The 922,746-nt window shown below is 71.1% G+C and carries 773 protein-coding genes, 3 tRNA genes, 59 pseudogenes and 2 riboswitches (2 of these 837 only partly in view); of the genes and pseudogenes, 399 read left to right on the forward strand and 436 right to left on the reverse strand.

The annotated features are described in order from the left end of the window. A protein-coding gene (locus E6W39_RS08075; protein ID WP_141632939.1) for a hypothetical protein crosses the window boundary here: on the forward strand, nt 1-237 show its 3' portion. It extends 66 nt beyond the left edge of the window; the window shows 237 of its 303 coding nt (coding positions 67-303); its start codon lies beyond the left edge, outside the window; it ends in the stop codon at nt 235-237. Nucleotides 238-247: 10 nt separating this feature from the next. On the opposite strand, the gene E6W39_RS42710 is transcribed toward E6W39_RS08075, so the two are convergent. Beyond that, nucleotides 248-1,570 (reverse strand): glycoside hydrolase family 16 protein, encoded by a 1,323-nt coding sequence (locus tag E6W39_RS42710; protein ID WP_267286678.1) that lies wholly within the window; start codon nt 1,568-1,570, stop codon nt 248-250. 3 nt (nt 1,571-1,573) lie between these two features. Further along, nucleotides 1,574-1,755: riboswitch (cyclic di-AMP (ydaO/yuaA leader) on the reverse strand. A 246-nt stretch (nt 1,756-2,001) separates the two neighbouring features. Between E6W39_RS42710 and E6W39_RS08090 the strand changes: the two genes are divergently transcribed. Further along, entirely contained in the window at nt 2,002-2,397 is a 396-nt protein-coding gene (locus tag E6W39_RS08090; protein WP_141632940.1) for a ribonuclease, read from the forward strand. Between the two features lie 76 nt (nt 2,398-2,473). On the opposite strand, the gene E6W39_RS08095 is transcribed toward E6W39_RS08090, so the two are convergent. Beyond that, entirely contained in the window at nt 2,474-3,535 is a 1,062-nt protein-coding gene (locus tag E6W39_RS08095) for a class I SAM-dependent methyltransferase (protein WP_141637609.1), read from the reverse strand. A 216-nt stretch (nt 3,536-3,751) separates the two neighbouring features. After that, nucleotides 3,752-3,946 carry a DUF1059 domain-containing protein gene (locus tag E6W39_RS08100; protein ID WP_141632941.1) on the reverse strand — a complete coding sequence of 65 codons (195 nt, stop codon included), beginning with the start codon at nt 3,944-3,946 and terminating at the stop codon, nt 3,752-3,754. 177 nt (nt 3,947-4,123) lie between these two features. Between E6W39_RS08100 and E6W39_RS08105 the strand changes: the two genes are divergently transcribed. Then, a complete protein-coding gene (locus E6W39_RS08105) occupies nt 4,124-4,459 on the forward strand; it encodes a phenolic acid decarboxylase (RefSeq protein ID WP_141632942.1) in 336 nt (111 codons plus the stop codon). Between the two features lie 92 nt (nt 4,460-4,551). Here E6W39_RS08105 and E6W39_RS08110 read toward each other — a convergent pair whose 3' ends face one another. The 5 genes from E6W39_RS08110 to E6W39_RS08135 all read right to left on the reverse strand — a co-directional run bounded on the left by E6W39_RS08110 (nt 4,552) and on the right by E6W39_RS08135 (nt 8,690). Continuing rightward, complete coding sequence (locus E6W39_RS08110) at nt 4,552-5,676, reverse strand: alpha/beta hydrolase (protein WP_141632943.1); 1,125 nt, start codon at nt 5,674-5,676, stop codon at nt 4,552-4,554. 462 nt (nt 5,677-6,138) lie between these two features. Next, on the reverse strand, nt 6,139-7,047 hold the full coding sequence (locus tag E6W39_RS08120) for a phosphotriesterase family protein (protein ID WP_141632944.1): 909 nt from the start codon (nt 7,045-7,047) through the stop codon (nt 6,139-6,141). After that, nucleotides 7,044-7,451 carry a carboxymuconolactone decarboxylase family protein gene (locus E6W39_RS08125; protein WP_220140176.1) on the reverse strand — a complete coding sequence of 136 codons (408 nt, stop codon included), beginning with the start codon at nt 7,449-7,451 and terminating at the stop codon, nt 7,044-7,046. Before E6W39_RS08125 ends, E6W39_RS08120 begins: the two co-directional genes overlap by 4 nt. Nucleotides 7,452-7,483: 32 nt before the next feature. Further along, nucleotides 7,484-8,071: a DUF4865 family protein gene (locus tag E6W39_RS08130; RefSeq protein ID WP_141632946.1), complete on the reverse strand. Its 588-nt coding sequence runs from the start codon at nt 8,069-8,071 to the stop codon at nt 7,484-7,486. A 55-nt stretch (nt 8,072-8,126) separates the two neighbouring features. Then, on the reverse strand, nt 8,127-8,690 hold the full coding sequence (locus tag E6W39_RS08135; RefSeq protein ID WP_141632947.1) for a TetR/AcrR family transcriptional regulator: 564 nt from the start codon (nt 8,688-8,690) through the stop codon (nt 8,127-8,129). Nucleotides 8,691-8,908: 218 nt separating this feature from the next. On the opposite strand from E6W39_RS08135, the gene E6W39_RS08140 reads away from it, so the two are divergent. After that, a complete protein-coding gene (locus tag E6W39_RS08140; RefSeq protein WP_141632948.1) occupies nt 8,909-9,235 on the forward strand; it encodes a tetratricopeptide repeat protein in 327 nt (108 codons plus the stop codon). A gap of 120 nt (nt 9,236-9,355) precedes the next feature. Here the strand turns inward: E6W39_RS08140 and E6W39_RS08145 are convergent, their stop codons facing one another. Continuing rightward, on the reverse strand, nt 9,356-9,973 hold the full coding sequence (locus E6W39_RS08145) for a LysE family transporter (protein ID WP_141632949.1): 618 nt from the start codon (nt 9,971-9,973) through the stop codon (nt 9,356-9,358). A 220-nt stretch (nt 9,974-10,193) separates the two neighbouring features. Between E6W39_RS08145 and E6W39_RS08150 the strand changes: the two genes are divergently transcribed. Beyond that, nucleotides 10,194-11,069 carry an NAD-dependent epimerase/dehydratase family protein gene (locus E6W39_RS08150; RefSeq protein WP_141632950.1) on the forward strand — a complete coding sequence of 292 codons (876 nt, stop codon included), beginning with the start codon at nt 10,194-10,196 and terminating at the stop codon, nt 11,067-11,069. Then, entirely contained in the window at nt 11,066-11,896 is an 831-nt protein-coding gene (locus E6W39_RS08155) for a tetratricopeptide repeat protein (protein WP_141632951.1), read from the forward strand. Before E6W39_RS08150 ends, E6W39_RS08155 begins: the two co-directional genes overlap by 4 nt. Before the next feature lie 87 nt (nt 11,897-11,983). Here E6W39_RS08155 and E6W39_RS08160 read toward each other — a convergent pair whose 3' ends face one another. Then, entirely contained in the window at nt 11,984-12,829 is an 846-nt protein-coding gene (locus E6W39_RS08160; protein WP_181799154.1) for an alpha/beta fold hydrolase, read from the reverse strand. 360 nt (nt 12,830-13,189) lie between these two features. Between E6W39_RS08160 and E6W39_RS39125 the strand changes: the two genes are divergently transcribed. Further along, complete coding sequence (locus E6W39_RS39125; protein ID WP_181799155.1) at nt 13,190-13,366, forward strand: hypothetical protein; 177 nt, start codon at nt 13,190-13,192, stop codon at nt 13,364-13,366. Nucleotides 13,367-13,419: 53 nt separating this feature from the next. Then, nucleotides 13,420-13,779 carry a hypothetical protein gene (locus tag E6W39_RS08165; protein ID WP_141632953.1) on the forward strand — a complete coding sequence of 120 codons (360 nt, stop codon included), beginning with the start codon at nt 13,420-13,422 and terminating at the stop codon, nt 13,777-13,779. 59 nt (nt 13,780-13,838) lie between these two features. Here E6W39_RS08165 and E6W39_RS08170 read toward each other — a convergent pair whose 3' ends face one another. Both E6W39_RS08170 and E6W39_RS08175 read right to left on the reverse strand, forming a co-directional pair. After that, complete coding sequence (locus E6W39_RS08170) at nt 13,839-14,213, reverse strand: hypothetical protein (protein ID WP_141632954.1); 375 nt, start codon at nt 14,211-14,213, stop codon at nt 13,839-13,841. Between the two features lie 488 nt (nt 14,214-14,701). Next, entirely contained in the window at nt 14,702-15,604 is a 903-nt protein-coding gene (locus tag E6W39_RS08175) for a LysR family transcriptional regulator (protein ID WP_141632955.1), read from the reverse strand. Between the two features lie 99 nt (nt 15,605-15,703). Here E6W39_RS08175 and E6W39_RS08180 point away from each other — a divergent pair, with 99 nt between their 5' ends. Both E6W39_RS08180 and E6W39_RS08185 read left to right on the forward strand, forming a co-directional pair. Next, the gene (locus tag E6W39_RS08180) at nt 15,704-16,447 is read left to right on the forward strand and encodes an SDR family oxidoreductase (protein WP_141632956.1); all 744 of its coding nucleotides are present in this window, start codon (nt 15,704-15,706) and stop codon (nt 16,445-16,447) included. Nucleotides 16,448-16,533: 86 nt separating this feature from the next. Then, nucleotides 16,534-17,295, forward strand: a complete 762-nt coding sequence (locus E6W39_RS08185; protein ID WP_141632957.1) for a class I SAM-dependent methyltransferase — start codon at nt 16,534-16,536, stop codon at nt 17,293-17,295. Between the two features lie 200 nt (nt 17,296-17,495). Here E6W39_RS08185 and E6W39_RS08190 read toward each other — a convergent pair whose 3' ends face one another. Together E6W39_RS08190 and E6W39_RS08195 are read right to left on the reverse strand one after the other, a co-directional pair. Continuing rightward, nucleotides 17,496-18,140: an acyl-CoA-like ligand-binding transcription factor gene (locus E6W39_RS08190; RefSeq protein WP_141632958.1), complete on the reverse strand. Its 645-nt coding sequence runs from the start codon at nt 18,138-18,140 to the stop codon at nt 17,496-17,498. Beyond that, nucleotides 18,137-19,699: an MFS transporter gene (locus E6W39_RS08195; protein WP_228718025.1), complete on the reverse strand. Its 1,563-nt coding sequence runs from the start codon at nt 19,697-19,699 to the stop codon at nt 18,137-18,139. Before E6W39_RS08195 ends, E6W39_RS08190 begins: the two co-directional genes overlap by 4 nt. Before the next feature lie 301 nt (nt 19,700-20,000). Here E6W39_RS08195 and E6W39_RS08200 point away from each other — a divergent pair, with 301 nt between their 5' ends. The 6 genes from E6W39_RS08200 (at nt 20,001) to E6W39_RS08225 (ending at nt 25,315) form a co-directional block, all read left to right on the forward strand. Then, a complete protein-coding gene (locus E6W39_RS08200) occupies nt 20,001-20,378 on the forward strand; it encodes a VOC family protein (protein WP_141632959.1) in 378 nt (125 codons plus the stop codon). A gap of 42 nt (nt 20,379-20,420) precedes the next feature. Further along, a complete protein-coding gene (locus E6W39_RS43995; protein ID WP_141632960.1) occupies nt 20,421-20,627 on the forward strand; it encodes a class I SAM-dependent methyltransferase in 207 nt (68 codons plus the stop codon). 9 nt (nt 20,628-20,636) lie between these two features. Next, nucleotides 20,637-21,515: a metallophosphoesterase gene (locus E6W39_RS08210; protein ID WP_141632961.1), complete on the forward strand. Its 879-nt coding sequence runs from the start codon at nt 20,637-20,639 to the stop codon at nt 21,513-21,515. Between the two features lie 8 nt (nt 21,516-21,523). Then, the gene (locus E6W39_RS08215) at nt 21,524-22,309 is read left to right on the forward strand and encodes a class I SAM-dependent methyltransferase (RefSeq protein WP_141632962.1); all 786 of its coding nucleotides are present in this window, start codon (nt 21,524-21,526) and stop codon (nt 22,307-22,309) included. Between the two features lie 76 nt (nt 22,310-22,385). Beyond that, nucleotides 22,386-22,799: a VOC family protein gene (locus E6W39_RS08220; RefSeq protein ID WP_101383598.1), complete on the forward strand. Its 414-nt coding sequence runs from the start codon at nt 22,386-22,388 to the stop codon at nt 22,797-22,799. A gap of 116 nt (nt 22,800-22,915) precedes the next feature. Beyond that, on the forward strand, nt 22,916-25,315 hold the full coding sequence (locus E6W39_RS08225; protein WP_141632963.1) for an ATP-binding cassette domain-containing protein: 2,400 nt from the start codon (nt 22,916-22,918) through the stop codon (nt 25,313-25,315). Between the two features lie 133 nt (nt 25,316-25,448). On the opposite strand, the gene E6W39_RS08230 is transcribed toward E6W39_RS08225, so the two are convergent. From E6W39_RS08230 to E6W39_RS08245, 4 genes are all read right to left on the reverse strand, one after another. After that, a complete protein-coding gene (locus E6W39_RS08230) occupies nt 25,449-26,219 on the reverse strand; it encodes a DUF2071 domain-containing protein (RefSeq protein ID WP_141632964.1) in 771 nt (256 codons plus the stop codon). Continuing rightward, nucleotides 26,219-26,560 carry a metalloregulator ArsR/SmtB family transcription factor gene (locus tag E6W39_RS08235; protein ID WP_141632965.1) on the reverse strand — a complete coding sequence of 114 codons (342 nt, stop codon included), beginning with the start codon at nt 26,558-26,560 and terminating at the stop codon, nt 26,219-26,221. Before E6W39_RS08235 ends, E6W39_RS08230 begins: the two co-directional genes overlap by 1 nt. A gap of 101 nt (nt 26,561-26,661) precedes the next feature. Beyond that, complete coding sequence (locus tag E6W39_RS08240) at nt 26,662-27,156, reverse strand: ricin-type beta-trefoil lectin domain protein (protein ID WP_141632966.1); 495 nt, start codon at nt 27,154-27,156, stop codon at nt 26,662-26,664. A gap of 325 nt (nt 27,157-27,481) precedes the next feature. Then, nucleotides 27,482-27,943 (reverse strand): SRPBCC family protein, encoded by a 462-nt coding sequence (locus E6W39_RS08245; RefSeq protein ID WP_141632967.1) that lies wholly within the window; start codon nt 27,941-27,943, stop codon nt 27,482-27,484. 224 nt (nt 27,944-28,167) lie between these two features. Between E6W39_RS08245 and E6W39_RS08250 the strand changes: the two genes are divergently transcribed. The 4 genes and pseudogenes from E6W39_RS08250 (at nt 28,168) to E6W39_RS41110 (ending at nt 34,125) form a co-directional block, all read left to right on the forward strand. Next, nucleotides 28,168-28,989 carry a hypothetical protein gene (locus E6W39_RS08250; RefSeq protein WP_141632968.1) on the forward strand — a complete coding sequence of 274 codons (822 nt, stop codon included), beginning with the start codon at nt 28,168-28,170 and terminating at the stop codon, nt 28,987-28,989. A gap of 1 nt (nt 28,990) precedes the next feature. After that, the gene (locus tag E6W39_RS08255) at nt 28,991-30,856 is read left to right on the forward strand and encodes a DNA polymerase Y family protein (RefSeq protein WP_141632969.1); all 1,866 of its coding nucleotides are present in this window, start codon (nt 28,991-28,993) and stop codon (nt 30,854-30,856) included. A 213-nt stretch (nt 30,857-31,069) separates the two neighbouring features. Continuing rightward, a pseudogene (locus E6W39_RS08260) lies at nt 31,070-33,105 on the forward strand (error-prone DNA polymerase); the annotation flags it as partial. 228 nt (nt 33,106-33,333) lie between these two features. Further along, entirely contained in the window at nt 33,334-34,125 is a 792-nt protein-coding gene (locus E6W39_RS41110) for a helix-hairpin-helix domain-containing protein (protein WP_228718626.1), read from the forward strand. A 23-nt stretch (nt 34,126-34,148) separates the two neighbouring features. Here E6W39_RS41110 and E6W39_RS08265 read toward each other — a convergent pair whose 3' ends face one another. Beyond that, nucleotides 34,149-34,565 (reverse strand): group III truncated hemoglobin, encoded by a 417-nt coding sequence (locus E6W39_RS08265; protein ID WP_141632970.1) that lies wholly within the window; start codon nt 34,563-34,565, stop codon nt 34,149-34,151. A gap of 39 nt (nt 34,566-34,604) precedes the next feature. Next, nucleotides 34,605-35,897, reverse strand: a complete 1,293-nt coding sequence (locus E6W39_RS08270) for an RNA-guided endonuclease InsQ/TnpB family protein (protein WP_228718026.1) — start codon at nt 35,895-35,897, stop codon at nt 34,605-34,607. A 229-nt stretch (nt 35,898-36,126) separates the two neighbouring features. On the opposite strand from E6W39_RS08270, the gene E6W39_RS08275 reads away from it, so the two are divergent. Further along, nucleotides 36,127-36,795 carry an HAD family hydrolase gene (locus E6W39_RS08275; RefSeq protein WP_141632971.1) on the forward strand — a complete coding sequence of 223 codons (669 nt, stop codon included), beginning with the start codon at nt 36,127-36,129 and terminating at the stop codon, nt 36,793-36,795. Between the two features lie 5 nt (nt 36,796-36,800). After that, a complete protein-coding gene (locus E6W39_RS08280; RefSeq protein ID WP_141632972.1) occupies nt 36,801-37,793 on the forward strand; it encodes an aldo/keto reductase in 993 nt (330 codons plus the stop codon). 92 nt (nt 37,794-37,885) lie between these two features. Here E6W39_RS08280 and E6W39_RS08285 read toward each other — a convergent pair whose 3' ends face one another. From E6W39_RS08285 to E6W39_RS08305, 6 genes are all read right to left on the reverse strand, one after another. Then, the gene (locus E6W39_RS08285; RefSeq protein WP_141632973.1) at nt 37,886-38,560 is read right to left on the reverse strand and encodes a winged helix-turn-helix domain-containing protein; all 675 of its coding nucleotides are present in this window, start codon (nt 38,558-38,560) and stop codon (nt 37,886-37,888) included. A 113-nt stretch (nt 38,561-38,673) separates the two neighbouring features. Continuing rightward, entirely contained in the window at nt 38,674-38,802 is a 129-nt protein-coding gene (locus E6W39_RS42715; RefSeq protein ID WP_267286679.1) for a hypothetical protein, read from the reverse strand. Between the two features lie 79 nt (nt 38,803-38,881). Next, the gene (locus tag E6W39_RS08290) at nt 38,882-39,478 is read right to left on the reverse strand and encodes a GTP-binding protein (protein ID WP_141632974.1); all 597 of its coding nucleotides are present in this window, start codon (nt 39,476-39,478) and stop codon (nt 38,882-38,884) included. Next, the gene (locus tag E6W39_RS08295) at nt 39,459-39,878 is read right to left on the reverse strand and encodes a DUF742 domain-containing protein (RefSeq protein ID WP_141632975.1); all 420 of its coding nucleotides are present in this window, start codon (nt 39,876-39,878) and stop codon (nt 39,459-39,461) included. Before E6W39_RS08295 ends, E6W39_RS08290 begins: the two co-directional genes overlap by 20 nt. Beyond that, entirely contained in the window at nt 39,878-40,282 is a 405-nt protein-coding gene (locus tag E6W39_RS08300) for a roadblock/LC7 domain-containing protein (RefSeq protein ID WP_101383583.1), read from the reverse strand. Before E6W39_RS08300 ends, E6W39_RS08295 begins: the two co-directional genes overlap by 1 nt. Next, the gene (locus E6W39_RS08305) at nt 40,279-43,029 is read right to left on the reverse strand and encodes a sensor histidine kinase (RefSeq protein WP_181799156.1); all 2,751 of its coding nucleotides are present in this window, start codon (nt 43,027-43,029) and stop codon (nt 40,279-40,281) included. Before E6W39_RS08305 ends, E6W39_RS08300 begins: the two co-directional genes overlap by 4 nt. A 311-nt stretch (nt 43,030-43,340) precedes the next feature. Between E6W39_RS08305 and E6W39_RS08310 the strand changes: the two genes are divergently transcribed. The 3 genes and pseudogenes from E6W39_RS08310 to E6W39_RS08320 all read left to right on the forward strand — a co-directional run bounded on the left by E6W39_RS08310 (nt 43,341) and on the right by E6W39_RS08320 (nt 47,468). Then, the gene (locus E6W39_RS08310) at nt 43,341-45,164 is read left to right on the forward strand and encodes an AMP-dependent synthetase/ligase (RefSeq protein WP_141632977.1); all 1,824 of its coding nucleotides are present in this window, start codon (nt 43,341-43,343) and stop codon (nt 45,162-45,164) included. A gap of 62 nt (nt 45,165-45,226) precedes the next feature. Continuing rightward, nucleotides 45,227-46,032: pseudogene (locus tag E6W39_RS42720) on the forward strand (polysaccharide deacetylase family protein). A 152-nt stretch (nt 46,033-46,184) separates the two neighbouring features. After that, complete coding sequence (locus tag E6W39_RS08320; protein ID WP_141632978.1) at nt 46,185-47,468, forward strand: carbohydrate-binding protein; 1,284 nt, start codon at nt 46,185-46,187, stop codon at nt 47,466-47,468. A 116-nt stretch (nt 47,469-47,584) separates the two neighbouring features. Here the strand turns inward: E6W39_RS08320 and E6W39_RS08325 are convergent, their stop codons facing one another. The 6 genes from E6W39_RS08325 to E6W39_RS08350 form a co-directional block, all read right to left on the reverse strand. Continuing rightward, entirely contained in the window at nt 47,585-48,382 is a 798-nt protein-coding gene (locus tag E6W39_RS08325; protein WP_141632979.1) for an SGNH/GDSL hydrolase family protein, read from the reverse strand. 331 nt (nt 48,383-48,713) lie between these two features. Then, nucleotides 48,714-49,511: an SGNH/GDSL hydrolase family protein gene (locus E6W39_RS08330; RefSeq protein ID WP_141632980.1), complete on the reverse strand. Its 798-nt coding sequence runs from the start codon at nt 49,509-49,511 to the stop codon at nt 48,714-48,716. Between the two features lie 349 nt (nt 49,512-49,860). Next, entirely contained in the window at nt 49,861-50,658 is a 798-nt protein-coding gene (locus E6W39_RS08335; RefSeq protein WP_141632981.1) for an SGNH/GDSL hydrolase family protein, read from the reverse strand. 158 nt (nt 50,659-50,816) lie between these two features. After that, nucleotides 50,817-51,179, reverse strand: a complete 363-nt coding sequence (locus E6W39_RS08340; protein WP_101383577.1) for a VOC family protein — start codon at nt 51,177-51,179, stop codon at nt 50,817-50,819. 301 nt (nt 51,180-51,480) lie between these two features. Continuing rightward, nucleotides 51,481-52,086: an NUDIX hydrolase gene (locus E6W39_RS39130; RefSeq protein ID WP_180356725.1), complete on the reverse strand. Its 606-nt coding sequence runs from the start codon at nt 52,084-52,086 to the stop codon at nt 51,481-51,483. A 216-nt stretch (nt 52,087-52,302) separates the two neighbouring features. Then, nucleotides 52,303-53,208, reverse strand: a complete 906-nt coding sequence (locus tag E6W39_RS08350) for a hypothetical protein (protein ID WP_141632982.1) — start codon at nt 53,206-53,208, stop codon at nt 52,303-52,305. 157 nt (nt 53,209-53,365) lie between these two features. Here E6W39_RS08350 and E6W39_RS08355 point away from each other — a divergent pair, with 157 nt between their 5' ends. Both E6W39_RS08355 and E6W39_RS08360 read left to right on the forward strand, forming a co-directional pair. Beyond that, nucleotides 53,366-54,535: an exonuclease SbcCD subunit D gene (locus tag E6W39_RS08355; RefSeq protein WP_141632983.1), complete on the forward strand. Its 1,170-nt coding sequence runs from the start codon at nt 53,366-53,368 to the stop codon at nt 54,533-54,535. Next, complete coding sequence (locus tag E6W39_RS08360; RefSeq protein ID WP_141632984.1) at nt 54,532-57,681, forward strand: AAA family ATPase; 3,150 nt, start codon at nt 54,532-54,534, stop codon at nt 57,679-57,681. Before E6W39_RS08355 ends, E6W39_RS08360 begins: the two co-directional genes overlap by 4 nt. A gap of 126 nt (nt 57,682-57,807) precedes the next feature. Here E6W39_RS08360 and E6W39_RS08365 read toward each other — a convergent pair whose 3' ends face one another. The 3 genes from E6W39_RS08365 to E6W39_RS08375 form a co-directional block, all read right to left on the reverse strand. Continuing rightward, nucleotides 57,808-58,065, reverse strand: coding sequence for a hypothetical protein (locus E6W39_RS08365; protein ID WP_407658371.1), 258 nt, complete (start codon nt 58,063-58,065; stop codon nt 57,808-57,810). Nucleotides 58,066-58,131: 66 nt separating this feature from the next. Beyond that, complete coding sequence (locus E6W39_RS08370; protein ID WP_141632985.1) at nt 58,132-58,554, reverse strand: secondary thiamine-phosphate synthase enzyme YjbQ; 423 nt, start codon at nt 58,552-58,554, stop codon at nt 58,132-58,134. A 165-nt stretch (nt 58,555-58,719) separates the two neighbouring features. Further along, nucleotides 58,720-58,989: a hypothetical protein gene (locus tag E6W39_RS08375; protein ID WP_141632986.1), complete on the reverse strand. Its 270-nt coding sequence runs from the start codon at nt 58,987-58,989 to the stop codon at nt 58,720-58,722. 860 nt (nt 58,990-59,849) lie between these two features. Between E6W39_RS08375 and E6W39_RS08380 the strand changes: the two genes are divergently transcribed. Further along, a complete protein-coding gene (locus E6W39_RS08380; protein ID WP_141632987.1) occupies nt 59,850-60,866 on the forward strand; it encodes a glycosyltransferase family 2 protein in 1,017 nt (338 codons plus the stop codon). A gap of 138 nt (nt 60,867-61,004) precedes the next feature. Then, nucleotides 61,005-61,673, forward strand: a complete 669-nt coding sequence (locus E6W39_RS08385; protein ID WP_141632988.1) for a lysophospholipid acyltransferase family protein — start codon at nt 61,005-61,007, stop codon at nt 61,671-61,673. Here E6W39_RS08385 and E6W39_RS08390 read toward each other — a convergent pair. From E6W39_RS08390 to E6W39_RS08420, 8 genes and pseudogenes are all read right to left on the reverse strand, one after another. Further along, the gene (locus E6W39_RS08390; RefSeq protein ID WP_181799158.1) at nt 61,646-63,628 is read right to left on the reverse strand and encodes an ABC transporter ATP-binding protein; all 1,983 of its coding nucleotides are present in this window, start codon (nt 63,626-63,628) and stop codon (nt 61,646-61,648) included. The genes E6W39_RS08385 and E6W39_RS08390 overlap by 28 nt on opposite strands. 82 nt (nt 63,629-63,710) lie before the next feature. Then, complete coding sequence (locus E6W39_RS08395) at nt 63,711-64,475, reverse strand: SDR family NAD(P)-dependent oxidoreductase (protein ID WP_141632990.1); 765 nt, start codon at nt 64,473-64,475, stop codon at nt 63,711-63,713. Between the two features lie 80 nt (nt 64,476-64,555). After that, nucleotides 64,556-65,050 (reverse strand): DUF7144 family membrane protein, encoded by a 495-nt coding sequence (locus tag E6W39_RS08400; RefSeq protein ID WP_456152132.1) that lies wholly within the window; start codon nt 65,048-65,050, stop codon nt 64,556-64,558. A gap of 168 nt (nt 65,051-65,218) precedes the next feature. After that, nucleotides 65,219-65,491 (reverse strand): hypothetical protein, encoded by a 273-nt coding sequence (locus tag E6W39_RS41120; RefSeq protein WP_228718027.1) that lies wholly within the window; start codon nt 65,489-65,491, stop codon nt 65,219-65,221. A 305-nt stretch (nt 65,492-65,796) separates the two neighbouring features. After that, a pseudogene (locus E6W39_RS41125) lies at nt 65,797-66,294 on the reverse strand (glycosyltransferase family 2 protein); the annotation flags it as partial. A gap of 181 nt (nt 66,295-66,475) precedes the next feature. Beyond that, nucleotides 66,476-67,372 carry an SDR family oxidoreductase gene (locus E6W39_RS08410; RefSeq protein ID WP_141632992.1) on the reverse strand — a complete coding sequence of 299 codons (897 nt, stop codon included), beginning with the start codon at nt 67,370-67,372 and terminating at the stop codon, nt 66,476-66,478. After that, a complete protein-coding gene (locus tag E6W39_RS08415; protein WP_141632993.1) occupies nt 67,369-68,280 on the reverse strand; it encodes an alpha/beta fold hydrolase in 912 nt (303 codons plus the stop codon). The genes E6W39_RS08410 and E6W39_RS08415 overlap by 4 nt, the downstream gene beginning before the upstream one ends. After that, nucleotides 68,277-69,812, reverse strand: coding sequence for a flavin-containing monooxygenase (locus tag E6W39_RS08420; protein ID WP_141632994.1), 1,536 nt, complete (start codon nt 69,810-69,812; stop codon nt 68,277-68,279). Before E6W39_RS08420 ends, E6W39_RS08415 begins: the two co-directional genes overlap by 4 nt. A gap of 214 nt (nt 69,813-70,026) precedes the next feature. Between E6W39_RS08420 and E6W39_RS43440 the strand changes: the two are divergent. Then, a pseudogene (locus tag E6W39_RS43440) lies at nt 70,027-70,220 on the forward strand (MerR family transcriptional regulator); the annotation flags it as partial. Nucleotides 70,221-70,223: 3 nt separating this feature from the next. Further along, nucleotides 70,224-70,802: a MerR family transcriptional regulator gene (locus tag E6W39_RS08425; RefSeq protein ID WP_323809173.1), complete on the forward strand. Its 579-nt coding sequence runs from the start codon at nt 70,224-70,226 to the stop codon at nt 70,800-70,802. Here E6W39_RS08425 and E6W39_RS08430 read toward each other — a convergent pair. After that, the gene (locus E6W39_RS08430; protein ID WP_141632995.1) at nt 70,793-71,695 is read right to left on the reverse strand and encodes an NmrA/HSCARG family protein; all 903 of its coding nucleotides are present in this window, start codon (nt 71,693-71,695) and stop codon (nt 70,793-70,795) included. The genes E6W39_RS08425 and E6W39_RS08430 overlap by 10 nt on opposite strands. A gap of 76 nt (nt 71,696-71,771) precedes the next feature. Here E6W39_RS08430 and E6W39_RS08435 point away from each other — a divergent pair, with 76 nt between their 5' ends. Together E6W39_RS08435 and E6W39_RS08440 are read left to right on the forward strand one after the other, a co-directional pair. Beyond that, nucleotides 71,772-72,242, forward strand: coding sequence for a MarR family winged helix-turn-helix transcriptional regulator (locus E6W39_RS08435; RefSeq protein WP_141632996.1), 471 nt, complete (start codon nt 71,772-71,774; stop codon nt 72,240-72,242). 130 nt (nt 72,243-72,372) lie between these two features. Beyond that, the gene (locus E6W39_RS08440; protein ID WP_181799675.1) at nt 72,373-73,176 is read left to right on the forward strand and encodes an inositol monophosphatase family protein; all 804 of its coding nucleotides are present in this window, start codon (nt 72,373-72,375) and stop codon (nt 73,174-73,176) included. 13 nt (nt 73,177-73,189) lie between these two features. Here the strand turns inward: E6W39_RS08440 and E6W39_RS08445 are convergent, their stop codons facing one another. Both E6W39_RS08445 and E6W39_RS08450 read right to left on the reverse strand, forming a co-directional pair. Beyond that, on the reverse strand, nt 73,190-74,749 hold the full coding sequence (locus E6W39_RS08445; protein WP_228718028.1) for a pyridoxal phosphate-dependent decarboxylase family protein: 1,560 nt from the start codon (nt 74,747-74,749) through the stop codon (nt 73,190-73,192). A 62-nt stretch (nt 74,750-74,811) separates the two neighbouring features. Next, complete coding sequence (locus E6W39_RS08450) at nt 74,812-76,176, reverse strand: diaminobutyrate--2-oxoglutarate transaminase family protein (protein WP_141632999.1); 1,365 nt, start codon at nt 76,174-76,176, stop codon at nt 74,812-74,814. A gap of 316 nt (nt 76,177-76,492) precedes the next feature. Here E6W39_RS08450 and modA point away from each other — a divergent pair, with 316 nt between their 5' ends. Genes modA through E6W39_RS08465 form a run of 3 tightly spaced genes read left to right on the forward strand, consistent with a single transcriptional unit; the run spans nt 76,493 to nt 79,277 of the window. Continuing rightward, nucleotides 76,493-77,413 carry a molybdate ABC transporter substrate-binding protein gene (gene modA, locus E6W39_RS08455; RefSeq protein WP_141633000.1) on the forward strand — a complete coding sequence of 307 codons (921 nt, stop codon included), beginning with the start codon at nt 76,493-76,495 and terminating at the stop codon, nt 77,411-77,413. Further along, nucleotides 77,410-78,216, forward strand: coding sequence for a molybdate ABC transporter permease subunit (modB, locus tag E6W39_RS08460; protein WP_141633001.1), 807 nt, complete (start codon nt 77,410-77,412; stop codon nt 78,214-78,216). Before modA ends, modB begins: the two co-directional genes overlap by 4 nt. After that, a complete protein-coding gene (locus E6W39_RS08465; RefSeq protein ID WP_141633002.1) occupies nt 78,213-79,277 on the forward strand; it encodes an ABC transporter ATP-binding protein in 1,065 nt (354 codons plus the stop codon). Before modB ends, E6W39_RS08465 begins: the two co-directional genes overlap by 4 nt. Before the next feature lie 13 nt (nt 79,278-79,290). Here the strand turns inward: E6W39_RS08465 and E6W39_RS08470 are convergent, their stop codons facing one another. Next, entirely contained in the window at nt 79,291-80,124 is an 834-nt protein-coding gene (locus E6W39_RS08470; protein WP_141633003.1) for a patatin-like phospholipase family protein, read from the reverse strand. Nucleotides 80,125-80,383: 259 nt separating this feature from the next. On the opposite strand from E6W39_RS08470, the gene E6W39_RS08475 reads away from it, so the two are divergent. Genes E6W39_RS08475 through E6W39_RS08485 form a run of 3 tightly spaced genes read left to right on the forward strand, consistent with a single transcriptional unit; the run spans nt 80,384 to nt 81,980 of the window. After that, entirely contained in the window at nt 80,384-80,692 is a 309-nt protein-coding gene (locus E6W39_RS08475; RefSeq protein WP_141633004.1) for a hypothetical protein, read from the forward strand. A 2-nt stretch (nt 80,693-80,694) separates the two neighbouring features. After that, the gene (locus E6W39_RS08480) at nt 80,695-81,315 is read left to right on the forward strand and encodes a hypothetical protein (protein ID WP_141633005.1); all 621 of its coding nucleotides are present in this window, start codon (nt 80,695-80,697) and stop codon (nt 81,313-81,315) included. Then, nucleotides 81,237-81,980: an amidase domain-containing protein gene (locus E6W39_RS08485; RefSeq protein WP_141633006.1), complete on the forward strand. Its 744-nt coding sequence runs from the start codon at nt 81,237-81,239 to the stop codon at nt 81,978-81,980. Before E6W39_RS08480 ends, E6W39_RS08485 begins: the two co-directional genes overlap by 79 nt. A gap of 75 nt (nt 81,981-82,055) precedes the next feature. On the opposite strand, the gene E6W39_RS08490 is transcribed toward E6W39_RS08485, so the two are convergent. Continuing rightward, entirely contained in the window at nt 82,056-82,760 is a 705-nt protein-coding gene (locus E6W39_RS08490; RefSeq protein WP_141633007.1) for a DsbA family oxidoreductase, read from the reverse strand. 175 nt (nt 82,761-82,935) lie between these two features. Continuing rightward, nucleotides 82,936-84,036 (reverse strand): DUF5937 family protein, encoded by a 1,101-nt coding sequence (locus tag E6W39_RS08495; protein WP_141633008.1) that lies wholly within the window; start codon nt 84,034-84,036, stop codon nt 82,936-82,938. A 100-nt stretch (nt 84,037-84,136) separates the two neighbouring features. Here E6W39_RS08495 and E6W39_RS08500 point away from each other — a divergent pair, with 100 nt between their 5' ends. After that, the gene (locus tag E6W39_RS08500; RefSeq protein ID WP_228718029.1) at nt 84,137-85,402 is read left to right on the forward strand and encodes an MFS transporter; all 1,266 of its coding nucleotides are present in this window, start codon (nt 84,137-84,139) and stop codon (nt 85,400-85,402) included. 8 nt (nt 85,403-85,410) lie between these two features. Here the strand turns inward: E6W39_RS08500 and E6W39_RS08505 are convergent, their stop codons facing one another. Then, nucleotides 85,411-86,109, reverse strand: a complete 699-nt coding sequence (locus E6W39_RS08505) for an aminoacyl-tRNA hydrolase (RefSeq protein ID WP_141633009.1) — start codon at nt 86,107-86,109, stop codon at nt 85,411-85,413. A 65-nt stretch (nt 86,110-86,174) separates the two neighbouring features. Continuing rightward, nucleotides 86,175-87,101 (reverse strand): hypothetical protein, encoded by a 927-nt coding sequence (locus E6W39_RS08510; protein ID WP_141633010.1) that lies wholly within the window; start codon nt 87,099-87,101, stop codon nt 86,175-86,177. A gap of 225 nt (nt 87,102-87,326) precedes the next feature. On the opposite strand from E6W39_RS08510, the gene E6W39_RS08515 reads away from it, so the two are divergent. From E6W39_RS08515 to E6W39_RS08525, 3 genes and pseudogenes are all read left to right on the forward strand, one after another. After that, nucleotides 87,327-87,698, forward strand: a complete 372-nt coding sequence (locus E6W39_RS08515) for a YbjQ family protein (protein ID WP_141633011.1) — start codon at nt 87,327-87,329, stop codon at nt 87,696-87,698. Between the two features lie 117 nt (nt 87,699-87,815). Beyond that, nucleotides 87,816-88,064 (forward strand): annotated as a pseudogene (locus E6W39_RS08520) (pyridine nucleotide-disulfide oxidoreductase); the annotation flags it as partial. 134 nt (nt 88,065-88,198) lie between these two features. Continuing rightward, nucleotides 88,199-88,570 carry a hypothetical protein gene (locus tag E6W39_RS08525; protein ID WP_141633012.1) on the forward strand — a complete coding sequence of 124 codons (372 nt, stop codon included), beginning with the start codon at nt 88,199-88,201 and terminating at the stop codon, nt 88,568-88,570. 84 nt (nt 88,571-88,654) lie between these two features. On the opposite strand, the gene paaE is transcribed toward E6W39_RS08525, so the two are convergent. From paaE to E6W39_RS08560, 7 genes are all read right to left on the reverse strand, one after another. Further along, the gene (gene paaE / locus E6W39_RS08530; protein WP_141633013.1) at nt 88,655-89,725 is read right to left on the reverse strand and encodes a 1,2-phenylacetyl-CoA epoxidase subunit PaaE; all 1,071 of its coding nucleotides are present in this window, start codon (nt 89,723-89,725) and stop codon (nt 88,655-88,657) included. Next, nucleotides 89,725-90,231, reverse strand: coding sequence for a 1,2-phenylacetyl-CoA epoxidase subunit PaaD (gene paaD, locus E6W39_RS08535; RefSeq protein WP_141633014.1), 507 nt, complete (start codon nt 90,229-90,231; stop codon nt 89,725-89,727). Before paaD ends, paaE begins: the two co-directional genes overlap by 1 nt. Continuing rightward, nucleotides 90,225-91,103: a 1,2-phenylacetyl-CoA epoxidase subunit PaaC gene (paaC, locus tag E6W39_RS08540; protein ID WP_141633015.1), complete on the reverse strand. Its 879-nt coding sequence runs from the start codon at nt 91,101-91,103 to the stop codon at nt 90,225-90,227. The genes paaD and paaC overlap by 7 nt, the downstream gene beginning before the upstream one ends. An 11-nt stretch (nt 91,104-91,114) precedes the next feature. Continuing rightward, nucleotides 91,115-91,402 carry a 1,2-phenylacetyl-CoA epoxidase subunit PaaB gene (gene paaB / locus E6W39_RS08545; RefSeq protein WP_101383540.1) on the reverse strand — a complete coding sequence of 96 codons (288 nt, stop codon included), beginning with the start codon at nt 91,400-91,402 and terminating at the stop codon, nt 91,115-91,117. Then, nucleotides 91,395-92,363 carry a 1,2-phenylacetyl-CoA epoxidase subunit PaaA gene (gene paaA / locus E6W39_RS08550; RefSeq protein WP_101383539.1) on the reverse strand — a complete coding sequence of 323 codons (969 nt, stop codon included), beginning with the start codon at nt 92,361-92,363 and terminating at the stop codon, nt 91,395-91,397. The genes paaB and paaA overlap by 8 nt, the downstream gene beginning before the upstream one ends. Before the next feature lie 137 nt (nt 92,364-92,500). After that, entirely contained in the window at nt 92,501-93,790 is a 1,290-nt protein-coding gene (locus E6W39_RS08555) for a M20/M25/M40 family metallo-hydrolase (protein WP_220140178.1), read from the reverse strand. Between the two features lie 519 nt (nt 93,791-94,309). Next, nucleotides 94,310-96,739 (reverse strand): RICIN domain-containing protein, encoded by a 2,430-nt coding sequence (locus E6W39_RS08560; protein WP_141633016.1) that lies wholly within the window; start codon nt 96,737-96,739, stop codon nt 94,310-94,312. 360 nt (nt 96,740-97,099) lie between these two features. On the opposite strand from E6W39_RS08560, the gene E6W39_RS08565 reads away from it, so the two are divergent. The 7 genes from E6W39_RS08565 to E6W39_RS39135 all read left to right on the forward strand — a co-directional run bounded on the left by E6W39_RS08565 (nt 97,100) and on the right by E6W39_RS39135 (nt 104,222). Continuing rightward, entirely contained in the window at nt 97,100-98,113 is a 1,014-nt protein-coding gene (locus E6W39_RS08565) for an aldo/keto reductase (protein ID WP_141633017.1), read from the forward strand. 63 nt (nt 98,114-98,176) lie between these two features. After that, the gene (locus tag E6W39_RS08570; RefSeq protein WP_141633018.1) at nt 98,177-98,770 is read left to right on the forward strand and encodes a TetR family transcriptional regulator; all 594 of its coding nucleotides are present in this window, start codon (nt 98,177-98,179) and stop codon (nt 98,768-98,770) included. 523 nt (nt 98,771-99,293) lie between these two features. Continuing rightward, nucleotides 99,294-101,096 (forward strand): putative Ig domain-containing protein, encoded by a 1,803-nt coding sequence (locus E6W39_RS08575; RefSeq protein ID WP_456152137.1) that lies wholly within the window; start codon nt 99,294-99,296, stop codon nt 101,094-101,096. Nucleotides 101,097-101,211: 115 nt separating this feature from the next. Then, on the forward strand, nt 101,212-101,904 hold the full coding sequence (locus E6W39_RS08580) for a response regulator transcription factor (protein ID WP_323808994.1): 693 nt from the start codon (nt 101,212-101,214) through the stop codon (nt 101,902-101,904). Next, nucleotides 101,901-103,490, forward strand: a complete 1,590-nt coding sequence (locus tag E6W39_RS41130) for a sensor histidine kinase (RefSeq protein ID WP_228718030.1) — start codon at nt 101,901-101,903, stop codon at nt 103,488-103,490. The genes E6W39_RS08580 and E6W39_RS41130 overlap by 4 nt, the downstream gene beginning before the upstream one ends. 136 nt (nt 103,491-103,626) lie before the next feature. After that, the gene (locus tag E6W39_RS08595) at nt 103,627-104,022 is read left to right on the forward strand and encodes a hypothetical protein (RefSeq protein WP_141633020.1); all 396 of its coding nucleotides are present in this window, start codon (nt 103,627-103,629) and stop codon (nt 104,020-104,022) included. A 32-nt stretch (nt 104,023-104,054) separates the two neighbouring features. Beyond that, complete coding sequence (locus E6W39_RS39135) at nt 104,055-104,222, forward strand: hypothetical protein (RefSeq protein WP_181799160.1); 168 nt, start codon at nt 104,055-104,057, stop codon at nt 104,220-104,222. Between the two features lie 76 nt (nt 104,223-104,298). On the opposite strand, the gene E6W39_RS08600 is transcribed toward E6W39_RS39135, so the two are convergent. Further along, the gene (locus E6W39_RS08600) at nt 104,299-104,598 is read right to left on the reverse strand and encodes a hypothetical protein (protein ID WP_141633021.1); all 300 of its coding nucleotides are present in this window, start codon (nt 104,596-104,598) and stop codon (nt 104,299-104,301) included. Between the two features lie 447 nt (nt 104,599-105,045). On the opposite strand from E6W39_RS08600, the gene E6W39_RS08610 reads away from it, so the two are divergent. The 6 genes from E6W39_RS08610 (at nt 105,046) to E6W39_RS08635 (ending at nt 109,463) form a co-directional block, all read left to right on the forward strand. Beyond that, nucleotides 105,046-105,519, forward strand: coding sequence for a cysteine dioxygenase (locus E6W39_RS08610; protein WP_228718031.1), 474 nt, complete (start codon nt 105,046-105,048; stop codon nt 105,517-105,519). After that, on the forward strand, nt 105,513-105,914 hold the full coding sequence (locus tag E6W39_RS08615; RefSeq protein ID WP_141633023.1) for a rhodanese-like domain-containing protein: 402 nt from the start codon (nt 105,513-105,515) through the stop codon (nt 105,912-105,914). The genes E6W39_RS08610 and E6W39_RS08615 overlap by 7 nt, the downstream gene beginning before the upstream one ends. A gap of 161 nt (nt 105,915-106,075) precedes the next feature. Further along, a complete protein-coding gene (locus E6W39_RS08620; RefSeq protein WP_141633024.1) occupies nt 106,076-107,149 on the forward strand; it encodes an ABC transporter ATP-binding protein in 1,074 nt (357 codons plus the stop codon). Further along, a complete protein-coding gene (locus E6W39_RS08625; protein WP_101383527.1) occupies nt 107,139-107,807 on the forward strand; it encodes an ABC transporter permease in 669 nt (222 codons plus the stop codon). The genes E6W39_RS08620 and E6W39_RS08625 overlap by 11 nt, the downstream gene beginning before the upstream one ends. Beyond that, on the forward strand, nt 107,804-108,475 hold the full coding sequence (locus E6W39_RS08630; RefSeq protein ID WP_141633025.1) for an ABC transporter permease: 672 nt from the start codon (nt 107,804-107,806) through the stop codon (nt 108,473-108,475). Before E6W39_RS08625 ends, E6W39_RS08630 begins: the two co-directional genes overlap by 4 nt. 97 nt (nt 108,476-108,572) lie before the next feature. Continuing rightward, nucleotides 108,573-109,463: an ABC transporter substrate-binding protein gene (locus E6W39_RS08635; RefSeq protein WP_141633026.1), complete on the forward strand. Its 891-nt coding sequence runs from the start codon at nt 108,573-108,575 to the stop codon at nt 109,461-109,463. 111 nt (nt 109,464-109,574) lie between these two features. On the opposite strand, the gene E6W39_RS41135 is transcribed toward E6W39_RS08635, so the two are convergent. Then, on the reverse strand, nt 109,575-110,444 hold the full coding sequence (locus E6W39_RS41135; protein WP_228718032.1) for an aggregation-promoting factor C-terminal-like domain-containing protein: 870 nt from the start codon (nt 110,442-110,444) through the stop codon (nt 109,575-109,577). 688 nt (nt 110,445-111,132) lie between these two features. Here E6W39_RS41135 and E6W39_RS08650 point away from each other — a divergent pair. Further along, nucleotides 111,133-112,914, forward strand: a complete 1,782-nt coding sequence (locus E6W39_RS08650) for a carbohydrate binding domain-containing protein (protein WP_141633027.1) — start codon at nt 111,133-111,135, stop codon at nt 112,912-112,914. A 79-nt stretch (nt 112,915-112,993) separates the two neighbouring features. Here the strand turns inward: E6W39_RS08650 and E6W39_RS08655 are convergent, their stop codons facing one another. Continuing rightward, a complete protein-coding gene (locus tag E6W39_RS08655) occupies nt 112,994-114,409 on the reverse strand; it encodes an FAD-binding oxidoreductase (RefSeq protein ID WP_141633028.1) in 1,416 nt (471 codons plus the stop codon). A 49-nt stretch (nt 114,410-114,458) separates the two neighbouring features. On the opposite strand from E6W39_RS08655, the gene E6W39_RS39145 reads away from it, so the two are divergent. Beyond that, a complete protein-coding gene (locus E6W39_RS39145; protein WP_181799161.1) occupies nt 114,459-114,596 on the forward strand; it encodes a hypothetical protein in 138 nt (45 codons plus the stop codon). 15 nt (nt 114,597-114,611) lie between these two features. On the opposite strand, the gene E6W39_RS08660 is transcribed toward E6W39_RS39145, so the two are convergent. Beyond that, nucleotides 114,612-115,133: a DinB family protein gene (locus tag E6W39_RS08660; RefSeq protein ID WP_141633029.1), complete on the reverse strand. Its 522-nt coding sequence runs from the start codon at nt 115,131-115,133 to the stop codon at nt 114,612-114,614. A gap of 357 nt (nt 115,134-115,490) precedes the next feature. Then, nucleotides 115,491-116,159 (reverse strand): TetR/AcrR family transcriptional regulator, encoded by a 669-nt coding sequence (locus tag E6W39_RS08665; protein ID WP_141633030.1) that lies wholly within the window; start codon nt 116,157-116,159, stop codon nt 115,491-115,493. A 336-nt stretch (nt 116,160-116,495) separates the two neighbouring features. On the opposite strand from E6W39_RS08665, the gene E6W39_RS08670 reads away from it, so the two are divergent. The 6 genes from E6W39_RS08670 (at nt 116,496) to E6W39_RS08695 (ending at nt 121,717) form a co-directional block, all read left to right on the forward strand. Further along, the gene (locus tag E6W39_RS08670) at nt 116,496-117,050 is read left to right on the forward strand and encodes a RidA family protein (RefSeq protein ID WP_141633031.1); all 555 of its coding nucleotides are present in this window, start codon (nt 116,496-116,498) and stop codon (nt 117,048-117,050) included. Beyond that, the gene (locus tag E6W39_RS08675) at nt 117,047-117,712 is read left to right on the forward strand and encodes a class I SAM-dependent methyltransferase (protein WP_141633032.1); all 666 of its coding nucleotides are present in this window, start codon (nt 117,047-117,049) and stop codon (nt 117,710-117,712) included. The genes E6W39_RS08670 and E6W39_RS08675 overlap by 4 nt, the downstream gene beginning before the upstream one ends. Nucleotides 117,713-117,905: 193 nt before the next feature. Continuing rightward, complete coding sequence (locus E6W39_RS08680) at nt 117,906-118,655, forward strand: FadR/GntR family transcriptional regulator (protein ID WP_141633033.1); 750 nt, start codon at nt 117,906-117,908, stop codon at nt 118,653-118,655. A 154-nt stretch (nt 118,656-118,809) separates the two neighbouring features. After that, a complete protein-coding gene (locus E6W39_RS08685) occupies nt 118,810-119,595 on the forward strand; it encodes a (Fe-S)-binding protein (protein WP_141633034.1) in 786 nt (261 codons plus the stop codon). Next, nucleotides 119,592-121,073, forward strand: coding sequence for a lactate utilization protein B (locus E6W39_RS08690; RefSeq protein ID WP_141633035.1), 1,482 nt, complete (start codon nt 119,592-119,594; stop codon nt 121,071-121,073). The genes E6W39_RS08685 and E6W39_RS08690 overlap by 4 nt, the downstream gene beginning before the upstream one ends. Further along, entirely contained in the window at nt 121,070-121,717 is a 648-nt protein-coding gene (locus tag E6W39_RS08695) for a LutC/YkgG family protein (protein WP_141633036.1), read from the forward strand. Before E6W39_RS08690 ends, E6W39_RS08695 begins: the two co-directional genes overlap by 4 nt. A 14-nt stretch (nt 121,718-121,731) precedes the next feature. Here the strand turns inward: E6W39_RS08695 and E6W39_RS08700 are convergent, their stop codons facing one another. Beyond that, nucleotides 121,732-122,202, reverse strand: coding sequence for a MarR family winged helix-turn-helix transcriptional regulator (locus E6W39_RS08700; protein ID WP_141633037.1), 471 nt, complete (start codon nt 122,200-122,202; stop codon nt 121,732-121,734). Between the two features lie 392 nt (nt 122,203-122,594). On the opposite strand from E6W39_RS08700, the gene E6W39_RS08705 reads away from it, so the two are divergent. Further along, complete coding sequence (locus E6W39_RS08705; RefSeq protein WP_141633038.1) at nt 122,595-123,479, forward strand: NAD(P)-dependent oxidoreductase; 885 nt, start codon at nt 122,595-122,597, stop codon at nt 123,477-123,479. A 25-nt stretch (nt 123,480-123,504) separates the two neighbouring features. Here the strand turns inward: E6W39_RS08705 and E6W39_RS08710 are convergent, their stop codons facing one another. Then, complete coding sequence (locus tag E6W39_RS08710) at nt 123,505-123,759, reverse strand: phospholipase domain-containing protein (protein WP_228718033.1); 255 nt, start codon at nt 123,757-123,759, stop codon at nt 123,505-123,507. Between the two features lie 148 nt (nt 123,760-123,907). Next, nucleotides 123,908-124,330, reverse strand: a complete 423-nt coding sequence (locus E6W39_RS08715) for an ArsI/CadI family heavy metal resistance metalloenzyme (RefSeq protein ID WP_141633040.1) — start codon at nt 124,328-124,330, stop codon at nt 123,908-123,910. Nucleotides 124,331-124,481: 151 nt separating this feature from the next. On the opposite strand from E6W39_RS08715, the gene E6W39_RS08720 reads away from it, so the two are divergent. The 3 genes from E6W39_RS08720 to E6W39_RS08730 are packed head-to-tail and all read left to right on the forward strand — an operon-like array spanning nt 124,482 to nt 126,032. Then, the gene (locus E6W39_RS08720; RefSeq protein WP_407658601.1) at nt 124,482-124,850 is read left to right on the forward strand and encodes an ArsR/SmtB family transcription factor; all 369 of its coding nucleotides are present in this window, start codon (nt 124,482-124,484) and stop codon (nt 124,848-124,850) included. Then, nucleotides 124,847-125,578 (forward strand): aquaporin, encoded by a 732-nt coding sequence (locus E6W39_RS08725; RefSeq protein WP_141633042.1) that lies wholly within the window; start codon nt 124,847-124,849, stop codon nt 125,576-125,578. The genes E6W39_RS08720 and E6W39_RS08725 overlap by 4 nt, the downstream gene beginning before the upstream one ends. A 34-nt stretch (nt 125,579-125,612) precedes the next feature. After that, nucleotides 125,613-126,032 (forward strand): arsenate reductase ArsC, encoded by a 420-nt coding sequence (locus E6W39_RS08730; protein WP_141633043.1) that lies wholly within the window; start codon nt 125,613-125,615, stop codon nt 126,030-126,032. A 116-nt stretch (nt 126,033-126,148) separates the two neighbouring features. Here E6W39_RS08730 and E6W39_RS08735 read toward each other — a convergent pair whose 3' ends face one another. Beyond that, on the reverse strand, nt 126,149-126,862 hold the full coding sequence (locus E6W39_RS08735; RefSeq protein WP_141633044.1) for a hypothetical protein: 714 nt from the start codon (nt 126,860-126,862) through the stop codon (nt 126,149-126,151). Nucleotides 126,863-127,476: 614 nt separating this feature from the next. Here E6W39_RS08735 and E6W39_RS08740 point away from each other — a divergent pair. The 3 genes from E6W39_RS08740 to E6W39_RS08750 all read left to right on the forward strand — a co-directional run bounded on the left by E6W39_RS08740 (nt 127,477) and on the right by E6W39_RS08750 (nt 130,554). Beyond that, nucleotides 127,477-128,070, forward strand: coding sequence for an O-methyltransferase (locus E6W39_RS08740; RefSeq protein ID WP_228718034.1), 594 nt, complete (start codon nt 127,477-127,479; stop codon nt 128,068-128,070). A gap of 52 nt (nt 128,071-128,122) precedes the next feature. Beyond that, entirely contained in the window at nt 128,123-128,941 is an 819-nt protein-coding gene (locus E6W39_RS08745) for a class I SAM-dependent methyltransferase (RefSeq protein ID WP_228718035.1), read from the forward strand. Between the two features lie 203 nt (nt 128,942-129,144). Then, nucleotides 129,145-130,554, forward strand: coding sequence for an amino acid permease (locus E6W39_RS08750; RefSeq protein WP_141633046.1), 1,410 nt, complete (start codon nt 129,145-129,147; stop codon nt 130,552-130,554). A gap of 105 nt (nt 130,555-130,659) precedes the next feature. On the opposite strand, the gene E6W39_RS08755 is transcribed toward E6W39_RS08750, so the two are convergent. From E6W39_RS08755 to E6W39_RS08770, 4 genes are all read right to left on the reverse strand, one after another. Beyond that, nucleotides 130,660-131,742: a S66 family peptidase gene (locus tag E6W39_RS08755; RefSeq protein WP_141637618.1), complete on the reverse strand. Its 1,083-nt coding sequence runs from the start codon at nt 131,740-131,742 to the stop codon at nt 130,660-130,662. A 119-nt stretch (nt 131,743-131,861) separates the two neighbouring features. Continuing rightward, a complete protein-coding gene (locus E6W39_RS39150; protein WP_181799162.1) occupies nt 131,862-132,341 on the reverse strand; it encodes a hypothetical protein in 480 nt (159 codons plus the stop codon). 146 nt (nt 132,342-132,487) lie between these two features. Beyond that, entirely contained in the window at nt 132,488-134,053 is a 1,566-nt protein-coding gene (locus tag E6W39_RS08765) for an MFS transporter (RefSeq protein ID WP_141633048.1), read from the reverse strand. 281 nt (nt 134,054-134,334) lie between these two features. Next, nucleotides 134,335-134,994: a TetR/AcrR family transcriptional regulator gene (locus E6W39_RS08770; protein ID WP_141637619.1), complete on the reverse strand. Its 660-nt coding sequence runs from the start codon at nt 134,992-134,994 to the stop codon at nt 134,335-134,337. Nucleotides 134,995-135,345: 351 nt separating this feature from the next. Between E6W39_RS08770 and egtA the strand changes: the two genes are divergently transcribed. The 7 genes from egtA to E6W39_RS08805 all read left to right on the forward strand — a co-directional run bounded on the left by egtA (nt 135,346) and on the right by E6W39_RS08805 (nt 143,984). Continuing rightward, complete coding sequence (gene egtA / locus E6W39_RS08775; RefSeq protein ID WP_181799163.1) at nt 135,346-136,659, forward strand: ergothioneine biosynthesis glutamate--cysteine ligase EgtA; 1,314 nt, start codon at nt 135,346-135,348, stop codon at nt 136,657-136,659. Continuing rightward, nucleotides 136,653-137,990, forward strand: coding sequence for an ergothioneine biosynthesis protein EgtB (egtB, locus tag E6W39_RS08780; protein WP_141633050.1), 1,338 nt, complete (start codon nt 136,653-136,655; stop codon nt 137,988-137,990). The genes egtA and egtB overlap by 7 nt, the downstream gene beginning before the upstream one ends. Then, a complete protein-coding gene (gene egtC / locus E6W39_RS08785; RefSeq protein ID WP_141633051.1) occupies nt 137,990-138,766 on the forward strand; it encodes an ergothioneine biosynthesis protein EgtC in 777 nt (258 codons plus the stop codon). Before egtB ends, egtC begins: the two co-directional genes overlap by 1 nt. Continuing rightward, nucleotides 138,763-139,737 carry an L-histidine N(alpha)-methyltransferase gene (gene egtD, locus E6W39_RS08790; RefSeq protein WP_141633052.1) on the forward strand — a complete coding sequence of 325 codons (975 nt, stop codon included), beginning with the start codon at nt 138,763-138,765 and terminating at the stop codon, nt 139,735-139,737. Before egtC ends, egtD begins: the two co-directional genes overlap by 4 nt. Before the next feature lie 120 nt (nt 139,738-139,857). Beyond that, nucleotides 139,858-141,492 carry an alkaline phosphatase family protein gene (locus E6W39_RS42725; RefSeq protein WP_267286680.1) on the forward strand — a complete coding sequence of 545 codons (1,635 nt, stop codon included), beginning with the start codon at nt 139,858-139,860 and terminating at the stop codon, nt 141,490-141,492. A gap of 172 nt (nt 141,493-141,664) precedes the next feature. Further along, nucleotides 141,665-143,170, forward strand: coding sequence for a transferase (locus E6W39_RS08800; protein ID WP_141633053.1), 1,506 nt, complete (start codon nt 141,665-141,667; stop codon nt 143,168-143,170). Nucleotides 143,171-143,279: 109 nt separating this feature from the next. Further along, nucleotides 143,280-143,984, forward strand: coding sequence for a DUF4328 domain-containing protein (locus tag E6W39_RS08805; RefSeq protein ID WP_141633054.1), 705 nt, complete (start codon nt 143,280-143,282; stop codon nt 143,982-143,984). A 43-nt stretch (nt 143,985-144,027) separates the two neighbouring features. Here the strand turns inward: E6W39_RS08805 and E6W39_RS08810 are convergent, their stop codons facing one another. Next, the gene (locus E6W39_RS08810; RefSeq protein ID WP_141633055.1) at nt 144,028-144,510 is read right to left on the reverse strand and encodes a hypothetical protein; all 483 of its coding nucleotides are present in this window, start codon (nt 144,508-144,510) and stop codon (nt 144,028-144,030) included. 75 nt (nt 144,511-144,585) lie between these two features. Beyond that, nucleotides 144,586-144,903: a hypothetical protein gene (locus E6W39_RS08815; RefSeq protein ID WP_141633056.1), complete on the reverse strand. Its 318-nt coding sequence runs from the start codon at nt 144,901-144,903 to the stop codon at nt 144,586-144,588. A gap of 123 nt (nt 144,904-145,026) precedes the next feature. On the opposite strand from E6W39_RS08815, the gene E6W39_RS08820 reads away from it, so the two are divergent. The 3 genes from E6W39_RS08820 to E6W39_RS08830 all read left to right on the forward strand — a co-directional run bounded on the left by E6W39_RS08820 (nt 145,027) and on the right by E6W39_RS08830 (nt 147,228). Further along, the gene (locus E6W39_RS08820; RefSeq protein WP_141633057.1) at nt 145,027-145,536 is read left to right on the forward strand and encodes a RipA family octameric membrane protein; all 510 of its coding nucleotides are present in this window, start codon (nt 145,027-145,029) and stop codon (nt 145,534-145,536) included. Between the two features lie 139 nt (nt 145,537-145,675). Then, nucleotides 145,676-146,329 (forward strand): TetR/AcrR family transcriptional regulator, encoded by a 654-nt coding sequence (locus E6W39_RS08825; RefSeq protein ID WP_141633058.1) that lies wholly within the window; start codon nt 145,676-145,678, stop codon nt 146,327-146,329. Next, on the forward strand, nt 146,326-147,228 hold the full coding sequence (locus E6W39_RS08830; RefSeq protein WP_141633059.1) for an AurF N-oxygenase family protein: 903 nt from the start codon (nt 146,326-146,328) through the stop codon (nt 147,226-147,228). The genes E6W39_RS08825 and E6W39_RS08830 overlap by 4 nt, the downstream gene beginning before the upstream one ends. A 9-nt stretch (nt 147,229-147,237) precedes the next feature. Here E6W39_RS08830 and E6W39_RS08835 read toward each other — a convergent pair whose 3' ends face one another. From E6W39_RS08835 to E6W39_RS39165, 3 genes and pseudogenes are all read right to left on the reverse strand, one after another. After that, the gene (locus tag E6W39_RS08835) at nt 147,238-148,596 is read right to left on the reverse strand and encodes a potassium channel family protein (protein WP_141633060.1); all 1,359 of its coding nucleotides are present in this window, start codon (nt 148,594-148,596) and stop codon (nt 147,238-147,240) included. 184 nt (nt 148,597-148,780) lie between these two features. Further along, nucleotides 148,781-148,972: pseudogene (locus tag E6W39_RS44000) on the reverse strand (potassium transporter TrkA); the annotation flags it as partial. 32 nt (nt 148,973-149,004) lie between these two features. Next, nucleotides 149,005-149,148, reverse strand: coding sequence for a hypothetical protein (locus tag E6W39_RS39165; RefSeq protein WP_181799164.1), 144 nt, complete (start codon nt 149,146-149,148; stop codon nt 149,005-149,007). A gap of 217 nt (nt 149,149-149,365) precedes the next feature. On the opposite strand from E6W39_RS39165, the gene E6W39_RS08845 reads away from it, so the two are divergent. From E6W39_RS08845 to E6W39_RS08875, 6 genes are all read left to right on the forward strand, one after another. Then, on the forward strand, nt 149,366-150,745 hold the full coding sequence (locus tag E6W39_RS08845) for an ATP-binding protein (protein ID WP_228718037.1): 1,380 nt from the start codon (nt 149,366-149,368) through the stop codon (nt 150,743-150,745). Nucleotides 150,746-150,754: 9 nt separating this feature from the next. Continuing rightward, the gene (locus E6W39_RS08850; protein WP_101383491.1) at nt 150,755-151,171 is read left to right on the forward strand and encodes a roadblock/LC7 domain-containing protein; all 417 of its coding nucleotides are present in this window, start codon (nt 150,755-150,757) and stop codon (nt 151,169-151,171) included. Beyond that, nucleotides 151,168-151,521, forward strand: a complete 354-nt coding sequence (locus E6W39_RS08855) for a DUF742 domain-containing protein (protein ID WP_141633061.1) — start codon at nt 151,168-151,170, stop codon at nt 151,519-151,521. The genes E6W39_RS08850 and E6W39_RS08855 overlap by 4 nt, the downstream gene beginning before the upstream one ends. Beyond that, nucleotides 151,499-152,125, forward strand: a complete 627-nt coding sequence (locus E6W39_RS08860) for a GTP-binding protein (RefSeq protein WP_141633062.1) — start codon at nt 151,499-151,501, stop codon at nt 152,123-152,125. The genes E6W39_RS08855 and E6W39_RS08860 overlap by 23 nt, the downstream gene beginning before the upstream one ends. A 158-nt stretch (nt 152,126-152,283) precedes the next feature. Then, nucleotides 152,284-153,639, forward strand: coding sequence for a cytochrome P450 (locus E6W39_RS41150; RefSeq protein ID WP_407658602.1), 1,356 nt, complete (start codon nt 152,284-152,286; stop codon nt 153,637-153,639). Next, nucleotides 153,555-154,745 (forward strand): cytochrome P450 family protein, encoded by a 1,191-nt coding sequence (locus E6W39_RS08875; protein WP_456152138.1) that lies wholly within the window; start codon nt 153,555-153,557, stop codon nt 154,743-154,745. The genes E6W39_RS41150 and E6W39_RS08875 overlap by 85 nt, the downstream gene beginning before the upstream one ends. Before the next feature lie 45 nt (nt 154,746-154,790). Here E6W39_RS08875 and E6W39_RS08880 read toward each other — a convergent pair whose 3' ends face one another. Together E6W39_RS08880 and E6W39_RS08885 are read right to left on the reverse strand one after the other, a co-directional pair. Next, nucleotides 154,791-155,522, reverse strand: coding sequence for a polysaccharide deacetylase family protein (locus tag E6W39_RS08880; RefSeq protein ID WP_228718038.1), 732 nt, complete (start codon nt 155,520-155,522; stop codon nt 154,791-154,793). Next, nucleotides 155,519-156,628, reverse strand: coding sequence for an MGDG synthase family glycosyltransferase (locus E6W39_RS08885; protein WP_181799165.1), 1,110 nt, complete (start codon nt 156,626-156,628; stop codon nt 155,519-155,521). Before E6W39_RS08885 ends, E6W39_RS08880 begins: the two co-directional genes overlap by 4 nt. A 444-nt stretch (nt 156,629-157,072) precedes the next feature. On the opposite strand from E6W39_RS08885, the gene E6W39_RS08890 reads away from it, so the two are divergent. The 4 genes from E6W39_RS08890 (at nt 157,073) to E6W39_RS44010 (ending at nt 161,221) form a co-directional block, all read left to right on the forward strand. Further along, complete coding sequence (locus E6W39_RS08890) at nt 157,073-157,750, forward strand: response regulator transcription factor (protein WP_101383485.1); 678 nt, start codon at nt 157,073-157,075, stop codon at nt 157,748-157,750. A gap of 76 nt (nt 157,751-157,826) precedes the next feature. Then, nucleotides 157,827-159,185, forward strand: a complete 1,359-nt coding sequence (locus tag E6W39_RS08895) for a sensor histidine kinase (RefSeq protein ID WP_141637621.1) — start codon at nt 157,827-157,829, stop codon at nt 159,183-159,185. A gap of 288 nt (nt 159,186-159,473) precedes the next feature. Next, complete coding sequence (locus tag E6W39_RS44005; protein ID WP_407658373.1) at nt 159,474-160,301, forward strand: RNA polymerase sigma factor; 828 nt, start codon at nt 159,474-159,476, stop codon at nt 160,299-160,301. Further along, nucleotides 160,259-161,221: a CAP domain-containing protein gene (locus E6W39_RS44010; RefSeq protein WP_407658374.1), complete on the forward strand. Its 963-nt coding sequence runs from the start codon at nt 160,259-160,261 to the stop codon at nt 161,219-161,221. Before E6W39_RS44005 ends, E6W39_RS44010 begins: the two co-directional genes overlap by 43 nt. A 61-nt stretch (nt 161,222-161,282) precedes the next feature. Here the strand turns inward: E6W39_RS44010 and E6W39_RS08905 are convergent, their stop codons facing one another. After that, nucleotides 161,283-161,645 carry a hypothetical protein gene (locus E6W39_RS08905; RefSeq protein ID WP_141633065.1) on the reverse strand — a complete coding sequence of 121 codons (363 nt, stop codon included), beginning with the start codon at nt 161,643-161,645 and terminating at the stop codon, nt 161,283-161,285. Between the two features lie 308 nt (nt 161,646-161,953). Between E6W39_RS08905 and E6W39_RS08910 the strand changes: the two genes are divergently transcribed. Beyond that, nucleotides 161,954-164,047: a S9 family peptidase gene (locus E6W39_RS08910; protein WP_141633066.1), complete on the forward strand. Its 2,094-nt coding sequence runs from the start codon at nt 161,954-161,956 to the stop codon at nt 164,045-164,047. Nucleotides 164,048-164,136: 89 nt separating this feature from the next. Here the strand turns inward: E6W39_RS08910 and E6W39_RS08915 are convergent, their stop codons facing one another. Beyond that, nucleotides 164,137-164,487 carry a hypothetical protein gene (locus E6W39_RS08915; RefSeq protein ID WP_141633067.1) on the reverse strand — a complete coding sequence of 117 codons (351 nt, stop codon included), beginning with the start codon at nt 164,485-164,487 and terminating at the stop codon, nt 164,137-164,139. A gap of 163 nt (nt 164,488-164,650) precedes the next feature. On the opposite strand from E6W39_RS08915, the gene E6W39_RS08920 reads away from it, so the two are divergent. After that, nucleotides 164,651-164,839, forward strand: coding sequence for a hypothetical protein (locus tag E6W39_RS08920; RefSeq protein WP_141633068.1), 189 nt, complete (start codon nt 164,651-164,653; stop codon nt 164,837-164,839). A 115-nt stretch (nt 164,840-164,954) separates the two neighbouring features. Here the strand turns inward: E6W39_RS08920 and E6W39_RS08925 are convergent, their stop codons facing one another. Beyond that, a complete protein-coding gene (locus E6W39_RS08925; RefSeq protein WP_141633069.1) occupies nt 164,955-165,605 on the reverse strand; it encodes a DedA family protein in 651 nt (216 codons plus the stop codon). A 105-nt stretch (nt 165,606-165,710) separates the two neighbouring features. On the opposite strand from E6W39_RS08925, the gene E6W39_RS08930 reads away from it, so the two are divergent. Continuing rightward, the gene (locus tag E6W39_RS08930) at nt 165,711-167,762 is read left to right on the forward strand and encodes a transglycosylase domain-containing protein (protein WP_141633070.1); all 2,052 of its coding nucleotides are present in this window, start codon (nt 165,711-165,713) and stop codon (nt 167,760-167,762) included. A gap of 167 nt (nt 167,763-167,929) precedes the next feature. On the opposite strand, the gene E6W39_RS39170 is transcribed toward E6W39_RS08930, so the two are convergent. After that, nucleotides 167,930-170,233, reverse strand: coding sequence for a hypothetical protein (locus E6W39_RS39170; RefSeq protein ID WP_181799166.1), 2,304 nt, complete (start codon nt 170,231-170,233; stop codon nt 167,930-167,932). Between the two features lie 223 nt (nt 170,234-170,456). Next, nucleotides 170,457-171,302, reverse strand: a complete 846-nt coding sequence (locus tag E6W39_RS08940) for a TetR/AcrR family transcriptional regulator (RefSeq protein WP_141633071.1) — start codon at nt 171,300-171,302, stop codon at nt 170,457-170,459. Nucleotides 171,303-171,530: 228 nt separating this feature from the next. Here E6W39_RS08940 and E6W39_RS08945 point away from each other — a divergent pair, with 228 nt between their 5' ends. Beyond that, nucleotides 171,531-173,279: a S53 family peptidase gene (locus E6W39_RS08945; RefSeq protein ID WP_141633072.1), complete on the forward strand. Its 1,749-nt coding sequence runs from the start codon at nt 171,531-171,533 to the stop codon at nt 173,277-173,279. A gap of 232 nt (nt 173,280-173,511) precedes the next feature. Continuing rightward, the gene (locus E6W39_RS08950; protein WP_141633073.1) at nt 173,512-174,135 is read left to right on the forward strand and encodes a GNAT family N-acetyltransferase; all 624 of its coding nucleotides are present in this window, start codon (nt 173,512-173,514) and stop codon (nt 174,133-174,135) included. A 29-nt stretch (nt 174,136-174,164) separates the two neighbouring features. On the opposite strand, the gene E6W39_RS08955 is transcribed toward E6W39_RS08950, so the two are convergent. The 4 genes from E6W39_RS08955 to E6W39_RS08970 all read right to left on the reverse strand — a co-directional run bounded on the left by E6W39_RS08955 (nt 174,165) and on the right by E6W39_RS08970 (nt 177,134). Beyond that, nucleotides 174,165-174,935: a class I SAM-dependent DNA methyltransferase gene (locus tag E6W39_RS08955; protein ID WP_141633074.1), complete on the reverse strand. Its 771-nt coding sequence runs from the start codon at nt 174,933-174,935 to the stop codon at nt 174,165-174,167. A gap of 75 nt (nt 174,936-175,010) precedes the next feature. After that, nucleotides 175,011-175,799, reverse strand: coding sequence for an SDR family oxidoreductase (locus tag E6W39_RS08960; RefSeq protein WP_141633075.1), 789 nt, complete (start codon nt 175,797-175,799; stop codon nt 175,011-175,013). Nucleotides 175,800-175,869: 70 nt separating this feature from the next. Beyond that, nucleotides 175,870-176,445, reverse strand: a complete 576-nt coding sequence (locus E6W39_RS08965; protein ID WP_141633076.1) for a TetR/AcrR family transcriptional regulator — start codon at nt 176,443-176,445, stop codon at nt 175,870-175,872. Nucleotides 176,446-176,477: 32 nt separating this feature from the next. Next, nucleotides 176,478-177,134: a class I SAM-dependent methyltransferase gene (locus E6W39_RS08970; RefSeq protein ID WP_141633077.1), complete on the reverse strand. Its 657-nt coding sequence runs from the start codon at nt 177,132-177,134 to the stop codon at nt 176,478-176,480. Between the two features lie 91 nt (nt 177,135-177,225). Here E6W39_RS08970 and E6W39_RS41155 point away from each other — a divergent pair. Then, a pseudogene (locus E6W39_RS41155) lies at nt 177,226-177,366 on the forward strand (IS630 family transposase); the annotation flags it as partial. A 535-nt stretch (nt 177,367-177,901) separates the two neighbouring features. On the opposite strand, the gene E6W39_RS08985 reads toward E6W39_RS41155, so the two are convergent. Continuing rightward, on the reverse strand, nt 177,902-178,720 hold the full coding sequence (locus tag E6W39_RS08985) for an SH3 domain-containing protein (protein ID WP_141633078.1): 819 nt from the start codon (nt 178,718-178,720) through the stop codon (nt 177,902-177,904). An 11-nt stretch (nt 178,721-178,731) separates the two neighbouring features. After that, a complete protein-coding gene (locus E6W39_RS08990; protein ID WP_141633079.1) occupies nt 178,732-180,525 on the reverse strand; it encodes a hypothetical protein in 1,794 nt (597 codons plus the stop codon). A 278-nt stretch (nt 180,526-180,803) separates the two neighbouring features. Here E6W39_RS08990 and E6W39_RS08995 point away from each other — a divergent pair, with 278 nt between their 5' ends. Beyond that, nucleotides 180,804-181,448: an MmyB family transcriptional regulator gene (locus tag E6W39_RS08995; RefSeq protein WP_228718039.1), complete on the forward strand. Its 645-nt coding sequence runs from the start codon at nt 180,804-180,806 to the stop codon at nt 181,446-181,448. A gap of 60 nt (nt 181,449-181,508) precedes the next feature. Here E6W39_RS08995 and E6W39_RS09000 read toward each other — a convergent pair whose 3' ends face one another. Both E6W39_RS09000 and E6W39_RS09005 read right to left on the reverse strand, forming a co-directional pair. Next, on the reverse strand, nt 181,509-182,117 hold the full coding sequence (locus tag E6W39_RS09000) for a DJ-1/PfpI family protein (protein WP_141633080.1): 609 nt from the start codon (nt 182,115-182,117) through the stop codon (nt 181,509-181,511). Nucleotides 182,118-182,224: 107 nt separating this feature from the next. After that, the gene (locus tag E6W39_RS09005) at nt 182,225-182,875 is read right to left on the reverse strand and encodes a CatB-related O-acetyltransferase (RefSeq protein ID WP_141633081.1); all 651 of its coding nucleotides are present in this window, start codon (nt 182,873-182,875) and stop codon (nt 182,225-182,227) included. A 338-nt stretch (nt 182,876-183,213) separates the two neighbouring features. On the opposite strand from E6W39_RS09005, the gene E6W39_RS09010 reads away from it, so the two are divergent. From E6W39_RS09010 to E6W39_RS09025, 4 genes are all read left to right on the forward strand, one after another. After that, entirely contained in the window at nt 183,214-183,570 is a 357-nt protein-coding gene (locus E6W39_RS09010; RefSeq protein WP_228718040.1) for a hypothetical protein, read from the forward strand. Between the two features lie 7 nt (nt 183,571-183,577). Further along, on the forward strand, nt 183,578-184,582 hold the full coding sequence (locus E6W39_RS09015) for a trypsin-like peptidase domain-containing protein (RefSeq protein WP_141633083.1): 1,005 nt from the start codon (nt 183,578-183,580) through the stop codon (nt 184,580-184,582). Then, complete coding sequence (locus tag E6W39_RS09020) at nt 184,572-185,795, forward strand: protein kinase domain-containing protein (RefSeq protein ID WP_181799167.1); 1,224 nt, start codon at nt 184,572-184,574, stop codon at nt 185,793-185,795. The genes E6W39_RS09015 and E6W39_RS09020 overlap by 11 nt, the downstream gene beginning before the upstream one ends. Before the next feature lie 106 nt (nt 185,796-185,901). Further along, nucleotides 185,902-186,684, forward strand: coding sequence for a hypothetical protein (locus tag E6W39_RS09025; RefSeq protein ID WP_141633085.1), 783 nt, complete (start codon nt 185,902-185,904; stop codon nt 186,682-186,684). A 199-nt stretch (nt 186,685-186,883) separates the two neighbouring features. On the opposite strand, the gene E6W39_RS09030 is transcribed toward E6W39_RS09025, so the two are convergent. Further along, complete coding sequence (locus E6W39_RS09030; RefSeq protein WP_141633086.1) at nt 186,884-187,810, reverse strand: LysR family transcriptional regulator; 927 nt, start codon at nt 187,808-187,810, stop codon at nt 186,884-186,886. An 83-nt stretch (nt 187,811-187,893) separates the two neighbouring features. On the opposite strand from E6W39_RS09030, the gene E6W39_RS09035 reads away from it, so the two are divergent. The 3 genes from E6W39_RS09035 (at nt 187,894) to E6W39_RS09045 (ending at nt 191,374) form a co-directional block, all read left to right on the forward strand. Then, the gene (locus tag E6W39_RS09035) at nt 187,894-188,634 is read left to right on the forward strand and encodes a succinate dehydrogenase cytochrome b subunit (RefSeq protein WP_141633087.1); all 741 of its coding nucleotides are present in this window, start codon (nt 187,894-187,896) and stop codon (nt 188,632-188,634) included. Nucleotides 188,635-188,702: 68 nt separating this feature from the next. After that, on the forward strand, nt 188,703-190,646 hold the full coding sequence (locus E6W39_RS09040) for a fumarate reductase/succinate dehydrogenase flavoprotein subunit (protein ID WP_141637622.1): 1,944 nt from the start codon (nt 188,703-188,705) through the stop codon (nt 190,644-190,646). Beyond that, nucleotides 190,643-191,374, forward strand: coding sequence for a succinate dehydrogenase/fumarate reductase iron-sulfur subunit (locus E6W39_RS09045; RefSeq protein ID WP_141633088.1), 732 nt, complete (start codon nt 190,643-190,645; stop codon nt 191,372-191,374). Before E6W39_RS09040 ends, E6W39_RS09045 begins: the two co-directional genes overlap by 4 nt. A 37-nt stretch (nt 191,375-191,411) precedes the next feature. Here the strand turns inward: E6W39_RS09045 and lepB are convergent, their stop codons facing one another. Beyond that, nucleotides 191,412-192,233, reverse strand: coding sequence for a signal peptidase I (gene lepB / locus E6W39_RS09050; protein ID WP_141633089.1), 822 nt, complete (start codon nt 192,231-192,233; stop codon nt 191,412-191,414). 228 nt (nt 192,234-192,461) lie between these two features. Here lepB and E6W39_RS09055 point away from each other — a divergent pair, with 228 nt between their 5' ends. The 5 genes from E6W39_RS09055 (at nt 192,462) to E6W39_RS09075 (ending at nt 197,014) form a co-directional block, all read left to right on the forward strand. Beyond that, the gene (locus tag E6W39_RS09055) at nt 192,462-193,442 is read left to right on the forward strand and encodes a DUF4129 domain-containing protein (RefSeq protein WP_141633090.1); all 981 of its coding nucleotides are present in this window, start codon (nt 192,462-192,464) and stop codon (nt 193,440-193,442) included. Continuing rightward, nucleotides 193,442-193,993: a hypothetical protein gene (locus E6W39_RS09060; protein ID WP_228718041.1), complete on the forward strand. Its 552-nt coding sequence runs from the start codon at nt 193,442-193,444 to the stop codon at nt 193,991-193,993. The genes E6W39_RS09055 and E6W39_RS09060 overlap by 1 nt, the downstream gene beginning before the upstream one ends. A gap of 56 nt (nt 193,994-194,049) precedes the next feature. Continuing rightward, nucleotides 194,050-195,066 carry an AAA family ATPase gene (locus tag E6W39_RS09065; RefSeq protein WP_228718042.1) on the forward strand — a complete coding sequence of 339 codons (1,017 nt, stop codon included), beginning with the start codon at nt 194,050-194,052 and terminating at the stop codon, nt 195,064-195,066. Next, nucleotides 195,066-196,394: a DUF58 domain-containing protein gene (locus tag E6W39_RS09070; protein WP_141633091.1), complete on the forward strand. Its 1,329-nt coding sequence runs from the start codon at nt 195,066-195,068 to the stop codon at nt 196,392-196,394. Before E6W39_RS09065 ends, E6W39_RS09070 begins: the two co-directional genes overlap by 1 nt. Before the next feature lie 86 nt (nt 196,395-196,480). Next, on the forward strand, nt 196,481-197,014 hold the full coding sequence (locus E6W39_RS09075) for a hypothetical protein (protein WP_141633092.1): 534 nt from the start codon (nt 196,481-196,483) through the stop codon (nt 197,012-197,014). Nucleotides 197,015-197,030: 16 nt separating this feature from the next. On the opposite strand, the pseudogene E6W39_RS09080 reads toward E6W39_RS09075, so the two are convergent. Both E6W39_RS09080 and E6W39_RS09085 read right to left on the reverse strand, forming a co-directional pair. Beyond that, a pseudogene (locus E6W39_RS09080) lies at nt 197,031-197,276 on the reverse strand (ABC transporter permease); the annotation flags it as partial. Nucleotides 197,277-197,607: 331 nt separating this feature from the next. After that, nucleotides 197,608-198,336, reverse strand: a complete 729-nt coding sequence (locus E6W39_RS09085; protein ID WP_141633093.1) for a GntR family transcriptional regulator — start codon at nt 198,334-198,336, stop codon at nt 197,608-197,610. 1,132 nt (nt 198,337-199,468) lie between these two features. On the opposite strand from E6W39_RS09085, the gene E6W39_RS09090 reads away from it, so the two are divergent. The 3 genes from E6W39_RS09090 (at nt 199,469) to E6W39_RS41160 (ending at nt 202,678) form a co-directional block, all read left to right on the forward strand. Next, nucleotides 199,469-199,969: an NUDIX domain-containing protein gene (locus tag E6W39_RS09090; RefSeq protein ID WP_228718043.1), complete on the forward strand. Its 501-nt coding sequence runs from the start codon at nt 199,469-199,471 to the stop codon at nt 199,967-199,969. A gap of 237 nt (nt 199,970-200,206) precedes the next feature. Continuing rightward, nucleotides 200,207-200,389 (forward strand): hypothetical protein, encoded by a 183-nt coding sequence (locus tag E6W39_RS09095; RefSeq protein ID WP_141633095.1) that lies wholly within the window; start codon nt 200,207-200,209, stop codon nt 200,387-200,389. 660 nt (nt 200,390-201,049) lie between these two features. Next, nucleotides 201,050-202,678 carry a replication initiator gene (locus E6W39_RS41160; RefSeq protein ID WP_323808995.1) on the forward strand — a complete coding sequence of 543 codons (1,629 nt, stop codon included), beginning with the start codon at nt 201,050-201,052 and terminating at the stop codon, nt 202,676-202,678. 226 nt (nt 202,679-202,904) lie between these two features. Here the strand turns inward: E6W39_RS41160 and E6W39_RS09105 are convergent, their stop codons facing one another. The 5 genes and pseudogenes from E6W39_RS09105 to E6W39_RS09125 form a co-directional block, all read right to left on the reverse strand. Further along, nucleotides 202,905-204,410, reverse strand: coding sequence for a recombinase family protein (locus E6W39_RS09105; protein ID WP_141633096.1), 1,506 nt, complete (start codon nt 204,408-204,410; stop codon nt 202,905-202,907). 12 nt (nt 204,411-204,422) lie between these two features. Next, nucleotides 204,423-205,079 (reverse strand): annotated as a pseudogene (locus tag E6W39_RS09110) (ABC transporter permease); the annotation flags it as partial. A gap of 40 nt (nt 205,080-205,119) precedes the next feature. After that, nucleotides 205,120-206,019 (reverse strand): ABC transporter ATP-binding protein, encoded by a 900-nt coding sequence (locus E6W39_RS09115; RefSeq protein ID WP_141633097.1) that lies wholly within the window; start codon nt 206,017-206,019, stop codon nt 205,120-205,122. Further along, complete coding sequence (locus E6W39_RS09120; RefSeq protein ID WP_228718044.1) at nt 206,016-206,504, reverse strand: MarR family winged helix-turn-helix transcriptional regulator; 489 nt, start codon at nt 206,502-206,504, stop codon at nt 206,016-206,018. The genes E6W39_RS09115 and E6W39_RS09120 overlap by 4 nt, the downstream gene beginning before the upstream one ends. 88 nt (nt 206,505-206,592) lie before the next feature. Then, a complete protein-coding gene (locus tag E6W39_RS09125) occupies nt 206,593-206,988 on the reverse strand; it encodes a cupin domain-containing protein (protein ID WP_141633098.1) in 396 nt (131 codons plus the stop codon). A 52-nt stretch (nt 206,989-207,040) separates the two neighbouring features. Here E6W39_RS09125 and E6W39_RS09130 point away from each other — a divergent pair, with 52 nt between their 5' ends. Next, entirely contained in the window at nt 207,041-208,033 is a 993-nt protein-coding gene (locus E6W39_RS09130; protein WP_141633099.1) for a GlxA family transcriptional regulator, read from the forward strand. Nucleotides 208,034-208,183: 150 nt separating this feature from the next. Here the strand turns inward: E6W39_RS09130 and E6W39_RS09135 are convergent, their stop codons facing one another. The 23 genes from E6W39_RS09135 to E6W39_RS09230 all read right to left on the reverse strand — a co-directional run bounded on the left by E6W39_RS09135 (nt 208,184) and on the right by E6W39_RS09230 (nt 232,290). Beyond that, nucleotides 208,184-208,492, reverse strand: a complete 309-nt coding sequence (locus E6W39_RS09135) for an EthD family reductase (protein WP_141633100.1) — start codon at nt 208,490-208,492, stop codon at nt 208,184-208,186. Between the two features lie 43 nt (nt 208,493-208,535). Next, nucleotides 208,536-209,114 carry a thiamine pyrophosphate-dependent enzyme gene (locus tag E6W39_RS40300; protein ID WP_220140180.1) on the reverse strand — a complete coding sequence of 193 codons (579 nt, stop codon included), beginning with the start codon at nt 209,112-209,114 and terminating at the stop codon, nt 208,536-208,538. After that, complete coding sequence (locus tag E6W39_RS40305; protein WP_220140181.1) at nt 209,111-210,208, reverse strand: thiamine pyrophosphate-binding protein; 1,098 nt, start codon at nt 210,206-210,208, stop codon at nt 209,111-209,113. Before E6W39_RS40305 ends, E6W39_RS40300 begins: the two co-directional genes overlap by 4 nt. Continuing rightward, nucleotides 210,208-211,035, reverse strand: coding sequence for an MBL fold metallo-hydrolase (locus tag E6W39_RS09145; protein ID WP_141633101.1), 828 nt, complete (start codon nt 211,033-211,035; stop codon nt 210,208-210,210). Before E6W39_RS09145 ends, E6W39_RS40305 begins: the two co-directional genes overlap by 1 nt. A gap of 31 nt (nt 211,036-211,066) precedes the next feature. Next, a complete protein-coding gene (locus E6W39_RS09150) occupies nt 211,067-212,218 on the reverse strand; it encodes a sugar phosphate isomerase/epimerase family protein (protein WP_220140182.1) in 1,152 nt (383 codons plus the stop codon). Next, nucleotides 212,119-213,033, reverse strand: a complete 915-nt coding sequence (iolE, locus tag E6W39_RS09155) for a myo-inosose-2 dehydratase (protein ID WP_141633102.1) — start codon at nt 213,031-213,033, stop codon at nt 212,119-212,121. Before iolE ends, E6W39_RS09150 begins: the two co-directional genes overlap by 100 nt. After that, nucleotides 213,030-213,539, reverse strand: coding sequence for a hypothetical protein (locus tag E6W39_RS09160; RefSeq protein ID WP_141633103.1), 510 nt, complete (start codon nt 213,537-213,539; stop codon nt 213,030-213,032). Before E6W39_RS09160 ends, iolE begins: the two co-directional genes overlap by 4 nt. Continuing rightward, nucleotides 213,536-214,648, reverse strand: a complete 1,113-nt coding sequence (locus E6W39_RS09165) for a ferritin-like domain-containing protein (protein ID WP_181799168.1) — start codon at nt 214,646-214,648, stop codon at nt 213,536-213,538. The genes E6W39_RS09160 and E6W39_RS09165 overlap by 4 nt, the downstream gene beginning before the upstream one ends. Then, on the reverse strand, nt 214,645-215,493 hold the full coding sequence (locus E6W39_RS40310) for a GMC oxidoreductase (protein ID WP_220140183.1): 849 nt from the start codon (nt 215,491-215,493) through the stop codon (nt 214,645-214,647). Before E6W39_RS40310 ends, E6W39_RS09165 begins: the two co-directional genes overlap by 4 nt. Then, nucleotides 215,493-215,795, reverse strand: a complete 303-nt coding sequence (locus E6W39_RS40315) for a hypothetical protein (RefSeq protein WP_220140184.1) — start codon at nt 215,793-215,795, stop codon at nt 215,493-215,495. The genes E6W39_RS40310 and E6W39_RS40315 overlap by 1 nt, the downstream gene beginning before the upstream one ends. After that, complete coding sequence (locus tag E6W39_RS40320; protein WP_220140185.1) at nt 215,792-216,568, reverse strand: NAD(P)-binding protein; 777 nt, start codon at nt 216,566-216,568, stop codon at nt 215,792-215,794. Before E6W39_RS40320 ends, E6W39_RS40315 begins: the two co-directional genes overlap by 4 nt. Before the next feature lie 81 nt (nt 216,569-216,649). Next, nucleotides 216,650-217,948 (reverse strand): glycoside hydrolase family 15 protein, encoded by a 1,299-nt coding sequence (locus E6W39_RS09175; RefSeq protein ID WP_220140186.1) that lies wholly within the window; start codon nt 217,946-217,948, stop codon nt 216,650-216,652. A gap of 819 nt (nt 217,949-218,767) precedes the next feature. Continuing rightward, on the reverse strand, nt 218,768-219,841 hold the full coding sequence (locus tag E6W39_RS09180; protein WP_141633104.1) for a hypothetical protein: 1,074 nt from the start codon (nt 219,839-219,841) through the stop codon (nt 218,768-218,770). Between the two features lie 20 nt (nt 219,842-219,861). Further along, entirely contained in the window at nt 219,862-220,701 is an 840-nt protein-coding gene (ddaH, locus tag E6W39_RS09185) for a dimethylargininase (protein WP_141633105.1), read from the reverse strand. 58 nt (nt 220,702-220,759) lie between these two features. Then, nucleotides 220,760-221,509 carry a 4'-phosphopantetheinyl transferase family protein gene (locus tag E6W39_RS09190; protein WP_141633106.1) on the reverse strand — a complete coding sequence of 250 codons (750 nt, stop codon included), beginning with the start codon at nt 221,507-221,509 and terminating at the stop codon, nt 220,760-220,762. A gap of 46 nt (nt 221,510-221,555) precedes the next feature. Continuing rightward, nucleotides 221,556-222,260 carry a 3-oxoacyl-ACP reductase FabG gene (fabG, locus tag E6W39_RS09195; protein WP_141633107.1) on the reverse strand — a complete coding sequence of 235 codons (705 nt, stop codon included), beginning with the start codon at nt 222,258-222,260 and terminating at the stop codon, nt 221,556-221,558. A 17-nt stretch (nt 222,261-222,277) separates the two neighbouring features. Continuing rightward, nucleotides 222,278-226,114 carry a non-ribosomal peptide synthetase gene (locus E6W39_RS09200; RefSeq protein WP_141633108.1) on the reverse strand — a complete coding sequence of 1,279 codons (3,837 nt, stop codon included), beginning with the start codon at nt 226,112-226,114 and terminating at the stop codon, nt 222,278-222,280. 110 nt (nt 226,115-226,224) lie between these two features. Next, nucleotides 226,225-227,475, reverse strand: a complete 1,251-nt coding sequence (locus tag E6W39_RS09205; RefSeq protein ID WP_141633109.1) for an aspartate aminotransferase family protein — start codon at nt 227,473-227,475, stop codon at nt 226,225-226,227. Next, a complete protein-coding gene (locus E6W39_RS09210) occupies nt 227,472-228,686 on the reverse strand; it encodes an ATP-grasp domain-containing protein (RefSeq protein WP_141633110.1) in 1,215 nt (404 codons plus the stop codon). Before E6W39_RS09210 ends, E6W39_RS09205 begins: the two co-directional genes overlap by 4 nt. 17 nt (nt 228,687-228,703) lie before the next feature. After that, the gene (locus tag E6W39_RS09215) at nt 228,704-230,104 is read right to left on the reverse strand and encodes an MATE family efflux transporter (protein WP_220140187.1); all 1,401 of its coding nucleotides are present in this window, start codon (nt 230,102-230,104) and stop codon (nt 228,704-228,706) included. Beyond that, complete coding sequence (locus tag E6W39_RS09220; protein WP_141633111.1) at nt 230,101-230,352, reverse strand: hypothetical protein; 252 nt, start codon at nt 230,350-230,352, stop codon at nt 230,101-230,103. Before E6W39_RS09220 ends, E6W39_RS09215 begins: the two co-directional genes overlap by 4 nt. 67 nt (nt 230,353-230,419) lie before the next feature. Beyond that, on the reverse strand, nt 230,420-231,511 hold the full coding sequence (locus E6W39_RS09225; protein WP_141633112.1) for a class-II aminoacyl-tRNA synthetase family protein: 1,092 nt from the start codon (nt 231,509-231,511) through the stop codon (nt 230,420-230,422). An 11-nt stretch (nt 231,512-231,522) separates the two neighbouring features. Next, complete coding sequence (locus tag E6W39_RS09230; protein WP_141633113.1) at nt 231,523-232,290, reverse strand: 2OG-Fe dioxygenase family protein; 768 nt, start codon at nt 232,288-232,290, stop codon at nt 231,523-231,525. Nucleotides 232,291-232,883: 593 nt separating this feature from the next. On the opposite strand from E6W39_RS09230, the gene E6W39_RS09235 reads away from it, so the two are divergent. The 4 genes from E6W39_RS09235 to E6W39_RS09250 are packed head-to-tail and all read left to right on the forward strand — an operon-like array spanning nt 232,884 to nt 236,008. Then, complete coding sequence (locus E6W39_RS09235) at nt 232,884-233,129, forward strand: acyl carrier protein (RefSeq protein ID WP_141633114.1); 246 nt, start codon at nt 232,884-232,886, stop codon at nt 233,127-233,129. Nucleotides 233,130-233,146: 17 nt separating this feature from the next. Continuing rightward, nucleotides 233,147-233,989, forward strand: coding sequence for a hypothetical protein (locus E6W39_RS09240; RefSeq protein ID WP_141633115.1), 843 nt, complete (start codon nt 233,147-233,149; stop codon nt 233,987-233,989). Continuing rightward, entirely contained in the window at nt 233,982-235,196 is a 1,215-nt protein-coding gene (locus E6W39_RS09245) for a beta-ketoacyl-[acyl-carrier-protein] synthase family protein (RefSeq protein WP_141633116.1), read from the forward strand. The genes E6W39_RS09240 and E6W39_RS09245 overlap by 8 nt, the downstream gene beginning before the upstream one ends. Next, complete coding sequence (locus E6W39_RS09250; RefSeq protein ID WP_228718045.1) at nt 235,193-236,008, forward strand: enoyl-CoA hydratase/isomerase family protein; 816 nt, start codon at nt 235,193-235,195, stop codon at nt 236,006-236,008. The genes E6W39_RS09245 and E6W39_RS09250 overlap by 4 nt, the downstream gene beginning before the upstream one ends. Before the next feature lie 49 nt (nt 236,009-236,057). On the opposite strand, the gene E6W39_RS09255 is transcribed toward E6W39_RS09250, so the two are convergent. From E6W39_RS09255 to E6W39_RS09270, 4 genes are all read right to left on the reverse strand, one after another. After that, nucleotides 236,058-236,438, reverse strand: a complete 381-nt coding sequence (locus E6W39_RS09255; RefSeq protein ID WP_141633117.1) for a hypothetical protein — start codon at nt 236,436-236,438, stop codon at nt 236,058-236,060. A gap of 132 nt (nt 236,439-236,570) precedes the next feature. Next, nucleotides 236,571-237,224, reverse strand: a complete 654-nt coding sequence (locus E6W39_RS09260) for a DinB family protein (RefSeq protein ID WP_141633118.1) — start codon at nt 237,222-237,224, stop codon at nt 236,571-236,573. An 81-nt stretch (nt 237,225-237,305) separates the two neighbouring features. Continuing rightward, the gene (locus E6W39_RS09265; RefSeq protein ID WP_141633119.1) at nt 237,306-237,851 is read right to left on the reverse strand and encodes a GNAT family N-acetyltransferase; all 546 of its coding nucleotides are present in this window, start codon (nt 237,849-237,851) and stop codon (nt 237,306-237,308) included. A gap of 87 nt (nt 237,852-237,938) precedes the next feature. After that, nucleotides 237,939-238,250: an ArsR/SmtB family transcription factor gene (locus E6W39_RS09270; protein WP_141633120.1), complete on the reverse strand. Its 312-nt coding sequence runs from the start codon at nt 238,248-238,250 to the stop codon at nt 237,939-237,941. 148 nt (nt 238,251-238,398) lie between these two features. Between E6W39_RS09270 and E6W39_RS09275 the strand changes: the two genes are divergently transcribed. Further along, the gene (locus tag E6W39_RS09275; protein WP_141633121.1) at nt 238,399-239,388 is read left to right on the forward strand and encodes a quinone oxidoreductase family protein; all 990 of its coding nucleotides are present in this window, start codon (nt 238,399-238,401) and stop codon (nt 239,386-239,388) included. Nucleotides 239,389-239,530: 142 nt separating this feature from the next. On the opposite strand, the gene E6W39_RS09280 is transcribed toward E6W39_RS09275, so the two are convergent. Beyond that, complete coding sequence (locus E6W39_RS09280) at nt 239,531-239,710, reverse strand: hypothetical protein (RefSeq protein WP_141633122.1); 180 nt, start codon at nt 239,708-239,710, stop codon at nt 239,531-239,533. A gap of 49 nt (nt 239,711-239,759) precedes the next feature. Between E6W39_RS09280 and E6W39_RS09285 the strand changes: the two genes are divergently transcribed. After that, nucleotides 239,760-240,263: a hypothetical protein gene (locus E6W39_RS09285; protein WP_141633123.1), complete on the forward strand. Its 504-nt coding sequence runs from the start codon at nt 239,760-239,762 to the stop codon at nt 240,261-240,263. Between the two features lie 67 nt (nt 240,264-240,330). Here E6W39_RS09285 and E6W39_RS09290 read toward each other — a convergent pair whose 3' ends face one another. Beyond that, on the reverse strand, nt 240,331-241,389 hold the full coding sequence (locus E6W39_RS09290; protein WP_181799169.1) for a DUF4190 domain-containing protein: 1,059 nt from the start codon (nt 241,387-241,389) through the stop codon (nt 240,331-240,333). A gap of 331 nt (nt 241,390-241,720) precedes the next feature. On the opposite strand from E6W39_RS09290, the gene E6W39_RS09295 reads away from it, so the two are divergent. Then, nucleotides 241,721-242,479, forward strand: coding sequence for a GntR family transcriptional regulator (locus tag E6W39_RS09295; protein WP_141633125.1), 759 nt, complete (start codon nt 241,721-241,723; stop codon nt 242,477-242,479). Nucleotides 242,480-242,547: 68 nt separating this feature from the next. After that, entirely contained in the window at nt 242,548-243,852 is a 1,305-nt protein-coding gene (locus E6W39_RS09300; RefSeq protein WP_141633126.1) for an MFS transporter, read from the forward strand. On the opposite strand, the gene E6W39_RS09305 is transcribed toward E6W39_RS09300, so the two are convergent. The 8 genes from E6W39_RS09305 to E6W39_RS09340 form a co-directional block, all read right to left on the reverse strand. Continuing rightward, nucleotides 243,831-245,060: a styrene monooxygenase/indole monooxygenase family protein gene (locus tag E6W39_RS09305; RefSeq protein ID WP_141633127.1), complete on the reverse strand. Its 1,230-nt coding sequence runs from the start codon at nt 245,058-245,060 to the stop codon at nt 243,831-243,833. The two genes, E6W39_RS09300 and E6W39_RS09305, sit on opposite strands and share 22 nt — an antisense overlap. Before the next feature lie 60 nt (nt 245,061-245,120). After that, nucleotides 245,121-245,756 carry a GTP-binding protein gene (locus E6W39_RS09310; protein ID WP_141633128.1) on the reverse strand — a complete coding sequence of 212 codons (636 nt, stop codon included), beginning with the start codon at nt 245,754-245,756 and terminating at the stop codon, nt 245,121-245,123. Then, nucleotides 245,737-246,192, reverse strand: a complete 456-nt coding sequence (locus E6W39_RS09315) for a DUF742 domain-containing protein (RefSeq protein ID WP_141633129.1) — start codon at nt 246,190-246,192, stop codon at nt 245,737-245,739. The genes E6W39_RS09310 and E6W39_RS09315 overlap by 20 nt, the downstream gene beginning before the upstream one ends. A 26-nt stretch (nt 246,193-246,218) precedes the next feature. Then, nucleotides 246,219-246,644, reverse strand: coding sequence for a roadblock/LC7 domain-containing protein (locus tag E6W39_RS09320; protein WP_141637630.1), 426 nt, complete (start codon nt 246,642-246,644; stop codon nt 246,219-246,221). Between the two features lie 56 nt (nt 246,645-246,700). After that, entirely contained in the window at nt 246,701-248,716 is a 2,016-nt protein-coding gene (locus E6W39_RS09325; RefSeq protein ID WP_141633130.1) for an ATP-binding protein, read from the reverse strand. A gap of 555 nt (nt 248,717-249,271) precedes the next feature. Continuing rightward, a complete protein-coding gene (locus tag E6W39_RS09330) occupies nt 249,272-251,068 on the reverse strand; it encodes a peptide-N4-asparagine amidase (RefSeq protein ID WP_181799170.1) in 1,797 nt (598 codons plus the stop codon). Nucleotides 251,069-251,299: 231 nt separating this feature from the next. Then, nucleotides 251,300-251,536, reverse strand: coding sequence for a hypothetical protein (locus E6W39_RS39175; RefSeq protein WP_101383431.1), 237 nt, complete (start codon nt 251,534-251,536; stop codon nt 251,300-251,302). Nucleotides 251,537-251,609: 73 nt separating this feature from the next. After that, nucleotides 251,610-252,551, reverse strand: a complete 942-nt coding sequence (locus tag E6W39_RS09340) for an EamA family transporter (protein WP_141633133.1) — start codon at nt 252,549-252,551, stop codon at nt 251,610-251,612. 183 nt (nt 252,552-252,734) lie between these two features. On the opposite strand from E6W39_RS09340, the gene E6W39_RS09345 reads away from it, so the two are divergent. The 5 genes from E6W39_RS09345 to E6W39_RS09365 all read left to right on the forward strand — a co-directional run bounded on the left by E6W39_RS09345 (nt 252,735) and on the right by E6W39_RS09365 (nt 257,102). Beyond that, nucleotides 252,735-253,169, forward strand: coding sequence for a gamma-glutamylcyclotransferase family protein (locus tag E6W39_RS09345; protein ID WP_141633134.1), 435 nt, complete (start codon nt 252,735-252,737; stop codon nt 253,167-253,169). A 233-nt stretch (nt 253,170-253,402) separates the two neighbouring features. After that, complete coding sequence (locus E6W39_RS09350; RefSeq protein ID WP_228718046.1) at nt 253,403-254,497, forward strand: PP2C family protein-serine/threonine phosphatase; 1,095 nt, start codon at nt 253,403-253,405, stop codon at nt 254,495-254,497. Nucleotides 254,498-254,595: 98 nt separating this feature from the next. Continuing rightward, complete coding sequence (locus tag E6W39_RS09355) at nt 254,596-255,771, forward strand: M48 family metalloprotease (protein WP_141633136.1); 1,176 nt, start codon at nt 254,596-254,598, stop codon at nt 255,769-255,771. Between the two features lie 67 nt (nt 255,772-255,838). Then, complete coding sequence (locus E6W39_RS09360) at nt 255,839-256,249, forward strand: cupin domain-containing protein (RefSeq protein ID WP_181799171.1); 411 nt, start codon at nt 255,839-255,841, stop codon at nt 256,247-256,249. An 88-nt stretch (nt 256,250-256,337) separates the two neighbouring features. Beyond that, nucleotides 256,338-257,102, forward strand: coding sequence for a nucleotidyltransferase (locus E6W39_RS09365; RefSeq protein WP_141633137.1), 765 nt, complete (start codon nt 256,338-256,340; stop codon nt 257,100-257,102). A 49-nt stretch (nt 257,103-257,151) separates the two neighbouring features. Here the strand turns inward: E6W39_RS09365 and E6W39_RS09370 are convergent, their stop codons facing one another. Further along, nucleotides 257,152-257,703 carry a CGNR zinc finger domain-containing protein gene (locus tag E6W39_RS09370; protein ID WP_141633138.1) on the reverse strand — a complete coding sequence of 184 codons (552 nt, stop codon included), beginning with the start codon at nt 257,701-257,703 and terminating at the stop codon, nt 257,152-257,154. 146 nt (nt 257,704-257,849) lie between these two features. Between E6W39_RS09370 and E6W39_RS09375 the strand changes: the two genes are divergently transcribed. Beyond that, complete coding sequence (locus E6W39_RS09375; protein ID WP_141633139.1) at nt 257,850-258,338, forward strand: VOC family protein; 489 nt, start codon at nt 257,850-257,852, stop codon at nt 258,336-258,338. Nucleotides 258,339-258,358: 20 nt separating this feature from the next. Continuing rightward, nucleotides 258,359-259,294 carry a pyridoxamine 5'-phosphate oxidase family protein gene (locus E6W39_RS09380; RefSeq protein WP_141633140.1) on the forward strand — a complete coding sequence of 312 codons (936 nt, stop codon included), beginning with the start codon at nt 258,359-258,361 and terminating at the stop codon, nt 259,292-259,294. Here E6W39_RS09380 and E6W39_RS09385 read toward each other — a convergent pair. After that, nucleotides 259,266-259,847 (reverse strand): MFS transporter, encoded by a 582-nt coding sequence (locus E6W39_RS09385; RefSeq protein ID WP_141633141.1) that lies wholly within the window; start codon nt 259,845-259,847, stop codon nt 259,266-259,268. The genes E6W39_RS09380 and E6W39_RS09385 overlap by 29 nt on opposite strands. Before the next feature lie 187 nt (nt 259,848-260,034). After that, entirely contained in the window at nt 260,035-260,184 is a 150-nt protein-coding gene (locus E6W39_RS39180) for a hypothetical protein (RefSeq protein WP_181799172.1), read from the reverse strand. Between the two features lie 266 nt (nt 260,185-260,450). Between E6W39_RS39180 and metG the strand changes: the two genes are divergently transcribed. The 4 genes from metG (at nt 260,451) to E6W39_RS41165 (ending at nt 264,996) form a co-directional block, all read left to right on the forward strand. Beyond that, nucleotides 260,451-261,911 carry a methionine--tRNA ligase gene (gene metG, locus E6W39_RS09390; protein WP_141633142.1) on the forward strand — a complete coding sequence of 487 codons (1,461 nt, stop codon included), beginning with the start codon at nt 260,451-260,453 and terminating at the stop codon, nt 261,909-261,911. Next, nucleotides 261,908-262,396: a GNAT family N-acetyltransferase gene (locus tag E6W39_RS09395; RefSeq protein ID WP_220140188.1), complete on the forward strand. Its 489-nt coding sequence runs from the start codon at nt 261,908-261,910 to the stop codon at nt 262,394-262,396. The genes metG and E6W39_RS09395 overlap by 4 nt, the downstream gene beginning before the upstream one ends. After that, nucleotides 262,396-262,890: a DUF4231 domain-containing protein gene (locus tag E6W39_RS09400; RefSeq protein WP_141633143.1), complete on the forward strand. Its 495-nt coding sequence runs from the start codon at nt 262,396-262,398 to the stop codon at nt 262,888-262,890. Before E6W39_RS09395 ends, E6W39_RS09400 begins: the two co-directional genes overlap by 1 nt. 432 nt (nt 262,891-263,322) lie before the next feature. Continuing rightward, a complete protein-coding gene (locus tag E6W39_RS41165; protein WP_407658375.1) occupies nt 263,323-264,996 on the forward strand; it encodes a carboxyl transferase domain-containing protein in 1,674 nt (557 codons plus the stop codon). Between the two features lie 621 nt (nt 264,997-265,617). On the opposite strand, the gene E6W39_RS09410 is transcribed toward E6W39_RS41165, so the two are convergent. Then, nucleotides 265,618-265,797: a hypothetical protein gene (locus E6W39_RS09410; protein ID WP_141633144.1), complete on the reverse strand. Its 180-nt coding sequence runs from the start codon at nt 265,795-265,797 to the stop codon at nt 265,618-265,620. A gap of 195 nt (nt 265,798-265,992) precedes the next feature. Beyond that, nucleotides 265,993-266,370 (reverse strand): hypothetical protein, encoded by a 378-nt coding sequence (locus tag E6W39_RS09420; RefSeq protein ID WP_141633145.1) that lies wholly within the window; start codon nt 266,368-266,370, stop codon nt 265,993-265,995. A 608-nt stretch (nt 266,371-266,978) separates the two neighbouring features. Between E6W39_RS09420 and E6W39_RS09430 the strand changes: the two genes are divergently transcribed. Continuing rightward, nucleotides 266,979-267,425, forward strand: a complete 447-nt coding sequence (locus E6W39_RS09430; RefSeq protein ID WP_141633147.1) for a DNA-binding protein — start codon at nt 266,979-266,981, stop codon at nt 267,423-267,425. Between the two features lie 130 nt (nt 267,426-267,555). Here the strand turns inward: E6W39_RS09430 and E6W39_RS42730 are convergent, their stop codons facing one another. Continuing rightward, on the reverse strand, nt 267,556-268,206 hold the full coding sequence (locus E6W39_RS42730; RefSeq protein WP_181799173.1) for an MFS transporter: 651 nt from the start codon (nt 268,204-268,206) through the stop codon (nt 267,556-267,558). Then, on the reverse strand, nt 268,119-269,006 hold the full coding sequence (locus tag E6W39_RS42735) for an MFS transporter (RefSeq protein ID WP_141633148.1): 888 nt from the start codon (nt 269,004-269,006) through the stop codon (nt 268,119-268,121). The genes E6W39_RS42730 and E6W39_RS42735 overlap by 88 nt, the downstream gene beginning before the upstream one ends. Nucleotides 269,007-269,175: 169 nt before the next feature. Here E6W39_RS42735 and E6W39_RS09445 point away from each other — a divergent pair, with 169 nt between their 5' ends. Next, nucleotides 269,176-269,718, forward strand: a complete 543-nt coding sequence (locus E6W39_RS09445) for a winged helix-turn-helix transcriptional regulator (protein WP_141633149.1) — start codon at nt 269,176-269,178, stop codon at nt 269,716-269,718. On the opposite strand, the gene E6W39_RS09450 is transcribed toward E6W39_RS09445, so the two are convergent. Continuing rightward, entirely contained in the window at nt 269,706-270,164 is a 459-nt protein-coding gene (locus E6W39_RS09450; RefSeq protein ID WP_141633150.1) for an ATP-binding protein, read from the reverse strand. The two genes, E6W39_RS09445 and E6W39_RS09450, sit on opposite strands and share 13 nt — an antisense overlap. Nucleotides 270,165-270,371: 207 nt before the next feature. Between E6W39_RS09450 and E6W39_RS09455 the strand changes: the two genes are divergently transcribed. The 5 genes from E6W39_RS09455 to E6W39_RS09475 all read left to right on the forward strand — a co-directional run bounded on the left by E6W39_RS09455 (nt 270,372) and on the right by E6W39_RS09475 (nt 276,670). After that, the gene (locus tag E6W39_RS09455) at nt 270,372-271,718 is read left to right on the forward strand and encodes a hypothetical protein (RefSeq protein ID WP_141633151.1); all 1,347 of its coding nucleotides are present in this window, start codon (nt 270,372-270,374) and stop codon (nt 271,716-271,718) included. 770 nt (nt 271,719-272,488) lie between these two features. Continuing rightward, entirely contained in the window at nt 272,489-272,695 is a 207-nt protein-coding gene (locus E6W39_RS09460) for a hypothetical protein (RefSeq protein WP_141633152.1), read from the forward strand. 75 nt (nt 272,696-272,770) lie between these two features. Next, a complete protein-coding gene (locus tag E6W39_RS09465; protein WP_141633153.1) occupies nt 272,771-273,670 on the forward strand; it encodes a hypothetical protein in 900 nt (299 codons plus the stop codon). Between the two features lie 41 nt (nt 273,671-273,711). Continuing rightward, nucleotides 273,712-274,878 (forward strand): winged helix DNA-binding domain-containing protein, encoded by a 1,167-nt coding sequence (locus E6W39_RS09470; RefSeq protein WP_141633154.1) that lies wholly within the window; start codon nt 273,712-273,714, stop codon nt 274,876-274,878. Between the two features lie 187 nt (nt 274,879-275,065). Next, on the forward strand, nt 275,066-276,670 hold the full coding sequence (locus E6W39_RS09475; RefSeq protein WP_141633155.1) for a glycoside hydrolase family 27 protein: 1,605 nt from the start codon (nt 275,066-275,068) through the stop codon (nt 276,668-276,670). A 75-nt stretch (nt 276,671-276,745) separates the two neighbouring features. On the opposite strand, the gene E6W39_RS09480 is transcribed toward E6W39_RS09475, so the two are convergent. The 3 genes from E6W39_RS09480 to E6W39_RS09490 form a co-directional block, all read right to left on the reverse strand. After that, nucleotides 276,746-276,816 (reverse strand) — tRNA-Cys (locus E6W39_RS09480). 86 nt (nt 276,817-276,902) lie between these two features. Beyond that, complete coding sequence (locus E6W39_RS09485) at nt 276,903-277,814, reverse strand: LysR family transcriptional regulator (RefSeq protein ID WP_141633156.1); 912 nt, start codon at nt 277,812-277,814, stop codon at nt 276,903-276,905. A 102-nt stretch (nt 277,815-277,916) separates the two neighbouring features. Then, a complete protein-coding gene (locus tag E6W39_RS09490) occupies nt 277,917-278,492 on the reverse strand; it encodes a TetR/AcrR family transcriptional regulator (RefSeq protein ID WP_141637633.1) in 576 nt (191 codons plus the stop codon). 106 nt (nt 278,493-278,598) lie between these two features. Between E6W39_RS09490 and E6W39_RS09495 the strand changes: the two genes are divergently transcribed. The 3 genes from E6W39_RS09495 to E6W39_RS09505 all read left to right on the forward strand — a co-directional run bounded on the left by E6W39_RS09495 (nt 278,599) and on the right by E6W39_RS09505 (nt 281,423). After that, nucleotides 278,599-279,759, forward strand: coding sequence for an FAD-dependent monooxygenase (locus E6W39_RS09495; RefSeq protein ID WP_141633157.1), 1,161 nt, complete (start codon nt 278,599-278,601; stop codon nt 279,757-279,759). Nucleotides 279,760-279,824: 65 nt separating this feature from the next. Continuing rightward, nucleotides 279,825-280,679 (forward strand): oxidoreductase, encoded by an 855-nt coding sequence (locus E6W39_RS09500; RefSeq protein WP_141633158.1) that lies wholly within the window; start codon nt 279,825-279,827, stop codon nt 280,677-280,679. A 33-nt stretch (nt 280,680-280,712) separates the two neighbouring features. After that, nucleotides 280,713-281,423 carry an RraA family protein gene (locus tag E6W39_RS09505; protein ID WP_141633159.1) on the forward strand — a complete coding sequence of 237 codons (711 nt, stop codon included), beginning with the start codon at nt 280,713-280,715 and terminating at the stop codon, nt 281,421-281,423. A 4-nt stretch (nt 281,424-281,427) separates the two neighbouring features. Here E6W39_RS09505 and E6W39_RS09510 read toward each other — a convergent pair whose 3' ends face one another. After that, a complete protein-coding gene (locus tag E6W39_RS09510; protein ID WP_101383404.1) occupies nt 281,428-282,315 on the reverse strand; it encodes a LysR family transcriptional regulator in 888 nt (295 codons plus the stop codon). A 213-nt stretch (nt 282,316-282,528) separates the two neighbouring features. Here E6W39_RS09510 and E6W39_RS09515 point away from each other — a divergent pair, with 213 nt between their 5' ends. Beyond that, entirely contained in the window at nt 282,529-283,074 is a 546-nt protein-coding gene (locus E6W39_RS09515) for a DUF6817 domain-containing protein (RefSeq protein ID WP_141633160.1), read from the forward strand. A gap of 8 nt (nt 283,075-283,082) precedes the next feature. On the opposite strand, the gene E6W39_RS09520 is transcribed toward E6W39_RS09515, so the two are convergent. Next, entirely contained in the window at nt 283,083-283,637 is a 555-nt protein-coding gene (locus tag E6W39_RS09520) for a DinB family protein (protein ID WP_141633161.1), read from the reverse strand. 189 nt (nt 283,638-283,826) lie between these two features. Between E6W39_RS09520 and E6W39_RS09525 the strand changes: the two genes are divergently transcribed. Continuing rightward, nucleotides 283,827-284,594, forward strand: coding sequence for a 3-hydroxybutyrate dehydrogenase (locus tag E6W39_RS09525; protein WP_141633162.1), 768 nt, complete (start codon nt 283,827-283,829; stop codon nt 284,592-284,594). A 71-nt stretch (nt 284,595-284,665) separates the two neighbouring features. On the opposite strand, the gene E6W39_RS09530 is transcribed toward E6W39_RS09525, so the two are convergent. From E6W39_RS09530 to E6W39_RS09545, 4 genes are all read right to left on the reverse strand, one after another. Continuing rightward, nucleotides 284,666-284,908 carry a hypothetical protein gene (locus E6W39_RS09530; RefSeq protein ID WP_141633163.1) on the reverse strand — a complete coding sequence of 81 codons (243 nt, stop codon included), beginning with the start codon at nt 284,906-284,908 and terminating at the stop codon, nt 284,666-284,668. Beyond that, on the reverse strand, nt 284,827-285,300 hold the full coding sequence (locus E6W39_RS09535) for a hypothetical protein (protein ID WP_141633164.1): 474 nt from the start codon (nt 285,298-285,300) through the stop codon (nt 284,827-284,829). Before E6W39_RS09535 ends, E6W39_RS09530 begins: the two co-directional genes overlap by 82 nt. A gap of 11 nt (nt 285,301-285,311) precedes the next feature. Then, complete coding sequence (locus E6W39_RS09540) at nt 285,312-286,070, reverse strand: SDR family oxidoreductase (RefSeq protein ID WP_141633165.1); 759 nt, start codon at nt 286,068-286,070, stop codon at nt 285,312-285,314. 197 nt (nt 286,071-286,267) lie between these two features. Further along, nucleotides 286,268-286,546 carry an ArsR/SmtB family transcription factor gene (locus E6W39_RS09545; protein WP_141633166.1) on the reverse strand — a complete coding sequence of 93 codons (279 nt, stop codon included), beginning with the start codon at nt 286,544-286,546 and terminating at the stop codon, nt 286,268-286,270. 43 nt (nt 286,547-286,589) lie between these two features. Between E6W39_RS09545 and E6W39_RS09550 the strand changes: the two genes are divergently transcribed. The 3 genes from E6W39_RS09550 to E6W39_RS09560 all read left to right on the forward strand — a co-directional run bounded on the left by E6W39_RS09550 (nt 286,590) and on the right by E6W39_RS09560 (nt 287,988). Further along, entirely contained in the window at nt 286,590-286,973 is a 384-nt protein-coding gene (locus E6W39_RS09550; protein ID WP_228718047.1) for a VOC family protein, read from the forward strand. A 146-nt stretch (nt 286,974-287,119) separates the two neighbouring features. Then, nucleotides 287,120-287,515, forward strand: coding sequence for a helix-turn-helix transcriptional regulator (locus E6W39_RS09555; protein ID WP_101385432.1), 396 nt, complete (start codon nt 287,120-287,122; stop codon nt 287,513-287,515). A 56-nt stretch (nt 287,516-287,571) separates the two neighbouring features. Then, the gene (locus E6W39_RS09560) at nt 287,572-287,988 is read left to right on the forward strand and encodes a VOC family protein (protein WP_141633167.1); all 417 of its coding nucleotides are present in this window, start codon (nt 287,572-287,574) and stop codon (nt 287,986-287,988) included. A gap of 3 nt (nt 287,989-287,991) precedes the next feature. On the opposite strand, the gene E6W39_RS09565 is transcribed toward E6W39_RS09560, so the two are convergent. The 6 genes from E6W39_RS09565 to E6W39_RS09590 form a co-directional block, all read right to left on the reverse strand. Then, the gene (locus E6W39_RS09565; protein WP_141633168.1) at nt 287,992-288,309 is read right to left on the reverse strand and encodes a hypothetical protein; all 318 of its coding nucleotides are present in this window, start codon (nt 288,307-288,309) and stop codon (nt 287,992-287,994) included. A gap of 115 nt (nt 288,310-288,424) precedes the next feature. Continuing rightward, nucleotides 288,425-289,348: a MerR family transcriptional regulator gene (locus E6W39_RS09570; RefSeq protein ID WP_141633169.1), complete on the reverse strand. Its 924-nt coding sequence runs from the start codon at nt 289,346-289,348 to the stop codon at nt 288,425-288,427. Between the two features lie 106 nt (nt 289,349-289,454). Further along, nucleotides 289,455-290,201: a ferritin-like domain-containing protein gene (locus tag E6W39_RS09575; protein ID WP_141633170.1), complete on the reverse strand. Its 747-nt coding sequence runs from the start codon at nt 290,199-290,201 to the stop codon at nt 289,455-289,457. Nucleotides 290,202-290,349: 148 nt separating this feature from the next. Then, nucleotides 290,350-291,585 (reverse strand): hypothetical protein, encoded by a 1,236-nt coding sequence (locus tag E6W39_RS09580; RefSeq protein ID WP_141633171.1) that lies wholly within the window; start codon nt 291,583-291,585, stop codon nt 290,350-290,352. Nucleotides 291,586-292,079: 494 nt separating this feature from the next. Continuing rightward, a complete protein-coding gene (locus E6W39_RS09585) occupies nt 292,080-293,000 on the reverse strand; it encodes a hypothetical protein (protein WP_181799174.1) in 921 nt (306 codons plus the stop codon). Nucleotides 293,001-293,165: 165 nt separating this feature from the next. Next, the gene (locus tag E6W39_RS09590; protein ID WP_228718633.1) at nt 293,166-294,461 is read right to left on the reverse strand and encodes a S53 family peptidase; all 1,296 of its coding nucleotides are present in this window, start codon (nt 294,459-294,461) and stop codon (nt 293,166-293,168) included. Nucleotides 294,462-294,906: 445 nt separating this feature from the next. Between E6W39_RS09590 and E6W39_RS09595 the strand changes: the two genes are divergently transcribed. The 5 genes from E6W39_RS09595 to E6W39_RS09615 all read left to right on the forward strand — a co-directional run bounded on the left by E6W39_RS09595 (nt 294,907) and on the right by E6W39_RS09615 (nt 300,681). Then, the gene (locus E6W39_RS09595; RefSeq protein WP_141633173.1) at nt 294,907-296,364 is read left to right on the forward strand and encodes a helix-turn-helix domain-containing protein; all 1,458 of its coding nucleotides are present in this window, start codon (nt 294,907-294,909) and stop codon (nt 296,362-296,364) included. A gap of 192 nt (nt 296,365-296,556) precedes the next feature. Further along, on the forward strand, nt 296,557-297,894 hold the full coding sequence (locus tag E6W39_RS09600) for a CHAP domain-containing protein (protein ID WP_141633174.1): 1,338 nt from the start codon (nt 296,557-296,559) through the stop codon (nt 297,892-297,894). A 161-nt stretch (nt 297,895-298,055) separates the two neighbouring features. Then, nucleotides 298,056-299,768, forward strand: a complete 1,713-nt coding sequence (locus tag E6W39_RS09605) for an AfsR/SARP family transcriptional regulator (protein WP_141633175.1) — start codon at nt 298,056-298,058, stop codon at nt 299,766-299,768. Further along, nucleotides 299,765-300,157: an RNA-binding S4 domain-containing protein gene (locus E6W39_RS09610; protein WP_141633176.1), complete on the forward strand. Its 393-nt coding sequence runs from the start codon at nt 299,765-299,767 to the stop codon at nt 300,155-300,157. The genes E6W39_RS09605 and E6W39_RS09610 overlap by 4 nt, the downstream gene beginning before the upstream one ends. Nucleotides 300,158-300,327: 170 nt before the next feature. Then, nucleotides 300,328-300,681: a DUF6204 family protein gene (locus E6W39_RS09615; RefSeq protein ID WP_141633177.1), complete on the forward strand. Its 354-nt coding sequence runs from the start codon at nt 300,328-300,330 to the stop codon at nt 300,679-300,681. Between the two features lie 88 nt (nt 300,682-300,769). Here E6W39_RS09615 and E6W39_RS09620 read toward each other — a convergent pair whose 3' ends face one another. Then, nucleotides 300,770-302,329, reverse strand: coding sequence for a glycerol-3-phosphate dehydrogenase/oxidase (locus E6W39_RS09620; RefSeq protein WP_141633178.1), 1,560 nt, complete (start codon nt 302,327-302,329; stop codon nt 300,770-300,772). Further along, nucleotides 302,329-302,970 (reverse strand): TetR/AcrR family transcriptional regulator, encoded by a 642-nt coding sequence (locus E6W39_RS09625; protein ID WP_141633179.1) that lies wholly within the window; start codon nt 302,968-302,970, stop codon nt 302,329-302,331. The genes E6W39_RS09620 and E6W39_RS09625 overlap by 1 nt, the downstream gene beginning before the upstream one ends. Before the next feature lie 74 nt (nt 302,971-303,044). Here E6W39_RS09625 and E6W39_RS09630 point away from each other — a divergent pair, with 74 nt between their 5' ends. Then, nucleotides 303,045-304,664 carry an FAD-binding oxidoreductase gene (locus E6W39_RS09630; protein ID WP_141633180.1) on the forward strand — a complete coding sequence of 540 codons (1,620 nt, stop codon included), beginning with the start codon at nt 303,045-303,047 and terminating at the stop codon, nt 304,662-304,664. Then, nucleotides 304,654-305,544, forward strand: a complete 891-nt coding sequence (locus E6W39_RS09635) for a diacylglycerol/lipid kinase family protein (protein WP_220140189.1) — start codon at nt 304,654-304,656, stop codon at nt 305,542-305,544. The genes E6W39_RS09630 and E6W39_RS09635 overlap by 11 nt, the downstream gene beginning before the upstream one ends. Before the next feature lie 125 nt (nt 305,545-305,669). Here E6W39_RS09635 and E6W39_RS09640 read toward each other — a convergent pair whose 3' ends face one another. Further along, nucleotides 305,670-307,064 carry a UDP-N-acetylmuramoyl-tripeptide--D-alanyl-D-alanine ligase gene (locus E6W39_RS09640; protein WP_141633181.1) on the reverse strand — a complete coding sequence of 465 codons (1,395 nt, stop codon included), beginning with the start codon at nt 307,062-307,064 and terminating at the stop codon, nt 305,670-305,672. A 158-nt stretch (nt 307,065-307,222) separates the two neighbouring features. Here E6W39_RS09640 and E6W39_RS09645 point away from each other — a divergent pair, with 158 nt between their 5' ends. Continuing rightward, a complete protein-coding gene (locus E6W39_RS09645; RefSeq protein ID WP_141633182.1) occupies nt 307,223-308,191 on the forward strand; it encodes a glycosyltransferase family 2 protein in 969 nt (322 codons plus the stop codon). 27 nt (nt 308,192-308,218) lie between these two features. On the opposite strand, the gene murJ is transcribed toward E6W39_RS09645, so the two are convergent. The 5 genes from murJ to E6W39_RS09670 all read right to left on the reverse strand — a co-directional run bounded on the left by murJ (nt 308,219) and on the right by E6W39_RS09670 (nt 312,687). Further along, entirely contained in the window at nt 308,219-309,790 is a 1,572-nt protein-coding gene (gene murJ / locus E6W39_RS09650; RefSeq protein ID WP_141633183.1) for a murein biosynthesis integral membrane protein MurJ, read from the reverse strand. A 73-nt stretch (nt 309,791-309,863) separates the two neighbouring features. Then, complete coding sequence (locus E6W39_RS09655) at nt 309,864-310,733, reverse strand: glutamate ligase domain-containing protein (protein ID WP_181799175.1); 870 nt, start codon at nt 310,731-310,733, stop codon at nt 309,864-309,866. Next, nucleotides 310,691-311,494 carry a Mur ligase family protein gene (locus E6W39_RS09660; RefSeq protein WP_141633184.1) on the reverse strand — a complete coding sequence of 268 codons (804 nt, stop codon included), beginning with the start codon at nt 311,492-311,494 and terminating at the stop codon, nt 310,691-310,693. The genes E6W39_RS09655 and E6W39_RS09660 overlap by 43 nt, the downstream gene beginning before the upstream one ends. A gap of 63 nt (nt 311,495-311,557) precedes the next feature. Continuing rightward, nucleotides 311,558-312,103 carry a GNAT family N-acetyltransferase gene (locus tag E6W39_RS09665; RefSeq protein WP_323808997.1) on the reverse strand — a complete coding sequence of 182 codons (546 nt, stop codon included), beginning with the start codon at nt 312,101-312,103 and terminating at the stop codon, nt 311,558-311,560. Continuing rightward, nucleotides 312,100-312,687, reverse strand: coding sequence for a helix-turn-helix domain-containing protein (locus tag E6W39_RS09670; protein ID WP_141633185.1), 588 nt, complete (start codon nt 312,685-312,687; stop codon nt 312,100-312,102). Before E6W39_RS09670 ends, E6W39_RS09665 begins: the two co-directional genes overlap by 4 nt. 106 nt (nt 312,688-312,793) lie before the next feature. On the opposite strand from E6W39_RS09670, the gene E6W39_RS09675 reads away from it, so the two are divergent. After that, complete coding sequence (locus tag E6W39_RS09675; RefSeq protein WP_141633186.1) at nt 312,794-313,600, forward strand: thioesterase family protein; 807 nt, start codon at nt 312,794-312,796, stop codon at nt 313,598-313,600. On the opposite strand, the gene E6W39_RS09680 is transcribed toward E6W39_RS09675, so the two are convergent. From E6W39_RS09680 to E6W39_RS09730, 13 genes and pseudogenes are all read right to left on the reverse strand, one after another. Further along, nucleotides 313,601-314,128 carry an MFS transporter gene (locus E6W39_RS09680; RefSeq protein ID WP_141633187.1) on the reverse strand — a complete coding sequence of 176 codons (528 nt, stop codon included), beginning with the start codon at nt 314,126-314,128 and terminating at the stop codon, nt 313,601-313,603. A gap of 122 nt (nt 314,129-314,250) precedes the next feature. Then, the gene (locus E6W39_RS09685) at nt 314,251-314,850 is read right to left on the reverse strand and encodes an MFS transporter (RefSeq protein WP_141633188.1); all 600 of its coding nucleotides are present in this window, start codon (nt 314,848-314,850) and stop codon (nt 314,251-314,253) included. A gap of 100 nt (nt 314,851-314,950) precedes the next feature. Then, nucleotides 314,951-315,532 (reverse strand): hydrolase, encoded by a 582-nt coding sequence (locus E6W39_RS09690; protein WP_141633189.1) that lies wholly within the window; start codon nt 315,530-315,532, stop codon nt 314,951-314,953. Between the two features lie 88 nt (nt 315,533-315,620). After that, nucleotides 315,621-317,030, reverse strand: coding sequence for an MFS transporter (locus tag E6W39_RS09695; RefSeq protein WP_141633190.1), 1,410 nt, complete (start codon nt 317,028-317,030; stop codon nt 315,621-315,623). 142 nt (nt 317,031-317,172) lie between these two features. Further along, nucleotides 317,173-318,390, reverse strand: a complete 1,218-nt coding sequence (gene thrS / locus E6W39_RS09700) for a threonine--tRNA ligase (RefSeq protein ID WP_141633191.1) — start codon at nt 318,388-318,390, stop codon at nt 317,173-317,175. Nucleotides 318,391-318,597: 207 nt separating this feature from the next. After that, complete coding sequence (locus E6W39_RS09705; protein ID WP_141633192.1) at nt 318,598-319,605, reverse strand: hypothetical protein; 1,008 nt, start codon at nt 319,603-319,605, stop codon at nt 318,598-318,600. 96 nt (nt 319,606-319,701) lie between these two features. After that, nucleotides 319,702-320,823 (reverse strand): baeRF3 domain-containing protein, encoded by a 1,122-nt coding sequence (locus tag E6W39_RS09710; protein ID WP_228718048.1) that lies wholly within the window; start codon nt 320,821-320,823, stop codon nt 319,702-319,704. A gap of 150 nt (nt 320,824-320,973) precedes the next feature. Continuing rightward, nucleotides 320,974-321,264: a DUF6087 family protein gene (locus E6W39_RS09715; RefSeq protein ID WP_141633193.1), complete on the reverse strand. Its 291-nt coding sequence runs from the start codon at nt 321,262-321,264 to the stop codon at nt 320,974-320,976. 37 nt (nt 321,265-321,301) lie between these two features. Further along, on the reverse strand, nt 321,302-321,427 hold the full coding sequence (locus tag E6W39_RS42740; RefSeq protein ID WP_267286790.1) for a hypothetical protein: 126 nt from the start codon (nt 321,425-321,427) through the stop codon (nt 321,302-321,304). A 103-nt stretch (nt 321,428-321,530) separates the two neighbouring features. After that, nucleotides 321,531-322,187 (reverse strand): annotated as a pseudogene (locus tag E6W39_RS43445) (hypothetical protein); the annotation flags it as partial. Next, entirely contained in the window at nt 322,076-323,026 is a 951-nt protein-coding gene (gene tgmB, locus E6W39_RS09725) for an ATP-grasp ribosomal peptide maturase (protein ID WP_141633194.1), read from the reverse strand. The gene tgmB and the pseudogene E6W39_RS43445, both read right to left, overlap by 112 nt. Further along, nucleotides 323,023-323,148: pseudogene (locus E6W39_RS42750) on the reverse strand (putative ATP-grasp-modified RiPP); the annotation flags it as partial. The gene tgmB and the pseudogene E6W39_RS42750, both read right to left, overlap by 4 nt. A 20-nt stretch (nt 323,149-323,168) precedes the next feature. Continuing rightward, entirely contained in the window at nt 323,169-324,389 is a 1,221-nt protein-coding gene (locus tag E6W39_RS09730) for a helix-turn-helix domain-containing protein (RefSeq protein WP_141633195.1), read from the reverse strand. Nucleotides 324,390-324,730: 341 nt separating this feature from the next. Here E6W39_RS09730 and E6W39_RS09735 point away from each other — a divergent pair, with 341 nt between their 5' ends. Both E6W39_RS09735 and E6W39_RS09740 read left to right on the forward strand, forming a co-directional pair. Further along, nucleotides 324,731-325,522: a DUF3050 domain-containing protein gene (locus E6W39_RS09735; RefSeq protein ID WP_141633196.1), complete on the forward strand. Its 792-nt coding sequence runs from the start codon at nt 324,731-324,733 to the stop codon at nt 325,520-325,522. Between the two features lie 141 nt (nt 325,523-325,663). Beyond that, entirely contained in the window at nt 325,664-325,954 is a 291-nt protein-coding gene (locus E6W39_RS09740) for a hypothetical protein (protein WP_141633197.1), read from the forward strand. Between the two features lie 51 nt (nt 325,955-326,005). Here E6W39_RS09740 and E6W39_RS09745 read toward each other — a convergent pair whose 3' ends face one another. Then, nucleotides 326,006-326,902: an N-acetylmuramic acid 6-phosphate etherase gene (locus tag E6W39_RS09745; RefSeq protein ID WP_141633198.1), complete on the reverse strand. Its 897-nt coding sequence runs from the start codon at nt 326,900-326,902 to the stop codon at nt 326,006-326,008. Nucleotides 326,903-327,002: 100 nt separating this feature from the next. Between E6W39_RS09745 and E6W39_RS09750 the strand changes: the two genes are divergently transcribed. Beyond that, entirely contained in the window at nt 327,003-327,491 is a 489-nt protein-coding gene (locus tag E6W39_RS09750) for a carboxymuconolactone decarboxylase family protein (RefSeq protein ID WP_141633199.1), read from the forward strand. Between the two features lie 15 nt (nt 327,492-327,506). On the opposite strand, the gene E6W39_RS09755 is transcribed toward E6W39_RS09750, so the two are convergent. The 8 genes from E6W39_RS09755 to E6W39_RS09790 form a co-directional block, all read right to left on the reverse strand. Beyond that, the gene (locus tag E6W39_RS09755) at nt 327,507-329,054 is read right to left on the reverse strand and encodes an ArnT family glycosyltransferase (protein ID WP_141633200.1); all 1,548 of its coding nucleotides are present in this window, start codon (nt 329,052-329,054) and stop codon (nt 327,507-327,509) included. Next, on the reverse strand, nt 329,051-330,685 hold the full coding sequence (locus E6W39_RS09760) for an ArnT family glycosyltransferase (RefSeq protein ID WP_141633201.1): 1,635 nt from the start codon (nt 330,683-330,685) through the stop codon (nt 329,051-329,053). The genes E6W39_RS09755 and E6W39_RS09760 overlap by 4 nt, the downstream gene beginning before the upstream one ends. A gap of 21 nt (nt 330,686-330,706) precedes the next feature. Then, nucleotides 330,707-331,963, reverse strand: a complete 1,257-nt coding sequence (locus E6W39_RS09765) for a glycosyltransferase (RefSeq protein WP_141633202.1) — start codon at nt 331,961-331,963, stop codon at nt 330,707-330,709. Nucleotides 331,964-332,090: 127 nt separating this feature from the next. Next, the gene (locus E6W39_RS42755) at nt 332,091-336,197 is read right to left on the reverse strand and encodes a choice-of-anchor D domain-containing protein (protein ID WP_141633203.1); all 4,107 of its coding nucleotides are present in this window, start codon (nt 336,195-336,197) and stop codon (nt 332,091-332,093) included. Between the two features lie 162 nt (nt 336,198-336,359). Continuing rightward, nucleotides 336,360-336,968 carry a response regulator transcription factor gene (locus tag E6W39_RS09775; RefSeq protein WP_101383363.1) on the reverse strand — a complete coding sequence of 203 codons (609 nt, stop codon included), beginning with the start codon at nt 336,966-336,968 and terminating at the stop codon, nt 336,360-336,362. A gap of 21 nt (nt 336,969-336,989) precedes the next feature. Beyond that, nucleotides 336,990-338,144: a sensor histidine kinase gene (locus E6W39_RS09780; protein WP_228718049.1), complete on the reverse strand. Its 1,155-nt coding sequence runs from the start codon at nt 338,142-338,144 to the stop codon at nt 336,990-336,992. Between the two features lie 30 nt (nt 338,145-338,174). Further along, nucleotides 338,175-338,252, reverse strand: coding sequence for a pentapeptide repeat-containing protein (locus E6W39_RS44015; RefSeq protein ID WP_141637640.1), 78 nt, complete (start codon nt 338,250-338,252; stop codon nt 338,175-338,177). Nucleotide 338,253: 1 nt separating this feature from the next. Then, on the reverse strand, nt 338,254-338,709 hold the full coding sequence (locus E6W39_RS09790) for a hypothetical protein (RefSeq protein WP_141633204.1): 456 nt from the start codon (nt 338,707-338,709) through the stop codon (nt 338,254-338,256). Between the two features lie 490 nt (nt 338,710-339,199). Here E6W39_RS09790 and E6W39_RS09795 point away from each other — a divergent pair, with 490 nt between their 5' ends. Continuing rightward, nucleotides 339,200-340,639 (forward strand): cellulase family glycosylhydrolase, encoded by a 1,440-nt coding sequence (locus E6W39_RS09795; protein ID WP_228718635.1) that lies wholly within the window; start codon nt 339,200-339,202, stop codon nt 340,637-340,639. 164 nt (nt 340,640-340,803) lie between these two features. Here the strand turns inward: E6W39_RS09795 and E6W39_RS09800 are convergent, their stop codons facing one another. The 3 genes from E6W39_RS09800 to E6W39_RS09810 form a co-directional block, all read right to left on the reverse strand. Then, nucleotides 340,804-341,013: a hypothetical protein gene (locus E6W39_RS09800; protein ID WP_141633206.1), complete on the reverse strand. Its 210-nt coding sequence runs from the start codon at nt 341,011-341,013 to the stop codon at nt 340,804-340,806. Nucleotides 341,014-341,067: 54 nt separating this feature from the next. Continuing rightward, nucleotides 341,068-341,289 (reverse strand): hypothetical protein, encoded by a 222-nt coding sequence (locus E6W39_RS09805; protein WP_141633207.1) that lies wholly within the window; start codon nt 341,287-341,289, stop codon nt 341,068-341,070. 82 nt (nt 341,290-341,371) lie between these two features. Then, nucleotides 341,372-341,635 (reverse strand): hypothetical protein, encoded by a 264-nt coding sequence (locus E6W39_RS09810; RefSeq protein WP_141633208.1) that lies wholly within the window; start codon nt 341,633-341,635, stop codon nt 341,372-341,374. A 120-nt stretch (nt 341,636-341,755) separates the two neighbouring features. On the opposite strand from E6W39_RS09810, the gene E6W39_RS09815 reads away from it, so the two are divergent. The 7 genes and pseudogenes from E6W39_RS09815 (at nt 341,756) to E6W39_RS09845 (ending at nt 348,213) form a co-directional block, all read left to right on the forward strand. After that, entirely contained in the window at nt 341,756-342,568 is an 813-nt protein-coding gene (locus E6W39_RS09815; protein ID WP_141633209.1) for a helix-turn-helix domain-containing protein, read from the forward strand. 10 nt (nt 342,569-342,578) lie between these two features. Then, a complete protein-coding gene (locus E6W39_RS09820) occupies nt 342,579-342,788 on the forward strand; it encodes a DUF397 domain-containing protein (RefSeq protein WP_141633210.1) in 210 nt (69 codons plus the stop codon). 119 nt (nt 342,789-342,907) lie between these two features. After that, nucleotides 342,908-343,111 carry a DUF397 domain-containing protein gene (locus tag E6W39_RS09825; protein ID WP_141633211.1) on the forward strand — a complete coding sequence of 68 codons (204 nt, stop codon included), beginning with the start codon at nt 342,908-342,910 and terminating at the stop codon, nt 343,109-343,111. Between the two features lie 39 nt (nt 343,112-343,150). After that, nucleotides 343,151-344,296 carry a hypothetical protein gene (locus tag E6W39_RS09830; RefSeq protein ID WP_141633212.1) on the forward strand — a complete coding sequence of 382 codons (1,146 nt, stop codon included), beginning with the start codon at nt 343,151-343,153 and terminating at the stop codon, nt 344,294-344,296. A 245-nt stretch (nt 344,297-344,541) separates the two neighbouring features. Beyond that, complete coding sequence (locus tag E6W39_RS09835; RefSeq protein ID WP_141633213.1) at nt 344,542-345,093, forward strand: hypothetical protein; 552 nt, start codon at nt 344,542-344,544, stop codon at nt 345,091-345,093. Nucleotides 345,094-345,283: 190 nt separating this feature from the next. Next, nucleotides 345,284-347,130: pseudogene (locus E6W39_RS09840) on the forward strand (gamma-glutamyltransferase family protein). A 132-nt stretch (nt 347,131-347,262) separates the two neighbouring features. Beyond that, on the forward strand, nt 347,263-348,213 hold the full coding sequence (locus E6W39_RS09845; protein ID WP_141633214.1) for an SDR family NAD(P)-dependent oxidoreductase: 951 nt from the start codon (nt 347,263-347,265) through the stop codon (nt 348,211-348,213). 81 nt (nt 348,214-348,294) lie between these two features. Here the strand turns inward: E6W39_RS09845 and E6W39_RS09850 are convergent, their stop codons facing one another. The 4 genes from E6W39_RS09850 to E6W39_RS09865 all read right to left on the reverse strand — a co-directional run bounded on the left by E6W39_RS09850 (nt 348,295) and on the right by E6W39_RS09865 (nt 352,270). Beyond that, entirely contained in the window at nt 348,295-349,746 is a 1,452-nt protein-coding gene (locus E6W39_RS09850) for a hypothetical protein (RefSeq protein ID WP_141633215.1), read from the reverse strand. 388 nt (nt 349,747-350,134) lie between these two features. Further along, the gene (locus E6W39_RS09855; RefSeq protein WP_141633216.1) at nt 350,135-350,674 is read right to left on the reverse strand and encodes a hypothetical protein; all 540 of its coding nucleotides are present in this window, start codon (nt 350,672-350,674) and stop codon (nt 350,135-350,137) included. Nucleotides 350,675-350,816: 142 nt separating this feature from the next. Continuing rightward, nucleotides 350,817-351,464 (reverse strand): TetR/AcrR family transcriptional regulator, encoded by a 648-nt coding sequence (locus E6W39_RS09860; protein WP_141633217.1) that lies wholly within the window; start codon nt 351,462-351,464, stop codon nt 350,817-350,819. Next, nucleotides 351,461-352,270 (reverse strand): HipA family kinase, encoded by an 810-nt coding sequence (locus tag E6W39_RS09865; protein WP_141633218.1) that lies wholly within the window; start codon nt 352,268-352,270, stop codon nt 351,461-351,463. The genes E6W39_RS09860 and E6W39_RS09865 overlap by 4 nt, the downstream gene beginning before the upstream one ends. A gap of 122 nt (nt 352,271-352,392) precedes the next feature. Here E6W39_RS09865 and E6W39_RS09870 point away from each other — a divergent pair, with 122 nt between their 5' ends. From E6W39_RS09870 to E6W39_RS09895, 6 genes are all read left to right on the forward strand, one after another. Then, on the forward strand, nt 352,393-352,617 hold the full coding sequence (locus tag E6W39_RS09870) for a hypothetical protein (protein WP_141633219.1): 225 nt from the start codon (nt 352,393-352,395) through the stop codon (nt 352,615-352,617). 388 nt (nt 352,618-353,005) lie between these two features. Then, the gene (locus E6W39_RS09875) at nt 353,006-353,371 is read left to right on the forward strand and encodes a hypothetical protein (protein ID WP_141633220.1); all 366 of its coding nucleotides are present in this window, start codon (nt 353,006-353,008) and stop codon (nt 353,369-353,371) included. 137 nt (nt 353,372-353,508) lie between these two features. After that, entirely contained in the window at nt 353,509-354,339 is an 831-nt protein-coding gene (locus E6W39_RS09880) for an SAM-dependent methyltransferase (protein ID WP_141633221.1), read from the forward strand. An 87-nt stretch (nt 354,340-354,426) separates the two neighbouring features. After that, nucleotides 354,427-355,008: an AAA family ATPase gene (locus E6W39_RS09885; protein WP_220140190.1), complete on the forward strand. Its 582-nt coding sequence runs from the start codon at nt 354,427-354,429 to the stop codon at nt 355,006-355,008. 68 nt (nt 355,009-355,076) lie between these two features. After that, complete coding sequence (locus E6W39_RS09890; protein WP_141633222.1) at nt 355,077-355,622, forward strand: YciI family protein; 546 nt, start codon at nt 355,077-355,079, stop codon at nt 355,620-355,622. Between the two features lie 159 nt (nt 355,623-355,781). Then, nucleotides 355,782-358,178 (forward strand): ArnT family glycosyltransferase, encoded by a 2,397-nt coding sequence (locus E6W39_RS09895; protein WP_141633223.1) that lies wholly within the window; start codon nt 355,782-355,784, stop codon nt 358,176-358,178. Here E6W39_RS09895 and E6W39_RS44020 read toward each other — a convergent pair. Beyond that, on the reverse strand, nt 358,079-358,372 hold the full coding sequence (locus tag E6W39_RS44020; protein ID WP_141637642.1) for a transposase: 294 nt from the start codon (nt 358,370-358,372) through the stop codon (nt 358,079-358,081). The genes E6W39_RS09895 and E6W39_RS44020 overlap by 100 nt on opposite strands. A gap of 94 nt (nt 358,373-358,466) precedes the next feature. On the opposite strand from E6W39_RS44020, the pseudogene E6W39_RS44025 reads away from it, so the two are divergent. Both E6W39_RS44025 and E6W39_RS44030 read left to right on the forward strand, forming a co-directional pair. Beyond that, nucleotides 358,467-358,577: pseudogene (locus tag E6W39_RS44025) on the forward strand (helix-turn-helix domain-containing protein); the annotation flags it as partial. A gap of 322 nt (nt 358,578-358,899) precedes the next feature. After that, nucleotides 358,900-359,490, forward strand: a complete 591-nt coding sequence (locus E6W39_RS44030; protein ID WP_407658376.1) for an RNA-guided endonuclease TnpB family protein — start codon at nt 358,900-358,902, stop codon at nt 359,488-359,490. 861 nt (nt 359,491-360,351) lie between these two features. Here the strand turns inward: E6W39_RS44030 and E6W39_RS09910 are convergent. Further along, nucleotides 360,352-361,302, reverse strand: coding sequence for a helix-turn-helix domain-containing protein (locus E6W39_RS09910; RefSeq protein WP_141633224.1), 951 nt, complete (start codon nt 361,300-361,302; stop codon nt 360,352-360,354). 106 nt (nt 361,303-361,408) lie between these two features. Here E6W39_RS09910 and E6W39_RS09915 point away from each other — a divergent pair, with 106 nt between their 5' ends. The 3 genes from E6W39_RS09915 to E6W39_RS09925 all read left to right on the forward strand — a co-directional run bounded on the left by E6W39_RS09915 (nt 361,409) and on the right by E6W39_RS09925 (nt 363,945). Beyond that, the gene (locus E6W39_RS09915) at nt 361,409-362,434 is read left to right on the forward strand and encodes a saccharopine dehydrogenase family protein (RefSeq protein WP_141633225.1); all 1,026 of its coding nucleotides are present in this window, start codon (nt 361,409-361,411) and stop codon (nt 362,432-362,434) included. Between the two features lie 314 nt (nt 362,435-362,748). Beyond that, entirely contained in the window at nt 362,749-363,363 is a 615-nt protein-coding gene (locus tag E6W39_RS09920; protein WP_141633226.1) for a DUF4291 domain-containing protein, read from the forward strand. Nucleotides 363,364-363,435: 72 nt separating this feature from the next. Beyond that, entirely contained in the window at nt 363,436-363,945 is a 510-nt protein-coding gene (locus E6W39_RS09925; protein ID WP_141633227.1) for a hypothetical protein, read from the forward strand. Between the two features lie 3 nt (nt 363,946-363,948). On the opposite strand, the gene E6W39_RS09930 is transcribed toward E6W39_RS09925, so the two are convergent. Both E6W39_RS09930 and E6W39_RS09935 read right to left on the reverse strand, forming a co-directional pair. Then, nucleotides 363,949-364,449: a GNAT family N-acetyltransferase gene (locus E6W39_RS09930; protein ID WP_228718050.1), complete on the reverse strand. Its 501-nt coding sequence runs from the start codon at nt 364,447-364,449 to the stop codon at nt 363,949-363,951. Next, on the reverse strand, nt 364,450-364,944 hold the full coding sequence (locus E6W39_RS09935) for a macro domain-containing protein (protein ID WP_141633228.1): 495 nt from the start codon (nt 364,942-364,944) through the stop codon (nt 364,450-364,452). Nucleotides 364,945-365,003: 59 nt separating this feature from the next. Between E6W39_RS09935 and E6W39_RS09940 the strand changes: the two genes are divergently transcribed. Both E6W39_RS09940 and E6W39_RS09945 read left to right on the forward strand, forming a co-directional pair. Next, on the forward strand, nt 365,004-365,606 hold the full coding sequence (locus E6W39_RS09940; protein ID WP_181799178.1) for a P-loop NTPase family protein: 603 nt from the start codon (nt 365,004-365,006) through the stop codon (nt 365,604-365,606). 34 nt (nt 365,607-365,640) lie between these two features. Continuing rightward, nucleotides 365,641-366,468, forward strand: a complete 828-nt coding sequence (locus E6W39_RS09945) for an SDR family oxidoreductase (protein ID WP_141633229.1) — start codon at nt 365,641-365,643, stop codon at nt 366,466-366,468. 42 nt (nt 366,469-366,510) lie between these two features. Here E6W39_RS09945 and E6W39_RS09950 read toward each other — a convergent pair whose 3' ends face one another. Further along, entirely contained in the window at nt 366,511-367,701 is a 1,191-nt protein-coding gene (locus tag E6W39_RS09950; protein ID WP_141633230.1) for an FAD-dependent monooxygenase, read from the reverse strand. A gap of 123 nt (nt 367,702-367,824) precedes the next feature. Between E6W39_RS09950 and E6W39_RS09955 the strand changes: the two genes are divergently transcribed. Continuing rightward, nucleotides 367,825-368,433, forward strand: coding sequence for a TetR/AcrR family transcriptional regulator (locus tag E6W39_RS09955; RefSeq protein ID WP_181799179.1), 609 nt, complete (start codon nt 367,825-367,827; stop codon nt 368,431-368,433). A gap of 34 nt (nt 368,434-368,467) precedes the next feature. Here the strand turns inward: E6W39_RS09955 and E6W39_RS42760 are convergent, their stop codons facing one another. Continuing rightward, nucleotides 368,468-368,596: a hypothetical protein gene (locus E6W39_RS42760; protein ID WP_267286682.1), complete on the reverse strand. Its 129-nt coding sequence runs from the start codon at nt 368,594-368,596 to the stop codon at nt 368,468-368,470. Beyond that, entirely contained in the window at nt 368,593-369,219 is a 627-nt protein-coding gene (locus tag E6W39_RS09960; protein ID WP_228718051.1) for an SDR family oxidoreductase, read from the reverse strand. The genes E6W39_RS42760 and E6W39_RS09960 overlap by 4 nt, the downstream gene beginning before the upstream one ends. A 140-nt stretch (nt 369,220-369,359) precedes the next feature. Here E6W39_RS09960 and E6W39_RS09965 point away from each other — a divergent pair. The 4 genes and pseudogenes from E6W39_RS09965 to E6W39_RS41190 form a co-directional block, all read left to right on the forward strand. Next, a pseudogene (locus tag E6W39_RS09965) lies at nt 369,360-369,764 on the forward strand (RrF2 family transcriptional regulator); the annotation flags it as partial. Nucleotides 369,765-369,944: 180 nt separating this feature from the next. Then, nucleotides 369,945-370,640: an ABC transporter ATP-binding protein gene (locus E6W39_RS09970; RefSeq protein WP_141637645.1), complete on the forward strand. Its 696-nt coding sequence runs from the start codon at nt 369,945-369,947 to the stop codon at nt 370,638-370,640. Then, nucleotides 370,637-371,641 carry a hypothetical protein gene (locus tag E6W39_RS41185; protein ID WP_228718052.1) on the forward strand — a complete coding sequence of 335 codons (1,005 nt, stop codon included), beginning with the start codon at nt 370,637-370,639 and terminating at the stop codon, nt 371,639-371,641. Before E6W39_RS09970 ends, E6W39_RS41185 begins: the two co-directional genes overlap by 4 nt. Further along, entirely contained in the window at nt 371,524-372,300 is a 777-nt protein-coding gene (locus E6W39_RS41190) for a hypothetical protein (protein WP_228718053.1), read from the forward strand. Before E6W39_RS41185 ends, E6W39_RS41190 begins: the two co-directional genes overlap by 118 nt. Nucleotides 372,301-372,650: 350 nt before the next feature. Here the strand turns inward: E6W39_RS41190 and E6W39_RS09980 are convergent. After that, nucleotides 372,651-373,849, reverse strand: a pseudogene (locus tag E6W39_RS09980) (RNA-guided endonuclease InsQ/TnpB family protein). A gap of 229 nt (nt 373,850-374,078) precedes the next feature. Here E6W39_RS09980 and E6W39_RS09985 point away from each other — a divergent pair. The 8 genes from E6W39_RS09985 (at nt 374,079) to E6W39_RS10020 (ending at nt 382,339) form a co-directional block, all read left to right on the forward strand. Continuing rightward, nucleotides 374,079-374,708 (forward strand): HAD family hydrolase, encoded by a 630-nt coding sequence (locus tag E6W39_RS09985; RefSeq protein WP_141637646.1) that lies wholly within the window; start codon nt 374,079-374,081, stop codon nt 374,706-374,708. Nucleotides 374,709-374,803: 95 nt separating this feature from the next. Beyond that, a complete protein-coding gene (locus E6W39_RS09990; protein ID WP_141633232.1) occupies nt 374,804-375,583 on the forward strand; it encodes a transcriptional regulator in 780 nt (259 codons plus the stop codon). Between the two features lie 55 nt (nt 375,584-375,638). After that, nucleotides 375,639-375,851 carry a hypothetical protein gene (locus E6W39_RS09995; RefSeq protein ID WP_141633233.1) on the forward strand — a complete coding sequence of 71 codons (213 nt, stop codon included), beginning with the start codon at nt 375,639-375,641 and terminating at the stop codon, nt 375,849-375,851. Between the two features lie 178 nt (nt 375,852-376,029). After that, nucleotides 376,030-376,455 (forward strand): ATP-binding protein, encoded by a 426-nt coding sequence (locus E6W39_RS10000; RefSeq protein ID WP_141633234.1) that lies wholly within the window; start codon nt 376,030-376,032, stop codon nt 376,453-376,455. Nucleotides 376,456-376,728: 273 nt separating this feature from the next. Continuing rightward, nucleotides 376,729-377,751 carry a 2-dehydropantoate 2-reductase gene (locus E6W39_RS10005; RefSeq protein WP_181799180.1) on the forward strand — a complete coding sequence of 341 codons (1,023 nt, stop codon included), beginning with the start codon at nt 376,729-376,731 and terminating at the stop codon, nt 377,749-377,751. Between the two features lie 34 nt (nt 377,752-377,785). Continuing rightward, complete coding sequence (locus tag E6W39_RS10010; protein ID WP_141633235.1) at nt 377,786-378,535, forward strand: thioesterase II family protein; 750 nt, start codon at nt 377,786-377,788, stop codon at nt 378,533-378,535. A gap of 363 nt (nt 378,536-378,898) precedes the next feature. Then, nucleotides 378,899-380,782 carry an Ig domain-containing protein gene (locus tag E6W39_RS39185; protein ID WP_181799181.1) on the forward strand — a complete coding sequence of 628 codons (1,884 nt, stop codon included), beginning with the start codon at nt 378,899-378,901 and terminating at the stop codon, nt 380,780-380,782. 99 nt (nt 380,783-380,881) lie between these two features. Then, nucleotides 380,882-382,339 (forward strand): M1 family metallopeptidase, encoded by a 1,458-nt coding sequence (locus E6W39_RS10020; RefSeq protein WP_228718054.1) that lies wholly within the window; start codon nt 380,882-380,884, stop codon nt 382,337-382,339. 15 nt (nt 382,340-382,354) lie between these two features. Here the strand turns inward: E6W39_RS10020 and E6W39_RS10025 are convergent, their stop codons facing one another. The 4 genes from E6W39_RS10025 to E6W39_RS10040 all read right to left on the reverse strand — a co-directional run bounded on the left by E6W39_RS10025 (nt 382,355) and on the right by E6W39_RS10040 (nt 389,008). Beyond that, entirely contained in the window at nt 382,355-385,000 is a 2,646-nt protein-coding gene (locus E6W39_RS10025) for a SpoIIE family protein phosphatase (RefSeq protein WP_141637649.1), read from the reverse strand. A 136-nt stretch (nt 385,001-385,136) separates the two neighbouring features. Then, the gene (locus E6W39_RS10030; protein ID WP_267286735.1) at nt 385,137-385,847 is read right to left on the reverse strand and encodes an NADPH-dependent F420 reductase; all 711 of its coding nucleotides are present in this window, start codon (nt 385,845-385,847) and stop codon (nt 385,137-385,139) included. A 127-nt stretch (nt 385,848-385,974) separates the two neighbouring features. Next, nucleotides 385,975-386,718: a PIG-L deacetylase family protein gene (locus E6W39_RS10035; protein WP_141633236.1), complete on the reverse strand. Its 744-nt coding sequence runs from the start codon at nt 386,716-386,718 to the stop codon at nt 385,975-385,977. A gap of 67 nt (nt 386,719-386,785) precedes the next feature. Next, complete coding sequence (locus E6W39_RS10040) at nt 386,786-389,008, reverse strand: MMPL family transporter (protein ID WP_141633237.1); 2,223 nt, start codon at nt 389,006-389,008, stop codon at nt 386,786-386,788. 118 nt (nt 389,009-389,126) lie between these two features. Here E6W39_RS10040 and E6W39_RS10045 point away from each other — a divergent pair, with 118 nt between their 5' ends. The 3 genes from E6W39_RS10045 to E6W39_RS10055 all read left to right on the forward strand — a co-directional run bounded on the left by E6W39_RS10045 (nt 389,127) and on the right by E6W39_RS10055 (nt 391,339). Beyond that, entirely contained in the window at nt 389,127-389,735 is a 609-nt protein-coding gene (locus E6W39_RS10045; protein WP_141633238.1) for a TetR family transcriptional regulator, read from the forward strand. Nucleotides 389,736-389,882: 147 nt separating this feature from the next. Then, nucleotides 389,883-390,503: a cyclodeaminase/cyclohydrolase family protein gene (locus E6W39_RS10050; protein ID WP_141633239.1), complete on the forward strand. Its 621-nt coding sequence runs from the start codon at nt 389,883-389,885 to the stop codon at nt 390,501-390,503. Beyond that, nucleotides 390,500-391,339 (forward strand): bifunctional 5,10-methylenetetrahydrofolate dehydrogenase/5,10-methenyltetrahydrofolate cyclohydrolase, encoded by an 840-nt coding sequence (locus E6W39_RS10055; protein ID WP_141633240.1) that lies wholly within the window; start codon nt 390,500-390,502, stop codon nt 391,337-391,339. Before E6W39_RS10050 ends, E6W39_RS10055 begins: the two co-directional genes overlap by 4 nt. Before the next feature lie 28 nt (nt 391,340-391,367). On the opposite strand, the gene E6W39_RS10060 is transcribed toward E6W39_RS10055, so the two are convergent. Further along, nucleotides 391,368-392,102, reverse strand: coding sequence for a thioesterase II family protein (locus tag E6W39_RS10060; protein WP_141633241.1), 735 nt, complete (start codon nt 392,100-392,102; stop codon nt 391,368-391,370). Between the two features lie 156 nt (nt 392,103-392,258). Here E6W39_RS10060 and E6W39_RS10065 point away from each other — a divergent pair. Next, nucleotides 392,259-392,334 (forward strand) — tRNA-Leu (locus E6W39_RS10065). Between the two features lie 84 nt (nt 392,335-392,418). Next, nucleotides 392,419-393,192, forward strand: a complete 774-nt coding sequence (locus E6W39_RS10070; RefSeq protein WP_407658377.1) for a metallophosphoesterase family protein — start codon at nt 392,419-392,421, stop codon at nt 393,190-393,192. Between the two features lie 28 nt (nt 393,193-393,220). On the opposite strand, the gene E6W39_RS10075 is transcribed toward E6W39_RS10070, so the two are convergent. Further along, on the reverse strand, nt 393,221-394,165 hold the full coding sequence (locus E6W39_RS10075; RefSeq protein WP_228718056.1) for a LacI family DNA-binding transcriptional regulator: 945 nt from the start codon (nt 394,163-394,165) through the stop codon (nt 393,221-393,223). Nucleotides 394,166-395,012: 847 nt separating this feature from the next. Between E6W39_RS10075 and E6W39_RS44035 the strand changes: the two genes are divergently transcribed. Then, nucleotides 395,013-395,441 carry a cold-shock protein gene (locus E6W39_RS44035; protein WP_141637652.1) on the forward strand — a complete coding sequence of 143 codons (429 nt, stop codon included), beginning with the start codon at nt 395,013-395,015 and terminating at the stop codon, nt 395,439-395,441. 154 nt (nt 395,442-395,595) lie between these two features. Here the strand turns inward: E6W39_RS44035 and E6W39_RS10090 are convergent, their stop codons facing one another. Both E6W39_RS10090 and E6W39_RS41195 read right to left on the reverse strand, forming a co-directional pair. Beyond that, entirely contained in the window at nt 395,596-396,294 is a 699-nt protein-coding gene (locus E6W39_RS10090; protein ID WP_141633243.1) for a class I SAM-dependent methyltransferase, read from the reverse strand. 194 nt (nt 396,295-396,488) lie between these two features. Beyond that, nucleotides 396,489-396,995, reverse strand: a pseudogene (locus E6W39_RS41195) (pyridoxal-phosphate dependent enzyme); the annotation flags it as partial. Here E6W39_RS41195 and E6W39_RS41200 point away from each other — a divergent pair. After that, nucleotides 396,990-397,211 carry an enoyl-CoA hydratase-related protein gene (locus tag E6W39_RS41200; RefSeq protein ID WP_228718636.1) on the forward strand — a complete coding sequence of 74 codons (222 nt, stop codon included), beginning with the start codon at nt 396,990-396,992 and terminating at the stop codon, nt 397,209-397,211. The pseudogene E6W39_RS41195 and the gene E6W39_RS41200 sit on opposite strands and share 6 nt — an antisense overlap. A 68-nt stretch (nt 397,212-397,279) precedes the next feature. Here E6W39_RS41200 and E6W39_RS10100 read toward each other — a convergent pair whose 3' ends face one another. Beyond that, nucleotides 397,280-398,260, reverse strand: a complete 981-nt coding sequence (locus E6W39_RS10100) for a transcriptional regulator (protein ID WP_228718057.1) — start codon at nt 398,258-398,260, stop codon at nt 397,280-397,282. 363 nt (nt 398,261-398,623) lie between these two features. Next, nucleotides 398,624-399,784, reverse strand: a complete 1,161-nt coding sequence (locus E6W39_RS10105; RefSeq protein ID WP_141633244.1) for a glycosyltransferase family 4 protein — start codon at nt 399,782-399,784, stop codon at nt 398,624-398,626. 569 nt (nt 399,785-400,353) lie between these two features. Here E6W39_RS10105 and E6W39_RS10110 point away from each other — a divergent pair. From E6W39_RS10110 to E6W39_RS10140, 7 genes are all read left to right on the forward strand, one after another. Continuing rightward, nucleotides 400,354-401,079 carry an MgtC/SapB family protein gene (locus E6W39_RS10110; RefSeq protein WP_141633245.1) on the forward strand — a complete coding sequence of 242 codons (726 nt, stop codon included), beginning with the start codon at nt 400,354-400,356 and terminating at the stop codon, nt 401,077-401,079. Between the two features lie 87 nt (nt 401,080-401,166). Continuing rightward, complete coding sequence (locus E6W39_RS10115; RefSeq protein ID WP_141633246.1) at nt 401,167-401,652, forward strand: hypothetical protein; 486 nt, start codon at nt 401,167-401,169, stop codon at nt 401,650-401,652. A 79-nt stretch (nt 401,653-401,731) separates the two neighbouring features. Continuing rightward, nucleotides 401,732-403,045 carry a magnesium transporter MgtE N-terminal domain-containing protein gene (locus E6W39_RS10120; RefSeq protein WP_141633247.1) on the forward strand — a complete coding sequence of 438 codons (1,314 nt, stop codon included), beginning with the start codon at nt 401,732-401,734 and terminating at the stop codon, nt 403,043-403,045. A gap of 131 nt (nt 403,046-403,176) precedes the next feature. After that, nucleotides 403,177-404,772, forward strand: coding sequence for an Nramp family divalent metal transporter (locus E6W39_RS10125; RefSeq protein ID WP_141637655.1), 1,596 nt, complete (start codon nt 403,177-403,179; stop codon nt 404,770-404,772). A gap of 207 nt (nt 404,773-404,979) precedes the next feature. After that, the gene (locus E6W39_RS10130) at nt 404,980-406,128 is read left to right on the forward strand and encodes a UDP-N-acetylglucosamine--N-acetylmuramyl-(pentapeptide) pyrophosphoryl-undecaprenol N-acetylglucosamine transferase (RefSeq protein WP_228718058.1); all 1,149 of its coding nucleotides are present in this window, start codon (nt 404,980-404,982) and stop codon (nt 406,126-406,128) included. Nucleotides 406,129-406,319: 191 nt separating this feature from the next. Further along, nucleotides 406,320-406,928 (forward strand): hypothetical protein, encoded by a 609-nt coding sequence (locus E6W39_RS10135; RefSeq protein ID WP_141633249.1) that lies wholly within the window; start codon nt 406,320-406,322, stop codon nt 406,926-406,928. A gap of 20 nt (nt 406,929-406,948) precedes the next feature. After that, nucleotides 406,949-407,551, forward strand: a complete 603-nt coding sequence (locus E6W39_RS10140; protein ID WP_141633250.1) for a phosphoribosylanthranilate isomerase — start codon at nt 406,949-406,951, stop codon at nt 407,549-407,551. Nucleotides 407,552-407,677: 126 nt separating this feature from the next. Here the strand turns inward: E6W39_RS10140 and E6W39_RS10145 are convergent, their stop codons facing one another. Both E6W39_RS10145 and E6W39_RS10150 read right to left on the reverse strand, forming a co-directional pair. Further along, nucleotides 407,678-408,418, reverse strand: a complete 741-nt coding sequence (locus E6W39_RS10145; protein ID WP_141633251.1) for a polyprenol monophosphomannose synthase — start codon at nt 408,416-408,418, stop codon at nt 407,678-407,680. Between the two features lie 143 nt (nt 408,419-408,561). Beyond that, nucleotides 408,562-409,857: an MFS transporter gene (locus tag E6W39_RS10150; RefSeq protein WP_141633252.1), complete on the reverse strand. Its 1,296-nt coding sequence runs from the start codon at nt 409,855-409,857 to the stop codon at nt 408,562-408,564. Nucleotides 409,858-410,145: 288 nt separating this feature from the next. Between E6W39_RS10150 and E6W39_RS44040 the strand changes: the two genes are divergently transcribed. After that, nucleotides 410,146-410,283 (forward strand): heavy-metal-associated domain-containing protein, encoded by a 138-nt coding sequence (locus E6W39_RS44040; RefSeq protein WP_407658378.1) that lies wholly within the window; start codon nt 410,146-410,148, stop codon nt 410,281-410,283. Nucleotides 410,284-410,506: 223 nt separating this feature from the next. Here the strand turns inward: E6W39_RS44040 and E6W39_RS10160 are convergent, their stop codons facing one another. After that, a complete protein-coding gene (locus E6W39_RS10160; RefSeq protein WP_141633253.1) occupies nt 410,507-411,094 on the reverse strand; it encodes a TIGR03086 family metal-binding protein in 588 nt (195 codons plus the stop codon). Nucleotides 411,095-411,187: 93 nt separating this feature from the next. Here E6W39_RS10160 and E6W39_RS10165 point away from each other — a divergent pair, with 93 nt between their 5' ends. Then, the gene (locus E6W39_RS10165; protein WP_228718059.1) at nt 411,188-412,018 is read left to right on the forward strand and encodes a helix-turn-helix domain-containing protein; all 831 of its coding nucleotides are present in this window, start codon (nt 411,188-411,190) and stop codon (nt 412,016-412,018) included. Nucleotides 412,019-412,021: 3 nt separating this feature from the next. Here E6W39_RS10165 and E6W39_RS10170 read toward each other — a convergent pair whose 3' ends face one another. Both E6W39_RS10170 and E6W39_RS41205 read right to left on the reverse strand, forming a co-directional pair. Next, the gene (locus E6W39_RS10170; RefSeq protein ID WP_141633254.1) at nt 412,022-413,458 is read right to left on the reverse strand and encodes a glyceraldehyde-3-phosphate dehydrogenase; all 1,437 of its coding nucleotides are present in this window, start codon (nt 413,456-413,458) and stop codon (nt 412,022-412,024) included. Nucleotides 413,459-413,544: 86 nt separating this feature from the next. After that, nucleotides 413,545-413,940 carry a hypothetical protein gene (locus E6W39_RS41205; protein ID WP_228718060.1) on the reverse strand — a complete coding sequence of 132 codons (396 nt, stop codon included), beginning with the start codon at nt 413,938-413,940 and terminating at the stop codon, nt 413,545-413,547. 463 nt (nt 413,941-414,403) lie between these two features. On the opposite strand from E6W39_RS41205, the pseudogene E6W39_RS10180 reads away from it, so the two are divergent. The 4 genes and pseudogenes from E6W39_RS10180 to E6W39_RS44045 all read left to right on the forward strand — a co-directional run. Beyond that, a pseudogene (locus tag E6W39_RS10180) lies at nt 414,404-414,661 on the forward strand (chitinase); the annotation flags it as partial. Nucleotides 414,662-415,244: 583 nt separating this feature from the next. Further along, complete coding sequence (locus E6W39_RS10185) at nt 415,245-416,873, forward strand: TROVE domain-containing protein (protein WP_141633255.1); 1,629 nt, start codon at nt 415,245-415,247, stop codon at nt 416,871-416,873. A 154-nt stretch (nt 416,874-417,027) separates the two neighbouring features. Next, nucleotides 417,028-417,324 (forward strand): muconolactone Delta-isomerase family protein, encoded by a 297-nt coding sequence (locus E6W39_RS10190; protein ID WP_101383303.1) that lies wholly within the window; start codon nt 417,028-417,030, stop codon nt 417,322-417,324. 145 nt (nt 417,325-417,469) lie between these two features. After that, the gene (locus tag E6W39_RS44045; RefSeq protein WP_220140191.1) at nt 417,470-419,620 is read left to right on the forward strand and encodes an eCIS core domain-containing protein; all 2,151 of its coding nucleotides are present in this window, start codon (nt 417,470-417,472) and stop codon (nt 419,618-419,620) included. A 12-nt stretch (nt 419,621-419,632) separates the two neighbouring features. Here E6W39_RS44045 and E6W39_RS10200 read toward each other — a convergent pair whose 3' ends face one another. Next, a complete protein-coding gene (locus tag E6W39_RS10200) occupies nt 419,633-420,643 on the reverse strand; it encodes a questin oxidase family protein (protein WP_141633256.1) in 1,011 nt (336 codons plus the stop codon). 154 nt (nt 420,644-420,797) lie between these two features. Between E6W39_RS10200 and E6W39_RS10205 the strand changes: the two genes are divergently transcribed. Further along, entirely contained in the window at nt 420,798-421,178 is a 381-nt protein-coding gene (locus E6W39_RS10205; protein WP_141633257.1) for a hypothetical protein, read from the forward strand. Nucleotides 421,179-421,222: 44 nt separating this feature from the next. Here the strand turns inward: E6W39_RS10205 and E6W39_RS10210 are convergent, their stop codons facing one another. Beyond that, nucleotides 421,223-421,789 carry a TIGR03086 family metal-binding protein gene (locus E6W39_RS10210; RefSeq protein ID WP_141633258.1) on the reverse strand — a complete coding sequence of 189 codons (567 nt, stop codon included), beginning with the start codon at nt 421,787-421,789 and terminating at the stop codon, nt 421,223-421,225. A gap of 122 nt (nt 421,790-421,911) precedes the next feature. Between E6W39_RS10210 and E6W39_RS10215 the strand changes: the two genes are divergently transcribed. Further along, nucleotides 421,912-422,877: a helix-turn-helix transcriptional regulator gene (locus E6W39_RS10215; protein ID WP_141633259.1), complete on the forward strand. Its 966-nt coding sequence runs from the start codon at nt 421,912-421,914 to the stop codon at nt 422,875-422,877. Here E6W39_RS10215 and E6W39_RS10220 read toward each other — a convergent pair. From E6W39_RS10220 to E6W39_RS10240, 5 genes are all read right to left on the reverse strand, one after another. After that, nucleotides 422,849-423,556, reverse strand: coding sequence for a 2OG-Fe(II) oxygenase (locus E6W39_RS10220; RefSeq protein WP_228718061.1), 708 nt, complete (start codon nt 423,554-423,556; stop codon nt 422,849-422,851). The two genes, E6W39_RS10215 and E6W39_RS10220, sit on opposite strands and share 29 nt — an antisense overlap. Then, complete coding sequence (locus E6W39_RS10225; RefSeq protein WP_228718062.1) at nt 423,553-423,909, reverse strand: tail fiber domain-containing protein; 357 nt, start codon at nt 423,907-423,909, stop codon at nt 423,553-423,555. The genes E6W39_RS10220 and E6W39_RS10225 overlap by 4 nt, the downstream gene beginning before the upstream one ends. A 98-nt stretch (nt 423,910-424,007) precedes the next feature. Further along, on the reverse strand, nt 424,008-424,547 hold the full coding sequence (locus E6W39_RS10230; RefSeq protein WP_141633261.1) for a hypothetical protein: 540 nt from the start codon (nt 424,545-424,547) through the stop codon (nt 424,008-424,010). Between the two features lie 154 nt (nt 424,548-424,701). Further along, entirely contained in the window at nt 424,702-425,358 is a 657-nt protein-coding gene (locus tag E6W39_RS10235) for a response regulator (RefSeq protein ID WP_141633262.1), read from the reverse strand. Further along, complete coding sequence (locus E6W39_RS10240) at nt 425,355-426,551, reverse strand: sensor histidine kinase (protein ID WP_228718063.1); 1,197 nt, start codon at nt 426,549-426,551, stop codon at nt 425,355-425,357. Before E6W39_RS10240 ends, E6W39_RS10235 begins: the two co-directional genes overlap by 4 nt. Before the next feature lie 123 nt (nt 426,552-426,674). On the opposite strand from E6W39_RS10240, the gene E6W39_RS10245 reads away from it, so the two are divergent. From E6W39_RS10245 to E6W39_RS10255, 3 genes are read left to right on the forward strand one after another with little or no spacing between them, the layout of a single operon-like run. Next, on the forward strand, nt 426,675-427,604 hold the full coding sequence (locus E6W39_RS10245) for an ABC transporter ATP-binding protein (RefSeq protein ID WP_181799182.1): 930 nt from the start codon (nt 426,675-426,677) through the stop codon (nt 427,602-427,604). Then, entirely contained in the window at nt 427,601-428,449 is an 849-nt protein-coding gene (locus tag E6W39_RS10250) for an ABC transporter permease (RefSeq protein WP_141633264.1), read from the forward strand. The genes E6W39_RS10245 and E6W39_RS10250 overlap by 4 nt, the downstream gene beginning before the upstream one ends. Before the next feature lie 8 nt (nt 428,450-428,457). Continuing rightward, a complete protein-coding gene (locus E6W39_RS10255; RefSeq protein WP_181799183.1) occupies nt 428,458-429,288 on the forward strand; it encodes an ABC transporter permease in 831 nt (276 codons plus the stop codon). A gap of 30 nt (nt 429,289-429,318) precedes the next feature. Here the strand turns inward: E6W39_RS10255 and E6W39_RS10260 are convergent, their stop codons facing one another. The 3 genes from E6W39_RS10260 to E6W39_RS10270 all read right to left on the reverse strand — a co-directional run bounded on the left by E6W39_RS10260 (nt 429,319) and on the right by E6W39_RS10270 (nt 437,356). Beyond that, on the reverse strand, nt 429,319-430,545 hold the full coding sequence (locus tag E6W39_RS10260) for a cytochrome P450 (RefSeq protein WP_141633266.1): 1,227 nt from the start codon (nt 430,543-430,545) through the stop codon (nt 429,319-429,321). A gap of 112 nt (nt 430,546-430,657) precedes the next feature. Next, nucleotides 430,658-431,437: an oxygen-binding di-iron domain-containing protein gene (locus tag E6W39_RS10265; RefSeq protein WP_141633267.1), complete on the reverse strand. Its 780-nt coding sequence runs from the start codon at nt 431,435-431,437 to the stop codon at nt 430,658-430,660. Nucleotides 431,438-431,695: 258 nt separating this feature from the next. Further along, on the reverse strand, nt 431,696-437,356 hold the full coding sequence (locus tag E6W39_RS10270; RefSeq protein WP_141633268.1) for a glycosyl hydrolase family 18 protein: 5,661 nt from the start codon (nt 437,354-437,356) through the stop codon (nt 431,696-431,698). Between the two features lie 208 nt (nt 437,357-437,564). On the opposite strand from E6W39_RS10270, the gene E6W39_RS10275 reads away from it, so the two are divergent. After that, nucleotides 437,565-438,836 carry an ankyrin repeat domain-containing protein gene (locus tag E6W39_RS10275; protein WP_141633269.1) on the forward strand — a complete coding sequence of 424 codons (1,272 nt, stop codon included), beginning with the start codon at nt 437,565-437,567 and terminating at the stop codon, nt 438,834-438,836. A gap of 74 nt (nt 438,837-438,910) precedes the next feature. Here the strand turns inward: E6W39_RS10275 and E6W39_RS10280 are convergent, their stop codons facing one another. Together E6W39_RS10280 and E6W39_RS10285 are read right to left on the reverse strand one after the other, a co-directional pair. Further along, complete coding sequence (locus E6W39_RS10280; protein ID WP_141633270.1) at nt 438,911-439,174, reverse strand: hypothetical protein; 264 nt, start codon at nt 439,172-439,174, stop codon at nt 438,911-438,913. A gap of 305 nt (nt 439,175-439,479) precedes the next feature. Then, on the reverse strand, nt 439,480-440,331 hold the full coding sequence (locus E6W39_RS10285) for a LysR family transcriptional regulator (protein WP_228718064.1): 852 nt from the start codon (nt 440,329-440,331) through the stop codon (nt 439,480-439,482). Between the two features lie 197 nt (nt 440,332-440,528). Here E6W39_RS10285 and E6W39_RS10290 point away from each other — a divergent pair, with 197 nt between their 5' ends. Further along, nucleotides 440,529-441,059: a hypothetical protein gene (locus E6W39_RS10290; RefSeq protein ID WP_141633271.1), complete on the forward strand. Its 531-nt coding sequence runs from the start codon at nt 440,529-440,531 to the stop codon at nt 441,057-441,059. Between the two features lie 201 nt (nt 441,060-441,260). Continuing rightward, complete coding sequence (locus E6W39_RS10295) at nt 441,261-441,641, forward strand: VOC family protein (protein ID WP_141633272.1); 381 nt, start codon at nt 441,261-441,263, stop codon at nt 441,639-441,641. 93 nt (nt 441,642-441,734) lie between these two features. On the opposite strand, the gene E6W39_RS10300 is transcribed toward E6W39_RS10295, so the two are convergent. Beyond that, the gene (locus tag E6W39_RS10300) at nt 441,735-442,028 is read right to left on the reverse strand and encodes a CBU_0592 family membrane protein (protein ID WP_181799184.1); all 294 of its coding nucleotides are present in this window, start codon (nt 442,026-442,028) and stop codon (nt 441,735-441,737) included. 4 nt (nt 442,029-442,032) lie between these two features. Then, nucleotides 442,033-442,992: a cyclase family protein gene (locus tag E6W39_RS10305; RefSeq protein WP_141633273.1), complete on the reverse strand. Its 960-nt coding sequence runs from the start codon at nt 442,990-442,992 to the stop codon at nt 442,033-442,035. A 71-nt stretch (nt 442,993-443,063) separates the two neighbouring features. On the opposite strand from E6W39_RS10305, the gene E6W39_RS10310 reads away from it, so the two are divergent. Further along, nucleotides 443,064-443,999 (forward strand): LysR family transcriptional regulator, encoded by a 936-nt coding sequence (locus E6W39_RS10310; protein WP_141633274.1) that lies wholly within the window; start codon nt 443,064-443,066, stop codon nt 443,997-443,999. A 270-nt stretch (nt 444,000-444,269) separates the two neighbouring features. Here the strand turns inward: E6W39_RS10310 and E6W39_RS10315 are convergent, their stop codons facing one another. Together E6W39_RS10315 and E6W39_RS10320 are read right to left on the reverse strand one after the other, a co-directional pair. Beyond that, the gene (locus E6W39_RS10315; protein WP_141633275.1) at nt 444,270-444,548 is read right to left on the reverse strand and encodes a hypothetical protein; all 279 of its coding nucleotides are present in this window, start codon (nt 444,546-444,548) and stop codon (nt 444,270-444,272) included. 10 nt (nt 444,549-444,558) lie between these two features. Further along, on the reverse strand, nt 444,559-444,903 hold the full coding sequence (locus E6W39_RS10320) for a hypothetical protein (protein ID WP_141633276.1): 345 nt from the start codon (nt 444,901-444,903) through the stop codon (nt 444,559-444,561). A 501-nt stretch (nt 444,904-445,404) separates the two neighbouring features. On the opposite strand from E6W39_RS10320, the gene E6W39_RS10325 reads away from it, so the two are divergent. Both E6W39_RS10325 and E6W39_RS42765 read left to right on the forward strand, forming a co-directional pair. Continuing rightward, entirely contained in the window at nt 445,405-446,430 is a 1,026-nt protein-coding gene (locus E6W39_RS10325) for a serine hydrolase domain-containing protein (protein WP_220140192.1), read from the forward strand. A 292-nt stretch (nt 446,431-446,722) separates the two neighbouring features. Continuing rightward, on the forward strand, nt 446,723-446,854 hold the full coding sequence (locus tag E6W39_RS42765) for a hypothetical protein (protein ID WP_267286683.1): 132 nt from the start codon (nt 446,723-446,725) through the stop codon (nt 446,852-446,854). A 73-nt stretch (nt 446,855-446,927) separates the two neighbouring features. Here E6W39_RS42765 and E6W39_RS10330 read toward each other — a convergent pair whose 3' ends face one another. Next, nucleotides 446,928-447,365 carry a hypothetical protein gene (locus E6W39_RS10330; RefSeq protein WP_141633278.1) on the reverse strand — a complete coding sequence of 146 codons (438 nt, stop codon included), beginning with the start codon at nt 447,363-447,365 and terminating at the stop codon, nt 446,928-446,930. Between the two features lie 455 nt (nt 447,366-447,820). Between E6W39_RS10330 and E6W39_RS10335 the strand changes: the two genes are divergently transcribed. Continuing rightward, nucleotides 447,821-448,396, forward strand: a complete 576-nt coding sequence (locus E6W39_RS10335) for an HD domain-containing protein (RefSeq protein ID WP_141633279.1) — start codon at nt 447,821-447,823, stop codon at nt 448,394-448,396. Nucleotides 448,397-448,441: 45 nt separating this feature from the next. On the opposite strand, the gene E6W39_RS10340 is transcribed toward E6W39_RS10335, so the two are convergent. The 3 genes from E6W39_RS10340 to E6W39_RS10350 form a co-directional block, all read right to left on the reverse strand. Continuing rightward, nucleotides 448,442-448,654, reverse strand: a complete 213-nt coding sequence (locus E6W39_RS10340; RefSeq protein ID WP_141633280.1) for a DUF397 domain-containing protein — start codon at nt 448,652-448,654, stop codon at nt 448,442-448,444. After that, nucleotides 448,651-449,463 (reverse strand): helix-turn-helix domain-containing protein, encoded by an 813-nt coding sequence (locus tag E6W39_RS10345; RefSeq protein ID WP_141633281.1) that lies wholly within the window; start codon nt 449,461-449,463, stop codon nt 448,651-448,653. Before E6W39_RS10345 ends, E6W39_RS10340 begins: the two co-directional genes overlap by 4 nt. A 101-nt stretch (nt 449,464-449,564) precedes the next feature. Continuing rightward, entirely contained in the window at nt 449,565-450,452 is an 888-nt protein-coding gene (locus E6W39_RS10350; protein ID WP_141633282.1) for a hypothetical protein, read from the reverse strand. Nucleotides 450,453-450,626: 174 nt separating this feature from the next. On the opposite strand from E6W39_RS10350, the gene E6W39_RS10355 reads away from it, so the two are divergent. Together E6W39_RS10355 and E6W39_RS10360 are read left to right on the forward strand one after the other, a co-directional pair. Next, entirely contained in the window at nt 450,627-451,106 is a 480-nt protein-coding gene (locus E6W39_RS10355; protein ID WP_228718065.1) for an ATP-binding protein, read from the forward strand. Nucleotides 451,107-451,124: 18 nt separating this feature from the next. Beyond that, nucleotides 451,125-451,394 carry a DUF4267 domain-containing protein gene (locus E6W39_RS10360; RefSeq protein WP_141633283.1) on the forward strand — a complete coding sequence of 90 codons (270 nt, stop codon included), beginning with the start codon at nt 451,125-451,127 and terminating at the stop codon, nt 451,392-451,394. 111 nt (nt 451,395-451,505) lie between these two features. On the opposite strand, the gene E6W39_RS10365 is transcribed toward E6W39_RS10360, so the two are convergent. Beyond that, a complete protein-coding gene (locus tag E6W39_RS10365; RefSeq protein ID WP_141633284.1) occupies nt 451,506-453,791 on the reverse strand; it encodes a M9 family metallopeptidase in 2,286 nt (761 codons plus the stop codon). Nucleotides 453,792-454,127: 336 nt separating this feature from the next. Between E6W39_RS10365 and E6W39_RS10370 the strand changes: the two genes are divergently transcribed. Next, complete coding sequence (locus E6W39_RS10370; protein WP_141633285.1) at nt 454,128-455,195, forward strand: terpene synthase family protein; 1,068 nt, start codon at nt 454,128-454,130, stop codon at nt 455,193-455,195. Nucleotides 455,196-455,253: 58 nt separating this feature from the next. On the opposite strand, the gene E6W39_RS10375 is transcribed toward E6W39_RS10370, so the two are convergent. Then, nucleotides 455,254-455,937 carry a TetR/AcrR family transcriptional regulator gene (locus E6W39_RS10375; RefSeq protein WP_228718066.1) on the reverse strand — a complete coding sequence of 228 codons (684 nt, stop codon included), beginning with the start codon at nt 455,935-455,937 and terminating at the stop codon, nt 455,254-455,256. 167 nt (nt 455,938-456,104) lie between these two features. Then, nucleotides 456,105-459,968: a type I polyketide synthase gene (locus E6W39_RS10380; RefSeq protein ID WP_141633286.1), complete on the reverse strand. Its 3,864-nt coding sequence runs from the start codon at nt 459,966-459,968 to the stop codon at nt 456,105-456,107. A 281-nt stretch (nt 459,969-460,249) separates the two neighbouring features. On the opposite strand from E6W39_RS10380, the gene E6W39_RS10385 reads away from it, so the two are divergent. From E6W39_RS10385 to E6W39_RS10415, 7 genes are all read left to right on the forward strand, one after another. Beyond that, nucleotides 460,250-461,242, forward strand: a complete 993-nt coding sequence (locus E6W39_RS10385; protein ID WP_141633287.1) for an aldo/keto reductase — start codon at nt 460,250-460,252, stop codon at nt 461,240-461,242. A 90-nt stretch (nt 461,243-461,332) separates the two neighbouring features. Beyond that, on the forward strand, nt 461,333-463,000 hold the full coding sequence (locus tag E6W39_RS10390; RefSeq protein ID WP_141633288.1) for a GH3 family domain-containing protein: 1,668 nt from the start codon (nt 461,333-461,335) through the stop codon (nt 462,998-463,000). A gap of 15 nt (nt 463,001-463,015) precedes the next feature. Next, nucleotides 463,016-463,897, forward strand: coding sequence for an alpha/beta fold hydrolase (locus E6W39_RS10395; protein WP_141633289.1), 882 nt, complete (start codon nt 463,016-463,018; stop codon nt 463,895-463,897). Then, on the forward strand, nt 463,890-465,080 hold the full coding sequence (locus tag E6W39_RS10400) for an enolase C-terminal domain-like protein (RefSeq protein ID WP_141633290.1): 1,191 nt from the start codon (nt 463,890-463,892) through the stop codon (nt 465,078-465,080). The genes E6W39_RS10395 and E6W39_RS10400 overlap by 8 nt, the downstream gene beginning before the upstream one ends. After that, a complete protein-coding gene (locus E6W39_RS10405; RefSeq protein WP_141633291.1) occupies nt 465,077-466,834 on the forward strand; it encodes a thiamine pyrophosphate-binding protein in 1,758 nt (585 codons plus the stop codon). The genes E6W39_RS10400 and E6W39_RS10405 overlap by 4 nt, the downstream gene beginning before the upstream one ends. 88 nt (nt 466,835-466,922) lie before the next feature. After that, entirely contained in the window at nt 466,923-467,804 is an 882-nt protein-coding gene (locus tag E6W39_RS10410; protein ID WP_141633292.1) for an FAH family protein, read from the forward strand. Then, nucleotides 467,801-469,120, forward strand: coding sequence for a phthiocerol/phthiodiolone dimycocerosyl transferase family protein (locus E6W39_RS10415; protein ID WP_141633293.1), 1,320 nt, complete (start codon nt 467,801-467,803; stop codon nt 469,118-469,120). Before E6W39_RS10410 ends, E6W39_RS10415 begins: the two co-directional genes overlap by 4 nt. A gap of 7 nt (nt 469,121-469,127) precedes the next feature. Here E6W39_RS10415 and E6W39_RS10420 read toward each other — a convergent pair whose 3' ends face one another. Further along, complete coding sequence (locus tag E6W39_RS10420) at nt 469,128-469,484, reverse strand: ArsR/SmtB family transcription factor (RefSeq protein ID WP_141633294.1); 357 nt, start codon at nt 469,482-469,484, stop codon at nt 469,128-469,130. A gap of 276 nt (nt 469,485-469,760) precedes the next feature. On the opposite strand from E6W39_RS10420, the gene E6W39_RS10425 reads away from it, so the two are divergent. The 3 genes from E6W39_RS10425 (at nt 469,761) to E6W39_RS10435 (ending at nt 472,501) form a co-directional block, all read left to right on the forward strand. Continuing rightward, the gene (locus E6W39_RS10425; protein ID WP_228718067.1) at nt 469,761-471,197 is read left to right on the forward strand and encodes an MFS transporter; all 1,437 of its coding nucleotides are present in this window, start codon (nt 469,761-469,763) and stop codon (nt 471,195-471,197) included. Nucleotides 471,198-471,336: 139 nt separating this feature from the next. Next, nucleotides 471,337-471,726, forward strand: a complete 390-nt coding sequence (locus E6W39_RS10430; protein WP_141633296.1) for a 5-carboxymethyl-2-hydroxymuconate Delta-isomerase — start codon at nt 471,337-471,339, stop codon at nt 471,724-471,726. A gap of 34 nt (nt 471,727-471,760) precedes the next feature. Then, on the forward strand, nt 471,761-472,501 hold the full coding sequence (locus E6W39_RS10435; RefSeq protein WP_141633297.1) for an SDR family oxidoreductase: 741 nt from the start codon (nt 471,761-471,763) through the stop codon (nt 472,499-472,501). A gap of 80 nt (nt 472,502-472,581) precedes the next feature. On the opposite strand, the gene E6W39_RS10440 is transcribed toward E6W39_RS10435, so the two are convergent. Further along, nucleotides 472,582-472,953 carry a hypothetical protein gene (locus tag E6W39_RS10440; protein WP_141633298.1) on the reverse strand — a complete coding sequence of 124 codons (372 nt, stop codon included), beginning with the start codon at nt 472,951-472,953 and terminating at the stop codon, nt 472,582-472,584. Nucleotides 472,954-473,246: 293 nt separating this feature from the next. Here E6W39_RS10440 and E6W39_RS10445 point away from each other — a divergent pair, with 293 nt between their 5' ends. After that, the gene (locus E6W39_RS10445) at nt 473,247-473,810 is read left to right on the forward strand and encodes a hypothetical protein (RefSeq protein ID WP_141633299.1); all 564 of its coding nucleotides are present in this window, start codon (nt 473,247-473,249) and stop codon (nt 473,808-473,810) included. A 27-nt stretch (nt 473,811-473,837) separates the two neighbouring features. On the opposite strand, the gene E6W39_RS10450 is transcribed toward E6W39_RS10445, so the two are convergent. The 3 genes from E6W39_RS10450 to E6W39_RS10460 form a co-directional block, all read right to left on the reverse strand. Continuing rightward, nucleotides 473,838-474,362: a hypothetical protein gene (locus E6W39_RS10450; RefSeq protein WP_141637661.1), complete on the reverse strand. Its 525-nt coding sequence runs from the start codon at nt 474,360-474,362 to the stop codon at nt 473,838-473,840. A gap of 171 nt (nt 474,363-474,533) precedes the next feature. Next, nucleotides 474,534-475,037: a GNAT family N-acetyltransferase gene (locus tag E6W39_RS10455; RefSeq protein ID WP_141633300.1), complete on the reverse strand. Its 504-nt coding sequence runs from the start codon at nt 475,035-475,037 to the stop codon at nt 474,534-474,536. A gap of 238 nt (nt 475,038-475,275) precedes the next feature. Beyond that, nucleotides 475,276-476,427 (reverse strand): hypothetical protein, encoded by a 1,152-nt coding sequence (locus E6W39_RS10460; RefSeq protein ID WP_141633301.1) that lies wholly within the window; start codon nt 476,425-476,427, stop codon nt 475,276-475,278. Between the two features lie 393 nt (nt 476,428-476,820). Here E6W39_RS10460 and E6W39_RS10465 point away from each other — a divergent pair. The 5 genes and pseudogenes from E6W39_RS10465 (at nt 476,821) to E6W39_RS10490 (ending at nt 480,087) form a co-directional block, all read left to right on the forward strand. Continuing rightward, nucleotides 476,821-477,485: pseudogene (locus tag E6W39_RS10465) on the forward strand (nitroreductase). 479 nt (nt 477,486-477,964) lie between these two features. Next, entirely contained in the window at nt 477,965-478,162 is a 198-nt protein-coding gene (locus E6W39_RS42770) for a DUF1330 domain-containing protein (RefSeq protein ID WP_181799186.1), read from the forward strand. Between the two features lie 146 nt (nt 478,163-478,308). After that, on the forward strand, nt 478,309-479,070 hold the full coding sequence (locus E6W39_RS10480; RefSeq protein WP_141633303.1) for a DUF4232 domain-containing protein: 762 nt from the start codon (nt 478,309-478,311) through the stop codon (nt 479,068-479,070). Between the two features lie 134 nt (nt 479,071-479,204). Continuing rightward, nucleotides 479,205-479,696 carry a GNAT family N-acetyltransferase gene (locus tag E6W39_RS10485; RefSeq protein ID WP_141633304.1) on the forward strand — a complete coding sequence of 164 codons (492 nt, stop codon included), beginning with the start codon at nt 479,205-479,207 and terminating at the stop codon, nt 479,694-479,696. Between the two features lie 121 nt (nt 479,697-479,817). Continuing rightward, on the forward strand, nt 479,818-480,087 hold the full coding sequence (locus E6W39_RS10490) for a prevent-host-death protein (protein ID WP_141637662.1): 270 nt from the start codon (nt 479,818-479,820) through the stop codon (nt 480,085-480,087). 19 nt (nt 480,088-480,106) lie between these two features. Here the strand turns inward: E6W39_RS10490 and E6W39_RS10495 are convergent, their stop codons facing one another. After that, the gene (locus tag E6W39_RS10495; protein WP_228718068.1) at nt 480,107-480,856 is read right to left on the reverse strand and encodes a helix-turn-helix transcriptional regulator; all 750 of its coding nucleotides are present in this window, start codon (nt 480,854-480,856) and stop codon (nt 480,107-480,109) included. Between the two features lie 455 nt (nt 480,857-481,311). Here E6W39_RS10495 and E6W39_RS10500 point away from each other — a divergent pair, with 455 nt between their 5' ends. The 12 genes and pseudogenes from E6W39_RS10500 to E6W39_RS10560 all read left to right on the forward strand — a co-directional run bounded on the left by E6W39_RS10500 (nt 481,312) and on the right by E6W39_RS10560 (nt 497,283). Beyond that, nucleotides 481,312-481,623, forward strand: coding sequence for a phosphopantetheine-binding protein (locus E6W39_RS10500; protein ID WP_141633305.1), 312 nt, complete (start codon nt 481,312-481,314; stop codon nt 481,621-481,623). After that, nucleotides 481,613-483,043 (forward strand): condensation domain-containing protein, encoded by a 1,431-nt coding sequence (locus tag E6W39_RS10505; RefSeq protein ID WP_141633306.1) that lies wholly within the window; start codon nt 481,613-481,615, stop codon nt 483,041-483,043. Before E6W39_RS10500 ends, E6W39_RS10505 begins: the two co-directional genes overlap by 11 nt. Next, nucleotides 483,013-484,197: an AMP-binding protein gene (locus E6W39_RS44490; protein WP_141633307.1), complete on the forward strand. Its 1,185-nt coding sequence runs from the start codon at nt 483,013-483,015 to the stop codon at nt 484,195-484,197. The genes E6W39_RS10505 and E6W39_RS44490 overlap by 31 nt, the downstream gene beginning before the upstream one ends. Beyond that, nucleotides 484,194-485,213, forward strand: a complete 1,020-nt coding sequence (locus E6W39_RS42780; protein ID WP_181799187.1) for a non-ribosomal peptide synthetase — start codon at nt 484,194-484,196, stop codon at nt 485,211-485,213. The genes E6W39_RS44490 and E6W39_RS42780 overlap by 4 nt, the downstream gene beginning before the upstream one ends. Nucleotides 485,214-485,216: 3 nt before the next feature. Further along, nucleotides 485,217-487,316 carry a type I polyketide synthase gene (locus E6W39_RS10520; protein WP_141633309.1) on the forward strand — a complete coding sequence of 700 codons (2,100 nt, stop codon included), beginning with the start codon at nt 485,217-485,219 and terminating at the stop codon, nt 487,314-487,316. After that, a complete protein-coding gene (locus E6W39_RS10525) occupies nt 487,313-490,504 on the forward strand; it encodes a non-ribosomal peptide synthetase (RefSeq protein WP_141633310.1) in 3,192 nt (1,063 codons plus the stop codon). The genes E6W39_RS10520 and E6W39_RS10525 overlap by 4 nt, the downstream gene beginning before the upstream one ends. Then, entirely contained in the window at nt 490,501-491,256 is a 756-nt protein-coding gene (locus E6W39_RS10530) for a thioesterase II family protein (protein ID WP_141633311.1), read from the forward strand. The genes E6W39_RS10525 and E6W39_RS10530 overlap by 4 nt, the downstream gene beginning before the upstream one ends. 108 nt (nt 491,257-491,364) lie before the next feature. Further along, the gene (locus E6W39_RS10535) at nt 491,365-491,592 is read left to right on the forward strand and encodes an MbtH family protein (protein ID WP_228718069.1); all 228 of its coding nucleotides are present in this window, start codon (nt 491,365-491,367) and stop codon (nt 491,590-491,592) included. Between the two features lie 8 nt (nt 491,593-491,600). Next, nucleotides 491,601-493,246, forward strand: a pseudogene (locus E6W39_RS42790) (amino acid adenylation domain-containing protein). Between the two features lie 24 nt (nt 493,247-493,270). Further along, nucleotides 493,271-493,993, forward strand: coding sequence for a condensation domain-containing protein (locus E6W39_RS10550; protein WP_141633314.1), 723 nt, complete (start codon nt 493,271-493,273; stop codon nt 493,991-493,993). After that, the gene (locus E6W39_RS10555; RefSeq protein WP_181799188.1) at nt 493,978-496,329 is read left to right on the forward strand and encodes a condensation domain-containing protein; all 2,352 of its coding nucleotides are present in this window, start codon (nt 493,978-493,980) and stop codon (nt 496,327-496,329) included. The genes E6W39_RS10550 and E6W39_RS10555 overlap by 16 nt, the downstream gene beginning before the upstream one ends. A 24-nt stretch (nt 496,330-496,353) precedes the next feature. Further along, a complete protein-coding gene (locus tag E6W39_RS10560; RefSeq protein ID WP_141633316.1) occupies nt 496,354-497,283 on the forward strand; it encodes a TIGR03621 family F420-dependent LLM class oxidoreductase in 930 nt (309 codons plus the stop codon). Nucleotides 497,284-497,480: 197 nt separating this feature from the next. Here E6W39_RS10560 and E6W39_RS10565 read toward each other — a convergent pair whose 3' ends face one another. Next, on the reverse strand, nt 497,481-501,884 hold the full coding sequence (locus E6W39_RS10565; RefSeq protein WP_181799189.1) for a WD40 repeat domain-containing protein: 4,404 nt from the start codon (nt 501,882-501,884) through the stop codon (nt 497,481-497,483). 121 nt (nt 501,885-502,005) lie between these two features. Here E6W39_RS10565 and E6W39_RS10570 point away from each other — a divergent pair, with 121 nt between their 5' ends. The 3 genes from E6W39_RS10570 to E6W39_RS10580 all read left to right on the forward strand — a co-directional run bounded on the left by E6W39_RS10570 (nt 502,006) and on the right by E6W39_RS10580 (nt 504,200). After that, entirely contained in the window at nt 502,006-503,361 is a 1,356-nt protein-coding gene (locus E6W39_RS10570; RefSeq protein WP_181799190.1) for a lipase/acyltransferase domain-containing protein, read from the forward strand. Next, nucleotides 503,362-503,625, forward strand: coding sequence for a hypothetical protein (locus E6W39_RS10575; RefSeq protein ID WP_141633319.1), 264 nt, complete (start codon nt 503,362-503,364; stop codon nt 503,623-503,625). A gap of 398 nt (nt 503,626-504,023) precedes the next feature. After that, nucleotides 504,024-504,200, forward strand: coding sequence for a helix-turn-helix domain-containing protein (locus tag E6W39_RS10580; protein ID WP_141637665.1), 177 nt, complete (start codon nt 504,024-504,026; stop codon nt 504,198-504,200). A 172-nt stretch (nt 504,201-504,372) separates the two neighbouring features. Here E6W39_RS10580 and E6W39_RS41240 read toward each other — a convergent pair whose 3' ends face one another. Further along, nucleotides 504,373-504,549 carry a hypothetical protein gene (locus E6W39_RS41240; RefSeq protein ID WP_228718070.1) on the reverse strand — a complete coding sequence of 59 codons (177 nt, stop codon included), beginning with the start codon at nt 504,547-504,549 and terminating at the stop codon, nt 504,373-504,375. 204 nt (nt 504,550-504,753) lie between these two features. Then, the gene (locus E6W39_RS10590; protein WP_141633320.1) at nt 504,754-505,725 is read right to left on the reverse strand and encodes a quinone oxidoreductase family protein; all 972 of its coding nucleotides are present in this window, start codon (nt 505,723-505,725) and stop codon (nt 504,754-504,756) included. 297 nt (nt 505,726-506,022) lie between these two features. On the opposite strand from E6W39_RS10590, the gene E6W39_RS10595 reads away from it, so the two are divergent. Then, nucleotides 506,023-506,241 (forward strand): hypothetical protein, encoded by a 219-nt coding sequence (locus E6W39_RS10595; RefSeq protein ID WP_141633321.1) that lies wholly within the window; start codon nt 506,023-506,025, stop codon nt 506,239-506,241. A gap of 155 nt (nt 506,242-506,396) precedes the next feature. On the opposite strand, the gene E6W39_RS41245 is transcribed toward E6W39_RS10595, so the two are convergent. Beyond that, on the reverse strand, nt 506,397-506,573 hold the full coding sequence (locus E6W39_RS41245; RefSeq protein WP_267286684.1) for a hypothetical protein: 177 nt from the start codon (nt 506,571-506,573) through the stop codon (nt 506,397-506,399). 489 nt (nt 506,574-507,062) lie between these two features. Then, the gene (locus tag E6W39_RS10605; protein WP_228718072.1) at nt 507,063-507,845 is read right to left on the reverse strand and encodes a maleylpyruvate isomerase family mycothiol-dependent enzyme; all 783 of its coding nucleotides are present in this window, start codon (nt 507,843-507,845) and stop codon (nt 507,063-507,065) included. Between E6W39_RS10605 and E6W39_RS41250 the strand changes: the two genes are divergently transcribed. Next, nucleotides 507,840-508,283, forward strand: coding sequence for a thiamine pyrophosphate-dependent enzyme (locus E6W39_RS41250; protein ID WP_228718073.1), 444 nt, complete (start codon nt 507,840-507,842; stop codon nt 508,281-508,283). The genes E6W39_RS10605 and E6W39_RS41250 overlap by 6 nt on opposite strands. Nucleotides 508,284-508,295: 12 nt before the next feature. On the opposite strand, the gene rpmF is transcribed toward E6W39_RS41250, so the two are convergent. The 3 genes and pseudogenes from rpmF to E6W39_RS42795 form a co-directional block, all read right to left on the reverse strand. Further along, nucleotides 508,296-508,460, reverse strand: coding sequence for a 50S ribosomal protein L32 (gene rpmF, locus E6W39_RS10615; protein WP_101383246.1), 165 nt, complete (start codon nt 508,458-508,460; stop codon nt 508,296-508,298). A 54-nt stretch (nt 508,461-508,514) separates the two neighbouring features. Continuing rightward, nucleotides 508,515-508,785 (reverse strand): annotated as a pseudogene (gene rpsR, locus E6W39_RS10620) (30S ribosomal protein S18). A 330-nt stretch (nt 508,786-509,115) separates the two neighbouring features. Then, a pseudogene (locus E6W39_RS42795) lies at nt 509,116-509,187 on the reverse strand (GTP-binding protein); the annotation flags it as partial. A gap of 77 nt (nt 509,188-509,264) precedes the next feature. On the opposite strand from E6W39_RS42795, the gene E6W39_RS41260 reads away from it, so the two are divergent. The 3 genes and pseudogenes from E6W39_RS41260 to E6W39_RS10635 all read left to right on the forward strand — a co-directional run bounded on the left by E6W39_RS41260 (nt 509,265) and on the right by E6W39_RS10635 (nt 510,288). Then, nucleotides 509,265-509,750 (forward strand): hypothetical protein, encoded by a 486-nt coding sequence (locus tag E6W39_RS41260; protein WP_228718074.1) that lies wholly within the window; start codon nt 509,265-509,267, stop codon nt 509,748-509,750. A 33-nt stretch (nt 509,751-509,783) separates the two neighbouring features. After that, nucleotides 509,784-509,972, forward strand: a pseudogene (rpmG, locus tag E6W39_RS10630) (50S ribosomal protein L33); the annotation flags it as partial. Between the two features lie 64 nt (nt 509,973-510,036). After that, nucleotides 510,037-510,288, forward strand: a complete 252-nt coding sequence (locus tag E6W39_RS10635) for a type B 50S ribosomal protein L31 (RefSeq protein ID WP_141633323.1) — start codon at nt 510,037-510,039, stop codon at nt 510,286-510,288. Nucleotides 510,289-510,610: 322 nt separating this feature from the next. Here E6W39_RS10635 and E6W39_RS10640 read toward each other — a convergent pair whose 3' ends face one another. Continuing rightward, nucleotides 510,611-511,507, reverse strand: a complete 897-nt coding sequence (locus E6W39_RS10640; RefSeq protein ID WP_141633324.1) for a phytanoyl-CoA dioxygenase family protein — start codon at nt 511,505-511,507, stop codon at nt 510,611-510,613. 191 nt (nt 511,508-511,698) lie between these two features. Then, nucleotides 511,699-512,802, reverse strand: a complete 1,104-nt coding sequence (locus E6W39_RS10645) for an NAD-dependent epimerase/dehydratase family protein (RefSeq protein ID WP_141633325.1) — start codon at nt 512,800-512,802, stop codon at nt 511,699-511,701. Between the two features lie 158 nt (nt 512,803-512,960). On the opposite strand from E6W39_RS10645, the gene E6W39_RS10650 reads away from it, so the two are divergent. Beyond that, nucleotides 512,961-513,284, forward strand: a complete 324-nt coding sequence (locus E6W39_RS10650) for a putative quinol monooxygenase (RefSeq protein WP_141633326.1) — start codon at nt 512,961-512,963, stop codon at nt 513,282-513,284. A gap of 7 nt (nt 513,285-513,291) precedes the next feature. On the opposite strand, the gene E6W39_RS39200 is transcribed toward E6W39_RS10650, so the two are convergent. Genes E6W39_RS39200 through E6W39_RS10665 form a run of 4 tightly spaced genes read right to left on the reverse strand, consistent with a single transcriptional unit; the run spans nt 513,292 to nt 514,356 of the window. Further along, nucleotides 513,292-513,456 carry a hypothetical protein gene (locus E6W39_RS39200; RefSeq protein ID WP_181799191.1) on the reverse strand — a complete coding sequence of 55 codons (165 nt, stop codon included), beginning with the start codon at nt 513,454-513,456 and terminating at the stop codon, nt 513,292-513,294. Beyond that, entirely contained in the window at nt 513,453-513,692 is a 240-nt protein-coding gene (locus tag E6W39_RS10655; RefSeq protein WP_141633327.1) for a hypothetical protein, read from the reverse strand. Before E6W39_RS10655 ends, E6W39_RS39200 begins: the two co-directional genes overlap by 4 nt. Then, nucleotides 513,680-513,937, reverse strand: a complete 258-nt coding sequence (locus E6W39_RS10660) for a hypothetical protein (protein ID WP_141633328.1) — start codon at nt 513,935-513,937, stop codon at nt 513,680-513,682. The genes E6W39_RS10655 and E6W39_RS10660 overlap by 13 nt, the downstream gene beginning before the upstream one ends. Further along, the gene (locus E6W39_RS10665; RefSeq protein ID WP_141633329.1) at nt 513,934-514,356 is read right to left on the reverse strand and encodes an ATP-binding protein; all 423 of its coding nucleotides are present in this window, start codon (nt 514,354-514,356) and stop codon (nt 513,934-513,936) included. The genes E6W39_RS10660 and E6W39_RS10665 overlap by 4 nt, the downstream gene beginning before the upstream one ends. A 297-nt stretch (nt 514,357-514,653) precedes the next feature. Between E6W39_RS10665 and E6W39_RS10670 the strand changes: the two genes are divergently transcribed. Both E6W39_RS10670 and E6W39_RS10675 read left to right on the forward strand, forming a co-directional pair. Then, entirely contained in the window at nt 514,654-515,520 is an 867-nt protein-coding gene (locus E6W39_RS10670) for a helix-turn-helix domain-containing protein (RefSeq protein WP_141633330.1), read from the forward strand. Beyond that, nucleotides 515,513-515,716, forward strand: coding sequence for a DUF397 domain-containing protein (locus E6W39_RS10675; RefSeq protein WP_141633331.1), 204 nt, complete (start codon nt 515,513-515,515; stop codon nt 515,714-515,716). Before E6W39_RS10670 ends, E6W39_RS10675 begins: the two co-directional genes overlap by 8 nt. Before the next feature lie 135 nt (nt 515,717-515,851). Here the strand turns inward: E6W39_RS10675 and E6W39_RS10680 are convergent, their stop codons facing one another. Continuing rightward, entirely contained in the window at nt 515,852-516,286 is a 435-nt protein-coding gene (locus tag E6W39_RS10680; protein ID WP_228718075.1) for an NUDIX domain-containing protein, read from the reverse strand. A 308-nt stretch (nt 516,287-516,594) separates the two neighbouring features. Here E6W39_RS10680 and E6W39_RS41265 point away from each other — a divergent pair, with 308 nt between their 5' ends. The 6 genes from E6W39_RS41265 to E6W39_RS10705 all read left to right on the forward strand — a co-directional run bounded on the left by E6W39_RS41265 (nt 516,595) and on the right by E6W39_RS10705 (nt 521,846). Further along, nucleotides 516,595-516,807, forward strand: coding sequence for a hypothetical protein (locus E6W39_RS41265; protein ID WP_141633332.1), 213 nt, complete (start codon nt 516,595-516,597; stop codon nt 516,805-516,807). Next, complete coding sequence (locus E6W39_RS10690) at nt 516,791-517,315, forward strand: DUF6879 family protein (protein ID WP_141633333.1); 525 nt, start codon at nt 516,791-516,793, stop codon at nt 517,313-517,315. Before E6W39_RS41265 ends, E6W39_RS10690 begins: the two co-directional genes overlap by 17 nt. Next, entirely contained in the window at nt 517,312-518,145 is an 834-nt protein-coding gene (locus E6W39_RS10695) for a Scr1 family TA system antitoxin-like transcriptional regulator (RefSeq protein WP_141633334.1), read from the forward strand. Before E6W39_RS10690 ends, E6W39_RS10695 begins: the two co-directional genes overlap by 4 nt. Nucleotides 518,146-518,611: 466 nt before the next feature. Then, the gene (locus E6W39_RS39205; protein WP_181799192.1) at nt 518,612-518,761 is read left to right on the forward strand and encodes a hypothetical protein; all 150 of its coding nucleotides are present in this window, start codon (nt 518,612-518,614) and stop codon (nt 518,759-518,761) included. A gap of 103 nt (nt 518,762-518,864) precedes the next feature. Beyond that, nucleotides 518,865-519,857, forward strand: a complete 993-nt coding sequence (locus E6W39_RS10700; RefSeq protein ID WP_181799193.1) for a methyltransferase domain-containing protein — start codon at nt 518,865-518,867, stop codon at nt 519,855-519,857. A gap of 480 nt (nt 519,858-520,337) precedes the next feature. Beyond that, nucleotides 520,338-521,846 carry an alpha/beta hydrolase gene (locus E6W39_RS10705; protein ID WP_141633336.1) on the forward strand — a complete coding sequence of 503 codons (1,509 nt, stop codon included), beginning with the start codon at nt 520,338-520,340 and terminating at the stop codon, nt 521,844-521,846. 117 nt (nt 521,847-521,963) lie between these two features. Here the strand turns inward: E6W39_RS10705 and E6W39_RS10710 are convergent, their stop codons facing one another. The 7 genes and pseudogenes from E6W39_RS10710 to E6W39_RS10740 form a co-directional block, all read right to left on the reverse strand. After that, complete coding sequence (locus E6W39_RS10710; RefSeq protein WP_181799194.1) at nt 521,964-522,746, reverse strand: GNAT family N-acetyltransferase; 783 nt, start codon at nt 522,744-522,746, stop codon at nt 521,964-521,966. A 168-nt stretch (nt 522,747-522,914) separates the two neighbouring features. Beyond that, nucleotides 522,915-523,136, reverse strand: a complete 222-nt coding sequence (locus E6W39_RS10715; protein ID WP_141633338.1) for a hypothetical protein — start codon at nt 523,134-523,136, stop codon at nt 522,915-522,917. Between the two features lie 211 nt (nt 523,137-523,347). Continuing rightward, a pseudogene (locus E6W39_RS41270) lies at nt 523,348-523,669 on the reverse strand (transposase); the annotation flags it as partial. Nucleotides 523,670-523,801: 132 nt separating this feature from the next. Beyond that, nucleotides 523,802-525,724, reverse strand: a complete 1,923-nt coding sequence (locus tag E6W39_RS10725) for a S9 family peptidase (protein WP_228718076.1) — start codon at nt 525,722-525,724, stop codon at nt 523,802-523,804. Nucleotides 525,725-525,984: 260 nt separating this feature from the next. Continuing rightward, nucleotides 525,985-526,242: a hypothetical protein gene (locus E6W39_RS10730; RefSeq protein WP_141633340.1), complete on the reverse strand. Its 258-nt coding sequence runs from the start codon at nt 526,240-526,242 to the stop codon at nt 525,985-525,987. After that, nucleotides 526,239-526,850, reverse strand: a complete 612-nt coding sequence (locus E6W39_RS10735; protein WP_141633341.1) for a GNAT family N-acetyltransferase — start codon at nt 526,848-526,850, stop codon at nt 526,239-526,241. Before E6W39_RS10735 ends, E6W39_RS10730 begins: the two co-directional genes overlap by 4 nt. Before the next feature lie 204 nt (nt 526,851-527,054). Further along, nucleotides 527,055-527,933 (reverse strand): hypothetical protein, encoded by an 879-nt coding sequence (locus E6W39_RS10740; protein WP_141633342.1) that lies wholly within the window; start codon nt 527,931-527,933, stop codon nt 527,055-527,057. A gap of 495 nt (nt 527,934-528,428) precedes the next feature. On the opposite strand from E6W39_RS10740, the pseudogene E6W39_RS10745 reads away from it, so the two are divergent. The 9 genes and pseudogenes from E6W39_RS10745 to E6W39_RS41275 all read left to right on the forward strand — a co-directional run bounded on the left by E6W39_RS10745 (nt 528,429) and on the right by E6W39_RS41275 (nt 536,077). Beyond that, a pseudogene (locus E6W39_RS10745) lies at nt 528,429-529,372 on the forward strand (RNA polymerase sigma-70 factor). Nucleotides 529,373-529,472: 100 nt separating this feature from the next. Continuing rightward, a complete protein-coding gene (locus E6W39_RS10750; RefSeq protein WP_141633343.1) occupies nt 529,473-530,690 on the forward strand; it encodes an NAD(P)/FAD-dependent oxidoreductase in 1,218 nt (405 codons plus the stop codon). Nucleotides 530,691-531,115: 425 nt separating this feature from the next. Then, a complete protein-coding gene (locus tag E6W39_RS10755; RefSeq protein WP_228718077.1) occupies nt 531,116-531,505 on the forward strand; it encodes a helix-turn-helix transcriptional regulator in 390 nt (129 codons plus the stop codon). A 193-nt stretch (nt 531,506-531,698) separates the two neighbouring features. Beyond that, the gene (locus E6W39_RS10760; protein WP_141633344.1) at nt 531,699-532,481 is read left to right on the forward strand and encodes a GNAT family N-acetyltransferase; all 783 of its coding nucleotides are present in this window, start codon (nt 531,699-531,701) and stop codon (nt 532,479-532,481) included. Nucleotides 532,482-532,560: 79 nt separating this feature from the next. Further along, nucleotides 532,561-532,785 (forward strand): translation initiation factor IF-1, encoded by a 225-nt coding sequence (gene infA, locus E6W39_RS10765; RefSeq protein ID WP_141633345.1) that lies wholly within the window; start codon nt 532,561-532,563, stop codon nt 532,783-532,785. Between the two features lie 172 nt (nt 532,786-532,957). Next, on the forward strand, nt 532,958-533,392 hold the full coding sequence (locus tag E6W39_RS10770) for a sorbitol dehydrogenase family protein (protein WP_228718078.1): 435 nt from the start codon (nt 532,958-532,960) through the stop codon (nt 533,390-533,392). Next, nucleotides 533,389-535,215, forward strand: coding sequence for a GMC family oxidoreductase (locus E6W39_RS10775; protein ID WP_141633347.1), 1,827 nt, complete (start codon nt 533,389-533,391; stop codon nt 535,213-535,215). The genes E6W39_RS10770 and E6W39_RS10775 overlap by 4 nt, the downstream gene beginning before the upstream one ends. Further along, on the forward strand, nt 535,212-535,874 hold the full coding sequence (locus E6W39_RS10780; protein ID WP_228718079.1) for a hypothetical protein: 663 nt from the start codon (nt 535,212-535,214) through the stop codon (nt 535,872-535,874). Before E6W39_RS10775 ends, E6W39_RS10780 begins: the two co-directional genes overlap by 4 nt. Next, nucleotides 535,871-536,077, forward strand: a complete 207-nt coding sequence (locus E6W39_RS41275; protein ID WP_228718080.1) for a hypothetical protein — start codon at nt 535,871-535,873, stop codon at nt 536,075-536,077. Before E6W39_RS10780 ends, E6W39_RS41275 begins: the two co-directional genes overlap by 4 nt. 25 nt (nt 536,078-536,102) lie before the next feature. On the opposite strand, the pseudogene E6W39_RS44060 reads toward E6W39_RS41275, so the two are convergent. Then, nucleotides 536,103-536,959, reverse strand: a pseudogene (locus E6W39_RS44060) (beta-ketoacyl-[acyl-carrier-protein] synthase family protein). On the opposite strand from E6W39_RS44060, the gene E6W39_RS10790 reads away from it, so the two are divergent. Beyond that, on the forward strand, nt 536,913-538,118 hold the full coding sequence (locus E6W39_RS10790) for a CapA family protein (RefSeq protein ID WP_228718081.1): 1,206 nt from the start codon (nt 536,913-536,915) through the stop codon (nt 538,116-538,118). The pseudogene E6W39_RS44060 and the gene E6W39_RS10790 sit on opposite strands and share 47 nt — an antisense overlap. A 149-nt stretch (nt 538,119-538,267) precedes the next feature. Here E6W39_RS10790 and dacB read toward each other — a convergent pair whose 3' ends face one another. Beyond that, complete coding sequence (gene dacB / locus E6W39_RS10795) at nt 538,268-539,842, reverse strand: D-alanyl-D-alanine carboxypeptidase/D-alanyl-D-alanine endopeptidase (protein WP_141633348.1); 1,575 nt, start codon at nt 539,840-539,842, stop codon at nt 538,268-538,270. 39 nt (nt 539,843-539,881) lie between these two features. Then, nucleotides 539,882-540,127 carry a hypothetical protein gene (locus tag E6W39_RS10800; RefSeq protein ID WP_141633349.1) on the reverse strand — a complete coding sequence of 82 codons (246 nt, stop codon included), beginning with the start codon at nt 540,125-540,127 and terminating at the stop codon, nt 539,882-539,884. A 117-nt stretch (nt 540,128-540,244) separates the two neighbouring features. On the opposite strand from E6W39_RS10800, the gene E6W39_RS10805 reads away from it, so the two are divergent. From E6W39_RS10805 to E6W39_RS10820, 4 genes are all read left to right on the forward strand, one after another. After that, nucleotides 540,245-540,934: a response regulator transcription factor gene (locus E6W39_RS10805; protein ID WP_141633350.1), complete on the forward strand. Its 690-nt coding sequence runs from the start codon at nt 540,245-540,247 to the stop codon at nt 540,932-540,934. After that, a complete protein-coding gene (locus E6W39_RS10810) occupies nt 540,931-542,235 on the forward strand; it encodes a sensor histidine kinase (protein ID WP_228718082.1) in 1,305 nt (434 codons plus the stop codon). The genes E6W39_RS10805 and E6W39_RS10810 overlap by 4 nt, the downstream gene beginning before the upstream one ends. Before the next feature lie 169 nt (nt 542,236-542,404). After that, complete coding sequence (locus E6W39_RS10815; protein ID WP_181799195.1) at nt 542,405-543,763, forward strand: M60 family metallopeptidase; 1,359 nt, start codon at nt 542,405-542,407, stop codon at nt 543,761-543,763. Nucleotides 543,764-544,298: 535 nt separating this feature from the next. Then, nucleotides 544,299-544,775, forward strand: a complete 477-nt coding sequence (locus E6W39_RS10820) for a DUF5994 family protein (protein WP_141633352.1) — start codon at nt 544,299-544,301, stop codon at nt 544,773-544,775. A gap of 31 nt (nt 544,776-544,806) precedes the next feature. Here the strand turns inward: E6W39_RS10820 and E6W39_RS10825 are convergent, their stop codons facing one another. Further along, entirely contained in the window at nt 544,807-545,103 is a 297-nt protein-coding gene (locus tag E6W39_RS10825; RefSeq protein WP_141633353.1) for a hypothetical protein, read from the reverse strand. 573 nt (nt 545,104-545,676) lie between these two features. Between E6W39_RS10825 and E6W39_RS10830 the strand changes: the two genes are divergently transcribed. Beyond that, nucleotides 545,677-547,545 (forward strand): APC family permease, encoded by a 1,869-nt coding sequence (locus tag E6W39_RS10830; RefSeq protein WP_228718639.1) that lies wholly within the window; start codon nt 545,677-545,679, stop codon nt 547,543-547,545. Nucleotides 547,546-547,570: 25 nt separating this feature from the next. On the opposite strand, the gene E6W39_RS10835 is transcribed toward E6W39_RS10830, so the two are convergent. The 5 genes and pseudogenes from E6W39_RS10835 to E6W39_RS10855 all read right to left on the reverse strand — a co-directional run bounded on the left by E6W39_RS10835 (nt 547,571) and on the right by E6W39_RS10855 (nt 552,591). Further along, nucleotides 547,571-548,431 carry a MurR/RpiR family transcriptional regulator gene (locus E6W39_RS10835; RefSeq protein ID WP_141633355.1) on the reverse strand — a complete coding sequence of 287 codons (861 nt, stop codon included), beginning with the start codon at nt 548,429-548,431 and terminating at the stop codon, nt 547,571-547,573. Between the two features lie 242 nt (nt 548,432-548,673). Then, on the reverse strand, nt 548,674-549,891 hold the full coding sequence (locus E6W39_RS10840; protein ID WP_141633356.1) for a M20/M25/M40 family metallo-hydrolase: 1,218 nt from the start codon (nt 549,889-549,891) through the stop codon (nt 548,674-548,676). Continuing rightward, a pseudogene (locus E6W39_RS10845) lies at nt 549,888-550,638 on the reverse strand (amino acid ABC transporter ATP-binding protein). The gene E6W39_RS10840 and the pseudogene E6W39_RS10845 overlap by 4 nt, the downstream one beginning before the upstream one ends. Nucleotides 550,639-550,652: 14 nt before the next feature. Beyond that, complete coding sequence (locus tag E6W39_RS10850) at nt 550,653-551,633, reverse strand: amino acid ABC transporter permease (RefSeq protein WP_141633357.1); 981 nt, start codon at nt 551,631-551,633, stop codon at nt 550,653-550,655. Nucleotide 551,634: 1 nt separating this feature from the next. Then, the gene (locus E6W39_RS10855; RefSeq protein WP_228718083.1) at nt 551,635-552,591 is read right to left on the reverse strand and encodes an ABC transporter substrate-binding protein; all 957 of its coding nucleotides are present in this window, start codon (nt 552,589-552,591) and stop codon (nt 551,635-551,637) included. A 227-nt stretch (nt 552,592-552,818) separates the two neighbouring features. On the opposite strand from E6W39_RS10855, the gene E6W39_RS10860 reads away from it, so the two are divergent. Next, nucleotides 552,819-553,331: a hypothetical protein gene (locus E6W39_RS10860; protein ID WP_141633358.1), complete on the forward strand. Its 513-nt coding sequence runs from the start codon at nt 552,819-552,821 to the stop codon at nt 553,329-553,331. A 63-nt stretch (nt 553,332-553,394) separates the two neighbouring features. On the opposite strand, the gene E6W39_RS39210 is transcribed toward E6W39_RS10860, so the two are convergent. Together E6W39_RS39210 and E6W39_RS10865 are read right to left on the reverse strand one after the other, a co-directional pair. Then, nucleotides 553,395-553,664 carry a hypothetical protein gene (locus E6W39_RS39210; RefSeq protein WP_181799196.1) on the reverse strand — a complete coding sequence of 90 codons (270 nt, stop codon included), beginning with the start codon at nt 553,662-553,664 and terminating at the stop codon, nt 553,395-553,397. After that, on the reverse strand, nt 553,661-554,890 hold the full coding sequence (locus E6W39_RS10865) for an AfsR/SARP family transcriptional regulator (protein ID WP_141633359.1): 1,230 nt from the start codon (nt 554,888-554,890) through the stop codon (nt 553,661-553,663). The genes E6W39_RS39210 and E6W39_RS10865 overlap by 4 nt, the downstream gene beginning before the upstream one ends. A 95-nt stretch (nt 554,891-554,985) precedes the next feature. Between E6W39_RS10865 and E6W39_RS10870 the strand changes: the two genes are divergently transcribed. Further along, nucleotides 554,986-558,000 (forward strand): AfsR/SARP family transcriptional regulator, encoded by a 3,015-nt coding sequence (locus E6W39_RS10870; RefSeq protein ID WP_141633360.1) that lies wholly within the window; start codon nt 554,986-554,988, stop codon nt 557,998-558,000. A 53-nt stretch (nt 558,001-558,053) separates the two neighbouring features. On the opposite strand, the gene E6W39_RS10875 is transcribed toward E6W39_RS10870, so the two are convergent. Then, entirely contained in the window at nt 558,054-560,003 is a 1,950-nt protein-coding gene (locus tag E6W39_RS10875) for an AfsR/SARP family transcriptional regulator (RefSeq protein WP_181799197.1), read from the reverse strand. 354 nt (nt 560,004-560,357) lie between these two features. On the opposite strand from E6W39_RS10875, the gene E6W39_RS10880 reads away from it, so the two are divergent. Together E6W39_RS10880 and E6W39_RS10885 are read left to right on the forward strand one after the other, a co-directional pair. After that, nucleotides 560,358-561,281 (forward strand): NADP-dependent oxidoreductase, encoded by a 924-nt coding sequence (locus E6W39_RS10880; RefSeq protein ID WP_141633362.1) that lies wholly within the window; start codon nt 560,358-560,360, stop codon nt 561,279-561,281. A gap of 120 nt (nt 561,282-561,401) precedes the next feature. After that, a complete protein-coding gene (locus E6W39_RS10885; RefSeq protein ID WP_181799198.1) occupies nt 561,402-562,373 on the forward strand; it encodes a DUF5996 family protein in 972 nt (323 codons plus the stop codon). Between the two features lie 89 nt (nt 562,374-562,462). Here E6W39_RS10885 and E6W39_RS10890 read toward each other — a convergent pair whose 3' ends face one another. Next, complete coding sequence (locus tag E6W39_RS10890; protein ID WP_141633363.1) at nt 562,463-563,557, reverse strand: polyprenyl synthetase family protein; 1,095 nt, start codon at nt 563,555-563,557, stop codon at nt 562,463-562,465. Between the two features lie 256 nt (nt 563,558-563,813). Here E6W39_RS10890 and E6W39_RS10895 point away from each other — a divergent pair, with 256 nt between their 5' ends. The 3 genes from E6W39_RS10895 to E6W39_RS10905 all read left to right on the forward strand — a co-directional run bounded on the left by E6W39_RS10895 (nt 563,814) and on the right by E6W39_RS10905 (nt 568,115). Beyond that, nucleotides 563,814-565,865 (forward strand): S53 family peptidase, encoded by a 2,052-nt coding sequence (locus E6W39_RS10895; RefSeq protein ID WP_141633364.1) that lies wholly within the window; start codon nt 563,814-563,816, stop codon nt 565,863-565,865. 102 nt (nt 565,866-565,967) lie between these two features. Next, the gene (locus E6W39_RS10900; RefSeq protein WP_141633365.1) at nt 565,968-566,177 is read left to right on the forward strand and encodes a hypothetical protein; all 210 of its coding nucleotides are present in this window, start codon (nt 565,968-565,970) and stop codon (nt 566,175-566,177) included. 129 nt (nt 566,178-566,306) lie between these two features. Next, nucleotides 566,307-568,115: an amidohydrolase gene (locus tag E6W39_RS10905; protein ID WP_141633366.1), complete on the forward strand. Its 1,809-nt coding sequence runs from the start codon at nt 566,307-566,309 to the stop codon at nt 568,113-568,115. Nucleotides 568,116-568,201: 86 nt separating this feature from the next. On the opposite strand, the pseudogene E6W39_RS10910 reads toward E6W39_RS10905, so the two are convergent. The 5 genes and pseudogenes from E6W39_RS10910 to E6W39_RS10930 form a co-directional block, all read right to left on the reverse strand. Continuing rightward, nucleotides 568,202-569,195, reverse strand: a pseudogene (locus E6W39_RS10910) (TauD/TfdA family dioxygenase). 40 nt (nt 569,196-569,235) lie between these two features. After that, nucleotides 569,236-570,285: a hypothetical protein gene (locus tag E6W39_RS10915; RefSeq protein ID WP_228718084.1), complete on the reverse strand. Its 1,050-nt coding sequence runs from the start codon at nt 570,283-570,285 to the stop codon at nt 569,236-569,238. A gap of 255 nt (nt 570,286-570,540) precedes the next feature. Next, nucleotides 570,541-570,614 (reverse strand) — tRNA-Met (locus E6W39_RS10920). Nucleotides 570,615-570,737: 123 nt separating this feature from the next. After that, the gene (locus tag E6W39_RS10925) at nt 570,738-571,451 is read right to left on the reverse strand and encodes a response regulator transcription factor (RefSeq protein ID WP_141633368.1); all 714 of its coding nucleotides are present in this window, start codon (nt 571,449-571,451) and stop codon (nt 570,738-570,740) included. Continuing rightward, nucleotides 571,448-572,734 (reverse strand): sensor histidine kinase, encoded by a 1,287-nt coding sequence (locus tag E6W39_RS10930; protein ID WP_141633369.1) that lies wholly within the window; start codon nt 572,732-572,734, stop codon nt 571,448-571,450. The genes E6W39_RS10925 and E6W39_RS10930 overlap by 4 nt, the downstream gene beginning before the upstream one ends. Before the next feature lie 138 nt (nt 572,735-572,872). On the opposite strand from E6W39_RS10930, the gene E6W39_RS10935 reads away from it, so the two are divergent. Further along, the gene (locus tag E6W39_RS10935) at nt 572,873-573,292 is read left to right on the forward strand and encodes a DUF4190 domain-containing protein (RefSeq protein WP_141633370.1); all 420 of its coding nucleotides are present in this window, start codon (nt 572,873-572,875) and stop codon (nt 573,290-573,292) included. Between the two features lie 132 nt (nt 573,293-573,424). Here E6W39_RS10935 and E6W39_RS10940 read toward each other — a convergent pair whose 3' ends face one another. Together E6W39_RS10940 and E6W39_RS10945 are read right to left on the reverse strand one after the other, a co-directional pair. After that, complete coding sequence (locus E6W39_RS10940; protein WP_141633371.1) at nt 573,425-574,399, reverse strand: aldo/keto reductase; 975 nt, start codon at nt 574,397-574,399, stop codon at nt 573,425-573,427. Nucleotides 574,400-574,494: 95 nt separating this feature from the next. Beyond that, a complete protein-coding gene (locus tag E6W39_RS10945) occupies nt 574,495-575,529 on the reverse strand; it encodes a zinc-binding dehydrogenase (protein ID WP_141633372.1) in 1,035 nt (344 codons plus the stop codon). A gap of 193 nt (nt 575,530-575,722) precedes the next feature. Between E6W39_RS10945 and E6W39_RS10950 the strand changes: the two genes are divergently transcribed. Continuing rightward, nucleotides 575,723-576,628 carry a helix-turn-helix transcriptional regulator gene (locus E6W39_RS10950; RefSeq protein ID WP_141633373.1) on the forward strand — a complete coding sequence of 302 codons (906 nt, stop codon included), beginning with the start codon at nt 575,723-575,725 and terminating at the stop codon, nt 576,626-576,628. 82 nt (nt 576,629-576,710) lie between these two features. On the opposite strand, the gene E6W39_RS10955 is transcribed toward E6W39_RS10950, so the two are convergent. The 10 genes from E6W39_RS10955 to E6W39_RS11000 all read right to left on the reverse strand — a co-directional run bounded on the left by E6W39_RS10955 (nt 576,711) and on the right by E6W39_RS11000 (nt 598,107). Next, complete coding sequence (locus tag E6W39_RS10955; RefSeq protein WP_141633374.1) at nt 576,711-577,787, reverse strand: polyprenyl synthetase family protein; 1,077 nt, start codon at nt 577,785-577,787, stop codon at nt 576,711-576,713. A gap of 289 nt (nt 577,788-578,076) precedes the next feature. After that, entirely contained in the window at nt 578,077-579,549 is a 1,473-nt protein-coding gene (locus tag E6W39_RS10960; protein WP_141633375.1) for a hypothetical protein, read from the reverse strand. A gap of 591 nt (nt 579,550-580,140) precedes the next feature. Next, nucleotides 580,141-581,610, reverse strand: a complete 1,470-nt coding sequence (locus E6W39_RS10965; RefSeq protein ID WP_141633376.1) for a hypothetical protein — start codon at nt 581,608-581,610, stop codon at nt 580,141-580,143. Between the two features lie 27 nt (nt 581,611-581,637). Then, nucleotides 581,638-582,126, reverse strand: a complete 489-nt coding sequence (locus tag E6W39_RS10970) for a hypothetical protein (protein ID WP_141633377.1) — start codon at nt 582,124-582,126, stop codon at nt 581,638-581,640. Then, nucleotides 582,123-586,229: a discoidin domain-containing protein gene (locus E6W39_RS10975; protein WP_141633378.1), complete on the reverse strand. Its 4,107-nt coding sequence runs from the start codon at nt 586,227-586,229 to the stop codon at nt 582,123-582,125. The genes E6W39_RS10970 and E6W39_RS10975 overlap by 4 nt, the downstream gene beginning before the upstream one ends. Continuing rightward, a complete protein-coding gene (locus E6W39_RS10980; RefSeq protein WP_141633379.1) occupies nt 586,226-588,499 on the reverse strand; it encodes a hypothetical protein in 2,274 nt (757 codons plus the stop codon). The genes E6W39_RS10975 and E6W39_RS10980 overlap by 4 nt, the downstream gene beginning before the upstream one ends. A gap of 7 nt (nt 588,500-588,506) precedes the next feature. Beyond that, nucleotides 588,507-592,796 carry a DUF6603 domain-containing protein gene (locus E6W39_RS10985; protein WP_141633380.1) on the reverse strand — a complete coding sequence of 1,430 codons (4,290 nt, stop codon included), beginning with the start codon at nt 592,794-592,796 and terminating at the stop codon, nt 588,507-588,509. A gap of 9 nt (nt 592,797-592,805) precedes the next feature. Beyond that, on the reverse strand, nt 592,806-594,020 hold the full coding sequence (locus tag E6W39_RS10990) for a ComEC/Rec2 family competence protein (protein ID WP_141633381.1): 1,215 nt from the start codon (nt 594,018-594,020) through the stop codon (nt 592,806-592,808). Between the two features lie 241 nt (nt 594,021-594,261). Continuing rightward, nucleotides 594,262-595,509 (reverse strand): S53 family peptidase, encoded by a 1,248-nt coding sequence (locus tag E6W39_RS10995; protein WP_141633382.1) that lies wholly within the window; start codon nt 595,507-595,509, stop codon nt 594,262-594,264. A 189-nt stretch (nt 595,510-595,698) separates the two neighbouring features. After that, on the reverse strand, nt 595,699-598,107 hold the full coding sequence (locus E6W39_RS11000; RefSeq protein ID WP_228718085.1) for a ricin-type beta-trefoil lectin domain protein: 2,409 nt from the start codon (nt 598,105-598,107) through the stop codon (nt 595,699-595,701). Between the two features lie 713 nt (nt 598,108-598,820). Here E6W39_RS11000 and E6W39_RS11005 point away from each other — a divergent pair. The 5 genes and pseudogenes from E6W39_RS11005 (at nt 598,821) to E6W39_RS11015 (ending at nt 602,597) form a co-directional block, all read left to right on the forward strand. Further along, on the forward strand, nt 598,821-599,864 hold the full coding sequence (locus E6W39_RS11005) for a substrate-binding domain-containing protein (protein ID WP_141633384.1): 1,044 nt from the start codon (nt 598,821-598,823) through the stop codon (nt 599,862-599,864). A 242-nt stretch (nt 599,865-600,106) separates the two neighbouring features. Continuing rightward, nucleotides 600,107-600,943: pseudogene (locus E6W39_RS42805) on the forward strand (ATP-binding cassette domain-containing protein); the annotation flags it as partial. A gap of 143 nt (nt 600,944-601,086) precedes the next feature. Continuing rightward, nucleotides 601,087-601,218 (forward strand): annotated as a pseudogene (locus tag E6W39_RS42810) (hypothetical protein); the annotation flags it as partial. Nucleotides 601,219-601,221: 3 nt separating this feature from the next. Further along, nucleotides 601,222-601,560 (forward strand): hypothetical protein, encoded by a 339-nt coding sequence (locus E6W39_RS42815; RefSeq protein WP_267286687.1) that lies wholly within the window; start codon nt 601,222-601,224, stop codon nt 601,558-601,560. Then, on the forward strand, nt 601,557-602,597 hold the full coding sequence (locus tag E6W39_RS11015; protein ID WP_141633385.1) for an ABC transporter permease: 1,041 nt from the start codon (nt 601,557-601,559) through the stop codon (nt 602,595-602,597). The genes E6W39_RS42815 and E6W39_RS11015 overlap by 4 nt, the downstream gene beginning before the upstream one ends. Nucleotides 602,598-602,839: 242 nt before the next feature. Here E6W39_RS11015 and E6W39_RS41280 read toward each other — a convergent pair whose 3' ends face one another. The 6 genes from E6W39_RS41280 to E6W39_RS11035 all read right to left on the reverse strand — a co-directional run bounded on the left by E6W39_RS41280 (nt 602,840) and on the right by E6W39_RS11035 (nt 612,258). Continuing rightward, nucleotides 602,840-603,094, reverse strand: coding sequence for a helix-turn-helix domain-containing protein (locus E6W39_RS41280; protein ID WP_228718640.1), 255 nt, complete (start codon nt 603,092-603,094; stop codon nt 602,840-602,842). A 1,147-nt stretch (nt 603,095-604,241) separates the two neighbouring features. Next, nucleotides 604,242-605,714, reverse strand: coding sequence for an ATP-binding protein (locus E6W39_RS41285; RefSeq protein ID WP_228718086.1), 1,473 nt, complete (start codon nt 605,712-605,714; stop codon nt 604,242-604,244). A 421-nt stretch (nt 605,715-606,135) separates the two neighbouring features. Next, nucleotides 606,136-607,224 (reverse strand): response regulator transcription factor, encoded by a 1,089-nt coding sequence (locus tag E6W39_RS39215; protein WP_181799199.1) that lies wholly within the window; start codon nt 607,222-607,224, stop codon nt 606,136-606,138. 651 nt (nt 607,225-607,875) lie between these two features. Beyond that, on the reverse strand, nt 607,876-608,817 hold the full coding sequence (locus E6W39_RS11030; RefSeq protein ID WP_228718641.1) for a lanthionine synthetase C family protein: 942 nt from the start codon (nt 608,815-608,817) through the stop codon (nt 607,876-607,878). Next, on the reverse strand, nt 608,798-609,130 hold the full coding sequence (locus E6W39_RS41290; protein WP_228718790.1) for a hypothetical protein: 333 nt from the start codon (nt 609,128-609,130) through the stop codon (nt 608,798-608,800). Before E6W39_RS41290 ends, E6W39_RS11030 begins: the two co-directional genes overlap by 20 nt. Then, a complete protein-coding gene (locus E6W39_RS11035; RefSeq protein WP_141633387.1) occupies nt 609,127-612,258 on the reverse strand; it encodes a lantibiotic dehydratase in 3,132 nt (1,043 codons plus the stop codon). Before E6W39_RS11035 ends, E6W39_RS41290 begins: the two co-directional genes overlap by 4 nt. Before the next feature lie 455 nt (nt 612,259-612,713). On the opposite strand from E6W39_RS11035, the gene E6W39_RS11040 reads away from it, so the two are divergent. After that, the gene (locus E6W39_RS11040; RefSeq protein WP_141633388.1) at nt 612,714-613,187 is read left to right on the forward strand and encodes a nuclear transport factor 2 family protein; all 474 of its coding nucleotides are present in this window, start codon (nt 612,714-612,716) and stop codon (nt 613,185-613,187) included. A 25-nt stretch (nt 613,188-613,212) separates the two neighbouring features. Here E6W39_RS11040 and E6W39_RS11045 read toward each other — a convergent pair whose 3' ends face one another. Then, on the reverse strand, nt 613,213-613,668 hold the full coding sequence (locus tag E6W39_RS11045) for a hypothetical protein (RefSeq protein WP_141633389.1): 456 nt from the start codon (nt 613,666-613,668) through the stop codon (nt 613,213-613,215). 208 nt (nt 613,669-613,876) lie between these two features. Here E6W39_RS11045 and E6W39_RS11050 point away from each other — a divergent pair, with 208 nt between their 5' ends. Both E6W39_RS11050 and E6W39_RS11055 read left to right on the forward strand, forming a co-directional pair. Next, nucleotides 613,877-614,482: a VOC family protein gene (locus E6W39_RS11050; RefSeq protein WP_181799200.1), complete on the forward strand. Its 606-nt coding sequence runs from the start codon at nt 613,877-613,879 to the stop codon at nt 614,480-614,482. 57 nt (nt 614,483-614,539) lie between these two features. Continuing rightward, nucleotides 614,540-617,305 (forward strand): helix-turn-helix transcriptional regulator, encoded by a 2,766-nt coding sequence (locus E6W39_RS11055; RefSeq protein ID WP_141633391.1) that lies wholly within the window; start codon nt 614,540-614,542, stop codon nt 617,303-617,305. 9 nt (nt 617,306-617,314) lie between these two features. Here the strand turns inward: E6W39_RS11055 and E6W39_RS11060 are convergent, their stop codons facing one another. Beyond that, nucleotides 617,315-618,130: an alpha/beta hydrolase gene (locus tag E6W39_RS11060; protein WP_141633392.1), complete on the reverse strand. Its 816-nt coding sequence runs from the start codon at nt 618,128-618,130 to the stop codon at nt 617,315-617,317. Nucleotides 618,131-618,348: 218 nt separating this feature from the next. On the opposite strand from E6W39_RS11060, the pseudogene E6W39_RS11065 reads away from it, so the two are divergent. Together E6W39_RS11065 and E6W39_RS11070 are read left to right on the forward strand one after the other, a co-directional pair. Beyond that, nucleotides 618,349-619,415, forward strand: a pseudogene (locus E6W39_RS11065) (alpha/beta fold hydrolase). A 35-nt stretch (nt 619,416-619,450) separates the two neighbouring features. Then, complete coding sequence (locus E6W39_RS11070; protein WP_323809000.1) at nt 619,451-619,645, forward strand: hypothetical protein; 195 nt, start codon at nt 619,451-619,453, stop codon at nt 619,643-619,645. 69 nt (nt 619,646-619,714) lie between these two features. On the opposite strand, the gene E6W39_RS11075 is transcribed toward E6W39_RS11070, so the two are convergent. Then, complete coding sequence (locus E6W39_RS11075; protein WP_141633393.1) at nt 619,715-621,361, reverse strand: tannase/feruloyl esterase family alpha/beta hydrolase; 1,647 nt, start codon at nt 621,359-621,361, stop codon at nt 619,715-619,717. A 209-nt stretch (nt 621,362-621,570) separates the two neighbouring features. Between E6W39_RS11075 and E6W39_RS11080 the strand changes: the two genes are divergently transcribed. Continuing rightward, nucleotides 621,571-622,422, forward strand: coding sequence for an alpha/beta fold hydrolase (locus E6W39_RS11080; protein WP_181799201.1), 852 nt, complete (start codon nt 621,571-621,573; stop codon nt 622,420-622,422). Between the two features lie 93 nt (nt 622,423-622,515). Here the strand turns inward: E6W39_RS11080 and E6W39_RS41295 are convergent, their stop codons facing one another. Both E6W39_RS41295 and E6W39_RS11085 read right to left on the reverse strand, forming a co-directional pair. Beyond that, a complete protein-coding gene (locus E6W39_RS41295) occupies nt 622,516-622,671 on the reverse strand; it encodes a helix-turn-helix domain-containing protein (RefSeq protein WP_228718642.1) in 156 nt (51 codons plus the stop codon). Continuing rightward, nucleotides 622,668-625,235 (reverse strand): AAA family ATPase, encoded by a 2,568-nt coding sequence (locus E6W39_RS11085; protein ID WP_228718087.1) that lies wholly within the window; start codon nt 625,233-625,235, stop codon nt 622,668-622,670. The genes E6W39_RS41295 and E6W39_RS11085 overlap by 4 nt, the downstream gene beginning before the upstream one ends. Before the next feature lie 195 nt (nt 625,236-625,430). Between E6W39_RS11085 and E6W39_RS11090 the strand changes: the two genes are divergently transcribed. From E6W39_RS11090 to E6W39_RS11105, 4 genes and pseudogenes are all read left to right on the forward strand, one after another. Then, nucleotides 625,431-626,270: an oxidoreductase gene (locus tag E6W39_RS11090; RefSeq protein ID WP_141633394.1), complete on the forward strand. Its 840-nt coding sequence runs from the start codon at nt 625,431-625,433 to the stop codon at nt 626,268-626,270. 137 nt (nt 626,271-626,407) lie between these two features. Further along, nucleotides 626,408-626,609, forward strand: a pseudogene (locus E6W39_RS11095) (multicopper oxidase domain-containing protein); the annotation flags it as partial. A 128-nt stretch (nt 626,610-626,737) separates the two neighbouring features. Further along, nucleotides 626,738-627,418, forward strand: coding sequence for a DUF6445 family protein (locus tag E6W39_RS11100; protein WP_141633395.1), 681 nt, complete (start codon nt 626,738-626,740; stop codon nt 627,416-627,418). A 469-nt stretch (nt 627,419-627,887) separates the two neighbouring features. After that, nucleotides 627,888-630,197, forward strand: coding sequence for a M4 family metallopeptidase (locus tag E6W39_RS11105; protein WP_141633396.1), 2,310 nt, complete (start codon nt 627,888-627,890; stop codon nt 630,195-630,197). A gap of 287 nt (nt 630,198-630,484) precedes the next feature. Here the strand turns inward: E6W39_RS11105 and E6W39_RS11115 are convergent, their stop codons facing one another. Then, entirely contained in the window at nt 630,485-631,426 is a 942-nt protein-coding gene (locus E6W39_RS11115) for a ParB N-terminal domain-containing protein (RefSeq protein WP_141633398.1), read from the reverse strand. A gap of 1,711 nt (nt 631,427-633,137) precedes the next feature. After that, entirely contained in the window at nt 633,138-633,350 is a 213-nt protein-coding gene (locus E6W39_RS11125; protein WP_323809001.1) for an MbtH family protein, read from the reverse strand. 686 nt (nt 633,351-634,036) lie between these two features. Between E6W39_RS11125 and E6W39_RS11130 the strand changes: the two genes are divergently transcribed. Together E6W39_RS11130 and E6W39_RS11135 are read left to right on the forward strand one after the other, a co-directional pair. Beyond that, on the forward strand, nt 634,037-634,840 hold the full coding sequence (locus E6W39_RS11130) for an alpha/beta fold hydrolase (protein WP_141633401.1): 804 nt from the start codon (nt 634,037-634,039) through the stop codon (nt 634,838-634,840). Between the two features lie 17 nt (nt 634,841-634,857). Next, on the forward strand, nt 634,858-635,781 hold the full coding sequence (locus E6W39_RS11135; protein ID WP_141633402.1) for a TauD/TfdA family dioxygenase: 924 nt from the start codon (nt 634,858-634,860) through the stop codon (nt 635,779-635,781). Between the two features lie 64 nt (nt 635,782-635,845). On the opposite strand, the gene E6W39_RS11140 is transcribed toward E6W39_RS11135, so the two are convergent. The 9 genes from E6W39_RS11140 to E6W39_RS11175 all read right to left on the reverse strand — a co-directional run bounded on the left by E6W39_RS11140 (nt 635,846) and on the right by E6W39_RS11175 (nt 648,980). Further along, the gene (locus E6W39_RS11140; protein ID WP_141633403.1) at nt 635,846-636,763 is read right to left on the reverse strand and encodes a GHMP family kinase ATP-binding protein; all 918 of its coding nucleotides are present in this window, start codon (nt 636,761-636,763) and stop codon (nt 635,846-635,848) included. A 9-nt stretch (nt 636,764-636,772) separates the two neighbouring features. Further along, complete coding sequence (locus E6W39_RS11145) at nt 636,773-640,009, reverse strand: non-ribosomal peptide synthetase (RefSeq protein WP_141633404.1); 3,237 nt, start codon at nt 640,007-640,009, stop codon at nt 636,773-636,775. 39 nt (nt 640,010-640,048) lie between these two features. After that, entirely contained in the window at nt 640,049-641,320 is a 1,272-nt protein-coding gene (locus E6W39_RS11150; RefSeq protein ID WP_141633405.1) for an ATP-grasp domain-containing protein, read from the reverse strand. Beyond that, complete coding sequence (argH, locus tag E6W39_RS11155; RefSeq protein ID WP_141633406.1) at nt 641,317-642,783, reverse strand: argininosuccinate lyase; 1,467 nt, start codon at nt 642,781-642,783, stop codon at nt 641,317-641,319. Before argH ends, E6W39_RS11150 begins: the two co-directional genes overlap by 4 nt. After that, nucleotides 642,780-643,859 carry a cysteine synthase family protein gene (locus tag E6W39_RS11160; protein ID WP_141633407.1) on the reverse strand — a complete coding sequence of 360 codons (1,080 nt, stop codon included), beginning with the start codon at nt 643,857-643,859 and terminating at the stop codon, nt 642,780-642,782. Before E6W39_RS11160 ends, argH begins: the two co-directional genes overlap by 4 nt. A 34-nt stretch (nt 643,860-643,893) precedes the next feature. Continuing rightward, nucleotides 643,894-646,302, reverse strand: coding sequence for an aminotransferase class I/II-fold pyridoxal phosphate-dependent enzyme (locus E6W39_RS43455; RefSeq protein ID WP_141633408.1), 2,409 nt, complete (start codon nt 646,300-646,302; stop codon nt 643,894-643,896). After that, nucleotides 646,299-647,132 carry a 4-hydroxyphenylpyruvate dioxygenase gene (gene hppD / locus E6W39_RS11170; RefSeq protein ID WP_228718643.1) on the reverse strand — a complete coding sequence of 278 codons (834 nt, stop codon included), beginning with the start codon at nt 647,130-647,132 and terminating at the stop codon, nt 646,299-646,301. Before hppD ends, E6W39_RS43455 begins: the two co-directional genes overlap by 4 nt. Then, entirely contained in the window at nt 647,093-647,320 is a 228-nt protein-coding gene (locus tag E6W39_RS41300) for a hypothetical protein (RefSeq protein WP_228718088.1), read from the reverse strand. The genes hppD and E6W39_RS41300 overlap by 40 nt, the downstream gene beginning before the upstream one ends. Nucleotides 647,321-647,396: 76 nt before the next feature. Next, nucleotides 647,397-648,980, reverse strand: coding sequence for an MBL fold metallo-hydrolase (locus tag E6W39_RS11175; RefSeq protein ID WP_141633409.1), 1,584 nt, complete (start codon nt 648,978-648,980; stop codon nt 647,397-647,399). Nucleotides 648,981-650,126: 1,146 nt separating this feature from the next. Here E6W39_RS11175 and E6W39_RS11180 point away from each other — a divergent pair. From E6W39_RS11180 to E6W39_RS11190, 3 genes are read left to right on the forward strand one after another with little or no spacing between them, the layout of a single operon-like run. Next, entirely contained in the window at nt 650,127-651,158 is a 1,032-nt protein-coding gene (locus tag E6W39_RS11180) for a beta-ketoacyl-ACP synthase 3 (RefSeq protein WP_141633410.1), read from the forward strand. 42 nt (nt 651,159-651,200) lie between these two features. Beyond that, the gene (locus E6W39_RS11185; protein WP_141633411.1) at nt 651,201-651,434 is read left to right on the forward strand and encodes an acyl carrier protein; all 234 of its coding nucleotides are present in this window, start codon (nt 651,201-651,203) and stop codon (nt 651,432-651,434) included. A gap of 38 nt (nt 651,435-651,472) precedes the next feature. After that, the gene (locus E6W39_RS11190; protein WP_323809002.1) at nt 651,473-652,678 is read left to right on the forward strand and encodes a beta-ketoacyl-[acyl-carrier-protein] synthase family protein; all 1,206 of its coding nucleotides are present in this window, start codon (nt 651,473-651,475) and stop codon (nt 652,676-652,678) included. A gap of 84 nt (nt 652,679-652,762) precedes the next feature. Here the strand turns inward: E6W39_RS11190 and E6W39_RS11195 are convergent, their stop codons facing one another. Next, nucleotides 652,763-652,972, reverse strand: coding sequence for a YbaK/EbsC family protein (locus E6W39_RS11195; RefSeq protein WP_141633412.1), 210 nt, complete (start codon nt 652,970-652,972; stop codon nt 652,763-652,765). A gap of 175 nt (nt 652,973-653,147) precedes the next feature. Between E6W39_RS11195 and E6W39_RS11200 the strand changes: the two genes are divergently transcribed. Continuing rightward, nucleotides 653,148-654,068 (forward strand): hypothetical protein, encoded by a 921-nt coding sequence (locus E6W39_RS11200; protein ID WP_141633413.1) that lies wholly within the window; start codon nt 653,148-653,150, stop codon nt 654,066-654,068. A gap of 95 nt (nt 654,069-654,163) precedes the next feature. Here the strand turns inward: E6W39_RS11200 and dpgD are convergent. The 10 genes and pseudogenes from dpgD to E6W39_RS11240 form a co-directional block, all read right to left on the reverse strand. Further along, nucleotides 654,164-654,879, reverse strand: a pseudogene (gene dpgD, locus E6W39_RS44065) (enoyl-CoA-hydratase DpgD). A gap of 91 nt (nt 654,880-654,970) precedes the next feature. Beyond that, nucleotides 654,971-655,843 (reverse strand): (3,5-dihydroxyphenyl)acetyl-CoA 1,2-dioxygenase DpgC, encoded by an 873-nt coding sequence (gene dpgC / locus E6W39_RS41305; RefSeq protein WP_323809147.1) that lies wholly within the window; start codon nt 655,841-655,843, stop codon nt 654,971-654,973. Further along, nucleotides 655,762-656,313, reverse strand: coding sequence for a hypothetical protein (locus E6W39_RS41310; protein ID WP_228718090.1), 552 nt, complete (start codon nt 656,311-656,313; stop codon nt 655,762-655,764). Before E6W39_RS41310 ends, dpgC begins: the two co-directional genes overlap by 82 nt. Then, complete coding sequence (gene dpgB / locus E6W39_RS11215; protein WP_181799203.1) at nt 656,310-657,020, reverse strand: enoyl-CoA-hydratase DpgB; 711 nt, start codon at nt 657,018-657,020, stop codon at nt 656,310-656,312. The genes E6W39_RS41310 and dpgB overlap by 4 nt, the downstream gene beginning before the upstream one ends. Nucleotides 657,021-657,031: 11 nt before the next feature. Next, nucleotides 657,032-658,188: pseudogene (dpgA, locus tag E6W39_RS11220) on the reverse strand (3,5-dihydroxyphenylacetyl-CoA synthase DpgA). A gap of 114 nt (nt 658,189-658,302) precedes the next feature. Beyond that, a complete protein-coding gene (locus tag E6W39_RS11225; protein WP_323809003.1) occupies nt 658,303-658,515 on the reverse strand; it encodes an MbtH family protein in 213 nt (70 codons plus the stop codon). Nucleotides 658,516-659,140: 625 nt separating this feature from the next. Next, a complete protein-coding gene (locus E6W39_RS11230) occupies nt 659,141-665,731 on the reverse strand; it encodes a non-ribosomal peptide synthetase (protein ID WP_141633414.1) in 6,591 nt (2,196 codons plus the stop codon). Beyond that, entirely contained in the window at nt 665,728-665,901 is a 174-nt protein-coding gene (locus E6W39_RS40330; protein WP_220140193.1) for an acyl carrier protein, read from the reverse strand. The genes E6W39_RS11230 and E6W39_RS40330 overlap by 4 nt, the downstream gene beginning before the upstream one ends. Then, complete coding sequence (locus tag E6W39_RS40335; protein WP_220140194.1) at nt 665,862-666,080, reverse strand: hypothetical protein; 219 nt, start codon at nt 666,078-666,080, stop codon at nt 665,862-665,864. The genes E6W39_RS40330 and E6W39_RS40335 overlap by 40 nt, the downstream gene beginning before the upstream one ends. After that, entirely contained in the window at nt 666,077-667,858 is a 1,782-nt protein-coding gene (locus tag E6W39_RS11240; protein ID WP_181799204.1) for a fatty acyl-AMP ligase, read from the reverse strand. Before E6W39_RS11240 ends, E6W39_RS40335 begins: the two co-directional genes overlap by 4 nt. Nucleotides 667,859-668,863: 1,005 nt before the next feature. On the opposite strand from E6W39_RS11240, the gene E6W39_RS11245 reads away from it, so the two are divergent. Next, entirely contained in the window at nt 668,864-669,265 is a 402-nt protein-coding gene (locus tag E6W39_RS11245; protein WP_141633417.1) for a hypothetical protein, read from the forward strand. 201 nt (nt 669,266-669,466) lie between these two features. On the opposite strand, the gene E6W39_RS11250 is transcribed toward E6W39_RS11245, so the two are convergent. The 4 genes from E6W39_RS11250 to E6W39_RS11265 form a co-directional block, all read right to left on the reverse strand. Next, nucleotides 669,467-669,787 (reverse strand): hypothetical protein, encoded by a 321-nt coding sequence (locus E6W39_RS11250; protein WP_141633418.1) that lies wholly within the window; start codon nt 669,785-669,787, stop codon nt 669,467-669,469. 26 nt (nt 669,788-669,813) lie between these two features. Next, complete coding sequence (locus tag E6W39_RS11255; RefSeq protein WP_228718091.1) at nt 669,814-670,059, reverse strand: thioesterase domain-containing protein; 246 nt, start codon at nt 670,057-670,059, stop codon at nt 669,814-669,816. Nucleotides 670,060-670,293: 234 nt separating this feature from the next. Further along, complete coding sequence (locus E6W39_RS11260) at nt 670,294-671,253, reverse strand: ParB/RepB/Spo0J family partition protein (RefSeq protein WP_141633420.1); 960 nt, start codon at nt 671,251-671,253, stop codon at nt 670,294-670,296. 303 nt (nt 671,254-671,556) lie between these two features. Continuing rightward, on the reverse strand, nt 671,557-671,781 hold the full coding sequence (locus tag E6W39_RS11265) for a hypothetical protein (RefSeq protein WP_141633421.1): 225 nt from the start codon (nt 671,779-671,781) through the stop codon (nt 671,557-671,559). 392 nt (nt 671,782-672,173) lie between these two features. On the opposite strand from E6W39_RS11265, the gene E6W39_RS11270 reads away from it, so the two are divergent. Then, a complete protein-coding gene (locus E6W39_RS11270) occupies nt 672,174-674,078 on the forward strand; it encodes an ABC transporter ATP-binding protein (protein WP_141637675.1) in 1,905 nt (634 codons plus the stop codon). 738 nt (nt 674,079-674,816) lie between these two features. Here E6W39_RS11270 and E6W39_RS11275 read toward each other — a convergent pair. The 11 genes and pseudogenes from E6W39_RS11275 to E6W39_RS11325 form a co-directional block, all read right to left on the reverse strand. Beyond that, nucleotides 674,817-683,753: a non-ribosomal peptide synthetase gene (locus tag E6W39_RS11275; RefSeq protein ID WP_181799206.1), complete on the reverse strand. Its 8,937-nt coding sequence runs from the start codon at nt 683,751-683,753 to the stop codon at nt 674,817-674,819. A 155-nt stretch (nt 683,754-683,908) separates the two neighbouring features. After that, nucleotides 683,909-687,067 (reverse strand): annotated as a pseudogene (locus E6W39_RS44495) (amino acid adenylation domain-containing protein); the annotation flags it as partial. Continuing rightward, nucleotides 687,044-689,541 (reverse strand): annotated as a pseudogene (locus E6W39_RS44500) (condensation domain-containing protein); the annotation flags it as partial. The pseudogenes E6W39_RS44495 and E6W39_RS44500, both read right to left, overlap by 24 nt. 2 nt (nt 689,542-689,543) lie before the next feature. Further along, a complete protein-coding gene (locus E6W39_RS44080; protein WP_181799207.1) occupies nt 689,544-689,693 on the reverse strand; it encodes an AMP-binding protein in 150 nt (49 codons plus the stop codon). After that, entirely contained in the window at nt 689,690-690,211 is a 522-nt protein-coding gene (locus tag E6W39_RS44505) for an AMP-binding protein (protein ID WP_456152139.1), read from the reverse strand. Before E6W39_RS44505 ends, E6W39_RS44080 begins: the two co-directional genes overlap by 4 nt. Nucleotides 690,212-690,250: 39 nt before the next feature. Beyond that, nucleotides 690,251-695,847, reverse strand: a pseudogene (locus E6W39_RS41325) (amino acid adenylation domain-containing protein); the annotation flags it as partial. Nucleotides 695,848-695,882: 35 nt separating this feature from the next. Further along, a pseudogene (locus E6W39_RS42850) lies at nt 695,883-700,475 on the reverse strand (amino acid adenylation domain-containing protein); the annotation flags it as partial. Beyond that, complete coding sequence (locus E6W39_RS11310) at nt 700,403-707,425, reverse strand: non-ribosomal peptide synthetase (RefSeq protein WP_141633429.1); 7,023 nt, start codon at nt 707,423-707,425, stop codon at nt 700,403-700,405. The gene E6W39_RS11310 and the pseudogene E6W39_RS42850, both read right to left, overlap by 73 nt. Continuing rightward, the gene (locus E6W39_RS11315) at nt 707,425-710,754 is read right to left on the reverse strand and encodes a non-ribosomal peptide synthetase (protein WP_141633430.1); all 3,330 of its coding nucleotides are present in this window, start codon (nt 710,752-710,754) and stop codon (nt 707,425-707,427) included. The genes E6W39_RS11310 and E6W39_RS11315 overlap by 1 nt, the downstream gene beginning before the upstream one ends. Then, complete coding sequence (locus tag E6W39_RS42855; protein WP_181799208.1) at nt 710,751-710,936, reverse strand: hypothetical protein; 186 nt, start codon at nt 710,934-710,936, stop codon at nt 710,751-710,753. Before E6W39_RS42855 ends, E6W39_RS11315 begins: the two co-directional genes overlap by 4 nt. A 32-nt stretch (nt 710,937-710,968) precedes the next feature. Next, nucleotides 710,969-711,247 carry an acyl carrier protein gene (locus tag E6W39_RS11325; RefSeq protein WP_141637676.1) on the reverse strand — a complete coding sequence of 93 codons (279 nt, stop codon included), beginning with the start codon at nt 711,245-711,247 and terminating at the stop codon, nt 710,969-710,971. A gap of 818 nt (nt 711,248-712,065) precedes the next feature. Here E6W39_RS11325 and E6W39_RS11330 point away from each other — a divergent pair. Further along, entirely contained in the window at nt 712,066-713,004 is a 939-nt protein-coding gene (locus E6W39_RS11330) for a TauD/TfdA family dioxygenase (RefSeq protein ID WP_141633432.1), read from the forward strand. 81 nt (nt 713,005-713,085) lie between these two features. On the opposite strand, the gene E6W39_RS11335 is transcribed toward E6W39_RS11330, so the two are convergent. Then, nucleotides 713,086-713,745: a response regulator gene (locus E6W39_RS11335; RefSeq protein ID WP_141633433.1), complete on the reverse strand. Its 660-nt coding sequence runs from the start codon at nt 713,743-713,745 to the stop codon at nt 713,086-713,088. Beyond that, entirely contained in the window at nt 713,742-714,743 is a 1,002-nt protein-coding gene (locus tag E6W39_RS11340; RefSeq protein WP_141633434.1) for a sensor histidine kinase, read from the reverse strand. Before E6W39_RS11340 ends, E6W39_RS11335 begins: the two co-directional genes overlap by 4 nt. Before the next feature lie 522 nt (nt 714,744-715,265). On the opposite strand from E6W39_RS11340, the gene E6W39_RS11345 reads away from it, so the two are divergent. From E6W39_RS11345 to E6W39_RS11355, 3 genes are all read left to right on the forward strand, one after another. After that, complete coding sequence (locus tag E6W39_RS11345) at nt 715,266-716,270, forward strand: TauD/TfdA family dioxygenase (RefSeq protein WP_141633435.1); 1,005 nt, start codon at nt 715,266-715,268, stop codon at nt 716,268-716,270. Between the two features lie 78 nt (nt 716,271-716,348). Beyond that, a complete protein-coding gene (locus E6W39_RS11350) occupies nt 716,349-718,154 on the forward strand; it encodes a non-ribosomal peptide synthetase (protein ID WP_228718094.1) in 1,806 nt (601 codons plus the stop codon). Between the two features lie 27 nt (nt 718,155-718,181). Beyond that, on the forward strand, nt 718,182-718,952 hold the full coding sequence (locus E6W39_RS11355) for a thioesterase II family protein (RefSeq protein ID WP_141633437.1): 771 nt from the start codon (nt 718,182-718,184) through the stop codon (nt 718,950-718,952). 280 nt (nt 718,953-719,232) lie between these two features. On the opposite strand, the gene E6W39_RS42860 is transcribed toward E6W39_RS11355, so the two are convergent. The 22 genes and pseudogenes from E6W39_RS42860 to E6W39_RS41380 all read right to left on the reverse strand — a co-directional run bounded on the left by E6W39_RS42860 (nt 719,233) and on the right by E6W39_RS41380 (nt 794,939). Continuing rightward, nucleotides 719,233-727,110, reverse strand: coding sequence for an amino acid adenylation domain-containing protein (locus E6W39_RS42860; RefSeq protein ID WP_181799209.1), 7,878 nt, complete (start codon nt 727,108-727,110; stop codon nt 719,233-719,235). Between the two features lie 152 nt (nt 727,111-727,262). Further along, the gene (locus tag E6W39_RS42865; RefSeq protein ID WP_141633439.1) at nt 727,263-733,715 is read right to left on the reverse strand and encodes a non-ribosomal peptide synthetase; all 6,453 of its coding nucleotides are present in this window, start codon (nt 733,713-733,715) and stop codon (nt 727,263-727,265) included. A gap of 11 nt (nt 733,716-733,726) precedes the next feature. Then, nucleotides 733,727-735,019: a condensation domain-containing protein gene (locus E6W39_RS11370; protein WP_141633440.1), complete on the reverse strand. Its 1,293-nt coding sequence runs from the start codon at nt 735,017-735,019 to the stop codon at nt 733,727-733,729. A gap of 20 nt (nt 735,020-735,039) precedes the next feature. Continuing rightward, nucleotides 735,040-736,775 (reverse strand): annotated as a pseudogene (locus E6W39_RS11375) (amino acid adenylation domain-containing protein); the annotation flags it as partial. 102 nt (nt 736,776-736,877) lie between these two features. Next, nucleotides 736,878-737,585 (reverse strand): annotated as a pseudogene (locus tag E6W39_RS42870) (condensation domain-containing protein); the annotation flags it as partial. A gap of 38 nt (nt 737,586-737,623) precedes the next feature. Next, nucleotides 737,624-744,514: pseudogene (locus tag E6W39_RS11385) on the reverse strand (amino acid adenylation domain-containing protein); the annotation flags it as partial. Continuing rightward, nucleotides 744,514-748,053 (reverse strand): amino acid adenylation domain-containing protein, encoded by a 3,540-nt coding sequence (locus E6W39_RS11390; RefSeq protein WP_407658608.1) that lies wholly within the window; start codon nt 748,051-748,053, stop codon nt 744,514-744,516. The pseudogene E6W39_RS11385 and the gene E6W39_RS11390, both read right to left, overlap by 1 nt. 11 nt (nt 748,054-748,064) lie before the next feature. Then, nucleotides 748,065-751,937, reverse strand: a pseudogene (locus E6W39_RS42875) (amino acid adenylation domain-containing protein); the annotation flags it as partial. Next, on the reverse strand, nt 751,832-752,902 hold the full coding sequence (locus E6W39_RS42880) for an AMP-binding protein (RefSeq protein WP_141633446.1): 1,071 nt from the start codon (nt 752,900-752,902) through the stop codon (nt 751,832-751,834). The gene E6W39_RS42880 and the pseudogene E6W39_RS42875, both read right to left, overlap by 106 nt. Next, the gene (locus tag E6W39_RS11405) at nt 752,872-758,700 is read right to left on the reverse strand and encodes a non-ribosomal peptide synthetase (RefSeq protein WP_323809004.1); all 5,829 of its coding nucleotides are present in this window, start codon (nt 758,698-758,700) and stop codon (nt 752,872-752,874) included. The genes E6W39_RS42880 and E6W39_RS11405 overlap by 31 nt, the downstream gene beginning before the upstream one ends. Beyond that, a pseudogene (locus E6W39_RS11415) lies at nt 758,610-764,725 on the reverse strand (amino acid adenylation domain-containing protein). The gene E6W39_RS11405 and the pseudogene E6W39_RS11415 overlap by 91 nt, the downstream one beginning before the upstream one ends. Further along, a pseudogene (locus E6W39_RS44510) lies at nt 764,705-766,000 on the reverse strand (condensation domain-containing protein); the annotation flags it as partial. The pseudogenes E6W39_RS44510 and E6W39_RS11415, both read right to left, overlap by 21 nt. Further along, on the reverse strand, nt 765,997-771,831 hold the full coding sequence (locus E6W39_RS42885; protein ID WP_181799212.1) for a non-ribosomal peptide synthetase: 5,835 nt from the start codon (nt 771,829-771,831) through the stop codon (nt 765,997-765,999). The gene E6W39_RS42885 and the pseudogene E6W39_RS44510, both read right to left, overlap by 4 nt. Continuing rightward, a complete protein-coding gene (locus E6W39_RS42890) occupies nt 771,741-772,739 on the reverse strand; it encodes a condensation domain-containing protein (protein ID WP_181799213.1) in 999 nt (332 codons plus the stop codon). Before E6W39_RS42890 ends, E6W39_RS42885 begins: the two co-directional genes overlap by 91 nt. A 17-nt stretch (nt 772,740-772,756) precedes the next feature. Continuing rightward, complete coding sequence (locus tag E6W39_RS11430; RefSeq protein ID WP_141633452.1) at nt 772,757-778,861, reverse strand: non-ribosomal peptide synthetase; 6,105 nt, start codon at nt 778,859-778,861, stop codon at nt 772,757-772,759. A gap of 165 nt (nt 778,862-779,026) precedes the next feature. Further along, entirely contained in the window at nt 779,027-779,308 is a 282-nt protein-coding gene (locus E6W39_RS11435; protein ID WP_141633453.1) for an acyl carrier protein, read from the reverse strand. 13 nt (nt 779,309-779,321) lie between these two features. Further along, the gene (locus tag E6W39_RS11440; RefSeq protein WP_141633454.1) at nt 779,322-780,995 is read right to left on the reverse strand and encodes an acyl-CoA dehydrogenase; all 1,674 of its coding nucleotides are present in this window, start codon (nt 780,993-780,995) and stop codon (nt 779,322-779,324) included. Next, a complete protein-coding gene (locus tag E6W39_RS11445; RefSeq protein ID WP_141633455.1) occupies nt 780,992-782,743 on the reverse strand; it encodes an acyl-CoA dehydrogenase family protein in 1,752 nt (583 codons plus the stop codon). The genes E6W39_RS11440 and E6W39_RS11445 overlap by 4 nt, the downstream gene beginning before the upstream one ends. 200 nt (nt 782,744-782,943) lie before the next feature. After that, complete coding sequence (locus E6W39_RS11450) at nt 782,944-783,156, reverse strand: MbtH family protein (RefSeq protein WP_141633456.1); 213 nt, start codon at nt 783,154-783,156, stop codon at nt 782,944-782,946. Between the two features lie 654 nt (nt 783,157-783,810). Next, a complete protein-coding gene (locus E6W39_RS11455) occupies nt 783,811-784,608 on the reverse strand; it encodes an FkbM family methyltransferase (RefSeq protein ID WP_141633457.1) in 798 nt (265 codons plus the stop codon). 210 nt (nt 784,609-784,818) lie between these two features. After that, nucleotides 784,819-794,484, reverse strand: a complete 9,666-nt coding sequence (locus E6W39_RS11460) for a non-ribosomal peptide synthetase (protein ID WP_141633458.1) — start codon at nt 794,482-794,484, stop codon at nt 784,819-784,821. After that, nucleotides 794,451-794,939, reverse strand: a complete 489-nt coding sequence (locus tag E6W39_RS41380; RefSeq protein WP_228718095.1) for a hypothetical protein — start codon at nt 794,937-794,939, stop codon at nt 794,451-794,453. Before E6W39_RS41380 ends, E6W39_RS11460 begins: the two co-directional genes overlap by 34 nt. Nucleotides 794,940-795,153: 214 nt before the next feature. Here E6W39_RS41380 and E6W39_RS44085 point away from each other — a divergent pair. Together E6W39_RS44085 and E6W39_RS39255 are read left to right on the forward strand one after the other, a co-directional pair. Then, nucleotides 795,154-795,210 (forward strand): annotated as a pseudogene (locus tag E6W39_RS44085) (hypothetical protein); the annotation flags it as partial. Nucleotides 795,211-795,218: 8 nt separating this feature from the next. Next, nucleotides 795,219-795,416: a hypothetical protein gene (locus tag E6W39_RS39255; RefSeq protein WP_181799749.1), complete on the forward strand. Its 198-nt coding sequence runs from the start codon at nt 795,219-795,221 to the stop codon at nt 795,414-795,416. A 139-nt stretch (nt 795,417-795,555) separates the two neighbouring features. Here E6W39_RS39255 and E6W39_RS39260 read toward each other — a convergent pair whose 3' ends face one another. The 3 genes from E6W39_RS39260 to E6W39_RS11480 all read right to left on the reverse strand — a co-directional run bounded on the left by E6W39_RS39260 (nt 795,556) and on the right by E6W39_RS11480 (nt 799,059). Next, nucleotides 795,556-795,759, reverse strand: a complete 204-nt coding sequence (locus E6W39_RS39260) for a hypothetical protein (protein ID WP_181799750.1) — start codon at nt 795,757-795,759, stop codon at nt 795,556-795,558. 86 nt (nt 795,760-795,845) lie between these two features. After that, nucleotides 795,846-798,248, reverse strand: coding sequence for an ABC transporter permease (locus E6W39_RS11475; RefSeq protein WP_141633459.1), 2,403 nt, complete (start codon nt 798,246-798,248; stop codon nt 795,846-795,848). A gap of 82 nt (nt 798,249-798,330) precedes the next feature. After that, nucleotides 798,331-799,059 carry an ABC transporter ATP-binding protein gene (locus tag E6W39_RS11480; protein ID WP_141633460.1) on the reverse strand — a complete coding sequence of 243 codons (729 nt, stop codon included), beginning with the start codon at nt 799,057-799,059 and terminating at the stop codon, nt 798,331-798,333. 143 nt (nt 799,060-799,202) lie between these two features. On the opposite strand from E6W39_RS11480, the gene E6W39_RS40345 reads away from it, so the two are divergent. Continuing rightward, nucleotides 799,203-799,709 carry an ATP-binding protein gene (locus E6W39_RS40345; protein ID WP_220140198.1) on the forward strand — a complete coding sequence of 169 codons (507 nt, stop codon included), beginning with the start codon at nt 799,203-799,205 and terminating at the stop codon, nt 799,707-799,709. A 31-nt stretch (nt 799,710-799,740) separates the two neighbouring features. Here E6W39_RS40345 and E6W39_RS11490 read toward each other — a convergent pair whose 3' ends face one another. From E6W39_RS11490 to E6W39_RS11505, 5 genes are read right to left on the reverse strand one after another with little or no spacing between them, the layout of a single operon-like run. Continuing rightward, nucleotides 799,741-800,976: a methylaspartate mutase gene (locus E6W39_RS11490; protein ID WP_141633461.1), complete on the reverse strand. Its 1,236-nt coding sequence runs from the start codon at nt 800,974-800,976 to the stop codon at nt 799,741-799,743. 1 nt (nt 800,977) lies between these two features. Beyond that, nucleotides 800,978-801,760, reverse strand: a complete 783-nt coding sequence (locus E6W39_RS11495; RefSeq protein ID WP_141633462.1) for a hypothetical protein — start codon at nt 801,758-801,760, stop codon at nt 800,978-800,980. Further along, nucleotides 801,723-802,589 carry an ATP-grasp domain-containing protein gene (locus E6W39_RS11500; protein ID WP_220140199.1) on the reverse strand — a complete coding sequence of 289 codons (867 nt, stop codon included), beginning with the start codon at nt 802,587-802,589 and terminating at the stop codon, nt 801,723-801,725. Before E6W39_RS11500 ends, E6W39_RS11495 begins: the two co-directional genes overlap by 38 nt. Further along, complete coding sequence (locus E6W39_RS44515; protein WP_228718096.1) at nt 802,517-802,984, reverse strand: hypothetical protein; 468 nt, start codon at nt 802,982-802,984, stop codon at nt 802,517-802,519. Before E6W39_RS44515 ends, E6W39_RS11500 begins: the two co-directional genes overlap by 73 nt. Continuing rightward, nucleotides 802,984-803,472: a cobalamin B12-binding domain-containing protein gene (locus E6W39_RS11505; RefSeq protein ID WP_141633463.1), complete on the reverse strand. Its 489-nt coding sequence runs from the start codon at nt 803,470-803,472 to the stop codon at nt 802,984-802,986. The genes E6W39_RS44515 and E6W39_RS11505 overlap by 1 nt, the downstream gene beginning before the upstream one ends. Before the next feature lie 71 nt (nt 803,473-803,543). Between E6W39_RS11505 and E6W39_RS44520 the strand changes: the two are divergent. Continuing rightward, a pseudogene (locus E6W39_RS44520) lies at nt 803,544-803,660 on the forward strand (IS982 family transposase); the annotation flags it as partial. On the opposite strand, the gene E6W39_RS11515 reads toward E6W39_RS44520, so the two are convergent. Both E6W39_RS11515 and E6W39_RS11520 read right to left on the reverse strand, forming a co-directional pair. After that, on the reverse strand, nt 803,638-804,468 hold the full coding sequence (locus tag E6W39_RS11515) for a transposase (RefSeq protein ID WP_228718097.1): 831 nt from the start codon (nt 804,466-804,468) through the stop codon (nt 803,638-803,640). The pseudogene E6W39_RS44520 and the gene E6W39_RS11515 overlap by 23 nt on opposite strands. Before the next feature lie 455 nt (nt 804,469-804,923). Further along, nucleotides 804,924-805,406, reverse strand: a complete 483-nt coding sequence (locus tag E6W39_RS11520) for an SRPBCC family protein (RefSeq protein ID WP_141633464.1) — start codon at nt 805,404-805,406, stop codon at nt 804,924-804,926. A 64-nt stretch (nt 805,407-805,470) separates the two neighbouring features. On the opposite strand from E6W39_RS11520, the gene E6W39_RS11525 reads away from it, so the two are divergent. Continuing rightward, nucleotides 805,471-806,124: a TetR/AcrR family transcriptional regulator gene (locus tag E6W39_RS11525; protein ID WP_141633465.1), complete on the forward strand. Its 654-nt coding sequence runs from the start codon at nt 805,471-805,473 to the stop codon at nt 806,122-806,124. A gap of 83 nt (nt 806,125-806,207) precedes the next feature. Here E6W39_RS11525 and E6W39_RS11530 read toward each other — a convergent pair whose 3' ends face one another. After that, a complete protein-coding gene (locus E6W39_RS11530; RefSeq protein ID WP_141633466.1) occupies nt 806,208-806,993 on the reverse strand; it encodes an ABC transporter permease in 786 nt (261 codons plus the stop codon). Between the two features lie 129 nt (nt 806,994-807,122). After that, nucleotides 807,123-807,253, forward strand: a riboswitch (FMN riboswitch). Between the two features lie 245 nt (nt 807,254-807,498). On the opposite strand from E6W39_RS11530, the gene ribB reads away from it, so the two are divergent. The 3 genes and pseudogenes from ribB to E6W39_RS11545 form a co-directional block, all read left to right on the forward strand. Continuing rightward, nucleotides 807,499-808,155: a 3,4-dihydroxy-2-butanone-4-phosphate synthase gene (gene ribB / locus E6W39_RS11535; protein WP_141633467.1), complete on the forward strand. Its 657-nt coding sequence runs from the start codon at nt 807,499-807,501 to the stop codon at nt 808,153-808,155. Between the two features lie 89 nt (nt 808,156-808,244). Then, entirely contained in the window at nt 808,245-809,234 is a 990-nt protein-coding gene (locus E6W39_RS11540) for an ABC transporter substrate-binding protein (protein ID WP_228718098.1), read from the forward strand. Nucleotides 809,235-809,444: 210 nt separating this feature from the next. Then, nucleotides 809,445-809,537: pseudogene (locus E6W39_RS11545) on the forward strand (carotenoid oxygenase family protein); the annotation flags it as partial. 38 nt (nt 809,538-809,575) lie between these two features. Here E6W39_RS11545 and E6W39_RS42895 read toward each other — a convergent pair. After that, complete coding sequence (locus E6W39_RS42895) at nt 809,576-809,710, reverse strand: hypothetical protein (RefSeq protein WP_267286691.1); 135 nt, start codon at nt 809,708-809,710, stop codon at nt 809,576-809,578. 473 nt (nt 809,711-810,183) lie between these two features. On the opposite strand from E6W39_RS42895, the gene E6W39_RS11550 reads away from it, so the two are divergent. From E6W39_RS11550 to E6W39_RS11565, 4 genes are read left to right on the forward strand one after another with little or no spacing between them, the layout of a single operon-like run. Next, nucleotides 810,184-811,674 carry a CoA transferase gene (locus E6W39_RS11550; protein WP_181799214.1) on the forward strand — a complete coding sequence of 497 codons (1,491 nt, stop codon included), beginning with the start codon at nt 810,184-810,186 and terminating at the stop codon, nt 811,672-811,674. A gap of 31 nt (nt 811,675-811,705) precedes the next feature. Then, the gene (locus E6W39_RS11555) at nt 811,706-812,443 is read left to right on the forward strand and encodes an acetoacetate decarboxylase (RefSeq protein ID WP_141633469.1); all 738 of its coding nucleotides are present in this window, start codon (nt 811,706-811,708) and stop codon (nt 812,441-812,443) included. A 51-nt stretch (nt 812,444-812,494) separates the two neighbouring features. Then, nucleotides 812,495-813,436, forward strand: coding sequence for a 3-hydroxyacyl-CoA dehydrogenase NAD-binding domain-containing protein (locus E6W39_RS11560; protein ID WP_141633470.1), 942 nt, complete (start codon nt 812,495-812,497; stop codon nt 813,434-813,436). Between the two features lie 24 nt (nt 813,437-813,460). Beyond that, nucleotides 813,461-814,942, forward strand: coding sequence for a CoA transferase (locus tag E6W39_RS11565; RefSeq protein ID WP_141633471.1), 1,482 nt, complete (start codon nt 813,461-813,463; stop codon nt 814,940-814,942). 72 nt (nt 814,943-815,014) lie between these two features. Here the strand turns inward: E6W39_RS11565 and E6W39_RS11570 are convergent, their stop codons facing one another. Continuing rightward, the gene (locus E6W39_RS11570; RefSeq protein WP_141633472.1) at nt 815,015-815,803 is read right to left on the reverse strand and encodes an IclR family transcriptional regulator; all 789 of its coding nucleotides are present in this window, start codon (nt 815,801-815,803) and stop codon (nt 815,015-815,017) included. Between the two features lie 281 nt (nt 815,804-816,084). On the opposite strand from E6W39_RS11570, the gene E6W39_RS11575 reads away from it, so the two are divergent. From E6W39_RS11575 to E6W39_RS11585, 3 genes are all read left to right on the forward strand, one after another. Continuing rightward, nucleotides 816,085-816,243, forward strand: coding sequence for a globin family protein (locus tag E6W39_RS11575; protein WP_407658379.1), 159 nt, complete (start codon nt 816,085-816,087; stop codon nt 816,241-816,243). 728 nt (nt 816,244-816,971) lie between these two features. Next, nucleotides 816,972-817,895 carry a cytochrome P450 gene (locus E6W39_RS11580; RefSeq protein ID WP_181799215.1) on the forward strand — a complete coding sequence of 308 codons (924 nt, stop codon included), beginning with the start codon at nt 816,972-816,974 and terminating at the stop codon, nt 817,893-817,895. Between the two features lie 80 nt (nt 817,896-817,975). After that, on the forward strand, nt 817,976-818,965 hold the full coding sequence (locus E6W39_RS11585) for a JmjC domain-containing protein (RefSeq protein ID WP_181799216.1): 990 nt from the start codon (nt 817,976-817,978) through the stop codon (nt 818,963-818,965). 61 nt (nt 818,966-819,026) lie between these two features. Here the strand turns inward: E6W39_RS11585 and E6W39_RS41390 are convergent, their stop codons facing one another. After that, nucleotides 819,027-819,467 (reverse strand): response regulator, encoded by a 441-nt coding sequence (locus E6W39_RS41390; protein ID WP_228718651.1) that lies wholly within the window; start codon nt 819,465-819,467, stop codon nt 819,027-819,029. Next, nucleotides 819,377-819,907, reverse strand: coding sequence for a hypothetical protein (locus E6W39_RS41395; protein ID WP_228718099.1), 531 nt, complete (start codon nt 819,905-819,907; stop codon nt 819,377-819,379). Before E6W39_RS41395 ends, E6W39_RS41390 begins: the two co-directional genes overlap by 91 nt. A gap of 98 nt (nt 819,908-820,005) precedes the next feature. Here E6W39_RS41395 and E6W39_RS11595 point away from each other — a divergent pair, with 98 nt between their 5' ends. The 4 genes and pseudogenes from E6W39_RS11595 to E6W39_RS42900 form a co-directional block, all read left to right on the forward strand. Beyond that, nucleotides 820,006-820,662, forward strand: coding sequence for a serine hydrolase domain-containing protein (locus E6W39_RS11595; protein WP_181799217.1), 657 nt, complete (start codon nt 820,006-820,008; stop codon nt 820,660-820,662). A gap of 233 nt (nt 820,663-820,895) precedes the next feature. Continuing rightward, complete coding sequence (locus tag E6W39_RS11600) at nt 820,896-822,269, forward strand: sensor histidine kinase (protein ID WP_220140200.1); 1,374 nt, start codon at nt 820,896-820,898, stop codon at nt 822,267-822,269. After that, the gene (locus tag E6W39_RS11605; protein WP_141633476.1) at nt 822,260-822,904 is read left to right on the forward strand and encodes a response regulator transcription factor; all 645 of its coding nucleotides are present in this window, start codon (nt 822,260-822,262) and stop codon (nt 822,902-822,904) included. The genes E6W39_RS11600 and E6W39_RS11605 overlap by 10 nt, the downstream gene beginning before the upstream one ends. Before the next feature lie 229 nt (nt 822,905-823,133). Beyond that, nucleotides 823,134-823,535 (forward strand): annotated as a pseudogene (locus E6W39_RS42900) (hypothetical protein); the annotation flags it as partial. 11 nt (nt 823,536-823,546) lie between these two features. On the opposite strand, the gene E6W39_RS11615 reads toward E6W39_RS42900, so the two are convergent. The 3 genes from E6W39_RS11615 to E6W39_RS44095 are packed head-to-tail and all read right to left on the reverse strand — an operon-like array spanning nt 823,547 to nt 824,967. Further along, nucleotides 823,547-824,353, reverse strand: a complete 807-nt coding sequence (locus E6W39_RS11615; RefSeq protein WP_181799218.1) for a zinc-binding dehydrogenase — start codon at nt 824,351-824,353, stop codon at nt 823,547-823,549. Beyond that, a complete protein-coding gene (locus E6W39_RS11620) occupies nt 824,259-824,714 on the reverse strand; it encodes an acyl carrier protein (protein ID WP_141633479.1) in 456 nt (151 codons plus the stop codon). The genes E6W39_RS11615 and E6W39_RS11620 overlap by 95 nt, the downstream gene beginning before the upstream one ends. Nucleotides 824,715-824,751: 37 nt before the next feature. Further along, nucleotides 824,752-824,967: an alpha/beta fold hydrolase gene (locus tag E6W39_RS44095; protein WP_220140201.1), complete on the reverse strand. Its 216-nt coding sequence runs from the start codon at nt 824,965-824,967 to the stop codon at nt 824,752-824,754. 46 nt (nt 824,968-825,013) lie between these two features. On the opposite strand from E6W39_RS44095, the gene E6W39_RS11630 reads away from it, so the two are divergent. The 4 genes from E6W39_RS11630 (at nt 825,014) to E6W39_RS11640 (ending at nt 827,062) form a co-directional block, all read left to right on the forward strand. Next, nucleotides 825,014-825,202: a hypothetical protein gene (locus tag E6W39_RS11630; RefSeq protein WP_141633480.1), complete on the forward strand. Its 189-nt coding sequence runs from the start codon at nt 825,014-825,016 to the stop codon at nt 825,200-825,202. Between the two features lie 211 nt (nt 825,203-825,413). Then, the gene (locus tag E6W39_RS39270) at nt 825,414-825,581 is read left to right on the forward strand and encodes a hypothetical protein (RefSeq protein ID WP_181799220.1); all 168 of its coding nucleotides are present in this window, start codon (nt 825,414-825,416) and stop codon (nt 825,579-825,581) included. Between the two features lie 46 nt (nt 825,582-825,627). Then, on the forward strand, nt 825,628-826,338 hold the full coding sequence (locus tag E6W39_RS11635; protein WP_141633481.1) for a class I SAM-dependent methyltransferase: 711 nt from the start codon (nt 825,628-825,630) through the stop codon (nt 826,336-826,338). A 19-nt stretch (nt 826,339-826,357) separates the two neighbouring features. Then, nucleotides 826,358-827,062: a hypothetical protein gene (locus E6W39_RS11640; RefSeq protein WP_141633482.1), complete on the forward strand. Its 705-nt coding sequence runs from the start codon at nt 826,358-826,360 to the stop codon at nt 827,060-827,062. A 27-nt stretch (nt 827,063-827,089) separates the two neighbouring features. On the opposite strand, the pseudogene E6W39_RS41410 reads toward E6W39_RS11640, so the two are convergent. Then, nucleotides 827,090-827,311: pseudogene (locus E6W39_RS41410) on the reverse strand (ornithine carbamoyltransferase); the annotation flags it as partial. A gap of 709 nt (nt 827,312-828,020) precedes the next feature. On the opposite strand from E6W39_RS41410, the gene E6W39_RS11650 reads away from it, so the two are divergent. Continuing rightward, a complete protein-coding gene (locus tag E6W39_RS11650) occupies nt 828,021-828,626 on the forward strand; it encodes an aromatic-ring hydroxylase C-terminal domain-containing protein (protein WP_141633483.1) in 606 nt (201 codons plus the stop codon). A gap of 208 nt (nt 828,627-828,834) precedes the next feature. On the opposite strand, the gene E6W39_RS11655 is transcribed toward E6W39_RS11650, so the two are convergent. Then, complete coding sequence (locus tag E6W39_RS11655) at nt 828,835-829,260, reverse strand: DoxX family protein (RefSeq protein ID WP_141633484.1); 426 nt, start codon at nt 829,258-829,260, stop codon at nt 828,835-828,837. A gap of 252 nt (nt 829,261-829,512) precedes the next feature. On the opposite strand from E6W39_RS11655, the pseudogene E6W39_RS11660 reads away from it, so the two are divergent. Further along, nucleotides 829,513-829,800 (forward strand): annotated as a pseudogene (locus tag E6W39_RS11660) (hypothetical protein); the annotation flags it as partial. Here E6W39_RS11660 and E6W39_RS44100 read toward each other — a convergent pair. The 11 genes and pseudogenes from E6W39_RS44100 to E6W39_RS39275 all read right to left on the reverse strand — a co-directional run. Further along, nucleotides 829,706-830,248 (reverse strand): annotated as a pseudogene (locus E6W39_RS44100) (CopD family protein); the annotation flags it as partial. The pseudogenes E6W39_RS11660 and E6W39_RS44100 sit on opposite strands and share 95 nt — an antisense overlap. A 10-nt stretch (nt 830,249-830,258) precedes the next feature. After that, a pseudogene (locus tag E6W39_RS44105) lies at nt 830,259-830,459 on the reverse strand (transposase family protein); the annotation flags it as partial. Nucleotides 830,460-830,648: 189 nt separating this feature from the next. Then, nucleotides 830,649-831,407, reverse strand: a complete 759-nt coding sequence (locus tag E6W39_RS11675) for a class I SAM-dependent methyltransferase (protein ID WP_141633485.1) — start codon at nt 831,405-831,407, stop codon at nt 830,649-830,651. Then, complete coding sequence (locus tag E6W39_RS11680) at nt 831,404-832,264, reverse strand: class I SAM-dependent methyltransferase (protein WP_141633486.1); 861 nt, start codon at nt 832,262-832,264, stop codon at nt 831,404-831,406. Before E6W39_RS11680 ends, E6W39_RS11675 begins: the two co-directional genes overlap by 4 nt. Continuing rightward, nucleotides 832,264-833,805, reverse strand: coding sequence for a radical SAM protein (locus E6W39_RS11685; RefSeq protein WP_141633487.1), 1,542 nt, complete (start codon nt 833,803-833,805; stop codon nt 832,264-832,266). The genes E6W39_RS11680 and E6W39_RS11685 overlap by 1 nt, the downstream gene beginning before the upstream one ends. Nucleotides 833,806-833,847: 42 nt before the next feature. Continuing rightward, nucleotides 833,848-835,281 carry a dihydrolipoyl dehydrogenase family protein gene (locus tag E6W39_RS11690; RefSeq protein WP_228718100.1) on the reverse strand — a complete coding sequence of 478 codons (1,434 nt, stop codon included), beginning with the start codon at nt 835,279-835,281 and terminating at the stop codon, nt 833,848-833,850. Further along, nucleotides 835,278-835,580 (reverse strand): DUF427 domain-containing protein, encoded by a 303-nt coding sequence (locus tag E6W39_RS41415; RefSeq protein WP_228718101.1) that lies wholly within the window; start codon nt 835,578-835,580, stop codon nt 835,278-835,280. Before E6W39_RS41415 ends, E6W39_RS11690 begins: the two co-directional genes overlap by 4 nt. A gap of 584 nt (nt 835,581-836,164) precedes the next feature. Further along, complete coding sequence (locus E6W39_RS11700) at nt 836,165-836,725, reverse strand: hypothetical protein (protein WP_141633490.1); 561 nt, start codon at nt 836,723-836,725, stop codon at nt 836,165-836,167. A gap of 292 nt (nt 836,726-837,017) precedes the next feature. Beyond that, nucleotides 837,018-837,374 carry an arsenate reductase family protein gene (locus tag E6W39_RS11705; protein WP_141633491.1) on the reverse strand — a complete coding sequence of 119 codons (357 nt, stop codon included), beginning with the start codon at nt 837,372-837,374 and terminating at the stop codon, nt 837,018-837,020. A 50-nt stretch (nt 837,375-837,424) separates the two neighbouring features. Beyond that, nucleotides 837,425-837,994, reverse strand: coding sequence for a GTP cyclohydrolase I FolE (gene folE / locus E6W39_RS11710; RefSeq protein ID WP_228718652.1), 570 nt, complete (start codon nt 837,992-837,994; stop codon nt 837,425-837,427). Nucleotides 837,995-838,082: 88 nt separating this feature from the next. Next, complete coding sequence (locus E6W39_RS39275) at nt 838,083-838,223, reverse strand: hypothetical protein (protein ID WP_181799751.1); 141 nt, start codon at nt 838,221-838,223, stop codon at nt 838,083-838,085. A 127-nt stretch (nt 838,224-838,350) separates the two neighbouring features. On the opposite strand from E6W39_RS39275, the gene E6W39_RS11715 reads away from it, so the two are divergent. Together E6W39_RS11715 and E6W39_RS44525 are read left to right on the forward strand one after the other, a co-directional pair. Then, the gene (locus E6W39_RS11715; RefSeq protein ID WP_228718102.1) at nt 838,351-839,166 is read left to right on the forward strand and encodes a helix-turn-helix transcriptional regulator; all 816 of its coding nucleotides are present in this window, start codon (nt 838,351-838,353) and stop codon (nt 839,164-839,166) included. Nucleotides 839,167-839,201: 35 nt separating this feature from the next. Further along, the gene (locus E6W39_RS44525; RefSeq protein ID WP_141633493.1) at nt 839,202-839,573 is read left to right on the forward strand and encodes a hypothetical protein; all 372 of its coding nucleotides are present in this window, start codon (nt 839,202-839,204) and stop codon (nt 839,571-839,573) included. A gap of 23 nt (nt 839,574-839,596) precedes the next feature. Here E6W39_RS44525 and E6W39_RS43465 read toward each other — a convergent pair whose 3' ends face one another. After that, nucleotides 839,597-841,435: an iron-containing alcohol dehydrogenase gene (locus tag E6W39_RS43465; protein ID WP_323809007.1), complete on the reverse strand. Its 1,839-nt coding sequence runs from the start codon at nt 841,433-841,435 to the stop codon at nt 839,597-839,599. Nucleotides 841,436-841,611: 176 nt separating this feature from the next. Here E6W39_RS43465 and E6W39_RS43470 point away from each other — a divergent pair, with 176 nt between their 5' ends. Next, the gene (locus E6W39_RS43470; RefSeq protein ID WP_323809174.1) at nt 841,612-841,911 is read left to right on the forward strand and encodes a hypothetical protein; all 300 of its coding nucleotides are present in this window, start codon (nt 841,612-841,614) and stop codon (nt 841,909-841,911) included. Nucleotides 841,912-841,985: 74 nt separating this feature from the next. On the opposite strand, the pseudogene E6W39_RS43475 reads toward E6W39_RS43470, so the two are convergent. From E6W39_RS43475 to E6W39_RS11740, 4 genes and pseudogenes are all read right to left on the reverse strand, one after another. Next, nucleotides 841,986-842,768: pseudogene (locus E6W39_RS43475) on the reverse strand (aldehyde dehydrogenase family protein); the annotation flags it as partial. A gap of 225 nt (nt 842,769-842,993) precedes the next feature. Then, on the reverse strand, nt 842,994-843,854 hold the full coding sequence (locus tag E6W39_RS11730; RefSeq protein WP_220140203.1) for a universal stress protein: 861 nt from the start codon (nt 843,852-843,854) through the stop codon (nt 842,994-842,996). Between the two features lie 145 nt (nt 843,855-843,999). Further along, entirely contained in the window at nt 844,000-844,809 is an 810-nt protein-coding gene (locus E6W39_RS11735; protein ID WP_141633494.1) for a universal stress protein, read from the reverse strand. 40 nt (nt 844,810-844,849) lie between these two features. After that, entirely contained in the window at nt 844,850-847,234 is a 2,385-nt protein-coding gene (locus E6W39_RS11740) for a phosphoketolase family protein (protein ID WP_141633495.1), read from the reverse strand. 311 nt (nt 847,235-847,545) lie between these two features. Here E6W39_RS11740 and E6W39_RS11745 point away from each other — a divergent pair, with 311 nt between their 5' ends. Then, nucleotides 847,546-849,135 carry an oleate hydratase gene (locus tag E6W39_RS11745; protein WP_141633496.1) on the forward strand — a complete coding sequence of 530 codons (1,590 nt, stop codon included), beginning with the start codon at nt 847,546-847,548 and terminating at the stop codon, nt 849,133-849,135. Between the two features lie 139 nt (nt 849,136-849,274). After that, complete coding sequence (locus E6W39_RS11750) at nt 849,275-850,150, forward strand: universal stress protein (RefSeq protein ID WP_141633497.1); 876 nt, start codon at nt 849,275-849,277, stop codon at nt 850,148-850,150. A 391-nt stretch (nt 850,151-850,541) separates the two neighbouring features. On the opposite strand, the gene E6W39_RS11755 is transcribed toward E6W39_RS11750, so the two are convergent. Genes E6W39_RS11755 through E6W39_RS11775 form a run of 5 tightly spaced genes read right to left on the reverse strand, consistent with a single transcriptional unit; the run spans nt 850,542 to nt 856,028 of the window. Continuing rightward, complete coding sequence (locus tag E6W39_RS11755; protein ID WP_141633498.1) at nt 850,542-851,327, reverse strand: ribosome hibernation promotion factor; 786 nt, start codon at nt 851,325-851,327, stop codon at nt 850,542-850,544. A gap of 23 nt (nt 851,328-851,350) precedes the next feature. Then, entirely contained in the window at nt 851,351-852,346 is a 996-nt protein-coding gene (locus tag E6W39_RS11760; RefSeq protein WP_141633499.1) for a carbamate kinase, read from the reverse strand. Between the two features lie 2 nt (nt 852,347-852,348). Beyond that, complete coding sequence (gene argF / locus E6W39_RS11765) at nt 852,349-853,353, reverse strand: ornithine carbamoyltransferase (RefSeq protein ID WP_141633500.1); 1,005 nt, start codon at nt 853,351-853,353, stop codon at nt 852,349-852,351. A 25-nt stretch (nt 853,354-853,378) separates the two neighbouring features. Continuing rightward, entirely contained in the window at nt 853,379-854,602 is a 1,224-nt protein-coding gene (locus E6W39_RS11770) for an arginine deiminase (RefSeq protein ID WP_141633501.1), read from the reverse strand. A gap of 19 nt (nt 854,603-854,621) precedes the next feature. Then, nucleotides 854,622-856,028: an amino acid permease gene (locus E6W39_RS11775; protein ID WP_407658611.1), complete on the reverse strand. Its 1,407-nt coding sequence runs from the start codon at nt 856,026-856,028 to the stop codon at nt 854,622-854,624. Between the two features lie 422 nt (nt 856,029-856,450). Between E6W39_RS11775 and E6W39_RS11780 the strand changes: the two genes are divergently transcribed. The 5 genes from E6W39_RS11780 to E6W39_RS11800 all read left to right on the forward strand — a co-directional run bounded on the left by E6W39_RS11780 (nt 856,451) and on the right by E6W39_RS11800 (nt 860,431). Next, on the forward strand, nt 856,451-857,335 hold the full coding sequence (locus tag E6W39_RS11780; RefSeq protein WP_141633503.1) for a universal stress protein: 885 nt from the start codon (nt 856,451-856,453) through the stop codon (nt 857,333-857,335). A 53-nt stretch (nt 857,336-857,388) separates the two neighbouring features. Next, on the forward strand, nt 857,389-858,039 hold the full coding sequence (locus E6W39_RS11785; RefSeq protein WP_141633504.1) for an Rv1733c family protein: 651 nt from the start codon (nt 857,389-857,391) through the stop codon (nt 858,037-858,039). A gap of 68 nt (nt 858,040-858,107) precedes the next feature. After that, complete coding sequence (locus tag E6W39_RS11790; RefSeq protein ID WP_141633505.1) at nt 858,108-859,130, forward strand: Acg family FMN-binding oxidoreductase; 1,023 nt, start codon at nt 858,108-858,110, stop codon at nt 859,128-859,130. A gap of 112 nt (nt 859,131-859,242) precedes the next feature. Further along, nucleotides 859,243-859,941, forward strand: a complete 699-nt coding sequence (locus tag E6W39_RS11795; RefSeq protein WP_141633506.1) for a response regulator — start codon at nt 859,243-859,245, stop codon at nt 859,939-859,941. Between the two features lie 91 nt (nt 859,942-860,032). Continuing rightward, nucleotides 860,033-860,431 (forward strand): pyridoxamine 5'-phosphate oxidase family protein, encoded by a 399-nt coding sequence (locus E6W39_RS11800; protein WP_141633507.1) that lies wholly within the window; start codon nt 860,033-860,035, stop codon nt 860,429-860,431. Nucleotides 860,432-860,467: 36 nt separating this feature from the next. On the opposite strand, the gene E6W39_RS11805 is transcribed toward E6W39_RS11800, so the two are convergent. Further along, nucleotides 860,468-862,180 (reverse strand): sensor histidine kinase, encoded by a 1,713-nt coding sequence (locus E6W39_RS11805; protein ID WP_228718103.1) that lies wholly within the window; start codon nt 862,178-862,180, stop codon nt 860,468-860,470. A gap of 299 nt (nt 862,181-862,479) precedes the next feature. Between E6W39_RS11805 and E6W39_RS44115 the strand changes: the two are divergent. The 5 genes and pseudogenes from E6W39_RS44115 to E6W39_RS11825 form a co-directional block, all read left to right on the forward strand. Next, nucleotides 862,480-863,064, forward strand: a pseudogene (locus E6W39_RS44115) (MIP/aquaporin family protein); the annotation flags it as partial. Between the two features lie 5 nt (nt 863,065-863,069). Beyond that, entirely contained in the window at nt 863,070-863,321 is a 252-nt protein-coding gene (locus tag E6W39_RS41425; RefSeq protein ID WP_228718104.1) for a hypothetical protein, read from the forward strand. 878 nt (nt 863,322-864,199) lie between these two features. Next, on the forward strand, nt 864,200-864,523 hold the full coding sequence (locus E6W39_RS11815; RefSeq protein ID WP_141633510.1) for a site-specific integrase: 324 nt from the start codon (nt 864,200-864,202) through the stop codon (nt 864,521-864,523). A gap of 175 nt (nt 864,524-864,698) precedes the next feature. Continuing rightward, a complete protein-coding gene (locus tag E6W39_RS11820; RefSeq protein ID WP_220140359.1) occupies nt 864,699-865,025 on the forward strand; it encodes a type II toxin-antitoxin system RelE/ParE family toxin in 327 nt (108 codons plus the stop codon). Beyond that, on the forward strand, nt 865,022-865,324 hold the full coding sequence (locus tag E6W39_RS11825) for an XRE family transcriptional regulator (protein WP_141633511.1): 303 nt from the start codon (nt 865,022-865,024) through the stop codon (nt 865,322-865,324). Before E6W39_RS11820 ends, E6W39_RS11825 begins: the two co-directional genes overlap by 4 nt. Before the next feature lie 48 nt (nt 865,325-865,372). On the opposite strand, the gene E6W39_RS11830 is transcribed toward E6W39_RS11825, so the two are convergent. Beyond that, complete coding sequence (locus tag E6W39_RS11830) at nt 865,373-865,822, reverse strand: hypothetical protein (protein ID WP_141633512.1); 450 nt, start codon at nt 865,820-865,822, stop codon at nt 865,373-865,375. 136 nt (nt 865,823-865,958) lie between these two features. Continuing rightward, nucleotides 865,959-866,447, reverse strand: coding sequence for an SRPBCC family protein (locus E6W39_RS11835; RefSeq protein WP_141633513.1), 489 nt, complete (start codon nt 866,445-866,447; stop codon nt 865,959-865,961). Between the two features lie 111 nt (nt 866,448-866,558). On the opposite strand from E6W39_RS11835, the gene E6W39_RS11840 reads away from it, so the two are divergent. Then, on the forward strand, nt 866,559-866,975 hold the full coding sequence (locus tag E6W39_RS11840; RefSeq protein WP_181799222.1) for a winged helix-turn-helix transcriptional regulator: 417 nt from the start codon (nt 866,559-866,561) through the stop codon (nt 866,973-866,975). Nucleotides 866,976-867,200: 225 nt separating this feature from the next. Here the strand turns inward: E6W39_RS11840 and E6W39_RS41430 are convergent. After that, nucleotides 867,201-867,454 (reverse strand): annotated as a pseudogene (locus E6W39_RS41430) (ATP-binding protein); the annotation flags it as partial. A 361-nt stretch (nt 867,455-867,815) separates the two neighbouring features. On the opposite strand from E6W39_RS41430, the gene E6W39_RS11845 reads away from it, so the two are divergent. Further along, complete coding sequence (locus tag E6W39_RS11845; protein WP_141633515.1) at nt 867,816-869,156, forward strand: NADH-quinone oxidoreductase subunit D; 1,341 nt, start codon at nt 867,816-867,818, stop codon at nt 869,154-869,156. An 840-nt stretch (nt 869,157-869,996) separates the two neighbouring features. Here the strand turns inward: E6W39_RS11845 and E6W39_RS44120 are convergent. Further along, a complete protein-coding gene (locus E6W39_RS44120; RefSeq protein WP_407658381.1) occupies nt 869,997-870,194 on the reverse strand; it encodes an EF-Tu C-terminal domain-related protein in 198 nt (65 codons plus the stop codon). On the opposite strand from E6W39_RS44120, the gene E6W39_RS40370 reads away from it, so the two are divergent. Both E6W39_RS40370 and E6W39_RS11855 read left to right on the forward strand, forming a co-directional pair. Further along, complete coding sequence (locus tag E6W39_RS40370; protein WP_220140205.1) at nt 870,171-870,305, forward strand: AraC family transcriptional regulator; 135 nt, start codon at nt 870,171-870,173, stop codon at nt 870,303-870,305. The two genes, E6W39_RS44120 and E6W39_RS40370, sit on opposite strands and share 24 nt — an antisense overlap. A 139-nt stretch (nt 870,306-870,444) precedes the next feature. Continuing rightward, a complete protein-coding gene (locus tag E6W39_RS11855) occupies nt 870,445-872,574 on the forward strand; it encodes a family 20 glycosylhydrolase (RefSeq protein ID WP_141633516.1) in 2,130 nt (709 codons plus the stop codon). A gap of 229 nt (nt 872,575-872,803) precedes the next feature. On the opposite strand, the gene E6W39_RS11860 is transcribed toward E6W39_RS11855, so the two are convergent. The 7 genes from E6W39_RS11860 to E6W39_RS11890 all read right to left on the reverse strand — a co-directional run bounded on the left by E6W39_RS11860 (nt 872,804) and on the right by E6W39_RS11890 (nt 878,839). Further along, entirely contained in the window at nt 872,804-873,688 is an 885-nt protein-coding gene (locus E6W39_RS11860) for an SMP-30/gluconolactonase/LRE family protein (RefSeq protein WP_141633517.1), read from the reverse strand. A gap of 17 nt (nt 873,689-873,705) precedes the next feature. Then, on the reverse strand, nt 873,706-874,671 hold the full coding sequence (locus E6W39_RS11865) for a sugar kinase (RefSeq protein WP_141633518.1): 966 nt from the start codon (nt 874,669-874,671) through the stop codon (nt 873,706-873,708). Next, nucleotides 874,668-875,294, reverse strand: coding sequence for a bifunctional 4-hydroxy-2-oxoglutarate aldolase/2-dehydro-3-deoxy-phosphogluconate aldolase (locus E6W39_RS11870; RefSeq protein WP_141633519.1), 627 nt, complete (start codon nt 875,292-875,294; stop codon nt 874,668-874,670). The genes E6W39_RS11865 and E6W39_RS11870 overlap by 4 nt, the downstream gene beginning before the upstream one ends. A 19-nt stretch (nt 875,295-875,313) precedes the next feature. Next, a complete protein-coding gene (locus E6W39_RS11875) occupies nt 875,314-876,153 on the reverse strand; it encodes a hypothetical protein (RefSeq protein ID WP_141633520.1) in 840 nt (279 codons plus the stop codon). Beyond that, nucleotides 876,147-877,292: a galactonate dehydratase gene (dgoD, locus tag E6W39_RS11880; protein ID WP_141633521.1), complete on the reverse strand. Its 1,146-nt coding sequence runs from the start codon at nt 877,290-877,292 to the stop codon at nt 876,147-876,149. Before dgoD ends, E6W39_RS11875 begins: the two co-directional genes overlap by 7 nt. Beyond that, complete coding sequence (locus E6W39_RS11885) at nt 877,289-878,005, reverse strand: FadR/GntR family transcriptional regulator (RefSeq protein WP_141633522.1); 717 nt, start codon at nt 878,003-878,005, stop codon at nt 877,289-877,291. Before E6W39_RS11885 ends, dgoD begins: the two co-directional genes overlap by 4 nt. A 66-nt stretch (nt 878,006-878,071) precedes the next feature. After that, complete coding sequence (locus E6W39_RS11890; protein WP_141633523.1) at nt 878,072-878,839, reverse strand: SDR family NAD(P)-dependent oxidoreductase; 768 nt, start codon at nt 878,837-878,839, stop codon at nt 878,072-878,074. Nucleotides 878,840-879,019: 180 nt separating this feature from the next. Here E6W39_RS11890 and E6W39_RS11895 point away from each other — a divergent pair, with 180 nt between their 5' ends. From E6W39_RS11895 to E6W39_RS11915, 5 genes are all read left to right on the forward strand, one after another. Beyond that, nucleotides 879,020-880,066, forward strand: coding sequence for a substrate-binding domain-containing protein (locus tag E6W39_RS11895; RefSeq protein ID WP_141633524.1), 1,047 nt, complete (start codon nt 879,020-879,022; stop codon nt 880,064-880,066). Nucleotides 880,067-880,071: 5 nt separating this feature from the next. Continuing rightward, the gene (locus E6W39_RS11900) at nt 880,072-881,667 is read left to right on the forward strand and encodes a sugar ABC transporter ATP-binding protein (RefSeq protein WP_141633525.1); all 1,596 of its coding nucleotides are present in this window, start codon (nt 880,072-880,074) and stop codon (nt 881,665-881,667) included. After that, entirely contained in the window at nt 881,664-882,704 is a 1,041-nt protein-coding gene (locus E6W39_RS11905) for an ABC transporter permease (protein WP_141633526.1), read from the forward strand. The genes E6W39_RS11900 and E6W39_RS11905 overlap by 4 nt, the downstream gene beginning before the upstream one ends. A 152-nt stretch (nt 882,705-882,856) precedes the next feature. After that, nucleotides 882,857-885,172: a glycoside hydrolase family 27 protein gene (locus E6W39_RS11910; RefSeq protein ID WP_181799223.1), complete on the forward strand. Its 2,316-nt coding sequence runs from the start codon at nt 882,857-882,859 to the stop codon at nt 885,170-885,172. 386 nt (nt 885,173-885,558) lie between these two features. After that, the gene (locus E6W39_RS11915) at nt 885,559-885,825 is read left to right on the forward strand and encodes a TroA family protein (RefSeq protein WP_141633528.1); all 267 of its coding nucleotides are present in this window, start codon (nt 885,559-885,561) and stop codon (nt 885,823-885,825) included. A gap of 200 nt (nt 885,826-886,025) precedes the next feature. Here E6W39_RS11915 and E6W39_RS11920 read toward each other — a convergent pair. Then, nucleotides 886,026-887,090 (reverse strand): annotated as a pseudogene (locus E6W39_RS11920) (hypothetical protein); the annotation flags it as partial. Between the two features lie 44 nt (nt 887,091-887,134). Then, the gene (locus tag E6W39_RS11925; RefSeq protein WP_141633530.1) at nt 887,135-889,942 is read right to left on the reverse strand and encodes a glycosyl hydrolase family 95 catalytic domain-containing protein; all 2,808 of its coding nucleotides are present in this window, start codon (nt 889,940-889,942) and stop codon (nt 887,135-887,137) included. Between the two features lie 301 nt (nt 889,943-890,243). On the opposite strand from E6W39_RS11925, the gene E6W39_RS39285 reads away from it, so the two are divergent. The 5 genes and pseudogenes from E6W39_RS39285 to E6W39_RS11945 all read left to right on the forward strand — a co-directional run bounded on the left by E6W39_RS39285 (nt 890,244) and on the right by E6W39_RS11945 (nt 894,141). Then, nucleotides 890,244-890,405 carry a hypothetical protein gene (locus tag E6W39_RS39285; protein ID WP_181799752.1) on the forward strand — a complete coding sequence of 54 codons (162 nt, stop codon included), beginning with the start codon at nt 890,244-890,246 and terminating at the stop codon, nt 890,403-890,405. A 147-nt stretch (nt 890,406-890,552) separates the two neighbouring features. Beyond that, a complete protein-coding gene (locus tag E6W39_RS11930; RefSeq protein ID WP_141633531.1) occupies nt 890,553-891,122 on the forward strand; it encodes an SMI1/KNR4 family protein in 570 nt (189 codons plus the stop codon). Between the two features lie 1,285 nt (nt 891,123-892,407). Next, nucleotides 892,408-893,448, forward strand: coding sequence for a tyrosine-type recombinase/integrase (locus tag E6W39_RS11935; RefSeq protein ID WP_181799224.1), 1,041 nt, complete (start codon nt 892,408-892,410; stop codon nt 893,446-893,448). A gap of 49 nt (nt 893,449-893,497) precedes the next feature. Beyond that, nucleotides 893,498-893,724 (forward strand): annotated as a pseudogene (locus E6W39_RS11940) (IS110 family transposase); the annotation flags it as partial. Nucleotides 893,725-893,763: 39 nt separating this feature from the next. After that, nucleotides 893,764-894,141: a ricin-type beta-trefoil lectin domain protein gene (locus tag E6W39_RS11945; protein WP_228718653.1), complete on the forward strand. Its 378-nt coding sequence runs from the start codon at nt 893,764-893,766 to the stop codon at nt 894,139-894,141. A 491-nt stretch (nt 894,142-894,632) separates the two neighbouring features. On the opposite strand, the gene E6W39_RS11950 is transcribed toward E6W39_RS11945, so the two are convergent. Next, a complete protein-coding gene (locus E6W39_RS11950; RefSeq protein ID WP_181799225.1) occupies nt 894,633-895,781 on the reverse strand; it encodes an RICIN domain-containing protein in 1,149 nt (382 codons plus the stop codon). A 211-nt stretch (nt 895,782-895,992) separates the two neighbouring features. Here E6W39_RS11950 and chrA point away from each other — a divergent pair. Beyond that, nucleotides 895,993-897,140, forward strand: a pseudogene (gene chrA, locus E6W39_RS11955) (chromate efflux transporter). A 70-nt stretch (nt 897,141-897,210) separates the two neighbouring features. Here chrA and E6W39_RS11960 read toward each other — a convergent pair. Beyond that, a pseudogene (locus E6W39_RS11960) lies at nt 897,211-897,406 on the reverse strand (IS701 family transposase); the annotation flags it as partial. 188 nt (nt 897,407-897,594) lie between these two features. Here E6W39_RS11960 and E6W39_RS11965 point away from each other — a divergent pair. Then, nucleotides 897,595-897,867 (forward strand): hypothetical protein, encoded by a 273-nt coding sequence (locus tag E6W39_RS11965; RefSeq protein WP_141633534.1) that lies wholly within the window; start codon nt 897,595-897,597, stop codon nt 897,865-897,867. A 336-nt stretch (nt 897,868-898,203) separates the two neighbouring features. On the opposite strand, the gene E6W39_RS11970 is transcribed toward E6W39_RS11965, so the two are convergent. Next, entirely contained in the window at nt 898,204-899,388 is a 1,185-nt protein-coding gene (locus E6W39_RS11970) for a nitric oxide synthase oxygenase (RefSeq protein ID WP_141633535.1), read from the reverse strand. An 891-nt stretch (nt 899,389-900,279) separates the two neighbouring features. Between E6W39_RS11970 and E6W39_RS11975 the strand changes: the two genes are divergently transcribed. The 3 genes from E6W39_RS11975 to E6W39_RS11985 all read left to right on the forward strand — a co-directional run bounded on the left by E6W39_RS11975 (nt 900,280) and on the right by E6W39_RS11985 (nt 903,153). Next, nucleotides 900,280-901,263, forward strand: a complete 984-nt coding sequence (locus E6W39_RS11975) for an RICIN domain-containing protein (RefSeq protein ID WP_181799226.1) — start codon at nt 900,280-900,282, stop codon at nt 901,261-901,263. A gap of 124 nt (nt 901,264-901,387) precedes the next feature. After that, on the forward strand, nt 901,388-901,810 hold the full coding sequence (locus E6W39_RS11980; RefSeq protein WP_141633537.1) for a hypothetical protein: 423 nt from the start codon (nt 901,388-901,390) through the stop codon (nt 901,808-901,810). Between the two features lie 821 nt (nt 901,811-902,631). Next, nucleotides 902,632-903,153 carry a TerD family protein gene (locus E6W39_RS11985; RefSeq protein WP_141633538.1) on the forward strand — a complete coding sequence of 174 codons (522 nt, stop codon included), beginning with the start codon at nt 902,632-902,634 and terminating at the stop codon, nt 903,151-903,153. A 155-nt stretch (nt 903,154-903,308) separates the two neighbouring features. On the opposite strand, the pseudogene E6W39_RS11990 reads toward E6W39_RS11985, so the two are convergent. Further along, nucleotides 903,309-903,784, reverse strand: a pseudogene (locus E6W39_RS11990) (histidine kinase); the annotation flags it as partial. A gap of 816 nt (nt 903,785-904,600) precedes the next feature. On the opposite strand from E6W39_RS11990, the gene E6W39_RS11995 reads away from it, so the two are divergent. From E6W39_RS11995 to E6W39_RS12025, 7 genes are all read left to right on the forward strand, one after another. Then, a complete protein-coding gene (locus tag E6W39_RS11995; protein WP_141633539.1) occupies nt 904,601-904,873 on the forward strand; it encodes a hypothetical protein in 273 nt (90 codons plus the stop codon). Continuing rightward, nucleotides 904,870-905,256, forward strand: a complete 387-nt coding sequence (locus E6W39_RS43480) for a putative T7SS-secreted protein (RefSeq protein WP_323809008.1) — start codon at nt 904,870-904,872, stop codon at nt 905,254-905,256. The genes E6W39_RS11995 and E6W39_RS43480 overlap by 4 nt, the downstream gene beginning before the upstream one ends. A 265-nt stretch (nt 905,257-905,521) precedes the next feature. Beyond that, complete coding sequence (locus tag E6W39_RS12005; RefSeq protein WP_141633541.1) at nt 905,522-906,160, forward strand: hypothetical protein; 639 nt, start codon at nt 905,522-905,524, stop codon at nt 906,158-906,160. 331 nt (nt 906,161-906,491) lie between these two features. Then, entirely contained in the window at nt 906,492-906,689 is a 198-nt protein-coding gene (locus E6W39_RS12010) for a hypothetical protein (RefSeq protein WP_141633542.1), read from the forward strand. 245 nt (nt 906,690-906,934) lie between these two features. Next, nucleotides 906,935-908,323: a DUF2254 domain-containing protein gene (locus E6W39_RS12015; protein ID WP_141633543.1), complete on the forward strand. Its 1,389-nt coding sequence runs from the start codon at nt 906,935-906,937 to the stop codon at nt 908,321-908,323. Between the two features lie 34 nt (nt 908,324-908,357). Next, nucleotides 908,358-908,606 (forward strand): KUP/HAK/KT family potassium transporter, encoded by a 249-nt coding sequence (locus E6W39_RS12020; protein WP_228718105.1) that lies wholly within the window; start codon nt 908,358-908,360, stop codon nt 908,604-908,606. A 176-nt stretch (nt 908,607-908,782) separates the two neighbouring features. After that, nucleotides 908,783-910,330, forward strand: coding sequence for a Na+/H+ antiporter (locus E6W39_RS12025; RefSeq protein WP_141633544.1), 1,548 nt, complete (start codon nt 908,783-908,785; stop codon nt 910,328-910,330). Nucleotides 910,331-910,394: 64 nt separating this feature from the next. Here E6W39_RS12025 and E6W39_RS12030 read toward each other — a convergent pair whose 3' ends face one another. From E6W39_RS12030 to E6W39_RS12040, 3 genes are all read right to left on the reverse strand, one after another. Next, nucleotides 910,395-911,075 (reverse strand): response regulator, encoded by a 681-nt coding sequence (locus tag E6W39_RS12030; RefSeq protein ID WP_141633545.1) that lies wholly within the window; start codon nt 911,073-911,075, stop codon nt 910,395-910,397. 185 nt (nt 911,076-911,260) lie between these two features. Then, nucleotides 911,261-911,773 carry a hypothetical protein gene (locus E6W39_RS12035; protein WP_181799227.1) on the reverse strand — a complete coding sequence of 171 codons (513 nt, stop codon included), beginning with the start codon at nt 911,771-911,773 and terminating at the stop codon, nt 911,261-911,263. Between the two features lie 125 nt (nt 911,774-911,898). After that, nucleotides 911,899-912,651, reverse strand: coding sequence for a DUF4118 domain-containing protein (locus tag E6W39_RS12040; protein ID WP_141633546.1), 753 nt, complete (start codon nt 912,649-912,651; stop codon nt 911,899-911,901). A 357-nt stretch (nt 912,652-913,008) separates the two neighbouring features. On the opposite strand from E6W39_RS12040, the gene E6W39_RS12045 reads away from it, so the two are divergent. Further along, complete coding sequence (locus E6W39_RS12045) at nt 913,009-913,692, forward strand: hypothetical protein (RefSeq protein WP_141633547.1); 684 nt, start codon at nt 913,009-913,011, stop codon at nt 913,690-913,692. On the opposite strand, the gene E6W39_RS39290 is transcribed toward E6W39_RS12045, so the two are convergent. Further along, nucleotides 913,668-913,820 (reverse strand): hypothetical protein, encoded by a 153-nt coding sequence (locus E6W39_RS39290; protein WP_181799228.1) that lies wholly within the window; start codon nt 913,818-913,820, stop codon nt 913,668-913,670. The genes E6W39_RS12045 and E6W39_RS39290 overlap by 25 nt on opposite strands. Before the next feature lie 201 nt (nt 913,821-914,021). Between E6W39_RS39290 and kdpB (E6W39_RS12050) the strand changes: the two genes are divergently transcribed. From kdpB (E6W39_RS12050) to kdpC, 7 genes are all read left to right on the forward strand, one after another. Continuing rightward, nucleotides 914,022-916,148: a potassium-transporting ATPase subunit KdpB gene (gene kdpB / locus E6W39_RS12050; protein ID WP_141633548.1), complete on the forward strand. Its 2,127-nt coding sequence runs from the start codon at nt 914,022-914,024 to the stop codon at nt 916,146-916,148. 380 nt (nt 916,149-916,528) lie between these two features. Further along, nucleotides 916,529-917,347 (forward strand): SDR family NAD(P)-dependent oxidoreductase, encoded by an 819-nt coding sequence (locus E6W39_RS12055; RefSeq protein WP_141633549.1) that lies wholly within the window; start codon nt 916,529-916,531, stop codon nt 917,345-917,347. Nucleotides 917,348-917,727: 380 nt separating this feature from the next. Further along, complete coding sequence (locus E6W39_RS12060; protein WP_228718107.1) at nt 917,728-918,270, forward strand: universal stress protein; 543 nt, start codon at nt 917,728-917,730, stop codon at nt 918,268-918,270. A 365-nt stretch (nt 918,271-918,635) separates the two neighbouring features. After that, nucleotides 918,636-918,725, forward strand: coding sequence for a K(+)-transporting ATPase subunit F (kdpF, locus tag E6W39_RS12065; protein ID WP_141633550.1), 90 nt, complete (start codon nt 918,636-918,638; stop codon nt 918,723-918,725). A 1-nt stretch (nt 918,726) separates the two neighbouring features. Beyond that, nucleotides 918,727-920,388, forward strand: a complete 1,662-nt coding sequence (gene kdpA, locus E6W39_RS12070) for a potassium-transporting ATPase subunit KdpA (protein ID WP_141633551.1) — start codon at nt 918,727-918,729, stop codon at nt 920,386-920,388. Next, nucleotides 920,388-922,496, forward strand: a complete 2,109-nt coding sequence (gene kdpB, locus E6W39_RS12075; protein WP_141633552.1) for a potassium-transporting ATPase subunit KdpB — start codon at nt 920,388-920,390, stop codon at nt 922,494-922,496. Before kdpA ends, kdpB (E6W39_RS12075) begins: the two co-directional genes overlap by 1 nt. An 18-nt stretch (nt 922,497-922,514) precedes the next feature. After that, a protein-coding gene (gene kdpC, locus E6W39_RS12080) for a K(+)-transporting ATPase subunit C (protein WP_141633553.1) crosses the window boundary here: on the forward strand, nt 922,515-922,746 show its start. 389 nt of this gene lie beyond the right edge of the window; the window shows 232 of its 621 coding nt (coding positions 1-232); its start codon is at nt 922,515-922,517; its stop codon lies beyond the right edge, outside the window.

Genomic DNA, 922,746 nt, shown 5'->3' on the forward strand with positions numbered 1-922,746 from the left:
CATGCCGTCGGGCCCTACTTCCCGGCCGACTGCACCCCCAACCACCTTGGCACCGTGGTCCGTTGCAGCTTCCCGGCCGGACTCGGGGTACTGCGGTCAGCGACCGCGCTGGTGCCGATCCGGATCGCCGACGGCGCGTCAGGAAGCCTCACCGGAGGGCGGGTTGAGGTGGGGAGCGCGAACGACCCGGACCACTCGAACGACACGGGGTCGTTCGTGGTCCGGGTCGCCCGGTAGCCGACTTGCGTCAGCGGTAGACGCGCACGTAGTCGGCCGCCATGGTGATCGGGGTCGAAGTCGACGGCGAGGGGTGGTACTTGCCCGCGCTGATGGCCATGTCCAGGATCAGACTGGCCGACCAGTTCTGGCCGACGCCCTTGCCGTCGGAGAAGACCTTGACGCCGTTGACGTACCAGTCGACCGAGTTGGCACCGTAGTAGGTACCCACGGTCACCCACCCGCCCGGCTTGATGGCGTTGGCGTCCCGGTCGCCCTTGTAGGCGGTGTTGACGTGGTTGGTCAGCTCCAGCACGTTCGGGTTGTCGGGGTGGTACTCGAAGGAGTCGATCTCACCGTGGCTGGTCCCCAGCGCGGTGTTGCCGTTCTCCCAGGTCCAGAACGACGCCCAGGCGCCCTGCTGGCTGGGCAGCTGCACCCGGGTCTCGGCGTAGTCGCCGGTGTGCACCTGGAAGTTCTGCGGGACTTCTGGGTGGTGAGCAGACCGGTGTTCCAGGCCTTGTTGCCGTTTTCCAGGACCTTGGTGCTGGGCGTGGCGGTGAAGGTGGCGACGCCGTTGGCGATGGTGACCGCAGACGGGTCGATCCAGTCGAGCTTGTTGTCGTTCGGGTTGTGGGTGCCGTAGTGGTAGGCCCCGCTGCTGGTGTCGTTCCAGCGGTTGGTGTCCACACCGCTGCCGTTGAACTCGTCCGACCAGATCAGCGACTTCCCGGCGATCGGCGAGGCCGGAGTCGGCGACGGAGTCGGGGCGGGGGTGGGGGTGGGGGTGGGGTAGGCGTGGGGGTGGGCTTGGAGCCGGGCGCCGGGGCCGGGGCGGGAGCCGGCGCCGGGGTCGGAGTCGGCGCGGGGGCCGGGGCCGGGGCCGGGGCCGGGGCCGGGGCCGGGGCCGGGGCGGGGCCGGCGTCGGGGCGGTCTTGGCGACGGTGAGCTGCTTGCTCGCCAGGTTGTGCCAGGCACCGGCGTGGTCCTGGTAGTAGCCGAAGACGGTGTAGCTGCCGATCGGGAAGCTGCGGGCGCCGGTGGTCATCGAGACCCCGCCCGGGCAGAGCTGCACATTGGTGTGCGAGCCGGGGAAGTCGAGGTTGTGGCCGGCCGCGTCGCGCACGCCGACACCGAGCCTCTGCACGGTGAAGCAGGAGCTGGAGTGGACGGTCAGGTCGGCGGTGACGTTGGCGTTGGCGGCGGCGCTGGTCGGGGCCAGGCGGTCCTGGGTGACGGTCGGCGCGGCGGCGGGGCTGGCCCAGGCGTTGACCTGGCCGACCATCGGCACGGCGAGCAGACCCAGGGCGCCGGCGACGATGCCGAGGCGGGCGGGGGTGGCGGCAGGGATCACGGCAGTTCCTCGTGCGACGCCTGCGGAGTTAGCTGTCGGGTTCGGGCCGCACTGTGCCCGGCCGTCGCCCGTGGGAGCGGACGGCCTCACCCCTAGCCGCGGCGCACGCCGCACGCCACATGGGCGCGCGAGCAGAGTCGCGGCACTACTGGGTCCCCCGCTCCTGCCCGTGGCGATGCTGTGGTCACCGGCGTCGGGCAGGCAGGACTCGGCGTCCCGACGATGGATCCGCCGGAGTCGGCGAATGCGTGCAGGCTAGGCAGATGATGTGAGCATTAACAATGTTTAAGAAGTGTCGCAAGGGTCACACCGCCCCCTGCCGCCCCCGTCGGCGACGCCCACAAGTAGCCTGCGCAGCAGGCAAGTTACGTGGACATGAAGTCTTGCGCGACACCTTCCCAGGAAGCTCCCAGGACTCCAGACTGCTGCACATGCAGACTCTTCTACGCGCGTTGAAGTCGCGTACCGCGTCCGTGCTGACCGTCGGCCTGCTCACCCTGGCCCCCACCGCTCTCGTCGCCACCGACGCCCACGCCGATGTGAGTGGCAACATCTGCCAGAGCGCCCTCCCCCAGCAGGCCGACGACACCCTGAACGAGATCGCCAACGGCGGCCCGTTCCCGTACTCCCAGGACGGCGTGGTCTTCCAGAACCGCGAGGGCGTCCTGCCCGCCCAGTCCTACGGCTACTACCACGAGTACACCGTGATCACCCCCGGCGCTCCCACCCGCGGCGCCCGCAGAATCATCACCGGCGAGGGTGACCAGGAGGACTACTACACCTCCGACCACTACGCCACGTTCTACCTGATCGACTTCACCTGCTGATCGCCTGCTGATCGAGCCGCGGCACGGCCTCGCCGCCCCCGACGACGATTCGGGGGCGGCGGGACCGCTCGGACGGCTACCGGCTCGCGGCGTACACCCGGTTCACCGGACTCTCGGCGGCCAGCCTCCAGTGATGCAGACCGGCGTCGTCGGCGAGGTGGCGCATGACGTCCTCACCGGCGTGGTTGCCCAGTGCCTCCGGCCCGTGCTGGGCCAGCGCCGAGGGCAGGCAGATCGCGACCGAGGCAGCGGTCAGCGCCCGGCCGATCGGGTTGGCGTTCGCCGCGACGTCCGGGGAGGCGTTGGGCTCGACGATCATGCAGCTCCCGCCGTCGGCCAGGGCCTGCTCGGCGTGGCGCAGGGCCGCGCCCGGGTCGCCCATGTCGTGCAGGCAGTCGAAGAAGGTGATCAGGTCATAGCCGCTGCCGGGGAAGTCCTGGGCCGTAGCCACCTCGAAGTCGGCCCGGTCGGCGAGGCGCTGCTCGGCGGCTATCGCCCGCGCCGCCTCGATCGACGGCAGGTGGAAGTCGAAGCCGTGGAACCGCGACTGTGGGTAGGCGCGCGCCATCAGCAGCGTCGAGTAGCCGTAGCCGCAGCCCACGTCGGCCACCTGACCGCCGTTCCGCAGCTTGCGCTCGGTGCCGTTCATCGCCGGGATCCACTCCGGCACCAATGCGCTCATGTAACCGGGACGGAAGAACTTGGCGGTACCGGAGAACAGCGCGCTGCTGTGCTGCTCCCAACCGACCCCGTTTCCGGTGCGGAACGCCTCCAGCAGCGAGTCCTCGGTCGCGTACAGCGCCTGCAGCAGCGTGAAGAAGCCGCCGGCATAGGTCGGGACCTCCGGGTAGGCGAGCACCGCGGCGTGCACGTCCGGGAGCAGGTAGGTGTCGTCCGCCGCGTCGTACTCCACGTACTCCCCGGCCACCTGGGCGGCCAGCCACTCACGTACGTAGCGCTCCTCGAGACCGGTCAGCTCCGCCAGCCGGGCGGTGGTCATCGGACCAGCGCCAGCCATCGCGGCGTAGAGCCCGAGCCGGTCGCCGAGCGCGGTGCAGAGCCCTGCGACGGCTGCCCCGGCATCGGTGATGACCCGCCCCAGGAACTCCATCACCTGGCCCTCCTCGCCGGCGTTCATCGCATCGCCCCCGGCATGCTCGGCCACCGTGACCACCTCCTCGGCGTACCTCCAGTTCAGCAGACCGGTGCCGCCCCGGCCATGCGGAACCTCCCGTGGGACTCCCGTGGGCCGCAGAGCGGCTCGACGGATGTCCGGGCATGGACGTGTGTTCAGGTGTGTCCGCGTCCCGGCCGGGCCATGTCCCGGCCGGGACGTGTTCAGGCTGGACCGTGCTCAGGTGTGCTGGAGCACCAGCTCGTCCTTGAGCGTCGCGCGGATCTGGTCGCGCAGCTCCTTGCCGTCCTGGTGTCCGTGCACCGAGACCGCGTGCTCGGCGGCGGCACGGACCACCTCTTCCTCCTCGCCGGTGATGCACAGCGAGCAGTTGCTCTCGCTGGGGAACTCTCGGCAGTCGGCGACCTTGCGCATCGTGGACCTCCCGACCCGGCACGCCGCCGCACCCACCGGAGGCCACCGGCTGGCCGGACGGCCGACGAGCCGCGGCACGCGCGTGTCGCGTCACCATTCTCCCTCCGCCGCGCCATTCCGATAGCGTGGGAGGAGTCCCACAACCCCGACTTTTTTCGACCGGAGAACTCCCCCGCCATGAGCGAGACCGCTGCCCTGCCCGCCTTCGCCGGGCGGACGTACCTCTTCCAGGTCGACAACGGAGCCGTCTTCCGCAACGCCTACTCGGCCGACGGCAAGCGGCTGCACTGGGAGGGGCTGGGCGAGTCGGCCGGCCAGTGGGAGGACGTCGAGCTGCAGGTCGCCGAGGTCGCGCCGCAGATCTACTTCGTCAGCTGGACCGAGCAGACCGGCATCACGGTCAGCCATGTGATGGACCTGGGCGCGCTGACGGTACGGGCGTTCTGGACCTTCGAGGGCGAGGGCGGCCGGGTCGGCGAACTGCACACCGGCACGCTGGAACCGGTCATCTGACCGACCAGTTCTTCCGACTGAGCAGGTCTTCCCACAGACGAGGTCTTCCCAGTGACCAGGTCTTCCCAGTGACCAGGTCTTCGGACTGACCGTCAGCCCGGCTTGGCCAGGTGCTCGGAGAGCCAGCTGAGCGCCGTGGGCTCCAGACGGGTCCAGGTCTCGAAGTTGTGCCCGCCGTGGTCGACGGTGCTCACCGAGGCCGTCATCGGCGGCCGCACGGCGGCGGCGAAGGCCGTGCTGTCCCGCACCGAGGCGGGGTCGTCCTTGCTGTACGCGAGCAGCTCCGCCACCGCCGGGGGCGGCAGGTTGTGCAGCCGCCAGAGCAGGTCGGCCTCGTTGCGCCGCTGCTGGTCCCCGGCGAACAGGTCGCCGGTGGTCGGATCCTCGGCCGCTTTGAAGTAGCCGGAGAGCGAGGCGGCGGCCGGGAACGCGGCCGGATCGCGCATCGCCAGCTTGAGTGCGCAGTAGCCGCCGGTGGAGTCGCCGACGATGCCCCAGCCGCGCCCCTGGCCGATCACCCGGAACGCGCCCGCCACCGCCTGCGGCACCTCATGGGTGAAGTACGTGGCGGCCTGCGGGCCGCCGGGCACGTCCTCGCACTCGGTGTCCCGGGGCATCGCGGGTGACGACCGGAGCATCACCAGCACGGTGGGCTGCTGCTGCCCGCTGCGCAGCAGGCCGAGCGAGATGCCGGGGTAGTCGAGCCGGGTGACCAGGTTGCGGGCGTCGCCCGGGTAGCCGGTCAGCACCACCAGGGCGGGGAAGCGCTGCTGGGCGTAGCCGGGCTGGAAGTACTGCGGCGGCAGATAGACGTAGCCGTCGGTACTCAGCCCGGAGCCGCCCCCGCCGATCCGCACGGTCAGCAGCTGCCCGGTCCGCTGCGGCGGACCGTTCTGGAAGTTCTCGGTGGCCAGGGTCCTGGCGGTGGCGGGCGCACTCGACCCGCCGCCCGGGGTGCCGGCGCCGACGGACTGCACGGCGGGGTGCGCGGTGCCCAGCAGATCGGACCAACTGCTGTAGAACGCGAAGTAGTTGTTGACCAGCAGGCCGACCACGACCAGCACGGCGAGCTGGGTGACCAGGATGGTGGTGATCCGGCCGAGCACCGCCGGCAGCCCGGGCCGGGCCAGCCTGGGCCAGTACAGGACCGTGCCGACGACCGCCCCGAGGGCGGCCATCAGGGCCAGCGTCAAGAGCTCATGGCTGGTCAGGCCCATCCGGATCGGTTCCTTGTCGGCTCCTTTTCGGGCTTCGTCAGCTCATGGCCGGGCCCGGTGCCGGTACGGTCGGTCGGCGGCGGCGGCGGTCGGTAAGGGCGAGGCCGTGGTCGGTCATGGTTCAAACGCTACGCCGCGGTGCACCCGAGCAGCCGCCGTGACCACCTGCCGACCTCCCGCTCCCATCGGTAGTCGGCGAAGATCTCCCCCGGGTGGCGGCCGTTTCTTGAGCGTGGTCTTGCGAGGAACTCGGGCGGCATGATTGCTCCGGGACCAACACTGCGATCACGTTCCGTGAAGCTGGTGGTGCAGGTGAAACTGTCTCCGGAGGCCGGCCAGGCTGCCGCGCTCCGCTCCACCCTGCGCACGGTTGACGAGGCCGCCTACTGGGTTTCGGCGGTGGCGTTCGAGCTTCGGCAGCCTGGGCCCCCGCCCACCTGTCTCCGGCCCCGTGCGCCGGCCTCAGTGCACCGGCTTCCAGTCCGCCGCGAAGGCCCGGGCCGGGTTGTGGCGCAGGATCAAGTCCGCCGTCTCCTCGCCCAGGGCCGCCGCGATGCGCGGGCGCAGGTTGGTGAGCAGGAACGGCATCCCCGGGCCGTCGGCGCTGGACCGGGCCGCGGCGGTCACCGTGTCGCCGCCGAGCAGCAGTTGCTCGCCGTGCCCGGCCTCGGCGAGCGCCACCAGGACGTCGAGCAGGCGCCAGTCGGTGGCGGCGTTGGCCCGGGACGGGCCGTCGAAGGCGAGGTAGGCGCCGCTGCGGGCCAGCTCCAGGTGGATCCGCTCGTCCGGAAAGCGGTTGAGGTGGCCCAGCAGCACGCTGCCCGGCGGCACCTCCAGCTGCCCGCAGAGCAGGTCGAGCACCTCGGTGGCCGCCGTGCCCACCTCATGGTGGACGCCGATCGGCGCCCCGGTGGCGTGGTGCGCGGCGGCGGCCGCGGTCATGGTGCGGCGGGCGTGCTCGTCCAGGCCGTGGAAGCCGCCCGCCACCTTGATCAGTCCCGCCCGAGGGCCGTCGCCCCCGATCCCCACGGTCAGCTCGGTGATGAACAGCTCGGCGAGGGAGTCGAGTCCGGGCAGCCGGTCGTAGTGGGCGGCCCGGTGCAGGCCGGTGGCGGCGACCAGGTGCAGGCCACTGCTCCGGGCCAGTCGGGGCAGCTCGGCGGCCCGGCGGCCCATCCCGTACGGCGTCCACTGCACCACCGCCTGGCCGCCCGCCGCCCGGAAGGCCACCAACTCGGCGGCGGCGGCCGCCACATCGTCCAGCTCCTGGCCCGGCAGCAGCGGACTGCGCAGGAAGAGGTGGTCATGGGCGTCGCAGACACCCAGCTCGGCCGGGTCGAGATCGCCGAGCACGGTACGGATGGCGGTCACTTGGCGGCCTCCTCGGCGTCGAGCTGTTCGAACGTCGCCGCGGCCACGCGCAGCGCGGCCAGGGCCTTGGGCGTGCCGATGTACGGCGCCAGGTGCACGAACACCTCCACCACCTGCTGCCTGGTGAGCCCCACCCGCAGGCTGCTGCGGATGTGCCCGGTCAGCTGCGGGTCCACCCCGCCGAGGGTGGCCAGCGTGGCCAGGTTGACCAGTTGGCGGTCCCGAGGCTGCAGCCCCGGCCGCTGGTACGTGCCGCCGAACAGGCTGGTGACGATCCAGTCCGGAAAGCCCGGTGCGATCCGCTCCAGCCCGGGCAGCGCGGCCTCCTGGGTCACCGGGTCCTGGTAGAGGTCAAGGGTGCGGTAGCCGGCCGAGCGGTCGACGACGGTCTGGGTGAGCTCCATGTCTGCCTTTCTGTCAGCTAATTGACGGTCCATCACCACTGTTGCCCCTGCTCCAGGTTGGTCAGTTCCGGGGCGCTCAGGTGGAGCACCCGGTAGCGTTCGCCGGGCAGTTGGTCCGGGAGATCGTCCGTGCCGAGGGTCATGGTGACCAGCTCCCAGCCCGAGGTGTCGATCGCGACGGCGATCGAGTGCACGGCGGGGTGGTCGCCGTCGGCGGGCAGCGTACTGAGCATGCGCTCGATCAGCTCCGCCGGATCGGCATCGCCCGGGACCGGCAGCAGCCGGCGTACGGCGGTGGTCGGGGTGGCGTCGAACCGCTGCCCGCGCTGATGGGCCAGCCCCAGCCAACTGCGCACCACCGGGCGCCCGAAGTCCTGGCTGAGCCCGCGGAAGCCCGGCCCCCAGAGGAAGGCGTTCATCCCGGTGGCGGTGTTCCAGAGGTAGAACGGCGCGTACTGGTTGACCGGCGAACCGGCCACACCGCGCTCGCGGACCAGATAGGCCTTCATCGCCAGGCCCGGGAACTCGTCCGTCAGCCGCCCCTTCTCGGCGACCCGGCGGTGGATGATCCCCATGTCGTAGTCGGCAGGCAGAGTGATCTCGTACTGCATCGCCTGCATCGGCGACTCCCCCTCGCTTCGCTTGATCGGCTTCAGGCCGGTCGTCTGATCGGCTTCAGGCCAGCTGGCTCTTGAGCAGCGCCAGCGCACCGCGCACCGCCTGGTGGAACGGCTCCTCGGACTCCGCCGAGCGGGCCAGCACATAGCCGCCCTGGAGCACCGCCACCAGCGCCTGCGCCAGCTCCACCGCCGGGGCCCCCGGGCGAAGCTCGCCGGCCCGGCGCCCGTCCTCGATCACCTCGGCCAGTCGACCGGTGAGCCAGTCGAAGGTCTCCTGCACCGGCGCCCGCAGCTCGACGTCGGCCACCACGTCCGGATCCTGCGCCATCCGCCCGATCCGGCAGCCGCGCAGCACCTCGCGCTCTCGCTGCAGGTAGTTCTCGATCCGCTGGTAGGCCGTGCCGGGCCCGCCCAACTGCTGCTCGGCCAGCGCCCGCATCTGCTCGCCGCTGCGCCGCAGCGCGGCCGCGGCGAGGTCGGGCTTGCCCTGGAAGTGGTGGTACATGCTGCCCTGCCCGACGCCGGCCCGCTGCTGGATCGCCCGCGGGCTGGTGCCGACGTAGCCCCGCTCCCAGAGGAGCTCCTGAGTGCTCTCGATGAGCCGGTCGCTGGTGTTCATGCGACCCACTGTACATACCAGTAGGTACACTGGTCCAGTCACCCACCGCACCCGTAGCTGCCGGGCGGCGCGTCCACCCTGTGGACACCTTGATGAGGATCCAGGAAGAGGTCTGGACAGCACGGGACGGAGCCGCAATAGTGACCGCGGAATAGTTGAATCTTCATGAGTTGTTATCCGGGTCGGCACATCGGGATCACCGAAAGGGGTCAGTCACCGTGATCACCCGCTCGTCTGCCGAGGAGTACACCCGGGCGCAGCTCTTCTTCGACGCCAAGGCCTATGCCGACGCTGCCCGGATCCTGCAGCCGCTGGTCGAGGCCGAGCCCGGGCAGCTCGCCGCCCGGATGCTGCTGGCCCGCAGCTACTACCACTCGGCGCAGCTCGCCCGGGCCGCCGCCGAGCTGCGGCTGATCCTGGCGCAGGACCCGGCCGAGAGCTATGCGCACCTGATGCTCGGCCGCACCTTGGAGCGCCAGGGCCGGCCCGAGGAGGCCCGCCCGCATCTGCGCCTGGCCGCCGCGATGACCGACGCGTTCGCCTGACGACCGCGCCTGCTGGACCGCCGCCCGCCCGCACCCCCACGCGGGCGGGCGGCTCCTGGCATGCCGGTTGACGCCTTCCGCGCCGGAGCCTGCCGCTCGGGTGCGGAGCCTTCCGCGTCCTCACCCGAGCGGCAGGCTCCGCACCGCCAGCGCCGTGATCAGCGCACTCGCCAGCAACGCCGTGGCCAGGCGCCCCCGTTCGCCCGTCAACCCGCGCCCGAGCAGCGCACCGCCCACGGCGAGCAGCAATTGCCAGGAGGCGGAGGCCAGGAACGCGGCGATGACGAACACCGGCCCCGCCTGGTGCCGCGCGCTCCCGCCGAGCACCAGCGCGACGAAGTAGATCACCGTCGCCGGGTTGAGCAGGGTCAGCCCGAGCAGGGCCGCGTAGGCACGGACAGCCGAACCGGCCACCAACTGCGGGCCTTTGTCGGCCGTTCGCCCCTGTCGGACCTTCAGCGCCGTCAGTGCGGTCCGCGCCGCGATCCCGAGCAGCACCACACCGGCCGCCCACCGCAGCGGAGTTGAGGCCGGCGCCAGGAACCTCGCGGCGCTCTGGCCGCCCAGCACCGCCACCGCCGCATACACCCCGTCGGCCGTCGCCACACCGAGCGCGGCGCCGGCGCCGATCCGCCAGCCCCTGCGCGCCGAAAGCCCCACCAGCAGCGCCCCGATGGCGCCCACCGGCACCGCGATCCCGTATCCGGCCAGCAGGCCGGCGAGCGCCGCGGCCCTCATGCGAGCGGCGGCTCATGGGGTTCGGGCCGGTGGTCACCACGCTGTCGCTCCCACCCGGCCGTTGCACGGGCGGTGGGGCGAACTGCGACTGCGATGACGGAGACTGACGGCATGGCGGGCAGTCTGCCGAATCCGTCCCACCCCGCACACCGGTTTTTCCCGCCCACGGCTACGGTTGATCAACTGACCTGTCTTCGTTGCCAGCTGAGAGGGCCTCACCATGCATGTGTTCCTCGCCGGAGGTACCGGCGCCGTCGGCCGACTGCTGCTGCCGCTGCTGTTGGAGGCCGGCCACCGGGTGACCGCCGTGTCGCGCGGCGCGGACGGCGTCGAGCGGCTGCGGGCCGCCGGTGCCGACACCGTTCAGCTGGACGTCCTCGACCGGCCCGCGGTCGAGGCGGCGATGCGGGAGGCGGCGCCCGACGTGGTGATGCACCAGCTCACCGCGCTCGCCGACTACGACCTGGCCGCCAACGCGCGCATTCGCCGCGAGGGCACCCGCAACCTGGTGGACGCCGCCCACGCGGCCGGGGTGCACCGGATCGTCGCCCAGTCCATCTCCTGGGCCTACCAGGGCGGGGACACCCCCGCCGACGAGTCCACCCCGCTCGACCCGACCACCGACGAACCGCGCGCCACCACCGTCTCCGCGCTGCGCACGCTGGAGGATGCCGCCGCCGAGCTGCCCGAGCACGTGGTCCTCCGCTACGGCGCCCTCTACGGTCCCGGCACCTGGTACGTTCCCGGCGGCCTGATCGCCGACCGCCTGCGGCGTGGTGAGCTGCCCGCCGGGCCCGCGATCACCTCGTTCCTGCACGTGACGGATGCGGCCCGGGCCGCGCTCGCCGCGCTGGAGTGGCCGAGTGGCCCGGTCAACGTGGTGGACGACGAGCCGGCGCCCGCGAGCGAGTGGGTGCCGGTCCTGGCCGCAGCCTTGGGAGTTGGGGTGCCGGCCGGTGAGGGCGGCGGGGTGCGGCAGGCCTGGGAGCGCGGCGCGGACGGTGCCCATGCTCGCGAGAAACTCAACTGGCGTCCGGTGTACGACTCTTGGCGCACTGGGTTCCAGCAGCTGGGCACCGCCGGGGGCACGCTGTGACCGGCGGTGCGGGGCAGACGGCGGACTCGCTCTTCGATCTCGGGGCAAGTGAGCGGGCAGCCGGCAACGTTGACGCCGCCCGGGCCGCGTTCGCCCGCGCTGCCGCCACCGGTCACCCCGACATCGCCCCCAAGGCCCTGGCGAACCTGGCCGTCCTCGAAGCCTCGGCCGGCCGAACTGCCGAGGCTCGCAGCGCCTTTGAGCGGGCCATCGCCACCGGGCACCCCGACCATGCGCCGCAGTCCCAGTTCAACTTCGCCATCTTCCTGCAACGCCAGGGCGACTTGACGCGCGCCCGCGAGCTCTACCAGCAGGCTGTCGCCAGCGGCCATCCCGAGCATGCTCGAAAGGCGATGTTCAACCTCGCCAACTTGGCTGCCGAGCAAGGCCGTCTCGACGAAGCCTGTGGCCTGTTCCTGCGAGCCATGGCACCGCCGTTCGTCGGGGACACCGCTTGGCGCGCACACCGCCGCCTCGTCGAGGTCGACCCCGGCCGGCTCCCCGACGCCCGTGAGGTCTACCTGCGCGCCATCGCGAACGAGGCCGACGACGAGCGGACGGCGAACCAGGCCCGTGAGCTCCTCCTCGACCTCGACCCGCAGCACGCCGTCCCGCCGCGAACGATCAGCCTCGGCCACCGTCAATTCGACCTGGCCGAGATCGAGTTCGCCGAATGGGCGACCGGTCGGCCGGGGTATGGCAGCGGCTACCTCGACGTCTACACCCGTGACGGTCAGCAGCACACGCTGTTCATCGACCTCGGGGACCGGTACGACAGCCAGGGATTCGAGTGGCTGCGGCGCCACCTCGGACCCGATCAGCTCTGATGTTCCGTCAGTCATGGCCCCGGTGCTGAGCACCCACCACCGGGGCCGCGCTTTCAGCTCCTCAGCTCCTCAGCTCCTCCAACCCTTTCAGCCCTTGAAGAAGCCACTCAGCAGGTTCGTCACGAACTGCGGCTGCTCTTCCATCACCCAGTGGTTGGCGTTCGGCGCCACGACGGTGGTGACATTGGTGGCTGCCAGCTTGCCCGTGTCCTCGCCGACCTCCGAGTTCATGCTGTACTGGCCGCCGACGCCGAGCACCGGGATGGTCAGCTTGCCGTCCTTGTCGATGAGGTCCTGGACCGCCCGCTCCCCGACATCCTGCTGGCGGAAGAACTCCAAGCCCGCGTGGGTGCTGCCGGGCCGGCTGTACGCCTCGACGTACCGCTTGACCGCCTCCGGGCTGATCGTGCCGCCCTTGCCACCGGCCGGGCCCGCGTACACCGCTGAGTAGAAGACCTTCTCGCGGCCCGCCACCAACTGCTCGGCCATGTCACCCTGCGGGCCGTTCACCATCGCGTCCCACCACAGGTAATCCGACTTCGTCTGTACGAAGTTGAGGTAGGCGGTGGTCGGCGGCGCCTCCAGGATGGCCAACTTGTCGACCTGGTCCCGGTATTCGGCCGCGTAGGCGAGGGCCACCCCGCCGCCCACGTCATGGCCGGCCAGGTCGATCTTCTGGAGGCCGAGCTGCTGGGTGACCGCGTGCACGTCCGTGGCCAGCGTGAGCGCGGCGTAACTGCCCTGGGCGTCACTGGGGGCCGGCTGGGAGTCGCCGAGGCCGCGCAGATCGACCGCGATCACCGTGTGGTCCTGGGCCAGTTGGGGCGCGATGCCGCTCCAGGCCTGCCAGGTCTCCGGCCAGCCGTGCAGCAGCACCAGCGCCGGGCCGTGCCCGCCGACCACGTAGTGGATCCGGATCCCGTCGTTCTCCACGTACCCGTCCCGGAACCCCGGGAGCGGGCCGGGGTGGTGGTGCGCGGCTTCCGGCGCCGCATCGGCAAAAGTGGCACCCGAGGCGGTGACCAGGGCTAACGCGGCCGCTGCGGCTACGCCTGCCGGCCGCCAGTTCCGACGGTTCGTCAGTTTCTTTGCCATTGACACGATTTACCCCTTGCAAGTGGCGATCAACTCAGGGTTCGCATCATAGGGACAAGCAGCCTCAGCGGTCACGGCAAGCCCACCACCCCCAGCGACTGCCGGGCCCTCCGGTCCGAACGGGTGACATGGGGCATGCGGAGCCGGGGCAGACGGGAAGACGTCGTATACCAACCACCTCTGTCGAAAGGTGCCACCATGCGCCGCATCGCCGCCGTCCTCCTGGGAACCGCCGCGCTCGTCGGGCTCACGGTCACACCGGCAAGCGCCATCTCCGACCCGACCACCGTGGCCCGCTGCATCGTGGGGGGCACCACCGGTGGCCTCACCAATCCCATCGGGATCCCCAACGGAGTCCTCGGCTGCCTGAAGTAACGGCGTTCGCCCGTCCGGCCGACAAGGTCACCCATCCCCAAGGAGAACTCAGCATGACCACACCACGTCGCTCCCACGGGACCGCGATCCTGGCCCTGGCAGCCGGCGCCGTCGCGGCCCTGCTGGCGACCGCCGCCCCGGCCACCGCCGCCGCCCCGCACGGCGCGGCCGGGAGCAGCACTGCCGGGAGGAGCGCGCGCACGGCGCGGGCCGGGGAGGTCTTCACCTGCACCTACATCGACGACAAGAAGGTGCCCGATGTGTACGGGCGGGGCTGCACACCCCAGAAGGTCGGGGCCCTGTCCGACTTCACCATCCGCCCCGCCCTCCTCGGCTCCAGCTACCACTGCCAGACCGGCTGGGCCGACGGCCTTGAGGTGATCAACGGCTCCGGCTGCCAGAAGATCTCCTGACCGCTGCTCCCGCATGCATGGCAGGGCCCCACCGGATGCGGGCCCTGCCAGGCGTGCGGTCACTCGTCGTCGAGCCGCTGGAGAATGTGTTCGAAGTCGCCGGAGTCGAGCAGACCGGCGATCACCTCGGCCATGTTGTCAACGCCGGAATCCCTGACGATCAGGCCATCGGAGCAGTGGAAGTACCGGCCGCCCATCGCCTCACCGGTACGAGCCCACACCCCCATCAGGCGCTCGACCTCCGCGAGAGTGAAGATCGTCGCACTCCAACGCGAGCCGTCCGCCAGCCGAACCTCGGCATCGACGTTGCAGACTCCGGCCAGCTCCTCCCCCGCACTGGGCAGGAAGCCCACCTCGAAACGGTCCGTCCTGATGCGGTACCAAGGTCCGTCCCAGCCCTGGCCGGTGATCTCATGCTGTGCGCTGCTGGTCATCTGCGGAGTATCACGGGCCGACCCGGCGCTCTCAACCGAAAAAGCGGGCGGCTCCGCCACAATGGGCGCATGGAGTTCAACGGATCACGCCCAACCGCACCACGGTCGTTGCTGGTTGACCGACTCGGCTGGTTCCACCTGGAACAGCCCGTGTTCATCGGCGCCGGCTGCCGCTTCTGGACGGAGCCGCGAGCTCTGGTGGTTGAGACGCCGGAGGGTGAGCAGCGCAGGTACGCGGGTCGGGTGTGTCGCTGAGGTCATCCGCTCAGCCCTCGGCCCGCATCATCGCGACGAGGCGTGGGGACTCGGGCGCCGGCCGCTGCGCATTGATGGCCACCTAGCCCCATGACCCGTACAGCGCTTGGACCTTGCCGTCTCCGGCGAGCGGGTTGACCAGCAGAGTGAGGCGCTACTGGGTGCGGTGGGCGAGGAGTTCGTCGTGGATCCGCCGGGCAGCCATCTGGAACACCTCGCAGAGGCAAATGGGTTCAGTTGACCGGCAGTTCGTCGTTCTCCCGTCGGGAGGCTGTGCCGAGCAATGTACGTGCGACGTCTTCCAGCGATCCGAGCAGCGGGTTGGGGTCGTCAGCGCGCGTGACGAGCACGACCTCGCAGGGATCGATGTCGATGACGGGCACCAGGGCGATGTCCTCGCGCACAGCAGCCCGTCGATCTCCGGCAGGGAAGATCGCGACACAGTCGCCGGTGGCGATGAGTTCCAGCTTGTCCTCGTAAGCGTCGTCGATCGCCGGCGGGGGTGGTGCCGGGTGGTTGCCGACGGGCTTGGGCGTGCTCCAGAGGACCGGAGTGCTGACGCAGGCGACCAGTTCCTCGTCCGACAGAGCCCGCAGGCTGACGGTCTTCTCGTTCGCCAGATGATGACTTGCCGACGTGACCAGTACCCGCGACTCCTCACGGAGTTTGGTCACCCGCAAGCCGTCCGTGGGCAAGGGCAGGGGCCTGTACGCGACGAGGGCGTCGACCCGCCCCTCGGCGAGGGCCTGGGTGTCCCGCCAGTCGAGGTGCCTGGTGCGGACCTGGCCGTCAGGGTGCCGGCGGCGCAGTTCCTGCACACAGGCGGTGATGACCAGTCCTTCGGCGCAGCCGATGGTGATGGTAGGGGGCTGGACGGCGGCTCTGGCCGTGTGAGCGGCTTGCTCGGCCTCTTGGAGCAGTATCCGGGCCCCGGAAAGGAAGGCCTGCCCGGCGTCGGTGAGGCTGCTGCCTTGCGGCGAGCGGTCGAACAGCCGGACCCCGAGCTGAGCCTCCAGGCGCTGGATCTGACGGCTCAGCGACGGCTGCGCCAGGTGGAGCCTGGTGGCGGCCCGGCCGAAGTTGCCGTACTCCGCCACGACCGTGAAGTAGCGCACGAGTCGCAGGTCTAGGTCCATTCGCCCAGGGTACGTCGCGCGCCGTCATGCGCCTGGGACATGACGGCATGCGGAACAGGTCTTGGACAGGGTGTGCGGGTGGGCATTTGGCTTGAGGGCATGACCACTTATGACGGCAAGAAGATCGTGATCACGGGCGGGAGCAGCGGTATCGGCCTGGCTACGGCCCGGTTGTTCGCGGACGGCGGGGCGCACGTACTGATCACCGGCCGTACCCGATCCACCCTGGACGCCGCGCTGGAGCAGTTGGGGGACAAGGCGATCGCCGTCTGCAGCGATGCCGCGTCCCTGAAGGACATCAAGGCGCTGGCCGGCACGGTCCAGGAGCGGTTCGGCGTGGTGGACGCGCTGTTCGTCAACGCCGGCGTCACTGCGTCCGCGCCGTTCGACTCGACGACGGAGGAGATGTACGACGCGCTGTTCGGCGTCAACACCAAGGGCCCGTACTTCACGGTGCAGGCGTTGGCGCCGCTGTTGCGCGAGGGAAGCGGCGTGGTCCTCACCACGTCGGTGGTGAACGTCCTGGGCCTGGACGCGCTCAGTGTCTACTCGGCGAGCAAGGCAGCCCTGCGGTCGATGACGCGCACCCTGGCCCGCGAGCTGCTGCCGCGCAAGGTGCGCGTCAATGCCGTGAGCCCCGGGCCGATCGACACTGGCATCCTGGACCGCTCCTTGCCTGCCGACGTCCTCGAGATGATGAAGGACACCTACCGGAGCACGAACCCGATGCAGCGGCTGGGGGCGTCCGAGGAAGTGGCCGCCGCGGTGGCGTACTTGGCGTTCGGTGCGACCTTCTCGACGGGAGCGGAGTTCCCTGTCGACGGAGGGGCTTCGCAACTCTAGGTGCTCTGACCTGTGCTGTGACCGGAAACGATCACCGGGATGATTACTCGGTGCCCAACGCCTGGTCTGTGAACCATGATGAGGAGATGACTGCCAGCTCCCGTGCTCTTTCATTCAACTCGGCGGCCGTCCAGTACGAGGCGAGCCGCCCGTCGTATCCGCCCGCGCTTTTCGATGCCGTCGAGGAGTTCATGAGCCGTTCGCTGGTGGGTGTCCGCGTCGCGGACATCGGTGCGGGCACTGGAATTGCGACCAGGCTCCTGCGTGAGCGGGGTGCTGACGTGATCGCCGTCGAGCCCGGTGACGCGATGGCGGTCGAGTTTCATCGAGTGCTCCCGGATGTGCCGGTCGTCCGGGGTGACGGTAACGCCCTGCCGCTTGCCGATTCCTCGCGCGACCTCATCACGTACGCGCAGTCATGGCAGTGGACCGATACCAGCCGTTCGGTCCCTGAGGCGCTGCGCGTTCTGTGCTCGGGTGGCGCGCTGGCAATCTGGTGGAACACCACCGCCTTCGACGTGCCGTGGATCCGTGCCCAGCACGAGCGCATCGCGCACCACTGCGGGGTTCCCGTGCGTTCTGCGGTGCGTCCCGATGACAGCGAGGCCATCCGGCTTGCGGGGCTGAGCGGCTTGCGGGTCACGCGCCGACAGATCCGCTGGCAGCGCAAGGTCTCTCTCGACACACACCTCGCCAATATCACCAGTCGCTCGGCGTTCCTTGTCCTCGGCCAGGCCGCAAACCGGGCCTTCCTTGCCGAGGAGCGCAAGCTCCTGAAGGAGGCTTTCCCCGCTGAGGTAGTGGAAGAGATCTACGTCGTTGACCTGCTGGTAGCCGCTCGTCCGTGATGTCCACCTGCCCGTCAGGCTGCTGGGGCGACGACTCAAAGCACACCATCGGCCACGGCCTCAGCCACGACATACGCCACCATCCCGCTGCCCGGGTCGAAACCCGAACGCTGGTGGCCCGCAGGCCCGTTCACCGCCGAGGCGCGGGCGCTGAGCGTCTGACGCACCCGCCACCACCCGCACCGCAAGTACGGCCTCGGCTACCTGCGGGCGGGGTCCAGCGCGGAGATCGCCGTGTTCACCAGGTCGGCCAGGTCGGGCTTCCCGTCGTGCTCCGCCCAGTACATGACCGCCTCGGTGGACGCCGCCAGCAGCGCCGCCACCAGCGCCCGCACCTCCAGCGCCTCGGCCGACTGCCCGGTCCGCTCGGCGATCAGCGCGGACAGCCGCTCACCGGTGTGCTGCTGCTCCACCATCGAGCGGGCCCGGATCGCCGGTACCTCCCGGAAGAGCTGCATCCGCAGCAGCACCTCGTCACGTTCGGCCGCGAGGACCTGCCGCAGCGGCCCGATCATCGCCTGGCGGAGCGACTCCATCAGCGGCTCGTCCGCCGGGCGGGACCGGAACCCGTTCTCCATCAGCGGGTCGTAGTCATCGCTGATGACCACGTCCTCCTTGGTCGGGAAGTAGCGGAAGAAGGTGCTGGGCGAGACCTCCGCCAGGGCCGCGATCTGGTCGACCGTGGTGGCCTCGTAGCCCTGCTCGGCAAAGAGGTCGAAGGCCGCCGAGCGGATCGCCCGGCGGGTCTTCAGCTTCTTGCGCTCGCGCAGGCCGAGTGGGGCCGCGAGGAGCTCCTCCAGCTCGGAGCCGGCGGCGGTTCGGGTGTCAGACAGGCCGGGGGTCATGCCTTGGATTCTCCCTCACCCCCTGTCCGGCCCGGCATCCGCCAGGCGATCAACGCCGCCGAGAGCGCCGAACCGATCCCGCAGGCCAGCAGCACCAAGTTCATGCCGTGGATGAACGCGCCATGCGCGGAGGCGGCCAGCGCCTGGTCGTGCAGCTCGTCGGCGACCGCCTGGGCCGCCGAGACCGAGCCGCGAGCGGTGTGGGCGAGGACGGCCGGGACCGTCCCGGTGCGCAGCCGTGCGGTGTACCCGCTCGCCAGCAGGCTGCCGAGCAGTGCGACGCCGATCGCGCTGGCGGACTGGCGCAGCGTCTGCAGCAGACCGGAGCCGACGCCGGCCCGCTCCTCCGGCAACGCCGCCATCGCCGCGCCCATGGCTGGGACCATGGTGAACCCCATGCCGACCCCGAGCAGCGAGAGCCAGAGCGCGGTGCGGCCGTAGCCGTCGCCCGTCGCGGTCGTGGCGCCGAGCAGCATCGAGGCGGCGACCACCAGCATGCCCGCGGCGACCACCCAGCGGGCCGACAGCTTGGCGACCAGCCGCTCGGCCGCCCGCGCCGCGATCAGCAGGCCGACCATCAGTGGCATCAGCCGGAGCCCGGTGCCGAGCGCGTCGTACCCGAGCACCGCCTGCAGGTACTGCGGCAGCACGAAGAGCCCACCCACCAGCACGAAAGAGACCAGTACCGAGGCTGCCGTGCTCCACCGGTAGACGCGGTTGGCGAGCAGGGTGAAGTCGACCATCGGGTGCGGCTGGGTGCGCTCGCGCCAGACCAGGCCACCGAGCAGCAGGACGGCCGCCACCAGCGCGGCCACCACCTTGCCCGACCCCCAGCCGTCGGCCGGCCCCTGGATGAAGCCGAAGGTCAGCGCGGCCAGCCCGAGCACCCCGACCGTGGCGCTGAGCGGGTCCACCCGTGGCACCGCCGGGTCCACGGACTCCGGCACCAGCCAGAGGCAGGCGACGATGCCGATCACGATCAGCGGGACGTTGATCAGAAAGATCGAGCCCCACCAGAAGTGGTTGAGCAGCAGCCCGCCCAGCATCGGGCCGAGCGGCATGCCGACCGCCATGCCCGCCGTCATCACCGCGACGGCGCGCGGTCGCTCGGCGGGGCTGAACAGGCCCGGCAGGATCGCGATGCCGAGCGGCATGATGAACGCGCCGCCGAGGCCCATCACGGCGCGCACGGCGATCAGGGTCTCCGCCGAATCCGCCAGCGTGCCGACCAGCGAGGCCGCCCCGAACAGCATCAGGCCCCCGATCAGTAACTTCCGCCGCCCGAACCGGTCGCCGAGCAGACCGGCCGGGAGCATCGCGGCGGCGAAGACCACCAGGTACGCGTCCACGATCCACTGCAGCTGCCCGGTGGAGGCGCGGAGCTGGACCGCCATGTCGGGCAGGGCGACGTTGAGGATCGTGCCGTCGAAGCCGATCACCAGCACGCTCAGGCAGACGGCGGCCAGCGCCCACCAGCGGCGGTTTCCGCCCCGCGCCGGCTCGGCGGGTGGGACGGGATCGGCTGGTGCGGTGGCGCTCGTGGACCGGTCCATGCTCATGGCAGCCTCCTTTGAGAGCAACTGTCTTCTGACAGTAACTCTCAAATTCGATAGACTGTCAATCTACTGGACGTCCATCCCCCATAACGCCAGCCGTCCCGAAGCCCTCCTGCCGGCAGTTGCCTGGACCACCGGCTGCCTGGACCACCGGCGCCCGGCGGTTCGTTGTCGGCCCTCGCGGACCCCTCGCGCACGGGTAGATCCCTGAGCGATGGGTGCGGTGGTGCGGTGGTCGACAGGGGCTGGCCGGCCGACTGACCGACTATGGACGGCAGCAGGCGTTCGTGATCGGATTGCGGGCATGAGTTCCTTGATCCGCCATATCACCATCGACTCCAGCGATCCCTATGCTCTTGCGGGCTTCTGGGCCCAGGCCCTGGACGGCTCACTCGCCGATGACGACCTGCCGGGGGATCCGGAAGCCGTGGTCACGGCCGCAGGAGCCACCCTGCTGTTCGTCACGGTCGATGACCGCAAGACGGTCAAGAACCGTGTGCACCTGGACCTCCAGCCCCAGGACCGCACTCGGGACGAGGAGGTCGAGCGCCTGCTGTCGTTCGGCGCCACGCTCCGGAGCGACCATCGAAGGCCTGATGGAACCGGCTGGGTGACGCTGCACGATCCCGAGGGCAACGAGTTCTGCGTGGAACGCAGCGCGGCGGAGCGGGCGAACGGTTGACGTTCCGTCACTTGGCTGATCACGCACATCACCGGCGCCCGGATGACCACAGTTGAGCAGTCGCTGCAGGTAGTCGCCGAGGCCCGCGCCGCACTGGGCCGCGCCGGCAACCGCAACGTCAACGTCCATGCCGGCGACGGAAATCACGGCCGCCCCGCAGACGCACTCCTCGACCTGGTCCCCGAAACCGCCTCTCCTCCGATCACGTGGCGCGAAAGGCTATGGCTCCGCACGGCTACCGCAGGCTAACTTCAGACGATGCGGCTCTTGCATCTCTCTGACACCCATCTCGACCGGTCCGGTGGCCCCGACGCCGACGGGGCCGACGGCACTGCGGCGCTCCGCCGCCTGCTGGCCGAACTGGGCCATCTGCACGACCTCGACGCGGTGGTGGTCACCGGCGACGTCGCGGACGACGGTTCCCAGGAGGCATACGCGCGGGCGCGCGGACTCCTGTCGGACTACGCCGGCCGACGAGGGGCGGACGTCTTCTACACGACCGGCAACCACGACGACCGCGCCGCATTCGCCGACGTGCTCGGCAACGGCCATGTCCGGCCCGAGGCGGTGTACGAGGGAGCGGCGGGTGAGCGGGCGGCGGCAAGCACCGTCGACGGATGGCGACTTGTCACTCTCGACACGCTCGTCCCGGGCAAGGGCTATGGTCACCTGGACAGCGGCCAACTCGACTGGCTGCGCGAACTACTGAGCACCCCAGCGCCGTTGGGCACCGTCCTGGCCTTCCATCACCCGCCGGTCGCCCTGGATGTCGACGTTCAGCGGGCGTTGGGCCTGCAGAACGGCGCAGAGCTGGCCGAGGTGATCCGCGGGACCGATGTCCAACTCATTCTCTGCGGCCACTTCCACCTGCAGATCCTGGCGCGCTTGGAACAGGCGACCGTATGGGTGACACCCGGCGTCGTCAGTCGTATCGACCTGACCGCCCGACCCGGCACCGAGCGCGCCGTCCACGGCCCGTCGGCCTCCCTCGTCCACCTCGGAACGCCCCACGGGCCACTCATCCACACGCTCCACCCTCGCGATCCGCGGATGGGCGAGACGGTTTACGAGGCCGACGAGAAGGAGATGCGAGAGGTCGTCCAAAAGCTCGGCCCCGCCACGGCGAGCCGGAACTGAGCGTGCGCATGCCCGACTTCTCCATGTCCGTGCGGGACTTCTACGACGAGTTGGCCCCCGACTACCACCGCATCTTCCCCGACTGGGACGCGAGCATGGCGCGCCAGGCCAAGGCGCTGGACGGGCTGCTCCGCCGGCACCTGGGCGCGGGGCCGCACCGGATCCTGGACTGCTCGTGCGGGATCGGCACCCAGGCGATCGGGCTGGCGCTCGCTGAACACGACGTTCTCGCAAGCGACTTGAGCCCCGTCGCAGCCACCCGCGCGGCTGCCGAGGCCACATGCCGGGGTGTCCGGATGCCGGTGGTGGCCGCAGACATGCGGCAACTGCCCTTCGCTTCAAGCATTTTCGACGCCGTCATCTGCGCTGACAACTCGCTGCCGCACCTGCTCTCTCCGCAGGGCGTCCAAGCCGCGCTCCTCGGCATGCGGCGGGTGCTTCGCGACGACGGGCTGCTGCTGCTCACCGTCCGGTCCTACGACGAGGCGCGGCAGAGCAGACCCACGTCGACGCCTCCCCAGGTTTCACGGACACCCGACGGCGAGGTGATCAGCTTCCAGCTGTGGCACTGGCACGACGACGGCGAGCGCTACGACCTGGAGCACTTCCAACTCACCCCCGCCGCGAGCACCTGGGACGTCCGGGTCCGCCGGACCACCTACTGGGCGCTGACCAGCTCCCAGCTGGCCGAGTTCGTGGCCGGGGCCGGCTTCACCGACATCAGCTGGCACACCCCGCCCGCCAGCGGGTACTACCAGCCCGTGCTCACCGCACGGCGCGCACCCGCCGCGTAGTAGCCAGGGAGCGGCACCCCAGACCGATCAGTTTTGGAGAAGCCCAGGCCCCGGGCCCCCGCCTAGCCTGAATTCCATGAACGACATCACCATTCACTGGACCTTCCTCCCCCACACCGACCCCGAGGCCTCGCTCGCCTTCTACCGCGACATGCTCGGCTTCGAGGTCCGCAACGACGTCGGCAACGGCACCATGCGCTGGATCACGGTCGGCCCGGCCAACCAGCCCGGCACCTCCGTCGTGCTGGAGCCGCCGCTCGCCGGACCGGGCTACACCGAGGAGGAGCACCGCATCGTCGCCGAGATGATGGCCAAGGGCACCTACGCCCGCCTCACCCTCGCCACCGCCGACCTCGACGGCGTCTTCGCCAAGGTGAAGGCCAACGGCGCCGAGGTCGCGCAGGAGCCGACCGACCAGCCCTACGGCGTCCGGGACTGCGCGTTCCGGGACCCGGCGGGCAACCTGGTCCGCTTCAACGAGGTGCGCTGAGCCCGCCGCCTCGTAGGCTGCAACAGTCGCCTCATAGGCTGCACCAACCAAGTGACCGCACCGGCGGGGGCCGCGAAGTCGGCCCCCGCCGCACCGATGCACGTGATGGAGAACCGATGAGCAAGGCCCCGCAGCAGGCGCCCGCCGCGCGGCACGCTGCCGACAGCCACGATCTGATCCGCGTGCACGGTGCCCGCGTGAACAACCTCAAGGACGTCAGCATCGAGATCCCCAAGCGCCGGCTGACGGTGTTCACGGGGGTGTCCGGCTCGGGCAAGAGCTCGCTGGTGTTCGACACCATCGCGGCGGAGTCGCAGCGGCTGATCAACGAGACCTACAGCGCCTTCGTGCAGGGCTTCATGCCGACGCTGGCGCGGCCCGAGGTCGACGTCCTGGAGGGGCTGACCACGGCGATCACCGTCGACCAGCAGCGGATGGGCGGCGACCCGCGCTCCACGGTCGGCACGGCCACCGATGCCAACGCCATGCTGCGGATCCTGTTCAGCCGGCTCGGCAAGCCGCACATCGGCTCGCCCAAGGCGTTCTCCTTCAACGTCCCGTCGATCAGCGGCGCGGGCGCGGTCACCGTGGAGCGCGGTGGCAAGACCGTGAAGGAGCGGCGCAGCTTCAGCATCACGGGCGGCATGTGTCCGCGCTGCGAGGGCCGGGGCGCGGTCTCCGACCTCGACCTGACCCAGCTGTACGACGCTGACAAGTCGCTCGCCGAGGGCGCGCTCACCATTCCCGGGTACACGACGGCTGGTTGGAACTACCGGCTGTACAGCGAGTCGGGTTTCATCGACCCGGAGAAGCCGATCCGCAAGTACACCAAGAAGGAGCTGCACGACTTCCTCCACCACGAGCCGGTCCGGATGAAGATCGCGGGCATCAACATGACCTACGAGGGTCTGGTCCCGCGCATCCAGAAGTCCATGCTGGCCAAGGACAAGGAGTCGATGCAGCCGCACATCCGGGCGTTCGTGGACCGGGCGGTCACCTTCACCAGCTGCCCCGACTGCGACGGCACCCGGCTCAGCGAGGCGGCCCGGTCGTCGCGGATCGGCAAGGTCAACATCGCCGATGCGTGTGCGATGCAGATCAGCGACCTGGCCGCTTGGGTACGCGGACTTGACGAACCGTCAGTCGCCCCGCTGCTCACGACACTTCAGCACACCCTCGACTCGTTCGTGGAGATCGGCCTCGGCTACCTCTCGCTGGACCGGTCGTCGGGCACGCTGTCGGGCGGTGAGGCGCAGCGCGTCAAGATGATCCGCCACCTCGGCTCCTCGCTCACCGACACCACCTATGTCTTCGACGAGCCCACCACGGGCCTGCACCCACATGACATCCAGCGGATGAACGATCTGCTGCTGCGGCTGCGGGACAAGGGCAACACGGTGCTGGTCGTGGAGCACAAGCCGGAGGTGATCGCGATCGCCGACCACGTGGTCGACCTCGGCCCCGGCGCCGGCTCGGGCGGCGGCACGGTCTGCTTCGAGGGCACGGTCGACGGCCTGCGCGGCAGCGACACCATCACCGGCCGCCACCTCGGTGACCGGGCGGCGCTCAAGGAGACGGTGCGCAAGCCCAGCGGCACGCTGGAGATCCGCGGTGCGAGCGCCAACAACCTGCAAGACGTCGACGTGGACGTCCCGTTGGGGGTGCTCACGGTCATCACGGGCGTGGCCGGATCGGGCAAGAGCTCGCTCATCCACGGGTCACTGCCACAACGGTCGGGGGCCACCGACTCCGGGGTGGTGTCGATCGACCAGGGGGCGATCCGCGGCTCCCGGCGCAGCAACCCGGCGACCTACACCGGGCTGCTGGAGCCGATCCGCAAGGCGTTCGCGAAGGCCAACGGCGTGAAGCCGGCCCTGTTCAGCGCCAACTCCGAGGGAGCCTGCCCGAATTGCAACGGCGCCGGGGTCATCTACACCGACCTGGCGATGATGGCCGGCGTCGCCACCACCTGTGAGGAGTGCGAGGGCAAGCGCTTCGACACCTCGGTGCTGGACTACCACCTGGGCGGCCGCGACATCAGCGAGGTGCTGGCAATGTCGGTGGACGAGGCCGAGGAGTTCTTCGGCACCGGCGAGGCGCGCACGCCGGCCGCACACACCATCCTCAAGCGGCTCGCCGATGTGGGGCTCGGCTATCTGACGCTCGGCCAGCCACTCACCACGCTGTCCGGCGGCGAGCGGCAGCGGCTCAAGCTGGCCACCCACATGGCGGAGAAGGGCGGCGTCTATGTGCTGGACGAGCCGACCACCGGCCTGCACCTCGCCGATGTCGAGCAACTGCTCGGCCTGCTGGACCGGTTGGTCGACTCCGGCAAGTCGGTGATCGTGATCGAGCACCACCAGGCGGTGATGGCGCACGCCGACTGGATCATCGACCTCGGCCCCGGCGCCGGGCACGACGGCGGCCGGATCGTCTTCGAGGGCACCCCCAGCGCCCTGGTCGCCGCCCGCTCCACCCTCACTGCCGAGCACCTGGCGGCGTACGTCGGGGCCTGACCAAGACCAGCCGCGGGGCGGCGGCCAGGCCATCGGCTGCCGCAGGACGGCGTGGTCGCCCTCCGTCTGCGGAGCCGTCAGCGCCCGGCGGTCGTACCGCGAGCAGCGGTACGACCGCCGGGCCGCGACCTGCCTACCCGACCGGCGACCGATCGATGGCCCGCGTCGCGGTGCTGAACGGCGCCTGCGGCTCCCAGTGGGCCGGTAGGTCGCGCATCAGTAGGGCGCAGTCCACCGCTGCGCTGCCGGGCGGGAATTGGGCCGGGTCGTCGAAGTAGGAGGACTCGGCGGCGGTGACCTGGCAGGGCGTCATGTCCCAGGTATCCGTGCGCAGGGTGACGGCGTCCAGGTGGTCAGCGCGGCGGGGGCCGGGACGGGTGGGCTCGGAGAGGCCGCAGCTGCCGGCGCGGAAGAAGGCGGCTGCCTCGGCCAGGTCGTCGAAGAGGCGGCTGCCGGTCAGCTCGGGGGTGGTGGTGGCGGTGACCGATACCCGCAGGGCGTGGTCACGGGTGGTGAAGGACAGGCTCAACGTGTCGCCGGTGTCCCGGGTGCGGAAGTCGGCGCGGCCGTGTGGACCGGGAAAGAGGCGGCCGCCTGCCCAGGCGTTGAGGCGCGAATCGGTGTCGCGGCGCGGTATGTAGACGCCCGTCTCGACGCCCGTCGGGCCGTCCCACTCGACGGCGAACCGGTGGGCGGCGTTCTCGCTGCGGGCGCCGAACCGCCAGGGTGCCCAACTCGGACGGACCGAGCCGAGCCGGATCAGGCAGATGCCGGCGACGGCCTGCCCATGGCTCAGCTTGGGCCGCAGCGGGGCGGGCAGGAGACGTGCGGCGATGTCCGGATCGACGCGGTAGTTCACCAGCAGCCGGCGTTCGACGGTGCTGGCCATGGTGGGCTGGAGCATCAGACCTCCTCGTGGTCCGCGGTGCCCGGTGCGGTGCGCCACCTGGTGTGGCGCAGCACGATCTGCTCCGGACAGACGGCGCTGAGGAACCGTCCCACGCAGATCGCCAGCCGGTCCTCGAGCAGCGCGTAGAGGATCCGGTTGGCGTCCCGCCGCTCCGTGACCAGCCCGGCCTCCTTGAGCACCTTGAGGTGCCTGGAGACGGAGGGCCCGCTGATGGTGAACCGGGCCGCGATCTGCCCGGCGGCCAACTCCCCGTCCCTGAGGTCCTCCAGGATCTGACGCCTGGTCGGGTCGGCGAGCGCGCGGAAGACGCTCGCCTCGTCGTCTGTCTGAGCCATGGTCAGTATTTAGCCCGATAGCTAAATTGCTAAACATGCGGGCCGCGCCCGGGGCCGGATGACCGGTCCCGGGCGCGGGCGTGGGCGCGGCGGTGGCGACGTCAGGCGAGCGCCAGGCTGATCTGGTCGCCGAAGATCACCCAGTGCTGGCCGGGGTCGTTGATGTCGCACGGCTTCGAGGAGATGTTCGGGGTGTACCAGGTGTTGGCGAGGCAGTAGCCCGGGGCGTAGGTGAGCGAGATCTGCTCACCGTCGAAGGTCCAGTACTGGCCCGGATTGCTGGCGTTGCACGGCCGCGACGACACGTCGGGGCTGTCCCAGGTGTTGGTCAGGCAGTAGGCGCGGTCGTTGGTGAGGGAGATCTGGTCTCCTTCGAGGGTCCAGTGCTGGCCGGGGTCACCGGAGTTGCACGGCTTCGAGGAGACGTCCGGGGTCTTCCAGGTGTTGGCGAGACAGTAGACGCCCGGGGTGCGCACGGTGCGCGGGGCGGCGTGCGTGGTGTGAGCGGCGGCGGCCCCGGCCGTGCCGGCCGGCAGGAAGGAGGCCGACAGCGCCAGCGTGGCGATGGCGAGCGTCTTGCGGAATGCGATGGCCATGAGGCGATTTCCGTTCTCGCAGCGGAAGTTGTGCAGTTCGAGCACGAGCGGGAGGCGTTCGCCCAGCTCGGGCCCGAAGGAATTTCGATTGCTAGCATCGTCCGTCAGCGAATTGGTGAAGCCCCGAATGGCGTACTTTCGCCCCTGCGAGTGAATGTGGGGCAGTCCGACGGCGCGTTCATCGATGTACGCGCCCTGGAGGCATGCGTGAGCTCAGTGCGGCGGAAGCGCCGCCGCCGTGCCGACGGCCGCCAGCAGTTCGAAGGGCAGCTCCCGATCGCCCTGGCTGGTAGCCGGCACGGCCGACAGGCCACCGGGGTGGCGGTCACTCACGGTCGACGGGCGGGCCGACCGTGAGTGCCACGTCGGCGGCGTCGAGGATCTTGCCGAAGGTGTGGGCGATGACGGGCTTGGCGACCACCCGGGTGATGGCCGCACCGAAGGGGAGGCGGACCTGGAAGGTGGTCGTCCACGCGACTTCGGTGCCCCCGGCGACCTCGGTGAAGGTCATCCGGCCGAGCTCGTGCCGGGACGGCGGGAAGCTGCGCTCGACGGTGTAGTCGAAGTCGTACGGCGGGTGGTAGCTGGTGACCCGCTCACGGAACCAGCCGATCGCCCACGTGTGCAGCCGGATCGCGCCCACTCCGTACGGCGCACCCGCGCCCGCTCGGGCCAGTCGGGCCCTGAGGATGAGCGGGGAGCGGGTGTAGTTCGTGGTCGCGGCGCACCAGTCGAACACCTCCGCGATCGGCGCTGCGATGACGCGTCGAACGGTCAAGGTCTCCATCGTCGTCTCCCTCGTCCTGGCCGGTAGCGGTGCGGCCCGACGACCGCACCCGACAGGTGGACAGGACACCGCCCGCGAATGTGACACCGCCGCGGGGGTGCTGTGGGTCACTTCGCGGGCATCCGGGCAGGGGCCGTAGCCGTTACTAGGTGTAGTCAAACAAACTCGCTCTTCCATTCGATTCTGACTGGCTTTTGAACGAACGGATGTTCGATACTGACTCTGTGGCTACCCCTGTCCTGCTCCCCCAGGCGACGCCGGCGCCGTCCGAGGACGGTCCGGTGCCGGTTCCGGCTGCGCTGGCGCGGCTGCTGCCCGGGCGGGGACTGCGGCGCGGGGCGGCGGTTTCGGTGGCGGATGACGCGGGGCTGCTGCTCGCGCTGGCCTCGGGCGGTGCGGGCGATGCGGGCGGGGCCGATGCGTGGTGCGCCTCGGTCGGACTGCCCGAGCTGGGGCTGCTGGCCGCCACCGGGTACGGGATCGACCCCGGGCGGCTGCTGCTGGTCGACGAGCCGGGACGGCAGTGGCCCGAGGTGGTGGCGGCGCTGGCCGGCGCGGTGGAGGTGCTGCTGCTTCGGCCGAGTACCGGGGCGGTGCCGCCGCAGCTGGCCGCCCGGCTCGGCGCGGTGCTGCGGCGCAGCGGCTGCGTGCTGCTGGTGGCCGGTCCGTGGCCCGGTGCGGAGCTGCGGCTCAGCGTGCGGGCCAGCCGGTGGTTCGGGCTGGGCTCGGGGCACGGGCTGCTGTCGGGGCGGCAGGCGCAGGTGCTCGTCGAGGGTCGCGGGGCGGCGGCACGCGGGCGGTCGGGGTGGGCGTGGCTGCCGGACGAGCACGGGGTGGTCCGGGGGCTGACCGAGGCCGAGCAGGCCGAGGTGGACTCCCGCATGGACACCCGAGTGGGCTCTCATGTGGGCGCGGGCTCGGGTCTGGGCACCCGGGTGGAGCAGGCACGGGGCGGCGCACTCGCGCCCGCCGCCGTCGGGGTGGGGTTCGGCGAGCGAGGGCTGCCGGGCGACGCGGTGGGGCGGGGGCGGCTGACGGCGGTGTGAGATGGCTGCGGTCGAGGAACGCGCGGGCTGCGACCCATTCGGTGCGGGCGGCGACCCACTCGGTGGTGAGGCGACGGCCGGCGAGGGCGTTGGCGGTGCAGGCGGCGCAACGGGCGCGAGCGGCAAGGGCTCAGGCGGTGGCAAGGGCTCAGGCGGTGACAAGGGTGCGGCCGCGGCGCGGGTGCTGGCGGTCTGGTACCCGGACTGGCCGATCATCGCCACCGGCGGACTGGCCGGCCCGGACGCGCTGGTCGCGGTGGTCGAGGACGGCCGGGTGCTGGCCTGTTCGGATGCGGCGCGGCGGGCCGGGGTGCGGCGCGGGCAGCGGCTTCGGCTGGCCCACCGGCTCTGCCCGGAGCTGCGGTTGCGCGAGCGGGATCCGGAGGCCGAGACCCGGCGGTTCGAATCCGTGGTGGCTGTGCTCACCGAGTTCACCCCGCGAGTGGAGGTGCTGCGGCCCGGCCTCTGCGTGCTGCCGGTGAAGGGGCCGGCCCGCTACTTCGGCGGGGAACGGGCGCTGGTCGGCTCGGTGCGCCGGGCGCTGGCCGAGTTGGCCGCCGAGCGGCGGACCCGGGACGAGGCGGACCGCGAAACCGACTGGGGCGGCCCACTGACGGAGCCCCGGGAGGAGCCCATCATGCTGCCGCCCGGCCCCCGGGTCGGGGTCGCAGACGGCGCCGCCAACCTGCCGACGGAGCAAGCCGAGCCCCCGGCGCGGCCCATCATGCTGCCGCCCGGCCCCCGGGTCGGGGTCGCCGACGGCGTCTTCGCGGGCGTGCTGGCCGCGCGGTCCGGGGTGCTGGTGCCGGCCGGGCGGACGGCCGAGTTCCTGGCCCCGTACCCGGTCGGCGCGTTGGAGGACCCGGCGCTGGCGGAGCTGCTGGTCCGGCTCGGCCTGCCCACCCTGGGCGACTTCGCCCGGCTGCCCGCCGGGACGGTGGCCGACCGGTTCGGCCCGGCCGGGCGGTTGGCGCACCGGCTGGCCCGCGGCCTGGAGGCCCGCCCACCGGCTGCGCCGGGGGCCGGGGTCGAGCTGGCCGTGGAGCACCGCTTCGACCCGCCCGAGCTGCTGGCCGAGCCGCTGGTCTTCGTCGGCCGCACCCTCGCCGAGCAGTTGCACAGCGGGCTCGCGGGGGCCGGGCTGGCCTGTCGGCGGGTCTCGGTCGAAGTGTCGTGCGCGGACGGCAGCTCGGCCGCCCGGCTCTGGCAGCACGAGGGCCGGCTCTCCGCGCCGGCACTGGCCGAGCGGGTGCGCTGGCAGTTGCAGGCCTGGCAGGGCTCGGGGTTCTTCGCGCCGACGGCCGGGGGCTTCACCGCGCTGCGGCTGGTCCCGGACGAGCTGGTGCCCGACCACGGCAGGCAGCTCGCGCTCTGGGGTCAGACCGTGGTGGCCGACCGGGTGGAGCGGGCCGCCGCCCGGGTGCAGGCGCTGCTGGGTTACGGCGGGCTGAGCCGGGTCGAGCGGATCGGCGGGCGCGGCCCGGGCGAGGTGCTGGTGCGGGTGCCCTGGGGGGAGCATCCGGAGCCGGCCGCCGATCGGGACGCGCCCTGGCCCGGACGGCTGGGGCACCCCGCGCCCGGGGTGGTCTGGCCGGTGCCTGTGCCGGTGGCCGTGTTGGACGCCACCGGGCAGCCGGTCGGGGTGAGCGGCCGGGCGGAGGTGTCGGCGCCGCCCGCCGGGCTGCTGCTGGACGGCCGGCTGCTGGCGGTCACCGGCTGGGCCGGTCCGTGGCCCGCGGTCGAGCAGTGGTGGGATCCGGAGCTGTCCCGGCGGCGGGCCAGGTTCCAGGTCACCTTGGCGGACGGCCGGGCGCTGCTGCTCGTGGTGGCGGGCGGCGGCTGGGCAGTGGAGGGCACTTATACGTAACCACTTGTCCGTAAGCATTCATACATAAGCAGCGTGGAGAGCATCTGATGGGATTCGACAGTCAACACCGCCTCCCTGGAGCGAGTTGCGGCGCCGGATGACCACCGCCGAACCCACGGCCCTCCCCGCCCCGAACCCACGGCCCTCCCCGCCCCCGTACCGGTGGAAGCCCCGCCCGCGCCGCCCGCCGGCCTGCCCTGGGCCGAGCTGCATGTGCACTCGGCCTTCAGCTTCCTGGACGGCGCCAGCGAGCCGGAGGACCTGGTCACCGAGGCACTCAGGCTGGGCGTGGAGACCCTGGCGGTGACCGACCACGACGGCCTGTACGGTGCGGTCCGGCTCGGCCTGGCCGCCAAGGGGACGGGCCTGCGCACCGTCTTCGGCGCCGAGTTGAACCTGCGCGACAGCCACGGCAGCGGCCTGCCCGACGAGCACCTGCTGGTCCTGGCCCGCTCCCCCGAAGGCTACCGCCGGCTCTCCGCCGTCATTGCCGCCGCCCAACTGGCCGGCGGGCACAAGGGGCGCCCGGACTACTCCTTCGCCGAGCTGGCCGAGGCGCACGGCGGCGAGTGGGCGGTGCTGACCGGCTGCCGCAGCGGCCGGGTGCAGCGGGCCCTGGCCGAGCGCGGCCCCAATGCGGCGGAACGCGAACTCCGGTCACTGGCCGAGGCGTTCGGCCCGGAGAACGTCTTCGTCGAGCTGATCGACCACCGGCTGCCGGGCGACGATCCGCGCAATGACGCGCTGGCCCGGCTGGCGGACCGGATGGGGCTGGCCGTGGTGGCCTCTAACAACGTGCACCACGCGAGTCCGGCCGAGGGGCGGCTGGCCCAGGGGCTGGCCGCGCTGCGGGCCCGCCGGACCGTGCGGGAGGCGGCCGGCTGGACCAGGGCGGCGGGCACCGCGCATCTGCGGTCGGCGGCCGAGATGGAGCGCCGGCTGGCCAGGTTCCCGGGCGTGCGGCAGGCCACGGCGGAGCTGGGCCGTGCCTGCGCCTTCGAATTCACCGCGCTGGCCCCGCAGTTGCCCGGGTTCCCGGTGCCGCCCGGCGAGAGCGAGTTCAGCCATCTGCGCGAGTTGACGCTGCGCGGCGCCGAGCGGCGGTTCGGCCCGAGGAGCGACCCGGACAACGCCGACGCCCACGCCCAGGTGGCCAAGGAGCTTGCCGTGATCGGGGAGTTGGAGCTGGCCGGCTACTTCCTGATCGTGCACGACATCGTGGAGTTCTGCAGGGCCGAGGACATCTGGTGCCAGGGGCGCGGCTCGGCCGCCAACTCGGCGGTCTGCTACGCGCTGGGCATCACCGCGGTGGATCCGATCCATTACGGGCTGCTGTTCGAGCGCTTCCTCAGCATGGAGCGGGACGGGCCGCCCGACATCGACCTGGACATCGAGCACCGGCGCCGCGAGGAGGTGATCCAGTACGTCTACCAGCGCTACGGACGGGAGCACGCCGCCCAGGTGGCCAATGTGATCACCTACCGCCCCGCCTCGCGCTGCGGGACGCCGCCCGGGTGCTCGGCTACCCGATGGACCAGGTGAACGCCTTCTCCCGACAGGTGGACTTCTACTCCGCGCCGCGCGAGGACGCCGTGATCCCGGCCGACGTGCTCGATCTGGGCCACCAACTGCATGGGCTGCCACGGCACTTGGGAATCCACTCGGGCGGCATGGTGCTGACCCGGGAGCCGATCGGGCGGATCTGCCCGACCGAGTGGGCTCGGATGCCGGGCCGCTCGGTGCTGCAGTGGGACAAGGAGTCCACGGCCGGGGCCGGGCTGATCAAGATCGACCTGCTGGGCCTGGGCATGCTCTCCGCGCTCCACGACACCTGCGATCTGGTCGCCCGGCACCAGGGCGAGCACTGGGACTTGGCGAGCATCCCGCCGGACGACGGGGACGTCTACGAGATGCTCTGCCGGGCCGACACCGTCGGGGTCTTCCAGGTGGAGTCGCGGGCCCAGATGTCCACCCTGCCCCGGCTCAAGCCGCGCGGGTTCTACGACCTGGTGGTGGAGGTCGCGCTGATCCGTCCGGGCCCGATCCAGGGCGGCTCGGTGCACCCCTATCTGCGGCGCCGGGCCGGCCAGGAGCGCGCCGACTGCCCGCACCCGCTGATGAAGCGCGCCCTGGACAAGACCCTCGGGGTGCCGCTGTTCCAGGAGCAGATGATGCAACTGGCCATCGACTGCGCGGGGTTCAGCGGCGCCGAGGCGGACCGGCTGCGCCAGGCGATGGGCGCCAAGCGCTCCCACCAGCGGGTGGCCGAGCTGCGGCAGCGGCTGCTGGACGGCATGGCCGAGCGGGGCATCCCGCAGCAGGTGGCCGAGGACGTCTTCACCAAGATCGAGGCGTTCTCCAACTACGGTTTCCCGGAGAGCCATTCGATCAGCTTCGCCTATCTGGTGTATGCCAGCGCCTGGTTGAAGTACCACTACCCCGCGGCCTTCACCTGCGCGCTGCTGGCCAACCAGCCGATGGGCTTCTACTCCCCACTGAGCCTGATCTCCGACGCCCGTCGGCACGGTGTGAAGGTGCACCCGGTGGACGTCAACGCCAGTGCGGCGGGGCCGACTCTGGAGGGGCCGCGGGACGCACCGGCGATCCGGCTGGGGCTGGCCACGGTGCGCGGGCTCGGCGAGGAGCAGGCCGCGGCGGTGGCGGCGGGCCGGCCCTACCGGGATCTGGCGGACTTCGCGCAGCGGACCAGGCTGCCGGTGGCGGTGCTGGAGGCGCTGGCCACCGCCGGGGCGTTCCGCTGCTTCGGCCTGACGCGGCGTCAGGCGCTGTGGGCGGCGGGCGCGGTGGCGGTCAGCGGCGAGGCCGATCCGCTGCCCGGCACCGCCCCGGGGGCCGAGGCGCCGCAACTGCCGCCGATGACACCGGTGGAGGAGACCATCGCCGATCTGTGGGCGACCGGCGCCTCGGCCGACGGGCATCCGGTGGAGCATGTCCGCCCCGCGCTGCGGCACATCGGCGCCGTGCCCGCCGGAGAGCTGGCCGGCCTGGCGCACGGCTGCGAGATCATCGTGGGCGGCCTGGTCACGCACCGCCAACGGCCGCCCACGGCAGGCGGGGTGCTCTTCCTCAGTCTGGAGGACGAGACCGGCCTGATCAACGTGGTCTGCAACCGCCCGGTCTGGGAGGCCCATCGCCGCACCGCCCTGGACCGGGCCGGCCTGCTGATCCACGGCCGGTTGGAGCGCAACCACGGTGCGATCAACGTGGTCGCCACCCGGATCTCCGCGCTGCGGGTGGCGGTGCCCTGACCGGTGTTGCGCACCGGCCGGGGTCACGCGCTGCGAAGCAGCAGTGCGGAGAGCGGCACGAAGCCGCCGGGGCCGCCGGTTGCCGGGTCCTCGCCACTGGTGCGGCGGATCAGGTTGACGGCGATCCGCTGGGCCCGCTCCTTGGCGCGCTCGGCGACCGGGCCCTGGTGGCGGCCGTCCACGGTGGCGGACCAGAGCTGCACCCAGCGGCCGTAGTGCTCGGCGGTCAGCGGCAGGGTGGCGTGCGGGGCGAACAGGTTGCCGCGGTACTCACCGGTGCGCAGCAGCGAGCTCGCCCAGAAGTCGGTGATGCGCGGGAGGTGGGCCTCCAGGTCCATGCCGCCGAAATGCCGGCCGATCAGCGGGTCGGCGAAGGCGGCCGTGTAGAACCGGTGCAGCAACAGCTCAAGGTCGCCCCGGGTGGCGATGTCGGTCTGCATGCGGATCTCCTCTCCCACCTCTCGAGGGCCTCCACCGTACTAGGTTGACTGCTCCCCGCCTGGAGGGCGGGTGCTTCCGCCTTCGTCGGAGGAATTTCTGGCTCGTGCTGCGCGGCTGCCCTGCAGGCAGCCGCGTCCTACGCACTCGACGCCAGCCGGGTTCAGACCTGCCCGGTGAAGCATCACGCGGGCGGAGTTCTTGTCTCTGGGACAGGAGGCTCCGCAGGTGGTGCAGATGTAGGTGCGCACGGACAGCGGCATGCGGTGCTTGGCTCTCGCCCCGCAGTGCGCGCAGTCCATCGTGGTGTGCGCTGGGTTGACCAGATACAGGCTTCGGCCGTGCTTGCGTGCCATCTCCTGCAATGCGGTCTTGGTCGCACAGATCGCCCCGTCAGCGGCCTTGCGGGCCATGGTGGTCTTCGCGAGAAATCCGGGGCGGAAGTCCTCCACTGCGATGTGCTGGTGGTCGCGGACCACGGACTTGGCCCATTTGCGGCCGGTGTCCTGGCGCTGCCGGGCAACCTTCTTATGCGCCCTGGCAGCCTGCTGCTGTGCGCGCCGGTAACCCTTGGACGCGGGTTGACCCTTGGGCGGGCGGCGGCGTGACATCTGCCGCTGGTACCTGGCCAGTGCGGCGGCCGCATTCCTGCCGTGCTGCGGGTGCGGGAGGTCGTGGGCGTCGGAGGTGGTAGTCGCGGTCTCGGCCACGCCCCAGTCGATGCCGATCGACAAGCAAGAGTGCGGCAAGGGCTGGAGCTGCGCCGGGACGACAAACGACACGTACCAGTGCCCAAGGCTGTCCTGGTAGACCCGCGCCGAACTGGGGTCGGCTGGAAGTTGTTGCGACCACACCACAGTCAGCACGATGCCTCCCGCCAGATGAAGTCTGCCACCCCTGATCCGGAATCTGCGCCGGGTGTAGTTCAGGCTAGGCCGGGCGTCCTTAAGCTTCTTGTGCCTCGGCATCCCGGCACGCTGCCCTACCGGCAGCTTCGCCTTCATGTCCTTCTGAGCCTTGGCACGGGACTTGGCGAAGTCCCTGACGGTCTGCTGCTGCGGAACCGAAGCCCCCTCACGCAGCCACGCGTTCGCGGCTCGGGCCTCGGTCAGCATCCTGTCCAGCTCTGCCGGGCCGCACGTCACTTTCGGCGCTCCCGCAGGCCTGGCGCGATTGGCCTGATGCCGCTTCTTCGACATGGCCACGCACTCGTTCCACACCCACCGGCACCGCCCCCACTCCGCTTGCAGCAGAGCCAAAGCGGTGGACGACACACGAAGGCGGTAGGTATACCGGGCATGCCCAGCACTCTCTTCAACCTGCACTGTCGCCATAGCGTCACCCTATCAGTACATAGTGTCACTAATGCCGAATCAAGGCATGGATCAAGAAGCAAGGACCACTCCACTGATGCCCATTGACGTCCACGCCCAGCTGACCGCCCAGACCGAGCGCGCCCGCAGGCCTTTCAGCGCAAATGACGATGCAACCGCCCCTGGCCCACTTCTCGGGAAGCAGGCCCCCTCCCCTCACCTGAAGCCGGGGGCATCTTCCGCTCACCCGATGATCGAACTGGTGATCTTCGACTGTGACGGCGTTCTCATAGACAGCGAGCCGCTGGGCGTCGCCGTGGACCGGGTGGCGCTGGCCGACCTCGGGCTGCCGATGACGGAGCAGGAGGTCATCGACCGCTTCGTCGGGCATTCGCACGGCGCGAAGACAGCGCTGATCGAGAAGCTGCTCGGCCGCCCGCTGCCCGCCGACTGGTGGGAGCCGTACCGGCCGCTGCACCGCGAGCTGACCGAGGAGCGACTGGCCCCGGTGGACGGCATCACCGAGGCGCTGGCCGCCATCGAGCTGCCCAGCTGCGTGGCCTCCAACAGCAGCCACCGCTGGCTGCGCACCGGCCTGGGGCTGACCGGGCTGTACCAGCGGTTCGAGGGGCGGATCTTCAGCGGCGCCGAGGACGTGGCGCACGGCAAGCCGGCGCCCGACCTCTTCCTGTACGCCGCCCGCACCCTGGGCGCCGACCCGGCCGCCTGCGTGGTGGTGGAGGACAGCCCGCACGGCCTGGCGGCGGCCCGGGCGGCCGGGATGCCCTCGTTCGGCTACACCGGCGGGGTGATGCCGGCCGAGCGGCTGGCCGGCCCCGGCACGGTGCTCTTCGACGACATGCGCAAGCTCCCCGAGTTGCTGGCCGCCCGTCACCGCGGCGCCGAACTGGCAGGATGACCGTTATGACCTATCTCGCGGCCGACTCCCGCTACGCCTCGATGACCTACCGCCGCGCCGGGCGCAGCGGCGTCCAGCTGCCCGCCGTATCGCTCGGCCTGTGGCACAACTTCGGCGACGCCCAGCCCCTGGAGGTCCAGCGCGCGGTGCTGCGCCGGGCCTTCGACCGCGGCGTCACCCACTTCGACCTGGCCAACAACTACGGCCCGCCGTACGGCTCGGCGGAGCGCAACTTCGGCTACCTGTTCGCCCAGGACTTCCGCCCGTACCGCGACGAGCTGTTCATCGCCAGCAAGGCCGGCTACGACATGTGGCCGGGCCCGTACGGCGACGGCGGCAGCCGCAAGTACCTGCTGGCCAGCCTGGACCAGTCGCTGGCCCGGATGGGCCTGGACTACGTGGACGTCTTCTACTCGCACCGCTACGACCCCGACACGCCCCTGGAGGAGACCATGGGCGCGCTGGCCAGCGCGGTGCGGCAGGGCAAGGCGCTGTACGCGGCGATCTCCAACTACCCGGCGGAGCAGCACCGGGAGGCGGTGGCGATCCTGCGCGAGCTGGGCACGCCGGTGCTGCTCAACCAGAGCGCCTACTCGATCCTGGACCGGCGCCCCGAGCGGGAGGGCGTGCTGGATGCGGTGGGTGACACCCAGACCAGCCTGATCGCCTACTCCCCGCTCGCCCAGGGCCTGTTGACGGACCGCTATCTGACGGGCGAGGTGCCGACCGGTTCCCGGATGTCGGTGGGGCACTTCCTGCGGCGGGAGGCGCTCACCCCGGCCAAGCTGGAGCAGCTGCGGTCGCTGAACAAGGTGGCCGAGCAACGCGGCCAGTCCCTCGCCCAGTTGGCGCTGGCCTGGGTGCTGCGGGATCCCCGGGTGGTGTCGGTGATCATCGGGGCCAGCAGTGTGGCCCAGCTCGACCAGAACCTCGACGCGCTGGCGGCCGGGCCGCTGACCGCCGAGGAGCTGGCCGAGATCGACCGGCTGAGCGCCTGACACTGCGTCAGATTCTCCACGGGACTGCGCGGGCAGCCCGATGTCCGGCCCCTGCTGCTCAGGGGCCGGACATCCGGGTGATTGACGATATCTCAGCTGCGCACGTTGGGCGCATACTTGTAGCCGACCCTGCGCACCGTGATGATGCTGCTACGGTGCGCCGCGCCCAACTTGCGGCGCAGGCGGGCGACATGGACGTCCACGGTGCGGCCGTCGCCGACGTGGCCGTAACCCCAGACCGCGGTGACCAGGTGGTCCCGGGTGTGCACGCGGTGCGGGTGCTGGGTCAGGTGGGCGAGCAACTCGAACTCCAGGTAGGTGAGTTCGAGTGGCTGGCCGTCGACGTGGGCGGTCCGCCGCTCCAGGTCGACGCTGATGCCCCGGGCGGCCGGGACTGGCGGAGCGGTCGGCACCGCCGGGCGCGGGGCCGGCACCGCCGCCACCGGTGCCGCCGCGGCGACGGCGGTCGGCGCCGACTCGGCGGGCACCAGCACCAGGTAGCCGACCATCGGGCGGGCCGCGCCGGTCGGGTCCGGCTGGGTGCCGTACTGGGCGAGCAGGCCCGGCGGCAGGGCGGATTGCGGAACCGTCGCGACCACGGTCGCGCCGGTCGGCAGGGTGCCGAGCAACTCGGGTGACAGCGGCGGCAGTTCAGGTGTCGGCGGCTGCCGACGCAGGTCGGCGGCGGTGGGCGGGCTGGTGACCGCGCGCAACGCTCGCAGCTGCGGGGCGGCGGGCGGGGTCAGGGTGGCCGTAGAAGAAGGCATGGCAGCTCTTTCGCGCGAGAACGAGGGGTGGGCGTCGTCTGCGCGTCGGGGGACTCAGCGGTCCGCACCGCGTCCAGAAGTCCGAGGACGTTGAGAGTCCGGGGACTTGAGGATCAGCGGTGGGCGAGCCGGGACGCGCGGTGCGAACCCGGACAGGTCTGGTCGAAGAGATGCGGCTGCCGGGACGGCCAGAACGGCTCGAGGTCCTGGCGGCCTCGGCTGCTGTCCACGGTGGTGTGCATAGGACCATTGAAGCAGATCAGCGCAGCGCGATCCATGCCAATGGGTGACCAGAGCGCCGACCAACGGGTTGACGACACCTCAGCGCCGCTCGATCGCGTGCTCCACCAGCCGGGCCAGCAGCTCCTTGCCGTCCTCCCGGCGCCGCGCGTCGCAGAGCAGCACCGGCACGTCGGCCGACAGGTCGAGCGCGGCCCGGACGTCCTGGGGTGCGAACGTCTCGGCGCCGTCGAAGCAGTTGACGGCGACCAGGAACGGGATGCCGCGCTGCTCGAAGAAGTCCACCGACGGGAAGCAGTCCGCCAGCCGCCTGGTGTCGGCGAGCACCACCGCACCCAGCGCGCCCTGCGCCAACTCGTCCCAGACGAACCAGAACCGGTCCTGCCCGGGGGTGCCGAAGAGGTAGAGCGCCAGGCCCGGGCGGATGTCGATCCGCCCGAAGTCCATCGCCACCGTGGTGGTCCGCTTGCCCGCCACCTGCGAGGTGTCGTCCAGCGGTCGGCCGAGCTCGCTCAGCCGCTCCTCGGTGCGCAGCGGCCGGATCTCGCTGACCGCGCCGACCAGCGTGGTCTTGCCGGCGCCGAGGCCGCCGGCGACCAGGATCTTCAGCGCCGCCGCGGGCGCCCCGGCCAGACCACGGGGCGCGGCCGACGGTCGGTCAGAGTGCGCGTAGACCATTGATCACATCTCGGAGCAGGCGCTCGTCCGGCAGTTCGGCGAGCGGGACGGGACGGGTGACGTCGATCAAGCCGGCAGCGTGCAGGTCGCCGAGCAGCACCCGCACCACGCTGACCGGCAGATCGGTGTAGGAGCCCAGCTCGGCGACCGAGATCGGCCCGTCGGCGCTCAGCTGGAGCAGCGCGTCGTGCTCCGGGTCGAGCGCCGGGGCCGGCTCGGTGGCGTCCCGGTCGGCGACCGGCCGCGCCGAGATCATCGAGATCAGGTCGAAGAACTCGTCGCCGGCGGGTCTGGCGCGCCCCCGGGTCATCGAGAACAACCGGACCACCGGGCCCGCCTCGTCGTCGAACCAGTGGTCCGGCTCCGCGGGCGAGCCCGGCTCCTGCGGGGTTGTGGCCATCAGGCGGGGTGCCGCGCCTCAGCGGCCAGGTGCTCTCCGACCCGCTTGACCAGCAGCGCCATCTCATAGGCGATCTGGCCGATGTCGGAGTCGGCGTCGGCCAGCACCGCCAGGCAGCTGCCGTCGCCGGCCGCGGTGATGAACAGGAAGGCCTCGTCCAGCTCGACCATGGTCTGCCGCACCCCGCCCGCGTCGAAGTGCCGGCCCGCGCCCTTGGCCAGGCTGTGGAAGCCGGCGGCCACGGCGGCCAGGTGCTCGGCGTCCTCTCGGCTGAGGCCCTGCGAGGCGCCGGTGGCCAGGCCGTCGCTGGAGAGGATCACCGCGTGCCGCAGCGACGCGACCCGTCCCACCAGGTCGTCCAGGAGCCAGTTCAGCTCGCCGGCCGGCTGGTTCATTGCGGTCATCGATCAGATCCTTCCGCTGGTGCGGGTTGTGCTGGTTGAGGGGTGGCCGGCAGCGCCGGCGGGATCGGTGACGAGGCCAGGGCCCGTCGCGGTTCCGGGGCGGGCGCCGGCACGGTCCGCACGACCGGGGCCGGCGGCCGCGGGGCCGGGCGTTGCGGTCCGGCCGGGGCCGGGCGTTCGGGTGCGGCCGGGGCCGGACGTTCGGGTGCGGTCGGGGCCGGACGTTCGGGTGCGGCCGGGGCCGGACGTTCGGGTGCGGTCGGGGCCGGACGTTCGGGTGCGGCGCGGCCTCGGCTGAAGCCGCGTTGGAAGGAGCTGAAGGCGGCGCGGGCTTCTTCCGGCGAGCGGGCGGGAGCGGGGGCGGGGGCGGGCTGCGGGCGCTCGTCCCGTTCGCCCTTCAACTGCGGTGCCAGGTTGGCCTGCTTGACCCGGCGGGGCAGCAGCCCGCCGGCGGGGCGGCCGCCGGAGGACCCGTCAGCGGTCGAGGCGCTCGTGGTCGACTGGGCATCCGTGACCGGGGTGTCGACCGTGACGTCAGCCGTGACCGGGGTGTCGACCGTGACCGGAGCGTCGCCCGGCGTCGCCTCGGATGGCGTGTCGGCCCGGCGGTGCCGCCCGGTACCACCGGGTGCGGGCACCAGCACCGGGCCGCCGGCCGCCCGGCGCCGCGGCAGCCCGCCCGGCGTGCGGGCCGGCTCGCTGCCGGCCGGCTGCGGCCCGGTGACCGGTCGGCCGTGGCCGCGCGTCCGGCCCCGGCGCGAAGGACCGCTCGCACCGCCGGCCACCGCCACCAGCTCGCGGTCCTTGTGCGGCTCGGCGCCGGGCGCGGCGGCCCGCGGGGTCGGCACCTGGCCGGGCACATCGGCCAGCAGCTCACGCGGGATCAGCACCACGGCGGTGGTGCCGCCGTAGGGCGAGGCGCGCAGGCTGACCCGGATGCCGTGCCGCCGGGCCAGCCGGCTGACCACGAACAGGCCGAGCCGGTCGGTGTCGGCCAGGTTGAACGGCTGCTCGACCTCCAGGCGCTGGTTGATCTCGGCGAGCGCCTGCTCGCTCAGGCCCAGGCCGCGGTCGTCGATCTCCAGCGCGAAGCCGTGCGCGACCACCTCGCCCTGCACCGTGACCTGGGTCTGCGGCGGCGAGAACACCGCGGCGTTCTCCACCAGTTCGGCGACCAGGTGGGTGACGTCGGCGACCGCGCTGCCGACCAGCCCGGTGCCGGGGAACGGGCGGACGATCACCCTGGCGTAGTCCTCGACCTCGCCGACGGCGGCCCGCACCACGTCGACCATCCGCACCGGCTTGCGCCAGGCCCGGCCGGGCGAACCGCCGGAGAGGATGATCAGACCCTCGGCGTGCCGCCGCATGCGGGTGGTCAGGTGGTCGAGCTTGAACAGGTCCTCGAGGTCGCCCGGGTCCTCGGTGCGCCGCTCCATGGTGTCCAGCAGGGTCAGCTGGCGGTGCAGCAGCACCTGGCTGCGCCGGGCGAGGTTGACGAAGACGGCGGAGACACCGCGGCGCAGCTCGGCCTGTTCGACGGCAGCCTGGACGGCGGCCCGCCGCACCGCGTTGATGGCCCGGCCGACCTGCCCGATCTCGGCCGGCCCGAACGCCAGCTCGGGTGCTTCGGCGGCGATGTCGACCGCCTCGCCGTCCCGCAGCCGCCGCATCACCGCGGGCAGGCGGACGTCGGCCAGCTCGTCCGCGGAGTTGCGCAGGCCGATCAGCTCGCGGACCAGGCCGCGGCCGATCCGCAGCGAGATCAGCAGGGTGATCACGATGGCCAGCAGCCCGGCGATGCCGGCGATGACGCCCCGCCAGAGCACGCCCATGGCATAGGCGCGGGCCTGTTCGCCGAGGGCGGCGGCCAGCTTGGTGTTCTCGTTGTAGAGGTCGGAGAGCAGCGGGGTCACGGCCCCGCTCCAGCGGGTCTCGCTGATGAAGTGCGCGGCCTCGCTCGGGGAGGCGCTCTGGAACTCGCGCTCGGCCAGGTTGAGGTTCATCCAGTTGTCGCCGCTGTTCAGGCTCTGGTAGTAGCCCAGGTCGGGCTGGTCCAGCTCGTTGATGTAGATCTCGTAGAGGGCCTGCTGGTCGTGCATCGGGTCGATGACGGCCTGGTAGTCCAGCGCACCGGGGGTGTCGGTGTTGAGCAGGCCCTCCATGGCCGCGTCCTCTTGGGAGAGCATCTCGCGGGCCCGGCTGAGTTCGACCAGCACCATTCCCTGGCGGGGCAGTTGGCCGGTCTGCCGGCTGAGGAAGGCGGTGCGGAACTCGAAGGCGGGTTTGAGCAGGTCGGAGTAGCTGCTGATCGCGTACTCCCAGGAGAAGCTGTCCTGTCCGACCTGACCGCGCAGGCCGGGCAGGTTGCCGAGGGACTTGAGGAAGTCCTGCAGCCGGGTCCGCTCGGTCTTGCCCAGTTGGCTGCCGGACGACCCGTTGAAGGTCCGCTGCAACGCGGCCACGTCCTGGTCGGTGGTCTGCTGGGCCTTCAGGTAGTCGTCCTGCACTCCGGAGGCGGCGGGCCGGGCCAGCCGGAGCACCGCGGCCCGGCGCTCCAGCTGCAGGTCGCGGGCGACCGCGTCGACCGGGGCGCCGAAGGTGCGGTAGCTGGAGGCCACGTTCAACTGCTGCCAGAAGTCGCTGGTGGTGACCAGGGTGGCGTAGGCCCACAGGCCGACCAGGGCCACGATGGGCACCAGGAGCAGCGCGATGATCTTCGCGCGGATCGAGCTGCTGCGCAGACGCATGGAGTCCTCGGTCAGGTGTGCCCGCAACCGACCGGGCCGGGGCGCCGGGTCGATGGATCTGCGCGAGCTTACTACTGGATTGTGTGACGTTCGACGCGTCTGGTGGATCGTTTTTGAACATTTGTGGGCATGCGCATGACCGTTGGCACACTCGGGTATCAATCGTGCCCGTTCCATGGGGAATTCAGACTTCTCTGGGCAGCGCCCCGGCGATCCGCTACGGTCGCTTCCGGGGCCGCGGGCAAGGTCGCGATGGATCGGCGGGCGAACCACGGATCGTGCACGGCCTGCCGGGCGGGAGGCCGGACACCGTGCGCGAGCAGAACACCCCGCCCCTGGCCGAGCCCGCATCGGGCGGCCTCGCGGACTCGGTCTACGACACCGCCGAACTCACTCCCCAGCTGGTCCAGTTGGCCCGCCGCACGGACGGCGGCGACCGCTGGCGGCCGGTCACCGCGGCCCGGTTCCGCAGCGAGGTGCTGGGACTGGCCAAGGGCCTGCTGGCGCGCGGCGTGCGGTTCGGCGACCGGGTCGCGCTGATGTCCAGGACCAGGTACGAGTGGACCCTCTTCGACTACGCACTCTGGTCGATCGGCGCCATCCCGGTTCCGATCTATCCCACCGCGGCCGCCGAGCAGGTGCGCTGGATCCTCGCCGAGACCGGGGCGGTGGCCTGCGTGGTGGAGGACGAGGACCACGCGATGACGATCGGCGCGGTCTGCGACGCGCTGCCCGAGCTGACCGGGATCTGGCAGCTGGACCACGGCTGCGTGCGGTCCCTGACCGAGGACGGCGCCGGCATCCCGGAGAGCCTGGTGCACCGCCAGCGCCTGGCCGTCACCCCCGAGACCATCGCCACCGTCATCTACACCTCCGGCACCACCGGTCGCCCCAAGGGCTGCCTGCTCAGCCACGGCAACTTCGCCGCCCAGGCCGACAATGTGCTGGCCGGCTGGAAGAGCGTGCTGTTCGAGGCCGACGGGCAGCCCGCCACGCTGCTCTTCCTGCCCCTGGCGCACGTGTACGGACGGATGCTGCAGGTGGCCGCGCTGCGCGGCGGGATCCGGCTCGCCCACCTGGCCGAGCTGCGCGCCGAGGCGCTGCTCCCCGCCCTCGCGTCCTACCGGCCCACCGTGCTGTTCGCCGTCCCCTATGTGTTCGAACGACTCTACGACGCCACCCGGATCGCCGCCGAACAGGCCGGTCGGGGCGAGCTGTTCGAGCAGGCCATGGCGGTCGCGGTCGACTGGGCCACCGGCAACGAGCGCCGCGCGCTGGGTCACGGCTCCGGCCCCGGCGCGACGGTGCGGATGCGTCACCTGGCGTACGACCGGCTGGTCTACCAGCGGATCCGGGCGCTGTTCGGCGGCCGGGTGCGGCATGTGATGTGCGGTGGCTCCGCGCTCAGCCGCGAGCTCGGCCTGTTCTTCGCCGGTGCCGGGATGACCGTCTACGAGGGCTACGGACTGACCGAGACCACCGCGGCGATCATCGCCAACCCTGCCGACAGCCCCAAGTTCGGCACCGTCGGCCGACCCATCCCCGGCGCCGAGGTGGCGATCGCGGACGACGGCGAGGTCTGGGTGCGCGGCGGCGGCGTCTTCGCCGGCTACCTCAACCATCCGCGCTGCACCACCGAGGCACTGCACGACGGCTGGCTGGCCACCGGTGACCTCGGCCGGCTGGACGAGGACGGCTATCTGACCATCGTCGGGCGCAAGAAGGAGGTGATCGTCACCAGTAGCGGCAAGAACCTGGCACCGGCCGCACTGGAGGAGCGGGTGCGGGCCCATCCGCTGGTCTCCCACTGCCTGGTGGTCGGTGACAACCGGCCCTACATCGCGGCGCTGATCACGCTGGACCCGCGGGCGCTGTCGCACTGGCAGCAGATGCACCGCCGGGCGGCGATGGACGAGTGGGCGATGCTCACCGACGAGGAGTTGCACCTGGAGATCCAGCGGGCGGTGGCGGCCGCCAACACCTCGGTCTCCCGGGCCGAGTCGATCCGGGCGTTCCGGCTGCTGCCGGGCGACTTCACGGTGGAGCACGGGCTGCTCACCCCCTCGCTGAAGCTGCGCCGCAAGGCCATCGCGGAACACTTCGCGGCCGACATCGAGGCGCTCTACACGCCGTGAGCCCGACAGGCGCCGGCGCGCCAGCGGCACGCCTTCGACCGACCTGACGTTCCGTCAGGTCGATGTCCGCCTCCGACGGCACCGGGCATGACGTGCCGCCGGCCTGGACCGCCACCACCGACGGCGGCTGGCAGCAGCTCAGCACCGCCTTCACCACCGGCGCGCACACCACGTCCGTCCACCTCTACCTGCACGGCTGGTACGGCCAGGGCGGCTACCGCGCGGACGACGTCCAGCTGATCGGCCCGGCCCCCGACCCGGCCGGAGCCACCTGGAACGTGCCGACCGGCGACAAGGTGGTCTTCTTCACCGTCGACGACGGCTGGTACCGCACCCCGGAGGCGGCCCGGTTCATCGCCGACCACCGGCTGCCGATCACCGCCTTCCCGCTGCCGATGCCCTCGGAGCTCCAGCCGGACTACTTCCGGCAGGTCACGGCGGTGCCCGGCTCCTCGATCCAGGACCACACCGTTTCGCACCGCGACCTCACCACGCTCTCCCCGCCGAGCAGCAGGCCGAGATCTGCAGCGCCCGCGACATCGACCAGCGGATCTACGGTGAGGCGCCGACCGTCTTCCGGCCGCCCTACTTCGACTACGACGCGGACACCCTGCAGGCGGCGGCCAACTGCGGGATGCGCACCGTGCTCACCGCCACTGCCGACTTCACCCTGGGCGCCTCGAACGTCTACCACGGCGGCCCGCTGCAGCCGGGTGACGTGGTGCTGATGCACCTCACCGACACCCTGGCGAGCGACCTGCGGCGGGCCCTGGCCGCGGCCCAGCCCGGCCGGCCTGCGGCCCGCCGGGCTGGCGGACTACCTGCGCTGATCCTCAAGGCAGCCTTAACTCCTCGCACGCCCCCTTGACCTGACGGATGGTCTAGTCCATTTTGTTCAGCACGCGGCCCGCTCCACCGGGTTCGCAACTCCGGGCAACCCGCATGTCACCCGTCCCGCGCGCCCCCGCCCGTGCGCGGAACGCCCCCCACACCTTCCCCCACTGGAGAGGTTCCCCGCTCATGGAACGCGCCCAGAAGTCCCCCACCACCGAGCATCCGCCACCCGGCCGGCACCGGCGGCGGCGCACCACCGCGCTGACCGCCGTGGCCGCGCTCGGCCTGGCCGCCGGCACGCTCGCCGCCTTCAGCGGCGGGCAGTCCGCCCAGGCGGCCGCCAACACCGCGGCCGGCGCCGCGCTGAGCAGCAACTGGTACGCCTCCGCGCCGTATCTGATGCCGGAGGACAACTCCCCACCGGACGCCGGCGCGGTGATGGACGCCACCGGCCAGAAGGCCTTCCAGCTGGCGTTCATCCTGGACGGCGGCGGCTGCTCGCCGGCCTGGGGCGGCACCTCGTCGATCGACACCGACACCACCATGCCCGCGGTGATCTCGCAGATCCGGGCCAAGGGCGGGGACGTCTCGGTCTCCTTCGGCGGCTACGGCGGCACCAAGCTCGGCCAGACCTGCGGCACTCCGGAGGCCACCGCCGCCGGCTATCAGAAGGTGATCACCAAGTACGGCCTGCACGCGATCGACTTCGATCTGGAGGAGCCGGAGTACGAGAACAGCGCGGCCATCCACAACGAGATCGGTGCCGCCAAGATCCTGCAGGCGAACAACCCCGGCCTGTACGTCTCGATCACCACGGCGGGCACCACCGCGGGCACCGGCTGGTTCGGGCAGCAGATGCTCAACGAGGCCAAGTCCCAGGGTTTCACGCCCGACAACTACTCGATCATGCCGTTCGACGGCGGGTTCAACGGCGCGGCCGGGCAGACCGCCGCGCTCACCCGGTTCAACTCCATCCTGCAGACCACCTTCGGCTGGGACGCGGCCACCGCCTACGCCCACGAGGGCGTCTCGATGATGAACGGGCGCACCGACGCGGCGGAGTACTTCACCCAGGTGGACTTCCAGACCGTGCTGGACTACGCCACCTCGCACGGGATGGCGCGCTACACCTTCTGGTCGGTCAACCGGGACCGCCAGTGCACCCCGGTGGTCGACCCGGGCCTGTCCGGCTCCTGTTCGAGCGTGCCGCAGAACGCCTGGGACTTCACCAGGTACACGGTGAAGTTCGCGGGCGCCACCCCGGTGACCACGCCGCCGACCACCGCACCGCCGACCACCGCGAGCCCGGGCGTGTGCACCGTGCCGCCGTGGAACTCCGGCACCGCCTACACGGCGGGCGCCAAGGTCTCGTACAACGGCCACGACTACACCGCCAAGTGGTGGACGCAGAACGAGGTGCCGAGCGCCAGCGGGCCGTACGGCCCCTGGACCGACGACGGGCTCTGCTGAGCCTGCGCCGGGAACGAAGGACGGCCGTGCGGGTTGGGGGCCCCGCACGGCCGTGGTGCAGCCTGTTCCACTGGTGTTCAGTGGCACTGCTTGGCTGATGAGGGGTCAGCCAAGCATCAGGCGTTGGCCGCGAACTCCGGCAGGTAGGCGTCGGCCTGGCCGGCCGCGGTCGGGTGGTAGCTCTCGGTGGTCGGGATCGTTGTGCTGTGCAGCCACTGGTCGGAGTCGCCGCAGATCTCGTGGCCGGCGTCGAAGTCGCCTCTCACGTCGGCGAAGCTGAAGCCGGCGTCGGCGGCGGCCTGGCTGATCACGCCGTCGATGACGTCGGCGGCGCCGTCGATCGCGCTGCGCGAGGTGTCGCTGATGCCGAACACGCAGCTGCCCGGGACCTGGTAGAGGTGCGGGTAGTCGAGCACCACCACATGGGCGTTCGGCGCCGCGTTGCCGATCGCCGAGAAGGTGTTCGCCAGCAGGCCCGGCAGGGTGTTCTGGGCGAACGACTCGGCGCTGTTGACGGAGCTCAGGCAGGCGCTGGTGCCGCTCAGCACGCAGGTCTTCATGGTGTTGGCGAAGCCTGCGTCGTTGCCGCCGATGGTGATGCTGACCTCGGTGGTCGAGGAGTTGAGCGCCGAGACCTGGCTGTTCAGGACGTCACTGGTGGTGGCGCCGGAACAGGCCACGTCCGTGAAGTCGGACGCGTTCTGCGAGGCCCACAGGTAGGGGTACGAGTTGTAGCTGCGGTCGCAGCTTCCGCTGCTGCCGACGTAGTTGCCGGCTCCCACCCCGGCCGAGTAGGAGTCGCCCAGCGCAACGTAGTTGACCGTCGCCGCATTGGCGGGTGAGGCGAGGAAGAGGGTGCCGGCGGCGAGGGCGCTCGCCATGACCGCACCGGTGAGAACACGCGCGGAGCGCATGGGTCCTCCATTGGTAGGAGAGTGACGGGAGTTACTGGCTGGTACCAGCGGGACTGAGTAGACCAGTGGAAAGCGCCCCCGGGAAGTGCTCATGCCAAAGTCGTTATCGTGAATTCGCTTGCTAGCCCACGGAGTTGGCCGGAATGTCGAAAACCGTCCCGCCGAGGTGGCGTTCATCTGGCAATCGTCACAAAGGATTCACCGTCGACGGCCGCTAGGACCGCGTCTCCACGGCCGAGGCGCGCGTCGAACACGGGCAGCACAACGGCCGCGCGGGCCCTCAAAACCCGCACGGTCGTTGCCGGTTGACCACTCGAGGCGGCCGGACCGGTCAGGCGTTCGCGGCGAACTGCGGCAGGTAGCCGTACTCCTGACCCGACGCAGTCGGGTGGTAGCTCTCGTTGACCGGCAGCGTGGTGCTGTGCAGCCACGACGTGGAGCTGCCGCAGATCTCATGGCCGGCGTCGAAGGCGGCTCTCACGTCGGCGAACTTGAATCCGGCATTGGCGGCGGCCTTGCTGATCACGCCGTCCAGGATGTCCGCGGCGCCGTCGATCGCGGACCGGGAGGTGTCGCTGATGCCGAACAGGCAGTCACCCGGAACCTGGTAGAGGTGCGGGTAGTCGAGCACCACCACATGGGCGTGCGGCGCCCTGGCGTGGATCGCCGCGTACGTCTGCGCCAGCCGGCCGGGCAGGGTGTTCTTGGCGAACGACTCCGCGCTGGACACCGCGCTCAGGCACTCGTCGGTGCCCTGCAGCACGCAGGTCTCCATGGTGTTGGCGAAGCCGGCGTCGTTGCCGCCGATGGTGATGCTGACCTCGGTGGTGGAGGAGTTGAGCGCCGAGACCTGGCTGTTCAGGACGTCACTGGTGGTGGCGCCGGAACAGGCCGCATCGGTGAAGCCGGACGCGTGCTGCGAGGCCCACAGGTAGGGGTAGGAGTTGTAGCTGCGATCGCAACTGCCGCTGCTGCCGACGTAGTTGCCGGCTCCCACACCGGCGGAGTAGGAGTCTCCCAATGCCACGTAGTTGACCGTGGCCGCATTGGCGGGGGCGGCGAGGAAGAGGGTGGCGGCGGCAAGGGAGCTCGCCATCAGCGCACCGGTGGCAACACGGGCAGAACGCATTGGTCCTCCATGGGGTGCTACGAGAGTTACTGAGTAGTACCAGTGGGACGCGCCACCTGGAAGCATCCGAACCGAATATGGCGCTACGAATTTCCTTAGTAGCCGTCGGTGCCGGTCCGGATGGAGCAAGCCGGCCCAGTGGCGGCCTTCGGCGGGGCGTTCGGTGACGGCGGCAACACCGCAGCGCAACGGCCATGCGGGGCAGGGAGGGCCCCGCATGGCCGTTGCGCACAGCCGTGGCCGCGCTCATGGTGCGGGTGGCGCTGATGACGCTGGTGGCGCTGGTGGTCGTGATGATCCGGCGTTGCGTTCGACTGGCGAGATCAGCCGATCATCGGGCCGGCGGTGATCAGGCGTTGGCCGAGAACTCCGGCAGGTAGCCGTACTGCTGGCCGTCCGCCGTCGGGTGGTAGCTGTCGCTGATCGGCCAAGTGGTGCTGTTCAGCCACTGGTCCGAGTCGCCGCAGATCTCGTGGCCCTGATCGAAGCTGCTTCTCACGTCGGCGAAGGTGAAGCCGGCGTTGGCGGCGGCCTTGTTGATCACGCCGTCCAGGATGTCGGCGGCGCCGTTGATCGCGGACCGGGAGGTGTCGCTGATGCCGAACAGGCAGCTACCCGGGACCTGGTAGAGGTGCGGGTAGCTGAGCACCACCACATGGGCGTTGGGCGCGTGGGAGTGGATCTGCGAGTAGGTGTTGGCCAGCAGGCCGGGCAGGGTGTTCCGGGCGTACGACTCGGCGCTCGACACCGCGCTCAGGCACGAGCTGGTGCCGGACAGGACGCAGGTCTCCATGGTGTTGGCGAACCCGGCGTCGTTGCCGCCGATGGTGATGCTGACCTCGGTGGTCGAGGAGCTGAGCGCCGAGAGCTGGCTGCTCAGGACGTCGCCGGTCTTGGCACCGGAGCACGCCACGTCGGTGAAGTTGGCACCGGTCTGGGCGGCCCAGAGGTAGGGGTAGGAGCTGTAGCTCCGAGAGCAGCTGCCGCTGCTGCTGTCGTAGTTGCCGGAACCAACGCCGGCCGAGTAGGAGTCGCCCAGCGCAACGTAGTTGACGGTGGCCGCGCTGGCGGGGGCGGCGAGGGAGACGGTGCCGGCGGCAAGAGCAGCGGCCGTGATCGCACCAGCAACAACACGAGCGAGACGCATTGAGCCTCCACGGGAGAGTGATGGGGGTTACTCAGTGGTACCAGTGACGCCCGTCCCCGGGAAGTGCCCATGCCAAATATGTTGATGTGAATTCTCTTGGTAGAGCACGGAGTTGGCCACGATGTAGCGAACTGGTCGCTTGAGATGGTTTTCGGTGACTATTCGTCACAAACGATTTCGAGCTCGAAGCCCTGGCCGTCCACCAAGTGCACTGCCGCGCCGGTGTCCACCCGCAGCGTCCAGCGAGCCGCGAGGGCGGCGCTCACCGCGGCCCGCGAGCCGTGCACCGCAAGGTGGTTGAGCCCAGCGCGCAGCCGGTCGTGACCGCCGGGGCGCAGCGCCGGCGACTGCTCCAGCACCAGGTAGCTGTCGCCGAGGCGCCAGCTGCGTCCCGCGTCCCAGCTCTGGAACGGCAGGCATCCCAGGGCGAGCAGCACCGGGGACCACTGCTCCTCGGCCAGCACCAGGTCGTCCACCCAGAGCTCGATGTGGTGGATGAACCCCCTGCGCGGCCCGGACATCTGGCTCCCCTCGGATCGTCAGCTTGCTCGCACCCGCCGGTCGCACCCGACCCTAGCCGACCCCGCGCGCATCGACCCGCAGAACCGAACATGATCCCGGCCACCCGTGGCAACCCTCACACCCCGACCGCTGGCCCGACGCACGGTGGCACGAACCCCGGGCTGCGGTGCCACCTGCGCCAGGCCGCCCTGTGACGCACCCCGCGACTGCGGTGCACGGCCGTTCGCTCTGCAGCGCGCGCCCGGACTGCGGTGCCAATCGCACCCGGCCACCCTGCCGCGCCCCGGAACGCAGCGCGGCTCACACCCCGGGGAAGACCTCGCACCCCGTCACCGGCAGCTCCTCGATCTCCTCGTTCGCCGCCGCCGGCACCCCGAACTCCGCCACCGCCACCCGCACCGCAGCCCGCGCCTGCCGCAGCCCCGGCACGCCCCACCCCAGCAACTCGACCGCCAGGCCCGGCGCCACCAGCAGTCGCCGGTAGTGGCGCCCCGAGGCCGGGTCGGGCCTGCTCGGGCCGACCGCACGCAGCTCGGCGGCCATCCGGACCCGCGCGCACTCGTGCCCGTTGTTGGCGGAGCCGACCCGGTCGTAGAGGTAGCCCAGGTAGTGCGCCGGACCGATCACCGCCTGCGCCTCCTCGCCGGCCTCCCGAGCCAGCGCCGCTCCGGGATCCCCGGCGTCCTCCGCCTCCAGCGAGCCACCGGGCAGGCTGACCACGCCGTCCTTGGGGTTGATCAGGGTGAGCACTCGCCCGTCCGGCGCGAAGAGCCAGCCCCAGGACTGCTTCACGGGGAGCCACGGGGGCACCGGTTCCGCCGGCCGCCACGGCCAGCCTGCGGCTGGGCGACGCCGGACCCGGCCGAGCAGCTCAGCGATCTCCGCGCTGTACTCGATCCGCTGCATGGGGCCCCCTCCGGTCTCGGGCCGGTCGGTCCGGCTGTGCTGGTTCGTTCGCCGGCTTCGCCGCGCCGATCGGGGTTGCGCGGGGTCCGACCTGTTGATCTTCCCCGAACAGGCGGGCGATGAACAGCCCTCGCGCCCGCATGGGGCACAACCGCGACACGACTGCAGCACGTGTCGGACGCAACCGAGACTCGCCGCCTCCCAAGGGCCGTCACCTCACCCTCCCGCACCCAATGACACCCCCGATCCGCGCCCCAACCGGAACCCGGCCCGGATCCGCACCGGCCCGCACCCCGGGCGCACCAGCCCCGCCCTCCGGTCCGGCAACCGAGCCAGCAGCACCCGCAGCTCCTCGACCGCCAGCGGCGCCAGGCCACCGCACGCCAGCCGCCAGCCCCGCACCGTGTGGCACGGCGCCGCCCGGCTCCGGGCCGGCCCCGTGCTGGCGGTCAGCAACTCGCCGCGCGCACCGCTCGCCAACCCGGCAGCCAGCAGCGCGCGGAACGCCTCGGCCTGCCGCTCCCCCGCGACCCGCCGACCGCCGGCCACACAGGCCTCGTGCTCGACGACCTGCCGCTGCTCGGCTCGCGCCCAGCGCAGCAGCAGCCTATGACGCCCCTCACCGAGCCCGCTCAGCAGGTCGTCGTACAACCGCTCCGCAACCCGGACGGCCGCCCTCGCACCGGGCCGCCCGGCCAACTCCGCCAGGGCCACGGTCAGCCGCACCCGGGCCAAGTGGTCGTCGACCAGCGCGGGCAGCAGCTGCGCCATCCGCTGACCGGCATAGACGAACGGCTCACCGGCCAGCTGCGGATCGGCCGCATACGCCACCCGCGCGGCCGGCGCACCGGGCCGCAGCCCGCGCACCGTGCAGTAGTCCAGGTAGTCCACCGGCTCAAGCACCCGCAGGTGGACCGCCACCCCATGACCGTCGATCCCACGCAGCTGGCGCTCCGCCTCGCGCAGGTACCGCCCGTAGTCGGCCGGGCCCAAGAGGCCGACCGCACGCAGCCGGCCGTAGTCCATCGCGTCCGCCACGAGCGCGACCGCCACCGCCGCGCCGCCGGCCGCCGGCAGCGGCGCCGGAGCCACCAGGGACACCGCCTGCTCCATGATCACCACGTCCTCTCCCGGAACTGATCGAGTCGCTGTCACTTCGCCATCGAACCTACTCACTGCCACTGACAATCGACGTTCCGTCACCGTCTCAGCGCGCGGTCGGGGCTGCCGGGATCGTCGGGGCCGCTGTTCTGTCAGAGGTGCCCGCTAGGGTCGAAGCATGCGACTGCTGCATACCTCCGACTGGCATCTGGGGCGCTCCTTCCACCGGGAGAGCCTCCAGGAGGCCCAACACGCCTTCCTCGACCACCTGGTGCACGTGGTCGAAACCGAGCGCGTGGATGCCGTGCTGGTCGCCGGAGATGTGTACGACCGGGCGCTGCCCGGTCTGGAGGCGGTCGCGCTCTTCGACGAGGTGCTGCACCGGCTCGCCGACCTCGGCGTGCCGACCGTCTTCATCAGCGGCAACCACGACTCGGCCCGGCGGCTCGGGGTCGGCTCCGGTCTGATCCAGCGGGCGGGCATCCACCTGCGGACGGACCCGGGGGCGGTCGCCAGGCCGGTGCTGCTGTCGGACGCGCACGGCGAGGTCGCGGTCTACGGACTGCCGTATCTTGAGCCGGTGCTGGTCCGCGAGCGGTTCGGGTTGGAGCGCGGCGGGCACGCGACCGTGCTCGAAGCCGCGCTGGAGCAGGTCCGGGCCGACCTGGTCGCCCGCCCGGCGGGGACTCGGTCGGTGGTGCTGGCGCATGCCTTCGTCACCGGCGGCGCGCCGAGCGACAGCGAGCGGGACATCGCCGTCGGCGGCGTGGCCAGCGTGCCGGCCGAGCTGTTCGACGGCATCGACTACGTGGCCCTCGGCCATCTGCACGGCGCCCAGACCCTGGCCCCGCACCTGCGCTACAGCGGCTCGCCGCTGGCGTACTCCTTCTCCGAGGCCCGGCAGCGCAAGACCATGTGGCTGGTGGACTTGGCGGCCGACGGCTCGGTGGCTGCCCAGCGGATCGACTGCCCGGTGCCCCGGCCGCTGGCCTGTCTGCGCGGCACCCTCGCCGAGCTGCTGACCGCACCGGAGTACGGCGAGTTCGAGGACTGCTGGGTCCAGGCGACGCTGACCGATCCGAGCCGCCCCGCCGAGCCGATGGAGCAGCTGCGCCGCCGCTTCCCGCACACGCTCCAACTGCTCTTCGAGCCGGCCGAGGAGCCCACCGACCGGGCGGTCTCCTACGCCTCCCGGGTGCGCGGGCGAACGGACTTGGAGGTGGCCGAGAGCTTCGTGCGGCACGTCCGCCCCGGCGTCGAGCTGGTCGGGCGGGAGCGGGACTGGCTGCGCGAGGGCCTGGAGCAGGTCCGCACGGACCAGCAGCAGCGGGCGGAGCTGGCGCGATGAGGCTCCATCAGCTGACCGTCACCGCCTTCGGCCCGTTCGCCGGCCGCGAGCGGGTGGACTTCGACACGCTCACCACCGGCGGCCTGTTCCTGCTGCGCGGTGCGACCGGTGCCGGCAAGAGCAGCCTGCTGGACGCCGTTTGCTACGCGCTCTACGGCGAGCTGCCGGGCGCTCGGCGAGCCAACCGGATGCGCAGTGACCACGCCGACCCGGGGGTGCTCACCGAGGTGCGGCTGGAAGTCACCCTGGGCGGACGCCGGTTGGAGATCACCCGGATCCCCGAGCAACCGCGGCCGAAGAAGCGCGGCACCGGGTTCACCGTGGAGAAGGCGCAGACCCTGCTGCGCGAGTGGGCGGCGGACGCCGACGACGGCACGCCCGGCTGGCGAGCGGCCAGCCGCTCGCACCAGGAGGCCGGTGAGGAGCTGCTGCGCCTGATCGGCATGAGTCGGGAGCAGTTCTGCCAGGTGGTGCTGCTGCCCCAGGGTGACTTCGCCCGGTTCCTGCGGGCCGACGCGAGCCAGCGGGCGGAGCTGCTCGGCCGCCTCTTCGACACCGAGCGGTTCCGGCAGTTGGAGACCTGGCTGGGTGACCGGCGGCGCGACCAGGAGGCCGCCGTGCAGGCCGACCGGCACCGGCTGCGCGAGCTGATCAGCCGCACCGAGCAGGCGGCCGGCGAGCCCTGGCCGACCGAGGCGGCACCGGAGGAGGCGCTCGGCTGGGCTGCCGTGCTGCGCGAGTCGGCAGCCCAGGCGTTGGCGGTCCGCACTGCGGCGCTCACCGCCGCCGAGCGTCACCATGTGGACGCGCAGGGTGAGTTGGCGGAGCAGCAGGAGCTCGCCCATCGCCAGGCCGAACACACCGAGGCGGTCAAGCACGCCGAGCGGCTGGCGGCCACGGCCGACCAGGAGGCGGCCGCGCGGGAGCGGCTGGCGCTGGCTCAGGCGGCGCTGACCGTGGAATCCGCACTCCGCCAGCACACCCAGGCCGCCACCGCCCACGACCGCGCCCGCAACACCGAGGCCCAGGCCCGCGCCCAGCTGACTCGCGCCTGGGACCAGAGCCAGCCGGCCGGCACCCCGGCGGGAGCCCCCAGCACTCCCCGCACCGAGGCGCACGCGGAAGCCACCACCTACCCCAGCGACCCCAGCAACACCCAAGCACCACAACAGCCCACCACCCCGGCCCCCACCACAGCGCACGTCGCCGCCACTCCCCTCCCGCATGCCCCCGCCGACCGCCTGGCGGCGGCGGAGGCCGCCACCCGGGAGGAGCTCGGGCGGCTTGAGGCCGCCGCGGCCGACGAGCGCCGGGCCGCCGCGCTCGCCGCCGAACAGCAGCGGGAGGCGGCCGAGCGGCGGCGGGCCGAGGAGCTGGCCGAGGAGGCGGAGCGCTGGCTGGCCGAGCAGCAGGACGCCGCCGAGGCCGGCCACCAGCGCGAGGAGGCCGCCAGGGCCACCGCGCTGCGTGCCGAACAGCTCGCCGCCCAGCGGACCGAGGCCGAGCAGCGGGCCCAGGCCGCTCACCGCCGCGACGAGTTGCGGGCCCGGATCACCCACGACGAGCACGCCCTCCTGCCGATCCGGCAGGCCGCGCTGGCCGCCCGTGAGCACTCCCTCGATCTGCGTCAGCGCCGACTCGACGGCATGGCCGCCGAGTTGGCCGGCCGGCTGGGCCCGGACCAGGCCTGCCCGGTCTGCGGCTCTGCCGAGCACCCGGCCCTCGCCGTCGCGCCCACCGCCCCGGTCGGCGCGGCCGACGAGGAGGCCGCGGCCGCCGCCCAGCAGGCCGCCGAGGATGCCCGTGCCGCAGCCGAGCGCGCGCTGACCGAGCTGCGGCTGCGCGAGGCCGCCGCGACCGCGACCGCCGGCGAGCAGTCGGTGGGCGAGCTCGCCGCACACCTCGCCGAGCTCACCGAACAGCACCGCAGCGCGCTGCGGGCAGGCGAGGAGCTGACCGTGCTGCTCCAGCAACGGGAGCAGTTGGAGCAGCGGCACCAGCACTACACCGAGCAGCTGCGGCAGGCCCGGGAGCGGGTGGTCGCCCGCACCACGGGCCTGGAGCAGCGAGCCGCGGAGCAGGCCGAGCTGGCCGCGCGGATCGCCGCCGCCCGGGGTGACGCCCCGTCGGTGGCCGCCCGCGCCGCTCGGCTGAGCCGCCTGGCGGAGGCCCTGTCCGCCGCCGCGCAGGCCGCCCGGGCTACCGAGCAGGCGGCAGCCCGTCTGCGCGACGCCGAGCAGGAGTTGTCCCGCACCGCCACCACGGCCGGTTTCGCCTCACCACGGCAAGCCGCCGGGGCCGCGCTGCCGCCCACCGAACTGACCGCCCTGCGGCACCGCCTGGAACAGCGGGCCGCCGAGCGGCGCAGCGTCGACCAGGCGCTGGCCCGCCCCGAGTTGGCCGCGGCCGCCGGTGCGCCGCCGGCCGATCCCGGCGCGGCCCAGGCGACCCTGAACGCCGCGACGGCCGCGCTGCGTGCCGCCGCAGCGGCGGAGCACGCCGCCCGCCAGCGGGTCGAGGCGCTGCGCGAGCTCGGCCACGGGCTGGCCGAGTTGTCCCGCAAGGCGGCACCACGGCTCGCGGAGTTCGGCGAGATCAGCCGACTGGCCCAACTGGCGGGCGGCACCAGCGGTGAGAACCGGCTGAAGATGCGCCTGGAGTCCTATGTGCTGGCGGCCCGCCTTGAGCAGGTGGCCGCCGCCGCGAGCGCCCGGCTGGTCAGGATGTCGGGCGGCCGCTACACCCTGGTGCACAGCGACGAGCGCAGCGCGGGCGGCAAGCGGTCCGGCCTCTCGCTGCTGGTGGTCGACTCCTGGACTGGCACCGAGCGGGACACCGCGACGCTCTCCGGTGGTGAGAGCTTCTTCGCTTCACTTGCGCTCGCGCTGGGCCTGGCGGACGTGGTGACCGACGAGGCGGGCGGCATGCCGCTGGACACCCTCTTCATCGACGAGGGCTTCGGCACCCTGGACGAGCAGGCCCTGGAGGAGGTCATGGACGTGCTCGACGGACTGCGCGAGCGGGACCGGGCGGTGGGCATCGTCAGCCATGTCGCCGATCTGCGCCAGCGGATCCCGTCCCAGCTGCTGGTGCACAAGACCCGCTGCGGCTCGACCCTGCGCCCGACGACGGCGGACGCTCCCTGAGCCGGACGCCCACGCCGCCGCCCACCGTCGTCCCCTGAGCCCGACGCCCACCGCCCGCAGATGTCCCGCCCACCGTCTCCCCTGAGCCGGACGACCGCGAACGTCCCCTGAGACCCCGGGCAGGCGTCAGCCCGAGCAGGCGCTGCGCTGGGCCTGCTGCCAGGCGCAGCGCGGGCAGAGCGGGCTGCCCGCGATCTCGGCCGGGTACTCGGTGGGTTCGCCGCACAGCACGCAGGCGGCGCGCGGGCCGTCGCCTCGGTCATCGCCCCGGTTGTCACCCGGGCCGTCACCAGGACCGTCGGCCGGACTGTGGCCGGCCAGGTTCAGGGCGCGGAGCGGGTCATCGGTGCCCGGCACCGCGCAGTAGCCGCTGTCGTCGCTCACCCGAGCCCGCTCCTCCCGATCGCGCTCACCCAGACCACACCCACCCCGACCACACCCACCCCGATCTCACCCCAGGAACGAGAGCCGGACGGTGCGCCGCGGATTGTCGCCGTTGGTGTCGATCAGCACCACCGACTGCCAGGTGCCCAGGGCCATCCGGCCGCCGATCACCGGCAGGGTGGCGTGCGGGGCGATCAGACCGGGCACGACGTGGTCGCGGCCGTGGCCGGGGCTGCCGTGGCGGTGCCGCCAGCGGTCGTCGGGGGGCAGCAGATCGCGCAGCACGGCCAGCAGGTCGTCGTCGCTGCCCGCGCCGGTCTCCAGCACGGCGACCCCGGCGGTGGCATGCGGCACGAAGACGTTGAGCAGCCCGTCCCGCTCGACCGCCACCTCCTTGAGGTACGTCGCGCAGTGCTCGGTGATGTCGAGCGCGACCTCGCGATCGCCGGTGATGATCTCGAAGATCCTGGACTGGAAGCTCTCGGCCATGGCGCCCATCCTGCGCTCTGCCGAGGCTTGGGGACAACTTCTCGCCCGTACCCGGGCATGTCTATGACCCGATGGGCGGATATCGCCCGTCGGGTCGACCGCCCCCGCGCCCGGCCCTCAGCGGGTCGGGACGCAGGGGTCCTTGCCGGTCACCACCCGCCGGGGTCAGCCCCGGCTGCCGAACAGGCTGCGCTTGAGCCGCCGCAGCGGCGCGAGCAGCCGAACACGGGTGGTACTGCGGCGCGGGGCCGCATGGGTGCTCACGCCACGGGGCGTCAGTTCCCTTATCAAACCGAGTGCCTCCGCGGTGTCGACCGTGGAGAGCGCGGGCGCGCCAAGCACTGACAGGTGGCGATCGATCCGCCGACCTGCCGCACCCACGCCGCACTGAATGGCCGGCACGCGGGGCCTGGTCCGCACTTGCATGTGTTCCATCAGTAATTCCCACCCCTACGAGGCGCCAGGGCCGTGAGGCGAAGACTATCCGTGTGCGACGGTCCTCACGCAACCGTCCTGGTGTTCTTGCCACCGTATCGTGTGATGACAAGTCACGTGGCATCCGGTGCCCCGAGCTCGGTCACGACTGCGCATCGATGCGTCCGTAGCGGCTTGCTGACGACCCGTCATGCAAGTAATGGCGCAACCTTCCGGCACCTCCATCCGCACGGTGCCGGCTTCGCGACCGCCCGCCATTCACCCCCGCGGGCAGGCTCGCGCCGCACGCGTGCCACCCTTGCGCTCCCCTTTGCGCACCCCTCGCAACCGCCTTCTCAGCCTCGGCACTCATTATTCAGAAACTGAACGCAAACGAGGGATTGACGTGGGGCTTCCTTCCAAGGAGTATCTGATCCAACGCGCGATACAAGCATGAGCTCCACTGCGCGTTCGATATATGAACACATTGTGTGATAACTTCCACCACTTCCTGGAACCAATGTCCGGCCGTCTCGACGCTGCGGCGGCCCGGCTTCAGGCAGTGGGGGATCGGCGGCCGGTCGTTGAGGGTCGGCCTGGCCGCCACAACCGACTGCCGGTGCCGTGCGCCTCCCGCTGGTGCGGCACCGGCGGTCGCCGTTGCATCTGACAACCACTGTTGCGCCTGACAGCCACTGTCACGCCTCACGGTCAGCGTTGCGTCTCACGGTCACTGTTGCGTCTCATGGTCGCCGTTGCCCTGACGGTCCTGACGGTCACCGTCGCTCCGGTGGTCACCGTTGCCTCTGTAGAGTGACGAAGTCAGGCGCCCCGCTCCGCGGCGGGCGGCCCCAGCCCGGAGAACAGAGGACAGGAAGAGCGTGCCAGCCCTCCTCAGCATCGTCGTCCCGGTCCACGGCGTGGAGCGCTTCCTCCCGCACTGCCTGGACTCCATCCTGGCCGGCCGGCAGGCCCAGGACTTCGAGGTCATCGCGGTCGACGACCTCTCCCCGGACGGCTGCGGCGCGATCCTGGACGAGTACGCCGCCCGGGACCCCCGGCTGCGGGTGCTCCACCTCACCGAGAACCAGGGCCTGGGCGGCGCCCGGATCGCCGCACTGCCCGAGGTGACCGGCGAGTACGTGTGGTTCGTGGACAGCGACGACTGGCTGCCCGAGGGCGCCCTGGACGCCGTGCTGGCCGAGCTGCGGACCGAGCGCGCCGCCGAGGTGCCGCTGGACGTGCTGATCACCGGCTTCAACCACGTCTACCCGGACGACAGCACCGAGCCCAACCCCTGGCGCCACCTGCTGGCCGGGTCGCCGCTGGAGACTCCCGAGGGCAGCACCCTGCGGGCTCACCCCTCACTGCTGCGCACGGTGTTGTCGGTGTGGAACAAGGTGTTCCGCCGGGCATATCTGGACGACCTGGGCGTCGCCTTCGGCCGCGGCTACTACGAGGACATCTCGGTCACCTATCCGGCGCTGATGGCCGCCACCCGGCTGCGCTACCTGGACCTGCCCTGCTACAACTACCGCCGCGGCCGGCCGGGGGCGATCACCGCGACCTCCTCCCCCAAGCACGCCGACGCCTTCGCCCAGTACAACGCGATCTTCGCCTTCCTGGACCGCCACCCGGAGCTCGCCGACCTGCGCACCCTGGCCTTCGAACGGACCGTCAAGCAGGCACTGACCGTCTACGACTCCCCCGGCCTGGTCCCGACCGAGTTGCGCGGCCAGTTCTTCGGCCGGATCGGCGAGCACTTCGCCGCCCACCGCCCGGACGGCTACCGGTTCCCAGGCGGGGTGACGGGCGTTCAGTACCGGCTCGCGGCGCGGGGCAGCCGGCGCGGCTACGACGAACTGCGCCGGGCCGGCCGACTGCTGCGCCGCGGTTGACCGACCACTGCGCCCTGGTCGACCGATCCGCGGGCACCAGGAGCCAAGGACCCGGCACAGATGATATGAAGGGGCCTTCGGAAAAGTAACCGGCCGGTAACGCCGATCCGGACAGCGCCGGTGACCGGGGAGGGACACATGATCAAGATCATCACCAAGCTGGTGCTCAAGCCGTTCTCCAAGGCGGTCTACCGGCCCGTCGTCGAGGGTCTGGAGAACGTGCCGCGCAAGGGCGGGGTGATCCTGGCCAGCAACCACCTGTCCTTCATCGACAGCGTGGTGATCCCGCTGACCGCACCGCGTCCGATCAGCTTCCTCGCCAAGGTCGAGTACTGGCAGGGCAAGGGCTTCAAGGGTCGCGTGATGCGCGGCTTCTTCGAGGCGATCGAGGCGGTCCCGGTGAAGCGCGGCGAGATCCACCTGGCCCAGGTGGCGCTGGACTCCGCCCTGGCGGTGCTGGAGAACGGCAAGGCGTTCGGCATCTACCCGGAGGGCACCCGCTCGCTGGACAAGCGGCTCTACCGCGGCAAGACCGGGGTGGCCTGGCTGGCCCTGAAGGCGGGCGTGCCGGTGGTCCCGGTGGCGCTGGCGGGCACCGACGAGATCCAGCCGGTCGGCACCCGCCGCCCCCGGATCCGCAAGGTGACGGTCAAGTTCGGCGAGCCGCTGGACTTCTCCCACCTGCACGGCCAGGAGCGCAACGCCCGGGTCCGCCGCCAGGTCACCGACGAGGTGATGGCGGCCATCCACGCGCTCTCCGGCCAGGAGCTGGCCGAGGTCTACAACGAGGTGCCCAAGGCCGCCTGAGCGGCCAGCACCCCCACCGGCTCCAGCCCCACCCCGGCCGACTCCGACTCCACCGCGTCCGACCCCACCGGCTCCGACCCGACCGGCGCCGACCCCGCGGCCGCCTGGTCGCCGCCCTCCCGGCGCAGCAGCGCGGCATAGCGGCCGCCCAGCTCCAGCAGCTCCCGATGGGTCCCCAGCTCGACCACCCGGCCGTGGTCGAGCACGGCTATCTGGTCGGCCTGGCGGATCGTGGACAGCCGGTGGGCGATGGTGATCGTGGTGCGGCCGGCCGAAAGCGCGTCGAGCGCCTGCTGCACCGCCCGCTCGGTCCGGTTGTCCAGCGCGCTGGTGGCCTCGTCCAGGATCAGCACCGGCGGGTTGCGCAGCACCGTCCGGGCGATCGCCAGCCGCTGCTTCTCGCCGCCGGAGAAGCGGTAGCCGCGCTCCCCGACCAGGGTGTCGTAGCCGTCCGGCAGGCTCGCGATGTGGTCGTGGATCTGCGCGGCCCGGGCGGCGGCCACCAGCTCCTCGTCGGTGGCGTCGGGCTTGGCGAACCGCAGGTTCTCGGCGATCGAGGCGTGGAACAGGTAGGTCTCCTGGGAGACCACGCCGACGGAGGCCGCCAGGGTGTCGAAGGCGAGCTCGCGCACGTCGACGCCGTCGATGGTGACCCGCCCGCTGGTGACGTCGTAGAGGCGGGGCACCAGGTAGCTCAGCGAGGTCTTGCCGGAGCCGGTCTCGCCGACCAGGGCCAGCGAGCTGCCGGCCGGCACGGTGAGGTCGATGCCGGCCAGGGTGCCGGCGGGCTGCTCGGTGTCGTAGCCGAAGTCGACCCGTTCCAGCCGGACTTCGCCGCGCACCCGGGGCAGCCGGATCGGCTCGGCCGGTTCGGCGAGCTCCACCGGCAGGTCCAGGTACTCGAAGATCCGCTGGAAGAGCGCCAGCGAGGTCTGCACGTCGACGCCCGTGGAGAGCAGCGAGACCGCCGGGCGGAACAGCGCCTGCTGCAGCGAGACGAAGGCCACCAGGGTGCCGATGGAGATCAGCGGGGCGCCGTGGTGGGCGGTCAGGCCGGCCGCCCAGTAGATCAGCGCGGGCATCGCGGCCATCACGATCTGGATGATGTTCATCCGCCAGCGCCCGGCCATGCTGGAGCGCACCTCCAGGTCGGCGAGCTGGTCGGACTGCTCGGCGAACGACCGGGAGAGCGAGTCGGAGCGCCCCATGGTGCGGCCGAGCAGGATGCCGCTGACCGACAGCGACTCCTGGACGGCGGAGGAGAGCACGGCGAGCTGCTTCTGCCGCTCGGAGGTGATCCGCTTGCGTTCCCGGCCGACCCGCCGGCTGATCCAGACGAAGACCGGCAGCAGCACCAGTGAGACCACGGTGAGCCGCCAGTCCAGCGCGACCATGGCGACCACGGTGGCCACCACGCTGGTCAGGTTGGAGACCAGTGAGGTGGCGGTGGAGGTGACGGTGGACTGCATGCCGCCGATGTCGTTGGCGATCCGGGACTGCACCTCACCGGTGCGGGTGCGGGTGAAGAAGGCCAGCGACATCCGCTGCAGATGGGCGTAGACGGCGGTGCGCAGATCGTGCATCACCCGCTGGCCGACGGTGGTCGAGATCAGCGTCTGCAGCACGTTGAAGACGCTGTTGACCACGGCTGCGGCGATCATGCCGAGGACGAGCAGGCTGAGCAGGCCGGTGCGGCCGTGCGGGATCGCGGTGTCCAGCACGGCACGCAGCAGGAACGGCGTGACCACCGAGACCACCGCGGAGGCGGCCACCAGCAGGCCGACGACGGCCAGCCGGGCGCGGTAGGGCTTGAACAGGCGCAGGATCCGCCGCAGTTGGGCGGGCGGGCGAGGCTCGCCCGCAGCGCGCGCGGGCGGCGTCCAGTCGATGCGGTCGGGCCTCACGAGACCTCCAGGCGGGACGCGGACGGGTTGGCCGGCACTGGGCACGGCCATCTTGGCGAGGATAGCTCATTGTTAGCGTAACTAATAATGAGCTACCGTCACCGAATATTCCGCCCCGGCCGGGGTGACCCCGTCAGTACTTCCGGCCGGCCTTGCTGGACATCTTGCCGAGCCGCCCGCTCGGCAGCACTCGGGCCAGCGCCACGACCAGCTTGTAGCGCTTGCTGGGCACCGAGACGGCCCGGCCGTGGGCCAGGTCGCGCATCGCCTCGTCCACCACCCGGTCCGCGTCCAGCCAGGCCCAGGACGGGATGTTCTTGGTGCCCATCCCGGCCCGCTGGTGGAACTCGGTGTGCACGAAGCCCGGACAGAGCGCCATCAGCCGCACGCCGGTGCCCGCCAGGTCGCGCGCCACGCCCTGGGTGAAGCTCACCACCCAGGCCTTGGTCGCCCCGTAGGTGCCGCGCGGCACGAAAGCGGCCACCGAGGCGACGTTCACCACTCCCCCGAAGCCGCGCTCCCGCATCCCCGGCAGTGCTGCGCCCGTCAGCCGCAGCACGGCCTCCACATGCACCTTGAGCATGTCCAACTCGGCCTCCAGCGGTACCTGGAGGAAGGTGCCGCGGTTGCCGAAGCCGGCGTTGTTGATCAGGATCCCCACCGGCCGGGCGTCATCCCGCAGCCGGTCCTCGACGGCGCCGATCCCGGCCTCGGTGGCGAGGTCCGCGGTGAGCACCTGCGCATGGACGCCGTAGCGCTCGTGCAGTTCGGTCGCGGCGTCGTCGAGGCGCTTGGTGTCCCGGGCGACCAGCACCAGGTCGTGGCCTTCCCTGGCCAGTCGGCGGGCGAAGGCGGCACCGAGCCCGGCGGTGGCGCCGGTGATGAGGGCAGTTGTCATGACCCGACGCTAGCGGGTGGGCCGCAGCGGCGGCACGCGGCCCTATCCGCGTGCCGCCGCCGACTGTACGGCAACGTGCCTCAGTGGGGAGGCGGTGGCGGCGGCTGTGCCCCGGCGCTGGGAGGCGGCGGCGGTGCCACGTATTCCCTGGGTGGTTCCACTCTGTGCGTACCGGCTGTCAGCGCCCAGATGATGAAGACGTCGACGCCGATGAGCACGATGGCCCAGACCGGGTAGTACGGCAGCCAGAGGAAGTTGACGACCATGTTGAAGCCGACGACGACCACGCCGATCACCCGGGCCCACACCGCACCCGTGAAGAGCGCGACGCCCGCGAGCATGATCAGGATGCCCAGGATCAGGTGGAACCAGCCCCAGCCGGTGACGTTGAAACTGTAGACGTAGTTGCCGGTGATCACGTACCGGGTGTGGTTGGCGATCGCGGAGATGCCCTCGAACACCGCCATCAGGCCACCGAAGATCATCAGGCAACCCGCGAACATGGTCCAGCCGGTCGCGAACGGCTTCCGATATGTCTCAGCGCCCCCCGGCGACATACTGACACTACTGCCCATTTCCGGTCTCCTTAAGGAGCAGACTGTCGCTGGTTCAGCGACCCGGTCGGAGGCCTCCTGCTCTCAACGCTGGCACGGCACACCCCCGGCCGCTACTCCAGGCGGTGGACGACAGCGGGGCCCCAGCCCGAGAGCTGGAGCCCCGACACGGCGAACACCGTTGCCGTACTAGCCGCGCACGGCCTCCGGGGTCGGCGCCGGCGGCTGGGCCGACTGCCGGGCCGCGGCCTTGCGGGCCCGCCGGTAGAGCCGGTGCACCCGCTGCAGCGCGACCATCTCGTCCATCCGGTCGGCCAGGGTGAGCTGGTACTTCAGCTTCGCCGGGCCGCTGCGGAAGTCGGCGACCCGCTCGACGCCGATCGCCCGGAGCAGCCGGCTGACGTGCTCCTGGTAGAGCTTGCGGTAGTTCTTGTCGCCCTCCGGCAGCCACCAGAAGAACATCGGGATCTCCTCGACCAGGCAGTTGTGGTCGTAGGAGTCCAGGTACTCGCGGAACTTGGGCTCCGGGCGGGACGACAGCCACTCGCGGACCAGCTCCATCGAGCGGACCCGGTCCACCAGGCCCTGGGGTTGGTGTGCATCTGGGTGATCGAGACCTCGCCGGCCTCGCGCTCCCGCCAGTGGTAGATGTGGTCGCTCAGCACGTCCACGCTCCCGGCCAGGTAGTGGTGCGGCACGCTGACCGGCGCGTCCTCGTAGAGGATGCCCTCGGGGTAGAGGATGCCGGCGCCGTCGAAGAAGCTGCGGCGGTAGACCTTGTTCCAGGCGGTGCGGTCGGTGACCAGCGCCGGGAGCGCGGTGACGTGGGTCTTCAGCCGGGTCTCGCGGAACGGCTTCACATGCGCACCGGACTGGTAGTAGCCGACCGAGCGGAACCGCAGCACATTGCCGCACGCGAAGTCGGAGCCGGTCTCGTCCAGCGTGCCGATCATCAGCTGGTAGGCGTGCGGCGGCACGGTGTCGTCGCTGTCCACGAAGGTCAGGTACTCGGTGCCCTCGGCGAGGTTGCGCCAGCCGGTGTTGCGGGCCGCGCCCAGGCCCTTGTTCTGCTGGCGGACCAGCCGGAACCGGGCGTCCTTGGCGGCGTAGGCCTCGGCGATGGCGGCGCTGGAGTCGGTGGAGCCGTCGTCCACCATCACGCACTCGAAGTCCGCGAAGGTCTGGGCCGCGATCGAGTCGAGGCACTCTTCGAGGTAGCGCTCGACATTGTACACCGGGACGACGACGGAGAGTCGGGGGGCCATCGGCGGGGCGGGCCTTTCGATCAGGGGCGGTGCGACCCGGCCGGAGGCGATCGGGGCCGTGCGACCCGGCCGGCGGCCGGTCACCTTGGGTGACCGGCCAGGGGTGCAGGCGCGATCCTACCGCTCGATCGGAGCAGGCGCCCAAGGCCGCCGCGCACGACGCCTTGGGCGACCGGCCCGCTCAGGGCCGCCGGAGCCGCCGCGCCGCCTCGTCGGCCGCACCGCCAGCGCCGACCGCGTGCATCCGGCTCACCGCGGTCAGCGCCAGTCGCGGTGCCATCCGGGCCACCTCGCGGGAGCCGACCACGGCCACCAGGCTCGGCAGCACCCAGCGCATCGGCTGCATGCCGCGCAGCCAGGCCTGGGCGTAGACGTGCGGGGAGCGGCGGGCGATGCCCGCGACCAGCCGGTCCACCGCCGGGCCGATGGGGTAGGTGCGGTTGGCCGGCCACGGCAGCTTGGCGCGCATCTCGCGCATCAGCTCGTCCTGGTCGGCGCCGCGCACCATGTCGGTGTCGGTCCAACTCAGGTATCCGACACCGACCTTGATCCCCTGGTAGGCGACCTCGGCGCGCAGCGAGTGGGCGAAGGCCTCCACCCCCGCCTTGCTGGCGCAGTAGGCGCTCATCAGCGGGGCCGGGGTGAGCGCGGCCAGCGAGGCGATCTGCAGCAGGTAGCCGTGCGACTCGGCGAGCGCGGGCAGGAACGCCCGGGCGGTGGTGATGCTGCCGAGCAGGTTGACCTCGATCACCCGGTTGTAGGCCGCCGGGTCGCTGTCCAGCATCGGACCGCCGATCGCGATCCCCGCGTTGGCCACCACGGTGTCGATCCGGCCGTACTTCTCCTTGATCGCCTGGGCGACCAGGCTCAGCCCCTCCAGGTCGGTCACGTCGGCCTCCCAGTAGCCGGCGTCCGGTCCGCAGAGCGCGGCCGCGGCCTTGAGCTCCTCGGGCTCCAGGCCGACCAGCGCGACCTTGGCGCCGCGGTCGGCGAGCTTGCGGGCCATCAGCGCGCCCAGCCCGCGGGCGGCTCCGGTGACCACGACGACCTGGGAGTGCAGCGGCGGAACGGTGGTCATGCGACATCGGTCCTCTCGGTGGGCAGGTGGGTGGTGACCAGTCGGCGGAGCTCGGCGGCGACCTCGTCGGGGCGCTCGACCGGGGACATGTGGCCGGCGCCGGGCAGCAGGAGCCGGCCGTCGGGCTCGGCGAGGGCGGCGAGCATCGTCTCGGTGTGCGGCGGCGGGGTGAGCTTGTCGTGGCTGCCGACCAGCACGGCGGTGGGCGCGGCGAGCCGGGCCAGGCCCGCTCGGACGTCCAACTCGCGGAGCACCCGCCCCCAGTTGGCCCGCACCACGCTCGGGCAGGCGTGCACCACCTCGGCGCACGCCCGCACCGCCTCCGGGCCGCTTTCCGGGCCCATCACCCCGAACTTCAGCACCGCCTTGCCAGGTGCCGTGATCGGGCCCAACGGCAGCCGGGAGTTGAGCAGTTGACGATGGAACAGGCGGCGCAGCCCGGTCGGCAGCCAGCGCGGCGCCAGCCGGGCCAGGCGGACCAGATCGGCCGGTCCGGTGCTGCAGAGCAGCACGGCGGCCGTGCGTTCGGCGATCGCGGCCCGGTCGCCGGCCGCCATGATGGTCATCCCGCCCATGCTGTGCCCGGCGAGCACCGCGCGCTCCCCCGCCGGCACCACGGCGGTGACCACGGCCTCCAGGTCGTCGGCCAGCGCATCGGTGGAGTAGCCGTGCCGGGTGGGCGGGATGTCGCTGCGGCCGTGCCCCCGCTGGTCGTAGGCGACCACCCGGTGGTCGGCGGCCAGCCGGTTGATCACCGGTGCCCAGAAGGCGATCGCGCAGGCCCAGCCGTGCGCCAGCACCACCAGCGGCGCGCCGGCGGGCCCGAAGGACTCGACATTGATCCAGTGGCCGTCGGCGGAGCGGATCCGGCGGCGCTCGGCCGGCTCCGGAAGCAGGTAGTCGTTCATGCCATCACCCGCTGCTGTGACGGGATCTGACGCTTGATCAGCTCATACTCGGCGAGGTCGATGCGCCGGGTGGCGCGGCGGTAGGAGCTGGTCGAGCCGGGCCAGAGGGTGGTGTTCTTGCCGTCCTCGGTGAGGTACCAGCTGCGGCAGCCGCCGGTGGTCCAGACGGTGCGCGCCATCTTGTGCTGCAGGCGCTGGTTCCAGACCCGCTGGGCCCGCTCGGTGGGGTGCAGGGCGGTGGCGCCGAGCGACTGGAGGGTGGTCAGCGCCTCGACCATGTAGGTCAGCGAGGACTCGATCATCAGGATCATCGAGCTGTTGCCCAGGCCGGTGTTGGGGCCGATCACGAAGAACAGGTTGGGGAAGCCGTGCACGGTGGTGCCGCGCAGCGCCTCCATCCCGCTGTCCTTCCACGCATCGGCCAGGGTCTGGCCCCGGTCGCCGAAGATCCGGGACGCGACCGGCATGTCGGTCACGTGGAAGCCGGTGCCGAAGATCAGCACGTCGGCCTCGGTCTCGGTGCCGTCGGCGGCGACCAGGGTGCTGCCGCGCACCTCGCGCAGGCTGCTGGTGACCACCTCGGCGTTGGGGGCGGCCAGCGCCGGGTAGTAGCTCTGGCTGAGCAGGATCCGCTTGCAGCCGATCCGGTAGTCGGGCGTCAACTTGGCGCGCAGCGCCGGGTCCTTGATCTGCTGGGCGATCTGCCGCTCGGCCATCCGCTGGACCAGTTTGAGCAGCGCGGGGCGCCGCACGAACGCGTCCACCTGGATCTCGCGGACGGCGAAGAGCGCCGCCCGGCGCAGCGCGGTGGTGGCCGGCACGGCGCGGTGCAGGGCCTTCTCCAGTGCGCTGATCTCCCGGTCGACCTTCGGCAGGACCCAGGCGGGGGTGCGCTGGAAGACCGTCAGCCGGCCCACCTTGGGCTGGATCGACGGGACGATCTGGATCGCCGAGGCGCCGGTGCCGACCACCGCGACCCGCTTGCCGGCCAGGTCGTAGTCGTGGTCCCACTGCGAGGAGTGGAAGACCTTGCCGGGGAAGTCGGCCAGCCCGGGCAGCTCCGGGATCTGCGGCTCGGAGAGCGGACCGGTGGCGGAGACGATGGCGTCGGCGGTCCACTGCCCCTGGCTGGTGGTGACCCGCCAGCGGGCCTCGTCGGACTCCCAACGGGCCTCGACGACCTCGTGGTTGAAGCGCAGGTGCGACCGGAGCCCGTAGGTGTCGGTGACCCGCTCCAGGTAGGCGCGGATGTCCGCCTGGCCGGAGAAGCTGCGCGGCCACTCGGGGTTGAGCGCGAAGGAGAACGAGTAGAGGTGGGACGGCACGTCGCAGGCGCAGCCCGGGTAGCTGTTGTCGCGCCAGGTGCCGCCGACCGAGTCGGCCCGCTCCAGGATCACGAAGTCGGTGATCCCGGCGCGGCGCAGGCGCACCCCGGCGCCGATGCCGCCGAAGCCGGAACCGATCACAACGACTCGCACATGCGGCGGGTCGGTGGGCTGGGCGCTGCGCGGTTTGGGGGTTCGGGCGGCCATGCGGGTCCTCTCTGGTGCACACGCGGGGTGGGGGCTCGGACCTCGGAGTTCGTGGGTGAGCTTAGGTGCCGTCCGTCCCGTCCCGGAGACCGGTGGTCCCGCAGGACGGCACGGCGATGATCGTGCCAGTAATTACTGGCACGATGGGAGGGTAGCTGTTGACACTGAATCTCGTAAGGGGTCCGGCATGGCCGAATTCCAGGGCCCGCGCCCTATGCTGAGCCGTGTGGCGGAGATCGACGAGCGGCCGGCGGAGCAGCCCGCACGGGAGTACCGGGTGGAGGAGCTGGCCGCGGCCGCCGGCATCACCACCCGGACGCTGCGCTTCTACCGCGAGCGCAAGCTGCTACCGCCGCCGCGCAAGGAGGGCGGATCGCCTGGTACGGCGAGGCCCACCTGTCCCGGCTGCGCATGATCGCCGAACTGCTGGAGCGCGGCCACACCCTGGGCGGCATCGCCGAGCTGATCGGCGCCGGCGAGAGCGGGCGGGACGTCGCGGAGCTGATCGGCCTGGCCGACGCCATCATCTCCCCCTGGTCCAACGAGACGCCGGTCTCGATGAGCTGGGACGAACTGGCACAGGCCTTCGGCGACCAGCTGACCGAGGCCAACACCGCCGAATCCATGGCCCAGGGCTACATCACCGTCACCGAGGACGGCATCACCCACATCAGCCGCCGGCTGATGGAGGCCACGGTGGCGCTGATCCAGGAGGACATTCCGCTCGCCGCCGTGCTGGACGTCAGCCGCAAGGCGCAGGAGTACGCGGACGCGATGGCGGAGGTCTTCGTCGGCCTGATCCGCGATCAGCTGCTCGGCGCGCTCACCGGGGACGAGCCGCTACCCCCGGGCGAGGCGGCGCACCTCACGGAGCAGCTGCTGCGGGTCCGGCCGCTGGCGCGCACCGTCGCCGATGCGCAGTTCGGGCTGGCGATGGACCGCCGGGTGCACGCGGAGTACGACGAGGTCCTGCGGCGGCGTCAGGGCTGACCGGCGGTTGCGTCGAGGTTCCACTGCCGGGCCGCCGCCCAGTTCTCGAAGGTGTGCCAGTCGATCTGCGGGTAGTCATGGTGCAGCGCGGGGATGTCCACCGTCAGACCGACCTCCTGGAAGTAGCGGAACATCGCCGCCAGGTCGGGCGAGTAGCCTTCGGCCACGGCCAACGGCACCTCGCGGGCGGTGATCTCGCGCCCGCTGGCCGCGGAGATGGCGGCGGCGATCTGGGCGGGGGTGCGCCACTGCGAGGCCAGGTCGATCCGCCGGCCGGCGAACCGCTCCGGATCGGTCAGCGCGAGGGCGGCCATGGCGCCGATGTCGGCCGCCGCGACCACCGGAAGCGGCCGGTCGACGGGCATCGGGATCGAGAAGTAGCCCTCACGCAGCGACTGGAGGGTCCAGCCGTTGGCGTAGTTCTCCATGAAGGCGCCGGGGCCGAGCACCGTCCAGGGCAGGCCGAGGCTGACGAGGTGCCGCTCGATCCGCCACTTGCTGTCGAAGTGGGGGATGCCGGTGCCGAGGTCGGCATTGGTGGCCGAGGTGAAGACGACGTGCGCGACGGTGCCCGCGGCCCGGGCCGCGTCCAGCAGGGCGATGCCCTGGCGGACCTCCGTCTCCAGGTCGGTACGGAACGGAGTGGACATCGCGAACAGCGCGCCGGCACCGCGCAGTGCGTCGAGCAGCGACTCGGGTTCGTCGAAGTCGGCCCGCACGACGTCCACACCGAGCTCGCGCAGCGCGGCGGCGGCCGGGGAGGTGACGTCCCGGGTGAGCGCCCGGACGGTGCGCCCGGCGCACAGCAGGGCGTGAACGGCGGCACCGCCCTGGGTACCGGTGGCCCCGGTCACGGCGACGGGAAGTGACTGGGCGTAGAATTCCTGTGTCATGCAGATAACGTAGCGTCGATCATCTGCGCGACGCAACTAATTAATCGCACGCCCCATCGCACTCCGGAGGCCACCCATGACCCGTGAAGCCCTGCTGGACGAGTTGCGCGCCGAATCCCGCCGCTACGTCGCCTCCTACGTGCTGTTCAACCAGGCCGTCGCCGACCACTTCGGGCTGCATCCGACCGACGTCCAGTGCCTCAACCTGCTCTCCCTGGAGGACGGCCCGGTCACCACCGGCCGCATCGCCGAGCTGACCGGCCTGACCAGCGGCTCGGCCACCAGGCTGGTGGACCGGCTGACCAAGGCCGGCTACGTGGTCCGGGAGCGCGACCCGCAGGACCGGCGCCGCGTCCTGGTCCAGCCGGTCCCGGAGGCGATGGTCCGGTTCGGGGCGCTCTGGCGCGAGTTGGCCGTCGACTGGGACGCCCTCTTCGACCAGGACAACGAGGCCGAGTTGGAGCTGCTGATCCGCCACATGCGCCGGACCACGGAGCTGGGACGACGTCAGGTGGCCCGGCTCACGGCGCGCGGCACCGCGGAGTAGCGCACGGTCACGGCGCGCGGCACCGCCGACCAGCGCACGGTCACCGCTTCCGCACCGGTGGCCGCCGCAGGTCGCGGCCGGGCGGCCGTGGGAGAGTGGTACCGAGCGAAGGGAGCGTAGGCGCGTGCTCATGGAGAAGGTGGCGGAGATCCTCACCGAGGCATCCGCCGAGGCCGTCGAGCCGCGGTTCCGCGCCCTGGCGGCCGGCGAGGTGATGGAGAAGGCCCCGGGCGACGTGGTGACCGTCGCCGACCGCGAGGCCGAGCTGATCATCGCGCGCCGACTGCGCGAGCTGCTGCCGGTGCCGGTGGTCGGCGAGGAGGCGGTGGCCGCCGACCCCGCGCTGGCCCGGGCCCTGCACAACGAACCCGCCTGCTGGCTGGTCGACCCGGTCGACGGCACCGCCAACTTCGTCGCCGGCCGCCCCGACTTCGCCGTGATGGCCTCGCTGATCCGGGACGGCGAGGCGGTGGCCGCCTGGATCTGGCAGCCGATGACCCGCACCAGCTATGTCGCCGAGCTGGGCGCCGGGGCCTGGCGGGACGGGCGCCGGCTGACCCGCCCGCCCGCCGCCGACGATCCGGCGAAGTGGCGCGGCTCGGTCAAGCACTATCTGCGCCGCCCGGGCCTCTTTCCCGGCCTCGACACCCGAATACCGGCCTTCGGGCAGCTCACCACCGGCCGCCGCTCGGCCGGGATGGAGTACCCGCTGGTCGCCGACGGCGAGTTGGAGTTCCTGCTCTACTGGCACACCCTCCCCTGGGACCACGCGCCCGGTTCCCTGCTGATCCGGGAGACCGGTGGCGTCTCGGCCCGCCTGGACGGCTCGCCGTACCGCGCCGACCCGCCCGGCGGCGTCGACGGGCTCCTGGTGGCCTGCGACCCGCACACCTGGGAGCGCACCCGGGCGATCCTGCTGGGGTTGAGCAACTGACGGATCCGGCTGGTCAGTCCAACTCCCGTGCGGTACGCAGTACTTCGATGAGCAGCTGGTCCAACTGGGCTTGCGTGGCGTGCGGATTGAGCAAGGTCAGCTTCAACCAGACCGCCGGGGCCGCCGACTCCGCGCCCGGGACCGGCAGTTCGGCCCGGCCCAGCACCGCCCGGCCGGTTTCCAGCAGCCGGCGCCGCAACTCGGCATTGCCCCAGTCCTGTTCCCAGCCGCGAACCCGGCCCTGGTCCTGGCTCCCGCTCCTGCGCCGGCCCACGTCCCGCACCCGGAAGACCACCGTGGTCAGGGTCGGCTCCCCGTGGAGCTCGAACTCGGCGGTGGCCCTGATCCGTTCGGCGGCATAGCGGGCCAGCCGGTGGCAGCGGTCCACCAGGCGGCCGAGGCCGGCCCGGCCCAGGGTGCGCAGGGTGACCGCGATCTTGAACGCGTCGGCCCGCCGGGTGGTGCGCAGCGAACGCCCGAGCAGGCTCGGGTAGCCGGCCGCCTCGTCGTCCGCCGGATTGAGGTAGGCGGCACGGCGGGCCAGCGAGGCGTAGCTCTCGGCGCGGCGAGCCAGGAAGACCCCGGCGGCGACCGGCTGCCAGCCGAGCTTGTGCCAGTCCAGTGAGACCGAGTCGGCCCGGTCGATGCCGGCCAGCAGCGGCGCCAGCCGATCGGAGAGCAGGGCGCCACCGCCGTAGGCCGCGTCCACGTGCAGCCAGGCGCCGTACTCGGCGGCCAGCTCCGCACAGGCGGGCAGCGGGTCGATCGCGCCGGTGTCGGTGGTGCCGGCCGTGGCGACCACGGCCACCGGGGTCTCACCTGCCCGCACACTCGCGGCGAGCGCCTCGGCCAGCGCCCGCGGGTCGAGCCGCTGCGCATGGTCGACCGGCACGCCGACCACCGCGCGCTCCCCCAGGCCCAGCACGGCGGCGGCGCGCTGCACCGAGAAGTGCGCCGCCTGCGAGGCGAACAGCCGGGGCCGCCGGGCCGGATCGATGCCGTCCAGCTCCGGCCGGGAGCCGGCGGCGCCCAGCACGGTGTCCCGGGCCAGCATCAGCGCCATGAGCGTGGACTCGGTGCCGCCCGAGGTGAGCACCCCGGCCGCCTGCTGCGGCTGATAGCCGACCAACTCGGCCAGCTCGGCCAGCAGTTCGGTCTCCAGCACGGTGGCGGCCGGCGCCTGGTCCCAGGAGTCCAACGACGGATTGAGCGCACTGACCGCCAGGTCGGCGGCCACCGCCACCGCCAGGGGAGGGCAATGCAGATGGGCGGCGCAGGCCGGGTCGGCGGGATCGGCCGCGCCGTGGACGAGCAGGCGGGTGAGGTCGGCCAGCGCATCGGCTGACGGCGCGTCGGGCCTGAGCGCTGCACTCACCCGCTGCGCCAACTCCCCCGGCAGCCCGGCCGGCAGCGGCCCGCCGCGCTCGATGGCACCGGCGGCGAGCGCGGTCAGCACGGTGTCCAGCAACGGGCGCAGCGCAGCCGGGCCGGCCACACCGCCGGCCAGGGCGGCCGGGTCCAACGGGCCGGCCACACCACCAGCCAGCGCGGCCGGGCCCGACAAGCCACCCACACCGCCAGCGTCCGACGGGCCGTCAGCAGGCGGTCTGGGGGCTGCCGTCCGAGCGCCGCCCGTCATCGGGGGGCCGCCGCGGCGATCGCGTCGGACAGCCGGTCGAGCACGGCGTGGGCCTGTTCGTCGGTGATGGTCAGCGGTGGCAGCAGTCGCAGCACGGCGTCGTGCCGGCCGCCGAGCTCCACGATCAGGCCGCGGGCCAGGCAGGCCTCGCGCACCCGCCGGGCGAGCGCCGGGTCGGCCGGGTACGCCCCGCAGACATCCGGTTCCGCGCTCGGGTCGACCAGTTCGACGCCGATCATCAGACCGCGCCCCCGGACGTCGCCGATGACCGGCAGCTGCCGTTGCAAGGCGGTCAGTTCGGTCATCAGGTACCGGCCGACCGCCGCCGCCCGCGAGGCCAGCCCGTTGGCCGTGACATGGCGCAGCGTCGCCGCGCCGGCGGCCATGGCCAGCGTGTTGCCCCGGAAGGTGCCGGTGTGCGCGCCGGGCTGCCAGCCGTCGTACTCCTCGCGGTAGACCACCACCGCGAGCGGCAGGCTGCCGCCGATCGCCTTGGAGAGCACCATCGCGTCCGGTGTGATCCCGCTGTGCTCGACCGCCCACATCGCGCCGGTGCGGCCGACCCCGGTCTGCACCTCGTCCACGATCAGCGGGATGCCGCGCTCGGCGGTGATCCGCCGCATCTCGCGCAGCCAGTCGTCCGGCGCCGGCACCGCGCCGCCCTCGCCCTGCACCACCTCGACGATCATCGCGGCGGGTCGGACCACGCCACCTGACGGATCGTCAAGCAGCCGTTCGACGTACCGCACGGACACCCGCTCCCCCGCCTCGCCGCCCAGCCCGAACGGGCAGCGGTAGCGGAACGGGAACGGGAGCCGGGTGACCTCGCCGCCGCTCGGCAGCGGCTCCTTGACGGCCACGTTGCCGCTGACCGCGAGCGCACCGGCGGTCATGCCGTGGTAGCCGCCGGTGAAGGCCAGGGTGCCGCGCCGCCCGGTGACGGTCTGCATCAGCTTGAGCGCCGCCTCCACGGCGTCGGTGCCGGCCGGACCGCAGAAGTGCACCCGGGCTCCGCCCGCGAACTCCGCGGGCAGGCTCTCCAGCAGCGCGGTGGTGAAGTCGTCCTTCTCGGCCGTGGCCAGGTCGAGGAGGTGCAGTGGGGCGCCGCTGTCCAGGGTGCGACGGATCGCGGCCAGCACCACGGGGTGGTTGTGGCCGAGGGCCAGGGTTCCGGCGCCGGCCAGGCAGTCCAGGTACCGCCGGCCGTCGGCGCCCTCCACCGTCATCCCGTGGGCCCGCACCGGGACGATCGGGAACGAGCGGGCGTAGGTACGGGCGGCCGACTCGCGAACCCGCTGGCGCCGCAGGATCGCCTCCGCGGGCGGGGCGGGCTCGGCTGTTGGCGCTGCTGTGAGGGGCACGGCACCTCCAAAGTTAGGTAAGCCTAACCTTATCTCATGCCCGGTCGGCCACCGCGCGCCGTCTCGATCAACGAGCGACCAGCCCCCGGGTCACGCCGCACCCCTGACGACCCATGAGGTCGGCGAAGGCGGCGAACCGGGCAGCAGTGGTGGTGGCCGCCAGGACGGGAGTGGGCTCGGCCCGCCTCGCGTGTGCGAAGACACAGGGGACAGGAGGCTTGCATCTGCGGCACTATGATCGGCTTAACGGCCGCACTTGCGAGCATTCAATGCGACAACCGCGCCCCGCCCGGGCCGGCAGGAGGGGAAACTTCTGATGACCACCAACCGGACCCGCACCGCAGCCGCCGCTGTGGCCGCACTCGCCGCGCTCACCCTGGCCGCCTGCTCCAGCAGCACCGGCTCGAGCAGCAGCGCCTCGTCCTCGTCGAGCACCGGTGCCTCGCCCGCCCTCTCCGGCACGGTCACCGTCTTCGCCGCCGCCTCGCTGCAGGGCACGTTCACCGACCTCGGCAAGAAGTTCGAGGCCGCCCACCCCGGCACCAAGGTGACGTTCAACTTCAACGGCAGCTCGACGCTGGCCCAGAACATCGTCCAGGGAGCCCCGGCGGACGTCTTCGCCGCCGCTTCGCCCGCCACCATGAAGACCGTCAGCGACGCCAAGGACACCGCCTCCGACCCCAAGGTGTTCGTCCGCAACACCCTGGAGATCGCCGTCCCCAAGGGCAACCCGAAGCACATCGCCGCGCTCAAGGACCTGGCCGCCCCCGGAGTCAAGGTCGCCCTCTGCGCGCCCCAGGTGCCGTGCGGCGCGGCCGCGCTGACCGCGCTCAAGGCGGGCAACGTCAGCCTGACCCCGGTCACCCAGGAGCAGGACGTCAAGAGCGCGCTGAACAAGGTCGAGCTCGGCGAGGTGGACGCGTCGGTCGTCTACCACACGGACGTGCAGGCCGACGCGGGCAAGGTCGCCGGTGTGGACTTCCCCGAGGCGGCCAAGGCCGTGAACGACTACCCGATCGCCGACCTGGCCAAGGCGCCCAACCCGGCCGCGGCCAAGGCGTTCGTGGCCTTCGTGGAGTCGGCCGAGGGGCAGCAGGTGCTGACCGCCGCCGGATTCCAGTCGCCGACCGCCGGCGGTTCCGCCGCCCCGTCGAGCGCCGCCTCGGGTAGTGCGTCCGCGAGCGGTGCCTCGGGTAGCGCGTCCGCCGCCCCGTCGACCGGCGCCACTGCTTCGTGAGCCGGCGCGCCTCCCGGAGCCGGGTCCCGGTCGCGCTGCTGCTGCCGGCGCTGCTCGGGCTGGTCTTCCTGGTGCTGCCGCTGGCCGGGTTGCTGATCCGCGCACCCTGGCGGGCGCTGCCCCGGCAGCTCACCAGTGCCGACGTCTGGGAGGCGCTCAAGCTCTCACTGATCTGCGCCACCAGCGCCACCATCGTCTGCCTGCTGCTCGGGGTGCCGCTGGCCTGGCTGCTGGCCCGCACGGAGTTTCCGGGCCGGCGGCTGGTGCGGGCGCTGGTGACCGTGCCGCTGGTGCTGCCGCCCGTGGTCGGCGGTGTCGCGCTGCTGCTGGTGCTGGGGCGCAACGGGATCGTCGGACGCTGGCTGGACTCCGCCTTCGGGTTCACCCTGCCGTTCACCACCCCGGGCGTGGTGGTGGCGGAGGCCTTCGTGGCGATGCCGTTCCTGGTGATCAGCGTGGAGGGGGCGCTGCGGGCCGCCGACCCCCGCTACGAGGAGGCCGCCGCGACGCTGGGCGCCTCCCGGCTGACGGCGTTCCGCCGGGTGACCCTGCCGCTGATCGCCCCCGGGGTGGCCGCCGGGGCGGTACTGGCCTGGGCGCGCGCCCTCGGCGAGTTCGGTGCGACCATCACCTTCGCCGGCAACTTCCCCGGCCGCACCCAGACCATGCCCCTGGCGGTCTACCTGGCGATGGAGAACGACCCGGAGGCGGCGATCGCCCTGAGCCTCGTGCTGCTGGCCGTCTCGGTCGCGGTGCTGGCCGGACTGCGCGGCCGCTGGATGAGCGCGGGAGGGCAGGCATGACCGGGCCGATCGCCCTGGACGCCCGGCTGCGCGTCGAACGGCCCGGCTTCACGCTGGACTTGACGCTGCAAGCGGCGCCCGGTGAGGTCGTCGCCCTGCTCGGACCGAACGGCGCCGGCAAGTCGACCGCGTTGCGTGCCCTGGCCGGTCTGCTCCCCCTCGACGGCGGCCGACTGGCCCTGGACGGCGTGGTGCTGGCCGATCCGGCCGCCAAGCTCCAGGTGCCCGCCGAGCGGCGGCCGGTGGGCGTGGTCTTCCAGGACTACCTGCTCTTTCCGCACCTCAGCGCCCTGGACAACGTCGCCTTCGGGCTGCGCTGCCAGGGCCGATCGAAGGCCGCCGCCCGGGCCGAGGCCGCCGAGTGGCTGGCGCGGCTCGGACTCGCGGACCATGCCGATGCCAAGCCCCGGCGCCTCTCCGGCGGCCAGGCGCAGCGGGTGGCGCTCGGCCGGGCGCTGGCGGTGCGGCCCCGGCTGCTGCTGCTCGACGAGCCGCTGGCCGCGCTGGACGCACGGACCCGGCTGGAGGTGCGGTCGCAACTGCGGCGCCACCTGGCCGCGTTCGAGGCGGTGGCGGTCCTGGTGACGCACGACCCGCTGGACGCCATGGTGTTGGCGGACCGGCTGGTGGTGATCGAGGACGGGCGCGAGGTGCAGTCCGGCACCCCGGAGCAGGTGGCCCGCCATCCGCGCACCGACTACATCGCGCGGCTGGTGGGGCTGAACCTCTACCAGGGCGTGGCCGCCGGACACCGGCTGACGCTGCCCGGCGGCGTGGCGCTGACCACGGCCGACGAGCTGTCCGGCCCCGCGTTCGCGGCCTTCCCGCCCGCCGCCGTGACCCTGCACCGCGAGCGCCCGGACAGCAGCGCCCGCAACTGCTGGGAGCTGACCGTGCAGGGGCTGAATCTGCACGGCGACCAGGTGCGGGTCGAGTTGGCCGGTCCGCTGGAGTTGGCCGCCGACCTCACGCCCGGTGCCGTGCACGAACTCGACCTGGCCCCGGGCAGCACGGTCTGGGCCACCGTCAAGGCAGCCCAGACCCGCGCCTACCCGGCCTAGTCGTCCAGGGCGTTCAAGCCCAGAACCCGCGCAGCCCGTCGGCGAGTTCCCGGCCCTGGGCCCGGCCCGCGTCGGCGGCGGGGGCGCGGGTGGCGGCAGCGAGCGGGTCGGCGCCGAAGGCGGCGAGGGCGGCCTCGCTGGGCGTGACCACCTCGACGCGGGCTCCGGCCTCGGTCAGCCCGGCGACCTCCTGCTCGAGGAACGCGTCGGGCATCGGCGCGAGCACCAGCACCCGGTCGGACCCGGCGGCCAGGCGGGTGTTGCTGATCGACGGCACACCGCCGTCCAGGTACGGCACGCCGTCGATCTCCACCGTCGGCCAGATCCCCGGGATCGCGCAGCTCGCGGCGACCGCCGTCACCAGCGGCACCCCGCTGGTCCGGTCGAAGAGCCGGTAGTCGCCGGTCACCGCGTCCACCGCCACCACGGTGAACGGGTGCTGCGGCCAGTCGTGCACGGGCAGCCGGCTCTCGATCACCGCCAGCCGCTCGGCCGGTGCGACCGTCTCGGCGGTGCGGGCCAACTCGCCGGCCCGGCGGCGGATTTCCGCCGGATCGGACACCTCGGCCAGGAGCGCCTCCCAGAACGCGAACAGCTCGGCGGTGGTCATGCCGACCGGGGCGAGCTCCTGGCTCTGCAACTCCGGCCTGACCTGACGGTCGAACAGGTCCTGGTACGGGAGCCCGCTCAGCAGCTGCGCCCCGACTGCCGAACCAGCCGAGGTGCCGATCACCTGGTCGACCTCCCGAACGTCCAGCCCCTGGTCGGCCAAACCTGCGACGACCCCGTTCAGCCAGGCGATACCGGCGACCCCGCCACCACCCAGCACCAGCGCCCTCGTCGACAAAACGACCCACTCCCCTCGCCCGCGGCCACTCTGGTCACCTTGATCAACCCCGCCTTCCGGTGATCGATTCCCGCCGGGCGCGGATCACTTCGTGTCCGCTCAACTCGCCGAGACTGTTGGCGGGTTGTGACAACACTGGCCTGGTCCCGGTCTCCTGGAGCGGCCGATAATCAGACCCCGGGTGCCTGACGGTCGTTCGGACCGGGCAACGCGGCCCGCGCGCAGGCGCGGGGAACGGGGAAACGGGGGAACGGGAACGATGAATGACATCAACATCCATCCGGACAACGTGCGCGCCTCGGCCGGCGCGATCCAAGACGCCGCCGGCCAGACCGGGATTCACCACTTGGACGACAGCTTCACGGTGGCGGCGGCCGACAGCAGCTGGCAGACGGCGGGGGCGGTGACCCGCTGCGCCACCGCCTGGCAGGGCCGCCTGACCACCGTGACCACCCAGCTGCAGCAGTACGCCGACCAGCTCAAGCAGTCCGCCGACTCGTACGACGCGGCCAACACCGAAGCCGTGCAACGCCTCCAGCAGGCGTTCGCCCAGCTGAACGGGGGCTGACGATGCGTTACCTCAGTGATCTGCAGCAAGCCGACCCGGCAGCCTGGAAGCGCGTCGCGGACGGCTGGCTGGCCGCCGTCAACATGACCACCACCGCGGTCGACGACCTGCACGCCCAGGGCGTCGGACCGCTCAGCAGCTTCTGGATCGACCCGGTCGGCCAGGCCGCCACGCAGAAGGTCAAGGACCAGGCCAACGCCCTGGACGCGGCCGCCGACATCATGCGCAGTGTGGTGATGGTGCTCGACGGCTTCGCGCACAGCCTGGAGTACGCGCAGGCCACCCTGAACCAGGCCCTCAGCATGGCGGCCGAGTACCAGCTCCAGGTCGACCTGGTGCAGGGCTGCGTCCAAGTGTCCGACGTCTCCCCCACGGTGGGTAATCCGCCGCAGGTCAACCAGATCAACGAGCTGCTCCGCGAGGCCTTCCGGGAGGCCGACCAGGCCGACCGCCAGGTGGCCGCCGAGCTGGACAAGCTGACCTGCGACACCGGTGTGGTGGACCCGGGCCAGGCACTGGACTCGATCCAGGGGACGCCTCGCAGGTGGAGCTCTCCGCCTACGCGGGCGACATCCCCGACGGCTCGGACCCCAACCTGGTGGCCGAATGGTGGGCGGGCCTGAACCCGCAGCAGCAACAGCAGTTCATGAACGCTGACCCCGTCAAGATCGCCGGGCTGCCCGGCATCCCCGACACCGTCAAGGGCGAACTGCAGGGCACCGACGGCAAGTACGACCGGGTGGCGTTCATCCAGTACGCGACGGACCACTGGAACGACGACCACGGCAACGTCAGCGGCGAGGACAACTGCACCAACTTCACCTCCAACGCGCTGCACGAGGCCGGCATGCACTACAAGGGCTCGACCACCTACGACAGCGACGGCTGGGGCCAGAGCGTGGCCGGCCAGGGCGGCTGGGACCTCGGCCTCGGGTTCATCGCCGGTCAGGAACACACCAACAGCTGGAGCGCCGCCCAGAACCTGCACGACTTCCTGCTGAACAACGGCGGCGTGCAGGTGCCGCGCGACCAGGTCAAACCCGGCGACATCATGTTCCTGCAGCAGGACAACAACAAGGACACCGACCTCTTCGGCGACGGCCTGCAGCAGGGCAGCGTGCACCACACCGCCATCGTCACGGCGGTGACCCCCGACGGCGACATCCGCTACACCCAGCACAGCGACCCGCGTCTCAACGTCAGCCTGGACGGGCGCTCGCAGCACGAGCTGGAGTCGGAGGGGCAGCAGAACTACCAGTTCGTCCGCCCCCAACCGAACTGGTACTGACCGGGTCCGCATGCCCGCCGCCGCTCGGGTGCCCGGGCGGCGGCGGGACTCGCGGTCCCGAAGAGCGGCGGACGGTCAGGACTTCAGCAGCGCGGCGGCCCGGCCGAGGAACTCCTCGTAGACGGCGGGGTCGTCCTTGTCGATCACCGGGGCGCCGGTGCCGAACCCGCCGTTCACCCAGTGCAGGGCCATGCCCGGGTTGGCCAGGTTGCTGCCGTCGGCGAGGAAGAGGTGCGGGCTGCAGGTGACCCGGCCGTTCTCGGCGCTGTGGAACTGCTCCATCACCATGGACCGCGCGAAACCGGTGTCCAGGGCGGCCGCCAGCCGGTCCACGTCCACCGCGCCGGTCTCCTCCGCGACCTCCAGGATCACGTGGCGCAGCGATATGCACCGCCCCTGTGCCCAGAAGGCCAGCCGCAGCGCCCGGTCCAGCTGCTCACTGGCGTGCCAGCTCTGCGACTTGGCCGCCTGCACCGCCTCCAGGGCGGGCAGCGTGGTGACCGGGTAGGTCCAGTCCGGCCCCTGCCAGAGCCGCCAGCCGGCGTCCGGCTCCACCGCGCTGAGCACCGCGTTCTCCGAGTCCACCCCGGGGCGGTAGTTGACCCGCTTGTTGAACAACTCCAGTGGGAAGCACCGGAGATCGAACCAGATCTTCCCCTCCAGTCCGAGCCGCCGCCGGGTCTGGTGCAGCCGGTACACCCCCACGTGGGCGAACGCGCAGTTGAGGTCGGCGTAGACGGCGATGGTGTCGGGCGTGGCGGGCAACCGCGGGTCCGTCATGGATCCTCCGGGAGTCGGGGTGGCGGGACCGCTGGAGAGACAGCGGACTGACCTCTCGATTCTGGAGAAACCCGGACGGCCGGTGCCAGTGAACAACCGGGTTGGCGTGCTGATCAGTTGTTCTACGTCGCGTCGTCCCGGTTGTTCCCGCTGGTCGAGGAGGGCGGCCGGGTGGTCAGCGCAGCACCGCCTCGACCAGGTCCGCGCCGAGCCGGGCGCTGCTGGCGAGGTCGAGCGAGTAGAGCACGTAGCGGCCGCGCCGGCGGACGGTCAGCAGGCCCGCCTTGCGCAGCACCGCCAGGTGCCGGGAGACCTCGGGCGCGGTGAGGTTCCAGGCCGCCGCCAACTCCCCGGTGGTCTGCGGGCCGCGCGCGATGGTCCGGGCCAGCCGCAGCCGCACCGGATGCGCCAGCGCCTCCAGCCGCTGCTGGACCAGCGCCAGCGAGACCGGCTCGGCGAGCCCCGCCTCCGCCACCGGGTACTGCAGCACCGGCTGCCAGCCGCGGCTGTGCACCACCACCAGGTGGGGCCGGCCGAACACGGTCGGGATGAAGGTCACCCCGCCCGCCTCGGTGGCGCTCACCGTGTTGTCCTGGAGCTTGTCCACCACGATCCGCCGCCGGCCCGACCCGTCCTCGTCCAGGGTGACCGCCGAGGAGACCGCCGCCAGCGCCTCGGCCAGTCCGCGCCGGGCCAGCAGGTCGGCCTTGTGCCGGGCGTCGGCGGCCAGCCCGGGCACCAACTGCCGCCAGGCCTCGGCGAAGAAGGCCTGGTCGCAGTCCTCGAGGAGCCGCCGGACCAGCGCCCGCACGGCCGCCGGGTCGGCGAGCAGCCGCTCGGTGAACGCCGCCTGCCGCGGTCCGCGCGCCGCCGCCAGCTCCCTGGCCCGGTCCCGGGCACCCTGGTCGGTCAGCGGCGAGGCCGCCGGGCGGTAGCTCAGCCGCGCCGAGCCGCAGCTGGTCAGCAGGGCCGCGGCCACATAGCGCTCGTCGTCCAGTCGGTCGACGGCGTCCAGTTCCTCCGCGAGCGTCGCGGCCGGGCTGGCCGGAAGCAGGAAGTCGGCGCGCGAGTACCGCCAGAGGAAGTCCGCCTCGATCAGCCGGTCGGCCAGTTCCGGCTTGAGCATGCCCGCCGTCGCCGTCGCCCAGCCGTGCAGGGTCGGATGGTGCCCCGGCTCCGCCAGCAGATGCAGCATCGCCACCAGCTCCCCCAGCGGCGACGGGGTGAAGCGCAGGCGGTCCTCGGGCAGCGCGGTGATGTCGATGGTCATGCTCACGGGCCAGGATCCTGCCAGGTCAGCGCCCGCGCCCGGCGCGGATTGACGGGACTCGTCAATCCGCGTGCCTGCGGGGCACGGTGGGGCGCAGCGTCGGGGCATGACACTGACGCAACCGAAGACGCGGCCTGACGAGAGCCTCGGCCGGCCTGAACGGCCGCACAGCACCGTCCAGTTGCTCCGGGCCGCGGGCGGCACCCGGTATGCGGCCGCCCTGGTGGTGGACGCCCTCGGCGCCGGGCTGCTCCGCCCGTTCCTGCTGCTCTACGGGGTGAGCGTGCTGGGCCTGAGCGCCGGCCGGGCCGGGTTGGCGCTCTCGCTCGGCCTGCTGGCCGGCCTGGCGGCGCTGCCGCTGGTCGGGCGGTGGATCGACCGCGGTGCGCGCAGCCTGCCGGTGGCGGTCACCCTGCTGGTGCGCGCGGTCGGTGTGCTGGTGCTGCTGCTGACGCGAGGCCCGGTCGGGTTCACGCTCGCCGCGGTGCTGCTCGGGGTGGGCAGCCAGTGCTGGCCGACCGCGCACGCGGCCACCGTCGCCACCCTGGTCGAGGGCCGGGTGCGGGACGCGGCGCTGGCCGCCGGGAGGTCGCTGCGCAATGCGGGGCTGGGCGCCGGGGCGCTGATCGCCACGGTGGCGATCAGCGCCGGCACGGGCGCCCTGCGCGGGCTGGCGGTCGTGACGGCGGCGGCGTGCGTGGTGGCCGCGGCGCTGGTCTGGTCGCTGCGGGTGGCGGCGCCGGCGGCGGCCCGTGCACAGCGGAAGCAGCGGGAGCGGGGCCCGGCCGGTGGCTTGAGCACCGTGCTGAGCCTGGCCAACCTGCCGTTCGCGTTCTGCTTCGACGTGCTGGAGGTGGCGCTGCCCGCCCTGCTGGTGACCCGGCTGCGGGTCTCGCCGGCCTGGTCGTCCGGCATCTTCGTGGGCAACACGGTGCTGGTGATCACCACCCAGCTGGCGGTGGTGCTCTGGCTGGCCAAGCGCTCGCGCCGCTCGGCGCTGACCCTGGGCGGGGCCTACTGGCCGTGTCCTACCTGGGTTTCTGGCTGGCCGGCGGGCTCGGCGGGGCGACCGGTGAGGGGGCGATCTGCCTGGTCTCGGTGGTCTACACGTTCGGCGAGATCGTCTACTCCGGTGCCGGTACCGCCCTGGTGGTGGCCGCCGCGCCGCCGGAGCAGCTGGGGCGGGCGCTGGCCCGCTGGGAGCTCTCCAACGGCCTGGGCCGGGCGGCCGCGCCCGCCTCGCTCACCGCGCTGCTCGCCATCGGGCCCGGCGCGCTCTGGGGGTGCTGGCGGCGGCCACCGCGGTCGGCGCGGCCACGGTGCGCCGGGTCGCGCCGGACGCCTGACGCTTTGTCGACTTATGGCTGGCTGAACGGACGGTCAGCGCAGCGCCGGATGGTCCGCCACCACCGTGCACGAGCCGGGAGCGATCTCCGTGAAGCCCGCGTCCCGGACCACCGGAAGGCCACTGACCGTCAGCTCGGCCCAGCGGTCCGGGGCGGCGGTGCGGACCGCCAGCGCGAAGCCGGCCTCCTGCCACTCCTTGCGCTGCCCGTAGTCCAGCCGCCACCACGCGAGTTGGGCGGCGTGGCCGGTCTGCGCCATGGTCTTGCCCGCGCTCATCTCCAGCTCCGGGTTGAGCCAGAGCACCGGCAGCTCCGGCGCCGGGGGCGCGGGGACGAAGGACTCCGGATCGCTCAGCTCGGTGCCCGACACCTGGAGCTTGGCCAGCTCCTTGGGCCAGCCGTCCAGCGGGACCGGCGGGAAGACCCGCACCTCGGCCGCCTCACCCGTGACCGTGATGCCCGGCAGCTCGGCGGTCTTGCGCCACTCGCCGCCACGGGCCCGCCGGACCACCTTGCGGATCCGGGCGTCCTCCCAGGCGTACACCGCCTCGGCCCACTCGCCGTCGCCGCTGGACCGCGGGTCGGCGAGCAGGGTGAGCACGGCACGGGCCGAGGTCTGCAGCGCGTCGGTGCGGTCCGGCGGGGCGGCCTTCTCCAGGTGGACCACCAGCGGCAGCACGAACTGCTGCTTGGCGTCGCGGTCGGTCGGGTCGGAGGTGAAGGGGGAGGTCACCCGGACAGACTACCGTCGGCCACCTGCGGCCGGCCGGTCGCCGGTTCACCGTCGACCACCAAGGCTCACCGTCGATAGCCTCGGCCCGGCTCGCGGTCCTCGGCCTCGTCATAGGTGAGGAACCAGCCCTCGGGGTGGGTCACGTCCAGCAGGTGTTCCAGGCGGGCGGAGCTGTCCTCGTCCTGCTCCTGGTCCTGGCCGGCCATGTCGTAGACCCCGAGCAGCTCGTCGATGCACCCCTCCCAGTCGTAGTCGTAGAGGTCGGCGGGCAGCACGCCCATCAGGTCGGCCACCGCCTGCGGCTGGGAGGAGAGCAGTCCCCGGGCGTCGGCCAGGGCCAGCCGCAGCGCCAACTCCTCCCCGGGGCAGCGGGGCAGCGGCCACTCGCCGAGCCCGAGGTCCTCGGCCAGGTCGTCGAAGGCCCGGGCCATCGCCCGCCGCCAGGACCGGTGCATCCGCCAACTCACCTGCGGCAGCCGGGCGAACACCGCCCAGTCCTGCTCCTCGCCGTCGAGCACCGGCTCGTCGCCGTGCTCGTCGAGGTCGTCGTAGGCGGCATCGCCCAGCGCCAGCAGCTGGGTGTGCAGCAGGCAGGCGGTGCGCGGGGTGAGGGTCCAGTCGCCGGACCCGTCGTCCTCGCCGTCCAGCGGGAAGAGCTCGGCGAAGTCGGGCGCGAAGTCCTCGGTGGCGCTCAGCTCCAGGGTGCCGCCGAGCGCCTCGATGCCGGGCACCGCACCGATCAGCCGGTCCGGGTGCAGCAGTGCGCCCAGCGCGGCGTGCGGATCCTCCTGCACCTCGCGCAGCAGCTCCATGCGCTGGGTCGCGGCGTCGATCCCGGTGAACTCCAGCTCCTCCACCGCCGCCATCGCCGCAGCCCGCAGCGCCGGCCAGTCGGTCACCCGGATCCCGAGCACCACGGTCGCCTCGACCTCCAACGCACCCGGATTGTCCGTTGCGCCCGACCCCTGCGGATGATCACTACGCTCGCCCATGCGACAAGGTTGACAAGAAGTGGCAGCCGTGTCCATCGGCTAAGCCGAACCCGGCCCCTTGGATCCGGATGTGTCCGGGATCAAGGGCCTTACCTGGGCATTTGCGTGCCCGCTCAAGTGCGGCCGGCCCCGGGCCGCCGGGTGCCGCCGGGTGCCGCCGGGTGCCGCCGGAGCTTTCCGGCGCGTTTGCCTGTGTTCGGGCGGATCCCGGCGCAGGATGACGGGATGACGAATCTCGAAGACTACGGCGGCGGCGCTCCGGCCGACTCGGATGTGCTCGTGGTGACCACGAATGACGTGCCGGGGTTCCGGGTGGACCGGGTGATCGGGGAGGTGTTCGGGCTCACCGTGCGCAGTCGGCATCTGGGAACCCAGATCGGTGCCTCGTTCAAGTCGATGCTGGGCGGGGAGCTGAAGGGCCTGACCAAAACGCTCGTGGAGAGTCGCAACCAGGCCATGGAGCGCCTGGTGGAACAGGTGCGGGCGCGCGGCGGGAACGCCGTGCTGGCGATGCGTTTCGATGTCACCGAGGCCGCCGACCTGGGGACCGAGATCTGCGCCTACGGCACGGCGGTGGTGATCAGCCCGGTGTCCTGAACCGGCGGCGCGGAACAAGCGGTCGCACCCGTGATGTCTCAACGGCGTGACTGTTGATCCTGCAACCAATGTCGACGTGGTCGTGATCGGCGCGGGACAGGCCGGGCTGTCGGCCGCCTACCGGTGGACGCGATCATCTGGGCCACCGGGTTCCGCCCCGAGGTCGGCCACCTGGCGCCGCCGGGCCTGCGCGAGCCGGGCGGTGGGATCCGGATGAGCGGGACGCAGGCGGCCGCCGATCCCCGGGTTCACCTGGTGGGCTACGGCCCGTCGGCGAGCACCATCGGCGCCAACCGGGCGGGGCGGGCAGCGGTCAACGGGATCGTCCGGCTGCTGGGGGCGCCCGAGCCGGCGCTGCTGCCCTGAGCGTACGGGAACGACGGAAACGTGCGGGAACTTTGCCCTCGCGTCCAGCCCCTTGAGACCGTCGTCCCGTCCGGCCGTACCGGCGGAACCATCCGCCAACGCCTTTGCCGGGTACCGACATTCGGGAGAGTCTCATGCTGTCTCGCCGTACGTCCCTGCGCACCGCCGTCGCCGTCCTCGGCGCGGGCGCCGCGCTCGCCCTGTCCATGTCCTCGCCGGCCTTCGCCGCCAACGAGGGCGACCACTGGCTCAACACCGCGAACTGCACCGCCGACCAGAAGATCGAGCTGCACCTGTACAGCGGCGTGTACCACGACGCCCAGGCCATCGACCCGACCCGCACCAACGGCAACTGCGAGTTCATCCTCTGGGACAACCAGCACGCGGTCTACGACTCCTTCAGCGGTGCGCAGTCCCCGTGGTTCTACGACGGCCCGGGTCACAGCATCCAGGCGTCCGTGATCGACCACAGCTCCGGCCAGACCGCCTGGGGCGTCGTCAACTGATCCCGGGCCGGGTCGGGGAGACGCGCGCAGCCGGCGCACGCCTCCCCGGTCCACCGGCCGCGAGGAGCCCGACTCCCCTGCCGGTCAGGCGTCGTAGTCCACCGTCACCTGGTCCGAGACCGGGCGCGCCTGGCAGGTCAGCACATAACCGGCCGCCAACTCCTTCTCCTCCAGGGCGAAGTTGCGCCGCATCTCCACCTCGCCGTCGGTGACCAGGGCGCGGCAGGTGCCGCAGACCCCGCCCTTGCAGGCGAACGGCAGGTCGGGGCGGGAGTGCTGGGCACCGTCCAGCACCGAGCGGTCGCGCGGCAGCCGCAGCACGCTGCGCCGGCCGTCCAGCACCAGGGTGACCTCGCTGGTCTCGCCCTCCGCCACCGCCTCCTCGACCGGCCGCAGGGCGACCGGCTCGTCCTCGGCGTGGAACAGCTCCTGGTGCACCGCCGTGGCGGGCACGCCCGACTCGGCGAGCAGCGTGCGGACTTCGGCGACCATGCCGAACGGCCCGCAGAGCCACCAGTGGCCGACCGCCTCGACCTCGACCAGTGCGGTGAGCAGCGCCCGCACCCGCTCGGTGTCCAGCCGACCGCTGAGCAGTTCGGCGTCCCGCGCCTCCCGGGAGAGCACGTGGAGCAGCTCGAACCGGTCCAGGTAGCGGTCCTTGAGGTCGGCGAGCTCGTCGGCGAACATCACCGTGTCGCTGCGCCGGTTGCCGTAGAGCAGGGTGACGGTCGACTCGGGGTGGGCGGCCAGCACGGTGGCGGCGATGGAGAGCATCGGGGTGATCCCGGAGCCGGCCGCGATCAGCACATGGTGGGCCGGCGCCGACAGGTCCGCGGTGAACAGCCCACTGGGCGGCAGCACTTCGAGCACGTCGCCGACAACTGCCTTGCGCACCAGCTGCCCGGAGAAGAGCCCGCCCGGCACCTCGCGCACCCCGATCCGCAGCGGCCCGCCGACCGGCGAGCAGATGGAGTACGAGCGCCGTTCGTCCGCCCCGTCGACCAGCTGGCGCAGGGTCAGCGACTGGCCGGCCAGGAACGCGTAGTCCTCGGTCAGCTCCTGGGGCACCTCGAAGGTGACGGCCACCGCGTCGTCGCAGAGGCGCTCCAGGGCGGCGATCCGCAGGGGGTGGAACTGCGCGCGGCGGGTCGCCATCAGATCTCCTTCATACGTTCGAACGGTTCCCGGCAGGCCCGGCAGCGCCAGAGCGCCTTGCAGGCGGTGGAACCGAACCGGGACAGCTCCTCGGTGTCGGACGAGTCGCAGTGCGGGCAGTGCACCAGGCGGCGGGTGGGCCCCAGCTGGAGCAGCCCGCGCGGCCCGGCCGACCCCGTCGCTCCGGGCGGCGCGATCCCGGCCGCAGCCAGCTTGGCCCGACCGGCCTCGGTGATCATGTCGGTGCTCCACGGCGGGTCCAGCCGCAGCCGGACGTCGGCCCCGGTGAACCCGGCGGCGCGCAGCCGGTGCGCCACATCGGCGGCCATCTCGGCGATCGCCGGGCAGCCGGAGTAGGTCGGGGTCAGCCAGACCGTCACGGCGGTGCCCTCCTGCTCGACCCCGGCGAGCACGCCCAGCTCGGCCAGCGTGAGCATCGGCAGCTCGGGGTCGGGCACCGCACCGGCGATCTCGGCGGCGTCCCGGACGGGCAGCGCGGTCACCATGTCGCCCCCGGGTGTTCGCGGGCCACCACCTGCAGCTCGGCCAGCAGCAGGCCCAGTGCCTCGGTGTGCACGCCCTCGCGGCCGGCCCGCCCGCCGACCCGGGCCAGCGGCGGGGCCTGCGGCACGGTCAGGGTGGCCCGCTCGATCAGCGCGGTCAGCTCGGCGAGCACCGGCTCGCGCAGCCGGGCCGGGTCCAGCCCGAGCCGCAGCTCCGCCTCGTGCGCCGTGAACAGCTCGTCGAGCAGCGGCCAGACGGCGTCCAGCCCGGCCTGCATGCGCTGCGCGGAGTACGCGGTGCCGTCGCCGAGCCGCAGCAGCCAGCCGGCGGCGTACTCCTGGTGGTAGGCGAGCTCCTTGGCGCCGCGGGCGGCGACGGCGCGCAGCACCTCGTCGGGGGCCTGCTCGGCGAGCTCGGTGTAGAGGGCCAGCCGGGCGGTGGCGAAGAGCAGCAGGCGGGCGATCGAGTGGGCGAAGTCGCCGTTCTCGACCTCCACCAGGCGGACGTTGCGGAACTCGTGGTCGCCGCGCCAGTAGGCGAAGTCGTCCTCGGTGCGGCCGCTGCCGTCGGCCTGGCCGGCCCGGGTGAGCAGCATCCGGGCCTGGCCGAGCAGGTCGAGGCCGAGGTTGGCCAGGGCCACCTCCTCCTCCAGCTCGGGGGCGTGGGTGCACCACTCGATCAGCCGCTGGGCGAGCACCAGGGCGTCGTCACCGAGCATCAGGCAGTAGCGCGAGAGGTCGGCTCCGTCGACGTCCGGTGCCAGCGAGGTGTCGACGCCGAGCAGCGGATCGGTGAAGCCGGTGCCGTACGCCCAGCGGGCCTCGGCCTCGTGGTCGCCCTGGGCGAGGGTCAGGTAGACGTGATCGTCCGTCATGTCGGTCCCTGTCAGATGTGCGGGACATCCTCGGGGATGTCGTAGAAGGTCGGGTGGCGGTAGACCTTGTCACCGCTGGGCTCGAAGAACGGGTCGCGCTCGTCCGGGGTGGAGGCGGTGATGGCGTTGGAGGGCACCACCCAGAGGCTGACGCCCTCGTTGCGCCGGGTGTAGAGGTCGCGGGCGGCCAGCAGCGCCTTGCGGTCGTCGGGTGCGTGCAGCGAGCCGACGTGCACGTGGTTGAGGCCGCGCCGGGGGCGCACGAACACCTCGTAGAGCGGCCAGGACGTGTCAGACATCGTGCTCCCGTTCCTTCTGCTTGCGCGCGTACTCGGCGGCGGCCTCGCGGACCCAGGCGCCGTTCTCGTGGGCGGCCTTGCGGACCGACACCCGCTGCTCGTTGCAGGGCCCGTTGCCCTTGATCACCTGCTGGAGCTCGGTCCAGTCGGGCTCGCCGAAGTCCCAGCCGCCGCGCTCCTCGTTCCAGCGCAGCTCGGGGTCGGGCAGGGTGACGCCCAGGTGCTCGGCCTGCGGCACGGTCATGTCGACGAACCGCTGGCGCAGCTCGTCGTTGGTGTGCCGCTTGATCCGCCAGGCCATCGACCGGGCGGTGTTGGGCGAGTCGCCGTCGGAGGGGCCGAACATCATCAGCGACGGCCACCACCAGCGGTCCACCGCGTCCTGCACCATCCGGCGCTGGGCCTCGGTGCCGCGCATCAGGGTCATCAGCAGCTCGTAGCCCTGGCGCTGGTGGAAGGACTCCTCCTTGCAGATCCGCACCATGGCCCGCGCGTACGGACCGTAGCTGCAGCGGCAGAGCGGGACCTGGTTGCAGATCGCCGCGCCGTCCACCAGCCAGCCGATCACGCCGACGTCGGCGTAGTTCAGCGTGGGGTAGTTGAAGATCGAGGAGTACTTCTGGCGCCCGCTGATCAAGCGCTCGGTCAGGTCTCCGCGGTCCACGCCCAGCGTCTCGGCGGCGGCGTAGAGGTAGAGCCCGTGACCGGCCTCGTCCTGGGCCTTGGCGAGCAGGATCGCCTTGCGGCGCAGCGAGGGGGCCCGGGTGAGCCAGTTGCCCTCGGGCTGCATGCCGATGATCTCGGAGTGCGCGTGCTGGGCGATCTGCCGGATCAGGGTGGCCCGGTAGGCCTCGGGCATCCAGTCGCGCGGCTCGATCCGCTGCTCAGCGGCGACCACCGCCTCGAAGCGCTCGGCCAGCTCAGGCGCCTCCGCGGGCACTTCTGTCTGCACCGGTACCATCACCACTCCTCCCGACTGACCATTCGGTCGGTTCCATTCTGTAGCGAACCACGTACCGATGACAAGGACAATCGGAGACGAAACGGGGGCGGGCTTGGCGCCCGCCCCCATTCGTTCCTGCTGGTGGCCCGCAGCGGCTATCTCCGCCGGCCCACCAGCCCGGGCAGCGGCGCCGCGAGCAGGCCCGCGAGCAGCGCGAGCCGCGGGGCCAACTGGTCGAGCCTGATCCGCTCGTCCCTGGCGTGCGCGCCGGCACCGACCGCGCCGAGGCCGTCCAGGGTGGGCAGGCCGCGCGCGCCCGCCAGGTTGGTGTCGCCGGCCCCGCCCGCCGGGGCACCGCCCAGCTGCTGGCCGAAGGTCGCGGCCAGCCGCCGCACGTGCTGCAGCAACTGGTTGTCCTCGTGCCGCTCCGGCCAGGCCGGACGGCTGGAGAGCACCTCGGTGGTGACCAGGGCGCCGCTGCGGTGCGCCGTCAGGTGGGCCAGCGTGTCCAGCGTGCTGGCCTGCGCCTCCGGCGTCGAGAAGCGCAGCCCGAGCTCGGCCTCCGCCTGGCCGGCCACCACGTTCGCCCGGGTCCCCCCACGGATCCGGCCGGTGTTCAGTTCGGTGCCCGGCTGGTGGCCCAGCTGGTCGCGGATCTCGACCAACTGGTCGACCAGCTCGTCGACGGCCGAGGTGCCGTCCTCGGCGTGGTTGCCGGCGTGCGCCTCGTGCCCGGTGACCATCAGCCGCACCCGGGTCGAGCCCCGGCGCGCGGTCTTCAGGCTGCCGTCGTCGTGGGGCGGCTCCAGGCCCAGCACGGCGGCGGCGCCCCGCAGCTGCCGCTCCACCACCCGTCGGCCGTCCGGGCTGCCGACCTCCTCGTCCGCGGTGATCACCATCCGCACCGGGCGGTGCGGGCGCATCCCGAGGTCGCCGAGCAGCGCGAAGGCGCCCTCCAGCAGGGCCAGTCCGGCCTTCATGTCGAGCACGCCGGGCCCGCTCAGCAGGCCGTCGTGCTCCTGCACCGGCCAGTCGGCCAGGGTGCCGGCCGGCCAGACGGTGTCGTGGTGGCCGACGAACAGCAGGTGCGGCAGGTCCTCGTGCTGACCCGGCCACTCCAGCAGCAGGTGGTCGCCGGCCGGCCCCGGCTCGCGGCGGACCGTGGCGCCGGTGGCCCGGTATCCGGTCGCGAGCTCCTCGGCCAGCTGGTTGAGTCGCTCGGCATCCCCGCTCGGTGACTCGATCTCGGCCAGCGTGGTGAGGCGGCGGCGGACCGCGCCGGTCAGGGTGCGGGCCCTTGCGGTGAGGGTGCCCGGCAGGCCGGGCAGTGCCTCGGCCCTGGGGAGTGGGTCACCACCCGGCTCCGCGGGCGCGGCGGGCGTCGCCGGGGTGTCCCCGGTCAGCGCCTGCGGGCCGGGCAGCTGGCTGGCGGTGTTGGCGCTCACCGGGCACCTCCGCGACAGCCGCGCGTACTCGGCGAACCGATACGCGGCAGCACCGTGCGTGGTGTGGTGGAACGGCTGGTCGACATTGCGTCCTCCTCGCTCGATCCGGCGGCCCCGGCTCGACCGGGACCCCCGTGGGCAGCGCCTCCAGGCGGCGGCGCGGGTTGTCACCGTGGCCGGGGAAGCCGAAGCGAGCCTAGAAGAACGCACTGGTCCCAGGCGAGGTGCCCCTGCCCGGCGCACGGACGCCACGGCCGCGCCGTCCCGTGCCGCGGCGTGCGGCAGCCGGTCGGCCGACCCCGGATCCGGCCGGTGAGCACCTGATCACGCCCACTCCTCCACGATGGACCTCGCGGCCCGCTTCGGCCCGACGAAGCGCGAACGGACCGCCGATCCATGCCGGATGGGTGACAGTCGAACGCATCCGGGCAGCACGCGGCGCGGCCGCGGTACGGAACACCCGTACCGCGGCCGCGTGCGGAGCCGGCTGGGACCCGACAGCCCGTCAGGCCCGGAGCGTCACTCCACCTTCTCGAGTTGCCAACTCTGGTTGGCGCCACCGTTGGCGGGCCACTGGATGGCCTGCGCGCCGAGGGAGAGCGAGGCGCCCTGGACGTCCGCCAGGTCGCCGTCCGAACGCGCCCGCAGGGTGTAGTGGCCCGAGTCGGCCGGAACCACCTGCCACTGCTGGCCGGTCCCGCCATTGGGCGTCCAGAGCTGGAGTTGGGTGCCCGGCAGGCTGGTGCCGCCCGGGACGTCCAACACCTTGCCGCTGGCCACCCCGGTCAGGACGTAGTAGCCGTCGCCGGTGCCGGTCAGCCGCCACTGCTGGTTGGCACCGCCGTTGGCGGCCCACTGGATGACCGGAGTGCCATCGCTGGTGCCCTGGTCCTGGGCGTCCAGCAGCTGGCCGCTGTTGGCGTTGACCAGGTGGTAGACGCCGTCCAGCGGGGCTGTGGGGTGCGCCGTGATGGTGAGGCGGCTGAACTGGGCCGGGTAGTAGCCGCCGGTGCCCAGGCCGATCTGCCCGGCGCCGTAGTCGCCGTCGTTGACGGTGGCCAGGGTGGTGCTGTCCAGTCGGGCGGTGATGGTGCTGCCCTGGAAGTCCAGCGACAGGTGGTGCCAGGTGTTCAGGCCGAGCGCCTGGACGGTGCCGGCGGCCAGCGTGGTGAAGTTCCAACTGGTGTCGCTCTTCAGGATGCTCCAGGCGCCGTCGTCGCCGACCCGCAGGCGGTAGGCGTCGAGGCCGTTGTTGTTGCGGCCCTGGGTGCCGACCCGGCCGAGCAGGTCGACGGTGCCGGACTGCTGGAGCAGCGCGTCCACGCCGACCGTGTAGTCGCTCCAGCTGGTGTCGCCCATGATGGTGTAGGGCTGGTCGGCCGACTCGTCGGTCCAGCGGATCGGGGTGGTCGGCGCCTGCTGGCGCAGGCAGTTGCCGGACCGGCCGCCGGCGCACGGGGCGGTCTGGAAGGCGCCGTTCATCGCGCTGAAGTAGCGCGCCTCCTTGCCGGTCCCGGTGCCGGCCAGGCTGTCGCGGTAGGGCAGCGCCAGCGGGGCGCGCTGCGGGCCGGTCGCGGTGCCGGGGCCCTGGCCCGTGGTGGTGGTCACGGTGTACATGCGGCCGGGCTGCAAGGTGAGTTGGTAGCTGCCGTCGACCGCGGTCAGGTCCGGGCCGCGGACCAGGCGCCCGGCGGCGGTCGGGTAGGAGAAGTCGCTGGACCAGACGTGCAGGGTGCCACCGGGGAGCCCGCCGGCCGTGTCCAGGGTGACGGTCTGGGCGACGCCGGCGTCCATGGTCTCGAGGACGGTGCTCCAGGCGGAGCGGTCGGGGGACGCGTAGCTGACGTAGCTGCCGTTGGCGCGGTCGCCGGCCAGGTAGCCGGAGGCGGTGTCCAGGTACTGCCAGCCGGGGGCGGTGAACTGGGTGGTCTGGGCGATCGCCCAGGTGGACCGGCCGACCGTGTAGGCGCCGGACCACGGCTCGTTGGCCGTCACCAGGCCCATCGAGTTGAAGCCGAGGTTGGGGTAGAGGGCGGCGACCACCGGCCAGTTGATGAAGGCGGTCATCTTGCCGTCCAGGTAGCCGCGGTTGACGCCGCGGGCGATCGGGGCGGCGCCGGTGTCGGCGTCCTCGGAGCCGTTCTCGCTGGCCCACAGCCGCTTGCCGGTGGCCAGGGCGTCGGGGCTGGTGGCGCAGTTGGTCATCGTGGACGTGTAGCCGCACGGGTAGTGGCTGCCGACGATGTCGATGGCCGACTTGAGCGCGGGATCGTTCTGCATGGCGGTGGCCACGTCCCAGCTGAAGGAGTCGGCGCCGACCACCTTGGTGCGGGTGAAGCCGCGGGCGGCCAGGGTGCTGTGCAGGTTCTCGTACCAGGAGGCGTTGTAGTTGCGCTCGTTCCAGCCGCCCAGGTAGTCGATGGTCAGGCCGTGCTGCTTGGCGCAGCCCAGCCAGTTCGTCAGGTAGTCGACCATGTCCTGGGACCAGAAGTTGCCGTTGCCGATCCAGCCGGGCGCACCCCAGGAGAGGCCGTAGAGCTTGATGCCGGGGTTGCGGGCCTTGGCCTGCGCCATCAGCCACCACTCGTAGCCGGAGGAGCAGTCGATGCTGCCCCGGCTGTGCTCGATGGAGGCCTCGGCGCCGTCGGTGGAGTTGGTGTCGCCGCCGATCTCGACCTTGAGGATCTGCAGCGCGGCGCCGTAGCCCGGCTTGAAGAGGTAGTCGAGGATCTGGCTGCGCTGCGGCTCGGGGTAGTCGAGCAGCAGCCGGGAGTTGCCGCCGCCGCCGCTGATCGCGCCGACCCCGTCGAAGGTGCGGCCGGGCGAGTTGCCGTCGACGGTGATGGCGGTGCCGGGGATGCGGGGTGCGGCGGTGGCCGCCGTGGGCGCGGTGAGCAGCGCCAGGCAGAGCGAGAGCAGGGCGAGCAGGGCACGGGGAGCGGTTCGCATCAGGCGCAGACCTCCCATTGGTGGGTTATGCGCGAGTGGGATGGCAAAACAAACGGAACCGAGCAGAAGCAAACGGTAGAAATGGGCTGACAGCTCGTCAAGGGGGCGCGCAGGAGGGCGAGTTGGCCAGCCGCCATGGGAGTGACCTTGGCAAATGGCCTAGCGACGGCCCGGCGGTCGACCTCACAAGCCGCCACCCGAGTGACCTTGCGAGTGGCCTCACGAGTGACCCCAGGAGTGGCCCAGGAGTGGCCCAGGAGCGGCCTCAGGGCCGATCGAGTGACAGATATTGAAATCTGTCATCGCTCATGCCATAGTCATAGACAGCGAGAACGTCTTCCCAGTCCCTGGAGCCCCTTCATGACTGCCATCCCCACCCGTCGCCTGGGCCGCACCGGCCCGCTCGCCTCCGCGCTCGGCCTCGGCGCGATGGGCATGTCCGACCTCTACGGCCCGGCCGACGAGGCCGAGAGCATCGCCACCGTCAACGCCGCCCTCGACGCGGGCATCACCCTGATCGACACCGGCGACTTCTACGGCATGGGCCACAACGAGCTGCTGATCCGCGAGGCGCTGCGCGGCCGCGATCGCGAGTCGGTCCTGATCAGCGTGAAGTTCGGCGCCCAGCGCGGCCCGGACGGCGCCTGGCTCGGCGTCGACGCCGGCCCGGCCGCCACCAAGACCGCCCTCGCCTACACGCTGCGCCGCCTGCGCACCGACCACGTCGACGTCTACCGCCCGGCCCGGCTCGACCCGAAGGTGCCGATCGAGGAGACCGTCGGCGCCATCGCCGAGCTGGTGCAGGCGGGCTACGTGCGCCACATCGGCCTCTCCGAGGTCGGCGCCGACACACTGCGCCGAGCCGCCGCCGTGCACCCGATCAGCGACCTGCAGATCGAGTACTCGCTGATCTCCCGCAGCCTGGAGGCCGAGGTGCTGCCCACCGCCCGGGAGCTGGGCATCGGCATCACGGCCTACGGGGTGCTCTCCCGCGGCCTGCTCAGCGGCCACTGGACGGCCGACCGGGAGCTGAAGGGCGGCGACTTCCGCGGCTCCAGCCCCCGGTTCCAGGGCGAGAACCTGGCGCACAACCTGGCCCTGGTGGAGCAGCTGCGCCGGATCGCCGAGGCCAAGGGCGCCAGCACCGCCCAGGTGGCGATCGCCTGGGTGGCCGCGCAGGGCGAGGACATCGTCCCGCTGGTCGGCGCCCGCCGCCGGGAGCGGCTCGACGAGGCGCTGGGCGCGCTGGACGTTCGACTGGACCAGGCCGACCTGGCGGCCATCGAGGCGGCGGTACCGGCCGACGCCGCCGCCGGCGACAGGTACGCTGCCGCACAGATGGCCTATCTGGACAGCGAGCGGCGCAGCCACTGAGCGCCCCCGCCGCACCTGGGTCGTCGCCGCCCGGCCGAACGCAGCGAAGGACGTACCGACCCCGTGACCACCGACAGTGCCCTCACCTCCGAGCAGATCCTGAGCGCGGCGGAGGACGTGCTGCGGCGGTTCGGCCCGGCCAAGGCGACCGTGGTGGACATCGCCCGGGCGCTGGGAGTCAGTCACGGCAGCGTCTACCGGCACTTCCCGAGCAAGGCGGCGCTGCGCGAGGCGGTCACCCAGCGCTGGCTGGACCAGGCGCACGACCGCCTGCAGGCGGTCACCGCCGAGACCGGTCCGGCCGCCGAGCGGATGCACCGGTTCCTCGCCACGCTGTTCGCCGCCAAGCGGAAGAAGGCGCTGGACGACCCGGAGCTGTTCGCCACCTACCTGGTCCTGGTGGACGAGCACAGCGACACGGTCGCCGCCCACGTGGACACCCTCGTCGGACAGCTCGCGCGGATCCTCGAGGACGGCGTGCGGCAGGGCGAGTTCGCCGGCGTGCCGGTGCCGGCTACGGCGCGCGCGGTGCTCCAGGCGACGGCACACTTCCACGACCCGGTACACGCCGGCGAGTGGGCCGACACGGCTCGCGCGGAAGCCGACTTCGAGGCCCTCTGGGCGCTGCTCGAGAGCGGTCTGACGGTCCGTCAGTAGCGCCGGACCGCACGCAGCACACCGGTCGGGCGATCACCGACGATCCGTGAAAACCCCCACTGATCAGCAAAGTTGAGGATTTCGGGCAGATAACGGATCCCCCAGCCACCTTGCCGCCACAACTTCGGGCACCCTAACCTCGACCCCGCATCGGCCCACCCCCTCCGGGCCGATGCGGGGCTTTTTGTCGGGCGCTTCCTGTCACGTCCATGACAGCGTCCCCACCGGGAAGCGGCCAGGCCCCGCCCCCACTGACCAGCGCGCGAACTCCCCATGCCCGCACGGCACTCTGCACCCGTGCGCGGCCACCGAGCCACTCGACGACCCCCACGGAGGGTTCACCTTGCGCACTCACTCCCCCAGCCGGTCAGGCCTGCGTGCCCTGACGGCGTTACTGCCGGCCGCCGCACTCGGCGTCTTCGGCCTGATCGCCCCCACCGCCCAGGCCGCGGGCGCCACCGCCCCGGCGAGCAGCCACGTCGCCGTCAAGCGGGCCTGTGCCACCCCGACCCACCCGGGCCAGATGGCCTGCCTCGCGCTGGCCAGGACCGACCTGGTCCAGCCGCACACCCTGGCGCCGAACGCCACCCCGTCCGGCTTCGGCCCCAGCGACCTGCAGAGCGCCTACAAGCTGTCGAGCAACGGCGGCGCCGGCCAGACCGTCGCGATCGTCGACGCCATGGACGACCCGAACGCCGAGTCCGACCTGGCCGCCTACCGCTCGCAGTACGGCCTGCCCGCCTGCACCACCGCCAACGGCTGCTTCAAGAAGATCGACCAGAACGGCGGCACCAGCTACCCGACCGCCGACAGCGGCTGGGCCGGCGAGATCTCGCTCGACCTCGACATGGTCTCCGCCGTCGCCCCCGGCGCCCACATCCTGCTGGTCGAGGCCACCTCGGCGAACATGAGCGACCTCGGCACCGCCGTCAACCAGGCCGTCGCCCAGGGCGCCAAGTTCGTCTCCAACAGCTACGGCGGCTCCGAGGACTCGACCGACACCAGCTCGGACAGCCAGTACTTCAACCACCCGGGCGTGGCGATCACCGTCTCGGCCGGCGACTCGGCCTACGGCGCCGAGTACCCGGCCGCCTCGCAGTACGTCACCTCGGTCGGCGGCACCGCGCTCACCCGGGACTCCAGCGCCCGTGGCTGGAGCGAGTCGGTGTGGTCCACCAGCTCCACCGAGGGCACCGGCTCCGGCTGCTCGGCCTACGACCCCAAGCCGAGCTGGCAGACCGACAGCGGCTGCGCCAAGCGCACCATCTCCGACGTCTCCGCGGTCGCCGACCCGGCCACCGGCGTGGCCGTCTACCAGACCTACGGCGGCTCGGGCTGGAACGTCTACGGCGGCACCAGCGCCTCCTCCCCGATCATCGCCTCCGTCTACGCCGACGCCGGCACCCCGGGCTCCGGTGACTACCCCGCCAAGTACCCGTACGCGCACACCAGCGCGCTCAACGACGTGACCAGCGGCAGCAACGGCACCTGCTCGCCGTCCTACCTGTGCACCGCCGGCCCCGGCTACGACGGCCCGACCGGCCTCGGCACCCCGAACGGCACCGCCGCCTTCACCGCGGGCGGCAGCACCGGCGGCAACACCGTCACCGTGACCAGCCCGGGCAACCAGTCCACCGCCGTCGGCGGCCCGGCCAGCCTGCAGGTCAAGGCCACCGACTCCGCCTCCGGCCAGACCCTGACCTACTCGGCCAGCGGCCTGCCCACCGGCCTGTCCATCAGCTCCTCCGGGCTGATCAGCGGCACCGCCACCACCGCCGGCACCTACAACGTCACGGTCACCGCCAAGGACGCCACCGGTGCCACTGGCAGCGCCTCGTTCACCTGGACCGTCACCGGCTCCGGCGGCACCTGCACCGGCGGCGGCCAGCTGCTCGGCAACCCGGGCTTCGAGACCGGCACCGCGTCGCCGTGGACCGCCTCCTCCGGCGTGCTCGACAACTCCAGCGGCGAGCCGGCGCACAGCGGCTCCTGGAAGGCCTGGCTGGACGGCTACGGCACCACCCACACCGACACCCTGTCGCAGACCGTCACCATCCCGGCCGGCTGCAAGGCCACCTTCAGCTTCTGGCTGCACATCGACACCGCCGAGACCGGCAGCACCGCCTACGACAAGCTGACGGTCCAGGCCAACTCGACCACCCTGGCCACCTACTCCAACGTCAACGCCAACACCGGCTACGTGCAGAAGAGCTTCGACCTCTCCGCCTTCGCCGGCCGGAGCGTGACGCTGAAGTTCACCGGCACCGAGGACTCCTCGCTGCAGACCAGCTTCGTGATCGACGACACCGCGCTCAACGCCTCCTGATCCAGCGCCGTTTCGAGGGGGCCGTGGCCACGTGCCACGGCCCCCTTGGACGTTCCTGAGAGAACTCTCATCCGGGCATGTCACCGTGTGTTCCCGCAGAGGGATGGAGGGACGCATGGCCGGATCGGTGCTGGTGGTGGACGACGACGCCACGATCCGCCGCTCGCTGGAACGCGGGCTGCGGCTCAGCGGTTTCGCGGTGCGCTCGGCGGCGGGCGGCCGGGACGCCCTGGAGTCGATCGCGGCCGCGCCGCCGGACGTGCTGGTGCTGGACGTCTCGATGCCCGACCTGAGCGGCACCGAGGTCTGCCGGCGGCTGCGCGAGCAGGACTGCGACCTCCCGGTGCTGATGCTCTCAGCGCTGGACGAACTGGCCGACCGGGTGGCCGGGTTGCAGGCCGGCGCCGACGACTACCTGGTCAAGCCGTTCGCCCTGGAGGAGTTGGTGCTGCGCCTGCACGCGCTGCTGCGGCGCCGACCGCCGACCGGCAGCGGGGTGCTGCGGACCGGGCCGCTGACCCTCGACCCGGGCACCCGCGAAGTCCACCTGGACGGCGTCCGACTGCACCTGACCAGGCGCGAGTTCGAGCTGCTCGAGCAACTCGCCCGCAATGCCGGCCTGGTACTCACCCGCGACCAGCTGCTGGACCGGGTCTGGGGCTACGACTTCGAGGTGCGCACCGACGCGGTCGACACCTTCATCAGCTATCTGCGGCGCAAGTTGGAGCAGGGCGGCCGCGAACGCCTGATCCACACGGTGCGCGGGGTCGGGTTCGTGCTGCGGATACCGGCGGACGGCGCCCGATGAGGCTCGCCACCCGGATCGCCCTCTGGTCCGCACTGCTGCTGGTGGTGCTGGTGCTGGGAGCCGGCGCGCTGCTGCTCGGCCTGGTCACCCACGACCTGCGGGCCGAGCAGGACACCAAGCTGCAGGAGCGGGCCCAGGCGGTGCTGCCCAACGCCCGGGCCCTGCTCACCGCCGACCGCCAGGGCCGCAGCCAGGCGGCGCAGAACCAGCACCGACTGCTGCTGGAAGCCGCCCTGGACGTCGGCGTCCTGGTTGTGGACGCCCAGGGCCAGCCGGTCTCCAGCGGCGGGCCGATGCCGACCGCGCTGCCCGCCGCCGACACCGCCGGCAAGCCGGTGACGGTGCGCTCCGACGGGCGCAGCTGGCGGGTGCTGGCCCGCCCGCTGGCCGGCGCCAGCTCGGGCACGCTGTGGGTGGCGGCGCCCGCCTCGGCGGCCGACGGGCAGGTGAACGCGGTGCGCGGGCGGATCATCCTGGTCGCGGTGCTGGCCGCGCCGCTCTCCGGCCTGCTCGCCTTCGGCCTGGCCCGCCGCGCCACCGCACCGCTCAGCCGGCTCGGCCGACAGGCCGCCGCGCTGGATCCGGCGGCCGGTGCGGCCGGCTTCGCGCACCGGCGCAGCGGGATCGGCGAGGTGGACGAGCTGGCCGCGGCCCTGGAGGGCGCGCTGGCCCGCTACGACCAGCAGGCCGCGCGCACCGCCCAGGCGCTGGAGACCGCGCGGTCGTTCTCCGCCGCCGCCTCCCATGAGCTGCGCACCCCGCTGATGGGACTGCAGACCAACCTGGACGTGCTGGCCGGCCACCCCGACCTGCCCGCCGAGGAGCGCGCCGAGATCCTGGCCGACCTGCGCGACGACCACCGGCGGCTGCTCGACCTGCTCACGGCGCTGCGCACGCTGGCCCGTGGCGACCTGGTCGAGGACGAGGCGTTCGAGCCGGTGGAGTTGGCGGAGCCGCTGTCCGCGGCGGTGGCCGAGCTGCGGCGACGGCACCCGGCGGTGGTGGTCACCGTGGCGCCCTCGGTGACGGAGGACGGGGGCGCGGGTGCGGGTGCGGGCGGCGGCTCGGCTGGCGGCAGCGGGTTCGCGGGCGGCGGCGGGTCGGCGGACAGCGGGTCGGCAAGTGGTGGGCTGGCGGGCGGCGGCGGGTTCGCGGGCGGCGGTGAGCTACGGGTCTTCGGCTGGGAGGCGGGGCTGCGGATCGTCTGCGACAACCTGCTGGCCAATGCCGCCGTGCACGGCCACCGGCCCGGCGAGCCCGCCCGGGTCACCGTCGGGCTGCGCCGGGTGGGCGAGCAGGCGGTGCTGACCGTGGACGACGACGGGCCCGGGGTGCCGGTGGCCGAGCGGGCTGCCGTCTTCGACCGGTTCCACCGCCGGGCGGGCAGCCCGGGCTCCGGGCTCGGTCTGACCCTGGTGGCGCAGCAGGTGACGCTGCACCGGGGCACGGTCACCGTCGACACACCGCCCGGCGGGCGCGGCTGCCGGTTCGAGGTGCGGCTGCCACTGGTGCAGCCGGACGCGCCGACGCTGCCGCTGCCGGCCCGCCGGGAGTGGATCAGCGCCTCCGGGCCGGCCATCCCATGACGCATCCCGAGACGCATGCCGTGACTCCTGCCGCGACTCCTGTCGTGACTCACAAGGAATCCACAAAGAGGGTCTCTAACGTGCGGGTCAGTCGGGCGGACCACCGCCCGAGCACCCCACGTCCGGAGGTTCTGCCATGCTCTCCTACCGCAAGGCCGGCGCCGCCATCGGTGCCCTCGCCCTCGGCGGCACGCTGCTCGCCGCTGCCGCCCCGGCCCAGGCCGCGACCACTGCCACCGCCCCGAAGAGCGACGGCGCCAAGGGCATCTGCAAGCGCCTGCCGCAGACCGAGCAGCGGATCCAGCGCGCCCTGGACCGCCTGAACGGCCCGGCGACCGAGAACGGTTCGATCGCGCGCCTGCAGCAGCGGGTCGACGACGCCCAGAAGGCCGGCCACACCGCCGTCTACACCTACCTCAACGACCGTCTGACGTACCGCAAGAGCCTGGTGCCGACGCTGACCACCCGCCAGAACGACCTGACCGCGGTGGCCACTTGGTGCAGCGGCCAGGGCCTGGGCGCCTCCAAGTGAGGCGGGCGGTTGCGGCGGCTGCGGTCGCGCTGGTGGCCGTACTGGCCCTGAGCGCATGCGGTGGCTCGTCCGGCAGCGCCAGCGCGCCACCGACCGTTTCGCAGTCCGGCGATCCCCAACTGGGCGGCATGCAGCAGAAGGTGGACGCGGCCGAGAGCGCAGCCGCCGCTGCCGAGTCGGATGCCGCGCAGAACAACTGAACACACCGACTGGCACGCCATCAGCTCCCTGACTCAACTCTTGAGCCAGGGAGCTTTTTTGCTACGTGGCGGTCCGTCAGATATTGATGGAGCCGTCGATGGACGGGAGTTGGATCACCGGCCCGTTGAACGTGGCGTTGCCGCCGACCACGTTGACCACCATGCCCTGCTTGACCTCCTGCGCCCAGCGGTTGAGCTCCTCGGCGAGCGCCGGGTCCTGTGCGCCGCGCTGGAGCAGGGTGGCGATGAGCACGCCGACCTGCTGCTCGTCGGCCGGGTCGGCCTCGGCGTCGAGCAGCGCCTTCAGCCGCTCCCAGTTGCCGGCCGCCCGGGCCGCAGCGGTGACGGCTTCGATTACTCCAGCCTCGATGTCCATGGCCCCCGGCATGTTGATGTCTTCAGCCGGCCGCAACGCTACCGGACGTGCTCCTGCTCACCGGCATGTTCGGCTTGACGACCCGGTGGGCGATCAACCACTATCTCGGGCATGGAGCACGGCACCGTCCTCGTCTGCCGCCTGCACGTCGATCTGCGACGCCAGGCGAGCGACATGTGTGCCCGCTGAGCAGCTGAGCCTGCCTTTCCCGCGCACCGCCCGGTAGCGCTGCACCGCTGAACGCCGGTGCCCACTGAACGCCGGTGCCCGCTGAACACCAGTGATCGCCGAACGCCAGTGATCGCCGAACGCCGGGTGCAGTGTTCGCCGCCCTCCCGTGCCGTGTCACGTCCGCTCGTGCCGTGTCACACCCGCTGATCCCAGCGCCGTTCGCGTGTGTCGCCACCTGCCCGCTCGCCGCCTGACTCCCTCCCGCCGAGGATGCCCATGACTACCGAGCTCACCACGCACCTCTCCCCCGCCGCCCTGCGCGGCCTCGTCACCGAGCTGGCCGACCGCCCGGCCGAGTGGATCCACCTGGTCCGGCTGGCCACCGAGGAACGCTGGTACCAGCGGCTGAGGCTGACCGAGGATCACGAGGTGTGGCTGATCAGCTGGCTGCCCGGCCAGTCCACCGGTTTCCACGACCACGGCGGGGCGCGCGGCGCGTTCGCCGTGGCGCTGGGCGAGTTGGAGGAGCTGTCGCTCGGCGCCCCGGACGGCGCGCTGCACACCCGTCGGCTGCCGGCCGGCGCGGTCCGCGCGTTCGGCCCCGACTACCTGCACGACGTGCGCAACACCGCCAACGGCCCGGCGGTCACGCTGCACGCCTACTCGCCGCCGCTGACCGGCATGACCCGTTACGAACTGCGGGCCGACGGCCTGCACACGACCGCCGTGGAAGGACCTGAGCAATGGTGACGACCGTCGAAGACCTGGTGGCGCGCGCCCGCGCGGGCGTGCACCGCCCCGATCCGCAGCAGGCGCACGCCTCCCAGCAGGCCGGCGCGCTGCTGGTGGACATCCGTCCGGTGCAGCAGCGGGCCTTGGAGGGCCAGATCCCGGGCGCCCTGGTGATCGAGCGCAACGTGCTGGAGTGGCGGCTGGATCCGGCCGGCAGCCACCGGATCGCGCAGGCCACCGGCTATGACGTCGAGGTGGTGCTGGTCTGCTCCGAGGGCTGGGCGTCCAGCCTGGCGGCGGCCACCCTGCGGGAGCTCGGCCTGCACCGGGCGACCGACCTGGACGGCGGTTTCCAGGCCTGGGCGGCGGCCGGTCTGCCCACCGAACCGGGTCCCGGACCCCTCGGAATCTGACGATCCCACAGGTCCCTCGGCGTGTCAGATGCGTCACCGATCGCCGTCGAGGGTTTCCCTTGGTGCTGACACGGGCAGGCAGCACTGATGTCCGCCCTCACAGCGCAACAGCACGCAGTACGCACACCGGTGCCCCCGGCACCCCGGCCAGGAACTGTCACGTGATCAGATTCGACGGCGCTGCCAAACGCCACCCGGACGGCACCCTCGCCGTCGAGGGGCTCGACCTCACCGTGCCCGCCGGCCAGACGACCGTACTGGTGGGCCCGTCCGGTTGCGGCAAGACCACCATCCTGCGGATGGTCAACCGGATGGTCGAGCCGACCGCGGGCCGGGTGCTGCTGGACGGGACGGACGTCGCCCAGCTGGACGCGGCCAAGCTGCGCCGCGGCATCGGCTACGTGATCCAGCAGGCCGGGCTGTTCCCGCACCGGCGGGTGGTGGACAACATCGCCACCGTGCCCTACCTGCTGGGCTGGGACCGCAAGCGGGCCCGGACCCGCGCGATGGAGCTGCTGGAGCTGGTCGGCCTGGCCCCGGAGACCGCCCGCCGCTACCCGTTCCAGCTCTCCGGCGGCCAGCAGCAGCGGGTCGGCGTGGCGCGGGCGCTCGCCGCCGACCCGCCGCTGCTGCTGATGGACGAGCCGTTCAGCGCCGTCGACCCGGTGGTGCGCTCCGGTCTCCAGGAGGAGTTGCTGCGGCTGCAGGCCGAGTTGAACAAGACGGTGCTCTTCGTGACGCATGACATCGAGGAGGCGGTCCGGCTCGGCGACCAGATCGTGGTGCTGCGCGAGCACGGCCGGATCGCCCAGGTGGCCGACCCGGCCACGCTGCTCGCCGCGCCCGCCGACGAGCAGGTGGCGGCCTTCCTCGGCCGCGACCGGGGGCTGCGCGGGCTGGCGCTGCGCCCGGCGGAGGGCATCGCGCTGCTGGCCGCGGACACCCCCCTGGACGGCTGGACCCTGACGGTGGATCCGGAAGGACGGCCGACCGGCTGGCAGGGGCCGGCGGAAACGATCCGCCAGGTCGCCGTCTTCCGACCCGGCGCGGACACCCTGCGCACCGCCCTGGACAGCGCCGTGCTCTCGCCGGCCCGGGTCGCGGTCGCCGTCGACCAGGCCGGCCGGGTGATCGGGGTGGCCCTGCGCGCCGCCGTGCTGGAGGCCCTGGACGCGGCCGGCCCGGACGCCACCGCCGCCGGGATAACGGCCACGGGGGTGGCCGATGGACGGTGAGCCCCTGGTCCGCTGGCACTGGGTCGGCACCCACCTCGGCTATCTGCGCGGCCTGCTGCTCGACCATGCGGTGATCTCGCTGCTCCCGGTGCTGTTCGGGCTGCTGATCGCGCTGCCGCTGGGTCTGCTCTGCGTGCGGTTCCCGCGGCTCTACCAGCCGCTGGCCGCCGTCTTCAACGTGATCTACGCGCTGCCCGCACTGGCCGTCTTCGTGGTGCTGATCCCCTACACCGGGCTGGCCACCCAGGCGACCGTGATGATCCCGCTGACCTGCTACTCACTCGCGGTGCTGCTGCCCACCACGGTGGACGGGCTGCGCTCCGTGCCCGAGCCGGTGCGCCAGGCGGCCACCGCGCTCGGGTACGGGCCGTGGCGGCGGCTGGCGGCCGTGGAGCTGCCGACGGCCGTGCCGTACCTGGTGGCCGGACTGCGGGTGGCGGCCGTCTCCAGCATCTCGCTGGCCAGCGTCGGTGCGCTGGTCGGGCGCGGCGGGCTCGGCTACCTCTTCATGGACGGCTTCCAGCGCACCTTCCCGACCCCGATCGTGGCCGGGATCGTGCTGGTCACAGCCCTGGCACTGGTCACCGACGCGGTGCTGCTGCTCGCCCGGGAGCTGCTGGCCCCCTGGGCGCGGCGGGAATCGGTGGTGGGACGGTGAACCTCCTCTCCTGGCTCTCCCAGTTCTTCAGCGACCCGGACCGGCGGCACGGCCCCGACTCGATAGTCCACCGGGTCGGCGAACACCTGCTGTTCTCCGGGGAGGCCCTGGGCTGGGCGGTGCTGCTGGCCGTGCCGCTGGGCCTGCTGCTCGGCTACACCGGCAAGGCCGCCGGACTCGTGACGGCACTGAGCGGGGCCGCCCGGGCACTGCCGACCCTGGGCCTGGTGACGCTCGCGGTGCTGGTCGCCGGGGTCGGCGACACCGCCGTACTGGTACCGCTGGTGGCACTGGCCGCGCCGGTGCTGCTGGTGGCGGCCTGCGAGGGCGTCCGCTCCACCGACCCCGACCTGCGGGACGCCGCGCGCGGCATCGGGCTGACCCACCGCCAGGTGCTCTGGCAGGTCTGCATCCCCTGGGCGCTGCCCACGCTGCTGGCCGGCCTGCGCACCGCCGCCGTGCAGGTCATCGCCACCGCCACCGTGGCGTCCTACGTCGGCCTCGGCGGACTGGGCAGCTACGTGGTCGGCGGGCTGGCCACCCGCGACTACGCGCAGACCATAGGCGGTGCGCTGCTCGTGGTGCTGCTGGCCGTGGCCACCCAGCTGCTGTTCGCGCTGCTGATCCGCTACGCGCTGCCCGCCGGGCTGCGGCGGGCGCGCGACTGACAGTTCGTTCCGTTCGCCCCGTTCGTGCGCCCGGTTCGGCCGGTTCGCTTGCTCGCTCCGTTCGTTCGCTTCGTTCGCCTCCCGAAAGGACCTTCCGATGTCGCGTGCACTCTCCGTCGCCGCCGTCGCCGCTGCCGCCGCACTGGCGCTGACCGCCTGCTCGAGTTCGTCGAGCAACCCGCTCGGCAGTTCCGGCAGTTCCAGCAGAGTGACCATCGGCTCCGCCAACTTCCCGGAGAACGTCCTGCTCGCGTCGATCTACTCGCAGGCGTTGCAGGCCAAGGGCATCAAGGTGGACGAGAAGTTCAACATCGGCAGTCGCGAGGTGCTCTACGGCCAGATCAAGGACGGGAGCCTGGCGATACTGCCCGAGTACAACGGCGCGCTGCTCGCCTACCTGGATCCCAAGTCGACCGCCGCGACCACCGACGACGTCAACGCGGCGCTGGCCAAGGAGCTCCCGAGCTCATTGGGGATCCTCAACTCGGCTTCTGCTGAGGACAAGGACTCGTTGACGGTCAGCAAGGCGACCGCCGACAAGGACAACCTGAAGACCATCGCCGATCTCGCCCCGCTCGCCGGGCAGTTCACCATAGGCGGGCAGCCGGAGTTCAAGTCCCGCCGGGAGCAGCAGTTCAAGGACGCCTACGGGCTGAACTTCAAGGAGTGGAAGCCGACTGCGGACACCACCGCCAACGCGATCAAGGACGGCACGCTGCAGGTCGGTGACGTCTTCACCACCGATCCGCGGATCGTCTCGCTCGGGCTGGTCGCGCTGACCGACCCGAAGAACGTCTTCGGCGCGCAGAACGTGACCCCGCTGATCAACAAGAGCAAGGTGAACGACACCGAGACCGGGGTGCTGAACGCCGTCTCGGCGAAGCTGGACACGGCCGGGCTCACCGCGCTGATGAAGCGGGTCTCGGTGGACAAGGACGACCCGTCGGCGGTGGCCAAGGACTGGGTGAAGAGCAACGGGCTGGGCTGACCACCGGCAGCACAGACGGCACTGCCCCGGGCGGAGGGTTCCGTCCGGGGCAGTGCCGTGCTGTATCAGCCTGGTCCAGCGGCCTGGCTCGGCCTGGCTCGGCTTGTCGGCTTAGTACCAGTGGTGGGCCTGCCACCAGGTCCAGGCGCCGTTCGGGCTGCCGTAGCGCTCGTTCATGTAGTTCAGGGTCCACTTGATCTGGGTCACCGGGTTGGTGCGCCAGTCGGCACCGGCGGAGGCCATCTTGCTCGCGGGCAGCGCCTGGCCCAGGCCGTAGGAGCCGGAGGACGGGTTGACCGCCAGGTAGTTCCAGCTGCTCTCGTCGCTGACCACCTGGTTGAACGAGGCCCACTGGTTGGCCGGGACCATGCTCTGGGCCAGCGCGCGCAGGCCGCTCGGGCTGGTGTCGGTGGCCACCTGCGCAACCGGCTGGGGAGCGGGCTGCGGGGCCGGCTGCGGCGCGGGCTGCGGAGCCGGCTGGGGAGCGGGCTGCGGGGCCGGCTGCGGGGCGGGCTGCGGGGCCGGCTGCGGGGCGGGCTGCGCGGGGGCGGCCGGCTGCGGGGCCGGGGCCGGCTGCGGGGCCGGGGCCTGCTGCGGGGCCGGGGCCTGCTGCTGGGGCGCGGCGGCCGGAGCGGCGGGCTTGGCCTGCGCCGGGGCGTGGTAGGGCGCGGTGCTCAGGGTGTTGGCGTGCTGGGTGCCGTGCTGCTGCAGGTACGGAGCGTTCTCCAGCTTGCCGGTGTCACCGGCGGCGGCCATCGAGGTCGAGCCGGAGGGCAGGTCCTTGGCGGAGAAGGCCAGGGTCGCACCGTGCTGCGCGGCGGCAGCGGCGGCGGGGTGCGAGGCGGCGGCCGACGCCGGGGTGGCGGCGTCGGAGGGGAGCGCGAAGGCCACGGCGGAGGCGGCGACGGCGGCGGTCAGGCCGGCGGAGGCGAGAACCACGGAGGATCGCTGCCGCACGATGGTCATAAGGGCGCTGCGCATACTGCTGGTACCTCGTTCGGTGTTGCTGGTCCCGGGCGCACGGCAGCGGCGCGGCGCGAGGCCGCACGCATGCTGCGAAGGCGCGTCGGTGACCGTGGGACACCCCGGAGTCGGTCGGTGTCCGGACGGAGCGCTCCACCTCTGAACTCGGCACCGGATGGGGCTGAACCGTTCAGCCCGGTGCAGGCGGCGCGCTTGGCGACTCGTCCAGGTTTAACGTGGCCCGCCGTGGGGCAGCAAGCAGCGCTACTACGACGGTCGGTAGGAGGAGCGGTGCGGACCGCCGGTCCGACCGCTCAGCCGGGGTGCGGCTGCCTACGACCCTCCGTCGTAGGCGTGAAACGCCTGTGGGGATGCTCACCAGCCCGGCGGTGATTCGTATACATTCCGTGCCCGCCCCAGCACGGCCCGCCCGCGCTGCCGCCTGATTTCGGCCGACCCACTGATGGGCCTCGATCCGGCGGGCCGGGAGGTCTCGGACTGGCAGGCCACTGCGCCTCGGGCCGGCGGGCCAATGAGTCTCGAACTGTTAGGACTCTTGACAGATAACTGGTCTAGTCCAACGATAAGACCCGCTCCCCGACCCGCCCTGCCGCGCACCGACCGACCGACGCTTCGGCGCCGGTCGTCGCCGTGCGCCGATTCCCGTACGTGCGCCACTCCTCCTCCCCCACACGCTGGAGCACTGATGCGACTTCAGAGATCGTTCCAGGCGGTACTGACCGTCGGCGCCACGCTGGCGGCGTCGGCTGGCCTGCTGGTCGGCGCCCCCACCGCCGCCCATGCCGCTGGTGCCGTCACTGCCGCCGCCGGCACGCCGCTGCCCGCGCGCGTCTTCGCCCCCTACTACGAGGCCTACACGCCTGGCAGCCTCTCCGGCCAGGCCACCCAGTCCGGCAACAAGTACCTGAGCATGGCCTTCGTCCAGGCCGCCACCAAGGGCTCCTGCTCCGTCTACTGGGACGGCGACACCTCGACCCCGATCGCCACGTCCTCGTTCGGCAGCGACATCGCGAGCCTCCAGGCGTCCGGCGGAAATGCGATCCCGTCCTTCGGCGGCTACGCGGCCGACAACGGCGGCACCGAGATCGCCGACAGCTGCACCGACGTCAACCAGATCGCGGCCGCCTACGAGTCGGTGATCACCACCTACAACGTCAGCCGCATCGACCTGGACACCGAGGACAACTCGCTGACCAACAGCGCCGGCATCGACCGCCGCAACAAGGCGGTCAAGCTGGTCGAGGACTGGGCGGCGGCGAACGGGCGCAACGTCCAGTTCTCCTACACCCTGCCGACCACCACCAGCGGTCTGGCGGCCGGCGGCCTCAACGTGCTGAAGAACGCGGTCAGCAACAACGCGCGCATCGACGTCGTCAACATCATGACGTTCGACTACTACGACGGCGCCACCCATGAGATGGCCGCCGACGCGGAGAACGCGGCCGGCGGCCTCTACCGCCAGCTGGCCCAGCTCTACCCGGGCAAGTCGGCCGCGCAGCTGTGGGGTTCGATCGGCATCACCCTGATGCCGGGCGTCGACGACTACGGCACCGCTGAGACCACCACCGTCGCCGACGCGCAGAACGTGCAGAGCTGGGCCACCTCCAAGGGCGTCAACACCCTTGCCTTCTGGGCCCTGCAGCGTGACAACAGCAGCTGCGCGGTGGGCACCGCGGGCTCCGACACCTGCTCCGGAATAGCCCAGAGCACCTGGGACTTCAGCCACGCGCTGGAGCCCTTCACCTCCTCCGGCGGCGGCACCACCGGCAACGACTTCGCACTGAGCGACTCGCCGGCGTCCGGCTCGGTCCAGGCGGGCTCCAGCACCACGGCCACGGTGAGCACGTCGGTCACCTCCGGCTCCGCGCAGAGCGTCGCGCTCTCCGTCTCCGGCGCGCCGGCCGGCGTCACCGCCGCGATCAGCCCCAGCAGCGTCACCGCAGGCGGCACCGCCACCCTGAGCATCTCCGTCGCTTCCGGTGTGGCGCCCGGCAGTTACCCGCTCACCATCACGGGTGCGGCCGCCTCCGGCAGCCACAGCGCCGGCTACACCCTCAACGTCACCAGCACCGGCGGTGGCGGTGGCGGCTCCCTGGTGAACGGCGGCTTCGAGACCGGCAGCCTCAGCCCCTGGACCTGCCAGAGCGGCGGCGCGGTGGTCAGCACCCCGGTGCACTCCGGCAGCCACGCACTGCAGGTAGCGCCGACCTCGAACCAGACCGGCGAGTGCGACCAGACCGTCACTCTGCAGCCCAACCACGCCTACACGCTGACCGGTTGGGTCCAGGGCAACTACGCGTACCTCGGGGTCAGCGGCGGCGCCACCGGCTCCAGCTGGGCCTCCGGCAGCGGCTGGACCAAGCTGACCGTCCCGTTCACCACCAACGCCTCGGGCACCGTCACCGTGTACCTGCACGGCTGGTACAGCCAAAGCGACGTCTACGGCGACGACTTCGCGATCAACTGACGCGTCGTCGTCTGCTTCCGTTGGTTTCGTGAGCTTTCCGGGGCCGCCGACCCGTTGGGTGGTCGGCGGCCCCGGTGCGTCAACCGGGTAGCAGTTTGCCGGGGTTCATGATGCCCAGTGGGTCGAGGGCCGCCTTCACGGTGTGCAGCAGTTCAAGTTCGAGCGGCTCCCGGGCCACCGCCAGTGCCTCGCGCTTGAGCACGCCGATGCCGTGCTCCGCGCTGATCGAGCCGTGGCGTTCGGCAACCACTCGATAGACCAACTCCGATACCCTGGCAGCCCGTTCGGGTCGGGTCAGGACATTGAGGTGGATGTTGCCGTCGCCGACGTGCCCGAAGGCGTTGACCCGGACGCCAGGAAAGGCCACCGCCAACTCCCGTTCGGTGTCGGCCAGGAACGCGGCGATCGCGCCGAGCGGCACGCTGACGTCGTGCTTGATCGCGCCGCCGGCCCGCTTCTCGGCCTCCGGCAGCGCCTCGCGCAGTGCCCACAGCGCCCGCGCCTGCGGGCGGTCCAGCGCGGGGACCGCATCGGTGACCAGCCCCAGCCGGGTGGCCTCGGCGAGGAAGGACTCCAACTGGGCGGCCAACCCAGCGCCGTCCCTCGTCGCGGTGGCCTCGACCAGCAGATACCAGGGGTGCGGGCGGGTGAACGGGTCCTTCGGTGCAGGGAGTTGGTCAGGCAGGTGGCTGAGCAGCAGGTCCATCCCGGTTCGGCCGAACAGCTCCAGGGCGGTGAGCCGGTCCTCGAACCACTCGCGGGCCAGCGCGAAGAGCGTTGTGAGCACGGTCGGTTCGGGCAGGGCGAGCAGGGCGACCGCGTGGTGCCGGGGGCGCGGCACCAACCGCACGGTGGCGGCGGTGACCACGCCCAAGGTGCCCTCGGATCCGATCAGCAGCTGCTTGAGGTCGTAGCCGGTGTTGTCCTTGCGCAGGCTGCGCAGGCCGTGCCAGATCCGGCCGTCAGGAAGCACCGCCTCCAGGCCCAGCACCAGCTCGCGGGTCATCCCGTACCGCAGCACATTGCTGCCGCCGGCATTGGTGGCGATCGCGCCGCCGAGCCGGGCACTGCCCTCGGAGGCCAGCCGCAGCGGAAAGAGCAAGCCGACTTCCTCGGCGGCCCGCTGAACATCCGTCAACACGCACCCGGCCTCTGCGGTGAGTGCGAAGTCGGCCTGGTCGACGCTGCGAATTCGGTCCAACTTCTGTACGCTCAGTACCAGTTGGGCTTCATCACCGAGCGGGATCGCGCCGCCGACCAGTCCCGTGCCGCCCGCGAACGGCACCACCGGCACCCGATGGCGGGCACAGATTCGGATTGCCGCGGCCACCTCGGCGGTGCTGCGCGGTCGCAGCACCGCCGCCGGCCGGGCCGGCAGCAGGCCGCGCTCGTCCCGGACGAAACCGGCCGCCGGATCGCCCGGCGCCAGCACAGCGGTCGGGCCGAGGGCGTCCCTGAGCTCGGCAATGGCGGCAGGCAGATCACCAGGCGTCATACGGACAACGGTATCCCCAGGTGGGCGGCGGTCCGCTGGATTGCGCCTCATGACCAGCTCGATGATCGGCTCAACGGCCAGCACCCGGCAGCCGGGCAGCTCGGCGCAGTCGGGCAGCACCCCGCAGCCGGGCGGCGCAGCGCGGGCGGACAGCACCCCGCAGCCACCGCAGTACCGCTACGAGTAACTCGTCCCGCGACTTTCAGCCGTCGCCCTCTGCCTTGGCCATCAGCTCCCATGAGTGGGCACCGTCGATCGACTGGCGGATCACGTCGGCATGACCGGCGTGCCGGGCAGTCTCCTCGATCAGGTGCAGCAGCACCCAGCGCGCCGACCACTGGGCGGCTTGCGCGTTGGCGCACGGCACATCCAGCGAGGGCAGCGCCGCCACCACCTCCTCCGTCTCGGCAGCGGCCTTCTCCCAGTTCGCCAGCAGAGCGTCGACGGTGTCGCCCTCGGCCCGCTGGAACTCGGCCCCCGGGTCCGTGATCGGCCACAGACCGGGCAGCTCCTGCCCGGCCAGCGCGGCGAGCACCCAGCGCCGCTCGGTGACGGCGGCGTGCTTGAGCAGCCCGGCGAGCGACAGCTCGCTGGCGCTCGGCACCGACCAGGCCTGCTTCTCGGTCAACCCGAACACAGCGAACCGCAGCGCCGCACGCTGGTGCTGGAGGAACCCGAGCAGCGCGGACCGCTCATCCGGGGCGGGTGGGGCAAACCGGGACATCGGCCCTCCTGGGTTCAAGGCATCCGGCGGATCGTCAGCTTTGCTTCCCCAGCCTCCCACGGTGGACTGACAACTCCCCGGCTATTCACCTCGCGTGGGTGTTGCGCCGATCAGCAGCAGCACGACTTACGGCGCACGCCGACTCTTCGCCGGCGTGGGTGCTGCGGGTTGCGGCCCCTGGCAGGGGCGACCCAGGGGGTGCGCAGGGGTGGGGCTGGGCGGCAGGGGGTGGGCGGGGCGACGCGGGGTGGCCGGGGCAGCACGGGGCGGCCGGGGCAGCACGGGGTGGCGGGCTGCGCTCGGGCCGCAAGGGCCGGCCCGTGGGGATCCGTGCGCCCGGATCGGCGGCTGATGGGCTCAGGGGGCCGGTAGCGGCGCCTGCAGCAGGGCGGTTGCCATGCTTGCCAGATCGGCGAGGAAGAACGCCTCGTCGGTGAGCGGTTGTTCGCCATCGGTGTACTGGCGCGCCCGGTCGGCGAGGGCGGTGCGGATCAGCGTGAGCGCCAGCTCGAGCCGCTGACGGCGGACCGGCTCGGGCAGGCCCGCCACGCCCGGGGGCACGGCCAGCCGCTCGGTGATGTGGTCGACGAAGCGCTGCTGGCCGAGGCTCGCCGGGAGCACGGCCGACGACCCGCCGGAGGGCTCGCCAGGGGACCCGCCCGAGGGGCCGCCCTGGTGCCCGAGTTGGGCGGAGATCCGCAGTGCGTGGCGACCGTCGGCGGTGCGCAGCTCGGTGGCCTCGGCGTCGATCAGGGCGCGGAGCAGCTCGGGCAGGGCGAGGCCGGCCAGCTCGGGCAGCCGCTGTGCCAGGACGCGTTCGGTGCGTTCCTGGCGGGCTTTCATGATCTCGTCCAGCAGGCCGGCCCGGGAACCGAAGTGGTACTGCACGGCCGACGGGTTGGCCTGCCCGGCCAACCGCACGATGTCCCGGGTCTGGGCGCCGTCCACGCCTTGGGTGGCGAAGAGCTGCTCGGCGGCGTGGAGCAGCTTCTCGCGGGTGTCGCTTCGTCCGGTGGTTCGTGCCATGGCGAGGATGGTAATGCTGGGCATTATTACTGTCGAGGAGGCGCGGGCAGCCTGGCCAGGAAGTGGTCGGCGCGGCGCTCGTAGCGACGGTCGAGGCGGCGGAAGGGTGCCGAGCCAGGCAATGGTCCGCTCGATCACCCCACGGTGGCGGCCGACGCGCTGACTGGCGTCCACTCCCGTCGCCCAGCTGGCGACCACCTCCACCGGCGTTAATGCTGGGCATTATTAGCCCCGAAGATGAGCAGACCTGCCCCCGCTCCCCTAGCGTGTGATCTTGCGTTGATCGCTAGTCATGACCGACTGGCGCCACGGGCATTACTGAACAGGGGATCATCTATGTCCGACAGCTTCCAGACTCCCAATGCGCCTGGGACGCCCGTCGCACCGAGCGGGCACCTGGTGGCCCCCGCCGGGCTCGCCCCCGGGAACGGCTACAGCCACGTGTCCTGGGGCACCGGTCGCGTCGTCGCGGTCTCCGGCCAGCTCGCGCTGGACGAAAGCGGCGCCCTGGTCGGCCCCGGCGACCCGGATGCCCAGGCCGGTCAGGTCTTCGAGAACATCCGCCGGGCCCTCGCGGCCGCCGGTGCCGAGTTCACCGACGTGATCAAGCTGAACTTCTACATCACCGATACCGCCTACCTCCCCGCGCTCCGCGCCGCCCGCGACGCCGTGATCGACACCGCCAACCCGCCGGCCAGCAGCGCCGTGGTGGTGGCCGGGCTGATCCGACCGGAGTTCCTGGTCGAGGTCGACGCACTGGCCGTCCTCCCCCTGCCCGCCCCGGAAGCGGCAACAGCCCCCGAAGCGCCGGCGACAGCCGTTGCCGCAGCGAACACCCCGGCCACGGCAACCACCCAGGCCACCGCTGCCACGCCGGGAGCCGTGGGGTGACCGAGCCCGACTTCCTGCGCAACACCCGCGCCTCCTACGACGCCATCGCTGCCGACTACACCGAGCGCTTCCGCTACCAGCCGGACATCAAGCCGCTGGACCGAGCGATGCTCGCCGCCTTCGCCGAGCTCGTCCGGGACGGCGGTCACGGCCCGGTGGCCGACCTGGGCTGCGGCCCGGGCCGACTGACCCCGCTGCTGCGCGAGCTGGGCCTGGAGGACCCCTTCGGGCTCGACCTCTCACCCCAGATGATCGAGATCGCCCGCAAGAACCACCCCGACCTCCGCTTCGAGGTGGGTTCGATCACCGCGCTGGACCTCCCGGACAACAGCGTCGGCGGCATCCTCTCCTGGTACTCGATCATCCACCTGCCGCCGGACCAACTCCCCCGGGCGCTGGCTGAGTTCCACCGTGTCCTGGCCCCCGGCGGCGCGCTGCTGGTGGCATTCCAGGTCGGCGACCAGCTGCACCGCCGCGACGAGCTGCTGGGTCATCAGGTCTTGCTGGAGTTCCACCGCCGTACCCCGGAAACCGTGATCGCCGCACTCGCCGCCGCCGGCCTCCCGGTCCACACTCACCTGGTCCGCGGCCCTGTCACCGATGGCGTGGAGTCCGTGCCGCAGGCCTTCCTCCTCGCCCGCAAGCCGTCCACGCCCGCGTGACCGGGCCCGCCCGCCTGACCGCGTCGACCACGCGCGCCAGGCGGGCGGCCCGGGCAGGCGGGCCCGGGCCGCACCCCGCTGGTGCTTGGTCCGGCCAAGACCACATTGGTGTGACCTATGATCGGACCACCGGGAAGGCCGCTCACCTGCGGTTCCCCAGGTGGGTGTGAGTGGAGCGGAGCGGAAGGGCCTCATGGCGGAGCCGACTGGGTGGGAACCGGTACCCCGCTCGCGCACCTTCGAGCTGGTCCTGGACCGGATCGAGGAGCAGATCCTGGCCGGGAAGCTGCGGGTCGGCGACCGGTTGCCGCCGGAACGTGAGCTGGTGGAGTTGCTCGGAGTCAGCCGGGCGGCGATCCGCGAGGCGCTGCGCGTGCTGGAGGCGCAGGGCGTGGTGCGGGCCAAGGTCGGCACCGGGCGCGACTCCGGCAGCGTGATCACGGCCCTGCCGAGCGCGGGTCTGACCCAGTTGCTGCGGTTTCACATCGCGCTGGCCAACTTCCCGCTGCCCGACGTGGTCGACACCCGGGCCGCCCTGGAGCGGGCCAGTGCCCGGTCCGCCGCCGGCCAGGCCAGTGAGCAACAGCTTTCCCGGCTACGCGAGTTGCTCGCGCTGATGGACGACCCGGCGCTGTCCCGCGAGGAGTTCAGCGAGCACGACGTCGCCTTCCACGTGACCATCGCCGAGGCGGGCGGCAACCGGCTGATGGCGGATCTGACCGTGGCGGTGCGCAATGCCGTCCGGCATCCGCTGCTCGCGGCCTTCCGACGCCTCGACGACTGGCCCGCGGTGGCCGCCGACCTGCGCGTCGAGCACCACGCGATCTACCAGGCCATCGCCGCCGGTGACGCACAGGCGGCGGGCGATCTGGTCGAGTCGCACATCCACCGCTTCTACCACGAGGTCGCACTGCCGGCGCTGCCGGCCGACACCGAGTCCTAGCGGCGACCGCGCCCCGCACTGCCCCTTGGCCACCTCTCGGGTATATGGTCTGACCAAAGAATGGCCGACCCGACCTACTACTGATCCCGACGTACTGATCAACCACGAACTGACCGACGACGTACTGATCAACCGAGACCGCACGAGGACCCCCATGCGTGTCGCACTCTTCCTCACCTGCGTCAATGACGCCCTCTATCCCGACACCGGCCGCGCCGTCGTCACCCTGTTGGAGCGGCTCGGCGTGGACGTCGACTTCCCCACCGGGCAGACCTGCTGCGGCCAGCCGCAGTACAACACCGGCTACCGGCGCGAGACGGAGCCGCTGGTGCACCGGATGGCGAAGGTGTTCGCGGGCTACGACTACGTGGTCACCCCGTCCGGGTCGTGCGCCGCAATGGTGCGCGACAACTACCCGCGGATCGGCGCCAAGGCCCGCGCCGAGGGGCGTGGCACCGCGCTCGGCAAGGCTGCCGACGCGCTGGTCCCGCGGGTGGTCGAGCTCACCGAGTTCCTGGTCGACGTGCTCGAAGTCACCGACGTGGGCGCCTACTTCCCGCACACCGTCACATACCACCCGTCCTGCCACGGGCTGCGGATGCTCGGCCTCGGTGACCGTCCGGTGCGACTGCTGCGCGCGGTGCGCGGGCTCACGCTCATCGAACTGCCCGGCGCCGAGGAGTGCTGCGGCTTCGGTGGCACCTTCTCGGTGAAGAACCCGGCCGTCTCCACCGCCATGGGCACCGACAAGGTCCGCAACGCCGCGTCGACCGGCGCCGAGGTGCTCTGCGGCGCCGACAACTCCTGCCTGATGCACCTGGGCGGGCTGCTGCACCGGCAGGACCAGCCGCTGCGCCCGCTGCACATCGCCGAGATCCTGGCGGCCACCGAGCAGGACGCCACCGCCACCGAGCCGACCGAAACGGTGATTCCCGCATGAGCCGCACGTTCCTCGGCATGCCGCCGTTCCCCGAGGCGGCCGCCGTCTCCACCCAGAACGCCCAGCTGCGCGCCAACCTCACCCACGCCACCCACACCATCCGCGACAAGCGCGCCCGCGCGGTGACCGAACTCGACGACTGGGCCCAACTGCGCCAGGCCGGACAGGAGATCAAGGACCACACGCTGCGCCACCTCGACCATTACCTGCTCCAGGCCGAGAAGGCGGTCACCGCGGCGGGTGGCACGGTGCACTGGGCCGCCGACGCGGCCGAGGCCAACCGGATCGTCGCCGACCTGGTCCGAGCCACCGGCGAGAGCGAGGTCGTCAAGGTCAAGTCGATGGCCACGCAGGAGATCGGGCTCAACGAGGCGTTGGCGGCCGAGGGCATCACGGCCTATGAGACCGACCTCGCCGAGCTGATCGTCCAGCTCGGCGACGACCTGCCGTCGCACATCCTGGTTCCGGCGATCCACCGCAACCGCAGCGAGATCCGCGACATCTTCCGTGACGCGATGGGACGTTGGGGCCGTCCCGCGCCCGACGGACTGACCGACAGCCCGGCCGAGCTCGCCGAGGCGGCCCGGCTGCACCTGCGGGAGAAGTTCCTGCGCGCCAAGGTGGCCGTGTCGGGTGCCAACTTCATCGTGGCGGAGACCGGCACCCTGGTCGTGCTCGAGTCCGAAGGCAACGGCCGGATGTGCCTGACCCTGCCGGAGACCCTGATCTCGGTGGTCGGCATCGAGAAACTGGTGCCCAGCTGGCGGGACTTGGAGGTGTTCCTCCAGCTGCTGCCCCGCTCCTCCACCGCCGAGCGGATGAACCCGTACACCACGCTGTGGACCGGCACCACGGCTGGTGACGGCCCGTCAAACTTCCATCTGGTGCTGCTCGACAACGGACGGACCGACACCCTGGCCGACGAGGTGGGCCGCCAGGCGCTGCGCTGCATCCGCTGCTCGGCCTGCCTCAACGTCTGCCCGGTGTACGAGCGGGCCGGCGGGCACGCCTACGGCTCCCCTTATCCGGGGCCGATCGGCGCCATCCTCACCCCGCAACTGCGCGGCCTGCAGAGCGAGGTGGACGCCTCGCTGCCGTACGCCTCATCGCTGTGCGGCGCTTGCTACGAGGTCTGCCCGGTGGCCATCGACATCCCGGAGGTGCTGGTCCAGTTGCGCGAGCGGGTGGCCGACCAGGCGCCGGGGCACCGGTTGGAGCGGGCTGCGATGAAGTCGGCCGGCTGGCTCCTGGATCACCCGGCCGCGTACTCCGCCGCCCTGCGAACCGCCAGCCGGGCGCGCGGCCTGCTACCTCGCCGCCTGCCACTGCCCGGCCCGGCCAAGGCCTGGAGCGACAGCCGCGACCTGCCCACCCTGCCCGAACACCCGTTCCGCGACTGGTGGAACAGCCGGCCGAACGGCGAGGACGGGCCGAAGCACGACGACGGCAAGACCGGAAAGGACAGCGCAGCCCGATGACCACTTCCCGTGACCGCGTCCTCGCCAAGGTGCGCGCAGCGCTGGCCGATGTGCCGCCCGGAGCCCCGGACGCCGACCCGCCGGTGACCCGCGCATACCGCACCGCCCACACCGAGGCGACCGGCCCCGCGCTGCTCGCCCTGCTCGCGGAGAACCTGGCCGACTACCGCGCCATGGTGCACCGGACGACGGAGGATCAACTCCCGTCACTGCTGGCCGAGATCCTGCGCACGCATGGCTCCCGCACGCTCGCGGTGCCGACCGATCTGCCGTCAAAGTGGCTGGCAGCCGCCCACGAGGTGACGCGGCTGCCCGACAGCCCCACCGTTACCGCCGACCAACTGAACGGCGTGGACAGCACGTTGACCGGTTGCGCCCTGGCGATCGCCGAGACGGGCACCATCGTGCTGGATGCCGGGCCGGCGCAGGGTCGGCGCCTGCTCACCCTGGTTCCGGACCACCACATCTGCGTGATCCGCGCCGACCAGGTGGTCGCCTCACTGCCCCAGGCCCTGCCCCGCCTGGACCCGACCCGTCCGCAGACCTGGATCTCGGGACCGTCGGCGACCAGTGACATCGAACTGGAGCGGGTGGAGGGCGTGCACGGGCCGCGTTGCCTGGAGGTCGTGGTGGTTTCCGGGTAGCCGCGGCCCCAAGGTCACTTCCGGGCAACCGCCGTGGCGTTCGGACTGCTCACCACTCGGGCCAGGTCGGTGAGTTCAGGGTCCTTGGCGGCTTCCTGCAGGGCTTCGCAGAGAGCGCTGTCGTGGGTCGGGCGGGCGGCCTCCAGGAGTTCGAGGCCGGCCGGGGTCACGTCGGTGTAGATGCCGCGCCGGTCGGTGTCGCACAGGTAGCGGGTGAGCAGCGCGCGGTCCTCCAGGCGGGAGACCAGCCGGGTGGTCGCGCTCTGGCTGAGCACCACGGCGTCGGCCACCTGGGCCATCCGCAGGTGGCCGCCGACGCCGCCGTGCTGCCGGCTGAGCACGGCCAGCAGCGAGTACTCGCGCACGCTGAGGTCATGTCCGGCCTGCAGGGCCTGCTCCAACCGGGACTCGATCCGGTCGTGCAGCCGGGAGAGCGCGAACCATCCCTGAGGGAGGGAGGTCAGCGCTGGATCGGTGGCAGTCATCCCACTGGCTCCTCACATGTCGGTTCGGCCGGGAGTCGTCCATATTCCCAATGTCCCGACTCCCTATTCCCGATGTATTCCCGATGTCCAGAATACGCCAGCAGGAGATAACACGCTCTTGCAGGTATAAGGCCTGCACAACTACCGTGTGCCTCCCCGACCAACGGCCGAGCCCTGCCTAGGATCAGCAGGAGACCGGCGCGGATCGGCATGAGATCGGCACGAGATCATCAGGAGATCGGCAGGAGATCGGCAGGAGATCGACTGCGGATCGAACGAACGATCGCCCGTCCAGCGCGGATCGAGCGCAGGTCGGCAGCCGATCAGCCATGGATCGGCATGAGGTCGACAGCAGTCGGAGCACAGGTCCACCACCGAGCAGGGAGCCAACCATGCACGTCGGATTCATCGGACTGGGCGCGATGGGGCGCGCGATGGCAGGGCGGCTGGTCGCCGCCGGCCATCAGGTGACCGTCTGGAACCGCTCGCCGGAGCCGGTGGCCGAGCTCGTCAAGCAGGGCGCCCGGCCCGCCGACGGGATCGCCGAGGTGCTGCGCAGCGACGTGGTCGTCTCGATGCTCGCCAATGACGCGGCGGTGGAGTCGCTGCTCCTGGACGAGGACGCGTTGGCGGCAGCCACCACCGACCTGCACGTCAACATGGCCACCATCTCCCCCGCGTTGGCCAAGCGGGCTGCCGAACTGCACGGCAAGCACGGCATCGGCTATGTCGCGGCGCCGGTGCTGGGCCGCCCGGAGGCGGCGGCCGGCGGTAACCTCAACATCCTCGCGGCGGGCTCGGATGCGCTGCTCGACCGGGCGGCCCCGCTGTTCGACGCGATGGGCCGCCACACCTACCGGCTGGGCGAGCAGCCGCAGTTGGCCAATGTCGCCAAGGTGAGCGCCAACTTCATGCTGTTCTCGGCGGTGGAGGCGTTCGCGGAGGCCGCCACGCTGGCCGAGGCCAGCGGTCTGGCCCCGGCCGACCTGCTGGAGGTGCTCACCGGCAGCATCTTCCCGGGACCGATCTATTCGGGCTACGGTTCGATGATCGTGGCCGGCCGCTACGAACCGGCCGCGTTCAAGCTGGCATTGGCCCTCAAGGACGTCAACCTGGCCCTGGACACGGCCGCCGACGCCAAGGTCCCACTCCCGCTGGGCAGTCTGCTGCGCGATGCCCTGCTGGAGAGCATCGCGCACGGCGATGGCGAGCGGGACGGGGCGGCGATCGCCGAAACCGCCCGCCGCCACGCCAATCTGACGGAACGTCGGAGCTGACCCTCCGAAGCGTCAGAGCTGACCCTCACCGCTCCGGCTGCACCCGCCCGGCGAACCGGCGCTCGAAGCCGTCCCCGGTGTTCGCGGTGACCGTGTAGTCGTAGCGGCCGGCGGCAGTCGGGGCGAGCAGTTGCTCCGCGCTGCCGCCGGGCGCCACGGTCACTACCTGTGGCACCGAACCAACCGCGCCGAAGGCCGAGTTGGCGCCGATGGTGAACTCCACCGCCCGTCCGCCCTGGCTGCTCAAGGTGATCCGCACCCCGGTCGGCGACTCCACCACGGAGACCTCCGGGCGCCCCTTCGATGCGTCGCTCCAGGTGCGGACATCGCCCTTGTAGCCGCGCAGGAAGCCGTCCGGGCCGTGCGCGTCGATGTCGTACGGGCCACCGCTGTCAGCCGTACCGGGTGCCGCCCTGCCGTGGTGGTCGTCAGCCGTTGGCGCAGCAGCCCTGCGGTGCGGCGTCGGCGCTCTTGCCGAGGGTGTCGGCGTCGGCCTTGACGACGTAGACCTCCCAGGGCTCCTTGCCCGGGCCGGTCACCCAGGTCTTGTCCTGGAGCGCGTAGCAGCATGAGGTGTCGTTCTCCTCGAGCGCCACGAGCCCGGCCCGGCGGAGGCGCTCAGTGGCAGCGGTGACCTGCTCGGTGCTCTCGACCTCGACGCCGAGGTGGTCCAGGCGGGTGTCCTGGCCGGGCTCGCCCTCGATGAGGACGAGCTTGAGCGGCGGCTCGGCGATGGCGAAGTTCGCGTAGCCGGGGCGGCGCTTGGCGGGCTCGGCGCCGAAGAGCTTGGCGTAGAAGGCGATCGAGCCTTCGAGGTCGGCGACGCGCAGAGCGAGTTGAACACGGGACATGGTGGCCCTCCCGGAACCGCTTGATTTGATGGATGTCGATACAGGCGAGGTTGCCACTTGATTTGATGAGTGTCAACATAGATGCATGTCGAAATCAGAGCTGGTGGTACTCGGCCAGGACGAGGGCGAGGCGGTGCCGTGCTGCTCACCGCTGGTCCGCGAGCCGCTGGGCGAGGCGGACGCCGGCGAGCTGGCGCGGATGTTCAAGGCGCTCTCGGACCCGGTGCGGCTGCGGCTGCTGTCGCTGATCGCCTCGCACGAGGGCGGCGAGGCGTGCGTCTGCGACCTGACCGGCCCGTTCGACGTGTCCCAGCCGACCATCTCCCACCACCTGAAGGTGCTGCGCGAGGCCGGGCTGGTCGGCTCCGAGCGGCGCGGGACCTGGGTCTACTACTGGGTGCTGCCTGCCGCGCTGGCGTCGCTCTCCGCACTGCTCCAGGCGCCGGGCGGGCAGGCGCCGGGCGGGCAGGCGCCGGGCGGGCAGGCGCCGGATGGGCAGGCTCCGGTGGCCGCGCGGTGAAGGGGGCGATAGGGCTCAGCCGGAAGGCCCTGGGCGAATTCCTCGGGACGGGCGCGCTGGTCGCCGTCGTGGTCGGCTCCGGCATCCAGGCCACCGAGCTCTCCTCGGACGTCGGGGTGCAGCTGCTGGCCAACTCCCTGGCCACGGTGTTCGGTCTCGGGGTACTGATCACGCTGCTCGGCCCGGTCTGCGGCGCGCACTTCAACCCGGTGGTGACGCTGGCCGCCTGGTGGGCCGGCCGCCGGGGTGCCGAGGGGCCGACCCTGCGCGAGGTCGCGGCCTACGTCCCCGCGCAGATCGCCGGGGCGACCGGCGGGGCGGTGCTGGCGAACGCGATGTTCGCCCGCCCGCTGGTGCGCTGGTCCACCCACGAGCGCTGGGCGCCGCATCTTTGGTTGGGCGAGGTCGTGGCGACCGCCGGGCTGATCCTGCTGGTCTTCGGCCTCACGCGGGCCGGTCGCGCGCACCTCGCGCCGGCGGCGGTCGCGTCCTACATCGGCGCCGCGTACTGGTTCACGTCCAGCACCTCGTTCGCCAACCCGGCGGTGACCATCGGCCGCGCGGTGACGGATACGTTCGCCGGGATCGCGCCCGGGTCCGTGCTGCCGTTCATCGGCGCGCAGCTCGTGGGGCTGGTGGTGGGCATGGGCCTGGTGGGGCGCTGTTCGGGCGGCCCGCTCCCGCTGGGGACGTCGTACCGCAGGGCGAGCCCCACCCCGTCGCCGTAGACCGCTGAACGCCCTACCAAGGAAGAGACCCCTCGTGAGCTCCCCCTCCATCCCGTCCGTCCTGTTCGTCTGCGTGCACAACGCCGGCCGCTCCCAGATGGCGGCCGCCTTCCTCACCCACCTCGCCGCGGGACGGGTCGAGGTCCGCTCGGCCGGCTCCGCCCCGGCCGCCACCGTCAACCCCGCCGTGGTCGAGGCCCTGGCGGAGGTCGGGATCGACATCTCCGCCGAGGTGCCGAAGGTGCTCACCGTCGAGGCCGTCCAGGCGTCGGATGTGGTGATCACCATGGGCTGCGGCGACGCCTGCCCGTACTTCCCCGGAAAGCGGTACCTGGACTGGCAGTTGGAGGACCCGGCGGGCCAGGGCGTGGACGCGGTGCGCCCGATCCGCGACCGGATCGAGCAGTTGGTGCGCGGGCTGCTCCGCGAGCTCGGGGTCGAGCCGGCGGCATAAGGGCCAACTCCCCCTTGCCGACCAGAATGCCGACAGCCTCCGGCCCGCAATGGACCGGAGGCTGTCAGGGATCAGCAAGTCAGCAAGTCAGCAAGTCATGTGCTGACCGCCAACGGTTACTTCCAGTAGACGCCCTTGTCCAGGGTGTACGGGTCGCCCCAGTACATGGCCCCGTCGACCTTCACCGACGCCGTGGGCGCGAGCGCGAGGATGCAGCCCTGGACCGACTTGCCCTTGGTGAAGCCGCTCGGCAGCGCGTTGTCGTTGCACTTGGGGAAGTCACTGAAGATCGACACCCCCTGCGCCTCGGAGCCGTCCGGCAGCAGACCCTTGATCTCGGACACGTTGGTGAACGAGAGGTCGGAGTTGCCGACGTTGGTGACGGAGAAGCGGACGTAGTACGGCACCATGCCCTTGACCTTGTCGCCCAGGTTGAGCGGGGCCAGGTCGGACGGGACGCCGGCGTCGATCGAGGTCACGGTCAGCGCGATGGTGCCCTTGGTGCTGCCGTAGCTGAACGGGATGGTGGCCGGCTGGCCGATCTTGAAGGTCTGCCCCGCCGTGGCCGCCGGGCCGGCCGTCGCACCGCCGCCACCGCCGGCCGGCGAGCTGGCGTCACCACTCGGTGCGCCCGGGATGGTCACCTTGGACGGCATGCTCGTCGGCATGCCAGTCGGCTTCGACGCAGCCGGGCTGGACGCCGCCGCCGAGCTCGGGGCCGTAGTGGTACCCGAGCCGGAGCCGTCGTCGTTGCACGCGGTCAGAGTCAGCGCAGCAACAGCCGCGAGCCCGGTCAGGGCAACGGCGGTCTTGCGTGAGCCGGTCGTCATGTACTGCTCCCCCATGAGTAGGATCGCCGATTCGCGGTCCTGTATGGGAAAATTAAATACCCATGAGGAACAGGGGTCGCCAGGGGGTCCTGAGCCCTGTGACATGGCTGTGACAGCGCTGTGACGGGGGTCAGCGGCATCCGCGGGGCTCACTGAGCAGCCCGCCCGCGCCGACCACTGCCAACGCGCAGGCGGCTCACCACCCTCGCAGGGCGCTGCACCTACCGCGCAGGGCCCGCCGGCCACTTGGGTGACACATGCGCGCCGATGCCCACCGCCCGGAGGGCGCTGGCCATGAAGCCGGCCGTGGTCTGCTGCTGATCGAAACGCTCGCCGACGAACGAGGCGTTGAGCCCCGCGTCGCCATCGGCAAGCGCGCATGGGTCAAGTGCGCCCCTACCAACGCGGGTTCACACCACCTGAACCCGCTCCATCCGGTGACGACCCGCCCGCGAGATCACCACCGGCCCCGTCCGCCATACGCACTGAGTCGTGCTCATTCCGGTGTAGCTGCGACGATTACGTACAGCTTGGTTCCGCGAGCGGGAGTACGGGCGACCTTCATGCGGGAAGGATCAGAGGCGATCCGACAGTCCGACCCCCGTGAGGTCCCGTTGTCCGTTCAAGGCACCGCCGCCCACCGCGCCCTCGCCGATCTGCCGCCGCTGGTGCGCCGGGCGCTCGACGCCGCTGAGGGCGCGGGGTTCGCGTACTCGTGCCGGCCCGAACAGGGGCGCCTGCTGCAGGTGTTGGCGCAGGGCGCGGTCGGGCTGATCGGGGAGACGGGGACGGGGTGCGGGGTGGGGCTGGCGTGGCTGGCCAGTGGGGCTGGGGACGGGGTACGGCTGGTGAGCGTGGAGCGGGACGAGGCCAGGGCGGCTGTGGCTGCCGAGGTGTTCGCCGACCGGCCGAACGTGACGGTGGTGTGCGGCGACTGGACCGAGCTGTACCGGCACGGGCCGTTTGATCTGCTGGTGCTGGACGGCGGCGGGCAGGGCAAGGGGGATGCGCCGGCCGACCCCACTCGCCTGCTCACCCCGGGCGGCACGGTGGTGGTGGACGACTTCACGCCCTCCCCCGGCTGGCCCCCGCTGCACGAGGGCCGGCCGGACACCGCCCGGCTGCACTGGCTGGAGCACCCCGCACTGCGGGCCACCGAGCTCCAACTCGCCGCCGACCTGAGCTCCGTGGTCGGCCGACTGCGCTGAAACCGTCACCCCTCCATCCGGCGCGGCGTTGTCAGGGTGGAGGTGTGACACGGTGGCAGACGAAACGGCGATGCGGCCGGCGGTGCGGGAGACGTACGGGCCGGACGATCTGAGCAGAGCGCCCATCTTCGCCGGTGGGTTCATCAACTTCGGCTATTGGCAGGCCATTGACCTGAGCGGCCCACTCGGCGAGGCGGAGCGGGTGCGCAGCCAGGAGGACCTTTACCGGCATGTGCTGGACGCGGCCGGGTTGGGGAACGATCCGGCGGTGCTGGAGGTGGGCTGCGGGCTCGGCATGGGGTGCGCGCTGACCCTGCGGGAGTACGGCCCTGCCGCCGTCACCGGCCTGGACGTTCACCCGGAGCAGCTGCGGCGGGCCCGCGGCGCGCAGGCCGATCTGCTGCGCGACGAACCGGGACGACTGCGGTTCGTCCAGGGGGCCGCGGAGCGGATGCCGCTGCCGAATGGTGGGTTCGACGCCGTCATCAGCGTGGAGGCCGCTCAGCACTTCCCGGATCTCGACGCCTTCGCCGTAGAGGCGGCGCGGGTGCTGCGGCCGGGCGGTCGAGTGGCCGTGGCCAGCTTCTTCACGGTGGACGACGCACCCGGCCGGCCGGAGGAGATGGCGAAGCTGCTGGAGACGTACGCCAACGGCCTGGACATCGCCCGGCCGGTGACGGCGCTCACGGATGCGTTCAGAGCAGCGGGGCTCACCGGGGCGCGCGTCGAGTCGATCGGGCCGCACGTGTGGCAGGGCTGGGACCGCTGGCTCAGCCAGTGGTGGGCTCCGGGCACCTGGCCGCGGAACTTCCTGCGGGCCTACGAAGAGCGGATCCTCGACTACTACGTGGTCACGGCGGCCCGACCGTGATCCTCCGCGAACCCGATACCCGGACCCGATACCCGAACCCGCCGGACGAGTGCCGGTCAGCGACCCGGTTCACCGCAAGTCTTATGGCCGCTGACCAGGCACGACGGACAAAAACGGGTGATTTTGCGGGAGGTGTCCGCTAAAGCGACGATTGCCGCCGGCTCCACCGAGCCGAGCAGTAGCAGGAAAGGCGCACCACCCTCATGCAGACCAGCCCGGTCCTTCCCCGTCAGGCAGCCAGCCCCACCCCGGCCGCCGTCGACCATCCAGGACCCGAGCAGGCCGAGAAGCACAAGGGTGGCCGCTTCGGCCTGCCGACCGCCACCGCGCTGGTGATGGGCAACATCATCGGCGGCGGCATCTTCATGCTGCCCGCCGCGGTCGCCCCGTACGGGACGGTCAGCCTGCTCGCGTTCGCCGTGCTGACCGTGGGCGCGATCGCGCTCGCGCTGGTCTTCGGCAAGCTGGCCCGGCGCAATCCGCGCACCGGCGGTCCGTACGTCTACGCACGCGAGGCGTTCGGCGACTTCGCCGGTTTCCTGTCCGCATGGTCGTACTGGATCACCACCTGGGTCAGCAACGCCGCGCTCGCCGTGGCGGCGGTCGGCTATCTCGACGTGCTGCTGCCGATCCAGCACTCCAAGCTGCTCACCATCGGCGCCGCGCTGCTGCTGCAGTGGCTGCCCGCGCTGGCGAACCTGGCCGGCACCCGGTACGTGGGTGCGGTCCAGATCGTCTCCACCGTGCTGAAGTTCATCCCGCTGGCGCTGGTCGCGGTCGGCGGGCTGTTCTTCTTCAACCCGGCCAAGATGGGGCCGTTCGACGCCTCGGGCAGCGGCTGGGTGGGCGGCATGACGGCGGCCGCCGCGATCCTGCTCTTCAGCTACCTGGGTGTCGAGTCGGCCGCGATGAGCGCGGGCCAGGTCCGCGACCCGGAGCGCAACGTCGGACGGGCCAGCGTGCTGGGCACCACCGGTGCGGCGCTGGTCTACCTGCTCGGCACCCTGGCGGTCTTCGGGACGGTCGCGCACAGCCGGCTGCTCCACTCCAGCGCGCCGTTCTCGGATGCGGTGAACGTGATGTTCGGCGGCTCCTGGGGTGGCAGCGTGATCGCGGTGGCCGCGCTGGTGTCGATGACCGGCGCGCTCAACGGCTGGACGCTGCTGGCCGCTCAGGCACCGTACGCCGCCGCGCGGGACGGGCTGTTCCCGGCCGTGTTCGCCGTCGAGAAGCGCGGGGTGCCGGTCTACGGCGTGCTGATCAGTGTCGGTCTGGCCTCGCTGCTGACCGTCCTCAACTTCGCCTCGGGTGCCCAGAGCGCCTTCGAGATCCTGGTGCTGGTGACCTCGTTCACGGCCACCGTGCCCTATCTGCTCTCCACCGCCGCGCAGTTGTACTGGCTGGTGCGCGGCGAGCAGGGCAAGGTGGCGCCGGGCCGCCTGCTGCGGGACGCGGCGCTGGGTCTGGGCGCGTTCGCCTTCTCGATCTGGCTGCTGGCCGGCGCCGGCTACGCGGCGGTCTACCAGGGCGTGTTGTTCCTGTTCGCCGGGATCCTGGTCTACGTCTGGATGGCGGGGCGGCGCGACCAGCGGGGCACCGAGCGAGCGGTCTGACCGAGCAAGACCGAACAGGCGGCCCCCGACCGGATCACCGGCCGGGGGCCGCCTGTTTCAGTACCAAGCCGCTTCAGTACCAAGCCGTTTCAGCACCGCACCGTTTCAGTACCACACGGTGATGCGCCGCTCCGGTCCGTCCACCCGGATCCTCCCACCCACCGGCAGCACCAACTGCGGGTCGGTGTGGCCGAAGTCCACGTCGAAGACGGCCATCGTCTCCGGGGCGTACTCGGCCAACGCCCGCAGTACGGCCTCGCGTTGGGCGGTGCGGAAGGCGAGCTTCCCGGCAGGCGGGTTGCGCTGCTGGAAGCTCCAGGACTTGGCGCGGGCCATCAGCAACGCCGGGAACCGGCGCAGCAGGCCGCGCTCGCCGAAGTTGCGCAGGATGCGGTAGACGGTGTCGGCGCTGGGCAGTTCCTCGGTGGTCTCCAACAGGAGGACGCTACCGGCGTATTCGTGTGCGGGGCGGACTTCGCGGTCGGCCATGGCCATCCAGGAGAGGATCTCCAGACTGCCGCCCCAGCCGGGGCCCTCCACCACGCGGTCCGGCTGGTGCCAGATCCAGCCGGTGCCGGGCTCCATCAGCGGCTCCTCGGCGAGGAGTTCGGGCTGCTCCCAGGGGGACTCCTGGTCGCCGACCTCAGCGGCAGGGTGCAACTCGTAGCAGCCCGAGCCGAAGAGCGCGGCGCGCAGCGAGGCATCGGTGTCGGGGTGTACCCGGCCGCCGCGCCCCAACTGCACCATCACCGTTCCGCCGTGGTAGCCGACCACGCCCAGGTTGCGCAGGAACACCAGCAGGTTGGTGTTGTCGCTGTAGCCGAAGAAGGGCTTGGGGTTGGCCTGGATCAACTCGCCGTCCAGGTGCGGCAGTACGGTGATCTGGTCCTCGCCGCCGATGGTGGCGATCACCGCCTTGATGCTCGGGTCGGCGAAGGCGGCGTTGATGTCGGCGGCGCGGTCCTGCGGGGAGGCGCCCAGCACGCGGGTGGTCGGGTACTCCACCGGTTCCAGGCCGTAGTCCTCGCGCAGGCGGCGCAGTCCGAGCTCGTAGGGGTGCGGGAAGACGGCGGGCAGGCCGGCCGAGGGTGAGAGCACGGCGACCCGGTCGCCGGGGCGCGGCTTCGGCGGGTGGGCGGCCACACCGGCCACACCGGCCACATCGGGCACGGCAGCCAGCTGCTCCATCTCGGTGACGCGGCGCAGGTCCTTGGTGCGCCCGATGGCGCTGCGCATCGCGTTGAGGTCGGCCTTGCGCAGGTAGCGGATCAGGGTGCCGTCCGCACCGGGCGTGGTGAGCGCACGCGTCACGAAGTCCGCCACGTCGAGCTCGCCCCAGGGGAGCTTGGGCGTGCACAGGTCGCCGGAGGCCTGCGGGGTGCGGAAGTCGAGCTTGCGGAGGTGGAACGCCTCGGGGTGCAGGGCAGTTCGTTGCCGTCCTCGTCGAGGAGCACGGCGCCGACGGCTGCGAAGGCCGCCGCCATCGCGTCCGCCCGGGACGGGTCGCCGTCCCAGAGCAGGTCGAGGTCGCCGGTGAGTTCCCGGGAGCCGTGCAGGATGCCGGCCACCTGGCCGATGGCCACCACCGGGGCGCCCTGCCGGTCGAGTTCGGCGAGCAGCGGGACCGGGTCGAAGCCGATCGCGCCGTCGGTGCCGACGGTGCCGTGCTCGTCGTCGGCGTCGTCATGGCTCAGCCCGGTGGCTTCCCGGTCCGCGACCAGCTCGGCCGTGCGGGCCACGGCCCGGCGCAGGCGGTCGATCGGGGCGACGGTGGGGCTGACGGCCATGCGGCTCCTCCTCGTTGCGGATCAGCCGAGTCGATCACGTGGGTCATCGGGCTGTCCAACGCGTTTCCCGAGGAAGCGAAACGGCGCCGCCCCCTCCCCGGGTCCGGGGAGGGGGCGGCGCCGTCAGGTGAGTTGCCAGCCGTGCGTCAGTGCGCCATCACGGGCACGTCGGCGACCTCGCCGTCACCGCTGCCGGCGGCGACGATGTTCGCCTTGCCACCGCCGTTCAGCAGCGCGGTGGCGATCGCCGCGGCCACCAGCAGGAAGCCGAACGACCACCAGATGGCGTGCGAGAAGCCGGCCACGGCCGCCTGGGCGTGCCCGGCCATGATCTCGTGCATCTTCTGCATCATCTCCGGCGACGGCGGGGTGGCCGGGTGACCGGCGGGAACCTGCGGGATCGGCGGAACGTGGTGCGAGCTGATGTACGCGTTGGTCGCGCTGGTCGCCACGGTGCTCAGCGCCGCGGTGCCGATCGCGCCGCCGACCTGCTGCGAGGTGTTGACCATCGCGGAGGCGACACCGGCGTCGGTCGGGCGCACCCGGAAGGTGGCCAGGCTCATCGCCGGCATGAACGCGGTACCCATGCCGAGGCCCATCAGGACCAGGCCGGGCAGGATCTGCCAGTACGAGGTGTCGACCTTGATCTGGGTCAGGATCAGCATGCCCATCGCGGCGACCACGAAGCCGGGGCCCATCAGCCAGCGGGCCGGGACCCGGTTCATCAGGCGGGCACCGATCTGGGTGGAGCCGGTGATCATGCCGGCGACCATCGGCAGGAACGCGAAGCCGGTGGTGACCGGGGTGTACTGCAGGATGTTCTGCATGTAGTAGGTCAGGAACAGGAACAGACCGAACATGCCGATCACGGCCAGCCCGAGCGCCAGGTAGGAGCCGCCGCGGTTGCGGTCGAGCACCACGCGCAGCGGCAGCAGCGGGGCCTTGACGGTCCGCTCGACGATCACGAAGGCGATCAGCAGCACGGCGGCGGCGATGAACAGGCCGATGGTGAGGCTGGCGCCCCAGCCCTTCTCGGAGGCCTCGGTGAAGCCGTAGACCAGCGAGACCAGGCCGGCCGAGACCAGCACCACGCCGGGGATGTCCAGCCGGTTGCGGTTGAGGCCGCCGGCGGGCTCGCGGATCACGAAGAGCGCGCCGAGCACCGCGATGATCGCGAACGGGACGTTGATGTAGAAGGTCCAGCGCCAGTTCAGGTACTGGGTGAGCACACCGCCGAGCATCAGGCCGAGCGCACCGCCACCACCGGCGATCGCGCCGTAGATGCCGAAGGCCTTGGCGCGCTCCTTGGCCTCGGTGAAGGTCACGGTGAGCAGCGACAGGGCGGCCGGTGCGAGCAGTGCGCCGAAGACGCCCTGCAGCGCGCGGGCGCCGACCAGCATCGCGAAGCTCTGCGAGGCGCCACCGATCGCCGAGGCGCCGGCGAAGCCGATCAGGCCGGTTATGAAGGTGCGACGACGGCCCCACATGTCGGAGATGCGGCCACCGAAGAGCAGCAGGCCACCGAAGGCGAGCGCGTAGGCGGTGATGACCCAGGACCGGTTGGTGTCCGAGAAGTGCAGGGCCTTCTGCGCCGTGGGCAGGGCGATGTTCACGATGGTGGCGTCGAGAACCACCATCAGCTGAGCGAGACCGAGGAAGCCCAGGGTCTTCCAGCGGTTGGGGTCGGCCTGTGGCACGACGTTGTCTGACATGGGAGTACTCACCTAACGGCAGGAATCGGTGCTTGTGCGGTCGGAGGCGGCTGGCCGCTTCCGTTGTGCGGTGGGACGCGGACAGGCCGCTCCCCCTGCGCGGTCGAAAGGCGGCTGGGCCGCTTCCGGAAGTCTCGGAGCCGGGGACGGTTCGGCTCCCCGGTGACGCTACTCAGAGGTACTGACAATCGACGGGGTCGATCAGTGACATCGGACAGTGAGGTCGATCAAGCGAGGTGGATCAAGCACGGGATCACGTGGGGCTGACCAGGTGCGGTCGATCAGTTGGGTCGCCGCAGATCGTCCAGGGTGATCGCGCGGCCGGGCAGGACCGAGGGCGCGGGCGCCCGCAGTCCGTCGAGGAACAGCTGCAGGTGGCGGTGGATCAGCATGCCCTGGTCGATCTTGAGGCAGGCGCCCCCGGGCATCGGCCGGGAGAGCCGGCCCAGCGCGACGAACAGGTCGCCGGGGGCGACGTCGGCGCGCAGGCTGCCGGCCTCCCGGGCGCGGACCATCAGCTGGTCCACCACCCGCTCGGTCGCCGCCTTGAGCGCGAAGTACTCGTCCTCGTCCTGCGGCTCGACCCGCTCGGTGAGCATGGTGCACAGCGCACCGATGTGCTCGTCGGCGCTGCCGTGCACGAACTCGCAGAGCGCCTGGAACGGGTCGCCCTCGCTGGTCAGCGCCGCGCGGGCCCGGTCCAGGACGCGCTCCATCACGGAGAGCGCGACCTGGTGGATCAGCGCGGGACGGTCCGGGAAGTTGCGGTAGAGGGTGGCGTTGCCGACGCCGGCCCGCCGGGCGATCTCGTCCAGCGGCACGTCGGCGCCCTCGTCGGCGAACAGCTCCCGGGCGGCCGCGAGGATGCGCTCCCGGTTCCGGACCGCGTCGGCCCGCAGTCGGGGTGCCGCCGCACAGGCGGGAGTCGGAACTTCCAGCATGTCCATGGCAGCACTCCTTTCCGGGGGCCCGGGGTGATCCGGGGACTCATCCCCCACTTCCATCGACTGTACGCCAAACGGGGAGAACGTCCCCACATATTTCCGCCCAGTCGGGATTGCGGCAGATGTGACTCGTCTCACCTCACCCGGTTGCCCGGGCCGACCAGCGGGAATCCAGCCGTTACGACCAGGCGCCGGGCAACTCCGAGTGACCAGTCGCAGACTTGGGCAAGTAGCGGGTTGCCCCAGCCGCCCCGAGCCAGGGCCGGCACAGCATGAGGACGTGATGCAGTGAACGTCGCACGGCAATCGACCCCCTCCACCAGCGCTTCCCCGCAGGCGCCACCCACGGTGACCCCGCTGACCGAGTCCACCGCGGCGGCATATGTCGCCAGCACCTGCTTCAAGATCGGCCCTCCCACCCGGCTCGGCGTCGAGCTCGAATGGTTGGTGCACGATTCCCGTCGGCCACACAGTTCCCCCGCCCCCGAGCGAGTCGGGGCCGCTCTGGCGGCACTCGACCTGCATCCGGACCTGTCATCGCTCCCCGGTGGTTCGCGGATCACCCGCGAGCCCGGCGGCCAGGTAGAGCTCAGCTCCCCCGCCGCCGAGGACCTGACGGCGTGCATACGGACCGCCGGCCAGGACCTCGCCACCCTGCGCGCGGCCTTCGCCGCCCAGGGCCTGACTCTCGCCGGCTACGGTACCGAACCCCATCCGAGGGTCCGTCAGCTGACCCTACGTCAACCCCGCTACCTGGCCATGGAAGAATTCTTCGGCCGCAGCGGGCCCTGGGGCAAGATCATGATGTGCGTCACGGCCTCCACCCAGGTGTGCCTGGACGCGGGCACCGAGGCGTCCGGAGCCGGCGGGTTCCGGCAGCGCTGGCAGCTGGCGCACCGGCTCGGCCCGGTGCTGGTCGCCGCGTTCGCCAACTCCCCGCTGCTGGACGGTCGCCGCACCGGCTACCGGTCCGCACGGCAGGCGGTGTGGGCCCGGATGGACCCCAGCCGCACCCTGGCACCGCACGGCGGCGACCCGCGCGAGGCCTGGGCCCGCTATGTGCTGGACGCCCAACTGCTCTGCGTGCGCCGGGCCGACGGTCAGCCGTGGAACGCACCGGCCGGGCGGACCTTCCGGGACTGGCTGCGCGGGCCGGAGGCGGACCGGCCCACGCTGGCCGACCTGGAGTACCACGCCAGCACGCTGTTCCCGCCGGTGCGACCGCGCGGCTACCTGGAGTTGCGCATGATCGACGCGCAGCCCGGCGACGGCTGGATCGTCCCGGTCGCGCTGGCCGCCGCGCTCTTCTCCGACCAGCAGGCCGCCGACGCCGCGCTGGCCGCGCTGGAGCCGCTGAGCGCCGCGTCGGCCGAGCCCGGACCGCGCGGTGCCGCGTGGACCAGGGCCGCCGCCCGCGGCATGGGCGACCCGGTGCTGCGGCGGGCCGCGCTGGACTGCTTCGCCGCTGCCGATGCCGCCCTCTCCCGAGCCGGGGTCGACGGGCGGATCCGGTCCGCCGTGGCCGAGTTCCGCGACCGCTACCCGGCCCGGGGCCGATGTCCCGCCGACGATCTGCTCGACAGCGCCGACGATCCGAAGGACACCGCGACGGACTGCCCGGAAGAGCTGCTGGGCTCCGGAGAGGACGACGCATCATGCTGAACCCCGACGCCGGCGAGGAGCGGCTGCGCGAAACCATCGCTGATGAGCTGCTGGCCGCCCGCACCCGCACCGGTCTGCTGACCGAAAGCGTGGACGACGTCGAACTGTCCGCCCAGCATTCGCGGTTGATGTCACCGCTGGTCTGGGACCTGGCGCACATCGGCAACCAGGAGGAGCTCTGGCTGCTGCGCAACGTCGGCGGCCGCGACCCGATGCACCCGGAGATCGACCCGCTGTACGACGCCTTCCAGCATCCGCGCGCCGAGCGCCCGACCCTGCCACTGCTGCCGCCCGACGAGGCCCGCCGCTATGCCGCCGAGGTGCGCGGCCGGGTGCTGGACCTGCTCGACGGGGTCGCGCTGGCCGGACCGCCGCTGCTCCAGGCGGGTTTCGCGTTCGGACTGATCGCCCAGCATGAACAGCAGCACGACGAAACCATGCTGATCACACATCAACTACGGACTGGTGAGCCAGTGTTGACCGCACCGGCGCCCGGACCGGCTCCCGCCGAGCGGCTCCCCGCCGAAGTCCTGGTGCCGGCCGGTCCGTTCACCATGGGCACCGACACCGAGCCATGGGCGCTGGACAACGAGCGCCCGGCCCACCAGGTCGACCTGCCCGGGTTCGCGATCGACACCACGCCGGTGAGCAATGCCGCCTACCAGCGGTTCATCGAGGACGGCGGCTACCAGGAGCCGCGCTGGTGGAGCACGGCCGGCTGGCAGCACTGCCGGCAGGCCGAGTTGACCGGGCCGCTGTTCTGGACCAGGCAGGACGGCGTCTGGCTGCGCCGCCGTTTCGGGCGGGTGGAGCAGGTGCCGCCCGAGGAGCCGGTGCTGCACGTCACCTGGTACGAGGCCGAGGCCTACGCCCGGTGGGCGGGCCGGCGGCTGCCGACCGAGGCCGAGTGGGAGAAGGCGGCCCGCCACGACCCCGTCACCGGGCGCTCCCGGCGCTTCCCGTGGGGCGACGGACCGCCCGGACCGGAGCACGCCAACCTCGGGCAGCGGCATCTGCAGCCCGCCCCGGTCGGCAGCTATCCTGCGGGCGAATCTCCGTACGGTGCGCGGCAGTTGATCGGCGACGTGTGGGAGTGGACGGCCAGCGACTTCGCACCCTACCCGGGATTCCGGGCCTGGCCCTACCGGGAGTACTCGGAGGTGTTCTTCGCCGGGCCCGGGCAGCCGGCCGAGTACAAGGTGCTGCGCGGCGGCAGCTTCGCGGTGGCGCCGGTCGCCTGCCGGGGCACATTCCGCAACTGGGACTATCCGATCCGGCGGCAGATCTTCGCCGGCTTCAGGACCGCCCGCGACCTGGTGGACGGTGACTGATGTGTCGTCACCTCGCTTACCTGGGGCTGCCGGTGAGCCCCGCCGAGGTGCTGGTGGAGCCGCCCTACGGGCTGCACCGGCAGTCCTGGTCGCCCCGGCTGCAGCGGTACGGCACGGTCAACGCGGACGGTTTCGGCCTGGGTTGGTACGCCGAGGGCGACCCGCTGCCGGCCCGCTACCGCCGCGCCGGGCCGATCTGGATGGACGAGAACTTCGCCGACCTGGCCCGGGTGGTCCGCACCCGGGCGTTGCTGGCCGCCGTCCGCTCCGCCACGGTCGGAACCTCGGCTGAGCAGACCGCCGCCGCTCCCTACACCGGCGACGGCTGGCTGTTCAGCCACAACGGCCTGCTGGCCGGCTGGCCGCACGGGCTGGACGAGTTGGCCGCGCTGCTCGATCCGGCCGAGCTGCTGACCCTGGAGGCGCGCTGCGACTCCGCGCTGGTGTGGGCGCTGCTGCGCCGCCGGCTGCGCACCGGCCTGGCGGTCGACCAGGCGCTGGCCGCCACCGTGGCCGAGGTGGTCCGGCACACCGAGGCGCGGCTCAACCTGCTGGTCACCGACGGCCGGGTGATCGCCGCAACTGCCTGGGGGGACACGCTGTTTCACCGCTTGGAGCCCGGCCGCTCGGTGCTGGTCGCGTCCGAGCCCGGCGACGACGGCCCGGGGTGGATCCCGGTGCCCGATCGATCCGTCCTAGTGGCCACCCCCGAAGCGGTGGCCGTCCACCCGCTTGACGCCGCCGTCGAAGCTCTGAAAGGAACCGAACTGCAATGACCGCCTTCGAGCTCACCCGACTGCTCCCCACCGACCACTTCGCCCAGGCCCTGCGCTCCGATGTGCGCCGCGGCCTGACCGCGCCCGCCAAGTGGCTGCCGCCCAAGTGGTTCTACGACAAGCGGGGCAGCGAGCTGTTCGAGGACATCACCCGACTGCCCGAGTACTACCCGACCCGGGCCGAGCGGGCCATCCTGACCGCCCGGGCCGGTGAGATCGCCGCCGCCTCCCAGGCCCGCACCTTGGTCGAGTTGGGCTCGGGCTCCTCGGAGAAGACCCGGCTGCTCCTCGACGCGCTGCGCGAACTGGGCACCCTGGAGGACTACGTGCCGGTCGACGTCAGCGAGAGCGCGCTGCGCGAGGCCGGGCGGCGCCTGACCCTGGACTATCCGGGGCTGGCAGTGCACGGCGTGGTGAACGACTTCACCGCCAGCCTGGGGCTGCCGCACGAGGTGCACTCGCCCCGGCTGGTCGCCTTCCTGGGCGGCACCCTGGGCAACCTCGCGCCGGACGAGCGCGCCGCATTCCTGAGGGCGCTGCGGGACGAACTCGCCCCGGGTGACGCGCTGCTGCTCGGCACCGACCTGGTCAAGGACCCGCGGGTGCTGGTCGCCGCCTACGACGACGCGGCCGGTGTCACCGCGGAGTTCGACAAGAACGTGCTCAATGTGCTCAACCGGGAGCTGGACGCGGACTTCGATCCGGCCGGATTCCAGCACCGGGCGTACTGGGACGCCGAGCACGAGTGGATCGAGATGCGGCTGCGGTCCGTCAAGGCGCAGCGGGTCGCGATCCCCGGGGTGTCGCTGACCGTGGAGTTCGCGGCCGGCGAGGAGATGCGCACCGAGATCTCCGCGAAGTTCCGCCAGGCCGGGGTGGCAGCCGAGTTGGCGGCGGCCGGGTTCCGGCTGAGGCACTGGTGGACCGACCCCGAGGGGCGGTTCGGGCTTTCGCTGGCCGAACCGGTCTGACCTGCGCCAACGGGTGGTCGGGCAACGGGAGTTCGCATGCTGTTTGCTGCACATCCCTTGTAGGGACACCGTCAAGTGCGAATGATGGCAAGCATCATCCGCTTCCCCGAGGAGTCCCTCGTGCGTCTGCCACGTCCGGCCACCCGCCTGGCGGCCACCCTTGGCCTGCTCGCCGGCCTGGTCGCCAGCGTCACCGGTTTCACCAGCGCCGCCACCGCCGCCTCGCCCGCCGCCGTGGCGGCGACGACCGCAACCGGCGTGCCACGCCCCGACCATGTGGTCATCGTGCTGTTCGAGAACACGTCGGAGAGTTCCATCGTCGGGAACTCCAGCGCCCCGTACTTCAACCAACTGGCCAGCACCGGTGCGAACTTCACCAACTCGTTCGCGATCGAGCACCCCAGCCAGCCGAACTACCTGGACCTCTTCTCGGGCTCCAACCAGGGCATCACCGACGACTCCTGCCCGCACACCTTCAGCACCGACAACGAGGCGGCCCAGCTGATCGCCAAGGGGCTGACCTTCACCGGCTACGCGGAGGACCTGCCGTCGCCGGCCACCACCTGCACCTCGGGCAACTACGCCCGCAAGCACGTGCCGTGGATCAACTTCACCAATGTGCCGGCGGCCGACACCAAGCCGTTCACCGCCTTCCCCACCGACTTCACCCAACTGCCCACGGTCTCCTGGGTGATCCCCAACCTCTGCAACGACATCCACAACTGCTCGATCTCCACCGGTGACACCTGGCTGAAGAACAACCTGGACGCCTACGTCCAGTGGGCGAAGACCCACAACAGCCTGCTGATCACCACCTTCGACGAGGACGACAGCACCACGTCGGCCAACCAGATCGCCACCTTCTTCAACGGGCAGCAGGTCAAGCCCGGCAACTACGGCGAGCAGATCGACCACTTCAGCGTGCTGCGCAGCGTCGAGGACATGTACGGCCTGCCGTACGCCGGTGCCGCCGCCCAGGCCACCCCGATCACCGATGTCTGGAACACCGGCGGCACCACCGGCAGCGTGTCGGTGACCAACCCCGGTGCGCAGAACGGCACGGTGGGCACCGCCGCCTCGCTGCAGCTCGCCGCCAACGACACCGCCGGCGGCACCCTCAGCTGGTCGGCCAGCGGCCTGCCGGCCGGGCTCTCGGTCAACTCCTCGACCGGTCTGATCAGCGGCACCCCGACCACGGCCGGCACCTACAACGTCTCGGTCACCGCCACCGACTCCACCGGTCCGAGCGGCAGCGCCTCGTTCACCTGGACCGTCGGCAGCGGCTCCACCGGCGGCTGCGCCAAGCCCGGCCAGCTGCTCGGCAACCCCGGCTTCGAGACCGGCAGCGCGTCGCCGTGGACCGCCTCCTCCGGCGTGATCAACAGCGACCTGAGCTCCGAGCCGTCCCGCTCCGGCAACTACGACGCCTGGCTTGACGGTTACGGCAGCACCCACACCGACAAGCTGGCGCAGACCGTCACCGTCCCGGCCGGCTGCAAGGCGAGCCTGAGCTTCTGGCTGCACGTCGACACCGCCAACACCTCCAGTGCGGCGCAGGACACCCTGACCGTCAAGGCGGGCTCCACCACCCTCGCCACCTACTCCAACCTGAACGCCGCCAACGGCTACGTCCAGAAGACCCTCGACGTCTCCGCCCTCGCCGGCCAGAGCATCACCGTGACGTTCACCGGCACCGAGACCGGCAACGGCCAGACCAGCTTCGTGATCGACGACACCGCGCTCAACGCGTCCTGATCCCGGGAGGGCTGCTGCTGCTCGCAGCAGCCCCCTGCCGACCCGGCTCACCCACTCGGTGAGCCGGGTCGATCGCGCTCTGTCCGCCATCTGGCCTACCCGGGTGAACCGGGGTAGTAGTACAGGGCGCGGTACGGCGCTGCTGGGGGCGGCAGGGAGGGGGTGGGCCGCGGTGTCCTCGCGGTTGCGGGCGTTCGCCCGGCTGGTCACGGCGGTCACGGTCGTCATGGTCTATGTCGCGCTGCAGTTGGCGGTCAGCGCGGGCATGGACCTTCGGGCCGCCGTCCGCTTCCACCAAGCTCCGGCGCGGGCCGCCGCGTTCACCGCCGCCCTGAACCGGTACAGCGGCGGGGACGCGTCCGCCCGCGCCGAACTCGCCCAGGACGACGCGTGGTTCGCGAAACATGCCCCTTCGGGGGGCAGCCGGTCCACGGTCTCCGCCGCAGCTGCGGACGCCGACCAGGGCCGCGTCGGCTCGGCCCGCCAGCGGGTCGCGGGGCTTGCGGAGCAGGTCGCGCGGGATCAGGCCGGCCTCGACCGGCGGCTCGACTCCTCGGGCGCGACCGCCCTCTCCTGGGCGGCACCTGCCGCGGCGCTGCTCGTCCCGGCCCTGTGGCTGCGACGTCGCCGCCGGTCGGGCGCGGCGGAAGTCGTCGCCCTGGTCAGCCGGTTCGCCCCGCGGCAACCGAGGTGGCGGCGGCCGCTGTTCCTGGCGGCCAGCGGTGTCGGGTCCACGTTCTTCACAGCGGGATTCTTCGCCGTGACCACGGCGCAGCGGCAGGGCTACAAGATGCCGCCGGAGGCCATGGTGCTGTTGCTGGTCGGCGGCTTGCTGGCCCTGGGGGCCGGAATTCTGATCCTGCGCTACACCCGCCCGCGTTCGGCGCGCGGCGCGGCCCAGGCCCTGCTGGCCGACGGCCGCCAACCGGTGCTGTTCCTGCGCAGCTTCGCCGACGACGGCACCGGGGCCCAGGTCGATGACATGGCGGCCGTCAACATCCACTCCCGGGAGGAGCAGCTCGCGGCGGTGCTGGGTGCCGTCGGCCCGGTGATCGCGGTAGGCGATCCAGAGGAGCCGCTGCCGCTGCTGGGAGCGGCGCGGTTCTACCTGCCGCGCGACGACTGGCAGCCGACGGTGCTGCGGCTGATGGAGCTGTCCCAGCTCATCGTGTTGCGCCTGGGCTTCGGCGAGGGCCTGTGGTGGGAGGTCGAGCGGGCCCGCGCCACGCAGCCCGCGCGAAAGCTGATCCTGCTGGTGCCGGGCGGCGTACCGGGCCTGGCGGAGCGGCTGGACGAGCAACTGGCGACGCTGTCCCGGCTGGCCTGGGTCACCCTGAGGGACGGCTGGATCTCCGCCGTCATCACCTTCGACCCCGAGTGGACACCCGTGGTGCACCCGGTGGAGGCGGTGGCCGGGACGGCGCGCGGTGTGCTCGCCCGTGCGTGGTCCCGCGTCAAGCGGGCCTCCTTGGCAATGACCCCGTACACACCCATCTACTTCGTCGGCCGCACCCTCCAGGCCGCGCTGGCATCCGTGGGGGTCCGCAAACGGAGGATGGCCTGGCGGGCCGCCTTCGCCACGCAGACGTCATTGTGGACGGGCTTCGCGCTGGTCACGGCCCTGGCCCTGCTGCTGTGGTTGGCGTACCGGACACTGCAGTTGCTCGGCCTCGCCTAGCGCCCGCAAATCGAGTCCGCCACAACCGGGGACACGACGGCGCGACGCACAGTAGCATCCCCTCAACCTCACGTGTACGTCCGGCCGTTGTACGATTCCGGGGGGAAGCATGGACGGTCCACAGCAGGGCGTGCCCACGGGCGTGAGCCTGGTCGGCGCAGAGCAGTACCGCAAGGTGACCGGTCTGGCTGCCGCAGCCTCGACGCTGATCTTGTTGACGCTGGTGGGCTCGGTACTGAACACAGTGTCCGACTGGCGCAACTACTTCGTCGTGCATGACTACCTGGCCGGTTCCGCGACGGCTGCGGACCTCGACGCGGCCGACACCTTCTCGAGGGCCGTGGCGATACCGGCGTTTGTGGTGTACCTCGCGGCCGGCGTGGTGTTCCTGGTCTGGCTGTGGCGGGCGCGGATCAACTCCGAGCTGTCGGGCGGTCCCGCCGCGCACCGCCGGGCCCGGGGCTGGGTGCTCGGCGGATGGATGACCCCGGTGGCCAACCTGTGGATCCCGTACCAGGTGGTGTCGGACATCTGGCGGGCCAGCGACCCCCGGCGACCGGTCCCACGCGGCCTGATCGCCACCTGGTGGGTGTTGTTCGTCGTCGACGACCTGATCGGCCGGTCGCTCACGGGGATCTACCTGAACAAGAAGGTCACCGAGTCGGGGCTGCGCGGCACCGCGGAGCTGTCCTCCGTGAGCGCGTTGCTCGAAGTGGTCTCGGGCATCCTGGTCATCCTCATCATCAACCGGATCACCGGCTTCCAGACCGGGACACTGCCCGGAACGCTGTCACCCGCCGGAAGACACCGATAGGCCTGACGACCGAGCGCGCCGGAGCACCCGGCACGCGGCGTGATCAGCCGCGCGCCGCGTGCTCCGGCCAGACCACCCGGACCTGTACCCCCGCGTCCCAGGCATCCTGAACGGCGTCGGCCGTCCCGCCGCCGTTGCCCGACGGCGCGCTGCCGTCCCAGACGGCGACCAGCAGGTCCGCACGCCGGATCAGCTCCTTGTTGGCGGCCTCGTACGCCTCCCGGCCGGCCGTCTCGAACGGCAGCACGACGACCTCCTCGGCCGCTGCCAGGAGCCGGTCGAAGTCCTGGGCGTGCGCCGACCGCACCTGAGCCGCACGGTAGTCCCGCGACGGCAGCACGACCAGCAGCGACCCGTGCGCCTCCAGCACCGCATCGGCGAACAGGCTGTCAGCTCCCGGGGCGAGGCAGGAGATCCCGACGAGCGGCCCCCGCTGTTCGGCCAGCACCTCGCGCAGCGCGGCCCGCACCAGGGAGGCCGTCCGCTCGGCCAGGTCCATGTGCCCGGTCACCGCCACGGTCGGCATCGTGCCCTCCCTCGCGGTCGGTGTCCGTGTGCAGGATGTGCAGACGGCAAGCCTACCGGCGATCAAGCGTTCGGGTCAGCCCCCGACAACCCCGGTGATCTGGAGCACCAGGAGGCCCAACACCACCACCGGCAACGCGAAGACGGCACAGAAGAGGGGCACTTGGCGGCGGGTCGGCCGGGCGTGCGTCGGCAGCCGCAGCGTCACGCCGGGCCGGCGAACCCCGAGCCGCTCGTACACCGGGCGCAGCCCGTAGACGAACCTGGACCAACCCGAAGAACTCGAACAGGAGCCGGGCGGGAGAAGCACGTACCCGAGCACCAGCAGCACGGCGCCTCGCACACGTGACTGGTGGCGCGGCCCGGGATCGCGGTGCTCGACGGCTTCCGGCATCGACATCTCCCACGTCGGCAGCAATAGCTGATGGTTCATCAGCGCGCCCGCCGTCAGGGAAGAACAGCAACCCGTTCGGGGAAAACACTGCACATCAGCCGCCCGATGACTCATCATGTGCGCATGACGGCCATCCGTGACTCGCTCTGGAACGAAACCGTTGGCCCTGCCAACTATTCTTCTGCGACGGACAGTTACCAGCGAGCGGTACTCGACCAGTACAAGATCTGCGTGGAGATGGCCGATCGGGTCAGCGCCCGGCGGAACCTCACCAACACCTTCTTCCTCTCCCTCAACAGCACCGTGGTCGCGGTGATCGCCGGCATCGCGGGCGACAAGCTCGCCTCCACCTCGGTCTGGCTGCTCCTGGCCGGGCTGGCGATCCTGCTCACCCAGTGCCTGGCCTGGTCCGCCACCGTGCGGTCCTACCGCCAGCTCAACGCCGCCAAGTACGAGGTGATCGGCGCCCTTGAGGAGCGGCTTCCCGCCTACGCGTACTCCCGGGCCGAGTGGGTCGCGCTCGGGGAGGGCCACGACTGGCGCAAGTACCTGCCCCTGACCAAGGTCGAGCAGTGGATCCCGCTCACCTTCGCGGTGGCCTATCTGGTCGGCTTCCTCGCCGTGGCGGCCTGAGCCACCCTGGTGCCGCTGCGGCCCCATCGGCGTCTTCACCCCTGGGTATTCCTGAGCCACCCCGGTGCCGCTGCCACCCCGTTGACGTCTTCACCCCTGGGTATTGCTGAAGCACTGAATCACTGCTTCACTTCTTGCCGTGGCCTACCGGAAGACCCCTGCCGTCCAAGCCCGGCTCGACGCCCAGCGCGGTGCCGTGCTCGCCGCCGCCACCGAGCTGCTGGCCGAACGCGGTTATGCCGCCTGCTCGGTGGCGGCCGTCGCGGAGCGCGCCGGGATTGCGACCGGCAGCGTGTACCGGTCGTTCCCCAGCAAGGCCGAGCTGGTGGCCGAGCTGTTCCGCACCGTGGTCGGCCGGGAGGTGGAGGCCGTGCGGGCCGCCGCCGCCCGCGACTACCGGGGCGATCAGCATGCCCAAGTCGCCACGGTGATCGGGGTCTTCGCGGGACGCGCGCTCGGCGCACCGCGGCTGGCCTACGCCCTGCTCGCCGAGCCGGTCGACCCCGAGGTGGAGGCGGAGCGCCTGGTGTTCCGCAGCGCGTTCCGGGATGTGATCGCGGCGGCGATCACCTCGGGCGTCGAAGCCGGCCGACTGCCGTGCCAGGACCCGGAGTTGACCGCCGCACTGCTGGTCGGCGGGATCGGCGAGGCGCTGGTCGGCCCGCTCGCCGACGGCCGGGCGCCCGACGACCTGATCCCCGCCCTGATCACCTTCTCACTGCGCGCCCTCGGCTCCGCGACCGCCGAGGACACCTCCCCCACCCGCCTCGCACCGACCGGAGCGACCCCGTGACCACGGACTCCCAAGCCCTTTCGGACCGCGAACGCAACGCCGAGCGCCTGCTGCGCACCTCGGCCAAGCACTCCTACGACCCGATGACGGAGATCGACTGGTCGGCGCCCATCGATCCGGACCAGTTCGCCCTGCCGCCGCACCGGGTCACGCTCTACGGCACCGAGCTGTGGCGGCAGTTGACGCCACGCCAGCAGGCCGAGCTGAGCACCCGGCAGCTGGCCGGCACCATGACGGCCGGGATCTGGTTCGAGATCCTGCTGATGAACGGCCTGATCCGGCACGTCTACGGCCAGGACCTCACCACCCGGCACGCGCAGTACGCGCTCACCGAGGTGGCCGACGAGTGCCGGCACTCCACCATGTTCGCCGAGTACATCAGGAAGACCGGGTACCCCACCGCCCGGCCGTCCCGCCGGGCCGACCTGCGCGGGCGGTTCTACCTGCAGCTCAACGACATCACGCTGACGCTGGCCGGCGCGATATTCGTCGAGGAGTTCACCGACGCCATGCAGCGGGAGATGATGCGGGACGAGAGCCTGCAGCCGCTGGCCCGCGCGACGGCCCGGATCCATGTGGTCGAGGAGGCCCGGCACATCGGCTTTGCCAAGCCCGAACTGGCCCGCCGCTGGGGGCGGATGACCCCGGCCCGGCGGGCGCTGTTCCGCCGGGTGCTGGCCTTCCTGGCGAGCGAGGCGGTGCGCGAGTGCGTGCACCCCCGCATCTACACGCTGACCGGCCTCGACGCGGTGGCCGCCAAGCGGGCCGCCCGCGACAACCCGCACTGGCAGCAGGCCCGGGTGGACTGGGCGCGCAAGGCGGTCGACTACTTCACCGACTTGGGCATCATCGACGCGAGCACCGCCCCCGCCTGGCGGCGCGCCCATCTGCTGCGCTGACCCGCATCGTCACGCGTCCAGCGAAACCGGCTCCGGGGCGGCCCGGTTGAGCTGGGCCAGGCCGTTGCGGGTGGCGACCACCACCACCCGGTCGCCGGTGGCCAGGCCCCGGCTGCGGTCGGCGTAGCCCCACTGGTAGGTGTCCGGCGACCGGGCCAGCCGGACCGCGATCACCCGCAGGCCGCCGAGTGCCTCGATGTCGTTGCGGCTCATGCCGACGAGGGCACCGCCGGGCTCCGCGGTCAACTCGGCGATCAGCAGCACATGGCGGAAGACCGACAGGGTGCCCAGCACCTCCCGCCCCATCAGCGCCGCGGCGAAGGCCGGAGCCGCCAGGTAGGAGACCGAGCGGGAGGCCACATTGCCCAGGGTGGCGTAGACGTGCCTGGCGAAGTCGTCGTCGAAGAGGCGCACGACGATCCGGACGCCCTCCCGCAGCGCCCGGGCCTCCAGCGCGGCCTCCAGGTTGACCGCGTCGTCGTTGGTGACCGCGACCACGGCGCGGGCGTGCTTGGCGCGGGCGACGCGCAGCCGGTCGGCCAGCGGGCCGTCGCCGACCACCACGGGAACCCCGAGGGCGCGCATCGCCGCCACCCCGGCGGCCTGCGGGTCCAGTTCCACGCCCGCCACCGGCACGCCGAGTTCGGCCAGCAGCGTGGCCACCCGGGTGCCGACGTTGCCCAGCCCGACCACGATCACATGCCCGCGCAGACCCGCGCTCGGACTGCGCGGCACTCCGCGCCGCCCGGAGGCCAGCACGTCCACCACGATCGCGGTCAGCACCGGCAGCAGCGCGATCCCGCTGAAGGTGATCACGACCTGGGCCAGTCGCTGCACCGGGCCGCCGGTGCCGCCGGTCGGGTCGTTCGTCTGGTCCGGTTGGGCGGAGCCGGCCGCGTCCAGCAGGGAGAGGTAGGCCGTCCAGCCGAGGCTGCGGTTGTAGTGGTAGATCACCACCGAGGAGGCCAGGATCGCGGCGAACGCGGTGCAGAGCACCAGGCGGATCCGGGCGCTGGTGAAGAACCGCAGGGTGTCCAGGAACCGGTAGCGCAGCCGGGACAGCAGCGGGACCCGCAGCCGTGGCTCGGTGGGCAGGGTCTGCAGCACCGCCAGGCCGTCCTGCTCCGGCTCAGACTGACCCGCTGTGCCGTCGACCGCCTCGCCCGGCCCGGGCGCCGCTCCCACCATGCCCTCGACGGCTTCGGCCAGATCGATGAACGGCCGGGCGGCGGACGGGGTTTCGGGCAGCAGCCGCAGCCGGTCGAGGTTCTGCCGGTCGATCCGGTCGGCGGCCACGCACAGGTGCCCGGCACCGGCGGCCGGGTCGTAGTCGTAGGCCACGTAGAGGTAGCGGTCGCCGACCAGCACCGAGTTCGGGCGGCTCAGCGCGCCGTTGGCGAAGGCCGGGGCCGCGGTGGCCGAGCCGGACAGCGCCGCGATGGGGGCACCTCCCGGCCGAAGGCTGGGGGATGGTCAGCAGCGACTGGATCTGCTCGCCGAGGCGCTGGTTGAACATCCGCAGCACGATCCGGATCTCCCGGTTCATGCCCTGCGCGCTCAGTGCGGCGTGGATGTTGGCCTGGTCGTCGCCGTCCACCAGGGCTATCCCGCGGGCGGTGGCGGCGCCGGCGGCGACCAGTGCCTCCTGGGTGACGCTGGTGTGCTCCAGCACCGCCGTCACCCCGTCGATCCGTTCGATGCGCGGTCCGTGGTCCCTGCCGAGGTCCGGCACGATCGCCACCACCGGGACCTGGTAGTGCTCGATGAGTTCCAGGATCAGCCGGTGGGCCAGGGCGTTGCCCCGCAGACGATGTAGTGGTCGGCGAACGAGAACGCTCCCGGTGCCACCCCCGGCAGTTCGGTGAGCGGGTCGGGTGGCGGTTCGGGCAGCGGCTCGGTCCCCCCGTGGGCCTCGGTCATGGCTCGGATGGTAACGCCTGGCCCCGCCTGCGCCGACCGATCGAATCCAGCCATTGGGTTAACAAATGGATCGTCAAGTGACAGTCTGATGCGTACTTCTGACATTCAGTCGTCAATATGGTTGGATGAACGGAACTTCGAGCTCAGCAGCCAGTGCCCGTTCGCTCCGGTGTTACGTCGGTAGGGCAGTGAACCGTCCGCCCGTGCAAGGAACTTGATGTCGCAGATACCGCAGGCGGTGACCTGGTGCCTGGGCGCCGGGTTGCTGCTGGCCCTCCTGATGCTCGTTCGACAGTGGCGGCTGGCCCGCAACCGGGCTACCGCACTGGCCGGGCTGGAGGCCGCGGTGCGGGCCCGGGACGAGGAGGCGCACCGGCTGGCGACCGTCCGGCTGCCAGCCCTGATGCACTCCGCCGTCGCCCACCCGGCCGCCACCGACCCGCTGCTGGCCGGAACCGGCTATGAGCAGAGCCTGCGGCAGGTGGCCGACCAGTTCGGCAGCGCCGTCGAGCGGGCCGAGCTGCGCGCCGACCAGAACGCCAAGGCCGCGCTGAAGGGCGCCATGCGGGCCCTGCAGGGGCTGGCGAACGAGCAGCAGGTGGCGATCTCCGAGATGCAGGAGCGCCACGACCACCCCGCGGTGCTGCGCGACCTGTTGGAGATCGACCACACCAACTCCCAGTTCGGCCGCCGCGCCCAGGCCATCGCGGTGCTCTGCGGCTCCTGGCCCGGCCGGCAGCGGGCCGCCTCCTCGCTGAGCGACGTGGTGCGCGGCGCCAAGTCCCGGGTCCGCGACTACAAGCGGATCGAGATCCGCACCCAGGTCGAACTGGCAGTGACCAGCCGGGCGGTGGAGCCGGTGGTGCTCGCGGTGGCGGAGCTGCTGGACAACGCGGCCCGGCACTCGCAGCCCAACACCCAGGTCGAGGTCAATCTGCAGCCGGCCCACCACGGCGCCTGCGTCGTGATCGACGACGCGGGTGTCGGCATGGATCCGCGCGAGATCGAGCTGGCCGGCCAACTGCTCAGCGGGCAGCGCTCGGTGGACGTCACCCGGCTCGGCGATCCGCCGCAGTTCGGCTTCGCGGTGATCGGCGTGCTGGCGGCGCGGTACGGCTTCAGCGTCTCGGTGGACACCCGCTCGCCGTACGGCGGCGTGCGCGCGGTGCTCTTCCTGCCGACCGACCTGCTCACCCAGATCACCCCCGACGTCGAGCCGAGCACCGCCCGGGAGCTGCTGGACGTCCGCGAGCCGGCCCCGAGCGGGCGCCCCGCGGTGCCGTTCCGCAGCCCGCCGCCCCGCAGTCCACCGCCCCGCCCACCACTGCCGCCCCGCGCACCGCCGGCGGGCTGCCCAAGCGCCGCCGCCGCGAGCCGCTCCCGGAGGCCGCCCTCGCCCAGGACGCCACCGCCACCCCGGCCGACCGGTCCCCCGACCAGTCCCCCGCCGACTGGGCCCGGGACGCCGAGGCCACCGCCCAGCGGCTCGGCGCCTTCGCCCGCGGCACCCGGGCCGGACGCGCGCCCGAATCCGACACGCACAGCTGATCCCCCGCGGCTGCCCCGAACGCCCGGCCGCTGCCCGTACCGCTGCTAGGAGAGCTCGATGAACAGCCACCCCGCCGCCAACGACCTGGGCTGGATGCTCGATGACGTGCTGATGGTCCCGCACGCCCGGCACGCCATCCTGCTCTCGGCCGACGGCCTGCTGCGCGCCCACTCCGCCGGCATCACCCGCGACGAGGCGGACCGGCAGGCCGCCGCGCTCGCCGGTGTGCAGTCGATCAGCCGCAGCACCTCCGGGTTCCTCGGCGGCGAGTCCGGCCCCTGGCGGCAGAGCCTGATCGAGTTCGCCGGCGGCTACGTCTTCCTGGTGGCGGCCGGTCCGGGCGCCTATCTCGCCGTCTCCGCCGGGGAGTCGGTGGACATGGAGGCGGTCAGCTACCGGATGCAGAAGCTGGTCGACCGGCTGGGCAAGGAACTCGGCACGCCGCCGCGGCAGGACGCGGGGGCAGTGCGGTGAGCCCGCGCCGGGAGCAGGGTCTGGTCCGGCCGTACGTGGTCACCAACGGCCGTTCGGAGCCGTCCCGCAACACCTTCGACCTGGTCACCCTGGTCAGCGGGGTGCCCGGCCGGCCGTTGCAGGGGCTGAATCCCGAACAGCGGCGGCTGGTGGCCCTGGTGAGCCGCGGCTCGCTGTCGCTGGCCGAGGTCGCCGCGCACCTGCGGCTGCCGGTCAGCGTCACCAAGGTGCTGCTCGGCGATCTGGTCGACAGCGGCCACATCCTCACCCGGGCCGCCATTCCGCGAGCCCAACTCCCCGCGTCCCAGCTGCTGCAGGAGGTTCTGGATGGGCTCCGTGCCCGGCTCTGAGGTCGGCGGCCTCGAAACGGCACAGGTCAGCTACCTCGGCGAGGGGGTGCAGACCGCCGTCAAACTGCTGGTCACCGGCCACTTCGCGGTCGGCAAGACCACCTTCGTCGGTACCCTGTCGGAGATCGAGCCGCTGCGCACCGAGGAGCCGATGACCGAGGCGAGCGTGCTGGTGGACGACCTGACCGGGGTGCCGAACAAGCAGACCACCACGGTCGCGATGGACTTCGGCCGCCTGACGCTCAGTCAGTCCCTGGTCCTCTACCTGTTCGGGGCACCCGGGCAGCAGCGGTTCACCCCGCTCTGGCGGGACATGGCACTGGGTGCGCTGGGCGCGCTGGTGCTGGCCGACACCCGGCGGCTGGAGCACTCGTTCCCGGTGATGGACCTGCTGGAGGAGCACGGGCTGCCGTACGCGGTGGCGGTCAACCGGTTCGACGGCGCACCCGAGTTCGCCGAGGAGGAGCTGCGCGAGGCCCTCGACCTGCTGCCCAGCACGCCGTTGGTCAGCTGCGACGCCCGCGACCCGGCCTCGGCCACCCAGGCGCTGATCTCGCTCGTGGAATACCTGATCGGCACCGAAGCCCGTCTGGAGCATGCGTGAACGACCTCCCCTCCCCCGGCCTCACCTCGCCCGACCTCTCCCCGCCCGGCCTCACCTCGCCCGACCCGTCCCCGCCCCCCGGCTGCCCCGCGCACCGAGGCGGAACCCCGCTGTACGGGCCGGAGTTCACCGAGAACCCGACCGCGGTCTACGCCCGAATGCGGGCCACCGAGGGCCCGCTGGCCGCCGTCGAGCTCTACCCGGGCGTGACCGCGACCCTGGCGCTGGGCTACCAGGCGGCGCTGGACGTGCTGCGAACCACCGAGACCTTCACCAAGGACGCGCGCCGCTGGAAAGGCCTGGCGGACGGCCGGGTGGCTCCGGACAGCCCGGCCGTGCCCATGATGGCCTTCCGCCCCAACTGCTTCTTCGCGGAGGGCGAGCCGCACGAGCGGCTGCGCGGCGCGGTGACCGACTCGCTGGACCGGATCGACCCCAACGCGCTGCGCGGCCAGGTCGAGCGCGTCGCCGACCGGCTGATCGACACCTTCGCCGGGCGCGGCGACGCCGACCTGGTGGCCGACTACGCCCGTCCGCTGCCGCTCCTGATCTTCAACGAACTCTTCGGCTGCCCGGCGCACTTGGGCGATCGCCTGGTGCGCGGCATGGCCGCGATGTTCGACGGCACCGACCCGGAGTGGGCCAACCAGGAGGTCACCGACGTCCTGCTGCAGCTGGTGGCGCTCAAGCGCGCCTTCCCGGGCAGTGATGTCACCAGCTGGATGATGGCCCATCAGGCGGCCCTGAGCGACGAGGAGATGCTGCACCAGCTGGTGGTGCTGATGGGCGCCGGCACCGAGCCGGAGCTCAACCTGATCTGCAACTCGCTGCGGCTGCTGCTCACCGACGACCGGTTCGCCGGCGACCTGGCGGGCGGCAGCCTGCCGGTCGAGGACGCCCTCGACGAAGTGCTGTGGACCGACCCGCCGGTGGCCAACTTCGCGGTGCACTACCCGGTGCGCGACGTAGAACTGGCCGGCCACCTGCTGCCCGAGGGCGAGCCGGTGGTGATCAGCTTCGCGGCCGCCAACAACGACCCGGCCCTGGCAGGCAGTTCGCGCACCGGCAACCGCGCCCACCTGGCCTGGAGCGCCGGTCCGCACGCCTGCCCGGCGCAGGGCCACGCCCGGCTGATCGCCACGGTCGCCGTGGAGCGGCTGCTGGACCGCCTGCCGGACCTCGCACTCGACGTCAAGCCGGACGAACTCGTCTGGCGCCCAGGTCCGTTCCACCGGGCGCTGACCGCGCTGCCGGTGCGGTTCCCGCCGGCCACCATGACCACCCCGCACCTGGCACCCGCAGTCCTCACCCCTGTTGTCCCCGTTCCCGCAGTCCCCGGATCCGTTCTCCCCGGATCCGCTGATGCCTCAGGAGGCCGTACATGGAACCCGACCGCTGCCCCTTCCGGCTCGACACCAGCGGTACCGACATCCACGGCGAGGCCCGGCGGATCCACCAGGACCGGCCGGTGGCCCAGGTGGAGCTCCCTGGTGGCGTGGTGGCGTGGTCGGTAGGCAGCCTGCAGATGATCAAGCAGCTGCTGGCCGACCCCAATGTGTCCAAGAGCGCCCGGCTGCACTGGACCGCCTTCCGCGACGGTGAGATCGCCGAGGACTGGCCGCTGCGCATCTGGGTCGACACCGACAACATGTTCACCGCCTACGGCAAGGAGCACCGCCGGCTGCGCCGCCTGGTGGCCGGTGCGTTCACCGCGCGCCGCACCGAGGCGATGCGCCCGCGGATCGAGGCGCTGACCGCCGAGCTGCTGGACGGGCTGGCCAAGGCCGCCCCCGGCGAGGCCGTGGACCTGCGCGAGGGCTACGCCTATCCGGTGCCGATCCAGGTGATCTGCGAGCTGTTCGGGGTGCCGGAGCACCTGCACCCGGGTCTGCGCGAGTGCGTGGACAAGTTCTTCGACACCACCATCACGCCCGAGGCCGCGGTGGCCAACCACACCCGCGTCTTCGAGCTGCTGGCCGAGTTGGTCGCGATCAAGCGCGAGCAGCCGGGTGACGACCTGACCAGCGTGCTGATCGCGGCCCGGGACGACGAGGAGGGCGGCGACGGCAGCTCGCTCACCGAGCAGGAGCTGCTGTTCACCCTGCTGCTGGTGCTCGGCGCCGGGCACGAGACCACCGTCAACCTGCTGGACAACGCGATCCACCTGCTGCTCACCCACCCCGACCAGCTGGAGCTGGTGCGCACCGGGCAGGCGGGCTGGAACGACGTGATCGAGGAGACCCTGCGGGTGCGCGGGCCGGTCGCCAACCTGCCGCTGCGCTACGCGGTGCAGGACATCCAGGCGGGCGACGTGCTGATCCGCCAGGGCGAGCCGATCGTCGCCGCCTATGCCGCCGCGGGCCGGGACGAGTCGGTGCACGCCGACGCGGACGTCTTCGACCTGCGCCGCGCCGACAAGGACCACGTGGCCTTCGGCCATGGCGCGCACTTCTGCCTGGGCGCGCCGCTGGCCCGGCTGGAGGCGCAGGTGGCGCTGCCCGCGCTGTTCGAGCGGTTCCCGGACATGGCGCTGGCCCCGGACGCGGACCTGACGCCGGTGGAGTCGTTCATCTCCAACGGGCACCGGCACCTCTCGGTGGTGCTGACCCCGGCGAAGTGACGCCACGCGAAGGGTGCCTGACGGCTCGTCAGGCACTCTTCGCGTTCACAGCGGGTGGTTCAGCCGATGCCGTGGTCGCGCAGCGGGCCCACCGTCAGCCCTGCTCCGCGCACCGCTCCAGCAGCCGGGGCAGCGCGCCCAGGGTGGAGCGCCAGGCCTGCGGCGCCGAGGTGCAGTCGGAGTCGTGCAGCAGCAGCGTCGCCCCGGCGAGCGAGCCCCGGGTGATGGTGCGCAGCACCGAGTCGGGGGTGGCTTTGGCGGTCCAGTCCTGGCCCAGTGGGTCCAGAGCACCGGGCGCAGGTTGTTGCGCCGCGCCGCGTACAGCGCCGAGGTGTTGAGCACGCCGTAGGGCGGGCGGTACCAGCGCGGCTCCTGGCCGGTGACCGAGCCGATCAGCTCCTTGGCGCGGGTGACGTCGTTCAGGGTGGCGCGCGGGCCGCGGATCAGCAGCGGGCGGTGCGCCCAACCGTGCACCGCGACCTCGTGTCCGGCGTCGACCAGCTCGCGGCCCAACTCGGGGTCCTTGCTGAGCATCTGGCCGAGCAGGAAGAAGGTGGCCTTGGTGCCGGTCTTCTCCAGCTCCTTGAGGAAGAGCGGGGTGGAGGCGCGGTCCGGGCCGTCGTCGAAGGTGAGCGCGACGTGGCGCGGGTTGCCGGGGCCGCTCAACTTCGGTGCCAGCAGCGGCCGCAGCGGGCCGAGCGAGGTGAGCGCGGGCAGGCTGTGGCCGACCGCCAGGGCGCCGGCGGTCAGGGCCAGGGTGCGGGTCGTGGTCGTCACGAGGCCACCTTCAGGATCGGTGCGGACACGTCGCCGGCCATCGCGGCGACCACCCGCTCGGCGCTGGGCGCGGTCCGCTGGCGCGGGATCGCGGGCCGGGCCAGCGCCTCGGCCAGGGCGGCGCCGAGCTGCTTCTCGTCGCGTATCCAGACCGCGAGTCCGGCCTCGTCCAGTGCGGCCGCGTTGGTCACCCCGTGGCCCGGCAGGCAACGGTAGCTGACCACGGGCAGACCGCTGGCCATCGCCTCCAGCGAGGTGAGCCCGCCGGCGTTCTGCACCACCACGTCGCTGGCCCGCAGCAGGGCGGGCATGTCGTCCACCCAGCCGAGCGCGACGCCGGTGCCGCTGGCGACGAGCTTCTCCCGCAGCGCGGTGTTGTGCCCGCAGACGGTGACCGGCACGGCCACCCCGGCGGCGGCTATCTCCTTGGCGGTCTGCTCGACCTCTCCGACGCCCCAGGAGCCGGCGGTGATCAGCGCTACCGGCTGGTCCGCGGGCAGCCCGAACCGGGCGCGCTCGCGGGCCCGTTCGGCGGCCGAGCGGGCCGGGCGGAAGGCCGGGCCGACCAGCGGCTGGCAGATCTCGATGTCCTTGGCGCCGTGCCGGGCGGCCTGGGCGGCCGCGACCGGGTCCAGCGCCAGGTGCAGGTCGACGCCGTCCGCCACCCACAGCGGGTGCACCGACATGTCGGTGAGGAAGGTGGTCACCGGCACGTCCAGCTCGCCGCGGCGGCGCAGCCGGCCGAGCGCCTGGCTGGCCAGCGGGTAGGTGGAGACCACGGCGGCGACGTCCTTGCCGATCAGCTGCCTGGTTCTGCGGGCCGCGGCCTTCGCGAACAGCGAGCTGACCATGCCCGACGAGGACTGGTTCTTCTCCAGGCCGCTCAGCAGCCAGCCCCAGGCCCACGGAGCGACCTTCAGCTCCAGCGCGTAGCTGGCGCGCAGCAGCCGACCGCAGCCCGGCGGCAGCAGGTCGAGGAAGTCGTGGCACTGGGCGTCGAAGCCGGCCGCCTTCAGGCGGCGCACCAGCTCCCGGGCGGCGCCGTCGTGCCCCGCCCCCACGCTCGCGGACACGACGGTGATCCGGCGCGGCTGACTCGACCGCATCAGGCTCCTTCCCAGGCGGGCCCGGCCACCCGCCGACAGCGGAGCCGCACCCGCGACTCGCTGCGTCATACGGATGTACTGGGACCCCCTGCCTGGGCTGCCCGGCCGAACCACGGGCCGGGCGGACCGGCCCCGAGATCCCTTTCGGAGCCGGCCCGAGTCGGTCGGGCCGGTCAGGCCGTGACGGTAGGCCGCCCAGCGGGAGTCCGGGTGGATGGCGGCCGGACACCGGGTGTCCGCCCTCCGACAGCTCGGCCAACTCCTGGGCGAATTGCCCGGTTTGCCCCACCCTGTCGGTGTTGACCGAGGCCTCCGCCGGCACTCGAACCAACCCATCGCATCGAACTGCTGCGCCACAGCATGCGACGGTCTACCTGAAGCCAGCCTGAAGCTAGCTGAAGGGGTCTTCAGCAAATCGTTAAGTCGGCCTGGAATCCTGGTGGCATGCGGGTACTGGTGGTGGAGGACGAGCGGCGGCTGGCCGCGGCGCTGCAGCGCGGGCTGCAGGCCGAGGGGATGACGGTCGATGTGGCGCACGACGGCCCGCAGGGCCTGTGGCTGGCGGGCGAGCACGACTACGACGTGATCGTGCTGGACATCATGCTCCCCGGCGTGAACGGCTACCGGGTCTGCGCCCGCCTCCGGGCCGCCGGCAACGAGGCCGGGATCCTGATGCTCACCGCGAAGGACGGCGAGTACGACGAGGCGGAGGCACTGGACACCGGCGCCGACGACTTCCTCTCCAAGCCGTTCTCCTTCGTGGTACTGGTGGCCCGGCTGCGCGCCCTGGCCCGGCGCACCGGCCGCCGTCGCCCGCAGAGCCTGGAGTTCGGCGACCTGCTGCTGGACCCGGCCCGGCACACCTGCACCCGGGGCGGCACCCCGATCCGGCTGACCGCCCGCGAGTTCGCGGTGCTGGAGTACCTGGCCCGGCGGGCCGGCGAGGTGGTGCCCAAGCGGGAGATCCTGGAGCAGGTCTGGGACAGCGCCTTCGAGGGCGACCCCAATGTGGTGGAGGTGCACATCAGCGCGGTCCGCCGCAAGATCGACGCGCCGTTCGGCCGCAGTGCGCTGGAGACCGTGCGCGGTGCCGGCTACCGGCTGGCGGCCGACGGTGGCTGACCGCCCGGTGCGGCGGCTCGGCACCACCACGGGCACGGCCAACGCACTGCCGCCGCGCCGCCGCGGGCTGGCCAGGCTGCGACCGCTGACCGTGCGGGCCCGGGCCACCCTGGGCGCCTGCGCGGTGGTGGCGATCGCGCTGGCCGTCGCCTCGATGGCGCTGGTGGGCCTGCTCGACGCCAACCTGCTGCACAACGCCGAGGCCGACGCCGACGCCCAGGCCGACGCGGTGGCGCAGGAGGCCGTGGCCGGCAGGCTGGACCCGCTGCTGCCGCCCACCCACGGCGCCGACTTCATCCAGGTGGTCGCCGAGAACGGCCGGGTGCTGACCTCCAGTCAGAACCTGGCGGGCCGTGCCCCGATCTCCGCGCACCAGCCGACCAGCCCGGGCACCGTCCGCAGCACCTGGGACGTCGGAGCGCTCGGCGACCAGCACCGCCAGCAAGTGGTGCAGGTCACCACCGAGACCGGCAGCGGCCTGGTCACCGTCTACGCCGGCACCTCGCTGCGGGACGCGGACGCGGCGGACGACACCACCTCGGCCGCGCTGCTGGTCGGGGTGCCGCTGCTGCTGGTCACCGTTGCCGTGGTCACCTGGTGGGTGACCGGCCGGGCGCTGCGCCCGGTGGAGGCGATCCGGGCCGAGGTCGCCGAGATCAGCGACCGCGACCTGCACCGCCGGGTCCCGGTGCCGCAGACCCATGACGAGATCGCCCGGCTGGCCGTCACCATGAACGCCACCCTGGACCGGCTGGAGTCCTCCGGCCTGCGTCAGCGCCAGTTCATCGCGGACGCCTCGCACGAACTGCGCAGCCCGATCACGGTGCTGCGCACCCAGCTGGAGGTGGCGCTCGCGGTCCGCGACCCGGCCGCCTGGCCGGAGCTGATCAGCGGTGCGCTGGAGGACACCGACCGGCTCCAGCAACTCGCCGTCGACCTGCTGCTGCTGGCCCGGATCGACGCCGCCGAGCCGGTCTCCGACCAGCGGCTGAACCTCACCGAGCTGGTCCGCGAGGCCGTCGACAAGCGGCACGGCGACCGGGTGCCGGTCAGCGTGGAGCTGGTGCCGGACGTGCAGGTCACCGGCAGCGGGCTGTGGCTGACCCGGGTGGTGACCAACCTGCTGGACAACGCCCAGCGGTTCGCCGAGCACTCGATCGCCGTCCGGCTGACCGTCCCGGAGGAGGACGGCGCACAGCCGGCGGTGCTGGAGGTCACCGACGACGGCCCGGGCATCCCGCCGACCGACCGCGAGCGGATCTTCGAGCGCTTCACCCGGCTCGACGACGCCCGCAGCCGGGACCACGGCGGTGCCGGCCTTGGCCTGGCGATAGCCCGCGATCTGGCCGCGCACCACTACGGCACGCTCACCGCCGAGGACGCGGCGTGCGGCGCCCGGCTGGTGCTGCGGCTGCCGCTGGCGCCGGCCGACTAGGGCCGCTCCTGCCGACCGGCCAGGGCCGCTCTCACGGATCATGCCCGGGCGCGCGGCGCCCTGATCCATGGGACCGGCCCTGGCCGCCCCCGCACCCCGGCCCCTGCGCGACCCGGCTTGCGCCAATCGGCCGACCGGCAATCGGCTGGTGCTGCCCGCACCCCGGGCCCCGCTGCCCTGGCCCCGCGCACCGTTCGATTAAGGTCGGGCCCGAATTTCCGTTATCCGGCTCCACCGCGCGGATCTCCTGCTGTGGATAGGTCGGTTGGCTGGAGAAGGTGGGCACGGGTGGAGACGGACAGGTACCGCGACCTGGCGGTGCGGGCGCGGACGGATGACACGACGGCTCGTCAGGAGTTGCTCGGCGAGCACCTGCCGCTGGTCTACAACATCGTCGGCCGGGCGCTGAACGGGCACCCGGACACCGACGACGTGGTGCAGGAGACGATGCTGCGCGCGGTGGACGGACTGCCCGCGCTGCGCGACCCGGCCGCCTTCCGCAGCTGGCTGGTGGCGATCGCGATGAACCAGGTGCGCCAGCGCCACCGCGCCCAGCAGGCCCGCCAGGCCGACGGGCTGGACGAGGTGCGCGAACTTCCCGATCCGGCCGGTGACTTCGCCGAGCTGACCATCGTGCGCCTCGGCCTGTCCGGGCAGCGCCGGGAGGTGGCCGAGGCGACCCGCTGGCTGGACGCGGCCGACCGCGAGGTGCTGGCGCTCTGGTGGCAGGAGGCGGCCGGCGAGCTGACCAGGGCCGAGCTGGCGACGGCGCTGGAGCTGAGCCCGCAGCACACCGCGGTCCGGGTGCAGCGGGTCAAGGAGCGCCTCGACGGCGCCCGGACCGCGGTGCGGGCGCTGGCCGCGCAGCCGGGCTGCCCGGCGCTGGCCGAGCTGACGGCGGGTTGGGACGGGACCCCGGTGCCGCTGTGGCGCAAGCGGATCACCCGGCACGTCCGCGACTGCGCCGACTGCCAGGAACCGGCCCGCGGCCTGGTGCCCGCCGAGGGCTGCTGGCGGGGCTGGCGCTGCTGCCGCTGCCGCGCCGGTTCCCGGCCGTGCCGACGGCGGCCCAGGTGCCGAACACGGCCGGCGCGCCGAACACGGCTGACGCGCTGAGCACGGCCCGGGTGCCGAGCGCGGCTGACGCGCCCACCACGGCGGTCCGTCCGGCGCGGCACCGGACAGGTGGCCGCGGCACCGGGTCGTCGGCTGCCGGGGGCCTCTCCCGGGTGCGGGCCCGGGCGCGGGCGCGCACCCGGCGGCGCCGCCAGGCCGCCACCGTGGTCGGCGCGCTGCTGGTGCTGGTCGCGGCCGGCATGGTCTGGGACGGCATCGGCGGCCCGGACGGCACCGGCTCCCGGCAGGCCGACGCACGGGACCCCGGGCTCTCGGCGGCGATCCCCGGCACCGCGGGCCTGCTGCTCGACGCGCTGGCCGGCACTTCGCCGTCGCCCTCGCCCAGCACCGCGCCGCCCAGCGCCTCGCCCTCGCCGTCCGACTCCAGCTCGCCCTCCCCGTCCGACTCACCGACCCCCTCGCACTCGGCCGCGCCCACGCCGTCGCGGACCAGCGCCGCTCCCCAGCCGAGCAGCGCACCGCCCGCCCCCACGCAGCCCGGCCCGGGCGGCCTCCCGGCCCCGGCCCCCGGGCAGACGGCCTTCATCACCCAGGTGATCAAGCTTGTGAATGTGCAGCGGGCCCAGAACGGCTGCGGCCCGGTCACCGCCAACGGCCAGTTGCAGCAGGCCGCCCAGCGCCAGTCGGACGACATGGCGGCCCGCCAGTTCTTCGACCACACCAACCCGGACGGCGCCGGCCCGCAGCAGCGGATCGAGGCGACCGGCTACCAGTGGAGCACCTGGGGCGAGAACATCGCCCGCGGCCAGTCGGATCCGGCGTCCGTGATGGACAGCTGGATGAACAGCCCGGGGCACCGCGCGAACATACTGAACTGCGCGTTCAAGCAGCTGGGCGTGGGCGTGCACATGGGCCCAAACGGCCCGTGGTGGACCCAGGACTTCGGCACTCCGGCGTAACGGTTCTGCTGACGAAAAGGCGGTGCCGCCCCGGGCGCCCCGGGGCGGCACCGCCGGGTGGTCACTGCTGGGCCGTCACCCCGCCCGGGGGCTCGGCGGTGACCGTCGGACGGACGGATTCATCGACACCTGCCGGGCGGGCGGCTTCGGCGGCCGCGGCGGCCGACTGGGCCACCTCCGCCCGACCGAGCGCGAGGTGGGCGGCGCAGGCCACCACGACCCAGGCGAGCCCGCCGCTGTGCGTGTAGGCATGGCCGGCGGTGTGCAGCTGCTGCTGGTCGGTGCCGCAGTAGAGGCAGGCGTTGGCGTGCAGTTGCTCGCCGCTCACCAGCAGGTGCTGGGCGGGGCCCTCGATCGGGTGGTAGTCGATCGGGATCGGCGGCCGGCCGGCGGTCAGCTGGTGCGATGTCAGGTCCGAGGTCATCGGGTCCTCTCCAGGGTGAGAACTCCAGGATCCTGGACGGCCCCAAGCTCCGGTCACCCTGAGTGGCCGCTCGACTCCGCCCATGAGTCCAGACTGGCCCTGCCGGGGCGTCACCGCACCCCGGACGGTCGGATTTTCAGTTCTTTTCGGCTGAATGCCCGTCACTTGTTGGCCACTTGGCCACCCTCGCGGCACCGGGTGTCAGGTCGGCGCCGCCTTCCCGTCCCGCAGTGCCACCCCGACCGTCCCGCAATGCCACCCTGAATTCCGGCTTCCGGGCCGACCCGTGCAGGTGGCAGAGTGTCGGAATGTCGACTACCACCAGCACCACGCTGCCCGAACAGCTCATCCGCACCCAGCGGTTCACGCTCGGCGCCCCGGGCCAGTTCACCATCGCCCCGGACGGCGCCACCGTGCTCTTCGTGCGCAGCCGCGGCGGCGCCGACCCGGTCGGCTGCCTCTGGGCGCTCGACCTTGAGCCGGCCGAGGGCCGCGATGGCGTCGAGCGGCTGCTGGTCGACCCGGCCGAACTGCTCGGCGGCGCCGGCGAGCAGCTCTCCGAGGCCGAGCGGACCCGCCGGGAGCGCACCCGGCAGTTCGGCCGGGGCATCACCGGCTATGCCACCGACCGGGCCGCCGCGCTGGCCGTCTTCACACTCTCCGGTGAGCTGTGGACGGTGGACACCGCCACCGGAGCGGCCCGCCGGCTGCCGGCCGAGGCCCCGGTGGTCGACCCGCGCCCGGACCCGACCGGCCGCCGGATCGCCTACCTGAGCGGCGACACCCTGCGGGTGATCGAGGCCGACGGCACCGGCGACCGCGCGGTGGCCGTGCCGGACGGGCCCGCCGTCTCCTTCGGGCGCCCCGAGCACGTGGCCGGCGAGTCGATGGACCGCCACTGCGGCTACTGGTGGGCTCCGGACGGTGAACGACTGCTGGTCGCCCGGGTCGACGAGTCGATGGTGGCGCTCTGGTACCTGGCCGACCCGGCCCGCCCCGAGCTGGCGCCACGCGCCGTCCGCTACCCGGCGGCCGGCACCGCCAACGCCGAGGTGACCCTCTGGCTCACCGAGCTGGACGGCCGGCGCACCGAAGTGCGGTGGGACCGCGCCGCCTTCGAGTACCTGACCGCCGCCGGCTGGGACGCACACGGCCCGTTCGCCGCGGTGCAGACCCGCGACCAGCGCACCGTGCGGCTGCTGGCGATCGACCCGGCCGACGGTGCCACCGCCGCGCTGGACGAGCAGCACGACGACTGCTGGGTGCAGTTGGTGGGCGGCCTGCCCGCGCGGACCGCGGGTGGCGCGCTGCTCGGGTTCGCCGACCGGGGCGACACCCGGCACCTCACCGTCGACGGCGAGCCGGTCACCGCCCCCGGGCTGCAACTGCGCGAGGTGCTGTCGGTCGACGGGGACCAGGTGCTCTTCGCGGCCTCCGAGGAGCCGACCCGGGTCGAACTGTGGAGCTGGGAGCCGGAGTCGGGCGCTCGGCGGCTGACCGACGAGCCGGGGCGGCACAGCGGCGTGCGCAGCGGGGCCACCCTGGTGCACACCGCCCGCTCGCTGGCCCGGCCCGGCAGCCGCACCCGGGTGCTGCGCCCCGGCCGGCCGGCGGTCGAGATCGCCTCGCACGCCGAGGCGCCGGCGCTGGCGCTGCGCGTCGAGTCGGCCGCGGTCGGCCCGCGCGGGCTGCGCACCCAGCTCTTCCTGCCGTCCTGGCACCGGGAGGGCGACGGCCCGCTGCCGGTGCTGCTCGACCCCTACGCAGGGCCGGCGCTGCAGAAGGTGGTGGACGACGGCGCCTGGTGGGCGCTGGTCTCCCAGTGGTTCGCCGAGCAGGGGTTCGCGGTGCTGGTGACCGACGGCGCCGGGGTGTCGGGGCGCGGGCCGGCCTGGGAGCGCGAGGTGTACGGGGACAGCGTCGGCCCGGCGCTGGACGACCAGGTCGCCGCGCTGCACGCCACCGCCGAGCGCCGGCCGGGGCTGCTGGACCTGGACCGGGTCGGCATCCGCGGCTGGTCGTTCAGCGGCACCCTGGCGGCCGCGGCGGTGCTGCGCCGCCCGGATGTCTTCCACGCGGCGGTGGCCGGCGCCGGGAACCACGACCAGCGGCTGTACGACACCCACTGGCGGGAACGTTTCCTCGGCCACCCGGACGAGCACCCCGACTGGTACGACCGCAGCTCGCTGCTGCTGGACGCGCCGAAGCTGCGCCGCCCGCTGCTGCTGGTGCACGGGATGGTCGACGACAACGTGCTGGCCGCCAACACGCTGCGGCTCTCGGCCGCCCTGCTCGCGGCCGGCCGCCCGCACGAGGTGCTGCCGCTCAGCGGCGCCACCCACGCGGTGACCAGCGCCGAGCTGCTGGGGCACCAGCTGGCGTTCCTGCGGCGGCACCTCTGAGTGGCCCGGTGGTCGGTTAGCGGTCGGGTAGCGGTCGCTACGGGCTGCTACGGGCTCTTGCGGGCTCCTACGGCTGAACGGACGGGCTGCTACGGCTGAACGTCACTGCGGGCGCAGACCCAGGCCAGCGCGTCATGGACGCCCCGGGCGTACTCGCGCTGCGCCTGGTCGACCCGCAGATCGAGATGGCGGACCTGGGCGGCCTGCTGCTCGGCGCCCAACTGCGCCGGGCACGGTCCCTCGGGCCCGCTGGCCATGCTGGTGGTCACCGGCGCGAGCCGGGCCCGGCCGAGCGCCCAGCGGTAGCCGTCCAGCGAGCCGTGACGGGCGGGCGAGGGTTCGAAGGGGGTGTCGCCGATGTACTCCAGGCGCGCGAGCGCGCTCTCAACCTGCTCCCGGGATCGCGCCCCGACGCGGGACGTCAGTTCGTCGCTGGTCATGTCCGCAGACTAAGCAGCGCCGACCGCCGGGGCGCACCCGAGACGGCCAAGGGAGCGAACTGCGCTCGGTCCCCGCGTCGGGGTGCGCATCGCACCGGTTCGGGCCCACACTCGGGAGTAACGCAGGACCATCCGGCCACGCCCCGACCCACGGAGGCTTCCCATGTCCGAGTCGATCGAGAGTGAGCAGCCCACTCCTGACAACCTTCTGCACACCGGAGCCGAACATCCCGTCGACCCGGTGGACCTGGTGATGGCGTCCGGTCGGGATGTCACCCCGGAACTCGTCGAGAAGGCGCGCCAGAAGCTGGAGAAGGAGGGCCCGGCGGCAGTCGAGAAGCTGATGCCCTGATCAGCGGGCCCGCCCTCGACGGGTGCGCACCCCGGCGCCGCCGCCTCTGACCGTGCTCAGCGGCGGCGCCCGTGCGCGACGGTGGGCCGCCCGTGCTCAGCGGTGGTACGCGTGGTCAGCGCTGGCGCTCGTGCGCGGCGCGGCGTCGGCGCAGCAGTCGGCGGAGCAGCCAGGCCAGCACCAGGACGACCAGGGCGATCAGCAGGAAGAGCTGGTACCGCAGCGCCTGCCGGTAGACCTCGTTGATGTTGCCGCCCGCCAGGTAGCCGGCCGTGCTCCAGGCCCCGACCCAGAGCACGGCGCCGAGCACGTTCCAGAGCATGAACCGCCGCCAGGCCATCTCGGTGGTGCCGGCGATGATCCCGTAGGTCTGGCGCAGCCCGTCGACGAACCGGGCGATCAGCACCACCTTGCCGCCGTTGCGGTTGAAGAACGCCTCCGCCTTGTGCTGCCGGTCCTCGGTCAGCGCGACGTAGCGGCCGTAGCGGTGCACCAGGGCCCGGCCGCCGTAGCGGCCGAGCAGGTAGCCGGCGCAGCCGCCGAGCACCGCCGCCAGCAGCGCGATCGCCACCACCCCGGCCAGTGAGAGCCGCCCGGCCCCGGCGTAGACGGCGGCCAGGATCAGCACCGTCTGGCCCGGCACCGGGATCGCCGCGTTGTCCAGCAGCACCAGCAGGCCGACCGCCAGATAGCCGTAGTGCTCCAGGAACGGTGCCAGCGCGGCCAGTGGGCCGGGCAGCTCGCCGCCGGACGGGGCCGGAGTCATGGGCAGCACCTCGAAGGTCCGTAGGCGGACATTGTCGCAGGCTTGTGACGGACGACGCCCGCCATTTGGTCCGATTCCTCATCTTTTCTACATAGAGTGCAAGGCATGTCTTCGTCGCGTTTTGGCACCTTCATCCAGAAAAGCGGCTTTGCTGCCAAGCTCGTCGGCGCAAGCGCGGCCGCCGGAGTACTCACGGCCGGGATCGCGGTCCCAGCCGTCGGCGGGCTCGGGCTGACCGCCAAGAGCGCCGTCGACGACTTCCAGAACCTGCCGGACGACTTCAAGGCGCCGCCGCTCAGCCAGGCGTCGACGATCTACGACGCCAACGGCGGCGTGATCGCCACCGTCTGGGACCGGGACCGGACCGTGGTGCCCAGTGATCAGATATCCCCGCTGATGAAGTCCGCGCTGGTGGACATCGAGGACAACCGCTTCTACCAGCACGGCGCGATCGATGTGAAGGGCGTCCTCCGCGCGGTCGGCAACAACGCGGGCGGCGGCGGCACCCAGGGTGCTTCCACACTGACCCAGCAGTACGTGAAGAACGTCTTCGTCGAGGAGGCCGGCGACGACCAGCAGGCGGTGCTGGCGGCCCAGGCCCAGACGGTCGGGCGCAAGCTCAAGGAGATGAAGTACGCGATCAAGGTCGAGGAGACCTTGAGCAAGGACCAGATCCTGACCAACTACCTGAACATCACCTTCTTCGGTGAGCAGGCCTACGGGATCGAGGCGGCGTCCGAGCGGTACTTCAGCGTCCACGCCAAGGACCTCACGCTGCCGCAGGCCGCGCTGCTGGCCGGCCTGGTGCAGTCGCCCAGCGGCTACGACCCGGTGGCCAACCCCAAGGCGGCCAAGGAACGCCGCGACACCGTGCTGAAGAAGATGGCGCAGTACGGCACCATCAGCCAGGACCAGGCCGACCAGGCGATCAACACCCCGGTCCAGCTGAACGTCAGCCGCCCGCAGCAGGGTTGCATCACCGCCCAGCAGGGCGAGGGGTTCTTCTGCGACTACGTGAAGAACCAGGTGCTCAACGACCCTGCCTTCGGCACCAGCTCGGAGGCCCGCGCCGCGCTCTGGAAGCGCGGCGGTCTGCAGATCCACACCACCCTGGACCCGAAGGCCCAGGCGGCCCTGCAGTCCTCGGTGACCAGCCACGTCTACGCCACCGACAAGGCGGCCACCGCGACGACCGTGGTGCAGCCCGGCACCGGCAAGATCGTCGCGATGGGCCAGAGCCGCCCGTACGGCGTGAACGCCAACCAGACGCAGATCAACTACAACGTCGAGAAGTCGATGGGCGGCGGCATCGGCTTCCCCACCGGTTCGACCTTCAAGCCGATCGTGGCGGCGGCCGCGCTGGAGAACGGCATCACGCCGTCGCAGTCCTACGCCTCGCCGTACAGCGAGCCCTGGCCGGTGATGACGGACTGCAACGGCGGCCGCTACACGCAGCCCAGCACCGGCACGGTGCACAACGACAGCACCTCGCTGGTCGGCCCGTTCACCATGGGCCCGGCGATGGCGGCCTCGGTCAACACCTACTTCGCCTCGCTGGAGGGCGACGTGGGCCTGTGCAACGTGGCGCAGATGACCAACAAGCTCGGCATCACCCAGCAGGCCGGCGGCGACAAGCTGGCCGTCACCCCGGCGATGGCGCTCGGCTCCAACGCGCTGACCCCGCTGGAGATGGCCAACGTCTACGCGACCTTCGCCGCCCACGGCACCTACTGCACCCCCACCGCCATCACCGACGCGACCGGCCCCGACGGCAAGCCGATCAGCGTGCCGCAGAGCCAGTGCAGCCAGGTGATGTCGACGCAGACCGCCGACCAGATCACCACCATGCTCAAGGGCGTGGTGCAGGACGGCACCGGTAGCCCCGCCGGCCTGAGCGACCGGGACAGCGCGGGCAAGACCGGTACCACCAACGACAGCAAGCAGGTCTGGTTCGTGGGCTACACGCCCGAGCTGTCCGGTGCCACCGTGGTGACCGACACCGACAACCCGCGCCCGCTGGACGGCCAGAGCATCGGCGGTACGGTCGTCGGCCAGGCCTTCGGCGGCACCCTGGCCGGCCCGATCTGGCGCGACACCATGAGCGGTGCCCTGCAGGGCACCAGCCCGACGCCGTTCACCACCGTGCCGCTGCAGTAAGGCCGTTGGGCGCGCCCCTGCTGATGCCGATGCCCCCGTGCTGCCGACCGAGGTCGGCGGCACGGGGGCATCGGTGTCATGGGTGGGGGGCCTACCGGTTCGCTCACCCGTCGGCGTGACGGGCGGCGGTGATCAGGGGCCCCTTGATGCGGGGCCCACCGGTTCGCCTACTCGTCGCCGTGGCGGGCGGCGGCCACGGCGGTGGCCAGGGCCTCCTTGATGCGGGGGCCCAGGCGGGCGAAGCCCAGCTCCTTCATCGCGGCGCGCAGCAACTCGTCGTCGGTGCGGGTGGTGTAGTCGCTGTCGATCCAGCGGACCAGGGCGAGCAGTTCCTCAGCGCTGTAAGCGGTGATCGGGCGGCCCGGGGTGAGGTCCGGCCGCTGGGGGCGCCGGGGGGCGCGAGCTGCGGGCTCGGGGTCCTCGGCGACGGGCTCCTCGATGACGGGCTCCTCGGCGGCGGGGGCCTCCGCAGTGGGCTCCTCGGCGACGGGGGCGAGCTCGGCCACGGGCTCCTCGGCGACCGGGGACTCCGCGACGGGCTCCTCAGCGACGGGGGCGAGCTCGGCCACGGGCTCCTCGGCGACCGGGGACTCCGCGACAGGCTCCTCACCGACGGGGGCGAGCTCGGCCACGGGCTCCTCGGCGACCGGGGACTCCGCGACGGGCTCCTCGGCAATGGGGGCGAGGGCCGGAGTCTCGGCGACCGGGGAGGGGTCGGGCTCGATGACGGGCTCGGGCTCCTCGGCGGCGGGGGACTCGGTGACGGGCTCCTCCGCAACTGGCGCTTCTGCGGTGGGCTCCTCGGCAACCGGCTCGGGCTCGGTGACCGGCTCCTCGGCGATCGCCACGGGAGCCGGCTCGGGCTCTTCGGTCACCTCCGGCACGGCGGCGACGGACTCCTCGGCGACCGGAGCGGCCTCGTCCTCGGTCGCGACCGGGGCCGGCGTCTCGGCCGCGACGGGCTCCACCTCGGCGACGGGGGCGGGGCCCTCGGTAGCCGCCTCCGAGGAGGGCACGACCTCGATGGTCTCCTCAACCACCGCGACGGCCGGCTCCTCGACGAGCTCCACGGCCTCAACAGCGTCAGCCGGCTCGACGATCGGTGCCTCGTCGACCGCCACGGGATCCGGCTCGGGCTCCTCGACCGCCTCCGTATCCTCGACCGTCACCTCGGCCACCACGGCCTCGGCAATCGGCTCCGGCTCGGCGGCGACCTGCTCTTCCTCCTCGACCTCGACCTCGTCGGCGGCCGGGGCGATGACCTCCAGGGCCGGTTCCGGCGAGGGCGACGGGATGACGATCAGGTCGGCAGCCGCATCCTCGCTCTCGACGACCGCCGCCACCGCGTCAACCTCGGCCTCGACCTCGACCTCGACCGCGGACTCGGATTCCGCCGCAGCGTCGACCTCGGACGCCGTGTCAGCCTCGACCACGACCGACTCAGCGTCCGACACGTCTACCGCGTCCACCGCGTCCGCCGCCTCCGACTCCCGCGCCAGCGCCTCGTGCGCCTCGTGCGCCTCGTGCGCCTGGTGCGCCTCGTGCGCCTCGTGCGCCTCGTGCGCCTCGTGCGCCACCCGCGCCGTCCACGCGGCCTCCGCCGCCGCGCGGTCGGCCCGAGCCGCCGTCAGCTCGGCGAGCAGCTCGGCAAGGCCCGCGCCCTCCAGCTCGGCGCGCAGGGTGCGCAGTTCGGGCAGGCGGTAGAGGGTGCCCTCGTCTGCGGCCAGTGCCTCCACCAGCTCGCCGAGCTCGTCGAACCCCAACTCGTCCAGCGCCTGACCGTCCAGCAGCCGGCCCAGCTCCCGCAGTCCGCCGGCCAGCGCATCCGCGCACTGCCCGGTGAGTTCCAGCAGTTCGGCGTCGACCGGCCGCGCCACCGTGCCGGCGACGGGGGCCAGCGCCTGCCACTCCTCGCGCTCGGCGGCGGCGGCCAGCAGGGCGGCGTGCAGCGCGTCGCGGCGCGGGCGGTCGGCGACGGCGAGTCGGCGGGCCTCGGCGCGCAGCTTGCGGCGGCGGCCCCAGGAGATCTTGAGTCCGCGTTCCTTGCGCCAACTGCCGCTGGCGGTGGCGGCCGCGAGGGCGTCGAGGTCCGCCTCGTAGGCGCCCGAGCGGAGGGTGGCCGCGGTCTCTCCGACCCGGCGCAGCAGGCCGACGAGGGTCACCACCTCGGCCACCGTGGTGGATTCACGCAGGGCGGCTTCGGCGGCCAGGCGGTCGGCGGCCTCGCGCAGCGCGCTGAGGTCGCCGCCGCGGACCTCGGCGAGCGCGGTGGAACCGGCCCGGGCTTCTTCGGGGTTGGTCACGGTGTCGGCGGCGGTGTACCAGGCGTGGGTGTCCACGGCCAGTGTGAAACCGCCGAGTTCGGCGTACCTGAGCAGGTTCTCGCCCAGGTCGGCCGCGGGGTCGGGCGCAGGGTCGCCGGAGCGGTCCTGCTGCGGTACATCAGCGTTCTTGACGGGAAGCACTGTCATGGGGAACGTCCGGATTCGTGGCGAGGGGCTGCGTCGGTACGGCCGTCGGGCTGCGGGTGGAGCGTGGTCGCGTCCCGGGGTCCGTGCTGGTAGGTCAGGATACGGGTGGGCGTTCGACCGTTGCACGCACCCGCCGTCGCTGCCTGCCACTGTGCCGTGCTCACGCCACCGTGTGCACCCCTGACACGCCTCTGCCCGACTGCCACCCCGTTGCCGTCTGCTCCTACTTCGCCGATCGCCCCCTCCTCTCGACCTTCTTACCGACCTCCCCGCCGACCTTCTTATCGGCCTTTTTCTCCGCCCGCTCGGCCGCCCTCTCCGCCACCTTCCTCACAGCCTTATTCGCCACCTTCCGGGCTTTCTGCACCGGCTTCGGCGGGGACAGCTGATCGAGCAGCAGGTCCAGACCGGCCGTCAGTTCGGCCTGGGCGTCATGGTCGGCTTGCAGGGGAACGGTGGCACGCAGGCGCGGGTACTCGGCGGCCGGGAGCCGGTGCAGACCGAGGCGGAGCAGCGGGTCGGGCTCGGCCGGGTTGTCCACCACCGGGCGCTTCTCGACCAGCAGGTAGCCGAGGACCCAGCCGACCAGTGCGCGGTACAGCCGCAGCGTGGTGCGATCGTCATACCCGGCACCGGTGATCAGGCCGAGCATGCGTTCGTTCAGCCGCAGCATCGGCGCGGGGCGTCGGGAGACCGGTACGGCGAGCGGCCGGGAGACCACCAGCGGGAAGACGTTCGGATGCACGTCGGCCACCGCGCAGAAGACCCCGGCGATCCGGTGCACCTCGCTCCGCCAGTCCCCCGGCCGCACCGGGCCGAGCCGGTCCATGACCTCGCCGTAGAAGGCCTCCACCATGCCGTCGAGCAGGGCCTCCTTGCCGGAGGCGTAGCGGTAGAGCGCCATTGGTTCCACACCCAGCTCGGCGGCCAGCCGGCGCATGGTCAGCGCGGCCAGCCCCTGACGGTCCGCCAGGTCGATCGCGGCGGCCAGCACGCGCGGCCTGGTCAGGCGCCCGCGCCCGGCCTGCGCTCCGGTCCCGTGCGCCCCGCTCTCCGCATTCGCCACCATGGGGGTCTCCTCACTCCGTCTCCCCCTTGACTCCCTCGCCTCTCGGGGGCAATGCTAAGTATACAAAGTACATGTCTGTCGTACGCATACATCGAACGCTGCTGCTGTAGTCGCATGCTGCTTTCGTAGTCGCACGCGCCTTCTGTATGCGCGCGATGTCGCCGTACGCATCGAGTTCCTGCCGTTTCACTCCCAGGCCCCGGATTGGGGCCGGAAGCTGGTGACACCATGTCGCGCAGCCACTACCTCGCTCTGCCGGACAGCGACCGAACGCCACGCCGTGGCGCCGTGGTCGCCGGACCGGTCAGCCCGACCGAAACCCTGTCCGTCACCGTCTACCTGCGACGCGACCCCGTTGCCGCCGCCACGCCCGACCCCACCGACTACGCCTTGGTGCCGCCCACCCAGCGCGCCGCGCCCGACGAGGCGGCACTGAACGCCGCCAACCGGGCCGTGCCGCAGGACGTGGAGGCGGTCGAGCGGTTCGCCGCCCGCCACGGGCTGACGGTCAGCTCCGTCAACCAGCTGGCCCGCAGCGTCCGGCTGACCGGCACCACCGCCCAGATGTCGGAGGCCTTCCAGGTCACCCTGGCCCGCTACACCTACCGGGACCGCGACCAGCGCCACCGCAGCTACCGCGGCCGCGAGGGCGCGGTGCACGTGCCAGCCGAGCTGCACGGGATCATCACCGCCGTGCTCGGCCTGGACGACCGGCCGCTGGGCGCCAACCTGCTGACCCGTCAGACGGCCAGGATCCCGCTCGCCCAGCTGCCCGCGAGGGCGGGTGGCGGCCTGCCGCCCGGCGCCTTCCTGCCGACCGACCTGGCCGCCCCCTACGCCTACCCCGGCTCGCTGGACGGCACCGGCCAGACCATCGCCGTGCTCGCCTTCAACGGCCAGACGCAGCCCGGCGTGCCGTCCGGCGGCTACAGCCCGTCCGCGTTGCAGACCTACTTCACCCAGGTGCTGCACGCCCCGATGCCGCAGATCACCGACATCACGGTGCACGGCCCCGGCAACGACCCGGGCCAGGACGACGGGCAGGGCGATCCCGCCGACAGCACCGGCGAGATCATGCTCGACCTGCAGGTGGTCGGCGCGCTGGCACCCGGCGCCAAGATCGTCGTCTACTTCACCGAGTTCACCGAGCAGGGCTGGGTGGACGCGATGAACGCGATCACCACCGACACCGCCAACCGCCCCGGCATCATCTCGTGCAGCTACGGCAACCCGGAGGACGATCCGGGCTCGGCGTGGACCAGGATGGCGATCACCGCCGTCGACCAGGCCTTCGCCCAGGCGGCGCTGCGCAACATCAGCATCTGCTGCGCGTCCGGTGACGACGGCTCCCGCGACCAGGGCAGCGACAACCGGGCGCACGCCGACTTCCCGGCGTCCAGCCCGCACGTCCTCGGCGTCGGCGGTACCCGGCTGGTGGCCGGCGGCGGGCAGGTGGTCAGCGAAACGGTCTGGGACGACGGGCCGGGCAGCGCCACCGGCGGCGGGGTCAGCCGCTGGTTCCCGGTGCCGACCTGGCAGACCTCGGCGCCGGTGCCGCCGTCGGCCAACCCACCGCATCACAAGGGCCGCGGGGTGCCGGACGTCTCCGCGCTCGCCGACCCGCAGACCGGGGTGGTGATCATCAGCGTGGACGGTCAGCACCTGGTCCAGATCGGGGGCACCAGCGCGGCCGCACCGCAGTGGTCCGCACTACTGGCCCGGGTCAACCAGGGGCTGGGCGCGCCGGTCGGGTTCCTCAACCCGCTGCTGTACGGCAAGTTGGCGAGCGGCGTGCTGCGGGACATCACCCGGGGCAGCAACGGCGCCTACCCGGCCGGCCCGGGCTGGGACGCCTGTTCGGGCTTCGGCAGCCCCGGCGGCCAGGCCCTGCTGGACGGCCTGAAGGCGCTGGGTGCACAGCATGCCCGGATCCCGGCCCCTGCCGCACCGACCTCGAGCGAGGTGCCGACGGGCTGATCAATAGCCCTTCCAGGGGCGGCACTTGGACCGGCCGCCCCTGAAAGCCCGTTGCACTGCAGGGCCGTTGCACTGCAGGGCCGTTGCACTGGAAGGCCGTTGCACTGGAAGGCCGTTGCACTGCAGGGCCGTTGCACTGGAAGGCCGTTGCACTGCAGGGCCGTTGCACTGGAAGGCCGTTGCCCGGAAATTCCGTTGCCTGCCGCACCGGCCGCCACGCAGAATGCGCGCCATGAGTGATGATCACGAGGACACCGACTTCGCCACCGATTTCTCTGTCAAGCCCACCCTCACCGGCGAGTTGGTGATCCTGCGCCCGTTCGAGCTGGAGCGGGACGCCCCGGTCATCCGCGAGTGGCTGACCGACCCGGAGGTGCTCCGCTTCACGGACGGCAGTCTCGACACACCGCCGCCGTGGGACGAGGAGGCCGAGCGGACCATGCGGGAGTGGTACGGCACCCGGGCCGACCAGCCCGACCGGCTCGACCTGGCGATCGTGGACCGCGCCACCGGGCACTGCGTCGGCGAGGCGGTACTCAACCAGTGGCACCCGGCCAACCGCAGTTGCAGCTTCCGGATCCTGCTGACCGCTGCCGGGCGCGACCGGGGCCTGGGCACCGAGGCGCTGCGGCTGATCGTCGGGTACGGCTTCGAGCGACTCGGCCTGCACCGGATCTCGCTCACCGTCTACGGCCACAACCCGCGCGGCCGCCGCAGCTATGAGAAGGCCGGCTTCGTCCTGGAGGGCACCCGGCGCCAGGTGCTGCACTTCGGCGAGGAGTGGGTGGACGACCACGACATGGCCATCCTCGCCCCGGAATGGGCCCGGCACCGGGGGTACCCCGAACTGGCCTGACGCGGTTCGGGGCCCCCGGCAGCGGGTTGTCAGTCGATCGGCTTCTCCCAGACCGAGACGTGCTGGGCGCTGTCGTCCGCGAACGGCTTGCGCGTCCAGCCGTCCCAGCGTTCGCGCAGGCGCAGTCCGGCGAGTTGGGCCATCAGGTCCAGCTCGGCCGGCCAGACGTATCGGAACGGCACCTCGCGGTGCTCGCCGCGGCCGTCGGCGGTGACGCTGATGTAGTGGCAGTTCGCCGCCTGGGTGACGGTGTCGTAGTGGGAGTAGGCCCAACCGCTGCTGCTGTTGCGGGAGTTGTGGGAGTTGTGGAAGGGCACGATGTTCTGCCCGGCCGGGATCTTCCGCAGCTCCGGCACCATGGTCTCGATGACGAAGGTGCCCCCGGGTGCGAGATGCGCCGCGGCGTTGCGGAAGCAGGCGACCTGGGCCTCCTGCGTGGTCAGATTCATGATGGTGTTGTAGACCAGGAAGACGAGCGAGAACGGCCCGTCGGTGGTGGTGGCCACGGTGGTGGCCATGTCGCCGATCGTCACGCCGATGTCGTCGCCGCCGGGCTTGGCCCGCATCCGGGCCACCATCGCCCGGGACAGCTCGATGCCGTGGACCGGGACGCCCCGCTGCGCGAGTGGCAGCGCGATCCGTCCCGTCCCGATGGCCAGTTCCAAGGCCCGTCCGCCACCGGCCAGTCCGGCCAGGAAGTCCACGGTCGACTCGATAACATCGGCCTGGTAGGCGGGACTTGAGGGCTGGTCGTAGCGCTCTGCGATTTTCTCTCCGAAGTACCCGTCTTCATCGATCACCGGTGGACGGTACCTCGGCGGCGGCCGGGGCGCTGGGGATTTTCCCGCCGCATCTGCCGCCATGTAGCTGTGCGGCTATGCGGCCTTGAGGGTGCCGCCGTCGATGACGTAGTCGGCGCCGTGGATGTTGGCGGCGCGCTCGGACAGCAGGAAGGCGACCAGGTCCGCCACCTCTTCGGGCTGCGTGAGGCGTCCCGAGGCCATGCCGAACTTCCCTGGGAGACCGGCGAGGAGGTCGCCGTGGTTGATGCCGAACGCCGCGGCCACCTGGCCGCCGAACCCGTTCGGGTCGGTCCATATCGGGCTCGCGGTGACGCCCGGCGAGACGGTGTTGACCCGGACGCCGCGCGGCGCCAATTCCTCGCTGAGCCGCTTGCCGAACTGTGTCAGCGCGGCCTTGGCCTCGGCATATCCGACCGGGGATCCGGTGGGCACGCGGGCGTTGATCGACGAGATGTTCACGATGGCGCCCTTGCGCTCCAGGATGCTCGGCAGGGCGGCCCTGGTCGTCCAGACCGCGCTGAACAGGTTGAGGTCGAAGACGGCTTGCCACTGCTCGTCGCCGGTGTCCAGGAAGCCGGCGAGGGAGAACTTGTCCGGGTCACCGGCGCCGACGTTGTTGACGAGGAAGTCGATCCCGCCGACTTCTGCGATTGCCTGGTGGGCCACCGTCGTCGCCCCCTCCCGGGTGCTCAGGTCGGTGGCTATGACGGCGGCGGCCGCCTTCTCCAGCTCCGGGGTGATGGTGCGGGCGGCGCCCACCACCTTGACGCCCTCCGCCGCCAGCGCCTGGGCGATGGCGAGGCCGATGCCGCGGCTCGCGCCGGTCACGAGGGCGGTCTTGCCGGTGATTCCGAGGTCCATGAGGGTCCCTTTCTTGAACTACAGGTCAAAAATTGGGCCGTAGAAATGCCCCCGTCGGGGGCAGGGTGGATCAGAGGCCGGCGAGAGCGGTGTCGATGATCTGGTACAGGACCGGCCCGTCGAACGTCCTGACCATGACGCGCAGGCCCACGATGGTGTTCATCAGGAACCGCGCCTGGGCGTTCGCGTCAACGTCGGCAGCAACATCGCCGTCGAGCCGGCCCTTCTCGATGCGCCCGGCGAGCAGCTGGATGCTGCATTCCACCATGCGGCGCACCGCCAGGGCAGCCTCCTCGTCCTGCGCACCGAGCTCCAGCTCGGTGTTCATGGCAAGGCAGCCGCGCCGGACCGGCCCGTTGAGGTCCGCCTCCACAAGGAGCACCAGGTAGGCGCGGATGCACTCTTTGGCGGTGCCCGGTCGCGCGAGGACCTCCTCGGTCAGCTCGGAACCGACGCGGCCGTATCGATCGAGTGCCTTGCCGAACAACTCCCGCTTGGAGCCGAAGGCGTGGTACAGGCTGCCCTTCGCCACGCCGGTGGCCTCGGCCAAGTCGGCGGGCGAGGTGCCGGCGTAGCCGTTGGTCCAGAACGTCTCCATCGCCTGTGCGATGACGACGTCCGGTTCGAAGCTCTTCGGCCTGCCCATGGTTGGACGGTAGCCGGTATTTGACCTAGGGGTCAACAACCATTGTTCGCCTTGTGGAAGAGCAGGCAGGCGTGGGGGACGCGGGCCTCGGGATCCTCCAGGAGCTGGGCCTGCGTCATGAATCCCGAATGGGTGGCGAGTTCGGCGATGCGGTCGGGCTGGAGGAGGTGGACGTCGAGAGCCATGGGGTGGCCGCCGTAGCCCTCGCGCTTGCGCCGGACTTCGTCGCCGACATGGAAGCCGAGCAGCAGGTGGCCGCCCGGGGCCAGGGCCCGGTGGAACTCGGCGAAGGCGGTGGGGAGTTCAGCGGGCGGGAGGTGGATGATCGAGTACCAGGCCACGATGCCGGCGAGTTGGCCGTCGGGGAGGTCGAGAGCGGTCATGGTGCCGGTGTCGAACCGCAGATGGGGGTGGTCGCGCCGAGCCACCTCGACCATCCCCGGTGAGAGGTCGATCCCGCCTACGTCCAGGCCGAGTTGATGCAGATGCGCCGTCACATGACCGGGTCCGCAACCCACATCAGCCACCGGACCGCCACCCGAGGCGAGCACGAACTCGGCAAACGCACCGAGCATGCCGCGCCCCAACTTGTCGCGCTGGAAGGCGGGTCGCACGAAGGCGGCGTAGTCGACGGCGACGGTGTCGTAGGAGGTGCGCGTCTCGGTGAGGTAGGTGGGCTCCTCAATCATGCGAGTGACCATACCGGCGAGGTGGTGTCGGGCCGTCGGCACCCGGTGGAGGCCGGCTACTCCCCGGTGTTGTTGCCCAAGCACAGGATGTAAGGGCACCGCGAACACCCTGGCCTCACTAAGGTCGATCCGGGCTGCCCGACCGGACGGCGCCCCGGTCTACGTGATCCTGGACAACCTCTCCACCCACAACGGCAAAAAGATCCTCCGCTGGGCGAAGGACAACAACGTCCACTCTGCGCCCGAATCCGCAGCGAGAAGGGCCTGCGCTGGGGCGGACGACCGGCGAAAGTCGCGTGACTCTACCAATGGCACCGGCGACACTGACGCCATGACTGGTTCTGCACTGCCTCGACTGCTTCGACCGCGTGCCCTGAGGCCCGGAGATCTGGTTGTCATCGCATCGCTGTCCGGTCCGGAGCGGCATCCGCCCGCTCGACCTGAAGGCGCTGCTCGACCTGTACAGCGTGGTGAATCCGCAGGAACGTGATGGCTGGCTCGCCCTCGCCCGGGAGGGACGCCATCAGCGATGGTGGCGGATGTTGGAGGATCAGCTTCCCCAGGACTTCTTGGACCTGATCGGACTTGAGGAAGACGAAGGGATCACCCGGTCACCCGAAGCCGAGGCCACCCGTACCGGTTGGAGTCCAGCCGGCGGGTGTGCCTCACGCGTCACCGTCATCGACCTGGTCAAAGTCATCGGACGGTCGCCCGGAGCGGGGCGCTGTCGCCTGGCCGGAGCCCGGGCCGTCACCTTCGCCGGTAGGTCACGTGCCGGGCCGCCGCCCCCGGAGCGGCGTGAGACTCTGGGCGCGGACCCAGCCTGACCAGCCGTTCGAGCAGATGATGTTTGCCCAGCCGCTCGCCTCGTCGGAGACTTGTACTTCGAGTCCGGCGTTGAGTTGCGAGACGGGGGCCCGCGCCGGGTCGGGAGTGCTCCAGGCGGGTTCGCCTCCCTTGGCGATGCGATGAGTCGGCTGCCACGCGTGCGCGGCGTTCGGCGGTGGCGGCGGAGACGGAGGCGGAGAGGCTTCGGGGGGTGGCCCGAGGCCTTGCTTCTCCGGCGCCGCGGCCCGTGCCTCGGGGCGCGCTTCTCCCGTCCCGGCTGGCGCCGAGGCCACTTTGGACTCGGCTTCCTCCAGGGAGCGCTGGGCCTCGGCCATCAAACGTTCGGCCTCCTGGAGCTCGGATGCCTGGGTCCCGGCCTCTGCGCCGACTTCATCGAGGAACGTGACGGCGCGGGCCATCTCCGCGGCAACGCCGACGAACGACTGTCGTGAAAGCCCCTCCAGGTACAGCGTCATGCGCACCTGGATCGCCTGACTCGTGGCCGTGCAGTGCAGCAGGCCGGATCGCGCCTGGGCACACGCGTGCGCGAGCCGGTCCAGCGGAAACAGCGACGCGGCCGCATCGCCCGGCCGCCACGGTGGATGCCATTCGAGGACAAGTTCCACCTCGTCGGGGCTCTTCTCCTGTGCGGTGATCTCTGCGGGTGTCATTCCTTCAAATGTCACGCTCAAACCGCCCGGTACCCCGCGCACCGGCCCGTCCGCGCCCCACCGTGCGATCAGCTCGCTCCATCCCATCTCGTCCTCCTCTACTGGTCGATCCCGATGATCGACCCGTCACTGCCGTAGCTGTACGAAGGAGCTGGGCGGTGCCACGTCCCTTCCGGCAGGTTTCCTGCCGCGAGGCAGTTCTGATGGGTCCGTTCACGCCTGTCGTAGAGGCTTTGTGCGTCACGGCGCAGGTCGTCGATCTCTGCCGCCCGTCGGCCGAGGTCGTCGTCGTACCCTTTCGCAGCCCCATCGATCGCGTCGCTCAGTGCCCTGGTGAACTGCACCATGTCCAGTCCCAGTTGCCGCAGCCTTGGCAGCTTCGAGTACGGGATGCGGATGGAGTACTCCGGGAAGTCCACTTGCACGTTCGTACCCGGGATTGTCTCGGAAAACGCCGGTATGGTCACTTTCAAACCCTGGAAGTTGTTGTAGATTTTCCGGGCGAGCCCGAAGAGCCGCCATGCCCGGATCCCCCTGGCGGCCACCGTCGTCGCCAGAGTGCCCACCGCGCCGATCATCGTGGCGAGTGAGCTGTAGAACCCCATTCCCAGGAGCATATTGGTGCCACCGGCAGCCACCTCCGCGTCGTAGTGCGCAATACGCCAGCGAAGTTCCGCGGCCTTGCTTCGCATCTCCGCGGCCGTGACTTCGAAATTCGCCTTGTGCAGGCTGACGTCATTCCGTTCGTCGACCGCCTGCCGCATCTCGTTCAGCGTCCGGTTCAGGTCCTGGTCAAGCTGTAGGAGCAAGTCCCCGCACTCCCCCTGATTCCGCGGCTCGAACCCGTCGTCTCCGACCGGCGGACGGCGCCGGCGGCGGTTCAATGCGAGCAGTCCGGCGATGGCCGCCGCTGCCGCGGCTCCCAGGCCCGCCACGAGCGGCAACACGGAGGATCCACCACCCGTCGGATGGGTACCGGGTAACTCGGACCCCTGGCTGGGAGCGAGCGACGGAGACTGTGCGGTCTGGCCGGCCCCGGCCCTGGTGAACAACACGGTCGGGGAGTCCGCACTCACGTTGTTGACGGTGTCGCTCGCCTTCACGCTCACCTGGTGGTCGCCGACCGACACACCGCCAAGACTCAGGGTGTTCCCGGTCGCGCCGGGCTGTACCTGTCCGTCGACCGTCCATTCGTAGGTGATGTTGGAGTTGGCGGCTTCACCCGTCACCCCGGCCGAACAGGTCACTTGGCCGGAATCCTGAAGCACGCTGGTGTCGCAGGTCAGCCCCGCCGCCAGCCCGGCCGGGGCTGACTGCGCAGCGCTGGGTGACGGCTGACCGGATGTTGCGGGAGCAGAAGAGCCGGCTGATGGCTGGCCGGAGGTCGCGGGAGCAGAAGAACCGGCTGATGGCTGGCCGGAGGTCGCGGGAGCGGTCGGATAGACATTGACTACGAACATGCCCTGGATATTGCTGTCATTGGCCTCGATGTTCTCGTAGGTGTGGGTGATGCCCAGTTCCAACTTCCCGTCGATCGGCGCAGTGAAGGAGCCGCCGACGCCGATATCGAAAAGCGTGTTGTTGCCGGCACCGAACCGGCCTTTGAGGTTGTAAGCAAAGAATCCGAGCTGGTAGTACCCGTCCGGGCCCCACGGTTGATTCGAGTTCGGATAATTCAGCATGCCCGTGGCGGTGACTGCGAAGCTCTGACCCTTCTTGAGCTGAATCCCCGTGGACAGCCAGCTGCCGGGCTTGACGTCGAAGGTCTGGGCCTGCGCGCCGGCAGGTACCGGAACCGCCCAGACGAACACGGTGAGGACAGCGGCGAGCAGCGCAAGGATCCGAAAGTGCGCCGCGTGCGGAGGCGGTGCTTGTGGCGGTTGAGAAGTCATGGACAAGCGCCCTTCCCGGGCTGCGCGGCCGAGGTTCTCGGAGTCGACGAAAGCAGCCGACTGACGGTCGACCGAAGCTCGATCACCGGCTCCGCGCGAGCACCGTCGGCGAACGCGCCGATCACTGCACACCCACGAGCGAGCCGCTCGATCACGCGTTGGGCGGCCACCAGGCAGGTGGTCAAACCCCCGTGCTCGGCCCCCCACAGGTCCAGCATGGGCCGGGCGGCGGCGAACCGCACGCCAGCAGCCGATATCGGACGCGCGGGAGCGAGGTGGTGGACGCGCTGGCCCGCGCGCTGCGGCTCGACCCGGTGGAACGCGAGCACCTGAACGACCTGCTGGCCCGCCCCGGCACGGTGCGGCAGACCACCGCCGCCCCGCAGCGGGTGCGCCCGGGCCTGCACTTGATGCTGCAGACCCTGGAGCACGTCCCGGCGTTCGTCCTCGGCCGGCGCACCGATGTGCTGGCCGCCAACCGGCTGGCCCGCGAGGTGCTGACCGACTTCGACGCGCTGCCGGCCACCCAGCGCAACTTGGCCCGCTACTACCTGCTCGACCCCACCGCCCGGGAGAAGGTCGGCGACTGGGCCCGGATCGCCGCCGAGACCGTGGCGATCCTGCGACTTGAGGCCGGCCGCTATCCGAACGACCGCCGGCTGGCCGATCTGGTCGGCGAACTCACCCTGCGCTGCCCCGAGTTCACCACCTGGTGGAATGACCACAAGGTGCTGCGCCGCACCCACGGCAGCAAGTCCTACGTGCACCCCGAGGTCGGCGAGCTGCACTTCGCCTACGAGTCCTTCCAGCCCCCGGGCGATCCCGACCAGACCCTGTGCGTCTACAACGTCGAGCCGGGCTCGCCCACCGCCGACGCGCTGCGGCTGCTGGCCAGTTGGACGGCCGATCCGGCCACTCGGTGACCCTTGCGAGGACGAGCACGATCGAGCTGGGGCGTGCCGGCCTGACGATTTTTGCGGGTGTCAGCGCCGTGCGACCTCGCCTGCGTGGAGGGCACCCATCACTCGTTCGACGGTCTCCTGGACTTCGCCGACCGGAGCCGCGTAGCCGATGGCGCCACGCGCGGCATCCTCCCGGAGCATCCGGGTGATCGCCCAGGCGGCAAGATACTGCGATGCCAGGCAGCCGCCCGCCGTGGCGATGTTCCCCTCTGCGTGGAAAGGTGCGTCCAGTACGGTGACGTCGCAGGCCTCGACATAGGGCCGGCTCGTCATGTCCGTACAGACTGGCATCCCAGCCAGCAGCCCGAGTCGTGCGAGCACCAGCGCGCCAGAGCACTGCGAACCGATCAGCTGCCGCGACGGGTCGAGCCGCAGCATGGCGAGCAGCCGGTCATCGGCGACCACGTCGCGCGTCTTCACCCCACTGCCGATCAGCACGACGTCAGCCTCGGTGACGAACTCCATCGGACGCTGCCCGGTCACCTCGACTCCGTTCATCGACGTGACCACGGGCACGGGCGTAGTGATGAAGGCCTCAAGGCCGTCTTTGCGACACCGGTTGATCAGCGCTGAGGCGATGAAAGTGTCGAGCTCGTTGAACCCGTCGAAGGTGACCACGGCTACCTGCATCGCTGCTACTCCCTGAATATGACGTCGGGGCATCAAGCCTCTCCATGTGCCGAGCCCGAGTCGCGGGCCAATCGGCGGCCGGTGGCATGCCTGCCACTGCTCTCCACTCAGAGCCGCGGCGCGTCCGGCGCGGCGGCCTCCAGGTCGGCGATGCTCCCCGACATGATCCTCCGCACGTGGTCGGTGATGTGCTCCGCTGGCCAGTTCCACCAGGCCACCGCGAGCAGCCGGGCGATGTCCTCGTCGTTGTAGCGGGTGCGGATGAGGCGGGCCGGGTTGCCGCCGACGATGGCGTAGTCGGGCACGTCGCTGGTGACCACGGCGCCGGAGGCGATGATGGCGCCATGTCCGATCCGCACGCCGGGCATGATCGTGGTGCCGTGGCCGAACCAGACGTCGTTGCCGACGACGGTGTCGCCGCGGTTCGGCAGGCCGGTGAGGAGGTCGAAGTGCTCGGCCCAGGAGCCGCCCATGGTGGGGAACGGGAACGTCGAGGGGCCGTCCATCCGGTGGTTGGCGCCGTTCATGATGAACCGCACTCCCGTGCCCAGGGCGCAGTACTTGCCGATGATCAGCTTCTCCGGCCCGTAGTGGTAGAGCACATTGCGCGTCTCGAACGCGGTGGGGTCGTCCGGGTCGTCGTAGTAGGAGTACTCCCCGACCTCGATCAGCGGGGACTTCACCAGCGGCTTGAGCAGCACCACGCGCGGGTGCTCGGGCATCGGGTGGAGGACCGTCGGGTCGGCAGGCACTGGCATGGGGGCGCGGTTCCTCGTCGCTAGCGGGTTCGCATCCGATCCATGATGGCTGCGCCGCACCTTGCCGGGCCACCGGTTTCGGCGAGGACTGTGTGAGGACATGTCCCAACAACGGGCAGGGGATGAGCCGGAAGTGGTAGAAGGGAGATGCCCACGAGGCAAGGGCGGGCGGCTTCTTGGCCGCGAGAACGCCCTGCTGACAGCGGGAGCGGAGCGGGAGCAGGATGCGCCACTGAGAAGGGGGCTGAGTGTCTCAAACTGAGGACGAGGGCGGCGGGTCAAGGTCGGGCGGGTCGCTCGCAGGGGTTGCGCTCGTCGTTGCCGTCGCGATCATCGCGGTGTGGCTCGGGTTCCTCGTCTGGCTGGCCGTCGACACCGGTGCGAGCGAGATCACCTGGTCACGCCTGCTCGTCGTCCTTGCCTCGGTGGAGGCCGTCGCCTTTGCAGCGATCGGCGCGTTGTTCGGCACTACCGTGCAGAGACAGCGAGTTGAGGACCTGAAGGCGCGCACGGACGCCGCCGAGAGTCGCGCGGAGGCGAACCAGACGGCGGCTCTCAACGGCCACAAGCTCGCCGCGGCGGTCAAGGCGTCCCGCGGTCCCCGTGCGGACGGATCGGCCGAACGGCTCTCGGCTGAGGCTCAGCCGGGCAGTGATCCTCTACTCGCGCTGGCCGACCGGCTGTTCCCGGACTAGGGCCGCCATGGACGTGGTCGGGAGGCTGGTACGTGACGGTGTGGCCGTCGGCACCGCATTCATCGTCACCGCCGACGGGTTGGCCGCCACCGCCGCACACGTGATCGGTCCTCACCCGGAGGCCGAATGGACCTTCGAGCCGCTGACGGTGCCCGGGGTGTCGCTGCCGGTCGACGCCGCACTGCCGTCGGACGCGGCAGCCGACTTGGCGCTTCTGCAGGTCGGCGCGGCCGCCGAGTGGCAGCCCATGGCGCTCGTGTCACACACGAGCGCCACCCCCGGGGATCCGGTTCACCTGCGCGGTTTCGCCGCCTCGCGCGACTACGACTCCGGGGTGGGCCACTATGTGGGCGTGACGGCGGAGACCGGCCGTGCCTGGGTGAAGGTCAGCTGCCGGCACGCTCAACCCGGTATGAGCGGCGCACCTGTGCTGCTCACCGGGACGGGTGGCGTCATCGGTGTCGTGTCCGCCCGCCTCAACGCCGAGCGCTGGAACCGTGACACGGTTCTGCTCTCCTGCGTGGAAGATCTCGTCGCGCTCGCGCCGGAGCGTCTGCGTCTGCGTCTGCGTCCCACCGCACCGGCCGACCGGTTCATCCGCGGAACTCTCCGCCTGTCGTGGGTGCGGGGAAACCGGACGGAACTCCTCCTGGAGACCGATGACTTCACCATCTCGTTCGGCCGCAGTTCGGCCAGCCGGGTGTACCTGCCCGACCCTCGCGACAGTCGCTTCCACGGCCATCTGAGCCTGGTCGGCACGACGCTCGTCTATCAGCACCTCGGATCCCGCCCCGCGTTCCTTGCCGGCGCCACCCGGCAGTTGAGGATCGCCAAGGGCGACTCATGCCCGGTCGGTGACAAGGACCGCATCAGCGTCGCGAGTGGAACGATGCTGGTGGAGTTCAGCGCACCTGATCTCTACGACCCCAACGCGGCACCGACGGCGTCAGAAGATGACGATGAGACTGAGACTGAGACTGAGGCTGAGGAGGAGGCAGGCGATGGACGATGAGCTGACCGTCGACGGGCCGTGCGAGCCTCCTCGGCTCCTCGCCGGCGCACCCGCAGCCGTGGGCGAGGTGGTGGCCGGCCGCTGGTCGGTCTCGGAGATCCGTCGTGGTGGCCAGTCGTGGGTCCTGATGGTGGACGATGTCGAGCGCGGAGATCGCCGCGCGATCAAGATCCCGCGCTCCGGTTCAGCCGTCGGTGACGCCGAGCTTGCGATGCTCCTGGGACTCGAACCCCACCCTCACGTTGTCACTGCTCTTGACGAGACGTCGATCGGCGGCCGCCGGGGCATCGTGTTGGAGTACACCCCCTCGACGCTGGCCGACTTGCTGAGGCAGTTGCACGGCTCCCCCTCGTTCCCGTCTTCGATCGGCCGGCACACCGGCGCCCTCCGCCCCACGGAGGCGGCACCGGTGCCGGATCGACTCACCCAGGTACTCCAGGGTGTGTGCGCCGGCCTGGTTCACCTGTCCAAGCGCACGGAGATGGCGCACCTCGATATCAAGCCGTCGAACGTGCTCATCGACGACACCGGTAACGCCAAGATCGCCGACTTCGGCCTCGCACTGCAGGTCCGCATCCAAGGCGGACGGTTTCCGTCGGCACGCGGCGGAACCTGGGCGTACGCCGCACCCGAGGCGCTCCGGCAGGAACCGTGCGACACGCGGACGGACATCTTCTCGTTCGGCGTGCTCCTCTATCAGGCCTGTACGGGAAGGCTCCCCTACCCCTTTCCACTGGCATCGGATCCGGCCACGCAGCGCACCCAGCTGCTCGACTACTACGCGTCCGACGGACCACGGGAGCGCACCCAAGAGCTGTACTACTGGGGGCAGGGCACCCTGACCCAAGTGCCGGTCCCGCCCCCGGGTGAGGACATCAGCATCATCCTCTCCAGTTGCCTCCAAGTGCTGAGGGAGAATCGTCCATTGTCATTCCGGCACCTCGCCCCCATGCTTGACGCGGGCCTTCGGAGACCGCCGCTGCACACCACGGCCGTTCCACTGGTCGAGGCCGACGAGCACCGCAGGGAACTCGCGTTGTCGCACGCCCTGCTCCGGCTGGGCCGCTTCGGCGAGGCTGTGAACCACCTCAACCGGTTGCTCACCGCGCCCCTGCCCCGGGAGCTCTTCACGGAAGTGCACCGGACGGCCGTGGATGCCTTGACCGCCGCAGGTCGTCACCTCGAAGCAGCCGCACTCAGAGAATGCCGGTGATCCCATGCCGCGATTCGGACTTCGGGAGTGGTGGAGCAAGCGGCGCAAGGGTCCGCTGGACGAGAGTCCACCGGACGCGGGGACCGAGGGGAGCCTGCTGGGGCGCGTGGAGGAGTTGCTCCGGGACGGTCGGCGCAGAACGGCGATGGATGAGGTCCTGCGGGAGTTGCGCCATCCCTCCCCCAGGGGGTTCCTGGCCCCGCAGATCGCTCGGGTGCTCCTGTCGACGAGCCGCACGGCCAATCTCGAAGCGGCTGAGCCGCTGACCGGTCAGCAACGGGCAAGCGCGCTTCTGGCAGACCTCATGACGGAGTGTTCGGCTTGCCACACCGCCTGGTGCTCGCCCCATGCTCTCGTTCCCAGCACCCAGACGATCAGGTCGATCAACCCCGCGGGGCTGCAATGCCAGCAGTGCCGGTACACGCTGTGCAAGGACTGCCTGAGCGAGTACCCTCCGCCGGGGACCGGGCCCGTCGACATGCCGCGCATTCCGTACGGTGCTTGCCCGACCCACAGCGAGCTGACCACGCCGGTGCTCCCGACCGGACGCCATGACGTCAAACCGAGGGATCCCGAAGGGATCGAAGGCGTCATCGTCGCAAGGAACGGCCCCATCCTCCCGACGATGGAGGATGCCCTCCCATTGGTGACCAGGTTCCTGCCGCTCATCGCCGATGACGCCCCCATCATTCACATCCGCCGAAGCTTTCCTGGTGCCATGGCCAGCGAATCCACCCGCGACCAGCTGGCGCTGTCCCACATCCGCGAGTTGGAGCGCGATGGGGTGCTGCTTCCGGGAGCGTGGGAGCGCTCGGAGTGCATGTTCGTTCTCGCGGGCACCATGCCCGACACCGACTACCTGATCACCGTGGTGAACAGACCAGGGTAGGAGCGGCCGTTCTGGGCAAACTCACAGCGTCCCGCCGGAGTTGACGACGTCGGCGTTCTGGCCCTGCTGAAGCCCTCGGCCGCCTCCGACGGCCGGTTGCGGCCGGTCAGCCCGGATGTGGGCCTGGCCGCGCTGACCGAGCGCTGAACTTCCGGCGTCGAACCCCGCTGCTGAGCCCCGGCGTCGAACCGGCCGGCCGTCAGCCGAGCGGCAGCAGCCTGGTCCCCGGCGGCAGCGCGCCGGCCTCGCCCGCCTCGCGCAGGTAGCCGAGCAGCACCTCGCGCAGGGCGGCCGCCGCACGGGTGAGGGGCAACTCGGCGCCGTGGGCGAGGGCGATGGTGCGGCCCATCGCGTGGTCGGCGAACGGGGTGACGGCCAGCCCGCTGCGGGCCGCGACCATGCCGGGGACCACGGCCGGGCCGAGGCCGGCTCGGACGAAGCCCAGCACCGCGTCCATCTCGCCGCCCTCGACGGCGAATTCGGGCTGGAAGCCGGCCGCCTGGCAGGCCGCCAGGGTGGCCTCGCGCAGGTCGTAGCCCTCGCGGAACATCACCAGCGGCCGGCCGCGCAGGTCCTCGATCCGGATCCGGCGGCGGCGCAGCGGGCGGTCGGAGACCAGCACCAGGTCCTCGTGGAGCAGTTCGGTCAGCGCCATGCCCGGCGGCCGCTCGCCGCTCGGCCGGGTGATCACCAGCGCCAGGTCGAGTTCGCCGGCGGCCAGGGTGCCCACCAGGTCGCGGGAGCCGCCCTCGCTCACCAGCAGCTCCACGCCCGGGTGGCGGGCGCGGTAAGCGCGCAGCACGTCCGGCACCAGGCTGGTGCACAGGCTCGGCGGGGCCCCGAGGCGCACCCGGCCGCGCCGCAGCTGGACCACCTCCTGCACCGCGCTGCGGGCACTCTCGGTGTCCGCCAGGATGCGCCTGGCCAGCGGCAGCAGTGCCTGGCCGGCGTCGGTGAGCGCCGTGTCACCGCGACCGCGATGGAACAGCTCCGCACCCAACTCCCGCTCCAGGGAGCGGATCTGCTGGGAGAGCGAGGGCTGCGCGACATGCAGCCGCTCGGCCGCGCGGGTGAAGTGGTGGGTGTCGGCGACGGCGGCGAAGTAGCGCAGTTGCTGGAGCTGCATGGAGCCATGATAGGTGCTGCCTATCGTGATGAGCCGAAAGATGTCTTGGACGGATGATGGAGGCGCTGCCTACCGTCATGTTCATGGCTCTGACGAGTGAGCGCACCGAACGCTCCGGCACCAGCAAACGCAGCACGCCCACGGTCGGCCGCGGCGCGATCGCGGCCCTGTGGGACTCGACCGTCGGCAAGAAGGCGGCCATGGCGGTGAGCGGCGCGGTGCTGCTCGGCTACCTGGTCTTCCACATGATCGGGAACCTGAAGATCTTCTTCGGCCCGGCCGACATGAACGGGTACGCGGCCTGGCTGCGCACCATCGGGCAGCCGTTCCTGGGGCACGAGTGGTTCCTCTGGATCGCCCGCCTGGTGCTGCTGGCCGCCGTGCTGGTGCACGGGACAGCCGCCTACCAGCTGAGCCGCCGCGACCTGCGGGCCCGCCCGACCGGCTACCAGCACCGGCGGGCGCGGAGCAGCTACGCGACCCGGACCATGCGCTGGGGCGGGGTGATCCTGGCGCTCTTCATCGTCTGGCACATCCTGGACCTCACCACGCTGACCGTGAACCCGAAGGCCGAGCCGGGCCACCCCTACGAGAACGTGGTGGCGTCCTTCCACACCTGGTACAGCGGCGTGGTCTACTGCCTGGCGATGCTGGCGCTCGGCCTGCACGTCCGGCACGGCTTCTGGAGCGCCGCGCAGACCCTGGGCCTCAACAACCCGCGCCGCGACCGGGCGTTGAAGGCCGGTGCCAACCTGCTGGCGTTCGCGCTGACCGCCGGCTTCCTCTCCGTGCCGATCGCCGTGATGACGGGAGCCGTCAAGTGAGCGGCGGCAATCGTCAAGTGAGCAGCGGGAGCCGTCAAGTGAGCAACGACACCCATGGGGGCCACGCGATGACCAGCTACCAGGACTACACCGTCGGCGCCCCGATCGCCGACACCAGGGCACCGGACGGGCCGATCGAAGAGCGCTGGGACCGGCGGCGGTTCGAGGCCAAGCTGGTCAACCCGGCCAACCGGCGCGGCCGCACGGTGATCGTGGTGGGCACCGGCCTGGCCGGCGGGGCGGCCGGTGCCACACTGGCCGAACAGGGCTACCACGTCGTCCAGTTCTGCTTCCAGGACTCACCGCGGCGCGCTCACTCGATCGCCGCCCAGGGCGGGATCAACGCGGCCAAGAACTACCGCAACGACGGCGACTCGATCCGCCGGCTGTTCTACGACACCGTCAAGGGCGGGGACTTCAGGGCCCGCGAGTCCAATGTGCACCGGCTGGCCCAGGTCTCGGTGGAGATCATCGACCAGTGCGTGGCCCAGGGCGTGCCGTTCGCCCGGGAGTACGGCGGTCTGCTGGACACCCGTTCGTTCGGCGGCGTGCAGGTGTCCCGCACCTTCTACGCGCGCGGCCAGACCGGGCAGCAGCTGCTGCTGGGCGCCTACCAGGCGCTGTCCCGCCAGATCGCCGCGGGCAACGTGGAGTTGCACGCCAGGACGGAGATGCTGGACCTGGTGGTGGTGGACGGGCGGGCGCGCGGCATCGTGGCCCGCGACCTGGTCACCGGCCGGCTGGAGACCCACCTCGCGGACGCGGTGGTACTGGCCACCGGTGGCTACGGCAACGTCTTCTACCTCTCCACCAACGCCAAGAACTCCAACGCCACGGCCATTTGGCGCGCTCACCGGCGCGGTGCCTACTTCGCCAACCCGTGCTTCACCCAGATCCACCCGACCTGCATCCCGCGCTCCGGCGACCACCAGTCCAAGCTGACCCTGATGAGCGAGTCGCTGCGCAACGACGGCCGGATCTGGGTGCCCAGGGCAGCGGGCGACACCCGCCCGCCGAACGAGATCCCGGAGAGCGAGCGGGACTACTACCTGGAGCGGATGTATCCCGCGTTCGGCAATCTGGTGCCCCGAGACATCGCCTCCCGGGCCGCCAAGGCGGTCTGCGACGAGGGCCGCGGGGTCGGCCCGGGCGGGCAAGGGGTCTACCTGGACTTCGCGGCCGCCATCGCCCGGCTCGGCCGGGACACCGTCGAGGCGCGGTACGGCAACCTCTTCGAGATGTACCAGCGGATCACCGCCGAGGACCCGTACCGGGTGCCGATGCGGATCTACCCGGCGATCCACTACACCATGGGCGGGCTCTGGGTCGACTACGACCTGCAGACCACCGTCCCGGGCCTGTTCGCGATCGGTGAGGCCAACTTCTCGGACCACGGCGCCAATCGGCTGGGCGCGAGCGCCCTGATGCAGGGCCTGGCCGACGGCTACTTCGTGCTGCCGCCGACCCTCAACGACTACCTGGCCCGCACCAAGGCCGAGCCGCTGACCCCGGACCACCCCGAGGTCCAGGCCGCCCGGACGCAGGCCGCCGACCGGTTGGCGGCCCTGCTCGCGGTGAACGGCGACCGCACCCCCGACTCGTTCCACCGCGAACTCGGCGAACTGCTGTGGGACGACTGCGGCATGGCCCGCTCGGCGGCCGGCCTGCGCAAGGCGCTGGAACGGATCCCCGAGCTGCGCGCCGAGTTCTGGCGGCGGCTCAAGGTGCCCGGCACCGGCGAGGAGCTCAACCAGTCGCTGGAGAAGGCGAATCGGCTGGTCGACTACTTCGAGCTGGCCGAGCTGATGTGCCTGGACGCGCTGCACCGCGCCGAGTCCTGCGGCGGCCACTTCCGCGTCGAGAGCCAGACCCCGGAGGGCGAAGCCGCCCGCCGGGACGAGGAGTTCGGCTACTCCGCCGCCTGGGAGTTCAATCCGGACGGCCCGCCGGTGCTCCACCGTGAAGAGCTCGTCTTCGACTACGTCCACCCCACCCAGCGGAGCTACGCATGAACCTCACCCTGCGGATCTGGCGGCAGTCCGGACCGGACGCGCCAGGCGAGATGACGGTCTATCAGATCAGCGGCATCACCGAGGACATGTCGTTCCTGGAGATGCTGGACATCCTCAACGAGGAGCTGATCCTGCGCAGTGAGCAGCCGGTCGCGTTCGACCACGACTGCCGCGAGGGCATCTGCGGCGCCTGCAGCATGGTGATCAACGGGCAGCCGCACGGCCCGGAACGCACCACCACCTGCCAGTTGCACATGCGCCACTTCAAGGACGGCGACACCATCGACGTCGAGCCCTGGCGGTCCGCGGCCTTCCCGGTGATCAAGGACCTGGTGGTGGACCGCTCCGCCTTCGACCGGATCATCGGCGCGGGCGGCTACATCACCGCCCCCACCGGCAGCGCCCCGGACGCGCATGCCACGCCGGTTCCCAAGGAGGCCGCCGACCGGGCCTTCGAGCACGCCGAGTGCATCGGCTGCGGCGCCTGCGTGGCGGCCTGCCCGAACGGCTCGGCCATGCTGTTCACCGCGGCCAAGGTGGTGCACCTCAACCTGCTGCCGCAGGGCGCGCCGGAGCGGCGCTCCCGGGTGCGGTCGATGGTGAGCGCGATGGACAGCGAGGGCTTCGGCGGCTGCACCAACACCGGCGAGTGCGCCACGGCGTGCCCGAAGGGGATCGGGCTGGACGCGATCGGCGCACTCAACCGGGAGTTCCTGCGGGCCCGTTGACGCTGGTCAGCGTCCGACGTGGGCCCGTTGACGCCGGTCAGCGTCCGAGCGGGCGGGTGCGGCGGCGGTACCAGAGCAGCATGGGTACCGTCGCCGCCGTGCTCGCGGCGGTCGAGGCGGCCAGCGAGTGCTGCTGGAAGGTGGCCGGGACGGGCAGGGTGGACCAGCGGGACAGCGGCCAGGCCACGGCGAAGGCCCGCCCGACCACGTCCGACTGCGGCACGAAGCCGTCGCCCGGCCCGAACTTGTGGTGGAACCGCGAGTCGGAGGAGTCGTTGCGGTGGTCCCCCATCATCCACAGCTTGCCCTTGGGCACCGTGATCGTGCCCACCGAGTAGTCGTCGCACGGCGTCGCGCCGGGGTAGATGTACGGCTCGGTCAGCGCGGTGCCGTTCACCCGGACCGGCTGGCCCGGATCGCACTGCACGGTGTCCCCGCCGACCGCGATCACCCGCTTGATCAGGTCCTGGTCCCCGGCACCCGGCATCAGCCCGATGAAGCTCAGCGCCTGCTGGAACGCATTGGGGTGGTCGACCTTCTCGCCCTCGCCCTTGAGCCAGCCGTCCGGGTCCTTGAAGACCACCACGTCGCCGCGCTCCGGCGTGGCGCCGAACCACGGGGTGAACTTGTCCACCAGCACCCGGTCTCCCGGCTGCAGGGTGTTCTGCATCGACTCGGAGGGGATCGAGAACGCCTGGACGAAGAAGGTCTTGATGACCAGGGCCAGCACCACGGCCACCACCACCAGGATCGGCAGCTCCTGCCAGAACGGCCGCGGCTTCCGCTTGGAGCGCGGCGCGTCGGCTCCTCTGGCCCTTCTCCATCGGCGTCGAGCGCCCTCCGCCTGAACAGCGGCCATGCCCAGCCCCCAGTCATCCCAGCTGACGGTCTGTCGATATGACAGCACCCAGGTAGCTGAACGAGCGACAGTTCCCGACCTCGGCCACCAGGTGGCCCATCGTAGTTCCGCCCACCACCGCGTGTATGTTGCGGGTGCTGACAATCCAGCGTGAGCTGTGCGAAGCTGCGGTCCTGCCGGGCCGCGTTCACACATCGAAGCGGTCCCGCACGGGGGGATTCCACACGCATGTCCGGACCGAACACGCCGACCGACCACGCCGGTGCGCCATCGGACACCCCGCCGAGTCCACCGGGCGCGGCAAGCCCCGGACCGGCGGAGGACAACCGCCCGGTGTTACGCGCCGTACTTGCGCTGACCGCGGTGGTCGGGCTGGCGTTCGCGGCGCTGGTGCTGCGGCCGGCCACCGGCCTGTTCAGTACGGGCAGTGCTCCGCTGGGCCGGGCGTCCGGCTGGGTGGCGCTGCTGGGCATCGGCTGGGCGATCGTGGTGGGGACGGTGAGCCGGGACTACCGTGCGGCGGTCCGCCACCTGACGGGCCTCACGCCCCGGGCCGAGCGGCTCACCAGGACAGCGGCGTGGTTGCTGCCGACCGCCGCCGTCGTACTGCCGGTCGCCGCGCTGGCCGCCGTGAACGCCCACCACCGGCCCCCGCCGACCCCGCGGCTCCCGCAGGCGAAGCTCCCGCAGGTGCCCCCGCAGGGCGGGGCCGACCACACCGCCGTCGGCAACGCGATCGTGATCGTTTTCGCCCTGCTGATCCTGGTGCTCCTGGTGCTGCTCGGCCGCCTGCTGCTCAACGCCCTGCGCAACCGCCGCCGCGGGCCACGCCGGACCCGGCGGCGGGGCCCGGTGCCGAGCCGGGCGCTCGACGAGCAGGAGCAACTGGCCGCAGCGGTCGGCTCCGGGCGGCAGGCGCTGCTCGGGGCCGACGCCCGGGCCGCGGTGATCGCCTGCTACGCGGCCATGGAGGAGTCGCTCGCGGCCTCGGGGGTCGCCCGCCGGATCGCGGACAGCCCCTCCGAGCTGCTGGCCCGCGCGGTGGCCCTCGGCACCGTGCCCACCGGGGCCGGCACCGCGCTGACCGCACTGTTCCGGGAGGCCCGCTACTCCCGCCACCCGATGGGCGCGCCGGAGCTCGACCGCGCTCGCGCTGCCCTCGACACGATCGCCCGGCACATCGGGCAACCCGCCGAGGGGGTCTCCTGATGCCCGGTCGGAACCACACTGACCAGGTCGGTCGGAGCACCGCCGACCAGGACGTTCCGGACGCCACCGACCAGGTCGGGTCGGTGCGGCACTCACTGACCGTGCTGCTGCCGGTGGCGGCCGGCGCCGAACTGGTGCTGGGCCTGGTCGGCGGCCTGCCCGGGCTCGGCCTGGGCGCGGCGGTGCTGGGCACCGTCGCACTGCTGACGGGTCGTTATGTGGCCGGCGCGGCCTCACAGGACAGCGGCTACCGACGGAACACCCGGCTGATGACCTCCCGGCTGCCTGGCATAGGCGACTGGTACTGGATCGTCCGCGGCGGGTTGGACCCGGACGGCTACCTCAGCTCGCTCCGCCCCCAACTGCAGCGCCTGTACGCCGCCCGGCTCTCCGAGCGCCACGGCGTGTCACTGCACACCGAACCCGCCAAGGCCGCGGCCCTGGTCGGCGCGGACCTCTGGCCCTGGATCGATCCGGCGCAGCCGCCCCCGTCCACCACCATCCCGGCCGACCGGCTCGACGCGCTGATCGACCGGCTCGACGCGCTGTGAACCGGCGGCCCGCCACCGCCGGCACCCGTACCACCCCTGGACCCTGTGAGGACCCTGTGACCACCGAAGACCTGACGCCCCAGCAGGCCGGCAAGCTCGCCCGCGAGGTGCTGGCCGAGATCGAGCGTGCCGTGGTCGGCAAGCCCGAGGCGCTGGAGCTGGTGATGCTCGGCGTGCTGGCCGGCGGGCACGTGCTGATCGAGGACCTGCCCGGCCTCGGCAAGACCCTGCTGGCCCGCTCCTTCGCGACCACGCTCGGCCTGGAGTTCCGGCGCATCCAGTTCACGCCCGACCTGCTGCCCTCGGACGTCTCCGGTGCGCCGTTCTACGACCAGCGCAGCGGCGAGATGGTCTTCCGGCCCGGCCCGCTCTTCACCAACCTGCTGCTGGCCGACGAGATCAACCGCACCCCGCCGAAGACCCAGGCCGCGCTGCTGGAGGCGATGGCCGAGGCCCAGGTGTCGATCGACGGCACCACGCGCCGGCTGCCGGACCCGTTCACCGTGATCGCCACCGCCAACCCGATCGAGTACGACGGCACTTACGCACTGCCCGAGGCGCAGCTCGACCGGTTCCTGCTGCGGGTGCGGATGGGTTATCTGCCGGCCGAGTCGGAGGCCCGGATGCTGCGGGCCCGGATCGACCGCGCCGCGCCCGAGGCGGTGCTGCAGCCGCTCGCCGACCCGGCCACCGTGCTGGCGATGCGGGCGGCGGTGGAGCGGGTCGAGGTGGCCGACGACCTGGTGCGCTATGTGATGGACCTGATCAGCGCGACCCGGTCGCATCCGCAGATCCAGGTGGGCGCCTCGCCGCGCGGTGGCCTCGCGCTGGTCCAACTCGGCCGGGCCCGCGCCATGCTGGCGAACCGCGACTACCTGACGCCGGAGGACGTCAAGTCGGTGGCGGTCCCCGCGCTAGCTCACCGGGTCACGCTCAAGCCGGAGTTGTGGGTGCGACAGGTGTCGGCCGACGACGTGCTGAGCGGGCTGGTGGCGGAGGTGCCGACCCCGCAGACGCTGCCCGGTGTGCCGCTCGGGCAGGACGCCGCCGTGGCTGCCGTTCCGGCGTCGTGATGAGCACCACCGCGCCGGAGCGACATGAGCGGCCTGAGCAACCGCAGTTGACGCTCAGCGAGGGGCCCGCGCCGTCACCGGGCGGCTGGCGGACCGGCGAGCGCACGCTGCGCCTGCTGACCGTGGCCGTGACCGCCGCGGTCGCCGCCCTGCTGACCGGCCAGCCCTGGCTGCTCGCGCTGGCGGCCGGCCCGGTGGTGCTGGTGGTGCTGGCCGCGCCCGGACGGACCAGGCCCACCCAGGTGTCGGCCACCGCCGAGGTGACGCCGCGCCGCTGCTTCGAGGGCGAGACGGTCACCGCGCGGATCACCGTCGCCCACGACGGTGAGGTCGGGCTGCTCGACCCGGGCCTCCTCGCGGGGCCGGGGCTGACGCTGCGGGAGCAGCGGATCGGCCGTGCCGCCGTGGAGTTGGAGTTCACCGCCGCCCGCTGGGGCCGCTGGAGCGCGGGCACCGTCGATCTGGACCTCTACGACGGCGGCGCCTTGGCCCGCCGCACGGTGCGGGTGGAGCTGGGCGAGGTGGACGTCTTCCCGGTGCCCACCGCCGCCGGGCTGACCCCGATCCCGGTCCGGCTGCCCGAGCGGCTCGGCGAGCACGCCTCGCGGCAGGCGGGCGAGGGGGTGGAGGTGATCGGAGTGCGCCCGCATGTCTGGGGTGAGCGGCAGCGCCGGATCCACTGGCCGTCGACCACCCGGCGCGGCAGCATCCAGATCAACGAGTTCGGCGCGGAGCGGGCGGTGGACACGGTGGTGCTGCTGGACGCGCTGGGCGATCTGGCCGACCCCGTCTCCGGTGCCTCCACTCTGGACGAGACGCTGCGCGCGGCCGCCGGCCTGACCAGGGCGTACCTGCGCACCCACGACCGGGTCGGCGTGGTCTCGGTCGGCGGCAAGTTGCGCTGGCTGCAGGCGGGTTCCGGGGAGCAGCAGTTCTACCGGATCGTGGAGAGCGTGCTGGAGGTGCGCAAGGACCTCGGCTACCGCACGCCGGATCTGCACCGGCTGCCGCCGCGGGCGCTGCCGGCAGGTGCGCTGGTGTACGCGTTCACGCCGCTGGCCGACCAGCGGATCCTGGACGTGCTGGGCGACTTGGCCGACCGGGGGAACCCGCTGGTGGCGGTGGAGATCCCGTTCGGCGAGCCGGAGGTGGATCCGTCGGAGCAGGCCGAGGTGCGGGCCAGGCAGCTGTGGCGCGCCGATCGCGAGGCGATCCGGTTCGCGTTGCGCAATCGGGGCGTGCCGGTGGTGACCCATCAGCCCGGCGAGACGCTGGACTTGGCGGTCGCGCCGCTGCGGCGCGGGCGGATTCAGGGGAGGCAGCGGTGACTGGGCGCTGGTTTGGCGGTAGGACGGTGACCGAGCGCTCGGTCAGCGGTAAGGCGGTGACTGGGCGCTGGTTTGGCGGTAGAGCGGTGACCGAGCGCTTGCTCAGCCGCTGCCTGGGCATGGCGCTCCTGACGGCCGCCACCAACCCGATGGGCGGGGCCATGATGGCGCTCCACCTGGTCGGGGTGGCGGCGGCAGTCGGCTTCGGATGGTGGGCCGCACCGCCGCTGAGGACCCGTCCCACCGCCCCGTCCGCCCAGCTGCACGTGCAACTGGCCCGGCACCGCAACACCGTGCTGGCCACGGCGGCCGTCCTGCTGGCCGCCCTCACCCAGCCCTCCGCCTGGCTGGCGGCGGCGATCACCGCTCTGCTGATCGGCTACCTGCTGCACATCGACGCCCGCAGCCACGCCCACCTGCCGACCAGTCCCGGCGCCGCCCTGTCCGCCTGCGCCGCATCCGCCCTGGTCCTGGCGGCATCCCTCACTCCCGCCCAGACCTCCGACGCCGCCCGCCTGCTGGCCGCCCTCGGCCTCGCGGCGGCGGCCGGTGCGGTGGGCCTGGCTCTCCACCAGCGACCGGGCGGCCGACGCGAACGGAGCGGCCACCCGGTCGACTAGGGCTACGCCTTCGGGCTCATCGGGCCAGCCGTCCCAGCAGTGCCGAGGCCGCCGCGATACCCACGGCGGTGGCCGCGGCCAACACGCCGAAGTCCAGCGGCAGATGGGCCGGAGCGCCGATCAACAGGCCCCGCAGTGCGTCGACTTGGTAGCTGAGCGGATTCACCTTGCTGATCGCCTGCAGCCAGCCCGGCATCAGGTGCAGCGGGTAGAGGGCGTTGGAGCCGAAGAACAGCGGCATGGTGATCGCCTGGGTCAAGCCCCTTCTGCAACCTATTCACTTCCCCGCGTGAGCCGATGCAGAAGGCGGGGGCAGGCTTTGGGCGGTGTCCTTGCGGGGCTGGGGTCGGACATGGCCGGGGGGCCGTAAGCTGTTGCGACTCGGTCAGGGCTTTTGGGCCTGACCGCAGTTTGGCCGAGTGGCCCCCCGGTCTTGCCCGACGCGGGTCCCGGCTCGGCAAGGTGCGTAAAGCCTGCCCCCGCCGGGCCGGGCCACAGCGCGGCAGCTTGGGACGGACAAGCGGAAGGCCCGGACACTCGCCTGTGGGGTGTCCGGGCCTTGGCGTGAGCGGTCAAGGCGTATCGGCGTCGGCTTACCGCGTCGGGCTGTACTCGTACCCGATGGTGTACCGGGCCGGAATGCACCACTCTCCGTACTCGATCACCCCGTGGTCGTCGGACCAGCGGTGCACCCCCGCCAGGATGGGCGAACCGTTGGGGATGGCCAGGGCGGACGCCTCGCGCTGGTTGGCGGCTCGGCCGTGCATGTCGTCACGGGCGTGGGTGACGGTGCGCCCGGTCGCTTCGAGGATCCGGCCGAAGAGCCCGGCATTCTTCCCAGGTGCGGTGCTGAGCAGGTCAGGCACCAGGGCCGCGAACTCGGCTGGGTAGTAGACCCCTTGGTACATCGTGCGGCTCTTTCCGTGGCCGACCACGAATTCACGGCGCACCAGTTGATCTCCGGGGTCGAGTCCGAAGATCTCTTGCACGTAGAGCGGCGGCACCCTGAGTTCTGCCAAGGTGACGATGCAGGTCTCGTAGTCCATGAGGCTGGAGCGGATGCGGTTGACCTGGAGGAGCCGATCACGCCCGGATGCGGTGATGTTGGCCTCGTCGGCCACGAAGGTTCCGCGAGGGGACGTGTAGACGTACCCCTCGACCATGAGTTGCTGGAGGGCGCGGGTCACCGTTGCAGAGGCGACGTTCCAGGTCTTGCAGATGTCCCGCTGCGAGGGGAGCTGCGTCCCGGTGGGCAGCTCTCCGGTCAGTATCGCGGAGCGGTAGTGATCGGCGATCTTCGTGAAGGTGTTGCGGGCAGCCATAGCGGAGCCCCCCTGACGATCAGTCATGTCGTGTACTAGGACACCGACAAGCGTACTCCCGTGACGCTGCGACTGCGTAGTGTTGTGTCCTACGACAGCGAGGAAGATGTCCTAGGAGGCTGACAACCGTGAGCGCTGACGTCATCAACAACCCCGACTTCCGTCGCGAAAGGGGACGGCCCGACTCCCTCCCGCCTGGCTGGAACCCCCTGGACGACTACGACCCGGCTGAGTCGAGCCGACTCCTCGGACGACGGTCGAGCAGCGAGTTCCCCCCGTGCACCTGCGGCTCGCCGACCTGCCCAAACCGGGCGACCTGATGGCCTCCGGCCCACCGACTACAGAGTGTCGGACCTGTGACGGTCTGGCTGCCCTGGATGCACTGGAGGGTCGTTCGATTCAGGCGGTCGCTTCGGCGATCGAGCGGGCTCGGGTGATCCACGCTCCTCGGTGTCCGAGGCGGCGGCGATGACGGGCTACTCGCCGCTGGATGGCATCTCGGCGGAGGTCTTGGCGTTCTTGTGGGCTGAGCCGGATCACACGCGTAATCACCGGTCGTTCCCTCGGGAGCACCTGGCCTTGCTGATGGAGTGTGAGGAGTACCGGGGGGCCGTGCGAGACAGCGTCGTGAAGACGGCTGACTTGGTGGATCGTCATGGTCTCCCGGGTGGGCTCGGTGACGGTAGCAGTGACGGCCCGTGGGACAGCTCGGGCTGGCCGTCCGGCTGATGGTGTGAAGACTCCCGCGCCGCTTGGTGGATCACCACGGGTGACGCGGGTGGCCCCTGGTTCATCTGCTGGGGGCGGGTCCGGGCGTGAGTGTCAACGTGTCCGGACTGGCGGTCTCGGCGTCTGTGCACGGGTGCCGTTCCCCGGGCCGTGGCCGCCTCATTCATTGTCGTGACTTCCTCGTGAGGAGAGGTATGTCCAGTTCGAAGGTTCCCAGGGATGTGCCCGGTGGTGGGTCGCGGGTGTTGGCCTCGATTGATCGGGCCGGTGTGCGGTGGTCGGGGGTGGCTGGTCGGGTCGCCTCCCGGTTGGTGGCGGAGGCTGACGCGGCTGCCAGTCGGGGTGACGACGGTGGACCGGACGGTTCGCCGCGCGACGGTGTCAGGGAAGAGGGCTGATCTTCATGGACAGGTCGAACTACGTGAGTCCGCCGCCGCGTCGGATCGGGGCTCAGGCGGTGCTGCTGCATCCGACGGAGGATCAGGTGATGGTTCTTCGGATGCGGGAGCGGCGGTGCGGGTGGCTGCCGGGTGGGCACTGCGCGCCGAACGAGTCGGCGATCGTGGCGGTGGAGCGGATCGTGCGGTTGCAGCTGGGTATCGCGGTGCCGTTCGGTGGCGTGGATCTGGCGGTGGTGGACTACTCGCCCGCGAGCCGGGAGCCGGAGGCGCGGGAGGGGTACAACTTCGTGTTCGTGCGTCGGCTGAGCGCGGAGCACGCGGGATTGGCGCGTCCGCAGGAGGCGGCCGGTCCGGACCTGCTCGGCTACGACTGGGTGAACGTCGCGGAGCTGGAGAACGTGTGTCTGCCGTACCACGTGCGCAGGGTCACGCGGGCGGTGGAGGCGGCCTGCGAGGCGGGCTCGACGGCGGGCCGGTTCCTGGCGCAAGGCCTGGTGGCCTGATGTCGAGTGGGCGGGGCTGCCGCCCGGGTTGAGTAGGCGTTGGCGGGCCGAGTACTGGTTTGCCCACGAGTTTGGCTCCAAGGTCAGTGGGACCTGCGGGGGTGATCACTTCCATCACATCGTCGGGCACGTGGTGCGTTGCGCGGTGGGCGTCGATGACGAGGAGGGCTTGCGGGCGGCTGAGGTGGCGGCGGCGTTGATCCGCTACGCCCGTCCGGTCTGCGAGTTGGAACACCGGTGGGTGTTCGTGCACCCGGGGGCTTCGGTGACCTCAAGGTGTTCTTCGACCCCGAGGCGCCGCCGAGCTTGGAGCGGTTGACCCCCGAGGAGCGGGCTGCCGCAGAAGCGGCTCTGTGGGCCGAGGAGGAGGACGGCGAAGCGGAAGAGGAGGACGAAGGCCAGGACGACGGGGAGGAGTGACGATGGTGCGACGGGTCCGGCTGCCTTGGTGGTGGCCGGGCTCGCGATTTCGTGCCGCGGGCGATCGGATGGTCTCCCGCGGCTTCGCGCTGGGTGATCTTGGCTGTCCGGGCGCTGTATTGGTCCCGGGTGGTCGCCTCGTCGTGCTCGTGGTGGGTGTTCGCGTGGGGCGGCCGGGCCGCCGGCCGGGACCGGCCGTCAGGCCGCATGCCCGGCCTGCGGGCCAAGGCCGCCCGGCGGCGCGAACGCGCCGCCGCTTGAGGAATGTAAAGAAGACCTACGCCACCCGGCTGCGCCGTCGTCGGCAGCCTGGGTCCTCCCAATATGTCGAACATGCTAGCGATTCATCATAACGTTTGAGACACTGTCAGGAGAACGACAGCACGACAGGGGACCGCCCTGCTGGGCTCGGCCAGCGAAACACTCACTCCATGGGCGCATGCCCGGATCCGGCCGTGAGTGCCGTTGAGCCTCTCGAATAGGCGCGCGTGTCCAGCCCCCCTGGGTCCGTCAACTCACGTTTCCTGCAAGTGACTTCGCTCATCTTTTGGGTCTGTGTGGCCCGTCCGGCAGTGCCGGTGCTCTCGAAAGGACTGATCGCCATGTCGCGCATCCGACCATCTCGCGCGTTCGGCTCGCTCGTCACCCTGACCGGTTCGCATGCCTGGAGGAGGCTGCATCGTGTCCGTCGCCGATGGCGCGTCCACTCCTGTTCGACCTGACCCTGACCCCTCCGACCCGGCTGCCCGCCGGGACCTGCTTGCGCTGGACGCCCGACTTCGGGCCCTGTCCGAGCTGGACCGGGACGTCTTCCACGTAGCCACCGCGCCTGGGTTCACCCGGTGGCTTGAGCAGATTCACAGCATCGGCGGGTGCGCGCAGCCGGTGTACCTGTCCGGCCACACCACGAGGGTGGATGCCGCGACGGGTGAGATCCTGTCCGCCTACTCCACTGCAGGTGAACCGGGCGAGCGGCTTGCGGTGCGCTGCGGTAACCGCCGTGCCCGTCGCTGCCCCACCTGCTCCCGGCTCTACCAGGGAGACACCTTCTACCTCGTGCGCGCGGGACTGAGTGGCGGCAAGGGCCTGCCTGACAGTGTGGCCGGGCACACGAGATTGTTCGTGACGCTAACTGCCCCGTCCTTTGGCCGGGTCCACCGCGCGACCTCTGATGGCCGGGCATGCCGCCCGCAGCGACGGACTGCGATATGTCCGCACGGTCGTACTACCAACTGCCAAGCGATCCATGACCCGGATGATGCGCTGGTCGGCTCGCCTCTGTGCCCGGCTTGCTACGACTACACGGGTCAGGTGCTGTGGCACGCTCACGCCGGGCGGCTGTGGAACCGCTTCACCGATCAGACCCGCCGGGCTGTGGCCACTGCGGCCGGTCTGCCCCGAAGTCGGCTGCGCGAGCACGTGATCGTCTCGTTCGCCAAGGTGGCCGAGTACCAGAAGCGCGGCGCGGTTCACTTCCATGCCGTCGTGCGTCTGGATGGGCCGGACGGTCCTGCCTCGGCTCCGCCCGCCTGGGCGTCCGCGTTGCTGCTGGAGCATTGTGTCCGGCATGCTGCTGCGGCTGTGTGGGTGGAGGCTCCGCCGTCGGCCGCCTATGGGGATGTGGTCCTGCGCTGGGGCGAGCAACTGGATGTGCGGCCCATCGGGGCGTTCCCGGACGGTCAAGCGCTGCGGGATGACGCGGTGGCAGGGTACGTCGCCAAGTACGTGACCAAGAGCGCCGAATTAGCCGGGGCGGTGGACTACCCGATCACGTCGGCCGGTGAGATCGCGCACTTGGCCGTGTCCGGGCATGTGCGGGCTCTGATCGGTATGTGCTGGCGCCTGGGCGGCTTGGCGGAGTTGGAACACCTGCGGCTGCGCGCGTGGGCTCACATGCTCGGCTACGGGGGCCACTGCCTGACCAAGTCGGTTGCCTACTCGACGACTTACGGTGAGCTTCGAGCCGCCAGGGCCGGCACCGCTCGGCCGAGTTGCCCGCCGGCGTGGAGGTCGTCACCGATGGGGCCTGGCGGTACGTGGGACGCGGCTACACGCCGGGTGAGGCGCTGTTCGCGCGTGGCGTCGCCGAGGACAACGCCACCAATCGCGAGATCGCACGGTGGGAAATGGGCACGGACGGGGGGTCGCGATGACCGGAAGGTGGGGGCGCAGCATGTCGCAGACCTCGCCCGGCACGGCCTGGTCCATGGGTGGGTGGGTGGGGCGCGGCGAGTACCCCGAGGAGCTGACAGGGTGGCCCGGCTGGTGGGGGCTGAGCATGGACGCTGATACGACTGGGTGTGCGCCGACCACCACCACAGATGAACCGGACACCGAACGCCAGAGCCGCGCTTGGCACTTGGAACGCGTCTGTGCGCGATTCCCTCGCCGGATCAGCCCTGGCAGTGCGGAGCGACTGGCACGGCTACTGACACCGTGCGAGGAGAGCGCGAGCGACTGACGGCCGGGCCGGTTGGGACCCTTCTCCGAGGGATCCCAACCGGCTCCCGTGTGTTCAGAGGATGGGATTGGGCTCGATCTCCACCCGACCGTAGTCGAATGCCCGACCGCGAGAGCTCGAAGCATCGATGATCACTGCCGAGAACAGGAACCGCATGACCGAGTTCATCCGCTGGTAGTTCTTGGCGTCCTCAAGGGCCTTCCAACTGCGTTCGGCGTGAGGACCGATCAGCCCTTCAAGCACTTCAACCACTGGCCGAACGATCAGCTTCTTCTGCAGTGCCGCGATGCGGTCCTCAACGGTCTTGCGCATGGCTCGGTACTCACGCGTGGTCAGCTCCCGGGCCTCCCACATCTCCTTGAGTTCACTGAGCTCCTGACGGTCGGCCTCGATAGCAGCCTCGTCGGCCGGGGACAGTGCGGCTGACGCAGTGTTGCCTGTCACGTCCAACCGCTCAAGGATCTTGATAGCGGCATCCCTCACGAAGCTCTCCAGGGTGGGAGCCGACACCTTCCGGCCGCACGATGCCGAGTCCGTCCGCTGGCTGCGTCCGCAGAGGTAACTGCCATCAGAGCCTGCCATCCGGATGCCGCACCGCTTGCAGACCACCAGTCCGCGCAGGAGATAGAACCGGTCTGGCTGCTTGTTCTCGCTCGTCGGCTCGGCCGCTGCCCGATAGGAACGCCGGTCACGCACCTCGTCCCAGAGCCCTCGCGCGATGATGGCAGGCCACTCGCCCGCGCCGATCTCTTCTCCCCGGAAGATCCGGATCCCCGCCACGTGCGGGTTGTCCAGCAAGGCACGCACGGTGTGCGGGTTCCACTCCTTGCCGAGCGCCGTACGCTCCTCCCGCCTGTTCAGATCGTTGGCGATCTTCTGGGGCGTGTCGCCCTCCAGGAACCTCGTGAACACCTCCCGAACAATGATCGCCTCATTCGGAACGATCTCCATGCCGGACGTGGCGTAGCCATACCTGCGCTTCCCGCCGTGTGGAAGACCGTCCCTGGCGCGATCAACCATCGTGTCTAACAAGCGACGTGACGTGTCGTCACTAGAACGGCATGCGTGGGCTACCTCGATGCGCAGAAAGAAGCGGTCATCCGGGTCAGCGAGGTTCCGCCGGTTCGCCTGCCCGTGCAGCGTGATGTCGTGATCATCAGAGACCTGCAAGAGCTCTTCAAGGTCGTGTGGCTGCCGCATGAGTCGATCAGGGTGGTACGTGATGATGTGGCGAACGCGCCCCGCGCGGACAGCCGTGAGAAGACCGTCCCAACCGGGTCGCTTGCGGTTACGCTTCCAAGCTGACCGGTTGTTGTCCACGAACACAAGATCGCTGGCAACCAGCACACCCAGGCGCTCCGCGATGTCCCGGCAGATACGTTCCTGACGGTCGACGCCGGTCTGATCGTCGTCGCTGACATGGGAGATGCGGCAGTAGAGTGCGGCAGGCTCTCCGGTCCAGTCGGCACGGGAGTGCCCTCGCTGACGAGGTACAACGAACTTCGCTAGTCGGCGCTCTCGCTCCGGCTGACGGTCTGTCTGGTGCTCCCCTAAGTCCATGCAAATAGCTTATGGGTGAGGCATGGCCTGGCCGATGCCCATCAGCCGGTCGCGGGTGAGCACGATGCCCGCGATGGTCATCGACAGGCAGGAGAAGAAGGCCGAGCCGAGCAGCACCACCACCGCGACACCCAGCAGCCGCACCGGGTTCCAGGTCATCGCGACGCCGAGCAGCGCGGCGATCAGCACCACCACGACGGCCTGGATCACCGCCTTGACCCCGGCGGCGAACGCCTTGCCGGTGACCAGTGCGGCGCGCGGTGTCGGGGTGACCAGCAGCTTGGTGAGCACCCCGGAGTCCCGCTCCCAGATGATCATGATGCCGTAGAAGATCGCGATGAACATCGCGGACTGGGCGATGATCCCGGGCGCCAGGTAGTCGAGGTAGGGGATGCCGCCGGTCGGTATCGCCTTCAGGCGGGTGAAGGTCTCACCGAAGATCAGCAGCCAGAGGGCGGGTTGGACGGCCCGGGTGTAGAGCTCGGTGCGGTCGTGGCGCAGCTTCTGCAGCTCGACGGCGCACATCGCCAGCACCCGCGCCGGGACCAGCTGCCAGCCGGTCCTGGCGCGCGGCGGGACCAGCAGCAGGCCGAAGTCGCGCTCCGGCGCGGGGCCGGTGCCCGAGGCGGCGGCCGCTGCGGCGGCGTCCGTGGTCGCAGTCTCCGTCATGGTCGCGGCCTCGGCTGCATGTGCGCCTGCGCCTGCGGCCTCAGCCGACACGGGACGCGGTTCGGCGGGTACGGCGGACATCGCTGAAGTCTCCTTCCGAGGCTTGACCGCGCGCCAGATCACGTCCGGCGAAGTGGCGGAAGACGTCGTCGAGGGTGGGGTCGGGGTGCTCCGGGGCCTGTTCGCGCACCCGGGCCTTCAACTCCGCCGGGGTGCCGAGGGCGCGGATCTTGCCGCGGTCCATCAGGCCGATCCGGTCGCAGTACTGGTCGGCCTCGTCCATGTAGTGGGTGGTGACCAGCACGGTCATGCCGGTCGCCCGCCGGACCGCCTCGATGCACTCCCAGACGCTGGTGCGGGCGATCGGGTCCAGGCCGATGGTGGGCTCGTCCAGCACCAGCAGGCGCGGCGCGCTGACCAGGGCCTGCGCCAGTTCGAGGCGGCGGACCATGCCGCCGGAGTAGGTGCCGCACATCCGGTCGGCGGCCTCGGTCAGGTCGACCGCGGCCAGCGCCTGGGCCACGCGCGCGGCCCGTTCGGCGTGCGGCACGTCGAAGACCCGGGCGAACAGGGCGACGTTCTCCCGACCCGTCAACCCCGACTCGGCGGACAGCTGCTGGGGCACGTACCCGAGCAGTCGGCGGACCTGCATCTGGCGGCGCGCGGTGTCGTGCCCGAAGACCCGGACCATGCCGCTGGGCACCGGGAGCAGCGTGGTGATGGCCCGGATGGTCGTGGTCTTGCCGGCGCCGTTGGGCCCGAGCAGGCCGAAGACCTCGCCGGTGCGGACGGTGAGGTCCACACCGTCCACCGCCTTGGCGCCCTTGCCGCGGCCCCGGTGGAACGAGTACTCCAGGCCGCGGCAGACCACCGCGTCGGCCCCGGGGGCGGGGGCGGTGTCCGAGGCGGCCGCAGCGGTCGCGTTCTCGGTGCTGGTCATCGCTCGTCCTCCCCCAGTTGGGCCCGCAGGCCGTTGGCGACGCCGCGCAGCGCGGGCAGCGCGGCGGCGAGCGCCGCCTGATCGGCAGCGGGCAGGTCGGCCACCACGGCCTCGAACAGCGCCGCGCGCCTGGCTCGCCAGGCACCGATCCGCTCGACCGCCTCGTCGGTGGCGAACAGCCGGGCGGCCCGGCGGTCGGCCGGGTCGACCTGGCGGTGGAGCAGACCCTGCGTGACCAGCTGGTTGACCAGGGTGGAGACCGAGTTCCCGGCGAGGCAGAGCTCCTTGGCGGCGTCCGAGACCCGCAGCCCCGGGCTGTCCATCACCAGCCGGAGCAGCTCGACATGGGCACCGCGCAACCGCGGCTCGGTCTGCCCCTGGCGCAGCTTGCGCCGCACCAGGCGCTGTATGCCGACGAGCAGCGCGCTGAAGTCGTCGGCCAGCTCCATGTCAGGCCGGGCGGACGCGGCGCGAGGAGTAGTCATATCTACAGTTTATCTCTCAGTGAGAGGTAACTGTCCAGAGCACGCCCCGCACGAAGACCCCAGGCCGTTCACCTGGACCAGGACCGGCTCAGCTGCGGAGTGGATGCCCGGTGGTCGCGTCCACGTGCGCGGGGACCTCCTCGTGGCGGTCGCCGACCGTCGGGGTGCCCGCGGGCTCGAACATCAGGATGGCGGCACCGGCGGCGGAGGCGGGCTTGTGCTCCGTGCCCCGGGGAACGGTGTAGACCGAGCCCCGGGGCAGGTGCACCGTGCGTTCGCCCGCCGGCCCGCGCAGCGAGATGGCCAGCTCGCCCTCCAGCACCAGGAAGAACTCGTCGGTGTCGTCATGGACGTGCCAGATGTGCTCGCCCCGGACCTTGGCGATGCGCACGTCGTAGTCGTTGACGCTGGTAACGATGCGCGGGCTCCACAGGGCGTCGAAGGAGGCCAGGGCGGTGTCGAGAGAGATGGGTTCGTCAGTCATGAGTGGATCATCGCGGCTTGGTCCCGGCCCGAACGAGTGCTAGGAATCGCACATGTCGCAAGAATCCTCGCAGCGGCGCCCGGCCGCCGGCCCGCACCGGGTCGTGGTGATCGTGGACCAGAACTCGAATCCGTTCGAACTCGGCTGCGCGACCGAGGTGTTCGGCCTGCGCAGGCCCGAACTCGGCCGCGAGCTGTACGACTTCCGGCTCTGCTCGCCGGAGCCGACCACCCTGATGCGGGACGGCTTCTTCACCCTCGGCGGGGTCGCCGACCTGGCGGCGGCCGACACCGCGGACACCCTGATCGTCCCGAACCGGCCCGACACCGAGGTGCCCCGCCGCCCGGCCGTGCTGGACGCCGTCCGCCGCGCGCACGCCCGCGGCGCACGCCTGGTGGGCTTCTGCAGCGGCGCCTTCACCCTCGCCGAGGCCGGAGTGCTCGACGGGCGCCGGGCGACCGCGCACTGGCAGTGGGCCGACGCCTTCCGGGCCCGCTTCCCGACCGTCCGGTTGGCGGAGGACGTGCTCTTCGTCGACGACGGCGACATCCTCACGGCAGCCGGCAGCGCGGCCGCACTCGACCTCGGGCTGCACCTGGTGCGCCGCGACCACGGTGCCGAGATCGCCAACGCCGTCAGCCGGCGGCTGGTCTTCGCCGCCCACCGGGACGGCGGGCAGCGGCAGTTCATCCAGCGCCCGGTGCCGGACACCCCGGACGAGTCCCTCGCCCCGGTGCTCGCCTGGACCGAGGAGCGCCTGCACCTGCCGCTGACCGTCGCCGACCTGGCAGCCCGCGCCCGGGTCAGCCCCGCGACCCTGCACCGGCGCTTCCGGGCCCAGCTGGGCACCACCCCGCTGGCCTGGCTCAACCGCGAACGCCTCTCGCTGGCCTGCCGGTTGATCGAGCGCGGCGAGGCGCGAATGGAGGTCGTCGCGCGCCGCAGCGGCCTCGGCACCGCCGCCAACCTGCGCATCCTGATGCGCCGGGAGACCGGCCTGGCCCCCTCGGCCTACCGGCGGCGTTTCGGCCCGGGACCCAGGTAGGCCACCCGGGCTCAGGTAGGCCACCCGGGGCCCCCGAGCCACCGGCGGCCGGGGGCCGGGGCCCAGGGTGAGTGACCCCGGGCCCCCTCGACGACATCGCCGAAGCCCTGCGCGGCGCTCAGCCTCGCGAGGCTATGACAGCGTCTGCGCTCAGACCTCTTCGACGTCCGTGAAGAGGAGCCGCACACCGCCGGTCGCCAACTCGCGGAGCTTGGCGACGAACGCCCCGGCCTCTTCGGTCGTCACGGCCCTGCTGGCCGCGTCGTAGTCGGTGAAGTACAGGTCGAGCACGCGATAGGCCGGGGTCGGGCTGCCGTCCTCCTTCGGCCAGACCTTCGCGCTCTCGACCCGCTGGACTCCGGGGATCTTCTTCGCCAGCGCGATCTGGTCGTCGTGACCGGCCTCGAAGACGTCGGGGTCCTGCGGGTTCTCGAAGATTGCGGTGATCTTCGTGGTCATGGTTCTCGTCCTTTCTCCGGTGTTGCCCTCGATGTTCGTCCTGCTACCGGGTCTTCCAATTCGCGTTGTCAGGGATCGACTTGTCGGGCACCCGGACCTGGATGATGGACGGGCTGCTCGCGTTCTTCAGAGCAGCCGTCACGGCATCGTCCAGTTCCCCGTACGTGCTGACTTCCCACCCCTGGCAACCGAACACCTCCGACAACTTGCTGTAGTTCCACCGGTGCAGGACGCATGGCCGGTAGAACGACTTGTCGGTGTGGAAGACCGATGAATCGGCGAGCCACTGCTCCACGCCGTAGACGCCGTTGTCGATGACGAAGATGATCGGGTTGAGTCCGAAGCGGGTCTGCGTCGAGAGGCACTGGGCGGTCATCTGGAAGCCGCCGTCACCCGAGAAGACCATGACCCGCTGATCGTCCCTCTTCGCCAGGCAGAGACCGGTCGCGGCCGCCGCGATGTAACCGATCGACGAGTAGGACGACTGAACGATGAACCCGCCCGGAGCGGGCACATCGAGCAGCAGACTGCCGAAGTAGTTCATGCTCGCGTCACTGCCGACGATGGTGTCCCGATCGATGTACTGCTGCACGAAGTTGTAGAACCCCTGATACGTGATCACCTCGGTCGAGCCCACCGCCGACACGCTCCGGGCCGGCCCTTGGGCCGTTTCCGCGCGTTGGGCGCGAGCTGCTTCGCCGCGAGGATCCCGTCGATCAGGTGCTCCAGCGCGACCTGCCCGCCGAAGTAGGTGCCGAGCTTGACCGCGTCCAGCGATGCGAATGCGGTCTTGTCGAAATCCGGGTTCCAGCCCAGCGAGTTGATGTCCGTCAGCCACACGCCGAGGGCCAGCACGAAGTCGGACGAATCGACCAACTCCGTGACGGCGGTTGCGGACGCCTGGCCGTCGAGCACTCCGACGAACAGCGCATCGTCCTCGGAGAGGACGGCCTTGCTCAGGAGTTCCGTGACGAAGGGGATCTCCAGTTGCCGGATCAGCCTCAAGGCCTTCTCCTGGAGGCCGAGCCGGTCGATTTCCACACCGATCCAGATCAGTGGGTTCTCGGCGCTTTCGAGCTTGGCGCAGATCTTCTCGACCGACTCTTCCAGGCTGGTCTGGTCCGACAGGATCCTGGCCGGCGTCAGCACGCCCTGGGGTGGCTCGCACTCCAAGTCGACCATGTCCTGGAGGAGTTCGAGGTATACCGGGCGCCGTTCGCTGATGCAACGGGTCAGTGCGTAATCGATCAGCATCGGTGCGAGGTCGGGATTCTCGATCCGGACGGCCGCGACCGTGATGTGCTCGAACGACTGGAGGTCCGTTTCGCGCCCGCTGATGAAGTGGTGGGCGCTGAACCCGGTCTGCTCGAAGGTCAGGGTCTTCTTGATGCTCGGCGTGCCGTTGATCAGCACGATCGGCACCTTCTCGACGTAGGCACCGGCGACGGCGTTCACGGCACACAGCGCACCTGCGGAGTAGGTGACGCAGAGGGCTCCGATGCCCTTCAGTCTCGCGTAGCCGTCCGCCGCGTAGCCGGCGTTCACCTCGTTGACTTCTTCGACGATTTCGATGCTGCTCGGTGTGACGTACTGGTTCAACCACTCGATCGAATAGTCACCCGCGATGGCGAACAGGTGCTCCAGGCCCAGCTGGTGGAGCCGGTCCACCAGGTACTGCCCCACCGAGTAGCGCTTGTTCATGGTGGCCTCCGTCATCAGTAGTCGCTCGCGCCGCCGAACAACCGGGGCAGGTAGATGTCGAAGATGCCCGGACACTTGCGCTCGGGATACCGCTGGAGCATGAAGTCCTTGAAGGCGTCGTCCGCCAAGCCGTTGCCGATGGCCTGCCGGGCGGCCGAGAGGTACTCGATGTTGCGGGCGACTTCGTTCCTGTCGGCCGGCAGGCCGTGGCCCGGCAGGAACAACTCGTAGTCCTCCACCAGCATTTCTTCCAGCACCCGGATCCAGTGGTCCATGTGCTTCGTCAGATACAGATGGGTTCCGCTGTAGAGCAGGTCCTGGGCGACGTACACGCCCAGCTCGGGAAGCTTGATGGTGAGGTGGTAGTCGATCTCGGTGTCCGTCACCCGGTCGAAGACGTACCTGACCCCGTCGATCATCTCCTCACCGGGGCCGGCGAGTTTCTGGGGGACGACGATCCGGTCCGGCGCGAGGTCGCCGAGTTTCCAGTGGTCGCTCCGCGAGTCCTCGCCGTGTTCCTCGATGAAGCTCATGGTCTCGGGCAGCGCGTGGATCGTGACGTCGCCGAACGCGGTCCCCGTGCCGAACCAGTGGTCGGGGTGCCGGTGGGAGATGTACAGTCTCTCGATCGGCTTGCCGAGGCTGTCCGCGTACTCCCTGAACGCCTTGGCGTAAGGCACCAGGAACTGCCCGTCGACGAGCACCAGTTGGTTCTCGGTTTCGATGATGTGCGTGGCGTTCGCGATGTTGTTGTACGCGAAGGACGCGACGAAGGTGTGGATGCGGACATGACCCGCCCGCTTCACGACCATGATGATGGGATCCGACACCTGAGTCGGCATTCGGGGACCTCCCTGCTGTGATGGATCGACGTCAGGTGGACGGGAGTTGTGCCCGCACTTCCTCCAGCGCGGCCGAGGCGACGTCATAGGCGCTGTCGACGCCGCGCACCGGGTCGTCCTCGCCGGGCCGCCAGAAGCGCCGGCGCGCCATGCGCATCGAACTGTCGAACGGCGGAATCGCGTTGAACACCTCGACCAGGTACGGCCCGCGGTAGACCGGCTCGATCTCCGTCAGGACGACGTCCCACGGGATCCAGCTGTCCCGCACCGCACCGCGGTCGGGTGCGGAGAGGTGGACGTAAGTGAGCCGGTCCTGCCGCGCGGCCCGGGCGACATCGGCCCTGAAGACCGACGGCCCCTGGCTCTCCATCACGACCTGCGCGGTGTCGACCGTCACGCCGCCCTGCGAGGGCCCGAGGCCGTCGAGGAAGTCCAGCACCTCCGAGACCGAGTTGGGCGGGGGCGTCTCCCAGCTCTTGACGGGCTCGATGGCGAGCTTCACCTCCTGCGCTGCGGCGTACTCCGCCAGCTCCTCGAAGACGGAACGCGCCGCGTGGTAGCGCGACTTCATCCAGTCCTGGAGGGCGTCGCTCCAGAGCGGCTCACCGTCGTCCGTGACCGGGAAGGCCCCGTAGGGGTAGAGGAACGGCCCCGACATGATCGAGTCGCCGCCCAGGACCCGGGTGATGTCGACCCGCGACTTCAGGTAGGACAGGGCCTGCCTGCGCTGCTCCTGGTAGGGCGACGTCGGGTCGAAGGTCCGCGTGGTCCCGACGTTGGTGGTGAACTTCACCTCCCGCAGCCCCGCCTCGTCGAACGCCTTCTTGAGACCGACGTAGCTCTCGACCTCGATCCGATGGTCGACGGTCGCGGGCTGGGGGCGATGTGCAGGTCGAAGCCGTCGTAGCCCATGTCGGTCAGGGCTTTCAGATGACTGATCAGAACCTGGGTGTAGTCCGAGTCCTGCGGCCGCAGATCGGCCGTGAACATGAAGAAGCTGAAGAATACGTCCCGCCTGGGTGCCGCGTTCATTCCTGGTGTCCTCGCTCCCGGTGTCCTCGTCACTGTGTCCCCGCTGTTGGGCTACCAGCCGAGGAGGTCGGCGAGGTGGGCGCGGGCCTTCTTGGCGTATTCGAGCGGGACGGCCTTGTTCGGGTCCTGCTCGGCTTCCACGACGAGCCACCCCTGGTAGTCGGCATCGGCCAGCACTTCGAGGATCGGCCGGAAGTCGATCGCGCCGTCTCCGGGCACGGTGAAGACGCCCAGCTCGACGCCCTCCTGGAACGACAGGCCTTCGCCGCGCACCCGGCGCACGACCTCGGGCCGGATGCTCTTCAGGTGGACATGACCGATGCGGTCGGCGTGGGCCCGGGCCAGGTCCAGCGGATCGTCGCCGGCGAAGGCGATGTGGGCGGTGTCGAGCAGCAGATGGACCAGCTCCGGATCGGTCGAGGCCAGCAGCCGGTCGACGTCGGCCCGGGTCATCACGCCGGTACCCATGTGGTGGTGGTAACTGAGCTTCATACCAGCCGAGTTGGCTATCTTGCCGAGCTCTTCCAGGCCCGACGTCAAGTCGTCCCACTGGGCGTCGGTGAAGACCGGGCGGTTGGCGAACACATCGACGGGGAGCAGGTGCGAGGAGGCTCCGAACTCGGCCACCACCAACTCGGTGCCACCCAGCGCCTTGACGTGGCGCAGCGTCTGCTCGAAGGCCTCGATCGTCTTCTGCCGCATCCTGCCGACCGTGAAGTACGTGCTCGTCCAGGGCTCGGACACCCGCAGGCCGCGCAGTTCGAGAGCGGCCTTGAGCTCGGCAGCGTCCGAGGGGTACTTGTGCCCGATGCTGCAGCCCTGGAAGCCGGCGAGCGCCATCTCGCTGACGGCCTGGCCGAAGGAGATGTCGGCGTCGATGGCGGGGAAGTCGTCGTTCCACCACAGGGTGCAGCAGACGCCGAGCTTCACCTTGTCCGGGCTGAGGCGGTCGCCCAGTTCGGTCATTTTCCTTCCCCTCTCAGGTAGCGGTCCTCGATGCGGGGTGGCTGGGCCCAGGAGCCGTAGCCGGGTGCCCTGGCACCGGGAGGGTTGGCCCCGATGGCCGGCCACAGCAGACCCTCCTGGTAGGAGGCGGCGGTGACCGTGGACGTTTCGGCCGCCGTCCGGGCCCCGTAGCGGTCGGTCCACTCGGGCGGCAGGCCGTACCACGTCCCGGAGTACCAGAGCTTGACCACATTGCGGGCCACCGGGCCGAGGCGGTCGTCGCTGAAGATCCGGTGGCGCAGGGCCCGGTCAAGCAGGGCCCGGTCATGGCTTCCCGCGCCGTCGCCTGCGTCGGCCCGGGCCGCCCGGTGGGCGTCCAGGAGCGCGGTGACGACCTCGTCGCCGCAGGCGTCCCGCACTTTGGCCAGGTACTGGTGGGCCAGACCCGTGCCGAGCAGGTCGGTCTCCTCGAAGGCGGTGAGGTCGACCGACAGGACGAGGAACTCCTCGAACGACTGGGAGGTCACCGCGTCACCGCCTGGGCTGTGCCGCCGGCGGTCCGGGCGGCGTCCGGACCGGGCCCGACCGCGTTCGGGATCTCGAAGGTCGGAGCGGCGTGCAGACCGTCGCTGCCCGGCAGGGGGTTGCGCACCAGCCGGTTGAACCCGTCGCGCAGGCGGAACATGTACCAGACGGCGTCCTGCAGAAGGTCCGGCTTCCCGTTGAACGCCTTGGTGAGCAGGGCCAGGAAGGCTTCGTAGTCGGCGTTGAACTTCCGTGCGGCACCGGCGAGTTCCGATCCCGCCGGATAGTCGGCCAGCCGGGCGCTCACCTTCAGCCGGTACACGTCGTCCCAACTGACGCTGAGCGGCGGCCCCGAGGGCGCGTCGGGGTGGTCGCCCACCTGGTAGTAGCGGCCGAGCTGCAGCTGCCGGAACCGGTAGTAGTGGGCCAGCTCCCCGTCCGCGTCGTGGATGCCCGAATCGAGGCCCTCGCCCTGAGCGGCGATGAAGCGCAGCGCCCGCCGGGCCGAGTCCAGGTCGGAGACGGTGATCACCGTGCCGCCGCCGGAGTAGAAGTACTCGGGCCCCACCTGCAGGGCCGGGTGCCCGCAGAAGAGCCCGGGGTCGTCGGCCGCCACCTTCTCGAGCCCTTCGATGATCTCCTCGTAGAACTCGCCGATGCTGTAGAAGCGCATCCCCTTGGCCGTCGGGCTGGCGGCCAGGAGCGGCCTCCCGTTGTCAGAAGCGCGCACCAGTCGTGAGCTGCCGCTGGGAGCCTTGCCCGGCCGCTCGATCTTGCAGAACGTCTCCACCGCCTCCGGGGAGAAGGGCCGCAGGTCGACGGTGAAGTCGTCCTCCCCGTCGGGCAGATAGGCCGGGTAGGACGGGACGAAGCCGGGGGCGGTCAGGTCGGGTGTCCCGCCGATGGCGTTCAGGACGTTGGCGGCGAGGGTCAGGTGCAGCATCTCCTCCACCGCGACCACCCGGATGATGTGGGCGGCATCGGAGTTGGTGGCGGAGTGGATGGAGTAGTACGCGGTCAGGTAGGTCGGGATGGTCGCGTGTTCAAGCGCCATCGCCGCGTGCAGGTAACTGATCAGGTCGTCACGGCTGTCGATGGTCGACGCGGTCACTGGGCCGCCTCCTGAGCTCGGCCCCGGGTGGCGCCGTTCGAGGTGACGTGGATCGGTGCGGTCTCGGAGTCGAGCTGGGCCAGCATGGCCCGGACGCTGCGCAAGCACAGGGCGGCGATGGTGAGCGTCACGTTCGACGTGCCCACGGTGGGCATGCTTCCCCCGCCGACCAGGTAGAGGTTCTGGTGGTCCCAGGACCGCTGGTCCGCGTTGACCACCGAGGTCGACGGGTCGCGGCCCATCACATGGGTGCCGGCGAGGTGGTTGCCGCCGCGGATCTCGTACCCCTCGCCGGCGTGGACGGCGTAGCCCCAGAAGTTCGGGTCGTACTCGGTGTGGTCCTCGGCCCCGAGGCGGGCGAAGATCCGCTTCGACAGCTGCCGGGCGTACGCCACCCCCCGCATCGTGTAGTCGGGGATGTCGTAGCTAAGGATGGGCCGCATGTTCCCCAGGCTGTCGGTGACGGCCGGGTCCACGGTGACCCGGTTGCTCGGGTTGGCCGGGACCTCGACCATGAACGCCAACTGCAGCTGGCGGGACACCCGGTCCACCAGGCCCTGGCGCAGCGACTCGCCGTAGCGGCCACCGGCGTCCACCAGGTCGACCAGGTCGGTCATCGGCGCCCCGCGGGCCCAGCCCCAGCCGTCGTTGTGGATGTCGACGCTGAACGCCGCCTGGCGGCGGCGGAAGCGGCCCCCGCGCAGGTCGGTGATGCCGCCGGTGCAGTTGGTGCCCCGGAAGGTGCCGGCCACCTCCGGCAGCAGAGCCCAGGCCAGCAGGTAGGCGTGGTCCATGAAGTTCCGCCCCATCAGGCCGCTCGAACTGCGCAGGCCCGAGGCCAGCATCAGCCGGGGTTCTCCACCGCGTTGGCGGCCAGGATGAACAGCCGGCCCCGGGCTCTCAGGGTGGTGAAGCCGGGGCTGTCGGGCCGGTCGTAGCGGCGGTACTCGATCTCGGTCACCCGGCCGGTCTGCTCGTCGATGTGCACCTTGTGGGCCACCGCCTGGGCCACCAGGTCGACCCGGCCGCTCCGCAGGGCCGCGGCGAGGGTCTTGCCGGCGTTGTACTTGGCCTGCACCGGGCAGATGGGCACGCAGTTGTTGTTGCCCTGGCACCGCCCGCCGACCTCGACCTGGTAGGTGCTCACCGCTCCTCGCGGCACGTAGCCCTTCCCTCCGTCGTAGGCCGGGTTCGGTATCCCGTTCCGCCCCTGGGGAACGGACGGACCCGCAACTCCCGCTGCTCACCGTCGAGTTCGACCGGCATGCCGTCGATGTCCGCGGCCACCACCCGGTCCAGGTAGGACAGCGGCAGCCCCTTCATGGGGAACACGTAGCCCTCGTCGAAGGCGATCCCGAGGTAGGCCTGGTCCGCCACGTCGGCGGAGACGCCGATCTCGCGTTCGGCCTCGTTGTAGTACGGGGCGAGGTCCTCGTAGCCGAGCGGCCAGTCGACGCCCTCGCCGTAGAGCGTGCGCATCCGGAAGTCCTCGGGAAGCATCCGCAGCGTCTTGGCCTCCCAGTGCATGGTGGTGCCGCCGAGGACCCTCGTGTAGGTGGTGTCGGTGGCGAACGGCCCGCTCTGGACGAGGTAGGCCGAGCTGTCGGGCGCACCTGGGAGGATGCGCCGTGCGTCGGTGCCGCGGGGCATCGGGGCGTTGGCGACGACCGGGTAGGGCGCCTGGTTGTCCTTGCCGGTCGCCGAGTAGAAGCGGTCGAGGTAGGCCTCGTAGCCCCGCAGGGTGAGGTCCTCGGCCGGGCCGGCTTCGAGCACCAGCACTCGCTTGCCGGCGTCTCCCAGCCGCGAGGCGATGATGGCGCCGGCGATCCCGCCACCGACGATCACGGCGTCGTAGAGGATTTCGGCCGCCGCCGCGGGGTCGGTGCGCTTCGCCGCCCCGTCGGGGAATTTCGCGTACATCGGGCAGTCACTCCTCTGCCAGGTCCCGGGCGCAGCCGGGACCGCAGTGGTGATCGGGATTCGGGTCGGTCGGCGACGGGGTCACACGGCCTCGGCCCGGGCGCGCATCGCGGACAGGTAGGCGGCGAAGCTCCACGTCAGGTTGTGGACACTGCGCTCGAAGCCGGTGGCGCCGTCGAACTGCTCGGAGAGCTCCAGGTTGTCGCTGTGGTAGACGACGGCCCGCACCATGGCGTCACCGGTCGCCGTCAAGGCGGCGGCTGCTGCCGCCGGGGCCGTCGACGCGTCGATGCCGGACTGGGCGAAGAAGGGTGCGGACAGGTCGTCCAGGGGCACCTTGCCGCTCGACTTGATCTCGGCGGCCAGCTTGTAGTGCAGTTCGGCGACGTTGCACGTGGAGAGGGCCCAGGGGTGACCGCCGAGCACCGGGTGCGAGGTGTCACCGTCGTAGACGTCGCCCGGGTAGCGGCCGAACAGCGGCCCGATGCCGAACTCCTCCCGGTCCGCCTTGTTCACCGGGTAGCAGGCGATGCCGCCTTCCTCCCACTGCGAGCGCAGCTGGGCCGCGGTGGCCAGCAGCTTGGTGTCGGTGACGGGAACGGCGCCGTAGACGGCCGACTGGACGATGTCGATGTTCGGGTCGTAGCCGCTGACGACCGGGTTCTCGGGCGACGGCTGGGCTCCATGACCGGGGTCGGCCATCATGCTCACGTACTTGCTGCCGTCCCAGTGGCCGGCGAGGGCCTGGCGCAGCCAATCGATGGCGGGCCGCAGTCCGACCGGCTTGTCGATCCCGACGACGGTCGAGGCGTGGATCTCCTCGAAGCAGCGCAGCTGGGCGGCCCGGGCGAAGAAGCTGAACCCGTTGTGCTCCTCCCACAGGTTCGTGGTGGCGTCCTGGTAGACGCCGAGGAGGTAGGCGACGTTCGCGTTCACCAGGTCGACCGCACGCTTCTGGGTGTCGAGGTCGAGCTGGTCGTAGGCGGCCAGGATGGTGATCGACTGCAGGGCCGGACCGTCGTTCTGCTCGGTCCACGGGCGGGCGTCGCCGGCGATGTTGAAGCAGGCGTGACCCTTGGTCAGCGGCGGCTGGGCGTTGGAGTGGCAGAGGTCGGCGAACTGCACGTAGTCGTTGAGCGTCTGCACCGTCCCGCCCGGGCGGGTGGGCATGGCGGCCTTGGCCACCTCCATGGCCGTGATGGCCCCGTCGCGCACCCAGTTGAAGACGTAGTCCTCGTCGATGCCGGGGGTGTCGGCCGGGAACGACGGCGCGGCGATGATGCAGCCCGGCTTCGAATCCCGGGAAATGTCGCCCGGCGACTGCGGATCGCTGAAGACGAATCCGTCACTGGCGATGTTCCGGAACATGAACGTGTACATGATCGGCACGAGCGACGGCAGATCGACCGCACCCGGAGAAATGGTTTTCCGGACATTCGTTCGGGCCTGGGAAATGTCGGCGGACCGGTTCGTGCGGGCGGGCATTTCAGGCGTGCTGATGGAATCGGTCATGACTGAACCCCGTAATCTCGCGAGCGGATTCAACGGATCGGATCGGCGCCGCAGTCGCGCGGATCGAATGGCTTGGCGCCGAGCGCGTCCCAGCCGTGCGCGGGAACCACCGGGAGCGCCGAGTGGGCTGCGGAGCAGGGGCGATGGGCAGGTCGCGCCCACTCTGGATCAAGTGCCCGAGTCGACGTATTTCCCAAAATCGCGCCACTAAGGAATGCACCCCCTTTTGCCCCCTACCCCCGTGTTTTCCCAGGAAGCGCGCGATGCAGATGCTCTCCGGCAGTGAGCCCCGCGGCAGCTTTTCACTGGACGGCACAAAGCTATTTTGAAGCATCATGAGACGGGGCCGTTCCAAGCGATGTTCCCGCCACTCGGCAGCACCCTTTGCTTCCCGCGACGAAAGCTACCGCCCGCTCGTCAGCCGCCGCAAGGGAAATCTCGAATGTTGCGTACGGGGTTGGAGTAATCAAGTGCAACTCACTGTTGCACAATTGCGCATCGAGTCCTGATGGTGCGCATGGGCATCTCGCCCCGGGTTCTGCGTGTTAATAATGGCGAGCATTAATAAATGCCAAGACCGCCGCCGGGCTGCTGCTCAGCCCGGCGGCGGTCAAGTGGGGTCCGCGTCAGCGGGGTGCTCGGCGCTGTACTCGGCGGCGTGGTCACCCGCCTTCGGCGCCGTGGGTGTCAGGCTCGCCGCAGCGACTCCCAGAGGCGGCCGGTGACGTCATCGAGCTGGGCGAAGCGCTGGGTGATCCGGCTGAGGACCGACGCCGCCCCGGTGGCCTCGAAGCGCAGTGCGAGGACGCCCATGGCGTGCCAGTGGCGCACCGCCTCCTCGTGCAGCGCGAGACTGCCTGCACGGGCGCCGGCGACCTGGAGCGAACGGCCCATCAGGGCCAGGCTGGGCACCGCGTAGAGCACGTTGGCGTGGTGGAAGAGGCGGCGGGCGCCGACGGCCGCGCGCTCCGGACCGTCCGCGAAGCAGGCCTCGCACAGCTCCTGATAGCGGCGGATCGCACCGTGGAAGCGCTCCTCGGCGAAGAACCGCTCGGCCTGGTCGGCGAGTTGGCTGCCCAGTTCGAGCTGCCCGGGGCCGCTGCCCGCGCCCGGTCCCCCGTGCGACTGCGACCTCGGCGCTGACCCCGGCTCTGCCCCCGGCACCTGGCCGGCCGGCCGCGGCCCCTCGTCCGCCGCCGCGTAGAAGTACCCCATGCCGTCATGGGCGTCGCTCTTGATCCGGTCGCCGGCGGCCCCGACCAGGTCGGTCAGCGTCAGCCGGGCCCGGCAGGCGAACGGATTCGCCCCGACGACCAGGGTGTCCAGCAGCGTGACGTGGCTGCGGTCCGCCGCGATGTCCTCGATCAGCACGGCGTGCAGATAGGGGGCGTTGTCCCGGTAGACCTCGGCGTACCGCAGGTGCGCCGTGTTCACCCAGACCACCACACCGCGGAACCTGGCCAGCAGGTCCGCCAGTTGCCGCCCCGGATCGGTGAAGTCGATCGGCTCCTTGTGCATCCCGAAGCCGGACCGGGTCATGCCCAGCGAACCGACCTCCTCCACCGGGAAGATGTACTCCGGGTAGCCGGCCTCGTCCAGGCCCGCCTGGAAGAGGTAGCCGCCACCGCGTTCGAACACCGCCTGCTCCGGGACCGGACGGCCCAGCATGCCGGCGAGCGCCGAGTAGCAGCCGGTCAGGCAGTTGACCGCCACGTCGTCGTAGCGCTCCAGGATCTCGCTCTCCAGGATTTCGCTCTCCACCGTCCCGCTCCGTCCGCTCGTCAGTCCCGCAGCTCGAGCGTGCAGCACTTGACGCTGCCGCCGGCCTTGAGGAGTTCGGTGAGGTCCACGCCGATCGGCTCGAAGCCGCGCTCGCGCAGCCGCTCCTGGAGGTTGGTCGCGGCCTTCGGCAGCAGCACGTGGCGGCCGTCGGAGAGCGCGTTGAGGCCGAAGACCGCCGCGTCCTCGTCGGTGGCCAGGATGGCGTCCGGGAACATCTCCTTGAGGACCGCCTGGCTGCCCGGGCTGAAGGCCGGCGGGTAGTACATCACCTCGTCGTCCGAGAGCACGGCGATCGCGGTGTCCAGGTGGTAGAAGTTCGGGTTGACGAGCTTGAGGCTGGTGACCGGCAGGCCGAAGTACTCCTGCGCCTCGAAGTGCGAGCGCGGGTCGGTGCGGAAGCCGGTGCCGGCCAGCAGCCGGCGGCCGATGGTGAGGTAGTCGCCCTCGCCCTCGTTGATGAACTCCGGCCAGTAGATGTCCTCGTAGCCCTGCTGCACGAACCAGGTCAGGTAGGCGGGCCCTTCGGCGGTGCGCTCCACGTGCCGGAACCGGGCGCCGAGCACCTTGCCGTCCACCACCGTGGCGCCGTTGGCCGCGAAGACCATGTCCGGCAGCCCGTCGATCGGCTCGATCTCCAGCACGGTGTGGCCGAGTTCGCGGTACAGGTCGCGCAGGCCCTCCCACTGCCGGACGGCGAGGGAGTTGTCGACCGGCTTCTCCGGGTTCATCCACGGGTTGATCGAGTAGTTGACGTCGAAGTGGCGCGGGCGGCACATCAGGAACCGGCGTGGCACGGCGGTCCGGGTGCGGCTGATGCTGGCGGACTGGGACTCGGTCATGGGATCTCTTCCGTCTTCCGTCGTGTTCGGGATGAAACCGGGCAGGGGCAAAGGGAGTTCACGAACCAGCAGCGGTCGTGGCAGCGAGCCCGGTAGCGGGCGCGGCGGCCGGCGGGGTGCGGGCGGCCGCGGCGGCGAGCAGCCGGCCGTCCGGGCTGGTCCAGTCCAGCAGGTGCCAGCCCTCCCACCGACCGGCCGGCACCGCGCCGGTACCGCCCGGTCCGGGCAGCCCGCCCAGGTCGACCTGGCGCAGCCGGCCCAGCGCGGTGGCACCCACCTTGACCAGCGCCTCCTTGCGCACCCAGTGCCGCAGGAAGTCCCGGGCCGGGTCGTCGGACTCCAGGACCGCCGCCAACTCCCGCTCGCTGAGCACCCGTCGGGCCACCCGCAGGTCCAGCGGCCGCTCGGCGGCGTGCTCCACGTCGATGCCGACCGGCCCGGGTCCGGCAGCGGCCGCAACCGCTCCGCCGGTGTGCGAGAGGCTGACGCCCAGCTCCGGGTAGCCCTCCAGCGCAGGCCGGCCGTGGTCGTCGGCCCCGCAGTCCGGGCAGCTCTGGGTGATCACCAGGCGGTCGGGCGGCACGCCGAGCCAGCGGGCGGCGCACCAGCGGACCAGGACGTGCGCGGCGACGTAGTCGTCCCGCCGTGCCGGGTCGGCGATCTGCTCGGCGCGCGCGGTCTCCACCGCAGTGAGGGCCACCGTCCGTGCCAGCGGCAGCACTTCGGCGGTGCGCCGGACGACGGCCAGCGGCCGCGCCCCTGCGGTGGGCGGCCGGTCCAGCACGGCCGTTCCCCGTGTTCGGTCCATCTCTCCCCCGTGTTCCCCCGTGCTCCGGCCCGTTGCCGAAGCAGCGTCAGTGCCCCATGCCGGCGCCGCCGTCGACCGGCAGCACCGCGCCCGTGATGTAGCCGGCGTCCTCGCTGGTCAAGAAGCCCACGGCGGCGGCCACTTCGGCCGGGTCGGCCATCCGCCCGACCGGCACCTGGGCGAGCAGCTCGTTGCGGCGGTCCTCGGGCATCGCGGCGACCATGTCGGTGTCGGTGAACCCGGGGGCGACCGCGTTGACCGTGATGCCCCGGCCGGCCACCTCCCGGGCCAGCGAGCGGGCGAAGCCGATCTGGCCGGCCTTGGAGGCGGCGTAGTTGGTCTGCCCCACCGCGCCGGCCATGGCGACGGTCGAGGAGACCAGCACGATCCGGCCCCAACCGCGGCGCAGCATGCCCCGGGTGGCGAGCTTGCAGGCCAGGAAGGCGCTGCTCAGGTTGGTGCGCAGGACCTCGTCGAAGTCCTCCTGGCTCATGGTGAACAGCGGCCGGTCCCGGGTGATGCCGGCGTTGACCACCAGCACCTCCACCGGCCCGAGTTCGGCGTTCACCTCGGCGAAGGCCGACTTGAGCTGCTCGGGTTCGGTGACGTCGCAGCGCACCGCGAAGAAGCCCGCGGGCGGCTCCCCGCCGCGGTAGCTGACGGCGACCCGGTCACCGCGGTCGGCCAGGTGGCGGGCGACCGCCAGGCCGATGCCGCGGTTGCCGCCGAGCACCAGTGACGTGCGTGGCATGTTGTCCGTCCTTGGGGTCACCGGGCCTGGGCGTTCTCGCGCAGGGTCTTGGCCAGCAGGTCGCCGATCTGGTCGGCGTAGGGCGCGCTCATCATGTCCAGGTGGGCGCAGGAGACGATGTGCTCGGTGAGTCGGCCGCTGACGTGCGGCCGCCAGCGGTCGGCGATCACCGAGCTGTCCCGGTCCGGTTCCTCGGCGGCCGTGAAGAAGACCAAGTCGCCGCGGCAGTGGCCGGGTTCGAACTGGTAGCGGAGCCGGATCAGGTTCTGGACCACGGCGATCAGCTGGTCGCCGTCGGGCACCACGGCGAGCACCGAGGCGATCTCGCGCTGGAGTTGCTCGTCGTCCTCGGGCACCAGCTCGTCGTCGTCCTGGTCCTCGGCGGTGACCATCACCGTGTCGAGCAGGGCGACCAGGTCGACCTGCTCGCCGGCGTCCTGCAGCCGGGTGGCCAGCGCGTGGGCGACGACCCCGCCGAACGACCAGCCGAGCAGCCGGTACGGGCCGTGCGGGCGGACGGCGCGGATCTGTGCCAGGTAGTCCGTCACCAACTCGTCGAGGCTGGCCGGGAGTTGTTCTGCTCCCCCGACGCCGCGGGCCTGCAGACCATAGACCGGCTGGTCGGGCCCGAGGCGGCGGAGCAGCGCGGCGTAGGCCCAGCTCAGCCCGAATCCCGGGTGCACGCAGAACAGCGGGGCCTGGTCGCCGCCGGGCCGCAGTGAGAGCAGCACCGAGAAGTCGTCGCCGGCGGCCGACTTGGTGAGCCGGCCGGCCAAGTGCTCGACCGTGGGCGCCTCGAAGAGGTCGCGGACGGTGAGCGCGGCGCCGAGTTCCTCGCGGATCCGGCTGACCAGCCTGATCGCCATCAGCGAGTGCCCGCCGAGGTCGAAGAAGCTGTCGGTGGCCGCGACCTGCGGCAGACCGAGCGCCTGACCGAAGAGTTCGGCGAGCGCCTGCTCCTCGGGGGTCTGCGGGGCACGGCCCTCGGTGGCCGCGAAGTCGGGCTGGGGCAGCCTGGACCGGTCGAGCTTTCCGCTGGGGGTCAGCGGCAGTTCGGGCAGCGGGACCAAGGTGGGCATCATGTAGCCGGGCAGCAACCGGCTGGCGGCGGTGGTGATCCGGGCCAGGTCGGGTTCGCCGCCGCCCGCCGCGGTGACGTAGCCGACCAGCCGGCGCTCGCCGCGCTCGTCCTCGTGGACCAGCACGGCCGCCTGCGCCACGTCGGGCAGCCCGGCGAGCACGCTCTCCACCTCGCCCAGCTCGATCCGGAACCCGCGCAGCTTCACCTGGTCGTCGGAGCGTCCCAGGAAGTCGAGTTGGCCGTCGGGGCGCCAGCGGACCAGGTCGCCGGTGCGGTACATCAGCGCGTCGGCCGGCCCGAACGGGTTGGGGACGAAGCGGGCCGCGGTCAGCTCGGGCTGGTTGAGGTAGCCGCGGGCCAGGCCGTCGCCGGCGATGAACAGTTCGCCCGCCACGCCGGCCGGCACCGGCCGCTTCCGCTCGTCCAGCACATAGAGCTGGGTATTGCGCAGCGGCCGGCCGATCGGCGGCGCCCCCTCGTCCGGGTCGGCGGTGGCCGAGGCGCTGGCGTACACGGTGGTCTCGGTGGGCCCGTAGGCGTTGACCAGTCGGATGCCGGGCAGGGCCGCCCGCAGTCGGCGGGCCACGTGCGGGGAGAGCGCCTCGCCGGCCAGCACCAGGTAGTCGGCGCGCACCCGCAGGCCGCCGTCCTCGATCAGCCGGGCGAGCACCGAGGGGACGCCGCTGACCAAGGTGCCGTCCCACGAACCGCGTTCGCCCAGTTCCAGCAGGTCGCGGACGATCTCGATGCTGCCGCCGGACAGCAGCGGCCCGAAGATCTCGAAGACCGAGACGTCGAAGTTGATCGAGGTGGCGGCCAGCACCCGGCGCAGGCCGTCGCCGAAGGTCTCGGCGGCCCAGGCGGCGAGGTTGGCCAGGTTGGCGTGGCTGACCATGACGCCCTTGGGGCGCCCGGTGGAGCCGGAGGTGTAGATGATGTAGGCGAGTTGCTCGGCGTCGACCGGCACGGCGTAGCTCGCCGCGGGCAGTTCGGCCGACTCGGCGATCACCGCAGGGTCGTCCAGGCGCAGCAGCGGCAGGTCGAGTTCGGCCGGCACCTCGAAGTCGGTGGCCGAGTCGGTGATCACCAGCGTCGGCTCGGCGTCGGCCATCATGTACGCCAGGCGGTCGCGCGGGTAGCTCGGGTCCAGGGAGACGTAGGCGGCGCCGGCCTTGTGCACGGCGAGCAGCGCGACCGGTATCGCGTTGGACCTGGGCAGCGCGATGCCCACGAAGTCGCCGTCGCCCACTCCGTGTTGGCGCAGCACTCGGGCCAGCCGGCTGGCCCTTTCGTCCAACTCGCGGTAGCTGAGCTCTTCTTCGCGCCAGACGGTGGCGATCCGGTCGGGGTGGCGGCGGACCTGCTCGGCGAAGAGCTCCGAGACGGCCGCGGTGATCCGAGGAGCTGCCGTGTCGTTCCAGCTGCGCAGCACTCGCTCGCGTTCGGTCTCGCCCATCAACTCCAGTGCCGACAGCGGGCTCTCGGGGTCGGCGGCGGCGCCTTCGAGCAGTCGCACCAGGTGGCGGGCCAGCTCGGTCACGGTGTCCTGGTCGAGCCGGTCGACGTCGTACTCGCAGTAGACCCAGGCGTCCTGGTCGTCCTCCATGAAGGTCAGCATCAGCTCGAACGCCGCGGTGGCGTTGGGGATCGGCAGCCGCTCGACCAGCAGGCCGGCGCGCCGGACCGGGGCGGCCGGGCCGACGGCGTGGTTCAGCCCGAGCTGGAAGACCGGCTGGCGGCCGGAGCTGCGCGGCGGGTTGACGGCGTGCACCAGCTGGCTGAACGACAGGTGCTGGTGCCGCAGCCCCTGGAGGGTCTTGGCCTGGACCTGGTGCAGCAGTTGGGTGAAGGTGGGCTCCTGGTCGGCGTCGGCGCGCACCCGCAGCGGCATGGTGTTGACGGTCAGTCCGACCAGGCCCTCGGAGCCGGGCTGGAGCCGGCTCGACATGGGGACGCCGAGCACCAGGTCGCGCTCGCCGGTGTGCCGCATGAGCACCGCGAAGGCGCCGGTCGCCAGCACGGAGAAGAGCGAGCAGCGGTTCTGCCGGGCGAGTTCGCGCAACCGGGCCGCCACCGGGCGGGGGATGTCCTGGCGCAGGGTGGCCGCGCGGCGCTCGGTCGGGCCGGCGGTCCGGGCTCGCGGCAGGTCGAGGGTGGCCGGGGCGCCGGCCAGTTCGCTGCGCCAGTAGTCGAGCGAGCGGGCCAGGCGGTTCGGCGAGCCGGCGTGGCCGCGCACGAAGTCCGGGTATGCGAGGGAGAGTTGGGGCAGCGGGTCGGGCTGTCCGGTCGCGCAGGCCGCGTACAGCAGCTCGAACTCGCCGGCGAGGACGTCCGCGGAGACGCCGTCGGAGACGCTGTGGTGCATCACCAGCAGCAGCACGTGCCGCTGTTCGGCCAGCCGCAGCAGGGTGGGCCGCAGCAGCGGGGCCTGGTCGAGCGGGAACGGCTCCTGCTGGGCGGCCGTGAAGTGCTCGGCCAGCAGCTGGTCGGTTTCCGACTCCTGGCTGAAGTCGGCGGTCCGCAGGGTGAGTTCGACCTGGTCGGCGATCTGCTGCCGCAGCGCGCCGTCCTGCTCCACGAACGCCGTCCGCAGTGCGGGGTGACGGTCCGTCAGGGCCCGCAGGGTGGCGTCCAGCGCGGCCCGGTCGAGCGGGCCGTCCAGGCCGAGCGCCAGCGCCAGGTTGTGGGTGCCGGGTCCGCCGTGCATCCGCTCGACGAACAGCACGCCCTCTTGGGCGGGCAGGAGCGGGAGTTGCCTGTCCTCGTTGCGCATGACCTGTCCTGTAGGAGCCGTTCGGGCGGGCGGATGGCGGCGGGCGCTCCGCTTCGCGAGTCGCGGGCGGAGCGCCCGACCGACCGGCTGGGCCTGGTGGTGCCGCGGGGTTACGCGGCGAGGATGGCGCAGACCTTGGCGGCGAAGTCCTCCAGGGTCTCGTCCGGGGTGGCCGCGCTGATGTACATCGGCTCTTCGATGTCGGGGGCCAGGTGGTAGCCGGCCTCGCGCATCCCGGCGTACAGCGTGGTGTACGGCTGGTGCTCCTGGCGGGCCACGTCCTCCTTGCGGCGGATCGGGCTGCCGTTGGGCACGAAGATGAAGGCGAAGATGGAGCCGGTCCGGGTGAAGGTGAAGTCCAGCCCGGCGGCGGTGCGGTGGCGCTCCACCGCGGCCTGGAGCAGTGCGCCCTTGCGCTCCAGCTCCTCGTAGAAGCCGGGCTTGCCCAGCTCGCCCAGGGTGGCCAGGCCGGCCGCCATGGTCAGCGGGTTGCCGGCCAGCGTGCCGCCCTGGAGCACCCGCTCCTCGTCCAGCAGGCGCATCACGTCGGCCCGGCCGCCGTAGGCGCCGACCGGCGTGCCACCGCCGATGATCTTGCCGAAGACGGTCAGGTCCGGGGAGACGCCGAGCAGGTTGCTCGCCGGGCCGTTGGTGAGCCGGAAGCCGGTGATGACCTCGTCGAAGATCAGCAACGCGCCCTCGCGGGTGCACAGTTCGCGCAGCTGCTGGAGGAAGTCGCCCTCCGGCAGCACCAGCGACATGTTGCAGGCGATCGGCTCGATCACCACGGCGGCGATCTCACCGGGGTGCTCGGCGAACAGCTTCTCGACGCTGGCGATGTCGTTGTAGTCGGCGAAGAGGTTGGAGCGCATCGCGACCGGGTCCAGGCCGGCCTCGCGCATCACGGTCTCGCCCTTGTTCTGCACCAGGTCGAAGTGGCCGTGGTAACCGCCGTTGAACCGCACGATGTTGGTGCGGCCGGTGTGGGCCCGGGCCACCCGCAGGGCGGACATCACGGCCTCGGTGCCGCTGCAGACGAAGCGCAGCTGCTCCAGGTGGTCCGCGGTGGCGCAGATCCGCTCGGCGAGCTCGACCTCCAGCGGGCAGTAGGTGCCGAACAGGGTGCCGTTGCCGGCCTGTTCGGCGATCGCCTGGGCGACCACCTCGGGCGCGTGGCCGAGGATCAGCGGACCGAAGCCGTACATGAAGTCCACGTAGCGGGTGCCGTCGACGTCGTGCAGGTACTGGCCGTGGGCTTCGCGGACCACGATCGGGTCCGCCTCGACGTTGCGGCAGGCGCGCAGCGGGGAGCTGGTGCCCACCGGGATGACCGCCTGGGCGCGCGTGATTTCGGGCCTCATGACTGCTTGTCCGTTTCGGTCTCGATGGTGCAGTGGGTGAGCAGGTGGTCCAGCAGCGCCTCGGCCTCTTCGCGGGTGTCGCGGGCGAAGTAGGCGCACAGGACGGTCTCGAAGTTGAGCGGCGGGGCGAGCACGAAGTCGCCGTCGTTCTTGTGCAGCACCACCGTGGTGACGTCGTTCTTCTCGCACACCTCGACCGCGTGGGCGGTGTTGCGCAGGATGCCGCTGCGCTCGATCGGCGCGTCGAATTCCAGGGCGACCCGGTGGTGGGTGGGCTTGGGCTCGATCGGCGAGCGGCCGAGCTGGTGCAGCATGCCGTAGGCGTCCATGCCGGTGCAGATCCGCAGCTGCTGGTAGGTGGTGGTGCCGCCGCCGCAGAGCCGGGGGGCCAGTTCGAGGATCCGCAGCCGGCCCTCGGCGTCGAAGCGGAACTCCGCGTGGAACGGGGAGTTGTCCAGGCCGACGCCCGGGATGACGCTCTCCAGCAGGGCGGTGAAGCCGGTGCCCTGCTCGGGGTCGAACGGCTCGGTGTAGTAGGCGATCTCGTGGAAGAGCGGGCCCACCAGCGGCGGCCACTTGCGGTGCACCTGGAGCGAGATCACCTGACCGTCGCTGACCATGCCGTCGACCGCGTACTCGTTGCCGTCGAGGTACTCCTCGGCCAGCATGGCGGACTGCCCGATGCTCTCGCGCAGCACCGTGCAGACCCGCTTGACCTGCACGAAAGCCTTGGCGAACGCCTCGGGGGCGTCGACCTTGACCACGCCCGCGCTGTAGAAGCCGTTGGAGGGCTTGAGCACGATCGGGAACGAGAGGCCGGCCTCCTGGACCAGCTCCAGGGCGGCCGGGGCCTTCAGCGAGGCGTCGAGCTGGAGGTGCCGGGTGATGTGCTCGCGGACCGCCGGGTGCGCCTTGAAGCGGGTCTTGTCGGACAGGCACAGCAGGGTGTCGATCCGGCGGCTGGTCATCCCGGCCTCGGCGCGCACCAGGTCCAGCTGGATCTGGTAGCTGTCGTGGAAGGAGATGATGTCGTCGAAGGAGGCCAGGTCGAACTCGGCGCGGACGGCGTCCAGCACCGTGGGCTGCCAGCTGTCCCGGTCGCCCGGGGCGAGCGCCGGGGGCGCGAAGAAGCTGACGGTGTGTCCGTTCTCCTTGGCGTAGGCCAGGTAGTCGCGGCAGTTTTCCTCATGCCCGAGGATCAGCACGTTCACGAAGTATCGGACTTTCTCTACACGGAAGTTACGGACGGGACCAGCTGGTTCTCCCGGCTCGCCACCGCCTGGCGGATCCGCCGGAAGCACACGACGGCCATCACGGCCTCGAAGAAGGAGAAGACCACCCAGATCACCGGCAGCAGGCCGGCGTGGCCGTGGTGGGTCAGCACGATCACGGCGATGATCGGGATGCACAGCACCCACATCAGCACCACCCGGGTCAGGAAGCCGTACCGGGCCAGGCCGAAGCACTCCAGGACCGAGGAGCCGACCATGGAGAACATGAACGCCGCCGAGTAGGTCCACAGCACGCGAGAGGTGTCCACCGCGCTCGCCACCACCTGCGGCCCGGCCTCGTGCAGGCCGAACGGCGCCAGCAGCACCTTGGGCAGCAGCACCTGGCAGAAGGCGACCACGGCGACGTAGCTGCCGCAGACCGCCAGGGTGGCCTTGATGATGTGCGGCACCTTGGCGAACTCCTCGGCGCCGACGGCGTTGCCGCACAGGATGTTGCAGCCGATGCCCAGGCCGATCAGCGGGATGACGGCGGTGTAGTTCACCGACAGCGCGACGTTGTTGGCGGCCAGCGCCAGCGTGCCGAGCCCGCCGGCCAGCCAGACGAACGCCGTCTGCCCCAGCTCCTCCAGGCACATCGAACCGCCGGCCGGCGCCCCCTTGCCGAGCCGCTGCCACAGGGTCTCGGCCACCCGCGCCGGACCGCGGCGCAGCAGTCGGCCGACCCCGGCGGCGTAGCCCCTGGGCAGGCAGACCAGGTACCCGATGAACATCACCGAGACTGCGCTCAGGGTGCCCAGCGCGGAGCCGCGCATGCCGAGCTCCGGCAGCCCGAACTTCCCGAAGACCAGGCCGACGGTCATCACCATGCCGACCACCTGGCCGATCAGGCCGACCGTCATCGGCACCCGGGTGCGGCCCATCCCGTTGAAGTACGAGGAGAGCGCCATGTTGAGCGTCATCACCGAGCCGTAGAGCGTGGACAGCCGCAGGAACTGCGCCTCCAGCGCCTCCACGGCCGGCTGCTGGCCGCTCAGCTCGGGGACCTTCGCCACCAGCGGGGTGGCGAGCAGCAGCAGCACGCAGAGCACCGCGGCCAGCAGCAGGCCGTTGGCACCCTCGTCCAGGGTGCCCTGCTGGTCGTCGCGGCCCTTGGCCTGGGCCACGTAGGAGCGGGTGATGCCCACGATGCCGGTGGTGAGCATGATGAGCGTGGTGGCGGTGAACACGGCCGGCCCGGAGGCCTCCAGGGTGTTCGCCGAATACCGGGCGAGCGAGATCCGGTCGACCAGCATCAGCACCAGGTTGCCGGCCATGCCGAACATCAACGGCACCGAGACGCGGACGACTTCACGGACGGTGGCCAGGCCGGTCGGCCGGGCCTCGATGCCGGTGCTCACGACAGGACGCCGGACTCGGCCAGCAGCTCCCGCACGCTGGCCACCAGCGCGTCCCGGCCGGACAGGTCGAACGGCAGGACGTCGCCGATGTCGAGCATCACGTCCAGGCGCTCCTCCAGGCCGACCAGGAACCGCATCTGGTCGAGCGAGCTGACGATGATCTGGGACGGCTCGGCGTCCGGGGCCACGTCGCGGGCCGACGCCAGCTGCTCGAGCAGCTCGGCCACCACAACGGTGATGTCTTCCATGGCACTTCTTTCGTGAGTGGGCGCACGGGCGCACTCGCGCGGGGCGTCCGCGCGAGGCGTCCGCGGGTCAGGACTGCTCTGCCGGCAGCAGGCCGTACGAGAGCAGGGCGTAGGCGAGCCGGTCCAGGCCGATGCCCGCGCAGCAGGTGGCTTCGACGCCCAGGTCCCGCAGTGCGAAGGCGTCCGCGAAGACCTCGCCGTGCAGGTTGACGCTGGCCACCGACAGCTCGCCGGCCTCCAGCGGGACCCGCACCTCGAACTTGCTGCCGTTCAGCAGCTGGGCGTCGCGGGTCATCGACGGGTCGTCGCCGAAGAAGGCGTCGCTGGCGCTGATGATCCGGTGCGGCACCCCGAGTCCGGCGAAGAAGGACTCGAACGCCTTGAGCAGCCGCTCGAATTCACCGCGCACCTCGTCAGCGCCGCCGAGCCGGACCAGCTCGAACATGGAGAACTCGGCGAGCCGGGTCGGACCGTGGTTGTGCGACTCGTGCCGGAACACCGGCCCCTCGATGGCGTATCGGCCGCCGGACCCGTAACGCTCGTGCAGCAGACGGGCGTTGGAGTAGACGTGGTAGCAGGTGACCGGGTTGAGCACCATCTCGGACGGCGCGTAGTAGGAGTCCAGCGCGGCCAGTTGACCCGGTCGCAGCCGGGCCACCGAGACCCCGTCCCAATAGTCGGCGCGGATCCGGGAGACCGCGTTGACCAGGTTGGGGAACTTCTTGTAGTAGCCGGCCCGCACCAGGGTGTCCCGCTGGATCTGCGCCGAGCCGGTCAGCCGGGGCGCCTCGAACTCGGCGGCGAAGCGCTCGTACACCAGCCGGCGGGTGCCGGCCATCGCGGCGCCCCACTCGGGCCCGTGCAGGTAGGTGCCGCCCGCGACCGCGATCCGGTCGTCGTCCGGCAGGGCGCAGGACAGCTGCGGCGTGTGCTCGGCGACGACGGTGGTCGACACCTCGCGGTGCCCGCGCAGGAAGTGCCGCACGATGTCGGCCAGTTCCTGCTCGGTCAGCCCGGCCTGGGCCGGGACGGCGACCGCCACGCCCGGGGACAGCTCGGTGACCTCGGCCCGGCCGTAGTAGAAGGCCAGGGCCTTGCGGAGCTCGTCGGCGCTCCCGGGGCCGATCGGACGGGGGTGCTGATAGGTCACCCGGTCCATGTCCCCGCCCCTCAGATGCGGTGCCGCATGGGCACCCAGTCGGAGAGCATGATGGCGCGCTCGCCGGGGCGCTCGGCCTCGCCCTTGCGGATCGGCGCGACGTAGTGGCTGACCAGGTCGTCGGTGATCGCGTACGAGTCGAGCGGCTTCTCGAGGTCGAACGCGGCCAGGGTGTCCTCGGGCGGCACGTCCGCGGGCTGCTTGCCGCGGTAGGCGGGGGTGGCGATGACGTTGCCGCCGCCGACCATGTTGTCGCGGTAGATCAGGTGGGCGAAGACGTAGGGCTCGCCGTCCTGGTGCAGCTCGTTGGGCGAGGAGACGGCCTCACCGTCGTCCTCGATGTGCAGCTTGATCAGGTGGACCCCGACGAACAGCGGCCACACCGAGTCGTCCTCGCTCCAGCGGGTCTGCTCGAAGGCGAACTTGATCATGTCCAGCACCAGCGGGTTGTCGCAGGTCTCCTGGGTGATGGCCGGGAGGTTGCGGACCACGTTCGGGTACTCGGGGTTGTGGTCGCCCTGGTAGTAGCCGTTCATCCCCTCGCGCCGCTGGCTCTCGGTGGCCGGCATCCAGATGAACTCCTTGGACCACGGCAGGAACATGCCGCGGGCGTAGCGCCGGTGTCGGCCGGAGCCGGGGGCGTACGGGTCCGGCGGCAGGTCCGCGTAGGCGGCGCGCAGCGCCTGGTAGTTCGCGTCGTCCTCGGTGATGCCGAAGTGCTCGGCCAGACCCCACCGGTCGTACCCGTTCTTGGCCAGCTCCGACGGTTCGAGCTGCATACGACTTCCCCCAGGTCAGATCAGATACAGAAGTAGTTCACCAGGACTTTGCCTGTGCAATACCGACGGCAAAGGTGAACGGCAATGGAATGGAGCGCGGAGCGCGCTGGCAGCGAGCGATCCGCTGCGGGCTCGGCCATAAGGCCTGGCGAAGACGCCCTCCGGAAACGCGGGAACACCCGGACGATGCGGCGGGGTTGCCCGAGCAACACCGAAGTCATCTGGTCAACGTCACGACGCCATCAGAACAGCACTGATCGGGGTCCGTCAAGATCTTTCCGCGTCCGGATGGTCACTCTGGAGTGAAAATCCCAGGCCAGAGCAGCCCCACCGGCGTGTCGCGGCGCCCACCGAGCGTGCCCGCGGAGCTACCGGTGAACCATTGGAGGGATTTCGCCCGTACTGGGCGATTCGCCGGACAGCTCCCATCGTTGACATGGACTTTGCCAGGCAGATAGCGTGGCGGCGTTGTCCCGTCTGGACATCACGGGACTATTACCTCGGGCTTCCGCAGAGCTATTCAGAGATATCGCGGGCCACTTCGAGGACTTTTCCAAGCACTTTCGTGCTTTTCCAAACATTCAGGGGGAGAGATGTCGGCATCGGTCGACGAGAAGATTTGCGCCGTCCTGCGGCAGGTCGCCGAGCTGTCGGGCGACGCCGAGATCACCGGCGAGCAGGAGCTCAACGCGGACCTGGCGATCGACTCGCTCAAGCTGATCGACGTGGTGGTCCAGCTGGAGGCCGAGCTCGACATCGAGCTCGGTGACGAGTTCTCCCGCGACCTGATCACCGTGGCGGACCTGCAGCGCCACGTCGGCGAACTGGTTCGCGGCTGACCCGCCCGGAGGGCCGTGTGTTCGAGTTCAACCTGACCCAGATCGCGCTGTGCGCGCTGGATCACGTCAACGACGCGGGTGAACCCGGCGGTCTGCCGACCGACCTGTACGAGGTCATCGGGACCACCTCCGACCAGTTCCGGGACTGGTTCACCCGCGTCTGCCTCTACCTGGTGCGCACCGCCGGCCCGGTGCCGGCCGAGCGCACCGACGAGACCGTGGTGCTCGGCACCGAGTACGGCAACACCGCCGCGCTCGCCAGGCTGCAGCGGGAGGCCGCCACCCAGGGGAGGCGGCTCTCCGCCCAGTACTTCCCCAATGCGACCTCCAGCTCCGCCTCCGCGTTCGTCAACATGAGCATCGGTGCGACCGGCCGCAACATGACGCTCAACGCCGCCAGGCTCACCCCGGTGCTGACCCTGTGGCAGGCGCTGGTGGCACTCGACCGCGGCCGCTCGGCCGGCAGCCGGGTGCTGGTCGGCGACGTCTACTCGCCCGAGGCGCTGCTGGACGCCGGCCTCGACACGCCCGACCTGGCCTGCCGCTCCGGTCTGACGCACGCCACCTTCGCGGCCGGTCGCGAGTACCGCGCCGAGTTCGACCTCCACGGCGGCCAGGAGGGTGCCGGGGTGGGTGACGGCCAGGCCGACGGGGGCTCGATCGAGCTGCTCCGGCCGGGCCGGGAGGCCGAGCTCCAGCAGCCGGACCAGCCCTACGGACGCAACACGGCCTTCATCACCGCCGACTTCCTGCACCTGGTGCGCGGCCTCCAGCCGGGCGAGCAGGCCCGGCTCAGCTGCCGGGACCGCCGGCGCAGCGCCACCGTGACCGTCACCAGGCAGGAGGAGAGCAATGACTGACCGGGGATCCGCTGCGCCCAGCGGCGCCCAGCCGGTGTTCGTGACCGGGCTCGGCATCATCTCGCCGGCCGGAGCCGGGGTGGACGCCTTCTGGGCCGACCTGTGCGCCGGCCGCAGCCGCTTCGAGGAGCTGACCCCGCTCTACCCGGGCATGAAGTCGGGCGTCCTCGGCGGCCGGGTACCGCAGGCGGCGCGCGAGACCGCGCTCGCCAGGGTGAGCCCAGAGACCCGGGCCCAGCCGCGCGCGGCCTCGGTGTTCGCCGAGTTCGCGGCGCTGGAGGCGCTCGGCGACGCGGGGCTGGAGCCCGGCGATCCGGCGCTGCGCACCGCCGTGGTCTGCGTCGGCAGCAGCGACGGCCAGGCCGACGCGCTGGAGGACGAGGTCGCGGGCCGCCGCGGGCTCAAGGAGAGCGGTGGCTTCTGCGGCTCGTCCATCGCCGAGGAGGTCGCCCGCGCCGTCGGCTCGACCGGCCCCGCCTTCACGGTGCAGAGCACCTGCGCGTCGGCCAATGTGGCGCTCTCCTGCGCGCTGGAGATGCTCTGGTCCGGTGTCGCCGACATCGCCGTGGTCGGCGGCTGCGACCCGTACTCGGAGAAGAACATCATCGGCTTCAGCACCCTGCAGGCGATCGGGCCGACGGCCTGCCGGCCGTTCTCGGTGAACCGGCGCTACGTCACCCCCTCGGAGGGGGCGGGCATCCTGGTGCTGCAGACCGAACGCTCGCTGCGTGCCGGTCAGCGGCCGTACGCCGAGGTGCTCGCCACCGCGGTGAGCAACGACGCCAGCCACCCGACCGCCCCGGACCTCGACGGGGTGGCGGCCTGCCACCAGCGGGCCCTGGACGAGGCCGGCCTGACCGCCGACCAGATCGAAGTGATCTTCGCGCACGGCACCGGTAGCCGGGCCAACGACACCATCGAGGGCGGGCTCTTCCGCGAGCGCTACCCGCAGGCGGCGGTCACCGCCATCAAGGGCACCGTCGGCCACCTGATGGGTGCGGCCGGGGCGGCGGGCGCGGTGGCGTCCTGCCTGGCGCTGCGGCACGAGCTGGTGCCGCCGACCGCGGTGCCCACCGAGGAGGTGGAGCCCGGCCTGAACCTGGTGACCGGGGCCGCCCGCGCCGTCCCGGGCCTGCGCCATGTGCAGAGCAACGCCTTCGGGTTCGGCGGCAACAACGCGATCAGCATCTTCCGGAGCGTCCGGTGAGCCTCGCAGCAGTGCCGTCCGCCCTGGTCGACCCGGCCGCGCCGCTGCGGCTGAGTGAGGACGGTCCGCTGGCCGTCCTCACCATGGACAGCGAGCCGATGAACCTCTTCGACCTGCCGATGTGGCAGGCCTGGTCGGCGGCGCTGGACTGGCTGACCGCGCACCCGCCGCGCGGCCTGCTGATCCGGGCCGAGGGTCGGGTGGTCAGCGCCGGGGTGGACGTCAAGGTCTTCGCCGAGCTCGACCCTGGCGAGGCCGAGTCCTTCTGGGCCGACCAGTTGGCGCTGACCCAGGCGCTGGAGCGGCTGCCCTGCCCGACGGTCTTCGCCGCGCACTCGCTGACCCTCACCGCCGCGTTCGAGCTCGCGCTGGCCTGCGATCTGATCGTGGCCACCGGGCCCGCGCGGTTCGGCCTGGTCGAGCGGAAGGTGGGCTTCACGCCGGCGATGGGAGGGACCCAGCGGCTCGCGGAGCGGGCCGGACCGGCGCGGGCGCGCGAACTCGTGATGACCGGCGGCCTGTACCGCGCCTCGACGCTGCTGGACTGGGGCGTGGTCAACGCGGTGTTCCCGCCCGCCGAGTTCAAGGCCGAGTCCCTTGCGTACGCGAGGCGCCTGGCCGCCGGGCCCACCCAGGCCCACCGCGCGACCAAGCGGATCGTGCGGGCCCAGCTCGACGGCGGCGTGGCCGCGGCCGACGCTGTGCTGCCCGCACTCGCCGCCCAGGTCACCGGCACGACCGACCACCGCCGCGCGGTCGCCGCCTTCCTGAGCGACGGGCCCGAGCACGACACGGTGTACCAGGGCAGCTGAGGGGCTGGTTGGCGCCGGCGATTAATGCTGCCCATTATTAGTGCGTCCGTCAGCAGAAGGCGCGGATGGCCAGGAGAACGACGATGATCGCCAACGGGACGGCGGCAAGCAGGGCGCACCCGATGGCACCGGGCAGGTTCTTCCTGCGGAGGCGCTGATCGAGCAGCTTCGCCTCGGAGGTGTCGTTCCGCCAGTGGGGCTGAAGCTCCGCAGTGCCGTCGGCGATCGCCCCGGCCACCCGGGCGACGTCCGCGGGGTGGTACGTGCGCCACTTGCTCTCGCCCCAAGTGGAGTGCGACGCATGGAGGTTGTTGCGGACTCCATTGGCATTCGCGGTGGCGTGCAGGCAGCTCGCCCGGATGGTCGGCCAGGCTCGGGCCAGCTGCCTCTCGCTCAGCCAGGCGACATGCTCAGGATCGGCTGCTGCCACGGCGCACCTTCTCTCTGCGAGCAAGCAGTCTCGCCCCGCTCTGGTCGGACAGGCAACACCCTTTTCCTGTAACCGAGTTAGCAATGGCCAGCATTAATGGGCAGTATTAGTGGGCCACATTAATGGGCCCCATTACCCCAGCGGCGCACTGTGCCAGCGCTCGAACTCCCGGCGCCCCTGCCCCTGCCGGTCCGGGAGTTCGGCGCGGCCGGTGGCCCAGCGGAGGGTGGCCCATGGGTCGTCACCCACCTCGACCTCCGGGAAGAGGCGGGCGAGCGCGCGTGCGCAGGGGTCCGCCGGCGGCGCCCACTCGACGCCGAGACCACGCGCCACGTCGTCCGCATGCACCAGAGTCTCCACCACGCCCATCGCCGCGAACCCCTCCGGGTCGGAGACACCATAGGCATGGAAGGCCCGCGTTGCCGGCGCAGCGGTGCGCACCATCGCCGTCAGCACCGCACCGGCGGCCTCCACTGCCTCCAGCAGCGCCGCCGGACCCGCCTCCCGGTCCACCGAGATAGCCAGCGTCGGGCTGTCAGGCCGTTCCCGTCGCCAGCTCAGCTGCACGAAGTCGTCCAATGGCGGTCGCTTCGGGCCCAGTTGCAGCGCATAGGCGAACAGCGCGTCAGCCAGGTGCTCGATCGCCTCCCAGCAGTCCCAGCTCAACTCCCCCGCCGGTACCGACCAGTCGGCCGCCGAGGCCGGAGCCAGCGCCCCGACCGCCGCCCGCACCGCGGCTTCAAGGTCCGCGGCCGCTCGACTCAACACATCATGATCATCAGTCATGGCGGGAACGGTACAACCCTGCGCATTCCGGCCGCGAACCGGTTTCCCGTCAGGCTCCGGGCGAGTCAAAGTCCGAGCCAGTCAGTCTCCAGTGTGCGCGGTGCCCCCGCCCTCCCCCATTGCGTAGCAGTGCACCGCCACCACCTGGCCGTCCGGCCATTGCTGATCAACCGTCAGCATCCTTGTCCAGCCCTGGCGTTCATAGAGCCCCACGGCCGCGCCGTTCTCCGTCACCACATCGAGGACCGGCCAGAGCCCGGCCGAGCGGGCGTAGTCGGCGGCCACGGCGAGGAGTTCGGCACCCAGGCCGTGACCGCGGGCCACCGGGGCGACATAGAGGCGGCTGAGCGCCACGGTCCGGTCCGGCGCCCGACCGGTCCGCTCGGCCCAGACGTGCGCCGCCGAGGAGTCGGACCCCGGCGCCAGTGCGGCATGGCCGACCACCGCGCCGTCCGGTGCGATCGCCACCCAGCAGGCCAGTTGGTCGGCGTCGGCCAGCCAGTCGGCCGGCCGGTCGGGCCACACCATCGGGTACCCGTCGGCCTTGTGCACCTCGGCAAGCGCCCGCACACAGCCGTCCAGGTCGGCCGACTCGCGGCGCCGTATCCGGTATTCGCGCTCCCTCATGCTCCCGCTCTCCCCCGTCTCCAACTCGCCGTCAGCCATTCACTTATCGCCCAGCCATTGACTTGCCGTCAGCCATTGACGTTGCCGTCAGCCAATCACGGCAAGGTCCAGCAGCCCCGGGAAGCGGGCCTCGAGCTCGGCCCGCCGCAGCCGGTTGACCCGCTTGGCGCCGTCGTCCCGCTGCTCGATCAGTCCGGCCGACCGCAGCACTGCGAAGTGATGACTGAGCGCGGCCTTCCCGACCGGCACGTCGAAGCTACCGCAAGCCCGTTCCCACTCCGGCGACCCGGCCAGCTCACGCACGATCCCCAACCGCACCGGATCCGCGAGCGCCGCGAACACGGCCTGCACCGGGACGTCATCGGGGTGGGTGTGTTCCGGTTCCGCACGGTGACCCATGACTCTCCTCCCTGGGGCTTTCCCTCGTGGCCGTTCCCTCTTGCCGAGTGTTCGATCAACTCCATACACTCAAGGTGTTCGATCCTCATTGAACACCAGGGGCGGCCTGTCCTCAATGGCGGCTGCTCATAACGGAGGGAAGAGCCTGATGCGCGCGATCGTGGTGGAGGAGTTCGGCGGCCCCGAGGTTCTGCAGCTCACCGAGCTGCCGGTGCCCGAGCCGGGTCCCGGACAGGTGAGCATCGATGTCGCCTACGCGGGCGTCAACTTCGCCGAGCTGAAGGCCCGTAGCAACGGCTACCGGGTTCCAGCGCTGCCGTTCCAGCCGGGCCTGGAGGTCTCCGGTCGGATCCGCGCCGTCGGCGAGGGCGTGCCGGAGGCCTACGGTCTGCGCCCCGGCCTGCCGGTTGCCGCGCTCACCCGGTTCGGCGGCTACGCCGACATCGCGGTGGCCGACGCCGACACCGTCTTCGCCGTTCCCGAGGGCGTCTCCCTGCGCACCGCCGCCGCACTGCCGACCGTGCTGCCGACAGCGCACGCACTGCTGCACGAGATCGGGCGGCTGCGGGCCGGCGAGTCGGTCCTCGTGCAGGGTGCGGCGGGCGGAGTCGGCGGTGTCGTCGGCCAGTTGGCGAAGCTGGCCGGGGCCGGCCAGGTCCTGGGCGTGGTCTCCAGCCCGGCGAAGGCGGAATACGCGCTGAAGACCGGCTACGACCATGTCTTCGTCGGCGCCGAGTTCACCGCCGAAGCCGTGCGCGAACGCACTGGCGGCCAGGGCGTCGACCTCGCGCTGGACGCGGTCGGCGGCGACACCTTCCGCGAGAGCCTGGCCGCCCTCACCGCCTTCGGCCGCCTGGTCTCCTTCGGCAACGCCAGCGGAGAGGCCCCGTGGCAGCTCGGCCAGAACGACCTCACACCGGGCCGCACCGTCGCCGGGTTGTCCATCCTGGAGCTCTCCCACCGCGCTCCCGCCGAGCTGCGCACCCTCACCGACCGCGCCTTCGCCCTGGTCGCCGGCGGCTCCGTCGACCCGCTGATCAGCGCCGAACTCCCGCTCACGGACGCGGCCGAGGCACACCGCCTGATCGAATCACGCACCACCACAGGCAAGTTGCTCCTGCGAGTGGCGGGCGAGTAGCGAGGACGCCGACGGTGCCGACGGGCCGCCGCGTCTCAGGCGCGGCACGGTTTCGGCGGCACCTCGGCCTCAGCCACCGAACGCATTGGACGCAGCGAATGTGCCTGCGCCATGCTCTCCCGGTGAACATACCGAGATCCCTTCACTCAACCGCCGCCGCGGCGGTTCTGATCACGGTCCTGGCGAGCTGCTCCCCATTGGGCACGGAGCCGCAGGCGACCGCCTGGAAGTCCCTGCCGGCCTCCGCACCCGCCTCCCCCGCGACCGCCTCGCCGGGCTCGGGCACTTCGTCCACCCCGCCGTCGCCGTCCGATTCGGCCACGGCGTCAGTGACGCCGTCGATGCCGACCTCCGGGCCGGGAGCGCAGTTGATGGCCCAGGTGATGCCGTTGCCGGGCGGTGCGCACGAGTGGACCGACCAGACCGGCGTACTGGATCTCGATGGCTTCGTGCACGAGTTCTTCACCTCCGACGCCTGGACTGAGGAGACATCCCTGTCCAAGGAGCGGGGGTTCGTCACGGCCGCGCGCCGCGGCTGGCGTGCCACGGACGGCAGCCAGTCCTTCGTCTTCCTCGTCCAGTTCGCCAACGCGGCAGGCGCTCAGAGCCTTTACGACAGCATCTCCGAGGGCTGGAAGCAGAATCCGGACCAGGGAACCGTCTTCACCGACTCGGCCGACCATGCGACCGGCCTGAGCGTCACCAAGCTCGACAAGTACGGAAACGCCTACGCCAAGGTCATGGCGGTGCAGGACAACACCCTCATCCGCACCATCTACTTCACGGCTGCCAACCCTGACAAGGCCGGGGCGCAGGACCTGCTCCACCGTCAGCTCGCCGCCATGAGCGACCCCGCTGCACAGGTCGGGGCCTGAGGTCATCCGCCGCGGTGGCGTGTCCTCCGGCCGCTGCTCTCCTCAGGCCTCCGCTCACGCCTTCCCCTCACGCCTCCGCTGACGGCTTCGCCGCGGTCGGGTCCTGCACGGTCAACCCCAGCGCGGCCCGCACCCGTGACTCCGCCTGCGTCGGATCGTGCCCCGCAAGCCCGGCGTACAGCTGGTCGACCGGCGTCGTGGTGTCCGCCGCGGCCGTCCGCCAGAAGGGCTGGTCGGCCGCCAACTCCCATTCGAGCATCGCGGTCGAACCCTGCGCCGCCGGCGGCCAGGTCTTCAGGATCAGACCGCTGCGGATCACCAGCAGATCCTTGGCGGTCTGTTGCAGGCGGGCCCGGTCGGCGGGCTTGCGGGCGTCCCAGTCGAGTTCGCGGATCGATGAGAGGAATGAGAGCTGGTCGGCGGTGAGGGTGCGGGCGTCACAGCGCACGGAGCGGGGAACGGCGTCGGGAGCGATGTCGCGCAGGTAGCAGACGGCGTGGTGACGGCCGAGGTCCCACTCAGTGCGGGTGGTGGGGGCCTGGTGGTACTCGAGCAGCGTCGAGGACTGCGCCCAGAAGTCGTAGACGTAGGCGTTCTTGGAGATTCCGCAGAGCCGATCCGCCTCCGCCTGGGCGGGGCCGGCCCCGGGGAACTCGGTCTCGGTCAGCGTCACCACGCCGGACACCTCACCGTCGTGCAGTGTGGTGCACGGCGTCAGCTTGACCCGCTTGTCGAGAATGGACGGCTGGTTGCGGAAGCAGTCTCCGACCTTCAACTGGACCAGTTCGGGGGAAGAGTGGCCGTTCACCAGACCGACGATGCCCAGGGCGGTGAGCAGCATCCCCACCACACCGAGCACCAGGCCGGCCACCGCCAGCCCCTGGCCGGCCTGGGGGTATCCGGCCCGGGCGCGCCTGCGCAGTTGCACCAGGCCGCTGATGCCGAAGGCGATCGCGGCCGGCCACAGGCAACAGAGGATGCCGGTGACCAGGGAGGTGACCGCCAGGCCGTTGGTGCGGGGGCGAGCGGGCTGCGGACTGAACGGCCCTGGGTACGCGCGCCCGGGGAACTGCACACCGAGGGCACCCGGCGGTGCCGGGATCCGATCGGTGACCGGCGGCGGCACCGCATCACCCGGCGGCGCCCACGGGTCCCTGGGCTCCGGACTCTCCGAACCGTCCGGCCCCTTCGAAGCATCCGGCGCCTTCGAACCGTCCGAACCCTCCGAACCCAGCGAAGCATCCGGCGCCTTCGAACCGTTCGAACCCTCCGAAGCGTCCGCGCCGTCCGCAGTCATCGTTCCCTCACCGTGCCCTCGCCCAGGATCCATCGAATCGACCCGGGACTCTAACGCACCACGCCCGCAACCGAACGCCCAGGGCCGTTTCTACTCCAGTAGCTTTCCGCCCCTGCACTAGCGTGCTGACATCGCCCAGAACCCGCAGGGAGAGTCGCACATGCCCCGAGAGGCACCGTACCTGGCCGTGGCCGATGCCCTGCGAGCACGGATTCTCTTGGGAGAGTGGTCAGTTGGCGAGCCCCTGCCGTCCCGGGCGCGACTGGCCGAGGAGTTCGGGATCGGGCGGAACGTCACCCAGCGGGCCGTGGAGCGCTTGATCGTCGAGGGCCTCCTCGAAGGGCGGGCGGGCTCGGGCACCTATGTCCGCACGCCGCGCGAGCGCCTGCGGATGGTCCGCTCGCGGCACCGCGACGGCTCCCGCACGGGCCTGACCGAGCGGGGACTGACCGAGCGGGGGCGGGCCAACTCCTGGGACTCGCACAGCCAGGTGCGCGTGCCGGCCCCGGAGGCGATCGCCGAGCGGCTCGCCATCAGGCCCGGGGAGCTCTGCGTCACCACGCACTACGAGTTCCTCGCCGACGGGCAACCCGTGCAACTCTCCCACTCCTGGGAGCCCATGGCCATCACCTCCGGAACCCCGATCGTCCTGCCCGAGCAGGGCCCGTTCGCGGGCAAGGGCGTGGTCGAGCGGATGCGCGCCATCGGGGTGGCGGTCGAGACCGTGGTGGAGCTGCCGCGCCCGGCCCGTGCCACCCCGGCGCAGGCGCACCTGCTGGGGGTCGGCGCCGGGGATCTGGTGCTCCTGATCGAGCGGACCATCTACGACAGCGACGGACGTCCGGTGGAGACCGCCGACATGGTCGTTCCGGACGGGCGCCGAGCGGTGGTCTACGAGTTCGGAATCGACCAACCCTAGGCCAACCTGTTCCAACCTGTTCCATCCCTACTTGCTGAAACGGTACTTCACGGATGGACGTGACTCGCATGCCACAGCCCTCCCGGTTCGGACTGCTCCGCGACCCGGATTTCGGTCGGCTGTTCGCCGCCACCGCGCTGGGTCAACTCGGCGACCGCATCATCTTCTTGGCGCTGCCGCTGGTGGCGATCGTGGCCTTGAAGGCCGAGGCGTTCCAGGTCGGGCTGCTGACGGCGACGACCACGGCGGGCTCGCTGCTGGTAGGACTGCCGGCCGGTGCCTGGGTGGACCGGGTACGGAAGCGAACGGTGATGATCGGCACCGATCTGGTGCGGGCGCTGGTCCTGTCGACGATACCGCTGGCTTGGTGGGCGGGCCGCCTGACGGTCTGGTGGCTCTACGCGGTCGCGCTGGTCCATGGCGTGCTGACCGTCTTCTTCGATGTCGCGTACGTCAGCTATCTGCCGCATCTGGTGGGTCGCGGCAGCCTGGTCGAAGGGAACGCACGGCTCTCGGCGATCCGCTCGGTGACCAGCATCAGCGGCCCGGTGGTGGCGGGCCCGCTGGTGGGCGCGGTCGGTGCCCCCGCAACGCTGCTGGCGAGTTCGGCCGGAATGGCCCTGTCCGGCTTGCTCGCGGCCACCATCCGCAGACGCGAGGGGCGGCGGCCGACACCGACCGAGCGCCCCCGACTGCGTCTTGAGGTCACAGAGGGGCTGAAGTTCGTCGCTCGACACCCCGTGTTGCGCGCGACCGTCCTCGGGGACGCGGTCTTCAGCCTCTCCCTGGTGATGTATCAGACCATGCTGCTGGTCTTCCTGGAACGGGAGTTGCGCCTCGGCGCCCTGGGTGTCGGCCTGATCCTGTCGGGAATGGGCTGCGGCGCCCTGCTGGGCGCGCTGGTGGCCGCGAAGGTCGCGCGGCGGATCGGGCAAGGGCCGGCCATCTGGCTTGCACCGCTGGTTACTTGTCCGCTGACGGGCCTGATGCCGTTGACCCGGCCCGGTGGAGACATGGTCCTGTACGCGGCTGCGGTCGGCCTCGCGGCGCTGTCGCTGGGCGGAGTCGTCCGCGTGGTGGCCCAGTCGAGTCTGCAGCAGGCCCTCACACCTGACCGGCTGCTGGGCCGGATGAGCGCGACGGCCCGGTTCGTGTCCTGGGGCGGCCTGCCGCTGGGCGGCGTCCTGGGAGGCGCCTCGGGCACCGCGTTCGGTGCGCCAACCACCTTGTGGATCGGCACAGTCGGCATGACGCTGAGCTTCCTGCCCGCCTTCCTGTCACCGCTGCGCACCATGACCGCGCCCACCCTCCAAGACGGGGGTGGGCGCGATGAAGGACCAGCCGACGACCGTCAGCTGAGCGACGCGAGGTAGGCGCCCGCCTTCTCCGGGTCGAAGAACCAGTTCTCGAAGTCGGTCGCGTTGTCGAAGCCGTTGGCGAACCGGTCGGCGACCGGCTGGAGCTGACCGGCGGCGCCGATCAGGTTGAGCACGTGCTCCGGCGGCGGGGCGAGCATCGCGTTGGTCCACTTGGTGACCGGACCGGCGCTCACCCAGTAGCGGTCGAAGGCGCCCTGCATGAAGTCACGGTCGAACGGGCGGTCGCCATGGGCGAGGATCGCGTCCAGGTAGACGGCGGCGCACTTGGCGGCGTTGTTGGAGCCCTGGCCGGTAATCGGGTCGTTGGCCACCACCACGTCGGCGACTCCCAACGCCAGGCCACCGCTGGGCAGTTCGGCGATCGGGTTGCGCACCACGGGGGCATAGCGGCCGGCCAGGGTGGCACCGGCGTCGGTCAGCTCGACGCCGCCGAGGGTGCGCTCGTACTCCCAGGGCGTGAAGGTCTTCATCAGCTCCAGGGTCAGCCGCAGGTGCTCGCCCGGGTCCTTGACGTCACCGAAGACGTCCAGCGGGCCACCGGGGATGCCCTCCCAGAAGATGATGTCGCAGGGGCCGGACACGGTGAGCGCCGGAATCATGAACAGCTCGCCGACACCCGGGACCAGGTTGCAGCGCACCGCCTTGAAGTCGTGCTCCGGGCGCGGGCCAAGGCCGTGCACATAGGCGACGGCGAGGGCGCGCTGCGGGGTGGAGTACGGCGAACGGGAGTCGTCGCGACCGAACATGGAGACCAGCTCGCCCTTGCCGGCGGCGACCACCACCAGGTCGTAGCGGCGGCTGAAGTAGTCCAGGTCGGAGACGGTGACGCCGTGCACCACGACCTTGCCGCCACGCTGCTCGAAGGCCTCCAGCCAGCCGGCCATCTTGATCCGCTGGTCCACCGACTGGGCGTAGCCGTCCAGCTTGCCGACCCAGTCGATGACGCGCTGGGACTCGGGGCCGGCCACCGAGACGCCGAGGCCCTCGACTCTCGGCGCGGCCTCCTCCCAGAAGTTGAGGCCGAGTGCGCGCTCATGGCCGAGCGCGGTGTTGAACATGCACTGGGTGGAGAGCACTCGGCCGTCGCGCACCTCACCGGCGGTGCGGTTGGTCATCACCGTGACGTCGTAGCCGTTGGCCTGGAGGCCCAGAGCGAGCTGGAGTCCGGCCTGACCGGCGCCGACGATAAGTATCTTGCGCAAAGCTGCCTGCCTTCTTGCGAAGTGTTGCTGAGGGTTGTGAGGAAGGTGAGCTGAAGGCCGTCAGCTTACGGGGGCCGGCTCGGCGGCCAGGGCGTGCACCATCAGCTGGATCAACACGTCGACGACGGAAGCGCGTTGACGTGCGTCGAAGATCAGCACCGGCACGTGGTCGGGGATGGCGAGCGAGTCGCGCACCGCCTCCGGCGAATACACGGGGGCACCCTCGAACTGGTTGACCGCAACCACGAACGGCAGGCCGCTGCCCTCGAAGTAGTCCAACGCCGGGAAGGAGTCGGCCAGTCGGCGGGTGTCCGCCAGCACCACGGCGCCGACCGCACCACGGACCAGGTCGTCCCACATGAACCAGAACCGGCCCTGCCCCGGCGTGCCGAACAGGTAGAGCACCAGGTCGGATTCCAGGCTGATCCGACCGAAGTCCATGGCCACGGTGGTGGACGTCTTGTTCGGAACGGCCGCGGTGTCGTCGACGCCGACGCTGGCCTCGGTCATCACCGCCTCGGTGGTGAGCGGCGGGATCTCGGAGACCGAGGTGACGAAGGTGGTCTTGCCGACGCCGAAGCCGCCCGCCACCACGATCTTGGTGGAGGTGGCCGAACCGGCCACCAGCGGCACGCCGGGTGGCAGCGCGCCCGGCTGGGGCACGTCGAACGGCGCGTCAGAGCTTGCGAAGTCCACCGAGCACCCTTTCCAGCAAGTCGCGCTTGCCCGACAACGCCGCCTCGGTGTCGAGCGGTTGGGCCGAGTCGTCGCCGTGCACCCGCACCCGGCCCTGCTCGGCGAGATCGCTGACCAGCACCTTCACCACGCCGAGCGGGATCTGCAGCAGCGCCGAGATCTCCGCGATCGAGCGCATCTGACCCCTCGTCAGATCGCAGATGGCGGCCAGCTCCGGCAGGCTGCGGTCGGCCGGGTCCGCCGGGCGGTTGAGCGCCGACACCAAGGTCTCGACCAGCAGCACCCGCCCGAGCCGGGTCCGGCCGCGGGTGATGGTGTACGGCCGCACCCGGGAGGAACGCCCTTGGCCGGTACGGCCGGTGTCGGCGCGCAGGCTGCGCCCGGCACCCGGGCCGACCGTACTCACGGGGATACCGCTGTGGGCGGTGCCGGACATGCTTCCCACCTCCTGGGAACTGTTGCTCATCGGACCGCCAACGCCCGGCGGAGCTCGCTGCGCACCTGGGGAGTAAGGGCGTGGCCGGCGCGCTCGACCAGCAGCGACATCTGGTAGGCCAGCACGCCCAGATCGCACTGGAGTGAGGCGTACACCCCGAGGCAGGAGCCGTCGCTGATGGCCATCACCACCACATGGCCCTCGTCCATGGTGACCATGGTCTGCTTGACCGCGCCGAACTCGATGGCCCGGGCCAGTCCGCCGGCCAGGCTGGTCAACGCCGAGACGATGGCCGAGAGTTCGTCGGCCTTGCGGCCCTGCTGGGAGTCGGCGAGCAGCAGCCCGTCGGCGGAGACGACGACGGCCTCGGCCACCCCCGGCACCTGGCCGAGGAAGTCGCCGAGCAGCCAGTGGACGTTCATCGCGGCCTGGCTGACCAAGGATTGGGGCATCGCGCCGTGCGGTGGCGGGGCGGACTGGGCGGGGGCGAGCTGGTAGTCGAAGTCGCTCATCGGTTCTGTCCCTCGGATCCCTCGGGAGCGGACTCTCGGGCTGCCTGACGCAGCCCGCTCTGGAAGCCGCCCAGTCGGCGGCGCAGCTCTTCGGCGGAGGTGCGCGAACGGGCCGACAAGGCCTGCGCGTCGGCGGGGCTCGCGCCGCCGCCCGTCGCCTCCGGCCTGGCGTGCGCCGGACCGGAGGCACCGGTGACCCTGCGCAGCCCGGAGGCCGGGGCCTCACCCGTGCCCGGCAGGCCGGTCGGGCGCGGCACTCGGCGCGGCAGGCCGAACTCGGTCAGCTGCTCGCCCTGGGCGTGGATATGACGGATCATCAGTTGCTGCGTGGGCTGGTCCAACGGGTTGCTGTCCACGCTGACCGGCTCAGCCACACCCGGCTCGGCGGCACCCGACGCGGCGGCACCCGGCTCAGCGGCACCCGGCTCAGCAGCGGAGGCCTCGAAAGCAGCAGAGGCCTCGGAAGCAACGGCGGGCTCTGCAACTGGGGCCTCGGAGACAGCCGGCTCCGCAGCCGGGGCCACGGAGGCAGCCGGCTCCGCAGCTGGGACCTCGGAGGAAGCCGGCTCCGCAGCTGGGACCTCGGCCACGCCCGTTGCGTCAGCGCCGCCGCCCTCCGCCGCAACAGCCCGGGCAGCGTGCGCAGGCCGCCGCCGGGGCAGCGCGGGCAGCTCGCCGCCCCCCGGCGCGGGCGCGGCCGCCGGTGCGGGGGCAGCCGGCGCGGGCACGGTGGCTGCGGTAGCGGCAGCGGCCGCCTCGGCGGCCCGCGTCTCCACCGCCCGCACCTGCGCCGCGGCCGCGGCCGCACTGCGCTCGGCCTGCCGCTGGTCGTCGAGGTCGGCGGTGCTGAGGTCGTCCTGCTGCAGCGCCTCACGCGGCAGCACCACCATGGCGGTCACCCCGCCGCCCTGCCCGTTCTCGCGCAGCTGCACCCGCAACCCGTGCCGCGCGGCCAGCCTGGCGACCACGAAGAGGCCCATGCTGCGCCCGGTCAACGCGCCGGCCATCAGCGCGTCCCGCCGCTCGGTCGGGTCGCTGGGCAGCTGCTCGGCGAGTTGCTCGTTGAGGGCGCGCATCCGGTCCGGCGGCAGGCCGATGCCCCGGTCGTTGACCGAGATCATCAGTTCGCCGTTGTCCAACAGCCAGCCGCCGATCTCGACTTGCTCCTGCGGCGGCGAGAACGCGGTGGCGTTCTCCAGCAGTTCGGCGAGCAGGTGGCTGGTGTCGTCGGCGACCGCGCCGGTGAGTCGGACAGCGGCCAGGAAGCCGAGCTTGACCCGCTCATAGCGCTCGATCTCGGAGACCGCGGCGCGCACCACATCGAGCAGGGTCACCGTCTTGCGGCTGCGCTGGCTGTTCTCCAGGCCGGCGAGCAGCAGCATGTTCTCGCTGTTGCGGCGCATCCGGGTGGCCAGGTGGTCGAGCCGGAACAGGTTGTCCAGCTGCGTGGCGTCGGTTTCCCGACCCTCCAGCGTCTCGATCAGCACCAGTTGACGCTCGACCAGGGTCAGGGTGCGCATCGCGAGGTTGACGAAGGTCGCGTCCACGCTGCCCTGCAGGTCGTCGCGTTCCTTCTCCAGGCCGTCCCGCTGGGAGAGCAGCTGGCTGTGCTCCTGCCGGAGGCTCTTCAGCCGCTCGACGGTGCCGGCGTGGGCGGCGGCGGCCTCGCTCCACTGCTCGGTCAGGTCGTGCTGCTGCCGCTGGAGATCCTCGTAACTGCGAAGCAGTCGCTGGTTTTCGGCGGCCTGCGCCTGGAGTTGGCGCTGCTGGGCCTCGCGCTCGCCATCCATTCTGGTGCGCTCCGCCATCAACCCGGCTCGCTCGTCGAGCACTTGGGAGAGGTGGCGGGCGGCCTGGTCGCGGGCCCGCTCCAGCGGGCGGGCGGTGATCCGGCGGACCGCCACCGCGGTGCCGCCGAGCAGCACCACGGCCACACTGACCGTCCAGGCTTCGGTCCCCCCGGAGTTGGCGGAGCATCCGGCCAGGGTGGTCAGCCCGGGTAGCACGAGCATGGTTCTGCGGAGGCGACGTGGAACCCGGTCGGAACGGCCGGGCAGCGCGGGCTTCAGACGCGCGATCCTCTTACGCAACGGTGCTCTCAATCTCGCCAGCTTTGAGCATCACGGCCTTTGCCTGGCCCTGATGTCATCCTTGGACAGCTGGCCGCACCCCCATCCGCCGCTGACACCCGCAGAGTGAAGCGTAGAACCCTTTCGAGAACAAGATCAACTCTTTCACGAATCCTTAACTGTTTTCTCGGTGACACCGCGCACACTCCGCGTTTCCGCAGGTCACAGACGCATCACAGCAAGTCAGCACAAATCCCCCGCACGAATCGACGTGACGGACATCACATCAGGTGCACTTGGGAGATGATCCGCGAACTGACGAAACGCCAAAGGGCTGGCCGGGACCGTGTGAACACAGTCCGGACCAGCCCTTGACTTCTCCCCAACATTTCACACGACCATCACGGCCGTGTTCCCGCAGGGCCTTCGGTCGGCGTCAGCCGCAGGCTTTGCCGTTGCGCTCGGCGTCAGCCGCAGTCCTTGCCGTTGCGGCCGGGGTCAGCCGCAGTCCTTGCCGTTGGTCGAGGCGTTGACGCGATCCAGCGTCAGATACCCGTGGTCGGCCGCCAGCTCGTGGTCGTAGCACCCGCCGTCGGCGGTGCTACCGAGGTAGTGCTCGTTCGAGCTGCCGTCGGCCTGCACCACGGTGCCGTTCTGCCGCTCCAGCACGCCTTGGGAGTTCAGCCGGTCGTCGGTGAACGCCTGCTGCTGCCACGCCCCCTGGCTGTGCCGGGTCTGGTCGGTCAGCTCACGCGCCACCGAGACCTGACCGCTCGCCAGGAAGCTGTCCGAGCCGCTGCCAGGGGTGTAGCTGCTGGTCACGTCGAGCGGGTAGGACCAGGTGGTGCGGTGCTGCCGGGGCTGGCCGTGCCCGTCGTCGGTGCTGACCACCGTCCAGCCGCTGTCCCGCTGGCTGGTCACCTGGTTCTGGCCCTGGTTGGCGAGGGTGTCTGTGTTGCGGTAGTCGCCGTGGTGCTCGACCGTCGTGGTGATCCTGCCGTGCGAGGTGTCGACGTAGCCGGCCACCGTCCAGTCGCGGCCCGCGGTGACCGTGATCAGGTCGCTGCCGTCGGACTGCTTCTGCTCGGTGGTGTTCAGCTGCGGCGCGGCGGCGATGGTGTCGGTGGTGACCGCGCCGCCGGTCTGCGCGCGCAGCGGGTCGGTGGTCAGGAAGAGGCTGCCGTCCAGCGTCCAGGAGTCGCTGATCCCGGCCGGCGGCAGCAGCGTGACGGTGTGCTGGCGGCCGTCGGTCAGGGTCCCGGCGAACGGGGTGAGGTCCACGTCGTAGGGCTGCGTGCGGAACGCGTCGATGCTGGGGATCGGCCGCCACATCAGCGGGCTGATCCCACCGGTGTAGATGACCGGGAACGGCTGCACCGTGCCGGCGAGCCGTCCGTCCACCAGCACCTGCACCTCGCGGTAGGTGCCGCCCCCGCACATGCCGTAGTCGGGGTGGGCGGCCGCGTAGTCGTCGGGGACGTTGGAGTACCAGAACTCCTCGCAGCCGCCGCCGCGGGCGTAGACCTGCAGGCGGGCGCTGGTCAGGTTGCGCGGGAACGCCAGGGTGGCGGTGGCGCTCTGGCCCTTGTTGAGGGTCCACCAGCCGGGCGCGGTCGTCGACTGCGAGACGGGGAGCACCTGGTCGGCGGTGGCGGCCGGCGCGTTGTCCCGGTCGGCCTGGTAGTAGGTGACCGTCATGGTCATGTGATAGACGCCGGTGTAGGTCGAGTTGACGACGTTGCCGAGGTCGACCACCACCGGCTGCTGGGTGCGCAGCAGCGGGATGAAGTCGGTGAGGTCCTGGTCCACGTGCCAGCTGATGCCGGCCGGGTCGGGCTCCGGCGTGCTGGTCCGCAGCACCTCGGCGCCGCCGATCCAGACGCCGGCCAGCCGGTCGTACTGGCGGCCCGCGACACTGCCGGACCAGTCGAGGACCACCTTGGACCACGGCCCGGGGCAGTCGGCGGGCGGGGTGAGGGTGCCGGTGAAGGGCTGGCCGTAGCTGTTGGCGAAGTCGTGCTGCATGGCGGTGACCGTGCAGTGCTTGCCGCTCGGGCGGCTGATCGGGGGCAGCGCGGTGGCCGGGTTGCCGTAATTGGTCTCGACCCGCCCGGCGGAGGGTTGGGCGGCGGCACCAGCCGCCGCAGTGGCGGCGGAGGCGGCCACGGTGGTGGCGGAGGCGGCCACGGTGGTGGCGGAGGCGGCGGTCGGCACGCCCAACGCGGCGGCCGCGGCCAGGGCCAGCGCGGTGACGGCGCGCCCGAGGGGGCGACGGGGGAAGGATGGTATGAGCACGGCTGGCATGTACTCACGCACTGCCGAGCACTGTCAAGGGATGTGTCATGCCCGCTTGTTGACGTTCCGACGGTCCTGAGAACGGTCAGTGCCCGCGGTCCGTGATGGACCGCGGGCGCCGTCGCCGCGGTTCGGTGCGGTGCTCAGGGCCGGTCGCGCTGCTCCGCGTACGGTTCGCGGTGCGGTGCTCAGGGCCGGTCGCGCTGCTCCGCGTACGGTTCGGTGCGGTGCTCAGAGCCGGTCGTGCAGCTGCGCCGCGAGCCCCCGGCACCAGTGCGCCAGCTCGGTGCGCTCCTCCTCCGCACCGCCGCGCAGCGCGCTCACCTGCTCGTCGCTCAGCCGGGTGGGGCCTTGGATGGCCAGCAGCTGGCCCAACTCGTCGAGCAGCACGGCGAGCCGTTCGGCGTCGGAGTGCTCCACGGTGGCCGCCGCCTCCATGTGGTGGCCGAGGGTGACGGAACCAGGCATCACGGACTCCCTTCGCTCACCCCCTCGTCCACCGTACGACCGGCCCGAGCCGCGTGCACCCAGCCCCGCCCGGTCAGCTCCGCGCCCGCCGTTCCGTACTCACCACCACACAGACCGCCGCCACCACGATCGCGCCGCCGATCAGCTCGGCCACGCTCAGCCGCTCCGCCAGCACCAGCCAGCCCAGGAAGACCGCGACCACCGGGTTGACGTAGGCGTAGGTGGCGACCAGCCCGAGCGGCGCGTTCTGCAGCAGCCAGGCATAGGCGGTGAAGCCGACCAGCGAGCCGACCACCACCAGGTAGGCCAGCGCCAGCCAGGAGCGGGTGGTGATCGCGCTCAGGTGCAGCTGGTGCTGCTCGCCCCGGGCCAGCGCCACCAGCAGGCAGCCGAACCCGCCGATCAGCATCTGGTAGGCGCTCGCCACCAGGGCGTTGGCGGGCCGCGGCAGCCGGGTGCCGATGAAGGAGCCGACCGCCCAGCTGAGCGAGGCCGCCATGATCAGCAGCACCCCGCCGAGCGAGACCTTGCCGGTGATCCCGGGCAGCGACAACACCACCAACCCCACCAGGCCCAGCAGCACCCCGAGCAGCCGTGCCCACCCCGGCCGCTCCCCCACCGACACCTTCAGCAGGACCACCCAGATCGGCACCACGGCGACCAGCAGCGCGGTCAGCCCGGACGGGACGCTGCCCTCGGCGATCACCACCAGCCCGTTGCCGCCGACCAGCAGCAGCACCCCGACCACCGCGGTCGACGCCAGCTGACGTCCGGTCACCCGCAGCGCGGCCGGCCCCAGGCGCCAGGCCAGCACGGCGAGCAGCAGTGCGCCGGCGAGCAGGAACCGCGTCGCGCCGGAGAGCAGCGAGGGCATGCTCTCCACCGCGATCCGGATCCCGAGGTAGGTGGAACCCCACACCACATACACCACGGCCAGCGCGGTCCAGACCGCGCCGGATATTCGGACGGGTGCCGTCCCCGCTGGGGCGGCCTGCCGGGTTCCGACCGACGTCATGGGTATCTCCTAGGTTCGGTGCTGTACTGATCCGAGCCATGACAGCGCATCCGAGCCGACTTCCGCCAGTGCATACCTCTGTCGAACCTCTGTCGAACCGCCACGGCTGGCGGGTACCGTGCCAGTGGCGGTGGCGCCCGCCGGGTGCACGTCGGGTGCGCGCCGCCCGAGGAGGCACCGACCGTGTCCGACCAGCTGCCGTTCTTCGTCTACGGCACGCTCCGCCCCGGGCTGCACAACCACGCCCGCTACCTGGCCGGCCGCTGCACCCGGATCCGCCCGGCGGTGCTGACCGGGGCCGCACTGCACGACGGTCCCGGGTATCCGTTCCTGCTCCCCGACCCGGCGCACCGGGTGGTCGGCGAACTGCTCACGCTGCGGGCCGCCCAGTACCCGCAGCTGCTGGCCCTGCTGGACGAACTGGAGGGCTGCCGGACGGACGGCACCGGCCTCTATGTGCGCGAGCGGCTCCCGGTCACGGTGCGCGGGACGGGGCTCGCCGAACTCGCCTGGGTCTACCTCGCGGGCCCCGCGGCCGCCGCCCGGCTGCGCGAGCGCCCCGCGCTGATCGCCTCCGGTGACTGGACGCTGCCGCACGGAACCACGCTGCCCGGCTGAGCCCGCGCCGCCTCGCTGAACCGCCAGGGCTCCGGCGGCTGGACGCCAGCCCTGAACCGCCAGGGCTCCGGCGGTTGAAGCCCGGGCCTGAACCGCCAGCGCTCCGGCGGCTGGCCTTGAGCCACCAGGGGCGTCGCGGTGCGCCCGGGCCCACCCGGGTGTAGAGAGGAAGCGTGCCTGTCCCGCGGCGATCCGCTGCTCTCGCCCGGCCACGGCGCCCCGGCCGCGCCCTGGTGCTCCTGCCGCTTGGGCTGATCCTGGTCATCACGGTGGTGGACATACTGTCCCCGCCGTCCATCCACTTGGGCCCGCTCCTCGTGGTGGCGCCCGCCCTCACCGCCTCGTTCGCCGGCGCCCGGCTGACCGCCCTGGTGAGCGCCATCGCCGTGGCCGCGCTGTTCGTGATCGGCATCCTGCACGGCGGCCTGACCACGTCCAACCACGAGAGCCAGATCGTGGCGCTGATCGTGGTCTCGGCGCTGGTGGTGGCGTTCCGAGCACTGCGCGACCGGCACGCCCGTGAGCTGGTGCAGGTGCGCTCTGTCTCCGAGACGGCACAGCAGGTGCTGCTGCGACCGCTGCCCACCCGGATCGGCCCGCTGCGGATCGCCTCCGTCTACCTGGCCGCCGACGCCGAGGCGCAGATCGGCGGGGACCTGTACGCCGCCTCGCGGACCGTCAACGGCACCCGGCTGATCGTCGGCGACGTCCGGGGAAAAGGGCTGACCTCATTGGGCGAGGCCGCCCTGCTGCTCGGGGCGTTCCGGGCCGCCGCCCACCTCCAGGCCTCGCTGCCGGAACTCGCCGCGTACCTGGACGGCAGCGTCAGTTGGGATCTGGCCGCGGCCGCCTGCGACCCGCCGGACGATGACGAGGAGCCCGGTCCGGTGGTCCATGACGCCGCCGAGTCGTTCATCACCGCGGTGATCCTGGACATCCCGGACGACGGCTCCCAGATCCAGATCATCAACTGCGGCCATCCGCCGCCCCTGCTGCTGCACCACGGGCGGGTGGTGACGCTGGAGGTCCGCCGTCCGGCGCCGCCGCTGGGCCTGGGCGGGCTGCTGGAGCCGCAGTACCAGGCGGACTCGTTCCAGTTCACGCCCAGCGACCGGTTGCTCCTCTACACCGACGGCGTGATCGAGGCCCGGAACGCGGCGCGGACCTTCTACCCGCTGACCGAGCGGATCCGGGCCTGGACGACCGAGCGGCCGGCCGCCCTGCTGCAGCACCTGCGCCGTGATCTGCTGGAGCACGCGGGTGGACGGCTGGGGGACGACGCGGCGATGGTGGCCGTGGAGCGGATGCCCGACGCGGGACGCCGGTGAAGTGGCCGGCCCGGGCTCTCCAGGCTTCACGGTGAGTCCCATGCTCTACGGTGAGCGTCGAACGAGGCACGGCGTCGACCCGACGGAGGCGGTCACCGGTGACGACAGCGGCGCAGGCGGAGTCGGACTTCACGCCGGAACCGGACTTCACCCCCGAGCAGCTGGCCCGCGGCCGGGCGCTGCGCCGGGCCCAGCTGCCGTGGCTGCTCGGCGGCCGGCTGGCCGGGCTGGCGCTGTCGCTGGTGCTGGGGCTGACCCCGGCCGGGGCGCGGCTGGTGCACTGGGCGGGCGGGCTGTTCGACGGCTCCTGGGCGGCCCAGGTGCTGGCCGGGGCAACGGCCCTGATCCTGCTGGGGCAGCTGCTCGCGGTGCCGTTCAACGCCCGGGTGCGGGTGGTGCGGGCGCGCTACGGGCTGGTCACCCAGGGCTGGGGCGGCTGGGTGGTGGACCTGCTGCGCGGCCTGCTGCTCACCCTGGCCCTGATGCTGCCCGCCGCCCTCGGGCTCTACGCCCTCACCGGCTGGTCCACCAACTGGTGGTGGCTCCCGGCGGCGGGCGCGGCGGCGCTGCTCACCGTGCTGCTCTCCTTCCTCTTCCCGCTGGTGGTCGAGCCGCTCTTCAACCGGTTCCGCCCGATGCCGGAGGGTGAGTTGCGCAGCGCGCTGCTCGGCCTGGCCGAGCGCGACGCGGTGCGGGTGCGGGAGGTGCTGGTCGCGGACGCCTCGCGGCGGACCACCGCGCTGAACGCCTACGTCTCCGGCTTCGGCGCCACTCGCCGGATCGTCGCCTACGACACCTTGCTGAGCACCGCCGCACCGCGCGAGGTGGAGCTGGTGGTGGCCCACGAGCTGGGGCACGTCAAGCACCGCGATGTGCCGCGCGGCACGGTGCTGGGCGCGGTGGGCGCCGCGGTGATGGTCGGCGTGCTGGGCTGGTTGATGTCGCTGCACCCGCTGCTGAACGCCGCCGGGGTGGCCGATGTCGCCGACCCGCGCTCGCTGCCGCTGCTGGCCGCCTGCGCGGCGCTGCTCGGAGCCCTCAGTGGGCCGGCGCAGGCCGCGGTGAGCCGGCGGATCGAGGCCCGCGCCGACCAGCACGCCCTGGATCTGACCCGGGATCCTGAGCAGTTCATCGCGATGCAGCGCCGGCTCGCGCTCACCAATGTGGCCGACGTAGACCCGCCCCGCCTGCTGGAGTTGCTCTTCGCCACCCACCCGAGCACCGCGCGGCGGATCGCGGCCGCGCGCGCCTGGGCACCGGCGACCGATCGTTGAGAACCGCTGAGAGCCTTTGCTAATCGTTGAGGATCGTTGAGAATCGCTGAGAGGGGACCAACCGCTCATGGACACCTGGCAGTTGACCGACGCCCCGGTGGTCGAGGCACCCGACGGGTCGACGGTGCGGCCGCTGGGCGTGCTGCCCGACGCGGCGAGCATGGCCCGCTTCGAGCTGCCGCCCGGCGCGGTCTCCCGGGCCGTCTCGCATGCCACCGTGCAGGAGCTGTGGCATGTGGTGGGCGGCTCGGGCGAGTTGTGGCGCCGCCGAGCCGCCGACGGACACTCGGAGATCACCGTGCTGCGTCCCGGCGTGACGGTGAGCATTCCGCTGGGCACCGCCTTCCAGTTCCGTGCCGGTCCCGATGCCGCCCTGCTGATCGTCGCCGCCACCATGCCGCCGTGGCCGGACACTCCGGACGAGGCGCGGCCCGAACCGGGGCCGTGGTCGCCGTCCACCCACCCGGAATCCCGTTGACCTGCACGTTCCTCACCCGCCACGCTGATCCCCGGACCAGGAGAGGTGAACCGTGATTCAAGGGCAGGGGCTTGACCAGGATGGGCTGATGCTCCGTGAGGGGTCGCTGTCGCGGGTGACGGCGGAGTACGCGCCGGTGGTGGCGGCGGTCCGGGAGGCGGCCGCCGCCGCGTTCGGACCGGAACTGCTGCACAGTGCGTACCTCTTCGGCAGCATCCCGCGCGGCACGGCGGTGGCCGGGCGTTCGGATCTGGACCTGCTGCTGGCGCTGCGCCGGGAGCCGACCGACACCGACCAGGCCACCGCCAACGAGCTGCTCGCCACCCTGGAGGCCCGCTGCCCCCAACTCAACGGCGGCAGCGTGCTGTTGTTCAGTACCGAGCGGCTGCTCAGCGACCTGGAGCGGTACGACCTGGGGTGGTTCCTGGCCTGCCTCTGCACGCCGCTGCTCGGGCCCGACCTCGCCGAGCGGCTCCCCCGCTACCGGCTGGACGGCATGCTGGCCCGGGAGACCAATGGCGACCTCGCCGACTTCCTCCCACGCTGGCGCGAACGCGCTGCGAACGGCGCCGAGTTGACGACGCTGACCCGGGGCGCGGCCCGCAAGATCGTCCGCACCGGCTTCACCCTGGTGATGCCGCGCTGGCAGGGCTGGACCAGCGATCTCGCTGAGTCCGCCGCCGTGTTCGCGCAGTACTACCCCGAGTGCGGGGCGCAGATGCTGGCCGCCGCCGGGATCGCCCGCACCGGGAGCCCGGATCCCGCTGATCTCGCCCTGCTGCTCGACGAGTTGGGGCCCTGGCTCGCAACGGAGTACGTGGCGGTCCACGGCCACAAGACACCCCGGCCGTAGCCGGAACGCCTCGCACGGCCGCCCGCCGTGCGAGGCGCCCCTAAAAGCGTCAGACCTTCGCGCGCGCGTAGTGGCGGGAGGCCTTGGCGCGGTTTCCGCAGGTGGCCATCGAGTGCCAGCGGCGGGTGCCGTTCTTCGAGGTGTCGTAGAAGTACAGGATGCACGAAGGGTGGGCGCAGGAGCGGATCCGGCCCGGCGCCTCGACGAGCATGCGCAGGTAGTCGGCGGCGGCGGACCAGGCGGGCAGCCAGGCCGGGGCGTCGACCTCGACCCGCTCCGCCGGGCCGTCCGCGGCGAGGGAGCGGCGGATCGAGCCATGCGCCAGTACGGAGTTCAGTTCGGCGCGCAGCTCCGGCCCGTCCTCGCCGTCGACCAGGCGCTTGATCACCTCGCGGGTCTGGATCAGGGCATCACGGGTCGCAGCATCGGCGGGCACCCGGTCAGCGAAGCCGTTGGCGCGGAGCCAGAGCGCCAGATCGTCCGACGAAGCCAGCAGGTCGCGCGGGTTGCCGCCGTTGTTCCACCGCGTGTTGAGCAGGTCGACCACGAGCGGCTCGTCCGGCAACGGGCGAGGGTCCTGCGGCACTGCATCCTCGGTCATCGACTCTCCTGACGTGTCCTGCCGACGATTCTAACCGGCATCGACCACCACACCGGTTGACTCTCTCCAAGATAACCCTCCATACTCGTTTCACTGGTTAGTCCGGACCGGCTCCGCTCTCCGGACCTCACGACAGGGGGTTCTCCATGACTCAGGCAGTCGCACAGCCCGTGGCCACCGCGCCGGCCACCGCCTTCCAGACCGGGCACATCGGCCTGAACGTCACCGACTTGGACCGCTCCCGCGCCTTCTACCAGCAGGTCTTCGGGTTCGAGGTGGTCCGAACCGACCCCGAGGGGCGCTTCGTCTTCCTGGGGCGGGACGGCCGACCGGTGATCACGCTCTGGCAGCAGAGCGAGGGGCGCTTCAACACCGCCGCGCCCGGCCTGCACCACCTGTCCTTCGAGGCCGAGAGCCTGGAGCAGGTCCGCGCCGTCGAGCAGGTGCTGCGCACCCTGGGCGCCGAGTTCGCCTACGACGGCGTGGTCCCGCACGGTGAGGGCTCCGACTCCGGCGGGGTGTTCTTCGCCGATCCGGACGGCATCCGCCTGGAGATCTACACCTCCGCCGGCGTGGCCGGTGAGCACACCCATGCGCCCAACGCCGCCGGTACCCCGACCTGCGGCTTCTTCTAAACGGGCGGACCCGGAACACGATGAGCACGCATCCGCCACTCGCCCCCGTCGAGAGCGGCGAGCAACTGGTCCGCCGCCGGGCCGGGTTCGACCGGCCCGGCTACTCCGGGCCGACCAAGCACCGCCGAGTCCCGGCCGTGGCCGCCGAGTTCCTCACCGCGCAGCCCATGGTGCTGGTCGGCGCGGCCGATTCGGACGGGCGGATCTGGGCGAGCGCGCTCGCCGGCCGGCCCGGCTTCCTGCACGCCGAACCGGGCCCACCCGACGGGCCCGACGCCGTCACCATCGCAGCCAGCCCGGCCCCGCACGACCCGTTGGCGGCTGCCCTGAACGGGCCCACCCAGGTCGGCATGATCGCCGTGGAGCCGGCCAGACGGCGCCGGATGCGGATGAACGGGCACGCCACCCCGACGGGCGACGGACTCCGGGTGGCACTCGACCAGGTCTTCTCCAACTGCCCCAAGTACATCCAGGCCCGCGGCTTCGACCTGGTCGCCCAGCAGTCGGGCCCCACCCGCCACACCACTCAACTGACCCTCGCCCAGCAGATCTTCGTCAACACCGCGGACACCTTCTTCATCGCCACCGCGGACCGTGCGGGCGACCTGGACACCTCGCACCGCGGCGGCCTCCCCGGTTTCGTCGAGGTGTCCGGCCCGGGGCGGCTGCGCTTCCCGGACTACTCGGGCAACGCCATGTTCGCCACCCTCGGCAACCTCGCCGAGAACCCGAACGCCGGCCTGCTGTTCATCGACTGGGACACCGGCACCACCCTGCAACTGACCGGCGCCGCCCAGACCGACTGGAATCCCTCCCACGCCGCCCAAGTCACCGGCGCCCAGCGCCTGGTGGACTTCACCGTGACAGGCGTGGTGGAGTCGGTCACCGCCCTGCCGCTGCGCTGGAGTGAGCCGAGCTACTCCCCCTTCAATCCGCGTTCGGATAACGGGAATTGATCACGCGGGCCTGCCAACCCGCAGTCAGCAGCACGGCTACGCCCACGCAGCTCATCGCGCCCGCCGCCGAGCCGAGTTGGGCAACCGCCCCGAAGGCCATCGGTCCCACACCCTGCACGGTCATCATCCCGGCCGCGAGCAGGCTGAAGGCCTGGCCCCGGCCCGCCGTCGGGATCGCGGCCAGGAAAGGCCGTTGCAGGCCGAGGCCGTGGGCGAATCCGAGGCCCGCCACCGCCAGCAGTACCCCGGCAGCCACCGGGCCCGGCCGCAGTGCGAACGCGGTCAGCGGCAGGCCCAACAGGGCGGTCAGGGGTGCGACCAGTCGCTCGCGGGTCACCGGGTGCAGCAGCCGGCCGACCGCCAGGTAGCCGAGCAGCATGCCCAACGGGAGCGTGCCGAGCAGCAGGGCCGCATCGCCGAACGGCAGCCCCCGCTGGCCGGTGTAGGGGACGATCAGGCTCTCCGCACCGGCGGCGAAGGCCGGCGGGAGCCACTGGGCGAGCAGCACGGTACGTATCCGGCGTACGGCGAGCAGGTCGCGTGCTCGGACCAACTCCTGCGGACCGGCGCGGCGCGCTCCCCCGCTCCCTGACTGCCCCGGCCCGCGGTGTCCGGAAGCCGCAGCCGAACGGCCAGCGCCGCGAGCAGGTAGCCGCAGGCGCTCACCGGCAGCGCGCCACACGGTCCGAGTGCGCCCACCACGGCCCCCGCACAGCCAGGCCCATCAGTTGGGCACCGGACTACGCCATGGTGTTCAGCGATCGGCCCACCACATAGGCGTCGTCGGTGAGTTCGGCCGCGACCGGGCGGCTGCCAGCCGCCCCGGACACCGGCGTCAGCGCGGCCACCACCGCCACCAGGGCGAGCGCCGCGCCGACCGGCAGTCGCACCAGCGCTGGAACCGCCGCACCCCCGTCGCCGAGGCCCTGCTCGGCGCCGCCGGGGCCGAGAGACCGTAAAGCACCTGCGTGGCCAAGGGTGTTGTGGCTACCCTGGAGCCATGACCTCGTTCCGTGCTCCCAGCCAGCTGATGCCCCGCCCCGCGGGGTAGCACTCACGGACGCGCAGAACCGTTCGAGGCCCCGCCACCACGGGGCCTCGTTTCGTGTTCGCGGCCCCGGTTGCCCACCACGATTCCGTGACCGGAGGACCGCTCATGACCACCTACCTGACCACCACCATCCCGTACGTCAACGCCCGCCCGCACATCGGCTTCGCGCTCGAACTGGTGCAGGCCGATGTGCTGGCCCGGCACCGGCGTTCCCGTGGCGAGGACGTCCGGCTGCTCAGCGGTACGGATGAGAACTCACTCAAGAACGTCCTTGCCGCCGCGGCCGCCGGGGTCGAGGTGCGCACGCTGGTGGACCGCAATGCCGCTGCCTTCGAGGCACTTCAGGAGCCGCTGGCGCTGCGGCTGGACGACTTCATCCGCACCAGCCGCGATCCGCGCCATCCGGTCGGCGTCGAGGAGCTCTGGCGCCGCTGCGCGGCCAGTGGCGACCTGTACCGACGGCACTACCGCGGCCGGTACTGCGTGGGCTGCGAACAGTTCTACACGGTCGAGGAGTTGGCGGACGGCCGGTGCCCGGAGCACGGCACCGAGCCGCAGTTCGTCGAGGAGGAGAACTGGTTCTTCCGACTCTCGCGCTACACCGGGCAGTTGCGGGCCGCGATCACCGAGGGCCGGCTGCGGATCGACCCGCCCGCGCGTCGGAACGAGGTGCTCGGCCTGCTCGCGGCCGGCCTGCCGGACTTCTCGGTGTCGCGTTCCCGTGAGCGCGCGCACGGTTGGGGGATCCCGGTGCCCGGCGACGACTCCCAGGTGATCTACGTCTGGTGGGACGCGCTCGGCAACTACATCACCAGTCTCGGCCTCGACTCCCCCGACTTCGACCGCTGGTGGCGCGGCAGCGAGCGGCGGATCCACCTGTGCGGAAAGGGCGTGCTGCGCTTCCACGCGGTCTACTGGCCGGCGTTGCTGCTCTCCGCCGGCCTGCCGCTGCCCACCGACATCCTGGTGCACGACTACCTCACCGTCGACGGCCGGAAGATCAGCAAATCGGCGGGCAACACCGTCGACCCGGTCCAACTGGTCGACGACTACGGCACCGACGCGGTGCGCTGGTGGCTGCTGCGCGAGGTGGCGAAAGTCGGTGACACCGACTTCACGGTCAACCGCCTGGTGGAGCGCGCCAATGCCGATCTGGCGGGCGGGATCGGCAACCTGGTGAAGCGCGTGGTCACTTTGATACACCGTCAATGCGACGGTCGAGCACCCGAGTCGGACTCGGCCGCATTGCCCGAGTGCGCCACCGTCCCGGCCGAGGTCGCCGCAGCGCTCGACGGTTACGACTTCCGCCGTGCCACCGCCGCGCTCTGGCAACTGCCGACGGCGGCGAACCGCTACCTGGATCAGAACCGGCCCTGGTCGGATCCGACAACTGCGCCCCGCCACCTGGCCGTTCTGCTGCACGCCTGCCGCACGCTCGGCGAGTTGCTGACGCCGTTCCTGCCCGATGCCGCAGGCCACGTGCTGGCCCAGTGCACTCCAGGCCCGGACGGTCGACTGCCCGAGGCTCGAACACTCTTTCCACGCCGCTACCCTCAGAGCGCATGAGGATCGAATCGATGCGGCCCGACCACGGCAGGCAGGTGCTCGACATCTACCGACTCGGGATCGCCGGGGGAAACGCCACCTTCGAGACCGAGGCGCCGAGTTGGGCCAAGTTCAACAGCGGCCGGCTGCCCGAGCACCGGCTGGTCGCCGTGGACGAGGAGGAGCGCGTCCAGGGGTGGGCCGCGGTCTCCCGGATCTCCGAGCGGCGCGCCTACGAGGGGGTGGTCGAGCACTCCGTCTACGTGCACCCGAATGCGCAGGGCCACGGGGTCGGCTACGCCCTGCTCACCGCGCTGATCGACTCGACCGATGCGGCCGGCATCTGGACCGTGCAGTCCGGGATCTTCCCCGAGAACACCGCCAGCCTTGCCCTCCACGAGCGGGCCGGCTTCCGGGTGATCGGCACCCGGGAACGGATCGGCCGCCTGCACGGCCAGTGGCGCAACGTGGTGCTGGTGGAACGCCGCAGCCCGGTGGTGCTCTGATGCCCGCCGCGGTGCCGGAGCGCGGGGCCGGGGTGCCGGAGCAGAGCGTTGGGGCGCCCGAGCAGGGGGCCGCCCGCTCCGCCACGCCGCCGGACACCGCGCTGGGCGAGGCGATGCGCCAGCTGGCCTGGTACCGCAAAGCCCGCAACCGGGCCAAGCTCGCCCACCAGTCGAGCGAGCTGCTGGCGCTGTTGACCACCTCGGCCACCGTACTGGTCTCCGCGCTCCGGGCCCCCGCCGCGGTCACCGCCTCGATGGCGGCCCTGACCCTCTTCCTGACCGGCTACCGCCAGATCTTCAAGCCCAACGAACGCTGGACCCGCACCTCGGTAGCCTGGCTGACGCTGCACCACGAGATCACCCGCTACCTGCACCGCCCACCCGCCGAGCGGAACGGTGACGCACTGCTGGAGCGGGTCATGGAGATCACCATGGCCGAGAACCGCGACTGGGTCGAGGAGCGCGGACACGACGGCGGCCCCGCACCGTCATGACACGGCAGGCCCGCGCTGGCGGGCAACGGCGGCTCCGCAACCGATGTGAGGCGGCCGCTCCCTACCGGTGCGGCAGGACCGGTCCCCACCATCGTGGAACAGCGGATTCGTGCCGGTATGGCATAGCTGGTCCATGCCGTCGTGATGCGGCAGTCCTGCGCCGGTGTGGCACGGCCGTCCATGGGCGGTGTGAAGCGGCGGGTCCGTACCGGTGAAACGGCTGATCCACACCCATGCGAAACGGCCGCTCCGTACCGGCGTGGCACGGCCGGTCCACGACCAACGTGAAACGGCCACCCCATACCGGTGCGGCACGACCGGTCCCCGCCGTCGTGAACCGGCGGCCCCGTACCAGTGCGGCACCTCCGGTCCCCGGCGGTGTGACCTGGTCGACGTTGTGGCCGTGCGCGACCGCTGCCGACACTGGGCGGTGTGAACACGACACCTGGCAGTGTGCACCCGATGCCGCCCCGCCCGGCCGCGCTGGCCTTCGCCGAGCGGTTGCTCGACCCCGACTCGTTTCGTAGCTGGGACACCCCGCCGCAGTACGCGGACGCCGGGCCGGAGTACCTCGCCGACCTGGCGCGGGCCCGGGAGCGCAGCGGGGCCGACGAGGCGGCGCTCACCGGTGAGGGGCGGCTCGGCGGCCACCGGGTGGCGCTGGTGCTGAGCGAGTTCGCGTTCCTGGGCGGCTCGATCGGTACCGCCACCGCTGCCCGCCTGCTGCACGCCATCGAACGGGCGACGGCCGAGGGCCTGCCACTGCTCGGCTTCCCGGCCTCTGGCGGCACCCGGATGCAGGAGGGCACCCCGGCCTTCGTCCGGATGATCGCGATCACCAACGCGGTGACCGCGCACAAGGCCGCCGGGCTGCCCTATCTGGTCCATCTGCGCCACCCCACCACGGGCGGGGTGCTGGCGTCATGGGGCTCACTCGGCCAGCTCACTACGGCCGAACCCGAGGCACTGATCGGGTTCCTCGGGCCGCGCGTCTACGAGGCGCTGTACGGTGCACCGTTCCCGGCCGGCGTGCAGCAGGCCGAGCATCTGGAGCGGTTCGGCACGGTGGATGCGGTGCTCGGCCCTGAGCAGTTGCGGGAGCGGCTGGTGGCGACCCTGGACGTGCTGCTGGCGGCGGACCGGGTGGGTGAGGCGGTTAATAATGCCGATTACCCGGACGGCCGGGTAATCGATGCTGCGATTAATACTGCCCATTATTCGAGCCGAGCTGCGGCTGACGGGGTCGACGCCAGCGTTAATAATGGCCATTATTCGGCCCGAGCGGCGGCCAGCGAGCCCGGCGAGATCGGCGAGGCCACCGAGGCCACCGAGGCAATCAGTAATAATGGGCATTATTACGACCCCCCAACCCCCCGCCCAGTCTGGGAGTCTGTCGAAATCACCCGCGACCCGGGGCGGCCTGGCCTGGCCGAACTACTGGCCCGGGCCGACGCGGTGGTGCCGCTCTCGGGCACCGGGGCGGGCGAGCGTGATGACGCGCTGCGCCTGGCGCTGGCCCGAATCGAAGGGGTCTCCTGCGTGGTGGTCGGCCACGATCGGGCGGCGGCCGAGCGGCACGGGCCGGTCGGGCCGGCCGGACTGCGCACCGCGCGGCGCGGCATGCGGCTGGCGACCGAGCTGCGGCTGCCGCTGCTGACGGTGATCGACACCCATGGGGCGTTGCTCAGCCAGGCCGCCGAGGAGGGCGCGCTGGCGGGTGAAATCGCCCGTTGCACAGCCGAGTTGAGCAGCATCCCGGTGCCGGTGGTGAGCCTGCTGCTCGGCGAGGGAGCGGGCGGCGCGGCGCTGGCGCTGCTACCGGCCGACCGTGCGCTGGCGGCGGAGCATGCCTGGCTGTCACCGCTGCCGCCCGAGGGTGCCTCGGTGATCCTGCACCGCACCCCGGACCAGGCACCCCGGCTGGCCGAGCAGCAGCGGATCGGCGCGGCGGAGCTGCTGCGCGAGGGCGTGGTGGACCGGCTGCTCCCGGAGTCCGGGGACTTCCTGGCCCGTACCGTCACCGCCGTGGCCGCCGAACTCGCCCGTGCCGCCACTCTGTCACCGCCGACGACCCGGCTCGACCGTTTCCGCTCGCTGGCGCGCTGATCGATTGCATGAAGATGCTCGAATCTGACCGGGCAGTCGTCCTGGGCCAGGCTTGCCGGGTTTTCGGCACTCTGACGGAAAGCGCGCTGATCGGGCGGATGTCCTGAACCCGCGGCGGCCCTGGCCGGCATGAGCCCGACCCGGGGCCGCTGCGGGCTTCTCCCAGGATCACGAGGTCTTCGGCAAGGGGCGCGCGAGGCGGAGGTGGCTGTGCGCCGCGGTGACGATCCAGTCCAGCGGTCGGCCGCCGCCTCGGGGGCGCAAAGCTTGGAGCGGGTCCAGCCGAGGGTCTACTCGAACAACCGGAATGAACAACCGGAATGTGTGCCCAATAAGCGTCCCCCGCAGTTGTCGAGAGCCTCAGGACCCAACACGGGCCAAGGCCCAATACGGGCCAGGATCCAACTCGGACAGGGACTCGACGCTTTCGGCGTCATTCAGCGCACTCAAGCTCACGGCCTCGGCGGTGATCAACGTCGACCTCAGCGAGAAGACATGATCACGCAGGGGCCGCGCCGCTGTCTGGTGAACGGCTGAACCCTCGGGCTCGCGCTAGGGCGTGAGAACGATCTTTCCCTTTGCGCGATTGGTCTCGCTGAGTTCGTGGGCCTTGGAGGCGTGCTACAGCGGCAGGGCCTGGTCGACGATCACCCGCAGTCCGGCTTCTTCCACCAGGGCGGCGATGGAGTCCAGGTCGCTGCCTGCCGGGGTGAAGTAGAACTCGGTGAACCGCAGACTACGTATGTCGACCTGCTGGCGGACGATCTCTCGGTGGGCATGGGATCCGGTGGAGCCGGTCACATCGATGAGTATCCCGCCGGGTCCTCCCAATGCCCCGTCAACCGCTGCGCTGAGAGCCCCATCCGCGACTTGACACCAGCCTTGTCCGCTCAAGCCTGAGCCCGGCATCGCGGCATCGCGGCATCGCGGCATCGCGGCATCGCGGCATCGCGGCATCGCGGCATCGCGGCATCCCAGGGTGTCGGCCCCCTGCCCCTAACCGCCCACGTACAGCCGTCGGTGCCACCACGGATACGGATTTCCGCTCCAGTCCACCCAGTGGCTCGGATCAGGATCGTGGAGGGTCCTGCGGCCGAACTCCGCATCGAGGTCGACGAGTAGCCGTCGCAACTCGGCGCGCGCCAGTAGCGGAAGGAAGCTCACTATCTCTTCCAGCGCATCCCTGACCACCGCGACGTCGTCGTACTGGCACCCCGGACAGGCCGGGCACTCCGAGGCGACCAGCCTCAGCCTCCGAGCGGGCTGTCGCAAGAACTTCCGGTAGCTGTGAAGGAATTGCGAGGTCCGCCCGGACTGAAGATCAAAGAGGTGATAGCCATGGCTGTGATCGCCGTGCTCCAGCATGTGGATCACGGCACTCGTGTCACGCGACAGACGGTCGATGGGGGGGCAGCTCACGCGCCCACTGGGGCGGTTGGCGCTCCCGTACGGCGCGGATCGCGCCGGGACGCTTACGCGGCATGAGCCTTTCTGGTGGTCATCATGGAGATCATCCTGTCATCAGCAACACTCGATGCGCCAGCGCGGTTGCGCGCCAACCACCGGCGAGCGCATGCAGATTCCACGGACGAAACGGCGCTGCGCGAGGCAACCGGGCCGGCCGACCCGCTGGCCGCTGGCCGCTGGCCGCTGGCCGCTGGCCGCTGGCCGAAGCCTGCTCACCCGTGGCGCGGGCACGGTGGTCACCCCCGTGGGCCGTCAGGTGGCGTTCCAGGTGCCGAACGCCCGGGAGGCGACCGAACGAGCCCGGGTAGCGGGGCCGAGGTGATCGCCGAACCGATGGTGACGCCGTGGAGCTCGTCCAACTCCCGGCTGGCCAGCTCGGCCGGCCGGCCGGTCTCCAGCTGTCCCTGCTCGAGGACTTGGGCGACCAGTCGACCAGCCGGGCCAGCTCCCAATTGAACATCTCGTTCAACATTATCCGTTGACAACGATACGACTCGCCCGTGATGCTGATTCCCATGACTTCCACGGATATTGACGACCCGTTTGCCGCTCCCGACCCGGATCGCGCCCGCGCGGAGCGAGCGCCCGCCGCACTGTTCCGGATCGCCGAGCGGCACGCCTCCACCGATGAGCAGCGGCGGCGGCAGGTGCACCCCTATGTGCTGGGGCCGCATGAGGCGGTTCGGCTGGTGAGTTTCCTGCTCAGCGGGGCGGCGCTCGCGGAGGAGGACGAACCGCCGGTGGACCGCAGCGACATGATGGCCGCGCTCACTCTGCTGCCGCTGGTCCGGGCCGAGTTGGACGAGTTGGAGAGCGGTCTGCTGCAGATGGCCCGGGGCCGCGGTCTGACCTGGCAGGACATCGCCTTCGGTCTGGGCCTCGGCACCCCGCAGGCCGCCCGCCAGCGCGCCGAGCGGCTGGCCGAGCGGGTCGCCACCGATGGTGATCTGAACGGGAGTTGACGGAGCCCGGTTCCCACTCACGCCCCGCCCCCACCACCTCCCACCTCACGCCCCGCCCCACGACGTCACGCCCCGCCCCGCCCCCACCACCTCCCACCTCACGCCCCGCCCCACGACGTCACGCCCCGCCTCACGCCCCCGCGTCAGCCCCGCCGCCCGCCCGCCGGGCACCGGCCGCCCGCGCCCAGAGCGCCACCGCCGCACCCAGCACGCACATCAGAATGGCCACCAGGATCGCGTGGTTGGCCCCGGTGGCGACCGCGGCGGCGGGGTGCCCAGCGGACCGGACGGAGTTGATCACGGCGAGGAAGATCGCAATGCCGAGCGACGAACCCAGGTAGCGGGCGGTGTTGTTGACACCTGACCCCATCGCGGCCCGGTGCGCCGGCACGCTGCTGACGGCGAGTCGGGCCAGCCCCGCGTTGAGCACGCCGCTGCCGATCCCGGCCACCACCAGCCCGGGCGCCAGGCGCACCCAGCCGTCACCGGAGCTCAGCCCGTAGAGGGCGGCCTCGCCCACCCCGCAGGTGAGCAGGCCGATGGCCAGCTGGGAGGCGGGCGCCAGCCGGGTGGCCAGGTGGCGGGCCTGCAGGGCGGCGACCACGGAGAGCCCGGACCAGATCGCCAGCACGAGACCGGCGGCCAGCGGGGTGAGACCGAGAGCGCGCTCCAGGATCAGCGGCACGCAGCTCATCAGGCCGACCAGTGAGAGGCCGGTGAAGAGCGCGCCGGCACCGGCGGCGACGAAGCCGGGGGTGCGGAACAGCGCCAGGTCGAGCATCGGCTCCGCGACCTTGGCCTCCACCAGCGCGAAGCCGGCCAGCCCCACCACCCCGAGGCCGAGCAGGATCGCCACCGACGGCTGCCCCAGCCGCTGCGGCCCTGGGCGAGGCCCGCGTTGAGCAGCGCCACGGCCACCGAGAGGGTCAGGGCACCGAAGACGTCGAGCCGGCGCGGCCGTTCGCTGCGCGACTCGGCCAGGCAGCGCGTGGAGAGCGCCAACAGCAGCAGGGCCAGCGCCCCGATCACCCAGTAGACGGTGCGCCAGCCGCCGTGGTCGACGAGCAGCGCGGCGTAGACCGGGCCGACGGCGATGCCGAGGCCGACCGCCGCACCCCAGCCGCCGAGGGCTCGCACCCGGGCCGGGCCGGGCGGGAAGGCCTCGCTGATCAGGCCGAGGCTGGGCGCCAGGATCGCCGCCGAGGCACCGCCCTGGAGCACCCGGGCGATCAGGAAGACCGCGGGGTCCGGCGCGACCGCGCCCAGCACCGAGCTGACCGCCAGGGCCAGTGCGCCAAGCCCGAAGACCCGCTTGCGCCCATGGTCGTCGGCCACCCCGCCCATGATCAGCAGCAGTGCGGTCAAGCCGACCGAGGTGGCGGTCAGGATCCAGGTCTGAGCCGCGGCGCCGGCGTGCAGCGAGGCGGCGGTGGGCGCCAGCGTGGTGGTGGTCACGGTGTAGTTGACCAGCACCAGGAAGGTGCCGAAGCAGGCCGTCAGCAGCGTGGGCAACGCCGAGGCCGTCGGTGCGGTGGTGGTGCTGCTGGCCCGCGAAGGCGGCGTCAGCTCGCGGATGGCCATGACGGATCCCCCTGGATTCAGCTAGGTCTGGTGAATGAACCTACTACCCGCCTCACGGTACACCATGAGTCTGTTCATTGAACCGACTCGGCTTGCCCGAATCCGGGTCGAATTCGTTGATTGAACTCAAGAGTCTGTTCAACGAACCGACCCCGAGTAGACTGGCGCCATGGCGCTTGGAACGGACTACGCCCAGCAGGACTGCTCACTCGCCCGTGCCCTGGAGGTGGTCGGCGAGCGGTGGAGCATGCTCATCGTCCGCGACGCCTTCTACGGCGTGAGCCGGTTCAACGACTTCCTCGCCCACTTGGACATCCCGCGCGCGGTGCTCACCGCGCGGCTGCGGACCCTGGTCGAGGCGGGCGTGCTGCGCAAGGAGCCCTACCAGGACTCCCCCGTGCGCTACGGCTACCACCTCACCGATGCCGGGCGCGAGCTATGGCTGCCGGTGCACTCGCTGGCCCGCTGGGGCGAGAAGCACGCCTCCCAGAACAGCGCGCGGTTCCTGTTCACGCACGACGTCTGTGGTCACCGGCTGAGTCCGTCCGGCTTCTGCGTCCCCTGCGGGGTGCTGGTCCACCCGGACGAGGTGATCATCCGCCAGTCCACCGACGCCAGCCCCAACCCGCGCACCGACGCGGTCACCAAGGCGCTGGCCGCGCCGCACCGCCTGCTGACGCCGCTGGACACGGAAAGCAGTCAGCGCCGATAGGAAGCCGCCGAGGCGCTCACCGGCTCGCCCCGCTGTCCGAGTGGCGCCCGCTTGGCGGCGAAGGCGAAGTAGACCACCTTCCCGCCGGGCACCATCCGCCAGCCCCACCTGCCGGCCAGCGCCTCCACCAGCACTAAGCCACGCCCCGACGGCAGTTCGTCGCCGGCGACGAGCACGGCGGGCGGACGCCGGCAGCCGTCGGCCACCTCCACCCGCAGTTCGTCGGCGACCCAGTCGACCGTCACCAGGCAGCTGCCGCCCGCGTGTTCAAGCGCATTGGCCACCAACTCGCTGGCGCACAGCCGGACATCCGACAATGCGTCCGCGGAGAGCGGCACCCCCCAGTGCTCCGCGGCTGCCACGACCCGTTCCCGGGCCCGCCGCACCGCTTCCACACCGACGGTGACGTGGAATTCGTCCCGCATAGGACGGTACTCGCGCTCCATGACGGCATCTCCTCGACCATCCGGAGAACGGCCGAGCAGACGTGCTGCCGCCGTCCCCCCACGACTGATACACAGTCAACCGGGTTACGCCAGCAATGAGAACGGGCCATGCTTGACCCAGTCGTGAATGACGTGAATCACGACGCGACCCTGGACGCGGGGGTGTCCGAGGGGGTGCGATTAACGGGGGCGAAGAACGGGGGAGCCATGACCCGCACACCGAACAGACAGCTCGCAGCCCTACTGGCGGAGGCCCGTTGGGGCAACGATCAGCTGGCCAGAGCGGTCAACCGTACCGGCCGGGACACCGGTCTCGAACTGACCTACGACCACTCGGCGGTCTCGCACTGGCTCAAAGGCGTCAAGCCCAGGCTGGTCGTTCGACCAGTGATCGCCGAGGCCTTCGCCAGACGACTGGGACGCCCGGTGACCTCGCAGGAAGCCGGTTTCGGCAAGGCGCCGACCGGCGCCCGCGACAATGACCGACTGGGGGGATTGGCCGATCTGGTGCGGGACGACATGGACCCGTCCCGGCGCACCATGCTGGCCGCGGGGCTCTACTCGGCGGCGATGCTGGTGCCCGGCTACACGGAGCTCGCGCAGCGCCTGGACGGCGCGCAGCAGGAGGTTCGCGCCGGGCGCACGGTCCGGATCGGGGAGAGCGAAGTCGAGACCGTGCGCGCCATGACGGACCGGATCGCGGCCATCCTGGACGAGTTGGGCGGCGGCCACGCCCGTCCGATGAGCGCGGCGTTCCTGGCCAACACGGTGATGCCCTGGCTGTCGGCCGACGGCAGCCCGGCCACCAAGAAGTCGATGCTCGCCGCCGCCTCCGACCTGGTCTACCTGACCGGTTGGATGGCGATGTACGAGCGGGCCCACGGCCTGGGCCAGCAGTACTTCACCGAGGCCCTGCAACTGGCCCAGGACGGTCAGGACCACGTGACCTACTGCCGCACCCTGCGCGGCATGTCCCTGCAGGCGGCCAACCTCGGCTACGGCCCGCGCGCCCTGGAGTACGCGGACGCCGCCGCCGAGTGCGCCCCCGCCGCCGGCCCCCGGCTGACCGCCTTCCTGCGCGGCCAGCAGGCGCACGGCGCCGCCCTGGTGAAGGACCAGCGACTCGCCTTCACCCGGCTGCAGGAGACCGAAGCGGCACTGAGCAAGGCGGACGGCCGCAATGACGCGGTGGGCGGCTACGACTGGGCCGCCTACCACTTCCACGTCTCCAGCGTGCTCTACGCGCTCGGCGACCTGCCGGGCTCGATCCAGGCGATGCGACAGTCCAACCGGACGCGTCCGGTCAATGAGCGCCAGGGCCGGCTGCACGCCAACGGGGTGCTCGCCGCCCGCCAGTGGGAGCTCGGGCACATCGAGGCCGCCACCGCGACCTGGGGCGAGTTCCTGGACGACTACACCACCCTCTCCACCTCGCGCGGCGACGAGCACTTCGACAAACTGCGCGCCAGTCTGGCCGCCCAGGTCGGCAACCGCCAGGTCCGCCGCCTCGGCGAACGCGTCCGGGAGGTGGCCCGCCAGAAGGCGGCAGTCTGACCGCCAGCCAGCCCCGGCGGGCCGACCAGACACACCCGGCGGCACGACCGGGCGCACCCAGCGGGGTGGCCGCGAGGACCGCGGCCACCCCCGCTCGGCTACCCGCGCGCACGCTCCGGCGAGGGAACGCGGGCCGTGCGCGCGGCGGTTCTGACCGGGCTGCTCGCCGTGCACACATCGCGACCGCGATGACGATCAGCCCCGCCTCGACGGCCAGGCTCAGCAGACCCAGCGGCTCGGTCCAGTTGCCCTTGTCGTCCGAGTAGTCGGGCAGGCCGGGCCCGCGCGACAGCACGTAGCCGACCAGCGGCCCGAGGCCGATCCCGGCCGCCAGCCCCCAGACCGGCAGCGCCGGCACCTTCCGGCCGGCCAGCGGCAGCAGCACCGCGGCAATCCCACATCCCCCCGGGGGGTATATGATCCTTGGGTCCGGTCCTCCGGTCCGGACCTCGGGTGTGACGCGGCAGCCTCGCCGCGCCCATCCGGTCATGTCGGCGACGAGGAGCAGCGGTGCCCAGCCCCAGCAGCACACCCCGGCGGTTCGCCGCCCGGTTGCTGCTGCTCACCACCCTGCTGCTCGGGCTCTTCCTGATGCACGGCGCACCCATGACGGCCGGCACCGGCTGCCACTCGGACGCGCCGGCCCCGGCGCGGCACGTGATGGCGATGACCCCGACCGCGCAGCAGGCCTCCCACCAGGCCGGCCCAGCCGCCTACCAGGTCACCCCGCCCATGCACCAGCCCACCCCGCCGCACAGCAGTCCCCCGGAATGGCGCACAGCACCGTCAACTGCCTTGCGCTGCCCGCCCGCAACGGCAGCCCGCTGCCGCTCCCGCTGCTCAGCCTGCTCCCCGCCCTGCCGATCGCGCTGCCCCTGGGCCCGGGCAGCGCGGCGCGGCGCCGGCTGCCGGCCCGCCGCGGGCCACCGCGCGGCGGGCGCGAGCTGCTGCTCCAGGTCTGCGTCGCGCGGAACTGAGCCGACCCCTCCGGGCCTCACCAGGAGCGCCCGGCACGGTGTCCTGCTCGGCTTCCGTTCCGAAAGACCTGACCCATGAACCTTCGCCGTACCCTCACGCTGTCCGCCGCCGCCACCGCACTCGCCCTCACCCTCACGGCCTGCGGCTCCTCCGGCCACGCCATGCCGATGAACTCCACTCCCAGCGCGCCTGGTTCGAGCCTGCCCGGTTCAAGCATGCCGGGGATGGACATGTCCGGCCCGGACACCGACGGCCTCTCCGACACCCTGGACGGCTACCACCTGACCGGCCTGCCCGGCACCCTCCCGGCCGGCCAGGACAGCGCCGTCACCTTCCGGATCACCGGCCCGGACGGCAAGCCGGTCACCGCGTTCGCCACCGAGCAGACCAAGCAGCTGCACTTCTACGCGATCCGCGGCGACCTGACCGGCTTCCAGCACCTGCACCCCTCCCTGGCCCCCGACGGCACCTGGACGGCGCCGGTCAGCGCACTGCAGTCCGGCAGTTGGCGGTTCTTCACCACCTTCACCCCGAGCAGCGGCCCGGGTGCGGGCAAGGGCTATGTGCTGAGCGGCACGGCCACCGTCGGCGGGCAGCAGCAGACCGTCCCGCTGCCCGCGCCGACGGCCAGCGTGACCACCCCGGACGGCTACCAGGTGACCGCCGGCACGCCCGGCGGCCACCTGATGGCGGGGATGGAACACCAGTTGACCGTCACCATCAGCAAGGACGGCAAACCGGTCACCGACCTGCAGCCCTACCTGGAGACCTACGCCCATCTGACCGCCTTCCACGCGGGCGACCAGGCGTTCGCCCACCTGCACCCGCAGACCGCGGTCAACGGCGACCACGGCGGACCCGAGCTGACCTTCCACGCCGAGCTGCCCAAGCCCGGTGACTGGCGGCTCTTCCTGCAGTTCCAGACCGGCGGCCGGCTGCACACCGCCGCGCTCACCATGACCGCCGAAGGCTGAGCTCCCGTGCGATGACGGACCGTCGGGCTACCCTCCCGACCATGGCCACCCACCTCACCGACGACCAGCGCCGCATCCGACTGGCGCACCGCCACCTGCTGCACCCGGCCGCCCGCGCCACCCGGGTGGAGCAGGTGGCGGACGCGCTGGTCGGGCTGCACGCCACCGATGCCGCCACCGTCTTCCTCTCCGCCAACGCCCGGCTGGCCGAGCCGTCGGCGGCCGAGGTGGAGCGGGCGCTGTACCAGGACGTCGCCCTGGTGAAGCTGCTCTCGATGCGGCGCACCATCTTCGCCGTCACCGCCGAGCTGGCCCCGCAGGTGAGCGCGGCGGCGGCCCGGGCGATCGCGGTCAAGGAGCGGGCCACCCTGCTCAAGCACCTGGCCACGGGCGCCGAGGGCTGGGACGAGCGGCGGTTGGCGGAGACCGAGCGGGAGGTACTGGCGGCGCTGGCCGAGCGCGGGGAGGCGACCACCGCCGAGCTGTCCGTGGATGTGCCCGCACTGAAGGAGACCATCCTGATGTCGCCGGGCAAGCCCTACGAGGCGCGCCAGAGCGTGGGCAGCCGGCTGCTGCGGCTGCTCGCCTCGGACGGGCACATGAGGCGCTGCAAGCCGCGCGGTTCCTGGTTGAGCAGCAGCTATCCGTGGGCGCTGGTGCCGCCGTGGCCGGACGTGCCGGTGCGGGAGGCGAAGGCGGCGGTGATCGGCCGCTGGCTGGCGGGCTACGGCCCGGGCACCCTGGCCGACCTCAAGTGGTGGACGGGCTGGACGCTGGGCGAGGTGCGCACCGCGGTGGCCGATCTGGGGGCCGTCGAGGTGGCGTTGGACGGCGGTGCGACCGGCCTGGTGCTGCCCGGTGACGAGGCCGAGCTGCCGCCGGTCGAGCCGTGGGCGGCGCTGCTGCCCGCGCTGGATCCGACGGTGCTGGGCTGGCGCGAGCGCGACTGGTACCTGAGCCCGGAGCTGGTGCCCGCGCTGTTCGACCGGAGCGGCAACAACGGCCCCACCGTCTGGTGGAACGGCCGGGTGGTGGGCGGCTGGGCGCAGCGCGCGGGTGGCGAGCTGGTCTGGCGGCTGCTCACCGACATCGGCGCCGAGGGGGAGGCCGCCGTGGCCGCCGAGGCGGAGCGACTGGCCGGCTGGCTGGGCACCGTCCGGGTCACTCCGCGCTTCCGCACGCCGCTGGAGCGCGAACTGACGAGCTGACGAGCTGACCGCCCGACGAGATGACGAGCCAGCCACCTGACGAGCCAACGAGCCGGCAATCTCACCTAATCAACGTATTCCAACACAAGAATCGACTCTGGCGCGGTTATTGACGCCAGTACAGAACATGAGCAACCTACTTCCAACAGAATGGCTCAGCTGACCCTCCATCCCCCTGGGAGTGTTCATGCAGATCCGCCGACTGACCCGCGCCCTGCTCGGCAAGGCCGCGGTACTCGCCCTGCTGCTGCCGGGCGTACCGGCCGTCATGCTCACCGCCACCGCTCCCCCGGCCGCGGCGCTGGACAACGGCCTGGCCGCCACCCCGCAGATGGGGTTCAACGATTGGAACGCGTTCGGCTGCAACGTCTCCGAGGCACTGATCAAGTCGACCGCCGACGCGATGCACAGCAACGGCATGCAGGCCGCCGGCTACGACTACGTCAACATCGACGACTGCTGGATGACCTCGACCCGCGACGCCAACGGCAACCTGGTGCCGGACCCGGCCAAGTTCCCGGACGGCATCACCGGCACGGCCGCCTATGTGCACGGCCTGGGCCTGAAGCTGGGCATCTACGAGGACGGCGGCACCGCCACCTGCGCGGGCTATCCGGGCAGCCTCGGCCATGAGCGCCAGGACGCCGCCTCGTTCGCCTCCTGGGGTGTCGACTACCTGAAGTACGACAACTGCAACAACACCGGGGTCAGCGCGACCACCCGCTACACCACGATGCGGGACGCGCTGGCGGCGACCGGCCGGCCGATCCTGTTCAGCCTCTGCAACTGGGGCCAGGAGTCGGTCTGGACCTGGGGTGCGCCGGTCGGCGACTCCTGGCGCACCACGGGCGACATCAGCGCCGGTTACGGCAGCATGCTCGCCAACTTCCATGCCAATGTGGGCCTGGGCGCCTTCGCCGGGCCGGGGCACTGGAACGACCCGGACATGCTGGAGGTCGGCAACGGCATGTCGACCACCGAGGACCGCACCGAGTTCAGCCTGTGGGCCGAGATGGCCGCGCCGCTGATCTCCGGCACCACCATCACCACCGCCTCCGCCGACACCCTTGGCATCCTGACGAACCGCGGTGTGATCGCCGTGGACCAGGATCCGCTCGGCAAGCAGGGCCAACTGATCGCGAACAACGGCGGGTTGGACGTGCTGGCCAAGCCGCTGGCCAACGGTGACATCGCGGTGGCGCTGTTCAACGAGAACTCCGCGGCGGCCACCATCAGCACCTCGGCGGCGGCCATCGGCAAGACCGGCGCGGCGGGTTACACCCTCACCGATCTGTGGAGCGGCGCCACCGGCCGCACCACGGGCGCGATCAGCGCCACCGTGCCCGGCCACGGCACGGTGATGTACCGGGTGGCGGGCGGCAGTTCGGGGCCGATCCCGTCGGGCGTGGTCTCCGCGACCGGTGCCGGCAAGTGCCTGGACGTCCCCTGGGGCTGGACCACCCCCGGCACCCAGCCGGAGATCTGGGACTGCAACGGCGGCGGCAACCAGGTGTGGACCCAGACCCCGAGCGGCCAACTGACCGTCTACGGCGCTGGCAGCACCATGTGCCTGGACGCCTACAACAACCAGACCACGCCCGGCACCAAAGTGGAGATCTGGAACTGCAACGGGCAGACCAACCAGCAGTGGCGTCTCAACTCGAACGGCACGATCACCGGCGTGCAGTCGGGCCTCTGTCTGGACGTCACGGGCGGCAGCACGGTGAACGGTGCACTGGCCGAGCTGTGGACGTGCAACGGCGGCAGCAACCAGCAGTGGAAGCTGAGTTGAGCTTGCTGCTGTGAACACGGCGGTGGGGCCGGTGACTTGGGGAGCTCCCAGGCCACCGGCCCCACTGTCATCGCGAGGTGGAGACAGGATTCGAACCTATGTGCACGGCTCTGCAGGCCGCTGCCTCGCCTCTCGGCCACTCCACCACTGACGCGCTGCTGTGGACGATCATGCCGATCGCAGCGGGCGCGCGCCAAGCAGCACGCCACGAGTTCACCCGCATGGCGGCAGCTCAGTTTGGCGGCAGCTCGGTCCTTGCGCCGGCGCCACGCAGGGCGGCCCGGGCGCGGGTCAGCAGGGCCCGGCCGGCCGGGCTGCCCGGTCGACCGGCCCGCCAGGCCAGCACCAATCGGCCGCGCAGCGCGGGCGGGTCGATGGTGATGCTGTGCAGCCGGTCGGCACAGGCGGCCGCATAGCCGCCCGGCAGGATGGCGGCGCCGAGCCCCCGGGCGGCTAACTGGGCGAGCATCACCGGGTCGCTGGCCTCGAAGGCGATCCGCGGCGCGAACCCGGCCGTGGCGCAGCCCTCCATCAGCCGGGTCCGCAGGCCGGTGCCGTTCGGCAGGCTGATCAGCGGCACATCGCGCAGCGCGGTGAGCGGCAGCACGGTGTGCCGGGCGAGTTCGTGCCCGTGGCTGACGGCCGCGACCAGTGGCTGGTCGTCGATCACCTGGAGCGCCAGCCCCTCCGGTGCGTCCGGTCCGACGCTGACGATCGCCAGGTCGAGGGAGCCCGAATGCAGCCCGTCCAGCAGGTCGGCGGAGTCGCCCTCCCGCAGCGTGATCTCGACCGCCGGGTGGTCCTGGTTGAACCCGGCCAGCAGGCCAGGCAGGTCGACATTGTGCGAGGTCACCATGCCGATCGCGACCCGGCCGCGGAGCAGGCCGGTCAGCTCGTCGACCGCCTGGCGGGCCCCGGCCACCGCGGCCAGCGCCGCTCGCGCGTACGGCAGGACGGCTTCCCCCACCTCGGTGAGCTGCACCGCCCGCCCCGAGCGGTCGAACAGCTCCTGCCCCAACTCCCGTTCCAGTCGCCGGATCTGCGCGCTCACCCCAGGCTGGGCGACATGCACCTGCTCCGCCGCCCTGGTGAAGTTCCGCTCCTCGGCCACGGCCACGAAGTACTGAAGCTGTCGCAGTTCCATACCCGGGGAGTATAGGCAGCGGGCTGATCAGCACGGCCCGTTCTGGTGATCAACGGCCCGTTCCGAGGATCGGTCAGTCAACCCTCCGCAGCCCGGCGCCGATCAGTCGGCCGGCCCGCGCACCGCGGTGTCGACCAGGGCGCGCAGCTGGGCGGGCGGCACGGTGCCGCCCGCCAGCAGCCGGTCGAAGACCAGCCCGTCGACGCAGGCCAGCAGGGTGTCGGTGCGCTCCTCGACGGTCGGCTCCGGTACGCCCTGGGCGCGCAGGAAGTCCTGCACCGCCTCCCTGGCGGCGTTCTGACGCGGCATCAGGATCTCGCGCAGCTCTGGCTGGTGGACACTCTCCACCGCGCAGGCGTAGCGGGCCAGCGAGCGCCGCCGGCCGGCGCCGGCCAACCGTAGCTCGGTGAACCGGACCAGCCCGTCGGCCAGTTCGGCCGCCGAGCGGGGCGGTGGCGCGGCCTCGCCGAGCGCCTGCAGCTCGGCCTGGTCAAGCGCGACAAGCTGCCGCACCAGGGCGGTGAGCAGGTCCTTGCGGGTGCGCAGATAGGCCGAGGTGGTGCCGGCCGGCAGTCCGGCGGCGCGGTCCACGGCGCGGTGGGTCAGGCCGCGCATCCCGGCCTCGGCGAGGACGTCGATGGCGGCCTCGGCGAGGAGGGTGCGGCGTTCGGTGGTCACCCCCATTTCTACACCTGTAGAGGGCGCGTTGTACGCTCCGTCCGGAACGCCCCTTCTACAGACGTAGAAGGGGCCGGATGTGGAAGACCGGCGAGAGGAGCTGGGCATGGACAGCGGCACTGCGGTGGTGGTCGGCGGCGGCATCGGTGGGCTGTCCGCCGCGATCGGACTGCGCCGGGCGGGCTGGCAGGTGACGGTCGTCGAGCGTGCCGAGCAACTGGACGACGCGGGCGCGGGCATCTCGCTCGCCGCCAACGGGATCCGCGCCCTGGAGGCGCTGGGCGTCGGCGCGGCGGTACGGGCGGCCTCCCGTGGCCAGTACACCGGCGGCACCCGCACCCCCGACGGCCGCTGGCTGGCCCGGATGGACGGCGCGGCCCTGGAGCGCGCCCTCGGCACGCCGATCGTCGGCATCCCGCGCGCCACCCTGCACCGGATCCTGCGCGACGCCCTGCCCGAGCAGCAGCTGCTGATCGGCGAGGAGGTGACCGGGATCGACCGCTCCGACCCGGCCCGCCCCGCCGTGCGACTCGGCTCGACCACACTGACCGCCGACCTGGTGGTGGCCGCCGACGGGGTGCGCAGCCGGATCCGCACCCAGCTCTTCCCCGGCCACCCCGGCCCGCAGTACAGCGGCTCGACGGTGCTGCGCGCGATCACCGAGCAGCCGGTCGACGTGCGCACCGACTTCGAGCTGACCTGGGGCCACGGCGCCGAGTTCGGGCACATCCTCTTCCCCGACGGCCGGGCCGAGTGGCACGCGGTGCTCAACTCCCCGTCCGGGGTGCGCTATCCGGATCCGCTCGCGGTGCTGGCCGAGCGGTTCCGCGACTGGCACCAGCCGGTCCCCGCGCTGCTCGCCGCCACCCGCCCGCAGGACGTGCTGCACCACGACATCCATGAACTCAACCCCGGCCTGCCGAGTTTCACGGTCGACCGGATCGCGCTGCTCGGCGACGCCGCGCACGCCATGACCCCCAACCTGGGCCAAGGCGCCTGCCAGGCCCTGGAGGACGCGGCCACCCTGACGGCGGCCGTGGCCAGCGCCCGCACCATCGAGGACGCGCTGCGGCGCTATGACACCGAACGGCGCCCGCGCAGCCAGGCGGTGGCCCGCGCCGCCCGCCAAGCCGGACGCCTCGGCGCCCAGTTGGAGCACCCGCTCGCCGTCCGGCTGCGCAACACCGCCCTGCGGCTCGCCCCCTCCGGCGCCACCCTGCGAGCGATCCTGCGCCACGCCGACTGGCAACCGCCACTGGCGGCCTGACCAGCTCCTCGGCGGGATGTGTAGTGTCGGTCTCTCATGCGTATGGATGTTGAGGGGGCTTCATCATGACGAACGGTCAGATTTCCGACACCGCGCGGCGCTGGCTGATCACCGGCGCCAACAGCGGCCTCGGCGCGGCGTTCGCCCGGGCTGCGCTGGCGGCGGGCGATGTGGTGATCGCGGGGGTGCGGCGGCCGGAGACCATGACGGGGCTGGCCGCCGAATTCCCCGGGCGGGTCTTCGCGGTGCGACTGGACGTCACCGACGCCGAGCAGTGCGAGCAGGCCGTGAAGCAGGCCGTCGCCGAGCACGGCCGGATCGATGTGCTGGTCAACAACGCGGGCTTCGCCATCATCGGTGCCGTGGAGGAGACCAGCGAGGCCGAACTGCGGGGCGCCATGGAGGTGATGTTCTTCGGCGCGATGCGGCTGACCCGGCTGGTGCTGCCGCACCTGCGGGCGCAGCGCAGCGGCGCCATCGTGCAGGTCAGCAGCATGGGCGGGATGCTCTCGTTCCCCGGTGCCAGCGCCTACAGCGCGGCCAAGGGCGCCCTGGAGCTGGCCTCGGAGGCGCTGGCCGCCGAGGTGACGCCGCTCGGGATCCGGGTGCTGATCGTCGAACCGGGCGCGTTCCGCACCGAGTTCAACGGTCCTTCGCTGCAGAGCGCGACCGTGATCGAGGACTACCAGGACACCGTCGGGCCGGTGCGGGGCGTCATGACTCAGGTGCACGGCCAGCAGCCCGGCGACCCGGCGAAGGCCGCCGCCGCGCTGCTCACCGCCCTGGCGCTGCCCGAGCCGCCGCTGCGCCTGGTGCTCGGCGCGGACGCGGTGGCCGGGATCCGCGGCAAGCTGGCGGCCGTCGGTGCCGACCTGGACCGCACCGCCGAGCTCAGCTTCAGCACGGCCGTCACCGACTGACCGCTGCGGACGCAGCACGTGAAGGAGCATGTGATGGACCAGGAGACGTTGCGTCAGCGGTTCGCCTCGCTCAGCACCGCGCATGTGGCCGACGCCTGCATCCGGGCCAAGCTGCCGGTGCGCTGCGCACCGGCGGGGATGCGGCCGCTGGAGCCCGGGAGCAAGGTGGCCGGGCGGGTGGCGCCGGCCCGGCACGTCGGCAGCGTGGACATCTTCCTGGAGGTGTTCGAGCGCCATGCCGGCCTCGGCGACGTCCTGGTGGTCGACAACGCAGGCCGGCTGGACGAGGCCTGCGTGGGCGACCTGGCGGTTCTCGAGGCCGCGGCGGCCGGGCTGTCCGGGGTGGTGATCTGGGGTCTGCACCGGGACACCGCCGAGCTGCGGGCGATCGGCCTGCCGGTGTTCAGCCTGGGGGCGCTGGCCACCGGCCCGCAGCGCCTGGACGCCCGTCCGGCGGATGCCGTGCACGGCGCCGAGCTCGGGCCGTGGCGGGTCACCTCGGACGACGTGGTGCTCGGCGACGACGACGGGGTGATCGTCATCGCCGCCGACCGGGCGGATGAGCTGCTCACCCTGGCCGAGTCGATCCGCGACACCGAGCGCCGGCAGGCCGAGCGGATCCGCTCCGGCACCACGCTGCGGGCCCAACTCCGGTTCGCCGACTACCTGGCCGCCCGCGACCGGGATGGCGAGCTGACCTTCCGCGCCCATCTGCGCGGCATCGGGGGCGCCATCGAGGAGTAGCTCGCTAGGGCCGCTGGTGCGCCACCACGGTCTCGGCGAACTCCAGGGCCGGTCGGCTGAGCGCGTCCCACTGGCGGACCGCCCAGCCGACCGCCAGCGGGGGCAGGCCGGGGATCGGGATCAGGCGCAGCGACGGGTGCTCGGTGGCCTGCCAGCCGGGCAGCGCGGGCACCACGGCGGTGCCCGCGTCCAGCCCGGCCAGCAGCATCGCGGTGTCCCAATCGGCCACGCTAGTGGTGGCGTTGGGCTCGGTGGCGGGGTGGGCGAGCTGGCCGTCCAGATGGGCGCGGCCGGCCGAGTTCTCCGGCAGCCGGATCGGCTGCAGCCCGCTCAGCTCGCCGGGGTCTATGGCCTCCCGCCGGGCCAGCGGGTGGTTGACGTGCACGGCGAGCACCCAGGGCAGTTCGAGCACCGGGCGCTGCTCGATGCCGCGCACGGGGGTGCTGATGGTGATCCAGCCGAGGTCGGCCTCGTTGGCGGCGAGTGCGTCGAAGCAGCTGCGGCTGGAGGTCTCGGTGCGGAACTCCAGGTGCACATCGGGGTGTCGGCGCCGGAACGCCACCACCGCGTCCGCCATGAAGTGCCGTACCGTGGTGGCCCCGGTGGTGATCCGCACGGTGCCGCTCTCCCCCTCGCGCAGATCCCGCAGCCGGCGCAGCGCCTGGTCCAGCTGCCCGATGCCCTGCGCCGCCGCCCGGTGCAGGATCCGCCCGGCCTGGGTGGGCACCACACCGCGCGACTGGCGCTCCAGCAGGGTCAGCCCGAGCTCGGCCTCCAGTCGGCGGACGTGCTGGCTGATCGCCGACTGGGTGCGCTGCAGGTCACGGGCGACGGCGCTGAGGTTGCCCGCCTCGCAGGCGGCGACGAAGACACGGAGGTCGTCCAAGGTCATGGGCAGCCAAGGTATCCGCTGGGGAGGCAGCCAAGCTATTCCTTGGAGATCTGGAAGAAAACCCGAGGATTGACTTGGATCTCGGGGTGCTGAACGATCGTCAGTGGCCCGGGACGGCACCTGTCCAGGGACGGCGGCGGCGATCCGGACGCGGACGACGACCGCAGGGACAGGGGCCGGTCTCGGGAACGCCACCCACTCGGAGGAACCCCGATGCCCGATCCCATCCAGCAGGCCGACGCCCTGCTCCGCTCGCTCGGGGCCGCCGAACTCGACCACCCCGGCGGCACCCTGCTCGCCCATCTGCACCGGGTCCGGGAACTGCTCGCCGACTGGGGTGCCCGCCCCGAGCTGCAACTGGCCGGCCTGTGCCACGCCTGCTACGGCACCGACGGCTTCCCCGCAGCCCTGCTGCCGGCCGCCCGCCAGGACTCGCGCGACCGGCTGGCCGCCGTGATCGGGCCGGGCGCCGAACGGATCGTCCATGACTACGCCGGCTGCGAGCGGGGCCCCACCTATCGGGAGCTGACCGGTGAACCGCCGCGCATCCACGACCGGTTCACCGGCCGTCCGTACCAGCCGACACCTCATCAGCAGCGCGACTTCGCGGAACTGACCGCGGCCAACGAGCTGGACCTGGCCCGCCATAGCCAGGATTTCCGAGCTCGCCACGGAGCCGCGCTGCTGACGCTCTTCACCCGGTGGCGCCCACTGCTCAGTGAACCGGCCTGGGCGACCGCCGAGTTGCTGTTGGGCTGACCGCCGGGTCAGGCGGCCGGCTGCCCGGTCACGTCGTACAGGTGGTGGACCGGGTCGTGGATGAAGTACTGGGCGAAGCTGCTCACCGTGAAGCGGGCGCCGTCGGAGCGGTTGCCGGTGCGGTCCCACTGCTCGCCGGTGACCCGCTCGAAGGCGGCGGCGATCACCTCGGCCGCCTCGGCCAGTTCGCCGCAGACCACGGCCGGGTCCTGCTCCCAGTAGCGCTCGGCGAGCGCGGTCTCGTCCTGGTCCCAATTGGGGAAGAGCGGGCTGTCCTGGGTGAGCATCAGGTCGAGGCGGTAGGCGAAGAGCCGGAAGACGTCGCGGACGTGGCAGCCGTACTCCAGCGTCGACCAGATGGCCGGCTCGGGGCGGCGGCGCAGCTCGGCCGGGTCGCCGGCCAGCAGCGCGGTCCAGCCGGCGGCGTTGGCGCGGACCAGCTCGGGCACCTCGGCGGGGTGGACGGCGGGGGTGTCCAGGCCGCAGTCGGGGCAGGCCCGCTCCAACACCCAGGTCCAGTCCTTGGTGTCGGGGACGATGGCGGCGGTCTCTTCGTTGCTCATGGCTCCATGATCGTCGGTGTGACGGGGTGCCGGCCAGTGGCAGTCATGCCACACGTCATCAAGATCCTGCCAACCAGATCCCGCCAGCGGCCGGTCAGGCCTCATGGCGGCGGCAACCACGGCGCACCGAGCGGATGTGGCGGTACGCCACATGGGTGACCAAGTCACGGATCCCTACCGTTTGTGACCATGGAGAACTATCGGACAACCGGGCAGTTCCTGACCGGCCGCACCGCGCTGGTCACCGGCGCGGCGGGCGGGATCGGCCGGGCCTGCGCGCATGCGCTCGCGGCGGCGGGCGCCACGGTCCATGTGGTGGACCTGGCCGCCGAGGCGGCCAGGTCGGTGGCGGCCGAGATCGGCGGCACCGCCCAGGTGGTCGACCTGTCCGACCCGGCGGCGGTGGACACCCTGCCGTGCGAGGTCGACATCGTGGTCAACAACGCCGGCCTGCAGCACGTGGCGCCGGTGCAGGACTTCCCACCGGAGCGGTTCGCGCTGATCCAGCGGGTGATGGTGGAGGCGCCGTTCCTGATCCTGCGCCGCACGCTGCCGCACATGTACCGGCGGGGCTGGGGACGGGTGGTGAACATCTCCTCGGTGCACGGCTTGCGGGCCAGCCCGTTCAAGGTCGCCTATGTGGCCGCCAAGCACGGGCTGGAGGGGCTGAGCAAGGTGGTCGCACTGGAGGGCGCCCCGCACGGGGTGACCAGCAACTGCGTCAACCCCGGCTATGTGCGCACTCCGCTGGTGGAGCGCCAGATAGCCGACCAAGCGCTTGCTCATCAGATCCCCGAGCAGGAGGTGGTCGAGCGGGTGATGCTGGAGCGCAGCGCGATCAAGCGCCTGATCGAGCCGACCGAGGTGGCCCAGGCCGCGCTCTGGCTCAGCTCCGACGCCGCCGCCTTCATGACCGGCACCTCGCTCACCCTGGACGGCGGTTGGACCGCCCACTGAAGCCGCAGCTGCCCGTTGCCCACTGCCCGCCGCCCGGAGTCAACACCCTTCGGACAGCGGGCGGCGGGGAGTCAGCGCGGGTCCGGCCGGTCCAGGTTCCAGTGCCGGACCACCAGGCCGACCCAAGCCTCGGTCTGCACGCCCGGGATCAGCGAGAAACGGCTGATGGTGCGCTGCCCGCCCTCGGAGTCGCCGTAGAGCAGATCGATGTCGACCCGCTCCCGGTTCTCGATCAGCTTCCACAGCGGGCCGAAGTCGGGGTCCTCCGCGTCGCGGACCGCCGCGTGCCAGAAGCTGGTGTCCCCGGGCGCCACATAGAGGTCGCGGGCCTGCCGTCGGAAGTCCGCCGGATCGGGGTGCTCGGCCCGTACGAAGACGTGCTCCCCACCCAGCGCCAGCCGTGGATCACGCCGAGCCCCGGCCCCACGTTGCGCAGCGAGATGGCCAGGTAGACGTTGCCGTCGACGAGCATCACATAGCCCGCGCCGCCGTCCAGATGGGTCCAGTGCGCGTCGTGCCAGACCACCTTCTGCGTGGGCGAATCCAGTTGGGAGCCGATCAGCAGCGGGCGCAGCGAGGCGAGCACCGCCCGCTCGGCCGAGAGGGCGGCCCGGTCGGCCGAGCGGATCGAGGCGAATGAGGCCCCGGCGAGCACCAGGGTGCCCCCGGCGGTGGCGAGGTTGGAGATGGTGGACCAGTCGACCATGGCGGGAGGCGTCAGAACATCGCGCCGTTGGCGCGCACGGTCTGGCCGGAGACCCAGCTTGCCTCCTCGCTGACCAGCCAGCCCACCACCGGCGCGATGTCGCCGGGCTGCCCGAGCCGACCGCGCGGGCTGTGGTGCGCGGCGGCGGCCATCGACTCCGGCGTCTCGGCGTTGCGGTAGAAGTCGGTGTCCACCGGGCCGGGCGCGACCGCGTTCACCGTGATGCCGCGCGCGCCCAGTTCCTTGGCCGCGGCCAGCACCATCCGCTCGACGGCCGCCTTGCTGCCCGAGTAGAGGCCGTACGGACCGGTCATCACGGCGGTCAGCGTGGTGGAGAAGACCACGTACCGGCCGCCGTCGCCCAGCAGCCGGGCGGCGGCCCGCAGGGTGTAGAAGGCACTGCGGGTGTTGAGGCCGATCACGCGGTCGAAGTCCTCGTCGGTGACCTCGGCCAGCGGCTTCTTCAGCACCATGCCGGGCAGGTGCACCACGATGTCAAGTCGCCCGTGCTGCCGCACCGTCGACTCGAACAGCTCATTGACGTCCGCCGACACCGTCGCGTCGGAGCGGACCGCCTCGGCCGCCACGCCGTGCTTGCGCAGCGCGGCCACGGTCTCCTGGGCCGCCTCGGCGCCATTGACGTAGCTGATCACCACGGTGGCCCCGCGTGCCGCCAACTCCTCGGCGCAGGCGGCACCCTGGTTCCGGCTGCCGCCCACCACGATGGCGACCTTGCCCTCAAGATCGCGCACGGCCGTCGTCCCGCTCATCCCGTCCCCCAGCTGATCGCAGAAAACTGACGGCTGATCATATTGGCCGAAGATAGCGTTTCACTATCGCCAGCTCTGCTCGTACGAGGGGACCGACCGTCATCACCGGTCCACCGCAACGGAGTTCGCATACCCAGCACTCCCGGCGCCCCGAGCCTCCGCCCCAGCACCCCCGGCTTTCCCAGTCCCTCAGCGACTCAGCAGGCCCCGAGTACCGAGGCCAGCAGCCCCGGGAAGCGCGCGTCGAGCTCCGCGCGGCGCAGCGACATGATGCGGTTCTTGCCCTCCTGCCGGGTACTGGTGAGACCGGCCTCGCGCAGGATGCGCCAGTGATTGGTGAGCGTCGACCGCGGCACCGTGAGGCCGTCGGGGCTGCAGGCGCTCTCACCCTCGGCCGCCATCCGGCGCACCAGCGCGAGGCGCACCGGGTCGCCGAGCGCGTGCAGCACGGCGGCCAGTTCCAGATCGTCTGCCATGGCAGTAGTGTGCCAATCGTTTCGATATTTCGGGAAAGTCGAAATGATCTCCCGACAGCCGCGATCCAGCACCTCCGGAGGCTTCGCCGTGCCCGCACTCGCCACCCTCGCCCGGATCTACGTGGATGACCTGGACGCCGCCCTGCCCACCTTCACCGCCCTCGCCGGTGAGCCGCCGCAGTTGCGGTTCGGCTACCGCGGCCTGGAGCTGGCCCGCGTCGGCGGCTTCTTGCTGATCGCCGGCCCACCCGAGGCGCTCGCCCCCTACCGGGACACGCACGCCACCGTGCTCGTCGGCTCACTCGACGAGATCCTGGACAGCGGCACCGTGCTCGACGGCCCCAACGAGGTGCCCACCGGCCGCAACGCGACCCTGCGGCACCCGGGCGGCGCGGTCATCGAGTACGTGGAGTTCGCATCCGCGTGAGCCGCCGGGCGTGCTCTCCGCTCCGGTGATCCCGCTCGGTTGACCCGCACGCCCGGTGGGCGCGACTCTTGAGGGGCCGACCCACCAGCAGGCCGACCACCGGCAGGCCGGCCCACCACCAGAAGGACCGCCGCCCCGTGCCCCGCATACCCATCGCCGACCTCGTCCGCCTGCGCCAGGCCCGGGACCGGATGGACCGCGACTACGCGGAGCCCCTGGACGTCCCGGCACTTGCGCGGGACGCCCTGATGTCACCGGGCCACTTCTCGCGCAGCTTCCGCGCCGCCTACGGCGAGACGCCGTACAGCCATCTCATGACCCGCCGGATCGAACGGGCCAAGACGCTGCTGCGGCGCGGCGACATGACGGTGACGGAGGTGTGCATGGCGGTCGGCTGTACGTCTCTCGGATCGTTCAGTTCGCGGTTCACCGAGCTGGTCGGCGAGAGCCCGAGCGCCTACCGGGCCCGCGACCACGAGCACAGCGCGGGCATCCCGGCGTGCATCGCCAAGATCCACACCAGGCCGGTCCGGAACGGCTAGCGCGGGTATGGCCGGAACGCGGGCGAAAAGCCCCGCCAGTCCCTAGGGTGCTGATCATGGATCTCAAGCTTGCACAGTGCTTCATCGCCGTCGACGACCACGAGAAGGCGCTCGCCTTCTACCGCGATGTGCTCGGCCTGGAGGTGCGCAGCGACATCGGGTTCGAGGGGATGCGCTGGGTGACCGTCGCCTCCCCGGACCAGCCGGACGTGGAGATCGTCCTCGAACCGCCGGTCGCCGACCCGCACGCCACCGAGGCCGACCGGCAGGCGGCGGCCGAGCTGATGGCCAAGGGCCAGCTGCGCGGCGTCATCTTCCGCACCGACGACTGCGACGCCCTCTTCGAGAAGATCCGCGCCAGCGGCGCCGAGGTGCTCCAGGAGCCGATGGACCAGCCGTACGGGGTGCGCGACTTCGCGTTCCGCGACCCGTCCGGCAACATGCTGCGGTTCAACCAGCCGCGCGCCGAGTAGCCGTCAGGCCGGGCGTTCGCCCGTCACCACCTCGCGGTCGGTGAAGGGCAGCTGGTCGGCGTCCGGCCCGCTCAGCACCAACCCGCAGCCGTGCCCTGCCTCCAGCTGCGGCAGCCGCACCCCGCGGTACTTGTGGATCTCGAGCAGCACCAGCTCCACCTCCCGCCCGTCCGGCGTCGTGCGGCGGAACCGGTCGCCCTCGCGGACCTCCGCGTAGGTCCGCGCGGCCACGGCGACCAGCCCGGGCCTGCGGCCCAGCACCCGGTCCAGATAGAACTGCGGAGCCTCGGCCGCAGGCGTTTCCATGATCGACTCAGTCATCCCGTCAGCATGCCACGGCGCCGGCGGCTCCCTCTCCGGCTTTCCGAGCCGCGCCCTACTGAACCGCCGGCTGTTGAGCCGCGCGCTGCTGAGCCGCCGGCTGTTGAGCCGCTCGCTACTGAGCCGCCAGCGCCCGGACCGCCCAGCTCAGCGCCGGGTCCGGCGGCTCCGGTGCCGACCAGCCGTTGACCACCGCGAGCAGCCGGCGGTAGCGCGCCAGCCTGGGGTCGGCGGCCTGGGCCAGCCGCTCGGCCAGCCGGTCGCGCAGGGCGGGGTCGTCGGCACGGCCGCGGGCTCGCGCATAGCGGGACACCAGTGCTGCGGCGATCGGTGCCGCCTCGGGTGCGTCCGGTGCGGTGCCGGCGGCGAGCGCCGGGCGCACCAGGTCGCACAGCACGGTGACCAGGTCGGGGCGCGGGACGCTGTTCGGGGACCGCTCCACCGCGTGTTCCTCGGCCAGCCGGCGGAGCACGGCGCGGAACTCCCGCTCCTGGGTGAGCTCGGCGAGCTCCACCCAGGCTTGGAGCTGCGCGGCTTCCGGTTCGGCCGGCAGGACGGGGGTCAGTGAGCAGGCGATCCCCTGGAACGCCCCCTCGGTGTCGACACCGCCGAAGACCGCGGTGAGGAAGTCGTCGATCAGCCGTCGGCGCTGCTGCTCGGTGAGCGTGGCCAGTCGGTGCATGAGTTCCATCTCCTGGGTGCCGGCGCCGCGTTCGGCCACTGCCGCCAGCACCGCCTGGCGCAGCCGCAGGCTGCGGATCTGCACCTCCAGGGCCGCGACGTGTGCCGCGGCCACCTCGGGGAGGGCGAGCTCCCGCTCCACCACCTTGCGGACGGTGGCGAGGTCCAGGCCCAACTCGCGCAGGGTGCGCACGAGTTCCAGCCGGGCCAGGGCGTGGGTGTCATAGCGGCGGTAGCCCGACGGGCTGCGATCGGTGGGCGAGACGATCCCGCGGTCGGAGTAGAAGCGCACGGTCTTGACCGTCAGTCCGGTCCGCCGGGCCAGCTCGCCGATCGAGTAGAGCGCATCGCCGTTCATGCCGCCAGCTTGGCGCCTCCCCTTGGTGGAGACTCAAGTCGGGGCCGGGCTCAGTACCGGGGCCGGGCTCAGGGGCCGGGGCCGGGGCCGGGCTCAGCGGTCGGGCTCAGGCCGGTGCGCGGTGGGCGGCCGCCGCGCCCGGGGTGCCGACCGCGCCGAGCAGGCCGGCGGCGACCGGCACCGAGCTCCGCAGCACCCCGAGGACGAACCCGGTGCGGGAGGCCCGCAGGCTGTGCAGCGCCGGGCCGTGGTCCACCGCCACGAACAGTGCGGCCGCCAGCAGCAGCAACCGCCAACCGGTCACCGCCAACGGGCGCAGGGCGATGGGCAGCTCGGCGATGGAGTCGTGCAACCTGCGGGTGTGGAACGGGATGTGCCGCTGCTCGTCCCGCAGGATCCGGGCGGCGACCTCGCGGGTGAGCGGGTCGGCGACGCCGTCGCGCAGGTCGCGGTAGTACTCCACGGCGACCAGTTCGGCGGTCATCAGCACCATCAGCTCCAGCCGCAGCCCGAGCAGCCGCCGGACCCGCATGAAGATCCGGTCGCTCCAGTGCCCGGTCAGCGTCGCCACCCCGGCGGTCTCCAGCAGCCGGGCCAGCAGCCGCGCATGGTTGCTCTCCTCGCCGATGAACAGCCGCACCGCCGCCGCGTAGTGCGGGCCACCCGCCAGGTCGGCCTTGCCGATCAGGTTCCGCCCGTCGCCGTCCTCGCCGATCTGGAACTTCTGCAGGCTCCGGCAGACCGTCGCCGGCAGGTTCGCGCCCCACTCCCACCGCGGCTCCTCCAGTCGCGCCCGCCGTGCCCGCTCCCCCTCGAACTCCGCCACCCAGTCGGCGAACCCGTCCTCGCTCATGCCCCTCGCTCCCCCGCGTCCCGAGCCCGCCCGGCACTGACCTCCTGCGGGCACACCGAGGTGGACGCCCGTCCTGGGCGCCTACCGTGGCCGCCAACGCTAGCGCACAATTGAACGCGTTCAAATGACGGCGCGCAGCTGGGCGGGGTCAGTACCCGTAGTCGCCGCGGACGGGGTCGGGGAAGCGCTCCGCCACCTCCCTCAGCCGGTGGCCGGCGAAGACGGCGCGGAGCATGTTGGTGGGATGCTCGGCGTGGCCGTCGAAGCGGAAGCGCTGGCGGATGAAGACGGTGCCGGTCCAGTAGTTGTCAGCCGCATAGGGAGTGCCGGGGAGGGCGTCCGGGTTGGGCTCCAGATACTGCCAACGGGCCTTCTTCCACATGACCACGCACTCGCCCGCATACCAGGCGGCGTGCATCCAGAAGTCCTCCTTGGCAACCGCGTTGTACTCCTCGACCGACGCGAAGCGCTCAACCAGCAGCTCCTCCAGGGCATCCAGCGACTCCGGCCGGTAGTTCCAGCGCTCCTCGCCGCCGCCCGCCTCCTCGGCCCAGCTCCAGCGGTGCAGATTCCGGTGGTACCAGCCCCAGTTCAGCAGCCGCTTGGCCATCGTGAACGACTCCAGCTCCGCCCGCGCTATCCACGGGGTGGGCAGCCGCTCGGGCTCCCAAGTCCCGTTGCCCTTGCGTCGTTTGCGGGCTCGCACCGCGCCGCGCAGCCGGCGGGCCTCCTCGGCGAAGACCGTGCCCGTCTTCTCGGCCACGGCGCGCTCGACGATCTCCAGGGGGACGACCGGCGCCAACTCCAGCACCGGGTCCGGGAAGACGACCGGCAGCCCGATGCCGCCGTCCAGGCTCTCGTCCCAACCCCAGCGCCCGCCGGCCTGGTTGAGCAGGGTCTCGCCCAGGTAGCCCGCGACCGACCGCAGCAGCAGGGTGTCCATGTCACCGCCGAGTCGGCGGTCCAGGAACCAGTGCAGCGTCCTCTCCAGGCGCTTCAGCGAGGGCGCCTGATAGGTGTGCGACCAACCGTCGTAGCTGAAGGTGCCGTTGAGCAGGTCCATCGCCTCGTGCAGATCCTGGATCCAGGCGTACAGCTCGAAGTCGGCCGTGCCCCTGGGGGCGTTCATACCGCGGATGTAGACGTCGTCCATGGGGCCAGACCCTATGGGCCGGGTATGACGACGGGTCAGGCCGGTCCATACGGCGACCAGGAGGCGCTGCTCGCTCGGGCCGCTCTCGCACGTGCCGCCGGCGCAGCTGCCCGCGGCCCCCGCACAGACCAGCCAGACGTAGATGCCCGGGAACTTCGGGGTGAAGCTGTAGCGGCTGTCGGCCTGCCAGGGACCGTCCGTCCACTTGCCGTCGGGGGACTCGACGGACACCCGGGAAACTGTCGCCCGTGCCGTTCCAGCTGAGCTCGACCGGTTGGCCGACCGGCTCGGTGGCCTGGTCGAGCGGGGCGACCGGCATCGGCGAGTCAGGGGCCTCGGCCACCGGGTTGTCGGCGGACGAGCCCTGCGACTCGACGAACAGGTAGCGGCTCGCGCTCCAACCGCTGGACATCCCGTGGCCCTCGTTCTCGGCGACCGCGGCCCACTGGTAGAGCCCCGTGACGGTGGGCGTGGAGATGCAGCCGGGGCTGCTCAGAGGTCCGAGAGCCACCGCCGGATCACCGGCCCGCAACGCCTCCATGCACCCACCCCCGGCGCGGTTCAGCACTCCTGACGGATCATCAGCCACATCGGTGGAGCATGCATCGTGGCAGGTGCGGCGGCTGTGCGGAAGGCGTAAAGAGAACGTGCCCGGCGCGGCGGCCGAAGCCGTCGCACCGGGCACGTCAGGCCCTGCTAGGAACCCTGTCGGGCCCTACGGTCGATCAGTACTGGCCGTAGGTGCCGGAGCTCCAGATCGAGCTGTTGGACGTGTTGTAGACCACGAAGTTCAGGTCGAACTGGATCTTCGCGGTGGCGCCCGGGCTGTTCCAGGTGTTGCTGTCCCAGTAGGCGTTGCCCGTGGTCTTGTCGATCACGGCGAGCACACCGTAGGTGGCGTCCATGACGGTCTCGACGTTGGACTTGTTCCAGGTGCCGGAGCTCCACAGAGCCTGGCCGTCCCGCTTGCGGTAGACCACCAGGTTGCCGTCCGGCTGCATCAGCACCCAGGCGTTGGCGGACTCGATCCAGTGACCGGGGGTCAGGGCGTAGCCGGAGTGGAGCGTGTCCGACGGGACGTCCGGGTAGGTGCCGTTGACCTGGTTGACCAGGTAGCCGGTGTGGCTGGCCCAGTACGCCGTCTGCGCGGCGTCGTTGCCGACCATCAGGTCACCGTAGTAGAACTCGGCGTAGCTGTTGGTCTTGCCCCAGGTGCCGGAGCTCCACAGGGCGCCACCGGTGGTCGGGCCGCCACCCTGCTTGTAGAGCACCAGGTTGCCGTCGGCCTGCATGGTCAGGTAGGCGCCCCAGTTGCCCCAGGTGCCGGTGGACCAGAGCGACTTGAAGTGCTGGCCGTTGGAGAAGTTCATGTAGACGACGAGGTTGCCGTCCGACTGCATCTCCAGCGTGGTGTCGTTGTCCACGATCTTCTGACCCGAGGCCAGGGTCTGGCCCGGGTTCAGGACGCCACCGTTGTTGCCCACGTTCGGAGTGGCCGTCTTGGCCGTCCGCGACGCCTGCTGGTGGAACGGCTCCGCGGTGACCGGCGCCTTCACGTTCTGGGCCGCCGGCGCTGCCACTGCCGCCGGCGCGACAGCGGCCGCAAGGCCCGCGCCGACCAGCATCGAGGCAGCACGCATGAGCATGCGCTTGCGCATGATGAGGTAACCCCCCTCGTAGGTTGAGCTTGAGGAGGATATTCATACACCCTTGCGAAGACATCGTGTGCGGCAGGGCGGGGTGCATTGACGGCCGGGGCCGGCACACCCCAGGAGTGTGCCGGCCCCGGCCGCTCGGAGAATGGCGGCAGGTCAGCCGGTGAAGGCCGCCAGGCCGTTCGGGGTGCCCAGGCCGGTCGGGCCGTCGTAGCCGGCGCCGGCGGTGCACAGGTAGGACGGCGAGCAGGTGCCGTTGCTACCGCTGGTCACGTCGTTCAGCGCGCCCGGGTGGGCGTAGGCGTCGGCGGCCGGGATGGCGACGGTCGGCGCGCCCGCGTCGGCGTAGACGCCCGCGATGATCGGGGACGAGGCGCTGGTGCCGCCGTAGACGGACCAGCCGGAGGCGCCGTAGGTCTGGTAGACGGCGACACCCGTGGCCGGGTCGGCGACGGCCGAGACGTCGGCGACGGTGCGCTTGGCGCAGCCGCTGTCGGTCTGCCAGGTCGGCTTGCTCTCGTAGGCCGAGCAGCCGGAGCCGGTGCCCTCGGTGGAGCTGGTGGACCACACCGACTCGCTCCAACCGCGGGCGCTGGAGTCCCGCTTGAGCGCGGTGCCGCCGACCGCGGTGACGTATGGCGAGGAGGCCGGGTACTGCGCGCCGTACGCCGAGTCGCCGGCCGAGGCGGTGATCGCCACGCCCGGGTGGTTGAAGTAGGTGGTGTCGTACGAGGTGTCGGCCGAGGACTCGCCGCCGCCGTAGCTGTTGGAGACGAACTTGGCGCCCAGCTTGACGGCCTCGTTCACGCTGGCACCCAGGTTGGTCATGCTGGCGGTGTTGGCCTCGACCAGGATGATGTGGGCATTGGGCGCGATCGCCGAGACCATGTCGAGGTCGAGCGATATCTCGCCGGCCCAACCGGAGTTGCTGGCGGGCAGCCTGCTGGTGCTGCCGGTCTGACTGACCTTCTTGAAGCAGCCGTTGGCGGTGGTGCAGGCCGGCAGGCCGAACTGCGAGCGGTAGACGGCCAGATCGGACTCCGCGTTGGGGTCGTTGTAGGCGTCCACGATGGCGATGGTCTGCCCGGCACCGCCGTTGGCCGGCAGGTTGTAGGCGCTGATCAGGTCGCTCGGGCCGAAGCCGGACGGGGTGGCGTTGGGGGTGACGCCGAGCGCGTGGACGTGCTGGGCGGCGTTGGTGACCTTCAGCGCGTTGCACGCCATGGTGTCACCGGCCGCGAGGGTGGCGCACGAGCGGATCCAGGAGGTCCCGCCCTTGGTGTAGACGGTCGCGGGGGCCGCGTTGGCGGGCGCGGCGGTCGCGGCCAGCGTCGCGGTGGCGAGCGCCGCGGTACCGGTGAGGGCGACGGCGAGGCGACGGATCCGGGCGCTGGCGGGGGAGCTGAACAACGAACTGCCTCCTGAGGTGGGGGAACCGGGGGCACTGCGCATGACGCGTCCACTCATGGGCCGTGGGGTGGCTCATGGGCGGCGTGCGAGGGGGTTGTCGAATCCTCGTTCGGACCGACCAACTGGCGATGAGGCTAATGAGTCATGGTCAGGTCAACAAGAGGTGAGCACGAATTAAATGTTCCGGTTACCGGCGTTGGCCGGAAGTGACCCTCCGTTAGCTGAAACGCCGTCGCAGGGCAACGCGGCAGTAACAATTCGCTGGATGGCAGCACCTCGCTCAGCTCGCTGAGCAGCGAGTACGATCACACCGCCAGATCGACCAGCCTTCAGGTACCAACACCAGGAACGCGCGTTCGCACGACAGCCCCGGGCCGTCTAGCAGCGGCGGTTCGGGCAGAGCCCAGGAGACTCGTTGGCCCGCAAACCACGTCCCATCGACCCGACTGAGGGGCCCCTGCAGGCCTTCGCCCACGATTTGCGGCTCGTGCGCGAAGCCGCCGGCAACCCCACCTACCGAGCCCTCGCCACCACAGCGGGATTCGGCGCTACTACCCTGAGTGACGCCGCCGGCGGAGTGCGGCAGCCCAGCCTGGAGGTGACCCTGGCGTATGTCGGGGCCTGCGGCGGTGACGTCGCCGCCTGGGAGCAGCGCTGGCGGGAGCTCAACCGCACATTGGAGGAGCAGCGGGCGGGCGCGAAGCACGAGGACGCGGACGAACCCGAGGCCCAAGCCGGGGAACCGGCACCCGCTGGATCCGACACACCCTCAGCCGATGCGCCCTCAACCGATGCGCCCTCAACCGAGCCCCTCGCACCCGACGCCCCCGCGCCGGACGCCTCTTCGGCCACGGCCGCCGCTCCCGGCGCCGCCGAACCCGACGCCCCGTCAGCCGAGGCCCCCGCACCCGGCGCCGCCGAACCCGACGGCGATGGGGACTCCCCGGAGTCCAACGGCCACCCCGGCGCCCCCGCCCGCCCGATGTGGCGGCGCCCGGTCACCATCGCCGCCGTCGCCGTGATCGCCCTGATAGCCACCCTGCTGGTGACCCGGCCGCCGATCATGGAGGACGCGAAGGCCCAGGAGAGCACCCCGAGCGCCTGCGGCCCGGTGCCGCCGCCCGCCGCCACGGGTGCCGGCTCCTCGGACTTCGTCGGCATCACCTACGGCGACGGCGCGCACGTCCGCACCGGCGCCAGCCGCAACTCCCCCACCATCCGCACCATCCCGGCCGGCTGCCAGCTGCACTTCACCGGCTACTGCCTGGGCGACGTCATCTACGACAGCCACGGCGCCTCGGCGGACATGCGCTGGTTCGAGCTCTACGGCGGCGGTGTGATCGCCTCGGCGATCATCCACGGCAACCCGCCGAACGCCATGGCGCCCTCGCAGTGCCCGGCGGACCGCCCGATGCCCGACGCGATCTCGCTCAACATGATGCGCACCGCCGACGCCTCGGACACCGTGCGGCTGTGGGCCACCGGCACCAATCTGGGGATCGTCGGCTTCGCCGCGCGCTACGTCACCCCGAGCATCCCTCCCAGCGCCTCCCCGACCGCCCGGTCGACCGCCGGGTCGAGTCCGGTCGCCGGCACCACCGGTCAGCCCACCCCGACCGGCAACGCGGCGCCCGCCGCACCGACCTGGCACCACCTGGACGTGATCAACAGCGACACCAACGCGTTCAGCTACCCGTGGCGCCTGGGCCCGCTGTCCGGCACTGAGCAGCCCGGCAACCCCGGCACCGCCATCGCGGTGATCGCCGTCGCCTGCCTGGGCGGCGACGGGCCGACCGATGTGACCGACGTCCGCCTGGTGCCGGCCCCCAGCAGCACCGACCCCGCGCAGCAGCTGCCGAGCCCCCCACAGCAGATCAAGCTGAGCGCCGCGGAGCAGATCACCGCGTCGCACGCCGCCTGCCGGTACCCCGACGTCAACGGCTGAGTGACTGTCAGAGCATAGCGCCGTCGCGGCCCGCGACCAGCGGGCCGTGACCGCCGCGATACGGCGGCGATACGTCCACCAACGACAGTGGGCGCACCCGCACGCAAGCCTCCGGGCCCCGGCTCCTCACCTCGGCCGGGGGCCGGCGCCATGCGTGCGGGCCGTCCACGTCCCCGCTTCCCAAGGACCACGGTGAACGTCACTCGCCTTCTGCACCGGATATCCGGCGCCGCGGCGGTTCTGCTGATGCTCGGCTTCGTCTCGCTGGCCCCGGTGACCGCCGCCTCGGCGGCCACCGGCGCCGACGTGGCCTCCCTGGCCACCGCCAACATCACCAAGACCGCCGGCACCTGCGCCAACAACCCCACCTACAACAGCCTGGGCGGCTCGGAGTTCGAGCACAGCTGCGACGGCAACAACGGCACCCCGGAGTACTGGTGCGCCGACTTCGCCATGTGGGTCTGGCAGAACGCCGGCTACTACACCGGTGGCCTGGACGCCGGTGCGGCCAGCTTCTACACCTACGGCCAGAACAACGGCACCCTGCACACCGGCACCGGCTACACGCCGCAGGTCGGTGACGCCGTGGAGTACGGCTCCACGCAGGACAGCGAGATCCACCACGTGGGCATCGTGACCGCCGTGAACGCGGACGGCTCGGTCGACACCGTCAACGGCGACTGGGGCGGCACCACCGGCACCGGCTCGATGGCCGGCTTCGCGGTCAGCTCAAGTGTCGTCAAGATCACCCTGCCGGCCGGCCAGACCTCGGTCGGCAGCGTGCCGAGCACCGTCGACACCAAGGACGGCTACAAGATCGTCGGCTACACCACCCCGGTGACCGGCAGCGGCTCGTTCGGCACCAACCCGTACACCGCGCCCCAGGTCTGCGGCAGCGGCTACGGCATCATCGACTCGCACGACCTCGGCTCCGCCACGGTCTTCCTGCTCTACAACGGCTCGACCGGCAGCAACTGCGTCACCACCCTGGTGAAGAACCCGTCCGGTCCGGTCGCGCTGAACGCCAACCTCACGGTCCAGGGCGGCAGCCCCGTCACTGACACCGGCACCTACACCGACTACGCCGGTCCGGTCTCGGCCGCCGCCGCCAACTCCTGCGTGCAGTGGGGCGGCAGCTACGCCGGCACCTCGTGGACCAGCCCGTGGGGCCACTGCGGCACCGGCGCGCCGACGCCCTCCCCGGCCACCGGCAACCCGTACACCGCCGGCCAGGTCTGCGGGAGCGGCTACACCGTGACCGACAGCCACGCCCTCGGCAACGCCACCGTCTACCTGCTCTACAACTCCGCGACCGGCAACAACTGCGTGACCACCCTGGCCGACAACCCGTCCGGTGCGGTCTCGATGAACGCCACCCTCGCCGTCCAGGGCGGTAGCTCCGGCAGCAACCCCGGCAGCTTCACCTACTACGCCGGCCCGGTCGTCGAGAACGCGCCCACCGCCTGCGTGATGTGGGGCGGCGGCTACGGCACCACCTCCTGGACCAGCCCCTGGAGCCACTGCGGCTGACGCGGCACTCCGGTAGGTCCCACAGACGTCAGCTCGGCCCGTCAAGGGTCGAGCTGACGTTCTGTTGTACGGAATTGATTGACCGATTGCACCCGGACTCGCCGAACAATCCGACGTCGCGCTACACATGGCCTCACCAGCGAAAAGAGGGGGCCACTTCGGTGGAGTTCGGGATTCTCGGACCACTGCTGATCAAAGACGCGGCAGGGGCCCGCACCGTTCCTGCGCCCAAGCAGCGCATCCTGCTGGCCGCGCTACTGGTCCGGGCCGGCCAGCCGGTGACCGCAGAGCGGCTCGCGGAGATCGTCTGGGACGGCCGACCGCCGCGCAGCGCGTCCAGCACGCTGCGCAACTACGTGATGCGGCTGCGCCAGGTGCTCGGCGAGGCCGGCGAGCGGATCGAGACCCGGGACGGCGGCTACCTGCTGCGCGCCGCGCCCGCCGAGGTCGACCTGCACCGGTTCGCCGAGCTGCGCGACCGCGGACTGGCGGCGCTGCGCGCCGACGCCGTGCCGGACGCCGCCGCACTGCTGCGGGACGCCCTGGCGCTGTGGCGCGGCCCGGCCCTCGCCGACGTGCCCTCCGACGCACTGCACCGCGAGGAGGCCGAGCGGCTGGCCGAAGTGCGCCTGGACGCCCTGGAACTGCGGCTGGCAGCCGAACTGCGGCTCGGCCGGCACACCGCCGCGCTGGCCGAACTGCGCGAGCTCACCACCGCGCACCCCGAGCGCGAGCGGTTCTGGGCCCAGCTGATGACCGCCCTGGAGCTGGACGGCCGCCCCTGGGAGGCGCTGACCGCCTACCGGCGGGTCCGGGCCGCCCTGGCCGACGAGCTCGGGGTGGAGCCAGGACCGGAGCTGCAGGAGGCGCACCACCGGATCCTGTCCGGGCAGGACACCCCGGTGATGCTCAACCAACTGCCTCCGCAGCTGCCCGACTTCACCGGGCGGGCGGTCGAGCTGCGCCGGCTGACCGAGCAGTTGGCCGCCCCGCAACCGCACGGCGCGCCGCAGGTCGCCGTGCTCACCGGCGGGCCGGGGATCGGCAAGAGCGCCCTGGCACTGCGGGCCGGATACCTGGTCGGGAGCTGCTTTCCGGACGGCACGCTGTACGCCGAACTCGGCGGCGCCACCGGCATCTCCGCGGTGCTGGGCACCCTGCTCGGCTCGCTGGGCCTGCCGCCGTCCGCGATCCCGGCCGGGACGGCGGCCCGCACCGCGCTCTACCGTTCGGTGCTGGCCGACCGCCGGGTCCTGGTGGTGCTGGACGACGCGCAGTCCGGCGCCCAGGTGGGCCCGCTGCTGCCCACCGGGCCGGGCAGCGCCGCCCTGGTCACCACCCGGGACCGGATGGCCGACCTGCCCGGCGCCCAGGTGGTCCAGCTGGAGCCGCTGGGCCTCCCGGAGAGCCGGCAGCTGCTGGCCCGGCTGATCGGTCCCGAACGGGTGGCCCGCGAACCGCTGGCCGCCACCGCGCTGGTGGAGCGGTGCGACGGGGTGCCGCTGGCCCTGCGGATCTGCGCGGCACGGCTGGCGGCCCGCCCGTGCTGGCAGTTGGCGCAGCTCGCCGAGCGGCTCGCCGACCAGGTGCTGGAGGAGCTGCGGATCGGCCGGCTGGACCTGTGGGCCGGGTACACCGCCAGTTTCCGGCGGCTCGACCCGGCCGCCGCCCGGGCCTTCCGGGCGCTGGCCGAGCGCGGTTCGGAGGCCCTGGTCCGCTGCCGTCCCGATCCGGTGCTGGAGCGGCTGGTCGACGCCCATCTGCTGACCAGTCCGGCGCCGGGCCACTACCGGGTGCGACCGCTGGCCCGGGCGTTCGGCCGCTCGTTGCGCCAGGCCCTCCGGGTGCCGCCACAGGTTAGGCTCAACCCATGAGCGCTGAGGAGGGTTCGGTCCGGGTGGACGCCTGGGTCTGGTCGGTGCGGCTGGCCAAGACCCGCTCGGTCGCGGCCGGGCTCTGCCGGGCCGGGCACGTCCGGGTGAACGGCGAACGGGCGAAGCCGGCCCAGCCGTTGAAGGTGGGCGACGAGGTCCGGGTGCGCCAGGAGGACTGGGACCGGGTGGTGGTGGTCACCAAGCTGCTGAGCAAGCGGGTGGGCGCCTCGGTGGCGGTGGACTGCTACATCGACAACAGCCCGCCGCGCCCGGCCTCCGACCCGTTCCACGTCAACGCGCCGGTCGCGGTGCGCGAGCGCGGGGCCGGCCGGCCGACCAAGCGGGAACGCCGCGACCTCGACCAGCTGTCCGGCCGCCGGGGGCGCTGACCCCGGGCCCGGATGCACGGCGACCGGGGACGCTGACGCCCGGCCCGGATGCACGGCCCCTCCGCAGCGCCGACGATGGCCGCGCATAGCGGGGTGAGGCCGGGTTTCGGCCCACCGAGCTGAGGAAAACCGGTGGCTTCCTCCCGGTTCGCCGCCTTAGGGTCGCGCGCATGACCGAACGTGACTTCCGGATCATCGTGCGCGGCGCCTTCGACTCGCTCACCGACGACCAGCGGGCCGCGCTGCGCGCCGAGGCCGCCGGCCACGACGTGCTGTTCGCGAGCTTCACCCGCGAGGGCCACCTCAGCTATGACATCGCGGCCCGCGCCGACTTCGCCTTCCGCTTCCTGGAGTCGGGCAGCGCCGACGAGGACATCGTGCCGGCGACCGCCCGCGCCGAGGCGGCCGCCGAGGCCTGGCTGAGCGAGCGCGGCTACGCCTGGAAGAACCTGCGCTCCACCGCCGAGGACATGTCGAAGGCCGCCCTCTCCAAGCGCCAACGCAAGGCGCAGGCTAGCCCCTGAGCAGCACCGGCTCGGCGGCGGCTTCGGCCTCTTGAGGGTCCACCGACCCAGCTCCCACCTCGGCCTACTGACGGACCACCGGCCCCAACTAACCCCCCACCACCGACTCCGCTGCCGCCTCGGCCTGCTGGCGGTCCGTTGGGCTCAGGCCGATCCGGGTGCGCCGGTCCAGTAGGTCGCCCACGTCGAGGGCGCCCTCGTGGCGGGCGGCGAAGCGGAGTTCGGCCAGGGTGGTTTCGGTGCCGGGGGCGATCGGGGTGAGGGCGGCGGGGTCGCCGTCGGCCTCGGCGAGTACGGCGGGGGCCTCGGTGCCGTAGCGGCGGACCAGTCGCGGCGGGGCCGGCACGGCGGCCAGCATCGCCGGGGAGCCGGCGCCCACCAGGGGGAGGGCCCGGGTGCGGCAGGGGCGGGCCTGGATGCCGGCGCGGGCCAGGGCGGCGTCCAGGGCGTCCTCGGCCATCCGGCGGTAGGTGGTGAGCTTGCCGCCGACCACCGTGACCAGGCCGTCGGGGGCGGTGAGCACCGCGTGCTTGCGTGACACGTCGGCCGTGCGGCCGGTGCCGTCGTCCAGCAGCGGGCGCAGGCCGGCGAAGCTGCCGAGCAGGTCGGCGCGGGTGAGCGGGCGGCGCAGCGCGGTGTTGATGGTGCCGAGCAGGAACTCGATCTCGCTGTCGGCGGGTTCGGGCACATCGGGCACCGGGCCGGGCGCCGCCTCGTCGGTGAGGCCGACGTAGACCCGGCCGTCCGGGGCAGGCAGCGCGAAGACGAAGCGGTTGGACTCGCCGGGCACCGGCACGGTGAGCCCGGCGGTCAGCCCGCCGAACGCGGACTGCGGCAGCACCAGGTGGGTGCCCCGGCTGGGCCGCAGGGTCAGTCCGGGGGCCAGCTCGCCCGCCCACACCCCGGTGGCGTTGATCACCGTGCGGGCCGCCAACCGGAAGCTCTCGCCGGTCAGTTCGTCCCGCAGCCGGGCGCCGGAGCCGTCGGCCTCCAGGGCGGCGCACCTGGTCAGCACCCGGGCGCCGTGCTTGGCGGCGGTGCGGGCCAGGGCGACCACCAACCGGGCGTCGTCGACCAGTTGGCCGTCCCAGAAGACCAGGCCGCCGCGCAGCCCGGCGGCCTCGACGGTGGGCGCGTAGCGGAGCACCTCGGCGGGGCGCAGCCGGCGGGAGCGGGGCAGCAGGGCGGACGGGGTGCCGGCGCTGACCCGCAGCGCGTCTCCGGCCAGGAAGCCGGCCCGGACCAGGGCGGCCCCGGCGAAGGTGGTGCCGGGCAGCAGCGGGACCACCTGCGGCAGCGGCTGGACCAGGTGCGGGGCGGTGCGGCGGAGCAGGATGTCGCGCTCCACCGCGCTCTCCCGGGCGATCCCGACCGCGCCGGAGGCCAGGTAGCGCAGCCCGCCGTGGACCAGTTTGGAGCTCCACCGACTGGTGCCGAAGCCCAGGTCGTGCTTCTCCACCAGCACGGTGCGCAGGCCCCGGGAGGCCGCGTCCAGCGCGACGCCGGCGCCGGTCACCCCGCCGCCGATGACCAGGACGTCGACCGAGTCGACTTCCGGTGAGCGGAGTTCGGCCAGCTCACGGGCCCGGCGGTCGGCGTTCAGCGACGCGGCGTTCACGGACGCGGCGTTCAGGGACGCGGGATTCATCAGGCGGCTCCATCCAGGTACCGGTCAAGCAGCAGGCGCAACTCTTCGTCCAGCCGGTCCGACTCGGGCCCGGAGCCGTCCGGTTCGCCCGTGAGGACCGGGCCGGTGAGGGTGAACGACCAGGCCGTCAGCAGCACCGCGCGGGCCAGCAGCGCGGGATCACCGGCCCGCACCGAGCCCTCCGCGATGGCCAGGCGCAGCGCCGTCTCCAGCATCTCCAGCTGGTGGTTGGTGTTGCTGCCGCGCCGGGTGAGCAGGTAGGGCGTCAGGAAGTCCGGGTCCAGCTCGACGATTCGGCGCAGCAGCGGGTGCACCCGGATCAGCCGGACCAGCCGCACCACGCCGTCCACCAGCTGCGCCCGGCTCGGCGCCCGGCCGGGCGGCAGGCCGTCGGCGGGCATGGCGGCGAGGGTGAGCGCCGACCACTCCCGGGTGGTGAGCGCGCCGATCACCTCGCGCACCCCGCCCCAGCGGCGGTAGAGGGTGGCCCGGGAGACCCCGGCCTGGCGGGCGATGTCGGCCATGGTCATCCGCTGCATGCCGATGGTCAGCAGCAGCTGGTACGCCGCGTCGAGGATCCGCTCCTCGGGGATGGCGTTGGCCGCCTTCGGCTGGGCACCATTGTTGATTCGCTGCGACATCACATGTACAAGTGTATCAGCGCGCTCCTGAGCAATGGCAGCCCTGAGTTTTCTTGAGGACCTCAATGACCTCCATGAACGAGTCGGACCTCCCCGTCACGGACTTCCATCCGTACCGCTGGGGCGACCCCGCGCGCCGCACCACGCTGCCGGCCGCCGCCACCGAGACGCTCGCCGCCTTCGGCGTCAAGGCACCGGCCGAGGAGCCGGTCGACCTCGCCGAACTCACGCTGCCGGAGCCGGGTTTCGACCTCGCCCCGATCACCGGGGTGGTGGGCGCCGGGCAGCTGCGCACCGATGCCGCCACCCGGATCGGGCACACCCGCGGCTGGTCCACCCCCGACCTGCTGCGCCTGCGGGCCGGCGACCTGACCGATGCGCCCGACGCCGTCGCCTACCCGGGCAGCCATGACGAGGTGGTGGCGCTGCTGGCCTGCTGCGAGCGGCTGGGCGTGGCGGTCGTGCCGTACTCGGGCGGCACCTCGGTGGTCGGCGGTCTGGCCCCGGACCGGGCCGGCTTCGCGGGCGTGCTGGCCCTGGACCTGGGGCGGCTGGACGCGGTGCTCGCCGTCGACACCGTCTCCCGGACGGCCACCCTGCAGGCCGGCCTGCGCGGCAGTGAGGCCGAACGCCTGCTCCGCGAGCAGGGTCTGACGCTGGGTCACTTCCCGCAGTCCTACGAGGGCGCCAGCATCGGCGGCTACGCGGCGGCCCGCTCGGCCGGCCAATCCTCGGCCGGCTACGGGCGGTTCGACGAGATGGTGGTGGCGCTGGAGCTGGCCACCCCGCGCGGCACCGTCAGCATGGGCACCGCGCCCAAGTCGGCGGCAGGGCCGGACCTGCGCCAGCTGGTGCTGGGTTCCGAGGGCACCCTGGGTGTGATCACCTCGGTGACCGTGCGGGTCCGGCCGCTCCCTGCCGAACGGGTCTTCGAGGGTTGGCAGTTCGACTCCTTCGAGGCCGGCGCGGCGGCGCTTCGCCGACTCGCCCAGGACGGCCCGCTGCCCACCGTGCTGCGGCTCTCCGACGAGGCCGAGACCTCGATCAACCTGGCCGACCCGGCCGCGATGTTCGCCGGCGGCCCCGGCGGCTGCCTGGCCGTCACCGGCTACGAGGGCAGCGCCGCCGAGGTGGCCGCCCGCCGGGCCGCGGCGAGCGAGGTGCTGGCGGCGGCCGGCGGGCAGCCGCTGGGCGAGGAGCCCGGCGAGTCCTGGCGGCACGGCCGCTTCAAAGCCCCCTACCTGCGCGATCCGCTGCTGGACGCCGGGGTGCTGATCGAGACCCTGGAGACCGTGACCTTCTGGTCCAAGCTGTCCGAGCTGCGTGCCGCCGTCACCACGGCGCTCACCGACGCACTCACCGCCCAGGGCACGCCGCCGCTGGTGCTCTGCCACATCTCGCACGTCTACGAGACCGGCGCCTCGCTCTACTTCTCGGTGGCCTGCGCCCAGACCGAGGACCCGGTGGCCCAGTGGCAGCAGGCCAAGGCCGCGGCCAACCGGGCGATCCGGGCCACCGGCGCGGCGATCACCCACCACCACGGGGTCGGCACCGACCACCGGGCCGGCTACGCCGAGGAGGTCGGGCCGCTGGCGATCGAGGCGCTGCGGGCCGTCAAGCGGGTGCTGGACCCGGCCGGGATCCTCAACCCCGGTGTGCTGTTCGAAAGCGGCTCGTCCGAGGGTGACCACTGAAGTGGCCGCCGACGTGCCCGCGTTCACCGCGATAGTGAACCCGATCTCGGGCGGCGGCCACGCCACCGCCCACTGGGAGCCGGTCGCCGCGCGGCTGCGCGCCGCCGGCGCCGCCGTACGGGTCGAGCCGACCCGCAGCCGGGAACACGCCATCGAGTGCGCCACCGCGGCCGCCGAACGCGGTGACGTGGTGGTCGCGGTCGGCGGCGACGGCCTGGTGCGGGACGTCGCCGAGGGCGCGGTCCGGGGCGGCGGCACGCTCGCCCTGGTCCCGGCCGGGCGCGGCAACGACCTGGCCCGGGCGCTCGACCTGCCGTCCGACCCGGCGGCCCTGGCCGGGCTGCTGCTGTCCGGTGCCACCCGCCGGCTCGATGTGCTGGAGGTCAACGGGGTGATCGTGCCGGGCAACGTCTACATCGGCATCGACTCGGTGGCCACCCAGCTGATCAACGCGGGCCGCGGTCTGCCCGCCCTGCTGGTCTACCGACTGGCTCCGGTGCGGGCGATCCTCGGCTGGCGTTCGGTCGGCTACACCCTGACCGTGGACGGCGAGCGGCAGTCGGTGCGCGGGCACACCGTGGTGCTGGCCAACTCCGGCGCCTACGGGCACGGCCTGCGGATCGTGCCGGACGCCCAGCTGGACGACGGGCGGCTGCGGCTGATGGTGGTCGGCGACGGACCGCGCTGGAAGATCGCCTCCTTCATGCAGGAGGTCAAGCGCGGCACCCACACCCGCCGGCCCGACGTCTCGCTGCGCCACGCCCACGAGGTGACGGTGGAGACCGACCGCCCGGTCCCGGTCTGCGCCGACGGGGACGAAGTCACCACGCTGCCCGCCACCATCAGGGTCCTACCGGGGGCGCTGCGCATCATCGCGTAGCCCAACGGCCGTGCGGTGAGCCCACGTTCGGGACGTCTCTCCGCACGGCCGGCGGCCCGTGCCCAGAGCGGCCTCGCGCTCCCACCGCACGGGCCGCCGGGAGCACACACAGCAGGCCCTCCTCCTCACCGCGCCGCCTCGGGCAGCGCGCAGAGCTGCTCCGCCGTCTCGGCCAGGCCGGTGGCGTGCGAGCCCTTCACCAGCACCAGGTCACCGGGCCGCAGCAGCTGACGCAGCACCTCCAGCGCCGCCACGCGGTCGGCCACCAGCATGCTCGCCACCCCGGCCGCCCGCGCCTGGCGGTGGATCAGCTCCGCCTCCCGCTCCCCCACCGCGATCAGCGAGTCGACCTTGGCGGCGGCCACCAGCCGGCCCACCTCCTCATGGTGGTCGCCCGAGTGCTCCCCCAACTCGGCCATCTCACCGAGCACCGCCACGGTGCGCCGCCGGCCGCCGGCCATCGCGGCGAGCGCCATGAGGGCGACCGCCACCGAGTCCGGGTTGGCGTTGAACGCGTCGTTCACCACCGTCACCCCGTCCGGGCGCTCCAGCACCTGCATCCGGCCCGGCGTCAACGGCTGTGCCTTGCTGAGCAGTTCGGCCACCTCGTCGAGCGGCAGGCCGAGGCCAAGCGCCACCGCGGCGGCCCCCGTGGCATTGGCCACCTGGTGCGCGCCGTAGAGGGCCAGCCGCACCGGGGCGACCTCGCCGTGCTGGTCGGTCAGGGTGAAGTACGGGCGCCCGGCCTCGTCCAACTCCACCGCACCGGCCCTGACATCGCCACCTGAGCGGCCAAAGGTGAGCACCCGGGCGGCAGTTCGGGACGCCATCGACATCACGTACGGGTCGTCGGCGTTCAGCACCGCCAGGCCGTCCGACGGCAGCGCCTCGACCAACTCCCCCTTGGCGGCGGCGATCGCCTGCTTGGTGCCGCCGAACTTGCCGATGTGCGCGGTGCCGATGTTCAGCACCAGGCCGACCCGCGGCGGCGCGATGCCGGTCAGCCAGGCGATGTCGCCGGCCTGGCTGGCCCCCATCTCCAGCAGCAGGTAGCGGGTCTCGGCATCGGCCCGCAGCACGGTCAGCGGCAGCCCGATCTGGTTGTTGTAGGAGAGCGGGGTGGCCACCGTGCGGCCCAGCGCGGGCAGCACTTGGGAGAGCAGGTCCTTGGTGCTGGTCTTGCCGGCCGAGCCGGTCAGCGCCACCACCGTGGCGTCGGTCAGCCGCCCGGCGGCGGCCCGGGCGAGCTCCGCCAGCGCGGCGAGCACCTCGGGCACCACCACCGCGGGCACGCCCACCGGTCGTTCCGCCAGCACAGCCACCGCGCCGGCCTCCACCGCCTCCACCGCGAACCGGTGGCCGTCGGTGCGGTCGCCGGCCAGCGCGGCGAAGAGCGATCCCGGCTCGGCCAGCCGGGAGTCGACCACGGCGGGGCGGTCGACCATGGCGGCCGGGTCGGGCGCGTCGTACAGCGTGCCGCCGACTAGCTGGGCGATCTGGTGCAGCGTCAGCGGGATCACGGGAGGCTCCGTTCATGGGATTGCGGTGAGGGTGCTCCCGACGCTAACTGCGGCCACCCGGGTTTCCTCGGCTACGCCACGCCCGGTGCCTCCCGCCGTTCGAGCGGGTGGCTTGCAAGCATGCTTCGGGGCCGATCCGAGTGTGAGCGAGGTGGCAGATGGCTGAGCAGTTGGCAGATGACGTGGCACCGATGGGCGGCGAGGTGGCGCCGGTGAGCGTGGTGATCGCCGCTTACAACGCCGCGCAGACCCTGGGTGCGGCGCTCGCCTCGGCGCTCGGACAGGTGCCCCGGCCGGCCCAGGTGATCGTGGTCGACGACGGGTCGCAGGACGGCACGGCCAGGGTGGCGGCCGCGTTCCCGGAGGTGCTGGTGGTCCGCCAGCGCAACCAGGGTCCGTCGGCCGCCCGCAACGCCGGCATCCGGGAGAGCAACCAGCCCTGGGTGGCGTTCCTGGACGCCGACGACCTCTGGCTGCCGGGCAAGCTGGCCCGGCAGCTGGCGGCGCTGCGCGAGCACCCGCACGCGGTGCTGCTGGCCGGCGACTGGGTGCGCACGCTGCCCGAGGGCGGGGTCGACGCCGAGGCCGGGATCGGGGCTGAACGAGCGCTTGGTCAGCGCGTGCCCAGCCGCGTGGTCGGCTACCGCGACGTCCTGGTGCTCAACCGGTTCCAGACCTCCACCGTGCTGGTCCGGGCCGAGGTGCTGGGCCGCGCCGGCAGCTTCGACCCCGCGCTGGACGGCGCCGAGGACTGGGACCTGTGGCTGCGCTGCGCCCGCCACGGCACCGTGGTCAAGCTGGATGCCCCGCTGGCGGTCTACCGGGACGAGCCCGGCGGCTACAGCAAGGACCTCGGCCGGCTCTACGCCCGGATGCTGACCATGCTGGGCCGGGAGGGGCGCGGCGGCGTGCTGCCGGCCGCCGCCTTCGCCCAGGTGCTCACCTGGCACTACCTGCGCTTCGCGGTCGCCTTCGCGCTGGCCGGCCAGCGCACCAGCGCCCGCACCGTGCTGACCGAGCTCCGCGCCGCCGGCCTGGCCCGCCACATCCCCGCCGCCACAGCCCGCTACCTCGCCCCGTTCCTCGGCGGCCGGGCGCTACGGCGCCTGCGGAGCCGGGCGCTCTGAGCAAGCGCTCAGTCAGCACCCTCCCCCTCAGTCAGCACCCTCATCCTCGGTCTCACCCTCCTCCCCCTCCTCGCCCCACTCCCCCACGCCCCGCCCGCGAACCACCGCCACCCCGCCACCCCGCACCCCAGCGGCAGCGCCGCCCCCACCACCGCCGCGCCGCCCAGCAGCGCCGGCAGCGCAGCCAGCCCGGTGGCGCCCCCAGCGCCCCCACCCGCCACCAGGCGAGCAGGCCCACCGGCACCCCGCTCGCCAGCGCCCGCCCCAGCACCGGTGCGGGCAGCAGCGGCGCCCCGCCGAACCGCCTGCGCAGCAGGCCAGCGGCGGCCAGCGCGGCGGCGGCGTAGCCGACCGCCACCGCGACCGCCACCCCCGCACCCCGGCCGGCCGGTAGAGCGCCAGCGCCGCCACCACCGTCACCCCGTTGTTGACCAGGTAGAGCCCGAACGCCGTCCGCAGGTCGCGCATCGCCTGGAGCACCCGGATGAAGTACAGGTACGCCGAGAAGCTCGGCAGCCCCAGGGTGAGCAGCGCCAGCACCTGTCCGGTGAGGGTCGCGCCGCCGACCCCCGCCGCGCCGTGGCCGAGCAGCAGTCGGGCGATCGGGTCGGCCAGCGCGGCGAGCACCGCCGCGATCGGGACCATCAGCAGCGTCAGCAGCCGTAGCCCGTCGGCCACTTGGGCGCCCAGCTCGTCGACCTGCCCGGCCGCCCAGGTGGCCGCCCAGCCGGGTTGCCGGGCGCCCGTGATGGAGACCGCGACCACACCGAACGGCACCTGGAAGAACGCGAAGGCGTAGGTGTAGGCGCTCACCCCGCCCGGTTCGGCGGCGGCCAGCAGCAGCACCGCGAACAGCCCGGCCTGGTTGGCCGCCACCATGGCGAAGGTCCAGCCGGACAGCCCGGCCACCTGGCGCACCGCCGGATGCCGCGGCCGCCAGCGCCAGCGCAGCGGCGCCCCGGTCCGGCGCACCCCGCCGACCAGCACCAGCGCCTGGGCGGCCACCCCGGCCGTGGTGCCCAGCCCCAGCAGGGTGAGCAGCCCGGGGGTGCCGAGCACCGCGGTGACGGAGCTGTGCCGCAGCCGGGGCGCGGCGGCCAGCAGCAGCCCGATCAGCACCAGGTTGTTGGCGATCGGCGCGAACGCGGCCAGGGCGAACCGGCGCACGCTGTTGAGCACGGCGGTGGCCAGCGCGATCACGCCGTAGAGCAGCACCTGCGGCGCGAACAGTCGCAGCAGCCGGACGGCGACGGCGCGTTCCGGCCCGGCCGTGGCGTGCGCGGTGGCCAGCGTGTAGCCGCGCATCAGCACCCCGGCACCGCCCGCCACCAGCGCGGCGGCGGCAACCAGCAGCACCAGGCAGACCGTCAGCACCGCGCTGATCCCCTCCCAGTCCGCGCGCGAGCGCTGCAGCCGGGCGACGAACACCGGGATCAGGGTGGCCGAGAGCACACCGCCGAGGACCAGGTCGTAGACCATGTTGGGGGTGGTGTTGGCCAGGTTGTAGGCGTCGGCGAGCGGGCTGACGCCGAGTGCGTAGGAGAGCGCGAAGACCCGCCCGAGGCCGGTCAGCCGGGACAGCGCGGTGCCCGCGGCCATCGCCAGCTCGGGCCGGATCCGGGGGTGCGCGACTGCTCGTGCCGCTCCTGCTCGGGGGCCTGCTCGACGGCCGTCACGACCGGACCACGTCCGCGTCCGGCGCCGCGCCGCCGGTCACCCGGTGGCAGTGCACCACGCCGAGCCCGAGCCGGTCGGCCTTGACCTGCCAGGTCGCGGCCCGGTCGCCGTCGCCGCCCCAGCCCTGGGCCAGCAGTGCGGCCCTGGCCTGCTTGCGGTCGTCGAACGGCAGGTTGTGCCCGGCCACGTACTGGATGGTCTCGTGTCCCCGGCCGACGATCAGCACCACGTCGCCCGGACCGGCCACCGCTATCGCCAGGTTGATCGCGATCGCCCGGTCCAGCTCCACCACCACCTGCCCGTCGGCCTGGCCCAGCGTGCCGGCCAGCATCTGGTCGACGATGGCGCGCGGGTCCTCTTCCCCGGGGCTGTCGCTGGTCAGGATCGCGGTGTCGGCGGTGATGGCGACCCGTCCGGCGTCCTGGCGCTTGTAGCGGTCGCGGCCGCCGCGGCAGCCCACCACCAGGTGGACTCGGCCGCCCGCCACCGCCAGGGTGCGGGCGGTGGCCAGCTGGGCGGCGATCGCGCCGGGGGTGTGGGCGTAGTCGACCAGCACCAGGAACGGCTGGCCGACGTCGACCGCCTCGGAGCGGCCGGGGATCCCGCCGCAGTGGGCGATCCCCGCCACCGCCGTCTCCTGCGGCACGCCGAGCGCACGCGCCGCCAGGTAGGCGGCGGCCACGTTGGTGGCGTTGCACTCGCCGATCAGCGGGGCGGACAGGTCGACCGGGCCGTCCGGGCCGGTGAGGCGCAGCCGGATGCCGCGCCGGTCGGCCCGCACCTCGGTGATCCGGGCCTGGGCGCGTTCGCTGAGACCGAAGCCTATGGTCGGCACGGTGGTCTGGGCGGCGAGCCGCTCCCCCACTCGTCGTCGACGCAGACCAGCGCGGCGCGGCAGCGTTCGGGGGTGAAGAGCAGCGACTTGGCGTAGTAGTACTGCTCGATGGTGCCGTGGTAGTCGAGGTGTTCGGGCGTCAGGTTGGTGAAGATGCCGACGTCGAAGGCGATTCCGCCGACCCGGTGCTGGTCCAGCGCGTGCGAGGAGACCTCCATCACGGCGGCCTCCACGCCGCCGGCGCGCATCCGGGCCAGGGTCCGCTGCAGGTCCGGCGCCTCCAGGGTGGTCAGCTTTGCGGACCAGCGGCGGCAACCGATCCGGGTCTCCACGGTGCCCAGCTGTCCGGCGGTCCAGCCGGCGGCGCTGAAGGCGGAGTACAGCAGGTAGCTGGTGGTGGTCTTGCCGTTGGTGCCGGTGATCCCGGCCAGCGCCAGGCCGTCGGCCGGGTGGCCGTGCAGGGCGGCGGCGACCGGGCCGATCGCCCACCGCACGCTGGGCACCCGAAGTTGCGGCACGGCCAGGTCGAGCGGGTGCTCCACCAGCAGGGCCCGGGCTCCGGCCTCGACGGCGGCCGCCGCGTAGTCATGGCCGTCGGTGTGGGCGCCGGGCAGCGCGCAGAACAGCCAGCCCGGGCGGACCTGCCGGCTGTCGTGCGTGCAGTCGAGCAACCCCACGTCCCCACCGGTCTGTTCGGCCCCCGCCCAGACCGCGGCGAGCTGGGACAGCGCCACCGGGCGCCGCACTGCCGGCCACGGTGCGGTGTCTCTGTTCACCTCGCTGCTGCCCATGGCTCATTACGCTAAGCGCATGATCAGTGACGTGCAGCTTATGTGTGGCCACCGGGGTAGCGATCACAGCGCGTCAGGCGAGCCGCTTGTAGTAGAAGCTCCCGTCGCGCAGCCGGCCGAGCGGGTCGGTGGCATAGCCAGGGACGACGCCGAACCTGGTCCAGCCGGCCCCTGGTAGAGCGCCTCGGCGCCGCTGCCGGCCTCGGTGTCGAGCAGCAGCAGGCCGACGCCGTGTCGGCTCGCCGTCTGCTCGGCGGCGGCCAGCAGGCGGGCGGCCAGGCCTCGGCGGCGGCTGCCCGGGTGCACCATCAGCTTGACGATCTCGGCGCGGTGGCTGCCGTTGGCCTTGCGGGTCAGGGCCAGGCCGACGGTGCCGGCCAGGGCGCCGTCCGGGCGGCGGGCCGTCCAGACCAGCAGGTCGCCGGCGGCGACGGCCGGGCGCTGCGCCTGCCACCAGTCGGCGGCCTCGGCGGGGCCGAACGGATCGCGGAAACCGAGCGAGGCGCCGTCGGCCACGGCGGCGGCGAGCAGCTCGGCCAGCGCGGGGACGGTGGCGTCGAAGTCGGCGGCGGCGAGCCTGGCGGGCGTCAACTGCGGTGCGGCGCTCATGGCATGACCACCAGCACTGCGTAACGGACCGGCTCGGGCCCGGGGTTGTGGAAGCGGGTCGGCCCCCAGAGCCGGAACCGCAGGCAGTCCCCCGCCCGCAGCCGGTGCGTCGCGCTGCCCACCGTGAGCTCCAACTCGCCGTCCAGCACCCAGACATGCTGCTCCAGTCCGGGGACGGGTGCCTCCTGGTAGGCGATGTCCGCACCTGCCCGCAGCACGCCCTCGACGACCTCGCCGCGCAGCCCGGCGTGCGGCGGGGAGACGGCGCGACGGGTGAAGCCGGCCGCCTCGTCCCGCCAGACGGCCTGCTCATCGGCACGCACCAGCTGCGGCGGCTCGGCCTCGACCTCGGCCAGCAGCCGGGACATGGTGCGCCCGTAGGCGGTGCAGAGGCGGCCCAGCAGGGCGGCGGTCGGGCTGATCTCGGCGCGCTCCAGCCGGGAGAGCGTGGAGCGGCTGACTCCGGTGCGGCGGGCCAGTTCGTCCAGCGACCAGCCCTGGTCGGTGCGCAGTTCGGCGAGCCGCTCGGCCAGCCGCGCGGTGACCGGGTCGCTCTCGGCTTCTTCAGGGCCAGGAGTTCTCATATTCGGGAGGATATCCCAGATACGGACGGGTAACCTCAGGGGTCACATGATCCTCGCCGCGGGCTAGGGTCGGACCCAAGGAAGCGACGGCGACAGGGGACGCGACATGACGGTCGACCAACTCGGCGTGACCACCGAGGAGTCGTTCTACCGGGACCTCGGCGACGGCCGGTTCGAGAGCACCGGCGCCACCGCCGGGCCCTGGAGCCCCAAGGCGCAGCACGCCGGACCGCCCTCGGCCCTGCTCGGCCGGGCCCTGGAGCGGCACCAGCCGCGCGAGGGGATGCGGATCGCCCGGGTCACCCTGGAGGTGCCCTACCCCGTGCCGGTCGGCGAGCTGGCGGTCAACGTCCGCACCGTGCGGGGCGGTTCGCGCACCGAGCTGCTGGAGGCTGAACTGACCTCGCAGGGGCGGGCCGTGATGCTGGCCCGCGCCTGGCGGGTGGTGGCGAGCCCTGCGGACACGCCCGCGCTGCGCCCCGAGCCGGGGCCGGCCGCGCTGCCCGACGCGCAGCCCCTGCACGCCGTGGCCGGCACCAACGCCGACGGCTATGTCTCCGCGATGGAGTGGCGCTTTCCCAGCGGCGACTTCAACACCCCGGGCCCGGGCAGCGCCTGGGTGCGACAGCGGATCCCGCTGGTCGCGGGCGAGCCGGACACCCCGCTGGCCCGGGCCCTCACGGTGGCCGACAGCAACTGGGCGGTCGCCTTCGAACTCGACCACGTCCGCCGCATGGTGATCAACACCGACATCACCCTGGCCCTGCACCGCGACCCGGTCGGCGAGTGGCTCTGCCTGTCCGCCGCGACCGCGGCCAGCCCGGCCGGCTCAGGCCTGGCCGCCGGCCGGATGGACGACCGGGCCGGCGACTGCGGCCGCATCCTGCAGACGCTGCTGGTGACCGAGCGCTGATCAACTCGCGGGAGCCAGTCGCCTCCCGCGCACCGACGGCACCAGCAGCGGCAGCAGCGTGAGCCCGGTCAGCGTGATCCCGCCCGCCACCGCCACCCGGCTCGCGCCGAAGGCGGCGGCGAGCGGGATCACGCCCAACTGGCCCACCGGAATGGCGACCCAGGAGCCGAAGTCGTCATAGGAGGTGACCCGCGAGATCAACTCCCTTGGGATGCCGGTCTGCAGGGTGCTGTCCCAGAGGATGCCGCAGACCGCCGAGCCGGCCCCCGCCGTGAAGGTGGCCGCCGCGAGCGGCACCACCCCGGCATGCAGGCCGAGCAGCACCAGCGGCAGGCCGCTCAGCGCCGCGGCCGCCATCGCGACCACCAGCGGCCGGCGCACCGTCAGCCGCAGCATCAGCAGGCTGAGCAGCAGCAGTCCGACCGCCTTGGCGCTGTTGGCCGCGCCCCAACCCGCGGCGCCCATGGTGTGTTTGACGATGCTCGGCCCCAGCACCTGCCAACTGCCCACCTGGATCAGGTTGAACACTGTGAAGGTGGCGGTGACCGACCAGACCCACGGCAGCGAGCGGAAGTACTGCCAGCCTTCGCGCAGTTCGGCCGGCAGCCGGCGCGATGGACCGGACTGCCGCGCCGGGAGCCGGACTTGGGTCAGGCAGGCCGCCGAGACCAGGAACCCGGCGGCATCGCAGGCGATCCCCAGCCGCCTCCGATGCCGGCCGCCAGCACCCCGGCCAGCGACGGACCGAGCACCTTGGCGGCGTTGCGGGTCGACGCCAGCATCGAGTTGGCCCGCTGGATCGCCTCCGGCGCCACCAGCTCCGGCACGATGCCGCGCAGCGCGGGCGTGGTGAACGCCTCCGCCACCCCGTTCAGCACCGAGGCCGGCAGCAGCAGCCACAGGCTCGCCCCGCTGAGCACCACGAAGGCCACGAACGCCTGGGTGAGCCCGGCCGACAGGTTGGCCAGCCGCAGCAGCCGATCCCGCCGGTACCGGTCGGCCAGCCCGCCGCCGAGGATCAGCAGTGCGATCATCGGGGTCATCTGGGCGGCCAGCACATAGCCCAACCAGTGCGGATCCGAGGTGCGTTGCAGGACGGCGAAGGCCAGCGCCACCGAGGTCATCGACCCCCCGAACAGCGAGGCCGCCCGCCCGATGAAGAACCATCGGAACGGGCGGTCCCGCAACGGACTGGGCGGCTTGGCCCGTTCGGCGTCGAGGGCGGCTGCTTCGTGATCGGTGTCGGTCATGGCGGGTCAGTCTGCCAGCGAAGCACCCTTGCCCGCCGCCGAATTCAGCCGCTCGGGCTCAGCCGCTCGGGCTCAGCAGCCCGGGCTCAGCAGCCCGGGCTCAGCCGTGGGTCTTGGCCAGTAGCTCCAGGACCTCGGCCGTGGTGCCGGTCTCGCCGAGGCGCGGGAAGATCCGCTCCACGCTGTTGCGGTGGGCCTCCCCGTCCCGGTCCGCCATTGCGTCGGTGGCCAGGGTCACGTGGTAGCCGTGCTCATGGGCGGCACGGGCGGTGGACTCGACGCCGATGCTGGTGGCGATCCCGCCCAGGACGATCTGGCTGATCCCGCGGCGGCGCAGCTGCAGGTCCAGGTCGGTGCCGTAGAAGGCGCCCCAGTTGCGCTTGGTCACCTGGATGTCGCCGTCGTGGCCGGCCAGCTGCTCGATGATCTGGTCCCAGCCGGAGGGGAAGACTGCGGCCGACAGGCGCGGCTCGTCGGTGCGGCCGGGCAGCATGTCGTCCGCGCCGAAGGTGACCCGCACCAGCACCACGGGCAGGCCCTTCGCCCGGAAGGCGTCGGCCAGTTCGATGCCGTTGGCAACCACCTGGTCGCTGCCGTACGGGAGGGTGGGCATGCCGACGATGCCGTTCTGCAGGTCGATCAGGACGAGTGCGGTGCGCGGGTCGAGGGTGGTGAGAGCCATGGCTGATGCCTTTCTCAGGAAGGGTCTTCAGGGATATTCAACAAGTCGGTGACGATCGATCGGGCCCTGCACGCGGACGACACGTGCGCTACCGGCGGCGGCGCAGCGAGCGGTCCAGCAGGCTCACCACCAGCAGCAGTGCCGCGCAGGGCAGCATGAAGAGCGCCAGCTCGTGCAGGCCCGGGGTGTCGGCGCCGTGCCGGAAGGAGGCGGCGACGGCGGCCGAGGCCAGCATCGCGCCGAGGTACATGAAGGTGCGCAGCAGGCCGGCGGCGGTGCCCATCCGCTCGGCGTCCGCCTGGTGGTAGAGGGCGTTCTGGTTGGCCAGGCCGATGGTGCCCTGGGGGATCCCGATCAGCACGCCGGCCGCCAACAGCACCGGGATCGGGGTGTCGGACCGCAGCACGGTGAGCAGGCCGCAGGCGGCGATCATCACCGTGCCGCCGAGCACCAGCTTGCCGCGCAGTTCGGGTCGGCGCCCGGAGAGGACGCCGGCCACGATGGCGACCGCCGAGCCGGGCAGCATCAGGGTCCCGGTGAGCGAGGTGGCGAGTCCGCGCCCCTGCTCCAGCCACTGCGCGTAGCCGTAGAGGAAGGCGTAGGAGACGGTGTACGCGAGCACCTGGCGCAGGTAGGTGCCGAGCAGCGGCCGGTTGCCACCGAGCACCCGCAGGTCCAGGAACGGTTCCGGGCAGCGCAGTTCGCGCACCGCCAGGGCTGCGGCCGCCAGCACGGCGAGCACCGGCAGGTACCAGCGGTCGGGGCGCGGCGCCATCAGGAAGAGCAGCAGGCCGGTGAGGGCCAGCCCGAAGAGCACCATGCCGAGCACGTCCACCGGGCCGGCCTGGCGCTCGGCGGTGGCGGTCGGCCGCGCGCGGGGCAGCCGACGGGCGCCGAGCACCACGCAGGCCAGGCCGAGCGGGAGGTTGACGACGAAGACGGTGCGCCAGCCGCCGAAGCCCACCAGCAGGCCGCCCAGCGTCGGGCCGATCATGGCGGTGGCCTGGGCGGCCACCGAGAGCGCGGTGAGGATGCCGCCGGGGGTGTCCCGCCCGGTCCGGGTGGCCTCGCTGCGGATCACGTACATGGCCGCCGGGTAGGCCGCCGAGGTGCCCAGGCCGATCAGCACCCGGGCGACGATCAGCACCCCGAGGCTGGGGGCCACCATGCCGAGCAGGCCGGCCAGCCCGATCAGCGTGGAACCGCCCAGGTAGAGCGGCCGGGGGCCGAACCGGTCCACCAGGCGGCCGATCACCGGCTGGGCGATCGAGGTGGTCAGGTACAGCGCCGAGACCAGCCAGACCGTCTCGGCGGCCGGTGCGCCGAAGGCGATGCCGATCGGCACCAGCGAGACCGCGATCATCGTGGAGTTGACCGGGTTGAGCATCGACCCCAGTACCAGCGGGGCGGTCAGCCGGCGGTCGAAGGAGGGCGCTGCGTCGGCGGGCGCGGTGTCGGCGGGTGCCGTGCCGCGGCGTAGTTCGGAGAGCCCCCTCATGACGCACTCGGCCGTTCGCGGGTGGCCAGCCTCGTCGTCTCGTCCATGACCTCCACCGTAAATCCTTCAATCGAAACTGTCCAGCTTGGCTGTTCAGTTCAGCTGGACAGTCTCGATTGATGATCCGGTTGGGAATCCGGGGTCAGTCCACCCAGAGCGCCGCCCCACGGGCCGCCACCCGGGCGGCGATCCGGTCGAGCGCCTCGCCCTGCGGCAGCGGGTCGAGCCGGCGGCCGTCCCGCAGCCGCAGCGCCAGCAGGCCGTCCGCCGCCTCCCGGGCACCGATCACCGCCTGGTACGGCACCAGCCGGGCCTCGCGGATCCGGGCCCCGAGGCTGCCCTGCTCCGGAGCGGCCAGCTCGACCCGCAGGCCCGCCTCCAGGCAGCGCGCCCGCAGCGCCTCGGCCTGCGGCAGCTCGTCCTCGCTCACCGGCAGCAGCGCCACCTGCACCGGCGCCAGCCAGGCCGGGAACGCCCCGCCGTGCTGCTCGATCAGGTGCGCCACCGCACGCTCCACGCTGCCGATGATCGCCCGGTGCACCATCACCGGCCGGTGTTTGGCGCCGTCGGCCCCGATGTAGTGCAGGTCGAACCGCTCCGGCTGGTGGAAGTCGACCTGCACGGTGGACAGGGTCGCCTCCCGGCCGAGCGAGTCGCGGATCTGCACGTCGATCTTCGGACCGTAGAAGGCGGCCTCGCCCTCCTCCGCCTGGTACTCGATCCCCTCGCTCTCCAGCACCTCGGTCAGCAGCGCCACCGAGCGCTCCCAAAGCTCGGGTGCCGCAACATACTTGCCGCCGGCGCCGGGCAGCGACAGCCGGTAGCGGGCCGCCTCGATGCCCAGCGCCTGGTACGCCCGCCGGATCAGCCGCAGCGCGCCGCGGGCCTCGTCGGCCACCTGCTCCAGGGTGCAGAAGATGTGGCCGTCGTTCAGCTGGATCGCCCGCACCCGGGTCAACCCGCCCAGCACGCCGGAGAGTTCAGAGCGGTACATGGGCCCGAGCTCGGCCATCCGCAGCGGCAGCTCGCGGTAACTGTGCGACCGGGAGCGGTAGATGACGGCGTGGTGCGGACACAGGCTCGGTCGCAGCACGACCTCCTCCTCGCCCAGCTGCATGGGCGGGAACATGTCCTCGCTGTAGTGCGACCAGTGGCCGGAGATCTCATACAGCTCCCGCTTGCCCAACACCGGTGAGTAGACGTGCTGGTAGCCGGCCCGCCGCTCCTCGCCGCGGATGTACTCCTCCAACTCGTGCCGCACCACGGCGCCGTCCGGCAGCCAGTACGGCAGCCCCGCACCCACCAGCGGGTCACTCCCGAACAGGCCCAGTTCCCGCCCGAGCTTCTTGTGGTCGAACATCGTGTTCTCGCCTCGCCCTCTCGAATTCCCCCGAGGGGCGGGCACCCGGCCGAACGCGCAAACGCAGCAGCCCCGGGGCACTCGCCCCGGGGCTGCTGTCAGTCAAGCATCAATCAGCGCGCCGGGACCTCCACCGGCGTCGTCGTCACTGCGGCACGCTGCATCATGTGATCCACGGTAGCAGAGAAGACGGTGGGCAGGAGCGTTCTACCGGTCGGGCGCACGGGCCCCCCGGTCGATGTGCGTCAGCACCGGGTTCAGCTTCCCCGTGAAGTACTTGTTGAGCCTGCGCTGGTTGCTGCCCTTCACCGCCGACCTGTCGAAGTGGGCGAGGTGGGGCTCCCATCCCTCGCTGAAATAGACCATGGCTTTGAAGAAGAACGCCTGCGAGGTCTTGGGATTCGCCGGGGCCGGCAACTCCGGCAGGACCGGGGGCTGCCAGAAATCACCGTACTTACGCTTCAGTTCGAACAGCACGCCCTCGGCCTCGGCGATGCTCGAAGCCTTGAAGCGCAGGTAGTCGTCCACGTCCGTGACCAGGATGACCAACCGGGACGGCTCCCGGCGCCGCATGACCTCGACGTACTCCCAGACCGTGCCCGGGCCCGGGCCGGCTCCGAGGATGATGAGGCGGGCGTTGTCCATCAACTCCCGGACGGTGTCCTTCCAGTCATCGAGGGGGAGGTAGGTCCGCTGCGCTCCGGAGCCGCCGGGCAGTTCTTCACCAGGCCTGCCGACCGCGACCAGTGGTCCGTACTTCCGGAACGTCCTTCCGAGCCGCTCCTCGTAGGTGCGACCCGATCGGGCGATCGCCTGAACGGGGTTGGCGAAGGCGTTGCTGTTCGATGCCGCGGGGGCGATGCCGGAGGAGATCAGGTCCTGGGTGAACGGTCGCAGGTAGAGCACGTAGGAGCCGGGTAGCAGACCTGCCACGGACGGGAGGGTGCGTGCCAGGAGAACCCGAGCGCGCCTACCCACGGACAGGCTGCCGACGAGGAGCACGGAGCCCACGATCATGATGCCGGCGTACATGAGCACCGCAACGAAGAAGGGCGGCCCGTCGTAGCCCGGTGCGTTCACCGCGCTCGCCAGCGACCTCCCCCGGAAGGCGCTGATGAGAACGGCTGCACCGCCCACCAGTCGCATGACCCAGCTCGTGCAGCGCATCGCCCAGCCGCGGCCCCTGCGCTGCACCGGGAAGGTGACATCGCCCATCCGACAGCTTCCCCCCGCTTCCGAGCGATCCCTGCCTCCGTTCCACTGTGCCAGAAGATCCGGCGCGCTGTCAGACGTCTCCCGGAAGAGGTGCGCTCAGTACCGCAGGACGGCCGCGATGGACTGACGGTCCGTCAGGGTCTCGTCCGGCACGAAGGTCACCGTGCCGCCGGCTTGGAGGGTGCGCTCGACGATCTCGTCGACGACGTCCTCGCGGATCTCGCCGGTGCCGGTGGGCTGGGCGTCGGCGAGGGCCGGGGCCAGGTGGCCGTCGGTGACCTCGACGGTCTCCTGGTAGTGCTCCTCCACCACGAGCTCGGCCACCCGGCCCTCGGTGACGGCGACCCAGATCTCGTCCAGCCCGGCGGCCAGCGTCTTGCGGCTCGCCGCCTGGTCGAGGCGGGCCAGCGCCGCCTCCCGCTCGGCGCGCACCTGCTCGGCGCGCACCAGGGCCAGGGCCGGCGCCAGCGCGGTCGCCGGGCCGGCGCCCAGCCCGCCCTTCTCCAGCCGGGCGACGATCACCTCGCGGTGCGAAGTGATCGACTCGAAGAGGCTCACCGCCTCCGGCACGCCCACCAGGTAGCACGGGCGCGGCGCTTCCTTGAGCAGCGCGTCCAGGGCGGCATCCACCTCGCGGTAGAAGATCTTGGTGTCCTCGTGGCTGTACACGCTCGGCGTGTCGCCGATCTGCTCCTCGCGTTGCGGGTCGAACTTCTCGGGGTTGGCCGGCCGCTGCGGGAACCCGCCGGCTGTCGACTCCGCCAGGTCAGGACCGGCACCGCTCCACAGACGCACCTGCTCCGCCCCCAGCGTGAGCACCCAGTAGGGCGCGTAGACGGCGCGGGCCGCCACCAGGTTGCGGGTGAGGAAGGTGTCCGAGACCACCACCCGGACCGGGACGGTGCGCGGCAGCTTCCACATCTGGTGCTCGCCGGGCGCCGCGAACAGCAGCAACCCGTCCTGCGCGGCGTGCCGCAGGTCCACCTCGCCGGCCGCCTTGTCCAACTGGTCCAGCACGTCCAGCCGGTCCGCGCGGCCGAGCGTGTCGTCCGCCTCGATCCGGCGGCGCGCCTCGGCCAGCAGGTTCTTCAGCTGCAGCGTGTCCTGCTCGGTCCCGGTGGCCTGCCGATGGGTGGGCATCGCCACGGTGACCGCCGGCCGGGGGCGGGGCGCGGCCAGCGCGGCCAGGATCGCGGGGGTGAGGTCGGTGACGTCCACGGGCGGCCTTCCGATTCGGGATGCGGGACGGGTACGTATCCCACCCTCCCCGCGCCGGTCCGCTCCCGCATCCGGAGCGTGCGCGGGGAGTGCCGGAGGGAGTGGCATCCGGTCGGCCGGGACCCCTGCTTTCGGGTTCCGCCCAGCCTCCTATCGGGGCTTCCGGTGGCGGCCGGCAGGCTTGCGCGGTTGCGGTGCTGGCATGGGAATCATCCCGTCACCCTTGATCCCGTGAAGGATGCGCTGGGCGGTGGGGTAGTCGTCGGCGACGGTGTGGGGCACCCACTCGACCCCGTCCCAGCAGAGGATCAGCCGGGGCTCTGTCGGACGGACGTGGGTGGCCGCCAGCCCGTCCAGCATGACCGCTTTCAGCTCGCCGACCGGCCGCCGCATCGCGTCCCGCCGCGCTGCCCACTGTTCCAGCGGCTCGTCTTCGTCCACCGGGTGCTCCTCTCCTCGGGGTGGCCAGCGTAATGGCTCAGGGGCCGAGCGGTGGCGGAAGCTGGGGTCGGGCAAGCATGAAGGAGATCTGCCCGCCAAGGAACCGGCCGATGGCGGTGCCGTCCTCGCGCACGGTGAGCCGGGCCAGCTCGGAGGAGTACAACCAGCCGCACAGGGTGGCCAGGATGATTCCGCCGGGCCGGGTCTGCGATCCACTCGGGCGGGATCTCCAGCACGCCGCATGTCATGGTGATGCGGTCGTAGGGCGCGCCGTCCTTGTGCCCGAGCAAGCCGTTACCCACCACCAGGTTCGGCCCGTGCCCGCAGACCCCGAGGGCGTTCCGCGCCCGCAGGCTCACTTCCTGGTCCACTTCGACAGAGGTCACCAAGTCATCGCCGAGCCGGTGGCATAGGAGGGCGGTGGAGTATCCGGTGCCTGTTCCGATTTCCAATACCCGCTGACCGTCCACGACTTGGAGGTCCTCGTGCATTCGGACGACCAGGCTCGGCATGGTGCTGGAGGAAGTCGGGGCGCGTAGGATCTCCCCCCGGTAATCGCCCGGCACGATGGTGCCGGCGATTTGCGTCACCAGCGACTCGTCGGCGTAGCAGCGCTCCAACCAGCCATCGGTTCCCGGCATCACCGGCCGCCAAGCGGTCGGCACCGAGTCCCGAACCGGCTCGAAGAAACCACCCCTCAGGAACTCTTGACGCGGTACCGCCTCAACTGCCCGCCGCCACGGCTCAGTACGCAGGTACCCGCCTGCGGCGAGATCGCCGGCGAGCCTCGTGCGCAGCTCGACGTCACTGGTCATCCCGTCTTCCTCTCCAGCAGATCCGCCATCGCCGCGACCATCGGCAGGCCGGTCTCCGGTTCCATCCAGGCCCATTGTCCGGACGGGTTGCACTCCAGGAACCACCATTGCCCACGCCGGTCGATCGCGAAGTCGAAAGCGCCGAACACCAACCCGAAGCGGTTCAGGTAGGCACGCGACTGCTTCTCCAGACCAACCGGCGGCAGCACCACCGAGTACCTCAGGCGACCGTAGTCGGTGCGCCAGTCCAACAGGTCGGAGTCGATGCGGACGTGGAACACCCGGTTGCCGATGACGGTCACCCGTACATCGGCGGCCTTGTCGATGCGCTGCTGGAACAGGTGGGCGGTGCCGACCACGGAATCGTCGATCTCGTCGGCCGCCACGTCCAGGACCTCGACTGTGCAGGACACGCCGTCGATGCGGTAGAGCGGGGTGGAGAGCGGCTTATAGATCACCGGCCCGTGGCGCTTGGTGAAGGCCCGTGCGGCGCCGGGGTCGGAGGTGATCAGGGTCGGGGGAAGCTGGAAGCCGCAGGCGGCGGCGACAGCCAGGCCGGAGGGCTTGAACTCGGCGTCGCCGATCCGGTGGGGGTGGTTGACGTACAGGCAGCCCGGCAGGGATGCCACGACCCCGCCGAGGCCGTACCGGGCTTGGGTGATGGCGAAGCGGGCGTTCTGCTCGTCCAGGTGCGGGAAGGTGAAGCCGGAGGGCCGCCGGTAGTACAGGGATCGCACATTGGCGAGGTCAGCCGTGCGGGTCGGGGTGCTCAGCGTGCCCTTGATGCCGTGAGGCGTGATGGTGGCCGCGAACGACAAGGTGGCCGGGAAGTCCCCGGAGTCGAACCGCACGACCGGGACGCCCCGGCCGTGCAGTTCGTCGATCACCAGGTCGGTCGTGGGGTCATCCAGGTTGGTGACGACCAGAACCGGACCTGGGTTGGTCACTGGTCGCTGTCGTTCCCGGTGTCCTGGTCGCCGCCGCCGGAGCCGCCGGGCCCGGAGCCGTCAGACGGATTGCCGGTGTTGGTGGCCGGGTTGGTGCCGGTGCTGGTGCCATGGCCAGGCACTTTGTGCCCCTGGCATGGAGTCAGGCAGCCACCCCGGTTGCGGTCGCCAGCTTCCGGGCTTGAGCCCTGGTGGACGCTGGTCCGGCCAGCAGGCCGCGGACCATCTCATGGGTCTCGCGGTTCCATCGCGCGGTCTCGGGCGCGGTCTTCACAGCGGCACTCAACAGGCTGGCGACCTGGTCGTGTTCGCTGCGGAGGGCGTGAGCCCGGGCAACCTCGATCAGGTGCCGGGCTCGGCACGGACGGGCGGGCACCGCCTCGGGGGAGACGCGGTCGGCCCACCGCAGAGCCGTGCCGGCTTGCCTCAGCTCCACGGCAACTGTCACACCGTGCAACGGAATCACCCGGGCAGACCCGGAGGTGGGCGAGTGCCAGTACTCTGCGGGCAAGGTTCGCGCGGTAGCTTCGGCTCGATCGAACCATCCCCACGCGCTCCCGGCCTCACCAGCGGCAGCGTGCGTGATCGCAGCATGGAAGGCCATGTCCGCCCATGCCCGCGCCAAAGCCGCCGAATCGCCCTTGACCGGGCCCAGCAATCGGAGCGCTTCCTCAGTGAGCGTCTGGGCACTGTCCCACTGACCGGATTTGCGGAACGCCTCGACGAGGAACCAGCAGGCTTGACCCACGGCTGCCAGATCGCCGGAGGCGCGGGCAGTGGCAAGAGAGCGTTCAGCGACCCGCCAGACCAAGTTGCCGTCTCCCTGGTAGGCCGCGAACATCTGTGTGAGGTTCAACGCGCTGGCATACATGGCCTCAGCACGGCGCCGATCCGAGCACTCCGGGTGGGACGCGGCCGTTGATGCCGCCATCACAAGGCTCGGCAGCAGCTCGGCCAGAGCCGTTCGGTGGTTGCCGGACGCATCCCGGGCTCGCCAAGCAGCGGACAGCTGAGCCGAGATGTGACCCGAATCGGGAACTGGCCCTGCTACCAGCCCGAGTGGCGCGGTGTCGACCGCCCGCCGGACCACGGACAGCGCCGGGTGCTCCGTCCCGGAGAACAGGGCGCGAGGCAGTGACACATCCCCGGTCAGCTGCGACAGATCGTCAATTCCCAAGTGCTCAGCAAGCTTGATCAGGAGGGGCAGCCGGGGCGGGAGGAGACGGCCGTTCTCAACAGCCTTCAGCCAGCTCTCCGACCGCCCCACCAGCCCTGCGAGCGCCGCACGGGACTTGCCGGCACGTTCACGAAACAGCTTGATGCGCATCCCTACGGGTAGCGCCGGATCAAGAGCCATCGCCATGGAAACAGCGTAGAGCCAATCTGCGGTGTCCCAAGCGGTGTCGGTCCCCGCCCATCCGGAGCGTGCGCGGGGAGTGCCGGAGGGGGTGGTGGGGGGCGGTCGTCGGGCGGGGCTGTCGTGGCCGGTGGGCCTACCGGGTGAAACGGGGCCGGCGCTGGATGGGGAGGAACGCTGGCACTCCCTTCTTGTCGGACTGGTGTCAACTTCGCGAGGGTTCGGAGTTGGAGCTATCGGATCCGCCGGGCCGATCCCGTAGCCTGACCCGCGTCATCGGACACACACGCTCCGTGCCCGACCGAGCAGTCCGCACGGAGCATCCCCCTTCTCTGCCAGGAGCCGACATGAGTTCCGACCGCTACCACTGGGATCGCTCGCACCCCGGCCTGACGGCGCTGCGCGAGGCGATCGAGCCCGTGCGCCGGGAGGTCGTCAGCCATCCGATCTACCAGGGGCTGAACTCCTTGGAGCGGGTCCGGACGTTCCAGGAGCGCCATGTGTTCGCGGTCTGGGACTTCATGTCGCTGCTCAAGTGCCTGCAGCGGCGGCTCACTTGCGTGGAGCTCCCGTGGCTGCCGAGCGGGCCGACGGCGAGCCGCCGGTTGATCAACGAGATCGTGCTGGTCGAGGAGAGCGATGAGCTCGGCGACGGCTACATCAGCCACTTCGAGCTCTACCTGGACGGGATGGCCCGGGCCGGCGCCGACACCGGGCCGGTGAACGACTTCCTGCGGCTGCTCGGCAACGGGACCGGCGTGACCGAGGCGGCGAAGTCGGCCGAGATCCCGTCGGCGGCCGCCGAGTTCATGGCGGTCACCTGGGACATCATCGAGAACTCGCCGGTGCACTGCCAGGCCGCGGCGTTCGCGTTCGGCCGCGAGGACCTGATCCCGGAGATGTTCGAGCAGGTGATCCGGATCGAGGACGCGAACGGCCGGCTGACCGTGTTCAAGGACTACCTCGCGCGCCACATCGAGGTGGACGGCGAGCAGCACACGCCGATGGCCATGCAGATGCTGATCGACCTCTGCGGCGACGACAAGGAACGCTGGACCCAGTGCGCCGACACGGTCACCCGCGCGCTGTCCGCCCGGGTCGCCCTGTGGGACGGGATCCTCGCCGACTGCGGCGCGTGAGCCCGAACGGACTCCGAGTGGGGGACTCGGGAGGCCGCTGACCTGGGGGTTTCACAGGTTCACCCGTGCGGGGTGCGGCGCTGCCCGGCTCGTTGGGGAACGAGCTGGGCAGCCCAGTCCCCCACCCCAGGGAGAACCCCCTTGAAGCGCATCCTTCACGCGGCCGGCGTCGTCGCCGCCGCTGCCGCCCTGTGCCTGACCACCGCCACCAGCGCCGGCGCGGCCACCGGGACGCTCGTCCTCAACGGCCAGCGGATCACGAATCCGCAAGGCTGCTACAACTCGGATCTCTGGCCGATGGGAGTCGGCAACGAGACCGACAAGGCCGTGCTCGTCTTCGACGGCGGCGACTGCGATGGGCAGGTCATCGCCTCGCTGCCGCCCGGTCGGAACGGCGTCTTCGAGTTCGGTGCCAGCGTGCGCGTCCCCTGACCGACCGCAGGCCGCCCCCGCCCACGACGGCGGGGGCGGCCTTTTCGCGTGTCACGCCTGCCCGTTGAGCGCCCGCACCGCCGCCCATGGGTGGCCGTGGTGGGCGGCGAGGGCGGCGCGGGCGGCGGTGGGGGTGGCGCCGGTGACCAGGGTGACCAGGGCGGTGGGGGTTTCGTCGGCGCAGGCGGCCAGCACCTCGGCGGCGGTATCCGGGGTGACCTGGCAGGCCGTCACCAGGGTGCGGACGGCGCGCTCGCGCAGCTTGGCGTTGCGGGCGGAGGCGGCGATCATCAGGTTGGACCAGGTGCGGCCGCTGCGCACCATCAAGGCGGTGGAGAAGGCGTTGAGGGCCAGCTTCTGCGCGGTGCCCGCCTTCATCCGGGTGGAGCCGGTGACCACCTCGGGGCCGGTGTCCAGGGCGATGTGCAGGTCGGCCAACTGGGCGATGGGGGCTGCCGGGTCGCCGGAGAGCAGCGCCGTCGCCGCACCGATCGAACGGGCCTCGCGCAGGGCGGCGGCGACGTAGGGGGTGCGGCCGCTGGCGGTGACCCCGATGACCAGGTCGCCGCGGACCGGGGCGTCCTCGGGGTGCTCGTCGGGCGCGTGGTCCTCGGCGTCCTCGCGTGCGGTGCCGCGGGCGCCGGGGCCGCCGGCGAGGTGGGCGATCACGGTCTCGGGGCCGACGCCGTAGGTGGGGCCGAGTTCGACGGCGTCGCCGAGGGCGATCCGGCCGCTGGTGCCGGCACCGTAGTAGTGGATCCGCCGGCCCGCGCGCAGCACGGCGAGGGCGGTGTCCACCAGTTCGGCCAGTTGCGGGAGCGCGGCGCGGACGGCGGCGGGCACGGTGGCGTCCTGGTCGTTGATCAGCTCCAGGAGTTCGAAGGTGCCGAGTCGGTCGATCGTGAGGGTGTCGGGGTTGCGTTGCTCGGTCGGCGGCAGGGAAGGCATCGGCGGCTCCTGGATGTGTGCGTCAACTGCCCGGCAGCGTAGGGGACCAAGCGGGTGAATCGGCGCCGGTAGGGCAGCGGGACGTCGGTATATTGCGGCCATGACAGCACCTGAGCCCCGCCTGAACCTGCGTCAACTCTCCCGCGACAACTACGCCGCGATGCTGAAGCTGACTGCCGTCGTCGACCAGGCCGCCGTGGACGCCGGTCTGGAGAAGCCGCTCCTCGAGCTGGTCCGGATCCGCGCCTCGCAGATCAACGGCTGCGCGTTCTGCCTGGACATGCACACCAAGGACGCCCGGCACGCGGGCGAGACCGAGCAGCGGATCTACGCCCTGAACGCCTGGGCCGAGACCCCCTTCTACACCGAACGCGAGCGCGCCGCCCTGGAGTTCACCGAGGCGGTCACCCTGGTCCACGACGGCCAGGTGCCGGACGACGTCTACCAGCGGACCGCCAAGGTCTTCAGCGAGCCCGAACTCGCCCAGCTGCTCTGGGTGGCGACCGTGATCAATGCCTTCAACCGGCTGGCGATCACCCCGCGCGTACCGGTGGGCGGCTACGTCGCGGGGGATCCGTCCAGCATCTGAAGGCCTACAAACGCGTCAACTCCGCTGCCAGACGGTGTAGTCCTGCTCACCGTGGCTGGTTTCGGCCGGCAGCGTGGCCACCAGGCGGTAGCCGCTGCCGGGGGCCTTGAGGGTGGTGGTCAACTCCTTGTCCAGGGCGGCGGTCGGCCCGTCGTCGAGCACGACCAGGCTGAAGTAGTGGTCGGCGATGGCGGCGCGGTAGGCGGGCAGGTTGGTCAACTGGTGCCCGCTGGCGTCGCCGTACTGGAAGAAGTAGGTGTTGAGCCACTGCTGCGGCTGCGACTGGTCGCGCAGGTAGTAGCGGGGCACCTCGTCCTCCTCCACCAGGTAGCGGTCCTGCCCGGGGTGGACCAGCGGACGCAGCGTGCTGACCAGGCCGGACGAGTCGGGCCAGCCTTCGTACATCGGGCCGGCCGCGTGCCCGGCGTAGAGGGCGAGCACCCCGCAGGCGCCGATCGCGACGCCCGGCACCGCGCGGCGCAGCAGCGGCAGGGCGCCCCGGAAGGCGGGCAGGCCGGAGAGCCCGGCCAGCCCGGCGCCGGCCACGGGTGCCGCGAACAGCAGCCCGAAACCGATGTGCTTGTGCAGCGAGACGCAGGTCCCCAGGTGCGCCTGGTAGACGGTGGCGAGCAGCGCGGTGCCGGCCAGCAGCGCCCCGAGCAGTGCGGGCGCCCAGGAGCGCCGCCGGTGCAGCAGGAACCCGACTCCGACGACGGCGAGCACGAACACCCAGCCGCCCCAGACCAGCGACAACCGCACGATGTTGGCCAGCGGTTCGCCGCCGGCGGCCCGGTTGACCGTGGTCTGGGAGAGCCCGGCCCGCACCTGGGGCCCGGCCAGCGCCAGCCCGAGCGCCGCCAACCCGCCCGTGCCCGCCGCGAGTAGCGCACCGCGCAGCACTCCGCGCCGCCAACTGAGCCCCAGCGCGGGCACGGTGAGCAAGGCGGCGAGTGCCACGGTCGGCAGGTAGAGCGCCGAGGCGTACTTGACGCCGCAGGCGAGCACCAGCGGCAGCGCGGCGGGCATGACCAGCAGCGGTGGGCGGTGAGCGGTGCGCACCGTCCACCAGAGTGCCAGGGCCAGCAGCAGGATTGACGGTGCGTCATAGGTGGCCAGCCGCCCGAGGAACAGGGTGGGCGCGCTGGTGGCGAACAGGGTGCTGCCGATCACGGCGGCCGGCTTGCCGTACAGCCGCCGGGTGGTGGTCCACAGCAGCGCGGTGGCGCCGAGCATCATCAGCAGGCTGAAGGCCCGCACACCCTCCAGGCCGAACGCGTCGTCCATGACGGCCGCCGCCACCGGGTAGAGCACCGGGATGCCCGAGAAGTACGAGGCGTAGTTGTCCCCCACCGGGGTGCCGTGCAGCAGGTGGCCCAGTTCGCCGTGTCCGGCGTAGGCGTACAGCGCCTCGTCCTCGAAGGCGGTGTTGGCCAGCCGGTAGGCCAGCGCGCACTGCACCAGCAGGATGGCGATCAGCGGCAGCCGGTCGGCGACCGCGCTGCGCACCCGCCCGGCCCGCCGCTGCGGCACGGCGTAGACGGACAGGACGTCGATGGCGGTCACTGCCCGCTCCCGGTGTGGTCGACCTTCTGGATGGTGATCTGCTGCTGGCCGGTGCCGAAGGTGGCGACCGTGGTGGAGTGGGCGATGGCGGCGCGCACCGTGGGCAGGCCGTTGGGGTCCTGCCGGATGATCGAGGTGAGCACCACGTAGTCGAGGTCCTGCCAGCCGTGCGGCAGGGTGCGGGTGACGGCCGGGTCGAGGTCGACCTTGTAGAACCAGATGGCGCCGAGCCCGGGTTGGAAGCCGTCCCGCACCGTGTCGAGCCACATTGCGTCGTCGACCACGATCCGCTGGTGGGCGGGGTCGGGGATGTTGGCGCGGATCCAGTCGGCGGCGGCCACGTACTCGTTGTTGGAGTAGGCGGTGTCGGCGGTCTCGTCGCCGGCCTCCCACTGCGGTGCGACCACGCCGGCCAGGGCGATGGCGAGCACGGCGACCAGGTCGCGCGGGCCCAGCCTCCACCGGCCGAGCCCGAGCCAGTCCAGCCGGCCGAGCACTCCGAAGCGCAGCCGCAGCAGGCCGCGCACGCCGGTGTCGGCCATCCCGGCGATGGCCAGCGCGAAGAACGGGATCACCTGGATCACGTACATCGCGGGCAGGTAGCCGTTGGGCCGCATCGCCACCGCGACCAGCAGCACGGCGGCCACCCCGATCTCGCGCAGCCGGCGGACCGCCAGGGCGGCCAGCGCGGCGGCCGTCCCGGCGTAGATCAGCAGCGGGTCGCGCACCAGCCACCAGTGCAGGGTCATGTTGGAGACCGACCCGGCCTTGAGGATGTTGCCGGAGCCGCCGCGGCCCAGCTGGTACTGGAGTGCGCCGATCAGCGAGTTGTGCCCGGCGCCGGGGAAGAGCTCGCCCTTGAGCACCGCGTAGAGCAGGTACTGGGCGCCGATGGTGGAGAACGCGATGAAGAAGCCGACCAGCGAGAACTTGCGGGTGGCCTTGTCGGTGCCGCGCCAGACGGCCATCACCAGGGCCGGCGCGGTGATCAGCATGGTCTCCTTGGAGAGCACCGAGACGGCGGCGCACAGTCCGGCCGCGATGTGGTGCCACAGGTGCCGGCGTGGTGAGAGCGCGCAGGCGAAGGCGGCGAGCATCCAGACGGCGGCGAAGTTGTCCAGGTAGATCTCGCGCTGCATGGTCACCGAGAGCGGTGACAGCCCGAAGACCACGGCGGCCAGTGCGGCGGCCCAGCGCGGCAGGTTGATCCGGCGGCCCACCAGGTAGGTCAGGGCGGTGCCGGCCGCGCTCACCGGCAGCATGATCACCCGGGCGTGCATCACCACCAGGGGGCCGTGCCAGATCAGCGCCGGGATCCAGGAGAGCGCGGCGATCTGCACCCAGCCCAGCGGCGGGTGGTCGTACCAGTAGCTGTAGTGCGCGAGCCCCTTGCCGTGCTGGATCGCCCAGGCCTGCGCGAGGTAGGTGCCCTCGTCGTCGCTGACGGTGGGGAAGTTGTCGATGTTCAGGCCCTGCACCAGGACCACGGCGACCACCAGCAGTGCGGTGATCACCAAGTCCGGTCGGGTGGCAAGCAGTTGGGAGAGTCGGCCGCGGGGGTCGGTCGCGGCCGGCTCGGAGATCGGATCTGGGCGTTCTTCATCCAGAACTGTCGCTACGACAGTCGCCATCGGGTTTCTTCCTCCCCCGGGTCAGGAAGCGGTGCCCGCTTCGACGCCCAGGTGGGCGCCGACGTGGCGGGTGAGTTCCCAGTCCTTGCGCCCGCGCAGCTCGCGCCAGACCGCGCGGATCGCCGCGCCGGCCAGTATGAGCTGGTAGAACGGGCCGCCGATGATCAGCTTCAGATAGTGCGACGGCTTGATCGTCAACTGGTACTGCTTGCCGAAGTCGTGCAGTCCTACGGCTTCAAAAGCGAACATCGCCACCATCGGAATCAGCGGCGAGAAGGAGATCAGCGCCACCACGTCGGGCACCGAGCTGAACAGCGCGACCGCCACCCCGACCAGGATCAGCAGGCCGGAGAAGGCCTGCACGAACGGCGTGGCGAGGGTGTAGCGGGCCAGCAGCCGCTGCCGCAGGCTGGGCAGCGAACGCCAGTCCCGCTTGCGGTACACCTGGAGGAATCCCTGGTTCCACCGGGTGCGCTGCTTGAAGAGGGAGACCACCGAGTCCGGCGTCTCCTCCTTGGTGACCATCGCGGAGTCGTAGGCCACCACGACCTTGGCGCCCTGGCTGGACAGCCGCACCCCCAGGTCGCAGTCCTCGGCCAGGCAGTTCTGGTCCCAGCCGTCGTTGGCCCGCAGCCGGTCGGTGCGCACGAAGACCGTGTTGCCCCCCAACGGGATGAAGCCCTTGGCGGCGTGCAGGTGCAGCCGGCTGCGGAACCAGAAGAAGTACTCCAGGCAGTTGCGCAGGCTGTACCAGCTGGAGTGGAAGTTGATCAGTTGCACGCCACCCTGCACCACGTCGGCCGCGGTGTCGCGGAACGCGTGGTCGACGTGCGACAGCAGGTCCGGGTGGACCTGGTCCTCGGCGTCGAAGACGCCCACCACGTCCCCCCGGCAGGTGGGCAGCGCCGAGTTGAGCGCTTTTGGCTTGTTCTTCTTCTCGTGGGTGTCGGTGACCACGAAGACCTGCTCCGGGTGGAGCGCGGCCAACCGGTGCGCCACCTCGGCGGTGTCCGGGTCGTCGTGCCCGACGATCACGATCACCTCGAAGTCCGGGTGCGTGGACTCCAGGAGGCGCAGCACGGTGCGTTCCAGGACGGCCTGCTCGTGGCGGGCCGGCACCAGCAGCGAGAAGGAGAGCGCCCCGGTCCCGTCGGGGTCGGCGAACTTGGTTGCGGCGAGCGTCTCGGGTGTGCGCCACGCGTGCAGCATCCACCACAGGGTGAATACCGCAACGGCGAAGAGCATGAGTGAGCACAGCACTATGACTGCTGAAATCATGAAAAATGTCCCCCCAGCACGAACCGGTCGAATCCCGGTCCGACACTGGATTATTGACGAAGGTTCAGTGCAGGGGGGCGGTTTCACCTGCTTTTGACTCGCCCGTAACGGCTTGGTTCAGGACAGATCAGGAGGTGTACGCAATCGTCGGCGCGGTGACCGCGAAAGTGTCGGAGGAGGCACCCACACCTGCGGTGAATGCCGCGAGCACCTTGCTGGGCAAGGTGACCGGCACGTCCACCTGTTGGGTGCCGTCGATCTTCACCACCAGGTGGCTCGCGGTGGTGACGGTGATGTCGATCTGGTGACTGCTGCCTTGCAGGGCCGGGATGTTGGTGTCGGCGATCAATGGCGTGATTCCGGAACTGCCGGCCGCGGTGGTGCCGACACCGAGCACCGGGCCGTTGGCCCCGAAGTTGCCGAACACGCAGAGCCCGGTGACCACGGCGTTCAGCCCGGCGGCGCCGAGCCCGCTGCCGCCGCTGCCCAGCGCGCCGGCGCTGTTGCTGGAGGCGTCGAGCAGCGAGAAGGTCATGCCGTCACCGAGTGAGCTGCTGGTGCCGCTGATCTGCTCGGTGAAGGTGGCGTGAAGGCCGAGTGGAGACACCGCCTTGGTGTTGACGATCGACCCGGCAGCGGAGTGCTGGCCGTCGGTGGTCAGATTGACGGTGCCCGCGTTGTCCACTGCGACGCCGTTCAACTGCCAGGAGCTGTCGGTGAATCCGGGCAGGGTGCCACCGCTGGTGGCGGCCGGCTGTCCGGTGCCGGAGAGCGAGACGGTGACCGTGCCACTGGTGGTGGTGATGGTGAAGGTGCTGTTCTGAGCGCCCGTCAGGGTCGGGGTGAAGGTGACCGGAACGGTGATGCGGCCGCCGACCGGCACGGCGGTGCCGCTGCTCGGCAGGGTGGCGCCGAACGGGGCGGCCGGGGCGCTGCTCGCGCTGACCGTCTCGGTGGCGGTGCCGTTGTTGGTCAGCGTCACCGACTGGTTCGCGGTGCTGCCCACGGTCGCCGAGCCGAACACCACGGCGGACGGCGTCGCGGTGAGCGGCTGCGGGCCGCTGGTCGCCGCACCGGGCGGGGTGATCACCACGTTGCTGACCGCGTGCACGTCGGTGGACGCGCCGGTGGAACCGGTGAAGCCGACGTAGGCGCTGGCGGGGATGGTCCCGGCAGTCGGCACGTAGTCCAGCAGCGCCGTGCCGTCCAGCGACACCTTGACGTGCCCGCCGGCCACCGTGACGGCGACGGTGTGGGTGCCGGTGCGCAGATTGCCGGGCGCCTTGGCGTAGGCCAGGTAGGTCAGGTTGTCGTGGCCGCTGCCCGGCCCGGCCGCGATCCCGACGAAGTTGCCCATGCCGGTCTGGCCGCTCCAGGAGCTGACCAGGTCGACGCTGAGTCCGGGCAGTCCGGAGAAGCCGAGCCCGCCGCCGGCCACCCCGGTGGCGGTGGCGCTGCCCTTGGTCGCGTCGACCAGGGCGTAGGTCATCCCGTCACCGCCGCTGCCGCCGCCCAGTTGAGCGGTGAAGGAGGCGGTCAGGCCGTCGGTGGCGACCGGTGAGGTGTAGAAGGCGGAACCGGACTGGTTGCCGGTGGCGGCGGTCAACTGCAGGGTGCCGGGGCCCGGTTGGGTGGTGCTGCCGTTGGTCTGCCAACCGGTGGGCGGGGACGGCAGGTTGGCCAGTCCGGTGCCGGTCAGCTGGACGAACATGTCGCCCTGCCCGGTGTTGCCGGTGACCTCGTAGCTGTCCGCGAGCGGGCCCGCGGTGCTGGGCGAGAAGACCACGGGCACGGCGATGGACTGGTCGGGGCCGATCACGGTGCCCTCGGCGATCGCGTTGGGGCTGCTGAAGGTGCCGACCGGCGCTTTGGCCTTGTTCAACGTCACCGGGATGTTGCCGTCGTTGGTGACGGTGAAGCTCAACTGCTGGGAGCTGGTGCCGACCGGGATCGACCCGAACGCCAGGGTGCTCGGCGTGATGGTCAGATGCCCCTGCCCGGTGATGGCGCTGCCGGTCAGCGGCACGGTGAAGGTGCCCGAGGTGGAGGTGACCGAGAAGTTGTCGTTGTTGGTGCCGGCCACCGTGGGGTTGTAGGTGATGCTGGCGATAAACGAGCCGCCGGGCTGGATCACCGTGCCGACGGCCGGCGCCCCACTGACGGTCCACGGCGCGGCGGGCGAGCCGATCGCGCTGATCGTTTCACTGCCGGTGCCGGTGTTGGTGAACTGCACGCTCGTCGAATCCGGCACCCCGGTCGGCTGGTTGGTGTAGCTGACGCTGGACGGCGCGGTGGCGAAACCGGCCTTCACACCGGAGCCGGTCACCGAGAAGCCCACCGTGCCCACGCTGGTGGCCAGGTTGACGATGCCCGAGGTGGCACCGGCCGCGGTCGGGGTGAAGCTGACCGGAATCGACAGGGTGTCACCGACGGCCATGGTGTGCGGCAGCGTCGGCGCGGTGACCGCGAACGGCGCGGCGGTGCTGACGGCGTTGACGGTGAGCGCCTGGGTGGCGGTCACCGTGAGCGTGCCGGAGCCGCGGGAGCCGACGTTGACGGAGCCGACCGCCACCGGGGAGCCGGTCAGCGCGGAGGCCGCCGGGCGGCCGAAGGACAGCAGGTGCCCGTCCCGGGTGCCGATGTAGACGTGGCCGTTGCTGGTGGTCGGGGTGGTGAACTTGCTCGCGGTGCCGATCGGACCGGACCAGAGCAGGCTGAGCGAACCGTCGGCGTTCGGCGTGCCGTTGTACGCGTACAGCGTGCCGCCGTTGCCGTACATGTCGTTGGCCTTCTCGACCCAGACGGTGGCCGAACCGGCCGTGGTCCCAACGGAACTGACGATCGGCGAACCTTCGTTCAGATAGCCGAAGTTGATGCTCCCCTGGCCGACCAGGGCGAGCGCCGGCGTGCCGTTGCCCGCGGTGCCGATCTTGAAGGCCTGCATCGGGCCGCCGTTGCCGGAGTAGTAGACGTAGCCGCTGCCACCGCCCCAGAACGCCGGGTGGCAGTAGCAGCCGTTGTAGGGGCCCAAGGTCTGCACGTTGGCGTCGGTGCCGTTCGGGCCCTGCGAGTGGCCGCCCAGGTTGTCCCGGTTCAGCAGGAAGATCCGGCCGTCCTTGCCCTCCTCCACCGCCAAGTGCGGTACGGCGGAGGTGCCGTAGCCGTCCGGGATGGCCATCACGCCGCCGGAGCCCAGGTCGCGGTCGTTGGTGTCCAGCATGGTGGCGTCGGACGGGCTGAAGTAGTCGGTCGCCTTCAGCGAGCCGTCGGACTGCACGCCCAGGCTGATGACCGACTCGGACATGGTGCTGGGCGGGTTGCTGCCCGGGCCGGGCGGCGGCGAGACGCCGTTGCCGGTGGAGAACATGATGTGGCCCTGGGCGTCGGCGACCAGGCCGCCGCCCGAATCCCAGATGCCGCCGCCGTGGTTGGCGGTGCCGGTCTCGTCCGCCCACAGCGCGGTCTGGGTGCCGGCGGTGGAGACGCCCGCAACGTAGCCGCGCCAGGCGCCGACGTCGCAGACCGACCCGAAGCCCGCGTACACCACGCCGTTCAACAGCAGCAGCCCCGGCCGCTGCCCCTCCTCGACCGGGTTGAACACCACGCTCGGGTCATTGCCCGGCGAGCCGCCGATCACCACCGGGAAGCCCGGCTTCTCGGCGCCGGTGGCCGGGTTGACCGCGTGCATCTTCCAGAGCGGCGACTGGTGGTACTGGCCGCCGTCCTCCTTGGAGGTGAGGAAGAGGTAGCCGCTGGCCGGGTCGTAGACCGGGGTCGAGGTGATCCCGATGTAGGGGGCCAGGTCGCCGCAGGACCAGCTGGCGCCCGGGGTGGTCACGCCCGAGGCCGGCCAGGGTGCGCCGTAGGTGTCGGTCCACTTGACGGCGCCGGTGGTGGCGTCCATGCCGTAGACGTGATTGGTCTCGGTGGCCACGATCACGGTGCTGCCGAGCACCACCGGTGCGGCGTAGACCTGGCCGTCGACCGCGCTGGAGAACTGCTGGCCGAAGTCGGAGGAGCTGACCTGGGCAGGAGTCAGGCCGGGCTCGTTCTGGTCCCAGCCGGTGCGGTAGTTGTCGACCGAGATGGTGTTGGAGTCGGCGTGCGCGGCCATCGGCCCGGTGAGGGCGAGCGCGGTGGTGCCGAGCGCGAGCAGGGCCGTGCTGAGCAGCGCGGCGGTGGTGCGGTGCCCGGCGCCGGTACGGCGGCGGGCACGGCTGAGCAGTGCTTTCATCTGTGGAACCCCCCTGAGTCCGGACGTGCAGAAGTCCGGACGACTGTGCAGAGGAGCCCAAGCTAGCGATTCGTCAGATCATGTGTATGACGTTTGGTCAACTCTTAGACAATCAGTGGGGAAATGTAGCATGGGGTCCCATCACTGGGAGGACGCCGCTGGTCAGAGCCATCCTCGTTCGTCGGCGACCCGCAGCGCCTCCGTGCGGTTGCGGGTGCCGGTCTTGGCGATGGCGGACGAGGCGTAGTTCCGGACCGTCCCCTCCGACAGGTAGAGCTTTCCGGCGATCTCCGCCACGCCGGCGCCCGAACGGGAGGCGTTCAGCACGTCCCGCTCCCGGGCGGTGAGCGGCGACGCCCCCGCCGCCAAGGTCGCCGCGGCCAGCTCCGGATCCACCACCCGCTCCCCCGCCGCCACCCGCCGGATGGCATCCGCCAGCACCTCGGCCGGTGCGTCCTTCACCACGAAGCCCACCGCGCCCGCCTCCATCGCCCGCCGCAGGTAGCCCGACCGCCCGAAGGTGGTCAGCATCACCACCCTGCAGTCCGGCAACTGCTCGGCCAGCACCGCGGCGGCGGCCAGCCCGTCCAGCCCCGGCATCTCGATGTCCAGCAGCGCCACGTCCGGGCGGTGCTCGCGGGCCGCGTCCACCACCTGGTCACCGCGGCCCACATCGGCCACCACCCGGAAGTCGTCCTCCAGGTCGAGCAGCGCCCGCAGCGCGGTGCGGATCAGCTCCTGGTCGTCCGCCAGCAACAGACGGATCGTCATACCGCGCCTCTCCTGCCGAGATCACAGGGCTACCCGCAACCGCCAACCGTGTGGGTCCAGCGGACCGGCCTCGACGGTACCGCCCGCAGCCGCCACCCGCTCACGCAACCCGGTCAGCCCCTTGCCGTTCCCGGCCGCCGCACCCCCGACCCCGTCGTCGCCGACCCCGTCGTCGCCGATCTCCACCGAGGAGGCGGTGACGGCCACCGTGCACCTGGTCGCCCGGGCATGGCGCACCACATTGGTCAGCCCCTCCCGCACCACCCAGCCGAACAGCTCCCGATCGGCGGCGGCCACCATCTCGGTGGTCGTCGGCAGATCGGCCACCACCCCCGCCGCCCGCAGCAGTTCGCGGCCCCGCGCCAACTCGGCGGCCAGCGTCACCTCGCGGTAGCCCGAGACCGCCGCCCGCACATCGGCCAGCGCCTGCCGGGAGAGGCCCTCCACCGCCGCCATCTCCGCCAGCGCCTCATCCGGGGCCTTGGGTGTGAGGCGCTGCGCCAGGCGGCTCTTCACCGTGATCGCGGTCAGCGAATGGCCGAGCAGGTCGTGCAGATCGCGGGCGATCCGGTTGCGCTCCGCCTCCGACGCCAGCCGGGCCACCTCGGCCCGGGCCGCCACCAGCGCCCGGTTGGTGGCGGCGATCTCTGAGAACGCGCCCGCCACCAGCGCGGTGAAGAACAGCGCCAGCGCCTGGAACACCGCCGGGCCGCTGTTCCACGGGCGCACCGCCCAGGGCACCAGCAGGGCGGCGAGCGTTCCGGCCACCATGGCGTGCGAGGCGTACCGCCGCCGGAACACGGCGAAGAACGCGACGATGACGGTGGCCAGGAAGAAGGCGTCCTCATGGGCGAACGGCAGCGCGGCGACGAACAGCGCCGCCATGACCCCCAGCAGTGCCGTGGACTGCCGCTGCCGGCAAGCGGCCATCGCAGCCGCGGCCGCCAGGTAGACGGCGCCGAAGACGCTGACGATCACGTACCCCGCGACCGCGCCGGCCCCGTGGGCGTACTGCGACACCCCGGCCGCGGCGAGCCCCGGGTAGACCAGCATCCCGTTGGCCAGCATCACCCGCCGCCAGCCCTGCGCCCAGCGCGCCGGGTCGCGGGGTGGGGGTTCGGTTGCGGACTGCACGTGGTTCTGGGGGGCCTGGTGCTGCGGGCCGTCGCCGTTCACGCTCGGATCGCCTCTCTTGCCTGGGCTGGCCTACGGCCTTCGGTTCAGGTCACAGCTGCTCAGGTCACAGCCACTCAGGTCACAGCCACTCAGGTCACGACTGCTCAGGTCACAGCTGCGCGAACAGCTCGCGCAGGTGCCGGCCGTTGGTCACGACGGCCACGCCCAGCAGCAGCAGGCCGCAGGCAACCTGCTCGATCTTCATCCACAGCGGGTACGTCCCCGGCAGCGTCACGATCACCGCGACGACCACCACCAGGATCGGCGACAGGAACCGCAGCCGCCGGTACGCCCCACGCGACCCGGCGGCCGCCCGGTTGGTGAAGAAGAACGTCAGAGCGGCACTGAACGCGACGCCGATCCCCCGACTGGTGACCGCCTGGTTCACCATGGAGTGGTTGTTGTGCATGGCGAAGATGACGACAAGGGTGACCAGGCTCAGCCCGAGGTAGGCGATCACCAGCTGCCGAACGGTACGGAAGGCGCGAACCGTGTCCGGGTGGCTCAGGCCGTTCTGGCCGCTCGGGCTGGTCTGGCTGCTCTTGTTGGTGTTGCTGAAGGTCATGGCATCCATCCTGGCTGTGGGCAGGGCAACCGTGCAGTGTGCTCTTACACGAGAGCTTCATGACAACTGTCATTGGGGGAAGCACGCGTTACGTCACAGCGCCTCTGACGGCTCACCAGCCCAAGGTTGCTCGAAAGCTCATGCCCCCGCCGACCTTGCCGATTGACCCTACTGACGGCTCGTCACCAACATGTCAGTAACAACGACATCTCCCCCAGCCCGAGTTGGGCGGGCCAATGATGACATTCGAGGCTGATCCCTGGGAAGCTGCCGGGTACCTCGATCCCGGCGATGCATCCGCACATTCACGGCACCTCGGACCCGGTGGCGGTCGGCCGTCGCGCTTGCCCCTGCGGGCCGCGGTGGCGAGCCCTTCGAGCATCGACTCCCGGGATGTTCCCGCGCTCGGCCTCCGCCCTCCTCGATGTTCAGCGGGGTGTCGCGATCGAATCCGGTGAACGGTGGATAGCATTTCACATCAGCCTTGGAAATGCCGCCGTCGCATACTCGTCGAAAGGTTTGTGTAATGACCATCATGCCCTCGACAGCGCGATGCCTCGGGTTGGCCATGTTGGTGCTGGGAGTGACCACACCGGCCACGGCGACCCCGACGGCTCCCGAACTGGGGCACTCGGGCCGCTGGCTCACCGACGAGCAGGGTCGGGTGGTCTCCTTGCACGGCGTCAATCTGGTCTACAAGTACCCGCCCTACTTCCCCGCAGCGGGAGGTTTCGGCGAGAAGGACGCCCAGTTCCTGGCGGAGAACGGTTTCAACGCGGTGCGGCTCGGTTTCGCGTGGAACGCGGTCGAACCGCAGCCCGGGGTCTACGACGACAACTACATCGAGCAGATCAAGCAGACCCAGAAGTTGCTGGCCCGGTACCACATCTACAGCCTGGTCGACTCCCATCAGGACGCGTTCAACGAATCGGTGGGCGCGAGTTGGAGCGGGTTCCCCAAGTGGGCGGTGTTCCCCGACGGCCTGCCGGTGCAGCCGAATCCGGGCTTTCCAGCGGTCTACTTCACGAGCCCCGCACAGAACGAAACGTGGGCGAACTTCTGGCACGACCATGCCGCGCCCGACGGCGTCGGGGTGCAGGAACACTATGCGGCCATGTGGGCGCACGTCGCGCAACGCTTCGCCGACCAGCCGCACGTCCTGGGCTACGACCTGATCAATGAGCCGTGGCCCGGCTGGGACTACCCGACGTGCTTCCCGAAGGGCTGCCCTCGGTTCGAGGAAGACGTCCTCGCGCCGTTCGAAGCGAAAGCCATGAACGCCATCCGCCGAGTCGACCGGAAGCACCTGCTGTTCTACGAGCCCGCCCTGACCAACGACTTCGGCACGCCGGACTGGATGCCGAATCCGACCGGCGATCCCAAGGCGGGGATGAGCTTCCACGACTACTGCTTCGGCAAGGTCGACACCTGTGTGACCAACGGATTGGATCGCGCCGCCGCCGACGGTGCCGTCGGGGTGGTGACCGAGTTCGGCGCGACCACGGATTCGGCGAAGCTCACCAGTCTCGCGGATCGGTTCGACGACCACATGGCTTCCTGGACGTTCTGGTCCCCGGCGCAGAATCAGACGCCCAGTCACCCCCAGAAGCCTCCGACCGGCCCCAACCTGATGGACCCGGCGATCGTCCGGCCCTATCCACAGGCTATCGCCGGCACCCCGCAGCAGTGGCACTACGACACCGCGACCGGGACGTTCACCCTCCGGTACAGCGCCCGCCGCGCCGACTCCGGCCAACCGTTCGCCGGTGGCGCCCGCACCGAGGTGTACCTGCCGGCGAGCAACTACCCCGGCGGCTACCGGGTCGAGAGCCAGGGCGCCGACGTCGTGTCGTCACCCGATGCCCGGGTACTCCAACTCACCACCATCCCCGGGCAGGACACCGTGCAGGTGACCGTGACGCGACGGTGACCGGAAACGGCTGAGGCCGTGTGTCTGGGGCGGCCCGCGTCATCGCGGGCCGCCCCAGGCATTGAGCTTCAGCCGCCGAGGATCTCCGAGGACCTGCCTCATCGGCAATCCGCGTCGGCCCGGGTGGCGGGCCGACACGGCGAGTTCAACGCGCTCAGCGGCAATCAGGGCGTGGGGTCGGCGAGGTCGGAGGTGATGCGGGCGTGCAGCTGCTTCATCGCGGCGAGGGTGTCGTCGATCTCGGGGCAGGCGCCCTTCTCGACGGCCAGGGCGTCGAGCCTGCGGCCGAGGGCACGCAGGTCGGCGAGCGCTGCGTGGCGGTCGAACGGGTCGTCGAGGGTGTAGCCGGGCTCGGGGGTGCTCGGGGTGCTCATCGCGGGGGCTGCCTTTCGTACAAGGTTTTGAGAATTGGGGATGAGTGAGGTGAGTCAGGTCAGGTCGCGGGGCGCCGCGCCGCCCAGGGTGGCGCGGCGCAGCATGCGGTTGGCACGCTCGAAGCCGAACAAGCACCAGGGGACGGCGACTTGGGCACCACCTTCGACGGTGACCACCGGCCCCGGGGCGACCAGGGTGGGGCGGCCGCAGCAGTGACAACGACCCGGCCGCCACTTGGTGATGGGCGGCACGGGGATCTGCCAACCTCTGGTCACCGCCCGTCCTTTCGGATGCGGCAGCCTTCCGCCGTGGTGAGGACCGGCCCGCCGGTGGTGCGGGAGGGGCGGATGGGACTGGTCACGGCGCCACCTGGGAGTTCGTCCTGACCGTGGGGGTCACCGGGCCCAACTTGGGCTCGTCATGGACGGGTTCGATCTCCGACGCGGGGACCTCCCACTCGTACCCACCGCGCGGGGGCCGCAGGTAGACGGTGGGGTGCTTCTCGTAACCGGGGCCCATATAGGTCCCGACCCGTCCGGTGGTGAGATCCCGGACGAGCTCCCCGAGTTGGGGGGCGTACAGCGCCCGGGGAGGGTGCGAGGGGTTGGGGTGCACACTCATCGCGGTCGCTCCTTTCTGTGATCGAGCAGTAACAGCATCGGCAAATGGAGCTACGCTCGAAAGGCCCCCGCACTTGACACTTGCTCCAAGGGGGACTCAGATCCGAAAGGGTGATCGACCATGCGGCGCACCGAACTTGACCCCTCCGCCGGCCCCGGCGCCGCCTTCGGCGTGCAGCTGCGCAGGTCGCGAGAGGCGCTGGGGCTCTCGCAGGTGACCTTCGGCAAGCAGATCGGGTACAGCGACACGTTCATCTCGTGCGTCGAACGGGCGACGAGGAATCCCTCCTACGACTTCGCCGTGAAGTCGGACAAGGCGTTGCTCACGGGTGGGACGCTGGAGTTGATGTGGTGGTCGCTGAGGCACAAGGCGCTGCTCGAAGGCTTCCCGGAGTACGCGGCCCAGGAGGCCAAGGCGGCGGAGATCCGTCACTTCGAGCTTGGGATCATCCCTGGGCTACTCCAAACCCCGGAGTACGCCAAGGCCTTCGCCATGGCGGCGGTGCGGCGGGGCAGCGTCACCAAGGAGGAAGCGGAGGAGCGATTGGAGTTCCTGGCTTCCCGTCAGCGCCGCCTGGAACGCGCGGACGGCCCGCTGCTGCACGTGGTCCTGGACGAGGGGGCCATCCGGCGCCCGGTCGGAGGACCGGCCGTGATGCGGCGTCAGTTCCGGCGCATCGAGGAGCTGTCGGAGCGGCCCAACGTGACGATCCAGATCGCACCGTTCAGCCTCGCCGAGGAGCTGCCGTTCTCGAAGACCGTCACACTGCTGACCTTGGCCGATCGCTCGGTGCTGGCCTACTCGGAGTGCCAGTTGCGCGGCTTCCTGGAACGCGAAGTCAAGACTGCTCGGAGTTGGGAGAGGGCGTACCATCACCTGCAGGTGGAAGCCCTATCGAAGGGCGCGACCCTGGAAGTGCTCCGCAAAGCTTGAAAGGAACGCCATGCCCCGCCCGCTCGACGTAGACCTCTCAGGCGCCGCCTGGTTCAAGTCCAAGTACAGCGACAACGGCGGGACGTGCGTAGAGGTCGCCGCGAACATCACCGGTGTCGTTCCCGTCCGCGACTCCAAGAACCCCACCGGCCCGGCCCTGGTCTTCACCCCCGAGGCCTTCGCTGCCTTCGTCACCGGCGTCAAGAACAACACCATCTGACGCACCCTCGGGACACCGAACCCTCTGGCCCGCCAGGACCAGAGGGTTTCCCATGCCCGCACACCGGTTACCAACCCGAACGTCGGCCCGATCCGCGCGCCACGAAAGGACGTTCACCCATGAACCACGCCCCCACCCCCACCTGGTTCAAGTCCTCCCGCAGCAACAACGGCGGCAGCTGCGTCGAGGTCTCCCCCAGCCTCCCGACCACCGTCCCCGTCCGCGACTCCACCAACCCCGCCGGCCCCGCCCTCACCTTCCCCCGCGACGCCTTCGCCGCCTTCGTCGCCGAACTCAAGAACGGCACCCTTGCCACCACCTGATGCGCTGCCCTCGGAATGATGCAGGGCATGGACATGGGTGTGTACAGCGTGCTGGTCTTCCCACGGGAAGCGGTGGCCCGCGATGTCGCTCGGGAACTGTCGGACGCGGGATGCCGGTTGGTAGCGGTTCGGGCGAGCGAGGGCGAGGGGCTGTGGGACGTCGCCTCCCTTGCCGTCTACCCGGTGCCCGAGGAGGGGCCGGAGCTTCTGGTGCCTCTCGTGCAGCACGAGAAGCGCGGGCTCGCAGCGTTGGCCCGCAGCCGGGGCGGCGCCCTGCTCACGCACCTCTACAGTTCGGCGGGCGGTGTACCTGCCTTCTCCCGTAAGGGACTCGTGCATGAGGACGCCACGGCCCGTATCGCGCTCCCCGACCCGCTGCCGGGCCCGCGGCCACTGCCGCCGCGTGCGCCGCAGTGGGAGGGCCTGTACTTCGGCAACCCCGGGACGGAGATCCGCGAGGCGGTCGCCGTTGCGAAGCGGATGTACGGAACACCCGCCGCCGCGCCCCACCTTCTCGAGTTCCTCATGGACGACGCGTCCCCCGAGGGGCTCGAAGAAGACGGCGAGGGCACCCGGGAGTTCCTGGCGGACCTGGTGAGGATGGCGCACCACATGCCCACCCGGGACGACGGTGCGGTGCTGATCATCCCTTACCTGGCCGAACTTGCCCGCTCGCAGGCCCTTTCGCCCGGTGCCCGAGCGAGCCTGCTCCACGTGCTGCTCGGCTTCGCCTCGGAACTGGACGCTGCGATCGCCGGCTTTGCCGACTGGAGTGCGATGGGTGGCCGGGTCGAACTCCGGTACTTCACGCGTCTGCGGGACGCCGTTGTGGCACAGGTTCCGCGTCTCGTCCCGCTCTGGGAGCGCGAGAGCGACGCCGCTCGCCTCGTACTCGTGGCACTCGCCGCCTTCTGCCCGGCTCAGACCGCATCCCTCGTGCGTCCCCGCCTGGCCGACATCCCGGCGCCCCAAGGCACCGACCGCGCCGATGCACTCGCCTTGGCGGCCGCCCTGCTCGGTGAGGACACCGACGCCCTGGACACGGCGTTGCGTCAGATGGCCACCTGGGACGACGCCATCGCCGAACAACTCGAAAGCCCGCACACCCCCCGCCCTCAAGCCGCCCGCACGGCCCTGGCAGCCTGCGTCAGACGCGACCTTCCCGTTGCCGTCAAGCTGCCGTAGTGGAGGCAGCCGGATGTCCACGTCGGCTGGAGTAGTCGTCAAGAGCTGTAAATGGGGTGACGTGCAATCAGCTGCGGCGATCGGGGACGCTCGATCAAGCGGCGGGGCGGACGTGCGACCAGCGGCGATGTGTAGCGGTTCGCCTGGGCTCCCCCGCGCGGGGGATCGATGCCCATCGCAGAGATGACCACCGAACCGGTCTTGGGTCGGATCCCGGGCGTTCACCGAGCAACGAGGATCGACTCATGAGATTCAAGACGCTTCATCCCTCCCCGCTGGTCGGTGACACCGCGCGGCCCGTCCCAAGGTGGGCCATCCGCTGCGCCCGGCTCATACCTCTCGTCATCCTCCCGGCGTGCCTGTGGCGGCTACCGTTCGCGTTCGACTACGAGATGGGCCAGGTCTACGCGGTCCACAAGACATGGCACTGGTGGGTGATCCTGTATGTCTTCGGACTCAGCGTTCTCTCCGAGGGACTGGCCTATCTCTCTTTCGGCCTGGTGGCCCGGTGGGGCGAAGTGGGGCCCTCATGGCTCCCGATCATCGGAGGCAAGCGCATTCCACCGCTCGCTGCGATCATCCCGGCCACTCTGGGCGGTCTGGCGCTGATCGCGCTGTGGGATCCGCTGCCTCTTGGCTTCCTCCACATCGCTGGGGTGGCCCAGGTCCCGTACTCGAATGGATGGTGGAAGGCGCTTGCAGCAGTGGCCACTCTCCCACTGACTCTGTGGGGCCCACTTCTCCTGGCCGTGACGTACGCGTACTACAGGCGCCGCCGCGGCGAAGCAGTCGCTTGACACGCGCCGATGCCAAGCGCGCCCGCGAGGCGGCGGGCGGCGCCGTCGAAGGGATCCGCCAGGTCCAAGACCCCTTCTTCCAGCGGGAGTTCCTGTACCGGGCGGGCGGGCACGGGTGGGGCGGGCATGCCACGTCGGGCAGCGCGGGTAGTAATCCCTGACGACGGGGCCGAGCAGCAGGAGGAACCGCATGTTCACCACCCGACCCACCCTGCAGGGCAGCTTCGGCATGGCGGCCTCGTCCCACTGGCTGGCCACCGCGGCGGCAATGGCAGTGCTGGAGGACGGCGGGAACGCCTTCGACGCCGCCGTCGCTGCGGGGTTCACGCTCCAGGTGGTCGAACCGCACATGAACGGCCCGGCCGGCGAGGTGCCGATCATCCTCGCCCCGGCGGGGGACGCCCGCAGGTGCTGTGCGGCCAGGGCGGGGCACCGGCCGCAGCCACCATCGGGCACTACACCTCACTCGGCCTTGACGAGGTGCCCGGCACCGGGCCGTTGGCCGCCACCGTCCCCGGCGCGTTCGACGCCTGGCTGCTGCTGCTCCGCGACCACGGCACCAAACACCTGTCCGAGGTGCTGCGGTACGCCATCGGCTGTGCGGCGCACGGGTATCCGGCGCTACCGGCCATCGGAGCGGCCGTCGAGGCGGTGCGCACGCAGTTCGAGCGGCACTGGCCCAGCTCGGCCGCGCTCTACCTGCCGCACGGCCGCCCGCCCGCGCCGGGTGCCCTGCTGCGCAACCCCGAACTCGCCGCCACCTGGGAGCGGTTGCTGGCGGAGGCCAAGGCCGCCGGGGCTGGGCGCGAGCAGCAGATCGAGGCGGCGCGCCGGGTCTGGCGGCAGGGGTTCGTCGCGGCCGCGCTGACCGAGTTCGCCGCACGGCCGTCGATGGACACCTCCGGCGTGGCACACGCCGGAGTGCTCACGGGCGACGATCTCGCGGCCTTCGAGGCGACGTACGAGGAGCCGGTCAGCTACGAGTGGCGCGGCTGGACGGTCTGCAAGCCGGGGCTGTGGAGCCAGGGCCCGGTCTTCCTCCAGCAACTCGCCCTGCTACCGGACGGGTTCGGACAGGACGGCCCGGTGTGCGGCGGACCGGCGTACCTGCACGCGCTGATCGAGGGCGGCAAGCTGGCGATGGCCGACCGGGAGGCCTGGTACGGCGACAACGCCGAGCTCACCGGGGTCACGGTGGCCGACCTGCTCGACCCCGCCTACAGCATCGAACGCCGTTCGCTGATCGGTGAGTTCGCCTCGGCCGAGCTGCGCCCCGGCCGGCCCGGCGGCCGGCTGCCGCGCCTCGGCCGGCGCGGGGTCGGGGCACCGCGGATCGGCGAGTCGGCGGTGGCGCCCGGCACCGGCGAGCCGAACCTCGCCCTACCGAGCCTCGCCGACCCAAGCGACCAGGGCATCGCCGCCAACGGGGCCACCAAGGGCGACACCTGCCACCTCGACGTGGTCGACCGCTGGGGCAACATGGTCTCCGCCACGCCCAGCGGCGGCTGGCTGCAGTCCAGTCCCGTCGTCCCGGGGCTGGGTTTTCCGCTCGGCACTCGTCTCCAGATGGCACAGCTCGAACCGGGGCTGCCCAACTCCCTCTCCCCCGGCCGCCGTCCGCGCACCACACTGTCGCCCTCGCTGGCGCTGCGCGAGGGCGAGCCGGTGCTGGCGTTCGGCACTCCGGGTGGCGACGCCCAGGACCAGTGGAGCCTGCACTTCTTCCTGGCCGTCGCCCTGCGGCCGGCCATGCGCGGCGGCCTCGACCTGCAGGGCGCCATCGACGCTGCGAACTGGCACCAGGAGAGCTTCCCGTCCTCCTTCCACCCGCACGCCATGCACCCGGCCCTGGTCACCGTCGAAGCGCGGGTCGGCGACGCGGTCATCGCCGAACTGCGCCGCCGCCGGCACCGGGTGCGGGTCGCCGGGGCGTGGAGCGAGGGCCGCGTCTGCGCGGTGGCCCGTGATCCACGCACCGGGCTCCTGACCGCTGCCGCGGATCCGCGCGGCAGCCAGGCCTACGCGGCCGGACGCTGAACCGCTACCGCCACCACCACCCTCGGCGGTGGTGAAGGCGATCTATCAGCGATCTGTGGGTGGCCCGTTGTGTCATTGGCCGGGTCGGCGTCGCCGACTGCGCACTGCCCCGAGCCGAAGGAGCCTCCCGTCATGTCTTCCGCGCATCTGAGCCGGCCGTGGGACGTCCACCGGCTTCCCTCCGCCGCCGGCAAGTCCTTCCTGGTCACCGGGGGCAACGCCGGGATCGGCTACTTCGTCGCGGAGCAGCTCGCCGGGACCGGGGCCGTCGTGGTGCTCGGGAGCCGGGACCGGGAGCGGGCCTCCGCCGCCATGGCCTCGATCCGCTCACGCGTCCCAAGCGCGCAACTGCGCCACCTCCAGCTGGACCTCGCCGACCTGGCGTCCCTGCGGACCGTCGCGGACGGACTCGGACTCGACCGCCTCGACGCGGTGGTTCACAACGCCGGTGTCGCGCTCGACGATCCACCGCGGCGCACGACGAAGGACGGTCACGAGCTGATGTTCGGGGTCAACCACCTGGGGCACGTCGCGCTGACCCGGGGCCTGGCGCCCCTGCTGTCCGCGGCGCCCGCCGCCCGGATCGTGACGGTGGGGAGCTTCGCGGCGCGCTCCGAGCGGCTGGACCCTGACGACCTCCAGTCGGTCCGGGACTACCGCCCCAAGCGCGCCTACGGCCGGTCGAAGCTGGCGCAGATGTCCTTCGCCTTCGAGCTCGACCGCCGCCTACGCGCCCGCGGCAGCGCCGTGCTCAGCCTGGTGGCCCATCCCGGCGGCGCCCTGGATTCCCTGACCCCGCCCCGTGCGGGTGTGCACGCGGCAACCCGCGGCGGGCGGTTGCGCGGCCTGCCCGCCGGGCTACTGCTCCAGGGCAAGGACCGCGGGGCGTGGCCGATCGTCCGGGCCGTCCTGGACCCTCAGGTGCGGGGAGGGCAGCTGTGGGGGCCCAGGGCCTTCGGCCTGCGCGGCACACCGCGGCTGGAGTCGGTCCACGCCCACATGGCCGATCCCGCCGTTGCCGCGCGCCTGTGGGACGCCAGCTGCGACGGGGCCGGCGTCGAGCCCCACCTGGCCCTCCTGTAGACGCGGCTCGTGCCTGCGGCCATCGGCCGGGTACGGCGCTCAGGCTGGCCGAATGAAGTGCCTTCACCAGATGGACCGCTCCTACGAGACGCCCTTCTTGGCGTGGAGGTTACCGTCGACGGTGAGCTCCTTCGTGATGTGGAGTCCGTTGGCGCCGACCGAGGTGAACTTCGTCGTCCCGCCGTACTCGACGTTGAGGTCGTTCTTGGCGTAGAGGGTGCCGTGCGCAACGACGTTCTTCGCGACGCTGAGCCCGGAGTCGACCGTCAGATCCCCCGCGACGCGGAGCCCGCTGGCGCCGATCGACGTGAACTTCGTCGTCCCACCGTCCGCGACGTTGAAGTCCTTGTTGGCGTAGAGGGTGCCGTGCGCAATGACGGTCCCCGCGACGGTGAGACCGGAGTCGACCGTGAGTTCCCTCGTCACGTGGAGGCCATCGGCACCGATCGACGTGAACTTCGTCGTCCCGCGGTAGCCAACGTTGAGATCCTTGTTGGCGTAGACAGGACCGTTCGCCACGAGGTCTTCCGTGACGGTGAGACCGGAGTCGACCGTGAGGTCTCCTGTGACGCGGACTCCGTTGACATTGACCGAGGTGAACTTGGTGCGCCCGCCGTCGCTGACGGTGAGGTTGCTGTAGGCGTAGAGCGGTCCGTTGGCGGAGAGCGGTCCGTTGACGGTGAGCGCGGACTGGGTGGTGATGCTGTTGCGGACGGTCAGGGCGTCCAGGGTGGGGTCGGGGACGGTGAGCGTGAGGGTGGCGTACTGGTAGACCGGGGTGAAGCCGTTGGCGGCTCCCTGGGTTCCCGAGAGGACGGTTGCGGCCACGATGAACGTGGTGTCGCCGGTGATGCCGTTCGGGAGGGTGAAGGACGCGGCGGGGCCCTCCTGCACGGGGCTGGTGGACTTGCCGTCGTACAGCTGGAAGTAGGTGCCGTTGCTCGACCAGGAGAGGTGGATCGGACTGCCGGCCTTGAAGCTCGTCAGCGGTGCGCTCGTCGGGGCCTGGCTGCCCCGCGCCAGGAAGCTGTGCAGGTAGAAGGCGGGTTCGACGACCGTGAGGCTCAGCTTGCTGAACTTCTGGGTGTACTTGGCGGGCGCGGATGTCTTCGAGTGCTCCAGGATGCGGTAGACGAGCGGGCCGCCGGAGGACAGGAGGTCACCGCTCAAGCCGAAGTTCAGCGGGTAGTTGATCAGGTCCTTCTGTGCGTTCTTCAGCTGGAAGGTGATGAGGTAGTACTCGCCCGCCGGAGCCCCGGGGAGCTTCAGTTTCTGCCCGGAGGCCTTCTGGACGGAGAAAGTCCAGTCACTGCTGCTACTGGAAGGCACCGGCTGCTGACTGAAGTACGCCCGATCGCGGGCGTCGTCCGCCGGGACGGCGATCTCGATGCGGGAGCAGTGAGCGGCCTGGTTGCCCGGCAGGACAGCAAGGTTGATGGTGACCCGGGTCGGGGAGTCGGCATCCGCGTGCAGCGGCGCCGGGCTGGTGGACGTGCGGTACTTCAGCAGAGGCGACGTCGGGGAAGGAGGCACGGATGGGACCTTCCTGCTAGCGGTGTGGAGGCGCCGACCGCCAGGAGGTGCTGGGATACGCGTGGACGTCCGGCCCACCGTGCCGAAGCCGATGTGGCCGCTCCCGCTGCGGATACCCGCATGCCGCATTCACCGGGCGCCCCTCCCGTGACCAGCACCACTGGTCGGCCGGTACCGCCCAGCCTCGGGGGTGCCCGGCGGGCCACGCAAGCCCACCGAACCGGCCAGCGGTGGCTTTCGGACACGGCCTCGGCACTCGCGGAACGACCACGCCGAGGCCCGCGCCCGCCGCGCGATCAGGGTCGCGCGGATCCCACCCACGGCAGCGGGCGGACAGACCGCAGGCGGACCGGCCGCAGGCGGACCCGCCCGTGCTAGACGCTGCGCATCAGTCGGCGTCCGCGCCGGACAGAGCCCCGGTGATCAAGCGAGTGGCGAAGTCGTGGTCGTCGCCGGCCATCCGGTTGATCTTCTCCGCGAGCAGCACGACCGTGGCCTCCAGCGGATTCATCTCGGCGCTGGTCCAGCCCCCGTACTGCGCGCGCCACAGGTTGGGGCTCAGGCCGGTGCCCGCGGCGATCACCAGGCCGGTCATGGTGGGGATGACCTCGGGTTTGAAGGTCTTGGGCATCATGCGCATCGTCTCGACCAAGCTCGGCACCACGTATTCGATGACCTCCTCGTCGTGATCCTCGCAAGCCGCCCGCAGCCAGCTCATGTACATGTAGATGAGCGTGCACGCGCCGTCCAGCAGCGCATCGAACCCCGCACGATCCATCGATGCGGCGAACTGGTCGATCATCTGCTGCTGTTCGGGGTCGGTCTTGCTCCCGCCGTCGTAGATGGCCTTGAGCCGGGAGTCGACCACCATGAGCGCGGCGCCGACATCGCCGACGGGAGCGTTTGCGGGGTCACAGGGCGATGTCACGGAATTCCTCCTCAAACGGCCGCAGCGGGAAGCACTGCATGCCCGCAGGCTAGACCGCCGATCGCAGGAAGGTCTGGCGATTCCCCCAATGGATGATTCATGCGATAACCGCACCAAATGGAGTGCGAGGCAAGGGTGGAGCTCAGCGAAGCCGCCTGCTCCGGGTCGCGTAGCCGAGCACTCGTTCGCCCAGCATCTCCTCGACGACGTCGAGGAGTTCGAGCAGGGCCTCGGCGATCCTGGCGGGCTCCTCGCCCGCCACGATCCGCCGGCCGATCTCGCTGTAGACCAGCGAGTGGAACCAGCCGATCTGGCTGGCGACCACGCGCGGCGTCTGGTCGTCGGGCGCGGCTCCGGTCTCCTCGGCCAGGACCATGGCGAGGGCGTCGGTCATCTGCCGGCCGAGGTCCTCCAGGCGGGCGGTGAGCGTGGGGGCGGCCCGCATCATCTCGAACACGGGGCCGAAGCCCGCCGTCAGGCCCACCTTCCGGTCGTGGCGCCGCAGTTCGTCCCGTAGTCGGCCGAGCACCGCCTGCGCGGCGGACTCGCCGGGTTGCCGGGCGCGCACGATGTCGGCGAGCCGCTGCGGGGATGCTTCGTCCGGCGGCAGGACGAGGTCTTCCTTCGCCTCGAAGTAGTTGTAGAGGGTGTTGACCGAGACGTCCGCCGCCGCCGCGACCTCGGCGATGGTGACCTTGTCGAAGCCCCGCGCCACGAACAGGCCGAGGGCCGCCTCACAGATGCGCTGCCGCGTCTGCCGCTTCTTGCGTTCCCGCAGTCCTTCGCTCACGTCATGTCCTTGGGGAGCCATTGGGCGGATACCCGTGCACGGGTGGCCAGATGGGTCACATAGGCGCCGCGGACGTCGTCCGGGGTGCCGAACCCCGGCTCGTCGGCCAGCCATGCGTCCGGCACGGCGGCGACCACCCGGCGCAGCGACTCCGGGGTCACCCGGTGCGCCAACTCGGCGTCCGCCGCCGCGATGTCGAGGCCGGGCGCACTGAGCGCGTGCGACCGGAAGTCGTACGCCTTGCCGACCGCGTCCGCCGCGCTCTCCCACCGGTGGTGGAAGACCAGCGATGCGCCGTGGTCGATGAGCCACAGGCGGGGTTCCCGGTAGCCGGAGGTCGGCCACGTCATGAGGTTCGAACTGTGCACCGTGCGGTCCACGTTCGCCGTGAAGGCGTCCAGCCAGAGGATCCTGGCGGCTTCCACCGGATCGACGTCCACCGGACCGACATCCGGCCCGCCCGGCGTGAAGTCGGCGGCTCCCGGCAGGTAGTCCATGCCGAGATTGAGTCCCGCGCTGGCGTGCAGCAGGTCCTGCAACTCCTGGTGCGGTTCCTCGGCGGCGACCGATGGATCGAAGTTCACCAGCACCAACTCCGGTACCCGCAGCCCGAGGTGACGCGCCAGCTCACCCACGATGACCTCGGCCACGAGTGCCTTGCGCCCCTGTGCCGCGCCGGTGAACTTGACCACATACGTCCCCAGGTCGTCGGCCTCGACGACACCGGGGACGGAGCCGCCGCTCCGCAGCGGGGTCACGTACCGGACGGCCGTCACCGTGCGAAGCCCGTCCGAGGGTGTCTCCATGCGCTCCCGTCCCCTGCCCCAGTCGCTCGTGCACGCCTCACAAAAAACTATAGTGCACTGCAAATATACAGCGCACTATAGTTTTGTGCTTCCGGGCTTCCGGGCTTCCATGGGAGGAGACGATGACGGTGACGACGGACGAGCACGATGCCGCCGTGGGACGGGCCAACGCGGCCCTGGAGACGTACACGCTCTCGGCCGACGGCTGGAGCCGCAGCCCCAGCGAGACCCTGCAGCACGTCCTCACCGACCTGCTGCACTGGTGCGACGACACTCAGCGCGACTTCGACGCCGCCCTGAAGCAGGCGCGCGCCCGGCACGCCGGAGCGGGCTCGCCGCCCGGATAGGCGCGGACCGTCGGCGGCCGTCGTCCGCCGCCAGGTTGACGGCCCGTCCGCCTCGGGGCGGAGCGACTTGCCGCCCACGGGTGGGGCGGCGGTCCGCCCCTGAACGGACGTCAGGAGCCAGGTGCGCGGCCCAGCCTCCTCGGCATGACCACACTCCGCCGCACGGCCGTTGCCGCCGTGCTCGCACTCGTCCTCCCGCTACCGATCGCGGGGCGGCCACCGCCGCCGCCGGCCCGCCCGCTGCCACGGCGGCGGCTTCGTCACAGGCCGTCGTTCCCACGGAACTGCCGCGCCCGACCGGCCCGTTCACGGTCGGCCTCGACACGCTGCACCTGGTCGACACGCACCGGCAGGACCCCTGGGTACCGGCCGCAGGGCCCGGCAGCTGATGGTCTCCATGTACTACCCGGCCCGCCCCGGGACCGGCGGGCCCGCCCCCTACATGACCACGGCGGGAGCCCTGGCCTGGATGCAGTACGACAACATTCCCAACGCCGCCGGCCTCGCCCCAGCGCTCACGGCCACCCGGACCTGGGCGTACACCGACGCACGCCCGGCCCCCGGCCGGTTCCCGCTGGTGCTGCTCTCGCCCGGCCTCACCATGCCGCGGTCCACCTTGACCAGCGTCGCCGTCGACCTGGCCAGCCGCGGGTACGTCGGGGCCTTCTTCGACCTCCAGCTGAAGGGCATTCCGCAGCCGCTGCTCGACGGACCGTCACCGGCGAACCCGGAGGTCACCTTCGAGCACCCGTGAGCCGTGCGCGGTAGCGGAAGCACTTCGACGCTCTTCTGGTGCTGCCGCGTTAAGTAGCTCGCTAGGATAGATTGTTGACGATCCGTCGGAGATCTTGAGCAGGGTGGGTGGGTGCGTTGTCGGATGATGACAGCTGGATGAGGCGCGGGCTCGACGAGTCGGCGGCGGACTCCGTGGAGCCGGTCGACCTGCGTGTCGGCATTCCGCACTCGGCCCGGATGTACGACTACTGGCTCGGCGGCAAGACGAACTTTCCGCCCGACCGGGCTCTTGGCGAGGCGTTCGAGGAGGCGATCCCGAGCATCAAGGTCATGGCCCGGGAGAACCGACGGTTCCTCGGCCGGGCCGTGCGCCACCTGGCGGGTGAGGCGGGCATCCGCCAGTTCCTGGACATCGGCACCGGCATACCGACGGAGGGGAACACGCACGAGGTCGCGCAGGCCGTGGCCGCGGACAGCCGGGTGGTCTACGTCGACAACGACCCGATCGTCCTCGCCCACGCCCGCGCGCTGATGGACAGCACCGGTTCGGGCCGTACCGCCTACATCCACGCCGACCTGCTGGAGTCGGAGGCGATCCTCACCGACCCCGTCCTGACCCGCACCCTGGACCTCAGCCGCCCGGTGGGCCTGACCCTGGTGGCCGTCCTCATGCTGGTCGCCGACGAGGACGACCCCTGGGGCCGGGCCCGGATCCTGATGGACGCCCTGGCCCCGGGCAGCTACGTGGCGATCACCCACCCCGGCCGGGACTTCGACCCGATCGCGATGGCCGCGGTGGTCGAGGCCGCGGGCAAGGGCCAGATGACCCTGGTGCCGCGCACCCGCGACGAGGTGGCGCGCTTCTTCGGCGACTGGGAGCTCCTGGAGCCCGGCGTCGTCCCCGTCATGGCCTGGCGCCCCGACGGCGAACCGCCCGCCGACCCCACCGCCGCCTACTACTGGTCCGGAGTGGCCCGCAAGCGCTGACCCGGGTCCGGGGACACGCCGGACTTCCAAACCGACCCATGCGGCATCCGGTCGACGAAGATCACGTCGGGCCCCTATCCTGTCGCGATGTCCCACAGCACAGCCCCCACCCTGCTCTTCGTCGTCGGCCCGGCCGCGGTCGGAAAGATGACCGTAGGCGGCGCCATCGCCGAGCGAACGGGTTTCAAGCTCTTCCACAACCACCTGACGATCGAGCCGCTGCTGCGGCTGTTCCCCTACGAGTCACCGCAGTTCCAGCGCCTCAATCACGGCTTCCGCGAGCAGATCTTCGCCGAGGCCGCCGCCAGCGACCTGCCGGGGCTGGTGTTCACCGTCGTGTGGGACTTCGACGATCCCGCCGATGCCGCGCTCGTCGAGCGCTACGCGGCGCCGTTCCGCGAGCGCGGCGCGCGCGTGCTGTTCCTGGAGTTGTCCGCCGATCAGGGCGTTCGGCTGGAGCGCAACGCGGGCGAATCGCGGCTGGCGGAGAAGGCGTCCAAGCGCGACCTGGAGTGGTCCAACGGCAACCTGGTCGACATGGACACCAAGTTCCGGCTCAACTCGGTCGACGACTTCGCCCACATCCCCGAGTCGCATCTGCTGATCGACAACACCGAGTTGGAGCCTGACGAGGTCGCCCGGCGGGCCGTGGAGTACTTCGGGCTCTGATCCCGGCCGAGCGACCGCCGCTGGGAAACCCGCTCGCTCCGGAGCCCGATCGCTGAGACCCTCCGGGCATGGAGTTCTTCGTCTATCACCGGGACCGGCCTGCCTCCGAGGGTCTGCGCAACCAGCTGGTGGAGCGGCACTGGTCCTACATGGACCAGTACGCCGCCGAGTTGATCGCGCGCGGCCCGACCTTCACCGACGACGACGCGCCCACCGGCAGCGTGCACATCGTGGACCTGCCGGACCCGGCCGCCGCCCGCGCGTTCGCGTTCGACGAGCCCAACTACCAGGCCGGCGTGTACCGGGACGTCCTCATCCGGCGGTGGCGCAACCTGCTGGGGCGCACCATGTGGGAGTTCCCCGGCGGCCGGAGCGGCGGCAACCGGTACCTGGTGCTCGGGCTCGGCGCGGTGGGGGACGCCGACCTCGACGTGCCGCCGGACACGACCGACCTGATCGCCTACGGCCCCCTGCTGTCCGACGACGGCGCGAGCCGGCTGGGCACGGCGGCGCTGGTCCGGGCGGCGGATCCGGGGGCAGCGCGCGCCGTGCTGTCCCCCGACCGGTACGCCGATGTCGAGGTGCACAACTGGGAGTTCGGCGGCCGGCGGTAGCTCCCCGACTCGGGGACCTGGCAGGTATCCGACAGATTCTCCCAACTTTCTCATGGCGTTCCCACCACCCGCTCAGGGGTGGCGGTGAGAGTGGAACGACGCCCCGGCTGCGGAATGTCCGCAGCCGGGCCCCGTCTTCTCCGAGCCGTGAAGGACGTCATGACGTACCACGCCGAGACCACCGCCGTGGCCGACCCCGGCCCGCGCCCCGCTCCTCCCACCGCCGCGGCGCGCAGAGGCGGCGGCCGGTCCCGCTGGGAGGTCTGGCGATCACCCGAGGAGCAGCCGTGGTGGGCGCGGCCCGTCCTGCTCGCCATAGCCGCCTTCGCGGCCGCGTTGTACTCCTGGAACATCGCCACCGCCGGCTACGCGCTCTTCTACAGCAACAGCGTGCGGAGCATGTCGGTGAGTTGGAAGGCCTGGCTGTTCGGCGCGATGGACCCGGGCGCCACCATCACGCTCGACAAGATCCCCGGTGCCTTCGCGGTCCAGGCGCTGTTCGTGCGGGTCTTCGGGTTCCACCAGTGGTCGGTGACGCTCCCCCAGGTGATCGAGGGCGTCATCGCGGTGCTGGTGCTCTACCGCGTGGTGCGCCGCTGGTCGGGTCCGGTCGCCGGCCTGATCGCCTCGGCCCTGTTCACCCTCACGCCGGTGGTCGCCTCGATGTTCGGGCACTCCATGGAGGACGGCGCGCTGACCTGCTGCCTGGTGCTGGCGGCCGACCGGTTCCAAGTCGCGGTCATGCGGGGGCGGTTGCGGTCGCTGATCTGGGCCGGGGTGTGGGTCGGCGTCGGCTTCCAGATGAAGATGATGCAGGCGTGGCTGGTGCTGCCGGCCTTCGCGCTGGCCTATCTGCTGGTCGCGCCGGGGCGGTTGCGCCGCCGGGTGTGGCACACGGCGGTCGCGGGCGTCGTCTGCCTGGCGGTGTCGGTGACCTGGGTGGCCATGATGGAGCTGGTGCCGGCCAAGGACCGCCCGTACGTGGACGGTTCGACCAACAACAGCGCGGTCGCCATGGTCTTCGGCTACAACGGGCTGGACCGCTTCGGGATCCACATTTCGGGCGCGGTGGAGAACATGTTCAGCGGTGGGGCTCCCAAGGGGCAGCTGTCGGGGGGCACGGGTGGGGGTGCGGGTGCGCCTGGTGCTGTGGGTGCGCCCGGTGTCGAGGGGGGTGCGGGTGCGCCCGGGTTCGGGGGCGGGGGCGCTGCCGGGGCGCCGAACTCCGGTGCTGCCAGCGGCGATTCAGGCAACGGACCGGCGGCCGGCCTCGGTGGCGGTCCCGGCGGTTTCCCGGGCAGGAGCAGCGGCGGCGAGGGGACGTTCGGCGGCCCCCAGGGCGGTCGCCCCGTCAGCGACGGCTCACCATGGCTGAAGCTGTTCCAGGGCCGGTTCGCTCCGCAGATCAGCTGGTTGCTGCCGTTCGCGTTGCTCATGATCGTGCTGGGGCTGTACCGGGGACGCGGCAAGGAGCGGACGGACGTGCTCCGCGGCGGCTTCGTCACCTGGGGCGCCTGGCTGCTGGTGGTCGGACTCGTCTTCAGCGACATGTCCACCATCCCGCACACCGCCTACATGGCCACCCTGGCGCCCGCGATCGCGGCGCTGTGCGGTGCCGGAATGGTGCTGCTGTGGCGCACCTACCGCGAGGGCGGCCGCGCGAGCTGGCTGCTGCCCTCGGTGGTGGCCGCGCAGGCGGCGTGGACCTGGTACCTGTGGTCCGGCTCCACGAGCTTCGCCCCCTGGCTGCGCTGGGCAGGGCTGGTCGCCGCGCTGGTCGGCACCGCGGCGCTCGTCCTCGGGCGGCTCAGCGGGCGCGGCCGGGCCCGGGTGGCGGCGGTCGGCGCCGTGCTCGGCCTGGCCACGACCGCCGTCGGCTCGGCGGCCTGGGCGTCCTCGGGGTTCGACGCGAAGTTCGACGGCAGCGCGTTCGACGCCGGGGCCGGCCCCCAGGGGAGCAGCATCATGGGCATGCCGCAGACAGGCCTGCGAGCCCTGAAGGGCGGCGAGGGCCTCGATGGTCAGGGCCTCGACGGTGCGGGCCGCTCCGGCGGTCGCAGTGGCCTCGGCGGGCCCAGCGGTCCGGGCGCCCCCGGCGGCATGGACCCCAGCGACAAGCTCACCGGCGACGAACTGACCCTGTGGAACTACGTCAAGGCCCACCAGGACAGCGCTGAGTACCCGTTGGCGACCATCGGCTGGTCTGCGGCTCAGCCCTACATCCTGTCCACCGGTGCGAAGGTCCTGCCGATCGGCGGCTTCTCGGGCCAGATCCCGCAGCCCACGCTGAGCGCGTTCACCGCTCTCGTGCAGCAGGGCCGGGTCCACTTCCTCCTGACCGGTGGTGGCGGGATGGGCATGATGGGCAGGTCGGGCAGCGGCTCGGCGAGCGACACCAGCAGCGACCAGATCACCGCATGGGCCAAGGCGCACTGCAGCGAGGTTCCCTCGACGGACTACGGGGTGTCCCAGGCAGCCGGCGCCTCGCGGGCGGGCGGCCCCTTCGGCGGTGCCGACGGCGCCGGCACGCTGTACCGCTGCGACTCGGGCGCGTAAGCCGAGCGCCGGGCGGCATAAGGCAGGAGGCGGGCGGCCGACAATGGGCGCCCGCCGTCCGCCCGCTTGGACAGGGCGACCTTCGGCGGGGAGTCCACCAGCAAGTGCACGTGGTTGTTCTCGCCGTTGAACTCCGCCATCTCCACTTCGAAGTCCTCGCAGACGCTCCTCGTAACCTCCTCCAGCCACGTCAGGTGCCGGTATGGCGAGCACCTTGTGCCGGTATTTCGTCATGAAAACCAAGTGTGCGTACAGGACGAATGTGCAGTGACAGTCAGTTGTGAAATCATGACACATAGTCATGCCTCAACTGGTACGGTGACCTTCGTGCAGCTTCGGTACTCTTTCCGGCTCTATCCGAACGGGCCTCAGCGCGCCGCGCTGGCCCGTGCGTTCGGGTGTGCGCGGGTGGTGTACAACGATGCTCTCCGGACGCGCGAGGACGCCCGGGCGGCGGGTGAGGCGTTCCCGAAGATCGGTGACCTGTCGAAGGCGCTGATCACCGAGGCGAAGAAGACCACGGAACGGGCTTGGCTCGCAGAAGTCTCGGCCGTGGTGCTGCAGCAGTCGCTACGTGACCTGGACACTGCGCATAGGAACTTCTTCGACGGCTTGACGGGCAAGCGCCCGCGTGTGGGGGCTCCCCGGTTCAAGAGTCGCAAGGACAACCGGCAGTCCGTCAGGTTCACCGCGAACGCCCGCTGGAAGATCACCGTGGGCGGTGACCTGTCGTTGCCGAAGATCGGCGACGTGCGCGTCAAGTGGTCCCGGCCGCTGCCGTCGGGGATCAAGGAACCGCGACAAGGCCCGTGTCAAAGTAGCCCGCACTCACGCGCGGGTGGCCGATGCGCGGCGCGAGTTCCACCACCAGCTCTCCACCCGGATCATGCGCGAGAACCAAGCCGTGGCCGTGGAAGACCTGGCGGTCAAGACACTCGCCCGCACCCGGATGGCCAAGTCCGTGCACGATGCCGGCTGGTCGGCGTTCGTGGCCATGCTGGAGTACAAGGCCGTGAAATTCGGCCGCACCCTGGTCAGGATCGATCGGTTCGAGCCCACGTCCCAGGTGTGCTCGGCCTGCGGGATCAAGGACGGCCCCAAGCCCCTCAACGTCCGCGCATGGACCTGCCAGGCGTGCGGGGCAGTCCACGACCGCGACGTGAACGCCGCCGTCAACATCAAGAACGCCGCCGGACTTGGCGGTGACAGCCTGTCGAGCGCAGGTCAGACCGGAACCATTCCGGCACAGTGCGAAGAAGCAGGAACCCACCGAGACGGCCACCCGGCCGTGGTAGGAATCCCCGTGCTCTAGCGCGGGGAGCGGAAGTCAATGCCTGCGGCTGCCCCACGAACAGGCGAGAACGAACCTGCCATGAGCGTCTCCATCGGCCGCTCGCTGCGCGGCCGCCTGATCATGGGGGCACCGCGCTGGCCACCGTGGCGGTGCTCGTCTCCCAGTTCATCGGGTACCAGGTGCTGGGGTCCTGGCTGACCGGTCGGGTGGACCAGCAGCTGCGCGGCATGCACCCTCCGCGCATGTTGGCCGCGGACTGGTCCGGAGCGGCTCCCGGCCGATCGGGGACAACTCCCGACCTGGCCGGCAGGGTCGGCCGCGCAGCTGCCGCCGAACGCCAATCCGATCAATTCGAGCGGTTCGGCCGATCCGGCCGATCTCGGCGATCCGCTGCCGTCGGACTTCCGGGTCTACATCTACGCCGCCTCGGGCCGGTTGCTCGGCCAGCGGATCGGCGACCCCCACAAGCCTGGCCCCCGCCTGCCCGGCCAGCGGATGGACCTGCACCTGGCGGTGGGCCGACCGGCGACGCTGGCGGCCGTCTCGGTTCCGGGCACTGGCGCGTCCTGCTGCAGAACGGCCCCGACGACTCCAGCACCCTGGTCGTCCTCCCAGTCGACACCATAAACGGCGCGATGTCCAAGCTGCTGTAGCTGGGCGACGCTGTGCTCGGCGCGACCGCCTTGCCCTGGTCGCGGCGGGCGGCTGGGTGGTGCACTTGGGCCTTGCCGCTCACCTGGGTGGAACGCGCCGCCCCACCCCGGTCAGGGCTGCACCTTCCGGCTCGTCCTGCCGAGGTCCCGCTCGCTCTCGGCGGTCCCCACCGGATGACCCGCAATCCGATCGGAAACCGTCATCACCCAAGCCGGGAACAGAAGTTCACCCCAGCCGGTTCCGGGTTCGGAAGGTGCGGCGGTAGGTGTCCGGCGGCACGCCGACCGTACGGTTGAAGTGCCGGCGCAGCGTGGTGGCGGTGCCCATGCCGGTGGCCGCCGCGATGCCGTCGACGCTGTCGTCGGTGGTCTCCAGCAACTCCTGGGCGCGGCGGATCCGTTGGGTCAGCAGCCACTGCAGCGGCGTGGTGCCGGTCACCGTCCTGAAGTGGCGGCCCAGATGGCGCGAGCTCATCCGGGCCTGGCGGGCCAAGTCCTCGACGGTGAGCGGCTGGTCGAGCCGTTCGAGCGCCCAGGGGAAGAGTCCGGCGAGTGGGTGGTGGTCCGGGGCGGGCATCGGGGTGGTGATGAACTGGGCCTGGCCGCCGTCCCGGTGGGGTGGCACGACCAGGCGGCGGGCGAGGCGGTTGGCGATCACCGAGCCGTGGTCGAGGCGGACCAGGTGCAGGCAGAGGTCCATGGCGGCGGCCTTGCCTGCGGAGGTGAGCACGCTGCCGTTGTCCACGTAGAGGACGTCCGGGTCGACCGTCACCTCGGGATAGCGGGCGGCCAGGACGTCGGTGTGGGCCCAGTGGGTGGTCGCACGCCGTCCGTCCAGCAGGCCGGCGGCGGCCAGCACGAACGCGCCCGTGCAGAGGGAGGCCACGCGTGCGCCGGCCTCGTGGGCCGCGCGCACCGCGTCGACCAGGTCGGCGGGCGGCTCCCGGTCGACGTTCGCCCAGCCCGGCACGATCACGGTGTCGGCAGCCGGGAGTCGGTCGAGTCCGTGGTCGGGTTCCAGGCGGAACCGCCCGACCCGCATGGCAGTCGGCCCGCAGACGGCGAGGCGGTACCAAGGGTCTGCCAAGCCGGCCGGGTTGGCGCCGAAGACCTCGAAAGCCATGCCCAGCTCGAAATGCAGCATCCCGTCGGTGACGGCCAGCGCGACAGTGGTCATGTCCGGAATTGTACGAGGCCTGTCGTTCCGGACACTCGTGGCGGGGTGGCCATCCCCAGGAGGATGGTCCGTGACAGCAGATCAACTCGGGTACGGGAGGCAGTTCATGGGATCGGGACTCACGGTGGCGGTGTTCGGCACGTACGGGCACACCGGGCGCTTCGTGGTGGCAGAGCTGCGGGAGCGCGGGTTCGTTCCGGTGCTCGCCGGGCGTGACGCCGAGAAGCTGCAACTCCTGGCGGCCGAGACCGGGTTCGAGGCCCGCCAGGCCTCGGCCGAGGACCCGGCCTCGCTCGACCGCGCACTGGCCGGTGCGGCAGCCGTCATCAACTGCGCCGGGCCGTTCGCCCTGACGGCCGCCCCCGTGATCGAGGCGGCCCTGCGCGCCGGCATCCCGTATCTGGATGTGGCGGCCGAAATCGAGGCCAACGCCGACACGTTCACGGATTTCGCCGATCGCGCCCGCGCGGCGGGTGCGGTGATCGTCCCGGCTATGGCGTTCTACGGCGGCCTCGGCGACCTCCTGGTGACCGCGGCAATGGGCGACTGGACGGCGGCAGACGAGGCCAACGTGGCGTACGCGCTGAGCAGTTGGCACCCGACGGCCGGAACGCGCGGCTCGGGCGCGGTCTCCCGGGAGCGGCGGGGCGGCGGACGCCCCGTGTACACGAAGGGGCAGCTGCGCTACCGCCACGACGCCCCGCCGACCCTGGAGTGGTCCTTCCCCGAGCCGGTGGGACCTCGGTCCGTCATCGGGGAGTTCACCATGGCCGACGTCGTCACCGTGCCCAGCCACCTGGCCATCCCCGAGGTGCGCACCTACATGACGGTCGAAGCGGCCAAGGACGTGGTGGCCCCGGAAACCCCGGCCCCGGCGGCAGTCGACGCGCACGGGCGGTCCGCGCAGACCTTCCTCGTCGACGTCGTGGTGCGCTCCGGCAACGCCGAACGGCGTGCGGTGGCCACCGGCCGGGACATCTACGCCGTCACCGCGCCGCTGGTGGTGGAGGCGGTCGACCGGGTACTCAGCGGGCGGACCAAGGCGGTCGGCGTGGTCTCCGCCGGTGAGGTCTTCGATGCGCCGGACTTCCTGGGCGCGCTCTCCTCGCACCTCAGGTTCTGGCACTCGTAAAGGATGACTGCCTTGGGGGTCACGGTGGCTGAAGCCGTACCAGTGCTCGCGGACGCGACGCCCGCAGCGCCCGCGGCGCCGACCGTCGCCAGCACCGCGCCGCTCACGGCGAGTGCGAGTGCGTGCTCGAAGCGCATGTTGTGCCTCCCAGGTCGAGGTGCTCGAATGTCCTGCCTCCGAGGGGGCTGCCCCGCCGAGAACGGTACCGACCGGCGGCCGGACCTGGTGCGTCGTTTGGTTAGCGCGCGGGGCGGGATTGAACGGGATCAATTCGGTGGCCGTTCGGTAGCGGCGAGCTCCATGATCGTCACGTCATGGAAGAACCCGACGTCCTCAAGGACGAACCGAAGTACCGCATCCGCGCGACCCACACCGCGGACACCATCACCGTCTACCAGGCGTACCGGCCGGAGATCGGCCTGCCCGCGGCGCGCGACGGCCGCTTCCCGGAGGCCTGGAAGCGCGACCGGATGACCTGGATCAAGCCCTCGTTCCTCTGGATGATGTACCGGTGCGGCTGGGGCACCAAGGAGGGCCAGGAGAGCGTCCTCGCCGTCGAGATCACCCGCGAGGGCTTCGACTGGGCGCTGCGGAACGCCTGCCTGTCCAGCTACCGGCCCGGCCTGCACACCGACCGGGCCTCCTGGCAGCGGCAGTTGAAGCACTCCCCCGCCCGCGTGCAGTGGGACCCGGAACGCGACCTGCGGCTGCAGCCGCTGCCGTACCGCTCCCTGCAGCTGGGCCTGGCCGGCGAAGCCGCGCACCGGTACGCCGATGAGTGGATCACCGCCATCACCGACGCGACCCCGCTGGCCCGGCAGATCCACGGCCTGGTCCGCGAAGGGCAGTTGGCCGCCGCCGAACGCCTGCTCCCCACCGCGTCGCCGTACCCCGCCGGAGACGAACTGCTGGGCGCCCTGCTCGGCTGACTCCTGCCGGCCGCAACCGCCGACGGGACGGGATCTTCCCAGATCGGTCAACCAGCGGTACCCATAGGGGATATGGACCGGCCTCTGCTCTTCCTCGACGTCGACGGCCCGCTCAACCCCTATGCGGCCAAACCCGAACGGCGCCCGGCGGGGTACCTCACCCTGCGGGTGCCGCGGATCCGGGAACCAGGTTCCACGCTACGGGTGTGGCTCAACCCGGAGCACGGAGCGGCGCTGCTGGCACTGGACTTCGAGCTGTGCTGGGCCACGGCCTGGGAAGCCCACGCCAACCGGTGGGTCAGCCCGGCCGTCAACCTGCCCGAGCTGCCCTACATCGACTTCGGCCCCGCCCTGCTGCGGGAGCGCCCGGACGACGTGCACTGGAAGACGGAGCGGGTGGTGGAGTACGCCGCCGGTCGCCCGTTCGCCTGGGTGGACGACGAGTTGGGGGACGCGGACGAAGCATATGTGGCCGCTCACCATCAGGGGCCCGCACTGCTGCACCACGTCAACCCACGGATCGGGCTGCGGGAGGGGGACTTCGCGGTGCTCGCCGAGTTCGCCTGCTCTCTTGGCCATTGACGGTCAGTCAGCTATCGGGCATTCCCGGCGGTCGACCGAGCGGCGGTAGACCTGCCGGGAGCCGCCCTCCGGGCCGGGTGCGGCGGCCTCGGCCGGGGTGAACCCGAGCCGCTCGTAGAAGACCCGGGCGCCGCTGGTCACCGCGCCCGGGTGGTCGGCGCCGAAGGTGACCACCTCAAGGGTGCCCGGGGCGTCCACGAACCTGCGGACGGCCTCTTCCACCAGCGCCCGGCCGGTGCCGCTACCGCGCTCGCCCTCGGCGACGACCAGCCAATGGACGTGGTACACAGGGGGCTTCGCGCCGAACAGCAGGGCACCGCGGAGCCGGTCCGACCCCGGGGAGGCGGCGACCAGCGCCGTCGACCGGCGGATGTTCTTGCGCACGGCCTCGTGGAACCCCGGCTCCTCGACCATCGGGCCGAACCAGTGCTCGACCTGGGCCGCCAGGTCGAGGAAGCCCTCGAAGTCCTGCTCGCGCGCCAGTCTGATGGTCGACGTAGTCACTCACTCCCCCGCCAGGTCGTAGACGGTGACCGGGACCCCACGGTCCGTCAGCTGCTCCCGAACCAGCGGCTCGACCACCTCCCAGCGCCCCTCGGCGAGCCCGCACCCGATCCTCGGCATGTGCACGGACGCCCCGAGCCGCAGTGCCTCCTCGCCAAGTCGCCGCAGTGCCTGCCCGATCGCCTCGTACCGCACCGGCGCCGGCGCACCGGGTGCGCGCCTGCTTCGCACACCGTGCTGGCCCACCATGTTCGCCACCCACAACTCTGGCTCGACCTGGACCAGTTGCAGCGCACCCAGCCCGAAGTCGTTCTCCGCCCGCCCCTGGTACCACTGCCGGAACGCCTCCTCCGGCTCCGCCCACCGCCGGGAGATGTCCACCACGATCCCCCTCCCCCAGCGGCCCGCGTCATTGCAGACGTGTGCGATCACCCTCGGCCCAGCGCCGTGTGGTGCGGTGGCGTCTCCGGTGCGGTAGGTGATCGTCTCGCTCATGTGTCCGAGGGTAGCGGTGGGGCCTGACAGTGGCCCGGCTCGGCGGTAGCGTCGACAGCATGCACGCAGTCCGGGTGGTCCTGATCGGTGGCACATCCAACGTCGGCAAGTCGACCGTGGCCCAGGCGATCGCGGAACGGCTCGGCCTCGACTGCCTGTCGACGGACGGGCTGGCGCGGCACCCGGGGCGGCCGTGGCGGACGGCCGAGCGGGAGGTGCCGGCGCATGTGGCCGAGCACTACGGCACCCTCACGGTCGATGAACTGCTGGCCTCCGTGCTCGACCACTACGAGCGGCTGTGGCCCCGGATCGAACAACTCGTCACCACGTATGCGGCCGGGGAGGGCCCGGGCCTCGTACTGGAGGGATCGGCGCTCTGGCCGACCCGCGTCGCCACCTTGACCGCCCCCGGCACGACCGCTGTCTGGCTCACCGCTGACGACGCCCTGCTCCGCACCCGGATCCGCACGGCCGGGCGCTACGACGAGGCGACGGAGCAGGAGCGGCATCTGATGGACAGGTTCACGGCCCGCACGCTGCGCTACCAGGCGGCGATGCTGGACGCCGTCACCACACTGGACCTGAACCACATCGACGTGGGCAGCGGGCGCCCGGTGGCGGAGGTGGCGGACGCGGTGCTGGCGCTGGCGCAGGCCGGATGACGTGCCAGAGCGCGGCGTCATAGCGTGGTGGACCATGAACATCCTGATCGTAGGCGGTAACGGCTTCCTGGGCCGCGAGTTGGTTCGGCAGGCGTCGACAACCGGGCACGCCGTAACGGCGACCTTCACCTCGCGGGCCGGCGACATCCCCCAGGTCCGCTGGTTTCCCATGGACCTGCGCCGCAGCGAGGAGATCGCGCGGGCACTCCGGGAGACCCGGCCGGACGTCGTCATCAACGCCGCGTACCGCCAGGCCGACTGGGCCACCACGGCCGACGGCCCGACCCGCCTGGCGATGGCCGCGAGTCAGTACGGATCCCGCCTGGTGCACGTATCCAGCGACGCCGTCTTCTCCGGCGCCGACGTGCACTACGACGAATCCGCCGACCCCGACCCGATCACCCCGTACGGGGCCGCGAAGGCCGCAGCCGAAACGGCGATCCGCCTGTTCGCCCCGGCCGCCGTCATCGCCCGCACCTCGCTGATCATCGGCGACGGCGACTCGGTCCACGAGGCACTCGTCCACGACCTGGCCACCGGGCAGCGGAGCGGCGTCCTGTTCACCGATGCCATCCGGTGCCCCGTCCATGTCACCGACCTCGCCGGGGCCCTCCTCGAGCTGAGCGCCTCCGATCACGCGGGCGTGTGCCACGTCGCAGGATCGGACGCCCTCAGCCGCCACGAACTCGGCCTCCTGATCGCCGCCCGCGACGGCCTGGACGCCGCCCTGCTCCCCGCCGGCCGCCTCGCCGACACCGACACCCCGGGCCCACTGGACGTCCGCCTGGACAGCACCCGGACGCAACGCCTCCTGCACACCACCCTGCGCGGCGCCCGCGAGTTCCTACGCCGCGCGCACTGACGGGCAGTTCCACCGGCCCGCCCTGCGGCACCCGCGATCACTTCACCCTCGTTCGGCAACGCGGTCAGGCTGCCCCAGCACCGGCGCCTCCCACGCGTACGTACCCGCCATCTGACGGAGCACCAGGCGCTGCGGCAGCAGGCCCGTGACGGCGAGCAGTGCATCGCGGACCAGGACGCCCGCCGGGGTGGTGCGGGCCACCAGCGCTCCCACGCGGCGGGAGCCGGCGACGATGGCGGTGGTGCGGGGCAGGCGGGCGGCGGTGTAGGCGGGGAGGGTGGTGACGGGGTCGGCGCCGAGGGTGGTTGCGAGGACCAGGGCGTCCTCGATGGCCTGGCAGGCGCCCTGGCCCTGGAACGGGGACATGGCGTGGGCGGCGTCTCCGAGGAGGGCGACCCGGCCGTGGTGGTAGGCCGGGAGCGGGTCGGCGAGTTCCCAAACGTCGTGGCGCAGCACGCGGTTCGGGTCGGCGGCGGCGAGGAGCTCGGGGACGGGTTCGCACCAGGTGCCGAAGTGGCGTCGCAGTTCCGCTAGTTCGTCGCCGTCAGCGGTTCGGGAGCCGGCTGGGGCCAAGGTGGCTGCGTAGACGTAGAGTTGGCGCCCCAGCAGGGGGACGACACCGACCAGTCCCCCACTCCCCCAGATCTCGCCGACGGCGGACGGCCTGCGAGGGGGCGACGGGATCAGGGTGCGCCAGGTGGTGAAGCCGGAGTAGCGCGGGCCGGGGTGGCGCGGGAGAAGGGCGGCCCGGGTGGCGGAGCGGATGCCGTCGGCGCCGACCACCAGATCGGCCGTGCGCTCGCCGTCGGCCGTGCGGACCGCTGCGGGGCGGTCGGCGGCGCCGTGGTCGAGCAGTTCGGCCGGTGAGCCGGTGCGGACGGTTCCGGGCGGGAGGGCGGCGGCCAGCGTGTCGACCAGCACCGAGCGGGCGACCGCGACCAGCCTGTCGCCGAAGACGCCGGCCATGGCGTCGTAGTCGACCCGGGCCAGCCAGCGACCGGAGGGGCGGCGCAGGCCGGCGGCCGGGTGGTCGGGCCCGGCGTGGGCGCGCAGCTGGTCGCCGACGCCGAGCCGGTCGAGTGCGCGCAGGGCGTTGGGGGCCACTGCGAGGCCGGCGCCGACGGGCTCCAGGGAGGCGGCCCGCTCGTGCACGGTGACCTGGTGGCCGAGGCGGTGCAGGGCGAGGGCGGCTGCCAGGCCGCCGATTCCGCCGCCGATGACGATCGCTTCCATGATCCAACCCCGGGGTACTACAGATGTAGTTTGCTTCCGATGTCGACGATACTACAGATGTAGTGTGGTGCGAGTCGGAGGGAGTTTTGGGTCGGAGGGAGCAGAACCGCGATGATCGGAGCCATGAAGCCCGAGCGCCCGAAGCCCGACCGCCCGACGTTGATCGCCGACACCGCGATCGCGCTGATCGCCGAGCGCGGCCTGCGCGGGCTGACCCACCGGGCCGTGGACGAGGCCGCCGGGCTGCCCACCGGCTCGACCTCCAACCTGGCGCGGACCAGGGCGGCACTGCTGGAGCTGGCGATCACCCGGATCGCCGAGCTGGAGGCACCCGAAGCACCCGAAGCACCTGAAGCACCCACCCCCCTGCCGCCCGGCCAACCGCGCGAACTGCTCACGGAGTTGACCAGCACCGCCCTGCACCAGGCCCTCACCACCGGCCGCACGCTCACCATCGCCCGCTTCGAACTCGCCCTGGAAGCCACCCGCCGCCCCGAACTACGCGCCGTCTACGACAAGTTGGGCGCCGGCTTCCTGGACTTCGCGGCCGCCCTGCTGGCCGGATGCGGCTCGGCGGCACCGGACGCGGACGCCCGCCGCCTGGTCCGCTGGTGCGACGGCGTGCTGTTCAACTCCGCCGTGGGCAGCGGGAGCGAACACCCACCGGGGCGCGAGGAGTTGCGCGCGGAGGTGGCGCGCTACCTGGGGGCCCTACTGGCAGTCGGGCACTGACGGCGGGCACCCCCAGAACCCCGAACTCCCGGCATCAGGCCTGCTGTCCCTCCAGCCACTCGTCGAACGTGGTCGGCGCGATCCGCGCACCCTCACCCGGCAGCAGCACGTTGCCCGCCGCCGCCAGGCCGAACGGGCCGTCCCAGGTGGGCCGCAGCCTCACCGTGCGCCCGCGTGCCGCCAGTGTGCGGCGGGCCATGTCGACCAGGTCCTGCGTGTCGGGGCCGGCGATGTCGGGGTAGCGGCCCTGCGCTTCGCCGGTGGCGAGCTCGGCCAGGATGGCGGCCACGTCGTCGGGGGCGATCGGCTGGACCAGCAGCGGGGGACGAGGGCGGCACCGTCGTGCTCGGTCCAACTCACCACCAGCTCGGCGAAGTCGTGGAACTGGGTGGCCGGGACGATGGTCCACGGCACCGGGCCGGCAACCACCAGGCGTTCCTGTTCGCGCTTGCCCGCGTAGTGGGCGTTGCCACCACCGCCGATCCGGTCCATGCCGGCGATCGAGAGCAGCACCTGCTGGCGGACGCCGGCCCGCTCCCCGGCGGCGAGCAGGTTGCGGGTGGCGGCACCGAGGTACGCCACCGTCCCGTCGCGGTCGAGCACCGGTGGGCTGATGGCGTCGACGACGGCGGCCACCCCCACCAGCGCGGCGTCGAGCCCCTCCCCGGTCACCAGGTCCACGCCGAGCGCGCGGCTGATCCGGACGACCTCGTGCCCGTCGCGTTCCAGGGCGGCAGCGGTGCGGGCCCCGATGTTCCCGGTGGCACCGGCGACTGCGATTCGCATGGCTGGACTCCCCTGTCGATCTCTGCTGGATGTGTTCATGACCCGGACCCGGGCTCATCCGGATCCACGGCCCGAGGCTATCTCGGACTAAATAGATCTGCAATGTCTTCAATAGCCTCGTCCCGGCTAAACTCACGAGCATGAAGCTGCCTGTGAGCACCGAGTGGGTCCTGCACTGCACCACCACGCTGGCCCAGCTCGAAACCGGGGCGACGGCGTCGGCGGCGCAGCTCGCGCTGTACTTCGACGTCCCCGCGCCGTACCTCGCCAAGCAGCTCCAGCCGCTGGTCAAGGCCGGTGCGCTGGCCGCGTCGACGGGCCCCCGGGGCGGCTTCCGGCTGGCCCGCCGGCCCGAGGAGATCACGCTGCTGCAGATCGTCGAGGCGGTCGACGGCGCGGCCCCGCCCTATGAGTGCCGGGAGATCCGCCAGCAGGGCCAGGGGGCGCTGTCGCCCGAGCAGTGCCGGCACACCTGCATCCTCGCCGCGAAGATGGCCGAGGCCCACGAGGCCTGGCGGGCCACCCTCGCGGGCACCTCGATCGCCGACATCCTCGCCACGCTCCCGCCGGGCGCGCAGGCTCACGTGCGGTCACGCCTGGCGGGGACGGCACAGGGACGGAATAGGGGACGGCATAGGCGGCGGCACCGTGGCATCAAGCCCGGCCGAGCCTCTCAGCCAGGCTCGCTAGTGTTTATCGACCGCACATCGAGAGGCACCCCACTGATGGCCCAGAAAACCAAGGCACTCCTGCAGCTGTCCAAGGTGAGTCGCAGCTACGACAACCGGATGGCGCTGCATCCGATCAGCCTGTCACTGGCGGCGGGCGAGTGCGTGGCGCTGCTCGGGCACAACGGCTCGGGCAAGTCGACGCTGCTGCGGGTGGCCGCGGGGCGGGAGCGGCCGACGGCGGGGACGGTGCGGTTCGACGGGCTGCCGATGGACGAGAACGATCCGCGGATCCGGGCCCGGGTGGCGGTGGTCGGCGACACGGTGGCGCACTATCCGGATCTCACGGTCCGCGAGCACCTGCTGCTGGTCGCCGTCGCGCACGGGGTCGCCGACTCGCAGGAGTGGGTGGCCCAGGTCCTTGCCGACCGGCTGCTCACCGAGCGGGCCGACGTGCTGCCGTCGGCGCTCTCCTCGGGCCAGTTGCAGGCGCTGCTGCTGGCCTGCGCGCTGGTGCGGCCGCGTGACCTGCTGCTGCTGGACGAGCCGGAGCAGCGCCTCGACCCGGAGGCCAGGCGGCAGCTGGCCGAGTTGCTGCGCGGCGAGTTGGCGGACGGCGTGGCGGTGCTGCTGGTCACCCACCACACCGACCTTGCGCGTGAAGTGGCCGACCGGGTAGTGGTGTTGGAGGACGGCCGGGTGCTGGCCGAGGGTCCGGCCGACCAGGTGCTGACCCGGGTGGGTCTGCGGTGACCGCCTCGCAGACCGAAGCGCCCGCGCCCTGGACGGAAGCGGACGACTGGACCCCGGAGGCGCTGGCGCTGCTGCGCCGGCTGCGCGCCCCGCACCGGGTGGGCCGGGCCAAGCAGGTGGGGTTCGCGCTCTACTGCGTGCTGCTGGGGCTGGTGATCTGGGGTGGCATGCCGAGCCTCGGGCTGTTCCTGCAGCAGCGGATGGGCGCCGACTACACCGGGCACGGCGGCCAGTTGCTCGCGGCGCTGCCCACCGGGGTGACGGCGGTCGCGCTCGGCACGTTCCTCGTCGTGCTGCGGGACGCGATGTGGCGCGGGCCCGTGGTGCCGCCGCGGGCCGCGATGGACTGGCTGCTGGCGCATCCGGTGCGGCCCCGGCCGGTGCTGCGGCCGTGGTTCTGGCTGTCCTGCGCGCTGGCCGCCTTTCCCGGGCTGGTCGCGGCCTGCGGGGCGATGGTGGCGCTGGGGTTGATGGACCGGGTGGGGCTGGCGGCGGCGTTCGGCTGGTGCCTGGTCGGCGGGCTCGGTGTGCCGCTGCTGGCCACCAGTGCGGCGGTCTGGGTGGAGCGCAGCGACCGGGCCGCGCACTGGGTGCGCCGGCTGACGCCGGCCGCGGTGCTGGCGGTGCTGGGGCTGGCGGTGCAGTGCGGGTTCGCGGTGGCGGGGCACCGGGTGGGGTGGCTGGAACGCGGTGAGTTGTGGTCGGGGCCGTGGGGTGGGCCGGGATCGCGGCGCTCGGGCCGACCCATGCGTCCGTGCCCGGTGCCTGGGTGGCGGCGGCGCTGCTGGTCGGCGGCACCGGGGCGGCGCTGGTGCTGGCGGACCGGACGGCGGCGGCCATCCCGCTGTACCGACTGCGGGAGCGCGCCCGGACCGCCGCCGGCGTGCTGGCCGCGCTGCGCAAGGTCGAGCTGCGGGCCGCCCGGCTGGCCGTCAGCGGTGCCGGCGGGACGCGGCCGTGGCACCGGCTGCGGCTGCCGGTGCCGCGGCAGAAGTGGCTGATCGTGCCGTGGCGGGACGCGACGGCACTGCTGCGGGCGCCGTCCCGGCTGGGGCGCGCGGTGCTGCTGACCGCGCCCGCGCTGCTCTGCGCGGTGCCGGCGCACAGCACTCGCGGGCTGCCGTCCTGGGTGGCGTCGGGGGCGGCGCTGCTCTTCGGGTACCTGGCGGTGGCGCAGTTGCTGGAGCCGGCCCGGGTGGACACCGACGATCTGCGGCGGTCCTCCTGGTCGCCGTACCGGATCACCGGGTTGATGCTGCGGCACGCGATCGTGCCGGTCGCGCTGGGCGGGTTGCTCGCCGTGGTGGCGGCGCTGGTGGTGACCCTGGCCGGCGGCGGTCCGGCGGTCTGGCTGGCACCGGTACTGGTGCCGGCGCTGGTGGCGGCCGGTCTGGTGAACGCCTGCCGGGGCGTGATGCGGCGCGATCTGATCGTGTCTCCGGCGGGGGGTGCGGGCGGTGGCACCGGGCCGCTGGTGTTCGCCGCCTGGTACGCGGCGGGGCCGGCGCTGGCGGTGCTGGTGCTGTCGGCGCCGCTGTCGGACGCGCTGCGGGCCGACACCACCACGGCCTGCGTGCCGGTGGGCGCGCTGGGGCTGGCGCTGGCGGCGGTGCTGGGCTACTGGGCCTGGGAGCGGGCGGGGAAGCTGACGGCGCGGTAGGTGCATTGTCGTATCGGATGCACGCGCGTATCTTCTGGGCGCCGGTCTTCGTCCGCCTAGGAGAACTCCGCCATGAGCGCGGCAAGGCGTTCCTCAGCATGCGCATCCCGATCGGCACGGTCGCCCAGGACGCCTGCGCGTTCTACCGGGGCCACGGCCTCTGCACGGGCTTCCGCCGTGTGGGGACCGAGGGTGTGAGGGCAAGCGGATGGGGCAGCGCTCGGCTTGCACAGGGCGGTGATCCTGGCCGACCACGGGCTACTCGCGGTGGTCAGACCGTCACCGAGGCTGTCGGCGGTCCGGTGGTTCGTGACCGTGACTCCTCCCCGCGTGGACGCGGGGGCTTCTCGCTAACCCTTCCGGGCGTCGCGACGGACCAGCCCGGCCCGTAGAACGTTGACGGCTCCCACCGTGTCAGCGTGCGCCTGGTGGCCACAGCTGACGCAGTGGAAGGTGTCCTGTGTCGGCCGGTTCTCCGCTGCGACGTGCCCGCAGGGCGGGCAGGTGCGGGAGGTGTTGCGGGGTCCACGGCGATCACTTCCCGTCCGGCGCTTTCAGCCTTGGCGTGCAGGATCGTCAGGAACACCCCCCATCCGGCGTCCGAGATCGATCGGTTGAGTCCGGCCTTCGCACCAGCCCCGTTGGGCAGGAAGCCGCCTGGCCGGTCGGGGTCGGGCTTCGGCGCGGGGGCCTTGACCATGTTGCGGATCTTGAGCTCTTCGTGCGCGATCAGGTCATGCTCACGGACCAGGCCTAAGGCGGTCTTGTGGGCGTGATCGAGGCGCTGGCGTCGGACCTTGCGGTGCAGGTCCGCTACCTTGCGCACGGCCTTGCGGCGGCGGTTGCTGCGCCGCTTGCACCGGGCAAGGGCCTGCTGCGCGGCTTGGAGCTCCGCAGCAGCCTCCCGGCCATGGCGCGGGTTGGGGACGAACCCGCCATCGGAGTCGGCGAGGAAGTTCGCTATGCCCATATCGATGCCGACCACAGATCCCGTCGCCGGCAGCGGCTCCGGCTCGCCCTGCTCAGCGGTCAGCACCACGTACCAGCGCCTGCCTTCGCGCTTCACCGATAGGGTCTTGACCTTTCCGACCACGGGGCGGTGCCGGTTGACCTTGACATGGCCGACGCCCTGGAAACGGACGTGGGTCACCGGGTCGTGCGGGGTGGAGTCCCAGCGGCAACCATCGCCGTCCTTGGGGAATTCCACGGTGTCGAACCAGTTGACGCCCCGGAACCGGGGATATCCGGGCTTCTCCCCAGACTTGACCCGGGAGAAGAACGCGACGAACGCCTTGTCCAGCCGCCGCAGGGTCGATTGCTGCGAGCTGAACGACCAGCGGCCCTGACGTTGCGGGTCGAACGCCCGGATCTCCTTGAGCTGTGCGGACTGGTCGCCGTACCGGACTGTCGTCTTGGAGACATGCCGGTAGGCCTCCCGGCGTTCCTGTAACGCCCCGTTGTAGAGCGAGCAGTGATCCCGCAGCATCTCGGTAAGCGCCTGCTGCTGGCCCACGGTGGGCCGCATGAGGAACTTGTACGCACGGATCATCCCGGCCCACCTCCTTTCCAATTCTGACGCTTGGTAATACTACGCATGCCATGTGTCACCACACTGACGCCCGACGCCGATACCCACGCCGGACGACACGTCGCCTACGACCTGCACACGCAACGCCATGCCCAAGGGCGCCACCAAGCGCCGCCCGCCCACCCGGGCGGCGCTGGTGAACGCGGACGGGCATGTATCGCTGCACACGCCTTACGCTGCCCCCATGACGATCAAGGCGGTCGTGCTCGACATCGGCGAGACCCTCACCAGCGACACTCGCTACTGGCGTGACTGGGCCACCTGGCTCGGCGTCCCCGCGCACACCATGTCCGCAGTCGTCGGCGCCGTCCTCGCCCAAGACCTGGACAACGCTGAGGCAATCCGCCTGATCCGCCCCGGCTGCGATGTACTTGCGGAGTGGGAGCTGCGGCGGGCCGCTGGCCACGACGAGTACCTCGACGAAACCGACCTGTACCCAGATGCTCGCGCTGCCCTCCAGCGACTCAAGGACACCGGGATCTGGGTAGGGGTGGCTGGCAACCAGAACGTGCGCGCAGGTGAGTGCCTCCGGCGGCTGCTGCTGCCCATCGACGGGATCGCCACCTCCGCCGAGTGGGGTGTCGCCAAGCCGTCGCCGGACTTCTTCCAGCGCCTCATCGACTGGGTCCCGGCTCAGCCACATGAGACCGTCTATGTGGGCGACCACCCGGCCAACGACATCACGCCAGCCCGGGGCGCCGGGCTCCGCACCGCGCACATCCGCCGCGGCCCGATCGGCCTCCTGCGGTCCGCGCCTGACGCCGAGTGGACAGTCAACTCGCTTGGAGAGCTGGCGGACCTGCTGACTCAGTCAGTATGAAGAAGCACACCATGGTGGGACGCTGAAGCACTTCCGGCCCCGGGCCAGTTGGACCTGGGTGCCGTTCCGAGTAGTCGCCGCTGCTACTGGAGGAGTTGTTCCGCGCCCTGGCCCCGGCAACCGGTGACCACCGTCGGCGCGTCGCCCATCTCCTGACGCTCGCACTCCGCGCTGCGGACGCTGTTGCATACAAGTTCGGCTACACCGACCTGTCGGCTAGGCTCATCGGGCTGATGCACTGGGCAGCCGAATTCACTGAGGACCCGGCGCTGCTCGCTGCCGCAGCCTATGTGCGAACCGAGATCTACTTCGCCTCGAACCGACTGGACCAGGGCCTGCGGTCGATTGAGACTGCCCTCGACGCAATGCCGCGCCTCGACACGGTCACCAAGGTGGCGTCGGCTGCGGCTCTACACATGAGGGCAGCCGTGGTCGCAGGCCGAATGCGCAGCGCCGACCAGGCCCGCGACCACATCTCGCTCGCCGAACCCCTAGCCCGGCAGCTGCCGGAGCGGCTGTACGACGGAACCGCAGTCGGCCCGGACTCACTGAGGATTCACCAACTGGCGGTCGCCGTCGAACTCGCAGACCCAGCTGATCTCCACCGCGCGGTCGCCGAAGCCGACCACTGGGCACCTCCGCGAGCCCTGACGGCCGAGCGCCGCTCGCACTACTACATCGATCTCGGGCGCGCCCAGATGCAGTTGGGACAGCGCCAGCAGACTCTTGAGTCATTGCAGATCGCACGGCGCATCGCGCCCCAGCACGTGCGGGAGCACAGCCAGGTGCGGGCTCAACTGGCGACACTGCTGCGGCTTTCCCGAGGCCGGAACGAGGAGTTGCGAGCTTTTTGCCGGTGGACTCGCGCGGTCTGAACGAGTGTCACAGATTGTGTCACTTCGGCCCTTTCGGGCGGCCGATCATCCCCATATGACTACGACACCCGCTCCACTTGAGATCACCGACGACAAGCTCGCCTGTCCGCTGGACCAGGACGCCGCCCGCTCCGAGCTGCGCTCCCTCGGGCGCTCGCTGGACCGTCAGGTCACCTCCCGCACCGGCGCTACCGAACGCGAGCTGGACGCCACGCTCCTCCTGATGAAGCAGATTCACCTCGGGATCGTTATCAGCCTCACCACCTAGCCGGCGGTCTGAATGCCCCGCCGTCGGTGGGCGGGACCACCGCCGTAGACCCCCGCGCGGTCGAGCTTGGGGAAGAGGCCACGTGGGCGGCCCGCCCCGGTCGTCGCACTGTGCACGGCGTCCGACCAGGGCGGGCCACCACCCCACGAGGGGGAGATCCACCTGTACAGGAGCACTCATGTCTCTCGTTCCCTTGCTGAACTATGCCGTTGACGGGCCGTCCGATCCCGACGGCGAGGACACCCTCACCGCCGTCGTCGTCCGCGCCACCGTGGGCACGGCCCACCGCTGCCTCCGCGACCACCTCACCGCCCACGGTCTGGACCCCGACGACGCCTGCCTGGTCCTGTCCGAACTGCTCGGCAATGCCCTGCTGAACGGCGGCGAGACCGCCGCCGTAGCCTGGCGACTGTCCGGCGACCGCCTCCGCATCGGCGTCGCCGACACTGCCGCCCTCAGCCTCCCGGTCATCCAGAACGCCTGTACCCGTGAGGGCGGCCGCGGCCTGCTCCTCGTCGAGCAACTCGCCCATTCCTGGGGTGTACGACCACTCGGCACACTTGGCAAAGAAGTCTGGTGCAACCTGGAGGTCAAAGCAGCCTGACCGCGCGGCCTCCAAGGCTCTCGGCATACGGAGTTCGCGCCCCCTGGACGGCCCTACCGGCCCGGCCTTACCCATGGTTCGCCCCGGTCCCGGCCCCACCTAAACTGGACCGACAGAAATCCGGCCAACTACGGGGCCACGAACCGCGCGGGCGACAGGCGCGACAGCACAACTGGCACCAGGGCAACCCCACCCGCCGCCCAACGGACAGGCCTCCATTGGAACGGTGCGTCCTGCCGCCATTGCTGGGGCGTTCACCATGAGGAGGGACGGATGATGCGACCCAGGATCGCCGTGTTCGGCGCCGGGAGTGTGGGCTGCTACCTGGGCGGCCATCTCGCGGCGCACGCCGACGTCACGCTGATCGGCCGGCCGGCCGTGCTGGAGACGCTGGCCGACGGGCTCACCCTCTCCGGCGGCGACCGGCCGGCCCGGGTGGTGCCGCCCGGGGCGTTCGCGGTGGCGACCGATGCGGCGGCGGCCGCCGGGGCGGACTACGTGCTGGTCGCGGTGAAGAGCGCCGCCACTGCGGCGGCCGCCGAGGAGTTGGCGCAGGTGCTGGGCGAGCGGCCCGCCGTGGTGGTCAGCTTCCAGAACGGCCTGCACAACCCGGCGGTGCTGCGGGCGGCGCTGCCGCGGCAGACGGTGCTGGCGGGCATGGTGCCGTACAACGTGCTGCAGACCGTGCCGGGCACCTTCCACCGGGGCACGGCGGGGGCGCTGATGGTGCAGGACGAGCCGACGGCGGCCGCCCTGGTGGCCGCGCTGACGGCGTCGGGACTGGCGGCCCGGACGGCGGTGGACATCGAGGCCGTTCAGCGGGCCAAGCTGCTGGTCAACCTCAACAACGCGATCAACGCGCTGTCCGGCCTGCCGCTGCGGGAGCAGCTCGGCCAGCGGGCGTTCCGGCGCTGCCTGGCGCTCTGCCAGCTGGAGGGGCTGGCGGCGTTCCGGGCGGCGGGGCTGCCGGTGGCGCGGCTGGGGCCGTTCCCGGCGCCGGTCACGGCCCGGGTGCTGGGGCTGCCGGACCGGGTGTTCCAGCGGCTGGCGGCGGCGAGTCTGCGGGTGGACGCCCAGGCCCGGTCCTCGATGTGGGAGGACCTGCGGCGGGGGCGGCCGACCGAGATCGGCAGCCTGCAGGGCGAGATCGTGGATCTGGCCGCCGAGCACGGCCTGACCGCCCCGGCCAACGCCCGGCTGCTGGAGCTGGTCCGGGCCGCGGAGCGCGCCGAGCCGGGCCACGCGCGCCAGTGGTCCGGGGCGCAGTTGCTCGCCGAGGTCCGCACGGTACGCTGACCCGGACAAGATCGACCGGGGGGAGCGGGCGGGCATGGGCAGCACGATGGCCGAGCAGTGGTTCCGGTGCCTCACGCCGCCGACGGCTACGCCCCGACTGCGGCTGCTCCTGTTCCCGCACGCGGGCGGCGCGGCCGGCTACTTCCGCGCGTGGGGCCAGGCCGTCCCGGCCGGCGTGGAGGTGCTGGCGGTGCGCTACCCGGGCCGGGAGGACCGGTTCCGGGAGCCGCTGATCGGCTCGGTCGCCGGGCTGGCCGACCCGATCGCCGAGGCCTGCGCCTCGCTCACCGATGCGCCGCTGGCGTTCTTCGGCCACAGCATGGGCGCCATGGTGGCCTATGAGACGGCGCGCCGACTGGCCGGCCACTCGACGCTGCGCGCCGTGTTCCTCTCCAGCCGCCCCGCTCCCGGCCATGAGACCAAGCGCGGCCTGGCGAACGCCACCGATGCCGAGCTGGTCGCCGATCTCACCGAACTGGGCGGCACCGACGCCGAGTTCCTCAAATACCCGGAGCTGCTGGAGCTGATCCTGCCGGTGCTGCGGAACGACTACTCGGTGGTGGACGGCTACCGTCCGGAACCGGGCGCCGCACCCCTGGAGCTGCCGGTGACCGGCTACTTGGGCGACTCCGAGCGGTATGTGGACGAGGCGGGAGTGGCTGCCTGGGCCGAGCGGACCAACGGCCCGTTCGCGCTGCGCTCGTTCACCGGTGGGCACTTCTATCTCGCCGACCACACGCAGGAGTTGCTCGGCGACATGCTCGGCCGACTGGGAATTCGGTAACGGTCGGCACCGCCACCGGCGAGCATCACGACCGATCGGTCGGTCGGGGCACGAATTTGGCGTTCGCACCGTTGACCGCAACTTGCCAACTCTGCTTTGCTTCACGGCAGCGAACGGCGCATCAACTGCCCGACGGTTGCGGACCGTTGCCGTGACCCGCAAGTTTAGCTCCCCCCACTCGCGCGGCGTGAACCCCAATCAGCCGCGCTCCTAGGCTCAGTGCCATCCAGCACGCCAGGCCGGACCCATGCGTATCGCGGGCCGGCTCCTCAAGTGCGCCTCTCGCAGTCGACCCCACAGAGCCGACCGTCCGTGCCCACCAGGCACGTTGACGGTCTGCAGGAGAGAGGATTCCCCCCACAGATGGGTACTCCCCAGATCCGCGGTGCCGCCAGAGCGGCCCTGACCGGCGTAGCGGCACTGTCGCTGATCACCGGTGTCGCCATGACCGCGGCCGCGTCTCCGGCCGGCACCTCGTCGGCCGCCAGCCAATCGGTCGCGAACCCCTACAACCCGTCGAACAACCACTCGTACCGGCACGGGGTCATCCCGACCATCCAGCAGAACGCCAAGATGAAGTCGTGGGACGCCAGCCACCCGACGCCGAACGTGGCCACCGGGCCGGAGACACTGTCCTACGGCGGCGCCATCGACGGCGTCGGCGTGAACAGCGGCCACGCCAAGGTCTACCTGGTGTTCTACGGTAGTCAGTGGGGCTCGCAGAGCACCGACAGCAACGGGAACGCCAAGTTCTCCGGCGACCCGGACGGCGCGGCCGGCGCGGCCCAGCAGATGTTCAAGGGCATCGGCACCAACAACGAGCTCTGGTCGGCCGACCTGACCCAGTGGTGCGACGGCCCCAACGTGGCTTCCGGGGCGACCAGTTGCCCGTCGAACGCCAACTTCATCCCGTACCAGAGCGGCGGCGTGCTGTCCGGCGTCTGGGAGGACACCTCGGTCGCCTCGCCGAGCACCGCGAGCGGCAACCAGCTGGGCCAGGAGGCCGTCAACGCGGCGGCCCACTTCGGCAACACGGCGTCGGGCTCCAACCGCAACGCGTACTACGTGATCATGTCGCCGACCGGGACCAACCCGGACAGCTACCAGAACCAGTACTGCGCCTGGCACGACTACACCGGTGACTCCACGCTCAGCGGCGGCGCGGTCAACTCGCCCTACGGCGACCTCGCGTTCAGCAACCAGCCCTACAACATGGACTCGGGCGCGGGCTGCGGCGTCGGCTTTGTCAACTCCCCCGGAACCCTTGATGGTTGGACCATCACCCTGGGCCACGAGTGGCACGAGATGATGTCCGACATGAACCCGGCCGGCGGCTGGACCAACCACGTCTCGGGCAGCTCGTTCAACGGCCAGGAGAACTCCGACGAGTGCGCCTGGCTCTCCCCCGGCACCACGGGCGGCGCGGCCAACATCTCGTTCGGCTCGTTCGGCACCTACCCCGAGCAGGCCAGCTGGTCCAACGACACCAACTCCTGCGCGATCTCGCACCCGATCGTCAACGGTGGCGGCGGTGGCAACACCGTCACGGTGACCAACCCGGGCAGCCAGAGCAGCACCGTGGGCACCGCGGTCAACCTGCAGATCAGGGCGAGCGACTCGGGCTCGGGCCAGACCCTGACCTACTCGGCCACCGGCCTGCCGGCCGGCCTGTCGATCAGCTCCTCGGGGGACATCACCGGCACCCCGACCACCGCGGGCACCTCGTCGGTCACCGTGACCGCCAAGGACGGCACCGGCGCCTCCGGCAACGCGTCGTTCAGCTGGACCGTCTCCGGCTCCGGCGGCGGTGGCGGCGCCATCACCAACGGCGGCTTCGAGACCGGCAACCTGACCGGCTGGACCTCCAGCGGCAGCACCAGCGCGTCCGGCTCGGCCGCCCACAGCGGCAGCTACGGCGCGATGGTCGGCTCGGCCAACCCGAGCAACACCTCCTCCATCGCGCAGACCTTCACCGCGCCGAGCGGCTCCAGCAAGCTGTCCTTCTGGTACAGCAACACCTGCCCGGACACCGTGACCTACGACTGGGCCACCGCCACCCTGAAGGACAACACCACCGGCACCACCACCACGGTGCTCGCCAAGACCTGCGCCGCCAGCTCGGCCTGGGTCAACAAGACGGCCAGCGTCACCGCCGGCCACAGCTACACCCTCACCCTGACCAACAAGGACGACAACTACCCGGGTGACCCGACCTACACCTACTACGACGACGTGACCGTCTCCTGACGATCAGTCAGCTCACCCCGGAGGGCCGTGGCGACTCGCCACGGCCCTCCGGCCCGTCCGGCGCCAGGTCCACCCCCAGCTCTGGATACACTCCGTGAGGTGACGATCACTCGGAGCACTGTTCTCGCCCTCGCATGCTGGCTCGCGCTCACCCCGGCAGCCATGGCGGCGCCGGCTGCGGATGACCCGGTCTTCCCCGGGCTCGGCAGCACCGCCTACGACGCGCTCGACTACCACCTGGCGTTCGACTACCAGGAGGCCGACCGGACGGTGGCGGCCACCGCCGTGATCACCGCGCGCAGCCGCCGACGCCTCGACAGCCTCGACCTGGACGCCCTCGGCCTCGCCGTGCACGGCGTCACCCTGGACGGACGGCCCGCTCAATTCAGTGCGCACGACGAGAAGTTGACCGTCACCCCGGCCCGCGCCGTCCGCGCCGGCGACCAGTTCACCGTGCGGGTCGACTACACGGCCGATCCACGCGCCAAGCTGCCGCACACCGGCTGGGTGCCGACCGCCGACGGATTCGCGCTGGCCGGCCAGCCCATCGGCGCGCACACCGTCTTCCCGTGCAACGACCGACCGGACGACAAGGCCTCGTACAGCGTCTCGGTCACCACTCGGGACGGACTGCTCGGGGTGGCCGGCGGGCTGCCGACCGGGAGCAGCGAGCACGACGGGCGCACCACCCGCAACTACCGCTACCGCGAGCCGATGGCCACCGAGCTGCTCCAAGTCGCGGTCGGCGACTACGTGCTGAATGTGCACCGCGGGCCGGACGGACTGCCGCTGCGCGATGTGGTGCCGGCCGCCCGGCTGGCGGCACTGAAGCCGTCACTCGATCTGATTCCCGACCAGATCGCTTGGGCAGAACGGCAGTTGGGTCCGTTCCCGTTCGAAACCTACGGACTGCTGCCGGTGAACACCGACGCGCCCGACGCCTTCGGCTTCACCGGTCTGGAGACCCAGACCCTGACGCTCTACAAGCCCGGCTTCCTGACCCAGGCCGAACCGCTGATCGGCTCCCACATGATGCACGAACTGGTGCACTCCTGGTTCGGCGACAGCGTGACGCCGCGCAACTGGGCCGACCTGTGGCTGAACGAAGGGCACGCCGACTACTACGGCATGCGCTACCGCTACGAGCGCGGCTGGTCGGATTCGCCCGGCGTGACCTCGATGGAGGACCGGATGCGGGCCACCTACGCCGATGGTGACCAGTGGCGCCACGACTGGGGCCCGGTGGCGGAACCGGCCGCCGCCAGCCTGTTCGCGGAGCAGCGCTACCTCGGCGGGGCGCTGGTGCTCTACGCCCTGCACGAGAAGGTCGGGGACGAGGCCTTCCGACGGATCGAGCGGGCGTTCCTGGCGCGCTACCGGTACGGGGTGGCCGGCACGCAGGACTACATCGCCATCGCCTCCGCCGTGGCCGGCCAGGACTTGTCGGGCTTCCTCACCGACTGGCTCCACGGCACCCGGACGCCACCGATGCCGGGTCACCCGGACTGGCGGGTGCAGCCGGTACGGCCGGTGCAGCCGACACGGCCGGTTAGCTGATCAAGCGCTTACTGATCAGGTGACTTCCTGCTCGGCCCAGATGACCTTACCGCTCGCGGTGTAGCGGGTGCCCCAGCGTTCGGCGAACTGGGCGACCAGGAAGAGGCCGCGCCCGCCCTCGTCGGACTCGGCCGCATAGCGCAGGTGCGGCGAGGTGCTGCTGCCGTCGGACACCTCGCAGGTCAGCATCCGGTCGTAGAGCAGCCGCACGGTGATCGGCTCGCCGCCGTAGCGGATCGCGTTGGTGAGCAGCTCGCTGAGGATCAGCTCGGTGGTGAAGGTCTGCTCGTCCAGGCCCCAGATCTCCAGTTGGCGGGTGACCGCGGCCCGCACCTCGCGCACCGCGGCCGGATCGGCGAGCACCCCCCACTGCGCCACCCGGTCGGGCGGCAGGGCGCGGGTGCGGGCGACCAGCAGCGCGACGTCGTCGGTGGGGTGCGCGGACAGCAGCTCGGCCAGCACCGTCTCGCAGGTCTGCTCCGGATCCGGGCCGGAGCGCTGGAGGGCCTGGCGCAGCAGCTCCAGGCCGGTCTCCAGATCACGGCGGCGGTCCTCCAGCAGGCCGTCCGTGTAGAGCACCAGCCGGCTGCCCTCGGCCAGCTGCAGTTCCACCGCCAGGAACGGCAGCCCGCCGACGCCGAGCGGCGGTCCGGCGGGGACCTCGGGGAACTCCACCGAGCCGTCCGGGTGCACCACGGCGGGCGGCGGGTGGCCGGCCCGGGCGATCGCGCACCGGCGGGTCACCGGGTCGTAGACGGCGAACAGGCAGCCGGCGCCGGTCACCGCGTCGCTGCTGCCGGGCTCCTGGCGCTGCTCCTGGTCGAGCCGGGAGACCAGCTCGTCCAGGTAGGAGAGCAGCTCGTCGGGCGGCAGGTCGAGCATCGCGAAGTTGTACACGGCGGTGCGCAGCCGGCCCATGGTGGCGGCCGCGTGCAGACCGTGCCCGACCACGTCGCCGACCACCAGCGCGACCCGGGCGCCGGGCAGCGGGATCAGGTCGAACCAGTCGCCGCCCACTCCGGCCTGGGCCGGCAGGTAGCGGGAGGCGACCTCCAGGGCGTTCTGCTCGGGCAGGCCCTGGGGCAGCAGGCTGCGCTGCAGGGCCACCGCCATGCCGTGCTCGCGGGTGTAGCGGCGGGCGTTGTCGATGCAGACGGCGGCCCGGGCGCCGAGCTCCTCGGCCAGCGAGAGGTCGTCCGGTTCATAGCGCGCCGAGTCGCCGGACCGCCAGAACTTGGCGATGCCCAGCTGCACCCCGCGCGCTCGCAGCGGCACCCGGATCACCGAGTGCGCGCCGGTGGCCAGCACGGCGGCGGACCGCTGCGGATCCTGGGCCTGCCATTCGGGCGAGTTCGGCAGGTCGGTGTCGAGCACCGCGCGGCCGGCGCCCAGGCTGCGGCCCTGCGGTGAGGCGCGCTGCACGGTGATGGTTTCGCCGACCGGGTAGTACGCCTGAGGGTCGAGCGACTCGGCGCCGCGCAGCGCCACCCGTTCCATCTGCAGGCTGTCCTCGGGGGCCGGCTCCTCGCCGGTCAGCACCGGCCCGGCGAGGTCCACCGTGACCACGTCGGCGAACCGCGGCACGGCCACCTCGGCCAGCTCCTCGGCGGTGCGGGTGACGTCGAGGGTGGTGCCGATGGCCACCGAGGCGTCGTAGAGCAGGGTGAGGCGGCGGCCGGCGGCCTCGGCCCGGTCGGAGGCGGTGTGCAGTTCGGTGGAGTCGCGCAGGGTGACCACGCTGCCGGGTGGGCCGCCGGCCTCGTCGGTGGTCCGGATGTTGACCACCAGCAGCCGGCCCTGGCTGACCAGCACCTCGTCGTTGACGGCCCGCCCCGAGGTGAGCAGGTCGGTGGCGCGGTGGTCCAGCCCGAGGTCGGTGACCGCCCGGCCCTCGGCGTCGACGGGCAGGCCGAGCAGTCGGCGGGCCTCGTCGTTGGCGAGCAGCAGGGTGTCGGGGCCGCGCTTGGCCGCGCCGATGATCAGTACGCCCTCGCGGACCGCGTGCAGCACGGCGTCGTGGTGCTCGTACATCCGCGTCATCTCGATCGGGCCGAGGCCGCGGGTCTGGCGGCGCAACCGGCGGCTGGCCAGCGCGGTGCCGATGGTGGCCAGGACCAGCGCGCCGCCCGCCGCGCCGAGCACCAGCGGCAGCTGCTTGTCCACCACGTTGGTGACCTTGCTGATGGTGATGCCGGCGGAGACCGCGCCGACGATCGTGCCGTCGGTGTCGTGCACCGGGACGATGGCCTGCTCCAATCGGCCGATGGTGCCGTTGACCTGTTCGGTCACCACCTGGCCGTGCAGCGCCGGTTCGTAGTTGCCGACGAACTTCTTGCCGATCCGGTCGGGTAGCGGATGGGTGAGGCGGATGCCGTCGGTGTTGATCACCACGATGAAGTCGACGCCGGAGGCGACCCGGGCGGCCTCGGCCTTGGGCTGCAGGATCGCCGTGGGGTCAGGCGTCTTCATCGCCGCGGCGGTACCGGGCGCGTTGGCGAAGGTCTGGGCGACGGCGACCGAGCGGTTGCGGGCCTCCTTGGTGCTGTCGTAACTCGATTGCAGCACCAGGGCGGTCACCGCCGCCACCACCAGTAGCAGCACCACCAGCACCTGGAGCGCGAATACCTGCCCGGCCAGGCTGCGCACCCGCGCCCGCTTCATCCGGGCCATGGGCCCATATCTACGCCGAATCGCGCGCGGGGGCCACCGGGGCTCGGCTACGCCGAACCGCGCGCGAGGTCACCGGGGCCCGGGCCTCCCCCACGGATCGCCCGGGCCCCGGGCACCCGCCTCCCGCTCAGCCGCGGAAGTCCGCCGGGCGCTCCGGGCTCGCCTCGGCCAGCGCCTTGGTGACCTCCGGGACGCCGGCCCGCAGGCCGTAGGCCGGGGTGCCGGGCTGCTGGCGCCAGGAGTCGTCGAGCCCGCCGGCGTCCACCGTGTCGAAGCCGATCTCCTCGATCAGGGCCCGCACGGTCTGCTTGGCCGCCGCGTCGTCGCCGGCCACCGGCAGCGCCATCCGGTCCGGATCGCCGGCCGGGCGCGGCCGCTCCAGGAAGTCCTGGGCGTAGGTGCTGTTGAAGGCCTTGACCACCGGGTGGCCGAGGTGGCCCTCGGTCCATCGGCTCTCGGTCAGGCCGTCGTCCTCGATCCCGGCGATCCGGCCGTCGCGCTGCGGGTAGTAGTTGCCGGTGTCGACGACGACCAGGCCGTCGGCCGCGCCCGCGAAGACGCCCTCGGGCAGGCCCGGCACGGCCTTCAGCGGGATGGTGACCACGACCAGCTCGGCGCCCTTGGCGACCTCGGTGACCGGCACCGCGGTGGCGCCGGTCTCGGCGGCGAGCTCGGTCAGGGTCTGCGGGCCGCGCGAGTTGGCCACCACCACCTGGTGTCCGAGGGCGGTGAACCGCCGGGTGAGATTGCCGCCGATGTTTCCGGCGCCGATGATGCCGATCTTCATGGTGCGCTCCTCGGGTGCTGCGCGGCGGTTGCGGCCGCAGTGCTCGGTGATCGTCAACCGCCGCACCCGGAAGGCTATTTCCGTCTCGACCCGGAAACTTCGAAGTCAGATCTTCAGCTCTTCGGATCTCAGGTCTTCAGGTCGGAACGTGGATCGCCGGAACGTGCGGACGCCACGCTCAGAACTTCAGCGGCAGCGCCTCGAAGGAGGCCGCGAACCGGGTGCCCAGTCGCGAGCCGTTGCCCCGGCTCATCGACTCCAGGAACTCCCGGGCGTCACCCATTTGGCCGCCCAGCCCGGCCAGGTAGGCGGCGTGCGCCTCCAGCGAGGCGACGCCGGCCTCGAAGTAGTCGGTGGTGTCAACCCCGTGCTCGCCGACCGGGGAGGCGGCGGCCCAGAGCTGGCGCACGCCGTCCCAGGGCTGGTGCCCCTCCTCCAGCAGTTCGCGGAAGACCCAGCGGTTGCCGGCGTCGCGGATCGCGTCCAGGGTGGCCCGGCCGGCGGCGATGTGGTCGGCCTGGTTGGGCACCGTGCCACCGTAGGTGTCGCGGAAGTTGGTGGTGATCACGATCTCCGGGCGGTGGCGGCGGATCAGCCGGGCGATGTCGCGGCGCAGCGGCAGCCCGTACTCCAGCACGCCGTCGGGGTGGTGCAGGAACTCCACGGTGTCCACCCCGACCAGGGCGGCCGAGGCGATCTGCTCGGCCTCGCGCAGCGGCCCGCTCTCGGCCGGGTCGATCCCGTCGATGCCGGCCTCGCCGCTGGTCACCATGGCGTAGACGACGGTCTTGCCCTGGGCGGTCCAGCGGGCCACGGCCGCCGCCGCGCCGTACTCCATGTCGTCCGGGTGGGCGACCACGGCGAGGGCGCGGTCCCAGTCCTCGTCGAGGGGCTGCAGCGGGGGCAGGGCGGGCTCGGACATGACGGCACTCCTTGGATCTGATCATCTGTCAGGACCGTCATACCATCCTCCGAGCCCGCCCTGCGGCTCAGCGGCCGGCGGTCGGGTGCAGCTGGTGCACCGTCGCCTCCGGCTGCCCGGTGCGGTGCTGCAGCCGCTCGCCCTCGATGTCGAGGTCGGGCAGCAGCCGGGCCAACCGGCGCGGCAGCCACCAGGCGGCGTGCCGGGTGAGGGCGAGCACGGCCGGCACGAAGGTCATCCGGATCACGAAGGCGTCCAGCGCCACCCCGATCGCCAGGGCGAGGGCGATCTGCTTGAGCATCAGGCTGTCCGAGCCGAGGAACGAGGCGAACACCGCGATCATGATCAGTGCGGCGGCGGTGACCACCCGGGCGCTGTGCCGGGCGCCTTCGTGCACCGCGCGCAGCGGCTGCCGGTGGTGCACATAGGCCTCGCGCATCCGGGAGACCAGGAACACCTCGTAGTCCATGGCCAGCCCGAAGAGCACCGCGAGCAGGATGATCGGCAGGAAGCTGCTCACCGGCCCGGCCTTGTCCACCCCGATCAGGTGGGCGAAGTGGCCCCACTGGAAGACGCCGACCGCGGCGCCGAGGGTGGCCGCGATGGAGAGCAGGAACCCGGCGGCGGCCTTCAGCGGAACCACCAGCGAGCGGAACACCAGGAGCAGCAGGAGCAGCGACAGGCCGACCACCACCGCGGCGAACGGGATCAGCGCCGCGTTGAGCTTGGCCGAGACGTCGATGCTGACGGCGGTGGTGCCGGTGACGCCGATGGTCGCGCCGGTCTGCTGGGTGATCGTGGCGGCGTCGCCGCGGATCGCCGAGACCAGGTCCTTGGTCGACTGGTCGGCGGGGCCGCCGGTCGGGACCACCTGGATCAGCGCGGTGTGGGCGGCGGGGTTGGCGACCGGGTTGCCGACCGCGCTGACGCCGGGCAGTGCCTTGATCGAGTCGACGATCTGATGGGTGGCCGCGCTCGGGTCGGCGCTGTGCGAGGTGTCGGCCAGCACCAGCAGCGGGCCGTTGAAGCCGGGGCCGAACTCCTTGCTGATCTGGTCGTAGGCGAGGCGCTCGGAGGAGTGGGCGGGCGCGGTGCCGTTGTCGGGCAGCGCCATCCGCAGGCTGTGCGCGGGCCAGGCGAGGGCTCCGACGGCGGCCAGTACCAGGGCGATGGTGATCAGCGGGCGGCGGGTGACCAGCCGGAACCAGCGCTCCCCGGCGTTGGCCGGGCGGCCGTCGGTGCGGGCCAGGGCCTGTTCGCGGCGCATCGCCCGGGAGCGCGGGCGGGGCTTCAGCCGGGCGCCGGCGAAGCCGAGCAGGGCGGGCAGCAGGGTGATCGCGACCAGCACGGCGATGAGGACCGCGGCGGCGGCGCTCAGGCCCATCACGGTCAGGTAGGGGATGCCGACCACGGTGAGGCCGGCCATGGCGATCACCACGGTGAGGCCGGCGAAGACCACCGCGCTGCCGGCGGTGCCGACGGCCAGTGCGGCCGACTCTTCAGGGGTGGTGCCGTGGGCGAGTTGGGCGCGGTGCCGGCTGACGATGAAGAGCGCGTAGTCGATGCCGACCGCCAGTCCGATCATCAGGGCCAGGCTCTGCGCGGTGGACGAGATGGCGGTGACGCCGGTGAAGGCGAGCACTCCGGCGATCGCGGTGGCCACCCCGGCGATCGCGCTGAGCAGCGGCAGTCCGGCGCTGAGCAGCGAGCCGAAGGTCAGCGCCAGGACCAGCATGGCCACGCCGACCCCGATCAGGTCGCTGGCGCCCTGCTTGGCCTTGGTCTGGGCCGCGTTGCCGCCGACCTGGACGTCGAGGCCGGACTGCTGGGCGCTGTCGACCGCGGTGCGCAGCTGGTCCACCGAGCCGGACTTCAGCCCGCCCGAGGTGACCTCGTACTGCACCTGGGCGATCGCGGTGCTGCCGTCGGCGGAGACGGCGTGCGCGGCGGCCGGGTCGACCACCTTGGCCACCTGGGGCGCGGACTGGGCGGCGGTGAGCGCGGCGTGGATGGCGGCCTGCTCCGGCGGGTCGGTGACCTTGTGGCCGGCCGGGGCGGTGAAGACCACCTGGGCGCTGGTGCCGGAGAAGGCCGGGAAGTCGGTCTTCAGGCGGTCCAGCGCCTGCTGCGACTGGGAGCCGGGGATGGTGAAGGTGTCGTCGAGCTTGCCTGGGCCGCCGAAGGCGAGCATGCAGCCGACGACTGCGGCGATCGCCGCCAGCCAGAGCGCGAGGACGCGCCGTCGATGGCGGTAGGCGAGACGCCCGAGGCGGTGGAGCAGGGTCGGCATGGCGGAGGGGCTCCAGTCTGGAGGCGCGAAAAACTGGCAGTCCTGCCACATTAACAAAAGTGGCAGGACTGCCAACTTTCCGACCGGCCCTCCCGGCCGGGCCTGAGATGATCGACGGGTGGAGACCAGCGAAGAACCCGGACGCCGCGAACAGAACCGCCTGCGCACCCACAACGCCCTGGTGCAGGCCGCCAACCGGCTGTTCAAGGAGCAGGGGTACGAAGCCACCACGGTGCGCGACATCGCGGCCGCCGCCGGCGTGGGCGAGCGCACCTTCTTCCGCTACTTCCCGTCCAAGGAGAGCCTGGTGGTGCAGCAGGTCCGGGAGACCATCCCGCTGCTGGCCGCCGAGATCCGCAAGCGGCCCGCCGAGGAGCCGCCGCTGGTCGCGCTGCGCGAGGCGATTCTCGACATGTCGACCTGGCACCGGACCACTCCGGCGATCCTGCTGGTCGGCCCGCAGCCGCTCTCCCCCGACCTGACCAGCCGGGGCGGCCGGTTCCTGCTGTTCGACATGGAGGAGGCGGTGGTCGGCGCCTTCATGGACCGCCTCGACATCCCCGAGCCCGAGCTGCCCGACCGGCTGCGCGCCGCCGCACTGGGCCGCGCCGGGGTGGCCGCACTGCGCTCCGTCCGGCTCGCCTACACCCGGCTGCCCGAGGCCCGGAAGCACGAGGTGGACCTGATCGAGCTGGTCCGGATCGCCTTCGCCGCCATCGGCGCCTGACGGCTCGTCAAGACGGTGCGTCAACTCACAGGTTGCGGACAGGCCATCACCGGACGAACCAGCGGAAACCGGTTTGAGTAGAATCCGCCCCGGGCGCGGTCAGCGACGCCTGTGCCCTCCCTGTTACCGACTCCCTGAGGGAGACAGATGCGCGACCTGACCATCGGCGAGTTCCTGCAGCAACTGGGGGCGCGGGTGCCGGCCCCCGGCGGTGGGGCGAGCGCCGCCCTGCACGCGGCGCAGAGCGCCGCCCTGCTGTGCATGGTGGCCCGCTACACCACCGGCGAGCGCTACGCCGACGTGCAGGACGCGATCGCCCGGATCCTCGCCGAGGCCGAGGAGCTGGGCGCCACCGCGCTGCGCCTCGCCGAGGAGGACGCGGCCGCCTTCACCGCCGTCACCGACGCCTACGGGCTGCCCAAGGGCACCCCCGAGGAGAAGGCCGCCCGCTCGGCCGCGATCGCTGGTGCCCTGGTCGGCGCCGCCCAGCCGCCGGCCGACACCATCGCCGCGGCCCGCCGCCTGGTCGCGCTCGGCGAGGAGCTGGCGCCGATCGGCAACCGCAATGTGCTCACCGACGTCGCCGCCGCCACCGAGGCGGCACGCGCCGCGGCCACCACCGCCCGGGTGAACGTCGAGATCAACCTCGGCGGGATCAAGGACGAGGCGGCCCGGGCCGAGCTGCTCGCCGCCATCGCCGACGTCGACCAGATCGCCGCCGCGGCCGAAGCCGTCACCACCGCGGTGCGAAAGGAGATCACCAAGTGACCGCGACCGAGCTGAAGGGTGGCCCGCTGGCCACTCAGATCCGTGCCGACGTCGCCGAGCGCGCCGCCAAGCTGACCGAGCAGGGCCGCACCCCGCGGCTCGCCGTGGTCACCGCCACCGACGACGAGGCCAGCGCCTGGTACGTGCGCTCGATCGCCAAGGCCGCCGGCAAGGTCGGCATCAGCTGCGACATCGTGGACCTCGGTCCGCAGGCGACCACCGCGGAGATCACCGCCACCCTGGAGCGGCTGAGCGCCGACGACACGGTGCACGGCCTGATGCTGCAGACCCCGCTGCCGGCCGGCGCCCGACTGGAGGAGCTGGCCGGGGCGATCGACTTCGCCAAGGACGTGGACGGCGCCAGCCCGCTGTCGCTCGGCCGACTGGCCGCCGGTCTGCCGGCCTTCGCCCCGGCCACCGCCGAGGCCGTGCTCACCATCCTGGAGCACTACCAGGTCGAGCTTCAGGGCAAGCACGTGGCAGTGGTCGGCCGCTCCACCGTGGTCGGCAAGCCCGCCGCGCACCTGCTGCTGGACCGCAACGCCACCGTGACGGTCTGCCACTCGCGCACCGCCGACCTGGCCGCGGTGACCAGCACCGCCGACGTGGTGGTGGCCGCCGTCGGCCGGACCGCCCTGATCACCCCGGCGCACGTCCGCCCCGGCGCCACCGTCATCGACGTGGGCACCAACCCGACCGAGGACGGCGGCCTGGCCGGCGACGTCGACCCCGCGGTCGCCGAGACCGCCGGCGCGCTGACCCCGGTGCCGGGCGGCGTCGGCCCGGTCACCACCGCGCTGCTGCTGCGCCACACGGTGGAGGCCGCCGAGCACTGACCCTCGTGCGGGTCCCGGCCGGCTGCCGTCAGCGGGCCGGGATCCGCCCGAGCCGTTCGGCCAGCAAGGCGGTCAGCTCGGCCGACCGCTTGTCGACGAAGAAGTGGTCGCCGGGTACCTCCAGGCACTCCACCGCGCCGGTGGAGTAGGCGCGCCAACTCTCGGCCCGGGCCGCGGTGGCCGTGATGTCCTCCGTCCCGCTGATCACCAGCAGATCGGCGGCGACCGGCACCGGGGGACGGTTGCGGTGCGCCTCGGCGTAGTCGCCGTAGAGCGCGACGTCCTTGCGCAGCACCGGCGTCACCAGCTCGCGGATCGCCGGATCGGCGAGCAGCTCCGCGTCGATTCCGCGGTAGTGCTCGGCGAACGCGGCCAGGAACTCCTCATCGTCCAGGCCGCTGAACCGCTCGGGCTCCCAGGGCAGTTGGCACGGGGCCGGGCAGGCGGCCAGCACCAGCAGCGCGGGCGGGCGGCCGGCCGCCTCGGCGGCCAGGGCCAGCTCGTAGCCGACCAGCGCGCCCAGGCTCACCCCGAACAGCGCATACGGTCCGTCGGCTTGGTCCAGCAGCCTGGGGAGCAGCCCGGCCGCCAACTGCGGGATTGAGGTGGCCGGGGCCTGGCGCATCGTCAGCAGGTGGCCCGGATAGTCGAGGCCGCGCCAGCTCGGGCCGCCGACCGGGCGCGGCCACTTGGTGAAGATCATGCTGGTGCCGCCCGCGTAGGGCAGGCAGAACACCTGGTCTATCCGGTCCGTTGCCGCCATCGGTGGCTCCCCCTGGTCTCGAAGGTCGGGTTCTCGGGCTCATGATCGCAGCCGGCACACCCGCCGGGGCCGCAGTTGATCACCCTGGCCAGTCACGCCGGAAGCGGGTATGTTCAGTGCCGGAGCGGGGCACTGAGTATCGGTCACCCCGCCCTCGCCTCGGTAGTCCAGCGGGAGAGACACGGTGCTCAAACCACCGACAGCGTGGGTTCGAATCCCACTCGAGGCACCAGCGGCAACGGAGGAGTGAGCCCTGTCCGGCAGCCTGCTCGCCATCAGCGACCTGCACATCGCCCACCCGGACAACCGGGCGATCGTGGAGTCGCTGCAGCCTGATGACCCGTCGGACTGGCTGATCATCGCCGGCGACGTGGCCGAGCGTTTCGACGACATCGCCTGGGTGTTCGCCGTGCTGCGGGCGCGGTTCGCCGAGGTGATCTGGTCCCCCGGCAACCACGAGCTGTGGACCCATCCGAACGACCGGGTGCAGCTGCGCGGCGAGGAGCGCTACCTCAAACTGGTCGAACTCGCCCGCCGGTTGGGCGTGCACACCCCCGAGGACCCGTACCCGGTGTTCCGCGGCCACGGCGGCCCGGTGGTGGTGGCCCCGCTCTTCACGCTCTACGACTACTCGTTCATGGCCCCCGGCGCCGCCACCGTCGAGGAGTCGCTGCGCCTGGCCCACGAGGCCGGGGTGGTCTGCACCGACGAGTTCATGCTGCACCCGGATCCCTACCCGACCCGGGGCGACTGGTGCCGGGCCCGGATCGAGCTGACCGAGCGCCGGCTCGACGCGATCGACCCGGCGCTGCCCACCGTGCTGGTCAACCACTATCCCCTGGTCCGCGAGCCCACCATGGTGCTGCGCTACCCGGAGTTCGCCCAGTGGTGCGGCACCGCGCTGACCGCCGACTGGCACCTCAAGTACCGCGCCGCCGCCATGATCTACGGCCACCTGCACATCCCCAGGGAGACCTGGTACGACGGGGTGCGCTTCGAGGAGGTCTCGGTGGGCTACCCGCGCGAGTGGCAGAAGCGGGAGCGGCGCACCTGGCTGCGGCAGGTGCTGCCGTCCCGTCAACCGGCCTGAGTCGGCAGGTCCGTGGACCAGCCGACCGTCAGCCGTTTGCCGCCAAACGCTCGGTGGTCCGCATCCGGGCGTCCACCTCCTGGGCGAACTCCAGCCAGATCTCCGCGCACTGCCGCGCCAGGTCGACCACCAGCTCACCGCAGTGCGCGGGCACGGCCGCCGTCAGTTCGGACCACTCCTCGGTGCCGATCGCATTCTGCCGCAGCAGCCTCAGCAGTTGCCGGCCCTCCGCCTTGTGCCGCAACGACGGATCGCGAACCAGCTTCTCCAGCACCGCCGCCGGGTCCGAGCACTCCTGGGGGGTGCGTCGCACCGGCTGTCGGCGGACCGGGCTGGTCGCGGTGGCGGCCACCGTCCGGCCCGCCTGCGGCGACTCGCCGGCCACCAGTCGGCGGCGGACCGCGCTCACGGTCGCGGGCGAGACGCCGGCGAGCCTGGCCACCTCCCGCAGCGAGGCCTGTGGCAGCTGGGCGATGATTTCCGCCACCCGCTGCCGCCCCGCCTCGCCACTGACCGGCCGCACCCGGCCGTCCCGCCCCAGCCGCATCTCGGGCTGGAGTGACGCACCGGCCGAGTTCCGGCGCAGGGCCGCCACCGCCTTGGTGCCGAGCCCGGCCACCCGACCGATCGCCCGGTCCGACAGGTGCGGATGCGAACGCAGGATCCGATCCGCTGCCGCGCGCCGGTCCTCCTGGGACAGCGGCAGCCCGTGCGAGACGTTGGCCTCCACCGCCCGGAGGAAGGCGTCGGCCTGGCCGCCGTCGAAGAACTCGGCCTCGATGCTCAGCTGACCGCGCGCCTTCGCCGCCAGCACCCGGTGCACGCCGTCGATCACCCGCATGGTGTCCCGCTCGAGCAGGATCGGCGGCAGCGGCTGGTCCAGCTCGGCGAGCCGGGCGACGTGCTCGGCATCCGGCCCCTGGGATCGCGGCGACTCCTCCGGCAGCCGGATCGCCTCGATCAGCACCGTCACCACCCCGCCCGGCGGCCGGTCGGTATCCCGGCCGGCCGCGGCCGGCTCAGCCCGTGCCGCATGTCGCGGCGACTCGAGAGCAGCTGTCTGATTCAATTCACACCCCGTTGGATAGCTATTCAGAACCCGTTGCTCACAGTCGGCTTTCAGGTTCCTTCCAGGAACGTAGACTATTTGCGAGTCCGGCCCCAGCTGATCAATCCTGACCCGTACCAGCGCCGCTGTCGAGAATCAGATCCGGTCAAACCGGCTACGCACGGGTCCTCTTTTCGACGTTCTTGCAGCACCCGGATACCGTCCAACCGTCCGCACCACCGGGCGCTGGACATTCCGAGTCCCTTGTGGTGTTCACCCGGCCAGTGCGATCGTGAGGCCGTCACGCTCGATCTACTTTTCGAGGCCCCTTTGTCCACGATGAACAACGGCCCGGGGAGCGACTCAAGCCTTTCGTGAACACCAGCGGAATCCGGCTCTCCTACCAGCGGTCCGGCCGGGGCGAACCGGTGCTGATGATCACGGGCTCGGGGGCCGCCGGCCATGTGTGGACCACCTACCAGACGCCGGCCCTGCACCAGGCGGGCTACGAGACGATCGTGTTCGACAACCGCGGCATCGCGCCGTCGGACGCGCCACCCGGCGGCACACGCTCGAGCAGCTGGTCGGCCATCTGGGAAACCTGGAGCGGCCGGCGGCGGCCAATACCGCCATCATCGAGTTTCTGGACAAGAACCAGGCCATTCGCCTGCGAGCAACCGCCGAACGCTCGCCCGCGCGGCAGCCGTCCCACTATCCTGGCGACCTGGTTTCTCGGGCACGGGGCCCGATGAGTTTTTTTGGGGGGTTCAGCATGGTTGCTGGTCGTGTGGTGCGCTTCGACAGTTCTCGTGGCTACGGCTTCATTGCGCCGGAGGGCGGTGGCGAGGACGTCTTCCTCCATGTCAACGACATGGAAATTCCGGAGTCCTATGTCCGCTCGGGTCTCGCGGTCGATTTCGAGGTCGAGGAGGGGGACCGCGGGCTCAAGGCTTCGGCGGTCCGGCTCGCCCTGGGGCCGGACGGTGAGCCCGTCACGCCGCCGAACACCCTTGTGCAGCGAGGTGTCCGTTCGTCGGCCGAGGAGGACTCCGTCTGCGACGCGCTCGCTGTCGAGGAGTACACCGCCGAGGTGACCGAGGTGCTGCTGGCAGCGGCTCCGTCACTGACCGGCGAGCAGATCCTGCTGATCCGGCAGGGTCTGCTGCAGTCCGCGAAGGTCCACGGCTGGATCACCGGCTGACCGTCGACGTGCCAGGCGATGCGGCGCCGCTCTTGGCAGAGCGGCGCCGCTTTCGTTCAACTGCTGTCACCGCTGCGGTTGAACAGTGCCAGGTGGCCGTCGCCGTGGCAGGTCACGGTCGACAGCCGCCGGAAGGTCCAGCCGAGGCCTCGGATCACGCGCCGAGCAGCAGGATCGGGCGGCTGGTGAACAGGTAGCTGCCGCAGGCCGTGGTCGCCTCGGTCACGGGCTGCCACTGCCGGCCCTGCCACCGGTACATCAGATATCCGAGGGTGTTGGTGAGCCCGCGTACCAGGACCGCCGACTCGATGCCGCTGTCCTGGCAGACACGATCCTCCAACTCCACCAGGAGGGCGGGCCGGTGGCGCAGCAAGGTGCTGAACGAGCCGAGCACCACCGCAGCCTCGGTCACGCCGACGTTGATGAAGTCGACCCGCTCCAGGCTGAGCTGACGGCAGAACACGTCCACGATGTCGGCGGAACCAGCGGGCGCGGGCAGCCGGAGGGTTCCGGGCTCGCTCGCCCGAGCCGGCAGCGAGCGATGCACCACGATGTTGCGACGGCCGAACAGTGCCCCGGCGACGGTGAGCCACCGGGGCGTCGAACGCAGCGGTTCGAGGCAGTGCACCTGCCCGGTCGGGCCGGCGAGGATCGACAACGTCCAGGTGACGAGGTGCGGTTCGGCCCGCACCTCCAGGCAGACCGAGCCCGGTCGGACCAGCTCCCGCAGGCCGGCCGGCCGCCGCCGGGAGACCCATCTCAGGGCCGTCGCGAAGTCCGCAAGGACCGCTCCCCGGCGTGTCGGACCGCTGGCTGCTGCCACCTCGCCCCGGGCGGGCGTCTTGCGGTTCATCGGTTGCTATCTCCTCCGGGCATCAGATCTCAGAGCGAGGCTAGCCACCCGTCACCGCTTATGGATCTTCCTGGACGTTGATATTGGACACATCTCTGGATGTACTCGGCGGAACAATATCCCCCCGGCCGACGGTGATTGACTGTCCGTCAGGAACCGGGTGGGACGGAGCTGGAGGATCCACCGCGCGGCCGTTCGGCGAACCAGACTTGCGCACCGGCCACCACGGTTCCGGTGGAGCCGCCGAACAGGAAGCCCTGGTCGGCCAGCCGGTGGCAGGCCCGCACCGTGTCCGGCTCCGGCACCAGCAGGATGTCGTCGACGAAGGACTCGTCCAGCATCGGGGGCCGGACCCCGGAGCCCAGTCCGGGGATCAGCCGACGGGCCGGCTCCCCGCCGAAGATCACCGAACCGACGCTGTCGACCGCCACGGTGCGGACCTGCGGCCGGTGCTCCTTGAACCAGCGGGCGCAGCCCACCAGGGTGCCGGTGGTGCCGGCGCCGACGAACGGCACGTCGAGCTCGGGGAACTGCTCGGCGATCCGCGGCGCGGTCCGCCGGTGATGCGCACGCCAGTTGTTGGGGTTTCCGTACTGGTTGAGCCAGAGGTAGCGCGGGTCGCTGTCGCAGAGCTGCCGCACGTAGGCGAGCCGGGCGCCGAGCAGTCCGCTCACCGGATCGGGCTCGGTGACCAGTTGGACGCCTGCGTCGCCGAGTGGACCGACGACCTGCTGCGCAGTGCGCCGCTGTCGGTCCGGGCGATCAAGGAGGCGGCGATGCGGTCGGTGGACATGCCGCTCGCCGAGGCGTTCGCTGCCGAATTCGTCTGGGAGCGGCGGCGGCAGCGGAGCACGGACGTGCTGGAGGGTCCCCGGGCCTTCGCCGAGAAGCGCGGACCGGTGTGGCTTGGACACTGAGCACCACGGGCGGGGCGGCCCGGTCGGACACCTCCGACCGGGCCGCCCCGCGACTCTCCTGCAGTGGCTCAGCTGCCCAACGCCTCTGCCAGCGGCGGCTCCTGACGGTGACTCAGTGATCGCACCCGCTCGTCCAGTTCCTGGGCGAACTCCTGCCAGGTCGCCGCGTACTGCCGGGCCAGGCTGACCACCAGGTCGCTGCAGTGCGGGGGAACGGCCGCGGTCAGCTCGGACCACTGGTGGGTCCCGAGGGAGTTCTGCCGCAGCAGCCGGAGCAGTTGGCGGCCCTCCTCCTTGTGTCGCAGCGACGGGTCGCGGAGCAGCTTCTCCAGCAACTCGGTCGGGTCGCCCTGGACCAGCCGAAGCGGCCGGGCGGAGCTGCCGCGGCCGCCCTGGACGGCCTGGCGGTCCAGGGCGGCCGAGGCGGTGGTCACGCCGGCGGCCAGCGGGCCCTCGCCCGCTCTCAGCCGCTTGCGCACGTCGCTGGCGGTGGCCGGTGACACGCCGGCGATCCGCGCGAGTTCACGCGCCGAGGCGTCGGGGCGCTCCGCGATCAGTTCGGCCACCCGGAGTCGGCCGAGTGCTCCGTTCACCGGGCGCACCCGGCCGTCCCTGCCGACCCGCCCGTCCAACTGCGCGTCCGCCGCAGTTGAACGCTTGCGGGTCGCGGCGACCGTCTTGGCGCCGACGCCGGCGATCCGAGCGATCGCCCGGTCGGAGAGGGCAGGGTGCGAGGAGATGATCCGTTCGACCGCCGCCCGGCGATCGGCCAGCGAAAGCGGCAGGCCGTGCGACACATTGGCCTCGACCGCCCGCAGGAATGCGTCCTCGGCGGGACCGTCGTAGAACTCGACCTCGATGCTCTGACGGCCCTTCACGAAAGCTGCCATCAGCCGGTGAATGCCGTCGATCACCTTCATGGTGCGGCGCTCCACCAGGATCGGCGGGAGGGCTGACTCCAGTCCGGCCAGCAGCATGACGTGCTCGACGTCATGCCCGGCCGAGCGGAGCGGCTCACCCGCCAGCAAGCTGGTGATCGGGACCGTCACCGTCGTACCCCGAACCTCTGCCCCGCCGCTTGCCACCCCCGCTTCAACGACCTCGGCGCCTTCCGCGCCGGATCGATGGACTCGCAAGACGCCGCCAAGCTGATCCACTCTTAACTCCCCCATTGGATGCAGGCTGAGAATCCGCCGCTCACAGGAGGGTTGAGGAGTACGCCGGGGGCCATCGGCATGCCGAACACCAAAAGAGGTCACACCAGCCCCCGACCGACACTCCTGTCCCGCCATTCCCGTCAGCCGCCCACTCACCATCGTCACCATTCAAGGCGCAACTGTCGAGACGTCAGGTACACGTCCGTACTGTGGCAGGTCGACGATGGCGGTCCCAGAGCGGGAACCGGCTGCCTGCTAGCCGGCGTGGCGTGCCGTGGACAGCTCGGACTCGACCGGCTCCGGAACCAGCAGCTCGGTGAGATGGCGGGCCGAGGCCTCCCAGGACCAGGACTCCTGCACCCACTCCCGGCCGGCGGCGCCCATCTGCGCCCGGTCCGGGGCGAGCAGGATCCCGGTCAGCGCCGCGGCTATCGCCGCCGGGTCGGCGCCATTCACCACGCGTCCGGTCCTGCCGTCCAGCACGGTGTCGGGTGCACCGCCGGACCGGCCGACCAGCACCGGCAGGCCGCTCGCGGCGGCCTCCAGGAAGACGATGCCCAGGCCCTCGGCCTCCAGCCCGAACTTGCGGGTCCGGCACGGCATCGCGAAGGCGTCGGCGGCGGCGTAGTACGGCGGCGTCTCGGCGTGCGTCTTGCCGCCCGTGAAGATCACCGACCCCGGAGCGAGGCGCTCGGCCAGCCGGCGGAGCTCCGCCTCGTGCGGCCCCTTGCCGACCACCAGCAGCACCGCCTCCGGGACCGAGCGCTGGATCAGCGGGAGCGAGCGGATCAGCATGTCCTGCCCCTTGCGCGGCACCATCCGCGCCACGCAGACGATGATCCGCTTGTCCTGCAGTCCGAGTTCCGTACGCAGGGCCGCACCTGACTCGGCGTCAGGCCGGAACAGTCCGGCGTCGACACCGGGCACCAGCCGGCTGAGCCGGGCCCGGGGCCCGAGGGCGGGAGCTATCCGGTCCCTGGTGTACTGACCGAGGTAGGTGACCGCGTCGACGCTGCCGCCGATCCGCCGCAGCAGCTGCCGCGCGCCGGGGATCCTGGCCCACCAGATCTCGTGTCCGTGGGTGGTGGCCACCATGCGCCGTATCCCGTTGCGGCGCAGCGTGGGCGCCATCAGCGCGAGCGGCGCGGCGGCGCCGAACCAGACCCGGTCGCAGCCGTGCTCGCGGGCTATTTCGACCGCTCGCCGGCCGACCCGGGCGGTGGGCAGCAGCATCCGGCTGGAGTCGCGCACCACCGGGAAGGGGAGGGTGGCGTCATAGGCGTGATCGCCCGGCTCGCGGGAGGTGTAAACGACGACGTCGTCCGCCGGCATCCGCGTGACCATCGCATGGACGAAGGTCTCGATCCCACCCTGTCGGGGCGGAAAGTCATTCGTTATGACAAGGGTGGAGGCCATGACTGCGAGGTTTCCTTCAGCGATGGGGTCAAGGGGCGACGCCGAACCGCGACCCTAACACCCGGCGCGCAGCGGGCGGCCGCGCGCCCCGACCGGCGTGCGGCCGGGGTGCGCGGGACCGGTCCTACCGCTGGGCCATGGCCTCGATCAGGCTCTTGGGCCGCATGTCGGTCCAGTTCTGTCGTCTTGTCCTATGAGCTGCCTTCGAAGGCAACCTGTGGAGGATTCAGCACGGACGGGGAGGGGGTCAACAGAGCCTGAGTCCGCCGGCCGTTCGCACAGGCCTCGCCGGCTCGTCGTCTGCAGTGGTTACCCTGGTCCGGGACATCCTGGCGCAACCGCGTCGGGGCGTTGCCGCGGTCCCGGGTGGACTCCGACCGAGGGGAGGCGAGTGACATGGACTGCAGTAGTACGGGCCCTCACAGCCCCGCCCCAGCCCGCCCTCGTGCCTACCTCGGCGTACGGTGACCGAGCAGTAACCGGTGCCTCCCGTCGGTCGGTTGGCCTTTCCAGCCAACTCGCCGACGACTGCTGCCGGTTGCCGCCGCCGACCGGCCAGGAGACCCGCCATGCACGCACTGAGCACCTTCGACTTCCTCATCCGCCTCGCCACCGGCGTCGGCTGCGGCGCGCTGATCGGCGTGGAGCGCCAGTGGCGCGCCCGGATGGCTGGCCTGCGCACCAACGCCCTGGTCGCCACCGGGGCCACGCTGTTCGTCCTCTACAGCGAGGCGGTCGGCGACACCGGCAGCCCCACCCGGGTCGCGTCCTACGTGGTCTCCGGGATCGGCTTCCTCGGCGGTGGGGTGATCCTGCGGGACGGCGCCGGGGTGCGCGGGCTGAACACCGCGGCGACGCTCTGGTGCTCGGCCGCCGTCGGTGTGCTGGCCGCCTCCGGCAAGCTCGACCTGGCCTGGCTGGCCGCGTTCACCGTGCTCGCCGTGCACCTGGTGCTGCGGCCCGCCGGCCGCCTGCTGGACCGGGCGCCGTCCGCCGGCACCGACCCGGACGCCACCCTGCGCGCCACCATCCACCTGGACTGCGAGCGGCGCTCCGAGACCCACATCCGCGCGCTGCTGCTGCAGGCGCTGGCCGCCTCCGGGCTGGCACCGCTCGGCCTGCGGGCCAACCGCGACGCCGACGACGCGGAGACCACGCTGCAGGCCTCCGTGGCGATCAGCGGCGATGCCACCGCGGCGCTGGAGCAGGTGATCACCCGGCTGTCGCTGGAGCCCGGGGTGACGGACCTGCACTGGCACCTGGAGGCGGAGCAGGAGGCCGAGGCGCTGGCCTGAGCGCGGCTCGGGGCAGGTAGGCGCCCTCCGGACCGGGCGCACCCCGGACGACTGGGCGCACCCTGGAGACGAGGGAGGTGTCCGTCCATGCTCCAGGTACCGCAGCTGCGCCGGCTGCTCCGGCCCCGGACCGCCGAGGGCACTGCCGTGCTGACCGTGCTGACCGTGCTGGCGGTCGCCATGATCGCGATGGCGTTCGCCCCGGTCGACGACCGGCCGCTGGTCGGCGGTCTGCTGATCGGCGCGGCGGCGCTCGCCATTGCGGCACTGCTGCTCGCCCTGCGGCTGCGGCGGGCGGCCGCCCACGCCTCCTGGCCGCCCCTGCCGCCGGCCGCCGCCGAGCCCCCCGGGCCGTGGTTCACCGCCGACTCCCTGGCCGACTACCCCGCCGAGGAGCTGGCCGCCCTGGTGGCCACGCTCGACGAACCGCCCAGCCCGCACCAGCTGGAGGCTGCCTGGGTCAGTGCCACCCACGGCCGTGACGTCGTCTGGCTGGAGCACCACTTCGGGCTGCCCGGGCCGATCGCCCGCACCCTGGTCGCGGCCGCCCGGCGCCGCATCCCGGCCGGGTAGCCGCGCTGAGCCGATCGGGGTGATCCCCCAGTGCCCCCGGCCGCGCCACCGCGAGCCGCCGGGCGCCCCCGCTAGCTTCATGCGGGTGGAACGAGTGGTGGTGCTCTCCCAACTGCTGCGCCGCCCGTTGACCGGGCGCAACGACGAACCGGTGGGGCGGCTGGCCGACGTGATCGTCCGGCTCCGTGGGCGCGACTACCCCGTCGTCACCGGGCTGGTCGCCCGGATCAGCGCCCGCGAGGTGTTCCTGCCGATCACCCAGGTCGCCGCGTTCGGCGGCGAGCGGATCCGGCTCACCAGCGAGGTGGTCGACCTGCGCCCGTTCGAGCGGCGCGAGGGCGAGGTGCTGCTGCGCCGGGACGTGCTCGGCCACCGGGTGATCGACGTGGCCGACGCCGAACTCGTCCGCGCCCACGATCTGGAACTGCGCGACCGCCCGGACGGCTGGGTGGTGGACCGCCTGGACACGCATCCGCACCGGCCCCGGCTGTTCGGCTTCTTCGCCGGCGAGTCACCGCCGCAGTGGCGGGACTGGAAGGCCTTCGAACCGCTGATCGGCCACGCCCAGTCGGCCCGGGTCCGCGGCCCCTTCGGCCGCCTCGGCAAACTCAAGCCGGCCGACCTCGCCGACCTGCTGGAGGACGCCAACCGCACCGAGTCCGCCGAGATCCTCTCGACCGTGCACGCCGACCCCGAGCTGGAGGCCGACGTCTTCGAGGAGTTGGAGCCCGACTCGCAGACCCGGCTGCTCGCCGAGCGCAGCGACGCCGAGATCGCCGCCGTGCTGGCCCGGATGCGCGCCGACGACGCCGCCGACGCCATCAACGACCTGCCACAGCGCCGCAGGCAGCCCGTCCTGGACGCCCTGCCGGCCGGGCAGCGCACCAAGGTGCTCACCCTGATGGGCTTCAACCCGTCCAGCGCGGGCGGCCTGATGGCCCTGGACTTCGTCACCGCCGCGCCGGACGCCACCGCCGCCGAGGTGCTCGCCCGGGTGCGGGCCGCTCGCATCATGCAGCCGGAGGCCCTCACCAGCGTCTATGCGATCGAGGCGGGCGAACGGTTGTCCGGCACCGCGACCCTGGTGACCCTCGTCCAGGCCGAACCGACCACGCCGCTGCGGGAGTTGATGGCGACCGAGCCGGTCTGCGTGCTCCCCGACACCGACGCCGAGGACGTCGCGCTGCTGATGGCCGACTACAACCTGCTGACCGTGCCCGTGGTGGACGAGCAGGACCGGATCCTGGGCGTGATCACCGTGGACGATCTGCTGGCGACCGTCATCCCGGAGGACTGGCGCCGCCGCGAGCCCGCGCCGCACCCGGCGCACTGGACGGCGGACGAGAACCCGGCGAACCCGGCGAACGCGGAGCGCACGGAGCCGGAAGGGTGACGGCCCCCGCCGACCCGCCCGAGCCACCTGAGCCGCCCCGCAAGGCCACTCCCCCTGCCGCGCCCAAGCCGGCCCCCGCTGCGAAACCCGCGCCCAAGCCCGCACCCGCCCCCAAGCCGGCCCGGTCCGCGGTGCTCGACGAGGCGCACCTCGGCGACATCGAGGGCGCGTTCGGCCGGATCCCCCGCGAGCACACCGAGGAGCGGCCCGGCCTGCGCACCCGGCTGCTCACCCTGCTGGCGATCGTCGGCCCCGGCATCATCGTCATGGTCGGCGACAACGACGCGGGCGGCATCGCCACCTACTCCCAGGCCGGCCAGAACTACGGCTACTCGCTGCTCTGGGTGCTGCTCCTGCTGATCCCGGTGCTGATCGTCAACCAGGAGATGGTGGTGCGCCTGGGCGCCGTCACCGGCGTCGGCCACGCCCGGCTGATCAACGAGCGGTTCGGGCGGTTCTGGGGCTGGTTCAGCGTCGGCGACCTGTTCGTGCTCAACTTCCTCACCATCGTCACCGAGTTCATCGGGATCTCGCTCGCCTCCGAATACCTGGGCGCCTCCAAGTACTGGGTGGTGCCGCTGTCCGCGCTGCTGCTGATCGCGATGACCGCCAGCGGCTCGTTCCGCCGCTGGGAGCGGGCCATGTTCGCGCTGATCGCGGTGAGCCTGCTGCTGGTCCCGCTGCTGCTGATGTCCCAGCCGAAGTGGCTGCACGCGGCGCACTCCTTCGTGGTGCCGAGCGTCCAGGGCGGCATCAGCAGCGACGCCGTGCTGCTGATCATCGCCATCGTCGGCACCACGGTGGCGCCCTGGCAGCTGTTCTTCCAGCAGTCCAATGTGATCGACAAGCGGATCACCCCGCGGTTCATCGGCTACGAGCGGGCCGACACCGTGATCGGCTCGTTCGTGGTGGTGATCGGCGCCACCGCCCTGGTGATGATCGCCGACTTCGCCGCCCGCGGCACCCCCTTCGCGGGCCACTTCACCGACGCCGGCGGGGTCGCCCAAGCGCTCGCCCAGCACAGCCATGCGATGGCCGTGATGTTCTCGATCGTGCTGCTGGACGCCAGCATCATCGGCGCCGCCGCCGTCACCCTCGCCACCAGCTACGCCTTCGGCGACGTCTTCAACCTGCGCCACTCGCTGCACCGCGGCTTCGGCGAGGCCAAGCAGTTCTACGCCTCGTACAGCCTGATGGTGCTGCTCGCCGCCGGGATCGTGCTGATCCCCGGTGCGCCGCTGGGCGTGATCACCGAGGCCGTGCAGGCGCTCGCCGGGCTGCTGCTGCCCTCCGCCAGCGTCTTCCTGCTGCTGCTCTGCAACGACCCCGAGGTGCTCGGGCCGTGGGTCAACCCGCGCTGGCTGAACGTGCTGGCGGGCGTGATCATCGGCGTGCTGCTGCTGCTCTCCTGCATCCTGATGACCACCACGCTCTTCCCGTCCATCGACGTCAAGGCGCTCACCGCCTGGCTCGCGGCCGGGCTGGCCGCCGCCACGCTGACCGGCCTGCTCGCGCTGCGGCGGGCCCGCCGCCGTGCCCCCGCCCCGCCGCCCGCCCGGGTGCTCTCCCCCGCCGAGAAACTCGCCTGGCGGATGCCGCCGCTGGCGCTGCTCAAGCCCGTCGAGTGGTCCCCGGGGCTGCGCCTGGGCATGCTGGCGCTGCGCGCGTACCTGGTGCTCAGCGCAGTGCTGCTGCTGGTGAAGGCGGTCCGCCTGGGCGGCGGCTGAGGCGGCTGCGGCGGCTGAACCCCCAGCACATCGTCGGCCGCATCGAGGTGGTGCGGGAGTTCCGGGCCCCGAGCTCCGGGCAGTCGGCTGACTGATCGTCAGTCGGGAAGGGGTCGTTCGCGGCGTCGGGTAGGCTGCCCCGGTTCGCCCGAAACGCCGCCAATTCCGGAGACCCGTATCCTCATGGCCCCCTCGCGCACCATCCGTATGGCAGTCACCGGCGGCGGCACCGGCGGCCACACCTACCCCGCGCTGACCGCCATCAACGCGCTGCGCGAGCGCCTGGCCGCCGAGGGCAGAGAGCTCGAGGTGACCTGGTACGGCACCCCGACGGGGCTGGAGGCGCGGATCAGCGCCGACAACGGCATCCCGTTCCGGCCGATCGCCACCGGCAAGGTGCGCCGGTCGCTGAAGCCCGCGGCGGTGGCCCGCACCATGGTGGACCTGGCCCGGGTGCCGTACGGGATCCTGCAGGCCACCGTCCACCTGGCGCGGCAGCGGCCGGACGTGGTGCTGTCCACCGGCGGCTACGTCGCCGTCCCGGTCGGCCTCGGTGCGGCGCTCACCCGCACCCCGCTGGTGATGCACGAGCAGATCACCTCGCTCGGCCTGGCGAACCGCCTGCTCTCCCGGGTGGCGAAGGCCGTCGCGCTCAGCCATGAGTCCTCGCTCGCCGCGCTGCCGCCCCGGGCCCGCTCCCGGGCCCAGGTCACGGGCAACCCGGTGCGGCCCGCGCTGCTGCGCGGCAACGGCGCCAAGGCCCGGGCCGCCTACGGGCTCGACCCCGAGCTGCCGCTGGTGTACGTGACGGGTGGGGCGCAGGGCAGCGCGCAGGTCAACGGGCTGGTGCTGGAGGTGCTCCCGGCGCTGCTCGGCAGCTGCCAGGTGCTGCACCAGTGCGGCCCCGACCACCACGCCAAGATGACCGCCCACGCGGCCGGCCTCGACCCCCAACTCGCCCACCGCTACCGGCCGGTGCCCTATGTCGACGGCGAGCTCGCCGATGTCTTCGCGGCGGCCGACGTGGTGATCTCCCGCGCCGGCGCCGGCACCCTGGCCGAGCTCACCGCGATCGGCAAGCCCGCCGTGCTGATCCCGCTGGAGCCCACGGCGGCGGACGAGCAGCGCCGCAACGCCGAGTACCTGGCGGAGCACGGCGCGGCGTTCGCGATCACCCGGCCCGACGTCACGGCCGAACGGCTCGGGCAGTCCGTCTGGCAGCTGATCACCGACCCGGGCCGGCGCGCCGACATGGCCGCCCGCTCCCGCGCCCTCGGCCACCCGGACGCCGCCCAGGCCCTCGCCGACCTCATCTATGCCAAGGCCCGCCGGAACGGCGCCCACCGGGCGGCTTGAGCCTGGGGCCCGGGCAGGGGCCCTGGGCTGGGCTCGGTCCCGCCCTTCGTGTCCATGCCGTCGTACGCCCCTGGCATGATCACGATTCCCTGGGCGGACGGTAACGGGATCATCACATCCTGACGGCACGTCAACCAGAGCTGACAGGCTGTTCCCTCGCAAACCGTCCACACTTTGCCCAGGGAACCGCCATGCCGAAAACACTTTCCGTGCCGCCCGGTTGGGGTCAGCAGCAGCCTCCCGGCGCTTCGAGGAGGACGAAGCGGAAGATCCTGGCGGGGACGGGCATAGCGACCCTGGTGCTGTTCGTGGGGATCGGCGCGACGCACCCCAGCAACACCACCTCGACGAAGGCGGCTCCAGCCGCTGCGACCGCACAGGGCAGTGCGTCGGCGGCTCCGTCGGCAGCGCCCGCGACATCCGCACCCGCCGCCCAGGCGCCTGTGCCGGCGGCTCCCAGCCGCTCGGCCGCGCCCACGCACAGCGCGGCACCCGCTACCCCGAGCCACGAGCCGAGCCCCACTCCCCCGCCGGCCCAGGCTGCCCAGCCGGCCCAGCAGGCGCAGCCGACCGAGCAGGCGCAGCCGACCCTGCCCACCCAGGCGCCCGAGGCCCCCGCCACCACCGACGCCCCCGCACCCGCACCCGCGCAGGCCGGGATCATCATGTCCCCGACCGGCCACTACTACCGGGCGGGCGAGTTCTGCCCCGACGCCGACGCCGGCAAGTCCACCGTCGACGCCCACGGCACCACCATCTACTGCGGCCTGGTGAGCGGCCGCAACCACTGGCACTACTGAGGGCGACTACCCTGGTCGGCATGTATGTGAAGGTGTGCGGTGTCCGGACCCCGGGCGATGTGGCGGCAGCGGTCGAGGCGGGGGCGGACGCGATCGGCTTCGTGCTGACCGAGAGCGTGCGCCGACTGGAGCCGGCGGCGGCGCGTGAGCTGGCGGCCGCGGTGCCGGAGCACATCCTCACCGTGGGCGTGGCCGCCGGGGTTCCGGCGGCGGAGGCCGGCCAGTTGGCCCTGGCCGCCGGGGTGCGGGCGCTGCAGCTCCACGGCCCGTACCCGCGCGAGGCCTTCGACGAGCTGGCCGGGCTGCCGCTGCGCCTGGTGCGGGCCACCTCGCTGGACGAGACCGCCGAACTCACCGCCGGCGCCTACGGCGAGGAGCTCCTGCTGCTCGACTCCCCCGTGGCCGGCTCCGGTGCCCAGTGGGACCTGGCCCGCCTGAACCAGGCCGCGCCCCAGGGCCACTGGCTGCTCGCGGGTGGCCTCAACCCCGACAACGTCGCCGCCGCCATCACCGCCGCCCGCCCCTGGGGCGTGGACGTCTCCAGCGGCGTCGAATCCACCCGCGGCGTCAAGGACCACGCCCGCATCCGCGCCTTCGTGGCGGCGGCCCGCGCCGCTGCCTGAATCCCGCCACCGCCCGCGCCGCCGCCTGAAACGCAGCAACCACCCGAAACGTAGCGGCCGCCCGCACCGTCGCCCGAAAACAGCTGACGGGCCATCAAGCATGCTTGATGGCCCGTCAGTTCGGGATCACTTCCCGCTGCGCGAGAAGAGCAGCTTCCACGGGGCCAGCGCGGACTCGATCTGCACCGCCATGCTCATCTTGGAGACGCCCTCGGCCCGCTCCTCGAAGCGGATCGGCACCTCGACGATGCGCATGCCGCGGCGCACCACGCGGTAGTTCATCTCGACCTGGAACGAGTAGCCGTTGCTGTTGATCGACGGCAGGTCGATGGCCCGCAGGGTGTCCGCCCGCCAGGCCTTGAAGCCCGCGGTGGCGTCCTTGACCTTCAGCCGCAGCAGCGTGTTGACGTAGAAGTTGGCCCAGGCCGACAGCGCCTTGCGGTGCCACGGCCACTCGGAGGCGGTGGAGCCGCCGGGCACGTAGCGCGAGCCGAGCACCACGGCGGCGTCGGAGCGGGTGACCAGGGTCTCGATCATGATGGGGACCACCGAGGCCGGGTGCGAGAGGTCGGCGTCCATCTGCACCACGATGTCGGCGCCGTTCTCCAGCGCCTTGGACATGCCGGCGATGTAGGCGCGGCCCAGACCGTCCTTCTCGGTGCGGTGCAGCACGCTGACGTTCTCCGGGCGCTCGGCGGCCAGGCCGTCCGCGAGCGCGCCGGTGCCGTCGGGCGAGTTGTCGTCCACCACGAGCAGGTGCAGGTTCTCGAGCTTCAGCTCCTCGAGCAGGCCGGCAAGGATCGGCAGGTTCTCCCGTTCGTTGTACGTGGGAACGACGACAACGACCTTGGGGGAAGCCTCTACCATGTTCAAGCCCTCGTGATCTCTAAAGGGGGGTAACACGAGGACAGCGCCCACGCGGTACCACGCAATGTCAAGCTGCGGTGGGCGCGAGTCTAGTTGACGCTGATGAAGCGCTGCATCTCAGCCAGCCCTGCTCGGCTGCCCCCTCAGCGACCGGCAGGCTGCGCGGGTTCCGACGAGTCGGCGGCGGGCTCCGGCTCAGGGGCCGGCCCCTCGCGCACTTCCCGGCGCAGCGGCGATGTCCACAGCACCACCGGGCAGAACACCAGCAGCACCGCGCAGCAGATGATGGTCGGCTGCAGGCCCAGCAGGGTGCCCAGCCCGCCGCCGAGCAGGGCGGCGATCGGCCGGATCCCCAGCTGCAGCCACATCGTGGTCGCGTTGACCCGGCCCAGCAGGCGGGACTCACAGGCGGTGACCCGGTAGGTGCGCTGGGCTATGTTGTAGAGAACGGCCGCGACCAGGCCCACCATCAGGCCGGCGGCGGCCATGAACTGGCCACCCAGGCCCTTGGGTGCCAGACCGGCGGCGAGCCAGGCCGGGACTACCGGGAATTGGCTGAAAAGCAGGATCCGGGCCAGGCCGTACCGCTTGATCAACGGCTGGGCCACGATGGTCGCGGCCACGCTGCCGAGGGCGCTGGCACCCATCACCATGCCCAGCGTCCGCGCCGACCAGTCCAGTTCCCGGATCGCGTAGGGCGTCCAGATCGCCAGGATCGCGGTGAACATCATGTTGCCGATGGCGTTGGAAGCGGTGATGCTGCCGAGCGCCCGGTTGGTGCCGATCACCCGCAGCCCTTCGAGGAGTTCACGGCGCAGTCCCCGCTCGGCCGGCGGTGCGGGCTCCGGGGCCGGCTCCCGGTGCTTGACCAGCAGCAGGCTCAGCGCGCTCGCCAGGAAGGAGAACGCGTCGAGGGTGATGGTCCGGGCCGCGCCGATCAGGCCGACCACGAAGCCCGACAGGTTCGGCCCGGCCACCCCCGCGAGCGCGTTGGCGCTGCTGATCATGCTGTTCGCGGCCACCAGTTGGTCGCGCTCCAGCAGGGTGGCCGGAAAGCTCAGGTAGGCGCTGTCGAAGAACACCGTGCAACAGCCGACGGCCAGGGACACCGCGTAGAGCTGCCAGAGGGTCAACGCCCCGGCCAGCTCGGCGATGGGCACCGAACCGAGCAGTGCGGCGCGCAGCAGGTCGGCGCAGAGCATCACCGAGCGGCGGCGGCAGCGGTCCACCACCACCCCCGCCGGCAGGGACACCAGCAGGAACGGCAGTGAGCTGAAGGCGGTCAGCAGACTGACCTGGAAGGTCGAGGCCTTCAGGCCGAGCGCCGCCAACGGCAGCGCCAGCACGGTCACTTGCGAACCGATCAGACTCACGGTCTGGCCGGCCCAGATCAACCGGAAGTCCCGGTGCCGCCAGGGTGATCCCTCGTCAACAGACATTCTGGGATTATCCCCGACATGTCAACTGGCTGTCAGCCGATTCCGGTTCAAGACTTCGTCATGTCCGGGTTTCAACTGATCCCCCAGATCCACTGAGCCGATCGCCCGGTTCGGCGCCGCGATCCACTGGTCCGGTCCACCGGTTCGGCGCCGCCATCCACTCGTTGGGGTCACCGGGGCGGCGTGTCCCGTGCTCCGCCGCGCGGGCTGCGCTGTCGTTGTCTCCGACGGCCGCGCCCCGAGGGGTTCCGGCCGCCGAAGACCCGTGATCCCACCGGAGGTTCCCCGATGTCCACCGCCCCCGTCACCACCGTGCTCACCGTTGACGGCATGAGCTGCGGCCACTGCGAGCGCACGGTCAGCGCCGGTCTGCTGGCCCTCCCCGGCGTGCCGACGTGGCCGCCGACGCCAGGGCCGGCCAGGTGACCGTCGCGTCCACGGCGGCGCTCGACGAGGCCGTGCTGCGCGGCGCGGTCACCCAGGCCGGCTTCACCCTGGTGCGGCAGGCCTGATTCCCGGCCCGGACCCCGGCCTGAATCGCGGCCTGAATCCCGGCCCGAGCTCCAGGCCTGAGTCCCGGCCCGAGCCCCGGGCCTGAATCCCGGCCCGAGCCCCGCCCGGCCCGAACCCCGCCGGGCCTCAGCCGACCTCAGGCGGCGGCCCGCCAGTCGGGGTCGCGACCCGAGAGCGCCAGCGCCTGCTCGAACGCCGGGGCGCTGTCCGCCACCGTCACCGCCTCGGCGAAGCCCTGGTACTGGCGGTAGAGCTCGGCGTTCTCCCGGACGATGGCCAGGACCACCTCGGCGCTCTCCTCGGAGCAGTGGTACTCCTGGCCGGTGGCGCGGGCCACCTCCCAGCCGTGCAGGGCCAGTTCGAGCAGCAGCATGCCCGCGATGGCCGGCGCGGGCATCGCCGACCCGCCGAGGTCGATGTCGCCCTCCCAGGCCTCCGGGTCGGCCCAGGCGGCCACCGCGCGGTCCAGTTGGGCGGCATAGGCCTCGGCCCAGGCGGGGTCGGCGGTGAAGTCCCGGTTGGTGAGCTCCTCCGGGAGCTGCTTGCGCAGGGCGCGGTGCTCCAGGCCGTGCGAGGTGTAGAGGACCCAGTGGTTGACCAGGGCCCGGGTGTCGAAGTCCGTGCAGGGGGTCGGGGCGGAGAGCTGGTCGGCGGTGATGCCCTTGGCGACTCGGGCGCTCTCGCCGGCGTGCTCCGCCAGGCAGCGGTACAGGGTGTCGTTCATGATCACGACGGTATTCGGCCCGGCAGCCACCGGTCTTGAAGAAAAGCGACAGAAGAAAGGCGATAGAAGAAAGGCGACAGCTAGGGTTACCGGGTGAGCGACGCGGGGATGGGGCGGGGCGTGCTGCACCAGGCCGCGGCGCCCGGCGGGTTGACGGTGGAACGCCGGATGCCGACCGCGGACCTCGCCCGCCACGTGGAGTTCTACTGGATCGTCCGCTGGCGCCTCGACGGTGAACGGCCGCATGAGCAGAAGGTGTTGGCGCACCCCAACGTCCACCTGGCCTTCGAGGCCCCCGCCGGCCACCTCTACGGGGTGCAGCGCGGCCTCTTCGTGCGGCAACTGACCGGCGCCGGGCAGGTGTTCGGGGTGAAGTTCCGCCCGGGTGCGGCTCGCCCGCTGCTCGGGTTCCCGGTGGCCGACCTCGCCGACCGCGCGGTGCCCGTGGCCGAGCTGTTCGGCCCGGCCGCCACCGAGGTGGCGCGAACCGTGCTGGCCGGCACGGACGCTCTGGCGATGGCCGAGCACGCCGAACGCTTCCTGCGCGAACTCCTGCCGGAGCCGGATCCGGTGGCCGAGCAGGTGGCCGCGATCGTCGGCCGGATCACCGAATCGCCCGCGCTGTTCCGGGTGGACCAACTCGCCGCCGAACTGGGGCTGTCGGTGCGCAGCGTGCAGCGGCTGTTCGCGGAGTACGTGGGCGCCGCGCCGAAGTGGGTGCTGCGCCGGGCCCGGCTGCACGAGGCAGCGACCCGCGCGGAGCAGGGTGCGGGTGTCGACTGGGCCGCCCTGGCAGCCGAGTTGGGGTACGCCGACCAGGCGCACCTGACCCGCGACTTCACGGCCACGGTCGGCGTCTCACCGGCCGCCTATGCGAAGGGGGCGGCAACCGGCGAACCGGTCACCGCCCCTTCAAGCTGCTAGCGGTCAGACCGCCGGAGCCGGGTAGGTCGGGTACTCGACGCCGGAGACGTACTGGACGACCCGGATGACCTGGCAGGAGTAGCCGAACTCGTTGTCGTACCACAGGTAGAGGATGGCGTTGTCGCCGTCCACCTTGGTGGCACCGGCATCGACGATCGAGGCGTGCCGCGAGCCGATGAAGTCGCTGGAGACCGCGTCGGGCGAGTCGATGAAGTCGATCTGGCGACGCAGCGGCGAGGTCAGCGACACCTCGCGCAGGTAGTCGAGCACGTCCTCGCGGTTGGTCTCGGTGGCCAGCTGCAGGTTGAGGATCGCGATCGAGACGTCCGGCACCGGCACGCGGATCGAGCTGCCGGAGATCTTCGCCTTGAGGTCCGGCAGCGCCTTGGCGACGGCCGAGGCGGCACCGGTCTCGGTGATCACCATGTTCAGCGGTGCCGAACGGCCGCGGCGGTCCGCCTTGTGGTAGTTGTCCAGCAGGTTCTGGTCGTTGGTGAACGAGTGGACGGTCTCCACGTGGCCGCGGAGCACGCCGTACTTGTCCTCCATCGCCTTCAGCGGCGGGACGATGGCGTTGGTGGTGCAGGACGCGCAGGACAGGATCTGCTCGTCCGGCTTGATGGTGTCGTGGTTGACGCCGTGCACGATGTTGGGCACGTCGCCCTTGCCCGGAGCGGTGAGCACGACCTTGGCGATGCCGGGCTGCAGGTGCTTCGACAGGCCCTCGCGGTCACGCCACTTGCCGGTGTTGTCGATCAGGATGGCGTTGTCGATGCCGTACTCGGTGTAGTCGACCTTGGTCGGGTCGTCCGAGTAGATGACCTTGATCGCGTTGCCGTTGGCGATGATGGTGCTGTTCGCCTCGTCAACGGTGATGGAGCCCGCGAACTGCCCGTGGATGGAGTCACGACGCAGCAGCGAGGCGCGCTTCACCAGGTCGTCGCCCCCGCTGTTGCGGACGACGATGGCGCGCAGCCGCAGGCCACCGGCCTTCTCGACCAGCAGGCGGGCCACCAGGCGGCCGATCCGGCCGAAGCCGTAGAGCACGACGTCGCGCGGCTCCTGGCGCTCCAGCTTGTTGGCACCCGTGGCGCCGGCGACGGCCTCGGCGGTGAACGCGGCCACCGAGAGGCCGCGGCTGTCGGCCTTGTAGGTGGCGGCCAGCATGCCGAGGTCGATCTGGGACGGACCCAGGTCGAGCGTGGTGAGGGCCTGGAGGAACGGCATGGTCTCGGTGATCGAGAGCTCTTCGCCGGCGATCTGGCGGGCGAACCGGTGGGTCTTGAGGATGCTGACCACCGACTTGTTCACCAGGGAGCGGCTGTGCAACAGGACAGTGACGTCCCGCTCCCGGTGCAGTCGGCCGATGATCGGAATCATCGCCTCCGCGATCTCCTCGCGGTTCTTCCAGTCCGTGAACACGTCGTCGTTGACAGTCACAAGTCCATCTCTCGATTGAGCTAGAGGGTGCTCACATCGTAGCCAGAAGGATGTTCGACTTCCGCAATCGGCCCTGGTGAGCAGCGTCACTGCACCTCGCTGCCGACCGGAACGGGCGGAGGCCGGGGTGTGCGCCACCCTGGCCCTCCGCCCGTGGTCAAGCACGCGGCACGGGCCCAACTCGCCGATGACGGCGATGGCGATGATGCGGACAGCCACGCCCGGTACCGCTGCAGTGCCCGTCGCTGCTTCGGCTGGTCGGCCACCAGGGCAACCGCCGGGTGGGTGCCGGGCTTGGGGTCCCTGCCCCGGGCGAGGCGGTGCATCTGGTGGCGCACCTGCGCCATGGTGGCCACCGAGGCGAGCGCCTTGTCGGACCAGGTCACCGGCCGCATCCGCTGGTCGGCCTCCCGCCCGGCACGCCAGCGGTCGGGCAGGTCCGGGCTGACGGCGAGGGCGGTGCCCATCCCGATGACCGCCACGCCGCCGGCCAGGACCTGTTCGGCGGTGTCGCGTGACGGGACGACCGAACCGGCTGCTGTGCCGCCCCAGGTCGAGAGCCGCCGCGGACGGGGCCCAGACGACGCCGGGCATCTCGGCCTGCACCTGGCGGCCCGGGTGGTTGATCTGCATCCACAGCGCCGCGCCGCCCGCCTTGCCTGCCTTGGCCCACTCGGTGAACGGCTCCAGCGGCGCGGCGTCGTCGAGCACGACGCCACCCGGGCCGGTCAGCGCTGCGGCGTGCACCATGACGTTGCCGGTGATCAGCAGCCCGGAACCGCCCGCGGCCCAGCGCCGCCATCCGCCCGTCGGGCAGTTGGCCGGGGCCGGCCAGGTCCTCCTGCATGGCCGCCTTCGCGATCCGGTTGCTCAGCACCGCCCCGGAGCGCAGGTGCAGCGGCGCGAACAGTTCGCTGGCCATCCGGGTTCTCCCTGCCACCGATTTACCAGGTCGAGAGGGACCCGACCGTCGCCTGGAAGACCGGGCTCTGGTTCTGGGACTCGCAGAACGGTGCCGGGTCGATGACCCCGCACGACGCCATCGTCAACAACAGGGGCTTCGGCGAGACCATCCGCAGCATCAACGGCGACCTGGAGTGCAACGGCAAGAACCCGGACGAGCGCAACGACCGCATCAATCTGTTCAAGCAGTTCGTCGGCGTCCTCGGCACCGGCGACGGCGGCGGCAACCTCTCCTGCTGAAGAACTGACCTGCGCTGACTGGAGGCTGTCTGGCACTGGAGTGGGACGTCGACCGCACCGACGTCCCACTCCAGCGGGCCATGCCCGGGCTCAGTGGCCCGCCTCCGCGCACCACCCACCACCCTGCGGAGCGCGGCGAATAATTCCGAACGCCTGTCTGAGACCCGCGCTAGAGTGACGTCGTCCAGGTGCGAAGGCAGGGGTTACTTCCCTTTGGAGGACGGTGTTTCGGGTTCGAATCCCGGGCGTCGGGCGCGAGTCCGACGGTAGCTCAACGGTAGAGCACGTTATGTCACCTCAGCCGCTCTGATCTCTGGACCCAAGCTTCACGCAACTTCACAGCATCACAGATGCATTGCACCTCCCGGTGCGCAGGGCTCGGCTACTTCTTTGAAAAGCTGCCGATCCCGCTTCAGATCTCGGGAGGCCGCAGCAGCAGGGCGCCCGGTGTGCGGGCAACGGTTACTTCTCTGGTGAAGCTCCCCCATGGGGGGCCGGGTTCGACTCCCGATACGACCGCCGCCGATGTGATCTCGGGTGCCCGCTGCTGCTCAGCCTCCCCTCCACAGTGGGGGATCCTCTCTTGTCACGCTTCAACACCCGTACCGCGCGCCCGACCGCGACCTCACCGGTCGCCAGCACCGGGCGTACTACCGCCAACCACCAGGGCGGCACCGGCTACCTGCGGGACGCCAAGTCCGAGCTGTTCCTGCTGGCCGTCGCCAACATGGTGGGCACCGACACCTTCTACGAGAACGCCCGCAACCGCGACGACCGCTACACCGCGCTCATCCGGCAGCTCGCCGTCGAAGACCCGCAGTGGACCGCCGAGTTGCTCAACTGGCTGCGCGGGAACGGAAATCTGCGCACCGCGGCGATCGTCGGGGCCGCCGAGTTCGTCAAGGCCCGCCTCGACGCCGGCGTCAACGAGCCCACCGCGCCCGGCAATCGCGCGGTCATCGGCTCCGTGCTCCAGCGCGCCGACGAGCCCGGCGAGTTGCTCGCCTACTGGACGGCCACCCACGGCCGCGCCGTTCCCAAGCCCGTGAAGCGCGGCATCGCCGACGCCGTCCAGCGGCTCTACAACGGCAAGGCGCTGCTCAAGTACGACACCGACAGCAAGGGTTACCGCTTCGGCGACGTCCTCAACCTGGTGCACGCCACGCCGGACGCGGACAAGCCGTGGCAGGGCGAGCTGTTCCGCTACGCGCTCGACCGGCGCCACCACCCGGACACCGCCGTCGTGCCGCCGTCCAACCGCACCCTCAGCGCGAACCAGCTGCTGCGCGAACTCCCCGTCGAGGAGCGGCGGGAGCTGCTGAGCCGCCCGGACGCCGTCGAGCAGCTGAACGCCGGCGGGTTCACCTGGGAGATGCTGGCCGGCTGGCTGCAGGGCCCGATGGACCGGCAGGCGTGGGAGGCGATCATCCCGTCGATGGGGTACATGGCGCTGCTCCGCAACCTGCGGAACTTCGACCAGGCCGGCGTCGGTGACGAGGTGGCCGAGCGGATCGCGGCCAAGCTGGCCGATCCGGAACAGGTGGCCCGCTCGCGGCAGTTGCCGATGCGGTTCTACTCCGCCTTCAACGCGGCCCCCTCGCTGCGCTGGTCCTGGGCGCTGGAGAAGGCGTTGACCGCGTCGCTGGCCAACATCCCTCGGCTGGACGGTCGGACGCTGATCCTGGTGGACACCAGCGGCTCGATGGAGTCCGGGTTCTCCAAGGACGGCACCCTGATGCGCTGGGATGCGGCCGCCCTGTTCGGCATCGCCCTCGGCCACCGCTGCGAGCAGGCCGATGTGGTGTCGTTCTCCGCCGCCGGCACCTGGTACGGGCGCAGCTACGACCTGGTGAAGCCGTTCCCCCTGACCGCGGGCGGCTCGGTGCTGGCCGAGGTGCGGCGCTGGAAGGACGGCGGCTGGTTCATCGGCGGTGGCACCGAGACCGCGGCCGCGCTGCAGGCCACCTTCCGGGGCCACGACCGGGTGGTGATCGTGACCGACGAGCAGGCGGCGTCCGGAAACGTCGGCCAGGCCGTCCCGGCCTCGGTGCCCATGTACACCTGGAACCTGGCCGGCTACCGAACGGGCCACGCGCCATCGGGCGTTCACAATCGACACACTTTCGGCGGACTCACCGACGCGGCATTCCGCATGGTGCCGCTGCTGGAGAGCGGGGTCAGCGGCGCCTGGCCGTGGGAGCAGCGCGCGTAGAAGTACCCGAGTTGCCATTGTCCGTGAACCGAAATGGCGTGATCCGACTCGGTCAACCAAGCTGCCCGGTAAGAGCGTTGACGAACTGAAGGCGGACGTTACGCTCGCTGGGGTACGTCGTCATACCAGTTGGCACGGCTTTACGGAGGACTTCATGGATTTCCTGGTCCGCATCGATGGCTCCCGCGTCTACGAACTGCCGGTCGAGGAGCGAAACGCCATCGTCGAAAAGGAGCACACGCACGCGCATGAGCTCCACGCGGCCGGCGTGCTGAAGTACATCTGGCGGCAGCCCGGACAGCGCGCCAATGTCGGTATCTGGTCGGCCGCGGACGCGGACGCGCTGGAGGCCGTGCTCGCCGGCCTGCCGATCCGCCCCTACGCGGAGATCGAGGTGTCCGCGCTGGCCACCCACCCGCTGACCCTGGAGTTCGCGGCCGCGCAGGCCTGAGCTGCGGCGTCGGTCAGCCACCGCGATCAGTCCCGCACTACACAACAGTAGAGCGGGGCTGATCGCGGTGTTTCTGCCTGTCCGCATGGGTAGTTGGGCCTCTGCGGGCAGACGGCACGTGGAACTCGGCCGATGGGGGCAGCTCATGGCTACACACGAGCGGGCGCACCAGGGATCGTCCGGCGGGGAGCGGGAGCGGGGACGCGAAGCTGGGCAGTCGACTCCGCACGCTGCGCCGACTGCCCCGAGTGTGCTCTCCCCGCAGCACCTGCTCGCGCTGCAACGCGCCGTCGGGAACCGGGCCGTGAGCGCGATGCTCGCCCAGCGGCGCGGCGGCGGCTCGGCCGGTGCGGACCCCGTCCAGCGGGCCACCGCGCACACCGTGCTCCGCTCCCCCGGCCGGGCCCTGGACACCCCGGTGCGTGCCGAGATGGAGGCCCGGCTCGGCGCGGACTTCTCCCAGGTGCGCCTGCACACGGACGCCGCCGCCCAGCGCTCGGCGAGCGAGCTGGGCGCCCGCGCCTACACCTCGGGCGAGCACATCGTGATCGGCTCGGGCGGCGCCGACAAGCACACCCTCGCCCACGAGTTGACGCACGTCATCCAGCAGCGGCAAGGCCCCGTCGCCGGCACCGACAGCGGCGACGGACTGCGGGTGAGCGACCCCTCCGACCGCTTCGAGCGGGCGGCCGAGGCGAACGCGACGCGGGTAATGGCGGGACCGCTGCCGGACCTGGAGGGCTCAGCCCAGGAGCAGGTCGGCGGACGCCCGAACCCGGCCGGGACGAGCGCGGTGCAGCGTGCGGTCGGATTCGAGTTCGAGGCGCAGTGGAACGTCCGCAGGATGCAGGCCGACTCCGAGCAGGTCCGCCAGCAGCGCTCCGACCACCGTCAACGAGTGATCAGGGCCCGGATGCTGGAGCGCTTCCTCTCCCCCTACTCCGGGTACCACAAGAAGCTGCTTGCCGCGGCGTCCGTGCAGGCGGACGGTGCCGAGCTGCAGGCGCTGCGGACCGAATGGTTCGGCGACGACGCCCTGTTGACCGCGTCCGGTGAGCAGATCTTCGATGCGCTCCAGCTGACGGACGACGAGTACGAGCTCGTGCTCCCGTCCCTGCTGAACGAGGGGCTGGTACCCGAGGAACCGCTGGCGGGCGAGAACCTCGGCAAGGGGCGCGTCCACGGACTCGTGGTGGGGGGCACCAAGTTCGACCTCACGGCGGACGCCAGCCCCACCGGCGGCTCCAATCTGGAGTGGGTCACCGACCCGCTCACCGACGTCGCGCAGGTCAACACGGTGATGGACGACGTGACCGCGATGGCCGCCTACCTCGACGGCCGCCAAGGCGACCGGTTCATCCCCTCCGAGGACGTCACCGCGGGCGGCGGGCGCCCGGAGCCCGGCCTGCGGATCTACCCGGACGGCAAGCCGCTGGCCTTCGCCCCGCAGGCCACCCTCGGGGCGGCCCTGGGTCGGCTGCCCAAACTGGTCAAGTACCTCGACAACAAGGAGCCCATGGGCCTGGCTGACCGCATCCCCGGGATGGGCAAGCGTCGGAAGGAGGGGCGCAGGCAGGCGTCCGTCGACTTGGCGAGCAGCCTGGGCGAGCTCCCCGTCGCCAAGTCCGGTGCCGAGACCGCGATCGCGGGGTTGCTGCCCCAGCTCGGCTTCCAGCCTTCGAACGACGAGAGGAAGACGCTCACCGGCCTGGTCACGCAGCTTGCCGCCTACCTGATCCAGGGACAGAACCTCCAGGCCGGAGCCAACGCCAAGTCGATCGCCGGGGCCTTGATGGCCCGTACCGACTTCGCCCATGGGTTCAGCCTGCTACCGCAGAACCTGCGGAACCACTTCCAGGCTGACACCGGCGCGTTCGTCAGGCTGGTCCTACAGGCGGCGAACATGGCCGGAACCGGCAACGCGCGGGTCTTCGGCAGCGAGGTCGAGCGGGGCATGGCCAACGACCGCACCCGGACCACCGTCACCCTGACCCGCGCCCAGTGGCTGGGTGCGCTGCCCGCCGGCCACGACCTGCTCAAGAACTGGGAGAACCTGGCCTCGGACGAGCAAGACATGGTCGACGAGGACAGCGCGCGAGCCGTGCACAAGTCGCTCGGTGCCCTCGGTCAGCAGCAGAACCTCGTCGGCCCGCAGGGCTCCGACGAGGCCGTCGTCGCCGAACTGCGCCGCATGAAGGACAACATAGCGACGGGTGAGCTGAAGCGGCTGGCCGTCGCCGTCTTCAACCTCGTCGAACAGCTCAATGCCAGGCAGCCGTTGAACTACCAGAAGTGACGGGGTCCCGGCTCACGTCAGCGGCTCGCTCAGCTCGATCGACCGCAGCGCGGCCGCCAGGGCCTGCTCGTCGCCGACGTCGAGGGCGGTGTCGGTCAGCTTGATGACGTGCTCGTCGCCGTGCGCCAGCGCCCGTTCGAGCACCTCCTCGGCGGTGAGGCTGCCCGGCGGGGTGTACGCCACGGGTGCGTCCGGGGCGTACATCGCGGTCACGGCTGCGCTGGCCGTCCAGGCGGCCCGCAGGCTCGGCACCCAGAGGTGCTGCGGGAGCGCGGGCAGGGTGCGCAGCACGGCGTTGGGGGCGGTGGCCGCGTGGACGAGCATCGTCTCCTCGCCATGGCCGTGGGTGGCGTACCGGTGCGTTGCCGCCGCCACCAGCTCGGCGAGGCGGTCGTGTGCCTGCTGCGGGTCGGTGACCGCCGCCGCCCACACCGGCAGCCCGGTGACGCGCTCAAGCCGCGCGGGGAAGGTGCCGGTACGTTCGCCGAGCGGCCGCACGGCGTCCAGGGCGGCCACCGCGCTGTCGGCGCCGGGCAGTTGGGCGACGCCCACCACCGGGTGGTGGCGGGCGGCCCAGTACCCGAGCCCGTGGGCGAGTTCGGCCAGCCGCGGCTCGCTCCGCTCACCGAGCAGCAGGGTGCGCACCGCATGGCCCACCCGGATCACCGGGTGCGTCGAGCCGCCGTACATGCCGGGGAGCAGCCGCGGCCACCACTCACCGAGCACCTCCTGCCAGGACCGCTCGGCGAGCTCACCCTCGAAGTACCCGATCCAGTCCGCCGCCCGGCTCGGATCACCGAGCGCCGCCCACCAGTTGGCCACCGTCACCGGCTCACTGCCGACCGGGAACTCCTCCAACTTGCGCGCGTACAGGTCGAGCCACCGGTGCACCGCACCCGCCTGCCCGTGCGCGGCGAGGGCCTCCACCACCATCGGCGCATGGTTGGTCAACCGCCCGCGCCGCTCCGGCCCCGAACCGTGCAACCGCTGGAGCGCTTCGTCGAGGGTGCCTGTGGAATCCATGGCGAGGATGGTAGGCGGGGAGCGGCAAGTGGCGTAACGGGCTGAAGACTTAGGACCGCCGACCCACACCCTGGACATATCCGCTGGACAGGCCGCGCCGGAGCCCCCGAGTCTGGAGTCCGCTGTTCTTCCGATCAGGCCGTAGGGAGGCCGAATGACTGTCAGGGCACTGGGTTACTGGCGGTCCGCCGCCGCCCCGGAACTGCCGGACCCCGTCCCGCTGATCGATCCGACGTGGGACGAGGAGGAGCGGTACCTGGTGGCCACCTACCTCGACCAGGGGCAGCTGAGCCGCGAGTTCATGGGCATGTCCCGCTGCCGTGTCTGCGATCGGTCCAATGGCAATGGCGAGCGAACGGACGGCGCGTTCGTCTGGCCCAGCGGACTCAGTCACTACGTGACCGCCCACTCGGTCAGGCTTCCCGCCGAGTTCGTGAGCCATGTGCTGCGTCGGCTCGATGCGATGGAGGAGGCGGATTACGACTTCTCCTGGTGGAAGGAGCGGGCCTACCGCGACCGATTCGTCGAGGAGTGAGCGCTGCTGCGGGGGCCCGGGCGGCCCCCGCAGGGCGGTGGGGCTCAGACCGCTCGGCCGAGCCAGGCTGCCAGGCGGGCGTAGCCGTTCGCGTCGGCCGGGACGGCCTGCAGGGGGCCGAAGGGCAGGCCCTCGCGGCTGCGCTCGGCCGGGAGCGCCTTCTGGGCCATGTCGAGCGAGATGAGTGCCAACTCCTCGTCCAGGGCGGCGTCCAGGGCGACCGCCTGGGCGATGTCCCAGGTGTGGGTGACGGCCTCCATCACGTAGCCGACCATCGCCATCCGGCCGGGCATCTCGCCCCAGGGGACCTCCACGATCCGGTCGAGCTTGGCGTCGTCCGCCCAGGCGGTCACTGCACGGGCGCGGGCCCGGTCGAGGGCGCCCGACCAGTCCGTGTCGTCGACCCGGTCGACGTTCGGGGAGATGTCCAGGGCTCGGCCGCCCTCGCCGATGTAGGCGATCCGGTGGATGCCGCCGATGACGTGGCCGAGCAGCGCCCGCAGGTCGTACTCGGTGCACGGGGTGGGGCGGTCGAGGTCGGCCGGGGTGACCTTGGCGAAGACCGTCTCCAGCTGGTCGAGGGTGCGGAGGTAGAGGGGGCGCGGGTCCATCGGGGCAACTCCTGTTGTGCGCGGCGGTGTTCTTGCTTGCGGTCCTTGCGGTCCTTGCGTTCCTTGCGAGGGACACTCTTCCGGCCATACCTGACAACGAGCGTCAGGTTTAATGGGATCTTGTGAAAGCCGACCGACTGCTGTCGATCCTGCTGCTGCTCCAGACCCGCGGCCAGGTGCCCGCCACCGAGTTGGCCGAGCGCCTGGAGGTCTCCGTCCGCACCATCTACCGGGACATCGAGGCTCTGTCGGCGGCCGGCGTCCCCGTCTGGGCCGAGCGCGGTCGGCACGGCGGGATCAACCTGCTGCCCGGCTACCGCACCGACGTCACCGGGCTGACCAGCGACGAGGCTCGTGCGCTGTTCGTCCTCTCCGCCCAGGGGTCGCACCAGGAACTGGGCCTCGGGGACGCCATCAACTCGGCGCTGCGCAAGGTGATGGCGGCTCTCCCGGCCCCGCACCGCCCGGTGGCCGAGCGCACCAGCGAGCGGATCCTGATCGACCCGGCGCGCTGGATGCAGCGTCCGGTCGACTCGGCGGCTGCCCTGGGCGAGTTGCAGCGGGCCGTCTTCGCCGATCGGCGCATCTTTCTGACGTACCGTCACAGTGGTGACACCGAACCGAGCGAGTACACCGTCGACCCGTACGGACTGGTGAGCAAGGCCGGCGTCTGGTACCTGGTGGCCGATCTGGACGCCGCACCGCGCCTGTTCCGGGTGGACCGGGTGCTGGCGGCCGCCGTCTGCGACGAGCCGGTGCGCCACCGACCCGGCCTCGGCCTGGCCGATGTGTGGACGGTACTCCGCGACCAGGTCGAGCGCGTCTCCGAGGGCGTGCGCGTCCACGTCCGCGTCCGCCGCACCCGCCTCGATCTGCTGCTGCGCATCCACGCGCCGCGAATGGCCGTCCCGCCCAACCCTCTTGACGGCGAGTGGGCCGAAGTCGTCTTCGCTTTCGGCACCATCGGGGCCGCCCGCACGCTGCTCCCGTTCGGCGCGGACCTCGAAGTCCTCACGCCGCCCGAGGCACGCACCGAACTCGCCCGCGCCGCAGCGCAGATCACGGAGCTGTACGGCCAACCGAGCTAAGGCTCCCGCGGTTCGCCGGGTCAGGGCTGCACAGCCAGCCGTTGATGGCGAAGCGGCTGTCCGCGTGCCGCTTGCTCGGGCAGCTCACCGGCCGCACCTCATGCCAGGCGGTGGGCAGGAAGAAGACGATGCTGTCGTGCTCGGGCTCCCAGTCCCGCCAGGTGCGCTCCTGCCACCTTCCGGCTGTCCCGGTGTGCAGCGGCAACGCGGCGTCGAACATGCGCAGTTCGCCGCCATCGAACGGCCGGGGTGTGCGGTGCAGGTAGTAGACGAACGTGAGCAGGCGCCTGGGGGCGAACCTCATGTCGCTGTCCTGGTGCGACCGGTAGAAGTCGCCGTCGTTGTGCACGTTGAGGCTGCAGTCGGGTTCCGTGTTGTGGCAGGAGACTCCAAGGGTGTGCTCGACCGCCTCCAGGACCTCGCCGATGGCCGCCATCAGCTCAGGCGCGGCGAAGTCTCCGCGCGACCGGGACCGGCGGTAGTCGGGATCCACCTCCCGGTCGCGAATCATGGAGGGCTTCAACGTGTCGTCGGCGCAGGCGATGGCGCGCTCCAGCAGGGCGCCGGCCGTCGGCTCGCCCAGGAACTGGGTGATCCGGCAGACGGTCACCGGTAGCCGCCAGACCGCGTCCGTACTCACCGCCGGCCGGTCATCCATCGTCTCGGATGCTTCCGTCACGGTGTCGTGTCGAGCCAAGGTGTCCTTCTCCCTTCTGGGGTGCGGTGGTTGGCGCCCACGGTGCTGCTCACGCTCGCGGATTGTCGCAGGCGGTCCACTTCGGCCGTGAGCTCGTCCACGCGGCGGTTGAGCGCCTGGATGCAGACCAGGGCGACACCGAGGCCGTCGACGACGGGGATGGTGGTGTCGTCCTGGTTGAAGCCGAAGGCGGCGTGCCAGTCCTGGGCCATCGGTCCGAGGTGGCGCACCTCCTCGGGCTCCCAGAGGTAGCGCCAGGTGCTGATCGGCAGCGCGGCCACGGTCTCCAGAACCACGTAGCCGTTGACCGGGCCGGCCGGGCTGACCTGTGCCACAGCACCGGCCTCCCGCCCGACCTCCCGGACCCCGACCCGGAGCCCTGCCGCAGCACCGCAGTCAGCCGCCCGGAGCCGCCGACGGAAGATCCCCACCGCTACCGGCTCCAGTCGACCGGCACCACGTCCTGCTTGAGCGCACGGTCGCTGCAGATGGAGCAGGGGTTGCCGGGGACACCGGGGCCCTGGTCCGTGCCGATGGTGATCGCTCCGTGGGCCCCGGCCGGGGCGTGGATGCCGTCGCCGACCATCGCCGCTTCATAGCCGCCCAGCAGCTCCTGGAGGGTTCCGGGGCCCAGGTTCTCCGGGGCGGCGATCGCGGCGATGCCGTCGTAGTCCGTGTAGGCCGCCCCGAGCGTCCGGCCGCCCATGGTGGCGAACACGATCTTCGCACCGCGAACGGGCTCCCCGGTCACCGCGTCGGAGGCCATCGCGTTGATGTTCTCCAACTGCATCTGGGTGACGTTCAGGCTGGCCTGACTGGCCGTCAACCTGGTCGGCTTCAGGCTGGGGCATTCCGCCCCGCTGCACGTCGACGACGCCGTGGCGGCGGAGGAGGCGGGAGCGACGGCTCCTGCCCCCAGCGCCGCCATGGCCGCTGCCATGGCCGAGACGGCCAGACGCCCGGAAGCCCTCATGTCCACTCCTGATCACCAGCGATGGATACCGATGGATGCCGTCCCGTCCGGACGGCAGGGCAGACTCTATGGACGGCCGGCCAGCGGTATGGCCTGAATATCGGAGTTGCCTTCTATCGGGTGAACTGCGATGAGACGGGCGATGGACAAGTGTTCAGCCGTTGGGCGCGACCATGCCCGCGTCATAGGCCGTGATGACCAGTTGGACCCGATCGCGCGCGCCCAACTTGGCCAGCAGGCGGGCCACATGGCTCTTGGTGGTGGCGACACTGATGTACAGCTGGGCCGCGATCTCGCTGTTGGACAAGCCGCGCCCGATCAGGGTCAGGACCTCGCGCTCACGCTCGGTGATCCCGTCGAGCAGGCGGCGCGGCGGGGTGGCCGGTCCCCGTGCGGCGAACTCCTGGATCAGACGCCGGGTGACCCCCGGTGCGATCAGCGCGTCGCCGGCGGCGACCACCCGGATCGCGGCGAAGATGTCGTCCAGCACCATGTCCTTGACCAGGAACCCGCTGGCGCCGCCGCGCAGCGCGGCGTAGACGTTCTCGTCGCCGTCGAACGTGGTGAGCATGATGACGCGGGTCGGCAGGCGCTCGGCCGTGATCTGCCGGGTGGCCTCGATCCCGTCCATCCCGGGCATCCGGATGTCCATCACCACGACGTCGGGCTGCAGCTCCCGGGCCAGTCGGAGCGCCTCGGTGCCGGTGCCCGCCTCCCCCACCACCTCGATGTCCGGGGCGTCGCTGATCAGCACGCGCAGTCCGGCGCGCACCAGCGGCTGGTCGTCGGCCAGCACGATACGGATCGTCATACCGGCAGCCTCGCAGCGACCAGGTAGCCGCCGTCCGGCCGGGGCCCCGCCGTGAACTGACCGTGCAGCAGACCGACCCGCTCGCGCATGCCGATCAGCCCGTAGCCGCTGCCGACGCTCGTCGCAGCACCGGCCCGACCGTCGTCGGTGACCTCGATGGACAACTCTTCCTCCCGGTAGTCGACGGACACCCGGCAACGGCCGGCCCCCGCGTGGCGCACCACGTTGGTCACCGACTCCTGGATGATCCGGTAGGCGGACAGCTCGATCTCCGGCGGCAGCGAGCGGCGCCTCCCGCCCCAGTGCACCTCGACCTCGAGCCCGGCGTCGGCCGTGGTCGCGGCCAGCCGCTCGACGTCCGCCAGGCCGGGCACCGGAGCGGAGTCGGCATCGTCCGAGTCGGCCTCCCGCAGCGCGCCGAGCATCCGGCGCAGCCCCGCCAGGGTCTCCCGGCTGCTGCTCTCGATGGTGCTCAACGCCTCGCGGGCACTGGCCGGTTGCGTCTCGAAGACGCGCTTGCCCACACCGGCCTGGATCGCGATGACGCCGATGCTGTGGGCGACCATGTCATGCAGCTCGCGGGCGATCCGCAGCCGCTCGTCCTGGACCGCCTGGTGGGCGGCCTGGGCGCGCAGCGCCTCGGCGTGGGTCTGCCGCAGCCGGATCCAGCTGCCCAGGATCCAGGCGGACGCGGTGACCACGATGACGGCCGAGGACGGGCCGGTGAGCGAGCGCACCGCCGCCGAGGTTGATCGCAGACTCAGCGAGTCGACGACCCAGACGGCCCCGGTGGCGGCCAGCGCGAGGCCGGCCGTCAGGCGCGACCGGCTGGCGGCGATGTAGAAGACCAGTACGGCCGCCGCGACGGACAGTGGCCAGCTCCTCTCCCCGAAGGCTCGGGTCGCGAGCACCTCGGCCAGCACCACCCCGAGGACCTGCGGCGCGCGCCGGCTGGTCCAGCCGATCGGCAGTGCCAGCACCACCGCTGCCAGCAGCACACTCAGCGAGCCCGGCCGGAGGATGCCCGCCAGCAAGGAGCCCGAATGGGGGGCTTGCGGCACGGTGACGTAGAGCAGGAACGCGTAGGGAGGCACGGCGCACCAGCTGAGGGCCGCCAGGGCGTCCGGCGACAGCCGCTTCGACAGCGTCAGGAGTCGTCTCGGCAGGGCGAACAGCCTCGAAGATCGTTGCACGCCTGAGATGCTAACCGTCGGTCCGATCACCGGGATCCTTCCCCGGTATTGCGCCCACGGGCTGATGCGATGCACCCCGCGGTCTGATGTGTCGCCCTCCTGGCCTGGGAAACCATCGGTGCCGTGATCGAAATCAACGAGCTCACGAAGCGGTACGGCAGCGTCATCGCCGTCGACGGCCTGACCTTCACCGCGCACCCCGGTCAGGTGACCGGCTTCCTCGGCCCGAACGGTGCCGGCAAGACCACCACGATGCGCATGCTGCTGGGTCTGAACACGCCCACCAGCGGCACCGCGACCGTCAACGGTCGCCGGTTCCGTGACTTCGGCACCGGCCTGCGACACGTCGGCGCCCTGCTGGACGCCAACGACGTGCACAAGGGACGCACCGCCAACGCGCACCTTGCCGCACTCGCCCGCAGCAACGGTCTGCCGCGGCGCCGGGTCCAGGAGGTGCTGGAGACGGTCGGCCTCGGTGACGCGGGCAAGCGGCGGATCGGCGGTTTCTCGCTCGGCATGCGCCAGCGCCTGGGGATCGCCACCGCGCTGCTCGGCGACCCGCCCGTGCTGCTCTTCGACGAGCCGGTCAACGGCCTCGACCCGGAGGGCATCCGCTGGGCCCGCGAGCTGTTCCGCCGACTCGCCGCCGAGGGACGCACCGTCTTCGTCTCCAGCCACCTGATGAGCGAGATGGAGCACACCGCCGACCATCTGGTGGTCGTCGGCGGTGGCAAGTTGATCGCCGACGAGCCCCTGGCCACCTTCGCCGCCCGGGCCACCACCGGTCAGGTCGTGGTCCGCACTCCTGCCCCGGAGGCACTGGCGCGGGTGCTGCACGAGGCGGGCGGCGCGGCGCAGGTCACCGGCCACGAGAGCATCACCGTCACCGGCCTCACCGCGGCGCAGGTGAACGAACTGGCCTTCACCCACCGCGTCATGGTGCACGAGGTCACCGCGCGCGGCGGCACGCTGGAGGACGCGTTCATGGAGCTGACTGCCGACTCCGTTCAGTACCGCGCTGGTTCGTTGGCGAGCGGGGGTGCGGGCCGGTGACCGCGACGATCGCGATCGTTCCGTCCGAAGTCGCCGAACGGCGCGCACGCTGGCGCGACCTGCTCGGCGCCGAGTGGATCAAGCTCTGGTCACTGCGGTCGACCGGGATCGTGCTGGGCTGCCTGGTCATCATGTACGTGTACTTCGCGTACAAGGCCGCGGCCAACACCTACGACGCCTGGCCGACCATGGCCGACTGGATGAAGGCCGACCCTGACCCGGCGCATGACGCCTTCGACATGCCCACCTTCCTGCTCCTGCAGGCCATTGTCGGCACGGTCAGCGCGATGACCATCTCCGGCGAGTACGCCTCCGGGCTGATCCGTACCAGCCTGATCGCCGTACCGGACCGCAACCGGGTGATGCTCGCAAAGGTCGCCGTGGTGGCGGGCGTACTGGCCGCCGTCGGCCTGCTCCTCAGCACAGCCATCTGGGCCGTCACCTTCATGGTCTTCTCGGACCGGATCCCCGGCTACTCGTTCAGCACTCCGGGCGTGAGGCGGAGCATCCTGGCCACCACGCTGATGCTGCCGGTCTGCGGTCTGATCGGCATGGCGCTGGCCGCGCTGATCCGCAACACCGCGGGCACCGTCTTCGCGGTGCTGGCCTTCTTCCTGGTCGGGCCGGTGGCTGTCAAGGGGCAGGTGCCGCTGCTGAGCGCCGACCTGCGGAACCACCTCGCCGACGCGCTGCCCTCTTACGCGTGGGCCCGCCTGTGCATCATGGCCCACGGGCACATCGTGGGGCACCTCCAGTCGGTGCCGACGGCCTGGAGCGCGCTGATCGGCTTGCCCATCGTCTCGGTCGCCATCGTGGTGCTGATGCTGCGCCGCCGGGACGTCTGATGAGGACCATGCCGACGACCCCGGTACCCGTCGCGTCCGATGCCGAACACCGCGGCCGGTTCAGTGACTTGTTCGCTTTCGAATGGATCAAGCTGTTCGCCCAGCGGTCCACCTACGTCATGCTGGGGCTGGCGCTGCTGATGAGCATTGGCGGGGCCTGGCTCACCAGCGGCGGCGTCCACCTGGTCAACGCCTCGGCGCGGGCCGGCTATGACCGGGTGAGCGGCTCCTTCAGCGAGGGCACCTTCGCCTTCCTCACCATCGGGGCCGGCGCCCTGGGCGCGCTCTCCATGGTCGGCGAGTTCTCCAGCGGGCTGATCCGGACGACCTTCATCGCCGTCCCGGACCGCCGGCGGATCGTGCTCGCCAAGGCAGCCGTCCTCGCGTCCGTCACGACCGCCGCCGGCCTGGTCGCCGCGGTGGCCTCGTTCGTCACCGCGCAGTCGATCCTGGGCCCCAGGCAGCTCGGCATCTCCTTCGGCAACCCCCTTGTGCTGCAGGCCTTCCTCGCCTCCGTGCTGCTGGTTCCGGTGAGCGCGATCATCGGCATGTTCATCGGCGCGCTCATCCGGATCCCGGTGGCCTCCTTCTTCACGGTCTTCGTGGCCCAGAGCCTGCTGGCCGACGCCATCCCCAGCAACAGCGGCAACCACCTGCTCGCCGCGATCAGCGACGCGATGCCGCGCAACGCGTGGTTCGGCCTGGTCAGCCAGCACACCGCCTTCGACAACGACGGCCCGTTCCCGCCCGGCGCGCTGCAGTGCTGGGTGGCGCTGCTGGCCTGGCCGTTGCTCGCGCTGCTGCTCACCCTGCTGGTGGTGCGCCGCCGCGACGTCTGACGGGACGGGCCGTCCCCGTTTTCCGGGGGGTTACGAGGCCGATTCCGTCCAGCTGACCGGGAGTTCGTGGACGCCGTAGATGGTCATGTCGGTCCTGAGCCTCACCTCACCGGCGGGGATGGCGAGTTGGAGGGTCGGGAAGCGCCGCAGCAGTCCGGCGAAGCCGGCGCGCATCTCGACGCGGGCCAACTGCTGCCCCAGGCACTGGTGGACGCCGTGGCCGAGGGACAGGTGACCGCGAGCGTCGCGGTGGATGTCCAGGGTGTCGGGGTTGTCGAAGCGCCGGGGGTCGTGGTTGGCGGCCAACTGGGAGACGACGACGGTCGATCCCCGGCTGATCGTCTCACCGCCGAGCTCGATGTCCTCCGTGGCGTAGCGGAAGAGGATGTCGACGACGGACAGGTAGCGCATCAACTCCTCGACGGCACCCGGCAGCAGCTCCGGGTCGGCCCGCAGTTCGGCCAGCTGCTCGGGGTGCTCCAGCAGCGCGAAGGTGCCCAGGGCCAGCATGTTGGCGGTGGTCTCGTGGCCGGCGAACAGCAGCAGGAAGGCCATGCCGATCAGTTCCGCGATGCTGAGGTCTTCGTCGCGGGCCAGGTCGGACAGCAGGTCCTCACCGGGGGTGGCACGCTTGTTCGTGACCAGTTCGGCGAGGTACGCGGTCATGGCGTTGTACGCGACCATCTTCTCGTCCAGCGACTGGTCCCTGATCAGGAACTTGGCGGAGTTGACCTGGAACTCCTCCCGGTCCGCATAGGGAACGCCGAGCATCTCGCAGATCACCAGCGAGGGCACCGACAGCGCGAACTCCTTGACCAGGTCGACCGGCGGGGCGAGCCGCGCCATCTCGTCCAGCTGCCGCTCGACGATGTCGGCGATGTGCGCCTCGAGCTGCTTCATGCGCTTGACGGTGAAGGCGCCGGTGAGCTTGCGCCGCAGCCGGGTGTGGTCCGGCGGGTCCATGCTGATGAACAGTCCCGGCGTCTGGGGGGCCGGTTCGGTCATCTCGGGCATGCCGGGGATCTCGTACGGCACGTGGAGGACGCCGATGTCCTGCCGGGAGCTGAACCTTGTGTCGGCCATGAGCTGGCGGAGCTCGTCGTAGCCGGTGACGAGCCAACCCTCGTGGCCGTCGGGGAAGAGCATGGGACTGACCGGCCGAGCCTCGCGCAGCCGGCTGATCTCGCGGGGCGGGTCGAAGGGGCCCGCATCGCGCTCCATGGGAAGGCCGTTCGGGATGGGAGCCGTGGTGGTCATCGGAGGTCCTTCCGTGGGCGGTTGGTGCATCCACCATCGCCGACGGACCTGACATACGACTGTCACGGCTCTGACACCGACCATGCCTGAGGCCGCTCAGCGGCCGGCCACTTCAGGCCGGCGGGCTCTCCAGGACGCTCGGGCGGGCCGCGAACTCGCTTTCCGGGCTGAAGCGTTGCTCATACGCCTCGGCGAGGGCGCGCAGCGCCGCAGCGCCGTCGCCGTGGAACGAGGAGCCGTGCATCACCGCGAGCGTGGTCGGCCCCAACTCGGCCAGTGCACGGAGGGTTTGGATCGCGGCGGTGAGACAGGAGGTCTGCCGGAGGGCGATCTCCGCCTCAAGCGCCTGGTCGATGAGGCCGTCGCCGGTCACGGCCGGACCATTACCGAACTGGGTGAACAGGTCTCCGCAGAACAGCGTGCCGGTCGTCTCCTCGAAGAGCACCCGAGCTTCCCAATTGTGGGGAACGTGCGGCGTGTTGAGGTGGCGTACGCGTCGGCGCAGCTGCTTGCCGCCGAGGTCGAGGATCTCGCCGTCCGCCATCGGCACCGGCGGACGGTCGGCGAGATCGTTCAGCGACACCAGGCAGCCGAGCAGCCCGTGGGCCACCTGCGCGTGCGGGGCCGCCGCCAGGAACTCGTTCATCGCGCCGCACTCGTCGGACTCCACGTGCCCGAAGGTGATCCAGCGCAGCCGCTCCACCGGCACGATCCGGTCGACCGCCTCCGAGACGAGCGGGAACAGCTGCCGCATTCCGGTGTGGAAGAGCAGCGGCTCCTCGGCGTCCACCAGGAACTGGTTGAAGGTGAACCCGGCCGGTGCGGCCACCTCCGGGATGAAGGTGGAGATCCGGTAGATGCGGTCGGCGATCTCGTCCGTACGCGTCTCCATAGCCGGAGCCTACGATCCGGCCTGCGGTCGAGCGACCGGTCATCGGCCGTGGGAGTGAACCGACACGCGCTCGACGGCCCGGGTCGATCCGAGTCGATCCGAGTCGGTCCGGTCGGTGCGGCGTCGTCCGACGTGTACCGACCCGGCGGCACCCTGGTCCACGGGACCGATGACGGCCGGGGCGGCCCGGGCGGAGATCCGCCTGGGCCGCCCCGGCCGTCGTTCGGCCCGCGCCGTCGTGCGGCCCGCGCCGTCGGGTCAGGACACCGGTCCCAGCCGGGTCCAGGCGTTGTTGGGATCGGTCGCGTCGGGCACGTTGCCCTTGGTCCAGTACTTCGCCTTCCAGTAGTAGCCGTTGGACGACACGACGGTGCGGGTGCTGCCGTCGCCGGCACCGGCGACGATCCGGGTGCCCGGGAGCACGCCGCTGTTGAAGGGTTCGGCGACGGAGCCGGCCTCCGACCGCAGGGAGAACGCCTTGCCATCGGCCGGCACTCCGCCCGACAGCCGGTTGCCCTGGTCGTCGAAGAGCTGCCACCACTGGCCGCTGCTCAGATCGCAGTCCCGGACGGACAGGTCGGCCAACTGCCCGTCGGCGCCGAGGCACTGCTCGTGGCCGCCGGTGCTGCTCTTGATCCGGTACCGGCCGGTGCCGCCGTCCTCGACGACGTTCCACAGCTGGTTGCCGTTGCCGGCTTGCGAGTCGACCAGGTGGGCGGTGGTCCAGTCGCCCGGGTGGTCGATCACGTTGCCGCTGTTGACGTCCTGGACCTTCCACAGGTTGCCGGTGTGCCAGAGCGCGAACGGTGCGAGTGCCGGGTTGTAGGTGCGGGCCGCGTCCCACGGCTCGGCCTGGCAGCCGGTGGAGCCGGGCGCGGTGGGCTGGACCAGGGTGGTGCCCTGCCGGTTGTCCTGGGCGAGCCCGTACTGGGTGCCACCGATGGTGATGGTGAAGTTCGCCGGACCGGTGATCGGCAGGTAGTACTTGATCCCGATGTCACGGCTCTTGCCTGGTTGGATGTCCTCGCAGTACCCGAGGGTGATCGTCACCCGGTGGAAGTCGGCGCCCAGCCCGCCGGTGTTCGGCCCGCTCCGCCCCGGTGCGACGCCGGTCATCGGGTGCCAGGCCGCGTCCTTCAGCAGGGGTGTGGTGGAGGTGGGGATGTCGAAGGAGAGCTGGGTGCCGGCCGAGAGGGCCGATCCGGTGTTGTTGGTGATCCGCAGCGTGGGCTGCATCGGCCACATGTCGGCCAGGTCGGTCGGGTAGTTGACCAACTGGGCGGTGACGGCGATGGTCTGCTGCGGCAGCGCTTGGTCGGCACGGGTGTTGCCGTAGGGGGCGGCGCCGCTCAGGGTGGAGCCGATCAGGTTGGTGAGCGTGTAGCCGGGCGCGCACTCGCCCTGGGCGGGGCAGTCGTAGTCGCCGCCGAGCTCCCAGATCGTCATGCCGCCGATGCCGTTGTCCTTGACGTACTGGGCCTTGGTGGAGATCGCCTGCTCGTCCTCGGTGGAGAGGAAGGTCTTCTTGGCGTCGTTCCACAGCCAGCCGGCCTTGAGCGTGTCGTCCCACTGGCGGGAGTAGCCGCTCGGCTGGTTGGCCGGGTCGGTCGGGTCGAGTCCGTAGCGCGGCAGGTAGGACGGGGTGATGCCGCGCTCCAGGTTCTTGGCGTGCCACATCGGGTTCGAGCCGGCCCCGAGCTCGGTGCCGTCGGGGTTGCTGTCGTGCCAGAGGTTGTCGACGCCCTTGGCGCCGGAGCCGCAGGCGACGGTTCCGCCGTTGCTGCCGGTGCCCTGCGGGCACTGCGACTGGTCGGGCAGGTCCGAGGTGCCCCACAGGCCGTTGCCGACGCCGCCGGTGACGTGGTCCCAGCCCCGCGTGTAGTACGGCACGCCGACGTTGATCCGGCCGGACTGCAGGGCGCCGCGGTAGTAGTGGTAGGACCAGTCGGTGTTGAAGTAGCCCTCCTGCTGGTACTCCGGGTTGTGGGCGGTGTCGTAGATGCCGGCCGCGGTCAGCTCGGCGTCCCGGCCGTCGTCGTAGAGCGGGGCGTTGGGGCCCACGTACCGGTTCCAGGAGCCGTGGAAGTCGTAGGACATGTCGTTGACGAAGTCCAGGTACTGCAGCGCCGAGTTGTCCGCCATCCCGCGCAGCAGGTAGCCGGAGGAGGAACCGGCGGCGGTCAGCTCGTAGTAGTGCTGGTCGGCCGCGGCCGCGGCGTCCAGTTTCTGGCGGAGCGTCTTCATCAGGGCGGTGTAGCCGGCGGTCAGGCCCGGGCGCCGCGGGTTGGAGACGGACCAGTCGGCCGGGTTGCCGGTGTTGGGCAGCGCGTCCGGGTACTCGTAGTCGATGTCCACGCCGTCGAAGCCGTAGTGGCGGATGAAGGCCACGGCGGAGTCCGCGAAGGTGTCGATCGCGGGCTGGTTGACGCTGCCGTCCTGATTGGTGGTCAGGGTGTAGAGGCCGCCGTTGCCGGTCCGGCTGCCGTCCGGGTTCAGCACGCCGCCGGTCTCGGCCCAGCCGCCGACCGAGATCAGCGTGCGGACCCGGGGGTGCTGCTTCTTGTACTTGGTCAGCAGGTTGAGGTTGCCCTGGTACGGCAGCGTCGGGTCCGTCTCGGCGCCGGGCACGCCGGGCCAGGTCATGCCGGTGGCCGGGTTGTCGGGTCCGTCGGGTCCGACCGAGAGCTGGTTGTTGTCGAGGTGGGCGAAGGCGTAGTTGACGTGGGTGAGTTGCCCCCACGGGATGCTGCTGGGCAGGTACATGTGCTGGCCGTTCTTGCCGGTCCGCCAGCCGGTGAAGTAGCCGACCACCCGGCGCTGGTGGGCGGTGCCCAGCAGTTCGCGGCCGGTGTTGTCGTAGCGCAGGCAGTAGGGGGTGTTCACGCCGTCGGTCGGGGTCATGCCGTCGGGGCGGCAGCCGGGCTGGTCGGCCGGGTTGGTCGAGAACGGTCCCGGGCCGTTCGGGTCGCCGTCTGCGCCGGGTGAGGGGCCGGTGATCATGGAGCGGGCCAGCGCGGTGCCCGCGTCCGGCTGGTCGTCGAAGATGGTGTTGCGCAGCGCCGTCCAGGTGTCCCGGATCCGGGTCGGGCCGTAGAGCAGCTTGTCGTCCGTGGTGCCGGGGACGACCGAGGTCACGGCGTACTTCCCGCCGCTGAAGAAGGCCGCGTAGCCCGGGTGGTTGCTGATCGCGCACTGGATGCCGAGGCTCACGATGGCCTGGAACCAGTTGCAGTACCACTCCGGCACCCCGAAGCCGGTGTCGATCTTCGTGCTGAAGTGTGCCGTCGGATCCTTCGCGTCGGCGGCCGCCAGGCTCGGCCAGTTGCCCGCGATCGGCTTGGGACCGTTGAGCACCTGGTCGATGCTGCCGATGTTGGCCTGCACCAGGACGTACTGGTCGTTCTTGAAGAAGTACACCTCGTTGTCGCGCACCGAGAGCGCCGAGTCGATGCCGTTGCCGAAGAGCGCCTTCAGTTCGGGCGTCTTGCACAGGCTGGTCCAGCCGGTGCAGATGTCCCACGGACCGTTGACCCGGGTGTCGTTGGTGGTACCCGGCGTGACGTTGTTGATCCGGATGTACTGGTTGCCGCTGAACAGGTAGGCCTCGCCCTTGTGGTCGGGCAGCGAGAACGCCGCGTCGACCTTGTCGGCGAACGGGGTGCCGCGCAGGCTCGGCCAGTTGTCGGCGATGTTCTTGATCCCCGCGTCCGCTCCGCCGACGATCGCGCTGCCTGCGTTGAGCTTGTCGAAGGTCACCCGGGCGTACTTGTCGCCGTGGAAGAAGTAGGCCTCGTTGTCGGCGACCGAGAGGGTGGCGTCGATGCCGCGCCCCGAACCCGGCCGCACCCGCACCCCCTCGGGGCCCTGGCCGGGCGTGTTGGTGCAGCGGAAGTCGGTGTCCGCACCGGGCGAGGAAGCGACCAGTTGACTCAGGCAGGCGCTCAGCACCTGCTGCCCGTACGCGTTGGGGTGCAGCGCCTCCTGCTGGTCGCCCTGCGACTGCCACCCCAGGTTCTGCGTCCAGTCCTTCAAGTACGGCACCCAGCGCACCCATTCGGCCTGGGCCGCGGGCAGCGGGCTGGTCGGGCTGTTGGCCGAGGTCGCCTGCTGGGCGGCGCCGGCACACAACTCGTGCCCGGCGAAGGCGTCCTGGAGGTCCAGGAAGGTGGCGCCGCCGGCCCGGGCGGTCTGCTGCAGCATGTTGGAGATCCGCGGGATGACCGAGTCGTGCGCCCAGTCCGAGTCGTCGTCGTTGAACGGGCAGCCGCCCGAGTTGTAGCGGCTGCCCAGGGTCTGCCGGTACCGGTTGTCGGTGCTGCGGGGCAGCGCCTGGGGATACGACTGCAGCACCAGGGTGTAGCTGCCGTCCGGGTAGCCGGCCTGCTGCATGGTGCTGCGCACCGCCTGCAGGGTCGCGGTCACCTTGTTCTGCACCGTGGACAACCCCGAGGCGAAGGTGGCCTCCTGGCTGCTGTTGCAGTGCGTCCGCAGCGGGTAGAGGTACGCCTTGCCGCACTCGGCCACGATGCCGGAGAAGTTGAGGTCGTTGCCGCCCACCGACAGCACCACGGTCTTGACCTGGTAGTCCTGGGCGAGCTGCGCGAGTTGCGCGACTTGTGGATCCTCGTCCTTGAAAGAGCTGCTGGTCACGGCGTCCGTGGTGGCCCCCGAACAGGCCAGGTTGAAGCGCTGATCGGGCGCCGCGCCGTCGATGTCGGCTCCCGCGATCTCCGAACCCGCCGACCGGTCGCAGCCGTTGCCGATGCCGTACGAGGTGACGTCGTAGACCTGGCCGAGGTCGTGGTCGCAGGCGTCCGGGCCGGTGCAGTTCGCGGCGGCTAGGTCGGTTCCCCAAGCATGGCCGGTCGCCCAGGTGTTGGCGTTGCCTTCCCAGCGGCCGCCCTCGCCCGAGATGTAGCTGTCGCCCAGCGCCACGGTGGCGGGCGGCCGCTGGTCAGGGCAGGCAGGACCGGCGGTGTCGAGCAGGCTCATCGGGCGCGGCGCCGTCACGCAGACGGCGGAGTTCACCTGAGCGGTGGAGAAGACCACGGGGTAGTGGTCGGACCCGTACTGGCTGTCGAGCCGGGTGGCGTGGTAACCGGCTGCCGCGTTCTTGGCCACCGCGTAGTCGAGCTCTGCCCTGCTCTGGCCCTTCCGGTAGGTGTCCTTGCCGGAGGCGTAGACCTTCTCGTCGGGGCCCCAGGTGAACGTCGAGTTCAGCGGCTTCTCGCGATTCACTGCAGCGGGCGTCATGCTTGGCTTGGGGTTGGGGAGGCGGTTGAAATCGCCCATCGCAGCCCAGTGCTGCAGGTGCTTGCCGTCGAGGATCTCGCTGAGGTCGGAGACGATCAGGTCCGAGTTGTTGTTGCCACGCGGCTTGGTACTGGTCGCGTGGGCGCTGAAGAACCAGGTGTCGCCCAACTGGATTCCGAGGACGGGGAAGGAGTTATCCTTCTTGTCCTCGGGATGCAGGTCCGGCCTGAAGATCATCAGCCGGTCCGCTCCGACCTGGGTGTCGCTGATGAACACCACTGAGCGGTTGCCGATTCCGGGTGTCTTGACCCGGTAGACGTAGTAGATGGTTCCACCGGCCACCGGAGTCAACTGGGAGGTCTCGACGGTCCAGGTCACTGCGGCATCACGCGCGTCCACAACTGCCAGAGGCTGCTGCGCGGCTCCGGGCAGAGGGTCGTCGCGCACCTCCTGGAGAGCCATCAGGTTCAGGTTCAGCGCCTGTATCAGTTGGGGCGCGGTGCTGCTCAGCCGATCCCCCTTGGCCGCGATGTTCCAGGTGGCCACGCGGTAGTCCGAGACGGCGGCGGAGGCCGGCACAGCAGGCAGCAGGAGCGCCTGCACGAGACCGAGGAGCAGGCTGAGGGTGAGGCTGACGGTCAGCCAGACGGTGCTGGGCCGGCGCAAATGGCTCTCCAGGGCACGAGCAGGGGATCCGGCCGGTCGGCCGCAACCACCACACCCAACCGGGCCCGGCTCCACAGCTGGTCAACGATGGGTGAACGAAGCGCCGGGCTCCTGCCTGGCGGGCGTGCGATAGGTTGCCAGCCGTGACCGACCGCTGATGCGACACGTCGTCAGGGTCCCAACGGCCGGCTAGGGGGTTTTGCGGGGTATGGGCGAGGATCCACTCGTCACGGCGGTGCGGAGCGGGGACGAGGACGCGGTCAGGGTGCTGCTGGAGGACGGGGCGGATCCCGATCACGTCGACGAGCAGGGCAACCCCGTACTCTGCCTGGCCATAAGCGCGTTCAGCTCGTCGGTCGCCGGCTACCTGGTGGCGGGCGGCGCGGATGCGGTCCGCCGGCTGCCCGACGGGACCACCCCGCTGCTGCGGGCCGTCGACAGCGGCTCCATCGGTCTCGTCCACTGCCTGCTCGGCGAAGCGGCCCTGCTCGGCGAGGCCACCCGCGCGGAACTGCTGGCACGCGCCCGGCAGTGGCACGAAACCGGCCCGGTCGCCATGCTGCGCCAGCAGACCGGCTCCCCGGGCCCGGTCGAGCGGGTCCGGGTCCGGGACCGGGAGTGGTCCACCGAGTACCACGAGATCCGGCTCGGCGGAACGACCGTCCGCGACGGGCACCCGGGGATCCTCACCCTCGTCGAGAAGCACCTCGGACTACGCCCGGGAGTCGGCGAGTTGGCCGCCCGCGCGTGCGCCCTCGAGTACCCCGACCGGGAGCACGCCGCCTGGTGGGAGATCACCGGCACCCTTGCCGAGAGGCAGGACGACGCCACGTGGCAGGCTGCGGCGGCCCTGCGAGCCCACCCCGATCCCCTGCACCGCCGCTTCGGCGCGGAGGTCCTGGTCTCACTCGTGCTCGGTGATCCCCTGTCCGACGCCCCGAGCCCGTTCGACCTGCGCACGCTGGAGTTCTTCCTCGGCTGGGCGCCGGCGGAGGGGCACCCGGACGTCCTGGCGGAGCTCCTGGCCGGCCTGGGCCACCATGACGACCCGAGGATCGAGCCCCTGGGCCTCACGTACCTCGCCCACCCTGCCTCGCAGGTGCGCGCCCAGGTGCCCGCGACCCTGGAACGCACGCTCTCGGGCCGCCCGGACCGGTGGACCTACACCCCCGAGGGGCTGGACGCCATGCTCGTACTGGCCCGGGACACCGATGCCTCCGTTCGCAGACTCGTCGCCCACCAGCTCGCGGAGAGCCGGGATCCGGCGCCCGCCATCGGGGACGCCCTGGCCGAACTCCTCGACGCGGAGGACCAGATGACCCGCATCTGGGCCGCTTTCGGACTCGCCGAACGGGATGATCCGCGCTGCCTCGACGCCGCCGCCCGGGTGGGCCCCGTCGACGACCGCCAGGCCTGGTCCTGGATCCTCGACGCACCCTCGCGGTACGAGCAGCGCCAGGGGCCCACCACAACCGAGTAGCGAGCGCTCGCCCTACGGCCCGCCGCGTGCCCGCACCGGCCCCGGGGACGAGACCGTCCGATCCATGCGTCGGGTCAGCGGCGCCCGCGGTTGTGGCCTTGCCCGAGCCGTCGGGGCGTTCGCCAGGCGGCGAACAGGATGCCGGCAGCGCCGATGACCGCCTGAAGCGCCTCCGTGCCGGCCAGCAGGCAGACCGAGGTGCACACGGCCAGGATCGACATGAGGGCGATCAGGTCGAGCCAGCGGTGGTCCGGGCCCGCGTTGGACTCCCGGACGGACTCCGGGACGGACTCAGGAGCGGCGTGCCCGTCCTGCGGCGACTGAACTTGCGTCGACACTGCTGTCCTCCCACGGTCGGGAAGGCAGGCCCCGAGGAGTTCAGCCCCGCAAACCAAACAGCCGCATCGCGCCGCATGTCTCGTGGGGTTACTTCCCCGGCTTCCATCGCTCGCGCGACGAAGCCTGCCCCCCAAAGATCATGCAGCCGAGCGGCTACACACCCATGATGGAAGCGCACTTCTGACGCCACGTCAACCCCGGCCCTGGGGGCCGCCCTCACGATCCCAGCAGCAGGCGAGCGCGAGTTCCGAGGGCCGCAGCGTCCGAACCGTTCACAAGCTGAGGCGGCACCGGTTGCAGGAGCTCAGTGACGGTACGCGGCTGTCGCGATCTCGATGAAGGAACGGATCAACGGGTTGGCGTCGCCTTCGTTCCACACCGCCACCACTCGGCTCGGCAGCATGTCGATCAGCGGCACCGCGGCCAACTCCGCGGGCAGGTCGTGCCCGAGCGGGGCCAGGCCGACCGTGCCGTTCCACAGCACGGCGTGCAGGCATTCCTGGACGGCTCGCACCACCGGGCCCTCACGCGGCCTGCCGCCGTTCCAGTACGCCTGCCAGACGGGGTCGGTGCCCTGCGGGAACTGGAACCAGCGGCGGTCGCTCAGCTCGGCCAGCCGCAGCCGGTCGCGGCGGGCCAGCGGATCGTCGGCGCGCAGGACCACGCCGACCGGATCGGTGCGCAGCGCCCGCACTGTCAGAGCGGTCTCGTCGAACGGCGCCCGGGTCAGGGCGACGTCGACCAGTCCGGCGCGCAGCCCGCAGGTCGGGTCGGTCAGATCGGTGTCGCGGATGCGGATGTCGATGCCGGGGTGGCTCCGGCGGTAGGCGGCGGCCAGCCTGGACACGCCCGGGTCGGTGCCGTCGCCCAGGATGCCGACGGTGATGGTCGCGACGCCGGCTGCGGCGCTCACGCGGACGCGGACGCGGTCGGCGTGGTCGAGCAGGGCCCGCGCCTCGTCGAGCAGCACCGCGCCCACGGGAGTGAGCGTCACGCCGACCGGCGAGCGGGCGAACAGCAGGGCCCCGACATCAGCTTCCAACTGCTTGATCGCCCGACTCAGCGGCGGCTGGCTCATGTGCAGTCGGGTGGCGGCCCGGCCGAAGTGGAGTTCCTCGGCGACGGCCACGAAGTAGCGCAAGGTCCGTAGCTCCACGCTGCAACGATACCCACGGGGTATGGGCGCCGCGGGATGGGCCTTGGACACTGGCAGGCTCCCGGCGGTGCACTTGTGAGCATGACCGAAGAAGCCGGCAGTCGGCCGCCAGGGCGACCGACGGTTAGCTCTCGTGGGGGATCCTGATCGTGCGCGGAGCCGACGCACTGCAGTTGGGCGTCAGCGAGGGTGGAGCCATGCCGATCACCCGTCTCGCCATTCCGCTCGGCGACACCGAGTGCCCCGTCCCCGTCTGGGCCCTGCGGCTCGCCAAGGCCCTCCCGTTCGTCGTGCTGCCGCACTGCTTGTGGCGGCTCCCGTTCGCTGTCGACTTCACGATGGGGCAGGTCGACCCGCACCGCACGCCCATGCCCTGGTGGGCGCCGGGCTACGTCGTCGGGCTCAGTGTGCTCACCGAGGCGCTGTGCCTGCTGAGCACTGGGCTGGTGGCCGGCTGGGGCGAGCTGTTCCCGCGCTGGATCCCGTTCGTCGGCGGCCGTCGGGTGCCCCCACTCGCCGCCGTGATCCCGGCGGTCCTGGGTGGCCTGGCCCTGGTGGCGATGTTCGACCTCTACCCGTTCGCCTGGGCAGGCGTCTTGCCCGAGGTGGGATTCAGCAACGGATGGTGGATGCTCCTGGCCCGGGTGTGCATCAGCCCGGCGATGCTGTGGGGGCCAATCGTGCTGGCCCTGACCTGCGCCTACTACCGGCGACGGCGCCCTGCCTGATGTGCCACTGGGCAAACGATTCTGACACTTCATCAGCTTTGACTCGGTGTCCTTGCCCGGCTGCCCGGACAGGGTCGGCCCTGAAATACCTCGCACGTGCTCGCCTCGTCCGGTACGGTCCGGGTTTGTCGTCACTGCTGGGAGCCCATGAGGTTCGCGTGTGGCCTCCCCGGCAGTTCCCAGGCTGAGAGCAGGTTCCTCATGGCATGTCGTATCGGTGAGCTCGTGCTCGGTTGCCGCGAGCCCGAGGTGCTCGCGCGGTTCTGGTGCGAGGTCCTGGACTTCGTCGTGCTCGGTCGCGAGGCCGACGGCTCGGTGGAGATCGGGCCGCGGGAGGGGTTCGGCGGTCCGCAGCCGACGATCTTCCTCAGTCGCCGGGATGAGCCGGAGCAGGGGAAGTCCCGGCTGCACATCGACGTCAACGCCACCGACCGCGATCAGGACGCCGAGCTCGAACGCCTTCTGAAGCTCGGTGCGCGCCCGGCCGACATCGGCCAGACGGGGCAGGAGTCGTGGCACGTCCTGGCCGACCCCGAAGGCAATGAGTTCTGCCTGCTCAAGGCCCGCCTCAACCCGCTCTGATCTCCGGTAGCGGTTCGACTCCGACAGCAGGGCGCCGACCCGTTCCGGCTGCTTGACGTCCACCGCCTGGAACCCCACCATCACCACAGCGCGTCACGTCACGTCGCCCGGTGCCGTTCCGGCACCCGCCCGGTCGCGGCGTGCGGCGGGTGAGGTGGTGTGGCGGACCAGCACGACGGCCCCGATGGCGATCCATGCGGCGTTGAGCACTGCGGACGGCCAGGCGTGATGGTAGCCGGAGTTGACAGTCAGTGCGGCGGAGCCGAGCAGGTTGAGGAGTTGGAACGCGGAGCCTGCGGCGCGGATGCGCGCGGCCGACGCGAGGGCGTAGGCGGTGAGCAGCAGCCCGGCCCCGATCCAGCCGGCGGCGGTGACTTCGGTCCCCATGCGGCTACCGCTCCGCGCCGGGCAGCATCGCGTAGGCGCGGATCGGGAAGGTGCCCATGCCCTCGATGGCGGGCGGCGCTGCGTGGAACCGGAATCCGTCCACCGGCAGTTGCTCCAGACTGCACAGGTGTTCCACGACGGGGATGCCCGCGGCCAGCAGGGTGGTGTGCGCGGGACGGGTCGGGTCCTCGGTGTCGTCGATGTTCAGCGAGTCGATGCCCACGAGCGCGGGCCGCTGATCGGCGAGCCAGGCGGCGCCCTCAGCGGTGAGGAAGGGGTGGCCGCCCGATCCGTAGCGGTCGGTGCCCCAGTGCCGGTCCCAGCCGGTGTGGATCAGCACCGCCCGGCCGGTGACCTGGTACGGCAGCAGTGCGTCCCGGTCGACGGCACGGCCGTGCGCACCGAGGACCCGGACCACCAGCCCGTCCAGGTCGACCAGCCCGGCGAGCGGCAGTCCCGCCAGGTCCGGCCCGTCGCCGAAGCGGTGGAAGGGGCTGTCGAGGTAGGTGCCGGTGTTCGCGACCATCGAAATCCGGCCGATGTGGAACTCGGTGCCGGGCGCGTAGTGGTCGCGGGACGCCTTTCGCGAGAGGTGGTCGCTGATCTCTGGCGTGGGCAGGCCCGGAAGGGTGACCATGCCGTGCCGGATCGGGTGGCTGAGCTCTACTACCCGGCGGCCTGCCGTCTGCGCGGCCGCCCCGCCGGTGCCGCGGCCGCCCTTGTGCGGCTCGCGCAGCGTGCGCTTGCCGCTGATGCGCACCGTGTCGACCATCAGCAGGCCGAGGTGTCGCACGAAGAGCTCGGCGATGTCGTCGTCGCCGAGGTCCGGGCCCGGCACGTCCAGCCTGAACCCCTGGGTCTGCAGGCCGCCACCGTTGGCGAACGCCACATCCGCGTCGAACTGCACGCGCCACTGCTGCCCGTCGGCACGGTCGAGGCCCTGCTCCATGTTCTCCGTCTCCATGTCCACGATGATCACTGAAGCTGTGCTGGAGAACAATCGAGGATTTCTGAAGTGCCGCTACAGTCGCGCTTATGGAACTCGACCCCAGACGTCTCCGGGTGCTCCACGCGGTAGCCGTGCGAGGCGGCGTGGTGGACGCGGCGCGACTGCTGCACCTGACCCCCTCGGCGGTCTCCCAGCAACTCGCCCAGCTGGAGCGGGAAGTCGGCCAGCCGCTGGTGGACCGGTCCCGGCGCAGGGTCGGGCTCACCCCGGCCGGGCAGCTCCTCGCCGCCCGCGCCGAGCGCATCGAGCAGGAGCTGGCCGAGGCGCGCCGCGAACTCGCCAGGGTGAGCGGGCGCGTGACCGGCCCGGTCGCCATCGCCGGGTTCTCCTCGGCCATCTGCCACCTCCTGGTCCCAGCGCTGCGTCAACTCACCACCACCCAGCCGGACCTGGAGCCCAGGGTGGTGGAACTGGAGGGCCCCGTGGCCCTGCGCGAACTGCGGACCGGCGGGCTCGACCTGGTGGTCGCCGAGTACGACGTGGGCGGTCCCGGCGCCACCGCGGACCCGGCCGGTCTCTCCACCGCGCCGGTCGCCGACGACGAGTACCGCGTCGTCCTGCCCGCCGATTGGTCGCCTCCGCCCGGCTCCGTGAGGGACCTGGCGGACCGTCCGTGGGTGGTCGGCCCTCCTGGGAGCGCCTGCGGGCGGGCGCTGGAGCGGATCTCCGCCGAGTACGGCTTCACCCCGCACCACGCGCACACCGCCGTGGAGTTCCCCACCGTTCTCGCACTGGTGGCGGCCGGCCTCGGCGCGGCGATCGTCCCCAGCCTGGCCCTGGGCGGCACGCGCGCCGACTTCGTCAAGCTCCCCTCCCTGCCCGTCGCCGGCCACCGCCGCGTCGCCGCGCTCCGCCGCTCCTCGGGCTCCGGCCCCGACCCACTGACGGAGGCCGTGATCGCGGCCCTGCGCGAGGCCGCGACGACGCTGGGGTTGAAACCACCTGCCGACGAAGCACTCTGACAGGTCAACGAGCGCTACCGGGCCAGGAATTCGACCCCCCGCCCACGCCGCGCCGGTGAACCTCGACGGAACGAGGATGGCGGCGCATCGAAGCTCCGGTCGTTCAGGGCGACTTGGGAAGGTCATCCCGATCAACCGGAGCTTCGTTGCGTTCGTGAGGGGCCGGACCGGGACCATCTCACACCGCCGTGGCCTGCGGACTCATGCGCTCATCGGGCCTTTGAAACGGCCCTGGGTGGCAGCGGGGACCGCGGCGACGGTGTCAGGTACTCATGGCTGGCGGATGAGTGACTTGTCCGCGACGTTCACGCGGTAGGAGGCTCCTGGTTCCAGCGCCCCCGCGTGCAGCAGGGTGTTGAGGCCCTCCACGTCTACGCCTTGACGCTGGGAAAGTTCACGAGTCAGTCGCTCGAGATCCTTGTCGGCACGTTCGTGTGCGCCGTCCAATGTCACCTCTTCGTGCACCACGCGGATTTCTCCTTCAGCGTCGTACAGGACGCAGGACCTGCTGGACTTGACCCCGAGCTTGATGTTTGTCAGGAAGGTCATCTCGTTTTACTCACAGGAGGAAGATGGTATCCCAGGAATGCGTGATCGCACCCTGAGTGTTGGAAATAGCGAAGACGGTTACAGAGTTCACGGCCGGATGGGTGAAGGCGCCTTCGAAGTGGGCTGGCAGCGGGCGGTCGGTGAACGGTTCACCGTTTTCAATGCCCGAAAATGCGCTGAAACCTGCGGCGTTCGTTCCCCCGGTAATTGTTCCAACATCTACTCGATTGAGCGCCGACTGGCAGAGTACGCCGCGCGTAGGGAAGTTCAGCGTTTTCAGGTCAACGCCGACGGCGCCCTCGCGAGACATAAGCCAAAGCCAGAATTCCACCATATGCTCCCTGGACTGTTCCATGAGTGACACGCTCGCTGTTTGCCGGTGTACCAGGCGTCAGTCTTGCCGGATGGCATGACGCGCGGCATGGATGGGATCTGCGCACGATTGGCGTAGGGCACACCGAAGCTCGTGACGGCTCATGTGGCCGTCTTCGTCGGGCACCCTCCAGAGCGCTCGGACGACCGCTCGCGGATGCGCCGGAGCTGATGCTGTCGCAGGCTGGTGGTGTAACGCCTCGCGCGTGCGGATGCATCGCATTCAAGGTCCCGGGCCACGGTGTGGCCGTCATGCGTTTCATGGTCGGGAGCAACAGGCCATGGACTACTCAAGGGCAACAAGAAGCTGCAGGACACCGGCACAACGTTGCTTGGTTCGACGCTTGTGAAGGTGTGACCCTATCTAAGTGCGGGGGCCCGCGTTTCCATGCTGAAATCCTTTGCACGTCGGCGACGAGGTCACGGCCGCCTTCCGGATGAGCCCTGCCTCAGTGACGGTGACCAGACCTTCATTCGCAGGGTCGTGACCGCATTCATGACCCGCCATGGTGTGCCAGGCGCCTCGGTGGCGCTCACCGATCAGGGCCGTCTGGTCTACGTCGAAGGGTTCGGCGTGACGGATCCGGCGACGAATGCACTCGTCACCCCCGGCCATCTCTTCCGCATCGCCAGTGTCTCCAAGCCCATCACGGCAGTCACTATCTTCCGCTTGATCGAGCTGGGGGAACTCCGCCTCGGCGACATCGTTTTCGGTTCGTCCGGCATCCTGGGCAACAGGTTCGGCACACAGCCCTACCATCAGGGTGTCGACCAGATCACTGTGCAGCACCTGCTGGAACACTCCAGCGGCTGGGCCCAGTCGCAGGACCCGATGTTCGAGCACCTTGAGCTGAGCCAACGGCAGCTGATCGATCGCATGCTGGACACCGAACTCCTCACACACGCACCAGGCTCGACGTTCGAGTACCTCAACTTCGGGTACTGCCTGCTGGGGCGGATCATTGAGGCATTGACCGGGCTCCCCTACGAAGACGCCGTACGCAGGTACGTTCTTGCTCCCTGCGGCATTACCGAGATGTACCTGGCAGGCGACTCCCTGGCCGAACGGCGCAACAACGAGGTCGTCTACGTGCAGCAGGGTGCGGTCAGCCCGTACGACATCCGTATCTCCCGCATGGACTCCCATGGCGGCTGGATTGCGTCCCCCACCGAACTGATGCGCTTCCTGGTACGCGTGGACGGCTTCCCCACCAAGCCGGATCTGCTGTCGCCGGACTCGATCGCGACCATGTGCACTCCGTCGACTGCAGTCGGCGCCGGTGGCTACGCCAAGGGATGGGCTACCAACGCGGTTGGCAACCGGTGGCACCTCGGTGATCTCCCAGGCACTGCATCGGTCATGGTCCGCACCAGTGGTGGAAAGGGATGGGCGGTGCTGGTCAACTCACGCAACGATGCTGAGCTCGACACGATGCGCATCGACCTCGACAACCTCATGTGGACAATTGTCGGTCATATTTCCACCTGGCCCCCTGTCGACCTCTTTTGAAGCGGCCCTCTGTGTAGGGGCGGGGACTGGCCCTGTGGCTGGTGCTCCGTTTCCGTTCCCCGCCGCTTCAAACCGTGCATGCAGCTGGCCCGAGCCTGGCCGACCATCAGAGCGGCCTGCCTGTACGCCACTGCGAATGCCAACGGAGTCCGCAGCAACATCCATGCGCCACACTGTACTTGGGGTGACAGCAAGTGGCGCGCACGTACCACCCCGCAGACGTCGCCCAAGTGGCCGGGGCGCTCGCCGCCGCCCTCCGCGAGCAGTTCCCGCCGCGAACTGGAGTCCGTGCATGAGGGTGCCCCGGCGGCGCCAGGAGTCCCAGCGGCGGACCTGGTGCTCGTCCAGTCCGGCCAGGGTCTTCGAGCTCTGGAACGGGGCCGGCGAGCAGCCCAGGTCAACGGCCCGCCCGCTGCCCGGGTGACCGCATCACGGAGAGCGGGCGGGCAGCGGCCGGCGCAGCACCTCGGCGGGCGATCCGGGTGATTGCCGGTCGATCAGAAGGTGCGCTGGGTGAACCAGCTGGACTGGCTGGACGGGTTGTGCAGGTCGACGGTGGTGCCGGAGAGGCGGCCGTCGGCGCCGCGGACACCGGTGTAGCGGCCGAGCGGGCCTTGCGACCAGGCGAGGGTGAAGTGGATGTTCTCGCCGTCCACGGCACCGTCCTGGAGGGTCGCGACGGTGTTGCCCGACGAGGCGCTGCCGTAGAGGCTCCCGTCGCTGTCCTGCCTGATGTTCACATGCACGGTGGCGTTGGTCTGGAAGATGTCCCAACTGCCGCTGGCATTGAAGCCGGCGGAGCGGACGGCCCGCGCAGCCCGGGGCGCAGTGCTCGCAGCGCTCGCCGGCGCGGCAACGGCGGCCCCGACGGTGGCGAGGAGAACCGCGACGACTGCCGCCGTGACGAGCTTGGGCTTGCGGCGCGAAGCAGACATGAATCCTCCAGAGGCAGGTGGGTCGGCCCCGCTGGATCGTGCACGGAGCCCTCGCTGGTGGAGCTACCCATCCGCATACTCACAAGTCCTGGATTCACTCCAATGAGCCGATGGATAGCTGATGTTGATTAGACATCGGCTCACGACGGGCAGGCGACCGACCGCAATCGGTCGACCATTCACCTTTAAGCGAAATGACGGACCATCAGTTGAGTGAAAACAGCTTCCTGGTCTGAGCGCATGACAATCCGATCTTCCGCACCCCGCATCGCCACGCTCACCGCCGTGGCAGCAGCGGCGGCACCGGCTTCGGCGGTGGCTACAACGGAGAGTCGGGCGCAGTCCGGCCAGTCCGGAACCGCCGGGCGACGGGCATGATGGTCATCGCCTGGTAACGCAGGGGGCGATCGGCCGTTGAGACGGCAGGCACTGATCCAACGCACCGAAGGACGGCGATGACGGACGACGAGCAGTCGCAGGGCACGGCGAGCTTCCTGCTGGAGATGGGAATGCTCAAGCGGGCGAAGCGGTCCGGTTGGTGGATCGCCGGAGTCAAGGACCCGGAAACCATTGCTGAGCACAGCTTCCGGACGGCCGTGGTCGGCGCCGTGCTCGCCATGATGGAGGGTGCGGACCCGGCAAAGGTGGCGCTGCTGTGCACCTTCCACGACACCCAGGAAACCCGCATCGGCGACATCCCCCACATCGGCCGCCGCTACCTCACCGCCGCCTCCAACGAGCGAGTGACGGCTGATCAGGTCAGTGCCGCGCACCCGGCCGTCATCGCCGGGGTCCAGGCGATCACGGCGGAGTACGAGAATGCCGAGAACCTCGAAGTCACGGTTGCCCACGACGCCGACAAGCTCGAATGCCTGATCCAGGCCGTCGAGTACCGCGAACAGGGCTACCAGAACATCCAGCCCTGGATCGACAGCAGCCTTGCGAGCCTCAAGACCGCCTCGGCGCGCACACTCGCTGAGGCGGCGCTCACCATGACCTCCGTGGAGTGGCAGAAGGTCTACCTCAGCTGATCGCCAGAGCCCCTGTAGGCGCCCCAGGCGCCTACAGGGCATGGGTCAGCTACCGCACTCAGCGGCGAAGCGGATGAACGAAGACCAAGCGGTGGAGGTGACCTGGAGCCAGGGGCCGGCGGGGTCCTTGGAGTCGCGGATGTGGATGGTCGCCGCCGACGCTGCCACTTCCACGCACTGGCCGCCTTCTGCACCGCTGTGGCTGCTCTTGAACCACTGCAGGGCCTGGTGGGTTTCGGCGGTCTCACAGGCGTTCATTGGTCTCCCAGCAGCTTCTCGATGTAGGTCAACGACTCACGAGGAGTCAGCGCCTGGGCTCGGATGATCCCGTAGCGCGAGTTGAGGGCACGAACCTCCTCGCGATCAGTGACTAGTGTGCTACGGCCCTGCGTTTCCAGGTAGCAGATTTGCTCACCACCTTTGCGAGCGAACAGGGTGAAGCCACCGTCGATGCCCGCGTGATCCTCTCGGTCCAGGGGCATGATCTGCATCTCGACATTGCGTCTGTGCCCGGTGAGGAGGAGGTGCTCCAGTTGGCCGCGCCAGCCTGCCGAACCACCGAGTCGCCGCAAGACGACAGACTCCTCCATCACGAAGCTGAACAGCGGTGTGAGCCGGGTTGCGAAGACCTGCTGGCGGGCCAGGCGGGCAGCAACTCGCTGCTCGATGACGGTCTCATCCAGGAGAGGTCTGCGCATCGCAAGCAACGCCCGCATGTACTCCTCGGTCTGCAGCAGGCCGTTCACCACGTGCGTGTCGTACGCACACAGCTCAACAGCCTCCGCCTCCAAGCGCGCCGCATCCCTGAAGAACGCGGGGTAGCGTGCCCGTGCGACCTCGTCCTTCATCGCAATGAGCAAGCCGCCCGCGTTCACCGCCTGGTCGGCCATGTCGATCAACTCAGGCCTGGGGATGCGGCGGCCCTGTTCCACCGACGCGATCAGGTCCTCGCCGTAGCCCACCTTCAGGCCCAGCTCGGCTCGGCTCAAACCCGCGCGCTCGCGCAGGAGTTTCAGTTGGCGGCCGAAGGCCCGCAGGAGGCCCGCGTTTTCGTCCTGGTCCGCCATGTCGGCCACCCTTCGTCACGCATGCATACGGTCGGCTACCAGAACAATACGGACAGCCATGGCAGCGCGTGGCCGAAAACCGGCGAATTCCCTCGCACGTGCTATCCAGCCGCCTCGCCACGCAGCAGGCTGCGAGCCAGCGCCGCGCCACGACGGTTGAGTTCGACGGCGGCCGCGTCCCGGGAAGACAGCACCCTGGGCTCAACTCCCGTGCAGCGGCGGCAGATCGTGCCGCCACCCGGCATCGGGTCGGCGCAGTGGCCGCACTCCCCCATCGCCACCGCAGGCGCCGCCGCCTCGCACTCCGCTGGCATCTTGCGCTGCAAGCGCGAGCGCAGCAGGCCCAGCGGCGAAACGATCCCCGCAGGCAGATCCCCCAGCAGCGCGATGCGCAGTCGTCGCTCGTCGGGATCTCGGGCGAGCCACTCGGCTACCAGCGGGGCCAACTCCAGGGCTTCGACCACGCCGAGGCGGACCGGCTTGTGACCAGCCGTCAGCCGGGTCAGGAGCTTGGCGGCGGCAGCTCTGCGCTCGCCGTCGGAGTCGTCAGGAGGGTCCGTCGCCTTGATAGGTGGGGAGGTTTTCTCCTCAGTCTTCAAAACCTGGGGGGAACTGCCGACGTCCCGACTCACCGCTTCACCGAGTGCCGGGCTTTGGCCAACGCTTCGCCAGGCGGCATCGATCTCATGATGGTCAGTCAACGGCACACTGCTGACCAGCACTCGCGTCGACCACGTGCCCTCGACCGGATCCTGCGTGCGGCGGATGTGGAGGTAGCCCTCCTCGATCAGCTGGGCGCGGGCGCGCGAGACCGCCATGCGGCCCTCGGGCATGCGCTTGCCGATGGTGAGGATGGTGTCACGACTGCCGGGCGGCAGAGACAGCGCCCACAGCAGCAGGGTCTTCGCGGTGGCCCGCAGACGCGGGTGGCGGATGATGTCGTGTGACGCCCGGACATACCGCTCGGGCGCGATAAAGTGAACGTGCATGAGGAGATACCGCTCCCGTGCCGGACCCCGGGGTGTTCCAGCACCGCCGGGGTCAACTATCGCTTTGTGGTCGCACGGTAGCACGGCGTAAGCGGAGTTCGCCTTCGAACAGGCGGACAGGACATCCGCGTACGCCGCCGCAGCAGCGACGTACAGCCAGCCAGGGTACGGGGGTTGCTGCTGGTCAGAGCCCTACCGACCCGGCACGCTGCTCCGCATGGAATCTCTCGACTTCCCTCTCCCTGCCACTCCCGAACGGGAGTTCGCCATGCAGTTCAGCTCCACGCCCGCGGCGCCCGGCTGGCGCGGCGGCTGGTCTCGCAGTACCTGGAGAGCTGGGGCCACGACTACGACTCGCCGCTCAACGAGAAGCTGACCCTGATCACCGCTGAGCTCGCCGCCAACGCCGTGTGCCACGGATACGTGCCGGACCGGGACTTCAAGGTCAGGCTGACGCTGGGGCAGACCACCGCTCGCGTGGAAGTGAGTGACACCCGGACCGAGCGCAAGCCCCCGGAGGAACCCCAGGAGCCGCAACCCGACGCCGAGTCGGGCCGCGGACTTCTCCTGGTGGCCGCGCTGGCCGAGCGCTGGGGAACGGTTCCCCGCCCGGCAGCGCCCGGCAAGACGGTCTGGGCTGAGTGCACCCACTGACCAAGGCAGCAGTTCGGCATTCCCCATACACCGGCCGACGACCCCGCCTTCCGGTCCTGGCTGCGCGTGAAGGGTCTGCGCGAGATCGCGTCCGGGGCCTTCGTCTTCGTTCTGATGTTCGTCGCGCCTGCGTCGGTGCTGGGTTGGTACGTGGTGGTGTTCGCTGGGATACCCGCCGGGGATGCGGTGGTCGTGCGGCACGGCGGTGGGCCGAAGGCCGCCGCCTACGGCGTCCACGGCGCAACGGCCTTGGTGATGCTGGCGACCGGCATCGGCCTCCTGGTCTGACTCGCCGACGGGATCCGATCCTGACTCTTCCGTCTCTTCCGTTGAGCAGCAGCGTGCGGCCCGGGGCTGGCTGCCCCGGGCCGCACGCTACGGACGCGACGAACGTGCGTGTCAGTACTGCGTGGTGACCGTGACGCCGCTGAAGTCGGTCTGGGCGTAGAGGCTGATGTAGCGGTAGCCGGCCGTGGTGTTGGTGACGGTCAGGCTCTGGCTGGTGCCGTTGTTGAGCGAGCCGTTGGTGTAAGCGGTGGGCGTGGCCCAGGCGTTGGGGTTGTAGAGCAGGTACGCGGTGCCGGTGCCGCCGCTGGCGGTGATGTTGAGCGTGGTGGTTCCGGCCGGCAGGTAGATGTAGTAGTAGTCCAGGTTGCCCGCCGTGGCCGACTGGCCGGCGCGGAAGCAGTTGCGGTCCAGCACCTGGGTGTTGGCAGCGGTGCAGGCCGTGGTACCGCCGCCGCCGCCACCGCCGCTGCCCGCCGTGCAGGCGCCGGCGGCGCAGGCGTCCAGCCAGGTGTTGAAGTCGGCGTCGTACGCGGTGCCGATGGAGTTGTAGACCGCGTAGCCGCTGGTGTAGTCGCCGGTGCGGAAGTGGCTCAGCATGTTGGCGATGACGTCAGGGTGCTTCTCGACCATGTACCGGACGGCCAGGTAGCCCCACGGGTAGGTGCGGGTCTGGTTGGTGTTGTTGTAGGTGGTCTGGAACAGCGTGCTGAGCGCGTAGGTGTGCTTGGGAGCCTCGGCCACCGCGCCGGTGTCGGTCATGTTCCGGTAGGTGTACGACACGTACTCGGCCACGCCTTCGATCCACCAGACGTCCGGCACGGCGGTCTGCTGGGTGAAGTTGCCCTTCATGTCGTAGCGGCCGTCCAGGGCGTGGGTGTACTCGTGGTTGAGGTTCCAGATGCCCGCGGTGAAGCCGTCGTTGCCGTTCTGGTAGGTGAGGGAGATCGGCTGGTTGGTGGGGTTGGTGGGGTCACCCACCAGCGTGATGCCGCCGTTGTTGGTGCTCACCCCGTAGATGCCGCCGGCGTAGGTCTGGTAGTCCTGCGGGCTGGCGAAGACCACCATCTGCAGCGAGTTCTCGTACTGGCCGGGGATCGCACCGTTGTCCTTGACCAGGTTGTGGAAGAACGAGTCCTGGTTCTCCAGGCTGGAGCAGACGGCGGTGAGGTCGGCGGCGGTGAGGCTCTGCGCCAAGATGCTGTGGGTAGCGTCGCAGGTGTAACTGACCGGCAGGGCCGCTGCCTTGAGCTGCTGCGGCAGGTTGCAGACGCCGTAGTAGGAGCAGTTGGACGCGTCGTAGTAGCTGGCCATGCCGGCCACGCCGACCCAGAGCGGAGCGGTCGGCCCGGTGATCGAGGAGGCGTCGAGCAGGCCCTTGATCAGTGGCTTCACGGTGGCCTGCAGGGCCGAGTGCTCGATGAAACGGGCGGTCTCCAGACCGGCGTTGGAGTCCAGGAACGAGTTGGTGGTGCCCAGCAGGTCCTTGTGGTTGAGGGCGAAGGTGTCGAGCGTGGTGATGATGCTCGGGTCGCTGGTGACGGCGGTGACGAAGGCCGGGTTCTGGTGGCCGCGGTAGAGCGGGGTGAAGACGTCGTTGACGAAGTTCACCATGTACCAGGAGGCGTTGTAGGTCGCGGGGTTGTAGGCGTTCAGCACCTGCTTGTAGGTGTTCAGGTAGCGGCCCTGCAGGTTGGCGCTGTCGGTGAGGACCATGACCTCGCCGGATACCTGGCCGTTGGCGTCGCTGACGTCGCCGAGGTGCGAGTTGGCGACGAAGGAGTCGAGGCCGCTCTGCACCGCGCTGGTGAGGGTGGCGTCGTAGCTGCCGACGTCGGCCGAGTCGTAGAACTGCACGTAGTAGCCGGCGCGCAGGAAGAGCACCAACTGCCAGATGCCGGTGGAGTCGTTACCGGTGTAGGCGGCGGCCTGGCTCTGGAACGCGCTGGCGACGGACAGCATCTGGCTCTCGCGGAACACCCCGGAGGCATCCGAACCGGTGATCTGGAAGAGCGTGTTGATGCAGTCGGGAGTGGAGGCCTGGACGTAGGCGGCCAGGTCGGAACCGCTGCGGCCGCTGAAGTCGGCCGGGGTACATGAGGCGGTTGCCGTCCCGGTGCGGACCGTCGGCTTCAAAGCGGTCTTGGGCCCTGACTGCGGGTTTCGCGGCGGGAGTTGGGCCGGGGTGAGCCGCTGCTGCTGGGTTGCTGCCTGGTCGGGGGTGCCGAGCGTGGGGGCGCCGGCGGGCGGGAGCAGCCCAGCGTGACTGGCCTGCGGGGTGGCCTGCGGAGCCTGCTGCGTGGGGGCAGCGAAGCTCGGCGTGGCCAGTGCGCCGACGAGGGCCGTGCTCGCCGCGGCGAGCACGGCCAGCCCTCGGGGCAGCCGGAAGTGGGGACGCATCGTCACTCCTTGGTGGGGGACCTGGTGGATGCGCGCCTCGGTACGAACTGTGGAGGCGTGAGACGCACCGTCTCACGCGGCTGATGTCCCTTCAATAGCACGTGACATATCAGATGGCATCGGCGAGCCATACCATCGGACACCCTGCTCATGGGGGCGCTTTGGCCGATCCCAGGGGCGCACTCCAGCGCCGCGCGCCGTGTTGCACATCAACAGCCGCACCCGGCCCACCAAGCCCGCGCCCAATGCTCACCGCGCCGTGATGTCCTTGCTGGGCCGACGACCGCACACGCACGGCCGACTGACGAACCAACTGAGATCGAGGTGGACGAGCGCATGACCGTGACCTTCTCGACCGGCCCCACCGGACTGGGCACCAGCTCGCTGCAAGCCCGCCGGCAGCCGGGCGAACAACCCGTCCGCCCGATCCCGGGACTGTACTGGCACCCCGTCAAGGAGCCGGAGCCCGCAGTGGTCGCCGAGATCGACCGGCGGACCGCGCGCTGGGCGGTGGAGGAGGTCAACCTCGTCCCGCCGGAGTGGGCGGACGAGTTCGAGGCCTTCGGCACCGGCCGCTCGGTCTGCCTCACCTATCCCGAGGCGGCCGGCCTGGACCACTTGGAGGCAGCGGCCCGACTACTGGTGGCGGAGAACGCCGTTGACGACTGCTACTGCGAGGACCACGGCGGCTCGCCGCACGGCCTCGGCGCCCGGCTGCTGATGGCGCACTCGTCACTGGAGCGCCCCTATGCCGTCACCCCCTATGAGCAGCAGTGGCAGGAGAAGCTGGACAGCGAACCGCCGTGCCGCGCCTACCGGGCCGCGATGGAGTTCTTCAACCAGCACACCAGCGACCAGATCCGGGACCGCGAGATCCACGACCTGGCCCGGCTCCACCTGGGCTATCTCGCCGAGGCCGCCTGGTCGATCGACGGCGTGGTGCCGGAGATCCCCGAGTACCTGATGGTCCGCCAGTACAACAGCTTCCGTCCCTGCCTGACCATCGTGGACGCCATCGACGGCTATGCCTTCCCGGCCGACCTCCACGACCACCCCAAGGTCCAACAGGTCATCGCCCTCGCCTCGTTGGCGACCACCTTGGTCAACGACCTGTACTCGTACACCAAGGAGCTGCGCTCGCCGCGCCCGCACGTCAACCTGCCCACCGTGGTGCAGACCCACGACGACCTGCCGCCGGACGAGGCGTACGCCAAGGCCATCACCATCCACAACGACGTGATGCACCGCTTCGAGGCGGAAGCCGCCGCCTGCGCCGCCGAGCTGCCCAGCCCGCTGACGGCCCGCTACCTCAAGGGCATTGCCGACTGGGTCGACGGCAACCACTGGTGGCACGCCACCAACACCCGCCGCTACACCCTGCCGGGGTTCCTGCCCGCCGAGTGAGGCGTTCGAGTGTTTCGGGGCCCTCAGTTGCCGCTGGGGCCCCGAGGCGTCGGCCCTGTCAGCTCGCCACCGGGGCGGACTCCGGGGCGCGCTGGGCGGTCCAGCCGCGCTTGGCGTAGGAGTTGACGCCGGTGAGGGTGATCCGCAGCAAGGCACGCAGTTCGACGTGGAGCGGGATGGTCTCCTCGGCGGACTGCGACCAGCGGTAGAGGAGGCCCAGGTAGGCGTCCCGCAGCATGTTGCCGGCCAGCACCGGATCGATGTCGGCGGCGATGTCGCCGCGGACCTGGCCCGCGGAGATCGCCTGGACGAAGACGGCTCCGGCGTATTCCGGCGCCTCCAGCAGGGGTTGGCCCGACTTCAGCCAGGCCGTCAGCATCACCTGGGTGAGCTTGCGCTCCCCCTCGTTGAACTCGGCGAGGGCCGACATGCACCGCTCCAGCTGGACCGTGGTGTCGTAGTCGTCGTGGGCCAGCGAGCGGTCCATGAGCTCACGGAGCTTCTCCTGACGCTGCTGGGCCCAGGTGGTGACCAAGTCCTCCTTTCGCTGGAAGTGGTTGAAGAACGTTCCCCGGGCCACATCGGCACGTTCGGCGATCTGGTCGATCGTGGTCCGCTCGTACCCCTGCTCGGCGAAGAGCTCCAGCGCCGCGGTGTACAGGCGGTCGTGCATGCGGTTCTTGCTCCGCTCCCGCCGGCTGAGTGGGCGCTCGGCTTGGGGTGTCTCGGTCTCGGTCGTCATCGGCTCTGTCCTCTCGTCCCGTCGATGCGCGTCCGGCCCCCCGAAGTCAGACCGAAGTGAGCTGACCGCATGGCTGCGACCGACATCGCCAGGCCCGTCCTAGCCCGGGCCACGAACCTATACTGTGGTTCATTGTTAGATTCTAGTTCACGATTGACACGGCGTCATCATGCTGCGCGCATCTCATTGAACTCGGCGGCGGCGGTTTCCAGTTCGGCGGCGAGGGCGGACAGGCGGTGGTCGCCCAGCAGGCGGCCGGTCGGGATCTCGACTCCGAACTCCTGCTGGAGAGTCCGCCGCAGCTGGACCGCCATCAGCGAGTCCAGGCCCAGTTCGCGCAGCGATCGCCGCAGGTCGACGCGGTCGACGGTGGTGCCGAGCACCGTGGCGACGTGGACGGTCAACCGCTCGGTGACAGTGCGGACCACCTCGGGCCGGGTTGCCCCAGGCCGGACGGCCTTCGGCTGTTGACGCGGCGCCAGCTCGATGACGGCGGCCCGCGCCCGGGGCGCCTCGGCGGGAGCGGCCTGGCGGCCCGCCGTGCGGAACAGCACCATGCCCTGGAAGTCGGCCAGCACCCGTCCGTCGGACGCGGTGAGGACGACATCGCCGCGCGCCGTGTCCTGGTCGCCGTCCGGCTCGAACCGGGTCATGCTCCAGAGCTCCCCGGCGGGCGCCTCGGCCAGCAGGATGCGGTCGAAGGCGACGGGCACGAACGCGGTCGTGGGGTCGCTCGGCCAGGCCGCCAGCATCGCCAGCAGGCCGGCCTCCCACGCTCCGGCGGCCCCGGTGGTTCCGGCCCCCGGCAGGTCCAGCCGGGCCACCGCCTCGCCGTCCCGCCGCCACAGCTGCTGGACGGCCCGCAGCGTCGGGGCGACGGAGTAGCCACGGCCCTCGGCCCGGCGGTAGAACTCGGCGCCGGGCACGTACTCGACGCACCGGGTGAGCGCGATGTCCAGCTCGGCGGTCGACGGCGCGGGCGCCTGCTCGGCAGCCCGCGCCCGGCCCTGAAGGCAGCGCACTCTGGTGCCCGAGCGGTCCGAGAGCGCCTCGACGCGGAAGCCGTACTCGCCCTCCAGCTCGTCCAGTTGAATGGCGAGCGTGGTCTCGGCAGCGTCCGCCAGCAGCGGCAGGCCGTCGCCGAGGCGGACGTCGAGCAGCTCGACGGCACCCTCCCCGACGAGGTCGCGCACCGTCTCGGCGAGCGCCTCGAAGTACACCACCGGCGGCACCAGCGCGGTGCCGCGCGCGATCACACCGCTGCCCAGCGCCGCCACGCCCAACCGGGAGAGGCGGACCCGACGTTCGGCGACCCGGGTCGGCTCGGCGGCCCCCGCGGCCGTCGGCGTGGCCTCCAGGGCGAAGTCCTCGGCGTCCCAGCTGTAGAGCGGCAGCGGCACCCGGGCGGTGGAGTCGCCGTACCAGCGCCGCCAGTCGACCGCGACGCCGAGCGCGAAGGCGCGGCCCAGGGCGCGGACGACCGCCGTCGACTCGCTCTGGCGGCGGACCAGCGTGGTCACCACGGCGGCGTCCAGCCCCGCGGCGCCCTGCACCTCCTCGACCGCCTGGCTGAGCACCGGGTGCGGGCTGACCTCGATGAAGACGGCGCCCCGGGCCTCGGCCAGCTGCCGCACCGACTCGGCGAACCGGACCGGCCGGCGCAGGTTGTCGACCCAGTACCCGGCGTCCAGCGCGGTGCCCTCGACCGGCGCGCAGCGGACGCTGGAGAACAGCTCGCCGTGCGCCGCCGTGGGCTTCAAGTCGGCGAGCCCGGTCGCCAGTTCGTCGCGGATCTCATCCATCACCGGGGAGTGCGAGGCCACGTTGACCTTGACCCTGCGGTTGAGGACCTGCCGCCGCTCCAGCTCGGCGGCGATCTCCTCGATGACCGTCGGGTCGCCCGCCAGCACGGTGGCGGACGGGGAGTTCTCCACCGCCACGCACACCTCGTCGCCGTAGCCGGCGAGCAACTCGTGGGCCTGCTGTGGGGAGAGCTCGGTGGCGAGCATCGCGCCGCGTCCGGCGAGGCGCTGCATCAGGGTGCTGCGGCGGCAGATCACCCGGGCCGCGTCCCGCACCGACAGCGCCCCGGTGACGCAGGCCGCCGCCACCTCGCCCATGCTGTGGCCGATGCTGACGTCCGGGTCGATGCCCAGCGACCGCCAGTGCGCGGCCAGGGCGACCTCCATGGCCCACAGCAGCGGCTGCACCACGTCGACGGCGCTGTCCACGTCCGCGTTCTCGTTCTCGTTCTCGTTCTGCAGCAACTCCAGGATGGACCAGCCGAGTTCGTCGCGGACGGCGGCATCGCAACCCGCCATCGCGGTGCGGAAGGCGGCGGAGGTGCGCAGCAGTTCCACGCCCATGCCGCGCCACTGCGAGCCCTGGCCGGGGAAGACGAAGGCCACCTGGCGGGGGCCGTCGAAGCCCGCGTCGTGGATGCCGCCGTCGGGGGTCGGCGAGCCCTCGGCCACGGCGCGCAGGGTGGCGGCCATGGCGTCGTGGGTGTCGCCCACGGCCCACAGGCGCAGCGGGTGGTGGTCGCGGCCCAGGGTGGCGGAGCGGCAGAGGTCGCGCAGCGTGTGGCCGCGGCCCTCGCCGTCGGCGCCCAGGTGGTTCGCGTAGCGCAGGGCCAGGCGGCGCAGGGCGGCGGGCGTGCGGGCGCTGAGCACCAGCAGCTGCGGGCCCTGGTGGTCGGCCGGCTCGGGGGTGTCGGCCACCGGCTCGCGGTCGGGGAGGTATTCGCCGATCACGGTGTGGGCGTTGGTGCCGGACAGGCCGAAGGAGCTCACGCCGAGCACGGCCCGCTCACCGCGCGGCCGCAGCGGGGTGTTGCGGGTGACCACGGCCACCGGGAAGTCGGGCTCGGTGAGTTGCGGGTGCGGCGAGTTCAGGTGCAACGAGGCCGGGATCACCCGGTGTTCGGCCATCAGCACGGTCTTGATCAGGCCCGCGATGCCGGCGGCGGACTCGGCGTGGCCGATGTTGCTCTTCACCGAGCCGACCAGCAGCGGCTGCTGCGGTGCGCCCTCCTCGCGCAGCGCCTCGGCCAGGGCGCTCAGTTCCACGCCGTCGCCGACGGTGGTGCCGGTGCCGTGCGCCTCGACGTAGTCCACCTCGGCGGGCTTGACGCCGGCGCTGCGCCAGGCGTTGCGCAGCATCGCGGCCTGCCCGGAGACGGCGGGCTGCATCAGCAGGCCGCTGCCATTGCCGTCGTTGGTGACGGCACTGCCGAGCAGCAGGGCGCGGATGCGGTCGCCGTCCGCGACGGCGTCGGAGAGCCGCTTGAGGATGATCACGCCCACGCCCTCGCTGCGGACGAACCCGTCGGCGCTGCCGTCGCCGAACTTGCAGCGGCCGTCCGGAGAGAGCATCCGGCCCTGCGAGTAGGCGACCGCGTCGATCGGCGAAAGGATCACATTGACGCCGCCGGCGATGGCGATGTCGCTGTCGCCGGTCAGCAGGCTCTGGCGGGCGGCGTGCACGGCGACCAGGGCGGATGAGCAGGCGGTGTCCAGCACCACGCTGGGGCCGCGCAGGTCGAAGGCGTGGGAGACCCGGCCGGAGGTGACGGCCCGCAGCCGGCTGCCGACCATGGTGCGCACATCGGCGCTGGCGGCATCGCCGGCCGCGTCGGCGTACTCGGCGGTGGCCTGGCCGACGAACACCCCGGTCTGGCTGCCCCGCACCGACGCGGGCGGGATGCCCGCGTCCTCGAAGGCCTCCCACACGGTGTGCAGCAGCAGCCGCTGCTGGGGGTCCATGGTGCGGGCCTCGCGTGGCGAGATGCCGAAGAACGCGGCGTCGAAGCCGTGGACCTCGTCCAGGAAGCCGCCGTGACGGGAGATCAGCTTCGCCGGGGTGCCCGGCTCGGGGTCGTACCAGGCGTTCACGTCGAAGCGGTCGGCCGGCACCGGCAGCACGGCGTCGGTGTTGCTCTCCAGAAGGTTCCAGAACTCCGCGACGCCTGCTGCGCCCGGGAAGCGGCATCCCATACCGATGATCGCGATCGGTTCGTCAGTCGTGTTCACTGTTCGGCTTCCTCTCCACCCGTGGTCCAACTCTGTACCGAAGGCCAAACCTGTCCTTTAGGGGCACTGATGCGTCGGCTTCGTTTTCCTCCCGACAGCCCGTGAAAGGTACCTGAAACCAAGGTCCAACAGGTGACCTGACAGCTATTCAGTTAGCTGTTCGACTGCAACCCTCCTAGACCCCTTCGGGGATAGTTGAACTAAGGTCCACTGATTGAACTCCAGTACATGAATGTGCTTCAGTTGCGAAGCCAGCCGCCGAGAGCGAAGGAATGGGCAGCATGCTGAAGACACGGACACTGGGCCGCCACGGGCTCGCGGTCTCCGAACTGGGCCTCGGGTGCATGGGGATGAGCCAGTGGTACGGGGCCACCGACGATGCGGAGTCGACCGCCACCATCCACCGGGCCCTGGAACTGGGCTACACGCTGTTCGACACCGCCGAGGCCTACGGCCCCTACGACAACGAGGAGTTGCTCGGCCGGGCGCTGGCAGGACGCCGCGAACAGGCAGTCATCGCAACGAAGTTCGGCTTCCCGATGAAGCTGAAGGACGGCTCGACGGCCGAGGCCGACAGCCGCCCGGAGCACATCACCGAGGTCGTCGAGGCCTCCCTGAAGCGCCTCGGCACCGACTACATCGACGTCCTCTACCAGCACCGGCTCGACCCCAAGGTGCCGATCGAGGAGGTCGTGGGCGCCATGGGCGAGCTGGTCCGGCAGGGCAAGGTCCGCTACCTGGGCCTGTGCGAGGTCGGCGCGAAGACCATCCGGCGCGCCCACGCGGTCCACCCGCTCTCCGTGGTCCAGGCCGAATTCTCGGTCTGGGAGCGGAACTTGGAGGACGAGGTGATCCCGGTGCTGCGCGAGCTCGGAATCGGCCTGGTCGGCTTCTGCCCGCTCGGCCGGGGCTTCCTCACCGGCGGCGTCAAGCGCGCCGAGGAGTATCCGGAGGACGACTTCCGCCACTTCGACCCGCGGCTGCAGGGCGCCAACTACGACCAGAACATGGCAATCGCCGCCAAGATCAAGGAAGTTGCCACCCGGCACGACCTCACCCCGGCCCAACTCGCCATCGCCTGGACGCTGCACCAGGGCGACGACGTCGTCCCGATCCCCGGCACCAAGCGGCGGACCTACCTGGAGGAGAACACCCGCTCGGCCGAAGTGGTCCTCGACTCCGAGCTGCTGGCCGAGATCGAGGCCGCGGTGCGCGCCGACGCCGTCGCCGGCCCCCGCTACAACGAGCGGATGATGGCCTTCATCGACCGCTGATCACGCCCGGCTGACGCTGAAAGCGCCCGGCTGATCCTGCCCGGCCCGCGCAGACCCCTGGTGCCCCCCACACACTTCTCAGGAGCAACCGTGGACATACCGAACTGGCAGAAACACTGGCACGACCGCCGCGACACCTTCGCCGAGGAGTGCCGGCAGGCCCGCGAGGAACTGCTCGCCGACCTCCGGCAGCCCGGCCGCGCCCAGCAGCGCGTGCTCGCGGACGTCATCGACATGAGCGCCGGCTCGGTGCACTGGCGGGAGAACGGCTACGACGCCGCCGCCACCGACCCCGCCCTGTTCCGCGAGCTGCTGCCGATCATGCGCTACGACGACTTCGTCCCGCAGATCGAGCGCGAGACCCGCACCAAGGGCGGCACCCTGACCTGCAGCCCCGTGCTGCGCTGGCTGAAGACCAGCGGCACCACCGGGACCCCCAAGCTGGTGCCGTACACCCTGCACTGGCTGCTGACCTACCGCATCCCCGCAATGAAGGCGATGTGGGGCACCTATCTGGAGTACCACCCGGAGCTGCTGTCCCACCCGTACGCGACGCTGGACACCCAGACCGTGCGCGAGGACGTGTACGACTTCGTGCACGGCATCGGCCACCAGGCCGTCAGCAACCGGCATCCGCAGATCAACAGCCGGGACTGGAACCCGCCGTGGTACGAGTCGCCGTGGTTCGGCCCCAACGTTCCCAGCAGCCACGAGGGCCGTATGTACCACCGGATCCGGCACCTGCTCGGGCAGGACCTGCACTACATCTCGTCGATCAACCCCAGCACCCTGATCTCGCTGCGCGACCTACTCGCGCAGCACGGTGAGGAGTTGGTGCGCGACCTGCGGAACGGCACGATCGAGGGACAGCCGTACGGCGAGCCCGACGAGGCGACCGCCCGCCACCTCCAAGAGGTGCTGCGCCGACCGGACTTCAGCCTCAAGGACGTCTGGCCGTCGCTGTCGCTCTACACCTGCTGGCTGTCCGCCTCCGCCGGGCTCTACACCGAGAAGCTGGACGCGGTATTCCCGGGAGTGGCCAAGCTGCCGTTCATGAGCTGCGGCACCGAGGGCGTCACCACCATCCCGGTGGACGACTCGCTGCACAGCCAACCACTCGCCGTGGGACAGGCGTTCTTCGAGTTCGTGCCCGCCGACGTGCCGCTGGGCGAACTGGTGGAGAACGGCGAGCCGGTCCGGACGCTGCTGATCGACGAGGTCGAGGCGGGCCGCGACTACCACCTGATCATGACGCAGGGCAACGGCCTCTACCGACTGTGGACCGGCGACGTCTACCACGTCGACCGGATCACCGACGGCACCCCGTGGGTCCACTTCGTCCACCGCGACGGCATCTTCCACTCCTTCACCGGTGAGAAGATCACGGAGAACCAGGTGACCCAGTCCATCCAGCGGGGCCTGGCGGCCCACGGCATCGGGACCAGCCTCTACATGTGCGGCCCGCGCTGGGCGGAGCCCCCGAACTACATCGTGGTCGCCGAAGCGCCCGAGCCCTCGGGGCAGTTGGACCAGGCGCTGTCGCAGTCCGTCGACCGGGCGCTGCACGAGATCAACATCGAGTACGCGTCCAAGCGGGACAGCGGCCGGCTCGGCGCGCTGGAGGTCGTGACCGTGCCCCGGGACGCCATCAGCGGCTACGTCGAGAGCCGCCGCCAGGCCGGCAACGCCACCCAGTACAAGTACAAGCCGTTCCAGAAGGACGTCGACTTCGTGGCCGCCCTCACCGGTCGCTGCTGAAAGGAGAGTTCGGACATGATCGAGACCAAGAGGCCGCCGCAGAACATCCGCCGCGAGATCGTCGGACTGCCGGTCGCCGACGCCGAGTTGGCCCTGCACCTGTGGCGACCGCGCGGGCAGGTCAAGGGCGCCGTCTTCTACTTCCACGGCCTGCAGTCGCACGCCGGCTGGCTCTGGGAGGTCGGCCCGCAGTTCGCCGACAACGACATCGCCTTCTACGTGCTGGACCGCCGCGGCAGCGGCATCAGCGCGGGCAGCCGGCACGAGCTGCCCGACGTCGACACCGTGGTGCAGGACTACATCGCCGCCGTCGACCACGTGCGGCAGGCGATCGGCGAGGAGGTGCCGCTGTCGCTCTTCGGGCACTGCCTGGGCGGCTCCTTCATGGCGGCCCTGATGCACCACCCGGAGTTCACCACCCGCTATGACGCGGCGATCTTCTGCTCGGCCTGGCTCGGCAAGCTGCACGCCACCCTCGACGACGAGCAGCGGCAGGCCCTCGCGGCCGAGACCAGCGGGGAGTTGTGGGACGCCGGCCTGCTGGCCTCGGACTTCACCGACGAGCCCCGGCACCGGCACTTCATCGACAACGACGACCTGGCGGTACGCGAACTCACCCGCCGCTCCCGGGGCGTGCTGCTCGGCCTGGAAACCCTCTACCTGCGGCCCGAGCGCGCACTGCCCGCGGTGCCGACGGTCTTCGTCTCCGGGCTCAGCGACCCGATCGTCGACCTCGACGACGCCCAGGGCACCTTCCTCCAACTGACCGGCGGGCAGGGCGCGATGATCCAGTTCCCGACGGACAAGCACTACCTCTTCTACACCGATGTGCGGGCCCGCCTCGTCGACTGGGCGTCCACCTTCACGCTGCTGCAGGGGCTGGACCGCAATGCCTGAACCAGCGAAGGCCACGTTGTACCGGGTCGAGCAGCCGATGGCGACCAGCTTCGACCACCCCGCCAAGCGCCGTTCGACCTCCGACAGCCTGCTGCTGCGGTTGGAGGTCGACGGGGTGACCGGTCTCGGGGAGTGCGCTCCCCGGGCCTACGTCACCGGCGAGACCAGCGACTCCGTGGCCGCCGCGCTGCGTGAGGCCCCGCTGGACGCGGTCTTCGCACGGCTCCGCGCAGCCGAGCCGGCCGAACTGCTGGCCCGGCTGCGCGAGTCGGGCGTCGCCGACACCTTCGGGGTGCGGGGCGCCGGCAATCTGCTGTGCCTGCTGGAGACCGCGCTGCTCGATCTGCTGGGGCGGCGACTGGGGCTCGGCGGAACCGAGTTGGTGGAGTGCCGCAAGGTGCTGACGGGCACGCTGCCGGTCTCCCAGGTGCTCGATCTCAGCCTGGACGTCGAGGAGTTCCTGGACACCCGGGGCCCGTTCCACTTCGTCAAGGTCAAGGCCGGTTCGGACATCCGCCGGGACGCGGCCACCGTCCGGGCGATCCGCGACCGGCTCGGCGACAAGGTGCCGGTCATGGTGGACGCCAACATGAGCTGGTCCGCCGAGGAGGCCGCCGGACACCTGGCCGTGCTGTGCGACGCCGGCGCCGACTGGGTGGAGGAACCGCTCTCCAAGGGCTCCTGGGTCGAACTCGCCGAGCTGCGGGCCCGGTCGGGCCTGCGGATCATGCTCGACGAGTCGGTCTGCACCCCCGAGGAGGCCTGGCGGGCGGTGACGTTCCGGGCCTGCGACGCCTTCAACATCCGGGTCGCCAAGAACGGCGGCCCGATCGCTGCGGCCCGGCTGATCGCCCTGGCCCGCGCCGCCGGGCTGGCCTTCCAGATCGGCGTGCAGGTCGCCGAGGTGGGCCCGCTGATCAACGCGGGCCGGGCCCTCGCCTTCGCCCACCCGGAGGCGCTGACCGTGGAGGCCGGCCAGTGGGACCGGTTCTTCCCCGAGATGGTGGTCTCGCCGCGCCCCGTCGTGGACCGGACCGCCAACACCGTCGCCCCGGCCCCCGGGCCCGGCTTCGGCCTGGAGCTCAACGAACGCGCCGCGGCCTGGGCGGTGGCCCACCGCACCGAGGGCGACCCCGCCTGGCGTCCCGCAACTCCCCCGACCCGACCGGAGGTTAACGCATGAGTACGTCCTACTTCTCCGACCTGTTGGTGGAGTTCCTGAACCAGCAGGGCATCGACAAGGTGGCCTTCAACCCCGGTGCGTCCTTCCGCGGGGTGCACGACTCCCTGGTGCATGAGGACAACGCCGAGATCGCACCGGACATCGTGATGGCCTGCCACGAGGAGATCGCGGTGGCCATGGCGCACGGCTACCACAAGGCGAGCGGGCGGCACATGGGCGTCTTCGTGCACGCCAACGTCGGCCTGCTGCACGCCTCGATGGCGATCTTCAACGCCTGGTGCGACCGGGTGCCGCTGTTCGTCCTGGGCGGCAACGGCCCGGTCGACGCGGGCAAGCGCCGGCCCTGGATCGACTGGATCCACACCTCGCAGAATATCGAGTCGGTGGTCAAGGACTACGTGAAGTGGTGCGACCAGCCGATCGGCCAGCGGGCCACCGTTGAATCCCTCTACCGCGCTTTCAAGTTGATGAGCAGCCCGCAGCAGGCCCCGGTGTTCGTGGCGCTCGACTTCGACGTCCAGGAGCAGCCCCTCGAGGACGGTGTGCGGCTGCTGCCCGCGAGCAGCACCGATCCGACCCGGCTGCCCGCACTCGGCGGCGCCGACCTCGAGCACCTCACCGAGCTGATCAGGGCCGCCCAACTGCCGGTGCTGGTGGTCGACTTCTCCGGACGCGACCCGGAGACGGTGGCCCCGCTGACCGCCCTCGCCGACGCCCTCGGCCTGGCCGTGATCGACCGCGGCAACCGGATGAACTTCCCCAACACCCACCAGCTCAACGTCAGCCACACCAGCTCCGAACTGCTGGCCGGCGCCGACCTGGTGATCGCGCTGGAGGTGCAGGACCTGGTCGGCGCGCTCGGCTCCTTCCTCACCCTCACCGACCAGGGACTGCCCTCCAACGGCGCCGAGCTGGTCACCCTGGGCTTCAACGAGCTGCTGACCAGCAAGTGGGCCGCCGACTACCAGCAGTTCGTGCCGGTGAACCGGGCGATCGCCGCCGACACCGCCGCCTCGCTGGCCGCGCTGAACGCGGTCGCCGCCGACCCTCAGGGCCCGTTCGCCGCACCGGAGTTCACCGAGCGCCGGGAGCAGCGGGTGAAGGCCCTTGCCAACGTGCACACCGAGGCCCGCGCCGCATGGGCGCGGCAGGCCGAGGAGGCGAAGGGGAACGAGCGCATCCACGTCTCCGCAGCCGTCGTCGAGATCCACCGCGCGGTCCGCGACGAGGAGTGGATCCTCACCAACACCGGCAGCCTCACCATCGACGGCTGGGTGAAGAAGCTCTGGCCGCTGGAGCGCCCCGGCAGCTACCTCGGCCTCAACGGCGGCGGCGGGCTCGGCTACGGCCTGGGCGCGTCGGTCGGCGCGGCCCTCGCCCACCAGGGCGACGGCACCCTCTGCGTGGACCTGCAGGCCGACGGCGACCTGCTCTACACGCCGAGCGCCCTGTGGACCCTCGCCGCGTACGACGTGCCGCTGCTGACGATCGTGATGAACAACCGCCTGTACCTCAACTCCACCCAGCACGCCGAGCGGATCGCCGGCAACCGCGACCGGGACACCGCCCGGGCCACCGTCGCCACCAGCTTCTACGACCAGCCGGTCGACTTCACCGGGCTGGCCGAGTCCTACGGGGTGCACGCGCTGCCCCGGGTGGAGCGGATCGAGGACGTCGAGTCGACGGTGCGGGCGGCCGTGGCCCACATCAAGGAGCACGGCAAGCCGGTCCTCGTCGAAATCCTCATGGACTGACCGCCACCCGCGTCGACATCCCCCATCGGCATCCAACTTGGATATCCCCCTCCGGCATCCCCCTTCGACGCCCCAGGAGACCCCCACCATGACGGTGATCTTCGAATGCGAGTACGACGGCGAGCGCCACCTCGGCCTCGGCCTGCCCGCCGACGACGCACCGCTCCACCTGTACCCGCTGGCCGGTGACACCCTGGCCGGCCAACTGCCCCCCGCCGACGGGGACGTGGCGGTCGCGGTCGCCCAACTCACCATGGACCGCGCCTCGGTGACCGTGCCGGCCGCCGAGCGCCACCGGGTGCGGATGCTGCCGCCGCTGCTGCCCGCACACCTCGGCGACGCGCTGGTCAGCGGCTTCATGATGACGCACAACGTGAAGGTCGACGCCGAAGTCCCGGACCAGCCCAACTGGTTCGTCAAGGGCCTCGGCGACGCCCTGAAGGTGCCGGGCGAACCGCTGTCCGTGCCCGCCGACGCCGTCGCGGTCTGCGAGGAGGCCGAGGTCGTCCTGGTCTACGTCGGCGACCGGACCGGTGTGCCGCGCTACGCCGGCTACACCTTCGGCAACGACGTCACCGACATCGGCCGCTTCAAGCAGCACGCCGGACACCTGTCGTACGCCAAGCTGTGCGACGCCGGCGTCTCCCCCTGGCTGCACCTGGACGAGCCGCCGCGCGACGTGACCGGCGAGACCGTCATCGAGCGGGACGGATCACCGGCCTGGAAGAGCCAGTTCCGCACCGGCACCGACGCCCTGCACTACGACCTGCCGACCATGATGGCCCGCCTCTTCGCCTACCGGGCTCTGCACCACCCCGGCCGGGTGCACTACGTCTACCTCGGCGCCGACCGCGGCAGCTTCCACGCCGGCTTCCGGACCACGGACGGCGACCTGGTCACCCTCGACATCGCCAGCCACGGCGTGACGCTGTCCCACCCGCTGGCCTGGACCGAGGAGTCGTCGTCATGACCCTGCTGCGCCGACTCAGCGACATCGAGGCGACGTTCGCCTACACCCACGCCCTGATGCGCGGCACCACCCAGGTCACCACCCAGGTCACGGTGAGCGGCGACCTCGCCCCCGAGCGACTGGAGGCGGCGGCCCGGCGCTGGGCCGACGCGCTGCCGATGCTGTCGCTGCGGATCGAGGAGTTGGCGGGCGAGCTGTGGTTCGCCGGCGGTCCACGGCTCCAGGACGGGCAGCTGCGGCACAGCGAGCTCACCTCCTCGGAATCATCGGGACCGTCGGACTCGGCTGACGAGGTGCTGCGCCGGGAGCTCAACGACGTGCTGGAGACCGGCGGTCCGCTGTGGCGGCTGCACACCGTCCGCGACCGGGCGGCCGACCGGACCCACCTGTACTTCACCCGCAACCACGCCGTCTCGGACGGCCACTCCACCGGCGCGGTGATCCGGGCGCTGCTGGACGAGCTGTTCGGGCCGAGCGGCGAGACCAGCCCGTTCCGGGTGCGGGAGGTGCCGCCCACCGCCGGCGACCTGACCTACCGCCACCCCTCCGGCGCCACCGGGGCCGCACGTCAGACACCCCCTTCGCAGCACCCGTCGCTCCCTTCGCACCCGTCGCACCCGTCGCCGGAGCGGCTGCCGTTCGCGGAGCACCGGCCCTGGGCCGAGCGCGGTGCGGACCTGGTGCCGGTCGCCCTCACCCGCGAGGACAGCCAGGCGCTCAAGTCCTGGTGCCGGGAACACCAGATGACGGTCAATCAGTTCTTCGGAGCAGCACTCGCCGAAGCGTACGCCGAGGCGACCGGCCGCTCCGCGGTCGGCCTGTCGACGGCCGTCTCGCTGCGACGGCGCTACACGTCCGACACCCCGCTGCCGGACGTCGGATGCTTCATCGGCGTGCACACCGTGCCGCTGCGGCTCGACCAGGGCGACTTGGCCGGCCACGCGCGGGCCTACGGGGTCGCGCTGAGCCGCGCCGATGCCGCCTGGCGGCCGCCGGCCCGGGAGCACGCGGCGATCCGCCGGACGGTCGAGGAGACCGCGGCCGCGCGGTCGGCCGCCGCGATCTGCATCACCAACGTCGGGATCGCCGACCCCGCCCTCGGCCCGCACCTCGGCCGGGTCACCGGTTACCGCACGGTGGTCAACCGGACCGGCGCCAACTACGGCGTGGTGCTCCATCTCGGCACGCTGCGCGGCACGTTCGGCCCGGTCCTCGCCTTCGGCGTCCCGGCCGTCGACCGTGCGCTGGTGCGGGCGGTGGCCAAGGGCCTGCACGACCGGGCGGTGCGCCCCGACGCGGCGCACCGGGCCGGCTGACCCACTACTAGGAGGCTTCCCCGTGACGGAGCACCAGGTCGATGAGGCCCGGGAACTGCGCGTCGAACTCGGCCCTGCGCAGCCGGTTGAGGCGCTTGGCGCCGGCGTCGCGCTGCTCGAGGAGTCCGGCGTCGCGCAGCACCGCGAAGTGGCGGCTGAGCGTCGCCTTGGTGACCGGCACGTCGAAGCTGCCGCAGTTGCGCTCCCAGTCGGCGGCGCCCGCCAGCTCCCGCACCAGGCTCTGGCGCACCGGGTCGGCGAGGGCGATCAGCGCGGCCTCCAGGGGCACGTCGGCCGGGTCGGTGTGGACCGGCGGGGTGCGGTGGCTCGCGGCCGCCGGGTCTTCTCTGGTCTGTGCCGTCATGGCTGGTTGCTCCATCCCTGTTCGCGCGGTCCGTAGCGGATCCGCCACTAACGGATTGCAGAGTGTTCGACGATCTGCGTACACTCTTGGAGTGTTCGCCGCTTAGCGAACACTCTACCGGAGACGGCGTCACCTCGCCCGGCTCCCGCACCTCGCACCTCCCGCACCTCCTGCGTTTTCCAGCACCTCTGGCGCCTCCCGCACGTCAAGCACCTCCCCCGCCTGCCTCCGGCAGACATGTCCGGCACCCATCCGGCACGTATGGAAGGAAGACCCGTGCCACAGACCCAAGCTCACAAGAACCGGCCGGGACTGACCCTGTTCGCAGCCTGCCTCGGCTTCGTCGTCGTCATCCTGGACGTCAGCGTCGTGAACGTCGCGACCAAGGCGCTCGGCACCGACTTCGGTGGCAGCCTGTCCGGCCTGGAGTGGGTGATCAACGGCTACACCCTCACCTTCGCCGCCTTCCTGCTGACCGCCGGAGCCATGGGCGACCGCTTCGCCCCCAAGCAGATCTTCATCGCGGGCTTCGCGCTCTTCGCCGCCACCTCGCTGGCCTGCGGCGCCGCCCCCTCGATGGTCGCCCTGATCGCCGCCCGGGTGCTCCAGGGCATCGGCGCCGCGATGATCGTCCCGTCCTCGCTGTCCATCGTGAACAGCAACTTCCCGGAGCCCGCCGCCCGCAGTCGCGCGGTGAGCCTGTGGGCCGCGGCCGGCGGTCTCGCCCTCGCCCTCGGCCCGGTCGTCGGCGGTGTGCTGGTGGACGCGCTCGGCTGGCGCTCGATCTTCTACGTCAACGTTTCGATCGCCATCGTCGGCATCGTGCTGATCCGCGCCTACGCCCGCACCGCGCCCCGTGCCGGCTCCCGCCGCCGCTCGCTCGACCTGCCCGGCCAGCTGCTCGCCGTGATCAGCCTGGGTGCCTTCACCGGCGCCATCGTCGAGGCGAACACCCAGGGCTGGACCTCGACCACCGTGCTGACCTGCCTGATCGTCACCGTCCTCGCCGTCGCCGGCTTCATCACCATCGAGCGCCGCAGCAGCGACCCGATGCTGCCGCTGCAGCTCTTCAGCCGCAGGACCTTCACCGCCACCTCGCTGATCGGTGTGCTGCTCAACTTCGCCTTCTACGGCCTGATCTTCATCTTCAGCCTGTTCTTCCAGGAGACCTGGAAGTACTCCCCGATCATGGCCGGCCTGGCGTTCCTGCCGATGACCGCCGCCGTGATGGCCGCCAACCTGTCCTGCGCCCGGCTGGTCAAGCGGTACGGCGCCCGCGCCGTGCTGATCACCGGCAGCACCCTGGCCACCATCGGCTACCTGGGCATCGTGCCGGTCGTCGGCTCCCGGTCGTACGTCGAGCTGATCGTCCAGTTCCTGGTCGCCGGCTTCGGCATCGGCCTGGTCGTGCCGTCCATGACCAACGCCATGCTCGGCTCGGTCGACCCGACCAACGCCGGCATCGGCTCCGGTGTCCTCAACGCCTCGCGCCAGCTGGGCGGTCTGATCGGCGTCGCAGTGATGGGCCTGCTGGTCGGCTCGGCCGCCTCCAGCCACTTCCTGAGCGGACTGCGCGCCGCCCTGATCGCCGCCGGCATCGCGCTGGCCCTCTGCGGGGTGCTGAGCGCCTACGGCGTGCGCAAGGCGCAGGCTGCGCAGGCGCCGGCCGCCACGCCCCCGCAGGCCGTCCCCACCACCGCCAACGCCCGCTGACGCCAGGCCCGTTGACACCAGCACCCGCTGACGCCAACCGCGTTGAACCCAGCGCCCGCTGACACCAGCCGCGTTGAAACCAGTGCCCGCTGACGACGCCAACCCCCGCTGATCCGCCGCCCTTTGAGGAGCTGCCGCCATGCCCCACCTCGTCCTCGAGTACTCCGGGAACATCCGGGAGGCCATAGACCCGGCCGACGTCCTCGGCAAGCTGCACGCCGCGCTCACCGACGCGGGCGGCTTCCGGCACCAGGACTTCAAGAGCCGCGCCGTCCGGATGGACCGCTACTTCATCGGTGACGGCAGCTACGAGCAGTCCTTCGTCAACCTCGACATCCGGACCTTCGCCGGCAAGTCCGCCGAGGTGCGGGCGGCGGTGAGCGAGGCCGCCTTGGCGGTGCTCATCGAGGCGTTCGCCACCACCCTGCGCGAGACCGCCTGCGACATCTCGGTGCAGATCACCGACCTGGACCGGACCAGCTACGCCCGCTCCCGTTCCGCAGACCACCAGATCCCCCGCGCCGCCTGACATCCGTTCTCTGCAAAGGAGTTGAGATCACCCCATGAACGCCACCACCGCCGTCGACGCATATGCCGGCCAGCGGGTCCTGATCGTCGGCGGCACCTCCGGCGTCGGGCTGGCCACCGCCCGGGGGTTCGCCGCCCAGGGTGCCCGGACCGTCATCGCCTCCCGCAGCCGGCAGAAGGTCGACGCGGCCCTCGCCCAACTCGCCGACCTCCCGGGCACGGTGACCGGCCACACCCTGGACATCCGGTCGGACGGCGACGTCGAGCTGTTCGCGGCCTCCAGCGGCAAGTTCGACCACGTGGTGGTCAGCGCCGCGCAGACCCCGACCGGCCGGGTCGACACGCTGCCGCTCGGCGACGCTTACGGCGCGATGGACAGCAAGTTCTGGGGTGCGTACCGGATCGCCCGCAGCGTCGGCATCCACGCCTCCGGTTCACTCACCCTGGTGTCCGGCTACCTCTCCCAGCGCCCCGGCAAGGCGGCAGCCCTGCAGAGCGCCATCAACGCCGCCCTGGAGGCTCTGGTCCGCGGCCTCGCCCTGGAGTACGCGCCGCTGCGCGTCAACGCCGTCTCCCCCGGCACGCTGGCCACCCCGCTGTGGGACGGCCTGGCGGAGCCGGACCGCGAGCGCCTCTACCAGTCGGTGGCCGAGCGCCTGCCGGTCGGGCGGATCGGGACGGCGGAGGACATCGCGCAGGCGGTGCTGTTCCTGGCGGGCAACGGATACGCGACGGGGACCACGCTGTTCGTGGACGGGGGTGGGCGGATCGCCTGACGCCGCACCACGGGTGTGTCGCCGTGGCCCGGAGCAGCTCCCCCCTGCTCCGGGCCACGGCATGTTGCTTTAGGCGTGAGCTAGTTCAGTCCGAACGTCTGCTGCTGCTCGGACTCCTCGTTGACCTCCAGGCCGTCCGCCGTCGCCGTCAGGTGCGAGCCGTCCGCGAACAGCAGGTCGACGAAGAGGTTGAACCGCCACGTGTCGTCGCCCACCGGATCGACCCGGAGCAGGACGTTGCCGCCCTGGAGGTCGTCCTTGCTGGCGTGGTTGAGGATGCTGAGGTTGTAGGGCCCGTTGTTGGTGTGGTCGTTGAACGCGCCGAAGGTGTCGGAGACGCGCGCGGCCATCTGGCCGTTGCGGTCGCGGACCTCGACCGTGACGTTGGTGTCGTGGTCCTTGTTCTCGTCGTTGGTGTGGAAGGACACGGTGGCTTCGGTCAGGTTCGCCATGGCCGGCTCCTCGGTGGGTGTGTCAACTCCCCGGTAGGTATGTCGGTTTCTGCCCGAACCATTCCCAGGCGAACCGCGAACTCGCAAGCGACCAGAGCACACCGCACACAGCAGCGCACATGAGTCACCGCGCGCCCTCGAACCTCACGGTGCGCCCGCAGTCACCGCCTTGCAGCTGGGGGTGCGGTCACACCACGCGGCCCTCCCGCGGAATCCGCCGTCCGCCATCCGATCGGCGGTCTACGCTACGTACATGCCGCGCTGCCCACTGTGGCCGCTTGAGGAGGACTCCCATGTCATCGCCGTCATCGCCGCAGTCACCCTGTGACCCCGAATACGCTTCCGCCGGCGATGTGAGCGCGGCGCTGATGGTGATCGACTCCCGGCTCAAGGCCATCTACGACGGCAGCACCGAGGCCGACGGCGAACAGCAGAAGATGGTCGACCAGTTCACCGCGTCCTTGGGCCCGGCCGGTTTCGACGAGCTGCTGGACGGCGCGTGCACGCTCATCTACATGTTCATGCACTGGCTGCGGATGGCCTGCGAGGACCACGACGAGGACGTCATCGAGCACGTGGTGCCCGCGCTCGTGGGCACGATGCGCATGATGCCCAGGACCTTCCGCCCCGAGATCATCCCCACCATGGCAGGCATGCTCGTCGCCGCAGGCACCGGCCTGAGCCCCAAGCTGTGGCGCGCGCAGTACGGAGACTGGACCAGCGCCGAGATGAATCCCCTGGAAGCCACCACCGTCCTGCTCGCGGAGCACGTCAACCGAGTCGCCGGCGACGACCGCGACTTCGCCACCCGCCTGATCGCCGAGGCACTGTCCAAGGCCGACCAGGACCGAGCCTGATCTGCGACCTCACTACCCGGGGCGACCTCACTGCCCGGGGCGGCTCCGCTCCCGCTCCCCCTCGCGCCGGAGCACTTCCTCGATCGCCTGCTCGATGAGCCGGGCCCGCTGCGCCGGAGGGCTCCTCTTGACCAGGGCACTCATCCGCTGGGCCTCCTCCGTGCTCGGCAGGATCCCCACCAGGACCAGCGGCAACAGCAGGCGCCGAGCCAGCAGTTCGTTAGCCGAGGTCACCTGCGGCCGGCGCACGACCGACACATTGACCCGAATGGCATGCTCGTTGCCCCACGGGACCCCGGGCCGGTCCGTCTCGATCGCGGCGTAGCGGAAGCCATGCGCCAGATCGCACGCCGAACATCCGACCGGCCCCCGGCTGAACCGCCCACCGCACTCGGAACAGACCAGCCTGTCCAACGCGGCATCCACCACCCGCCAGTCATGCCGCTTGGGCTCCGCCACCACCATCTCGGCGAGGACCTCGGCCTCCTGACTGCTGCTGCCGCCCCACTCGGTCAGAAAGGCGGCCCACTCCCCCTCCACGATGCCGTCCACCAACTCCCGGCAGGCGGTGCAGCCCGGCGCCCCGCCGTACTCATACCCCCCGCACTCACCACAGCGCCGCAGGGGTGCTCCGACCGCGGGCCTTGCCATGGCTCCCCTCCCATCGGCGGTGGAACGAGACTCCCGTTCGATCAAGAAGCGCCCGGTGCGACAAACGGCTACTTACGCGTCGGGGTGCGCCGGCAGGGTGAGCCAGCTCGCCCAGGAGATCTCGCGGCCGATGAAGCGCGGCTGCTCGAACGGCCAGTCGGCGGCGATCCACTGCGGCACCAGCGCGTCCAGGGCCTGCTCGACCTTGCTGCCGACCAGCTCGTCCACCACCCACCAGGAGATCTCGCCGTCCGCGCCGGCCTTCTCCGGTGGGTCGATGTAGACGCAGCCGAGCAGGGCCGTCTCGGCCGCGTCGAACAGCGCGTAGTTGAAGGACTGGTGTGCGGCGATCTCCTTCTCGTGCCGCAACAGGTCGGCCTGGTCGGCCTCGTAGGTCATGGTGGCTGCGGGCCAGCCCCAGGCCGGGCCGAAGATGGTCCACAGCCGCTCGCGCGAGCCCATCACGGCCGGATAGTCGAGCGGGGTGTCCGCCTCCCGGATCGGCCGCAAGTGATGGCCGCCGCCCGGCAGCGGTACCAGGACGGGGTGGACGAAGTCATCGGGAAGCCAGCTCATGGCGCCCGACCGTAGCACCCCGCGGGCTCCTGCTCCCCTGGATTTCCTCCGCACCGACTTTCGTTCGGCTGCCTGCGCTTCAGCGACTGTCCGCCGCTGACCGCTTGACCGCCGACCGCTTGACCGCCGACCGCTTGACCGCTGACCGCTGACCGCGTCAAGGACGGCAACACCGCCGTTGGGACTCGGCCGCAACCACAGCCGCGACCGCGTTCGCCGTTGCCTCGTCCATGGACGATCAGCGGAGTTCGACGGTGATGCCGACCCGTGCGAGCAACCGGAGGATGTCGTCGACGTATGGCGTCTCACCCGCCGTGTCCACGCTTACCGCAGCGAGCGCGCGCCGGGCCACCTCGGCGTCGTGCCAGACCAGGGTGAACGGTGTGGGCGGCAGATCCCCGCCGCACGGGCAGCCTCGCAACGTGTGCCAGCACTGGGAGTAGTAGCCGCCGGGGCCCGCGACCGCTTCGCCGATCGCGCACACCAGGCCCGGCACATCGGTGACATGCCGGCCGTCGAGGTGCCGTACGGGGTCGGGCAGCGGCCGGCCGGCGCCCTGGCGGGCGGCGGCGAATGCGGCCCACTCGGCCCGGCCCTCGGACGGGAACGCGGCCCACGCACCGGGCTCGGTCGGCGGCCCCTCGAACCAGGCGTCCCACACCGGTCGGGCTGCCGGCACGGGTCGGACGGCGGGGCCCTCGCTCAGCCATAGGTCAAGCAGTGTCCCACCGAGCGCGGACGGGCGGGAGGCGACGACCTGCAGCGGCATGTGCTCCTGGTGGCGCATGACTTGGCCGGTCCGGTCCACAGCGAGCAGCGTCACCCGGTCGCCGTCGCCCCGCGGGCGCACCAGCCGCCGCAGCAACCTCTCACCGGGCTCGCAACCGATCAGCCGTATGGGCGGCGAGGTGGGGAAGGGCCGCTTGCCGTAAAGACCCTCGACCCGGAGGCACTCGCCGAGGCTCCCACCGCCCGGTCCGTTGAACAGCCGCCATTCGGCGTCCGCAGGCTCGCTGCGCCACACGGGGCCGTCGACTTCGGCCTCGACGACCAGGTCGAACAGGGAGGTGCCGAGCTTTGAGGGCCTGCAGTCGATCAGGACGGGGGCGAGTAGCCCCCAGTGGTCGTCGTCGTAGGCGTCGTACGGGTCGCCCTCGGGGTCGGCCCCAGGCACGGGGAAGCCCACGATGAGGCCGAGCGACCCGAGGTCGATGGGCTCGCCGGACCGGTGCCGGGCTCGCTCGGCCGCCTTGAGCAGTCGACCGGTCGGGGCGCAGCCCACGAGCGTCAGCCGTTCCCGGCGCAGGGCCGGCTCAACGAACAGGCCGTCGACCTCGGCGCAGCGCGCCCACACGATCAGCTCACCGTCCCATTCCTCGCTGACCAGCACGTACTTGAGCGGCAGCGCGCGCCCCCAGGTCCAGACGGCCTCCTCAACCCCACCGCGTCCGCTCCCCCTCGCCCGTGTGTTCTGCCTGCCTACCGCTCCCTCAGCCTGCCACCTCGGAGCCTCGGCAAAGGCGGTGGGGCTCAGGTCGGGCGCTCGAACCGTCAGGTGCTCAACCAACCGGCCAGCCGGGGCCGCCCGGCGTGTCGAGCCACACCCGCTGGTCGGCGCCAGCGACCGTGATGCCGTACCGGTCGCGGGGATCGCCCCTTCTCTCCCGCTGTCCTCTCATTGCCCCAACTGATCGTCAGGACGCTGTCCGAGCCCTGCCGATGCTCGGCGCTGACCGCTGAATACGGTTGAGGTGGTCGACGTCGAGTGAGAGGACGAGAAGACGTGGATGTGTATGAGGCCGTGGACAGCCGCCGGGCCGTACGGGCGTTCAGCGACGAACCGGTGCCCAAGGACATACTCGAGCGAGTGCTGGCCGCAGCAACGAGGGCTCCGTCGAGTGGGAACCTCCAGCCGTGGCACCTGTACGTCGTGGCCGGCGAGCCCCTGGCCGAGCTGAAGAAGCGCGCGACAACCCGGGCGCTGGCGGGGGATCCGGGCGACGAGCGGGAGTACCCGATGTACCCGGCCGACCTGACCTCGCCCTATCTGGACCGATTTTCCGCCGCAGCCGCCCAGCGGTACGAAGCGCTGGGAATCCAACGTGACGATCCTGACAGGCCCACGAAGATCGCCGCCTTGAACTCGGAGGCGTTCGGGGCGCCCGCCGTACTCTTCTGCTACCTCGACCGGACGATGGGCCCCGGGCAATGGGGGACGCGGGGATGTACCTGCAGACGGTCATGCTGCTGCTGAGGGCGGAAGGGTTGCACAGCTGCCCCCAGGTCATGTGGACGATGTATCGCAAAACAGTCAGCCAGGTGGTCGGAGCCGATGACGGGCTGGTCCTGTTCTGCGGTGTCGCGGTGGGGTTCGAGAAGGAAGGTGTGCCACGGCTGCGCACCGGGCGGGCGGACCTGGCGGAAACGGTGAGCTTCATCGGGGTGTGACCGCTAGGCGGTCGAGCTCCGCGGGACGGGTCCTCGCGCGGGCGTAGTGGTCATGAGCGGGCGACGATCCGATGCACTGTCCGGCCGGAGGACGCGCTCGTCGACTCCTCGTCCAGCAGCAACTCGCTTCCTGCCAGGGACTCGTGGACCGCTCTCAGTTCGATCGGCGCGTACAGCCGCCCATGAGCATCGCCTTGGCTGTCGCCGGTGACAACTCGCCAGCTGACGAAGAGGGTTCCGCCCGGCTGCAGGAGCTCACGTAGGCGACGGACGGCCAACATCGCCTGCGCTCCTCGGGTGTGCGACTGTCCATCAGTTCAACTGCCAACATGGGTAGTCGAGCATTCCCATCACCCGAGTTGACCGGAGTTCCCCATGACCGCTCTCCTGATCCTCAACTACGACGTGACCGACCCGCAGCGCCTCGATGCCTACCGGCAGGCGGCCACCCCGTCCTTCTCGGCCCCGACGGCGGTGAGTTGCTGGCCGGCACGGACCAGACGGTCCACCTGCGCGAGGGCGGCCGACCGCCGGGCGGCACCCACACCGTCGTGCTGCGCTTCCGCGACGCCGAACAGGCGCGCGCCGTCTACGAGTCGGCCCGCTATCAGGAGCTGCTGGACGAACGGCTGGCCGCCACTGTGCCGTTCACGGCGATGATCGTGCCCGAGCTCTAACCGGCCTAGGCCCGCCTGACAGTTCGGCCTGACAGTTCGGCGACCTTCCTGTTACGCGCCTGCGACGCAAGATCACGAACCCTCGGCCGGATACAGCACGTGATGAAGGGAGTAAGCACAAACGCCCGTTCGGAGGGGAAGCAGTCATGAGGATCACCAAGGCGGCGGCGATCACGGCGAGCACGGTTGCGCTGGCAATGGGGGCGGTGGCCTGCAACGACGACGGCTCCTCCAGCTCCGCCAACCCGCCGGCGTCCGCCGCTCCGACCGCCGCTCCGACTGCCGCGCACTCTGGCGCGCCTAGCACTTCCGGCGGCGCCGGTGGCAGCACCACCGGTGGCGGAACGGGCTCCGGCGGCAGCACGGGGGGCTCCGGCAGCACCGGTGGCAGCAGCACCGGCGGCTCCAGCAGCGGAGGCAACGGCAGCAGCGCCAAGCCCGTCCCTGCCGCAAGCCGCTGCCGCACCGATGAGTTGAAGGCCTACATCCAGCTGGAACCGCCGATCGGCAAGCTCAGCTCCGGCCTGCTGAAGCTGTCCAACGTCGGCAAGCGCAGCTGCGAAGTCACCGGCTACGCCGGCCTGGGCGGGCTGCTCGCCGACAACAGCCAGCTGTCGCTCAACACCACCCGCGTCCCGCTCCCGTTCCCGCCGACCGCCGACAACTCCACCATCATCAAGCCCGGCGACAACGCCTTCGCCGGCCTCAAGTGGAGCCCCTGCGACAAGGCCGACACCACCTGCCACGTGCTGGCCGGTCTGGTCGTCACCCCGCCGGACCAGACCACCCAGCTGACCGCCGACGTCACGGGCCTCGACAACAAGCCGCTCGACCAGTTGACCGTCTCCGCCGCGGGCATCACGGTCGGCACCCTGCAGCCCACGGTGGGCGTGCTCTTCCAGAACTGACCATCCCTGAAGGGAGCAAGCTCTCCCGGGCACAGCGGCGGCCCAGGGCGTTGCAGCCAGTCGAGGGCAAGGCGCTTCACCGTGCCGGCCAAATTGCCTGGGCACCTCAGCACGTGTCTCGCTAGCATCGGGCCATGCCCAACCTGCAACGCCTGCACGCCGACCACGCCCCGGCAGTCCTGGCCTTCGAGCTGGCGAACCGGGCCTACTTCGCCGCCTCGATACCCGACCGCGGCGACGACTACTTCAGCCACTTCGCCGACCGGTTCAGTGCCCTGCTGGCCGAGCAGGAGAGCGGCCTGTGCGCCTTCCACGTGCTGGTCGCCGACGACGGCTCGGTGCTCGGCCGGTTCAACCTGGTGGACATCGAGCACTGCGCCGCCGAACTCGGCTACCGGGTCGCACAGCACGTCACCGGCCGCGGTGTGGCGACCGCGACCGTCCTGGAGCTCTGCCAACTGGCCGCAGCACAGCACGGCCTGCGCACCATCAAGGCGGCCGTCACCCACGAGAACACCGCCTCCCAGCGGGTGTTGGCAAAGGCCGGATTCCTCCCGACCGGCCCGGCCAACCCCGGCGGCAAGCCCGGCACCTGGTACCAGCGCCACCTCCTCCCGCCCACCTGACGACGCTGCGGCGACCTGCCCGCCACCGGCCTGCGGCACGAGATCACGCCCCCGCCGGGCATGGATGCCACGCAGTGCCATCTGGTAGCACTGCGTGGAACGCCGTTCTACCGTGGCCGACATGACGGCACAGCCAGAGATCACGCAACCCGATCCGCGGAAGAGGTCCAAGGAGATCCTGGACGCGGTCCAGGCGGGCCAATCGTTCACGGTCACTCGTGACGGGCACCAGATCGACGAGCTCGTGCCGCGGCGATCGTCCAGGCGGTTCGTCTCCCGGCAGGATTTCACAGCGATGTCCCATAGCGCGCCGATTGTCTCGCTCGAAGCTTTCCACGCCGACCAGTGCGCCACCGCCGACCAGTACCTGGATGATCCAGATGACCGGTGAGCCCAACCATCACTAGCGTTCAGATCACCCCGGTCCGCAGGGCGTGGACCACTGCGTGGGTGCGGTTGCGCAGGTTCAAGCGCGTGACCACGCCATGGACCACGCTCTTCACCGTCCGCTCCGAGTAACTCAGTTTGGCGGAGATCTGCTTGGTGCTCAGCCCGTCGGCGAGGAAGCGCAGCACCTCGACCTCGCGGTCCGAGAGGCCCGCCAGATTCAGGCCGGCCGGGGCCAGCGCGGTGTCCCGGATGGCGCGGATGTGGGCGATGAGCGACTGCTGAACGCCCGCCGACTCGTCGCGAGGCCCGGCGGCAGCCTCGTGGACGGCGCGCCTGATGTCGTCGAACCCCGCCTCCTGGCGGTTGAGATAGCTCACCAGGCCCAGATCGATGGCGCGCAGGATGTGTTGCTCGGGGAAGTCGGCCGCGACCAGCACCATCGGCAGCACTCCGTCGGGCGTCTCATGCTGCACCCGTTCCACCCTGGCCAGCGTGTCGGCGGTGACCTCGGCCGCTAACACCAGTAACACGTCGGCCGGTTGGCCCCACCGCCAGTAGCTCGCGGTGATCTCCTTGCACGCGGAGAGCCACCAGACGGCTCCCTCGCCGGTCACCGGATCGTTCGCCAACACGGCCACGGTGACGGTTTTCACGGACTTGTCGGTCATCGGCGTTCCCCCCGCCAGGTTCGGCGGCGATTTCCCGGTCAGGAATTCGCCTGCGATCGATGTGGCGGAACAGCGGATCCGCTGTCCGCCCGCACCACCCATTATGCGCCGCAATTCCCGCCGTGCTGACTGACCGTCAGTTTCGCGCCACTCCGTTCCCCGTCGCAGTGCCGTCCGCCACCCTCGCCATCCGGTTCTACGGCCGACGGTCAGCCGGGAGTTCACGAGCGTTCACAGTCGATCAACGGACAGGCGAGGCCTGGGAATCCCATGGGCAGCGGAACCCTCCCCAAGGGGCAACGAAGGCCCATCCCGCCGCTGAGCAGGGCATGAACGGCTGCCGAACGCTGTCCTCCCGGCAACCCGGCGCCCCGCCGAGACGCTGCCCAAAGGTGCAACCCTCCCTGCACAAAGGGGTGGGACGGCTTGCGTCCGCTCTCCGGATCCGTTCATCTTGGGACCGCTGCGAAGAACCGCAAAGCGCTCTGCGGCCATTGCGGCGGGGCCCAATTGACGCCCTTCCATCAACTCCCTTGAAGCAAGAGAAAGGCCGCGCCATGACTGGCCGAGGACAATCGGCGGAGAATGCGCCGCAGCAGGCACCGGAAACCGCGTCCGGCCGGAAATCGCTCGAAGAACTGCGGGCCACCATCACCGGCATCTGGCAGGACGTGCTGCGCCTGGACGGCCTCACCGCCGAGGACAACTTCTTCGAGCTGGGCGGCCATTCACTGACCGCTTCGCAGGTGATCTCCCGGATGCGGCAGGCGCTGCGCGTGGAGGTCCCGCTGGCGGCCTTCTTCGAGCACCCGACCATCGCCGAACTCGCGCTCTACACCGCGGGCTTGGAGACCAGTGATGCCCGGTAGCACCCAGGAGTCCCGGCTCGAGTTCTCAGCGCTTTCGGCGGCCCAGCAGCGGCTCTGGTTCTTCTGGCAACTGCGCCCGGACAGCAGCGACTACCACGTGCCCAAGGCCACTCGGCTGCGCGGTCCGCTCGAACTCCCGGCACTGGAGCGTGCGGTGACGCGGCTGGCCGAGCGGCACAGCCTGCTGCGCGCCACCTTCCCGCTGCGCGACGGTGCACCCGTGCTGCGGATCCCGGCTGCCACCGCACCGGTGCCGCTGCCGGTCGCCGATCTGACCGACCTGCCGGAGCCGGCCCGGGAGCAGGCGCTGGCCGAGGCCGTCGACCGGCTCGCCCTGACGCCGTTCGACCTCTGCGAGGGGCCGCTGTTCCGCGCCGGGCTGGTCCGGCTGGCGCCGCAGGAGCATGTGCTGGTGCTGTCGTTCCACCACATCGTGGTGGACGGCTGGTCGCTGGGCATCGTGGAACGCGATCTGGCCGAGGACTACGCCGCCGCGCTCGACGGCACGCTGTCTGCCTCCCCGCTGCCCGAACCCGCTCATGACTACCGGGACTACGCGGCTGCCGAGCGGGCGCCGTCGGCCGCCGAGCGCCGCACCGAGGCACTGGCCTACTGGCGGCGCGAGTTGGATGGCGCCCCCAACTGCCTTGAGCTGCCCACCGACTGGCCGCACCCCAAGGTGGCGAGCAGCGCCGGCGGCGCCCGCCGGTTCGGCCTGCCGCCCCAACTCGCCGAGCAGGCAGGCCAACTGGCCATCAAGAAGCGGGTCACCCGGTTCGTGGTGCTGCTCGCCGCCTACGCCGCGTTGCTGGGCCGGTTGGCCGGCACGGACGAGGTGGTGGTCGGGGTACCGGTCAGCGGCCGCACGAGGCTGGCGGACGAGGGGCTGGTCGGGCTCTTCGTCAACATGCTGCCGCTGCGGGTCCGGCTGCGGCCCGAGTCGACCTTCGCCGAGCTGCTGCACCAGGTGCGCGACACCTTCCTGGCCGGCCATGAGTACCAGGATCTGCCGTTCCAGCAGTTGGTGGAGGAGCTGGTCGAGGAGCGGCTGACCTCGCGCCACCCGGTCTTCCAGAGCGTCTTCACCTACGAGGACCAGGCCGGCCCCGACCTCGGGCTGCGCGGGCTGGCCGCCAGCGCGGTACCGGTCCGGATCGACACCGCCAAGTTCGAGCTGACCCTGCACGTGGCGTTCGGCTCCGACGCTGCCGAAGGCTGGATGGGTTACCGCGGTGACCTCTTCGCACCCGAAACCGCCGATCTGCTCAGCGAGCGCTATCTGCGGCTGCTGACTGCGGCGTTGGCCGCGCCGGACACTGTGCTCGCCCAGCTGCCCGTGCTGGGTGCGCGGGAGGAGCGGCGGCTGCTGGCCGGTGCGGGGTCCCGCCGGTGCCCGTCGACGACTGCGTGCACCGGCTGATCGAGCGCCGGGCCGCGGCGCAGCCGTCGGCCATCGCGGTGCGCACCGCGACGAGCGAACTCAGTTACGCCGAACTCGACCGGCAGGCCGGCCTGGTGGCGGCCCGACTGGTCGCCGAGGGGGCCGGGCCCGGCCGCCTGGTGGCCGTCTGCCTGCCGCGTGGGCCAGAGCTGGTGATCGCGGAGCTGGGCGTCCTCAAGAGTGGCGCCGCCTATCTGCCGCTGGACCCGGCAAACCCGCGTGGGCGACTGGCCGCTGTGCTTGCGGAGGCTGCGCCCATGGCGGTGGTGACGGACCGCCCGGATCTAATAATGCCCATTAGTACGAGGGAGTCGGGGGCGGGAGCGGAGGCGGGCGCGCTGCCTGCTCCGGCGGGCGGCGACGCGTTAATAATGGGCATTAGGACGGGCGCACCGGGGGCAGCGCCGGACGTCACGCCGGCCGACGGTGCCAGCGGCCGTGACGGAGATGGCGGTGGCGGGGGCCTAATAATGGCCATTATTAGGGCGCCACGGGCAGCAACACCGGGCGCCGCATCCACCGCCGACGGCGCACTAATAATGCCCATTAGGACGGGCGCGCCCACCGCAGCACCGGACCCCGCGCCAGCCGACGCCGACCCCGGCGCGCTAATAATGCCCAGCATTACGCCCCCGCTCGCGAATCCCCCCACACCCCCAACAACCCCGTCCCCAACAACCCGTCCCCAACAACCCCGCCCCACCGAACCCACCCTCACCGATCTCGCCTACGTCATCTACACCTCCGGCTCGACCGGCACCCCCAAGGGCGTGATGATCGAGCACCGGGCGCTGGCCAACCTGGTCGCCTGGCACCACCAGGAGTTCGGCCTGACCCCTGGCGACCGGACCACTCTGATCGCGGCCCCCGGCTTCGACGCCTCGGCCTGGGAGATCTGGCCGGCCCTGGCCGCCGGAGCCACCCTCGAAGTGCCGGACGCAGCCACCGTGCTGGCCCCGCGCGAGCTGGCCGAGTGGCTGGCCGAGCGGGCGGTCACCAGCTGCTTCACGCCCACCCGCTGGTCGAACGCCTGGCCACCGCCCCCTGGCCGGCCGGCGCCCCGCGCACCGTCCTCACCGGAGGCGACCGCCTGCACGGCCTCGGGACAGGCGAGCTGCCGTTCCGCCTGGTGAACAACTACGGCCCGACCGAGTGCACGGTGGTGGCCACCTCGGGAGCGGTCACCCCTGACGACCGCGGCTCCCTCCCGGACATCGGCCGCCCGATCCCGGGTGTCGACGCCTATGTACTGGACGCGGAGCTGCGCCCGGTACCGGTCGGCGTGGCCGGCGAACTGTACCTGGGCGGCATCGCCCTGGCCCGCGGCTACCTGAACCGCCCCGACCTGACCGCCGACCGCTTCGTCCCACACCCCTTCGCCACCAACACCCCCGGCGCCCGCCTCTACCGCACCGGCGACCTGGTCCGTTGGCGAGCCGACGGCACCCTCGACTACCTCGGCCGCAACGACCACCAACTCAAAGTCCGCGGCTTCCGAATCGAACCCGGCGAAATCGAAAACGCCCTACGCGCCCACCCCGGGGTCCGCGACGCCGTGGTGGGCTTGGAGGGCGAGGCGCTCGCCGCCTACCTGGTGCCCGCCGACCCGACGACCCCGCCCGACCGCGCCGAGCTGCACGAGGAGTTGACCAGCCGCCTCCCCGGCTACATGCGCCCGCAGGACTACCGCCTGCTGCCCGCACTCCCGTTGACCGTCAACGGCAAGGTGGACCGCGCCGCGCTGCCCGGCCAGGGCACCCCGCTGGCGGTCCGTTCGACCCCCGGTGGCGGCCAACTCACGCCGCTGGAACAGCAGATCGCCGAGGTCTGGGCGGAGGCGCTGGGCCACCGCGACTTCGGCACTCAGGACAACTTCTTCGACCTCGGCGGCCACTCGCTGCTGCTGGCCGGCGTCCGGGAGCGGCTGGCCCGGGAGTTGGCCCGCGACCTGGGCGTCCTCACCCTCTTCGAGCACCCCACCATCGCCGCCCTGGCCCGCCATCTGGCAGCAGCCGACGCCCCGGTGCCCGCCACCCGCCAACAGGCGCCCGCCATCCGCGAGGCGGCGGCCGCCCCCGCCGTCGCCCGGCTGCGCCGCGGCACCGCCCGACTCAAGGCGCTGCGCGCCCAGCACACCCGGAAGGACTGACACGTGAGCACCACCGAATACGACAACACGGACACGCACCTCGCCATCGTCGGCCTGGCCTGCCGCTTCCCCGGCGCCGCGACACCCGAGGAGTACTGGGACAACCTGGTGGCCGGCCGGGACTGCGTGCGCCCGTTCACCGCCGAGGAGTTGGCCGAGTGGGGCCACGACCCGGCCGTGCTGGACGACCCGCGCCAGGTGCCGATGCACGGAATCGTGGACGGCATCGGGGAGTTCGACGCCGACTTCTTCCAGTTCTCCACCCGCGACGCGACATTGCTCAACCCGCAGCACCGCCTCTTCCTGGAGTGCGCCTGGGAGGCCCTGGAGCGGGCGGGCTACGACCCGCGGGCCGTGCCCGGTACGGTCGGCGTCTACGCGGGCGCCGGGCGCAACGGCTATCCGATGCTGGTCCAGGCCCAGGCCGAGCGGTTCCCGGGAGTCGACGACCTCGCGCTCGCCATCTCCAACGAACCCGAGCACCTGGCCACCCGGGTCTCCTACAAGCTCGGCCTGACCGGCCCCAGCATGGCGGTGCTGACGGCTTGTTCGTCGTCGCTGGTCGCCGTCCACGAGGCCGGGCGGGCGCTGCTCGCGGGTGACTGCGATCTGGCGCTGGCCGGCGGGGTGACGCTGCGGCTGCCCCGCTCCGGCTACCGCTACCTGGAGGGCGGCACGATGTCGCCCGACGGCCGCTGCCGCACCTTCTCGGCGGATGCCAAGGGGATCGTGGGCGGCGACGGCGCGGGTGTCGTGGTGCTGCGCCGGCTGCAGGACGCGCTGGAGGACGGCGACCACATCCACGCCGTGATCCGCGGTTCCGCCGTGAACAACGACGGCCATGAGCGGGCGGGGTTCACCGCGCCGAGCGTCGCCGGCCAGTCCGAGGTGATCCAACTGGCGCACCTGGCAGCCGAGGTGGAACCTGGCGCCATCTCCTTCGTCGAGGCGCACGGCACCGGGACCCCGGTCGGCGACCCGATCGAAGTCACCGCGCTGGCCCAGGCGTTCCGGGCCGGCAGCGGCGACCGGCTGCCGGCCGGCTCGGTCTTGCTGGGCTCGGTCAAGACCAACATCGGCCACACCGACACCGCCGCCGGTGTGGCGGGCCTGATCAAGACCGCGCTGGCCCTGCAACACCGGATCGTGCCCCCCACCCTGCACTTCACCGCGCCCAACCCGGCGATCGACTTCACCGCCACCCCGTTCACGGTGAACACCGACGCACGGGACTGGGCGACGACCGCCGGTGAGCCGCGCCGGGCCGGAGTCAGCTCCTTCGGCATCGGCGGCACCAATGCGCATGTGGTGCTCGAAGAGGCGCCGACCGTGCCCCACGTCCCGGACCAGCGCGCCCAGTTGCTGGTGCTCTCCGCCCGCACGCCTGCCGCGCTCGCCGCCGCTTCCCGCCGCCTCGCCGAACACCTGCGCCAGCAGCCGCAGTTGCCACTGGCCGAGGTGGCCTGGACACTGCAGACCGGCCGCCACGCCTTCGCACACCGGCGCTACCTGGTGTGTGCCTCCGTGGCCGAGGCGGTTGCCATGCTCGACTGCGAGGTGACCAGCGCTGAGCCGAACGCCCAACTCGACGAGCTCCTCGACCGGCTTGAGCAGGCCCCGGAGGCCGAACGCCCCGCGATGCTCGACACGGTGGGCCGGCACTGGCAGCAGGGCACCGCGGTCGACTGGGCCCGACTGCACGGCACCGCACGCCGGCTCCGGGTGCCGCTGCCCACCTATCCGTTCGAGCGCCGCGAACTCCTGGTCCGCCCCGAGCCGTTCATCGGCCACCAGACCACTCCGGGGCAGGCGCAGGCTCCCGCCGCTCTCGTGAGCGGCACCATCACCGAACGCCTCTCGGTGCTCTTCGCCAAGGTGCTGGGCGACGACGCCAGCGGCGACGGCAGTGCCCTCGCCGACCGCGACTTCTTCGAGCTCGGCGGCGACTCGCTGACCGCCGTGCAGCTGATCTCGCTGGTCGAGGACGAGTTCGGCGTCGCGCCTGAGCTGGAGGCGGTTTTCGACTACCCCACCGTTCCCGAACTCGCCAACGTGATCGCCGAGTTGCTCGATACCCTGCACGCGACTGGGGAAGCCCTGTGACGGACACCGCTCCCCCGCCCGCCGACCGGCGGACCGCACCCGCCTCGTTCGCGCAGCGCCGGCTCTGGTTCCTCGACCACTTCACCGGCGGCAACAGCGCCTACAACCTGGTCTCCGCCCTGCGGTTGACCGGCCCCCTGGACCGCGACGCTCTGCACAGCTCACTGCAGCAGCTGGTGGACCGGCACGAAAGCCTGCGCACCACCTTCGAGCTGGTGGACGGCGAACCCCGCCAGCAGATCGCCGCCGACCTCGAGCTCGCCCTTCCGCTCACCGACCTGCGCGGCCTGCCGGCCGAGGAGCGCGCCGCCCGGGCCACCGCCCTCGTCGAGGCGGACGCCCTGGACGAGTTCGACCTCGCCCAGGGCCCGCTGATCCGCACCAGCCTGCTCCAACTGGGCGAGCAGGACCATGTGCTGGCCGTGGTCTGCCACCACACCGTGTCCGACGGCTGGTCGATGGGCAGGTTCTATCTGGAGCTCAGCACGCTCTACGCCGCCCACCGCAGCGGCACCGCACCGAAACTCGACGCATTGCCCATGCAGTTCGGCGAGTACGCGGCACGCGAGCGGGCCGCACTGCTCGGCCCGGACGGGCAGCAGTCGCTCGCCCGGGTGCGCGACCGCCTGGCGGGCGCACCCACCGTACTGGAGCTGCCGACCAGCCACCCGCGCCCCGCCGTCCAGGGGGTCGCCGGCGCCACCCACGACCTGCCGCTGGACGCCGAGTTGTGGCAGCGCGTGCTGGACACCGCACGGCAGCACCGGGCAACGCCGTTCATGACCCTGCTCACCGCATTCGCCGTGCAGCTCTCCCGGCTCTCCGGCACCCGGGATCTGGTGATCGGCAGCCCGGCGGCCGGCCGCACCAGCAGCGCTGTGGAACCGCTGATCGGCATGTTCGTCAACACGCTGCCGCTGCGCCTGGATCTGACCGGCGAACCGAGCTTCGCCGAGCTGCTGACCCGCACCCGGCGTACGGCGCTGGCGGCGTTCGCCGACCAGGGTGTGCCGCTGGACCAGCTGGTGACGGAACTGCGACTGGACCGCACTCCCAGTCACGACCCGCTCTTCCAGGTCATGTTCGCCCTCCAGCAGCCTCTCACCGTGCCGGAGTTGGCCGGCCTGGCGGTCGAGGTGCTGCCGGTGCGGCCACCGACCACGTTCACCGACCTGTGGCTGGAGATCCGCCCGCACGGCGACGGCGCACTGGCGACCTTCCGCTACCGCACCGAGCTGTTCGACGCACCGACCGTGGCCCGGCTGGCCGAGCAGTACCGCACCCTGCTGGACGCCGCGCTCGCCGCACCGCAGACCCGGGTGACGGACCTGCCACTACTCAACGAGCAGCAGACCGCTCAGGTCCTGCATGACTGGAGCCGAAGCGGGGATCCGCATCCATGGGACGGATCCGTCGATGAGTTGATCGTTCGTCAGATGTCGCAGACGCCCGGGCACACCGCGCTGGTCTTCGAAGGCGCCGAGGTGAGCTACGCCGAACTGGCCACGCGGACCGGGCGGATCGCCGCCCGGCTGGCCGAGCGGGCGCCACTGCAGCCCGGAACGGTGGTGGCGCTCTGCCTGCCGCGCGGGCTGGACCTGGTCCCGGCGATCCTGGCCGTACTGCGCTCCGGCTGCGCATACCTCCCGCTGTCGCCCGAGGACCCACCGGAGCGGCTGACCCGTCTGCTGCAACAGTCCGGCGCAGCCCAGGTGTTGACCACCGTCGAACTCGCCACCGCGCTGGCGCCGGCCGGGGTCCCGGTGCTGGCCGTCGACGCGCTCGACGAACCGCATGCCGCACCCCATCCGTCCGTGGCGATGCCCGGGCCGGCCAAGGTCCAGCCGGACGAACTCGCCTACGTCATCCACACCTCCGGCTCCACCGGCGAGCCCAAGGCGGTCGGCGTGCCGCACCGAGGGCTGGCCAACCGGGTCCGGACGCTCCAGGGCTCGTTGCAACTCGCCCAGGACGACCGGGTGTTGCAGAAGACCCCGTACACCTTCGACGTCTCCGTCCAGGAGCTGCTGTGGCCCCTGACCGTCGGCGCGACCCTGGTGATCGCCGCCCCAGGCGGGCACCGCGACCCGGCGTACCTGGTGGAGCTGATCGAGCAGGAGGCGGTCACCACCGTGCACTTCGTGCCGCCGATGCTGGAAGCCTTCCTCGGCGAGCCCGACCTGCACCGCTGCAAGTCCCTTCAGCGGGTGCTGTGCAGCGGCCAGGCGCTGCCCGCACCGCTGGTGGAGCGCTGCCTGAGCGAGCTTCCAGTGCGGCTGACCAACTTCTACGGCCCCACCGAGGCGTCCATCGAGGTCACCGAGTGGGCCTGCCCTCCCGACCTGGCCCCCAGCGCCTCGGTGCCGATCGGGCGGCCGATCGCCGGTGTCGAGGTCTACGTACTGGACGCGGAGCTGCGCCCGGTACCGGTCGGCGTGGCGGGCGAACTGTACCTGGGCGGCATCGCCCTGGCCCGCGGCTACCTGAACCGCCCCGACCTGACCGCCGACCGCTTCGTCCCACACCCCTTCGCCACCAACACCCCCGGCGCCCGCCTCTACCGCACCGGCGACCTGGTCCGCTGGCGAGCCGACGGCACCCTCGACTACCTCGGCCGCAACGACCACCAACTCAAAGTCCGCGGCTTCCGAATCGAACCCGGCGAAATCGAAAACGCCCTACGCGCCCAGCCCGAGGTGCGTGACGCCCTGGTGACCACCACACCGGCCGCCACCACGGGCGCCGAACCCGCCCTCACCGCCTACCTGCTGCTCGACCAGGCCGGCGCCGACATCACGACGCTGCGCGAGCGGTTGCGTGAGCAGTTGCCCCGGCACATGGTCCCCGCCCACCTGATCGTGCTCCCCGGATTCCCGGTCACCTCCAGCGGCAAGGTCGACCGGGCGGCCCTTCCGCTGCCCGACCACAGCGACCCGGATCAGCTTCAACTGGTCGAGCCGCGCGATGAGTTGGAACGGACCTTGGCGGGAATCTGGGCCGAGGTGCTGGGCCGGCCCCAACTCGGCGTGAACGAGGACTTCTTCGAGATCGGCGGCGACTCACTGAAGAGCATCCAGGTGGTCCACCGGGCCCGCGAGGCCGGACTGACGGTCAGCGTCAGCGTGCTCTTCCACCACCCGACCATCGGGGAGCTGGCCGAGCGCCTGCGGCAGGAGGGCACGGGGTGAACGGCCGCTGGCTGCTGCGGTTCCTGCCACGCCCCGACGCCCGGGTGCGGCTGCTCTGCCTGCCCGGTGCCGGGGCCGCCGCCGCGATGTACCGGGGGTGGAGCGAGCGGCTGCCGTCGAGCGTGGAGGTCTGCGCGGTGCAACTGCCCGGACGCGGCTCGCGATTGCGCGAGCAGCCGTACACCGCGATGGATCCGCTGATCGACGCCCTGGCCGGGGCGGTGCTGGCCGAACCCGCGCTGCCGACCGTCGTCTTCGGCCACAGCCTGGGCTCGGTGATCGGCTTCGAACTCGCCGACCGGTTGCGCGACTCGGCCGCCCACGCCCCCGTCGCGCTGGTCGCCGCAGCTCACCGGGCACCCTGGCTCGGCAGCGCCGGGCTGCCCTACCACCAGCTGCCTGATGCCGAGTTGGCCGGGGTGATGACGGCGCTCGGCGGTACGCCCGATGCGGTGCTGGCCAGGCCGGATTTGCTGCGGCTGGCGCTGCCGCCGATCCGCGCCGACTTCGCACTCGACTACGGCTACCGCTATCGCGAGCGTCCGCCGCTGTCGACCCCGGTCAGCGTCTACGGCGGCCTCGCCGACACCACGTGCAGCGAGCCCGAACTCGCCGCCTGGCGCGATCACACCAGCGGCACCTTCACTCTGCGGATGCTGCCCGGCGGCCACTTCTTCCCCGCCGAACCCACCGGCCCCGCCGGCGCCGAACTCCTCGCGCACCTCGGCGCCGAGTTGGCCCGACTCGGCTGAACCACAGCGGAATTGGACCCGCTCGGCTGATCAACGGCGGAGCCGGCCTCGCTCGGCTGAACCACAGCGGCGTTGACCTAGCCCAGCTGAACCGCATTCGACGACTCAATGACCAAGGGACACCACATGTTCGAGGACGGCGACGACCGCCCGTACCTCGTGGTCCGCAACCACGAGCACCAGTACTCCGTCTGGCCGGCGGGCCGGGAGCTGCCGGCCGGCTGGGAGGACGCCGGGGTCACCGGCGACAAGGCCGCCTGCCTGGCCCACATCAAGGAGGTCTGGACGGACCTGCGTCCGCTCAGCCTGCGCCAGCCGACCACCGGCAAGGAGTGATCAGCACCATGAACACCGAACTCTGCCTCCACCAGCTCTTCGCCCGGCAGGCTGCCCACCAGCCCGACGCACCGGCGGTCCGGGACGACAAGGAGGAGTTGAGCTATCGCCAACTCGAGGAGCGGTCCAGCCGCTTGGCGGCACTGCTGACGCGGGAAATCGGGTCGGGCCCGGCTCGGATCGGCCTGCATCTGCGGCGCGGGAATGCCGTCGTGGTCGCGATCCTGGCCGTACTGAAGGCCGGCTGCGCCTATGTGCCGCTCGACCCGACCTACCCGGCCGAGCGGGTGCAGTACATGGCCGACGACGCCGCAGTGGACCTGGTGCTGACCGACGCCGATGGCGCGGCGGCCGCACCGGCGGGCCACCGGGTGCTCACCATCGACTCGGCGCTCTGGACCGAGGAGACAGCGGCCCTCGTCGAAGTCCCCCGGTGGCAACGGAGTCACCCGCCTACGTCATCTACACCTCCGGCTCCAGCGGCACGCCCAAGGGCGTCGAGGTCTCACACCGCAATGTGACCGCGCTGCTGGACGCCTGCGAGCAGGTGGTGACGGCCGGGCCCGACGACGTCTGGACCCTCTTCCACTCCTACTGCTTCGACTTCTCCGTCTGGGAGTTGTGGGGCGCCCTGGCCCACGGCGGCACCTTGGTGGTGGTCTCCGCCGAGGCCGCCCGATCCCCCGAAGCGCTGCTGCGGCTGCTCCGCGCCGAGCGGGTGACCGTGCTCAACCAGGTGCCCTCGGTCTTCCGCCACCTCTCCCGCGCCGCCACCACCCCGGGCGTCGAACCGCTACCCGACCTGCGCTATGTCATCTTCGGCGGCGAGGCCGTGGATGTGGACGCGGTCCGCGAGTGGCGCCAAGCGCACGGCACCGGCACTGAGTTCGTCAACATGTACGGCATCACCGAGACCACCGTCTTCGCCACCGGCCGGCGGCTGCTCCCAGCGGAGATCGACGTGCCGGTGGGCACTCCGGTATCCGAGGGCGCCGCCGACCCGGGCCTCAACATCGGGCCGGCGCTGGACGGGTTCGAGGTGGCCGTGCTCACCGAGGATGGCCGGCCGGCCGCCGCCGGTGAGCTCGGCGAAATCTACCTGGCCGGACCGCAGTTGGCGATCGGCTACCTTAACCGCCCCGAACTCACCGCCGAGCGCTACCCGGTGCTGACCCTGGCGGACGGCGAGCCCCGCCGCTACTACCGCAGTGGCGACCTCGCCCTGGTCCGCGCCGACGGCGTGCTCGAGTACGCCGGGCGCGCCGACGACCAGGTGAAGATCAACGGCTACCGGATCGAGATCGGCGAGGTCGAGTCGGTGCTGCGAACGGCACCCGGCGTCGGCGACCTGGTGGTGGTGCCCGCCACCAGCAGGGTCGGCGAACGGATGCTGGTCGCCTTCTTCACCGCTGGAGCCGCTGGCACCGCTGGCACCGCTAGCACCGCTGAAGCCGGCGGAACGGGCGGAACGGGCGGAACGGGCGAAACTGGCAGCACCGCCGGCACCGGCTTCCAGGCCGATCACCTCGCCGCTCACGCCCGGGCGGCGCTGCCCGCCTTCATGGTGCCCGGCCGGTTCGTCCAGGTGCCCGAACTGCCGCTCAGCCCCTCCGGAAAGACCGACAAGCGCGCCCTCGTCGACCAGTTGCGCTGACTCACCCCCGCCAGGAGGAACCTCATGGACCAGTCCCGCTCGCTACCGCTGTCCGTCACCCAGGAGGCGATGTGGGTGACCTGGCAGCTCGACCCCGCCAAGTGGGAGCACATCATCCCGATCGCCCTGCTGGTCGACGGTGAGCTCGAACTGCCGCGCCTGCGCACCGCCGTCACCAAGCTGCTGCACCGCCACCCCTCCCTGCGTGCCCGGGTGACGCGCGGCACCGACGGGATGTGCCTGGACTGGTCCGGCACCGCACCGGACGCCGTGCCGGTCACCGAGCGCTTGGTGACCGGCACCCCCGAGCGGGAACTCGCAGCAGCCCAGCGGCCGTTCGACCTGGCCGCCGGCCCACTGGCCCGGTTCGAGGTGCTGACCGGCCCGGACTGGACGGTGCTGCTGATCACCGTGCACCACATCACCATGGACGGCACCTCGCAGCCGCTGCTCCTGGACGACCTGCGCCGGGCGTACGCGGGCGAGGAGTTGGCGCCTGCGGACGACCTCGCACCGCTGGTCGAGCATGCCAGCCGCTCCCGCGCGGCCGCCGACGAGGCGAGCGGCGAGCCGCTGCGGACCTACTGGCGCGAGGCACTGGCCGAGCTGCCGCCGGCCCGCCCGTTGCACACCGCCTCGCCCGAGCTGCCAGCGGCCCACCCCTGCCCATCACCTCGCCCGAGCTGCCAGCGAGCCCGGCCGTCACCGCCACCGGGCCCTCGCCACTCACCGTGGATGCCGAGTTGACTCGCCGGCTGCGCCAACTGGCCGGGGACACCGGCACCTCCTACTTCACCGTCCTGCTCGGCGCACTCTTCGTCACGCTGCACCACCACACCGGCAGCACCGACCTGATCGTTTCGGCCCCCTACCACGGCCGCTCCACCGAGGAGTTGAGAGGACGGGTCGGATTCTTCGCCAACGTGCTGCCGTTCCGCCAGCGGATCCGTCCCACCGACCGCTACACCGACCTGCTGCGCGAGTTGCGCACCACCATCCGGGCCGGCCTGCGCCACGGCGACCTGCCGCTACCGGCCATTCTGCGCAGCGCCGGCCTGCTGGGCCCCGACGGCCGCCGGCAGACCCACCAAGCGGTCCTCCAGTACTGGGACTCGGCTGCCGACAACGGCCTGGACGTCTTCGATTTCAAGTTGGCCGGTGAGCACGGTAGTTGCTCGGTGCGCATGCTCGACCCGATGGACGTGCCCGACTACCGCCTCACCGTGATGCTGACCGAGGGCAGCAACGGCAGTCGGCTGCTGTGGAAGGACGCGGACGGCTCGGTCGGCCCCGCCACGACCACTGCTCTGACCCGGGACTACCTGACTGTGCTCGCCGACATGGCCGCCGTGCCGGACCGCACACTGGCCGAGGCGACCGCCCTGCTACCGGCCGTCGATACGACACCCGACTCCCTGACCAACCCCACGACCACGCAAGATGCACCGACCGCCTCCCCTGCCACCCTCGCCGAGGTCAGCGCGGTCTGGACCGAGGTGCTGCGCGTGCCCGACCTGCTGCCGGAGGACTCGTTCTTCGAACTCGGCGGCCACTCGCTGATCGCGGCCACCCTACTGGCCCGGATCAACGACCGGCTGGGCGTGGAGCTCACCGTCCGCGACCTGTTCGACCACCCGCGACTCGGCGCACTGGCCGCAGTCGTCGACCAGCAGCGCGCAGCCTCCTCCGCAGCATCCCTCAAGCACTCCGACGCCGACGACGCCGACGACGCTGGCGACGCCAAAGCCGACGCCGACGCCGACGCCGACGACCAAGCAAGCCAGGACTCCACCACCCTCTCCGCCAGCCGGTTCCAGGAGGGCATCTGGCTCGCCGAACGCCTCGACCCGACTCATGCGCGCTACCACATCCCGCTCTCCTGGCGGGTGCACGGCGAGTTGGATCCGGCCCGGTTGCGCGCCGCGCTCGCCCGCCTCACCGCCCGGCACGAGATCCTGCGCACCCGCTTCACCGACCAGGACGGCCGACTGGTCCAGGAGATCGGCGCACCGTGGGAGCCCGAGCTCACGCTGGTGAGCGCCGAGCACCCCGACCAGCTCACCGACTGGTTCGAGCAGGCCGCCACCGACTTCAGCCCGGCGGCCGGACGCCTGCTCACCGCAGGCCTGTTCACCCTGCCGGGCGGCGAGCGGATCTTCGCCCTCTGCGTTCACCACTTGGTACTCGACGGCGAGTCGGTGCCGTTGCTCCTGACCGAGTTGGACCGCTGCTACCGGCACGATGTGCACTCCCCCGCGCGCCAGTACCGGGAGTTGCTGCACGCCCAGCAGTCCGACGCCGGCCGCGAGCGAGCGGCGGCGGACCTGGCCTACTGGTCCACCGCACTCGCCGGCGCTCCCAGCACCCTCGAGCCGCCCTCCCCCAACCCGGACGCCCTCGCACCGAGTACCCCCTCCGGCAGCGTCGCCCTGCCTCTCGCCACCGATCTGACCCAGCGCTTGCAGCCAGTCCAGGAGGCCGCCCAGGCCTCCCAGTTCATCGTGCTCGCCACGGCGCTCGCCGCCGCCCTGCACCGCTGGTCGGGCCAGGCGGACCTCACCTTCGGTGTCCCGGTCGCCGACCGAGCCGGCGGCGACTACAGCGCAGTTCTCGGCCCGTGCCTCAACACCGTGGTGCTCCGCTCCCGTTGCGCACCCGACACCACCCTGGGCAACCTGCTGCACGCCACCCGGGAGCAGGTGATCGACGCCTTCGAGCACCGGAGCGCGCCGTTCGACGAGCTGGTCCGCCGCCTGCGGCCCGCCCGCACCGCAGGCCGGACGCCCTACCTCGACTGCCTGCTCAACAGCGTGGGCACCACCGCCTGGTCCACCACCCTCGGTGAGGCCGAACTCACCTCACTCGACCATGAGTTGCGGGATGAGGCGGCCAACAAGTTCGGCCTGACGGTCACTTTCAGTCGCCACGCGGACGCCCTGCTCGGCACCCTCGCCTACCGGAGCAGCTTCCTCCACCCCGACGCCGCCGACGAGTTGGCGATCGATCTGGCCGGCCTGCTGAACCACTTCCACGACCTCTCCAGCGAGCCCGTGTTCGCCCTCCGCCGCACCGAAACGAGCTGAACCCCGATGAGCCCCACAAGCCCCATGAGCCCCACAGGTGCCACAAACCCCACGAGTCCTGTCCGCCCCTTCCGCTTCGGCGTCAACCTGGTCCCGTCATCCAACGGCCTGTCCTGGCCGGAGACTTGCCGCACCGCGGAACGCCTCGGCTATGACGTGATCGCCGTCCCCGACCACCTCGGTGTGCACTCGCCGTTCCTCGCCATGATGGCCGCGGCCGCCGCCACTGAGCGCGTGCAGCTGACCACCTTCGTCCTCAACTGCGCCTTCTGGAACCCGGTTCTGCTCGCCCGCGACCTGCTCACCGCCCACGAGCTGACCGGCGGCCGGGTGGAGGCGGGCCTCGGCACCGGCTACGTCCGCGCCGAGTTCGACGCGGCCGGCCTGGAGTGGGGCACCGCCGCCACCCGGGTCAGCCGCCTGGCCGACACCGCCACCACCCTGCGCGCCCTGCTAGCCGACCCGCGCGCCCTCGGCTTCCCGGCACCCGCCACCCCACCGCCGCTGCTGATCGGCGGCAACGGCGACCGCGTGCTGCGCCTCGCCGCCCGCCACGCCGACATCGTCTCCTTCTCCGGCGCCACCCTCGCCCCCAACTCTGCCCGTGGCACCCTGCGCCTCATCGACGCCGACGCCATGGACGAGCGGGTCGCGTACTTCACCACCCACGCCGGACCCCGTGCGGCCACTGTCGAGCGCAACACCCTGGTGCAGACGGTGGTGGTCACCGACGACCGCCGCGCCGCCGCCCACGCCATGCGCAGCCGCCTCCCCTACCTCACCGCCGACCAGATCCTCGACGTCCCCACCCTCCTGGTCGGCACCCCAGCCCAGATCGCCGACACCCTGCTGGCCCGCCGCGAGCGCTACGGCATCTCCTACGTCTGCGTCCAGGAACGGGACATGGCGGCTTTCGCGCCGGTCATCGAGCAACTCGCGGATGCCCGCTCCTGATCACGGCACCCGCGCGAACTCCACTAATCCGGTCAACCGCAGCCCGAGCCAACGGTCGCCCAGGAGCAGATAGACGACATCCGGCGCGGCCACACTGAGCCCGGTCGCCCGCCCGGGGAGTGGCACGGTCAGCGGCCACCGCTCCGGGAACGAGGGGTTCCAGACCCGGAGGTTTCCGTCGCTGCTGGTGGCAACGATCAGGTCGTGCCCCCGACACGCAGCGTGGCCCAGTGGTCGAAGGGCCCGCTGCTGTCGCCGAGGGGGGTCGGCTGCCAGTACCCGGTCGGACTCACCGCGATGCCCTCGGAATCGGCCGCTGCCAGCGCGTACCGGCCACTGGAGAGCTTCACACCCAGCGGGGGGAGGGTGGTCTGCACCGGCAGCGCGATCCACTCGGGCTCCTCGCCGAGATCCTCGTCGTCCACCGGTGCCGGTTGCTCCTCCTGGACGGCAGACTCCTGTTGGTCCTCCTGGACGGCAGGGACGACCTGGTCCTCCTGGACGACGAAGACGAAGATGCCGTCCTCCCCCATCGGGAAGGCGAGCAGCACGGTTCCGTCGTCCCGAACGACGGGCACGGGCACCGGCACCGGCAGTGCGGCCGCGGCTGCGTCGTCTCCGATGACGGACACGGGCAGCAGGTCCTCGGCTGACACGGTGATATGCCACTTGCCGTACCGCTCCCACAAAAGCACATCGATCTGACCCACGTGCACGTAGGTGACCACCAGGACGGCGACCCGCCAATCGTCCACGAAGGTCGTCAGGGACCGGACCTTGAGGCCATTCGCGGCTGCGAGGAGCGCCAGCAGTTCGGGGTCGACAGGCTCGCCCGGGCGCGCGTCGTAGCAGGCGATGCCGTGGTCGCCGGCCGCGAAGACGAATGGGACGCCCTGCGGGGTCGTCAGGGCGGCGATCGCCCTGAGGTCCGCGGGCGCGTCGTCGAGTGGTCGCGTCCTCCCGGTGTCCGGCTCCAGCAGGTTCAGTTCCCCGGACCAGTCCATGGCCAGCCGCCACTCGTCGACGGCCACCCGGACCGCGCACAGTCGGCGGACCCGGCGGCCGTCGTGGGCCAGTTGCTGGGGCGGTCCCGCGAGGGCCGGATGCCAGATCCGGAGCATCCCGTCCCAACCGCCGGAGGTGATCAGCGGGACGTGTCCGGCTGATGTGATCGACGCCAGCGCATAGGTGCAGTCGGCGCCTTCCAGCCCGGCGGCCGAGTCGCGCAGGTCGAGGTCGGCGGCGCCGCTCGGCGCGCGGACGGTGGCCGCGTCCTCGACTTCCGGATCGATCCTGCTGTCGAACAGTCGCCTCAGGGTGCCTTTGAGCGGGTCGACGAGCGCGATCCGCGGCTCGGTGCCGGCGACCGCGAGCTCCGGGAGGCCGTCGGCCATGCCGAGGCCGTCAGCCCCGCCGTGGCCGTTGGTCCTGAAGAGGCTGTCGGCGATGCCGAGCCCATCGGCCCCCCGAACGCAGGTCAGCGACCGGATGGCGCCGACCCTGCCCGGCCAGGCCGCCGCAGGGCGAAGGGCGCCGAGGTCCCACGCCCGCACCATGCCGTCCTCCGAGCCCGATGCGGCGTAGTGGCGACCGCGGATCGTGCCGAGGTCCGCGAGCGCGTGCACCGGGGCGGTGTGGCCGTAGAGCCGGGCGGCCAGCCGACCGGTGTCCAGATCCCACACCCGTACGGTGCAGTCCGCACCGCCCGACAGCAGCAGCCGCTCGCCGGCCGTCGAGCGGCAGAAGGTCAGCGCGGTCACGTAGCCGAGGTGGTCGGGCGGAAGGGAGTGGCTGCTCCAGTCGCGCGGGTTCCACAGCCAGATCCGGCGGTCCTTCCCGGAGGAGGCGAGCATGGCGGGCCAGCCGGGCTCGGAGTCGGCGGCCGCCAGGCAGAGCACCCGGCCGGCGTGCCCGCGCAGCAGGGCGACCGGTGTGCCGTCCGGAACGGACCAGACATGGATCACCGATCCGGCCGCCGCCGCCAGCAGCTGACGCCCTCGGGCGTCTTTGAAGCAGGCCATCGCGGTGACGGTCGCCTCCGCTCCGACCAACACCAGCACGGTCTCCCCGGTGTCGGTGTCCCAGATCCTGATCCTGCTGTCCCCGCCGGCCGAGGCGAGCAGCTCCCGGCCGTCCGGCAGCCGCAGCCTCGCCAGGGCGGTGACCGGGCCGAAGTGGCCGCGCAGGCTGATGCTGAAGTCGCGCGGCGGGGCCGAGCCCGCCACGACGGTCACCGGAACCGCCGTCCGCCCGCCCAGCAGGGGCAGCAGCTCGGGTTCGTTGGTCATCGCGGTCATCTGCAGCAGTCGCAGCCGCTGCTCGGGTGCCAGTCCCTGGAGCCGGTGCGCCACTCGCAGGTAGAGCCGCACCGCGGGCAGTTCGAACCGGTCGGGGAGGGTCAGCAGGGCGCCGGCCGTGCGGGCCGGGTCGGTGTGGGTCAGAAAGCCGCGGTCGCGGACCAGTTGGGGCAGCAGGCCGGCGGCGCGCCCGTGTGCCGCGAGGTGCTGGTGGAGGTACGGATTGGCGTTCGCCCAGGAGTTCGGACCCTCGGCGCTCCTCGAACCGTCGGCGCTCCTCGGGCCGTCAGTACTCCTCGGGCCGTCGGTGCTGTTCGAGCCGTCGGTGAGCACCGCCGCCAGCAGGGCGCGGGTGATGCGCAGTTGGGCGTCGTCGGGGGTGCGGCGACGGAAGTAGTCGGTGAGCGACTGGTGGTAGAGGCGGTAGACGGTCTGGCCCGACTCGCCGGACTCCACCAGGTAGAACCCGGCATGTCGGAGCAGCCAGGCGATGTCCTCGTCGCCGTACGAACGGCCGCTCAGCGCCAGCGCGGTGGCCATCCTGGGCCAGACGTCGCGGCGCGGCAGCCCGGCCCCCTCGGCCCAGGCGAGCGGACGCAGCAGGTCGATCACCCGCCACGTCTCGGGGAAGCGGCGGAACTCGCCGTCCAGCAGGCTCTCGACGGTGACGTACTTCTGCCAGCCGCCGTCCGAGTCGGCCGACAGCGGGACGGCCCCGGAGGCCAGCATCCGGGTGGCCAGCCGGGCGTAGAGGAAGACCCCGGCACTGGCCCGCGCGACGATCCGGGCCCAGCGCTCGGCGGTGCCGTCGTCCGCCGCCAGCTGCGGGTTCCCGGCGCCGCGCAGGCGCCTGAGCGCATAGGCGGTCAGGTCCTGCTCGCTCTGCGGTTCGTTGTCCAGGACGGCGACCTCGTCCGGGGCGAGCGGCTGCAGCAATCCGCCGAGCAGGCGCGGCTGTCCGTCCGACGAGGTCAGGCCGGCCAGGCCCGGCCGGGTGCCGACCAGCAGCCGGACCCCGGGGAGGTCCGCGAGCGGCCGCAGCAGGTCGGCTGCGATCAGCATGGCCTCCGAGGGCGCCGCCTCGTCGAGGCCGTCCACCACCAGCACGATCCGCCGTCCCAGCTCGCCGACGGCGTGCACGACGTCGACCGCCCGCAGCCGGCCGGGGTTCGCGGGCATCGGCAGGTTGAGCGCCTCGGTGACGGTGAGCAGCACGTCCTGCAGCGTCTTGTTGCGGCAGACCAGCGCCATGTCCACGGACCCGAGCACCGGCAGCAGGGTGTCGGGGGTGTCCGCGAGCGCCCCTTCCCGCTCGGCGACGGCCCGCAGCGCGGGCACCGACAGGGTGGCGATCCGCCCGAGCAGCGCGGACTTGCCGGTGCCCGGTGAGCCGGTGACGGCGAAGAGTCCGCGCTCCGCCGTCGCCAACCAGCCGAGGACGCGCCGCAGTAGCCGTGCCCGCCCGCAGAAGTACCAGCCGGTCTCGCCGACTTCGATGCCGCGCGCCGAGAGCACCAGGTGCTGGTCCACGTCGCCGGCGCGAAGTCGCCGCTGCCGCTTGGTTTCCACGTCCTCGTCCGGGATCCGGGCTCCCGGGTGCAGGGGGTTGCGCAGCGTCGGCACCGGAGCGCCGACCGCATGGTACGAGGTGGCGCCGTCGCGGACGGCCAGCTTCTGGGACAGCGCCCTGGCCAGGTCGTCGGTGCGGATCACCTCGTCGTGTTCGGTCCACCGCCGGTCGTCGGGGCCGCGGCGCAGCACCTGGTCCAGTGCCTCGGCGAAGACGCCCTCCTCGACGCTCTCGTAGCCGCAGGCCGAGGCGATCACCGAGAACCGGCGGTCGGGGAACGCGGTGCTGGTGTGGCTGACCACCTCGCCGATGGTGGCGGCGATCTGAGCGGCTGCCACGCCGCTCGCGCAGCAGTCGACCAGGAAGAGCACCTGGGTGAAGTCCGCCTGCGCCAGCAGCCGGGCCAGTTGCTCGGTCGGCACCGCGTTGTAGGAACTCAGGCCGGTGGCGGGCGAGTCCGCGGTGACCAGGAAGTGCAGGCCCGCGTCCACCGAGCCGTGGCCCGTCCAGTAGAGCACCAACTGGTCGCCGGAACCGCGCCATCGACCCAGCCGGTCGCTGATCTCGCGGCACGGCCCGCCGGTGGCCAGTTCGGCCAGCTCCTGCTGGTGGCCGATGGAGCGCAGCAGGTCTGCGACCCGGCGGACGCTCTCGGGCACCCGGGTCAGCCGGCGCCAACGCCGGTCCTGGTAGCTGCTCATGCCGATCGTGACGAACCGAGCGTCCCCCGACATCACTCGCACCACACCACGTCGCCGTGTCCTCCCACCGGCGCTGCGGACCGGCTCGCCGATGTGACAGGATCGGTCCTCCCGAACGGGCCTACTGTACGGCCTGCGGAGTGCTGGGGGAGCCGTGACCAAGGCATCGGTGGCCGACCTGATCGTGGTGCTGCCCGGGATCATGGGCAGCGTGCTGGTCCGGGACGGCCGGGAAGTGTGGAACAGCCGCGTCGCCGTGATGGGCCGCCACGCGCTGCGCGGGATGCGCGACTTGGGCGAGCTCGCGCTGCCGCCCGGGATCGGTGACGGGGACCCGCAGGACGGGGTCGAGGCGGTCGCGCTCCTCCCCGGTCTGCACATCCTGCCCGGGGTGTCCGCGATCGACGGCTACGCCGGCCTGCTCGACTTCCTGAACCGGCGTTTCGACTTCTCCGGCGGCAACCTGCTGCCCTTCCCTTACGACTGGCGGCTCTCGGTGCGCCGCAACGCCCACCGGTTGGACCGCGCGGTCTCGGGCGCGCTGGCCCGCTGGCGCGAGCAGAGCGGAAACACCGGGGCCCGGACCGTCCTTCTCGCCCACTCCATGGGCGGCCTGGTGGCCGGCTACTACCTGGACGTGCTCGGCGGCCACGCCGACGCGCGGGCGCTGATCACCCTGGGGACGCCGTTCCGCGGCTCGCTCAATGCGGTCGCGGTGCTGAACGCGGGCGTGCTGCCCGGTCTCGGCGGGCTCGCCGAACCGGTCACCCGGCTGGCCCGCTCCCTCCCCTCACTCCACCAACTGCTCCCCGACTGGCGCTGCATGGCCGGGGCGGACGGTGCGCGCGTCGGCCTCGACCACATCGAACTCCCCGGCGCAGACCCGGTGTTGGCAGCCGACGCGCGCCGCCTGCGAGCAGAGTTGGCGGCCGCCGCAAACGATGCCTACCAGGTGCACGTCTTCGGCGGCTACCGGCAGCCCACCCGCCAGAGCGCCGCTCTGGGGCCGGACGGTGCACGGTATCTGACGAACCGTCATCTCGATGGCGTGGACCGGGACGGCGACGGAACCGTCCCGCGCTTCTCCTGCTTCCCCAGTCGGTTCGCCGACGACTCCTCGGTGCGCTACTTCGCCCAGCAGCACGGCTCGTTGCAGAACCACCCCGCACTGCTGAACCAGATCGAGGCGATCCTGACCGCCCAGCAGCCGCGGAGCTTCCTGGACGGCGGGCTCGAACTCTCCCTCGACGTGCCCGAGGCGGTGTCCGACGCCCGCTGCCCCGTGCGGGTCATCGCGGACGACGAGCGGCTGTCCCTGGGCGTCACCGCCGAGGACGTGGAGAGCGGCGACCGCACCGGCCCGCGCGGCCTGCGCCACCGCGGCGACGGCCACTACTCCACCACCGTCGACCTGCCCGCCCCCGGCACCTGGCGCATCACCGTCGCCGACCTGGCCAACCCCGCCGGCCACTCGATCACCGGATTCGTCCAGCACGTCCCGCTCACCTAGATGATCAATTCCAGGGGTCAAAAGATCGTCGTCAAGCCTGGCTGTGACATGAAGTCGCCGCACGAACTTTGGTCTGATCCTGTCGAGGCCGAGGCGCTGAAGGTTCGACTCGACGATCTGCACCGGGCGAAGATCCGGCTCGCTGATGAGGTGCTCGTTGTGAATGTGCGCCTGAGTTCCCCGGCGCCCCGCTCCGGGCGGCGTCCCCCCGCAGCCCTGTGCAGTGCATCGACGGGTCGCGTCACCCGCAAGGGTGAGAACTGAGCGAACATCGGAAATCCTGAGCCTTCCTCCGTCAGGCTGAAACTAGCTTGGATTTGGCGAAGTTGGGGGGGCGGGATGTCGCTCGCAGTTGTTGCACCCATCCGATCTCGACCGCTCCTGCAGTCGCCGCAGGACATCGCGGACTTCGAGCAGGACCTGCTGTCGGAATTCGTACTCGCGCGTGCTGCGGCCGGGCTCGCCGACGAGACGATTTCCGGAGACGTGGACGTCCTGATGGAGATGAGAGGCTGGTTCGGCCGCCCGTTGTGGGAGTTGGTACCCAGCGACCTCGACCGGTTCTTCGGTGAGGACCAGCGGCGGCTGGCAACGCTGACGAAGGTCCGCAAGGCGCAGGCTCTGGCGACGTACTTCGAGTTCCTCGAGGTGCGGCACCAGGCCTGGATGACCTCGACATCATCTGCGAGGTTCTGGGCTGCCAGCCCAACGACCTTCTGGCCCCGGAGCCCGAGAAGGCCCGCGCTCGGCGTCCCGCAAGCACTCACGCTCCGGCGGCAGTCGCGGGCGAGCACCCCAGGATCGAACGTCGGGTCGGCCGGACGGAACCACCGCTGTGAGCAACCTGCGGCCTCGGCCGTGCAAGCAATGCGGCAACAAGATCGCGGAGTACGGCCGGCTCCGCTGCTTCAGCTGCCTGCACCCCGATCTGCCCCCGCCGACCTGTACAGCATGCGGCAGCGACGCCCACTACGTCGGCGGTTACTGCCGCCGCTGCCACCCTCGCGTGCCCTACGCGGACAGCTGCAGCGACTGCCTCGCCTGGGGCACCTGGCACCGCCACGGCCGCTGTGCAGCCTGCACCTCCCGGCGCTCGTAGTCGCGGCGCATCTTGCGGTGGGCAGGGGGCGTGGGGAGGCCGTGGCCGCCGTCGACCGGCTGGCAGCGGGCGAGGAACCCGCGGTGCACGGCGGTGACGCGCGGCTCGCTCGACGGGGAGGATCGGTGTGCCGCCCCGCGGATACCCGCATGCGGGTCTCCGTGTCCAAGGTTGAGCTGTATGTGACGATCCGCCGTGACCGTCGTGCTGGCCCGCCTGGTTCGGAGCCAATGTTGGTGCGGTAGGCGCCTCCCTGGGGAAATCCGCTACCGGCTGCTTTCCATACCCCGTGCCTACGGGATGACGAGTAGCTTGCCGGTAGTACGCCGAGCCTCCAGATCGCGGTGAGCTTGGGCGACCTCGGCGAGCGGGTAGCGGGCCGTCACGGTGGTCTCAAGCGCCTTGGTGCGCACCAGTTCAAGCACGTCGGCGGCGCGTCGGAGCAGCTCGGACCGATCGGCGATGAAGTGCCCGAGGCTTGGCCGGATCAGGGTCAGCGAACCGCCCTGGGCGAGCCGGATGGGGTCGAAGGGCGGCACTGCACCACTCGCGGCGCCGAAGAGCACCAGGTGGCCGCGGGTTCGCAGGCTGGCGAGGCTCGCATCGAAGGTGTCCCTGCCAACGCCGTCGAAGACGACAGGCAGGCCTTGGCCGCCATGGAGCCGCTTCACCTCGGCCGCAAGATCGTCCACTGTTGAGTAGAGGATCACCTCGGCGGCCCCGGCGCGCCGCGCCAGCTGGGCCTTCTCCGGTGTCGAGGTTGTGCCGATCACTCTGCCGCCGAGATGGGTGATGAGCTGGGTCAGCAGAAGCCCCATGCCGCCGGCAGCAGCGTGCACGAGCACCGTGTCGCCTGGCTGGACCGGGTAGGCGTCTTTGACGAGGTAGTGCGCCGTCATGCCCTGCAGCAGCACGGCGGCGGCGGCCTCGAAGTCGACGCCGTCGGGCAGGGGCACGAGCCGGGAGGAGTCCACGACGGCCTGCTCGGCATAGGTGCCGGGAATCTCCACCCAGCCGACCCGGTCTCCCACAGCGACGTGGGTGACGCCGGGTCCAACCTCGAGGACCGTGCCCGTGCCCTCAGTGCCCGGGGTGAAGGGCAGCGGGAGAGTGTACCGGCCCTGGCGGTGGTATACGTCGAGGAAGTTGACGCCGGACGCGGCGACCTCCACGACCGCTTGGCCCGGGCCCGGCGTCGGTTGATCAATATCGACCAGTCGCAGCACCTCGGGACCGCCCACTTCGGACATCTGAATCGCTCGCATGACCCCTCCTGAAACGGCAAACGTCCCTCACCAACTCCACTCGTGGCGATCCTATTTCCGCTCGCGGTGAGGTGTCGTAGCCGTCACGTTCAGGTCAGCGACATGAAGCCGGCCGTGCCGCGGCAACTGCCCTAGAGCCCGAGGCTGCGGCCGAGCATCGTTCAGCGTGCCAGCTCAGGAGGTTCGGTGAGCCTGTCGAAGGAGGTCCGGCGTGTCACCGCGGAGGAGCCTGCTCCGCCTGGCGCGGTACCTGAAGTCGGCTGACCACGGATCGGCTCACCGGGCACCGAAAACGTCATGCACTTCGACACCGAATCAGTCGGAACCGAGCCGTGCACAGCCGAGGATCCCGGCCGCCAGAGCCAAGTTCGTGGTGCCAGCGCCTCAGAAATCGCGAACTTAGGCGCTTTGGTCGGCGACTACATCGGAGACAGCACCCGAGCCGAAATCGCCTACGCCCGGTCGCTGGGCAAGCCCGTGCGGTTCACGCACCCCGAAGTCGACCCTGACGCCTGACCGCCCGCTGCCACCTCGACAACCGGGGCCGGCAGCCCGCCCCCTGACCGTCTCGCGGTGGCTTCGGCCGCTGCCCACCCCACACCCTCCGCAGGCATCCCTTGGAATTGGTCATCTAGCGATCACTGCCCTGCGCAGGGCGCCGGGACCTGCGGTCACGCAGAACTGGGCCTGCTCCGCTTTGACGAACACCTTTGGTGTGTTGGTCGGGCGGCGAGCACGGCCTCGTAGGCGGCCGGGCTGCGGTAGACCCGGTCCCAGGCCGGGAAGTCCGCGGGCATCGCCCGCCAGGTGATCCCGCCCGCGACCAGGTACCGCACCGCGTCCAGCATGTGCCGATGGCAGTACCCCTCCGGCCGCCCGCCACGGCCCTCCACCAGCCCGGCACCGGCAGCAGGACACGGACCTGGTCACACTCCGCGTCGGTCATGTCCGAGGGACACCCGACCGCCCGTACGGGGCGGTCCCCGGCGTTCCCGAACCGGTGCGCGAGACAATCACACCCACGCGCAGCCGAGTTGGACCCCACCGGGGCAAGGGCATAGAACTGCGGCAACAGGGCCTCCCGGCGCGCTCAACGGTCTTCGACAACCACGAGCTGCACCAGAGGCCCTGTCTTCATGCGCGTTCCAGCCCGACACCACCCGACCGGGGACCACCGCTCGAACCAATGCCCACCAAGATCGATAGAGCAACAGTCACTAACGACCTGACTGTGGACTCCCTCGTCTCAAGCGCGCAGCCAACCCTCGAAATCGATCATGTGTTCGGCGCGAGTCCGTTCGCGATTCAGCGACAGGTCTGTACGCGGTGGCCTGTCGTCACGCCCAGTCCTCCGGTTCCCAGGCGAAGAGCAGGTCGAGCAGCTCCGGGTCCCCGTCGAGTTGCAGGGAGTCCACCGAAATGCGGTCGTACCGCCAGAGGACCAGATCACTGGCCGTGCCGCGAATGGAGAGGCCTGCCGCTTCCGGGGCCTCGCCGATGGCGGGCAGCCGGGTGGTCCGTGCACCGTCGCCGTCGACCGTGAGGCGCCAGGAGCGGTCCTCGGTGGCGTGAAAGTCGAAGGCGGTGGGCTTGTGCGGCCAGGCACTCCTCGTGAAGCTGGCGATGAACAGGCTCTCCTCGACACCGTCGAGCGCCACCTCGACAGGCAGTGAGGCCGAGTCGCCCACGGTGAGCTGGGCATCGTAGGTGTGCACCGCGATCTCCTGGACTTGGTGCCGGGCGACGCCACCGGCAGTGTGCGGCGTCTGCGTGACACCCCAGCCGGTGAAGCAGCCCTGGTCCGGACCGGCCTCCCGCAGGGCCGCCAGCAACAGCTCGGTCGAGGCGGCCAGCCAGGCCAGCACGCCCTCGCGCTCCTGCGGCGCGACCGCGTCACCCTGGGCCGGGGTCCTGGACGTGGCGTCCGGCCCGGCAGCGACGGTGGCGGCCCAGCGACGGCGGCCCTCGCCGATGTGCTGCACCAGGTCGAACAGCGTCCACTCGGGGCAGGTCGGCACGGGCAGGTCGAGGCTGGGCGCGACGGCGATCGCGGCGCGGAAGGCGGTTGCACGTTCGTCGATCAGCCGCAGCAGATCGGGAAACTCCAGAGTCTTGTGCACGGCGGTAGTTCTACCACCCTGATCCATTCGCCCGACAGCGGTTTTCCCAGCCGATACGGCGGGGAACTCCGGCCCAGGCGAGCCCACGCTCGGGCTTTCGCTACGCCACAGCCGAGCCCCGCGTTCCGGGCGACAGAACCACGCCCCCCGATCGCTCCGGCCGCCTCCGCCCAGCACCGACTGCCGATCGTCTACGTGGTGATGCGCAACGGGGAGTACTCGATCCTCAAGTCCTTCGCGGAGCTTGAGCGGACGCCGGGCGTGCCGGGACTCGACCTGCCGGGGCTCGACATCGCCTCGCTGGCCTGCGGCTTCGGCTGCCACGCGGTGAACGTCGACAGCACCAAGGGTTTGGAGGACGAGTTCACTCAGGCCTTGGCCGCCGACGGCCCCACGGTCATCGTGGTCGCCACCCAGCCCCAGAACGCAGGGCTCTGAGCCGCCCCGGGCTCAGGGGGTGAGCAGCCCGCGCTGGTACGCCTTGACGAGGTTGCGCGGGACGAGGTGCTCGCGCCCGTCGATGGTGAGGGGGACGAGCTGCGGGGCGGCGGCCTTCCACTGGGCCCGGCGGTGCCGGGTGTTACTGCGGGAGGTCTTGCGCTTGGGAACGGCCATGGGGCAACTCCTGGGTGGTCGAAGGGTGTCGAAGGGTGGTGTCGAAGGGTGGTGTCAGCGGGCGGCGGAGGAGTAGGGCAGCAGGGCCATCTCCCGTGCGTTCTTGATGGCCCGGGCCATGGCGCGCTGCTGCTGCACGGTGAGCCGGGTGACGCGGCGATGGGGGCACCTCCCGGCCGAAGGCTGGGGGAGGTTTTTTGCCGCGGTCGGAGATGAACTTCCGCAGCAAAGTGGTGTCCTTGTAGTCGATGTAGGTGATGCCGGCCTCGATCAGGGGGTTGGGACGGGGCTTGGCCGGCCGTCCGGTTCCAGGTCGCTTGGCCATGGGTGGTCTCCTTGTGCGGGTCAGAGGATCGGGTCCAGCAGGTCCTCGAAGGCGTCCGGCAGGGCCTTCCAGCCGTCCTCGCCGGCCGCGAGTTCGGCGTCGGTGAGCAGGCAGGAGTCGAGCAGCTCGGTGATCCTGTCGACGTCCAATCCTTCTACGGTGAAGGCAAGTTGCTGCATCCGGTCGCCGTGCAGGGGTGCCAGTCGAGTGCGGCGGCGGCCCGGCGGTTGGGCGGGTAGTCGTCCCAGTCGGCGTCGGAGAGGAGAGGATGGCGAGCCATGGGCCGCAGTCCTCCACCGCGAGGTTCGCCCCCGCGGCGTCCCAGGCGAACATCGACTCGGGGCGGTTGGCGAGCCAGAAGCGGCCACGGCTGCGCTGCGCGGCCGGGACGAGCTCCTCCAACGCCTCGTGGAAGCGGGCCGGGTGGAGCGGGCGGCGGCGTTCCCAGACCAGGGTGCGACTCCCGCCCGGTCCTGCGGTTGCGGCAGTTGGGCAATGGCCGGGTTGACCCGGTCGCGGGCCGCCGCGACGTCGAAGCCGCCCAGCGCGGCCCGGATCAGCGCGCCGGTCGCGAGCGGCACGACGCGGGCGGTGGCGGGCAGTTGGCGCAGCATGGCGAGCCCGGCGCGGCGCTCGGGGGTGTCCTCGTCGGCGCGTGCGCTCGGGACGGCGAGGACGGTGGCGTACTCGATCTGGTGGGCGAGCGCCTCGGCCCGGGTGCGGGTGTCCTGGCCGGCGGTGTGCTGTCCGTGCTCGACGAGCTCGTCCGGCACGGACAGTGCGAGGTCGAGTTGCCGAAACCCGCTTTGCGGCCGGTCAGTTGGCAGTGGGCGGACATGGTCCGCCTCCTTTCCGTCGGGCAGGTGCGAACGGTGCGGGCACGGCGCAGCCCAGGGCCGGGCGCGCCGCACCCGCAGCACCGTTCCACCATAGCCCAGATGAAAACGGATTTCATTTCACTGTAGACTTGGCTGCCGAGCGCCCCGAGGAGGACCGCCATGGCCCGCAACGAACTTCGCCCGATCATCAAGCTCCTCCCCCAGCGTTCGGCCGGGAGGTGCCCCCATCACCGCCGGCACCGGCTACACCTACGTCACCCGCAAGAACCGCCGGAACGACCCGATCGCATGGTCCTGCGCAAGTACGACCCGGTGCTGGGCCGCCACGTCGAGTTCCGCGAAGAGCGCCGACCCTCCAGCCCCAGCCCCAGCCCCAGACCCCCACCCCTCAGTCACCCTCAGGAGCGCGCCCATGAAGCCCGACATCCACCCCGCCTACCGCCCCGTCGTCTTCCGCGACCGCGCCGGCGGGCTCGCCTTCCTCACCAGGTCGACCGCCACCAGCGACAAGACGATCGATTGGGAGGACGGCAACAGCTACCCCGTCATCGACGTCGAGGTCTCCTCCGCCAGCCACCCCTTCTACACCGGCAAGTCCCGCGTGGTGGACGTGGCCGGACGGGTGGAGCGGTTCAACCGCCGCTACGGCAGCGCCCGCGGCTGACATCACGCGAGTCCACCAACCACCCCGGGCTGCACCGCGCCCCGGCCCGAGGCGGCGCTGACTCCGGCGGCGGCCAGGGCTGGCCAGTCCTCGTCGGGGATCACGCCGCCGAGCACCACCGCGACGCCCGCTAATCCAACGAGGCGCCGCCGGTGTCTCCGGCGGCGCCTCGTTGCCGATCGCCGTGCTCATGAGTCCGCCGGGCCGGGGCACCAGCACCATGGCCTCCGCCCGGCCCGTACTCCCGACCTCCGCCCGACGCGCGACGCCAGACGGCGGCCATGCGGCCCCAGCCCTCCCGGACCGGGGCCGCTCGGATCCGTCAGGGCATCAGCGGCGGGTACGACGGGTCCAGCAGGCCGTGCTCCCGGAGGTAGCCGTGGAGCGGCGTGGTCTCCGGGTAGTGGCCCCACTGGTGGTCGCCGGGCACCTGACCCTCGGTGGCGAGCTTGGCGCCGAGCAGCTGGCGCTGCACCGGGGAGAAGTCGGCGAAGGCCTCGTGCGCGAAGAGGGCGTCGTTCTCGTCGCGGCCGTGCGACCAGCGGTGGGAGTAGGCGAAGAAGATGCCCTTGCGGGTGATGTCCGAGTAGTTGTCGGTGCGGGTGTGCCAGAGTCGCCGGTCGAAGAAGACCGCGTCACCGGGGTTCGCGGTGACCTCGATCGCACCCTCCGGCTCCGGCCAGCGGATGTCGCGGCTCGGCGGCCCGTCGATCCGGTCGCTCAGGTGGCTGCCCGGCACCACCTTGAAGTTGCCCCGGCCGGTCTCGGAGACGTCCGACAGCCAGTAGGCGATCTTCACGGAGAGACGCGGGCGCGGGGTGGTCTCGATCTCCCGGTTCTGCCGGCCGCCGTCCTGGTGCCATTCGAACCGGTACGGCTTGGGCACCCGGATCGTCGGGTGCACGTCCAGGTGCGAGTGGTAGATGTGCACGTTCCAGCCGAGTATCGACCAGACCAGCGGGAAGGTGTTGGGGTGGTTGATCAGGTCGACCACCTCCGGCAGGCTGGCCACCGCGCTCAACTTGTGCATCGCACCCGTCGGCGAGACCTGCCCGGCGGCCCGCTCCTGCTCGTAGAGCCGGTCCAGGGCGTCCGTGTAGTACTCGACTTCGGCGCTGCTGAGGGCCCCCGGCACCACCAGGTAGCCGTCGCGCTCGAACTGCTCGCGCTGCTCGCCGGTCATCGGCGCGACGGAAGCGGTGTTGTCGATGAGAGTCATGGATCCCCCCGGTCATGAGCGACCGTCAATGGAAACTGACGGCCGCCTTAATGAAACTAATGTTCGATAAGGCACGCGCACGGGGGACCATTATGAGAAGACAGCACGAGACACACCCCCGCCACGAATCCCGCACTTCCACCCCCCATAACCCAATGACGCGGCCATCAGGTTGCATCCCGAACGTGTGATCAGCGCCACACGCCAGGCAGGGCCTGGTCGAGCGCCAGGTCGGACAGCAGGTCAGCGATGGCGCCCGCACCGCCACCCGGGCGCCCGGCGGCCTCGAACGCGTGACGCATCCCCTCGGCCAGGCCGATGGGCGGCGTGAAACCGAGGTCCCTCCGGGCAGCGGTCAGGTCGAACCAGTGCGGGTGGACGAGTTCGGCGACCAGGAACCGGCTGAGGTCACGGGTGCCGGTACCCGCATGGCTGCCCGTGCCGCGCCGCAGCCGGCTCACGGCCTCCCGGGCCGCCGCGGCGGCGACGGCGAGCGGGACCGGCACGGGCCGCCAGGTGGCGCGGATGCCGGCGGTGGCGAGCAGCAGCGCGAGGAACCCGCCGAGCGGCAGCGGCTCGCCCTGGGCGATGAAGTAGGCGCGACCGCCGACGGGTTGGCCCTGGTGCAGCAGGTCGAGGGCGAGCAGGTGGGCGTGGGCGGCGGTGCGCACATGGGTGGTGTCGACGAGGTTGGCGCCGCTGCCCGGCATGACCAGGGTCTGGCGGCGGACCAGCCGGGTCAGGGCGGGCACGAAGTGCGGGTCGCCCGGCCCCCAGATGAGGTGCGGACGCAGCGAAAGGGCGGCGAGTTCGGGGCCGTTGGCGTCGAGGACGAGCGCCTCGGCCACGGCCTTGGTGTGCGGGTAGGCGGCCAGATGGCGCACGGGGTACGGGAGGCGCTCGTCGGCGTTCTCCAGGCCGCCGGGGCGGAAGACGACGCTCGCGGTCGAGGTGTGGACAAGGGTGCGCACACCGTGGGCGCGGCAGCGGTCGATGACGGTACGGGTACCCGCCACATTGGTGCGCCAGTACGGGCCCGGCGCGCCGCTGATGCCCGCGAGGGCCGCGTTGTGGACGACGGCGTCGCAGCCGGGGACCGCCCGATCGAGAGCGGCGCGGTCGACGAGGTCGCCGTGCACCTGTCGCACACCGAGCTGCTCCAGTGTGCGGCTCGGGCGGCGACTGAACGAAACGGTCTCGGTGCCACGGGCGGTGAGCTGCCGACAGATCTCGGCACCGAGGAAACCGCTCCCGCCGGTGACGAGGACTCGGGCCGGGCCCGGCGCGGTGACCATGCGGCCGACGGTAGCGACAGCCGCTTCGCGACGCCCGGACCGCACCGTCCCAGGCCCCCGTGTCGGGCGATTCCGACGACAACCCGACAATCGCGCGCGCCACCCTGCCTACGGCGGCGTTACGGAAGCCGTCCCAAGTCGAGGACTAGACTCGGTGAATGATCTTCATCGTGGTGAAATTCCCGGTCAAGCCCGAGTACGCCGACTCCTGGCTGTCCCACGTCGACGCCTTCACCAAGGCCACCCGCGCCGAACCCGGCAACCTCTGGTTCGAGTGGTCGCGCAGTGTCGAGGAGCCCGACACCTATGTGCTCGTCGAGGCCTTCCAGGACGACGCCGGCGAGGCCCATGTGAACTCGGACCACTTCCGGGCGGCGATGGGGACCATGCGACCGCTGGTCCAGCGCGCACCGCAGATCGTCAGCACCACCATCGAGGGCGCCAACGGCTGGAGCAAGCTGGGCGAGCTCGGGCTCGACTGACGCCTCATCATGTTCGGCGTTCGCGTCGCCGACGGGATGCCCACTGCTCCTCGCCGGCAGCCCTGGCCATCCTGAGCGTCGCGACGACGCCGAGGGCTAGACTCGCAAGCGCGAGCGTGAAGACGACCGCGAGCGCGACGGCGATCAGGACGTCGGGGACGGCTGACCTCACCGGCTCACCCCGATGAGCCGGCGCCCGAGGCGGGCGGCGAGGTCGTGGAGGAACTGCTCGGCCTGCCGCCGGGTGAGGGCGAGCGCGAGTTGCTCGCCGGGGCCGGCGTGGATGTCGAGGTCCACGGTGACCCGGACTTGGAGAGCGGCGTCCGGGACGGTCTCGACATCGAGGTGGGCGACGGTAGTTCGCTCGACGTGCGCCCCTTTGTCGACGAGGGTGATCAGGACTCCCACGACCCGCTCCGTTCTGCCTCTTGCACAAGGTTGAGCAGGTTGAGCAGGGTGCTGACCGGGGCGTTGCCGAAGTTGACCAGGACGTGGCCGTCGACGGTGCCACTGGTCCGGGCCGATCCCCAGAGCAGGCCCAACGGGCGCCCGTGCTCCTGGAGTTCACGGATCAGCTCGGTGACCCGGGCCTCGGTGTAGTCGCGCATCCCGGGGCCGTCCGGCGCGATCGGCCGGGGGCGGGCGGCGCTCACGCGGCGGAGTCCAGCTCGAACCAGACGCTCTTGCCGCCGTGCTTGCGCGGCGCGGCACCGAACCGGTGGGTGAGCGACCGGACCAAATGCAGGCCTCTGCCGGAGAGTTCGTACGGATCGGCGGAGCTGCGCTGCTCGGGGAGCGTCGGGCTGTCATCGGCGACAGAGACGCGGAGCGTGCGCAGGGCGCGGGCGGTGGCGGGGACGCGGGTGGGCTCGGCGAGGAGCGCGACCACTACGACGGGCGCGGAACTGCCGCCGTGCTTCCACGCATTGACGAACAGCTCGTGCAGGGCCAGTTCGGCGTCGGCGATCAGGTCGTCGGGCCACCCGGCGCCGGCCATCGCCTCGCGCAACTCCTCGCGAGCGGTGGACCAGTCGGGCGGCTCGGGGGTCTTGGGCAGGGTGAAGGTACGCATGGGGAACCTCCGGGATGTGCTGGGGGGTGAGTGTCATCCGTCGGCGGATGCGTCACCGTGAGCCAGGCCAGGACGCGGCTGGCTGATCCCGCGCATGGCTGCTCTGCGGTGCGGGGCAGCAGGCGCCTGCTGCCCTGTGAACAGGCGTTACTGACGATCCGTTGGATCGGTGTGACACCGACCATAGCGCAGGTCGCCTAAAACTTTACGGCGACCGCCGGGAAGTTCCCTCTTTCGTGGCTACGACCAGGCCGGAGGCTGAGGCAGACTGGTCCCAGCACCTGTAGAAAGGACGCCATGGCCCTTCGAGCGAACCCGACTCTTCGTCAACGCCGCCTGGGCGTTGAGCTGCGAAGGATGCGGGAGCAGGCCAACCTCGGGGGCAGCCAACTCGCCCGCCTGCTCGGCTGCGCTCCCGCCCAGATCACGCAGATGGAGACCGCGAAGACCGGCATCAGCGTGGAGCGCCTGTACACCATCGCCGAGCTGTGCATGTGCACCAACGAGCCTCTGCTGAACGCCCTGGCCGACATCATCACCGACCGAGCGAAGCCCGGCTGGTGGGAGGAGTATCGGGGAGTCCTCCCGACCGACTTCCTCGATGTGGCGGAGCTGGAGGGGCATGCGAGGGAACTCACCAGCTTCGCAATGGCTTTCGTCCCCGGGCTGCTTCAGACGCAATCCTATGCCAACGCCCTTTTCACGAAAGGGCTCCTGCCTCTCCCGCCGCAAGAGATCGATCTCAGGACTACCTTCCGCATGCGAAGGCAGGACGTAGTCCGGTCCGGCAAGACGCCATACTCGGCGCTCCTACATGAAGCCGCCCTGCGCAGCCAGTACGGCGGGGGTACAGTGCTCTGTGACCAACTCACCTCACTGGTCGAGGACTCCGAGCATCCGGGGATCTCCATCAGAGTCGTTCCGTTCGAGGTGGTGGGTTTTCCCCTCCCGAGCGAGGAACTCGCTCACATGGCAGGGCCAGTACCGGAGTTGGACACCATTCAGGCAGACGCATCTTACGGCTCCCACCTCTTCGACTCGCCCGCCCAGCTCGGACGCTATCGCGCGACCCTTGAGCGCATCGGGTCTATTGCACTATCAGAAACCGAATCACAAGATTTCATTCGCTCCATCATGAAAGAGATGCAGGACAGGAATGACTAGGTCACAGTGGCAGAAGTCCAGCTACAGCGCTAACAACAACGACTGCGTCGAAGTACGCACAGTTGACGGCCTGGTCGAAGTCCGCGAGTCCGACACCGGCGACATCATCGTCCGCACCACCCCCGTCAAGTTCGCCAAGTTCCTCCAGGGCATCAAGGCCGGCGAGTTCGACCACCACGCCGACCACACCAGCTGACCCCACCACCCCGGCCCCCTGCCGAGCCAAGCACCCGCGCATGCGAACAACCATCGCACCGGCCCCACCGGCCGCTCTCGATGACTTCGAGGGTGGGCTGCCCAGCAGGGCACGGGCCGGAAGGACAGCTCTGAATCAGGGGGCAATCAGCTTGCGAACCGCGTCGCTAACCTCGGGCAGGTCACCGAGCAGGGCCCACTGGTGGGCATCGTGCTCGGTCAGGACGGCGGGTTCGGTCTTGGCCACGGTGACGGCGAAGTTGAACTCGCGAGTGGTGCCGCCGCGGCTGTTCGGGTAGTCGAAGTAGCCGACGTAGCCGTTGACCATCTCGATGGTCAGACCGGTCTCCTCGGCGGTCTCGCGGTGGAGGGCTTCGAGAATGGTCTCGCCGTCCTCGACCTTGCCGGAGGGGATCTCCCACATCCCGCCCATGAAGTCGTCGGGCTTGCGCCGCTGGAGAAGGACCCGGTCCGCATCGGTGACGACGGCGGCGGCCACGAAGCCGGTGATGCCGTCGGCTCGGGCGTCGCCGACCAGGCCGGACAGGAAGTCGGGGGAGATGACGCTCACGTCAGCAGCTCCTTGTGATGGTTGCTCACTTTGGCGGCCGCGCGGACGTATTGCTCTGCCAGCGCGAGATCCTGCTCACGGTGCCAGACCGGGAGCTTTATCGTGTGACGGTAGACGGGCTCGGCGATGGGGAAGCAACCGGGCAGGTACTGGCGGTGGTGGTGCGGGTGGCCTGGGAACAGGGAGTACCAGCTGGCCTCGTTATGCCAGAACAGGAATATTCGCCTCCTGACGTGGACGCCTTGCCCGCCCGCCCGTAGCGTCTGACATGAGGCCGGGAGGCTCCCGGCGGTGAAAGTGGGTCACCTATGGCAGAGAAGCCGGGACTTACGCGTCTCACGGGCCGTCTCTACGGACCCGAGTGCGATGATGACGACTGTCCCAACGTGTACCGCACTGAGCGTGGAACGTTCGTGGTCCAGGGCGACGCCTTCGACGGCTTCAAGACCCCGGAGGGAGAATGGCTCGTGGAGATCCCGGAGCACGTACTGAGGGAGGCCGTTCGTGCTCTTGGATGGTGAATCGTGGCGGGAGGTATTCGACTCCTACCAGCACGATGCCTGGCGCTTCGAGGCCCAGCCCGCCTACACCATGCCGAACGAAACCGAAAACGTGGCACGATTTCTTCGGGGCGATCCGAAACCAGATGGCCACAATGCCCGCTGGCATGAGCGGGTACGTGCTTACTCGGCCGCAGGAAGGCGAATCGGCCGAGTCAGGATCGTCCGCCAGCCGTTGACGGACTACCAGCGCTATCAGTTCGCATGGGGCATCCCCGGCAACATCGAAGCGGGCGAGGACATTCGCGTTCTCGACGTGACCCGTGAGGACTACGGACTACCGCTGACCGGCCAGGACTGGTGGATGTTCGATGAAGCGCAAATCGTTCATCTCAACTTCCGGCCGGATGGGACACAGATCAACCGAGAGTTGGTCGAGGCCCCGGACATTACCGAATACAAGCGCTGGCGTGACGTCTGCCTCACCCATGCCATTTCGTTCGCTCAGTACCTGAAAGAAAATTGGTGACATTCGATCCTGATGAGCTGGGTCGCTCTAAACAGGACCTAGCGGAGAATCTCAGGGCACTACGCAAGCGGGCCGGCCTCTCTGGAGAGGAGCTGGCCCGCTACTGCAACATGTCCCAGAGTAAGATTTCCAAGATTGAAACCGGCAAGATCGATCCAAGCCTCACGGATGTCGAGTGCATTCTCCGAGCCCTGGGCGCATCCCCGAAGATGGTCAGCGAGATGACCTCTTTGGCGAGGCTGGCCTCCACCGAATGGCAGGACAAGCGTTCGTCTTGGCGCAGGGGAGTCGTCAGGCGGCAGGCCGAACTTGCCGCTCTCGAAGCCGCGGCGACCCGGCTTCGCTTCTTCCTTCCGTCGATGATTACCGGCCTCTTGGCTACACCCGAATACGTGAAGGCGAGCCTGGCTTACACGCCGGGCGATAAGTCCGCTGCGATGGCTCGCAAGCTGGAGCGCCAAGCAATCCTATACGACAAGAGCAAGAACTTTTCATTCATCTTGACGGAACAGGCCGTCAACTGGGCTGTCGTATCGCCACCCGCCATGTCCGTTCAAATCGACCGCTTGACGTCCTTGTCGCACCTTGCGAATGTCAACCTCGGGGTAATCCCATACGGCACCGTACTGCCTCGTGGCCCCATGAATACGTTCACCGTATATGACGGAAGGCTTGCCACGGCCGAGACCTTCACGGGCCGCATGGTATTTCAGGACCCGCGAGACGTAAGACAGTACCTTGATATTTTCTCTCCGTTCGAGCAGTGCGCAGTCTTTGAACAGGATGCGCGCGAACACTTGAACGAATGGTCACGCAGATATCGCCAGTGATCTATAGTCCATTACGGGAATATTGTTGCCTCTCATGCTGAACCTCGCCTAACTTGGTCTCCTCCGAAGTCGAGACTTATGGAGGCCAGATATGTCCGCAGCGAAAAGCGATGACAAGGCCGTTTCTGAACGCCGACAGCATGAGCGGCGCCCCCGACACACCGCCAGTGCGGCTTGCATGGCCGCCATCCGGGCCGATTACGACCCACTGTTCTTCGAGAGGTCGTGGAGTGAGCGCCCTGGTACGCCCGCAGGGTGGCCGTTCTGCGACTGCGGCAGCGAGAAGTGCCCCGACAAGGGGAAGGTGTCCGGCGCTGCGTTGGGCGCAAGGGCATTGACCACTAGCCGCACCAGCATGACCACTTCCCCGCCCGGCCCCAGTCGTCCGCCCGGTCCCGGCCCGATGCCGCCGGACGACCGACCGGCGCACCGGGACCGACAACCACCAACCACGGGAGGCAAAGCCATGGGTAAGCACGGCGGAGGCAGCGGCCAGGACGGCCCCGGCAAGGCGGGCGACGGTTCGGGTGGCGGCCACTCCGGTTCGCCGGACACGGCCCCGCACGACGGACACCGGGACGCGCCGCCCACCAACCTGCCCAAGCCCGAGAAGTAGGTACCAGATGAGCTGGGACGAACTCACCGACAGGCTCATGGACTCCGGGGCCTTGTCGGCCGATTGGGAAGAGATTTTCCGGGCCCTGCCACGCGACCGCTTCATGCCAACGCGGATCTACCACGACGGCGAGTGGATCGACCGCGCGACCGGACCGAGCCGGTGGTCGGAACTGGCTTGCTCGGATCTGCCGTTGGTCACCCAGCTGTACGAGGGGACCGACACCCCGTCCTCGTCCAGCTCCATGCCCACCGTCGTGGCCACGATGCTCCGCCACCTGGACGCGGCTGACGGAATGCGCGTCCTGGAAGTGGGCACCGGGACGGGATGGACGGCGGGCCTGCTGTCCCGCCGGCTAGGCGCCGTCAACGTCGTCAGCATCGAGGTGGACGCCGCCCTCGCCGCCGACGCGCGAGCCCGGCTCGGCGCGCTCGGCCTGCGGCCCCGGGTGGTGGTCGGGGACGGCATGCTCGGCCACCCTGCTGGGGCACCGTTCCAGCGACTGCACCTGACAGCCGCGGTTCAGCAGCTGCCCGCCGCCCTGATCGAGCAGTGCGAACCGGGCGCGGTGATCCTGGCTCCCTACGGCACGGCCTTCTGCAACGGGGCGTTGGCTCGGCTCACCGTCGCTGCGGACGGCAAGTCGGCCAGCGGTCCGTTCGTGGCGGACGTAGCGTTCATGTGGGTCCGCAACCAGCGGCCCTGCAGCGGCGCTTTCGACATCGAGGACGTACGCTACAGCCGTTCGGAGATCGACCCGGCAACCATTGCCGACAATACCGACGCGTCGTTCGCGATCGGCCTGCGGATGCCCTACCTGTTCCGGCAGAGCATCTGGGCCTCCTACGACCGGTACGGCACGGGCCGGTTCGAGATCTGGGACGGAGTGTCGTACGCCCACTGCCGCCTCGCCGACTGGCAGGGGGAACACGCCGTCTCCCAGTCCGGTCCCCGAAACCTGTGGGACGAGGTGACGGCTGCATACCGCTGGTGGCAGCGGCATGGCGGACCGGACCTGTCCCGACTCGGTCTGACGGTCACCACGGCGGGCGAACACCGGGCCTGGCTGGACGACCCGAACCACGTCATGCGCTGACCACCCGACCGGCCCAGCTGCCATCAAGCCCCGCACGGGCGGCCACTACCACGGAACGCCCCAGCCCAGGCGCCATCTGGGCAGACATCCTGGTGCGGCACGTCCGGGCCCTCGGCGAGCGCCGCCGGCGTCGAGTTCAAGCAGCGGTGGCCCACCCTGCAACACGCCGTGGTCAGTTCCTGCAGGACAGGTAGCATCGCCCGAGTCACCACCATTCCTAGTCTCTAGCTCGCTTGACGGCTCGTCAGCACATCTGGCGAGCCGTTCTGCTATCCGGACAGTTGTTCTGCCGTACGGGCAGGGCCCGGATCGTCTCGCCGCAATGCGGTGGTGCCAGAGTCCTAGACCCATGGTGGTACGTCACCATTCGCTCATACGCGGCAAGTTGGAAGGCAGACCGTCCTGGCGGCGGACTCACCGGCCGTTCGCAGGTAAGAGGCTGGAGGAAAATTCATGCACCTCTCCTCCGCAAGGACCAGCATGACTGTGCGAAACGGCCGAACAACCTTCCTGCTGACCGTCGGCGCCGCGGCGACCTTGGTCTCGGCGCTCACTCCTGCGGCGGCCTTCGCCGCGCCCCGGGACCCGCTGCAGCAGTACGCGCAGCAGAAGCCCCACTGGCAGCGCTGCGCCCCGGGCAGCCCCGCCGCCTTCCAGTGCGCGACGCTCAAGGTGCCGTTGGACTACGGCGATCCCGGCGGTCGGAAGATCGACCTCGTGATATCCCGGATCGAGGCGGGCAGTACGAAGGAGCGGCACGGCGCCCTGCTGCTCAACCTCGGTGGCCCGGGCGGTGCGGGGCTGGACATGCCCCTCTCGGTCGGCACGCTGCTGCCCGCGGCCGTGCAGCGGCAGTACGACCTGATCGGGTTCGACCCGCGGGGCGTCGGGCAGAGTTCCCCGCTCGGCTGTGGTCTGACCGACGACGAACAGAACTGGGAACACGCCTACACGGACCGGACTTTCGCGAAGGACGTGGCGTGGGCCCGGACGGTTGCCGACAAGTGCCAGGCCAAGGAGGGTGACACGCTGCCGTACATCACCACCCGCAACACCGCGCGCGACCTGGACGTCATCCGTGCGGTGCTGGGCGAGAAGAAGATCTCCTACCTGGGGTACTCCTACGGCACCTACCTCGGCGCCGTCTACACGCAGATGTTCCCGCAGCGGGCCGACCGGGTCGTACTGGACAGTGCGGTCGACCCAACGACGATCTGGCGGGGCACGTTCCAGGGGTGGGCGAAGGGAGCCGAGCTCGACTTCACGAGGTGGACCAAGTGGGCCGCCGAGCGCAACGCCACCTATCGGCTGGGCGCCACACCGGCCAAGGTCCGCAAGACCTTCTGGGACCTGGTCGCCCAAGCCGACCGCAAGCCCATCCCCACCGTGGGAGCACCCCTCACCGGTGACGACCTCCGCCTCGGGTACGACGCGTTCGTCCACGTCGAGACCGCCACCCCCTGGATCGCCGAGCTGAAGGAGGCGGCCGCGGTCGGAAAGCCCGCCCCGGCCGGCCCGACCACGCCGACCCCGTACCCCGCTCCGCCGACCTTCGCCCACAGCGTTCCCGCGGACAACGCCGGCGTCGCGGCCTGGGCCATCTTCTGCGGCGACACCAGCAGTTGGCCGCGCGACCCCGAGCAGTACCGCCGCGACGCGAGCCGCGACAAGGCCCGGTACCCGTTGTACGGCGATGCCGGGTCCAACATCCAGCCGTGCGCCTTCTGGAAGTCCGCGGGCAGTGAGCCCACCACCGTGGTGAACAACGACGCCAGCGTGCTCATCCTGCAGAACCAGTGGGACTCCCGGACGCCGCTGGCCATGGCGCAGGGCATGCACCGGGCCCTGCGCGGCTCCCGGATGGTCACGGTCGCCGGTGGCGAGGGGCACGGTGTCCTCGGCGTCACCAAGTCCTGCGCGGACGCGAGCGCCACGGCCTACCTGACCACCGGCAGGCTCCCGGCGGAGGACCAGACCTGCTCAAGCTAGTCACCGATCCAGATCATCGAGGCATGAGGCCAGATCGTCGAGGCATGAAGCTTGAGGCCGGCGAGGTAGCTCTCGGGACGGCGGGGCCCGGGCGTAGCCTCGCCGGCAAGGCAGGCTTCAGCGCAGCGGGACGGCGTAGATCGGCTCCTGACCGAAGGACGTGAAGCCCGCCTTGCGCAGGATCGGGGCCGAGGTGTCCATGTTCCCCTTCACCAGGGCCATCGTCGCGCCGTGCGTCGCCGCGTAGGACAGCCGCGCGTCGAGGAGCGCCCGGTAGATGCCCCGGCCGCGCGCGGCGGGCATCACGACCGCGCCCGACAGCCGCGCGACGCCGTCCACCAGCGAGACGGAGCCGAACCCGACCGGCGCCCCGTCCGCGTAGGCGACCAGCATGCCGCCACCGCCTGCCGGGACGGCGGCCGCGTGCTTGTCGGCCGCTGCCTCGATCCGCGCGTCGGGCGGCAGCGTCCCACCGAACCCGGTGACCGCGACCGCCGATCCGTCCCGCGCGGTCTCGAAGTCCGTCGCCCACCGCATCGTCAGGTCCGCCGTGGTCGGTGGCAGCGCGGGCACGTCCTGGCTCAGGTCCCTGGCCAGGACCTCCGCGATCAGCTTCACCTGCCCGCCGCGCCCTGTCAGCTCGGCGGCCAGCCCGGCCGGAGCGCCGAGCCCCACCTCCCAATCCAGCACCGGCACTTCGAACGCTCGCGCCCGCTCAATGACCGCGTCCACGGCCGGACCGAGCGGCCCGGTCGGCGTGAAGGCGAGCACCGAGAGGTCCCAGGCGAAATGCTCGGGCAGCCGCACGATCGTGAACCCGTCGCCCTCGACGACCTCGGCATCGTCCGGGGCCCACATCCAGGCCGCACTCGCGGCCGCAACATCAGTAGCTGTTAACATGCGCCGCATCCTAACCGTCCCGCCATGGCCGCCCGGCGGTGCGGAGCGAGCCCCGGCGGCCTGTGGCGGGGCCGCCGCCGGCCGGCTACCCGGGCCGACGAGGAAGACCTGCAGCGGCGCCGGTTGCTCGGATTGGTCGGTCTGGATGCTGCCCCGGATTGGCGCGCGTCACGGTTGTTCACGCAGATAGAGGGCTCCGCAGCTGTGGCAGATCGGCACCCCTGGGGTGCCCCAGTCGTCAGCGGACCGTACCGCTGCAGCGGGCTCCAGGTCGCGGCCACACATTGCCGTGGCGGCCTCCTGGCGCACCACGTGCCAGACCTTGACCTCGGCAAGCGGGTCGGCGGCGCCGCGGCCGTCGAGGTATTCCGCTCGAAGCTCGTGTTCCACTGACACGCTCCTTCTCACTTGCTCCTGCTTGGGACGGCACGGGGTTCTGCTTTCAGTCCGCAAGATCCAGCCAGCCTATGGCTCACGTTCTTCGTTGAGGAGCAGATTCAGACATGTCTCGCATTCGGGTCGCTGACCGGGGCACCTTGATCTCCTCGGTGTGGGCAGCGACCTGACTGAACGTCGACATGCCAAGGTTGACGACAGTGGATCAACTGGCTGACAGCTCGTCACACGAACTCGCTCGCTCGCGGCGCTGGGCCGCGAGGACATCTGGATGGCGGGCGTTGGTGCTGCGCCAGCGCAAGTAGGCGTGCAGGGCGCGAGCCCGGACGGTGTGGTTGCGATGGTGGGAATCGGCGACGGTGAACTGCCGCAGTGGCCCGGAGTGGGCCTCGATCGGGTTGGCCCAGGAGCGCGTAAGTCGGGGTGAAGCACCGCTCGACCCGGTTCTTCCTCACCCAGCGCCGGACCGTGTCGCCCTTGTGCGCGGATAGGTTGTCCAAGATGACGCAGGGTACCGAGGGAGGCCGTTCGTGCTCTTGGATGGTGAATCCTGGCGCAGGCATTCGACTGGACATTCGATACGCACATCGATGATCTGGATCAAAGAACTTGCTCTCGCCACTCATTGATCACGACTCAATGCCCGGCCTGGTACGGGCCTACAGCCAGCGGTCGTACCAGGCGCGGATACGCCGGAGGGCGTCGAGTTGATGGGCGCGTTCGTGAAGCCCGTGGCCCTCTCGGGGGTAGACGACGAACTCGTGCTCGACGCCGAAGTGGCGCAGTGCGCGATGGAGGTGGACCGCCTGGCCGAGTGGGACGTTGGTGTCCTCTTCGCCGTGCAGGATCAGGACCGGGGTGCGGATCCGGGACGCGTAAGAGATCGGGCTGTTCCGGTCGTGGACGTGCGGTCCCGGCCCGTTCCAACCGGTGCTGCCGCCGAGCGTCGCGTCCATGGTTCCCCAGTCGCCGGTCCCGGCCTGCACGCCCCAGTCGCTGATGCCGGCGCCCATCACGGCGGCCTTGAACCGCTCGGTTTGGCCGATGGCCCAGGCCGCCATGAAACCGCCGTGGCTCCAGCCGGAGATGCCCAACCGTTCGGGATCGGCGACTCCCTCGGCGACCAGCAGGTCGATCCCGGCGAGGATGTCGGTCCACTCGTCGCCGCCCACCGCGCCCGCCACCACGGCGGCGAATTCATGGCCGTGGCCCGACCCGCCCCGGGGGTTGGCCAGGAAGACCGCGTATCCGGCGGTCGCCAGCCACTGGCCGCAGTCGACCACAGTGAGAGCGAACTCGTCGGCATGGCGGAAGTAAGGGCCGCCGTGGACCAGGGTGACGAGCGGGAACGGACCCTCCTCCCGAGTCCGGCCGGCAGGCAGGATCAGCAGGCCGTCCAACTGGAGTCCGTTGGACGCCTGGTAGCTGAGCCGTTCCTGAACACCCCAGCGGATCCTGCCCAGTTCGGGACTGGTGTCGCTGAGCCGGAGCATCGGCCCGCCCGTGGGTCCCGCGTGGACGTTCTTGGGCTCGCGCGCGGTGCTCATCAGCACGGCGAGGGTCTCTCCGGAGTGACTCGCGGTGAGCCCGGCGAGCGTGCCGGGCGCGCAGGACAATCGGTGGAACCGTAGCGACGGCGGGTCGAGCCGGTACAGCGCGGTATCCAGCCCGTCGGCGAACAGCGCCAGCGGCGGCCCGTCGGCGACCTGCACCAGCTCGGTGGGGCAGACGGACAGGCCGACCGTGAGATTGCGCTGTTCGACGGTCGAGCCGGGCGCCGGCGGAACCGTGTCGATCACGGCGAGCGCGCCTACCAAGTGCCCAGGGGTCACCGCCAGGTGGGCCAGATGCCATTCACCGTCGTGATTCCACCAGACCGGGGACTGGGCCTCGAATCCGACTGGGCCCAGGTCCTGGACGGCTCCCGTCTCCGGGGCGACCAGATGCAGTCTTGCCGCCGTGACGCCGGGATCGAGCTCGGGGGTGGCCCAGCTCAACACGGCCAGCGGGCCGCCGTCCGGACGCTGGGTCACCTCCACGACATGGCGGTCCCCGAGGCCGTCCACGGTGCGGGCCACGCCCGTCGCCATGTCAAGCAGGCGCAGCCGGGTGACCGGGAGGTGCCGGCCCCAGACCTTCGCGTCGTCTCCCTCGGCCTCCCGGCGTTCGTCCTCCGCGGTGGGCTCGTCCTCGGCGAGCAGCGCGACGGTGCGGCCGTCGGCGAGCGGGTAGTGGTCGCAGATGCCCCCGCGCCACCTGGTCAGGGACTCTGCCTCGGCGATGTCCTCGTCGCCGTCCGGAAGGATCCGCTGGAGTTGAGCGGTGCCCCGCTCCTCGCGGTCGGAGGTGAAATACAGAGAAGCCGAGTCCGGCGCCCACTTCGGGGCGGCGTCGCGGGCCGTGCCGTCGGTCAGCCTGCGCGGGGCTGCGCTGCCATCGGCGGCGGCGACCCAGACAGAGCTGTGCGGATGTCCGTTCCTTCCGCTGTTCGCGACCACGCCGTAGGCGACCAGGCGACCGTCCGGCGAGATGGCCGGCGCCACGGGGGCGGCCATGTCCACCACCAGTTCCGCGGTGAGCATGTCGGTCGACTCGGGAGTCGGTCGCGGTGCAGGGTGCGGCATGCGGACTGCCTTTCACGAGCCAGTACGACAACCGGACATCCTGTCGCACTGACGAGCCTGTGTCAGCCGGGTTTCGCAGGATCGGGCCGCACGCGACCCTGCCCCGAATGCCCTGCCACAGCCCATGGCCGGCACCGGACACGTCCCGGCGGAAGGATGGCGAGCTGCATGCCTGATCGTCGGCCAAGGCCTACTGACGTGCCGCTCAGGGCCGTCGATCAGTCAGACGGGTCGGGCTTGGGGCGTCCCTTCCACTCCCCGGAGCCCAGCAGCAGGAAGCCCGATCCGCCGCAGTCGGAACAGGTCTCCGGGATGTAGCTGGTGCCGGCCGCGATGGAGTCCTGGCCGTCATGACGGATGTAGGCGCGGGCCCCCATGCGGGCCCGGTGACGGATCCCCTGCTCGCTGCAGTTGGGGCACTTCAACCGGAACTTCACGAACTCGGACCCCGTGGGCTGCTGCTCGTCTTCGCTCATGGTGTCAGTGTTACTGCTTGCCCGATCCGACACACGCAACCGCACTCGTTCTGGACGGTTTCGGTCGCGATTGATCGGCTCGGAGTTCGGCTAATCGCCCAGGTCAGCTCCGGCATGTGTCCGACTCCTGACGTTGTGCCAGCACGACGGATCTCCTGGGCCGTTGTGCACTTGCAAGTCCCACACCGATCAACTGCCGAGCGGTGCCGGAGCGTTCTGATCCACTCGCTGTGGAGGGACGCCGGGCCACGTCTCAAGGCTGGTGGACGAAGCCCGCCAAGGGGGGCGAGCAGAGTCCAGCCGAGTGACTCATAGAGGGCTCGGCCCTCGTCGGTCGCGCCCAGGACGGCAGTGTGGGCGCCGCGCTCGACGGCGGTGGCGGCCAGGGTGTCCATCACCAGCGTGCCCAGGCCGCGGCGCTGGTGCTCGGGGTAGGTGGCGACCCGGTCCATGACCGCCACGCCGTCGGTAACGGTCGCGTATCCGGCGGCGGCAACATCGCCCTCGGTGGTGCGCACCCGGACGTGGATGATGCCGTCGGCCTCCTCGGCACCCACGGCGTAGCCGTCCGGCACCCGCGGGGTGGGTTCCGTCAGGGCGGTGGTCATCACGAACTCGGCGCCGCGGTACTGCCAGCCCGGCCCGAGCCACGCCGATCGCTACGCCCCTGCCCCGCAGGAGCGGTCTGGGCGAGTGGGTGCACGTCTCTGCTGAGGGATTCAATACCTTGTATGCCCGCAGCCAGAACCCCGGCAGTACGAAGCCGATCCGGGGGTTCCAGGCATTGAGGGACAATTGGCATCGAGGGGTATTCAGCTTGTGACAGGGGGCTGGACAGGTTGCCGGGGCGGTGCCGTTGCCGCCAAGCCGGCAAAACCCCAGGAGATCCCGAAAGCGAAGACGGACACGACCTCGCCGAGGTAGAGGGGCGTAACCTGACCGATATTTGCCTTGAGGAGGCCCCCGAAGAGCGCCCAGGCGCCGGCTGCCACGATGAGGAGGGCACACGCGAGATGCAGCCACAATAGCCCTGGCCTGTAGATTGGCACTTTGCCCGGATCGCCCTGCCCGTCTTCAATCAGCTCACTGATCGCGAAGAGGGCGCTCATAATCGCGAGACAGAGGATGAAGATGATGGCGGATAGAGCATGAACTTTCGCGACGGGATGTTCATGGAAAATCTGTTCCAGGGCAGAGCATCCAAGAGGCCGTGGACTGCTCCCACAGGGCCGAGGGTCATCCAGGAATTGCTTGTGGCTACGGTTTGTCGGAAAAATGACGACCATGAGCAGAGCAATGCCGCCGACTAGGCTGACCCAGAAGTCCAGTACTTTGGGTTCACCGGACATGTACGTGACGAGCATGAATCCGATGATGCAGAGAGCCCCCACAAACATGTCCTGCACTGATGAATGATAGTACGCGCTGATGGAGCCCTCAAGCCCGATTCTTCCGTCAGTGGCCAACTCGCCGAAAATAAAGGCAAGCGGCAGCAGGACGCCAATGGCGCCGACGCTAAGGCGAATGTTGCGATAGGAGCACGTGTACGCGGCATCCCTGTCGACGGGGTTTTTGCTGTGCATGTCCAGCTTCATCAGATCCTGGATGAACTTTCTCACCCGGGCTCGGATGAATCGACTGCCTTCCCGGCTGTCGGAATCCGGCGTATTCGGTGTGGCGTTGCTACTCACGTCGTTGGTACTCCTCCGGCGAAACTGGCTGAGTGACCGCGAAGGTGACGACTCTCGCCGGTTCAGTGGTCAGGATGCGTCGAGCAGTACGTGGCTGTGCCGCCGGCATCGGCCACGATGGTGAGGCAGATGGCGCAGTTCGGCGCGATGCCACGCCAGAACCCGCTCGAGCAGGCGAGCGGCAGCCCAGCCCCCGCGCTCAGGATGCCGACCGCTGCGATCAGTCAGGTACTTGTCCGATCCACCGGGCCATGGTGACGCGGACAGCGGGCCGCTCGCCGGAGCTCCGCGCCGAGTCGACGGAACGTCAACCCGTACGGGCGCACCCGGCCGCCACCGTGCGGTGGCGAGGGGTGCTCGGGATGGTGACTGCCGGCACGAGGCCACACAGTGGCCAACCGTGCAGCGTGCTGCCGTGGACGTACTGCCACGCGTCATCGCTGTCCGCACCACCGCCGTCGAGTTCACCGAAGTCCGGCTCGCTAGGATCGGGTCATGCCCTTGACGATGGCCGACGTGGAGCGGTTCGAGGCTTTTCGGCCCCGGCTGGACGCCATTGCCTACCGGCTCCTCGGCTCCTCGAGCGAGGCCGAGGACGCGGTACAGGAGACGTTCCTGCGCTGGCAGGCCGCCGATGTCGAGCGCGTCGTGGTTCCCGAGGCCTGGTTGACGAAGGTCCTCACCAACCTGTGCCTCAATCAGCTGAGTTCGGCCCGTGCGCGGCGCGAGACCTATGTCGGCCAGTGGCTTCCCGAGCCGCTGCTCGCCGGGGACCCGATGCTGGGACCGGCCGACACCGCCGAGCAGCGCGAATCGGTCTCGTACGCGATCCTCACGCTGATGGAGCGGCTCTCCCCAACGAGCGGGCGGTGTACGTGCTGCGGGAGGCGTTCGACTACCCGCACCGGGAGATCGCCGAGATCCTGGACACCAGCGAGGCCGCCAGCCAGCAGATCTTCCACCGTGCCAAGAAGCACATCGCGGACGGCAAGGCCCGCAGCGAGATCGATGAAGCTGCTGCCCGGCGGATCGTCGAGGAGTTCCTCGCGGCCGCCACGAGTGGCCGGACCGAGCCGCTCGTGCGGCTGCTCGCCGAGGACGCCATCGCGGTCGGCGACGGCGGCGGGAAGATCCCGGCGCGGGCCAGGGTGGTCGAGGGCACCCTCGCGGTCGCGAAGTTCATGCGGGGCCTGTTCAAGCCCGGCACGGCCAAGCGCGCCATCGTCGGTGGCTCGGCCGACGTGTACGTCACGAGTGCCAACGGCGGCCCGGCCGTCGTGGCGGTCGTCGATGGCCAGGTCGTCGGCGTCATGTGCCTGGAGATCACCGCCGAGGGCATCACCGCGTTCCGCAACCAGGTCAATCCCGACAAGCTCGCTCGCGCGACCGGGCGTTGGGCGGCCTCCGATCACGGGGAACCCCTGCTCAGCGCCTTCTAGCCCGATGTGACGTGCTTCACATCGCACTCCTGTCAGGAAACGGCGGGCCGCCCGGTTCAAGTGCCGAACCCGCGAAACCGCGCGAGACAGGAGAAGCGACATGCAGCACCGGATCATCGTTCTGGGAGCCGGATACACCGGAGCCATCGCCGCCGGGCGGCTCGCCAGGCGGCTGCACCGCGAGGACGTCGCCATCACCCTCGTCAACGCCGAGCCCGACTTCGTCGAGCGCGTCCGGCTGCACCAGCTGGCGGTCGGTCAGGACCTCAAGCCCCGGCCGTTCAGCGAGATGCTCGCGGGCACCGGGGTCGAGCTGAAGCTCGCGAAGGTCACCGGCATCGACGTCGAGCGCAGGACCGTCGCCGTCACGAACGTGACGACCACCGAGGAGCTCGAGGAGCTCGAGGAGGAGCTGGCGTACGACACCCTCGTGTACGCCCTCGGCAGCGGCTGGACCGACCAGGGCGTCCCCGGCACCGCCGAGCACGCCCACGAGATCGCCGGCCGCCCCGGAGCACTGCGCCTGCGCGAACGCCTGGCCCGCCTGGACGCCGGGCAGCCCGTCCTCGTCGTCGGCGGCGGGCTCACCGGCCTGGAGGCGGCCGCCGAGATCGCCGAGGCCCGCCCGGACCTCGACGTCGCCCTCGCCACCCACGGCGGCCTCGGCGCCCGGCTCTCGCCCAAGGGCCGCCGGCACCTGCGGAAGGTCTTCGACAAGCTCGGCATCACGGTGCACGAGCAGGTCGCCGTCACCGGCGTCGAGGCCGACCGCGTGGCCACCGCCGACGGCACGGCCATCCCGGCAGCGGTCACGGTGTGGACCGCGGGCTTCGCGGTCCACCCGATGGCGAAGGCCACCACCCTGGAGGTCACCGGCACAGGCCAGATAGTGGTCGACGGGACCATGCGCTCACTCTCGCACCCGGACGTGTACGCGATCGGCGACGCGGCCATGGTGACGGGCCCCGGCGGCAAGCCGCTGCGCATGTCGTGCGCCTCGGGCATCCCCACGGCCTGGCTGGCCGCGGACGGCATCGCGGCGCGCCTGACGGGCGGGAAGCTCCCGAAGGTGCCGATCCGCTACTTCAACCAGTGCATCTCACTGGGCCGCGGCGAAGGCCTGATCCAGTACGTCACCGCCGACGACCGCGCGGTCCGGGCGGCCCTGACCGGACGGATCGCCGCCGGCTACAAGGAACTGGTCTGCAAGGGCGCGGCCTGGAGCGTCGCCAACCCGACTCTCGGGATGCCGTCCCGGCGCCGCCGCGTCGTGCAGCGGCAGACCCGCACGGGCTCGACCGTGCAGGCGACGGCCTGAGCTCGTCGCACAACCGGTTGCGGCGATCCCGGAGCGGTGGGCTCGCGTCACTCGATCCGCCGGACCGGGCCTGGCGAACTCCGCGAGTCCGACAGTGACCACAGCGGCACAGCGACGTTGTGGCGCCTGCCTAACGTCGTCCCTGAACCGAGGGGGAGAGATGGACAGACGCCGACTCGCCGTCGACAGCAGCGGCGCGACCGGCAGCGGGTACGGACCGCGGGTCCTGGAGCTCACCCGTCCGGCGGATTGCGAGACGCACTCGGTCGCGTCTTCCGCCGGGTAGCGACCCGCAGCTGCGAAACCGACCTGTCCGCGTCGGCGGCGGACCAGACGGCGGACCGTACGGCGGGCCATGACGGTGCGTCACCTCCGCGCCTTACGCGGGGGCGGCCCGTACGGCATCCCAGAAGATCGCGGCCTCGATGACCGGTCCCGCCTCGCAGGCGGCCCAGGAACTCGCCGCACGGATCGTCGCGCTGCCGGCTCGGACCGCCGAGTCGGTCCGAGCCGCAGTGGAGCAGGCCCTCACCGACGGCACGGCGCTGCGCCTGTCCTACGCCGACGCGCAAGGCCGGGAGAGCGACCGCCTGGTGGAACCGGCCGGGCTGCTCACCGCCGACGGCAAGTGGTACCTCATCGCCTGGTGCCGCACCCGGCGGGCCGGCCGGGGCTTCCGGCTGGACCGCATCACCGCGGCGACTCCGACCGGCGAGCAGGCGCAGGCCCATGACCTGGCCGGCCTGCTGCTCGGCTCGGCCGCCGCCGGCGCGGTGCGGCCCAGCGCGCTGGCTTCCCTCACGGCGCGCTCTTGAGCACTCGAATAATTGAGTTGGCCGGGAAGCCGATGGTTGCTAACGTACTGAGCACCGTGGCAGGACGCTAGGAGGTGAGACCCGTGAACGCTGTATCGAGGCGGGTGCTCCCTCCTTTCTTCACGGTGTGCGACTGACCTAGGTGTCGTCGGGAGCGCCTCTGCAACCAGGCACTCCTGAGAGGACGACAGCCATGAACTCTGTGATGATCACCCGGGTCGGCGAGACCCAGTGGCAGGCCGTGACCCGCAATCTGATCGTCGGCCACGGCGATGTCTCGCAGCGGCCCGACGGGCGGCTCTTCGTCAGCATCGACGTGTGGCAGGACGAGGTCTTCGACCAGCTCGCCGCCGCCATGCTGGCGGACCTGACGGACCCCCTCCACACCCTGGTCGGCGAGGCCGACCTTGACCTCAAGTCCCGCTGGGAGCAGGCCGGTTTCACCGCCGCACGGCGCGAGCGGGAGTACGTTCTGCCGACCGACCCGAGCGAGACCGTGGTCGACGCGGTGCGGCCGGCGGCGGGTGTGACCTCGCCGGCGGGTGTGACGGTCCTGCCCGCCGGAGAGGCGGACGAAGGCCTGCTGCGTGCCCTGGACCGCGCGATTCGCGAGGAGGTCGAGGCCACCGTCGGCTGGCAGACCATGCCGGCCGAGGTGCTGCCCCGCCCGGCCGGGGCGATGGTGCTGGATCCGTCGAAGTACACGGTGGCGGTGCGGAACGGCCGGTACGTGGGGCTGGTCCGCGTGGTGCCGGTCCGCCGCCGCGCGCGGATCGGCCTGATCGCGGTGCGGGCCGACCAGCACCGCCAGGGCGTCGGGCGGGCGCTGCTGGCCCACGCGCTGGGCTCGCTGCACCGTGCCGGGATCGACTCCGCCTGGGCCGAGGTGGACGAGTCCAACACCGCCGCGATCGCGCTGTTCGAGGGCCTCGGCGCCCGTCGGGCCGGCAGCACCATCGAACTGGTGCGTCGCTGACGCCACGCCGGCTCACCGTTCCGACCTCAACTCACCCACTACTCACCCGATAGCTCAGCGATTCGAGAGACGAGAGACTTTGCCAAGAACATCGAAGGGCCTGGAGATCGAGGGCAGCGTGGTCGAATGCCTGCGCAACGCCACTTTCAAGGTGGAGCTCCAGAACGGGCACCAGGTGCTCGCACACATCAGCGGGAAGATCCGCAAGAACTACATCAAGATCCTGCCGTTCGACCGGGTGCTCGTGGAGCTCAGCCCGTATGACCTGACCCGCGGCCGGATCCTGTACCGCTACCGGAACTGACCAGCGGCAAGCGTGCGCCCGGCCGCCCGGGCGCACGCTTCCCCGGTCAACAGGCGCCGAGTTGATCTCATATCAGGTCAACTGACCCGAAGGGACCGCCGAGCCGACCCCGCTGCCGGTGCATGAAACCGGCGAACCGAGGAATGATCACCCAGGCGAGTCTGCCGTGGGCATGACGATCACTTGGGAGCGCGGAATGACGACGGTGGCGGAGTTCCTGGCCCTGTCCTCCGCTCTGACCGGCTTCAGCCCGGCGGAGCTGCGCGGGACGGGCATGGTCGGCGCCTACCAGGCGCTGGTGGTCCAGCAGGCGGGCGCGGAGCCCCTCGACCGGCTCACGGCCACCGTGGCCAGAGGCGGCATCGGCCCGTCGGCGTTCGGTGACGGGCCGGAACGGGAACTGGCGCAGGCGATAGCCCAGTTGTGGTACCTCGGCACCTGGCCGGGGCTCGGCGGCAGCACGGCCCCGGAGCGGGACCCGGCGTTCGTGGTCTCCGCGCGCGCCTACGCCGAGGGCCTGGTCTGGCGGACGTTCGGCGGGCACGCCCCGAGCACCGCCGCACCGGGGCACGGCAGTTGGTCGCACCCGCCGGCGGACCCGGCGTGACCGCGCCCGGGGGCCGCCGCTGGGACGTGATCGTGGTCGGCGCCGGTTTCGCCGGCAGCCTGGTCGCCAAGGTGCTCGGCGACCGCGGCTGGCGCGTCCTGGTGCTGGAGGCCGGAGCGGGCGCGACGGATGCCGGGCCCGACCGCGCCCTGGAGGCGTACCGGACGGCGCTGGTCAAGTCGCCGAACTCGCCCTACCCGACCAGCCCTTCCGCACCCTCGCCGGACGTCCCCGACCTCACCGGCCGCCCGGACGGCGGTTACCGGGCGCACGGGTACCTGGTGCAGCGCGGCCCGCTGCCGTACGCCAGCGGCTACCTGCGGGCCAACGGCGGTACGGGGCTTGCCTGGACGGGCCTGGCGCCGCGCATGCACCCCGAGGACTTCCGGGCGGGCGACTTCGGGCACGGGCGCAACTGGCCGATCGGGTACCAGGATCTGGAGCCGTACTACCGAGCGGCCGAGCACGAGCTCGGAGTCGCCGCCGACGCCGACGAGCAGCGCGAGGCCGTCGGCCTGCCGTTCCCGGACGGCTACCGGTTCCCGATGCGGGCGATCCCGCGCAGCCATCTCGACCACGTCATGGCCGAGGCGCTGGACGGCCGGTCCGTGCGCGACCGCGAGGCGCGGGTGCGGCTCCGGGTCACCACAACGCCCCATGCCCGCAACGGCGTTCCCGATCCCGGGCACGACGGCGGCGCCGGCTACCGGCCCGACGGCGGCCGGTGCGTCGGGCACGCCAGTTGCGTGCCCATCTGCCCGTCGGGCGCGAAGTACACCCCGCTGCGGACCCAGGCCCGCTGGGCACCGTCCGTCGCCCTGGTCACCGACGCGGTCGTCACCCGGGTCCGGATCGCCGCCAACGGCCGTGCCGGCGGCGTCGATTACCTGGCGCACGACGGCCGCACGCACACCGTCGAAGCCGAGCTGGTGGTGCTGGCCGCGCACGCCATCGAGAACGCCAAGCTCCTGCTGCTCTCCGATGCGGCGAACCGCAGCGACCAGGTCGGCCGCAACCTCATGGACCATCCCGTGCTGCTCACCTGGGGTCTGATGAAGCATCAGATCGGGCCGTACCGGGGGCCGGGGTCGACCTCCGGGCTGGAGGGCTTCCGCTTCGGGCCCGCCCGGGCCCGGCGGGCGCCGTTCCGCGTCGAAATCGGCAACTGGGGCTGGACTTGGGCGCTCGGCCCGCCCGATCTGCGAGTCGCCGAACTGCTGCGCACCGGCGGCCCGGACGGCCGCGGCCTGTTCGGCGCCGAGCTGCGCCGCACGCTCGGCGACCGGGTGGGACGGGAGTTCGCGTTCCAGTTCGAGATGGAGCAGGACGCCGACCCCGCCAACCGGGTCACCCTCGACCCCCGCCACCGCGACCGGCTCGGCCTGCCCCGCCCGGTCGTCCACTACGACCTGTCCGACTGGGTCAAGCGCGGGATCGCCGCCGCCAAGGGCGTCTCGGACCAGCTGATGGGCCTGCTCGGCGCCGAGGACCGCACCCGCTTCGAGCCGGGTCCCGCCTGGCCCGGCTACTTCGAGCACGAGGGCCGGCCGTACGCCTACCGGGCGGCCGGCCACGGTGCCGGCACCCACATCATGGGCGACTCCCCCGCCACCTCCGTCGTCGACCAGTGGCAGCGCTGCTGGGACCACTCGAACCTCTATGCGGTCGGCTGCGGTTCGATGCCCACGGTCGCCACCTCCAACCCCTCGCTCACCATGGCGGCCCTCGCCCTGCGCAGCGCCGACCGCATGCACCAGGACCTGCTCGCCCGCCACCGGCCGATCCGCCTCAAGCGCGCCTTCGAAGGAGCCGACCTCCCGTGACCCCGGACCAGCGCCCGTCCCTGCCGCCCGTCCCCGCGCCGTACCAACTGCCGTTCCACTACGGCGCCCTGCACAACATCGGGGTCGACTACCTGGTCGACCCCGAACCGGCCCGCGAGTTGCTCGCCGAACGCCACCCCGGCCTGGTGGCCGCCGAGTTCGACGGGCGGGCCTGCGTGTCGCTCAACTACCAGCTGTACTTCGCGCAGTACCCGAACGGCGGCGGGATCACCCAGGAGGTGGAGGTCAACATCATCGCCCACCCCGCCGCCGAGGCCCACCGCCTGCCCGCCCTCGACTACCGCCAGTACGCGCGGGGCTTCGACCAGACCAAGCTGCTCGGCATCGCCCGCATCCATGTGCTCTGTGACAACCCGCTGGCCATCGACGCCGGCCGCCGCCTCTACGCCGAGCCCAAGTACCCAGGCTGGTTCGAGGCCACCATGCCCTCCCTCAACGGACCTGCCGAGCAGCAGAGTTGGTCCATCGCCTGCAAGGGGCCCGGTTCACCGCCGACGGCTCGGGCATCGAACACGACGACCGCACCCTGTTCAGCCTGCACGCCGATCTGGCCGGCCTCGCCGCCGAACCGGTCAACAACACGCCGATCACCGGCTACGGCACCGACCCCGAAGCCGGCCTGCTCGCCGGCCCGATGAACGTCTACCACCCCTACCGGTACCACGGCCTCGATGCCGCCACCGCACCCCGGGTCCGCCTCGACGTCACCGACCCGGCCGGCGAGGTCGGCCGACACCTGGGCCAACTCGTCGGCACCGCCCCGGCGTCCGGCGTCTGGACCTACCAGTCCGCCCCGGTCGCCGCCCACAACCGGCCGTACTACCTGCCCGCCAAGGCCTGAGGAACTCCCCCGGCAGGCGCCGGCGTCACACCCGCCCGAAGACCAGCGAGACGTTGTGGCCGCCGAACCCGAACGAGTTCGCGAGCGCGGCGTCCCAGCGACCGGTCCGTGCGGCACCGGCGGCGACGTCCAACTCGACGGCGTGGTCCAGGTTCTCCAGGTTGCGCGTGGGCGGCGCCGAGCCGTCCCGGAGCGCCAGGACGGCAGCGGCGGCGCCGAGTGCCCCGGAGGCACCCAGCAGGTGCCCGGTCATCGACTTCGTCGCGGTGACCACCGGGTGCCTGCCGACGGCGGTGGCGATGGCGTCGGCCTCCCCAGGTCGCCCTGCGGGGTGGAGGTGGCGTGCGCGTGCACCAGGCCGATGTCCGTGCCGTCGAGCCCCGCGTCGCGCAGCGACTGCCGCATCGCCCGGATCTGGCCGGGCACGTCGGAGGCGCTGATGTGCGCGGCGCTGGAGGTGATCCCGGCGCCGAGCACCGCGCCGTGGGCCCGCGCGCCGCGGGCCCGGGCCTGGTCGGCCCGTTCCAGCACCAGGATGGCGCCGCCCTCGCCGAGCACGAACCCGTCGCGCTTGGCGTCGAACGGCCGGGAGGAGTGCTCGGGGTCGTCGTTCGCGGTAGACAGCGCCATCATCTGCGCGAACGCGGCCAGCGGCAGCGGCTGGATGCTCGCCTCGACCCCGCCGGCGACGACCACATCGGCCCGGCCGAGCCGCTCCCGCCGGCGGTCTGCCCACCGATCGGGTGATTCGCGCGAGTGCGTTCGAGATCCGTCGGCTGCATAGTCGGAGTCCTGGTCATACATTCCGACTTCCTGACGATGAGGTGACTCCACGATGCGACTGCCGGCCCTGACGATGGCTGCCGCGTTGCTCACGACCATCGCGGGCTGCAGCGGCGCCCCGACCGCGTCGCATCGCGGCCCGAGCGGCCCTGGCGGACCAAGCGGACGGAGCGGACGGAGCCCTTCGGCGGCCGCGTCCCCGGCCGGCCCGCGGGCTTTCACGCTGCTCGCCTCGGGCGACGTCCTCCCGCACACCGAGATCATCCAGCAGGCCGCGGACGACGCCGGAGGCAGCGGGTACGACTTCTCCAAGATGCTCGCGGGCGTCAAACCCGTGGTGAGCGGCGCCGATCTGGCCATCTGCCACATGGAGACGGTGTACGGCGCCGACGGCGGCCCGTTCACCGGCTGGCCGACCTTCAAATCGCCCCCGCAGGTCGCCCGAGCCCTCAAGGACGCCGGGTACGCCGCCTGCGACACCGCCTCGAACCACACGCTCGACGACGGCTCCGCCGGCATCCAGCGAACCCTCGACGCCATGGACGCGGTGGGCCTGAGACACACCGGCTCGGCGCGCAACGCCGACGAGGCCGGCAAGCCGTCCCTGCTGCACGTGCACGGTGCCACCGTGGCCCACCTCGCCTACACCTACGGCACCAACGACATCCCCCTGCCGTCGGGGCAGCCCTGGGCGGTCAACCTCATCGACCGGGACCGGATCCTGGCCGACGCCAAGGCCGCCCGCACCGCCGGCGCCGACATCGTGGTGGTCAGCATCCACTGGGGCACCGAATGGCAGGACGATCCGAACGACCAGCAGCTCACCCTCACACGCGAGTTGACGGCCGGCCAGCAGGAGGGCGCACCCGTCATCGACCTGATCCTGGGCACCCATGCCCACATCCCCCAGGCGTACGAGAAGGTCAACGGCACCTGGACCGTCTACGGGATGGGGGACCAGATCGCCGGGCACATGTTCAACTACACGGGCGCCGAGGACCCGCGCGGCAACTGGAGTTCGATCGCCCGGTTCACCTTCTCCCCTCCGGCCCAGCCGGGTCAGCGCTGGACGGTCACCAAGGCCGAGTTCATCCCGCAGCTGATGGACCTCGGGCCGCCCTACCGGGTCCTCGACCTTGCCGACGCGGTCCGGCAGAACCCCAACCGCGGCGACTACGCACAGGCCCTGGACCACATCCGCTCGGTGGTCCTCAGTCGTGGCGCGGCAGCGGCCGGGCTCACCATGGCGCCGTCCTAGCAAGGCAGACGCTTTCACCCCAGGGTTCGGCATTCCCGTTCCGCAGCCGGCCCTTGACTATCCGTCAAGTCCGCGAAATCGTCCTTCCATGCCGCTGCACTTCATCGGAGCCGACCCGCTCGGGGCTGACCGACCCGCCCGGCTGCCCCTCAGACCCGGCAGGCACCCGAGCCGGTCACGCCCTGGTCGGCACGGCCGCAGGCGGCCTCCCAGTCGTGCGCGGGACCGGGGGCGGCCGGGGCCGCCTGGCGCGGGGCTGCGGCGGCGTCGGACGCCAGCCGGACCACGATGGCGTCGATCACCGGGCGCGGGCTGTCCCCGGCGAAGTTGTTCACCAGCAGGCTGAACGCGAGGGTCTGCCCGTTCGCCCGCTCCAGGTAGCCGGCCAGCGCGTCCACGCCGGTCATCGAGCCGGTCTTGGCGTGCACCCGGCCCTCGGCGGGGGTGCCGCGGAACCGGTCGCTCAGGGTGCCGCCGACCATCCGGCGGGGGTCGCCGGCCACCGGCAGCGCGTTGTACCAAGTGGTGAACCAGGGCTGCCGCCTGGCGAAGCGGAACAGTGCGACCAGCCGCTGCCCGGTCATCAGGTTCTGCCGCGACAGTCCGGAGCCGTCCACCTGGCGGGCCGGCGTCACCTCGAGTCCGTTGCGGTGCAGGTAGCCGCGCAGTTGGTCCAGCCCGGCCGTCCAGCTGCCGGAACCGGCCTTCACCGCGCCGATCTCCTTCACCAGGTGCTCGGCGATCCCGTTGTTGCTGAGCTTGAGGAAGGGCACCAGCAGCTCGCCGAGCGGCGCCGAGTCGTGCGCGGCCAGCACGGCGGCGCCCGCCGGGGCCCGCTGCTCGCGCAGTGCGCCGTGCACCGCGACGCCGTGCCGGGCCAGTGCGGCGGCGAAGACGGTGCCGGCCAGCCGCGCGGGGTCGTCGACCGCCACCCATTCGTCGGTCGGGCCAGCGTCGGCCGGCAGGCTGCCGGAGAGCACCAGGTCGTTGCCGCCGGGACGCCGATCCACCTGCACGGTGTTCGGGCTGCCCGCCGCGCCGGTGGCGGCCTGCCCGCTGACCCGGACGGGCGCCTGCTCGGGGGTGAGCCGGACGGCCGCCGGTCCGCCCGCCGCGGTGTCCGGTGTCAGGGTGAGGCGCACGGTGCCCACGTCGTCGTCGCTGTCGGTGGTGAGGGTGAGGGCGGAGATCTGCGGGCTGTAGTAGGCGGCCTGGTCGTCCCAGGCCCAGGCCGCGCCGAGTGGCACGTCGTCATAGCGCGAGGCGTCGGCCAGCACGCCGCCGGTCACCTCGGTGACGCCGCCGGCGGCGACCCGGGCGGCCAGCGCGTCGAGGTCGGCCGGCTGCAGGCTCGGGTCACCGCCGCCGCGCAGCACCAGGTCGCCGTCGAGGCGGCCGCCGGTGCGGGAGCCGGTCGCGAGGACCTGCGTGGTGAAGCGGTGGTCCTGGCCGAGCAGGTCGAGCGCGGCGGCCGCGGTGACGGTCTTCTGGGTGGAGGCGGGCAGCAGCAGCGCGTCCGCGTCGTGCTGGTAGACCACCGTGCCGGTGGCGGCATCGCTGACCAGCACGGACACTTCGGCCCCGGCGAGGCGGGGATCGGCGAGCAGGCGGTCCAGGTCAGCGGTGAGCGGGGCGGGAGTGGCGGGCGCCGAGGCGGTGACCAGCAGGGCGACGAGGACGGTGGCCAGCGGGGCGGCGAGCCGACGGACCGGGATGCTCCACACGGTGTCTCCGGGGGATGGACGGGCCTGGGGCCCCCACCTTCACCCGAGCGCCGCCCACGGGCGGGACGACGCGCCCGCCGGGTTGTCGCCGCAGCTCGCCCAGGTGGGTTTCTGCTGGTCGAGGGCGCACTCGGCGGCAGGGTTGGGGGCCGTCGCGGAGAGCCCGAGCGGACCGAGGGGGGTGCGGGGCGCCGGGGCGTCGCATCCGGCCAGCGTTGCCGCGCCCAGGACCGCCAGGGCCGCCAGGGCCACGGCGTGCGGGCCGAACCGGCGGGTACGCCTCATGGGATTCCGCTGCACTGCGATGCTCCGTCCTGCCTTCCGGTGCTTCGAACGAGATGGGAGCTTCGCCGAGCGATGCTGAGGATTTGATGAGGAGGACTGCGGCTATCCTTGGCCGCCGTGCGCGTACTGGTGATCGAGGACAACGACGACCTGCGGTTCGCCGTCACCGCCGCGCTGCGCGGTGACGGTCTGGCCGTCGACGAGGCGGCGGATCTGCCGGCCGCCGACGAGGCGCTGTTCGTCACCGAGTACGACTGCGTCGTGTTCGACCGGATGCTGCCGTCCGGCGACTCCCTCGACTACGTCCGGCAGCTGCGGCAGAACGGCCGCTCGGTGCCCGTGCTGTTCCTCACCTCCCGCGATCAGATCGCCGACCGGGTCGAGGGGTTCACCGCGGGCGGTGACGACTACCTGGTCAAGCCGTTCGCGGTGCCCGAGCTCATCGTCCGGGTGCGCAGCCTGTGCCGCCGGGCCGGCACCGTCACCCCGCCGGTGCACCGCGTCGCCGGCCTGGAGATCGACACCGCCCGCCGGCAGGTGCGCCGGGACGGCGTGCTGCTGGTGCTGACCGCCAAGGAGTACGCGCTCCTGGAGGTCCTGGCGATCCGCGCCGATCAGGCCGTGCCCCGCGCCGAGCTGATCGAGAAGTGCTGGGACGAGATGGCCGAGCCCAACTCCAACGTCGTCGACGTGCTGGTCTCACAGCTGCGCCGCAAGCTCGGCGCCCCGCCCCTCGTCCACACCGTGCGCGGCGTGGGCTACCGGCTGGCCGCCGACGGCACCGACGGCGCCGGGTCCGGACGGTGAGAGTGCTGCCCGGCCGGTTCCGGCCGCATGCCGACCGGGCCGACCGGACGCCCGCGGCCCGCCGGGCCCACCGGATGCGCTGGCGCCTCACCGCGCTGTTCACCCTGACCAGCGCGATCGGCCTGATCGGCCTGGCCGGCTTCGCCGTGCACAACGACGACCTCTCCCGGCGCCGCCAGCTCGACAGCGAGCTGAAGCTGCAGATCACCCAGGCCGTCTCCGGCCTCGAGTTCGACGACACCGGGCAGCTCGTCGCCACGACCCTGAACGACTACGTCGAGACCTCCTGCCCGTCGCTGTTCGTGCTGTCCGACACCGGCGGCAGCCTCAAGCCCGCGTTCACCCCGCGCCAGCCGTGCGCGCACGCCCGCCCCGCCGACGTCCAGGCGATCGCCGCCGCGTCGGTGCAGGAGGGCGGCCGGGTCCTGACCGACGGCCGCGGCACGGACGGCCACCCGCTCAGGCTCGCGGCCGGAGTCTTCGCCACCGCCGACGGCCAGGGCACCGGCGGCTCGATCGTCGCCGTGGGCGACCTCACCTCGGACCAGGCCGCACACCGGGAGCTGACTGGCCTGCTCGCCGCCGGCTGCGCCGTCCTGCTCGGCCTGTCCGCGATCGCCGGCCACCTGCTCTCCGGCCGCGCCATCCGGCCCGCGCTGACCGCACTGCAGCAGCAGGAGGCCTTCCTCGCCGAGGCCGCCCACGACCTGCGCACCCCCGCCGCCTCGCTGCGCCTGCTCGCCGAGACCGCCCTGCGCGACGACACCGCGCGCGACGCGGCGCTGGAGCGCACCGTGCGGTTGGCGACCCGGATGGGCGAGCTCGTCGACGGACTGCTCACCCGCGCCCGCCTCACCGCGGGCGTCGTCACCCTCGCCCGCGAACCGCTGCGCCTCGACCAGCTCGTGGAGGCCGTCGCCGACGACACCCACACCGACGGGCACCAGGTCACCGTCCGCACCGAGCCCGCCGTGGTGAACGCCGACCCGGAACTGCTGCGCCGCGCCGTCGCCAATCTGCTGGGCAACGCGCTCACCCACGGCCGCACAGCCGGAGCGCCCGCCCGGGTGGAGCTCACCGTGCGGGCCGATGGCGCGGTCACGGTCGACGACGCCGGACCGGGCATCCCCGCCGAGCTGGCCGACTCGCTGTTCGAGCGTTTCCACAGCGGCTCCGGCTCCACCGGCCTCGGGCTGTCCATCGCCTCCTGGGTCGCCCGCGCTCACGCCGGCACCCTCACCGCCGGGAGCAGCCCGACCGGCGGCGCCCGCTTCACCCTCCGCCTGCCCGTGCACGGTTGACGCCCTGCCGGGCCGGCCGATCCCTCCGGTCCCGGCACCTCATCAAATCCTCATGCCGGTTCGACGAGGCTTCCGGGCGTCGGCGGTCGCGCTCTCCTCCCATCCACCCCACTACCGGAGAGCGCGGCCGCCGGCGGTCCGTGGCCGACGGCAGGAGGGCGTTCCACCCATGAGCAGCAGTTCCACGACCGGGCGCCGGGCTGCCGGCCGGGTCCCGATGGCAGCCCTGCTGGCCACCGCCGCGGCCGCGGCACTGCTGAGCGCGGGGTGCAGCGCAGACCCGCCCGCCCGGCCGGCCCAGCCGTCGTCATCCCCGCTGACCGTCACGCTCGCGGCCACGCCCTCGGCGGAGGCCGAACAGCAGCGCCTGGCCACCGAGTTCCACCCCGACGACACCCAGCCGACCGGCCTGTACCTGCCGCCGCACACCAGCCTGACCGTCACGGCCGACCGGCCCGGCGACGCGCCCGTGCCCGAACTGCTGGTCGGCACCTACGGGTTGGACGGCACCGACAGCGGCACCGAGGACGAGCCGCGCACCCACCGGCTCCAGGACGCCACGACGGTGGTCGGCGACGACACCGGCGGCCTGCTGTACGTCCGCTACACCAAGGACGGTGGGGGCGCCGCGCCCGAGCTCACGCTGCACTTCGGCGACGCGGCCCGGCCGGTCCCCTTCCACGTCCTGGGGAAGACGCCCGCCGCGCAGTGGAAGGCGCAGTTGGAGGCGGCGAAGGACGTGCCGGTCGCCCAGTTCGTCAGCGAGCACCTGGTCCTCACCGTCCACCTCGACTCGGCCCGCCGCAACGCCGGGCAGGACCCCGACGACCTGCTGCGCGGGTACGAGCACATCCTCGCGGTGGAGGACGCGATCAGCGGACTGGGCGGCAAGGCCCCGAGCGACGCGCGCAGCCCGCTGCGGTACTTCGTCTCCGAGGGCCGGGCGCACATCGACCCCAACGCGTACTACACCCGGGTCTGCTACCCCTCCGACTCGATCGACGAGATACTGAACACCGCCGCCCTGAACAAGGGTTGGGGCATCTGGCACGAGCTCGGGCACATGCACCAGCAGTCCTCGTGGACGTGGGACAGCACCACCGAGGTGACCGTCAACATCTACAGCCTCGCGGTCCAACGCGACGCCGCGCAGCCCAGCCGGCTCGCCGCCGACGGCACGCCCGAGGCGGTCCGCGGCTACCTGGCCAAGCCGGCCGCCGCCCGGAACTACGACGCGGAGGACGGCGACCCCTTCGTCCGGCTGGCCATGTTCGAACAGCTGCGCCTCGCCTTCGGCGACCGCTTCTACCCCGAGCTGCACAAGCTGACCCGCCGGGCGGAGCAGGCCGCCGACCCCGAGCAGTACCTCGTCCTGAACGCCTCGCGGGTCGCCGGACGAAACCTGGCCGGCTTCTTCTCCGCCTGGGGCGTCCCGGTCACCGACCAGACCAAGGCCGAGCTGGCCGCCCTCGGCCTCCCGGCCCCGGACCAGGATCCGGCCGCCATGGACGTGGCGAAGAGTTCCTAGCGCACCAGGGCCCCGGCTGCGTTTCTCGACCCACCCCGCAAAAAGCCCGTCCCCGCATCGCTGCGGGGACGGGCTTCCGGCCTGCGTAAGCAACACCGACCGGAACAACAGGATCTGAGTCCGCGCCCCCGGCCCCCCACCCCCGCCACTCTATGATCTTCCCGCCGAAAGGGAGGACGGTTTTGCGATCACGAGTCGCAGAGTCAGAGATCCTGCCTCACTGATCCGCATATTTCGCCTCCTCGCAATCGACCTACCGGTAACTTCTCCCGGTACTTTCCAGAATACTCCGAACCGCGAGAATTCGGACCTTCCCCTGCGCATAGATTTCTTCATAAATTCCCACGCGTAATGTTTGATCAGAAAAGTCATCCGAGAAATACCTTGGGCCCTGGTCACCGGCGTAAGGACCCAGGTGGTCGAGTGGCGCGGCCGGAGTACGGTGAAAGAACTCACCGTCAACGGTCTGCGGGTTCCTTCGGTGCCCAGCGCCGATAACAGGCCGTCCACAACGAGCCCAGGGCTGGTGTTCGATATGACCGCGACCTCCGATCCCACCGCCTCCCGGCCTCCGGGGCCAGAACCGCCGGTCCGGCTCTCACTGACACCCGAGGGCGCCACCCCGGGTCGGCTCGACGGTGCCTGGTGGCCCCGCTCGCACGACCTATTGAGTGAACTCCCGCCACTGGCGGCGGCGCTGGACCCCAAGTGGGGCAAGATCACCCGGGTCACCGTGAATCCGAGGCACTGGCCGGTCATTCCCCGGCGGGTTCCGGTCGCAGGCCACGTCATCCACGTCGGGTGGTTCGAAGAGGAGCAGGACGCGGACGAGGTGGTGGTGTGCTCCTTCATCCCGCTGCGCCTGGAGCTTCTGGTGATTCCCCCCGAGGCCGAGGCCTCAGCCGCCGAGCGGCTGATGACGGCGGCATCCGACCCGGCCAACACCCGCCCCGGCACCGACCTCCTGACAGCCGAGGGCGTGCCGACCGCCGACCCGCGGGCCGACGGATGACAACGGTCAGCAGCGGACGGCACCATGCCGTTCACCGCCGGCCCCGCCCCTGACCTTCCGCCCACGGCTGGTCCGGCTGTTCGCGTGACCACTCGGTTTCGGCCTGGGGCTCGCCGACCGAGTGCCGCCCCTCCCAGACCCGGACCCTGATCGCCCGCGGGCCGGGCGCGGGTCTGGAGAGCGTACGGACGAACCCGTCCCGCAGGTGGTTCGCCGCCTCCCGGGGCGTCCCGTCGTACTCCAGGGGATTCGGCATGGGAGCGCCGTCCTGCTGGGACCAGCGGCCGTCGTCGTCCTGCGCCTCGAGGATCCACCGGTAGTACCGCATCCTGGCCTCCCGCGACGACGGGCCCGTGTCAGAACACGACCGTAGGGGCCGAACTGGAGCCACGCCACTGGGCGCCGGAGTACGCCTCGACCACATGCGGACGCGCAGGATCCCCAGCGCTCCGCTCGGGTGGCGGCGCGGCTTGTACCTTGCCCCCGGCTGGGGATGCCATGCGTAACACTGTGTGCTGTGTCAAGTACAGATCGGGACGATGGCGGTGCGCAGGAGGGCGGCGCGCCGAGCCCCGACGCCCTGCTGCCGGCGCTCGACGCGGAGCAGCTCGGGGTGCTGCGCCGGGTGGGGCGCGAGTGGGGGCGGGTGGCCGGGGATCCGCAGGCGTGGCGCCGTGCGCTGCCCGTGGATCCGGATCTCGGTCGCTATCCACCTGCTTCCGAGATCCGGCCGGTGCGCTTCGGTCGCTTCGTGCCGGTGGCCACGGTCGGTGGGCAGCCACCGGCGGTCGAGACGGCCGGTGAGGACACCCGGACGTCCCGGCTCGGGAGGGTCGGTTCCGGGGTGCGGCGCGTGCTGCTCGGGGCACCGCTGCGGAGCACCGCGATCGCGCACGAGCGGATGCGCAAGTTGGTGGCGCTGCCGGTGCTCTCCGCCGACGCGCTGTCCTCGGTCGCGTACGGGCCCGAGGCGATGCTGGCGGTCCTCGTCCTCGCCGGCACGGCCGGCCTGCGCTACTCGGTGCCGATCGCCGTGACGATCACGTTCCTGATGCTCGCGGTCGGGGTGTCCTACCGTCAGACGATCCGGGCCTATCCGCACGGCGGCGGCTCGTACATCGTCGCCACCGCCAACCTCGGCCGCCTCCCCGGGCTGGCGGCCGCCGCCGGTCTGATGACCGACTACATCCTCACCGTCGCGGTCTCGATCGCCTCCGGCATGGCGGCGGTCACCTCGGCGATCCCCTCACTCCAACGCGACATCGTGCCGATCGGCCTCGCCGTGATCGCCGTGCTGCTCGCCGGGAACCTGCGCGGCGTACGCCAGGCGGGCGCGCTGTTCGCCGCACCGACGTACGGCTTCGTCATCGCGGTCCTCGTACTGGTCGCCGTCGGGCTGTACGACGCGGGCGGCCGCGGATTCCACCCGACCGCGACACCGCGGCTGACCGCGACCGAGGGGGTCAGCGTGCTCCTGGTCCTGCGTGCCTTCGCCTCCGGCTCGACGGCGATGACCGGTATCGAGGCGATCTCCAACGCGGTCCCGGTCTTCCAGCCGACCGAATGGCGCAACGCCCGCACCACCCTGACCTGGATGGTCGGCCTGCTCATCGTGCTCTTCGCCGGCACGGTCGCGCTGGTCCACTTCGACGGCATCGTCCCCAACCCGCAGGAGACGGTCCTGTCGCAGCTGGCTCACCGCGCCTTCGGCTCGGGTGTCGGCTACGTCTTCACCCAGGCCGCCACCGCCGCGATCCTGCTCCTGGCGGCCAACACCGCCTACAACGACTTCCCCCGCGTCCTCTACCTGCTGGCCCGCGACCTCCAGGCACCGCGGATCTTCCTACGGCTGGGCGACCGGCTGGCCTTCAGCAACGGCATCGTCCTGCTCTCGGTCGCCGCGGCCGCGATCTACGCGGCGTTCGGCGGCAAGACCGCGCCGCTCATCCCGCTCTATGCCGTCGGTGTCTTCCTCGCCTTCACCCTGTCGCAGACCGGCATGGTCGTTCACTGGTGGCGCCTGCGCGACCGTCACTGGCGCAAGAGTCTGACCTTCAACGCCGTCGGCGCGCTGCTCTCGGCGATCGTGCTCATCACCGCGGCGATCACCAAGTTCACCCAGGGCGCCTGGTTCGCCGCACTCATTGTGGGACTGTTCATCCTGGTGGCGACCAGGATCCGGCACCACTACGACCTGGTCGCCGAGGCACTCGCCCTGCACCCCCACGCCGTCGAGATCCCCAGTCGCACCATCACACCGCCACGCTCACGGGAGGGCGCGACACCAGCCGGCGCACCCGTGCCGAGCCCGGCACTCCGGGCGCCGTCCGGGACGGGGGCGGATGCGGAGGGCGAGGAGACTCCCGAGGAGATCCACCCCCTGCTGATCGTGCCGATCGCCGCGCTGGACCTGGCCGGCATGCGCGCACTCGCCTATGCCGCCTCGCTCCGACAGCCCGTCCTCGCCCTGCACATCAGCCCCAGCGCGTTCGAGGCCGAGCGCTTCCGCGAGTACTGGAACCAGTGGGGCGACCACCTGCCGCTCAAGATCGTCCTCTCCCCCTACCGCGCGATCGTCGCTCCCCTGGTCAACTACATCGAGTCCCTCCACCGCCAGCGCCCGGACCTCACCCTGACCGTCATCCTCCCGGAGATCGTCGTACGGCACCGGCGCCACCGACTCCTGCACAACCGCCTCGCACCGCGGCTGCGCAGAGCGCTGCGGCCCCTGCCGAAGATCGTCGTCACCACGGTCCCGTTCCACGTGTAGGACGGCAGGGGAATCGGCCACCGGGTCAGCGGTCGTGGAGCCCGGCGCGGTCGGCGGCCTCCTCGGCGGCCTGCAGATGGCGCCGGCCGTCCTCGCCGAGCGCCGAGAGCACCCCCGCGATGAGCGTCTCGACGACCGCCAGGGTCGGCACGTAACTGTCGTACGGCGACGGCGCGATGACCTGGCTCGCCAGCACCACCTCGGCGTACTGCGCCACCGGCGACAGCCAGGCGTCGGTGAACAGCACCACGCGGGCGCCGCGCTCCTGCGCCAGCTGGGCCACCGTCAGTTTGTCGGCCTCGTAGCGCCGGTAGTCGAACACCACCAGCACGTCGCGGCGGCCGAGCGTGGCCAGGACGGCGGTGCGCTCCACATCGCGGCCGGGCACCAGGCGCACGTCGTCCCGCAACTGCATCAGGTGCAGGCCCAGGTACTCGGCGAGCAGGTGGGTGAACCGGCCGCCGAACAGCGTGATCCGGCGCTTCGGGTCGGCCAGCACCTGGACGGCGCGCTCCAGGTCGTGGGGCGGCAGTTCGGCGAGCGTGCGGGTGACGGCGGTGCCGAGCACCCGGTCCGGCGTGAGGTCCTGCGCCTCGGGCTCGCGGCCGTATCCGGGGGTGGTGTACAGCGACAGCGGTGAGGCGTTGCGCTCGTCGAGCTCACCGCGCAGGGCGGCCTGGAAGTCGGGAAAGCCGCGGTAGCCGAGGCGGTTGACGAAGCGGACGACGGTGGGCGCGCTGACGCCCGCGCGTTCGGCGAGCACCGCGACGGTCTCGAACCCGGCGGACGGATAGGCGGCCAGCAGCACCCGGGCCACCTTGCGCTCGGCAGGACTGAGCTCCCCCAGTTTCTGCCGGATCTCCTCAGCCAGCGTGCTGCGGGCCATCGTCCTGCCTGCCTTTCCTGCCGTCGGCACCGTGCCGGTACCGTCCGGTCGGCACCTTGTCGGCACCGTCCGGTCGGCACCTTGTCGGCACCGTCCGGTCGGCACCGCCCGTGTCCGGCGAGCCTACTGCGCGGTCGCCGGCTCGCCGGCCGCGCAGCGATCCGCGGCCCGCGGCCCGCGCGGTGGGCTCCTGCACCGGCCACGGCGCTGTACAACCGGTGCAGGAGGTCTGTGTCCCCGGGTCAGCCCGTCCGCTCGTCGCCGAGCCGGGCGATCAGGGCGGCCAGCAGGGCGACCCGCGCCGGCACGGTCGTGACGTCGAGCCACTCCTGCGGGGTGTGGTCGGCCCCGCCGACCGGGCCGAGCCCGTCCAGCACCGGCACCCCGGCACCCGCGATGAGGTTGGCGTCACCGACACCGCCGGTCGCCGCCGCGCCGAACACCAGGCCCAGCTGCTCCCCGGCCGCCAGGGCGTGCGCGAGGATGCGGCGGGCGGCGGGAGTGTCCTCCATCGGCGGGCAGACCTCCAGCAGCTCGACCCGCACGGACGTCCCCGGGACCCGGGTCCGCGCCGCGACCTGTTCGAGCGCGGCGCGACCGCGCGCCAGGCCCGCGCCGGTGGCGGACCGCACCTCGACGCGCAGCTCGGCCTCCGGGCAGACGATGTTGGCGCGGTGGCCGGCCCGGATGACGCCGACGTTGACCGTCACGTCGCCCAGCCGGCCGTTGAGGGCCTGGAGGGCGATGACCAACCGGGCCGCCGCCAGGGCGGCGTTGGCCCCGCGCTCCGGCTCCACCCCGGCGTGCGCGGCGCGGCCGCTGACCGTGAGCACGTAGTCCGCCACCCCCTTGCGGGCGACGACGAGGTCCCCGTTCTCGCGGGCGCACTCCAGCGCCAGCGCGTAGTGCATGCCACGCGCGGTGCGTTCGGTGACGGAACGGCTGGCCGGTGAGCCGATCTCCTCGTCCGGGGTGGCGAGGAACACCAACTCGGCGTACCCGTCCAACCCGACGGCGTCCAGGACCTCCAGGGCGGTGAGCCCGGCCAGCAGCCCGCCCTTGTCGTCGCTGGCACCGGGGCCGTGGGCCAGCGCGCCGTCGATCCGCAGCGGCCGCGCGGCGGCGGTGCCGTCCTCGAAGACGGTGTCCAGGTGGGCCGCCAGCAGGATCCGCCGGCCGCCGTCGGCCTCCGGCAGGCTGCCGGACCTGCGGGCCACCACGACGTCACCGGACCGGTGCCCGTGGGCCGGTGGTACGGCGATCCGCTCGGTCGCGAAGCCGAGGGCGGCCAGCCGGGCCGCCGTCCAGTCGGCCACCCGGTTGACGCCGTCGGGGCTGTAGGAGCCGGAGTCGATCGCCACCAGCTCGGCCAGTCCGTCCAGGTAGGCGCCCAGCCGCTGCTCGGCCAGGGCCAGCAGCGCGGAGGTGTCGCGGCACTGCTGCCGCGCGGGCCCGCTCACAGGACCTTCGACAGGAAGGCGCGGGTGCGCTCCTGCTGAGGATCGGTCAGGACCTGGCGGGGTCGCCGGACTCGACGACCACGCCCCCGTCCATGAAGACGGCGGTGTCGGCGACCTCGCGGGCGAACCCGATCTCATGGGTGACCACCACCATCGTCATGCCGTCGGCCGCGAGTCGGCGCATGACGTCCAGGACGTCCCCGACGAGTTCGGGGTCGAGGGCCGAGGTCGGCTCGTCGAAGAGCATCAGCTTGGGCTTCATCGCCAGGGCGCGGGCGATGGCGACCCGCTGCTGCTGGCCGCCGGAGAGCTGGGCCGGGTAGTGGCCCGCCCGGTCGGCCAGGCCGACCTGCTCCAGCAGCCGCTCGGCCTCGCCTCGCGCCTGGGTCCGGGCGGTGCCGGCGACCCGGAGGGGGCCTCCATCACGTTCTCCAGCGCCGTCAGGTGCGGGAACAGGTTGAAGCGCTGGAACACCATGCCGATGTCACGGCGGCGCTGGGCGACCTCGCGCTCCCTGAGCTCGTGCAGCCGGTCGCCGTGCTGCCGGTAGCCCACCAGCTCGCCGTCGACGGTGAGCCGCCCGGCGTCGACCTTCTCCAGGTGGTTGATGCAGCGCAGGAAGGTGGACTTCCCGGAGCCGGAGGGCCCGAGCAGGCAGCAGACCTGCCCGCGTTCGACGGTGAGGTCGATGCCCTTGAGGACCTGGAGCTTTCCGAAGTGTTTGCGCACACCCTCGGCACGCACCATGGGAGTTGCCATGGTCATCCCTTCTGCACGGTGGGGTGGGTGGGCCGCGCACCGAGGCCGGGCAGGCGCAGCGCGGTCCCCGCGACCAGGCGCCGCAGCGGGCTGCTGTGGCCGCCCCGGCCCGAGCCGCGTCCGTAGCGGCGCTCCAGCCAGGACTGCGGGACGCCCAGCAGGGTGACGAGGATCAGGTACCAGCAGCTGGCCACCACGATCATGGGGATGACCTGGTAGTTCTGGGCGTACACGTCCTGGATGTTGGACATCAGGTCGTGCGCCGAGATCACCGACACCAGGGCGGTCATCTTGAGCATGTTGATCGCCTCGTTGCCCATGGGCGGGACGATGACGCGCATCGCCTGCGGCAGCACGATCCGGCGCATCGTCAGCGCCGGGCGCATGCCGAGCGAGTGCGCTGCCTCGGTCTGCCCCTCGTCGACGGACTGGATCCCGGCCCGGACGATCTCGCTGGCGTACGCGGCCTCGTTGAGTCCGAGGGCCAGCAGGGCGGCGACCGTCGGTGTCAGCACGCTGTTGGTGTCCGCCTGGAGGAAGGTGACGTGCGTGAAGGGGATGCCGATCATGATGTGCTTGTACAGCGCCCCCGCATAGCCCCAGAACAGGATCTGGACCAGCAGCGGAGTGCCGCGGAAGACCCACACGAACAGCGTGGCCAGGCCGTACAGCACCGGGTTGGCCGACAGCCGCAGTACGGCGACCAGCGTGCCGAGCTCGAGCCCGAGGGCCATCGCGGCCGCGGTCAGCCAGAGCGTCGTGCCCAGTCCGTCGAAGATCAGTCCGGCGAACAGGTAGTGGCCGACGATGTTCCAGTGCAGGTTGGGGTTCCGGGCGAGCGAGCCGACCAGGCCCGCCAGCGCGGCGACGGCGGCGACGGCGGCGATCCAGCGGCCCCAGTACCGGACGGGCACGGCGACCAGCTCCTGCGGCGCCGGGGCGTCGGAGCGGGCCGTCTCGGCGGAGGTCGAGGCGGCGGCCATCTCAGGACACCCCCGCGTTCTCGGTGGCCTGCTTCACCGCGATCGACGGCACGCCGTACGCGGCGCAGATCCGGGTGAGGGTGCCGTCGTCGATCAGCTGCTGCAGTGCCTTGCGGATGGCCTCGGTGAGCTGCGGCAGCTGCTTGCTGACGCCGATGCCGTTCGGTGTCGCGTCGTAGCCGCTGCTGGCGGCGGGGTCGTCGACGACCTCGAAGGCGGCGCCGCCGTCGGCGTTCTTGGCGGTCCAGCCGGCCGCCGGCTTGGTGAGCAGGTCGGCGACGACCTTGCCGGAGCGCAGCGCGAGTTGGGCGTCCGAGTCCTTGGGGAAGGTCTGGATCCCCACGGGCGGCCGGCCGGCCGCCGCGCAGGTCGACTGGTGGGCCTGGAGCAGCTGGAGCTGGTGGCTGGCAGCCTCGACGCCGACCTGCCGGCCGCAGAGGTCGTCCAGCTTGGTGACGGCGGACGGATTGCCCTTGGCGACCAGGATCCCCGAGCCGGAGACCGAGTAGTCCACGAAGTCGAGCACCTGCTGGCGCTCCTTGCTGTCCGTCAGCGCCGACATGGCGGCGTCGAACTTGCCCGCCTGGACGGCCGGTACGAGGCCGTCGAACTTCTGCGGGGTGAAGGCGAACCGCACGCCGAGCTTGGCGCCGAGCGCCTGGCCGAGGTCGTAGTCGAGTCCGGTGAGGTCCGAGCCGCCCTCGGTGGCGAACATCTCGAAGGGCGCGTAGGGCACGTCCGTTGCCACCCGGACGGTGCCGCTCTGCCGGATCCGGTCGGGCAGCGCGTCGTGCAGCGCCTGGTCGCGGGTGACCTGCGCCCCGGCGACGGTTGCCCGGGTGGGGACGACTGCGGCTGCGTCGGCGGCGTTCCCGCCGCAGGCGGCGAGCGATACGACGGCCGCTGTCGACAAAGCGACTGCGGCGGCCGCATGACGGATCGGGCGGGTGAGCAACACGGTCGGACCCTCCTCTGGCGTGCTGCCGACGACTGGCGCCGGCGTCGAACATGAAGAGGACGTTACAGGTGACCTGTTCTTATCGGTAGATGTAATGCTCGTTACGGATGGATAACGGCCAGGAGGACTCCGCTGAGCCCGTTCATCGGATGTTGATCGCTTGTCAGTACGTTCTCCTCGGCCGGTGACCACCGGCGCCGACGCGGTACCAGGAGGACGAGAAGCAGATGTGGAACAAGGTCGCGCACACCGGACGGGGTCTGCGGCGAGCCGTCGGGCTCACCATGGCCGGGGCGCTGGCGGTCGTCGGCGTGCTCGCCACCAGCGGCACCGCGCAGGCGGCCATCGCCCCGTCGCCGCGCAACACCATCATGAACAATCAGGAGCTCGACCAGGGCTGGTGGCTCTACAGCGATGACGGGAACACCGAGCTGATCATGCAGAGCGACGGCAACCTGGTGCTGTACACGACCCAGGACGGGTGGGCCAGCTCCAGGGTGGCCTGGAACAGCAGCACGGTGGGCTGCGGCTCGCGCGCGGTGATGCAGACCGACGGCAACTTCGTCGTCTACTCGGCCGGGAACGGGGTGTGCTGGGCCAGCGGCACCCAGAACAACTACATCTCCAAGGGCCTGACCGTCGAGAACGGCGGCCACATGACCATCTGGGCCAGCTACCAGATCGTCCAGGAGAACGGCGTCGTCGGCTACTCGATCTTCCCCCTGCAGCAGCTCGGCTGAGGCACCTGACGCACCGGAGGCCGGCCCCGCCCGATCACCCGTGAACCGAGGCCGGGGCCGCCGTCACGAACCCTGTGGGTCGGCCCCAGGCCGGGCGGCCAGCCGCTCGACCATGTGCGCCACCGGCCAGCGCGGGCGCGCGGCGAGCCGACCGGCCGCCTCCCGCAGCGCGGCGGGCAGCCCGCCGCAGGCGGCGATCAGCGCCGCCACGGCCTCCGGTTCCGCCGCCGTGCGCTGCGCCCCGATGAGCCGGGCCACCAGTTCCCGCGCCTCACCGTCGGCCAGCGGGCCGAGCGTGAGCCGGCCCGCCGCCGCGGACGAGCGGCAGGTCACGATCGCGGCACAGCCCGGTGCATCCGGCAGCAGTGCCGCGATCGGCTCCGCACCCGGCGCGTCGTCGAGCAGGACCAGGACCCGCCGGCCGGCCAGGGCCCGCTGGTACTCCGCCGCCAAGGCGTCGGCGTCGGTGGCCGCCACGGCCGATCCGGCGCCCAGCGCCCGCAGGAAGCCCGACAGCACGGTCGCCGCATCCACCCGGGCCCCTGGCCGGCCTTCAGGTCGGCGAACAACTGGCCATCGGGGTAGGCGTCCTGCACCCGATGACCGAGGTGGACCGCGAGCGCGGTCTTCCCGGTACCGGCACCGCCGTCGATCACCGCGATCGGCGGCTCTCGGCGTTCGGGGGTGCGCAGCCGGCCCTCCAGCACCGCGATGGCATCCTCCCGACCGACGAAGTCACCGTTCGCGTGCGGGAGTTGACGCGGCCGCAATCGGCCGCAGGCGACCTGGCGCCCGATCGGCCGCGCGGGCGCTCCGCTGACCAACTCCTCATGGAGTTCCATGAGTTGGGGCCCGGGATTGAGGCCCAGCTCCTCGGCCAGCAGCTCACGCACTCGTTCGAAGGAAGCGAGCGCTTCGGCCGTCCGCCCGCCTTGGTGGTGGGCGAGCGTCAGCAAGTAGTGGAAGCGCTCACGCAGCGGATGCTCCGCGACCAGCGCTTCGGCCTCCGCCGCGACCTCTCGCCAGCCGCCGAGCCTGAGGTCGAGTTCCATCCGCAGCTCGATCGCGGCGAGTCGGCGCTCGGTGAGCTCACGGCGGGCCCGCTCGGCGAGCGGTCCCGGGACCCGGTCCAGGGCCGACCCCACCCACAGGCCCAAGGCCTCGGTCAGGCACGCCCTGGCAGCCGACGGGTCGTCATGCCGGAGCGCGAAGCCGGCGGCGATCGCGTCGTCGAAGCGATGGGCGTCGATCCGCTCCCGGGCCAGGTCGAGGCGGTAGCCGCCGGTGACCGAGGCGACGGCCTGCGCGGCCGTCGCCGACGCCTGCCCCAGCGCCCGGCGCAGCCGGCTGACGTGCGTGCGCAGCACGCCGGTGGCGTTGCAGGGCCAGCGCTGCTCGTCCTCACCCCAGACCGCCTCGATCAGCCGCCGGTCGGTGACGGCCTGCTGCGGGGTCAGCAGCAGCGCTGCCAGCACGGCCTGCTGCTGCGGCCGCCCGAGATCGAGCGGCAGCCGGTCGTGCCAGCCCCGCAGCGGCCCCAGCAGGCTGAAGTCCAGCACAGCGCACCCCCCACCCACATATTCGTCGACAATCTCCTGATTATCGTTGATGGCGAGACTGGCCCCTTCCTGGAGCCTCGAGAGGGAGCCCCGTCATGCCAGTGGCCAAGCCCGGCCGCACCACCACGATCACCGCCGCCGGTGCGCCGGACCGGCCCGAGCAGGCTGCCCGGCAGCTCACGCCCGAGCTGCGGTTCAGCCTGCTCGGACCGTTGCGCGGCTGGGCGGGCACGGCCGAACTCGATCTCGGCAGGCCGCAGCAGCGTGAGCTCCTGGCCGTCCTGCTGACCGCCGCCGGCCGGCCGGTCTCCACCGACCTGCTGATCGACGGCCTCTGGGACCAGGCGGCCCGGCCGGCCGAGCCGCTGCGGGCGGTCCGCACCCACGTCTACCGGCTGCGCACCGAGCTGCGCAAGCACGGTGCGCAGGACGTGCTGGCCACCGTCGGGGACGGGTACGCCCTGCGGATCGAGCCGGACGCCCTGGACACCGGCCGGTTCGAGCGCGCCTCGGCGCAGGCCGCGGCCGACCGGGCCGCCGGCCGACCGGCCGCCGCGACCCGCGCCCTGCTCGGCGAGGCCCTGGAGCTGTGGGCCGGCGAGCCGCTGACCGGGATGGCCGGTCCGCACGCCGAGGCGGTACGGGTCCGGCTCACCGAAGTCCACGCCCAGTTGCTGGAGGCGAAGCTCGAGCTCGACCTGGAGATCGGCGACCGGGCCGACGTGGCGGCCGAGCTCGGTGCCCTGGTGGTGGAACACCCCGGACGCCAGCGGCTGCGCGAGCTGCAGATGCTCGCGCTGCACCGTGCCGGGCGCACCGGCGAGGCGCTCGCGGTGTACGAGGACACCCGCCGCTACCTCGCCGGGCACGCCGGTGACCTCACGCGGGGCCGGCCGCTGCCGGACCGGCGCCTGACCGACCTTCAGGCCCGGATCCTGCGCGCCGACCCGGAGCTCCTGCCGCAGCTGCCCGCCGGCACTGCGGAGAACCACCCGGTACCGGAGCAACTTCCGCGCGCGTCCCATGACTTCACCGGCCGGGCCGAGCTGCTGGAGCAGCTCACCGGCCTGCTCTCGAGCCCGTCCGGGCAATGCGTGGCGATCACCGCCCTGGACGGGATCGGCGGAGTCGGCAAGACGGCGCTGGCCGTGCACACCGCCGAGCGGCTGCGCGAGCGCTTCCCCGACGGCCGCCTCTACGCCGACCTGCGCGGCGCCGACCCCGAGAGCGCCGACCCCGCCGCCGTCCTGGTCCGCTTCCTGCAGGCGCTCGGCGCGGACGACAACGCGATCCCGCTGGACCTCGACGAACGCGTCGCGCTCTACCGCTCCCACCTCGCCGACCGCCGGGTGCTGGTGCTGCTGGACAACGCCGCCGACGCGGCACAGGTGACCGCCCTGCTGCCGGGAGCGGTCGGGTGCGCGGTCCTGGTCACCAGCCGGGCCCGGTTGACCGGCCTCGCCGGCGCCCGGCACCTCACGGTGGGCGCGCTGACCGAAGCGGAGGCCGTCGAACTCCTCGGCCGGGTCATCGGTCCCGAGCGGGCCGCTGCCGAACCCGAGCAGTGCGCGACCGTGGTGGCCGCCTGCGACCGCCTGCCGCTGGCGATCCGGATCGCCGGCGCCAGGCTCGCCGCCCGGCCGGACTGGACCGTCGCCGAGCTCGCCGGCCGACTCGCCGACGAGCACCGGCGGCTGGCCGAACTGGCCGTCGGCGACACGGCCGTGGCGGCCACCTTCGCACTCTCCTACGCCGGACTGACGCCGGCCCAGGCCGGCGCCTTCCGGCTCCTCTCCCTGCCGAACGTCCCCGAGATCGGCCTCGACAGTGCGGCGGCGCTGCTCGGCGTCGGCACCACCGAGGCCGATGTGCTGCTCGAGGACCTCACCGACCTCAACCTGCTGGACCCACGAGCCGTCGGCCGGTACGGCAGCCACGATCTGATCAGGCTCTACGCCTCCGAGTGCTGCACCCGCGAGGAGGCGCCGGAGACCAGGCGGCAGGCCCTCGCCAGACTGCTGGACTTCTGCCTCGCCAGCGCCCGCCAGGCCGAGGCCGCCGCCCACTCCGTCGCGGTCGGGCAGCGCGACCTGACCGGGACGCCGACCGCCGCGCCGGGCCTGGAGTTCGACTCCGCCGAGCAGGCGGTCGGCTGGATGCGGACGGAGGCGCAACTCCAGCAGGCCATGGTCGCAGCGGCTCTGACGGATCATCAGCTTCCACTGGTCCAAGCCGCCGACCTGATCGACAAGTTGGGCTCGGTCCTGTTCACCAGGACCCACTCCTGGTCGGTGGCGGACCTGGCCTCCCGGACCGCGGCCGTCGCCGCCACCCGGGGCGACCGGCGGTGCGAGGCGCTCGCGCGGTACGTACGCGGCAACATGCTCTACCACGTCAACGACTTCAAGCAGGCCGAGCAGGAGCTCACCCGGACGATCGCGCTCTGCGTCGATGACGCGACCCGGCGGGTGCGCGCCTGCGCGCTGCTCGCGCTCGGCTACAACGCCCGCGTCTACGGGCGGTTCGAGGAGGCCCGCGGCTTCTGCGAGGAGTCGATCGCCCTGTTCGATAGCCTGGGTGACCACCACTCGGCCGGCAGTGCCCTCGGGGAACTCGCCTTCAACTACGCCAAGCTCGACCGGTTCTCCGAGGCACGGGCGGCCGCCGAGCGGGGCGTCCGGCTGACCGGGTCCGCTACCTCGATCACGCAGGCGACCAGCCGCTACTCACTGGCCCGAGTGCTGCGCCTGTGCGGCGCTCCCGCCGCCGCGCTGAGCTGCGCCGAAGAACTGCTCCCGGTGCTGCGCGCCCTGCACCTCTCCGCGTTCGAGGCCGCCACGGGCAACCTGATCGCGCAGATCCACCTGGAAGCGGGCGACGACCGGCAGGTGATCGAGGTCGCCGAGGCGATGCTGCCGCTGGCGCACCAGACCAGCGGCATGCTGGAGGCGGGACTGCTCCGTTCGCTCGGCGTCAGCCTCGCCCGGCTCGGCCACCCGGCCCGGGGGCGTGCCTGCCTGGACGAGGCCGTGGAGATCTACCAGACGCTCGGGGTGTCCTCGGAGGTGGCGGACACCCTGGCGCTCCTCGCGAAGCCGCCGTTCGGCTGACGCCCTGGGTGAGACCTCCCGGGCCGGGCCCGGGAGGTCTCACCCAGGGCGTCTCAGCACCGGCCGACTCCCGCCCCCGCCCCGGACCACGCCCTGACGCGGGCGTAGGCGACCAGCAGCTCGTGGCAGGAGTAGCGGGCGGGCCGGGGGGAGGTCAGCAGCGCGGCATCGACCAGCGCCTCCAGGATCCGCTCGGCCTGCGCCTCGGACAGGCCCATCGTCGCCGCGGCGGCCGTCAGGCTCCAGTCCTGCGACGGCATCGCCACCAGGGCCAGGATGGCCCGGGCCTGCGCGCCGGTGAGTCGGCCGAAGGCCAGGTCGCACGCATCCTCGAAGCCCGCGTCGGCAGCCTCCAGCTCACCCAGCAGGCGGCTTTCGTCCGACACCCGTGCGGCCATCGACGCCACCGTCCAGGCGGGTCGCCGGGCCAGCCGGGTGGCCAGCACGCGGACGGCGAGCGGCAGATGGCCACAGGCGGCGGTGAGCGCGCCCACGGCCTCCGGCTCCGCACCGGCCCGATCGGCGCCGAGGATCGCACAGACCAGCCGGGCGGACTCGGCCGGCCGCAGGCAGTCGAGCCGAGCGGCTGCGGTCACCCCGATCGCCGGGCGCGATCGCGCGCTGATCAGCACCGCGCAGCCCGCCGTGCCGGGCAGCAGCGGGGTGATCTGCGCGTCGTCGCTCGCGTCGTCCAGCACCACCAGGACGGACCGGCCGGCCAGCACCGACCGGTACAGGGCCGCCCGTTCGGAGACGTCGTCGGGGATCCGGTCAGCGGGCACACCGAGCGCGGCCAGGAATCCGGCCAGGACCTCGCCGGGGCCCGCCGGCTCCTCGGTGGAGCCGCGCAGGCACGCCCACAACTGCCCGTCACGGAACTCGGCGGCCACCGCTTGCGCGACCGAGACGACCACGGAGGTCTTGCCCACCCCGCCCATCCCCGTGACCAGGCCCACGGCATGGCCGCCGGCGCGGACCGCGGCGGTCAGCAGCGCGATCTCATCCTCCCGCCCGACCAGGTCCGCGGGCGGGGAGGGCAACTGGCGTGGTGGAGCGGCGGCTTCGGTCCCGCCGAACGGCTCGATGCCGGCCGGTGCGATCCGGGGTCCCGGGTCGCCCCCGCGCAGGATGGCCTGGTGGACCGTGGCGAGCTCGGCGCTCGGATCGATCCCGAGCTCGTCCAGCAGGCGCTCGCGCACCTGGTGGTACACCTCCAGCGCCTCGGCCTGCCTGCCGCACCGGAACAGCGCCGTCATCCGCAGCGCCTGCAGGCGCTCGGCGAACGGGGTGAGCTCACAGGCCACCGCCAGGTCGGCCAGGATCTCCGCGTGACGGCCGAGCACCAGCTGACACTCGAACCACTGGAGCCGGGCCCGCTCCCGGTGCTGGGCGAGCACCTCGCGCTGGCGCTCGCAGAGCGGTCCGATCGCGCCGACCAGTGCCGTGGCGCCGTTCCAGAGGTTGAGCGCCGACTGCAGGCGGGCCGCGTCGGCCCGGGCGTCGCCCAGCAGCGGTGCGTTGGCGAGCCGCTCGAACTCCAGGGCGTCCACTGCCGACCGGGGCACCTTCAAGGCGTATCCCCTCCCGACCCGGACGATCAGTTCCGGGCCGAGGGCCTTCCGCAGCCGCAGCACATAGGTGGTGATCGTGGATCCCGCGCTGCGCGGCGGCCGTTCCCCGTACAGGCCGTCGATGAGCTCCTCCACCCCGACCGGCCGCCCCGCCTGCAGCGCCAGCGCGGTGAGCAGGGCGGTCTGGGTCGGCGACATCGGCCGCAGGCGCTCCTGACCCGCCATCACCTCCGGTACGCCGAGCAGTGCGAAGCGCCATGGGGCCTCGGTCGCGGCCGCGCCCCGCGCGGGCGGGCTCGGCCGCCGCTGCGCCGGCAGCAGCAGCCGGAGCTCTCCGTCTTGGCCCGCGCGCCGGACCGTCTCCCCCGCCCGGGGGAACGCGCTGACCTCCGCTGTCCCCCGGGCGAGTCCAGTGCTTGCCGCCAGCGGCATCCCGCTCCACCTTCCATTCCGTCCGCGCCCGGTGCGCATCGCACCGGGCGGTCCCCGATGCCGGCGATGCTGTCAGGGCCCGATCGACAGAGCATTGACGGCGCAGCCGGAGCCCGGGGAGCGGCGTCTACCGGTGCATGGAGTCCGCAGCTGCTCGGCATCCTGGCCGGAGTCGATCCAGAGCCGTTGAACGCCGTCTGAACGGGCCGTCCCCACCGACCAGGCGCGCCGTCCCCGGCAGACCGGTGCCGCGATGCACCCGGCCGTGCGAATCACCTCGGTCCGGTGATGCCTCCTCACCTGCCTGGTGGGAACCCTCGCAGTAGCCCACCGACGAATCGAAGGAGAAAGATCATGCCCAAGGCGGTCAGGTACGACGGGTTCGGCGGAATCGACGTGCTGCGCGTCGAGGAGGTGGAGCGCCCGGTGCCCGGGGACGGGCAGGTCCTGGTGCGCGTGAAGGCGGCCGGCATCAACCCGGGTGAGGCGATGATCCGCACGGGGGCACTGGCGCAGGTGTTCCCGTCGACGTTCCCCTCCGGGCAGGGCAGCGACCTCGCCGGGGTCGTCGAGGAGGTCGGCGCCGGGGCCGATGGGTTCTCGCCCGGCGACGAGGTGATCGGGTTTAGCGACAAGCGGGCCTCCCAGGCCGAGCTGGTCCTGGTCGAGGCCGGCGATCTCACGCGCAAGCCGGCGAAGGTCTCATGGGAGGTGGCGGGCAGCCTGCACGTCGTCGGCACGACCGCGTGGGCGGCGGTACGCGCCGTCCACCCCGAGAAGGGCGAGACCGTCGTCGTCTCCGGGGCCGCGGGGGGAGTCGGCTCGCTCGCCGTCCAGCTCGCGCGCCGCACCGGGGCCACGGTCATCGGCCTGGCGGGCGAGAGCAACCACGAGTGGCTGACGAGCCACGGCGTGATCCCGGTCGCGTACGGCGAGGGCGTCGAGGACCGGATCAGGGCCACCGCGCCGGGCGGCGTGGACGCCTTCATCGACACCTTCGGCAGCGGCTACGTCGAGCTGGCCCTCGCCCTCGGCGTCCCGGCGGAGCGGATCAACACCATCGCCGACTTCGCGGCGGCCGAGAAGTACGGGGTGAAGACCGACGGGAGCTTCGCGGCCGGGCCGGGAGCCAAGGTGCTCGCCGAGCTGGCCGGCCTGATCGCCGACGGACACCTCGACGTGCCGATCGCGAAGGTCTACCCGCTGGCGCAAGTCCGCGAGGCCTACACCGAACTCGAACGCCGCCACACCCGCGGCAAGATCGTCCTCAGGCCCTAGCGGAGGTCCACCGCGCGTCAAACGCTGCGGGCGGGTACAGACTGGAGAGGTCCGTCCAGCCGCGAGTCCGGGCGCGGCCGCCGCCAGGAGTCGGCGTCGCCGCCCAGGGAGGCGTTCGACATGGATGCGAGTCTGCCGGAACTGCGCCTCGCCGACTGGCGCGCGACCAAGGACACGCTGCACCTGTACTGCCAGATCCTGGGAAAGATCCGGCTCGCGACCACGCCGCCACGCAACCACTGGTGGAACGCCCCGCTCTACGTCGACGTGCGCGGCCTCACCACCCGGCGGCTGCACCACCAGGGCACGACGTTCGAGATCACGATCGACCTCGTCGACCACGCCCTGGTCGTACGGACCTCCGACGGCCGCACGACCTCGTTCGAACTCGGCGACGGGCTGCCCGTCGCCGAGTTCGACGCCCGTCTCCACCAGGCCCTGAAGGAGCTGGGAATCGACGTCGTCATCAGGGAGGAGCCGTTCGGCGTCCCGATGACGACACCGTTCCCCCAGGACCGGAAGCATGCCGCCTGGGACCGGGGCGCCCTCGAACGCCTCTACCGGATCCTGGACTGGTCGGACACGGTGTTCGAGGAGTTCAGCGGCTGGTTCAACGGCAAGACCAGCCCGGTGCACCTCTTCTGGCACAGCTTCGATCTCGCGGTCACCAGGTTCTCCGGCCGCCCGGCGCCACCGCTGGACACCGACCGCGTCACCCGGGAGGCGTACACACACGAGGTCATCTCGTTCGGCTTCTGGCCCGGCGACGACAACCTCGGCGACGCCGCCTACTACTCCTACACCGCCCCGGCACCCGCCGGACTCCGCGACCAGCCGCTCGCCGCCGGCAGCTGGGTCGAGTCCGGCACCGGCCTGCTGGCGATCCTGCCCTATGAGACCGTCCGCACCTCACCGGCCCCGGCCACGACCCTCCTCGCGTTCATGCAGAGCGCCTACGAAGCCGGTGCCCGCCTCGCCGACTGGGACACCGGCAGCCTGGAGTCGACCTGGTGCCCCTCCCCCGACCAACTGCGGCAGCTGCGTGCCGAAGCGACGGCCGAGCTGGGCCGCCCGGCAACGGGACGCTCCTGAGCGGGCGGTGCGGCAGCGCGGGGCGAGTGCCGGCAGCAGGTAGCAGGCAGCCTGCGGTGACGTCCGGGCGCTCAGCGGGACCGCACCGGTCACATCGCTCGTTCAACGCTCCACAGCGGCAGCCGCTCGAAGAACGTGACCGCCTCCGCACGCCATCGTGGCCGCCAGTCGGCGGCCAGCAGGCAGGCCTGTTCCGCGTGGCGCCGCATGTCCGCCCGCATCCTGTCCGCCACACCGCGGCGTTCGCCGATCTCGCGGACGGCGGCGATGGTCTCCGGTGTGCAGGCCGGGTCACCGAGCGCGGCCTCCAGCACGGCACGCTCGGCGTCACCGAGGGGTGCGGACAGCAGGGCGCTGACGGTGTGACTATGCTTCCCGTCGCGGATGTCGGTGCCGGTCGGCTTGCCCATGGTGGCCGCGTCCCCGAACAGGTCCAGGTAGTCGTCGCGCAGCTGTCCGCAGATCCCGACCAGCCGCGCGTAGCGGCGCAGGTCCTGCTCGAAGAGTGCCGGCTGCTCACCTGCCGCCAGCAGGCCCAACTGCAGGGGCGCCAGGATCGAGTAGCGGGCTGACTTGTAGTCGGCCACCCGGTGCAGGAGGTCCTCGTCCGGTGCGGTGGGGGTGAAGTCGCGTTCCAGGTCGATGATTTGGCCCATGAATGTGTCGGTCGCCGCCCGGGTCTGCACCTCGGTCATGGCCTGCCGCACCGCGCCGGGGACCTTCGCGTCCAGGAGCACCTGAAGGGACAGGGCCAGGGCGAGATCACCGGCGAGCACGGTGAGGCCGACCGCCGCGTGCGGGTGGTGGGGGAACTGCTCGCGGTAGGCGTAGTAGGTGGAAGGCCCGCCCCGGCGGGTGGGGCTGTCGTCGATGAGGTCGTCGTGCACCAGGCCGTGCGTCTGCAGCAGTTCGATGCTCAGCGCCGCGGCGTCCAGCCCGTCGACCGGCTCGGCAGTCACCAGGCGAGCCGCCTCATGCAGCAGCACGACCCGCATCCGCTTGCCGCCGCGCAACGACAGCTCCCGCAGCAACTCCAGGCAGGCCGGGGTGAAACGGCTGGACGACGGCGCGTCGAGCCTGGTGCCCAGCGTGTCGAAGTACTCCTCGAAGAGCGTGTTGAACCGGCGCGCGTATCCGGCAGCTCGGTGCAGCAGCTGCTCGTCGGGGCCACCGGCATCGGTCATGGCAAGGTCCTCCTGGTCAGGGCACGGATCGCACGCTCGTAGACGCAGAACGGTAGTGGCTGGTGTCACGGGCATCGTCGGCGCGGTGGTGCCAGGAGGTGTACCGGGCCGCCTGGGGGGTCGGGTGCGACCGAACCGTCTCCTCGACACGTCCCTTCTGGCTGAGCGACCGTGCTGCGCCGGCTGTGCCCGGTGAACCGGTCGCCGGTCCGTCCATCTCCGGGCGGCCCGTTGACCACTGACGGAGTGTGAGACCTTGCCCCAGCAGTCCTCTTCCCCCGCCGCCCGGCGACTTCGGGCCGGCCGGCTGGCCGCCGTCGCGGCCACCGCCGCCCTGGTCGCCGCAGGTGTGGCGGCACCGGCCGCCGAGGCCGCGAGCCAGGGCCGCACCGAGCTGCCGTCCGGGATACCCCAGGGGGGCTCGGGCACCTTGGCCGACACCGGTGCGGCCCCGGGCAACTGGGGGATGTCGCTGCGGGTCTACCTGGCCGGAAAGGACCCGGTCGGCATGGTCAGGGCCGCGCAGCGCGGCGCCGATCCGTCCGGGCACGACTACGCCCACTACCTGACGCCCGCCCAGTTCGACCAGCGCTACGGCACCACCGCGGCCCAGACGGCGAAGGTCAGCGACTGGCTCACCGGCTTCGGCATGCACGTCACCGGCGCCAACGCCCACTACCTGACGGTCACCGCGACCGTGGACCAGGTGCAGCGGGCGTTCGCCACCTCCATGCACGCCTACGCCTGGCAGTCGGGGCAGCCTCCGCAGCTGCTCCGTCCGGCGAGCGCGGTCTCGGTGCCGGCCGCACTCGGCCACGACATCAGCACGGTGCTCGGCCTGGACGACGGCAACCCCGTCATTCCGGATACCCCCGGTACGGCGGCGCCGGCCGGTGCCGCGGCGCCCCAGGCCCCGGCACCCCGCACCACGGCACCCCGGGCCGCAGCACGTCAGAGTGCCGCGCCCACCACCGCGGCCACCCCGCCCTGCTCGCAGTGGTGGGGCCAGAACAGCTCGCCGATCCCGGCGGTCAACGGCCGCACCAGCGCCATCGACGCGGTCTGCGGCTACACCCCGCAGCAGCTGCGCGACGCCTACGGGGTGACCAGCAGCCAGTACACCGGCAAGGGCCGCACGGTGGCCGTGGTGCTGGACGGGGCACTGCCCACCATGGAGGCCGACGCCGACAAGTTCTTCGCCGCGCACGGCGTGCCGGGCTTCGCCCCCGGCCAGTACAGCGAGAACTTCGGCCCGGACTTCGCCGCCTCCTGCCGCGGGAACTCCGACGCACCGGAGGAGCCGCTGGACGTGGAGACGCTCCACATCGCCGCACCGGACGCCAAGGTGGTCTACGTCGGCGCCGACTGCACCTCGACCGGCGGCTACGGCGGCGGCAGCCTCGCCTTCCTGGACGCGCACACCCGGATCGTGGACCAGCACCTCGCGGACGTGGTGACCGACTCGTTCCCCACCCGGGAGGACGGCGACTCGCCCGCCACCGTGGCGGCCTGGGACCAGGTGTTCCAGCAGGGCGCGCTGGAGGGCATCGGCTTCGACTACTCCTCCGGCGACTACGGTGACGGCGCGTCCGGGGAGGACGCGGGCTCCCCGCGCTATGTGACCTTCCCGGCCTCCGACCAGTGGGCGACCTCCGTCGGCGGCACCACGCTGGAGATCGGCAAGAACGGCCAGGTGACCGGCGAACTCGGCTGGGGCAACAACGCGGCGCAGATCAACCCGCAGGGCACCGGGTACCTGACCCCGCCGCCCGGGCAGTTCTTCATGGGCTCCGGCGGCGGTCGCAGCAACCTGGTCAGCGAGCCCTGGTACCAGAAGAACACGGTCCCCTCGGCCCTGGCGACCGACGGAGGAACCGGGCCGGCCCGCCGGGTGCAGCCGGACATCGCCGCCGACGGCGACCGCGCCACCGGCTGGCTGATCGGCTTCACCACTCCGGGCGGCGCCTACCACGAGGAGATCGGGGCCGGCACCAGCGGCTCCTCCCCGCTGATCGCCGCGCTCGAAGCCGACGCGGGCCAGGCCGCCGGCCACGCGCTCGGCTTCGCCAACCCGCTGATCTACAAGCTGCACAACACTCCGGCGATCCGCGACATCGTGCCGGCCCCGGCCGGTCAGGAGCCCTGGGCGCTGACCTTCCTGCCGAAGTGGGACGACCCGACCGCCTTCAACAGCTACCTGACCCAGTTCGACCAGGACGGCTCGCTGAAGACCGCCCCCGGCTACGACGAGGTCACCGGCGTCGGCTCGGCGACCGCGGACTTCGTCCGTTCCTTCGCCCGCCACTGACCGCCGCAGCGCATCGGAGCCGTTCGTTCCACCGTCACGGTGGCGGTGGAACGAACGGCGGCTCCGGTGGTGGCTCCGGGACCGGGCCCGGACAATCGGGTCATGGCAGGCCTTGAAGCGAACCCCGGAACAGTGCATCTCGCCCATGGGGCGGGCTACGTCAGCCCTGGCGTCGCGCTCGATGAGTCGGTCGCGGGCATCATCCGGATCGACGAGTGCGGTTGGGTGCACGTCACGCAGAAGGACGGAGCCCGGGTGTCGTTCCCGCCGCACGCCGTGGAGCGCATCACCTGGGGCGAGCCCGCCACCTAGCGCGGGCCCGCCGCGTCCTCCCCTGCCGGCACCGCCTCGGATCGCCCCGCAGCATCCCGCGAGGTTCGCGACCCGATAGCCATGGGTAGGCAAGGGTGCACTGAACGTAGGCGGCAGAAGGGAACCGGAATGAGCGGTCAGCCGGCAGGGGCGACGGACACTGGCGACGGCCAGGCTGCGGCACCGTACGAGGAGGCCGATGTCATCTTCCACGGCGGTGAGATCGTGACCGTCGCCGCCGACGCGGACGAGTCCGGTCCCGGTCCCGAGGCGGTGGCCGTCAAGGACGGTGTCATCGTCCACGTCGGCGACTACCGGGAGGCCGTCAGCCGCTGGCAGGGGCCGCGAACGCAGGTGCGCGACCTCGCCGGTCGCGCTCTGCTGCCCGGCTTCATCGACGCCCACGGCCACCTGGGCGGCATCGGGCTGCAGGCCACCCTCGCCAACCTGCTGGCCGCCCCCGACGGGGACGTCACCGACATCGCCTCGCTCCAGGAGAAGCTGCGCGCCTGGGCGAAGACCCCGGTGGGCGCCTTCTCCAAGTGGATCATCGGGTTCGGCTACGACGACGCCATGCTCGCCGAACGCCGCCACCCCACCCGTGAGGAGCTGGACGCGGTGTCCACCACGCGGCCGGTGCTGGCCATCCACCAGTCCTTCCACCTCGGGGCGGTGAACAGCCGCGGTCTGCGGGAGTTGGGCTACACCAAAGCCACTCCCGACCCGGACGGCGGCGTGATTCGCCGTCAGGTCGATCCGCTGGAAAGGCCATTCGGCGAGCCCAACGGCGTGCTGGAGGAGACCGCTTTCAGCCCTGCCTCCGAAAAGGCCACCAAGGGCCTGCCGTTGACCGCCCTGGCCGCCCTGTTCAGCAAGGGCGTGGCGTCAGCCGCGAGCTTCGGCTTCACGACCGTCCAGGAGGGCGGCGCCACGCTGGAGAACCTCCAGGCACTGCGGGACGCCGCGGCCGTCGTACCGTTCAAGATCGACGTCGTCGCCTACGCACGGGCCGACGAGGCGACGGCCTCGCCGGAGGCGGACCCGGTCCGGGCGAGCCAGGAGTACCACCGGGGCGTGCGGGCGGCCGGGGTGAAGATGTACCTGGACGGGTCCCCGCAGGGCCGCACCGCCTGGCTCACCAAGCCCTACAGGGAGCGGCCGGAGGGCACGCCCGAGGGCTACTGCGGCTACCCCACCATCGAGGACCCCAAGGTCGTGCTCGACCAGGTGCGCACCGCCTACGCCAAGGGCTGGCAGGTACTGGCGCACGTCAACGGGGACGCCGCGATCGACCAGTTCATCGAGGCGGTCGAGACCGCCTCCGATGGGGTCGAGCCCGCCGGCGCTGACCGGCGGACGGTGGCGATCCACGCCCAGACCGCCCGCGAGGACCAGATCGAGGACTTCGCCCGCCTGGGCATCATCCCGTCCTTCTTCTCCATGCACACCTTCTACTGGGGCGACTGGTACCGCAAGACCGTCCTCGGGCCGAGGCGGGCCGCGACCATCTCCCCGGCCCGCTGGGCCGTCGACCGGCAGATGATCTACACCTCGCACCACGACGCCCCGGTGGCCCTGCCCAACTCGATCGCCATCCTGTCCAGCCAGGTCACCCGCCGCACCCGCACCGAGCAGGTCGTCCTCGGGCCCGAGCAGTGCGTGTCGGCCCTGGACGCGGTCAAGTCCATCACCATCAACGCCGCCCACCAGTACTTCGAGCAGGACCGCAAGGGCAGCATCGAGGTCGGCAAGCTCGCCGACCTGGTGATCCTCTCCGCGAACCCGCTGACGATCCCGCCGGACGAGATCAAGGACATCACGGTCGCCGAGACCATCAAGGAGGGGACCACCATCCACTCCGCCGCCGCCGTGAGCAGCGACGACCCCGAGCCCGGGCTCGAAGTCCCGACCGACTACCAGTGGCACGGCTGCTGCTGACGGTCCATCAGCCAGCACTCCGGGCCCCAGGCCCGGAGTGCCGCACCGGCCAAGCCCGTTGGCGCCATCGGCCGAGTACGTTGGCGTCAGCGGGCGAGTACGTGGCCGTCGTGGGGCGGTGGTCTCGGGAGCGGCGCAGGTCGGTGGTGACGTAGCTGCGCTGCAGCCAGCGGTCCGCTCCGTCGTACCGGGGCTGGAAGGCGGTGCGGCCGTGGACGGTGACGCGGTTGTCGACGATCACCAGGTCCCCCGGAGTCAGGCGCAGGATGCGGGCGGTCGCCTCGCAGGCGCGGCCGAAGTCGGCCAGTGCGGCGGCGGCCCGAGCGGTGAGCGGGGTGGTGACGAGCTGGGCCATCCGGATGTCGGGATCCTCAGGCGCTCCGGACAGCACCGCTCGGGGCTCGGCAGCGGGCTCGCCCGTGGCGGCGCCGGGGCCGAAGGAGGGTGGTGGTGTGGTGATGAACTCCGTTGTGAACAGGGCCTGGCGGCTGGCTGGGGTGAGGAGCGGCAGCGCTTGGCGCAGGCCGGCGACGCGCATGCCGGCGGTCTGGTCGTGGTCGGCGCGCAGGCACAGGAAGACCACGTAGTCGGGTGGGTGGGGTGGAAGCCGTTCTCGGTGTGGAAGGACAGCGGCACCGACCCGGCGTTGCCGTGGAAGGCCTCCTGCCCTGGCACGGGCACGACGTCCTGCACGAGGGCGCCGGACTTCTCGGCGAGGTAGGCGAGCGGCTCGCCCAGTCCGCAGGCGACCATGGTGAGCACCGCGGCCGGGACGGTGGGCTGGCGCTGGACCGAGCCGAGTACGGCCGGTGTGGCCGGCAGGGCCGCCCGGTCGACGGGCAGGCCGCCGATCACCAAGGTGCCGTGCGGGCCGGAGTGCCGTCGGAACCGGCGCACCGCGCGGCGCAGCGCTAGCGGCAGCTCCTCCCAGGCGTCCCGGGCCCGTGCCACCCACTCGGGGCTGTCGACCTGGTCGGGTCCGCCAGTGCACAGGGTGCGGGCCAGCCGCTCGCATGCGTCCGCATCGACCGGATCCAGTTGCCAGTCGGCGGCGGCGGTGCCTTGAGGGGTGTCGGACATCAGGTCTCCTGCCGGTGGTGTGGGCGGCGGACGCGCGGGCTCAGGAGTGGCGCAGGTCGGCCACGGCGTCGGCGATGTAGTGGTCCCCGAACCGGATCAGGCGGGCGTACTGGGCCGCGCGGCGATGCCGCATGAGCCGTAGTTCGGCAACGGCGTTGTCGGGGCCGTCAGACCGCTGGGCGATGGAACGGCGCAGGTGCACCATCGAGTACGCGAGGGTGATGTGCCGTTCGGCGTCGACGATGTCGGCTTCCAGGAGGGCGCCCCGCGCCTCGGCCAGCTCGGGGGCGCGGGCCGCCAACTCCTCATAGGAGTCGGGGACCACCGACAGCAGGTCCTTCATCGCGGACCGGAAGAGCTTGTACCCGCGGTGCTGGCGCCCGCTCAACGGGATGTCCGTCGACGGAGGCGCCATGGTCTGGCGGATCGCCGCCATGTAGTAGTCGGTCGGGATCGTACTGGCGTGGTTCATGGCCGCCGGGAAGCCGCGCACATACCCCGTCGCGTCCGCCAGTCGCAGCAGCGCGGCATCGCCGTCGCCGTGCCGCAGTTGGCGAGCGGCGTCGGCCACGGCGACGGCGGCGCAGACGTTGAACAGGACGTGGACCTGGTGCCCGATGAGCCACCGGGCACTCCACGTGCTCTCCAGCGACGGCCCCGCCCCGGCCTCGGGGACGGCCACGGCCGGAACGGACTCGGGGTCGGCGCCCGGCACCGCGCCGGTGAGGTCGAGCACCGACTGCCGCATCCCGGCCACCTCCAGCGCCAGGTCGGCACCTGAGAGCGGAGCATCACACAGATCCTCCAGACCGCGGTGGATGACCAGGGCACCGTGCAGGGCGGCCTGCTGATCCGAGAGTTCCACCTCGCGAACCCGGAAGTACGACTGGCTGGTTGACTCCGCCGGAACGTCCTCACCGGCCACGGCCGGGGCCAGGGCCGACAGCGCGGCCACCAACTCACCGGCCACCGCGGCGGCTTGCCGCAGCGCGGCGGTCCGCTCGACAGGTCGGCCGTGGGTCGCCACCCCGGCCAGCACGTGTGCGGTCCGCTTGGCCTCGGCCTCGACCCGCGGGCCGAGCACCGGCACCGGCCGCCCGCCTCGGGGTTCACGGAAGACAGCGACAGGAGGATGGCCGGCAACCGGCGATAAGCCCATGGTTGGAATATGTCGCCAGGAACCCACCACCCGAAACCCTGACCGGCAGGACGATTCCGGTGCGGTGCACTGGAGTTGGCGGCCGGCGCGGCGACCTGGGCTAGCAGCACTGCGACGGCTCGCCAGGTGCAACGAAAAAGACCGGCCCGGCACACTTGGTGTGCCGGGCCGGTCTTTGCTACTGAGTAGCGGGGACAGGATTTGAACCTGCGACCTCTGGGTTATGAGCCCAGCGAGCTACCGAGCTGCTCCACCCCGCGTCGGTGAACATCACTCTACGGCACTGCGGTCGGTATGCGAAATCCGGTCGCGGCGGGGGTCCGGTCCCGGTCGGTCAAGACCCTCCTCCGCAGCCTCGACTAGCTCGGGCCAGCTCAGGCGCGTCAGCCGGCGACCCCCGGCACCACCAGGCCGGACTCGTACGCGATCACCACCGCGTGGGTCCGGTTCTGCGCGCCGAGCTTGGTCAGAACGTTCCCGACGTGTGTCTTCACCGTCTCCAGGCTCACCGTGAGCGACTCCGCGATCTCCGGGTTGGACAGGCCGGTGGCCATCAGCCGCAGCACCTCCTCCTCCCGGCCGGTCAGCGCCGCCTTCGGCAACGCCTCGGCACAGGCCAGCGGGCGGGCGGCGACCATGCGGCGCAGTGCCGCCGGGAAGAGGATCGCCTCCCCCGCCGCCACCACCCGCACCGCCTCCGCGATCTGCCGGACCGGCAGCCGCTTGAGGACGAACCCGCTGGCCCCGGCGCTGAGCGCGGCGGTGACGTAGTCGTCGTTCTCGAAGGTGGTGATCACCACGACCTTCGGCGGCCCACCCTGTTCGCCCGGTTCGCCTGGTCCGCCCGGTGCGGCCAGCAACTGCCGGGTGGCCTCGATCCCGTTGCGGCGCGGCATCCGCACGTCCATAAGGACCACGTCCGGCCGCAGTCGCCGCGCCTGCTCGACCGCCTCGACGCCGTCGGCGGCCTCGCCGACCACCGTGATGCCCGGCTGGGCCGCGAGCAGCATGCGCAGACCGCTGCGGGTCACCTCGTCGTCGTCCGCGATCAGGAGGGTGACAGCGGTACCGGTAGGACCGGCCTCGGGGCCCGTCATGCCGACAGCCGGATCGGGAGCCGGACCGCCAACCGCCAGTGCTGCGGCCCGTGCGGGCCGGCGTCGAGGTCACCGTGCAGCAGCCGCACCCGCTCCGCCAGCCCGGGCAGACCGTGCCCGGAGGTCGGAAAGGCACCCGGGCCCGTGCCCGGGCTCGCCCCGGTCCGGTTGACCACACTGAGCTCCAGTCCGTCCGGCGCGGCCACCACCCGGACCTCGATCGGACCGCCCGCCCCGTGCCGCAACGCGTTCGTCAGCCCCTCCTGCAGGATCCGGTACGCCGCCCGGGAGAGCGTCCCCTGCACCTGGTCCAGCTGGCCCGACAGCTCCGGCTCCACCACCGCGCCCGCGTGCCGCAACCGCTCCAGCAGCTCGGGCAGGTCGGCCAGGGTCCGGGTCGGCGCCGTCCCCGCCTCCTCCTCGCGCAGCACGCCCAGCACGTAGTCCAGGTCCTCCAGCGCGGCCCGGGTCGACTCCTCGATGCTGCGCAGGGCGGCCCGCGCCGCCACCGGGTCGACGGAGAGCACCTCGCCCGCCACCGCCGCCTGGATGGTGGCCGCCGTCAGCGTGTGCCCGATCGAGTCGTGCAACTCGTGGGCCAGCCGGTTGCGTTCGGCCAGCTGCTGCTCCCGTTCGGCCGCCAGCGCGAGCCGCTCGGCCGACGACGGTCCCAGCAGCCTCGGCGCCAACCACCGCAGAGCGCCCGTCAGCACCGCGCACAGCGCCGGCACCAGCAGCAGGCAGGCGAGCGCCAGCACCCAGCTCCAGACGCCCGTCACCCGCACCGACCAGTTGAACAGGCTCAGCCCCGCGTCGTTGCCGGTCCACCCGCCCGGCAGGGCCACGCCCAAGCCGAGCAGCACCATGCTCGCCAGGCCTCCCGTCCACCCCAGTGCCACGTGCAGCAGCAGCCAGAGCGGAGTGCGCCAGCGGTCGGCAGCGGACGGCACGGCGCGGGCCGGCACGGCAGGAGTCGGCCCGGCGCCGGTTGGGCGCGCCGCCTGACGACCCGCCGCCAAGTCCGGCAGCGGCACCCCCAGCAGTCGCCGGGCGCAGGCGATCAGCACCCGCCGGGTGGTGCGGGCCAGCCCGAGCACGGCGACCAGCGCCGCCCAGACCAGCAGGGTCAGAACAGCGCGGGCGGCGGAGGGAGCCGAGCGCCAGACCAGCACCGGCACCATGGCGAACGGCAGCAGTGGCAGGCTCAACAACGCGCCGCAGTAGGCGAACAGCGCACCGGTATACGTGGAGCCGCGCAGCAGCGGCCGGATTCCCCTGATCATGATCGCCAGTATGGCCGGGCAGCTCACCGGCGGCCTCCCCCGATCGAGGGAGCGCTTTCTCCCGCCTTGCCGCGATGCGCGCCCCGCGGTCCGGCGACCAGGATCGTGCCCTGCCACGTTGACGGATGGGGACGGCCGATGAACACGCAAGAGCTGGAGACGTCACCGCATCCCCGGGCTCCGACCGCCTCGGCTCCAGCGCGGGCCCGGGGGCGCGGCCGGGGCGGGCCGCCTGCGACCGACGCGAACGGCCTGGCCGCGACGGCCGTGGAACTGGGCGTCAATGCCTTGCTCAGCTCGCTCTTCCTGATCGGCGGCCTGCTCGGCCTGGTCGGCCTGGTCCTGGGCACCGCCGCCCTGAAGAGAGCCATGAGCACCAGCACCGGCCGACGCCAGTCCGTCACCGCCGTGGTGACGTCGTTCATCGCGATCGCGGTCTCCGCCCTGGTCGCGCTCCTCGCCCTCTGGTGCGCCCACCGGTTCCATGGCTCCTACCAGTTGAACCACGTCCACCAGTACGGCAGAAGGCTGCTGCACCTCATGCTGGGGCGCGCTTGAACGGTGGGCCGATCGCCCCCGCCCCCGCCGGGTACGGCACTTGATCACGGCCGGCGCGGCGAACGTACTCCTCGCGGAAGAAGCCGCCGCCCCGATAGGGGCCCAGGTGCCGGGGATGACCGGGAGTTGGGGTCAGCGCTCCATCAATCGCATCTGAGCCTCGTTGTGGGTGTCGCCGGCGGCCGGGGGCAGGCTGGTGAGCCTGGCGAGCTGCTCGTCGGAGAGGTGGACGGCGTCGGCGGCGGTGTTCTCCTCGACGCGGGCCACGTGCCGGGTGCCGGGGATGGGGGCGATGTCGTCGCCCTGGGCCAGCAGCCAGGCGAGTGCGACCTGAGCCGGGGTGGCACCGATCTGGGCGGCGATGGCGGCGACCTCGTCGGCCAGGCGCAGGTTGTGCTGGAAGTTCTCGTCGGCGAACCGCGGGTTGTCGGCGCGGAAGTCGGTGGGGTCGAACTGGTCGGTGGAGCGGATCGTGCCAGTCAGGAAGCCGCGCCCCAGGGGCGAGAAGGGCACGAAGCCGATGTTCAGCTCGCGCAGCACCGGCAGCACCCGGGCTTCGGGGTCGCGGGTGAACAGCGAGTACTCGGACTGGACGGCGGTGACCGGGTGGACGAGGTGGGCGCGGCGGATGGTGTCGGGTCCGGCCTCGGACAGGCCGATGTGCCGGATCTTGCCCTGGGTGACGAGGTCGGCGAGGGCCCCGACAGTGTCCTCGATCGGGGTGCCGGGGTCGACGCGGTGCTGGTAGTACAAGTCGACGTGGTCGGTGCCCAGGCGCTTGAGGGAGCCTTCGACGGCGGCGCGGATGTTGGCCGGGCTGCTGTCCGTGGCTCCCTGGCGGCCGGTGTGGGAGATCAAGCCGAACTTCGTCGCCAGCACGACCTGGTCCCTGCGGCCTTTGAGGGCGCGGCCGACGAGTTCCTCGTTGACGTAGGGGCCGTAGACCTCGGCGGTGTCGATGAAGGTGACGCCCAGGTCGATGGCGCGGTGGATGGTGCGGACGGACTGGGCGTCGTCGGTTCCGGCGCCGGTGTAGCCGTGGGACATGCCCATCGCACCGAGGCCGATCCGGGAGACGTCCAGCTCACGCAGCTTGATGTGCTTCACAGTTGTTCCGTTCGCTCGGGGTTTGCCGAAGTCGAGGATGGCCCATGGGGAGTGCTCCTGGTGCGACGCGCGCCGACACCGCAGCCGGTGCCGGGTCAGGGGCGCACGATGACCTTGAGCGCCTCGCGGTCGTTCATCAGCCGGTAGCCCTCCGCGACCTGTGCCAAGGGGACGGTGCGGTCGAAGACCCGGCCGGGGCGGATCTCACCGCTGAGGATGTGCGGCAGCAGTTCCTCGATGTAGGCACGGGCGGGTGCGACGCCGCCGGTGAGGGTGATGTTCCGCAGGAACTCGGGGAACCCGAAGGGGACTTCGGGATACTGCGGGGCGCCGACCCGGCTGATGACCCCGCCGTCCCGGACCACGCCGGCGGACTGGACGAGGGCGTCCTTGAGCCCCACGCACTCCAACACCCGCTCGGTGCCGTGGCCGGCGGTCAGCTCGCGCACGGCGTCCACGCCGTCCTGGCCTCGTGCGGCGACCACGTCGGTGGCGCCGAACTCGCGGCCGAGGTCGGTGCGCTGAGCGTGGCGGCCCATCAGGATGATCCGTTCGGCGCCGAGCAGCTTCGCGGCGATGACCGCGGACAGGCCGACCGCGCCGTCACCGATCACGGTGACGCTCTCGCCCGCCCGGACACCGGCCGTCCGGGCGGCGTGGTAGCCGGTGCACAGCACGTCGGACAGGGTGAGCAGGTCGGGCAGCAGCTCGGAGCCCTCGGTGACGGGGAGCTTGACCAACGTGCCGTCGGCATAAGGGACCCGAGCCGCCTGGCCCTGGCCGCCGTCGACGCCGCCCACGCCCCACGGGCCGCCGTGGCGGCAGGAGGTGTGCAGGCCCTGACGGCAGTACTCGCAGGTGCCGTCCGAATAGGTGAAGGGGGCCACGACCACGTCACCCACCTGGACGCCCCTCACCTGTGTGCCGGTCTCCTCGACCACGCCGATGAACTCGTGGCCCATCTGGCGGGGGGTGTCGGTGAGCGGCTGCGACTTGTACGGCCACAGGTCGCTGCCGCAGACGCAGCCCAGCACGATGCGCACGACGGCGTCGGTGGGCTGCTGGATCTTCGGGTCCGGGACGTCCTCGACGCGTACGTCGCCGGCCTGATGGAGGAGTGTTGCGCGCATGGTGGGTGCCTTCCCGTAATTGCGTGATTGCGTGGCGGATGCTGGAGCGGAGCGGCAGATGCCCGCTTCCTCAACCCTGCCCCCGGCCCGGGCCGCGCGGCAGGCCGAGCCGTTCCGGGGAGCAGCAGCGGGGGTGTGGCAGGGCCCCCCTGGTGGCAGGCGCCCAGGTTGCGGGCGGGCCACACTGGTGCACATGGCAGCGGAGCAGCACCACGACGCCGGCGGCACCGAACTGGGGCGGTTCCTGCGCGCCCGGCGCACCCAGGTGACCCCGGCCGAGGTCGGCCTCACCCCCGGCGCCGGGGTACGCCGCACCCCGGGACTGCGCCGCGAGGAAGTCGCCGCGCTGGCCGGGGTCAGCATCGACTACTACACCCGGCTGGAACGCGGCAAGGAGACCCGACCCAGCCTGGCCGTCGTCGACGCACTCGGACGCGCCCTGAAACTGGACCAGGACGAGCACGACCACCTGCGCGACCTGGTGATCCGGGCCGCGCGCTACGCCCCCGAACCCCCGGCCGCCCCCAGCCGCACCGTGAGCCCCCAGGTCAAGCTCCTGCTGGAGAACCTGCGCCCGAACCCGGCCTACGTCACCAGCCGCACCCTGGACCTGCTCGCCCACAACCCCGGCGCGCTCGCCCTGTACGCCGGCCTCGAGGACTGGCCCGCCAAGCAGCGCAACCTCGCCCGCTTCCTCTTCCTCCACCCCGCCGCCCGCGACCTCTACGCCGACTGGGACACCCAGGTCCGCAGCTGCGTCGCCCGCCTGCGCGCCCTGGCCGGCACCGACCCCGACGCCCCCGACCTGGCCACTCTCATCGGCGAACTCCTCCTGAAGAGCCGGGACTTCGCCAAACTCTGGGACCGCTACGAGGTCACCCGGCGCGCCCACGCCCAGCGGCCCAAGACCTTCCACCACCCCCAGGTCGGCGAGATCACCCTCAGCTTCCAGGGCATGCAGCTGGAAGGCACCCCCGGCCACCGCCTCGGCGTATACCTCACCACGCCCGGCAGCCCCGAACACGACGCCATCGTGCTCCTCGACATGACCGCCCCCAGCCAGCCGACAGCGAAGCAGCCCACCCGACCGGACCGCTGACGCCGGATCGCTCAGCGCTCCGCAGCGGCAGCCGGTCGAAGAAGGTGACCCCACTCCGCACGGCACCGGGCGCGGGGTGGTGTCAGGAGGTGTACCGGGTGGCGGTGATCGCCAGGTCGCGCAGGGCAACCTCTGCGGCTTGCGGGAAGGCGGCCGCGTCCAGGACGCGCAACACCTGCTCGTAGCGGGAGGTGATCAGCCGCTCGGTGGCTTCTCGGGCCCCGGTGGTCTCCAGGATGTCCCTCACCTCTGCCGCCTCGCACTCCCGCAGATCGGCCCGGCCCACCAGATGGCGAAGCCGCTCCCGCTGGACCTGGTTGGCCCGCCGCAGACCCAGCGCCAGCAGAACGGTCCGCTTGCCTTCCCGCAGATCGCCCAGGCCCGGCCGACACGCGCCGTCCGGGCTGCCGAAGACGTCGAGGAGATCGTCCCTGATCTGGAACGCCTCCCCCAGTGGCAGGCCCAGCTGCGTGAAGGCGTCCATGGTGGCCGCACCGGCCCCGGCGACAGCGGCTCCCAGCTGCAGCGGCCGCTCGATGGTCGCGGAGGCGGTCTTGAGACGGATGATCCGCAGTGCCGCCTCGATGTCGTCAGGACCCCGGCCGGTGCCCATCACATCCAGGTACTGGCCGTACATCACCTCCTCCAGCATCGCGTCGTACAACCCATGGACCACCGGATACCGCCCGGCATCCAGCCGGGCGGTGTGCAGAAGTTCCTGAGCCCACGTCAATGCCAGGTTCCCCACCAGCAAGGCGCCGCCCGCACCAAGGCGTTCGGCCCGCACATCCCCGCCCAGCTGGGCGCGCAGGGCACGGTGGACGGCAGGGCGGCCACGGCGACTGGCCGAGTCGTCCATGATGTCGTCGTGGATGAGGGCGAACGCGACGAACAACTCCAACGATGCCGCTACTCGCAGAACCGACGTCACGTCACCGTGTCCGCCTGCGGCATGCCAGCCCACCACGCACAACATCGCCCGGATCCGTTTGCCGCCGGCCGCCAGGAAGTCCCGCACCGTCCGCACCACCTCCGGCGGGTGCCCACACCCGGCCGCCGCCCGGGCCTTACCGGCCAGGAAGTCCTCCAGCACCGCATCGACCTGCCGCCGGACCGCCCTCAGGTCGATCCCGTGCGCAGCAACCACACCCGACGTCATCGGTTCAGCATCCTCGCAGCAGGCCAGGCCGGGCCCCACCGGACCCGGTAGCGGTGACCGCAGGGGCGACTCCGGCCGGTTTGACGGGGTCGGCCGCACAGCGTGCAGCCAACCCCCTCGTCACCCATGTGGTCTGCATGCCTCATCAACGACCAGGAGCACCGCAGAGCACGCACCGACCAGTCCAATCAGACCCCCAGAGACCCCGCCAGGCTGGCTCTCGACGTCTACAGCCGGCACTGCAACCGCCATCGTCCACCGCTGACCGGCGGCCTTGGTGACGCCGAAGTCAGACTTCGGCATCGGTGTCGGCGTGATCCGCTTTCGGGTCTTCCAGCAGTCCCCGGTCGTCCTCTGTCTCTACGAACGAGCTCGCAGAGGATAGATGCTGTGTCCTCCAGCGGGCGTTGTTATAGAGCGTCCGGGAAGTTTGGGCTACCTCCTTTTCACCGCCATAGTCGGGCCCTTCCTGAAGGTACCGGTTCTTGTGGCTTACGAAGCGGAGGGTGTCGCCCGCTCGAAGCACCCGGTTGCCGCCGGCGGTGATGTTGCCGGTCGTACTGATGGAACCCGCAGTCTGGTTGATGCTGTTCTCAACCGCGAACGCACCATTGACCGTCGACTTGATCTTGGTGACGGCAAGAGTGCCGTAGACGTTGAGGTTGGCGGTGTCCTTGATGTCGAGGCGACCCGTCTTGAGCCAGATGTACCCGTTGGCCCCGGGGTCGACGGTGATACTGCCGTTCGCGGTAAGGGTCTTGCCCGCCTCGATGGTGACATTGCCCTTGGCCGTGATGGTGCTGTTGGCGGTAAGGGGACCGTTGGCGGTGAGCGCGCCCTGGGCGACCGCCGGGCCGGCCGTCGCGGTGAGCGCGCCGTAGACGGTGATCTGGCCGCCGTTCTGCGGGATGGTCAGGCCGGCCTGCCCCTGGAATGAGAGAGTGTTCTTGACGCTGACACTGCCATCGGAGGTAGCGGCCGCCACGCTGGTGACCGCGACATCGGGGTTGTTGACCTTGATGTAGGTGGTGAGGTAGCGAACTTCGTTGCCCATCTTGGCTTCGAGGGTGAAGCTGGAGTCGTCGACCAGGTTTTCCGGGGAGGTCCAAGTGCCGTCCTTGGCCGTGGACGAGCCCTGGGTGCCGTCCGGCTTGCGGTAGTACATGGTGTACGTCGCGTGGGGGGTGCCTTCCCAATTGAGGGTGGCCTTGGTGTTGCGGCCGATGGCCACGGAGGCCGGGCGGAAGCTGTGCAGGTAGAACGAGTCGTCGCGCTTGCTGACGCCGCCTTTGCCGGTGCGTTCCTGGAAGGGGCCGTCCGCTCCGGTGGCCGAGGTGGACTCTTCCCAGATGATGTCGACCGGCCCGGCGCCGCCATTGACCTCGATGCCCCACAACTCCAGCTGGACGCTCCAGGTTCCGTCGAACGCGGCGGGCTCGTTCGGCGGCGGCGAGCAGGTGAAGACGACCTGGTTGGGGTCGCGGGTGTCAGGCACGACGGCCCACTGCCGCTTGCCGTCGGGCACGGTCAACTCGTAGCGGATCAGGGTCGGTTCACTGGTCAGGGCAGAGGCCTGACGGCCGGTCGGGATGCGGACCCTGAACCACTTGCAGTGCACGGGCCAGCTGCCGCCGGACTTCACCCTGCCGTAGGTGAAAGTCAGCTTGGCGTACTCCGGCTTGGCGAAGGTGGAGACGTTCAGCGCGCCAGGCTCGGGAACCATCTCCGGCGGGAGCAGCATGGGAAGGTCAGCGGCGGTCACGGTTCTGTAACTCCTTAGTGCAGGTTGTCAGTTGGCTAGGGGCACAACGGTGAGGGCAGCAGTGCCGGCGCGGCGCTGCTGGCTGCTGTCACCGAGTGCGGCGTCCCCGGTGATGCGGCTCTCGGTGCCGAGTGGGGCACTGAAGGCCAGACCGGGCCCCACCGGACCCGGTAGCGGCGATCTCAGCGGCGACTCCGGTCGGCTTGAGGGAGTCGGCCGTACAGCGTGCGGACGACCCCCTCGTCGCCCATGCGGTCTGCATGCCTCATCAACGATCAGGAGGACCGCAGAGCACGCACCAACCAGTCCACTCAGACGCCCGGAGACCCCGCTGCGCTGGCGAGGGCACCGAGCCGCCGAACCGACGGACCAACAGGACCTACACCGGACGCTCGGTCAAACGGCACATGCCGACCGCACATCGCGAGGCGACCGCCCACTGCGAACGGGGCAACGCAACCCTGCGGCGCGAGGTCCTCGACCAGTTACTGACAGGGAACGAGACCCACGCCCGGCCGGGCCGCGACGCCTACACCCGGCGCGACCACCGCCATCGTCCACCGCTGACCGGCGGCCTTGGCGACGTCGAAGTCAGACTTCTGGCTTGGCGTTGACCTGGTCTGCCCTAAGGGGCTCAGGCAGCTCCTGGTCACTCTCGGGTGTCTCTGCGAGCGAGGTCGCCGAAGACACGTGGAGAGCCTTCCAACTTGAGGTGGTGTAGAGCGTCCTTGAGGCCATGACGTTCTCGTGGTCCCGCCCGTAGTCGGCATCGTGGCTGAGATACCTGTTCTGGACATTCAGGAAGCGGAGTGTGTCACCCGCTCGAAGCACCCGATTTCCGCCGGCGGTGACGTTGCCAGTAACGCCGAGGGCGCCAGTGACCGTGACAGTGCCGTTGAGGCCGAGTACCCCGGCTCCGCGTCCGTTGATTTCGCTGGCCGCAATAGTGATGGTGCTGATGGCGCCGCTGTAGGTTCCATTGCCGGTGACGGAGAGAACGCCATCGGCGAAAGTGGTTTTCACCTTTTTGGCGACATTCGCTGCGTTCGGCATGTTCTCGATAGTGAGCACACCGTTTTCGGGCGACCTGATGGCCTTCGCGATGACGGCATTGCTGAATTCGGTGCTGCTGTTCGAGATGGTCAAGGCCCCGCCTGCGATGCTCAGGGGCCTCTCGTTGGGCGCTGTGGCGTTGTAAGGACCACGGATCTCCCCAACGCGGAGGACCTTGCCGGCCGCCTGGGTGACATGCCCGTTGAACACACTGTCGCTGGCGGCGGTCACGCTGGTGACGGCGATGTCGGGGTTGTTGACCTTGATGTAGGTGGTCAGGTAGCGAACTTCGTTTTTCATTTTCGCTTCGAGGGTGAAGCTCGTGTCATCGACCAGGTTTTCCGGGGAGGTCCAGGTGCCGTCCTTGGCCGTGGACGAACCCTGGGTGCCGTCCGGCTTGCGGTAGTACATGGTGTACTCGGCGTGGGGGGTGCCCTCCCAGAGGAGGGTGGCCTTGGTGTTGCGGCCGATCGCCACGGAGGCCGGGCGGAAGCTGTGGAGGTAGAACGAGTCGTCGCGCTTGCTGACGCCGCCCTTGCCGGTGCGTTCCTGGAAGGGGCCGCCCACTCCGGTGGCCGAGGTGGACTCCTCCCAGATGATGTCGACCGGGCCGACGCCGCCGTTGACCTCGATGCCCCACAGTTCCAGCTGGACGCTCCAGGTTCCGTCGAACGCTGCGGGCTCGTCCGGCGGCGGCGAGCACGTGAAGACAACCTGGTTGGGGTCGGTGGTGTTGCGCGTGACGTCCCACTTCCGTTTGTTGGCGGGCCAGGTCAACTCGTAGCGGATCAGGGTCGGTTCGCTGGTCAGGGCGGAGGCCTGGCGACCGGTCGGGATGCGGACCTTGAACCACTTGCAGTGCACCGGCCAGTTGCCGCCGGACTTCACTTTGCCGTAGGTGAAGGTCAGTTTGGCGTACTCCGGTTTGGCGAAGGTGGAGACGTTCAACGGGCTCGGGTCCTCGACCATGGCGGGCGGGAGCAGCATGGGAAGGTCAGCGGTGGTCATGACTCTGGAACTCCTCGATGCAGGCTGTCAGTTGGCCAGGGGCATGACGGTGAGGGCGGCGGTGCCGGCGCGGCGCTGCGGGCTACTTTCACCGCGCGCGGTGTCCTCAGTGATGCGGCTCTGGGTGCCGAGTGGGGTGCTGATGTCGAGGGTGAGGGTGAGGGTCCAGGTGCCGTCGAAGCTGGCGGGTTCGGCGGGGCTGAGGGTGAGGGTGGTGACGGTCGGGTCGGTGGTGGTGGTTTCGACCAGCCATTGCCGACCTCGGCCGGGGCCGCGTTCGAGTTCCAGTCGGGTGCGGAGGATGACGGGCTCCCCGGTCCGCGCGGCTGCGCCGTGGGCTGTCGGGAGATCGACGGCGATCCGTCCGCACCGCACCGGCCAGGCGGTACGGCCCTCCGGGTCGTCCCCGATGGTGAGGCGGACGCGGTTGAGCGCCACCGCTCCCGGCTGTGCGGCCGTCGCCGGGGTGTGCTCCAGGCTGTACGGGAGGAGCAGGGCTGGATTGGGGCTGGTCACGACGCGGTTCCTTCCGGGGACTGGGTGGAGCGGGTCACTCCCGTTGCCGGCGGCTGGAGTTGGAGGTAGCCGGAACGGGCGACGGGCAGGGGCGCGTCGGGGTGGGAGAGCTGGTCGGCGTTGTAGATGAGGTGCTCGTCCCAGTCGGGCAGCGGCAATCCGCTCGCGGTGCCGTCCACCGGGATAGGTTCGGCCCAGGTCCAGTCGCCGTGCCAGGCCGCAGGGCGGGGCATCACGAGGGACTTGTCCGGCGGTTCGGCTTGCACGCTGAACTCGCGGATGACGAACGGCTCGGCGGCGGAGCTGGTGTGTCGCAGCCGCAGGAACCGCGCGGTGAGCGGCAGTTCGGGAGTGTGGTGGATCTCGGTCACCTGGGTGTAGCCGCCCAGGATGGTCCACTGCTCGCCGTCGGCGGAGGCCTCCAGCTCGGTGGCTGCGGGGGTGCCGCTGCCGTCCGGTCGGCCGAGGAGGATGTCGACGGCCTCCACCGCCCGTTCGGTGTGCAGGTCGAGGCTGACCCAGTCACCGGCCGCCGGCGGTTCGCTGCTCTCGTAGGAGGTGGTCGGGTCTCCGTCCGCCATCGCCCGAACGGGGTGGCCGGGTTGGGCCTTGACGGAGGCGGCCGCAACCGGGGGGCCGAAGCGGTCGGGGGCAAGCAGGGGGTTGAGGCGGAAGGAGGCGCGGATGCGGGCCAGGGCCCGGTGGGTGGTGTCCGCGTCCACGGAGACGTCGGCGACGGGGAGGATGTCGGTGGTGGCGTGGACGGCGGTGTGCGGGCAGGCGAGCAGGGTGAGGTGGTGGGTGGCGGGGCGGTCGGCGGGCCGGGCGGGCAGGGTGAGGTGGCCGCCCGCTTCGATCGGCGTCACGTAGGTGTTGGCCGGGCCGTTCGGGTCGACCGCGTGGAAACGGTGGTAGCGGGTGCGCTGGTCGTGGTCGTCGGCGGCGAAGTAGCCGATGAGGCCGTCGGAGAGCCGGTCGGGGTCGCCGAGGCGGACGGTCCAGCGGTAGTCGGGGTAGTTCCGGTAGTCGGGATGGTCACGCTGGTCGGGGTAGTCCTCGTCCGGCGGGACGAGCGCGCGCTTCCAGCTGGGGTCGGCCAGCGGCTCGCCCATCAGGTCCAGGTTGAGGCGGGTGCGGATGAGGGCGATGGGGCGGCCGATCAGCCGGGCCGGGGAGCGGTCCTCGTCGGGTGAGGGTTCGAGGATGTGGTCGAGTGCGGTGTCGATCGTCTTGGCCAGCGCCTCGAAGGCTTGCGGCTGGTGGCCGAGCAGGCCGCGGGCGAAGGCTGCGACATGCGGGTAGGCGGCGGCGAAGTCGTCGTCTTCCGGGTGGCGGTAGGGGGCGTGCGGGAGCGCGTTCCAGGCCGTTGTGCGGTTGTTCTGGACGTCGCGTACCACGCGCAGTTCGCCGAGCGGCTCCCCGTCGGGGCCGTAGACCAGCAGGGTCTGGTCGAGGTGGTTGGCCAGCAGCCAGCCGGCCACCGGTGCCTCGGCGCCCGGGAGTTGAGCCGCGTCAACGGCTTGGGTCGCCTCGGCGGGTGGCTGGTCGGCTCGCAGCGGCACGGCGTCCAGGCGTACCCGGGCCGGTTGGACGATCCGGGGCGGCAGCTGCACGAAGCGCTGCGGGCCGGGCGGGTCGGGGAACAGGTCACGGTCCGGTACGACGCTGTCGGCGCGGACCAGCGGGAACTGGATGGGCTGGGTGCCGACCGGCTGCACCAGCGAGCACACGCGCCCGAAGCGGTCGATGATGACCAGCTCGATGAAGTGGAACTGGCCTGCCCGCACGGGCTGGAAGCGCTGCTCGCCGTGGCCTTCCGCGCCGTCGGGGACGTGGTTGGTCTCGCCGGCCAGCGACAGGATCGAGTGGTCGGTGACGGCTTGGGCGGCGCCGTCCTGCTGGATGAGCCAGTCGTGGAAGCCGTCCAGGGCCTGGGAGAGGACGTCCATCGCCTCCAGTTCCTCGCGCATGGCGCGCAGTTGCCGGGCGAGCTGCGGCGACGCGTGCTCGGCGAGCCGCCGGGCCTGCTCACGCAGCACGTAGCGGGTGGACGGGGTGACGAAGGCCCGTCCACCGAACGCGGTCCAGCGCCGTCCGCCGTCACCGTCGCCAGCGGCCGCGTCCCTGCCCGTCCAGCGATAGCGGTAGCGGTCGGGTTCGGGGTCGCCGTCTTGGCCGAGGCCGAACTCCCAGTTGGGGGTGGCGTCCTGGCTCTGGTAGGGGGTGGCGCAGTGCTTGATCTCCCACTGGATGTAGAGCGGGAGCCAGGGCTGGCGCCACACCTGGCTGTATTCGGGCCACGGGCCCTGGGAGTTGGCGGCCGGGTCGGCCACGACGGTGTGCAGCGCGGTTCGACCGGGCTCGCCGCCAACCGCCGCGGTACGCACGGCCTGGTCGAGCAGGGCGAACTCGGCGACCACCGCCTTGACGACGCCCGGGACTTCGGGCGTGTTGGCGGGCAGCAGCGGGTTGGCCGGAACGTCCACCCAGCCGCTGTTGACCTTCACCCGGGTGAGCAGCGCGGAGGGCAGGCGGCAGGGCAGCGGGTCGTCATCGTCGCGGCCGAGCGGCTGCGAGGTGCCCGAGCCGGTCAGCGCGAGAACGGGGTCGGCGGGGCGGTGGTAGCTCTGCCGGGGCGTGCGCTTCAGCTCCAGTTCCTCGGGCAGCCCCTTGGTCGCGGCATAGCGGTCGATCGCGGTCTGGGTCTCTTCGGGCGTGAGGCCGTGCGGGACTTTGCCGCTGAGCCGCTCGACCTCGGCCTCGAGCTGCGTCACCTGCGTTCCGACGGCCTGGATCTGCCCGTCCCAGGCCGCCTCGTCGAAATCGAAGTCGAGGGGGCGGCGGTCTTCGGGCAGGTGGCGCAGCCACCACAGCGTCCACAGCCGCCACTGTGCGGCGGCGAGCTGGTGCCCGGCCTGGTCGTAGTCGTCCTGGTCGCGGTTGAGGTCCGCGATCCAGTCCGGCTGGTCGGGTGGCGGGGCCTGGGTGTCGGCCTGGTCGCTGGGCCGGTTGACGACCTGCCAGGTGGCGCCGCCGTCGTGGCCGCTGAACCAGGAGCGGCGGGTGATCTCGTCGAGGGAGTTCTGCCAGTCGGGGCCGTCGAGCTCGTCGGGGTTGCCATGGAACAGCGCGCGGACCTGGTCGGCGAGGTCGGTGCCGCCGGTCTGGTGGTCGGCGAGGGCGGCGACGGCGTCGGCGGTGCTGTGCCCGATCGCGACCTTGACGTCCTGGGTTTTGGGGCGGTCCGAGTCCGGGTGTCCGCCCTCGCGGTTCCACGGGATGCCGAGGGCGGTGCCGACGTACCGCGTGCGGGTGATCGTGTTCGGCATGCCGTCGGGGGCGGCCCAGCCCAGGGCCCGCAGCACGTCGGCCGGGCTGTTGGGGTCGGCGTCGGGGGGCAGCAGGCCCTCGATGTCGCGTGCGGTGCTGAGGATGTCGGCGTCGTCCCGGCTGTACCAGCCGATGACGCAGTAGCTGACGGTGCATGGCGGCGGGTAGTTGTCGTTGGCCTTGAGGTCGGCGAGGGTGTCGTGGAAGAGGAAGACGTTCTCGTGGTACGGGGCGAACGCCGCGAAGGCGGGCAGTCCGCTGCCGATGGCGGTGAGGAACAGCGGCCGGGCGGCCGGCTCCCGCCAGGGGCCGTCGCTCAGCGGGTGGACGCGGCCGATGTAGTCGGCGCGAGGCGCTTCCTTGCGGGAGGCCGGGTCGACGAACGGGGTGAACGCCGACTCGACGGGCCCGCCGTCGGCCTTCTCCAGGTAGTCGCTGTGGATCACGAACCCGGCGGCCTTCAGCTCACCGCGCACCTGGGCGTAGCGCACCACGAGCCAGCGGTTGGGCACCAGCGGGAAGGTGCTGACGCCGGTGGCGGAGTCGATCGCCCCGGTGGTCAGGGCTTCGGGCAGCTGCCACTGCACATGGATGCCCTCGCCGGGGTTGCCATCGGAGTACTGGATGGGCGGCTCGGCGTTGCTGCGGAAGTCCTCGGAGAACGTCCACGGGTAGCGCGGGCTCCAGCGGCGGAAGTCGTCGTACGCGGCCACATCGCGGGTGGCCAGCAGCGCGTGGACCTCGACGGGGACGATCAGGTCGGTGTCGGTCATCGGGCGCTCTCCTGGTCGGGCGCGGGGTCGAGGGTCAGGCGTTGCTTTACGGAGGCGTTGACGAGTTGCAGGGCGAACTCGCCGGGTGCGAGGTCACTGAGGGTGGGGTCGAGGGCCCTGGCGAGCGCGGGCACCAGGCCCCGGTCGCCGCGCAGGGCGAGCACGTCGGGCGCGCCGCCCCCGTTGGGCAGCCGCAGGTGGCGGGTGAGCAGGCCGCCCTCCGGGGCGTAGTCGCGGTACAGCGGCCATCCGAGGTTGTCGCCGGGCCGGTGGTCGCGCAGGTTGATGACGCTGTTGTCGCCTGCGGCGTCGTTGCTGTCGATGCCGAAGTGGATGCCCTGGCCGGGCTCGCGGATGACGATCTCGTCGGGCAGGGCGTCCAGGAGCAGCAGCAGCGTATCGGGGGCGAGGTGGTCGCGGCGCAGTTCGGTGACGTGCGCTCCGCCGGCAGTGGTGAGGATGTCGAACACCGGCCAGGCTTCGACGAGTTCGGAGCGGATCAGCAGCCCGGCCCGGCCGGTTTCCCCGGTGCGGATGCGGGTGCGGCGGCTGTCGATGGCGGCGGTGAGCGCCGTGTCGACGAGTGCGTCCAGCGAGGTGTGGACGCCGACGTCGCGGGCCCCGGCGAGCAGGGCCTCGATCCAGTTCTCGTCGATGCGGAACAGCCGGATCGATTCCGGGGGGAGCATCGCGGGGTGCGGCACCAGGTAGTTGAACGGCACCCGGCGGAGCAGCGTCAGTTCGTCCAGCCAGGCCGGCAGGGTGCGGGTGTGCCGCTCGGCGGTGGCCTGCAGGGCCGCTGCCTTGGGTCCGGCCGCGAGGACGGCGCGGGCGCTCTGCTGGGTGAGGCGGGTACGGCGGCTGCGGCGGGCCGATGCCGGAGCGTTGTCGTGCGGGGCGAGGGGGCGGGCGAGCGCGTCGAGCAGAGTCGAGGCGAAGCCGGGAGCGGCCAACTCCCGCAGGGTCCGCCCGTCCAGGTCGGCGGGGTCGGCGGCAGCGAGCGCCGGGCCGGCGGTGGCCAGGGCCATCATCGTCGCTGCGGTGTTGGCCAGTTCGCGCCGCGCGCGGGTCATCTCCTCGCTGTACTCGGGGTCGCTCAGTGCCAGCGTGCGGCCGAGCGTCCAGGCGGCGGCGTAGGAGACGTCGAACAGGCCGTGCTCCGGCTCGTAGATCAGCGCGTGGTCGGCCGTGGTCCTCGGGGTGTCGCGGGCGAAGTCGCGGGTCTCGGCGGCGATCACGGGGACGAACGGGCCGCGGTACCAGCCGTAGGTGGTCTCCCCGGAGAGCAGCCGGTACGGCAGCGGGGTGTAGCCCAGGTGCAGGCGGCGGCGGGCGTACTGCTCGGCGTCCGCGGTGGAGCGGGCCGCCACGCTCCCGCTCGGGCGCAGCCGCAGCGCCAGGTTCTCCCGGTCGTCGCGGGCGGGTGCGACGAGGTTGCTCAGCAGGGCTGCGGCGTCGCGGGTGCCGGCCGGGTCGCTGGTGAACGTCCAGGAGTGCAGCACGGACAGCCGCACGGACCTTACGCTGCCGCCCAGTTGGCCGGGGTCGAGCTTGCCGTTGAAGCCCTCCAGGGAGACCAGGTGCGCGGTGTAGGTGCCGGGCTGTCGCGGGAAGCGGTTGGCGGCCAGGACGGCGTACTGGCCCTCGGTCAGGACCTCGCCGTCGTCGAGGAGTTGTGGTCGGGTGGAAACGTCGCGGACGTGGGCGAGGTAGTTCAGTTCCTCCTCGCGCGGCACCAGCGCCGTGAACAGCCCGGCCGGGACGTCGATGCTCTGGCAGCGGCTGGCCTCGATGCCCGGGGTGATGCCCTCATCGCTGAGGTCGGGCCCGAGGATGCCGTCGCCGGGGCGGCGCAGTTCGGCAATGGTGCGGGTGGTGGTCTGACCCAATCCCTCGGGGTCGTCGGGCAGTTCACCTGCTTGGAACACCATCAGCGCCAGCCACGGGGCTTGCCCGGGCACCGCGCGGGCTTTCAGCACCCGTTCCCAGGGCAGGATGGAGCGGTCCAGGGTGATGTGCGGGAGGGTGCGGCTGAAGTCGCCGACGGCGCCCTCGGCCGGGTAGTGGGCGTGCACGGACGAGGGGTCCAGGACGAACCGGACCGCGCGGATCTCGAACTGCTGCGTGGTGGCGGGAATGGCCGGGTTCACGTCGACCCGGGTGCCGTCCTTGGTCAGGTGGTGCTCCGCCGTGAGCGTGTAGACGCCGGCGGTGGCAAGCGGGCGACGGTAGTCGTGGAAGGCGACGCGGAGGTCTTCGGTGCCGCTCAACGTCGGTTCACCTCTCGGCTGTAGTGGTCATGGGCGCGTTGGTGAACACGGTCTTCGCGAGGTCCGCGTAGCGGGTCAGCGGATCGTCGGTGCCGGGGGCCAGACCGAGGCCGGCCAGGGCGGCGTGCACCGCTGCACGGCTGTCGGCGGTGGTCTGCGCGGCGATACCGCTGTCCCGGTCGACGATGGTGCCGATGCTGCCGTCGTCCGGGACGGACGGCGCCCCCTCCGGCTGCGAGCCCAGCAGCGGGATCGGCGCGTCCGGCAGCCCGTCGGCCTCCAGCGCCTCGGCGTCGACCCAGCCGACCGCAGGGGCCAGTTCGGGCTTGGGGATCTCGAAGGTGATGCCGGCCAGGCAGCCGCTGAGCAGTCCGTCGCCGTCCAGCACGTCGCTGGGCTTGCCCAGCGGCGCACCCCACATCGCCTTGGGCATGTCCTGCCGGTAGACGGCGACGTCCCATCCGGTGGGGGTGTAGACGCTGTCGAACTTCTTCAGGGTGACGCGGTGTTCGGAGACCACGCCCTGCCCCTTCGGCCCCATCGGCCGGATGTCGATGGTGTCGTCCTCGGCTTCGGCGAAGGGCTGGCCGTTGAGGAGGATGCGGCTGGCGGGGACGGCGGCCTCGGTGCGGACGGCGAATCCGTCCATGGAGACCAGCAGGGGCTCCCCCGCGTCGGACCGGGCGGCGGTCTCCTCGGGGTCGACGTCGACGAGCAGCCCGGACAGCGGGGCGATGGAGAGCGGGGCGGGCAGCTGGACGCTGAACTCCCCCCAGTCGATCGCCGGTACGCCGTCCCGGCCGGTGCCGAACTCGACGGTGAAGCTGATGAACCAGACCTTGATCTTGGCCCGGCCACCGATCGGCGGCCCCCACAGGTCCAGCGACACCCCGACCGACAGGGAGACCCGCACCCGGATGAACAGCACCTTGACGGTGGCCGCGACCCCGATGCTCAGGCCCATCGACAGGTCGAAGTAGAACGGCTTCCACTGCACCAGCGCGTCCAGCCAGGCGGTGAACCACGCCTGCAGCTTGATGCCGTGCCCCTTGTCGTAGTTCGCGGACAGCTCGCCGCCGGCCATGAACGCGCCGTCGGTGAGCGCCGCGTACACCTGCCCGCGGATCGCCACCGGGCCCACCGCCCACCGCCAGCCCACGCGCGGCGGGTTGGGGTAGTACGCGGGCCGCTTGAACCTCTTGTGGTAGCCGCCCAGGGTGAACACGAAGCCCTTGCCGCCGCCTTGCGCGGTGCGGTCCTGGCCCCAGATGTAGAGGGACAGGCCACCGGTGAGCTCGGCCGCCGGGTCGATGACGTACGAGCCGGGCGCGATGACCGCGTCCATCGAGAACAGGCCCTGGTCGTGGTGGTATCCGATGGCCAGGTCGATGACCAGCCGGGCGATCGGCCTCTTGGCGACCTTGCTGCGCGGCAGGTCGATGGTGGTGCGGCCGATCAGCAGCACCTTCCAGGACTGGCCGCCCTCCACGAGCAGCAGCGCGCGGGAGTGGATGAACTCGAACGAGCTGAACTCGATCCCGCCCGCGCCCCAGTACTGGCCCTCGCGCGGAGTGATCCAGCCCTCCGGTCCGGCGAGCTTCTCCAGCACCTTCTCCGGGGTGTCACCACTGCCACTGCCATCCAGCCGGTTCACCAGCGGGAACCCGCCGACCTCGTCGATCCTCGGGGTGCGGACCGTGCTGTTGACGCCGAAGCCGAGCGAGATGGCGATCACCCGGAACGGGGGCGGGCCGAACAGCCCGCGATCGCCACCGGAGATCTCGCCGAACAGGAACATCGACGACCAGCCGTCCACGGCCTTGGCGTACGACCCGGCGGCATACAGGGCGAAGAACCCGGTCTCGATCGAGGCGAGCCCGATGAACTGCTCCTTCAGCCCCGGGGCGACCTCCGAACCGGTCCGGCGCTCCACCATGCCGGTGATCTTCAGCGGCGGCTTGTCCAGCTGCACGCCCGCCCCGCGCAACCGGGGCGAGACGCTCAACTCCCCGTCGATTCCCAGCCCGAGACCCATCAGGACCAGCCGGACCGGACCCACCGACAGGACGGCGTCCAGCGCGACGAAGAGCTCACCGTCTGCCGACAGTCCGACGCCGATCCGCGAGATCCGCAGCGCCCCGAACGTCAGGTCGAGGTTGCGTGACCAGCTGTCGTCCGCAGCCGCGCGCACGGCCAGCGGGCCCCGGGAGGCGGCCACGAGCGTGCCGCCCGCGCCGGTGGTGATCGGCAGGACCAGCGGGTCCTGCGGCACCCCGCCGATGCTCAGCTCGACCTGGACGGCGATGCCGGGCCCGGCCGTCGCATCGGTGGCGAAGCGCGGCAGCCGGCGCTCCGCGGCGGAATCGACCTGGTTCAACGCGTCGTTGAGCTCGGCCGCCTGCGCCGCCGTCCAGCCGGTCGGCGCCGACGTGAAGGCGATGGCCTCCAGGACCAGGTCCTCACCCGGCGGGATCGCCTCGCCGACCAGCGGCAGATCGGATGCCCGCGCCCCCAGGCGGACCCGCGCCGCCGCAGCAGTCAGGCGAGGGCTGCCGGAACCTGCGCCGGGACGGCTGGAGAACACCCACCCCGTGCGCTCGGTGGCCCCCGTCAGCAGCACCTGACCGCTCGTCTTGTCGTAGCGCACCGACAGCGCCTGCAGCTCCGGGCGCAGGATCTCGGGAAGTCCGGGCAGATCGAGGCCCAGCGCCCCGGCCAGCTCGTCGGCCGAGATGCCCGGCGTGCCGGTCCAGGTGCCGGTGAACGCCCGGCCGCCCGCGCCCGAGGCGTACTGCACGGTGAAGTCCAGGACCCGGATGTCGCCGTCGGCCAGCGGAACGGCGAGCCGCAGCAGCCCGGCGACTCCCGTCTCCCCCGTGCTCCGGTCGGCGGTGACGGTGAGCTGGAGGGCCGCGTCCAGGTCACCGAACTGCACGGTGGCGGCGCAGTCGAAGGCGAAGCGACCGCTGCTGTCGAAGGCCACGGCGAGCTGCTCGATGACGAGATCGTCGAGCACCTCCGGCGGGGTGATGCCGAGCGCGGCCATCACCCGGGCGGGTTGGAGGTTCTCCGCGCGGGCGACGAAGGCCCAACCCGTCCCCTGCTCCCAGGTGCCGGTGACGTCGAGCGTGCCGTCCGCGAGCTGCCAGGCCGCGGTCAGGGACGCCGCGGTAGCGCCGTAGTCCGAGACGGTGAGCACGATTCCGGTCAGCTCGACGCCCTCGGCGAACTGCCAGAGGTTCGCCAGGGTGAGGTCGATCCCGTAACCACGCCTGTCGCCCGCGGCCAGCTCTCCCCAGAGCGCGAGTTCGGTGATCTCCAGGTCCCGCGGCACCGGAACGCCGGGGAAGCGCTGCTGGAGCAGCGCGCCGACCGGGGCCGGGCGGGCGAGGATCCCACTGAGCGAGCGGTCCGGGAGCGCGACGCCCACGTCCACGGCGACTTCGTCGGCGAGGGTGACCCGCCCGCCCAGCACGATCGCCGGGTGCGGACTGCCGAGCGGGTCGGCGATGGTGAACTCCGCGTGCAGCCCGTCGAGTTCGATTCCTGGCAGCGGCGTCCAGGGCTCGTCGAGGTCCACTCGCAGCCACAGTGCGAGCCAGTCGGCGCTCACCCCGCGGGTCGACTGGGCCGGGGCGAAGGTGATTCCGAGGGCTGTCAGCGCCAGCCGGGCGAGGCCGACGATGTCGGGAGGCAGATTCAGAAAGCCAGCCGGCAGGCCCGCGAAGACCAGCAGGCTGTCCAGGTCGGGGATCGGCACCTCGGCGAAGTTCGAGCCGACCTGCCATGCCTGCCCGGGCCACAGTGGAGGATAGCCCCACACATACGGCCTGGGGGTGGCCTCGGCCGTGGGGAACAGCACCTCGGCGCCGAAGCCGACGCGCGGGCGCGAGCCGGTGTCCCCACCGGGCTCGATCCCGAAGACCAGATGCAGCGGGCCCAGCCGCAGCCGCTCCAGCGCGCCGGGGATCTCGCGCAACCCCTCGGGCAGGCCAGGGCCGTCCTGGAGCAGGACGACATCGACGCAGAGGCCGACCACGTACCGCTGGTCATCGTCCGTCAGGAACAGCACGCTGCCCGGTGCGGCCGCCTGCCCGACGAGGGTCACGGTGCCCGCGACGTGCAGCGCGTCGACATCGACGGTCACCTCGCGCACATCCAGCAGGGCGTTCGCCAGGTACTGCTTGAACAACTCCAGGGTGGGCTCCAACTCCAGGAAGTCTGGGGCGATCTGGAGCTGGGAGAGGCTCTGCGCCTCGCGCAGAACCGTGCGCAGGGTCGAGACCAGCAAGGGCATGACCGGCTCCTACTCGTACCAGATGTCGTAGCTTCCCGGGGCGGCGTGGTCGAGCCGCAGGTGCCAGTCGACGCCCCGCCAACCGGCGGTGTCCGGCTCCACCGCGAGCGAGCTGAAGACGCCGTCAGTCGTCGGCGCGTAGACGAAAGGCCAGGGCGGAGCATCCGTGTTGTCCTGGAAGCCGAAGCCCCAGGTCAACCCCGCACGCACCGTGGGGACGGGGATGGCGTGCGTGGCGCGGATTCGTTCCCACTTGGCCAGGACCCGGCCCGCCAGGTTCTCGGCGTCGCACGTCGCCACCCCGCCGCCGAACGCGTTCAGCCCGGTACTGATGAAGAGCCCGTCCGGGGTCGTGTGCTCGAGCCACTCGTCGCTGGTGGAGTGCTTGCTCCCGTGATGCCCGAGCTTCAGCCACAGGTGGCTCTCACGGCTGCACATGGGCCCCGCGAGGCCCATCAGGTACTGCTCGTTGATCGACTCGGCGTCCGCCATCAGCAGCACCTTCTGGCGCTTGCCGAACGCATCCGGCTCGCCCGTCAACACTGTCACCAGGCTGCACTGGTTGGCGATCCGCTCCTTCTCGCCCGCCGCGAACTTCCTGACATCGTCGGGTCGTTGCTGTGCGCCGCGCGAGTGGATGGTCGGCCCGACGACGCCGCCGAGCAGGTGGAGGTCCGCTCCCGGTCCCGTACCCAACAGCGGCAGGGGGTCGGAAGGCATCGTCATCAGCTTCGGCTCGTTGACCACCTGCTGCCCGGACACACCGGTGAAGGTGGTCCAGTCGGTGAACAGCCGCGTCATGAAGTCGCCGCCGCCCTCGCGGTAGTCATCGGGCCTGAGCGAGTAGGCGACATTGCGGATCGTGTACTTCAGCCGGGCCGGGTCCCGACCGTCGACCAGGACATCCTGCAGGAGGTTGAAATGGTCCTGGTCCGGGTGCGTCACCACCAGCCAGTCCAGCGTGTACGGATCGCGCAGGCGGCTCAGATAGTGGTCGAGCCTCCCGCGCAGGTGCGCGATCACGCGCTGCTTGGCGTCACCGGTCACCACCGCCGCCGGGCGCCAGGGCGGGACGGCGCCGGTCGTACCGCAGTCCACCAGGATCGCGTGCGTGCCAATTGCTGGATTCGCCCGGTCATAGAACCACAAGAGCGTGCAGTCACCTTGCCCGACGTTGAAGAAGACCACTTCGACTGGCATGCCACCTCCGTCGACCAGGCCCAAGTCAGCAATTCCGCGACTCAGCGTGACCTGATCCTGACACATCGCACCCGAGCGGCCGGAGGAGTTCCGGACTCATGGCCAGTTCCGTGCCCACTTGGCCCAATGTCGCCGTAACGCATGGGAGTCCTGGGACGGAGCGCTCCCGCCGAGGGTGCCGATGTCTTCGAAGACCTCCGTCGAACGGCACGGATCGGCCCCCGACGCCCCTGGAAAGGCGGTCGGGGGCCGGCGTGGCACGGCGTCAGCCGGTGAAGGCCGCCAGGCCGTTGGGGGTGCCGAGGCCGGTCGGGCCGTCGTAACCAGGGCCGGCGGTGCACAGGTACGACGGGGTGCAGCCGGCGTTGGCGCCGGTGGTGACGTCGAAGAGCGAGCCGCTGTGGGCATAGGCGTCCGCGACCGGGTAGCCGGCCGTGTGGGTACCGGCGTCCGCGTAGACGCCCGCGATCAGCGGGGCGGAGACGCTGGTGCCGCCATAGGTCGTCCAGCCGCTTCCGCCGTAGGTCTGGTAGACGGCGACGCCGGTGGCCGGGTCGGCGACCGCGGAGACGTCGGCGATGGTGCGCTTGCCACAGCCGGTGTCCTTCTGCCAGCTGGGCTTGGCATCGTAGACCGAGCAGCCGGAGCCGGTGCCCTCGTAGATGCTGGTGGACCACGCCGACTCGGTCCAACCGCGTGCGTTGGAGGCCCTGTTGAGGGAGGTGCCGCCGACCGCGGTGACGTACTTCGAGGCTGCCGGGTACTGCGTGACGTAGCCCGCGTCGCCGGAGGAGGCCGTGATGGCGACGCCCGGGTGGTTGAAGTACGTGCTGTCATAGGTGGAGTCGGCGGAGGTCTCGTCGGCGCCGTAGCTGTTGGAGACGACCTTGGCGCCGAGCTTGACCGCCTCGTTGACCGAGGTGCCCAGATCGGCGATGGTCGCGTCGGTCGCCTCGACCAGGACGATGTGCGCGTTGGGCGCGATGGCGGAGACCATGTCGAGGTCGAGCGATATCTCGCCGGACCAGCCCGTGTTGTTCGCCGGGAGGTTGGTGGTGCTGCCGGTCTGGCCGACCTTCGTGAAGCAGCCGTTGGCGGTGGTGCAGGCAGGCAGGCCGTACTGGGCGCGGTAGAAGGCCAGGTCGGACTCGGCGTTGGGATCGTTGTACGCGTCCACGATGGCGACGGTCTGGCCGGCTCCGCCGTTGGCCGGGAGCTTGTAGGCGCTCAGCAGGTCGGCCGGGCCGTAGCCGGACGGCGTGGCGTTCGGGGTGACCCCGAGCGGGCTTATGTGCTGGACGGTGCTGGTGACCCGCAGTGCGTCGCAGGTCGCCTGCCCCGGCAGCGGGGTGGCGCAGGAGCGCACGAAGGAGGTGCCGTCGTGACGAGGGGTCAGGGGCTGCGTCCCAGCACCGGCGGGAGCCGCGGTGGCGAACGCGGAGAGCACCAGCGAGGCCGAACCGGCCAGCACGGCGGCGATCCGGCGGGACGTGGGGGTGAGGGTGACGTGCAAGGACTGCCTCCTGTTGTCGGACGAACCGAGGGACGGGCATGGGGGAACCGGCCATGCGGACCGGATCGGTGAACCGCGTGGCCGGTTCCGCTCACCTGCCGGCGGAAGTCGGCAGTGCGTCGGGGTGGGTGCGCCGGCTCGGGGAAGTGCCGGTTCCGGTCACCATGCCGACCGTGGGGTGGGTGGGGCTCAGGGCAGCTTCCACTGCTGGTTGGTGCCGCCGTTGCAGTCCCAGATTTCCAGCCGGGTGCCGTTGGTGCTGGCGGCGGCCGGGTCGTCGAGGCAGCGGCCGGACTGGGTGCCCTTCAGGGTGCCGTCGGCCTGCGGGGTCCACTGCTGGTTGGCACCGCCGTTGCAGTCCCACAGCTCGACCTGGGAACCGTTGACGGTGGCTGCGCCGGTGACGTCGAGGCACTTGCCGTCGTGGGTGAGGGTGCCGTTGGACCAGGTCCACACCTGCGAGTTGCCGCCGTTGCAGTCCCACAGCTGAACCGCGGTGCCGTTGACGGCGGAGTCGCCGTTGTCGTCGACGCACTTGCCGGGCAGGCCGGAGGTGATCGGGCCGGTGTGGTTGCTGGGCGTGCCCGGGGTGAGGGCGAAGTTGTCGAACTGGTCGGTCTGGTAGCCGGTCAGGCCGAGGCCGGCCTGGCCGTTGGTGAAGCTGCCGTCGGTGGCGCTGCCCACGGTGACGCCGTCGATGGTGGCGGTGAGGGTGGTGTTCTGCATGGACAGGCTGACGGCGTGCCAGTGGCCGGTGCCCAGCGGGGCGCTGGTGGTGCCGCTGGCCAGGGTGGCGAACTTCCAGCTGGTGTCGCTCTTGACGATCGACCAGGCACCGGTGTCGCTGACCCGCAGGTGGTAGGCGTTCAGGCCGTTGTTGTTGCGGCCCTGCTGGTTGACCCGGCCGAGCAGCTCGATGGTGCTGGACTGCTCGAACATGGTGTCGGCGCTGACGGTGTAGTTGGACCAGCTGCCGTCGCCCATGATGGTGTACGGGGCGCCATAGGGCTCGTCGGTCCAGCGGATCGGCGTGGTCGGGGCCATCTGGCGCAGGCACGAGCCACTCCGGCCGCCGCCGCAGTGGACGGTCTGGAAGGCGCCGTTCATGTCCGTGAAGTACTTCGGCGAGGTGGTGGTGGCCGGCGTCTCGAAGTCGTCCGCGTACGGCAGTTGGAGCGGGGCGGAGGCCGGTGCGGTGGCGGTGCCCTTGCCCTGGCCGCTGGTGGTGGACACGGTGTACACGTAACCCGACTGCAGGGCGAGCGTGTAGCTGCCGTTGACCGGGGTGAGGTCCTGCTGGTGGACGAACCAGTCGGCCGGGTTGGTGGAGTTGAGGTTGGTGGCCCAGAGGTGCACCTTGCCGGTGGACAGGCCGCCGGTGACGCTGAACTTCGCGGTCTGGGGAGCGGTGGCGTCCATCGTCTCGATGACGGTGCTGTAGTCGCGGTTGTTCGGCGACTTGAGGGTGACGTAGCTGCCGTTGGCGCGGTCGCCGCCGAGGTAGCCGTCGGCGGAGTCGATGTACTTCCAGCCCGGCTGGGTGAACTGGGTGGTGTGCGCGGTGACCCAGGTGGTCTTGCCGATGCTGTAGTTGCCGGACCACGGCTGGTTGGCGATCGACATGCCGTCGGTGGAGAAGAACAGGTTGGGGTAGAGCGCCGCGATGACCGGCCAGTTGATGAACGAGGTCATCTTGCCGTCGATGTAGTCGCGGTTGATCGCGCGCGCCACCGAGGCGGCGCCGTCGTTGGCGTCCTCCGAGCCGTTCTCGCTCGCCCACAGCGGCTTGCCGAGCGACTGGGCGTTGGCGGTGCTAGGGCAGCTGCTGAAGGAACCGAGGTAGCCGCAGGGGTAGTGGACACCGACGATGTCGACGGCGTTCTTGAACGCGGGATCGGCGGCCATGTCGTCGGCCACCGACCAGTCGGAGTCGGCGGCGACCACCTTGGTGGCACCGTAACCGCGCGACACCAGAGTCGACTTGAGGTTCTCGTACCAGCCCTTGTCGTAACCGCGCTCGTTCCAGCCCCCGAGGTAGCTGATGCCCAGGTTGTGCTTGCCGGCGCAACCCATCCAGTCCATCAGGTAGTCGATGGTGTCCTGGGACCAGAAGTTGCCGCCGCTGCCCGTGTTGCCGATCCAGCCGGGGGCGCCCCAGGCCAGGCCGTAGAACTTGATGTTCGGGTTGCGGGCCTTGGCCTGTGCGGCCAGCCACCACTCGTAGCCCTGGTTGCAGTCGACGGTGCCCTTGGTGTGCTCGATGCTGGGCTCGGCGCCGTCGGTGGAGTTGGTGTCACCACCGATCTCCAGCTTCAGCACCTGGAGGTCGGCGCCGTAGCCCGGCTTGAACAGGTAGTCGAGCAGCTGGCTGCGCTGCGGCTCCGGATAGTCCACCAGCAGGCGGGAGTTGCCGCCGCCACCGGAGATCGCGCCGACACCGTCGAAGGTGAGTCCCGGCTTGGTGCCGTCCACGGTGATGGGAGTGGAGGAGGCGGCCGGTGTGGGGGCGGATGCGGCTGGAGCGACGGCCATGGCAGGGGTGGCGGCCTGTCCGGCGACGAGTGCGCCGGACAGGAGGAGCGAGGCAGCGACGGCCACCCTTCTGAGAGTGCGTCCGGGACTGGACGGGACACGGAGGGATCCGCGCATGGGGGATGCCTTTCGTACGACGCCGGAAGCGGCATACCGCACACCGCTTCCGGACGGTGGGGTGGGGAGATCGCAGTCGACCAGAAGCAAACAGATACGACCAGCACCGCACAGTAGGGCGGCGGAGAGTTGGCGGTCAATGGTCCTGCCGCAGACTCCACTCAAGATCCGGGTACGCAGTCTTTTCGCCGGACCGGGTCAGTCCGTCCGGACCTGCGGATCGAATGCTGCGGTGACCGCCCTCGGGCGGATGCGCTTTGGGGGTGCGGATTCTCCGGGTGCACCCGGTTCGCGGCCTTCCGGCCACTCGGATGCCGCTGTGGGCCGGCCATTGCACCTCATGGCCTCGGTGATCCACTGCCGGCCGCGGAGCAGCGGAACCCTCCGTATCCTCATAGGCTCCGTATACGCAATCAATGGGCCCGGAATTCCTGAGTAGTGCTTTCCATGAGTATTTTCGAGCTTCCCGCCCTGGCGGCTCGTGAATCCGCTGGTCAAGGCATCGGTAACAATGGGATATCAGCCATGGGCGAATGTTTTCAGCTTCTTGACGGGCGAGTGAATAGACCGTTTTCCTTTGATCACAGCGTTTGAAAGTGATGGGACGTGATCGGTTCTGTTGCATCCGGTCCGGTCTCACTCGTCCACCCTGGAGTCGCCCCATGTCCCCCGTCCATGCCCGCCTGTTCCCCGCCGCCGTGCTGGGTCTGGCCACCGTCCTCAGCCTCACTGCCTGTTCCACCGGCCAGACCTCCGGTGGCGCGGACACCAAGGCCGCGCCCGTCAGCGGGAAGGTCTCCGTGACCTACCTGCAGAAGCAGGGCGACCAGCAGTACTTCGTCGACGAGGCGGCCGGTGCCAAGGCGAAGGCCGCGGAGCTGGGCGTCGACCTGAAGGTGGTCGACCTGGGTACCGACGCGAACAAGACGGTCAGCGAGGTGCAGTCGGCGATCGCTCAGAAGAGCAACGGCCTGATCGTGGTGGTGCCGGACCCGGCGGTCGGCCCGCAGGTGGTGCAGATGGCCCGGGACGCGAAGACGGCGCTGCTGACCTCGGACGACCAGGTGTGCGCCACCGGCCCGGCGCCGTCGAAGTGCGCGAAGGGTGACCTGGTGCCGCGGATCGGCTTCTCCGGTCAGCAGATGGGCCAGCAGGTCGGTCAGCGTGCGGCCCAGGAGTTCCAGAAGGCCGGCTGGAACCCGGCCGACACCCGGATCATCTCGGCCTGGCAGCAGGACGTGACGGTCTGCGGTGACCGCGTGAACGCCGCCAAGGACGCCTTCAAGCAGGCCGTGCAGGGCGTGCAGAACATCGATGTCGCCACCGACAACACCCCGACCGGCGCACAGGACAAGGTGGCGGCGACGATCACCGCGAACCCGGGCGTGAAGCACTGGGTGGTCTGGGGCTGCAACGACGAGAATGTGCAGGGTGCGGTGACCGCGCTGCAGAACGCCTCAGTCACCCCGGACAACATCGACGGCGTCGGCCTGGGCGCCTACCTGGCCTGCAAGGACTGGCAGTCGGGCAAGCCGTCGGGCATGAAGGCGGCGCTGTTCATCAACGGCAAGGACGTCGGCGCACTGTCGGTGCAGACCATGTTCGACAAGCTCAAGAACGGCAAGGACTTCCCGCAGGAGGCCTTCGCCCCCACCAAGATGGTCGATGCCACCAACTGGCAGTCCTCCGGCGTGAGCTGCAGCTGACCGGCACTCGGACCGGGCCGGTGCGGCGCATCCCCTGCAGCCGCCGCACCGGCCCCCGCCCCTGACCCCGCCGCACTCCACATGTCAGTGAGACCTTGATGCCCGCACCCGAATCCTCGCCACGCACGCCCTTGGGCGTCTCGCCCGGTCTGGCGGCCGAAGGCGTCTCCAAGCGCTTCGGCACCGTCCAGGCCCTGGAGGACGTCACCGTCAGCTTCCCGCCCGGTCAGGTCACCGCCCTGATGGGCGAGAACGGCGCCGGCAAGTCCACCCTGCTGCGCATCCTGACCGGTGACCACCGCCCCACCGACGGGCGCGTCCTGTTGGACGGCAAGCCGGTCGACCTGCACTCCCCGCAGGACGCCCGCTGCGCCGGCATCCGGATCATCCCGCAGGAGCCGGAGATCATCCCGCACGTCTCGGTCGCCGAGAACGTCTACGCGGGCTCCCTGCCCCGCGCGGCCGGACGCCGCCTGGACCGCGCCGAACTGCGCCGTCGCATCAACGCCGACCTGGAGCGCCTCGGCTTCGCCAAGGTCCTCGACCCCGGCCTGCTCGGCTCCCAGCTCACCGCCGCACAGCGGCAGTTGGTGGAGATCCTGCGCGCCCTGACCGGCGCGGTCCCGCCGCAGGCGATCGCCTTCGACGAGCCGACCTCCTCGCTGTCGGAGTTCGAGGTCGAGGCGCTCTTCGCGCTGATCGGACGGCTGCGCGACGAGGGCATCGCCGTCATCTACGTCTCGCACCGGATGAAGGAGATCTTCCAACTCGCCGACCGGATCGCCGTCCTGCGCGACGGTCGGGTCGCCGGTGTGGTGGAGGCCGCGGACACGAGCGAGAGCGACCTGGTGCGGCTCATGGTCGGGCGCGACCTGTCCACCCTGTTCGTCCGCCAGCAGGTGGCCACCGACCGCGTCGTGCTGGACGTCAAGAACCTCACCACCGACGATGTGCGCGACATCAGCCTCCAGGTGAGGGCGGGCGAAGTCGTCGCACTCGCGGGCCTGATCGGTGCCGGACGCTCCGAATTCGCCCTTGCCCTGGCCGGCGACGCTCAGGTCCACTCCGGCAGCGTCGAACTGGGCGGCAGGGCCCTGCGCCTGAAGAACCCCCGCGCCGCGATCACCGCCGGCATCGGCCTGGCCCCGAGGAGCGCAAGGCCCAGGCACTCTTCCTGCACCGGACGATCCGGGACAACACCTCGCTGGTCAGCCTCGGCCGACTGCGGCGCTGGCGCTTCGTCAGGCACCAGCAGGAGAAGGCCCTCGCCCAGCAGTACGCCGACCGGCTGCGGGTGCGTGCCCCTTCCATCGAGGCCGAGGTCCGCACCCTGTCCGGCGGCAACCAGCAGAAGGTCGTGCTCGCCCGCTGGCTCGCCCGCAAACCCGACCTGCTGATCCTGGACGAGCCCACCCGCGGCGTCGACATCGGCGCCAAGGCCGAGATCTACCAGATCATCGCCGACCTCGCCCGCGAGGGCACGGCCGTCCTGGTCATCTCCTCCGAACTGCCCGAGGTCCTCGGCCTGGCCGACCGCATCGTCGTGATGCAGAACGGCCACACCACCGGCGAACTGACCCGTGCCGAAGCCTCGGAGGAGGCGATCCTCGCCCTCGCCATGGCCGACGACCTGGCCACGACCGACGGCCCTGCCGACCGCACCACCGCCAACGCCCCTACCGGAGACCCTCGATGACGACCACCACCGCCCCCAGCGCCCAGCTGCCGGAGGCCGAGCCCGAGGCCGGTCGCCGCAGCGGCGCCCGCGCCATGCTCGCCGCCGTCGGCGGCCAGAACCTCAGCCTGATCGGCGCCCTCGCCATCGTCGTCATCCTCTTCGGGTCACTGAACGACAACTTCCTGAGCTGGGACAACATCCAGGTCATCGCCGAGGCCGCGACCATCTCCGGCCTGCTCGCCGTGGTCCAGACCGTCGTCATCATCTGCGGCGGCCTCGACATCTCCGTCGGCTCCCAGGCCGGCCTCGCCTCCGTGGTCAGCGCCATGGTCTTCACCTCCACCGGCGCCAACCCCTACCTCGGCATCGGCGCGGCCGTCGCCATCGGTGCCGGCATCGGCCTGTTCAACGGCGTGATCGTCATCTACGGCCGGGTCAACCCCACCATCGCCACCCTGGCCGGACTCGCCGCCTACAAGGGCGTCGCCCAGCTGGTCTCGGGCGGTCGCGCCCAGGGCTACGTGCTGAACGACCCGATCTTCATCTTCCTCAGCCGCGGCAAGATCGCCGGCCTGCCCACCATGGTCTGGCTGCTCATCCTCACCGCCGTCGCCGTCCACCTCCTGCTCACCTACACCGACATCGGCCGCAACGTCTACGCGATCGGCGGCAACGACACCGCCGCCCGCCTGGCCGGCATCAACCTCAACAAGTACCTCGTCTCCGCCTACGCCCTGTCCGGCATGGTCGCCGCCCTCGCCGGCATCCTGCTCACCGCCCGCACCGGTTCCGGCCAGCCCGTCTCCGGCAGCGAAGGCCTCGAACTCCAGTCCATCACCGCCGCCGCCCTGGGTGGTTGCGCCCTCAAGGGCGGTAAGGGGACCATCGGCGGCACCCTGCTTGCCGTCGCCCTCCTCGGTGCCCTCCAGAACGGCCTCACCGTCCAGGGCATCAACGCCTTCTGGCAGAACGTCGCCCAGGGCGCCCTGCTGGTCGCCGCCGTCGTCATCCAGCAGCGCCGCAACGGCGAACGCGCGGTCGGCCTGCCCGCCTGACCCCTGCGGCGTGATCACCGGACCCACCGGAGCCCTGCCCCACTCACCCCCTCCATGAGCAGGGCCGTCCCGGTGCCGGGCGCCCACGGCGGGTCGAACTCGCCCGATGACTCCCGGTGTCGGGTGGTTGAGGGGCCACCCGGAACCGGGCACCACCGCGGTGGCGCGCCTGCGTCCGTCCGCCGCGGTTCCGCAGCGACCGCCGTCCGTCCCCGGGCGGCGGTCACTGCGTGGCGGACGGCTCATCCGCAGTCCGGGCCCGCCGAGTAGACCGCCGCCACCCGCTTCCGGCCGGTGCCGAGCTTCTTCAGCACCTTGGCGACGTGGTTCTCGACCGTCCGCGGCGACAGGGACAGGGCCTCGGCGATCCGCTGGTTGGTGGCTCCGGCGGTGAGGAGTCCGGCGACCTGGTGCTCACGCGGCGAGAGGCTGCTGCCGTACCCCGGCGGCCGGGACCGCGGCGGATGAGACCGAGGTCGCGCAGGACCCGCTCGCAGCGCGCGGCGTCGGCGGTGGCCCCGAGTTCCGTGAAGAGCGCCAGGGCTCCCCTGAGGGGTTCGACCGCCGTCCCGGGGTCGGTTCGACGCCGTGCTTCGCTCTCCCGCTCGAGGGCGCGGGCGGCCTCATGGGGGCGGCCGATCTCCCGCCACCTGCGCGCCGCCCCGGCGAGGTGCCCGGCGGCGGAACCGGGGTCGGCCTCCTGAAGCAGCAAGCCGCGGACGACTTCCAGGTCGGCGGTGGCCGCCGGGGCGTCGCGCCCGCGGAGGCCGCGCTCGATCTCGGCGCTCAACTGCTCGGCGGCCCCGCGCCGGTCGCAGGCCAGCGCCGCCTCGACCGCGGCCGACAGCAGGCTGGCCGCCCGTGGCCACGCGGCGGCGCGCCGCACGGTACCCACGGCCTTCTCCGCCACCGCCCAGGCACGGGGGCCGTCGCCCGCGGCGAGGTGGAGAGAGCTCAGGCCGGCGGCGGCCCGCAGCTCGAAGCCCACCAGCAGTTGGTCGGCACCGGTCGCGAAGGCTTCGCTGAACAGTTCCAGCGCCGCGGCGCGCTGTCCCCGGACGGCAGCGAGAGTGCCGACCAGGATGGCCCGCTCGGCGCGAAGGCCGGCCGCGGTCGGGTACTCGTCGATGAGGGAGTCGAGGCGTCCTTGGAGTCCGTCCCAGCGGCCGGCGAGGGCGTCCTGCCGCAGCATGACGGCGCGGGACAGGAAGACGGCGATGGGGCTTGCGCCATCATCTGTACGGAGCTGCTGGGCCTCGGTCGCCAGTGACGCGGCCCGCCGGTCGTGGCCCAGGTAGGTGGCGGTGTCGGCGACGTTGAGCAGGGTGCGTGCGGTCTGCCCCAGCAGCTCGCGGTCTTCGGTGTGGCGTGGCAGTCGTTCGATCAGCTCCCAGACCGCCGGGTCGCCCTGGCACGTCATCAAGGTGAGGCGGGTGGCGAGCACGGTGGCCCGCAGCACCCCGCTGCCGCTCCCGCGGACGGTGTCCTCGGCACGCTGCAGCCAGGCATGCGTGTACTCGGGCCCCTCGGCCTCCTTGAGGGCCAGGGCGACCATCGCTCGGACGGCGAGCTCGGGGCGGCGGGCTGCCAGCTCCGCGGCCGCCTGCTCGACCTCCTCGAACGCGGCGCGGACGGCGTTCTCGTTCAGCAGACCGATGCCGAGGCGGAGCCGGATCTCGCCGCGCGTCTCCTGCGGCAGCCGACGGTCGTCGAGGAGTCGGCGCAGCAGCCCGGCATGGGTTCGGAAGTCGAGGCTGGTGGCGGCGACCCCGGCCAGTGCCAGGGCCGCCCGGGAACGCGCCTCGCCCTCCAGTTCGGGCCGGTCGAGCAGCTGGTGCAGCAGCGTCGCGGCCGTGCCGCCGTCGCGGACGGCGATCGCCTGGTACGCGGCCTCCTGCGCCCGCACCAGCCAGCCGGCCAGGTCGCCGACGGCGAGGGTGTGGTGCGCGATCTGCACCAGCGGGACCGGATTGCGGGCCTGGAGCACCTCGATCGCGCGCCGGTGCAGCCGGAGTCGGGCGGGGCGGGGACGTGCTGGTAAGCGACCTGCTGGGCGAGCGCGTGCCGGAACGTGTACGTACCCTGGTCCGCCTCGCGCAGCACCGACGCCCGGAGCAGTTCGATCAGCGCATCGGCGCCCTGCTCCGCGTCCGGACCGGCGAGGGCGGTCAGCAGTTCCTCGGGCGCGGGGACCGCGAGCACCGCGGCCGCCTCCGCGATCGACGCGGCGGCGGGCGACAGTCCGGTGAGTCGCTCGGTGACCGCCTCGCGCAGCCCGCGCGGCACGTCGGCCACCCGCAGCCGCTCCACCGCCTCGGTGCAGCCGTGGGTACTGCCGTGCTCGGCGAGGGTGATCAGATCCTCCTCGGCGACCAGCGGCAGGCCCTCGCTCCGGCGGTGGAGGGTGGCACCGAGGGCGGGAGTGGCGTGGGGGCCGAGGGCGGCGGCAGCCAGCTCCTGGACTTCGGACTTCCGCAGCGGGTTGAGCTGGATGACGGAGCCGCCGGTGCCGGGCGGGCGACTGTAGGCGGCACCGAGCACGGCAGTCCCCTGCGGCAGCTCGTCTGCCCGGTGGGTGAGCACCAGGCTGAGCCGCGGTGGCAGGTCGCGCGCGAGCAGCAGGAGCAGATCACGGGTGGCCTCGTCCGTCCAGTGCAGGTCCTCGACGACCAGAACGGTCGGCCCGAGCGCGGTCAGGAACGACCGGACGGCCTGGAGCAGTTGGAAGCGCCGACTGGTGGGGTCGGCCGACGAAGGAGGCGGCGGGAGCCGGTCGGCCAGATCGGGCAGCAGGGGAGCCAGGGCGCCGGCGCTGGGCGGGAAGGCCGGGGCATTCGCCAGGTCGGCCCTGCACAGCGCGTCCGCCACCGGCCCGTACGGGAGCGGCTCGCGCAGCGGGTGGCAGAAGCCGGTCAGCACCTGGTACCGCTCGGCGCGCAGCGTGGCGGAGGCCTCACGGACCAGGCGGGACTTGCCGATCCCGGGCTCGCCCTCGACCAGCACGACCGCGGGCGGGTTCCGCACCGCGGCCAGCAGCCGCTCGAGCTCACGCTGCCGACCCACCAGCGGGAACCGCTCACTGCGGCCCGCCGCCTCGCCGTCGAGGTCCCGAATCACGTGATCACCATGCCGCGTCACCCTAGAGCGCGACGTCGAGCGGCGACAACGCGGCCCCAGTACCGTCCGACAGATGATCACTGGGCTGTTTCGCGGAGCCGCTAGCAAAACGGCAAGGAGGTCTCACGCCGCACATTGGGATCGAAAGACATCCAGTACAACAGCCACTGAAGAAAGGGCGACCATGCATCGCCGGCCACCTCTGGGGACCAGTCTGGGAGCACGTGGGGACCAGAAATCGCCCACAAACCAGCAAGAGCGGGCACCTGGTTTCCCAAGTACCCGCTCTCGCAACCGACTTCACAAGTCGGGACGACAGGATTTGAACCTGTGACTTGAACCTGTGACCCCTTGACCCCCAGCGGGCTTGAGACAATCAGGTCGCCTTTTCAGGGCACAGCAGGGCGATCGGCCACCCTGGTCAGGGCGTCGCGGAGGGCGGCGCGCGTGCTGATGCCGAGTTTGGGGAAAGCGCGGTAGAGGTGGGCGCTGACCGTGCGGGGGACAGGCGCATCTGCTCGCCGATCTCCTTGTTCGTCAGGCCGCCGGCGGCCAGCTCGCTGACCCGGAGCTCCTGCCAGGTCAGCGGCACCGCAGTGGGTGCCGGGGTGTGGGACGCGACCCCGGCTGCCCTCAGCTCGGCTTGGGCCCGCTCGGCCCACGCGGTGGCGCCGAGCCCGTCGAGCGTCTTGACTGCCGGGGCGAGGAACGCGCGGGCCGCCGCGCCGCCCTGGGTGCGGCGCACGCGGATCCCGTGCGCCAGCCGGATCCGGGCCAGCTCGAACGGGAACCGCTCGGCGGCTGGGTGCGACTGGGCGCGTTCGTACATGTCCGCCGCCTCCCCGTCGTCCTCGGCCGTCATCGCCAGAGCCCCGTACGTGATCAGGGCCAGACGCGGAGAGATGTCGGGCAGGCCGGTGTCCCGCGCGGCCAGCGCGTGGGCCCGGGCCTGCTCGGCGCGTCCGGTGTGCAGGGCCGCCTCGACGAGGTCGAGCAGGGTCCGCGACGCCTGGTGGGCGTAGGGCCGGAACGCGCCCGGTGCCGTGATACCGATGGCGTACAGGAACGCGGTCTCGTAGTCGCCTTCGCTCAGCGCGATGGTCGCGCCGACGGCGTCCGCGAGCTGGGTCAGGTACCCGATGCCACGCGGGCGGGCCCACGCGTCGACCGCGGCCTGCAGGTCGCGCGCCTCCTCCGTCCGGCCGCGCACGGCCGCGAGTTGGGCCAGGCGGGCCCGTGCCTGGTGCGCGAACAGTCCGTGGCCGAGCTCGGTCGCCACGGCCAGGACGCGGTGTCCGGTGCGCTCGGCGGCCTCCCACTGGCCGAGCGTCATCTGGTCGAGCATGATCAAGTGCAGCATGACGATGCCGCTGGACAATGCGCCGGTGTCCAGTTCACGGTCCACGACGCGCTCCAGGTACGGGCGCAACGGGCTCAGGGCGTCGAGGTGGTAGGCCGACACGGCCAGGCGCATGACGTCCCACGGCTCCTGCTCCCCCTGCTCGTCCACGTCGCGATGCTGTGGGCGGCGGCCAACCCTGAGGTGCTGGCGGTGGTGGACCTCGCCGACCGGACGCAGCGCCGCGAGGTGATCCGCCGGATAGCCGCCACTCTGGTGGAATGAGCCCGCGGCGCCGCCGGGAACGCGCGACGGTCCGCCGACCGGTTTCGTCGACGGACCGTCACGCAGGCTCAGGCCGGGGCCGCACGCCCCGGGTGGAAGAGCCGACCCACCTTCAGCCCCAGTGAGACTTCTTGATCGGAGCGCGGGTCAGCAACCACCCCACGCGCTCGGCTGGCACAGGGGGATGCCGGAGTCGGGAGAGCAGTACGGGGGCACGCTGCACTGGTCCACGCTGTAGATGATCACCATCCGGGGTCCAGCGGCGTGGGGTCCCGGCATCCACACGGATGTCGAGGTCGAACTCCGCCAGCTGGTCATCGATCTGAAGTACTGCCGTCGGGGACATGCTTGCCTCTCTGTAAGGGATTTCGCCGTCGACAGGGACGACGTCCTGTGGTGCCGGTGAAGGGTGAACGGGTGTTTCCGTGAACCACCGGCGCTTTCACGTTCCGGGCAGAGGCCCGCCTGGGGAGCGCGCCACGTCAGCGGGCCATCTGCGTAAGGGGGCCGCACCGGCCTGAAGGCTCGGCCGGGGCGTCAGGACAGCAACAGCACGGCCTCCCATGCGGGGCGGCGACGCCGTGCCGGGTCGAGGTGGGCGTGGAGGGCGAGCGCGATGCCGCAGGCACCTTCCAGCAGCCCGGGCGGATCCGTCCGCTGCCGGCGCACGGGGTCGTACGCCCGGTACCCGAAGGTGGTCGCCGGATCGTATGCGTCGCAGACTCGCCGGAACACGCGCTCGGCCTCGCGGAGCAACAAGGAGTCGGCTGCCTCGGCGGCCACGCACGCGGTCGCCTGGGCCAGGCCGGCCAGGCCGTGGCACAGTCCTGCGTCGGTGAGCCCGTCGAGCCCGTCCGATCGCCGGTGGACGGCGTGCACGGCGTCAACCGCGCAGCGCGTCCACCGCTCCTCCCCCACGGCGCGGCCGGCCAGTTGCAGGGCACGGGCCACCCCGGGGGCGCCGTAGCACCACGATGCCCGGTGCGCTCTCACCGGCGGTCGCGGGTCGCTGCGCTCTTCGGCCGCGCTGATCAGTGACGGCCAGTACGGGCCCGCCTCGTCCTCTGCCGCCCAGCTCATCAGCCAGTTGGCGATGCGTCTGATGGCGGCGTCCTGTCCGGGGACGCGGTGCCCCCGTGTCCAGGCCAGCGAGAGGAGGGCCAGCGGTCCGGAGATGCCGTGCGCGAGGCCGGGCGTGAGCACGTGCAGCCGCGATCCCTCGGCGCTGGGCAGGGTGCTGTACCAGCCCGGCAGTCGCCCACCGGCCGCCTGCACCGGTTCGGTCATGGCCACCAGGGGCCGCAGGACGTCGCCGAGGGCGTCCGGGGAGGCGGGCTCGGCGAGGAAGTACCGTCCGAGTCCGGTGAGACCGGAGATCAGGTCGAAGTACTCCACGGGGATGGCGGAGTCCTCCCGTGCGGTCCTGTTCCGCTCCGCCGCCAGGTGACCCGCCAGCCGGTCACGTAGCAGCGTGTCCAGCCGGCTGAGGGCGTTGCGGTACCCGCCGTGCTGGTTCGCGGCCTGTTTTGACCGCGAAGCCCAGGCCGACGACGCCGGAGAAGAGCCCCCTTCCGGTCCACTCGGGGCCGGCCTGCAGCATGTGCACGGCGGTGGAGAGCTTGTCGTGGGCCGCCGGCCGCCAGACGGGGTCGTCCACGGAGAGCTCGCAGAGGAGCATGGCGGCGCCCAGGAGATCACCGACACAGGCTCCTCCCTCCTGGCGTGCGGGCGTCCAGGCGCTGACCCGGGCGGCCGTCTCGGTGACGATGGCCCGAGCTGTCCATGTGGTCATGCGTGCGCGTACCTCCTTCGTCCTTCCTCGGCCTCGGCGAGGCAGCGGGCCAAGGCCAGGGCGCGCCCCTCGGTTTGCCTGTCGGGGCCGACGAGGCGGTTGTGGTGCATGTGGAGGACGCTCAGCAGGACGGAGCGCCGCTGTGACGAGAGGGCGGCCAGGGCCTCGGACCAGCCGGCCGACTCCGTTCGGGTGGGGTCGCTGCGCTGGTACCGAGCCCACGTCTCCTGGCGGTGCCGATGGGCGTAGTCGCGGTGCGGCTCGCACACCTCGTCGAGCGCGGCGTCGAGGAACCAGCCGGGCCAGCGGCTCCCGTGCACCCCGCGCACGGTGTCCGCGAAGTCCACGGCCGCCAGCAGTGCCTTCTCGCCGGCGGGGACGCCGTCCGGGAAGGAGCGCAGCTGGTGCAGCACGCGGAGGCTGTCGTGGTGGAAGTGCCGTTCCACGGCCGTGATGACGTCCGGGCCGCCGTAGCGGGCGGTTTCCGGCTCGTAGCCGTCGAAGACCAGCCGACCGGCCAGGCGCTGCTCGCGCAGCCGGTCCGCCCAGGCCAGCACCGCGCGGGCCATCGGCCCGTGCAGGACGTCGGGCGACCCGTGGAACCGCAGCCTCAGGTGCGGGTCCGGGTCGCGGTAGCGGACGAAGAACCAGCGGTCGACGCCGTCCGGGAGGCCCGCGAGCAGCAGCGGCAGGTGCTCGGTCAGCACCTCGTGCTGGCGGGCGGTTGCTCCGTAGAGCTTGGCGGAGAGCCACTCCGGGTGGCGGCGGGTGGGCGTCGTGGTGACCTGCGGTCGCGGGGCCGGCGCCAGTGTGCGCGGGTGGTGCGGGAGGAGCGGCACGATGAGCTCGCTGGCATGGGCGGTTCCCGACTCGTCGCGCAGCCAGCCGTGGCCCCGTCCGCCGGCATCCGCGGGCGTCTCGCTCACCAGGAGGTCGACGCCGCGGGCCAGGTCGCGCCTGAGGAGCCGCCGGTGCAGCGGGCGGGTCAGGTCCAGCGCGACGCGCCGGTCCCCGGTACCGACGTCGACGCGGTCGGGCACCTGCCACCGGGCCCGCCACCGGTCCAGCAGCAGCTCCCATGCGGCGTCGGGCACCGTGGCGTCCGACAGCGCGCTGTCCGGCCGCCACCGCGCCGGCGTCAACACGGTGCGGCCGTAGCGGACGCGGGGCAGGTAGGGTGCCGCGGCCAGCACACCCCACTGCCACACGACCCACGCGGAGGTCGCCATGCGGGGCACCTCCCACAGGAAGCGGACCGCGGCCGGAGCCAGCCGTGCGTTGCCCGCGTGCGGGAACACCGGTGTGATCTCCCGTCCGGTCGCCGCCTCGACGAAGTACAGGCGCACGGCGTCGGCGGCGACGGCGATGTCCGGGGCCCTGCGCGTCAGGGTGGCCCCCGGGTCGCCGAAGCAGCCGATCGCCAGGCGGTCGGCGAAGAAGGAGGGGACGCGGGCGGCGTTGGCGACGCCCTGCGAGGTCGGCTGGAAGTCGACCTCGACGGGCAGTGCCCCCTCGGCCGACGAGCACTGGGTGCCGCGCCGAACCAGGTCACCCAGCGAGCGCGGGTCGTCGAGCAGGTGGGCGAACCGGCCCGCCAGCGAACCGGGCAGTGGGGAGCCGGTGGCCGACGAGAGGACGGCGACGAAATCGCCTTCCGTGAGCGCCTGTGGCGAATCGGCGGTGAGGTGGAGGCAGATCTCGCCCGGGTCCTGCCGGTCGTCGAGGCGGGCGTCGTCGAGAGCGGTGATCATCTCGTCGTCGATCACCACCTCGGTCACTCCCGAGACGGCGGCCGTGGACACCAACTGCAGCAGCCAGGCTTCCCGTTCGGCGTCGTCCGCGGTCGGTCCCGCGACCGGGGCCGACCGTTCGCTGCGGGGGTTGTCGTAGCCGGCCGGTGTGCCGAGGCCGACATGGGGATCGAGGAGGTCGAGCAGCGGGACCGCCTGGTCGGTGCCGTACCGTTCCAGGAACGCCGCGTGGTACTCGACGAGATGGGCTGCGGCCCCGCTGCGGGGCCGCAGCCGCCACAGCGCGGTCGCGGCGCGTTCGGCCTCCCGCAGCACGGCCTCGGGCAGCACCACGTCGGCGTCGACGAGCAGGTCCACGCCGAGGGGGCGGCGGTGCGGGTGCCGGGCGCCCATGGCATCCACCAGGGAGCGCCAGCTCTCAAGTCCGGTGCCGGGCCGGTACTGCCCGTGTCGGTGCAACCGCTCGGCGATGTCGGCGAGTTCGGCGGCTGCTTCCTTCTCGTCGACTGTTCGCAGCACGTCGAGGATGTGTTGCAGCGGATCCATCGACGTCAGCGGTGGGTGGAGCTCGGTGAGCAGGAAGCCCCGCCGCACGAGGTCGACCAGGACATCCTCGATCCTGGTCACCGGAACGCGGGGGAAAGCCGACGTCAACCGGTCGGTCAGCACACCGGCCGGTGTCGGGCGCTCTGCCGCGCGCAGGACGAGCTCCAGCGCAGTGGTGTACTTGGCGGAGACCTCCTCCATGCCGCGGCCGGGCACGCTACTGGTCTCCGCTCCGGGTGCGCAGGGCAGGACCCAGCGGTCGCCCCGCCGGAACCCCAGGTCGTTGCGCACCACCCGCAGCTTGCGCAGCACGCCGGGTCGCCGTTCCCACTGGGCGACCTCCTCGGCCAGCCATTCACCGCCCGGCCTCGGCACACCGCGGTGTGCGGCGCCCAGGCGCACCCGGCAGGAATCGGCGAACGCCACCGGTGCCACACCCGCGAGCAGGCCGAGCGGCGTCGGCCTGCTCGCGCCCCGCAGCACGTAACGCGTCGTGGCCAGGGCGGTCTTGGCCAATGTCCTCGGCCGCACCGCCGCTCGCGCGCGGATCGCGGCGACGGATGTGTACAGCGGCATGTTGGCCACCGCGATCGCCTCGAGGACGCGCGGATCGGCGGTCAGTTCGTCGAGGTAGTCGGCGACCTGGTCCGGATCGCGCAGGTCGACCTCCCCCGCCCCGGCCGACGGTCGGGGCAGCATCGCGACCCGCAGCAGTCCGCCGGGAACGGCGTCGAACCGCACACCGCCCTCGGACAGCGCGCGCTCCGGTCCGCTCCGCTGCCCGGGACCGGGCTCCTGCCGCTTGCCGCGCCGCCGTGAACGCTCAGCCATCACCACCGACGACAACCCCTTCATCTCCTGTTCCGCTGGTAGGTATCCGTACCGCCGCAACCTCGTTGCGGCGGTGGCCGGGTGACGACTCAGAGGTGGTCCGCGTCGATGACGGCCTGGGCGGAGGCGGTGGGCGCCTCCGAGGGGGACGTTGTGTCCGACGTCGCCGAGCGCGCGGGGCGGGCTCGGCGACGGCACCCACTCTCGGCCGCCAGCGGAATCAGGCGCATCAGTCAGTTGACGATCCGCCACGCGGTCGGACGCCGCCGCCGTTAAGTCATCCGGCTGTCAGCGGTGCCCTGCCACATGGGAGGCCGAGCGGGCGGTTCCGTGAGCAGCCCGAGCGCGCGGGTGTCACCAAGATGGCAGACTGCCTGCCACAACCCGGCCGATTCACGGCCTTGTTGCCGTTGTGACCGGCACGCTGAAGATCGTTCGCCTCGCCTGGGGAGACCATGTCCACATCCACCCGCATGCCCACCGATCCGACGTCGAGCGACCGGGCCATCGAGAACCTGATCGCACGCTACGCCGAGCTCGTGGACGACGGCGATTTCGCCGGACTCGGCGTCCTTCTCGCTGACGCCACCTTCACGGGCAGTGGCGAGCCGGTGAGCGGGCGCGACGCGATCGAGGAGATGTTCCGGGACACCCTGATCGTCTATGCCGACGGCACGCCGCGAACCCAGCACGTCACCACGAATGTTGCCATCGAGGTCGACGAGCAGGCGGGCACGGCGGTCGCGCGTTCGTACGTCACCGTGTTGCAGGCTCTGCCGGACCTGCCGCTGCAACCCATCGCCGGCGGTCGGTATCACGACCGCTTCGAGCGCAGTGATGGGCAGTGGCGCTTCGTGGAGCGACGGGTCCGCATCAATCTGGTCGGCGATGTGAGTCGTCATCTGCGCCGGGCTGCCGCGCAGCGGTAGTCCTCCCCCGGACCGGCCCTGCGCGTTACGGGCGGGACAGCTGGTTGCGAGCCTCGACCGCCTTGATCGTCTTCTTCAGCGCCTTCTCCAGTACGCCTTTGCCGACGCTGCCCAGCAGCAGCCCGGTGACGCGGCCCTTGAGGTTCTTGCCTTCGCGGACCACCACGACGTCCAGCTGCGTCAACCCGTCGGGCAGCCGCGTGAAGGTGTAGGTGTGTCCCGAGGCGCCGCCCCAGATGTTGGAGTCGACCGTGGTCATCACCACGCGGTTCGGGTCGGACCAGTCGTATCGCAGCCGTTCCCAGATGCCGCCCGAGCCCTCGGTGACGTCGGCGTGGTCGACACCCTCCTCGTGGACCCGCACGTACTCGTCGGCGCTGTTGGGGAACAGTTCCCGACGACCCGGCCCGAAATCGGTGAGGCTCGCCACGAACTGCTCCGGGGTGACCGGCGTCCGCTCGGTGAAGTGGATGGTTGCCATGGGGGTTCTCCCTGCGCTCCGTACGTCGGTGTCCTGAACGGCTGTCCTCAGACTCCCCGGCGGCGGCCCTCCGTCGAGCCGGTGCCGGACCCTGGTCGCCCCCGGCCCGGGTACTGGCCAGGGTTCGGCACTGGCTCGACGGGCCCGCAGTCCCGGGATCGTGATCGGTGGATGCCGACCGGCATCCATGGCGGCGCGGGAGCTGACGATGGTGGAATTCAAGATCGAGGTCGTGGTCGTCCCGGTTTCGGACGTGGACCGGGCCAAGGACTTCTACACGCGGATCGGGTTCCGCGAGGACGTCGACTTCTCCGGCCCCGGCGGCTTCCGGGTCGTGCACCTGACCCCGCCCGGTTCGGCCGCGTCGCTCATCATCGGCAGTGGCGTGACCGACGCGGCGCCGGGCTCCGAGCGCGGCGTGCACCTGATCGTGGACGACGTCGTGGCGGCCCGCGCCGAGTTGGCGGCCGCCGGGGTCGAGGTCAGCGAGGTCTTCCACGACGCCGGCGGAGTCTTCCACCACGCCGGCACCGCCGAGCGGGTCACCGGCCCGCACCCGGCGCGGCAGTCGTACGGCTCGTTCGCGTCGTTCGCCGACCCGGACGGCAACACCTTCGTCCTGCAGGAGGTCACCACGCGGCGCCCCGGACGGATCAGCCACGCGGTCTACCGCTCCGCCGACGAGCTCGAGTCGGCACTGCGCGACGCGGCGCTCGCCCACGGCACGTACGAGGGCGAGCTCGGCCACCCGGATCCGGATTGGCCGGCGTGGTACGCCGCTCACATGGCCCACGCGGCCGGGCTCGGCAGCTGAGCGGCGCTGTCGGAGCTGCCGCGCGGTGAGATCGACATCAGGAAGGGGCAGGGCGGCATGAAGTCCATCACCATGACGATGGTGGGCCGCGAGGACGAGCAGGCGGAGCTCGTGGCGTTCGTGAAGTCCGCCACGGGTCAGGCCCTCGTCCTGCGCGGGGAGGCGGGGGTCGGCAAGAGTTCGCTGTTGAGCAGCGCCGCCGCGTTGGCGGAGCAGGAGGGACACGTCGTCCTGCGCGCCGCCGGCGTCGAGGCGGAGTCCGCGCTGCCCTATGCCGGGCTGCATCAGCTCGTTCATCCGCTTCTCGCCGACATCGCGCGGTTGGATGACGGGACCCGGGCGGTGTTCGACGCCGTGTTCGGCGGAGTGCAGGGTGATCCGCCCTCGGTCATGACGCTCGGCATCGCCGTCCTCGGCCTGCTGGCGCTCTCCGCCGAACAGCGGTCGCTGCTGCTGGTCCTCGACGACGGCCAGTGGCTGGACGACTCCAGTGCCGACGTCTGCGGCTTCGTGGGCCGACGCCTGGCCGGCGGTCCGGTGAAGCTGCTGGTCGCGGTCCGCACCGACATCACGTCGCGTTTCGACACCGCCGCACTGCCCGAACTGCCGATCGCCGCCCTAGCCGACGAGGACGCGACCCGCCTGCTGGACCATCGTTACCCGGATCTGGGCCGACAGGTCCGCCGACTCGTCCTGGAGCAGGCCCGGGGCAACCCGCTGGCCCTGCTGGAGCTGCCCGCCCACGTAGCCGGCCCGTCAAGCGACCTCCCGGCCGAAGACCTGATCGGTCAGCACGGCGTGCCGTTGCCCCGGCGGCTGCAACGGCTGTTCGGCGCCCGCATCGCAGCCCTCGACGAGCGGGTGCGGGCCGAGCTGCTGATGGCCGCGCTCGACGGCGCCGGGAGCCCGAGCGGCGCCGACGCCGTCCCCGGCACGCGCTACGGCATGCGCGACGCCGACTCGGCGGTGGCCGCCGGGCTGCTGGACGTCGAATCGGCCACTGGCGCCTTCGTCTTCCGGCACCCGCTCGTGCGGTCCGCCGTCGTGCAGACGGCCACTCCCAACCAGCGCCGCACCGCGCATCTGACGCTGGCCCAGGTTCATCGGGAGAACCTCGAACGCCGGGCGACGCACCTGGCAGCGGCGACGGTCGATCCCGACGAGGACGTCGCCGACATCCTGGAGGCGGCGGCCGCGTCGGCGACGCGGCGCGGCGGGGCGCTGGCGGCCGTGACCTGGCTGACCCGGGCCGCCGAGCTCAGCGAGAACCACACCGACCGGTCCCGGCGGCTGGCCGACGCGGCCTTCGTCGCCGCTCACGCCGCCCGCCTCGGCCAGGCGCACCGGCTGCTCCGAGCGGGCCTCGCACCCGGTTCGACGGAGTCGCCGGCCTCGGTACTGGCGGCCGCCTACCAGGCGCTCTACCAGGACGGGGACGTCCGTTCCACCCACCGACAGGTCTCGGCCGCGATCGAGAAGCTCCGGGACGGCGGTTCGGCCGAGCCGAAGGAGGTCCTCACCCGGCTGGTGATCCTGCTCCTGGCGATCAGTCAGTACAGCGGCGACCGCGCGGTCTGGGAGAGCACGCACGAACTCCTCGCCTCCCTGGGGAGCCTGGTCACCGAACGCTCGCGTCTGTTCAGCCGCACCTGGAGCGATGTGACCAGGCATGGAGCCGACTTGGCCGGGCTGGTGCTCCAAGCCGCCGCGAACCTACCGGATTTGGAACCCTGGGAGGTCACGCGGTTCGGCACGGCCGCGTACCACCTCGACGTCCTGAGCCACTACCGCCCGCACCTGCAGCGCGTCGTGGACCGCGAGTTGGAGACCGGGGCCGTGGCGACCGGCATGGTCATGCTGCACCAGATCATGCTCGACCAGATGGCGGTCGGCGAATGGGCCGAGGCTGAGGACACCGGACGGCGCGGCCTGGATCTGGCGACCGAGCACGGCCACCAGCTGTTCGCCGCCCAGAGCCGCGCGTACCTGGCCCAGCTCGCGGCGCTGCGTGGGCAGGTCGGACGGGCGCGGGACCTGCAAGCCGAGGTGGACGCCTGGGCCCGCCCGCGCGGACTGGGGTTCCTGACCCAGGTCGCCGACTCCGCCGGCGCGACCGCCGCGCTGAGCTCCGGCGACTACGAGGCCGCGTACCTCTACGCCATCGGCATCACGCAGCCGGGCACGTTCCGGCCCTATGCGTACCAGGCCTCGCGCACCCTGCTCGATCTCGTCGAGGCAGCCCAGCACACCGGTCGCGTCGAGCAGGCCCGGGCGCACGCCCTCGCTGCCCGGGACGCCGGTCTGCCGCTCGTGTCACCCCGCCTGGAGCTGATCACCTACGGCGCGCTGGCGATGACCGCCGAGAACGAGCAGGAGGCCGCCGAGATGTTCGCTCGGGCCGAATCCCACCCGGACGCCGCCCGCTTCCCGTTCGAGCTGGCCCGGATCCGGCTGGCCCACGGCGTCCGGGTGCGCCACGTCCAGGGCCGGGAGCCAGCGCGGCAGTACCTGGTCCCGGCGGCCGAGGCGTTCGAGCGGCTGGGCGCGGCCGGCTGGACCGAGCGGGCCCGGGCCGAACTGCGCGCCACCGGGACCCCGCCCCGCGCCTCGGCGCTGAACCTGGCCTCGCTGACCTGGCAGGAACGCCGCATCGCCGACCTGGCCGCCGGCGGCCTGACGAACAAGGAGATCGGCGAGCGGATGCACCTGTCGCCGCGCACCGTCAGCTCGCACCTGTACCGCGTCTTCCCCAAGCTGGGCATCACGGCCCGGGCGGCGCTGCGCGACGCGCTGAGCCGGGCCGAGGAGGTTTCGCGGGTCTGATGTCCGCGCTCAGGCCTGTGCGGGCACGGCCTCGACGCCGTTGCCGGCCAGCCAGGCGAGGACGTGGTCGGCGACCGAGCGCCAGCCGCTGTCGAACACCATCGAGTGTCCCCGGTCGACGAACTGCTTCAGATCGGTCATGGCGGAGGAGTCGCCGTAGAGCTTGTAGACCGAGCGGGTCACGGCGTCCGGGACCGTCCGGTCCTCCTGGCCGGACACCAGCAGCAGCGGTCCGCGCACCGCATTGGCCGTGTCAACGACGGTGTCGGCCGACCCGGCGGCGGTGCGGTCGAGCCCGAGGTCGGCGAGCAGCCGGAGCGGGGCCGGGACGGCGTACCGGTCGAAGAGCTTCGCCGCCTCCTCCTCACCGACCGCGTTGGCGATGACGTGTCGGAACCGGCTCCGGGACAGCGACTCGAAGCACGGATGCCGGGTCGAACCGACCGGCATCAGCGACCATGGGCGGGGCCGGCCGTCGTCCAGCGGCAGACCACCGACCGGCAGCGGCGCAAGGGCCACGGCGGCGACACCGAGGCCGTTGCCGAGGAGGCGCTGGGCGATGAGGCCGCCGGCTGAATGCCCGATCAGGACCGGCGGGTTGTCGAACGAACGCACGATCTCCTCGTAGTGGGCCGTGAGCGCGACGAGCCCGAGGTCGCGCAGTGGGCCGGGCTCGCGGCGGGCCTGGTCGGCGGTGGGAGCTTCGCCGGGCCAGCCCGGGACGCACACCGCGTAACCGTGCGAGCTGAGCCGTTCAGCCCAGCCGTCCCAGGAGGACAAGTGGAACCATGCACCGTGGATGAGGACGACGGGAGTTTGCTTCACGGCCAGACCTTCCGATTGCACGCGACGTCCGCCGGCGTTGCGGCGCTCCTCCGAGGATCGCCAAGCGGTAGCACAGCGGAAACAGTCGGATGACTGAATGTGACGGCCCGGCAGGTCACCGGTGCATCTTCGGGTGTCTCGACGTCATGTGACTGATGCGTCCGGCCGGTCGCCGAAGAAGAGTGGAGGCGCCAGCGAGTCTCCGGGAAGGATCAGACATGATCAACAGACGTACGTTCACCAAGGCGGTCGGTCTCGGCGTGGGCGCCACGGCCGTGTCGGTCAGCGCGGCTTCGAACGCGCCTGCCGCCTTCGCGGCCGGTTCCGACCGGCCCGGCCGCCCGGCCCCGGTCATCCCGGCCATCGCCCCGGGCACGCACACCACGTTCTCGGACCTGAAACGAGTCCAGGCCGGCGTGCTCGACATCGGCTACGCCGAGGCCGGGCCGAAGCACGGGCCCGTGGTCATCTGCCTGCACGGCTGGCCCTACGACATCCACAGCTTCGTCGACGTGGCGCCGCTGCTGGCGGACGCCGGCTACCGGGTGATCGTGCCGTACCTGCGGGCCACGGCACCACCGCGTTCCTGTCTCCGACGACCGTCCGCAACGCGCAGCAGTCCGCGATCGCCCTCGACATCGTCGCCCTGATGGACGCCCTGAAGATCCACAAGGCGGTGCTGGCCGGCTTCGACTGGGGCTCGCGGACCGCCGACATCATCGCGGCGCTGTGGCCGGAGCGGGTCAAGGCCCTGGTGTCGGTGAGCGGCTACCTCATCACCAACGTCGCTTCGCAGAAGAACCCGCTGCCACCGAAAGCCGAACACACCTGGTGGTACCAGTACTACTTCGCCACCGACCGCGGCCGCATCGCCATGGAGACCAAGCAGAACCGGCACGACCTGTGCCGGCTGGTGTGGGACGAGGTCTCCCCCACCTGGGACTTCGACGACGCCACCTTCGAGCGCACGGCCGCGGCGTTCGAGAACCCCGACTACGCCGCCATCGTGATCCACAACTACCGCTGGCGCCTGGGCCTGGCCGATGGCGAGCGCCGCTATGACCGCTACGAGCAGCTGCTCGCAGCCCGGCCGGTCATCACGGTGCCGACCATCACCCTGGACCCCGCCCTCGACCCGTTCCTGGCCACGACCGACGGCACCGGGTACCGGAACTTCTTCACCGGTCCGTACCAGCACCGCGTGCTCACCGGCGTCGGCCACGATGCGCCGCAGGAGGCGCCGACGGCGTTCGCCCAGGCCGTGGTGGACGCCGACCACCTGTGACCCGCGACGGTCTCGACCACATGGAGGTGTGGGAAGTGAGTGACCCCGGCATGCACGAGCAGGCGGCGGACATCCGCAGGGCCCGGTTCGGCGCGCTCCCGGAACGCGTCGCCTTCGAGGACATGGTCGAGGAGAAGCCGGTGCTGTCGTCGAGTCAGGCGGTCGACGCCTACGACCCCGACGGCCTGGCGGTCAGGTTCTCCTGCCTGGCGGCGGATCTGGGTCTTTGAGCACAGCGGTCAAGCGTTCGGGTCCGCCCCCCAACCGGGGGACGGACCCGAACTTGCTGCGCGCCGTGGTCAGTCGCGCTGGGCCTTGACGCAGCGGAAGCTGCTCGCGGCGCTCGGGTCGCCGTGGCCGGTGTAGCGGGAAACCATCGGGTAGCGGCACACGTCGCGGGCGACGGTCCCGCCGGAGGCGGTGGGCAGGGTGGCGTGCAGCACGTTCGGGGCCTGGCCCTGTTCGACCCAGGCGGTCAGAGCGGCCAGGTCGTCGACGTTGCCGCCGTTCAGGCCGCAGTGCGCGACGCCGGGGGCCAGGAAGACGCGGTAGAAGTCGTCAACCTTCTTGGTACCGCCCATCAGGGCATCGACGCGCTTGCGGTAGTCGACCGTGCCCGCGGTGGGGATCAGTTGGTCGGCGTCGCCCTGCCAGGTGATCAGCTTGCCGCCGGCGTTGCGGAACGCGGAGAGGTCCGCGTCGCGGGTGCCGATCACCGAGTCGTACTCGGCGCGGGCCTTCTGGAAGATCTCGTCGAACTGCGCGTAGCTGAGGTTCGCGGTGTTGAACGAGGGCTGCTTCTCGACGAAGTTGGCGACCCACTGGGCTGGGACGATGAACGGCAAGCCGGTGGTGACGCCGTTCGCATCGGTCTTGCCGGCCGCCAGGTAGGAGAAGTCGGCGCCGATCGGCAGGCCGTACCACAGCCGCTTGCCGTTGGTGTCGCGCGGGCCGTCCCAGATCTTGCGGACCACGTCGGCATCGGCGGCGGTGATCGTGTACTGCTTGCCGTCGCACACGACCGTGGTGCCGATCAGGCGGCGCGGGTCGAAGTCGCAGCGGTTCGGGTCGCTGATCAGGCCGTCGACCACGCCGTCGAGCTTGTCGCAGGCCTTCAGCGCGGCCTGGTTGAAGGCGTTGAACTCGCACGTGGTGGGGTAGGTGTGTTCCTGGTTCATCACCACCTGCGGCCAGAGGGTGGCCACTTCGAACTGGTTCCAGTTGATGGCGGGGGCGTCGGCGTTGATGCCGTTGAAGTCGGTGGGGTACTGCTGGGCTTCCATGTAGCCCTGGCGGCCGCCGGTGGAGCAGCCGTTGAAGTAGGAGTAGGACGCGGCGTGACCGTAGGCGTCGTCAACGACCTGCTTGCCGACGATCGCCATCTCGTGGGCCGAGCGCGAGGCGAAGTCCTGCAGCAGTGCGGTGTTGATCCGGCCCTGGGAGTTCAGCGCCCAGCTGCTGTCCAGGCCGCCGGTGTCCACGCCGGCGTCGGTGGTGGCGGCCGCGTAGCCCTGCTTGACCGCCGCGGCCACGGAGCCGATGTTCCCGGCGGCGTAGGCGGCGCCGCCGTCCGCCTGGAAGCGGCCGTTCCAGCCGGACTGCGGCAGCCAGATCTGCACCTTGGCGTGGTCGTTCGCGCCCGGGTGGGTCAGCGTGACCGTCACCTCGCAGTGCGCCGGGACGTCGGGCACCGGGTAGCCGCCCAACGGGGGAGCACCGGGCACCTGGAACGTGCCCGTCGGAACGGCCGCCGCGGTCACCGACTCCACCGTGGTGCCGTCCGGCGCCGACAGCCGGAACGAGGTGCAGGCGAACGAAGCGGGGCTGGCGGCGGCCAGGGGCGCGGTCGGCACCGGACCGGCCGACGCGCTCACCGGTGCATAGATGACACCGGCTGCCGCGAGCGGAACACCGGCCGCCAGGAGCGCCGGAAGCCGTCGTTTCATGATCTCTCCTCGGAGTCGGGGATGGCGCCATCACTGTCGTCGCCACACCGACTCGGGCACATCAGTCAGCTGACGCTGAGTCAAGACTGCGGTGCGCTCGCCCGACCAGGCAGAAGGCTTGAAGTCACATGACCGATGCGGCCGGGGAGAGCCGCGGGCGACGGTGAAGGCCACCGAGTCCACTGGTTCTCATCCCAGGAGCGTGACCCATGTTGAGCATCGAGAACGGCCGCAAGCGGCGGTTCGTCGCCGGGATGGCCGCTGCGGTCGGCACCACCGTGGCGATCGGCGCTTTCGCCTTCACCGCCACCGCTGACGCGGCGACCGACCCGGCGGCGGCCGACCGCGGCCCGAAGCCGACCGTCGTCCTGGAGCACGGTGCGTTCGCCGACGCCTCCAGCTGGGACGGCGTCATCGCCAGGCTGCGCCACGACGGCTACCCGGTGGTGGCCGCCGCCAACCCGCTGCGCGGTCCGGCCTCCGACGCCGCCGCGCTGCGCAGTCTCGTCGACCACATCAAGGGCCCCATCGTCCTCGTCGGCCACTCCTACGGCGGCTCGGTCATCAGTGAGGCCGCCGTCGGTGAGCCGCGGGTCAAGGCCCTCGTCTACGTCGCCGCGTTCCTGCCCGCGCCGGGCGAGTCCGCACTGCAACTGACCAACCAGTTCCCCGGCTCCACCCTGTCCGGCACGCTGGACCCGGTGCCGTACGCGAACGCCGACGGCAGCACCGGCACCGACCTGTACATCCAACAGGACAAGTTCCGCGCCCAGTTCGCCGCCGACGTCCCGGCCGACCGAGCCGCGCTGGCGGCCGCGGCGCAGCGGCCGATCGCGCAGGCCGCGCTGACGGAGAAGGCCACCTCCGCCGCCTGGAAGACCGTCCCCAGCTGGGACATCGTCACCACCCAGGACCTGAACATCCCGCCTGCGGCCCAGGAGTTCATGGCCGAGCGCGCTCACGCCCACACCACCGAGGTGGCCGCGTCCCACTCCGTCGCGGTGTCCCACCCCGACCTGGTGGCCGGCGTCATCGAGAAGGCCGCCCGGGCCACCCGCTGACCACCGTCATGCTGCGGCCGCGAACAGCGGCCCCCTGAACGCCGGGAGGGCGAACCCCGTCCATCCCCTCCGCCCTCCCGGCTCCACCTGCAATCACCGATCGGAGAAAGCGCCGGCGATCTCACGACGGGAGGAGATCCCCAGCTTGGCGAAGACCTTGCGCAGGTGCCACTCGACCGTGCGAGGGCTGAGGAACAACTGCGCGCCGATCTCCGCGTTCGGGTGCCCGGTGGCCGCGAGTCGGGCTATCTGCGCCTCCTGCGGGTCAGGACCGGCGCGCCGAGGGACCGCTTGCGGACGGTCTCACCGGTGGCGACCAGCTCCCGGCGGGCCCGTTCCGCGAACGCCTCCATGCCCATTGCCGCGGCCGCCTCGTGCGCCGCGCGCAGCTCGGTGCGAGCCTGGGCCCGCCGGTTCTGACGGCGCAGCCATTCGCCGAACAGCAGCCGGGCCCGGGCCTCGAACACGCCGAGCCCGCCCCGGCCGAAGTGGTCGACGGCCTCGCGGTAGCGGTCTTCGGCCTGCTCGGGTGCTCCGGTCAGGGCGTCGGCGACCGCCCGCGCGCCGAGGGCCCAGGGCGTGCCGGCCCGGCTCCAGTCGGCCAGCCGCTCGCGCGCCAGGGCCGCTGCGGCCCGGTCGCCGACCCGGGACGCCGCCTCGACCAACTCGCTGCACGTCCAGTGATGCACGACGAGGTCCTGGTACTCACCGCCCTGGAGTGCCGCTTCCATCGCGAGCGGATAGTTGCCCAGGCCGTTGTGGAGCACCGCCCGGGCACAGGCCGCCATGGCTGTGAGCCGGCCCAAGCCGCGCTGCTCGCCATCCCGTTCCATCACCTCGATCAGCTCCAGGGCCGGTCGTTCCCGCCCCCGGTACGCGCTGATCAAGGCTGTCGTGACCATGCGCGTCGCCGTGCCCGCTGCCTCCTCGACGGCCGCGCCCTCGGCCAACAGGTCCCAGGCTTCGGAGAAACGCCCCGCATAGCCCAGCGAGGCCGCCCGGTGGGGCAACGCCGTCGAGAGGATCGACAGCGTGCCCGTCGTCCGGGCGAAGCGAACCGCCCGGTCGGTGATGTCCAGCCACGTCTGGAGATCGCCCAGCTCCACGGCGGCGTTCGCGGCCGGCCACAGGACGACCAGATCCTCGTCGTCGGTGAGGGAGCGCAGTGCCCGCGACAGCAGCGGGAAAGCGGCCGCCGGCCCGTCCATGGTCCACGCCACCAGGGCACGGAGGAAGACTCCCGCCGTCTCGTCGCCAGGCGGCAGATCGCGAGCGGCCTCGGCGACTCGTCGCAGTCCGCCTTCGTCGTGCCGACCGGCCCAGATGGCCGCACCGAACGCCGCGAGGTGGGTCTCCCGCGCGGCGGCCGGGTCGAGGTCCCTGAGCCGGCCCGCCGCGTCGAGCAACGGCCGCACCGCGCCGAAACCTGAGTTGGTCATGGATGACGCCTTGGCCCGCAGCCGGCCGGCGTTGGCCTGCTGCAGCCGGTCCAACGGCCCCAGCTCGGCGGCGGCGAGCAGGTCGGGCACGCGAGCCGGCGCGCCCGCGGCGAGGTGGGCCCCCGCGGCTGCCAGCGCGCGCCGCGCCTGCTCCTTCGGGTCGGGGGTGAGCGCGGCGGCACGTTCCAGGAAGGAGGCGGCGGCCGCCCGGCCGCCGCGCGCCAGGGCCCGGTCGGCGGAGCGCTCCAGCGCGGCGGCGATCTGCTCGTTGGGCCCGACCGCGGCGTGGGCCTGGTGCCAGGCCCGCCGATCGGGGTCGCGCTCGGCATCGGTGGCCTCGGCCAGGGCGTGGTGCGCCGCACGCAGCGTGGCGGCATCCGCGCCACGCCAGACGGCCGACCGCACCAGCGGGTGCCGGAACCGCACCGGGGCTCCCAGGGTGATCAGGTCCGCGGCCTCCGCCGGTGCCGCGGCCTCGAGCCCGATGCCCAGCAAGCGCAGAGCACGCCACAACAGCGGCCCGTCGCCGACCGGTTCGACCGCCGCGACCAGCAGCAGGGCGCGGGTGTCGGCCGGCAGTGCGTCGACGCGCCGGCGGAAGCCGTCCTCGACCCGGGTCGCCAGCGGGCCGGCACCTGGTCCCCCGAAGCCGAACGCCAACTCCGCCGGTGACAGGCCCCGGGGCAACTCCAGCAGGGCGAGCGGGTTCCCGCCGGTCTCGGCGACGATCCGGTCCCGCACCCGGGCGTCGACCGGCCCCGGCAGCACGCCGTCGAGCAGCGCCCGGGCGTCGGCGTCGGCCAGCCCGCGCAGGGGGAGATCCGGCAGACCGGTGAACCCCTCGTCCTCCCTCCCGTCGGTGATCCGCTCGGCGAACACCAACGCCACCGATTCGGCATCCAGTCGACGCCCGACGAACGCCAGGATCCGCTGGGACATCAGGTCCAGCCACTGCGCGTCGTCGACCAGGCACACCAGCGGGGACTGGGCCGCGGCCTCGGCGAAGAGGCCGAGGACCGCGATCCCCACCAGCAGCATCTCGGGCGGGTTCCCCGCGCTCAGGCCGAACGCGACGCGCAGCGCGTCCTGCTGCACCGCCGGCAGTCGATCGAGGTGCGACAGCAACGGGACGCACATGCGTTGCAGGGCCGAGTAGGCGAAGTCGGACTCGGCTTCGACGCCGGCCGCGCGTACGGTCTGCAGCTGCGCCGCCTGCCCGGCGAGATGGTCGAGCAGCGCCGATTTGCCGACGCCGGCCTCGCCGCGCAGCACCAGCACCCGGCTGCGCCCGCCGCGCACCTCGCGCAGCAGACCCTCCAGCACCTCCAACTCCCGGGTCCGACCCAGAAGCTGGTGTTTCGCGTGTTGCGGCATGGCCCCTCCGGCACGAGTTCCTCCCGGAGGAGCTCCGCCCATCCTACGAAGAGCAGGGCCGGCTGATCCGCAAGGATCCGCTTCCCCTCCGGCCGCCCCATCGTTGACTCGGCGTCGGATGACTGATGCACGGCGGATGCACCGCAAGTGACAGTGGTGACCGATGGATCTCACAACAGAGCGAAAGGGCTTGACATGACTCGCACTTGGTTGGTCACCGGCGCGTCCCGGGGCTTCGGGCGGCACCTGACCGAAGCGGTCCTGGAGAGCGGAGACCAGGTCCTGGCGACGGCTCGACGGCCGGAGCAACTGGCGGACCTGGTCTCCCGCTACGGGGCGCGGGTCCGTACCACGGCCTTGGACGTGACCGACGCGGAGGCGGCCCGTGCCGCGGTGCACAGCGCGGCCGCATCGTTCGGGCGGCTGGACGTGGTGGTGAACAACGCCGGATACGCCAACAGCGGCCCGATCGAGGAGATGGCGGAGCAGGACTTCCGCGAGCAGTTCGAGGCCAACTTCTTCGGTGTCGTCAACGTCACCCGGGCCGCTCTGCCGGTGCTGCGCGAGCAACGGTCGGGAGTGTTCGTGCAGTTCTCGTCCCTGGGCGGCCGGGTCGGAGGCACCCCGGGAATGGGTGCCTACCAGAGCGCGAAGTTCGCCGTCGAGGGCTTCTCCGAAGTGCTGGCCAGCGAGGTCGCCCCGTTCGGGGTGAAGGTGGTCATCGTCGAGCCCGGCGCCTTCCGGACGGACTGGCAGGGCTCGTCCATGGAGCTGCACGCGGTGGGCCCCGACTACGAGGAGACCGTCGGCGTCATGAACCGGTACCGGCAGGAGAACAACGGCACGCAGCCCGGCGATCCGGCGCGCGCCGCCCAGGTGATCATCGACGTCGTCGGCCACGACGACCCGCCGCGCCGGCTACTGCTCGGCGCCCAGGCCGTGACCGCGGCCCTGTCCGCCGGTGAGGCGCGCGCGGAGGAGACGCGGAGGTGGGCCGACGCGAGCGCCGCCGCCGACTTCCCGGCGGGGCGGTGAGTCCACCGGCAGCGACCAGGCGCCCTCCGCGATCAAGCTGACCCCGGACGGCCCGCGGCTGGTCGAGGTGGGTGCCCGCGTTTCGGGGCTGCCCTACTACACGGCCGAGGTCCTGGGCGAGGGGCAGTTGAAACGACATGTGGCACCCGATGCACCTGCACGGACACACCTTCCAGGTCGGGCGACACCGGCCCGCGCAAGGACAGCGTCATCGTGAAGCCCAAGCGGCGGATCGTCTGCGATTTCGACGCCGACAACCCCGGCCAGTGGCTGACGCACTGCCACAACGCCTACCACGGCGAGGCCGGAATGATGGGCTTTCTCGCCTACCGGGCATGACGCTGCACCCGTCCGGGGCTGGGGCTGGATGGCGCGCCCGCCCCAGCCCGGGATGGACGGCCTCGTGCGCCGGACATTGACCGGAAACCGCCGCCGTGCATCCAGGGCATGGTCGGTATGGTCTGCGCATGCCACCTCAGCCGCGCAAGGCCGCCGGACAGCCGGTGCTCCAGTACCGCAAGCCCACCCGGGAACGGGACTACTGGGTGTTGGACGACGTGCTGCCGAACGTGGACGAGGTCCGGGCCCGTTGTCTGGCGCGCAAGGACTGGACCGAGGGCTACCCGCACAGGCCCGAGACCTGGCCCGGCCTGCGCGCCATGCCGGCCCTGACGCCGGGTGAACTGATGCGCGTGGAAGCCCTGGTGAGGAACGCGACCGGCGCGAAGAAGCTCTGGGCCGAGACGTCGGCAGGCGGTGCCACGGTCAACCACAACTGCATCCAGGTGGTCGGCAAGGACGAGTGCGAGCCGCGTCCGCACACCGACTCGCGGGCGCTGTGCCGGTACGCGGCGGTGCTCTACCTGAACCCGGATGTGCCCAAGGACTGCGGCACCAGCTTCTACCGACAGAGCCTGCCCGGCGGGGTACTCGGCGGCAACCTGGTCTCGGCTCCGCACAACAACCTGGCCGAGGCGCTGGGCACCCGCTTCGTCCCGGCGGACTCCTTCACCGAGGACGTGCGGGTGCCGCACCGCTACAACCGCCTGCTGCTCTACTCGGCCAACCTGATCCACACCGCGACCGCCTACTGGGGCAGCACCCTGACGGACAAGCGGATGACGGCCGTCTTCTTCTGGATGGCCTGATCCTCGAACTCCCCCTGGATCTGCAGAAGTCCACGCACCGCCGACTACTGGGCGGCCGTGGGCGGCCACCCCCGAGGCACCGGGCAGTGGCCGGAACCGGTCGGTCGACCGCCAGACGGTGTGACGCCCTCTCGCCGGTTGGCGCTGACCATGCCTGCGGATCCTGAACTGGGCCGAAGTAAGCCAGAGTTGATCACCGGCACCCATCGAAGACACCTCGAACATATCGAGTGCTTGAACACTTCTTGGCCAATTCATGACGCATGTCTGTCATGCGCAGGCCATCTGCTGCCACCATTTCGATGCCGCGGATTCACGGGCCCCACACCCCGGCTGCGCGGCTTCTGACTGGCTCCACCGCACCGCACCCGTGCCGCACCGGCGGCCGGGCCGCCCCCACTGCGCCGCGAACCCCGTGGCCAGGTCGTACCGACGCTCGTGACCCCGCGAGCGGTCGGGAAGGAGACCCATGTCCCGCTCCACCCATGCCCGGGCAAGTCTGGCCGCGCTGGCCGCCACCACCGCACTGCTGGTCGCCGGCATACCGATGGTCGCCCAAGCCCAGACCGACACCCCCTCGATCGCTGCCTCCCCCGCGGCCGCCACCCGGGCCGAACTGCTCTCCCAGGCCAACCTGCACAGCGCCGCCATCGCTCAGTCCCTCGGTCTGGACGGCCAGGAGAAGCTGATCGCGAAGGACGTGGTCAAGGACGCGAACGGAACCCAGCACCTGCGCTACGAGCGCACCTACGCCGGCCTGCCCGTGCTCGGCGGCGACCTGGTCGTCCACCAGGCCGCGAACGGCACCATCAAGAGCGTGGACCGGGCCAGCAACGCCTCGCTGACCGGCGTGCCCACCACCCCGGAGGTCGCCGCACCCCGGGCCCAGGCCAGCGCCCAGGCCGAGGAGGCCGGTTCGACGGTGGCGGTCGCCCCCCGCCTGGTCGTCTGGGTGGTCAAGAACACGCCGAAGCTGGCTTGGGAGACCGTCGTCACCGGCAAGCAGCACGACGGGACCCCGAGCCGCCTGCACGTGGTCACCGACGCTCGCACCGGCGAGGTGCTGAGCAAGGTGGAGGGCATCGAGACCGACACCGGCCACGGGGTCTTCGTCGGCACCGTGCCGCTGACCACCACGGCCTCCGGCAGCACATTCCAGCTCAAGGACGGCAGCCGCGGTGGCCAGTACACCACCGACATGGGCAACGGCACCTCCGGCAACGGGACGCTGTTCACCAACTCCACCACCACCTGGGGCGACGGAACGGTGGGCAACCGTCAGTCCGCCGCCGTGGACGCGCAGTACGGCACCTCCGCGACCTGGGACTTCTACAAGAACACCTTCGGCCGCACCGGCATCCGCAACGACGGCGTCGGCGCCTACAACCGCGTGCACTACGACACCGGCTACGTCAACGCGTTCTGGGACGACACCTGCTTCTGCATGACCTACGGCGACGGCGCCAGCGACACCCATCCGCTCACCGAGATCGACGTGGCCGGCCACGAGATGACCCACGGCGTCACCGCCGCCACCGCGAACCTCAACTACTCGGGCGAGTCCGGCGGACTCAACGAAGCCACGTCCGACATCCTCGGCACGATGGTCGAGTTCTCCGCCAACCTGCCCTCCAACCCGCCGAACTACTTGATCGGCGAGCTCATCAACATCAACGGCGATGGCACCCCGCTGCGCTACATGGACCACCCCTCCAAGGACGGCGCCTCGGCCGACTCCTGGTCCTCAACCGTCGGCAACCTGGACGTGCACAACTCCTCCGGCGTCGCCAACCACTTCTTCTACCTGCTCTCCGAGGGCAGCGGCGCCAAGACCATCAACGGCTTCAACTACAACTCCCCCACGGTGAACGGCATATCCGTCACCGGCATCGGCCGCGACAAGGCCGCGCAGATCTGGTACCGGGCTCTGACCACCTACTTCACCTCCACCACCGACTACGCCGGCGCCCGTGCCGGGACCCTGAGCGCCGCCACCGACCTGTACGGGGCGGGCTCGGCGGAGTACAACGCCGTCGCCACCGCGTGGGCCGCCGTCAACGTCGGCTCATTGCCCACCGGCACCATCACCGTGGCCAACCCCGGCAACCAGACCACCGCGCTCAACGGCACCGCCAACCTCCAGGTCAGCGCCACCGGTGGCACCGGCGCCCTGACCTACTCGGCCACCGGCCTGCCGTCCGGCCTGTCGATCAGCTCCACCGGTCTGATCACCGGCACCGCCACCACCGCCGGCACCTACAGCGTGACCGTCACGGCCACCGACACCGCCGGAAAGACCGGTACCACCAGCTTCAGTTGGACCGTTTCGAGCGGAACCGGTGGCGGCGGCGTCACCAACGGCACCTTCGAGACCGGGAACCTCAGCGGTTGGACCTCTGCGGGCTCCACCTCCGCCGGCGCCGCCGCCAAGCACACCGGCAGCTACGGCGCCCAGGTCGGCTCGACCAGCCCGAGCGGTAGCTCCTCGCTCAACCAGACCTTCACCGCGCCCGCCGGCTCCAGCAAGGTCTCCTTCTACTACAACGTCAACTGCCCGGACACCGTGACCTACGACTGGGCGACCGCGACGCTCAAGGACAACACCACCAACACCACCACGACCTTGCTGGCCAAGACCTGCACCAGCGGCCTCGGCTGGAAGGCGGCCTCCGGCGCGATCACGGCCGGCCACAGCTACACCATCACCCTGACCAACGTCGACGACAACTACCCGGGCGACCCGACCTACACCTACTACGACGACATCGCCACCTCCTGATCCAAGCCTCGGACGCATCAGCGTCCTTGGGTAAGTCCCCTGCGGGCATTGGATGCTGAGCCGGTTCTCAAAGAAGAGCGGGAACCGGCTCGGTGACAAGCGGGCCCCGACCGCCGTTGCGGCAGCCGGGGCCCACAGTCTTTCCAGTAGGCGGGGTCAGCCGGTGAAGGCCGCGAGGCCGTTCGGAGTGCCGAGGCCGGTCGAGTCGTCGTAGCCGACTCCGGCGGTGCACAGGTAGGCCGGGGAGGCCCGTAGAAGACCGCCACGACGGACCCGGCGCTCCTCGGTCAGCCGGTCGCAGCCCGGTCCACCACTCGGACCCGCTGATCCAGCTGCTGCGCGAACTCCAGCCAGGTCTCGGCGCACTGCCGGGCCAGGTCCACCACCAGGGCGGTGCAGTGGGTGGGCACCACCGCGGTGAGTTCGGACCACTCCTTGGTCCCCATGGCGTTCTGCTGGAACAGGCGCAGCAGCTGGCGGCCCTCCTCCTTATGGCGCAACGACGGGTCGCGCAGCAGTTTCTCCAGCACCATGGCCGGGTCGGACCGCACCAACCGCATCCGCTGGGTCGCGGTCGCACGGGTCCGCTGAGTCGGGAACACCACGCTGATGGTGCCGTCACCCGCCGCCCCGGTGGCCGGCGCCTCACCGGCTGCCAGCCGGCGCCGGACGTCGCTGACCGTCGCCGGGGAGATGCCGGCCAGCCTGGCGACCTCGCGCAGCGAGGCGTCCGGGCGCTCGGCAATCAGCTCCGCGGCCCGACGGCGGCCCTCCAAGCCGTTCAGCGGGCGGACCTTGCCGTCCCGACCGACCCTGACCTGCAGCTGCGGCTGGTCCGCGGTCTCCGCCACCCGCCGGCGGATCGCCGCCACCGCCCTGGCACCGAGCCCGGCGGTCCGCGCGATCGCCCGGTCGGACAGGTGTGGGTGCGAGGTCACGATCCGCTCGGCCGCCGCCCGCCGATCGGCCAAGGAGAGCGGCAGGCCATGGGTGACGTTCGCCTCCACCGCCTTCAGGAAGGCGTCCGCATTGCTGCCGTCGAAGAACTCCACCTCGATGGCCGACAGGCCCTTGGAGACCGCCGCCAGCAGCCGGTGGGTCCCGTCGATCACTCTCATGGTCTGCCGCTCGACCAGGATCGGCGGGAGCGGCCCGTCCAGCTCCGCCAGTCTGGCGATGTGCTCCTCATCCCGACCACCGGTGCGCGGCGACTCTCCCACCTGCAGCATGGCGATCGGAACCACGACGGTTGATCTCAGGTCTCCGACAGTCTGATTCAAGATGGTCCCCCGATGTTGTGCGGCTCCGAGCTGAGCCAGGCGCACCGGTGCCGACCGCCCAGACGTCAGCGAAGCGCCTGCCAAGTCCTCAGGGCGTCGATCCCGCTCGATCGCTCCGAACCATCGCCAAGGTTCGGAGCCGGCCCTCAAGGACATGGCTCAGCCACATACCTATGCCCCCATCATCGCTTCCGCTCCGGGAAGTGTCGAGCCGTCATTGACCCGTCCTTGTAAAGATCTCGTAGGCGCGATGTCGCATGGATCGCCAACCTCCTGATTTACTAATTAGTTGACTAATAGTCAGATCTTCATCCAGACCGCAGCCCCCTCATGCGACACCGACCCGCGCGGCTGCGGGCGATGGACCCAACCATGGCGCTTGAGCTACGCTGCGACCTCCTGGACGGTGCAACTGGCGCCGAACTGATGGAAAATCAGCAGCCTTATCCGAGCGAGCGCTCACTGCAAGTCAGGCCATCCGTGACCTGCGGCACCCTTGGCAAGTTCGTTCTCCAACTCGGTGAACTCCGCCTTGCTCAGCAGTGGTGTCGAAGCGACCCCCTTCGAGGTCACTGCCCCGGATCCACCCAAAGCCACGAACGCCGCTAGCGCTGCACCGATCTGACGTGCACTCGCAACTGCTTCGCGATGACCCGGTCGTCCTCTCCCCGAGCGAATCCCTCGGCCGCAGCCCTTCGTACCTGCTTCCGGAATGCCCGCCGTGCTTCGGTCAGGCCTCCTCCCTGTGCATATCTCACAGACAGCAGGTGCAGCGCCCGAAACTGGCCAGAAGCACGCATTCGGCGACATCACGCGTTCAACACCGCCCGCAGGCCCCCAGATTCGGGGTGCACGGGGTCGTGGCTTCATTGCGCCTGAGCACGGTCGCGAGGATGTCTTCCTTCACCTGAATGACATGGATTCCCGAGTCGCACCGCTCTGCGAGGCCCTCGACCGGAACGAGTAGCATCGGGAAGTGACCGAGGCACACTGCTCGCCAAGAGGTCTTGATTGGCCGTGGGATTGACGGTCGCGGTGCTCAGGGCTTGGTCGGTGCCCCTGCGCGCTGGCACCGCCGAACGCATTCCTCGGACGGGCCCCGCTCAACCGCCCTGTGCGTCGGGCCACACACCGGTGGCCGGGGTTGGCCCCACCCCCGCCCGCAGTCGCTCGTGCACGTCGTCAGCCGCCAGGGGTGATACCCCGCGGATTCGGGCCGACTCCGCTCCCTGTCGCCCCGCTCCGGCGCTTCGACAGCCACAGCAGACATGTCAACTCGCGAGGTCCCGCCAGGCCGGCCCACTCGTGCTCCCTTGGATCCACAAAGAGACTGTGCTGTTCACGGGGGCTTGAGCAAGCAGGGCGGAACCGTCGGCTGTGCTGCCCGACGGGAGACATCAGCACGAAAACCCAGCAGTCACACATGTCCGGTCATTCCCATCAGCCGCCCCAACCCATAGTGACTGTGAGAGAGGAAACTGTCGAGACGTCACGTCCGTGACCGCACAACGTCAGGTGCGAGCACTGCCCGGCGTGCCCCGGGGCGGATCCGGGGTGGGGGAAGCGGAGCCGGACTCGGCACCGGCAGCGCAAACGCCCGGAGGCCGCTTCCGTGTGTCACGGAAGCGGCCTCCGGGAAGTCCCGACGGCATCACTCCGGTCAGCCCTGGGCCATCGCGGCGATCAGGCTCTTGGGGCGCATGTCGGTCCAGTTCGCCTCGATGTAGTCCAGGCACTCCTGACGGCCGGCCTCACCGAACACCGACGTCCAGCCCTCGGGCACCTCAATGAAGACCGGCCACAGCGAGTGCTGGCCTTCCTCGTTGACCAGGACAAGGTAGTTCGCGTCAGGGTCCTCGAACGGATTCGTCATCACGTCGTCCTCTCTGCGGGCATGATGTGGACCATCCGGCCCCACCGCGACCCACTATGGCCCAGGGCGCCGAGCCAGCGTCAACCGACCGCCGGCGCGGCACGCCGACGTGCCACCGTACAAGTGCGGCTGAGCATCAGTTGAACGGGCGTCGGGGGCAGCCCGGCGTCGGTCTTGATCGACACGAATGCACGGTGCCAAGGTGGATGTGGCGGAGTATGCCACGGCTGGGACGACCGGGCCCGCCGCCGCGGCCGTGCGGGACCCGGAGACGGTGCACCGGCCACCAACCCCGATGCGCCACCCGCTGGTCCGACGGGGAATCACATGGCGAGGAAATCCTCCGGCAGGGCCGGGCGCAGCCTGGCAGCCGTGCCTGTTTCGTGAGGACAAGGGCGGAGCTTGCGGGTGGGCGGGCCCTTCGGCGAGATGGCCGGAGGCGGTTGCGGTCGGAGCGGTTGCGGACGGAACGGCGAGACTGTCACTTCGCCCCTTCGTTCGAGGTCGACAAGGTCCGCGGCCGCCGTTCAACTGCGCCGGACACGCTGTTGAACAGGGCCCGAAGGCCTTGCCGGCAGCCTGTATTGATCACCAGTGCGACGCGGTGCCAAGGTGGGGGGTGCAGCGGAGCCGTGTCGGCGGGCCGCCTCCCCCTCGATTCCCACTCGTCCAGGAGTCCCCACGCCATGCCCCAGGTGAGCACCAACGGCATCCGCCTCTCGTACCAGCGCTCGGGCCAGGGCGAACCCGTCCTGTTCATCATGGGTTCGGGGGCCGCGGGCCATGTCTGGACGGTGCACCAGACCCCGGCCGCCATCCGGGCCGGCTACCAGGCGATCGTCTTCGACAACCGGGGGAGCGGCGGCTCGGACGCACCGGACGGCAAGTACTCGCTGGCCGACATGGTGGCCGACACCAAGGGCCTGATCGAGGCGCTGGACCTCGGCCCGTGCCGGATCGTCGGCTACTCCATGGGCGCCATGATCGCCCAGGAACTGGCCATCGAGGCACCTCATCTGGTGCGCTCGGCAGTCCTGATGGCGGCCAGGGCCCGGGCCGACATCATGCGCCAGGCGATGCAGGAGAGCGAACAGCTGATGCGGGAGAGCGGCATCCGACTGCCGCCCAAGTACGAGGCGGTCCGCACCGTCCTGGAGATGCTCTCCCCCACCTCGCTGAACGACGACGCCACCATCCGCTCCTGGCTGGACATCCTCGAACTGACCGGCAGCGGCGGCAACACCGCCGACGGGCAGGCCTGGGTGTCGCAGGACGGCGACCGGCGCGAGGCGCTGCGCACGATCACGGTGCCGTGCCGGGCCATCGCCTTCGCCGACGACCTGATCTGCCCGCCGCACCTGGTCTCCGAGGTGGCCGACGCCATCCCCGGCTGCGACTTCGTCGAGATCCCCGACGCCGGGCACCTGGGGCATCTGGAGCGGCCGGCCGAAGTCAACGCGGCGATCACCGAATTCCTGGACAAGTACTGACGACACGGAGACCACGCATGACTCTGCTCGCCCGTCTGACCGCCGACCCGGGCGCCGACGCCGGATCCTGGATCGCCGAGCACCTCGCCGAGCTCCGGGAGTCGGTGGCGACCAACGGCGCCGTCCTGGTGCGCGGCCTCGCGCTGCCCGACCGGGCCGCGGCGGTGGCGGCGGTCCGCGCCGTCATCGGCGAGGGCATGGCCGAGCGCGAGGGCTTCGCCCCGCGCGACTGCCACGCGCCCGGCGTGTACTCGTCCTCGCACTGGCCGGCCGACCAACCCCAATGCATGCACCACGAGTTGAGCTACGCGAGCAGTGCGCCCGGGCTGCTCGCGTTCGCCTGCGTCACCCCGCCCGCCACCGGCGGCGTCACCGGCCTGGCGGACGCCGCCGCGGTGCTGCGCGACCTGCCGGTCGAGCTGGTCGAGCGCTTCGAGCGGCACGGCTGGCAGCTGACCCGCAGCTACAACCCGCTGGTCGGCACCGCCTGGCAGGACGCGTTCGGCACCGCCGACCGGGCCGAGGTGGAGCGCTACTGCGCCGAGAACGGGCTGACGGCCGACTGGCACCCGGACGGCGCGCTGACCACCGCGCAGACCCGGCCGGCCGTCCGGACCCACCCGGGGACCGGCGAGCGGGTCTGGTTCAACCAGATCGCCTTCCTCAACGAGTGGACCATGGAGCCCGCGGTCCGGGAGTTCCTGGTCGCCGAGTTCGGCCCCGAGGGCCTGCCGTTCAACACCTTCACCGGCGACGGCTCGCCACTCGACAAGGACACCGTGGACCTGATCAACGACGTGTACGAGAAGCACACGGTCCGCGAGCCGTGGCAGCGCGGCAATCTGATGGTGGTGGACAACCTGCGGGTGGCCCACAGCCGCGAGCCCTACCAGGGGGACCGGGAGATCCTGGTGGGACTGGGTGAGCCGGTGCGTTTCTGAGTCAAGTACGGAGAAGGGGGGAGCCTCGGCGAGGCTCCCCCCTTCTCCGTGCCGCTGCCGCCGGTCACCAGTCGAAACTCAGCGTCCGGTAGACCGTGACGTTCCCGACGAGTCGCTGGCTTGCCTGGGCAGCGGCGGCCAGCCGGTCGGGGTGGTCGGGGGCGGTGGTGTCCAGCAGGATGCCCAGGGTGGTGCCGCTGTGGCCGACCACCACGCCGAGGCCGCCGACGGTCTTGCATATGTCCACCATCGGCTCCAGCGACCACTTGTGACGCAGCGTCTGGTTCATCCTGGCACTGGCCGTGGCCACCCGGCCCACCTCGGCGAGGTCACGGGTGGCGATCGCGCCGGTGACCCGGTCCAGCAGCCGCGCGTACTCCCGCTTGTCGGCGGCGGTGAACGGCTTGGGGATCGCGTTGAAGGCGACCGTGTCGACCGCCCCGCCCTCATCCACGCTGACCACGGCCATCGACGGCAGTGAGCCGAGCTTGGCCCGCAGCCGCACGCTGCGGTGGTGGAACGCGACGATCGACGGGTAGAGCACCCCGTCGGTCGGCTCGATCCGGGCCAGGTAGGACTCGATCCGGGTGGGCGGCATCGGCTCGCCCAGGGCGTTGGCCACGGCTCGGGCGGTGGCCACCAGGTCGGCGGAGGAGCTGGCCAGGCCCTTGCCCTCCGGCAGGGTGCTGTCGATCCGCAGCACCCCGCCGAGCGGGCGGCCGGAATCCTCCAGGATCATCGAGGCGAGCCGCAGGGCCTTCTTCTTGTGATCCGGCCAGACCGTCAACTCTCCTGCCTCGACTTCGTGTTCGAAGCGGGCCGAGGCCCAGCGGGCGACCGGGAGGGTCACCAGGAAGTCGCCGTCGTCCTCCGGCAGCACCCCCTGCAGCAGCTCGCCGAAGGTACCGAAGGCCGAGCTGACCCCGGTGGCGGTGACCCGGCGGCACGCCGGGCCGACCGCGACGCTCTGGAACCTGGTCACAAGTCCTCGCTATTCCGATCGCCGCGCGGACGACCAGGCGGACAGCACCAGCCCGGCCGCCTCGGCGGGCCTGGTACCGATGAAGTAGTGGCCGCCCTGGGCGAGTTGGTGGACATTCACCTCGTCGCAGAGCGCCTTCCACTCCCCGTAGCCCTGCTCGAACCGAGCCGTGGACGCGTCGTCCCGGGCCAGCACCAGCTCCACCGGCCCGTTGACGCGGTAGCGGTCAGGGTCTTGATGGACCGTCAGCAGGTGGGTGTTGGAGGTCAGCACGTCGTGCCGGTACGCGCGGCCGACCACATCGGCCCGCTCCGCCCCCCGCGCGTCGAACTCGACGTAGGCGTTGTCGGCACGCAGCAGGGCGAGTAGCTCCTGGTTGCCGGCGGCGGTCACCTCGGCCATCTCCGCGCGCAGGGTCTCCTCATCATCGAAGAGCAGCGCGGCGACGAACACCCGGGCAGCGGGCGTGCCGGCCTCCTCCAGCAGCCGGGCCGTCTCCAACGCGGCGGCCGCGCCCGCGCAGTGGCCCCAGAGCAGCACCGGGGTGGTGACCTGCTCGGCGATCTCGTCGCGCACCCGCAGTGCGATCGCGGGCACGTCGAGCAGCGGTTCGGCGTCGTCCGCGAAGTCGTGGCCGGGCAGCTCGACGCCCAGCACCGCGATCCCGTCGCGCTCCAGCTCGGCTGCCAGGGAGCGGAAGTTGAGGGCGTTGCCGCCGGCGTACGGGAAACAGACCAGGGTCGCGCGCGGGGCCCGCACCGAGGAGAGCGGCTGCAGCAGCGCGGCGGTGGCCGGCTGCTGGGCAGCACCCCGCTCACGCTCGTCGAGCACGGCGGCCAGGTCGCCGAGCACCGGGTACGCGGCCAGGTCCTTGAGCGAGAGAGCGCGGTCCAGCCGGACCAGCAGCCGCACCGCGGCCAGTGAAGTCCCGCCCTGCTCGAAGAAGTTGTCGGCGCGGCCGATCCGCTCCAGCGGCACTCCGAGCACCTCGGCCCAGAGCATCGCCAGCCGGCGCTCGGCGGGGGTGGTCGGCGCGACGTAGGCGGCCCCGGCGTGACCCAGAGTGCCGGCCAGCCGGGCCAGGGCCTTCTTGTCGGTCTTGCCGTTCTCGGTGAGCGGCAGGCGGTCGAGCTGGTGGAAGTAGGTGGGCATCATGTAGTCCGGGACCAGCGCCGCGAGGTGCTCCCGGGCCCGCTCGGCGAGCTGCGGCTCGGTGCTGCCGAGGAAGGCGACCAGGTTGCGCTGCTCCCCGGTGGCGCCGTCGATGACCACGGCCGCCTCGCGGATCCCGTCCAGCGCCAGCAGCTTGTTCTCGATCTCGCCGATCTCGATCCGGAAGCCGCGGATCTTGACCTGCTCGTCCCGGCGGCCCTGGTACTCGATCCGGCCCTCGGGCAGCCAGCGCCCGTAGTCGCCGGTGCGGTACATCCGGGTGTCCTTGCGGAACGGGTCCGGCACGAAGGCCGCCCGGGTGCGCTCCTCGTCGTTGATGTAGCCGCGCCCCACGCAGATGCCGGAGAAGGCGATCTCACCGGTGGAGCCGAGCGGCACCAACTCCAGGTTCTCGTCGAGGATATAGGTGTTGACGTTGCGCAGCGAGCGCCCGACGGTGATGAAGTCACGCTCCGGGACGCCGTCCAGCACCTCGTGCATGGTGTCGTCGGAAACCTCGGTGGCGCCGTAGGCGTTGGCCAGCTTGATGCCCGGGAAGGCGGCGAACCACCGCTGCACCAGGTCGTACTTGAGCGCCTCGCCGGTGACCGAGACGATCCTGAGCACGCCCAGGTCGCGGTGCTGCTGCTCCAGCCGGGTCAGCAGCACCTCCAGGTAGGACGGGACGATCTGGGCCACCGTCACCTTGGCGTCGACCAGATCGTCCAGGAAACCGTCGACGTCCAGCTGCACCTCGGTGTCGACGATCCGGACGGTGCCGCCGGTCATCAGCGGTGCGGCGAACTGCCACAGCGAGATGTCGAAGCACTGTGAGGCGGTCTGGGTGACCACCTCGCCGGGGCCCTCCGCCATCCCCATGTCCTCGATCTTCATGTACAGGTGGTTGAGCATGCCCAGGTGCTCGCATATGGCGCCCTTGGGGGCACCGGTGGAGCCGGAGGTGAAGTAGATGTACGCGGCCTGCCCGGGCGCGGTCCTGCCGACGGGCGGCCCGGCGGGGCCACCGGCGGCGTGGATCGCGGGGACCGAAAGGACCACGGGCGGCTCGGCCAGGCCGGCCGAGGCGTTGGCGGTGAGCTCCTCGCTGGCGGGCTCGGTGAGCGCGAAGGCGCAGTTGCTGCGCTCGAACTGGGCGTTGACCCGGTCGGCCGGGAAGTCGGGGCGGACCGGCAGGTAGACGCCGCCGGCGGCGAAGACGCCGAGCGCGGCCGCGATCCAGTCCAGGTTGCGGTCCATCACGACGGCGACCACGTCCTCGGTGCGCAGGCCCGCCGCGAGCAGCGCGCCCGCGATCCGGTCGGACCGCTCGGCCAGCTGGGCGTAGGTCCAGCGCTGGGTGCCGTGTTCGGCGGCGACGGCGTCGGGACTGGTGCGGACCCGCTCCTGGAACAGGTCGACGAAGGTCTTGTCGGGCAGCTCGGCGCGCGGCCCGGCGAGGCCGTACAGCTGGGTCTCGACCTCGCCTGCCGGGAGCAGGCTCTGGCGGTCGTGCGGCTCGGCCGGGCCGGCCGCCAGTTGCCGCAGCGCGGTGAGGTGGTAGTCGGCCAGCCGGGCGGCGTAGCTGTCGTCGAGCACGGCCCGGTCGTAGCCGATCCGCAGCTCCAGGGCGTCGCCGTCGCGCTCCCAGGCGACTCGCAGCACCACGCCCTGCGGCAGGGCGTCGTGGGCGCCGGCGGCGGCCGGTGCGGCCAGGCCCGACAGGTCGAGCAGCGTCTCGGGCCGCTCCTGCGCCTGGTGGACGCCGGCGGCGGCCGCCGTCACCTCGGCGACCAGTTCCGCCCAGCTGGAGCGGCCCACCCGCAGCCGCAGCGGGGCCTCGGCGCTGCCGGGTTCGGCGGCCAGGTGCCCGATGAGCAGGTCACGCTCGGAGACCACAGCGGCCAGGACCCGGGCGTGCGCCGCGAGCAGAAGGACGGGGAGCGTGGCGCCCAGCTCGGCGGCGGTGCGCTCCAGCGCGGCCGCCGGCTCCGCCGACAGCGCGGCGCGGTGGACGCCGACGCCCTGGCCGCCGCCGGACGGTGCGCTCCAGCGTGGGATCCTGGTGAATATCTGTGCCTGCGAATCGTCAGCCATCGGGCCCCGACCTCCTTCTTCCGGTGCTGCGGGTGGTGGTTATGGCTGCCCCGGCGCCACGGGGTCCTCCAGGTGGACGGTGATCTGCCCGAGCGCGGCCTCGGCGTGCCGGGCGGCCGCTGCGGCATCGGGGCCGGTGGCGACCACGCAGCCCAGCCTGTCCTGGAACGAGTGGGTGATGGTGACGCTGCGGCCGGCCGCCGTACTGGTCGTCACGGCCACCACGGCGGGTGCCCCGGCGGCCGCGTCGACCCCGTCGACGGCCGCGACCCGGCCCTGCTGACTGGCCAGCAGGAAGCGCACCGCCGCATGGCCGACGGCCGGCCCGGCCGGTGCCGGGTCCTGACCGGCCGCGCGGGCGATCACCGCGTCCACCAGGTCGACGCCGAGTGCGGCCCGTACCGCGATCGGAATCATGCCACCGGCCAGCCGGGGGTTGACCTCGATCACCACCGGGCCGTCGGCCGACAGCCGCAGCTCGGTGTGGGCGGCGCCCCAGCCGAGGCCCAGCGCGGCCAGGGCGTCGAGTGCGGTGTCGCCGAGCGCCTTGGCCGCGTCGTCCGTCACCGGCGCGGGTATGTCATGCCCGATCTCCACGAAGTACGGCTCGGCGCCGATGTGCTTGGCGACCACGGCGACCACCGCGCCGTCGAAGGTCTCGACGGAGAACTCCGTTCCGCTGACGGCTGATTCGACTAGGATCCGGGTCGGCACCGGGTTGCCGCGCTCGTCGGTGGCCCGGCCGAGCAGTTCACCGGCCCATTGCTCGGCCTCGACCCGGTCGCGGCAGAGCCGCACCCCGACCGAGCCCGAACCGGTCACCGGCTTGAGCACCACCGGATATCCGATCTCCGCAGCAGCGGCCAGGGCCGACGGGACGTCGGTCACGGCGCGGAACGCGGGGACCGGCACCTGTCCGGCGGCCAGCGCCTGACGCTGGATCTCCTTGTCCCGGCAGCGGGCGATCGCCGCGCCGTCGGCGGCCGGCAGGCCGAACTCGGCGGCGGCCTGTGCGGCGGTCGAGACGAAGTACTCGGAGCTGGAGGCGACTCCGGCCAGGCCGCCGTCCGCCTGCAGGGCCGCGCATGCGTCCAGCACGGCCGCCGGGTCGGCGGTGTCCAGCACCCGGGTGTCGATGTCGTCCTGGGCGACGTAGGGGTAGCGGCCGGCGTCCCGGGTCAGCAGCACCGGGCGCAGCCCGCGAGCCCGCGCGACAGCGCAGAACTCCCGTCCGGTGCCGGTGGTGTTGCTCTCCAGGAATGCCAACCAGGGGCCGCCCTGGCTCGGTTGCCGCGAGTGCTGCTGGGTCACGCCGTTCCTCCGGTTCCATGCTGTGCCACGACGGCCTCGACTGCCGCCGCCAGTTGCTCCCCAGCTTCCCGTACCCGGGTCCGACGGTTCGTCAGCCAGTCGTGGTGATCGGCCAGGCCGGCGCGCAGCGCGGCCACCACCCGGTCGGTCTCGCCCGGCCCACCACCTCGGTCGTGCTCGGCAACCACCTCGGACAGCGCCGGGATCTCCAGGTCGGCGGCGGTGCCGTCGGGCAGCATGATCTTGGTCAGCTCGGTCTCCCCCGCCTCGACGGCGGCCCGGACGGCGGCGCCCACCGCGTGGTGGGCGGTGCGGAACGGCACCCCCTGGGCGACCAGGCGGTTGGCGAGCACGGTGGCGGTGACGAAGCTCTCCCGGGTGCGCTGTTCCATCCGCTCGGTGACCGGGCGGGCGCCGGTGACCAGGACCTGGGCGAGCAGCACGGTGTCCCGGGCGGCGGCGAAGGCCGGCCAGGCCACCGCCACGGCCTCGGTGCCGACCTCGATGGAGTTGGTGAACGGGGTGGACTTCATGGCCGAGGCGGCCGCCGTCCAGGCGCCGATCGCGACCGCGGCCTTGGCCTTCACATGTTCCAGTAGGAACGCGTTGCGCTTCTGCGGCATCGCCGAACTGCCGCCGACCAGCCGCTCCGGGAACTCGATGAAGCCGAACTCCTGGGTGCTCCACAGCTGCAGGTCGGTGCCCAGGCGGCTGATCGTCACGCCGGCGGAGGCGACCGCCGCGAGCGCGCGCAGCACGGTGTCGCGGGCGGCCACCGCATCGGTGGCGTGCAGCGTCGGCTCGGCGAAGCCGAGCAGGGCGGCGGTGCGGGCCGGCTCGATCTTCAGGTCGGTGCCGGACACCGCGCCCGCGCCGAGCGGGCAGCGGTCCAGCTCGGCGAGCACCCGGCGCAGCGCGTCGAGGTCGCGGTCCAGGGCCGTGGCGACACCGGCCAGGTAGTAGCCGTAGCTGATCGGCATGGCCGGCTGGAAGTGGGTGTAGATCGGCATGACGACATCGCGGTGCGCCCGGGACCGTGCCAGCAGGGCGGCCTGGAGCCGCAGCAACTCGCCAAGCAGATCCGCGAGTTCGGTGCGCAGCCGGATCGCGGTGATGGTCGCCTTGATGTCGTTGCGGGACCGGCCGGTGTGCAGCTTGCCGCCGATCTCGGTGCCCAGCTCGGCCACCAGGTGGCCCTCGTACATCAGGTACAGGCCGCGGGGCGCGGGCACGTCGTACAACTCGCGGAAGGCGTCGGCCCGCAGGCGCTGGATGCAGGAGAGCAGGGTGGCGGCGGCCGGGCTGGGCAGCAGGCCGGCCTCGGTCAGCATCACGATGTGCGCCAGGTCGATGGTGCTGGTGTGCTCCAGCTCCTGGCGGATCTCGGCGGGGCCGGGCTCGCCGTAGACGACCCGGCGGGTGCGCGGTCCGAGGGTGGCGGTGAGGCGTCCGGTACCGGTCATGAGGCGCTCCCGGCGATCGCGGTGCCGGCGAACCGGGTGATGGTGCCGGGAACGTCGTCGTAGCCGCGGCGGTCCCAGGCGAACCTGGTCCAGCGGTCCTCGGCCTTTTCGGGGGCCTCGATGACCAGCGGTTCGGCGGGCCGCTCGGCCGGGGTCAGTAGCAGGCCCTGCTCGGCCAGCCAGGCGTCGTCGTAGACCGAGGCCTGATAGCGGTAGCCCTCGTCGGGGAGCATCACCACGCAGGTGCGGTCCGGGTTGCGCTCGGCCCACCACTTGGCGACCAGGTACGCGGCGCCGCTGGTCGGGCCCTGGAAGAGGGCGTGCCGGGCGTGCAGTTCGCGGGTGGCCGAGAAGGCCTCGGCGGCGGAGCACCAGTGGACCTCGTCGAAGACGGTGTAGTCGAGGTTGGCGGGCCACAGGCTGTTGCCGATGCCGCGCAGCTGGCGCGGCCCGTCGGGCTGGCCGAACAGCACGCTGCGGTGGCTGTCCACGCCGATCGCCCTGGTCTGCGGGGAGTGTTCGCGCAGCGCCCGGGTGGTGCCGCACATCGAGCCGCCGGAGCCGACCGGGCCGACCAGGCAGTCCACGGTGCCGAGTTGGTCGGCGAGCAGCTCGGCGACCACCCGGTAGGAGGCCGGGTTGTCGGGGTTGCCGTACTGCTCGGGGCAGAAGCTGTCCGGCAGTTCGGCCCGGATCTCGGCCAGTCGGCGCAGCCGCGCCTCCTGGAAGCCTCCGATCTCGGCCGGCTCGGGGCAGATCTCGACCCGGGCCCCCAAGTCGGTCAACCTGCGGTACAGGTTGTCGTCGATCGCCGGGTCGCTCACCAGGATCAGCTGACGGCCCATCAGGGTCGTCTGCATGGCCAGCGCGAGCCCGAAGGTCCCCGAGGTGGTCTCCACGATCACCGTGTCCGGGCCCAACTCGCCGCGCTCCTCAGCCCGTTGCAAAATGTGGCAGGCCGGGAGCAGCTTCATCAGTGTGAATGACGCCCCGTAGAAGTTGGGGCCGAGCCTGATCAGCTTGGGCAGCAGCAGCGCTTCGGTGATCGACTCGTAGGTGCGGGTGGGCGCCGGCATGGGCAGCTCCCTCAGGGGTTCGGGCGCGGACTGGTCAGCTGCGGACCTGGGACTTGATGAACTGGGCCAACCTGGCCGTGCCATCGGCGATCTGCCGGTGCGTCAGGTAGCTGACGGACAGTCGGATGGCGTGCTCGCCACCGCCGTCGGGATAGAAGTAGGACATCGGCGTCCAGATCACGCCGAAGTCCTCGGCCGAGCGGATCAGCGCCGCGTTGTCGGCCCGGAACGGGACGGTCAGGCTGAGGAAGAAGCCGCCGGTGGGCTCGTTCCAGCGCACCCCGAGGGCTTCCCGCTCGGCGGGCGGGAACTGCCTGGCCAGCTCCTCCAGGGTGACCCGCATGGCGTCGCCGTAGTAGGCGGCGGTCTCGGTGTTCAGCTCGGAGGTCCGGCCGTCGGCGGCCAGCAGCATGCCCGCCACCACGGCCTGGCTGACGGCCGAGGTGTTCACCGTGATCATGCTCTTGATCTTGGTGAGCTCGTCGGCCAGCAGGCCGGTGCGGCCGTCGGCGTCCACCACCGGCTGGTCGGCCACCACGTAGCCGACCCGGGCGCCGGGGAAGAGCGTCTTGGAGAGCGACCCCAGCTGCACCACCCGCCGGTGGCGGTCCAGGGACTTCAGCGTGGGCAGCTGCTGCCCGGGGCTGACCATCCGGTACGGGCTGTCCTCCAGCAGCAGGATGTCGTGGCGCTGCGCCAGGTCGAGCAGGTCGAGCCGGGTCTGCAGCGGCATCGTGGTGCCGGAAGGGTTGGAGTGGTCGGGGATCACGTAGAACGCCCGGGGACGGCGGCCGCGGGCCCGCTCGGCCAGGATGGCCGCTTCCAGATCGGCGCAGTCGAAGCCCGACTCGCGCTCGGCCACGGCGGTCGGGGTGACGTCCAGCAGTCGGGCCGCGCCGGTGATCCCCACGTAGCAGGGACTGGAGACCAGCAGCACGTCCTCGGGCCCGGAGATCAGCGCCCGCACAGCGAGGAACATCGCCTCCTGGCAGCCCACCGTGACCACGATCGACTCGGGGGCGACGTCGGTGTTCTCGTCCTTGCGCAGCGAGTCGGCGATCAGCTCGCGGATCTGGCCGCTGGTCGGGCCGTACTGGAAGAGCGCGGAGCGCACCTGGTCGGGAGAGGCTCCCTGCGCCTCCAGGTGGTCCAGGTAGCGCCGCAGATGGGTGAAGATCTGCTCGGTGTCGAAGAAGCCGTCGTACGGACGCCCGGGGGCGAACGAGATCGCCTGCGGGTAGCGGGTGGTGACCTCGTTGAGGAAGTTCATGGTGTCCAGCACCGGGTCGCTGAGGCTGCCGTGCAGCTCCGCCTTGCGCAGCCCGGCGGCCGGCACGGCCTGGACCGCGCCCGGGGCCGGGGCGGCTTCCGGTTCCGCGCCGACGAGGCTCGGGCCCGTCTCGGCGACCGATGGGGTCCCGGTGAGTGCCATGGCTTCGACCAACTCCTCGGTGATCAGGTCCAGTAGGTGTGCCGCGCCCCGCTCCCCGCCCACCGCGAGGCCGTGCAGCACGGGCCGGCCCAGCAGCACCGCGTCCGCGCCGAGCGCCAGTGCGGCCAGCACGTCGGCGCCGCGCCGGATGCCGCCGTCGACCAGCACCGGGCAGGCACCGCCGACCGCCGCGGTGATCCCGGGCAGCACGTCGAGGGTGGCCGGGGCGCCGTCCAGTTGGCGGCCGCCGTGGTTGGAGACCACGATGCCGTCGACGCCCGCGCGGACTGCCGCCCGGGCGTCGCTTGTACTCATAACTCCCTTGACCAGCACGGGAAGTGAGCTGACCTCGCGCAGCCAGTCGATGACCGACCAGTCCAGTGCGGGATCGAACTCGGTGAGCGCGTGGGCACTCGGGGAGGCGTAGTCGCCACCGGTGAGGTTGGCCGGCACCATCCCGTCCGGCAGCCGGAAGCCGTTGCGCAGGTCGCGCAGCCGGCGGCCGAGCCGGGGCGCGTCGACGGTGAGCACCAGCGCCTCGAAGCCGGCCCGCTCGGCCCGCTCCACCAGCCGGCGGGTGGTCGAGCGGTCGCGGAAGCAGTACACCTGGAGCCAGAGTGGCGCGGTGGCGGCCTCGGCGATCGACTCGAAGGTCCGCCCGGCGAAGGTGCTCACCACCAGCGGGAGGCCGGCCGCGCCGGCGGCCCGCGCGGTGGCCACCTCGCCCTCCGGATCGGCGAGCGTGTGGTAGGCCATCGGCGCCACCGCGATCGGCGCGGACCAGCTGCGGCCCAGCAGCGTGGTCTTGGTCTCGGGCAGCCCCGCGCCGGTCAGCACCCGCGACTGCAGCCGCACCCGGTCGAAGGCCGCCAGATTGGCCGCCAGGGTGCGCTCCTGGCCGGCGCCGCCGGCGATGAAGTCCCAACTCCCCTGGTCGAAGTGCTTCTTGGCGGCTGTCTCGTAGTCAGCCAGGGTGAACAGAGCGGCGGCCTTGGGGAGTTCGGAGCTCATCCCGCGGTCAGCCGATCGCGCTCGACCGCTTCGTACAGGGCGCGGATGTTGGCACTGCCGAAGCCGCGCGAGCCATTGCGCTGGATGAGCTCGAAGAAGAGCGTGTTGCGGGGATAGGGCGAGCGGGTGAAAAGCTGCAGCAGGTCGCCCCACTCGTCGCGGTCCGCCAGGACCTTGGCCTCGCGCAGCTCCTCGATCTCCACGCGCAGGCCGGGAAGCCGCTCGCCGAGCATGTCGTAGTAGCTGTCCGGGGTGTCGAGGAACACGACGCCCCGCTCGCGGCGTTCGTGGACCGCGGGGATGATCTCCCCGGTCAGGAAGGCGAGGTGCTGGACCCCCGCACCGCCGTTGCGCTCCAGGTAGTTGTCGAGCTGTCCGGGCTGCTTGCCCGGGTCCGGTGCGACCAGGGTGAATATGACGCTGCCCGAATCACTGCGCACCACGATGGAGTCCATCGCCTGGTCGCCGACCGCGACGTACTCCGAGGAGTAGCGGAACATCCCGAAGGCCTCGCGGTAGAAATCGGCGTACTTCTCCAGCGTGCCGCCCTCAAGGCAGACCGCGATGTGGTCCAGGCCGGTGATCCGACCGGTTGCCGACTCGGCGGTGACCCCCGGCGTGAGAACCCAACTGCGACCGCCGGGAAGGCCGTTCACCAGCGGATCGGCCGGCAGCAGGGTGTGCACGACGTCTCCGAAACCGGACACGACCGGCAGGCCCTGCACGGAGTGGGTCACCGTGGCGCCGGCGGCGACCGCCGCGGCGGCGGTCGCCGTCACGTCGTCACAGGTCAGCGCGACGTCGGCGATGCCGTCGCCGTGCTGCTCCAGGAACCTGACGACCCCCGCCCGGAGGTGACCACCAGGCGAACCTCGCCCTGCTGCAGGAGCACCGAACTCTGCTCCGCCTCGACCGAGTCAGCCACTCGGGTGAACCCCATGGCGGAGACGAAGTAGTCGACGGTGGACAGCTTGTCCCTTGTGTACAACTCGACGTAGGCGATGTCGTGCACAGCCATGGAAGTACCTCCGGAAGCAGCTGAGAGCGGAATTCGGTGAGAGGTTCGCCTGGGGCCTGTGGTCAGGCTCGTCCTGCTACCAGCGCCACTCCTGCTGCTTGAACAGGTGGCCGGCCGGGATGTCGCGCTCCTTGCACCAGCCGAGGAACTCCTCGACCTGCTTGATCTGGTACGTGTCCGGGGTGTAGGTGGTGGCCATCACGTGGCCCAGCCAGTCCTCCTCGCCCATCGCGTAGATGTAGGCCTCCTTGGCGCCCAGCTCGACCATGATCGCGGCGGCCTGCTCGGCGTTGGAGCCGGACAGCTTGCGGGAGTTGCTCATCTTCTTGGTGACCGGGATGGTCAGCAGCGCCTGGTAGAGCCAGGTGAGCGGGGCGCCGTCGCACTCCATGCCGAGGAAGGCGTAGTCGGCGGTGCCCAGGTGGTTCTTGACGTAGCGGTAGAGCTTCGGGTCGATGCCGGAGGAGTCGGCACCGATGAACACCTTCTTGCCCGCCAGCTCGGCCCAGTAGGTCGACTTGGCACGGATGTCCAGGTCGCAGTGCTCGCCCAGGAACGGGGTGGCGGTGATCTTGCCGCCCGGGAACTCGACCTCGTCGAAGTCGTCGACCTCGACCACGTCGAAGCCCTGGTGCTTGAGCATCAGCGCGATCGACGGGTCGGCCAGGTTGCCGCGGGAGTAGCGCGGGCAGACGATCTTGCCGACCCGGCCGCGCAGCTGCAGCAGGGTCTCCATGACGATGTGGTCCTGGTGGCCGTGGGTGATCAGCACCAGGTCGATGTAGTCCGGCAGGTCGTCCAGGGTGTAGCGGTCGCCGGCGTCGCTGTCCGCGCTGATGAACGGGTCGGTGACGATGGCGGCTTCGGGCGTCTGCAGCACCAGGCAGGCGTGGCCGAAGTACCGGATCCGGCCGCCGGACTCGATGTGGCGGTCCTCGTTCAGGGCCGGGGTCTCGCTCAGCATCGTGCGCAGCACGGCCGCCTGCTCGTCGTTCAGCTCCAGGGCCTCGCGCAGGTGGGCCAGCGTGGTCGGCTTGACCCGGGCCTTGAACAGCTCGGTCAGGCCCGGGTGGCGGAACGGGATGTCCAGCTCGAGCACGTCCTCGGAGGGCAGCCGCGGGGTGCTCAGGATGAACGGGCGCTCGATGCCGGTCTCGAAGGAGAGCTGCACCGACTGGCGCGACTCCTGGTAGTAGGGGCTGGTGTAGAGCACCGGCTCCATGAAGCGCAGCTGCGCCTGGTTGTCGGTGTCGTAGGCCAGCTCGACCAGACCACCCAGCTCGTCCGGCATCTTCGGGTAGAGCGGGGTCAGGTCGAAGCCGGTGGCGTTCGCCCGCAGGATCTCCTGGCCGGCGGCGATCGCCTCGGCGAACTTCAGCATGTCGGCCCGGTCACGCTTGATCGTGGCGAGCAGCTCGCGCACCTCGTCGGCGCGCTCCTCCGGGATGTTGATGAAGTAACCGCCGCGCAGCTCCGGGTTGTTGCTCGCCGCGACGTGCACCTGCGGCGACTGCAGGTACGACTCCAGCAGCGGCACGTGCAGGAACGCCAGGTTCATCGCCGCCTGCACCGGCGCCATCGTGTGCGGCTGCGCCACGAACCTGTCCACCAACGGCTCGATAATGACCTTCGACCGCAGGAACAACTGCTCGTCAGCCATCTGCACCCCTCCATTTTGGGAAAACGACACCATCAACCGGGCATCAGCGAATAACCCGCGCCCACTTACCGGAACGCGGCACCGAATGTGCGGAATGAGCTACGCCAAAGCACCATGAGAACCTGGGCTCAAAGACACCGACGGGCGGCGGCCAGGCCACCGAACAGGCGTGCTTCATCAGCAGCATGGCCCGTCGGGCACCGCCGATCAATACCCTGCACGCTGCACAGCGCGGTCGTCCCGCGATCCGCTCTACCACCGCGCCGGACCGCGCGGTTCAACTGCGGCGGTGCGACAGTTGAACACCTCCGGTGCGGCCGTCCGGCGGCTGAAGACCGTCCCGGAGAATGCCGCGCAGCCCGCCCGGGCGCCACCTCGTGCGCGGTATCGTTCCACTCCACCAGGACCCGGTGAAGCCCGGCTTCGTCCAGCCCGCGAACCGCGCTGGGCGACTCAGACGGGTCGTCGACCAGGGACGTCACCACCCGTGCCAGGCATTCCACCAGTCGCTCGGTCGACTCGCGCTCCAACGCGGCCGGCGCCGCGCGGTCCACCGTGCCGGAAAGCCGCAGGGTCACCGGCACGTTGTAAACGGCGCCTGGGCCTTCGAGCTGCGAGGACCCACAGTCGACGCTGCGCGGATGACAACGGAATCACCAGACTCCTCCTGGCTAACTCCCCGACGCAACGCTGAGCCCGGCTGACGGTTGAACACGTGCCGCCGACGTCCGGAATCCCACTCACACCATCGAGGGCCCGCCGGTTCCGGAATTACCCGCCGACTCGGTCGCCAGGACATCGATTCCGCGGCCCGAGAAATCGTCTCGGCGCTGCCGCCGGTGTTCAACTGCGCCGTGGCGGTACTTGAACGGGCTTACCGGACAACTGAGTCGAGGAATCGAATGACCTGCACGGGCGCCCGGGAAACCTTGACGCTGTGTGAAACGGCGTGCCATCGTGAATTCAAACCTGAGACCCCTGCGAGGCATCGCGTGCAGTGTGAGCCGATCCAGCCGCCACCGCTCATCAACCTGGTCGACCCGGAACTGTATTCACACGGCGACCCTTTTGTGCAATGGCGATGGCTGCGCGCCACCGGCCCCGAATCCCTGCCGGTCCGACTGACCTCGCACGGTGCCTAGCCCGATGCCGGCCGCAGGATCCACGTCATCGTCCCGGGACGGCCTCGGGCTTCCGGCCGCCGTACTCGCCGGCCTCGGCACCTGCCTGCCGGTCACCGAGATCCACAACGCCGACCTGGTGGCCCTGTTGGACACCACCGACGAGTGGATCCGCTCCCGCACCGGCATCGCCGCCCGGCGCCGGGCAGGCGACGAAGTGTCGATGCGCGACCTGGCCTGCGAGGCGGGCGCCAACGCGCTGCGCTCCGCGGGCCTGGAGACGGTCGGCGGCGTGGTGCTGGCCACCACGACGCCGGACCGCCCGTGCCCGGCCGGAGCCCCGGAGATCGCCCACCGCCTCGGCCTCGGCCAAGTCCCGGCGTTCGACGTCGCTGCCGTGTGCAGCGGGTTCGTCTACGCCGCGGCGGTGGCCGCCGGTCTGATCACCAGCGGGGTGGTCGACAGCGTCCTGGTCGTCGCGTCCGAGCTCTACTCCCGGATCATCGACCCGATGGACCGCGGCACCGCCGTGATCTTCGGTGACGGCGCGGGCGCCGTGGTGCTGCGCCGCGGCACGGCGGCCGAGCAGGGCGCGCTGCTGGCGTTCGACCTCGGGGCCGACGGCTCCGGCCACGACCTCATCCACGTGCCCGGCGAACGCGAACAGCCGGACGGCCCGCGCTGGTTCAGCATGGCCGGCCGCAAGGTGTACCTGCGGGCCGTGGAGCAGATGGCGGCGTCCACTTCGCGGGTGCTCAAGGACTGCGGTTGGAGCCCCGAGGCGGTCGGCGCGCTGGTGCCGCACCAGGCGAACGGCCGCATCATCCAGGCGGTGGCCGAGCGGCTCGGCGTGCCGCCCGGGAACGCGGTCTGCGAGATCGCCCGGGTCGGCAACACCTCGGCCGCCTCCATCCCCCTGGCCCTGGCCGCCGCGCTGGCCACCGGTCAGCTGGCACCCGGTGCCCGCACCGTTCTCACCGCCTTCGGCGGTGGGCTGAGTTGGGGTTCGGCCGCCCTCACCTGGCCGCAACTGCGGGCCGTGCATTCAGAGTTCTGAGTCGGGCCGCTGCCACGTCATATCGCTCGTAAGGGAGCCATCATGTTCGAGTATCTCTGCACCATCCTCAGCACGACCTACCAGGTCTCCGGGACCATCGAGCCGACCATGACGTTCAACGACCTGGAACTCGACTCGCTGTCGCTGGCCGAGCTGGGTGCCCAGTTGGAGGACGACCTGGGCGTCACCGTCGAGGAGGAGAACCTGACCGCCGAGACCACCGTGGCCGACATCGCCGCGCTGCTGGAGGCGCAGGGCGCGGTCGTCCCGGCATGAACGGCACTGGCAGAGCGGGAGTCCGCCACCCCGATGTCGTGATCACCGGGATCGGTATGGTCACGCCGGCCGGGGCCGACACCGCCACGACCTGGAAGACGGTCTGCGCCGGGCGGCCCACGGCGGCGGCCGACCCTCGACTGGCCGGCCTGACCATCGACTTCAGCTGCATGGTGACCGGGTTCGACGCCGAGCTGGTCCTCGGCGTCGACGCCCGCCGGATGGATCCCTTCACCCAGTTCGCCGTCGCGGCAGCCCGCGCGGCCGTCGCCGACGCGGAACTGGCCGACGGGTCCTGGCACCCCACCAGGGCGGGGGTCGTCCTCGGCACCGCTGTCGGCGGCCAGCAGACCTGGGAAGAACAGGGGCAACGCCTGCGGGATCGCGGCGCGCGCATGGTCAACCCGCTGACCGTGCCCCGGGCCATCCCCAACATCGCCGCCGGCACGGTGGCCATGGATCTCGGTCTGCACGGGCCCTCGCTGAGCGTCGCCACCGCCTGTGCGAGCGGCACCACCGCGCTCGGGCACGCCCTGGACCTGATTCGCGCGGGCCGCTGCGACGTGGTGCTGGCGGGCGGCACCGAGGCGACCTCGACGCCGCTGCTGGCCACCGCGTTCGACCGGCTCAAGGCGCTCTCCCGGAACTCGGCGAACCCGGCCGGTGCCTGCCGGCCGTTCGACGAGCAGCGCGACGGATTCGTCCTCGGCGAGGGTGCGACCATGCTGGTGCTGGAGCGGGCCGCGGACGCCGCGGCGCGGGGCAGGCGCGCCTACGCCCGGCTCCTGGGCTACGGCTCGACCTCCGACGCCTACCACCTCACTTCACCGGCGCCCGACGGCCACTGGGCCGAACTCGCCCTCCGGCAGGCGCTCGCCGACGCCGGCGTCCATGCCTCGGATGTGGCGCTCGTCAACGCCCATGCGACCAGCACCCCCCAGGGGGATGCCATCGAGGCCCGGCTGATCGAGCGGGTATTCGGGCGGGGCGCGGCGGTCACCTCGACCAAGGGGGTGACCGGCCACCTGCTCGGCGCGGCCGGGGCGGTCGAGGCCGGGCTCACCGCGCTGTCGATCGCGCAGGGGGTGATTCCGCCCACCGCCAACTTCGGCTCCGCCGACGCGGATGCCGCCGACATCGACATCGTCCACGGTACGGCCCGGGAGGTTCCGGTCCCGCTGGCCGTGAGCAACTCCTTCGGCTTCGGCGGTCAGAACGCGGTCGTCGTCCTGGGGAGCGTCTGACCGGTCCGGTGCGGCCCGGGGGCTCAGCAGCCGCCCGGGCGCACCAGTCCGGCCTCCTGCCGGGCGACGCCGGTCACCCGTCGGTCAGCGCGGTTGCTCGGAGATCGCGGCCAACTGCGGTGCCACCAGCCGACGGTAGTCGGCAGCCCGGATCACCACGGACCGATCGAGCCTGGCCGCGTTGAAGTACAGCTCTTCCTGATCGAACAGGGCCGGGTCGGCCATCAGCTGGAGTTCGGGGATATCCTCACCGGCTACCAGCCCGACCTGGTGGTGCCCGGCGAGTCGGTCCACGACGCCGAGAGCATCTCCGAGATCGCGGCCCGGATCGCGATGGGCAGCCTGCGGCTCTGAGGAGCATCCACAACCTGCTTCCCCAACCGCTCCACGCCAGGGCCGTCCTGGCCAACGCTCTCGGCTGAATGCCGCCGCGACGCTCTGGTGCTCGGCCGCCGTCACCGTACTCGCCGTGCACCTGGTGCTGCGGCCCGCCGGGGCGCTGCCGGAGGGCGGGCGCCCGCCCTCCGGCAGCGCCCCGGACGCAACCCTGCGCGCCACCGTGCACCTGGACCGCGAGCGGCGCTCCGGTTCTCAGATCCGGGCGCTGCTGCAGGCGCTGGCCGCCTCGGGGCTGTCGGCGCTCGGCGTGCGGGCCGACCGCGACGCCGATGACGTGGAGACCCCCTGCAGGCCACCGTGGCGATCAGCGGCGATGCCACCGCGGCGCTGGGGCAAGTGGTCATCCGGCCTTCGCCGGAGCCCGGGGCGGCCGATCCGCACCGGCACCCGGCCCCGCACCGCCAAGGGCACCGCCGTGATGACGGTGCTGGTCGTCCTGCCGGCCGCCGTGATCGCGATGGTGTTCGCCCCGGTCCACGACCGGCCGCTGGTCGACGGCCCGCTGATCGGCGCGGCGGTGCTGGCGGCAGTGGCGGTGGCGCTGCTGCTCGCGCTGCGGCTGCGCCGGGCGGCCGCCGACCGCGCCCCCGGACCGCCGCCGAGCCCGCCGGGCCGCGACTACCCCGTCGTCACCGGCCTGGTCGAGAGCGCGGAGAACACCTCGTCCTCATTTGCGACTGGCCGAGCGGACGGCCAGGACCAGAGTGATCAGTACTGCCAAGAGGACGATCAGGCCCAACGACACGCCGAGCCACCCGCCGGCGTCGTGAGCGGTCCAGAACATCACTCCCACCTCCCGGAGATGGCGCTCCACACAGGCCCCTCCCCTTCATTCTCACGCTCCCGCAAGCCGGCAGCGTGGGCCAGGGCCCTTCGGCCTTGCGCCCGGGGACGGGCAGCGGCCCCACCCCGCCCGGCTGCTCCGAGAGGCGGCCGGGGCCGGGCACCACACCACCACCGGCTTCACCATGATCAATGTGACAATCCGTAGTCATCGAGGCGCGGTGGGCTCGACTCCCTGATAGACGTCGTGACGAAGCGGCGAGCGGTCTTCACGGGCGGTGCGGCAGCTATGTCGAGTGAACCTCAACGCCCCTGCCAGCGCGGCTCGCGCCCTTCGGCGAAGGCGCGCGGCCCCTCGACGGCGTCCTCGCTGTGTCGGCGCCGCTGTTCCCACTCGAACTCGGCGCTGAACGCCTCCTCCAGGGGCATGTCGACCGACCGCAGCACCGCCTCCTTGATGGCCCGCACCGCCAGCGGCGCGCTGCGCAGCAGATCTGCCGTCCACTCCGCAACGCAGTCGTCCAGTTGGTCGGCCGGCACCACCTGGTTGACCAGCCCAGGCGCAGCGCCTCCTGGGCGCCGAGCCGCCGGCCGGTCAGCAGGTAGCCCATCGCGGTCTTCAGCGGGAGCTGACGGGCGAGCCGGAAGGCACCGCCCGCCCCGGGGACCAGGCCGAGGCCGGCCTCCGGGAGGGCGAAGACGGCCCGCTCCGATGCGATGATCAGGTCGCAGGCCAGGGCGAGCTCGAAACCGCCGCCCAGTGCGTAGCCGTCGACCCGGGCGATCACCGGTTTGGAGAGGTCGAAACGCTCGGTCAGCCGGGGCCAGCCCGGTTGGCCCCGGCTGCCGAAGGTGGAGCGGGGCACTCCCTCCCGGTCCAGTCGGGCGCGTTCCTTCAGGTCCTGCCCGACGGTGAAGGCCCGGTCGCCGGCGCCGGTGAGCACCACGACCCGGACGTCGTCGTCGGCCTCGACGTCGTCCCAGATCGCGGCGAGCTCCTCGTGCATCCGCAGGTCCATCGCATTGAGCACGGCGGGCCGGTCGAGCGTGATGCGGGCGACGTGGTCGCGCTTCTCGTAGCGGACCCGCGGCTCGGGCTGCCCGGGTTGCTCAGGCACCGGCACCGACAGCGGTCGGCTTGGACGCGGAGAACCGGGTGACCTTGTCGATCACGTCCGAGCTGTACAGGCGCAGCGCCTGCTGGAGCGAGAACTCGGCCATGTAGCAGCGGAATTCGTCCATCGACTCGTCCGCGAGGTTGAGCATCCGCCGGTTGGCCAGCACGGCCTGGCCGCGCAGCCGCTGGACGCTGCGCTCGGCCGCGGCGTCCAGCTCGTCGGGCTCGTGGACCTCGTCGACCAGCCCGGCGGCTGAGGGCTCGGTGGCCCACAGTCGCCGCCCGCCGAGGATCACCTGGCGGGACACCCGGGGCCCGACGACCTTGCTCAGCCGGAAGTTGGCGGCCCCGGGCACGATGCCCTCGGCCGCCGCGGGCAGGCTGAAGAAGGCGTCGGAGGCCGCCAGGACCTCGTCGAACACCAGCAGCAGCTGCATGCCGCCGCCGATGGCGAAGGTGTCCACCACCGCCGTCCAGGGCTTCTCCACGGTGTCGGGACGCCAGCCGGTGCCGTCCACCCGGATGCCGCGCAGGATCTTGTGGATGTAGCCGAGTTCCCGCCGCAGCAGGAAGTCGGTCAGTGAGATCCCGCCGCCGTGCAGCGACTTGAGGTTGATGCCGGCGCTGAACACCCGGCGGCCCCGGTAGCGCGGATGCGTCATCACGCCGCCGCGCAGCAGCCCGACCTCGACGGACGGGTCGAGCAGGGCGAGGTCGACGGCGGTCTCGATGTCGTCGATCTGCCGGTTGTCCTCGGCGTTGAGGCAGTCGACGCGGACCATCGTCAGCCGCGCCGTGCTGCCGGTGCGCTCCAGCTGGACGGAGCCCAGGTCGACCCGTCCGGTCTCGGTGAACTCCGGCAGCAGGTCGAGGGCCCGGGGGTGGGGCGCAGCATGGCGTCCATCAGGTGCGCGCCTGCCTGCGGCGAGCCGAGCACCTTGCTGAAGAAGATGCCCTGGTCGATCTCCAGGCCCTCCTTCTCGACCTGCAGCTTGGCCCGCTCGGCTGCCAGCCGGGCGGCGTCGGGCACCAGTCCGGGGAAGGCGACGGCGGCGGCCTCGGCCAGTTCGGCGACCCGCAGGCAGCGGGTCCGGCCCTCGGTGAGCTCGTCGTAGACGGCGTCGACATGGACGTCGAGGAAGGCGGCCCGCAGCACTCGCACGGCGTCGAGGGCCGCGGCGGCGATGACGCGCTGCTCGTCGGTGCGGTCCGCGGGGGTGGGGAGCACGGCCAGCAGGTCCTCGGCGTGCTCGGCGGCCTCGGCGAGCGCGGCGCGGGCCGCGGTCAGCTCGCCGCGGACCTCGCGCAGATCGGCGGTGGCGGTGGCGTCGATCACGAGTCCACCGCTACGGCGGCTCGGCGCAGCGTGCGGTCGCAGGCGGCCAGGTGGACGCCGAGGGCCTCGTCGAAGCTGGTGGCGGCGGCGTCGACCATCAGCTGCCGGCGGATCGCCAGCTCGGTGCCGGTGACCGCGCCGCCCCGCTCGGCGGCGAGGGCCAGGGCGGCGGCCGGGTCGGCGGCCAGTTCGTCGACCAGGTGCAGGGCGACCGCGTCGGCGGCGGCGATCGGGGTGCCGAAGAGCACGGCCCGGCGGATCGCGGCCGTGTGCGCGCCGTGCCGGGCGAGCCGGTAGATCGCCATGCCGGGCCAGGCGGTGCCGTCGCCGACCGGGACGACCAGGCGCACCGTGCCGGTGGCGATGCGGTAGTCGGTGGCCAGCATCGCGTCCAGGGCGAGTCCGCCGCAGTCGCCGTCGGCGACCGCGATGGTGGTCGCGGGCAGCCGCTCCAGGCGGCGCACGGCGCGCTCCCACTTGCTGACCAGGGAGACCGTGAGATCGGTGCTCCAGGCGGCCTCGGGCGCGCCTGACACCTCGACGATCACCTTGCCGGCCCCGGCACCGTCCTCGGCGACGTCGCAGACGGCGGTGACCGCGGCGACAGCCTCGGGCGTCAGTCCCTTGCGGCCGTCGATCCGCAGCCGCAGCGCCTCGCCCTCGGTCGGGGCGGCGGACTGCTGCTCGGTGGTCGTGCTGCGCTTCATCTGTTCCTCCGTCACCACTGCACCAGCGCGGTCTCGATGGTCGATCCGGGTCCCATGGTCATCAGTACGCCGTAGTCGCCGGCCCGGGTGACCCCTCCCGGAGCAGTCGCTCGTAGGAGAACAGGAAGGAGCCGCTCGACAGGTTGCCGTAGTCGCGCAGCACGTCGGTGGTGTGCCGGACGTCGTGGCGGGTGAGCCCGAGGTTGACCCGGACCGCGTCGATGACCTTCTTGCCGCCGGAGTGCACCAGCCAGTGACCGATGTCGCTGCGCCGCAGTCCGGCGCCGGCCAGCAGCCGGTCCACCACCTGCTCGGCATTGGCCCCGACCACGTAGGGCACGTGCGGGTCGAGGTAGAAGCTGAACTTGCCCTGGGCGTCGTCCCAGTCGTAGCGCATCGCGTCGATCGCGTCGGTGATCAGGTGGCTGGCGAAGCCCAGGATGCGCGGGGCGCCGGCGGTCCGCGGCACGTCGGGGGCGGCGTAGCCGGTGTCGGGGGTGTCGGCGATCAGGGCGATCGCGGCGGCGCCGTCGCCGAACAGGCTGTTGACCACCGCGGTGCGCATCGAACCGTCGATCACGTAGGCGGCCGAGCAGGCCTCGGCGCAGAGCAGCACGGCGACCTTGCCGGGGTTGGCCGAGGCCCAGGAGGCGGTGGCGTTCAGCGCGTTGAGGCCGGCGTTGCAGCCCATGCCGACGACGTCGATCCGGCTGGTCTTCGGGAGGATCCCCATCTCGCGGATCAGGTGGGCGCTCAGACCGGGCGTCAGGAAACCGGTGGTCGTGGTGCAGCAGAGGTAGTCGATGTCCGCCAGTTCGAGACCGGTGTTCTCCAGGCAGGCGCGGACCGCGCGGGCACCCATGTCGAGGGCGATCCGCTTGTGCTTGGCGAGCAGGGCGCCCTGCGGCTCGGAGACCACGGCGCCGTCGGCGTCCAGCGGCGGGACGGTCAGGAAGCGCCGTTCGATCGCACTGTTCAGGAAGACCGAGCGCACCTTGGGATCGGTGATCCGGAAGATGTCGAGCAACTCGCTCTGGGTGTAAGAGCGTTCGGTGGTAGCGGTCCCGACACCGGCGATCCGGGTGACGGGGACGGCGTTTTTGCGCGTGGCCGGGGGCTCCAGCAGGGCCACGCTCGAACTGTCACGGCGGGTCATCGGAAGGTCCACCCCCACATTCGGGTCTTGCTGCGGATCAGCGGCACTGCGGCGAACACGTCGTTCTCCTGTCTCGGTACGGGTGGGCGCGGGACGGCGGCAGCCGCCGTCGCCGGCGTGCGGTCCTCAGCCCTTGGCCATGGCCTCGATGAGGCTCTTCGGGCGCATGTCGGTCCAGGACTTCTCGATGTGGTCCAGGCAATCCTGGCGGGGGGCCTCGCCGAAGACCGTCTGCCAGCCCGCGGGGACCTCGACGAAGACCGGCCAGAGGGAGTGCTGCCCCTCGTCGTTGACCAGGACCAGGTAGGAGGCGTCGGGGTCGTCGAATGGGTTGGTCACCAGGGCTGTCCCTTCTCGGGGGATGGTTGGTCGGGCGGGTGACGTGCGCACCCCGTTCCGAGGCCGGCCTGCGTTCGGACGAAGGCGGCCGGCCGACTGGTCCCGCCTGCGATCTTCGCGGCACCACGGGACATCACAGGATGACCCGTGGACGACTGGCTTATCAAGACATCACCGTAGGACGGCAGTTGGCCGTTGACCGTCGAAGGGGTGCGGTTGACGAGCCTGACCTGCGCGGTCCGTGCAACTGCCGCCGGAACGGCAGTTGCACGGACCGCGGCCACGCGTCGAGCGCCTCGGCGAACGCTGGCTCGCGCGCCTTTCACCGGGACACCCGCTCGCCGATAGGGTCGCCGAGTTGCGGGAATGGCCTGCCCACGGCTGGTGGCCGAGGCGGCGGAGACTTCCCGGGCCGCGACGGCACACAGGCCCCCGACCGCGGGTTGGGAGGAGCGTCCGGAGCGCCTCGTGGCGCCCGAGCACATCCCGGACCGCCGTCGAGAGGGCAGGCCTGTCCTCTGTCACGTTCAGGCGCCGGACCAGGGGAGGTTGTAGGTCGCAGTCGGTCCTTCCAACTGCCCGAGGAACCAGAGCCGGCGCTGCACGAGCGACGAGGGAATCATCGCTAGTCCTCCTGTCGGCGCATCGGCCGCACCGCGGGCCTGGCCTTCTTCTTCTGGTTGCCGGCGTCGCCGGCCTGTTGGGTGATCCAGGTCGCCACGCCCGCCGGAGTCGGGCTGTCGAACAGCACCCGGATCCGCAGCTCCACACCCAGTGCCGCGCGGATGCGACTGACCAAGCGGGTCGCCAGGAGAGATTGGCCGCCGAGGGTGAAGAAGTCGTCGTCGACGCCGACCACGGGCAGTCCGAGGACCTCGGCGAACGCCTGGCAGAGCAACTCCTCCTGCACGGTGGCCGGACCCCGACCACCACCCGCCGCAAGCCCCGGCACCGGCAACGCCTTGCGGTCGAGCTTGCCGTTGACCGTCAGAGGCAACGCACCAATGACCTCGACAGCGGCAGGAACCAGATGCTTCGGCAACCGGTCCGCCACGAACTCCCGTACCTCGAGCGCCAGTCGAGCCGCATCCGCGTCCTCGTCATCCGGCACCACATACGCCACCAGACGCGTGTCACCCGGAGTGTCCTCACGGGCGACCACCGCCGCCTGTGCCAACGCCGGATGAGCCACCACCACCGCCTGCACCTCACCCGGCTCGATCCGGAACCCCAGGATCTTCACCTGCTCATCCGCTCGACCCAGATACTCCAACTGCCCATCCCCCGACCAACGCGCCACGTCCCCCGACCGATACATCCGCTCACCGTCAGTGCCGAACGGACACGCCACAAACCGCTCCGCCGTCAAGCCCGCCTGACCCACATACCCCCGCGCCACCTGCACACCCGCGATGTACAACTCACCCGCCACCCCCACCGGCACCGGCCGCAACCGACCATCCAACACAAACAACCGCATATTCGCGATCGGCCGCCCAATCGGCACCACATCACCCACCACGTCGCCCGCACCCACCTCGAACACACAACACCCCACCACCGCCTCCGTCGGCCCGTACTCATTCACCACCACCCCACTCGACACACCCGACAACCAAGCCCGCACATCCGCACCCGCCAACACCTCACCACCCACCACCCAACGATCCGCACCACCCGCAACGCCCGAGTCACCTGCCAGCAACTCCCCCAGCAACGGCAGATGCGCCGGCACCACCTTCGCCAACTCGAACCCCCCGCCCCCACCGAGCAGCCCCGCCAAACCCTCCGCGCCACCACCGACACTCGCCACCACTCGCGAACCCGCCACCAAGGGCACCACCAGACTCGTCACCGTGAGGTCGAACGCCAACGACGAATGCAACGGCGCACCCCCGCCCCCTTCCACCCCGTACGCGCCAACCGCCCACCCCACGTAGTTCGCCAACCCGCCATGCGTCACCCCGACACCCTTGGGGCGACCCGTCGAACCCGACGTGTACATCACATAGGCCAACTGCCCACCAACCACCACCACATCAGGAACCGACGACGGCAACCCCGCAACCGCCGCCACCATCGCCGCAGAATCCAACGCGATCAACCGCCCCCGCCCCGCCGGCAACTCCTCCGCAATCTCCTCAGTCGTCAGCGTCAACACCGCCCGACTGTCACGCAACATGAACGCCACTCGGTCCGCCGGATACTCCGGATCCACCGGCACATACGCAGCGCCGGCCTTCCACACCCCGAGAACCGCCACCACCATGTCAATCCCACGCGGCAGACACAGACCCACCAACGACTCCGCCCCCACCCCCTGCGCCACCAGATAGTGCGCCAACCGATTCGCCCGCACATCCAGCTCCGCGTACGACACCTCAACCCCGTCACACACCACCGCCACCGCACCCGGCGACCTCATCACCTGAGCCCGGAACAACTCCGGCACCAAGGCAGTCGGCAACTCCACCGCCGTGTCGTTCCATCCCTCCACCACCAGCGCACGCTCCTCCGCACCCAGCACACCCACCGCCGCCAGCGGCAACCCCGGCTCCTCCTCCAACGCGCGGACCAGATTGGCCAGGGCCGTCTGGAGCAGCATGCAAACCCGCGCCGGATCGGCCGGGGCCACCGCGTGGACCGTCACTTCGAATCCCGTGTCCCGATCTCCGACGGACACGTTCAGCGGGTAGTTGGAGCGATCCCAGAGATAGAGCACCTGCATGCCTTCGAGGCCGGCTCTGGTTTCCTGCCCGGGCCCGGCCGCGGTCCGGTTGTAGCGGTAGTTGAAGACAGAGGTGAACAACGGGCTTGAACCCGGCAGCCCGCTGGCCCGCTGGGCCACCGCCAGCGGAGCGTGCTCGTGCACCAGGAGCTCGGCGAGTTGCCGCTGCACTGCTGCCAGCGCCTCGTCCACGGTCGCCGAGGCCACGTCGATGCGCAGCGGCAGGGTGTTGAGGAACAGTCCGGGAACGCGGTCGGCACCGGCACCGGAGTCCATCCGGCCGAACAGCACCGTCCCGAACACCACGTCGTCGCGGCCACTGACCGCCGCCAGCACCCGCGCCCACGCCAGGTGGAAGACGGTGGCCGGGCTCACGCCGCTGCGGCGAGTCAACTCCCGGACTCGAAGGGCAAGTTCAGTGTCTAGCGTCAGCTGGGCCTGGGCTGCGTCGGTCCCGTCCCCGTGCACATCGACCAGGCCGTACGGCGCCGTTGTCTCTTCCACATCGCCCAGCAGCTCGGTGAAGTAGCGCTCGTGCTCCTCCGGCGACACACCCAGACGGGCCTGCGCAACGAAGTTGCGGAACGGCAGTGGCTCCGGCAGCGCATCGCCGTTGCCCGACATGATGGCGCGGAGTTCGCCGAGCACCACGTCGATCGTGGTGTGGTCCTGCACCAGGTGGTGCATGCGCACCAGCGCGAGCCATTGGCCGGCAGCCTGGTCCGCTGCTGTGAGCACGCGGATCAGCGGAGCAGTGGTCAGGTCGATCGGGCCTCCGGCGGCCAGCAACTGGCCGACGACATCCTGCCCCTGCGGTGCCGGTGTGAGCTGTTCGACCGGCAGCAGAGCGCGCCGCAAAACCACTTGGACCGGCTCACGCAGGTCCTCCCAGAGGATCGCCGTGCGGTACACGTCATGGCGGTCGACCACCTGCTGGAGGGCGCCGAGGAAGGCATCGAGACGCGCCTGCGAGTCGAATCCCAGCACCATCGGCTTGGCGTAGACGTCGGCGGTGTGCTGATCGCTCATCAAATGATGGAAGAGAATGCCTTCCTGAAGCGGCGCGAGCGGATAGACATCCGCGATGTTCGCCGCACCGCCCGGAACCCGCTCGATCACACGAGCGATCTCCGCCTCATCCAGATCCACCAACGGCAGCATCTCCGGAGTGAGATCCGTCGCGCCCTCGGGAATCAGATTGGGCGGAACCACGACCCGCGGCGCACCGGAGGAGGCCGCCAGGCCGGCCGGCGTGGCGTTCTGGAACAGTGTGCGCACCGAGACGGTGACACCTTGCTGGCGGAGGAGCTCCACCAGCGACACCGCCAGCAGCGAATGCCCGCCCAACTCGAAGAAGTTGTCATCGACGCCGACCGACGGCACACCGAGGATCTCGGCGAACGCCGCGCACAGGATCTCCTCCTGCACCGACGACGGCCCCCGACCACCACCTGCGGCGGCAGCGAAGTCAGGCGCCGGCAACGCACGGCGGTCCAGCTTGCCGTTACCCGTCAACGGCAACGCCCCCAACACCACCACCGCCGAGGGAACCATGTGATCCGGCAACCTCGCGGCACAGAACTCCCGCACTGCAGCGCCAAGTCCGGTGTTCTGGTCATCGGCCGGCACGACATACCCGACCAGCCTGCGGTCCCCTGGCTCATCCTCACGCGCCACCACCACACACCGCTCAACCCCAGGATGCGCCGCCAGCACCGCCTCCACCTCGCCCGGCTCCACCCGGAACCCACGCACCTTCACCTGATCATCCACCCGACCCAACACCACCACCTGGCCATCCACACCCCACCGCGCACGATCCCCCGACCGGTACATCCGCTCACCCACCGCGAACGGCGAGGCCACAAACCGCTCCGCCGTCAAACCCGCCCGACCCACGTACCCCCGCGCCAACTGCGCACCCGCGATGTACAACTCACCTGCCACACCCACCGGCACCGGCCGCAACCCCGCGTCCAACACATACAACCGCGTATTCGCCACCGGACCACCAACCGGCACCACACCACCCGACGCCGACTCGAACCGCGCCGTCGCGATAGCGATCGTCGTCTCCGTCGGCCCGTAGTGATTGAACGCCCCCCGATCACCGGCGGCATCGACGAGCTCCTCCACCAACGCCGGCGACACCGCCTCACCGCCCAGCACCAACCCCCGCGCCGGCAGCAACGGCCCCATACCCGCAACCGACGCCAACGCCCGCAGATGCGACGGCACCAACTTCAGGAAATCAATCCGATGGTCGGCGACATACGCCGCCACAGCCGCCGGATCAGTCACCGCCTCCTCCGGCAGAATGTGCAGTTCACCCCCCGACACCAGACTCCAGAAAAACAGCGTGTTCCCCAAATCCGTCACCAGCGCCTGCAACGACCCGTACCGCGCACCCACACCACCAAGGCCCAACCGTCCCGGAACCGACCCCATGTAATTCGCCAACCCACCATGCGTCGCCCCAACACCCTTCGGCCGCCCCGACGACCCCGACGTATAAATCACATACGCCAACCCATCCCTGAACAGCACACGTTCAGGAGCAGTCCGCGGCAACCCCGCCAACTCGGCCGCCACCGCAGGGTCATCCAGCGCAACGGTGCGGGTGTCTCCGCCCGCGACGGACTCCCCGCCCAGGACGAGCACCGCACCGCTGTCGGCCAGCTGGGAGGAGATCCGGTCCGCCGGCTGCTGTCCCGGGTCGATCGGCAGGTACGCCGCACCCGCCTTCCACACCCCCAGGATCGCCGCCACCATCTCGACGCCGCGCGGCAGGCACACCCCCACCACCGACTCGGACCCCACGCCCTGACCGACCAGGTAGTGCGCCAACCGGTTGGCCCGCACGTCCAGTTCCGCGTACGACACCGCAACGCCATCCGCCACCAACGCCACCGCGTCCGGCGTCCGAGCAACCTGCGCCTCGAACAACTGCGGGACCATCAGCTCCGGCAGCGTCTGCTCCGTCCGGTTCCACTCGTCCAGAACCAGAGCACGCTCCGCCGGATCCAACACATCCACCCGGTTCACGCGAGCCAGCGGATCATCGGCCATCGCCGAGAGCACCCGGGTGAAGCAGTCAACGAGCCTGTCTGCCGTCGCCGGGTCGAACAGGTCCGCCGCAGCAATCAGCGTCCCGCGCACCCCGGCCGGGGCGCCGGTCCCGTCGAGCGTCTCGGACAGGAGGAAGTCAAGGTCGAACTTGGCCGCCTGTTCCCCGGATGCAACCTCCTCGGTCCGGATGCCGGGCAGTTGCAGCGCCGAACCGGCGTCCGCCTCGGCCGAGGCGGCGCCCACCGTGAGCATCACCTGGAACAGCGGATGACGGGCCAGCGAGCGGGTCGGCGCCAGCTCCTCCACCAGCCGCTCGAACGGCACTTCCTGGTGTCCGAACGCGCCCAGGGTGGTCGCACGAACCCGCTTCAGCACCTCGGCGAAGGTCAGGTCGTCGTCTGGGGCGTCCCCAGCGGAGCGACGGGAAAGGTCGGTGCGCAGGACCAGGTTGTTGACGAAGAACCCGACCAGGTCGTTCAGTGCCTCGTCCATCCGGCCCGCGATGGCCGACCCGATCGGGATGTCCGTACCCGCCCCGAGGCGGGAGAGTGTCACGGCGAGCCCGGCTTGGAGCACCATGAACGTCGTCGCCCCGTGCGCACGCGCGAACTCAGCCAACCGCCGGTGGACCTCGGCCGGCACCCGGACGGGAACGCGGTGGCCGCGGTGGCCGGGTACCATCGGGCGGGTCCAGTCGGTCGGCAGCTCGATCTCCTCCGGGAGACCGGCCAACGCCTCTCGCCAGTAGGCGAGTTGCCCGGAGACCAGGCTGTCCGGGTCGTCCTCGCTCCCCAACAGCTCACGCTGCCACAGGGTGTAGTCGGCGTACTGCACCGGCAGCGGCTCCCAGTCGGGTGCCCGGTCGGCCAGCCGCGCCGTGTACGCCGCCGACAGGTCCCGTGCCAGCGGCCTGAAGGACCAGTCGTCCCAAGCGATGTGGTGGGCCAGCAGGACCAGCAGGTGCTCGTCCGGTCGGATCGCGAACAGCCAGGCCCGCAGCGGCACTTCCGAGGCCAGGTCGAACGTGTACGCGGTGGCCCGGGCCACCGCTCCGGCCAGGTCCGCAGCGTCGACCGTCCCTCCCGGAAGCTCCGCCGGGATCTCGGCGGCGGCAAGGTCGAGCGCTGCGGGTTCACCCGGCTCACCCGACCGTTCCGGGTCGACGACCTCGACCACCGACAGCTCCCACGGCAGGGCGTCGAGCTCCATGACCTGCTGGCAGGGTCTGCCGTCGACGAGGGGGAACGTGGTGCGCAGCACCTCGTGGCGCCCGATCACGTCCCGCAGGGCCGCGCTGAGCGCCCGATGGTCCAGCTTGCCGGTCATGCGCAGCACCATGCGGTTGTTGTAGGTCGCGTTCGGTCCTTGGAGCTGTGCAAGGAACCAGAGCCGGCTTTGCGAGAACGACAGCGGTATCACCGGGACTCCTCCTGCTTGTGCATCGGTCGCAGCATGGGCCTGGCCTTCTTCGGGCCGGCGGTCTGATCGGCAAGCCAGGCGGTGAGCCCGGCCGGGGTCGGCATCTCGAACAAAGTCGGCATCGGCAGGTTCACTCCGAGGCCGCCGCGCAGTCGGCCCACCAGTCGCATGACCAGCAGCGAGTGGCCGCCGAGTGCGACGCCGGATGCTCGCGGGTGGGCACGTAGCGGGCGGGCAGGCCGAAGGTGTCGAGTGCGGCGCAGAGTTCGGCGGGGAACTCCTCGGCCTCGTCGAGGACTGCGGTGCCGGCGCATCGCGGCGCGGCGGTGCCGGTGCGGGTGGGCGTCACAGGGCTTCGGCTCCTGCGGTCAACTGCCTGACGGCTGGTTCGAGTTCGGTGTGCAGGGCGGTGATCGCGCCGGCCAGGAAGCGGTCGCGCATCGCGGCGCGCTGGATCTTGCCGCTGCTGGTGCGGTGGACGCTGCCGCGCCGCACCAGCAGGACGTTGCGGACCGGCGCACCGGTGGCGGCGGTGAGGCGGCGGATGACGGCCGCCGCGGCGGCGCGCAGTTCCTCGGCCGACAGGGTCGGGCTGACCTCGTGCACCAGCACGATCCGCTCGTCGGGGGCCTGGACGCCGAAGGCGGCGCCGACGAACCCCTCCAGCGCGGGGTGGGCCGCGCGCGCCTCGTGTTCGAGGTCGTGCGGGTAGAGGTTGCGGCCGTGGACGATCATCACCTCCTTGAGCCGGCCGGTGATGAACAGTTCGCCGTCCGCCAGGGCGCCCAGGTCGCCAGTGCGCAGCCAGCCGGGTCCGGTGTCGTCGGCGCCGGCGGGGCGGGCGTGGAAGGTGTGGGCGGTGAGGTCGGGTTTGTCCCAGTAGCCCCGGCCGACGCTGTCGCCGCGCAGCCAGATCTCGCCGACCTCGCCGGCGGACAGGGGGCGCAGGGTGGCGGGGTCGACGATGAGGGTGTCGAAGGCCTCGGGGCGTCCGACGCCGGTGATCTCCTTGCCGCGGCCGTCATGGGCGGGAACCAGCGCGGGGTGGTCGGCGTCGGCGAGGCGCTGGGGGTCGACGACCAGGACGGTCGGCTGACGCGGGATGGGGGTACCGCTGGCGTAGACGGTGACCTCGGCCATGCCGTAGCCGGCGACGACGGCTTCGGGGCGCAGGCCGATGTGTGCGAATCGCTTGGTGAACGCGGCGATGGTGGGGGCGTGGATCGGCTCGGAGCCGTTGCACAGGAAGCGCAGCGGTGACACGTCGAGCCCGTCGAGTTGTTCGTCCTTGATGAGGCGCAGCGCGATGCCGTACGCGAAGTTGGGGGCGGAGCTGGCGGTGGTCCGGAATTCGTTCATCATCCGGAACCATTCGATGGGCTTGCGGGCGAACGTCGCCGGCGGCATCAGGACCGCTGTTGCGCCGTAGAAGAGTGCGCAGCTGAGCTGGCAGAAGAGACCGAAGTCGTGGTGCAGCGGCATCCAGCTGCCGAACGAGTCGTCACCGCTCAGGCCCATGACGGAGTGCAGGGCCGCGAGGTTCGCCTGGACGTTCCGGTGGGCGAGCATCACGCCCTTCGGGGTGCCGGTGGAGCCGGAGCTGTACTGGAGAACGGCGAGGGTGCCCTGGTCGGCGTGGCGGCCGCGGAGCGCCGCGGGGGGTGCCTCACCGGCCGGCACGGGGGCGGCGGCCTGGACGGGGATGTGGCCCAGGCCCTGCGCGTGGAAGCGCTCGGTGAGGGTGTCGAGGTCTCCGGCGGTGCCGAACACCAGTCCGGGTGTGCAGTCCGCGGCGATCACGGCGACGCGCTGGGCGGCGCTGGTGGAGCCGGTCGCCGGCGGGGCGGGCACGGCGGTGACACCGGCCAGCAGGCAGGCGAGGTAGAGCTCGACGAACTCGGTGCCGGTGGGCAGCGCGATGAGGACGCGCTCGCCGGGGGCCAGGTGCTGCGCCAGGTCGGCGGCGCGCAGGCCGGCCCGGCGGGCGAGTTCGGCGTAGCTGAGGCTTTCGTGCGCGACCTCGGCGGAGTTGCGGTAGATGGTGACCGCGGTCTTGTCGGGGTGTTGGTCGACACGCGCGGCGAACGCGTCGCCGAGGTTCCGGTAGCCGGTCAGCTCGAAGGCCACTGCTTCCCCCTGGGCTTGGCGCTGCGTCGGTCTGGGCGGCGCGCGGACATGCACGGCGGCGCGCGCCGCACGGCTGGGTGGTGTCGTTCTCGACTGTCGCGATCAGGCTGTTCGGCCGCAGCTCTGCCCACGGTTCCTCTACCCGGTCCAGGCGTCCTGACGTCTGACGTCCGGCTTCGCCGAACTCCGTCGGTTCCTGGCGGCGCAGACCACTATGCCCCAGCCACTGGAGATGGTGCGGGTGTTCAACCCGGTGCAAATGATCAGCACGGGTGTTCAACCATCGCGGTGAGCCAGTTGAACAAGGACCGGCGGGGGTGGATGCCGCGCCCCCGGCACGGGGGTTTACCGGGAGCGCGGCGGTCTCACGCTAGGCGGCGGGGTGGAGCCGATTCGTCCTCCTGGCGGACGACTGCAAAGCCATGGCCTCCGTCGCAGGGATGCCGTCGGACGGCCGAGGGCGGCCAGGCCGCGCTGGTGCGCAGGCGGCGCGCGGCGGTTCTGAGTTCGGCGAGTTCGTCGGTGGTGAGGGCGGTAGGTCGGCTGAGGGTCAGGGTGAGGGTCAACTGACCGCCCCGGTACGCCGGTTCATCGAGCAATCGCGAGTTGTGGATGGCGCTGCCGCACCCTGACGGGTCGTGATCCGGCCGTTTCCGGCACCGGTGTGCGACCAGGCCCGCCGGTGGCCCGGTTGTGCGGCCCAGGACCCGGCGATCGGTCGAGTCCGCAGGTCCGCACGGTGTCCGGGACCCCTTGGAGCCCGTCCCTACCGGCTACGATTCTGGCCCTACCGACCCCGTCATTGCTGGCTCGATAGTACTCGCACAGCTGAAGAACGACTGTTCCCGCCGATCTCACCTGTGGTGTTCTCACTCCGCCCGCACAGTCCGGGCAGCGCGAGCGTCAGGAGGGTCGGAGGGCCTTCCGCTCTGGTGTCGCACAGCCGGAGCGACGTCCCCAGGCCGTCAGCTCGCCCCAGCCACCAAGAGACAGGAAGAGAACGCCTTGAACCGTCTTATTCGCACCCTGGCCGTGACCGGTGCCGCCGGCGCCATGGCACTGCTGGCCGTCCCCGCCCAGGCGGCGACCACCCACAGCGCGACCACCACGGGCACCTGCACCACCGTCAACGGCTCGAACTCCATGGGCACCGGCCAGATCACCATCTGCCCGCAGAGCGACGGCACTAGCCACCTCACCGGATGGCTGGACAACCCGTCGAACAGCATCCCGTTCAACCCGAACTCCGGCTGCAACCCGGGCTGGTGGCTCAACGAGGCCACGGGCGGCGGTGAGATTGGCGCCCAGTGGGGGGGCAACTACACCAGCACCCACTACACCTTCGACGACACCATCACGCCCTCGGCCCCGATCACCGGCGCGACGTTCGAGGTGTTCTGCGCCTGACGTCCGTCCGGCCGTAGTAGCGGCCATCTGTGACCACACCCCACGGCCGTGATTCCCCACCTGACTGGTGGTCTGATCCTCGAGCCGTGCACGGGGGCGCGACGCGCACGATCCGGCTCCCCGGCCCGAATCCGGACCGGGGAGCCGGACGCCCACTCGGCTCCGCTCCCCATCACGGCGCTCCGGGTTTCCGGCGGTCCCTCAAGCTTCACCAGGCCCGGCGCCGAGCCTCTCGGTCAGCAGCCCGGTCAGCTCGGCCGCCCGCTTGTCGACGAAGAGTTGGTCGCCGGACACCTCCAGGCACTCCACCACGCCCGTGGAGTGGTCGCGCCACGGCTCGGCCCTGGCCGCGGTGGCCGTGATGTCCTCGGTCCCGGAGAGCACCAGCAGGTCGGCGACAGCCGGCACCGGGGCACGGTCCAGATGCGCCTGGACGTAGCCGTCGTAGAACGCCACATCGTGCCGCAGACCCGGCATCACCAACTCGCGGATCTCCGGCGCCGCGAGCACCTCAAAGTCCATGCCCCGATAGAGATCCGCGAAGCGAGTCAGGAACGCGTGGTCGTCCAGCCTTCCGAACTTCTCGGGCTCCCAAAGTAGTTGCTGCGGGCCGAACAGGCCGCCAGTGCCAGGAGCGCGGGCGGCTGACCCGCCGCCTCGGCCGCCAGAGCCAACTCGTATGCGACCAGCGCACCCAGGCTCACCCCGAACAGCGCGTACGGCCCGCCGGCAAGATCCGGCACGCCGGTGAGTAGCCCTGCCGCCGGCTCCGGGATGGAGGCGGGGCTGGGCACCGACGCATCGTCAGCAGGGCCCCTGGGCAGTCAAGACCGATCCAACGCGGGGCGGCGGCCGGCCGCAGCCACTTGGCGAAGATCATGCTGGTGCCACCCGCGTAGGGCAGGCAGAGCACCTGGTCTACCTCGGTTGTCCAGCGGGAGAGACACGGTGCTCGAGCCACCGACAGCGTGGGTTCGAGTCCAGGGTCTGCCGGCTCCAGGGTGTGCCGGCAGGCCCTCGCCCCGACCTCAGCTGCCCACGGCCAGCTCCCTGACCCCCCGCAGCCGCTCGTCCAGCCGCTGGGCGAGCTCCAGCCAGGTCTCGGCGTACTGCCGGGCCAAGTCCGCCACCAGCGCACTGCAGTATGCCGGGACCACTTCGGTCAGCTCCGACCACTCCCTGGCACCGATCGCGTTCTGCTGCAGCAGGCGCAGCAGTTGACGTCCCTCCTCCTTGTGGCGCAGTGACGGGTCGCGCACCAGCTTCTCCAGCACCACGGCGGGATCCGACTGCACCAGGCGCATCCGGCGGGCGCCGTGCGCGTGGGGGCGCTTCGCCTGCGGCACCACGCTCACCTCTCCGTCCAACGCCTCGTCGGCCGCCGGTGGCTCACCGGCCGCCATCCGCCGCCGGACATCGCTGACCGTCGCCGGGGAGATCCCGGCCAGCCGGGCGACCTCGCGCAGCGAGGCCTCCGGCCGCTCGGTGAGCAGCGCGGCCGCCCGGAGCCGGCCGGCCGCGCTGTTCAGCGGGCGGACCTTGCCGTCGCGGCCGACCCTGGCCTGGAACTGCGGCTGCTCCGTGAGCTCGGCCGCGCGACGCCGGACGGCCGCGACCGCCCTGGCACCCAGCCCAGCGGACCGGGCGATCGCCCGGTCCGACAGGTGCGGGTGTGAGGCCATGATCCGCTCGGCCGCCAATCGCCGGTCGGCGAGCGACAGCGGCAGACCGTGGGTGACGTTCGCCTCCACGGACTTCAGGAAGGCCTCTTCGGCGGTGCCGTCGAAGAACTCCACCTCGATGGCCTGCAGGCCCTTGGACACCGCGGCAAGCAACCGGTGGGTGCCGTCGATCACCTGCATGGTGCGCCGCTCGACCAAGATGGGCGGGAGCGGCCCGTCCAGTTCCCTCAGTCTCGCGATGTGCTCCTCGTCGCTGCCCTGGGTGCGCGGCGACTCGCCCAGTCGCAACGACGAGATCGGAACCATGGCAGCAGACACCGACTCGGCCACAGCCTGATTCAAGGCACTAACCCCCGTTGTAGTACGGCTCGGAGCCAAGCTCCAGCACGCATGTGTCCACTCCGTGGAGGCCATGACTGAGGTCGTCCGTACACCCGAAGCCAGCGATCCGCCCGGTCGCTCTGCACCCACCGCCCCATGGGGCCAGAGTCGGCTCGCGTGGATTGCCCCAGTGAGTCTCCACCCCAATCGTGGTTCGCGTACGAGAGTCTGTCCAGCCGTCTTGGGTGAATTTTCCATCCGCGATGTCGCACCGCCCAAGTTCGCTGTTCAGCGCTGCTGACTGCTCGTCAGTGATGTCTTCACCAAGTCGGCGGCGCCATCGCCGGAGGCGGCCCGGCTGCGCTGCTGACGGTGAACCCAGCGGCGCTTGGGCAGGGCGGCCGCTCCCTGAACGGTGTAGCACGGCCCGAACTGGCGCAGGATCAACAGCCGAATCGAGTCCAGCTCCGGATCGCCGGTGCTGGCGTGCAGTTCGCTCCGGTCGTTGATCAAGACTCTGCCGCTTCCGACAACCGTCGACCGCTGAACGCGGCGGACCTCCCGAGCCCGTCGCCCCCGCGTCCGTGCAACTGCCGTCTGGCGGCAGTTGCACAGGCCGATCATGTGCCGTACAAGGCCTGGACCGCTCCGAGAACCGCGAGCCCAGGACGGGTGCGCGGCTTCTCGAAGCACCCGCCCGCCGATAGGGTCACCGGGTTGAGGGATTGACCTGCACGGCCGGCGGCTGAGGACGCCGAGGCCCTGCCGGGCCGCGATGTGATGGAGATCCCCGACTGCGGCCGACTCGGAAACCTGGAACGCCGAACGCGGTCAGCACCACGATCACCGACTTTCTCAGGCATGTGCTGACGTTCCATCAGAATGCGAGGTAGGTGTCCATGGCGATGATGGGCGGGCCGGGCTTCGGCCCCCTGGGGCGGCTCGACAAAGACTCGATAACCCGCCAACGGGTGAGACCTGGGACGGTTCGCCGGATCATCCCCTATGCCACCAGGTACCGCTGGCCGCTGGCTCTGCTGCTGCTGACCACCGTCGCCGACGCGGTCATCACGGTCAGCAGCCCGCTGCTCCTCAAGATGATCATCGACGACGGCATCATCCCCCGGCACACCGGCACTGTCGCCTGGCTGTGCGGCGTCATCGCCGCGCTGGCCCTGATCGACGCGGCGGCCGTGTACCTGCAGGCCTGGTGCTCGGGCCGGGTCGGCGAAGGACTCGTCTTCGACCTGCGCAGCAAGGTCTTCACCCATGTGCAGAAGCAGCCGCTGGCCTTCTTCACCCGGGCGCAGACCGGCGCACTGGTCAGCAGGCTCAACGCCGATGTCGTCGGCGCCCGCCAGGCCGTGACCACGCTGCTCACCCAGTCGGTGTCCACCCTGCTGACCATCGTCATGGTCATCGCCGCGATGCTCTACCTGTCCTGGCAGATCACCGTCGCGGCCCTGGTGATGATCCCCTTCTTCCTGCTGCCCGTGCGCTTCATCGCCAGCAGGCTGCAGCGCATCACCCGCGAGACCATGCAACTGGACGCCGAGATGAGCTCGATGATGAACGAGCGCTTCAACGTCGCGGGTGCCATGCTCGCCAAGCTCTACGGCCGCACCGACGATGAGACGAAGCTGTTCAGGAGCAAGGCCGGCCGGGTGCGCGACGTCGCCGTCGCCGGGGTCGTCTACGGGCGGATGCTCTTCATCATCGTCACCGTCCTCACCTCCCTCACCACCGCGCTGGTCTACGGACTGGGCGGCAGCCTGACCATCGACGGCACCCTCAAACTCGGCACCCTGGTCGCCATGGTCACCCTGCTGCTGCGGCTGTACGGACCGATCAACCAGCTCTCCACCATGCAGGTCGACGCGATGACCGCCCTGGTCAGCTTCGACCGCGTCTTCGAGGTCCTCGACCTGGAGCCGCTCATCGCCGAACGCCCCGACGCCTGGGAGCTGCCCGCGGCGCCGTCGAACGGCACGTCACCGGAGATCGAGGCTCCGGAGATCGAGTTCGACCAGGTGCACTTCCGCTACCCCGGCGCCAATGAGGTCTCGCTCGCCTCGCTGGAGTCCATCGCGCTGCGCCGCCCCGAGCGCACCGACGACTCCTGGACCCTGCAAGAGCTCAGCTTCCGGGCCCCCGCAGGCAAGTTGACCGCCCTGGTCGGACACTCGGGCGCCGGCAAGACCACCATCACGCAGCTCGTGCCGCGCCTCTACGACCCCAACCAGGGGGCCGTCCGGATCGGCGGCCACGACATCCGCGAGCTGACCCTGCAGTCGCTGCGCGACACCGTCGGCGTCGTCACCCAGGACGCGCACCTCTTCCACGACACCCTGCGCGCCAATCTCGAGTACGCCCGCCCGGACGCCACCGAACAGGAAGTGATCGAGGCCTGCCAGGCCGCCCTGATCTGGGACACCATCGACGCCCTGCCCGACGGCCTGGACACCGTCGTCGGCGACCGCGGCTACCGGCTCTCCGGCGGCGAGAAGCAGCGCATCGCACTGGCCCGGCTCCTCCTCAAGGCCCCGCCGATCGTCGTCCTGGACGAGGCGACCGCCCACCTGGACTCCGAGTCCGAGGCGGCCATCCAGCGCGCCCTCAAGACCGCGCTGCACGGCCGGACATCGTTGGTGATCGCGCACCGCCTCTCCACCATCCGCGAGGCCGATCAGATCCTCGTCGTCGAGGCTGGCCGGATCCGCGAGAGCGGCACCCACGACGAACTGCTCGATGCCGGCGGCATCTACGCCGACCTCTACCGCACCCAGTTCGCCCAGCAGTCCCCCGCCTGACCGGTCCGGCCGCGCCGACCGCCGAGCGGTCGGCGCGGCCGGATGCCTGCGGCAGGAGAAAAACGGGCAGCGGCTCCGGTCCACGGTGGTGGACCGGAGCCGCTGCCCGTTTCGGGCCGTGAGACCCCCGTGGTGCCGTGGCTATGGGTGGCAGTGGGGAAGGGCCACCGGAATCCGCACCGGGAAACCCGCGTCGGCGCCTTCACCGGCCGGCACCACCACGTCACCCTGGTCGCGCTGGCCCACGCGTTCTGTACCCTCCGGAGGCTGGCTCGGGCCCCGAAAGAAACGGCCACAGCCTGAGCCTCTACCAGGTCGTCCGCGAGCTGTGGACCCTCCTCGCCATCTGGGCCGGCGCATGCCCTACCTCCCACCGCGACATACCCGCACCAATGCGGACCTGATCAAGCCCTACTGGTCTCTTCTTGGCTTGAGGTCCCCTGCCACGCCCCCGGCACAATCAGGGCGGACCGCCGGGGGCGGGCACGGGTCCCGCCCCCGGCGAACGGGGGGTCACCAGGGCGGGCAGGTAGAACGTATGCCAGGACGCCTCCGTCAATCGTCATCCTGTCGGACTAAACGATCACGCTGACCATCCGTCCGACGACTACCGTCCGGCGGTGGATGCACGACAGCAGGTCGGCGCCCGACATTCGAAGCTGACTCTTCGTCAACTCCGAAGACGGCCGCAGCGGCCGCCGGTGAATCACCGACGGCCGCTGCGCCCGTAGGAGACCGCTACGACCGGCCCGGGCTCAGCCACCCCGCGACGGCTTCCCACACCTGGCCCAGCATGTCAGGCCGCACCACATCGGCGTGCGTGCAGGGCAGGTGCACCTCGGTCATCTCCCCGGAGACGTACGGCTGCCACCGCTGCGCCCACTGCACGTCGGTCGCCCGGCTCTCCGCCGCGACCATCACCAGGGCATCCCCGTCGAACCGACCGGGCCGGTGCTCCGCCTGCAGCCGCACGTTGTTGTCGAAGACGTGCATGATGCGGATCAGCTCCTCGTCCGAGACCCCGCCGAGGACATGGCCCACATCCGCCCGGAGCTGCTGGAGCCTCTGGGCGACCGCGTCGTTCTCGTCGGGCGGCGACGAGCCCGCCGGGTCGTCGGACCGGTCCGCCTCCCCAGGGTTGCGGGATGCCTCGCCGACCGCGGCGGGATCCGCGTCCTGCTCCGCCGGGAAGGTGTCCAGAATGACCAGCGCGGCCACCTGCTCACCCGCAGCCTGGAGTTGCACCGCGATCTCGTGTGCCAGCGTCCCCCCGAAGGACCAACCCACCAGGTGGTAGGGGCCGTTCGGCTGCACGGAACGCATCTGCGCAATGTACGTCGCGGCCATCTCCACAGCAGAGGGCGCGAGTTCACTCGTGCCGTCGAGCCCGTCGGCCTGCAGCCCGTAGAGCGGATACTCCTGCGGGATGTACCGGGCCAGCGGCAGGTAGCACCAGCTCAACCCGCTTCCGGGATGCACGAGGAAGAACGGCGGCTTGCTGCCGTCCGGCCGGATGGAGAGCATGCCGCCGAGCGCGTCCTTGACCGACGACAAGGACAGCGTGCTGAGCAGTCCCGTCACGGTCGGGTTGGTGATCAGGTCGCGCACCGACACCGACACACCGCGCGACCGCAGCTGCTCCACCAGGGACACCGCCAGCAGCGAGTGCCCGCCCAGCGTGAAGAAGTCGTCGTCGACCCCGACGCTCTCCAACCCCAGCACCTTCGCGAACGCCTCGCAGACGGTCTGCTCGAAGGCACTCCCCGAGCCGGCGCCCTGGGGAGCCTTCGCACTCACGGCGTACTCCGGGGCGGGCAGGGCCTTGCGGTCCAGCTTGCCGTTGACTGTCAGCGGCAGCTCCTCCAACACGACCACAGCCGACGGCACCATGTACTGCGGCAGCCGTCCAGCCACGAATCCACGGACGGACGAGGTGAGTTCGGCACTGTCGCCGTCCGCGACGACGTACGCCACCAGGCGCTTGTCGCCCGGCACGTCCTCACGGACCAACACCACGGTCTGCTCCAGGCCCGGGTGTGCGGCCAGGATGGCCTGCACCTCACCCGGCTCGATCCGGAAACCACGGATCTTCACCTGGTCATCCGCACGCCCCGCGAACACCAACTCCCCGTCACGCGACCACTTCGCGCGGTCACCCGTGCGGTACAACCGCCCACCCGGCGCCCCGAACGGCGAGGCCACGAACCGCTCCGCCGACAACCCGGGCCGACCCAGATACCCCCGCGCCAACTGCCCACCCGCGACATACATCTCACCCGCAACACCCACCGGAACCGGCCGCAGGAAATCGTCCAGCACATACACACCCAGACCCGGGATACCGCGCCCGATCACACTGCCCGACCCGACCTCACCCGACACCAGCTCGCGGAACGTGACATGCACCGTGGTCTCGGTGATGCCGTACATGTTCACCAACCGCGGACCACCATCACCATGACGCCCCCACCACCCGTCCAGACGGGCCGGATCCAGCGCCTCACCACCGAACACCACCACACGCAACGACGCCACCGCCCCGGGCCGCTGCTCCTCCACAGCCGCCAACTGGTAGAACGCCGACGGCGTCTGACTCAACACCGTCACCCCCTCACGCTCGATCAGCGCCAGGAACTCCTGCGGCGAGCGCGACACCCCATGCGGGACCACCACCACCCGACCACCGTGCAGCAGCGCACCCCACAACTCCCACACCGAGAAATCGAACGCGAACGAGTGGAAGCACGACCACACATCGTCCGCCCCGAACCCGCCGAACAACGGCCCGGCCTGCGCGAACAACCCCGTCACACTGCCATGCGTCACCACCACACCCTTGGGCCGACCCGTCGACCCGGAGGTGTAGATCACATACGCCGGATGCCCCGGCGACACCACACACTCCACCGCCCCACCATCAAGCGCCGCCAACTCCCCCACCACCGACGGCTCGTCCAACGCCACCACCTCGACACCGAACCCACCCAACCGGCCCGCCAACTCAGCGCAGGTCAGCACCAGACGCGCACCCGCATCACCCAGCGTGTACCCGATCCGGTCATCCGGATACGCCGGATCGACCGGCAGATACGCACCCCCAGCCTTCACCACCGCCAGGAGCGCCACCACCAGCTCCACGCCGCGCTCCATCAGCACCGCGACCACCGACTCCGGACCGACCCCGCGCCCGACCAGCAACCGCGCCAGCCGGTTCGCCCGCGCATCCAACTCCCCATACGACACCTCAACACCCTCGAACACCAACGCCACCGCATCCGGCGTCCGCGCCACCTGCGCCGCGAACAACCCCGGCAACGTGGCGTCCACCAGCGGCCGAGCAGTGTCGTTCCACTCCTCCACCACCAACCGGCGCTCATCCGCACCCAGCACGTCCACCGCCGCGAACCGCGACTGCGGAGCCTCCTCCAGAGCGGCAGTCAGGTTCGTGACGGCGGCCTGCAACAGCGTGCAGATCTGCTCCGGATCGGCCGGTGCCACCGCATCGGCGGTCAGGAAGAAGCCACTCCCGTTGTCGTCGACGGACATGGTCACGGGGTAGTTGGTGCGGTCGCTCACGGTCAGCAGCCCGACGCCCTCAAGCCGGGGGCCACTACTCCGCACAGCGGTCTCGCTGTGCCGGTAGTTGAAGAGCGAGGTGAACAGCGGGCTGCCGCCCGCCACCCCACTCGCCTGCTGCGCCAGCGACAGCGGCGCGTGCTCGTGCACCAGCAGCTCGGCCAGCTGGCCTCGCATGCCGGCCAGCGCCTCACCCGCGCTCTGCCCGTCCACTCGCACGCGCACCGGCAGGGTGTTCATGAACAGACCCGGCACCCGGTCCGAGCCGGCGCCCGCGTTCATCCGGCCGAACAGCACCGTGCCGAACACCACATCGTCACGGCCGGTCGCCGCGGCCAGCACCCGCGCCCACGCCAGGTGGAACACCGTGGCCGGGCTCACGCCCTGCCGCCGCGCCACCTCACGGACCCGGCCGACCACTTCAGCATCGAAGGGAACCTGGAAGCGCATCACGGCGGTGCCGTCACCATGCACATCCAGCACACCGAACGGCGCCGTCGTCTCGGTGACGTCCCCCAGCAACTCGGCGAAGTACCGCACGTGCTCCTCACGCGGCACGCCCAGCCGGGCCTGCGCCACGAAGTCCCGGAACGGCAGCGGCGCCGGCAACGCGTCGCCCTGACCGGCCAGGAACGCGGAGAGCTCCTCCAGCAGCACGTCCTGCGAGGCGTGGTCCTGCACCATGTGGTGGGTCCGCAGCAGTACCAGCCAGCGGTCACCGCCGGGCTCCGCCGCGATGTCGACCGTCATCAGGGGTGCCCGGGTCAGATCCATCCACGATCCGCCGATGGCCTTCAACTGCTCCACCGGGCTGGGGCCCTGCGGGTCCAGCACGATCTCCCTGACCGGCAGCTCCACCCGGCGCGACACCACCTGCACCGGCTCGGCCAGGCCCTCCCACACGAATGCCGTGCGGTAGATGTCATGCCGGTCGATCACCCACTGCAGTGCCTCCAGGAACGCGTCCAGGCGCTCCCGCGAGTCGAATCCCAACACCGACGGCTGCATGTAGACATCCGCCTCGGCGCCCTGATCCGCCATCAGATGGTGGAAGAGGAGACCCTCCTGGAGCGGGGCCAGCGGGTAGACGTCGGCCACATTGGCCGCGCCGCCCTCGACCGCGACCACGACATGCTCGATCTCCGCCGCAGTGAGCGCCACCAGCGGCAGCATCTCGGGCGTGATCTCGGTAGCACCCTCGGGGATCAGGTTCGGCGGCACCACCACCTCAACCGGCCCGGCAGCACCGGCCAGCCCGGCCGGCGTCGGCGTCTGGAAGAGGGCCTTGACCGAGGCGGAGACACCCCGCGCCCGGAGGTTCTCCACCAGGGCGACGGCGAGCAGCGAGTGGCCGCCGAGGACGAAGAAGTCGTCGTCGACACCGACTCGGTCGAGTCCGAGGACCTCGGCGAACGCCTGGCACAGGATCTCCTCCTGCACCGTGGCCGGTGCCCGGCCGGTGCCGGCCAGGCCCGTGTAGTCCGGTGCGGGCAGGGCCTTGCGGTCCACCTTGCCGTTCACCGTCACCGGCAGCGCGTCCAAGACCACGACCGCGGAGGGCACCATGTGCTCCGGCAGACGCTCGCCGAGGTAACCGCGCACCGCCTCGGCGATCCCCACCGCCTCCTCGTCGTCGGGAACCACGTAGGCGACCAGGCGCTTGTCACCCGGCACGTCCTCACGCGCCATCACCGCCGCCTGCGCCACCTGCGGATGCCCGGCCACCACAGCCTCGATCTCACCCAACTCGATCCGGAAACCACGGACCTTCACCTGCTCATCCGCACGCCCCAGATACTCCAACCGCCCATCCGCCGTCCACCGCACCACATCACCCGAGCGATACATCCGCCCGCCACCCACCTCGAACGGCGACGCCACAAACCGCTCCGACGTCAACCCCGCCCGACCCAAATACCCCCGAGCCAACTGCGCACCCGCGATGTACAACTCACCCGCCACACCCACCGGCACCGGCTGCAGATGCCCATCCAGCACATACAGACGCGTGTTCGCGATCGGACGACCGATCGACACCGTGTCACCGATCTCGTCCCCAGCGGTCAGCTCGAAGACACAGCAACCCACCACCGTCTCCGTGGGCCCGTACTCGTTCACCACCACCGAACCCGGAACCCGCGCCAACCACGCCCGCACATCAGCACCGTGCAGCGCCTCACCACCCACCACCAGACGACGCGTCGAACCCGCAGCCTGCTCGTCCGACACCAACTCCGCCAACAACGGCAGATGACCCGGCACCGCCTTCACCAACCCGAACCCACCCCGGCCACCCAGCAGTTCCGCCAGACCCTCCGCACCACCAGCCGCACTCGCCACCACCGCCGAACCCGACACCAACGGCACCACCACACTCGTCACCGTCAAGTCGAACGACAACGACGAATGCAACGGCGCACCACCACCCCCGTCCATCCCATACGCGCCGGCAGCCCACCGCACATAGTTCGCCAACCCGCCGTGCGTGACCGCCACGCCCTTCGGCCGACCCGTCGACCCCGACGTGTAGATCACATACGCCAACTGATCTGGCAACACCTCGACTTCAGGAGCCGTCACGGGCTGCGCCGCCAAAGCCCCCACCACCAACGGCTCATCCACCGCGATCGTACGAACCCCCCGCCCCACCGGCAGCTCGTCCAGCACCTCCTCCACACCCACCAGCACCGACGCACCACTGTCACGCAACATGAACGCCAACCGCTCCGCCGGATACTCAGGATCCAACGGCACATACGCCGCCCCCGCCTTCCACACCCCCAGCACCGCGATCACCATCTCCACACCACGCGGCAGGCACAACCCCACCAACGACTCCCCGCCCACACCCTGCAACCGCAGATAACGCGCCAACCGATTCGCCCGCACGTCCAGTTCAGCGAACGACAGCTCCACACCATCCGCCACCACCGCCACCGCATCCGGCACCCGCTCCACCTGCGCAGCGAACAACCCCGGCACCAACCCAGACCCGAACTCCACCCCCGTCCGGTTCCACTCCTCCACCACCAGGCGACGCTCAGCCGCGCCCATCACATCCACGGCGCTCAACCGGGTCTCCGGCTGCGCCGTCACCGTATCCAGGACCTGGACCAACCAGCCCGCGATCCGCCGCACGGTCTCCGCGTCGAACATGTCAGCCGCCGCAATCAGCGTGCCGCGCAACCCCGCCGGCACACCCTGCGCATCAAACGCCTCACCCACGATCACGTCCAGGTCGAACTTCGACGCCAGTGCGCCCATGGCGAGTGCCCCCGGCCGCAAGTCGGGCAACTCCAACGCCGCCGAAGCCGTGTTCTGAACGGTCAACATGACCTGGTGCAGCGGGTGCCGGGAGAGCGAGCGCGCCGGCGCCAACTCCTCCACCAGCTTCTCGAACGGCACGTCCTGATGCTCGAACGCCCCAAGACTGGCCTCCCGCACCCGCTCCAGCACCTCGCCGAAGGTCGGATCACCGGACAGGTCCGTGCGCATCACCAAGGTGTTCACGAAGCAACCGACCAGCTCGTTCAGCGCCTCGTCGCCACGCCCGGCGATCGCCGCACCGATCGGGATGTCCGTCCCCGCGCCGATCCGGCTCAGGGTGACCGCCAACGCCGCCTGGAACAGCATGAACAGAGTCACCCCCCGCTCCCGGGCCAGCGCAGCCAACCGCTGGTGCGTCTCGGCAGAGACAGCCAGCTCCACACTCTCGCCGCGGTGCGAAGCCGTCGCCGGGCGTTGGCGGTCCACCGGCAGTTCCAACTCCTCCGGCGCCCCGGCCAGCGCCTCACGCCAGTACGCCACCTGCCCGGACACCACACTGTCCGGGTCCTGCTCACTACCGAGCACCTCCCGCTGCCACAGCGCGTAGTCCGCGTACTGCACCGGCAGCGGCTCGAACGCAGGCGCCCGGCCCTCCAACCGCGCCGCATACGCCACAGACAGGTCCCGCGCCAACGGCGCCGTCGACCATCCGTCCCCGGCGATGTGATGAACCACCATCACCAACGCGTGGTCATCCTCACTCACCGCGAACAGCGTCACCCGCAACGGGATTTCGGACGAGAGGTCGAAGGCATACGCAACAGCCCCGGCCACCGCGGCATCCAACTCCGCTGCCCCGACCGCTACGACCGGCAGCTCGAACCCGGCCTCGCCGGCCGGCAGTACCCGCTGGAACGGCTCGCCGCCCACGACCGGGTAGACCGTGCGCAGCACCTCGTGCCGACCGATCACGTCCAGCAGCGCCTCAGCCAGGGCGCCCCGGTCCAACTCCCCAGTCAGCCGCAGCGCGATCGGGATGTTGTAGGTCGCGCTCGGACCCTCCGACTGGCCGAGGAACCACAGCCGACGCTGAGCAAACGACAATGGCACCCGATCCGGACGCGCCATCGGGGTCACTCCCGCCCGGCCTGCGGTGGCCTGCCCGAGCCAGGCCGCCAGTCCAGCCGGAGTGGCCGCCTCGAACACCGCCCGCAGCGGCAGTTCCACTCCAAGCAGCACCCGCATCCGACTCACCAGACGGGTCGCCAGCAGGGAGTGTCCACCCAGGGCGAAGAAGTCGTCCTCGACGCCGACGCTCTCCAGACCCAGCACCTGCGCGAACGCCTGGCACAGGAGCTCCTCCTGCACCGTGGCCGGCGCCCGACCTGTTCCGGTCGTGTACTGCGGGGCGGGCAGGACCTTGCGGTCCAGCTTGCCGTTCACCGTCACCGGCAGCGCGGCCAGCACCACCACCGCGGCGGGAACCATGTACTGCGGCAGCCGCTCGGCCGCGAAAGTGGCCACCGCGGAGACCAGTTCCTCGCCGGTGCCATCGACGGCCGGCACCACGTACGCGACCAGGCGCTTGTCACCCGGTGTGTCCTCGCGCACCACCACGGCCGCCTGCGCGACCTTCGGATGCCCGGCCACGACCGACCGGATCTCACCCGGCTCGATCCGGAAACCACGGATCTTCACCTGGTCGTCGGTCCGCCCCGCGAACACCAACTGCCCCTCAGCCGTCCACCGCGCCCGGTCACCCGTGCGGTAGAACCGCTCACCCGGCGCACCGAACGGGTTCGCCACGAACCGCTCCCCGGTCAGCCCCGCACGCCCCAGGTAGCCGCGCGCCAGACCCGCGCCCGCGACGTACAACTCGCCCGCCACACCGACCGGTACGGGCTGCAAGTACTCGTCCAGCACGTACACCCGGGTGTTGACCACCGGCGTGCCGATCGCCACCACCGACGACGCCGGATCGCACCGCCACAACGTGGCATCGACGGTGGTCTCGGTCGGACCGTAGGAGTTGAACATCCTGCGGCCCTCGGCCCAGCGCGCCATTACCTCCGGCGGACACGCCTCACCCGCCGTCACCACCAGCACGCCACGATCCACCGACTCCGCGTCCAGCGTCGCCAACACCGCCGGCGGCAGCGTCACATGCGTCACCTTCTGCTCCGCCAGGAACACCGGCAACGCCTCACCCAGGCGCCGGTCCTGCGGAATCACCACCAGCGCGGCACCCGACAGCAACGCCATGAACCACTCCCACCCGAAGGTGTCGAAACCCGCCGACGCGAACTGCCCCACCCGCGAACCAGCACCAACCCCGAACCACCGCACATGACCCGCCACCTGGTGCGCCACACCCGCATGCGACACCAGCACACCCTTCGGGCGACCCGTCGACCCCGACGTGTAGATCACATACGCCGGATGCGCCGCGAGCAACGGCGACCGACGCTCCGCATCCACCACCCCCACACCCGACAACCCGGCCAGCGCCTCCCGGGTCTCCGGCGCATCCAGCACCACCACCGGCACCGACCCCGCCAGCACCCCGGCCGTAGCCCGGCTCGCAACGGCCAGCACCGAAGCGGCGTCCTGCACCATGTACGCGATCCGGTCCGCCGGATACCCCGGATCCACCGGCATGTACGCGCCGCCCGCCTTCACCACCGCGAGCAACGAGACCATCAGGTCCACACCGCGCTCCAAACACACCGCCACCACCGACTCCGGGCCGACTCCGCGGTCGATCAGCAGTCGTGCCAGCCGGTTCGCCCGCGCATCCAACTCCCCGTACGACACCTCGACACCATCAGCCACCACCGCCACCGCATCTGGAGCCAGCCCACCCGAGCCTCGAACAGCCCCGGCAAGGTCGACGACGCCACCTCGACCGCCGTCTCGTTCCACTCCTCCAGGAGCAGCTGCCGCTCCACCTCACCCAGCACATCCACCGCCGCCGGACGCGTCTGCGGTGCCTTGCAGACCGTCTCCAGGACGCGGACCAGCCACTGCGCCATCCGCTCGACCGTATCCGCGTCGAACAGGTCAGCGGCCCCGACCAACACCCCGCGCAACCCCGCCGGCCTGCCCTGCGCGTCGAAGACCTCACCAAGACTCACGTCCAGGTCGAACTTCACCGCCGGTGCGCCCGCGGCAAGCGCCCCGGGCTGCAAGCCGGGCAGCTCCAGAGCCGCCGACGCCGTGTTCTGCAGGGTGAGCATGACCTGGAACAGCGGGTGGCGTGCCATCGACCGGGTCGGGGAGAGCTCCTCCACCAGCTTCTCGAACGGCACGTCCTGGTGCTCGAACGCACTCAGACCGGTCTCCCGGACCCGGTCGACGAGCTCCTCGAAGGTCGGGTCGCCGGACAGGTCGGTCCGCAACACGAGCGTGTTGACGAAGAACCCGACCAGCTCGTCGAGCGCCTCGTCCGTGCGCCCGGCGACCGGCGACCCGATCGGAATGTCCGTGCCCGCGCCCAGACGGTTCAGCATCACCGCCAACGCCGCCTGCAGCACCATGAACAGGGTCGCCCCCCGCTCCCGGGCCAGCGCAGCCAACCCCCGGTGCGTCTCGGCGGAAACACGCAGCTCCACGCTCTCGCCACGGTGCGAGGCCGTCGCCGAGCGCCGGCGGTCCACCGGCAGCTCCAACTCCTCTGGCACCCCGGCCAACGCCTCACGCCAGTACGCCACCTGCCCGGACAGCACACTGTCCGGATCGTCCTCACTCCCGAGCACATCCCGCTGCCACAACGCGTAGTCCGCGTACTGCACCGGCAACGGCTCCCATTCGGGCACCCGGCCCGTGGCCCGCGCCGCGTACGCCACCGACAGGTCCCGCGCCAACGGCGCCGTCGACGAGCCGTCGGCCGCCACGTGGTGCACCAGCAACACCAGCACATGGTCCGCCTGGCCAACTCCCAGCAACGTCGCCCGAAGAGGGATCTCCGAGGTCAGGTCGAACGCATGACCGACCGCCTCCGCCACCGCCACATCCAGCTCCTGCGGCGCCACCTCGACCAGCGACACCTCGAAGCCGCACTCCTCCACCGCCAGTACCCGCTGGAACGGCTCACCGTCCACCACCGGGAACACCGTGCGCAGCACCTCGTGCCGGCCCACCACGTCCCGCAGCGCTTCCGCCAGGGCGTCCCGGTCCAGCTCGCCTGTCAGCCGCAGCGCCATCGGAATGTTGTAGGTCGCACTCGGACCCTCCAACTGCCCCAGGAACCACAGCCGACGCTGCGCGAACGACAGCGGCACCCGCTCCGGACGCTCCACCGGCACCAACGCCGCCCGGCCCGCTCCGGCCCCACCCAGCCACGCCGCAACCGCGGCAGGAGTCGACCGCTCGAACAGCACCCGCAACGGCAACTCCACACCCAGCACCGCACGCACCCGGCTCACCAACCGCATCGCCAGCAGCGAATGACCACCCAGCTCGAAGAAGCCGTCGTCGACACCGACCCGCTCCAAGCCCAGCACCTGCGCGAACGCCTGGCACAAGAGCTCTTCCTGCACCGTCGCCGGCGCCCGACCAGCACCGGCCGCGTACTCCGGTGCGGGCAGGGCCTTGCGGTCCAGCTTGCCGTTCACCGTCAGCGGGAGTGCATCGAGCGGCACCAGCACCGCCGGGACCGCGTACTCCGGCAGCTCCGCCGCCAACTGCGCGCGAACCTCGCTGAGTTCCAGCTCCGGAGCAGCAACGACGTACCCGACGAGGCGCTTGTCACCCGGCACGTCCTCACGCACGACCACCGCCGCCTGCGCCACCAAAGGCTGCGCCAGCAGCGCGGCCTCGATCTCACCCGGCTCGATCCGGAAACCGCGCAGCTTCACCTGCTGATCAGCCCGGGCGACGTACTCCAGCTCGCCGTCGGCGTTCCACCGCGCCAGGTCACCGGTGCGGTACAGCCGGCCCCCCGCCGGCCCGTACGGGTCGGCGACGAACCGCTCGGCCGTCAGCCCCGGGCGCGCCACGTACCCGCGCGCCAACCCCGCACCCGCCACATACAGCTCACCGGCCACACCCACTGGCACCGGGCGCAGCGCGGCGTCCAGCACGTAGGCGCGCATGTTGTCGAGCGGGCGTCCGATCGGCAGCGCGCCCTCGCCGTCCACCGCGGTGTGCGTGGCGGCGAACGTGGTGGTTTCGGTCGGCCCGTATCCGTTCACCACCACGATGTCCGGGCAGGCCGCCCGCACCCGGGCCACGGCCACCGGCGACAGCACGTCACCACCGGCCCACACCTCCCGAACCCCGGCCAGACACTCCGGGTCCTCCTCCGCCACCAGGGCGAACAGCCCCGCCGTCAGCCACAGCGCCGTGACCCCGAACGAGGAGACCACCTCGGCGAGCGAGACCGCCGTGACATCACCGGCCGGCATCACCACGATCTGACGCCCCGTCAGCAGCGGGACCCACAGCTCCATCGTCGACGCGTCGAAGGAGTGCGGCGAATGCAGCAGCACCCGCTCCATCCCCACACCCGCGAACCGCCGGTCCAACGCCAGCGCCGCCACATCGGCATGCGTCACCGCCACACCCTTCGCCCGACCCGTCGAGCCGGAGGTGTACATCACATAAGCCAACCGCTCCGCATCACAGGAAATCTCCAGCGGCTCCGCGGCACCCGCGCCGGAAACCTCCAGCACCGCCAGACCCAGCTCGCCCGCCTGACCCCGCAACTCGGCATCGGTGACAACGACCGAGACACCCGTCTCCCCCACGATCATCCGACGATGCGCCAGCGGATACCGGACATCCAGCGGCACGTAGAAACCACCCGCCTTCACCACCGCCAGCAACGCCACCACCAACTCCACCGACCGCTCCATCAGCACCGCAACACCGCACTCCGCACCCACACCGACCTCAACCAGCCGCCGCGCCACCGCATTGGCGCGCGCCTCCAACTCCGCATAGGTCAACCGCACACCCTCGAACACCACCGCCACCGCATCCGGCGTCCGCGCCACCTGCGCCGCGAACAACCCCGGCAACGTCGCATCCACCAACGGCTGAGCAGTGTCGTTCCACCCCTCCAGGAGCAGACGGCGCTCAGCCTCACCCACCAGATCCACCGCAGCAAGACGCGTTCCGGGAACGGCAGCCACCTCGTCCAACACCCGGACCAGCCAGTCACCCATCCGTCGCACGGTCTGCGCATCGAACAGGTCAGCCGCCGCCACCACGTAACCGCGCAGCCCCGCCGGCGCACCGGAGGCGTCGAAGACCTCACCGAGGTTCACGTCGAGGTCGAACTTCGCAGGCAGCGCCTCGGGAGCGGCCTGGAGCGGGCCGAGCCGCAGGCCGGGCAGCTCCAGCTCGGCCGAACCGACGTTCTGCACCGTGAGCATGACCTGGTGCAGCGGGTGCCTGGCCAGCGAGCGCACCGGCGCGAGCTCCTCCACCAGCCGGTCGAACGGCACGTCCTGGTGGCCGAAAGCACCGAGAGCGGCCCCGCGGACCCGCTCCAGCACCTCGGTGAACGTCGGATCGCCGGACAGGTCGGTCCGCACCACCAGCGTGTTGACGAAGAAGCCGACCAGGTCGTTGAGCGCCTCGTCGGTGCGCCCGGCGACCGGCGACCCGATCGGGATGTCCGTGCCCGCACCGATCCGGCTCAGGGTGACCGCCAACGCCGCCTGCAGCACCATGAACAGGGTCGCCCCCGTTCCCGAGCCAGCGCCGCCAGCCGCTGATGGGTCTCCGCAGAGACGGCCAGCTCCACACTTTCGCCGCGGTGCGAAGCCGTCGCCAAGCGCCGGCGGTCCACCGGCAGCTCCAACTCCTCCGGCACCCCGGCCAACGCCTCACGCCAGTACGCCACCTGCCCGGACAGCACACTGTCCGGATCGTCCTCACTCCCGAGCACTTCCCGCTGCCACAGCGTATAGTCGGCGTACTGCACCGGCAGCGGCTCCCACTCCGGTGCCCGCCCCGCGGCCCGCGCCGCATACGCCACCGAAAGATCCCGCGCCAGCGGAGCGTTCGACCACCCATCCGTCGCCACGTGATGCACCAACACCACCAGCACATGGTCCGCCTCGCCGAGCGCCAGCAGCGTCGCCCGAAGCGGAATCTCCGAGGTCAGGTCGAACGCATACCCGACCGCCTCCGCCACCGCCCCATCCAGCTCCTCCGGTGCCACCTCGACCACCGACACCTCGAAGCCGCACTCCTCCAGCGACAGCACCCGCTGGTACGGCTCACCATCCGCCACCGGCAGCACCGTGCGCAGCACCTCGTGCCGACCCACCACATCCCGCAACGCCTCATCGATGGCCCCGCGGTCCAACTCCCCGGTCAGCCGCAGTGCCATCGGAATGTTGTAGGTCGTGCTCGGACCCTCCAACTGCCCCAGGAACCACAACCGGCGCTGCGCGAACGACAGCGGCATCCGCTCCGAACGCGCCATCGGCACCAACGCAGTGCGGCCCTCGCCGGCCTCACCCAGCCAGGCCGCGACCGCGGCCGGCGTCGGACGCTCGAACAGCACCCGCAGCGGCAACTCCACACCCAGCATCGCACGCACCCGGCTCACCAACTGCGTCGCCAGCAGCGAGTGACCACCCAGCTCGAAGAAGTCGTCCTCCACCCCGACCCGCTCCAGCCCCAGGACCTGCGCGAACGCGTGGCACAGCAACTCCTCCTGCACCGTGGCCGGTGCCCGGCCGGTGCCGGCCAGGCCCGTGTAGTCCGGAGCGGGCAAGGCCTTGCGGTCAACCTTGCCGTTCACCGTCACCGGCAGCGCGTCCAAGACCACGACCGCGGAGGGCACCATGTGCTCCGGCAGACGCTCGCCGAGGTAACCGCGCACCGCCTCGGCGATCCCCACCGCCTCCTCGTCGTCGGGAACCACGTAGGCGACCAGGCGCTTGTCACCCGGCACGTCCTCACGCGCCATCACCGCCGCCTGCGCCACCTGCGGATGCCCGGCCACCACAGCCTCGATCTCACCCAACTCGATCCGGAAACCACGGACCTTCACCTGCTCATCCGCACGCCCCAGATACTCCAACCGCCCATCCGCCGTCCACCGCACCACATCACCCGAGCGATACATCCGCCCGCCACCCACCTCGAACGGCGACGCCACAAACCGCTCCGACGTCAACCCCGCCCGACCCAAATACCCCCGAGCCAACTGCGCACCCGCGATGTACAACTCACCCGCCACACCCACCGGCACCGGCTGCAGATGCCCATCCAGCACATACAGACGCGTGTTCGCGATCGGCCGACCGATCGACACCATGTCACCGATCTCGTCCCCAGCGGTCAGCTCGAAGACACAGCAACCCACCACCGTCTCCGTCGGCCCATACTCGTTCACCACCACCGAACCCGGAACCCGCGCCAACCACGCCCGCACATCAGCACCGTGCAGCGCCTCACCACCCACCACCAAACGACGCGTCGAACCCGCAGCCTGCTCGTCCGACACCAACTCCGCCAACAACGGCAGATGACCCGGCACCGCCTTCACCAACCCGAACCCACCCCGGCCACCCAGCAGTTCCGCCAGACCCTCCGCACCACCAGCCGCACTCGCCACCACCGCCGAACCCGACACCAACGGCACCACCACACTCGTCACCGTCAAGTCGAACGACAACGACGAATGCAACGGCGCACCACCACCCCCTCCATCCCATACGCCCCAACCGCCCACCGCACATAGTTCGCCAACCCGCCATGCGTGACCGCCACACCCTTCGGCCGGCCCGTCGACCCCGAGGTGTAGATCACATACGCCAACTGGCCTGCCAGCAAGTCCAGTTCAGGAGCAGTGGCCGGCTGCGCCGCCAAAGCCCCACCACCAACGGCTCATCCACCGCGATCGTACGAACCCCCCGCCCCACCGGCAGCTCGTCCAGCACCTCCTCCACACCCACCAGCACCGACGCACCACTGTCACGCAACATGAACGCCAACCGCTCCGCCGGATACTCAGGATCCAACGGCACATACGCCGCCCCCGCCTTCCACACACCCAAAATCGCGGCAACCATCTCCACACCACGCGGCAGACACAACCCCACCAACGACTCCGCACCCACACCCTGCAACCGCAGATAATGCGCCAACCGATTCGCCCGCACCTCCAACTCAGCGAACGACACCTCCACACCATCCGCCACCACCGCCACCACATCCGGCGACGCAGCCACCCGCGCCGCGAACAACGCCGGCACCAACCCGGCCCCGAACTCCACCCCAGTCCGGTTCCACTCCTCCACCACCAGACGACGCTCATCCGCGCCCATCACATCCACCGCCGACAACCGCGTCTGCGGCTCAGCGACAACCGTCTCCAGGACCTGGACCAAGCAACCCGCGAAGCGCTCCGTCGTCCCCGCATCGAACAGATCCGCAGCCGCGGTCAACTTCCCACGGATGCCTGCCGGCTTGCCCTGCGCACCGAAGACCTCACCAAGACTCAGTTCCAGGTCGAACTTCGACGCCAGCAGACCCTGTGACGACGCCAGAGCCGATGGCAGCGAGCCCGCCGCACCCACGCCGGACAGATCCAATGCCGCCGAAGCCGTGTTCTGCACCGTGAGCATGACCTGGAACAGCGGGTGCCGGGCCGCGGACCGGACCGGCGCCAGTTCCTCCACCACCCGCTCGAACGGCACATCCTGGTGCGCGAACGCGCCAAGTCCCGCTTCTCGAACCCGATCGAGCACCTGGGCCATCGTCGGGTCGCCGGACAGGTCCGTGCGCATCACCAACGTGTTCACGAAGAACCCGATCAGGTCTTCCAAGGCTTTCTCGGTGCGTCCGGCGATCGCCGCCCCGATCGGGATGTCGTTCCCTGCGCCCAAACGGTTGAGAGTGACCGCCAGCGCGGCCTGCACCACCATGAACAGAGTCACCCCCCGCCCCCTGGTCACCTTCACCAGACGCTCGTGCAGGCCGGCCGGCAGCTCGACTGCCACCGCATGGCCCTGACGACTGGCCACGGCGGGACGCGGCCGATCGGTCGGCAGCTCCAGTTCGGCCGGCGCCCCGGCCAGCGTCTTGCGCCAGTACTCCAGCTGCCGGGAGAGCACGCTGTCCGGATCCCGCTCATCACCGAGCAACTCCCGTTGCCACAGCGCATAGTCCGCGTACTGCACCGGCAGCGGCTCCCACTCCGGTGCCCGGCCCGCGGCCCGCGCCGCATACGCCACCGACACGTCCCGCGCCAACGGCGCCGTCGACCAGCCGTCCCCGGCGATGTGATGAATCACCACCACCAACACGGTGTCGTCGCCGTCCGAGGTGAAGAGCCAGGCCCGCATCGGGATCTCGACGGACAGATCGAACGCGTATGCGATGGCCCCGCTCACGGCGGCGTCCAGCGACTCCTGGGAGACCGCCTCGAGCGCCAGCTCGAACCCGCTGTCCTCGAGCTTGAGGACCCGCTGGTACGGCTCACCGTTCTCGGTCGGGAAGACCGTGCGCAGCACCTCGTGCCGCTGGATCACGTCCCGCAACGCCTCGGCGAGGGCCTCCCGATCCACATCTCCGGTCAGCCGCAGCGCCGTCGGGATGTTATAGGTCGCGCTCGGACCCTCCAACTGACCCAGGAACCACAGCCGACGCTGCGCAAACGACAACGGAATCATCAGTAGTCCTCCTGCTTACGCATCGGCCGCAGAGTGGGCCTAGCTTTGCTCTGGTTCTCGATCTGACTGGCGAGCCAGCCGGCGAGCCCCGCCGGCGTCCGCGCCTCGAACACCACCCGGATCGGCAGTTCGGCCTGCAGCGACTCCCGCACCTCACTGACCAGTCGGGTCGCCAGCAGCGAGTGACCACCCAGCTCGAAGAAGTCGTCCTCGACACCGACTCGCTCGAGTCCCAGGACCTCGGCGAACGCCTGGCACAGCAGCTCCTCCTGCACCGTCGCAGGCTCCCGGCCCGTACCGGCGGCGTACTCCAGTGCGGGCAGGGCTTTGCGGTCCACCTTGCCGTTCGCCGTCAGCGGCAGTTCCTCCAACGCCACCACCGCCGACGGAACCATGTACGCCGGCAGACTCCGAGCCAGGTAGGCCCGCAGGTCCGCCGGATCCAACTGCGCGCCGGCCAGAGGCACGACGTACCCGGCAAGCCGCTGCTCACCCGCACCGCTCCCGTTGACCGTCACCACCGCCTGGGCCACCAGCTCGTGACGCTCCAACGCAGCCTCGATCTCACCCAGTTCGATCCGGAAGCCACGCACCTTGACCTGCGTGTCGACCCGGCCCAGGCACTCCAGCGTCCCGTCCCCGCGCCAGCGGGCCAGATCGCCCGTGCGGTACATGCGCTCACCCACCGGGCCGAACGGGGCGGCAGTGAACCGCTCCGCGGAAAGCCCCGGCCGGCCCAGGTACCCCCGAGCCAACTGCGCACCCGCCAGATACAACTCGCCCACCGCACCCACCGGAACCGGCCGCAGCGCCGAATCCAGCACATAGGCACGCATGTTGGCGAACGGACGACCGATGGTCACCGGACCCTCGCCGACCTCGGCCGAGGTCGCCCAGACCGTGGCCTCCGTCGGACCGTACAGGTTCACCGCCCACACCCCGAGCTCCCGCACCCGGACCGCCAGCTCCTCAGGCAGCGCCTCGCCGCCGACCAGCATCCGCACCCCGCGCGGCCGCCAATCGGCCTCGCCGGCCAGCAGGGCCCGCCACAGCGACGGGACGGCCTGAACAGCGGTCGCCCCGCTGGTGCGGACCAGTTCCCGCAGCGCCACCGCGTCACGCACCGTCTCCCGCTCGGCAAGCACCACAGCCGCCCCGCACAGCAGCGGCAGGAACAGCTCCAGCGCCGCGATGTCGAAAGACACCGTGGTCACGGCCAGCAGGCGGTCGCCGACCCCCAGCGGGACCCGTTGCCCAGCCGCCCGCAGGTGATTCGCCAGCGCCTGGTGAGTGACCACGACTCCCTTGGGACGCCCGGTCGAACCCGACGTGTGGATCACATACACCGGATGGGCCGGCAGCAGCGGAGCGACCAAGTCGGTATCGGTCAGCCGCGACCCCGCCGAACCCGAGCGCTCGGCGCGCACCTCGGCGCTGTCCAGCACCAGCACCGGTCCGTCAACCGAGTCCGGCAGCACCGGTGCACACTGCTCCGTCGTCAGGACGCACACCGGTGCCGCGTCATCCAGCACATGGGCGATCCGCTCCACCGGATACTCCGGATCCACCGGCAGATACGCGCCACCCGCCTTCACCACGGCCAGCAACGCCACCACCAGATCGACGCCGCGCTCCATCAGCACCGCGACCACCGACTCAGGCCCCACACCGCGGCCGATCAGCAAACGCGCCAACCGGTTCGCCCGCGCATCCAACTCCGTGTACGACACCTCGACACCCTCGAACACCACCGCCACCGCGTCCGGCGTCCGCACCACCTGCGCCGCGAACAACCCCGGCAACGTCACATCCACCAGCGGCTGAGCAGTGTCGTTCCACTCCTCCACCACCAGGCGACGCTCAACCTCACCCATCACCTCCACCGCCGCCAGCCGCGACTGCGGAGCCTCGTCCAGAACGGCGACGAGATTGGCCAGGGTGGCGTGCATCAGCTCACAGATCTGCTGTGCGTCGGCCGGTGCCACCGCCTCGACGGTCACTTCGAACCCGGTGGTGCGATCGTCGACGGACACGCTCACGGGGTAGTTGGTGTGGTCGCTCGCGGTCAGCAGCCCGACACCCGAGACTCTGGGACCGCCACCCGGAGCCGGTGCCTGGCTGTGGCGGTAGTTGAGGAGCGAGGTGAACAGCGGGCTGCCGCCTGCCACTCCACTCGCCTGCTGCGCCAGCGACAGCGGCGCGTGCTCGTGCACCAGCAGCTCGGCCAGCTGGCCTCGCATGCCGTCCAGCGCCTCACCCGCACTCTGGCCGTCCAGCCGCACGCGCACCGGCAGGGTGTTCATGAACAGACCCGGCACCCGATCGGCACCCGCACCGGCGTTCATCCGGCCGAACAGCACCGTGCCGAACACCACGTCGTCACGGCCCGACAGCGATGCCAGCACCCGCGCCCACGCCAGGTGGAAGACGGTGGCCGCACTGACGCCCAGGCGGCGCGCCAACTCACGGGTACGGAAGTACAGTTCATCGTCCACCAGGAGGCGTGCCCGGTGTGCGGTACTGCCGTCGCCGTACACGTCCAGCACACCGAAGGGCGCCGTCGTCTCGGTGACGTCGCCGAGCAGCTCGGCGAAGTAGCGCTCGTGCTCCTCCCGCGGGACGCTCAGGCGGGCATGGGCGACGAAGTCGCGGAACGGCAGCGGCTCCGGCAGCGTGTCGGCACGGCCGGACATGACCGCCCGCAGCTCCCCGAGCAGCACGTCCATGGTCGTGTGGTCCTGCACCAGGTGGTGGATCCGCAGCAGGGCCAGCCAGCGGTCACCATCCGGCTCCGCCGCGATGTGCACGCGAATCAGCGGCGCGCTGGCGAGATCCATCCAGGGCTCGCCGAGGGCCATCATCTGCTCGACCGGCTCCGGGCCCTGCGGGTCCAGCACGACCTCCTGGACCGGCAGCTCCGCCCGACGCGACACCACCTGCACCGGCTCCCGCAGCCCCTCCCACACGATCGCCGTGCGGTAGATGTCGTGCCGGACGATCACCGCCCGCAACGCGTCCAGGAACGCGTCCACCCGCTCCCGGGAGTCGAACCCGAGCACGGACGGCACTGCGTACACATCAGCCTCACCGCCGTCGCGGTCGGCGAGCAGGTGGTGGAAGAAGAGTCCCTCCTGGAGCGGGGCCAGCGGGTAGACGTCCTTCACATTGGCCGCGCCGCCCTCGACCGTCGCCACGACCCGCTCGATCTCCGCCGCAGTGAGCTCCACCAGCGGCAGCATCTCGGGCGTGATCCCGGTGACACCCTCAGGAATCAGGTTCGGCGGCACCACCACCTGGACCGGCCCGGCAGCACCGGCCAGCCCGGCCGGCGTCGGCATCTGGAAGAGGGCCTTCACCGAGACGGACACACCCCGCGCCCGGAGGTTCTCCACCAGGGAGACCACAAGGAGCGAGTGGCCACCCAGCATGAAGAAGTCGTCATCGACACCGACCCGGTCCAGTCCCAGGACCTCAGCGAACGCCTGGCACAGGACCTCCTCCTGCACCGTCGCCGGCGCCCGACCCGCACCGGCCGCGTACTCCGGCGCGGGCAGGGCCTTGCGGTCCAGCTTGCCGTTCACCGTCAGCGGCAGCTCCTCCAGCACCACCACCGCCGACGGAACCATGTAGGACGGCAGTCGTTCAGCCACGAACTCACGGACAGTGGCGGCCAGTCCGCTGCTGTCGCCGTTCCCGACGACGTAGGCGACCAGCCGCGGATCCTCACCCGCCTGGTCCTGACGGGCCACGACCACGGCCTGCGCCACGCTCGGGTGCTCGGCCACCACAGCCTGCACCTCACCCGGCTCGATCCGGAAACCACGGATCTTCACCTGCTCGTCCGCACGCCCCGCGAACACCAACTGCCCGTCCACGGTCCACCGCGCCCGGTCACCCGTGCGGTACATCCGCCCACCATCACCGAACGGCGACGCCACGAACCGCTCCGCCGACAGCCCCGCACGACCCACATAGCCACGCGCCAACTGCCCACCCGCGATGTACAACTCACCCGCCACACCCACCGGCACCGGCTGCAAACTGCCATCCAGCACGAACAGCCGCGTGTTCGCCACCGGCGCGCCCATCGGCACCACCGAACCCGAACCGTCCACCCGCCCGGCCGTCACCATCACCGTCGACTCGGTCGGACCATACGTGTTGACCAACCGCCGGCCCGCACTCCAAGCGCGCGCCTGCTCCACCGAGATCGGCTCCGCGCCCACCAACACCGTCGACAGGCCCGGCAGTTCAGCAGGATCCAGCACCGCCAGCAGCGACGGCACCACACTCGCCGCCTCAACCCCACCTCACCCAGCATCTTCACCAGCAGACCCGCATCAGCCCGCTCCGAGGCCGACGCCACCACCAACGTCCCACCCGCCGACAACGTCAACACGACATCCAACACCGAGGCGTCGAAGCTGAACGACGCGAACTGCAGCACCCGCGTCCCCACCTGCACACCCAGGTGCGGACCCAACGCCACAGCCATACCAGCCACCGCACCATGAGTGACCGCCACACCCTTCGGCCGACCCGTCGACCCCGACGTATAGATCACATACGCCAACTGACCCTCAGCCAGCTCCACCTCCGGAGCCGTGGCCGGCTGCGCCGCCACCTCCGGCCCGGCCACATCCAGCCCACCCTCACCCAACACCAGGCCCGCACCACTGTCCGCCACCATGAACGCCAACCGCTCCGCCGGATACTCAGGGTCCAGCGGTACGTACGCTGCCCCCGCCTTCCACACACCCAGGATCGCGGCAACCATCTCCACACCGCGCGGCAGGCACAGACCCACCACCGACTCGGCACCCACACCCCGACCCACCAGGAAATGCGCCAGCCGGTTCGCCCGCGCATCCAACTCCGCATACGACAGCTCGACACCCTCACACACCACCGCCACCGCACCAGGCAACTCCGCAGCCCGCCGCGCCACCAACTCCGGCACCAGCGAACCAACCCCCACCACCGACCCGTTCCAGCCGGTCAGCACCAGAGCACGCTCAGCCTCACCCAGCACATCCACCGAAGCAAGGCGCGTCTGCTCCGGGGCACCCTCCAGGGCCGCAACCAGATTGCCCAGGCAGGTGTGCAGCAGCAACCCCACCTGCTGCGGGTCGATCGAAGCCACCGCATCGACGGTCAGGCCGAACCCCGTCTGGTCGTCATCGACGGCGATGCTCAGCGGGTAGTTGGTCAGATCCCGCGCGGAGAGCACGCCGATGCCCTCGAAGCCGGAGCCCGTGTCCCGCGCGGCGGGCTGATTGTGCCGGTAGTTGAAGATCGAGGTGAACAGCGGGCTGCCGCCCGCCATCCCGCTCGCCTTCTGCGCCAGCGCCAGCGGCGCGTGCTCGTGCACCAGCAGCCCTGCCAACTGGTGCCGGATGCCGTCCAGCGCCGCACCCGCAGTCTGCCCGTCCACTCGCACCCGCACCGGCAGCGTGTTGAGGAACAGGCCCGGCACCCGGTCCGAACCGGCACCGGAGTTCATCCGGCCGAACAGCACCGTGCCGAACACCACATCGTCCCGGCCGCTCACCGCACCCAGCACCCGCGCCCACGCCAGGTGGAACACCGTGGCCGGACTCACGCCCTGTCGCCGCGCCAAGCCCCGTACGCGCTCAGCCAGTTCAGGGTCAATAGCAAGCTGTGCGCGCACCGAGTCGGATCCGTCGCCATGGACGTCGAGCAGGCCGAACGGCGCCGTCGGCTCCGTCACATCACCGAGCAGTTCGGCGAAGTAGCGCTCGTGCTCCGCACGTGGCACGCCCAGCCGGGCCTGCGCCACGAAGTCCCGGAACGGCAGGGGCGCCGGCAGCGTGTCGGCACGGCCGGACATGAACGCCCGCAGCTCCCCGAGCAGTACGTCCAGCGTGGTGTGGTCCTGCGCCAGGTGGTGGATCCGCAGCATCGCCAGCCGGCGCTCACCCCCCGGCTCGGCGGTGACATGCACGTCCATCAACGGAGCGCTGCTGAGATCCATCCAGGACCTGCCGAGAGCGGTCAACTGCTCGATCGGGTCAGGGCCCTGCGGGTCCAGCACGACCTGGTGGACCGGCAGCTCCACCCGGCGCGACACCACCTGCACCGGCTCGCGCAGACCCTCCCACACAATCGCCGTGCGGTAGATGTCATGCCGGTCCACCACCTGCCGCAGCGCATGGAGGAACGCGTCCAACCTCTCCGGCGAGTCGAACTCCAGCACCAGCGGCTGTGCGTACACATCGACCTCGCCACGCTCCCGATCGGCGATCAGGTGGTGGAAGAAGAGTCCTTCCTGCAGCGGGGCCAGCGGGTAGACGTCCTTCAGATTGGCCGCGCCGCCCTCGACCGTCGCCACGATCCGCTCGACCTCGGCCGGGGCCAGCTCCACCAGCGGCAGCATCTCCGGCGTGATCTCGGTGGTGCCCTCGGGGATCAGGTTCGCCGGGACCACCACCTGGGCCGACCCGGTCGATTCGGCCAGACCGGCCGGCGTCGGCGACTGGAACATCGCCTTCACCGAGACCGGCACGGCCCGCTCACGCAGCCGCTCCACCAGCCGGATCGCCAGTAGCGAGTGCCCGCCGAGCGCGAAGAAGTCGTCATCGACGCCCACGCTCTCCAGACCCAGTACCTCGGCGAATGCCTGGCAGAGCACCTCCTCGCGCGCGTTCGCCGGGCCGCGTCCGGAGCCGGCGGCGTACTCGGGCGCCGGCAGGGCCTTGCGGTCCAGCTTGCCGTTCGCGGTCAGCGGGAACTGCTCAAGACACACCACGGCGGACGGCACCATGTAGTCCGGCAGCCGGGCGCCGACGAACTCCCGAACCGAAGCGGTGAGTTCGCCCATCGGCTCGGCCGCGACCACATACGCCACCAGACGCCGATCGCCGGACAGGTCCTCGCGCACCACCACGACCGCCTGAGTCACCTGCGGATGCGCGGCCACTGCGGTCTGGACCTCGCCGGGTTCGATCCGGAAACCGCGGATCTTCACCTGGTCGTCCGCCCGTCCCAGGTACTCCACCTGGCCGGCGGCGTTCCAGCGCGCCAGGTCGCCGGTCCGGTACATCCGAGTGCCCGGCTCGAATGGGTTCGCCACGAACCGCTCCGCAGTGAGCGCCGCACGGTCGGCGTAGCCCCGGGCCAGCCCCGCGCCCGCTACGTACAGTTCACCGGAAGCGTTCGGCGGCACCGGGGAGAGCCACTGGTCCAGGACGTAGAGACGGGTGTTCCCGATCGGCGCGCCGATCGGGACGACCCCGCCGGCCAGCGAGTCGTCGGTCAGTCGGGTGGTCGCGACGCCGATCGTGGTCTCGGTCGGCCCGTAGTGGTTGAACACCCCGCAGTCACCCGCAGCCGCCAGCAACTCCCGCACCAGCGCCGGAGAAGCCGCCTCGCCACCGAGGATCACCGAGGTCGACGGCAGGACCTCCGCAAGGTCACGCCCGGCGGACAGCGCCGCCAGGTGCGAGGGCACCACCTTCAGGTAGTCGATCGCGTGGTCGGCCAGGTAGGCGGACACCGCCGCCGGATCGGTGGTCGCGTCCTCGTCCAGGATGTGCAACTGCCCACCGGTGGCGAGGCTCGCGAACACCATGGTGTTGCCGAGGTCGGTGGCCTGCGCCTGCAGCAGCGCGTAGCGGCCGCCGGGCGCGCCCAGGCCGAGGCGTGCGGCGACCGACGCCACGTAGTTCGTCAGTGAGCCATGGGTGACCATCACGCCCTTGGGCAGGCCGGTCGACCCGGAGGTGTAGATCACGTACGCGAGCGCCTCGGCCGCCACGTCGATCGCGCACGGGGTGTCCGGGCACGACTCGATCGCCCCCGCCGTCGCAGGATCGTCGAGGAACAGCACCGGCAGCCCGTCGACCGGCAGCTCGTCCGTGCTGAGGACCAACCGGGCACCGCTGTCCGCCAGCAGGTGGGCGAGGCGGTCGGCCGGCTGCTTCGGGTCGATCGGCAGGTAGGCGGCGCCCGCCTTCCAGACGGCGAGGATCGCCGTTATCGTCGCCGTCCCGCGCGGCAGGCAGAGGGCCACCAGCGACCCGGCGCCGATTCCCTGGTTCAGCAGGTGGTGTGCGAGCCGGTTGGCGCGGGCATCCAGTTCCGCATAGCTGACCCCGGCGCCGTCCGCGACGATCGCCACCGCATCCGGCGTCCGCGCCACCTGCGCCTCGAACAGGCTCGGCAGCGAGGTGGCCGAGACCTCGGTCGCAGTGTCGTTCCAGGTCACCAGGACCTGCTGGCGCTCGTCCTGGCCGAGGATCTCCAGGGAGCTCAACCGCTGCGCCGGCTGCTCGGACAGTGACCTCAGCACCCACAGCAGGCGCTCGGTCAGCCGCTCGACCGAGACGGTCTCGAAGAGGTCCGCCGATGCGACCACCGAACCGCGCAGGCCTGCCGCGTGACCGTCAGCGTCGAAGAGTTCCGCCAGGCTCAGGTTCAGGTCGAACTTGGCCGTCGCTGCCTCGGTCGTCACGGCCTCGGCCGTGATGCCAGGGAGGTCGAGGACGGCGCCCGTGTTGTTCTGCAGGGTCAGCATCACCTGGAACAACGGGTGGCGCGCCAACGAGCGGGCCGGGGCCAGCTCCTCCACCAGCTTCTCGAACGGCACGTCCTGGTGCGCGAACGCCGACAGGCTCACCTCACGCACCCGACCCAGCACCTCGCGGAAGGTGGGGTTGCCCGACAGATCCGTGCGCAGGACCAGGGTGTTGACGAAGAAGCCCACCAGGTCGTCGAGTGCCTCGTCGGTGCGGCCGGCGTTGGCCGAGCCGATCGGGATGTCGGTGCCGGCGCCCAGGCGGCTGAGGGTCGCCGCGAGGGCGGCCTGCAGCACCATGAACACCGTCACGCCCTCGGCCCGCGCCAACTCCACCAGCCGCGCGTGCACATCGGCCGGCACCTCGACCGGCACCGCCACACCCGGTAGCTCGCCACCGCGGGACGCGAACGATCGAACGGCAGCTCCAGCTCCTCCGGCACACCCGACAGCGCACCACGCCAGTAGTCGATCTGACGGGCCATCAGACTGTCGCGGTCCTGCTCGTCCCCGAGCAGGTCACGCTGCCACAGCGCATAATCCGCGTACTGCACCGGCAACGGCTCCCACACAGGAGCCCGGCCAGCGCTGCGTGCCGCATACGCGGCCGACACATCCGCCGCCAGCGGACCCATCGACCAACCATCCCCCGCGATGTGGTGAACCGTCACCACCAAAACCTGCTCGTCGGCACCGACAGTGAACAGCCAAGCCCGGATCGGGAGTTCGGTAGCAAGGTCGAAGGCATAACCGGTCGCCTCGGCGATCGCACCGTCCAACCGCTCGGCAGTCACATCGACCCGCCGCACCGCCCAGTCCAGCTCACCCGACTCCAGGATCCGCTGGAACGGCTCACCATCAGCCACCGCGAAGACCGTCCGCAGCACCTCGTGCCGGCCGATCACATCCCGCAGCGCCGCATCCAACGCCCCCCGATCCACCTCACCCGACAGTCGCAGCACCACCGGCAGGTTGTACGTCGCACTCGGCCCCTCCAACTGACCGATGAACCACAACCGCCGCTGAGCGAACGACAACGGCACCCGCTCCGGCCGCGCCATCGCGGTCACGGCAGTCCGGCCCGTGGCGGCCTCGCCCAGCCGGGCGGCCAACGCGGCCGGGGTCGGCGCCTCGAACAGCGCCCGGATGGGCAGTTCCACTCCCAGCAGGGTGCGCACCCGGCTCAACACCCGCACGGCGAGCAGGGAGTGGCCGCCGAGGACGAAGAAGTCGTCATCGACACCGACGCTCTCCAGGCCCAGCACCTCGGCGAAGGCCTGGCAAAGCAGTTCTTCCTGGATGCCGGCGGGCGCTCGGCCGGCACCGGTGGCGTATTCGGGTGCGGGCAGGGCCTTGCGGTCCAGCTTGGCGTTGGCCGTCAACGGCAACGCCTCCAGGACCACCACCGCCGAGGGCACCATGTACGACGGCAACCGACCACCAACGAACTCCCGTACAGACGCGACAAGTTCAGCCGCATCTCCGCCCCCGCCGGCAACAACGTAGGCCACCAGGCGCTTGTCACCCGGCACATCCTCACGAGCAACCACCGCCGCCTGAACAACCCGCGGATGCGCGGCCACCACCGACTCCACCTCACCCGGCTCCACCCGGAACCCGCGGATCTTCACCTGCTCATCCGCACGCCCCGCGAACACCAACCGCCCATCCGCCGACCACTTCACCCGGTCACCCGTGCGATACAACCGGCCACCCGCCACACCGAACGGGTCCGCCACGAACCGCTCACCCGTCAGACCCGGACGGTTCAGATAACCGCGCGCCAACCCCGCACCCGCCACATACAACTCCCCCGCCACACCCACCGGCACCGGAGCCAAGAACTCGTCCAACACGTACACCCGGGTGCCGTCCAACGGCCCACCGATCGGCAGCACCTCACCCAGCGCCTCCGGCGAACCCACCTCGTGCTGCGTGGCGCACAACGTCACCTCCGTCGGCCCGTACAGGTGCCGCACCACCACACCTCGGCACACCTCCAGCACCCGGCGCACCGCACCCACCGGCACCACGTCACCACCGGTCAACACCTCACGCACACCCGCGAAGCACTGCGGATCCTGCTCCGCGATCACCCGGAACAGACCCGCCGTCACATGCACGTGCGACACGGCGTGGTCGACCACTAGCGACCGCAGCACCCCCGCATCCACCGCACCCGTCGGCGCCACCACCACCGTCGCACCCGACAGCAACGCCACCCACACCTCGTACGAGGAGGCATCGAAGGCGTGCGGGGCCTGGAACAACACCCGATCCCCCGACCCCACACCCCAATGCGAAGCCGACGCCAACTCCACCAGATCCCGCTGCGTGGTCACCACACCCTTGGGCACACCCGTCGAACCCGAGGTGTACATCACATACACCGGGCACCCCGGACCCACCCCAGCGCCGGTCACCTCCACCGACCCGGCCGGCAGATCCCCACCATCGACCACCAGCACCGGCGCTTCCACCGACTCCGGCACCCGCGAGGCAGCATCCCGCGTGGTCAGCACACACACCGGCGCCGCGTCCTGGAACACGAACCCGATCCGCTCCGACGGATACTCCACATCCACCGGCAGATACGCACCACCCGCCTTCACCACCGCCAGCAACGCCACCAACAGCTCCACCGAGCGGTCCATCACCACACCGACCAGCGACTCCGCGCCGACCCCGTGATCCCGCAGCACACCCGCCAACGCAGCAGCCCGCGCATCCAACTCCGCGTACGACAGCTCCACACCACCGGACACCACCGCCACCGCATCCGGCGTCCGCGCCACCTGCGCCGCGAACACCTCCGCCACCGACAGCTCCGGAACAGCAACAGCCGTGTCGTTCCAGTCAGTCAGCAGCCGCTCCCGCTCGGCCTCATCCAGCACCCGCACCGCCGACAACCGCGTCTGCGGCTCAGCGACAACCGTCTCCACCACCCGCAGCAGCCAGCCCGCGAAACGCTCCGCCGTCCCCGCATCGAACAGATCCGCAGCCACGATCAACGAGCCCTGCAAGCCGGCAGGAGAACCCGCGCCGTCGTAGACCTCGCCAACCGACAGCTCCAGGTCGAACTTGGCCGCGCCCGCCCCCGTCCCGCCGGCCAGCGGGTCGATCCGCAGACCGGGGAGCTCCAACGCCACCGATGCCGTGTTCTGGACGGTCAGCATGACCTGGAACAGCGGGTGCCGAGCCAGCGACCGGACCGGCGCCAACTCCTCCACCAGCTTCTCGAACGGCACGTCCTGGTGCGCGAACGCCCCAAGACTGGCCTCCCGCACCCGATCGAGCACCTGAGCCACGGTCGGGTCGCCGGACAGGTCGGTACGCATCACCAGCGTGTTGACGAAGAACCCGACCAGTTCGTCCAGCGCCTCATCCGTGCGCCCGGCCACCGCCACGCCGACGGGAATGTCGTTCCCCGCACCCAAGCGGTTGAGGGTGACCGCGAGGGCGGCCTGGAGCACCATGAACAGGGTCGATCCCTGCTCTCGCGCAACGTCCAGCAGGCGCCTGTGCAACTCCCCGGGCACCCGCAGCTCGACCCGATGTCCACCGTGGCCGGCCACCGCCGGACGCGGTCGATCGGTCGGCAGCTCCAGTTCGACCGGCGCCCCGGCCAACGCCTCGCGCCAGTACGCCACCTGCCCGGACAGCACGCTGCTCGGATCCCGCTCATCCCCGAGCAGTTCACGCTGCCACAGCGCGTAGTCCGCGTACTGCACCGGCAGCGGCTCCCACTCGGGCGCCCGATCGGCCACCCTCGCCTCGTACGCCACCGACAGATCCCGCGCCAACGGCGCCACCGACCAGCCGTCCCCGGCGATGTGATGCACCACCACGACCAGCACGTGGTCGACCGGACCCACCGCGAACAGCGTTGCCTGCAAAGGGATCTCGGACGAGAGGTCGAACGCGTACGCGCCCGCTGCGGCCACCCGGGCCGGCAGCTCTTCCGAGGCCGCGTCGACAACCGCGAGCTCGAACCCGGCATCCTCGACATCGAGCACGCGCTGGTACGGCTCGCCGTCAACCGCAGCGAACACCGTGCGGAGAACCTCGTGACGCCCGATGACGTCCCGCAGTGCGGCGCTCAGCGCCGCCCGCTCCACCTGCCCGGTCAGCCGCACGGCCATCGGGAGGTTGTAGGTCGCGCTCGGACCCTCCAACTGCCCCAGGAACCACAGCCGGTGCTGCGCGAACGACAGCGGCACCCGCTCCGGACGCACCATCGGCACCAACGCCACCCGGCCCGCGCCGGCCTCACCCAGCCACGCCGCGACCGCGGCAGGAGTCGGACGCTCGAACAGCGCCCGCAACGGCAACTCCACGCCCAGCACGACCCGGATCCGGCTCACCAGACGCGTCGCCAGCAGCGAATGACCACCCAGCATGAAGAAGTCGTCCTCAACACCGACCGCGGGCAGCCCGAGCACCTCGGCGAACGCCTCGCACAGCATCCGCTCCTGCTCGGTGGCCGGCTCCCGACCCGCACCGGCGGCAGCCGCGAAGTCCGGCGCCGGCAGCGCACGGCGGTCGAGCTTGCCATTCACCGACAGCGGCAGCGCATCCAGCACCACCACCGCCGACGGAACCATGTAGGACGGCAACCGCTCACCCACGAACTCCCGCACCAGCACGCCAAGTTCACCAGAGACATCCACGGCCGTCACAACATAGGCCACCAGACGCTTGTCACCCGGCACGTCCTCACGCGCCACCACCACAGCCTGAACGACCTGCGGATGCGCGGCAACCGCCGCCTGCACCTCACCCAACTCGATCCGGAAACCACGGACCTTCACCTGCTCATCCGCACGCCCCAGATACTCGATCTCACCATCCCGACTCCACCGCACCAAGTCACCCGTGCGATACAACCGCTCCCCCGCCGCACCGAACGGCGACGCCACGAAACGCTCCGCCGTCAAACCCGCACGCCCCAGATACCCACGCGCCAACCCCGCACCCGCCAGATACAACTCACCCGCCACACCCGGAATCACCGGCTGCAACGACCCGTCGAGCACATAAGCGCGCGCATTGGCGATCGGCCGCCCGATCGGCACCGCACCCGCCACCTCACCCTCGGCGAACCACGCCGTCGAGTACACCGTCGCCTCGGTCGGACCATAGATGTTCGCCACCCGCACCCCCGGCAGCGCACCACGAATCGCCGACACCGCATCCGCCGTCAACGCCTCACCCGCCAGCACCACCGTCCTCGGCGCCACCGACAACCCCTCACCCGCCAAGACCTGCGCGAACGCCGACGGCACACCACTGACCAGCGACACACCCCACTCGGTACGCCCACCATCGGCCAGCGCCAGCAGATCCGGCACCACCTCCACCGAACCACCCGACACCAACGGCCCGAACAACTCGAACACCGACACATCGAAGTTGAACGACGTCGACACCAACACCCGCTCGAAGTCGCCACCCCCGAACACACCCGACGCCCACGACAACAACGCCGCCACCGAACGATGCTCGACCACCACACCCTTCGGCCGACCCGTCGACCCCGACGTGTAGATCACATACGCCGGATGCGCCAAACCCAACGGCGCCAACCGCTCCGCATCCGACAGCACACCAGCCGACAGACCCGCCAACGAGGCCACCGTCTCCGGAGCATCCAGCACCACCGACCGCACCGAACCCGGCACCACCGAGACCGTAGCCCCCGACACCAACGCCACCACCGGCAACGCATCCGCCACCATGAACCCGATCCGCTCCACCGGATACCCCGGATCCACCGGCAGATACGCACCCCCCGCCTTCAACACACCCAACAACGCCACCACCGCATCCACACCACGCGGCAGACACACCGCCACCACCGACTCCGGACCAACCCCCTCACCCACCAGCAAACGCGCCAACCGGTTCACCCGCGCATCCAACTCCGCATACGACACCTCGACACCCTCGAACACCACCGCCACCGCACCCGGCGTCCGCACCACCTGCGCCTCGAACAACCCCGGCAAGGTGGACGGCTCGACCTCGACCGCCGGTCCGCTGCTCGCGGCCAGGAGCCGCTCGCGCCCTGCGGTGTCCAGTACCTCCACGGCGCTCAGCGGGAGGTCCCGGTTGCTCTCCAGCGCTGCCACCAGACTGCCCACGACGGTGTGCAGCAGCGTGCACACCATCGACGCGTCGATCTGGGCCATCGCGTCGACCGTCAGCCGGAAGCCGGTCCCGAGGTCATCGACTGCCACCAGGAGCGGGTAGTTGGTGCGCTCCCGAATGTGCCGCACGGTGATTCCGTCCAGCACGGCACCGTCCGACTGTCCCGGCTCCTTGGCGGCGCCCTGGGCAGCGGCCTGGTTGTGCCGGTAGTTGAAGAGCGAGGTGAACAGCGGGCTGCCGCCCGTCACCCCGCTGGCCCGCTGCGCCAGTGCCAGCGGCGCGTGCTCGTGCACCAGCAGCTCGGCCAACTGCCGCCGCACCCCGGACAGAGCCTCGACCACCCCCTGCGAGCCGGCGCTCACCCGCATCGGCAAGGAGTTGATGAAGGGTCCCTGGACCTGATCGGCGCCGCTGCCGGCGTTCATCCGGCCGAACAGCACCGTGCCGAACACCACATCGTCACGACCGCTCACCGCACCCAGCACCCGCGCCCATGCCAGGTGGAACACGGTTGCCGGGCTCACCCCGAGCTCGCGGGCCAGGCCCCGCAGCCGCCCGGTCAGTTCCTCGTCGACGGGCAGCTGGGCGCGCTCCACCGCGGCACCGTCGCTGTGCACGTCCAGCAGGCCGAACGGGGCGGTGGTCTCGGTGACGTCGCCCAGCAGCTCGGCGAAGTACCGCTCGTGCTCCTCACGCGGCACGCCGAGGCGGGCCTGGGCGACGAAGTTGCGGAACGGCAGCGCCTCAGGCAGCGCCGCGCCCCGGCCTGCGAGGAAGGCGCGCACCTCCCGCAGCAGCGCCTCCTGGGTGGTGTGGTCCCGGACCATCTGGTGGATGCGCAGCACGGCCAGCCAGCCGTCGCCATCCGGTTCGGCGGCGATGTGCATGTCCATCAGCGGGGCGCGGCCGAGCTCCATCCAGGCGCCCGCGACGGCCAGCAGCTGCTCCACCGCGTCCGCGCCGTCCGGGTCCAGCGCGACTTCCTGGACGGGCAGTTCGGCGTGTCGGGTCACGACCTGGACCGGCTCGCGCAGGCCCTCCCAGACGATCGCCGTGCGGTAGATGTCGTGCCGGTCCACGATCTGCTGCATCGCGCCGAGGAAGGCGTCGAGCAGCGCACGGGAGTCGAACCCGAGCACGATCGGCAGCACGTAGACATCACGGCCCTCACCCGTGGCCATCAGGTGGTGGTAGAAGACCCCTCCTGGAGCGGGGCCAGCGGGTAGACGTCCGCCACATTCGCAGGACCACCGGGCACCTTCGCCACGACCAACTCGATCTCGGCCTCGGTCAGCTCCACCAGTGGCAGCATCTCGGGCGTGATCTCCGTGGCGCCGTCCGGGATCGCGTTCGCCGGCACTGCCACCTGCTCCGGCCCGGTCACCACGGCCAGACTCGCCACGGTCGGGGTCTCGAAGAGCGCCCGGATCGATATCGACACCCCACGCACCCGCAACTTCTCCACCAGCGACACCGCCAACAGCGAATGCCCGCCCAACGCGAAGAAGTCGTCATCGACCCCGACACTCTCCAGGCCCAGGATCTCGGCGAACGCCTCGCACAGGATCTCCTCCTGCGCGGTGGCCGGCCCACGACTCGACACCCCGGCCGCCGCCGCGAAGTCGGGGGCCGGCAGCGCCTTGCGGTCCAACTTCCCGTTGCCCGCCAGCGGCAGGGCATCCAGAACCACGATCGCCGAGGGGACCATGTGCTCCGGCAGGCGCGCGGCCACGAAGGTGCGCACCGCGCCCGCGAGCGTGTCATCCGCATCCTCGGGGTCGTCCGCGACCACATAGCCGATCAGGCGACGCTCACCCGGCACATCCTCACGAGCCACCACAGCAGCCTGCGCGATCAGCGGGTGAGCCGTCAGGACACTGGCCACCTCGCCCGGCTCGATCCGGAAACCACGGATCTTCACCTGCTCGTCGGCACGGCCCAGGAACACGATCTCGCCATCGGCCGTCCAACGCGCCCGGTCACCCGTGCGGTACATCCTGGCACCCTGCTCGAACGGGCACGCCACGAACCGCTCCGCGGTCAAGTCAGGACGGCGCACATAGCCGCGCGCCAGCTGCGCACCCGCCACATACAACTCACCCGCGACACCCACCGGCACCGGGTTGAGCCGCTCATCCAGCACGTAGAAACGGGTGTTGGCCACCGGCGAACCCACCGGAACCACCCCACCCGGGGTCAGGCGGGTGGTCGCGACACCGATCGTGGTCTCCGTCGGACCGTAATGGTTGAACACCCGCCGCTCACCAGCCGCGGCCAGCAGCTCATCAACCCACCCGGGCGAGGCGGCCTCACCACCCAGCACCACCGACCGCCCCGGCAGCACCCGCTCCAAACCACCCACCGCACCCAGCGCCGCCAGATGCGAGGGCACCACCTTCACAAAGTCGATCCCGTGCTCGGCCACATAGTCCGCGACCAGACGCGGATCGGTGACCGCCTCCTCCCCCAGGACATGCAGCTCACCACCCGACACCAGGCTCGCGAACAGCACCGTGTTCCCCAGATCGGTGGCCTGCGCCTGCAACAGCGCATACCGACCGCCCTCGAAACCGACCCGGGCCGGCACCGAGGAGACGTAGTTCGCCAGACCCCCATGCGTGACGGCCACACCCTTCGGACGACCCGTCGAACCGGAGGTGTAGATCACGTATGCCAGCGCCTGCGGATCCACCGCCACGCCAGGCGAGGTGATCGCCGCACCCGCCAACTGCATCGCCGTCAACGTGCCGTCCACCGCCACCAGACGCACCCCGACGGAGGGCAGGTCCTCCAACACCTCATCGGTGGTCAGCACGAGTTGCGCGCGGGAGTCCTTCACCGTGAACGCGACCCGCTCCGCCGGCTGGGACACGTCCACCGGCAGATACCCGGCCCCCGCCTTCCACACCGCCAAGATCCCCGCGATCATCTCCACACCACGCGGCAACGCCAACCCCACCACCGACTCCGGACCAACACCCTGGCTGATCAGATAGTGGGCAAGGCGGTTCGCCCGCGCATCCAACTCCGCATACGACACCGACACGCCATCGGCGACAACCGCCACCGCCTCCGGCGTCCGCGCCACCTGCGCCTCGAACACCTGCGGAACCATCAACCCGGATCCGGCCGCAGCGGTGTCGTTCCACTCCGACAGCACCCGGCGACGCTCATCCGCACCCAGCACATCCACCGCGTCGACCCGGGCCTGCGGGTCATCGGCCATCGCCGTCAGCACCCGTGCCAGGGAGCCCGCGATCAGCCGGGCGACATCGGCGTCGAACAGGTCTGCCGCCGCAGTCAGCACGCCCCGGATCCCCGCCGGCGCGCCCTGCGCGTCGAAGCTCTCGCCGACCATCAGGTCCAGGTCGAACTTGGCTCCCGGACGGCCCAGCGGCCAAGCCTCGATCCGCACGCCCGGCAGCTCCATGCCCAAGCCGGTGTTCTGCATGGTCAGGACCGTCTGGAAGAGCGGCTGGCGGCCCAGCGAGCGCGCCGGGGCCAGCACCTCCACCAGCTTCTCGAACGGGACGTCCTGGTTCTCCAGCCCGTCCAGTGCCACGTCGCGCACGCGCTGCAGCAGCTCGTCGAAGGTCGGGTCATCGGACAGGTCCGTGCGGATCACCAAGGTGTTGACGAAGCAGCCGACCAGGTCGTTCAGGATCGGATCGGTACGCCCCGCGATGGCCGACCCGATCGGGATGTCACGGCCCGCGCCCAGGCGGGACAGCGTCACCGCCATCGCCGCCTGCAGCACGACGAACATGCTGGCCCGGCGTTCGCGCGCGAGGCGGAGCAGCCGGCCGTGCACCTCGGCCGACACCTCCAGCTCCGCCTGGTGGCCGCGGTGCGAGGCGACCGCCGGACGCGGCCGGCTGACCGGCAGCTCCAGTTCCTCGGGCAGCCCGGCCAACGCCTCGCGCCAGTAGTCCACCTGCTGCGACAGCAGGCTGTCCGGGTCGGTCTCGTCGCCGAGCGACTCGCGCTGCCACACGGCGTAGTCGGTGTACTGCACCGGAAGCGGTTCCCACCCCGGCTCGCGGCCCTCCAGCCGCGCCGCGTAGGCGAGGGACAGATCGCGCGTCAGCGGACCGATCGACCAGCCGTCACCGGCGATGTGGTGCACGACAACCACGAGCACCTGCTCATCCGGCCCGTCGGAGAACAGCCAGGCGCGCAGCGGGATCTCGGTGGCGAGGTCGAAGGCGTGGCGGGACGCCCCGGTGACCGCGGCGTCCAGCTCCTCCGGCGCCACCTCGATCGCCGGCAGTTCGAACCGCGCCTCGGCGAGCGGCAGCACGTTCTGGTAGGGCTGGCCGTCGGCGGTCTCGGGGAAGACGGTCCTGAGCACCTCATGGCGCTCGATCAGGTCACGGAAGGCGGCGTTCAGCGCCTTGTGGTCCAACCGCCCGGTGATCCGGGCCGCCATCGCGGTGTTGTAGATGGCGGAGGCTCCTTCGAGCTGCCACAGGAACCACAGCCGGCGCTGGGCGAACGACAACGGAATCAACGGGACTCCTCCTGCTTGCGCACCGGCCGCAATGCGAGCCTGGCCTGCTTCTTCTTTCCATCGGTCAGTTCGGCTGGCGCGGCCGCGATCGCGGCCGGCGTCGACGCCTCGTCATGCACTCGCACTGGCAACTTGACCCCCAGCAGCGCCCACACCCGGCTGACCAACTGGGTGGCCGGCACCGAGTGACCGCCGAGGGTGAAGAAGCCGTCCTCTACAGACCCTGTTCGGCCGCGAGAGCGGCCAGGTGAACGGTGAGCGCCGCAACCGTGTCGACGTCCCACACCAGGGTGGGCTCCACGGTCACACCCAGCTTGTCCTCGATGTCCCCGCACAACGCGAAGGCGTACACCGACTCCAACCCGTACTCGGCGAGCGAGACCTCAGGATCGATCTCCCCCACCGGCGTCTCCAGGTAGTAGGCCACCCGCTCCATCAACCACCGCTCGATGTCCTCGCCCGACACCCGCACACCCACTTCCCGACCAGTCATCGAAGTCCTCTTCTCATCAAGCACATGACGATCCGTCAGTTCAAAGCCCACGGCCTCCGAATGCGTGGGACAGCGATATGGAGCAGTGCCTGCTCGAACCGGTGCTTCGCGCTGTAAGAGCCAGAATCCCGCTGTAATGCCAGACCCCTGCTGTCGGGCTGCCTCAGCGGGCCGGCCCAACAGCAGGGGCGCTACTTCTTCATTGCCTCGATCAGGCTCTTGGACGGGGCTCCGTCGACAATCCGTGCCAGGCCACCCGCACCAGTCTCCAGAAACCCAAGAGCCCCAGTCACCATGCCCGCCCCGCTTCACTATGGTGCAGGCCCGCAGGACTAATCAATCCGTGATGGCCACCATGATCACCGTTCAACTGCGTTGGCGCGCCGGTTGAACAACGCCGAACGTCCGCCCCGGCCGCTGCGGCGCGGGGTCAGTGGAAGGTGAACCGCAGACCGTCACCACGGGCTTCGACCGCCTCGGCTCAGCGGTAGAGCGGCAGACCCCCGGTGCGCTCGTTCACCATCGGCGCGGCCCTGCCCGACGCGCGGGGAGCTCAGCGGGGCCCGGAAGTCTTTGCGGGTCAAGGCGAATGGCGGTCGGGAGCCCACGGGCGGCCTCGTTACATGAACGGCTCAGCCGGCGAGCCGGCAGTCATTCGCCAGGCACTCTTGCACGCGGTCGCACAGCTGATCAATAGTCCATTGGCAGGGCCGACGCTCCCGGCAGGCGGCCGAACCGAACCGGTGCGTTCAACTGTGGCGCCCCGTCGGTTGAACGGCTCGACGCCCAACGTCCCAACCACCAAGGAGATTTCCCCCATGAGCGTTCAGCAGGGCTGGGCACCGCAGCGGTTCACGCCCGAGAGTACCGGCGCCGGCGCGACCGCCCGGGGGCTGACTGAGTACCTCGACTCGGTCGCCGTCGGCGAGATGCTGGGCCGTCACCAGGCCTTGCTGTTCCGGGGTTTCGACGTCACCGAGGCGTCCTTGGCGGACGTGATGCCCGCCCTGCTGCCCGAGCGCCTCGCGTACGTGCACGGCAACACGCCCAGGACCAAGGTCTCCGACAACGTCTACACCTCGACGGAGTACCCGCCCGAGTACGCGATCTCCATGCACAGCGAGCTTTCCTACGCCCACGCCTGGCCCTCCCGGCTGCTCTTCTGCTGCGTGCAGCCGGCTGCCACGGGAGGCGCCACTCCGCTGCTGGACGGCGCCTCCTGGCTGGCGGCACTCGACGAGCGGATCCGCGCGGACTTCAGCGGCGGTGTCTGCTACCGGCAGTACCTGCACGGTGGGAGGGGCTTCGGCAAGAGCTGGCAGGCGACGTTCGAGACGGACGACCGGGCGGAGGTCGAGAAGCTGCTGACCGAGGCGGGCGTGAGCTGGGAGTGGACCGCCGGCAATGCGCTGCGGACGCGTCAGGTCCGGCCCTCGACGCTCCGGCACTCGGTCACCGGTGAGGAGGTCTGGTTCAACCAGGCGGACCAGTGGCACCCCGCGACGCTGGGCGAGGAGACCATGCGCGAGCTCGCGGCCATCGTCCCCGCGGACGAGCTGCCGCAGTCGGTGACCTTCGCCGACGGCTCCCCGATCCCCGACGAGTACGTGCTCGAGATCCGCGAGAAGGGACTGGCGCTGGCCGTTGACGTCGACTGGCGGCAGGGCGACGTCCTGGTCATCGACAACGTCGCCGTCGCACACGGGCGCAGGGCGTTCGCCGGAAGCCGCCGGGTCCTGGTCGCCATGTCGCACTGAGCGCACCGGGCAGAACGCGGGAGCCCTGGTCCGCCGCCGGTGGACCGGGGCTCCCGGTTCGTTCGGGCGCCGAGAAGGGCGTCACTCTGGCGGCGGGACGATCTTCGCCTCATGGGCGGCGATGGCGAGCTGCACCCGGTCGCGCGCATTGAGCTTGGCGAGCAGGCGCGCCACATGGCTCTTGGCGGTGGCCATGCTGATGTACAGGTGGGCGGAGATCTCGCTGTTGGACATGCCGCGCCCGATCAGGATCAGGACCTCGAGTTCGCGGTCGGTGATCCCCTCGATCTTCCGTCGGGGCGGTTCGGGAGCCGCTTCCCGGGTGGTGAACTCCGCGATGATCCGTCGGGTGACGCCCGGAGCGAGCAGGGCGTCACCGGCGGCGACCACCCGGATCGCCGCGAGGATCTCCTCCAGCACCATGTCCTTGACCAGGAACCCGCTGGCGCCGGCGCACAGCGCGGCGTAGACGTTCTCGTCGTCGTCGAAGGTGGTGAGCATGACCACCCCGACCTGCCCGGTTTCCGCCTTGATCCGCCGGGTGGCCTCGATGCCGTCCATGACGGGCATCCGGATGTCCATCACCACGACGTCAGGGTGCAGGTCTCTGGCCAGCTGGACCGCCTCGGCTCCGGTGCCGGCCTCGCCGGCGATCTCGATGTCCGGGGCATCGGAGATGACCATGCGCAGGCCGGCGCGCACCAGCGGCTGGTCATCGGCGAGTACGACGCTGATTGTCATGCCGGAAGCCTAGCCGTCACCCGGAACCCGCCCTCCGGCCTCGGCCCGGCGCTGAACTGGCCGTGGAGAAGCCCGACGCGCTCGCGCATCCCGACGATTCCGTAGCCGCTCCCCACGCTGCTGCTCGCACCGCCGCGCCCGTCGTCGACGACCTCGATGGCGAGCCCGTCCTCCACGTAGTCGACGTTGATGTGGCACTTGGTGGCGCCCGCGTGTCGCAGCACGTTGGTCAGGGACTCCTGGATGATGCGGTAAGCGGACAGGTCGATCTCGGGCGGCAATGGGCGTTTCTCGCCACGCCACCGGATGTCGACGTGCACTCCGGCGTCCCCCGCCACCGCGAGCAGCTTCTCGATGTCCGCCAGACCGGGTGCCGGAGCCGTCTGCGCCTCGTCCGCGTCCGCCTCGCGCAGCGCGATCAGCATGCGCCGCAACCCGGCGAGCGTGTCGCGGCTGGTGAGCTCGATGGCTTTCAACGCCTCGCGGGCGCCGGCCGGCTGGGTCTCGATGACCCGCGCCGCCGCACCGGCCTGGATCGCGATGACGCCGACGCTGTGCGCGACCATGTCGTGCAGCTCGCGGGCGATCCGCAGCCGCTCGGCCTGGACCGCCTGGGTCGTGACCTGGGCGCGCAGGGTCTCGGCGTGGTCCTGCCGCAGCCGGATCCAGCTGCCGAGAATCCAGGCGATGATGGTCACCACCACCTGGAAGGCCAACGGAAGCTTGAAGGCATTCAGCAGACCCGATCCGGGCGTTTCGGCTATGTTGACGATGCCCCAGGTGATCAGCACGCTGCCCGCGGCCGCGGCCGCGGTGCGCTGCACCTGGGTGACGGTGACGTAGAAGACGAGGACGGTCGCCGCCAGCAGGAGCGGCCAGGTCCTCCCCCCGTAGATACACACCCCGATCGCCTCGGCCAGCACGACTCCCAGCACCGGCACCGGTCGCCGGCTGGCCCAACCGATCGGCAGTGCCAGAACGACGGCCGCTGCCAGCATGAGCAGGAGGGCGGCGAAGCCGTCGTGCCCCCTAGGTGGAGCGAGCGCCCGTTCGCGCTGATCGTGGCGCCGAGCAGCATGATCGCGAACACGGGGACGCTGCACCAGCTCAGGAGCGTCAGGGGGGCGGGCAACCGCCACAGCAGTGCGGGGAGCTTCGGGGCTTGGGTCACGCTGCGATGCTAACCGGGTGATGGGCTGGTGGAATTGACCGGTGGAACTCATCCCCGAGGCTGAGGAGGCCAGGGCACGGTACGGTCTGCGGACTGATGTGCAGCGGCCCCGGCCTGCGGCAGCTCCCCTACGTGATCGATTTCGAGGCACCACGAGGCGTACAGGCAGATCTACATGCCCCCAAGCCTTCCGGGGCCCCACCGCCCGTCGGTGCCACACCGCCCGTCGGTGAATTCCAGCCGCCCCGGAGTGATCAGATCAGCACGTTGAACGCCTTAACGTGGCGCAACCGATCCTCCTATCGTTGGGACGATAACCGGGCCAAAGAACTGGAGAGGACCTGATTCCATGTCACATGCACTGAAATGGCAGGTCGTTGACGGCAAGCCGGCCACGACGCAGGTCACCGGGCTCACCGAGATGGCACAGGTCCGCACGTGGCTCGAGGACGTCCGTCCGCAACTGACCGCGGCTCTGCGGGAACACGGCGCGATCTACCTGCGTGGTCTGCCGATGGCGACCGTCGAGGACTTCGCGCAGATCCGCGACGTGCTCATCAGCGAGCGGACCCCGTACCGGGAGAAGGCCACTCCCCGCAGCCGACTCGGCGACGACGTCTTCTCCTCGACGGACCTCCCGGCCTCGCAGTCGATCCGGATGCACAACGAGAACAGCTACACGCTGACCTTCCCCGGCCGGCTGCTGTTCGGCTGCCTGATCGCACCCCCGCAGGGCGGGGCGACGCCCGTCGCGGACTGCCGGAAGGTCCTCCACGCGCTCCCCGAGCAGGTGGTCGAGAAGATCCGGACCGCCGGGTGGCGACTTTCGCGCAGCTTCTCCGAGCACATCTCCACCGACTGGCAGACCGCGTTCGCCACCGATGACGTGGACGAGGTCGCGCGCTACTGCGCGGACAACCTCATCGGCCACCAGTGGTGCGACGACGGCACCCTGAAGACCAGCCAGATCCGTCCCGGAATCATCACCCACCCGTCGAGCGGCGAGGAGGTGTGGTTCAACCACCTGCTCTTCTGGAACGAGTGGGCGCTGGACGAGGACCTGCGGGAGGCGCTGGTCGACGAGTTCGGACGCGACGGCCTTCCGTTCAACACCGAGTTCGGTGACGGGGCCGCGCTGAGCAACGAGGACCTCCAGGCCATCCAGGCGGCCTATGACGCGGCCACGGTGCGCGAGACCTGGCAGCCGGGCGACGTGATGCTGGTCGACAACATCCTGACCGCACACGGCCGGGATCCGTTCCGCGGCGACCGGAAGATCGTGGTGGCCATGGGCGACCCGATCGAGCTCTCGGAGTGCCGGCCGACCGTCGAGCCCGCGCCCGCGTTCGCCTGAACCTGACCGGCGCCGTCAGGCCGCGCCGGTCTGATAGCCGCGCCACGCCCTATTCGTTTGCGCAAGGAGCTCGTTCTCGTGACTGACCTCGCTCAGAAGCCGGTTGACCTGGTAGCACGCTTCCGCGCTACCGCACAGCGCGCTCCGGACCGGATCGCCGTACGGGGCGCGGACGGTGAGCTCACCTTCGCCGAGCTCGACCAGCGGACCGCACAGCTCGCCGGTGCGCTGGCCGCCCGTGGCGTCGGCGCCGGCGACCTGGTCGGGGTCAGCCTGCCGCGCGGCACCCAGCTGGTCGTGTCGCTGCTCGCGGTGTGGCGGGCCGGTGCGGCCTACCTCCCGCTGGACCCCCGCTATCCGGTGGACCGCCTGGAGTTCATGGCCAAGGACGCCGGCATCCGGGTCCTGGTGGGGGAACCGGGCCACGTCCTGCGGGCATCCGGTCTCGACGTCGTCGCCCCGGACTCGGTGGCTGGCGACCCCGAGGCCGCCGGCTCGGAGCCGGTGGCCGTCAGTCCGCTCGACCCGGCGTACGTGATCTACACCTCGGGCTCGACCGGTCGGCCCAAGGGCGTCCAGGTCGGGCGGGGATCCGTCGCGGACCTGGTCGCGGCCCTGGAGCGGGCCGGCGTCTACGCCGAAGAGCCGCGGGTCGTCGGCTGGAACGCCAGCGTCTCCTTCGACGCCTCGGTGCAGCAGTGGGCGCGGATCTGCCGCGGCGACACCATCGCCATCCTCGACGAGGACCAGCGCACCGATCCCGACCAGCTCCGGGGCCTGCTCGACGCGTACGGCATCCAGGACCTCGACCTCACCCCCTCCCACTGGGAGCTGGTGCGGACCTGCCTGCTGGACGGCGGTGCCGACGGCCCGCTGCCGCGTCTGTTCATGGGCGGGGAGCCGGTGCCGGAACGGACCTGGCAGGAGATCTCCAAGGCGACCGCGAACGGTCTGCTCGAAGCGGTGAACCTCTACGGTCCGACCGAGTGCACCGTGGACGCCACCAGTGCCTGGATCACCGGTGAGGAAGCGCACATCGGCCACCCGCTGCCGGGCACCCGGGCGTACGTGGTCGGCGACGACCTCCGGCAGCTGACCGCTCCCGGTGAGACGGGTGAGCTGTTCCTGGCAGGCGAGGGCCTGGCCCTGGGCTACCTCAACCGGCCGGCCCTGACCGCCGAGCGCTTCGTCGCCGACCCGTTCGCGGCGAACGGCGATGGACCCCGCCTGCTCGGCGACGGCGGGAGGATGTACCGCACCGGAGACCAGGTCCGCCTGCGGGCCGACGGTTCGCTGGAGTTCATCGGCCGGGTCGACCGCCAGGTCAAGGTCCGCGGCTACCGGATCGAGCTCGGCGAGGTCGAGGCCGCGGTCTCCTCGCATCCCCGGGTGACCACCGCCCTGCTGACCGGCTACCGGGACCCCGCGCTCGGTGACCAGCTGGTGGCCTACTACGTCGCCGACGAGCCGCCGACCGACGCGGAGCTGCGCGACCACTGCGCAGCAGTGCTGCCCGAGTTCATGGTCCCCTCGGTCTTCGTGGCGGTCGACACCATTCCGCTCACCGTCAACGGCAAGGTCGACTGGGAGGCACTGCCCGCGCCGCAGGCGGCACCCGCCGAGCAGTTCGTCGAACCCCGGGGGACGGTCGAGAAGCTGCTCGCCGAGGTATGGGCGGAGGTCCTGGGCCGGGACCGGATCAGCGCCGACGACAACTTCTTCGCGCTGGGCGGCCACTCGCTCGTCGCCCTGAAGGTGATCAGCCGGCTCAAGCGCGAGCTCGGCCTCGCCGTGCGGACCAAAGAGGTGTACCAGCACCCGCAGTTGCGCGAATTGGCCGGGTACGTCGAGGCCAAGTTCGCCGCAGCGCCCGAGACCTCCTGACCCATCACATCACAAGGAATCCCACCCATGGCCACCGCCCAGGACCTCATCGTCGTCCGATCCCGCCGAACCGAGAACGCCGCCCGCACCCTGATCTGCCTCGGCTTCTGCGGCGGCGGCACCGGGCAGTACCACCAGTGGGGCAGCGTCCTCCCTCCGGACGTCGACCTCGCCGCCATCTGCTACCCGGGCCGGGAAGGCCGCTTCATGGAGGACTTCGCCGAGACCTGGGACGCCCTCGCCGACGACACGACCCAGGCCGTGCTCTCCGCTGCGGCCGAGGGCCCCTATGTGCTCCTCGGTCACAGCATGGGCGGCTGGATGGCCTTCGACGTCACCGTGCGCATCGAGCGGCTCGGCGGCCCTGCGCCCGAGGCGCTCGTGGTGTCCTCCGCCAACGCGGCCAGCCGCGGACTGACCGTCAAGGACATGTTCCCGGCTCAGCAGGACAACGACGAGCAGTTGCTCGGCTGGATGACCATGCACGGGATGATGCCCGAGCACGTCGTCAACGACCCGGACCTGAAGGAGCTCGCGGTCGAGCTGATGCGGGCCGACATCCGGGTCCGGGACACCTTCCACTACGTTCCCGGCTCGAAGGTCAGCGTGCCGCTGCACGTCCTGACCGGGGAGACGGACACGGTGATCGAGCCCAACGCCGGCGAGCAGTGGCGGGACCTCGCGACCGGTGACTTCCGGCACGACGTCCTGCCCGGCGGCCACTTCTACACGCCGGAGGTCTGGAGTCGGATTCCGACCTACATCCCGGCCCTCTCCGGGGCGTTCAGCTCCCGCTGACGCCCCCCCGGGGGGCTCTCGGACCAACAGCGCGGGTGCCAAGGCTGGCTCACAGCCTCGGCACCCGCGCTTCGGCGTTCCCAGCGGCCCTGAGCCGGCCCTGAGCCGGCGCCGTCCGACGGCCCGGCCCCGGCCCCGAACCAGAGCCCAAGCCCACGGCGGGGCATCGATGCACCAGCGCCGCACCACCTGGGGAAACGGGAGGGCCGCCACCCGCAGTGCGGATGACGGCCCTCCCCTTCGTTTGCGACGTGCCTACCGCTGCGCCCGTAGGAGACCGCTACGACCGGCCCGGGCTCAGCCACCCCGCGACGGCTTCCCACACCTGGCCCAGCATGTCAGGCCGCACCACATCGGCGTGCGTGCAGGGCAGGTGCACCTCGGTCATCTCCCCGGAGACGTACGGCTGCCACCGCTGCGCCCACTGCACGTCGGCCGCCCGGCTCTCCGCCGCGACCATCACCAGGGCATCCCCGTCGAACCGACCGGGCCGGTGCTCCGCCTGCAGCCGCACGTTGTTGTCGAAGACGTGCATGATGCGGATCAGCTCCTCGTCCGAGACCCCGCCGAGGACATGGCCCACATCCGCCCGGAGCTGCTGGAGCCTCTGGGCGACCGCGTCGTTCTCGTCGGGCGGCGACGAGCCCGCCGGGTCGTCGGACCGGTCCGCCTCCCCAGGGTTGCGGGATGCCTCGCCGACCGCGGCGGGATCCGCGTCCTGCTCCGCCGGGAAGGTGTCCAGAATGACCAGCGCGGCCACCTGCTCACCCGCAGCCTGGAGTTGCACCGCGATCTCGTGTGCCAGCGTCCCCCCGAAGGACCAACCCACCAGGTGGTAGGGGCCGTTCGGCTGCACGGAACGCATCTGCGCAATGTACGTCGCGGCCATCTCCACAGCAGAGGGCGCGAGTTCACTCGTGCCGTCGAGCCCGTCGGCCTGCAGCCCGTAGAGCGGATACTCCTGCGGGATGTACCGGGCCAGCGGCAGGTAGCACCAGCTCAACCCGCTTCCGGGATGCACGAGGAAGAACGGCGGCTTGCTGCCGTCCGGCCGGATGGAGAGCATGCCGCCGAGCGCGTCCTTGACCGACGACAAGGACAGCGTGCTGAGCAGTCCCGTCACGGTCGGGTTGGTGATCAGGTCGCGCACCGACACCGACACACCGCGCGACCGCAGCTGCTCCACCAGGGACACCGCCAGCAGCGAGTGCCCGCCCAGCGTGAAGAAGTCGTCGTCGACCCCGACGCTCTCCAACCCCAGCACCTTCGCGAACGCCTCGCAGACGGTCTGCTCGAAGGCACTCCCCGAGCCGGCGCCCTGGGGAGCCTTCGCACTCACGGCGTACTCCGGGGCGGGCAGGGCCTTGCGGTCCAGCTTGCCGTTGACTGTCAGCGGCAGCTCCTCCAACACGACCACAGCCGACGGCACCATGTACTGCGGCAGCCGTCCAGCCACGAATCCACGGACGGACGAGGTGAGTTCGGCACTGTCGCCGTCCGCGACGACGTACGCCACCAGGCGCTTGTCGCCCGGCACGTCCTCACGGACCAACACCACGGTCTGCTCCAGGCCCGGGTGTGCGGCCAGGATGGCCTGCACCTCACCCGGCTCGATCCGGAACCCACGGATCTTCACCTGGTCATCCGCACGCCCCGCGAACACCAACTCCCCGTCACGCGACCACTTCGCGCGGTCACCCGTGCGGTACATGCGCTCACCACCGGCGAACGGCGAGGCCACGAACCGCTCCGCCGACAACCCGGGCCGACCCAGATACCCGCGCGCCAACTGCCCACCCGCGACATACATCTCACCCGCCACACCCACCGGAACCGGCCGCAGGAAATCGTCCAGCACATACACACCCAGACCCGGGATACCGCGCCCGATCACACTCCCCGACCCGACCTCACCCGACACCAGCTCGCGGAACGTGACATGCACCGTGGTCTCGGTGATGCCGTACATGTTCACCAACCGCGGACCACCATCACCATGACGCCCCCACCACCCGTCCAGACGGGCCGGATCCAGCGCCTCACCACCGAACACCACCGCACGCAACGACGCCACCGCCCCGGGCCGCTGCTCCTCCACAGCCGCCAACTGGTAGAACGCCGACGGCGTCTGACTCAACACCGTCACCCCCTCACGCTCGATCAGCGCCAGGAACTCCTGCGGCGAGCGCGACACCCCATGCGGGACCACCACCACCCGACCACCGTGCAGCAACGCACCCCACAACTCCCACACCGAGAAATCGAACGCGAACGAGTGGAAGCACGACCACACATCGTCCGCCCCGAACCCGCCGAACAACGGCCCGGCCTGCGCGAACAACCCCGTCACACTGCCATGCGCCACCACCACACCCTTGGGCCGACCCGTCGACCCGGAGGTGTAGATCACATACGCCGGATGCCCCGGCGACACCACGCACTCCACCGCCCCACCATCAAGCGCCGCCAACTCCCCCACCACCGACGGCTCGTCCAACGCCACCACCTCGACACCGAACCCACCCAGCCGACCCGCCAACTCAGCGCAGGTCAGCACCAGACGCGCACCCGCATCACCCAACGTGTACCCGATCCGGTCATCCGGATACGCCGGATCGACCGGCAGATACGCACCCCCCGCCTTCACCACCGCCAAGATCGCCACCACCAGCTCCACGCCGCGCTCCATCAGCACCGCGACCACCGACTCCGCACCCACACCACGCCCGACCAGCAACCGCGCCAACCGGTTCGCCCGCGCATCCAACTCCGCGTACGACACCTCAACACCCTCAAAGGCCAACGCCACCGCATCCGGCGTCCGCTCCACCTGCGCCGCGAACAACCCCGGCAACGTCGACGACGCCACGTCGACCGCCGTCTCGTTCCACTCCTCCACCACCAGGCGACGCTCAGCCTCACCCAGCACATCCACCGCCGCGAACCGCGACTGCGGAGCCTCCTCCAGAGCGGCAGTCAGGTTCGTGACGGCGGCCTGCAACAGCGTGCAGATCTGCTCCGGATCGGCCGGTGCCACCGCTTCGGTGGTCAGGAGGAAGCCGCTCCCGTTGTCGTCGACGGACACGGTCACGGGGTAGTTGGTGTGGTCGCTCCCGGTCAGCAGCCCGACGCCCTCAACGCTGGGACCACTGCCCCGTGCGGCGGTCTCGCCGTGGCGGTAGTTGAAGAGCGAGGTGAACAGCGGGCTGCCGCCCGCCACCCCGCTCGCCTGCTGCGCCAGCGACAGCGGCGCGTGCTCGTGCACCAGCAACTCGGCCAACTGGCCTCGCATGCCGTCCAGCGCCTCACCCGCACTCTGCCCGTCCAACCGCACCCGTACCGGCAGCGTGTTGAGGAACAGACCCGGCACCCGATCGGCACCCGCGCCGGCGTTCATCCGGCCGAACAGCACCGTGCCGAACACCACGTCGTCACGGCCGGTCGCCGCGGCCAGCACCCGCGCCCACGCCAGGTGGAACACCGTGGCCGGGCTCACGCCCTGCCGCCGCGCCACCTCACGCACCTGGTCGGCCACGTCATCATCGAGGGGAACCTGGCAGCGCATCACGGCGGTGCCGTCACCATGCACATCCAGCGCACCGAAGGGCGCCGTCGTCTCGGTGACGTCACCGAGCAGCTCGGCGAAGTACCGCACGTGCTCCTCGCGCGGCACACCCAGGCGGGCCTGGGCGACGAAGTCGCGGAACGGCAGCGGCGCCGGCAGCGTGTCGGCACGGCCGGACATGAACGCCCGCAGCTCCCCGAGCAGCACGTCCAGCGAGGTGTGGTCCTGCACCATGTGATGGGTCCGCAGCAGTGCCAGCCAGCGGTCACCGCCGGGCTCCGCCGCGATGTGGACCGTCATCAGGGGCGCCCGGGTCAGATCCATCCACGATCCGCCAACGGCCTTCAACTGCTCCACCGGGTCGGACCCCTGCGGGTCCAACACGACCTCCTGGACCGGCAGCTCCACCCGGCGCGACACCACCTGCACCGGCTCGCGCAACCCCTCCCACACGAACGCCGTGCGGTTGATGTCGTGCCGGTCGATCACCCACTGCAGTGCCTCCAGGAACTCGTCCACCCGGGCCCGCGACTCGAACCCGAGCACCAGCGGGAGCACATAGGTGTCCGTTCCGCCGTCCGCGAGCAAGTGGTGGAAGAGCATGCCTTCCTGCAGCGGGGCGAGCGGGTAGACGTCCGCGACGTTCGCCGCACCGCCCTCGACCTGTGCGACGACGCGCTCGATCTCGGCCTGGGTCAGCTCCACCAGCGGCAGCATCTCCGGGGTGATCCCGGTGGCGCCCTCGGGAATCAGGTTCGGCGGCACCACCACTCGCTCCGCGCCCGCCGCACCGGCTAGGCCGGCCGGCGTCGGGGTCTCGAAGAGCGCCTTCACCGAGACCGACACGCCTCGCGTGCGAAGGTTCTCCACCAGGGAGACCACCAGGAGCGAGTGGCCGCCGAGGACGAAGAAGTCGTCGTCGACACCGACCCGGTCGAGTCCGAGGACCTGTGCGAACGCCTGGCACAGCAGCTCCTCCTGCACCGTCGCCGGCGCCCGGCCAGCGCCGGCCGCGTACTCGGGGGCGGGCAGGGCCTTGCGGTCCAGCTTGCCGTTGACGGTCAGCGGCAGCTCCTCCAGCACCACCACAGCCGACGGAACCATGTACGCCGGCAACCTGCCGGCTGTGAACTCCCTCAGCCCAGAACCGAGTTCGTCCGGCGAAGCGTCCGAGGCCACCGGGACCGCATACGCCACCAGGCGCGTATCGCCCGGGACGTCCTCGCGAGCGACGACCGCGACCTGGGCCACAGCGGGGTGAGCGGCCAGGACGGCCTGGACCTCGCCGGGCTCGATCCGGAAGCCGCGGATCTTCACCTGGTCATCGGCACGGCCGCGGTACACCAGCTGACCATCGGCGTTCCAGCGGACCCGGTCACCGGTGCGGTACATCTGCTCGCCGCTGCCGAACGGGCAGGCCACGAACCGCTCCGCCGTCAGACCGGCACGACCCACATACCCGCGCGCCAGCTGCACACCCGCCAGGTACAGCTCACCCTCGACACCCACCGGCACCGGGGACAGCGAACCGTCCAGCACGTACACCCGGGTGTTGGCCACCGGCCCACCGATCGGCACCACCGCACCATCGCCGACGGCGCAGCGCGCGGCCGTGACGTCGACGGACGCCTCGGTGGGCCCGTACAAGTTGAACAGCGGCACACCGCCCAGCAGTTCGAGGAACCGGTCCCGCAACGGCGCCGCCAGCGCCTCACCACTGCAGAACACCGCCCGCAGACCCGTGCAGTCAGCGGCCGCCGGCTCACTCAGGAACGCCTCCAGCATCGACGGCACGAAATGCGTCACCGTGATGACCTGACGCTGGATCAACTCCGCCAGGTAGGCAGGCTCCCGGTGACCACCCGGACGCGCCAGCACCAGCGCCGCACCCTGCACCAACGGCCAGAAGAACTCCCACACGCTGACGTCGAACCCGAACGGCGTCTTCTGCAACACCCGATCGGCGACTGACAGCCCGTACTCCTCCTGCATCCAGGCAAGCCGGTTCACGATCCCCGCATGCGGCACCGCAACACCCTTAGGCCGACCCGTCGACCCCGACGTGAAGATCACATACGCCGGATGCGCCGGCAACACCCCAACCTCCGGCGCGCCGGCCGGCAGACCGGCCAACTCCGAGACGACCAGCGGGTGGTCGACCAGGACCCGGGCCACATCGTCGGGCACCGACGCCTCCAGGGCGGTGGTGCTGAGCACGCACACCGGCGCGGCGTCGGCGAGGACGGCCTCGATGCGACCGGCGGGGTACTCCGGGTCCACCGGCAGATACGCGCCACCGGCCTTCAGCACCGCCAGCAGCGACACCACCAGCTCCACGGAGCGCTCCATCAGCACCGCAACCACCGACTCCGCACCCACACCCCGCCCCACCAGCAACCGCGCCAACCGGTTCGCCCGCGCATCCAACTCCGCATACGACAGCTCGACACCCTCGAACACCACCGCCACCGCATCCGGCGTCCGCGCCACCTGCGCCGCGAACAACCCCGGCAACGTCGACGACGCCACCTCGACCGCCGTCTCGTTCCACTCCTCCACCACCAGGCGACGCTCAGCCTCACCCATCACATCCACCGCCGACAACCGCGTCTGCGGCGCCGCGGAGACCGTTTCCAGGGCCCGGACCAGCCACTTCGCCATCCGCTCGACCGTGTCCGCGTCGAACAGGTCAGCGGCCGCAATCAGCGTCCCGCGCAACCCCGCCGGCTTGCCTAGCTCGTCGAAGACCTCCCCGAGCTCCATGTCCAGATCGAACTTCGCCAGCCCCGTTCCGGCAGCCTGCTGGCCGACCTGCAGCCCCGGCAGCTCCAGCCCGGACCGGCCAGTGCCGGAGGCCGCGGCGGTGTTCTGCAGGGTGAGCGACACCTGGAACAGCGGGTGCCGGGCTAGCGACCGGGTCGGCGCCAACTCCTCCACCAGCCTCTCGAACGGCACATCCTGGTGCTCGAACGCCCCCAGACTGGTCCCCCGGACCCGGTCGACCACCTCGTCGAAGGTCGGGTCACCGGACAGGTCGGTGCGCACCACCAGGGTGTTGACGAAGAACCCGACCAGGTCGTTGAGCGCCTCATCGGTGCGCCCGGCAATCGCGGAACCGATCGGGATGTCCGTGCCCGCGCCGATCCGGTTCAGCGTGACCGCCAACGCCGCCTGCAGCACCATGAACAGGGTCGCCCCCCGCTCCCGGGCCAGCGCCGCCAACCGCTGATGCGTCTCCGCGGAGACGGCCAGCTCCACGCTCTCGCCGCGGTGCGAAGCGACCGCCGGGCGTTGGCGGTCCACCGGCAGTTCCAGCTCCTCCGGAGCCCCGGCCAGCGCCCCACGCCAGTACGCCACCTGCCCGGACAGCACACTGTCCGGATCGTCCTCACTCCCGAGCACATCCCGCTGCCACAACGCGTAGTCCGCGTACTGCACCGGCAACGGCTCGAACGTAGGCACGCGACCGGCAACCCGCGCCGCATACGCCACCGACACATCCCGCGCCAACGGCGCCGTCGACCAACCGTCCCCGGCGATGTGATGAACCACCACCACCAAAGCATGGTCATCCTGGCTCACCGCGAACAGCGTTGCCCGCAACGGGATCTCAGACGAGAGGTCGAAAGCATACGCAGCAGCCTCGGCCACCGCGGCATCCAACCCCGCTGCCTCGACCGTCACCACCGGCACCTCGAACCCGGCCTCGTCGGCCGACAGCACCCGCTGGAACGGCTCACCATCCACCACCGGCAGCACCGTGCGCAGCACCTCGTGCCGCCCCACCACATCCCGCAACGCCTCAGCAATGGCCTCCCGGTCCAACTCCCCGGACAGCCGCAGCGCCATCGGAATGTTGTAGGTCGCACTCGGACCCTCCAACTGCCCCAGGAACCACAGCCGGCGCTGCGCGAACGACAACGGCACCCGCTCCGGACGCACCACCGGAGTCACTCCGGCCCGACCTGCGGTGGCCTGCCCCAGCCAGGCGGCCAGCCCAGCCGGAGTGGCCGCCTCGAACAGCACCCGCAACGGCAACTCCACACCCAGCACCGCACGCACCCGGCTCACCAACCGCATCGCCAGCAGCGAATGACCACCCAGCGAGAAGAAATCGTCCTCGACCCCGACCCGCTCCAGCCCCAGCACCTGCGCAAACGCCTGGCACAGCAACTCCTCCCGCACCGTCGCCGGAGCCCGACCCGCACCCGCCGCATACTCCGGCGCCGGCAACGCCCTGCGATCCAGCTTGCCGTTCACCGTCACCGGCAGCGCATCCAGCACCACCACCGCCGACGGAACCATGTAGGACGGCAACTGCTCACCCGCGAACTCCCGCAACGGTGAAACGAGTTCGTCCGACGGCGTGTCCGAGCCGGCCGGAACCACATACGCCACCAGGCGCGTATCGCCCGGGACGTCCTCGCGAGCGACGACCGCGACCTGGGCCACAGCGGGGTGAGCGGCCAGGACGGCCTGCACCTCGCCCGGCTCGATCCGGAAGCCGCGGATCTTCACCTGGTCATCGGCACGGCCCAGGTAGACCAGCTGACCATCGGCGTTCCAGCGGACCCGGTCACCCGTGCGGTACATCCTCCCTCCTTGCCCGCCATCGGGCTGGGGGTCCCTCCCGGCCTCCCCCAGCCTTCGGCCGGGGGTACCCCCATGGCTGGGGGCGAGGGGCCCATTGCCATCCGCCTCGAACGGCGAGGCGACGAACCGCTCCGCGGTCAGCCCCGCGCGCCTCAGGTAACCGCGCGCCAGACCCGCACCCGCAACATACAGCTCGCCCTCCACGCCCACCGGCACCGGCCGCAGCGACTCGTCCAGCACGTACACCGGGTGTTCGGGAGCGGCCTGCCGATCGGCACCACGCCCGACCCCTGCAACGGCCCGCTCATCGTGGCGCACACCGTAGCCTCGGTCGGCCCGTAGGCATTGACCATCCGCCGGCCCACCGACCACCGCTCGACCAGCTCCGGCGGGCATGCCTCACCCCCCACCACCAGGGTCATCCCGTCCGGCAGCCCGCCCTCGGGCAGCACCGCCAGCCCGGCGGGCGGCAACATCGCATGCGTCACCTGGTGCCGCCGCAACACCTCCACCAGCGCCGGCCCCGGCAGCAGCTCGTCCGCCGCCGCCATCACCAGCCGCGCCCCCAACAGCAGCGCCATGCACGTCTCCCACACGGCCGCGTCAAAGCTCGGCGAGGCGAACTGGAGCACACGGCTGCCCGAGTCCACACCGAACCGCTCGACCTGACTCGCGACCAGCCCGGCGATACCGCGGTGGGAGACCACGACGCCCTTGGGGCGCCCGGTGGAACCGGAGGTGTAGATCACATACGCCGGCGAGGCGAGCGACAGGGGGGCGATGCGCTCCGCGTCCGCCACATCGGCGGCATCCTGGTCCGGTCCGTCCAGGTCGGGCGCGTCCATCAGGATCTGCGGCACCGACACGGGCATGGCACCGGAGGTCGCCTCATCGGTCAGCATGCACACCGGTGCCGCGTCACCGAGCAAGTAGGCGATGCGCTCCGCCGGATAGGCCGGATCGACCGGCAGGTACACCCCGCCCGCCTTCAACACCGCCAGCATCGCCACCACGCCCGCCACCGACCGCGGCAGCGCCACCGCCACGATGCGCTCCGGCCCCACTGCGCGGCCGATCAGACGCCGTGCGAGACGATTCGCCCGGGCATTCAACTCCCGGTAGGACACAGTCAGTTCACCGAACTGAAGAGCCACCGCGTCGGGAGTCGCGGCCACCTGCGCCTCGAACAACCCCGGCAACGTCGACGACGCCACCTCGACCGCCGTGTCGTTCCACTCCTCCAGGAGCAGGCGACGCTCATCCGCACCCAGCACATCCACCGCCGCGAACCGCGACTGCGGAGCCTCCTCCAAAACGGCAGTCAGGTTCGTGACGGCCGCCTGCAACAGCGTGCAGATCTGCTCCGCATCCGCCGGTGCCACCGCTTCGGCGGTCAGGAGGAAGCCACTCCCGTTGTCGTCGACGGACACGCTCACCGGGTAGTTGGTGTGGTCGCTCACGGTCAGCAGCCCGACGCCCTCAACGCTGGGACCACTGCCCTGTACAGCGGTCTCGCTGTGCCGGTAGTTGAAGAGCGAGGTGAACAGCGGGCTGCCACCCGTCAGCCCGCTGGCCTGCTGCGCCAGCGACAGCGGCGCGTGCTCGTGCACCAGCAGCTCGGCCAACTGGCCTCGCATGCCGTCCAGCGCCTCACCCGCACTCTGCCCGTCCAACCGCACCCGCACCGGCAGCGTGTTGAGGAACAGACCCGGCACCCGGTCCGAACCGGCACCCGCGTTCATCCGGCCGAACAGCACCGTACCGAACACCACATCGTCACGACCGCTCACCGCAGCCAGCACCCGCGCCCACGCCAGGTGGAACACCGTGGCCGGGCTCACGCCCTGCCGCCGCGCCACCTCACGGACCCGGCCGGCCACGTCAGCATCGAGGGGAATCGCATAGCGCATGGTGTCGGTGCCGTCACCGTGCACATCCAGCACACCGAAGGGCGCCGTCGTCTCGGTGACGTCACCGAGCAGCTCGGCGAAGTAGCGCTCGTGCTCCTCGCGTGGCACACCGAGGCGGGCCTGGGCGACGAAGTCGCGGAACGGCAAGGGCGCCGGCAACGCGTCGGCACGGCCGGACAGGAACGCCCGCAGCTCCCCGAGCAGCACGTCGTGCGAGGTGTGGTCCTGCACCATGTGGTGGGTTCGCAGCAGTGCCAGCCAGCGGTCACCGCCGGGCTCCGCCGCGATGTGGACCGTCATCAGGGGCGCCCGGGTCAGATCCATCCACGATCCGCCGATCGCCTTCAACTGCTCCACCGGGTCGGGACCCTGCGGGTCCAGCACGACCTCCTGGACCGGCAGTTCGACGTGCCTGGCCACGACCTGCACCGGCTCGGCCAGGCCCTCCCACATGAACGCCGTGCGGTAGATGTCATGCCGGTCGACCACCCACTGCAGAGCCTGAAGGAACTCGTCCACCCGGGCCCGCGAGTCGAATCCCAACACTGACGGCTGCATGTAGACATCCGTCTCGGCTCCCTGATCCGCCATCATGTGGTGGAAGAGGAGGCCCTCCTGGAGCGGGGCCAGCGGATAGACGTCCGCCACATTGGCCGCACCGCCCTCGACCCGCGCCACGATCCGCTCGATCTCCGCCGCAGTAAGCTCCACCAGCGGCAGCATCTCCGGCGTGATCCCGACCGCACCCTCGGAAATCAGGTTCGGCGGCACCACCACCTGGACCGGCCCGGCAGCATCCGCCAGAGCGGCCGGCGTGGGATTGCGCAGCAGGGTGCGGATGGAGATCGACACACCCCGGACCCGCAGGTACTCCACCAGCTTGACGGCCAGCAGGGAGTGACCGCCCAGAGCAAAGAAGTTGTCCTCCACCCCGACGCTCTCCAGCCCCAGGGCGTGTGCGAACGCGGCGCACAGGATCTCCTCCTGCACCGTCTCCGGACCACGGCTCACCCGGGCGTCCTCATCCGCGGTGCCGGAGTCCTCCGGTGCGGGCAGGGCCGCGAGGTCCAGCGCCCCGTCCGACGTCAGCGGCAGCGCATCCAGCACCACCACGGAGGGCACCAGCTGCTCCGCCAGACGCTCGCCGGCGAACTGCCGCACCACGGCTGCCAGCACCGCGTGATCAGCGCCGGAGTCGGCGGGCACGACATAAGCGACCAGCCTCGCGCTGCCTCCGCTGCGGGATGCCCCGCTGTCGTCCGCACCCTGCTCGCGCTCGACCACCGCCAGATCCGCCAAGCCGGGCTGTGCGGCCAGCACGGTCTGCACCTGACGCGCGGTTCGCCCACGCATCAGGACCCGCTCCCGCTCGTCCTCGCCCAGCACCGCGACCGCCGACAACCGCGTCTGCGGCTCGGCCGTGACGGTTTCCAGGGCCCGGACCAGCCACTTCGCCATCCGCTCGACCGTGTCCGCGTCGAACAGGTCAGCCGCCGCAATCAGCGTCCCGCGCAACCCCGCCGGCTGGCCCAGCTCGTCGAAGACCTCCCCGAGCTCCATGTCCAGATCGAACTTCGCCAACCCCGTTCCGGCGGCCTGCCGGCCGACCCGCAGCCCCGGCAGCTCCAGCCCGGACCGGCCAGTGCCGGAGGCCGCGGCGGTGTTCTGCAGGGTGAACGACACCTGGAACAGCGGGTGCCGGGCCAGCGACCGGGTCGGCGCCAACTCCTCCACCAGCCTCTCGAACGGCACATCCTGGTGCTCGAACGCCTCCAGACTGGTCCCCCGGACCCGATCGACCACCTCGTCGAAGGTCGGGTCACCGGACAGGTCGGTACGCACCACCAGGGTGTTGACGAAGAACCCGACCAGCTCGTTCAGCGCCTCATCGGTGCGGCCGGCGATCGCCGCACCGATCGGGATGTCCGTGCCCGCGCCGATCCGGTTCAGGGTGACCGCCAACGCCGCCTGCAGCACCATGAACAGGGTCGCCCCCCGCTCCCGCGCCACCGTCAGCAGGCCTTCGTGCAGCCCTGCGGAGACCTCCAACTCCACTGTGTGACCGCGGTGGGTGGGTGTCGCCGGCCGCGCCAGGTCAGTGGGCAGGACGAGCTCCTCCGGGACCCCGGCCAACGCCTCACGCCAGTACGCCACCTGCCCGGACAGCACACTGTCCGGATCGTCCTCGCTACCGAGCACCTCCCGCTGCCACAACGCGTAGTCCGCGTACTGCACCGGCAACGGCTCGAACGTAGGCATGCGACCGGCAACCCGCGCCGCATACGCCACCGACACATCCCGCGCCAACGGCGCCATCGACCAACCATCCCCGGCGATGTGATGAACCACCACCACCAAAGCATGGTCATCCTGACTCACCGCGAACAGCGTTGCCCGCAACGGGATCTCAGACGAGAGGTCGAAAGCATACGCAGCAGCCTCAGCCACCGCGGCATCCAACCCCGCTGCCTCGACCGCCACCACCGGCACCTCGAAGCCGCACTCCTCCAGCGACAGCACCCGCTGGAACGGCTCACCATCCGCCACCGGCAGCACCGTGCGCAGCACCTCGTGCCGACCCACCATATCCCGCAACGCCTCAGCAATGGCCCCGCGGTCCAACTCCCCGGACAGCCGCAGCGCCATCGGAATGTTGTAGGTCGCGCTCGGACCCTCCAACTGACCCAGGAACCACAGCCGGCGCTGCGCGAACGACAACGGCACCCGCTCCGGACGCACCACCGGAGTCACTCCGGCCCGACCTGCGGTGGCCTGCCCCAGCCAGGCCGCCAGCCCAGCCGGAGTGGCCGCCTCGAACAGCACCCGCAACGGCAACTCCACACCCAGCACCGCACGCACCCGGCTCACCAACCGCATCGCCAGCAGCGAATGACCACCCAGCGAGAAGAAGTCATCCTCCACCCCGACCGCGGGCAGCCCGAGCACCTGTGCGAACGCCTCGCACAGCATCCGCTCCTGCTCGGTGGCCGGCTCCCGACCCGCACCGGCGGCAGCCGCGAAGTCCGGCGCCGGCAGCGCACGGCGGTCGAGCTTGCCATTCACCGACAGCGGCAGCGCATCCAGCACCACCACCGCCGACGGAACCATGTAGGACGGCAACCGCTCACCCACGAACTCCCGCACCAGCACGCCAAGTTCACCAGAGACATCCACGGCCGTCACAACATAGGCCACCAGACGCTTGTCACCCGGCACGTCCTCACGCGCCACCACCACAGCCTGAACGACCTGCGGATGCGCGGCAACCGCCGCCTGCACCTCACCCAACTCGATCCGGAATCCACGGACCTTCACCTGCTCATCCGCACGCCCCAGATACTCGATCTCACCATCCCGACTCCACCGCACCAAGTCACCCGTGCGATACAACCGCTCCCCCGCCGCACCGAACGGCGACGCCACGAAACGCTCCGCCGTCAAACCCGCACGACCCAGATACCCACGCGCCAACCCCGCACCCGCCAGATACAACTCACCCGCCACACCCGCGACCACCGGCTGCAACGACCCGTCGAGCACATAAGCGCGCGCATTGGCGATCGGCCGCCCGATCGGCACCGCACCCGCCACCTCACCCTCGGCGAACCACGCCGTCGAGTACACCGTCGCCTCGGTCGGACCATAGATGTTCGCCACCCGCACCCCCGGCAGCGCACCACGAATCGCCGACACCGCATCCGCCGTCAACGCCTCACCCGCCAGCACCACCGTCCTCGGCGCCACCGACAACCCCTCACCCGCCAAGACCTGCGCGAACGCCGACGGCACACCACTGACCAGCGACACACCCCACTCGGTACGCCCACCATCGGCCAGCGCCAGCAGATCCGGCACCACCTCCACCGAACCACCCGACACCAACGGCCCGAACAACTCGAACACCGACACATCGAAGTTGAACGACGTCGACACCAACACCCGCTCGAAGTCACCACCCCCGAACACACCCGACGCCCACGACAACAACGCCGCCACCGAACGATGCTCGACCACCACACCCTTCGGCCGACCCGTCGACCCCGACGTGTAGATCACATACGCCGGATGCGCCAAACCCAACGGCGCCAACCGCTCCGCATCCGACAGCACATCAGCCGACAGACCCGCCAACGAGGCCACCGTCTCCGGAGCATCCAGCACCACCGACCGCACCGAACCCGGCACCACCGAGACCGTAGCCCCCGACACCAACGCCACCACCGGCAACGCATCCGCCACCATGAACCCGATCCGCTCCACCGGATACCCCGGATCCACCGGCAGATACGCACCCCCCGCCTTCAACACACCCAACAACGCCACCACCGCATCCACACCACGCGGCAGACACACCGCCACCACCGACTCCGGACCAACCCCCTCACCCACCAGCAAACGCGCCAACCGGTTCACCCGCGCATCCAACTCCGCATACGACACCTCGACACCCTCGAACACCACCGCCACCGCACCCGGCGTCCGCACCACCTGCGCCGCAAACAACTCACCAACCGTCGCACCGACCACCGGCGCAACCGTGTCGTTCCACTCCTCCACCACCAGGCGGCGCTCCGCCGCACCCAGCACGTCCACCGCCGCGAACCGCGACTGCGGAGCCTCCTCCAAAACGGCAGTCAGGTTCGTGACGGCGGTCTGCAACAGCGCGCAGATCCGCTCCGGATCGGCCGGTGCCACCGCTTCGGCGGTCAGGAAGAAGCCACCCCCATGTCGTCGACGGACACGGTCACCGGGTAGTTGGTGTGGTCGCTCACGGTCAGCAGCCCGACGCCCTCAAGGCTGGGACCACTGCCGCGTGCGGCGGTCCCGCTGTGCCGGTAGTTGAAGAGCGAGGTGAACAGCGGGCTGCCGCCCTGGATGCCGCTCGCCTGCTGTGCCAGCGACAGCGGCGCGTGCTCGTGCACCAGCAGCTCGGCCAGCTGGCGCCGCATACCGTCCAGCGCCTCACCCGCACTCTGCGAGTCCAACCGCACCCGCACCGGCAGCGTGTTGAGGAACAGACCCGGCACCCGGTCCGAACCGGCACCCGCGTTCATCCGGCCGAACAGCACCGTACCGAACACCACATCGTCACGACCGCTCACCGCAGCCAGTACCCGCGCCCACGCCAGGTGGAAGACGGTGGCCGCACTGACGCCCTGGCGCCGCGCCAACTCACGCACCCGGCCGGCCACGTCATCATCGAGGAAAATCTGGCAGCGCATCGCGGCGGTGCCGTCACCATGAACATCCAGCACACCGAAGGGCGCCGTCGTCTCGGTGACGTCGCCCAGCAGCTCGGCGAAGTACCGCACGTGCTCCTCGCGCGGCACACCGAGGCGGACCTGGGCGACGAAGTCCCGGAACGGCAGGGGCGCCGGCAGCGTGTCGGCACGGCCGGACATGAACGCCCGCAGCTCCCCCAGTAGCACGTCCAGCGAGGTGTGGTCCTGCACCATGTGGTGGGTTCGCAGCAGTGCCAGCCAGCGATCGCCGCCGGGCTCCGCCGCGATGTGGACCGTCATCAGGGGCGCCCGGGTCAGATCCATCCACGACCCGCCGATCGCCTTCAACTGCTCCACCGGGTCCGGACCCTGCGGGTCCAGCTCGACCTCCTGGACCGGCAGCTCCACCCGACGCGACACCACCTGCACCGGCTCGCGCAGCCCCTCCCACACGAACGCCGTGCGGTAGATGTCATGCCGGTCGATCGCCCACTGCAGAGCCTGAAGGAACGCGTCCACCCGCTCCCGCGAGTCGAATCCCAAAACCGACGGCTGTACATAGACATCCGTCTCGGCGTCCTGATCAGCCATCAGGTGGTGGAAGAGGAGGCCCTCCTGGAGCGGGGCCAGCGGGTAGACGTCCGCCACATTGGCCGCGCCGCCCTCGACCCGCGCCACGATCCGCTCGATCTCGGCCTTGGTCAGTTCCACCATCGGCAGCATCTCGGGCGTGATCTCGACGGCGCCCTCGGGGATGAGGTTCGCGGGTACCACCACCTGGGCTTGCCCGGCCCTTCGGCCAGACCGGCCGGCGTCGGCGTCTCAAAGAGCGCCCGCACCGCCACAGACACACCCCGGACCCGCAGGTACTCCACCAGCGACACCGCCAGCAGCGAGTGGCCGCCCAGCGCGAAGAAGTCGTCCTCGACACCGACGCTCTCCAGACCCAGCACCTGTGCGAACGCCTGGCACAGGACCTCCTCCTGCACCGTCGCCGGCGCCCGACCCGCACCCGCACCCGCCGCATACTCGGGCGCCGGCAACGCCTTGCGGTCCAGCTTGCCGTTCACCGTCACCGGCAGCGCGTCCAGCACCACCACCGCCGACGGCACCATGTACGCCGGTAGCCATCCAGCCACGAACTCGCGGACAGACGAGGCGAGTTCGGCAGTGTCGCCGTCCGCGACGACGTACGCGACCAGACGCTTGTCACCCGGGGCGCCCTCGCGCACCACGACGGCCGCCTGCGCGACCTGCGCGTGCCCGGCCACCACCGACTGGACCTCACCCGGCTCGATCCGGAACCCGCGGATCTTCACCTGGTCGTCCGCGCGGCCCAGGTACACCAGCTGACCATCGGCGTTCCAGCGAACCCGGTCACCCGTGCGGTACATCCTCCCGCCATCCGCCTCGAACGGCGAGGCGACGAACCGCTCCGCCGTCAAACCGGCACGCCCCACATACCCGCGCGCCAACTGCACACCTGCCAGATACAACTCACCCTCGACACCCACCGGCACCGGGGACAGCGAACCGTCCAGCACATACACCCGGGTGTTGGCCACCGGCCCACCGATCGGCACCACCGCACCGTCACCCGCCGTGCAGCGCGCGGCCGTGACGTCGACGGACGCCTCGGTGGGCCCGTACAGGTTGAACAGCGGCACACCGTCCAGCAGTTCGAGGAACCGGTCCCGCAACGGCGCCGCCAGCGCCTCACCACTGCAGAACACCGCCCGCAGACCCGTGCAGTCAGCGGCCGCCGGCTCACTCAGGAACGCCTCCAGCATCGACGGCACGAAGTGCGTCACCGTGATGTTCTGACGCTGGATCAACTCGGCCAGGTAGGACGTATCCCGGTGACCACCCGGACGCGCCACCACCAGCGCCGCACCCTGCACCAACGGCCAGAAGAACTCCCACACGCTGACGTCGAACCCGAACGGCGTCTTCTGCAACACCCGATCGGCGACTGACAGCCCGTACTCCTCCTGCATCCAGGCAAGCCGGTTCACGATCCCCGCATGCGGCACCGCAACACCCTTCGGGCGCCCGGTGGACCCCGACGTGAAGATCACATACGCCGGATGCGCAGGCAACACCTCCACCACGGGAGCCTGTACCGACAGACCGGCCAACTCCGAGACGACCAGCGGGTGGTCGACCAGGACCCGGGCCACATCGTCAGGCACCGACGCCTCCAGCGCGGTGGTGCTGAGCACGCACACCGGCGCGGCGTCGGCGAGGACGGCCTCGATGCGACCGGCGGGGTACTCCGGGTCCACCGGCAGATACGCGCCACCGGCCTTCAGCACGGCCAGCAGCGACACCACCAGCTCCACGCCGCGCTCCATCAGCACCGCGACCACCGACTCCGGACCAACCCCTCACCGACCAGCAACCGCGCCAACCGGTTCGCCCGCCCATCCAACTCCGCGTACGACACCTCCACACCCTCGAACACCAACGCCACCGCATCCGGCGTCCGCACCACCTGCTCCGCGAACAACCCCGGCAACGTCGCATCCACCAACGGCCGAGCAGTGTCGTTCCACTCCTCCACCACCAACCCACGCTCAACCGCACCCAGCACATCCACGGCACTCAACCGTGTCCCCGGCTGCGCCGCCACCGTCTCCAGGACCTGGACCAACCAGCCCGCGATCCGCCGCACCGTCTCCGCATCGAACAGGTCAGCCGCCGCAATCAGCGTGCCGCGCAACCCCGCCGGCACACCCTGCGCGTCAAGGACCTCACCAAAACTCACTTCCAGGTCGAACTTCGCCGGCAGTGCGCCCACGGCAAGTGCCCCAGGCCGCAACCCGGGCAACTCCAACGCCGCCGAAGCCGTGTTCTGAACGGTCAACATGACCTGGAAGAGCGGGTGCCGGGCCAGCGACCGGGTCGGCGCCAACTCCTCCACCAGCTTCTCGAACGGAACGTCCTGGTGCTCGAACGCCCCCAGGCTGGTCTCCCGGACCCGGTCGACGAGCTCGTCGAAGGTCGGGTCACCGGACAGGTCGGTACGCACCACCAGGGTGTTGACGAAGAACCCGACCAGGTCATTGAGCGCCTCGTCGGTGCGCCCGGCGATCGCGGAACCGATCGGGATGTCCGTGCCCGCACCGATCCGGTTCAGGGTGACCGCCAACGCCGCCTGCAGCACCATGAACAGGGTCGCCCCCCGCTCCCGGACCAGCGCCATGAGTCGCTGGTGCGTCTCGGCAGAGACGGCCAGCTCCACACCCTCGCCGCGGTGCGAAGCCGCCGCCGGACGCCGGCGGTCCACCGGCAGCTCCAACTCCTCCGGCGCCCCGGCCAGCGCCCCACGCCAGTACGCCACCTGCCCGCCAACGCACTGCCCGGATCGTCCTCACTCCCGAGCACCTCCCGCTGCCACAACGCGTAGTCCGCGTACTGCACCGGCAACGGCTCGAACGCAGGCACGCGACCGGCAACCCGCGCCGCATACGCCACCGACACATCCCGCGCCAACGGCGCCATTGACCCTCCGTCCCCAGCGATGTGATGAACCACCACCACCAACGCATGGTCATCCCGATCCACCGCGAACAGCGTCGCTCGCAACGGGATCTCGGACGAGAGGTCGAAGGCATACGCAGCAGCCCCGGCCACCGCGGCATCCAGCTCCGCTGCCCCGACCGCCACGACCGGCACCTCGAACCCGGCCTCCTCGGCCGCCAGCACCCGCTGGTACGGCTCGCCGTCCACCACTGGGAACACCGTGCGCAGCACCTCGTGCCGCCCGACCACATCCCGCAACGCCTCAGCCAGGGCGCCCCGATCCACATCCCCGGTCAACCGCAGCGTCATCGGAATGTTGTAGGTCGCACTCGGACCCTCCAACTGCCCCAGGAACCACAGCCGACGCTGCGCGAACGACAGCGGCACCCGCTCCGGACGCACCACCGGCACCAACGCCGCACGACCCGCGCCGGCCTCACCCAGCCACGCCGCGACCGCGGCAGGAGTCGGCCGCTCGAACAGCGCCCGCAGCGGCAGCTCCACACCCAGCACCGCACGCACCCGGCTCACCAACCGCATCGCCAGCAGCGAGTGTCCGCCGAGGGTGAAGAAGTCGTCCTCGACACCGACCGCCGGCAGGCCGAGGACCTCGGCGAACGCCTGGCACAGCAACTCCTCCTGCACCGTCGCCGGACCCCGACCCGCACCCGCCACATACTCCGGTGCGGGCAGGGCCTTGCGGTCCAGCTTGCCGTTCACCGTCAACGGCAGCTCCTCCAACACCACCACCACCGACGGCACCATGTAGGACGGCAACCGCTCAGCCACGAACTCACGGACCGCACCGGGAAGTTCATTGCCAGCAACGTCGGCGCCCACCACGTAGGCCACCAGGCGCGGGTCCTCACCCGCCTGGTCCTGACGGGCCACGACCACGGCCTGCGCCACCCGCGGGTGCCCGGCCACCACCGCCTGCACCTCACCCGGCTCGATCCGGAAACCACGGATCTTCACCTGCTCATCCGCACGCCCCGCGAACACCAACTGCCCGTCCACGCTCCACCGCGCCCGGTCACCCGTGCGGTACATCCGCCCACCATCACCGAACGGCGACGCCACGAACCGCTCCGCGGTCAGACCGGAACGACCCACATACCCACGCGCCAACTGCCCACCCGCGATGTACAACTCACCCGCCACACCCACCGGCACCGGCCGCAAACTGCCATCCAGCACGAACAGCCGCGTGTTCGCCACCGGCGCGCCCATCGGCACCACCGAACCCGAACCGTCCACCCGCCCGGCCGTCACCATCACCGTCGACTCGGTCGGACCATACGTGTTCACCAACCGCCGATCCGCACCCCACACCCGCGCCTGCTCCACCGAGATCGGCTCCGCACCCACCAATACCGTCGACAGACCCGGCAGTTCAGCAGGATCCAACACAGCCAGCAGCGACGGCACCACACTCGCCGCCTCAACCCCCACCTCACCCAGCATCTTCACCAGCAAACCCGCATCAGCCCGCTCCGAGGCCGACGCCACCACCAACGTCCCACCCGCCGACAACGTCAACACCACATCCAACACCGAGGCGTCGAAGCTGAACGACGCGAACTGCAGCACCCGCATCCCCACCTGCACACCCAGGTGCGGACCCAACGCCACCGCCATCCCCGCCACCGCACCATGGGAGACCGCCACACCCTTCGGCACACCCGTCGACCCCGACGTATAGATCACATACGCCAACTGACCAGCCGTCACCTCAACCTCGGGAGCCGTGGACCGCTGCGCCGCCACCTCCGGCCCGGCCACATCCACCCCACCCTCACCCACCACCAGACAGGCACCACTGTCCGCCACCATGAACGCCAACCGCTCCGCCGGATACTCAGGATCCAACGGCACATACGCCGCCCCCGCCTTCCACACACCCAAGATCGCCGCCACCATCTCCACACCCCGCGGCAGGCACAACCCCACCACCGACTCCGCACCCACACCCCGACCGATCAGGTAATGCGCCAACCGGTTCGCCCGCACCTCCAACTCGCCATACGACAGCTCCACACCCTCACACACCACCGCCACCCCACCCGGCAACTCCACCGCCCGCCGCGCCACCAACCCCGGCACCAGCGAACCAACCCCCGCCACCGACCCGTTCCAGTCGGTCAGAACCAGAGCACGCTCCGCCTCACCCAGGACGCCGATCTCTCCCAGCCGCGTCTGCTCCGGGGCATCCTCCAGGGCCGCGACCAGATTGCCCAGGCAGGTGTGCAGCAGCAACCCCACCTGCCGCGGGTCGATCGAAGCCACCGCATCGACAGTCAGGCCGAACCCCGTCTGATCATCGTCGACGGCAACGCTCAGGGGGTAGTTGGTCAGATCCCGCGCGGAGTGCACGCCGACGCCCTCGTAGCTGGAACCGGTGTCCCGCGCGGCGGCCTGACTGTGCCGGTAGTTGAAGATCGAGGTGAACAGCGGGCTGCCACCCGTCAGCCCGCTGGCCTGCTGCGCCAGCGACAACGGCGCATGCTCGTGCACCAGCAGCCCCGCCAACTGGTGCCGCATCCCGGACAGCGCCTCAGCCACGCTCTGCCCGTCCAACCGCATGCGCACCGGCAGCGTGTTGAGGAACAAACCCGGCACCCGATCGGCACCCGCCCCGGAGTTCATCCGACCGAACAGCACCGTACCGAACACCACATCGTCCCGGCCGCTGACCACACCCAACACTCGCGCCCACGCCAGATGGAAGAGGGTAGCCGCACTGACACCCCGGCTCCGCGCCAACTCACGGACTTTGCTTGACAGTTCACTGTCCATTTGGAGGCGTGCCTGGTGGGTGGTGCTGCCGTCGCCGTACACGTCCAGCACACCGAACGGCGCCGTCGTCTCGGTGACGTCGCCGAGCAGCTCGGCGAAGTACCGCTCGTGCTCCTCGCGCGGCATACCCAGGCGGGCCTGGGCGACGAAGTTGCGGAACGGCAGCGGCTGCGGCAACGCGTCGCCCCGACCGGACAGGAACGCGGAGAGCTCCTCCAGCAGCACGTCCATGGTCGTGTGGTCCTGCACCGTGTGGTGCACCCGCAGGAGCACCAGCCACCGACCGTCGGGCGCGGCAGCCACGTGCAGGTCGATGAGCGGTGCCCGGCCGAGGTCCATCGACGAACCGCCGACCGCCATCAACTCGCCGACAGGATCGGCGCTCTGCGCGTCCAGCAGCACCTCCACGACCGGCACCACCGCCTGCCGCCAGACCACCTGCACCGGCTCGCGCAGTCCCTCCCACACGAACGCCGTGCGGTAGACGTCGTGCCGGTCCACCACCTGCTGCAGCGCACCGGCGAAGGCATCCACCCGCTCCCTCGAGTCGAACCCGAGCACCAGCGGAAACACATAGGTGTCCGTTCCGCCGTTCGCGAGCATGTGGTGGAACAGCATGCCTTCCTGCAGCGGCGCAAGCGGATACACATCCGCGACATTGGCGGCACCGCCCTCGACCGTGGCCACGATCCGCCCGACCTCGGCGGCGTCCAGATCCACCAGGGGCAGCATCTCCGGCGTGATCTCCCGCGCGTCGACGGGAATGGCGTTCGCCGGCACCACGACCCCTTCGGAGCCCTGTGCGGCTGCCAGCCCGGCCACCGTCGGCGTCTCGAAGAGCGCACGCACCGCTACGGACACACCGCGCGCCCGCAGACGCTCCACCAGGGCCAACGCCAGCAGCGAATGGCCGCCCAGCGCGAAGAAGTCGTCATCGACCCCGACCGCCGGCAGGCCGAGAACCTCCGCGAACGCCTCGCACAGGATCTCTTCCCGCACAGTGACCGGCGCCCGACCCCCACCCGTCACGTACTCGGGCGCCGGCAGGGCCTTGCGGTCCAGCTTGCCGTTCACCGTCACCGGCAGCGCGTCCAGCACCACCACCGCCGACGGCACCATGTACGCCGGCAACCGCTCACCCGCGAGCTCCAGCAACAGCGACACGAGTTCGTCCGACGGCGTGTCCGAGCCGGCCGGAACCACATACGCCACCAGGCGCGTATCGCCCGGGACGTCCTCGCGAGCGACGACCGCGACCTGGGCCACGGCAGAGTGGGCGGCCAGGACGGCCTGCACCTCGCCCGGCTCGATCCGGAAACCGCGGATCTTCACCTGGTCATCGGCACGGCCCAGATACACCAGCTGACCATCGGCGTTCCAGCGGACCCGGTCACCCGTGCGATACAACCGACCGCCATCGCCGAACGGCGAGGCCACGAACCGCTCCGCCGTCAGACCGGCACGCCCCACATACCCGCGCGCCAGCTGCACACCGGCCAGGTACAGCTCACCCTCGACACCCACCGGCACCGGGGACAACCGCTCGTCCAGCACATACACCCGGGTGTTGGCCACCGGCCCACCGATCGGCACCACCGCACCATCACCCACGGCGCAGCACGCGGCCGTGACGTCGACGGACGCCTCGGTGGGCCCGTACAGGTTGAACAGCGGCACACCCGCAAGCAGTTCGAGGAACCGGTCCCGCAACGGCGCCGGCAGCGCCTCACCACTGCAGAACACCGCCCGCAGCCCCGTGCAGTCAGCAGCCGCCGACTCCCGCAGGAACGCCTCCAGCATCGACGGCACGAAATGCGTCACCGTCACCCGCTGCTCCCGGATCAGCCCGGCCAGATACCCCGGGTCCCGGTGACCACCCGGACGGGCCAGCACCAGCGCCGCACCCTGCACCAACGGCCAGAAGAACTCCCACACGCTGACGTCGAACCCGAACGGCGTCTTCTGCAGCACCCGATCCCCGGCCGACAGACCGGACAACTCCTGCATCCACGCCAGACGGTTCACGATCCCCGCATGCGGCACCACCACACCCTTCGGCCGACCCGTCGACCCCGACGTGAAGATCACATACGCCGGATGCGCAGACAACACCCCAACCTCCGGCACGCCTGCCGGCAGACCGGCCAACTCCGCGGCCACCGCAGGATCGTCCACCGCAACCCGGGCCACGCCATCCGGCACGACCCCGGTCAGGGCGGTGGTGCTGAGCACACACACCGACCCGGCATCCGCCAGAATCGCCGCGACCCGCTCCGCCGGGTACTCGGGATCCACCGGCAGATACGCACCACCAGCCTTCAGCACCGCCAACAGCGACACCACCAGCTCCACGGAGCGCTCCATCAGCACCGCGACCACCGACTCCGGACCAACCCCCAGCCCGACCAGCAACCGCGCCAACCGGTTCGCCCGCGCATCCAACTCCGCGTACGACACCTCGACACCCTCGAACACCACCGCCACCGCATCCGGCGTCCGCACCACCTGCTCCGCGAACAACCCCGGCAACGTCACATCCACCAGCGGCCGAGCAGTGTCATTCCACTCCTCCACCACCACCCGACGCTCATCCGCACCCAGCACATCCACGGCACTCACCCGCGTCCCCGGCTGCGCCGTCACCGTCTCCAGGACCTGAACCAACCAGCCCGCGATCCGCTCGGCCGTGTCCGCGTCGAACAGGTCAGCCGCCCCGATCAGCGTGCCGCGCAACCCCGTCGGCACACCCTGCGCATCGAACTCCTCACCCGCGATCACTTCCAGGTCGAACTTCGCCGCCAGCTCGCCCACCTCTCCGGGCAGCTGACCGATGCGCACCCGGGTCGGGTCCTGGCCGGCTCCGCCGCCCGCTACCACCGGGGCGTTGTTCTGCAGGGTGAGCATGACCTGGAACAGCGGGTGACGTGCCATCGAACGGGCTGGGGAAAGATCCTCCACCAGCTTCTCGAACGGCACGTCCTGGTGCTCGAACGCGCTCAGACTGGTCTCCCGGACCCGGTCGACGAGCTCGCCAAAGGTCGGGTCACCGGACAGGTCGGTCCGCACCACCAGGGTGTTGACGAAGAACCCGACCAGGTCATTGAGCGCCTCGTCGGTGCGCCCGGCGATCACAGAGCCGATCGGGATGTCCGTGCCCGCACCGATCCGGTTCAGGGTGACCGCCAACGCCGCCTGCAGCACCATGAACAGGGTCGCCCCCCGGTCCCGGGCCAGCGTAGCCAGCCGCCGGTGCGTCTCGGCGGGAACCCGTAGCTCCACGCTCTCGGCCCGCTTCGAGGCCACCGCCGGACGCGGCCGGTCGGTCGGCAGGTCCAGCTCCTCCGGGACCCCGGCCAACGCCTCACGCCAGTACGCCACCTGACCGGACAGCACGCTGTCCGGGTCGTCCTCGTCCCCGAGCACTTCCCGCTGCCACAGCGCGTAGTCCGCGTACTGCACCGGCAGCGGCTCGAACGCAGGCACCCGGCCCGCGGCCCGCGCGGCGTAGGCCATCGAGATGTCCCGCATCAGCGGGCCGAAGGACCAGCCGTCTCCCGCGATGTGGTGGATCACCATCAGCAGGACGTGCTCGTCCGGGCCCGTTCCGAAGAGCGAGGCCCGGATCGGGATCTGCGTCGCGAGATCGAACGTCTCAGCCGCCGCAGCCGCCATCGCCGCGGCCAGGTCCGCCGGGTCCAACTCGGCGGTCGCCAGCTCGAAGCCGGTCTCCTCCGTCTTCAGGATCCGCTGGTACGGCTGCGAGTCGACCACCGCGAACACCGTGCGCAGCACCTCGTGGCGCCTGATGACATCCCGCAACGCCTCCGCGACTGCCTGCCGGTCCAGCTGACCGGTCAGGCGCAGGGCCACCGGCATGTTGTAGGCCGCGTTCGGACCATCCAGCTTGTCAATGAACCACAGCCGACGCTGCGCAAACGACAACGGAATCATCAGTACTCCCCCTGGTTACGCATCGGCCGCAGTGCGGGCCTTGCCTTCTTCTTCTGTCCAGCCTGATCCGAGAGCCACTTGGCGAGCCCGGCCGGCGTCGGTGCCTCGAACAGCACCCGGATCGGCACCTCGATGCCCGACACCGCGCGCACGCGGTTCGCCAACTTCGTCACCAACAGCGAGTGGCCGCCCAGTGCGAAGAAATCGTCCTCCGCGCCGACCACGGACAACCCGAGGACGTTCGCGAAGGCCTCACACGCCAACTCTTCCTCCGCGTTCGCCGGCCCACGGCCCGAACCCGCGACCACCGCGTAGTCCGGCGCGGGAAGCGCCTTGCGGTCCAACTTGCCGTTCACCGTCACCGGCAACGCGTCCAGTACCACCACCGCCGACGGCACCATGAACTGCGGAAGGCGCTCGGCGACATGCCTGCGCACCGCTTCCGCGAGCTCGGCACCGCCGACCTCACCCGTCTCCGCCACCACCGCCGGTTCGGCGGCCACCAGGTAGGCGACCAGTCGCGTGTCACCCGGAGTGTCCTCACGGGCGACGACCGCGGCCTGCGCCACGCCCGGATGCTCCGCGACCACGGCCTGGACCTCTCCCAGCTCGACGCGGAACCCGCGGATCTTCACCTGCTCGTCCACACGCCCCGCGAACACCAGCTGCCCGTTCGCAGTCCACCGTGCCCGGTCGCCCGTGCGGTACATGCGCTCACCGTTCGAGAACGGCGATGCCACGAACCGCTCCGCGGTCAGACCCGGGCGCTGCGCGTACCCGCGCGCCAGCCCGGGGCCGGCCACGTACAGGTCGCCCGCCACGCCCACCGGCACCGAGGCCAGCGAGGCGTCCAGCAGGTACACCCGGGTGTTGACGATCGGCGTGCCGATGGTCGGCTCCTCCTGCGGCCGCAGGGGCGCCGAGATCGCGGCGGCCACTGTCGTCTCGGTCGGCCCGTACCCGTTCAGGAAGCGCCGCCCGTCGGCCCACTGCGCCACCACGTCCGCACTCAGCGCCTCGCCCACCGCGGCCACCGTCGACAGCGACGGCAGGCTGCGCGGGTCCATCGCCCCGAGGGCCGCCGGCGGCGCGATCAGGTGCGTGACCTGGTGACGGTCCACCAGGGCCGCCAAGTCCGGCCCCGGCAGCAGCTGCTGAGAGGTTCCCAGCACCAGTCGGCCGCCGTTGCAGAGCGCCATCAGCACCTCGAAGACGATGCCGTCGAAGCCCACCGAAGCGAACTGCAGGACCCGGCTGTCGCTGTCGAAGGCGAAACGCTCGACCTGTGTGCGGATGAGGCTCGCGACACCCGCGTGCGAGACGACCACGCCCTTGGGGCGTCCGGTCGAGCCGGAGGTGTAAATGACGTACGCCGCGTTCTCCGGCAACAGCCTGGTGGGGTCGGCGTCGGCCGGAGCCGGGACATCGGCCTCGGCCGCGCCCACCGCGTTCCCGTCCAAGACCAGGACCGGAAGCCCCGACGCAGCCAGCGAGCGCTCCAGCGCCTCGGTGGTCAGCACACACGCCGGCCGGGTGTCCGCCAGCATGAACGCGACCCGCTCAGCCGGGTGTGAAGGATCGATCGGCAGGTACGCGCCGCCCGCCTTCCACACCGCCAGGAACGCCACCACCAGCTCCACCGAGCGGTCGGCCAGCACCGCCACCAGCGACTCCGGGCCCACCCCCTGGCCGATCAGCCGGTGTGCCAGGCGGTTCGCCCGGGCGTTCAACTCCGCGTACGACAGCCGCACGTCCCCGAACTCGACGGCGATCGCCTCAGGGGCCCGGGCCACCTGGGCCGCGAACAGCTGCGGCACGGTGGCGGGCGAGACTGCCTGCGCCGTGGCGTTCCACTCCTCGACGACCTGACGGCGCTCCGCCGGATCGAGCACGTCCACGGTTGCGACCCGCGCCGCGGGAGACTCCACCAACGCGGTCAACACCCGCACGAACCGCGCCCCGAGACGCTCCGCCGTCGCCGCGTCGAACAAGTCCGCCGCTGCCAGGAGCACACCCCCCAAGCCGGCCGGCCCACCCTCGGCGTCGAAGGCCTCACCCAGGCTCAGGTCCAGGTCGAACTTGCCGAACACCGGACCGGCGGACACCCGTCCGACGCGCAGACCGGGCAGCTCCAGCCCTGCCGACCCCGCGTTCTGGACGGTCAGCATCACCTGGAACAGCGGGTGCCGTGCCATCGAACGGGCCGGGGAAAGCTCCTCCACCAGCTTCTCGAACGGCACGTCCTGGTGCGCGAACGCCCCCAGGCTGGCCTCCCGGACCCGCTCCAGCACCTCGTCGAAGGTCGGGTCACCGGAAAGGTCGGTCCGCAACACGAGCGTGTTGATGAAGAACCCGACCAGGTCGTCCAGCGCCTCGTCGGTGCGCCCGGCGATCACCATCCCGATCGGGATGTCCGTTCCCGCACCCAGGCGGTTCAACGTCACCGCCAATGCCGCCTGCAGCACCATGAACAGGGTCACCCCCCGCTCCCGGGCCACCTCCAGCACCCGCGCGTGCAGCTCGGCCGGAGCCTCCAGCAGCACCTCGTGCCCACGGTGCGAGGCGACCGCCGGGCGCCGGCGATCGGTCGGCAGCTCCAACTCCTCCGGCGCCCCCGCCAACGCCTCCCGCCAGTACGCCACCTGCCCGGACAGCACACTGTCCGGGTCCTGCTCGTCACCGAGCAACTCCCGCTGCCACAACGCGTAGTCCGCGTACTGCACCGGCAGTGCAGCCCAGTCGGGCTCCCGGCCCTCCAGTCGAGCGGCGTACGCCGTAGAGATGTCCCGCGCCAGCGCACCGGTCGACCAGCCGTCACTGGCGATGTGGTGCACCAGCACCACCAGCACGTGCTCCTCCGGCGCCACCACGAATACCGTCGCCCGCAGCGGAATCTGCGTGGCCAGATCGAACAGGTGGCCCGAGGCCTCGGCCACCGCCGCATCCAGCCCGTCCGGCTCGACCGCAACAACCGGCACCTCGAACCCGGCCTCGTCGGCCGCCAGCACCCGCTGGAACGGCTCGCCGTCCACCACCGGGAACACCGTGCGCAGCACCTCGTGCCGACCCACCACGTCCAGCAGCGCTTCTGCGAGGGCCTCCCGGTCCAACGCTCCGTTCAGGCGCAGCGCCATCGGAATGTTGTAGGTCGCACTCGGACCCTCCAACTGCCCCAGGAACCACAGCCGACGCTGCGCGAACGACAGCGGCACCCGCTCCGGACGCACCACCGGCACCAACGCAGTGCGGCCCTCGCCGGCCTCAACCAGCCACGCCGCGACCGCGGCAGGCGTCGGCCGCTCGAACAGCACCCGCAGCGGCAGCTCCACCCCCAGCATCGCACGCACCCGGCTCACCAACCGCATCGCCAGCAGGGAGTGGCCACCGAGAGCGAAGAAGTCGTCCTCCATACCGACCCGGTCCAGGCCCAGGACCTGCGCGAACGCCTGGCACAGCAACTCCTCCTGCACCGTCACCGGACCCCGACCCGCACCGACCAGACCCGTGTAGTCCGGTGCGGGCAGGGCCTTGCGGTCCACCTTGCCGTTCACCGTCAGCGGCAGCTCGTCCAGCACCACCACCACGGAGGGCACCATGTGCTCCGGCAGCCGCTCACCGAGGTAACCGCGCACCGCCTCGGCGATCCCCACCGCCTCGTCCTCATCGGCAACCACGTACGCCACCAGGCGCCTGTCCCCCGGCACGTCCTCGCGCACCATCACCGCAGCCTGCGCCACCTGCGGATGCCCGGCCACCACAGCCTGCACCTCACCCAACTCGATCCGGAACCCACGGACCTTCACCTGCTCATCCGCACGCCCCAGATACTCCAGCCGGCCATCCGCAGTCCAGCGTGCCCGGTCCCCCGAGCGGTACATGCGCTCACCCGCACCGAACGGGCAGGCGACGAACCGCTCCGACGTCAACCCCGCACGACCCAGATACCCCCGAGCCAACTGCGCACCCGCGATGTACAACTCACCCGCCACACCCACCGGAACCGGCTGCAAACTGCCATCCAGCACGAACAGGCGGGTGTTGGCGATCGGACGACCGATCGACACCGTGTCGGCGATGTCCTGGCCCGCGGTCAGCTCGAAGACACAGCAACCCACCACCGTCTCCGTGGGCCCGTACTCGTTCACCACCACCGAGTCGGGAACCCGCGCCAGCCAGGCCCGGACGTCGGCGCCGTGCAGCGCCTCACCACCCACCACCAGACGACGCGTCGAACCCACAGCCTGCTCGTCCGACACCAGCTCCGCCAGCAACGGCAGATGACCCGGCACCGCCTTCACCAACCCGAACCCGCCCCGGCCAGCAAGCAGTTCGGCCAGGCCCTCCGCACCACCAGCCGCACTCGCCACCACCGGCGAACCCGACGCCAGCGGCACCACCACACTCGTCACCGTCAAGTCGAACGACAACGACGAATGCAGCGGCGCACCACCACCCCCCTCCATCCCATACGCCCCAACCGCCCACCGCACATAGTTCGCCAACCCGCCATGCGTGACCGCCACACCCTTCGGCCGGCCCGTCGACCCCGACGTATAGATCACATACGCCAACTGCCCAGGCAGCACATCGAGTTCAGGAGCCGTGGAGGGATGAGCAGTCAACTCCAGAGCAGCCAGGTCAAGTCCACCCGTCCCCAGCACCACCCGCGCGCCACTGTCCGACACCATGAACGCCAACCGCTCAGCCGGATACTCCGGGTCCAACGGCACATACGCCGCCCCGCCTTCCACACCCCCAGCATCGCGGCAACCATCTCCACACCACGCGGCAGACACAACCCCACCACCGACTCGGCACCCACACCCTGCGCCCGCAGGTAATGCGCCAACCGGTTGGCCCGAGCGTCCAGTTCAGCGAACGACACTGCCACGTCATCGGCCACCACCGCCACCGCATCCGGTGTCCGCGCCACCTGCGCCGCGAACAACCCCGGCACCAACCCAGAACCGAACTCCACCCCCGTCCGATTCCACTCCTCCACCACCAGGCGACGCTCCGCCTCACCCATCACATCCACCGCCGACAAGCGCAACTCCGGCGCCTCGTCCAGAACGGCGACGAGGTTGGCCAGGGTGGCGTGCAGCAGCTCGCAGATCTGCTGTGCGTCGGCCGGTGCCACCGCCTCGACGCTCACTGCGAACCCGGTGGTGCGATCGTCGATGGACACGCTCACGGGGTAGTTGTTGTGGTCGCTCGCGCCCATCAGCCTGACGCCCTCAAGACTGGGACCGGTCCCCTGAGCCGATGCCTGGCTGTGGCGGTAGTTGAAGATCGAGGTGAACAGCGGGCTGCCACCTGCCACTCCACTCGCCTGCTGCGCCAGCGACAGCGGCGCGTGCTCGTGCACCAGCAGCTCGGCGAGCTGGCGCCGCATGCCGTCCAGCGCCTCGGTCGTGCTCTGCCCGGCGACCCGGACGCGCACCGGAAGGGTGTTGATGAACAGACCCGGCACCCGGTCCGAACCGGCACCGGCGTTCATCCGGCCGAACAGCACCGTGCCGAACACCACATCGTCACGGCCCGACAGCGACGCCAGCACCCGCGCCCACGCCAGGTGGAACACCGTGGCGGCGGTCACTCCCCGGTCCCGTGCCACGTCCCGGATGCGACTCGCCAATTCACTGTCCACCGGCAGCTGCACGCGCACCAAGCCGGTGCCGTCACCGTGCACGTCCAGCGCACCGAAGGGCGCGGTCGTCTCGGTGACGTCGCCGAGCAGCTCGGTGAAGTAGCGCTCGTGCTCCTCGCGCGGCACACCGAGGCGGGCCTGGGCGACGAAGTCGCGGAACGGCAGCGGCTCCGGCAGCGTGTCGGCACGGCCGGACATGACCGCCCGCAGCTCCCCGAGCAGCACGTCCATGGTCGTGTGGTCCTGCACCAGGTGGTGGATCCGCAGCAGGGCCAGCCAGCGGCCACTGCCGGGCTCCGCCGCGATGTGCACGCGGATCAGCGGCGCGCTGGCGAGATCCATCCAGGCCTCGCCCAGCGCGGTCAACTGCTCGACCGGCTCGGGGCCCTGCGGGTCCAGCACGACCTCCTGGACCGGCAGCTCCACCCGACGCGACACCACCTGCACCGGCTCGGCCAGGCCCTCCCACACGATCCCCGTGCGGTAGACGTCATGCCGGGCGATCACCTGCCGCAACGCGTCCAGGAACGCCTCCACCCGCTCCCGGGAGTCGAACCCGAGCACGAACGGCACCGCGTACACATCGGCCTCGCCGCCGTCGCGGTCGGCGAGCAGGTGGTGGAAGAAGAGCCCCTCCTGGAGCGGGGCCAGCGGATAGACGTCCGCCACATTGGCCGCGCCGCCCTCGACCTTCGCCACGATCCGCTCGATCTGCGCCGCGGTGAGCTCCACCAGCGGCAGCATCTCCGGCGTGATCTCGACGGCACCCTCGGGAATCAGGTTCGCCGGCACCACCACCTGGACCGGCCCGGCAGAATCGGCCAGACCGGCCGGCGTCGGCGTCTCGAAGAGCGCCCTCACCGAGACCGACACGCCTCGCGCCCGGAGATTCTCCACCAGGGAGACCGCGAGCAGCGAGTGTCCGCCCAGCACGAAGAAGTCGTCGTCGACACCGACTCGGTCGAGTCCGAGGACCTCGGCGAACGCCTGGCACAGGAGCTCCTCCTGCACCGTCGCCGGCGCCCGACCAGTGCCCGCCGCGTACTCCGGTGCCGGCAAGGCCTTGCGGTCCAGCTTGCCGTTCACCGTCAACGGCAACTCCTCCAGCACCACCACCGTCGACGGAACCATGTAGGACGGCAACCGCCCAGCCACGAACTCCCGCACAGCGGTGGACAGTTCGGTGCTGTCGCCATCCCCGACGACGTAGGCAACCAGGCGCGGGTCCTCACCCGCCCGCTCCTGACGGGTCACGACCACGGCCTGCGCCACGCTCGGGTGCTCGGCCACCACCGCCTGGACCTCGCCCGGCTCGATCCGGAAACCACGGATCTTCACCTGCTCATCCGCACGCCCCGCGAACACCAACTGCCCGTCCACGCTCCACCGCGCCCGGTCACCCGTGCGGTACATCCGCCCACCATCACCGAACGGCGACGCCACGAACCGCTCCGCCGACAGCCCCGCACGACCCACATAGCCACGCGCCAACTGCCCACCCGCGATGTACAACTCACCCGCCACACCCACCGGCACCGGCCGCAGATGCCCATCCAGCACAAACAGCCGCGTGTTCGCCACCGGCGCGCCCATCGGCACCACCGAACCCGAACCGTCCACCCGCCCGGCCGTCACCATCACCGTCGACTCGGTCGGACCATACGTGTTCACCAACCGCCGCCCCGCACCCCAAGCGCGCGCCTGCTCCACCGAAATCGGCTCCGCACCCACCAACACCGTCGACAACCCCGGCAGCTCAGCAGGATCCAGCACCGCCAGCAGCGACGGCACCACACTCGCCACCCCAACCCCACCCCGCGCAGCATCTTCACCAGCAGACCCGCATCAGCCCGCTCCCCCGCCGACGCCACCACCAGCGTCCCACCCGCCGACAACGTCAACACGACATCCAACACCGAGGCGTCGAAGCTGAACGACGCGAACTGCAGCACCCGCGTCCCCACCTGCACACCCAGGTGCGGACCCAACGCCACAGCCATACCAGCCACCGCACCATGAGTGACCGCCACACCCTTCGGCCGACCCGTCGACCCCGACGTATAGATCACATACGCCAACTGAGCCCCAGTCAGATCCACATCGGGCGCCGTGGACGGCTGAGCCGCCACCTCCGGCCCGGCCACATCCACCCCGCCCTCACCCACCACCAGACAGGCACCACTGTCCGACACCATGAACGCCAACCGCTCCGCGGGATACTCCGGGTCCAGCGGCACATACGCCGCCCCCGCCCTCCACACACCCAGGATCGCGGCAACCATCTCCACACCGCGCGGCAGGCACAGACCCACCACCGACTCGGCACCCACACCCCGACCCACCAGGAAATGCGCCAGCCGGTTCGCCCGCGCATCCAACTCCGCATACGACAGCTCGACACCCTCACACACCACCGCCACAGCGTCAGGCAACTCCGCAGCCCGCCGCGCCACCAAGTCCGGCACCAGCGAACCAACCTCCACCGACGGACCATTCCAGCCGGTCAGGACCAGAGCACGCTCAACCTCACCCAGCACATCCACCGAAGCAAGACGCGTACCAGGCGCCGCAGCGACCTCGTCCAACACCCGGACCAGCCAGTCACCCATCCGCCGCACGGTCTCCGCGTCGAACAGGTCCGCAGCGGCGAGCAGCGAACCGCGCAGACCAGCCGGCCGGCCCTGCTCGTCGAAGACCTCACCAAGGCTCACATCCAGGTCGAACTTCGCGGGCAGCACCCGGGGGGGCCCGGGAGCGGGCCGGGCCGCAGGCCGGGCAGCTCCAGCCCGGCCGAGCCGACGTTCTGGACGGTGAGCATGACCTGGTGCAGCGGATGCCGAGCCAGCGAGCGCACCGGCGCGAGTTCCTCCACCAGCCGGTCGAACGGCACGTCCTGGTGGCCGAAGGCACCGAGAGCGGCCCCGCGGACCCGCTCCAGCACCTCGGTGAATGTCGGGTCGCCGGACAGGTCGGTGCGCACCACCAGGGTGTTGACGAAGAACCCGATCAGGTCGTTGAGCGCCTCGTCGGTGCGCCCGGCGACCGGCGAGCCGATCGGGATGTCGGTGCCGGCGCCCAGTCGGTTGAGGGTGACCGCCAATGCCGCCTGGAGCACCATGAACAGGGTCGCGCCCTGTTCCCGGGCCAGCGCGGTCAGTCGCTGGTGGGTCTCGGCGGAGACGGTCAGCTCCACACTCTCGCCGCGGTGGGAGGCGACCAACGCCCGCAGCCGGTCGGTCGGGAGCTCCAGCTCCTCCGGCGTGTCGGCCAGCGCCGCCCGCCAGTAGGCCAACTGGCCGGAGAGGACACTGTCCGGGTCGCTCTCGTCCCCGAGCAACTCCCGCTGCCACAACGCGTAGTCCGCGTACTGCAGCGGCAGCGCCGCCCAGTCCGGTACCTGACCGGCCAGCCGAGCCGTGTAGGCGGCCGACAGGTCCCGCGCCAGCGGACCGGTGGACCAGCCGTCGGCGGCGATGTGGTGCATCACCACGGCCAGTACGTGATCCTCCGGGCTCAGCGCCAACAGCGTCGCCCGCAACGGTAGCTCTGCCGCCAGATCGAAGGCGTGCCCAAGCGCCTCGGACACGGCAGAGGCCAGCTCCTGCGGCGCCACCTCGACCACTGCCAGCTCGAATCCGGCCTCCTCGACCGGCAGCACGCGCTGGTAGGGCTCGCCGTCCGCCGCCGCGAACACGGTCCGCAGCACCTCGTGGCGGTCGACCACGTCCCGCAACGCCGCAGCCAGGGCCTCCTGGTCCAGCTCCCCGGTCAGCCGCAGCGCCATCGGGATGTTGTAGGTCGCACTCGGACCCTCCAACTGCCCCAGGAACCAGAGTCGCTGCTGGGCGAAGGAGAGCGGGATCCGCTCGGGTCGCACGCGGGCGGCCGGCGCCAACCGGCCCGGTGCCGCTTCCGCCAGCCGGGCCGCCAGGCGGGCCGGCGTCGGCGCCTCAAAGAGCACCTGCGGCAGCAACTCCACATCGAGCAGGGCACGAACCCGGCTCATCAGCCACATGGTGAGCAGCGAGTGACCGCCCAGGGCGAAGAAGTCGTCGTCCACGCCGACGCTCTCCAGGCCCAGGACATGGGCGAACGCCCCGCAGAGGATCTCCTCCTGCATCGTGACCGGGCTGCGGCCGGTGCCGACCGTGATGTCCGGGGCGGGCAGGGCCTTGCGGTCCAGCTTGCCGTTCACCGTCACCGGCAGCGCGTCCAGCACCACCACCGCCGACGGCACCATGTACGCCGGCAGCCTCTCACCCGCGAGCTCCAGCAACAGTGAGATGAGTTCGTCCGACGGCGTGTCCGAGTCGGCCGGAACGGCGTACGCCACCAGGCGCATGTCGCCCGGGACGTCCTCGCGAGCGACGACCGCGACCTGGGCCACGGCAGAGTGGGCGGCCAGGACGGTCTGCACCTCGCCGGGCTCGATCCGGAAACCGCGGATCTTCACCTGGTCATCGGCACGGCCCAGATACACCAGCTGACCATCAGCGTTCCAGCGGACCCGGTCACCCGTGCGGTACATCTGCTCGCCGCTGCCGAACGGGCAGGCCACGAACCGCTCCGCTGTCAGACCGGCACGCCCCACATACCCGCGCGCCAACTGCACACCGGCCAGGTACAGCTCACCCTCGACACCCACCGGCACCGGGGACAGCGAACCGTCCAGCACATACACCCGGGTGTTGGCCACCGGCCCACCGATCGGCACCACCGCACCATCACCCACGGCGCAGCGCGCGGCCGTGACGTCGACGGACGCCTCGGTGGGCCCGTACAGGTTGAACAGCGGCACACCGTCCAGTAGTTCGAGGAACCGGTCCCGCAACGGCGCCGCCAGCGCCTCACCACTGCAGAACACCGCCCGCAAACCCGTGCAGTCGACAGCCGCCGACTCCCGCAGGAACGCCTCCAGCATCGACGGCACAAAGTGCGTCACCGTGATGTTCTGACGCTGGATCAACTCAGCCAGATAGGCAGGCTCACGGTGACCACCGGGGCGTGCCAGCACCAGCGCCGCACCCTGCACCAACGGCCAGAAGAACTCCCACACGCTGACGTCGAACCCGAACGGCGTCTTCTGCAGCACCCGATCCCCGGCCGACAGACCGGACAACTCCTGCATCCACGCCAGACGGTTCACGATCCCCGCATGCGGCACCGCAACACCCTTGGGCCGACCCGTCGACCCCGACGTGAAGATCACATACGCCGGATGCGCCGGCAACACCTCCACCACGGGCGCCTGCACCGGCAGACCCGCCAACTCCGAGACGACCAGCGGGTGGTCGACCAGGACCCGGGCCACATCGTCGGGCACCGACGCCTCCAACGCAGTGGTGCTGAGCACGCACACCGGCCCGGCATCCGCCAGAACCGCCGCGATACGACCGGCCGGATACTCCGGATCCACCGGCAGATACGCACCACCAGCCTTCAACACCGCCAACAGCGACACCACCAGCTCCACGGAGCGCTCCATCAGCACCGCGACCACCGACTCCGGACCAACCCCCAGCCCGACCAGCAACCGCGCCAACCGGTTCGCCCGCGCATCCAACTCCGCGTACGACAGCTCCACCCCCTCGAACACCACCGCCACCGCATCCGGCGTCCGCGCCACCTGCGCCGCGAACAACCCCGGCAACGTCGCATCCACCAGCGGCCGAGCAGTGTCGTTCCACTCCTCCACCACAAGGCGACGCCCGGCGGCGTCCAGCACCGCCACGTCGGCGAGCCGCGACTCGGGCGCGTCCACGAGCGAGGCGGCGAGGTTTTCGACGGCGGCGTTCATCAGGGCGCAGATCTGCTCGGCATCGGCCGGAGCCACCGCGAGCACGCTGAACGAGAAGCCGGTGCCGAGGTCGTCGACCGAGACGCTCAGTGGGTAGTTGGTCCGGTCCTGCGAGGTGAGCATCGTGATGCCCTCGAGGGCCGTGCCCGGCTCCGGAGCCGCGACCTCGTTGTGCCGGTAGTTGAAGATCGAGGTGAACAGCGGGCTGCCGCCCGTCACCCCGCTCGCCTGCTGCGCCAGCGACAGCGGCGCGTGCTCGTGCACCAGCAGTTCAGCCAACTGCCGCCGCACTCCGGACAGCGCCTCGGCCACGCCCTCCACACCCACCCGCACGCGCATCGGCAGGGTGTTGAGGAACAGCCCCGGCACCCGGTCCGAACCGGCACCGGAGTTCATCCGGCCGAACAGCACCGTGCCGAACACCACATCGTCACGGCCCGACAGCGATGCCAGCACCCGCGCCCACGCCAGGTGGAACACCGTGGCCGCGCTGACACCGTTCGAGCGTGCCAGATCACGGACACGAGCCGCGAGTTCGCCCTCCACGTGGAAGCGCGCATGGGCCGTGGTGGTGCCGTCGTTGTGCACATCCAGGATGCCGTAGGGCGCCGTCGTCTCCTCGATGTCACCGAGCAGTTCGGCGAAGTAGCGCTCGTGCTCCTCACGCGGCACGCCCAGGCGGGCCTGCGCCACGAAGTCGCGGAACGGCAGCGGCTCGGGCAGCGAGGCACTGCGACCGGACAGGAACGCGCGGAGCTCCGAGACCAGCACGTCCAGCGTGGTGTGGTCCTGCGCCAGGTGGTGGATCCGCAGCAGCGCCAGCCACTGGTCGCCGCCGGGCTCGACCGCTATGTGCAGGCTCATCAGCGGTGCACGGTCCAGGGCCATCCGCGAGACGTCCAGGGTGCGCATCTGCTCGACCGGGTCCATACCCTGCGGGTCCAACTCAACCTGCTCAACCGGCAGGTCGACCCGCCGGGCGACCACCTGCACTGGCTCCGCCAAACCCTCCCAGGCAATGGCCGTGCGGTAGATGTCGTGCCGGTTCACGATCCGCTGCAACGCGCCAACGAACGCATCCAGGCGCTCCCGTGAGGCGAACCGCAGCACAGTCGGCTGGGCGTACACGTCGGCACGGCCGCCGTCGCGGCCGGCCATCAGGGAGTGGAAGAAGATCCCTTCCTGCAGCGGGGCGAGCGGGTAGACGTCCGCGACGTTCGCCGCACCGCCCTCGACCTGTGCGACGACGCGGTCGATCTCGGCCTGGGTCAGCTCCACCAGGGGCAGCATCTCCGGGGTGATCTGCGTGGCGTCCTCGGGGATGAGGTTCGCCGGCACCACCACGCGCTCCGCGCCCGCCGCATCGGCCAGCCTGGCCGGCGTCGGGGTCTCGAAGAGCGCCTTCACCGAAACCGACACGCCCCGCGTCCGAAGGTTCTCCACCAGGGAGACCGCGAGCAGCGAGTGCCCGCCCAGCGCGAAGAAGTCGTCGTCGACACCGACCCGGTCGAGTCCGAGGACCTGCGCGAACGCCTGGCACAGGATCTCCTCCTGCACCGTGGCCGGTGCCCGGCCGGTGCCGGCCAGGCCCGTGTAGTCCGGTGCGGGCAGGGCCTTGCGGTCCACCTTGCCGTTCACCGTCACCGGCAGCGCGTCCAAGACCACGACCGCGGAGGGCACCATGTGCTCCGGCAGACGCTCGCCGAGGTAACCGCGCACCGCCTCGGCGATCCCCACCGCCTCCTCGTCGTCGGGAACCACGTAGGCGACCAGGCGCTTGTCACCCGGCACGTCCTCACGCGCCATCACCGCCGCCTGCGCCACCTGCGGATGCCCGGCCACCACAGCCTCGATCTCACCCAACTCGATCCGGAAACCACGGACCTTCACCTGCTCATCCGCACGCCCCAGATACTCCAACCGCCCATCCGCCGTCCACCGCACCACATCACCCGAGCGATACATCCGCCCGCCACCCACCTCGAACGGCGACGCCACAAACCGCTCCGACGTCAACCCCGCCCGACCCAAATACCCCCGAGCCAACTGCGCACCCGCGATGTACAACTCACCCGCCACACCCACCGGCACCGGCTGCAGATGCCCATCCAGCACGAACAGACGCGTATTCGCGATCGGACGACCGATCGACACCGTGTCACCGATCTCGTCCCCAGCGGTCAGCTCGAAGACACAGCAACCCACCACCGTCTCCGTGGGCCCGTACTCGTTCACCACCACCGAACCCGGAACCCGCGCCAACCACGCCCGCACATCAGCACCGTGCAGCGCCTCACCACCCACCACCAAACGACGCGTCGAACCCGCAGCCTGCTCGTCCGACACCAACTCCGCCAACAACGGCAGATGACCCGGCACCGCCTTCACCAACCCGAACCCACCCCGGCCACCCAGCAGTTCAGCCAGACCCTCCGCACCACCAGCCGCACTCACCACCACCGCCGAACCCGACACCAACGGCACCACCACACTCGTCACCGTCAAGTCGAACGACAACGACGAATGCAACGGCGCACCACCACCCCCGTCCATCCCATACGCATCGACAGCCCACCGCACATAGTTCGCCAACCCGCCATGCGTGACCGCCACACCCTTCGGGCGACCCGTCGACCCCGAGGTGTAGATCACATACGCCAACTGGCCTGCCAGCAAGTCCAGTTCAGGAGCAGTGGCCGGCTGCGCCGCCAAAGCCCCCACCACCAACGGCTCATCCACCGCGATCGTACGAACCCCCGCCCCACCGGCAGCTCGTCCAGCACCTCCTCCACACCCACCAGCACCGACGCACCACTGTCACGCAACATGAACGCCAACCGCTCCGCCGGATACTCAGGATCCAGGGGCACATACGCCGCCCCGCCTTCCACACACCCAAAATCGCGGCAACCATCTCCACACCACGCGGCAGACACAACCCCACCAACGACTCCGCACCCACACCCTGCAACCGCAGATAATGCGCCAACCGATTCGCCCGCACCTCCAACTCAGCGAACGACACCTCCACACCATCCGCCACCACCGCCACCGCACCCGGCACCACAGCCGCCCGCGCCGCGAACAACTCCGGAACAAGCCCCGCCCCGAACTCCACCCCCGTCCGGTTCCACTCCTCCACCACCAAGCCACGCTCAGCCTCACCCAGCACATCCACCGCCGACAACCGCTTCTCCGGTGCCACCTCCAACGCCGCCACCAGGTTCCCCACCGCCGTCTGCAACAGCGCACCGACCCGGACCGGGTCGGCCGGGTCGACCGCGTGCACGGTCAAGTTGAAGCCGGTCCCCTGGTCAGTGACAGCCACGTCCAGCGGGTAGTTCGAGCGCTCCCAGCCATACACCGACTCGACGCCCTCAAAGCCCTTGGCCCGCTTCTTCGCCGCGTCGGCGGAGCCGCTGTGCCGGTAGTTGAAGATCGAGCTGAACAGCGGGCTGCCGGCGGGCACCCCACTGGCCTTCTGGGCCAGCGCCAGCGGCGCGTGCTCGTGCACCAGGACCTCGGCCAGTTGGTCCCGCATCGCGGCAAGTGCCTCGGTCACCGTGGGCTCACCGGTCCGCACCCGCATCGGCAGCGTGTTCACGAAGAGGCCGGCCACCCGGTCGGCGCCCGCACCGGCATTCATCCGACCGAAGAGCACCGTGCCGAACACCACGTCCTCACGGTCGGATACCGCGGCCAGCACCCGCGCCCAGGCCACGTGGAAGATGGTGGCCGCACTCACCCCCAGCCGACGGGCCGTGGTCCGCACCTGCGCCGCCAGTTCGGGGTCGATCGCCAGCTGGGTCACGGCCTGCTCGGTGCCGTCGCCGTGCACATCCAGCAATCCGAACGGCGCCGTCGTCTCGGTGACGTCCCCCAGCAGGCCGTCGAAGTAGCGCTCGTGCTCCTCGCGCGGCACGCCCAGGCGGGCCTGCGCCACGAAGTCGCGGAACGGCAGCGGCTCCGGCAGCGAGTCGCCCTGCCCGGCCTGGATCGCGTCCAGCTCCCGGAGCAGGATCTCCTGCGTGGTGCGGTCGCCCACCAGGTGGTGGATCCGCAGCAGCGCCACCCAGCGCCCGCTCTCGGGCTCGGCACCGATGAACGCCCGGATCAGCGGAGCCTGGGTCAGGTCCATCCAGGACCCGCCGACGGCCAGCAACTGCTGCACGACGTCCCCGCCCTGCGGGTTCAGTGCCACCTCGCGCACCGGCAGCTCCACCCGGCGCGAGACCACCTGAACGGGCTCACGGAGCCCCTCCCACATGATCGCGGTGCGGTAGATGTCGTGGCGGTCGATCACGGCCTGCAGAGCGGTCAGGAAAAGGTCCAGCCGGGCCCGCGAGTCGAAGCGGAGCACGCTCGGCTGCGAGTACACGTCCGTACCCTCGCCGTCCTGACTAGTCATCAGGTGGTGGAAGAAGAGCCCTTCCTGCAGCGGCGCGAGCGGGTACACGTCCGCGATGTTGGCCGCGCCGCCGGGCACCTTGGCGGCGATCCGGGCGATCTCGGCCCCGGTCAGCTCGACCAGCGGCAACATCTCGGGGGTGATCTCGGTGGCACCGGCGGGGATCAGGTTCGGCGGCACCACCACCTGGACCGGCCCGGCAACATCGGCAAGACCGGCCGGCGTCGGATTGCGCAGCAGGGTGCGGATGGAGATCGACACGTTGCGCGCGCGCAGGTACTCCATCAACTTGACGGCCAGCAGCGAGTGTCCGCCCAGCGCGAAGAAGTTGTCGTCGACCCCGACCCTCTTGACCTCGAGGACATGGGCGAATCCCTGGCAGAGGATCTCCTCCTGCAGGGTGGCCGGGCCGCGGCTCTCGTTCTCGTCCGGCCCCGACACGGTCTCCGGCAGGGGCAGTGCTGCCCGGTCCAGGGCGCCGAGCTCCGTCAGTGGCAGCGCGTCCAACACCAGCACGGTCGGCGGCACCAGTTGGCGGGGCAGCCGCTCGGCGGCGAACTCGCGGACAGCGCCTTCGAGTTCGACATCGGCCTGATCGGCGGCGACCACGTAGGCGACCAAGCTGCCGGCCTGGGCGACCACCGCCACCTGAGCCACGCCAGGGTGCCCGGTCAGCACGGCCTGCACCTCACCCGGCTCGACCCGGACCCCGTCGACGAGCAACTGCTCGTCGACACGGCCGAGATGGAGCAGCCGGCCGTCCGCAGTCCAGCGCACCCGGTCCCCGGTGCGGTGGAGCGGCTCACCGTCCACGAACGGGCTCGCCACCCGCTGCTCCGCCCGGCCGGTCCCGGCCACGTACAGCTCACCGGCCACGCCGACCGGCACCGGGCGCAGCAGCTCGTCGAGGACGTACACGCGCGTGTCGCCGACCTGCGCCAGTGCGGTGTCATCACCCGGGTAGCGAGCGGCTGTGACGTCCACCGCGGCCTCGGCCGGCCCGGCCAGCACGTAGCGCGGCGCGGCAGCCGTGTTGACCTGCGAGAGCAGCCACGCCCGCGCATCGGCGTCCAGCACCTCCACGTCGGCGAGACGCGGTTCGGAGGACCCCTCGAGCGCGGTGGCCAGGTTGGCCACCGCGGTCCGGAGCAGCCCGCAGAGCTGCTCGGCGTCGGCCGGGGCCACCGCGTCGACGACCACCGTGAACCCGGTGCCGTTGTCGTTGACCGCAGCGGCGACCGGGTAGTTCGTCCGGTCCCGCGTCGCCAGCACGGTGACGCCCGCCAGACCACCGCTCGTCGCCCGGCCGGAAGCCTGGGTGTGCCGGTAGTTGAACAGTGCCGTGAATAGCGGGCTCCCGCCGGGCACCCCGCTGGCCTGCTGGGCGAGGGCCAGCGACGCGTGCTCGTGCACCAGCAGTTCGGCGAGCTGGCGCCGGATGCCGTCCAGCGCCTCGCTCACGCTCTGCCCGGCGACCCGGACGCGCACCGGAAGGGTGTTGATGAACAGACCCGGCACCCGGTCCGAACCGGCACCGGCGTTCATCCGGCCGAACAGCACCGTGCCGAACACCACATCGTCACGGCCCGACAGCGACGCCAGCACCCGCGCCCACGCCAGGTGGAAGAGCGTCGCCGCACTCACACCGCGCGCACTCGCCAAGGCCCGCAGGCGGAGCGCGAGTTCGTCATCCAGCGCGAGCTGGGCCGTAGCCGCCGGCGCCTCGCCGCCGTGCGTGTCGATCAGGCCGTACGGCGCGGTCGCCTCGGTGACGTCGCCGAGCAACTCGGCGAAGTAGCGCTCGTGCCCGCCCGCCGACGCCCCGAGGCGGGCCTGCGCCACGAAGTCGCGGAACGGCAACGGTTCGGGCAGCCGGTCCTGCTGACCGGACATGAAGGCACCCAGCTCGCCGAGCAGCACGTCCTGGGTGGTGTGGTCCTGCACCAGGTGGTGCACGCAGAGCAGCGCCAGCAGCTTCCCGTCGACCGGCGCCTCGGCCAGGTAGACCCGCATCAGCGGCGCACGGTCCAGCTCCATGGGCGACGCGCTGACGGCCAGCAGCTGCTCCACCGCGCCTGCGCCCTGCGGGTCGAGGGTGACCCTTTCGACCGGCAGCACCGCGCGACGCCAGACCACCTGAACCGGCTCGCGCAGGCCCTGACGCACGATCGCCGTGCGGTAGATGTCGTGCCGGTCCACCACCTGCTGCATCGCGCTCAGGAAGGCGTCCACGCGCTCCTGCGAGTCGAAGCCGAGGACGAACGGGGACACGTAGATGTCATCGCTCTCCTGACCGGCCATCAGGTGGTGGAAGTAGATGCCCTCCTGGAGGGGCGCGAGCGGGTAGACGTCCGCGATGTTCGCCGCGCCGCCCTCCACCTGCGTCACCAACTGCGCGATCTCGGCCTCGCCCAGCTCGACCAGCGGCAGCATCTCGGGGGTGATCCCGGTAGCGTCCTCGGGGATCGCGTTCGCCGGTACCTCCGCGCGCTCCGCGGCGGCGGCCACGGCCAGGCCGGCCGGCGTCGGGGTCTGGAACAGCGCCCGCACGGACACCGGCACACCCTGCACCCTCAGGTGCTCGACCAGGGAGACGGCGAGCAGCGAGTGGCCGCCCAGAGCGAAGAAGTCGTCGTCGACGCCGACCGCGGGCAGCCCGAGGACGTCGGCGAACGCCTGGCAGAGGATCTCCTCCTGCACGGTGGCAGGCGCCCGGCCCGCACCGGCGGCGTACTCGGGCGCGGGCAGGGCCTTGCGGTCCAGCTTCGCGTTGGCGGTCAGCGGCAGTTCACCGAGGACGAGCACGGCCGACGGGACCATGTACTGCGGCAGCCGCTCGGCCACGAACGCCTGGATGCCGCCGACCAGTTCGGACACCTCGGCATCCGGCACGGGCACGACGTAAGCAACGAGCCGCTTGTCGCCGGGGATGTCCTCGCGGGCGATCACCGCGGCCTGCGCCACCGCAGGATGGGTGGCGACCACGGACTCCACCTCGGCCGGCTCGACCCGGAAGCCACGGATCTTCACCTGCTCGTCGGCGCGCCCCACGAACAGCAGCTGCCCGTCGGCGTTCCAGCGCACCTGGTCCCCGGTCCGGTACAGCCGACCACCGGCCGACCCGAACGGGTCCGCCACGAAGCGCTCACCGGTCAGGGCCGGGCGGCCCAGGTAGCCACGCGCCAGACCCGCACCCGCGACATACAACTCACCCGCCACACCCACCGGAACCGGCTCCAGCCGGTCATCCAGCACGTACACCCGGGTGTTGTCCAACGGCCCACCGATCGGCAGCACCGCACCGAGCGCGTCCGGCGAGCCCACCTCGTGCTGGGTGGCGCACAGCGTCACCTCGGTCGGCCCGTACAGGTGCCGCACCACCACACCCGGGCACGCCTCCAGCAGCCGACGCACCGCACCCATCGGCACCACGTCGCCACCGGTCAGCACCTCGCGGACCCCGGCGAAGCACTCCGCATCCCGCTCGGCCAGCACCCGGAACAGACCCGCCGTCACATGCACGTGCGTCACCGCGTAGTCGACGAGCAGCGACCGCAGCACCGCGGCATCCACCGCCACCGGCGGCGCCACCACCACTGCCGCACCCGCCAGCAGGGCGGCCCAGATCTCGTACGACGACGCGTCGAACGCGTGCGGCGCGTGGAACAGCACCCGCGACGAACCCGTCAGCCCCCAGTGCCCGGCCGAAGCCAACTCCACCACATCGCGGTGCGTGGTCACCACGCCCTTGGGCACACCCGTCGACCCGGAGGTGTACATCACGTAGAACGCACCGTCCGGCAGCACACCCGCCGCCGGCACCGGCGCACCGTCCATCGCCGCGAGCCGAACCTCCGACTCCTCGCCGTCCAGGACCAGCACCGGCACCCCGACGCCCTGCGGCACCACCGGCGCACATGCCTGCGAGGTCAGCACACAGACCGGCGCCGCGTCCTGGAACATGAACGTCACACGCTCGGCCGGGTACTCCACATCGACCGGCAGATACGCGCCACCCGCCTTCGCCACTGCCAGCAGCGACACCAGCAACTCGACGCCGCGCTCCAGCACGACCGCGACCACGGACTCCGGCCCGACACCGCAGTCGGCCAGCACCCGCGCCAACCGGCTCGCCCGCGCGTCCAACTCCGCATAGCTGAGCCGGACATCACCGGACACCACCGCCACCGCGTCCGGCGTCCGCATCACCTGCTCCGCGAACAGCTCGCCAACCGTCAGCTCCGGCAGCACACGGTCTGTGGCGTTCCACCCGGACACCAGCTGCGCCCGCTCGGCCTCGTCCAGCACCCGAACCGCCGACAACCGCGTCTGCGGCTCGGTGACAACCGTCTCCACGACCCGCAGCAGCCAGCCTGCGATCCGCTCCGCCGTCTCCGCCTCGAAGAGATCCGCGGCCGCCACCAGGCGACCGCTGATACCGGCGGGCCCGCCGTCGGCATCGAACACCTCGCTCAGGCTCAGGTCCAGGTCGAACTTCGCCGCCGTCGAGTTCCCCGGCAACCCCGACACCTGAAGATCAGGCAGCCGCAGCGTGGCAGCGGCCGTGTTCTGCACGGTCAGCATGACCTGGAACAGCGGGTGCCGGGAGAGCGAACGCGCCGGCGCCAACTCCTCGACCAGCAGGTCGAACGGGACGTCCTGGTGGTCCAACGCGTCCAGGCCGGCCTCGCGGACCTGCTGCAGCAGCTGCGCCATCGTCGGGTCGCCGGACAGGTCGGCGCGGATCACCAGGGTGTTGATGAAGGCGCCGATCAGGTCGTCGAAGGCCTCGTCGGTGCGGCCGGCGACGGCCGCGCCGATCGGGATGTCGGTGCCCGCGCCGATCCGGTTGAGGAGCACCGCCAGCGCGGCCTGGAGGACCATGAACACAGTGGCGCCGTTCTCCTGCGCCACGTCCAGCACTCGCGCGTGCACCTCGGCCGGGAAGTCCAGCACGACCCGGTGCCCCTGGTGGCCGGCCACGGCCGGTCGCGGCCGGTCGGTGGGCAGCTGCAACTCATCCGGTGCCCCGGCCAGTTTCGCGCGCCAGTAGGCGACCTGCTCGGCGAGCACGCCGTCCTCGGCATCAGCTCCATCGAGCAGCTCACGCTGCCACAGCGTGTAGTCCGCATACTGCACCGGCAGCGGCTCCCACCGGGGCTCCTCGCCTTCCAGCCGGGCGGCGTACGCAACGGAGACATCCCGCGCCAGCGGGCCCACCGACCAGCCGTCACTGGCGATGTGATGGATCGTCAGAACCAGTACGAAGTCATCGCCGCCCAGCACGAACAGCCATGCGCGCAGCGGGATCTCGGTTGCCAGATCGAAGACGTGGCCGGTCGCGCCCGCCAGGGCGGCATCCAGTTCCTCCGGCGCCACCTCCCGGACCGTCAGGTCGAAGTCGACCTCGTCGGCCTTGAGGATGCGCTGGTAGGGCTCACCGCTCTCCGCCGGGAAGCATGTGCGCAGCACTTCGTGCCGGCCGATCACATCCCGCAGCGCCTCGGCGAGGGCTTCCCGGTCCAACCTCCCGGTCAACCGAAGGACCATCGGAATGTTGTAGGTCGCGCCCGGACCCTCCAACTGCCCCAAGAACCACAGCCGACGCTGCGCAAACGACAACGGAATCATCGGTTCTCCCCCTGGTTACGCATCGGCCGCAGCACGGGCCTGGCCTTCTTCGTCTGATTGCTGGCTTGGTTCGCGATCCAGGCCGCGATTTCCGCAGGCGTCGGCGCCTCGAACAGCACCGGCAGCGGCACATCCACACTGAGCACCGTCCGCACCCGGCCCACCAGTCGCATCGCCAGCAACGAGTGGCCACCCATCGCGAAGAACCCGTCGTCGACCCCGACCGCTGGCACGCCGAGGACCTCGGCGAACGCCTCGCAGAGGCGCTTCTCCTGCTCAGTCTCCGGTGCCCGGCCCGTGCCCGCGCTCGCCGCGAGGTCCGGTGCGGGCAGGGCCTTGCGGTCCAGCTTGCCGTTCACCGTCACCGGCAGCGCGTCCAGCAGCACAACCGCCGACGGAACCATGTACGCCGGCAGCATTCCGGCTGTGAACTCCCTCAGCCCAGAACCGAGTTCGTCCGGCGAAGCGTCCGAGGCCACCGGGACCACGTACGCCACCAGGCGCGTATCGCCCGGGACGTCCTCGCGAGCGACGACCGCGACCTGGGCCACAGCGGAGTGTGCGGCCAGGACGGCCTGCACCTCAGCGGGCTCGATCCGGAAGCCGCGGATCTTCACCTGGTCATCGGCACGGCCCAGGTAGACCAGCTGACCATCGGCGTTCCAGCGGACCCGGTCACCGGTCCGGTACATGCGCTCGCCCACAGCCCCGAACGGCGAGGCCACGAACCGCTCCGCCGTCAGACCGGCACGCCCCACATACCCGCGCGCCAACTGCACACCGGCCAGGTACAGCTCACCCTCGACACCCACCGGCACCGGGGACAGCCGGTCGTCCAGCACGTACACCCGGGTGTTGGCCACCGGCCCACCGATCGGCACCACCGCACCATCGCTGACGGCACAGCGCGCGGCCGTGACGTCGACGGACGCCTCGGTGGGCCCGTACAGGTTGAACAGCGGCACACCGTCCAGTAGTTCGAGGAACCGGTCCCGCAACGGCGCCGCCAGCGCCTCACCACTGCAGAACACCGCCCGCAGACCCGTGCAGTCAGCGGCCGCCGGCTCACTCAGGAACGCCTCCAGCATCGACGGCACGAAGTGCGTCACCGTGATGTTCTGACGCTGGATCAACTCCGCCAGGTAGGCGGGCTCCCGGTGACCACCCGGACGCGCCAGCACCAGCGCCGCACCCTGCACCAACGGCCAAAAGAACTCCCACACCGACACGTCGAACCCGAACGGCGTCTTCTGCAGCACCCGATCCCCGGCACTGATACCGGACAGCTCCTGCATCCACACCAGACGGTTCACGATCCCCGCATGCGGCACCGCCACACCCTTGGGCCGACCCGTCGACCCCGACGTGAAGATCACATACGCCGGATGCGCAGGCAGCACCCCAGCCTCCGGCGCGTCGGTCGGCAGACCCGCCAACTCCGTGGCCACCGCCCCGTCATCGACCGCAACCTGCGCCACCGCGTCCGGCACCACCCCGGCCAGGGCGGTGGTGCTGAGCACGCACACCGGCGCGGCATCCGCCAGAACCGCCGCGATCCGCCCGGCCGGATACTCCGGATCCACCGGCAGATACGCGCCACCGGCCTTCAGCACCGCCAGCAGCGACACCACCAGCTCCACGGAGCGCTCCATCAGCACCGCGACCACCGACTCCGGACCAACCCCCAGCCCGACCAGCAACCGCGCCAACCGGTTCGCCCGCGCATCCAACTCCGCGTACGACAGCTCCACCCCCTCGAACACCACCGCCACCGCATCCGGCGTCCGCGCCACCTGCGCCGCGAACAACCCAGGCAACGTCGCATCCACCAGCGGCCGAGCAGTGTCGTTCCACTCCTCCACCACAAGGCGACGCTCATCCGCTCCCAGCACATCCACCGCCGACAACCGCGACTGCGGATCCTCCTCCAACGCGGTCACGAGCTGGAGGAGGCAGGTGTGCAGCATCGTGCCCACCTGCTCCGCATCGGCCGGCGCCACCGCGTCGATGGTCAGGCTGAACCCGTTCCCGTCATCATCGACATTCGCGACCAGGGGGTAGTTGGTGAGCCCTTCGTCTGCAAGGACCCGCACTTCCTCCAACCCGGTGCCCAGACCCGCGCCGAGCTCCGTCGCACCGCCGCGGCCGTTGCGGTAGTTGAAGAGGGCGGTGAACAGCGGGCTGCCGCCCGCCACACCGCTCGCCTGCTGCGCGAGCACCAGCGGCGCGTGCTCGTGCACCAACAGCTCTGCCAACTGCTGCCGCATCCCGGAGAGCGCCTCGCCCACTGCGGAGGCGCCGACCCGCACCCGCACCGGGAGCGTGTTGAGGCACGGGCCCTGGAGCCGGTCGGCACCCGGGCCGGCGTTCAGCCGGCCGAACAGCACCGTGCCGAACACCACGTCCTCGCGGCCGCTCAGCGCGGCCAGCATCCGCGCGAACGCCAGATGGAAGACCGTCGCCGGACTCACGGCCATCCGGCGCGCGATTGCCCGCACTCGAAGTGTGAGCTCAGCCTCCACCGAGGAACGCGCCGATACTGCGGTCGTGCCGTCTCCGTGCACGTCCAGCAGGCCGAACGGGGCGGTGGTCTCGGTGACATCGCCCAGCAGCTCGGCGAAGTACCGCTCGTGCTCCTCACGCGGCACGCCGAGGCGGGCCTGGGCGACGAAGTTGCGGAACGGCAGCGCCTCGGGCAGCGACTCGCCCCGCCCTGTCAAGAAGGCACGCACCTCCCACAGCAGCGCGTCCGTCGTTGTGTCATCCCGCACCAGGTGGTGGATGCGCAGCAGGGCCAGCCAGCCGTCGCCATCCGGTTCGGCGGCGATGTGCACGTCCATCAGCGGGGCACGGTCGAGCTCCATCCAGGCGCCCGCGACGGCCAGCAGCTGCTCCGCCGCATCCGCACCCTGCGGGTCCAGCGCGACTTCCTGGACCGGCAGTTGGGCGTGTCGGGCCACGACCTGGACCGGCTCGCGCAGGCCCTCCCACACGATCGCCGTGCGGTACACGTCGTGCCGGTCGATCACCCATTGCAGCGCCTTCAGGAACGAGTCCAGCCGCTCACGGGAGTCGAACCCGAGCACCGTCGGCCCGGCATACACATCCTGGTCACTCTCACGCCCGGCCTGCATCAAGTGGTGGAAGAAGATGCCCTCCTGGAGCGGGGCCAGCGGGTAGACGTCCGCGACGTTCGCAGCGCCACCGGGCACCTTCGCCACGACCAAGTCGAGCTCGGCCTCGGTCAGTTCCACCAGCGGCAGCATCCCGGGAGTAAGAGCCGTGGCGTCCTCGGGGATGAGGTTCGCCGGCACCACCACCTGCTCCGAACCCGCCTCGACCGCCAACCCCGCCGGCGTCGACGTCTGGAACAACGCCTTCACCGACACCGACACCCCGCGCGACCGCAGCAACTCCACCAACGACACCGCCAGCAGCGAATGGCCACCCAGGGTGAAGAAGTCGTCGTCGACGCCGACGCTCTCCAACCCGAGAACTTCGGCGAACGCCCGACACAGGATCTCCTCCTGCACCGACACCGGGCCCCGGCTCGATACCCCACCCACCGACGCGAAGTCCGGCGCGGGCAGCGCCTTGCGGTCCAACTTCCCGTTGCCCGTCAACGGCAGGGCATCGAGGACCACCACGGCGGAGGGCACCATGTGCTCCGGCAACCGGGCCGCCGCGAACGCGCGCACCGCCCCGGCCAGGGTGTCATCCACGTCCTCCGGGTCGTCCGCGACCACATACGCCACCAGGCGCTTGTCGCCCGGGGCGTCCTCGCGCGCGATCACGGCCGCCTGGGCGACCAACGGATGAGCCGTCAGAACGCCGGCCACCTCACCCGGCTCGATCCGGAAACCACGGATCTTCACCTGCTCATCCGCACGACCCAGGAACACGACCTCGCCATCGGCCGTCCAACGCGCCCGGTCACCCGTGCGGTACATCCGCCCGCCCCGCTCGAACGGACACGCCACGAACCGCTCCGCGGTCAACCCAGGCCGGCGCACATAGCCGCGCGCCACCTGGGCCCCCGCCACATACAACTCGCCCGCCACACCCGGCGCCACCGGATTCAGGTGCTCATCCAGCACGTAGAAACGGGTGTTGGCCACCGGCGAACCCACCGGCACCACCTCACCCGGCACCAGGCGGGTCGTCGCGACACCGATCGTGGTCTCCGTCGGGCCGTAGTGGTTGAACACCGAGCGGCCACCGGCCGCTGCCAGCAACTCCGCCACCCACGACGGCGAAGCCGCCTCACCACCCAGCACCACCGAGCGTCCCGGCAGCACCCGCTCCAACCCACCCGCACCCAACGCCGCCAGATGCGAAGGCACCACCTTCACGAAGTCGATCCGCTGCTCGGCCAGGTAGTCCGCGACCAGACGCGGATCCGTGACCGCCTCCTCGTCGAGAACATGCAGCTCACCACCCGACACCAGGCTCGCGAACAGCACCGTGTTCCCCAGATCGGTGGCCTGCGCCTGCAACAGCGCGTACCGACCACCCTCACCCTCGAAACCGACCCTGGCCGGCACCGAGGCGACATAGTTCGCCAGACCCCCGTGCGTGACGGCCACGCCCTTCGGCCGACCCGTCGAACCCGACGTGTAGATCACATACGCCAGCAACCGCGGATCCACCACCACCCCAGGCGAGGAGGTCGACGCCGCCGCCAACTGCATCGCCGTCAACGTGCCGTCCACCGCCACCAGGCGCACACCCACCGACGGCAGATCCTCCAACACCTCATCGGTGGTCAGCACGAGTTGCGCGCGGGAGTCCTTCACCGTGAACGCGACCCGCTCCGCCGGCTGCGAGACGTCCACCGGCAGATACCCGGCCCCCGCCTTCCACACCGCCAAGATCCCCGCGATCATCTCCACACCACGCGGCAACGCCAACCCCACCACCGACTCCGGACCAACACCCTGGCTGATCAGATAGTGGGCAAGGCGGTTCGCCCGCGCATCCAACTCCGCATACGACACCGACACGCCATCGGCGACAACCGCCACCGCCTCCGGCGTCCGCGCCACCTGCGCCTCGAACACCTGCGGAACCATCAACCCGGATCCGGCCGCAGCGGTGTCGTTCCACTCCGACAGCACCCGGCGACGCTCATCCGCACCCAGCACATCCACCGCGTCGACCCGCACCCCCGGGTCATCCGCCATCGCCGTCAGCACCCGCACCAGGGAGCCCGCGACCCGACCCGCGACACCCTCATCGAACAGATCCGCCGAAGCCGTCAACATGCCCCGGATCCCCGCCGGCGCGCCCTGCGCACCGAACACCTCACCCACGATCACATCAAGGTCGAACTTCGCCATCGCCCGACCCAGCAACAACAGTTCAGCCCCCAGACCAGACAGGTCCAGCGCACCGCCATCCGTTACCAAGCCGGCGTCCTGAAGGGTCAGAACGACCTGGAACAGCGGGTGCCGGGCCAGCGAACGCGCCGGCGCCAACTCCTCCACCAGCTTCTCGAACGGCACATCCTGGTTCTCCAACGCGCTCAGTCCCGCCTCGCGCACCCGCCCGAGGACCTCCTCGAACGTGGGGTCCCCCGACAGATCCGTCCGCACGACCACCGTGTTGACGAAACACCCGACCAGATCGTTCAACGCCTCATCCGTACGCCCGGCGACCGCCGACCCGATCGGGATGTCGACCCCCGCACCCAGCCGGCTGAGCGTCACCGCAACAGCCGCCTGTAGCACCATGAACATGGTCACCCCACGCTCACGCGCCAACTCCGCCAAACGCCTGTGCAGTTCAGCCGGAACATCCAGCTCCACGGTGTGGCCACGGTGCGAAGCCACCGCCGGACGCGGCCGATCGAACGGCAGCGGCAACTCCTCCGGAGCCCCGCCAACGCACCACGCCAGTACGCCACCTGACGCGACAACACGCTCGACGAATCCCCCTCGTCGCCCAGCAACTCCCGCTGCCACAGAGCGAAATCCGCATACTGCACCGGCAGCGGCTCCCACACCGGAGCCACGCCACCCAATCGCGCCGCATACGCCGCCGACAGATCCCGCCCCAGCGGAGCACTCGACCAGCCGTCCATGGCGATGTGGTGCGTCAGCACCATCAGCACATGCTCAACCGAACTCACCGCGAACAGCGTTGCCCGCAACGGAATCTCGGACGACAGGTCGAACGCATACCGACTCGCCTCAAGCAACGCACCCTCGAGCCCCTCCGGCGCCACTTCGACCACCGAGAGCTCGAACCCGCACTCCGCCACACCGAGAACCCGCTGATACGGCTCACCATCGACTGCCGGGAACACCGTCCGCAGCACCTCGTGCCGGCCGACCACGTCCCGCAGAGCCTCCGCGAGGGCCTCCCGGTTCACCTCCCCGGACAAGCGCAGGGCCATCGGAGTGTTGTAGGTCGCGCTCGCGCCCTCCAACTCACCGAGGAACCACAGACGGCGCTGCGCGAACGACAGCGGCACCCGCTCCGGACGCTCCGCCGGCACCACCGCCGGACGCGCTTCGGTAACCGCGGACTCCGCCAGCCAGGCCGCGACCCCGGCCGGTGACGGCACCTCGAAGAACACCTGGAGCGGCAACTCGACGTTCAGGACCGTCCGGATCCGGCTGATCAGCCGGATCGCCGACAGCGAGTAGCCGCCCAGAACGAAGAAGTCGTCGTGGACGCCGACCGTCTCCACACCCAGCACCTGCGCGAACACGCCGCAGAGGATCTCCTCCTGCACCGTCGCCGGACCGCGGCTCACGGTGGTGGAGTGCTCGGGGCGGGCAGGGCCTTGCGGTCCAGCTTGCCGTTGACGGTCAGCGGCAGCTCCTCCAGCACCACCACAGCCGACGGAACCATGTAGGACGGCAACTGTGCAGCCACGAACTCGCGGACAGTGGTGGCCAGTCCGGTACTGTCGCCGTCCCCGACGATGTAGGCGACCAGGCGCTTGTCGCCAGGGACGTCCTCGCTGACGATCACCGCAGCCTGCGCGACCTGCGGGTGCCCGGCCACCACCGCCTGCACCTCACCCGGCTCCACCCGGAACCCGCGGATCTTCACCTGCTCGTCCGCACGACCGGCGAACACCAACTGCCCGTCCGCGCTCCACCGCGCCCGGTCACCCGTGCGGTACATCCTCCCACCCTCGGCGAACGGGCAGGCCACGAACCGCTCCGCCGTCAAACCGGCACGACCCACATACCCGCGCGCCAGCTGCACACCCGCCAGGTACAGCTCCCCGGCGACACCCACCGGCACCGGGGACAGCGAACCGTCCAGCACATACACCCGGGTGTTGGCCACCGGCCCACCGATCGGCACCACCGCACCATCACCCACGGCGCAGCGCGCCGCGGTCACGTCCACCGACGCCTCCGTCGGCCCGTACAGGTTGAACAGCGGCACACCGTCCAGTAGTTCGAGGAACCGGTCCCGCAACGGCGCCGCCAGCGCCTCACCACTGCAGAACACCGCCCGCAGACCCGTGCACTCCCCGGCACCCGGCTCCCGCAGGAACGCCTCCAGCATCGACGGCACGAAATGCGTCACCGTGATGTTCTGACGCTGGATCAACTCCGCCAGGTAGGCAGGCTCCCGGTGACCACCCGGACGCGCCAGCACCAGCGCCGCACCCTGCACCAACGGCCAGAAGAACTCCCACACGCTGACGTCGAACCCGAACGGCGTCTTCTGCAACACCCGATCGGCGACTGACAGCCCGTACTCCTCCTGCATCCAGGCAAGCCGGTTCACGATCCCCGCATGCGGCACCGCAACACCCTTAGGCCGACCCGTCGACCCCGACGTGAAGATCACATACGCCGGATGCGCCGGCAACACCCCAACCTCCGGCGCGCCGGGCGGCAGACCCGCCAACTCCGAGACGACCAGCGGGTGGTCGACCAGGACCCGGGCCACATCGTCGGGCACCGACGCCTCCAGGGCCGTGGTGCTGAGCACGCACACCGGCGCGGCATCCGCCAGAACCGCCGCGATACGACCGGCCGGATACTCCGGATCCACCGGCAGATACGCACCACCAGCCTTCAGCACCGCCAACAGCGACACCACCAACTCCACACCGCGCTCCATCAGCACCGCGACCACCGACTCCGCACCCACACCCCGCCCCACCAGCAACCGCGCCAACCGGTTCGCCCGCGCATCCAACTCCCCATACGACACCTCGACACCCTCGAACACCACCGCCACCGCATCCGGTGTCCGCGCCACCTGCGCCGCGAACAACCCCGGCAACGTGGCGTCCACCAGCGGCCGAGCAGTGTCGTTCCACTCCTCCACCACCAACCGGCGCTCCGCCGGATCGAGCACGTCCACGGTCGCGACCCGCGCCTCGGGAGACTCGACCAACGCGGTCAACACCCGCACGAACCGCGCCCCGAGACGCTCCGCCATCGCCGCGTCGAACAAGTCCGCCGCCGCCAGGAGCTCACCCCGCAAGCCCGCCGGCGCACCGTCAGCGTCGAACGCCTCGCTCAGGTTCAGGTCCAGGTCGAACTTGCCGAGCACCACACCGGTCGGCACCTGTCCGGCGCGCAAACCGGGCAGCTCCAGCCGTGCCGACCCGGTGTTCTGGACGGTCAGCATCACCTGGAACAACGGCTGGCGTGCCATCGACCGGGCCGGCGAAAGCTCCTCCACCAGCTTCTCGAACGGCACGTCCTGGTGCGCGAACGCCCCGAGGCTGGCCTCCCGGACCCGCTCCAGCACCTCGTCGAAGGTCGGGTCACCGGACAGGTCGGTGCGCAACACGAGCGTGTTGACGAAGAACCCGACCAGATCGTCCAGCGCCTCGTCGGTACGCCCGGCGATCGCGGAACCGATCGGGATGTCGACCCCCGCACCCAGCCGACTCAGCGTCACCGCAACAGCCGCCTGCAGCACCATGAACAGGGTCACCCCCCGCTCCCGGGCCACCTCCAGCACCCGCGCGTGCAGCTCGGCCGGGGCATCCAGCAGCACCTCGTGCCCCCGGTACGAGGCGACCGCCGGGCGCCGGCGATCGGTCGGCAGCTCCAACTCCTCCGGAGCCCCCGCCAGCGCCTCGCGCCAGTACGCCAACTGACCGGAGAGCACGCTGTCCGGGTCCTGCTCGTCACCGAGCAACTCCCGCTGCCACAGCGCGTAGTCCGCGTACTGCACCGGCAACGGCTCCCACACCGGCGCCGCACCGCCCAGCCGTGCCGCGTACGCCACCGAGACGTCCCGCAGCATCGGCCCCGTCGACCAGCCATCACCCGCGATGTGATGCACCAGCACCACCAGCACATGCTCCTCCGGCGCCACCGCGAACACCGTCGCCCGCACCGGAATCTCCGCCGACAGGTCGAACGTGTAACCCGAGGCCTCGGCCACCGCGCCGTCCAGCTCCTGCGGCGCCGCCTCGACCACCGCAAGCTCGAACCCGCACTCCTCGGCCGGCAGGATGCGCTGGTACGGCTCACCGTCCACCGCCGGCAGCACCGTGCGCAGCACCTCGTGCCGCCCGATCACGTCCTTGAACGCGGCCGCCAGTGCCTCCTGGTCCAACTCTCCGCTCAGCCGCAGCGCCACCGAGGCGTTGTAGGTCGCGCTCAGACCCTCCAACTGCCACAGGAACCACAACCGCCGCTGCGCGAACGACAACGGCACCCGCTCCGGACGCACCACCGGCACCAGCGCCGCACGCCCTTCGGCAACCGCCGATTCCGCCAGCCAGGCCGCGACCCCGGCCGGCGACGGCACCTCGAAGAACACCTGGATCGGCAACTCGACGCTCAGGACCGTCCGGATCCGGCTGATCAGCCGGATCGCCAGCAGCGAGTGGCCGCCCAGCGTGAAGAAGTCGTCGTCGACGCCGACCTTCTCCACCCCCAGCACCTGCGCGAACACGCCGCAGAGGATCTCCTCCTGCACCGTCGCCGGACCGCGGCCGGCGGCCTTGGCGGTGGCGGACAGGTAGTCCGGAGCAGGCAGGCCGGCGCGGTTCAGCTTGCCGTTGGCCGTCAACGGCAGCACGTCCAGCACCACCACCGCGGAGGGCACCAGGTACCCCGGCAGCCGCTCGGCCAGGAACGCGAGCACGAGCTCACTCAGTCGCACGGCGTCAGCCGTCTCCGGCGCGGCGGCGGGAACGACGTAGGCGACCAGGCGCTTGTCGCCCGGCATGTCCTCACGGACGACGACGGCGGCCTGTGCCACCGACTCGTGCGCGGCCAGCACCGCTTGCACCTCACCCGGCTCCACCCGGAAGCCGCGCACCTTCACCTGCTCATCCGCACGGCCCAGGTGCACCAGTTCGCCGTCGGTGGTCCACCGCACCAGGTCGCCCGTCGCGTACATCCGCTCGCCGGCCGGGCCGAACGGGCAGGCCACGAACCGCTCCGCGGTCAGGCCTGAGCGCCCCACGTAGCCGCGTGCGACCTGCGGACCGGCCACGTACAACTCGCCCACCGCACCGACCGGAACCGGGCTCAGCGACCCGTCCAGCACATAGGCGCGGGTGTTGGCCACGGGCACCCCGAGCGGCACCACGCCCGCGGCAACCGGCTTCCGGTCGAGTCGGCCGGCCACCACACCGATGGTCGCCTCAGTGGGCCCGTAGTGGTTGAACACACCACGGTCACCGGCCACTTCGAGCAGTCCGGCGACCAGCGCCGGCGACGCCGCCTCGCCGCCGAGCACCAGCGCCCCGGCCGGCATCAGGGCGGCCAGGCCGGCTGCCGCGCCCAGCGCCGCCAGGTGCGAGGGCACCACCTTCACGAAGTCGATACGGTTCTCCGACAGGTACTGGGCCACGGCCGACGGATCGGTCACCGCGCCCTCCTGGAGGACGTGCAGTTCACCGCCGGTCGTCAGGCTCGCGAACACCACGGTGTTGCCGAGGTCCGTCACCGTGGGCTGCAGCAGCGCATATCGGCCGCCCGGCGTCCCGAAGCCGACGTGTCCCGGCACCGAGGCCACGTAGTTCGCGAGCCCGCGGTGCGTCACAGCCACGCCCTTGGGCTTGCCGGTCGAGCCGGAGGTGTAGATCACATAGGCCAACTGGTCGGCCATCAAGTCGAGTTCCGGCGCAACGGCGGGTCGTGCGATCAGCTCGGCCAGCACCGTCGGGTCATCCAGGGCGATCGAGCGCACGCCCTCGGCTGCCAGCTCCCCGATCAGCGCCGCTTCGCCCAGCACGTGCCCGGCCCCGCTGTCGGCCAGCAGATGGCCGAGCCGCTCCGCCGGGTACGCCGGGTCCAGCGGCAGGTACGCCGCCCCCGCCTTCCATACCGCCAGGATCGCCTCGATCGCCTGCAGGCCGCGTGGCAGGCACAGACCCACCAGCGACTCCGCGCCGACTCCCTGGGCGACCAGGTGGTGCGCCAACCGATTGGCTCGCGCGTCCAGTTCGGCGTAGCACACCGCCGAGCCGTCGGCTACCACGGCAACCGCCTGCGGCGTCGCGGCCACCTGGGCCGCGAACCGCTGCGGTACCGGCAGGGCCGCGCCGGGCGCCACGGTGTCGTTCCAGGTCTCCAGCACCAGCCGCCGCTCAGCCGGGTCGAGCAGGTCGACGGTGCTGACGGAGGCGGTGGCCGGAGCGCTGCTGAGCCAGTCCAGCACGGCCAGGTACCGGCGACTCGCCGACGACGCCGCTTCGGCGTCGTAGTGCTCGCGGTTCATCTCGATGAGGGTCTGCACACCGCCCCCGGCCGTGTCACTGAACACGTCGATCTTCAGGCCTTCGGCGGGCCCGCTGGAGAGGGCGGTCCGGGTGATCGCGCAGTCGCCGAACCCGATCCGGCGGTCGGCCACCATGACGTCGACGATCATGTCGTACAGCGGGGTGCCGCCGACCCGCTTCAGGTCCCTGAGCAGGTCCGGGTACTGGTAGCGCTGGTGGCGCAGACCGCTCTGCACCGCTCGCTGCGTCTGCCGCGCGAGCTCCTCGACGGACATGCCCGGACGAACCCTGAACCTGATCGGCATGATGTTCGCGGTCATGCCGGGGATGCCCACCTCACGCATGCTCGTGCGGCCACTGGCCGACACTCCGAGCACGACGTCCCGCGCCCCGGTGGACCGGTGCTGGTAGACGGCCGACGCGGCGATCACCAAGCCGGCGAAGCTGACCCGAAGCCGCTTCGCGGCAGCCCGCAGCCGAGCGGTCGCGTCGCCCCCGAGATCCTGCTGGTGGATCACCGGTCGACCGGGCAGGCGCCGCCCCTGCGGCCCGTCGGACGCCGTCTCCTCCGCATGGTCCGAGAACGTCTCCAGCCAGAACTGCCGGTCCCGGTCACGCTCCTGCGAATCCCGGTAGACCTGGTGGGTCTCGATCAGCTCCGACACCGACCGCAAAGCACCCTCGGCCGGATCCCCACCCTCCCGAAGCACCCCGTACACCTGGGACAGCCGCTCAGCGAACTGCGACAGGCCGTTGCCGTCGAGAACGAGGTGGTGAGCACGCTGGTACCACAGGAAGCGATCCGGCCCGAGCGTGAAGAACGCATGCCCCGACAGCGCCCCACCCACCAGCTCCACCGGCGTGTCCAGATCAGCCCGGATCCACTCCTCCGCCACCGCGCGCGGATCAGCCTCCCCCCGCAGATCCGCCACGTGGACCGGAACGTCCCCGGCCTCAGCCAGGAACTGCCGCGGCGTCCCGCCCTCCACACACAGGCGCAGGCGGAAGGCCTCCGCCTCCTGCACCGTGCGGCGCAGCGCACGCACGAAGAGATCCACGTCGAGTTCGCCGTGGATCTCCGTGTATTCACCGATGTTGTACGCCGGATTGTCAGGCGCGAGCTGCTGCGCGTACCAGACCCCGAGCTGGCCGGACATCAGGTCCCACGAACCCTGTTCGGACGCACCCATTCTCGTATCCCTCAATCGATCGACGCACTCTGGAAGAACAAAGGCAGGACGCTGAACCACGGCACCGGGACCGCGCGAATCAACCAAACCGGCCCAGGACCCCGTCGGACCCCGCCGCTGGCAGAACAAACCCGCACTAGAAACCCTGCAGACCCTTAAGGCCCTTTAGACCGACGGCAGTTCGGCCGCTAAGCCGGCCAGGTGAACGGTCAGAGCCGCAACTGTGTCGACATCCCAGACCAGGGTGGGCTCCACGGTCACACCCAGCTTGTCCTCGATGTCCCCGCACAACGCGAAGGCGTACACCGACTCCAACCCGTACTCGGCGAGCGAGACCTCCGGATCGATCTCCCCCACCGGCGTCTCCAGGTAGTAGGCCACCCGCTCCATCAACCACCGCTCGATGTCCTCGCCCGACACCCGCACACCCACTTCCCGACCAGTCATCGAAGTCCCCTTCTCATCCCGAAACATGACGCGCGGACAGGTCGAGGAGCCGCCGGTCCTGGAAGCGCTCGACAGCGATGTCGAACAGCGCCTGCTCGGCACTCGCGCGCTCGTCCGGAGTGAGCACCGGGGCGCCACCGAGGCGTCCGGAGAGCCGGTCGAGGATCCCGAGGAGCGCCGCCTCCTGCTGACGGTCATCGCTGCGCCAGACCGCGAGCGCGGCGGCGGCGGCGAGCAGCACCGTGTAACGGTCGGCCACCGCGTAGGCCTCCGGAGAGGCACCGATCGTGAGGTCCGAGGGCGCCAGGACGGCGCACTGGCCGCGCAGCGCGAGCACCTCGTCCCTGAAGCGCACCGCGAACCGACCGATCGGGCTCCCGGCCGACTCGCGCTCGGCGGTCTCGGCCAGCACGCCGATCAGCCCGTCACCGGACAGCATGCCGACAGCGAGCTGGTCGAAGTCCAGCGGCGGCAGATCCGCGCCGAGGTCGAACAGCTGCTGGGCGGCGGCCGGATCGGCCAGCCAGGACTTCCGGGCCAGCCGGGGCAGTTGCGGCAGGATCAGCACCAGGCAGGCGGAGCGCGAGATGTGGGCGAAGGTGGCCGGGGCGGCGTCCCTGACGAGCTTCTGGAACATCGCGTAGGAGCCCTCGCGGAGGTAGCCCTGGGCCCCCAGGACCGCTCGCAGATCCTCGAAGGCGTCCAGCAGGATCCGTGAGGTCAGGTACTTCACGGCCGGCGCGTAGAGCAGCGTGGTCTCCGGGGCCAGGTGCAGCGCCCGGAGTCCGACGCCGCAGAAGGCGTCGATGGCCAGCAGGTCGGCGAAGACTCGTGCGAGGACGGCGCGCACATAGGGCAGGTCGGCGGCGAAGCCACCGTAGAGGCGCCGCTCGTGCACGCATTCCAGCGCCAGACGCAGCGCGGTGTCCAGCGGCCCGAGGAGGATGGCCGGGAGCACCACTCGGCTGAGCTGGTAGGCCCGCAGGGCGTTCTCGATGCCCTGGCCGGGCCGGCCGAGCATCGCGTTGCCGGGGATCGGGCAGTCGGAGAACCGCAGTCCGCCGAGTTGCACTCCGTTCATGCCGGAGCTGGGGAACCGCGGCAAATCCAGCACGCGGTCGGCCGGCAATTCGGCCCGGGTGACGAAGAACTGGCTGTGGCTGCGGCTGCCCGCGACCTCGCTGGTCCGTGCGAAGAGCACCATGGCTTCGGCACGGCGCAGATTGCCGATGACCTCCTTGCGCCCGGTCAGCAGCCAACCGTCGTCACTCGCAGCGGCAGCGCACTCGGCGTGCGCGAAGTCGTTGCCGTGGTCGAGTTCATGGAAGGCGACCGCGATCCGGCCGCCCCCCAACAGGATCTCGGCTGCCTTCGTGCGCTGCTCGTGCGTGCCGGCGGACCAGATGTTGACCGATCCGAGAAGGGAGGTGAAGCCGTAGCCGAGGCCGAGGCACGGGTCGCGTCGCCATACCGCCCGCTGCACTTCGGCGAGCCGGTCGGCCCGCACCAGCCGGCCACCGTGAGCGGCGGGCACGAACTCGGCGTTCATGCCGTAGGCGTCCAGCAGGCGTTCGCCCTCGGCGAGCATCTCGTGCCGCTCATCGGCGGCGAGGATGGCGGCGTAGCCGACCGGGTTGTCCGCATCCCGTGGGTCGCCGAACAGTGCGTCCAGTTTCTCAGCGCTCACGTGAGTCCTTCCCCCTGCTGAAGCGTTCGCGGCGCCGGCGCCCCGAACGGGGTGATGGGGGCACCGGTGGTCGCGGCGTCGACGATGAGACGGGCCAGCGCGCCGTCGAGCCGGTCGTCGCCGGGCGCGGCAGCCGGCATCGGCATCCGCAGTACCGCGGCGAGCCTGGCCAGCAGGGCGCGCAGCGCCGCCCGCACCCAGAGGCCGTCCTGCCACAGCGGTTCCGCAGCGTGCTCGGATTCACCCGTGGCCCACACGTGCAGGCAGGCCGCACCCGCATAGCAGAGCTCATAGGCGGCGGCCAGCTCGTAGGCGGCCATGGCGGGACGGGCAGCGGGCGCCACCTCGGCCATCCGGCCGTGCAGGTATTCGGCCATGGCGCCCAGTGCGACGGCGTGGTCGGCGAGCCCGGTGGGGGCGGGCCGGCTGCTGATCGACTCGACGAGTGCGGGCAGTGCCTGCACGACGGAGCATCCCTGCCGGGACAGCACGGTCAGTGCGCCGCGGTCGACAGGTCGGACCGGGCTGCCGACCGAGACGGCTTCGGCCAGTCCGCCCGCATCGACGGTGCCGGTGGCGAAGCCACGGACCAGCTTGGGGAACTGCTGCACCAGGGCGGCGCGGTTCACCGGGGTACTGCCGTCGAACACCGCCACGATCTGGTGGTCGCGCCACACCTTCTGGAACGCGCCGTACTCGTAGACGTCGGTGAGGAAGGAACGTGCGCCGAGCAGTTCGGCGAGCTCCCCGAGCGTGGCGTCGACCAGGGTGGGCGCGAGTGCCTTGGCGACCGCCGAGGTCACGCTCATCTCCCCGGTGAGGCTGTGGATCGAACGGCCGGCGACCAGCGAGGCCGCTTCCGCGGCCGTCAGCAGCGCGGCGCTGCGGGCCAGGACCGAGGCGGGGAAGGGACGTTCGGCCAGCGTGCGCTTCTGGATGACGCGCGCCGCGGTGAACCGGGCGACGAGTCGCAGCGCGTGCTCACCGGCGCCGAGGGAGATCGCGGTGCACATCGTCCGGGTGAGCTGGAGCGCGAGCAGCACCGTCTCCAGGCCGCTCCCCTCCGGGCCGACCAGTGCGTCGGCCGGCAGCAGCGCACCGTCGAACTCGATGCCGGAGATGTCGATCCCGCGGATGCCGTGCGTCAGCACCTTCGGCAGTGTCCGCCAAGTACCGGCCTGTAGCGCCGACTTGTCGACGAAGAAGAGGCTCTGGCCGCGCCCGGAGCCAGCCTGGCCGGTGCGCGCGAGCAGAGTGAGGTGGCTCGAGCGGGTGGCATTGTTGATCGGCCACTTCACGCCGTCGACGCGGTAGCCGTCGGGCTCCGCCGTGGCGGTGACGGAACCGCTCAACAGGTCGGCGCCGTGCTCCGGTTCGGACAGCGCCCAAGCCACCGGGGACCCGGACATCACCGCGTCGGCGGTGGCCCGGGCCTGCTCCGGGGTTCCGGCGATCCACACCGGGGCCACGCCCAGGTACGTCTTGGCGTGGGCCGTCAGTGCACTGATGTCACGGCGAGCGACGGTGCGCCAGAGCCGGATCAGTTCCTCGTGGTCGGACAGCGCGCCGCCCCACTCGGTCGGCACGTAGTGGGCCGGCAGGCCGAACCCGTCGAGGCGGGCACAGAAGTCCGCGGGAAACTGCTCGTCCTCATCGAGTTCCACGGACCGGCGAGCCGTCTCGTCGAGCATGCCCAGGGCTTCGTCGAGGGCGGCCTCGATCCCGGCGCCCGTGTGGGTGGCGGTCACGTGAGGTCTCCCGCCGGGTGAAGCGCGACACGCGCGGCGGAGGCGGCTCCCAGTCTCTGGTAGCCGCCGAGATCGAAAGCCATGCTGTTCCCCTTGGCTGCTGCTCCGTCAGTCACTGTTGCTCGGGGGGGGTGCGGCGCACCGTTCCGCCTCCTACCTCAGCCGAGGTACGGCCGCCTCGCGTCGCCGTCCAGGCCGGACTACTTCTTCTCCATCGCCGCGATCAGGCTCTTCGGGCGCATGTCCGTCCAGGAGTTCTCGATGTGGTCCAGGCAATCCTGGCGAGGAGCCTCACCGAAAACGGTCTGCCAACCAGCGGGCACCTCGACGAAGATCGGCCACAGCGAATGCTGACCCTCGTCGTTGACAAGAACCAGGTAATTCGCATCCGGATCGTCGAACGGGTTCGTCAACGTAGCGCCCTTTCTGGCGGTTTGAGTACAGAGGGCCCGAAGCGCGCATCATCGGCATCGGCTGCGTCGGCATTGGGGATCATGGCGGGGCCGCCGACCACTATGCCCCAACCCTCGTCGCTCGGTAAGTGGCAGAGGTTGCACGCTGACCCTGAAACGCCCAGGTAGCGCAGGGGCGCTGGGATGCAAGGGTGTGCGGCGCGGCAGGGTCGGCGCCGACGTGCGGTCCCGGACGAGTGCGCCCGGGTGTCCAAGTGGCGCATGCCGCCGGTTGAACACCCGGGTCGCCGGCGAGCGGGACAGCGTCGCACAAGCCGATGTCAAGCCATCACTCGTGAGCAACACGGGCTTTGACAGCCCGTTGGCATCGGATCCATGGGTGACCACCCGACTCGGAGGTGGTCTGGCGAAGCTCAGGACTCGACCGTCCGGCATGAACGGCCACCTGGCCGGGTCTCGGCCCACCGACGTGAACATCATTCCGCCGACGGGCTCTCAGGAGCATGAGATGCCGAGCCCCCGACCATTTTGTGCACCGCAGGCGCCGCGCCGCACTCAACTCGCCTTCATCCGAACCACAGCAGTCGCTTTGAGGGCTCGCGCTCAGGTCAGGTAGGCTGGTTCATCCCACCTGTGTGGCGACGCCACCGCCGTTCAGTGGCGCTCTGCGAACAGGATGTAGAGGTCGGTCTCGCGGTACTCGCTGACCTGCCGCACCTCGGTCCGCATCCCGTGGCTCTTGAACAGACCGTCGATGACGGCGAGTTCGCCGTCGCGGTCGGAGACTTCGACGACCGCGCTGCCGATCGACGGCCAGGCTCCCTCCTCGATGCCCTGGAGGACCTGGAGTTCGAACCCCTCGACGTCGATCTTCAGCAGGTCGATCCGGTCGAGGCCGTGACGGGCCATCATGTCGGTGACACGCCGCACCTCGACCGAGATCAACTGCTGTTCGAACCTCCCGTCCAGGGTGCTGTCCAGGTTCTCCAAGACGGCGGCCTTCAGCTCCCCGTTCGCCAATTCCTCGGTGGTGTTGCGCACGTACTGCTCGACGACGGCACGATCCGCCTGCGCATCCGCACCGAACCCGGACATCATCGTGTAGTTCGGGTAGTAGACGATCTCGCGGGTCTCCGCCTCGTTCCCGAGCGCCATGTTGTGCAGGGTGACGCCGGCCGACGCTCCCAGGTTCTGCTGAAGCGCCTCGAAGACCTGCGGGACGGGCTCGAAGGCGAAGACCCTGGCGCCGGGCCACTGCTGGACAGCGAACAGGGAAAAGATCCCGATGTTCGCACCCACGTCGAAGATGACCGGTTCGGCCGGCAGCGGAGCCGCGCCATCGAGGACGTACGCTCGGTCTTCGAAGATCTCCTTGTAGAGGTAGTCAGTCTCACTCCGACTGATTCCGGCAATGGACTTTCCATTGGGAAGGAACTTGCGCGTCAGCGCCATGTGGCCCAGCTCCCTTCGATATCACGTCAATTGTTCCCGGCACCTGGGCCCGATCCGGATTTTGCGCCTGCTCAGGGGCGCATCGCCTTTTCAACGCGGTAGGGTCCAGGCGCCCGGTGATCCGCACCGCCATCGGGGTGTCGTGCGTGGCGCTGGCACCCTAGACACGCCACAGGAACCACAGCCGGCGCTGAGCGAACGACAACGGGATCATCGGGTTTCCTCCTGCTTGCGCACCGGCCGCAATGCGAGCCTGGCATTCTTCTTGCCACTGGTCTGCTGTGCCAGCGAGGCGGCGATTCCAGCCGGAGTCGACACCTCGTACAACACCCGCATCGACAGGGTCGACCCGAGTACCTCACGGACGCGGCTCACGAGTTGGGTGGCGAGCACGGAATGTCCGCCGAGCCGGAAGAAGTCGTCGTCCACCCCGACCGCCGGCACCCCGAGGATCTCGGCGAAGGCCTGGCAGAGCAGCTCCTCCTGCGCGTTCGCGGGCTTGCGGCCAACCTCCGCGCTCCCCTTGTACTCCGGGGCGGGCAGGGCCTTGCGGTCCAACTTGCCGTTCACCGTCAGCGGCAGCGCTTCCAGCACCACCACTGCGGACGGCATCAGCTGCGGCGGCAACTGGCGCGCCACGAACTCCCGCAACAGCTCCAGCAGTTCATTGCCTTCCTGGTCCCGATCGGCCGGCACCACATAAGCCACCAACCGCTTGTCACCCGGGGTGTCCTCGCGCACCACCACGGCCGCCTGCGCGACCTGCGGGTGCCCGGCCACCACCGACTGCACCTCACCCGGCTCGATCCGGAAACCGCGGATCTTCACCTGGTCATCCGCACGCCCGGCGAACACCAACTCCCCGTCACGCGACCACTTCGCGCGGTCACCCGTGCGATACAACCGCCCACCCGGCACCCCGAACGGCGAGGCCACGAACCGCTCCGCCGACAACCCGGGCCGACCCAGATACCCCCGCGCCAACTGCCCACCCGCGACATACATCTCACCCGCCACACCCACCGGAACCGGCCGCAGGAAATCGTCCAGCACATACACACCCAGACCCGGGATGCCGCGCCCGATCACACTCCCCGACCCGACCTCACCCGACACCAGCTCGCGGAACGTGACATGCACCGTGGTCTCGGTGATGCCGTACATGTTCACCAACCGCGGACCACCATCACCATGACGCCCCCACCACCCGTCCAGACGGGCCGGATCCAGCGCCTCACCACCGAACACCACCGCACGCAACGACGCCACCGCCCCGGGCCGCTGCTCCTCCACGGCCGCCAACTGGTAGAACGCCGACGGCGTCTGACTCAACACCGTCACCCCCTCACGCTCGATCAGCGCCAGGAACTCCTGCGGCGAGCGCGACACCCCATGCGGGACCACCACCACCCGACCACCGTGCAGCAGCGCACCCCACAACTCCCACACCGAGAAGTCGAACGCGAACGAGTGGAAGCACGACCACACATCGTCCGCCCCGAACCCGCCGAACAGCGGCCCCGTCTGCGCGAACAACCCCGTCACACTGCCATGCGTCACCACCACACCCTTGGGCCGACCCGTCGACCCGGAGGTGTAGATCACATACGCCGGATGCCCCGGCGACACCACGCACTCCACCGCCCCACCATCAAGCGCCGCCAACTCCCCCACCACCGACGGCTCGTCCAACGCCACCGCCTGAACACCGAACCCACCCAGCCGACCCGCCAACTCAGCGCAGGTCAGCACCAGACGCGCACCCGAATCACCCAACGTGTACCCGATCCGGTCATCCGGATACGCCGGATCGACCGGCAGATACGCACCCCCAGCCTTCACCACCGCCAAGATCGCCACCACCACCTCGACCCCGCGCTCCAAACACACCCCCACCACCGACTCCGCACCCACACCCCGCCCGACCAGCAACCGCGCCAACCGGTTCGCCCGCGCATCCAACTCCCCATACGACACCTCAACACCCTCGAACACCACCGCCACCGCATCCGGCGTCCGCTCCACCTGCGCCGCGAACAACCCCGGCAACGTCGACGACGCCACCTCGGCATCGGTCCGATTCCACTCCACCACCAGCTGCCGCAGCTCATCGGCACCCAGCACGCCCAGCGACCCCAACCGCGCCTGCGGCGCCTGCTCCAACGCAGCCGCCAGCTCACCCAGCGCGGTCCGCAGCATCCCGCACACCCGGTCGGGGTCGACCGGGGCCTGGACATCGACGGTGATCCGGAAGCCGACTCCGTCGTCGTCCACGGCCACGTCCAACGGGTAGTTGGTGCGACCCTCGGCCGAGACCACCCGGATGCCCTCGAATCGGAGGTCGAGATCCTGCGCGGAGGCCTGGCCGTGCCGGTAGTTGAAGAGCGCGGTGAACAGCGGAGCCGACCCCGGCACCGCGCTGGCTTGCTGGGCCAGCGACAGCGGGGCGTGCTCGTGCACCAGCAGCTCCGCCAGCTGGCGCTGCATCCCGGTCAGTGCCTCGGTGACGCTCTCCGAACCGACCCGCGCGCGCACCGGCAGCGTGTTGACGAAGAGACCCGGCACCCGGTCGGCGCCGGCGCCGGCGTTCATCCGGCCGAACAGCACCGTGCCGAACACCACGTCGACACGGCCCGACACGGCGGCCAGCATCCGTGCGTACGCCAGGTGGAAGACGGTGGCCGCGCTTACTCCGAGCGCCCGCGCCACGCCGCGTACCCGGTCGGCCAGTTCACCGTCGACCAGTTGCTGGGCCCGGACCGGGCCGGTGGACCCTCCAAGCACATCGACCAGCCCGAACGGGGCAGTGGTGTCCTCGACATCGCCCAGCAGACCGGTGAAGTACCGCAGGTGCTCCTCACGCGAGATGCCGTACCGTGCCTGCGCGACAAAGCCACGGAATGGCAGCGGCTCGGGCAGGTCGTCGCCCTGCCCCGACATGAACGCGTGCACCTCGTCCAGGAGTACGCCCATCGTGGTGTGGTCCTGCACCACGTGGTGGCTATGCAGCAGCGCCAGCCAGCGATCGCTGCCGGGCTCGGCAGCGACGTGCACCCGCATCAGCGGTGCCTGGCGCAGATCCATCCAGCCCGCGCCCAGCGCCAGCAACTGCTCCACCGGGTCAGCGCCTTCGCGATCCAGGACCACTTCCTGGACTGGCAGGGTCACCTGGCGGGCCACCACCTGGACCGCCTCCCGAAGGCCTTCCCACAGGATGGCGGTCCGGTAGATGTCGTGCCGGTCGATCACGTTCTGCAGGGCGCTCAGGAAGGCGTCCAGCCGCCCACGCGAGTCGAAACCGAGCACGGCCGGAACCGCGTAAACGTCGACCTGGCTGCCACCGTTGTCCTGGTCGGCCATCAGGTGGTGGAAGAGGATGCCCTCCTGGAGCGGGGCGAGCGGGTAGATGTCGGCCAGGTTGGCCGCCCCGCCCTCGACATGCTCCAGGATCCGGTCGATCGACGACTGGTTCAGCTCGACGAGGGGCAGCATGTCGGGGGTGATCTCGGTGGCGCCCTCCGGGATCAGGTTCGCCGGCACGACGACGGCCTCCGGGCCCGACGCGACGGCCAGGCCGGCCGGGGTGGGCGTCTGGAACAGCGCCTTCACCGACACCGACACACCACGCGCCCGCAGCTTCTCCACCAGCGAGACGGCCAGCAGGGAGTGCCCGCCGAGCGCGAAGAAGTCGTCCTCGACGCCGACCTGGGGCAGGCCGAGGATCTCCGCGAACGCGGCGCAGAGGATCTCCTCCTGGACGGTGACGGGTGCGCGGCCGTCGGTGGTGGCGCCGGCGGCGAAGTCGGGGGCGGGCAGCGCCTTGCGGTCCAGCTTGCCATTCGCCGTCAGCGGCAGCTCCTCCACCACCACCACCGCGGACGGGACCATGTGCTCGGGAAGGCGCGCGGCGATGAACTGCCTGACAGCCGCGGCAAGTTCGGTGTCCTGCGGGTCATCGGCCACCACGTAGGCCACCAGGCGGACCTCGCCCGGCTCGTCCTCGCGTGCGACCACGACGCCCTGGTCCACCAGCGGGTGGGCGGCCAGTACCGCCTGCACCTCGCCCGGCTCGATCCGGAACCCGCGCACCTTCACCTGGTCGTCCGCACGGCCGGCGAACACCACCCGGCCGTCCGTCGTCCACTTCGCCCGGTCACCCGTGCGGTACATCCTCCCGCCTTCGGCCGGGGGGACCCCCGTACCGTCCTCGAACGGACACGCCACGAACCGCTCCGCCGACAGGCCCGGGCGGCGCACATAGCCGCGCGCCAACCCCGCACCCGCCACGTACAACTCGCCCGTCACACCCGGCGCCACCGGCTTCAGATACTCGTCCAGGACGTAGAAACGGGTGTTGGCGATCGGCGAACCCACCGGCACGGCCCCACCCGACGTCAGACGGGTCGTCGCCACACCGATCGTCGTCTCGGTCGGACCATAGTGGTTGAACACGCCACGCTCACCGGCAGCAGCCAGCAGACCCTCCACCAGCGCCGGTGAAGCAGCCTCACCACCGAGGACGAGGGACCGCCCGGGCAGCACCCGCTCCAGACCACCCGCCGCACCCAACGCCGCAAGGTGCGACGGCACGATCTTCAAGAAGTCGATCTCGTTGGCACTCAGATACTCGGCCACGGCCTGCGGATCGGTGACCGCCGCCTCCTCCAGGATGTGCAGCTCACCACCACTCGCCAGCGCGGCGAACACCACCGTGTTCCCCAGGTCCGTCGCCTGCGCCTGCAGCAGCGCGTACCGACCCGCGCCGAACCCCACCCGCCCAGGCACCGACGACACGTAGTTGACCAACCCGCTGTGCGTGACCGCCACACCCTTCGGCCGACCCGTCGACCCCGACGTGTAGATCACATACGCCAACGCACCAGGAGCCACCGCCACACCCGGAGCCGTCACGGGCGCGGCCGCCAGTTGCATCGCCGTCAACGCACCGTCCACCGCCACCAGGCGAACACCCACCGACGGCAGGTCCTCCAACACCTCATCCGTGGTCAGCACCAACTGCGCCCGCGAATCCTTCACCGTGAACCCGGTCCGCTCCACCGCCTGCCCCGGATCCAGCGGCAGATACCCCGCACCCGCCTTCCACACCGCCAGAATCCCGACGATCATCTCCACACCGCGCGGCAGGCACAGCCCCACCACCGACTCCGCACCCACACCCTGGCCCACCAGATAGTGCGCCAACCGGTTCGCCCGCACCTCCAACTCCCCGTACGACACCGACACACCCCCGGACACGATCGCCACCGCGTCCGGATCAGCCGCCACCCGCGCCTCGAACAACTCCACCACTGACGCGGCCTCAACCGCGGCCGCCGTGTCGTTGAACCCCGACACCACCCGCGTACGCTCATCCGCGTCCAGCACATCCACCGCACTCAGCCGCGTCCGCAGATCCGCAGCGAACTGCTCCAGCACCCGCACGAACCGCGCAGCGATCGCCCCCGCCGCCTCCGCGTCGAAGAGATCCGCCGCCACCGTCACCGTGCCCCGCACACCCCCCGGAGAACCATCAGCGCCGAACACCTCACTCACCATCACGTCCAGATCGAACTTCGCCACCGGTCGGGTGATCGCCAGCGGCTCGACGCGCAGACCCGGCAGGTCCAGGGTCGGCCCGTCGATGTCCTGTGCGGCCGCGATGGTGTTGAGCTTGGTGAGCACCACCTGGAACAGCGGCTGCCGGGCCAGCGAGCGCACCGGAGCCAGCTCCTCCACCAGCCGCTCGAACGGCACGTCCTGGTTGGCGTACGCCCCCAGAGCGGCCTCCCGCACCCGCTCCAGCACCTGCGCGAACGTCGGATCCCCCGCCAGGTCCGTCCGGAGCACCAACGTGTTCACGAAGTCCCCGACCAGATCATCCAACGCCTCATCGGTACGCCCCGCCACCGCCGACCCGATCGGGATGTCGGTCCCCGCACCCAGCCGCGACAGCAGCACCGCCAACGCCGCCTGCAACACCATGAACGAGGTCACGCCCTCGCCCTGCGCCAACCCCACCAACCCCGCGTGCAACACCGTCGGCACCTCGAACGACACCGTGTGCCCCCGATGCGACGCCACCGCCGGACGCACACGGTCGAACGGCAACGCCAACTCCTCCGGCGTGCCCTCCAACACGCCGCGCCAGTAACTGACCTGACGTGACATCAGGCTCTGGGGATCACCCTCGTCCCCCAGCAACTCCCGCTGCCACAACGCATAATCCGCATACTGCACCGGCAACGGCACCCAACCCGGCACACCCCCCGCCAACCGCGATGCATACGCCGACGACAGATCCCGCGCCAACGGCTCCATCGACCAACCGTCGGCGGCGATGTGATGGACCATCAACACCATCACGCACTCACTCGGCCCGGTCGTGAAGAGCCATGCCCGGACCGGTATCTCCGTCTGCAGGTCGAAGGCGTACCCAGCGGTCCGGGCGAGGGTGTCCTCGAGTTCGGCCGGTGCGACCTCGCTCTCCAACAGTTCCCACGCCACCTCATCGAGGCCGAGGATCCGCTGGTAGGGCTCCCCGTCCTGGGCGGGGAACACGGTGCGCAGCGCCTCGTGCCGCTCCAGCACATCCCGTAGCGCCGCGTCCAGAGCCGCCCGGTCCAGGTCTCCGGTCAGCTTCAGGACCAGCGGCGCGTTGTACGTCGAACTGGGGCCTTCCAACTGGCTGATGAACCACAGCCGGCGCTGCGCGAAGGACAGCGGCACCCGCTCCGGGCGCTCCCCGACGGTCAGCGCCACCCGCGCCTGACCGGCACCGGCCAAGCGGGCGGCGAGGCCTGCCACCGTGGGGGCCTCGAAGATGTCGGCGGTCTCGGTCTCCACGCCGAGCGCGGCCCGGACCCGGCTGACCAGGCGGGTCGCCAGGAGGGAGTGGCCGCCCAGATCGAAGAAGTTGTCGTCGACCCCGACCGCCTCCAGGCCGAGCACCTCGGCGAACGCGGCGCAGAGGAGCTCCTCCTGGGCGTTGGCCGGACCTCGGCTGATTGCAGCCGTGTACTCGGGCGCCGGCAGGGCCCTGTGGTCGATCTTGCCGTTCACGGTCAGCGGCAGTTCCTCCAGCACCACCACTGCGGCGGGGACCATGTGCTGCGGCAACCGCTCCGCGCTGAACTCTCGGACCATGCCGACGAGTTCGGCGGCATCCGCGCCCTCGGCCGGTACCGCGTATGCAACCAGGCGCTTGTCGCCGGGGGTGTCCTCGCGAACCGTCACCACCGCCTGCGCGACCTGCGGGCAGGCGGCGACGGCGGCCCGGACCTCGCCCGGCTCGATCCGGAAGCCGCGGATCTTGACCTGGTCGTCCGCCCGTCCGGCGAAGGTGAGTCGGCCGTCCTCGGTCCAGCTCGCCCGGTCGCCGGTCTGGTACATCCGGCTGCCGTCGGCGGCGAACGGGTCGGCGACGAAGCGCTGGGCGCTCAGGCCCGGGCGGCCCAGGTAGCCGCGTGCGACTCCGGCGCCGGCGACATAAAGGTCGCCGGTCACCCCTGGCGGCACCGGCGCCAGGTCCTCGTCCAGCACGTAGATCCGGGTGTTGGTGTTGGGCCGGCCGATGGACGGCTGATCGCCGGGCGCGAGCGGTCCGGTCATGGTGGCGCACACCGTGATCTCGGTCGGCCCATAGGCGTTGACGAACCGTCGGCCCGGTGCCCAGCGCGTCACCAGTTCGCCGCCGAGCGCCTCGCCCGCCGACACCAGGGTGGAGACCGAGGGCAGGTCCCGCGGTTCCAGCACGGCCAGCACGGCCGGCGGAAGCGTCGCGTGGGTCACCTGGTGTCGGGCCACCACCTCGGCCAGCCCGGCGCCCGGCAGCAGCTGCGCCCTGGGGGCCACCACCAGCGCGGCGCCGGAGCAGAGCGCCATCAGCAGTTCCCAGCTGGCCGCGTCGAATCCGATCGAGGCGAACTGCAGCACCCGGCTGTGTTCGTCGACGGCGCACCGCTGCTGCTGCGCGGCCGCCAGGTTGGCGGCGCCGGCGTGGGTGAGCATGACGGCCTTCGGCGTCCCGGTGGATCCGGAGGTGTAGATCACGTAGGCCAGTCCGCCGGGCCGGCAGCCGCGCCGGGGCGCGGTGACCGGGGCCGCCTCGAGGGCCGCGCGCACCTGCGGGGTGTCCAGGGCGACCGTCAGCATCCGCCTGACCGGCAGGTCCTCCAGGACCGCCTCCTCGCCCAGCAGCGCCACGGCGCGGCTGTCGGTCAGCATGAGGGAGATCCGGTCAGCCGGGTAGGCCGGGTCGATCGGCAGGTAGGCCGCTCCCGCCTTGAGCACGCCCAGCAGCGCCACCACCAGGTCCACGGAGCGCTCCATGCACACCGCGACCACTGACTCCGGGCCGACCCCGCGGTCCTGCAGGTAGCGGGCCAACTGGTTGGCCCGCTGGTCGAGTTGCGCATATGAGACCGTTTCGTCGGCCGCAGCGACGGCGGCCGCGTCCGGGGTGCGGGCCACCCACGCCTCGAAGAGATCCGGCACGGTCGCGGCCGCCGCACCACCGCTCGCGGTGTCGTTCCACTCCACCAGCACCCGGTGACGCTCGTCCTGGCCGAGCAGGTCCACCCCGCTGACCGGGTCCGTCGGATCGGCCGCGGCCAGCCAGTCGACGACGGTGCGGTACCGCCGGGCGATCTCCCGCAGCTCCGCCGCGTCATGGCGGTCGGGGTTCGCGAGGACGCTGATGTCGAAGCTGGCGTCGGCCGCGCGGTCGGAGATGTTGAGCTGCACGTCGTCCACCGGGCCGGTGGCGATGTTGCGCACGACGCTCACACAGTCGCCGAAGGTCACCGGATAGTCGAAGGCCATGACGTTGACGACCATGTCGAACAGCGGGACCTCGTCTATGAGCCGCAGGTCCCGACGGAGGTCCTCGAACCGGTACCGCTGGTGGCGCAGTGCGCCGTGCACCCCCTGGGAGGTCTGGCGCACCAGGTCGGCGACGGTCGTCGGGCGGTCGATCCGGAAGCGGACCGGCAGCGAGTTGGCGGTCATACCGGGGATGCCGAGCTCGCGGCTGCCAACCCGGCCGCGGACCGGCAGGCCCAGCACGACGTCGCGCTCGCCGGTCATCCGGTGCTGGTAGACGGCTGCGGCGGTGATCAGCAGCCCGCCCAGGCTCGTCCGCAGCCGCCGGGCGGCCGCCTTCAATCCGGCGGCCTGGTCGCGACCGATGTCGTCGACGTGGTGGACCGGCGGAGGTGCCAGCCGATTGGCCCCGGTGCGGTGGGTGGCGGCCCGCTCCGGCAGGCCGGCGAGGACGGCAAGCCAGTGCTCCCGGTCCCGGTCGCGGTCGGCCGAGTCCCGGTAGGCGCGGTCGGCGTCCTGCAGCACCGACAGCGGTACGAGCGCGCCGTCGGCGGCGTCGGTGCCGGCGAGCAGCGCGTCGTACTGCTGGGCCATGCGGCTGATGAGCTGCCCGGCCCCGTGGCCGTCCACGACCAGGTGGTGGACGAAGTGGAAGAAGAGGTGCCGGTCCGGCGCGAGCCGGTAGACGGTGAAGGCGAACAGCGGCCCGGTCGTCAGGCCCATCGGCTGGCGCATCCGAGCGTCGACCAGCTCCAGAGCGGCCGCGCGCGGGTCGGGCTCGGCGCTCAGGTCGACGACGTGGATCGGGTAGTCGTACGGGCCGGAGACGTACTGCCGGGGTTCGCCGTCCACCATGCGGAAGCGCGCCCGGTAGTTGTCGGCTTCGTCCAGGGTGCGTCGCAGCGCCGTCACGAGAAGGTCCACGTTCAGATCGCCGTGGATCTCCAGGTATTCGCCGATATTGAAGGACGGATTCTCGGGTGCGAGTAGCTGGGCGTGCCAGATGCCCAGCTGACCGGCCATCAGCTCCCGGAGCTCACCTTCGAATGCCACCATTCCTGCACACCCCACCTATTCGAATCGCCGACCGAAGAGGCAGGACCCGGCAGCCGCCAGGGCATGCCGAAATGATCCCAGCTCCTCTGAGACAAAGCTGTGACCGGGCGGCCGGCACCGTGCGGACCGGCCCAGTGGGAACCCGCCGTGAATACCGCATCAAGCCGTATGGGCAATTCCGCGTTCCGCTCGCACCGCGTTCCCGCACATTCGGCCCACTCACTATGGTGCAGACCCTGACGATGAATCAATCCTCGACGATCACCGCCGCGGCCGTTCAACTGCGCCTTCGCACCACTTGAACGCCGCAGTACGGCGGGGTCCCGCAGGCCAGTGAAGCATGCGGCGTCACCGCCGAGGAAGAAGCGGTCGGCGGAGAACACCTCGGTGTCGTACGACCAGTCGTGCACGATACGGACCTCGTCGACCTGCTCCGCGCCACCGAGGATGTCCATGGCCTGGCCGCACTTCGCGAGCGTGGCGGTAGAACTCGTCGGCGCCCCGCTCCCGCACCTCGGTGGACTTGGAACGGTCCACCACCAGCCCGACGCTGTACAGGTCGGCCTTGATGGGGATCATCCAGACCCAGCCGTCCTCGAAGGTGCCGAGGCCACCGGCTACGCCGGCCTGCCCACCGTAACCTTCGTGCACGGCGACCCGTCCCAGTCCATGCACGACGGCAACATCACCGAGGGCGACACCTGGGTCAAGAACACCCTCGGCGGGTATGCCGAGTGGGCCAAGACCCACAACAGCGAGCTGATCGTCACCTGGGACGAGGACGACTTCACCACCGCCAACCACATCCCACGATCTTCTACGGCGCCAAGCTCCACCCGGGCAGCTGCGGCGAGATCATCAACCACTACAACGTCCTACACACCGTCGAGGACCACAGCACCTTCGGCGCGCTGCAGCTCAAAGCCGCCTGAACAGCAGAACGGGCCCTTCCCCCGCCACATGGGCGAGGGAAGGGCCCGATTCGCTACCCGACGGGTCCGCAGCCGTTCAGGCGGGCCGCCAGGGCGAGGCGTGAACCACCTCGCCAGATCAACAGGGCCTTGTCGAGAATCAGCAGATATACGTCGCGCTGCGAACAGGCTCCCCGTCTACCCATACAGCCAGATCAGCTCCGTCGAGCGAACTGCCGATCTGGGCGGTCAGCTGCCGAATGAAGTCATCCAGCTCGCCCGGAGTCGCCGTAGCCCACTCGGGCGCGCGTGCGGCCGTCACGAAGGCGAACTCCGCGAAACGCCGCGCGAGGCTGTCGGTCACCGCGTCCTGAGCCGCGTCCACGCTGATGGCCAGCAGTTCGGGGCATCCGGATCACAGAAGTCACTGAGTGCTACGAGTGACCGGTGCTACTCGGTCCGCAGTGCGGTGGCGGTCCGGGAGCGCGCCGCCCAGCCGGCCGGCAGCAGGGCGCCGAGCAGCGCGATCGCGATCCCGCCGGCCAGCAGCGGGAGCAGTATCCCGGCGGTGTAGACGTGGGTCACGCTCGGCGGCAGGTTCCTGCCGAGTGCGCTCACCATCTGGGTCAGCGTCACGTTCTCCACCGCCATCCCGATCGGGACCCCGATCAGCCCGGCGATCAGGCCGGTGAGGCTCACCGAGGTCAGCACCATCGCGATGGTCTGCTTGGGCGTCATCCCGAGGGCCTTGAAGATCCCCAGGTCGTGGATCCGTTCCCGGGTGTCCTGCACCACGGTGTTCAGCACGCCGAGCGCGGCGACCGCGATCATCATCAGCGTGAGGGTGGCCACCAGGGCGCTCATGATGAGCACCGTGGGGTTCGGGTACGTGATGTTCGGGGTGGCCGCGGCGTGCAGCGGGGTCAGCGCGGCGGTGGCCGAGGCGGACCAGGTGGAGCCGCTGACGTTGTCGGCCAGCTTGACGTTGAACTGGGTGATGTACGGCGTCAGACCGGCGGCGGTGAACGTGGCATTGTCGGTCATCACGACCCCGCTGCTGCTGCCATCGAAGTCGATGCCGACGATCCGCAGCGGCAGTCGCTTGTCGTCCTGCGTCACGGTGACGGTGTCGCCGACGTGCACCCCGGCCGACGAGGCCAGGTGGTCGTTGATCACGGCTTCGCCGGGGTTCTGGTACCAACGGCCGTGCAGCATAGCCAGATTGGTCCAGGACAGGTCGCCGGTGGTGGTGTCCACCATCGTATTGTCCCCCGTCGGCGCGCCGATCATGGTCGCGCCGCTGACGCCCCAGCCGAACGCGGCCTTCGTGCCCGGGACCGAAGCGATCGCGGCGGCCACCCCGGTGGAGTCCAGGTGGGGATTGGCAGGGCCGCCGCCGGGGGAGTGGAGGCCGACGGGCGTGCCGGCGGGCACCACGAGCATCGACGCGGCGTTGAGGCCATTGCTGCCCGTGTCCGAGTACTTGGTGAACGCGGTCTCCAGCCCCATCGCGAAGGTGACGCTGACCGCGCCGAACAGCACCGCGGCGCCGACCAGCACGGCCCGGGCCGGCTTGGCGAACGGCTGGGCCAGTCCCAACGACATCGGCCGGGGCAGCGGCAGCCTGCTTGCCAGGCGCTGCGCGCCTTGGCCGCGCTTGGCCTTCGGGGCACGGCCGACGACCAGGGTCTGCACCGCCGGCAGTCGCCCGGCCCGAAGTGCCGGGATGAGCGCGGTGACACCGACGATGACCAAGGTGCCGATCGGCACGACGAGGCTGACCCACACCGGCAGGCCGGTCTCGGCGGCACCGAGCTGCTGGGCGGCTTTGCCCAGGACCGGAACGGCCAGCACGTTGCCGAACAGCGTGCCGCCCACCACACCGATCGCCGCCGGGATCAGGGCTTGTGCGGCGTAGGCGCGGGCCACCTGCCAGGGGGTGAAGCCGAGCGACTTCAGGATCCCGATGCGCCGGATGCCCGAGACCACCGCGCCGCTGACCACGATCGCGATGATCAGCACCGACAGGAACAGGCCGAGGACGCCGAAGACGACCAGGAACGGCACGAACGACTTCGCGCTGCCGACGGCCTGCTTCTCCGCGGCCAGATAGGACTGTCCGCTCTCGACCGAGCCGGCCGGCGCGGCGGCGGCGATCGCCTGCTTGTCCGTGGCGAGGTCGGCCTCGGTCCCGGACTTGGCGAACCGGTAGAGCATCTGCTCGTCGGTCTTGACGCCGGCGGCGGCCAGCCGCGCGAAGCCATCGGCGGTGAGGAAGCCGGTCGCGGTGCCGGTCAGCGAGTTCGCCAGGCCGACGACCTTGAACGAGGGCTTGCCCGGCAGCGAGTCGAACACCACGGAACCGCCTGCGCAGGCATGGACCCATGAGGACAGGACGATCTCGTTCGCGGTGGTCGGCCACCCGCCCTGGACCAGGGCCAGATGGTCCAAGCCGGAGGTGGCGGCCAGGTCGGGCCGGGTGGTGGCGATGACCGGCTCGTTGGCGCGACCGGCCATCGGCATGCCCGGGGCGATGTTCGCGGTGCAGTCCGTGCCGTAGGTCGTGTTCAGGGCGGCGGTGACCGGGTACGGCCCGGACGCCTCGGTGACGCCGGCGAGGTGCCCGGTGGCGGCGGCCTGCGCGGCAGTGGCCTTCGAGCCGTCGAACTGGACTGACAGGTGCGCGCCGTTGCGGGCCTTGAAGGCCTGCTCGAACGGGGCCTGCACGGCGGCCAGCAGACCGAGCGAGAGGACAGATGAGGTGACGGCCGCGAACGTCGTCAGGGCCATGACGAGGGACTGCACACGACGCCGGCCGACGCCGGAGCGCACGACCTTGCCCAGGGCGCTCATCGGCTCACCGCCGGCAGCGGACGGGCCACGGCCCGGAAGGAGACCTCGTACAGGCGCTGGGACGGCAGCGCTGGGAGCCGCGTCATCGGACCGCTCCCGCCGAGCTGTGGGAGGTGGCGCCGCTGACCGGGTTGACCACGTCCCGGGCCACGGCACCGTCCACCAGCTCGATCGTGCGTCGCGCGGTGTTCGCCGCCAGCTGGGTGTCGTGGGTCACCAGCAGGATGGTCTGACCCTCGGCGTTCAGATCCAGCAGCAACTGGCGCACGTCCTGGGCCGAGTTCGAGTCCAGCGCGCCGGTCGGCTCGTCGGCCAGCAGCAGCGCCGGCCGGTTCATCAGGGCCCTGGCCACCGCCACCCGCTGCCGCTGACCGCCGGACAGCCGCTGCGGGTAGGCCTTGGCGTGCCGGTCGATACCCAGCGAGGCGAGCAACTCCATCGCCCGCCGCTTCACCTCGCCCTTGCCCATCCCGGCCAACTGCGCCGGAACCATCACGTTGTCCAGCACCGTCAGGTCGTCGAGCAGGTTGAAGAACTGGAAGATCATGCCGATGGAAGCCCGCCGGTACTTCGCCGAACCGGCCTCGCCGAGCTGGTCGACCCGGGTTCCGTTGACGGTCACGGTGCCGCTGGAAGGCTTGTCCAAACCGGCGACCAGGTTCAGCAGCGTCGACTTGCCACTACCGGAATGGCCGAGGATCGCCACGCACTCACCAGCCGCCACGGACAGGCTCACCCCGGCCAGCGCGGGCGGGCCGTCATCGTATTTCTTCGTCGCGTCTCGGAGATCGATCATCGGTTCATTCGTCATGGCCATGAACCTAGGACCGGACCATGATCCATCGCATCAGCCGGGCGGATGTCATTTCTCCCCCAGGCCATCGGTCTGGCGGCTACCCCGCGTACGTCCCGGGGGCGACGCGCAGAGCCGACGCCAGTCAATGCGATCTCCGCATGGAGGAGCTGTTCCAGCGTTTCTCGACATCGGAACCCGTGACCTGGCTGACCCACAGGCTGTGGTCGGTGACGAACGTGGTGCGGCATTCCGGTGCGCGGACCTGCCGGGTCGCGGTCGGCTACGAGCCGGAAGGGGTGACGATCGAGGTGGCGGACGACGGGGACGACGGCCTCGGAGGGCACGGCCGTCCGAGGCCCTCGGCGGCGGCCGGCGGGAGCGGCTTCGGCCTGCTCGGCATGCGCGAGCGGGTGACGCTGCTGTCCGGCCAGTTCAGCGTGGACCTCACACCGGCCGAGATTCGCCGTCTGCTGGCAACTGGACCCCGCAACCGTGCTCCGGACCGCAGCCACGCAGCGACCTGGTCGCGCTGGAGACGCCGCCACCAAGCACACGCCCGCCGCTGTCACTACATGTGGCGCGGCCACCCGTGGGTGGGACATCCACGTCAAAACCGCCCCACCCACCCGGCAGCCTCGCTACACTCACCGTCCCCAGGCCGCTGACCAGGGCACATGGAGAACTCTCACTGGAGTACTAGCGGTCATGGCGGTTGACGACGTGGTTGAGCATGCGGTGCAGGCGCTCGGAGTCGAGCCGGTCGGCGGCGCCCGCGCGGGACCGCCCCGGCAGCGGCAGCCGGCCACGGCGGTCCCAGGCCAGCGCGCCGCGCTCGTCGATCACGCAGGTCGCGGCACCCGCGTTGTCGGGGTGCAGGCAGAACGGGATGTCGAGCACGCCCAGTTCGAACGCCTTGGTCAGGGCGGTGCCGACATCGGCGTCCAGGTTCAGCACGGCCGCCACCAGGTGCCGGGCCTCGTCGAGCACCTCCGCGTAGAACGCGGCCTCCGGCTCACCGGGCGGGCAGGGCCGGCCCTGCGCCGCCGCAGCGGCCAACCTGAGCGCGGCCGTGTTCTCCTTGATGGTCGGGATCTGCCACGCCTCGGAGACCGTCTTCACGATCATGCGCTCGCACCCGGTGTCCCGGGCAAGCCGGGCGCTCTCCTCGATCAGCGCGGTGGCACCGCGCTCGGTCCGTGGGAACAGACCCATGTAGGTGTAGAGCACCACGTGCCACGTCACACCGGTCAGATACTCGGTGGCGAGGGTACGCAGGGCTCGCAGCGCGCCGCGGTCCTGGGCCGCCAGTATGCCCTGGGCGTAGCTGAGCGACATGTGGCGCAGGCCGTTCTGCCGGAAGAAGCAGCCCTCCAGCACGGACAGCGTCACCAGCATCGAGGGCGGGCAGAGTTGGCCCAGCAGGCAGCCGCCGAAGCTCTCGATGTGCCCGGACTCGGTCTCCCCCGCCAGGAATCGGCAGCTCTCGGCCCATTCCCGGACGGCCTCGGCGAGCGGCACCCGGCTGTACGGGAGGCAATACGACACCGGACCGCCTTCGGTCGCGTCCAGGCCCACCTCGACCAGCCGCTCGAAGACCCGCCGTGGCAGCGCGGTGCCGTGCCGCACCTGCACCGGGAACTGCGGGCCGTACAGTCCCTCGAGCAGCTCCCGGGTCACGGCGGCCGGGTGGGAGACGAGCGGATACCCGTTCAACTCCTCGCCGGCCGCCAGCCGTTCCAGCGGCGTCGTGTAGTCCCCGACCCGGGTGTAACTGTCCAGCGTGACCGTGCCGACCACCGGGGTCCCGAGGGCGGCGACCTCCCGCAAGCCGGCGTGCATTGTGCCGACCTTTCCGAAACCCATCCGGGGCTGGACCACCAGCCGCCCCTGGCGGCGGTTGTGCGCCACCCAGGAGTCCAGGTATCCGCCCATCTCAGCGGCCGGAGATCAGCTCGAGGCGGCGGCGGCCGCTCTCCGGGTCGACCGTACTCACCTGCACCTTGTGCGGGTCGCCGGCCCGGACCCGAGCGATCATGGACTGGTTCGACGCGAAGTAGACCAGCGAGCTGCGGTAGAGCGCACGCAACCGGGCGATGGACAGCGCCGAGACGTCCTCCAGCCAGCGGACGGCCGGCTCGTGGCCGGGTTCGCCGCACAGGGCCGCGTGCAGCTCGTCCAGCCGGTCGGCGGCCTTGGGGTGGCAGCTCTCAACGAACGCCGCGAGCCGGGCGCCCTGGTCGGTGAAGGGCGAGAAGACCATGGCCACCAGGGCCTCCTCGGTCAGGCCGAAGACGTCCCTGGCGTAGGCGTCGGACAGCTCGCGGCGGGCGGCGATCTTCTCCGGCGAGTCGTAGCGGCTCAGGGCGAGCCGGATCAGGTTCTCCGGCATCTCCTTCCTGCGCATCATCGCCTCGGCCAGCTGGAGGTACTCGGCGATGCCGGCCTCGTAGCTGCGGCCCTCGACGAACTGGGCGCGCAGGCCGCGCAGATGGGCCATCAGCGTCGGGTTGGCGCAGTCGGACTCGGTGAAGCTGAAGGCCAGGTCGTCGAAACGGAAGCCGAGGAACTCGGTGATCAGATCCCAGTGGTCGTGCACCCGGTAGCTGACCGGCTTGGCACCCACCGCCTTGACGCCGTCCGGCTCGACCTCGCCGGCGAGCTGCTCGTAGAGCGCGCTGTCACTCTCGTGCGTGCCGCAGCACGACTGGTTGCTCATAGCGAAGATGCCTCGAATTCAAAGTTCTCGATGATGTGGCGGATATCGGCCTCCACCTGGGCCGGGCTGTCATGCAGCAGGATGAACCGGCCGCTGTGCAGGGCGTCGTACGCTCCGCCCGGCTCCAGCACCTCGCCCGGCCGGGGCAGCAGTTCGCGCCAGATGCTCGGCACCCGGCCGCGCATCGAGGTCGCCCGCTCCACCCGGACCGGCCCCGCGGGCTTGGGGATGACCAGCCAGCCCCCGACGGGTCGCCGGACGACGCCGGGAGCGCCACCTCCTCGCCGGCTGCGGCCCGCAGCCAGACCTCGAAGAGGTTGAATCCGAACAGCTTGTTGAGCAGGTGCGGGACCTCGCTGCCGCCGACCCGGCCGCCGATCTCCAGGAAGACCAGCTCGCCCTCGGGGGTCACGAACAGCTCCAGGTGGAACGGGGTAGTGCGGATCCCGAGCGCGGCGACGCACCTGCGGGAGAAGTCCTCGATGCGTTCGCGCAGTTCGCAGCGCTGGACCGGCACCGAGCCGAGCGGCGCGCCGGCGGCGAAGGCCAGGCAGTCGTTCACATAGCGGGAGACCGCCTGGAAGCGGACCTCGGAGTACTGCCCCGCGAACCCGTCCACGTGGTGGACGTCGCCGGTGACGAACTCTTCGATCTCGTACCGTGCCAGCTCCAACTCCGGCAGCAGGGCCACCAGCGACGCCTCGTCCTCGAGCCGGTGGACACCGATGCTCGCCGCGCCGTCCACCGGCTTGACGATCACCGGATACCCGCAGGAGCGGGCGAACGCGAGGCTCTGCTCGACGCTCTGGCAGTGGGCGAACCGGGGCACCCCGCCTCGGCGAGCAGCTCCTTCATCCGCACCTTGTCCCGGTAGACCGCGACCTCATCCCGGGTCGGACCGGGCAGGCCGAGGTCCTCGCGCACCCGGGCGGCGATCTCCAGGGTGAACTCCGGTAGGGCGACCAACTGGTCGACCGGGCCGACCCGTTCGGTCACCTCCTGAACGGCGGCGCGCAGCGAGTCGGCGTTGTTCACGTCGTCGATCCGCACCATTGCGGCGATCTTCGACGGCTCGGCGAGCACGCCCCGGACGCCGAGATCGTCCACCACGTAGCTGACCTGGTGGCGGTCGTGGTCGATTAACTCCTCGTAGCGGGTGAGCTCGTTGTCCCAGCGCACCCCGTCCGAAAAGCGCGGCCACCGGTTGACGATCACGATGTGCATCAGCGCACCTCCAGCGGCGCGAGTTCCGAGTCGTCCCACGGTGCGATCACCGCGGCGTCCGCCCGCCAGGCGGCGAATCCCTCGGCCTTTCCGAAGGCCAGGAAGCTCCGGAAGCGTTCGACGGCGTCGTCACCGGTGAACACGTCGGTGTAGCCGTGCGCCAGCAGCTCGCGCCGGACCCGGTCGTTGTCCGACTCGGCGGTGGTGAGCTTGCCGCCGACCACGCAGGGCAGCTCCAGCCCGGCCTCCCGCAGGGCGGTCAGCAGCACCCGGGCGCCGTGCAGCCCGTGACCGTTGACGCTCGACACCACGAGCAGGTCCGGCCGGCTCTCGGCGACGGCGGTCAGCACCAGGTCGACCGGGGTGCAGGAACCCAGGTTCCGCACTGCGGCACCGTTCTCCTCCAACACCTTCTGCAGGTAGACGAGGTTCCAGATGTGCGAGTCGGACTCGACGGTGCTCAGCAGGCACCGGAAGGACACACTCATACTGAGACTCCTAGACGATTAGATCCGAAGTTCCGCCCCGCCAAAGGGGGGAGGGTGTCCACGATCAGTTTGTGACGACCGACCTGGACACCCTCTTGACCGCACTCTACGTGAAGATCGACGACAAGATCAGAGGAACGCGATGGCTGGGCCGCCCGCCGCTGCTCAGCGACTCCGAACTCGTCTGCTGTTGGTCGCGGTGACGCAGTAGCGCCAGCCGGTCTTCTGCTCGAAGCGGATGAGTTTCTTCAGGTGCCGCCGGGTCGGACGGACCCGGCGCACGATCAGCCGCATGCCCTGCGGCCAGCCCTGGCGAGTGTTCAGACCGGTCAACTCCGCGACGAAGTAGCCTTCTTGGAGACTGCCGTCCTGATGCAGGGAGACCTCCCAGGCGGCCTCGGACAGCCTCGCGATGGCCCGCTCGTCGTCTTCGGTGATCTTCCAGCCGACCGTGTAACGCACCGTTCGCCGCGAGGTGAAGGCTTCGAGGTGTTCCAGCAGTCCGTGGGTCGCCCCGGCCCCGTCCACCCTGACCAGGATCTTCGCGGCCGAGGAGCCGGGGATCTGCGCGAGGGCGTCGGTGAGCACGCGGATGTGGTCGCTGACCGTGTTCGCTCCGGCGTTCCCCGGCCGCAGCAGCATGGCCAGGGACTCGGTGGTGTTCGCGCACCACGCGGCCAGCGGATGGAACCCGAAGGTCTTTTTGAAGGTGACCGCCGCCCCGGCCTTCTTCGACGCGCAGGTGATGACCGTGGCGTCGAGGTCGATGACGATCCAGCCGGACAGTCGCTTGCCCGCCACCACCAGCCAGGGGAAGCCCGCCGGTCGCAGATGCAGCAGCGACCACACGCGGCGGCGCACCTGGCGGCGGGCCTTGGCGATCTTTGCCTGGGCCGCCTCGTCCAGCGCGGCCAGGGTGCGGCGCACGGTGGAGTCGGAGGCGGCCGTACCGAACAGCGGCCGGTGGTGCAACTGCAGTTGCTCGGCCTCCAGCACCTGCTGCCCGGAGGCGTGGCCACGTGCCTGTCCGCCGACAAGCCGCCGCCGCGATGAAGCGCATCCATGCCGTCACCGCAATCGACGGCTGCCGTCGCGACATAGCCCGCGACCTGCTGGCCGATCTGCGGCGCCTGGACCGACTCGTCAAGGACAACGAGGCCCACCTGAACCGCCGACCCAACGGGGATCAGCATGCCGACCCAGATGAACGCGCCCCCGGACCACGTCCCGGTCGACCCGGCCCTGCGCGGCGACCGGAAGTCCGCGCACATTCGTGCGCGACTCCCCGGAGACCAACTCACTGAGACCTACCGCCGCTTGGCCCGTAGTGTTCAAGCTGCTTTACAAGATCCACTCCTGCGCATCCGAGGGGGTTGGGGGCGAGCAGGCTCTCGGCCCCCGCGGAGCTCGGATTCCGGGCAGCGGGTCGGTGGAGCCGCCCGGGCCGGCGATCAGCGAACGATCGCGCGCAGCAATCGCACGTACGGGCTCCACCGAGCCGGGTGTGCCACCGTGCCAGTGCAGGCCGTCTCCGCGCGGTCCAGGCTGTCCTCCAGGAGCGCGTCGTGGAGCGGCCGCCAGGCGAGCGGCCAGCTGAGTCGTGCCGAGCCGCGGGCGGTCATGGCGAGCGTGTGGCGCAGCAGGGTGTGCTGCTCGTCGACGGCCAGGGCGGTGAACTCGTGGAAGCCGTGGAAGCCGCGCGGTCCGGTGAAGCCGAAGCGCACCCACGTCGCGGGGACGTACGCGTCGACGGTGTAGCGGACCGGGCCGTGACCGCCGACCGCGCCGACTGCGAGCGGACCGTCGAACCGCATCGAGGGCCACTTGTGGTTCGGCCATAGCAGGTCGCCGGTGTCGGCCAGGGTGTCGATCAGCGCCCCCACCTCCGTCCCCTTCGCGGGCAGCAGGCGTTCGTGCACGTTGTAGACAGCCATCGGCTCACCTTCCGGCAGTTCTAGAGAGTGCTCTCTAATTATTTTGGAGAGTACCCTCCAACTCATGGCGAGACCACCCCGCTTCGACTCCGATCAGCTCCTCGACGCTGCGGTCCGGCTGGCCTGCGGGTCAGGCCCGGCCGCGGTGACCATGTCCGCGGTCGCGGAAGCGGCCGGAGCCCCGAGCGGCTCGGTGTACTACCGCTTCCCGGGGCGGAGCGCTCTGCTCGCCGAGTTGTGGCTGCGGACCGTCGACCGGTTCCAGCGGGGTTACCTCGCGGCCTTCGGCAGGGTTCTCGGCGAGGACCTCGATCCCGTGCTGCTCGCCACGATCGCCGACGCGCGGCAGACGGCACGGGAAGCGGCCCGCCAGGTGGTTGAGTGGAGCCGCTCCCACCCGGACGAGGCGGCTCTACTCCTCTACGGCCCTGATGACTTCGGGCGCGCGGACTGGTCGCAGGAGCACCGGCTGCGCGCGGATCGCGGCAACCAGCGCGTGCACAGCGCGCTCGCTGCACTCGCCGCACTGCTGAGCGCCGGGGAGCCGGCCAAGGACCCCCAGGCCGTCGAACGAGTGGTGCTTGCCCTGATCGAGCTGCCGCTCTCGCTGGTCCGACGCCACCTGCGTGCCGGCGCGCAACTCCCCGAACACGCCGAGAGGCTCGCCGAGGAATGCGCCGACGACCTCCTCGCCCGGCTCACCCCGCGCCGTCCGTAACCGACTTGCCCGGGGTGAGCCGGGGAAGGCAGCGGCTCACCCGGTCCCGCTCCGCGGTCGACGTGCTCGTTCGCGCCGCCGGGTCAGCGCTCGAGTCGCGTCTCGATCAGCCGCATCGCCGCGAACAGGCCGACCGCCAGCAGGGACAGCATCAGCAGGGTGGAGAACATCCCGACGGTGTCCGAGCCGTTGCGCTGGACGGCGAGCAGCTCGCCGAGACCATCACCGCCCATCACGAACTCGCCGACCACCGCGCCGGTGACCGACAGGGTCAGGCCGGTCCGGATCCCGGCGAGCACGCTCGGCAGTGCGAGCGGGAACTCGATGTAGCGCATCATCCCCCACCTGCCGACCCCGTCGACCAGGGCGGCGGCCATCACCTCCCGGTCCACGGTGCGGACGCCGAGCGTCGTGTTGACCAGGATGGGGAAGAACACCATCAGTGCGCACAGCACGATCACCGGTTCGACGCCGTATCCGAGCCAGAGGGCGAGCAGCGGCGCGAGCGCCACCGCCGGCACCGCCTGGGTCGCGGCCAGGTAGGGCTGCAGGGCGCGGGCCGCAAGGCGACTGCGGGCGAGCAGGTAGCCGAGCGGCACCGCGACGACCAGGCCCAAGGCGGTGCCGCAGAAGCTCTCGTAGAGCGTGGTGCCGGTGGCGTCGAGCAACCCGCCATCCCGCAGCGCGGAGACGAACTCCCGTGCGAGGTCAGCTGGATGGGGGAGGAAGAAGGGCGACACGCTGCCGCTGTCGACCGCCGCGATCCAGCCGGCGAGCAGCAGTACACCGGGAACGACCGGCGGCAGTATCGCCCTGAGCATGGCTCGGACGGCTCCCGCCCCGGCTCCCTGGCCGATCTGACTTGTCATCAACCTTCTCCTCCCCGAGCCGCCTTGTGCGGCGGGCAGCGAGATCCTGTCACAAGGGGAGCAGTGGGCCGTGTGCTGCGGAACACATCCGTGAGGCCGGGTGGCTGTGCCATGATCGCCCAAGAGTGTTCGCGCGCTCCGGGGTCGGTGTAATTCCGAGCCGGCGGTGAAAGTCCGCGACCCGGCCGAAGCCATCGGCCGGTTGACCTGGTGAAACTCCAGGACCGACGGTGAAAGTCCGGATGGAAGGCAGTGCGCGGCGACACGTTGTCCCCACGGCACGGGCGTTCGGCGCCCGCCGGCGGGGCTTGGTGCTCGCTTTCCCCGGAACGGCGTCGGCGCACGGGGGACGAGCCGTTCTTCTTCTCCGTCGCGCTGCGCGCCGTCCATTGCGGCAGGCGTGTGCGCGGACGCGTACGCCCTGCCGGATGGTCCGCGTTCTCTCGCAGATCAGTGCATCGCCCGGACCGACCGTGTCCGCGCGATCCCGACCGCAGGAGAGCACATGGCAACCGCAGTTCACCCCGCGACCGACCGTCTGCAGCGCGTCGAGCAGGCGATCGAGGCCTTCCGTCGCGGGGCCTTCGTCATCGTCTTCGACGACGAGTCCCGCGAGAACGAAGGCGACCTCATGGTGGCCGCCGAGTACACCGATGAGGCCGCGATGGCCTACCTGCTCGACCACACCTCGGGGGTGGTCTGCGCGGCGCTGCCGTACCAGCGCTGCGCCGACCTCGACCTGCCGCAGATGGTCGACGACAACTCCGGGCTGCACGGCACCGCCTTCACCATGTCCGTGGACCTGATCGCCGGTGGTACCACGGGCATTCCCGCCGACGAGCGCGCCCGGACGCTGCAGGCGCTCGCCGACCCGGGCGCACGGGCGGAGGACTTCGCGCGCCCCGGTCACATCTTCCCGATCCGAGCCGCGCGCGGCGGGGTGCTGGAACGCGACGGCCACACCGAGGCCGCCGTGGACCTCTCACTGCTCGCCGGGCTGTCCGGGGTGACCACGATCTGCGAGGTCGTCCGGCCGGACTGGGCCATGGCCCGCCTCGGCGACCTGCGGGAGCTGGCCGAGCGCGAAGGGCTGCCCCTCATCTCGGTGGGCGACGTCGCCGCCTACCGCCGCGCGCACGCCTCCGCGCCGCAGCCGTCCTGAATCTGACAGATCGTCAGAAGCGCCACGAGAAAGCGATTCCACACGTGCACAGTTCCATCCGGACCAGGCGGCTCCGCTGGACGGCGAGCTTGAGCGCCCTCACCGTGCTCGGCGCCGCCGCCATGGCAGGCTGCGGCAGCAACGCGAGCTCCGCCGACCGCGCCGGCGGCCACGCCCTGACCGTCGGCCTCACTTACGTGCCCAACATCCAGTTCGCCCCCTTCTACGTCGCCGAGTCCCTCGGGTACTACAAGGACGTGGGCCTGAAGGTGAACCTCCACCACCACAGCTTCACCGACGCCGAATTCGGCGCGCTGGCCGCCGGCCAGGAGGACGTCGTCTTCGCCGGCGGCGACGAGATGCTCCAGGCGCGCTCCCAGTCCGTGCCGGTGGTGGACGTCGCCACCCTCTACAACCGGTACCCGGTGACCGTCATGGTGCGGGCCGACTCGCCGGTCAAGGCGGCCGCCGACCTCAAGGGCCACACCATCGGCACTCCGGGACCATACGGCGAGACGTACTTCGCGCTGCTCGCGCTGCTGCAGAGCGCCGGCCTGTCCACCTCCGACGTCCGGGTGCAGAACATCGGCTTCACCCAGCAGGCGGCCCTCACCGGCAACAAGGTCGATGCCGTCACCGGCTACCTCAACAACGACGCCGTCGAGTTCGCCCAGGCGGGAACAGCCGTCCGCACGATCCAGCCGACGGGGGCGGCAACCACGCTGCCGCTGGTCGCCGCCGGCCTCGGGGCTTCCCAGAAGACGGCCGAGAGTCGACAGGCCGACCTGAAATCCTTCATCGGGGCCACCCTCAAGGCCGTCCAGTACACCGTCGACCACCCCGAGGAAGCGGTGGACCTGAGCAAGAAGTTCGTCCCCGGGCTGGATGACCCCAAGAAGCGGTCCGACGCCCTGGCCGTGCTGAAGGCGACCGTTCCTCTCCTGCAGTCCTCCGGAACCCAGCCCGGGTACAACGATCCGGCCGCCTGGAAGCAGATGGAGGAGTTCATGCGCTCCCACGACCTGCTGTCCAAACCGGTCACCGTGGACCAGGCGTTCAGCAACTCCCTGCTGCCGTGATCGTCCCCCCGGGGCTGCCCCCAGCCCCGGGGAAGCCACCCGAGCGCGACAGGCCGTGACGCCACGCTCCTGACCTCACTAGACCGGCGCCCGAAATGTCGACCAGTCGGCATGTGCTTTGCGCGGCGACCCGCGCTTCGCGACGGCGGCGGGCCGTCACGGGGTGCCGGGTGGGCGAAGCGGTCATGGACGTAGGCCATCAGCCAGCCGGCCGACAACCTGCCCGCACCGCCCGTCGCCACCGTGCACCTGCCCCGCCGCATCCCGACCGGCTTCCACGGCAACTGGCTACCCGACGCCTGACCGACCCGCCCGGCCCCGGACCCACCCGACCGACTGGCCTACCAGGCCACGCCCAGGGCCTCCAACTGCTCGACCTGCTCGGCGCTGAGCTTCTCTCGGCGGCCCCAGGTGTTGCTAAGCCAGGCCCCCAACGCCAGCCCGGCTAAGGCGAGTTGTACAGCACTGCCCACCATGAGGCGGCGTTCCCAGGCCGATCAGGCGCGACCACCATGCGACCACCACCCCGCGGCATGCACAAAAAGGCGCTCCCATCATTCCGATGGAAGCGCCCTCCGACCCGCGTAAACGCTGGTCGGGACGACAGGATTCGAACCTGCGACTCCTTGGCCCCCAGCGTGGTTCACATAACTGCCGCTTCGGGGAGCACACCTCGAACTCGGAGAGCTGATGTGCGAGTCGGACACCAGGCCAGCGCAGTCACCGTCCGCCGCATCCTGCGCACCGCCGGACTCGGCCCCCCGCCACGCCGACACACGGCACGCCGGGAATGGACCGCCGCCGCCTCTACGTATATACGTATTTAAGTCTATATTTGCGTAAGGCACGAGTGCGGACTACGGTGGGAAACACCCCGGGAGACCGGGTGACCCGAGGCCCTGGCGGGCCTCAACTCCCCTTTCCCATCAGTACTTTGCAGGAGACAGCCATGCCCGACACACCCCGGCCCGAGGCCGAGCCCGAGTTCGATCTGATCGCCCACCTCGACGACGTCCTGGACGGCATCGGTCTGTCCCGCGACGACGCCGTGGCGGCCGTGGAGGTGACCGGCGAGGACCCGATCATGAAGTCGGTGGCCCGGCTCGGCGCCTCGATCGGCGTTCCGCTGCTCGCCGTCGGCACCGGTGTCGCCACCATCGCCAAGCAGCGTGGCGGCGAGAGCCAGACCCTCGCGCTGGACCTCAACAAGGCCGTGCACAGCCTGAGTCCGTTCATGACCGGCTGGACCAAGCTGAACGGGTACCTGCCCAACCTCGGCGAGGTCACCCTGACCGAGGGCGGCAGCGAGGTGATGATGGGCGAGCGGCTGATCAGCCCGCTGATGTTCGACATGTACCAGGCCCGCGGCGGCCGTTGGGTCGTCCCGACCTGCCCGTTCCCGCACCAGCGCGACGCCTTCCTGCAGTTGCTCGGCGTCCCGCACGACAAGGCCGCCGTCACTGCCGCGATCGCCGGGTGGGACGCCTTCGAGCTGGAGGAGGCGTGCGCCGAGAAGAACATCGCCCTCTGCGTCGTCCGCACCGAGGAGGAGTTCCGGGCCCACCCGCAGGGCCGGGCGGTGCTCACCGAGCCGCTGATCACGATTGAGAAGATCGCCGACTCCGACCCCGAGCCGTTCACCCTGGCCGACGTGCCACTGGCCGGCCTGCGGGTACTCCAGGACACCAAGGTGATCGCGGGCATGGTGGTCGGCCGGACCCTGGCCGAGCACGGCGCGGACGTGCTGCACGTCAACGGTCCGCACGAGTACGAGCAGGACATCAACTGGGCCGAGGTCGGCCTCGGCATGCGCTCGGCCCGGGTCGACATCAAGGAGCCGGCCGGCGCCGAGGTCTTCCGCCGACACCTCGGCGAGGCCGACGTGTTCATCGAGAACCGGCGCGGCTCGGCGATGGAACGGGCCGGCTTCGGGCCGAAGGACGCGGCCGCGCTACGCCCGGGTGTCGTCTACTGCTCGCTCAACGCGTACGGCCACACCGGCCCGTGGGCCGAGCGCGCGGGCTTCGACCAGGAGGGGCTGGCCTTCACCGGCTACATGGTCAAGGAAGGCAGCGAGGAGCAGCCGCAGTTCCCGCCGACCGGCATCCTGAACGACTTCATCATGGGGTACTTCGCCGCCGCCGGTGTCCTCGCCGCGCTGGTCCGGCGGGCCACCGAGGGCGGCAGCTACCACGTCAAGCTCTCGCTCGCCCGCACCTCGGCCTGGTACCCGACGCTGGGCCTGCTCGACAAGGAGTCGATCGACTTCGACGGTGCCCCGCACCGCCTGGCCGCCCCCGAGCTGATGACCGCCGACACACCGCTCGGCGAGCTGGTGCACCTGGCCCCGCCGGTGCAGTACTCCCGCACCCCCAGCAGCTACCCCGAGCCGGTGCTGATCCCGCGCGGCTCCAGCAAGCCCGAGTGGCTGCCCCGCTGACCGTCCCACCGACTTCGAAGGAGCGTCACCCGTGAACATCGCGGAGATCTTCCAGGGCCAGATGACCACCCCGCTGGGCGCGCCGGCCTTCCCGTTCGGGCCGTACCGCTTCACCGACCGCGAGTACCTGAACATCGTCTACCGCACCGACCCGGTGGCACTGCGCCGGCTGGTCCCCGAGCCCTTGGAGATCGCCGAGCCGCTGGTCCGGTTCGAGGTCATGAAGATGCCCGACACCACGGGCCTCGGCAGCTACACCGAGGCCGGCCAGGCGATCCCGGTGGTGCTGGACGGCGAGCACGGCGAGTACCTGCACGCGATGTACGTCGACAGCCCCGCGGCCATCGCGAGCGGGCGCGAGATCAGCGCGTACCCGAAGAAGGCGGGACGGCCGGCCCTGTACACCGACGCCGACACCCTGGTCGGCACGCTCGACTACGGCAGCCTGCGGGTCGCCACCGCCACCATGGGTTACAAGCAGCGCCCCCTGGACCACGAGCAGGCCGCGGCCGAGCTGACCGTCCCGACTTTCATGCTCAAGATGCTGCCCGGCTACGACGGGTACCCGCGGATCGCCGAGCTGGTCCGCACCCGGATCACGGACCTGACCGTCAAGGGTGCCTGGAGCGGCCCCGCCCGGCTCGACCTGGTCGCGCATGCCATCGCTCCGCTGGCCGATCTGCCGGTGCTCGAGGTCGTCTCGGCCAGCCACATCCTGACCGACCTCACGCTCTCCCCGGCGACCCTGGTCCACGACTACCTCGCCTGACCCTCCGGCCCCACGTCCTCCCCCTCCCTTCCTGCCACGAAAGGCACTGTCATGACCATCTCAGAGACTCGCTACTCCCGTGTCGCCGTTGTCGGCGCCGGCACGATCGGCGCCTCCTGGGCCGCGCTCTTCCTCGCCCACGGCCTGCACGTCACCGTGAGCGACCCGCGCCCGGACCTGGAGGAGTACGTCACCGGGCAGCTCACCGCGCTCACCCCGACGCTGGCCGCGCTCGGCCCGCCCACCGAGGCCCTGACCGCCCGGCTGGAGTTCGAGCCGGACGTCGAGAAGGCGGTCGCCGAGGCCGAGGTGGTCCAGGAGAGCGGCCCGGACGACCTGAACCTCAAGCAGGAGCTGTTCGCCCGGCTCGAGGCGGCCACCCGCCCGGGCACGCTGCTGCTCTCCTCCACCTCCGGCATCCGTGCCACCGACTTCACCGCCCGGATGGCCGACCCCGGCCGGGTCGCGGTCGGCCACCCGTTCAACCCGCCGCACCTGATCCCGCTGGTCGAGATCGTCCCCGGTGAGCACACCGAGGCCGCCACCCTGGAGGACGCCGCGGCGTTCTACCGTCAGGTCGGCAAGCAGCCGCTGATCCTGCGCCGGGAGATACCGGGCTTCGTCGCCAACCGCCTGCAGTCCGCGCTGTTCCGCGAAGCCGTCCACCTGGTCACCACCGGGGTCGTCAGCCTCGAGGACCTGGACACCATCGTCACCAGCTCGATCGGCCTGCGCTGGGCGGCCGGCGGCCCGTTCCTCACCTTCAACCTCGGCGGCGGCCCCGGCGGCTTCGAGCACTTCCTGAAGCACCTCGGCCCCGGCATGGAGATGCTGTGGCAGCTGCTCGGCAAGCCGTCGTTCGACGAGGCCACCATCGCCACCCTGAGCGCCCAGGAGCGCGAGGCATACGGCGACCGGACGTACGACCAGCTCGGCGCGGCCCGCGACCGCGACCAGCTGGCCCTGATGGCCGCCCTGCGCAACGCCAACTGAGCTACACAGAATCGGAGTTCAGTCATGTCTCTCGATAGCCGGCTGCGCGCCGCGCTCACTCCCGACAACACCCCGATCGATGTCCACGCCGAGCTCGCCGAGGTCCTGGCCGGCGTCGGCATGAACCCCGCGGACGCGGGCGGCACGGTGGCCTTCCGCGGCGCCGACCCGATCGTCCCGTCCACCCTGCGACTGGCTTCCGCCGCCGGCATCGGCCTGGCCGCCAAGTCGGTGGCCCTGGCCAAACTCTGGCGTGCCCGAGGCGGCGAGGGCCAGGACATCACCATGGACCTGCGCAAGGCCCCGCACCGGCTGTGCCCGTTCTACGACTTCACCTGGGAGAAGCTCAACGGCTTCCCGCCCGGCGTCCCCAGCGACCCGGACAACCCGATGGCCCTGTCCTTCTACCGGGCCGGCGACGGCCGCTGGGTGATGCCGCTGAACGCCTACCCGCGGCTCAAGCAGCGTGCGTTGGAGCTGCTGGACTGCGCCGACAACACCGCCGCCGTCACCCGGGCGGTCGCCGGCTGGAAGGCCGCCGATCTGGAGCAGGCGGGCGCCGAGGCCGGCGTGGTGATGCCGATGCTGCGCACCCTGGAGGAGTTCCTGACGGAGCCGCAGTACCGCGACTTCCTCGCCCATCAGCCGCTGGTCGAGGTCGAGAAGATCGCGGACAGTGCCCCGGAGCCGCTGCCCGAGAGCGCGGGCAACCCGCTGGACGGCATCCGGGCACTGGGCATGGGCCACGTCATCGCCGGTGCGGGCATCGGCCGCACGCTGGCGCTGCACGGCGCGGACGTGCTCAACCTGTGGAAGCCGTACGAGCACGAGAACGACATCCTCTACTACACCGCCAACGTCGGCGTGCGCTCCAGCCTGGTCGACCCGCACAGCCCGGCGGGCGCGCAGCAGGTGCGCGACCTGCTGCGGGACGCCGACATCTTCTACGCCAACCGCCGCCCCGGCCACCTGGAGACGATCGGGCTCTCCGCCGAGCAGGCCGCGGAGGTCCGACCCGGCGTCATCCACGCGTCCGTGTCGCTGTTCGGCACGGAAGGACCGTGGGCGGACCGGGTCGGATTCGACCAGAGCGCCGGCTGCGTCACCGGGATGATGTCCCTGGAAGGCACGGAGGACCGGCCCCAGCTGTCGCCGATCGCCGTGGTCAACGACTACCTGGTCTCCTGGCTCGCCACCGCCGGGATCGTGCAGGCGCTGCTGCGGCGGGCCACCGAGGGCGGCAGCTACCGCGTGCACGTCTCACTCACCAGGGTCGCGCTGTGGATCCTGTCACTGGGCACGTTCGACCAGGAGTACGCCCGGACGACAGCCGGCTCGGGCCGCGAGCACGCCTACCTGCCTCCCGACACCTTCACCGCCGAGACCTCCTGCGGCAGCTACCAGGGTGTCACCGACCAGGTGGAGATGAGCGCCACTCCGGGCGAGTACCGCACGGTGCTGGTGCCGCGCGGTTCCAGCAGGGCGGAATGGCTGCCCCGCGGCTGATGCCGAGGATGCGCGTGGGCGACCCGATGCCGGGTCGCCCACGCGCATCCTCGGCACTACCCGTCAGCGCGGCTACGGCTTCGGGCGGCTCTGCCAGCGTTCGACCGCGGCATGCAACACGGCGCCCAGCTCGGTACTGCGTCCGTCGACCTGCTCGTGCCGCCCTATGGCAAGGATCGCGGCGTCCACCGGCCCCTCGCCGCCGAGCGGCACCGCAACGGCCGAGACGTCCGGGTCGCCGAGCCCGTGGCTGAAGGCCACCCGGGTGCGCCGGATGTGCTCGATCCGGTCCAGGAACTCGGCCGTCTCCCGCGGATGCCGCTCACCCTCGGCCGCCAGGTGCGCGCGCAGGTCGCGCTCGTCGGCGAAGGCCAGGATCACCCATCCGGCGGTGGCGCAGAGCAGCGGGCTGGACCGGTATTCGGTGGCCCGGTAGGCCAGCCGCTGGATCGACCACGGTCCGGCGTGGCTGGTGTAGACGACGCTGTCGCCGACCCGGACCGCGACCAGGACGTCGGCACCGGTCCGGGCGGACAGCTCGTCCAGGTCGTCCTGCGTGACCTCGGCGGCCGGTCGGCGACCGGCGGCGAGGTTGAGCACGTAGGTGGCCGGCCCCAGCAGGAAGCGCTTGCCCTCCTCGGTCAGATATCCGACCGCCGCCAGCCCGTTGACCAAGCCCTGGATCGAGCTGACCGGCGCCTCCAGTCGGGCCGCCAGCTGACTGAGCGACAGACCCGTGGGCGCGTGGGCGACCGCGTCCAGGATGGCCGCGACGCGGTCCACCGTGCGGTGGTGCGGGCGGCGGGGAGCGGCGGCAGCCGCGGGCCGCGCGGACGGGTCGGGGGTGTTCGTCGGAGGCATGGGACCACCCTATACAGGCGGCTTATTACGTAAATAAGTATCTTGATTTTTATTTGCGTAATATGGGCTCGGTGGCCTACGGTGAGAGCGTCCTCAGGAAGAGGAGGAACGAAGGCCCGGACGACGCCTCCGGTTGCCGCATCCCGTTCCGCGCGAGGCATTCCGCGCCGCACCGCCCACCGGGCCCCGGGACGGCACCGTCCGTCCCCCGCCTCAACCGCCGCCGGTGCCGCAACCGCGCACCGACGCATCCGCCCCTTCAACCGATCCAGAGGTGTGCCATGTTGTCCCCTGACTCAGCCCCCGTCATCCGGGCGACCCTGCCGGTCGTCGGCGCGGCCCTGCCGGAGATCACGGCGCGGTTCTACGACACGATGTTCGCCGACCACCCCGAACTGCTGGACAACATGGAGATCTTCACCCGTCCGTACGTTCGGTAGTACGTGAACCCCGGCCGGGCGAGGGCCGTTCACCATGCCGGAAGCACCGCGCCGGGGATCTCACCGGACGGCGATTCGCCATGCCCTGATATCCGAACCGTCCGACCTCCGTTACACAAAGGTGGCGCCGAAATGAAGAAATCGCTCCCGAAGGATGTTGGGGGCGATCATCATCGGATAGTGTCCCTGCTCAGACGAAGCATTCGGCTCCGGAGCCGCAGTGCCGAATCGCAAATGATGGTCCGGGCATCTTCGTTCCGATGTGCCCGAATTCTCGCGAAAGGAGTCAGCCATGAAGATGGTCAAGGCGCTGGTCAAGGTGTTCAAGAAGGACGAGGACCTCGCTGCCCACGCGTGGATCCTGCACGTCATCTGACGCGCCACAGGGGCCGGTGGAGGTGGCTGTGACGCCACCTCCACCGGCCTCACAAAGTACCCTTTGACCTGCCATGATGTAACAGCCGAGACCGCGTCGGACTCGCCCCTCGGGCTGGGCTGCGGCGCAGGACGGCAGCCCTTCCCGTGCCATACCCGGAGTCCTTCGCCGCCGCACGGAACGCATTTGTCGCCATTCCAGTGGAGGCGTGATTCCCATGGAAAAAACGGCCCCGGCAGTAGCGCACGGCCATTCCGTCGTCTACGCCCCCAGGATTCAGGAGCTACTCGCCCGAGAAGACAAGGTATTTCGGATCGACCCGAGGACGGTCGGCATTTCCGACAGCCATTTGATGGCCGAGATCGTCGCCGCGCGTCCCGTTGTGGCAGCCGAGCGATCCGTATACAAGCCTGCCGCCGGCGCGGAGATCCCCCACGACAGCGCGACCCGGACGATCCGCGCGCTCGGGCAGGACGTCATGGCGGGCATCCAGGCTCCGCCGCCCCCCGCGCGCGGGCTGTCCGGCGCCTGGCCCTACGCGGCCACCTCCTACCTGCGCCGGTGGCTCTTCTCGTCCGATCCCCTGCCGGTCTCCCTGCTGTCGAAGCGCGGCATCACCCGCTCCGACACGCTCTCCCGGCTCACCGACCGCGCCGTCACCGTCTGGCCGGGCTCCGACGCCAACGGCAAGGGCACCGCGCTGGCCGAGCAGATCCGCGACGCCTCCCGCGGCCAGGACAGGCAGCAGGCCATCGCCCTGTACCGCCGGGCCACGGCCACCCTCTGCGACGGCGTGGCCGGACTGACCTCCAACGCCCTGTGGCTCATGGGGCCGGCCGCCCGGGATCGGGAGGCGGACCGCGCCGACCTCACCGCGATCCTCTGGGAGACGCTGCGGTTGCTCCCACCGGCGTGGATGCTGTTCCGCAACACCGGAGAGGCGTACACCGAGTTGCACCCCGAGATCCGTCCCGAGGACCGCGTCGCGCTCTTCCCGCTGCTGATGCACCGCCACCCGGACTACTGGTCCGGCCCGTTGGAGTTCCAGCCCGAGCGGTGGATCGGGGTGGCGGACCCGGAGGGGACGCCCGCGTTCATGCCGTTCGGGTTCGAGGGCGCTCGCTGCTGGGCCAAGCACCTGGTCGTGCCGCTCGCCGAGAGGCTGCTGACCGTTGCCCTCGACAACCGACTCGTCATCCGCAGCCCGCAGCAGGACGCGCAGGTCCCGCTGCGCTCCCTGCTCTCCGTGCGCTTCGAGGCGGAAGCCGGGGCATGACCCGGCACCCCGCCCCCTTTCGCGCCGGGCGGACGCTGCCGGCCGCCAGCACCGAACACCCTGACACCACGGGACACACCATGGAATCGCCCACGCTGGCCGACTGGGTCGGCGACGTCAAGGGCTTCGCCGAGCACCAGTGGCAGCGCGAACCCGCGATCTTCACACCGGAGGCCGCCGCCTCACCGCTGGACCTCGACGAGTTGGACGCAGCCTTCGACTCGGGGCTGCTGCGCACCCCTTATCTGGAAATGGTCCGCTCCGACAAGGTCACCATCCCACCCGAGGCCTACACCACGTCACGCGTGGTCAACGGCATCACCCACCACGGCTTCGCCGACCGCGCGAAGGTCGTCGCACTGCTGCGCACCGGGGCCACGCTGCTGCTGCGCTGCGTCAACCAGTGGCACCGCCCGACGGGCGATCTGGTGGCGCGGCTGTCCGAGGAGCTGGACCGGCGCGTGGAGGCGTTCTTCTTCGTCACGCCCGCCGGTGGCCAGGGCCTCGCAACGCACCGCGACGACGCCGACGTGTTCGTCCTCCAGGCCGCCGGACGCAAGACCTGGTACGTCCACGACGCGCCTGCGGTGGCTGACTGGCAGTTGGGAGAACTCGCGGACGACGAGCACTCCCCGCGGCGCCTGCACGGCGTCCTCGATCCCGGCAGCGTGCTCTACATCCCGCGCGGCTTCGCGCACCGCGCGGTGGGCGCCGCCGGGCTGTCCGCGCACCTGTCGCTTACGGTCCGCGACATCTGCCTGCAGGACCTGCGCACGGCCCTGGAGCAGTGCCTGACCGGAGAGCTGGACCTCCCGGCGCGCCCGCTGGGCGAGGCCGCGATCGCCGACGCCTGCACCGCGCTGCTCGGCCATGTCCGGGCGAGGCTTGACACCGTCACCCCGACGGAGGTGCGACTCGCCGCGCGGGCCGCACAGGCCCGGCAGCGGGCCACCGCGGCGCCTGCGGAGACGTTCGGCGAGGCGGCCCGGACCTGGGAGGCGGACGGCGCCGGGCGCGCCGGGCTGGCGTCCGTCGGCCGCACCTGGCGCAAGCTGCGCGGCGCGCACTGACGCAGGGCGGGCGTGCCCGTCCTGCGCGGAACCGGGAGGACGGGCAGCTCGGCGAGACGCGCTACACCGCGGGCGGGGCAGTGATCGCCAGGGGCTGGTCCTGGTCAGCGCGCAGTCGGCGCTCCAGGTACAGCTCCACGAACACCGCAACCTTGGCGCGCAGTGCCCAGGGATCGAAGGGCTTGACGATGAAGTCGACGGCGCCCACGGAGTAGCCGCGCATCGAGTAGTCGGCATCAGCGCCGATCGCGGTGAGGAAGAGGATCGGTATGTTGCGGGTCTTGGTGCGGCGCTTGATGTGGGCGGCGGTCTCGTAGCCGTCCATCCCCGGCATCCGGACATCCAGGATGATGACTGCGAAGTCGTCGTGCTGGAGCAGTTCCTTGAGGGCGTCCTTGCCGGAGGTGACGGCTACCAGCTCCTGGTCCGGTACTTGTAGGACGCTCTTGAGAGCGAGCAGGTTGGCGGGCTGGTCGTCGACCAGCAGGACCTTCGGCCGGATCCCGGGGGCAGGAGGTGGCGAACGCTCTCAACCGCGGTGAAGAGCTGCTCGCCGGGATCGAGGCCGCGCTGGACCTCGACGAGGGCGAGCTGGCGCTCCAGCAGTTCGCACCGCTCCTCGGCCAGCTCGGCCCGGGCCTGGGCCTCCGTCAGCTGGGTCCGGAGTCGGGTGACCTCGGCGGCCAGCCGATTGCGCTCGGCCAGGATCGTAGCCTCATCGGTGTCGCCGGGGCTGAGCGGCTGAAGGCTCAGGCGCACCTCCAGGTCGGCGATCCGCTCGTTGCGTTGGACCAAGGCCTCGTCCAGTACGTCCTTGCGGGCCACGGAGCGACGCGCCTCCCGGTCGGCGTCGGCCAGCTGCTGCTGGAGCTGGGCGACCGCCTTCGACATCGACGCGGACGTGCGCTGGGCGGCGCTGTGCAGTGCGCGCAGGAGGTTCACCGCCTCCGGCGTGACCGCCAGACCGCTCCGCCCGGCCGGCGCCGGTCACACCGGCGGCCCCGGCCGCCGGTGCGGCCGCCGCCGACGGGATCGAGGCGGTGCTGGCCGAGCACGGGATCCCGGGCGCCGGCCTCGCCTGGATCGAGGACGGGCGGACCGTCGCGGTGCGCGCCTTCGGCTCGGTCGACGCGGCGGGCTCCGAACCGGTCACCCCGGAGACGGCCTTCCTGGCCGGCTCGATCAGCAAGCACGTGACCACGGTGGCGGCGCTGCGGCTGGCCTCCGACGGGCTGCTCGACCTGGACCGGGACGTCAACGGCTACCTGTCCGAGTGGCGGATGCCCACCGAGCCCGGCCACCCCGCCGCGGCCCGGATGCTGCTGTCGAACCTGGACGGCTTCGCCGACCGTCCGCAGCTGTCCGACGGCTACCACCGGCACGGCGTGGTGCCGAGCCTGCTCGACGTGCTCCACGGCCGGTCTCCGGCCCGGACGCCCGCGGCCCGTTACGAGCGGCGCGGGATCCGGGCGGTCTGTGACAGCGACACGCAGATGACGGAGGTGGCGGCCCACACCAGGGGGACTGTCCACGGGCTCCACCACATGAGCGCCAGCGAGAGGGCCGCGGCCGCCAGCAGCGCGACGGTGACCGGCAGCACAACGTCGCGCCGGTACCGCCTCAGCTGCTCGCCGAGGACCTCTTCGACGATCTCGGCGACGATCTCGGCGACCCGGTCGTCGATGGTGTCCCCGTAGTGCACGAGGAACTGCTCGATGTCGTCGGTCCTGCCGGCCGGGCAGGGGCGGCCGGCGGCGCTCGAGTGTCGATCGGTCATGTCCCCACGATGTCGCACCGGGCGGCGCCGGGTCGGCAGCGTGAACCCACCGGCCGGACGGGGGGTAAACCCTACCCACGCTGATGGGTTCTCCTCGCTGCTGACGGGTGGTCGGGTTGGGTACCGTCCCCTTGTCGGATCGAGGCGCGGACGGTGACCTGGTCGCCGCCCGCACTGCCCACGAGAGCGGGTCTGAAGCAGTTGACCGAGTACATCGCCGGCCGTGCCACCGGCAGAGCCCGGACGGACGCCCGGCCACCCCGCGAGGTGGTGCCGGGCAATCCGCTGCGCGCGCTGGCCTCCCCCGTGCTGTGGCGGGCGTCGATCCACCTGGTACTTGACGGTCTGGTGGCGCTGGCGGGACTGGCCGTGCTGGTCGTGCTGGTCGTCGCCGTCTGCCTGGCGCCGGCCGGCCTGGTGGGCCTGCCGGTCACGGTGGCGGCGGGGTGGGCGCTGTTCCGGCTGGCCGCCGTCGAGCGCGCCCGGTTCGCCGTGACCTGCGGGCTGGAGCTCGACGAGCTGCCGGCGCCGGTCTGGTCGTGGCGGTTGGCCAAGTCGCTGCAGTCGCTCGTCCACAACCTCTGCACCTGGCGGCTGATCGGCTACTTCGTACTGCTGATGCCGGTGGCGGTGGTGACCGTGGTCGGGGTGGCGCTGATCTGGGCCGTGCCGCTGACCCTGGTGCTGCTTCCGGTCTACTACCGGGGCCTGCGCGGCGGGCAGGCCCAGCTCGGGCCGTTCCTGGTGGATTCCCTGCCCCGGGCGCTGCTGGTCGCGGCGGTGGCGCTGCTGGTCGGCGCGGTCCTCTCCCCACTGATCGTCAAACTCCTGCTGGCGCTGGACACCGCGCTGGCCGTCGCACTGCTCTCCCGGCCCCGCGGCATGGAACTGGAGCAGCGGGTCAACGATCTGACGCAGAGTCGAGCCAGGGTGGTGGACGCCGCCGAGGCGGAGCGCAAACGGATCGAGCGGGACCTGCACGACGGTGCCCAGCAACGGCTGGTGGCGATGTCGATCACCCTGGGCCGGGCCAGCTCGCGGTTGAAGAAGTCCGGTGACCACGAGACCAACAAGCTGGTCGAGGACGTCCGGCGGGAAACCCTCAGCACCATCGCCGAGTTGCGCAACCTGGCCCGTGGCCTGCACCCGCCGGTGCTGACCGACCGCGGCCTGGAGGCGTCGCTCTCCGCCGTCGCCGCGCTGGCTCCGGTGCCGGTGCGCCTTGACGTCCTGGTGGAGCCGCGCCCCTCCTCCGCCATCGAGGCGGTCGCCTACTTCACGGTGACCGAGGCGCTCACCAATGTGGCCAAACATGCTCATGCGACCCGCGCTTGGGTGGAGATCCGGCGGGAGGGCGCCCGATTGGACGTTAGGGTTGGCGATGACGGGCGTGGCGGAGCCGACCTCGCGGCCGGCACGGGTCTGACCGGTCTGGCGGACCGGGTGTCCGGGGTGGACGGGCGGTTCCGGTTCAGCAGTCCGGTGGGTGGACCGACCGTGATCGAGGTGGAACTGCCATGCGGGTAGTGCTGGCCGAGGACTCCGCGCTGCTGCGCCAGGGCATCGAACTGCTGCTCAGCGAACAGGGGATCGAGGTGGTCGCCGCGGTCGGCGACGGGGAGCAACTCCTGCGCGCGGTGGCCGAACACCGGCCGGACGCCTGTGTGACCGACGTCCGGATGCCGCCCACCTTCCTGGACGAGGGCCTGCGCGCCGCACTGGCGGTACGCGCCCGCTGGCCGGAGACCGGCGTCCTGGTGCTCTCCCACTACGTCGAGGAGCGCTACGCCATCGACCTGGTCAGAACCAATGACAACGGGGTCGGTTACCTGCTCAAGGACCGGGTATCGGACGCCGATGAGTTCGTGGACGCACTGCGCCGGGTCGCCGCGGGCGAGACGGTCCTCGACCCGGAGGTGGTCAAGCAGTTGCTGGCCGGCAGCCGGCAGCGGGATCCGCTGTCCACCCTGACGCCGCGCGAGCGGGAGGTCCTCACGGCCATGGCGGAGGGCCGTTCCAACGCCGGGATCGCGGCCGATCTGGTGATCGGCACGGCGGCGGTGGAGAAGTACATCCGCAGCATCTTCGTGAAATTCGATCTGCAGCAGGAGGCGGGAGACCACCGCCGCGTGCTCGCCGTTCTGCGCTACCTGGGAGCTTGAGATCAGCACCACACCGTGGAAGCGCCGCGGATGCCTCCTCATAGGGCTGGTCGTCCTCGTCACGGTCGTCGCCGTGGCCGGTTGGGGTGTGGTCGCCTTGCTTCCGGCGTACCGCCCGTACAGCGGCAACTGGCAGCAGGACGCGGCCGGCGCCAGCCAGGTGACGGTCCAGGCCGACGGACTCGGCGTGACGCTCAGGCAGGACGGCTCCTCGCAGGTCACGGTGGCCATGAGCGGCAGCTACAAGGGCCATGTCCCGCAGGTCTCCGTCACCCGGTCCGGGTCGGACGTCACGGTCACCGCCGGCTGCTCCAATGACTGCTCGGGGCACCTGCAGATCACGGTGCCGGCCGGCCTGGCCGCGCAGGTGCGCACCGGGGACGCCGGCATCCAGGCGAAGGGCCTGACCGGCCGGCTGGATCTGACCACCGGGCTGGGCGGGGTCGAGGTGGACCAGTCGTCCGGCCCGCTGACCGTGCGGAGCACGGGCGGCGCGGTGACCCTCGCCGACAGCAGCGCCCCGAACGCCGAGGTGATCACCACCGACGGCGCGGTCAGCGCCTCCTTCACGGCGGCACCCGCCTCCCTGAAGGTCACCACGGGCTACGGCGGGGTCGACCTCAAGGTGCCTCACGACGCCACCTACCACGTCGACGCGCAGACCTCCCAGTCGTCGCCGAGCGTCTCGCTGCCGAACACCGCTACGGACGCGCCGCACGGCGTGGTGGTGAAGACCACGGGCGGCGGCATCATGGTCCACTGAGCACGCCCGTGCCGCGAACGACGGTGGCGCCCCCGGGCGAGCATGCCGGGGGCGCCGACACACTCGAAGAGCACCACGTCGGTGGTCGGCACCCCGCGGTACTCCGCGGCCGTCCGGTCCAGCATCCCGGGGATCACCCCGAGCGAGGACCAGCGGTCGTAGGGCGACTCGACGGCCGGGTCGATCAGGATGTCGGCACCCAGCCGCTCGGCCAGCGCCCGCCGCTTGGGCGAGAAGTCGACCGCGACGACCCGGCCGTGGCCGCGCGCCTTGAGCACCGCGACGACGCCCAGGCCGATCGGGCCGAGGCCGAGCACCACGGCGACCGAACCCGGACCGGGCTCGCCCCGCCGGACCGCCCGGGCGGCGACCGAGAACGGCTCGCCGAAGCCGCCCGCAAATGCCGGGGTGCAGCCGACGATCCCACCGCCCCGCGGGCCGAAGCCGATCGGCGGGCCGCAGACGGTGCTCCCGACCGGCAGGGCCCGCACGGTGTCCGGGCCGTAGTCGACGATCTCGGCGGCGAACTCGTGACCGAGCACCAGGCCGTTCCGGATGTCGTGCGGGGTGCCGCCGGTGCGGCGCATGATGTCACTGAACGCTTCGGGGTCGCCGAGGGCGTGCAGGTCGGAGCCGCAGCTCCCGCAGGCCAGCGTGCGCACCAGCAGCTGCCCGGACTGTGGCACCGGATCGGGGACTTCTTCGACGACGAGCACCCCCGCTCGGGTGATGGCGGCACGCACGGCCCGCTCTCCTCTCTGCGGTCTCCCGCGGTCGGGCGGCCTCGGCCGTCCTCTCGATCAGCAGGGCGACGAGTGAGTCGATGGTGGGGTAGTCCCAGGCCAGGGTCGGCTCGACCTCGATGCCCAACTCGCCCTCCACGTCGCCGCACAGGGCGAGGGCGTAGACCGACTCCAGGCCGTACTCGACCAGCTTGACGTCGGGCTTGATCTGCTCGGCCGGGATCTCCAGGTAGTAGGCGACCCGTTCGGTCAGCCACTGGGCGAGCTGCTGGACCTCGGGGGCCGGTTCCATGGACGTGGTCATGAGGGTTTCCTTCCGAAACGGGGTGTCGGGGGGTGGATCACGGATGCCGGGGTGAGTCCAGCGAGGAGGCGAAGTCGGCCAGTGCGGCGGTGACTTCGGCCGGTCGCTCCTGCTGGGTCCGGTGCCCGCAGCCGGGCAGGATCATCGTCCTGCGCAACTGCCGTGCCCACTGGCGCAGTTCGGCGTCCAGTCGGGCGTGGTCGGTGCCCTGGACGACAAGGCCCTGGGAACCAGGACCGAGACACTCGCACACCACGGCCTGCGGATCACTCTCAACACACGATTCGGGGAACAGCAGCATGAACACCCACGCACGACGGGCCAACCTCATGGCCGCGGCCGCCGCCGCACTGGCGGCGATCACCCTCACCCTCGTCACGCCCGCCATCGCATCCGGAGTCAGCGCCGCCGCGCAGCCGCGGGCCGCTGCCGCCACGGCCGACACCACCGGCACCACCACCCCGCCCGACAACAACAGCCGGGACTGACAGGGGGTTATCCCTACCCCGGTTCGGTGGGCTGGCCACGTGTCCGGCCCGGCCGAACTGCTGTTGGCTGGGGGGCAGATGGTCGGTGCGGGGCGGCGCAGGTGCGCCGCCCCGCAGCGCCACCGCGAACCACCGGTGAAGGCCACCGGCCTTCCGGAGAACGAGGAGTGGAACGATCAATACCTCAAGCCGCACCGCCCGACGGTGCACCATGACGACCGGCGACGGCGCGGTCGACCTCGCGGTGCCCTCGAGCACCGGCTACCGGATCGACGCCCACAGCAGCAGCTCCGCGCCGCAGATCGACCTGCCGAACTCCGACGGCGCGTCGGCCTCCCTCACCGTGGCCGCCTCCAACGGCGGCATCCACATCCACTGAGCGGGCACCACCGCCCCACGCCGACGACCAAGGTTGGAGAAGAACCATGCGCCACCCCTCCTCACCCCTGCGCGCCCCGTTCGGCAAGGCCGGCATCTGGGCCCTTGCGGGCGCCTCGGTCGCGGCCGCGGCCACCGCCTGGTGGGTGACCGACTCCGCGCCGTACCCCTACGCGCAGCACCGACTGCTCGACCTGCCACTGCCGTTCCTGTCCTGGGAGCGGCTGGCCGAGCAGCTCCAGCCGCTGCCGGGCGAGCGGATGCTGGAGATCGGTCCCGGCACCGGGCTGCAGTCGCTCCAGGTGGCGCCCCGGCTCGGCGCCGACGGCCGGCTGGACATCGTCGACATCCAGCAGGAGATGCTCGACCACGTGATGCGCCGGGCCGCCGGATCCGGCCTCGACACCATCGTCCCCACCCTGGCCGACGCGCGCGAACTCCCCTTCGACGACGCCACGTTCGACGCCGCCTACCTGGTCACCGCGCTGGGCGAGATCCCGGACGTCCCCGCCGCCCTGAGCGAGCTGCGCCGGGTCCTCAAGCCGACCGGTCGCCTGGTCGTCGGCGAGTTCTTCGACCGCCACCAGATCCGCCCGGCGACCCTGGCCCGGCACGCCAACGCCGTCGGCCTGCACGTCATCCGGCAGTCCGGACCGGCCCTGGCCTACTTCGCGCTGCTGCGGCCGTGCACCTCGGGCTCCGACGGCCGGCCGCACGCCGGTGCCGCGGACCGGTGTGCGGCCACCATCGACTCCTGATCGGGACTGGAGGACCGTCGTGAACAATCCCGGCATCCGGCGCGCGGCCGAGAGCGAGTGGGGCCTGCTCTACCGCCGGGCGCGCGCCCGGCTGCGGGCCAGGGGCGCCGCCGCACTGACCCTCACCGTGGTCTCCAGCTGCCTGGTGCTGCTGTTCGCGGCGGTCGACGAGTTCCCGAGCGGGGCGGCCTTCGTCTCCCGGATAGGCGTGGTCCGGGCCACCGAGCCGTGGGACGTCGCGCTGCTGCGCTTCCCGGTCTCGATATTCGTGCCGGCCATCCATCTGCCCTGCTGGACCGCCGTGTTCCTGGTGGTCCTCGCCTTCGGGACCGCCGAGCTGACCCTCGGCCCGTGGCGCACGCTCGCCGTCGGGTACACCTGCTCGCTGGTGGGCACCTGCTACGCGCGCTTCGGGGTGTCCCGGCCGCCCGGCCACCTGCTCCACCTGCCCGCCGCATTCGCCCAGGTCCGGGACACCGGGCCGTCGGCGGCCGTGGCCGGGCTGGGCCTGCTGGTCGCCTGGCGGTTCGGGGCGCGCTGGACCGCGCTGGGCGTGGTGCTGCTGACGGCCGCGACCACGGCGGTGGACCCGGAGTTGGCGGGTTACGAACACATGGCCGCGCTGGTGACCGCCGCCTTGCTGCTGCTCGCGGACGGGGTCGCCCGCAGGCCGGCCGCCCGCGGTGCGCACGGCTCCGCCGCCGTGGCACCCCGGCCGCGGTGACCTGACCGGCGACCGGGGCGGCGACGCTCACGCCCGGCCGGCCGGCTCGCCCCGACCGCGCAGGCACCACTCGAGCACCGCCATGGCGCTGTGCAGCTTGTGACCGGCCTGCCAGAACGCGATGCTGGACGGGCCGTCGAGCACAACGGCGGTGACCTCCTCGCCGCGGTGGGCGGGCAGGTCGTGCATGAAGACCGCCGCCGGGTAGCGGGCCATCAGCTCGGCGTTGACCTGGAAGGGCGCGAAGACCAGGTGCTCCACGTTGTGCAACCCCGACAGTCGGCAGCTGCGCGCCGGGCCCTCCGCTCGTGCCGGCGGCCTCTCGCCTGGGCTGCAAGCTCCCAACAGCCGAGCCGCTGGATCAGGTTGGCCTACCCACCGCCCGCACACCGTGATCATCCTCGCGGCGTGTCGCCGGGAGCGTGTCCCGACCATTCGATCTTGCCATGCTCCGCGCCCTGCCCCGCATGCTCTGCTGGCACACCCCACCGCCCAGCAACCCTGGACGAGCCATCACCACTTGGTTCGAGGAGGAGTAGCCGCGCCCTCACGGTCCATTCACGGACGCACGGCACGCCGCATGCCGACGTGCGGCGGGCAGCCGTAATAAGAACCCCGCACGGCCCGGCTGACGCTCCCCCACGAGCGCAACCGGGCCCTGGCCGGGCAGGCCGGTCCGGCATGCACACTTCCCCACGGAGCAGCCTCGGATCCCGGCTGTTGCCACACCGGCAGAGCGCAGCGTACATGCCACACCCACAGTCAGCTACCGCAGGTACGAAAAACTCTCGGCGCCTGCGTCACCATGCGGACAACACACTCGCAGCGGCTCCGGGCCTTCCACGGGAGCTTTCGCGGGTTACCTCGGCGATGTCCGATCGGAGTCACAGCTGCCCGGGCTGCGCAGGCCGAGGTGCAACGATGGCATGAGAACTCACAGCAGGATCGAGGCGTCATCATGACGGTCCTCACACTGCTGGACACCTACGACGCCGGGCGCCGCCCCGTGGCGCTGGCCACCAGCGCCCGGGCCTCGGCGCGGTCCGTCGAGCACAAGCACCCCGGCTACGACGTCGGCGCGGTCGGCCCGGGCGGTGGCCGGCAGCCCGGCATGCTGGCGGTGGTGCTGGGCTACCGCTATGCCTCCAGCGCGGTGCCGGTTGTGCAGGCTGGCGGTCCGGCCGGGGAGGGCGCCGTGCCGCTCGACTTCCGGCCCGTCGCAGTGCCCGGGGGACGCGCGCCGCACCTGTGGTTCACCCGGGCCGGGGCCCGGATGTCCACCCTGGACCTCTACGAGGACACGTCGGTGCTGCTCAGCGGCCCCGAGGACGGCGCCTGGCACGCGGCGGGGGAACGGGTCGGCCAGCGACTGGGCGTCCCGCTCAGCTGCCTGCGGGTGGGCCACGGCGCCGAGCACGACCTGGCGCCAGAGCCCGGTGCCGACGGGGAGGGCCTGCACGGCGTGGCGGCCGACGGCGCAGTGCTGGTGCGACCGGACGGCTTCGTGGCCTGGCGTTCCGGGACGGCTGTACCCGAGCCCGCGCCGTTGTGGCGGACGTGCTGAGCCGGAGGCTCAGCCGGCACTGAGCGTCTGCCTGCGGGCCGGCACAGCTCCGCGGGTCCGCGGGCAGGCGCTGGGGAGCCAGGCGGTGGACGGCCCGCCTGGCGCCCGACAGCCGACGCCCGTCATGGGGCGACCCGGCAGCAGCCGACCATACCGCCAGGCCGCCGCAACGGTGGCCCTCTGCTGGCGGACCCCACCAAGCAGCGGGTCAGCGCGGGCGGCGGAGCAGCTCAGCCGTCTCGGCGCGCCGGTTCCAGGCGATGACGGCCAGCGGCGCCATGAAGATGAACGGGGTCCCGGCGTTCTCGCCGTGCATCGCCGTGAGCTGGGTGACGAACGCGAACGCCAGGAAGATGATCAGCGCCGTCGCGGCCGGCCCGGCCAGTCGGCGGACCAGCAGGCCGACCGCTCCGGCCAGCTCCACCAGTCCGGTCAGGTACATGAACCAGTGGCCCACACCGATGGCGTCGAAGACGGTCGTGGCGGCGGGAAGCGCGAGCAGCTTGGGCAGGGCGCTGGCCAAGGCGAAGAATAGCGCGAGCAGGATCCGCAGCGTCCAGACCACCCGGCCCAGGGCCTTGCCGGACTTCGCGGCGGTGGCGGTGGTCGTGGCGGCGGTGACGGTACTGGACATTTCAGGTCTCCCTGGTCGGCTGTCGTTGGTTTCTCAGGTTTGACCGCCGCCACCGCCTGAACTCATCGGTCCTGGGAGAAGAAGTTTTTCGGCAGCTCCCTCCTCCAGCACCAGCAGCTCGCCGACGGTCTGCCGCCCGTGGATCAGCCCGGCCCGATCGCCCTGGACCGTGACCTCGGGGATCAGCGCACATCGCTCGCCTCTGCATGCGCCGCGCCGACGGGCTCGGGGGTTTCCTCCACGAGTACCAAAGTGCAGTCTGAGCAGGGTGGACAACCTTTTCGCCGAGGGCAGCGCCGGCTGGCCACAGAGCCCGGCAGTACGCCGATGGCGCCCTACCAGCACGCCCGCGACAAGGACGAACTGCTTGTACTGCTGGTGGACGACTACGCGGCGCGGCGCCTGCGCCGGCCCGAACAGCTGCCCGCTCAGCCCCGCGAGCGGATCACCGTCGCCGCGGACGCCATCCACGCGATACTGGCGGCCTGCCCCTGGATCGTCGTGGTACTGACCGCTGACGACCTGCTGTCCGAGACCGCCACGGGGATCGCCGCCGGCTCAGGGCACGGCAACGGGGGCTTGTCGGCGTGCGCGGGCGTCGGATGCCTTGGCCGTTGCGTAGAGGGAGACGGCCAGGGCGATGGCGAGGGCTGCGCCGGCGGTGAAGACGCCGGCTGAGGAGGCGACCTGCGGGCTGCGGGCCTCGGTGCGGGCCGAGCCGCTGAGGAAGGGTATGACCACGAGTACGGCAAGGCCGAGGGCGACCTCGCACCAGACGACCCTTCGGGAAGTGTCGCAGTGTCAGGCGCAGGAGTGAGGTGGTGTCGGCGGTGCGGCGGGCCTGCGCGATGCGGGGCATCAGCCAGAGCTGGTTGACGGCGCCGGCCGTGATCAGGCCCAGGACCAGTATGACCTTCACCAGCAGGGCCAGGCCGTAACCGGTCGTCCAGAGCTGGTCGATTGCGCCGACGTGCCGCCAGCTCATCCATACGCCGCAAGCGCACCCGAATCACCACCCGTCGGGCATCGAGCGCCACGTCGACGACCGTCCGCTCGTGATAGCTGTGCACCCGCACCGCCTCGGCCCCGCATCTCGGGCACGCCACCGGGCCGTAGGGTGTTCGCGCTCGCACACGGATCAGGGCACCCTCGTCTTCGACAAGGTCGACCAGAAGCGGCGACAACCCCGAAAACACCATGCCTACAAGCTCATTGACATCTCGCACGGGCTGTCAACGAATCCTGTCACCCTTCGTTGCCACCGAATGTGCGCCAGAGCCGAATTCATGACACTCGCCCGTTAACGCCCGCATCCACCGGCGAAATATCGGTTCGAAGACAGTGCCGCCACCGACACGATCACTCAGTTCTGCGGGCACGTGGCTGCGTCATCGGGCTCTTGCTGTGATCCGTCGCAGCGGGATCGGGACCTCCGTCCGGTGGGCCGCGCGCAGAACCCGGAGGGCGCGGCGGTGGGCGGTCGGGGTGAGTCCGGGTAGGTAGAGCGAGTCCAGGAGAAGGCTTCCGTCGTCCGGTCGGGTGAGCGGGAGGGTGAAGCAGCGGCGCTCGTCACTCCTCAGCTCCAGCCCGGCGCGGGCGAGTGCGGCGGGCAGGTGTCGCATGGCCCGGTCGTTTGGGTAGCGCAGGGTGCGCCGGATGGCGAGGAGCAGGGCTGCTGCGAGCGCGTAGTCACCGGCTCGCAGGGGCCCGGTGGCCGGGACGGTCGCGACCAGGAGGCCGCCCCGTCGCAGGACGCGCCGGATCTCGCGGAGGGCTCTGGGAAGCGGGGTGAGCAGCATGAGGGCCATCGAGCAGACGACGGTGTCGATGCTGCCGCTGGCGAGCGGCAGGGCGGTCGCGTCCGCGCGAAGCAGCGGTCCGACGTCGGCAGTGCGGGCGGCGGCCAGCTCGGCCGACGAGCGGTCCACCCCCAGATAGCGGACGGCTGGTGGCAGGACGGCGCACATGGGGGCGCTGCCGCAGGCCAGGTCGAGGAGGACTCCCCCGGCAGGTACGGTCTCGGCCAGCCACTGGTAAGGGGTGGTCCCGTCGGCATGCGCGCGTCGCAGGACAGCCTCGGTGATGCCAGGGTGAGCCTGGTGGAAGACGTCCAGGTAGGCGGCCCAGTCCGCGGCCGTCCGGGTCATTGCGCTGCCTGCGGTTTCTGCGCGACGAGGAGGGCGTAGCCGGCCGTACCGTCGTCGACCGCGCGGGCGGCGTGGGCGGTCAGGGCGAGCGCCCGGTCGAGGTCGACCGGCTCGGCGAAGCCGGGGACGGCAGCTCCAGCGATCCGGAGCGCGCGCAGCCGTGCGTCGATCTGTTCGACCATGCGTCGCAGGGCGTCGTCGTGGCGTTCGGTGCGGACGGTGTGCAGTCCTGCGGCCGTCAAGAGAGCCGCGTACCGCTCCAGCGGGCGGGCGTCGGCCAGGCAGGCCACCCAGCCTGCCAGTTCCGCGAGTTCGGGCGGGAGGTTGCTGGGGGCGAGAGTGACATCGGTGATGCCGACCCGTCCGCCGGGGCGCAGGACGCGGGCGAACTCGAGGGCGGCGGTGGGCTTGTCGGGGAATGTGCAGAACGCGCACTCGCACATCACCGCGTCGAAGGAGCCGTCAGGGAAAGGGAGTTGTTCGGCATCGCCGGTCCGGAAGGTGACCCTCCCCCGGCCTCCGACCGGAGGGACCCCCATGGCGAGCCCCGCCTGTTCGGCGGCTGCGCGGGCGCGGGCCACGGATTGCTCGCCGAGGTCGACGCCTACGACCTCGCAGCCGAACTCGGCGGCCAGCAGGAGCGCGGTGCTGCCCGTTCCGCTGGCCACGTCCAGGACGCGCATGCCGGGCGCGAGTTCGAGCGTGCGGGCGAGGTGGCGGGTGAGTGCCGGGCCGCCCGGATGGAGGCTGGTGCCAAGGAGAGCCGTGACGGCATCGGACTGGTAGGCGCTCGCGCAGCACGCCTTGAGGGTCTGCGGGTCGTCGGGCTGCGGGTTTTCGCGCTGGGGGCCGCTCATCAGAGGGCCTCCCCCGTGTTGTTGCCGGCGCGCCCGGCAGTCTTCCCGCGGTTGCGGGCGGTCTTGGAACCGTGCGGGGAGGGTTCGAGGAGGAGCTGAAGCCCGGTGGCGTTGGGCACGACGTCGGCGACCGGGACGCCGGTGAGCTGTTCGCGGACCTGTTCGCGGTAGCCGACGGAGTTGTAGGCGCAGAAGGGGATGATCCGCCCGTCGGGGGTGAGCATCTCGACGCAGCACTTCATCAGCGTCTTGACGTTGAGGGTGTACGGGTCCTGGAAATCCTGGACGACCAGCATGAAGGCCTTGTCGACGACCGCGCGCAGGGCCTTGGGCAGGTCGATCCCGCAGGTGGCACAGTCCAGTTGGGCCGAGGTGGTGGCGGTGCCGGGGAACGCTGAGGCCGACCACAGCTTCTCCAGTGCTCCGCGAAGCCCGGGTTCGGGCAGAGCGCGGTTGGCGATGTAGTCCAGGTAGTCCTCCAGCTGGACGAGCCGAGTCAGCGGCACGACGTCCGTTCCGTCGGTCAGCAGATAGCTGACGGAGCGGCAGGTGGGGAAGCAGCACGGGACGGGGAAGAAGTCATCGGGCCGTAGCAGGTCGGGGAGTTGGTCGGCGACGGCCTGGATGACGTCGGAGTTGGTGAGACGGGTGAGCGGGTCGAATTCGAGGTGTCGGCCGGAGTGGGTGACGGGTTGCAGGACGACGCCGCGCACGGCCGGGTGTTCGAGGCCGAAGCGGATGATGGCGCCCGCCTCGTGGTCGTTCAGCCCTCGTTCGACGGCGGCGGCGAGCATGACGCGCAGGCCGGCAACGGCGCAGGCGTCCAGGGCCCGCTGCTTGAGTTCGCGCAGGTCCTTGCCGCGGATGGCCAGGTGGGTGGCGGGGGCGAAGCCGTCGAACTGCAGATAGACGATGACGCCGCGCTCGGCCAAGGCGGGTGCGAAGTGCCGGTCGGTCGCGAGGCGGATGCCGTTGGTGTTGAGGACGACGTTGCCGATCGGGCGGGAGCGGGCGGCGTCGATGAAGTCCAGGATGTGCTTGTGGATGCTGGGTTCACCACCGGAGAACATCACCACCTCGGGTTCACCCTCGGCGGCGACATAGGTGTCGAGCATCTTCTCGACCTGGTCAAGGGTGAGCGAGAAGCCGTCGGCCTGATGGCCGGAGTCGGCGAAGCAGATCGGGCAGTCCAGGTTGCAGTCGGAGTTGACCTCGATGATGCCCAGGCAGGCGTGCTGCTTGTGTTCCGGGCACAGGCCGCAGTCGGTCGGGCAGCCGTCCCGCACCTCGGTCTGGAACGCCAGCGGGAGGGTGCCCGGCTTGTTGAACCGCGCGGAGTCCAGGTACTGCTGGGCGTCGCCGTAGACGAGTGCCTCGAACCGGCCGTGCTCCTTGCAGCGTTTGCGCAGGTAGACCTTGTCCTGGCGGATGTTGACCTGGGCGTCGACGACGGCCTTGCAGACCGGGCAGATGCTCTTGGTGAACTCCAGGAACACCTCGTCCCGGTCCGTCTTCTGAGGAGGCGTGACAGGTTCGGTCATCGGGGAGTCCCTTGTTCTGGGTAGCGGTGCGGTCGGAGTTGCTCATCGCAGGACTCCACGCCGCAGCCGCAGCAGGCTGCCCGTGAACACACGGCTGCGGGGGGCCGCCAGCGCACGGTGGACCTCCTCCAATGCGGCGAGCCACGGCCCGTCGGCATGGGTGGGGTACGGGTGGACGGTGGCGGCGAGCCGTCGGGGTGTCCACCGGAGGCGCACGGCGTGGGCGAGTTCGACGATCGCCTCGCCGGCGCGGGGGCCGACGACTGTGGCGCCGAGGATCCTTCCTCGCGGGTCGAGGACGAGCTGGGTGAAGCCGTCGGTGGCGTCCTCGGTGACGGCCCGGTCCATCTCCTCGTGTGCCAGGAGACGAGTGCGGACACCGGGGCCGTGCACACGGGCGGCCTGCTCGGCGGTCGGGCCGACCTGGGCGACCTCCGGGTCGGTGAAGACCACGTACGGCACCGCGCCGTAGTCCAGCCGTGGGCGCAGGCCGAGCAGTGCGCCGAGGACGGCGTCGGCGGCCTGGACTCCGGCGACGTGCGTGTACGGCATCCGACCGGTGACATCGCCCGCAGCGTGGATCCGCGGGTTGGCGGTCCGCAGGCGGGCATCGGCGCGGATCAGACCGCGTTCGTCGGTCAGCACACCGGCCTGTTCCAGCCCGAGCCCGTCGGTGTTCGGCATGCGTCCGGCCGTTACCAGCAGGTGGTCGAACTCCACCGTACGGACGGCACCTTCGGTGTCGGTGAACTCCGCCGTACCAAGCCGGACCGCTCGCAAGGGCCCCTCGGTACGGACCTCGACGCCCTCGGTGGTCAGCCGAGAGGCCAACAGCCCGCCCGCCGCCGCATCCATGGCCGGAAGCAGTCTCCGCTCGGCTTCGAGCAGCGTGACATGGGAGCCGAGCCGGCCGAAAGCCTGAGCGAGTTCGCAGCCGGAGGCACCACCACCGACCACCAGCAGCCGGTCGGGAAGCCTGTCGAGGTCCCAGACGGTGTCGGTGGTCAGCGGAGCGGCGTCCCGCAGCCCCGGCACGGTCGGCAGGGAAGGCCTCGAGCCAGTCGCGATCAGGGCGTGCCGGAAGACGAGCCGCCGCCCCTCGACGTCGACATGGCGCGGCCCGCCGAAGCGTGCAACTCCATGGACAACCTCAACGCCGAGCCGCTCCAGGGCAACCGACGAGTCGTGCGGCTCGATGCGGCCGATGGCCGCGCGAAGGTGCACCGTCACGGCCTGCCAGTCCGCGGGTCCGGTCGCAGCCGGGAGGCCGTAGCGGGCGACTCGCCGGGCGGCGTGGACCTCTGCGGCGGCGTGCAGCAGCGCCTTGCTGGGCACGCAGCCGGTCCACAGGCAGTCCCCGCCCAGCCGGGCGCGTTCGACCAGCGCGACCCGGGCGCCCAGGCCTGCCGCAACCCGTGCCGCAGTCAGCCCGGCGCTACCGCCACCGATCACGACCAGGTCGTATGCCCGGCTCACGGCTGCTTCTCCGGTGTGCCTTCCACCGTGACGCCGTGCCAGAAGGCCACATGGTTCTTGATCCGCCGGGCGAGGAACAGCGGGCGGGGATAGCACCAGGCGGCGTCGGGGTTGGCCAGGCCTTCGACGGTCACCGTGTAGTAGCGGGCGACGCCCTTCCATGGGCACAGCGTTCTGGTGGCGGACTCGGTGAGGTACTCGCGGTGGAGCGACTCGGGCGGGAAGTAGTGGTTGCCCTCGACCACCCTGGTCCGGGCCGTCTCGGCGAGCACCGCGCCGTTCCAGACTGCGCGCATCATGGGGGCTCCACTCCTTCCTCCGGTCCATGCGCGGTCGGCAGGCGCTCGCCACGTCGGGCGCCGCAGGCCGACCGTGGCGCCGGCCGATCCGTTCATCATGGCGTCGGCGCCCCTGACCAGGGTGGAGATCATCAACAGCGGCGTGTTGGCGGGCTACGCACCAATGCGAACATGAGGAGGAGTGAACACCCACACGACAGCAGCGAAGCGCGACGAAGTCGTCGTGTACTGGCAGGCCGGCTGCGCACAGTGCGCGCTGCTGCAGCTCGGGCTCCGCCGCACCCGTCTGCCCTTCAGGCCGGTCGGCATCTGGAAAGACCAGCAGGCGGCGGCGTTCGTCCGATCGGTGGCCCACGGCCACGAGACCGTGACCGTCGCGGGCGTGGCCCTGGTCGCCCCGCACAGTGGCGGCGACTGCTTCGCACAGGGCGCGACAGGAGGTGAACACGCCATGGGCACCGGCTGTGTCGGCTACCTCGTGGCCTTCGCGGGCGGCCCGACGATGCCCCGGGAAGCGCGAACCGCCGCACAGCGAACCCACCAGGCTCCGTGGCGCGGCCGCCGACAGCCCACGCGGGCGACCGTCACTGCAGCAGAGCGGCGCCCGGACGAATCGGTTCAAGCCCCTGCTCTGGCAAGCCCGGATCCGGCTCATCCCCGGTAGCTCTCGGATTGGGCCAGCACACGGGGGCCGGGCCGACTCGCACTGTGCCGTCGTCCTGGGCGAGGCGGAGGAACAGCTCGTGCTCGGGTTGCCGCTCGCCCTGGTCGACCGTCCAGCGAGCGGCGCGGAGGAGTTCTTCCTGTGTCACGCCCGCGGCCTGCGCGAGGGACTCGAGGTCGTAGGGGGTTCGCAGGCGACTGAGCCAGGTGGCTGCCCTCGCCACCTGGCCGGCCCACAGCTCTTCCTCGATGAACGGCCGACGCCTGTACCGCTCCACGAGAACGGCGAGATGCACGCGGCCACAGGCCACCAGGAAACGCTGTCCGTCGAACCTCTGGTCAGTGCTGTGAATGAACGAGGAATCCACGACCAAGGCGAAGATCTCAGGATCATTGGTGGGAGGGCCACCGCACAGGTCGCATGGGCGGGGCACCTCCGGATTCGGGGCGTCGTCGTGCGCCTCGACCGTGTCGGCAGCCATGTCTCTGGTGTAGTCGGGCCCGGCCGGATGAGCCCGCCAGGCGACGCATCCGGGTGCCGGCGCGCGGAACAGCCGTGGGAGGTACTCACCCGCGAACCGCCCTGACCCGGTGCACCGGATCCGCGTCAAACCGACGCCGCCACGGCATGCCCTGATCGGCAATCGCGGACCGGGCGGGCAGCTCCGCCGCCACAGCCCCCGCCCCGACGGCGCGGATGGTGTTCTGCGCCGCGGGTGCAGCCAGGACAGCGGACTGAGCATCGTCCCGATGAACGTGGATGGCACGCAGGGGCTATAGCAGGACCGAGCGGACCGCCTCCGGTGTCCGGCCGACGACGGCGGTGTGATCGTCGGCGGTGATGATCGGCCGCTGGATCAGGATCGGTTGGGCGGCCAGGGCCGCGATCCACCGGTTGCGGCTGTCGCTGTCGCGCTCCCAGCCATCAAGACCCAGCTCGGAAGCGATCGGTTCGCCGGTGCGGGCGATGTCCCAGGGCTCCAGGCCAAGCCGGTGCAGGACCTCGTCGAGCTCTGCGGCGGTCGGCGGGTCGTCCAGGTAGCGCCGCACGGTGTACTGCGCGCCCTCCTCGTCGAGCAGCGACAACGCGGAACTGCACTTGGAACAGGCGGGATTGATCCAGATTTCCATTGACCTCGGTCTTTCGGATGCGGGCTGGTCGGCGGGGCCGCCGGTGGTGGTCAGGAGGCGACGCCTGTCAGGGCGAGGAACTCGGCCCGGGAGCGCGCGTCGTGGCGCAGCACTCCGAGGAGGGTGGAGGTCATGGTGGTCGATCCGGTGGCCTGGACACCGCGCAGGGTCATGCACGTGTGCTCGGCTTCGATGACCACGCCGACGCCCTTCGGATCGAGTTGGGCCTGGAGCCAGTCAGCGACCTGTTTGGTGAGGCGTTCTTGCACCTGGGGGCGGCAGGCGAAGTACTCGACGACGCGGGCGAGTTTGGACAGGCCCAGGATGCGGGTTCCGGGGAGGTAGCCGACGTGGGCGGTGCCGACGAACGGTAGCAGGTGGTGTTCGCAGACCGACCGCACGGGGATGGCGCGGGCGAGGACGAGTTCGTCGTAGCCCTCGTCGTTGGGGAATGTGGTCAGGTCGAACGGCCTGGGGCTGAACAGTTCTGCGTAGGCGCGGGCCATCCTGCCCGGCGTGCCCCGCATGCTCTCGGTGTCGATGCGTACGCCCAGCGCTCGCAGGAACTGTCCGGCGGCCTCTTCTGCCGCACCAAGGTCGATGCCGTCGACCTCGTGCATCACCCGCAGCGCGGCGGGCAGGCGTATCTCCTCCGCCGCGTCGGCCGGGGGTACGAGGGAGGCGGGGAAGTGCTGGTGCTGGGTCATGTCACTTGCCGCCGATACCGAGCGGGGCCGCCCAGGCGCCGATCGGCACCGCGACCAGGATGGGATGGAACGGGTGTCCGCACGGCCCGGGGAGCAGCGCGCTCACCGGTCGCGTCGCCTGGTGCTGCAGCTCACTCGACATGGCCGGGCCTCCATGGACAGTATTTCACCAACAAGTATTGGTGTTATTCGAGAGCGAGGTCAAGTACCACAGGAAACGGCCGGCCGGCCAGGGTTACACGTACACAGGTCGGCGTTATTGTTGAAGGGTGGCTTCCGATGATCTGCTCTCGCCCGAGTCGTCCGGCATCGCCGGCGTCGAGGCGGCCTCGGTCCTCGCGGACGAGCAGCGGCGCAGGATGTACGGCTTCGTTCGGCGCGCCCGACGGCCCGTCACCCGTGAGGAGGCGGCCGCCGAGGTCGGGATCTCGGCCAAGCTCGCCGCCTTCCACCTCGACAAGCTGGTCGCGGCCGGGCTGCTGCACGCCCGTTACGAGAGCCCCGGCGGCATCCGAAGGGTCGGCCGCAAGCCGAAGGTCTACGAGCCGACCGAGGCGGACATCCGCATCAGCATCCCCGAGCGCCGCCCCGACATCCTGGCTGAGATCCTGATCGACTCCGTCCTCACCCATGAACCCGGCGAGGAGGCGCGCGCCGCCGCACTGCGCACCGCCCGCCGGCACGGCGAGGAAGTCGGAGCCGCCGAACGCACCCGCACCCGCCCGGGCCGGCTCGGCCCCCAACGGTCCCTCACCCTCAGCGAGGCCATGCTCGAGGAACACGGCTTCGAACCGGACCGCCAGGCACCCACCGAACTGCGGCTACTCAACTGCCCCTTCCACCCCCTTGCCGCCCGCTCCCCCGAGCTGGTGTGCGGGATCAACCACGCCTTCCTCTGCGGCTTCCTCGCCGGCCTGGAAACCCACGGCATCGACGCTGTCCTGGCGCCCCGGCCCGGTCAGTGCTGCGTCGAACTACGCGCCGCCGCCTCCGACAACGACAAGCCCCCGGCGGGCGGCGACGGCGGCTGCGCGAAACACCTCGAAAGCCCAACTGCGGAGACGGACGAGGGCCCCACCCCGTAGCCGCGACAGCTCGGCGGCGACGGACGCAGGAGATCATGAGTGAGAACCTGGATCGCCTGGTCGCCGAGGGCGTCGCCATCTGGCTGGACACCCTGAGCCGGCAGCGCCTTGTGACCGGCGGCCTCGCTCTCCGTCTGCTTCTTCTACGGGGCGTTCGCGGCCAAGATGGTGTTCGTCCGTTCCCGGCGGATGGCGGACTGGCTACTGCCGCTGGCAAGCGTGTGCCGTTCGGAAACTCATCGCTGCTGCTCGCAGTGGATCTGGCGAGCCGTCACGCCTCCTGGAACTCTGTCCGAGTGATCGTCTCACTGGTGTACAAGGTGGCGCGCAAGGCTGCTCGCGGTTCCGGCAGTACTGCTGCGTCGGGACGCGGCCAAGGACGCCGAACTACTGGTGCTGCGGCATGAGAACGCGGTACTGCGCAGGCAACTCACCGCGCCAGTGCGGTACGAGCCGGCGGACCGGCTGTGGTTCGCGGCGCTGTCGTCGCTGATCCCCCGACGCCGGTGGGCGCAGGTGTTTCCGGTGACGCCCGGGACACTGCTCGCGTGGCACCGCAGGCTGGTCGCCCGGAAGTGGGACTACAGCAAGCAGCGGGGCAGTGGAAGGTGCGGCCGATCACGTCGAGCTGCTGCTCGCGGGTGAGTCGGACGAAGTTGACCGCGTAGCCGCTGACCCGGATGGTCAACTGCTGGTACTTCTCGGGGTGTTCCATGGCGTCGAGCAGGGTGTCGCGGCCCAGGACGTTGACGTTCATGTGGAAGCCGTGGCAGGCGGTGTAGCCGTCGAGGACGCCGACCAGGTTGGTGATCCGCTCCTCCTCGGTGCGGCCGAGCGCGTCGGGGGTGACGGTGTTGGTGAGGGAGATGCCGTCCTCGGCCTGCTCGTAGGGGAGTTTGGCCACGGAGAGGGCGGCGGCGACGTAGCCGTGGCGGTCGCGGCCGTTCATCGGGTTGGCGCCCGGGGAGAACGGCTCGCCGGCCTTGCGGCCGTCCGGGGTGGCGCCGGTCTTCTTGCCGTAGACGACGTTGGAGGTGATGGTCAGCACGGACTGGGTGTGCTCGGCGCCGCGGTAGGCGGGTTGCTTGCGGACCTTGTCCATGAACTCCTCGACCAGCCGCACCGCGATGGCATCCGCCCGGTCGTCGTTGTTGCCGTAGGCCGGGTACTCGGCCTCGACGAGGTAGTCGACAGCGAGGCCGGTGTCGTCGCGCACCGGGCGGACGGTCGCGTGCTTGATGGCGGAGAGCGAGTCGGCCGCCACCGCGAGGCCGGCGATGCCGCAGGCCAGGGTGCGCCGGACGTCGCGGTCGTGCAGGGCCATCTCCAGACGCTCGTAGGCGTACTTGTCGTGCATGTAGTGGATGACGTCCAGCGCGTGGACGTAGGTGGCGGCCAGCCAGTCGAGCTGCTGGTCGAGTGTGGCGAGCACCTCCTCGTAGTCGATGACGTCGCTGGTGATCGGAGCGGTGGCGGGGCCGACCTGGGTGCGTGGCTCCAGGTTGTCGAAGATCAGCCGGATGCCCTGCAGGGCGAGGCCGTCGGTGAAGTCGTTGGCGTAGACCGAGACGTAGGTCTCGATGCAGTGGGTGAGGGCGTCGAAGCCGGTGTCGGCGGTGACGTCCTTGGGCAGGCGGGTGGTGAGCGCCGGGTCGACGATGGCCACGCTCGGGGTGAGCGCGTAGTCGGCGAGCGGGTACTTCTGGCCGGTGGCGGTGTCGGTGATCACCGCGAACGGGGTGACCTCGGCTCCGGTGCCGGAGGTGGTCGGGATGCACACCAGCTTCGCCAGTTCACCCAGGTCGGGGAAAGTGAAGGCGCGCTTGCGGATGTCGAAGAACTTCTCCTTCAGGTCGGCGAAGTCGACCTCCGGGTGCTCGTACATCAGCCACATCACCTTGGCGGCGTCCATCGGCGAGCCGCCGCCGAGCGCGACGATGGTGTCGGGGCGGAAGTCGCGCATGAGCTCGGCGCCCCGCCGTACGGTGTCGATGCTCGGGTTGGGCTCGACGAAGTCGACGACCCGGACCTCGACCGGGTCGCGTCGGCGGTCCAGGATTCCCCGGACCCGTTCCAGGTGGCCGATCTCCACCATGGTCCGGTCGGTCACGATGACGATCCGGTGCGCGTTCGGCATGCTCGCCAGGTACTTGATGCTGTTGCGCTCGAAGTAGATCTTCGGCGGGACCTTGAACCACTGCATGTTGGTGTTGCGCCGCCCGATCCGCTTGATGTTCAGCAGGTTCAGTGCCGAGACGTTCCCGGCCACGGAGTTGTGCCCGTAGGAGCCGCAGCCCAGCGTCAGCGAGGGGGTGAATGCGTTGTAGATGTCGCCGATGCCGCCCTGCGAACTGGGCGCGTTCCAGATGATCCGGCACGCCTTGACCGCATGACCGAACTCCTCGACGAACGCCGCGTCCTCCCGCCGCCGAGTGCCCCAGCCCGTTGAACTCCACCATCGCCGCGGCCAGTTCGACGCCCTCGCGGCGCGAGGCCGCGGTCAGCACGGCCAGCACCGGGCAGAGCTTCTCCCGAGTCAGCGCCTCCGATGGCCCGACCCGCTCGACGTCCACCAGGATCACCGAGGTGTCGCCCGGCACCTCGAACCCGGCCGCCGCGGCGATCTCGTGGGCGCTGCGGCCCACCGCGTCGGCGTTCAGCCGCTCGCCCGCGCAGGAGGAGCCCCCGTCGTCGGCGGGGAACAGGTACCGCTCCAGCAGCTCCTTCTCCTCGGCGCTCGCATGATGCGCCTTCAAGGTGCGGAACTCGGCGAGCGCCGCGTCGCGGATCTCCGCGTCCAGGATGACGGCCTGCTCGGAGGCGCAGATCATGCCGTTGTCGAAGTTCTTCGACAGCACGATGTCGTTGACGGCCCGCTTCAGGTCGGCGCTCTTCTCGAGGTAGGCGGGGACGTTGCCGGCGCCGACGCCGAGGGCAGGCTTGCCGCAGGAGTACGCGGCCCGCACCATCGCGTTGCCGCCGGTGGCCAGGAAGGTAGCCACATCCGGGTGGTTCATCAGAACGTGGGTGGCCGCCATCGACGGCTCCTCGATCCACTGAATGCAGGACGCGGGTGCTCCGGCCGCCACCGCGGCGTCCCGCACGATCCGGGCCGCCTCCGCCGAGCAGCGCTGAGCCGAGGGGTGGAAGGCGAACACGATCGGATTGCGGGTCTTCAGCGCCAGCAGGCACTTGAAGATCGTGGTGGAGGTGGGGTTGGTGACCGGGATGATGCCGGCGACCACGCCGACCGGCTCGGCGATCTCCACGATCCCGTCGATCTCGTCACGGCGCACCACTCCGACGGTCTTCGTCCGGGCCATCACGTGAGTGACGTTCTCGCAGGCGAAGACGTTCTTGACGGCCTTGTCCTCGAACAGGCCGCGCCCGGTCTCCTCGACTGCCAGCGCGGCGAGGCCGGTGTGCTGGGCCAGTGCGGCCAGGGACGCCTTCTTGACGATGTGGTCGACCTGCTCCTGGGTGAAGTCGGCGTACTCCCGAAGAGCCGTCAGAGCGTCGGCGACCAGGGCGTCGACAGCGGTGGTGCCGGCCGGGGCGGGGGCGGCAGGATTCGGTTCCTCGGCCTGCGGGCGGCGGGGCATGGCGGGACCACCTTTCGGTTCGTCATCCGGGGATCGTGCGCTGGCGGGCTCGCTCGCGCCTGACCCACAGCCTTCCCGAGCAACGCCGTACAGGGAGGCGGCCGTTGGGGTACGCCTGCGGGCCGAAGGTCCCGGCTGGGGTCACCACGCCCCGGGGGCCGGACATGCCGGTGGCCGTGGCGGGACCGGGTGTCGGTCCTGCCACGGCCACGATGGCCTTGCGGGTCAGTCGTGCGGCACCACCGCGACCGGGCTGTGCGTGTGGTGCAGCACTGTGTGGGCCACGGCGCCCAGTCCGGGCACGGCCGGCCGGATCTTCGGGGTCCGCCGGCCCACCACCACCAACGAAGCGCTGCGGGAGGCCTCCACCAGTGCCCGCCCGGCCGGCCAGCCAGTCACCCCGGCCTCGACGCGCACCTCGGGGAACTTCTCCCGCCAAGGTGCCAGCGCGTCCTGGAGCCGGACCAGCGCTTCCGCTGCCAAGGCGTCCGTGATCTCCGGCGGGTCCACCGGAGCCGCCGTCACGTACCGCCCGGTGGGCAGGTTCCGGCTCTCCAACGCCCGCAGCTTCGCCCCCCGTTCGGCGGCCTGCTCGAAGGCGAAGGCGAGTACCTCGGCACAGGGCCGGGTGCTGTCCACCCCCACCACCACGTCGGACTGCACACCGCCGTCGCCGTCCGTGCCCGCCCGGACCAGAACCACCGGGCAGGCGGCGTGCGCCGCCGCACGCAGCGCGACCGACCCGACCAGCAGTCCGGTGAGCCCGCCGAGCCCGCGGGAGCCGATCACCAGCAGACCCTCCCGGTCCCCGGCAGCGACCAATGCGTAGGCCGGGTGGCCGGGCACGTGCTTGCAGGAGATCTGCAGGCCCGGCAGCACCTCAGCGAGGCGGTCCCGCAGTTCGAGCACCGGCCGGGGCAGCGACTGCACCAGGTCCATAGGCTCCGCCGACAGCGCCGGCTCCACTCCACCGGCGTGGATCATCCGCAGCACCCGGCCGCTCCGGTGGGCCTGGTAGGCCGCCCACTCGGCCGCCGCCGCGCTCTGCGCCGATCCGTCGACTCCCACCACCACAGCGTGAGACATGGTCACGACCTCCTTCGTTTCTGCGGTCGCGGCACCGATGCGCGCGACCTCGTGTCTGACGGACAGGCTCGCGCCTGGCGAAGGGCCTGCCACAGAGGCCGAGCAGCCCCTGACCGGTTCCGAAGGTCCCGGTCAGGGGCTGTACTCATGCCTCGGGGACGACCGCAACCGGGCAGTCGGCGTGGTGCAGGACGGCGTGGGCCACCGGGCCGAGCAGGCCGACCCGATCCGCCGGGTGGCGGCCGAGCACCAGCAGCCGTGCCTTGGCCGACGCCTCCACCAGCGCCGGGCCAGGTGCGGTGCCCTCGGTGTCCGCGATCACCTCGACCTGCGGATGGGCCGCCTTCCAGGGCTCCAGGATTCGGGCGAGCAGCACGCTCTCACCGTGGTGGCCCTCGCCCGCTCCCACCGGCCCCGCCCCGGCATGCACGACCCGCAGCGGCAGGCCGTAGCTCTGCGCGGCCAGGAAGGCGAAGAGCAGCGCCGCCTCGGCCGGGCGGCGGGCGTCCAGCCCGACCACTACCTGCTCGCGCGGATGCGCGCCCGGGCCGTTCGCCGGGAGCAGCACCGTGGGGCTGCCCGCCCGGGCGGCGATGTGCAGCGCGGTGGAGCCGACGCGAAGCTCCGGGAAGCCGCCGCTGCCGCGTGCCCCGAGCACCAGCAGCTCGGCATCCTCCCCTGCGGCGACCAGCGCCGAGGTGACGGCATCGTGGACCTCGTCGGTGCGGACCAGCAACTGCGGGTGGCGCACCGCGAGGACGTGCCGGACCTCGTGGAGCAGGTCACCGGCGGGCCGGGTCTGCCGGCTCCAGCTGGGGAGCAGGTGCGGCATCAGGGGCAGGGCGTGCAGCACGCGCAGCGGGCGGCCGCGCAGCAGCGCCTCGCGTGCGGCCCAGTCGGCGGCCGCCAGGCTGGCGTCGGAGCCGTCGACGCCGACAGTTACGGGCAGGTCCATGGTGATCGTCTCCTTCGGGTGGGGCGCCTTTCGGTCCGGGTCAGTTGCCGGGCTTCCAGTCGGCGATCTCGGGCAGGTCGGTGCCGTGTTCGCGGATCCAGTCGTGGTGCCGGCTGCGCTGGTCGGCCATCTGCTGGCGGACGGCGGCGGCTCGGACGGCGAGGCCGGGGACGCGGTCGATGACGTCCATCACCAGCCGGTAGCGGTCGAGGTCGTTGCGGACGACCATGTCGAAGGGCGTGGTGGTGGTGCCGGACTCCTTGTATCCGCGTACGTGCAGGTGCGGGTGGACGGTGCGGCGGTAGGCGAGGCGGTGGATCAGCCAGGGGTAGCCGTGGTAGGCGAAGACCACCGGCTTGTCGCGGGTGAACAGGGCGTCGAACTCGGCGTCGGGCATGCCGTGCGGGTGCTCCTCGGCGGGCATCAGCCGGGCCAGGTCGACCACGTTCACCACGCGTACCCGCAGGTCCGGCAGGTGGTGGCGCAGCAGCTGTGCGGCGGCGATCACCTCCTGGGTCGGTACGTCACCGGCGCAGGCGAGCACCACGTCCGGCTCGCCGCTGGCGTCGTCGGTGCCGGCCCACTCCCAGACGCCGGCCCCGCGGGCGCAGTGGGCGCGAGCCTCCTCCAGGCTCAGCCAGTCGAAGCAGGGCTGCTTGCCGGCCACGACGACGTTGACGTAGTCGCGGCTGCGCAGCACGTGGTCGGCGGTGGCGAGCAGGGTGTTGGCGTCCGGCGGGAAGTAGACGCGCACGGCTTCGGGGCTCTTGCTGAGGACGTGGTCGACGAAGCCGGGGTCCTGGTGGGAGAAGCCGTTGTGGTCCTGGCGCCAGACGTGCGAGGTGAGCAGGTAGTTGAGGGAGGCGATCGGGGCGCGCCAGGGGATCTGCCGGGTGGTGCGCAGCCACTTGATGTGCTGGTTGACCATCGAGTCGACAATGTGGACGAACGCCTCGTAGCAGGAGAAGAGGCCGTGGCGGCCGGTCAGCAGGTAGCCCTCCAGCCAGCCCTGGCAGGTGTGTTCGGAGAGGATCTCCAGGACCCGGCCGTCGCGGGCCAGGTGCTCGTCGACCGGCAGGGTGTCAGCCTGCCATGCCTTGCCGGTGGCGGCGTAGACGGCCTGGAGGCGGTTGGAGGCGGTCTCGTCCGGTCCGACGATCCTGAAGTCGCGGCGCTGCGCGGTGTCGGCCATCACCTGTTCGAGCAGGTCGCCCAGCACGCGGGTGGGTTCGTGGAGGGTGGCTCCGGGCTTGTCGACCGGGACGGCGTAGCGCTCCAGGGCGGGCAAGGGAAGCTCGCGCAGCACCAGGCCGCCGTTGGCGTGCGGGTTGGCGCCGAGACGGCGCTGTCCGTCGGGGACGCAGGCGAGGACCGGTGCGGTGGGCTGCCCGTGCTCGTCGAACAGTTCCTCGGGGCGGTAGGAGCGCAGCCATGCCTCCAGCTGGGCGAGGTGGGCGGGGTTGGTGCGGACCTGGTCGAGCGGCACCTGGTGGGCCCGCCAGGTGCCCTCCACCGGGACACCGTCCACCTCGTGCGGGCCGGTCCAGCCCTTGGGGGTGCGCAACACGATCATCGGCCAGTGCGGGCGCCGGGTGGAGCCGTCGGTGCGGGCCTCGTACTGGATCGTGGCGATCTTGTCGAGGGCGGTGTCCATGGCGGCGGCCATCGCGCGGTGAACGGCCATCGGGTCCGCGCCGGTGACGTACAGCGGGTCGTGGCCGTAGCCGCGCAGCAGGGCGTCGAGTTCGGCTTCGGGCAGGCGGGAGAGCACCGTCGGGTTGGCGATCTTGTAGCCGTTGAGGTGCAGGACCGGCAGTACCGCGCCGTCGTGCACCGGGTCGAGGAACTTGTCACTGTGCCAGGAGGCTGCCAGCGGTCCGGTCTCGGCCTCGCCGTCGCCGATCACGCAGGCGACCAGCAGGGCGGGGTTGTCGAAGGCGGCCCCGTAGGCGTGCGAGAGGGCGTAGCCGAGTTCGCCGCCCTCGTGGATGGAGCCGGGTGTCTCGGGGGCGACATGGCTGGGCACGCCGCCGGGGAAGGAGAACTGCCGGAACAGCTTCGCCATGCCCTCGGCGTCCCGGGTGACGGACGGATAGGTGTCGGTGTAGCTGCCGTCCAGCCAGGAGCCGGCCAGCACTGCCGGGCCGCCATGGCCTGGGCCCCAGACGCAGACGGTGTCCAGGTCACGCCCGGAGATCACCCGGTTGAGGTGGGTGTACACGAGGTTCAGGCCCGGCGAGGTCCCCCAGTGGCCCAGCAGCCGCGGCTTGATGTGCTCCGGGCGCAGCGGCTCGCGCAGCAGCGGGTTGGCCATCAGGTAGATCTGACCGGCCGCCAGGTAGTTGGCGGCCCGCCAGTGGGCATCGAGCGCCCGCAATTCGGCCTCGCTCGGCTCTGCGGGCGTTGAAGCGGCGGTGACGGTCATGGCGGCGGTCTCCTCGGGAATCGGTCGACTTCGCTGGCCGCCGGCGGCGGGCCCTACCCATCGTCACGCCGCGCACCCGGCCTGACACAGGGCCGACCGGGTCATGGCCCAACGCCTGGGAGAGGGACTTGCGGCCCAGCCGAACCTCCCGCGCACCGCGGGCGGGCCATGACGGGCCACATCGCCGAGGACGAACGGCCCTGAAGCGCGGGGCCTGTCGGCCCGCGCGCCCGCGGCGGCGCCAGCGGAGGCTGGCGGCACCCCCTGCCGACCGTGGCAGGGGCGGCCTCAGCGAGCGAACGGAACGCGACATGATCGACAGTGGGCGTCAGACGAAGGCCTACCTGGTCGGCGGCGGGATCGCCGCCCTGGCCGCCGCGGCCTTCCTGATCCGCGACGGCGACGTACCCGGCGAGAACATCCACATCCTGGAGCAGCTCCCGCTCCCGGGCGGCGCCCTCGACGGCGGAGGCTCACCGGAGCAGGCATACGTGACGCGCGGCGGGCGGATGCTGGAGGACGAGGCGTACACCTGCCTGTGGAACCTGCTGGACACGATCCCCACCCTGGACGACCCGAAGGTCTCTGTCCGCCAGGAGATCACCGACTTCAACCGGGCATGGCCGACCGACGCCAAAGCCCGGCTGATCGACCGCGACCACCGGATCGTCGACGCCGCCCGCCTCGGCCTCGACGCGCACGACCGCATCGAGCTGACCCGTCTGCTGGTGCTGCCCGAATCGGTCATCGGCGCGCGCCGGATCGACGAGTTCTTCTCCGAGCATTTCTTCACCACGAACTTCTGGGCGATGTGGCGGACCACATTCGCGTTCCAGAACTGGCACAGCGCGATCGAGCTCAAGCGCTACCTGCTGCGGTTCCTCCAGGAGTTCCCGCGCATCCACACCCTGGCCGGGGTGCGCCGCACCCGTCTCAACCAGTACGACTCGATCGTGCGGCCGCTCACCGCGTGGCTGCTTGAGCACGGGGTGCGTTTCGAGCACGGCGTCACCGTCACCGATGTCGACTTCACCGAGCACGACGGCATCCGCCGCGCAAGGCGCCTGCACCTCGACCGCGAGGGCTGCCGCGAGGAGGTCGAACTCGCCGACCTCGACCTCGCGTTCATCACGCTCGGCTCGATGACCGCCGATGCCTCCTACGGCGATGACCGCACCGCGCCCGGGCTGGTCCGCGACAAGCGCGACGGCAGCTGGACGCTCTGGGAGACCCTCGCGCGCAAGGCGCCGGACTTCGGCCGGCCCGCCGTCTTCAATGGCAGCATCCCCGAGGCCGCCTGGGAGTCCTTCACCCTCACCATGCGCAGCCCGGCGCTGCTGAGGCGGATCGAGGAGTTCAGCGGCAACGCCGCGGGCACGGGCGCCCTGATGACCTTCAAGGACTCGCCCTGGCTGCTGTCGATCGTCGTCCCCCGCCCGCCGCACTTCGACGGCCAGCCGGACGACGTGTTCACCCTGTGGGGCTACGGCCTGTTCACCGGCACCCCCGGCGAGTACACCGGCAAGGCCATGGCCGAGTCCGCCGGGCAGGAGATCCTCACCGAACTCCTCGGCCAGCTCGGCTTCGAGGACATCGCCGACGAGGTCCGCGCCACCACGACCGTCACCACCGTGATGATGCCCTACATCACCAGCCAGTTCGCGCCGCGCACGGTGCACGACCGCCCGCGCGTGATCCCGCACGGCGCCCGCAACTTCGCCTTCCTCGGCCAGTACGTCGAGATCCCCGAGGACGTCGTCTTCACCGTCGAGTACTCCGTACGCGGCGCCATGCACGCCGTCTACCAGCTGCTCGGCCTCAAACTGCCCATCCCGCCGGTCCACCACGCGCTGGCCGAACCCGCCACGGCCCTGCGGGCCCTGCGGACCGCCTTCGCGTGAACGCAGCCAGGCCGCCGGTACAGGACCATCGGGCCGTGCCCGGGGCACCGGCCGGCCCTGGTCCCACAGCCCGCGCCCACGAAGACTGACCCGACACGATCACGCATCCCGCATACTCCAGTGCAAAGAGGATTCACCCATGACCGACTACCTGCTCGCCGCGATCGACGGCTCGGCACAGAGCATCGCCGCGGCCCGCTGGGCGGCCGCCGAGGCCGCCCGCCACGACCTTGCGCTGCGCCTGGTCCACGCCCAGACCTGGCTCGACGACCTCCACACCGACCCCGGCCAGCCGGCTGACGTCCGCGCCCTGACCACGCGCATGCTCTCCGACGCCCAGCAGGCGATCCGGATCACCCATCCGAGCCTGGAGATCCGCGCCGAGCTGATCGGGGGCGGCGAACCGGTCGACGTGCTGGTCGACGCGGCCGGCGACGCTCGTATGCTGGTCCTCGGCTCCCGCGGGCTCGGCGGCTTCGGCGGACTCATGGTCGGCTCCATCGGTCTGGCCGTCGCCGCCCGCAGCGAGGTCCCCACCGTGCTGGTCCGCTCCGGTGAGGCTGAGCACACCGCCCGGCCCGACGGACCCGAGGTGGTCGTCGGCGTCGATACCCGCGAGCCCACCGCGGACGTCCTCGACTTCGCCTTCCGTCAGGCCGCCCGGCGCGGCGCGGCGCTACGGGCCGTGCACGGCTGGACGCCGCCGCCGGTGTGGGGCTACGCCGGCTGGGTGCCCCCGCAGCCCGAGGCCGAGCAGTTCCGGGCGATCGAGGACGAACTCCTCACGCTGGCGATGATTGGCTGGCAGGAGAAGTATCCCGAGGTCGCGGTGGTCCAGGATTGCCGGATCGGCAGCGGTGCGGCGGCCCTGGTCGACGCCTGTGCCGACGCGGACCTCCTCGTGGTGGGCCGCCGGCGCCGCCCGCACCACCACGCCGGCATGCGACTCGGTCCGGTCGCCCACGCCGTACTCCATCACGCGCAGGCACCGGTCGCCGTCGTCCCGCACGACTGACCCGCCCACCACATCGAGGGTGGTGGACTCCGGCAAGCCCGGACGTCCACCACCCTCTTCGCATGTCCCGGCCTGCACCGGTCTTCTGACGGCGTTCCCCGGCCCCGGCAACCGACGGTGATCCGCCCCCTCGCGATCCGCGCCGACCCCCGACGGACACGGGCCTGCCCCAGCCGAGGCCGCAGCGGCGTTGCTCCTCAGGGAGAGCGGAGCTGCACCGCCGACGCACGCGAAAGCAGCGCGCCGACCGACGAGGCCGGACCACCGGGCGACTGCGCCGACCAGGTCGCGCAGCGGGAACGCGAAAGCCGGGGACGGCCCCACACCGTCCCCGGCTCCGCACTTCGTGCCCGGCCGGACCCCCACGGCCGCCGGGCCTGACCCGCGCCCCCTACAGCACGGGAGTGATGACGCCGTAGTGGCCGTCGTAGCGGTGGTACAGCACGTTGCCCCGGTCGGTGGCGGCGTCGGTGAAGAACACGAACGGCAGGCCGCTCAGGTCCAGGCACGCGACCGCGTCGGCCACGGCGAGCCGCGGCACGGCGAGCGTGCTCACCGGCAGCCCGGGCACCGGTTCGGCCTGCGGGGCGGCGGTGGCCAGTCGGTACCCGTCATCGGACGGGTCGCGGTGGACCACGCTGTCGACGCCGCTCGCCGCGTCGGTGAAGAGGTGGAAGTCGTAGTCCATGGCTTCCAGTTCGAACACCGCCTCCCAGGGCGTCTGCCGCGCCAGGCTGTAGGACTTGTGCCGCACGATCCGCCGCTCCTGCCCACTGCGGGCGTGGCGCTGCGGGCGGTGCTCGTGCCGGGCGCCGTCCGGCAGGCCGACCGGTGCGGTCGCGTGGTGGCGGTGGTGCTCCCGGTGGCCGCGGACGCGGGCTATCCGGGCGTTCAGGCGGTCCTGGAGCAGGTCGACGGCCTCCTGCATGGTGGCGGCGGCCACGTGGGCCCGCACCGGCCTGCCGTTCAGGTCCACGACGGCTTGGGCGAGCGAGGGCTTGGCCATCGCGTGGTTGGGCTCCTGGGTGAGCTTGACCCGGGCGGCGACGACCGGCTCGTCGAGGCGCCCCAGCACGGCGAGGATCTTCGTCCGGGCGTAGTCGGGGGCGGCCAGGGTGACCTCACCGCGGGTCTCGACCAGGACATCGGTGGCCGGCGCGGTCTGCAGACGGTTCATCACAGTTCCCTTTCCTGGTGGGTTCAGACTGCCGCGTGCGGTGCGGCCTGGCCGTGGGCCGAAGGTCCCGCCGGCAGGGCCGCAGGTCCCCGGTGACCCGGTGCGGGCAGTGCGCGGATGGTCGTGCCGGTGGTGCCGAGGAGCGCGCCGAGGGCGTCGTCCAGCGGGCCGATGGCGGCGAGGTTGCCCGTCCGTTCGGCGAACTCGGCGGCGGCCTCGACCTTGGGGCGCATCGAGCCCGCGGGCAGGTCCAGCTCGTGCAGCCGGCCGGGGGTGACAGTGGTGAGCGGGCCGGGGTGGGCCGCGCCGAAGCGGGTGAACACGTGGGTGACGTCGGTGAGGATCAACAGGGCGTCGGCGTCAAGCTGTTCGGCGAGCAGGGCGGCGGTGCGGTCCTTGTCGACCACGGCCTCCACACCCCGCACCTGGCCGGTGTCCGGGTTGTGGACGACCGGGATGCCGCCGCCGCCGGCGGCGATCACGACGGCTCCGGTCGCCAGCAGGGCGCGGATGGCGGGCACCTCCGTGATCGCCTTCGGCAAGGGCAAGGGGACCGTGCGGCGCAGGTGGTCGCCGTCGCGGGCACAGGTCCAGCCGCGGTCGAGCTCCATCATCTTGGCCTGATGGTCGGTGAGTTGGCCGCCGATGAACTTGTCGGGGTGCTTGAAGGCGGGATCGTGGGGGTCGACCTCGGTGTGGGTGACCAGGGCGTTGACGGCGCGGCCGGGCAGGCGGCCGGTGAGTTCGCGGGCGAGCAGGGTGCCGATCATGCCCTGGGTCTGCGCGCCGAGGACGTCCAGCGGGTAGGGGACGGTCAGGACCGGGTCGCTCTCGCTCTCGACGGCGAGCAGGCCGATCTGCGGCCCGTTGCCGTGGGTGATCACGAGTTCGTGTCCGGCGAGGACGAGTTCGGCCAGTGAGCGGGCGGCGTCATGGATGTGGTGCTGCTGGACGGCGGCGTCGGGGTGTTCGCCCCGCTGGAGCAGGGCGTTTCCGCCGAGGGCGGCGACGATGCGCATGATCAGTCCCTCCCGAGGGTGGCGACGAGGATCGCCTTGATGGTGTGCATGCGGTTCTGCGCCTGGGTGAAGACCAGGGAGGCGGGCGACTCGAAGACCTCGTCGGTGACCTCCAGGCCCTCCAGGCCGTGTTCGGCGGCGAGTTCGGCTCCGAGGTCGGTGCGCCGGTCGTGCAGGGCCGGCAGGCAGTGCAGGAGGGCGGTGTCCGGGTTGCCGGTGGCGGCCATGATCTCGGCGTTGATCTGGTACGGGAGCAGCAGGTCGATGCGCTCCTTCCACCGGTCGTGGTCCTCGCCCATCGAGACCCAGACGTCGGTGTACAGGTAGTCGGCACCGCGCACGGCGTCCTCGACCTGGTCGGTGAGGGTGAAACGGGCGCCGCTGTCCTGTCCGAGCAGTAGGCATTCGGAGACCAGCAGCGGGTCGGGCCACAGCTCGCGCGGGGCGGCGATCCGCACGTCCATGCCGAGCAGGCTGCCCATCACCATCAGGGAGTTGGCGGTGTTGTTGCGGGCGTCGCCCAGGTAGCAGAAGGAGATCTGCTCCAGCGGCTTGCGGCTGTGCTCGCGCATGGTGAACACGTCGCACAGGCTCTGGGTCGGGTGGCACTCGTCGGTCAGGCCGTTGTAGACCGGCACGCCGGCGTGCGCCGCAAGCTCGGTGACGGTGTCCTGCGCGAAGCCGCGGTACTCGATGCCGTCGTACATCCGCCCCAGCACCCGGGCGGTGTCGGCCACCGACTCCTTGTGGCCGATGTGGGAACTGTCGGGGCCGAGGTAGGTGGTGGTGGCGCCCTGGTCGGCGGCGGCGACTTCGAAGGCGCAGCGGGTACGGGTGGAGTTCTTCTCGAAGATCAGCGCGAGGCGCCGGCCCGTGAGGCGCCGACGCTCGGTACCGGCCGCGCTGGCGGCCTTGAGGTCGGCGGCGAGGTCGAGCAGGTGGTGGATCTCGGCAGTGGTGAAGTCGAGCTCGCGCAGGTAGTGGCGGCCGTGCAGGTTGGCGGTCATGGCGGGGTTCCTCCTGGGGGGATTGCTAGTTGGCGGGGTCGCGCTGAATGGGGCAGCTCATGCAGCGCGGGCCTCCGCGGCCGCGGCCCAGCTCGGAGCCGGCGATGGTGACGATCTCGATGCCCTGCTTGCGCAGGTAGGTGTTGGTGGTGGTGTTGCGCTCGTAGCCGACCACCACGCCGGGTGAGAGGGCGAGGAAGTTACTGCCGTCGTCCCACTGCTCGCGCTCGGCGGCGCGCACATCCTGCTCTGCGGACAGGAGGCGGACCTTGTCCAGACCGAGCGCCTCGGCGAGGGAGGCGGCGAGGTCGCTGTCGGCGGTGACGTCGAAGCCGGAGGGGAGCTCGGAGGAGGGGGTGAGGGTCCAGGACCGCAGCCGGTCGGCCAGGCCCGGATAGACGGCGAAGGTGTCGCGGTCGATCATCGTCATGACCGTGTCCAGGTGCATGAACGCGCGGCTCTCCGGAAGCCGCACCGCGATCAGCCGGTGCGCGGTGTTGGTCAGGAACAGCTGCTGGGCAAGGGCTTCGACGGCCTGGGCGGTGGTGCGCTCGCCCATCCCGACCATGGCCACGCCCGGTGCCAGGACGTGGACGTCGCCGCCCTCCAGGCTCAGACCGGGAGCCGTGGTGGTGCCGTCGAGCAGCGGGGGCGCCGTCTCGGTGAACAGCGGGTGGAAGCGGTAGATCGCGGCGGTGTGCAAGGTCTCCCGGCGGCGGGCGGGCCTGGCCATCGGGTTGAGGCTGTACCGCCCGCCGATCCAGCAGGAGTTGTCGCGGGGGAAGAGGTGGTTGGGCAGGGGCGGCAGCGCGAAGTCCTGCTCGCCGAGCGTGTGCCAGGCCAGGCTGTGCGGGTTGCGCAGCGGCAGGTCGGTCTTGAGGACGCCACCGATCAGGTACTCGGCCAGGCTCTGGCCGTCAAGTTGCAGGCACAGCTCGCGGACCGGCTCCACCAGGGCGGAGCCGACGGTGGCCGGGGTGACGACCTGGCCGAGCAGCCAGGCCCTGGCAGGTGCGAGGTCGAGCGTCTGGGCGAGCAGGTCGGCGTAGTGGTGGACGCGCACGCCGTGGTCGCGCAGCACCTGGGCGAAGGCGTCGTGCTCCTCACGGGCCCGCTTGGCCCACAGGATGTCGTCGAAGAGCAGGTCGTCGACGTTGCGCGGGGTCAGCCGGGACAGTTCCAGGCCCGGGCGGTGCAGGATCACCTGGCGCAGGCGGCCCGCCTCGGATTCGACACGCAGGGTGGACATGGGAGTGCTCCTCGGGAGTTCAGTGCTGGTGACGCGCGGTCAGGGCGCGGAGCAGGATGGTCGGCAGGCCCACCGGGTGGGCGGTGCGGGCCGCCTTCGGCAGGTGCGCCGCGGTGGGGACTGCGGGTTCGACCTCGGCGGGTCCGGTCGTGGCTGCGGTCCGGGCCGCGACGTTGGGGCGCTTCAGCCAGATGTAGACGGGGATGCCGAGCAGGATGGTGAACAGGCCGTAGTAGACGGTCTGGTAGCCGCTGCCCTGGATCGACCAGTACGAGAAGACCAGGGCGAGCAGCGCGACGATGACGTAGCGGGCGAAGCGCCGCCGCTCCAGCTCCTGACGGCCGCGCACCACCAGCCAGTACAGCTGCGCGGCGGCCGAGACCAGGTAGGGGATGACGGCGGTGAGCACGCTGAGCAGCACGATCTCGGTGAAGACCTTGGTGAACCGGGTGTAGCTGACCACGGTCAGCACCGAGGCCAGGACGGTGGCCGAGACGATGCCGAAGGCCGGTACCTCGCTCCGGCCCCGGGTGCCGGTGAAGGCGGCGGGGAAGAGCCCGTCGCGGGCGGCGGCCAGCGGCATCTCGGCACAGATGAGGGTCCAGCCGTTCAGTGCGCCGAGGCCGGAGATGATCGCCGCGGCGGCGACCAGGTTGCCGGCCCAGTGGCCGCCCGCAATGTTGTTCATGGCGTCGGTGAACGGCGCGGTGGAGGAGCCGAGTTGGGCGTGCGGGACGGTGCCGAAGACGGCCAGGGTGCCGAGCAGGTAGATCGCGGCGCAGGCCAGCGTGCCGTACACGGTGGCCCGCGGCACGTTCCGCTTCGGCTCCCGCACCCGGCCGGCCGCCACCGAGGCGGTCTCCAGCCCGATGTAGCTGAACAGCGCGATCGCCCCGGCCGCCGACACGGCGCCCAGCGCCGAGCCGCCGCTCGCGTTGAAGGCGCCGAAGCTCCCTGCCTTGACGAAGAGCAGGCCGGCAGTGGCCATGAACGCCAGCGGAAGGAACTTCAGCACCGTGGTCACCACCTGGAAGGCGCCGATGTTGCGCACCCCGGTCAGATTGACGATCGCCGGAAGCCACAGGCCCGCCAGTGCGATCCCGATCGAACCCCAGGTGTGATGGCCCTTGTTGACGAACACCTCGACGTAGCCGACCCAGGCGACCGCGATGGCCGCGTTCCCGGCCCAGGCGGTGATCCAGTACGACCAGGCGGTCAGGAACCCGGCGAACTCGCCGAACGCCTCCCGGGCGTAGACGTACGGTCCGCCACTGCCCGGCACCCGCTGCGACAACCGCCCGAAGACCATCGCCAGTGCCAGCGCGCCGATCGTCACCAGCACGAACGCCACCAGCGCGATCGGCCCGTAGGGCGCGAGCGCGGACGGCAGCGCGAACACCCCGGTACCGATGATGCTGCCGACCACCAGCGCGGTCGCGGCGGGCAGCCCGAAGCCGCTGCCCGCTCCTCTGGTTCCGTCAGCCGCCTTGCCCTGCTGTGGTCTTCCGCGACCGTGTGCGGACATCTGGTGCTCCTCTGCGATGCGCTCCGGGGAGACGGACACCGGTGCGTCCGTCGCTCACGGTGACGATCCTGCGGTCGCGACCAGCGGTCACCCCAGGGACCATCGGGCCCTGATCACGGCGCCACCGGTCCCCTCCCCACGCCCCACTGGTCCCGGCGGTCCCAGCTGTCCGGGGGTCCGGCGCGACCAGGGACCACTGGCCCACCCCTAGGCCCCCTCGGTCCCTGGGCCCGGCCGGATCGCCACCGACAGAGTTCTCCCAGCGAAGGACCGAGCAGAGGCCCCGACCGCGGACCAGCCGGCGCCCCTGGAGGAGAGCACTGATGACCCACCATGTCCTGACCGGGATCGACGGATCCCCGAACAGCGAGAGCGCGGCCTCCTGGGCCGCCGGGGAAGCCCAACGCCGCGGTGCTGCGCTACGGCTGCTGCACGCCTGGCCCTGGCTCAGCCCCCAGGACGCCGAGGACACCGGCGACTTCCGGCCCGGCGACCTGCGCCCGGCCGCGCTGCGGGCGCTGTCCCAGTGCGCCGAGCGCATCCGCCAGGACTACCCCGGACTCGTCATCGAGACCACCGTGATCGGAGACGACCCGGTCGACGCGCTGGTCAAGGCGGCCGAAGGCCAGGAACTACTCGTGCTCGGCTCACGCGGCCTCGGCGGCTTCGCCGGCCTGCTGACCGGCTCGGTCGCATTGGCGGTGGCGGCTCGCGTCAACATCCCGGCGGTCCTGGTCCGGGCCGACCGGCCCGCCTCGCCTCACAACGGCACGGTGTCCCGGGGCGAGGTCGTCGTCGGGGTCGACACCCGTCAACCCGGCTCCGCCGTGGTCGACTTCGCGTTCGCCGAGGCCGCCCGGCGTGGTGCGCGCCTTCGGGCCGTCCACGGCTGGGATCCGGTGCCGCTGTGGGCCGCCACCGGCTGGGTGCCGCCACGCTCTGAGATCGCCGCGCGGGAGGCCGCCGTGAAGCGCCTGCTCACCGAATCGCTCGCCGCGGGGCGCGCGGCTCATCCGGATGTCCCGCTCGTCGTCGAGGTCCGGCACGGCAGCGCGGCCAGCGCCGTCGTCGCCGCCGGTGAAGGCGCCGACCTGGTCGTCGTCGGCCGCCACGACCGCCACCACCCCCTAGGCATGCGGCTCGGTCCCGTCGCCCACGCCGTGCTCCACCACGCCGCCGCCCCGGTCGCGGTGATCCCGCACATCTGAGTCCGCCCCATCCGCTCCCAGCCGCTCATCCATCACCGAAGGGCAGTCCGATCATGACCCGCACACCCCGCCCCCGTCCCATCCGCCCGTGGCGCCGCGGCCTGCGCCGGGCGCTCGGCGCCGAACGCAACGAGCTGGCCCGGCCGGAGGACCGGGCCCGCAGCCGAGCCGGGCTCCTCGCCGCCGTGGCCACCGCTCTGGCCCTCGTGCTCGGTGCTGGCGCCGCGTGGACCGACTTCGACTCGGCCGAGTACCGCGTCGCTGCGGCGGCAACCCGCCTGCACCACCTGGACGCCGTCCTGCTCACCTCGACCGGCACCACGACCAACAGAACCGACACCGCGGCCTCCCGATACCAAGCCACCGCCACCTGGACGTACCCCGCGGGGCAACAGCAGACCGGCACCGTGGGCGTCAGCCGACAGGCGGGGGCGGGCTCCACCGTCGGCGTCTGGGTCGCCGACAGCGGGAGCCTGAGCGCCGCCCCGGCCAGCACCGCCGACCTGGTCTCCGATGCTGTCATCGTTGGCCTGCTCGCCGTGGGCGTCCTGTTCGTCCTCATCGCTAGTGGCCTGGGCCTGCGTCTGCGATCGCTGGACCAGCGTGCCGACGCTGCCTGGCAGCGCGCCTGGTCGGAGCTGGAACCCGTGTGGACCGGACGGGCCTCCCGCCGGCGCGGCACCGACGGCCCCCGGCCCAGCTGAATCCGGCCTCCCTCCGACCGACCCTCACGTTCCGCCCCGGCCCACGCCCCCGCAGGAAGGACAGCTCCATGGTGACGCCCGTGACCCTCGACAACGAGCTCGGCCAGGTACTCATCGCCGCGGCAGGCGCCGCGCCCTCCCTGCACAACTGCCAGCCGTGGCGGTTCCGTCTCGACCGCACCACGCGCACCGTTTTCGTGCACGCGTTACCGCAGCGCGCCCCGATGCTCACCGATCCGGAGACCCGAGGCGTGCACATCTCGGTCGGCGCCGCGCTCACCAACCTCCAGGCCGCCGCTGTCCACCTCGGCTGGGAACCCGTCGTGCGCCTGCTGCCCCGGCCCGATCAGCCCGGCCTGCTGGCCACCGTGCGTCTCGCCGGGTCACCCCGTGCGGCCTTGCTGCGCCGTCCCGACCTCTACCAGGCCATCTGGCGCCGACGAAGCAGCCGCCTGCCGTTCTCCGCCGAGCCGGTACCCGCCGCGGTCCTCGCTGAACTGGCCGAAGCCGCCCGGCTCGACGGCGCCGACCTGCACCGGCAGGGCCCCTGCGAGCGCCGTACCCTGCTCGACCTCACTGCACGTGCCGAGCGCCGAAACCTCCGCCACCCCGGCCGGCATGCCGAGAACCTGGCCGCCCTCGCCGCCCCCGGCAGCCACGTCGGCATCCCCGCCTACGCGCTCGGCCCCCAGGATTCCACCGGCGTGGTGCCGTTGCGCACCTTCGCCGGCCCCACCGATGGACTGGCCCGGGAGCGCGCCGCGTTCGAGGCCGACCCCCAGTTGCTCATGCTCACTACCCGGCACGACCGCCGGGCCGACTGGCTGCGCGCCGGCCAGGCGCTCCAGCACGTCCTGCTCCTGCTCACCCTGCACGGCCTGCGCGCCTCGATGCTGCACCAGGCCCTGGAATGGCCGGACCTGCGTGCGCAGATGGCTGACCCGGAACACGGCCGCTGCGCCCCGCAGATGCTGCTGCGTATCGGGTACGGACCGGCCGGCTGTCCCACCCCCCGACTCCGTGCCGAGCTGCCGGAGGCGGACGGCCAGGCCCTCGCGGCGTCCCCGTTGGTCGGCTCCGCTCGCCCGTGAGCGGGAGAATAGGGCCGTCCGGCCCTATCGCGCGCGCCGCAGCGGCAGGCAGACTGCCCGACGATCCCACTCGTCCCGTTCCGGCGGCGGGTCCAGCAGGTACGGAGAAGTGATGGCAGACAGCACGGCGGACCGGGCGAGTGGCCCGGTGAAGGTGTTCCTGCTCGACGACCACGAGGTGGTCCGCCGCGGCGTGCACGACCTACTGGACGCGGAACCCGACCTGACCGTGGTCGGCGAGGCCGCAACGGTCGAGCAGGCACTCGCCCGCGTCCCCGCGCTGCGCCCCGACGTGGCGATCCTCGACATGCGGCTGCCGGACGGCGACGGCGTGACCGTCTGCCGCGAGCTGCGCTCCCGCATGCCGGAACTCGCCTGCCTGATCCTCACCTCCTTCGACGACGAGGAGGCCCTGCTCGACTCCATCATGGCTGGCGCCGCCGGCTACGTCCTCAAGCAGATCAGCGGCACCGACCTCGTCTCCGCGGTGCGCACGGTCGCTGCCGGGCAATCCATGCTCGACCCCGGCGCCACCACCCGCCTGATGGCCCGCCTGCGCGGCGACACCGCCCCGCCCGCCTCCGACCTCCCCCAGCTCACCGACCGCGAGCGGGAGATCCTCGCCCTGATCGGCGAAGGCTTGACCAACCGCCAGATCGGCCAGCGCCTCTACCTCGCCGAGAAGACCGTCAAGAACCACATCTCCCGTCTGCTTGCCAAGCTCGGCGTGGAACGCCGGGTCCAGGCCGCCGTCATCGCCACCCAGGCCTTGGCCGCCCATGACCAGGCGTCCGGCCGGCGCGTCCACTGACAACTGCCACCGGCGGTCGGACCGCCCGGCCACCGGCCGGGGGACCAACGGCCTCTCCCGCCTCCGTCGGCACCGGACGACCATCGATGCCATGACACCTGACACCGCGCCGCTCGATGAGCGACACTGTCTGCACCTGCTGGCCGGGGCACCGGTCGGGCGCGTCGTCTACACCGTCGGCGCTCTGCCCGCTGTCCTGCCGACCCGCTACCGCCTCGACGATGACGGCAGCGTGGTGCTGCAGGCCACCGCCGGCTCCGAGTTCCTCCGCGCGGTCGCGGGGGCACTCGTCGCCTTCCAAGCCGACGAGATCGACACAGCCGACGGCAGCGGCTGGAGCGTCACCATCCTCGGCACGGCCGAGACCACCGGGCAAGGTGCTGCCACTCGGGCCCCGGCTGCACTGCCCGCTGGCCAGGTGACTATCCGGATCCACCCCGAGTGGGTAACCGGCCACCTCCTGCCCGCCGCCCTCGCCGCGCACGGCTGACACCGAGAACGCGCGGCCGCGATCCCGGGGCAGCGGTCAGCCCTCCAACGGCACCACCCAGACGAGCCGGGCCCCGCCCTCGGGCGGACTCGACACTTCCAGCGCCCCGCCCAGGCTCTCGGCACGGTCCGCCAGGTTGCGCAGCCCACTGCGCCGCCCCTGCTCCGGGATGCCGACGCCGTTGTCCTGCACGGTCAGCACCACCTCGGCTCCAGTCGCCCGCAACACCACCTCCACCCGGCCGGCCTTCGCGTGCCGGGCCGTATTGCTCAGCGCCTCGCCCAGCACCGCCACCACGTGATCAGCCACCTGGCCCGGAACATCCGTGTCGAGCAGACCCTCCATGCTCAGCCTCGGTGCGAAGCCCAGCGCCGCCTGCGCCTCCTCGACTACCCGCACCACCCGCGAACGCAGCCCCTGAGCCACCGAATCCTCGCGCGCCCTCAGACCGAAGATCGTCGAACGGATGATCTTGATCGTCTCGTCCAGATCACCGACCGCCCGCAGCACCCGGTCCGAAGCTCCAGGGTGCTCGATGAACCGGGCCGCGCTCTGCAACGTCATCCCGGTCGCGAACAACCGCTGGATGGCCAGGTCATGCAGGTCACGGGCGATTCGGTCGCGGTCCTCCAGCATCGCCAGTTGCTCAGCGTCCCGGCGCCGGTCCGCCAGCTCCAGGGCCAGCGCGGCCTGGTCGGCGAACCCGAGGAGCGGGCCGATCTCGCGCTCGGTGAAGGCCCGCTCCGCTGTCCGCCTGGCCAGCAGCAGCACCCCTTCGCTCTGCCCGTCCGCCCGGCCCAGCGGCACAGCCACCGCCGGCCCCAGGCCGGAGAACCGGCGCGGCCCGCCGGTCAGCCGGGGGTCCACCGCCAGATCCAGTGTCGTGACCGGGGAACCAAGGCTGAACGCCTCCCCCGACAGCGTCCCGGTCAGCGGCAGGTGGATCCCCGACCGCGCGGACGGGTCGCCCCCCAGGGCCAGCTCGACCCGCAGCCCCTCGCCATCGCCGTCGCGCACTGACAGGTCGACCAGCTCGGCACCGGTGATCTCCAGTGCCCGCCGCGCGATCAGCTCCATCACCTCGCCGCGCGTGGCACCCGACAGCAGGCCCCGGGTGATCTCCGCGCTCGCGCTCAGCCACCGCTGCTGGCTCTGCGCCTCCTCGTAGAGGCGCGCGTTGTCGATCGCCACCCCTGCGGCCACGGCCAGCGTCGCGATCACCGACTCGTCGTCGGCGTCGAACTGCTCCCCGTTCCTCTTGTCCGTCAGGTAGAGGTTGCCGAACACCTCCTCCCGCACCCTCACCGGCACCCCGAGGAAGGTCCGCATCACCGGGTGGTGCGCCGGGCAGCCGTGCGAGGCCGGGTGGGCGGCCAGGTCCTCCAGCCGCAGCGCCTCCGGGTAGTGGATCAGCTCGCCGAGGATCCCCTTGCCGGTCGGGTAGGGCCCGATCCGGCCGATCTCCTCCTCGTCCAGACCCACGGTCAGGAACTGGGACAACGACTCGCCGTCCGGACCGATCACCCCCAGCGCCGCGTACCGGGCGTCCACCAGCACCGCGGCAGCCTCCACGATCCGCCGCAGCACCTGCGTCAGGTCCAGCTCCCGGCCCACCGACAGCACCGCCTCCAGCAGGCTGTGCACCCGGTCGCGGGTACCCCGGGCCGCGTCGATCCGCGCCTGCAACTCCTCCAGCAGCTCGTCCAACCGCAGCTGCGGGATCCGCGACCGCACCTCGTCCCCGCCCACGCGAGCCTCCTCGTCTCCGGCCACCGACCGCTCGATTCTGGCAGACGCCCGTCCGGACGTGACAGTGGCCGGGCTTCGCCCCTTCGCGGCCACCAGCGAAAGTCCGCAGGTCACGAAGCACATCCACGGCTATCGGGTACGGCGGCTGCGAGCACCGCCGGCGTCCGGCAGCGGCCCACACCGATGTCAGTGCCCGTAGGCCCGCACACCAGGGACCACCGGTCCTCGGCACGGCGCCCCTGCCTCCGGTTCCCTGGTGACTTGCAGCCGCGGAACGCACAGCATCGGGAGGGCCGGAGATGACCAGCGGACGGAAGTACGCAAGGCAGGCAGCCTACGCAACGCGGTCGACGAAACGGCCAGAGCCGGGAGGCCAGGCCCCGACCTGGCACCTGCCCCGGTCACGGCGACTGGCTGCCGAGGCGGTGGGCACCTTCTTCCTCGTCCTGGTCGCCGCGGGCAGCGGCGTCGCCGCTGCCCTCTCGCACAGCGCCGTCGGACCCGCAGCCACCGCGGTCGCCCCCGGAGCGATGGTCCTGGCCCTGGTGTACACGCTCGGCGAGACTTCGGGTGCCCACCTCAACCCGGCCGTCACACTGGCCTTCGCCGCCCGCCGCGACTTCCCGTGGCGCTGGGTCCCCGGCTACCTGCTGGCCCAGTGCACAGGCGCGATCGCGGCTGCCGGACTGCTCCGGGCCCTGTTCGGCACGGCCGGCGATCTCGGTGTCAGTGTCCCAAGGGCCGGGGTGGGCGACAGCACGGCGCTCGTTCTGGAGGTCGTCCTCACCCTGGGCCTCGTCACCGTCATCCTCGGCACCGCCTCGGGTGCGCGGAACATCGGACACAACGCAGCCATCGCCGTGGGCTGCTACGTCGCGCTGGCCGGCCTGTGGTCGGGCCCCCTGGGCGGAGCCTCGATGAACCCCGCACGGAGCCTTGCCCCGCCCTGGTCTCCGGGCATCCCGGCCACCTCTGGGCCTACCTGGTCGGCCCCCTCCTCGGCGCGCTGCTGGCCGTTCCGCTGGCCTGGCTGCTGCGCGGCGCGCCATCCTCCGCCGCCGCCCTCGCCGCCCGCGGCGGCGCTGATGACGGCTCCCGGACTCTCATTCCGGTCGCGCCTAGCGGCAAGGAAGCACGCTAGAGCACAGCGAGGGCTGGCGCCGCGAGGAGGAACGCAAGCACCTCGCCCCCAGTCAAGTGCTTCAAGTAGTGTCGCCAGCCAGGATCTGACGGTCCTGGCCTCATTGCTGCCTCAACTACTCTCGAATCTTGGCAAGTTGGAGACATTGCGCATGCACAGCACCCACAGGGAGACAACTCGGCACCAGGTGCCATTGGCGTTCATTTCGTTCGTGGATGTCCGCTTCCGCCCATGGGCGCTCACCGACGCCCACCGATCCCGGTCCCCAAATGGTCCCCAGGCCCATCAGGCCCCTCCGATAACCGTCAGTAGCTACAATCTGACGACAGTTCAGACGTCACGGTCCGCAGTCATCCGAAATGGCTCCAGCAGGACCAGCGCAGAACACCTTGCTGCCCCAGCCGGTGGGCGCGGATCGAGGTCGATTACCCATCAGCTACGGATCGTGACCTTCCAAGCGGTGTGTTGCCTTGAGCGTGTCCTACCTGGCCGGTCCCGCTATGCCTCGCGCCCTGCCCTGCACGCTCTGCCGGAACACCCCACCTCACCGCCAACCTTGGACACAGAACCACCCACTCCAAAGAGGAGCGCATGGCGCAGCGTACGACCAGAGGCCGGGTCTACCGGCGGTGCGGTTGTCAGGACGAGAACAGGAAGCAGCTGGGCCCCTGGTGCCCGCGGCTGATCGCGGATACCAAGCACGGGAAGTGGACGTACGCCGTCGACCTCGCGCGTGAGGACGGTCGGCGTCGTGTGCGTCGTCGTGGCGGGTTCGCTACCCGTGTCGAGGCGGCTCGGGAGATGGCGGCGGTGCTGGACGGTGAGCTGCGCGGGGTGTACGAGGACCGGCGCACCACCGTGGCGAGCTACCTGCGGGAGTGGCTGGCCGCGGTGAATCCGTCCCGCCCAAGCCCCGCGCCGCCGAACGCACCTGCTGGACCCCCGACGAGGCCGCGGCGTTCCTGCGGCACACCGCCGCCAGCATCATGATCGCCATGGGCATCCCCATCGCCGTCGTCTCCAAGACCTTGCGCCACACCACCCTCGCCATCACCATCAACCTCTACGGCCACCTCCTCAAAGACTCCGCCGACGAAGCCGTCAAGGCGTTGTCCTCGGCCCTGGATCACGCCGACGCCAAGCGCTGCAACCCCACCCTCATCGCCGGCTCCGATACGGGCGAACTGCCTGCAGCGGCATAGGGCACTGCCTGCTGCAAACGGACGCTGGCTGCTCGGGCCCTGCCGTGCCTCGCGGCCGTCCACGTCCGGGAAGCCCCACCGGGCTAGGAATAACTTGCACCGCATATTCGCTCCAGCGCATACTGGGGCCATGGCATGGGAAGTCTCACTGGAGAGCGAGGTCGAGGAGTGACTCCTGGACCTCGCGCAGCACCACCCGCAGACCGCCGACGAGGTCGTGGCCGCCATCGACAAGCTCGAGCAGGACGGCCCTACCCTCGGCCGGCCGCTGGTGGACCGTATCCACAGCTCCAGGCACCACAACATGAAGGAGCTCCGGCCGCGGACGACAGGGCCCGGAGAGATCCGCATCCTGTTCGCCTTCGACCCTGAGCGCCAGGCCATCATCCTGGTTGCGGGCGACAAGGCCGGAGCGTGGCGGGAGTGGTACGAGATCAACGTCCCCATCGCCGACGAACGCTTCAGCAGGCACCTGAAGGCCATCGAGGAGGGCAAGCCATGAAGTCGTGGAAGGACGTACGACCCAACGTCGTCACCGACCCGCAACGCGTCGCCGCACATCGGGAGAAGCTCGACGCCGAGGTTCGCGCCTACCGCCTCGCAGAGATCCGCCGCGAGCAGGACCTCACCCAGGCCGAGGTCGCCGAGATCATCGGCATCACGCAGCCCAACGTATCCCGCCTGGAGAGCGGCGCCCTCGACACCGCGGCCCTGGCCACCATCCGCGCCTACGTCGAGGCGCTCGGCGGCCAGCTGCGCATGGTCGCCGACTTCGGCGACCGCACCCTCACCATCGGCTGATGCCGGCGTCGCCGGTTCCTTGTCGTACGAGGCGGCAGACAGCCGCGATCACGCGTATGGGTCACGTAGCGGTCGGGGCGCACGTGCTCCGCGCGTGATCTCCTGTGGTAGGTACGGGCGGGCGGTGTAGTAACGGCCCTGGGCCTCACCTTCGGCTGTGAGCGAGCCTGCGCGTACCAGTTCCGGGATGTCGCGCTGGGCCTGCTGCTCGCTGAGCTCGGCATCGGCCTGGCAGGTGGCCCGGCGTACGCGGTTGCCCATGGCTGCCGGGTAGAGGGCGAAGAACATGCGGTCGGGCCAGCCGCGCTGCTCGACGGCCTTGTCGAGGGCGCTCCAGACCTCGCGGGTGGTGTTCGCCTGGCGCTCGACCGTCTGGGCCTGCTGATGGTGGGCACGCTGGCGAGCGCACCCCGGGCAGGGTGTTCCGCTGGGGGTCCAGACGGGGCCGCCGATCTCGGCGAACAGCAGGTGGAAGGCCGTGTCGAGCGCCTTCGACACGGCCTTCCACGTGTGTCCTACCGCCGGTCGGGTGTCGGCCGATCAGCCCAACACCCGACCTCCGGCGCCGATCGACTGAGGTGCACCTGGTCGCGAGGGACCTGGGACATGTCCTCTCGATCTGGTTGTCGCGGTTCTATGAGGAGACTGCGGGGAGGCTGGTGTGCTCCTTCTCCAGCAGGGCGGTGATGTGGCGGTGCAGGCCCTGGACGCTTTCGGCGCTGGCCTCGGCGACGATGGCGCGCTGGGCGGGGGTGAACGGGGAGTCGGGGCTGTAGAGGGTGCGGCGGGTGAAGCTGGTGGTGCCGTCGCCGTCCTCGGTGAGCTGGTACTGCAGGCCCGCGCCGAGGCGGTCGTCGATGAGGAGGGAGGACTTGGCGTACTCCTGGTGGACGACTCGCCAGTAGAGGTGCTGTTCGCTGCCGTCCTCGAGGATGCCGTACTCGTAGATCACATCGTCGACGCGGTAGGGGCGTTCGGTGACGCCGCCGACGCCGTGGCTGGCGACGTGCCACTCGGGCCAGAAGCGGGCCTGCGTGACGAGGTCGAAAACGAACCTGGCGGGGGCCTTGAAGGTGACGGTGTTGCTGTCGCCTGCGGTCCAGTCGTTGTACTCGGTGCTCATGTCGGAACCTCCTTGAACGAGCCTGTGCTCTCAAAACGAGAGTACAAGCGATATGGCAGTACTTGCAAAATGTGTATATTCGTTCGAGGGACCGGAAGGGGTGCGGCAGCGATGGAAGACGAACGACGGCCGGGACGGCAGGTGTCGGTCCAGGAGGTACTCGCGCGTGCGGGCGACGTGCGGGAGGCCTTCGACACCATTGCCAACACCTGGTCGCTACTCATCCTGCTCGCGCTGCGTGACGGCACGCTGCGCTACAACGAACTCAAGCGCACGGTGGGCGGCGTCAGCGAGCGCAGGCTGTCGCAGACGTTGAAGGTGCTCGAGCGCGACGGGGTCGTGGACCGGAAGCTGGTGCGCTCCATCCCGTCCCACGTCGAATACAGCCTCACCCCGACAGGCGAGGTGGTCGTCGACTCACTCGGTGAGCTGTTGTCCACGATCATCGAATTCTCGCCACAGGTCGCAGCCGCACGGCGGCGTTACGACGAGAAGCAGGCTCAGGCCCAGGAGAACCCGGAGCGGTGAACCAGAGTCGCGTGCTGGGCACCGGCTGCCTGGGCCCGAAGGCCGCCCGGCTGTACCTGTGAATCAGACGCCCAAGTCCTTCACGCTGAGCCCGGACCGGTGCAGCGTCTCCACCCGGATCGCGAACCACAGCTCCCCCTGACCACCAGCGAGGCCCGGGGGGCCTATCACCCGCGACCCGGCGCGCCTCCGCGTGCCTCGCCGATGGTCCCAACCGGGTGAACGTCAGGGAACGAAGGCCTGCTCGGTCCAGATGGTCTTACCGGTGGGGGTGTAGCGGGTGCCCCAGGCCTCGGCCAGCTGGGCGATCATGAACAGGCCGCGGCCGCCTTCGTCAGTGCGCTGACGATGAGCTCGGTCACGAAGACGATCTCGCCCGCGTTCCAGCTCGTGAGTCGGTCGGTCGCCAGGGCGCGCGCGTGGGCGACGGCGGAGGGTTCGGCGGGCAGATCCCAGGTGGCGACCCGGTCATGGGGCAGCCGACAGTCAACGCATGTCCCCGACCACACCGGGTGACTCCGCTTCCTGAAGGAACGTCCCTCACGTACGGAGAGGTACCGATGAATGACACCGCGACCGGGGCCCAGTCGACCGCGTCCGAATCAGGATCCGAGCGCCCCGCGTTCCGCGCCCGAACGGTGCCCGAGAACGCCGGCAACAGACCGCCCGCCGCGGTCTGGCTCGGGTTGTGCGCGATCCTGGACTGGGGCGGCCGCTCGCGCGGCGGCGTGCTCGTTCGGCCGGCGCGAGAACTGGCCTGCTGGGGCGCGTCGTGTCCGATCGCGCGTCGCGACGCGGGCCAAGCAGACGCGACCGCCCCGGACGGAGGTCATTCGGCTGATGAGCGGCATCGAGCACGAGTCGGCGGGAGCGCGGGACACGACCGAGGGCCGCGTCTACACCGTCACTGGCAGCGACTGGGGCGAGGTCATCGGCGACGCGCAGCGACAGAAACGGGCGGACGACGAGCGGATCATCGTCAACATGGGTCCGCAGCACCCGTCCACCCACGGTGTGCTGCGCCTGGTCCTGGAGATCGACGGCGAGACGGTGAGACAGGCCCGTTGCGGTATCGGGTACCTGCACACCGGCATCGAGAAGAACATGGAGTTCCGCAACTGGGTCCAGGGCACCACCTTCGTGACCCGCATGGACTACCTGATGCCGCTGTTCAACGAGACCGTCTACTGCCTGGCGGTGGAGAAGCTGCTCGGGATCACCGAGCAGATCCCCGAGCGGGCGAGCGTGATCCGGGTGCTGATGATGGAGCTCAACCGGATCTCCTCGCACCTGGTGGGGCTGGCTGCCGGCGGGATGGAGATCGGCTCCACCACGCTGATGGTCTACGGCTTCCGGGACCGCGAGGTCATCCTCGACATCTTCGAGCTGGTGACGGGCCTGCGGATGAACCACGGCTACGTCCGGCCGGGCGGCCTGGCCCAGGACCTGCCCCCGGGTGCGCTGGACCTGATCCGCGAGGGCGTGAAGCTGCTGCGCTCGCGGATGCACGAGTACGACAAGCTGGCAACCGACAACCCGGCCTTCAAGGCCCGGCTGGTCGACGTCGGTTTCCTCGACCTGGCCGGCTGCCTGGCGCTGGGCGCCACCGGCCCGATCCTGCGGGCCACCGGCCTGCCGCACGACCTGCGCAAGTCGGACCCCTACTGCGGCTACGAGAACTACGAGTTCGAGGTCGCGGTGGCCGACACCGCGGACTCCTACGGCCGGTTCCTGATCCGCCTGGAAGAGATACGCCAGTCGCTGCGGATCGTCGAGCAGTGCCTGGACCGGCTGGCCCCCGGCCCGATCATGGTGGCCGACAAGAAGATCGCCTGGCCCGCCCAACTGGCCATCGGCCCGGACGGGTTGGGCAACTCGCTCGACCACATCCGAAAGATCATGGGCGAGTCCATGGAGGCCCTGATCCACCACTTCAAGCTGGTCACGGAGGGCTTCCGCGTCCCGCCGGGGCAGGTCTACGCGGCGGTCGAGTCCGCCAGGGATGAGCTGGGCGCGCACGTCGTCTCCGACGGCGGCACGCGGCCGTACCGGGTGCACTTCCGCGACCCGAGCTTCACCAACCTGCAGGCGATGGCCGCGATGTGCGAGGGCGGGCAGGTCGCGGACGTCATCGTCGCGGTGGCGAGCATCGACCCGGTCATGGGAGGCGTGGACCGGTAAGAGCTGTCGCACCGCAGACGTGCCACTGGGCGGGCTGGAAGCAGGTGCGACGGCGAAGCCGGCGGGAACTGGTCGCGCAGGTCGGCTTCACCGAGTGGACTCCGCGCCGGACAGCTGCGGCCCCGCGCTACCTCAGCCTGCGCGACGCAACGCTCCATGAAGGTGCGAAAGTGGCGGCTTAGCAGAAGGAGGCGGCCGGATCACCATAGAAGGTCGTGCCGGACGGGCCTCATCCGTTACGCCACCTTGTCTCCCTCCGGTAGTTGATACCGACGATCCGGCCCGCTTCCCAACTGCCCAAGCCGTGCTGTACGAGCAGACGGTGAGCGCGTCGCTCGGCCCCTTGACCTGGAGCTGACGATCCTGGTTTCTTTGCTACCTCAACTAGCCCTGCATCTCCGCGAGTTGGAGTCGTCGAGCATGCGTCACAACGATCCTGGGGCAACTCGGCGCGAGGTGCCATTGGCGCTCATTTCCTCGCTGATGTCCGGTTCCACCCAGGAGCGCTCAGTGATGCCTACCGATCCCGGTCCCCAAATGGTCCCCAGGCCCGTCAGGCCCCTCCGATAACCCTCAGTAGCTACAATCTGACGGCCCCTCAGGCATCACGGTTCACTGTTGTCCAAGGGGGCTCCAGCAAGACCGGTGCGGGCCGCCCTGCTGCCTCACCTGGTGGGCGCGGATCAAGGTCGAGGGCCTGCTGCCCGCCTTCGAGATTGCGGTGAGCAGGGTCGCGGTGACACGTCGGGTGAACATGGGCCGGGGTTTTCTTGTCTACGAGGGGCGTCGAGCCGCGCCCGGCTCGACGCCGGCGGGCACGACGAGGGGGAGGAGCGCGTGCTACGCGACGATCCGCGTGACCGCGCCGGCCCCTACTGTGCGACCAGCCTGCCGGAGCCGGAACTCCGTCCCCTCCTCAAGGGCGACCGCGACCTCCAGTGTCGCTGTCACCCGCGCGGTGTCACCGGGTTTGACGGCGTCGATGCCGACTGGGGGCTGTGTCAGGACTCGCAGGTGTCGGTCACGGCCGTGGCCCACGCGCTGGGGTTCTCGTCCTCGCAGCGGTTCGCCACCATCTTCCGCCGCTACCAGGGCGTTTCGCCCACGGGGGCCAGGACCGCGCCCGACGCTCCCGTCAACTCGGCCTGAATTTACGGCGGAGGAAGGGGAACGCGCGGCTCCGAGCCCGTCCCTAGCCTCGCACGCATGCCGCGGATCCTCCGTTCGCCCGGTTCGCGGCACCGGCCTACCGCATCACGGCCGACCCCACCTCCGATCGGAGAAGGCAGTGAACCTGTTCACCAGCAGGCGCCTCGCGGCGTTCCTCGCCCCGGCCACCCTCGTCACCGTGCTGCAGGCGACGGCCGTGTTACCCGCCGGGCCGGCAGCGGCAGCGGCGCCGGCTACCGGCGTCGTCATCCCGGCGCCCCAGGCCGTTACCAGCACCGGCGCCGCCGCCTCGATCACGGCGGCGAGCCGGATCGTCTATCCCACTGGGCTGGGCCTCGATGACTACGCCGCGGCCCTGGCGCAGGAGGTCGGTGCGCTCACCGGCACCGCCCCGACCCTGGCTGCCGGCGACACGGCCGTACCAGGTGACATCTCCGTCACCGAGGCCGGCAGTTCGCACGACGGGTCCTACAGCCTGACCGTCGACGGCGTGGTCACGCTCTCCGCCGGCAATCAGAACGGCCTGGCCAACGCCTCCGCGAGCCTGTTGCAGCTGCTCCAGGCGAACCGGACCATCCCCGGCACGGTGATCACCGACGCACCGAGTACGGCCTACCGTTCGGTGATGGTCGACACCGCGCGCGGCTACTGGTCGATCCAGGACCTGCAGAACGAGATCGAGCTCTGCCACCTGTACAAGATCGACTATCTCCACCTGCACCTGACCGACGACCAGAACTTCATGTTCCCCTCGGCCGCCTACCCGAAGCTGTCGTCCCAGAATGACAGCGGCCATCCGGCCTACACCCTGGGCGAGTTGACCGCCCTGGACAAGTACGCGGCCGCGCGCGGCGTGTCGCTCATCCCCGAACTCGACGTGCCCGGCCACTCGGCGAAGATGGTCCAGCAGTACCCCGCCGTGTTCGGCGGCACCGGGAGCACGATCGACGTCACGCTGCCCGGCTCCCGGACGGCGGTGAAGACGATCATCGGCGAGATGCTGGACGTGTTCACCCACACGCCCTACTTCCACTTCGGCGCGGACGAGAGCACCGCCTCGGGTTCGGACTTCGCGTCGTTCATCAACGACCTCGACGGCTACGTCACCGGCCGCGGCAAGACCTCCATCGTCTGGGAAGGCTTCAGCCGCTCCATCCAGAGCCAGGTCAACCACGACGTGGTCATCGAGAACTGGGTCAACTCCTTCTACCCGTTCGACCAGGAGATCGCCGACGGGTTCACCGTCATCAACGCCGGCTGGAACCCCCTGTACCTGGTCGCGCCGGCCTGGGGCGCCTACACCCTGCCGCAGTCCAGCCTCTACGGGTTCAGCAAGTACACCTCCAACGGCGTCAGCGTCGCTCCCACCAACCGTGTCATGGGCGGCTCGGTCGCCTCCTGGGGATTCAACGGCGCCAACGGCCAGGTTCCGACGCGGCTGGCCGTCCCGCCGATCGCGGCCAAGTTGTGGAACCCCGCCGCCGAGACCGACTTCGCCGGATTTACCGCACGCCTTGCCGGCACGGACGCCGCCCTGGCGAAGCTGGTGAGCACCGCCACCCAGTGGGGCGTCCACAAGGTGCGCGCCGACTACAGCGGCCTCGACCCGCAGCTCGGCGGCAGCGGAGCCGGCGTCAAGCTCGCCGTCGACGGATCGGGCAACGTCTGGGTGGTGACCGCCACCGGCCTGCTCCACCAGTGGGACGGGTCGCGCTGGCACGCCGTCACCGGGCCGGGCCAGAGCACGGGCATCACGGACGTGGCTGTCGGCGCGAACGGCACCGTCGCCGTCATCCTCGCCAGCGGCGACATCTGGGCGCGGGTGAACGGCACCTGGACGGCAACCGGCGGCCAGGGCAAGAGCATCGCGGTCAGCGCGAACGGCGACATCTGGACCGTCAGCACCACCGGCACCCCCTGGCAGTACACCAACGGCACCTGGACCGCGCACTCCCAGGGCCAGACCGCGACCACCATCGCCGCCGGCGCCGGCAACACCGTGGCCATCACGACCGCCGCGAACGGCGAGATCATGCTCTGGTCGAACGGCTCCTGGACCGACACCGGCGGGCAGGGCACGGCGCTGTCCATCGACGGCCTCGGCAGCATCTGGGCCCGGAGCACCGACGACCACCTGTGGCAGCGCAGCGGAACCACCTGGACCATGCGCATGGACAACCGGGGAACCGGCGGACTCCAGGCGTTCGCCGCCGCAGGCAACGGCCAGCTGTACGCGCTCGGCAACTGACGGCAGGGGGCTGGGCAGCAGCCCGGGCCGCTCCTCCTGTGCCCGGGGAAGCTCTTCCAAGTTCGTGCATCTGTGGTGCAACCAGCCGCAGTCCGCTACGGATCACGGTCGGCGCGGCCGACCCGCTCCCCGGCATCTCGACGGTGGCGGTCACCTTCGGATCACCGGGGTGATCGCGTCGATTCGTGCCGTCGAAATGGGCGCCGGAGTCCGACAGGATCGGCCGTGCCTACTGCTGCCGGTAGGCACGGGCGGGCGGGGCCGAGGCGTCGACGGGAGCGCACAGCACGGATCCTGCCGGGCCGGCGGGGCAGCGGAGGCCGTAGCGGGCTGTGGTGATCAGGAGGCGGCCACCGGACGGTGTGAGGCAGACGGAGGTGGGCTGGGGCGTGGGCAGGTGGATGGTGCTCAGGAGGGTACCGTCGGGGTGGTAGCGGTGGACGGCGCCGTGTCCCCAGATCGCCACCCAGAGGCAGCCGTCGGTGTCCACGGTCATTCCGTCGGGTGCGCCGCCGGCCGTTACGCGGGTGAACTCCTCGCGGCTTGTCGGATTGCCGTCGGGGTCGAGGGTGCAGCGGTGGATGACGCCGGCTGCGCTGTCCGCGACGTAGAGGAGGTCTCCCGTGCCGTCGAAGGCGGGGCCGTTGACGATGGTCAGGCCGTCGAGGACGCGGTGGACGGAGCCGTCGAGGTCGGTGCGGTAGAGGGATCCGGCGCCGGTGGTGCCGTCGTAGGGCATGCTGCCGGCCCAGAATCGGCCGTGCGGGTCGCAGGCGCCGTCGTTCATCCTGGTGGGGACGGGTGAGCGGTCCTCGGGGCGGGCAAGCCAGTCCAGACTGCCGTCCGGGGCGAGCAGGGCGATGCCGGTGCCGGCGGCGGCGATCCAGTGCCCGGGGCGGTCGCTGATCGGGGCGACGGCGCCGAGGGGGACGCCAACGCGGGCGATTTCGCGTGGAGTTCGCGGCCCGGGGAGGTCGGCGACTTCGAGCAGGCGGCCGGCGAGGATGTCGACGTACACGAGACGTCCGTCGATCCATCGGGCGCCTTCGCCGAGTTCGTGGTCGCCGCCGGCCCAGACTTCGACCTGGTCCGGGGGTTGGCTGGGGAGGGTCATCGGGGGTTCTCCGAGGGCTAGCGAAGGGTGGTGCCGGCGGGCTGGTCGAGGAGGACGAGGTCGCGGCGGGTGGGGAGGCCTTCCCAGTCGCCGCGGGTGGTGACGGCGAAGGCGCCGGTGGTGGCAGCCCGGTGGAGGCGGTCCTCGACCTCGAGTCCGTCGAGCAGGCCGGAGAGGTAGCCCGCGACGAACGCGTCGCCGGCGCCGACGACATCGACGACGGGCACCTTGCGGGCCGGCACGCTGACGGTGCCGCGGACGGTGCTGACGCTCGCGCCGTCGCCGCCGCGGGTGATCACCACGTCGCTGCGTCCCTGGGCGAGCAGCGCGGCGACCGCGTCGGGCTCGGGCAGGGACGGGTCCTCGGAGACCAGGTGCAGTTCGTCGGCGGAGGCGACCAGCACATCGGCCATCCGGGCCAGCGGCAGCAGGGCCTGCCTCGCCTCGGCCGATGACCACAGGCGGGCACGGTAGTTGACGTCGAGGCAGACGATGATGCCGAGTTCCGCGGCTCTGGCGGCTGCCGCACGGACGGCCTCGGCGGCGCTGGAGCTCAGGGCGGGCGTGATGCCGGTCAGGTGGAGGATGCGGACGCCGGGGTTGAGGGCGGGCAGGACGTCTGCGGTCCGCAGGGCCGATCCGGCCGACCCGGCGCGGTAGTAGGCGACCCTGACCAGGTCGGCGATCCGGTCCTCGCGGGCCAGCAGGCCCGTGGGCCGGCCGTCGGTGTCGAGGTGCGCATGGCTGACGTCGACCTGCTCTGCGCGCAGCGTGCGCAGGACGAGGGCGCCGAACTCGTCGTCGCCGACGCGGCCGACCCAGCCGGCTCGGTGACCGAGTCTGGCCAGGCCGATGGCGACATTGGCCTCGGCGCCCGCGACGGACAGCTGCATCGGCGCTCCGAGCCTGACCGAGCCGGTGGCCCGCAGGGCGGCCATGGTCTCCCCGACGGTCACGACATCGAGCGGTGACGTGCCGGTCATGCCGCGATCTCCTCGGTCAGGGCAGTGCGCCACCGGGCGACGCGCTCGCGCAGTGCATCCAGGTCGCCGCCGCCGGCGGCGTCGGCGACCAGGGGTGAGCCGACGCCCACGGCGACCGCGCCGGCGGCGAGGTAGGCGAGTGCGGAGACGGCGTCGATGCCGCCGACGGGGACGAACGGCACGGCGGGGAAGGGATCTCGCAGTGCCTTCAGGTAACCGGGGCCGCCCAGCGAGGCCGGGAAGAGTTTGACGGCGTGGGCTCCGCTCTCGTTCGCGGTGATCACCTCACTAGGTGTCAGTGCACCTATCAGTATGGGCAGTTCGGAGAAACCGCGTTGGCTCAGGTCTTTGCCGAGGCCGGGAGTGACGAGGAAGCTCGCGCCGGCGTCGGCAGCGCGGTCGGCGTCCTCGCGGGTCAGGACGGTGCCGGCGCCGAGCGTTGCGTGGGTGCCCAGTTCACGGCGGGCCTGTTCGATCACCCAGAGGGCGCCCGGGGTGGTGAGGGACACCTCGGCGGCGGTGATGCCCTCCTCAGCGAGGGTGAGGACGGTGCGCAGCGCCGCGTCGCGGTCAGTGCCGCGCACGATGGCCAATGTCCGGTACGGCAGTTCGGTCAGGTTCACGGAGTGAGGCCCTTGTCGGTCAGGGTGTGCTGGTGCGGGTGGTGGTCGCGGTGATCGTGAGTTCCCAGCGCAGCGTGCCACCGGGCGGCACCGTCGCGGCGTCGTGGGGCCCTGCCTCGGCGAGGTCGAAGACGGATCCGAGCATGGGCTCGACGCCGATGCTGCGGTAGGGGGCCGATTCCGGGAAGCCGCGGAGGTTGCGCCAGAGGGCGACGGAGACGGGGACGTCGGCGTCGGTGTGCAGGGCCATGGAGAGTGTGTCGGGGCCGTCGGTGACCGTGACGCTCGCGCAGTCGGTGAGGATCGCGCCGACTGCGGTGCCGTCGTCGGGGCCGAGCCGGTCCAGGCGCAGGCCGTGCGGTGCCGGCCACGGTCCGGTGAGGTGGTGGGTACCGCTGGGCCAGGGCCGGTCCAGCAGCTCGGCCGCTTCGGGGAAGAGCCGGGTCGGCGTGGTGTCGGGCGCGATCAGGTGGGCGCCCGGTGTGACGTCGAGCAGGGCGTGGGCTGCCCACAGGAACCGGTACCCCGGGTCGGCGTGCAGCTCGTAGAGGGCGCGAAGCGCGACCGGTCCGGTCTCGATACGTCGGCGCAGCACGAAGTCGGGGCACTGCAGGACGTCGGTGTCGGCGTCGCGTTGCCAGGGCCGGGACCAGGCGTCGCCGTGGTCGGGGACGCCGCGCACGGTGGGGATGCACTCCTCCAGGCCGCCGGCGTCGACGAAGGCGTCGCCCGGGCGGACAGTTGCGCGGGCCGGGTCGGGGCGGCGCCAGAGCCATTCGCGCTCGCTGGTCCGCAGGGACGTCCACCGGCCGCCGTGGGCCAGGTCCGTGTGGAGGGTCAGCGGCAGTGTGGTCACCATTCCGCGAACGAGCCGTCCTGGTGGTGCCAGACGGGGTTACGCCAGCGATGCCCGCTTTCGGCGGCTCGGCGCACGGCGTCCTCGTCGATGTCGATGCCAAGGCCCGGGCCGGTGGGCCGGTTGGCGTGGCCGTCGGTGAAGCGGAACGGCTCGGGGTCCAGCAGGTAGTCCAGGAGGTCGTTGCCACGGTTGTAGTGGATGCCGAGGCTCTGTTCCTGGATGAGGAAGTTCGGTATGGCAAAGGCGAGTTGGAGGCTGGCTGCGAGGGCGATCGGACCGAGGGGGCAGTGCGGGGCCATCGTGACGTCGTGGACCTCGGCGAGGGAGGCGATGCGCCGCACCTCGGAGATGCCGCCGGCGTGCGAGACGTCGGGCTGAGCCACGGCGATGCCGGTGGCGAGCACGTCGCGGAAGTCGGAGCGGGAGTAGAGCCGCTCACCCGTGGCCAGCGGTACGGAGGTCGATTCGACGAGGCTTCGCAGGTCACGGCAGTGTTCGGGGAGGACGGGTTCCTCGACGAACATCGGGTGGAACGGCTCCAGCAGGGGCAGCAGCCGCCGGGACATGGCGGTGGACATCCGGCCGTGGAAGTCGATGGCCACGTCGCGCTCGTCCCCGAGGACCTCGCGAACGGCGGCCACGCGGTCGATGACGGCCTGGGTCTGGGCGGGGGTGTCGATCGGGCGCATCTGCGCCGAGCCGTTCATCTTGACGGCGGTGAAGCCGGCCTCGATCTGGGCCTGGGCGAGTTCGGCGACGTCGGCGGGGCTGTCGCCGCCGATCCAGGCGTACATCCGCACCCGGTCGCGGACGTGGCCGCCGAGCAGCTGGTGGACGGGAACGCCGTGGACCTTGCCGGCGATGTCCCACAGGGCCTGGTCGATACCGGCGACCGCGCTGGAGAGTACCGGACCGCCGCGGTAGAAGCCGCCCTTGGTGAGGGTCTGCCAGTGGTGCTCGATGCGCAACGGGTCCTCGCCGACCAGGTACTCGGCGAGTTCGCGGACGGCGGCCTGCACGGTCTCGGCGCGGCCTTCGACGACGGGCTCGCCCCAGCCGGTGATCCCCTCGTCGGTGGCGATGCGCAGGAACAGCCAGCGCGGGGCGACGAGGTACGTCTCCAGTGATGTGATCTTCATCCGGTCTCTCCGCGGTCGGCGTCGTCAATCAGGTTGTGGAGGTCGGTGGCGGCCTGGGCGAGCAGGTCGTGGACGGCGCGGGCGGCCGTCTCCGGCTCCTGGGCGCGCACGGCGTCCAGGACGGCCCGGTGGGCGGGAACGGCGTCGGCGCTGTGGTCGGCGCCGTGCACGATGTGGTCGCGCACTCGCAGGCCGGCCTCGATCACCACTTCCATGCGGGTGAGGAGCTCGTTGTGGGCGGCGGCCAGCAGCGCGCGGTGGAAGGCGAGGTCGGCTTCGACGGCGGCGTGGGCGTCGCTGCCTGCGGCTGCCATCCGGTCGAGCGCGTCCTGCAGTGCGGCGAGGTCGGCTTCGTCGCGGCGCTCGGCGGCCAGGCGGGCCCCGGCGGGCTCGACGATGGCGCGGACCTCGCCGAGGTTGTCGAGGAAGGTCTCGTCGGGGATGCCCAGGCCCTGCCAGCGCAGCAGGTCGCTGTCCAGCAGGTTCCAGTCGGAGCGCGGCCGGACGAAGGTCCCGCGCTTCTGGCGGGAGTCGATCAGTCCCTTGGACGCCAGGACCCGCAACGCCTCGCGTACGACGGTCTTGCTGACACCGAGTTCCTGCTCGATCTGGTCGGGGTAGATCGATGCGCCCGGGGCGTAGGTACCGCGGATGATCCGCTCGCCGATGACTTCGACGGCCTGTCCGTGCAGGCCTCGTACCGGGTGGTTCATGGCGGCTGCCCCTCCCTTGCTTGTCTGCGTGCGGGCCCGCGGCCCGCACATTGGTCTTCCGTACGTCTACGAGGAAGCCTTGACGACGGACCAGCCGCCGTCCACCACCAGGTTCACGCCGGTGACGTAGGAGGCGTCCGAGGAGGCGAGGAAGGCCACGGCTGCCGCGACCTCCTCGGGCCGGCCGAAACGCTTGGCGACGGTCTCGGCGACGCTGTCGGCCCGTCCGGCCTCGTCCACCCGGTCCCAGGCCGCGGTCATGATCGGTCCGGGCACGACGGTGTTGACGCGGATCTTGGGGCCGTACTCGACGGCGAGCTGCCGGCCCATCGCGCACAGCGCGCCCTTGGCGGCGGCGTACGCGGGGTGGCCCGGCAAGCCGATCAGCGCGTGCACCGAGGAGGTGAGCACCACCGAGCCATCGCTGTCCCGCAGGTCCCCGGCGAAGGCGCGGACCGCCAGCCAGGAGGCCTTGAGCGTGACCGCGAGCTGGGTGTCCCACTCGTCCTCGGTCAGCTCGTGGGCGGGTTTGACCACGACGGCGTAGGCGTTGCTGTGCAGCACGTCCAGCCGTCCGTAACGGCTGCGCACGTGTTCGGCCAGCTCGTCCCACATCGCTGCCGAGGTCACGTCGCCGTGCCAGTACTCGGCCTGGCCGCCCTCCCTGGTGATCGTCTCGACGACAGCCCGACCGGCCGCGTCGGCGATGTCAACGGCCACGACGGCCGCGCCCTCGGCGGCGAGGCGCCGGGCGGTGGCGGCGCCGATACCACTGGCGGCACCGGTGATCAGGGCGACACGGCCCCGGAATCTTCGACAGGTCTGCTCAGTCACGCCGTCACCGTACCGCTTGTGATTAATTATGCAAATATCTTGACAGTGGTGGCTGCCCGGTCCCAGGATTCGAGCCCAGGACGACAGGCGAGACGCCGTACGGGGCGCAGGCCGTCACAGTTCCGGATCACTCACCTCCTCTTCGCCCCCGAAGAACCCCCACCCCCACTGGAGCTCGAAATGATCACTGCACGCACCCGTGGTGCTGCCGCCGTCCTGGGCGCGGCTGTCGTTCTCGGCCTGAGCGCGTGTTCGACCGGCCAGACCTCGAGTGCCGCCGGCGCGGCGCCGGTCGCCCCGGTCAGCGGGAAGATCTCGCTGACGTACCTGCAGAAGCAGGGCGACCAGCAGTACTTCATCGACGAGGCGAACGGCGCCAAGGCGAAGGCCGCACAGTTGGGCATCGACCTGAAGGTGGTCAACCTGGGCAACGACGCGAACAAGACGGTGAGCGAGGTGCAGTCCGCGATCGCGCAGAAGTCCAACGGCCTGATCGTCGTCGTTCCCGATCCGGCGGTGGGTCCGCAGGTCGTGCAGACCGCCAGGGACGCCAAGGTCGCGCTGCTCACCTCCGATGATCAGGTCTGCACGAACAGCCCGACCCCGTCCAGCTGCGACAAGGCCAACCTCGTCCCGCGAATCGGCTTCTCCGGGCAGCAGATGGGCACCGAGGTGGGCAAGCGCGCCGCCGAGGAGTTCAAGAAGGCCGGCTGGAACCCCGCCGACACCCGGGTCATCTCCGCCTGGAAGCAGGACGTCACCGTCTGCGGCGACCGGGTGAAGGCCGCCAAGGACGCCTTCAACAGCGGCGCCGGCGCGAGCGTGCAGAACATCGACGTCGCTACCGACAACACCCCGACCGGTGCCCAGGACAAGGTCGCCGCGACCCTGACCGCCAACCCGGGCGTCAAGCACTGGGTCGTCTGGGGCTGCAACGACGAGAACGTGCAGGGCGGCGTGACGGCCCTGCAGAACGCCAACATCAGCCCCGCCAACATCATCGGCGTCGGTCTCGGCGCCTACCTCGCCTGCAAGGACTGGGGTTCCGGCGCAGCCTCGGGTATGAAGGCCTCGCTGTTCATCAACGGCAGCGACATCGGCGCCTTGGCCGTCCAGACGATGTACGACAAGCTCAAGAACGGCAAGGACATGCCCGCCGAGGCGTTCGCCCCCACCACGATGGTGGACGCCGCCACCTGGCAGTCCGCCGGCGTGAAGTGCGCCTGAGCCAGATGAACATCCCCAGCACAGCGGCGTCCGGGGCCGGGCTGGCGGCCGAAGCGATCACCAAGCGCTTCGGCCCCGTCCAGGCTCTGCGAGACGTCACCCTGCACTTCCCACCCGGCCAGGTCACCGCCCTCATGGGCGAGAACGGCGCCGGCAAGTCCACCCTCCTGCGAATCCTCACCGGCGACCACCAGCCCACCGAGGGCCGCGTCCTGCTGGACGGCCAGGTCCTCGACCTCGACTCGCCGATCGACGCCCGACGGGCCGGAATCCGCATCATCCCGCAAGAGCCGGAGATCATCCCGCACGTCTCCGTCGCCGAGAACGTCTACGCGGGCTCCCTGCCCCGACGCGCGGGACGGCGGCTCGACCGAGCCGAACTGCGCCGCCGGATCACCGCCGACCTCGAACGCCTCGGCTTCGACAAGGTCCTCGACCCCGACCTGCTCGGATCCCAACTCACCGCCGCACAGCGGCAGCTGGTGGAGATCCTGCGCGCGCTGACCGGAGACACCGCAGCGCGGGCCATCGCCTTCGACGAGCCCACCTCCTCCCTGTCCGACCACGAGGTCGACGCCCTGTTCGCCCTCATCGGCCGACTGCGCGACGCGGGCATCGCGGTCATCTACGTGTCCCACCGCATGAAGGAGATCTTCCGGCTCGCCGACCGGATCGCCGTCCTGCGCGACGGCACCGTTGCCGGCACCGTCGATGCCGGGGCCACCGACGAGGGCGAACTCGTGCGCCTCATGGTCGGCCGCGACCTGTCCACCCTCTTCGTGCGCCAGCACGTCGCCACCGACCGCGTCGTCCTGCAGGTCGACCACCTCACCACAGACGACGTCCACGACGTGAGTCTGGAGGTGAGAGCCGGCGAGGTGCTCGCCCTGGCCGGACTCATCGGCGCCGGACGCTCCGAACTCGCCCTCGCGCTGGCCGGCGACACACCCGTACGCTCCGGAACCATCCGCGTCGACGGCAGCGTTGTGCGCCTGCGCGGACCTCGCGACGCGATCCGCTGCGGGATCGGCCTGGCCCCCGAGGAGCGCAAGGCCCAGGCCCTGTTCCTCCAGCGCACCATCCGCGACAACACCTCACTCGTCAGCCTCGGGCGGCTGCGCCGCTGGCGGTTCGTCAACCGCGGCCGGGAGAAGGCACTCGCCCAGGACTACGCGAACCGCCTGCGCGTGCGCGCCCCCTCCATCGAGGCCGAGGTCCGGACCCTGTCCGGCGGAAACCAGCAGAAGGTCGTCCTCGCCCGCTGGCTCGCGCGCAAGCCCGCCCTGCTGATCCTCGACGAGCCCACCCGCGGCGTCGACATCGGCGCCAAGGCCGAGATCTACCAGATCATCGCCGACCTCGCCCGACAGGGCACCGCCATCCTGGTGATCTCCTCCGAGCTCCCCGAAGTCCTCGGCCTCGCCGATCGCGTCATCGTCATGCAGAACGGCCGCGTCACCGGTCACCTCGACCACACCCAGGCCACCGAAGAGGCGATCCTCGCCCTCGCCATGGCCGACGACCTCACCCCCGACCTTCCGCACGAGACCACCACGGCACCTCGCACCGGAACCGACCCGGCCCTCGGAGGCACCCGATGACGACCGCCCTCTCCGTCGACCGAGAGCCCGACGAGACCGGTGACCGACCGACGCCGGCCGCTACAGCACGCACCTGGCTGGCCAAGGCCGGCGGCCAGAACCTGGGCCTGATCGGCGCCATGACCCTCGTGCTCGCCCTGTTCGGATCGCTCAACCCCAACTACCTCAGCTGGGACAACATCCAGGTCATCGCCGAAGCCGTCACGATCTCCGGCCTCCTCGCGGTCGTCCAGACCGTCGTGATCATCTGCGGCGGGCTCGACATCTCCGTCGGCTCCCAGGCCGGCCTCGCCTCCGTCACCAGCGCCATGGTCTTCACCGCGACCGGCTCGAACCCCCTCCTCGGGATCGGCGCCTCCATCGCCATCGGCGCCGTGATCGGCGTGCTCAACGGCGCCGTCATCATCTACGGCCGGGTCAACGCGACCATCGCCACCCTGGCGGGCCTGGCGGCCTACAAGGGCGTCGCACAGCTGATCTCCAACGGCTCGGCGCAGGGCTACGTCCTCAACGACAGCCTGTTCGTCTTCCTCAGCCGCGGCAAGATCGCCGGCCTGCCGGTCATGGTCTGGCTCCTGCTCCTCGTCGCAGCCGCCGTCCACGTCCTACTGAAGTACACCGACATCGGCCGCAACATCTACGCCATCGGCGGCAACGACACGGCCGCCCGCCTGGCCGGCATCAACCTCAACAAGTACCTCATCGCCGTCTACGCACTCAGCGGCATGGTCTCCGCACTGGCCGGCGTCCTGCTCACCGCCCGCACCGGCTCGGGCCAGCCCGTCTCCGGCAGCGAAGGCCTCGAACTCCAGGCGATCACCGCCGCCGCCCTCGGCGGCTGCGCCCTCAAGGGCGGCAAGGGAGGCGTCGGCGGCACCCTCCTCGCCGTCGCCCTGCTCGGTGCCCTCCAGAACGGCCTCACCGTCCAGGGCATCAACGCCTTCTGGCAGAACGTCGCCCAGGGCGCCCTCCTGGTCGCCGCGGTCGTCATCCAGCAGCGCCGCGCCGGCGAGCGCGCCGTCGGGCTGCCCGCGTAACCACCCGGCCGCGGGCCCGCTCCTTCCATCGGACAGCGGGCCCCTGCCAGCCTCCGCCATCGCCGGGCCGATCCGGGCTCTGCGACCCGACCCCCAGGGAGCGTGACCGCATGTCCCCCCACACGCGCACCACACGCACGGCAAGAGCCACATTGAGCCTCGCCGTGGTCGCGGTCTCACTGACGGCGCTGAGCACCGTCGCCACCCCACCCGCCGCGGCGATGGTGCCGCCCGGCGTCATCGGCGCCACGACGGCGCCGATGGGCTGGAACTCGTGGTACTTCTTCAACAACGACTACACCTCGCAGAACATCGCCGACGAGGCCGCCGGCCTCGCCGCACCGAACGCCAACCTTCCGCTCAACGGCTCGGGCGACCACGAGAGCATGGCCGACCTCGGCTACAAGAACGTCGGCATGGACGGCGGCTGGTGGACCAACGGGTCCGCCGGCCGCGACGCCAACGGGAACATCGTCCCCAACACTGGATTCCTGTCGGGCTACCGGACCAAGTCGGTCACCCTGTCCAACGGAACCACCGTGCCGTCCGTGACCCTGAACTCCATGAGCGACCTCACCGGCTACATCCACTCGCTCGGGCTGAACGCCGGCATCTACACCGACACCGGAACCAGCGGCTGCGGTGGCGCGAACGGCAGCGGCAACCACGAGGCCGCCGACGTCACCACCTTCGCCACGTGGGGCTTCGACTGGGCCAAGGTCGACCACTGCGGCGGCGTGGCGTCGGCCTACAGCTCGACCATGGCCGACTACCAGGCCTGGGGCAGCCTGCTGGCCGGCGCCAAGACCGCAGGCGGGGTGTCCCACCCGATGGCCCTGGAGATCTGCGAATGGGGGCAGGGCGACCCGGACAACCCATCGGTCTGGGGCGCCTCGGCCGGGCGCACCTGGCGCACCGGACGCGACATCACCCTCGCGAACGGCTACGGGACCCCGTCCAACGGCGGCTCCTCCTGGATCAACTTCGACAACGTGCAGAACAACTTCCTGCTGAACGACCACCCCAGCAACGAAGCCACCGGACAGTACAACGACCCGGACTACCTGCTGGTCGGCCCCGGCTTCGGCGCCAACCCGACCACCGGTCAGCAGCAGTCCAGCGGCGGCACGCTCTACGGGCTCACCCCCGACGAGCAGCAGTCCTACTTCGGCATGTGGGCCATTCAAGGCGCACCGCTCGTCCTGTCGACCGACGTCGCGAACCTCACCCCGGCCATCGCCGGCATCATCGGCAACCCGGCCGTCATCGGCGTCGACCAGGACAGCGCCAACCACCAGGCCCAGAAGGTCCTCACCAACGGCGCCGTCCAGGTGTGGTCCAAGCAGCTCGCGACGTCCGGGAGCCGGGCCGTGCTGCTACTGAACACCGGCACCTCGGCCACGACGTACTCGTTCACGACACAGGGCCTGGATCTGCTGGGCAGCCCGTCGGTGCAGAACCTGTACTCCGGCGCCGGCCTCGGCACCTTGAGTCAGAGCGGCTCCCTGTCCTTCACCCTGGCCGCCCACCAGTCGGTGATGCTGAAGCTGACCGGCGGCACCGAGCAGAAGCCGGAGACGGTGCTCGCCGCCGGCGCATCGGGCCTGAACCAGAAGAGCTGGAACGGCAGTTCGTGGTCGGCGTGGCAGTCCCTGTCGCTGGGCGTCGCCGGCTCCACGGGCCCCGGCTCGATACAGGGCGACCCGGCAGTGGTGTCCTCGCCGTCCGGCACCGACGTCTTCGTCCGGGGCGGCGACAATGCCCTGTGGGAGGACAGCTACACCAACGGCGCCTGGGGCGCCTGGACAAGCCTCGGCGGAACCCTGTCGGCCGGCCCGGCCGCGGCGAGCCTGGGGCAGGACCGCATCGACGTGTTCGTCCGCGGCACCGACGGCGCCCTGTACCAGAAGACCTACCAGCAGGTCCCCGACTCCGGCGCGGCCAACAGCCCGAACGTCGCATGGACAGCCGACTGGACCAACCTCGGCGGCCCGAACACCACCAGCCCCGGCACGTTCACCGGAACCCCAGCCGCCGTGGCGTCCCTGAACCGCGTCGACGTCTTCGTCCGCGGCAACGACAACGCCCTGTGGCAGAAGAGCTACGTCAGCGGTACGTGGACCGACTGGACGAGCCTCGGCGGCACGCTGACCTCGTCCCCCGCCGCAGCCAGCGCCGGCCCCGGCCAGCTCGACGTGTTCGCCGCACAGACCGGCGGCACGGTCGGCGAACTCAACTGGACGGCCGGCGGCGGCTGGACCAGCAACTGGTACAACCTCGGCAGCCAGGTCATCGTCGGCGCACCGACTGCCGCCGAGGTCACGGGCCGCGCCAACGTCTACGCCCGCGGCACCGACAACAGCCTGTGGCAGTGGTACCGCATCGGCGCCGGACCGTCCGGGAGCTGGCAGAAGCTGGACAGCACCCAGACGCTGACAAGCAGCCCGGCCGCCTCCGTACACATCTGATGTCCTTTCGTCCGTCCGCCGCGTCCGGCACCGGTGTCCTCCGGTGCCGGACGCGGCGTCCGCGCGCAGTCTCGCTGCCGTGAGGGCAGTGCGACAGTCAGCATCAGTCCGCCTCGGGGCCGGGACGCCAGGACCATCGCAGAGCTCCCGCCGCACCAGACCTCCGCCTGCGCCGTCGGCCTGCTCTTCACCGATCGCCTCCGGCAACTGGCGAAACGGCTCGCTGCCCTCGGCGGCTGCTGAACCGGAGCCGCGTAGGAAATCATTCGGCTGTCCGGATCGGCGCCCTGCCACGGCTGAAGACACCTAAGGCGCATGGGAGTTGGTCATGTGTCACGACTTGACGCACCTACACCCGCTCAGCCAGCGCCGCCGAGCCCCTCGCAGTGAGCAGCGAGAACCGGCGGCGCAAGCACGAACGCAAGCCGTTCAGCGAGGCCACCCAGGCCGCGGGCACTCCCAACCTGCCCCAGGACGGCGCGATGACGACCTCCTACAGCCCCGTGCTGGAGAACGCGAACCGCGTCGGCCGCGCCCTGGACATCCCGGAACGGGCGCAGGCAATCCGCACCGAGACGGCGGCAGAGCTGGCCGCCATCAAGTGCACCGCTCGGCTACCGAGACAAAGATCCCTAATTGGTTACACACAGTAGCCAATTCCGGCCTCCGCATTGCTCCGCGAGCACCCCAGCAACCAGACATGGCGCCAGTGAGCCTAAGCTTGTTGTTTTACCTCCGGTGATCATCTTGGGTCGCGTTCGGGTTCTCGCCTGCGTGTTTGCTATTGGCCGCTGACCAGGGCGAGTCCGACGTCATAAGTGGGAGCTCGGCGGCGATTGGGCTGGCCTGGTTAGCGTCCAGGCCCGGGGCGGGAGGGTCTCGCAACGGCTGTGGGGCAGGGCAGGGTCGTGCGGATGTTGCGGAACCCGCGCCGGACCCGGGTGGGGGTGAGGCGTTCGGGAGGCTGGGGTCGTTCCCAGGGGCGGCGGAGGTCTGCGGACAGGGGCCTGGCGAGACGGAGTTGGGTGTGGGCGGCCAGGACCAGGCAGGTCCAGCGGTCGGCTGCGGCGGGTTCGCGTAGGCGGGGGCGGGTCCAGCCCAGGGTCTGCTTGAGGAAGCGGAAGGTGTGCTCCAGGTCGAAGCGCCGCAGGAACGCATGCCAGGCGGTGTCGGTGTCCGCGTCTGCGGGTGTGGGGTCGGAGAACCACAGCCAAACCGGCTTCGGGGTGCCGCCGGAGGGCAGATGGTCCACGTCGAGACGGATCAGGGTCCCTTCGATGGTGGGGAGTTGGCCGCGGTGGTCGCTCCAGGCAGAGTGTCGCCACGCGCGCGGGTGCAGGCGCTGCCAGAAGCGGATGCGGGCGGTTTCGTAAGGAATTTGACGTAGTACTGGGCGAGCGGGGCCGTAGTCGTCGCTGTTGAGGGTGCCGGCGGGGGCGCCTTGGCCGTTGGCGCCGAGCATCGAGTCGTTGCTCTTCATCCAGGCCGGCGGGCTCCAGTCGTTGGCGAGGAGCTTCATGGACGGGTTGAGCGACTGGGCCTGCTGGAGGATCGGGATGGTGTACGCCTGGTCGTGGGTGATGGAGAAGTGCGCCAGGGTGGGATCGGCGACGTTGTTGTTGTCGTCATACGAGTAGGTGGGCGGTGTGGCGGTGTAGTCGGAGGAGCCCATCGGCACGCGCATCAGGGACAGCCCGATGCCGCCGGCACTGCGGTTGAACAGTTTGTTCATCACCTGGGTTCGGGCGGCGGTGCCGAGCGAGTCGTATGTTTGATGTCCATTGCCACGTCCGATCCTCCGAGTTGTCGCCCCTGCGGGTTCTCGCGAGGCCGTCGGGCATGGCGCGCGTCGACGGCCGAGCTCGTGCGTGATTCTGTTCGGTTCGGAAGGTATAGCCCGACAGAAGCCCACTGGCACTCAAGCTGTCGTTCGGCGCCCTGGCCACCAGGCCCCGGGCGCGGTCAGGCCCAGGCGAGGATCAGTTGCCACTGCTGGTTGGCGGCACCGGTGCCGGTTTCCTGCTCAAGGCCGACGAGGTCGGCCGGCGAGGAACCGACGACGCCGACCACCTTCTGGCTTCGGACGCTCACCAGGTTGACGTAGCCGTCACCGACGTCCTTCAGCGTCCACTGCTGATTGGTCTCCCCGGTCGGGGTCCACTGGATGATCGCGGCGCCGTCCGACGTCGAGCCGCCGAACACGTCCATCGCCAGGCCGGAGGCTCTGTTGACGAGCGTGAAGACACCCGGCCCGGCGGGTTGCAGCGTCCACGACTGGTTGGCCCCGCCGCCGCGCGAGTACTGGATCAGCCCTGTCCCGGCGGCGCCCGAGGCCGCTGGGTCGTCGATGGCCTTGCCGCTGCCGCGGTTGACCAGTACGAAGCTGTCGAACGTCGCCGACTGTCCGGGCGGGAGGGTCACCTGCCTGCTCCACGCGCCCGACGCCACCGTGGTGGTGGCACTGGCCGGGCCGATGTTGTGCAAGGTGAACGAGGTCACCTGCCCCGCACTCCAGGCGAGGTCGACGGTGAATCCGCCGCGGACGCCGACTCCGCTGACACTGCCGGAAGCCGACCAGGCCGACGGCAGAGCCGGAAGCAACTGAAGCAGGCCGGGCCGGCAGTAGACCAGCATCTCGATCACGGCGGCGGGCAGGCCCATGTTGGCGTCGATCTGGAAGACCTGCCCGCCGTAGATGTCGAGGAAGTTCCCCGCAGTCCCGGTCGAGCCGTTCACCGAGGGAGTGAGGCCATTGACGAAGCACTGGTAGGCATTGGCCGGGTTCTTCAGCCGCGACCAGCAGATCGAGCGCCAGGCCACACCCCAGCCGTAGCTGGTCATGCCGCGCGCGGTCAGCAGGTTCGTGACACCGGTGAGCAGCTCCGCCGGACTCTGGTCGGCGGTGATCCGGTCCCCCGGGAACAGCCCGGCCAGCGGCGACAGGTGGCGGTGGGTGATGTCGGAAGTGTCCAGGTCCTGCGGCGTCATCCACTCCTCCAGCCACCCGGTCACGTCGCTGACCTGCGGCAGGTAGAGCCGACTCCGCAGCCCGCCGATGGTCGCGGCATAGGCCGCGTCCTGGCCGAGGGTGGCGGCCGCGGCCTGGTAGTTCCCGAACAGCTGCCAGACCTGCTCCTGCGCGTAGGTGATGCCGATCGCGTTCGTCGGGCCGTGCTCGGGTGACCAGTCCGCGTCGTCGACCAGCACGGTGTGGCTCACTCCGGCCGCATCCGTGTAGGTGGTGGTGACCAGCCGTGCCTCCCAGAACTGGCAGGCGCCCTTGAGTAGCGGGTAGATCTTGGCGAGGTACGCGGCGTCCTGCGAGTACTCGTAGTGGGTGTACAGCTCGTTGCACAGCCAGGCGTTGCCCGCCGGGTGCCACCACCAGCCGAGGCCGCCGTAGATGTTGAGGGAGAACGCGATGGTCCAACCCGCGATCAGGCCCGAGGAGTTGCGGAATCCGTTGGCGGAGGAGTTGAACAGTGCACGAGTGTGCTCCTCCCACTGCGGTTGCTGGTTGACGCAGTAGTCGGCGAAGGCCTGGTAGCACGACGACAAACCGGCCCGGTCCGGGAGCCAGTAGACCATCTGCACGTTGATGTCGGTGTGGTAGTCGCTCATCCAGTCGGGCGAGTTGTCCAGTTGCCACGGTCCCTGGAGGTTGATGGGCAGGCTGGTGCGGGAGCCGCTGATCATCAGATATCGGCCGAACTGCACGTAGGCGGCGTGCAGTTCCGGGTCCGGTGCCGCGCCGGAGGCGGCCGCTGCAGTCAGTCGCTGGTCGGTCGGCAGCGCTCGCTGCGCAGCGGTCGAGGGGCCGAGGTTGAGCGTCATCGCTTGCTGCAGCGGCTGGTAGTCGGCCAGGTGGTTTGCGAGCAGTGCCGACGCTCCGAGGCCGACGGCTCGGGATACCTGGTTCGCTGCCACCGTCGCCGGCGCGATGGTCGAGTCCATGAACCCCGCTGCCGTCGGGGAGTAGTCCGTGCCGCCGCTGATGACGAGCAGGACGTCGGTGCAGTTGGTGAAGGTCACCGCCGATTTCGAGGCGCTGATCACGCCGCCGGTGCCGGTGGCCTGGACCAGTGCCGCGTAGGCCAGGCCGTTGGCGAGCTTGCCCGTGAACGACGCCCTGGCCGAACCGGCGTTCACGGTGGTGCGTTCGGAGTGGGTTCCGTTGAGGCTGAGCGTACCGGTGTAGCTGCCACCGCCGCTCTGGCTCAGGTGGATGACGATCACGTCGTCCGGATGGCTCGCCCAGACGTCACGGCGGTAGCTGACACCGCCGACCTGGTAGGACACCGAGGCAAGGCCGTTGCTCAGGTCCAGCTGCCGCCGGTAGCCGCTGACGGCGGAGCCCGAGTGGGCGGGAACGCTCAAGTACGCCTTGGCAAGCAGCTGCTGCGTGCCGAAATCGGTGGCGGCGTAGGGGAACTGCCCGCCGGAGTCGAGGGATGCGTTGGCCGTGCCCTCCCAGAAGGTCACATCGGTCACGTAGTAGGCCTCGTGCCCGGGGTCGCCGGTGAGCAGGGCGCCGATCCGGCCGTTGCCGACCGGCAGGCCCGTCGCCATCAGAGCGGACTCGGTGCCCGGCGAGGTGTACCAGAGCACCGTCGCCTGCTCGGCCGGCACCGGACCTAACGCCTTCGCGGTGGACGGGGTTGCCGCCGCGGCACGTGGGGTGAACGTCGGCAGCGCCGGCACCGCCTGCAGTGCCCCGAGGGCGGCTGCTCCGCGCAGCAGTGATCTGCGGGAGGGATGGGGTTGCGACATCAGGACCTCCTACAAGGGATCGAGCAGGCGCTCACGACCCACGGGTGTGTGTGTCCAGGGCCGAGTTGACGGGGAGACATGTTCGAACGTGCTAAAGATGGGGCTAAAATGAGCAACAGTCAACAACTCTGCGCAGAATCGCGCGACCGCCTGCCGGACAGGCGGCGGGGGCTCACCAGCGTCTGTGCGTGTGGCCTACGGCCGCCGAACCCGGCTCCGTCAGGGGCCGTGGGGCGGGGTCGTCCGGCCTCCACGACCCGGACGGGCATGGCCGTGTTCGTCAGCGATGAGCATCACGGACGTGTCCAGACCGGCGTTGAACGGAGCCTGCGCTGCGATCCTCGCCCGCACCCTCGGCATCCACACCGACGTCGCCGTCGCCTGGCAACGCCTCTCCGCAGGCGACTGGGCAACCTACGCCGCCGACGTCAGCCGCCGCACCAACCGACCTGGCCCGACCTGACGAGGATCGGCAGCTCAGCGCGAATCTTCGGCTACTTGCGAACCATGCTCAGCCCACCTGGGCGAGGCATCGTGTCGGAGCCGCTCAGTACGATCACGCCGCCCGTCCGCCGTCCTGCTACTGCCACCCCACAAAAGGTGCCACCCCATGCCCGACCACCTGCCGACCGTCTTCGCCATGCTGGGACCGGGGGGCCGTCGCTTCGCTGACCCTCAGAGCTGGACACGCCTTGAGGTGGAGATCGGAACAGAACTCCCGTCAGACTACAAGGAGTTCATCGACGAGTATGCGCCGATCCGAGTCAACAGCCACCTCTCCTTCGATCACCCGGCGACCGAACGCTGGAACCTCCTGGACGAGATCCGGCAGACCGAGCAGGCATTCCGTGACGCCGACTGGGACGGCCTTCCGCACCCTGACACCGGGGCCGAGGGAGTCCTGATCCCCGCGCTGTCGACCGACATTGGCTTCAAAGTCTTCCTCAGCCGTAGTCCGCGGACGCCCGGCTGGAGCGTGGTGGTGCACGACCGGGACGAAGGCGGGTACTGGGAACACGCCATGAGCTTCGCAGAGTGGCTCCACCGGCACCTCATCGGCGAGGAAGTCATCCACCCGAACGGAACGTACTTCTATCCCGGACCGGTCAAGCTCAAACACCTCCCCATGAGCCCGGGCGAACGCACCGTCCCCTGGCACGGCCCCGAACGCGGAATGTGACGCCCCGACCAAGGCATTCAGACAGTTCCAATAGCCGACGTCACCATTAGAACTCACCCGTCTCGCGGAGCGGGCGGCCGTCGACGCCATCGCCTGGACCCTCAACGCCGCCGACCGCGCCGACCTCGGCCAGCCCGCATGCCGCGCCCGGCGCCCATGGCACCAGAACCCGCGCCCCCACCATCGCCTGGCCGTCCATCAGACGCCACAAGAGATCGAACCGACCCTCGCCTGGCCGATGTGGCCCGGCGACCACACTGCGACCACCAACCGACGGGACATCAAAAAGGCCGTTTCCGCCAGAAGCGGAAACGGCCTACGACCTGCGGTTTCGCAAGTCGGGACGACAGGATTTGAACCTGCGACCCCTTGACCCCCAGTCAGGAAGGGTTCCTCTATTCCTGCCTGAAATGCGCTCACGCACGCGTCGTGCGTGTGCAGATGAGCACGTTTCGCGCACCTCGTGCGGCAGCGCGCATGACGTGTGGTCCCCAGCTGGTCCCCAAGCCAGGGGCTTGACGGAGGGTCCGAGTGGCGTTCATGTCTTCAGGGTAGCGCCACTCCGACCGTGGATCCAGCGATTCCCGCCGACCGCCCATAAATCGCCGGGCAGGGACTCTGCCACCGCCGGTAGAAATCAATCTTCCCTGACCGATGGCCAGTCAGAGAATAGCCACCGTAAATCCCGACATCCCACATTCCCTGCGGGCTCACGGAAATTCTCGGAGTTCGCCGTGGCGCACTCCGAAGACCGATCCGAGGCCCGCCGCCACCGCACCACACGTGCTCCGGATTGTACGAGTCCAACAACCCACGACCGACCGGCAGACTGCCCTCTCCCGGTTCGCGGCCACTCTTCCCAGCAGCGTCCCCGTGCGGGCCGATGCCGCGCGATCAAGCTGCTCTACCCACCGAACGTGCTCCGCGATCACCCTCGCGGCGTGTCGCCAGCGCGTGTCCCGGCCAGTCGATCTCGCTGTGCTCCACGCCCCGCTCCGCACGCTCTGCCGACACACCCACCACTCCCGCAACTCTGGACACGCCATCACCAATCAGCTCGAGGAGGAGTCCCATGGCGCAGCGTCCCAAGCGGGGCAGGGTGTATCGGCGGTGCGGGTGCACGGACGGGAGCAGCGGGAAGCAGTTGGGTTCGTGGTGTCCGCGATTGGCTGCCGATATCACCCATGGCCGGTGGACGTATGCGGTGGACCTGGCCCGGGAGGAGGGCAAGCGTAGGACTCGGCGGCGGGGCGGGTTCGCTAGTCGGGCGGAGGCGGCTCGGGAGATGGCGCGGGTGCTGGATGCCGAGTACCGGGGTGTGTACGAGGACCGGACGCTGCGCGTCGGGCTGTTCCTGTACGAGTGGCTGGAGTCGAAGCGGCCGGCGCTGGCCCCCAACACCTGGGCGGGCTACCGAGCGTGCATCGAGCGCGACCTGGTCCCCGCGTTCGGCGGCATGCCGCTCGTCGACCTGCGGCCCAAGCACATCGACGCCTGGGTGAGCGCGCAGCTCGCCTCCGGCCGCGGACGCACCACCGTGCACCACGCGGTGGCCATGCTGCGCAACGCCCTGAACCACGCGGTGCGGACGTGGCGGCTGCGTTACAACCCGGCCAAGCACTCCGTGCCGACCAAGCCCCGTGCCGCAGTGCGCACTTGCTGGACCCCCGACCAGGCTGCGGCGTTCCTGCGCCACAGCGCGGAGCGCTACGCCGACCGGCTCACCGACCTGTTCGAGGTCATGCTCGGCACCGGCATGCGTCGCGGGGAGATCCTCGCCCTGCACTGGTCCGACGTGCATCTCATGGACCGCCAGCTCTTCGTCAGCTGGACCCTGACCGCCGTGAACAACGGGAAGATCCACCTCAGCGAACCCAAGACCGAAGCCAGCCGCACCTGGATCAGCCTCTCCCCCAGAGTGATGGCCGCCCTCCACCGCCAAGCCGCCCTCCAGATGGCCGCCCACCCCGATGACCGCCTCGACGGTCTGGTCTTCGCCCGCCCCGACGGCGAGCCCCTGCGCCCCCAGTGGGTCCTCGACCAGCTCCGAAAGCGCACCACCGAACTCGGCCTGCCCCGGATCGGTCTGCATGACCTGCGCCACACTGCGGCCAGCATCATGATCGCCGCCGGAATCCCCCTCGCCGTCGTCTCAAAGACGCTGCGCCACTCCAACCTCGCCATCACCGTCGACCTCTACGGCCACCTCCTCAAGGACTCCGCCGACGACGCCGTCGTCGCCCTGGCCAAAGCCCTCGACCACGCGGACAACCTCCACGCAGACAGCACCACTACGGTCATCCCGATCTCCTGCCTGGCCGCGTAGGGGCCGCGCAGCGCCGAACGAGGACCTTGGATCGCTTCCGCATCCGTCGGCCTCGATCGGCGCCCTGCCAGTGGTGGTTGCCCGCGACGCCGACTGTGAGGTCGCATACTTGCCCGGCCTGGCCACGCGCCGCATCGCCGACCTCTACCCCGGCGAGGCCAAGACCGGCCACCGCGACGCCCACGTCATCGCCGACGCCGCCCACACCATGCCCCAACCCTGCGCGCCCTCGAAATCGCCGACGTGACCGCCGCCCAACTCAACGTCAACTTCGGTGGTATGCCCGGCTGGAAGGTGTCCTCGATCACGACCAACATGGACAACGGCTTCAAGTGCATCGATGTCAGCAACTCCGGTACGAACAACAGCAACAAGATCGACATCTGGGACTGCAACGGCACCGCCGCCCAGAGCATCGTCTTCGCGCATGGCACGGACGGTGTCGGCACCCTGGTCGTCCAGGGCAAGTGCCTGGACCTCGGTTCCAGCCCCACCTGGGGCACCCATGTCCAGCCGTGGGACTGCAACAACACCGTCAACCAGAAGTGGGTGCACTCCAGCGGCGCCCTGCGCAACCCCAACTCCGGGTTCTGCCTGGAGATCGCCGGCAGCGACATCAACAACGGCACGCCGCTGGACGTGTGGAGCTGCTCGGGTCTGCGCAACCAGCAGTGGTATGGGGACGCCCTGTAACGGCGAGGACCGGACCGAAGGACAAGGCCCCGCACCCAGCCGTGACCGGTCTTGCGCCCTGCCCGAGTGGCCGGGTCCGCCGCGCGACCACGCGGGCTCGCGCCACCACGCTTCCTGGCCCGTGCCACGCGCTCGCTTGTGCAGTCCGCGAGTCGGTCAGCCACCGTCGGAACGGCCCGTCCCTCTCTGGAGAGGCCCGCCATGCGCTGGACGCCGCCCAGGCCCACCACACGCTTGGCTCGGCCGGATCGAGGAGATCGCGGTGCTGCCCGCCGTCCCGCCGCCGCCCGGGCCCCGACAGCAATGCAGGACATCCCCGGCCGGGAGCACGTTCCCTGGCCACGGTCCTGGCAATCGACCAGCCGACCCACGGGCCAGGTCGACCGGGAACAGCAGGACCGCTGCGATCCTCAACGCGCCGGGCAAGATCCTGCGGAGCTACCCGACGGGGTCCCGACCCGGACGGGCGCCGGGTCGGGGCAAGCCGGCTCCTACTGGAGCTTCCACTGCTGGTTCCAGGCGTTGTTGCAGGTCCAGACGCCGAGGGCCTTGGCGTCCTCGTCGTAGGTCAGGCAGTCCTGGTCGGTGATCCGGATCTGGTACTGGCCGGCACCCTGGCTGACAAGCTGCCACTTCTGCTCGTCGACACCGGTCCACGACCTGGCGTCGGCGTCGTAGGTCTTGGTGTTCTCGGTCAGCGCGAGGCCGGACACCGCACTGGTGATCTCGTAGCGGCCGTCACCCACCGAGGTGAACTGCCAACCGGAGTTCTTGGCACCGCTGGTGCCGGCGAGGATCGAGGGGCCCGAGACGGAACCGGTGGCGATCGGGCCCTGGCCGGTCTTCACCTTGGGGTAGAGCAGACCGGCGAGGGTGCCACCGGTACCGCTGCCGCTGCCGCCCTGGTGCGCGGGGGTGCCGGGGGTGGCGGTGCCGCCGGTGCTGACGCCCGGGACCGTGCCGGGGTTGGCGGGGATGCCGGGGGTGACGGTGCCGCCGGTGCTGACGCCCGGGACCGTGCCGGGGTTGGCGGGGATGCCGGGGGTGACGGGCGTGCCGGTCGGCGGTGTGTCGCCCGAGCTGACGGCTGGGCTCGTGCTGTCGCGGGCGGGGAAGTGGATGATCCGCTGGCTGTCGTAGCAGGTGATGCGCAGGCAGGGCCTGGTGTTGGTCACGGTGCGGTCGGAGTCGCTGCCGACGAAGGCCCAGTTCCCGTAGCCGCCGTCGCCGTTGTTGGTGAATGTCGAGTCCCCCGAGAAGACCCAGATGCGAAAGTCGTCGTAGCCGGTCGGGCCGCCCTCCGAGTCGTGGTGCTGCAGCTTGACGGTGGTGTCGACCAGCACCCCGGTCATGTCCGCCTGGTAGTCGTTGTGGAACATGAGGGTGTCGTAGAGATCGGTTCCGTCGTACTTGAACACCATGACGTTGAACCCGGGTGCGGCAGCGCTCAGTTGGCCGGCCATGCCCTGGGTGAACGCGGCGTTGTCGGCCTGCGCGGTAAGGGCCGCGCTGCGGAAGCCTCCGATCATCTTGCCGATCGAGTTGATCAGGGCCGAGTCGCAGTTGCCGCCGCCCACACTGTCCTGTCCCGAGCAGTCGTACGCCGACGCCCGCTGCGGCGCGGCGATCAGGCCCGTCATAGCCAGGGCCGACAGGAGACCGCCCGCGACGGTACGTTGGGCGAGTCGGGTCGTCCGACGGGAGGAAGCGCGCATGCTGAAGTGCCCCGATCATTCGGCGTGGTGACGTTCGTCTGCGGAGGAGAGACGATTCTTCGGATGCTAGGGCCGCCCACAGCTCTCGCCCAGGGGCCTTGACGGCTCCCTGACGGAGTATCGGAGCGGCGTGGTGATGGGCGGGGTTCCGGGCGGTGGCCGGGTCGGGCTGGTGACGATCGCCAGAGAGTGGGGCCGGATCGGCTGTATCGGGTTCGGTGGCCCGCCGGCCCATATCGCGCTGCTGCGGAAGCTGTGTGTGGAGCGCCGCCAGTGGATTGCCGCCGCGGAGTTCGAGGACGGGGTCGCGGCGACGAGCCTGCTGCCGGGCCCGGCGTCGACCCAGCTGGCGATCTTCACGGCGTGGAGGCTGCGCGGTCTGGCGGGCGCGCTGGTGAGCGGGGTGTGGTTCATCGTGCCGGGGCTGGTGCTGATCCTGGCGCCGGCCGCGCTGTTCCTGGCCGGGCATCCGCCGCTGTGGGTGCGAGGCGCAGCGGCCGGTGCCGGGGCGGCGGTGGCGGTGCAGGCGGCCGTCTCGCTGGTGCCGGCGAGCTGGAAGCGGGCCGGGCAGGCGCGGGTGGCGCGGGGCCGTTGGCTCGGCTACGTGTTGGCGGGCGGAATCGGGGCCGCGCTTCTTGGGCCGTGGCTGGTCCTCGTGTTGGTGGGTGCCGGCCTCGTGGAGGTCGCGGTGCGGACCGGTGTCGGCGGACCCGGTAGGACCCGGTCCGCGTCGTGGCCACTGGCGGCCGCCGCCCCGGCGGCTGGCGCAGGCGGCCTGCTCGCGCTGGCGTGGGTGGCGTTCAAGGTCGGCGCCCTGTCGTACGGCGGTGGGTTCGTGATCATCCCGCTGATGCAGGCCGACGCCGTGCACCACTACCACTGGATGACGGACAGCCAGTTCCTCAACGCGGTGGCGCTGGGCCAGATCACGCCAGGACCGGTGGTGCAGACCGTCGCGGTGGTCGGCTACGCCGCCGCCGGAGTGTGGGGCTGCTGGCCGCCGCGGTGGCCTTCACCCCGTCCTTCCTATTCGTGATCTTCGGCGGGCCCCGGTTCGACCGGCTGCGGGCCGATCAGCGGGTGCAGGCGTTCATGACCGGCGCCGGGCCCGCCGTGATCGGGGCGATCGCCGGGTCCGCGATCCCCCTTGCGCTGGCCCTGCAGCACGCGTGGCAGTACGGCGTGCTGGCCGCGGCGGCCCTCTGGCTGCTGGCAGCCCGCCGCGGCGTGGTCAGCGCCTTGCTCGGCGCCGTCGCTGCCCTGGCTGGCTGGCCGATGACCTGACCCGGCGGACACCACCCGCTGGGGACGGGGGTCAGCCGCAGGCGCACCCGGCAGCGGCTGGGGCGCCCGCCTCCTCGCGGACGGCGTTGGCGTCCCACTTGGCCCGGTTCCAGCAGGTGGTGTGTGCCGTCCAGGCTCGCCTCCCCGGCCCACTCGGCGATGGTCCATCAGTTCTTGCGGGGCAGGTCCGACAGCACTCCGAGCACCAACCGCCGTATCCGGCGGCGGGGTTCGATCCGGGCGAACCGACCTGCGATCCGGTCCATCAAGCCCTCGAAGGCCTCCTGCCAGCAGGCCGGGTCTACGCTGTGGCCCGTGGCCAGCACGTGATCGTTCGTCTTCACAGGCTGATGATCAACGGTGGCCGCACCCACCTCCGCACCGGCCCGAACTACCACCCACGGATGTCTGACCAGCTGGTCGATCAAGCAGACAACCAAGCGAAAGGAAACCATTGAGCGACTACATCGTCGTGGCCGAGATCGGCCTGGCCAAGAACCGGTACGGCGCCGAGATCCGGACGTCCGATCCGATGCCTCTTGATCAGGCTCGGACCTTCGCCTTGGAGGCTGCGCGGAGCGGGCACCCCGACTTCGCTCCGGTCGCGAAGAACGCCCGGGTGCTCCGCATTGGCGAAGCGGACCAGTACTTGGTCGTCGAGGGCCACCGGCTGAGCCCCGACAGCCTTTCTCGGTTCACCGTTACGCAGGTCGTCGACAACGCCTGACTCCGACCCGGCCTGACGGTGGCCAGGCCAGTCATTACGGCCGACAAGCCGTCAATCGGGCATGTCGGGCTGCCATCGGCACGCTCGCGGAGCGGATACTCGGCCGCGCCGACCGTGCCGAGGCCGCCGCGCTACTGAACTGCGAGGTGACGCTCGGCAGGATCCGCAGCGGCCCCTGGGAGATCGTCCGCTCCACCCTGCCGCACCGTGTCGGCGCCGCACTGCGGGCCCGAATCGACCCGCTCCGGACACGCGCCGCGCATCCTCGACGCGGATCCGCACGGCAGTGGCCGCTCGCCCGAGTGGCCTCTCGCGCGGGTCGAGGGCCCGCCGCGGCTACTGGTCGACGACCGCTCCCGGAGCTGAGCTGCCGGCTGCCCACGGCACCTGGTGTGGGGAGAAGTTGGGCAGTGCCTTCGTCGGCTCGTAGCGGCGCTGCCAGACCGGGGTGGTCGAGCCGCTGGTGGCCGGGACGATGGCGGACCAGTCGGCGGGGCAGCGGCGGCCGTGCTTGAGTTCGCGCTCCTCGTGCCGCACGAACTGCTTGGTGGCGAAGTGGTGGTCGATGATGGACACCCCCGCCTGGTCGTAGGAGTGCAGCACGGCCGCGGTGAGTTCCAGCAGTGCGCGGTCACGCCAGAGCGTGCGGTCGCGGCTGGTGTCCAGACCCATGCCGCGGGCGACCTCGGGGAGCTTGTCGTAGCGGTTGGTGTCGGACAGGTTGCGGGCGCCGATCTCGGTGCACGTGTACCAGGCGCTGAACGGGGCCAGCGTGTAGCGCAGGCCACCAAGGTCCAGGACCTGGTTGGAGATCGTCGGGAACGCGTGCCAGCGCAGGCCGAGGTCCTCGAACCACGGGTATTCGGGGTGGCTGATCCGCACCTCGGGCACCGCGTCCGGTGGTAGCTCGAACCACTTCGGGTCACGCTCCGGCCACTGGACGACCAGTGGCAGCACGTCGTACTCGGTACCCTGCCCACGCCATCCCATCCGCAGCACGGCCTCGGTGAGCTCGACCGTCTCGGGGTCGCCCAGCACCGACCCGTCGTGCCGCCGATAGCCGGCATAGCGAATGAGCTGGCCGTTCCACACCCTGGGCCCTGGCCTACCGGGCTCGGCCGGGGTGAACGCGGTCAGCAGCAGGCGGACCTTCCCGCCGTTCCAGGCGAGCCGAAGATGCTCGACCAGCATCTCGAACAAAGCGCTCTCAGCGCCGCCGCCGGCATCGATCTCGCGGCAGTCCCGGACCTCCAGTCCCTTCCAGTAGAACTTGCCGATGCACTGCGGGTTGTTCCGCCAGGCGATCCGGGTGCCCGCCAGCAGCTCCTGCTCGCTCTGCCGGTAGGTGCCCGTGGCGGCAAGCTCCCGCGCGATCTCCCCGACCCGACGCTCCGCGGCCTCTGCCGACAGGAGTCCCTCGGCGCTGAGCTGTCGCACCAGGTCGGCGGCCTCTGCGACCACCGGACCGATGGACTGGACGGATGACACGGATGGTGCTGCGCACAGATGCGAGGTCTTCACGACGAGCCCCTTGTCAACGGCGAGAGGTAGGAACCCAGTTCACACACACGAAACATCTGACCGTGGTCGGACACTACGTCAGAAGAGGGACCGAACCGCAGGTTTCTGAGTCCGATTTGACGACACCCATGCACCCGCCACTGCCGCTCCGGCAGGTAAATGATCTGCCGGTCAACAGGCTTGGTCATCCGCCCGATTCCTGAACGGCTCGTCAGCGGTGGCGTCCGCGGCGTCGAGGAGAGCGGTGTCGAGACGGCCCTGGCAGACACCAGGGTGCTCGCCCAGGGCAGTTGGGCGGCTGGATGCTGCCGTCGGAGCCCTGGTCGACACCACGGGTCGCGGGCGGCCGCAGATCTGATCACGCCCCCACTGGCCGACGCAGAACACGTCCCGGCACCGGCGGCCGAGGCGACCGAACGATTGGTGCAGACAACACCGCGCTCAATGCGACTCCTTGGCCGCACTCACCAGAAGATCACGGTCACCGCTTCCACGCGGGTGGAGCTCGACGTGGACGAGACGGGTGCGGGTACGACCCGGCTGCGGCACGTCGAGGCCGCGACGGTGAGCGTGATCACCGTCCCGGAGAACCCGGCCCGCGCGACCTGGCGGCACACGCGACCGCGTCCGATCCGGATGTGGGGGCCTCCCGCCGGATCCGAGCTGACAGCCCGTTCGTTCACATCGCATGCTCCCTGACCAGGAGTATCGCCTTTTGAAACCCCATCAGCGCAAGGAAACCGCAAAGAACGGCTCATGGGCGTTCGGATTGCGTCATGTGCCGGCCCTGCCAACTCCCGACCGCCATACCATCGCGCTCGACCTGTGAAGATCATGTATGAGCGATGGTGGAGGTACCTCGTGGGTCATTGGATACGACTGTCCCGGCGCATGGCACGGATGTTGGCCGTGCTCGGTGTCTCGATGGCGCTCGCCGTCGGCCTTGCAAGCCCCGCGTCCGCCGCCGGCGCGAGCTACACCTGTGACGGCGACAACTACAACAACGCCGCCAACACCGGGTGTGGCGTCGCGCTGCTCCAGAGCATCATCGACCTCGTCCGAGGTGCACAGGTCGACCGGATCGACCGTGAGGCGTTCGTCAAGAACGTCCTCCAGTCCGCCGTCGACAACACCGGCGGCCGGTACAACGTGATGGTCTTCGACGAGAAGGACGTCCAGCCCTTCGGTGGAACCGAGAACCACCCCTACACCCAGAACCTGCAGGGCGTGCTCTACAGCCAGGACTTCGTCTACCGCAGCGCCTGGGACGGCGCCGACCACCACTTCCACGTCTGGGTCTTCGGCGGCGGCAGCAGCTTCGACAACAAGTGGGACGGCGGCTGGATCAACTGGGCCTTCTCCGGCAGCTGGAACCGACCGCAGGTCGACAAGATCTGCAACTCAGGCAGCAGGATGCCGTACACCTGCCACGTACCGGGGCCCGTCGTCAACTTCGGTAGCATGCCCGGCTGGAAGGTGTCCTCGGTCACGACCAATATGGACAACGGCTTCAAGTGCATCGATGACAGCAACTCCGACACGAACAACAGCAACAAGATCGACATCTGGGACTGCAACGGCACCGCCGCCCAGAACATCGTCTTCGCCCACGGCACCGACGGCGTCGGCACCCTGATCGTCCTGGGCAAGTGCCTGGACCTCGGTTCCAGTCCCACGTGGGGCACTCATGTCCAGCTGTGGGACTGCAACAACACCGTCAACCAGAAGTGGGTGTACTCCGACGGCACCCTGCGCAACCCCAGCTCCGGGTTCTGCCTCGACATAGCCGGAAGCAACATCAACAACGGCACGCCACTGGTCGCCTGGAGCTGCTCAGGCCTCCGCAACCAGCAGTGGTTCGGCGGGACGCTGTAGGGCCGCGAACACGAGACCGAACGATCGCGGGGACGGTGTCACCAGGTACCGTCCCCGCGATCTGCGCATTCCCCCCGGACCCACTGGAAAGGTGACGGTCAGCGGGCCACTTGTGCCGTGGGCGGTGGCGGCGACCCAAGACGAGGTCCTTCCACCAGCGGCAGGTAGAAGTGCGGGCCCTCGCCCCGCTGTCAGCGTTTGGGCCTGCCCGGAGCAGTGTCGGGCAGTCGACCGGCGGCGGCCGTCACCCGGTCCCGTTGGGACCTGGCGCGGCCACGACGGCTACATCAAGACTCACTGGTACGGCATCGAGGTCGGCCTGGACTCGTGGCTGACCAACAAGGTTGAGGGCGGTTTCTGGGTCGGCGCCGGTGTCGCCGGCCTGGCGGCCGCGCTCGGCGGCGGCCCGTACGCTGCGGCCGTTGCCGCCGCGCTCGGCATCATCGCCGGCGGGATCCAGGTCTGCCAGCACCGGGACGGATGGACCATCATCTACTGGCTGGGGAGCATCGGGGCGGGCGGCTTCGTCTGCAACCCCTTTGGGTAAGCACTTCCCCGGGCGAACTCAACGGATCGGACAAAGGTAGGCCCCATGAAACAGGTAGCCGCCGCAGTCGTCGTCGGGCTCCTGGCATTGGCGGCACTGGTCGCCCTCATCGCGGAGTGGGACTCCACCCGGAACGATGCCAGCATCCTCGGCGGAGCCGCTTTCACAGCTTCTCTGGTTTTCCTCGCGCTTGGTTGGACGAAGCGGAACAGGACTCGCTGAACCACCACGGAACGCCTGTGCTCCGGACCTGACGAACGGTCCGGAGCACAGGCGTCGCCACTCCCAGGGGCCGCGCTCACTGCGGCGACTCGATCCGGAGCGGTCGCCAGTGCGGCCTGGCGGCCTGTAGACCGACAGCAAGGTCACCGTCCTGGTCCGCGGCGACTTGTTGGAAGCCGGGATGTCCCAGTACCTCGGCGACGAGTACCACCGGCACGGGCGTAACGTGGCCGCCACCTCTGCGGAGGCGGCCGGCTCAGGGGGACGGAACAGGACATGGTGCAGAACAAGCGGTCCAAGGCACGGGCGGGGCAGTCGGCGAAGGAACGCGCGGCCACGCGCGAGCGGCAGCGCCTTCACCGGCGGGCCGGTGCGGCACTCGCCGCCGCGGAGGCGACGGCGAATGCCCGACCGCCGAAGCCCGACCGGCCGCGGCGCCGGCTCAGCAGAGCGCAGCCGGGCGGCCGACCAGACCCAGGGCCGAGGATTCTCACGCCTGATGACTTGTCAATAACACGTAAATTTCTGACCATTGCACATTGTTGACTGGCCTGCAGCGGCACCATGGAAGGTCGGTGTCCTGACGAACGGAGATTCCGGTGAGCAGTCTCAACAAGGGTCTGGAACGGGTCGAAGTGGACCTGATGTGGGATCCGAGTCCCGCAGGCTCGGTGCCCCACGACCTGGACCTCATCGCAGCGACGTACACCGAAGACGCCCCGTCTGGTGCTCCCGCCTACCTGGTGCATTTCGACAGCCGCTCTCCCGACGGCACAATCACACTCAGCAGGGACAGTCGTGACGGCAAGGGCCTCGGTGTCGACGAGCGCCTCATCCTGGAGCTCGACCGCCTGCGGCACCGCTACGTCCGGGTACTCGTGGGCGTCGCCATCCAGCAGCACAACGGCCGGCTGACCTTCGGAGACATTGCCCGCCCAGCTGTACGGATCCGCAACAGGCACGACGAACTCGCGGCGGTGGACTTCACCAACGTCGGCGAGGCGACGGCAGCGAGGGTCGCGGAATTCGTCCGCGACGACTCAGGGGCCTGGGGATTCCATGCCGGCGTCCACGGTTTCGATGCTGATCCGACGACCTTCGCGACGATCATGGGCAGTTAGAGAGCTGCCACCTTGGCCCAGCCATCGAGGCCGCTCCTGACGATCCGGTTCACGGGGCTCCACCGCTGCGGGCCGAGCACCGGCGAAGGCTGCCGCTCGGCCTGCAGGGTGCTGTCGTCCATCCGGCCCCGCACGCCGATCAGGTCCCTGTGCACCCGGGTCGCCGTCCGGGCTCCGCGCCGTATCAGGTGCTCGCCCTGCGGCGCGCCGTTCAACGCGACCACGATCCGCTCCTTGGTCTCCCAGGGCGCGCGGATCCCGTGCCGGGCCCGGTAGTCGGCGAGCTCCTCCTCCCCCGGTCCGTCAGCCACAGCAGCGCCAGCTCACGCAGCGCGCCGAGGTTGCTGGCCCGAAAGTAGTTGTCCAGCGCGACATCGATCTTGTCCGGACCGTAGACGTCCCCCTGGGCCATCCGTGCACACAGCGCCTGCGGGCTCAGGTCGACCGGCTCGATCCGGGCGGCGGAGCGGACCACCACGTCCGGGATCTGCTCCCGGCGGACGATCCCGGCGATCTGCTCGACCACGTCGTTGAGGCTCTCCAGGCGCTGGATGTTCAGGGTCGTCGCCACGTCGACACCGGCCCGCAGCAGCTCCCACACGTCCTGCCAGCGCTTGGCGTTGAGGCCACCCGCAGCACCATGGTCCCCCGCCAGCCCGCACGTCCGCGGGATTTCGCCGGTGACGCCCCGGTCACGCGTTCACCGGTTGCCGAGCGCGGCCTCCTCGCGGTCGAGGTCGTGCTGCAAGCTGCGGCGGGGTGTACTCCAACGGCGCCCTGCGCAACCCCAAACCGGGTTCTGCCTCGACATCACCGGAAGCAACATCAACAACGGCACGCCACTCGTCACCTGGAGCTGCTCGGGCCTCCGCAACCAGCGGTGGTTCGGCGGAACGCTGTAGCGCCGAGTACACGGGACCGAACGAACGCGGGGACGGCCCACACCCTCGGGCCGCCCGCGGAAGGACTGACGTGGCAGTCGGCCGCCGCGCGAACCGTCGGTCGCCACGGGGTCGACGGCAGGCGGCACGGAAGGGCGGCTACGGGGGTCGGCTGCCGCCCGCCCGAGGAATCGCCGTGGAAACCCAGCCAGTTGGGAGACACCGCTTGGGCAGGCAGGTCTCCCGTCGCATCAGTTGGCACCACGCGGCGCCCGCGAAGTTGCCGGGGATGTCAGTCGTCGAGTGCGATCGCGTTCGTACAGCCCCGACAGACGATCCGCTGCAACTGCCGGCCCTCCTGATTCGGCGCTCCACTGGCGGGCGCGCGCCAGTGCAGACCAGCGACAGCCCGCGGGTGAATCAGGCCGCGGGTCTGAAATTCTGTCGTTGATCTTGGCGCCTTCCTAACTACAGATTGTGAAACCTATCTGACACTGAGTTAGAGCCCCTTGGGTCGTCACGTTCGCATGGGGACAAGGGGGACGATGTCGGATTTCACTGTTGACGTGAACGCGCTTGCCCAGCTGCCGAAGGACCTGCAGGGCTGCGCCGACGAGCTCGACCACGGGCTGAAAGCCCTGCACGGCGCAAGCGCGGCCGGGCTCGGTTTCGACTTCCTGGACGGCTCGTGCAAGCACTTCCAGGGCAAGTGGGAGTACGGCCTGAAAAAGGTCCAGGAGTGCGTCAAGACGCTGCATGAAGGACTGGACCAGGTGCAGCAGAGCTACGCGCAGACCGAGCAGGGCCTGAGCAGCGCATTGGGGGCGAGCTCCTCGTGACCGAGCAGCGGAACTGGACCGGCCTGGGCTTCAACCCCGCGCCCGGCGACCAGGGCGTGGTGGGCGGGCTCAGCAGCAGCCTGCGGCAGGTGGCCGGCCACCTGATCTCGGTGCATGCCACGTTGACCCGGATCGCGAACGGGCAGGACGAGTGGACGGGGCAGGCGGCCAAGGCTTTCGGGAACCACCTCGGGAAGCTACCCGGCTACCTCCAGGACGCCTCCGACTCCATCACCGAGGCGTATCAGGAACTCGACAAGTGGTACCAGTCGCTGGCGGCGAGCCGCTCACCTTCGCCCAGCGCAACGCCGAACCCCTTGCCCAGGCACGCCCGCAGGCCGAGGTGGGCGTGCTCGGCCTGCCCTGCGGCCGGGCGCTGGTGACCACCGAGGACAGCACGGTGCCGGTGCCCGGCCGGACCTTCGGGATCGCCGAGGACAGCACAGCCACAGTGCGTCAGCTCCAAGCCCTGCTCGCCCACCCCGACGCCCGGCACCTGGTCGCAGCGGCCTTCAGCACCGAGGATCTCGAGTACTGGGAGCAGTGGCTGCCGATCGTCGCGGCGGCGCTGACCGGGCTCTCCTTCTACCCGCCGCCGCAGCAGACGGTCGGCGGCGGCGCGAGCGACAGGATCCGGGAGGCGTTCGGGTGAGCACACAGACGGCGACCGAAACCCGCACCGTACCGCACCGGGCGCTGCGCAGCGGATGGCAGACGGCGCTCTACACCGGCGGGGCGGCGCTGCTCACACTCGGCGGCCTGTTCGGGCTGATCCTCGGCGAGGTGTACCTGAACGCCTGGGCGCTGACCGGTCTGGCGCTCTGCTACGCGCTGATGACCGCCGTCGTCTTCCTCTTCGTGGCCGGCATCGACGTCGGCTGCCAGGCAACGGTCGCGGTGTGCGTGCTGGCCGGCCTCGCCTGGCTCCCCGGCGCCTCATCCGCCGTCCAACTCCCACTCGTCCTGCACGGCCACACCACCAACGCCCTGGTCGTCTCCGTCGAACACACCATCATCGACCGCGACCAGCGCTGGTACGTCACCCTGGGCCAGCCCGACGGCGCCCCGGTCCCGGGCCCGCGCCTACTCGACCGCGACAACCGGCTGCACCCGGGCGACTCCGTCCGCGTCGTCTTCGACCCGGACGGCGTGGTCGGCCCCCTCCGCCCCGGCGACGTCCACCCCGCCAGGGACGCCAGCTGGTCGATCGGCTTCGCCGCACTGCTACTGGGCGCGGTGGGGTGGGCCGGCTGGTACGGGCACCGCAAACGGCCACAGATCGGGTGACCCTGGTAGCCCTGCGGCGGCCCTGAACCGCGCACCGCTTCTCCTGCGCGCCCGATCTCGGGCCTCAACACCTCAAGATCTGCACAAGGAGCGGCGTGTGCGTGTGCTGCGTCAGGCTCGGCTTTGTCATAACCTTCCGGCTCGGGTGAATCGCTACTGGACGGTGCGTCGGATGGAAGATGTGATCGACGCCGGTCGGGCGGAGGTCTAACCTCCAGCTGTGCCGATACCCGACAACACTGCGCCGCTCCCCGCGCTGGGCGGGAGCTCCGCCACTCTTGTGCGGCTGGCGCGGTGGCGCACCCGTTCCCGTGCCTGTGCCGTGATCGATTTGGCCGCCGAAGCTGGCGGCGCCGCTCTGCTGTTCCTCGCTGCGGTCGACAGCCTGGTCTCCTGGCCCTCGAACCGGGTGATGCTCTCCCATGACGACCTGTCAGGCATCGCGGGCGCGAGCCTCATCCCGCTCTGGTTCTGGCTCGCCGCGGCTGCCGCTGTACTGGGGGCGGTTCGGTGGGGCACTCCAACGTGAACTCGTGCCACAGCGGGGCCTTGCACGCAGGGTGGCAGCCGGCCGGGCCGCCCCGGCCGACTCCGCCCCGAACGGACCCGGCCCGCGACACTAGTTGACGCCATGGGCAGCCGTCGTGCTCACGGCGGGCTGCGGCACACAGTCGCTCGGGTAGGCTCGATGCCCGGTGTGCCGGGAAGCCTGGTCGGCAGTGGACGCCGTCCTGCCTACTGGAGCTTCCCGTGCCCGTTCCACCTTTCCCATCGATGCCGACGTTGCGTCAGAAGCAGCTGCTTGCCGGGGCCTCCTGGCGCCGTGAGCGGCTGCGCACCAACCTCTGGCTGGTCCCGACCGCCGAAGCGCTGCTGTTCGCCCTGCTCTTCGCGGCCACCGTCACCCTGGACCGCCTGGCGTACGACGGCCGAATCTCCTACGCCGACTGGGTGTTGAGCGGCACGGCCGACGGCGCCCGCCAGATCCTCACCACCATAGCCGCGGCTCTCATCACCGTGGTCGGGCTGGTCTTCTCGATCACCATCGTGGCGCTGACGCTGGCATCCACCCAGCTCGGCCCGCGGATGCTGCGCACCTTCATCCGCGACCGGGGCACCCAGCTGACCCTGGGCACCTTCGTGGCCAGTTTCTGCTACACCGTGCTGGTCCTGGGCGCGATAAGCCCCGGCCCGCACGGCGACTTCGTCCCGCACCTGTCGATCACCTTCACGCTCGGCCTCACCCTGGTCGACCTCGGAGTGCTGATCTACTTCATCCACCACATCGCCACCATGATCCAGCTGCCGCAGGTCATCGCGGTCATCGCCGACGACCTGGCCCGCGCCATCGAGGCGCAGAGCGGCGCCGACCGGCAGCCGCCGGTCGGCATCGACTGCGGCCCGAACGCGGACGAGCTGCTACGCCTGGTGGACGAGTCGGGGACGGTGATACCGACGCCGGAGACCGGCTACCTGCAGTTCCTCAAGCACGACGAACTGGTCCGCCTCGCCGCAGCCGCCGGCGCCGTGCTCCACCTGCCCTACCGTCCCGGACACTTCCTGGTGCAGGGCCAGCCCCTGGCCGTGGTCTGGCCCCCTGCGGCCGCACCGCAACTGGCCGCACAGCTGACCCGCGTACAGGTGACAGGCCCGTACCGGACACTGACCCAGGACGTCTCCTTCGGCTTCGACCAGCTGGTGGAGATCGCCATCCGCGCCCTGTCCCCAGCCGTCAACGACACGTTCACAGCGCTGACCTGCATCGACTGCCTCAGCCACTGCCTGTGCCGGATCACCCACAGCTGGCACCCGCAGCGCGTCCACCGCGACCGCGCCGGCCGGATCCGCGTCCTGGCCTACCAGGCCGACTACGACCGCCTGGTCCAGCGCGCCTTCGAGAAGATCCGCCAGAGCTCGGCGGGCATGCCGGCCGTGATGATCCGCCAACTGGACGCGCTGTGCCGCGTGATGGAGCAGACCGCGATCCCGCGCCGCCGCGAGGTGCTGTTGGAGCAGGGCGCAATGATCCGGGCCTGCTGCGAAGCCTCCGTCGCAGAGCCGGCCGACCGCGCGGACGTGCTGCGGCGCTGTGAGGCGCTGCTCGCACTCCACCAGGTATCGGATCCGCAGGCCGCGACCGCGGCAGCAGGGACGTACGGCTAGCTGCCGGTCCGACCGGGTACCACGGAGCGCTGACATGGAGACGCCGGACGTGCCCGGCGCACTGGCACTTGTCGACCCCGCCCGAACCGAGGGGCGTCTGGAGCTCGACCAGGCGTCCTACTTCCTCTCGAAGATCGAACTCCGACGTGGGCAGGCACCGACCACCGCCCCCTGGCGCACGCCGCTGTTCATCGCCACCTCGTACATCACCGCCGACGCCGCCGAGTACTTCGGCCTGCCCCGCAACCGCACGGTCATCATGGGCTCACACATCGAGGTGTAGGCGCGCTTCCGCCCAACAGTCGGCGCCCGGGCAGAGGCCACCCTGAGGGGTATCGGGCACCGCTAGAATCCCGATAAAATTACTACTGGTGTGCCGGGAAGTCTGGTCGGCTCGGGGGACGACCGCGGCGATCGGACGGCGGTGACCCCGCTCCTCGTGATGGGGTCGTTGAGCAGATGCACGCCGTGGGGATCGTCCTCTTGCTGGTGGTTCTGGCCACTGCCGTGGCCACTTTCGCCGGTCGGCTGCGGGTGCCCGCCCCTTCGCTGCTGGTCCTGGTCGGGCTCGGGGTAGCGCTGATACCCGGCGTGCCGGCGCTGCACGTGCCGCCGGAGACCATCGCTCTGGTGGTGCTCCCGCCGCTGCTGTACGTCTCCGCCGAGGAGCTGTCGCTGCGCGACCTGCGGATGGTGTGGCGGCCGGTGACGATCCTGGCTTTCGGTCTGGTCTTCGCCTCGGCGGCGGCGGTCGGCTTCGTGGCGGCCGCCGTGACCGGGCTGCCGCCCGCGATGGCGTTCGTCCTGGGCGCGGTGCTGTCCAGCACCGACCCGGTCGCGGTCACGGCCCTCGGACGCCGCCTAGCGCTACCGGGCCGGGTGCAGGTCCTGGTCCAGGCGGAGAGCCTGTTCAACGACGCCACCTCGCTGGTGCTCTTCAAGGTCGCCATCGGCATCGCCGTGGCCACCGGCGCAGCAGTGAGCCTGCCCCACGCGGCCGGCGAGCTGGTACTGCTCGGGGGCGGCGGCAGTGTGGTCGGCGCGGTCCTGGCGGGTCTGGTCGGGCTCATCCGGCGGCGCGTCACCGACCCCGTGCTGGAGACGGTCATCGCGCTGGTCACGCCGTACGCGGCGTACGTGCTGGCGGAGTCCGCACACACCTCCGGCGTCACCTCGGTCGTCGTCGCCGGTGTCCTGCTCGGCCGCTCCAGCCACCGGCTGACCGATGCCCACATCCGGCTGCAACTGCACGCGGTGTACGCCGTGGTGGTCTTCCTGCTGGAGAGCGTGATCTTCAGCATCGTCGGCCTGGAACTGCCGACACTCGTCCGTGGACTGCCGCACGGCACCGGCTGGTGGCCGCTGCAGGCGATCGCCCTGGCGGTCGTGCTGATCGCCGTGCGAGTGGTGTGGACGCTGCCATTGACCCGCGCGGTCAAGCCCAGCCGGGGCCGACTGTCCTGGCGGGTGGCCGGCGTGGTGACCTGGGCCGGCACGCGCGGGGTGATGCCGCTGGCCGCCGCCCTGTCCATCCCGCTCACCGCGAACGGGGGCGCCCCCTTGGCCGGACGGCCGCTGGTCCTCGTCCTCACCACGTCGGTGGTGATATTCACCCTGGTGGTGCAGGGGCTGACCCTGGCAGGAGTCGTCAACCGCTCCGGGCTCGCCCTGGAGCCCGAGCACACCGCCCGGGAGGAGACCGACGCCCGGGACTCGCTCAACCGTGCCGGGCTGGACCACGTCGAACACCTCGCCGCATTGGAGGTCATGCCGGAGACCGCCCTCGACCGGGCCCGGCGCGGCCTCAGCGCCCGCCTGGACCGCAGCGCGGACGGCTCCGAAGGGGGCACCGCGGACACCGCCTACCGTCAGCTCCGTCGGGAGGTGATCGCCGTCCAGAACACTGAACTCCACCGCCTGTACGAGGAGCACCTCATCAGTGACACCACCCGCCGACGCCTCCAGCACGACCTCGACCGCGAAGAAGCGGCCCTGGGCGGCCCGTAGCAACCGCGCTCCCTCGTCCGGCGCGGTGATCGAACAGGAAACCGGCCGTGCGATCACCGGGAGATCAAGGTTCGAAGCGGTAGCCCATGCCGGCCTCGGTGATGAAGTGCCGCGGGCGCGAGGGGTCCTGCTCCAGCTTGCGACGGAGCTGGGCCAGGTAGACGCGCAGGTAGTTGGTCTCCTTGCGGTAGGCGGGTCCCCAGACCTCCTGCAGCAGCTGGGTCTGGCCCACCAGGGTCCCGGCGTTGCGGACCAGCACTTCGAGCAGGTGCCACTCGGTCGGGGTGAGGCGGATGTCCCGGCCATCGCGGTTGACCTTCTTGGCCGCCAGGTCGACGGTGAAGCCCGCGGCGACGATCATCGAGTCGTACCCGCCGGCCGCGGGTTCGGTGCGGCGGACGGCAACGCGGATCCGGGCGAGCAACTCGTCCATTCCGAAGGGCTTCGTGATGTAGTCATCGGCACCGGCGTCCAGGGCCTGGACTTTTTCGGGGGACGCCTGGCGAGCTGAGAGCACGATGATCGGGATCTGCGTCCACTTGCGCAGGCCCTCGATCACCTCGACGCCGTCCATGTCGGGCAGGCCGAGATCGAGGAGCACGACGTCCGGTTTGCGGGCAGCGGCCAGCTCAAGGGCGGTGGCGCCGTCGGCGGCGACATCGACCTCGTAGTCGCGAGCCTTGAGATTGAGTTCGAGCGCGCGGACCATCTGGGGTTCGTCGTCGACGACGAGAACTCGGGTCATCGGGCTCGCCTTCCGGTCCGGGGTCCACTGAACGGAAGCAGCACCCAGCCGGGCCCGCCCGGTACGACGTTCGCGGGTCACCGGATGACGGCAACAGTCCGAGCGGTGCTCCACCTCCGCTTTGAAGCGTACTTGCCGCGGGAAACGGCGCTGCGATCACCAGGACTGGGGTCGGACCGGGCCCTTCACAGACCGGAGCGTGTGAACACTGCGCGGGCTTGGTCACCGGATATCCGCTCATCCAGCTCACACAACACGTCCACGCCCTCGCGCAAGGTGCCGCACCGCCGCGCGTGGGAGGCGTCCGTGTCCAGTCGGTGCCACAGGAGCGGGTTGGCGGCCAGGACGCGTGGATCGAGCTCCAGCCGACCACCGTAGGCGTCGCGCATGATCAGACGGACGGCGACGACACCCGACGTGCGAACGCTCACCAGCGCGTCGGTGGATATCCGACGGCGGCGCCACAGTCCGCGGACCTCGAGCCAGCCCTCGCCCGCCAACACCCTGTCCGGCAGGAAGACCACGAACGTCGCACAGGCCAGCAGGGCCCACAGTCCGGCCCGCAGCGGTGTGAGACGGCCCGAGCCCCAGTCGATCAAGAGGGCCGCCGCAAGGAGCAACGCCGCGCTGCAGAAGGCATGGCGAGCGGCGGCCGTCCAGCGGCGGTCCGTGGCGAGGGTTTCGTGGCGTTGCACCATCCCGACCGTAGGAGGCCCCGCATGCCCCGTCTCCTGCGCTGACGTCCTTGGGGCGCTTCTTAGCGCAATCCTGACGCACCGGGCCGACGCAGCCCGTGCAGCCCTCTCGCAGCCGGGAGCAGCAGTCAGGCCGCTGCTGTGGTTCGGGACAGGGAGCCGATCGCTGCACCTGCCTGGTCGGCCAGGGTCACCGCGACGACCAGCGTCTGCCTGCTCGGCATGCTGCCCGGAACCGGATCGAGCATGAAGCGGCCGACGTACCTGCCGTTGCCGTACACCCGCAACTCCACTTCCTCGGCGGGCATCCCGAGCACGTCCGTGTCCCACACCTTGCGGCCGACGGCGATCGAGCCGTCCTCCTCCAGGCGCGGCGGGTGGCCGAGCAGCGATCCGAACTCGAAGCGGCAACCACGAAGTTGCAACAGGTCCATTAGCTGGGCCCGCACGTAGTCAACCACGGCCGGGGCAGAGTTGGCGGACCGGGCACGGGCCGCCGTCTCGTGGATCCGCGTCAGGTATCCGGCATCCGTGATCGCCACGACCTCGAACTTCCGTGCTTTGGCTGCGAGTTGCGAGGCAGCCAGGCCAACGGCCAAGAGCAGTGCGGCGGTGACGATGTCGGACGAGCGGCTGATCGCGAACTGCTCGTACGGCCGAGTGAAGAAGAAGTCGAACCAGACCGCGGCACTGAGGGCGGCGACCGCACCCGCGAGACGGTGCCCGAAAGCGGCGACCGCCACGATCGCGACCACCAGCAGCAGGGCCACGTTGGTGTTCGCCAGGTGGCCGCGCAGCGGCAGCAGCACGGCGCTGAGGACGAGCGGAGCCAGAGCCGCCCCGATCAGCGAGAGCGGACCCGTTGTCGTGTACCGGCGCATCGTTGCACCTCCGAATTCCGGTGTAGCAGGCCCGGCGTCGCACGCAAGCGGAACGGCAGGCTGTTAACGGGTTCCTTGCGCCGGATTCCGCCCGCTGGCGGGCGTCGGGCGGTATGACGGGAGTGGCGGAGAAGGTCAGTCGCCCGGACCGCGGCTCGCATCCGTCCTGGGCCGGTCCACCGCGCCGCCGACGGGCCGCACTGAGAACCCGGAGCACGACACCCTCTTGCGCATTGTTCCCATCCGAGTACTGTCGGTAAATGGCGTGCCGGGAAGTCTGGTCGGCGAGAAGGTCGCACGTGCCGTGCCCATCGCGGGCGGGCAGGTGCTGACAGGACCTCAACCAGTGGAGGCGCCATGGGCGTCATCGTCCCGATCCTGCTCTTCGTCTGTCTTGCCACCCTCGTGTTCGGGTCGCCCCGGATCCCCCCGCTGCGAGAACGGCGCCGCACGAGGGCGGTCAGCAGTGCGCTGGTGGCTCGTCACGGTTTCACGGCCCGGCCCTCGTTCACCACCTCACGGATCCCCTTTCCCGGCCCACCGTTCCACTACGGGTCGGCGCAGCGCCTGACGGACCAGGTCGCCGGCGAGGTGGAGGGCCTACCGGTGACATCGGCCGGCTACTCCTGCCACTACAACGGATCGTCCCACTTCTACGGCATCGCCCTGGTCACCCTGCCGTTCCCGGTGGACACCGCCGAGGTGCGGCACGAGCCGGCCTTCCATACCGTCCGGGTCGTGGAGCCGGTGCCTGCGGGCCGCGTTCGTACGGGCGCGGCGCGGTTCGACACGGCCTACGAGATCTACTGCCGCGATCCGCACAACGGGCAGAGCGCACTCTCGGCGGCCGGGGTGGACGAACTCCTGTCCGCTCCGGAGCCGTTCAGCTGGCGGGCCGAGGGGACGCAGCTGCTGCTCTGGCGGTCCGGCGGCTGGTCGTCCGCCCCGTCGCTCCTCGGCTGCGTGCGGGCCGCGTCCTCTGCCCTGTCCTCAAGTAACGTGAGCAGTACCGAAATTCAGGCCGGCCGGCCCATCCAGTAGACCACCTCCTCTCGAACGGGAACGAAGCCGGCCGCTTCCGCCAGGGCGCGGCCGGGTTCGTTCGAACGCGGCACCGTCCAGGTCGGGATCCGGCCGGTCTGCTGGATCGCCGCGCCCCCCAAACGCAAGCGAGAGCCACCCCTGAGCGGCGGAATCCCTGGGCGGTGGCCGCTCACACCAGCTGAAGTGGCTCTTACGCCACACCGCGGCCGGCGCCCCGCCTGTTCCGACGCTCCGACTGTCAATACCCCGACAAGCGTTCCTGGCGCAGCGTCAGGATGTCGTCAGGGCGGGAAAGTTCATCGTCAGCGCACGGTTGGCTGAGCCACATGTCTTCCCTGGCTCCCGACGAAGCTGTTGCCCCCGGCCCGGTCTCCCCCCCACCGGCCCGTCACCGCCAGCGCGCGGGCGGTGCGCTCTTCGACGTGAGACAGCTGGTCACGGCGTTCCCCGAGGCGCTGCGCAAGCTGCATCCGCGGCTGATGGCGCGCAATCCGGTGATGTTCGTGGTGGAGGCCGGCTCCGCGCTCACCATGATCTCCGCCGTGCTCTCGCCGAGCCTGTTCGCCTGGCTGATCAGCGGCTGGCTCTGGCTCACGGTCATCTTCGCCAACCTGGCAGAGGCGGTCGCCGAGGGCCGGGGCAAGGCACAGGCGGAGTCGCTGCGGCGCGCCAGGACCGGCACGACCGCGCGTCGGCTGCGCCACTGGCGGGTGGGCCTCACCCGGTTCGAGGAGGAGAGGGTGCCCGCCAGACACCTCCAGCTGTACGACGTCGTCGTGGTGGAGGCCGGCGAGACCATTCCCGGCGACGGGGACGTGGTCGACGGCATCGCGGCCGTGGACGAGTCGGCGATCACCGGCGAGTCCGCGCCGGTGATCCGCGAGGCTGGCGGCGACCGGTGCGCGGTGACCGGCGGCACCAGGGTACTCTCCGACCGGATCATCGTGAGGATCACCTCCAAACCTGGCCTGACCTTCATCGACCGGATGATCGCCCTGGTTGAGGGGGCGGAGCGGAAGAAGACGCCGAACGAGATCGCGCTCAACCTGCTGCTGGCGTCGCTGACGATCGTGTTCATCCTCTCCGTGGTCTCCTTGCAGCCGATGGCCGCCTACGCGGGCGCCGAGCAGTCCACCCCGGTACTGGTGGCACTGCTGGTGGCGCTCATCCCGACCACCATCGGCGCGCTGCTCTCCGCGATCGGCATCGCAGGCATGGACCGCCTGGTGCAGCGCAACGTGCTGGCCATGTCCGGTAGGGCGGTCGAGGCCGCGGGCGACGTGGACACCCTGCTGCTCGACAAGACGGGAACCATCACGTTCGGCAACCGGCAGGCCGTCCGCTTCCTGCCCGCGCCGGGTGTCCCGGATGCCCAACTGGCCGAGGGTGCCCAGCTGTCCAGTCTCGCGGACGAGACACCCGAGGGCCGTTCCATCGTGGTGCTCGCCAAGCGGTACGGCCTGCGGCAGCGGGCGGAGGGTGAACTCGGGCACATGGAGTTCGTGCCCTTCAGCGCCCAGAGCAGGATGAGCGGCGTCGATCTCAGCTGGCCGGACGCGCCGACCGTCCACGTCCGCAAGGGCGCCTCGGCGGCCGTTTCCGCCTGGGTCTACGAGCGCGGGGGCCTGGTGCCGGGACAAGTGCTGGAGGCCGTCGACGTCATCGCAGCCCACGGCGGCACTCCGCTGCTGGTCGCCGTCCACGACCGCCACGGGGCGAGGGTGCTGGGGATCGTCCAGCTCAAGGACGTGGTCAAGGACGGCATCCGCGAGCGCTTCGCCGAGCTGCGCCGGATGGGCATCCGCACGGTGATGGTCACCGGCGACAATCCGCTGACCGCTCGGGCGATCGCGCAGGAGGCCGGGGTGGACGACTTCCTCGCCGAGGCGACCCCCGAGGACAAACTCGACCTCATCCGGCGGGAGCAGGCCGAGGGCAAGCTCGTCGCGATGACCGGCGACGGCACCAACGACGCCCCGGCACTCGCCCAGGCCGACGTCGGGGTGGCGATGAACACCGGCACCTCCGCCGCCAAGGAGGCCGGCAACATGGTGGACCTGGACTCCAACCCCACCAAGCTGATCGAGATCGTCCAGATCGGCAAGCAACTCCTCATCACTCGCGGCGCGTTGACCACGTTCTCGATCGCCAACGACGTCTCCAAGTACTTCGCGATCATCCCGGCCATGTTCGGCCAGGCCTATCCGGGCCTGCGCGACCTCAACATCATGGCCCTGCACAGTCCGACCTCGGCGATCACCTCGGCGATCATCTTCAACGCACTGATCATCATCGCGCTGATCCCTCTGGCCCTGCGCGGGGTGCGCTACAAGCCGGCTTCGGCGGCCGACCTGCTCGCCCGGAACCTGCGGGTCTTCGGGCTGGGCGGACTCGTCCTGCCGTTCCTCGGCATCAAACTGATCGACCTGTTGGTCGCCCAGTTCCTGTTCTGATCAAGCGCATCAAGGATTCATCAGAGCGGGTGAGTCGGGCTTGTCCCCCTGCTGCCAGTTGATTTGAATGAACGTCATGAACCGTCCGGCACGCCACCACGACCGTCCGCCGCATCCGCGGACGCGCGCTGCCGTCACGGCCACCAGCGCACTCCGGTAACCCGTAGCCTCCCTGCGGTCGACCCACCGAGTGCTCGGCGCAGACGGGCGCCAGCAGTGGCCCGTCTGCGCCTCCCGTCGCCCCGGCCCCGATGCCATCCAGCCTCGATTCCAGGCGCTGGCGGGTCTTCCGAATTCACTTCCCCGCACCTCCGGCACCCGGTCGCGCGCACCCGCGCGTCCCCGGCACCCCGGGCGTGCCCGCACACCATGGATGGACCATGTCCGCATTCCTCTCCGGCCGCACCGCCCTCGTCACCGGTGCCTCCTCCGGCATCGGTTGGGAGACCGCCCGGCTGCTCGCCGAGCAGGGGGCCACCGTCATCGTCCACGCCCGCACCGCCGACGAGGGCGAGCATGCCGTCGAACGGCTGGTCGAGCGTGGCGCGGCGCGAGACCAACTCCACCTGGTCGCAGCGGACTTCACCCGTCTCGCCGCGGTCGCCAGCCTAGCGGAGAACGTCGCCCAGGCCTTCCCGGCACTGCATCTGCTGGTCAACAACGCGGCGGTCATGGCGCCCGAGCGGTGCACGCTCACCGATGATGGTGTCGAGGTCTCGTTCCAGGTGAACTTCCTCGCCGCCCACCTGCTCGCCAAGCAACTGCAGGGCCCGCTCGCGGCCGCCGGCAACGCCCGGATCATCAACGTCTCCTCCTCCCTGCACCGCACCGCCGCCATGAACTGGACCGATCCCAACCGGGTCAAGAAGTACTCCCGGGTGGCCGCCTACGCCCAGTCCCAGCTGGCGCTCAGCATGGCCGCCGGCTCCATGGCTCCGGCCGGCTCCGACATCACCGCGGTGAGCGTCAACCCCGGTCTGTGCGACACCGCCCTGCTCCCCCTTTACGGGCGGGTCGGTGCGCCGCCGGCCGAGGGGGCGGCCGCGGTCGTCCGCCTGTGCCTGCCCACCGTCGAGCTCACCAACGGCGAGTACTACGACGACGGGGACATCGCCCCCACCGCCGTCGCCGTCCATGAGGAGCGGTCCCAGCGGCGTCTCGCCAAGCTCGCCGACCAGCTGACCACCGCCAAGGCCTGACACCCGACGACAGGAGAGGCCGTCCATGTCCAAGCGCTCCCGCAAGAAGAAGACCCGCCGCAGGAAGAAGGCGAACCACGGCCGCAAACCCGGCCAGTAACCACCTCGAGCCCCCGGCGCCGCGTGCCACCGGCGCCGGGTTCCACACCGCCGAAGCCCTGGGAGTCCGCCGGACCCCGGGGCTTCGGCCTACCCGTGCACCGGGCTCCGGCCCAGCAGGCCCGCTCCGGATGGCTCGGAATGCGGACCGTGCGCCGCTCGGGCCGCCATCGTCAGGGCTGCGTAGGGTCCGGCCCTCCGCTCATCAGGAATGTGTCAATGATCGCCGCTCCCCGGTCCCCGACCGCATCTCCTGGTACGGATCTACCCGAAGGAAGGACATGATGTACACGGACGAGCGGTGGAACACGTCGATCAAACGGCGGATCATCGCAGGTGTCAGTGGATCACTCGGCAGCCTTGCCGCACTGCACCATGCGGTGGCTGAAGCCCGGCGCGGTGACTGCGAGGTCCTGGCCGTACTGGCCTGGGAACCTCCGGGCGGCGAGCACGGTTATCGCCTCTCGCCATGCCCGCCCCTGCTCGCCGAGGTTCGCAAGGCTGCCGTCGAACGGCTCCGCACGGCGATCGGTGAAGCCTTCGGCGCTGACGGCCCGGACGTGGACTTCGGTTCGGTCGTCATCCGCGGCGAGACCGGCAAGGCCCTGATCCATCTGGCGGACCGTCCCGACGACCTGCTGGTTCTCGGCGCCAGTGGCAGCCTGCTGCGGCGGGGGCTTCGCCGTTCGGTCGTGTCGTACTGCGTGGAGCACGCCGTCTGCCCCGTCCTCGCGGTCCCCAGGCCCGCGCTGCAGCACGAACTCGAGTCGCTCCGGCGCAGGCACCTGTGGCACCTCCCGACCGAGCCGCTTCCCACCAGCTGAGCGGGTCGGGCCTCCCGACTGAGCCCCTCGGCGTCGGGCTACCGGGCCAGGTGTCGTCCGGTCTGCACAGCCCGGGCACATTCCGGCCAAGCCCAGGTCTCGGATGCATGACGCCGATATAAGGGTCGCGTCAATGTTCCGGAGTCACCCGTATGGACGGTGTCAGGAATCCGCTGCGCGCCGGAAATGGCTGGTTGGCTGCTCCAGCCGGTCTTCCGCCGGTGCCGCCGGGCCGCCTCCAGGGGGAGTCGGCGGTCAAAGTCCCTGAACCAGTTGGTGGAGCCCATGCTGGACCTCGTCTTCGTCGGTGTCACGGTCGCCGTGTTCGCCGTCCTGGCCCTGATCGCGAAGGGGGTGGAGAAGCTGTGAGCGCCGAGAACCTTGCAGGTCTCATCGTCGCCGTCGCCCTCGTCGGCTACCTCGTCGTCGCGCTGATCTACCCGGAGAAGTTCTGACATGAGCTCCACTCTCGCTGGGTGGCTGCAGGCCCTCGCCCTCGTGGGCGCCCTGGCCCTGTGCTACCGCCCGCTGGGCGACTACATCGCCCACCTGTTGACCTCCGCCAAGCACCTCAGAGTCGAGCGCGGCCTGTACAAGGTGATCGGCGTGGACGGCGACGCCGATCAGCGCTGGACCGCCTACCTGCGCTCGGTGCTCGCCTTCTCCGGGATCTCCGTCCTCTTCCTCTACGGCCTGATCCGGGTGCAGAACCACCTGATGCTTTCGCTCGGCTTCCCGCCGATGGCGCCGCACCAGGCCTGGAACACCGCGATCTCGTTCGTCACCAACACCAACTGGCAGTCCTACAGCGGCGAGGCCGCGCTCGGCCACGTGGTCCAGATGGCGGGCCTGGCGGTGCAGAACTTCGTCTCCGCCGCCGTAGGCATCGCGGTGGTCGCCACCCTGATCCGCGGCTTCACCCGCAGCAAGACCGACCGGGTCGGCAACTTCTGGGTCGACCTCACCCGGATCTGCCTGCGCCTGCTGCTGCCGATCTCCATCGTGTTCGCGCTGGTCCTGGTCGCCAACGGCGTGATCCAGAACTTCCACGGCTTCCACGACCTCACCACCCTGGGCGGCGACACCCAGTCGATCCCGGGCGGCCCGGTGGCCTCCCAGGAGGTCATCAAGGAGCTGGGTACCAACGGCGGCGGCTTCTTCAACGCCAACTCGGCCCACCCGTTCGAGAACCCGAACGGTTTCACCAACTGGCTGGAGATCTTCCTGCTGCTGGTGATCTCGTTCTCGCTGCCCCGCACCTTCGGCAAGATGGTCGGCGACAACCGCCAGGGCTACGCGATCGTCTCCGTGATGGGCCTGTTCTGGGTCGGCTCGGCCGCGCTGCTGACGTTCTTCGAGACCCACCCGGCCGGCACCGCGCTCAAGGCGGCCGGCGCGGCGATGGAGGGCAAGGAGCAGCGGTTCGGCGAGTGGGCCACCGCGCTGTTCGCCTCCTCCACTACCCTGACCTCCACCGGTGCGGTCGACGGCATGCACGACTCACTGACTCCTGGTGGCGGCGGTGTCGCACTGGTCGACATGATGCTCGGTGAGATCGCGCCCGGCGGCACCGGCTCAGGCCTGTACGGCATGCTGATCCTGGCGATCGTGACGGTCTTCATCGCCGGCCTGATGGTCGGCCGCACCCCCGAGTACCTGGGCAAGAAGCTCGGCGGGCGGGAGATGAAGTTCGCCTCCCTCTACATCCTGACCACCCCGGCCATCGTGCTGATCGGCACCGGTGTCGCCATGGCGCTGCCGGGTGAGCGGGCCGGGATGCTGAACTCCGGCGCCCACGGCTTCTCCGAGGTGCTCTACGCCTTCACCTCGGCCGGCAACAACAACGGCTCGGCGTTCGCAGGCATCACGGTCAACACCCCGTGGTACGACACCGCGCTGGGCCTGGCGATGGTGTTCGGACGCTTCCTGCCGATCATCTTCGTGCTCGCGCTGGCGGGCTCGCTCGCCAAGCAGCAGCCGGTCCCGGCGTCCGCCGGCACCCTGCCCACCCACAAGCCGCTCTTCATCGGCCTGCTCTCGGGCGTCGTCCTGATCGTCGTCGGCCTCACCTACTTCCCGGCTCTCGCACTGGGGCCGATCGCGGAAGGTCTGCACTGATGTCCACCACTCACACTCCCGCACCGGCCGACCAGGGGACGGCTGCTCCGCACAGAGCCTCCAGCGGCCTGCTCGACCCGAAGCTGATCGCCAAGTCCCTTCCGGACGCGGTGAAGAAGCTCGACCCCCGGGTGATGTTCAAGAACCCGGTCATGTTCGTGGTCGAGGTCGGCTCGGTGGTCACCACGATCTCCGCCATCGCCCACCCGTCGGTGTTCGCCTGGGCGATCACCGTCTGGCTGTGGCTCACCACGATCTTCGCCAACCTGGCCGAGGCGGTGGCCGAGGGCCGCGGCAAGGCGCAGGCCGACACGCTGCGCAAGGCCAAGACCGAATCCATCGCCCGCCGCCTCGTCAACTGGCCCGCCTCGCAGGACGAGGAGGAGGTCCCCGGCACCGCGCTCCAGTTGGGTGACCACGTGGTGGTCGAGGCCGGCCAGGTCATCCCCGGCGACGGCGACGTCGTCGAGGGCGTCGCCTCGGTCGACGAGTCGGCGATCACCGGTGAGTCCGCGCCGGTGATCCGCGAGTCGGGCGGTGACCGCTCGGCCGTGACCGGTGGCACCAAGGTCCTCTCCGACAAGATCGTGGTGAAGATCGCCACCGAGCCCGGCAAGTCCTTCATCGACCGGATGATCGCCCTGGTCGAGGGCGCGGCCCGGCAGAAGACCCCCAACGAGATCGCCCTCAACATCCTGCTGGCCTCGCTGACCATCGTCTTCCTGGTCGCGGTCGTGACCCTGCAGCCGATGGCCACCTTCGCAGGCGCCCCGCAGACGATGATCGTGCTGGTCGCGCTGATCGTGGCGCTGATCCCGACCACCATCGGCGCACTGCTCTCCGCCATCGGCATCGCCGGCATGGACCGCCTGGTGCAGCGCAACGTGCTCGCCATGTCGGGCCGTGCCGTCGAGGCCGCCGGCGACGTCAACACCCTGCTGCTCGACAAGACCGGCACCATCACCCTGGGCAACCGCCAGGCCGCCGAGTTCCTGCCCGCCGACGGCGTGTCCCGGGACGAACTGGCCGACGCCGCCCAGCTGTCCAGCCTCGCCGACGAGACCCCCGAGGGCCGCTCGATCGTGGTGCTCGCCAAGACCGACTACGGTCTGCGGGCCCGCGAGCAGGGCGAGTTGACGCACGCCACCTGGGTCCCGTTCACCGCCCAGACCCGCATGTCCGGCGTCGACCTGGAGGAGGCCGACGGCCTGCACCAGGTGCGCAAGGGCGCGGCCGGCTCGGTCGCCAACTGGGTCACCGACAACGCCGGCACGGTCCGTGACGACGTCGCCCAGCTGGTCGACGGCATCTCCGCCGCCGGCGGCACCCCGTTGACGGTGGCCACCAAGGTCGGTGACGCGCCGGCCCGCGTGCTCGGGGTGATCTACCTCAAGGACGTGGTCAAGGAGGGCATGCGGGAGCGGTTCGACGAGCTGCGCCGGATGGGCATCAAGACCATCATGATCACGGGCGACAACCCGCTGACCGCCAAGGCGATCGCGGACGAGGCCGGCGTGGACGACTTCCTCGCCGAGGCCACCCCCGAGGACAAGATGGCCCTGATCAAGAAGGAGCAGGAGGGCGGCAAGCTGGTCGCGATGACCGGCGACGGCACCAACGACGCCCCCGCCCTGGCCCAGGCCGACGTGGGCGTGGCGATGAACACCGGCACCATGGCGGCCAAGGAGGCCGGCAACATGGTGGACCTGGACTCCAACCCCACCAAGCTGATCGAGATCGTCGAGATCGGCAAGCAACTCCTCATCACTCGTGGCGCGTTGACCACCTTCTCGATCGCCAACGACGTCGCCAAGTACTTCGCCATCATCCCCGCGATGTTCGCCGGCGTGTACCCCGGTCTGAAGCACCTCAACATCATGGGCCTGCACAGCCCGACCTCGGCGATCACCTCCGCGATCATCTTCAACGCCCTGGTCATCATCGGGCTCATCCCGCTCGCCCTGCGCGGCGTCAAGTACCGTCCGTCAAACGCCAGCGCGCTGCTGACCCGCAACATCGGGGTGTACGGAATCGGCGGCCTGATCGTGCCGTTCATCGGAATCAAGGCGATCGACCTGATCGTCCAGTTCATCCCCGGCCTGCGCTGAGAAAGGAGGAAGACCATCATGTCCATCCTGCGTACCCACTGGACCGCCCTGCGGATGCTGCTGGTGATGACCGTCATCCTCGGCATCGCCTACCCCCTGCTGGTCACCGGGATCAGCCAGGTCGCGTTCGCCGACAAGGCCAACGGCTCCATCCTGAAGTCGGGCGGCAAGGAGATCGGGTCCAGCCTGCTGGGCCAGAACTACAACCTGCCGAAGAAGAACCCCAACGACCCCAACGAGCAGGCCCAGC

The organism is Kitasatospora acidiphila (assembly GCF_006636205.1).
Classification (GTDB): domain Bacteria; phylum Actinomycetota; class Actinomycetes; order Streptomycetales; family Streptomycetaceae; genus Kitasatospora; species Kitasatospora acidiphila.

Bases quoted from the DNA above. Each gene is read 5' to 3' on its own strand.
- E6W39_RS08090 (WP_141632940.1), top strand. From the start codon at position 2,002: ATGCAGACTCTTCTACGCGCGTTGAAGTCGCGTACCGCGTCCGTGCTG.
- E6W39_RS08095 (WP_141637609.1), bottom strand. From the start codon at position 3,535: ATGAACGCCGGCGAGGAGGGCCAGGTGATGGAGTTCCTGGGGCGGGTC.
- E6W39_RS08100 (WP_141632941.1), bottom strand. From the start codon at position 3,946: ATGCGCAAGGTCGCCGACTGCCGAGAGTTCCCCAGCGAGAGCAACTGC.
- E6W39_RS08105 (WP_141632942.1), top strand. From the start codon at position 4,124: ATGAGCGAGACCGCTGCCCTGCCCGCCTTCGCCGGGCGGACGTACCTC.
- E6W39_RS08110 (WP_141632943.1), bottom strand. From the start codon at position 5,676: ATGGGCCTGACCAGCCATGAGCTCTTGACGCTGGCCCTGATGGCCGCC.
- E6W39_RS08125 (WP_220140176.1), bottom strand. From the start codon at position 7,451: ATGGAGCTCACCCAGACCGTCGTCGACCGCTCGGCCGGCTACCGCACC.
- E6W39_RS08130 (WP_141632946.1), bottom strand. From the start codon at position 8,071: ATGCAGGCGATGCAGTACGAGATCACTCTGCCTGCCGACTACGACATG.
- E6W39_RS08135 (WP_141632947.1), bottom strand. From the start codon at position 8,690: ATGAACACCAGCGACCGGCTCATCGAGAGCACTCAGGAGCTCCTCTGG.
- E6W39_RS08145 (WP_141632949.1), bottom strand. From the start codon at position 9,973: ATGAGGGCCGCGGCGCTCGCCGGCCTGCTGGCCGGATACGGGATCGCG.
- E6W39_RS08150 (WP_141632950.1), top strand. From the start codon at position 10,194: ATGCATGTGTTCCTCGCCGGAGGTACCGGCGCCGTCGGCCGACTGCTG.
- E6W39_RS39125 (WP_181799155.1), top strand. From the start codon at position 13,190: ATGCGCCGCATCGCCGCCGTCCTCCTGGGAACCGCCGCGCTCGTCGGG.
- E6W39_RS08165 (WP_141632953.1), top strand. From the start codon at position 13,420: ATGACCACACCACGTCGCTCCCACGGGACCGCGATCCTGGCCCTGGCA.
- E6W39_RS08170 (WP_141632954.1), bottom strand. From the start codon at position 14,213: ATGACCAGCAGCGCACAGCATGAGATCACCGGCCAGGGCTGGGACGGA.
- E6W39_RS08175 (WP_141632955.1), bottom strand. From the start codon at position 15,604: ATGGACCTAGACCTGCGACTCGTGCGCTACTTCACGGTCGTGGCGGAG.
- E6W39_RS08180 (WP_141632956.1), top strand. From the start codon at position 15,704: ATGACCACTTATGACGGCAAGAAGATCGTGATCACGGGCGGGAGCAGC.
- E6W39_RS08185 (WP_141632957.1), top strand. From the start codon at position 16,534: ATGACTGCCAGCTCCCGTGCTCTTTCATTCAACTCGGCGGCCGTCCAG.
- E6W39_RS08190 (WP_141632958.1), bottom strand. From the start codon at position 18,140: ATGACCCCCGGCCTGTCTGACACCCGAACCGCCGCCGGCTCCGAGCTG.
- E6W39_RS08195 (WP_228718025.1), bottom strand. From the start codon at position 19,699: ATGAGCATGGACCGGTCCACGAGCGCCACCGCACCAGCCGATCCCGTC.
- E6W39_RS08200 (WP_141632959.1), top strand. From the start codon at position 20,001: ATGAGTTCCTTGATCCGCCATATCACCATCGACTCCAGCGATCCCTAT.
- E6W39_RS43995 (WP_141632960.1), top strand. From the start codon at position 20,421: ATGACCACAGTTGAGCAGTCGCTGCAGGTAGTCGCCGAGGCCCGCGCC.
- E6W39_RS08210 (WP_141632961.1), top strand. From the start codon at position 20,637: ATGCGGCTCTTGCATCTCTCTGACACCCATCTCGACCGGTCCGGTGGC.
- E6W39_RS08215 (WP_141632962.1), top strand. From the start codon at position 21,524: ATGCCCGACTTCTCCATGTCCGTGCGGGACTTCTACGACGAGTTGGCC.
- E6W39_RS08220 (WP_101383598.1), top strand. From the start codon at position 22,386: ATGAACGACATCACCATTCACTGGACCTTCCTCCCCCACACCGACCCC.
- E6W39_RS08225 (WP_141632963.1), top strand. From the start codon at position 22,916: ATGAGCAAGGCCCCGCAGCAGGCGCCCGCCGCGCGGCACGCTGCCGAC.
- E6W39_RS08230 (WP_141632964.1), bottom strand. From the start codon at position 26,219: ATGCTCCAGCCCACCATGGCCAGCACCGTCGAACGCCGGCTGCTGGTG.
- E6W39_RS08235 (WP_141632965.1), bottom strand. From the start codon at position 26,560: ATGGCTCAGACAGACGACGAGGCGAGCGTCTTCCGCGCGCTCGCCGAC.
- E6W39_RS08240 (WP_141632966.1), bottom strand. From the start codon at position 27,156: ATGGCCATCGCATTCCGCAAGACGCTCGCCATCGCCACGCTGGCGCTG.
- E6W39_RS08245 (WP_141632967.1), bottom strand. From the start codon at position 27,943: ATGGAGACCTTGACCGTTCGACGCGTCATCGCAGCGCCGATCGCGGAG.
- E6W39_RS08255 (WP_141632969.1), top strand. From the start codon at position 28,991: ATGGCTGCGGTCGAGGAACGCGCGGGCTGCGACCCATTCGGTGCGGGC.
- E6W39_RS41110 (WP_228718626.1), top strand. From the start codon at position 33,334: ATGGGCTTCTACTCCCCACTGAGCCTGATCTCCGACGCCCGTCGGCAC.
- E6W39_RS08265 (WP_141632970.1), bottom strand. From the start codon at position 34,565: ATGCAGACCGACATCGCCACCCGGGGCGACCTTGAGCTGTTGCTGCAC.
- E6W39_RS08270 (WP_228718026.1), bottom strand. From the start codon at position 35,897: ATGGCGACAGTGCAGGTTGAAGAGAGTGCTGGGCATGCCCGGTATACC.
- E6W39_RS08275 (WP_141632971.1), top strand. From the start codon at position 36,127: ATGATCGAACTGGTGATCTTCGACTGTGACGGCGTTCTCATAGACAGC.
- E6W39_RS08280 (WP_141632972.1), top strand. From the start codon at position 36,801: ATGACCTATCTCGCGGCCGACTCCCGCTACGCCTCGATGACCTACCGC.
- E6W39_RS08285 (WP_141632973.1), bottom strand. From the start codon at position 38,560: ATGCCTTCTTCTACGGCCACCCTGACCCCGCCCGCCGCCCCGCAGCTG.
- E6W39_RS42715 (WP_267286679.1), bottom strand. From the start codon at position 38,802: ATGCACACCACCGTGGACAGCAGCCGAGGCCGCCAGGACCTCGAGCCG.
- E6W39_RS08290 (WP_141632974.1), bottom strand. From the start codon at position 39,478: ATGGTCTACGCGCACTCTGACCGACCGTCGGCCGCGCCCCGTGGTCTG.
- E6W39_RS08295 (WP_141632975.1), bottom strand. From the start codon at position 39,878: ATGGCCACAACCCCGCAGGAGCCGGGCTCGCCCGCGGAGCCGGACCAC.
- E6W39_RS08300 (WP_101383583.1), bottom strand. From the start codon at position 40,282: ATGACCGCAATGAACCAGCCGGCCGGCGAGCTGAACTGGCTCCTGGAC.
- E6W39_RS08305 (WP_181799156.1), bottom strand. From the start codon at position 43,029: ATGCGTCTGCGCAGCAGCTCGATCCGCGCGAAGATCATCGCGCTGCTC.
- E6W39_RS08320 (WP_141632978.1), top strand. From the start codon at position 46,185: ATGGAACGCGCCCAGAAGTCCCCCACCACCGAGCATCCGCCACCCGGC.
- E6W39_RS08325 (WP_141632979.1), bottom strand. From the start codon at position 48,382: ATGCGCTCCGCGCGTGTTCTCACCGGTGCGGTCATGGCGAGCGCCCTC.
- E6W39_RS08330 (WP_141632980.1), bottom strand. From the start codon at position 49,511: ATGCGTTCTGCCCGTGTTGCCACCGGTGCGCTGATGGCGAGCTCCCTT.
- E6W39_RS08335 (WP_141632981.1), bottom strand. From the start codon at position 50,658: ATGCGTCTCGCTCGTGTTGTTGCTGGTGCGATCACGGCCGCTGCTCTT.
- E6W39_RS08340 (WP_101383577.1), bottom strand. From the start codon at position 51,179: ATGTCCGGGCCGCGCAGGGGGTTCATCCACCACATCGAGCTCTGGGTG.
- E6W39_RS39130 (WP_180356725.1), bottom strand. From the start codon at position 52,086: ATGCAGCGGATCGAGTACAGCGCGGAGATCGCTGAGCTGCTCGGCCGG.
- E6W39_RS08355 (WP_141632983.1), top strand. From the start codon at position 53,366: ATGCGACTGCTGCATACCTCCGACTGGCATCTGGGGCGCTCCTTCCAC.
- E6W39_RS08360 (WP_141632984.1), top strand. From the start codon at position 54,532: ATGAGGCTCCATCAGCTGACCGTCACCGCCTTCGGCCCGTTCGCCGGC.
- E6W39_RS08370 (WP_141632985.1), bottom strand. From the start codon at position 58,554: ATGGCCGAGAGCTTCCAGTCCAGGATCTTCGAGATCATCACCGGCGAT.
- E6W39_RS08375 (WP_141632986.1), bottom strand. From the start codon at position 58,989: ATGGAACACATGCAAGTGCGGACCAGGCCCCGCGTGCCGGCCATTCAG.
- E6W39_RS08385 (WP_141632988.1), top strand. From the start codon at position 61,005: ATGATCAAGATCATCACCAAGCTGGTGCTCAAGCCGTTCTCCAAGGCG.
- E6W39_RS08390 (WP_181799158.1), bottom strand. From the start codon at position 63,628: ATGGCCGTGCCCAGTGCCGGCCAACCCGTCCGCGTCCCGCCTGGAGGT.
- E6W39_RS08395 (WP_141632990.1), bottom strand. From the start codon at position 64,475: ATGACAACTGCCCTCATCACCGGCGCCACCGCCGGGCTCGGTGCCGCC.
- E6W39_RS08400 (WP_456152132.1), bottom strand. From the start codon at position 65,050: ATGGGCAGTAGTGTCAGTATGTCGCCGGGGGGCGCTGAGACATATCGG.
- E6W39_RS41120 (WP_228718027.1), bottom strand. From the start codon at position 65,491: ATGTTCTTCTGGTGGCTGCCGGAGGGCGACAAGAACTACCGCAAGCTC.
- E6W39_RS08410 (WP_141632992.1), bottom strand. From the start codon at position 67,372: ATGACCACCGTTCCGCCGCTGCACTCCCAGGTCGTCGTGGTCACCGGA.
- E6W39_RS08415 (WP_141632993.1), bottom strand. From the start codon at position 68,280: ATGAACGACTACCTGCTTCCGGAGCCGGCCGAGCGCCGCCGGATCCGC.
- E6W39_RS08420 (WP_141632994.1), bottom strand. From the start codon at position 69,812: ATGGCCGCCCGAACCCCCAAACCGCGCAGCGCCCAGCCCACCGACCCG.
- E6W39_RS08425 (WP_323809173.1), top strand. From the start codon at position 70,224: ATGATCGCCGAACTGCTGGAGCGCGGCCACACCCTGGGCGGCATCGCC.
- E6W39_RS08430 (WP_141632995.1), bottom strand. From the start codon at position 71,695: ATGACACAGGAATTCTACGCCCAGTCACTTCCCGTCGCCGTGACCGGG.
- E6W39_RS08435 (WP_141632996.1), top strand. From the start codon at position 71,772: ATGACCCGTGAAGCCCTGCTGGACGAGTTGCGCGCCGAATCCCGCCGC.
- E6W39_RS08440 (WP_181799675.1), top strand. From the start codon at position 72,373: ATGGAGAAGGTGGCGGAGATCCTCACCGAGGCATCCGCCGAGGCCGTC.
- modA (WP_141633000.1), top strand. From the start codon at position 76,493: ATGACCACCAACCGGACCCGCACCGCAGCCGCCGCTGTGGCCGCACTC.
- E6W39_RS08465 (WP_141633002.1), top strand. From the start codon at position 78,213: ATGACCGGGCCGATCGCCCTGGACGCCCGGCTGCGCGTCGAACGGCCC.
- E6W39_RS08475 (WP_141633004.1), top strand. From the start codon at position 80,384: ATGAATGACATCAACATCCATCCGGACAACGTGCGCGCCTCGGCCGGC.
- E6W39_RS08480 (WP_141633005.1), top strand. From the start codon at position 80,695: ATGCGTTACCTCAGTGATCTGCAGCAAGCCGACCCGGCAGCCTGGAAG.
- E6W39_RS08490 (WP_141633007.1), bottom strand. From the start codon at position 82,760: ATGACGGACCCGCGGTTGCCCGCCACGCCCGACACCATCGCCGTCTAC.
- E6W39_RS08500 (WP_228718029.1), top strand. From the start codon at position 84,137: ATGACACTGACGCAACCGAAGACGCGGCCTGACGAGAGCCTCGGCCGG.
- E6W39_RS08510 (WP_141633010.1), bottom strand. From the start codon at position 87,101: ATGGGCGAGCGTAGTGATCATCCGCAGGGGTCGGGCGCAACGGACAAT.
- E6W39_RS08515 (WP_141633011.1), top strand. From the start codon at position 87,327: ATGACGAATCTCGAAGACTACGGCGGCGGCGCTCCGGCCGACTCGGAT.
- E6W39_RS08525 (WP_141633012.1), top strand. From the start codon at position 88,199: ATGCTGTCTCGCCGTACGTCCCTGCGCACCGCCGTCGCCGTCCTCGGC.
- paaE (WP_141633013.1), bottom strand. From the start codon at position 89,725: ATGGCGACCCGCCGCGCGCAGTTCCACCCCCTGCGGATCGCCGCCCTG.
- paaD (WP_141633014.1), bottom strand. From the start codon at position 90,231: ATGGTGACCGCGCTGCCCGTCCGGGACGCCGCCGAGATCGCCGGTGCG.
- paaC (WP_141633015.1), bottom strand. From the start codon at position 91,103: ATGACGGACGATCACGTCTACCTGACCCTCGCCCAGGGCGACCACGAG.
- paaB (WP_101383540.1), bottom strand. From the start codon at position 91,402: ATGTCTGACACGTCCTGGCCGCTCTACGAGGTGTTCGTGCGCCCCCGG.
- paaA (WP_101383539.1), bottom strand. From the start codon at position 92,363: ATGGTACCGGTGCAGACAGAAGTGCCCGCGGAGGCGCCTGAGCTGGCC.
- E6W39_RS08560 (WP_141633016.1), bottom strand. From the start codon at position 96,739: ATGCGAACCGCTCCCCGTGCCCTGCTCGCCCTGCTCTCGCTCTGCCTG.
- E6W39_RS08565 (WP_141633017.1), top strand. From the start codon at position 97,100: ATGACTGCCATCCCCACCCGTCGCCTGGGCCGCACCGGCCCGCTCGCC.
- E6W39_RS08575 (WP_456152137.1), top strand. From the start codon at position 99,294: ATGGCCTGCCTCGCGCTGGCCAGGACCGACCTGGTCCAGCCGCACACC.
- E6W39_RS08580 (WP_323808994.1), top strand. From the start codon at position 101,212: ATGGCCGGATCGGTGCTGGTGGTGGACGACGACGCCACGATCCGCCGC.
- E6W39_RS41130 (WP_228718030.1), top strand. From the start codon at position 101,901: ATGAGGCTCGCCACCCGGATCGCCCTCTGGTCCGCACTGCTGCTGGTG.
- E6W39_RS08595 (WP_141633020.1), top strand. From the start codon at position 103,627: ATGCTCTCCTACCGCAAGGCCGGCGCCGCCATCGGTGCCCTCGCCCTC.
- E6W39_RS08600 (WP_141633021.1), bottom strand. From the start codon at position 104,598: ATGGACATCGAGGCTGGAGTAATCGAAGCCGTCACCGCTGCGGCCCGG.
- E6W39_RS08610 (WP_228718031.1), top strand. From the start codon at position 105,046: ATGACTACCGAGCTCACCACGCACCTCTCCCCCGCCGCCCTGCGCGGC.
- E6W39_RS08615 (WP_141633023.1), top strand. From the start codon at position 105,513: ATGGTGACGACCGTCGAAGACCTGGTGGCGCGCGCCCGCGCGGGCGTG.
- E6W39_RS08625 (WP_101383527.1), top strand. From the start codon at position 107,139: ATGGACGGTGAGCCCCTGGTCCGCTGGCACTGGGTCGGCACCCACCTC.
- E6W39_RS08635 (WP_141633026.1), top strand. From the start codon at position 108,573: ATGTCGCGTGCACTCTCCGTCGCCGCCGTCGCCGCTGCCGCCGCACTG.
- E6W39_RS41135 (WP_228718032.1), bottom strand. From the start codon at position 110,444: ATGCGCAGCGCCCTTATGACCATCGTGCGGCAGCGATCCTCCGTGGTT.
- E6W39_RS08650 (WP_141633027.1), top strand. From the start codon at position 111,133: ATGCGACTTCAGAGATCGTTCCAGGCGGTACTGACCGTCGGCGCCACG.
- E6W39_RS08655 (WP_141633028.1), bottom strand. From the start codon at position 114,409: ATGACGCCTGGTGATCTGCCTGCCGCCATTGCCGAGCTCAGGGACGCC.
- E6W39_RS39145 (WP_181799161.1), top strand. From the start codon at position 114,459: ATGACCAGCTCGATGATCGGCTCAACGGCCAGCACCCGGCAGCCGGGC.
- E6W39_RS08660 (WP_141633029.1), bottom strand. From the start codon at position 115,133: ATGTCCCGGTTTGCCCCACCCGCCCCGGATGAGCGGTCCGCGCTGCTC.
- E6W39_RS08665 (WP_141633030.1), bottom strand. From the start codon at position 116,159: ATGGCACGAACCACCGGACGAAGCGACACCCGCGAGAAGCTGCTCCAC.
- E6W39_RS08670 (WP_141633031.1), top strand. From the start codon at position 116,496: ATGTCCGACAGCTTCCAGACTCCCAATGCGCCTGGGACGCCCGTCGCA.
- E6W39_RS08680 (WP_141633033.1), top strand. From the start codon at position 117,906: ATGGCGGAGCCGACTGGGTGGGAACCGGTACCCCGCTCGCGCACCTTC.
- E6W39_RS08685 (WP_141633034.1), top strand. From the start codon at position 118,810: ATGCGTGTCGCACTCTTCCTCACCTGCGTCAATGACGCCCTCTATCCC.
- E6W39_RS08690 (WP_141633035.1), top strand. From the start codon at position 119,592: ATGAGCCGCACGTTCCTCGGCATGCCGCCGTTCCCCGAGGCGGCCGCC.
- E6W39_RS08695 (WP_141633036.1), top strand. From the start codon at position 121,070: ATGACCACTTCCCGTGACCGCGTCCTCGCCAAGGTGCGCGCAGCGCTG.
- E6W39_RS08700 (WP_141633037.1), bottom strand. From the start codon at position 122,202: ATGACTGCCACCGATCCAGCGCTGACCTCCCTCCCTCAGGGATGGTTC.
- E6W39_RS08705 (WP_141633038.1), top strand. From the start codon at position 122,595: ATGCACGTCGGATTCATCGGACTGGGCGCGATGGGGCGCGCGATGGCA.
- E6W39_RS08715 (WP_141633040.1), bottom strand. From the start codon at position 124,330: ATGTCCCGTGTTCAACTCGCTCTGCGCGTCGCCGACCTCGAAGGCTCG.
- E6W39_RS08735 (WP_141633044.1), bottom strand. From the start codon at position 126,862: ATGACGACCGGCTCACGCAAGACCGCCGTTGCCCTGACCGGGCTCGCG.
- E6W39_RS08750 (WP_141633046.1), top strand. From the start codon at position 129,145: ATGCAGACCAGCCCGGTCCTTCCCCGTCAGGCAGCCAGCCCCACCCCG.
- E6W39_RS08755 (WP_141637618.1), bottom strand. From the start codon at position 131,742: ATGGAGCAGCTGGCTGCCGTGCCCGATGTGGCCGGTGTGGCCGGTGTG.
- E6W39_RS39150 (WP_181799162.1), bottom strand. From the start codon at position 132,341: ATGGCCGTCAGCCCCACCGTCGCCCCGATCGACCGCCTGCGCCGGGCC.
- E6W39_RS08765 (WP_141633048.1), bottom strand. From the start codon at position 134,053: ATGTCAGACAACGTCGTGCCACAGGCCGACCCCAACCGCTGGAAGACC.
- E6W39_RS08770 (WP_141637619.1), bottom strand. From the start codon at position 134,994: ATGCTGGAAGTTCCGACTCCCGCCTGTGCGGCGGCACCCCGACTGCGG.
- egtB (WP_141633050.1), top strand. From the start codon at position 136,653: ATGCTGAACCCCGACGCCGGCGAGGAGCGGCTGCGCGAAACCATCGCT.
- egtC (WP_141633051.1), top strand. From the start codon at position 137,990: ATGTGTCGTCACCTCGCTTACCTGGGGCTGCCGGTGAGCCCCGCCGAG.
- egtD (WP_141633052.1), top strand. From the start codon at position 138,763: ATGACCGCCTTCGAGCTCACCCGACTGCTCCCCACCGACCACTTCGCC.
- E6W39_RS08805 (WP_141633054.1), top strand. From the start codon at position 143,280: ATGGACGGTCCACAGCAGGGCGTGCCCACGGGCGTGAGCCTGGTCGGC.
- E6W39_RS08810 (WP_141633055.1), bottom strand. From the start codon at position 144,510: ATGCCGACCGTGGCGGTGACCGGGCACATGGACCTGGCCGAGCGGACG.
- E6W39_RS08815 (WP_141633056.1), bottom strand. From the start codon at position 144,903: ATGCCGGAAGCCGTCGAGCACCGCGATCCCGGGCCGCGCCACCAGTCA.
- E6W39_RS08820 (WP_141633057.1), top strand. From the start codon at position 145,027: ATGACGGCCATCCGTGACTCGCTCTGGAACGAAACCGTTGGCCCTGCC.
- E6W39_RS39165 (WP_181799164.1), bottom strand. From the start codon at position 149,148: ATGACCGAGGCCCACGGGGGGACCGAGCCGCTGCCCGAACCGCCACCC.
- E6W39_RS08845 (WP_228718037.1), top strand. From the start codon at position 149,366: ATGTCGCAGATACCGCAGGCGGTGACCTGGTGCCTGGGCGCCGGGTTG.
- E6W39_RS08850 (WP_101383491.1), top strand. From the start codon at position 150,755: ATGAACAGCCACCCCGCCGCCAACGACCTGGGCTGGATGCTCGATGAC.
- E6W39_RS08860 (WP_141633062.1), top strand. From the start codon at position 151,499: ATGGGCTCCGTGCCCGGCTCTGAGGTCGGCGGCCTCGAAACGGCACAG.
- E6W39_RS41150 (WP_407658602.1), top strand. From the start codon at position 152,284: ATGCGGGCCACCGAGGGCCCGCTGGCCGCCGTCGAGCTCTACCCGGGC.
- E6W39_RS08885 (WP_181799165.1), bottom strand. From the start codon at position 156,628: ATGCGGTCGAGTCAGCCGCGCCGGATCACCGTCGTGTCCGCGAGCGTG.
- E6W39_RS08890 (WP_101383485.1), top strand. From the start codon at position 157,073: ATGCGGGTACTGGTGGTGGAGGACGAGCGGCGGCTGGCCGCGGCGCTG.
- E6W39_RS08905 (WP_141633065.1), bottom strand. From the start codon at position 161,645: ATGACCTCGGACCTGACATCGCACCAGCTGACCGCCGGCCGGCCGCCG.
- E6W39_RS08910 (WP_141633066.1), top strand. From the start codon at position 161,954: ATGTCGACTACCACCAGCACCACGCTGCCCGAACAGCTCATCCGCACC.
- E6W39_RS08915 (WP_141633067.1), bottom strand. From the start codon at position 164,487: ATGACCAGCGACGAACTGACGTCCCGCGTCGGGGCGCGATCCCGGGAG.
- E6W39_RS08920 (WP_141633068.1), top strand. From the start codon at position 164,651: ATGTCCGAGTCGATCGAGAGTGAGCAGCCCACTCCTGACAACCTTCTG.
- E6W39_RS08925 (WP_141633069.1), bottom strand. From the start codon at position 165,605: ATGACTCCGGCCCCGTCCGGCGGCGAGCTGCCCGGCCCACTGGCCGCG.
- E6W39_RS08930 (WP_141633070.1), top strand. From the start codon at position 165,711: ATGTCTTCGTCGCGTTTTGGCACCTTCATCCAGAAAAGCGGCTTTGCT.
- E6W39_RS39170 (WP_181799166.1), bottom strand. From the start codon at position 170,233: ATGACAGTGCTTCCCGTCAAGAACGCTGATGTACCGCAGCAGGACCGC.
- E6W39_RS08940 (WP_141633071.1), bottom strand. From the start codon at position 171,302: ATGGTGGCGAATGCGGAGAGCGGGGCGCACGGGACCGGAGCGCAGGCC.
- E6W39_RS08945 (WP_141633072.1), top strand. From the start codon at position 171,531: ATGTCGCGCAGCCACTACCTCGCTCTGCCGGACAGCGACCGAACGCCA.
- E6W39_RS08950 (WP_141633073.1), top strand. From the start codon at position 173,512: ATGAGTGATGATCACGAGGACACCGACTTCGCCACCGATTTCTCTGTC.
- E6W39_RS08960 (WP_141633075.1), bottom strand. From the start codon at position 175,799: ATGGACCTCGGAATCACCGGCAAGACCGCCCTCGTGACCGGCGCGAGC.
- E6W39_RS08965 (WP_141633076.1), bottom strand. From the start codon at position 176,445: ATGGGCAGGCCGAAGAGCTTCGAACCGGACGTCGTCATCGCACAGGCG.
- E6W39_RS08970 (WP_141633077.1), bottom strand. From the start codon at position 177,134: ATGATTGAGGAGCCCACCTACCTCACCGAGACGCGCACCTCCTACGAC.
- E6W39_RS08985 (WP_141633078.1), bottom strand. From the start codon at position 178,720: ATGGGATGGAGCGAGCTGATCGCACGGTGGGGCGCGGACGGGCCGGTG.
- E6W39_RS08990 (WP_141633079.1), bottom strand. From the start codon at position 180,525: ATGACTTCTCAACCGCCACAAGCACCGCCTCCGCACGCGGCGCACTTT.
- E6W39_RS09000 (WP_141633080.1), bottom strand. From the start codon at position 182,117: ATGCAGGTAGCCGTGGTCACCTTCGACGGGTTCAACGAGCTCGACACT.
- E6W39_RS09005 (WP_141633081.1), bottom strand. From the start codon at position 182,875: ATGCCAGTGCCTGCCGACCCGACGGTCCTCCACCCGATGCCCGAGCAC.
- E6W39_RS09015 (WP_141633083.1), top strand. From the start codon at position 183,578: ATGGACGTGGTCGGGAGGCTGGTACGTGACGGTGTGGCCGTCGGCACC.
- E6W39_RS09020 (WP_181799167.1), top strand. From the start codon at position 184,572: ATGGACGATGAGCTGACCGTCGACGGGCCGTGCGAGCCTCCTCGGCTC.
- E6W39_RS09030 (WP_141633086.1), bottom strand. From the start codon at position 187,810: ATGCAGCTCCAGCAACTGCGCTACTTCGCCGCCGTCGCCGACACCCAC.
- E6W39_RS09035 (WP_141633087.1), top strand. From the start codon at position 187,894: ATGGCTCTGACGAGTGAGCGCACCGAACGCTCCGGCACCAGCAAACGC.
- E6W39_RS09040 (WP_141637622.1), top strand. From the start codon at position 188,703: ATGACCAGCTACCAGGACTACACCGTCGGCGCCCCGATCGCCGACACC.
- E6W39_RS09045 (WP_141633088.1), top strand. From the start codon at position 190,643: ATGAACCTCACCCTGCGGATCTGGCGGCAGTCCGGACCGGACGCGCCA.
- lepB (WP_141633089.1), bottom strand. From the start codon at position 192,233: ATGGCCGCTGTTCAGGCGGAGGGCGCTCGACGCCGATGGAGAAGGGCC.
- E6W39_RS09055 (WP_141633090.1), top strand. From the start codon at position 192,462: ATGTCCGGACCGAACACGCCGACCGACCACGCCGGTGCGCCATCGGAC.
- E6W39_RS09060 (WP_228718041.1), top strand. From the start codon at position 193,442: ATGCCCGGTCGGAACCACACTGACCAGGTCGGTCGGAGCACCGCCGAC.
- E6W39_RS09070 (WP_141633091.1), top strand. From the start codon at position 195,066: ATGAGCACCACCGCGCCGGAGCGACATGAGCGGCCTGAGCAACCGCAG.
- E6W39_RS09085 (WP_141633093.1), bottom strand. From the start codon at position 198,336: ATGGCTGCCCGCAACACCTTCACGAAGATCGCCGATCACTACCGCTCC.
- E6W39_RS09090 (WP_228718043.1), top strand. From the start codon at position 199,469: ATGGACAGGTCGAACTACGTGAGTCCGCCGCCGCGTCGGATCGGGGCT.
- E6W39_RS41160 (WP_323808995.1), top strand. From the start codon at position 201,050: ATGCCTGGAGGAGGCTGCATCGTGTCCGTCGCCGATGGCGCGTCCACT.
- E6W39_RS09105 (WP_141633096.1), bottom strand. From the start codon at position 204,410: ATGGACTTAGGGGAGCACCAGACAGACCGTCAGCCGGAGCGAGAGCGC.
- E6W39_RS09115 (WP_141633097.1), bottom strand. From the start codon at position 206,019: ATGACCAGCACCGAGAACGCGACCGCTGCGGCCGCCTCGGACACCGCC.
- E6W39_RS09120 (WP_228718044.1), bottom strand. From the start codon at position 206,504: ATGACTACTCCTCGCGCCGCGTCCGCCCGGCCTGACATGGAGCTGGCC.
- E6W39_RS09125 (WP_141633098.1), bottom strand. From the start codon at position 206,988: ATGACTGACGAACCCATCTCTCTCGACACCGCCCTGGCCTCCTTCGAC.
- E6W39_RS09130 (WP_141633099.1), top strand. From the start codon at position 207,041: ATGTCGCAAGAATCCTCGCAGCGGCGCCCGGCCGCCGGCCCGCACCGG.
- E6W39_RS09135 (WP_141633100.1), bottom strand. From the start codon at position 208,492: ATGACCACGAAGATCACCGCAATCTTCGAGAACCCGCAGGACCCCGAC.
- E6W39_RS40305 (WP_220140181.1), bottom strand. From the start codon at position 210,208: ATGACGGAGGCCACCATGAACAAGCGCTACTCGGTGGGGCAGTACCTG.
- E6W39_RS09145 (WP_141633101.1), bottom strand. From the start codon at position 211,035: ATGCCGACTCAGGTGTCGGATCCCATCATCATGGTCGTGAAGCGGGCG.
- iolE (WP_141633102.1), bottom strand. From the start codon at position 213,033: ATGACCGAACTGGGCGACCGCCTCAGCCCGGACAAGGTGAAGCTCGGC.
- E6W39_RS40310 (WP_220140183.1), bottom strand. From the start codon at position 215,493: ATGCTGGCCTCGGGCCTGCGCAGTTCGAGCGGCCTGATGGGGCGGAAC.
- E6W39_RS40320 (WP_220140185.1), bottom strand. From the start codon at position 216,568: ATGTACGCGAAATTCCCCGACGGGGCGGCGAAGCGCACCGACCCCGCG.
- E6W39_RS09175 (WP_220140186.1), bottom strand. From the start codon at position 217,948: ATGTACACGTTCATGTTCCGGAACATCGCCAGTGACGGATTCGTCTTC.
- ddaH (WP_141633105.1), bottom strand. From the start codon at position 220,701: ATGACCGAGTCCCAGTCCGCCAGCATCAGCCGCACCCGGACCGCCGTG.
- E6W39_RS09190 (WP_141633106.1), bottom strand. From the start codon at position 221,509: ATGGACCGAACACGGGGAACGGCCGTGCTGGACCGGCCGCCCACCGCA.
- fabG (WP_141633107.1), bottom strand. From the start codon at position 222,260: ATGCCACGCACGTCACTGGTGCTCGGCGGCAACCGCGGCATCGGCCTG.
- E6W39_RS09200 (WP_141633108.1), bottom strand. From the start codon at position 226,114: ATGCGCAACGAGGACAGGCAACTCCCGCTCCTGCCCGCCCAAGAGGGC.
- E6W39_RS09205 (WP_141633109.1), bottom strand. From the start codon at position 227,475: ATGAGGCCCGAAATCACGCGCGCCCAGGCGGTCATCCCGGTGGGCACC.
- E6W39_RS09220 (WP_141633111.1), bottom strand. From the start codon at position 230,352: ATGGAAGACATCACCGTTGTGGTGGCCGAGCTGCTCGAGCAGCTGGCG.
- E6W39_RS09225 (WP_141633112.1), bottom strand. From the start codon at position 231,511: ATGGACCGGGTGACCTATCAGCACCCCCGTCCGATCGGCCCCGGGAGC.
- E6W39_RS09230 (WP_141633113.1), bottom strand. From the start codon at position 232,290: ATGCAGCTCGAACCGTCGGAGCTGGCCAAGAACGGGTACGACCGGTGG.
- E6W39_RS09235 (WP_141633114.1), top strand. From the start codon at position 232,884: ATGTCGGCATCGGTCGACGAGAAGATTTGCGCCGTCCTGCGGCAGGTC.
- E6W39_RS09245 (WP_141633116.1), top strand. From the start codon at position 233,982: ATGACTGACCGGGGATCCGCTGCGCCCAGCGGCGCCCAGCCGGTGTTC.
- E6W39_RS09260 (WP_141633118.1), bottom strand. From the start codon at position 237,224: ATGACTGATGATCATGATGTGTTGAGTCGAGCGGCCGCGGACCTTGAA.
- E6W39_RS09265 (WP_141633119.1), bottom strand. From the start codon at position 237,851: ATGAGGGAGCGCGAATACCGGATACGGCGCCGCGAGTCGGCCGACCTG.
- E6W39_RS09270 (WP_141633120.1), bottom strand. From the start codon at position 238,250: ATGGGTCACCGTGCGGAACCGGAACACACCCACCCCGATGACGTCCCG.
- E6W39_RS09275 (WP_141633121.1), top strand. From the start codon at position 238,399: ATGCGCGCGATCGTGGTGGAGGAGTTCGGCGGCCCCGAGGTTCTGCAG.
- E6W39_RS09285 (WP_141633123.1), top strand. From the start codon at position 239,760: ATGGCCCAGGTGATGCCGTTGCCGGGCGGTGCGCACGAGTGGACCGAC.
- E6W39_RS09295 (WP_141633125.1), top strand. From the start codon at position 241,721: ATGCCCCGAGAGGCACCGTACCTGGCCGTGGCCGATGCCCTGCGAGCA.
- E6W39_RS09300 (WP_141633126.1), top strand. From the start codon at position 242,548: ATGCCACAGCCCTCCCGGTTCGGACTGCTCCGCGACCCGGATTTCGGT.
- E6W39_RS09315 (WP_141633129.1), bottom strand. From the start codon at position 246,192: ATGTCCGGCACCGCCCACAGCGGTATCCCCGTGAGTACGGTCGGCCCG.
- E6W39_RS09320 (WP_141637630.1), bottom strand. From the start codon at position 246,644: ATGCCCCAATCCTTGGTCAGCCAGGCCGCGATGAACGTCCACTGGCTG.
- E6W39_RS09325 (WP_141633130.1), bottom strand. From the start codon at position 248,716: ATGCTCGTGCTACCCGGGCTGACCACCCTGGCCGGATGCTCCGCCAAC.
- E6W39_RS39175 (WP_101383431.1), bottom strand. From the start codon at position 251,536: ATGCCTGGTTCCGTCACCCTCGGCCACCACATGGAGGCGGCGGCCACC.
- E6W39_RS09340 (WP_141633133.1), bottom strand. From the start codon at position 252,551: ATGACGTCGGTCGGAACCCGGCAGGCCGCCCCAGCGGGGACGGCACCC.
- E6W39_RS09360 (WP_181799171.1), top strand. From the start codon at position 255,839: ATGGACACCTGGCAGTTGACCGACGCCCCGGTGGTCGAGGCACCCGAC.
- E6W39_RS09365 (WP_141633137.1), top strand. From the start codon at position 256,338: ATGCTCCGTGAGGGGTCGCTGTCGCGGGTGACGGCGGAGTACGCGCCG.
- E6W39_RS09370 (WP_141633138.1), bottom strand. From the start codon at position 257,703: ATGACCGAGGATGCAGTGCCGCAGGACCCTCGCCCGTTGCCGGACGAG.
- E6W39_RS09375 (WP_141633139.1), top strand. From the start codon at position 257,850: ATGACTCAGGCAGTCGCACAGCCCGTGGCCACCGCGCCGGCCACCGCC.
- E6W39_RS09380 (WP_141633140.1), top strand. From the start codon at position 258,359: ATGAGCACGCATCCGCCACTCGCCCCCGTCGAGAGCGGCGAGCAACTG.
- metG (WP_141633142.1), top strand. From the start codon at position 260,451: ATGACCACCTACCTGACCACCACCATCCCGTACGTCAACGCCCGCCCG.
- E6W39_RS09395 (WP_220140188.1), top strand. From the start codon at position 261,908: ATGAGGATCGAATCGATGCGGCCCGACCACGGCAGGCAGGTGCTCGAC.
- E6W39_RS09400 (WP_141633143.1), top strand. From the start codon at position 262,396: ATGCCCGCCGCGGTGCCGGAGCGCGGGGCCGGGGTGCCGGAGCAGAGC.
- E6W39_RS09430 (WP_141633147.1), top strand. From the start codon at position 266,979: ATGACTTCCACGGATATTGACGACCCGTTTGCCGCTCCCGACCCGGAT.
- E6W39_RS42730 (WP_181799173.1), bottom strand. From the start codon at position 268,206: ATGCTCGACCTGGCGCTGTTCCGCACCCCCGGCTTCGTCGCCGCCGGT.
- E6W39_RS42735 (WP_141633148.1), bottom strand. From the start codon at position 269,006: ATGGCCATCCGCGAGCTGACGCCGCCTTCGCGGGCCAGCAGCACCACC.
- E6W39_RS09445 (WP_141633149.1), top strand. From the start codon at position 269,176: ATGGCGCTTGGAACGGACTACGCCCAGCAGGACTGCTCACTCGCCCGT.
- E6W39_RS09450 (WP_141633150.1), bottom strand. From the start codon at position 270,164: ATGGAGCGCGAGTACCGTCCTATGCGGGACGAATTCCACGTCACCGTC.
- E6W39_RS09455 (WP_141633151.1), top strand. From the start codon at position 270,372: ATGACCCGCACACCGAACAGACAGCTCGCAGCCCTACTGGCGGAGGCC.
- E6W39_RS09460 (WP_141633152.1), top strand. From the start codon at position 272,489: ATGGCGCACAGCACCGTCAACTGCCTTGCGCTGCCCGCCCGCAACGGC.
- E6W39_RS09465 (WP_141633153.1), top strand. From the start codon at position 272,771: ATGAACCTTCGCCGTACCCTCACGCTGTCCGCCGCCGCCACCGCACTC.
- E6W39_RS09470 (WP_141633154.1), top strand. From the start codon at position 273,712: ATGGCCACCCACCTCACCGACGACCAGCGCCGCATCCGACTGGCGCAC.
- E6W39_RS09475 (WP_141633155.1), top strand. From the start codon at position 275,066: ATGCAGATCCGCCGACTGACCCGCGCCCTGCTCGGCAAGGCCGCGGTA.
- E6W39_RS09485 (WP_141633156.1), bottom strand. From the start codon at position 277,814: ATGGAACTGCGACAGCTTCAGTACTTCGTGGCCGTGGCCGAGGAGCGG.
- E6W39_RS09495 (WP_141633157.1), top strand. From the start codon at position 278,599: ATGGACAGCGGCACTGCGGTGGTGGTCGGCGGCGGCATCGGTGGGCTG.
- E6W39_RS09500 (WP_141633158.1), top strand. From the start codon at position 279,825: ATGACGAACGGTCAGATTTCCGACACCGCGCGGCGCTGGCTGATCACC.
- E6W39_RS09505 (WP_141633159.1), top strand. From the start codon at position 280,713: ATGGACCAGGAGACGTTGCGTCAGCGGTTCGCCTCGCTCAGCACCGCG.
- E6W39_RS09510 (WP_101383404.1), bottom strand. From the start codon at position 282,315: ATGACCTTGGACGACCTCCGTGTCTTCGTCGCCGCCTGCGAGGCGGGC.
- E6W39_RS09515 (WP_141633160.1), top strand. From the start codon at position 282,529: ATGCCCGATCCCATCCAGCAGGCCGACGCCCTGCTCCGCTCGCTCGGG.
- E6W39_RS09520 (WP_141633161.1), bottom strand. From the start codon at position 283,637: ATGAGCAACGAAGAGACCGCCGCCATCGTCCCCGACACCAAGGACTGG.
- E6W39_RS09525 (WP_141633162.1), top strand. From the start codon at position 283,827: ATGGAGAACTATCGGACAACCGGGCAGTTCCTGACCGGCCGCACCGCG.
- E6W39_RS09535 (WP_141633164.1), bottom strand. From the start codon at position 285,300: ATGGTCGACTGGTCCACCATCTCCAACCTCGCCACCGCCGGGGGCACC.
- E6W39_RS09540 (WP_141633165.1), bottom strand. From the start codon at position 286,070: ATGAGCGGGACGACGGCCGTGCGCGATCTTGAGGGCAAGGTCGCCATC.
- E6W39_RS09545 (WP_141633166.1), bottom strand. From the start codon at position 286,546: ATGGCAGACGATCTGGAACTGGCCGCCGTGCTGCACGCGCTCGGCGAC.
- E6W39_RS09550 (WP_228718047.1), top strand. From the start codon at position 286,590: ATGATCTCCCGACAGCCGCGATCCAGCACCTCCGGAGGCTTCGCCGTG.
- E6W39_RS09560 (WP_141633167.1), top strand. From the start codon at position 287,572: ATGGATCTCAAGCTTGCACAGTGCTTCATCGCCGTCGACGACCACGAG.
- E6W39_RS09565 (WP_141633168.1), bottom strand. From the start codon at position 288,309: ATGACTGAGTCGATCATGGAAACGCCTGCGGCCGAGGCTCCGCAGTTC.
- E6W39_RS09570 (WP_141633169.1), bottom strand. From the start codon at position 289,348: ATGAACGGCGATGCGCTCTACTCGATCGGCGAGCTGGCCCGGCGGACC.
- E6W39_RS09575 (WP_141633170.1), bottom strand. From the start codon at position 290,201: ATGAGCGAGGACGGGTTCGCCGACTGGGTGGCGGAGTTCGAGGGGGAG.
- E6W39_RS09585 (WP_181799174.1), bottom strand. From the start codon at position 293,000: ATGCTCATGCGTGCTGCCTCGATGCTGGTCGGCGCGGGCCTTGCGGCC.
- E6W39_RS09590 (WP_228718633.1), bottom strand. From the start codon at position 294,461: ATGCGCAGTGCCCCCGGTTCCCCCACCTCAGGAGGCAGTTCGTTGTTC.
- E6W39_RS09610 (WP_141633176.1), top strand. From the start codon at position 299,765: ATGAGCGCTGAGGAGGGTTCGGTCCGGGTGGACGCCTGGGTCTGGTCG.
- E6W39_RS09615 (WP_141633177.1), top strand. From the start codon at position 300,328: ATGACCGAACGTGACTTCCGGATCATCGTGCGCGGCGCCTTCGACTCG.
- E6W39_RS09620 (WP_141633178.1), bottom strand. From the start codon at position 302,329: ATGAATCCCGCGTCCCTGAACGCCGCGTCCGTGAACGCCGCGTCGCTG.
- E6W39_RS09625 (WP_141633179.1), bottom strand. From the start codon at position 302,970: ATGTCGCAGCGAATCAACAATGGTGCCCAGCCGAAGGCGGCCAACGCC.
- E6W39_RS09630 (WP_141633180.1), top strand. From the start codon at position 303,045: ATGAACGAGTCGGACCTCCCCGTCACGGACTTCCATCCGTACCGCTGG.
- E6W39_RS09645 (WP_141633182.1), top strand. From the start codon at position 307,223: ATGGCTGAGCAGTTGGCAGATGACGTGGCACCGATGGGCGGCGAGGTG.
- murJ (WP_141633183.1), bottom strand. From the start codon at position 309,790: ATGGCCGCGGGCACCGCGCTGTCCCGGCTGACCGGCCTCGGGCGGGTC.
- E6W39_RS09660 (WP_141633184.1), bottom strand. From the start codon at position 311,494: ATGGGCAGCAGCGAGGTGAACAGAGACACCGCACCGTGGCCGGCAGTG.
- E6W39_RS09665 (WP_323808997.1), bottom strand. From the start codon at position 312,103: ATGAGCGCCGCACCGCAGTTGACGCCCGCCAGGCTCGCCGCCGCCGAC.
- E6W39_RS09670 (WP_141633185.1), bottom strand. From the start codon at position 312,687: ATGAGAACTCCTGGCCCTGAAGAAGCCGAGAGCGACCCGGTCACCGCG.
- E6W39_RS09675 (WP_141633186.1), top strand. From the start codon at position 312,794: ATGACGGTCGACCAACTCGGCGTGACCACCGAGGAGTCGTTCTACCGG.
- E6W39_RS09685 (WP_141633188.1), bottom strand. From the start codon at position 314,850: ATGACCGACACCGATCACGAAGCAGCCGCCCTCGACGCCGAACGGGCC.
- E6W39_RS09690 (WP_141633189.1), bottom strand. From the start codon at position 315,532: ATGGCTCTCACCACCCTCGACCCGCGCACCGCACTCGTCCTGATCGAC.
- E6W39_RS09695 (WP_141633190.1), bottom strand. From the start codon at position 317,030: ATGAGGGGGCTCTCCGAACTACGCCGCGGCACGGCACCCGCCGACACC.
- thrS (WP_141633191.1), bottom strand. From the start codon at position 318,390: ATGTTCGACCACAAGAAGCTCGGGCGGGAACTGGGCCTGTTCGGGAGT.
- E6W39_RS09705 (WP_141633192.1), bottom strand. From the start codon at position 319,605: ATGGGCGATGTCACCTTCCCGGTGCAGCGCAGGGGCCGCGGCTGGGCG.
- E6W39_RS09730 (WP_141633195.1), bottom strand. From the start codon at position 324,389: ATGGCGATGGCTCTTGATCCGGCGCTACCCGTAGGGATGCGCATCAAG.
- E6W39_RS09735 (WP_141633196.1), top strand. From the start codon at position 324,731: ATGAGTTCCGACCGCTACCACTGGGATCGCTCGCACCCCGGCCTGACG.
- E6W39_RS09745 (WP_141633198.1), bottom strand. From the start codon at position 326,902: ATGCCTTCCCTGCCGCCGACCGAGCAACGCAACCCCGACACCCTCACG.
- E6W39_RS09750 (WP_141633199.1), top strand. From the start codon at position 327,003: ATGACAGCACCTGAGCCCCGCCTGAACCTGCGTCAACTCTCCCGCGAC.
- E6W39_RS09760 (WP_141633201.1), bottom strand. From the start codon at position 330,685: ATGGCGACTGTCGTAGCGACAGTTCTGGATGAAGAACGCCCAGATCCG.
- E6W39_RS09765 (WP_141633202.1), bottom strand. From the start codon at position 331,963: ATGATTTCAGCAGTCATAGTGCTGTGCTCACTCATGCTCTTCGCCGTT.
- E6W39_RS42755 (WP_141633203.1), bottom strand. From the start codon at position 336,197: ATGAAAGCACTGCTCAGCCGTGCCCGCCGCCGTACCGGCGCCGGGCAC.
- E6W39_RS09775 (WP_101383363.1), bottom strand. From the start codon at position 336,968: ATGACGATCCGTCTGTTGCTGGCGGACGACCAGGAGCTGATCCGCACC.
- E6W39_RS09790 (WP_141633204.1), bottom strand. From the start codon at position 338,709: ATGACCTTCAGCAACACCAACAAGAGCAGCCAGACCAGCCCGAGCGGC.
- E6W39_RS09795 (WP_228718635.1), top strand. From the start codon at position 339,200: ATGCCGCCGTCGCATACTCGTCGAAAGGTTTGTGTAATGACCATCATG.
- E6W39_RS09800 (WP_141633206.1), bottom strand. From the start codon at position 341,013: ATGAGCACCCCGAGCACCCCCGAGCCCGGCTACACCCTCGACGACCCG.
- E6W39_RS09810 (WP_141633208.1), bottom strand. From the start codon at position 341,635: ATGAGTGTGCACCCCAACCCCTCGCACCCTCCCCGGGCGCTGTACGCC.
- E6W39_RS09815 (WP_141633209.1), top strand. From the start codon at position 341,756: ATGCGGCGCACCGAACTTGACCCCTCCGCCGGCCCCGGCGCCGCCTTC.
- E6W39_RS09820 (WP_141633210.1), top strand. From the start codon at position 342,579: ATGCCCCGCCCGCTCGACGTAGACCTCTCAGGCGCCGCCTGGTTCAAG.
- E6W39_RS09825 (WP_141633211.1), top strand. From the start codon at position 342,908: ATGAACCACGCCCCCACCCCCACCTGGTTCAAGTCCTCCCGCAGCAAC.
- E6W39_RS09835 (WP_141633213.1), top strand. From the start codon at position 344,542: ATGAGATTCAAGACGCTTCATCCCTCCCCGCTGGTCGGTGACACCGCG.
- E6W39_RS09845 (WP_141633214.1), top strand. From the start codon at position 347,263: ATGTCTTCCGCGCATCTGAGCCGGCCGTGGGACGTCCACCGGCTTCCC.
- E6W39_RS09865 (WP_141633218.1), bottom strand. From the start codon at position 352,270: ATGGAGACACCCTCGGACGGGCTTCGCACGGTGACGGCCGTCCGGTAC.
- E6W39_RS09870 (WP_141633219.1), top strand. From the start codon at position 352,393: ATGACGGTGACGACGGACGAGCACGATGCCGCCGTGGGACGGGCCAAC.
- E6W39_RS09875 (WP_141633220.1), top strand. From the start codon at position 353,006: ATGGTCTCCATGTACTACCCGGCCCGCCCCGGGACCGGCGGGCCCGCC.
- E6W39_RS09880 (WP_141633221.1), top strand. From the start codon at position 353,509: ATGAGGCGCGGGCTCGACGAGTCGGCGGCGGACTCCGTGGAGCCGGTC.
- E6W39_RS09885 (WP_220140190.1), top strand. From the start codon at position 354,427: ATGTCCCACAGCACAGCCCCCACCCTGCTCTTCGTCGTCGGCCCGGCC.
- E6W39_RS09890 (WP_141633222.1), top strand. From the start codon at position 355,077: ATGGAGTTCTTCGTCTATCACCGGGACCGGCCTGCCTCCGAGGGTCTG.
- E6W39_RS09895 (WP_141633223.1), top strand. From the start codon at position 355,782: ATGACGTACCACGCCGAGACCACCGCCGTGGCCGACCCCGGCCCGCGC.
- E6W39_RS09910 (WP_141633224.1), bottom strand. From the start codon at position 361,302: ATGACCACTGTCGCGCTGGCCGTCACCGACGGGATGCTGCATTTCGAG.
- E6W39_RS09915 (WP_141633225.1), top strand. From the start codon at position 361,409: ATGGGATCGGGACTCACGGTGGCGGTGTTCGGCACGTACGGGCACACC.
- E6W39_RS09920 (WP_141633226.1), top strand. From the start codon at position 362,749: ATGGAAGAACCCGACGTCCTCAAGGACGAACCGAAGTACCGCATCCGC.
- E6W39_RS09925 (WP_141633227.1), top strand. From the start codon at position 363,436: ATGGACCGGCCTCTGCTCTTCCTCGACGTCGACGGCCCGCTCAACCCC.
- E6W39_RS09935 (WP_141633228.1), bottom strand. From the start codon at position 364,944: ATGAGCGAGACGATCACCTACCGCACCGGAGACGCCACCGCACCACAC.
- E6W39_RS09940 (WP_181799178.1), top strand. From the start codon at position 365,004: ATGCACGCAGTCCGGGTGGTCCTGATCGGTGGCACATCCAACGTCGGC.
- E6W39_RS09945 (WP_141633229.1), top strand. From the start codon at position 365,641: ATGAACATCCTGATCGTAGGCGGTAACGGCTTCCTGGGCCGCGAGTTG.
- E6W39_RS09950 (WP_141633230.1), bottom strand. From the start codon at position 367,701: ATGGAAGCGATCGTCATCGGCGGCGGAATCGGCGGCCTGGCAGCCGCC.
- E6W39_RS09955 (WP_181799179.1), top strand. From the start codon at position 367,825: ATGAAGCCCGAGCGCCCGAAGCCCGACCGCCCGACGTTGATCGCCGAC.
- E6W39_RS09960 (WP_228718051.1), bottom strand. From the start codon at position 369,219: ATGCGAATCGCAGTCGCCGGTGCCACCGGGAACATCGGGGCCCGCACC.
- E6W39_RS09970 (WP_141637645.1), top strand. From the start codon at position 369,945: ATGGCCCAGAAAACCAAGGCACTCCTGCAGCTGTCCAAGGTGAGTCGC.
- E6W39_RS09995 (WP_141633233.1), top strand. From the start codon at position 375,639: ATGACTACGACACCCGCTCCACTTGAGATCACCGACGACAAGCTCGCC.
- E6W39_RS10000 (WP_141633234.1), top strand. From the start codon at position 376,030: ATGTCTCTCGTTCCCTTGCTGAACTATGCCGTTGACGGGCCGTCCGAT.
- E6W39_RS10005 (WP_181799180.1), top strand. From the start codon at position 376,729: ATGATGCGACCCAGGATCGCCGTGTTCGGCGCCGGGAGTGTGGGCTGC.
- E6W39_RS10010 (WP_141633235.1), top strand. From the start codon at position 377,786: ATGGGCAGCACGATGGCCGAGCAGTGGTTCCGGTGCCTCACGCCGCCG.
- E6W39_RS39185 (WP_181799181.1), top strand. From the start codon at position 378,899: ATGGGTACTCCCCAGATCCGCGGTGCCGCCAGAGCGGCCCTGACCGGC.
- E6W39_RS10025 (WP_141637649.1), bottom strand. From the start codon at position 385,000: ATGAAGCGGGCGCGGGTGCGCAGCCTGGCCGGGCAGGTATTCGCGCTC.
- E6W39_RS10035 (WP_141633236.1), bottom strand. From the start codon at position 386,718: ATGTCCGAGCCCGCCCTGCCCCCGCTGCAGCCCCTCGACGAGGACTGG.
- E6W39_RS10040 (WP_141633237.1), bottom strand. From the start codon at position 389,008: ATGCCGACCCTGCTCCACCGCCTCGGGCGTCTCGCCTACCGCCATCGA.
- E6W39_RS10050 (WP_141633239.1), top strand. From the start codon at position 389,883: ATGCGCGACCTGACCATCGGCGAGTTCCTGCAGCAACTGGGGGCGCGG.
- E6W39_RS10060 (WP_141633241.1), bottom strand. From the start codon at position 392,102: ATGGCGGCAACGGACCGGATAGACCAGGTGTTCTGCCTGCCCTACGCG.
- E6W39_RS44035 (WP_141637652.1), top strand. From the start codon at position 395,013: ATGGTTGCTGGTCGTGTGGTGCGCTTCGACAGTTCTCGTGGCTACGGC.
- E6W39_RS10090 (WP_141633243.1), bottom strand. From the start codon at position 396,294: ATGAACCGCAAGACGCCCGCCCGGGGCGAGGTGGCAGCAGCCAGCGGT.
- E6W39_RS10105 (WP_141633244.1), bottom strand. From the start codon at position 399,784: ATGGCCTCCACCCTTGTCATAACGAATGACTTTCCGCCCCGACAGGGT.
- E6W39_RS10110 (WP_141633245.1), top strand. From the start codon at position 400,354: ATGCACGCACTGAGCACCTTCGACTTCCTCATCCGCCTCGCCACCGGC.
- E6W39_RS10115 (WP_141633246.1), top strand. From the start codon at position 401,167: ATGCTCCAGGTACCGCAGCTGCGCCGGCTGCTCCGGCCCCGGACCGCC.
- E6W39_RS10120 (WP_141633247.1), top strand. From the start codon at position 401,732: ATGCGGGTGGAACGAGTGGTGGTGCTCTCCCAACTGCTGCGCCGCCCG.
- E6W39_RS10130 (WP_228718058.1), top strand. From the start codon at position 404,980: ATGGCAGTCACCGGCGGCGGCACCGGCGGCCACACCTACCCCGCGCTG.
- E6W39_RS10135 (WP_141633249.1), top strand. From the start codon at position 406,320: ATGCCGAAAACACTTTCCGTGCCGCCCGGTTGGGGTCAGCAGCAGCCT.
- E6W39_RS10140 (WP_141633250.1), top strand. From the start codon at position 406,949: ATGTATGTGAAGGTGTGCGGTGTCCGGACCCCGGGCGATGTGGCGGCA.
- E6W39_RS10145 (WP_141633251.1), bottom strand. From the start codon at position 408,418: ATGGTAGAGGCTTCCCCCAAGGTCGTTGTCGTCGTTCCCACGTACAAC.
- E6W39_RS10150 (WP_141633252.1), bottom strand. From the start codon at position 409,857: ATGTCTGTTGACGAGGGATCACCCTGGCGGCACCGGGACTTCCGGTTG.
- E6W39_RS44040 (WP_407658378.1), top strand. From the start codon at position 410,146: ATGTCCACCGCCCCCGTCACCACCGTGCTCACCGTTGACGGCATGAGC.
- E6W39_RS10160 (WP_141633253.1), bottom strand. From the start codon at position 411,094: ATGAACGACACCCTGTACCGCTGCCTGGCGGAGCACGCCGGCGAGAGC.
- E6W39_RS10190 (WP_101383303.1), top strand. From the start codon at position 417,028: ATGGATTTCCTGGTCCGCATCGATGGCTCCCGCGTCTACGAACTGCCG.
- E6W39_RS44045 (WP_220140191.1), top strand. From the start codon at position 417,470: ATGGCTACACACGAGCGGGCGCACCAGGGATCGTCCGGCGGGGAGCGG.
- E6W39_RS10200 (WP_141633256.1), bottom strand. From the start codon at position 420,643: ATGGATTCCACAGGCACCCTCGACGAAGCGCTCCAGCGGTTGCACGGT.
- E6W39_RS10205 (WP_141633257.1), top strand. From the start codon at position 420,798: ATGACTGTCAGGGCACTGGGTTACTGGCGGTCCGCCGCCGCCCCGGAA.
- E6W39_RS10210 (WP_141633258.1), bottom strand. From the start codon at position 421,789: ATGGACCCGCGCCCCCTCTACCTCCGCACCCTCGACCAGCTGGAGACG.
- E6W39_RS10230 (WP_141633261.1), bottom strand. From the start codon at position 424,547: ATGAGGGCTTCCGGGCGTCTGGCCGTCTCGGCCATGGCAGCGGCCATG.
- E6W39_RS10235 (WP_141633262.1), bottom strand. From the start codon at position 425,358: ATGACGATCCGTATCGTGCTGGCCGACGACCAGCCGCTGGTGCGCGCC.
- E6W39_RS10255 (WP_181799183.1), top strand. From the start codon at position 428,458: ATGCCGACGACCCCGGTACCCGTCGCGTCCGATGCCGAACACCGCGGC.
- E6W39_RS10260 (WP_141633266.1), bottom strand. From the start codon at position 430,545: ATGACCACCACGGCTCCCATCCCGAACGGCCTTCCCATGGAGCGCGAT.
- E6W39_RS10265 (WP_141633267.1), bottom strand. From the start codon at position 431,437: ATGGAGACGCGTACGGACGAGATCGCCGACCGCATCTACCGGATCTCC.
- E6W39_RS10275 (WP_141633269.1), top strand. From the start codon at position 437,565: ATGGGCGAGGATCCACTCGTCACGGCGGTGCGGAGCGGGGACGAGGAC.
- E6W39_RS10290 (WP_141633271.1), top strand. From the start codon at position 440,529: ATGCCGATCACCCGTCTCGCCATTCCGCTCGGCGACACCGAGTGCCCC.
- E6W39_RS10295 (WP_141633272.1), top strand. From the start codon at position 441,261: ATGGCATGTCGTATCGGTGAGCTCGTGCTCGGTTGCCGCGAGCCCGAG.
- E6W39_RS10300 (WP_181799184.1), bottom strand. From the start codon at position 442,028: ATGGGGACCGAAGTCACCGCCGCCGGCTGGATCGGGGCCGGGCTGCTG.
- E6W39_RS10305 (WP_141633273.1), bottom strand. From the start codon at position 442,992: ATGGAGACGGAGAACATGGAGCAGGGCCTCGACCGTGCCGACGGGCAG.
- E6W39_RS10310 (WP_141633274.1), top strand. From the start codon at position 443,064: ATGGAACTCGACCCCAGACGTCTCCGGGTGCTCCACGCGGTAGCCGTG.
- E6W39_RS10315 (WP_141633275.1), bottom strand. From the start codon at position 444,548: ATGACCTTCCTGACAAACATCAAGCTCGGGGTCAAGTCCAGCAGGTCC.
- E6W39_RS10320 (WP_141633276.1), bottom strand. From the start codon at position 444,903: ATGGAACAGTCCAGGGAGCATATGGTGGAATTCTGGCTTTGGCTTATG.
- E6W39_RS42765 (WP_267286683.1), top strand. From the start codon at position 446,723: ATGAGGGTGCCCCGGCGGCGCCAGGAGTCCCAGCGGCGGACCTGGTGC.
- E6W39_RS10330 (WP_141633278.1), bottom strand. From the start codon at position 447,365: ATGTCTGCTTCGCGCCGCAAGCCCAAGCTCGTCACGGCGGCAGTCGTC.
- E6W39_RS10335 (WP_141633279.1), top strand. From the start codon at position 447,821: ATGACGGACGACGAGCAGTCGCAGGGCACGGCGAGCTTCCTGCTGGAG.
- E6W39_RS10340 (WP_141633280.1), bottom strand. From the start codon at position 448,654: ATGAACGCCTGTGAGACCGCCGAAACCCACCAGGCCCTGCAGTGGTTC.
- E6W39_RS10345 (WP_141633281.1), bottom strand. From the start codon at position 449,463: ATGGCGGACCAGGACGAAAACGCGGGCCTCCTGCGGGCCTTCGGCCGC.
- E6W39_RS10350 (WP_141633282.1), bottom strand. From the start codon at position 450,452: ATGCACGTTCACTTTATCGCGCCCGAGCGGTATGTCCGGGCGTCACAC.
- E6W39_RS10365 (WP_141633284.1), bottom strand. From the start codon at position 453,791: ATGCGTCCCCACTTCCGGCTGCCCCGAGGGCTGGCCGTGCTCGCCGCG.
- E6W39_RS10370 (WP_141633285.1), top strand. From the start codon at position 454,128: ATGACCGTGACCTTCTCGACCGGCCCCACCGGACTGGGCACCAGCTCG.
- E6W39_RS10375 (WP_228718066.1), bottom strand. From the start codon at position 455,937: ATGACGACCGAGACCGAGACACCCCAAGCCGAGCGCCCACTCAGCCGG.
- E6W39_RS10385 (WP_141633287.1), top strand. From the start codon at position 460,250: ATGCTGAAGACACGGACACTGGGCCGCCACGGGCTCGCGGTCTCCGAA.
- E6W39_RS10395 (WP_141633289.1), top strand. From the start codon at position 463,016: ATGATCGAGACCAAGAGGCCGCCGCAGAACATCCGCCGCGAGATCGTC.
- E6W39_RS10400 (WP_141633290.1), top strand. From the start codon at position 463,890: ATGCCTGAACCAGCGAAGGCCACGTTGTACCGGGTCGAGCAGCCGATG.
- E6W39_RS10405 (WP_141633291.1), top strand. From the start codon at position 465,077: ATGAGTACGTCCTACTTCTCCGACCTGTTGGTGGAGTTCCTGAACCAG.
- E6W39_RS10410 (WP_141633292.1), top strand. From the start codon at position 466,923: ATGACGGTGATCTTCGAATGCGAGTACGACGGCGAGCGCCACCTCGGC.
- E6W39_RS10415 (WP_141633293.1), top strand. From the start codon at position 467,801: ATGACCCTGCTGCGCCGACTCAGCGACATCGAGGCGACGTTCGCCTAC.
- E6W39_RS10420 (WP_141633294.1), bottom strand. From the start codon at position 469,484: ATGACGGCACAGACCAGAGAAGACCCGGCGGCCGCGAGCCACCGCACC.
- E6W39_RS10430 (WP_141633296.1), top strand. From the start codon at position 471,337: ATGCCCCACCTCGTCCTCGAGTACTCCGGGAACATCCGGGAGGCCATA.
- E6W39_RS10435 (WP_141633297.1), top strand. From the start codon at position 471,761: ATGAACGCCACCACCGCCGTCGACGCATATGCCGGCCAGCGGGTCCTG.
- E6W39_RS10440 (WP_141633298.1), bottom strand. From the start codon at position 472,953: ATGGCGAACCTGACCGAAGCCACCGTGTCCTTCCACACCAACGACGAG.
- E6W39_RS10445 (WP_141633299.1), top strand. From the start codon at position 473,247: ATGTCATCGCCGTCATCGCCGCAGTCACCCTGTGACCCCGAATACGCT.
- E6W39_RS10455 (WP_141633300.1), bottom strand. From the start codon at position 475,037: ATGAGCTGGCTTCCCGATGACTTCGTCCACCCCGTCCTGGTACCGCTG.
- E6W39_RS10480 (WP_141633303.1), top strand. From the start codon at position 478,309: ATGAGGATCACCAAGGCGGCGGCGATCACGGCGAGCACGGTTGCGCTG.
- E6W39_RS10485 (WP_141633304.1), top strand. From the start codon at position 479,205: ATGCCCAACCTGCAACGCCTGCACGCCGACCACGCCCCGGCAGTCCTG.
- E6W39_RS10490 (WP_141637662.1), top strand. From the start codon at position 479,818: ATGACGGCACAGCCAGAGATCACGCAACCCGATCCGCGGAAGAGGTCC.
- E6W39_RS10495 (WP_228718068.1), bottom strand. From the start codon at position 480,856: ATGGGTGGTGCGGGCGGACAGCGGATCCGCTGTTCCGCCACATCGATC.
- E6W39_RS10500 (WP_141633305.1), top strand. From the start codon at position 481,312: ATGACTGGCCGAGGACAATCGGCGGAGAATGCGCCGCAGCAGGCACCG.
- E6W39_RS10505 (WP_141633306.1), top strand. From the start codon at position 481,613: ATGCCCGGTAGCACCCAGGAGTCCCGGCTCGAGTTCTCAGCGCTTTCG.
- E6W39_RS10535 (WP_228718069.1), top strand. From the start codon at position 491,365: ATGACCAAGGGACACCACATGTTCGAGGACGGCGACGACCGCCCGTAC.
- E6W39_RS10550 (WP_141633314.1), top strand. From the start codon at position 493,271: ATGGACCAGTCCCGCTCGCTACCGCTGTCCGTCACCCAGGAGGCGATG.
- E6W39_RS10560 (WP_141633316.1), top strand. From the start codon at position 496,354: ATGAGCCCCACAGGTGCCACAAACCCCACGAGTCCTGTCCGCCCCTTC.
- E6W39_RS10565 (WP_181799189.1), bottom strand. From the start codon at position 501,884: ATGTCGGGGGACGCTCGGTTCGTCACGATCGGCATGAGCAGCTACCAG.
- E6W39_RS10575 (WP_141633319.1), top strand. From the start codon at position 503,362: ATGATCAATTCCAGGGGTCAAAAGATCGTCGTCAAGCCTGGCTGTGAC.
- E6W39_RS10590 (WP_141633320.1), bottom strand. From the start codon at position 505,725: ATGCGAGCGATTCAGATGTCCGAAGTGGGCGGTCCCGAGGTGCTGCGA.
- E6W39_RS10595 (WP_141633321.1), top strand. From the start codon at position 506,023: ATGCACTTCGACACCGAATCAGTCGGAACCGAGCCGTGCACAGCCGAG.
- E6W39_RS41245 (WP_267286684.1), bottom strand. From the start codon at position 506,573: ATGCTGGACGCGGTGCGGTACCTGGTCGCGGGCGGGATCACCTGGCGG.
- rpmF (WP_101383246.1), bottom strand. From the start codon at position 508,460: ATGGCCGTTCCCAAGCGCAAGACCTCCCGCAGTAACACCCGGCACCGC.
- E6W39_RS10635 (WP_141633323.1), top strand. From the start codon at position 510,037: ATGAAGCCCGACATCCACCCCGCCTACCGCCCCGTCGTCTTCCGCGAC.
- E6W39_RS10640 (WP_141633324.1), bottom strand. From the start codon at position 511,507: ATGACTCTCATCGACAACACCGCTTCCGTCGCGCCGATGACCGGCGAG.
- E6W39_RS10645 (WP_141633325.1), bottom strand. From the start codon at position 512,802: ATGGTCACCGCGCCGGGCCCGGCCCGAGTCCTCGTCACCGGCGGGAGC.
- E6W39_RS10650 (WP_141633326.1), top strand. From the start codon at position 512,961: ATGATCTTCATCGTGGTGAAATTCCCGGTCAAGCCCGAGTACGCCGAC.
- E6W39_RS10665 (WP_141633329.1), bottom strand. From the start codon at position 514,356: ATGCGTACCTTCACCCTGCCCAAGACCCCCGAGCCGCCCGACTGGTCC.
- E6W39_RS10670 (WP_141633330.1), top strand. From the start codon at position 514,654: ATGGCCCTTCGAGCGAACCCGACTCTTCGTCAACGCCGCCTGGGCGTT.
- E6W39_RS10675 (WP_141633331.1), top strand. From the start codon at position 515,513: ATGACTAGGTCACAGTGGCAGAAGTCCAGCTACAGCGCTAACAACAAC.
- E6W39_RS41265 (WP_141633332.1), top strand. From the start codon at position 516,595: ATGGCAGAGAAGCCGGGACTTACGCGTCTCACGGGCCGTCTCTACGGA.
- E6W39_RS39205 (WP_181799192.1), top strand. From the start codon at position 518,612: ATGGGTAAGCACGGCGGAGGCAGCGGCCAGGACGGCCCCGGCAAGGCG.
- E6W39_RS10700 (WP_181799193.1), top strand. From the start codon at position 518,865: ATGCCAACGCGGATCTACCACGACGGCGAGTGGATCGACCGCGCGACC.
- E6W39_RS10705 (WP_141633336.1), top strand. From the start codon at position 520,338: ATGACTGTGCGAAACGGCCGAACAACCTTCCTGCTGACCGTCGGCGCC.
- E6W39_RS10710 (WP_181799194.1), bottom strand. From the start codon at position 522,746: ATGTTAACAGCTACTGATGTTGCGGCCGCGAGTGCGGCCTGGATGTGG.
- E6W39_RS10725 (WP_228718076.1), bottom strand. From the start codon at position 525,724: ATGCTCACCGCGGAACTGGTGGTGGACATGGCCGCCCCCGTGGCGCCG.
- E6W39_RS10730 (WP_141633340.1), bottom strand. From the start codon at position 526,242: ATGAGCGAAGACGAGCAGCAGCCCACGGGGTCCGAGTTCGTGAAGTTC.
- E6W39_RS10735 (WP_141633341.1), bottom strand. From the start codon at position 526,850: ATGACCACCGCCCTGACGGAACCCACCCCGCGGGTGCCGGACGGCTAC.
- E6W39_RS10750 (WP_141633343.1), top strand. From the start codon at position 529,473: ATGCAGCACCGGATCATCGTTCTGGGAGCCGGATACACCGGAGCCATC.
- E6W39_RS10755 (WP_228718077.1), top strand. From the start codon at position 531,116: ATGACCGGTCCCGCCTCGCAGGCGGCCCAGGAACTCGCCGCACGGATC.
- E6W39_RS10760 (WP_141633344.1), top strand. From the start codon at position 531,699: ATGAACTCTGTGATGATCACCCGGGTCGGCGAGACCCAGTGGCAGGCC.
- E6W39_RS10770 (WP_228718078.1), top strand. From the start codon at position 532,958: ATGACGATCACTTGGGAGCGCGGAATGACGACGGTGGCGGAGTTCCTG.
- E6W39_RS41275 (WP_228718080.1), top strand. From the start codon at position 535,871: ATGAACGTCTACCACCCCTACCGGTACCACGGCCTCGATGCCGCCACC.
- E6W39_RS10790 (WP_228718081.1), top strand. From the start codon at position 536,913: ATGCGACTGCCGGCCCTGACGATGGCTGCCGCGTTGCTCACGACCATC.
- E6W39_RS10800 (WP_141633349.1), bottom strand. From the start codon at position 540,127: ATGAGGCGTACCCGCCGGTTCGGCCCGCACGCCGTGGCCCTGGCGGCC.
- E6W39_RS10815 (WP_181799195.1), top strand. From the start codon at position 542,405: ATGAGCAGCAGTTCCACGACCGGGCGCCGGGCTGCCGGCCGGGTCCCG.
- E6W39_RS10820 (WP_141633352.1), top strand. From the start codon at position 544,299: ATGACCGCGACCTCCGATCCCACCGCCTCCCGGCCTCCGGGGCCAGAA.
- E6W39_RS10825 (WP_141633353.1), bottom strand. From the start codon at position 545,103: ATGCGGTACTACCGGTGGATCCTCGAGGCGCAGGACGACGACGGCCGC.
- E6W39_RS10830 (WP_228718639.1), top strand. From the start codon at position 545,677: ATGCGCAAGTTGGTGGCGCTGCCGGTGCTCTCCGCCGACGCGCTGTCC.
- E6W39_RS10835 (WP_141633355.1), bottom strand. From the start codon at position 548,431: ATGGCCCGCAGCACGCTGGCTGAGGAGATCCGGCAGAAACTGGGGGAG.
- E6W39_RS10850 (WP_141633357.1), bottom strand. From the start codon at position 551,633: ATGGCCGCCGCCTCGACCTCCGCCGAGACGGCCCGCTCCGACGCCCCG.
- E6W39_RS10860 (WP_141633358.1), top strand. From the start codon at position 552,819: ATGTGGAACAAGGTCGCGCACACCGGACGGGGTCTGCGGCGAGCCGTC.
- E6W39_RS10870 (WP_141633360.1), top strand. From the start codon at position 554,986: ATGCCAGTGGCCAAGCCCGGCCGCACCACCACGATCACCGCCGCCGGT.
- E6W39_RS10875 (WP_181799197.1), bottom strand. From the start codon at position 560,003: ATGCCGCTGGCGGCAAGCACTGGACTCGCCCGGGGGACAGCGGAGGTC.
- E6W39_RS10880 (WP_141633362.1), top strand. From the start codon at position 560,358: ATGCCCAAGGCGGTCAGGTACGACGGGTTCGGCGGAATCGACGTGCTG.
- E6W39_RS10885 (WP_181799198.1), top strand. From the start codon at position 561,402: ATGGATGCGAGTCTGCCGGAACTGCGCCTCGCCGACTGGCGCGCGACC.
- E6W39_RS10890 (WP_141633363.1), bottom strand. From the start codon at position 563,557: ATGACCGATGCCGGTGGCCCCGACGAGCAGCTGCTGCACCGAGCTGCC.
- E6W39_RS10900 (WP_141633365.1), top strand. From the start codon at position 565,968: ATGGCAGGCCTTGAAGCGAACCCCGGAACAGTGCATCTCGCCCATGGG.
- E6W39_RS10905 (WP_141633366.1), top strand. From the start codon at position 566,307: ATGAGCGGTCAGCCGGCAGGGGCGACGGACACTGGCGACGGCCAGGCT.
- E6W39_RS10925 (WP_141633368.1), bottom strand. From the start codon at position 571,451: ATGACGGGCCCCGAGGCCGGTCCTACCGGTACCGCTGTCACCCTCCTG.
- E6W39_RS10930 (WP_141633369.1), bottom strand. From the start codon at position 572,734: ATGATCAGGGGAATCCGGCCGCTGCTGCGCGGCTCCACGTATACCGGT.
- E6W39_RS10935 (WP_141633370.1), top strand. From the start codon at position 572,873: ATGAACACGCAAGAGCTGGAGACGTCACCGCATCCCCGGGCTCCGACC.
- E6W39_RS10945 (WP_141633372.1), bottom strand. From the start codon at position 575,529: ATGCGCGCAACACTCCTCCATCAGGCCGGCGACGTACGCGTCGAGGAC.
- E6W39_RS10950 (WP_141633373.1), top strand. From the start codon at position 575,723: ATGGCAGCGGAGCAGCACCACGACGCCGGCGGCACCGAACTGGGGCGG.
- E6W39_RS10955 (WP_141633374.1), bottom strand. From the start codon at position 577,787: ATGACGTCGGGTGTGGTTGCTGCGCACGGGATCGACCTGAGGGCGGTC.
- E6W39_RS10965 (WP_141633376.1), bottom strand. From the start codon at position 581,610: ATGACCACCGCTGACCTTCCCATGCTGCTCCCGCCCGCCATGGTCGAG.
- E6W39_RS10975 (WP_141633378.1), bottom strand. From the start codon at position 586,229: ATGACCGACACCGACCTGATCGTCCCCGTCGAGGTCCACGCGCTGCTG.
- E6W39_RS10985 (WP_141633380.1), bottom strand. From the start codon at position 592,796: ATGCCCTTGCTGGTCTCGACCCTGCGCACGGTTCTGCGCGAGGCGCAG.
- E6W39_RS11005 (WP_141633384.1), top strand. From the start codon at position 598,821: ATGTCCCCCGTCCATGCCCGCCTGTTCCCCGCCGCCGTGCTGGGTCTG.
- E6W39_RS11015 (WP_141633385.1), top strand. From the start codon at position 601,557: ATGACGACCACCACCGCCCCCAGCGCCCAGCTGCCGGAGGCCGAGCCC.
- E6W39_RS41290 (WP_228718790.1), bottom strand. From the start codon at position 609,130: ATGACCACATGGACAGCTCGGGCCATCGTCACCGAGACGGCCGCCCGG.
- E6W39_RS11035 (WP_141633387.1), bottom strand. From the start codon at position 612,258: ATGGCTGAGCGTTCACGGCGGCGCGGCAAGCGGCAGGAGCCCGGTCCC.
- E6W39_RS11040 (WP_141633388.1), top strand. From the start codon at position 612,714: ATGTCCACATCCACCCGCATGCCCACCGATCCGACGTCGAGCGACCGG.
- E6W39_RS11045 (WP_141633389.1), bottom strand. From the start codon at position 613,668: ATGGCAACCATCCACTTCACCGAGCGGACGCCGGTCACCCCGGAGCAG.
- E6W39_RS11050 (WP_181799200.1), top strand. From the start codon at position 613,877: ATGGTGGAATTCAAGATCGAGGTCGTGGTCGTCCCGGTTTCGGACGTG.
- E6W39_RS11055 (WP_141633391.1), top strand. From the start codon at position 614,540: ATGAAGTCCATCACCATGACGATGGTGGGCCGCGAGGACGAGCAGGCG.
- E6W39_RS11075 (WP_141633393.1), bottom strand. From the start codon at position 621,361: ATGAAACGACGGCTTCCGGCGCTCCTGGCGGCCGGTGTTCCGCTCGCG.
- E6W39_RS11080 (WP_181799201.1), top strand. From the start codon at position 621,571: ATGTTGAGCATCGAGAACGGCCGCAAGCGGCGGTTCGTCGCCGGGATG.
- E6W39_RS11085 (WP_228718087.1), bottom strand. From the start codon at position 625,235: ATGCCGCAACACGCGAAACACCAGCTTCTGGGTCGGACCCGGGAGTTG.
- E6W39_RS11090 (WP_141633394.1), top strand. From the start codon at position 625,431: ATGACTCGCACTTGGTTGGTCACCGGCGCGTCCCGGGGCTTCGGGCGG.
- E6W39_RS11100 (WP_141633395.1), top strand. From the start codon at position 626,738: ATGCCACCTCAGCCGCGCAAGGCCGCCGGACAGCCGGTGCTCCAGTAC.
- E6W39_RS11105 (WP_141633396.1), top strand. From the start codon at position 627,888: ATGTCCCGCTCCACCCATGCCCGGGCAAGTCTGGCCGCGCTGGCCGCC.
- E6W39_RS11115 (WP_141633398.1), bottom strand. From the start codon at position 631,426: ATGCTGCAGGTGGGAGAGTCGCCGCGCACCGGTGGTCGGGATGAGGAG.
- E6W39_RS11125 (WP_323809001.1), bottom strand. From the start codon at position 633,350: ATGACGAATCCGTTCGAGGACCCTGACGCGAACTACCTTGTCCTGGTC.
- E6W39_RS11130 (WP_141633401.1), top strand. From the start codon at position 634,037: ATGCCCCAGGTGAGCACCAACGGCATCCGCCTCTCGTACCAGCGCTCG.
- E6W39_RS11135 (WP_141633402.1), top strand. From the start codon at position 634,858: ATGACTCTGCTCGCCCGTCTGACCGCCGACCCGGGCGCCGACGCCGGA.
- E6W39_RS11145 (WP_141633404.1), bottom strand. From the start codon at position 640,009: ATGGCTGACGATTCGCAGGCACAGATATTCACCAGGATCCCACGCTGG.
- argH (WP_141633406.1), bottom strand. From the start codon at position 642,783: ATGACCGGTACCGGACGCCTCACCGCCACCCTCGGACCGCGCACCCGC.
- E6W39_RS11160 (WP_141633407.1), bottom strand. From the start codon at position 643,859: ATGCCGGCGCCCACCCGCACCTACGAGTCGATCACCGAAGCGCTGCTG.
- E6W39_RS43455 (WP_141633408.1), bottom strand. From the start codon at position 646,302: ATGAGCTCCGAACTCCCCAAGGCCGCCGCTCTGTTCACCCTGGCTGAC.
- E6W39_RS41300 (WP_228718088.1), bottom strand. From the start codon at position 647,320: ATGGCTGTGCACGACATCGCCTACGTCGAGTTGTACACAAGGGACAAG.
- E6W39_RS11175 (WP_141633409.1), bottom strand. From the start codon at position 648,980: ATGGCTGACGAGCAGTTGTTCCTGCGGTCGAAGGTCATTATCGAGCCG.
- E6W39_RS11180 (WP_141633410.1), top strand. From the start codon at position 650,127: ATGCCGGCCGCAGGATCCACGTCATCGTCCCGGGACGGCCTCGGGCTT.
- E6W39_RS11185 (WP_141633411.1), top strand. From the start codon at position 651,201: ATGTTCGAGTATCTCTGCACCATCCTCAGCACGACCTACCAGGTCTCC.
- dpgB (WP_181799203.1), bottom strand. From the start codon at position 657,020: ATGAAGCGCAGCACGACCACCGAGCAGCAGTCCGCCGCCCCGACCGAG.
- E6W39_RS40330 (WP_220140193.1), bottom strand. From the start codon at position 665,901: ATGCGACTGGTGGGCCGACTGCGCGGCGGCCTCGGAGTGAACCTGCCG.
- E6W39_RS11250 (WP_141633418.1), bottom strand. From the start codon at position 669,787: ATGGACTTTGAGGTGCTCGCGGCGCCGGAGATCCGCGAGTTGGTGATG.
- E6W39_RS11260 (WP_141633420.1), bottom strand. From the start codon at position 671,253: ATGGTTCCGATCTCGTCGTTGCGACTGGGCGAGTCGCCGCGCACCCAG.
- E6W39_RS11270 (WP_141637675.1), top strand. From the start codon at position 672,174: ATGATGGGCGGGCCGGGCTTCGGCCCCCTGGGGCGGCTCGACAAAGAC.
- E6W39_RS44505 (WP_456152139.1), bottom strand. From the start codon at position 690,211: ATGGGCGCGGATGAGCGTCGTCTGGTGGTGGAGGAGTGGAACCGGACT.
- E6W39_RS11310 (WP_141633429.1), bottom strand. From the start codon at position 707,425: ATGGCCACGGGTGAGGGCCGTGATGTCTACGTGCTGCCGATCGTGCTC.
- E6W39_RS11325 (WP_141637676.1), bottom strand. From the start codon at position 711,247: ATGACTGGTCGGGAAGTGGGTGTGCGGGTGTCGGGCGAGGACATCGAG.
- E6W39_RS11330 (WP_141633432.1), top strand. From the start codon at position 712,066: ATGAGCGTTCAGCAGGGCTGGGCACCGCAGCGGTTCACGCCCGAGAGT.
- E6W39_RS11335 (WP_141633433.1), bottom strand. From the start codon at position 713,745: ATGACAATCAGCGTCGTACTCGCCGATGACCAGCCGCTGGTGCGCGCC.
- E6W39_RS11340 (WP_141633434.1), bottom strand. From the start codon at position 714,743: ATGCTGGCAGCGGCCGTCGTTCTGGCACTGCCGATCGGTTGGGCCAGC.
- E6W39_RS11345 (WP_141633435.1), top strand. From the start codon at position 715,266: ATGTCACATGCACTGAAATGGCAGGTCGTTGACGGCAAGCCGGCCACG.
- E6W39_RS11355 (WP_141633437.1), top strand. From the start codon at position 718,182: ATGGCCACCGCCCAGGACCTCATCGTCGTCCGATCCCGCCGAACCGAG.
- E6W39_RS42860 (WP_181799209.1), bottom strand. From the start codon at position 727,110: ATGTACCGCACGGGTGACCGGGTCCGCTGGAACGCCGATGGTCAGCTG.
- E6W39_RS11430 (WP_141633452.1), bottom strand. From the start codon at position 778,861: ATGGGTGCGTCCGAACAGGGTTCGTGGGACCTGATGTCCGGCCAGCTC.
- E6W39_RS11435 (WP_141633453.1), bottom strand. From the start codon at position 779,308: ATGACTGGTCGGGAAGTGGGTGTGCGGGTGTCGGGCGAGGACATCGAG.
- E6W39_RS11455 (WP_141633457.1), bottom strand. From the start codon at position 784,608: ATGGCGCTGACGCGCAAGTTCCTTCCCAATGGAAAGTCCATTGCCGGA.
- E6W39_RS11460 (WP_141633458.1), bottom strand. From the start codon at position 794,484: ATGGTGGCATTCGAAGGTGAGCTCCGGGAGCTGATGGCCGGTCAGCTG.
- E6W39_RS41380 (WP_228718095.1), bottom strand. From the start codon at position 794,939: ATGGACATCCTCGGTGGCGCGGAGCAGGTCGACGAGGTCCGTATCGTG.
- E6W39_RS11475 (WP_141633459.1), bottom strand. From the start codon at position 798,248: ATGAGCGCCCTGGGCAAGGTCGTGCGCTCCGGCGTCGGCCGGCGTCGT.
- E6W39_RS11480 (WP_141633460.1), bottom strand. From the start codon at position 799,059: ATGACGAATGAACCGATGATCGATCTCCGAGACGCGACGAAGAAATAC.
- E6W39_RS40345 (WP_220140198.1), top strand. From the start codon at position 799,203: ATGGAGGAGCTGTTCCAGCGTTTCTCGACATCGGAACCCGTGACCTGG.
- E6W39_RS11490 (WP_141633461.1), bottom strand. From the start codon at position 800,976: ATGGGCGGATACCTGGACTCCTGGGTGGCGCACAACCGCCGCCAGGGG.
- E6W39_RS11495 (WP_141633462.1), bottom strand. From the start codon at position 801,760: ATGAGCAACCAGTCGTGCTGCGGCACGCACGAGAGTGACAGCGCGCTC.
- E6W39_RS44515 (WP_228718096.1), bottom strand. From the start codon at position 802,984: ATGCACATCGTGATCGTCAACCGGTGGCCGCGCTTTTCGGACGGGGTG.
- E6W39_RS11505 (WP_141633463.1), bottom strand. From the start codon at position 803,472: ATGAGTGTGTCCTTCCGGTGCCTGCTGAGCACCGTCGAGTCCGACTCG.
- E6W39_RS11520 (WP_141633464.1), bottom strand. From the start codon at position 805,406: ATGGCTGTCTACAACGTGCACGAACGCCTGCTGCCCGCGAAGGGGACG.
- E6W39_RS11525 (WP_141633465.1), top strand. From the start codon at position 805,471: ATGGCGAGACCACCCCGCTTCGACTCCGATCAGCTCCTCGACGCTGCG.
- E6W39_RS11530 (WP_141633466.1), bottom strand. From the start codon at position 806,993: ATGACAAGTCAGATCGGCCAGGGAGCCGGGGCGGGAGCCGTCCGAGCC.
- ribB (WP_141633467.1), top strand. From the start codon at position 807,499: ATGGCAACCGCAGTTCACCCCGCGACCGACCGTCTGCAGCGCGTCGAG.
- E6W39_RS42895 (WP_267286691.1), bottom strand. From the start codon at position 809,710: ATGGTGGGCAGTGCTGTACAACTCGCCTTAGCCGGGCTGGCGTTGGGG.
- E6W39_RS11550 (WP_181799214.1), top strand. From the start codon at position 810,184: ATGCCCGACACACCCCGGCCCGAGGCCGAGCCCGAGTTCGATCTGATC.
- E6W39_RS11560 (WP_141633470.1), top strand. From the start codon at position 812,495: ATGACCATCTCAGAGACTCGCTACTCCCGTGTCGCCGTTGTCGGCGCC.
- E6W39_RS11565 (WP_141633471.1), top strand. From the start codon at position 813,461: ATGTCTCTCGATAGCCGGCTGCGCGCCGCGCTCACTCCCGACAACACC.
- E6W39_RS11570 (WP_141633472.1), bottom strand. From the start codon at position 815,803: ATGCCTCCGACGAACACCCCCGACCCGTCCGCGCGGCCCGCGGCTGCC.
- E6W39_RS11575 (WP_407658379.1), top strand. From the start codon at position 816,085: ATGTTGTCCCCTGACTCAGCCCCCGTCATCCGGGCGACCCTGCCGGTC.
- E6W39_RS11580 (WP_181799215.1), top strand. From the start codon at position 816,972: ATGGCCGAGATCGTCGCCGCGCGTCCCGTTGTGGCAGCCGAGCGATCC.
- E6W39_RS11585 (WP_181799216.1), top strand. From the start codon at position 817,976: ATGGAATCGCCCACGCTGGCCGACTGGGTCGGCGACGTCAAGGGCTTC.
- E6W39_RS11605 (WP_141633476.1), top strand. From the start codon at position 822,260: ATGCGGGTAGTGCTGGCCGAGGACTCCGCGCTGCTGCGCCAGGGCATC.
- E6W39_RS11620 (WP_141633479.1), bottom strand. From the start codon at position 824,714: ATGACCACGTCCATGGAACCGGCCCCCGAGGTCCAGCAGCTCGCCCAG.
- E6W39_RS11630 (WP_141633480.1), top strand. From the start codon at position 825,014: ATGAACACCCACGCACGACGGGCCAACCTCATGGCCGCGGCCGCCGCC.
- E6W39_RS39270 (WP_181799220.1), top strand. From the start codon at position 825,414: ATGACGACCGGCGACGGCGCGGTCGACCTCGCGGTGCCCTCGAGCACC.
- E6W39_RS11635 (WP_141633481.1), top strand. From the start codon at position 825,628: ATGCGCCACCCCTCCTCACCCCTGCGCGCCCCGTTCGGCAAGGCCGGC.
- E6W39_RS11650 (WP_141633483.1), top strand. From the start codon at position 828,021: ATGACGGTCCTCACACTGCTGGACACCTACGACGCCGGGCGCCGCCCC.
- E6W39_RS11655 (WP_141633484.1), bottom strand. From the start codon at position 829,260: ATGTCCAGTACCGTCACCGCCGCCACGACCACCGCCACCGCCGCGAAG.
- E6W39_RS11675 (WP_141633485.1), bottom strand. From the start codon at position 831,407: ATGACCCGGACGGCCGCGGACTGGGCCGCCTACCTGGACGTCTTCCAC.
- E6W39_RS11680 (WP_141633486.1), bottom strand. From the start codon at position 832,264: ATGAGCGGCCCCCAGCGCGAAAACCCGCAGCCCGACGACCCGCAGACC.
- E6W39_RS11685 (WP_141633487.1), bottom strand. From the start codon at position 833,805: ATGACCGAACCTGTCACGCCTCCTCAGAAGACGGACCGGGACGAGGTG.
- E6W39_RS41415 (WP_228718101.1), bottom strand. From the start codon at position 835,580: ATGATGCGCGCAGTCTGGAACGGCGCGGTGCTCGCCGAGACGGCCCGG.
- E6W39_RS11700 (WP_141633490.1), bottom strand. From the start codon at position 836,725: ATGGCTGCCGACACGGTCGAGGCGCACGACGACGCCCCGAATCCGGAG.
- E6W39_RS11705 (WP_141633491.1), bottom strand. From the start codon at position 837,374: ATGGAAATCTGGATCAATCCCGCCTGTTCCAAGTGCAGTTCCGCGTTG.
- folE (WP_228718652.1), bottom strand. From the start codon at position 837,994: ATGCACGAGGTCGACGGCATCGACCTTGGTGCGGCAGAAGAGGCCGCC.
- E6W39_RS39275 (WP_181799751.1), bottom strand. From the start codon at position 838,223: ATGTCGAGTGAGCTGCAGCACCAGGCGACGCGACCGGTGAGCGCGCTG.
- E6W39_RS44525 (WP_141633493.1), top strand. From the start codon at position 839,202: ATGAGTGAGAACCTGGATCGCCTGGTCGCCGAGGGCGTCGCCATCTGG.
- E6W39_RS11730 (WP_220140203.1), bottom strand. From the start codon at position 843,854: ATGTCTCACGCTGTGGTGGTGGGAGTCGACGGATCGGCGCAGAGCGCG.
- E6W39_RS11735 (WP_141633494.1), bottom strand. From the start codon at position 844,809: ATGGACCTGCCCGTAACTGTCGGCGTCGACGGCTCCGACGCCAGCCTG.
- E6W39_RS11740 (WP_141633495.1), bottom strand. From the start codon at position 847,234: ATGACCGTCACCGCCGCTTCAACGCCCGCAGAGCCGAGCGAGGCCGAA.
- E6W39_RS11745 (WP_141633496.1), top strand. From the start codon at position 847,546: ATGATCGACAGTGGGCGTCAGACGAAGGCCTACCTGGTCGGCGGCGGG.
- E6W39_RS11750 (WP_141633497.1), top strand. From the start codon at position 849,275: ATGACCGACTACCTGCTCGCCGCGATCGACGGCTCGGCACAGAGCATC.
- E6W39_RS11755 (WP_141633498.1), bottom strand. From the start codon at position 851,327: ATGAACCGTCTGCAGACCGCGCCGGCCACCGATGTCCTGGTCGAGACC.
- E6W39_RS11760 (WP_141633499.1), bottom strand. From the start codon at position 852,346: ATGCGCATCGTCGCCGCCCTCGGCGGAAACGCCCTGCTCCAGCGGGGC.
- argF (WP_141633500.1), bottom strand. From the start codon at position 853,353: ATGACCGCCAACCTGCACGGCCGCCACTACCTGCGCGAGCTCGACTTC.
- E6W39_RS11770 (WP_141633501.1), bottom strand. From the start codon at position 854,602: ATGTCCACCCTGCGTGTCGAATCCGAGGCGGGCCGCCTGCGCCAGGTG.
- E6W39_RS11780 (WP_141633503.1), top strand. From the start codon at position 856,451: ATGACCCACCATGTCCTGACCGGGATCGACGGATCCCCGAACAGCGAG.
- E6W39_RS11785 (WP_141633504.1), top strand. From the start codon at position 857,389: ATGACCCGCACACCCCGCCCCCGTCCCATCCGCCCGTGGCGCCGCGGC.
- E6W39_RS11790 (WP_141633505.1), top strand. From the start codon at position 858,108: ATGGTGACGCCCGTGACCCTCGACAACGAGCTCGGCCAGGTACTCATC.
- E6W39_RS11795 (WP_141633506.1), top strand. From the start codon at position 859,243: ATGGCAGACAGCACGGCGGACCGGGCGAGTGGCCCGGTGAAGGTGTTC.
- E6W39_RS11800 (WP_141633507.1), top strand. From the start codon at position 860,033: ATGACACCTGACACCGCGCCGCTCGATGAGCGACACTGTCTGCACCTG.
- E6W39_RS11825 (WP_141633511.1), top strand. From the start codon at position 865,022: ATGAAGTCGTGGAAGGACGTACGACCCAACGTCGTCACCGACCCGCAA.
- E6W39_RS11835 (WP_141633513.1), bottom strand. From the start codon at position 866,447: ATGAGCACCGAGTACAACGACTGGACCGCAGGCGACAGCAACACCGTC.
- E6W39_RS11840 (WP_181799222.1), top strand. From the start codon at position 866,559: ATGGAAGACGAACGACGGCCGGGACGGCAGGTGTCGGTCCAGGAGGTA.
- E6W39_RS11845 (WP_141633515.1), top strand. From the start codon at position 867,816: ATGAGCGGCATCGAGCACGAGTCGGCGGGAGCGCGGGACACGACCGAG.
- E6W39_RS11860 (WP_141633517.1), bottom strand. From the start codon at position 873,688: ATGACCCTCCCCAGCCAACCCCCGGACCAGGTCGAAGTCTGGGCCGGC.
- E6W39_RS11865 (WP_141633518.1), bottom strand. From the start codon at position 874,671: ATGACCGGCACGTCACCGCTCGATGTCGTGACCGTCGGGGAGACCATG.
- E6W39_RS11875 (WP_141633520.1), bottom strand. From the start codon at position 876,153: ATGGTGACCACACTGCCGCTGACCCTCCACACGGACCTGGCCCACGGC.
- dgoD (WP_141633521.1), bottom strand. From the start codon at position 877,292: ATGAAGATCACATCACTGGAGACGTACCTCGTCGCCCCGCGCTGGCTG.
- E6W39_RS11885 (WP_141633522.1), bottom strand. From the start codon at position 878,005: ATGAACCACCCGGTACGAGGCCTGCACGGACAGGCCGTCGAAGTCATC.
- E6W39_RS11895 (WP_141633524.1), top strand. From the start codon at position 879,020: ATGATCACTGCACGCACCCGTGGTGCTGCCGCCGTCCTGGGCGCGGCT.
- E6W39_RS11900 (WP_141633525.1), top strand. From the start codon at position 880,072: ATGAACATCCCCAGCACAGCGGCGTCCGGGGCCGGGCTGGCGGCCGAA.
- E6W39_RS11905 (WP_141633526.1), top strand. From the start codon at position 881,664: ATGACGACCGCCCTCTCCGTCGACCGAGAGCCCGACGAGACCGGTGAC.
- E6W39_RS11925 (WP_141633530.1), bottom strand. From the start codon at position 889,942: ATGTCGCAACCCCATCCCTCCCGCAGATCACTGCTGCGCGGAGCAGCC.
- E6W39_RS11930 (WP_141633531.1), top strand. From the start codon at position 890,553: ATGCCCGACCACCTGCCGACCGTCTTCGCCATGCTGGGACCGGGGGGC.
- E6W39_RS11935 (WP_181799224.1), top strand. From the start codon at position 892,408: ATGGCGCGGGTGCTGGATGCCGAGTACCGGGGTGTGTACGAGGACCGG.
- E6W39_RS11945 (WP_228718653.1), top strand. From the start codon at position 893,764: ATGGACAACGGCTTCAAGTGCATCGATGTCAGCAACTCCGGTACGAAC.
- E6W39_RS11950 (WP_181799225.1), bottom strand. From the start codon at position 895,781: ATGACGGGCCTGATCGCCGCGCCGCAGCGGGCGTCGGCGTACGACTGC.
- E6W39_RS11975 (WP_181799226.1), top strand. From the start codon at position 900,280: ATGGCACGGATGTTGGCCGTGCTCGGTGTCTCGATGGCGCTCGCCGTC.
- E6W39_RS12015 (WP_141633543.1), top strand. From the start codon at position 906,935: ATGCCGACGTTGCGTCAGAAGCAGCTGCTTGCCGGGGCCTCCTGGCGC.
- E6W39_RS12020 (WP_228718105.1), top strand. From the start codon at position 908,358: ATGGAGACGCCGGACGTGCCCGGCGCACTGGCACTTGTCGACCCCGCC.
- E6W39_RS12025 (WP_141633544.1), top strand. From the start codon at position 908,783: ATGCACGCCGTGGGGATCGTCCTCTTGCTGGTGGTTCTGGCCACTGCC.
- E6W39_RS12030 (WP_141633545.1), bottom strand. From the start codon at position 911,075: ATGACCCGAGTTCTCGTCGTCGACGACGAACCCCAGATGGTCCGCGCG.
- E6W39_RS12035 (WP_181799227.1), bottom strand. From the start codon at position 911,773: ATGGTGCAACGCCACGAAACCCTCGCCACGGACCGCCGCTGGACGGCC.
- E6W39_RS12040 (WP_141633546.1), bottom strand. From the start codon at position 912,651: ATGCGCCGGTACACGACAACGGGTCCGCTCTCGCTGATCGGGGCGGCT.
- E6W39_RS12045 (WP_141633547.1), top strand. From the start codon at position 913,009: ATGGGCGTCATCGTCCCGATCCTGCTCTTCGTCTGTCTTGCCACCCTC.
- kdpB (WP_141633548.1), top strand. From the start codon at position 914,022: ATGTCTTCCCTGGCTCCCGACGAAGCTGTTGCCCCCGGCCCGGTCTCC.
- E6W39_RS12055 (WP_141633549.1), top strand. From the start codon at position 916,529: ATGTCCGCATTCCTCTCCGGCCGCACCGCCCTCGTCACCGGTGCCTCC.
- E6W39_RS12060 (WP_228718107.1), top strand. From the start codon at position 917,728: ATGATGTACACGGACGAGCGGTGGAACACGTCGATCAAACGGCGGATC.
- kdpA (WP_141633551.1), top strand. From the start codon at position 918,727: ATGAGCTCCACTCTCGCTGGGTGGCTGCAGGCCCTCGCCCTCGTGGGC.
- kdpB (WP_141633552.1), top strand. From the start codon at position 920,388: ATGTCCACCACTCACACTCCCGCACCGGCCGACCAGGGGACGGCTGCT.